This is a genomic window from Sphingobium sp. TomMM35A (assembly GCF_054771735.1).
The window spans coordinates 445,373-1,359,916 of sequence record NZ_BSRC01000001.1 but is presented as its reverse complement, the minus strand read 5'-3'; the positions used below and the strand labels follow the sequence as shown (position 1 = coordinate 1,359,916).

The 914,544-nt window shown below is 62.0% G+C and carries 857 protein-coding genes, 21 tRNA genes, 2 other RNA genes and 7 pseudogenes (2 of these 887 only partly in view); 440 read left to right on the top strand and 447 right to left on the bottom strand.

What is annotated here, in order from left to right; all coding sequences use genetic code 11:
* Positions 1-1,380: the 3' portion of a putative bifunctional diguanylate cyclase/phosphodiesterase gene (locus ACYU8T_RS06725; RefSeq protein ID WP_247231483.1), read on the top strand. 612 nt of this gene lie to the left of the window's left edge; 1,380 of the gene's 1,992 nt are visible here — the last part of the coding sequence; its start codon lies off the left edge, out of view; its stop codon occupies positions 1,378-1,380.
* Positions 1,381-1,384: 4 nt separating this feature from the next.
* Here ACYU8T_RS06725 and ACYU8T_RS06720 read toward each other — a convergent pair whose 3' ends face one another.
* Positions 1,385-2,341 (bottom strand): crotonase/enoyl-CoA hydratase family protein, encoded by a 957-nt coding sequence (locus ACYU8T_RS06720; protein ID WP_461158904.1) that lies wholly within the window; start codon positions 2,339-2,341, stop codon positions 1,385-1,387.
* Between the two features lie 238 nt (positions 2,342-2,579).
* Here ACYU8T_RS06720 and ACYU8T_RS06715 point away from each other — a divergent pair, with 238 nt between their 5' ends.
* Entirely contained in the window at positions 2,580-2,759 is a 180-nt protein-coding gene (locus ACYU8T_RS06715) for a hypothetical protein (RefSeq protein WP_461158903.1), read from the top strand.
* 64 nt (positions 2,760-2,823) lie between these two features.
* Entirely contained in the window at positions 2,824-3,954 is a 1,131-nt protein-coding gene (gene tgt / locus ACYU8T_RS06710) for a tRNA guanosine(34) transglycosylase Tgt (RefSeq protein ID WP_461158902.1), read from the top strand.
* A gap of 3 nt (positions 3,955-3,957) precedes the next feature.
* Here tgt and ACYU8T_RS06705 read toward each other — a convergent pair whose 3' ends face one another.
* Entirely contained in the window at positions 3,958-5,508 is a 1,551-nt protein-coding gene (locus ACYU8T_RS06705; protein WP_255254719.1) for a sensor histidine kinase, read from the bottom strand.
* Positions 5,509-5,703: 195 nt separating this feature from the next.
* A complete protein-coding gene (locus ACYU8T_RS06700) occupies positions 5,704-5,901 on the bottom strand; it encodes a NepR family anti-sigma factor (RefSeq protein WP_461158901.1) in 198 nt (65 codons plus the stop codon).
* Between the two features lie 51 nt (positions 5,902-5,952).
* On the opposite strand from ACYU8T_RS06700, the gene ACYU8T_RS06695 reads away from it, so the two are divergent.
* From ACYU8T_RS06695 to ACYU8T_RS06675, 5 genes are all read left to right on the top strand, one after another.
* A complete protein-coding gene (locus tag ACYU8T_RS06695; protein WP_236574914.1) occupies positions 5,953-6,126 on the top strand; it encodes a hypothetical protein in 174 nt (57 codons plus the stop codon).
* Between the two features lie 101 nt (positions 6,127-6,227).
* Positions 6,228-7,022, top strand: coding sequence for a response regulator (locus tag ACYU8T_RS06690; RefSeq protein ID WP_461159768.1), 795 nt, complete (start codon positions 6,228-6,230; stop codon positions 7,020-7,022).
* A 343-nt stretch (positions 7,023-7,365) separates the two neighbouring features.
* Entirely contained in the window at positions 7,366-8,034 is a 669-nt protein-coding gene (locus tag ACYU8T_RS06685; RefSeq protein WP_097091341.1) for a sigma-70 family RNA polymerase sigma factor, read from the top strand.
* Between the two features lie 51 nt (positions 8,035-8,085).
* Entirely contained in the window at positions 8,086-8,358 is a 273-nt protein-coding gene (locus tag ACYU8T_RS06680) for a hypothetical protein (protein ID WP_461158900.1), read from the top strand.
* Positions 8,359-8,537: 179 nt separating this feature from the next.
* Positions 8,538-9,926, top strand: a complete 1,389-nt coding sequence (locus ACYU8T_RS06675; protein WP_461158899.1) for a TIGR03013 family XrtA/PEP-CTERM system glycosyltransferase — start codon at positions 8,538-8,540, stop codon at positions 9,924-9,926.
* A 31-nt stretch (positions 9,927-9,957) separates the two neighbouring features.
* Here the strand turns inward: ACYU8T_RS06675 and ACYU8T_RS06670 are convergent, their stop codons facing one another.
* Both ACYU8T_RS06670 and ACYU8T_RS06665 read right to left on the bottom strand, forming a co-directional pair.
* Positions 9,958-10,302, bottom strand: coding sequence for a GntR family transcriptional regulator (locus ACYU8T_RS06670; RefSeq protein WP_097091344.1), 345 nt, complete (start codon positions 10,300-10,302; stop codon positions 9,958-9,960).
* Positions 10,303-10,374: 72 nt separating this feature from the next.
* Positions 10,375-10,953, bottom strand: coding sequence for a nitroreductase family protein (locus tag ACYU8T_RS06665; protein ID WP_247231472.1), 579 nt, complete (start codon positions 10,951-10,953; stop codon positions 10,375-10,377).
* Positions 10,954-11,060: 107 nt separating this feature from the next.
* On the opposite strand from ACYU8T_RS06665, the gene ACYU8T_RS06660 reads away from it, so the two are divergent.
* On the top strand, positions 11,061-12,641 hold the full coding sequence (locus tag ACYU8T_RS06660) for a peptide MFS transporter (RefSeq protein ID WP_461158898.1): 1,581 nt from the start codon (positions 11,061-11,063) through the stop codon (positions 12,639-12,641).
* A 4-nt stretch (positions 12,642-12,645) separates the two neighbouring features.
* On the opposite strand, the gene ACYU8T_RS06655 is transcribed toward ACYU8T_RS06660, so the two are convergent.
* Positions 12,646-13,116, bottom strand: a complete 471-nt coding sequence (locus tag ACYU8T_RS06655) for an SH3 domain-containing protein (RefSeq protein ID WP_247231468.1) — start codon at positions 13,114-13,116, stop codon at positions 12,646-12,648.
* 125 nt (positions 13,117-13,241) lie between these two features.
* Here ACYU8T_RS06655 and ACYU8T_RS06650 point away from each other — a divergent pair, with 125 nt between their 5' ends.
* From ACYU8T_RS06650 to ACYU8T_RS06640, 3 genes are read left to right on the top strand one after another with little or no spacing between them, the layout of a single operon-like run.
* Positions 13,242-14,240, top strand: a complete 999-nt coding sequence (locus ACYU8T_RS06650) for a 2-hydroxyacid dehydrogenase (RefSeq protein WP_097091348.1) — start codon at positions 13,242-13,244, stop codon at positions 14,238-14,240.
* A 17-nt stretch (positions 14,241-14,257) separates the two neighbouring features.
* Positions 14,258-16,000, top strand: a complete 1,743-nt coding sequence (locus tag ACYU8T_RS06645) for a copper resistance system multicopper oxidase (protein WP_461158897.1) — start codon at positions 14,258-14,260, stop codon at positions 15,998-16,000.
* The gene (locus ACYU8T_RS06640; protein WP_461158896.1) at positions 15,997-16,908 is read left to right on the top strand and encodes a copper resistance protein B; all 912 of its coding nucleotides are present in this window, start codon (positions 15,997-15,999) and stop codon (positions 16,906-16,908) included. Before ACYU8T_RS06645 ends, ACYU8T_RS06640 begins: the two co-directional genes overlap by 4 nt.
* 1 nt (position 16,909) lies before the next feature.
* Here the strand turns inward: ACYU8T_RS06640 and ACYU8T_RS06635 are convergent, their stop codons facing one another.
* Positions 16,910-18,373 carry an NAD-dependent succinate-semialdehyde dehydrogenase gene (locus ACYU8T_RS06635; protein WP_461158895.1) on the bottom strand — a complete coding sequence of 488 codons (1,464 nt, stop codon included), beginning with the start codon at positions 18,371-18,373 and terminating at the stop codon, positions 16,910-16,912.
* A 138-nt stretch (positions 18,374-18,511) separates the two neighbouring features.
* On the opposite strand from ACYU8T_RS06635, the gene ACYU8T_RS06630 reads away from it, so the two are divergent.
* Entirely contained in the window at positions 18,512-18,697 is a 186-nt protein-coding gene (locus tag ACYU8T_RS06630) for a DUF1328 domain-containing protein (RefSeq protein WP_062120434.1), read from the top strand.
* A gap of 4 nt (positions 18,698-18,701) precedes the next feature.
* Entirely contained in the window at positions 18,702-18,905 is a 204-nt protein-coding gene (locus ACYU8T_RS06625) for a DUF5818 domain-containing protein (protein WP_097091352.1), read from the top strand.
* Between the two features lie 26 nt (positions 18,906-18,931).
* On the opposite strand, the gene ACYU8T_RS06620 is transcribed toward ACYU8T_RS06625, so the two are convergent.
* Positions 18,932-19,189 carry a hypothetical protein gene (locus ACYU8T_RS06620; protein WP_201513580.1) on the bottom strand — a complete coding sequence of 86 codons (258 nt, stop codon included), beginning with the start codon at positions 19,187-19,189 and terminating at the stop codon, positions 18,932-18,934.
* 399 nt (positions 19,190-19,588) lie between these two features.
* Here ACYU8T_RS06620 and acnA point away from each other — a divergent pair, with 399 nt between their 5' ends.
* From acnA to ACYU8T_RS06605, 3 genes are all read left to right on the top strand, one after another.
* A complete protein-coding gene (gene acnA / locus ACYU8T_RS06615) occupies positions 19,589-22,258 on the top strand; it encodes an aconitate hydratase AcnA (protein WP_461158894.1) in 2,670 nt (889 codons plus the stop codon).
* Between the two features lie 143 nt (positions 22,259-22,401).
* Positions 22,402-22,659: a CBU_0592 family membrane protein gene (locus tag ACYU8T_RS06610; RefSeq protein ID WP_097091354.1), complete on the top strand. Its 258-nt coding sequence runs from the start codon at positions 22,402-22,404 to the stop codon at positions 22,657-22,659.
* A gap of 72 nt (positions 22,660-22,731) precedes the next feature.
* Positions 22,732-23,433, top strand: coding sequence for a glutamine amidotransferase (locus ACYU8T_RS06605; protein ID WP_097091355.1), 702 nt, complete (start codon positions 22,732-22,734; stop codon positions 23,431-23,433).
* A gap of 29 nt (positions 23,434-23,462) precedes the next feature.
* Here ACYU8T_RS06605 and ACYU8T_RS06600 read toward each other — a convergent pair whose 3' ends face one another.
* Positions 23,463-24,119: a glutathione S-transferase gene (locus tag ACYU8T_RS06600; RefSeq protein WP_097092741.1), complete on the bottom strand. Its 657-nt coding sequence runs from the start codon at positions 24,117-24,119 to the stop codon at positions 23,463-23,465.
* 125 nt (positions 24,120-24,244) lie between these two features.
* On the opposite strand from ACYU8T_RS06600, the gene ACYU8T_RS06595 reads away from it, so the two are divergent.
* A complete protein-coding gene (locus ACYU8T_RS06595; protein WP_461158893.1) occupies positions 24,245-25,468 on the top strand; it encodes a polyhydroxyalkanoate depolymerase in 1,224 nt (407 codons plus the stop codon).
* 6 nt (positions 25,469-25,474) lie between these two features.
* Here the strand turns inward: ACYU8T_RS06595 and ACYU8T_RS06590 are convergent, their stop codons facing one another.
* The 5 genes and pseudogenes from ACYU8T_RS06590 to ACYU8T_RS06570 all read right to left on the bottom strand — a co-directional run bounded on the left by ACYU8T_RS06590 (position 25,475) and on the right by ACYU8T_RS06570 (position 29,136).
* The gene (locus ACYU8T_RS06590; protein WP_247231454.1) at positions 25,475-25,834 is read right to left on the bottom strand and encodes a YbaN family protein; all 360 of its coding nucleotides are present in this window, start codon (positions 25,832-25,834) and stop codon (positions 25,475-25,477) included.
* On the bottom strand, positions 25,834-27,138 hold the full coding sequence (locus tag ACYU8T_RS06585) for a sensor histidine kinase (protein WP_201514837.1): 1,305 nt from the start codon (positions 27,136-27,138) through the stop codon (positions 25,834-25,836). Before ACYU8T_RS06585 ends, ACYU8T_RS06590 begins: the two co-directional genes overlap by 1 nt.
* Before the next feature lie 180 nt (positions 27,139-27,318).
* Positions 27,319-27,984, bottom strand: coding sequence for a response regulator transcription factor (locus tag ACYU8T_RS06580; RefSeq protein WP_097091359.1), 666 nt, complete (start codon positions 27,982-27,984; stop codon positions 27,319-27,321).
* A gap of 36 nt (positions 27,985-28,020) precedes the next feature.
* Positions 28,021-28,357 (bottom strand): annotated as a pseudogene (locus ACYU8T_RS06575) (hypothetical protein).
* Between the two features lie 47 nt (positions 28,358-28,404).
* Positions 28,405-29,136: an SIMPL domain-containing protein gene (locus tag ACYU8T_RS06570; protein WP_461158892.1), complete on the bottom strand. Its 732-nt coding sequence runs from the start codon at positions 29,134-29,136 to the stop codon at positions 28,405-28,407.
* 142 nt (positions 29,137-29,278) lie between these two features.
* Between ACYU8T_RS06570 and ACYU8T_RS06565 the strand changes: the two genes are divergently transcribed.
* The 4 genes from ACYU8T_RS06565 (at position 29,279) to ACYU8T_RS06550 (ending at position 33,104) form a co-directional block, all read left to right on the top strand.
* Complete coding sequence (locus ACYU8T_RS06565; RefSeq protein ID WP_461158891.1) at positions 29,279-31,060, top strand: ABC-F family ATP-binding cassette domain-containing protein; 1,782 nt, start codon at positions 29,279-29,281, stop codon at positions 31,058-31,060.
* Between the two features lie 16 nt (positions 31,061-31,076).
* Positions 31,077-31,811, top strand: a complete 735-nt coding sequence (locus tag ACYU8T_RS06560) for a VIT1/CCC1 transporter family protein (protein WP_461158890.1) — start codon at positions 31,077-31,079, stop codon at positions 31,809-31,811.
* A gap of 40 nt (positions 31,812-31,851) precedes the next feature.
* Entirely contained in the window at positions 31,852-32,397 is a 546-nt protein-coding gene (locus ACYU8T_RS06555; RefSeq protein WP_097092742.1) for a glutathione peroxidase, read from the top strand.
* Between the two features lie 68 nt (positions 32,398-32,465).
* Positions 32,466-33,104: a trimeric intracellular cation channel family protein gene (locus ACYU8T_RS06550; RefSeq protein WP_461158889.1), complete on the top strand. Its 639-nt coding sequence runs from the start codon at positions 32,466-32,468 to the stop codon at positions 33,102-33,104.
* A 67-nt stretch (positions 33,105-33,171) separates the two neighbouring features.
* Here the strand turns inward: ACYU8T_RS06550 and sppA are convergent, their stop codons facing one another.
* Positions 33,172-35,055, bottom strand: a complete 1,884-nt coding sequence (sppA, locus tag ACYU8T_RS06545) for a signal peptide peptidase SppA (RefSeq protein WP_461158888.1) — start codon at positions 35,053-35,055, stop codon at positions 33,172-33,174.
* Positions 35,056-35,206: 151 nt separating this feature from the next.
* On the opposite strand from sppA, the gene gpmA reads away from it, so the two are divergent.
* The 8 genes from gpmA to ACYU8T_RS06505 all read left to right on the top strand — a co-directional run bounded on the left by gpmA (position 35,207) and on the right by ACYU8T_RS06505 (position 43,087).
* Positions 35,207-35,893: a 2,3-diphosphoglycerate-dependent phosphoglycerate mutase gene (gpmA, locus tag ACYU8T_RS06540; RefSeq protein ID WP_247231442.1), complete on the top strand. Its 687-nt coding sequence runs from the start codon at positions 35,207-35,209 to the stop codon at positions 35,891-35,893.
* An 81-nt stretch (positions 35,894-35,974) separates the two neighbouring features.
* Complete coding sequence (gene purE, locus ACYU8T_RS06535; protein ID WP_461158887.1) at positions 35,975-36,466, top strand: 5-(carboxyamino)imidazole ribonucleotide mutase; 492 nt, start codon at positions 35,975-35,977, stop codon at positions 36,464-36,466.
* Between the two features lies 1 nt (position 36,467).
* Complete coding sequence (locus tag ACYU8T_RS06530) at positions 36,468-37,538, top strand: 5-(carboxyamino)imidazole ribonucleotide synthase (RefSeq protein ID WP_461158886.1); 1,071 nt, start codon at positions 36,468-36,470, stop codon at positions 37,536-37,538.
* On the top strand, positions 37,535-38,035 hold the full coding sequence (locus ACYU8T_RS06525; protein WP_461158885.1) for a dihydrofolate reductase: 501 nt from the start codon (positions 37,535-37,537) through the stop codon (positions 38,033-38,035). Before ACYU8T_RS06530 ends, ACYU8T_RS06525 begins: the two co-directional genes overlap by 4 nt.
* A gap of 43 nt (positions 38,036-38,078) precedes the next feature.
* On the top strand, positions 38,079-39,020 hold the full coding sequence (locus ACYU8T_RS06520; protein ID WP_461158884.1) for a bifunctional riboflavin kinase/FAD synthetase: 942 nt from the start codon (positions 38,079-38,081) through the stop codon (positions 39,018-39,020).
* Positions 39,021-39,133: 113 nt separating this feature from the next.
* The gene (ileS, locus tag ACYU8T_RS06515) at positions 39,134-42,019 is read left to right on the top strand and encodes an isoleucine--tRNA ligase (protein ID WP_461158883.1); all 2,886 of its coding nucleotides are present in this window, start codon (positions 39,134-39,136) and stop codon (positions 42,017-42,019) included.
* A 142-nt stretch (positions 42,020-42,161) separates the two neighbouring features.
* The gene (gene lspA, locus ACYU8T_RS06510; protein WP_461158882.1) at positions 42,162-42,674 is read left to right on the top strand and encodes a signal peptidase II; all 513 of its coding nucleotides are present in this window, start codon (positions 42,162-42,164) and stop codon (positions 42,672-42,674) included.
* Positions 42,674-43,087 (top strand): DUF3035 domain-containing protein, encoded by a 414-nt coding sequence (locus ACYU8T_RS06505; protein ID WP_201513597.1) that lies wholly within the window; start codon positions 42,674-42,676, stop codon positions 43,085-43,087. Before lspA ends, ACYU8T_RS06505 begins: the two co-directional genes overlap by 1 nt.
* Positions 43,088-43,098: 11 nt before the next feature.
* Here ACYU8T_RS06505 and ACYU8T_RS06500 read toward each other — a convergent pair whose 3' ends face one another.
* From ACYU8T_RS06500 to ACYU8T_RS06460, 9 genes are all read right to left on the bottom strand, one after another.
* Positions 43,099-43,428: an ArsR/SmtB family transcription factor gene (locus tag ACYU8T_RS06500; RefSeq protein ID WP_461158881.1), complete on the bottom strand. Its 330-nt coding sequence runs from the start codon at positions 43,426-43,428 to the stop codon at positions 43,099-43,101.
* Positions 43,415-43,870: an SRPBCC family protein gene (locus tag ACYU8T_RS06495; protein ID WP_461158880.1), complete on the bottom strand. Its 456-nt coding sequence runs from the start codon at positions 43,868-43,870 to the stop codon at positions 43,415-43,417. The genes ACYU8T_RS06500 and ACYU8T_RS06495 overlap by 14 nt, the downstream gene beginning before the upstream one ends.
* Before the next feature lie 65 nt (positions 43,871-43,935).
* Positions 43,936-45,870 (bottom strand): 1-deoxy-D-xylulose-5-phosphate synthase, encoded by a 1,935-nt coding sequence (dxs, locus tag ACYU8T_RS06490; RefSeq protein WP_461158879.1) that lies wholly within the window; start codon positions 45,868-45,870, stop codon positions 43,936-43,938.
* Between the two features lie 49 nt (positions 45,871-45,919).
* Positions 45,920-46,384 carry a Fur family transcriptional regulator gene (locus tag ACYU8T_RS06485; protein ID WP_201513601.1) on the bottom strand — a complete coding sequence of 155 codons (465 nt, stop codon included), beginning with the start codon at positions 46,382-46,384 and terminating at the stop codon, positions 45,920-45,922.
* Positions 46,385-46,430: 46 nt separating this feature from the next.
* Positions 46,431-46,757, bottom strand: coding sequence for a DUF423 domain-containing protein (locus ACYU8T_RS06480; protein ID WP_247231422.1), 327 nt, complete (start codon positions 46,755-46,757; stop codon positions 46,431-46,433).
* A complete protein-coding gene (locus ACYU8T_RS06475) occupies positions 46,754-48,574 on the bottom strand; it encodes a cation:proton antiporter domain-containing protein (RefSeq protein ID WP_201513603.1) in 1,821 nt (606 codons plus the stop codon). The genes ACYU8T_RS06480 and ACYU8T_RS06475 overlap by 4 nt, the downstream gene beginning before the upstream one ends.
* Positions 48,574-48,993 carry an iron-sulfur cluster assembly scaffold protein gene (locus tag ACYU8T_RS06470; protein WP_201513604.1) on the bottom strand — a complete coding sequence of 140 codons (420 nt, stop codon included), beginning with the start codon at positions 48,991-48,993 and terminating at the stop codon, positions 48,574-48,576. Before ACYU8T_RS06470 ends, ACYU8T_RS06475 begins: the two co-directional genes overlap by 1 nt.
* 46 nt (positions 48,994-49,039) lie before the next feature.
* The gene (gene purT / locus ACYU8T_RS06465) at positions 49,040-50,206 is read right to left on the bottom strand and encodes a formate-dependent phosphoribosylglycinamide formyltransferase (protein WP_461158878.1); all 1,167 of its coding nucleotides are present in this window, start codon (positions 50,204-50,206) and stop codon (positions 49,040-49,042) included.
* 67 nt (positions 50,207-50,273) lie between these two features.
* The gene (locus tag ACYU8T_RS06460; RefSeq protein WP_461159767.1) at positions 50,274-52,334 is read right to left on the bottom strand and encodes a transglycosylase domain-containing protein; all 2,061 of its coding nucleotides are present in this window, start codon (positions 52,332-52,334) and stop codon (positions 50,274-50,276) included.
* Between the two features lie 108 nt (positions 52,335-52,442).
* On the opposite strand from ACYU8T_RS06460, the gene ACYU8T_RS06455 reads away from it, so the two are divergent.
* Positions 52,443-52,625 (top strand): hypothetical protein, encoded by a 183-nt coding sequence (locus tag ACYU8T_RS06455; protein WP_461158877.1) that lies wholly within the window; start codon positions 52,443-52,445, stop codon positions 52,623-52,625.
* Positions 52,626-52,635: 10 nt separating this feature from the next.
* Here the strand turns inward: ACYU8T_RS06455 and ACYU8T_RS06450 are convergent, their stop codons facing one another.
* Positions 52,636-53,931 (bottom strand): MFS transporter, encoded by a 1,296-nt coding sequence (locus ACYU8T_RS06450; protein WP_201514838.1) that lies wholly within the window; start codon positions 53,929-53,931, stop codon positions 52,636-52,638.
* 145 nt (positions 53,932-54,076) lie between these two features.
* On the opposite strand from ACYU8T_RS06450, the gene pgsA reads away from it, so the two are divergent.
* Genes pgsA through ACYU8T_RS06435 form a run of 3 tightly spaced genes read left to right on the top strand, consistent with a single transcriptional unit; the run spans position 54,077 to position 55,344 of the window.
* Positions 54,077-54,640: a CDP-diacylglycerol--glycerol-3-phosphate 3-phosphatidyltransferase gene (gene pgsA / locus ACYU8T_RS06445; RefSeq protein WP_097091381.1), complete on the top strand. Its 564-nt coding sequence runs from the start codon at positions 54,077-54,079 to the stop codon at positions 54,638-54,640.
* Positions 54,641-54,643: 3 nt separating this feature from the next.
* Positions 54,644-54,904 (top strand): molybdopterin converting factor subunit 1, encoded by a 261-nt coding sequence (gene moaD, locus ACYU8T_RS06440; protein ID WP_461158876.1) that lies wholly within the window; start codon positions 54,644-54,646, stop codon positions 54,902-54,904.
* Positions 54,901-55,344 (top strand): molybdenum cofactor biosynthesis protein MoaE, encoded by a 444-nt coding sequence (locus tag ACYU8T_RS06435; protein WP_461158875.1) that lies wholly within the window; start codon positions 54,901-54,903, stop codon positions 55,342-55,344. Before moaD ends, ACYU8T_RS06435 begins: the two co-directional genes overlap by 4 nt.
* Before the next feature lie 2 nt (positions 55,345-55,346).
* Here ACYU8T_RS06435 and ACYU8T_RS06430 read toward each other — a convergent pair whose 3' ends face one another.
* A complete protein-coding gene (locus ACYU8T_RS06430) occupies positions 55,347-56,273 on the bottom strand; it encodes a hydrogen peroxide-inducible genes activator (RefSeq protein WP_097091384.1) in 927 nt (308 codons plus the stop codon).
* A gap of 39 nt (positions 56,274-56,312) precedes the next feature.
* Positions 56,313-57,086, bottom strand: coding sequence for a sulfite exporter TauE/SafE family protein (locus ACYU8T_RS06425; RefSeq protein ID WP_097091385.1), 774 nt, complete (start codon positions 57,084-57,086; stop codon positions 56,313-56,315).
* Positions 57,087-57,243: 157 nt separating this feature from the next.
* Here ACYU8T_RS06425 and epsC point away from each other — a divergent pair, with 157 nt between their 5' ends.
* The 3 genes from epsC to ACYU8T_RS06410 all read left to right on the top strand — a co-directional run bounded on the left by epsC (position 57,244) and on the right by ACYU8T_RS06410 (position 59,334).
* The gene (gene epsC / locus ACYU8T_RS06420; RefSeq protein ID WP_461158874.1) at positions 57,244-57,966 is read left to right on the top strand and encodes a serine O-acetyltransferase EpsC; all 723 of its coding nucleotides are present in this window, start codon (positions 57,244-57,246) and stop codon (positions 57,964-57,966) included.
* Positions 57,963-58,307, top strand: a complete 345-nt coding sequence (locus ACYU8T_RS06415; RefSeq protein WP_461158873.1) for a DUF2794 domain-containing protein — start codon at positions 57,963-57,965, stop codon at positions 58,305-58,307. Before epsC ends, ACYU8T_RS06415 begins: the two co-directional genes overlap by 4 nt.
* Before the next feature lie 82 nt (positions 58,308-58,389).
* Positions 58,390-59,334 carry an NAD(P)H-dependent flavin oxidoreductase gene (locus ACYU8T_RS06410; protein WP_461158872.1) on the top strand — a complete coding sequence of 315 codons (945 nt, stop codon included), beginning with the start codon at positions 58,390-58,392 and terminating at the stop codon, positions 59,332-59,334.
* On the opposite strand, the gene ACYU8T_RS06405 is transcribed toward ACYU8T_RS06410, so the two are convergent.
* Positions 59,317-60,207: an alpha/beta fold hydrolase gene (locus ACYU8T_RS06405; protein WP_461158871.1), complete on the bottom strand. Its 891-nt coding sequence runs from the start codon at positions 60,205-60,207 to the stop codon at positions 59,317-59,319. The two genes, ACYU8T_RS06410 and ACYU8T_RS06405, sit on opposite strands and share 18 nt — an antisense overlap.
* 191 nt (positions 60,208-60,398) lie before the next feature.
* Complete coding sequence (locus ACYU8T_RS06400; RefSeq protein ID WP_461158870.1) at positions 60,399-62,348, bottom strand: hybrid sensor histidine kinase/response regulator; 1,950 nt, start codon at positions 62,346-62,348, stop codon at positions 60,399-60,401.
* A gap of 217 nt (positions 62,349-62,565) precedes the next feature.
* On the opposite strand from ACYU8T_RS06400, the gene ACYU8T_RS06395 reads away from it, so the two are divergent.
* A tRNA-Gly gene (locus ACYU8T_RS06395) sits at positions 62,566-62,639 on the top strand.
* A gap of 12 nt (positions 62,640-62,651) precedes the next feature.
* Here ACYU8T_RS06395 and ACYU8T_RS06390 read toward each other — a convergent pair.
* From ACYU8T_RS06390 to cyoA, 7 genes are all read right to left on the bottom strand, one after another.
* The gene (locus tag ACYU8T_RS06390; RefSeq protein ID WP_461158869.1) at positions 62,652-63,185 is read right to left on the bottom strand and encodes a response regulator transcription factor; all 534 of its coding nucleotides are present in this window, start codon (positions 63,183-63,185) and stop codon (positions 62,652-62,654) included.
* On the bottom strand, positions 63,185-64,501 hold the full coding sequence (locus ACYU8T_RS06385; RefSeq protein WP_461158868.1) for an ATP-binding protein: 1,317 nt from the start codon (positions 64,499-64,501) through the stop codon (positions 63,185-63,187). The genes ACYU8T_RS06390 and ACYU8T_RS06385 overlap by 1 nt, the downstream gene beginning before the upstream one ends.
* Positions 64,498-65,160, bottom strand: coding sequence for an SURF1 family protein (locus ACYU8T_RS06380; protein WP_461159766.1), 663 nt, complete (start codon positions 65,158-65,160; stop codon positions 64,498-64,500). Before ACYU8T_RS06380 ends, ACYU8T_RS06385 begins: the two co-directional genes overlap by 4 nt.
* Before the next feature lie 50 nt (positions 65,161-65,210).
* Positions 65,211-65,615, bottom strand: a complete 405-nt coding sequence (gene cyoD / locus ACYU8T_RS06375) for a cytochrome o ubiquinol oxidase subunit IV (RefSeq protein ID WP_461158867.1) — start codon at positions 65,613-65,615, stop codon at positions 65,211-65,213.
* A complete protein-coding gene (gene cyoC, locus ACYU8T_RS06370; protein ID WP_097091392.1) occupies positions 65,612-66,256 on the bottom strand; it encodes a cytochrome o ubiquinol oxidase subunit III in 645 nt (214 codons plus the stop codon). The genes cyoD and cyoC overlap by 4 nt, the downstream gene beginning before the upstream one ends.
* Before the next feature lie 6 nt (positions 66,257-66,262).
* Complete coding sequence (gene cyoB / locus ACYU8T_RS06365; RefSeq protein ID WP_461158866.1) at positions 66,263-68,281, bottom strand: cytochrome o ubiquinol oxidase subunit I; 2,019 nt, start codon at positions 68,279-68,281, stop codon at positions 66,263-66,265.
* A gap of 174 nt (positions 68,282-68,455) precedes the next feature.
* On the bottom strand, positions 68,456-69,607 hold the full coding sequence (gene cyoA, locus ACYU8T_RS06360; protein ID WP_461159765.1) for a ubiquinol oxidase subunit II: 1,152 nt from the start codon (positions 69,605-69,607) through the stop codon (positions 68,456-68,458).
* Between the two features lie 166 nt (positions 69,608-69,773).
* On the opposite strand from cyoA, the gene ACYU8T_RS06355 reads away from it, so the two are divergent.
* On the top strand, positions 69,774-71,105 hold the full coding sequence (locus ACYU8T_RS06355; protein WP_461158865.1) for an MFS transporter: 1,332 nt from the start codon (positions 69,774-69,776) through the stop codon (positions 71,103-71,105).
* Here ACYU8T_RS06355 and ACYU8T_RS06350 read toward each other — a convergent pair.
* The 4 genes from ACYU8T_RS06350 to ACYU8T_RS06335 form a co-directional block, all read right to left on the bottom strand.
* A complete protein-coding gene (locus ACYU8T_RS06350; protein ID WP_461159764.1) occupies positions 71,102-71,947 on the bottom strand; it encodes a glycosyltransferase in 846 nt (281 codons plus the stop codon). The genes ACYU8T_RS06355 and ACYU8T_RS06350 overlap by 4 nt on opposite strands.
* A gap of 4 nt (positions 71,948-71,951) precedes the next feature.
* A complete protein-coding gene (locus ACYU8T_RS06345; RefSeq protein ID WP_461158864.1) occupies positions 71,952-73,226 on the bottom strand; it encodes an ammonium transporter in 1,275 nt (424 codons plus the stop codon).
* Between the two features lie 286 nt (positions 73,227-73,512).
* The gene (locus tag ACYU8T_RS06340) at positions 73,513-74,193 is read right to left on the bottom strand and encodes a GIN domain-containing protein (RefSeq protein ID WP_255254726.1); all 681 of its coding nucleotides are present in this window, start codon (positions 74,191-74,193) and stop codon (positions 73,513-73,515) included.
* 137 nt (positions 74,194-74,330) lie between these two features.
* Complete coding sequence (locus ACYU8T_RS06335) at positions 74,331-75,557, bottom strand: NAD(P)/FAD-dependent oxidoreductase (protein ID WP_461158863.1); 1,227 nt, start codon at positions 75,555-75,557, stop codon at positions 74,331-74,333.
* A 189-nt stretch (positions 75,558-75,746) separates the two neighbouring features.
* Between ACYU8T_RS06335 and ACYU8T_RS06330 the strand changes: the two genes are divergently transcribed.
* The 3 genes from ACYU8T_RS06330 (at position 75,747) to ACYU8T_RS06320 (ending at position 78,567) form a co-directional block, all read left to right on the top strand.
* Positions 75,747-77,645 carry a potassium transporter Kup gene (locus tag ACYU8T_RS06330; protein ID WP_461158862.1) on the top strand — a complete coding sequence of 633 codons (1,899 nt, stop codon included), beginning with the start codon at positions 75,747-75,749 and terminating at the stop codon, positions 77,643-77,645.
* 97 nt (positions 77,646-77,742) lie between these two features.
* The gene (locus ACYU8T_RS06325) at positions 77,743-78,267 is read left to right on the top strand and encodes a PilZ domain-containing protein (protein WP_461158861.1); all 525 of its coding nucleotides are present in this window, start codon (positions 77,743-77,745) and stop codon (positions 78,265-78,267) included.
* Between the two features lie 153 nt (positions 78,268-78,420).
* Complete coding sequence (locus ACYU8T_RS06320) at positions 78,421-78,567, top strand: hypothetical protein (RefSeq protein WP_247231386.1); 147 nt, start codon at positions 78,421-78,423, stop codon at positions 78,565-78,567.
* A gap of 226 nt (positions 78,568-78,793) precedes the next feature.
* Here the strand turns inward: ACYU8T_RS06320 and ACYU8T_RS06315 are convergent, their stop codons facing one another.
* The 3 genes from ACYU8T_RS06315 to ACYU8T_RS06305 all read right to left on the bottom strand — a co-directional run bounded on the left by ACYU8T_RS06315 (position 78,794) and on the right by ACYU8T_RS06305 (position 81,012).
* Positions 78,794-80,014: a hypothetical protein gene (locus ACYU8T_RS06315; protein WP_461158860.1), complete on the bottom strand. Its 1,221-nt coding sequence runs from the start codon at positions 80,012-80,014 to the stop codon at positions 78,794-78,796.
* A 354-nt stretch (positions 80,015-80,368) separates the two neighbouring features.
* Complete coding sequence (locus tag ACYU8T_RS06310; RefSeq protein WP_461158859.1) at positions 80,369-80,578, bottom strand: hypothetical protein; 210 nt, start codon at positions 80,576-80,578, stop codon at positions 80,369-80,371.
* Positions 80,579-80,935: 357 nt separating this feature from the next.
* A tRNA-Met gene (locus tag ACYU8T_RS06305) sits at positions 80,936-81,012 on the bottom strand.
* A gap of 235 nt (positions 81,013-81,247) precedes the next feature.
* On the opposite strand from ACYU8T_RS06305, the gene ACYU8T_RS06300 reads away from it, so the two are divergent.
* From ACYU8T_RS06300 to trxB, 5 genes are all read left to right on the top strand, one after another.
* Positions 81,248-82,657 carry a circularly permuted type 2 ATP-grasp protein gene (locus tag ACYU8T_RS06300; protein WP_461158858.1) on the top strand — a complete coding sequence of 470 codons (1,410 nt, stop codon included), beginning with the start codon at positions 81,248-81,250 and terminating at the stop codon, positions 82,655-82,657.
* Between the two features lie 148 nt (positions 82,658-82,805).
* Positions 82,806-83,738, top strand: a complete 933-nt coding sequence (locus tag ACYU8T_RS06295; protein WP_097091416.1) for an alpha-E domain-containing protein — start codon at positions 82,806-82,808, stop codon at positions 83,736-83,738.
* A 16-nt stretch (positions 83,739-83,754) separates the two neighbouring features.
* Positions 83,755-84,627, top strand: coding sequence for a transglutaminase family protein (locus tag ACYU8T_RS06290; protein WP_461158857.1), 873 nt, complete (start codon positions 83,755-83,757; stop codon positions 84,625-84,627).
* Positions 84,628-84,651: 24 nt separating this feature from the next.
* Positions 84,652-85,389, top strand: coding sequence for a peptidase (locus tag ACYU8T_RS06285; RefSeq protein ID WP_097091418.1), 738 nt, complete (start codon positions 84,652-84,654; stop codon positions 85,387-85,389).
* A gap of 129 nt (positions 85,390-85,518) precedes the next feature.
* Complete coding sequence (trxB, locus tag ACYU8T_RS06280) at positions 85,519-86,481, top strand: thioredoxin-disulfide reductase (RefSeq protein WP_461158856.1); 963 nt, start codon at positions 85,519-85,521, stop codon at positions 86,479-86,481.
* Between the two features lie 159 nt (positions 86,482-86,640).
* Here trxB and ACYU8T_RS06275 read toward each other — a convergent pair whose 3' ends face one another.
* On the bottom strand, positions 86,641-86,931 hold the full coding sequence (locus ACYU8T_RS06275; protein ID WP_097091420.1) for an acyl carrier protein: 291 nt from the start codon (positions 86,929-86,931) through the stop codon (positions 86,641-86,643).
* Between the two features lie 29 nt (positions 86,932-86,960).
* Positions 86,961-87,962 (bottom strand): GNAT family N-acetyltransferase, encoded by a 1,002-nt coding sequence (locus ACYU8T_RS06270; RefSeq protein WP_461158855.1) that lies wholly within the window; start codon positions 87,960-87,962, stop codon positions 86,961-86,963.
* Between the two features lie 50 nt (positions 87,963-88,012).
* On the opposite strand from ACYU8T_RS06270, the gene ACYU8T_RS06265 reads away from it, so the two are divergent.
* The 19 genes from ACYU8T_RS06265 to ACYU8T_RS06175 all read left to right on the top strand — a co-directional run bounded on the left by ACYU8T_RS06265 (position 88,013) and on the right by ACYU8T_RS06175 (position 111,767).
* Positions 88,013-89,545 carry an acyl-CoA ligase (AMP-forming), exosortase A system-associated gene (locus ACYU8T_RS06265; RefSeq protein ID WP_461159763.1) on the top strand — a complete coding sequence of 511 codons (1,533 nt, stop codon included), beginning with the start codon at positions 88,013-88,015 and terminating at the stop codon, positions 89,543-89,545.
* Positions 89,542-90,774 (top strand): pyridoxal-dependent decarboxylase, exosortase A system-associated, encoded by a 1,233-nt coding sequence (locus tag ACYU8T_RS06260; protein WP_461158854.1) that lies wholly within the window; start codon positions 89,542-89,544, stop codon positions 90,772-90,774. Before ACYU8T_RS06265 ends, ACYU8T_RS06260 begins: the two co-directional genes overlap by 4 nt.
* Positions 90,775-90,907: 133 nt before the next feature.
* Positions 90,908-91,552 carry an XrtA/PEP-CTERM system exopolysaccharide export protein gene (locus tag ACYU8T_RS06255; protein ID WP_097091422.1) on the top strand — a complete coding sequence of 215 codons (645 nt, stop codon included), beginning with the start codon at positions 90,908-90,910 and terminating at the stop codon, positions 91,550-91,552.
* Between the two features lies 1 nt (position 91,553).
* Positions 91,554-93,071: an XrtA system polysaccharide chain length determinant gene (locus ACYU8T_RS06250; protein WP_201513726.1), complete on the top strand. Its 1,518-nt coding sequence runs from the start codon at positions 91,554-91,556 to the stop codon at positions 93,069-93,071.
* An 11-nt stretch (positions 93,072-93,082) separates the two neighbouring features.
* On the top strand, positions 93,083-94,000 hold the full coding sequence (locus tag ACYU8T_RS06245; protein WP_461158853.1) for an AAA family ATPase: 918 nt from the start codon (positions 93,083-93,085) through the stop codon (positions 93,998-94,000).
* Positions 93,997-95,580, top strand: coding sequence for a hypothetical protein (locus tag ACYU8T_RS06240; protein ID WP_461158852.1), 1,584 nt, complete (start codon positions 93,997-93,999; stop codon positions 95,578-95,580). Before ACYU8T_RS06245 ends, ACYU8T_RS06240 begins: the two co-directional genes overlap by 4 nt.
* Before the next feature lie 19 nt (positions 95,581-95,599).
* Positions 95,600-96,823, top strand: coding sequence for an XrtA/PEP-CTERM system-associated ATPase (locus ACYU8T_RS06235; RefSeq protein ID WP_461158851.1), 1,224 nt, complete (start codon positions 95,600-95,602; stop codon positions 96,821-96,823).
* 8 nt (positions 96,824-96,831) lie between these two features.
* Entirely contained in the window at positions 96,832-97,680 is an 849-nt protein-coding gene (locus ACYU8T_RS06230) for an XrtA system polysaccharide deacetylase (protein ID WP_461158850.1), read from the top strand.
* Positions 97,677-98,747, top strand: a complete 1,071-nt coding sequence (locus ACYU8T_RS06225; protein WP_461158849.1) for a FemAB family XrtA/PEP-CTERM system-associated protein — start codon at positions 97,677-97,679, stop codon at positions 98,745-98,747. Before ACYU8T_RS06230 ends, ACYU8T_RS06225 begins: the two co-directional genes overlap by 4 nt.
* Positions 98,744-99,973 carry a TIGR03087 family PEP-CTERM/XrtA system glycosyltransferase gene (locus tag ACYU8T_RS06220; RefSeq protein WP_461158848.1) on the top strand — a complete coding sequence of 410 codons (1,230 nt, stop codon included), beginning with the start codon at positions 98,744-98,746 and terminating at the stop codon, positions 99,971-99,973. Before ACYU8T_RS06225 ends, ACYU8T_RS06220 begins: the two co-directional genes overlap by 4 nt.
* A gap of 26 nt (positions 99,974-99,999) precedes the next feature.
* A complete protein-coding gene (gene xrtA, locus ACYU8T_RS06215; protein WP_461158847.1) occupies positions 100,000-101,505 on the top strand; it encodes an exosortase A in 1,506 nt (501 codons plus the stop codon).
* 11 nt (positions 101,506-101,516) lie between these two features.
* Positions 101,517-103,412, top strand: a complete 1,896-nt coding sequence (locus ACYU8T_RS06210; RefSeq protein ID WP_247231257.1) for an XrtA/PEP-CTERM system amidotransferase — start codon at positions 101,517-101,519, stop codon at positions 103,410-103,412.
* Positions 103,413-103,517: 105 nt separating this feature from the next.
* On the top strand, positions 103,518-104,867 hold the full coding sequence (locus tag ACYU8T_RS06205; RefSeq protein WP_441339471.1) for an exopolysaccharide biosynthesis polyprenyl glycosylphosphotransferase: 1,350 nt from the start codon (positions 103,518-103,520) through the stop codon (positions 104,865-104,867).
* Complete coding sequence (locus ACYU8T_RS06200) at positions 104,867-106,000, top strand: glycosyltransferase (RefSeq protein WP_461158846.1); 1,134 nt, start codon at positions 104,867-104,869, stop codon at positions 105,998-106,000. Before ACYU8T_RS06205 ends, ACYU8T_RS06200 begins: the two co-directional genes overlap by 1 nt.
* Before the next feature lie 62 nt (positions 106,001-106,062).
* Complete coding sequence (locus ACYU8T_RS06195) at positions 106,063-106,815, top strand: class I SAM-dependent methyltransferase (RefSeq protein ID WP_097091434.1); 753 nt, start codon at positions 106,063-106,065, stop codon at positions 106,813-106,815.
* 29 nt (positions 106,816-106,844) lie between these two features.
* Positions 106,845-108,134 (top strand): hypothetical protein, encoded by a 1,290-nt coding sequence (locus ACYU8T_RS06190; protein ID WP_461159762.1) that lies wholly within the window; start codon positions 106,845-106,847, stop codon positions 108,132-108,134.
* Positions 108,131-109,276 carry a glycosyltransferase family 4 protein gene (locus ACYU8T_RS06185; RefSeq protein ID WP_461158845.1) on the top strand — a complete coding sequence of 382 codons (1,146 nt, stop codon included), beginning with the start codon at positions 108,131-108,133 and terminating at the stop codon, positions 109,274-109,276. The genes ACYU8T_RS06190 and ACYU8T_RS06185 overlap by 4 nt, the downstream gene beginning before the upstream one ends.
* Positions 109,273-110,025: an FkbM family methyltransferase gene (locus ACYU8T_RS06180; protein WP_201513738.1), complete on the top strand. Its 753-nt coding sequence runs from the start codon at positions 109,273-109,275 to the stop codon at positions 110,023-110,025. The genes ACYU8T_RS06185 and ACYU8T_RS06180 overlap by 4 nt, the downstream gene beginning before the upstream one ends.
* Positions 110,025-111,767 (top strand): MFS transporter, encoded by a 1,743-nt coding sequence (locus ACYU8T_RS06175; protein WP_461158844.1) that lies wholly within the window; start codon positions 110,025-110,027, stop codon positions 111,765-111,767. Before ACYU8T_RS06180 ends, ACYU8T_RS06175 begins: the two co-directional genes overlap by 1 nt.
* Here the strand turns inward: ACYU8T_RS06175 and ACYU8T_RS06170 are convergent.
* The gene (locus tag ACYU8T_RS06170; protein WP_461158843.1) at positions 111,764-113,458 is read right to left on the bottom strand and encodes an amidohydrolase; all 1,695 of its coding nucleotides are present in this window, start codon (positions 113,456-113,458) and stop codon (positions 111,764-111,766) included. The genes ACYU8T_RS06175 and ACYU8T_RS06170 overlap by 4 nt on opposite strands.
* On the bottom strand, positions 113,455-114,324 hold the full coding sequence (locus ACYU8T_RS06165; RefSeq protein ID WP_461158842.1) for an NAD(P)-dependent oxidoreductase: 870 nt from the start codon (positions 114,322-114,324) through the stop codon (positions 113,455-113,457). The genes ACYU8T_RS06170 and ACYU8T_RS06165 overlap by 4 nt, the downstream gene beginning before the upstream one ends.
* A 97-nt stretch (positions 114,325-114,421) precedes the next feature.
* On the opposite strand from ACYU8T_RS06165, the gene ACYU8T_RS06160 reads away from it, so the two are divergent.
* Positions 114,422-115,669 carry a threonine ammonia-lyase gene (locus ACYU8T_RS06160; RefSeq protein ID WP_201513742.1) on the top strand — a complete coding sequence of 416 codons (1,248 nt, stop codon included), beginning with the start codon at positions 114,422-114,424 and terminating at the stop codon, positions 115,667-115,669.
* Positions 115,670-115,790: 121 nt separating this feature from the next.
* Complete coding sequence (locus tag ACYU8T_RS06155) at positions 115,791-116,609, top strand: arginyltransferase (RefSeq protein ID WP_097091441.1); 819 nt, start codon at positions 115,791-115,793, stop codon at positions 116,607-116,609.
* Positions 116,610-116,645: 36 nt separating this feature from the next.
* On the opposite strand, the gene ACYU8T_RS06150 is transcribed toward ACYU8T_RS06155, so the two are convergent.
* The 5 genes from ACYU8T_RS06150 to ACYU8T_RS06130 all read right to left on the bottom strand — a co-directional run bounded on the left by ACYU8T_RS06150 (position 116,646) and on the right by ACYU8T_RS06130 (position 119,575).
* Positions 116,646-117,023, bottom strand: coding sequence for a VOC family protein (locus ACYU8T_RS06150; protein WP_461158841.1), 378 nt, complete (start codon positions 117,021-117,023; stop codon positions 116,646-116,648).
* Positions 117,024-117,114: 91 nt separating this feature from the next.
* Positions 117,115-117,885: an RcnB family protein gene (locus tag ACYU8T_RS06145; RefSeq protein WP_461158840.1), complete on the bottom strand. Its 771-nt coding sequence runs from the start codon at positions 117,883-117,885 to the stop codon at positions 117,115-117,117.
* A 126-nt stretch (positions 117,886-118,011) separates the two neighbouring features.
* Positions 118,012-118,497 carry a GAF domain-containing protein gene (locus ACYU8T_RS06140; protein WP_461158839.1) on the bottom strand — a complete coding sequence of 162 codons (486 nt, stop codon included), beginning with the start codon at positions 118,495-118,497 and terminating at the stop codon, positions 118,012-118,014.
* A gap of 9 nt (positions 118,498-118,506) precedes the next feature.
* Complete coding sequence (arfB, locus tag ACYU8T_RS06135) at positions 118,507-118,911, bottom strand: alternative ribosome rescue aminoacyl-tRNA hydrolase ArfB (RefSeq protein WP_461158838.1); 405 nt, start codon at positions 118,909-118,911, stop codon at positions 118,507-118,509.
* A complete protein-coding gene (locus ACYU8T_RS06130) occupies positions 118,898-119,575 on the bottom strand; it encodes an RluA family pseudouridine synthase (protein WP_461158837.1) in 678 nt (225 codons plus the stop codon). Before ACYU8T_RS06130 ends, arfB begins: the two co-directional genes overlap by 14 nt.
* A 65-nt stretch (positions 119,576-119,640) precedes the next feature.
* On the opposite strand from ACYU8T_RS06130, the gene ACYU8T_RS06125 reads away from it, so the two are divergent.
* The gene (locus ACYU8T_RS06125; RefSeq protein WP_461159761.1) at positions 119,641-120,627 is read left to right on the top strand and encodes an acyltransferase family protein; all 987 of its coding nucleotides are present in this window, start codon (positions 119,641-119,643) and stop codon (positions 120,625-120,627) included.
* Positions 120,628-120,729: 102 nt separating this feature from the next.
* Here the strand turns inward: ACYU8T_RS06125 and wrbA are convergent, their stop codons facing one another.
* Together wrbA and ACYU8T_RS06115 are read right to left on the bottom strand one after the other, a co-directional pair.
* Positions 120,730-121,329 carry an NAD(P)H:quinone oxidoreductase gene (gene wrbA / locus ACYU8T_RS06120; RefSeq protein ID WP_461158836.1) on the bottom strand — a complete coding sequence of 200 codons (600 nt, stop codon included), beginning with the start codon at positions 121,327-121,329 and terminating at the stop codon, positions 120,730-120,732.
* A gap of 116 nt (positions 121,330-121,445) precedes the next feature.
* Positions 121,446-122,165, bottom strand: coding sequence for a pirin family protein (locus ACYU8T_RS06115; RefSeq protein WP_461158835.1), 720 nt, complete (start codon positions 122,163-122,165; stop codon positions 121,446-121,448).
* 105 nt (positions 122,166-122,270) lie between these two features.
* Between ACYU8T_RS06115 and ACYU8T_RS06110 the strand changes: the two genes are divergently transcribed.
* Together ACYU8T_RS06110 and ctrA are read left to right on the top strand one after the other, a co-directional pair.
* The gene (locus tag ACYU8T_RS06110; RefSeq protein WP_461158834.1) at positions 122,271-123,164 is read left to right on the top strand and encodes a LysR family transcriptional regulator; all 894 of its coding nucleotides are present in this window, start codon (positions 122,271-122,273) and stop codon (positions 123,162-123,164) included.
* Positions 123,165-123,372: 208 nt separating this feature from the next.
* A complete protein-coding gene (gene ctrA, locus ACYU8T_RS06105; protein WP_097092755.1) occupies positions 123,373-124,080 on the top strand; it encodes a response regulator transcription factor CtrA in 708 nt (235 codons plus the stop codon).
* 201 nt (positions 124,081-124,281) lie between these two features.
* Here the strand turns inward: ctrA and ACYU8T_RS06100 are convergent, their stop codons facing one another.
* Together ACYU8T_RS06100 and ACYU8T_RS06095 are read right to left on the bottom strand one after the other, a co-directional pair.
* Positions 124,282-124,968, bottom strand: a complete 687-nt coding sequence (locus tag ACYU8T_RS06100; RefSeq protein WP_461158833.1) for a hypothetical protein — start codon at positions 124,966-124,968, stop codon at positions 124,282-124,284.
* A 100-nt stretch (positions 124,969-125,068) separates the two neighbouring features.
* Positions 125,069-126,388 carry a S8 family serine peptidase gene (locus ACYU8T_RS06095; RefSeq protein WP_461158832.1) on the bottom strand — a complete coding sequence of 440 codons (1,320 nt, stop codon included), beginning with the start codon at positions 126,386-126,388 and terminating at the stop codon, positions 125,069-125,071.
* Between the two features lie 88 nt (positions 126,389-126,476).
* Between ACYU8T_RS06095 and ACYU8T_RS06090 the strand changes: the two genes are divergently transcribed.
* Together ACYU8T_RS06090 and ACYU8T_RS06085 are read left to right on the top strand one after the other, a co-directional pair.
* The gene (locus ACYU8T_RS06090; protein WP_097091452.1) at positions 126,477-126,965 is read left to right on the top strand and encodes an RNA polymerase sigma factor; all 489 of its coding nucleotides are present in this window, start codon (positions 126,477-126,479) and stop codon (positions 126,963-126,965) included.
* Positions 126,962-127,657 carry an anti-sigma factor family protein gene (locus tag ACYU8T_RS06085; RefSeq protein ID WP_461158831.1) on the top strand — a complete coding sequence of 232 codons (696 nt, stop codon included), beginning with the start codon at positions 126,962-126,964 and terminating at the stop codon, positions 127,655-127,657. The genes ACYU8T_RS06090 and ACYU8T_RS06085 overlap by 4 nt, the downstream gene beginning before the upstream one ends.
* Before the next feature lie 7 nt (positions 127,658-127,664).
* Here the strand turns inward: ACYU8T_RS06085 and ACYU8T_RS06080 are convergent, their stop codons facing one another.
* The 5 genes from ACYU8T_RS06080 to ACYU8T_RS06060 are packed head-to-tail and all read right to left on the bottom strand — an operon-like array spanning position 127,665 to position 130,631.
* A complete protein-coding gene (locus tag ACYU8T_RS06080; protein ID WP_201513757.1) occupies positions 127,665-128,423 on the bottom strand; it encodes a metallophosphoesterase family protein in 759 nt (252 codons plus the stop codon).
* A 23-nt stretch (positions 128,424-128,446) separates the two neighbouring features.
* Positions 128,447-129,001 carry a dCTP deaminase gene (gene dcd, locus ACYU8T_RS06075; RefSeq protein ID WP_097091455.1) on the bottom strand — a complete coding sequence of 185 codons (555 nt, stop codon included), beginning with the start codon at positions 128,999-129,001 and terminating at the stop codon, positions 128,447-128,449.
* 8 nt (positions 129,002-129,009) lie between these two features.
* Positions 129,010-129,453 carry a cytidine deaminase gene (locus ACYU8T_RS06070; protein ID WP_461158830.1) on the bottom strand — a complete coding sequence of 148 codons (444 nt, stop codon included), beginning with the start codon at positions 129,451-129,453 and terminating at the stop codon, positions 129,010-129,012.
* Positions 129,450-130,106 carry a GH25 family lysozyme gene (locus tag ACYU8T_RS06065; RefSeq protein ID WP_461159760.1) on the bottom strand — a complete coding sequence of 219 codons (657 nt, stop codon included), beginning with the start codon at positions 130,104-130,106 and terminating at the stop codon, positions 129,450-129,452. Before ACYU8T_RS06065 ends, ACYU8T_RS06070 begins: the two co-directional genes overlap by 4 nt.
* A 42-nt stretch (positions 130,107-130,148) precedes the next feature.
* Positions 130,149-130,631, bottom strand: a complete 483-nt coding sequence (locus ACYU8T_RS06060; protein ID WP_247231237.1) for a UPF0262 family protein — start codon at positions 130,629-130,631, stop codon at positions 130,149-130,151.
* A gap of 118 nt (positions 130,632-130,749) precedes the next feature.
* Here ACYU8T_RS06060 and ACYU8T_RS06055 point away from each other — a divergent pair, with 118 nt between their 5' ends.
* Entirely contained in the window at positions 130,750-132,234 is a 1,485-nt protein-coding gene (locus ACYU8T_RS06055; RefSeq protein ID WP_461158829.1) for a replicative DNA helicase, read from the top strand.
* Between the two features lie 45 nt (positions 132,235-132,279).
* Here the strand turns inward: ACYU8T_RS06055 and ACYU8T_RS06050 are convergent, their stop codons facing one another.
* A complete protein-coding gene (locus ACYU8T_RS06050) occupies positions 132,280-132,675 on the bottom strand; it encodes an MAPEG family protein (RefSeq protein WP_461158828.1) in 396 nt (131 codons plus the stop codon).
* 178 nt (positions 132,676-132,853) lie between these two features.
* On the opposite strand from ACYU8T_RS06050, the gene ACYU8T_RS06045 reads away from it, so the two are divergent.
* The gene (locus ACYU8T_RS06045; RefSeq protein ID WP_461158827.1) at positions 132,854-133,909 is read left to right on the top strand and encodes a family 43 glycosylhydrolase; all 1,056 of its coding nucleotides are present in this window, start codon (positions 132,854-132,856) and stop codon (positions 133,907-133,909) included.
* A 118-nt stretch (positions 133,910-134,027) separates the two neighbouring features.
* On the opposite strand, the gene ACYU8T_RS06040 is transcribed toward ACYU8T_RS06045, so the two are convergent.
* From ACYU8T_RS06040 to ACYU8T_RS06010, 7 genes are all read right to left on the bottom strand, one after another.
* Positions 134,028-134,819, bottom strand: coding sequence for a phosphoadenylyl-sulfate reductase (locus ACYU8T_RS06040; protein WP_201513761.1), 792 nt, complete (start codon positions 134,817-134,819; stop codon positions 134,028-134,030).
* On the bottom strand, positions 134,812-135,252 hold the full coding sequence (locus ACYU8T_RS06035; protein ID WP_247231234.1) for a DUF934 domain-containing protein: 441 nt from the start codon (positions 135,250-135,252) through the stop codon (positions 134,812-134,814). Before ACYU8T_RS06035 ends, ACYU8T_RS06040 begins: the two co-directional genes overlap by 8 nt.
* The gene (locus ACYU8T_RS06030; RefSeq protein WP_461158826.1) at positions 135,245-136,876 is read right to left on the bottom strand and encodes a nitrite/sulfite reductase; all 1,632 of its coding nucleotides are present in this window, start codon (positions 136,874-136,876) and stop codon (positions 135,245-135,247) included. The genes ACYU8T_RS06035 and ACYU8T_RS06030 overlap by 8 nt, the downstream gene beginning before the upstream one ends.
* A 2-nt stretch (positions 136,877-136,878) precedes the next feature.
* The gene (locus ACYU8T_RS06025; protein ID WP_247231232.1) at positions 136,879-137,175 is read right to left on the bottom strand and encodes a DUF2849 domain-containing protein; all 297 of its coding nucleotides are present in this window, start codon (positions 137,173-137,175) and stop codon (positions 136,879-136,881) included.
* Positions 137,172-137,960 carry a uroporphyrinogen-III C-methyltransferase gene (gene cobA / locus ACYU8T_RS06020; RefSeq protein WP_461158825.1) on the bottom strand — a complete coding sequence of 263 codons (789 nt, stop codon included), beginning with the start codon at positions 137,958-137,960 and terminating at the stop codon, positions 137,172-137,174. The genes ACYU8T_RS06025 and cobA overlap by 4 nt, the downstream gene beginning before the upstream one ends.
* Positions 137,961-138,094: 134 nt before the next feature.
* The gene (gene astD / locus ACYU8T_RS06015; RefSeq protein ID WP_461158824.1) at positions 138,095-139,528 is read right to left on the bottom strand and encodes a succinylglutamate-semialdehyde dehydrogenase; all 1,434 of its coding nucleotides are present in this window, start codon (positions 139,526-139,528) and stop codon (positions 138,095-138,097) included.
* 113 nt (positions 139,529-139,641) lie between these two features.
* Entirely contained in the window at positions 139,642-141,036 is a 1,395-nt protein-coding gene (locus tag ACYU8T_RS06010; protein ID WP_461158823.1) for a protein adenylyltransferase SelO family protein, read from the bottom strand.
* Positions 141,037-141,103: 67 nt separating this feature from the next.
* Here ACYU8T_RS06010 and ACYU8T_RS06005 point away from each other — a divergent pair, with 67 nt between their 5' ends.
* The 4 genes from ACYU8T_RS06005 to ACYU8T_RS05990 all read left to right on the top strand — a co-directional run bounded on the left by ACYU8T_RS06005 (position 141,104) and on the right by ACYU8T_RS05990 (position 144,814).
* On the top strand, positions 141,104-141,973 hold the full coding sequence (locus ACYU8T_RS06005; protein ID WP_461158822.1) for an alpha/beta fold hydrolase: 870 nt from the start codon (positions 141,104-141,106) through the stop codon (positions 141,971-141,973).
* Complete coding sequence (locus ACYU8T_RS06000) at positions 141,966-143,105, top strand: glycosyltransferase family 4 protein (protein WP_461158821.1); 1,140 nt, start codon at positions 141,966-141,968, stop codon at positions 143,103-143,105. Before ACYU8T_RS06005 ends, ACYU8T_RS06000 begins: the two co-directional genes overlap by 8 nt.
* Positions 143,106-143,198: 93 nt before the next feature.
* On the top strand, positions 143,199-144,602 hold the full coding sequence (locus tag ACYU8T_RS05995) for an NAD(P)H-dependent flavin oxidoreductase (RefSeq protein ID WP_097092798.1): 1,404 nt from the start codon (positions 143,199-143,201) through the stop codon (positions 144,600-144,602).
* On the top strand, positions 144,602-144,814 hold the full coding sequence (locus tag ACYU8T_RS05990) for a DUF2093 domain-containing protein (protein WP_097091686.1): 213 nt from the start codon (positions 144,602-144,604) through the stop codon (positions 144,812-144,814). Before ACYU8T_RS05995 ends, ACYU8T_RS05990 begins: the two co-directional genes overlap by 1 nt.
* A 539-nt stretch (positions 144,815-145,353) precedes the next feature.
* On the opposite strand, the gene purU is transcribed toward ACYU8T_RS05990, so the two are convergent.
* Together purU and ACYU8T_RS05980 are read right to left on the bottom strand one after the other, a co-directional pair.
* On the bottom strand, positions 145,354-146,193 hold the full coding sequence (gene purU / locus ACYU8T_RS05985; RefSeq protein WP_461159759.1) for a formyltetrahydrofolate deformylase: 840 nt from the start codon (positions 146,191-146,193) through the stop codon (positions 145,354-145,356).
* A 122-nt stretch (positions 146,194-146,315) separates the two neighbouring features.
* Positions 146,316-147,326: an SPOR domain-containing protein gene (locus ACYU8T_RS05980; protein WP_461158820.1), complete on the bottom strand. Its 1,011-nt coding sequence runs from the start codon at positions 147,324-147,326 to the stop codon at positions 146,316-146,318.
* 191 nt (positions 147,327-147,517) lie between these two features.
* Here ACYU8T_RS05980 and ACYU8T_RS05975 point away from each other — a divergent pair, with 191 nt between their 5' ends.
* The 3 genes from ACYU8T_RS05975 to ACYU8T_RS05965 are packed head-to-tail and all read left to right on the top strand — an operon-like array spanning position 147,518 to position 150,084.
* The gene (locus tag ACYU8T_RS05975) at positions 147,518-148,240 is read left to right on the top strand and encodes a ParA family protein (RefSeq protein WP_097092796.1); all 723 of its coding nucleotides are present in this window, start codon (positions 147,518-147,520) and stop codon (positions 148,238-148,240) included.
* 13 nt (positions 148,241-148,253) lie between these two features.
* On the top strand, positions 148,254-148,772 hold the full coding sequence (locus tag ACYU8T_RS05970) for a hypothetical protein (RefSeq protein ID WP_461158819.1): 519 nt from the start codon (positions 148,254-148,256) through the stop codon (positions 148,770-148,772).
* A gap of 10 nt (positions 148,773-148,782) precedes the next feature.
* Complete coding sequence (locus ACYU8T_RS05965; protein WP_461158818.1) at positions 148,783-150,084, top strand: SPOR domain-containing protein; 1,302 nt, start codon at positions 148,783-148,785, stop codon at positions 150,082-150,084.
* A gap of 179 nt (positions 150,085-150,263) precedes the next feature.
* Here ACYU8T_RS05965 and ACYU8T_RS05960 read toward each other — a convergent pair.
* From ACYU8T_RS05960 to moaA, 3 genes are all read right to left on the bottom strand, one after another.
* Positions 150,264-150,338: transfer RNA gene (locus ACYU8T_RS05960), tRNA-Asn, on the bottom strand.
* Between the two features lie 79 nt (positions 150,339-150,417).
* Positions 150,418-151,194 (bottom strand): NAD kinase, encoded by a 777-nt coding sequence (locus ACYU8T_RS05955; protein ID WP_201514157.1) that lies wholly within the window; start codon positions 151,192-151,194, stop codon positions 150,418-150,420.
* Complete coding sequence (gene moaA / locus ACYU8T_RS05950; protein ID WP_201514156.1) at positions 151,191-152,204, bottom strand: GTP 3',8-cyclase MoaA; 1,014 nt, start codon at positions 152,202-152,204, stop codon at positions 151,191-151,193. The genes ACYU8T_RS05955 and moaA overlap by 4 nt, the downstream gene beginning before the upstream one ends.
* 122 nt (positions 152,205-152,326) lie before the next feature.
* Between moaA and ACYU8T_RS05945 the strand changes: the two genes are divergently transcribed.
* Positions 152,327-154,345 carry a putative bifunctional diguanylate cyclase/phosphodiesterase gene (locus ACYU8T_RS05945; protein WP_461158817.1) on the top strand — a complete coding sequence of 673 codons (2,019 nt, stop codon included), beginning with the start codon at positions 152,327-152,329 and terminating at the stop codon, positions 154,343-154,345.
* Between the two features lie 7 nt (positions 154,346-154,352).
* Here ACYU8T_RS05945 and ACYU8T_RS05940 read toward each other — a convergent pair whose 3' ends face one another.
* The 4 genes from ACYU8T_RS05940 to ACYU8T_RS05925 all read right to left on the bottom strand — a co-directional run bounded on the left by ACYU8T_RS05940 (position 154,353) and on the right by ACYU8T_RS05925 (position 159,490).
* Positions 154,353-155,063, bottom strand: a complete 711-nt coding sequence (locus tag ACYU8T_RS05940) for a TorF family putative porin (RefSeq protein ID WP_461158816.1) — start codon at positions 155,061-155,063, stop codon at positions 154,353-154,355.
* Position 155,064: 1 nt separating this feature from the next.
* Positions 155,065-155,475, bottom strand: coding sequence for a hypothetical protein (locus tag ACYU8T_RS05935; RefSeq protein ID WP_461158815.1), 411 nt, complete (start codon positions 155,473-155,475; stop codon positions 155,065-155,067).
* 135 nt (positions 155,476-155,610) lie between these two features.
* Positions 155,611-159,072, bottom strand: coding sequence for a transcription-repair coupling factor (gene mfd, locus ACYU8T_RS05930; RefSeq protein WP_461158814.1), 3,462 nt, complete (start codon positions 159,070-159,072; stop codon positions 155,611-155,613).
* A gap of 148 nt (positions 159,073-159,220) precedes the next feature.
* Positions 159,221-159,490 (bottom strand): FAD assembly factor SdhE, encoded by a 270-nt coding sequence (locus ACYU8T_RS05925; RefSeq protein ID WP_097092794.1) that lies wholly within the window; start codon positions 159,488-159,490, stop codon positions 159,221-159,223.
* Between the two features lie 100 nt (positions 159,491-159,590).
* Here ACYU8T_RS05925 and recG point away from each other — a divergent pair, with 100 nt between their 5' ends.
* Together recG and ACYU8T_RS05915 are read left to right on the top strand one after the other, a co-directional pair.
* The gene (gene recG / locus ACYU8T_RS05920) at positions 159,591-161,654 is read left to right on the top strand and encodes an ATP-dependent DNA helicase RecG (protein ID WP_461158813.1); all 2,064 of its coding nucleotides are present in this window, start codon (positions 159,591-159,593) and stop codon (positions 161,652-161,654) included.
* Between the two features lie 61 nt (positions 161,655-161,715).
* Positions 161,716-162,807, top strand: coding sequence for a mechanosensitive ion channel family protein (locus tag ACYU8T_RS05915; protein WP_461158812.1), 1,092 nt, complete (start codon positions 161,716-161,718; stop codon positions 162,805-162,807).
* Here ACYU8T_RS05915 and ACYU8T_RS05910 read toward each other — a convergent pair.
* Together ACYU8T_RS05910 and tyrS are read right to left on the bottom strand one after the other, a co-directional pair.
* Positions 162,779-163,132 carry a PilZ domain-containing protein gene (locus tag ACYU8T_RS05910; protein WP_097091676.1) on the bottom strand — a complete coding sequence of 118 codons (354 nt, stop codon included), beginning with the start codon at positions 163,130-163,132 and terminating at the stop codon, positions 162,779-162,781. The two genes, ACYU8T_RS05915 and ACYU8T_RS05910, sit on opposite strands and share 29 nt — an antisense overlap.
* 75 nt (positions 163,133-163,207) lie before the next feature.
* Complete coding sequence (tyrS, locus tag ACYU8T_RS05905; RefSeq protein ID WP_461158811.1) at positions 163,208-164,425, bottom strand: tyrosine--tRNA ligase; 1,218 nt, start codon at positions 164,423-164,425, stop codon at positions 163,208-163,210.
* A gap of 112 nt (positions 164,426-164,537) precedes the next feature.
* On the opposite strand from tyrS, the gene ACYU8T_RS05900 reads away from it, so the two are divergent.
* A complete protein-coding gene (locus ACYU8T_RS05900; protein WP_461158810.1) occupies positions 164,538-165,644 on the top strand; it encodes an anhydro-N-acetylmuramic acid kinase in 1,107 nt (368 codons plus the stop codon).
* Between the two features lie 6 nt (positions 165,645-165,650).
* Here ACYU8T_RS05900 and ACYU8T_RS05895 read toward each other — a convergent pair whose 3' ends face one another.
* Entirely contained in the window at positions 165,651-166,826 is a 1,176-nt protein-coding gene (locus ACYU8T_RS05895; protein WP_097091673.1) for a vWA domain-containing protein, read from the bottom strand.
* A 127-nt stretch (positions 166,827-166,953) separates the two neighbouring features.
* Here ACYU8T_RS05895 and ACYU8T_RS05890 point away from each other — a divergent pair, with 127 nt between their 5' ends.
* On the top strand, positions 166,954-168,333 hold the full coding sequence (locus tag ACYU8T_RS05890) for a methyl-accepting chemotaxis protein (protein WP_461158809.1): 1,380 nt from the start codon (positions 166,954-166,956) through the stop codon (positions 168,331-168,333).
* A 5-nt stretch (positions 168,334-168,338) separates the two neighbouring features.
* Here ACYU8T_RS05890 and ACYU8T_RS05885 read toward each other — a convergent pair whose 3' ends face one another.
* From ACYU8T_RS05885 to ACYU8T_RS05855, 7 genes are all read right to left on the bottom strand, one after another.
* Entirely contained in the window at positions 168,339-169,361 is a 1,023-nt protein-coding gene (locus tag ACYU8T_RS05885; protein ID WP_461158808.1) for a hypothetical protein, read from the bottom strand.
* A gap of 92 nt (positions 169,362-169,453) precedes the next feature.
* Positions 169,454-169,867, bottom strand: coding sequence for a GFA family protein (locus tag ACYU8T_RS05880; RefSeq protein ID WP_097091670.1), 414 nt, complete (start codon positions 169,865-169,867; stop codon positions 169,454-169,456).
* 62 nt (positions 169,868-169,929) lie between these two features.
* Positions 169,930-170,775 carry an AAA family ATPase gene (locus ACYU8T_RS05875; protein ID WP_461158807.1) on the bottom strand — a complete coding sequence of 282 codons (846 nt, stop codon included), beginning with the start codon at positions 170,773-170,775 and terminating at the stop codon, positions 169,930-169,932.
* 60 nt (positions 170,776-170,835) lie between these two features.
* Positions 170,836-171,516 carry a DUF6975 family protein gene (locus tag ACYU8T_RS05870; protein ID WP_097092792.1) on the bottom strand — a complete coding sequence of 227 codons (681 nt, stop codon included), beginning with the start codon at positions 171,514-171,516 and terminating at the stop codon, positions 170,836-170,838.
* Positions 171,517-171,653: 137 nt separating this feature from the next.
* On the bottom strand, positions 171,654-173,702 hold the full coding sequence (rpoD, locus tag ACYU8T_RS05865; RefSeq protein WP_201514136.1) for an RNA polymerase sigma factor RpoD: 2,049 nt from the start codon (positions 173,700-173,702) through the stop codon (positions 171,654-171,656).
* A gap of 41 nt (positions 173,703-173,743) precedes the next feature.
* Positions 173,744-175,621 carry a DNA primase gene (gene dnaG, locus ACYU8T_RS05860; protein WP_461158806.1) on the bottom strand — a complete coding sequence of 626 codons (1,878 nt, stop codon included), beginning with the start codon at positions 175,619-175,621 and terminating at the stop codon, positions 173,744-173,746.
* Between the two features lie 12 nt (positions 175,622-175,633).
* Positions 175,634-176,086 carry a GatB/YqeY domain-containing protein gene (locus tag ACYU8T_RS05855; protein WP_461158805.1) on the bottom strand — a complete coding sequence of 151 codons (453 nt, stop codon included), beginning with the start codon at positions 176,084-176,086 and terminating at the stop codon, positions 175,634-175,636.
* Positions 176,087-176,241: 155 nt separating this feature from the next.
* On the opposite strand from ACYU8T_RS05855, the gene carA reads away from it, so the two are divergent.
* The 5 genes from carA to ACYU8T_RS05830 all read left to right on the top strand — a co-directional run bounded on the left by carA (position 176,242) and on the right by ACYU8T_RS05830 (position 182,390).
* Complete coding sequence (carA, locus tag ACYU8T_RS05850; protein WP_461159758.1) at positions 176,242-177,405, top strand: glutamine-hydrolyzing carbamoyl-phosphate synthase small subunit; 1,164 nt, start codon at positions 176,242-176,244, stop codon at positions 177,403-177,405.
* On the top strand, positions 177,402-177,770 hold the full coding sequence (locus ACYU8T_RS05845; RefSeq protein ID WP_247231019.1) for a ribonuclease E inhibitor RraB: 369 nt from the start codon (positions 177,402-177,404) through the stop codon (positions 177,768-177,770). Before carA ends, ACYU8T_RS05845 begins: the two co-directional genes overlap by 4 nt.
* 59 nt (positions 177,771-177,829) lie before the next feature.
* Positions 177,830-181,165 (top strand): carbamoyl-phosphate synthase large subunit, encoded by a 3,336-nt coding sequence (carB, locus tag ACYU8T_RS05840; protein ID WP_461158804.1) that lies wholly within the window; start codon positions 177,830-177,832, stop codon positions 181,163-181,165.
* Positions 181,166-181,245: 80 nt separating this feature from the next.
* Entirely contained in the window at positions 181,246-181,722 is a 477-nt protein-coding gene (gene greA, locus ACYU8T_RS05835; RefSeq protein ID WP_097091663.1) for a transcription elongation factor GreA, read from the top strand.
* Positions 181,723-181,748: 26 nt separating this feature from the next.
* A complete protein-coding gene (locus ACYU8T_RS05830; RefSeq protein ID WP_097091662.1) occupies positions 181,749-182,390 on the top strand; it encodes a rhomboid family intramembrane serine protease in 642 nt (213 codons plus the stop codon).
* Positions 182,391-182,394: 4 nt separating this feature from the next.
* Here ACYU8T_RS05830 and ACYU8T_RS05825 read toward each other — a convergent pair whose 3' ends face one another.
* The 5 genes from ACYU8T_RS05825 to ACYU8T_RS05805 form a co-directional block, all read right to left on the bottom strand.
* Positions 182,395-182,616, bottom strand: coding sequence for a DUF4170 domain-containing protein (locus tag ACYU8T_RS05825; protein WP_097091661.1), 222 nt, complete (start codon positions 182,614-182,616; stop codon positions 182,395-182,397).
* 102 nt (positions 182,617-182,718) lie between these two features.
* Positions 182,719-183,306: a hypothetical protein gene (locus tag ACYU8T_RS05820; protein WP_247231022.1), complete on the bottom strand. Its 588-nt coding sequence runs from the start codon at positions 183,304-183,306 to the stop codon at positions 182,719-182,721.
* Positions 183,299-183,622 carry a hypothetical protein gene (locus ACYU8T_RS05815; RefSeq protein WP_461158803.1) on the bottom strand — a complete coding sequence of 108 codons (324 nt, stop codon included), beginning with the start codon at positions 183,620-183,622 and terminating at the stop codon, positions 183,299-183,301. Before ACYU8T_RS05815 ends, ACYU8T_RS05820 begins: the two co-directional genes overlap by 8 nt.
* Positions 183,619-183,999: a hypothetical protein gene (locus tag ACYU8T_RS05810; protein WP_461158802.1), complete on the bottom strand. Its 381-nt coding sequence runs from the start codon at positions 183,997-183,999 to the stop codon at positions 183,619-183,621. The genes ACYU8T_RS05815 and ACYU8T_RS05810 overlap by 4 nt, the downstream gene beginning before the upstream one ends.
* Positions 184,000-184,052: 53 nt before the next feature.
* A complete protein-coding gene (locus ACYU8T_RS05805) occupies positions 184,053-184,643 on the bottom strand; it encodes a hypothetical protein (protein ID WP_461158801.1) in 591 nt (196 codons plus the stop codon).
* Positions 184,644-184,850: 207 nt separating this feature from the next.
* On the opposite strand from ACYU8T_RS05805, the gene eno reads away from it, so the two are divergent.
* From eno to ACYU8T_RS05785, 4 genes are all read left to right on the top strand, one after another.
* On the top strand, positions 184,851-186,125 hold the full coding sequence (eno, locus tag ACYU8T_RS05800; RefSeq protein ID WP_461158800.1) for a phosphopyruvate hydratase: 1,275 nt from the start codon (positions 184,851-184,853) through the stop codon (positions 186,123-186,125).
* Positions 186,126-186,201: 76 nt separating this feature from the next.
* Positions 186,202-186,513 (top strand): FtsB family cell division protein, encoded by a 312-nt coding sequence (locus ACYU8T_RS05795; RefSeq protein ID WP_097091656.1) that lies wholly within the window; start codon positions 186,202-186,204, stop codon positions 186,511-186,513.
* 110 nt (positions 186,514-186,623) lie between these two features.
* A complete protein-coding gene (gene pdhA / locus ACYU8T_RS05790) occupies positions 186,624-187,697 on the top strand; it encodes a pyruvate dehydrogenase (acetyl-transferring) E1 component subunit alpha (RefSeq protein ID WP_461158799.1) in 1,074 nt (357 codons plus the stop codon).
* Positions 187,697-189,082, top strand: a complete 1,386-nt coding sequence (locus ACYU8T_RS05785; RefSeq protein WP_461158798.1) for a pyruvate dehydrogenase complex E1 component subunit beta — start codon at positions 187,697-187,699, stop codon at positions 189,080-189,082. The genes pdhA and ACYU8T_RS05785 overlap by 1 nt, the downstream gene beginning before the upstream one ends.
* A 7-nt stretch (positions 189,083-189,089) precedes the next feature.
* Here the strand turns inward: ACYU8T_RS05785 and ACYU8T_RS05780 are convergent, their stop codons facing one another.
* The 3 genes from ACYU8T_RS05780 to ACYU8T_RS05770 are packed head-to-tail and all read right to left on the bottom strand — an operon-like array spanning position 189,090 to position 192,704.
* Positions 189,090-189,809: a TadE/TadG family type IV pilus assembly protein gene (locus ACYU8T_RS05780; protein WP_461159757.1), complete on the bottom strand. Its 720-nt coding sequence runs from the start codon at positions 189,807-189,809 to the stop codon at positions 189,090-189,092.
* Complete coding sequence (locus ACYU8T_RS05775; protein ID WP_461158797.1) at positions 189,809-190,417, bottom strand: TadE/TadG family type IV pilus assembly protein; 609 nt, start codon at positions 190,415-190,417, stop codon at positions 189,809-189,811. Before ACYU8T_RS05775 ends, ACYU8T_RS05780 begins: the two co-directional genes overlap by 1 nt.
* A gap of 10 nt (positions 190,418-190,427) precedes the next feature.
* The gene (locus ACYU8T_RS05770) at positions 190,428-192,704 is read right to left on the bottom strand and encodes a Tad domain-containing protein (protein ID WP_461158796.1); all 2,277 of its coding nucleotides are present in this window, start codon (positions 192,702-192,704) and stop codon (positions 190,428-190,430) included.
* A gap of 847 nt (positions 192,705-193,551) precedes the next feature.
* On the opposite strand from ACYU8T_RS05770, the gene ACYU8T_RS05765 reads away from it, so the two are divergent.
* Positions 193,552-194,016 (top strand): EF-hand domain-containing protein, encoded by a 465-nt coding sequence (locus ACYU8T_RS05765; protein WP_201514109.1) that lies wholly within the window; start codon positions 193,552-193,554, stop codon positions 194,014-194,016.
* Positions 194,017-194,027: 11 nt separating this feature from the next.
* On the opposite strand, the gene trmFO is transcribed toward ACYU8T_RS05765, so the two are convergent.
* A complete protein-coding gene (gene trmFO, locus ACYU8T_RS05760) occupies positions 194,028-195,380 on the bottom strand; it encodes a methylenetetrahydrofolate--tRNA-(uracil(54)-C(5))-methyltransferase (FADH(2)-oxidizing) TrmFO (protein WP_461158795.1) in 1,353 nt (450 codons plus the stop codon).
* A 62-nt stretch (positions 195,381-195,442) separates the two neighbouring features.
* On the opposite strand from trmFO, the gene ACYU8T_RS05755 reads away from it, so the two are divergent.
* Complete coding sequence (locus ACYU8T_RS05755) at positions 195,443-195,859, top strand: VOC family protein (RefSeq protein WP_461158794.1); 417 nt, start codon at positions 195,443-195,445, stop codon at positions 195,857-195,859.
* A gap of 39 nt (positions 195,860-195,898) precedes the next feature.
* Here ACYU8T_RS05755 and leuA read toward each other — a convergent pair whose 3' ends face one another.
* Complete coding sequence (leuA, locus tag ACYU8T_RS05750) at positions 195,899-197,569, bottom strand: 2-isopropylmalate synthase (RefSeq protein WP_461158793.1); 1,671 nt, start codon at positions 197,567-197,569, stop codon at positions 195,899-195,901.
* 266 nt (positions 197,570-197,835) lie between these two features.
* On the opposite strand from leuA, the gene ACYU8T_RS05745 reads away from it, so the two are divergent.
* On the top strand, positions 197,836-198,399 hold the full coding sequence (locus tag ACYU8T_RS05745; protein WP_461158792.1) for a DUF1993 domain-containing protein: 564 nt from the start codon (positions 197,836-197,838) through the stop codon (positions 198,397-198,399).
* 77 nt (positions 198,400-198,476) lie between these two features.
* Here ACYU8T_RS05745 and ACYU8T_RS05740 read toward each other — a convergent pair whose 3' ends face one another.
* From ACYU8T_RS05740 to miaA, 6 genes are all read right to left on the bottom strand, one after another.
* Entirely contained in the window at positions 198,477-199,100 is a 624-nt protein-coding gene (locus ACYU8T_RS05740; protein ID WP_461158791.1) for a YceI family protein, read from the bottom strand.
* A 194-nt stretch (positions 199,101-199,294) separates the two neighbouring features.
* Positions 199,295-200,314: a ketol-acid reductoisomerase gene (gene ilvC, locus ACYU8T_RS05735; RefSeq protein ID WP_461158790.1), complete on the bottom strand. Its 1,020-nt coding sequence runs from the start codon at positions 200,312-200,314 to the stop codon at positions 199,295-199,297.
* 154 nt (positions 200,315-200,468) lie between these two features.
* Entirely contained in the window at positions 200,469-200,984 is a 516-nt protein-coding gene (gene ilvN, locus ACYU8T_RS05730; RefSeq protein WP_066523989.1) for an acetolactate synthase small subunit, read from the bottom strand.
* Positions 200,984-201,334 (bottom strand): hypothetical protein, encoded by a 351-nt coding sequence (locus ACYU8T_RS05725; RefSeq protein WP_461158789.1) that lies wholly within the window; start codon positions 201,332-201,334, stop codon positions 200,984-200,986. Before ACYU8T_RS05725 ends, ilvN begins: the two co-directional genes overlap by 1 nt.
* Complete coding sequence (locus tag ACYU8T_RS05720) at positions 201,331-203,079, bottom strand: acetolactate synthase 3 large subunit (RefSeq protein WP_461158788.1); 1,749 nt, start codon at positions 203,077-203,079, stop codon at positions 201,331-201,333. Before ACYU8T_RS05720 ends, ACYU8T_RS05725 begins: the two co-directional genes overlap by 4 nt.
* Positions 203,080-203,179: 100 nt before the next feature.
* Complete coding sequence (gene miaA, locus ACYU8T_RS05715) at positions 203,180-204,124, bottom strand: tRNA (adenosine(37)-N6)-dimethylallyltransferase MiaA (RefSeq protein ID WP_461158787.1); 945 nt, start codon at positions 204,122-204,124, stop codon at positions 203,180-203,182.
* Between miaA and serB the strand changes: the two genes are divergently transcribed.
* Positions 204,123-205,001, top strand: a complete 879-nt coding sequence (gene serB, locus ACYU8T_RS05710) for a phosphoserine phosphatase SerB (RefSeq protein WP_461158786.1) — start codon at positions 204,123-204,125, stop codon at positions 204,999-205,001. The two genes, miaA and serB, sit on opposite strands and share 2 nt — an antisense overlap.
* Before the next feature lie 27 nt (positions 205,002-205,028).
* Here the strand turns inward: serB and ACYU8T_RS05705 are convergent, their stop codons facing one another.
* Entirely contained in the window at positions 205,029-205,790 is a 762-nt protein-coding gene (locus ACYU8T_RS05705) for a MauE/DoxX family redox-associated membrane protein (protein ID WP_461158785.1), read from the bottom strand.
* A 71-nt stretch (positions 205,791-205,861) separates the two neighbouring features.
* Here ACYU8T_RS05705 and ACYU8T_RS05700 point away from each other — a divergent pair, with 71 nt between their 5' ends.
* Positions 205,862-206,266 carry a MerR family transcriptional regulator gene (locus tag ACYU8T_RS05700; protein WP_461158784.1) on the top strand — a complete coding sequence of 135 codons (405 nt, stop codon included), beginning with the start codon at positions 205,862-205,864 and terminating at the stop codon, positions 206,264-206,266.
* On the opposite strand, the gene ruvX is transcribed toward ACYU8T_RS05700, so the two are convergent.
* Both ruvX and ACYU8T_RS05690 read right to left on the bottom strand, forming a co-directional pair.
* Positions 206,263-206,727, bottom strand: a complete 465-nt coding sequence (gene ruvX / locus ACYU8T_RS05695; RefSeq protein WP_461159756.1) for a Holliday junction resolvase RuvX — start codon at positions 206,725-206,727, stop codon at positions 206,263-206,265. The two genes, ACYU8T_RS05700 and ruvX, sit on opposite strands and share 4 nt — an antisense overlap.
* Before the next feature lie 5 nt (positions 206,728-206,732).
* Positions 206,733-207,851, bottom strand: a complete 1,119-nt coding sequence (locus ACYU8T_RS05690; RefSeq protein ID WP_461158783.1) for a DUF3089 domain-containing protein — start codon at positions 207,849-207,851, stop codon at positions 206,733-206,735.
* Positions 207,852-207,977: 126 nt separating this feature from the next.
* On the opposite strand from ACYU8T_RS05690, the gene gatC reads away from it, so the two are divergent.
* The 7 genes from gatC to npdG all read left to right on the top strand — a co-directional run bounded on the left by gatC (position 207,978) and on the right by npdG (position 215,236).
* A complete protein-coding gene (gene gatC, locus ACYU8T_RS05685; protein ID WP_461158782.1) occupies positions 207,978-208,265 on the top strand; it encodes an Asp-tRNA(Asn)/Glu-tRNA(Gln) amidotransferase subunit GatC in 288 nt (95 codons plus the stop codon).
* Positions 208,265-209,749, top strand: a complete 1,485-nt coding sequence (gene gatA, locus ACYU8T_RS05680; RefSeq protein WP_461158781.1) for an Asp-tRNA(Asn)/Glu-tRNA(Gln) amidotransferase subunit GatA — start codon at positions 208,265-208,267, stop codon at positions 209,747-209,749. Before gatC ends, gatA begins: the two co-directional genes overlap by 1 nt.
* Before the next feature lie 122 nt (positions 209,750-209,871).
* On the top strand, positions 209,872-211,374 hold the full coding sequence (gatB, locus tag ACYU8T_RS05675; RefSeq protein ID WP_201514087.1) for an Asp-tRNA(Asn)/Glu-tRNA(Gln) amidotransferase subunit GatB: 1,503 nt from the start codon (positions 209,872-209,874) through the stop codon (positions 211,372-211,374).
* Positions 211,375-211,447: 73 nt separating this feature from the next.
* The gene (locus ACYU8T_RS05670) at positions 211,448-212,320 is read left to right on the top strand and encodes a hypothetical protein (RefSeq protein ID WP_247231044.1); all 873 of its coding nucleotides are present in this window, start codon (positions 211,448-211,450) and stop codon (positions 212,318-212,320) included.
* 75 nt (positions 212,321-212,395) lie between these two features.
* Positions 212,396-213,595 carry a serine hydrolase domain-containing protein gene (locus tag ACYU8T_RS05665; protein WP_461158780.1) on the top strand — a complete coding sequence of 400 codons (1,200 nt, stop codon included), beginning with the start codon at positions 212,396-212,398 and terminating at the stop codon, positions 213,593-213,595.
* Positions 213,596-213,698: 103 nt separating this feature from the next.
* Positions 213,699-214,412, top strand: coding sequence for a TetR/AcrR family transcriptional regulator (locus tag ACYU8T_RS05660; RefSeq protein ID WP_247231046.1), 714 nt, complete (start codon positions 213,699-213,701; stop codon positions 214,410-214,412).
* Between the two features lie 158 nt (positions 214,413-214,570).
* A complete protein-coding gene (gene npdG, locus ACYU8T_RS05655) occupies positions 214,571-215,236 on the top strand; it encodes an NADPH-dependent F420 reductase (protein WP_201514081.1) in 666 nt (221 codons plus the stop codon).
* 66 nt (positions 215,237-215,302) lie between these two features.
* On the opposite strand, the gene ACYU8T_RS05650 is transcribed toward npdG, so the two are convergent.
* Positions 215,303-215,378: transfer RNA gene (locus ACYU8T_RS05650), tRNA-Lys, on the bottom strand.
* A 44-nt stretch (positions 215,379-215,422) separates the two neighbouring features.
* Positions 215,423-215,935, bottom strand: coding sequence for a 2-amino-4-hydroxy-6-hydroxymethyldihydropteridine diphosphokinase (gene folK, locus ACYU8T_RS05645; RefSeq protein ID WP_461158779.1), 513 nt, complete (start codon positions 215,933-215,935; stop codon positions 215,423-215,425).
* A 23-nt stretch (positions 215,936-215,958) separates the two neighbouring features.
* Between folK and ACYU8T_RS05640 the strand changes: the two genes are divergently transcribed.
* Positions 215,959-216,615 carry a uracil-DNA glycosylase gene (locus tag ACYU8T_RS05640; RefSeq protein ID WP_461158778.1) on the top strand — a complete coding sequence of 219 codons (657 nt, stop codon included), beginning with the start codon at positions 215,959-215,961 and terminating at the stop codon, positions 216,613-216,615.
* Between the two features lie 11 nt (positions 216,616-216,626).
* On the opposite strand, the gene ACYU8T_RS05635 is transcribed toward ACYU8T_RS05640, so the two are convergent.
* The 6 genes from ACYU8T_RS05635 to rpsD all read right to left on the bottom strand — a co-directional run bounded on the left by ACYU8T_RS05635 (position 216,627) and on the right by rpsD (position 222,096).
* Entirely contained in the window at positions 216,627-216,917 is a 291-nt protein-coding gene (locus tag ACYU8T_RS05635) for a putative quinol monooxygenase (protein WP_201514078.1), read from the bottom strand.
* A gap of 18 nt (positions 216,918-216,935) precedes the next feature.
* Complete coding sequence (gene aguB, locus ACYU8T_RS05630) at positions 216,936-217,784, bottom strand: N-carbamoylputrescine amidase (protein ID WP_247231113.1); 849 nt, start codon at positions 217,782-217,784, stop codon at positions 216,936-216,938.
* Between the two features lie 111 nt (positions 217,785-217,895).
* Positions 217,896-218,885 (bottom strand): agmatine deiminase family protein, encoded by a 990-nt coding sequence (locus tag ACYU8T_RS05625; RefSeq protein WP_461158777.1) that lies wholly within the window; start codon positions 218,883-218,885, stop codon positions 217,896-217,898.
* An 82-nt stretch (positions 218,886-218,967) separates the two neighbouring features.
* The gene (locus ACYU8T_RS05620) at positions 218,968-219,480 is read right to left on the bottom strand and encodes a PilZ domain-containing protein (RefSeq protein ID WP_461158776.1); all 513 of its coding nucleotides are present in this window, start codon (positions 219,478-219,480) and stop codon (positions 218,968-218,970) included.
* 224 nt (positions 219,481-219,704) lie between these two features.
* Entirely contained in the window at positions 219,705-221,351 is a 1,647-nt protein-coding gene (locus ACYU8T_RS05615) for a M28 family peptidase (RefSeq protein ID WP_461158775.1), read from the bottom strand.
* Positions 221,352-221,481: 130 nt separating this feature from the next.
* Entirely contained in the window at positions 221,482-222,096 is a 615-nt protein-coding gene (gene rpsD / locus ACYU8T_RS05610) for a 30S ribosomal protein S4 (RefSeq protein WP_097091626.1), read from the bottom strand.
* Between the two features lie 177 nt (positions 222,097-222,273).
* On the opposite strand from rpsD, the gene ACYU8T_RS05605 reads away from it, so the two are divergent.
* Positions 222,274-222,570 (top strand): chorismate mutase, encoded by a 297-nt coding sequence (locus tag ACYU8T_RS05605; protein ID WP_247231717.1) that lies wholly within the window; start codon positions 222,274-222,276, stop codon positions 222,568-222,570.
* On the opposite strand, the gene ACYU8T_RS05600 is transcribed toward ACYU8T_RS05605, so the two are convergent.
* From ACYU8T_RS05600 to rpiB, 4 genes are all read right to left on the bottom strand, one after another.
* Complete coding sequence (locus ACYU8T_RS05600) at positions 222,567-223,298, bottom strand: RNA methyltransferase (RefSeq protein ID WP_461158774.1); 732 nt, start codon at positions 223,296-223,298, stop codon at positions 222,567-222,569. The genes ACYU8T_RS05605 and ACYU8T_RS05600 overlap by 4 nt on opposite strands.
* 21 nt (positions 223,299-223,319) lie before the next feature.
* Positions 223,320-223,781 carry a transcriptional regulator NrdR gene (nrdR, locus tag ACYU8T_RS05595; protein ID WP_097091624.1) on the bottom strand — a complete coding sequence of 154 codons (462 nt, stop codon included), beginning with the start codon at positions 223,779-223,781 and terminating at the stop codon, positions 223,320-223,322.
* A gap of 92 nt (positions 223,782-223,873) precedes the next feature.
* Positions 223,874-225,193, bottom strand: a complete 1,320-nt coding sequence (gene glyA, locus ACYU8T_RS05590) for a serine hydroxymethyltransferase (RefSeq protein ID WP_097091623.1) — start codon at positions 225,191-225,193, stop codon at positions 223,874-223,876.
* A gap of 12 nt (positions 225,194-225,205) precedes the next feature.
* Complete coding sequence (gene rpiB / locus ACYU8T_RS05585; RefSeq protein WP_247231119.1) at positions 225,206-225,643, bottom strand: ribose 5-phosphate isomerase B; 438 nt, start codon at positions 225,641-225,643, stop codon at positions 225,206-225,208.
* A 103-nt stretch (positions 225,644-225,746) separates the two neighbouring features.
* Between rpiB and ACYU8T_RS05580 the strand changes: the two genes are divergently transcribed.
* A complete protein-coding gene (locus ACYU8T_RS05580) occupies positions 225,747-225,944 on the top strand; it encodes a hypothetical protein (protein ID WP_461158773.1) in 198 nt (65 codons plus the stop codon).
* Here the strand turns inward: ACYU8T_RS05580 and ACYU8T_RS05575 are convergent, their stop codons facing one another.
* Complete coding sequence (locus tag ACYU8T_RS05575) at positions 225,945-227,036, bottom strand: HPP family protein (protein WP_461158772.1); 1,092 nt, start codon at positions 227,034-227,036, stop codon at positions 225,945-225,947. It lies immediately after the preceding gene.
* Between the two features lie 138 nt (positions 227,037-227,174).
* Positions 227,175-227,831: an alpha/beta hydrolase gene (locus tag ACYU8T_RS05570; protein ID WP_037463024.1), complete on the bottom strand. Its 657-nt coding sequence runs from the start codon at positions 227,829-227,831 to the stop codon at positions 227,175-227,177.
* 146 nt (positions 227,832-227,977) lie between these two features.
* Between ACYU8T_RS05570 and ACYU8T_RS05565 the strand changes: the two genes are divergently transcribed.
* The 12 genes from ACYU8T_RS05565 (at position 227,978) to ACYU8T_RS05510 (ending at position 237,781) form a co-directional block, all read left to right on the top strand.
* Positions 227,978-229,015, top strand: coding sequence for a cysteine desulfurase family protein (locus tag ACYU8T_RS05565; RefSeq protein WP_461158771.1), 1,038 nt, complete (start codon positions 227,978-227,980; stop codon positions 229,013-229,015).
* Positions 229,012-230,103: a cysteine desulfurase family protein gene (locus ACYU8T_RS05560; RefSeq protein ID WP_461159755.1), complete on the top strand. Its 1,092-nt coding sequence runs from the start codon at positions 229,012-229,014 to the stop codon at positions 230,101-230,103. The genes ACYU8T_RS05565 and ACYU8T_RS05560 overlap by 4 nt, the downstream gene beginning before the upstream one ends.
* 18 nt (positions 230,104-230,121) lie before the next feature.
* Complete coding sequence (locus ACYU8T_RS05555; RefSeq protein WP_097091619.1) at positions 230,122-230,457, top strand: 2Fe-2S iron-sulfur cluster-binding protein; 336 nt, start codon at positions 230,122-230,124, stop codon at positions 230,455-230,457.
* Positions 230,458-230,460: 3 nt separating this feature from the next.
* On the top strand, positions 230,461-231,399 hold the full coding sequence (gene blaSGM, locus ACYU8T_RS05550; RefSeq protein ID WP_461158770.1) for an SGM family class A beta-lactamase: 939 nt from the start codon (positions 230,461-230,463) through the stop codon (positions 231,397-231,399).
* A 41-nt stretch (positions 231,400-231,440) separates the two neighbouring features.
* Positions 231,441-231,538, top strand: an RNA gene (ffs, locus tag ACYU8T_RS05545) — signal recognition particle sRNA small type.
* A 50-nt stretch (positions 231,539-231,588) separates the two neighbouring features.
* Positions 231,589-233,190, top strand: coding sequence for a DNA polymerase III subunit gamma/tau (locus ACYU8T_RS05540; RefSeq protein WP_461158769.1), 1,602 nt, complete (start codon positions 231,589-231,591; stop codon positions 233,188-233,190).
* Positions 233,187-233,510 (top strand): YbaB/EbfC family nucleoid-associated protein, encoded by a 324-nt coding sequence (locus tag ACYU8T_RS05535; RefSeq protein WP_461158768.1) that lies wholly within the window; start codon positions 233,187-233,189, stop codon positions 233,508-233,510. Before ACYU8T_RS05540 ends, ACYU8T_RS05535 begins: the two co-directional genes overlap by 4 nt.
* 133 nt (positions 233,511-233,643) lie before the next feature.
* The gene (gene lon / locus ACYU8T_RS05530) at positions 233,644-236,040 is read left to right on the top strand and encodes an endopeptidase La (RefSeq protein WP_461158767.1); all 2,397 of its coding nucleotides are present in this window, start codon (positions 233,644-233,646) and stop codon (positions 236,038-236,040) included.
* Between the two features lie 183 nt (positions 236,041-236,223).
* A complete protein-coding gene (locus tag ACYU8T_RS05525) occupies positions 236,224-236,496 on the top strand; it encodes an HU family DNA-binding protein (RefSeq protein WP_097091614.1) in 273 nt (90 codons plus the stop codon).
* Between the two features lie 256 nt (positions 236,497-236,752).
* A tRNA-His gene (locus ACYU8T_RS05520) sits at positions 236,753-236,829 on the top strand.
* 63 nt (positions 236,830-236,892) lie between these two features.
* The gene (hisI, locus tag ACYU8T_RS05515; RefSeq protein WP_461158766.1) at positions 236,893-237,264 is read left to right on the top strand and encodes a phosphoribosyl-AMP cyclohydrolase; all 372 of its coding nucleotides are present in this window, start codon (positions 236,893-236,895) and stop codon (positions 237,262-237,264) included.
* A complete protein-coding gene (locus tag ACYU8T_RS05510; RefSeq protein WP_461159754.1) occupies positions 237,251-237,781 on the top strand; it encodes a hypothetical protein in 531 nt (176 codons plus the stop codon). The genes hisI and ACYU8T_RS05510 overlap by 14 nt, the downstream gene beginning before the upstream one ends.
* A 6-nt stretch (positions 237,782-237,787) precedes the next feature.
* Here ACYU8T_RS05510 and ACYU8T_RS05505 read toward each other — a convergent pair whose 3' ends face one another.
* Complete coding sequence (locus ACYU8T_RS05505) at positions 237,788-238,465, bottom strand: L,D-transpeptidase family protein (protein WP_461158765.1); 678 nt, start codon at positions 238,463-238,465, stop codon at positions 237,788-237,790.
* Between the two features lie 30 nt (positions 238,466-238,495).
* Positions 238,496-240,763 (bottom strand): NADP-dependent malic enzyme, encoded by a 2,268-nt coding sequence (locus tag ACYU8T_RS05500; protein ID WP_461158764.1) that lies wholly within the window; start codon positions 240,761-240,763, stop codon positions 238,496-238,498.
* A 152-nt stretch (positions 240,764-240,915) separates the two neighbouring features.
* Here ACYU8T_RS05500 and alaS point away from each other — a divergent pair, with 152 nt between their 5' ends.
* The 3 genes from alaS to ACYU8T_RS05485 are packed head-to-tail and all read left to right on the top strand — an operon-like array spanning position 240,916 to position 245,212.
* Positions 240,916-243,570 (top strand): alanine--tRNA ligase, encoded by a 2,655-nt coding sequence (gene alaS / locus ACYU8T_RS05495; protein ID WP_461158763.1) that lies wholly within the window; start codon positions 240,916-240,918, stop codon positions 243,568-243,570.
* A 57-nt stretch (positions 243,571-243,627) separates the two neighbouring features.
* On the top strand, positions 243,628-244,209 hold the full coding sequence (locus ACYU8T_RS05490) for a hypothetical protein (RefSeq protein WP_461158762.1): 582 nt from the start codon (positions 243,628-243,630) through the stop codon (positions 244,207-244,209).
* A 7-nt stretch (positions 244,210-244,216) separates the two neighbouring features.
* Positions 244,217-245,212 (top strand): tetratricopeptide repeat protein, encoded by a 996-nt coding sequence (locus tag ACYU8T_RS05485; protein ID WP_461158761.1) that lies wholly within the window; start codon positions 244,217-244,219, stop codon positions 245,210-245,212.
* On the opposite strand, the gene ACYU8T_RS05480 is transcribed toward ACYU8T_RS05485, so the two are convergent.
* The 7 genes from ACYU8T_RS05480 to aroA all read right to left on the bottom strand — a co-directional run bounded on the left by ACYU8T_RS05480 (position 245,209) and on the right by aroA (position 251,757).
* Entirely contained in the window at positions 245,209-246,993 is a 1,785-nt protein-coding gene (locus ACYU8T_RS05480) for a cation:proton antiporter domain-containing protein (RefSeq protein WP_461158760.1), read from the bottom strand. The genes ACYU8T_RS05485 and ACYU8T_RS05480 overlap by 4 nt on opposite strands.
* A 74-nt stretch (positions 246,994-247,067) precedes the next feature.
* A tRNA-Leu gene (locus tag ACYU8T_RS05475) sits at positions 247,068-247,153 on the bottom strand.
* Between the two features lie 51 nt (positions 247,154-247,204).
* Positions 247,205-247,492, bottom strand: coding sequence for an integration host factor subunit beta (locus tag ACYU8T_RS05470; protein ID WP_097091606.1), 288 nt, complete (start codon positions 247,490-247,492; stop codon positions 247,205-247,207).
* Positions 247,493-247,653: 161 nt separating this feature from the next.
* Entirely contained in the window at positions 247,654-249,366 is a 1,713-nt protein-coding gene (rpsA, locus tag ACYU8T_RS05465; protein ID WP_097091605.1) for a 30S ribosomal protein S1, read from the bottom strand.
* 170 nt (positions 249,367-249,536) lie between these two features.
* Positions 249,537-250,172 (bottom strand): (d)CMP kinase, encoded by a 636-nt coding sequence (gene cmk, locus ACYU8T_RS05460; protein ID WP_461158759.1) that lies wholly within the window; start codon positions 250,170-250,172, stop codon positions 249,537-249,539.
* The gene (locus ACYU8T_RS05455; RefSeq protein WP_461158758.1) at positions 250,169-250,420 is read right to left on the bottom strand and encodes a CBU_0592 family membrane protein; all 252 of its coding nucleotides are present in this window, start codon (positions 250,418-250,420) and stop codon (positions 250,169-250,171) included. Before ACYU8T_RS05455 ends, cmk begins: the two co-directional genes overlap by 4 nt.
* Positions 250,417-251,757 carry a 3-phosphoshikimate 1-carboxyvinyltransferase gene (gene aroA, locus ACYU8T_RS05450; RefSeq protein ID WP_461158757.1) on the bottom strand — a complete coding sequence of 447 codons (1,341 nt, stop codon included), beginning with the start codon at positions 251,755-251,757 and terminating at the stop codon, positions 250,417-250,419. Before aroA ends, ACYU8T_RS05455 begins: the two co-directional genes overlap by 4 nt.
* A gap of 149 nt (positions 251,758-251,906) precedes the next feature.
* Here aroA and ACYU8T_RS05445 point away from each other — a divergent pair, with 149 nt between their 5' ends.
* The 3 genes from ACYU8T_RS05445 to ACYU8T_RS05435 all read left to right on the top strand — a co-directional run bounded on the left by ACYU8T_RS05445 (position 251,907) and on the right by ACYU8T_RS05435 (position 252,609).
* Positions 251,907-252,242: a TIGR02300 family protein gene (locus tag ACYU8T_RS05445; protein WP_097091601.1), complete on the top strand. Its 336-nt coding sequence runs from the start codon at positions 251,907-251,909 to the stop codon at positions 252,240-252,242.
* An 86-nt stretch (positions 252,243-252,328) separates the two neighbouring features.
* Positions 252,329-252,404, top strand: a tRNA-Ala gene (locus ACYU8T_RS05440).
* 129 nt (positions 252,405-252,533) lie between these two features.
* A tRNA-Ala gene (locus ACYU8T_RS05435) sits at positions 252,534-252,609 on the top strand.
* Between the two features lie 95 nt (positions 252,610-252,704).
* Here the strand turns inward: ACYU8T_RS05435 and ACYU8T_RS05430 are convergent.
* Positions 252,705-254,981: an ATP-dependent helicase gene (locus ACYU8T_RS05430; protein ID WP_461158756.1), complete on the bottom strand. Its 2,277-nt coding sequence runs from the start codon at positions 254,979-254,981 to the stop codon at positions 252,705-252,707.
* A 101-nt stretch (positions 254,982-255,082) separates the two neighbouring features.
* Between ACYU8T_RS05430 and ACYU8T_RS05425 the strand changes: the two genes are divergently transcribed.
* Positions 255,083-255,478: a GFA family protein gene (locus tag ACYU8T_RS05425; RefSeq protein ID WP_461158755.1), complete on the top strand. Its 396-nt coding sequence runs from the start codon at positions 255,083-255,085 to the stop codon at positions 255,476-255,478.
* Positions 255,479-255,508: 30 nt separating this feature from the next.
* Here the strand turns inward: ACYU8T_RS05425 and ACYU8T_RS05420 are convergent, their stop codons facing one another.
* Positions 255,509-256,681: an acetyl-CoA C-acetyltransferase gene (locus tag ACYU8T_RS05420; protein WP_461158754.1), complete on the bottom strand. Its 1,173-nt coding sequence runs from the start codon at positions 256,679-256,681 to the stop codon at positions 255,509-255,511.
* 45 nt (positions 256,682-256,726) lie between these two features.
* Entirely contained in the window at positions 256,727-257,815 is a 1,089-nt protein-coding gene (locus ACYU8T_RS05415; protein ID WP_461158753.1) for an alpha/beta fold hydrolase, read from the bottom strand.
* Here ACYU8T_RS05415 and phaR point away from each other — a divergent pair.
* A complete protein-coding gene (gene phaR / locus ACYU8T_RS05410; RefSeq protein WP_097091526.1) occupies positions 257,814-258,413 on the top strand; it encodes a polyhydroxyalkanoate synthesis repressor PhaR in 600 nt (199 codons plus the stop codon). The two genes, ACYU8T_RS05415 and phaR, sit on opposite strands and share 2 nt — an antisense overlap.
* Before the next feature lie 81 nt (positions 258,414-258,494).
* Positions 258,495-260,021, top strand: coding sequence for a proline--tRNA ligase (gene proS / locus ACYU8T_RS05405; protein ID WP_461158752.1), 1,527 nt, complete (start codon positions 258,495-258,497; stop codon positions 260,019-260,021).
* 108 nt (positions 260,022-260,129) lie between these two features.
* Here proS and hslU read toward each other — a convergent pair whose 3' ends face one another.
* Together hslU and hslV are read right to left on the bottom strand one after the other, a co-directional pair.
* Positions 260,130-261,431 carry an ATP-dependent protease ATPase subunit HslU gene (hslU, locus tag ACYU8T_RS05400; protein ID WP_201513896.1) on the bottom strand — a complete coding sequence of 434 codons (1,302 nt, stop codon included), beginning with the start codon at positions 261,429-261,431 and terminating at the stop codon, positions 260,130-260,132.
* 130 nt (positions 261,432-261,561) lie between these two features.
* A complete protein-coding gene (gene hslV, locus ACYU8T_RS05395; protein WP_097091529.1) occupies positions 261,562-262,128 on the bottom strand; it encodes an ATP-dependent protease subunit HslV in 567 nt (188 codons plus the stop codon).
* A gap of 175 nt (positions 262,129-262,303) precedes the next feature.
* Here hslV and ACYU8T_RS05390 point away from each other — a divergent pair, with 175 nt between their 5' ends.
* Positions 262,304-262,492 (top strand): hypothetical protein, encoded by a 189-nt coding sequence (locus ACYU8T_RS05390; RefSeq protein ID WP_097091530.1) that lies wholly within the window; start codon positions 262,304-262,306, stop codon positions 262,490-262,492.
* 27 nt (positions 262,493-262,519) lie between these two features.
* Here the strand turns inward: ACYU8T_RS05390 and ACYU8T_RS05385 are convergent, their stop codons facing one another.
* The gene (locus tag ACYU8T_RS05385) at positions 262,520-262,645 is read right to left on the bottom strand and encodes an entericidin A/B family lipoprotein (protein WP_097091531.1); all 126 of its coding nucleotides are present in this window, start codon (positions 262,643-262,645) and stop codon (positions 262,520-262,522) included.
* 136 nt (positions 262,646-262,781) lie between these two features.
* Here ACYU8T_RS05385 and ACYU8T_RS05380 point away from each other — a divergent pair.
* The 5 genes from ACYU8T_RS05380 (at position 262,782) to ACYU8T_RS05360 (ending at position 267,792) form a co-directional block, all read left to right on the top strand.
* Positions 262,782-262,856: transfer RNA gene (locus tag ACYU8T_RS05380), tRNA-Val, on the top strand.
* Positions 262,857-262,971: 115 nt separating this feature from the next.
* Positions 262,972-265,194: a S9 family peptidase gene (locus ACYU8T_RS05375; protein ID WP_461158751.1), complete on the top strand. Its 2,223-nt coding sequence runs from the start codon at positions 262,972-262,974 to the stop codon at positions 265,192-265,194.
* 110 nt (positions 265,195-265,304) lie between these two features.
* Entirely contained in the window at positions 265,305-266,330 is a 1,026-nt protein-coding gene (locus ACYU8T_RS05370) for an aspartate-semialdehyde dehydrogenase (RefSeq protein WP_097091533.1), read from the top strand.
* A gap of 9 nt (positions 266,331-266,339) precedes the next feature.
* Positions 266,340-267,044, top strand: coding sequence for a DUF2238 domain-containing protein (locus tag ACYU8T_RS05365; RefSeq protein ID WP_461158750.1), 705 nt, complete (start codon positions 266,340-266,342; stop codon positions 267,042-267,044).
* The gene (locus ACYU8T_RS05360) at positions 267,031-267,792 is read left to right on the top strand and encodes an alpha/beta fold hydrolase (protein ID WP_461158749.1); all 762 of its coding nucleotides are present in this window, start codon (positions 267,031-267,033) and stop codon (positions 267,790-267,792) included. Before ACYU8T_RS05365 ends, ACYU8T_RS05360 begins: the two co-directional genes overlap by 14 nt.
* A 15-nt stretch (positions 267,793-267,807) precedes the next feature.
* Here ACYU8T_RS05360 and ACYU8T_RS05355 read toward each other — a convergent pair whose 3' ends face one another.
* Positions 267,808-269,262 (bottom strand): AMP nucleosidase, encoded by a 1,455-nt coding sequence (locus ACYU8T_RS05355; protein WP_097091535.1) that lies wholly within the window; start codon positions 269,260-269,262, stop codon positions 267,808-267,810.
* Positions 269,263-269,342: 80 nt separating this feature from the next.
* Entirely contained in the window at positions 269,343-269,825 is a 483-nt protein-coding gene (locus tag ACYU8T_RS05350; protein WP_461158748.1) for a redoxin family protein, read from the bottom strand.
* Between the two features lie 136 nt (positions 269,826-269,961).
* Between ACYU8T_RS05350 and ACYU8T_RS05345 the strand changes: the two genes are divergently transcribed.
* The 10 genes from ACYU8T_RS05345 (at position 269,962) to trxA (ending at position 284,238) form a co-directional block, all read left to right on the top strand.
* Complete coding sequence (locus ACYU8T_RS05345) at positions 269,962-270,522, top strand: YqgE/AlgH family protein (RefSeq protein ID WP_461158747.1); 561 nt, start codon at positions 269,962-269,964, stop codon at positions 270,520-270,522.
* A gap of 184 nt (positions 270,523-270,706) precedes the next feature.
* A complete protein-coding gene (locus ACYU8T_RS05340) occupies positions 270,707-271,258 on the top strand; it encodes a hypothetical protein (RefSeq protein WP_461158746.1) in 552 nt (183 codons plus the stop codon).
* A 120-nt stretch (positions 271,259-271,378) separates the two neighbouring features.
* Positions 271,379-272,788 (top strand): adenosylhomocysteinase, encoded by a 1,410-nt coding sequence (ahcY, locus tag ACYU8T_RS05335; RefSeq protein ID WP_461158745.1) that lies wholly within the window; start codon positions 271,379-271,381, stop codon positions 272,786-272,788.
* Between the two features lie 222 nt (positions 272,789-273,010).
* Positions 273,011-275,359 (top strand): PAS domain-containing sensor histidine kinase, encoded by a 2,349-nt coding sequence (locus tag ACYU8T_RS05330; protein WP_461158744.1) that lies wholly within the window; start codon positions 273,011-273,013, stop codon positions 275,357-275,359.
* A 13-nt stretch (positions 275,360-275,372) separates the two neighbouring features.
* The gene (gene tsaE, locus ACYU8T_RS05325; RefSeq protein WP_461159753.1) at positions 275,373-275,810 is read left to right on the top strand and encodes a tRNA (adenosine(37)-N6)-threonylcarbamoyltransferase complex ATPase subunit type 1 TsaE; all 438 of its coding nucleotides are present in this window, start codon (positions 275,373-275,375) and stop codon (positions 275,808-275,810) included.
* A complete protein-coding gene (locus ACYU8T_RS05320; RefSeq protein ID WP_201514849.1) occupies positions 275,807-276,793 on the top strand; it encodes an aminoglycoside phosphotransferase family protein in 987 nt (328 codons plus the stop codon). The genes tsaE and ACYU8T_RS05320 overlap by 4 nt, the downstream gene beginning before the upstream one ends.
* Positions 276,790-277,500 (top strand): nucleotidyltransferase family protein, encoded by a 711-nt coding sequence (locus ACYU8T_RS05315; RefSeq protein WP_461158743.1) that lies wholly within the window; start codon positions 276,790-276,792, stop codon positions 277,498-277,500. Before ACYU8T_RS05320 ends, ACYU8T_RS05315 begins: the two co-directional genes overlap by 4 nt.
* Positions 277,493-280,468 carry a double-strand break repair protein AddB gene (gene addB / locus ACYU8T_RS05310; protein WP_461158742.1) on the top strand — a complete coding sequence of 992 codons (2,976 nt, stop codon included), beginning with the start codon at positions 277,493-277,495 and terminating at the stop codon, positions 280,466-280,468. The genes ACYU8T_RS05315 and addB overlap by 8 nt, the downstream gene beginning before the upstream one ends.
* The gene (gene addA / locus ACYU8T_RS05305; RefSeq protein ID WP_461158741.1) at positions 280,449-283,889 is read left to right on the top strand and encodes a double-strand break repair helicase AddA; all 3,441 of its coding nucleotides are present in this window, start codon (positions 280,449-280,451) and stop codon (positions 283,887-283,889) included. The genes addB and addA overlap by 20 nt, the downstream gene beginning before the upstream one ends.
* 28 nt (positions 283,890-283,917) lie before the next feature.
* Positions 283,918-284,238, top strand: coding sequence for a thioredoxin TrxA (trxA, locus tag ACYU8T_RS05300; RefSeq protein ID WP_097091545.1), 321 nt, complete (start codon positions 283,918-283,920; stop codon positions 284,236-284,238).
* A gap of 63 nt (positions 284,239-284,301) precedes the next feature.
* Here the strand turns inward: trxA and ACYU8T_RS05295 are convergent, their stop codons facing one another.
* Both ACYU8T_RS05295 and argJ read right to left on the bottom strand, forming a co-directional pair.
* Complete coding sequence (locus ACYU8T_RS05295) at positions 284,302-285,099, bottom strand: inositol monophosphatase family protein (RefSeq protein ID WP_461158740.1); 798 nt, start codon at positions 285,097-285,099, stop codon at positions 284,302-284,304.
* Positions 285,099-286,325 carry a bifunctional glutamate N-acetyltransferase/amino-acid acetyltransferase ArgJ gene (argJ, locus tag ACYU8T_RS05290; RefSeq protein ID WP_461158739.1) on the bottom strand — a complete coding sequence of 409 codons (1,227 nt, stop codon included), beginning with the start codon at positions 286,323-286,325 and terminating at the stop codon, positions 285,099-285,101. Before argJ ends, ACYU8T_RS05295 begins: the two co-directional genes overlap by 1 nt.
* A 631-nt stretch (positions 286,326-286,956) precedes the next feature.
* Here argJ and secA point away from each other — a divergent pair.
* Positions 286,957-289,701: a preprotein translocase subunit SecA gene (gene secA / locus ACYU8T_RS05285; protein ID WP_461158738.1), complete on the top strand. Its 2,745-nt coding sequence runs from the start codon at positions 286,957-286,959 to the stop codon at positions 289,699-289,701.
* A 123-nt stretch (positions 289,702-289,824) separates the two neighbouring features.
* On the opposite strand, the gene ACYU8T_RS05280 is transcribed toward secA, so the two are convergent.
* From ACYU8T_RS05280 to ACYU8T_RS05270, 3 genes are all read right to left on the bottom strand, one after another.
* Positions 289,825-290,250 carry a DUF983 domain-containing protein gene (locus ACYU8T_RS05280; RefSeq protein ID WP_461158737.1) on the bottom strand — a complete coding sequence of 142 codons (426 nt, stop codon included), beginning with the start codon at positions 290,248-290,250 and terminating at the stop codon, positions 289,825-289,827.
* A 289-nt stretch (positions 290,251-290,539) separates the two neighbouring features.
* Complete coding sequence (locus tag ACYU8T_RS05275) at positions 290,540-290,803, bottom strand: hypothetical protein (RefSeq protein WP_461158736.1); 264 nt, start codon at positions 290,801-290,803, stop codon at positions 290,540-290,542.
* Between the two features lie 71 nt (positions 290,804-290,874).
* Positions 290,875-290,962 (bottom strand) — tRNA-Ser (locus tag ACYU8T_RS05270).
* Positions 290,963-291,159: 197 nt separating this feature from the next.
* Here ACYU8T_RS05270 and ACYU8T_RS05265 point away from each other — a divergent pair.
* The 10 genes from ACYU8T_RS05265 (at position 291,160) to mazG (ending at position 301,325) form a co-directional block, all read left to right on the top strand.
* Positions 291,160-292,206, top strand: a complete 1,047-nt coding sequence (locus ACYU8T_RS05265; RefSeq protein ID WP_461158735.1) for a lytic murein transglycosylase — start codon at positions 291,160-291,162, stop codon at positions 292,204-292,206.
* A 115-nt stretch (positions 292,207-292,321) separates the two neighbouring features.
* Positions 292,322-293,485, top strand: a complete 1,164-nt coding sequence (locus ACYU8T_RS05260; protein ID WP_097091550.1) for a D-alanyl-D-alanine carboxypeptidase family protein — start codon at positions 292,322-292,324, stop codon at positions 293,483-293,485.
* Positions 293,482-294,108 carry a dTMP kinase gene (gene tmk / locus ACYU8T_RS05255; RefSeq protein ID WP_461158734.1) on the top strand — a complete coding sequence of 209 codons (627 nt, stop codon included), beginning with the start codon at positions 293,482-293,484 and terminating at the stop codon, positions 294,106-294,108. The genes ACYU8T_RS05260 and tmk overlap by 4 nt, the downstream gene beginning before the upstream one ends.
* Positions 294,105-295,076 (top strand): AAA family ATPase, encoded by a 972-nt coding sequence (locus ACYU8T_RS05250; protein WP_461158733.1) that lies wholly within the window; start codon positions 294,105-294,107, stop codon positions 295,074-295,076. The genes tmk and ACYU8T_RS05250 overlap by 4 nt, the downstream gene beginning before the upstream one ends.
* Positions 295,077-295,120: 44 nt before the next feature.
* The gene (metG, locus tag ACYU8T_RS05245; protein ID WP_461158732.1) at positions 295,121-296,695 is read left to right on the top strand and encodes a methionine--tRNA ligase; all 1,575 of its coding nucleotides are present in this window, start codon (positions 295,121-295,123) and stop codon (positions 296,693-296,695) included.
* A gap of 4 nt (positions 296,696-296,699) precedes the next feature.
* Positions 296,700-297,503 (top strand): TatD family hydrolase, encoded by an 804-nt coding sequence (locus tag ACYU8T_RS05240; protein WP_461158731.1) that lies wholly within the window; start codon positions 296,700-296,702, stop codon positions 297,501-297,503.
* Positions 297,500-298,285, top strand: a complete 786-nt coding sequence (locus ACYU8T_RS05235) for an MBL fold metallo-hydrolase (RefSeq protein WP_461158730.1) — start codon at positions 297,500-297,502, stop codon at positions 298,283-298,285. The genes ACYU8T_RS05240 and ACYU8T_RS05235 overlap by 4 nt, the downstream gene beginning before the upstream one ends.
* A gap of 5 nt (positions 298,286-298,290) precedes the next feature.
* The gene (locus tag ACYU8T_RS05230; RefSeq protein WP_461158729.1) at positions 298,291-298,917 is read left to right on the top strand and encodes a retropepsin-like aspartic protease family protein; all 627 of its coding nucleotides are present in this window, start codon (positions 298,291-298,293) and stop codon (positions 298,915-298,917) included.
* On the top strand, positions 298,914-300,215 hold the full coding sequence (locus ACYU8T_RS05225) for an MFS transporter (protein ID WP_461158728.1): 1,302 nt from the start codon (positions 298,914-298,916) through the stop codon (positions 300,213-300,215). Before ACYU8T_RS05230 ends, ACYU8T_RS05225 begins: the two co-directional genes overlap by 4 nt.
* A 300-nt stretch (positions 300,216-300,515) precedes the next feature.
* Positions 300,516-301,325: a nucleoside triphosphate pyrophosphohydrolase gene (gene mazG / locus ACYU8T_RS05220; protein WP_461158727.1), complete on the top strand. Its 810-nt coding sequence runs from the start codon at positions 300,516-300,518 to the stop codon at positions 301,323-301,325.
* Here the strand turns inward: mazG and hflX are convergent.
* The 7 genes and pseudogenes from hflX to dusB form a co-directional block, all read right to left on the bottom strand.
* Positions 301,314-302,645 (bottom strand): GTPase HflX, encoded by a 1,332-nt coding sequence (hflX, locus tag ACYU8T_RS05215; RefSeq protein ID WP_461158726.1) that lies wholly within the window; start codon positions 302,643-302,645, stop codon positions 301,314-301,316. The genes mazG and hflX overlap by 12 nt on opposite strands.
* A 65-nt stretch (positions 302,646-302,710) precedes the next feature.
* Positions 302,711-303,199: pseudogene (gene hfq, locus ACYU8T_RS05210) on the bottom strand (RNA chaperone Hfq); the annotation flags it as partial.
* Positions 303,200-303,343: 144 nt separating this feature from the next.
* Entirely contained in the window at positions 303,344-304,717 is a 1,374-nt protein-coding gene (gene ntrX, locus ACYU8T_RS05205) for a nitrogen assimilation response regulator NtrX (protein ID WP_247231149.1), read from the bottom strand.
* The gene (locus tag ACYU8T_RS05200; RefSeq protein ID WP_461158725.1) at positions 304,707-306,959 is read right to left on the bottom strand and encodes a sensor histidine kinase; all 2,253 of its coding nucleotides are present in this window, start codon (positions 306,957-306,959) and stop codon (positions 304,707-304,709) included. Before ACYU8T_RS05200 ends, ntrX begins: the two co-directional genes overlap by 11 nt.
* A gap of 93 nt (positions 306,960-307,052) precedes the next feature.
* Positions 307,053-308,498, bottom strand: a complete 1,446-nt coding sequence (gene ntrC, locus ACYU8T_RS05195; protein WP_097091563.1) for a nitrogen regulation protein NR(I) — start codon at positions 308,496-308,498, stop codon at positions 307,053-307,055.
* Positions 308,495-309,607 (bottom strand): two-component system sensor histidine kinase NtrB, encoded by a 1,113-nt coding sequence (locus tag ACYU8T_RS05190; RefSeq protein ID WP_097091564.1) that lies wholly within the window; start codon positions 309,605-309,607, stop codon positions 308,495-308,497. The genes ntrC and ACYU8T_RS05190 overlap by 4 nt, the downstream gene beginning before the upstream one ends.
* The gene (dusB, locus tag ACYU8T_RS05185) at positions 309,604-310,623 is read right to left on the bottom strand and encodes a tRNA dihydrouridine synthase DusB (protein ID WP_461158724.1); all 1,020 of its coding nucleotides are present in this window, start codon (positions 310,621-310,623) and stop codon (positions 309,604-309,606) included. The genes ACYU8T_RS05190 and dusB overlap by 4 nt, the downstream gene beginning before the upstream one ends.
* A 102-nt stretch (positions 310,624-310,725) precedes the next feature.
* On the opposite strand from dusB, the gene ACYU8T_RS05180 reads away from it, so the two are divergent.
* Both ACYU8T_RS05180 and ACYU8T_RS05175 read left to right on the top strand, forming a co-directional pair.
* A complete protein-coding gene (locus tag ACYU8T_RS05180) occupies positions 310,726-311,901 on the top strand; it encodes a bifunctional 2-C-methyl-D-erythritol 4-phosphate cytidylyltransferase/2-C-methyl-D-erythritol 2,4-cyclodiphosphate synthase (protein ID WP_247231144.1) in 1,176 nt (391 codons plus the stop codon).
* Positions 311,902-311,904: 3 nt separating this feature from the next.
* Positions 311,905-312,417: a CinA family protein gene (locus tag ACYU8T_RS05175; protein ID WP_097091567.1), complete on the top strand. Its 513-nt coding sequence runs from the start codon at positions 311,905-311,907 to the stop codon at positions 312,415-312,417.
* Here ACYU8T_RS05175 and ACYU8T_RS05170 read toward each other — a convergent pair.
* Positions 312,369-312,839 (bottom strand): type II toxin-antitoxin system RatA family toxin, encoded by a 471-nt coding sequence (locus ACYU8T_RS05170; protein ID WP_097091568.1) that lies wholly within the window; start codon positions 312,837-312,839, stop codon positions 312,369-312,371. The two genes, ACYU8T_RS05175 and ACYU8T_RS05170, sit on opposite strands and share 49 nt — an antisense overlap.
* A 4-nt stretch (positions 312,840-312,843) precedes the next feature.
* Positions 312,844-313,801 (bottom strand): annotated as a pseudogene (gene lipA / locus ACYU8T_RS05165) (lipoyl synthase).
* Between the two features lie 44 nt (positions 313,802-313,845).
* Here lipA and ACYU8T_RS05160 point away from each other — a divergent pair.
* Genes ACYU8T_RS05160 through ACYU8T_RS05150 form a run of 3 tightly spaced genes read left to right on the top strand, consistent with a single transcriptional unit; the run spans position 313,846 to position 315,550 of the window.
* Positions 313,846-314,499: a carbonic anhydrase gene (locus ACYU8T_RS05160; RefSeq protein WP_097092774.1), complete on the top strand. Its 654-nt coding sequence runs from the start codon at positions 313,846-313,848 to the stop codon at positions 314,497-314,499.
* Positions 314,499-315,269: an NYN domain-containing protein gene (locus ACYU8T_RS05155; RefSeq protein ID WP_461158723.1), complete on the top strand. Its 771-nt coding sequence runs from the start codon at positions 314,499-314,501 to the stop codon at positions 315,267-315,269. The genes ACYU8T_RS05160 and ACYU8T_RS05155 overlap by 1 nt, the downstream gene beginning before the upstream one ends.
* On the top strand, positions 315,269-315,550 hold the full coding sequence (locus ACYU8T_RS05150; RefSeq protein ID WP_461158722.1) for an acylphosphatase: 282 nt from the start codon (positions 315,269-315,271) through the stop codon (positions 315,548-315,550). Before ACYU8T_RS05155 ends, ACYU8T_RS05150 begins: the two co-directional genes overlap by 1 nt.
* A 360-nt stretch (positions 315,551-315,910) precedes the next feature.
* Here the strand turns inward: ACYU8T_RS05150 and ettA are convergent, their stop codons facing one another.
* Positions 315,911-317,596: an energy-dependent translational throttle protein EttA gene (gene ettA / locus ACYU8T_RS05145; protein WP_097091572.1), complete on the bottom strand. Its 1,686-nt coding sequence runs from the start codon at positions 317,594-317,596 to the stop codon at positions 315,911-315,913.
* Positions 317,597-317,697: 101 nt separating this feature from the next.
* Here ettA and ACYU8T_RS05140 point away from each other — a divergent pair, with 101 nt between their 5' ends.
* Both ACYU8T_RS05140 and ACYU8T_RS05135 read left to right on the top strand, forming a co-directional pair.
* Positions 317,698-319,071 carry a M28 family peptidase gene (locus ACYU8T_RS05140; protein WP_461158721.1) on the top strand — a complete coding sequence of 458 codons (1,374 nt, stop codon included), beginning with the start codon at positions 317,698-317,700 and terminating at the stop codon, positions 319,069-319,071.
* Positions 319,072-319,226: 155 nt separating this feature from the next.
* Complete coding sequence (locus tag ACYU8T_RS05135) at positions 319,227-319,439, top strand: hypothetical protein (RefSeq protein WP_066523849.1); 213 nt, start codon at positions 319,227-319,229, stop codon at positions 319,437-319,439.
* Positions 319,440-319,571: 132 nt separating this feature from the next.
* On the opposite strand, the gene ACYU8T_RS05130 is transcribed toward ACYU8T_RS05135, so the two are convergent.
* From ACYU8T_RS05130 to ACYU8T_RS05115, 4 genes are all read right to left on the bottom strand, one after another.
* Positions 319,572-319,648: transfer RNA gene (locus tag ACYU8T_RS05130), tRNA-Pro, on the bottom strand.
* A gap of 95 nt (positions 319,649-319,743) precedes the next feature.
* Positions 319,744-319,819, bottom strand: a tRNA-Ile gene (locus ACYU8T_RS05125).
* A gap of 25 nt (positions 319,820-319,844) precedes the next feature.
* Positions 319,845-320,882, bottom strand: a complete 1,038-nt coding sequence (locus ACYU8T_RS05120) for a polysaccharide deacetylase family protein (protein WP_461158720.1) — start codon at positions 320,880-320,882, stop codon at positions 319,845-319,847.
* A gap of 49 nt (positions 320,883-320,931) precedes the next feature.
* The gene (locus ACYU8T_RS05115; RefSeq protein WP_461158719.1) at positions 320,932-322,689 is read right to left on the bottom strand and encodes a sensor histidine kinase; all 1,758 of its coding nucleotides are present in this window, start codon (positions 322,687-322,689) and stop codon (positions 320,932-320,934) included.
* 200 nt (positions 322,690-322,889) lie between these two features.
* On the opposite strand from ACYU8T_RS05115, the gene ACYU8T_RS05110 reads away from it, so the two are divergent.
* On the top strand, positions 322,890-323,363 hold the full coding sequence (locus ACYU8T_RS05110; RefSeq protein WP_097091581.1) for an Lrp/AsnC family transcriptional regulator: 474 nt from the start codon (positions 322,890-322,892) through the stop codon (positions 323,361-323,363).
* A 76-nt stretch (positions 323,364-323,439) separates the two neighbouring features.
* On the opposite strand, the gene ACYU8T_RS05105 is transcribed toward ACYU8T_RS05110, so the two are convergent.
* The gene (locus tag ACYU8T_RS05105; RefSeq protein WP_461159752.1) at positions 323,440-324,693 is read right to left on the bottom strand and encodes a tetratricopeptide repeat protein; all 1,254 of its coding nucleotides are present in this window, start codon (positions 324,691-324,693) and stop codon (positions 323,440-323,442) included.
* 127 nt (positions 324,694-324,820) lie between these two features.
* Entirely contained in the window at positions 324,821-326,101 is a 1,281-nt protein-coding gene (locus ACYU8T_RS05100; RefSeq protein ID WP_097091582.1) for a hypothetical protein, read from the bottom strand.
* 226 nt (positions 326,102-326,327) lie between these two features.
* Between ACYU8T_RS05100 and gyrA the strand changes: the two genes are divergently transcribed.
* Both gyrA and ACYU8T_RS05090 read left to right on the top strand, forming a co-directional pair.
* The gene (gene gyrA, locus ACYU8T_RS05095; protein ID WP_461158718.1) at positions 326,328-329,060 is read left to right on the top strand and encodes a DNA gyrase subunit A; all 2,733 of its coding nucleotides are present in this window, start codon (positions 326,328-326,330) and stop codon (positions 329,058-329,060) included.
* Positions 329,057-329,404: a DUF952 domain-containing protein gene (locus tag ACYU8T_RS05090; protein WP_461158717.1), complete on the top strand. Its 348-nt coding sequence runs from the start codon at positions 329,057-329,059 to the stop codon at positions 329,402-329,404. The genes gyrA and ACYU8T_RS05090 overlap by 4 nt, the downstream gene beginning before the upstream one ends.
* 146 nt (positions 329,405-329,550) lie before the next feature.
* On the opposite strand, the gene ACYU8T_RS05085 is transcribed toward ACYU8T_RS05090, so the two are convergent.
* The gene (locus tag ACYU8T_RS05085; protein ID WP_461158716.1) at positions 329,551-330,681 is read right to left on the bottom strand and encodes a glycosyltransferase; all 1,131 of its coding nucleotides are present in this window, start codon (positions 330,679-330,681) and stop codon (positions 329,551-329,553) included.
* 53 nt (positions 330,682-330,734) lie between these two features.
* Here ACYU8T_RS05085 and ACYU8T_RS05080 point away from each other — a divergent pair, with 53 nt between their 5' ends.
* From ACYU8T_RS05080 to ACYU8T_RS05050, 7 genes are all read left to right on the top strand, one after another.
* Complete coding sequence (locus tag ACYU8T_RS05080) at positions 330,735-331,580, top strand: lysophospholipid acyltransferase family protein (protein WP_461159751.1); 846 nt, start codon at positions 330,735-330,737, stop codon at positions 331,578-331,580.
* A gap of 72 nt (positions 331,581-331,652) precedes the next feature.
* Positions 331,653-332,297 carry a phosphoribosylanthranilate isomerase gene (locus tag ACYU8T_RS05075; protein ID WP_461158715.1) on the top strand — a complete coding sequence of 215 codons (645 nt, stop codon included), beginning with the start codon at positions 331,653-331,655 and terminating at the stop codon, positions 332,295-332,297.
* Positions 332,294-333,523, top strand: coding sequence for a tryptophan synthase subunit beta (gene trpB / locus ACYU8T_RS05070; RefSeq protein ID WP_461158714.1), 1,230 nt, complete (start codon positions 332,294-332,296; stop codon positions 333,521-333,523). The genes ACYU8T_RS05075 and trpB overlap by 4 nt, the downstream gene beginning before the upstream one ends.
* A gap of 103 nt (positions 333,524-333,626) precedes the next feature.
* Positions 333,627-334,454: a tryptophan synthase subunit alpha gene (trpA, locus tag ACYU8T_RS05065; protein WP_461158713.1), complete on the top strand. Its 828-nt coding sequence runs from the start codon at positions 333,627-333,629 to the stop codon at positions 334,452-334,454.
* On the top strand, positions 334,451-335,302 hold the full coding sequence (gene accD / locus ACYU8T_RS05060; RefSeq protein WP_097091588.1) for an acetyl-CoA carboxylase, carboxyltransferase subunit beta: 852 nt from the start codon (positions 334,451-334,453) through the stop codon (positions 335,300-335,302). Before trpA ends, accD begins: the two co-directional genes overlap by 4 nt.
* A gap of 26 nt (positions 335,303-335,328) precedes the next feature.
* Positions 335,329-336,654 carry a bifunctional folylpolyglutamate synthase/dihydrofolate synthase gene (locus ACYU8T_RS05055; RefSeq protein ID WP_461158712.1) on the top strand — a complete coding sequence of 442 codons (1,326 nt, stop codon included), beginning with the start codon at positions 335,329-335,331 and terminating at the stop codon, positions 336,652-336,654.
* Positions 336,655-336,723: 69 nt separating this feature from the next.
* A complete protein-coding gene (locus ACYU8T_RS05050; RefSeq protein WP_461158711.1) occupies positions 336,724-337,164 on the top strand; it encodes a DUF6628 family protein in 441 nt (146 codons plus the stop codon).
* Here the strand turns inward: ACYU8T_RS05050 and ACYU8T_RS05045 are convergent.
* Together ACYU8T_RS05045 and ACYU8T_RS05040 are read right to left on the bottom strand one after the other, a co-directional pair.
* Complete coding sequence (locus ACYU8T_RS05045) at positions 337,149-338,474, bottom strand: AmpG family muropeptide MFS transporter (RefSeq protein ID WP_201514038.1); 1,326 nt, start codon at positions 338,472-338,474, stop codon at positions 337,149-337,151. The genes ACYU8T_RS05050 and ACYU8T_RS05045 overlap by 16 nt on opposite strands.
* Before the next feature lie 186 nt (positions 338,475-338,660).
* Positions 338,661-339,023 (bottom strand): YkvA family protein, encoded by a 363-nt coding sequence (locus ACYU8T_RS05040; protein ID WP_461158710.1) that lies wholly within the window; start codon positions 339,021-339,023, stop codon positions 338,661-338,663.
* A 416-nt stretch (positions 339,024-339,439) separates the two neighbouring features.
* Here ACYU8T_RS05040 and ACYU8T_RS05035 point away from each other — a divergent pair.
* Positions 339,440-339,817, top strand: a pseudogene (locus ACYU8T_RS05035) (GNAT family N-acetyltransferase); the annotation flags it as partial.
* A 120-nt stretch (positions 339,818-339,937) separates the two neighbouring features.
* On the opposite strand, the gene ACYU8T_RS05030 reads toward ACYU8T_RS05035, so the two are convergent.
* Both ACYU8T_RS05030 and ACYU8T_RS05025 read right to left on the bottom strand, forming a co-directional pair.
* Positions 339,938-340,396 carry a response regulator gene (locus ACYU8T_RS05030; RefSeq protein ID WP_461158709.1) on the bottom strand — a complete coding sequence of 153 codons (459 nt, stop codon included), beginning with the start codon at positions 340,394-340,396 and terminating at the stop codon, positions 339,938-339,940.
* Entirely contained in the window at positions 340,381-340,503 is a 123-nt protein-coding gene (locus tag ACYU8T_RS05025; protein ID WP_268933187.1) for a hypothetical protein, read from the bottom strand. The genes ACYU8T_RS05030 and ACYU8T_RS05025 overlap by 16 nt, the downstream gene beginning before the upstream one ends.
* 53 nt (positions 340,504-340,556) lie before the next feature.
* Between ACYU8T_RS05025 and ACYU8T_RS05020 the strand changes: the two genes are divergently transcribed.
* Both ACYU8T_RS05020 and rsmD read left to right on the top strand, forming a co-directional pair.
* On the top strand, positions 340,557-341,471 hold the full coding sequence (locus ACYU8T_RS05020; RefSeq protein WP_461158708.1) for a pseudouridine synthase: 915 nt from the start codon (positions 340,557-340,559) through the stop codon (positions 341,469-341,471).
* A 57-nt stretch (positions 341,472-341,528) separates the two neighbouring features.
* Positions 341,529-342,065 carry a 16S rRNA (guanine(966)-N(2))-methyltransferase RsmD gene (gene rsmD / locus ACYU8T_RS05015; protein WP_201514048.1) on the top strand — a complete coding sequence of 179 codons (537 nt, stop codon included), beginning with the start codon at positions 341,529-341,531 and terminating at the stop codon, positions 342,063-342,065.
* Between the two features lie 93 nt (positions 342,066-342,158).
* Here the strand turns inward: rsmD and ACYU8T_RS05010 are convergent, their stop codons facing one another.
* Complete coding sequence (locus ACYU8T_RS05010) at positions 342,159-342,608, bottom strand: globin domain-containing protein (protein WP_443018545.1); 450 nt, start codon at positions 342,606-342,608, stop codon at positions 342,159-342,161.
* Between the two features lie 110 nt (positions 342,609-342,718).
* Here ACYU8T_RS05010 and ACYU8T_RS05005 point away from each other — a divergent pair, with 110 nt between their 5' ends.
* A complete protein-coding gene (locus ACYU8T_RS05005; RefSeq protein WP_201514049.1) occupies positions 342,719-343,180 on the top strand; it encodes an RrF2 family transcriptional regulator in 462 nt (153 codons plus the stop codon).
* 505 nt (positions 343,181-343,685) lie between these two features.
* Here ACYU8T_RS05005 and alr read toward each other — a convergent pair.
* From alr to ACYU8T_RS04975, 6 genes are all read right to left on the bottom strand, one after another.
* A complete protein-coding gene (alr, locus tag ACYU8T_RS05000) occupies positions 343,686-344,732 on the bottom strand; it encodes an alanine racemase (protein WP_461158707.1) in 1,047 nt (348 codons plus the stop codon).
* A 208-nt stretch (positions 344,733-344,940) separates the two neighbouring features.
* The gene (locus ACYU8T_RS04995) at positions 344,941-346,926 is read right to left on the bottom strand and encodes an acetyl-CoA carboxylase biotin carboxylase subunit (RefSeq protein ID WP_201513891.1); all 1,986 of its coding nucleotides are present in this window, start codon (positions 346,924-346,926) and stop codon (positions 344,941-344,943) included.
* Between the two features lie 186 nt (positions 346,927-347,112).
* The gene (gene bioB / locus ACYU8T_RS04990) at positions 347,113-348,114 is read right to left on the bottom strand and encodes a biotin synthase BioB (RefSeq protein ID WP_461158706.1); all 1,002 of its coding nucleotides are present in this window, start codon (positions 348,112-348,114) and stop codon (positions 347,113-347,115) included.
* Positions 348,111-350,264 carry a methylmalonyl-CoA mutase gene (gene scpA, locus ACYU8T_RS04985; RefSeq protein WP_461158705.1) on the bottom strand — a complete coding sequence of 718 codons (2,154 nt, stop codon included), beginning with the start codon at positions 350,262-350,264 and terminating at the stop codon, positions 348,111-348,113. Before scpA ends, bioB begins: the two co-directional genes overlap by 4 nt.
* A gap of 162 nt (positions 350,265-350,426) precedes the next feature.
* On the bottom strand, positions 350,427-350,864 hold the full coding sequence (mce, locus tag ACYU8T_RS04980) for a methylmalonyl-CoA epimerase (RefSeq protein ID WP_461158704.1): 438 nt from the start codon (positions 350,862-350,864) through the stop codon (positions 350,427-350,429).
* 109 nt (positions 350,865-350,973) lie between these two features.
* Complete coding sequence (locus ACYU8T_RS04975) at positions 350,974-352,506, bottom strand: acyl-CoA carboxylase subunit beta (protein ID WP_097091518.1); 1,533 nt, start codon at positions 352,504-352,506, stop codon at positions 350,974-350,976.
* Between the two features lie 122 nt (positions 352,507-352,628).
* Here ACYU8T_RS04975 and ACYU8T_RS04970 point away from each other — a divergent pair, with 122 nt between their 5' ends.
* On the top strand, positions 352,629-354,044 hold the full coding sequence (locus tag ACYU8T_RS04970) for a helix-turn-helix domain-containing protein (RefSeq protein WP_097092769.1): 1,416 nt from the start codon (positions 352,629-352,631) through the stop codon (positions 354,042-354,044).
* Positions 354,045-354,118: 74 nt separating this feature from the next.
* A complete protein-coding gene (locus tag ACYU8T_RS04965; protein ID WP_461158703.1) occupies positions 354,119-354,835 on the top strand; it encodes a 2OG-Fe dioxygenase family protein in 717 nt (238 codons plus the stop codon).
* 28 nt (positions 354,836-354,863) lie between these two features.
* Here ACYU8T_RS04965 and gor read toward each other — a convergent pair whose 3' ends face one another.
* Both gor and pgi read right to left on the bottom strand, forming a co-directional pair.
* Positions 354,864-356,210 carry a glutathione-disulfide reductase gene (gor, locus tag ACYU8T_RS04960; protein WP_461158702.1) on the bottom strand — a complete coding sequence of 449 codons (1,347 nt, stop codon included), beginning with the start codon at positions 356,208-356,210 and terminating at the stop codon, positions 354,864-354,866.
* A gap of 70 nt (positions 356,211-356,280) precedes the next feature.
* Positions 356,281-357,786: a glucose-6-phosphate isomerase gene (gene pgi / locus ACYU8T_RS04955; protein ID WP_461158701.1), complete on the bottom strand. Its 1,506-nt coding sequence runs from the start codon at positions 357,784-357,786 to the stop codon at positions 356,281-356,283.
* A gap of 178 nt (positions 357,787-357,964) precedes the next feature.
* Between pgi and lepB the strand changes: the two genes are divergently transcribed.
* The 5 genes from lepB to ACYU8T_RS04930 are packed head-to-tail and all read left to right on the top strand — an operon-like array spanning position 357,965 to position 362,202.
* On the top strand, positions 357,965-358,789 hold the full coding sequence (gene lepB, locus ACYU8T_RS04950) for a signal peptidase I (RefSeq protein ID WP_097091514.1): 825 nt from the start codon (positions 357,965-357,967) through the stop codon (positions 358,787-358,789).
* Positions 358,744-359,457, top strand: a complete 714-nt coding sequence (gene rnc, locus ACYU8T_RS04945) for a ribonuclease III (RefSeq protein ID WP_461158700.1) — start codon at positions 358,744-358,746, stop codon at positions 359,455-359,457. The genes lepB and rnc overlap by 46 nt, the downstream gene beginning before the upstream one ends.
* Positions 359,454-359,699, top strand: coding sequence for a GIY-YIG nuclease family protein (locus ACYU8T_RS04940; protein WP_461158699.1), 246 nt, complete (start codon positions 359,454-359,456; stop codon positions 359,697-359,699). The genes rnc and ACYU8T_RS04940 overlap by 4 nt, the downstream gene beginning before the upstream one ends.
* A 33-nt stretch (positions 359,700-359,732) precedes the next feature.
* Complete coding sequence (gene era / locus ACYU8T_RS04935) at positions 359,733-360,641, top strand: GTPase Era (RefSeq protein ID WP_201513877.1); 909 nt, start codon at positions 359,733-359,735, stop codon at positions 360,639-360,641.
* Positions 360,642-360,699: 58 nt separating this feature from the next.
* Complete coding sequence (locus ACYU8T_RS04930) at positions 360,700-362,202, top strand: ABC1 kinase family protein (RefSeq protein ID WP_461158698.1); 1,503 nt, start codon at positions 360,700-360,702, stop codon at positions 362,200-362,202.
* 58 nt (positions 362,203-362,260) lie between these two features.
* On the opposite strand, the gene topA is transcribed toward ACYU8T_RS04930, so the two are convergent.
* The 3 genes from topA to plsY all read right to left on the bottom strand — a co-directional run bounded on the left by topA (position 362,261) and on the right by plsY (position 366,605).
* A complete protein-coding gene (gene topA / locus ACYU8T_RS04925) occupies positions 362,261-364,852 on the bottom strand; it encodes a type I DNA topoisomerase (protein WP_461158697.1) in 2,592 nt (863 codons plus the stop codon).
* Between the two features lie 74 nt (positions 364,853-364,926).
* Positions 364,927-366,009 carry a DNA-processing protein DprA gene (gene dprA, locus ACYU8T_RS04920; protein ID WP_461158696.1) on the bottom strand — a complete coding sequence of 361 codons (1,083 nt, stop codon included), beginning with the start codon at positions 366,007-366,009 and terminating at the stop codon, positions 364,927-364,929.
* Positions 366,006-366,605, bottom strand: a complete 600-nt coding sequence (gene plsY, locus ACYU8T_RS04915; protein WP_247231731.1) for a glycerol-3-phosphate 1-O-acyltransferase PlsY — start codon at positions 366,603-366,605, stop codon at positions 366,006-366,008. The genes dprA and plsY overlap by 4 nt, the downstream gene beginning before the upstream one ends.
* A 244-nt stretch (positions 366,606-366,849) precedes the next feature.
* Between plsY and murI the strand changes: the two genes are divergently transcribed.
* The 10 genes from murI to ACYU8T_RS04865 all read left to right on the top strand — a co-directional run bounded on the left by murI (position 366,850) and on the right by ACYU8T_RS04865 (position 379,298).
* Positions 366,850-367,653, top strand: a complete 804-nt coding sequence (gene murI, locus ACYU8T_RS04910) for a glutamate racemase (protein ID WP_461158695.1) — start codon at positions 366,850-366,852, stop codon at positions 367,651-367,653.
* A 155-nt stretch (positions 367,654-367,808) separates the two neighbouring features.
* The gene (gene hemA / locus ACYU8T_RS04905; RefSeq protein ID WP_461158694.1) at positions 367,809-369,029 is read left to right on the top strand and encodes a 5-aminolevulinate synthase; all 1,221 of its coding nucleotides are present in this window, start codon (positions 367,809-367,811) and stop codon (positions 369,027-369,029) included.
* 50 nt (positions 369,030-369,079) lie between these two features.
* Entirely contained in the window at positions 369,080-370,072 is a 993-nt protein-coding gene (locus ACYU8T_RS04900) for a ligase-associated DNA damage response exonuclease (RefSeq protein ID WP_461159750.1), read from the top strand.
* Between the two features lie 117 nt (positions 370,073-370,189).
* Complete coding sequence (locus tag ACYU8T_RS04895) at positions 370,190-371,773, top strand: cisplatin damage response ATP-dependent DNA ligase (protein WP_461158693.1); 1,584 nt, start codon at positions 370,190-370,192, stop codon at positions 371,771-371,773.
* A 105-nt stretch (positions 371,774-371,878) separates the two neighbouring features.
* Positions 371,879-372,667, top strand: a complete 789-nt coding sequence (locus ACYU8T_RS04890) for a TerC family protein (protein ID WP_097091506.1) — start codon at positions 371,879-371,881, stop codon at positions 372,665-372,667.
* A 71-nt stretch (positions 372,668-372,738) separates the two neighbouring features.
* Positions 372,739-373,086 carry a GFA family protein gene (locus ACYU8T_RS04885; protein WP_461158692.1) on the top strand — a complete coding sequence of 116 codons (348 nt, stop codon included), beginning with the start codon at positions 372,739-372,741 and terminating at the stop codon, positions 373,084-373,086.
* A gap of 116 nt (positions 373,087-373,202) precedes the next feature.
* On the top strand, positions 373,203-375,203 hold the full coding sequence (locus ACYU8T_RS04880) for a calcium-binding protein (RefSeq protein WP_461158691.1): 2,001 nt from the start codon (positions 373,203-373,205) through the stop codon (positions 375,201-375,203).
* 225 nt (positions 375,204-375,428) lie between these two features.
* Positions 375,429-376,634, top strand: a complete 1,206-nt coding sequence (locus ACYU8T_RS04875) for a saccharopine dehydrogenase family protein (RefSeq protein WP_461158690.1) — start codon at positions 375,429-375,431, stop codon at positions 376,632-376,634.
* Positions 376,635-376,771: 137 nt separating this feature from the next.
* Complete coding sequence (locus ACYU8T_RS04870) at positions 376,772-377,959, top strand: carboxynorspermidine decarboxylase (RefSeq protein WP_461158689.1); 1,188 nt, start codon at positions 376,772-376,774, stop codon at positions 377,957-377,959.
* Between the two features lie 148 nt (positions 377,960-378,107).
* Entirely contained in the window at positions 378,108-379,298 is a 1,191-nt protein-coding gene (locus ACYU8T_RS04865; RefSeq protein WP_461158688.1) for a type III PLP-dependent enzyme, read from the top strand.
* A 67-nt stretch (positions 379,299-379,365) separates the two neighbouring features.
* Here the strand turns inward: ACYU8T_RS04865 and ACYU8T_RS04860 are convergent, their stop codons facing one another.
* Genes ACYU8T_RS04860 through ACYU8T_RS04825 form a run of 8 tightly spaced genes read right to left on the bottom strand, consistent with a single transcriptional unit; the run spans position 379,366 to position 388,967 of the window.
* Complete coding sequence (locus ACYU8T_RS04860; RefSeq protein WP_461158687.1) at positions 379,366-380,580, bottom strand: class I SAM-dependent RNA methyltransferase; 1,215 nt, start codon at positions 380,578-380,580, stop codon at positions 379,366-379,368.
* Complete coding sequence (locus ACYU8T_RS04855) at positions 380,577-381,968, bottom strand: NAD(P)H-hydrate dehydratase (protein WP_461158686.1); 1,392 nt, start codon at positions 381,966-381,968, stop codon at positions 380,577-380,579. The genes ACYU8T_RS04860 and ACYU8T_RS04855 overlap by 4 nt, the downstream gene beginning before the upstream one ends.
* The gene (locus ACYU8T_RS04850; protein WP_461158685.1) at positions 381,965-382,345 is read right to left on the bottom strand and encodes a hypothetical protein; all 381 of its coding nucleotides are present in this window, start codon (positions 382,343-382,345) and stop codon (positions 381,965-381,967) included. The genes ACYU8T_RS04855 and ACYU8T_RS04850 overlap by 4 nt, the downstream gene beginning before the upstream one ends.
* Positions 382,332-384,053, bottom strand: a complete 1,722-nt coding sequence (gene ilvD, locus ACYU8T_RS04845; protein ID WP_201513845.1) for a dihydroxy-acid dehydratase — start codon at positions 384,051-384,053, stop codon at positions 382,332-382,334. Before ilvD ends, ACYU8T_RS04850 begins: the two co-directional genes overlap by 14 nt.
* Before the next feature lie 44 nt (positions 384,054-384,097).
* Positions 384,098-384,814, bottom strand: coding sequence for an N-formylglutamate amidohydrolase (locus ACYU8T_RS04840; RefSeq protein ID WP_461158684.1), 717 nt, complete (start codon positions 384,812-384,814; stop codon positions 384,098-384,100).
* On the bottom strand, positions 384,811-385,680 hold the full coding sequence (locus tag ACYU8T_RS04835) for a 4-(cytidine 5'-diphospho)-2-C-methyl-D-erythritol kinase (RefSeq protein WP_461158683.1): 870 nt from the start codon (positions 385,678-385,680) through the stop codon (positions 384,811-384,813). The genes ACYU8T_RS04840 and ACYU8T_RS04835 overlap by 4 nt, the downstream gene beginning before the upstream one ends.
* Complete coding sequence (locus tag ACYU8T_RS04830) at positions 385,667-387,298, bottom strand: tetratricopeptide repeat protein (RefSeq protein ID WP_461158682.1); 1,632 nt, start codon at positions 387,296-387,298, stop codon at positions 385,667-385,669. The genes ACYU8T_RS04835 and ACYU8T_RS04830 overlap by 14 nt, the downstream gene beginning before the upstream one ends.
* A 16-nt stretch (positions 387,299-387,314) precedes the next feature.
* On the bottom strand, positions 387,315-388,967 hold the full coding sequence (locus ACYU8T_RS04825; RefSeq protein ID WP_461158681.1) for an electron transfer flavoprotein-ubiquinone oxidoreductase: 1,653 nt from the start codon (positions 388,965-388,967) through the stop codon (positions 387,315-387,317).
* A gap of 138 nt (positions 388,968-389,105) precedes the next feature.
* Here ACYU8T_RS04825 and ACYU8T_RS04820 point away from each other — a divergent pair, with 138 nt between their 5' ends.
* Genes ACYU8T_RS04820 through ACYU8T_RS04805 form a run of 4 tightly spaced genes read left to right on the top strand, consistent with a single transcriptional unit; the run spans position 389,106 to position 393,239 of the window.
* The gene (locus ACYU8T_RS04820) at positions 389,106-389,816 is read left to right on the top strand and encodes a uracil-DNA glycosylase family protein (protein WP_461158680.1); all 711 of its coding nucleotides are present in this window, start codon (positions 389,106-389,108) and stop codon (positions 389,814-389,816) included.
* Positions 389,813-391,600 carry a lytic transglycosylase domain-containing protein gene (locus tag ACYU8T_RS04815; protein ID WP_461158679.1) on the top strand — a complete coding sequence of 596 codons (1,788 nt, stop codon included), beginning with the start codon at positions 389,813-389,815 and terminating at the stop codon, positions 391,598-391,600. The genes ACYU8T_RS04820 and ACYU8T_RS04815 overlap by 4 nt, the downstream gene beginning before the upstream one ends.
* Positions 391,600-392,127, top strand: coding sequence for a molybdenum cofactor biosynthesis protein B (gene moaB / locus ACYU8T_RS04810; RefSeq protein WP_097091495.1), 528 nt, complete (start codon positions 391,600-391,602; stop codon positions 392,125-392,127). The genes ACYU8T_RS04815 and moaB overlap by 1 nt, the downstream gene beginning before the upstream one ends.
* Positions 392,128-392,171: 44 nt before the next feature.
* Entirely contained in the window at positions 392,172-393,239 is a 1,068-nt protein-coding gene (locus ACYU8T_RS04805) for a PA0069 family radical SAM protein (RefSeq protein ID WP_461158678.1), read from the top strand.
* Here ACYU8T_RS04805 and dnaE read toward each other — a convergent pair whose 3' ends face one another.
* The gene (dnaE, locus tag ACYU8T_RS04800; protein WP_461158677.1) at positions 393,240-396,782 is read right to left on the bottom strand and encodes a DNA polymerase III subunit alpha; all 3,543 of its coding nucleotides are present in this window, start codon (positions 396,780-396,782) and stop codon (positions 393,240-393,242) included.
* Positions 396,783-396,962: 180 nt separating this feature from the next.
* Between dnaE and ACYU8T_RS04795 the strand changes: the two genes are divergently transcribed.
* Positions 396,963-398,771, top strand: a complete 1,809-nt coding sequence (locus tag ACYU8T_RS04795) for a sensor domain-containing diguanylate cyclase (RefSeq protein WP_461158676.1) — start codon at positions 396,963-396,965, stop codon at positions 398,769-398,771.
* 6 nt (positions 398,772-398,777) lie between these two features.
* Here ACYU8T_RS04795 and ACYU8T_RS04790 read toward each other — a convergent pair whose 3' ends face one another.
* Together ACYU8T_RS04790 and ACYU8T_RS04785 are read right to left on the bottom strand one after the other, a co-directional pair.
* Positions 398,778-399,446: an ABC transporter ATP-binding protein gene (locus tag ACYU8T_RS04790; protein WP_461158675.1), complete on the bottom strand. Its 669-nt coding sequence runs from the start codon at positions 399,444-399,446 to the stop codon at positions 398,778-398,780.
* Complete coding sequence (locus ACYU8T_RS04785) at positions 399,439-400,689, bottom strand: lipoprotein-releasing ABC transporter permease subunit (protein ID WP_097091490.1); 1,251 nt, start codon at positions 400,687-400,689, stop codon at positions 399,439-399,441. The genes ACYU8T_RS04790 and ACYU8T_RS04785 overlap by 8 nt, the downstream gene beginning before the upstream one ends.
* Positions 400,690-401,150: 461 nt before the next feature.
* Here ACYU8T_RS04785 and ACYU8T_RS04780 point away from each other — a divergent pair, with 461 nt between their 5' ends.
* A complete protein-coding gene (locus tag ACYU8T_RS04780) occupies positions 401,151-401,615 on the top strand; it encodes an Hsp20 family protein (protein WP_097091489.1) in 465 nt (154 codons plus the stop codon).
* Between the two features lie 60 nt (positions 401,616-401,675).
* On the opposite strand, the gene ACYU8T_RS04775 is transcribed toward ACYU8T_RS04780, so the two are convergent.
* From ACYU8T_RS04775 to ccmC, 7 genes are all read right to left on the bottom strand, one after another.
* On the bottom strand, positions 401,676-403,604 hold the full coding sequence (locus ACYU8T_RS04775) for a potassium transporter Kup (protein ID WP_201513817.1): 1,929 nt from the start codon (positions 403,602-403,604) through the stop codon (positions 401,676-401,678).
* A gap of 130 nt (positions 403,605-403,734) precedes the next feature.
* A complete protein-coding gene (locus ACYU8T_RS04770; protein WP_461158674.1) occupies positions 403,735-404,382 on the bottom strand; it encodes a tetratricopeptide repeat protein in 648 nt (215 codons plus the stop codon).
* Positions 404,379-404,789: a cytochrome c-type biogenesis protein gene (locus ACYU8T_RS04765; RefSeq protein ID WP_201513813.1), complete on the bottom strand. Its 411-nt coding sequence runs from the start codon at positions 404,787-404,789 to the stop codon at positions 404,379-404,381. Before ACYU8T_RS04765 ends, ACYU8T_RS04770 begins: the two co-directional genes overlap by 4 nt.
* Positions 404,786-405,313 (bottom strand): redoxin family protein, encoded by a 528-nt coding sequence (locus tag ACYU8T_RS04760; RefSeq protein WP_461158673.1) that lies wholly within the window; start codon positions 405,311-405,313, stop codon positions 404,786-404,788. The genes ACYU8T_RS04765 and ACYU8T_RS04760 overlap by 4 nt, the downstream gene beginning before the upstream one ends.
* A complete protein-coding gene (locus ACYU8T_RS04755) occupies positions 405,310-407,241 on the bottom strand; it encodes a heme lyase CcmF/NrfE family subunit (protein WP_461158672.1) in 1,932 nt (643 codons plus the stop codon). The genes ACYU8T_RS04760 and ACYU8T_RS04755 overlap by 4 nt, the downstream gene beginning before the upstream one ends.
* Before the next feature lie 46 nt (positions 407,242-407,287).
* Positions 407,288-407,734, bottom strand: a complete 447-nt coding sequence (gene ccmE / locus ACYU8T_RS04750) for a cytochrome c maturation protein CcmE (protein WP_461158671.1) — start codon at positions 407,732-407,734, stop codon at positions 407,288-407,290.
* Positions 407,735-407,867: 133 nt separating this feature from the next.
* Positions 407,868-408,590, bottom strand: a complete 723-nt coding sequence (ccmC, locus tag ACYU8T_RS04745; protein ID WP_097091483.1) for a heme ABC transporter permease CcmC — start codon at positions 408,588-408,590, stop codon at positions 407,868-407,870.
* Positions 408,591-408,772: 182 nt separating this feature from the next.
* Between ccmC and purF the strand changes: the two genes are divergently transcribed.
* Positions 408,773-410,251: an amidophosphoribosyltransferase gene (gene purF, locus ACYU8T_RS04740; protein ID WP_201513800.1), complete on the top strand. Its 1,479-nt coding sequence runs from the start codon at positions 408,773-408,775 to the stop codon at positions 410,249-410,251.
* Between the two features lie 93 nt (positions 410,252-410,344).
* Positions 410,345-411,055, top strand: coding sequence for an SDR family NAD(P)-dependent oxidoreductase (locus ACYU8T_RS04735; RefSeq protein WP_097091481.1), 711 nt, complete (start codon positions 410,345-410,347; stop codon positions 411,053-411,055).
* Positions 411,056-411,059: 4 nt separating this feature from the next.
* Here the strand turns inward: ACYU8T_RS04735 and ACYU8T_RS04730 are convergent, their stop codons facing one another.
* Positions 411,060-412,325: a class I SAM-dependent methyltransferase gene (locus tag ACYU8T_RS04730; RefSeq protein WP_461158670.1), complete on the bottom strand. Its 1,266-nt coding sequence runs from the start codon at positions 412,323-412,325 to the stop codon at positions 411,060-411,062.
* Between the two features lie 36 nt (positions 412,326-412,361).
* Entirely contained in the window at positions 412,362-413,738 is a 1,377-nt protein-coding gene (locus ACYU8T_RS04725) for a cryptochrome/photolyase family protein (protein WP_461158669.1), read from the bottom strand.
* A gap of 181 nt (positions 413,739-413,919) precedes the next feature.
* Between ACYU8T_RS04725 and ACYU8T_RS04720 the strand changes: the two genes are divergently transcribed.
* The 5 genes from ACYU8T_RS04720 to ACYU8T_RS04700 all read left to right on the top strand — a co-directional run bounded on the left by ACYU8T_RS04720 (position 413,920) and on the right by ACYU8T_RS04700 (position 418,544).
* Complete coding sequence (locus ACYU8T_RS04720; protein ID WP_097091478.1) at positions 413,920-414,405, top strand: RNA pyrophosphohydrolase; 486 nt, start codon at positions 413,920-413,922, stop codon at positions 414,403-414,405.
* A 101-nt stretch (positions 414,406-414,506) separates the two neighbouring features.
* Positions 414,507-415,526, top strand: a complete 1,020-nt coding sequence (locus tag ACYU8T_RS04715; RefSeq protein ID WP_461158668.1) for an arginine N-succinyltransferase — start codon at positions 414,507-414,509, stop codon at positions 415,524-415,526.
* Positions 415,523-416,782 (top strand): N-succinylarginine dihydrolase, encoded by a 1,260-nt coding sequence (locus ACYU8T_RS04710; RefSeq protein ID WP_201513786.1) that lies wholly within the window; start codon positions 415,523-415,525, stop codon positions 416,780-416,782. Before ACYU8T_RS04715 ends, ACYU8T_RS04710 begins: the two co-directional genes overlap by 4 nt.
* A 25-nt stretch (positions 416,783-416,807) precedes the next feature.
* Positions 416,808-417,029 (top strand): hypothetical protein, encoded by a 222-nt coding sequence (locus tag ACYU8T_RS04705; protein ID WP_097092760.1) that lies wholly within the window; start codon positions 416,808-416,810, stop codon positions 417,027-417,029.
* 60 nt (positions 417,030-417,089) lie between these two features.
* Positions 417,090-418,544 (top strand): cobyric acid synthase, encoded by a 1,455-nt coding sequence (locus tag ACYU8T_RS04700; RefSeq protein ID WP_461158667.1) that lies wholly within the window; start codon positions 417,090-417,092, stop codon positions 418,542-418,544.
* A 189-nt stretch (positions 418,545-418,733) separates the two neighbouring features.
* On the opposite strand, the gene ACYU8T_RS04695 is transcribed toward ACYU8T_RS04700, so the two are convergent.
* A tRNA-Arg gene (locus ACYU8T_RS04695) sits at positions 418,734-418,810 on the bottom strand.
* Between the two features lie 140 nt (positions 418,811-418,950).
* Between ACYU8T_RS04695 and ACYU8T_RS04690 the strand changes: the two genes are divergently transcribed.
* The gene (locus ACYU8T_RS04690) at positions 418,951-419,385 is read left to right on the top strand and encodes a hypothetical protein (RefSeq protein ID WP_461158666.1); all 435 of its coding nucleotides are present in this window, start codon (positions 418,951-418,953) and stop codon (positions 419,383-419,385) included.
* A 53-nt stretch (positions 419,386-419,438) separates the two neighbouring features.
* Here the strand turns inward: ACYU8T_RS04690 and ppdK are convergent, their stop codons facing one another.
* From ppdK to ACYU8T_RS04675, 3 genes are all read right to left on the bottom strand, one after another.
* Positions 419,439-422,138 (bottom strand): pyruvate, phosphate dikinase, encoded by a 2,700-nt coding sequence (gene ppdK / locus ACYU8T_RS04685; protein ID WP_461158665.1) that lies wholly within the window; start codon positions 422,136-422,138, stop codon positions 419,439-419,441.
* Between the two features lie 148 nt (positions 422,139-422,286).
* The gene (glyS, locus tag ACYU8T_RS04680) at positions 422,287-424,407 is read right to left on the bottom strand and encodes a glycine--tRNA ligase subunit beta (protein WP_461158664.1); all 2,121 of its coding nucleotides are present in this window, start codon (positions 424,405-424,407) and stop codon (positions 422,287-422,289) included.
* A gap of 109 nt (positions 424,408-424,516) precedes the next feature.
* Complete coding sequence (locus ACYU8T_RS04675) at positions 424,517-425,389, bottom strand: glycine--tRNA ligase subunit alpha (protein WP_097091473.1); 873 nt, start codon at positions 425,387-425,389, stop codon at positions 424,517-424,519.
* A 163-nt stretch (positions 425,390-425,552) separates the two neighbouring features.
* On the opposite strand from ACYU8T_RS04675, the gene ACYU8T_RS04670 reads away from it, so the two are divergent.
* From ACYU8T_RS04670 to ACYU8T_RS04630, 9 genes are all read left to right on the top strand, one after another.
* On the top strand, positions 425,553-426,467 hold the full coding sequence (locus tag ACYU8T_RS04670; RefSeq protein ID WP_461158663.1) for a TraB/GumN family protein: 915 nt from the start codon (positions 425,553-425,555) through the stop codon (positions 426,465-426,467).
* The gene (locus ACYU8T_RS04665) at positions 426,464-427,342 is read left to right on the top strand and encodes a TraB/GumN family protein (RefSeq protein WP_461158662.1); all 879 of its coding nucleotides are present in this window, start codon (positions 426,464-426,466) and stop codon (positions 427,340-427,342) included. The genes ACYU8T_RS04670 and ACYU8T_RS04665 overlap by 4 nt, the downstream gene beginning before the upstream one ends.
* Positions 427,343-427,453: 111 nt before the next feature.
* The gene (locus tag ACYU8T_RS04660) at positions 427,454-428,068 is read left to right on the top strand and encodes a 50S ribosomal protein L25/general stress protein Ctc (protein WP_097091471.1); all 615 of its coding nucleotides are present in this window, start codon (positions 427,454-427,456) and stop codon (positions 428,066-428,068) included.
* A gap of 157 nt (positions 428,069-428,225) precedes the next feature.
* Positions 428,226-428,795, top strand: a complete 570-nt coding sequence (gene pth / locus ACYU8T_RS04655) for an aminoacyl-tRNA hydrolase (protein ID WP_097091470.1) — start codon at positions 428,226-428,228, stop codon at positions 428,793-428,795.
* 140 nt (positions 428,796-428,935) lie between these two features.
* Positions 428,936-430,564 (top strand): alpha-D-glucose phosphate-specific phosphoglucomutase, encoded by a 1,629-nt coding sequence (locus ACYU8T_RS04650; protein WP_461158661.1) that lies wholly within the window; start codon positions 428,936-428,938, stop codon positions 430,562-430,564.
* Between the two features lie 61 nt (positions 430,565-430,625).
* The gene (locus tag ACYU8T_RS04645) at positions 430,626-431,330 is read left to right on the top strand and encodes a DUF2490 domain-containing protein (RefSeq protein ID WP_461158660.1); all 705 of its coding nucleotides are present in this window, start codon (positions 430,626-430,628) and stop codon (positions 431,328-431,330) included.
* A 69-nt stretch (positions 431,331-431,399) separates the two neighbouring features.
* Positions 431,400-432,500: a redox-regulated ATPase YchF gene (gene ychF / locus ACYU8T_RS04640; RefSeq protein WP_097091467.1), complete on the top strand. Its 1,101-nt coding sequence runs from the start codon at positions 431,400-431,402 to the stop codon at positions 432,498-432,500.
* Positions 432,501-432,504: 4 nt separating this feature from the next.
* Positions 432,505-433,038: a DNA-deoxyinosine glycosylase gene (locus tag ACYU8T_RS04635; protein ID WP_461158659.1), complete on the top strand. Its 534-nt coding sequence runs from the start codon at positions 432,505-432,507 to the stop codon at positions 433,036-433,038.
* Between the two features lie 50 nt (positions 433,039-433,088).
* Positions 433,089-433,550, top strand: a complete 462-nt coding sequence (locus ACYU8T_RS04630) for a MaoC family dehydratase (protein ID WP_201514261.1) — start codon at positions 433,089-433,091, stop codon at positions 433,548-433,550.
* 12 nt (positions 433,551-433,562) lie between these two features.
* On the opposite strand, the gene ACYU8T_RS04625 is transcribed toward ACYU8T_RS04630, so the two are convergent.
* Entirely contained in the window at positions 433,563-434,087 is a 525-nt protein-coding gene (locus ACYU8T_RS04625) for a hypothetical protein (protein ID WP_461158658.1), read from the bottom strand.
* Positions 434,088-434,089: 2 nt separating this feature from the next.
* Positions 434,090-435,868, bottom strand: a complete 1,779-nt coding sequence (gene mutL / locus ACYU8T_RS04620) for a DNA mismatch repair endonuclease MutL (RefSeq protein WP_461158657.1) — start codon at positions 435,866-435,868, stop codon at positions 434,090-434,092.
* A 159-nt stretch (positions 435,869-436,027) separates the two neighbouring features.
* Between mutL and ACYU8T_RS04615 the strand changes: the two genes are divergently transcribed.
* The 6 genes from ACYU8T_RS04615 (at position 436,028) to ACYU8T_RS04590 (ending at position 441,873) form a co-directional block, all read left to right on the top strand.
* Positions 436,028-437,074 (top strand): rod shape-determining protein, encoded by a 1,047-nt coding sequence (locus tag ACYU8T_RS04615; protein WP_007685698.1) that lies wholly within the window; start codon positions 436,028-436,030, stop codon positions 437,072-437,074.
* Between the two features lie 18 nt (positions 437,075-437,092).
* On the top strand, positions 437,093-438,007 hold the full coding sequence (gene mreC, locus ACYU8T_RS04610; RefSeq protein ID WP_461158656.1) for a rod shape-determining protein MreC: 915 nt from the start codon (positions 437,093-437,095) through the stop codon (positions 438,005-438,007).
* Positions 438,004-438,531 (top strand): rod shape-determining protein MreD, encoded by a 528-nt coding sequence (gene mreD / locus ACYU8T_RS04605; RefSeq protein ID WP_461158655.1) that lies wholly within the window; start codon positions 438,004-438,006, stop codon positions 438,529-438,531. Before mreC ends, mreD begins: the two co-directional genes overlap by 4 nt.
* Positions 438,528-440,561 (top strand): penicillin-binding protein 2, encoded by a 2,034-nt coding sequence (gene mrdA / locus ACYU8T_RS04600; protein WP_461158654.1) that lies wholly within the window; start codon positions 438,528-438,530, stop codon positions 440,559-440,561. Before mreD ends, mrdA begins: the two co-directional genes overlap by 4 nt.
* The gene (gene rodA, locus ACYU8T_RS04595; protein ID WP_461158653.1) at positions 440,558-441,673 is read left to right on the top strand and encodes a rod shape-determining protein RodA; all 1,116 of its coding nucleotides are present in this window, start codon (positions 440,558-440,560) and stop codon (positions 441,671-441,673) included. The genes mrdA and rodA overlap by 4 nt, the downstream gene beginning before the upstream one ends.
* A 124-nt stretch (positions 441,674-441,797) precedes the next feature.
* A tRNA-Lys gene (locus ACYU8T_RS04590) sits at positions 441,798-441,873 on the top strand.
* A gap of 88 nt (positions 441,874-441,961) precedes the next feature.
* Here the strand turns inward: ACYU8T_RS04590 and ACYU8T_RS04585 are convergent.
* Genes ACYU8T_RS04585 through ACYU8T_RS04560 form a run of 6 tightly spaced genes read right to left on the bottom strand, consistent with a single transcriptional unit; the run spans position 441,962 to position 449,608 of the window.
* Positions 441,962-443,008 (bottom strand): UDP-glucuronic acid decarboxylase family protein, encoded by a 1,047-nt coding sequence (locus tag ACYU8T_RS04585; protein ID WP_461158652.1) that lies wholly within the window; start codon positions 443,006-443,008, stop codon positions 441,962-441,964.
* Positions 443,009-443,039: 31 nt separating this feature from the next.
* Positions 443,040-445,220, bottom strand: a complete 2,181-nt coding sequence (locus ACYU8T_RS04580; RefSeq protein ID WP_461158651.1) for a CgeB family protein — start codon at positions 445,218-445,220, stop codon at positions 443,040-443,042.
* Positions 445,217-446,341 carry a CgeB family protein gene (locus tag ACYU8T_RS04575; protein ID WP_461158650.1) on the bottom strand — a complete coding sequence of 375 codons (1,125 nt, stop codon included), beginning with the start codon at positions 446,339-446,341 and terminating at the stop codon, positions 445,217-445,219. The genes ACYU8T_RS04580 and ACYU8T_RS04575 overlap by 4 nt, the downstream gene beginning before the upstream one ends.
* Positions 446,338-447,420, bottom strand: coding sequence for a glycosyltransferase family 4 protein (locus ACYU8T_RS04570; RefSeq protein ID WP_461158649.1), 1,083 nt, complete (start codon positions 447,418-447,420; stop codon positions 446,338-446,340). Before ACYU8T_RS04570 ends, ACYU8T_RS04575 begins: the two co-directional genes overlap by 4 nt.
* Positions 447,420-448,499, bottom strand: coding sequence for an SDR family NAD(P)-dependent oxidoreductase (locus ACYU8T_RS04565; protein ID WP_461158648.1), 1,080 nt, complete (start codon positions 448,497-448,499; stop codon positions 447,420-447,422). The genes ACYU8T_RS04570 and ACYU8T_RS04565 overlap by 1 nt, the downstream gene beginning before the upstream one ends.
* Positions 448,496-449,608 (bottom strand): SDR family NAD(P)-dependent oxidoreductase, encoded by a 1,113-nt coding sequence (locus tag ACYU8T_RS04560; protein WP_461159749.1) that lies wholly within the window; start codon positions 449,606-449,608, stop codon positions 448,496-448,498. Before ACYU8T_RS04560 ends, ACYU8T_RS04565 begins: the two co-directional genes overlap by 4 nt.
* Before the next feature lie 267 nt (positions 449,609-449,875).
* On the opposite strand from ACYU8T_RS04560, the gene ACYU8T_RS04555 reads away from it, so the two are divergent.
* The 6 genes from ACYU8T_RS04555 to ACYU8T_RS04530 are packed head-to-tail and all read left to right on the top strand — an operon-like array spanning position 449,876 to position 455,463.
* Positions 449,876-450,502: a histidine phosphatase family protein gene (locus ACYU8T_RS04555; RefSeq protein WP_461158647.1), complete on the top strand. Its 627-nt coding sequence runs from the start codon at positions 449,876-449,878 to the stop codon at positions 450,500-450,502.
* Positions 450,499-451,326 (top strand): TIGR04290 family methyltransferase, encoded by an 828-nt coding sequence (locus ACYU8T_RS04550; protein WP_201514284.1) that lies wholly within the window; start codon positions 450,499-450,501, stop codon positions 451,324-451,326. Before ACYU8T_RS04555 ends, ACYU8T_RS04550 begins: the two co-directional genes overlap by 4 nt.
* Complete coding sequence (locus ACYU8T_RS04545; RefSeq protein ID WP_461158646.1) at positions 451,323-452,246, top strand: glycosyl hydrolase; 924 nt, start codon at positions 451,323-451,325, stop codon at positions 452,244-452,246. The genes ACYU8T_RS04550 and ACYU8T_RS04545 overlap by 4 nt, the downstream gene beginning before the upstream one ends.
* A gap of 12 nt (positions 452,247-452,258) precedes the next feature.
* Entirely contained in the window at positions 452,259-453,404 is a 1,146-nt protein-coding gene (locus ACYU8T_RS04540) for an inositol-3-phosphate synthase (RefSeq protein WP_461158645.1), read from the top strand.
* Complete coding sequence (locus ACYU8T_RS04535; protein ID WP_461158644.1) at positions 453,404-454,429, top strand: MDR/zinc-dependent alcohol dehydrogenase-like family protein; 1,026 nt, start codon at positions 453,404-453,406, stop codon at positions 454,427-454,429. The genes ACYU8T_RS04540 and ACYU8T_RS04535 overlap by 1 nt, the downstream gene beginning before the upstream one ends.
* Complete coding sequence (locus tag ACYU8T_RS04530; protein WP_461158643.1) at positions 454,426-455,463, top strand: Gfo/Idh/MocA family protein; 1,038 nt, start codon at positions 454,426-454,428, stop codon at positions 455,461-455,463. Before ACYU8T_RS04535 ends, ACYU8T_RS04530 begins: the two co-directional genes overlap by 4 nt.
* On the opposite strand, the gene ACYU8T_RS04525 is transcribed toward ACYU8T_RS04530, so the two are convergent.
* The 5 genes from ACYU8T_RS04525 to ACYU8T_RS04505 form a co-directional block, all read right to left on the bottom strand.
* Positions 455,460-456,746, bottom strand: coding sequence for a Coenzyme F420 hydrogenase/dehydrogenase, beta subunit C-terminal domain (locus ACYU8T_RS04525; protein WP_461158642.1), 1,287 nt, complete (start codon positions 456,744-456,746; stop codon positions 455,460-455,462). The two genes, ACYU8T_RS04530 and ACYU8T_RS04525, sit on opposite strands and share 4 nt — an antisense overlap.
* Before the next feature lie 106 nt (positions 456,747-456,852).
* Positions 456,853-457,938, bottom strand: a complete 1,086-nt coding sequence (locus ACYU8T_RS04520) for a polysaccharide pyruvyl transferase family protein (RefSeq protein WP_461158641.1) — start codon at positions 457,936-457,938, stop codon at positions 456,853-456,855.
* Positions 457,939-458,400, bottom strand: coding sequence for a DUF6165 family protein (locus tag ACYU8T_RS04515; protein WP_461158640.1), 462 nt, complete (start codon positions 458,398-458,400; stop codon positions 457,939-457,941).
* 4 nt (positions 458,401-458,404) lie between these two features.
* Positions 458,405-459,310, bottom strand: coding sequence for a glycosyltransferase family 9 protein (locus ACYU8T_RS04510; RefSeq protein WP_461158639.1), 906 nt, complete (start codon positions 459,308-459,310; stop codon positions 458,405-458,407).
* Between the two features lie 398 nt (positions 459,311-459,708).
* Positions 459,709-460,746, bottom strand: coding sequence for a rod shape-determining protein (locus tag ACYU8T_RS04505; RefSeq protein WP_097091709.1), 1,038 nt, complete (start codon positions 460,744-460,746; stop codon positions 459,709-459,711).
* A 658-nt stretch (positions 460,747-461,404) separates the two neighbouring features.
* Between ACYU8T_RS04505 and ACYU8T_RS04500 the strand changes: the two genes are divergently transcribed.
* The 16 genes from ACYU8T_RS04500 to ACYU8T_RS04425 all read left to right on the top strand — a co-directional run bounded on the left by ACYU8T_RS04500 (position 461,405) and on the right by ACYU8T_RS04425 (position 479,180).
* On the top strand, positions 461,405-461,629 hold the full coding sequence (locus ACYU8T_RS04500) for a hypothetical protein (RefSeq protein ID WP_461158638.1): 225 nt from the start codon (positions 461,405-461,407) through the stop codon (positions 461,627-461,629).
* Between the two features lie 290 nt (positions 461,630-461,919).
* Entirely contained in the window at positions 461,920-463,311 is a 1,392-nt protein-coding gene (locus tag ACYU8T_RS04495; RefSeq protein WP_461158637.1) for a sugar transferase, read from the top strand.
* A gap of 753 nt (positions 463,312-464,064) precedes the next feature.
* Positions 464,065-465,138: a hypothetical protein gene (locus ACYU8T_RS04490; protein ID WP_461158636.1), complete on the top strand. Its 1,074-nt coding sequence runs from the start codon at positions 464,065-464,067 to the stop codon at positions 465,136-465,138.
* A gap of 26 nt (positions 465,139-465,164) precedes the next feature.
* Entirely contained in the window at positions 465,165-465,983 is an 819-nt protein-coding gene (locus ACYU8T_RS04485) for a polysaccharide biosynthesis/export family protein (protein WP_461158635.1), read from the top strand.
* Positions 465,980-467,407 (top strand): ATP-binding protein, encoded by a 1,428-nt coding sequence (locus ACYU8T_RS04480; RefSeq protein ID WP_461158634.1) that lies wholly within the window; start codon positions 465,980-465,982, stop codon positions 467,405-467,407. Before ACYU8T_RS04485 ends, ACYU8T_RS04480 begins: the two co-directional genes overlap by 4 nt.
* Entirely contained in the window at positions 467,404-468,762 is a 1,359-nt protein-coding gene (locus ACYU8T_RS04475) for a GNVR domain-containing protein (protein WP_461158633.1), read from the top strand. The genes ACYU8T_RS04480 and ACYU8T_RS04475 overlap by 4 nt, the downstream gene beginning before the upstream one ends.
* Positions 468,759-469,667: a P-loop NTPase family protein gene (locus tag ACYU8T_RS04470; RefSeq protein ID WP_461158632.1), complete on the top strand. Its 909-nt coding sequence runs from the start codon at positions 468,759-468,761 to the stop codon at positions 469,665-469,667. The genes ACYU8T_RS04475 and ACYU8T_RS04470 overlap by 4 nt, the downstream gene beginning before the upstream one ends.
* Positions 469,664-470,464, top strand: coding sequence for a WecB/TagA/CpsF family glycosyltransferase (locus ACYU8T_RS04465; protein ID WP_201514314.1), 801 nt, complete (start codon positions 469,664-469,666; stop codon positions 470,462-470,464). The genes ACYU8T_RS04470 and ACYU8T_RS04465 overlap by 4 nt, the downstream gene beginning before the upstream one ends.
* A 136-nt stretch (positions 470,465-470,600) precedes the next feature.
* Positions 470,601-471,848: a polysaccharide biosynthesis protein gene (locus ACYU8T_RS04460; RefSeq protein WP_461158631.1), complete on the top strand. Its 1,248-nt coding sequence runs from the start codon at positions 470,601-470,603 to the stop codon at positions 471,846-471,848.
* Between the two features lie 4 nt (positions 471,849-471,852).
* Positions 471,853-473,217 carry an O-antigen ligase family protein gene (locus ACYU8T_RS04455; RefSeq protein WP_461158630.1) on the top strand — a complete coding sequence of 455 codons (1,365 nt, stop codon included), beginning with the start codon at positions 471,853-471,855 and terminating at the stop codon, positions 473,215-473,217.
* Positions 473,210-474,139 (top strand): glycosyltransferase family 2 protein, encoded by a 930-nt coding sequence (locus ACYU8T_RS04450; protein ID WP_247230966.1) that lies wholly within the window; start codon positions 473,210-473,212, stop codon positions 474,137-474,139. The genes ACYU8T_RS04455 and ACYU8T_RS04450 overlap by 8 nt, the downstream gene beginning before the upstream one ends.
* On the top strand, positions 474,136-475,080 hold the full coding sequence (locus ACYU8T_RS04445; RefSeq protein WP_247230965.1) for a glycosyltransferase family 2 protein: 945 nt from the start codon (positions 474,136-474,138) through the stop codon (positions 475,078-475,080). Before ACYU8T_RS04450 ends, ACYU8T_RS04445 begins: the two co-directional genes overlap by 4 nt.
* The gene (locus ACYU8T_RS04440) at positions 475,080-476,048 is read left to right on the top strand and encodes a glycosyltransferase family 2 protein (RefSeq protein ID WP_097091719.1); all 969 of its coding nucleotides are present in this window, start codon (positions 475,080-475,082) and stop codon (positions 476,046-476,048) included. The genes ACYU8T_RS04445 and ACYU8T_RS04440 overlap by 1 nt, the downstream gene beginning before the upstream one ends.
* Positions 476,048-477,175: an endo-1,4-beta-xylanase gene (locus tag ACYU8T_RS04435; protein ID WP_461158629.1), complete on the top strand. Its 1,128-nt coding sequence runs from the start codon at positions 476,048-476,050 to the stop codon at positions 477,173-477,175. Before ACYU8T_RS04440 ends, ACYU8T_RS04435 begins: the two co-directional genes overlap by 1 nt.
* On the top strand, positions 477,172-478,257 hold the full coding sequence (locus ACYU8T_RS04430) for an acyltransferase family protein (protein ID WP_461158628.1): 1,086 nt from the start codon (positions 477,172-477,174) through the stop codon (positions 478,255-478,257). The genes ACYU8T_RS04435 and ACYU8T_RS04430 overlap by 4 nt, the downstream gene beginning before the upstream one ends.
* Positions 478,254-479,180, top strand: coding sequence for a glycosyltransferase family 2 protein (locus tag ACYU8T_RS04425; RefSeq protein WP_461158627.1), 927 nt, complete (start codon positions 478,254-478,256; stop codon positions 479,178-479,180). The genes ACYU8T_RS04430 and ACYU8T_RS04425 overlap by 4 nt, the downstream gene beginning before the upstream one ends.
* Here ACYU8T_RS04425 and ACYU8T_RS04420 read toward each other — a convergent pair.
* From ACYU8T_RS04420 to ACYU8T_RS04410, 3 genes are all read right to left on the bottom strand, one after another.
* Positions 479,165-480,553 carry a glycoside hydrolase family 16 protein gene (locus ACYU8T_RS04420; RefSeq protein WP_461158626.1) on the bottom strand — a complete coding sequence of 463 codons (1,389 nt, stop codon included), beginning with the start codon at positions 480,551-480,553 and terminating at the stop codon, positions 479,165-479,167. The two genes, ACYU8T_RS04425 and ACYU8T_RS04420, sit on opposite strands and share 16 nt — an antisense overlap.
* Before the next feature lie 116 nt (positions 480,554-480,669).
* A complete protein-coding gene (locus ACYU8T_RS04415) occupies positions 480,670-482,013 on the bottom strand; it encodes a UDP-glucose dehydrogenase family protein (RefSeq protein WP_461158625.1) in 1,344 nt (447 codons plus the stop codon).
* A gap of 271 nt (positions 482,014-482,284) precedes the next feature.
* Complete coding sequence (locus tag ACYU8T_RS04410; RefSeq protein WP_461158624.1) at positions 482,285-483,046, bottom strand: competence/damage-inducible protein A; 762 nt, start codon at positions 483,044-483,046, stop codon at positions 482,285-482,287.
* 90 nt (positions 483,047-483,136) lie between these two features.
* On the opposite strand from ACYU8T_RS04410, the gene map reads away from it, so the two are divergent.
* From map to glnA, 3 genes are all read left to right on the top strand, one after another.
* Positions 483,137-483,967 (top strand): type I methionyl aminopeptidase, encoded by an 831-nt coding sequence (gene map, locus ACYU8T_RS04405; protein WP_247230961.1) that lies wholly within the window; start codon positions 483,137-483,139, stop codon positions 483,965-483,967.
* A 239-nt stretch (positions 483,968-484,206) separates the two neighbouring features.
* Positions 484,207-484,545, top strand: a complete 339-nt coding sequence (locus ACYU8T_RS04400; protein ID WP_097091724.1) for a P-II family nitrogen regulator — start codon at positions 484,207-484,209, stop codon at positions 484,543-484,545.
* A 103-nt stretch (positions 484,546-484,648) separates the two neighbouring features.
* Entirely contained in the window at positions 484,649-486,061 is a 1,413-nt protein-coding gene (glnA, locus tag ACYU8T_RS04395; protein WP_097091725.1) for a type I glutamate--ammonia ligase, read from the top strand.
* 229 nt (positions 486,062-486,290) lie between these two features.
* On the opposite strand, the gene ACYU8T_RS04390 is transcribed toward glnA, so the two are convergent.
* Positions 486,291-486,944 (bottom strand): histidine phosphotransferase family protein, encoded by a 654-nt coding sequence (locus tag ACYU8T_RS04390; protein ID WP_097091726.1) that lies wholly within the window; start codon positions 486,942-486,944, stop codon positions 486,291-486,293.
* A gap of 90 nt (positions 486,945-487,034) precedes the next feature.
* Entirely contained in the window at positions 487,035-487,436 is a 402-nt protein-coding gene (locus ACYU8T_RS04385; RefSeq protein WP_461158623.1) for a M67 family metallopeptidase, read from the bottom strand.
* Positions 487,437-487,453: 17 nt separating this feature from the next.
* Between ACYU8T_RS04385 and ACYU8T_RS04380 the strand changes: the two genes are divergently transcribed.
* Entirely contained in the window at positions 487,454-488,404 is a 951-nt protein-coding gene (locus ACYU8T_RS04380; protein ID WP_461158622.1) for an RluA family pseudouridine synthase, read from the top strand.
* A 77-nt stretch (positions 488,405-488,481) separates the two neighbouring features.
* Positions 488,482-489,393, top strand: a complete 912-nt coding sequence (gene rpoH, locus ACYU8T_RS04375; protein ID WP_097091729.1) for an RNA polymerase sigma factor RpoH — start codon at positions 488,482-488,484, stop codon at positions 489,391-489,393.
* Positions 489,394-489,449: 56 nt separating this feature from the next.
* On the opposite strand, the gene ACYU8T_RS04370 is transcribed toward rpoH, so the two are convergent.
* Positions 489,450-490,475, bottom strand: coding sequence for a methyltransferase (locus ACYU8T_RS04370; RefSeq protein ID WP_461158621.1), 1,026 nt, complete (start codon positions 490,473-490,475; stop codon positions 489,450-489,452).
* A gap of 157 nt (positions 490,476-490,632) precedes the next feature.
* Between ACYU8T_RS04370 and mtgA the strand changes: the two genes are divergently transcribed.
* Positions 490,633-491,331, top strand: coding sequence for a monofunctional biosynthetic peptidoglycan transglycosylase (gene mtgA, locus ACYU8T_RS04365; protein WP_461158620.1), 699 nt, complete (start codon positions 490,633-490,635; stop codon positions 491,329-491,331).
* Positions 491,332-491,378: 47 nt separating this feature from the next.
* Here mtgA and ACYU8T_RS04360 read toward each other — a convergent pair whose 3' ends face one another.
* The 6 genes from ACYU8T_RS04360 to ACYU8T_RS04335 form a co-directional block, all read right to left on the bottom strand.
* On the bottom strand, positions 491,379-491,876 hold the full coding sequence (locus ACYU8T_RS04360; RefSeq protein ID WP_461158619.1) for a GNAT family N-acetyltransferase: 498 nt from the start codon (positions 491,874-491,876) through the stop codon (positions 491,379-491,381).
* A gap of 189 nt (positions 491,877-492,065) precedes the next feature.
* Positions 492,066-493,334, bottom strand: a complete 1,269-nt coding sequence (clpX, locus tag ACYU8T_RS04355; protein WP_097091733.1) for an ATP-dependent Clp protease ATP-binding subunit ClpX — start codon at positions 493,332-493,334, stop codon at positions 492,066-492,068.
* A gap of 132 nt (positions 493,335-493,466) precedes the next feature.
* Positions 493,467-494,102, bottom strand: coding sequence for an ATP-dependent Clp endopeptidase proteolytic subunit ClpP (clpP, locus tag ACYU8T_RS04350; RefSeq protein WP_097091734.1), 636 nt, complete (start codon positions 494,100-494,102; stop codon positions 493,467-493,469).
* 89 nt (positions 494,103-494,191) lie between these two features.
* Positions 494,192-495,169: a glycosyltransferase family 2 protein gene (locus ACYU8T_RS04345; RefSeq protein ID WP_461158618.1), complete on the bottom strand. Its 978-nt coding sequence runs from the start codon at positions 495,167-495,169 to the stop codon at positions 494,192-494,194.
* 134 nt (positions 495,170-495,303) lie between these two features.
* The gene (gene tig, locus ACYU8T_RS04340) at positions 495,304-496,905 is read right to left on the bottom strand and encodes a trigger factor (RefSeq protein WP_461158617.1); all 1,602 of its coding nucleotides are present in this window, start codon (positions 496,903-496,905) and stop codon (positions 495,304-495,306) included.
* Positions 496,906-496,972: 67 nt separating this feature from the next.
* A tRNA-Leu gene (locus ACYU8T_RS04335) sits at positions 496,973-497,057 on the bottom strand.
* A 117-nt stretch (positions 497,058-497,174) separates the two neighbouring features.
* On the opposite strand from ACYU8T_RS04335, the gene ACYU8T_RS04330 reads away from it, so the two are divergent.
* The 3 genes from ACYU8T_RS04330 (at position 497,175) to ACYU8T_RS04320 (ending at position 499,058) form a co-directional block, all read left to right on the top strand.
* Complete coding sequence (locus ACYU8T_RS04330) at positions 497,175-497,366, top strand: hypothetical protein (RefSeq protein WP_097092813.1); 192 nt, start codon at positions 497,175-497,177, stop codon at positions 497,364-497,366.
* Positions 497,367-497,521: 155 nt separating this feature from the next.
* Entirely contained in the window at positions 497,522-498,121 is a 600-nt protein-coding gene (locus ACYU8T_RS04325; RefSeq protein ID WP_097091736.1) for an RNA polymerase sigma factor, read from the top strand.
* Positions 498,045-499,058, top strand: coding sequence for a FecR family protein (locus ACYU8T_RS04320; protein ID WP_461158616.1), 1,014 nt, complete (start codon positions 498,045-498,047; stop codon positions 499,056-499,058). The genes ACYU8T_RS04325 and ACYU8T_RS04320 overlap by 77 nt, the downstream gene beginning before the upstream one ends.
* Here ACYU8T_RS04320 and ACYU8T_RS04315 read toward each other — a convergent pair.
* Positions 499,055-499,753 carry an NAD-dependent deacylase gene (locus ACYU8T_RS04315; protein ID WP_461158615.1) on the bottom strand — a complete coding sequence of 233 codons (699 nt, stop codon included), beginning with the start codon at positions 499,751-499,753 and terminating at the stop codon, positions 499,055-499,057. The genes ACYU8T_RS04320 and ACYU8T_RS04315 overlap by 4 nt on opposite strands.
* Positions 499,754-499,858: 105 nt before the next feature.
* Here ACYU8T_RS04315 and dapB point away from each other — a divergent pair, with 105 nt between their 5' ends.
* The 4 genes from dapB to ACYU8T_RS04295 all read left to right on the top strand — a co-directional run bounded on the left by dapB (position 499,859) and on the right by ACYU8T_RS04295 (position 501,930).
* Positions 499,859-500,623 (top strand): 4-hydroxy-tetrahydrodipicolinate reductase, encoded by a 765-nt coding sequence (gene dapB, locus ACYU8T_RS04310; protein ID WP_461158614.1) that lies wholly within the window; start codon positions 499,859-499,861, stop codon positions 500,621-500,623.
* A 7-nt stretch (positions 500,624-500,630) separates the two neighbouring features.
* On the top strand, positions 500,631-501,290 hold the full coding sequence (nth, locus tag ACYU8T_RS04305; RefSeq protein ID WP_461158613.1) for an endonuclease III: 660 nt from the start codon (positions 500,631-500,633) through the stop codon (positions 501,288-501,290).
* A gap of 103 nt (positions 501,291-501,393) precedes the next feature.
* Positions 501,394-501,780, top strand: a complete 387-nt coding sequence (locus ACYU8T_RS04300) for a hypothetical protein (protein ID WP_247230949.1) — start codon at positions 501,394-501,396, stop codon at positions 501,778-501,780.
* Between the two features lie 73 nt (positions 501,781-501,853).
* Positions 501,854-501,930: transfer RNA gene (locus tag ACYU8T_RS04295), tRNA-Arg, on the top strand.
* 555 nt (positions 501,931-502,485) lie between these two features.
* Here the strand turns inward: ACYU8T_RS04295 and ACYU8T_RS04290 are convergent.
* The 4 genes and pseudogenes from ACYU8T_RS04290 to ACYU8T_RS04275 form a co-directional block, all read right to left on the bottom strand.
* Positions 502,486-503,526, bottom strand: a pseudogene (locus tag ACYU8T_RS04290) (recombinase family protein); the annotation flags it as partial.
* A gap of 240 nt (positions 503,527-503,766) precedes the next feature.
* Complete coding sequence (locus ACYU8T_RS04285) at positions 503,767-505,662, bottom strand: hypothetical protein (protein WP_461158612.1); 1,896 nt, start codon at positions 505,660-505,662, stop codon at positions 503,767-503,769.
* Positions 505,663-505,707: 45 nt separating this feature from the next.
* Positions 505,708-505,998 (bottom strand): hypothetical protein, encoded by a 291-nt coding sequence (locus ACYU8T_RS04280; RefSeq protein WP_461158611.1) that lies wholly within the window; start codon positions 505,996-505,998, stop codon positions 505,708-505,710.
* The gene (locus ACYU8T_RS04275; RefSeq protein WP_461158610.1) at positions 505,995-506,675 is read right to left on the bottom strand and encodes a hypothetical protein; all 681 of its coding nucleotides are present in this window, start codon (positions 506,673-506,675) and stop codon (positions 505,995-505,997) included. Before ACYU8T_RS04275 ends, ACYU8T_RS04280 begins: the two co-directional genes overlap by 4 nt.
* 389 nt (positions 506,676-507,064) lie before the next feature.
* Between ACYU8T_RS04275 and ACYU8T_RS04270 the strand changes: the two genes are divergently transcribed.
* From ACYU8T_RS04270 to ACYU8T_RS04240, 7 genes are all read left to right on the top strand, one after another.
* Positions 507,065-509,455 (top strand): MobA/MobL family protein, encoded by a 2,391-nt coding sequence (locus ACYU8T_RS04270; RefSeq protein WP_461158609.1) that lies wholly within the window; start codon positions 507,065-507,067, stop codon positions 509,453-509,455.
* A gap of 231 nt (positions 509,456-509,686) precedes the next feature.
* Positions 509,687-510,340, top strand: a complete 654-nt coding sequence (locus ACYU8T_RS04265) for a hypothetical protein (protein WP_461158608.1) — start codon at positions 509,687-509,689, stop codon at positions 510,338-510,340.
* A gap of 41 nt (positions 510,341-510,381) precedes the next feature.
* The gene (locus tag ACYU8T_RS04260) at positions 510,382-511,038 is read left to right on the top strand and encodes a hypothetical protein (RefSeq protein ID WP_461158607.1); all 657 of its coding nucleotides are present in this window, start codon (positions 510,382-510,384) and stop codon (positions 511,036-511,038) included.
* Entirely contained in the window at positions 510,998-511,966 is a 969-nt protein-coding gene (locus tag ACYU8T_RS04255) for a 3'-5' exonuclease family protein (RefSeq protein WP_461159748.1), read from the top strand. The genes ACYU8T_RS04260 and ACYU8T_RS04255 overlap by 41 nt, the downstream gene beginning before the upstream one ends.
* A gap of 170 nt (positions 511,967-512,136) precedes the next feature.
* Positions 512,137-513,597: an AAA family ATPase gene (locus tag ACYU8T_RS04250; RefSeq protein ID WP_461158606.1), complete on the top strand. Its 1,461-nt coding sequence runs from the start codon at positions 512,137-512,139 to the stop codon at positions 513,595-513,597.
* Positions 513,598-513,757: 160 nt separating this feature from the next.
* Entirely contained in the window at positions 513,758-515,113 is a 1,356-nt protein-coding gene (locus ACYU8T_RS04245; RefSeq protein ID WP_461158605.1) for a hypothetical protein, read from the top strand.
* Positions 515,114-515,820: 707 nt separating this feature from the next.
* Positions 515,821-516,717, top strand: coding sequence for a DNA N-6-adenine-methyltransferase (locus tag ACYU8T_RS04240; RefSeq protein WP_461158604.1), 897 nt, complete (start codon positions 515,821-515,823; stop codon positions 516,715-516,717).
* A 241-nt stretch (positions 516,718-516,958) separates the two neighbouring features.
* Here ACYU8T_RS04240 and ACYU8T_RS04235 read toward each other — a convergent pair whose 3' ends face one another.
* A complete protein-coding gene (locus tag ACYU8T_RS04235) occupies positions 516,959-517,471 on the bottom strand; it encodes an SOS response-associated peptidase family protein (RefSeq protein ID WP_461158603.1) in 513 nt (170 codons plus the stop codon).
* A 56-nt stretch (positions 517,472-517,527) separates the two neighbouring features.
* On the opposite strand from ACYU8T_RS04235, the gene ACYU8T_RS04230 reads away from it, so the two are divergent.
* The 10 genes from ACYU8T_RS04230 (at position 517,528) to ACYU8T_RS04185 (ending at position 529,962) form a co-directional block, all read left to right on the top strand.
* Positions 517,528-518,145 carry an SOS response-associated peptidase gene (locus ACYU8T_RS04230; protein ID WP_461158602.1) on the top strand — a complete coding sequence of 206 codons (618 nt, stop codon included), beginning with the start codon at positions 517,528-517,530 and terminating at the stop codon, positions 518,143-518,145.
* Positions 518,145-518,567, top strand: coding sequence for a DUF1810 domain-containing protein (locus ACYU8T_RS04225; protein WP_461159747.1), 423 nt, complete (start codon positions 518,145-518,147; stop codon positions 518,565-518,567). Before ACYU8T_RS04230 ends, ACYU8T_RS04225 begins: the two co-directional genes overlap by 1 nt.
* Positions 518,568-518,668: 101 nt before the next feature.
* A complete protein-coding gene (locus tag ACYU8T_RS04220; protein WP_461158601.1) occupies positions 518,669-519,445 on the top strand; it encodes an ImuA family protein in 777 nt (258 codons plus the stop codon).
* Positions 519,363-521,174: a DUF6504 family protein gene (locus ACYU8T_RS04215; protein ID WP_461158600.1), complete on the top strand. Its 1,812-nt coding sequence runs from the start codon at positions 519,363-519,365 to the stop codon at positions 521,172-521,174. Before ACYU8T_RS04220 ends, ACYU8T_RS04215 begins: the two co-directional genes overlap by 83 nt.
* Positions 521,174-524,434 (top strand): error-prone DNA polymerase, encoded by a 3,261-nt coding sequence (locus tag ACYU8T_RS04210; RefSeq protein ID WP_461158599.1) that lies wholly within the window; start codon positions 521,174-521,176, stop codon positions 524,432-524,434. Before ACYU8T_RS04215 ends, ACYU8T_RS04210 begins: the two co-directional genes overlap by 1 nt.
* 180 nt (positions 524,435-524,614) lie before the next feature.
* Positions 524,615-525,520 carry a tyrosine-type recombinase/integrase gene (locus tag ACYU8T_RS04205; protein ID WP_461158598.1) on the top strand — a complete coding sequence of 302 codons (906 nt, stop codon included), beginning with the start codon at positions 524,615-524,617 and terminating at the stop codon, positions 525,518-525,520.
* 4 nt (positions 525,521-525,524) lie between these two features.
* Positions 525,525-526,718 (top strand): IS91 family transposase, encoded by a 1,194-nt coding sequence (locus tag ACYU8T_RS04200; RefSeq protein WP_461158597.1) that lies wholly within the window; start codon positions 525,525-525,527, stop codon positions 526,716-526,718.
* Positions 526,719-527,348: 630 nt separating this feature from the next.
* Positions 527,349-528,284: a hypothetical protein gene (locus ACYU8T_RS04195; protein ID WP_461158596.1), complete on the top strand. Its 936-nt coding sequence runs from the start codon at positions 527,349-527,351 to the stop codon at positions 528,282-528,284.
* 26 nt (positions 528,285-528,310) lie between these two features.
* Positions 528,311-529,096: a hypothetical protein gene (locus ACYU8T_RS04190; RefSeq protein WP_461158595.1), complete on the top strand. Its 786-nt coding sequence runs from the start codon at positions 528,311-528,313 to the stop codon at positions 529,094-529,096.
* Positions 529,093-529,962 carry a restriction endonuclease gene (locus ACYU8T_RS04185; RefSeq protein ID WP_461158594.1) on the top strand — a complete coding sequence of 290 codons (870 nt, stop codon included), beginning with the start codon at positions 529,093-529,095 and terminating at the stop codon, positions 529,960-529,962. The genes ACYU8T_RS04190 and ACYU8T_RS04185 overlap by 4 nt, the downstream gene beginning before the upstream one ends.
* Positions 529,963-530,416: 454 nt before the next feature.
* Here the strand turns inward: ACYU8T_RS04185 and istB are convergent, their stop codons facing one another.
* The 3 genes from istB to ACYU8T_RS04170 form a co-directional block, all read right to left on the bottom strand.
* Positions 530,417-531,151, bottom strand: a complete 735-nt coding sequence (gene istB / locus ACYU8T_RS04180; protein ID WP_461158593.1) for an IS21-like element helper ATPase IstB — start codon at positions 531,149-531,151, stop codon at positions 530,417-530,419.
* Entirely contained in the window at positions 531,084-532,649 is a 1,566-nt protein-coding gene (gene istA, locus ACYU8T_RS04175; RefSeq protein WP_461158592.1) for an IS21 family transposase, read from the bottom strand. The genes istB and istA overlap by 68 nt, the downstream gene beginning before the upstream one ends.
* 773 nt (positions 532,650-533,422) lie before the next feature.
* Positions 533,423-535,858 carry a TonB-dependent receptor gene (locus ACYU8T_RS04170; RefSeq protein ID WP_461158591.1) on the bottom strand — a complete coding sequence of 812 codons (2,436 nt, stop codon included), beginning with the start codon at positions 535,856-535,858 and terminating at the stop codon, positions 533,423-533,425.
* A 480-nt stretch (positions 535,859-536,338) separates the two neighbouring features.
* On the opposite strand from ACYU8T_RS04170, the gene ACYU8T_RS04165 reads away from it, so the two are divergent.
* Positions 536,339-537,244 (top strand): phytanoyl-CoA dioxygenase family protein, encoded by a 906-nt coding sequence (locus ACYU8T_RS04165; RefSeq protein WP_461158590.1) that lies wholly within the window; start codon positions 536,339-536,341, stop codon positions 537,242-537,244.
* A gap of 126 nt (positions 537,245-537,370) precedes the next feature.
* Here the strand turns inward: ACYU8T_RS04165 and ACYU8T_RS04160 are convergent, their stop codons facing one another.
* The 13 genes from ACYU8T_RS04160 to ACYU8T_RS04100 form a co-directional block, all read right to left on the bottom strand.
* Positions 537,371-537,556, bottom strand: coding sequence for a hypothetical protein (locus tag ACYU8T_RS04160; protein WP_461158589.1), 186 nt, complete (start codon positions 537,554-537,556; stop codon positions 537,371-537,373).
* A gap of 271 nt (positions 537,557-537,827) precedes the next feature.
* Complete coding sequence (locus tag ACYU8T_RS04155) at positions 537,828-539,132, bottom strand: NtaA/DmoA family FMN-dependent monooxygenase (protein WP_247230943.1); 1,305 nt, start codon at positions 539,130-539,132, stop codon at positions 537,828-537,830.
* Positions 539,133-539,173: 41 nt separating this feature from the next.
* Positions 539,174-539,902 carry a hypothetical protein gene (locus ACYU8T_RS04150; protein WP_247230942.1) on the bottom strand — a complete coding sequence of 243 codons (729 nt, stop codon included), beginning with the start codon at positions 539,900-539,902 and terminating at the stop codon, positions 539,174-539,176.
* 296 nt (positions 539,903-540,198) lie between these two features.
* Positions 540,199-541,059, bottom strand: a complete 861-nt coding sequence (locus tag ACYU8T_RS04145; protein ID WP_461158588.1) for an NAD(P)H-binding protein — start codon at positions 541,057-541,059, stop codon at positions 540,199-540,201.
* Between the two features lie 88 nt (positions 541,060-541,147).
* Entirely contained in the window at positions 541,148-541,942 is a 795-nt protein-coding gene (locus tag ACYU8T_RS04140) for a phytanoyl-CoA dioxygenase family protein (RefSeq protein WP_247230940.1), read from the bottom strand.
* A gap of 730 nt (positions 541,943-542,672) precedes the next feature.
* The gene (locus ACYU8T_RS04135) at positions 542,673-543,404 is read right to left on the bottom strand and encodes a TetR/AcrR family transcriptional regulator (protein WP_461158587.1); all 732 of its coding nucleotides are present in this window, start codon (positions 543,402-543,404) and stop codon (positions 542,673-542,675) included.
* Between the two features lie 1,119 nt (positions 543,405-544,523).
* Positions 544,524-545,717, bottom strand: coding sequence for an IS91 family transposase (locus ACYU8T_RS04130; protein ID WP_037484122.1), 1,194 nt, complete (start codon positions 545,715-545,717; stop codon positions 544,524-544,526).
* Positions 545,718-545,720: 3 nt separating this feature from the next.
* Complete coding sequence (locus ACYU8T_RS04125) at positions 545,721-546,635, bottom strand: tyrosine-type recombinase/integrase (protein ID WP_037484118.1); 915 nt, start codon at positions 546,633-546,635, stop codon at positions 545,721-545,723.
* A gap of 208 nt (positions 546,636-546,843) precedes the next feature.
* A protein-coding gene (locus tag ACYU8T_RS04120) for an IS3 family transposase (protein ID WP_461159746.1) occupies positions 546,844-548,075 on the bottom strand; the annotation gives its coding sequence in 2 pieces (ribosomal slippage) (positions 546,844-547,733 and positions 547,733-548,075; 1,233 coding nt in all).
* A 61-nt stretch (positions 548,076-548,136) separates the two neighbouring features.
* On the bottom strand, positions 548,137-548,718 hold the full coding sequence (locus ACYU8T_RS04115; protein WP_461158586.1) for a methylated-DNA--[protein]-cysteine S-methyltransferase: 582 nt from the start codon (positions 548,716-548,718) through the stop codon (positions 548,137-548,139).
* A 92-nt stretch (positions 548,719-548,810) separates the two neighbouring features.
* Entirely contained in the window at positions 548,811-551,708 is a 2,898-nt protein-coding gene (locus ACYU8T_RS04110; protein ID WP_461158585.1) for a M16 family metallopeptidase, read from the bottom strand.
* Between the two features lie 104 nt (positions 551,709-551,812).
* Complete coding sequence (locus ACYU8T_RS04105) at positions 551,813-553,192, bottom strand: DEAD/DEAH box helicase (protein ID WP_201514373.1); 1,380 nt, start codon at positions 553,190-553,192, stop codon at positions 551,813-551,815.
* A 282-nt stretch (positions 553,193-553,474) separates the two neighbouring features.
* Positions 553,475-553,945: a pyridoxamine 5'-phosphate oxidase family protein gene (locus ACYU8T_RS04100; protein WP_461158584.1), complete on the bottom strand. Its 471-nt coding sequence runs from the start codon at positions 553,943-553,945 to the stop codon at positions 553,475-553,477.
* A gap of 113 nt (positions 553,946-554,058) precedes the next feature.
* Here ACYU8T_RS04100 and ACYU8T_RS04095 point away from each other — a divergent pair, with 113 nt between their 5' ends.
* The 11 genes from ACYU8T_RS04095 to ACYU8T_RS04045 all read left to right on the top strand — a co-directional run bounded on the left by ACYU8T_RS04095 (position 554,059) and on the right by ACYU8T_RS04045 (position 563,371).
* The gene (locus ACYU8T_RS04095) at positions 554,059-554,634 is read left to right on the top strand and encodes a NifU family protein (protein WP_097091812.1); all 576 of its coding nucleotides are present in this window, start codon (positions 554,059-554,061) and stop codon (positions 554,632-554,634) included.
* Between the two features lie 94 nt (positions 554,635-554,728).
* Positions 554,729-555,361 (top strand): tRNA (adenosine(37)-N6)-threonylcarbamoyltransferase complex dimerization subunit type 1 TsaB, encoded by a 633-nt coding sequence (tsaB, locus tag ACYU8T_RS04090; RefSeq protein WP_461158583.1) that lies wholly within the window; start codon positions 554,729-554,731, stop codon positions 555,359-555,361.
* Entirely contained in the window at positions 555,358-555,837 is a 480-nt protein-coding gene (rimI, locus tag ACYU8T_RS04085; protein ID WP_201514386.1) for a ribosomal protein S18-alanine N-acetyltransferase, read from the top strand. The genes tsaB and rimI overlap by 4 nt, the downstream gene beginning before the upstream one ends.
* Before the next feature lie 111 nt (positions 555,838-555,948).
* A complete protein-coding gene (locus tag ACYU8T_RS04080; protein WP_247230930.1) occupies positions 555,949-556,371 on the top strand; it encodes a Ros/MucR family transcriptional regulator in 423 nt (140 codons plus the stop codon).
* A gap of 120 nt (positions 556,372-556,491) precedes the next feature.
* Positions 556,492-556,914 (top strand): Fur family transcriptional regulator, encoded by a 423-nt coding sequence (locus ACYU8T_RS04075; protein ID WP_097091818.1) that lies wholly within the window; start codon positions 556,492-556,494, stop codon positions 556,912-556,914.
* A gap of 131 nt (positions 556,915-557,045) precedes the next feature.
* Positions 557,046-557,678, top strand: coding sequence for a lysophospholipid acyltransferase family protein (locus ACYU8T_RS04070; RefSeq protein WP_461159745.1), 633 nt, complete (start codon positions 557,046-557,048; stop codon positions 557,676-557,678).
* A gap of 9 nt (positions 557,679-557,687) precedes the next feature.
* The gene (miaB, locus tag ACYU8T_RS04065; RefSeq protein ID WP_461158582.1) at positions 557,688-559,037 is read left to right on the top strand and encodes a tRNA (N6-isopentenyl adenosine(37)-C2)-methylthiotransferase MiaB; all 1,350 of its coding nucleotides are present in this window, start codon (positions 557,688-557,690) and stop codon (positions 559,035-559,037) included.
* Between the two features lie 122 nt (positions 559,038-559,159).
* A complete protein-coding gene (locus ACYU8T_RS04060; protein WP_097091824.1) occupies positions 559,160-560,164 on the top strand; it encodes a PhoH family protein in 1,005 nt (334 codons plus the stop codon).
* A gap of 49 nt (positions 560,165-560,213) precedes the next feature.
* A complete protein-coding gene (ybeY, locus tag ACYU8T_RS04055; protein WP_461158581.1) occupies positions 560,214-560,723 on the top strand; it encodes an rRNA maturation RNase YbeY in 510 nt (169 codons plus the stop codon).
* 11 nt (positions 560,724-560,734) lie between these two features.
* A complete protein-coding gene (locus tag ACYU8T_RS04050; RefSeq protein ID WP_461158580.1) occupies positions 560,735-561,682 on the top strand; it encodes a hemolysin family protein in 948 nt (315 codons plus the stop codon).
* Positions 561,683-561,883: 201 nt separating this feature from the next.
* Positions 561,884-563,371, top strand: a complete 1,488-nt coding sequence (locus ACYU8T_RS04045; RefSeq protein WP_461158579.1) for a DUF2142 domain-containing protein — start codon at positions 561,884-561,886, stop codon at positions 563,369-563,371.
* Here the strand turns inward: ACYU8T_RS04045 and ACYU8T_RS04040 are convergent.
* Genes ACYU8T_RS04040 through ACYU8T_RS04025 form a run of 4 tightly spaced genes read right to left on the bottom strand, consistent with a single transcriptional unit; the run spans position 563,333 to position 567,162 of the window.
* Positions 563,333-564,073 carry a phosphatase PAP2 family protein gene (locus tag ACYU8T_RS04040; RefSeq protein ID WP_461158578.1) on the bottom strand — a complete coding sequence of 247 codons (741 nt, stop codon included), beginning with the start codon at positions 564,071-564,073 and terminating at the stop codon, positions 563,333-563,335. The genes ACYU8T_RS04045 and ACYU8T_RS04040 overlap by 39 nt on opposite strands.
* Complete coding sequence (gene lpdA, locus ACYU8T_RS04035) at positions 564,051-565,448, bottom strand: dihydrolipoyl dehydrogenase (protein ID WP_461158577.1); 1,398 nt, start codon at positions 565,446-565,448, stop codon at positions 564,051-564,053. The genes ACYU8T_RS04040 and lpdA overlap by 23 nt, the downstream gene beginning before the upstream one ends.
* A gap of 17 nt (positions 565,449-565,465) precedes the next feature.
* Positions 565,466-565,867, bottom strand: coding sequence for an acyl-CoA thioesterase (locus ACYU8T_RS04030; RefSeq protein ID WP_097091838.1), 402 nt, complete (start codon positions 565,865-565,867; stop codon positions 565,466-565,468).
* Positions 565,867-567,162, bottom strand: a complete 1,296-nt coding sequence (locus ACYU8T_RS04025; protein WP_461158576.1) for a pyruvate dehydrogenase complex dihydrolipoamide acetyltransferase — start codon at positions 567,160-567,162, stop codon at positions 565,867-565,869. Before ACYU8T_RS04025 ends, ACYU8T_RS04030 begins: the two co-directional genes overlap by 1 nt.
* A 206-nt stretch (positions 567,163-567,368) precedes the next feature.
* Between ACYU8T_RS04025 and ACYU8T_RS04020 the strand changes: the two genes are divergently transcribed.
* Positions 567,369-567,824, top strand: coding sequence for a universal stress protein (locus ACYU8T_RS04020; protein WP_097092817.1), 456 nt, complete (start codon positions 567,369-567,371; stop codon positions 567,822-567,824).
* 119 nt (positions 567,825-567,943) lie between these two features.
* Here the strand turns inward: ACYU8T_RS04020 and rnr are convergent, their stop codons facing one another.
* From rnr to ACYU8T_RS04005, 3 genes are all read right to left on the bottom strand, one after another.
* Entirely contained in the window at positions 567,944-570,295 is a 2,352-nt protein-coding gene (gene rnr, locus ACYU8T_RS04015; RefSeq protein ID WP_461158575.1) for a ribonuclease R, read from the bottom strand.
* Positions 570,296-570,473: 178 nt separating this feature from the next.
* Entirely contained in the window at positions 570,474-571,124 is a 651-nt protein-coding gene (locus ACYU8T_RS04010) for an MOSC domain-containing protein (protein WP_247230921.1), read from the bottom strand.
* A 42-nt stretch (positions 571,125-571,166) separates the two neighbouring features.
* Positions 571,167-571,385, bottom strand: a complete 219-nt coding sequence (locus ACYU8T_RS04005) for a hypervirulence associated TUDOR domain-containing protein (RefSeq protein ID WP_097091841.1) — start codon at positions 571,383-571,385, stop codon at positions 571,167-571,169.
* A gap of 119 nt (positions 571,386-571,504) precedes the next feature.
* On the opposite strand from ACYU8T_RS04005, the gene ACYU8T_RS04000 reads away from it, so the two are divergent.
* The 4 genes from ACYU8T_RS04000 (at position 571,505) to ACYU8T_RS03985 (ending at position 575,013) form a co-directional block, all read left to right on the top strand.
* On the top strand, positions 571,505-572,683 hold the full coding sequence (locus ACYU8T_RS04000; protein WP_461159744.1) for a glycosyltransferase family 4 protein: 1,179 nt from the start codon (positions 571,505-571,507) through the stop codon (positions 572,681-572,683).
* A gap of 27 nt (positions 572,684-572,710) precedes the next feature.
* The gene (locus tag ACYU8T_RS03995) at positions 572,711-574,030 is read left to right on the top strand and encodes a replication-associated recombination protein A (RefSeq protein WP_461158574.1); all 1,320 of its coding nucleotides are present in this window, start codon (positions 572,711-572,713) and stop codon (positions 574,028-574,030) included.
* A gap of 16 nt (positions 574,031-574,046) precedes the next feature.
* Positions 574,047-574,907, top strand: a complete 861-nt coding sequence (locus ACYU8T_RS03990) for a hypothetical protein (protein WP_461158573.1) — start codon at positions 574,047-574,049, stop codon at positions 574,905-574,907.
* A gap of 30 nt (positions 574,908-574,937) precedes the next feature.
* Positions 574,938-575,013: transfer RNA gene (locus tag ACYU8T_RS03985), tRNA-Thr, on the top strand.
* 43 nt (positions 575,014-575,056) lie between these two features.
* Here the strand turns inward: ACYU8T_RS03985 and ACYU8T_RS03980 are convergent.
* A complete protein-coding gene (locus ACYU8T_RS03980) occupies positions 575,057-575,380 on the bottom strand; it encodes a hypothetical protein (RefSeq protein ID WP_461158572.1) in 324 nt (107 codons plus the stop codon).
* Positions 575,381-575,497: 117 nt separating this feature from the next.
* On the opposite strand from ACYU8T_RS03980, the gene ACYU8T_RS03975 reads away from it, so the two are divergent.
* On the top strand, positions 575,498-575,767 hold the full coding sequence (locus ACYU8T_RS03975; protein WP_461158571.1) for a hypothetical protein: 270 nt from the start codon (positions 575,498-575,500) through the stop codon (positions 575,765-575,767).
* Between the two features lie 187 nt (positions 575,768-575,954).
* Here ACYU8T_RS03975 and ACYU8T_RS03970 read toward each other — a convergent pair whose 3' ends face one another.
* The 3 genes from ACYU8T_RS03970 to folE are packed head-to-tail and all read right to left on the bottom strand — an operon-like array spanning position 575,955 to position 578,224.
* Positions 575,955-576,731 carry an enoyl-CoA hydratase-related protein gene (locus ACYU8T_RS03970; protein ID WP_461158570.1) on the bottom strand — a complete coding sequence of 259 codons (777 nt, stop codon included), beginning with the start codon at positions 576,729-576,731 and terminating at the stop codon, positions 575,955-575,957.
* 51 nt (positions 576,732-576,782) lie between these two features.
* A complete protein-coding gene (locus ACYU8T_RS03965; RefSeq protein ID WP_247230917.1) occupies positions 576,783-577,619 on the bottom strand; it encodes an SDR family oxidoreductase in 837 nt (278 codons plus the stop codon).
* On the bottom strand, positions 577,616-578,224 hold the full coding sequence (gene folE / locus ACYU8T_RS03960) for a GTP cyclohydrolase I FolE (protein WP_461158569.1): 609 nt from the start codon (positions 578,222-578,224) through the stop codon (positions 577,616-577,618). The genes ACYU8T_RS03965 and folE overlap by 4 nt, the downstream gene beginning before the upstream one ends.
* Positions 578,225-578,421: 197 nt before the next feature.
* Here folE and ACYU8T_RS03955 point away from each other — a divergent pair, with 197 nt between their 5' ends.
* On the top strand, positions 578,422-579,003 hold the full coding sequence (locus ACYU8T_RS03955) for a nucleotidyltransferase family protein (protein ID WP_461158568.1): 582 nt from the start codon (positions 578,422-578,424) through the stop codon (positions 579,001-579,003).
* Here the strand turns inward: ACYU8T_RS03955 and ACYU8T_RS03950 are convergent.
* On the bottom strand, positions 579,000-580,661 hold the full coding sequence (locus ACYU8T_RS03950) for an MFS transporter (RefSeq protein WP_461158567.1): 1,662 nt from the start codon (positions 580,659-580,661) through the stop codon (positions 579,000-579,002). The genes ACYU8T_RS03955 and ACYU8T_RS03950 overlap by 4 nt on opposite strands.
* A gap of 182 nt (positions 580,662-580,843) precedes the next feature.
* On the opposite strand from ACYU8T_RS03950, the gene ACYU8T_RS03945 reads away from it, so the two are divergent.
* The 5 genes from ACYU8T_RS03945 to ACYU8T_RS03925 all read left to right on the top strand — a co-directional run bounded on the left by ACYU8T_RS03945 (position 580,844) and on the right by ACYU8T_RS03925 (position 587,400).
* Positions 580,844-582,052, top strand: coding sequence for an acetyl-CoA C-acetyltransferase (locus tag ACYU8T_RS03945; RefSeq protein WP_461158566.1), 1,209 nt, complete (start codon positions 580,844-580,846; stop codon positions 582,050-582,052).
* An 89-nt stretch (positions 582,053-582,141) separates the two neighbouring features.
* Positions 582,142-584,316, top strand: a complete 2,175-nt coding sequence (locus ACYU8T_RS03940; RefSeq protein WP_461158565.1) for a 3-hydroxyacyl-CoA dehydrogenase NAD-binding domain-containing protein — start codon at positions 582,142-582,144, stop codon at positions 584,314-584,316.
* A gap of 237 nt (positions 584,317-584,553) precedes the next feature.
* Positions 584,554-585,570, top strand: coding sequence for a UDP-glucose 4-epimerase GalE (gene galE / locus ACYU8T_RS03935; protein WP_461158564.1), 1,017 nt, complete (start codon positions 584,554-584,556; stop codon positions 585,568-585,570).
* Complete coding sequence (pgl, locus tag ACYU8T_RS03930) at positions 585,560-586,249, top strand: 6-phosphogluconolactonase (protein ID WP_461158563.1); 690 nt, start codon at positions 585,560-585,562, stop codon at positions 586,247-586,249. The genes galE and pgl overlap by 11 nt, the downstream gene beginning before the upstream one ends.
* A gap of 8 nt (positions 586,250-586,257) precedes the next feature.
* Positions 586,258-587,400 (top strand): aminotransferase class I/II-fold pyridoxal phosphate-dependent enzyme, encoded by a 1,143-nt coding sequence (locus ACYU8T_RS03925; protein WP_461159743.1) that lies wholly within the window; start codon positions 586,258-586,260, stop codon positions 587,398-587,400.
* Positions 587,401-587,748: 348 nt separating this feature from the next.
* On the opposite strand, the gene ACYU8T_RS03920 is transcribed toward ACYU8T_RS03925, so the two are convergent.
* Positions 587,749-587,833, bottom strand: a tRNA-Leu gene (locus ACYU8T_RS03920).
* Positions 587,834-588,031: 198 nt separating this feature from the next.
* Here ACYU8T_RS03920 and zwf point away from each other — a divergent pair.
* From zwf to ACYU8T_RS03895, 5 genes are all read left to right on the top strand, one after another.
* Positions 588,032-589,486: a glucose-6-phosphate dehydrogenase gene (gene zwf / locus ACYU8T_RS03915; RefSeq protein WP_461158562.1), complete on the top strand. Its 1,455-nt coding sequence runs from the start codon at positions 588,032-588,034 to the stop codon at positions 589,484-589,486.
* Complete coding sequence (gene edd / locus ACYU8T_RS03910; protein ID WP_461158561.1) at positions 589,479-591,305, top strand: phosphogluconate dehydratase; 1,827 nt, start codon at positions 589,479-589,481, stop codon at positions 591,303-591,305. Before zwf ends, edd begins: the two co-directional genes overlap by 8 nt.
* A gap of 106 nt (positions 591,306-591,411) precedes the next feature.
* Positions 591,412-592,377, top strand: a complete 966-nt coding sequence (glk, locus tag ACYU8T_RS03905) for a glucokinase (RefSeq protein WP_097091856.1) — start codon at positions 591,412-591,414, stop codon at positions 592,375-592,377.
* Complete coding sequence (gene eda / locus ACYU8T_RS03900; RefSeq protein WP_461158560.1) at positions 592,377-592,994, top strand: bifunctional 4-hydroxy-2-oxoglutarate aldolase/2-dehydro-3-deoxy-phosphogluconate aldolase; 618 nt, start codon at positions 592,377-592,379, stop codon at positions 592,992-592,994. Before glk ends, eda begins: the two co-directional genes overlap by 1 nt.
* Positions 592,995-593,047: 53 nt before the next feature.
* Complete coding sequence (locus ACYU8T_RS03895; RefSeq protein ID WP_461158559.1) at positions 593,048-593,560, top strand: hypothetical protein; 513 nt, start codon at positions 593,048-593,050, stop codon at positions 593,558-593,560.
* A gap of 22 nt (positions 593,561-593,582) precedes the next feature.
* Here ACYU8T_RS03895 and ACYU8T_RS03890 read toward each other — a convergent pair whose 3' ends face one another.
* Positions 593,583-594,170: a gamma carbonic anhydrase family protein gene (locus tag ACYU8T_RS03890; protein ID WP_461158558.1), complete on the bottom strand. Its 588-nt coding sequence runs from the start codon at positions 594,168-594,170 to the stop codon at positions 593,583-593,585.
* Positions 594,171-594,174: 4 nt separating this feature from the next.
* Positions 594,175-595,170, bottom strand: a complete 996-nt coding sequence (gene hemB / locus ACYU8T_RS03885) for a porphobilinogen synthase (protein ID WP_461158557.1) — start codon at positions 595,168-595,170, stop codon at positions 594,175-594,177.
* A gap of 73 nt (positions 595,171-595,243) precedes the next feature.
* Between hemB and gloA2 the strand changes: the two genes are divergently transcribed.
* Complete coding sequence (gene gloA2, locus ACYU8T_RS03880; protein WP_461158556.1) at positions 595,244-595,627, top strand: SMU1112c/YaeR family gloxylase I-like metalloprotein; 384 nt, start codon at positions 595,244-595,246, stop codon at positions 595,625-595,627.
* Here gloA2 and ACYU8T_RS03875 read toward each other — a convergent pair.
* Both ACYU8T_RS03875 and ACYU8T_RS03870 read right to left on the bottom strand, forming a co-directional pair.
* Positions 595,607-596,098 (bottom strand): 2'-5' RNA ligase family protein, encoded by a 492-nt coding sequence (locus tag ACYU8T_RS03875; protein WP_461159742.1) that lies wholly within the window; start codon positions 596,096-596,098, stop codon positions 595,607-595,609. The two genes, gloA2 and ACYU8T_RS03875, sit on opposite strands and share 21 nt — an antisense overlap.
* Before the next feature lie 37 nt (positions 596,099-596,135).
* Entirely contained in the window at positions 596,136-596,675 is a 540-nt protein-coding gene (locus ACYU8T_RS03870) for a redoxin family protein (protein WP_461158555.1), read from the bottom strand.
* A 95-nt stretch (positions 596,676-596,770) separates the two neighbouring features.
* Here ACYU8T_RS03870 and ACYU8T_RS03865 point away from each other — a divergent pair, with 95 nt between their 5' ends.
* Positions 596,771-597,190 carry a sugar transporter gene (locus ACYU8T_RS03865; RefSeq protein WP_201514470.1) on the top strand — a complete coding sequence of 140 codons (420 nt, stop codon included), beginning with the start codon at positions 596,771-596,773 and terminating at the stop codon, positions 597,188-597,190.
* Positions 597,191-597,359: 169 nt separating this feature from the next.
* Here ACYU8T_RS03865 and mltG read toward each other — a convergent pair whose 3' ends face one another.
* From mltG to fabD, 5 genes are all read right to left on the bottom strand, one after another.
* Positions 597,360-598,331, bottom strand: coding sequence for an endolytic transglycosylase MltG (gene mltG, locus ACYU8T_RS03860; protein WP_097091864.1), 972 nt, complete (start codon positions 598,329-598,331; stop codon positions 597,360-597,362).
* Positions 598,332-598,341: 10 nt separating this feature from the next.
* Positions 598,342-599,601, bottom strand: a complete 1,260-nt coding sequence (gene fabF, locus ACYU8T_RS03855; RefSeq protein WP_247230906.1) for a beta-ketoacyl-ACP synthase II — start codon at positions 599,599-599,601, stop codon at positions 598,342-598,344.
* A gap of 176 nt (positions 599,602-599,777) precedes the next feature.
* Entirely contained in the window at positions 599,778-600,011 is a 234-nt protein-coding gene (locus ACYU8T_RS03850; protein WP_006950224.1) for an acyl carrier protein, read from the bottom strand.
* 194 nt (positions 600,012-600,205) lie between these two features.
* Positions 600,206-600,946: a 3-oxoacyl-[acyl-carrier-protein] reductase gene (gene fabG, locus ACYU8T_RS03845; protein WP_097092821.1), complete on the bottom strand. Its 741-nt coding sequence runs from the start codon at positions 600,944-600,946 to the stop codon at positions 600,206-600,208.
* 17 nt (positions 600,947-600,963) lie between these two features.
* Complete coding sequence (gene fabD, locus ACYU8T_RS03840) at positions 600,964-601,899, bottom strand: ACP S-malonyltransferase (protein ID WP_461158554.1); 936 nt, start codon at positions 601,897-601,899, stop codon at positions 600,964-600,966.
* A 171-nt stretch (positions 601,900-602,070) separates the two neighbouring features.
* Here fabD and ACYU8T_RS03835 point away from each other — a divergent pair, with 171 nt between their 5' ends.
* The 9 genes from ACYU8T_RS03835 to rplI all read left to right on the top strand — a co-directional run bounded on the left by ACYU8T_RS03835 (position 602,071) and on the right by rplI (position 609,469).
* Complete coding sequence (locus ACYU8T_RS03835; RefSeq protein WP_461158553.1) at positions 602,071-603,519, top strand: efflux transporter outer membrane subunit; 1,449 nt, start codon at positions 602,071-602,073, stop codon at positions 603,517-603,519.
* Positions 603,512-604,945, top strand: coding sequence for an efflux RND transporter periplasmic adaptor subunit (locus tag ACYU8T_RS03830; protein ID WP_461158552.1), 1,434 nt, complete (start codon positions 603,512-603,514; stop codon positions 604,943-604,945). The genes ACYU8T_RS03835 and ACYU8T_RS03830 overlap by 8 nt, the downstream gene beginning before the upstream one ends.
* Positions 604,935-605,648, top strand: coding sequence for an ABC transporter ATP-binding protein (locus tag ACYU8T_RS03825; RefSeq protein ID WP_461159741.1), 714 nt, complete (start codon positions 604,935-604,937; stop codon positions 605,646-605,648). Before ACYU8T_RS03830 ends, ACYU8T_RS03825 begins: the two co-directional genes overlap by 11 nt.
* A 181-nt stretch (positions 605,649-605,829) precedes the next feature.
* Positions 605,830-607,035 carry an ABC transporter permease gene (locus ACYU8T_RS03820; protein ID WP_097091869.1) on the top strand — a complete coding sequence of 402 codons (1,206 nt, stop codon included), beginning with the start codon at positions 605,830-605,832 and terminating at the stop codon, positions 607,033-607,035.
* Between the two features lie 117 nt (positions 607,036-607,152).
* Positions 607,153-607,515: an RcnB family protein gene (locus tag ACYU8T_RS03815; RefSeq protein WP_097091870.1), complete on the top strand. Its 363-nt coding sequence runs from the start codon at positions 607,153-607,155 to the stop codon at positions 607,513-607,515.
* Between the two features lie 137 nt (positions 607,516-607,652).
* Complete coding sequence (locus tag ACYU8T_RS03810) at positions 607,653-608,054, top strand: BLUF domain-containing protein (protein ID WP_461158551.1); 402 nt, start codon at positions 607,653-607,655, stop codon at positions 608,052-608,054.
* Positions 608,055-608,216: 162 nt separating this feature from the next.
* Positions 608,217-608,621 carry a 30S ribosomal protein S6 gene (gene rpsF / locus ACYU8T_RS03805; protein WP_097091872.1) on the top strand — a complete coding sequence of 135 codons (405 nt, stop codon included), beginning with the start codon at positions 608,217-608,219 and terminating at the stop codon, positions 608,619-608,621.
* Between the two features lie 13 nt (positions 608,622-608,634).
* Positions 608,635-608,859, top strand: coding sequence for a 30S ribosomal protein S18 (gene rpsR / locus ACYU8T_RS03800; protein ID WP_004212076.1), 225 nt, complete (start codon positions 608,635-608,637; stop codon positions 608,857-608,859).
* A gap of 13 nt (positions 608,860-608,872) precedes the next feature.
* The gene (gene rplI, locus ACYU8T_RS03795) at positions 608,873-609,469 is read left to right on the top strand and encodes a 50S ribosomal protein L9 (RefSeq protein ID WP_201514480.1); all 597 of its coding nucleotides are present in this window, start codon (positions 608,873-608,875) and stop codon (positions 609,467-609,469) included.
* A gap of 436 nt (positions 609,470-609,905) precedes the next feature.
* Here the strand turns inward: rplI and ACYU8T_RS03790 are convergent, their stop codons facing one another.
* The gene (locus tag ACYU8T_RS03790) at positions 609,906-610,616 is read right to left on the bottom strand and encodes a PilZ domain-containing protein (protein WP_461158550.1); all 711 of its coding nucleotides are present in this window, start codon (positions 610,614-610,616) and stop codon (positions 609,906-609,908) included.
* Positions 610,617-610,775: 159 nt separating this feature from the next.
* Here ACYU8T_RS03790 and lgt point away from each other — a divergent pair, with 159 nt between their 5' ends.
* Positions 610,776-611,678 carry a prolipoprotein diacylglyceryl transferase gene (gene lgt, locus ACYU8T_RS03785; protein ID WP_176502200.1) on the top strand — a complete coding sequence of 301 codons (903 nt, stop codon included), beginning with the start codon at positions 610,776-610,778 and terminating at the stop codon, positions 611,676-611,678.
* Positions 611,668-612,738, top strand: coding sequence for a class I SAM-dependent methyltransferase (locus ACYU8T_RS03780; protein WP_461158549.1), 1,071 nt, complete (start codon positions 611,668-611,670; stop codon positions 612,736-612,738). The genes lgt and ACYU8T_RS03780 overlap by 11 nt, the downstream gene beginning before the upstream one ends.
* 48 nt (positions 612,739-612,786) lie before the next feature.
* Here ACYU8T_RS03780 and gmk read toward each other — a convergent pair whose 3' ends face one another.
* Positions 612,787-613,452 (bottom strand): guanylate kinase, encoded by a 666-nt coding sequence (gene gmk / locus ACYU8T_RS03775; protein ID WP_097091875.1) that lies wholly within the window; start codon positions 613,450-613,452, stop codon positions 612,787-612,789.
* A gap of 60 nt (positions 613,453-613,512) precedes the next feature.
* On the opposite strand from gmk, the gene ACYU8T_RS03770 reads away from it, so the two are divergent.
* Positions 613,513-614,082, top strand: a complete 570-nt coding sequence (locus ACYU8T_RS03770) for a DUF2585 domain-containing protein (RefSeq protein WP_461158548.1) — start codon at positions 613,513-613,515, stop codon at positions 614,080-614,082.
* On the opposite strand, the gene ACYU8T_RS03765 is transcribed toward ACYU8T_RS03770, so the two are convergent.
* The 3 genes from ACYU8T_RS03765 to ACYU8T_RS03755 all read right to left on the bottom strand — a co-directional run bounded on the left by ACYU8T_RS03765 (position 614,079) and on the right by ACYU8T_RS03755 (position 616,392).
* Positions 614,079-614,426, bottom strand: a complete 348-nt coding sequence (locus tag ACYU8T_RS03765) for a hypothetical protein (RefSeq protein WP_097091877.1) — start codon at positions 614,424-614,426, stop codon at positions 614,079-614,081. The genes ACYU8T_RS03770 and ACYU8T_RS03765 overlap by 4 nt on opposite strands.
* A gap of 39 nt (positions 614,427-614,465) precedes the next feature.
* Positions 614,466-615,848 (bottom strand): class II fumarate hydratase, encoded by a 1,383-nt coding sequence (fumC, locus tag ACYU8T_RS03760; protein WP_461158547.1) that lies wholly within the window; start codon positions 615,846-615,848, stop codon positions 614,466-614,468.
* 67 nt (positions 615,849-615,915) lie between these two features.
* Complete coding sequence (locus ACYU8T_RS03755) at positions 615,916-616,392, bottom strand: SspB family protein (RefSeq protein ID WP_201514502.1); 477 nt, start codon at positions 616,390-616,392, stop codon at positions 615,916-615,918.
* A gap of 98 nt (positions 616,393-616,490) precedes the next feature.
* Between ACYU8T_RS03755 and hisB the strand changes: the two genes are divergently transcribed.
* From hisB to ACYU8T_RS03725, 6 genes are all read left to right on the top strand, one after another.
* Positions 616,491-617,078, top strand: coding sequence for an imidazoleglycerol-phosphate dehydratase HisB (hisB, locus tag ACYU8T_RS03750; protein WP_097091880.1), 588 nt, complete (start codon positions 616,491-616,493; stop codon positions 617,076-617,078).
* Complete coding sequence (gene hisH, locus ACYU8T_RS03745; protein ID WP_097091881.1) at positions 617,075-617,692, top strand: imidazole glycerol phosphate synthase subunit HisH; 618 nt, start codon at positions 617,075-617,077, stop codon at positions 617,690-617,692. Before hisB ends, hisH begins: the two co-directional genes overlap by 4 nt.
* Before the next feature lie 27 nt (positions 617,693-617,719).
* Positions 617,720-618,457 (top strand): 1-(5-phosphoribosyl)-5-[(5-phosphoribosylamino)methylideneamino]imidazole-4-carboxamide isomerase, encoded by a 738-nt coding sequence (hisA, locus tag ACYU8T_RS03740; protein ID WP_196225871.1) that lies wholly within the window; start codon positions 617,720-617,722, stop codon positions 618,455-618,457.
* Entirely contained in the window at positions 618,454-619,218 is a 765-nt protein-coding gene (gene hisF / locus ACYU8T_RS03735) for an imidazole glycerol phosphate synthase subunit HisF (protein WP_097091883.1), read from the top strand. The genes hisA and hisF overlap by 4 nt, the downstream gene beginning before the upstream one ends.
* A 46-nt stretch (positions 619,219-619,264) precedes the next feature.
* Entirely contained in the window at positions 619,265-619,585 is a 321-nt protein-coding gene (locus tag ACYU8T_RS03730; protein ID WP_097092826.1) for a phosphoribosyl-ATP diphosphatase, read from the top strand.
* A 71-nt stretch (positions 619,586-619,656) separates the two neighbouring features.
* Positions 619,657-620,229 carry a hypothetical protein gene (locus tag ACYU8T_RS03725; RefSeq protein WP_461158546.1) on the top strand — a complete coding sequence of 191 codons (573 nt, stop codon included), beginning with the start codon at positions 619,657-619,659 and terminating at the stop codon, positions 620,227-620,229.
* Here the strand turns inward: ACYU8T_RS03725 and ACYU8T_RS03720 are convergent.
* On the bottom strand, positions 620,213-621,130 hold the full coding sequence (locus tag ACYU8T_RS03720; RefSeq protein ID WP_461159740.1) for a histone deacetylase family protein: 918 nt from the start codon (positions 621,128-621,130) through the stop codon (positions 620,213-620,215). The two genes, ACYU8T_RS03725 and ACYU8T_RS03720, sit on opposite strands and share 17 nt — an antisense overlap.
* Positions 621,131-621,189: 59 nt before the next feature.
* Here ACYU8T_RS03720 and ACYU8T_RS03715 point away from each other — a divergent pair, with 59 nt between their 5' ends.
* The 3 genes from ACYU8T_RS03715 (at position 621,190) to ACYU8T_RS03705 (ending at position 623,709) form a co-directional block, all read left to right on the top strand.
* Positions 621,190-622,641: a L,D-transpeptidase family protein gene (locus ACYU8T_RS03715; RefSeq protein ID WP_461158545.1), complete on the top strand. Its 1,452-nt coding sequence runs from the start codon at positions 621,190-621,192 to the stop codon at positions 622,639-622,641.
* A gap of 6 nt (positions 622,642-622,647) precedes the next feature.
* On the top strand, positions 622,648-622,938 hold the full coding sequence (locus tag ACYU8T_RS03710) for a hypothetical protein (protein WP_097091886.1): 291 nt from the start codon (positions 622,648-622,650) through the stop codon (positions 622,936-622,938).
* Positions 622,939-623,028: 90 nt separating this feature from the next.
* Positions 623,029-623,709: a murein L,D-transpeptidase catalytic domain-containing protein gene (locus ACYU8T_RS03705; RefSeq protein ID WP_201514520.1), complete on the top strand. Its 681-nt coding sequence runs from the start codon at positions 623,029-623,031 to the stop codon at positions 623,707-623,709.
* A 128-nt stretch (positions 623,710-623,837) separates the two neighbouring features.
* Here the strand turns inward: ACYU8T_RS03705 and ACYU8T_RS03700 are convergent, their stop codons facing one another.
* The 6 genes from ACYU8T_RS03700 to ACYU8T_RS03675 all read right to left on the bottom strand — a co-directional run bounded on the left by ACYU8T_RS03700 (position 623,838) and on the right by ACYU8T_RS03675 (position 627,920).
* Positions 623,838-624,533, bottom strand: a complete 696-nt coding sequence (locus ACYU8T_RS03700) for an ATP12 family chaperone protein (protein WP_461158544.1) — start codon at positions 624,531-624,533, stop codon at positions 623,838-623,840.
* On the bottom strand, positions 624,530-624,784 hold the full coding sequence (locus ACYU8T_RS03695; protein WP_097091889.1) for a hypothetical protein: 255 nt from the start codon (positions 624,782-624,784) through the stop codon (positions 624,530-624,532). Before ACYU8T_RS03695 ends, ACYU8T_RS03700 begins: the two co-directional genes overlap by 4 nt.
* The gene (locus ACYU8T_RS03690; protein ID WP_461158543.1) at positions 624,781-625,440 is read right to left on the bottom strand and encodes an HAD-IA family hydrolase; all 660 of its coding nucleotides are present in this window, start codon (positions 625,438-625,440) and stop codon (positions 624,781-624,783) included. Before ACYU8T_RS03690 ends, ACYU8T_RS03695 begins: the two co-directional genes overlap by 4 nt.
* A complete protein-coding gene (locus ACYU8T_RS03685) occupies positions 625,437-626,756 on the bottom strand; it encodes an RluA family pseudouridine synthase (RefSeq protein ID WP_461158542.1) in 1,320 nt (439 codons plus the stop codon). Before ACYU8T_RS03685 ends, ACYU8T_RS03690 begins: the two co-directional genes overlap by 4 nt.
* Complete coding sequence (gene crcB, locus ACYU8T_RS03680) at positions 626,753-627,136, bottom strand: fluoride efflux transporter CrcB (protein WP_247230886.1); 384 nt, start codon at positions 627,134-627,136, stop codon at positions 626,753-626,755. Before crcB ends, ACYU8T_RS03685 begins: the two co-directional genes overlap by 4 nt.
* A gap of 61 nt (positions 627,137-627,197) precedes the next feature.
* Positions 627,198-627,920 carry a hypothetical protein gene (locus ACYU8T_RS03675; RefSeq protein ID WP_461158541.1) on the bottom strand — a complete coding sequence of 241 codons (723 nt, stop codon included), beginning with the start codon at positions 627,918-627,920 and terminating at the stop codon, positions 627,198-627,200.
* Positions 627,921-628,072: 152 nt separating this feature from the next.
* Here ACYU8T_RS03675 and ACYU8T_RS03670 point away from each other — a divergent pair, with 152 nt between their 5' ends.
* Together ACYU8T_RS03670 and rarD are read left to right on the top strand one after the other, a co-directional pair.
* Positions 628,073-628,294 carry a hypothetical protein gene (locus ACYU8T_RS03670; RefSeq protein ID WP_461158540.1) on the top strand — a complete coding sequence of 74 codons (222 nt, stop codon included), beginning with the start codon at positions 628,073-628,075 and terminating at the stop codon, positions 628,292-628,294.
* Positions 628,291-629,193, top strand: a complete 903-nt coding sequence (rarD, locus tag ACYU8T_RS03665) for an EamA family transporter RarD (RefSeq protein WP_461159739.1) — start codon at positions 628,291-628,293, stop codon at positions 629,191-629,193. The genes ACYU8T_RS03670 and rarD overlap by 4 nt, the downstream gene beginning before the upstream one ends.
* Positions 629,194-629,204: 11 nt before the next feature.
* On the opposite strand, the gene ACYU8T_RS03660 is transcribed toward rarD, so the two are convergent.
* Complete coding sequence (locus tag ACYU8T_RS03660) at positions 629,205-630,536, bottom strand: dihydroorotase (protein WP_461158539.1); 1,332 nt, start codon at positions 630,534-630,536, stop codon at positions 629,205-629,207.
* A 48-nt stretch (positions 630,537-630,584) separates the two neighbouring features.
* Between ACYU8T_RS03660 and ygfZ the strand changes: the two genes are divergently transcribed.
* Both ygfZ and ACYU8T_RS03650 read left to right on the top strand, forming a co-directional pair.
* Positions 630,585-631,322: a CAF17-like 4Fe-4S cluster assembly/insertion protein YgfZ gene (gene ygfZ, locus ACYU8T_RS03655; protein ID WP_461158538.1), complete on the top strand. Its 738-nt coding sequence runs from the start codon at positions 630,585-630,587 to the stop codon at positions 631,320-631,322.
* Positions 631,319-632,089, top strand: coding sequence for a glutaminyl-peptide cyclotransferase (locus tag ACYU8T_RS03650; protein ID WP_461158537.1), 771 nt, complete (start codon positions 631,319-631,321; stop codon positions 632,087-632,089). Before ygfZ ends, ACYU8T_RS03650 begins: the two co-directional genes overlap by 4 nt.
* 11 nt (positions 632,090-632,100) lie before the next feature.
* On the opposite strand, the gene ACYU8T_RS03645 is transcribed toward ACYU8T_RS03650, so the two are convergent.
* On the bottom strand, positions 632,101-632,406 hold the full coding sequence (locus ACYU8T_RS03645) for a plasmid stabilization protein (protein ID WP_461158536.1): 306 nt from the start codon (positions 632,404-632,406) through the stop codon (positions 632,101-632,103).
* 113 nt (positions 632,407-632,519) lie between these two features.
* On the opposite strand from ACYU8T_RS03645, the gene ACYU8T_RS03640 reads away from it, so the two are divergent.
* From ACYU8T_RS03640 to ACYU8T_RS03620, 5 genes are all read left to right on the top strand, one after another.
* Complete coding sequence (locus ACYU8T_RS03640; protein ID WP_097092829.1) at positions 632,520-632,852, top strand: hypothetical protein; 333 nt, start codon at positions 632,520-632,522, stop codon at positions 632,850-632,852.
* Positions 632,849-633,082, top strand: a complete 234-nt coding sequence (locus ACYU8T_RS03635) for a hypothetical protein (RefSeq protein ID WP_097091899.1) — start codon at positions 632,849-632,851, stop codon at positions 633,080-633,082. The genes ACYU8T_RS03640 and ACYU8T_RS03635 overlap by 4 nt, the downstream gene beginning before the upstream one ends.
* Before the next feature lie 120 nt (positions 633,083-633,202).
* A complete protein-coding gene (locus ACYU8T_RS03630) occupies positions 633,203-634,132 on the top strand; it encodes a DUF808 domain-containing protein (RefSeq protein ID WP_461158535.1) in 930 nt (309 codons plus the stop codon).
* Between the two features lie 116 nt (positions 634,133-634,248).
* The gene (locus tag ACYU8T_RS03625; RefSeq protein WP_461159738.1) at positions 634,249-635,625 is read left to right on the top strand and encodes an MATE family efflux transporter; all 1,377 of its coding nucleotides are present in this window, start codon (positions 634,249-634,251) and stop codon (positions 635,623-635,625) included.
* A gap of 83 nt (positions 635,626-635,708) precedes the next feature.
* Positions 635,709-636,029, top strand: a complete 321-nt coding sequence (locus ACYU8T_RS03620) for a hypothetical protein (RefSeq protein WP_097092831.1) — start codon at positions 635,709-635,711, stop codon at positions 636,027-636,029.
* A 34-nt stretch (positions 636,030-636,063) separates the two neighbouring features.
* Here the strand turns inward: ACYU8T_RS03620 and ACYU8T_RS03615 are convergent, their stop codons facing one another.
* The 3 genes from ACYU8T_RS03615 to ACYU8T_RS03605 form a co-directional block, all read right to left on the bottom strand.
* Entirely contained in the window at positions 636,064-636,834 is a 771-nt protein-coding gene (locus ACYU8T_RS03615) for an ABC transporter permease (protein ID WP_097091901.1), read from the bottom strand.
* Positions 636,831-637,763: an ABC transporter ATP-binding protein gene (locus ACYU8T_RS03610; RefSeq protein WP_461158534.1), complete on the bottom strand. Its 933-nt coding sequence runs from the start codon at positions 637,761-637,763 to the stop codon at positions 636,831-636,833. The genes ACYU8T_RS03615 and ACYU8T_RS03610 overlap by 4 nt, the downstream gene beginning before the upstream one ends.
* Positions 637,764-637,827: 64 nt before the next feature.
* Entirely contained in the window at positions 637,828-638,457 is a 630-nt protein-coding gene (locus tag ACYU8T_RS03605) for a class I SAM-dependent methyltransferase (protein WP_097091903.1), read from the bottom strand.
* 360 nt (positions 638,458-638,817) lie between these two features.
* Between ACYU8T_RS03605 and ACYU8T_RS03600 the strand changes: the two genes are divergently transcribed.
* On the top strand, positions 638,818-639,120 hold the full coding sequence (locus ACYU8T_RS03600) for a glycine zipper 2TM domain-containing protein (RefSeq protein ID WP_097091904.1): 303 nt from the start codon (positions 638,818-638,820) through the stop codon (positions 639,118-639,120).
* A gap of 72 nt (positions 639,121-639,192) precedes the next feature.
* On the opposite strand, the gene ACYU8T_RS03595 is transcribed toward ACYU8T_RS03600, so the two are convergent.
* The gene (locus ACYU8T_RS03595; RefSeq protein WP_097091905.1) at positions 639,193-639,471 is read right to left on the bottom strand and encodes a hypothetical protein; all 279 of its coding nucleotides are present in this window, start codon (positions 639,469-639,471) and stop codon (positions 639,193-639,195) included.
* Between the two features lie 142 nt (positions 639,472-639,613).
* Complete coding sequence (locus tag ACYU8T_RS03590; protein WP_201514539.1) at positions 639,614-640,021, bottom strand: EVE domain-containing protein; 408 nt, start codon at positions 640,019-640,021, stop codon at positions 639,614-639,616.
* 109 nt (positions 640,022-640,130) lie between these two features.
* Here ACYU8T_RS03590 and ACYU8T_RS03585 point away from each other — a divergent pair, with 109 nt between their 5' ends.
* Positions 640,131-641,036: an isopenicillin N synthase family dioxygenase gene (locus tag ACYU8T_RS03585; RefSeq protein ID WP_461159737.1), complete on the top strand. Its 906-nt coding sequence runs from the start codon at positions 640,131-640,133 to the stop codon at positions 641,034-641,036.
* Between the two features lie 12 nt (positions 641,037-641,048).
* On the opposite strand, the gene ACYU8T_RS03580 is transcribed toward ACYU8T_RS03585, so the two are convergent.
* Positions 641,049-641,432, bottom strand: a complete 384-nt coding sequence (locus ACYU8T_RS03580; RefSeq protein WP_201514541.1) for a dihydroneopterin aldolase — start codon at positions 641,430-641,432, stop codon at positions 641,049-641,051.
* A 93-nt stretch (positions 641,433-641,525) separates the two neighbouring features.
* On the opposite strand from ACYU8T_RS03580, the gene ACYU8T_RS03575 reads away from it, so the two are divergent.
* Genes ACYU8T_RS03575 through ACYU8T_RS03560 form a run of 4 tightly spaced genes read left to right on the top strand, consistent with a single transcriptional unit; the run spans position 641,526 to position 644,472 of the window.
* Positions 641,526-642,062 (top strand): GNAT family N-acetyltransferase, encoded by a 537-nt coding sequence (locus ACYU8T_RS03575; RefSeq protein WP_461158533.1) that lies wholly within the window; start codon positions 641,526-641,528, stop codon positions 642,060-642,062.
* 43 nt (positions 642,063-642,105) lie between these two features.
* Positions 642,106-642,672, top strand: coding sequence for a DUF1285 domain-containing protein (locus tag ACYU8T_RS03570; RefSeq protein WP_461158532.1), 567 nt, complete (start codon positions 642,106-642,108; stop codon positions 642,670-642,672).
* A complete protein-coding gene (locus ACYU8T_RS03565; RefSeq protein ID WP_097091909.1) occupies positions 642,669-643,280 on the top strand; it encodes a CoA pyrophosphatase in 612 nt (203 codons plus the stop codon). Before ACYU8T_RS03570 ends, ACYU8T_RS03565 begins: the two co-directional genes overlap by 4 nt.
* Positions 643,261-644,472 carry a CCA tRNA nucleotidyltransferase gene (locus ACYU8T_RS03560; RefSeq protein WP_461158531.1) on the top strand — a complete coding sequence of 404 codons (1,212 nt, stop codon included), beginning with the start codon at positions 643,261-643,263 and terminating at the stop codon, positions 644,470-644,472. The genes ACYU8T_RS03565 and ACYU8T_RS03560 overlap by 20 nt, the downstream gene beginning before the upstream one ends.
* Here ACYU8T_RS03560 and ACYU8T_RS03555 read toward each other — a convergent pair.
* A complete protein-coding gene (locus ACYU8T_RS03555) occupies positions 644,436-646,187 on the bottom strand; it encodes a putative bifunctional diguanylate cyclase/phosphodiesterase (protein WP_097091911.1) in 1,752 nt (583 codons plus the stop codon). The two genes, ACYU8T_RS03560 and ACYU8T_RS03555, sit on opposite strands and share 37 nt — an antisense overlap.
* Positions 646,188-646,271: 84 nt before the next feature.
* Positions 646,272-648,560 (bottom strand): DNA topoisomerase IV subunit A, encoded by a 2,289-nt coding sequence (parC, locus tag ACYU8T_RS03550; protein ID WP_097091912.1) that lies wholly within the window; start codon positions 648,558-648,560, stop codon positions 646,272-646,274.
* A 144-nt stretch (positions 648,561-648,704) separates the two neighbouring features.
* Here parC and otsB point away from each other — a divergent pair, with 144 nt between their 5' ends.
* The 4 genes from otsB to purC all read left to right on the top strand — a co-directional run bounded on the left by otsB (position 648,705) and on the right by purC (position 653,664).
* On the top strand, positions 648,705-649,466 hold the full coding sequence (gene otsB / locus ACYU8T_RS03545; protein WP_461158530.1) for a trehalose-phosphatase: 762 nt from the start codon (positions 648,705-648,707) through the stop codon (positions 649,464-649,466).
* A 105-nt stretch (positions 649,467-649,571) separates the two neighbouring features.
* Positions 649,572-651,341, top strand: a complete 1,770-nt coding sequence (locus ACYU8T_RS03540; protein WP_268933194.1) for a glycoside hydrolase family 15 protein — start codon at positions 649,572-649,574, stop codon at positions 651,339-651,341.
* Complete coding sequence (otsA, locus tag ACYU8T_RS03535; RefSeq protein WP_097091914.1) at positions 651,338-652,747, top strand: alpha,alpha-trehalose-phosphate synthase (UDP-forming); 1,410 nt, start codon at positions 651,338-651,340, stop codon at positions 652,745-652,747. The genes ACYU8T_RS03540 and otsA overlap by 4 nt, the downstream gene beginning before the upstream one ends.
* A gap of 134 nt (positions 652,748-652,881) precedes the next feature.
* Complete coding sequence (purC, locus tag ACYU8T_RS03530) at positions 652,882-653,664, top strand: phosphoribosylaminoimidazolesuccinocarboxamide synthase (RefSeq protein ID WP_097091915.1); 783 nt, start codon at positions 652,882-652,884, stop codon at positions 653,662-653,664.
* Between the two features lie 30 nt (positions 653,665-653,694).
* Here purC and ACYU8T_RS03525 read toward each other — a convergent pair.
* Together ACYU8T_RS03525 and ACYU8T_RS03520 are read right to left on the bottom strand one after the other, a co-directional pair.
* A pseudogene (locus ACYU8T_RS03525) lies at positions 653,695-654,439 on the bottom strand (sulfite exporter TauE/SafE family protein).
* A 55-nt stretch (positions 654,440-654,494) separates the two neighbouring features.
* Positions 654,495-654,644: a hypothetical protein gene (locus tag ACYU8T_RS03520; RefSeq protein ID WP_176502204.1), complete on the bottom strand. Its 150-nt coding sequence runs from the start codon at positions 654,642-654,644 to the stop codon at positions 654,495-654,497.
* Between the two features lie 125 nt (positions 654,645-654,769).
* Here ACYU8T_RS03520 and purS point away from each other — a divergent pair, with 125 nt between their 5' ends.
* The 3 genes from purS to ACYU8T_RS03505 all read left to right on the top strand — a co-directional run bounded on the left by purS (position 654,770) and on the right by ACYU8T_RS03505 (position 656,940).
* Positions 654,770-655,003 (top strand): phosphoribosylformylglycinamidine synthase subunit PurS, encoded by a 234-nt coding sequence (gene purS, locus ACYU8T_RS03515; RefSeq protein WP_097091917.1) that lies wholly within the window; start codon positions 654,770-654,772, stop codon positions 655,001-655,003.
* Between the two features lie 3 nt (positions 655,004-655,006).
* Positions 655,007-655,681: a phosphoribosylformylglycinamidine synthase subunit PurQ gene (gene purQ / locus ACYU8T_RS03510; protein ID WP_461158529.1), complete on the top strand. Its 675-nt coding sequence runs from the start codon at positions 655,007-655,009 to the stop codon at positions 655,679-655,681.
* A gap of 398 nt (positions 655,682-656,079) precedes the next feature.
* Positions 656,080-656,940 carry an FkbM family methyltransferase gene (locus tag ACYU8T_RS03505; RefSeq protein WP_461158528.1) on the top strand — a complete coding sequence of 287 codons (861 nt, stop codon included), beginning with the start codon at positions 656,080-656,082 and terminating at the stop codon, positions 656,938-656,940.
* A gap of 130 nt (positions 656,941-657,070) precedes the next feature.
* Here the strand turns inward: ACYU8T_RS03505 and ACYU8T_RS03500 are convergent, their stop codons facing one another.
* From ACYU8T_RS03500 to uvrC, 17 genes are all read right to left on the bottom strand, one after another.
* Entirely contained in the window at positions 657,071-657,595 is a 525-nt protein-coding gene (locus ACYU8T_RS03500) for an A24 family peptidase (protein ID WP_461158527.1), read from the bottom strand.
* The gene (locus ACYU8T_RS03495) at positions 657,592-658,422 is read right to left on the bottom strand and encodes a tetratricopeptide repeat protein (RefSeq protein ID WP_461158526.1); all 831 of its coding nucleotides are present in this window, start codon (positions 658,420-658,422) and stop codon (positions 657,592-657,594) included. The genes ACYU8T_RS03500 and ACYU8T_RS03495 overlap by 4 nt, the downstream gene beginning before the upstream one ends.
* Entirely contained in the window at positions 658,419-659,222 is an 804-nt protein-coding gene (locus ACYU8T_RS03490; RefSeq protein ID WP_461158525.1) for a tetratricopeptide repeat protein, read from the bottom strand. The genes ACYU8T_RS03495 and ACYU8T_RS03490 overlap by 4 nt, the downstream gene beginning before the upstream one ends.
* A 21-nt stretch (positions 659,223-659,243) precedes the next feature.
* Positions 659,244-660,215 (bottom strand): type II secretion system F family protein, encoded by a 972-nt coding sequence (locus ACYU8T_RS03485; protein ID WP_461158524.1) that lies wholly within the window; start codon positions 660,213-660,215, stop codon positions 659,244-659,246.
* Positions 660,216-660,219: 4 nt separating this feature from the next.
* The gene (locus ACYU8T_RS03480) at positions 660,220-661,224 is read right to left on the bottom strand and encodes a type II secretion system F family protein (RefSeq protein ID WP_461158523.1); all 1,005 of its coding nucleotides are present in this window, start codon (positions 661,222-661,224) and stop codon (positions 660,220-660,222) included.
* Positions 661,221-662,579, bottom strand: a complete 1,359-nt coding sequence (locus tag ACYU8T_RS03475; RefSeq protein ID WP_461158522.1) for a CpaF family protein — start codon at positions 662,577-662,579, stop codon at positions 661,221-661,223. Before ACYU8T_RS03475 ends, ACYU8T_RS03480 begins: the two co-directional genes overlap by 4 nt.
* The gene (locus ACYU8T_RS03470) at positions 662,579-663,787 is read right to left on the bottom strand and encodes an AAA family ATPase (protein WP_461159736.1); all 1,209 of its coding nucleotides are present in this window, start codon (positions 663,785-663,787) and stop codon (positions 662,579-662,581) included. Before ACYU8T_RS03470 ends, ACYU8T_RS03475 begins: the two co-directional genes overlap by 1 nt.
* Before the next feature lie 20 nt (positions 663,788-663,807).
* Entirely contained in the window at positions 663,808-664,455 is a 648-nt protein-coding gene (locus ACYU8T_RS03465; protein ID WP_461158521.1) for a TadE/TadG family type IV pilus assembly protein, read from the bottom strand.
* Positions 664,452-664,976, bottom strand: coding sequence for a TadE family protein (locus ACYU8T_RS03460; protein WP_461158520.1), 525 nt, complete (start codon positions 664,974-664,976; stop codon positions 664,452-664,454). Before ACYU8T_RS03460 ends, ACYU8T_RS03465 begins: the two co-directional genes overlap by 4 nt.
* 5 nt (positions 664,977-664,981) lie before the next feature.
* Positions 664,982-666,634, bottom strand: a complete 1,653-nt coding sequence (locus ACYU8T_RS03455) for a pilus assembly protein TadG-related protein (RefSeq protein ID WP_461158519.1) — start codon at positions 666,632-666,634, stop codon at positions 664,982-664,984.
* Positions 666,635-666,693: 59 nt separating this feature from the next.
* On the bottom strand, positions 666,694-666,975 hold the full coding sequence (locus ACYU8T_RS03450; protein ID WP_247230849.1) for a hypothetical protein: 282 nt from the start codon (positions 666,973-666,975) through the stop codon (positions 666,694-666,696).
* 14 nt (positions 666,976-666,989) lie between these two features.
* On the bottom strand, positions 666,990-668,480 hold the full coding sequence (locus ACYU8T_RS03445; protein ID WP_461158518.1) for a type II and III secretion system protein family protein: 1,491 nt from the start codon (positions 668,478-668,480) through the stop codon (positions 666,990-666,992).
* The gene (gene cpaB, locus ACYU8T_RS03440; protein ID WP_461158517.1) at positions 668,467-669,396 is read right to left on the bottom strand and encodes a Flp pilus assembly protein CpaB; all 930 of its coding nucleotides are present in this window, start codon (positions 669,394-669,396) and stop codon (positions 668,467-668,469) included. Before cpaB ends, ACYU8T_RS03445 begins: the two co-directional genes overlap by 14 nt.
* A 65-nt stretch (positions 669,397-669,461) precedes the next feature.
* The gene (locus tag ACYU8T_RS03435; protein WP_247230844.1) at positions 669,462-669,692 is read right to left on the bottom strand and encodes a Flp family type IVb pilin; all 231 of its coding nucleotides are present in this window, start codon (positions 669,690-669,692) and stop codon (positions 669,462-669,464) included.
* Between the two features lie 654 nt (positions 669,693-670,346).
* A complete protein-coding gene (locus ACYU8T_RS03430) occupies positions 670,347-671,090 on the bottom strand; it encodes a DUF2569 domain-containing protein (RefSeq protein ID WP_461158516.1) in 744 nt (247 codons plus the stop codon).
* 212 nt (positions 671,091-671,302) lie between these two features.
* A complete protein-coding gene (locus ACYU8T_RS03425; protein ID WP_461158515.1) occupies positions 671,303-672,961 on the bottom strand; it encodes a sensor histidine kinase in 1,659 nt (552 codons plus the stop codon).
* Positions 672,962-673,333: 372 nt separating this feature from the next.
* On the bottom strand, positions 673,334-675,250 hold the full coding sequence (gene uvrC / locus ACYU8T_RS03420; RefSeq protein WP_461158514.1) for an excinuclease ABC subunit UvrC: 1,917 nt from the start codon (positions 675,248-675,250) through the stop codon (positions 673,334-673,336).
* A 167-nt stretch (positions 675,251-675,417) separates the two neighbouring features.
* On the opposite strand from uvrC, the gene ACYU8T_RS03415 reads away from it, so the two are divergent.
* A complete protein-coding gene (locus ACYU8T_RS03415; protein WP_461159735.1) occupies positions 675,418-676,470 on the top strand; it encodes an NAD(P)-dependent alcohol dehydrogenase in 1,053 nt (350 codons plus the stop codon).
* 117 nt (positions 676,471-676,587) lie between these two features.
* Here the strand turns inward: ACYU8T_RS03415 and ACYU8T_RS03410 are convergent, their stop codons facing one another.
* From ACYU8T_RS03410 to ACYU8T_RS03375, 8 genes are all read right to left on the bottom strand, one after another.
* Complete coding sequence (locus ACYU8T_RS03410; RefSeq protein WP_097091936.1) at positions 676,588-677,202, bottom strand: F0F1 ATP synthase subunit B family protein; 615 nt, start codon at positions 677,200-677,202, stop codon at positions 676,588-676,590.
* On the bottom strand, positions 677,195-677,689 hold the full coding sequence (locus ACYU8T_RS03405; RefSeq protein ID WP_461158513.1) for a F0F1 ATP synthase subunit B family protein: 495 nt from the start codon (positions 677,687-677,689) through the stop codon (positions 677,195-677,197). Before ACYU8T_RS03405 ends, ACYU8T_RS03410 begins: the two co-directional genes overlap by 8 nt.
* Positions 677,690-677,775: 86 nt before the next feature.
* A complete protein-coding gene (locus ACYU8T_RS03400) occupies positions 677,776-678,003 on the bottom strand; it encodes a F0F1 ATP synthase subunit C (RefSeq protein WP_021240110.1) in 228 nt (75 codons plus the stop codon).
* Positions 678,004-678,057: 54 nt separating this feature from the next.
* The gene (locus ACYU8T_RS03395; RefSeq protein ID WP_097091938.1) at positions 678,058-678,843 is read right to left on the bottom strand and encodes a F0F1 ATP synthase subunit A; all 786 of its coding nucleotides are present in this window, start codon (positions 678,841-678,843) and stop codon (positions 678,058-678,060) included.
* A gap of 46 nt (positions 678,844-678,889) precedes the next feature.
* Positions 678,890-679,213 (bottom strand): AtpZ/AtpI family protein, encoded by a 324-nt coding sequence (locus ACYU8T_RS03390; RefSeq protein ID WP_097092837.1) that lies wholly within the window; start codon positions 679,211-679,213, stop codon positions 678,890-678,892.
* Positions 679,214-679,388: 175 nt separating this feature from the next.
* Positions 679,389-679,790: a DUF1318 domain-containing protein gene (locus tag ACYU8T_RS03385; protein ID WP_097091939.1), complete on the bottom strand. Its 402-nt coding sequence runs from the start codon at positions 679,788-679,790 to the stop codon at positions 679,389-679,391.
* Positions 679,787-679,975 carry a YnbE family lipoprotein gene (locus ACYU8T_RS03380; RefSeq protein ID WP_461158512.1) on the bottom strand — a complete coding sequence of 63 codons (189 nt, stop codon included), beginning with the start codon at positions 679,973-679,975 and terminating at the stop codon, positions 679,787-679,789. The genes ACYU8T_RS03385 and ACYU8T_RS03380 overlap by 4 nt, the downstream gene beginning before the upstream one ends.
* Complete coding sequence (locus ACYU8T_RS03375; protein WP_461159734.1) at positions 679,972-683,193, bottom strand: intermembrane phospholipid transport protein YdbH family protein; 3,222 nt, start codon at positions 683,191-683,193, stop codon at positions 679,972-679,974. The genes ACYU8T_RS03380 and ACYU8T_RS03375 overlap by 4 nt, the downstream gene beginning before the upstream one ends.
* Before the next feature lie 130 nt (positions 683,194-683,323).
* On the opposite strand from ACYU8T_RS03375, the gene radC reads away from it, so the two are divergent.
* Positions 683,324-684,019 carry a RadC family protein gene (gene radC, locus ACYU8T_RS03370; RefSeq protein ID WP_201514581.1) on the top strand — a complete coding sequence of 232 codons (696 nt, stop codon included), beginning with the start codon at positions 683,324-683,326 and terminating at the stop codon, positions 684,017-684,019.
* 9 nt (positions 684,020-684,028) lie between these two features.
* Here radC and ACYU8T_RS03365 read toward each other — a convergent pair whose 3' ends face one another.
* Together ACYU8T_RS03365 and ACYU8T_RS03360 are read right to left on the bottom strand one after the other, a co-directional pair.
* A complete protein-coding gene (locus tag ACYU8T_RS03365) occupies positions 684,029-685,369 on the bottom strand; it encodes a DEAD/DEAH box helicase (protein ID WP_461158511.1) in 1,341 nt (446 codons plus the stop codon).
* A 122-nt stretch (positions 685,370-685,491) separates the two neighbouring features.
* Positions 685,492-685,926, bottom strand: coding sequence for a hypothetical protein (locus ACYU8T_RS03360; protein WP_097092839.1), 435 nt, complete (start codon positions 685,924-685,926; stop codon positions 685,492-685,494).
* A gap of 77 nt (positions 685,927-686,003) precedes the next feature.
* Between ACYU8T_RS03360 and ACYU8T_RS03355 the strand changes: the two genes are divergently transcribed.
* The 5 genes from ACYU8T_RS03355 to ACYU8T_RS03335 all read left to right on the top strand — a co-directional run bounded on the left by ACYU8T_RS03355 (position 686,004) and on the right by ACYU8T_RS03335 (position 689,995).
* Positions 686,004-687,443: an FAD-binding oxidoreductase gene (locus ACYU8T_RS03355; RefSeq protein WP_461158510.1), complete on the top strand. Its 1,440-nt coding sequence runs from the start codon at positions 686,004-686,006 to the stop codon at positions 687,441-687,443.
* Positions 687,444-687,560: 117 nt separating this feature from the next.
* Complete coding sequence (locus tag ACYU8T_RS03350) at positions 687,561-688,349, top strand: SapC family protein (protein WP_201514585.1); 789 nt, start codon at positions 687,561-687,563, stop codon at positions 688,347-688,349.
* Between the two features lie 305 nt (positions 688,350-688,654).
* Positions 688,655-688,729: transfer RNA gene (locus ACYU8T_RS03345), tRNA-Glu, on the top strand.
* A gap of 185 nt (positions 688,730-688,914) precedes the next feature.
* Positions 688,915-689,205 carry a hypothetical protein gene (locus ACYU8T_RS03340; RefSeq protein WP_141397829.1) on the top strand — a complete coding sequence of 97 codons (291 nt, stop codon included), beginning with the start codon at positions 688,915-688,917 and terminating at the stop codon, positions 689,203-689,205.
* Between the two features lie 394 nt (positions 689,206-689,599).
* Positions 689,600-689,995 (top strand): energy transducer TonB, encoded by a 396-nt coding sequence (locus ACYU8T_RS03335; RefSeq protein ID WP_461158509.1) that lies wholly within the window; start codon positions 689,600-689,602, stop codon positions 689,993-689,995.
* A gap of 9 nt (positions 689,996-690,004) precedes the next feature.
* Here ACYU8T_RS03335 and ACYU8T_RS03330 read toward each other — a convergent pair whose 3' ends face one another.
* The 13 genes from ACYU8T_RS03330 to ACYU8T_RS03270 all read right to left on the bottom strand — a co-directional run bounded on the left by ACYU8T_RS03330 (position 690,005) and on the right by ACYU8T_RS03270 (position 702,046).
* Positions 690,005-690,754: a prepilin peptidase gene (locus tag ACYU8T_RS03330; protein ID WP_461158508.1), complete on the bottom strand. Its 750-nt coding sequence runs from the start codon at positions 690,752-690,754 to the stop codon at positions 690,005-690,007.
* Complete coding sequence (gene gspN, locus ACYU8T_RS03325; protein ID WP_461158507.1) at positions 690,751-691,473, bottom strand: type II secretion system protein N; 723 nt, start codon at positions 691,471-691,473, stop codon at positions 690,751-690,753. Before gspN ends, ACYU8T_RS03330 begins: the two co-directional genes overlap by 4 nt.
* Positions 691,470-691,958, bottom strand: coding sequence for a type II secretion system protein GspM (gene gspM / locus ACYU8T_RS03320; RefSeq protein ID WP_461158506.1), 489 nt, complete (start codon positions 691,956-691,958; stop codon positions 691,470-691,472). Before gspM ends, gspN begins: the two co-directional genes overlap by 4 nt.
* Positions 691,955-693,064 (bottom strand): type II secretion system protein GspL, encoded by a 1,110-nt coding sequence (gspL, locus tag ACYU8T_RS03315; protein WP_461158505.1) that lies wholly within the window; start codon positions 693,062-693,064, stop codon positions 691,955-691,957. Before gspL ends, gspM begins: the two co-directional genes overlap by 4 nt.
* Positions 693,061-694,050 (bottom strand): type II secretion system minor pseudopilin GspK, encoded by a 990-nt coding sequence (gene gspK, locus ACYU8T_RS03310; RefSeq protein WP_461158504.1) that lies wholly within the window; start codon positions 694,048-694,050, stop codon positions 693,061-693,063. The genes gspL and gspK overlap by 4 nt, the downstream gene beginning before the upstream one ends.
* Positions 694,043-694,744 carry a type II secretion system minor pseudopilin GspJ gene (gene gspJ, locus ACYU8T_RS03305; RefSeq protein ID WP_461158503.1) on the bottom strand — a complete coding sequence of 234 codons (702 nt, stop codon included), beginning with the start codon at positions 694,742-694,744 and terminating at the stop codon, positions 694,043-694,045. The genes gspK and gspJ overlap by 8 nt, the downstream gene beginning before the upstream one ends.
* On the bottom strand, positions 694,744-695,115 hold the full coding sequence (gspI, locus tag ACYU8T_RS03300; protein WP_461159733.1) for a type II secretion system minor pseudopilin GspI: 372 nt from the start codon (positions 695,113-695,115) through the stop codon (positions 694,744-694,746). Before gspI ends, gspJ begins: the two co-directional genes overlap by 1 nt.
* A 127-nt stretch (positions 695,116-695,242) precedes the next feature.
* The gene (locus ACYU8T_RS03295; RefSeq protein WP_461158502.1) at positions 695,243-695,728 is read right to left on the bottom strand and encodes a GspH/FimT family pseudopilin; all 486 of its coding nucleotides are present in this window, start codon (positions 695,726-695,728) and stop codon (positions 695,243-695,245) included.
* Positions 695,700-696,266, bottom strand: a complete 567-nt coding sequence (gene gspG / locus ACYU8T_RS03290; protein WP_461158501.1) for a type II secretion system major pseudopilin GspG — start codon at positions 696,264-696,266, stop codon at positions 695,700-695,702. The genes ACYU8T_RS03295 and gspG overlap by 29 nt, the downstream gene beginning before the upstream one ends.
* A 9-nt stretch (positions 696,267-696,275) precedes the next feature.
* The gene (gene gspF, locus ACYU8T_RS03285; RefSeq protein WP_097091954.1) at positions 696,276-697,493 is read right to left on the bottom strand and encodes a type II secretion system inner membrane protein GspF; all 1,218 of its coding nucleotides are present in this window, start codon (positions 697,491-697,493) and stop codon (positions 696,276-696,278) included.
* Positions 697,486-699,027, bottom strand: coding sequence for a type II secretion system ATPase GspE (gene gspE, locus ACYU8T_RS03280; RefSeq protein ID WP_461158500.1), 1,542 nt, complete (start codon positions 699,025-699,027; stop codon positions 697,486-697,488). The genes gspF and gspE overlap by 8 nt, the downstream gene beginning before the upstream one ends.
* Positions 699,024-701,225: a type II secretion system secretin GspD gene (gene gspD, locus ACYU8T_RS03275; protein WP_461158499.1), complete on the bottom strand. Its 2,202-nt coding sequence runs from the start codon at positions 701,223-701,225 to the stop codon at positions 699,024-699,026. The genes gspE and gspD overlap by 4 nt, the downstream gene beginning before the upstream one ends.
* Entirely contained in the window at positions 701,222-702,046 is an 825-nt protein-coding gene (locus ACYU8T_RS03270; protein WP_201514596.1) for a type II secretion system protein N, read from the bottom strand. Before ACYU8T_RS03270 ends, gspD begins: the two co-directional genes overlap by 4 nt.
* Positions 702,047-702,216: 170 nt before the next feature.
* Here ACYU8T_RS03270 and ACYU8T_RS03265 point away from each other — a divergent pair, with 170 nt between their 5' ends.
* Positions 702,217-702,870: a prolyl hydroxylase family protein gene (locus tag ACYU8T_RS03265; protein ID WP_236574974.1), complete on the top strand. Its 654-nt coding sequence runs from the start codon at positions 702,217-702,219 to the stop codon at positions 702,868-702,870.
* Here the strand turns inward: ACYU8T_RS03265 and ACYU8T_RS03260 are convergent.
* From ACYU8T_RS03260 to ACYU8T_RS03230, 7 genes are all read right to left on the bottom strand, one after another.
* Positions 702,867-704,303 carry a CYTH and CHAD domain-containing protein gene (locus ACYU8T_RS03260; protein ID WP_461158498.1) on the bottom strand — a complete coding sequence of 479 codons (1,437 nt, stop codon included), beginning with the start codon at positions 704,301-704,303 and terminating at the stop codon, positions 702,867-702,869. The two genes, ACYU8T_RS03265 and ACYU8T_RS03260, sit on opposite strands and share 4 nt — an antisense overlap.
* A gap of 121 nt (positions 704,304-704,424) precedes the next feature.
* The gene (locus tag ACYU8T_RS03255; protein ID WP_201514599.1) at positions 704,425-707,127 is read right to left on the bottom strand and encodes a TonB-dependent receptor domain-containing protein; all 2,703 of its coding nucleotides are present in this window, start codon (positions 707,125-707,127) and stop codon (positions 704,425-704,427) included.
* Positions 707,128-707,217: 90 nt separating this feature from the next.
* On the bottom strand, positions 707,218-708,804 hold the full coding sequence (locus ACYU8T_RS03250; protein WP_461158497.1) for a hypothetical protein: 1,587 nt from the start codon (positions 708,802-708,804) through the stop codon (positions 707,218-707,220).
* A 257-nt stretch (positions 708,805-709,061) separates the two neighbouring features.
* Positions 709,062-709,445: a tetratricopeptide repeat protein gene (locus ACYU8T_RS03245; protein ID WP_461158496.1), complete on the bottom strand. Its 384-nt coding sequence runs from the start codon at positions 709,443-709,445 to the stop codon at positions 709,062-709,064.
* A gap of 304 nt (positions 709,446-709,749) precedes the next feature.
* Positions 709,750-710,093, bottom strand: a transfer-messenger RNA (tmRNA) gene (gene ssrA, locus ACYU8T_RS03240).
* A gap of 4 nt (positions 710,094-710,097) precedes the next feature.
* Entirely contained in the window at positions 710,098-710,610 is a 513-nt protein-coding gene (locus ACYU8T_RS03235) for a hemerythrin domain-containing protein (protein WP_461158495.1), read from the bottom strand.
* 66 nt (positions 710,611-710,676) lie between these two features.
* Entirely contained in the window at positions 710,677-711,078 is a 402-nt protein-coding gene (locus ACYU8T_RS03230) for a DUF6766 family protein (protein WP_097091963.1), read from the bottom strand.
* A gap of 118 nt (positions 711,079-711,196) precedes the next feature.
* On the opposite strand from ACYU8T_RS03230, the gene ACYU8T_RS03225 reads away from it, so the two are divergent.
* The 5 genes from ACYU8T_RS03225 to ACYU8T_RS03205 all read left to right on the top strand — a co-directional run bounded on the left by ACYU8T_RS03225 (position 711,197) and on the right by ACYU8T_RS03205 (position 715,296).
* Positions 711,197-711,787: an anthranilate synthase component II gene (locus ACYU8T_RS03225; RefSeq protein ID WP_097091964.1), complete on the top strand. Its 591-nt coding sequence runs from the start codon at positions 711,197-711,199 to the stop codon at positions 711,785-711,787.
* A gap of 86 nt (positions 711,788-711,873) precedes the next feature.
* Positions 711,874-712,866, top strand: a complete 993-nt coding sequence (trpD, locus tag ACYU8T_RS03220) for an anthranilate phosphoribosyltransferase (RefSeq protein WP_461158494.1) — start codon at positions 711,874-711,876, stop codon at positions 712,864-712,866.
* Entirely contained in the window at positions 712,863-713,654 is a 792-nt protein-coding gene (gene trpC / locus ACYU8T_RS03215; protein ID WP_461158493.1) for an indole-3-glycerol phosphate synthase TrpC, read from the top strand. The genes trpD and trpC overlap by 4 nt, the downstream gene beginning before the upstream one ends.
* A complete protein-coding gene (gene moaC, locus ACYU8T_RS03210) occupies positions 713,651-714,121 on the top strand; it encodes a cyclic pyranopterin monophosphate synthase MoaC (protein ID WP_461158492.1) in 471 nt (156 codons plus the stop codon). Before trpC ends, moaC begins: the two co-directional genes overlap by 4 nt.
* A complete protein-coding gene (locus tag ACYU8T_RS03205) occupies positions 714,118-715,296 on the top strand; it encodes a molybdopterin molybdotransferase MoeA (protein WP_461158491.1) in 1,179 nt (392 codons plus the stop codon). The genes moaC and ACYU8T_RS03205 overlap by 4 nt, the downstream gene beginning before the upstream one ends.
* Positions 715,297-715,351: 55 nt before the next feature.
* Here ACYU8T_RS03205 and ACYU8T_RS03200 read toward each other — a convergent pair whose 3' ends face one another.
* On the bottom strand, positions 715,352-715,507 hold the full coding sequence (locus tag ACYU8T_RS03200) for a hypothetical protein (RefSeq protein WP_176502205.1): 156 nt from the start codon (positions 715,505-715,507) through the stop codon (positions 715,352-715,354).
* A gap of 151 nt (positions 715,508-715,658) precedes the next feature.
* On the opposite strand from ACYU8T_RS03200, the gene lexA reads away from it, so the two are divergent.
* Positions 715,659-716,330, top strand: coding sequence for a transcriptional repressor LexA (lexA, locus tag ACYU8T_RS03195; protein ID WP_097091969.1), 672 nt, complete (start codon positions 715,659-715,661; stop codon positions 716,328-716,330).
* Here the strand turns inward: lexA and ACYU8T_RS03190 are convergent.
* Positions 716,291-718,399 (bottom strand): ComEC/Rec2 family competence protein, encoded by a 2,109-nt coding sequence (locus tag ACYU8T_RS03190; RefSeq protein WP_461158490.1) that lies wholly within the window; start codon positions 718,397-718,399, stop codon positions 716,291-716,293. The genes lexA and ACYU8T_RS03190 overlap by 40 nt on opposite strands.
* 102 nt (positions 718,400-718,501) lie before the next feature.
* Between ACYU8T_RS03190 and gltX the strand changes: the two genes are divergently transcribed.
* Both gltX and ACYU8T_RS03180 read left to right on the top strand, forming a co-directional pair.
* Positions 718,502-719,965 (top strand): glutamate--tRNA ligase, encoded by a 1,464-nt coding sequence (gene gltX, locus ACYU8T_RS03185; RefSeq protein ID WP_461158489.1) that lies wholly within the window; start codon positions 718,502-718,504, stop codon positions 719,963-719,965.
* 10 nt (positions 719,966-719,975) lie between these two features.
* Positions 719,976-721,262: a citrate synthase gene (locus tag ACYU8T_RS03180; RefSeq protein WP_097092843.1), complete on the top strand. Its 1,287-nt coding sequence runs from the start codon at positions 719,976-719,978 to the stop codon at positions 721,260-721,262.
* 61 nt (positions 721,263-721,323) lie between these two features.
* Here the strand turns inward: ACYU8T_RS03180 and ACYU8T_RS03175 are convergent, their stop codons facing one another.
* The 4 genes from ACYU8T_RS03175 to ACYU8T_RS03160 form a co-directional block, all read right to left on the bottom strand.
* Positions 721,324-722,706: a sensor histidine kinase gene (locus ACYU8T_RS03175; protein ID WP_247230796.1), complete on the bottom strand. Its 1,383-nt coding sequence runs from the start codon at positions 722,704-722,706 to the stop codon at positions 721,324-721,326.
* On the bottom strand, positions 722,706-723,797 hold the full coding sequence (locus ACYU8T_RS03170) for a DUF2336 domain-containing protein (protein ID WP_461158488.1): 1,092 nt from the start codon (positions 723,795-723,797) through the stop codon (positions 722,706-722,708). The genes ACYU8T_RS03175 and ACYU8T_RS03170 overlap by 1 nt, the downstream gene beginning before the upstream one ends.
* A 46-nt stretch (positions 723,798-723,843) precedes the next feature.
* Entirely contained in the window at positions 723,844-725,010 is a 1,167-nt protein-coding gene (locus tag ACYU8T_RS03165; protein WP_461158487.1) for a hypothetical protein, read from the bottom strand.
* A gap of 78 nt (positions 725,011-725,088) precedes the next feature.
* The gene (locus ACYU8T_RS03160; RefSeq protein ID WP_201514614.1) at positions 725,089-725,391 is read right to left on the bottom strand and encodes an Hpt domain-containing protein; all 303 of its coding nucleotides are present in this window, start codon (positions 725,389-725,391) and stop codon (positions 725,089-725,091) included.
* 79 nt (positions 725,392-725,470) lie between these two features.
* Between ACYU8T_RS03160 and ACYU8T_RS03155 the strand changes: the two genes are divergently transcribed.
* On the top strand, positions 725,471-728,143 hold the full coding sequence (locus ACYU8T_RS03155) for a coiled-coil domain-containing protein (protein WP_461158486.1): 2,673 nt from the start codon (positions 725,471-725,473) through the stop codon (positions 728,141-728,143).
* A 239-nt stretch (positions 728,144-728,382) separates the two neighbouring features.
* Here ACYU8T_RS03155 and ACYU8T_RS03150 read toward each other — a convergent pair whose 3' ends face one another.
* The 4 genes from ACYU8T_RS03150 to wecB form a co-directional block, all read right to left on the bottom strand.
* On the bottom strand, positions 728,383-730,494 hold the full coding sequence (locus tag ACYU8T_RS03150) for a GumC family protein (protein ID WP_461158485.1): 2,112 nt from the start codon (positions 730,492-730,494) through the stop codon (positions 728,383-728,385).
* Positions 730,494-731,204, bottom strand: a complete 711-nt coding sequence (locus ACYU8T_RS03145; protein ID WP_461158484.1) for a polysaccharide biosynthesis/export family protein — start codon at positions 731,202-731,204, stop codon at positions 730,494-730,496. The genes ACYU8T_RS03150 and ACYU8T_RS03145 overlap by 1 nt, the downstream gene beginning before the upstream one ends.
* Positions 731,205-731,327: 123 nt before the next feature.
* Entirely contained in the window at positions 731,328-732,623 is a 1,296-nt protein-coding gene (wecC, locus tag ACYU8T_RS03140) for a UDP-N-acetyl-D-mannosamine dehydrogenase (protein WP_461158483.1), read from the bottom strand.
* Positions 732,624-732,734: 111 nt separating this feature from the next.
* Positions 732,735-733,880: a non-hydrolyzing UDP-N-acetylglucosamine 2-epimerase gene (gene wecB / locus ACYU8T_RS03135; protein WP_461158482.1), complete on the bottom strand. Its 1,146-nt coding sequence runs from the start codon at positions 733,878-733,880 to the stop codon at positions 732,735-732,737.
* A gap of 160 nt (positions 733,881-734,040) precedes the next feature.
* Between wecB and ACYU8T_RS03130 the strand changes: the two genes are divergently transcribed.
* A complete protein-coding gene (locus tag ACYU8T_RS03130; RefSeq protein WP_097091222.1) occupies positions 734,041-735,357 on the top strand; it encodes a UDP-glucose dehydrogenase family protein in 1,317 nt (438 codons plus the stop codon).
* 140 nt (positions 735,358-735,497) lie between these two features.
* Here the strand turns inward: ACYU8T_RS03130 and ACYU8T_RS03125 are convergent, their stop codons facing one another.
* The gene (locus ACYU8T_RS03125; RefSeq protein ID WP_201513480.1) at positions 735,498-736,346 is read right to left on the bottom strand and encodes an ABC transporter permease; all 849 of its coding nucleotides are present in this window, start codon (positions 736,344-736,346) and stop codon (positions 735,498-735,500) included.
* A gap of 115 nt (positions 736,347-736,461) precedes the next feature.
* On the opposite strand from ACYU8T_RS03125, the gene ACYU8T_RS03120 reads away from it, so the two are divergent.
* From ACYU8T_RS03120 to ACYU8T_RS03110, 3 genes are all read left to right on the top strand, one after another.
* Positions 736,462-737,145 (top strand): GcrA family cell cycle regulator, encoded by a 684-nt coding sequence (locus ACYU8T_RS03120; RefSeq protein ID WP_247231622.1) that lies wholly within the window; start codon positions 736,462-736,464, stop codon positions 737,143-737,145.
* A 103-nt stretch (positions 737,146-737,248) separates the two neighbouring features.
* A complete protein-coding gene (gene parE / locus ACYU8T_RS03115) occupies positions 737,249-739,222 on the top strand; it encodes a DNA topoisomerase IV subunit B (protein ID WP_247231624.1) in 1,974 nt (657 codons plus the stop codon).
* A gap of 113 nt (positions 739,223-739,335) precedes the next feature.
* On the top strand, positions 739,336-740,361 hold the full coding sequence (locus tag ACYU8T_RS03110) for a transglutaminase-like cysteine peptidase (RefSeq protein ID WP_461158481.1): 1,026 nt from the start codon (positions 739,336-739,338) through the stop codon (positions 740,359-740,361).
* A 14-nt stretch (positions 740,362-740,375) separates the two neighbouring features.
* On the opposite strand, the gene ACYU8T_RS03105 is transcribed toward ACYU8T_RS03110, so the two are convergent.
* From ACYU8T_RS03105 to recO, 12 genes are all read right to left on the bottom strand, one after another.
* On the bottom strand, positions 740,376-741,650 hold the full coding sequence (locus ACYU8T_RS03105; RefSeq protein WP_461158480.1) for an HlyD family type I secretion periplasmic adaptor subunit: 1,275 nt from the start codon (positions 741,648-741,650) through the stop codon (positions 740,376-740,378).
* Positions 741,647-742,654 (bottom strand): cell wall hydrolase, encoded by a 1,008-nt coding sequence (locus tag ACYU8T_RS03100; RefSeq protein ID WP_461158479.1) that lies wholly within the window; start codon positions 742,652-742,654, stop codon positions 741,647-741,649. The genes ACYU8T_RS03105 and ACYU8T_RS03100 overlap by 4 nt, the downstream gene beginning before the upstream one ends.
* Positions 742,651-744,810 (bottom strand): type I secretion system permease/ATPase, encoded by a 2,160-nt coding sequence (locus tag ACYU8T_RS03095; RefSeq protein WP_461158478.1) that lies wholly within the window; start codon positions 744,808-744,810, stop codon positions 742,651-742,653. Before ACYU8T_RS03095 ends, ACYU8T_RS03100 begins: the two co-directional genes overlap by 4 nt.
* Before the next feature lie 54 nt (positions 744,811-744,864).
* A complete protein-coding gene (locus ACYU8T_RS03090) occupies positions 744,865-746,259 on the bottom strand; it encodes a TolC family protein (protein ID WP_461158477.1) in 1,395 nt (464 codons plus the stop codon).
* 13 nt (positions 746,260-746,272) lie between these two features.
* Entirely contained in the window at positions 746,273-746,914 is a 642-nt protein-coding gene (locus ACYU8T_RS03085) for an OmpA family protein (protein WP_461158476.1), read from the bottom strand.
* A gap of 113 nt (positions 746,915-747,027) precedes the next feature.
* Positions 747,028-755,277 carry a VCBS domain-containing protein gene (locus ACYU8T_RS03080; RefSeq protein ID WP_461158475.1) on the bottom strand — a complete coding sequence of 2,750 codons (8,250 nt, stop codon included), beginning with the start codon at positions 755,275-755,277 and terminating at the stop codon, positions 747,028-747,030.
* A gap of 689 nt (positions 755,278-755,966) precedes the next feature.
* Complete coding sequence (locus ACYU8T_RS03075; protein WP_236574904.1) at positions 755,967-756,485, bottom strand: tetratricopeptide repeat protein; 519 nt, start codon at positions 756,483-756,485, stop codon at positions 755,967-755,969.
* 119 nt (positions 756,486-756,604) lie between these two features.
* On the bottom strand, positions 756,605-757,396 hold the full coding sequence (locus ACYU8T_RS03070; protein WP_461158474.1) for a LysR family transcriptional regulator: 792 nt from the start codon (positions 757,394-757,396) through the stop codon (positions 756,605-756,607).
* Complete coding sequence (gene apaG, locus ACYU8T_RS03065) at positions 757,393-757,791, bottom strand: Co2+/Mg2+ efflux protein ApaG (protein ID WP_097091212.1); 399 nt, start codon at positions 757,789-757,791, stop codon at positions 757,393-757,395. Before apaG ends, ACYU8T_RS03070 begins: the two co-directional genes overlap by 4 nt.
* A gap of 33 nt (positions 757,792-757,824) precedes the next feature.
* Positions 757,825-759,033, bottom strand: coding sequence for an O-succinylhomoserine sulfhydrylase (metZ, locus tag ACYU8T_RS03060; RefSeq protein WP_461158473.1), 1,209 nt, complete (start codon positions 759,031-759,033; stop codon positions 757,825-757,827).
* Between the two features lie 10 nt (positions 759,034-759,043).
* Positions 759,044-760,090 carry a 3-isopropylmalate dehydrogenase gene (gene leuB, locus ACYU8T_RS03055; protein WP_097092721.1) on the bottom strand — a complete coding sequence of 349 codons (1,047 nt, stop codon included), beginning with the start codon at positions 760,088-760,090 and terminating at the stop codon, positions 759,044-759,046.
* 51 nt (positions 760,091-760,141) lie between these two features.
* Positions 760,142-760,876 (bottom strand): DNA repair protein RecO, encoded by a 735-nt coding sequence (recO, locus tag ACYU8T_RS03050; protein ID WP_461158472.1) that lies wholly within the window; start codon positions 760,874-760,876, stop codon positions 760,142-760,144.
* Positions 760,877-761,007: 131 nt separating this feature from the next.
* On the opposite strand from recO, the gene ACYU8T_RS03045 reads away from it, so the two are divergent.
* Both ACYU8T_RS03045 and ACYU8T_RS03040 read left to right on the top strand, forming a co-directional pair.
* Positions 761,008-762,717: a histidine kinase gene (locus ACYU8T_RS03045; protein WP_461158471.1), complete on the top strand. Its 1,710-nt coding sequence runs from the start codon at positions 761,008-761,010 to the stop codon at positions 762,715-762,717.
* Positions 762,717-763,370 (top strand): response regulator, encoded by a 654-nt coding sequence (locus ACYU8T_RS03040; RefSeq protein WP_255254703.1) that lies wholly within the window; start codon positions 762,717-762,719, stop codon positions 763,368-763,370. The genes ACYU8T_RS03045 and ACYU8T_RS03040 overlap by 1 nt, the downstream gene beginning before the upstream one ends.
* A 77-nt stretch (positions 763,371-763,447) precedes the next feature.
* On the opposite strand, the gene ACYU8T_RS03035 is transcribed toward ACYU8T_RS03040, so the two are convergent.
* From ACYU8T_RS03035 to thiE, 23 genes are all read right to left on the bottom strand, one after another.
* Positions 763,448-763,708, bottom strand: a complete 261-nt coding sequence (locus ACYU8T_RS03035; RefSeq protein WP_461158470.1) for a DUF1467 family protein — start codon at positions 763,706-763,708, stop codon at positions 763,448-763,450.
* Between the two features lie 11 nt (positions 763,709-763,719).
* On the bottom strand, positions 763,720-765,357 hold the full coding sequence (locus tag ACYU8T_RS03030) for a ribonuclease J (protein WP_201513467.1): 1,638 nt from the start codon (positions 765,355-765,357) through the stop codon (positions 763,720-763,722).
* On the bottom strand, positions 765,357-766,136 hold the full coding sequence (locus ACYU8T_RS03025; protein WP_201513466.1) for a type III pantothenate kinase: 780 nt from the start codon (positions 766,134-766,136) through the stop codon (positions 765,357-765,359). The genes ACYU8T_RS03030 and ACYU8T_RS03025 overlap by 1 nt, the downstream gene beginning before the upstream one ends.
* Positions 766,137-766,152: 16 nt before the next feature.
* Positions 766,153-766,851: a biotin--[acetyl-CoA-carboxylase] ligase gene (locus tag ACYU8T_RS03020; protein ID WP_461159732.1), complete on the bottom strand. Its 699-nt coding sequence runs from the start codon at positions 766,849-766,851 to the stop codon at positions 766,153-766,155.
* Between the two features lie 5 nt (positions 766,852-766,856).
* A complete protein-coding gene (nuoN, locus tag ACYU8T_RS03015; protein ID WP_461158469.1) occupies positions 766,857-768,293 on the bottom strand; it encodes an NADH-quinone oxidoreductase subunit NuoN in 1,437 nt (478 codons plus the stop codon).
* Entirely contained in the window at positions 768,293-769,867 is a 1,575-nt protein-coding gene (locus ACYU8T_RS03010; RefSeq protein ID WP_461158468.1) for an NADH-quinone oxidoreductase subunit M, read from the bottom strand. Before ACYU8T_RS03010 ends, nuoN begins: the two co-directional genes overlap by 1 nt.
* A complete protein-coding gene (nuoL, locus tag ACYU8T_RS03005) occupies positions 769,867-771,981 on the bottom strand; it encodes an NADH-quinone oxidoreductase subunit L (protein ID WP_461158467.1) in 2,115 nt (704 codons plus the stop codon). Before nuoL ends, ACYU8T_RS03010 begins: the two co-directional genes overlap by 1 nt.
* A gap of 6 nt (positions 771,982-771,987) precedes the next feature.
* The gene (gene nuoK, locus ACYU8T_RS03000; protein ID WP_037463269.1) at positions 771,988-772,293 is read right to left on the bottom strand and encodes an NADH-quinone oxidoreductase subunit NuoK; all 306 of its coding nucleotides are present in this window, start codon (positions 772,291-772,293) and stop codon (positions 771,988-771,990) included.
* Positions 772,290-772,901 (bottom strand): NADH-quinone oxidoreductase subunit J, encoded by a 612-nt coding sequence (locus ACYU8T_RS02995; protein WP_097091200.1) that lies wholly within the window; start codon positions 772,899-772,901, stop codon positions 772,290-772,292. The genes nuoK and ACYU8T_RS02995 overlap by 4 nt, the downstream gene beginning before the upstream one ends.
* Before the next feature lie 33 nt (positions 772,902-772,934).
* Positions 772,935-773,420: an NADH-quinone oxidoreductase subunit NuoI gene (nuoI, locus tag ACYU8T_RS02990; RefSeq protein ID WP_097091199.1), complete on the bottom strand. Its 486-nt coding sequence runs from the start codon at positions 773,418-773,420 to the stop codon at positions 772,935-772,937.
* Entirely contained in the window at positions 773,417-774,466 is a 1,050-nt protein-coding gene (gene nuoH / locus ACYU8T_RS02985) for an NADH-quinone oxidoreductase subunit NuoH (protein ID WP_097091198.1), read from the bottom strand. The genes nuoI and nuoH overlap by 4 nt, the downstream gene beginning before the upstream one ends.
* Entirely contained in the window at positions 774,463-776,469 is a 2,007-nt protein-coding gene (gene nuoG / locus ACYU8T_RS02980) for an NADH-quinone oxidoreductase subunit NuoG (protein WP_461158466.1), read from the bottom strand. The genes nuoH and nuoG overlap by 4 nt, the downstream gene beginning before the upstream one ends.
* Before the next feature lie 2 nt (positions 776,470-776,471).
* Entirely contained in the window at positions 776,472-777,788 is a 1,317-nt protein-coding gene (gene nuoF, locus ACYU8T_RS02975; RefSeq protein WP_201513460.1) for an NADH-quinone oxidoreductase subunit NuoF, read from the bottom strand.
* Positions 777,788-778,453 (bottom strand): NADH-quinone oxidoreductase subunit NuoE, encoded by a 666-nt coding sequence (gene nuoE, locus ACYU8T_RS02970; protein ID WP_461158465.1) that lies wholly within the window; start codon positions 778,451-778,453, stop codon positions 777,788-777,790. Before nuoE ends, nuoF begins: the two co-directional genes overlap by 1 nt.
* Positions 778,453-779,688, bottom strand: a complete 1,236-nt coding sequence (locus ACYU8T_RS02965) for an NADH-quinone oxidoreductase subunit D (RefSeq protein WP_247231804.1) — start codon at positions 779,686-779,688, stop codon at positions 778,453-778,455. Before ACYU8T_RS02965 ends, nuoE begins: the two co-directional genes overlap by 1 nt.
* The gene (locus ACYU8T_RS02960) at positions 779,688-780,524 is read right to left on the bottom strand and encodes an NADH-quinone oxidoreductase subunit C (protein WP_461158464.1); all 837 of its coding nucleotides are present in this window, start codon (positions 780,522-780,524) and stop codon (positions 779,688-779,690) included. Before ACYU8T_RS02960 ends, ACYU8T_RS02965 begins: the two co-directional genes overlap by 1 nt.
* 1 nt (position 780,525) lies before the next feature.
* Positions 780,526-781,080 (bottom strand): NuoB/complex I 20 kDa subunit family protein, encoded by a 555-nt coding sequence (locus ACYU8T_RS02955; RefSeq protein ID WP_461158463.1) that lies wholly within the window; start codon positions 781,078-781,080, stop codon positions 780,526-780,528.
* Complete coding sequence (locus tag ACYU8T_RS02950) at positions 781,071-781,445, bottom strand: NADH-quinone oxidoreductase subunit A (protein WP_097091191.1); 375 nt, start codon at positions 781,443-781,445, stop codon at positions 781,071-781,073. The genes ACYU8T_RS02955 and ACYU8T_RS02950 overlap by 10 nt, the downstream gene beginning before the upstream one ends.
* Before the next feature lie 126 nt (positions 781,446-781,571).
* A complete protein-coding gene (locus ACYU8T_RS02945) occupies positions 781,572-782,387 on the bottom strand; it encodes an inositol monophosphatase family protein (protein ID WP_461158462.1) in 816 nt (271 codons plus the stop codon).
* Between the two features lie 154 nt (positions 782,388-782,541).
* On the bottom strand, positions 782,542-783,105 hold the full coding sequence (efp, locus tag ACYU8T_RS02940; protein WP_066515524.1) for an elongation factor P: 564 nt from the start codon (positions 783,103-783,105) through the stop codon (positions 782,542-782,544).
* Positions 783,106-783,205: 100 nt separating this feature from the next.
* On the bottom strand, positions 783,206-783,790 hold the full coding sequence (locus tag ACYU8T_RS02935) for a M23 family metallopeptidase (RefSeq protein WP_461158461.1): 585 nt from the start codon (positions 783,788-783,790) through the stop codon (positions 783,206-783,208).
* Positions 783,787-784,887 carry a L,D-transpeptidase family protein gene (locus tag ACYU8T_RS02930; protein ID WP_461158460.1) on the bottom strand — a complete coding sequence of 367 codons (1,101 nt, stop codon included), beginning with the start codon at positions 784,885-784,887 and terminating at the stop codon, positions 783,787-783,789. The genes ACYU8T_RS02935 and ACYU8T_RS02930 overlap by 4 nt, the downstream gene beginning before the upstream one ends.
* Positions 784,888-785,071: 184 nt before the next feature.
* Positions 785,072-785,785, bottom strand: coding sequence for a thiamine phosphate synthase (thiE, locus tag ACYU8T_RS02925; RefSeq protein ID WP_461158459.1), 714 nt, complete (start codon positions 785,783-785,785; stop codon positions 785,072-785,074).
* 74 nt (positions 785,786-785,859) lie between these two features.
* Between thiE and ACYU8T_RS02920 the strand changes: the two genes are divergently transcribed.
* Positions 785,860-786,576 carry a DUF72 domain-containing protein gene (locus ACYU8T_RS02920; protein ID WP_461158458.1) on the top strand — a complete coding sequence of 239 codons (717 nt, stop codon included), beginning with the start codon at positions 785,860-785,862 and terminating at the stop codon, positions 786,574-786,576.
* On the opposite strand, the gene ACYU8T_RS02915 is transcribed toward ACYU8T_RS02920, so the two are convergent.
* The 5 genes from ACYU8T_RS02915 to tkt form a co-directional block, all read right to left on the bottom strand.
* Positions 786,573-787,040 carry an AAC(3)-I family aminoglycoside N-acetyltransferase gene (locus ACYU8T_RS02915; RefSeq protein ID WP_461159731.1) on the bottom strand — a complete coding sequence of 156 codons (468 nt, stop codon included), beginning with the start codon at positions 787,038-787,040 and terminating at the stop codon, positions 786,573-786,575. The genes ACYU8T_RS02920 and ACYU8T_RS02915 overlap by 4 nt on opposite strands.
* A gap of 21 nt (positions 787,041-787,061) precedes the next feature.
* Positions 787,062-787,958 carry a fructose bisphosphate aldolase gene (locus tag ACYU8T_RS02910; protein ID WP_461159730.1) on the bottom strand — a complete coding sequence of 299 codons (897 nt, stop codon included), beginning with the start codon at positions 787,956-787,958 and terminating at the stop codon, positions 787,062-787,064.
* A 94-nt stretch (positions 787,959-788,052) separates the two neighbouring features.
* Positions 788,053-789,258: a phosphoglycerate kinase gene (locus ACYU8T_RS02905; protein ID WP_461158457.1), complete on the bottom strand. Its 1,206-nt coding sequence runs from the start codon at positions 789,256-789,258 to the stop codon at positions 788,053-788,055.
* A gap of 140 nt (positions 789,259-789,398) precedes the next feature.
* Positions 789,399-790,409 carry a type I glyceraldehyde-3-phosphate dehydrogenase gene (gap, locus tag ACYU8T_RS02900; RefSeq protein WP_097091183.1) on the bottom strand — a complete coding sequence of 337 codons (1,011 nt, stop codon included), beginning with the start codon at positions 790,407-790,409 and terminating at the stop codon, positions 789,399-789,401.
* 29 nt (positions 790,410-790,438) lie between these two features.
* Positions 790,439-792,409 (bottom strand): transketolase, encoded by a 1,971-nt coding sequence (tkt, locus tag ACYU8T_RS02895; RefSeq protein WP_461158456.1) that lies wholly within the window; start codon positions 792,407-792,409, stop codon positions 790,439-790,441.
* Positions 792,410-792,582: 173 nt separating this feature from the next.
* Between tkt and ACYU8T_RS02890 the strand changes: the two genes are divergently transcribed.
* From ACYU8T_RS02890 to ACYU8T_RS02875, 4 genes are all read left to right on the top strand, one after another.
* A complete protein-coding gene (locus tag ACYU8T_RS02890; RefSeq protein ID WP_461158455.1) occupies positions 792,583-792,780 on the top strand; it encodes a hypothetical protein in 198 nt (65 codons plus the stop codon).
* Positions 792,773-793,108, top strand: coding sequence for a cell division protein ZapA (locus ACYU8T_RS02885; RefSeq protein ID WP_461158454.1), 336 nt, complete (start codon positions 792,773-792,775; stop codon positions 793,106-793,108). Before ACYU8T_RS02890 ends, ACYU8T_RS02885 begins: the two co-directional genes overlap by 8 nt.
* A gap of 268 nt (positions 793,109-793,376) precedes the next feature.
* Entirely contained in the window at positions 793,377-793,955 is a 579-nt protein-coding gene (locus ACYU8T_RS02880) for a 5-formyltetrahydrofolate cyclo-ligase (RefSeq protein WP_461158453.1), read from the top strand.
* Positions 793,952-794,191 (top strand): DUF2842 domain-containing protein, encoded by a 240-nt coding sequence (locus ACYU8T_RS02875; RefSeq protein WP_255254702.1) that lies wholly within the window; start codon positions 793,952-793,954, stop codon positions 794,189-794,191. The genes ACYU8T_RS02880 and ACYU8T_RS02875 overlap by 4 nt, the downstream gene beginning before the upstream one ends.
* A 172-nt stretch (positions 794,192-794,363) precedes the next feature.
* Here ACYU8T_RS02875 and ACYU8T_RS02870 read toward each other — a convergent pair.
* Positions 794,364-794,440 (bottom strand) — tRNA-Asp (locus ACYU8T_RS02870).
* Positions 794,441-794,481: 41 nt separating this feature from the next.
* Positions 794,482-795,636, bottom strand: coding sequence for an AI-2E family transporter (locus tag ACYU8T_RS02865; protein WP_097092717.1), 1,155 nt, complete (start codon positions 795,634-795,636; stop codon positions 794,482-794,484).
* A 162-nt stretch (positions 795,637-795,798) separates the two neighbouring features.
* Here ACYU8T_RS02865 and ACYU8T_RS02860 point away from each other — a divergent pair, with 162 nt between their 5' ends.
* Together ACYU8T_RS02860 and ACYU8T_RS02855 are read left to right on the top strand one after the other, a co-directional pair.
* A complete protein-coding gene (locus ACYU8T_RS02860; RefSeq protein WP_461159729.1) occupies positions 795,799-796,266 on the top strand; it encodes a hypothetical protein in 468 nt (155 codons plus the stop codon).
* Between the two features lie 71 nt (positions 796,267-796,337).
* On the top strand, positions 796,338-796,637 hold the full coding sequence (locus ACYU8T_RS02855; RefSeq protein ID WP_097091178.1) for a GIY-YIG nuclease family protein: 300 nt from the start codon (positions 796,338-796,340) through the stop codon (positions 796,635-796,637).
* Between the two features lie 42 nt (positions 796,638-796,679).
* On the opposite strand, the gene ACYU8T_RS02850 is transcribed toward ACYU8T_RS02855, so the two are convergent.
* From ACYU8T_RS02850 to thyA, 4 genes are all read right to left on the bottom strand, one after another.
* Entirely contained in the window at positions 796,680-798,113 is a 1,434-nt protein-coding gene (locus ACYU8T_RS02850) for a dihydrolipoamide acetyltransferase family protein (protein WP_461158452.1), read from the bottom strand.
* Positions 798,114-798,116: 3 nt separating this feature from the next.
* Positions 798,117-799,121: an alpha-ketoacid dehydrogenase subunit beta gene (locus ACYU8T_RS02845; protein ID WP_461159728.1), complete on the bottom strand. Its 1,005-nt coding sequence runs from the start codon at positions 799,119-799,121 to the stop codon at positions 798,117-798,119.
* Between the two features lie 217 nt (positions 799,122-799,338).
* Positions 799,339-800,784 (bottom strand): thiamine pyrophosphate-dependent enzyme, encoded by a 1,446-nt coding sequence (locus ACYU8T_RS02840; RefSeq protein WP_461158451.1) that lies wholly within the window; start codon positions 800,782-800,784, stop codon positions 799,339-799,341.
* A gap of 105 nt (positions 800,785-800,889) precedes the next feature.
* Complete coding sequence (gene thyA / locus ACYU8T_RS02835; RefSeq protein WP_461158450.1) at positions 800,890-801,837, bottom strand: thymidylate synthase; 948 nt, start codon at positions 801,835-801,837, stop codon at positions 800,890-800,892.
* Between the two features lie 123 nt (positions 801,838-801,960).
* On the opposite strand from thyA, the gene ACYU8T_RS02830 reads away from it, so the two are divergent.
* Positions 801,961-802,305, top strand: coding sequence for a JAB domain-containing protein (locus tag ACYU8T_RS02830; RefSeq protein ID WP_461158449.1), 345 nt, complete (start codon positions 801,961-801,963; stop codon positions 802,303-802,305).
* Between the two features lie 99 nt (positions 802,306-802,404).
* Positions 802,405-802,481 (top strand) — tRNA-Pro (locus ACYU8T_RS02825).
* Between the two features lie 148 nt (positions 802,482-802,629).
* Here the strand turns inward: ACYU8T_RS02825 and purB are convergent.
* Positions 802,630-803,946, bottom strand: coding sequence for an adenylosuccinate lyase (gene purB / locus ACYU8T_RS02820; RefSeq protein WP_461158448.1), 1,317 nt, complete (start codon positions 803,944-803,946; stop codon positions 802,630-802,632).
* A 267-nt stretch (positions 803,947-804,213) separates the two neighbouring features.
* Between purB and ACYU8T_RS02815 the strand changes: the two genes are divergently transcribed.
* Positions 804,214-804,591, top strand: coding sequence for an EF-hand domain-containing protein (locus ACYU8T_RS02815; RefSeq protein ID WP_461158447.1), 378 nt, complete (start codon positions 804,214-804,216; stop codon positions 804,589-804,591).
* 110 nt (positions 804,592-804,701) lie between these two features.
* Here ACYU8T_RS02815 and ACYU8T_RS02810 read toward each other — a convergent pair whose 3' ends face one another.
* The 3 genes from ACYU8T_RS02810 to ku are packed head-to-tail and all read right to left on the bottom strand — an operon-like array spanning position 804,702 to position 808,325.
* Positions 804,702-804,887, bottom strand: a complete 186-nt coding sequence (locus ACYU8T_RS02810) for a hypothetical protein (protein WP_247231842.1) — start codon at positions 804,885-804,887, stop codon at positions 804,702-804,704.
* A 60-nt stretch (positions 804,888-804,947) separates the two neighbouring features.
* Positions 804,948-807,443 carry a DNA ligase D gene (gene ligD, locus ACYU8T_RS02805; protein WP_461158446.1) on the bottom strand — a complete coding sequence of 832 codons (2,496 nt, stop codon included), beginning with the start codon at positions 807,441-807,443 and terminating at the stop codon, positions 804,948-804,950.
* Positions 807,444-807,446: 3 nt separating this feature from the next.
* Positions 807,447-808,325: a non-homologous end joining protein Ku gene (ku, locus tag ACYU8T_RS02800; RefSeq protein ID WP_461158445.1), complete on the bottom strand. Its 879-nt coding sequence runs from the start codon at positions 808,323-808,325 to the stop codon at positions 807,447-807,449.
* A 166-nt stretch (positions 808,326-808,491) separates the two neighbouring features.
* On the opposite strand from ku, the gene ACYU8T_RS02795 reads away from it, so the two are divergent.
* Complete coding sequence (locus ACYU8T_RS02795; protein WP_247231848.1) at positions 808,492-808,827, top strand: hypothetical protein; 336 nt, start codon at positions 808,492-808,494, stop codon at positions 808,825-808,827.
* The gene (gene pyrF, locus ACYU8T_RS02790) at positions 808,824-809,498 is read left to right on the top strand and encodes an orotidine-5'-phosphate decarboxylase (RefSeq protein WP_247231850.1); all 675 of its coding nucleotides are present in this window, start codon (positions 808,824-808,826) and stop codon (positions 809,496-809,498) included. Before ACYU8T_RS02795 ends, pyrF begins: the two co-directional genes overlap by 4 nt.
* 48 nt (positions 809,499-809,546) lie before the next feature.
* Here the strand turns inward: pyrF and ACYU8T_RS02785 are convergent, their stop codons facing one another.
* From ACYU8T_RS02785 to ACYU8T_RS02765, 5 genes are all read right to left on the bottom strand, one after another.
* On the bottom strand, positions 809,547-810,200 hold the full coding sequence (locus ACYU8T_RS02785) for an outer membrane protein (RefSeq protein ID WP_201513438.1): 654 nt from the start codon (positions 810,198-810,200) through the stop codon (positions 809,547-809,549).
* 134 nt (positions 810,201-810,334) lie between these two features.
* Positions 810,335-814,510: a translocation/assembly module TamB domain-containing protein gene (locus tag ACYU8T_RS02780; protein ID WP_461158444.1), complete on the bottom strand. Its 4,176-nt coding sequence runs from the start codon at positions 814,508-814,510 to the stop codon at positions 810,335-810,337.
* Positions 814,510-816,558, bottom strand: a complete 2,049-nt coding sequence (locus ACYU8T_RS02775; protein ID WP_461158443.1) for an autotransporter assembly complex protein TamA — start codon at positions 816,556-816,558, stop codon at positions 814,510-814,512. The genes ACYU8T_RS02780 and ACYU8T_RS02775 overlap by 1 nt, the downstream gene beginning before the upstream one ends.
* A gap of 70 nt (positions 816,559-816,628) precedes the next feature.
* Positions 816,629-817,108, bottom strand: coding sequence for a DUF1465 family protein (locus ACYU8T_RS02770; protein ID WP_097091165.1), 480 nt, complete (start codon positions 817,106-817,108; stop codon positions 816,629-816,631).
* A gap of 111 nt (positions 817,109-817,219) precedes the next feature.
* Positions 817,220-817,399, bottom strand: coding sequence for a YdcH family protein (locus ACYU8T_RS02765; RefSeq protein ID WP_097092714.1), 180 nt, complete (start codon positions 817,397-817,399; stop codon positions 817,220-817,222).
* Positions 817,400-817,588: 189 nt separating this feature from the next.
* On the opposite strand from ACYU8T_RS02765, the gene ACYU8T_RS02760 reads away from it, so the two are divergent.
* Positions 817,589-817,744, top strand: coding sequence for a YdcH family protein (locus tag ACYU8T_RS02760; protein ID WP_097092713.1), 156 nt, complete (start codon positions 817,589-817,591; stop codon positions 817,742-817,744).
* A 128-nt stretch (positions 817,745-817,872) separates the two neighbouring features.
* Here the strand turns inward: ACYU8T_RS02760 and ACYU8T_RS02755 are convergent, their stop codons facing one another.
* The 3 genes from ACYU8T_RS02755 to ACYU8T_RS02745 form a co-directional block, all read right to left on the bottom strand.
* Entirely contained in the window at positions 817,873-818,235 is a 363-nt protein-coding gene (locus tag ACYU8T_RS02755; RefSeq protein WP_461158442.1) for a PilZ domain-containing protein, read from the bottom strand.
* 64 nt (positions 818,236-818,299) lie between these two features.
* On the bottom strand, positions 818,300-818,764 hold the full coding sequence (dksA, locus tag ACYU8T_RS02750) for an RNA polymerase-binding protein DksA (RefSeq protein WP_097091163.1): 465 nt from the start codon (positions 818,762-818,764) through the stop codon (positions 818,300-818,302).
* A gap of 565 nt (positions 818,765-819,329) precedes the next feature.
* Positions 819,330-819,941, bottom strand: coding sequence for a hypothetical protein (locus ACYU8T_RS02745; RefSeq protein ID WP_461158441.1), 612 nt, complete (start codon positions 819,939-819,941; stop codon positions 819,330-819,332).
* 19 nt (positions 819,942-819,960) lie between these two features.
* On the opposite strand from ACYU8T_RS02745, the gene ACYU8T_RS02740 reads away from it, so the two are divergent.
* Positions 819,961-820,056 carry a PEP-CTERM sorting domain-containing protein gene (locus ACYU8T_RS02740; RefSeq protein ID WP_141397805.1) on the top strand — a complete coding sequence of 32 codons (96 nt, stop codon included), beginning with the start codon at positions 819,961-819,963 and terminating at the stop codon, positions 820,054-820,056.
* A gap of 267 nt (positions 820,057-820,323) precedes the next feature.
* Here ACYU8T_RS02740 and ACYU8T_RS02735 read toward each other — a convergent pair whose 3' ends face one another.
* Entirely contained in the window at positions 820,324-820,761 is a 438-nt protein-coding gene (locus tag ACYU8T_RS02735) for a host attachment family protein (protein WP_097091161.1), read from the bottom strand.
* Between the two features lie 91 nt (positions 820,762-820,852).
* On the opposite strand from ACYU8T_RS02735, the gene serS reads away from it, so the two are divergent.
* The 4 genes from serS (at position 820,853) to rimO (ending at position 825,515) form a co-directional block, all read left to right on the top strand.
* Positions 820,853-822,130 carry a serine--tRNA ligase gene (serS, locus tag ACYU8T_RS02730; RefSeq protein ID WP_461158440.1) on the top strand — a complete coding sequence of 426 codons (1,278 nt, stop codon included), beginning with the start codon at positions 820,853-820,855 and terminating at the stop codon, positions 822,128-822,130.
* Between the two features lie 121 nt (positions 822,131-822,251).
* Positions 822,252-823,016, top strand: a complete 765-nt coding sequence (gene surE, locus ACYU8T_RS02725) for a 5'/3'-nucleotidase SurE (protein WP_461158439.1) — start codon at positions 822,252-822,254, stop codon at positions 823,014-823,016.
* Positions 823,017-823,035: 19 nt separating this feature from the next.
* Positions 823,036-824,094, top strand: a complete 1,059-nt coding sequence (locus ACYU8T_RS02720; RefSeq protein ID WP_201513433.1) for a potassium channel family protein — start codon at positions 823,036-823,038, stop codon at positions 824,092-824,094.
* A gap of 38 nt (positions 824,095-824,132) precedes the next feature.
* The gene (rimO, locus tag ACYU8T_RS02715) at positions 824,133-825,515 is read left to right on the top strand and encodes a 30S ribosomal protein S12 methylthiotransferase RimO (RefSeq protein ID WP_461158438.1); all 1,383 of its coding nucleotides are present in this window, start codon (positions 824,133-824,135) and stop codon (positions 825,513-825,515) included.
* 213 nt (positions 825,516-825,728) lie between these two features.
* Here the strand turns inward: rimO and ACYU8T_RS02710 are convergent, their stop codons facing one another.
* Together ACYU8T_RS02710 and ACYU8T_RS02705 are read right to left on the bottom strand one after the other, a co-directional pair.
* Positions 825,729-826,562 (bottom strand): DUF4163 domain-containing protein, encoded by an 834-nt coding sequence (locus tag ACYU8T_RS02710; protein ID WP_461158437.1) that lies wholly within the window; start codon positions 826,560-826,562, stop codon positions 825,729-825,731.
* Positions 826,563-826,573: 11 nt separating this feature from the next.
* Complete coding sequence (locus ACYU8T_RS02705) at positions 826,574-826,777, bottom strand: hypothetical protein (RefSeq protein ID WP_201513430.1); 204 nt, start codon at positions 826,775-826,777, stop codon at positions 826,574-826,576.
* A gap of 141 nt (positions 826,778-826,918) precedes the next feature.
* Here ACYU8T_RS02705 and ACYU8T_RS02700 point away from each other — a divergent pair, with 141 nt between their 5' ends.
* Genes ACYU8T_RS02700 through argC form a run of 4 tightly spaced genes read left to right on the top strand, consistent with a single transcriptional unit; the run spans position 826,919 to position 830,594 of the window.
* Entirely contained in the window at positions 826,919-828,322 is a 1,404-nt protein-coding gene (locus tag ACYU8T_RS02700; RefSeq protein ID WP_461158436.1) for a leucyl aminopeptidase family protein, read from the top strand.
* 55 nt (positions 828,323-828,377) lie between these two features.
* On the top strand, positions 828,378-828,785 hold the full coding sequence (locus ACYU8T_RS02695; RefSeq protein ID WP_461159727.1) for a MarR family transcriptional regulator: 408 nt from the start codon (positions 828,378-828,380) through the stop codon (positions 828,783-828,785).
* On the top strand, positions 828,745-829,653 hold the full coding sequence (locus ACYU8T_RS02690; protein WP_461158435.1) for a C40 family peptidase: 909 nt from the start codon (positions 828,745-828,747) through the stop codon (positions 829,651-829,653). The genes ACYU8T_RS02695 and ACYU8T_RS02690 overlap by 41 nt, the downstream gene beginning before the upstream one ends.
* Positions 829,650-830,594, top strand: coding sequence for an N-acetyl-gamma-glutamyl-phosphate reductase (argC, locus tag ACYU8T_RS02685; RefSeq protein WP_461158434.1), 945 nt, complete (start codon positions 829,650-829,652; stop codon positions 830,592-830,594). The genes ACYU8T_RS02690 and argC overlap by 4 nt, the downstream gene beginning before the upstream one ends.
* Positions 830,595-830,604: 10 nt before the next feature.
* Here the strand turns inward: argC and ACYU8T_RS02680 are convergent, their stop codons facing one another.
* The gene (locus tag ACYU8T_RS02680) at positions 830,605-830,814 is read right to left on the bottom strand and encodes a hypothetical protein (RefSeq protein ID WP_176502176.1); all 210 of its coding nucleotides are present in this window, start codon (positions 830,812-830,814) and stop codon (positions 830,605-830,607) included.
* Positions 830,815-830,906: 92 nt separating this feature from the next.
* On the opposite strand from ACYU8T_RS02680, the gene ACYU8T_RS02675 reads away from it, so the two are divergent.
* The gene (locus ACYU8T_RS02675) at positions 830,907-831,206 is read left to right on the top strand and encodes a hypothetical protein (RefSeq protein ID WP_461159817.1); all 300 of its coding nucleotides are present in this window, start codon (positions 830,907-830,909) and stop codon (positions 831,204-831,206) included.
* A gap of 41 nt (positions 831,207-831,247) precedes the next feature.
* Complete coding sequence (locus ACYU8T_RS02670; protein ID WP_461158433.1) at positions 831,248-832,576, top strand: PQQ-dependent sugar dehydrogenase; 1,329 nt, start codon at positions 831,248-831,250, stop codon at positions 832,574-832,576.
* Between the two features lie 212 nt (positions 832,577-832,788).
* On the opposite strand, the gene ACYU8T_RS02665 is transcribed toward ACYU8T_RS02670, so the two are convergent.
* The gene (locus ACYU8T_RS02665) at positions 832,789-833,607 is read right to left on the bottom strand and encodes an ATP-binding protein (RefSeq protein ID WP_461158432.1); all 819 of its coding nucleotides are present in this window, start codon (positions 833,605-833,607) and stop codon (positions 832,789-832,791) included.
* A 109-nt stretch (positions 833,608-833,716) separates the two neighbouring features.
* Here ACYU8T_RS02665 and ACYU8T_RS02660 point away from each other — a divergent pair, with 109 nt between their 5' ends.
* Positions 833,717-834,673 carry an L-threonylcarbamoyladenylate synthase gene (locus ACYU8T_RS02660; protein WP_461158431.1) on the top strand — a complete coding sequence of 319 codons (957 nt, stop codon included), beginning with the start codon at positions 833,717-833,719 and terminating at the stop codon, positions 834,671-834,673.
* A gap of 231 nt (positions 834,674-834,904) precedes the next feature.
* On the opposite strand, the gene ACYU8T_RS02655 is transcribed toward ACYU8T_RS02660, so the two are convergent.
* From ACYU8T_RS02655 to ACYU8T_RS02625, 7 genes are all read right to left on the bottom strand, one after another.
* Positions 834,905-835,171, bottom strand: a complete 267-nt coding sequence (locus ACYU8T_RS02655; protein ID WP_236574897.1) for a hypothetical protein — start codon at positions 835,169-835,171, stop codon at positions 834,905-834,907.
* A gap of 242 nt (positions 835,172-835,413) precedes the next feature.
* Positions 835,414-835,947, bottom strand: a complete 534-nt coding sequence (gene msrA / locus ACYU8T_RS02650; RefSeq protein ID WP_461158430.1) for a peptide-methionine (S)-S-oxide reductase MsrA — start codon at positions 835,945-835,947, stop codon at positions 835,414-835,416.
* 43 nt (positions 835,948-835,990) lie between these two features.
* Positions 835,991-837,697, bottom strand: coding sequence for a long-chain-fatty-acid--CoA ligase (locus ACYU8T_RS02645; protein ID WP_461158429.1), 1,707 nt, complete (start codon positions 837,695-837,697; stop codon positions 835,991-835,993).
* 62 nt (positions 837,698-837,759) lie between these two features.
* Complete coding sequence (locus tag ACYU8T_RS02640; protein ID WP_097091145.1) at positions 837,760-838,443, bottom strand: DUF1013 domain-containing protein; 684 nt, start codon at positions 838,441-838,443, stop codon at positions 837,760-837,762.
* A 114-nt stretch (positions 838,444-838,557) separates the two neighbouring features.
* Complete coding sequence (locus tag ACYU8T_RS02635; RefSeq protein WP_201513420.1) at positions 838,558-839,586, bottom strand: glycosyltransferase family 4 protein; 1,029 nt, start codon at positions 839,584-839,586, stop codon at positions 838,558-838,560.
* Positions 839,586-840,446, bottom strand: a complete 861-nt coding sequence (locus ACYU8T_RS02630) for a UDP-2,3-diacylglucosamine diphosphatase (protein ID WP_461158428.1) — start codon at positions 840,444-840,446, stop codon at positions 839,586-839,588. The genes ACYU8T_RS02635 and ACYU8T_RS02630 overlap by 1 nt, the downstream gene beginning before the upstream one ends.
* Positions 840,447-840,547: 101 nt before the next feature.
* The gene (locus tag ACYU8T_RS02625; RefSeq protein ID WP_461158427.1) at positions 840,548-841,552 is read right to left on the bottom strand and encodes an NAD(P)H-quinone oxidoreductase; all 1,005 of its coding nucleotides are present in this window, start codon (positions 841,550-841,552) and stop codon (positions 840,548-840,550) included.
* Between the two features lie 101 nt (positions 841,553-841,653).
* On the opposite strand from ACYU8T_RS02625, the gene ACYU8T_RS02620 reads away from it, so the two are divergent.
* The 3 genes from ACYU8T_RS02620 to ACYU8T_RS02610 all read left to right on the top strand — a co-directional run bounded on the left by ACYU8T_RS02620 (position 841,654) and on the right by ACYU8T_RS02610 (position 845,177).
* Positions 841,654-841,851, top strand: coding sequence for a DUF1192 domain-containing protein (locus tag ACYU8T_RS02620; protein ID WP_097091141.1), 198 nt, complete (start codon positions 841,654-841,656; stop codon positions 841,849-841,851).
* Between the two features lie 157 nt (positions 841,852-842,008).
* On the top strand, positions 842,009-844,327 hold the full coding sequence (gene clpA / locus ACYU8T_RS02615; protein WP_201513417.1) for an ATP-dependent Clp protease ATP-binding subunit ClpA: 2,319 nt from the start codon (positions 842,009-842,011) through the stop codon (positions 844,325-844,327).
* A gap of 220 nt (positions 844,328-844,547) precedes the next feature.
* Positions 844,548-845,177 carry a glutathione S-transferase family protein gene (locus tag ACYU8T_RS02610; RefSeq protein WP_461158426.1) on the top strand — a complete coding sequence of 210 codons (630 nt, stop codon included), beginning with the start codon at positions 844,548-844,550 and terminating at the stop codon, positions 845,175-845,177.
* Positions 845,178-845,255: 78 nt separating this feature from the next.
* On the opposite strand, the gene ACYU8T_RS02605 is transcribed toward ACYU8T_RS02610, so the two are convergent.
* On the bottom strand, positions 845,256-845,990 hold the full coding sequence (locus ACYU8T_RS02605; RefSeq protein WP_201513415.1) for a Bax inhibitor-1/YccA family protein: 735 nt from the start codon (positions 845,988-845,990) through the stop codon (positions 845,256-845,258).
* 159 nt (positions 845,991-846,149) lie between these two features.
* Between ACYU8T_RS02605 and thpR the strand changes: the two genes are divergently transcribed.
* Positions 846,150-846,695 (top strand): RNA 2',3'-cyclic phosphodiesterase, encoded by a 546-nt coding sequence (gene thpR, locus ACYU8T_RS02600; RefSeq protein WP_461158425.1) that lies wholly within the window; start codon positions 846,150-846,152, stop codon positions 846,693-846,695.
* Positions 846,696-846,720: 25 nt separating this feature from the next.
* Here thpR and ACYU8T_RS02595 read toward each other — a convergent pair whose 3' ends face one another.
* The 9 genes from ACYU8T_RS02595 to ACYU8T_RS02555 form a co-directional block, all read right to left on the bottom strand.
* Positions 846,721-847,269 (bottom strand): superoxide dismutase family protein, encoded by a 549-nt coding sequence (locus ACYU8T_RS02595; RefSeq protein WP_461158424.1) that lies wholly within the window; start codon positions 847,267-847,269, stop codon positions 846,721-846,723.
* Between the two features lie 220 nt (positions 847,270-847,489).
* Positions 847,490-848,578 (bottom strand): OmpA family protein, encoded by a 1,089-nt coding sequence (locus ACYU8T_RS02590; protein ID WP_461158423.1) that lies wholly within the window; start codon positions 848,576-848,578, stop codon positions 847,490-847,492.
* Positions 848,579-848,755: 177 nt separating this feature from the next.
* On the bottom strand, positions 848,756-849,259 hold the full coding sequence (locus tag ACYU8T_RS02585) for a DUF2793 domain-containing protein (RefSeq protein ID WP_097091136.1): 504 nt from the start codon (positions 849,257-849,259) through the stop codon (positions 848,756-848,758).
* A gap of 26 nt (positions 849,260-849,285) precedes the next feature.
* A complete protein-coding gene (locus ACYU8T_RS02580; protein WP_461158422.1) occupies positions 849,286-851,289 on the bottom strand; it encodes a phage tail protein in 2,004 nt (667 codons plus the stop codon).
* Positions 851,268-851,669 (bottom strand): HK97 family phage prohead protease, encoded by a 402-nt coding sequence (locus ACYU8T_RS02575; protein WP_461158421.1) that lies wholly within the window; start codon positions 851,667-851,669, stop codon positions 851,268-851,270. The genes ACYU8T_RS02580 and ACYU8T_RS02575 overlap by 22 nt, the downstream gene beginning before the upstream one ends.
* Positions 851,666-851,986: a DUF6127 family protein gene (locus ACYU8T_RS02570; RefSeq protein ID WP_201513399.1), complete on the bottom strand. Its 321-nt coding sequence runs from the start codon at positions 851,984-851,986 to the stop codon at positions 851,666-851,668. The genes ACYU8T_RS02575 and ACYU8T_RS02570 overlap by 4 nt, the downstream gene beginning before the upstream one ends.
* A gap of 98 nt (positions 851,987-852,084) precedes the next feature.
* The gene (locus ACYU8T_RS02565; RefSeq protein WP_461158420.1) at positions 852,085-853,212 is read right to left on the bottom strand and encodes a phage portal protein; all 1,128 of its coding nucleotides are present in this window, start codon (positions 853,210-853,212) and stop codon (positions 852,085-852,087) included.
* Positions 853,213-853,445: 233 nt separating this feature from the next.
* Positions 853,446-853,784 carry a hypothetical protein gene (locus tag ACYU8T_RS02560; RefSeq protein ID WP_097091125.1) on the bottom strand — a complete coding sequence of 113 codons (339 nt, stop codon included), beginning with the start codon at positions 853,782-853,784 and terminating at the stop codon, positions 853,446-853,448.
* A gap of 62 nt (positions 853,785-853,846) precedes the next feature.
* A complete protein-coding gene (locus ACYU8T_RS02555; protein ID WP_461158419.1) occupies positions 853,847-855,214 on the bottom strand; it encodes a DNA-packaging protein in 1,368 nt (455 codons plus the stop codon).
* Between the two features lie 69 nt (positions 855,215-855,283).
* On the opposite strand from ACYU8T_RS02555, the gene ACYU8T_RS02550 reads away from it, so the two are divergent.
* The gene (locus tag ACYU8T_RS02550) at positions 855,284-855,742 is read left to right on the top strand and encodes an acetyltransferase (RefSeq protein WP_247231920.1); all 459 of its coding nucleotides are present in this window, start codon (positions 855,284-855,286) and stop codon (positions 855,740-855,742) included.
* Positions 855,743-855,951: 209 nt separating this feature from the next.
* Here ACYU8T_RS02550 and ACYU8T_RS02545 read toward each other — a convergent pair whose 3' ends face one another.
* Both ACYU8T_RS02545 and ACYU8T_RS02540 read right to left on the bottom strand, forming a co-directional pair.
* Positions 855,952-856,521: a hypothetical protein gene (locus ACYU8T_RS02545; RefSeq protein WP_461158418.1), complete on the bottom strand. Its 570-nt coding sequence runs from the start codon at positions 856,519-856,521 to the stop codon at positions 855,952-855,954.
* Between the two features lie 252 nt (positions 856,522-856,773).
* The gene (locus ACYU8T_RS02540; RefSeq protein ID WP_461159726.1) at positions 856,774-857,577 is read right to left on the bottom strand and encodes a hypothetical protein; all 804 of its coding nucleotides are present in this window, start codon (positions 857,575-857,577) and stop codon (positions 856,774-856,776) included.
* Positions 857,578-857,720: 143 nt separating this feature from the next.
* Here ACYU8T_RS02540 and ACYU8T_RS02535 point away from each other — a divergent pair, with 143 nt between their 5' ends.
* The 5 genes from ACYU8T_RS02535 to ACYU8T_RS02515 all read left to right on the top strand — a co-directional run bounded on the left by ACYU8T_RS02535 (position 857,721) and on the right by ACYU8T_RS02515 (position 863,471).
* Entirely contained in the window at positions 857,721-858,356 is a 636-nt protein-coding gene (locus ACYU8T_RS02535) for a YqaA family protein (RefSeq protein ID WP_097091122.1), read from the top strand.
* Positions 858,357-858,367: 11 nt separating this feature from the next.
* Entirely contained in the window at positions 858,368-859,960 is a 1,593-nt protein-coding gene (lnt, locus tag ACYU8T_RS02530) for an apolipoprotein N-acyltransferase (protein WP_461159725.1), read from the top strand.
* Between the two features lie 59 nt (positions 859,961-860,019).
* Positions 860,020-861,225 carry a methionine adenosyltransferase gene (metK, locus tag ACYU8T_RS02525; protein ID WP_461158417.1) on the top strand — a complete coding sequence of 402 codons (1,206 nt, stop codon included), beginning with the start codon at positions 860,020-860,022 and terminating at the stop codon, positions 861,223-861,225.
* Between the two features lie 177 nt (positions 861,226-861,402).
* Positions 861,403-862,098 (top strand): tRNA (guanosine(46)-N7)-methyltransferase TrmB, encoded by a 696-nt coding sequence (gene trmB / locus ACYU8T_RS02520; RefSeq protein WP_461158416.1) that lies wholly within the window; start codon positions 861,403-861,405, stop codon positions 862,096-862,098.
* 131 nt (positions 862,099-862,229) lie between these two features.
* Positions 862,230-863,471, top strand: coding sequence for a tyrosine-type recombinase/integrase (locus ACYU8T_RS02515; protein WP_196225647.1), 1,242 nt, complete (start codon positions 862,230-862,232; stop codon positions 863,469-863,471).
* Between the two features lie 471 nt (positions 863,472-863,942).
* Here the strand turns inward: ACYU8T_RS02515 and ACYU8T_RS02510 are convergent, their stop codons facing one another.
* Positions 863,943-864,383, bottom strand: coding sequence for an SOS response-associated peptidase family protein (locus tag ACYU8T_RS02510; RefSeq protein ID WP_460989604.1), 441 nt, complete (start codon positions 864,381-864,383; stop codon positions 863,943-863,945).
* Positions 864,384-864,586: 203 nt separating this feature from the next.
* On the opposite strand from ACYU8T_RS02510, the gene ACYU8T_RS02505 reads away from it, so the two are divergent.
* The 19 genes and pseudogenes from ACYU8T_RS02505 to ACYU8T_RS02415 form a co-directional block, all read left to right on the top strand.
* Positions 864,587-864,832 (top strand): type II toxin-antitoxin system VapB family antitoxin, encoded by a 246-nt coding sequence (locus ACYU8T_RS02505; protein WP_196225646.1) that lies wholly within the window; start codon positions 864,587-864,589, stop codon positions 864,830-864,832.
* Positions 864,832-865,227 (top strand): type II toxin-antitoxin system VapC family toxin, encoded by a 396-nt coding sequence (locus ACYU8T_RS02500; RefSeq protein ID WP_196226474.1) that lies wholly within the window; start codon positions 864,832-864,834, stop codon positions 865,225-865,227. Before ACYU8T_RS02505 ends, ACYU8T_RS02500 begins: the two co-directional genes overlap by 1 nt.
* 79 nt (positions 865,228-865,306) lie before the next feature.
* Complete coding sequence (locus ACYU8T_RS02495) at positions 865,307-865,924, top strand: SOS response-associated peptidase family protein (protein WP_461158415.1); 618 nt, start codon at positions 865,307-865,309, stop codon at positions 865,922-865,924.
* Positions 865,924-866,346 carry a DUF1810 domain-containing protein gene (locus ACYU8T_RS02490; protein WP_196225644.1) on the top strand — a complete coding sequence of 141 codons (423 nt, stop codon included), beginning with the start codon at positions 865,924-865,926 and terminating at the stop codon, positions 866,344-866,346. The genes ACYU8T_RS02495 and ACYU8T_RS02490 overlap by 1 nt, the downstream gene beginning before the upstream one ends.
* A gap of 104 nt (positions 866,347-866,450) precedes the next feature.
* The gene (locus ACYU8T_RS02485; protein ID WP_461158414.1) at positions 866,451-867,227 is read left to right on the top strand and encodes an ImuA family protein; all 777 of its coding nucleotides are present in this window, start codon (positions 866,451-866,453) and stop codon (positions 867,225-867,227) included.
* On the top strand, positions 867,145-868,323 hold the full coding sequence (locus tag ACYU8T_RS02480; protein WP_461158413.1) for a Y-family DNA polymerase: 1,179 nt from the start codon (positions 867,145-867,147) through the stop codon (positions 868,321-868,323). Before ACYU8T_RS02485 ends, ACYU8T_RS02480 begins: the two co-directional genes overlap by 83 nt.
* Entirely contained in the window at positions 868,323-870,998 is a 2,676-nt protein-coding gene (locus ACYU8T_RS02475) for an error-prone DNA polymerase (RefSeq protein ID WP_461158412.1), read from the top strand. Before ACYU8T_RS02480 ends, ACYU8T_RS02475 begins: the two co-directional genes overlap by 1 nt.
* A gap of 333 nt (positions 870,999-871,331) precedes the next feature.
* Positions 871,332-871,628 carry a DUF736 domain-containing protein gene (locus ACYU8T_RS02470; protein WP_196225640.1) on the top strand — a complete coding sequence of 99 codons (297 nt, stop codon included), beginning with the start codon at positions 871,332-871,334 and terminating at the stop codon, positions 871,626-871,628.
* 944 nt (positions 871,629-872,572) lie between these two features.
* On the top strand, positions 872,573-873,601 hold the full coding sequence (locus ACYU8T_RS02465) for an ArdC family protein (RefSeq protein WP_461159724.1): 1,029 nt from the start codon (positions 872,573-872,575) through the stop codon (positions 873,599-873,601).
* Positions 873,598-874,014, top strand: a complete 417-nt coding sequence (locus ACYU8T_RS02460) for a DUF2958 domain-containing protein (RefSeq protein WP_461158411.1) — start codon at positions 873,598-873,600, stop codon at positions 874,012-874,014. The genes ACYU8T_RS02465 and ACYU8T_RS02460 overlap by 4 nt, the downstream gene beginning before the upstream one ends.
* Positions 874,015-874,107: 93 nt before the next feature.
* A complete protein-coding gene (locus ACYU8T_RS02455; protein ID WP_461158410.1) occupies positions 874,108-875,907 on the top strand; it encodes a ParB/RepB/Spo0J family partition protein in 1,800 nt (599 codons plus the stop codon).
* Positions 875,908-876,263: 356 nt separating this feature from the next.
* Entirely contained in the window at positions 876,264-876,533 is a 270-nt protein-coding gene (locus tag ACYU8T_RS02450; RefSeq protein ID WP_196226472.1) for a helix-turn-helix transcriptional regulator, read from the top strand.
* 2 nt (positions 876,534-876,535) lie between these two features.
* On the top strand, positions 876,536-877,405 hold the full coding sequence (locus ACYU8T_RS02445; RefSeq protein WP_461158409.1) for a replication initiator protein A: 870 nt from the start codon (positions 876,536-876,538) through the stop codon (positions 877,403-877,405).
* On the top strand, positions 877,402-878,199 hold the full coding sequence (locus ACYU8T_RS02440; RefSeq protein WP_461158408.1) for a DUF2840 domain-containing protein: 798 nt from the start codon (positions 877,402-877,404) through the stop codon (positions 878,197-878,199). Before ACYU8T_RS02445 ends, ACYU8T_RS02440 begins: the two co-directional genes overlap by 4 nt.
* A gap of 20 nt (positions 878,200-878,219) precedes the next feature.
* A complete protein-coding gene (locus tag ACYU8T_RS02435) occupies positions 878,220-878,741 on the top strand; it encodes a S26 family signal peptidase (protein WP_461158407.1) in 522 nt (173 codons plus the stop codon).
* Positions 878,738-879,430, top strand: coding sequence for a lytic transglycosylase domain-containing protein (locus ACYU8T_RS02430; protein WP_461158406.1), 693 nt, complete (start codon positions 878,738-878,740; stop codon positions 879,428-879,430). The genes ACYU8T_RS02435 and ACYU8T_RS02430 overlap by 4 nt, the downstream gene beginning before the upstream one ends.
* An 822-nt stretch (positions 879,431-880,252) precedes the next feature.
* Positions 880,253-880,792, top strand: a complete 540-nt coding sequence (locus ACYU8T_RS02425) for a phytanoyl-CoA dioxygenase family protein (RefSeq protein ID WP_461158405.1) — start codon at positions 880,253-880,255, stop codon at positions 880,790-880,792.
* A 12-nt stretch (positions 880,793-880,804) separates the two neighbouring features.
* On the top strand, positions 880,805-881,401 hold the full coding sequence (locus ACYU8T_RS02420) for a GntR family transcriptional regulator (protein WP_461158404.1): 597 nt from the start codon (positions 880,805-880,807) through the stop codon (positions 881,399-881,401).
* Between the two features lie 97 nt (positions 881,402-881,498).
* Positions 881,499-881,777: pseudogene (locus ACYU8T_RS02415) on the top strand (tyrosine-type recombinase/integrase); the annotation flags it as partial.
* 171 nt (positions 881,778-881,948) lie between these two features.
* Here the strand turns inward: ACYU8T_RS02415 and ACYU8T_RS02410 are convergent.
* The 5 genes from ACYU8T_RS02410 to ACYU8T_RS02390 all read right to left on the bottom strand — a co-directional run bounded on the left by ACYU8T_RS02410 (position 881,949) and on the right by ACYU8T_RS02390 (position 889,883).
* Positions 881,949-882,929, bottom strand: a complete 981-nt coding sequence (locus ACYU8T_RS02410; protein WP_461159723.1) for an NAD(P)H-dependent flavin oxidoreductase — start codon at positions 882,927-882,929, stop codon at positions 881,949-881,951.
* The gene (locus tag ACYU8T_RS02405) at positions 882,926-884,137 is read right to left on the bottom strand and encodes an MFS transporter (protein ID WP_247232625.1); all 1,212 of its coding nucleotides are present in this window, start codon (positions 884,135-884,137) and stop codon (positions 882,926-882,928) included. The genes ACYU8T_RS02410 and ACYU8T_RS02405 overlap by 4 nt, the downstream gene beginning before the upstream one ends.
* Before the next feature lie 94 nt (positions 884,138-884,231).
* The gene (locus tag ACYU8T_RS02400) at positions 884,232-885,290 is read right to left on the bottom strand and encodes an NAD(P)-dependent alcohol dehydrogenase (RefSeq protein ID WP_461158403.1); all 1,059 of its coding nucleotides are present in this window, start codon (positions 885,288-885,290) and stop codon (positions 884,232-884,234) included.
* Between the two features lie 8 nt (positions 885,291-885,298).
* Complete coding sequence (car, locus tag ACYU8T_RS02395; RefSeq protein ID WP_461158402.1) at positions 885,299-888,850, bottom strand: carboxylic acid reductase; 3,552 nt, start codon at positions 888,848-888,850, stop codon at positions 885,299-885,301.
* Between the two features lie 349 nt (positions 888,851-889,199).
* A complete protein-coding gene (locus tag ACYU8T_RS02390; RefSeq protein ID WP_461158401.1) occupies positions 889,200-889,883 on the bottom strand; it encodes a TetR/AcrR family transcriptional regulator in 684 nt (227 codons plus the stop codon).
* Positions 889,884-890,350: 467 nt separating this feature from the next.
* Between ACYU8T_RS02390 and ACYU8T_RS02385 the strand changes: the two genes are divergently transcribed.
* From ACYU8T_RS02385 to ACYU8T_RS02340, 10 genes are all read left to right on the top strand, one after another.
* Positions 890,351-892,813: a TonB-dependent receptor gene (locus ACYU8T_RS02385; RefSeq protein ID WP_461158400.1), complete on the top strand. Its 2,463-nt coding sequence runs from the start codon at positions 890,351-890,353 to the stop codon at positions 892,811-892,813.
* Between the two features lie 364 nt (positions 892,814-893,177).
* Positions 893,178-894,125, top strand: a complete 948-nt coding sequence (locus ACYU8T_RS02380) for a LysR family transcriptional regulator (protein WP_461158399.1) — start codon at positions 893,178-893,180, stop codon at positions 894,123-894,125.
* Between the two features lie 471 nt (positions 894,126-894,596).
* Positions 894,597-895,676 carry an oxidoreductase gene (locus ACYU8T_RS02375; RefSeq protein ID WP_461158398.1) on the top strand — a complete coding sequence of 360 codons (1,080 nt, stop codon included), beginning with the start codon at positions 894,597-894,599 and terminating at the stop codon, positions 895,674-895,676.
* Between the two features lie 601 nt (positions 895,677-896,277).
* Complete coding sequence (locus tag ACYU8T_RS02370) at positions 896,278-897,087, top strand: SDR family NAD(P)-dependent oxidoreductase (RefSeq protein WP_461158397.1); 810 nt, start codon at positions 896,278-896,280, stop codon at positions 897,085-897,087.
* Between the two features lie 68 nt (positions 897,088-897,155).
* Positions 897,156-898,004, top strand: a complete 849-nt coding sequence (locus ACYU8T_RS02365) for an SDR family NAD(P)-dependent oxidoreductase (protein WP_461158396.1) — start codon at positions 897,156-897,158, stop codon at positions 898,002-898,004.
* A gap of 174 nt (positions 898,005-898,178) precedes the next feature.
* Positions 898,179-898,385 (top strand): hypothetical protein, encoded by a 207-nt coding sequence (locus ACYU8T_RS02360; RefSeq protein ID WP_247232649.1) that lies wholly within the window; start codon positions 898,179-898,181, stop codon positions 898,383-898,385.
* A gap of 149 nt (positions 898,386-898,534) precedes the next feature.
* Positions 898,535-898,918, top strand: coding sequence for an IS66-like element accessory protein TnpA (gene tnpA, locus ACYU8T_RS02355; RefSeq protein WP_461158395.1), 384 nt, complete (start codon positions 898,535-898,537; stop codon positions 898,916-898,918).
* Positions 898,915-899,262 (top strand): IS66 family insertion sequence element accessory protein TnpB, encoded by a 348-nt coding sequence (tnpB, locus tag ACYU8T_RS02350; RefSeq protein WP_011950829.1) that lies wholly within the window; start codon positions 898,915-898,917, stop codon positions 899,260-899,262. Before tnpA ends, tnpB begins: the two co-directional genes overlap by 4 nt.
* Positions 899,263-899,323: 61 nt before the next feature.
* Positions 899,324-900,877 carry an IS66 family transposase gene (gene tnpC, locus ACYU8T_RS02345; RefSeq protein ID WP_461158394.1) on the top strand — a complete coding sequence of 518 codons (1,554 nt, stop codon included), beginning with the start codon at positions 899,324-899,326 and terminating at the stop codon, positions 900,875-900,877.
* A gap of 284 nt (positions 900,878-901,161) precedes the next feature.
* Entirely contained in the window at positions 901,162-901,320 is a 159-nt protein-coding gene (locus ACYU8T_RS02340; protein WP_247232651.1) for a hypothetical protein, read from the top strand.
* 121 nt (positions 901,321-901,441) lie between these two features.
* Here ACYU8T_RS02340 and ACYU8T_RS02335 read toward each other — a convergent pair whose 3' ends face one another.
* Both ACYU8T_RS02335 and ACYU8T_RS02330 read right to left on the bottom strand, forming a co-directional pair.
* A complete protein-coding gene (locus ACYU8T_RS02335) occupies positions 901,442-903,700 on the bottom strand; it encodes a glycoside hydrolase family 3 N-terminal domain-containing protein (protein WP_461158393.1) in 2,259 nt (752 codons plus the stop codon).
* Between the two features lie 45 nt (positions 903,701-903,745).
* The gene (locus tag ACYU8T_RS02330) at positions 903,746-904,684 is read right to left on the bottom strand and encodes a ThuA domain-containing protein (RefSeq protein WP_461158392.1); all 939 of its coding nucleotides are present in this window, start codon (positions 904,682-904,684) and stop codon (positions 903,746-903,748) included.
* Positions 904,685-904,817: 133 nt separating this feature from the next.
* On the opposite strand from ACYU8T_RS02330, the gene ACYU8T_RS02325 reads away from it, so the two are divergent.
* Positions 904,818-905,102 carry a hypothetical protein gene (locus ACYU8T_RS02325; protein ID WP_097093137.1) on the top strand — a complete coding sequence of 95 codons (285 nt, stop codon included), beginning with the start codon at positions 904,818-904,820 and terminating at the stop codon, positions 905,100-905,102.
* Positions 905,103-905,163: 61 nt separating this feature from the next.
* Here ACYU8T_RS02325 and ACYU8T_RS02320 read toward each other — a convergent pair whose 3' ends face one another.
* The 6 genes from ACYU8T_RS02320 to xylA form a co-directional block, all read right to left on the bottom strand.
* The gene (locus ACYU8T_RS02320; RefSeq protein WP_247232655.1) at positions 905,164-905,850 is read right to left on the bottom strand and encodes a TetR/AcrR family transcriptional regulator; all 687 of its coding nucleotides are present in this window, start codon (positions 905,848-905,850) and stop codon (positions 905,164-905,166) included.
* Positions 905,851-905,939: 89 nt separating this feature from the next.
* Positions 905,940-907,415 carry a GH39 family glycosyl hydrolase gene (locus ACYU8T_RS02315; RefSeq protein WP_461158391.1) on the bottom strand — a complete coding sequence of 492 codons (1,476 nt, stop codon included), beginning with the start codon at positions 907,413-907,415 and terminating at the stop codon, positions 905,940-905,942.
* 95 nt (positions 907,416-907,510) lie between these two features.
* Entirely contained in the window at positions 907,511-909,880 is a 2,370-nt protein-coding gene (locus ACYU8T_RS02310; RefSeq protein WP_461158390.1) for a glycoside hydrolase family 3 N-terminal domain-containing protein, read from the bottom strand.
* Positions 909,881-910,060: 180 nt separating this feature from the next.
* The gene (locus ACYU8T_RS02305; RefSeq protein WP_281494444.1) at positions 910,061-912,430 is read right to left on the bottom strand and encodes a TonB-dependent receptor; all 2,370 of its coding nucleotides are present in this window, start codon (positions 912,428-912,430) and stop codon (positions 910,061-910,063) included.
* A gap of 414 nt (positions 912,431-912,844) precedes the next feature.
* Complete coding sequence (locus tag ACYU8T_RS02300) at positions 912,845-913,702, bottom strand: aldose 1-epimerase (protein WP_247232669.1); 858 nt, start codon at positions 913,700-913,702, stop codon at positions 912,845-912,847.
* Positions 913,702-914,544 carry the 3' portion of a xylose isomerase gene (xylA, locus tag ACYU8T_RS02295; protein ID WP_247232671.1) on the bottom strand. 471 nt of this gene lie beyond the right edge of the window, so 843 of the gene's 1,314 nt are visible here — the last part of the coding sequence; its start codon lies off the right edge, out of view — the gene reads right to left on this strand; its stop codon occupies positions 913,702-913,704. Before xylA ends, ACYU8T_RS02300 begins: the two co-directional genes overlap by 1 nt.

Genomic DNA, 914,544 nt, shown 5'->3' with positions numbered 1-914,544 from the left:
GTCGTCGAAGCGTTGCAGGGCAATTACGAGAAATCGCAGTTGGCCACCAAGTTCGAGAGGCTGGCGCGGTTCGACAGCCTGACCGGCGTGGAAAACCGCATGGCGATGCAGATGCGGTTGCGCGAACTGTTCGACAAACGCCGGTCCGATCAGGATTCGATGGCCGTCTTCTGGATGGATCTTGATCGCTTCAAGGAAATAAATGATTCGCTGGGGCACATCATCGGCGATCAATTGCTCTGCACCGTCGCGGCGCGTCTTTCGCACGCGCTGGACGGTCGCGGCCATGTCGCTCGCTTCGGCGGAGATGAGTTCATCCTGATATGCCCCGGGGCCGATCGCGCCGTGGCCGGGGAGATTGCGCACGATGTGATGGCTGAGTTCGGCCATGACTTCGATGTCAGCGGCTATCATCTGACGGTCACGGCATCGATGGGCATCGCTGTCGCGCCCGAGGATGGGTGCGACAGCGAAGAGTTGCTGCAACATGCCGATATGGCGCTGTATCAGGCAAAGCGTGCGGGACGGAACCGCCATGCCCATTTCGACTGGGCCATGAAAGAGCGGCAAAATCGTACCTATGAGTTGGAGATGGGCCTTCGCAGCGCCATGGCAAATGGCGAACTTTTGTTGCACTACCAGCCGATATTCGACACGGTCACTGGCAAGATCGCCATCTGCGAAGCGCTGATGCGGTGGGATCATCCAACCATGGGCCGCATTTCACCGGCCGAGTTCATTCCGGTGGCGGAAAGCTGCTCTCTCATCGAGCCGATAACCGCCTGGGCGCTGGAACAAGCGTGCCGGGATGCGATGCAGTGGGAGGAACATGTCCGCGTCGCCGTCAATATCTCGCCCGCGCTCATCAAGAGCGACGGGCTTCCGCGCGCGGTCATCGCTGCGCTCATGGGATCGGGCTTGAAAGCCAAGCGGCTCGAACTGGAAGTGACCGAATCGATCTTCCTGGAAGATAGCGGCCGAACCAGCCTGATCCTGTCAGAGCTGCAGCGTATTGGACTACGTCTTGCCTTGGACGATTTCGGAACAGGCTATTCCTCGCTCGGCTATCTGCGTGATTATGCGTTCGATACGCTCAAGGTCGATCAAAGCTTCATGCGAAGTGTCGGCGAAGAAGGGCGCGACCGCGCCATCGCCCAATCCGTCGCATATCTGGCGCACTCACTTGACGTGGAAACCGTGGCGGAGGGCATCGAGACGGAAGAACAGCTGCGCTATGCGCGCGAGCTGGGCTTCAGCAATGTGCAAGGCTTTGTTCTGAGCCGCCCCATGCCTGCCGAAGATCTGCTCACGATGATGGCCGACATGAAACGTGAGAAGAGCAACGTTGTCACGTTGATGCAGAACCGCCGCCGAGCCTGACCACCTACTTGGTCAGCCGTGTCTGCGCCGAGGCAAGGCGCCGCATCATCCGCAGATCCTTCGGATCGAGCTTGAGCGCCGTCGCCGCCCAATTTTCAACGATGTCCTTCAGCTCGGCATAATCGAGCGGATCGACGCGGCGTCCGGCTTCGAAGACGCCGACATGGCCGGCATGGTGCGGACGGTTGCCGATGATATAGTCACGCACGGCCTGCTCGCCTTCGCCATCCTCGGCAAGGATAGTGACGACGCCCATGTCGTACATTTCTTCGGCGGTGTAGACCTTGCCGGACAGGATCATGCGCTCTGCCATCCGGCGTCCCAGCTTCCGCGCCAGGATGGAATAGGCCCCCATTCCGGGGAAGAGGCCGAAGAGCATTTCGGGAAGGCCGAAACGAGCGCTTCTCTCCGCGACGACGACATCGAAACAAAGAAGAGCCTCAAACCCGCCCCCCAGGGCATCGCCCTGCGCCAAGGCGATGGAGATGAGCGGCATGTCGGCATTGCGCCATGCACGATGAACCACATCGATGCACGCATGACCATATTTAACCAGGCCGGGCAAGTCGCCGCGCTCGATGCACGCCGCGAACAGCTCAAGGTCTCCACCCAGGTTGAAGACGCCGGGAAAGCGGGAACCAAGCACCATATATTTGAGCGGCAATATACCCTCGTCGAACAGCCGCTTGGCCTCTGTCTGCCAAAGCCGGATGTCGCGTAGCATCGGCAGATTATAGTTGGGCCGATTCGCCGGGGTCATGAAGGCCCAAAGGGTGTCGATCGGTTCATCGAAAGTGACATCGACCTGACCCAGGTCGAACAGCATCGAATGTCCGCTTTCGCGTGCCTGGAGCGCTGCTTCCGTAGCGGCAACGGCGTGAATGTTTTCGACAGGCAGGTGCATTGGCGAAGCGTCCTCCACCTCATCGCGTGCCGGATTAAACCGTCCGGAATCAATCATCTGTGCCCCCGCATTTCGATCCATGATGAGGAAAACAACATTGTTCCTTCGATGCAACCGTCAGTGGATCAATCGGTGCCTTGTTAACCCTTTTTATTGCGTACTGTTGCTGCTAAGTCGCCAAAAAGACGCGCCCATCACGGTTAACGTTGCATTAATGCAACAAAGGGCGTTAAGTAAGTTTCAGGCGATTTTGTTGTCAGGTCTTTGTTAACCTTTATTAATTATGACATGGTGCATGGACAGACATCGCACCGATCCCCAGATTGTGACGCTCCTGCTTCATGATGAAGAGGGGAAAAACTGGCGCCTCAACATCGCTGCCGATTGCCTTTGCTTCATCGGCAATTACCGCCGGGTGAAGGGCTTTGACATCGACGCGGTGGTTGCCTTCGACGGTTTGCGCAAGGCGGGCTGATCCGGGCGGCAAATCGATAAAAAGCGGTTCCCTCTTGTCCGCGCGATGTTCTAGAGCGCGCAACGTGACTCAATCCCGCTTTTCCTTCACGATCGCCGCAACCGACGGCAAGGCCCGCACGGGCGCGATTCAGATGCGCCGCGGCGAAATCCGGACGCCTGCCTTCATGCCGGTTGGCACCGCCGCCACGGTCAAGGCGATGCGCCCGGCCGAGGTCCGCGCCACCGGCGCTGATATCATCCTCGGCAACACCTATCATCTGATGCTTCGTCCGGGCGCGGAGCGGGTCGCTCGGCTGGGAGGCTTGCACGGATTCATGGGTTGGGACCGGCCGATCCTGACCGACAGCGGCGGCTATCAGGTCATGAGCCTGTCCGCGCTCACCAGAATGAGCGAGGATGGCGTCGCCTTCGCCAGCCATATCGACGGTTCCCGTCACATGCTGACGCCCGAACGTTCGATGGAGATCCAGCGTCTGCTCGACAGCGACATTGTCATGGCCTTCGACGAGTGCACGAAAAACGGCTGCACCCATGATGAGGCGGCGCACAGCATGGAGCGATCCATGCGCTGGGCAAAGCGATCTCGTGACGGTTTCGATGCCGGTGGTGAACATGCCGAACGAGCGGCGCTTTTCGGCATTCAGCAGGGATCGCTCGACGAAAATCTTAGGCGCATTTCTGCGCAGAAGCTGACCGAAATCGGTTTTGACGGATATGCCGTAGGCGGCCTGGCGGTAGGGGAGGGGCAGGAGGCCATGTTCGCATGCCTCGATTACGCACCCGGCATGCTGCCGAGCGACAAGCCGCGTTATCTGATGGGCGTGGGCAAGCCCGACGACATCGTAGGGGCTGTCGAACGCGGCATCGACATGTTCGATTGTGTTCTGCCGACCCGCAGCGGCCGCAATGGTCAGGCCTTCACCTGGGCAGGCCCGCTCAACATCCGCAACGCGCGTTTTGCCGAGGATCTTTCGCCGCTCGATCCGCGCTGCACCTGTCCGGTCTGCGGGACGTGGAGCCGCGCCTATCTGCATCATCTGGTGAAATCTGGCGAAATGCTCGGCGCCATGTTGATGACGCAGCACAATATCCACTTCTACCAAGCGCTGATGCAGGCGATACGGGACAGCATCGCACAAGCCCGGTTCGCAGCCTTCGCATCGGACTTCCGCCGCGATTATCAGCGGGTCTGAGAATTAGGGAATGACATTGATCGCGATGGCATAATCGCCAGCGACCGGATCATGGTTGAGCGGCGCGCGCAGCTGACGGGAAAGGCCCGTCAGTACGCGCCCATATCGTTCTTCGATCCGCGCGCTCATCAGCTCCGATCCGCGCAACGCGGGGGAACTCAGATGCAGCACGGCCCGGTCGTCACGTCCCGGTTCCAGCTGCACGGATATGCGCATGCCCGTCCGGGGATCGGACAGCATCGCCAACTCCACCAATTCCGTCAGCAGGAATGCGATCGGCACGGCCACATCCTGGCTGATATGAAGATTGTCACTGTCGATCTGAATCCCGAAGCGCCGTGCTTCCGCGGGAGCCGTGCCCCGCAGACTGGCGGAAAGTTCACTGACGAGGGAACGCACGCCGACACCGCGATGCTCCTCCAGCTCCGCATAATGATTGCGGTGCACGACTGAGAGGGCATCGACGCGGCGCTGGATTGATGCATAGGCCTCGACCGCTTCGGGTTCATGTGCCGCACGGGCATGCAGGCTGATCAGGCTGGCGATGATCTGGAGGTTGTTCTTGACGCGGTGATGAACTTCGCGCGTCAGTTTGCGCTGAGTATCCAGCCCCTCCGCCATCTCGGCCTCATGGGTCGCCACATCCTCGCTGATTTCGCGGAAGGTTTCGCCGAGTGCCACGATCTCCTGCGCCGGGGTGCGAATGCGGCGCATGGGTTCCAGCACTTCGCCCGGATGATAGGCGGCCACGGTACGCCTCAGCACGACGAGCGGGCGGATCAGCAAGCGGTTGACGACGAACCATCCGATCGCCGCCGCCGCGAACCACATGACGAGAGGCAGGAACAGCGAAAGCATGCGCGCGAGCGTCACCGGCGGGTCACGCAGCGTCATGGTGAGCAGGATATCCGGCGGATCGAGCCGAGCTGACAGACTGGTGCTTTTGCCGTGCAAGTCGTTGGACGGCTGGCTGACCACCAAGATGTGATCGCCCTGCTGAAGGCTCAGCTGCCGGTTTTGCAGGGCTGTCGTCGGGCTTGCTATCGTTTCCAGATACGTACGTGAATAATAGGCAAGCGCAACGACTTGCCTGTTGTCACTGACCACGCGGCTGACAAGATAGCCAGATGCCGGAAGCAGCATCGCTGGCGCGCCATGGAATCGAGCGGTTTTCGTGAGTCCTCGCGGTTCAGGCTGAGAAGACCCGCAAATACGCTCGCCTTCGCGATTGTAGATATAGTAGCGGCCGCCTTCCCGATCGTGGGAGGTCAGGAAAATGGAAAGCCGCTGACACATTTCCGGCCCTTCGCTGCCGGTCGACAGCGCGTTGGCGGTCAGCATCAAAGCGGTTCGATCGGAAGCCAGATCTTCGGTTAGCTTGCGTGCGCTCTGTGTCACAGACACACGAAGCAGCGCTTCCTTCTCCAGATCGGAAGTGCGGATCGCCTGAAGCGAAGCTACAAGCGCAATGAGGCCCAGAGGTAAGAGCGCCAGGGTCAGGATGAGGAACATCTTGACGCCGGTGGACTGGATCAGGCTGTTTAAGTTGCGCATGAGCAATCAACTGGTTGGGACGCAGCCGCCCCGTTCATGCGATGATCAGATGTGCGTTGACCCGTTTGGGATCAGGAATTTCAGCGATCTCAGTCAATGCCAAATCGCCTTGCTCCGCACCTGTGCCAGTATCGAAAAGCACCAATCTGCCCTCCGCCCAGGACACGCCAATTCGGCGACCCTCAAGGCCGATGCTTAATCCAGCTTTCTAAGAAGGTCGAGCATCTCGGCAGGAATGTCTTCGTCCACGGCGCGCTGGTATACAGAGCGCAGCACATTGGCGACGTTCCCGTCCCCCTTGGCAGGGGCAGAGCGCCGCTTGCGGGAGGCGTTGCCAGTCACGCCCGAATGCGGGGTGTTGGCGCCGACATCTTTCCTGTCCCCTCCCTTCACATCCCGTTCCGTCGTTGAAGCAACCAAAATACGCCCCTCTGCAACGCTACCATGTCAACCGGCTTTTCTTTTGCCGCTTTCCCGCGTGACGTCAATCGACCGCCAGCGGAGCTTTACATCAAAATCCAGATTTCAGTTAAAAAACCGAACGGCAGTGAAACAAATCTTTTTCTCGTTGGTTCCACTCCCCGAAGCATTTTTTGCCACCGTCCGCAGGGCGGCTGAAAAGGGGGCGGGGGCTTGCCACATCGGCATTGGCAATCCATCCTTCCGCGCAGCGAATGTTTAGTAGCAATGCGCCCTATGGGCTGGGAGAAGATTTACAGATGTCGCTTGGACAGCAACTGCACCCCCATCTTCCTTTCTTGCGCCGCTATGCCCGCGCCCTGACGGGCAGCCAGGGGCATGGCGACGCCTATGTGCGGGCGACGCTGGAAGCGATCGTGGCCGCGCCTGAAGAATTCCCGTCTGACGTCGATCCTCGCCTTGGTCTTTACAAGACGTTTCACGCGATCTGGTCGTCTTCCCATCTGGAAGATGGTCCGGTTCTGACGGGCAGCGATGGGCAGGAAGCGGTAGCGCAGGCGCGGCTTGCGCGACTGACGCCGCTGCCTCGCCAGGCCTTGTTGCTCACGGCATTGGAAGGTTTCACGGTCGATGACGTCGCTTACCTGATTGGCCTGGACGCGGCCGATGTCGAGGCGCTCGTGGAAGAGGCGCTGGGCGAGATCGAGGCTCAGACGCGGGCGAAGGTCTTGATCATCGAGGATGAACCCATCATCGCGATGGACATTGAAACCATCGTCCGTGACCTTGGCCATGAAGTGACTGCAATCGCCGTGACGCGCGAGGATGCGGTTCGTGAAGCGATGGCGGAGCGTCCCGGCCTGGTACTCGCCGACATTCAACTTGCGGACGATTCCAGCGGCATCGATGCGGTGAAGGATATTCTCGCGGAATTTTCCGTGCCCGTGATCTTCATCACCGCATTCCCAGAACGTCTGCTGACCGGTGAGCGTCCTGAACCGACCTTCCTCATCACGAAGCCCTTCCAGCGTTCGACCGTCAAGGCGGCTATTTCGCAAGCCTTGTTCTTTGATGAAGCTACGGCTCCGGCCTGACGATCTGAACGGGTTCCGCCGCAAAAGACTGAAGGAGCGGCGGAACCCGAGTCATGCCTCCGCGTTATTGATGCGTAACGATCGGGAGGTATTAAATGGCGGAACAGGAAAAGCACGTTGCTACCGAAGACGCCCGGTCAGGATCGACACCACATATAGTCCGGTATGTTCTGGGCATATCGCTGCCTCTGGTCATCATTGGCATGCTGATCGTGCTGTGGAGCTATTACGGGTAAACATCATTGGTTCCGTTGAACAATGAGTATAGGATGCGGACGCAAATATGGCTTTGACGGCTTCGGTTCATGAGGCGGGGGCGACAGCCAGTAAGAGGGTTGTTCCCATGAGCGAAGGGCTTGGCCAGGAGGCGGAGCACCAGGAAGTAGAGCGGCAGTCGCTCTCCGATTCGGATTTCAAGCGTGAGCTGGCTGCGGTGATCCCGCATCTGCGCGCTTTCGGCCGATCGCTTTCCGGTAATCGCGATGTGGCGGACGATCTCGTCCAGGAAACGCTGTTGAAGGCATGGGCGGCGCGCGGCCGTTTCCAGGCCGGGACCAACATGCGTGCGTGGACTTTCATCATTCTGCGCAACCATTATCTGTCGCAGATGCGGCGCTCTCGCTTCCGTGGCGATTGGGATGATTTGACCGCGGATCGCCTGCTCGCGGCTCCGGCAGGGCAGGACAAGCATGTCGAACTTTCCGACATGCAGCGCGCCCTGCTACAACTGCCTCAGCCTCAGCGTGAAGCGCTGATCCTCGTCGGTGCTGGCGGTTTCGCTTATGAAGAGGCGGCGGAGATTTGCGGCGTAGCGGTCGGCACCATCAAGAGCCGCGTCGCACGCGGTCGCGCGGCGCTCGAGCAGATACTCGACAGCGGCGACCTTCCATCACGGCGGACGCAGGAAACGACTGACACGGCTGTGCTGGACGAGATCATGGATGATGTCGACCGCCTCAGCCGCGGCCGCGAGACCAGGCAGGAATCCGATCTGGATGCCAATGATGTTTAAGACCGGTTCCTGCGAACCTTCCCCGATCGGGAGGGCGATGGGAGAGGGAGGATGGTTGAGGTTGGAGGGAGAGGCGACCCTCCTCAGGACGAGGAGCGGCCGGACGATATGATCCAGGCGGAAAAATCACGCGGCAGCGGCGTGATTTTCGCCCTGGTAGCTATCGCCCTGATCCTGGCCATCGGTTTCTTCTACCTCACCAAGGAACGCGAGGACAAGGAAAGCCGGGTTATCACGGAAGCCGCTGAATCGACGGACAGCGCCGCGCGGGTCATCGAAAACGCTGCGCATGATGCGGCGAGCAGCTTGCGGCGGCAAAATTGAAACTCGTAGTCCTGCTCTCCTGACTGCCCTTTTGCTTTTGCGCTGGGCCATCTTCAGAGAATCTTTGGGAATTTCCTTCACAGTCCGTGCACGATCGGGTTCTTCGCAGCCGCGGTGAGCTGATCCGACTTCACCAAGGTTACCAATTCACGGGTAGCAGCGAGAAATACGCGCGACTGATGATCAGGCTCTTCAAACATTATGTGCCGCACGCCGTGCTGCTGCTGGGCTTGCTTGATCTCGTCCTGCTTTTAGGTGCGGCCGAAGCAGGATGGATATTGAGAGCGCGCCAGATCGGCATGGATGTCGATGAGATCACGACCCGCGCTGCCCCGCTGCTAAGCTTCGCGCTGGCGATTCAAACGGCGATGATCGCGGTGGGCGTCTATGGCACTGAAGCGCTTCAGTCGATCCGCTTTGCCTTGGCACGCCTGCTCGTCGCCATCTCGCTGGGCGTCATATTCCTTTCCGTCATGCATTTTTTGCTGCCGGACCTCGCGCTTTGGCGGTCCAATTCCCTTTATGCGATGGGCCTGGCGGTGACGTTGCTGCTTGCGGTCAGGCTGCTGCTGGGTTCGATGCTGGGCGGCGAAGCGTTCAAGCGGCGCCTCGTCGTCCTGGGCGCAGGCAATCGCGCCAACCGGATCAGAGAAATCGAGCAGCGCAAGGGGTCCGGTTTTCTCGTCGTCGGCTACATCGCGATGAACGATGGCGCGCAGGTGATCCCTGAGGCGATCAACCGCAGCGCCATCTATAATCTCGCCGATTTCGTGGTCCGGCTGGGTGCGAGCGAGGTCGTTCTGGCGCTTGAGGAAAGGCGCAACGCATTGCCTTTGTCCGACCTGCTGCGCATCAAGACGACCGGCGTGCATGTGAACGAAATTTCGACGTTCCTTGAACGCGAAACGGGGCGCGTCGACCTTGATAGCGTGAACCCGAGCTGGCTGATCTTCTCCGATGGCTTTTCCGCCGGCCGCCGTCTGTCCAGCATTGCCAAGCGCTTGTTCGACATCATCGCCAGTTCGATCCTGCTGCTGCTGACCGGTCCCGTCATCCTGATTGCTGCGATCCTGGTGAAGCTCGACAGCAAAGGTCCGGCCTTCTACCGCCAACAGCGCGTCGGCCTTTTCGGCGAGGAATTCTGGATCGTGAAGCTGCGCACGATGCGGCAGGATGCTGAAATCAGCGGGCAGGCGGTTTGGGCGGAAAAGGACGACCCGCGCATTACGCGCTTGGGCTACTGGCTCCGCAAGCTGCGCATCGACGAACTGCCGCAGACATGGACGGTGTTGAAGGGCGAGATGAGCTTCGTCGGCCCGCGACCCGAACGGCGCCAGTTCGTCGAGGATCTTGAGCAGCACCTGCGCTACTATGCCGAACGCCATATGGTGAAGCCCGGCATCACCGGCTGGGCTCAGATAAACTATCCCTACGGGGCTTCTATCGAGGACAGCCGCAACAAATTGGAATATGATCTTTATTATGCGAAGAACTATACGCCCTTCCTGGACCTGCTGATCCTGATCCAGACCTTGCGCGTCATTCTTTGGCCGGAAGGCGCGCGCTAGGATGATGCTATCGGCCAGTCGCGCGGCGGAGTTAGGCTAGCCGAAGGCCCAGTTCATCGGCCGAAATTCCAAGCCGCCTGATCTGGTCGGCGACAAGAGGCCAGCATTCTTCCAGGAAGCGACGCCGTTCCGCTTCGCGCAGGCGGCGGGTGGCTCCTTCGGCCACAAACATCCCGACGCCCCGCTTGACCAGGACTAGCCCGTCGTCCTGGAAACATTGGTAAGCTTTTGCGACGGTCAGCGGATTTGCGCCTTCCTGAGCAGCGAGAGCACGGACGGAAGGGAGCATGTCGCCGTCGCGATAATCGCCATCGAGTATGGAGGCCGCGATGGTATCGCGAAGCCGGAGATAGACGGGCTTTGACTCATCGGCCATGAGTGCATCAGTGCCATAACACAGCGATGCGGACAAGGTGACCGACCGATGGACGCAGTCGTTCCGACCTATCTACTTGTCCCAAATAGAAACTATCTGCTCATAAGCTGGGCGCGGCCGTTCTTCCTGCGGACGCCCAGGCGTCCCGATGAAAATGAAGCCAGCCAGCCGTTCTGCGCCCACCGCGAAAGCCTGCCGGACATCTTCGTTATATGCCGGCCATCCGGTCAGCCACCCTGCCGCAAAGCCCAAGGCATGGCTGGCATGCAGTAGATTCATGATCGCGGCGCCCGCCGACAATTGCTGCTCCCACGCCGGGATCTTGCTACCCTCTACCGGTGCGGAGAGAGCAACGACCAAGGCGGGGGCCTGAAGCGCGAATTGCCGAATGGATTCCAGTTCAAGCCGTCCCGCGTCCGGCTTCTCACGCCGGTAGGCGCTTTCGAGCAGGGCGGCGAAGGCTTCGCGCTTCTCATCCGGAACGACCACGAACCGCCAGGGAGCCAGCTTCCCATGGTCAGGCGTACGAAGAGCGATCTCCAGGATCTCGCGCAACTGTCCAGCATCGGGGCCAGGAGCGATCAGGTCGCGGGGCTTGCCGGAACGGCGCGTGCGCAGGAGCGAGAGAGGCGTGGTGGCGTCATTGAACATGGCGCATCAAATGGCGCGGCTGGGCGCGGGGCGCAAGTGCGGCCTGCTTTGACACAGGCGGGATTTCCGATCTAGGCTCGGCAGCATCCAAGCCCGATGGGAAACAGATGGCGACCGCATCTCCTACGACACTCCCATCGGGAAAGACATGGCTGGGCCACCCGCGCGGTCTTTTCCTTTTGTTCTTCGTGGAGATGTGGGAGCGCTTCTCCTTCTACGGAATGCGCGCGCTGCTGATCTTCTATCTCACGCAACATTTCTTGTTTTCGGATCGCGACGCCGCCCATTCCTATGGCGCCTACATGTCGCTGATCTACATCTCTCCGTTGATGGGAGGCTATCTGGCCGACCGCTATCTGGGGCAGCGCAAGGCGGTATTGTTCGGCGGGATAGTGATCGCCGCCGGGCACATCATTCTTGGGCTGGAAGCGGACGGTTCAGCTGATGCGATGGGCCTTGGCCTGTTCTGGTTGGGACTGGCGACGGTCATCGTCGGCACGGGATTTTTGAAAGCCAGCGTGTCGGCCATGGTGGGACAGCTTTATCCCCGCGACGATATGCGCCGCGACCCGGCTTATACGATCTTCTACATGGGCATCAACGTCGGCGCGACGATCGGGCCGCTGATCTGCGGCTATCTGGGCCAGCGCTGGGGTTGGCATTGGGGCTTCGGTGCTGCGTCCGTCGGGATGATCGCAGGCGTTATCGGGTTCCTGCTGTGCAAGCCGTTGTTGCAGGGCAAGGGAGAACCGCCCGATCCAGCGCGGCTTGCGGAGCGGGTCGGCGGTGTGATCAGCCGCGAATGGCTCGTCTACCTGTCGAGCCTCCTGGCCATCCTGCTTTGCTGGCTGTTGATCCAGCAGCATGCGGTAGTGGGATGGATGCTCGCGGGCGCGAGCGTCCTAATGGTGCTTTATATATTGTGGGAAGCGTTCGGGCGCATGGAGCGGATCGGGCGGGACCGTATGCTGGCTGCCCTGTTCCTGCTCTTCATAAACCCGCTTTTCTGGGGCCTGTATGAACAGACCGGATCGTCGCTCAGCCTCTTTACGGCGCGCTATACCGACAGGAACATCCTTGGCTTCGATGTGCCTGCATCGATGTTCCAGTCGGTGAATGCGGCTTACATCCTGATCTTCGGTCCTATCTTCGCGGCGCTGTGGATCGCTTTGGCGAAGCGGGGGCGGGAGCCGTCTACCCCGGCCAAGTTCGGGCTGGCGCTCATATTGGTCGGCGCGGGCTTCCTGATACTCGTCGCAGGCACAGGCGCACCGGGGACACTGACGCCCATCCTGTTCATCTTCCTTCTTTATCTCTGTCACACTTTGGGGGAGTTGTGCCTGTCCCCTGTAGGGCTGTCGGCCATGTCGAAACTGGCGCCCTCCCGGATGATCGGCCTGATCATGGGAATCTGGTTCCTCGCCATGGCGCTCGGCGAATATGTGGCCGGGATGATCGCTGGGGCAACCGGTGGCGCAGACGGCGCGGCGTCGCGCGACGCGGTGCTGAGTGTCTATGGCGATATCGGCTGGTGGTCGATCGGCATCGGCATTTTCGTCATCGCCGTTGCACCGTTCGTGAAGAGGCTGATGCACGCCGGGGAACTGAGCGGAGAAGAAGGCGCGGAAGCAGGAGCGCAGCGTGACAGCTTCGCCATCGCCGATCGGGTGGAAGACAAGCCCGCCTGAGCGCTCAGTTGGTCGCTCCCCAGATGTCAGCGGCGCGTACGAAACCGCGCTGGCCGCCCACATCGAAACCGCACCATCCGTCGCTGCACGACGACAGGCGGCCTACGACGCCCTTTTCCGCGCGGAAGACCGTGCGCGCGCCTTCGCTGGCAGCCTGCCGCATCGGGGCCACGGATGCCGTCACGATCGCGGTCGGGGTATCGCTGAGCAGCCGAACGTGCATCCATCCTTGCGTGCCGCTCGGATCCTCGACCTTGCGCCAGAGGCCCAGCACCTGCACCACCTTCACGGGCAGGTCGCGGCGCCGATAGACCCAGTTCGACGGGTAATCCAGGCTGGGGCCGACCCTCATGCGTGCTTCGTCCTGGTTGATCGAAGCCCAATAAGGAACAGGCTTTGACGGAGCCGCCGATGTGCCGCCTGCGAAACATAGCGCGGCTGCGACAATCGCGCCATGAGGCAGATACCCCTTCATCCCTGTTCTTTTCCCCTTTGCGTGACGCACCGTTATAGCGTCCCGCCAACTCTGCCGACAACCATTGTCTTGGCCTGAAAGCATAAGCGCTTGACCACCGTCACGGCCCGGCATAGCGGCTGTGCATGGCCAAGAAACCGCGTCCTGCCAAGCCGCGCGTCGTTGTCACGCGCCGCCTGCCTCCCAATGTGGAGGCCCGCATGGCCGAATTGTTCGACGCGGTATTCAATGTCGGCGATGTGCCCATGGACCGCACGGCGCTGACCCGCGCGATGGCGCAATGCGATGTGCTGGTTCCCTCGGTGACGGATCAGATCGACGCGGCGCTGATCGACCTTGCCCCTGAACGCCTGCAACTCATCGCGAGCTTTGGCAGCGGGGTCGATCATATCGATCTTGGCGCAGCGCGGCGAAAGGGCATCATCGTCACCAACACGCCCGGCGTCCTGACAGAGGATACGGCCGACATGACGATGGCGCTCATTCTGTCGGTTCCCCGCAGGCTGGCGGAGGGTGAAAAGCTGGTCCGGTCCGGCACCTGGTCAGGCTGGAGCCCCTCGGGCATGCTCGGCCACCGCATCGGCGGCAAGAAGCTTGGCATTATCGGCATGGGCCGGATCGGGCGGGCGGTTGCCAAGAGAGCGGCGGCGTTCGGCCTCTCGATCGCATATCATAACCGTCATCGCCTGCCTTTCGAGGTCGAGCATGAACTGGAAGCAGCGTGGCACCCCGATGTCGACACGCTGCTGAGCGAATGCGACATCGTGTCCATAAACTGCCCGCTCAATGCCGACAGCCGGAGCATGATCGATGCGCGTCGTATCGCGATGATGCGGCCGGACGCATATCTCATCAACACGTCGCGCGCTGAGATCACAGACGAACCGGCGCTGATCGCGGCATTGGCGGAAGGGCGGATCGCAGGCGCAGGGCTGGACGTCTATGCGCATGAGCCCGCCGTGGATTCGCGTCTGCTCGCGCTGTCGAACGTGGTTCTGCTGCCGCACATGGGTTCGGCGACGTTCGAGGGACGCGACGCCACCGGCGCGCGAGTCATCGCCAACATCCGCAGTTGGGTTGATGGCCACCGTCCACCCAACCAAGTGCTCGAAGGTTGGATCTAGTCTGAAGTGAGCGTGTCATGAGTGGTCTTCACCGGCGGGAGCTGCTGCATGGCCTCAGCATGGCGGGCGGCGCGTTCGCGCTGAGCCGCTTCGTTCCTGCCTGGGCGCAAAGCGGCACGTCCGGGCTGGCTTCATCGCCAGAAGCACTGACTGGCGAAAATATCGCGCTCACCGTCAGTGAGGGGCATTTCTCCACAGGCGGGCGATCCGCCCATGCCGTGATGATCAATGGCACTCTGCCAGCCCCGCTGATCCGGCTGAAGGAAGGGCAGAATGTCCGCCTGCACGTCACCAACCGGCTGAAGGAGGATACCTCCATCCACTGGCACGGGCTGATCGTGCCTTTCCAGATGGATGGTGTCCCCGGCGTCAGCTTTCCCGGCATCCGGCCAGGCGAGACCTTCGTCTACGATTTTCCGGTGCGGCAGTCGGGCACCTATTGGTATCATAGCCATTCGGGCATGCAGGAGGCGGTTGGCCACTATGGTCCGATCGTCATAGATCCTGCCGGTCTGGACCCGGTTCAGGCTGACCGCGAACATGTGATCGTCCTGTCCGACTGGAGCCCGCTCCATCCCCACGTCCTGCTCAAGCGGGTCAAGCAGATGAGCGGCTATTTCAATATGCAGAAGCAGACGCTGGCCGGTTTGCTCGCGGGCAAGGACCAGAGCGCAAGGGAGCGCCTGCAATGGGGCGCAATGCGCATGGATCCCACGGACATATCGGACGTGACGGGATCGACATACAGCTTCCTCGTCAACGGGCATGGGACGGCGGAAAACTGGACGGGCCTTTTCACGCCAGGTGAGAGGGTTCGCCTGCGGATCATAAATGCATCGGCGATGACGAACTTCAATGTCCGGCTGCCCGGCCTGCCGATGACCGTAGTTCAATGCGATGGGCAGCATGTGCAGCCAGTCGAAACGGACGAGTTCCAGATCGGCGTCGCAGAAACCTATGATGTCGTCATTCGCCCCAATGAGGCGCGGGCCTACGGCTTGATCGCGGAAGCGATCGACCGGTCAGGCCTCGTGCGCGCGACATTGGCGCCGCGGACCGGTATGGTTGCGGAAGTACCTGAACTGAGACAGCGCCCACTGCTGGGCATGAAGGATATGGGCATGGACATGTCCGGTATGGATATGGGCCATGGCGGTGCGATCGGCCACGGCGACCCTGCCACTGAAGGCAGGGCTGGGCATTCCATGAAGATGCGGGACAAGTCCGTCGTGCCGCAGGTCCGCATGGGTCCCGGCGTCGCAACGCTTTCGCCAATGCCCATAGACCGGACTGCCGACCGCCCTACGGGTCTGGAAGATGTGCCCCATCGGGTGCTGACCTATGCCGACCTAAAATCGCTGCTGCCGCACAGGGACCGGCGGCCACCGACACGCACGTTGGACATCCATCTCACCGCGAACATGGAACGCTATATGTGGTCCTTCGATGGGGTGAAGCTGTCCGACGGTGCGGAACCCATCGCGTTCCGTCACATGGAGCGGGTGAGGGTGAACCTCATCAATGACACGATGATGCCGCATCCCATCCATCTTCACGGCCATTTTTTCGAGCTGGTCACGGGCCCGGATGAGCATAATCCGCTCAAGCATACGGTGAATGTACTGCCCGGTGGCAAGGTCAGCTTCGATCTGACGGCGGACGCCTTGGGCGATTGGGCATTTCACTGCCATATGCTGATGCACATGCATTCGGGCATGATGCGGGTGGTGACGGTGCGTCATGACGCGGGGTCGGCATGAAGTACGCCCTCGCGACCCTGCTGCTGCCCGTCGCACTTCCAGCCAATGCGCAGCAGATGGATCACAGCCATATGCATCATGGCGGCATGGAGCAGGCTCCGGAGGCGAAGGACAATCCCTCTCCAGACATTGCCGATCCTCATGCGGGCCATCTCGCCGTTCCAGCCACACCTAAGGGGACAGCCCCGCCACCGCCAAGCGATCATGCCGCTGACGCATATTACAACCCTGCCGAAATGGCTCGCGCCCGGGCCGCCATGCGCAGGGAAAATGGCGGCATGACCTTCTCGCAATTGATGCTCGACCGCCTTGAATATCGCCTGGACAAGGGCGCCGACGCCTACCACTGGCAGGGTGAAGGCTGGATCGGCGGGGACATCAACCGCCTTGCGTTCAAGACGGACGGCGAGGGGGAGGTCGGGGGCAGGCTGGAAGAGGCGGAGGTCCAGGCGCTTTACAGCCGCGCGATCGATCCATGGTTCAATCTCGAAGCCGGATTGCGGCATGACTTTCGTCGCGGGCAGGACCGAAGCTATGCTGTGATCGGCATAGATGGCTTGGCTCCATATTGGTTTGAGGTCGGCGCGCAGGCATTCCTGTCCGCCAAAGGGGATGCGCATCTCCGGCTGGAAGCAAATTATGATCAGCGCATCACCCAGCGTTTGATCCTGCAACCGGCCGCCGAAATGAACTTCGCCGCCCAGGATGTGCCTGAACTTCGGCTTGGATCAGGGTTGTCGGACGTCGAGCTGGGTCTGCGGCTGCGCTATGAATTTGCCCGCGAATTCGCGCCCTATATTGGCGTGAATTGGGAGCAGAAGCTTGGCAAGACCGCCCGGATCGCGCGCGCCGGGGGCGATGATGCTTCCGCGACGAGCTTGGTGATGGGCATCCGTTTCTGGTTCTAACCTAAAGCTTCAACCCGCCGACGTGGAACGTCTTGGTCTCAAGATATTCCTCGATCCCCATATGCGCGCCCTCGCGGCCAAAGCCTGACATCTTGACCCCGCCAAAGGGCGCCATCTCCATCGATATGCCGCCCGTGTTCAGCGCGACCATGCCAGCCTCCAGCCGCTCGGCCACGCGAAAGGCGCGATGCAGGTTCTCGGTGTAGAAATAGCTGGCAAGGCCATAGCTGGTGCCATTGGCGATTTCGATGCCTTCCTCTTCATGGGTGAAGCGGAAGAGGGGTGCTACGGGTCCGAAAGTCTCTTCGTCCGCCAGCCGCATGTCGCGCGTCGCTCCGGTCAGCACCATGGGCGTCGCAAAGCGCTCGCCCTTCGCACCTTCCGGCGCCTGGGCATAGATTTTGGCGCCATGGTGCAGAGCATCGTCTACATGCTCCTTCACCTTGTCGACGGCAGCGCTGTTGATGAGGGGGCCGATCGTGGCGCCTTCCTGATCGCCGGGTGCGACCTTGAGGGCGGAGACCGCCTTGGCCAGCCGCTCGGCAAATGCGTCGTGAATGCCGTCCTGCACCAATATGCGGTTGGCACAGACGCAGGTTTGCCCTGCGTTGCGGAACTTGCTCGCCATGGCGCTCGCAACGGCGAGGTCGAGGTCCGCGTCGTCGAACACGATCAACGGCGCATTGCCGCCAAGCTCCAGGCTCAGCCGCTTCAAGGTGCCGGCGGATTGCTGCATCAGTTGCACGCCCACGCGCGTAGAGCCGGTAAAGGACAGCTTCCGCACGATCGGACTGGACGTCATGACCCCGCCGATAGCCTTCGCATCCCCGGTGACGATACTGAAGACGCCTGCGGGAAAGCCGGCCATTTCCGCCAGCTTCGCCAGGGCCAGCGCGGAGTAGGGCGTCAGTTCGGACGGCTTTATGACGACCGGACAACCCGCTGCGAGGGCGGGGGCGCATTTCCGCGTGATCATCGCGGCGGGGAAGTTCCACGGCGTTATCGCGGCCGACACACCCACCGGCTCTTTCATGACCAATATGCGGCGATTGGTTTCGGGTGCTGGTATGATGGCTCCATCGACCCGGCGTGCTTCCTCCGCGAACCATTTTATGAAGGTCGCGGCGTAGCGGATTTCCCCCTCTGCTTCGGCCAGGGGCTTCCCTTGTTCAGCCGTCATGATCCGTGCGAGGTCCGCGATATTTTCCAACACAAGCGCATGCCAGCGTTCCAGCAGCGCGGCGCGGTCATTGGCCGTGCGCGCGCGCCAGGCAGGATAAGCCCGCTCAGCCGCCAAAATGGCCGCGCGCGTATCCTCTTCACCGCAATCTGGGACCGTGCCGATGACCGCCCCGGTCGCAGGATTGTCGACGGGCACGGTCGCGCCGGATTTCGCACTGATCCATTCGCCGCCTATGAAGGCGCGGTCGGTCAGCAATGCGGGATTGTCGAGCGAAAGGGTCATGGATGCCTGCACCGCTGAGAGGAGTTTCTAGCGTCAGTAACGGCTCAGGCCCGGAAAATCTCCGGCCATAACGCATGCGGAACCTGCAAGCGGCGTCATCCGTTCAGCCCGCATCTGTTTATAGCGAAGGATTTCATCATGATCCGCCTGGCAATCATATCGCTGGTCATCGCCGCGGTGCTCGCGATCCTGGGTTTTGGCGGCGCTGCCGGCACCTTTGTCGGGATCGCCAAGATATTGTTCTTCCTTGCGATCGCGCTGTTCGTGATCTTCCTCGTTCTGGGCCTGCTGGCTGGAAAAGGGATCAAGAACGCAATAGATTGATCGCATGATAGAGATTGGCGCTGGAATCGATGAAACGGGCAGGCTGATAAGGGACGAAGCCGGTTTTCTGCTCCAGCGTGATCTCGGCGGCACCTTTCGCCTCGTCCTCCTGCGCGTACCCGTCGATCATGTCGAAAAGCGGGTACGCGTGCAGGGCTATTATGCGGGCGAGGGAATAGTCGAGGTCGAAGGCGTCGCCGCCGCCTGAATTGCTTCAGCGGCAGCGATGATATGTCAGGCGGTCACGGGATCGCCGGGCGCGATCGGATTGTTGGTGTGCACAAAGCGTGCGCACGCACCTACGCCACGGTTATTTTCCAGCGGCAGGGCGGTTTCGCAATAGGCGCATTCGGCCATAAGGCGGCCGACGATCCACTGGCTCCGGCCGCAACTGGGACAATGGTTGGCCTCGCCAAGATGATAATGAATTATGTATCCCCTTAGGGCCGGGTCAAATGACTTGCCGGTCGCGAGGCTCGAAACTGGGCGCATCGTCTCTTCCTCCTCAGACATATATTATCGAGCACCCAGTGAAAAATATCATCGATATTTCAAAACACTGCGATGCGACGACTTAAGTCAGAGCGCGCGACCCGCTTTATTTCATGGTAACCCGCTCCGACTGCCAGAACGCGGCTACAGCTCAATGTATCCCGTGCCGTCGGACCCCGTCTATAATAAAGATTGGTGACATGTCTCATTTCGCGCCTTCGCATTGACTTGACGGGTGCAGGCGCTATGGCGGCGGCCATCAAGGGACATACCCGCTTCGGCCATCGGTTGGGGCGCATCCCGCCACTGTGAAGCCGCCATGATGTGGGGGCATGCGCCGGCGGAATGTCGTTATCCTCCTAGCCCCTTGGCCGGGCATTGCGAGGAGACGCACGACTCATGACCGCCATCGGACAGGATACTCTCGGCACGCGCGACACGTTGAAGGTCGGCGGCAAGGACATTGCCTACTACTCGCTGAAGAAGGCTGCGGCCAAGCTGGGCGATGTTTCGCGTCTCCCCTTCTCGATGAAGGTGCTGCTGGAAAACCTGCTCCGCTTCGAAGATGGCGTGACCGTCACCACCGACGATATCAAGGCGATCGTCGAGTGGCAGAATGACAAGGGCAAGGCCGAGCGCGAGATTCAGTACCGCCCGGCCCGCGTCCTGTTGCAGGACTTCACCGGCGTTCCCTGCGTGGTCGATCTGGCCGCCATGCGCGACGCGATGAACGCGCTCGGCGCCGATGCCAGCAAGATCAATCCGCAGGTGCCCGTTCACCTCGTCATCGATCACTCGGTCATGGTCGACGAATTCGGCACGCCCAAGGCGTTCGAACAGAATATGGAAATCGAATATCAGCGCAACATGGAGCGCTACGACTTCCTGAAGTGGGGCAGCAAGAGCCTCGCCAATTTCTACGCCGTTCCCCCGGGCACCGGCATCTGCCACCAGGTGAACCTGGAAAATATCGCGCAGGCCGTCTGGTCGAGCGAAGGCCTCGACGGCGTCACTGTCGCCTATCCCGACACCTGCGTCGGCACCGACAGCCACACCACCATGGTGAACGGCTTGGGCGTGCTCGGCTGGGGCGTGGGCGGCATCGAGGCTGAGGCCGCCATGCTGGGCCAGCCCGTTTCCATGCTCATCCCCGAAGTCGTGGGCTTTAAGTTCACGGGCGAACTGAAGGAAGGCGTGACCGCCACCGACCTCGTCCTCACCTGCACCCAGATGCTGCGCGCGCGGGGCGTGGTTGGCCGTTTCGTCGAATATTTCGGCCCTGGCCTCGCTTCGCTGACCCTGGCCGACCGTGCGACGCTCGCGAACATGGCGCCGGAATATGGCGCGACCTGCGGCTTCTTCGGCATCGACGACAAGACGCTCGACTATATGCGCCTGACCGGCCGCACCGAAGAGAATATCGCTCTGGTGGAGGCCTATGCCAAGGAGCAGGGCTTCTGGATCGATCCTTCGGTCGAGCCGATCTTCACCGATACGCTGGAACTCGACCTGTCTACCGTCGTCCCCAGCCTTGCCGGTCCCAAGCGCCCGCAGGACCGCGTCTCGCTGCCGGAAGTCGATGACGTGTTCAATGCCGACATGGAGAAGGTCTACAAGAAGGCGCAGACCCGCGTTCCTGTCGAGGGCAAGGATTTCGACATTGGCGACGGTGACGTCACGATCGCCGCGATCACCAGCTGCACCAACACGTCGAACCCTGGCGTTCTGGTCGCTGCCGGCCTCGTCGCCAAGAAGGCGAATGAGCTTGGCTTGAAGCCCAAGCCCTGGGTCAAGACTTCGCTCGCCCCCGGCAGCCAGGTCGTCACAGACTATCTGGAAAAGGCCGGGCTCCAGTCGCACCTTGACGCCATCGGCTTCAATCTGGTGGGCTATGGCTGCACCACCTGCATCGGCAACTCCGGCCCGCTGGCCGAGCCGATCAGCAAGGCGATCAACGACAACGGCCTGGTCGCTGCTGCCGTCATCTCGGGCAACCGCAACTTCGAAGGCCGCGTGTCGCCCGACGTGCGCGCCAACTTCCTCGCCTCGCCGCCGCTGGTCGTCGCCTATGCGCTCAAGGGCACTGTGGTCGAGGATTTCATCACGACCCCGATCGGCACGAGCAAGGATGGCCAGGCAGTCTATCTGAAGGACATCTGGCCCACGAACGACGAAGTCGCCTCGACCATGGCGGGCTGCATGGATCGCCAGATGTTCCAGGCGCGCTATGCCGACGTCTACAAGGGCGATGCACACTGGCAGGCGATCGACGTGACCGGTTCGGCCACCTATAGCTGGCGCGCTGGATCGACCTATGTCGCCAACCCGCCCTATTTCGAGGGGCTGACCATGACCCCGGCCGCGGTCACCGACATTGTCGAGGCCAAGCCGCTGGCCATCTTCGGCGACTCCATCACCACCGACCATATTTCGCCCGCCGGTTCGATCAAGGCGACCTCGCCCGCAGGCAAGTGGCTGTCGGAGCATCAGGTCGCCCAGGCCGACTTCAACAGCTATGGCGCGCGCCGTGGCCATCACGAAGTGATGATGCGCGGCACCTTCGCCAACATCCGCATCAAGAACCTTATGCTGGACGGCGTCGAAGGCGGCATGACCCGCTATGAAGGCGAAGTCATGCCGATCTATGACGCAGCGATGAAGCACAAGGCGGACGGCACCTCGCTGGTCGTCATCGGCGGCAAGGAATATGGCACCGGATCGTCGCGCGACTGGGCGGCGAAGGGCACCAACCTGCTGGGCGTCCGCGCCGTCATCGTCGAAAGCTTCGAGCGTATTCACCGTTCCAACCTGGTCGGCATGGGCGTGCTGCCGCTGCAGTTCAAGAATGGCGAGAGCAAGGACACGTTCGGCTTCACGGGTGATGAGACCTTCACCATCCAGAATGTCGCTGGCCTGAAGCCGCGCCAGGACGTGGAGGTGATCGTGAAGCGCGCCGATGGCTCGACCTTCACCTTCACGGCTCTCTGCCGCATCGACACCGTGAACGAGCTCGAATATTTCATGAATGGCGGCATCCTTCAGTACGTCCTGCGCAAGCTGGCCGCCTGATCCGCTGCAATGCCGAGCTAAGACGAAAGGCTCTCTCCGGCAGGAGGGAGCCTTTTGTATGTCGAGATGGGCTGCAATTTCCTGCGCCGAAAACTCTTAACTGCTCACCCGCACACCAGTAAGACGCACGCCGAAAGGACCGCATGGCAATCATCGTGGAAATCGTCGGCTGGGTGGGCGCTGTCCTGGTCCTGGGCGCTTACATCCTCGTCTCGATAGGCCGCCTTTCTGGCGGATCGGCGCTTTTCCAGTGGATGAACGCGTTGGGCGCCGGTTTCTTCGTGCTGAACACCTGGTGGCACGGCGCCATACCTTCGATGGTGCTGAATATCGTCTGGAGCGCGATCGGTTTTGCGGCGCTCTGGCGCATCTGGCGCGCCAAGGCGACAGATAGCCGATAGGAGGGTTATCGGCTCCTCAAGAAAGCCTGGGGTGGCGAGCGTCCGTCCAATCCGTTAGGCATCCCATCAGCAATGAAAAAAGCACTCATCGTCCGTCATGTGCCGCGAGAGGGAGCGGCCGGGTTTCTCCAGCCGATCGAAGCCGCAGGCTTTCAGATCGAGAGGATCGACGTAGCGAGCCCTGAATTTGCCGATGTCGATCTGTGCACGCCTGACCTGCTGATCATGATGGGCGGGCCCATGGGCGTCTATGAGCATGACATCCATCCGTGGATTCCGGTGCAGGTCGGCAAACTGGCCGCGCGGCTGGAGCAGGATCTTCCAACCTTGGGCGTCTGCCTTGGCAGTCAGATGATCGCGGCAGCACTGGGCGCACGGGTCTATCCCGGCGAGGTGATGGAACTAGGCTTCGCCCCTGTCACTCTAAATGGGGCAGGGGCCGATTCGCCCTTGAGGCACATCCGGGATGTGCCCGTTCTCCACTGGCATAGCGATACCTTCGAATTGCCGCGTGGCGTCGAACTGCTGGCATCGACGGGTGCCTATGCGCATCAGGCTTTTCGGCGCGGACGCAACCTTCTGGCGCTGCAATTCCATGCCGAAATGGGCGAAGACCCGCGCTTCGATGACTGGCTGACCCATTTCTGGGCGGACCTCGACGTGGCTCGGCAGTGCGGCGTGGCGCTGCGCCGGGACCATGACGAACATGGTCCTGCGGCCGTCGCAGCGGGCCGTGCGATGATCGGTGATTGGTTGGCCCAGCTGAAGGCCTGACCAGTCCAGCCGCGTCAAAACTCCCAGCGTCAAAATTCTACGTCGAGTTCCTCCACCTCGTCAGGCTCCTTGCGCGCGTCATCGATCCACTCGCGCATCAGGTCCCAGCTGTTCACCGTATCGCAATAGGCAGCCGCTGGACCCTGCAACTTCACGGCATAGGTCAGGAAGCGCTGCACGACCGGCGCGAACATCGCATCCGCCACGGTGGGGCTGTCGCCGAACAGCCATGGCCCGCCATAGGACCCAAGACATTCGGTCCAGATCGCCTCCACCCGTTCGATGTCGGGCTTGGCGCCAGAGAAGATCGGGAATTTCTTGTGCCGGACCTTGAGGTTCATCGGCAAGGCGGATCGCAGGTTCGCAAAACCGGAATGAATCTCGCCCGAAACCGACCGGCAATGCGCGCGCGCGATCCGGTCCTTCGGGTACATGCCGGCGTTCGGATAAAGCTCATGCAGATATTCCGCGATCGCCAGCGTGTCCCAGACGCTGGCCCCTTCATGCGTCAGTCGCGGCACCAGAACGGACGGCGTCAGCAGCAAAAGTTCGGCGCGGTTTTCCAGATTTTCCAGCGCCACCATCTTCTCCGTGACGCGCAGCCCGGCCAACCGGCACAGCAGCCAACCTCTCAATGACCAGGAGGAATAGATCTTGCTCGATATCGTCAATTCCGTAGCGGCCATGGCGATCCTCCCGATATTCCCACATTTTTCCATCAAACATGATGCAGTGCAATACGCAAAAACAGTATATCGAACGGAGGGGGCCGAATCGGCCTGGGGGAACATTTTGGGGCGCCGTTCATATTATGACGATGCTGTACACTGGCTATCAGGCTCTTGAAGACATGCTGGCTCCGGCTCGTTTCGGTGCTGAACTCGCCTTGGGTCTTCGGGACAAAATGGGACCGGTAGCCGATTGGCCCATGCCCCGCCGCATGTTCGCGCTCATGGATGTGTTCCAGGGGGCTCGCCTCACCCACAAGCGGCCGTCCTACGGAATAGACGAAGTCCGTAGCGGCAACGCTCTTGTTGCAGTGCGGGAAGAAGTGCTGCTCGACCTGCCTTTTGGCAACCTGCTGCACTTCGCCAAGGATGATGTCGAAACAGAACAGCCGCGCATATTGCTCGTCGCTCCGATGTCCGGCCACTTCGCGACACTGTTGCGGAGCACCGTCCGGACGCTGTTGCGCGACCATGACGTCTACATCACCGACTGGAAGAATGCGCGCGACGTGCCTTTGTCGGCCGGACGGTTCGGGTTCGACGATTATGTCGACTATGTGATCACCTTCATGCAGGAACTGGGGCCGGGCGCGCATATGCTGTCGGTCTGCCAGCCCTGCGTGCCCGCCTTCGCTGCTGTCGCGCTGATGGCGGAGGATGATGATGCGGCCACTCCGCGTTCCATGACCTTGATGGGTGGGCCGATCGATCCGCGCGCCGCGCCTACCGTCGTCAACGAACTGTCGAACGAGCGTCCGATCCAATGGTTCGAACGGAACCTCATCACATCGGTCCCGCTACGCTATGCCGGTGCGGGCCGCCGCGTCTATCCCGGTTTCCTGCAGCTATCCGCTTTCCTGTCGATGAATTTGGAGCGCCACGGCGCCCAGCATCGCGAGCTTTATCAGCTTCTGGCGGACGGAAAGGAAGCAGAGGCAGCGAAGATCAAGGATTTCTATCAGGAATATTTCGCCGTCCTCGACATGACCGCCGAATTCTACCTGGAGACCGTCGATCGGGTATTCCAGCGGACCCTCCTGGCCAAGGGCGAACTCAAGCATCGCGGCCGCCCGGTCAATCCCGGTGCCATTCGGAAGACGGCGCTGCTGACCGTTGAGGGTGAAAAGGACGATATCTGCGCGGTCGGGCAAACCGCGGCCGCCCATGCGCTCTGCACCGGGCTGCGCCCCCACCTGAAACGTCATCACCTGCAAATCGGCGCGGGTCATTATGGCGTCTTCTCGGGCCGCAAATGGGAAAAGGAAGTCTTCCCGCAAGTCCGCAACATGATCCTGGCAATGAACTGACGCCGCTCAGGCGTCATCTTCCGGGCGGGTCCATATCCAGGTGCCGCCGATCAGCGCGGCCGCCAGCGGCATGAGGAACCAGGGAAAGGGCGCGAGGAGTAGCGCCAGCAGGGCGCTGAACGCGAAAGCCGCCAATGCCGCCCGCTTTCCCCTACGGCTGATCGCGCCCTTGTTTCGCCAGCGCCGGATATGTGATCCGAAGTGCGGATGATCGAGCAGCCTTGCTTCCAGTGCCGGGCTCGACCGGGCAAAGCAGAATGCCGCCAATATCATGAAGGGCACAGTAGGCAGCAGCGGCAGGAAAATGCCGACCGCACCTAAGCCGAGCGAGAGAAACCCGGCGGAAAGATAGAGCGTCCGCCGCATCAGGCCGCCGGCAGACGCAGCCGCATGAGGAGACCGCCCAGGTCCTCGCTTTCCTCCATGCTGATCGACCCGCCATAAATTTCGGCTACATCGCGCACAATGGCGAGGCCAAGACCGGTGCCGGGCTTTCCGGAATCCAGCCGCACGCCCCGGTCGAAGATGCGGGTACGTTCCTCTTCGGGAATGCCCAGGCCGTCATCTTCAACCAATATCTCGACCATGGGCCCAGCGCGATTGACGGTCGCAAAGACGCTGCCTCCGCCATATTTCGCGGCATTTTCGATGAGGTTGCCAAGCATCTCGTCCAGGTCCTGACGCTCCACCCGGACCGCGACCTCCTTGTCGCCATCCATGTCGATCCGCGTTTCGGGATAGAGGCGCTGGACGGCGCGCTCGACCGCCTGCAAGCTCGCCCATACCTCCGCGCGGCTCTGCGCGGCTCCGCGCCGCCCGACGGCACGAGCGCGGGCGAGATGGTGATCCACCTGACGTCGCATCGTCGTCGCCTCGCGGATCACGGTCTCGCCCAGGTCGGCCGACTGGGCCGTCGCCGCATTCATGATGACGGTCAGCGGCGTCTTCAGCGCATGAGCAAGATTGCCCGCATGGGTTCGCGCCTCTTCCGCCTGCCGCTCATTATGGGCGAGCAGCGCGTTCAGTTCCTCGACCATCGGCAACACTTCGGATGGCATGGGATCGGTGACGCGGTTCTTTTCGCCCGCACGCATCCGCACGATTTCCTTGCGCACCCGGCGTAGCGGCCGCAATCCGTAGAGCGTCTGAAGGGTAGTCAGAACGATCAGGCCGAGCGCCAGCAGCGCGAAGCTCTGCGTCAAGGTTGATCGCAATGTCCTGATCTGATCATCCAGCCCCGCGCGGGCGGCGGCGACCATGAACATCCACCGTGTGTCGGAGCCCGGCAGGACGATGGTCCGTTCCATGATGCGCAGATCCTCGCCCGGAAACTGCTTGCTGTCATAGGCGTGGAAGCTGCGATCATCATGCTCGGGCAGAACCCTCAGCGCGCGGTCCCACAGCGAACGTGATCGCCAATCCTCATGTCCCTTGGCGCTGATCTGATAATAAAGGCCGCTATTGGGCTCCAGGAAGCGCTGGTCGGCGAGGGGGCGATTGAACAGCACTTCGCCATCCGGGCCGATCTCGGCCGACGCGATCATCGCGGTCAGCACATAGTTGAGGCCGTCGTCAAAATTGCGGGTGATGGCTTGCGACAGCACGCGATCGAGCGCCAGCCCGCCGCCCAGCAGCAATATGCTGATCCACAGCGCCGCAATGCCGATCATGCGGCGGCTGATCGACCCGGTGGAACGAACCGGAGGAGGGGCGCTGGACTCGCTCATTGGTACTTGCCGGAACCTCCCTGTCCGTCCGCCACGAGGGTGTTGAAGGTTCTACCTTCTTGCGGGAAGTAAAGCGCGCAATGGGTTCGATCAGGGGAATAAGCCGTCCGAACCCGCGAAGGATCAGCGGCCCGGCTCGTCCAGACTGTAGCCCAGGCCGCGTATCGTCGTGATCACGTCCGCGCCCAGCTTCTTGCGGATGCGGGTGACGAACACTTCGATCGTGTTGGAATCGCGATCGAAATCCTGGTCGTAGATATGTTCGATCAACTCGGTGCGGCTCACCACCTTCCCCTTGTGGTGGAGAAGGTAGGACAGGAGCTTATATTCCTGCGCGGTCAGCTTCACCGGCTCGCCTTTCAGCGTCACCTTGCCCGAACGCGTGTCGAGCCGCACATCGCCCGCGATCAGTTCGCTCGACGCGTTGCCCGAAGCACGACGGATGAGCGCGCGCAGCCGGGCGATCAGTTCCTCGCTTTGGAAAGGCTTGGCCAGATAATCGTCGGCGCCCGCGTCAAGCCCAGCGACCTTGTCGGACCAGCTGTCCCGCGCGGTCAGCACCAGCACCGGGAAGCTGCGCCCTTCCTTGCGCCACCGGTCGAGCACGGTAAGCCCATCGATCGTCGGCAGGCCAAGGTCCAGCACGACCGCGTCATAGCTTTCCGTCGCGCCAAGGAAATGTCCGTCCTCGCCATCGGTCGCGAGGTCCACGGCATAGCCCGCACCCTCCAGCGTGTTGCGGAGCTGTTGCCCAAGGCTTGGTTCATCTTCGACGATCAGCAGACGCATATGGCTCCGTTTCTTTGTATTTTGCCCTTTGGCGCGTCAGTGCGCCCTGCCCATTATATTGCCCGTGCGTCCATCCGCATCAACCCAAACCACCTTGCCGTCCTTCACATATTTCAGCCGATAGCGGTTCGAAGCGGGATTGAATTCCGCGCCAAGATAGGTTGCGCCACCCATGTCCGCGTCGACCCGCCGCTTGATGAGGGAAAATGGCATTGTCTGCCCCTCCAGCATCGCCCGGCGCGCGGCATCCTGCTCGCCGCGCTGACCGGCCTCGACATAGGAGGGTACGGCCACCATCGCGGCGATGGCGGCCACACCGGCAATCAGGCTGCTAAGCTTCATCGTCATGTGGCATGCCATAGGCGATAAGCATTGAACAGGTGGTGAATGGTGCTGTCAGCGGGGAGACAGGCTACCGGATCAGCGTTCCAGCGCATATTGGACGGTGAGCGTCACCGACGATCCCACCTGGCCCGGCTCCACCGGCGTCGCTTCGGCTGCGTCTGCCTTGAAACGGGTGGTGAGCATCGGCATGGGCGGGCGGCCACCACTGTTGTTTTCCGAGATCGAAATGAGCCGCGCCGAGCGATAGCCCGCCGCCTGTGCGTAAAAGTCGGCCTGCGTCTTGGCGCTCTTCAAGGCTGCCGCGCGCGCCTGGGCCAGCATGGGGGTTGGATCTTCAATCGCGAAAGACGGCCCGCTGACATTGGTCGCGCCCGCTTCGACCAGCGTGTCCAGCAACTGCCCCGTCTTCTTGATGTCGCGCAGCTTGATCGTCACCTGGTTCGACGCTTCATAACCGATGAAGCGCGGCCCGGCAGGCTGGCCGTTCTGCTTGCTGTAGTCATATTGGGCGTTCAGGTTGATGCCGCTGGTCTGGATGTCCTTCTTGGCGATCCCCGCCTTGGCGAGGGTGGCGATCAACCGGTCCATCTTCGCCGCATTTTCCCGCATCGCCTGGGCGGCTGTCGGCGCACGTGTCTGAACGCCGGTGCCGACCACAACCTGATCCGGCGCGGCTTCCACCGTCTCGGTGACGTTCAGCGTCACCACGGGCGCGGTTTCGGCAATTGTCACATTGGTCTGCGCGATGGCCAGGGCAGGAATCGAGACAGCGGCAGCGGCGGCCATCAGGGCCAGGGCGGACTTCATGAGCGTATCTCCTTGAAAAAGCGATGCAGCTCATTTGTAACGGCTGCGATGAATGGGGGCTGACGCGCGTTGAAAACATTGAGGCGGCATGTGGTTCCACGCGCTCTTGCCCCGGCGCGTTGGAAGTCCTAGCTGCACGGCCATGGCCGCACCCATATTCTCGTTCGAAAATCTTGGTCTCAGTCAGGGTTCGCACTGGCTTTTCCGTCACCTCGACATCTTTGTCGGGGAGCGGGATCGGCTGGCGCTGATCGGCCGCAACGGCGCAGGCAAGACGACGCTGCTGAAGCTTATCGCCGGGCAGGTCGAGCCTGACGAAGGGACGCGTTCCGTTCGGCCAGGCGCGCGCGTCATCATGCTTGAGCAGGACCCGGACGTCGCGGGCTTTGCCACCCTGCGCGATTTCGCGCTGGCAGGCCGATATGCACCGCCCGCGCATGAGGTGGAGGCGATCGCCAGCCAGCTCGGCATTGACCTCTCACGCGAAGCAGCGACCGCCAGCGGGGGCGAGCGCCGCCGCGCCGCCATCGCCCGCGCGCTCGCCAGCGAGCCTGACCTTTTGCTGCTGGACGAGCCTACCAACCATCTCGACATCGACGCCATCGACTGGCTGGAAGGATGGCTCGGCCGCTATTCGGGCGCCTTCATCGTCATCAGCCACGACCGCGCCTTCCTTACCCGGCTCACGCGGCAGACCTTGTGGCTGGATCGCGGCTCGATCCGGCGTAATGAGATCGGCTTCGGCGGCTTCGAAGAGTGGATGGAAGCCGTCTATGCCGAAGAGGCGCGTGCCGCCGAAAAGCTCGACGCCAAGCTGAAGATCGAGGCGCATTGGCTCGAGCGCGGCGTCACCGCCCGGCGCAAGCGCAATCAGGGCCGCCTCGCCAAGCTCTACGAGATGCGTGAACAACGCGCGGCGATGGTGGGGCCGCAGGGCGTCGCGAAGATCGCGGTCGCTGCCGACGACAGCAAGACCAAGAGCGTCATCACCGCCGAGCATGTGACGAAGAATTTCGGAGATCGCACCGTCATCAAGGATTTCTCGCTGCGCATCCAGCGTGGCGACCGCATCGGCATCGTCGGCGGCAACGGCGCGGGCAAGACCACGCTCTTGAAGCTGTTGACGGGTGAACTCGCGCCGGATAGCGGCGTGATCAAGCAGGCAAAGTCGCTCGACATGATCTTCATCGATCAGCAGCGCAGCCTGATGCAGCCCGACAAGCGCGTCCGCGACGTGCTTGCGGAGGGCGGCGACTGGATCGACGTGCGCGGCTCACGCAAGCATGTCCACGGCTATCTCAAGGAATTTCTGTTCGACCCCTCGCTCGCCGAGGCGCGCGTCGGCACCCTGTCGGGCGGCGAGCGGTCACGTCTGCTCTTTGCGCGTGAATTCGCCCGCGAATCGAACCTGCTGGTGCTGGACGAGCCGACCAACGATCTCGACCTGGAAACGCTCGACCTGCTGCAGGAAGTGATTGCCGACTATGACGGCACGGTCCTGATCGTCAGTCACGACCGCGACTTCCTCGACCGCACGGTGACGGTGACGCTTGGTCTTGATGGATCGGGTCAGGTCGATGTCATCGTCGGCGGCTATGCCGACTGGGTTGCCAAGCGCCAGCCCAGGAACGGGCCCCGCCCGGAAAAGAAAGCGCCTGCCGCTCCCCCGCCGCCGAAGACGGCGTCGACGAAGCTCAGCTACAAGGATCAGCGTGATCTCGACATGCTGCCCAAGGCGATCGAGAAGCTGGAGCAGGAGATCGCGCGGGACGAGGAGGCACTTGCCGACCCATCGCTCTACACGCGTGATCCCAAGCGGTTTGCCGCCCTGACGAAAGCGATAGAGCAAGCCCGCGCCGACAAGGACGCAGCGGAGGAACGCTGGCTGGAACTGGCCGAAAAGGCCGAAGGCCTGAGCGGCTGAACAGGAGGGGGCGACCATGGCGGCGGTGGAAGGATCAGCTTCAGGCGCACTTGAGCATGCGCGTGCGCACCATGCCGTCCATTATGTCAACCGCGTCGGCTGGCTGCGCGCAGCGGTTCTGGGCGCGAATGACGGTATCGTCTCGACCGCCAGCCTGCTCGCCGGTGTCGCTGCGTCGGGTGCTGCGCGCGACACGATCCTGCTGTCGGGCATAGCCGCTCTATTCGCGGGCGCGATGTCGATGGCGGCAGGGGAATATGTGTCCGTCAGCGCGCAGTCGGACACGGAGCGGGCCGACCTTGCGAAGGAAAAGCATGCGATCGCGCAGCAGCCAGAGGTGGAATGGCAGGAACTGCGCAACATCTATGTGGAACGTGGCCTCACGCCCGAACTGGCGGGAGAAGTCGCGCGGCAGCTGATGGATGCCGACGCGCTGGCGGCCCATGCCCGCGATGAACTCGGCATTTCGGAGATCAGCACGGCTCGTCCGGTGCAGGCGGCGCTGACGTCGGCCGCCACCTTTTCGGCAGGAGCACTTGCGCCCCTTCTGGCAGCGGTCGCCAGCCCGTCTTCGCTGGCCTTGCCAGTCATCGTGCTGGCGTCGCTCTTGTGCCTTGCAGTCCTGGGCTATGCGGGCGCGCGGCTCGGCGGGGCGAACACAGGCCGTTCCCTGATGAGGGTGCTATTCTGGGGTGTGCTCGCCATGGTGGTCACGGCGGGTGCGGGCAGGCTTTTCGGCGCGGCGATATAGTGGCAAGGTCCGCGCCATCCGGATTCTCAAGGAGACGATCATGACTGCGATCCAGCAAATTCCGCTCAAGACGATCAAGGGCGCCGACGCCAGCCTGGCCGACTATGCGGGGAAGGTGGTCCTGGCTGTCAACGTCGCCTCCAAATGCGGCCTCACCCCGCAATATGAAGGGCTGGAAAAGCTCTACCGCGACTATAAGGACAAGGGGCTGGTGGTCGCCGGATTCCCCGCCAATGATTTCGCGGGTCAGGAACCGGGCAGCAATGACGAGATCGCTGAATTCTGCACGACCAATTTCGGGGTCGAATTCCCGATGTTCGAAAAGATCGTCGTGACAGGCCCGGAAAAGCATCCGCTCTACGCCGCCCTCACCAGTGAGCAGCCCAAGGCTGACGGCGACGGCGATGACTTCCGCGAAAAGCTGCGCGGCTACGGCATGACGCCGACGGAAGAGCCGGAAGTGCTGTGGAACTTCGAAAAATTCCTGATCGCCAAGGACGGCTCGGTCGCCGCCCGCTTTGCCCCCGGCACCACGCCCGACGATCCGGCCCTGGTGTCCGCGATCGAGGCTGAACTCGCGAAATAGGAAGCGAGCATCCGGGCCGGCGCTGTTGACCTTGCCGGCCCGAATGTTTTTATTTGGCTAATTGCTTCATGCTTTCGCCTGCCGCCGCTTTCCAGCAAATCGGCCCGGTGCTGGAAACGCTCAGCATCGTCGGCATTTTCGTGTTTGCCGCATCCGGCGCTTTGGCCGCCGCTCGCTTGGGTCAGACGCTCGTCACCTTCGCATTTTTCGCGCTGGTCACGGGGGTAGGGGGTGGCACCGTGCGCGACCTGTTGATCGGCGCGCCGGTCTTCTGGGTGCATGATCCGGTCCCGGCAATAACCTGCATGGTCGCGGCCCTGCTCATCTGGTTCACGCCGCGCCGCTTTTGGAGCGACCGGGCGCTCGACTGGCTCGACGCGATAGGCCTTGCCGCCTTCGCCGTGTTCGGCGCCGCCAAGGCGATGAGCTACGGCATCCCGCCGTTCGTCGCTGCGATGATGGGCGTCGTCACCGGCTGCGTCGGCGGCATATTGCGCGATCTGCTCGCGCATGAGCCCTCCATCCTGTTGCGCCCGGAACTTTATGTGACCGCCGCCGCCTTCGCCTCCGGCCTGTTCGTCATGCTACGCTGGTGGGGTCTGGATGTCCCCGTAGCAGGCCTCGTCGCAGCGGTTCTCGGCTTCCTGCTTCGCGCAGTCGCGATCTGGCGAAGCATTGGCCTGCCCACATATCGGGGTGGCCGTTGAGGAGAGAATGACGGACAGACGAAGGGCCGTAGGCGCGCCCCGCAGTCCGTGAGCTAGGCCGTCCGCCTCACCGCCAAAGGCTGGCAAGCAATGCCAGCAAGCCACGTTCATCCGCAGCACTCGCCCGCCGTGGCGCGCCATAGCCACGACACTCCAGGCAATCCGCCCGCACGCCGGCACCGCCGATGAGGCCGCGCACGTCTGCAATCGCCTGCATTGCCCAGCGCCGCTGGATCATCGCCTGTCGGCTCAACATGTCGCGGGGAGCATCTGCATCCTCATCATCCCGCTCCGTCATCGACTGGAGGAACTCCGCAAATTTGTCCGGTTCCTTTTCGATGCGATAGGCTTTTGCCTTTGCGGGATCGATCTTCGCCAGCTTCGCTGCCTCGGCAATCGCGTCCTCCAGCCCGCCGAAGCGATCGACAAGGCCAATCTGCCTCGCCGTGCCGCCATCCCACACGCGGCCTTGAGCGATGGCATCGATCTGCTCGGGCGATTTGCGCCGCGCCTGCGCCACCAGCCCGACAAAGCGGCCGTAAATATCTTCGATCCCCATCTGCATGATGCGGTCGAACTCAGGCGTCGTACCGCCAGCAAGATCCGGCTGGCCTGAAAGCGGCGTGGTCCGAACCCCGTCGGTCGTGATGCCGAGTTTGGCGAGCGTGCCTTCGAAGCTTGGCAAGATGCCGAACACTCCGATTGACCCCGTGATCGTGCCGGGTTCGGCAAAGATGAGGTTGGCGGGCGTGGATATCCAATAGCCGCCGCTCGCCGCGACATTGCCCATCGATGCGACGATCGGCAGACCCTTTCGCTTGGCTTCCATGATGGCTTGGCGGATTTTTTCCGACGCCATCACCGATCCGCCAGGAGAATCGACGCGCACGACAAGTGCCTTAAGGTCCTTTTCCGACAATGCCTTGTAGAGCAGGGCAGAGATGGTGTCGCCGGCAGCGCTGCCGGGGCCACCATCACCATCCACGATGTCGCCAGCCACGGTGATCACGCCGATCTGCCCGTCATTGGCGGGTCGGTGGGCCTTGGCATAGCTGCTAAGGTCAATGCTCGCAAAATCCCCGACGCGATCGTCGGACGGCTCCCCTGCGACCTGCGCTACGCGCTTGCCGAACGCGGCCTCGTCGCCCAGCTTGTCCACCAGCCCCGCATTCTGTGCCGCCCTGGCAAGATTGCCCCGCGCCGCTTCGGCCGCTCCTGCCGGGTTCGCGACATAGGCAGCCAGCTTCGCGCGCGGGCGGGCCTTGGCGACTTCCTCCTGCCAATCCTGCCACAATGCATCGGCCAGCGCCTGATTGGCCTGGCGCGCTTCGGGCGACTGCTCCGTCCGGATAAAGGGTTCAACGAAGCTCTTGTACGTCCCGACGCGATAGACATGCGTGTTGACGCCCAGCTTGTCGATCAGGCCCTTGTAGTAAAGGCCGGATCCGCCGCGCCCCTGTATGGCCACGCCGCCAAGAGGATCGACCCATGTCTCGCTGGCATGCGCGGCAAGCTGGTAGCTGTCGTCGCTATAGATGGTGGCGAAAGCGAAGACCGGCTTGTTGGCGGCACGCACCGCATCCAGCGCCTTGCCAACGCGGGACAGCGCGACCTGACCGCCGCCAAGGAACCCGTCGAGGTTCAGGACCACCGCCTTTACCTTGCCGTCGGTCTTTGCCGCCTCCAATGCGGTGACGACATCGGACAGGCGATATTCCTTCGTCTGCGGCCCGGATGATGTCAGCAGCGAAAAGGGATCTGCCTCTGCCGGTTGCTCAACGATGGTGCCGTCCAGCTTCAGCAGCAGAGCGCCACTGCTCACGCTGCGCGCGGGCTTGGGCGACCAGGACAGGGCAGCATAGAGCAGGCCGAAGAAGCCGAGCAGGAACAGCAGAACCAGCCCGTCCTTGATCGCGACCAATATGCGCCAGACGCCCTTCACAAATGCCAAATGCCGCTTCCTTATGCTTGCTTGCCCGGAGCTATCCGATCGCCCGGCCCACTGCAATGTGGGACGGCCGTCCGGCCGCGCAAGCTTGCGCCCGTCATTTCCGGCGTTATGGGAAGCGCCATCATCGCTCTTAGTGCAGGAGATGCGTTACATGCCCACCCTCGTTCTCATCCGCCATGGCCAATCGGCCTGGAACCTGGAAAACCGCTTCACTGGCTGGTGGGACGTGGACCTGACCGAAAAGGGCGTGGAGGAAGCGCGGGCCGCTGGCCAGCTGATGTCGGCAAAAGGCCTCGACTTCGACCGCTGCTTCACTTCGGTCCAGACCCGAGCGATCAAGACGCTGAATCTTGCGCTCGAGGAAATGGGCCGTCTCTGGCTGCCGGTGGAAAAGGACTGGCACCTCAATGAACGTCATTATGGCGGCCTCACCGGCCTCAACAAGGCGGAGACGGCCGCCAAGCATGGCGACGCGCAGGTGAAGATCTGGCGCCGCAGCTTCGACATCCCGCCGCCGGTGCTGGAGCCGGGCGGTGAGTTCGACCTGTCGAAGGACCGCCGCTATGACGGCATCGCCATCCCGTCGACAGAGTCCCTCAAGGACACCATTGCCCGCGTGCTGCCCTATTGGGAAAGCCGCATCGTGCCGGAGCTCAAGGCTGGCAAGCGCGTCCTCATCTCCGCCCACGGCAATTCGCTCCGTGCTCTGGTAAAGCATCTGTCCGGCATTCCGGACGACGAGATCACGGAGCTGGAAATCCCGACCGGTCAGCCCATCGTCTATGACCTTGCCGACGATCTGACGGCCAAGGACCGCTATTATCTGTCGGAACGTTAAGCGCGCAAATCTCGCATTGCCCCCTGCCGGTCGCCCGGCTAAGGGGCTTTGCTTTCCGCGCCATCAGGGGAAGTCAGGCGAATGACCGGAGAGAGCGCCGCCAGCGTCGGCATTATCATGGGATCGCGATCCGATTGGGAAACCATGCGCCACGCAGCCGAAACGTTGAGTGCGCTTGGTGTTTCGCATGAATGCAAGGTCGTGTCCGCTCATCGCACGCCGCAGCGCCTCTATGATTATGCCACCGGCGCGGTGGGGCGTGGGCTGAAGGTCATCATAGCGGGGGCAGGGGGCGCGGCTCATCTTCCCGGCATGGCGGCCTCGATGACGCGTCTGCCGGTCCTTGGCGTGCCTGTCGAGTCAAAGGCGTTGAAGGGCATGGATTCCCTTCTGTCCATTGTCCAGATGCCCGGCGGTATTCCGGTCGGCACTCTCGCCATCGGCAAGCCCGGTGCGATCAACGCGGCCCTGCTGGCCGCTTCGATCCTCGCCACGACGGATGAGGAACTGGCCGGGCGGCTGGAAATGTGGCGCGAAAAGCAGACGGACGATGTCGCGGAGACGCCTGAATAAGATGACGACCATAGCGCCCGGTTCCACCATCGGCATTCTTGGCGGCGGCCAGCTCGGCCGCATGATCGCGATCGCCGCCGCGCAGCTTGGCTATCGCACGCATATTTATGCGCCGGAAGAAAGCGGCCCGGCCGCAGACGTGTCCCGCTGTTGGACCCGAGGCGCTTACGAAGACGCCGCCGCGCTGTCCGCCTTCGCCGACAGCGTCGATGTCGTTACCTACGAGTTCGAGAATATCGACCCCTCCGCCGTCGAGGTCCTCTCCACCCACGGCCTCGTCCGCCCGGGTGCGCAGGCTCTCCGCGTGGCACAGGACCGCCTTGCCGAGAAAAATTTCGTCCGCGATCTTGGCGGCCTTACCGCGCCTTTCGCCTCGGTCGAAAGCTTGGATGATCTGGGTCGAGCGATCGTCACGGTCGGCAACCGCTCGATCCTGAAGACCAATCGCATGGGCTATGATGGCAAAGGGCAAGCGCGCCTCAACGGGCCAGCGGATGCTCCTGCGGCATGGGATGCCATCGGTCGGCAAAGCGCCATCCTGGAAGGCTTCGTAACCTTCGAGGAGGAGTTTTCCGTCATCCTCGTACGCGGCGCGAATCGCGAAGTCCGCTTCTGGGACTCGCCCGCCAATGTCCATGTCGACGGCATCCTCTCCACCTCCACCGCGCCCGGCGGCCCTCGCATCGAGGCGCAGGTGCAAGCGGCGCGCGCACTGGCGGCGCAGGTTGCCGAGGCTCTCGGCTATGTCGGCGTCCTGACCCTCGAATTTTTCGCCAGCGGCGATGGCCCCGTCTTCAACGAAATGGCCCCCCGCGTCCACAATAGCGGTCACTGGACGATCGAAGGCGCCGTCACCAGCCAGTTCGAAAACCATGTCCGCGCCATCTGCGGCCTGCCCTTGGGCGACACCAGGCTGGCAGCGCGGCGAGTGCAGATGCACAACCTCATCGGCGAGGAAGCTGACGCCTGGCAAGCGATCCTGTCCGATCCCTCCGCTCATCTGCATCTCTATGGCAAGCATGAAGCCCGCCCAGGCCGCAAGATGGGCCATGTTACCCGGCTGACCCTGTGACCAACCGCCAGGAAGTCGTTCTCGTCCTCGCCCGCGCCGATAATGGCGTGATCGGCAAGGATGGGGGGCTGCCCTGGCGGCTTCCCGCCGACCTCAAGCATTTCAAGGCTTTGACCCTCGGTCACGCGATGATCATGGGCCGAAAGACGTTCGACAGCCTGCCCGGCCTGCTTCCCGGGCGGCGCCACATTGTCCTCACCCGTGACAAAGGCTGGAGTGGGGAGGGGGCGGAGGTCGCCCATGACGTCACGTCCGCCCTGCGCCTTGCGGGCGGTCCTGCCGCGATGGTGATCGGGGGGGCGGAGATCCACCATCTCTTCCTTCCCCATGCCGACCGCATCGAATTGACCGAAGTGCATATCGACGCACCCGGCGACGCAGCGATCCCTTATCCTGATGTCGCGCAATGGCAGCAAACCGCCCGCAGCGATCATCCGGGCGAGGGCACATATCCCGCCTACAGCTTCGTCACCTTCCGCCGCCGGCCCGGCTCTTGAAGCCGCATTGCCAGCGCCCGGCCATCTCCCTATAGCCACCGCCATGCAGCGGCTGGAAAGCGGCGTCCCGATCCCTGCCCATCTGCGCGGGGGCATCATGGCGCTGGGCAATTTTGACGGATTTCACCTCGGTCATCAGGCGGTCGTCGGCCGCGCGGTGGAGCGTGCCCGCGCGGAGGGGCGTCCCGTCATCGTTGCGACGTTCGACCCGCATCCCATGCGCCTGTTCCGCCCGGAAAACCCGTGGTTCCGTCTCACCAGCCTTGATCAGCGGCAACGCCTGTTCGCCGCCGCCGGTGCCGACGCGATGCTCGTTTTCGCTTTTACCCGTCAACTGGCCGCCTTGAGCCCGGAGGATTTCGTCGATCTGCTGGTCGACGGCATGGGCGTCGCGGGCGTGGTGACGGGTCAGGACTTTACCTTTGGTCAGGGCCGCACCGGCACGGTCGCCACGCTTGCCGAACTTGGCGCCGCGCGGGGCATGAGCGCCCAAGCCGTCGCGCCGGTAACGGACCAGGGCGGAGAGGTGGTTTCCTCCAGCCGCATCCGCGCCGCGCTGAAAGCCGGTGACTGCGCCACGGCAACTCGCCTGCTGACGCGCCCCTTCGCGGTGCAAGGGCTGGTTCAGCATGGCGACAAGGTTGGCCGCACGATCGGCTTCCCCACTGCCAATGTTGATCTTGGGCACTATCTTCGCCCGGCCTATGGCATTTATGCCGTGCGAGGGCTGCTTCCGGATGGCCGTATTCTCGACGGTGCTGCAAACCTTGGCATCCGGCCTAGTTTCGACCCGCCAAAGGAGTTGCTGGAGCCACATTTCTTCGATTTTTCCGAAAGCCTCTACGATCAATGCATCGAGGTGCAGTTGATCCAATTTCTTCGGCCAGAGGCGAAATATGAAGGGCTTGATGCCCTCACGGCCCAGATCGCGAAGGACTGCGACGCCGCACGGCAAATCCTTGCGGGAACGCCGCACCTCGCCTAATGCACCGGGCACATTTTCTCACCCGTTCGGGCTGAGCCTGTCGAAGCCCTTTCCCTTTTCTTAATGGGGCGCAGTCTTGGGCCGAATGGCAAGGCAAGCAGATACCAGATCAGATGACCGACCAGCCCGACTATAAAAGCACCGTTTTCCTCCCCGTAACCGACTTTCCCATGAAGGCCGGTCTGGCGCAGAAGGAACCGGCAATCCTCGCTCGCTGGGAGGAAATGGACCTATACGGCAAGCTGCGCGAGCGGCGGAAGGGCCGCGAACGCTTCATCCTCCACGACGGCCCGCCCTACGCCAATGGCGACATCCATATGGGCCATGCGATGAACAAGGTGCTAAAGGACATCATCGTCCGCAGCCAGTCGCTTCTCGGCAAGGATGCGCCCTACGTTCCCGGTTGGGACTGCCACGGCCTTCCAATCGAATGGAAGATCGAAGAGGAATATCGCAAGAAGAAGCAGAACAAGGACGAGGTTCCGGCACAGGAATTCCGCGCCCAGTGCCGCGCCTATGCGGACAAATGGGTCGGTGTGCAGAAGGAGCAGTTCAAGCGGCTTGGGGTTATGGGCGATTGGGATGATCCCTATCTCACCATGAAGTTCGACGCTGAAGCTACCATCGTGTCTGAACTGCTGAAATTCGCCGAAAGCGGCCAGCTCTACCGCGGCGCCAAGCCGGTCATGTGGTCGCCCGTCGAAAAGACCGCGCTGGCCGAGGCGGAGGTCGAATATGAGGACATCGTCTCGACGCAAATCGACGTGGCGTTCGAGATTGTCGAAGCGCCGAACGCGCCCGAACTGGTGGGCGCGCATGCGGTGATCTGGACGACGACCCCGTGGACGATTCCGGTCAATCAGGCTTTGGCTTATGGGCCGGAGATTGAGTATGTGCTGCTTACTCCGAGCTATGACCTTGCCCTGTCAGAAGCCTCGTTCGAGAACGTCGGCGCCGTTCAGAATAAAAAGCTTCTGATCGCAAAAGCCTTGGTCGAGTCTGTGAAAGCCCGGCTTGGATTTACTAGTCATTTTGAACACTGGACGGGGCTGGGCTCAGCCCTCGCCGGAGCCGTCGCCCGCCACCCGATGCACGCCCTCGGCGCCTTCTTCGCCAAGCCGCGCCCCTTCCTCGCAGGCGATTTCGTCACCACCGACGCGGGCACCGGTCTCGTCCACATGGCGCCCGACCATGGCGAGGACGACTTCGCGCTCTGCAAGGCGAACGGGATCAACCCGGTCTTCGCCGTCGAGAATGACGGCAAATATCGGGAGGATTGGGCTTGGCTCGGTGGTCAGGGCTCCGTCATCAATCCCAAGTTCGTCAGCAAGGACGGCCAGATCTGCACCGATCTGCGCGAAGCAGGCGGTCTGCTCGCCGCATCCGACGACTTCAAGCACAGCTATCCGCACAGCTGGCGCTCCAAGGCGAAGATCATCTTCCGCTGCACCCCGCAATGGTTCATCCCTATGGACCGGGCGATCAACGACGGCATCATGCCCCGCTGCGCCGAGGAAGAGGCGATCCTTGCGCGCCAGGGCAACGGTGCAACTCTGCGCGGTACGGCCCTCGATGCGATCGAGAAAACCCGGTGGGTGCCCGAGCGCTCGATCAATCGCATCCGCTCGATGGTGGAGGGGCGCCCCGACTGGGTGATCAGCCGTCAGCGCGCGTGGGGCGTCCCCATCGCCCTCTACGTCCATCGCAAGACTGGCGAATATCTGATTGATAAGGCCGTAAATCAACGTATCGTCGAAGCCTTCAAAGCTGGCGGAGCCGATGCCTGGTTCGGCGCGGACCATCAGGCGCTGCTCGGCCCCGATTACGACCTCAACGACTATGAGGTGGTCAACGATATCCTCGATGTCTGGTTCGATAGTGGCTCGACCCACAGCTTTGTGGTCGAAGGCCGTTATGGCGAGGGCGTTCGCGCAGATCTCTATCTTGAAGGGTCCGACCAGCATCGTGGCTGGTTCCAATCCTCGCTCCTGGAAAGCAGCGGCACCCGCGGTCGCGCGCCCTATGATGCCGTTCTGACCCACGGCTTCGCACTCGACGGGCAGGGACGGAAAATGTCCAAGAGCCTCGGCAACGTCGTCGATCCGCTGAAGGTCATTGCCGAGTCCGGCTCAGACATCCTCCGCGTCTGGGTTGCCAGCACCGACTATTTTGACGATGTCCGTATCGGCAAGGAAGTGCTGGCTGGCTCTTCCGATGCCTATCGGAAACTCCGTAATACCTTCCGATATTTACTCGGCGCTCTTTCCGATTTCTCCGAAGAAGAGCGCCTTGCGGTCGCGGAAATGCCGGAGCTGGAGCGATACATGCTCCATCTGCTGGCTAAGCTGGATGCCGAACTCAAGGCGGTCGTCGAGAAGGCAGCGGGCAGCGAAAACTGGTTGGAGTTCAGCCGCTATACCCGCGCGCTGTTCGACTTCGCCAACAGCGACCTGTCGGCCTTCTTCTTCGACATTCGCAAGGACTGCCTCTACTGTGATGCGAAGAGCGATCCCAAGCGCCGCGCCTACCGCACGGTGCTCGACACGCTCTTCCACGCGCTGGTTCGCTACGCCGCCCCGATCATCCCCTTCACGGCTGAAGAAGTGTGGCAAAGCCGCTATGCAAACCACGCAGAAAGCGTCCATTTCCTCGAATGGCCCGAGGTTGAGGCTGCATGGCTAAACCAGCGCTTGGATGATAAATGGACCGAAATCCGCAGCCAGCGCGATCAGGTCAACGAAGCCATCGAACCGCTCCGCCGCGAAAAGGTCATCCGCTCCAGCTTGGAAGCTGATGTAACCATGGGCATGACGGTTCCCAGCGACGGTGTGAACTTCGCCGAAATCGCCATCGTCGCCCGCATCGAAACGGGGGTAGGAGACGGCATCATCGTCAAGCCGAGCGAATGGCATAAATGTGGCCGTTGCTGGCGCCTCCTGCCGGAAGTCGAGGAAGACGGCACCCTTTGCGATCGTTGCGACGAAGTGATCGCTGAGTAAAAACTTGCTGTCCTACCAGCTCAGGCTTCGGCTATAGCCGACGGCCTCTCGCTTGGTAGCAACGAACCGGAATAATGATGGCGCTCTTCAGGACTATGCTCGTGTCACCCTCATCCCGCAAAACGCATGTGGTGCGCCGCTGATGGCAGCTGTCAATCATCGCCCGCTCGGTCTCACGGTCGCGATCGTGACGCTGGCACTCGACCAGCTCATCAAATATACCGTCACCTATCCGCTCGCGCTCAAAAGTCGGATGGATGAGGGCATCGACCTGTTGCCGATCTTCCGTCTTCGCTGGCTGGAAAATCGTGGCGTTTCCATGGGCTTTCTTCATGCCAGTACGGACATGATGCGTTGGCTGCTTGTCGGCATGACCATATTGATCGCTACTTTTGTCGGTGTCTGGATGTGGCGGGAAAAAGCACGGCAGGATGTTGCGGCGCTTGGGCTGGTGCTTGGCGGTGCGATCGGAAACATCGTCGACCGTGTTCGGCTCGGCTATGTCATCGACTATGCCGATCTGCATTTTGGGGAATGGCGGCCCTTCCTGATATTCAACCTGGCCGACGCCGCCATAACGATCGGCGTGCTGATCCTGCTTGCGCGGGCGTTGCTGCTGCGCGAGAAGGGCGCAAAGACGGAGTCACTGAACTGATGCGTAAACTGATCCTCGCCGCTGGCCTCATTTCCATGCTGTCCGCTTGTGGCGGTGGCGGCGGCCTGTTCAATCGGGAGCGTCCTGACGAATTCGCCGTCTCCCGTCAGGCGCCGCTGGTGATCCCGCCTGACTATGCGCTCGTTCCTCCTGCACCGGGCACCCCGGCAGCCGCTTCGGTCGATTCCAGTCGTGCCGCGATGGAAACCATGTTCGGTGGCCCCGCCCAGCGCAGCGCGGCGGAAAGCGCGGCCTTGACCGAAGCCGGGCGCGCCAATGCGGCGGCCGGTATTCGGTCATCCGTGGGTGATCCGGCGACGGAAGTCGTCGACAAGGGCGCCGCGACCCGCGAAATCATCGCCGCGCCGGAGGGCGATGGGCAAGACGCCCGCGCCGCGATCCCCCAGCAGTAAAAACCATGGGTTTAGGGCTGGCTCTCGACAAACATCTTGAGCCTGCCCAACGCGTCATCCCACTGAGCGGAGACTTGCGTGAGCCAATGACGCGCTTGCGCGACGGTCTCTGGCTCCAGGACAAATAAGACCTCGCGACCTCGCCGCGTTCTCCTGACCAGGCCCACGCCCTGCAGAACCTCTAAATGCTTCGCCACGGCTTGGCGGCTGATGGGCAAATCCTCGCCCAGTTGCGCGATAGACTGCTCCGTACCATTTGACAGGCGCTTGATCAGTCCCAATCGCGTGGCATCGCCTAATGCGGCGAACACCCGCGCGGGGGATTCCTCAATGTTCAACATAGCGGCGAATATTCTGAACCTGTTCCGTCCAACCCCCGTCATTGGATCGCATGACGTTGCTCCGACGCGGTTCAGGCACCTTGTCAAATCCGCTTTCGATGACTGTCAGCAAGGTGCCTTGGCCCGCAGGCTCAAGCAAAAACTCGACCAACGTCCATTCCGCTACCCGCGTGCCGTTTTCCATTAGCTGCTTGTCACCGCCAGTCGCCGGCCACTCAAAAGAAAAGCGCCGCATTGGCTCGATCGCAATTACCCGCGTTTCCCAACGATAATCTTCATAGCCAGGATAGGTCATATGACCGGTCGATGCCCCACCCACCGCAAAAGGCTGATCCAGAGCGACGCGAAACCACGCGCCGAACTTTTCATGGTCGATCAACGCATCCCACACCCGCTCGACAGGTGCAGCAATTTCGACGGTCTTCGTGATTGAGTCAGTCATATGAGCAACCTCCTGGTTGCTCATATGCGCCCCATTCTGCTTTTATGCAACCATATGGTTGCTGATTAAGCGCGTGCCTCTGTTGCTACACCAGCGCTGTTATGCCGTAACGCAGTCAATACCGTATCGATGATCGCAGCTGCATCCAGCTTTGCATCGGCATATTGCTGCTCCGGCTTGTCCTGATCCTGGAAGATGTCGGGCAGGCGCATCGTCCGTAGCTTCAAGCCATTGTCGATCAGTCCGAGGTCACTTGCCAGTGTCAACACATGCGCGCCCAGACCGCCAATCGCGCCTTCCTCGATCGTTACTGCTACTTCATGCGTGGTCAAAAGGCGGCGGATCATCGCTTCGTCGAGCGGCTTGGCAAAGCGCAAGTCAGCAACGGTGGTGGACAAACCCCGGGCTTCCAATGCCTCGGCAGCGCGCAGCGCTTCCTCAAGCCGGGTCCCGAGTGAGAGGATCGCAACCTGCCGTCCGTCCTTTACGATCCGACCCTTGCCGATCTCGAGCTTTTCGGGCGCCGCTGGCAACAAGACACCGGTGCCGTTGCCGCGTGGATATCTGACGGCGATCGGCCCGCTGTCATGAACCGCGCAGGTGTGCACCATATGCACCAGTTCCGCCTCGTCAGCCGCAGCCATGACCACCATATTGGGCAGGGTGGCTAGATAGGTCACGTCAAAGCTGCCCGCATGCGTCGATCCGTCCGCGCCTACCAGTCCCGCCCGATCGATGGCAAAGCGTACCGGCAGGTTTTGGATCGCGACGTCATGCACCACCTGATCATAGGCGCGCTGCAGGAAGGTGGAATAGATGGCGCAGAAGGGCCGCATGCCCTGTGCCGCAAGGCCTGCGGCGAAGGTCACAGCATGCTGTTCGGCGATGCCTACGTCAAAGGAGCGCTCCGGGAAGGCTTGCGCGAATTTATCAAGGCCAGTGCCCGAGGGCATCGCGGCGGTGATCGCGCAGATGCTGCTGTCACGTTGCGCTTCGGCGATGAGGGCGTCGGCGAACACGGCTGTGTAGCTCGGCGGTCCCGGAGGCGCTTTTGCTTGGGTCCCCGTGATCACATCAAATTTCTGAACGCCGTGATATTTGTCTGCTGCCGCTTCCGCCGGAGCGTAACCCTTGCCCTTCTGCGTCACGACATGGACCAGGCAAGGCCCCTCTGCCGCGTCCCGGACATTCTCCAGTACAGGAATGAGCTGTTCAAGATTATGCCCGTCGATCGGACCGACATAATAGAAGCCCAATTCTTCGAACAATGTGCCGCCCATGGCCATGCCGCGAGCAAATTCGTCAGTCTTGCGGGCGGCGTTGTGCAGCGGACGAGGCAGTTTGCGGGCCAGACGCTTGGCAAGGTCCCGTAATCCGAGGAATTCACGGCTTGATACCAGGCGCGCCAAATAGGCGGAGAGACCGCCTACCGGCGGAGCGATCGACATGTCGTTGTCGTTCAGGATGACGATCAGCCTGTTTCCCGCCTCCCGCGCGTTGTTCATCGCTTCATAAGCCATGCCAGCCGACATCGCTCCGTCGCCAATGACGGCGATGCCCTTGCCCGGTTTACCTGCAAGCTTGCTCGCAACTGCAAAGCCGAGAGCCGCGCTGATGGAGGTCGAGCTATGCGCCGCGCCAAAGGGATCATATTCGCTTTCGGCCCGCTTCGTGAAGCCCGACAAGCCTCCACTCTGGCGCAGCGTACGGATGCGATCGCGTCGCCCGGTCAGTATCTTATGAGGATAGCATTGGTGGCCGACGTCCCAAACCAACTTGTCATTGGGCGTGTCGAAAACATAATGGATGGCGGTAGTAAGCTCGACCACCCCCAGTCCGGACCCCAAATGGCCCCCGGTCACGCCGACGGCGGAAATCACCTCCCGCCGCAATTCGTCAGCCAGCTGAGGAAGCTGCTCAGGCTTGAGGGCGCGAAGATCTTGCGGCCAGATCACCTGGTCGAGCAGCGGAGTGGAGGGGCGATCATTCATGAAAGACATAGACTCCCAAGCGCGCTAGGCCGTTCCTGATCAAAGCGCAACGGCCGCGTCACGCCACGCACTTGGCGCACGTTCCCAATATTTCGATTACCGGCCGTTCGGCCCGGAATCCCTGATGTTCTGCAACGGCGCGAACATCGCCTGTCACTGCGTCATCATCGATGTGGGTCGCTTCCTTGCAGTTGCGGCAAACAAGGAAGATGCAGTCGTGATGGCAACCAGGATGAGCGTTGGCGATATAGGCGTTCGCACTCTCAACGCGCATCGCGATATTGTTCGCGACGAACAGGTCAAGGATGCGATAGACGCTGTTTGGCGCAACCCGCTTGCCCCGCAATTTGGAGACATTGTCAGCAATGTCATAGGCGGACGTCGGTTTTTCTTCAGCCGCGAGGGCATCGAAGATGGCAGCGCGCATTGGCGTCCACTGCTCATTCTGAGCCTCCAAAGCGTTGCGGGCTGCGTCTGCCAAATTCGCGCCGGTCGGTTCGTGATGATGATGGTGTTCGGCCATATATGTTAATCTATGCGTGGGTGAGGTTCGGGGCAAGGGTGGGCTGTCACCCGCGCCAATAGGTCCAAGCTGCCCACAACCAACCGGCTATCATCAATGAACCGCCGATCGGCGTCACCGCACCTAGCCAGCGCGGGCCGCCAGCCGCCATGATATAGAGGGTGAACGCGAAGATCGCCGCTCCGATGAGGAGCAGCAGTGCCGGGCCTTGTCCACTCTTCGCCAGCGTCAGTGCGGCCACGGCATGGATAAGCTGATAGAAGCCGCCTGTCCGTAACCATTCCGCTGCTTCGTGGTTGGATGCGCCGTGCGCTCCAAAAGCGCCCGCCGCAATGGCGAGGGCTGCCGACAACGAGGCAAGTAGCGCGATCATGCTCTTTCCTCTTCTTCCCCGCGGGTCAGCAAGCGCATCCTTCTGCCAGGTCTGAACATGAGTTCCTTGGCGGCGAGGAGCGTTCCTTGTTCGCCCTGGACGGTGAGGCGCTGATCGTCATTTTCGCGATATTTGCGCTCGACTTCTTCGATTTCCGCCTGGGGCACGCCGAGCGCTTCCATTGCCTGAACCCCCATGCAAATCGCGGACTCGAAAACTTCACGGACGACGCCAGTTATGTCCATGTCCTTCAGGGCCAGCAACTGCCGCCGGTCAAAGGCCCGGACAAGCAATGCAGCCTGAGGAAAGGTTTCGGCTATCGGTTCAAGGACGCGGCTGTCGAAAGAGGGGTCGTCATGACAGAAGGCGATCAGGCGCGCTTCATCAGCGCCCGATCGGCGTAACAGATCGATCCGCGTGCCGTCGCCATAATAGACTTTCATGTCGAAACGGCTCGACACCTCTATTTGAGCGGGCTTTTTGTCGATCAGTACAACTTCGAACCCGTGTCCCATCAGCATTTGGGCGACGGTTTGCCCGAAACGCCCATAGCCGACGATGATCGCGGTTCCGCGTGTCGCCTCATCAGGGCCTTCCGGGTTCCGCTGACCTTTCGGCTGCGCGAATTCCAGTCTCCGGGCGAAGAGCATAAGGAAGGGAGTTGTGGCCATGGAGAAGGTCACGATTGCGCTGAACAGGCTCGCGCCCTGCGGAGCGATCAGCAAGGCGTTTTGCGCCTGGGCGAACAGGACGAAACCAAATTCGCCGCCTTGGCTGAGTAACAATCCAGCCCCGATGGCTTGAGCCCACTCCATGCCGAATAGCCTGGCGAGGCCGGTTATCAGCAACGCCTTGGTGATGACTAGCATTGCAGCCATGCCGATGACGAACAGGGGATTTGCTGCAACCGCTTGCAGGTCAAGCACCATGCCGACAGCGAGGAAGAACAATCCGAGAAGGATCGACCGGAATGGCTCTACATCCGCCTCTATCTCATGCCGATAGGGAGAGTCGGCAAGCATCACACCTGCGACGAAAGCCCCGAGGGCAGTGGACAGGTGAAGCGCATGCATGATCGCAGCTGCCGCGAGCACGGTGAAGAGGCCGACCGCTACGAACAACTCGCGCTCGCCCAGCCTTCCAACCAGTTGCAGCAGTGGACGCAGGATGAACCGGCCAGCCAATACGAGCCCTGCGATCGCGGCTACCGTGTAGCCGGCCAGCTGGATTCCCGGAGGGCCCCCAGCATCCACCGGATTGCGCGATAAGGCTGCCACGATGGTGATGAGTGGAACAATGGAAAGATCCTGGAACAGCAGGATCGAAAAGACTTTTTCGCCAAAAGGTGAATTTATGCGGCCGCTGCTTTTAAGACTGGGCAGAACCTGTGCTGTCGAGGAAAGGGCAAGCGGAAGGCCAAGGGCGATGGCGGCGCCCCATGTGAAACCAGTCAAATAATAGATAAGCGCGGTCAGGGCCAAGCCGCAGATCACGACCTGCGCAAGGCCAAGAGCGAAGATGTCGCGCTTCAACCGCCATAGCCGCGCCGGGTGAAGTTCAAGGCCTACAAGGAAAAGCAGCAGGACGATGCCGATCTCGGCGATCGCAAGCTTCGATTCCGCGCCACCTACAAGGCCGAGACCCTGCGGTCCGACTAGCGCACCCGCGACAAGATAACCAAGTACGGCGCCCAGGCCGAAGCGGCGGAAGAGCATGACGAAGAGCACGGCGGCACCCAGCAGAATGACGCCTTCGGACAACAGGACATCCGTTGCGGAAAGAGGCGCATGCGCCGCTGCTGCTGGCGAATTTGGCATCAGGCGGCCGCCATGCGGGCAGCTTCGGCAACGGCCTCGAAACTCAGGCGGATGGAAGCGTGGCGGGCAGGATATGCGCGCGCAGGAGCCAGTATGGCGAGCCCCGGCCAGAATTCCAGGTCATCGCCTTCGCCCGCAAGATAAGCCGCCAATCTGTCGCGAGCTTTCTCGAGTTCAGAGACGGTCATGCCGACTGCCTGAGCAGCCATCAGCGCGGCCGAAGCCTGCCCTAGCGCGCAGGCTTTGACGTCCAGCCCTAGTTCGGCAAGACTTCCCCCCTCCATCCGAACATCCGCAATCACGCGCGATCCGCAAGTTGGAGACCTTCTTTCCACAGTGGCTTGCGGCTGCGCGAGGCGCTGATGATGCGGAATGCTGGCGGCAAGGCGCAATATATCCTTGTTGTAGAGGGCGCTCATGCTCTCGCTTTAGGACAGCCGAAGCGCTTGAGGAAGGCTGCACATATTATTTGTAGATGATCTTGAGCTTGGCTGCTGCGCTCGCAGCCAATTTGCGCGCGCTGTCCGTATTATCAGCCAGCGCCAACGCCACGCCCATCCGCCGGTACGGGCGGGTTGATGGTTTGGCAAAGATGCGGAGATCCACTTCTCCGCCCGATGCGTCCAGTGCATCGGCGGCACCTTCAATTGCGAAATGTTCCGATGCGCGGTCAGCCAGCAGCACGGCTGAAGCAGATGCACCGTTCAACCCCACCTGGGGTACGGGCAAGCCCAGGATCGCTCTGGCATGCAGATCGAACTCACTCAGATTCTGTGAAATCAGCGTCACCATCCCGGTATCGTGAGGCCGGGGGGACAGTTCGGAGAAGATGACATCCTCTCCCTTCACAAAGAACTCGACGCCAAATATCCCATAGCCGCCTAGATTATCGACGACGGCGCGGGCCATATCCTCCGCCTTGGCCAAAGCAGCCGGATGCATTGGCGCAGGTTGCCAGCTTTCCTGATAATCCCCGCGCTCTTGCCTATGCCCGATCGGCGGACAGAAGCTGACCCCGTCGCGGCTTCGAACGGTCAGCAGCGTGATCTCATAATCGAAATCGATAAACTGCTCGACAATCACCCGGCTGCGGTCGCCGCGCATGTTGGCCACGGCATAATCCCAAGCCTGTTTCAGCTCATCTGCAGAATGGACCGTGCTCTGTCCTTTTCCTGAAGATGACATGACCGGTTTGATCACGCATGGAAAACCGGTGTGCTCAGCGCCCTGGCGCACCTCTTCCAAACTTTCCGCATAGCGATAGCGGGATGTGCGGAGGCCTAGCTCCACCGCTGCCACCTCCCTGATGCGATCGCGGTTCATCGTCATGATGGTGGCACGGGCGGATGGAACGACCGTCAAACCCTGCGCTTCGACTTCCGCCAGCACCTCGGTACGGATGGCTTCGATTTCCGGCACGATATAGTCCGGTTGGTGCCGCTCTATCGCATCGCGCAGCAAGCTCTCGTCGAGCATGGAGAAGACTTCAAAACCGTCCGCAACCTGCATGGCGGGTGCACCGGCGTAGCTGTCGCAAGCGATGACCTCACAGCCGAGCCGCTTGGCGGAGATGACGAACTCACGACCAAGCTCGCCTGACCCCAACAGCAATATCTTCGCGGTAAATGCCATCTCTATCCTCGAATCGCCCCCTGTTGCGGAGAGGCATGCCGCCCGCCTGCTTCAGCCGTCAATCATCTCAAGGTTCCACGCCTTCATCCACTGGCTGAGTGGGTGCGGTGCGAGGCGGGGGTGCCGCCGGGGGCGGGGGGACCGGCTGCGCATCAGGCTGGCCGATGGGCAGGCGCAACTGATTGGGGCCGATGTTGACTGACATGCCATCTTCATCGACCCCAACGCTCATATTGCCGACGCCTGTCTCTATCGTCACATTCGCGATTGCGTTGACCAAGTCGCTATCCTGCTGCTCGGGCGGCGTTTCGACAGGCTCGTTGATCGCTCCCGACATGAAGTTGCGCCAAATTCGCGCAGGCACGCCCCCTCCTGCGCTACCCCCAGGAAGGGGTGTATTATCATCATTGCCGACCCATACAGCCGTCACCAGCCCACCCGCATAGCCCACGAAGATGGCGTCCCGGCTGTCCTGCGTCGTTCCGGTCTTGCCGAAGGTGCTTGTGCGCAGCGCCGCAGCGCTGCCAGTGCCGCGGTTTGCAGCCGAGGACAGCAGGTCGCGGATCATCTCCAACTCATCCTGGCTGAAGTGCCGCTGTCGGCTCATCAGCCGCTCGAACCATCCCTGCTCCTCTGGCGGCAGACCGTGGGCGATGACAGGATAGGCGCCCGCCGCCACGGTTGCGTAAGCCTGTGCAAGTTCGATGAGCGGGATTTCCGATGTGCCGAGCGCGAGGCTGAGATCCTCGGTCAGTGGCGCAGTTACGCCGAGATCACGAGCGACCTTGATGACGGCGTCCACTCCGACCTTTTGCGTCAGCCTTACGGCGGCGACATTGCTCGACGCTGCGAAAGCCTGACGCAAGGTGATGCGTCCTCGATATTTGCCGCCGTGATTGGATGGACGATAGGTGCCGCTGGTAATCGGCGTGTCCTCAACAAAATCCTCCGGCGTCATTCCAGCGCGGAAGGCCGCGAGATAGACGAACAGTTTGAAGGTCGATCCTGGCTGCCGCTTTGCCTGCACAGCCCTGTTGAAACTGCTCGTGCGATAATTTTTGCCGCCAATCATCGCTACGACGCTGCCGTCAGGCTTCATCGCCACAAGCGCTGCTTCCGCCTTTCCCAGCGGCGCTCTGCGGATTGCTGTCTCGGCAAGCCTCTGAATTCGCCAATCCAGCGTCGTGGGAATGGTCTGCGCGCCATAAACAGCACCTGCGCGATCACGCGCCTCTGGCAGCACCCAGTCAGCGAAGTAGGTGCCCGTAGTCGAATTGGGCGTCTCACGTACGTCCAGACGGGCAGGACGTAGGGCGTTGCGTTCAGCCTTGCTGATATACCCAGCATCCACCATCGCCTGGGTCACGAGGGCGGCGCGCGTTCTTGCGCCCTTGAGGTTCGTCGTGGGTGCCAGGCGGGATGGCGCCTTCAGCAACCCGGCGAGCATCGCAGCCTGGGGAATGGTCAGCCGCTCGGGCTGACGGTTGAAATAATGAAGCGAAGCTGCGCGAAGGCCATAAACATTGTCGCCGAAATAGACATTGGACAGATAGCGTTCGAAAATCTGGTCCTTGGTCAGCCATGCCTCAAGCCAGAATGCTATCAGGGCTTCCCGAGCCTTGCGGCCGAACGTTCTGTCGCTTGACAGGAACACGCCCTTGGCGAGTTGTTGCGTAATCGTACTCCCGCCCTGCGATGACCCATCGGACCATAGATTATGCCACGCCGCCCGCATGATGCCGCGAGGATCAACGCCCCAATGGCTGTAGAAGCGCCGATCCTCGATCGCCATGAAGGCCTGTGGCACATGCTTGGGAAGGTCCGTCATAGATACTGGGCGATCGATGATCGCGCCACGGCGAGCGATCAGATAACCGTCGGCGGACATGAGGCTGACGCTTGGGGGGGCGATCGGCTTTAACGATCTCGACATCGGCGCTGTGACTGCCAACCATGCGATCACCAGCATCAGCAGGGCCAGCAATCCCGCAACGATCCAGCCGACGATCTGAAGTCGCCGACGCCAGGGCGTAGGCGGTGCGAATGCGCTGGGTGGGCCTGCGCCGAACTCGCGTGCAGGCTGATCTGGCTGAGGCGCGGGCAGGGGGTCTCTCATCGGCTCCGATATGCTGTATTATAGGATTGATACGGTCAAGAGCGTCCTGTCGTGGGACAGTCACCGGTTAACCACGATTGAGGATAGCCGAATTGGTGAATCAGACGTTAACTTGCCGCTATGCGAACACGTCCGCTGATCCTCACCAACGAATCCTCGCGTCATCCTTTCCGCCAAGCCTTGCCGCGCCATGTGCTGACAGTGCAGGAGAGTCCGGTTCCCGCGTCAGACGATAGCGATTGGAAGCTTTTTCTTCTCAGCTTCTGCGCCTTTTTCACGGCCTTCTACAGCTTCATCTTTTAGGACGACTTGATCAGTCGCAGGCCTTGTGAAGCCTCCAGGCCAGCCAGGCGCAAGGAAGGCATAGGACAGCAACCAGCAGCAACTGATTGACGACGGACATGCCCGCGATGCTGAGACTGATGGCAAAGAGCGACCCCAGCACCATGGCCCCGGAATTCACGATGTTGTTAGCCGCCACGGTCCGGGCGGCTTCACACTTTTCGACGGTCGTGGTCAGAAAGGCGTAAAGCGGGACCACGAACATGCCGCCGAACGTTGCTACGCCTAGCAGGCATGCCGACAATGCGAGCGCCAGCGGATGGGCCAGAAAGCCTTGAAGCGAGAGCATGCCGCCGCCCGCCTCGGGCGTCCACAAGTCGCACACGATGTGGAAAGCGATGATGCACAGACCCATGCCGATGACGGCAGCTGGTGCATAACGGGCAGACACATGCCCTTTCAGCAGGCGATTGATAGCGATCGAACCAATGGCGATCCCAACGGAAAAGATCGCGAGGAACAGGCTCGCCACAGGCTTGTCCGCCGACAGCACATTTTTGACGAGTGGGGGGAACTGGATAAAAAGTATCGATCCAACCGCCCAGAACAAGCTGATCGCCATGATCGCCAAAAACAGGCGGCGGATGTGCATGGTGCCGCGCACCAGCGTGATCGATGATCGGATGATGTGGAAGTCGATCGGCTGTCGCCCAAGTAGGGATGGTGCGGGCGGTACTTCCCTGCCCGCCACATATCCGATGGCGGCTGTCACAACGATGCCTATCGCAGCGACCTCGACCGGAATGATGCCTGCCAGGATCGTGCCGGCGAGAATGGCTATATAGGTCCCTGCCTCGACCAGGCCCGTGCCGCCGAGAACTTCGTCATCGTGCAGGTGTTGAGGGAGAATCGCGTATTTGATCGGGCCGAAGAATGTTGAGTGAACCCCCATAGCAAAGAGAGCACAAAGCAGCAGCGGGATCGCGAGGCTATGGATCGCGATGCCGCTCCAGATCAGGGCGAGGCCCGCTGCGCCAACCAGCATTATGACGATTTCCGCCGCTTTGACGTAACGGATGATGACCGCCTTGTCCCGCTGATCGGCAAGCTGCCCTGAGAGTGCCGAAAGGAGAAAGAAAGGCAGGATGAATATGCCGGTCGCCAAGGCGCTGAACCAGGTCTCGGACCGCTCGTCATTATAGACGCTGTACACGACGAACAGGACCATCGCGTTCTTGAACAGATTGTCGTTGAAGGCGCCGAGCAGCTGAGTGATGAAAAGCGGCAGAAAACGTCGCTTGTTAAGGAGCCTGAGGGAGGCTTGCATAGGCAAGAAGGTCTTCTTCGCTGTGGACGAGCGGAGCGCGGTCTAGCGGCTACGGCTGCGACTGTCCAACCCATCCGGACGATAAGCGATCCCAGCCTCTCCACCGCTGCTTGTGCAACGCTGCGGACTGTGGCAGTCCGCGCCCATGCTGACGCTGCCCAATTTGCTGACGCTTTCGCGGATATTGACTGTGCCTTTGCTGGTCGCGTTGCTGTGGCCTGCAGAGGTCGGTGCGCGTTGGACGACTGGCTATGCCCTGGCATTCGCCCTTTACTGCCTGATGGGCATTACCGACTATTTTGACGGCTATCTGGCGCGAGCGCAGGGTACTGTGTCGAAGCTGGGCGTTTTCCTTGATCCTATCGCAGACAAGATCATGGTCGGCGCGGTTATCCTGATGCTGGCGGCAACCCGCGATATCGCGGGTATTCACATCGCGGCCGCCATGATCATTCTGCTGCGCGAAATCGCGGTGTCGGGCCTTCGCGAATTTTTAGCCGGACTCCAGGTTTCGGTCCCCGTCTCCCGCTTGGCGAAGTGGAAAACGGCGTTTCAGCTTATCGCTTTAGGCGCATTGATATTTGCGGGCGCGGTGCCAGCCTTCCCGTTGGTGCAGTTGCTGGGGATCGCTACGCTGTGGGCGGCTGCCATACTGACGCTGATCACCGGATGGGACTATCTGCGCGTCGGCATCAAGCATATGGATTGAGGGGTGGCTAAGCTCGACATCCTCTACTTCGCTTGGGTCCGGGAGATCATCGGCTGCGATAGCGAGCAAGTCGATCAACCTCCCGAAGGCGTGACGGTAGCGGACCTGATCGAACAACTGGCAGCCCGTGACGGCGGCTACGGCCAAGCATTAAGTGACCAGTCACGGTTGCGCGCTGCGCTGGACCAGCGTTTCGTACCGCTGGACAGCCTGGTCGGTGAAGCGCTGGAGCTGGCAATCTTCCCGCCGGTCACCGGCGGATGAGCCGGGTCTCCATCCAAGAAGAAGGCTTTGACGCTGGTGCTGAACTCGCGTTGCTCGAAGCGGCAGGTGGGGGCGCCGTCGCTAGCTTCACCGGCGTTGTGCGTGGAGAAAATGACTTGGTGGCGTTGGAGCTTCATCACTATCCAGCGATGACAGCCGCTCAGGTCGGGCGGATAGTTGACGAAGCGATGGATCGCTGGCCGCTGCTAAGCGTGCGCGTTATCCACCGCTTTGGACGACTAGGGCCGGGCGAACATATAGTTTTCGTCGGAACGGCATCGCGCCACAGATCGGCTGCTCTGGAAAGCTGCGCTTTCCTCATTGACTGGTTGAAGTCCGAAGCGCCCTTTTGGAAAAAGGAATATTTCGCCGACGGCGGAGCCAACTGGGTCGAAGCGCGTGCCGAGGACGACGCGAAAGCCAGAGGCTGGACTCGCTAAGATCAGGCGGCGGCGCTGGATTGCGGGAGATCGGCAGCATCTCGCAATAGTTCGGCCAGGAGGCGAAATTCCTTCTCCCTCGGACTGTTCTTGCGCCAGACCAAAGCGATGTCGCGATGTGACCGGTCGGATCGCAAAGGGCGCGCGGTGATCTGGGTATGATCCAATATACCGCCGGCGATCGCCATTTCCGGCATGATAGTCATGCCAAGGCCGTTATCGACCATCTGCACCAGCGTGTGCAGGGACGTCCCCATCATCATGGCGCTTGAACGAATTTCCGGCCGGTTGCAGGCCGCCAAAGCATGGTCCTTCAGACAATGCCCGTCTTCCAGCAGAAGCAGCTTCGTTTCATCGATCATGTCCGGCGCGATCCATTCTGGCGGGTCGCGTGGATCATCCTGTGGAAAAGCAACGTACAACCGGTCCTGGAAAAGCAGTTCGCTGTCCAACTCACCAGTGGGGAAAGGCAGGGCCAGCAGCACGCAATCAACATTCCCATGACGCAGTGATTCTATGGCAGTTTGCGTCGTCTCTTCTCGAAGGTAGAGCTTGAGTTCGGGTCTGTCCGCCCGCAGCCGTGGGAGCAGCCTGGGTAGCAGGAATGGGGCGATCGTCGGAATCACGCTCATGCGTAACTCGCCCGTGAGCGGCTTTCCCGATGCTTCGGCAATGGCCGCCAGCTCTTCCGCCTCGCGCAACACGCGATGCGCCTTCTCGACTATGCGGTCGCCTAGGGCGGTAAAGCGCACAACTCTCCGGGTCCGCTCTACCAGCGTCACGCCGATGAGAGATTCCAGCTCCCGAATCCCTGCCGACAGGGTTGATTGCGTAACATAGCAGCTGTCAGCTGCCTTGCCGAAATGCCCATGCTGTTTCAGCGCCACAAGATATTGCAGCTGCTTCAGCGTAGGCATGTAGCTCGACATCAATCGCCTTTCTCGATCAGAATGGCGAAGATAAGAGCATTAGCCGATATATCCAAGCCATTTGGCGACGCCGAACAAGGATGTGAGCGTCAGGATCGTTCCAACTGCCGTGAATAGCATGCGCGGTGCGACATGGCGGGCGAGCATCGCGCCAAAGGGTGCAGCGATGATACCGCCTAGCAGGAGGCCAACGGTGTAGGTCGTGAAAGCTTGCCACCCCAAATGCAGGATGAAGGTCAGGCTGATCGAGAGAGTAAGTACGAACTCGACAGAGTTGACCGTCCCGATAGTATGGCGAGGGCTAGACCCCTGAATAAGCAAATTAGATGTCACGATCGGGCCCCAGCCACCGCCTCCTGTCGCGTCCATGAAGCCGCCAACCAACCCGAGGGGCGCTACCCATTTCGGATCGCGCGGTTGCGGCGGCAGGTGGAAGCCGCGCCAGATGAGATAAATCCCGATCGCGGTCAGGTAGACTTGAACGAAGGGCTTTATCACTGAACCATCGATGTTCGAGAGGATATACGCCCCCGTTACGCCGCCGATGACGCCGGGAATGATGAGGCGAGCGAAAAGTCGCCAATCAACATTCCGGTGCGCGATGTGACTTATCGCTGAAACGGCCGTCGTGAATGTCTCTGCCGCGTGAACGCTTGCCGACGCGCGGCTAGGTGGTACGCCCAGCGCCAAGAGCAGGGTGCTTGAGATAACGCCGTACGCCATCCCCAGCGCACCGTCGATCATCTGGGCTCCAAACCCAATGAGAATGAACGGTAGGAGTTCGCTGAGATGAGCGAGAACGGGATCGGTCATTCAAGGGGCCCCTCGTTGATTGTCTACCGCAGTGATAGGTATATCATAGCACGCCAAGAAACATTCTGTTTTATGGTCAGAAGCCGAAATAGCCGACATCTGGAAAAAACTTGGCCGTGGCCTTATGTATGACCCTTCGATTTTCAGGGGCCGCTGCATGTTGCGCAATCTTATCGGCTATTTGGACTCGGTCAAATCCCGTGATCCAGCTCCACGTTCCCGGGCTGAAATCCTCCTTTATCCGGGTGTTTGGTCGCTCGGATTTCATCGGGTCGCGCATGGCCTTTATCGCGCGCGGCTTTATTTCCTGGCGCGTGCCGTCAATCATTTTTCCCGGTTTCTTACCGGAAACGACATTCATCCAGGCGCGCGCATCGGCAAGCGTTTCTTCATTGATCATGGGTTCACGGTCATCGGGGAAACCGCAGAGATCGGCGATGATGTTACCCTCTATCAGAATGTAACTCTTGGCGGCACAGATCCTGCGAATGGCATTGCCGGAAAGCGCCATCCGACGCTTGCCGACGGGGTCATCGTGGGTTCAGGCGCGCAGGTGCTCGGCCCTGTACATGTTGGCCCGAGGGCACGCGTGGGCGCCAACGCCGTGGTCACGAAAGATGTGCCTGAAGGTGCTACGATGGTGGGCATTCCGGCGCGCCAGATGCTGGTCGATGTCACGGCTTATCGTCGTGAGTTCCTGCCTTATGGCACGCCCTGCAGCGACTGCTACGATCCTGAAAAGCATAAGCTGGAGCAGCTTCAGCATGAAGTTGAACAGTTGCAGAAGCGGCTGGCGGAACTTCTTGAACAAAAGAAAGAAGAGTCGCTTAGTCCCGATGATGACATTCCTCTGTTCAGGGAGCGTGGTCGCGCCTCATGACCAACGTGACCCCGTTCCCCTCCAAAGCCTCCGCAGGGGGGCAAACGGGGTTTGATCGTTTGGAGTTGCAGCGCATCATGGATCTCTACGGTCGCATGGTTTCGGCCGGGCACTGGCGTGACTATGCCATTGATCTGGGCCGTGATGCTGCCGTCTTCTCGGCGTTTCGCAGAGCAGCCGAACGTCCCGAATATCGCATTGAAAAGCGGCCCTCGCTTCGCCACCGCCAAGGCATGTGGGCCCTGATCGGGGAAGCAGGCGGCATTTTGAAGCGCGGGACCGAACTGCAGGGCATTCTTGCCCCTGTAGAACGCAGATTGCTCAAGATCGTTAACGACTAGCTGCGCTCGTGCGTCTCATATACCCGATCCACAGGCGCACGGCTCGGCCTTCCGCAAGATCGGACAACTGATAGGATTGTTAATGACCTTGCCGGCGCTGCTTCGAGAACGCTTATCATTGCCACTGATCGCGTCGCCAATGTTCATCGTCTCACAGCCCGCGCTGGTGATCGCACAGTGCAGGGCCGGGATCGTGGGATCCTTCCCGTCCCTCAACGCCCGGCCTTCAGGCGTATTCGAGGATTGGCTTCAACTTCTGAACCGCGAACTGACTGATCAGGACGCGCCATTCGCCGTCAACCTCATTGTCCATAAAACGAACGCCCGGCTGGAAGAAGATCTTGCGCTCTGCGTGAAATATCGCGTTCCGGTTGTGATCACCTCTTTAGGCGCCCGCACTGACGTCAATGAGGCTGTGCACAGCTATGGTGGCATCGTCCTCCATGATGTCATCAACAATATGTTTGCCAGGAAGGCTATCGAAAAGGGGGCTGACGGACTGATCGCGGTTGCGGCGGGGGCAGGGGGCCATGCAGGTACTTTGTCGCCATTCGCCCTGGTCGAAGAAATCCGCGCCTGGTTTGATGGTCCTTTGATCTTGTCGGGGGCCATCACGACGGGACGCTCGATCGCCGCCGCCCGGATGATGGGGGCCGATTTGGCCTATATGGGGTCAGCTTTCATTGCGACCGAAGAGGCGAATGCGGACCAAAGATACAAGCAGATGATCGTGGACAGCAGTTCAGGCGACATCGTCTATTCCGACTATTTTACCGGGGTCCTCGGCAATTACCTACGGCCTAGCATTACGGCTGCTGGTTTCGATGCAGACAGGTTGCCGCAGGCCAGAGACATGGACATCGCTTCCATGGCCGAAGAGGACAAAAAGGCCTGGAGGGACATATGGGGCGCGGGTCAAGGAATAGGGGCGGTACGGAAAATTCAGCCCGCTGCTTTGCTTATTCAGGAGCTTAAAGCTCAATACAGGGCTGCGGTTATGGCGTTCCAACTACAGGAAGGCGCGTAATTCACGCATGAAGGAGTCGAATTGATCATGATGCAGCCAATGGCCTGCATCGGCAAACTCCACCAACCGCGCATCCTGGAAATAGGCTGCCCTACCGTCCTCGACGGGGTTGGATGCCCAACTGTCCAGACCCAGGCATAGCAGAACGGGACAAATGATCCGCTCCCAGAAATCGGGGAGATCATGGTCCGTCATGTCCTGGGGCGGGAAATGGCGCAAATAAGGATCAAACTTCCATTCATAGCTGCCGTCTTCATTGCGATTGACGCCGTGTGCGGTCAGATGGAGCGCCTGCTCGCCTGACAGATGGTCGTTTCTCTCTCGCATACGCGCAACGGCGGCCTCGAGCGTCGGATAATTGCGTGAGGGTTTGCGAGCGCTTGCGCGACGCCGCTCTATCCATTCGCGCCAGCGATCAGGAGCAGGATGGGTGGCCTTTTCCTGAAGAGCATCGGGAGAAAGGCCAAGTCCTTCGATGGCGACCAACCGGTCTATGCGGTCCGGGAAGAGCCCCGCATAGCGCAAGGCGATAGATCCTCCGAGTGAATGGCCGACCAGAATGACCTTGTCGCGGCTGACCAGATCAACAAGCTGCGCAAGATCATAGACGAAATCCGCCATCGAATAGGTCCCTGCGGCTGACCAGGCGCTGTCACCATGGCCTCGAAGATCAAGCGCGACGACATGGAAGTCGCGCGCGAGCGCCCGCGCTGTCCAGTCCCAGCTGCGCGCATGATCGAGCGCTCCGTGAACCAGGATCAAGGTGGGGGCTGACCGGTTGCCCCAGTCCACATAATGGAGGCGAGTACGCAACGAAGTGAAGAAATGCGATGTCGGGCTCAACGGAGCAATGGGGTCGGCATGTTCGCTCACGGGTGATGCAAAAGTGGGAGTAATATTCATGTTTTCAGGCGCGCTCCCCGATTCTGGACCGGCTGCATCATAACGCAACTGTTATAACAGATTCTCGGGAGAATTGATGACGATAATGAGCAAAGGTCTCATCCTGCCGTACCAATTTGGGAGCAGGATTGAAATTAGCCAGAGCTCTCAAAAATCGGGGATCATCCAAACGGGATTACGCGCTCAGCAGAGGAATCATGACGCGCAATAGACAGCATGCGGGCCAGTTCAGCTTGCTTGAAGGGCTTATCAAGCCGCAACCGCTTGGTGGCGTGCGGCGGCAGTTCGGCATAGCCGGTGATGATGATGACAGGTAGACCCGGATGAGTTTCATCCAGCGCATCGGCCAGCTGTGCGCCCGTCATATTGGGCATGGCGTGGTCGGTGATGACAAGGTCTACCTCGCCTTCGGCCAGCATGCGCAGCGCGTCCGCGCCGGAACCAGCCTGAAATACCGTATGTCCCAACTCCTCCAGCATACCTGCGGTGTTCGTCAGCACCAGGTCGTCATCATCGACGGCCAATATGACCAAGGGTTGATCGCTCAGGGTGAGGATGGACGGGGCAGGACGTTCCTCATCCGTCGCATTTGCATCCTCTTTGGCGACGGGGAGCCAAAGCGAGACAGTCGTGCCGCTCCCGCGCTCGCTTGAGATGATCAGCGATCCACCGCATTGCTCAGCAAAGCCATGGACCATGGACAGGCCCAAGCCAGTTCCCTTGCCAATTCCCTTGGTGGTGAAGAAGGGCTCCCGGGCGCGCGCGAGCGTATCCTCATCCATCCCTTCCCCTTCATCGATGACGGAGAGGCGTACATAATGTCCGGTAGGCAGGTCAGGCCGCTGTTCTGCCAGCAAATGGGCTTCGGCGCCTTCGACAATGATCCGGCCGCCACCCGGCATGGCATCACGTGCATTGACGGCCAAATTCAGCAACGCCAGTTCTAGTTGCGCCGGATCAGCATGCGCCGAACTGAGCGAAAGGGGAAAGCGGGTTTCGATCGTGACCGTCGATCCCAGAGTGGATTTCAATAGTCCGGCCATGTTCCGGACCAGCGCGATGCAGTCGACGCTCCCAAGTTTCAGTTCCTGACGCCGCGCGAACGCCAGCATGCGTTGGGTCAAGGTGGCGCCTCGATCCGCTGCCGTCATGGCATTGTCGATGTAGCGTGAAATGTCGCCCCCGGTTTCGAGCCGCTGCCTCGCCAAATCCAGACTTCCGACGATGACGGCGAGCAGGTTATTGAAGTCGTGCGCGACGCCTCCTGTCAGCTTTCCGATCGCATCCATCTTCTGGGACTGGAAGATGGCTTCCCGCGCTTCTTCCAAAGCCAACTGGGTTTCGCGCCGTTCGGTAAGGTCGCGTGTGATCTTTGCAAAGCCTATCAGCTCACCCATGGGGCTGCGAATGGCGTCGATAACGACATTGGCCCAAAAGCGCGAGCCATCCTTGCGAATGCGCCAGCCTTCCGCTTCGAACCGGCCCTCCCTCGACGCAGTCTCCAAGGCGCGGGAGGGAATTCCGGCCATCCGATCTTCTTCGGAATAGAAGCGGGAGAAATTCTGGCCCAGAATTTCGTCGGCGGTATAGCCCTTGAACCGTGCTGCTCCGGCATTCCAGCTGGTTATCGTGCCGACAGCGTCAAGCATGTAGATGGCGTAATCGGTTACGCTTTCGACCAGCAGGCGAAATCGTTCCTCGCTCGCCTTCAATGCCTCTTCCGCCGCGCGGCGTTCCGTCAGATCGCGTGTAACCTTGGCAAAACCTATCAACGTGCCGCCGGGATCCCGGATCGGATCGATGACGACGCTGGCCCAGAACCTGCCTCCGTCCTTGCGTACGCGCCATCCTTCGGCTTCGAACCGGCCATCCCGCTCGGCTGTTTCCAGTGCGAGAGCGGGGATGCCCGCTGCCTGATCTTCCGGCGTGTAGAAGCGGGAAAAGTGCTGACCAACGATTTCGTCGGACTCATATCCCTTGAACCTGCGCGCGCCTGCATTCCAGCTGACGATCGTGCCATTGGTCGAAAGCATGTAGATCGCGTAATCAGTGACGCTCTGGACAAGCAACTCGAAGCGGTTTCCAGAGAACTCCGGCGCCGCCGTGCTCATAATTTCCCCATTACGCTATTCTATCTTCTCGAATCCATCAAACACACTGGACCGTTCATCGTTCCGCTAGCGAACCGCTTTGTAACGCGGCATAAGCCATCCCTCTATTAACTAAAGTATATTTTTGAACGTTTGAGGGAGTTGAACGGCGGGCCGCGTGAAATTGAGGTGCAAGTCGTTGACCTTGCAATACTCAGCGGCTAATCCCCGGCAGCGCGCGGGTGTAGCTCAATGGTAGAGCATTTGCTTCCCAAGCAAGTGACGAGGGTTCGATTCCCTTCACCCGCTCCATGTCCTCCAGCATCAACCGACCTGCCGCTTGGCGAGCTTACGCGCCAAGGTACGGCGGTGCATGCCGAGCCTGCGTGCGGCTTCGGATATGTTGAAGTCGCTGTCCTTCAGCACTTCATGGATATGTTCCCACTCAAGCGTCTTGATCGATGTCGGACGCGGGGCGAGGGGCGTTGACGGATCGCCGGAGGAGCGTGCGAATGCCGCTTCGATGTCATCGGTATTCGAAGGCTTGGCGAGATAGTGGGACGCGCCGAGCTTGATCGCTTCGACGGCTGTCGCGATGCTGGCAAAACCTGTAAGGACGACGATCAGCGTCTCGGGATCATGGCCGTGGAGGGTCTGGACGCAGACGAGGCCGGATTCTGCGCCGAGCTTTAGATCGACTACCGCAAATTGCGGCTGATGCTGTTCGAGCAGCGTCACGAGCGCTGCGTGGCTGTCGGCGGTCAGGACCTGGTAGCCGCGCCGTTCGAAGGACCGTTTGAGGGTCTTTGCAAAAGCCTCGTCGTCTTCGACCAGGATGAGCAGCCGGTCGTCTGCCATCATCGTGACTCCTCCAATCCGACGGTGCTTAATGGAAGGCGGAGCAGGACAAGTGCGCCGCCGTCCGCGCCGTTGCTGGCGGAGACGTTGCCGCCGAGTTTACGCACGACGTTCACGACCAGGAAGAGGCCAAGGCCGCTGCCTTGCTTCCCCTTGCTTGAACGGTAGGGCTTGCCGAAATCGGCGAGCATCTGTTCGCTGAACCCCTTGCCATTGTCACGGACAGCGATGTTAAGCGATGTGCTGTCGCGCCCGACCAGAAGATCGATGTAGGTGGCGCCAGCTTCGCGGGCGTTGTCGAGCAGATTTGTGATGGCCTGGCGAATGACGGGATCGGCGATGATGCGGGGATAATCGTGGGGGCCGAAATCGCAGCGGAGGGGAATTCCCGGATTAGTGGAGCGCCAGCTTTGGGCGATTTCAAGAAGGAAGTCGCGAATTGGCGTGACTTTTGGAGCTTCGCCCCGGGCTTCTCCTGAGGAAATGAGAATGCCTGTCAATATCTGTTTGCAGCGCTGGACCGCCGCCTGCATTTCGCCGACCTCTTCGAGAAGGGAAGGGTGGGCGGTGATTTCGGGCATGTGGCGCCAGTCGCCCAGCACGACGGCGAGCTGGGAGAGGGGGGTGCCGAGTTCGTGGGCGGCGCCGGATGCGAGGAGCCCCATGCGGACGATATGTTCTTCCTCAGCGGCTTGCTGGCGCAATTGGGCGAGATAGGCCTCGCGCGCCTGAAGGTTGCGGGTCATGCGACTCATGAAAAGGACCAGCAGCACCGCGATCATGGCGAGGCAGATCCAGGTCCCGAGGATATGCAGATCGAAGAGCCGCCCCTCCAGCGCATCGGTAAGATCCAGCGGCCGATAGACGAGAGACAGCATCGCGGCGCAGAGCAGGGACAGGAGGACGATGCCCCAGATGCTCCAGCGATCGAGCAGCACCGCGCCCAGCGCCACCTGGAGAAGGTAGAGCGCGATGAAGGGATTGGTCGCGCCGCCGCTGAGATACAGCTGGGTGGTGAGCAACAGCACGTCGAAGACGAGCGCCAGGAATAGCTCTGCACGGGCCACATCGGTCCGGCGGCGCAGCGTGGCGAAGGTCGCGATATTGACGGCCGCCGCGATCGAGGCGACGAGCAGCATGGCGGCAACGGGCAAGCGGATGCCCATGGCCCAATGCACGAAAAGGATGGTGGCGACTTGCCCTGCTATGGCGATCCAGCGAAGCTGGGCGAGCAGCGCCATATTCTTGCGCCCGGCGGCATCCGCAGGCCATTGGCCGGGGAGCAGGCGGGCGCCAGTGGACAGCCACCCTTTCAAGACCGTCTTTCCTTCCATAACTGGCGCATGACGAAGATGTACGCGCCAGCCGCCATCGCCGCCAGCGCGAACCATGTAAGGGCGTAGGAAAGATGGCTGTTGGGGAAGGTGAGGACGGTAAGGCCGCCCACAGGTAGCGATGCCGGAGAACCGCTGCGTTCGGCGTCGATGAAATAATTGGCGACCGGCGGGCGAAGCTGACGCGCGCGGGCAATGGCCGCCACATCGCGCGAATACCAGCGGTTTGCGGCAGGATCGTTGGAGCGCAGGAAGCCGCCGCCCGGCTCGCTAAGCCGCATCAGCCCGGTTACGCGGACTTGCCCGCCAGGCCTGGAAAAGCGGGCGCGTGCCTCCGGTGGCACGAAGCCGCGGTTGACGAGCAGGGTGAAGCCGCGATCCGTGACGAGCGGGGTCAGGACCCAAAAGCCTGCGCCTCGTGCGGTCGATGCCTGCACCAGAGTCGCGTGTCCGTGCAGGAACCGGCCGGTCACGATCACGCGGCGATAGGCGTCATCGCCGCTGGCCGAAGGAGGAGCGAGGACGGGCGCTGCATGGACGCGGCTTTCGACCTTTTCGATCAGGTCGCGCTTCCATGCGAGGCGATTCACTTGCCAAAGCCCCAAGCTGACCAGCCCCGCGACCGCAAGAAGCGCGGCCATCGAGAACAGGATCAGGAACCCCGCCGAGCCACGGCGGGGCGGATGGTCTGTCACGGCATCTGGCTCATGTCATGCACGCTCATATCCTGCATCGGGCCATGCATCTGGGGCATCATATTGTGATTGAGATGATACATGACCCAGATGGACCCGGCGAGCGTGATGACGACCAGCACGATCGTGAAGATCAGCGCCAGCATCGTCCAGCCGCCTTCCGATCGGGTGTTCATGTGCAGGAAGTAGATCATGTGCACCAGGATCTGAACGACCGCGAAGCCCATGATGGTGAAGGCGGTCAGTTGCGGATCGCCCAGTACCCCGGTCATGACGAGCCAAAAGGGAATGGCCGTCAGGATGACCGACAGGCCGAACCCGATCATGTAGCTGCCGAAGGTGCCATGGGCAGGCGCCTGCCCATGATGATCGTCGTGATGGCTGTGGCCGTGCGCGCTCATCGCAGCATCCCCATGAGATAGACGAAGGTGAAGACGCCGATCCAGACGACGTCGAGGAAGTGCCAGAACATCGACAGGCACATCAGGCGGCGCTGGTTGGCGGGGATCAGGCCCTTTTTCGCGACCTGCGCCATCAGCGTCACCAGCCAGATGATGCCGAAGGTGACGTGCAGGCCGTGCGTACCGACTAGCGCGAAGAAGGCTGACAGGAAGCCCGACCGCATCGGGGTCGCGCCTTCATGGATGAGGTGGGCGAATTCGTAGAGCTCGATGCCGAGGAAGGCGAGGCCGAACAGTCCGGTGATGGCCAGCCAGCCCTGCGTCGCAGCGACCCGGTTCTTTTCCATCGCCAGCATGGCAAAGCCATAGGTGATGGACGAGAAGAGCAGCATCGCGGTGTTGAGGGCCACCAGCGGCAGGTCGAACAGATCCTTGGGGCCTGGACCCGCCGCATAATTGCCGCCGAGGACCGCATAGGTCGCGAATAGGCAGGCGAAGATGAGGCAGTCGCTCATCAGGTAGATCCAGAAGCCCAGCATGGTGCTGGACCCTTCCGGATGATGGGGCTCATGTTCCAGGTGGAAGAGCGGATTGCCGTCCTTGTCGAGGAAAGCGGCGTCTACGGTGGGTGCGCTTGCCATGGTGTGTCAGCCCTGCATCGCGAGACTGCGCGTGCGCTCGCCCTCTGTGCTCTCGACCACATCCTTGGGGATGTAGAAGTCGCGCTTGTAGTTGAAGGTGTGGCCGATCGCGACGGCGATGATGCCGATGAAGCTCAAGCCCGCGAGCCACCACATGTACCAGATCATGCCGATGCCGAAGGCCACGGAGAGCCCTGCAAGGATGACGCCGGTGCCCGTATTGCTGGGCATGTGGATCGGTTCAAAGCCGGACACAGGACGTTGGTAGCCCCGCTTCTTCATGTCCGCCCACGCATCGCCGTCATGGATGACGGGGGTGAAGGCGAAGTTATAGTCCGGCGGCGGCGAGCTGGTCGCCCATTCGAGCGTCCGGCCATCCCAGGGGTCTCCGGTCGTGTCGCGCAGCTTGTCGCGGTTCATGATGCTGACGGCGAACTGGATGAACATGCAGGCGATGCCAGCGGCGATCATGACGGCGCCAAGCGCGGCGATCTGGAACCAGATCTGCAAGCTTGGATCATCGAACACGCGCATGCGGCGGGTGACGCCCATGAGGCCGAGGACATAGAGCGGCATGAAGGCGACCCAGAAACCGACGACCCACAGCCAGAAGCTGCGCTTGCCCCATTTGGTCTCCAGCTTGAAGCCGAACGCCTTTGGCCACCAATAGTTGATCGCCGCGAAGAGGCCGAACAGCACGCCGCCGATGATCACGTTGTGGAAGTGCGCGATCAGGAACAGCGAGTTGTGCAGGACGAAGTCGGCAGGTGGAACCGCGAGCAGCACGCCGGTCATGCCGCCGACCACGAAGGTCAGCATGAAAGCGACCGTCCACATCATCGGCAGTTCAAACCGGATGCGCCCCCGATACATGGTGAACAGCCAGTTGAAGAGCTTGGCCCCGGTCGGGATGGAAATGACCATCGTCGTGATGCCGAAGAAGCTGTTGACGCTGGCGCCGGAGCCCATGGTGAAGAAGTGGTGCAACCAGACGAGATAGCTCAAGATCGCGATGACGACCGTCGCATAGACCATCGACGAGTATCCGAAGAGGCGCTTCGACGAGAAGGTCGAGGTGACTTCGCTGAACACGCCGAACAGCGGCAGGATGAGGATGTAGACCTCCGGATGGCCCCAGATCCAGATGAGGTTCACATACATCATGGGGTTGCCGCCCATGTCGTTGGTGAAGAAGGCCGTGCCGACATAGCGGTCGAGGCTGAGCAGCGCGAGAACGGCGGTCAGCACCGGGAAGGCGGCGACGATCAGGATGTTGGAGCAGAGCGAGGTCCAGACAAAGATCGGGAGCTTCATCATCGACATGCCGGGCGCGCGCATCTTCACGATGGTCGCGATCAGGTTGACGCCCGATAACAGCGTGCCGATGCCTGCTATCTGAAGGCCCCAGATATAATAATCGACGCCGACCCCTGGACTGTAGGCGATACCCGACAGCGGCGGATAGGCCAGCCAGCCGGTGCGGGCGAATTCGCCAACGAACAGCGACATCATGGTGATGACCGCGCCAGCCGTCGTCATCCAGAAGCTGAAATTATTGAGGAAGGGGAAGCTAACGTCGCGGGCGCCGATTTGCAGCGGGACCATATAGTTCATGATCCCGGTGATCATCGGCATTGCGACGAAGAAGATCATGATGACGCCGTGCGCCGTGAAGATCTGATCATAATGATGCGCGTTCAGATAGCCTTCCGACCCGTTGAACGCCCATGCCTGTTGCAGGCGCATCATGATCGCGTCGGCGAAACCGCGCAGGAACATGATGAGGCCGAGGATCATGTACATGATCCCGATGCGCTTGTGATCGACGGTTGTGAACCAGTCGCGCCACAGCCAGCCCCACAGGCGATATTTGGTGACGATGCCAAGGATCGCGACGCCGCCGATCACGACAGCGAGGAAGGTGCCCATGACAATCGGCTCATGGACCGGCACTGCGCTCCAGTCGAGGCGGCCGAAGATCAGTTTCCAGATGCCGCTATTTTCGGATGCGGGATGAGGGGACATGGGGTCAGGGCCTTGGTGGGAATGGGTGGGGGAGGGAGGTGCGCGACACCCCGCATATTTCGTCATGCTGAATTTGTTTCAGCATCCATCGCGCCTTCGAGAATGGAGTCGCGTGGGGAATAATGGATCCTGAAACAAGTTCAGGATGACGGTGGGATGGAGAAAACATGGCGTTCACATTCCCTCATGTCCATGATGACCGCCCGCATGCCCGTCGGCATCCTTCTGCCCGGGTGCTTGGTTGCCCCGTTCGGCAGGCGTGCGTTGTGCGGCTGGCGTCATGCCGGAAGGCTGCGCAATCTCGCCCTTCTTGCCAGGCTCCACCGGATGGTAGCCGCCGACGTCGATCGTGCCGTCATGACGCAGCCCTTCGGTATCACGTGCCGATTCCTTGCCCGCGCCGCCGTGCATGTCGGTCATCATGACCTCATCCATGCAGCGCTTGCCGGGCTGGGCGCACATGTTGACTGCGGCGTGGAACAGCTTGGGCTCGACGCCTGCGAAATACATGGGCGGCACCTTTTCGCTGGGCTGTTCCAGCTTTACATAGGTGGCGCGGTCGAGCTTTGCGTTGCTGGACTTCACCTGCGCGACCCACTTGTCGAACCCGGCCTGATCCATCGCCTTGAAGCGGAAGCGCATGTTGGAGAAGCCCGCGCCGGAATAATTGGCGGAGAAGCCTTCGAAATTGCCGGGCTTGTTGGCGACGGCATGAAGCACCGTCTGCATGCCGGGCATGGCGTAGATTTGCCCCGCGAGGGCGGGCACGAAGAAGCTGTTCATGAGCGTCGCGGAGGTGATTTTGAACTCGATCGGCTGATCGATGGGCGCGGCGAGTTCGTTCACCGTGGCGATGCCGAGTTCAGGATAGATGAACAGCCATTTCCAATCGAGCGCGACCACTTCGACCTGAAGCCGCTTGGCGGCGGCATCGACCTTGCGCTCATGATCGATGCGTTCGATCGGGCGGTAGGGATCGAGCAGGTGCGTGCTGGTCCAGGTGATGGCGCCGAGCGCGATGATGATCAGCAGCGGAGCCGACCAGATCAGCAGCTCAAGGCTGGTCGAATGATCCCAGTCGGGATCATAATCCTTCGCCTGCGCCTTTTCCCGGTAGCGCCATGCGAACCAGATGGTGGTGGCCATCACCGGCAGGATGATGAGCAGCATGAGCAGGGTAGAGATGATGATCAGATCGCGCTGCTGCACTGCGACATCGCCTGCCGGCGACATGACCACCCAGTTGCACGCGCCGAGCGGCAGCAGCAGCAAGGGCGCGAGTCGGCGCGGAAAAGCTCGGGAAAGGAGGCGAGGACGTGCGGTCATGATGCCCGCATAAGGGGGTGGAGTGGCGATCGACATTGGACCTTTTGTCCTATCCCCTCGCAGGCGCAAAATAGGGCAATGGCCTTTCGACCACCGGGGCGATTCGCTATGCTGCAACGATGTTGGGCATGGATCGTTCCCGCAGCATGAAGGCTTGCCCCGACCGATGAACGCCGCGACCACCACGCCATCCTCCACGCAGATGGAGCGCGACGCACGCCTCGTCACCGCGCGAGATCACAAGGTCGCGCCGGGCGAAATCGCGATCGGCGTGATCATCGGGCGGACGTCGGAATTTTTCGACTTCTTCGTCTATGCGATCGCGTCGTGCATCGTGTTTCCGGCGCTGGTCTTTCCCTATTTGAGCCCGTTGGAGGGGACGCTCTGGTCCTTCGCCATCTTTGCGCTGGCATTCGTGACGCGGCCGATCGGGTCGTTCATCTTCATGGCGGTGGACAGGGCTTATGGGCGGGGCGTGAAGCTCACCATCGCGCTGTTCCTGCTCGGTGGATCGACCGCGTTCATCGCCTTCCTGCCGGGCTATGACACGATCGGCATATGGTCGGCGGTGCTGCTGGCGGTGTTCCGGGCCGGGCAGGGCGTGGCGCTGGGCGGGACGTGGGACGGGCTTGCCTCGCTGCTGTCGCTCAATGCGCCGCAGAACAAGCGTGGCTGGTATGCGATGATGCCGCAGCTGGGCGCGCCGCTGGCGCTGCTGGTGGCGAGCGGGCTGTTCGCTTTCTTCCTGTCCGTGCTGTCGGACGCAGATTTCCTGGCGTGGGGATGGCGCTATCCCTTCTTCGTGGCGTTCGCGATCAACGTGGTGGCGCTGTTCGCGCGGTTGCGGATCGTGGTGACGCATGAGTTCGAGCGGCTGTTCGAAGCGCGGGAGTTGCAGCCTTCGCCGGTAATCGAGACGGTGCGGACGGACGGGCGGAACATCGTGATCGGCGCCTTCGCCCCGCTGGCGAGCTTTGCGCTGTTCCACATGGTGTCGGTGTTCCCGCTGTCGTGGATCGCGCTTTACACGAAGCAGCCGCTGGAACGCTTCCTGGTGATCGAGGCGATCGGCGCAAGCGTCGGCGTGCTGGCGATCATCGTGTCGGGGTTTGTCGCCGACATGGTGGGACGGCGCAAGCTGCTGGCATGGTCGGCGGCGGGCATCGGGATATTCAGCATCGCCGCGCCGCTGCTGCTCGATGGCGGTGAGCTGGCGGAGATCGCCTTCATGATCCTGGGGTTCATGCTGCTGGGATTGAGCTTTGGCCAGTCTTCGGGCGTGGTCGCCTCCAATTTCTCGACGGCGACGCGCTATACCGGGTCGGCGCTGACTTCGGACCTTGCATGGCTGGTGGGTGCTGGCTTTGCGCCGTTGGTGGCGCTGGCGCTGTCGGTCACCTTCGGGCTGGCGGCGTCGGGCGCTTATCTTTTCTCCGGCGCGGTGGTGACGGGGTTGGCGCTGTTCATCAACAAGGAGCTGGCGGGCAAGGACCGCTAAGCCGCCGCCTGCCTCATCCGCTCTAGTGCCTTACGGTCGAACCAGCCGGTCGGGCCGGAGCGGGGGGCAAGGCGGGGGAGCCATGCGGCGTAGAGGCTGCGCAGTTCGCGCGGCAGGCCATCTGGCCCTTCGCGATCCATGATGTCCGAGACGATGCGGTTCTGGAAGAAGCGCAACGAATAGTTGGTCATCCGCCTATACTGCATGCGCCAGCTTGATGGGTTAGTGAGGCGCACCGGTTCGCAGAGGAAACCTGCCTCTTCACAAGCGAAGACGCGGTCACGCTGCCAGGCGGCGTCGGTTTGAAGGTCGGTATGAGCCCAGGCCGCGACGAGGCCATCGTCACCGATCAGATCATCGGGCAAACGCAAGCCGCGGTCGCGGATGCGGTTCACGAACTGGCCTGAAAGCGCATAGAGATCGCCAAACAGGCCGCCGTCCGTGGTCAGCAGATGGCGGTAATGCGCAGCCATGCGGCCGTTGAGCGGCATGCCCGCTGCTGCATTGACTTCTTCTTGTCCTACGGCCCGCGCCAATGCGTCGATGGAGCCGGAGGCGATCTGGGCATCACCATCAAGGAGGATGACGGCTTCGTCGGTCCCGTCTAGGAGATCATGGATGAGGTGGTTCCACGTCCGCGACTTGCCGCCACGAGCGATGTCATGGACGCGGACATTGGCTCGGCCTGCCGCTGCTTCCCGAGCGCGCACAGCCGTGGCGTCGGTCGAACCATTGACGAGGACATGATAGACTATGTCCGCCCGATCCAGCGGGAGTGAGGCAAGGCATGTCCCGATCCGCCGTTCTTCCTGATGGGCGAAGATGCCGACGGCAATAGCCATGATGTCAGCGGAAGTCCCAACCCTGCTGGCCATGATCTGCCTGATCGAGGCCCTCTGCCGCTTCCTCGCCGCTAAGGCGCATGGGTAGTGCGGCCGATAGCATCAGCGCGACGATGGTGGTCCCCGCCATGGACCAGAGCGCGACGGCTATGACGCCCGCAAACTGGCTGAGCATGGCTGTGGAGAAGCTGACATCGGCTTCGAACCCGACGCCGCCGAGAAAGGGCTGAACGAAGAGCGGGAGCAACAAGGCACCGATCAGGCCCCCAAGCCCATGGAGCAGGAAGACAGAGGCCGGATCATCGACGCCGCGTCCGAACGCCGCCTTGGCAATGCGGCAGAGAAGGGCAGCGGCAAGGCCGATCAGCATCGCGCCGCCTGGGCCGGAGAGGGCCGCAGAGGCGGAGATGGCGGCGAGGCCAGCGATGGCGCCGGACATGATGCCGGTGGCGCTAACGCGGCCCCTTGCCGCCCGATCCGACAGTGCCCATGCGAGCGCGCCTGCGCAGGCGGCGAAATGCGTGTTGAGGATGGCGGTGGCGGCGTTGTCGGTCGCGCCGAGGGCCCAGCCGCCGGAGAGCCCGGCCCAACCGATCCAGATCAACGCCGCACCCGCGAGGCTGAGGACAGGCGCGTGGTTCGCTGCAGCCTGCCGGGGTTGGCGGCCGAGGATCAGGGAGAGCGCAAGGGCGGAGAAGCCCGCGCTCATGTGAATGACGAGGCTGCCGGAGAAATCGATCACGCCGAGCCTTGCCAGCCATCCGCCGCCCCAGATGCCATGCACCAGCGGAGCATAGACGATGAGCAGCCATAGCGGGGCAAGGGCAGCCGTCCAGCCGAAGCGTGCGCGTCCGGCAGTGGCGCCGGGGAGAAGGCAGACGGCAAACAGTGCCAGCGCCATCTGGAACAGGACGAAGGCGGATTCCGGAACGGTAAGCCCCTCTTTCAGCGTCCCGAGATTGGCGAGCAGGAGGTTGGCTCCGCCGCCGAGCCATGTGCTGCCGGGAGCGAAGCTGAGGCTATATCCCGCAATCGCCCAGGCGAGTGATGCGCCTGCGGCGGCGACGAGGAGCTGGGTGCTTGCCGAGAGCGCGCTGCGGACGTTCACGAGGCCCGCGTGGCGCAACAGCAGGCCGGGCAGGCCCGCTATCAATATGAGGATGGCGCAGAGGATCATCCAGGCGGTGTCCCCGCTGTCCGCGACGGCCACCGCAACCTGCGCTTCGGCCGTTTGCGGCGAGGCCATGAAGAGGAAGAGGAGGAGGGCGCGAGCGAACATGGGACGATCCGGCAATATCAGGTGCCGGATGGTTTATGCTGTGGCGGTAAAGACTTTGATAAGCTTGATGGGAGGGTGATTTTTGGGGTGGCTGAGGAGCTGTGATTATTTAGCTTACTCAAGCTTTGCTCGGGCTGAGCTTGCCGAGGCCCATTCTTAAAGCCCATTTTTAGAGGAAGTAGCCCTTCGACAGGCTCAGGGCGAACGGGGCTGGGTGGATGTGCGAACGGGGGTTGGCGGGCAGGTGAGGATCCGCGAACCCGCCGGGTCAAGACGCCGCCGCGCTCTAGTAGGCTTCGCCGCCGCAAGTGATGCGGCCCGTGCCGCGATTTTCGACCTGGCAGGCGGCCTTGCCAGCGATGGTGACGTCGCCTGAACCGGATGCGGAGATTTTGGCGGTGACATCGGCGGTCAGCGCGACGTTGCCGGGCCCGTCATTGCTGACCGTCGCCTGGCGAGCGCGCAGGCCCTCGGCAGCGACTGCGCCGGGACCATTCACACGTACCGCCGCGACAGCCGCTCGCCCCGCCAGCGTGGCGCGGCCTGCGCCAGCGACGCCAAGGCTGAGTTGATCGACGTCCACCGTCGCGACACTGACGTCGCCGTTGCCGCCAAGCACGATCTCTCCGCGCAAGCCCTTCATCCTGCTGACCGAGATGGACCCTCCGCCGGTCAGCACCAGCCTTTCAAGCATGCCGGTCGACAGCCGCACGGTGGCGCGGCCGCCGCTCTTTTCGCCAGGCCGGGCGCGATCCATCCTGATCGTCAGCAGCCGTCCCGACACATCGATGTGCAGCCGTTCGATCAGCGACTGGTCGCCATCGACCTTGGCCGACGCGCCAGCACCGGTGGTGATGATCACTTCCACGGGCGCGTCCACCCGGATCGCGTCGAAGCTGGTGATGGTATAGCCGCGAGTCGCAGCCACGGCCTGCAAAGGCAGCAGCAGCCAGGCGGCTGTGATCATGAGGCGTAAGGAATTTTGCGGTCGACCTGGCATGGTGCCGCCTTTAGCCGCGAAACGCTTTCCACAAGGTTGATGGCGCCATCTCCCTGGACGACCTTTGACGGTCACGTCCGCCGGACTGCCAAGGTCAGGCCTCGTCAGGCGAGGCCTACTTCCTTCAGCGGGACCGAGGAGTCGGCCAGTTGCGCCTGGTCGAGAACGGCGCCCGACAGGATGTGGGCGCGGCCCTGCACATAGTCCTTGACGGCATTCACGCAGTCGAGGGCGATGAGCTTGCCCGCCTTCAGATACAGGACCGAGAAGCTGCGGGTGGCCGGATCGCCACGCAGGATGGTCTGGTCATGGCCGATGGAAAGGCCGACGGTCTGAAGCTTTAGGTCATATTGGTTGGACCAGAACCAGGGGACAGCGTCATAGGCTTCTTCCTTGCCCATGATGTGAGCGACGGCGGTCTTTGCCTGGTCGTTGGCGTTCTGCACCGACTCGAGGCGAAGCTGCGCGCCGCGCGCGAAGCGGTTGGCGTGCGATGCGCAGTCGCCAACGGCATAGATGTTGGGCAGGCTGGTGCGGCAATATTCATCGACATCGACGCCGTTGCCGCCCGCCGCGCCTGCCGCGATCAGCGGGCCCGTTTCGGGCACGATGCCGATACCGACGATCACCATGTCGGTTTCGACACGCTCACCATCCTGCATGAGAACGGCGGTCGCCTTTCCGTCCTGCACCTCGATACAGTCCATCTTCGCGCCGGTGCGAAGGTCCACGCCATGGGCGCGATGTTCGGCTTCGTAGAAGCGGGACAGTTCTTCCCCGGCGACACGGGCAAGGACGCGGTCCAGCGCTTCCAGCAGCACGACCTTCTTGCCGAACTTCGTGAGGACGGCGGCTGCTTCGAGGCCGATATAGCCGCCGCCGATCACGACGACATGGTCGATCTGGTCCATCTTCGCCATCATCACGTCGACATCGTCGCGGCGGCGGACGGCATGCACGTTGGGCGCGTCGGCCCCGTTGCACGTCAGCATGCGCGGACTGCCGCCGGTGCACCAGATGAGCTTGCCATAACCGATCTGCTCATTGCCGGCGGTGACCGTCTGTGCTTGCGGATCGATCGTCTTTACCCGGCGGCCGAGAAGCATGTCGACCTTGCGCTCTTCCCAGAAGGCGGCGGGGCGGATGAGGATGCGGTCGAAGCTCTTGTCCCCGGCAAAATATTCCTTCGACAGGGGCGGGCGTTCATAGGGCGGGTATTTTTCGTCCCCGATCATGGCGACGGACCCTTCAAAGCCGAGTTGACGAAGCGAAATCGCCGCCTGCGCGCCTGCATGGCCCGCGCCTACGATCAGAACGTCATAATGGCTCATCAGCCAGCATCCCCTCAGTCCAAGTTGCTGCCGTCCTTGGCGCGCTTTCCCCGGGCTGACAAGGGGTGCCCAAGGCTTTTTGGGGCGCGAAGGGCCAAATTATAAAATGTTGGCGCTCCCATGTCCCCCATGGCGTTGCCATCCCAGGTTGTGGCATAGGCGCTCGCCAGATTTGGGGGTTTCTTCCTTATGGCTGACAAGGACTTTCCGGTAAGGGCGGAGGGCCAAACGGCGCATGGTCCGCTGTCCGGGCTCGCGCTCGGGGCGCTGGGGGTGGTGTTCGGGGACATCGGGACCTCGCCGCTCTACGCATTGAAGGAGAGCTTCGTCGGCCACCATCCGCTGGCGGTCGATCCGGTCCATATCTATGGCGTGCTGTCCCTGATCTTCTGGACCATGATGCTGGTCGTCACGGTCAAATATGTGTTCATCATCCTGCGCGCCGACAATAATGGCGAGGGCGGCAGCATGGCGCTGCTGGCTTTGATCGGGCGGCGGATGGGCGAGACGCGCTGGACGCCGACGATCGCCGCGCTCGGCGTGCTGGCGACAGCGCTATTTTACGGCGACGCGATTATCACCCCGGCGGTGTCGGTGCTGTCGGCTGTCGAGGGGTTGACGGTCGTGGAAGCGGGGCTGACGCCGCTGGTGCTGCCGATCGCGATCGTGATCCTGATCGCGCTGTTCGTGATCCAGAGCATCGGGACGGCGCGAGTCGGTGCGCTGTTCGGGCCAATCATGGTGGTCTATTTCCTGGCGCTCGCCGTGCTGGGTATCGCCAATATATTGCGGCACCCGGAGATCGTGGCGATCGTCAATCCGTGGTGGGCGCTGCACTTCTTCCTCTTCGATCCCAAGCTGGCATTCCTGGCCTTGGGCTCGGTCGTGCTGGCGGTGACGGGGGCGGAGGCGCTTTATGCCGACATGGGCCATTTCGGGCGCAGGGCGATCAGTGTCGCCTGGCTTTACGCCGCGTTCCCGTGCCTGATGCTCAATTATCTGGGGCAGGGGGCGCTGCTCATCGACGAGCCTGCGGCGGCGCAAAATCCTTTCTTCCTGCTGGCGCCCGAATGGGCGAGGTTGCCGCTAGTGATATTGGCGACGATGGCGACCGTAATCGCAAGCCAGGCGGTCATATCGGGCGCTTTCTCGGTAACGCGGCAGGCGGTGCAGCTCGGCTTCCTGCCGCGCCTGCGGATATTGCACACCAGCGCGTCGGCGGCGGGGCAAATCTATATGCCGCTCATCAACTGGACGCTGCTGGTGCTGGTCATCATGCTGGTGCTGGGCTTTGGCAGTTCTAGCAATCTGGCGGCGGCCTATGGCATCGCAGTGACGGGAACCATGGTCATCACCACCTGCATGATGGCGGTGTTGACGTTCAGCGTGTGGCGGTGGAACCCCGTTGCGGCCGGTCTGGTCATCGGGCTGTTCCTGATCGTCGATGGCGCCTATTTCCTGTCGAACGCGACGAAGATCCCGGATGGAGGATGGTTCCCGCTGCTGGTGGCGGGCGTATCGTTCCTGGTGCTGACGACCTGGGCGACGGGACGGCGGATCATGCGGCGCTATCTGCGCGAAGACGCCATGGACCTGGAGCTTTTCATCAAATCGGCAGGCGCGTCGTTGAAGCGGGTGCCGGGGACAGCAATATTCCTGTCCTCAACGACCGAAGGTGTTCCGCCCGCGCTGCTGCATAATGTGAAGCACAACCGCATCCTGCATGAGCGCAACATCATCTTGACGGTGCGGACCGAAGATGTCCCGCATCTGCCCTATGACGGACGCACGAGCGCGGAAGATCATGGCGCGGGCTTTTATCGCCTGATCCTGCGCCACGGCTTCATGGAAAATGTCGATGTTCCCGCCGCGATGAAAGCGGTGCGCGACTGCGGGGGGCCGATCGGCGTTGCTGATACCAGCTATTTCCTCAGCAGGGAGACGCTGGTGCCCTCGTCCCGGCCCGGCATGGCGATCTGGCGCGAGCGGCTGTTCGCGTGGATGGTGCGCAACGCGGAAAGTCCCATGGCCTTCTTCAAGCTGCCGACGAACCGCGTGGTCGAACTGGGGTCGCAGCTGGAGATTTGAGGGACCGAGCAATTATGTCCCGGGACGCGCCCTTTTATCGTTAGATTTCTGTTCACTATATTCGCTTATCAGGCATCGGGCTAAAAGAGGCTGTCGGGTGCTCAAGTCATTACAAATCGGGTATAAGCCTCGCGAGGCGCGCCAGCCGGTGTTGATCCCGGCACGGATGAACACTGGCCCAAGCTGGACAGAGGTGGTCATCCACAATCTGTCGTCCGGCGGTGCGCTGCTGGCATGTGATGATGCCCCGAACCGCGGCACCTATCTCGAGATCAGGCGCGGAAAGCAGACGATCGTGGGGCGCGTGGTCTGGCGGAAAGAGCGATTTTTCGGCATTCAGGCGCAGGGCAGGCTGGACGTCGCCGCCATAATCAACGAGCCGCGCCTTGCGTCGCGACCCAAATCGGCAAATGATCCCGGCTCTGCCTACGAGCGGCGTTCACAGTCGAGAATGGAGGCTGACGCGCAGATCGCGCGTCAACTCGAAAATAGCCGCCGTTGGTCAGCCGCATTCCAGTACGGCATATTCCTCGTCCTCGCCCTGAGCGCGGCGGGATTTGCCGCTACCGAGGTCTACCAGCTGCTCTCGCACCCGTTTTTGCAGGTGCAAAGCCGCCTCTAATATTCTGAGGGGCTGAGCGATGCAAAGCGCGCTCCTCGCGCCATTCGCCTCACGCGGCTGGCTGGTTACGACGTTAACCTTCTTTTCATTGAACTTTTTCCCGTGCCCAGGCTTTCCCGCGCTTCAAATGCGGACGGGAACTATTCGTAAACCATGAATGTAAATGAGCAGGCGCGCTTCCAACAGTTGGCGGAGCGTAATCAACATCTGGCGTCGCGCGCAGATAGTCCGGACATCCGGAGGGTGCATGAAGCCTGGGTGACGTTCTACAAGAAGCTGGCCGCTAATGCGATCAACTGACGCTGCCAAATTTCTGCTGAAGCTTAAAAATGGTAGCGGAGGAGGGATCAAAAATCCTATATAAACCTCTGAAAAGAGGCGATATTTAATATTTATTTTTGATTTTGACGACATTTTGACGACATGCACTTGGAAGTAAATCACGCATTGCGTGATTGCACACCCCGATGTTTGTCATACGCCACCGCGCTAGCGGCCGATTGAGGCTGCCTTGCTGCAGGCTTTGCTAATTCACTCCGTAGATCATTTCGGCATATCCACGTACATCGTCAGGCGTCGCCTGCTCGATGTCGTTCAGGTAGGCCAAAAATGCGTCCTGGTGATTGTATGAAAATATCTGTGCGCGGTAGTCGAGCTCATGGCGCAGGGGCTTTTCTGCAAGTAGCGCTGCACATTCCTTGTCTAGGAACATCGCGTCCAGGTACGGCGCGTATGTAGATATGACGCGTGCGTCGTTCATGAAGCCGGGTGATACCCCCTTCTGTCCCGAAGCGACCTTCCGTGCCAGGGCCGCGAGTAGGTAGGAAAATATTTTAACGTTCGGTCGCTGTCGATTACCCGGCCATTCCCAAAAGGCGTTGATTTCGGCTGCTATTTGCGCTTCCGGAACGCCGGCTTTGGCGAAGTGATGGGTTAGGATCTCCACCTCCGTGAAGATTTTGTTGTGCCGGTAGTTTGCCACAGCAAGAAGGTCGCCTGCTTCCAGCGACTTTGCAGCCAGCCTTCCAAAATGCAACAGAGCGTGCCTTCGGCTGCTACCAAACGCCGCCTGCTCCCGTTCCAGCACAGCAGCAAAGGAAGGCTTTTCCTCTGTCCATCCTGCAATAAGTCCTTCCACGGCTTCTGACGTGCGTGCCACTCCTTCACGCGTGCCTTCGGCGAACTGGCTGTAGTCCATGTTCACCGATACTCTCATGTCCTCCAGCCAGCGGTTTGCCGGCTCAGCCAAGACGCTCGCTGGAGAGTAGTCGACGTCGGGTTCGGTGTTAGTCAGATAAGCGCGGACGTACGCCTCCGTGAGGGCATGCTCGACATCCTCAGTGTCAAGGAGCCGGACGTCTCCACCGAGGTGCTCGTAGCATTCACGCAGATCCTTTGCGAACGGAGAGACGACCGTCTCGTTATGGTGAATATCCGAATGAGGCATTACGATCTGCTGAAGCAGCACTAGCTTCCGCGTGAGGCGATGCGCCTCTTCCCAGAAGGCTTGGTGCTTGCCGAGAGACCGGCCCTTCCTTTCTATCTGAAAAAGAGCGCTGAGCGCAAATTGGTCCAGGTAGATGACCTTTTTCGAGACAGCCGGCAGGCTTTCGCGATGGGAATACCTGCAGGCCGTGCAGCGCAATTGGAGTGATACCCCTCCCGCTCCCAAGATGCCGAACGATGCCTTCCCGCAGTTCTGGCAGTCGTTGAAAGGGGCACGTTCCCAAGTGAAGGTGTTCGCCATTAGGGGGATTCATAGCTGACATAGGCGAGCAGGCTCAACGGGCATTCCAGCCTTTGTCTAGGTCGCATCTATGTTGCGAACTTGGCGGCCTGTATCCGGCGTATCGGAAGCAGAGCAGTGGCTGCTAAGCCTGGCGGCATAGACATAAGGATCAACACCACCTAGAGATACACCTATGCGTTCGGGCGTGATTTCCCAGCGCATCGCACTTTTGCGTCGAAACACGGGCACCCGCTATGTCGGGCGGCCCACGAAATAAAACACCCTCACGGGAAATACGTGGGGGCGCGTGCCCGTGTTCGCGCAAATCAACCGTCCCGGCGCCAGGCCGGGAGGAACATGGGGGTATTGATGTCAAAGATATTGGAACGCAGGGAAACTGGCGGCGATGGCTCGCTGGCGCTCGATCTGTCGTGCGGCTGTACCATTGTACTGCCTGAGAAAAGCCGCGTGCTCGTAACGGACGATGAGTTCACCTGCTTCAAGTGCGATTTCGGCCGCCCTGAAATGTTCGCTAATTGGCCGCGAGATGAGGCGGGTGGAGAAGCCCAATAGCGCACCCATTTGGAAGTAGCTGAAGCGGGCGCTGACATTCGCGTCAGCGCCTTCGCGCTTTGGATGTGGTAGCCGCACTGGGACTTGAACCCGACACGGTGGGATTCCCGATAATTTCGAGTTCAAACAGTAGCTTACTGTAATCTAAGAAGCTGCTGTGGGACCTCCGAGAGTGCCTGTCGGCCCTGTGGTCAAACGGTGTCGTTTTTGACCACATTTTGACGACAACATTGCGAAGGTGCGATTTTTATCGAAAATTGATCAGAAAAAAAATCACGTGAAAACAGTAGCTTACCTCAGCCTATCTGCGGTGAGGTTGCTACGCTATTCAAAAAAAATGCTTATTTTTCAATAACTTACAAGCGTTGGTAGCGGAGGAGGGACTTGAACCCCCGACACGCGGATTATGATTCCGCTGCTCTAACCAGCTGAGCTACTCCGCCCCATGGGCTGCGCGGGGCGTGGCCCCTGCGGTGGGCGCGCTATAAGCAGAGCCGCTATTGGGGTCAACGGGGTTTGGCGCGGGATGCGCAATTTCTGTTCGTGACGATGAAGCGTGCCCAGGAAAAATCTGTGTGGGTGCATTGCCGTGGGTCTTTTTGCGCTTGCAATCGTTCGGGCACGTTGCACTAATGTTGCAATGCACAACCGGGCTGGGCCCGAGGGAGGATCGACGCTTTGCCCTTCCATGAAATGTTTGAGCCGGATGGTTCGATACGGCCTTGCTATGCCGAGGTGCAGAATTGGGTGGAGCGGACAGGCATTGCGGGCCTCAACAGGCGACTGGATGAGGCGGAAGCGATTTTCAGGCGGATCGGGATCACTTTTGCGGTCTATGGCGAGGGTGGCGATCCGGAACGGCTGATCCCGTTCGACCTGCTGCCGCGCATCTTCACCGCGCAGGAATGGCGGGTGCTGGACCGGGGAATCCGGCAGCGGGCGCGGGCGCTCAATGCTTTCCTGCATGACGTCTATCATCGCGGCGAGATCGTGAAGGCCGGAATCATGCCCGCCGAGATCATCTACCAGAACAGCGCCTATCTTGCCGAAATGGCCAACTTTTCGCCGCCAGGAAAGGTGTACAGCCATATCGTCGGGATCGATATCGTGCGCACCGGCCCTTCCCGGTTCGAGGTGCTGGAGGATAATTGCCGTACCCCCTCGGGCGTGTCCTACATGCTGGAAAATCGAGAGATCATGACGCGCATGTTCCCTGAGCTTTTCGCGCAGGGGCTGGTGGCGCCGGTCGATGATTATCCCGCCGAGTTGCTGAAGAGCCTGAAGGAAGTCGCGCCGCCAGCATGCAAGGGCGATCCCGTTGTCGTGCTCCTGACGCCCGGGTCGCTCAACAGCGCCTATTATGAGCATAGCTTCCTTGCTGACCTGATGGGCATCGAGCTGGTGGAGCCCGCCGACCTGTTCGTCGATGAGGATCGGGTGTGGATGAAGACGACGCTTGGCCCCCGCCAAGTCGATGTCATTTACCGGCGGATCGACGACGAATATATCGATCCGCTGGTGTTCCGGCCTGACAGCCTGCTCGGCATTCCAGGCATCTTCAACGTGTATCGCAACGGCGGAGTGACGCTGGCATCGGCGCCGGGGGCAGGGATCGCGGACGACAAGGCGGTCTATATCTATGTGCCCGAAATGATCCGATTTTACCTGGGTGAACAGCCAATCCTGGACAATATACAGACATGGCAGTGCGGGAAGCCCGATGAATGCGCCTATGTGCTGGAGCATCTGCACGAGCTGGTGGCAAAAGAGGTGCATGGGTCTGGCGGCTATGGGATGCTGATCGGGCCTAAATCGACAGCTGCGGAAATTTCGGCCTATGCTGATCGGATCAGGGCCAATCCGGGCGAGTTCATTGCGCAACCGACGCTTGATCTGTCCACCGTGCCGACGCTTGGCCCCGCTTCCGTGGTCGGGCGGCATGCTGATTTCCGGCCCTATTGCTTGGTGGGCAAGCAGATCCGGTTGGTGCCCGGGGGGCTTACGCGCGTGGCGCTGACGGAAGGGTCGCTGGTGGTGAACTCCAGTCAGGGGGGCGGGGTGAAGGATACATGGGTGTTGCAGGATTGATGGAGGTTGCCAGCGCCTTTCGCAGTCATCGTCATCCCAGCGGAAGCTGGGATCTCGTGAGGCTATGCAGCGCGCTCTCGCCTGAGATCCCAGCTTTCGCTGGGATGACGGCGAGGGATGGCATCGCGCGGCGGGGGAGGTCGCGCCCATGCTGAGCCGCACAGCTGAAAATCTTTACTGGATGGCGCGCTACATGGAGCGGGCCGAGGCTACGGCGCGGCTGTTGACCATGGGGCAGCGCATGGCGATCCTGCCCGGGGCGCACCACAGGGACGAGTGGCGCTCGGTGGTGCGGGCGACGGGGGTCGAGGGCCAGTTCCCTGAAGGCGTTCAGGTGACGGAGAGCGATGCGGTCGCCTATCTGATGCTGGACCTCAACAATTCCAGTTCGATCCGATCCTGCCTGCTGCGGGCGCGGGCCAATGCGAAATCGGCGCGCACCATGCTGACCCAGGATATGTGGGAGGCGCTGAACGAAGGGTGGCGCAAGCTCGACAGCTATGATGTGGGTGAGGCGCGGCAGCAGCTGCCCGCGCTGATCGACTGGGTGAAGACCCGGGTCATGACTTTCCGGGGCGCGGCCCATTCAGGGCAGTTGCGCAATGAAGGGCATGATTTCCTGCGGGCGGGGTCAGCGCTGGAACGGGCGCAGATGACGCTGCGGCTGCTGGACGTCAAATATTATGTGCTGCTGCCGGAAACCGAGGTGATCGGCGGCAATCGCGATCATTATCAATGGACGTCGGTGCTCTATGCCTTGTCCGGCGCGCGGGCCTATCACCATGTTTATGGGGGCACCTATACGCCTTGGCAGATCACCGATTTCCTGATGCTGAACCGCCTTTTCCCGCGCAGCGTTGCCTATTGCTACGACCAGCTTGCCTATCGGCTCAACCGGCTGGCGGGCTGGCACAATGGGCGGGGCACGTGTCACGAGACGGTGCGACAGATGGTGGATCATCTGGAGCAGCTGGACAGTGGAGAGATTTTCCGCGTCGGCCTGCACGAGACGGTGCAGGGCGGGTTGAAGATGACCAATCAACTGGGCGCGGAGATCGCCCAGACCTATCATTTCGGATGAAGGAGCGCCGCACACCGTGAAATTGCTGGTGCGTCACCAGACGACTTATCGTTACGCCGCGGCGGCAGGCCGCGTGGCAATGCGCCTGAAGCTGATGCCGATCGATACGGCGTCGCAGAAGGTGCTGGAGTGGCGGGTCAGCGTGAACGGCGAGCCGGTCGAAACCTTTCGTCCCAACAGTTTCGGCGAGATGGAGGCGGTCTGGATCCGCCACGACCGGCTGGACGATGCCTCGATCGTTGCGGAGGGGCTGGCCGAAACGGTGGATACCAGTGGCGTATTGGGCAACGTCAGCTGTGGCGTGCCGCCTGCCTTTTTCCTGCGGGAGACGCCGCTAACCCGCGCGTCCGAAGCGATCCGCGCGATGGCGCTTCCCTTGCCCGATGCGGATGGGCCGCTGGCGCGGCTGCATGCGTTGTCGGCCGCGGTCAGCGATGCCGTGGCTTATCGCAGCGGCGTTACATCGTCGGCGACCACAGCGGCGGAGGCCTTTGCGCTGGGGGCCGGGGTGTGTCAGGATCATGCGCAGATATTCATCGCTGCGGCGCGGATATTGGGGATTCCCGCGCGCTACATAACGGGATATCTGCTGGCGGAGGGTGGCGTCGCCCTGCATGAAACACATGCCTGGGTGGAAGCTTTGGTGCCGGACCTGGGCTGGGTCGGCTTCGATCCCTCCAACCGGGTCTGCGTTACGGAACGCTATCTGCGGCTGGCATCCGGGCTGGATGCCAATGCGGCGGCGCCCATCCGGGGATCGGTGACGGCGGCGGGCGAGATGTGGATTGACGCGGACGTTCGGATCGCGCAGGCGGAGGAAGGGGTGGAAGAAAGGCAGTTGCAACGCCAGCAACAACAAAGCCTTCAGACCGCCATCCCGCAGGGTTGAACGAATATAGGAGCCCGGTGGGCGATGACCTATTGTGTGGCGGTGCGCGTGGACCAGGGTCTGGTCATGCTGTCGGACACTCGCACCAATGCGGGCATGGATAATATCGCCCGCTTTCGGAAAAGCTTTACCTACAGCGTGCCTGGCGAGCGGGCGATCGTCCTCATGTGCTCGGGCAACCTGTCGATCACGCAAGGCGTCAAGACGATGCTGGGCCAGGCGATCAAGGAGGCACAGCTTGATCCCGATGTCGAAAGCATCCTCAATTGCGCGACCATGCACAGGGCGGCGCAGCTGGTCGGCGATGCGATGTGCGAAATGCAGCAGCATTATCGCAGCACGATAGAGATGCAGGGATCGGGCGCGGACGCTTCCATCCTGCTCGCGGGGCAGCGGCGTGGGGGCAAGCCGCGCCTTTACCTCATATATTCGGCGGGCAATTTCATCGAGGCGACTGAGGACACGCCGTTCTTCCAGATTGGCGAGCATAAATATGGCAAGCCGATCCTGGACCGCATCATCAAACGGGAGACGACGCTGGAGGATGCGACGAAGGCGGTGCTGGTGTCGATGGATTCGACGCTTCGGTCGAACCTGTCCGTCGGCATGCCGCTGGACCTGACAGTGATCGAGCGGGACCAGTTCGACTTTCGTGTGAAGACACGCATCGAAGCCGATAATGAGGAGTTCCAGCTGCTTTCGCACAGCTGGTCGGCGGCGCTGCGCAAGGGGTTTGAGGACCTGCCCAACGTCATGGATTGACTCGCGTGGCAACGCGGAAGCCGGAAATCGGCAACAATCGAGTGATTTCCGATGATCGGGAGGGTTGCGCGCGGGACGCTGCTGCCTATGTCATCGCGGCACACGAATCCATGAGCTGGGGACCTTTAGATGACCGCAACGCATTCCACTCGCATGCTGATCCTGGGCTCTGGCCCGGCCGGGCTTTCGGCCGCCATTTACGGCGCGCGGGCGGGTATGGCGCCGATCGTGGTGCAGGGCATGCAGCCGGGTGGCCAGCTGACCATCACCACGGACGTGGAAAATTATCCGGGCTTCCGTGACGTGATCCAGGGTCCGTGGCTGATGGAGCAGATGCAGGCGCAGGCCGAGCATGTCGGCGCGCAGATGATGTATGATCAGATCGTCGATGTCGACCTTTCGGAGCGACCCTTTCGCCTGACCGGGGACAGCGGCACGCGTTACTTCGCGGACACGCTGGTCATTGCGACTGGCGCGCAGGCCAAGTGGCTGGGCACTGAAGGCGAACAGCAGTTGCAGGGCAAGGGCGTGTCGGCCTGCGCTACCTGCGACGGCTTTTTCTATCGCGGCAAGAAGGTGGTGGTGATCGGCGGCGGGAATACGGCTGTCGAGGAGGCGCTGTACCTCACCAACCACAGCCATGACGTCACGCTAATCCACCGCCGCGATTCGCTGCGGGCTGAAAAGATCTTGCAGCAGCGGCTGTTTGCGCATCCCAACATCAAGGTGCTTTGGAACCAGAAGATCGAGCGGTTCGTCGGCGGCGGCAATCCGGAAGGCCTGGTTGGCGTCGATCTGGTCGATACGGTGACGGGCAAGGCTTCGCACATCGAAACGGACGGCGCGTTCGTCGCGATCGGCCATCAACCGGCGACGGAGCTCTTCGCGGGCAAGCTGCCGATGGATGACGGCTATCTGGTCGTGGAGCCGGGCACGACGCGCACGTCCATCCCTGGCGTTTTTGCGGCTGGCGACGTCAGCGACAAGATTTATCGGCAGGCGGTGACGGCTGCTGGCATGGGCTGCATGGCGGCGCTGGACGTCGAGAAGTTTCTGGCGGAGGCCGACTTCGAGGCGATGGCAGCGGAGTAGGGCGATGGGCGGGCGCGCATTGCGCGCCTCGCCTGTTTGAGGCCCAGCTATCTAGGGTACGCCCTTAGCTTGTCGAAGGGCTTTCCTTGTTCTTCGAAGAGGGAAGGACTTCGACAAGCTCTGCCCGAACGGACCTATTGATATTGAGTGGAGGACTGTTCAGGCCTCTGTCTTCGCCTGCGCAAAAGCGACCAGTGTTCCGAAGGTCTCAAAGGTTTCGCCGTCGATGTCGTCATCCTCGATCAGGATGTCGAAGCGGTCTTCCATTTCCGTGAGCAGGCTGGCGACGGCCATTGAGTCCAGTTCCGGCAGCGCGCCGAATAGCGGCGTGTCGGCGTCGAACGCATCGACCCGTTCCTGAGAAAGTCCCAGCACATCGCGCAGAAGATCGCGCATCGGCTTCGTCATGTCGCTTGTCCGGTCGACCGGCATAGAGGTTTCCGCCCGCATGATGGGGCGTCTACCTAGTCGTTCCGCTCCTAGCCCACAAGGGCGGAAATGGCTGTGCGGGCGGCGGGAAACCAGGTGGAGGCAAAACGGGGATTGAAGAAGTCGAGCCGATAGAGCGTCTGGCGCTCCTCCATCCATTCCGTTTTATAGGCATTGTCGCCGGTCCCATAGTCGATATGGCTGATCTTGTCGGCATCTATGGCGTGAGCGAACATGGCATGGCTGAGCAGCGTACCTGGGGACGCGCCATCGAAGGCCCTGTCGTGCGCGAGCTTGTGGATCAGGGCCGTGCCGTTTTCCACGGTCCAGAACTGCGTCGCCACGGGCTGACCCTTGAGGCGCGCGAAGCCGAGCCGCAACGTACCGGCGTCGGCCTCCCGCTCCGCCAAGGCGCGCAGGAAGGAAAGGCCGGGTTCAGGCTGTTTCCAGCTGCTCGCATGGACCGCCACATAATCCTGCCACAGCGCGTCGGTGACGTCATGGCGGATTTCGAAGGTGAAGCGGTTGGAGCGGGCCTTCCGATGGACCTGATTGCGCAAGCGGCTGGGGCGGTCGGCCCAGTAGGCCGCGAAGTCGCGGCCGTTGAGGTTTAGGACGTGGCGCCCGCCCATCGGACGACGCACGCCGAACCATCCGCTGCGGCGGAAGGCATCGAGCAGCAGGTCGGCGCTGTCCGCGACGGGATAGAGGTCGATATGGCGGCCCGTCTTGAACAAAATGGCGGCGAGAACCTCCACCAAACGCCGCTGTGTTTGCGGGTCGGGATCGCCGAGATAGACCGGTGCCCAAGCGAAACTGTACCAGTTGGCGAGCGCGCTCTGGCGATCGTTTGAGGGCGACAGCAGGAACAGCCAGGCTTCGTTCGCGCCTTCCTGCGCCTGAAGAATGCGGACGGGGTTGCTTGCAAGACAATGATGGTGGAGCGATTCGAACCAATCGATGCGGTCGAAGAGGGAAAGGGCGCGATCCATGCGGCCCGCCAACGCCAGCCGGGCTTCGGCGATCGTGCTATATTCCCTTGTGACCAGCAAATCATTATCTCCCCGGCACCGTCCCCACACCATAGGTGAAAAGTCTGGAAATGGAGTTAAGCAGCGCCACCCTGATCGATGGCGAGGAAGTTCGCCCGATTGACCACTTGCTGCTGCGTGGCGATCCGGCGCGCCCGGCGCTGGATGGCCGGTCGGGATCACAGAATTTCGCTGAACTGGAAGAGACGCTTGGCCGTCTGGCTGCATGGCTGGCGGGGTTCGGGCTTGAGAAAGGCGCGCGGGTCGCCAGCTGGATTGCGAAAGGACCGGTTGCTGCGCTGATGCCGCTTGCGGCGCCGCGTGCGGGCCTGGTGCATGTGCCGGTCAACCCGCTGCTGAAACATGCGCAGGTGGCGCATATTCTGGCCGACAGCGGCGCGCGGTTGCTGATTGGCTCGCCGGCGCGGCTGGATACCCTGGAGCCGGACGACCTGTCGGGTGACTGCCGCCTGTTGCGGGAGGAAGATGCAGCCGCGGCCATGAGTGGCGGGGATGGACTGCCGCCTTCTGAAGCAGGCCCGGATGATCTGGCGGCGATCCTCTACACAAGCGGATCGACCGGGCGGCCCAAGGGCGTGATGCTGAGCCACGCCAATTTGTGGCTCGGGGCGGTGAGCGTGGCCAGCTATCTTGGGCTTGGCGCGCAGGACCGGACGCTGTGCGTGCTGCCCTTCAGTTTCGACTATGGGCAGAATCAGCTGTTTTCGACCTGGTATGCGGGCGGCTGTGTCTATCCGCTCGGCTATCTGACGGCGCGTGACGTCATGAAGTCGGTAGACAAGCGCGACATCACGACGCTGGCCGGGGTGCCGCCGCTTTGGGTTCAGCTGACGGAGCTCGAATGGAAGCCGGAAGTGGCGGGAAAGCTCAAGCGCCTGACGAACAGCGGGGGAGCGCTGACGCGGCCGCTGGTGGCGAAACTGCGCAGCCTTTTTCCGCAGGCGGACCTCTATCCGATGTACGGCCTGACGGAGGCGTTCCGCTCGACCTACCTGCCGCCTGCGCTGGTGGACAGCCATCCGGATTCGATGGGGTCGGCGATCCCGTATGCGGAGATTTTGGTCGTGCGGCCGGATGGCAGCCTGACCGATGACGATGAAGCGGGGGAACTGGTTCATTGCGGGCCGCTCGTGGCGCAGGGCTATTGGCGGGATGAGGCACGTACGGCGGAGCGGTTCAAGCCTGCGCCGCCGTCCTCTCGCTATGGCGGCATTGCGGTCTGGTCCGGTGACACCGTGCGGCGCGATGAGCAGGGGCTGCTCTACTTCGTCGGCCGCGATGACGCGATGATCAAGTCTTCTGGCAACCGCATCAGTCCGACGGAGATCGAGGAGGCGGCCGTAGCCGTGCCGGGCGTTGCGGAAGCTGTCGCGCTGGGGATCAAGGATGAACGGTTGGGCCAGGCGGTGCTGCTGCTCATCCGATCAGTCGAGGCAGAGGCCGAGGCTTTGGTGGAGACAAGGTTGAAGACCGAACTGCCCAATTTCATGCAGCCACGGACGATTATCAGGCTGGCGGAATTTCCACGCACGCCCAATGGCAAGATCGACCGTATAGCTCTTGCCAAGGAATTTGATCGATGAAGCCGATGGGACCTGTTCCTCCCTTTTTCGAGGGTGAGGAAGGCATGTTGCTGATCGGCGGATGCGGCGCGGCGAGCCTGGTTGACGAAGCGGGAGATACGCCGCTGTTCGTGTACGACATGGGCATAGTCGAGCGGCAGGTGCGTGAATTGCGAGAGGCGATGCCTGCGCAACTGTCGATCCATTATGCGGTGAAGGCGAACCCCTATCCGGCGCTGCTGGAGCGCATGGCGCGGCTGGTCGATGGCTTTGACGTGGCTTCGGGCGGTGAACTGGCGCGTGCGCTGGAAGCAGGCATGGACGCCGCGCATGTGAGCTTTGCCGGGCCGGGGAAGCGCGATGATGAACTTGCCGCCGCGATCGACGCTGGGGTGACGCTGAACCTGGAGTCGGAGGGTGAGGCGCGGCGCGCGCTTGCGATTGCCGAGAAGCGCGGGCGGACGCCCCGACTGGCGGTGCGGGTCAATCCGGATTTCGACCTTAAGGGCTCGGGCATGAGGATGGGCGGCGGCGCAAAGCCTTTTGGTGTCGATGCGGATCGCGCAGCCGGGCTTGCCCGCACGCTGATCGATGCGGGGGCTGACTGGCGCGGCTGGCATATCTTCGCGGGATCGCAGGCGCTGGCGGCGGAAGCGCTGATCGAGACGCAGGCGGCGACTGTGGGATTGGCGGCGCGGCTTTCGGACGCCGTGGGCGTTGCGCCGCCGCTGGTCAATCTGGGTGGCGGATTTGGCATTCCCTATTTTCCGGGCGATCAGCGGTTGGACATCGCGCCGATCGGAGATGCGTTGGGCCAGACACTCCAGGCGCGGACCGACATATTAGCGGACAGTGAATTTGCGATGGAGCTTGGCCGCTGGCTGGTGGGCGAGGCGGGTGTCTATCTGACCCGTGTGGTCGATGTGAAGCAGAGCCAGGGCGAGACGTTCGTCGTGGTTGATGGCGGGCTCCACCACCAATTGGCGGCGAGCGGGAATTTTGGCACGGTGGTGCGGCGCAACTATCCGATGGCGGTGGCGAACCGTTACGGCGCATCGCCTGCTGAAGAGGCGGTGACGGTAGTTGGGTGCCTGTGCACGCCGATTGACAAGCTGGGGGACAAGGTCGCTCTGCCCCCCATGGTGGAAGGGGACCTGATCGCGATCTTTGCCGCAGGGGCCTATGGCGCGTCGGCGAGCCCTTCGGCCTTCCTCGGCCATCCGCCTGCACTCGAACTATTACTTGGCTGATATACCAATAGTTTGACGCCTAACCGTATCTTTACCCTTTGAAGGCAAGAAGAGGCCCAAAGCCCATCGCTTTGCGGCCGCTTCACCTCTCTGGCGGCTGTGCTTGCGTGCGGCCCTGTCATGAGGTGAAGATATGCGTTTCCTGTCGGTTTCCCGGGCTTTGATCGGCGCATCGCTGCCTGCTTTGGCGCTGTCGGGCTGCGCTTCGGGAGGCGGTGGACCCCAGTTGCCGCCAGCATCCTTCGTGGCGCAGCAGGAGGGGCCGGGCGAGGAATATGTGATCGGCCCGCTCGATGACCTCACCGTCTTCGTGTGGCGCAATCCGGAACTGGGCGCGAAGGTTCAGGTACGGCCGGACGGGCGCATCACGACGCCGCTGGTTGCCGACATGCCCGCCGTGGGCAAGACGCCCAAGCAACTGGCCGACGACATGAAGGTGGCGCTCACCAAATATATCGAAAATCCGCTGGTGTCGGTGATCGTCAACAATTTTTCTGGCACGTTCAGCCAGCAGGTGCGGATCGTCGGCGCGACCGAAAAGCCTGCCTCCATTCCTTACCGTGCAAACATGACGCTGCTTGACGCCATGATCTCCGTTGGAGGTCTTAGCGAATATGCGGCGGGCAACCGGGCGCGGCTCGTCCGCTTCAACAAGGAGCAGGGCAAGCAGCAGGAATTCAACGTCCGTATCGGCGATCTGCTGAAGCGCGGCGACAGCAAGGCGAACGTCATGCTGGCGCCGGGCGATGTCATCATCATTCCTGAAAGCATGTTCTGATATGGCGGGTCTCTACGACGAACTGCTGATCGCCCTTCATGGCATATGGACCCGGCGCTGGCTGGCGCTGGCCGTGGCATGGGGCGTGTGCATGCTGGGCTGGCTGGGCATTGCCCTGGTGCCCAACAGCTATGAGAGCAAGGCGCGCGTCTATGTGAACACGCAGTCGCTGTTGCAGGACAAGGTCGGCATCACGCAGGTCCAGTCGCAACAGGATCTGGACCGCGTGCGCCAGACGCTGGCGAGCACGGCGAATCTGGAGCGGGTGGTCAAGGAAACCGACCTCAACCAGACGATCAGCGGCCCGCGCGACATCGCGGCCAAGATCACGGCGCTGCGCGAAGGCATCACCGTGATGGCGCAGGCTGACCCGAGCATGATCGACATCAGCGCCAAGTCGGCGGATTCGAGCCTGTCGGACGGCGCCAATGCGCGGATCGCGCAGCAGGCGGTGCAGAAGCTGATCGAGATTTTCCAGGAAACCAACCTGTCCTCAGATCGGGTCGAGACCAGGCAGAGCCTTGCCTTCCTCGACCAGCAGATCGCGCAGCGTGGGCGTCAGCTTGCCGCCGCCGAGCAGCGCCGTGTCGAGTTCGAGCAGCGCTATGCGGGGATGCTGCCGGGTGCGGGGTCCATCGGCCAGCGCATGGACGCGGCGCGGATGGAGATCAACAATATCGAATCGCAGCTGGTGCAGGCGTCGAGCGCGCTGAGCGCCATGAACGGCCAGCTTGCCGGTACGCCGCAAGTGCTGCCGGGCGTTGGCGCGTCGGGCGGCCCTTCCGCGCTCGCACAGGCACAGGCGGATCTGGCCGGTATGCGCGCGCGAGGCTGGACCAGTGACCATCCCGACGTGATAGCGGCCCAGCGGCAGGTCGATGCGCTGCGGCGGCAGGGTGGCGGTAGCGGTGGGGCGGCTGGCTCGCCCAATCCGGCTTATCTGTCGATCAAGTCGATGCAGGCGGAACGCGCGGCGACGGTTCAGGCGCTGCAGACGCGCAAGGCGCAGCTTCAGGCTGACTTGAACGCCATGTCCTCACGCCAGACCGATGAACCGGGCCTTGCCGCCGAGCAGGAAAAGCTCGACCGCGACTATGAGGTGCTGAAGACCCAATATGACAAGCTGCTGGCCGACCGGGAGGACGTGCGCCTGCGCGGCGACGTGAAGACCGAGACGGGCTCTGTCCAGTTCCGCGTCATCAATCCGCCGAGCGCACCCACCGCGCCGGTCGCGCCAAACCGGCCGCTGTTGCTGCTGGGTGTGCTGATCGTCGGCATCGGTGCTGGCGTCGGCACCGCCTTTGCAATGGGGCAGCTCAAGGGCAGCTTCCCGACGGCGGCACGGCTGGAGCGGGCGGTCGGCCTGCCGGTCATCGGATCGATCACGCAGACGGTGAGCGCCGCGCAGAGGGCGGTCGAAAAGCAGCGGTTCAAATGGTTTGCCGGTGCGAGCGGGGGGCTGGCGGCGCTGTGCGTGCTGTTGATCCTCGTCGAATTCATCCAGCGCGGCATGGCCTGAGGAGCGGGACAATGAACAAGCATAGCTCGCTGTCCAAGGGTTCGCTGATCGAGCGGGCGACGGAGATCTACGATTTCAGCGCGGCCTTGCAGGGGCGTGCTGCTCCGGCGGTCGAGGTGCCTGCGGATGAGCCCATGCCGCCCGTGGTGGAGGTCGCCCGGCCGGTGACGCCGGATGCAGGACATCGCGCGCCGGATTGGCGCGGGCCGGTGCACAGCATCGATCGGATCACGCTCGGCGAAAATGGCTGGCTGGTGCCCGATGGGCCGGTGACGGCGATCAGCGAGGAATTTCGGCTGCTGAAGCGCGATCTTCTCGCGCAGTTGGGCGATGATCCACGCGGCAATCGCGTACTTGTCTGCTCAGCGCATAGTGGGGAGGGCAAGAGCTTCTGCGCGATCAACTTGGCGCTTAGCCTGGCAGCGGAGAAGGACCGGGAAATCCTGCTGGTCGATGCCGACTTTGGCAAGCCCGGCATTCCCGAGGCGCTCGGGCTGACGAGCGGGCCGGGGTTGATGGACGCCATCGTCGATCCGTCGATCGCGATCGAGGATTGCGTGATCCGTACTGACATTCCGTCCCTTGCCGTGCTGCCCGCGGGACAGCGCAGCAACAATGACACCGAATATCTGGCGTCCGCGCGGACGGAAGTGTTGCTTAGCCGTCTGACCGAGGGACGGCCGGACCGGATCATCCTGTTCGATTCGCCGCCTCTGCTTGCGGCATCGGCCGGTGCCGTGCTGGCGAGCCATGCCGCCATAGCCCTGTTGGTGGTGCGTGCTGACCAGACCAGCGAAAGCGCGCTGCGCGACGCGGCAGGCATGCTGAAAGCTGCGGGCCAGGTGCAACTGCTGCTGAACGGCGTCACCTTCTCGGCCACGGGCCGCCGCTTTGGCAGCTATTATGGCAAGGGGAGCGAGGACGCATGATGTTGCGTGCTTCCCTGGCGTTGCTGGGCGCGGTAGCGCTGGCTGCGTCGCCTGTGATGGCGCAGGAGCGGAAGGTCGATGTCACGCCTTATCTGGGCGTCGACCAGACCGTGCTCGTGCCGCTGAAAGGCGGCGGCGATGTCTTGACCTACACCAATGTGACGGCGGGACTGACCGCGCAATTGCAGACGCGCCGGGTCGAGGCGGTCGCAGATATTCAATATAATCACAGCTTCGGCTGGGGGCGTGAGGCCAGCGATCAGGATGTGATCAGCGGCATCATTTCGGGCCAGTATCTGGTCTCGCCAGGGCTGACGCTCAATGCGGGGGCGCTTGCCACCCGAATCCGCACCGATGGCCTGTCGGGTGCGGCGACGTTGAACGACAGCCAGACGAGCCAGGTCTATGCAGGCTATGTCGGCCCATCCTACGCGTCATCCTTCGGCGACATCGACATCACTGCCTCCTATCGCCTTGGCTATGCGCGGGTCGACGAAGATGTGAATGCCGACTTTGCCGGGGCGCCCGCTGTGGGCTCTTTCGCGGACTCCGTAACCCACAGCCTGGCTGGTTCGGTCGGCGTGGCGCCGGGTGTCTGGCTGCCGATCGGCATCGTGGCCAGCGCTGGATATGACCGGGAGGATGCGAGCGAACTTGATCAGCGGTTCGAGGATGCTTGGGGCCGCGTGGACGCTACGCTGCCGGTGTCCCCAACCGTCGCGATCGCCGGTGGCGTCGGCTATGAGAGGATCAAGATCAGCCAGCGCTCGCCCGAGTTGGATGTGAGCGGCGTGCCCATCATCCGCAACGGCCGCTATGTCACGGACGAGAGTTCGCCACGCGCGCTTATCTACGATTTTGACGACATCATCTGGGACGTTGGCGTGCTTTGGCGGCCCAGTCACCGCACCTCGCTAGAGGCGCGTGTCGGCGAGCGCTATGGCGGCATGACCTATAGCGGCAGCTTCGTCTGGGAGGGCCGGGGGCAGTCCTTCGCGCTGGTGGTGTTCGACGGCATCGACAGCTTCGGGCGGATCATCACGTCCAATGTCGCGGCGGTGTCCGGCAGCAGCCTGAATGTCGTCCGCAACCCCTTCACGGGCGACTTCACCGGCTGCGCCTTTTCGCAAAGCGGCGGCGGGCAGTGCTTCAACGATGCGTTGGCCGGAGTCACGGACGCGAACTTCCGCTATCGGGGCGTCGCTGCCCAATATGCGGCGCAGCGCGGTCCTTGGGGCGTCGGCGTCGGCCTTGGCTATTCGCAGCGCAAGTTCGTGACGCCTTCGGGCCAGACCGTGTTCGTGCGTGGGACGCGGGACCAGAATTGGTATGGCACGGCATCGCTCAGCTATGTCATCGACAGCCGTTCCAGCCTGGATAGCGCCATTTACGCGAACTATTTCGATGCGAGCGGCGCGCGGCTCGACGTGCTGAACCTGGGCGCGTTCACCAGCTACAACCGCCTCATCAACCGCAATCTTCAGGCATCCGCTTCGCTTGGGCTCGACAGCGCCAAGGCGGACGATCTGGATGCCGTCATCAACGCCATGGGCCAGGTCGGCCTGCGGTACAGCTTCTAATCGCGTCCGGAGACAAGAGATGTACGACCAGTTCTACGGATTTGAGGGCCGCCCGTTTCAGCTGACGCCCGATCCGCATTTCTATTTCGAAAGCGCGACGCACAGGAAGGCGCTGTCCTATCTGGGCTATGGCCTGGCACAGGGCGAAGGCTTCATCGTCATTACGGGCGACATCGGCGCGGGCAAGACCACGCTGGTCGGACATCTGATGGCGACGATCGACCCGGCGCGGCTGACCGCCGTAAAGATCGTGTCGACGCAGGTGGGCGGCGACGACATGCTGCGCTTGACGGCGCAGAGCTTTGGCTTGCCGACCGAGGACATGCCCAAGGCACAGATTTTGCGGCAGATCGAAGCCTTCCTGCATGGGCAGGCGCGGGCGGGACGACGGTCCTTGCTGATCGTGGACGAGGCGCAGAACCTGTCCGTTTCGGCCATCGAAGAGCTGCGCATGCTGTCCAACTTCCAGTTGGGCGGGCAGTCATTGTTGCAGATATTCCTGCTCGGGCAGCCGGAATTTCGCGACCTGCTGAAATCGGCGCAGCTGGAGCAGTTGCGCCAGCGTGTCATCGCAACTCATCATCTCGATCCGATGCAGCCCGAGGAGATCGAGCCTTATATCCTGCATCGCCTGTCCATCGTCGGATGGAATGGCGATCCGCATTTTACCCCGGACGCTTTCACGGCGATCTATGCCGCGACCGGGGGCGTTCCGCGCCGGGTCAATGTGCTCGCTAGCCGTGTGCTGCTGTTGGGAGCGCTCGACCAGTTGTCGGAGATCGATGCGGCAGCGGTGCAGGCGGTGATCGAAGATATGGGCGCGGACAGCGACGCGGCCGTGCAGCCGATGCCGTCATCCGTGCTGGATCGCGCGGAGGAAGCGCCTGCTGCGGCACCCGCTGCTGCGGCTGTGGCACCGCAGGCGGAACCTGCGCGCGAGACCTTGCGCGCTGAACTCAATGCGCTGCGGTCACGCCAGCCCGAGCCTTCGCCTGCGTTGATGGACGAGATTGCCGGGCTGCGTGCTGACGTCGAGGCGCTCCGGCTTGAGCAGGCCACCATGCAGACGGTCGATCCCGAGGCGCTGAAGGATTGTTTCACCCTGATCGAGGAGCGGCTCTCCGCACTGGAATTCCGTGTGGGTGAGCAGGATACTGCGCTGCGCCGCGTGCTGACGCTGCTGGTGGATTGGGTCGAACGTGAGCAGCGGATGGGCGACGCGCCGCACAGCGCTGCCGCCTGACCGCGATCATGGTGCTGAATGCCCTGTCGGTCGATGTGGAGGACTGGTTCCATGTCGGCGCCTTTGAGCAGACGATCAGCCGGTCTTCGTGGGACGGACTGACGCACCGGGTTGAGCGCAACACGGATGCCGTGCTGGCCCTGTTCGCCGAAGCAGGAGTCAGCGCGACATTCTTCACGCTTGGGTGGGTGGCGGAGCGCTATCCCGCGTTGATGCGGCGGATCGTGGAGGCGGGGCATGAAGTGGCGAGCCATGGCTATGACCATGCGCGGGTCTTCACGTTGAGCCCGGACGCGTTCCGCGCCGATTTGCGACGGTCGCGCGCCCTGTTGGAGAATGCCAGCGGGCAGCGCGTCACCGGCTATCGCGCCCCGAGCTTTTCGATCGATCATCGCACCCCCTGGGCGCATGGCATATTGGCGGAGGAAGGCTACCGCTATTCGAGCAGCGTCGCGCCCATCCGGCATGACCATTATGGCTGGCCTGAATCGCCGCGCTTTGCCTGGCGGCCGGTGGCGGGGCAGGAGTTGCTTGAGCTGCCAGTGACGACAGCCGAGTTTGGCGGGCGGCGGCTCGCGGCTGGCGGCGGAGGGTTTTTCCGGCTGCTGCCTTATGGCTTTTCGCGCTGGGCCATCCGGCAAGTGAATGGGCGGGAGCAACGGCCTGCGATCATCTATTTCCATCCGTGGGAGATCGATCCCGATCAGCCGCGCGTCGCCGGAGCACCGCTCAGGTCGCGGCTGCGCCATTACAGCAACCTGTCGGTCATGGCGGACAAGTTGCGGCGGCTGACCGCTGATTTTGCCTGGACGCGGGTGGATGCGCTGGTCGCTCGCGAGGCGGAGCGCGCGGCATGAGGCTGGATGGTGGGGCCGGTGTGGGCGTGGTCGCGCTGGACCTGGATGATGCGGCACAGGTTGCCGCGGCGGATGCCTTCGTGAAGGGCAGCGCGGACGGGACGCCCTTCCATCGGCCCGCCTGGATCAAGGCCGTCGAGCGGGGGACGGGCAATCGTGCATATATGCTGGCCGCAGTGGCTTCGTCCGGGCAGATTGCTGGACTTCTGCCGCTCACGCATATGAAGAGCCGCCTATTTGGGGAGGCTTTGGTGTCTTCGGGCTTTGCCGTCGACGGCGGGATATTGGCTGGCGATCCTGCCATCCATTCGGCACTTGCTTGCGCAGCTGAAGGGCTCGCGCGCGCTCGTCGGATTGGTTCGGTCGAACTGCGTGGGGGCTCGTCGCCGGGCGAGCCTTGGAGCGTGCACGAAGGAAGTCATCTCGGCTTCGTCCGTCCGATCGCGCCGGATGATGAGGCGGAACTGCTCGCCGTGCCGCGCAAGCACCGTGCGGAACTGCGCAAGGCACTGGCTAATCCGGCGCTGCGGGTCGAGGTGGGGCGGGACCAACGTCTCGCGCAGGCACATTATGATGTTTATGCGCAGAGCGTGCGTAATCTCGGGACGCCGGTCTTTCCCAAACGCCTGTTTCGCGAAGTGCTGGCGGCGTTCGGCGAGGACGCGGATATTTTGATCGTTTATGAAGGCGACCGGCCGGTTTCGGGAGTGCTGACGCTTTACCATCAGGGGCGGGTCATGCCCTTTTGGGGCGGCGGTGTCGCCGATGCGCGCCGGCTGCGTTCCAACGAACTGATGTATTATCGGCTGATGAGCCACGGGCGGACGCGCGGCATGCGCATCTTCGATTTCGGGCGATCCAAGACGGGGAGCGGGCAGGCCGCATGGAAGAAGAGCTTCGGTTTCGATCCCGTGCCGCTCGCCTATCACAGCTGGTCGGCAACGGGCGAACGGCGCGATATAAACCCCAATAGCGCGCATTATCAGCGCCGCGTGGAGATGTGGAAGAAGCTGCCGCTGCCCATCGCCAACCTGATCGGGCCGTTGATCTCTCGGGGGCTGGGATGACGGGCGAGATCCTCTTCCTTTGCCACCGCATTCCTTTTCCGCCCGATCGGGGCGACAAGATCCGTTCCTACCACATATTGAGGCGGCTTGCGGAGATCGGGCCTGTGCATGTCGGCTGCTTTGCCGATGATGATCGCGATCTGAGCTTCGCACCGGCCATGGCTGACATGACGGCGAGCCAGTGCGTGCTGAAGCGGGACCGGTCCCGCGTCATGGCTGGGCTTGCCGGGCTTGCGAAGCGGCAGTCGATGCTGGTGTCCCTGTTCGATGACCCGCGCCTGCATCGATGGGTGCGGAAGACTTTAGCGGAGCGGCCGATTGCGGCCGTGATGGGATATTCGGTGCAGATGGCGCATTTCGTGCCCGATCTTCCGGAGGGCGTCCGCTTCGTCATGGACTTTGTCGATTTCGACTCCGCCAAATATGCGAGCTATGGCGCGGCAGGCGGCGGGCCCATGGGGTGGATCAACCGGCGCGAAGGACGCGTGCTGCTTGAGTTTGAGCGTGCCACAGCCGCACGCGCCGACATCAGCGCTTTTGTGAGCGAAGCGGAGGCCGCGCTGTTCCGGGCCGCGAGCGGCCTCGACACGGTGCGCGTTGCTGGGATGGATAATGGCGTTGCGCTGGAATATTTCGATCCGGCGGCAGATTTCGACCCGGTCCCCAAGCCTGGCAGCCCACTCATCGTGTTCACAGGACAAATGGACTATAGGCCCAATATCGAGGCGGTGGAGAGCTTCGCGCGCGGCAGCTTGCCGGCCTTGCGGGTCCTGCATCCTGAAGCTTGCTTTGCCATTGTCGGGCGCAATCCCGCTCCGCAGGTGAGCGCCTTGTCTCAACTCCCCGGAGTCGTCGTGACCGGTGCGGTGCCCGATGTTCGCGGCTGGCTGGCGGCGGCGGATATCGTCGTTGCGCCGCTGCGGATCGCTCGCGGAATACAGAATAAGGTGCTGGAGGCGATGGCCATGGCCCGGCCGATCGTCGCGTCACCGCAAGCAGCCGAAGGCATCGACGCGCAGGACGGAGTGCATTTTCTCATCGCGGCTGATCCTGCCGAAGAGGTTGACAGGATTTGCGCGCTGCTTGCCGATCCCGAACGTGCCCGGCGGTTGGGTGACGCTGCCCGCTCGCGCGTAGAGCAACGTTACAGGTGGGATGAAACGCTGAAGAACTTGCCGGAGATGCTGTTCGGCCCTTCGCCCGCCAAGGGCATCCTTGCCGCGTGACCGACGGGACGTTGCCCCTGCCTCAAATGCGTAGCGTCGGCGCGGAAGGTTGGCGGGGGCATCTTGCCGTGCTGGGCGTTGTGGCGTTGCTGATCCTCACGCTCTTTCATCGCGACGTGGCCGGGATGGTATCGATTTGGTGGAATGCCTCCACTTTCGGCCATTGCCTCTTCATTCCGTTCCTGATCGCATGGCTGGTGCAGCAGAGACTTCCCGGTTTGCGACAGCTTCGGCCTGTCGCCTGGGCCCCCGGATTGTTCTGGATGGCGTTGGGCGGATTCGCCTGGCTACTTGGAGCGGCGGCGGGCGTAGCGTTGTTCCGCCATGCCGCGATCATCCTGATGTTGCAGGGTGGCGTTGTCACGCTGCTAGGTCCTGCCGTGGCGAGAGCGCTGCTATTCCCTCTTTTCTATGCCTTCTTCATGATTCCGGTGGGGGAGGAACTGGTCGCGCCGCTGCAATTGATCACGGCGCGGCTCTGCATGTTCTTTCTCGGGATCGTGGACGTGCCCGCGCATCTCGATGGCATCTTCATAACGACGCCGACCGGATATTTCCGGGTTGCGGAAGCCTGTTCGGGCGCGAAGTTCGTAATCGCCATGACCGCCTATGGCGTGCTGGTCTGCAATGTCTGCTTTTCAAGCTGGGTGCGCCGTATCCTCTTCATGGTGGGCGCGCTGCTGCTGGCGGTGTTGGCCAATGGCTTGCGAGCCTTCGCGACCATATGGGTGGCGCATCTGACGAGCATCGAGACCGCTGTTGGCTTTGACCATGTCATATATGGCTGGGTCTTCTTTGCGATCATCATGGTTGTGGCGATGGCGGTGGCGTGGCCATTCTTCGATCGGCGGCCGGGCGACCCCTGGTTCGATCCCGCCAAGCTTCGCGCTACAGCCCGCGGACGCCTTCCGCTCATCGTCGCAGGCGGTACGGCTAGCGCGTTGGTACTGGCCCCGCCCGTTTGGCTGATAGTGAGCGCGGCGGTAAGCAAGCCGCTGCCCGCTGCGCCGCTACTGCCTCCGGTCAAGGGTTGGGTTCTGACTCCCGTCCAGCCCAGCTACCCTTGGAGGCCGCGATTTGATGGAGCGGACTATCTTGTCCTTGGCCGCTACCGGAATCCGGCGGGAGAGGTGGTCGACCTCGCCATCGCCACCTTCGATCGGCAGGATGAGGGGCGCGAGCTTGTCGGCTTCGCTCAGGGCGTGGTCGATCCCGATCAGCGCTGGTCATGGTCGTCCCCTGCGCCCGCTCCCGCCAATGGCCGGGGCGAGCAGATCACTGCACCTGGCCCGGTGGTCCGCCACGCGGTCAGCTTTTACAAGGTCGGAGACGCCGCTGTGACGGGCAGCGCGCCGCGCGTGAAGATCGACACGATGTTCGCCCGGCTGCTTGGCCGCGATCAGCGAGCGGCTGCCATCATCGTTTCGGCCGAAGAGAGGCGGGGCAAGCCCGCTGATCCCGCCATCGCCCTGTTCCTGCAAGACATTGGCGATGTGAAGGATTTGGCTGACCGCAGCCTCGGCATCCGCTAAAGCCCGTTCGCATGTGCGGGGTAGCGGGCATCTTCCATCTTGAAACGGCCAAGCCGGTCGATCCGGCGCGGGTGCGCGCCATGCTGGACGTCATGCCGCATCGCGGGCCGGACGGCAGCGGCGTTTGGACAGCGCCGGGCGTGGGGCTGGGGCATGTGCGCCTTTCGATCATCGACCTTGGCGGCGGAGCGCAGCCGATGCTGACCGAGGACGAGAGCCTTGCCGTCACGTTCAACGGAGAAATTTACAATTTTGCCGAGGTTCGCGCCGAACTTGAGGCGAAAGGCCATGTGTTCCGTACCGACAGCGACACGGAAGTCATCCTCCACGGCTATCGCCAATGGGGCGAGGCCTGTGTCGAGCGCTTCCATGGCATGTTCGTCTTTGCCCTGTTCGACGCGCGGGCGCAGTCGCTTTGGCTGGTGCGCGATCGGCTGGGGGTCAAGCCTCTGCATTATGCCCAGCTTTCGGATGGCAGCCTGATCTTCGGATCGGAATTGAAGAGCCTTCTTGCCCACCCGTTGCTGCGCCGCGCACCGGATTTGGCTGCGGTCGAAGATTTCATGGCCTATGGCTATGTGCCTGACGACGCGTGCATCGTTGCAGGCGTGCGCAAGCTGGGGGCGGGGCATGCCCTGCGGCTGGTACGCGGGCGGCCCGTGCCGCAGCCGCAGCGCTATTGGGACGTGAGCTTCGCCGAACGCAGCAAGGCAAGGCCGGAGGCTCTTGAGGAAGAACTGGTCGCCCTTATGCGGCAGGCGGTCCGATCGCGGATGGTGTCCGATGTGCCGCTGGGCGCTTTCCTGTCCGGTGGGGTGGACAGTTCCAGCGTCGTGGCGCTGATGGCAGAGGCTTCCAACCAGGCGGTAAAGACCTGCACCATCGGCTTCGATGTCGCGAGCCTGGACGAAAGCGCTTATGCCGACCGGATCGCCCGGCGCTTTGCCACAGATCACCGCATGAGGATCGTGTCGCCCGACGATTATGGTCTCATCGATACGCTCGCCTTTCATTTCGACGAACCTTTTGCTGATGCTTCCGCGCTGCCTACCTACCGGGTGTGCGAACTGGCGCGGGAGAAGGTGACGGTGGCCTTGTCAGGCGACGGCGCGGACGAAGCCTTTGCCGGATATCGCCGCCATCGGTTTCAAATGCAGGGGGAGCGGGTGCGCGCGCTTATCCCCGCATCGGTTCGCGAACCGCTGTTCGGCACGTTGGGCCGCTGGTATCCCAAGGCCGATTGGGCGCCTCGATCGCTGCGGGCGAAGTCCACCTTCCTTGAATTGGCAGGCGAGGGGAGCGAAGCCTATGCGGCGTCCGTCAGCGTTACCCCCCATGCTCTTCGCCAGAAGCTGTTCAGCCAGGACATGCGGAGCCGACTGGGAGCCTATCGGGCGGAGGACCGCTATGTCCGCGCGATGGCGCAGGCGCCCGCGCGTGACCCCTTGGACCGGGCGCAATATGCCGACATTCATATCTGGCTGCCCGGCGACATACTGACCAAGACCGACAGGATGAGCATGGCCGTGGGGCTGGAGGCGCGTGAGCCATTGCTCGATCATCGGCTGGTGGAGTTCGCCGCCCGCCTGCCGGTGGCCCAGCGGATCAGGGGCAACAGTGGCAAATATCTGATGAAGAAGGCGATGGAGCCTTACCTGCCCCACGACATTCTCTATCGTCAGAAAATGGGGTTCGTCACGCCGATCAGCAGCTGGTTCCGGGGGCCTCTGGCGGGTGAGGCGAGTGCCATCGCTGGCGGATCGGCGCTTGCCCGAACGGGCTGGTTCGATGCCAAGGCGCTGGGGCGCATCGCGGCCGATCACAAGGCCGGAATGGCGGATCATGGTCGCCTGCTTTGGCAATTACTGATGCTGGACAAGTCGCTCGCCCGTTTGTTCGGGCTCTGACCGCCGCGCAGACGGTTGGCGACACGGGCCCTTCATGCAAAACCTTGCATGCAAGTCATACCGGTGCCAACGGAGCGGGCGGGTCAAGGGCAAGCAAGGACGCAAGTGACAGTTTCGAAGGAAATCGTTCGGGCGCGACTTTATCTGCTGTGCCTCCTTGGAGACCTGGCGGGGCTGTTCCTGTCTTTCCTGCTGGCGAACTGGTTCGTGCTCGGCGCGCTGCTCGGCGAGCCGGGGAAGCCGCATGGTCTGGTCATGTTCGCCATGGTAGCGCCGCTCTACATCTTGCTGGCGGTGCAAGGCGGTGCTTACGGCATTCATATGCTGGACGACATCCGGCGTGGCATCTTTCGCGGGCTGCTGGCCTTGGCGCAAGCGGCCTTGCTGATGCTGCTGGTGGTCTATCTCGGCAAGATCGCTGAACAGCTTTCCCGTTTGACCTTCATCACCGGCCTTGGCTTTTCCGCCGTCAGCGTGGCGCTGGTGCGGCTCGCGATCGCCCGGCTTGGGGCTCGTTTGCTGGGCGAGGTGCCGCATCTCACTGCCGTCATCAGGGATGGCGTGGACATCGAGACTGGCGCGCACATGGAAGTGATCGACGCTGCTGCCGCGAACCTGCGTCCTGGCCGCCACGATGCTGACATGGCGGCACGGCTGGCGGCGGCTGTCGGCATGGCGGAGCGCGTGATCGTCGCATGTCCGATGGAGCGGATGAGCGACTGGTCGGTGGCGCTCAAATCTCTTTCCGCGCGCGGGGAAATCGTGGTCCCGGAACTGCTGCGCTTCGCCCCTGCGCGCGTGGATGAGTTCGACGGCCAGCCGACCATCATCGTTGCCGGCGGTCCCTTCCAGTTCCGCGACCGCATCATCAAGCGGATTTTCGACATCATCGTTGCGACCGTCGCGACCATCATCATGTCGCCTGTGTTGATCACTGCCGCGCTGGCGGTGAAACTGACCAGTCCTGGCCCTATCCTCTTCAAGCAGCCGCGCATCGGGCGCGATGCCCGGCCGTTCAGCATCTACAAGTTCCGGTCGATGCGGATCGAGGCGGCCGATCACAATGCGGACAAGCTGACGGCGCGTGACGACGATCGCGTCACGCCGGTCGGGCGCTTCCTGCGCCGTACCAGCATCGATGAACTGCCGCAGCTGTTCAATGTGCTGCGCGGCGACATGAGCATCGTGGGGCCGCGTCCCCATGCCGCGGCGGCCAAGGCGGGCGACAGCCTTTATTGGGAAGTCGATGAGCGCTATTGGGAGCGGCATTGCATCAAACCCGGCATGACCGGCCTAGCCCAGGTTCGCGGCCATCGCGGATCGACCGACCATCATCAGGACCTGATCGACCGGCTCCAGTCGGACCTTGAATATGTGACGAAATGGTCGATCTGGCGCGACCTGCGGATCATCGTCGCGACCATCGGCGTGCTCGTGCACCACAAGGCCTATTGATGAGTGCGCTTGACCTAGCCCTCGTGCTTATCCTTGTCGCCTCCATCGTGGCGCTGCTTTGGCCGTTTCTGTTTTATCCGCTGATCCTGCGCGCTCTGCCTACTAAGCCGGAGCCACTCCGAGCGGGCGCTGCCCCGTCGGCTTCGCTGCTTTTCTGCGCCTATAATGAGGCTGCGGCGATGCCCGAGAAGCTGGCCAACCTCGCAATGTTGAAGTGCCTCCATCCAGACCTGGAGATCCTGGCGTTCGATGATGGATCGTCCGATGAAACGGCGGCCCTGATCGCCGCAGAGGGCGATCTGGTCACGCTGATCCGGGGGCCGGGCCGCAGTGGCAAGGCGCATGGCATGAAGCAATTGGCGGCGCGCGCTACAGGTGACGTCCTGATCTTCACGGACGCCAATGTGATGTTGGATGAACGAGCGATCGGCAATCTTCTCGCCCGCTATGCCGATCCGCAGGTGGGTGGGGTGCTCGGCTCGCTGCACTATATTGGTGAAGGGGACAGCGCGACGGCGTCGGTGGGCTCGCTCTATTGGCGGATCGAGGAGCGTTTGAAGGACGAGGAATCGCGCACCGGCAATGTGCTGGGCGCGGACGGATCGATCTTTTCCATCCGTCGCAGCCTCTATCCCGTCTTCCCCGATAGCGTGCTTGATGACCTGACGGTGTCGATGGCGGTGGTGTTTGCGGGCGCGCGTCTGGTCAAGGCCAGGGATGTCATTGCCAGGGAAAGGCTGGTTGCGGGCAGAGGCGATGAATATCGTCGGAAGGTCCGCATTGCCGCACGGGCCTGGCACACGCATCAGCATCTTCGGCCTCAGCTTCGGCGCATGGGGGGGCTCGACCGTTTCAAATATGCGTCGCGCAAGATCATCAGGTGGTTCGGGGGCGTGTTCATCCTGACCGGTGGGCTTGCGGCCTTGTCGCTAGCGTTGAGAATATCCCCTCTGCTGGCGCTTGCCGCGGCGTTCTTCGCCTTCCCGCTTCTGATAGCGGGAATGCGGGCCAAGTCGGGCCCAATAGCCGCTCTGACAGACATTCTCATCGCTTATGCGGCCACGCTTCAGGGGGTGATAAAGGCCATGTCGGGCCGCACCGTCACCATCTGGAATCCCGCCAAGTCACGCTGATCCCTCTCGCCAAAGGCCGGGCATGATGTATAGGCCCTCCCAATGCTGATCGGAGCCAAGGCGTGATTACTTTCCAGCGGGTGGCAAAGGCCGCCGGCAAGCATCTGACCCGGACCATGCTCGTCTTGCGCAAGGCGATAGGTGCGCGCGCAAATCGGGCGTGCACGGCTTGCGGCCAGTCGGTCGTCGGCTTCTTCCGCTATGGCGACAATGCGGAATGGGGCTGCCCCAATTGCGGTGCATCGCCACGCGAGCGGCTGATGAACCATCTGATCGCGGAAAAGACTCTCACGGTCCCGGAACAAGGCGCCATTCTGCACATGGCGCCTAACGAAGGCAGCCTGGTCCGTCGCTTTTCGACCGCCGCCGACTATGTGCCAGCCGACCTTGATCCGGCGCGCTATTCCGTCCCGGGCATGCGCCGCGTTGACCTGATGGCGCTGGCCGATGCGGACCGTTACGACCTGTTCTACGCCAGCCATGTCATGGAGCATGTGCCGGACGATCAAGCCGTCCTGCGCAATATCTATCGCGCGCTCAAGCCCGGTGGTGAAGCCTGGCTGATCGTGCCCTTGTGGGACAAGCCGACTGAGGACGGCAGTTTCGACATCCCGCCGCGTGAACGGGAACGGCGATTTGGTCAGTGGGACCATGTTCGCCAATATGGACTCGACTTCGCGGACCGCATCCGGGATGCGGGGTTCCAGCTGGAAGAGATCGACGCAAGCGGCATTGATGCCGACACACGCCATTTCTTCGCGCTCGACGATCGCCTGTTCCGTGCCCGCAAGCCGGTGGGAAGCACCGCGGGGTGAGCGCGCTGCTCGGCAGGACCATCACCAGGATGGAAGGGTCCGCCCGCTTCATCGCGCTCATCAAGCTTGCCAATGTCGGGCTGACGCTGATCTGGGGCTTTGCTGTCACTTATGTTTTCGTGCGTGTCCTGCCGCTGCGCGAATTTCAGGCGTTCCTGCTGCTGGTCGCCTTTGGCAACTTCACCATTTCAGCAGAATTTGGCCTGACCAGCATCATTTATGCCCGGCTGCGGCGCTACTGGCTGGGCCATGGGGAGGGGAGCGCTGATGGCTTCCGGCTTGAGGAGATGGGCGTCCTTTTCCTGTTCCTCGCCATGCTGATCCTTGGCGGTGTCGTGATCCTGCTTGTGGCGCTTGTGGCTGGCGGGTTCGATACGACGATGCCGCTTCTGTTCATCCTCTTCTTCCTTTCCGCCTGCATCAACTTGCCCGCCTTGCTCGCCAAAAGAGCGCTGGCTGCGGTGGACGGGAATTTCATCTGGGAGATGCTGGATTGTCTGCGGCGGCTGATGACGATCGCATTGCTGCTACTGATCCTCAAAGGATTGGACGCGCGCCTGTCGGTTGCGCTGCAAATTTTGATCAGCCTGATCGTGATCGGATATGCCATCGCGCTGGTGCATCGGCGGTTGGGGATGACGGCGCAGGACTGGCTCGCCTTCAGCCGGGGGGGCGCGCATGTCCGCACCCATTATCTGCAGGATATAGGCGCGTCGGCGCTGTTCACCATCTCGGAGATCGTGGCCTATAACGCCCCCTATTTCACCATAGCGGCTGCCACCCAGGATGCCCGGCCGATGCTGCTCTTCGACTTTTTCTTCAAGATGTCGCGGGCGCTTTCCATGGCGATCCGGGCGATGGTGGAAGCCGCGCTTCCCCGCATAACCCGCGCATTTCATGCCGGAGAACACGCTCGACTGCGTCAGTTGCTGACCCGCGCTTTGTCAGTTGCTGTCGTCTTTGCGCTCACGGCCTCGGTTGCGCTCCTGCTGGTCGGGCAATGGATTTTCGCCAAGCTCTTTGCGGGCCGCGCCGCCATCGACATGGTCGACCTGCTGCTCATCGATGGAGCCTTGCTCGCGCTCACCATGATCTGCGTGTCCGTCTATGTTCAGGCGGCGTTGGGGAGATTTTCCCATCTGCTCAAGCGCTCGCTACCATTCCTTGCCGGATCGCTGCTCAGCGTGCCGCTGGCCATGATGTTCGGGGATTGGTTCGACCGGGGGTTCCTCGCGCTCTACGCGCTCACGATGATCCTGGTTGCCGCGCTACACACGCTGTCCTTACGCCACCTCTTGGCTGAAACGGCCGCGCGATGAAGGTTGCGATGATCGATCCGTCGCTCTTTACCGGGCGATATGATGACAATCTGTGCGCGGCCTTGGCCGGCCAAGGCGCGGACGTGGCTCTGTTAGGACGGCCAATGCGCCAGACGGACGCCATCATCCCGGAAGGATATCGTTACGAGCCGCGCTATTTCCGACGTAGCGAGGCACTGCGCACAAGACTGGGCGAGGGGAAGGCTTTCCGTCTGCTCAAGGCCGCCGAATATGGCACGGATTGCGCTTTTGGCCGGACCAGAGCCCTGACAGCAGCAGATGTCGCTCATTTCCAGTGGTTGCCGCTCGCGCCCGCCGACCGCCTGCTCCTGCGCCGTTTGAAGGGGCGGGTGGCGCTGGTCCATACGGTCCACAATGCGGATGCCTATCATGCGGATGCTGGTGTGCAGGGCAGGGGATATCGCGCTTTGCTCGACATGTTCGATGCGCTGATCGTGCATGGCGATACGACCCGCGAGGCACTGGAGGCGCAGGGCATCGCTTCGGCTCGCATCCATGTTGTGCCGCACCCGCCGATGCGCCTTGGTTCAGCCGGTGCCGCAGATCTGGCCGCCATTGCCGACCCTTCCGTGCCGCGCTTGCTCTTCTTCGGCACGATCAGGCCCTATAAGGGCGTCGACATATTGATCGAAGCATGCCTCTCGCTCTGGCGGGCTGGTCATGTCTTCGAACTTGTCTTTGCCGGGAAACCCTTCATGGACATCGGCCCGCTGCTCGGCAGCGTGAACAAGGCGGGCTTTGGCAACCGGCTGATCACCGATCTTGGCTTCCTCTCCGAGCATCGGCTCGACGCCCATATGGCGAAGGCGGATGCCATCATCTTCCCCTATCGCCATATCGATTCCAGCGGTGCGTTCCTTTCGGCCTTGCATCATGGCAAGGCGATGGTGACATCGGACGTGGGCATGTTCGCGGCCCTGCCCGAAGACGTTGCGATCCGTACAAAGGCCGGAAATCCGGCCGATCTTTCTCAAGCCCTCTTGCGGCTCATCCAAAGCCCCGCCATCAGGCAGACGGCTGGCGCGGCGGCACGCGCCTATGGTGAGACTATGGGCAGTTGGAAGGACATGGCCTTGGCAACGATCGGCATCTACCGCTCAGTTATGGCCACGCGCGGATGAGCCGATATGTTCGCGAATTGGCCGACCGCGCGCTGGCGGTGCGCCTCGCCATTGCGGGGCGTGTGCACCAATATCCTGAAATCCAGGCGCTTCGCCGCTTCCTCTCCGCCTTTGCGATCGATTGCGTGTTCGACGTGGGCGCCAACCGCGGGCAATATGCGACCATGTTGCGCAAGGATGCGGGCTTTTCCGGCACGATCCTGTCCTTCGAACCCAATCCCGAGATTTTTGAAGAACTGTCCCGCCGGGCGGCATCCGATCGCAAATGGCGTGTCTTCAACCTGGCCTTGTCCGACTTCGACGGGCCAGCCAGCTTCAACATCATGGCGGCCGATCAGTTCAGCTCACTCAAGAAGCCGTCGGATGAGCAGGATGCGATCTTTGCCGATCGCAATCGGGTCACCCGCACCGTCGAGATGCAGTGCAGGCGGATCGATCGGCTTTTCCCAGAGCTTCAGGCTGAGAATGGCTTTTTGCGCCCCTTTCTGAAGATGGATACGCAGGGCCATGACCTGTCGGTGTGCGAAGGCGCAGGCGCGATGATCTCCAACATGGCGGGCGTGCAAACAGAACTTGGCGTGCGGCCCATCTATGAAGGCGGGACCAGCTATCGCGCCATGATCGACTGGCTGGGACAGAGGGGCTTCATGCCGTCGGCCTTCTTCGCCAACAACAAGGGGCATTTCCCCCTTCTGGTCGAAATGGACGGCGTTTTCGTCAACCGGGCGCTGCTCCCGCAAGGAAGCTGATGTACGCGCCACCAATCCGATCTGTTGATGCCCGGCGCCTTTTTCTGGCGGGCGCGATCGGCCTTGCCTTATGGGTGGGCGCGACGTTCCTGTGGCATGTGACCTATCGGCAGGGCGTCAGCCTGGCTGTCATCCTGTTTCTGGATCAGGATTTCCCAGCGCTCCTGGGCGGCCTCTTCCTGATGGCTCTGGCTGCCCCTTTTGCGGAGGGTATGGGATTTCGCCTGCCCAAGCCGCGCGCGCGCGTGATTGTGCCGCTGATAGTAGTTTTCGGCCTCATCGCCTGGGCCGGTCATTATTGGCTGTTCCAGAATTACGCGATCTCGCGCGATGAGGAAGTGGCACGCTTTGCCGCTGCCTATATGCGCGAAGGCTTGCTCGCCCGACCGATCCCCGCCGAATGGGAGCCCTATCGGCGTGCGATCATGCCGGAGTTTTTCTCGCCATTCGGCGCCGCGGATTATTGGACCGCCGCTTATCTGCCGGTGAACAGCGCGATCCAGGCGCTGTTCTGGCGGATGGGGGATCCTAACCTTGCGGGTCCTGCACTGTTGATCGCGGGGCTTTTCGCCCTGTGGCGCGTGGCGCTGCATCTCTTTCCGACGCGGGGCGATGCTGTTTGGGTGACAATGCTGCTGGCGTTGTCGTCCACGCAGCTGTGGGTCACGGCGATGACCCCCTATGCCATGACTGGCCATTTCGCGCTCAACATGGTCTGGCTCGCGCTGGTCCTGCGGGGGGGCATTGTGGGGCATGTCAGCGCGGGTGCGGTCGCATTGCTTGCCGCAGGGCTGCACCAATGGCATTTTCCGCCGATTTTCATCGCGCCCTTCATCTTGTGGATGCTGTTGTCGCGCCGCTGGGCCGTGGCCGCCTTTCACATCCTCGTCCTGGTTGCCATCGTCATCGTCTGGGCAAAGCTATGGCCGGGTTTCCTCGTCCAACTGCTCGGCCCCGCAGCGGATGTACGACCATCCGCAGGGGTCGCGGACAAGGTCGGCAGCCTGTTTGAACGTTTGGGGGACCGGTGGCAGCCGCTGGTCAATCTCAGCCGCTTTGCCGCGTGGAATAACATATTGATGGTGCCGCTTGCCGCGTTGGGCGTGACGGCGATGAAGTGGCGCAGCGCGCTCCGAGGCCAGGAGATCGCGCTGCCGCTGGCGCTTGGATGCTTTGCCGGTTGCGCGCTGGCGCTGGCGCAGGGCTATGGATGGGGGTTCCGCTATGCCCATGGCTTCATCGGGCCGTTCTGCCTGCTGGCGGGACTTGGATGGGCCCGTTTTCGGCCAGCGGCGATGCGGCCGCTCTATCTGGGGGTCGTGATCACGCTGGTCATGAGCGCCTTTCTGGTTTGGCGGACCCATGTTTTCGTTGCGCCTTATGCTGCCAGCCACCGCATGATCGACGCGTCGCAAGCCGACGTCGTCCTAGTTGACCCGCGCGGCGGTCTGTATGTCACCGACCTGGTACGTGGGCGAGACGGAGTGCCGGGACGGCCGATGGTCATGAACCTCGGCATGCTGACGCTGGAGCAGGTGGACGGGCTTTGCCAACATTATGTCGTGGAGCTGTTCGATCGGGCTGAGTTCCGGCCGCTCGGTGTGCCGCTCGCCCGCTGGAACCTTGGGCGCATGGATGCGCTGCGCGCCCATATGAAAGCGGTGGGCTGCGACAAGCCCGTCCTTCCGCCATTGGTGGAAACGATCGATGAGGCGATGAAAGCTTCGGGCGACGTGCTCTAGGGCTTGCTGCCCTTCATATAGACCCGTTTGCCGCCGATCCAGGTTTCCAGAACCTGCGTGGCCCGTACCTCGTTGGGACGAGCGACGGAAATATCCCGGTCTATCAGGATGAAATCGGCCCGCTGTCCGGGGATCAGGCTGCCGAACCGCTTTTCGGCAAAGCCTGCAAAGGCCGCCTGCCGGGTGTAGCCGTCGAGTGCGGCGTCGAAGCTTACGCGTTGCTGGGGCGTCCATCCGCCAGCGAGTTCACCCGAGCCGTCTTCCCGACTCATCGCTACTGCCATGCCGGCGAACGGGTTGGGTGTCGTAACGGGTGCGCCCGATCCCAATACCAGCGGGACCCGGTTGTCGAGCATCGTCTTCCAGGCATAGCCGCCGCTCAATCTCTTTTCCCCCAGACGTGCTACCGATACCCGCCAATCGGTCGCCAACCGCGCGGGTTGCATTGACGCAATGACGCCATTTTGCCCGAAGCGGGGCAGGTCGGCGGGATCGACGATGGCCGCCTGCTCGATCCGCCAGCGCCTGTCGCCCTTGTAGGTCAGCGCAAGCTCCGTGATCGCGTCCAGCACCTCGCTGTTCGCAGCGTCGCCCGTGGCATCGACGGCGATCTGGAAATTGTCCATCGCCGCGCGGCTCATCATGTTGCGCATCTGCGTCGAGGGGATCAGCGAATATCCACGCTGCCCGGGCGCGTCCGCATAGTCGGCCTTGAGCCATGCCCCGCGCGAGGCCAGCGATCCATCCAGTTCGAGCTTCAGCCCGCCCATGCGCAGCCGGTCCTCATAAAGCCATGGCGTAGGCTCAGGTCCTGCGATCAGCACCATATTGTCGAGGCCTTGCGCATAGGAGATGATCCGCACCCGCAGCGCGCCGCGATCAGCCGACCGGCGGAACGCCTGCCAATCCTCGATCGTCGTGCCCATGTCGGCGATGCCGGTGACGCCATTGGCCAGCAGCACCTGCTGCGCCCTTTCCAGCGCGATGTCCCGGTCTTTAGGGGCGGGAGGGGGCACCACCCGTTGGATCATGTCCATCGCCTTGCCCACGAACACGCCAGACGGCTTGCCTCCGGCCATTTCGATCCGGCCGCCGGCTGGCGCCTTGCTCGCCGCGCTTATGTTGGCGGCCCTCATCGCAGCCGAGTTGGCCCAGCCCGCCTGACCGTCAGCGCTTTCCAGCCAGACCGGCACGTCAGCCGTGGCAACATCGAGTTCAGCAGAGGTCGGAGCGCGATTGAGCCCCCAACGTTCCGCGCTCCAGCCCCGCCCGATTATCCATTTCCGCCCGCTATTGGCGGCGACATACTCCCTTATTCTGGCCTGCGCCTCTGCCAGTGATCGCGTGTCGGAAAGGTCGAGTGTTACCTGTGTCAGCCCCAGCGCCATGACGTGGCCATGCGCATCGATGAGGCCAGGGATCAGCGTCTTCCCGCCGCCATCCAACTGAAAGTCCAGCCCCTTGGGCCAGGTCTCGCCCTTCTTGAGCTTCTTTTTGCGGGGCGGCGCTTCATAGCGGCCCGGCAGCAATCTCTCGACCTTGCCTTCATCGTCGATCAGCAGCGCGCGAAAGCGCACCGTGCGTCCATTGGCGTCGACGGCGATGCCGTTCACATTGTCAATGACGCCGGACGCGAATGCGGGGAACGGCAGAGCGAGCGCGGTGACGGCAGCCAAAAGGGCTAGCTTCATGCCTTGGTGATCCGCCTGACCAGCGCGCTCGTATCCTGCCGGTTGCCGCCCATGGCCTGCACATCGGCATAGAATTGATCAACCAATGCGGTCACGGGCAGGGTCGCACCATTGGCGCGCGCTTCTTCAAGGGCAAGGCCTAGATCCTTGCGCATCCAATCAATGGCGAAGCCGAAATCGAAACTGTCCTGAGCCATGGTCTTCCAACGATTTTCCATCTGCCAACTTTGCGCCGCGCCGCCCGATACAGCTTCGAAGACCTTGTCCAGATCGAGTTCGGCCGCCTGGGCGAAGCGCAGCGCTTCGGAAAGCCCCTGCAGAACGCCGGCTATGCAGATCTGGTTCACCATCTTGGTTGTCTGGCCCGCGCCCGCGCCGCCGACATGCACGATGCGCGCGGCATAGCTTTGCATGACGATCCTCGCCGCTTTGACAGCAGGTCCGGTTCCCCCGCACATGATGGAGAGGCGGCCATTCTCCGCGCCCGCCTGTCCCCCTGAAACCGGGGCGTCGACGCAATGCAGTCCCCGGCTTTCGCCTTCGACGAACAGCTGCCGTGCAATCCGCGCAGATACGGTGGTGTGATCTATGAAGAGGCTGCCCGGCTTCATCGAGCGGAATGCGCCTTCCTTGCCGAGAGTCACTTGCGAAAGGTCATCGTCATTACCGACGCAGCTGATCACGATCTCCGCCTCTTCCGCCGCCTTGGCCGGGCTGACGGCGACGCCGCCGCCATAGGCCTCCACCCATTGCTTCGCCTTGCCGATCGACCGGTTATAGACGGTCAGCTGGTGCCCGGCCTTCGCCAGATGCCCGGCGACTGGGCCGCCCATGACGCCCAGCCCGATAAACGCGATATTAGCCATATGCCTCGTACAGTTAGCCGCGTGGCCTTTTGCCATAGGGCGAGATTTCGCCAAGGGCCAGTTCCTTCCGAGCTAAATTTCCGCTAGGGGCGAGCGCATGAACACGTTGAGCAAGATCGAAAGCGCAATGCCGCTGCCTGTAACCGTCGATGACATATTGGCGGCACGCGTGCGGATTTCTGGCGCGGTCGTGCACACCCCGACGCTGATCAGCCAGACCTTGTCCGACATGCTCGGATGCAAGGTTTACCTGAAGTTCGAAAATCTTCAGTTCACCGCCGCCTATAAGGAGCGCGGCGCGCTCAATCGCCTGCTTCAGCTGGATGCTGCCGCAAAGGAAAAGGGCGTGATCGCCGCATCCGCCGGCAATCATGCGCAGGGGCTTGCCTATCATGGCCGCCGCCTGGGCGTGCCCGTGACGATCGTCATGCCGGTGACGACGCCGACCGTGAAGGTCACGCAGACGCAGGGGCATGGCGCGACGGTGGTGCTGCATGGCGAGAAGTTCGACGATGCCAGCACATATGCGCGCCAGCTCGCCAAGGAACATGGGCTGACCTTCGTCCATCCCTTCGATGAACCGGACATCATGGCGGGGCAGGGCACTGTCGCGCTTGAGATGCTGGAGGACGCGCCGGAGATCGACACGCTCGTCATACCGATCGGCGGCGGCGGCCTGTTTTCCGGCATGGCCACGGCCGCCAAGGCGATGAAGCCTGACATCCGTATCTATGGCGTGCAGGCGGAACTTTATCCGTCCATGTACAGCCACATCAAGCAGACGAACCTCGCCTGCGATGGAGATACGCTGGCGGAAGGCATTGCCGTCAAGCAGCCCGGCGAGCTGACGCGCCGCTTCGTGGAGCGCCTTGCAGACGATGTGCTGCTGGTCGATGAACGCCATTTGGAAGAAGCGCTGAGCCTGCTGCTCCAGATCGAGAAGACGGTGGTCGAGGGCGCGGGTGCGGCTGGCCTCGCCGCGCTGCTGACGCATAAGGAATTGTTCGCGGGCCGTAATGTGGGCCTGGTCCTGACGGGCGGCAACATCGATCCGCGCCTTCTGGCGAACGTGCTGCTGCGTGACCTCGCGCGCTCGGGCCGCCTGGCACGGCTGCGCATCATCCTGCAGGATCGTCCCGGCGCTTTGTTCCATGTCGCGCGCATCTTCGATCAGGAAGCGGTCAACATCCTGGAGCTGTCGCACCAGCGCATCTTCACCAATCTTCCGGCGAAGGGCCTCAGCTTGGATGTCGAATGTGAAACGCGCGACGGCGAGCATCTCGACCGTCTGATCACGGCGCTCAAAGCCGCTGGATATGAGGTCGCGCCGATCGAGGTCGCCTGATTTGCGCCTTGATCCGGGGCGGCGCATTTTTCGTGGTAAATAACCTTTTCACGGACGGCTGCGGGCGTCATAGTCTGTCCATGACTCAAGTTTGGCGCAGCGTTTTGACGGAGACCGTGGCGTGAGCGCACCATTTCGTTTCCCGCGCTTCTTCGTGACGAACCCCAGCCCGTGTCCCTACCTGCCGGGTCGCAGCGAGCGTAAGGTTTTCACCGAACTGAACGGCGACAATGCGTCGGAATTGAATGACGCGCTTGGCCGCATCGGTTTCCGCCGCAGCCAGAACGTCGCCTATCGGCCGAGTTGCGCCGACTGCTCCGCCTGTGTTTCGGTGCGTGTGGTGGCGGGGGAGTTCACGCCCAACGCAACGCAGCGCAAGCTCATCCGCCGCAACAGCGACCTGGTCGTGACGGCTTGCAAGCCTTGGTCGACCGAAGAACAGTTCGAACTGCTCCAACGTTATCTCAAGGCGCGCCACCCCGGCGGCGGCATGACCGAGATGGACGAGATGGATTTCGCCGACATGGTCGAACAGACTCCGGTCGAAAGCCATGTGGTCGAATATCGCGAGCCGGGTAGGAATGGCCGCCCCGGCAAGCTGATCGGCGCATGCCTCACCGACCGGCAGGGCGATGGCCTGTCGATGATCTACAGCTTCTTCGATACGGAGCTGGAGCATCGCAAGGGACTCGGCAACTTCATCATCATGGATCATATCCTGCGCGCCGCGAAAGCCGGTCTGCCCTATGTGTATCTCGGCTACTGGGTCGAAGGTTCGCAGCGGATGCAATATAAGGTCCGCTATCGTCCGCTCGAAAAGCTGAGCCGCAGCGGCTGGGTCCGTTTCGACCCGATGGAGCAGGATCGGGCCATCCAAGGCGTTCTGCCGCGCGACGAACCGCCGCTGCCGATCGAACTGGCGGGCATATTCCGGAAATGATGATTGTCCGGAGCGCTCTTGGCGCTTCCTTAGGACCTATTTCGCGACAAGCGTGACAGCCTCGATCTTGTTGCCGTCGGGATCACGGACGAACGCGCCATAATAGTGCGCATCGTAGTTCGGCCGTACGCCCGGCGCCCCCTCGTCCGTTCCGCCCAGTTCCAGCGCCAGCCGATGAAACTCCCGCACGGTGTCCCGGTCGGCCGCCTCGAAACAGATATGGACGCCGTTCCCGGACGATGCCCGTTCCCCATCCAACGGCGTTTCCACGCTGAACACCACGTCCGTAACGCCATAATCCAGCGAATGCGGATAGTCGCGGACGCTGCGATATCCCAGCAGCGCCATCAGCGGGTCATAAAAGGCCCGTGCGCGTTCGACGTCATTGGTTCCAACCGACACATGATGAAGCATGTCTCGCCTCCCGGTAGCCATGGTTTGCTGCCAGGCTAAAACCGCTGACTCAGGCTGTGGTTGCGTTGGTCGCCCTGTCGATGCGGGTCGGTTAGCGGGGATCGATCACTATCGTCGTGGTTGTCGCCCCGGGATAATAATAGCCGCCAGCGATGTAGCCGGGAGCCTGCGTCGTCGTCACCATCGGTGCTCCGGGACCGCTGTGATGAACCACGGCAGGCGGTGCTGAATAAGGCGGAGCGTCATAGTCGACACCGTAGTTGCTCCGCGCTTCGCCTTCGAAGCGGCCCTCATATTCGCCGCTCATTGTCCGGCCGTTCTCATCGCGCCAGGTTCCGGTCCAGCGCCCCTCATATTCATGAGGTGGCGGAGGAGGGCCGTCATGCGCGGTCACATCGTCATCATAGGGGACGCCCGGCCGTGCGCGATCACCATCTTGAGCATCCCAATCGACGTTGCTGCGATAGTCGCGCACACGTCCGTGATCGTCGACCATCACCGCATCATCATAATAGCGGGACCAGCCATATCCGGCGACCGGTGCCGGAAGGCCATAGCTGCCATGATCTCCGACGCGATAGGCGGGGCGGGTCCAGTAGGAAGGCAGGACATAGCCCACCACCGGCTTCCTGTAGGCACCCCACCCGCCCGGCGCATACCATCCTGCGAACCAACGGCCCTGAACGCGCGGACCCCAGCGATGAACGACGGTCCCGCGATGCATCCCGGCATGAACAGGGCGCGCGCCGGAAAAGCCTTTGCCCATCATCGGGAGCGCTGCGCCGCTGCCATCTGCCATTGCCGGTGTGGCAAGGCCGACAGCAAGGCCGGTGCCTGCCAGCATGATGCTCCAGATCCGCATGCGAAACTCCCCGTTTGTTCATGGCCGCCCCATGCGCAGCCGCGATGTTAACGGTTGGTTTAGCATGATGATCCATCCCGATCCACGCGGGTGGAGGGCAAAGCCTGTCCCGAAACGAAGCAGCTTTCAGGCCAGGCGCTTGCCGATCCGTGCCATGATCATCTCCAGCCCCTCCAGGTCGGCAGCATCGAACCGCGCTGGGGTGGGGCTGTCGAGGTCAAGCACCGCGACAACCTGGCCATTCACCTCAACCGGCACGACGATCTCGGAGGCACTTGCCGCGTCACAAGCGATGTGCCCCGGGAAAGCATGAACATCCTCGACCAGTTGCGTCTGCCCTGAAGCTGCTGCCGTACCGCAGACGCCGCGGCCCAAGGGTATGCGGATGCACGCAGGCTTGCCCTGGAAAGGCCCGAGCACCAGTTCGCCGCCTACCATGCGATAGAAGCCCGACCAGTTGAGGTCCGGCAGAAACTGCCAGATCAGGGCAGCGACATTCGCCATATTGGCGATCGCGTCGGGTTCATCATTTGTCACCGCTTCCGCAGCGGCCAGCAGGTCCTTATAGAGCGTCGCCTTGTCCCCATCGGCCGGGGCGTTGAAGTCGTACATCGGAGGTCCTCAATCCAGCCGCACCTTGCCACGGCCTTGTTTCACTGAACTGCGCGCCTTCTTGGCGTCGACGCGGCGCGCTTTGGCCGCCTTGCCCGGCTTCGTGGCGATCCGTTTCGGATCGCGCTTGTAGGCCTGCGCAATCATCTCAGCCAGCCGTTCGCGGGCGTCCTGGCGATTGGCCTCCTGCGTGCGGAAACGCGACGCCTGGATAACGATCTCTCCGCCGGAGGTCAGGCGCGACCCCGCCAGTTCCTTCATTTTCCGATATGCATGCACCGGCAATCCCAGCCGGTATAGATGGACCCGCAGTTGAACAGCCGTAGCGACCTTGTTGACATTCTGCCCGCCGGGACCGCCGGCAGTGATGAAACGCTCCTCCAGCGCTTCTTCGGGAATGTCAAAGTCCGGCATCGTCCAGATACTCCGGCCCGAAACCCGCCGCCGCGAAGGTGGAGGGCAGGGGAGCGGTCGCCTCCGCCGGGGCTTTACTCCCGCGCGGGATGCTGAGGAAACGGCTGTGCAGCAGCATCGGTCCCTCGCCCCTCCCATATACCGGGTCCCCCGCGATGCCGAAGCCAAGGCCATGCAAGGCATGCGATCGGATCTGGTGAGTCCGGCCGGTGCGCGGCGTGAAAATGACCATGGCGCGCCCATCCTTGACCGCCAGTTTGCGCCACTCGGTCACGGCCGACTTGCCGTCCTTCGCTGCGATCATCCGCCATCCCTTTGCAGCGCTGCTGACCTTCTTCAGCGAAAGCTCGATGACGCCGCTATCGGGCTCCGGCACGCCGTCCAGCACCGCAACATAGCGCTTGCTGACAGTGCCCGCCTCGAATTCGGCAGCATAGCGTTTGTGCGCCTTCGGATTGCGCGCCAGCAACAGGCAACCGCTCGTGTCCCGGTCCAGCCGATGCACTGGCAGTGGCCAGCGCTGAAAACCAAATGTCAGCGATGAGAGATGATTCTCCAGGCTCAACGAACCGTCGCGCGGCGCGTCGACCGGCAGTCCCGCAGGCTTGTCGAGGATGATGGCTTCACCATCGATGAAGAGAACTCGGTCATGCAAAAGGGACAAGGAGTGATTCCCGAAGCAGTTGGAAAGATTGACGCGCGGCCTGCGTCCTATAGGTCGTGGTAGCCATGGAGAACAGGGGGGACGAGGTCCAGCAAAAGTCCGCACGGCGGCAACACGCGCAGGGTGGCGGTCGGCTCGAATGGATCGATGTTGCGCGCGGCATCGGCATCATCGCCGTTGTCGCAGGGCATGTCTGGACCAAAGGTCCTTTCCGGGACGCGCTCTACAGTTTTCACATGCCCCTCTTTTTTCTGCTCTCCGGCATGCTGTCCCGGCCACAGCCGCCTGAACGTTTCGCGCTGCGGCAACTGTTGTCGCAGATGCGCCCCTATGCGGCGTTCCTCGCACTGCTGATTGTCGCGGATCAGATCATCGAGCCGATGAAGGGGCAGCGGCCCATTTTCAACCAATGGCCAGAGGATCTCCTGCCGATCCTGCTCGGCGGGTCATGGCTACGCGGGCCCTATACCATATTCTGGTTCGTGCCTTGCCTGATGGTCTCGCGCATCCTTTTCAATGCGTTGCTTTCCCGCTGGTCAGATCCGCTGGACCGCCGATGGTTGATCACGATCATTCCCGCAATTGTGTGCGCATATGCGGTGGGAGAGATGACGAAAGCCTCTTTGCTGGGATTGCTCACCGTTCCAATGGCATTCGTGCTGCTGTGGGTGGGTGCGGCGTGGCAGCTGGTGCAATGGAAGCAATGGATGTGGTTGCCATTGGGCGGGATCGGGCTGGCGGGATTGTCAGGACTGCTCCCCACGCTCAACATGAAGGCGGCCGATTATGGTCTGCCCATCTTCTCGCTGGCTTCGGCGGTCGCTACATCGGTGCTGATCTTTCGCATATCCGTCCATCTCGCGCCCTATGGCGGTTGGTTGGCGGCGGTGGGGAGGGCGTCGCTCGTCATCATGTATCTGCATGTCGCGGTGATCCACTATCTCTCGCCGCATCTCGATGAACCCTGGCTGCTGCTGAATGCGTTGCTGCTGCCGACCGGCATCTATTATCTGCTGCGCGCCACCCCTGCAGCTCGCCGCCTCTTCCTCTGAAAAAAAAGGGGCCGGCGCACCCATCCCGTGCACCGGCCCCAATGTTGCGCCTTGCGACCCAAGGCTCAACCGCTGCACCGAGAGGGGGAGTGCAGCAAATGTCTAGCCGTGCAGCTTGATAGCCGTCTCCGCGATCTGCTTGCCCTGATAACGAGCACCTTCCAGTTCATCCTCGTCGGGCTGGCGGCTACCATCGCTATGCGCGATGGTTGTCGCGCCATAGGGTGCGCCGCCGCGAACCTTGTCGACGCCCATCTGGCCGGTGTGGCCATAATCCAATCCGACGATCACCATGCCGAAATGCAGCAAGTTGGTGATGATCGAGAATAAAGTCGTCTCCTGCCCGCCATGCTGGCTGGCGGTCGATGTAAAGGCGCCGCCGACTTTGCCGTTCAACGCACCCCGGGCCCACAGCCCACCGGCCTGGTCCAGGAACGCCGCCATCTGGCTCGACATACGGCCAAAGCGCGTGCCGGTGCCGATGATGATCGCGTCATAGTCGGCCAGTTCAGCGACGGACGCGACCGGAGCCTGCTGATCGAGCTTGAACCCGGCATTCTGTGCGACTTCCAGCGGGGCCGTCTCCGGCACGCGCTTGATATCGACCTGCGCTCCAGCAGCGGACGCGCCTTCCGCCACGGCTTTGGCCATCGTTTCGATGTGGCCATAGGATGAGTAATAGAGGACCAGCACCTTTGCCATGACGAGTCTCCAATCTTGTTAATGCATTGAACGGAAAAAGGTTTCTTGAGGGGTTTGGCCGCCCGCCACGTCAGGGGGTGGGGCAGGGCGGGCGGCCGTAGGCTCCACAGCGGAGCCTATTCGCTGTCTACCAACACGATTTCACTGTCCTCAATCGCGGTGATCGTGATGGGCTGTCCGCCGAGGATCGCAGCTCCATCGCGCGCTTCGAACGTCTGGCCATCGATTTCGATGCGCCCAGTCGCGGGAACGAGGTACAGGTGACGTCCCTCAACGCTTTCATAGGTGACGCTCGTGCCAGCCTTCACCGTCCCGCCCAGCAACCGGGCGTCGGCACGGATGCGCAGTGCTTCCTGATCCTCGGCATAGCCGCTGGCGAGCACCACCAGCTTTCCGGAGCGATCGTCCCTGGGAAAGGGCTTCGCGCCCCAGCTCGGGGCGTCGCCCTGCGCCTTGGGGATGATCCAGATCTGGAACAGGGTGGTCGTCTCGTCCTCCAGATTATATTCGGAGTGACGGATGCCGGTGCCTGCGCTCATCACTTGGACGTCACCTGCTTCCGTGCGTCCTTTGTTGCCCAGGCTGTCCTGGTGCGTGATCGCGCCCTTGCGGACATAGGTGATAATTTCCATGTCGCGGTGCGGGTGCGGGGGGAAACCGGTGTTCGCCGCGATCTCATCATCGTTCCATACGCGGATCGCGCCCCAACCCATGCGATCGGGATCAAGATAATTGGCGAAAGAAAAATGATGGCGGGCATTCAGCCACCCATGGTCGGCATGGCCGAGGCTGTCGAAGGGACGGCGTTCGATGCGGCTTGCTGCGGTGATGTTCATTGCTGTGCCTTTCCTTGGCGGGTAACCATTCCCGCTTGCTTTCGACCTATTTAGCGATAAGGATTGTTTCTTAAATCAGCAGTGTCGAAACGGATTGTTTCCTTTATGCGCCTTCCTGATCTCGAAGCTTGGGCGATGTTCGCTGCGGTCGTTGAGCATCGCAGCTTCACTGACGCGGCAAAGGCGCTTAGCATATCGAAGGCGACGGTTTCAAAAGCCGTCACGCGCCTTGAGCAGCATCTCGAAACCAGCCTGTTCAACCGCACGAGCCGCCGCCTTGCGCTGACGGAAAGCGGAAAGCGTCTGGCCGCCCATGCTGCCCGTATTCTGGAAGAGGGCCAAGCCGCCGAAGAGGCGGCGCGGCAAGACACGGCAGAATTGTCCGGCACCATCCGGCTAGGTGCGCCGATGACGTTCGGGCTCCTCCGCATCGCGCCGCTGATTGCCGAGTTTGCCAAGCTTCACCCTGCCGTCGATGTTGATCTTCACCTTTCAGACGCGCGGATCGATATGGTCGAGATGGGGCTCGACGCCACTCTTCGTATCGCGGACATGCCGGACAGCTCATTGCGGGCGCGGCGGCTGGGCGACGTCAAGCTTCACGTCATCGCCTCGCCTTCCTATCTCGCGGAGCGGGGACGTCCTACCCATCCTTCCGACCTCGGCGCCCATGACTGTCTTTGCTATTCCAACGCCCCAACGCCTGACGTCTGGCGTTTCTCTGGACCGGGGCAGCAGAATGTCGTGATCCAGGTCAGGGCGCGCATTACCGTGAATAGCGGTGACGCGATGCTGCCCGCGTTGAAGGCGGGCATAGGTATCGCACGGCTGCCCGACTTCATCGTCAGCGATGGCCTCGCGTCAGGCGAATTGGAGGAGGTGCTGGTCGACTGGAGACCTCCGCCCCTCGGTCTACACTTGGTTACACCGCCCTCGCGCTTGCGCCCCGCGCGCGTTGAAGCGTTGCTTGACTATATTACTCGCCACCATGGCTGCTAGGGTTCGTTGCGCAGGCGAATCTATCTTGACTCGAAATGAATCACTTCACCGGCAAATCTTTGTAAACAGATTCAATTTCCCGCGACTCGCGCATTTCTGCGGGTTAGCGAAAAATTAACCTTTGTCCTTCAGAGGTTTTTTGGTTAATGAATTGGAGCAGACGCCGTTCTTAGGGGTTGACGGGATCTGCAAGGACAGGGGCTTCAATATGCGCGTTCTGCTAATAGAAGATGAACCGACCACGGCCAAGGCGATCGAGCTCATGCTCACGACCGAAGGCTTCAACGTCTACACTACCGACCTTGGCGAGGAAGGGCTCGACCTGGGGAAGCTGTATGACTACGATATCATCTGCCTCGACCTGAACCTGCCGGACATGCACGGATATGACGTGCTGAAAAAGCTTCGCGCCGCCAAGGTGCAGACGCCGGTTCTCATCCTTTCTGGTATCGCGGAGATGGATAGCAAGGTTCGCTCCTTCGGTTTCGGCGCCGACGATTATGTGACCAAGCCTTTCCATCGCGAAGAACTGATCGCGCGGATTCACGCCGTGGTCCGCCGCTCCAAGGGGCATTCGCAGTCGGTCATCCGCACGGGCAAGCTGGCCGTCAATCTCGATGCCAAGACCGTGGAAGTCGACGGTAACCGCGTCCACCTGACTGGTAAGGAATATGCAATGCTGGAGCTGCTTTCGCTCCGCAAGGGCACGACGCTGACCAAGGAGATGTTCCTCAATCATCTCTACGGCGGCATGGACGAGCCTGAACTCAAGATCATCGACGTTTTCATCTGCAAGCTGCGCAAGAAGCTGGCGCTCGCTTGCGGTGGCGACAATTATATCGAAACCGTCTGGGGCCGCGGTTATGTGCTGCGCGATCCTGATGAGGCGGAAGAGATTGCGACCAAAGTCGCCTGAACCAATATTTTCTAGCTGCTGAAAAAGGTCGGTGATTCATAATGGTCGCCGGCCTTTGCGTTGGTACTGCGCTTACGTCCGCCCCGAACCATGTGGAAAAGGGCCAGCGATCCTTGTGGATCACCGGCCCTTCCATGTCAGGCGAATTAGGGGCGGAGGAAAGGGCTTAAAGCCTCAGGTGGGGGAACCGCCCCTTAGGGGTCAATTGTCCGCCTGATTGGAAGACGTGCTTTCACTGGAGCCCGCGGCTTGTCCGCTTCCAGACAGTTGGCCCGTGGCATTCAGCGCGGCACTTCCATTCAGAACGCCACCGCCGCTTCCAGCAGGTTGCGCGGCGCTGGATTGGGCTGCCCCGGCAACGTCGCCAGCCGCCGATCCTGCACCATTAACGGCGCCGCTGGCCCGATTGCGCGCTGCGTCGGCCGTTGCGCTCGCTTGTCCCTGCGCCGCCGCGCCAGCGGTGACCGCACGATCTCGCACCGCGCCTGCCGTCTGGCTCGCACGATCGCGAATGCCACCGACGGCATTGGCCACATCATTGGTGCCCAACGTGTCTGCAGTCAGGCTGCCGCTTGCCGATCCGCTGGCCGAGCCCGAGGCATTTGCGCCGCGGCTTTTGCCCTTGCGGCTGACTGACCCAGCAGCAGCACCGTCGGCGCGGCCCGAACCCGACCCGCCAGCCGACACACGGCCATTGTTGAGGTCAACGCTGCGATCAATGCCAATGCCGCCCGAGCCGTTCAATGTTCCGCCCAGCGATCCGCCAACGCCACCCAGAGTGCCGCCAAGGCCTCCACCCAAGCCGCCTCCGCCGCCAAGCAACTGAGCAGACGCAGGCGCGCTGAGGGCGGCGAGGCAAGCCGTGGCAAGAATGATTGTCTTCTTCATCGATCGTCTCCTTGTTCGTTGTCGATCCGATGACAGGAGAACGCGATCGCGATGCGACTTAATCCCGGGTGCCGGGATAAATTCTACAAGTAACTGAAAATCAATTATTATTTCTGCATTCGCCGCAGATGATGCCATGGCCGAATGCTTTGCTGGGTCCCGCCTTCGCTTCGGCGATCAGCCCATTCAAACTGCCTTTCGCCACCAGCCGTCCTGCAACGAGGGGCGCCGCGAAAGAAGTCCCTCTAACCCGGCCTTTTCCGCCATCGGCACGGGCCGCATACATGTCGGCGCCAGGCGCTGCGAAATCGACGTGCCGGGCGCGGCCCGCTTCCGGCAGCAATCGGCCCCGGCCATCGACCCCCGTTACAGCCACGACGTCGGGATAGGATGCCGGATAGGCGGGAGGGGCAGCCGGGCCGTCATTGCCCACAGCAGCTACAATCCTGACCCCCCTGTCCCGCGCAAGACGGATCGCGCCTGCCAATAAGGGGTTGCTGGGACCCACCAAACTTACCGTCACCACCTTCACCCCACGCGCAGCCATCCATCCCAGCGCGCGCACGATCGCAAATGCGCTGCCGCCGGCGGGATCGTCACCATAGACGTCTGCCACCAGAAGCGGCGTGCCTGGCGCTGCCCCCCGGATGGCGCCCGAACCGCTGATCAGGGATGCCACGGCCGTACCATGTGCACTGGCCCGGGGGGCGCCCCGTGCGAAGCCGCGCTGCTCGATCGCGCCAGGGAGTGACGCGTGGCGGGCCACGCCTCCGTCAATGATGCCGGCGGCAGGCGAAGTTACAGTGGAGCCGCCTGCCAGAGCCGCTCCTTTCAATTTTGGTGCGGCACCTCCAGGAAAATAGAGGTTGTCCGCGCTCGCCTCCGCTTCCGGCGCGATGGACCGGACCTGCTTCAGCGCGCTGGCTAGGCTCCGGCCAGCCGGTATCGTCAGCCGTGCGAGCGGCAGGCCAATCCCTTCGACAGTATCGCTCGCTACAGAATATCCCGCGCGACGAAGCGCTTCGATGCTTGTTGGACTTGCCCCCATCAGCAGGACGACGCCACGCCGTGCCACTTCCTGCCTGTCGTCCAGTTCGACGCTGTCACGATGTCGCCGGAGCAGGTCAGCAATCCGCGCTGTCCTTTCTGCCACCAGGCGCTCCGCAAGCCTGGCCGGGGGAAGCCGATCCAGTCCGGCCCGATCTAACGCGCGATCGGCATTATCAAGCAGTTGGGGAACGGCATTGTCGATCGAACCCAATGCGCCACCGGGGGACGGCAGCAATTGCGCCTGAGCAGCTGGGCCCGTCAGCATCAATCCAACAATGATCCAGGAACGATGCATCTTCATCTCAATCTCTTCACCCTCGCAGGACCTGGGAGCAAAGCCCCCTGTCCTTTCGCATTCATCATGACCCATCGCGAATTAATTTCCGCTATATCCATCTCGTCAGGGATGAAACGCGCGACGCCAGCCGTTTCATCCCTGAACATGAGATGGAGAACGGATGTCGTTTGAGAGCGATCTGTTGGCGATCCTTCCCCGGCTACGCCGCTTCGCCGTCAGCCTTTCGCGGGATCGCGCCGATGCGGACGATCTCTGCCAGGCAGCGCTGGAACGGGCGCTGAGGGCGCGCGACCAATGGCAGCCGGGGACAAGGTTGGACAGCTGGATGTATCGTATCATGCGCAATCTCTGGATCGATGAAGGCCGTTCGCGTCAACGTGCTTTGCGGACCTTTGCGCCTGAAGAAGCCGGGCAGAATGTCGGCTATGCGGGGGACCATGACGTGGAAGCGCATATGACCCTCTCCGATGTCGATCGGGCCATGCAGGCGCTTCCCGACGAACAGCGGGAAGCCATTGCCCTCGTTCTCGTGGAGGGGCTGTCCTACAAGGAAGCGGCCGAAATATTAGGCGTCCCGATGGGCACATTGACGTCACGTCTGGTCCGCGGTCGCGGAGCCCTTATCGAACTGTTGGGAGAAGCGGCATGACCGACATCGACGAAGCCATGCTGATCGCCTGGGTTGACGGAGAATTGGACGAAGTGAGCCGCCGCCGTGTCGACCGCGCCATCGCGGAAGATCCGGCGCTCGCCCAGCGGCTAGCGGCGCATCGTCAGCTAAGGGAACGCCTCTCTGGCCATTATGCGCCGGTCGAAGCGGAGCCGGTTCCACCGGGCATGCGGGCCCTGCTTGAAGAAAGCGGCAAGATCATCCCGATCGGCCACTCATCAGCACCCCGGCAGCGCAAACTGTGGATAGGCGGCGCAATCGCGGCAAGCCTTGTGCTCGGCCTTGGGATAGGCCGCATGTCCCATGGTCCAACTGGGCCGATAGGGTTGAGCAATGGCGTCATGATGGCGAAAGGCGACCTTGCATCGGCGCTGGAAACCCAGCTCGCCTCTGCTCAACAAGACGCGCCCATCCACATCGGTCTCAGCTTCAAACGGCGAGGCGGCGGGTGGTGCCGCAGCTTCGAAGGCAGCATCATGTCGGGCGTCGCATGCCGGGAAGGGGGTGGGTGGCAAGTTGAGCAGTTGGTCCCGGCCGGGTCTCGCTCTACAGAGTATCGTCAAGCTTCGTCGACAGACGAACGGGTCACCTCAACGATCGATGCCTTGATGGAAGGCGCTCCTGCCGACGCCGCGCAGGAAGCTGCCGCCCGGGCGAGCGGATGGCGGTAGCTTCAGTTCAGGTTTGCAGCAGCCAGCGATCGGTGCCTTGAAGACCGATCGCTGTCAGCTTGCCGCTCTTCCAGGCGCCCGTGTCTATGCCGATCCGATTTGCCTGCTCATCAACCTCAGTGGAGATGCTGTGGCCATGAACGACCATGTAGGGATGGGGCTGCCGGTCATGCAGAAATTCCGCCCTGATCCAGCGCAGGTCGGCTGCTTCCTGTTCTTCCAGCGGCAGTCCTGGCCTGATCCCGGCATGAACGAAAAGGTAATCGCGCATGACCAGGCTATCTTCAAAGGCGTCCAGGAAATCGACATGCTCGCGCGGCACGTGGCGCAGCATCCATGACGCCATATCGCCATCCGTCATCGCTGCTCCGATGCCGGGTTCCAGGCCATAGCTCTCCAGCGTTGCTATACCGCCGATACGGCGGCAATAGGCCGCGAACTGCGCACTGCCGCGCGCGGCGCCAACGAACACTTCCTCATGGTTGCCCTTGATCAGGTGGACGTTGCGCGAAGCACCAGCGAGCGCCATAGCGCGCTCGATGACTGCGGCGGACTGCGGACCGCGATCCATCAGATCGCCAAGCAGGACGAGATGGCAGGGCAGGGGAGCGCGAGCCCCATCGTCCTGTTCGATCAGTTGCAGCAACTGCTCGAAAAGGTCCAGCCGCCCGTGAATGTCACCGATTGCATAGACCCGCCGGTCCGAACCGATATCCGGCACGAACGACGGCGCAGGCTGCGATCTGGAGCGGAAAAATCTAAACATCCCGCTCCATCCTCGCACAGCGTTCAGAGTCGAGGCAATGTGACGCCTTGCTGCCCCATATATTTGCCAGCGCGATCAGCATAGCTGACCTCGCACGGTTCATTGCCCTTGAGGAACAGGAACTGGCACGCCCCTTCATTGGCATAGATTTTCGCTGGCAGCGGCGTGGTGTTGGAGAATTCCAGCGTCACATGGCCTTCCCAGCCGGGCTCAAGCGGCGTCACATTCACGATGATGCCGCAACGGGCATAGGTGGATTTGCCAAGGCAGATCACGAGGACGTCGCGCGGCACCCGGAAATATTCGACCGTCCGGGCGAGCGCGAAGCTGTTGGGCGGAATGATGCAGCATTCTGTCTTGCGGTCGACAAAGCTGTTCGCCGCGAAATCTTTCGGGTCGACGACCGCGCTGTCGACATTGGTGAAAATCTTGAACTCGTCCGCGACCCGAGCGTCATATCCATAAGAGGAGAGGCCATAGCTGATGCAGCCGTCACGGCGCTGATTTTCCACGAAAGGCTCGATCATTCCATGGGACATGGCCTGCTCGCGGATCCACTTATCGGACAAAATCGACATGGTTTTTCTTAGCTCTTGCTGGGAGGAACACGTCCCAAGTCGTTGGGACTGAATGAGAAAGGAAGAAGTTCGGTGACGTTGTGGCGAGCAAAGGACTCGCCATTGGCAGCGGCACAATAAATCGCGATTGGCCGCCCGGCTACCTGCTCTGCTTCATTGAGGATCTGACGGCACCGCCCGCAAGGCGTCACCGCTATGGTATCGCCTCCCACAACAGCGATGGCTTCCATGTCGGCCAGCCGTCCCTGCGCGTTCACCGCCGCAACAGCCACCGTTTCCGCGCAAAGCGAAAGCCCGAAGCTCGCATTCTCGAAATTCGCGCCGACGATAATCTCACCGCCAGCTAACCGCACCGCAGCACCGACGGCAAAGCCGCTATATGGCGCATAGGCATTGCCCCGCGCCGCGCGCGCGGCCTCGATCAAGCTTTCGACATCCGCTTCCATGCTCATGGCGCTACCACGCCCCATCTCACCGGACCATCGACGCCATCGATATGGCGCATGTCATTCGCCGTCCACATCACCCATCGCCGGGTGGCATAGTCTGGCGGGAAGAAATTGCCGTCCAGCCACAGCGTCCGGTTTATGCCCGACGCGATGTCATATTCCTCCTCGAAAGCCTTTGAGATGTTGAGGAGGACAGGCTTTCCGGCATTGCTCTCGACCAGGTTGACCAGCGTATTGAGTTCCGACAACACCGCGTCCCGTCCCGGCCGTGCAAGGCAGTTCGGATCGAAGTCCAACCGGATCACCGGGGGTAGGGCGGCATTGTCGCGTGGCACGGTCGTGATGAAACGTGTCGCCTGACCTGCCGCCCGGCTGCACAGGCTGAAATCCAGCACCGCGCCATAACGCAGTCCCGACGATCGCGCCGCAGACCAGTTCCGTGCAAAGGCAGGATCGCGGCCGTCCTTCCCCTTTGCCGCGCGGATATAAGCGAAATCAACGCCATTGGCGGCCAAGGTGCCCCAATCGATCGCGCCCCCGTCGGCGGTTACCGCCACGCCCTGAACCGGATAGACATCGCGCCCCGGCGCCCAGCGGCAGGCATAGACCCACGCGCCCCCCGCCAGCAGGGCGATGACAGCCGCGCCCGCAAGGATGCGGACCAGAAACTGGCCTGAAGAATGCTGGCGAATGTCCCCTTACCCCTTGATGTGCAGCACGCAGATCAGCGTGAACAGGCGTCGTGCCGTGTCGAAATCGACCTTGATCTTGCCCTCCAGCCGCTCGATCAGCATTTCCGCTGCGTCATTGTGAATGGCGCGGCGCGCCATGTCCACCGTTTCGATTTGCTGGGGCGATGCGTTGCTGATCGCCTGGTAATAGCTGTCGCAGATCGCGAAATATTCCCGGATCGGTCGTCGGAACCGGCCCAAGCCCAGGATGATCGCCTCCAGCGGCTCGCCATCCTCCCGTTTGATCTCGATCACCAGCCGCCCGTCCTCGACGCGCAGCAGCACTCGATAAGGCCCGCCATAGCCATCGCCGTGGACGCGCTGAGGTGCGAAATAATTGTCTTCAAGCAGGTCGAAGATGGCGATCCGCCGCTCCTGCTCGACATCCGCGTTGCGCCAAAGGATCGTGCGCTCGTCAAGCGTGATGTCTATGATGCGCGGGTCGGTCATGGGCCCCTAGTCCCTGCTTGCGCGGCCGTTGAAAAGCAAGGGGGAGTTCTCCACAGCTTTGCAGGATCTGTCGTAGCTTGCCCCTTGCGCAGCCGGGCTGCTGGCGCGATGAGGGGGGATGGTCGAATTGGTGCAAATGAACCCTGTCATGGAAGCAGGCATGCCTGAACTCCCCCGCAATGTGGAGGCGGAGGCGGCGTTGCTTGGCGCGCTGATGATCGACAACCGCATCGCCGAGGACATCCAGCTCAAGCTCAAGGCCGAGCATTTCTTTGAGCCCCTGCATGGCCGCATCTACGAAGCGGTCATGAAGCTGGTCGAGCGGGACATGGTGGCCAACCCCGTCACGCTCAAGCCGCTGCTGGAACAGGACCCGGCGCTCAAGGAGTTGGGCGGCATCGGCTATCTGGCGCAATTGACGGGGAATGGCGCCGCGCTTCTCGGCGCGCGTGACTTCGCAACCCAGATATACGACCTCGCTCTTCTTCGTCAGCTTGTGAATGTTGGCCGGGAACTCGTTGAAAATGCGCTGGATACGAGCGAAGACGTCAACCCACGCGAGCAGATAGAGCAGGCGGAAGTCGCGCTCTACAAAGTCTCGGAAGGGGAGGGAGAAACCGGATCGGTCAAGAGCTTTGCGACTGCCACCACCATGGCGGTCCAGGTCGCCGAGCGTGCGCTGAACAGTGGCGGGCACGTTTCCGGCATCACCACCGGCCTCACCAGCCTCAACGAAAAGATCGGCGGCCTCCACAATTCGGATCTTATGATCCTCGCCGGGCGCCCGGGCATGGGCAAGACCTCGCTCGCCACCAATATCGCTTATAATGCGGCGTCCCGCTGGATGCGCGACCATGCGGACGGCATCCCGCCTGAAAAGAATATGGGTGCGAAGACCGCCTTCTTCAGTCTGGAAATGTCCGCCGATCAGCTCGCAACACGCGTTCTGGCCGAACAATCGGGCATTAGCGGCGAAGCGCTTCGCATGGGCAAGATCAGCCGCGCCGACTTCCAGAACCTGTCCCGCGCCGCGCGGGAGCTACAGGAACTGCCCCTGTTCATCGACGACACACCGGGCCTGACGATCGCTGCGCTGCGCACCCGCGCGCGCCGATTGAAGCGGCGTCATGACATCGGCCTCGTCATCGTCGACTATCTTCAGCTGCTGCAAGGCAGCGGCCGGGGCAGTGATAACCGCGTGCAGGAAATTTCGGAAATTTCCCGTGGTCTCAAGACGTTGGCGAAGGAACTTAATGTTCCGGTTCTGGCGCTTTCCCAGCTCAGCCGTGCCGTCGAGCAGCGCGAGGACAAGCGGCCGCAGCTGTCCGACCTGCGTGAATCGGGCTCCATCGAGCAGGACGCCGACATGGTCTGGTTCGTCTTCCGCGAGGATTATTATGTCGCGGCGAAAGAACCGGGGAACAAGGAGAGCAGCGAGCATCTTGAATGGGCGCAGGAGATGGAGCGGATCTACGGCCTCGCCGAACTGATCGTCGCCAAGCAGCGTCACGGCTCGACTGGCCGCATTCGCATGAAATTTGACGCGAAGATTACCCGCTTCTCCGATCTCGCGGACGGCGGCTACATGGGTGATTATGAGTGACCTGTCCTCCGGTCCGGCCTGCTTCGAACGGCCGGGGGAGGGCGCTCAACCTGCAATGAGCGCCTGCAAAACCAGCACCAGCCCGATCAATCCTACCATATAGACCAACGTCCGGATGACCGGCACGCCAAAGGCGTAAAGCGGAAGATAGACGATCCGCGCGCCGAGCCACATCCATCCGCCGATTGCAGTCAAGTCGCTCGTCCGCTCTGCTAGCACCACGCCGAGCAACGCGACGATGGCGATCGGATAAGTCTCAAGGAAGTTCGCCTGCGCGCGCACCAGCCGTCCGGCGACGGGTTCCAACGGCGGCAGCGTCTCATCGCGCGCGCCCATATTCCATTTCGGCCCATATTGCTTGGTTTTGAAATGCCCCGCTGCGAAGATATGGACCAACAGGAGTACGCAGCTCCAAGCCAATATTTTAAGTTCGATCGCCACGCTGGTCCCCTTTCCCACGACTGATGCTGCCCACAGTATCGCCATTCCTGCACATGCGCCATGATGCTCGTCGCGTGGATGGCTTTATGCCAGGAGTAACCGCATGGCGCTCGACTGAACGGAACCGTTCGATTATGCAGTATCCTATGAACTGCCAATCGCATACAAGGACATAGCAGTGATCATCTCCCGGCGTCGCGCTCTTACCTTGCCCCTTCTTGCAAGCGCTTGGTCCGCTGCTCCAGCCTGGGCGCGCGAAGCTGGTAGAGGCTCGCGGCTACAATATACGGGCAATCCGCTGCGCCTGCCGATGGGGGTCTGCGACCCGCAAATTCGGATTTTCGATGACGTCGCCTGGCTCTATGCCACCCATGACGCCAGCCCCACGAGCCGCACCTTCACGATGAAGGATTGGCAGATCTGGCGAAGCGACAATCTCGTCAACTGGTCTCATGAAGGCACGCTGCGCCCGGAACAAACCTATTTCGGCAAGCCAAGCAACCACTGCTGGGCCACGGATGCTATCCGGCGCAATGGCAAATATTATCTCTATTTTTCCATGGGGCCTGAAAATATTGGCGTGGTCGTCAGCCACGCGCCCGCAGGGCCTTGGCGCGATCCATTGGGCAAGGCGCTGATCGCGAAGGGACAGGTTCCCACCGAAACGCGCGACCCCGGCATATTACAAGAGGCTGACGGCACCAGCTATATCGTCTTCGGCACCTATGACTTTTATATCGCGCGCCTCTCCGACGACATGATCTCGCTTGCCGAAACCCCGCGCCGGATCATGATCGCCGATCCTGAAGGGCCTTATGGTCGGGGTAAGACCGACGACAAACCTTTCCTGCATCGGCGCGGGAAATATTATTATCTATCCTGGGGCACCTATTACGGCATCGGCACCTCGCCCTATGGTCCTTTCCAATGCAAGGGTCCCTTGTTGCTGCCCGAAAATGTGGAGCCGTCCTTCCTCAACGACAGCTCCATGCGCGGCCGTTATGCGCCACCGCCCGGTTTCAAACCGAAAAATTGGCTGAACTTCGACCGTCATGGCTCCTTCTTCAAATGGCGCGGCCGCTGGTTTTTCGCCTGCAACGATCAGTCGCAGGAAGGCACCACGCCGCTATTTCGGCAGAGCGTGATCTTCGACGTCCACTATCTGCGCGACGGCAGGATCGCGCCGCTTAAGCTGACGGCGAACGGCGTGATCTCACCAAAGAAATCTGGCTGAAACGTCGATCATCACCCGTCATGCCAGCGGAAGCTGGCATCTCTGGCTTAAGGTCGCGACCACGCCTCACGATATCCGAGCTTCCGCTGAGATGCCGTGATCTATTCAGCTCAGGCCATCAGAAAACAGGCTGGTTGGCCGGGTCCTCTGGATCAACCGAGGGCGCGGGGATCGGCGTCACGGGCGAGTGAATGCCGCATTCCACCTTGTCCCAACCGCGCCAGCGTCCTGCGCGCGGGTCTTCACCCGGCAGCACCTTCGACGTGCATGGCTCGCAGCCGACAGACAGATAACCCTGCGCTTCCAATGGATGGCGCGGCAGGTCATGCTCGGCGAAATAGGCTTCCAGATCGTCCTTCGTCCAGTCGCCCAGCGGATTGATCTTCAGGCGACCGTCTTCCACCTCGAACCGCGGCATGTTCTGCCGCGTGGTTGACTGGAAAGCCTTGCGCCCCGAAATCCACGCATCCAGCCCCTGCTTGGCGCGGTTCATCGGCTCGACCTTGCGAATGTCGCAGCAGCCGTCAGGGTCGTAGGACCAGCGGAGGCCCGTTTCGTCCTTCTTCGCCAGAACGTCCGCATCCGGCGTGACCGACCGGCTGTTGATAAAGCCCATGCGGCTGATCAGCGTATCGCGATAGTTCAGCGTTTCCGCGAACATCTTGAGCGTATCGACGAAGATCACGGGGACCGACTTGTCGGCCCTCGCCACCAGATCCAGCAGCACGGCGCTTTCCGTGCCGAAGGAAGACACAACCGCCACCTTGCCGGCCAGACCTTCGGCAAAGACGGTCTTGAGCATCGTCAATGCATCCACGCCGTCAAAACGCGCGTTCAGCGCGTCCGCATCAGCCTGCGTGAAGGCAGGGCGGGCGTCGATGACGTCAAGCTGGCGGGCAGGTTCAGCCATATATACTCTCCGGGTGCCGCTTCGCCCAAACCGGGCTGCGGCCATCGACGGTCTTTTGATAGACGTCGGCATAGCGATTAAGGGCGCGCTCGACGGCGGCGTCGTCCAGCGCCTTGTCCGGGCGGAAGCTGTCAAAGCCGCAGCGGCGCATCGCGACCAACTGGTCAACCAGCACGTCGCCAACCGCTCGCAACTCGCCCTGATACCCCGCCTCACGCAGGATACGCGCCGCCGAATAGCCGCGTCCGTCGCCATAAGCGGGGAAGTTCACCTCGACCAGTGACAGCCGTTCGAGATAAGGCAGCAATTCGCGCGCATCCTCGCCCGCCTCGATCCTGACGGCGGTCGAATTGGACTGGCCCGTGAAGGATTCGACCGTCACGGCGGGTTCCTGCGCGGCTTCACCGTCGCGGAACGTCAGGAACTCAACCATAGATCGCCTCCTTGAAGGGCTTCATGCCAAGACGGCGATAGGTGTCGAGGAAGCGCTCCCCTTCCTGACGCTCGGCGAGATAGAGGTCCGTCACCTTCTCGATGGCATCCACGACGCCATCCTCGGAGAAGCCGGGGCCGGTGATCTGACCGACGGCAGCATCCTGCGCACCCGATCCGCCGAGCGACAGCTGGAAATTCTCCACGCCTTTCCGGTCCACGCCCAGCACGCCGATATGGCCGGCATGATGGTGACCGCAGGCGTTGATGCAGCCGGAAATCTTGACCTTCAGCTCGCCCAGCTCCTTCTGGCGGCCTGCGTCGGCGAACCGTTCCGAAAGCTTCTGCGCCAGCGGGATCGATCGCGCATTGGCAAGGCTGCAATAGTCCAGGCCCGGGCAGGCGATGATGTCGCCGATCAGGTCCAGATTGGCCTCCGCCAGTCCAGCCTCATCCAGCTTCTGCCAGATGGCGTAAAGTTCCGCCTTCTTCACATGCGGCAGGACAAGGTTTTGCGCATGGGTTACGCGCAGTTCGTCCAGCGAATAGCGTTCCGCCAGGTCTGCCACCAACTCGATCTGCTCGGCCGAAGCATCGCCGGGAATGCCGCCGCGCGGCTTCAGGCTGATGTTAACGATCGCATAGCCCGGCTGCTTGTGTGCCGCGACCTGCCGGTCCACCCAGAGGGCGAAGGCCGGGTCGCTGCGATCGATATCTTCGCTCAAGCCCTGCTCATAAGCCGGGTTGGCGAAGAAGGGCCGGATGCGCGCCAGTTCTTCACGCGGCGGATTGAGGCCGAGCGTGCGCATATGTGCGAACTCTTCCTCAACTTGCCGCTTATATTCCTCGACGCCCAATTCATGGACCAGGATCTTGATCCGCGCCTTGTACTTGTTGTCGCGGCGGCCATAGCGATTATACACGCGCAGGCATGACTCCAGATAAGGCACGATCTCATCTTCGGTGACGAACTCATTGATAAGCGGCGCAACCATCGGCGTCCGCCCCATGCCGCCACCGGCATAGACTTCCGCACCGATTTGCCCATCGCGCGATATCAGCTTGAGGCCGATATCATGCAGCCGCATCGCCGCGCGATCCTCCTCCGCCGCAATCACCGCGATCTTGAACTTGCGCGGCAGATAGGTGAACTCCGGATGGAAGGTCGACCATTGGCGCAGCAGCTCGGCCCATGGGCGGGGGTCCGTCACCTCGTCGGCGGCGACGCCTGCATATTGGTCGGACGAGATATTGCGGATGCAATTGCCGCTCGTCTGTATCGCATGCATCTCGACCGTCGCCAATTCGGCGAGAATGTCGGGCGCGTCGGCCAGCTTGATCCAATTATATTGCAGGTTCGTGCGCGTCGTGAAGTGGCCATAGCCCTTGTCATATTTGCGCGCGATCTCGCCCAGCTTGCGCATCTGCTTGGCGGACAGCGTGCCATAGGGAATGGCGACGCGCAGCATATAGGCGTGAAGTTGCAGATAGAGGCCGTTCATCAGCCGCAACGGCTTGAACTGATCCTCGGTCAGTTGCCCGGCGAGCCGCCGCTGCACCTGATCGCGAAACTCTTCGACGCGGGCATCCACGATGGACTGGTCATAGCTGTCATAACGATACATGGTCAGATCACCCAGTTGCCGGCATCGGCGTCGTTCGGTTTAAGCGTGAGGTCGGGACGCACGGTCGGACCCAGAGCGCGAATGCGATCCTTGATATGGGCGGGACGCACACCTTCGTCGGTTACGGTTGCATCGATCACATAAGGAGCGACCACGCGTAGCGCCGCTTCCTCGGCCCGCGCCAGTTCATCGCCCCGGTCGCCCACATCGACCGACTCGCTGACCTGCCGGGTCCAGCCATCGCCCGCCCACCAGATCACGTCCCCGGTGCCAAGGTCATTCCCGGTCAAAATCTTCACGAATGCATCTCCGCCCCATTATTCATTTGTGCAGCAAAGCCAGCCAGCACATCCTGCGCCAGCGCGTAAGCCGCAACGTCCCCAACCACAATCAGCGCCGGGCTTTTTACCTGTTCCCGCGCCACCATGTCGCCCAAGTCCGCCAGCAGCGTCCGGAGCGTCCGCATGTTCGCGCGCGTGCCATTTTCCATAACCGCGACCGGAATGGCGGGCGATACGCCATCGGCGATCAGCTTGTCGGCGATGTCAGTCGCCGTCGCCACACCCATATAGATAACCAGCGTGCGGCCATGACCGGCGAGCCCTGACCAGTCCTGATCCGTCAACCCCTTGCATTGCCCCGCCACGAAGGTTACAGCGCTTGCCGCATCGCGATGGGTAAGGGGTAGCTGCGCCTGCGCCGCACAGCCGATCGCTGCGCTGATGCCAGGCACGATTTCGACCGGCACGCCAGCCTTGCGGCATGCCTCCATCTCCTCACCACCGCGTCCGAAGACGAACGGATCACCCCCCTTCAACCGCACGACGCTGCGTCCGGCAAGCGCAAGTTCCACGAGCAGGGCGTTGATGCCCTCCTGTGGCATCGAGTGACGGCTGCGCTGTTTGGCAACGGAAATCAGTTCGGCTTCAGGCGAGGCCATCGCCAATATCTCGGCCGACACCAACCCGTCGTGCACGACGACATCCGCCTGCGCGATCAACCGCGCGGCGCGTAACGTCAGCAGTTCCGGATCACCCGGACCCGCGCCGACGAGAAAAACGGTAGCAGGTAGTTGTTCGGCCATGCTGGGCAGATGGCGGAAGCGCGCAACGGTTTCAATTCAGAATGCTTTGCCGATGGCGAAGGAAAATTTGGGGCCTTGCTTCCCACCTCTTCATCCCAGCTTCTGTCAGAATGGCGGAAGAGGCGAGATGAACGTCAATCTCCCATCCCACTAGTATCGACTTCCTTCAGCCCGATCCCGATCGAAGCTCTGGGCTGCTCGATCTCCGCCGACGAAACCGGGTAAGCGCAATAATCCGCTGCATAATAAGCGCTCGGCCGGTGATTGCCCGAAATACCCTGACCTCCGAAAGGCGCAGACGATGACGCTCCGTTGGTCGGCCTGTTCCAATTGACGATCCCCGCCCGGATATTCGCCCAGAATTGGTTATACAGCTCCGGCGATCCACCGATAAGTGATGCAGAAAGGCCATAACGGCTATTATTCGCCTCGGCGATCGCAGCCGGGAAATCGGGAACGCGGATCACCTGCAACAAGGGCCCGAACAACTCGACGTCGGGGCGCTCGCTCATGTTGGTCACGTCGATGATCGCCGGGCTCAACAAAGGCCGGTCTTCCGACAGCCGGACGAGATGCTTTATCGGCCGCCCGCCATGGCTCATCAGATAGAGGAAGCTTTCGGTGAGTTGGTCCGCGGCCTGATTGTCGATGACCGGCCCCATGAAAGGCGCAGGATCGGCATGGGGATGATCGATGATAAGCCGATCGGCAATTTTCTTGACCTCGCCGATCAACATATCGGCCAATTCTTCCTTGACGATCAACCGGCTCGCGGCCGTGCAGCGCTGACCGCTCGACAGGAAAGCCGATTGCACGACCAGGACGGCGGCGCTAGCGATATCGCCGGTATCCCAGACGACGACCGGATTGTTGCCGCCCATTTCCAGCGCCAATATCTTGCTCGGATTATTGGCGAATTGGCGATTGATCGTCAGTCCCGTAGAGGCCGAACCGGTAAAGAGAATGCCGTTGACGTCCTCATGCGCGGCAAGCGCTTTGCCCTCGTCCGGCCCGCCCAGCACCAGCCGCACGACGTCATGCGGCACGCCCGCCTCATGGTAGAAGCGCACCAGCATCTCGCCCACTGCTGGCGTCTTTTCGGACGGCTTGAACAGCACGCCATTCCCGGCGAGCAGGGCAGGCACGATATGGCCGTTGGGCAGATGAGCAGGGAAATTATAAGGGCCAAGCACTGCCATCACGCCATGCGGCTTATGCCGGACGGATTGGCGAGCACCCATCGCCGCTTCCAGCCGCCGCTGGCCGGTACGTTCCGAATAGGCGGCCACCGAGATATCCACCTTGTTCATCACGGAGGTGACTTCCGTTCGCGCGTCCCAAAGCGGCTTTCCGGTCTCCCGCGCGATCAGGTCCGCCAGCGCCTCCTCATTGGCGCGCACGACATTTACGAAACGGCGCAGCGTCTCGATACGATAGGAAATCGGCTGAGCCGCCCAGGATGGCCATGCCGCCCTGACCCTCGCAACCTCCGCCTCCACATCGCTGGCATTTCCCTGCCACAGCAATGCACCGGTGGCGGGTTCAGTTGAAGTCAGCGTTGCGGACATACAATCGATATGGCGAATATTGCCCTATGAGGAAAGGGGGGCACTCATAACAGGCAGCAACAAGGTGCCTTCTCCTTTGAGGCGAGAGGGGTGTGGAGATGGGGGCACCAGTCTCAAGGTACTTCCGGGCCACGCCCCAAAGCCTCACCCATCCGCCGGATCGCCGCGACTTTCTCCTGCAACGGCGACCAATCATCCCGTTCGGCGATCGCGCTCCAGATGGACTCGACTTCGTCTATATGCATCGAACAGGGAGCGGCATCGCTCCAATAGGCATGGTCTTTTCCGCCGCTTGGTTCCATCCCGGCAACAGCTTCGCGGAACGGCGCCCAAGCCTCGCTCGAATAATCTGTTCCCTCGCGCGGTTCGCCGCCTCGCCAATCATGAAAGAAACGATCGATCTGTGTCTCGCTTGCGGCCATTCCCTTGGCGGCTGCCTCGATCATTGCGTTCACATCGCCTGAGAGGACGACGCCTAGCCGCCAGCAAAAGCGCCGCGCCATTGCCTCTCCGAACAATTGGGGAAACCGCTCCAGTTGCTCGATCAGCGGTTCGGCTTCGACCAAGGGTCTCAGCGAAACAGCCAATTGCGCCACATCCCAGTGAATCGCTTCAGCCTGCCGTCCGAAGGCATAAAGCCCGGCATGGTCGAAATAGGCGGCCGTGAAACCCGGCTCCCAATAAGGCGTAAAGCGCCACGGGCCATAGTCGAAGCTTTCGCCCGTAACATTGATATTGTCGCTGTTCAGCACGCCATGAACGAAACCCGCGACCATATAGCTCGCCGCCAGATCAGCCGTCCGCTCGACCACGCGGCCCAGCAACTGCGCGGGCGCATTGTTTCCCGGCTCTTCATTATAAAGGTTGCGCAGCGCATAGTTGGTGAGCCGCTCCAGCAGAGGCTTATCATCGAAATGGGCGGCGCGCTGAAAGGACCCGATGCGGATATGGGAATGGCTCAATCGCACCATGACCGCAGAGCGGGTGGGGGAGGGCTCGTCATGCCGCTCCAGCCCCTCGCCCGTCTCGATCAATGAAAAGGTTTTCGACGTGTTGACGCCCAGCGCCTCCAGCATCTCGGTCGCCAATATCTCGCGAACGCCGCCTTTCAGCGTCAACCGCCCATCGCCGAAGCGGCTGTAGGGCGTCTGGCCCGATCCTTTCGTCCCGAGGTCCAGCAACCGTCCGGCTTCGTCCCGCAACTGCGCGAACAGGAATCCCCGGCCATCGCCAATGTCAGGATTATAGACCCGGAACTGATGGCCATGATACCGCAATGCCAGCGGCTGCGGCAGGCTGCCTGACAATGGTTCGAATCGGCCGAAGTGACGAAGCCACTCCTCATCGCTCAGCCGGTCCAGCCCCACGCTCGCTGCCGCCCTATCGTTCCGATATCGCAATATCGTCTGCGGGAAGTTCGCCGCTGCGACTTCATCGGCGAAGTCGGGCTGCAACGCGAAGATTTCCTTTGCCGGATTGTATCTGCTGGCTTGCGAGGATTTGTCCATGCGGCGATATGGGGGGACAAGGCGGGCAGTTACAACCGCTTCGCTGTAATTTGAGGACGCACGACCGTTGACCAGCTTCACTGACGGCTACTGGTGGTCTCCCGACGGCCTCAGGCTCCACTATCGTGACTATGCCGGCGGTGAAGATGGCCGCCCGCCGCTGCTGTGCCTTCCCGGCCTGACACGCAACGCTCGCGATTTCGAACCCTTGGCCGATCGCCTCGCGGGCGAGTGGCGCCTCATCTGTCCCGACATGCGCGGCCGTTCCGAAAGCGCGCAGGCGAAGGACCCGATGACCTATGTCCCGCTAACCTACTTGCAGGACATCAGCCGCCTTTTAGCCGATCTCGCCATTACCCGTTTCGTCGCGATCGGCACCTCGCTCGGCGGCTTGATCACCATGTTGATTGCCGCGACTCACCGCGAATGGCTGGCAGGCGCGCTGTTGAACGACGTGGGGCCAAAGCTCGAACCGGCGGGGCTCGACCGCATCCGGACCTATGTCGGGGTCGGCCAGTCGCATCAAAGCTGGGTTCAGGCCGCCCGCGCGCTGGAAGAAGCCAATCGCGACATTTACCCCCGCTACGATCTTGAACAATGGCTTGCCATGGCGAAGCGCCTCTACCGCCTCAACAGCGGCGGCCGCGTCGTGTTGGACTATGATATGCGTGTCGCCGAACCCCTCCGCCTGTCGGGAGGCGAGGCGGGGGTCGATCTCTGGCCTGTCATGGCGTCTTTTAATGGCATCCCCTCTCTCATCCTACGGGGCGAAAGATCGGATCTGCTCAGCGCTGCCACTGCGCAGCGCATGCTTTCGGAAATGGGCCCCAGTGCGGAGCTTGTGACAGTTCCCGATGTCGGCCACGCTCCGCTGCTCGACGAACCGGAAGCCGCTGCCGGGATCGACCGCCTGCTCGCACGAGTCCTGCATGGCTGACACCCGAAGCGGGCCGCCGCGCCTGCTGCATGTTCACGGCAGCTTTTCCCTGGGCGGCAAGGAAGCGCGCGCTGTCCGCCTCATGAACCTGTGGGGCGATCGCGCCAGCCATACGATTGTCAGCGCCGCTCCTGACGCCATGGGCGCCCGGTCCGCGATCGCGCCGGGGGTAGAGGTCAGCTTCCCCGACGCGCCACCGTTGACCGGCCGCCCCGGCGCAAGCCGCTTTCGGGCGTTGGGACGCTTCCTGTCGGGCTTTGATCTTGTACTCACCTATAATTGGGGAGCTATGGACGCCGTCATGGCGCATCGCGTCTGCGCGCCTTTCCTGCGCCTGCCGCCGCTCATCCATCATGAGGACGGCTTCAATATCGAGGAGGCAGAGCGGCTCAAAACGAAGCGCAACCTCTATCGCCGACTGGCGCTCCAACGCGCCCAGGCCATAGTCGTGCCGTCCATCCGGCTGGACGAGATTGCGCGAAGAACATGGCGTCAGCCCGCGTCAAAGGTTCATCTGATCCGCAACGGGATTGATGTAGCGCGCTATGCTGGCGCTGTTCCCGGCGCCATTCCCGGCCTCGTTCGCTCGCCTGGCAAGCTGCTCGTCGGGACATTGGCCGGATTGCGGCCGGTCAAGAATATTCCTCGCATGGTACGGGCAGTCGCGCCGCATCGTGATAAGTTGCAACTGGTGATCGTGGGCGAAGGCCCTGAGCGGGCGGCGATCCTCGCAGAGGCAGCCAAGCATGGCATCGACGATATCTGCCTGCCCGGCTTCCTTCCCGACCCCTCGCGTATTCTCGGGCTGTTCGACATTTTCGCGCTGTCGTCCAATAGCGAACAGTTCCCGATCTCGCTGGTGGAGGCCATGGCCGCGCGGCTACCTGTCGCGTCCACCGACGTAGGGGACGTGGCGCAAATGGTCGCCCCGGAAAATCAGCCATTTATCGCACAGGACGAGGCTGGACTTTCGGGAGCTCTCGGTCAACTGGCCGCCAGTGCCGATCTTCGCATCCGTCTTGGCGAGGCAAATCTGCGCCGGGCGCAGCGCGACTTCGAAGAAGCTGCGATGGTTGATGCCTATGCGGGGCTTTATGGACAGGCACTATCCAGCCCTCATATTTTGCGGTAGGGCGCGCCCGTTATTCGTCATCGGTCGCGAAAGCTGCTATAGAGCGGCGTTCAGTCGACGGATGACCCAGCAGCTGTTGCGCGGGAGATTATGTTGTTCAAGGGTTTGAAGCCCATCATCTATGGTGGTCGTGAAGTCTGGCCGCTGGTCGAAGGCGGGAAGGGCGTGGCTGTGTCCAATCACGCCAGCTCCGGCGCATGGGCTGCGGCAGGGGGGATCGGCACCGTGTCCGCCGTCAATGCCGACAGCTATGACAGCATGGGCAACATCATCCCACAAATCTATCACGGCCGCACCCGCCGCGACCGTCATGAAGAACTGGTCGCCTACGCTATCGATGGCGCGGTCGAACAGGTAAAGCGCGCCTTCGAAATTGCCGGGGGTAAGGGCGCGATCAACATTAACGTGCTTTGGGAAATGGGCGGCGCTCAGCGGGTGCTGCACGGCGTCCTGGAAAAGACCAAGGGCATGGTCGCCGGTGTCACCTGCGGCGCGGGGATGCCGTATAAGCTGAGCGAAATCGCCGCGTCCTATGGCGTCAGCTATCTTCCCATCGTCAGCTCCGGCCGCGCCTTCCGCGCGCTGTGGAAACGTGCCTATTCCAAGGCCTCGGAATGGCTGGCGGCGGTGGTCTATGAAGATCCGTGGCTGGCGGGCGGCCATAACGGCCTTTCCAACGCGGAAGACCCGCGCCAGCCGCAGGACCCTTATCCCCGTGTTCGCGACCTGCGCGCGACGATGCGTGAAGGGGGCATTTCCGACGATGTGCCGATCGTCATGGCGGGCGGCGTATGGCACCTAAAGGATTGGAACGACTGGATCGACAATCCGGAGCTAGGCGCGATCGCCTTCCAGTTCGGCACCCGTCCGCTATTGACGCAGGAAAGCCCCATTCCCGATGAGTGGAAGCAGCGCCTCACGCAGCTGGAACCCGGCGACGTGCTGCTGCATCGCTTCTCACCGACGGGTTTCTACAGCTCGGCTGTCCGCAATCCCTTCCTGCGTCAGCTGGAAGCGCGCTCGGAACGCCAGATACCGTTCAGCACGGAACAGGCGGGCGATCATACGCACCAGCTGGATGCGGGCGTCAAGGGCAAGAATTTCTGGGTGACCCGCGGCGACCTGCTGCGCGCGCGCGAATGGGTGGGGCAGGGTTTCACGTCCGCGCTCAAGACGCCCGACAACACGCTTGTATTCGTCACCGAAGAAGAAAAGGCGGAAATCCGCAAGGATCAGACCGACTGCATGGGCTGCCTCAGCCAGTGCGCCTTTTCAAGCTGGATGGACAGTGAGACGAACTCGACTGGCCGTCTTGCCGATCCTCGGAGCTTCTGCATTCAGAAGTCCCTGCAAGAGGCGGTGCATGGTGGTGATCTGGACAAGAACCTCCTCTTCGCGGGCCATGGCGCGTACAAGTTCAAGCAGGACCCCTTCTATTCCAACGGTTTCGTGCCGACGGTGAAGCAGCTTGTAGACCGCATATTGACGGGCGACTGATGGCGGAAATCCAGGGATTGGCGGTGCTGGAATATCACACGCCCTATTTCGACATAGTGCGCCCGGGACAGTTCGTTTTTTGTGCGGTTTCGGGTGCACGGATCGATTTGGACGACCTCAAATATTGGAGCGCCGAGTTCCAGGAAGCATATCGCGGCCCGCTTGAGGCGACACAGTCCTTCCTACGTCATCGCGGTATGGCGCCCGCCTGAACGGCGCCCGCACTTTTTGTTCCTTTTGAGGGCGTGGTGCGTTATCCTCTTCATGCAGGCGACAAAGATCGCCGCATTTGGAAGGATGTCTAGGATGTCGCGTTTGGATGTCTATGGCGATCGGGTTTGCGTCGTCACCAGTTTCCTCATTGTAGGTTGGTTCATCTACGATATTTTCTTCGGCTGAGGCTTTTGCACAAAGCGCACTTCGCGTCTGCTAAAGCAAAGCTATGTTCCCTTTCTCAACTATATCTGTAGACAGGTGTGGAGCTTAGCGCTCCGCGGCTTTTGAAGGATGACAGCTTGCTCCGCGTCAACAACGGCTAAAGCGCACGGCCCTATGCGACCACGCAAGGTTTCGTGTTCCTCCGGACAAGGAGAAGACGATGAAACCCCGTACCCTTATTGCACGTCGTAAGCGGCAGCACGAAACAGCCAGGGATGTCTATATCCCGCACTCGTCCTGGTCCCGCCAGCCACGAGCCGCAGCCAGCGCAGCACTCGCGCCAGAAGATTTTTGGGCGCGCCTCGGGCTCTGATCAGCGGAAAACGACGGTTTTGCTGCCGTTCAGCAGCACCCGGCGGTCGGCGATCCATCCGACCGCCCGGGCCAGCACCTGCGCCTCTATATCGCGGCCGATGCGGATCATATCCTCTGCGGTGGCGCGATGATCGACCCGTTCGACGGCCTGCTCGATGATCGGTCCCTCATCCAGATCGGCAGTCACGAAATGTGCCGTCGCGCCGATCAATTTCACGCCTCGCTCATGGGCGCGGTGATAGGGGCGGGCGCCCTTGAAACCCGGCAGGAAGCTGTGGTGGATATTGACGCATCGCCCTTCCAGCCGCCCGACCAGATCTTCTGACAGGACCTGCATGTAGCGCGCGAGGATCAGATAGTCCGATCGCGTGCGTCCAAAGACATCCAGGATCGCCGCTTCCTGCCCGGCCTTATCCCCATTGGCAGGCAGTTCATGATAGGGGATGCCGTGCCATTCGGTGATCCGGCGCATGTCGGGATGGTTCGACACGACGCCCATGATATCGACGGCCAATGTTCCCGTCTGCCATCGGTGCAGCAGGTCGGCGAGGCAGTGCGAGCCTTTCGAAACCGCAAGCAGCATGCGCGGCTTTTCCTGCGCTCCACTGATCCGCCAGTCCATGTTGAATTCGGCGCCTGTGGCAGCGAATGCGGCCTGTAGCTCTTGCGTGTCCGACATGCGGGCATCCGTCGCTTCGAACGCCACGCGCATGAAGAAGCGTCCCGCCTCCCTGTCGGCATATTGCTGGCTATCGGTGATAAAGCCGCCCCGTCCCGCCAGGAACTGGCTGACGGCTGCAACAATGCCCACGCGGTCGGCGCACACCAGCGTCAGCACCCAAGAGGGGACAACCGAATTGTTCAAAAGGGGCCTCCGCGAATGGTCGGGAACGCCGTTGCCTTATGCCGCACCCATGATCAAGCGGTTAAAGCCACAAGACCTAGCCGCGACAGCGCAGACTACATCTTCCTCGGCATGCAATCCGCCCCCGCAGCCTTTAACGCGCCGCATAGCTTTGCCGCTTCGGCATTGCTCGCCAAAGGCCCGGCCTGCAATCGCGTCATGGCGCCGCCCTTGACCAGATACAGCTGATAGGCGGAAAGACCGGCTACCTTGCCGCGCAGGCTGCTCCAAAGTGCCCGGGCGCGTCCTTCCTCGCTGAAGGCACCCAGTTGCACTCGCCAAGGCCCGCTAGCGGCCACCTTCGCTTCCTTCTCAATGGCAGGCTTACGCGGCGGAACTGCGGTGCTGAGTTTGGAAGGCTCAGCTTTCGTCTTGGCTGGTGAGGGCTTCTTGGCATCCCGGACAGGCGGCGGGGTAGCGCTTGCAAGAGAGGGCGTTTCCTCACGCAGAACCGGCGCGCTCGACAGGCGGCCATTGGCCTCCGACAGCGCCGCCACTTCCTTTTGCCCCATGTCCCGCGCCATGGCGAGCCCCTGCTGCCGCTGCTCAACGGGGATATATTTGTCCATCTGTTTAAGGCTCGACGTCGCCTGCGCCAGCCCTGCTGCGGATGCGCGGTTCATCAGCGCATAGGCGCGGGGCCAGTTCTTCGCTGTCAGGTCGCCGTTGAACAGCGCTGTGCCCACTATATATTGGGCGCGCGGTTCTCCCCGCATCGCTGATCGCTCAAGATAGGGCAGGGCGCTCGCACGCTCTCCCTGCTGGAACATCAGCAGCCCCAGATTATCCTCGGCCCGTACATGGCCCTGCGCTGCGGCTTTGCGATACCAATCGAGGGCCGCCGCCATATCAACTTTGACACCCCGGCCGAGCTTGCTTGCCTGACCCATGTTGAACTGCGCATCCGGATCGCCTGCCTGGGCGAGCGGCCGCCAAAGCCTCACTGCCTTGTCATAGTCGCCTTGCTGCCAGGCATCGACGCCAGCCTTCACATCGGCAAGGGCGGGCGGCGCCAAGCTCAGCATGGTTGCTGCGGCCAAGGTGCCCCAGATGTGCTTCATGTCCATATGCTCCTGAAACAACAGCGTCACCGCAGCCTATGATTGAACAAGGTTAATGCACACTTAGCATTGAGGATGCCATTCTTGATAGTAGGCTCCCGCTGCCACCGATGTCGAAGGATGCGGGCATGTTAACCAAATCTTAGGCGCGGCCATGGCAGTCCAATGTGCAATTGGATTTTCTGGGGGAAACGCGCGTGCGCATACTCGCATTGGCATCGCAAAAGGGCGGATCGGGGAAGACCACCTTGTCTGGTCATCTGGCTGTACAGGCGCAGAGGGCTGGCGCTGGCCCGGTGGTTCTTATCGACATCGATCCCCAGGGTTCGCTGGCCGACTGGTGGAACGAGCGCGAAGCCGAGTTTCCCGCCTTTGCCCAGACGACTGTCGCACGCCTCGCGGCGGATCTTGAAATCCTGCGGCAGCAGGGTTTCAAGCTTGCCGTCATCGACACGCCTCCTGCCATCACCATGGCGATCCAGAGCGTCATTTCCGTCGCCGAGTTGATCGTGGTGCCGACCCGTCCCAGTCCTCATGACCTCCGCGCCGTCGGTGCCACGGTCGACTTGTGCGACCGTGCGGGCAAGCCCCTGATCTTCGTTGTCAACGCTGCCACGCCCAAGGCGCGCATCACGTCGGAAGCCGCGGTTGCGCTTTCCCAGCATGGCACCGTCGCGCCCGTGACGCTGCACCATCGCACGGACTTTGCCGCATCGATGATCGACGGCCGTACAGTCATGGAGGTCGATCCAAACGGGCGCTCTGCTGGCGAAGTCACGCAATTGTGGAGCTATGTCTCCGATCGCCTTGAAAAGAATTTTCGCCGGACGGTCTTCTCGGTCCCTAATGGGACGGCGGGCACCAGCGGCGCAGTTCGTCCGGCGACGGGTGGCTTTGGCCGCCGCGTCGTGGGCCAGTAAGGGAGGGATGACAATGGCCGAACCCAAGCCTGTCGCTTCGCTGACTTCCGGACTGCTCGCCCGGAAGGGCGCTGCCCAGCCTGCCATGCGCCGCCCCGTCATGGGCTTTGGCCAACAGGCGACAGCGGCGCTGTTGCAGGACGATCTTGGCTGGAATGACATGGGCTTCGACGTTACCGAGCCCGAGCCTGTTCCTGCCGAGCCTCGCGCCGTAGTTGGCCTGACTCCGATGACACAGCCGCCGGTCGCAGCGCCTGTCCCGACCGTGATGGTCGAACGGGAAGAACTGGCGGAGCGCATGGAAGCAGCGGTCAAGACGATCGCTCCTGCCAAGCGCGCAGTCGCAAAAGGCCGCAAAGCCGCCTTCACCCTCCGTCTGGATGCAGACCGTCATCTGAAGCTTCGCCTTGCAAGCGCGGTCGTCGGCCGTTCCGCCCAGCAGATGGTGACCGAGGCTCTAGACAGTTTTCTCGCCGCTTTGCCCGAAATCGACAAGCTCGCGCAGCAGTTGCCGCGCGACGAAGCGAAGTAAAGGATCAGCCATGAAGCGCAGCGCTCTCTCCAAGGCGGCACTTTCGTCGCTGATCGTCGGAACAACCATGGTCGGCTGCACGGGGGCGGCGTTCCGTCCCTCCGCTATTGCCGCGCCTAAGCAGAATCCGGTTCGCTCCACTGCTGCGATTGAAAAGGCGCTCGCCGGCCGGGACGGCGCGCGCGCCGTCGCAGCGGCGGAGTTGGCGGTCCAGGCTGCTCCCCAGGACGCGAACTATCGGCAATTGCTTGGCCGCGCCTATATCGCGAGCGGCCGCTTCGTCTCGGCGGAAGCTGCCCTCAGCGACGCAATGACGCTCGGCAACCGGGACCCGCGCACGATCATCAGCCTGGCATTGGTCAAGGTGGCGTTGGGCAAGAATGACGCGGCTCGCGAACTGCTCGCGACAAACGCGGACGTCGTACCTGCCAGTGACTATGGTCTCGCCATGGCGATGGCGGGGGATCCGGGAGAAGGCGTCCGCATCCTGTCTGAAGCCATTCATGATCCGTCGGCGACAGCGCGGACACGCCAGAACCTCGCCTATGCCTATGCGCTGGCGGGCCGTTGGAAAGATGCGCGCGTCATGGCGGGCCTCGATCTCGATCCGCTCGCCGCCAATCAGCGCATCGCCCAGTGGGCGCAGACGGCGGCTCCTGACTTCGCACAGCAACGGATCGCTGGCCTGATGGGCGTCACTTTCGACGGCAATGATGCCGGCCAGCCCGTCGCTCTGGCTCTCGCGCCCGAGGCTGCGCCTGCTCAAATAGCTGAGGCAGCTTCGCCGGAAATGCCTGCCGCTCCCGTTGCCGAGCAGGCTACCGCTACCGAAATGGCCCAAGCGGAAGCCGTCCGACAGCCGGTTGATTTCACGCCTTATGCGGCTCCCGCGCCGGTCAATAAAGCGTCACGACTAGGGAAGAAGAGCGCCTCGGCCAGCCTCTCTACACCCATTCGCGCGGCGCAGGCGGTTCGTCAGTCGGTCCGTTTCGACGGAAAGGGCAACAGCGCGTGGGTGGTCCAACTCGGTGCTTATGCAAATACCGCGATCGCGAAGGAAAAATGGTATGAGATGGCGCGCCGCAACAGCGCGATCTCCGCTTTGCCGGTGCTGACCAGCCAGATTACCGTCAATGGCGTCAGCTATGCTCGCCTTGCCGTCAGCGGCTTCGATGATCGCGTGGAGGCGGACGCACTCTGCCGCGCCATCCGCACTCGCCGGGGTCAATGTTTCGTGCGGGAAAAGGCGCCCGGCGCAGCACCGCAGCGTTGGGCGCTCGCATCCAAGCCACGCCAGTTCGCTTCGCGCTGAACAAACACCTTTCTGATCGGATCACCTCGCCTCCCCTAGGGGGCGAGGTTTTTTGTATCACCGGCTCTGCTGGCAGCGGTAGACTGAAGCAGCCGGATCAAGCGCGATGAAGGCGCAAGCTCAGAGCGCGTACACCCTAGATTGTTGCTGATTTCCGGAGCCGCCCTAGTAGGCGAAAGTGGCTCCCCGAGTAGGATTCGAACCTACGGCCATTCGATTAACAGTCGAATGCTCTACCGCTGAGCTATCGGGGAGCAGCCCGGCTCTCGCTGGGCAGGCCGCGCCTATAGCAGCGAGATTCTTGAGATGGCAAGGGCAGATTTGCGAATTTTTTCAGGCAATGAATTGTTCTGCCGCGATCCGGTCATCCAGCGTATGTTCAGGGTCGAAAAGCAGGGTCAGCGGCGTGCCCCGATCGATCTGCACCTCGACCTCCGCAACGTCACGGACTTCCCGCTGATCCGCCACGGCGCTCACTGGACGCTTGACCGGATCAAGCACCGTAAAGCGGATTGCCGTGCTTTCCGGCAGGATGGCGCCACGCCAGCGGCGGGGACGAAAGGGGCTGATCGGCGTCAATGCCACCAGACCCGATCCCAACGGAAGGATAGGGCCATGGGCAGAGAGATTATAGGCCGTCGATCCGGCGGGCGTCGCCACCAGCACACCATCGCACACCAGTTCGGTAAGCGCCGTCCGCCCATTCACATGGACTTCCAGCTTCGCCGTCTGGCGCGTCTCGCGCAGCAGAGACACTTCGTTGATGGCGGGGATCGAAAAACGCTCTCCATCGACCGTATCGACAGTCATGCGTAGCGGGTTCACCTTGAAGAGCTTGGCCGCCTCGATCCGCTGCTCCAGCCGTTCCAGCCGCCACTCGTTCATCAGGAATCCGACTGTTCCCAAATTCATCCCGAACACGGGCATGATCCGGCGGCTTTCCAACATGGAGTGCAGGGTTTGCAGCATGAACCCGTCGCCACCCAGCGCGATGATCATATTCGCTTGCTCGACAGGCACGAAGTCATACGCTGCGCGAAGCCGCTCCTCGGCTGCCTTGGCGGACTGGGTAGGGGAGGCGAGCAGAGCGCGCCGTGGCTCCTCGCTCATCCGCCGGTCACACTCATATGGCGATTGACTGCGGCGGCAGGCGCGTTGCCGCCGATCCGGAAATCATGGCTGGCAGGCTTCAGCCGCAGGGCGCGGTCGATCAGCGGCTGAACCGCATCGACGCCGCCCTCGCGGAATGCGGTCTTGAGATCCACATGATCCTCATGCCCCAGGCACATGAATATCTTTCCTTCGCAGGTCATGCGCATGCGGTTGCAATCCGCACAAAAGTTGTTGGTGAGCGGCGTTATCAGCCCCAGTCTCACGCCCATCCCTTCGACCGCGTGATAACGGGAAGGCCCGCCCGTGCGATGCGCGATCGGCACCAGTTCATGATGCAGTCTCAATTGCTCGACCACTTGGGTCAGGGGCAGGTAATGATCCGTGCGATCCTCGCCTGTTTCGCCCAACGGCATCGTCTCGATCAATGTCAGGTCGAACCCCTCGCGATCGCACCATTGGAGCATCGGCAGGATTTCGTCTTCGTTGATGCCCTTCAAGGCGACCATGTTGATCTTGACCGCGAGACCCGCCGCCTTCGCCGCGGCCAGCCCCTCGATCACCGGCCGAATGTCGCCATTGCGGGTGACATGAGCGAACCGCTCCGGATCGCGGCTGTCGAGGCTGACGTTGATCCGCCGGACGCCCGCATCGAAAAGCGCTTCGGCATGCTGCGCCAGCCGTGTGCCGTTGGTCGTCAGCGTCAGTTCGTCCAGGTCTTCGCCAAGGTGGCGGCCAATCCGCCGCACCAGATCGACAATGTCCCGCCGTACCAGCGGCTCGCCGCCGGTCAGCCTTATCTTGCGCACGCCGCGCGCTATGAAGAGGTCGGCAAGCAGCGCGATCTCTTCCAGCGTCAGCACCTGGTCCTTGGGCAGGAAGGTCATGCGCTCCGCCATGCAATATCGGCAGCGCAGGTCGCATCTATCCGTGACCGAAATCCGCAAATAGCTGATCCGGCGGCCCAACGCATCGGTCAGGCCCGTGCGCCGAAGATCGGGCTTGTTCATGCTCAACTAGCTAAGCCATGGCAAAGTCCGGTGCAAGCACTGCCGGTTGCAGGGTCATGAACAGGTCGCTAACGCCTGTCTGCTACATGCCTCGACATGCGCTGTAGTCCGGGAGTTTCGATGTGAGCGGTGAAACCGCACTGCATGGCCAGCGCAGCCTTTTCATCCTGTCGCCAGGCGACAGGGACGGATTGTCTCGCGCGGCGGCGCTGGCGGGTTGGCGCGCCATTGCGGCGCGGCGATTGAAGGACGCAGCCCAGCGTTTCCTGCACAGCGACGCGCAGATTGCCCTCATTGATGCCCGTGGCTCCGCAGAAGATGGTGAAACGTTGATTGAAGCACTGGCGCCCGCTGTCGAGGCTGGTGGCGGCGCGATTATCGTGCTGATCGATGAAAGCGCGCTCGGGTCTGTCACAGCTTTGCTGGACGCGGGGGCCACTCATTTCCTCACGGCTCCCTACGCGCCTGACCAGATGCGCGCGACACTCGCGTCGGCGCAGCGCCTGATCGATCGCCTGGGGGGCGGCGCGGCATCCAGCCAGCGCGCTCAGCGGATAAGGCGAGGCGATGCCTTATTTTGGGAATTGGACAAGGGAGGACGTGTCGTCCGCCTGAGCGACAATCTTGCGCGGCATCTAAACCTTGATCGGCAGGTTATCAGCCCCGCGCGTTTTGCCCGCTGCCTGCCTCGTACGGAGCGCCGGTCGGTGATTGCGGGCTTGCGCGGCATGATGCGGTCGGGCCGGACCGAATCCTTCGCGCACGCTGCCCCCGGGCGGCCGGGCGATCGTCTCGTTCATCACCTCCGCCTTATTGATGGGGTTGTCGCCGCCGACGTCGAATGGCTCTCTGACACGCATGGCGACGACGCAACCGGCCGCGATGACCTGACCGGCCTTCGCTCCCGGCAAGCAGCCCTTGAATGGCTGGAGAAGCGATCGGGTCTCGCCACGACGATCCTCCTCCTTTCCATCAGCCAGTTCGATCGGATGAACGCCGCTTATGGTCAGGTAGTCGGCGATGCCTTGCTTGGCCGCATCGCCCGGCGGGTCGAGCGCATGGCGGCTGAAGCAGCGCCCGGTGCCCTCGTGGCCCGCATCGCTGGAACCGAGTTCCTCATCGGCCTTACCGGAGCCGCCGCCGCGAGCGAACGCGCGACCTTCCTCGCGCGCCAGCTGATCGGCGCGGTCGGCCGCCCGTTCAGTGCGGGCGATCACCTTATCCGCCTCACCGCCCGCTGTGGCATCGCGCAGTCACGCGCCGATGATGACGCCACACGCCTGCTTCGCCGCGCGGGTACGGCGCTGGCCGACGCGCGGGCGGGCGGCGGGGAGGGCATCCGCATTTTCTCAGCCGAAAAGCGCAGCCGCCAGGTTGATGCCGACCAACTTGAAACCGACCTGCGCCTCGCCCTTGATCGGGGAGAGATCGGCATCGTGTTCCAGCCGCAATATCCGATCGGTGGTGATCATATGACGGGCGTGGAGGCGCTCGCGCGGTGGAACCATCCACAATATGGCTCGCTGGGCGCTGGCATGTTGTTCGCCACTGCCGAACGATCGGACTATATGCTGCCGCTGTCCGCCCACATTCAGGCGGAAGCCTTGCGTCAGGCGGCTGCCTGGCCACAGGCGCTTTCGCACTTGCGCTTGTCGATCAACGTGACCGCCGCCGACATCGCGCAGCCTGGCTTCATGCCGCAGTTCCTCGGCCTGGTTGACGGCAGCGGCTTCCCGCGTTCGCGGCTAACGGTCGAGATTACCGAAAGCGGCCTTATCGAGAATGTCGCTGCCGCATCGGCGCTGCTGACGGCTCTTCGCGCAGAGGGCCTTGCCGTTGCGGTCGATGACTTCGGCACCGGCTACTCAAGCCTCGCCTATCTCAAGAGCCTGCCGCTCGACTATCTCAAGATCGACAGCGGATTGGCTCAGGATATCGCTGGCACGGCGCGGGACAGGATCGTGGTCCGGGGCGTCATCCACATGGCCAAGTCACTGGGGCTGTCCGTCATTGCCGAGGGCGTCGAGACGCAACAGCAACTCGATCTTCTCGCGCGCGAAGGATGCGACTTCTACCAAGGCTTTTTGCGGTCAGCGGGCGTATCATCCGCCGAGTTGGCCACCATGGCCCTGAAGGGCTGAACCTAGCCTAAAAAGCAATCCCCACCCGGCCGATCAGCGTCGCACCCGAGTGGCGTGCATCATCGATGCTGCTGTTGGCATAGCGCACGCCGGCAAACCATCGCCGTTGCAGATAATCCACGCTGATCCCATGGTCCCAATAGGAGCCGCCCGGCCGTAAACGGTATGCATTGCCCTCATCGCGCACGCTGCCGCTGGAGCGCCCGACATGAGCCGAAACAGTAAGGGGCGTTCCTGGAATGCCCGTCGAGGCTGCTGCCGACAGATAGAGATTGTCGCCACCAATTGATCCTTGCCTCGGCGCGTAGCTGGCGTTGAGATCGATATTGGCGGGGCCGATCATAAAAGCCGCGCCCGCTCCAAATTCCCCATATCCTTGCCCCGATGCGCCCGGGAAAAGATGATATGTGCCCCTGGCCGAAAGCCGCCATCCGTCCAACTGCCGCGCATAGGACGCGCCGAGATCCGCCACAGCGTCAGCGCCGCCATGGCGATCGCTGCTCCACAAGGATGTTGCCGCAGCGTCGAAACTCAATTCGTCGGTCGCCTGGAGGGCGACAGACCCCCGCACGACGGGCTCGCCATCGCTCCAGCTGAGGCCTCGCCTACGCTCATCGCTTGCAACCTCGACGGTTCCCGAAATCGTGTCGGCATATTGTGCTAGAGCGGGCGAGGCGCTGGCGGCCAGCAAAAGCGCAGCCGCCAACGTCACGCGCATGTCAGTTTGAAGCAAGGTTACGGACAGCATCGAGCTCAGCCATTAGCGGTGCACGATCCCGTTCGGCAACTGATATCAGATGTTCGCGAATGGCCGCTTCATGCCGGGCCAGGTTGCGTTCACCCGACTTGCGATCAGGCGTGCATGCGCCATGCTCGCTCCCGGAAATTCGCTTGTCGGCAGAAACGGTGCGCGCAAGCGCCGGGCCGTGGTTGAGCGCGCGGTCAACCACCACAGTCGCGGTCCACTGGCACCGCTGCATGTCCATGCGATTGGGCGTCTTTGCCCCAACCGTCTTCGTCGAAATATCAACGCGTGCGGAATAGGTCGCTTGCACCGGCGTTCCACCATGGTCGATCTGTACGCTGTGCGTGGCAGCAGCCGCCGCCATCGCTACGAGTGTCGAAATCATGTCAATCTCCTGCTTGACGCCGGACTTTGCTGCCCGGTCATCGAAGCGGGATTTAGTTGGACCATGTTGCTGATACTTTGCTGGGGCACGACAAAGCGGTGCTGGCAAGAGGCTCGACGGCGGCGCTCTCCACCATCAGGAAGCCGCCTTCGCCAACCCTTTCGACAATTGCAACGCGCCGTTCAGCCGGGCCGCCGGGTCGGCCCATGCCCGGTTGACCACGACCTTGCTGTCCGGCCGCAACCGCGCCACGCCGTTCAGGCGCTGGATATAGGCCACCAAGCCCTCCGGCTTGGGAAAGCGATCCTCGAAAAAGCTGACCAGCGCGCCCTTCGGCCCCACATCGATCTTCGAGATATTGGCCGTTACGCAATTCTGTTTGATCTCGATGATCTTGAACAGGTTCTGCGTGGCCGCAGGCAGCTTGCCGAAACGGTCGATCAATTCCGCCGCGAAAGCCTCCAGCCCCTGCCGGTCCTCCACCTCATTCAGGCGGCGATAAAGACCCATGCGCAGGTCCAGGTCTGGCACATAGTCCTCGGGTATCAGGATCGGTGCATCGACGGTGATCTGCGGCGAGAAGCTCTCCCGCTTCTCGATCCCTGCGCCGCCAGCCTTGGCCTCCAGGATCGCGTCCTCCAGCATCGACTGGTACAGCTCGAACCCGACCTCCTTGATGTGGCCCGATTGCTCGTCACCCACCAGATTCCCTGCACCACGAATGTCGAGGTCATGGCTCGCCAGCTGGAACCCAGCCCCGAGCGTATCCAGATCGGACAGTACCTTCAGCCGCTTCTCCGCCGTCTCGGTGATCACGCGGCTGGCAGGCGTCGTGAAATAGGCATAGGCCCGTGTCTTCGACCGTCCGACGCGCCCCCGAAGCTGGTACAGCTGTGCCAGCCCGAAGCGGTCTGCGCGGTGGATGATCAAGGTATTGGCGGAAGGAATGTCGAGGCCGCTTTCCACGATCGTGGTCGACAGCAGCACGTCATAGCGCTTGTCGTAAAAGGCCGACATCCGCTCCTCGACTTCACCGGCCGCCATTTGCCCATGGGCGACGATCGGCTTAACCTCCGGCACTTCGGTCCGCAGATACTCCTCCACCTCGGTCAGGTCCGAAATGCGCGGCACCACGAAGAAGCTCTGACCGCCGCGATAATGTTCACGCAGCAGCGCCTCCCGTATCACTACGCCGTCCCATGGCATGATGTAGGTCCGCACCGCCAGGCGATCGACCGGCGGAGTCTGGATCACCGATAGTTCGCGCAGGCCCGACATCGCCATCTGCAAGGTGCGCGGGATCGGAGTCGCAGTCAGCGTCAGCACATGGACATCAGTTTTGAGCGACTTCAGCCGCTCCTTGTGGGTGACGCCGAACCGCTGTTCCTCGTCGACGATCACCAATCCCAGCCGCTTGAAATCCAGCCCCTTGGCCAGCAGCGCATGGGTGCCGACAACGATGTCGACCGTCCCATCCGCCAGCCCAGCCTTCACGGCCTTGGCCTCCTTGTCTGGCACCAGCCGCGACAGCCGCCCGATATTCACCGGAAAGCCCCGGAACCGTTCTTCGAAATTCATATGATGCTGCCGGGCAAGCAGGGTCGTCGGACAGATCACCACCACCTGCATGCCCGCCATGGCCGCCACGAAAGCGGCGCGCAAGGCGACCTCGGTCTTGCCGAAACCCACGTCGCCGCACACCAGCCGATCCATGGGTCGTCCGGCGCCCAGATCCTCGACCACGTCCATGATGGCGCGATCCTGATCCTCGGTCTCCTGATAGGGGAAGCGATCGACGAACGCGGGATAACCGGCGCTGTCCGGCTCGGCCACCGTCGCCGCCCGCAGCGCGCGCTCCGCCGCTGTCTTGAGCAACTCACCCGCGATCTCGCGGATGCGCTCCTTCATCTTGGCCTTGCGCCGCTGCCACGCTTCGCCGCCCAGCCTGTCGAGGCTCACACCCTCGCTGTCGGACCCGTAGCGGGAAAGAACCTCCAGATTCTCCACCGGCACATAGAGCTTGTCGCCGCCCGCATATTCCAACGCAACGCAATCATGCGCCGCCTTGGCGACCGGAATCTGCGTCAGCCCCTCATAGCGCCCGATCCCATGGTCCATATGCACCACCAGATCGCCCGGCGAGAGCGTCGCCAATTCCTGCAAGAAGGCATCGGCATTCTTCTTCCGCTTGGCTCGCCGCACCAGCCGGTCGCCCAGCATGTCCTGCTCGGTCAGCACCGCCACATCAGGCGCGGTGAAGCCGTGATCCAAGGGCAGTACGGTCAGCACCGTGCTCCCGCCAGCAGCGATCCCCAGCGCCTCCTGCCAGCTATCCGCGGCCGCGACCCGCTTCAGCCCATGATCGACCAACAACCCCGAAAGCCGCTCCCGCGCACCGCCCGAGTAGCTGGCGATGACAACCTTCTTCTTCGCCCGTTGCAGCGAAGCGATATGTTTGCCCACGGCTTCATAGACGTTGGCGTTCTGCGCCCGCTCCGGAGCAAAGTCGCGCGGCCCATCGACTTCGAAGTCGAGGACGGTCGCACTTTCCGGCTCATGGAAGGGCGTCGTCGCATGCATCGGCCATTCCCTGACGATGCCGTCCCACTCATCCGCGTCCAGATAGAGCGCCTTCGGTTCCAAAGGCCTGTACGCCCCCGGGTCGGACGATTTCGCCTGCACGCGATTGGCATGATAGTCCCGGATCGCTTCGAACCGAGCCTCCGCCGCGCCCGCCACGCCATGGTCCAGCACGACTAACGTGTCATCGCCCAGATGCTCGGTCATCGGCACCAGCCGTTCTTCGAACAATGGTAGCCAATGTTCCATTCCTGCCAGCCGCCGCCCGTCGCTCACCGCCTGATAGAGCGGATCGCCTGTCGCAGTCGCGCCGAACGTTTCGCGATAGCGTCCACGAAAGCGCTTGATCGTCTCCTCGTCCAGCAGAGCCTCGGAGGCGGGGAGGAGGGTGAAGCCCTCCACGCTTCCGCTCGTCCGCTGATCGGCAGGGTCGAACCGCCGCACCGTTTCGATCTCATCGCCGAAGAAATCAAGCCGCAGCGGCTGTTCCTCACCCCCGGGGAACAGATCGACAATACCGCCGCGAATGGCGAACTCGCCCCGGTCATGCACGGTGTCGGTGCGCACATAGCCATTGGCCTGCAACATCTCGGCCAGCCGGGAAATCGCGATGCGCTCCTTGGGCGCAAGCTTGGCCACCAGTTGCCGTACGCGGAAAGGCGTCAACGTGCGTTGCGTCAGGGCATTCAGCGTCGTCAGCACCAGCTGCGGCCCCTTGGGCTTGCCCTGCAATGCATAAAGCCCTGCAAGCCGCGCCGAAGCCGAGCGCAGCGATGGGCTCGCCCGGTCGTAGGGCAGACAGTCCCATGCCGGAATCTCCACGATCTCGATTTCCGGCGCGAAATAGTGGGCCGTATCCGCCACCGCCCGCATCAACTGCTCGTCGGGTGCGACAAACAAGGCGCGTGAAGGCGCCGCTCGCGCGATGTCCGCCAGCAGCCAGGGCTGAAAGCCGGCTGGCACTCCCGCCAGCGTTATGGGGGAGGGGGCTTTGAGAATCTTGAGAAGGTCGGTCATTCGCTACTCGGTCCCCCTCCCGCTGGCGGGAGGGGCTAGGGGTGGGCAATCCAGCAGAGGTGGTGCAGGCCCACCCCGCTGCGACTAGCCTCGCCTACGGCTCGGCAAGTCTCGCTGCCCCTCCCGCTTGCGGGAGGGGAGTATCTCGTCACTTCTTCCCAATCTCGACAAAATCCATCTTCACGAACTTGTCCCACATCGGTCCGCGCCATTGCTCCGGCAGCGGCAAGGTGCCCAAGGCCCAAGCCATGATGTCGGCATCCTGTTCCTCGATAAACCGCTCGAACCAGTCGATCTCCTCCGCGCCCCACTCGGCATGATAGCGGTCGAAGAAACCGCCGACCGCCAGGTCCGCTTCCTTGATGCCACGGTGCCAGGCCCGGAACTGCAGGCGGCGTATGCGGGGATCTTCGTTCACAATTTGTTCCTTGCGCGAGCACGGCGACATTACCGATCGCCAAAATGCCTGACGGATGTTTGCGCATCGTCCCGGCTGGGCTAGATGGCGTCAGATAGACATGCGCCCGGATATCCTCAACCCACTCTTCGCTGAGATCGAAGCCTTAAAGGGCGTCGGCCCTGCGCTCGCCAAGCCGCTTGAGCGTCTGGGGCTGGCCCGCGTGGTGGACGTGGCGTTTCACCTGCCGGTCAGCTTCATTGATCGCCATATGGTGGATGAGCTGATCCTGTCCGACTCGGGCCGGGTGATCGGTATCACGCTCACGCCAACCGACTACCGCGCATCCGGCAGTGCCCGCGCACCTTTTCGTGTGATCGCGCAGGACAAGCACGGCAACACGGTCGCGCTCGTCTATTTCGGCCGCAACAGCGCGTGGCCCCGCAAGCTGCTGCCCTTGAACGAACCCAAATTCATTTCCGGCAAGCTGGAGGCGTACGGGGACAACCTCCAGATCGTTCATCCTGATTATGTCCTCCCGCCAGAGGAAGCCGCCACCATCCCCGCGCGGGAGCCGGTCTATGGCCTGTCCGAAGGCCTCACCAACAACCGTCTGCGTGACCTTGTTGCCCAGTCGCTCAGCCGCGCCCCGGACCTTCCTGAATGGATCGAACCCAGCTTGCTTGCGCGCAAGGATTGGCCAACATGGCGCGAGGCCTTGGCCCGAATCCACGCGGACCCCAGCGACGCCAAGGCTCGCGAGCGGCTCGCCTATGACGAAATCTTCGCTGGCCAGCTCGCCCTGATGCTGGTCCGTCAATCTTCCCGCAAACGCCGGGGCGTGCCGATCGAAGGCGACGGACGCCTGCGCGCCATGCTCAAGCTGCCGTTCGCCCCAACAGGTGCTCAGCGCCGCGCGATGGGGGAAATTGACGGCGACATGGCCCAACCCGTGCCCATGCTCCGCCTCCTTCAGGGCGATGTCGGCTCGGGCAAGACCCTCGTCGCTCTCATGGCCCTCCTCAACACCGTGGAGGCCGGTGCGCAGGGCGCGCTCCTCGCCCCGACGGAAATCCTCGCTCGCCAGCATCATGAAACGCTGCGCAAGATGGCGTCGGGCCTCCCCGTCACCATTGCGATCCTCACTGGCCGCGAAAAGGGGAGGGTGCGCGAATCCACCCTCATGGGCCTCGCCGACGGCAGCATCGACATCCTCGTCGGCACACACGCCATCTTCCAGGAAGCCGTCCGCTACAAGAATCTCGCCCTCGCGGTGATCGATGAACAGCATCGCTTCGGCGTCGCCCAGCGCATGATGCTCGCCGCCAAGGCAGAGCGCACGCCGCATCTGCTGGTGATGACCGCGACGCCGATCCCTCGCACGCTGACGCTCACCTATTATGGCGAGATGGACGTTTCCCGGCTGGACGAAATGCCGCCCGGCCGCCAGCCGATCCAGACGGTCGTAATGGCCGCCAACCGCCTCGATGAAGTGGTCGAAGCGCTCGCCCGCCATGTCGAAGGCGGCGGCCAAGCCTATTGGGTCTGTCCCCTGGTCGAAGAAAGCGAAACCAGCGATCAGGCAGCTGCCGAAGCCCGGGCAGAACTGCTCAAGATACGCTTCGGTGATTTCGTCGGCTTGGTCCACGGCCGGATGAAGGGGCCGGAAAAGGACGCGGCGATGGAGGCTTTCGCCTCCGCCCGCACGAAAATTCTCGTCGCCACCACCGTCATCGAAGTCGGCGTCGACGTCCCCAACTCGAACCTCATCATCATTGAGGGCGCGGATCGCTTCGGCCTTGCGCAGCTCCACCAGCTCCGGGGCCGGGTAGGCCGGGGCCAGAACCACAGCGTCTGCATCCTCCTGCGCGGCGGCGCTCTGAGCGAAACCAGCCGCGCGCGATTAGCACTCATGCGCGAAACCAATGACGGCTTCCGCATAGCAGAAGAAGACCTCCGCCTCCGTGGCGCAGGCGAAATCCTCGGCACGCGCCAGTCGGGCGAGGCGCAGCTGAAGATCGCCACTCCCGAACATCTGTCCGCGCTCCTCGACAGCGCCCGCGACGACGCCCATCTCCTCATCGATCGGGACGGCGGTCTGAACGAGGCGCGCGGCCAGGCAGCCAGGACCTGCCTTTACCTGTTCGAACGGGACGCAGCGGTGGGATTGCTCCGAAGCGGCTGATCCGCGCGACGAAATGCTGCGACAGCGAAACCATCGAACGCCCGCTGTCGTTGCCAAGAGCATGCAATCCGACATCAGCCTGCATCACGTCACGCCGATCGCGGCGATCTTCATCGCGATCTCGGTCACCGTCGCCTTCCTGCTCCACTGGCTCGCCTATCGGATCGCGAACCGCATCTTGCGCCGCATGAAGCTCGATCCCGTCATCCTGCCCGCCATCTATCATCCCACCCGCTGGATCGTGGTCTTGATGGCACTCGCGGCAGGCATTCAGCCGCTGACCTTCAGCGATCGCATAGAGGCCATGTGGGCGATCGGATCAAAGATGCTCTTCACCCTGCTCGTCGGCTGGCTGATCTTCGCGGCCATGCGGGCCTTCCGCACCATTCTTGAGCGGCGCAGCGACATCACCGTCGAAGATAATCTGAAGGCTCGCCGCCAGCACACCCGCATCCGCATCCTTTACCGCGTGGCGCAGTTCATCATCGGCTTCCTGATCATATCCCTGATGCTGATCATGATTCCCGGTGTTCGCACCGTCGGCGTCACCTTGATGGCCTCGGCCGGTCTGGCGGGCCTTGCAGTCGGCGCAGCGGCGCAGCCAGCGCTAAAGAACCTGATCGCGGGCATCCAGATGGCCTTTTCCGAACCGATCCGGCTGGACGATGTGGTGATCATCGAAGGAGAATGGGGCCGCATCGAAGATATAAAGCTCACCTATGTCGTGGTGCGCATCTGGGACGACCGGCGGATGGTCGTGCCAGTATCCTATTTCCTCGAAAAGCCGTTCCAGAACTGGACGACCAAGACCTCCGACCTGCTTGGCACCGTCTTCCTCTATGTCGACCCTGCGGCCGATGTCGAACGCATCCGCGCGCGTTTCATCGAAGCGGTGAAGGCCAACAGCCGCTGGGATGGGCGCGTCGCCATCCTTCAGGTCACCGATCACAAGGCCGATGCGCTGGAACTGCGGGGCCTGCTCAGCGCGCGCAATGCCGGGATCGCCTTCGACCTGCGCTGCGAAGTGCGAGAGGCGATGATGACCTTCCTGCGCACCGAAATGCCGGAGGCGCTTGTCCGATCACGTCAGCGGGTCGAAGCCGATCAGAGCTTTGAACAGCTCTTTACCAGGCCGTCTGCCGTGGCGGGATGAGCGACAGCATCGCCTCATAGACCTGCGGGTCGATGGCTTGGCAAAACTCAACCCCGACCCGGCCGTCCTCGGCCCACCGAACATCGGCCTGCACATCCTTGACGACCGGCAGCCAGACTGAAATCCGCTCGCCAATCGTGACCTCCGCATCGGTGCGGCACATCAACCCGAGTTCGGAGATATTGATGACCCGGACGCCATGCGTTCGCCCCCGTGCGGCGATATGGCTGACCATATCCACCAGCACGCGGGGCGTGCGGCGCTGATTAACCGAAGGGTCCCGTGAACGGGCGACCTGAGCGAGGCTGGCGAGCACCGAAGACATGAGGAAAGCTTAAGGCGACGAACCTCGCCCTTTCCTTACCAGCTTTACTTAATCCGCCTTTAACTCTCTAAAGTTTCAAGCAGTTACTAACCCATGTTTCTTAGCGCCGAAGCTGACCTTGTCGCCGGGCTTCAACGTCAGCATCGGGTCGCTCACGACTTCGCCATTCACGCGGATCGCGCCTTCAGCCAGCTTGCGCCGCACCTCCTTGTTGGAGGTGGCAAAGCCTAGCGCGGCGGTGCCCTGTACGATTGTCAGCCCTTCCGCGCCAACGCTGATCGTCGGCAGGTTGGCATCCGAAGCGCCTTCCTCGAACGTCTTGCGTGCCGTCTCCGCTGCCGCCGCCGCTGCGTCGAAACCGCGGCAAAGCGCGGTCGCCTCATTGGCCAGGATCTTCTTCGCTTCGTTGATTTCGGAGCCCTGAAGCGCTGCCAGGCGCGCTACCTCGTCCATCGGCAGATCGGTGAACAGCCGCAGCCGGTTGGCCACGTCCGCGTCGGCCGTGTTGCGCCAGAACTGCCAATAATCATAGGTCGAAAGCTGATCTTCGTTCAACCACACGGCGCCGCCGACCGTCTTGCCCATCTTCGTGCCATCGGCGTTGGTGAGCAGCGGTGTCGTCAGCCCGAACACCTGCGTACCATCGACCCGGCGCGCGAGTTCGACGCCGTTGACGATGTTCCCCCACTGGTCCGATCCGCCCATCTGCAACCGGCATCTCGATCGCCGCGAAAGCTCCAGAAAGTCATAGGCCTGGAGGATCATATAGTTGAATTCGAGGAAGGACAGCGACTGCTCACGGTCCAGCCGCAGCTTCACCGAATCAAAGCTCAGCATGCGGTTGATGGAGAAATGCTGGCCGATTTCCCGCAGGAAGGGGATATATTCCAGCCGATCGAGCCATTCGGCATTGTCGAGCATGATTGCGTCGCTTGGCCCGTCACCAAAGGTCAGGAAGCGTTCGAACACGCGCTTGATGCTCGCGACATTCTCCGCGATCGTGTCGGTGGTTAGCAGCTTGCGCGCTTCGTCCTTGAAGCTCGGGTCCCCGATCTTGCCCGTGCCGCCGCCCATCAGGACGATGGGCTTGTGCCCCGCCTTCTGCAATTGCCGCAGCATCATGATCGAAACGAGGTGCCCGACATGCAGGGACGGTGCGGTCGGGTCGAAGCCGATATAGCCCGGAACAATCTGCTTGGCGGCAAGGGCATCGAGCCCTTCCGCATCGGTCAGCTGATGGATGTAACCACGTGCCTCCAGGAGGCGGAGCAGATCGGACGAGTAGCTGGTCATAATGCGCCGCCCTCTAGCATCGCGACACAACAACGTCATCCCCCGTCATCCTGATCTTGTGTCCCGATCCATTCGGCTACACAGAGCAGGAGAGAGCGGAAGGAAGGAAGCAGTGACCCAGACCCAACCCACGCTGGCGATTGGCCTCATGTCGGGCACGTCGCGCGACGGCATCGACGCCGCGCTCATCGAAACCGACGGAGAGGGTGTCAGCAAACCTGTCGCGTTCCACGCCATGCCCTACCTCGATGGCTTCCGCATTCGCCTCGCCGAAGCGTGCCAGCGCGCTATGGCGATGGACAAGCCGGGTTTCGAGCCTCTCATCCAGTCCGTGGAAGGAGAACTCACCGAGCTTCATGTGGAGGCCGTTTCGGACCTTCTCGCGCGCAGCGGTCATGTCGCTCAGGATATCGCCGTTATCGGTTTTCATGGCCACACGGTCGCCCATAGGCCGGAATGGCGCTGGACGTGGCAAATCGGCGATGGCGCCGCCTTGGCAGGCGCTTTTGGCATCCCCGTCGTTGGCGACCTCCGCAGCGCCGATGTTGCAGCGGGAGGGCAGGGGGCACCGCTGATGCCCGTCTATCACCGCGCCTTGGCAAGCGGCCTCCCCAAGCCTGTGGCAATCCTGAACCTTGGCGGCGTGGCCAACATCACCGCGATCGGAGAGGCAGGCGGCCTCCTCGCGTTCGACACTGGCATGGCAAGTGGCCTGATCGACAATTGGATGCAGACCCATAGCGGCAAGCCCTTCGACGAAAATGGCGTCACGGCGGCCAAGGGGCAGATCGATGAGGCCCGGCTTGCCAGCTTGATGGCCGACTCCTGGTTCGATCTGCCACCTCCCAAGAGCATCGACCGGGAAGCTTTCACCCTCGACACGGTGCGCGGCCTTTCACTCGAGGATGGAGCCGCAACGCTCACAGCCTTCACTGCTAAAGCGGTCGCACGCGCGCTTGATCACCTCCCATCCCCGCCTTCCGCCATCTATGTCGGGGGAGGCGGCCGCCATAATGCGACGCTGATGGCAATGCTGTCGGCATTTACCCAGGCAGATGTGCGCCCGGTCGATGATCTCGGCTGGGACGGCGACGCCCTTGAAGCGCAGGGCTTTGCCTACATGGCTGTGCGCCGTCTCAAATCCCTGCCGATCAGCTTTCCCGGCACCACCGGCGTGCCTGTCCCGATGACGGGCGGCGTTCTCTTCGATCCGGCGTGAGGCCGTTCACCGCTTGCGGGTCAGCTCCCGCATGCCTTCATCGATGCCCTCCAGCGTCAGCGGATACATGCGCTGGCTCATGATCTCCCGGATCATCCGCGTCGATTGGCTATAGTCCCAATGGTCGCGAGGCGTCGGGTTCAGCCACACGGCGGCCGGATAGGTATGCAGCAATCGGCTCATCCACACCGCGCCCGGTTCTTCGTTCATATGTTCTACCGAACCGCCGGGATAGCTGATCTCATAAGGGCTCATCGCTGCATCGCCGACAAAGATGACCTTATAGTCATGGCCATATTTGTGCAGGATATCCCAGGTCGGGATACGTTCTGAAAAGCGGCGGCGATTGTCCTTCCACACGCCCTCATAAAGGCAGTTGTGAAAGTAGAAGAACTCCATGTTCTTGAACTCGGTCGTCGCGGCGGAAAACAGTTCCTCGCAAAGCCGGATGAACGGGTCCATCGATCCGCCAACGTCCAGGAACAGCAGCAGCTTGACCGCATTATGCCGCTCGGGCCGCATCCTTATGTCCAGCCATCCCTGCCGGGCCGTCCCCCGGATGGTTCCTTCCAAGTCGAGTTCGCTCGCCGCACCCTCACGCGCAAAGCGCCTCAGCCGTCGCAGCGCCACCTTGATGTTGCGCGTGCCCAGTTCCTTGCTGCTATCGAGATTTTGAAACTCGCGTTTTTCCCACACCTTGATCGCGCGCTTGTGCCTGCTTTCTCCGCCGATCCGGATGCCTTCGGGATTATAGCCGCCATGGCCGAAAGGCGATGTTCCGCCCGTGCCGATCCACTTGTTGCCGCCCTGATGGCGTCCCTTCTGCTCCTCCAGCCGCTTCTTCAGCGTCTCCATGATCTCGTCCCAGCTGCCCAGCGACTTGATCTTCTCCATTTCCTCGGCGCTCAGATATTTCTCCGCGACCAGGCGCAGCCACTCCTCGGGAATGTCCGCCTCGACGCCGCTCGCGTCCAACACGCCCTTGAAGACCTTCGCAAAGACCTGATCGAACCGGTCGATCAGCCCCTCGTCCTTCACATAAGTCGCCCGCGCGAGATAATAGAATTCCTCCGGCCTCTGCCCGATCACGTCACGATCCAGCGCCTCCAGTAGAAGCAAATGCTCCTTGATGCCGGCAGGAATGCCCGCGGCCCTGAGCGCGTCGAGAAAATTCAGCATCATGATGGCGGCCTTGTCCTTCAGCCACGTTACGGATGCAAGGGGCAGCGCATGGTTGGGAAAATGTTAAGTGTTGCATCGCATCGTTAACTGGGCAGTATCCAAGAGCGGGCGGTTGGGGTGACACTCATTGGAAAATGAGCATTTATTGACGGACCTTGGCGAGCGGTCGGGCGACGTTGCGCTGCAATGCAGCGAGACGGCGGGTTTCCTCGGCGAACTTACGCGTCGCATTCAGGCCGACTCGCAGCTGCTCACGCAGCTGCAATCGAACATGGAGGCTCTGGCCGGGAGCCAGAATGAAAGCGTCGTTGCAGCGGAGGAACTCAGCCTCACCTCCCGCCGCGCTGCCCGCATCATCGCGGAGGGTCACGAGGCGATCACCCAATCCCTGGCCCAGGTCGCCAGTCTCGTCGATCATGTCACTGGTTTGGAAGGGCGCCTGCGCCAGTTCCTCGGAGTGATTGAAACGGTCGGCGGCATATCCGACCAGCTCGGTGCGATCGCTCGCCAGACCCGGCTCCTTGGCGTCAACGCCGCCATTGAAGCCGCACGTGGCGGCGAAGCAACCCAAGGCTTTGCCGTCGTGGCAGATGAAATCCGCCGCCTCGCCGGACAGGCAGGCGAGTCCGCAGCATCGGTCGGCGACAAGCTCGGCCAGTTGGACCGTGACGCGCGCCACCTGATCAGCGGCGTCGAGGCCAATATCGGCCGAGGCCGGGACGTCAGCGCGCATATCGACACGCTGAGCGTCACCATGGCGGAGATAGCCTCGCTCGTGACGCAGTTCGGCGAACGCTCTCACGCCATTGTGACCTGCACCAATGAAGCCGACGCCGACGTTGGCGCGCTGCGTCAGGGCCTCACCAATTTCAGCGAGTCCGCCGCCGAGAGCGCCCAGCGCGTGGAAATGGCGAAGGTCCAGCTTGAGCAGCTTGAGGGCATGGCGAACGGCATGCTCAACACCGCCGCCCATGGCGGGCACCGGACTCGCGACAGCCGCTACATCGCCTATGCCGAAGATGGCGCGGCGGAGGTATCGCGAATGATCAATGAGGCCCTGGCTTCGGGTGAGCTCACGCCATCTGCTCTATTCGACGAGAATTACCGTCCGATCCTGGGATCGGATCCGCCGCAATATGAAAATGGCTTCACCGCCTTTGCAGACAGCATCATCCGGCCAGTTCTGGACCGCCATACAGCGCAGGATAAAGCGATCGTCGGCTGCTGCCTGATCGACATGAACGGCTATCTGCCGACGCACATCTCATCGCGCAGCCAGCCCCAGCGGCCGGGTCAGGCAGCGTGGAACATGGAATATGCGCGCAACCGCCAGATTTTCATGGACAGCCAGACCCGCCGTGCGCTCGATGGCGACGGCGACTTCTTCCTCTTCACCTACCGTCAGGACCTTGGAGAAGGCCGCTACCGCGCGCTTCGCAGCGTGTTCGTGCCGCTGACATTCGAAGGCCGCCGCTGGGGCCTGTACGAGGTCGGCTATCTCATCTGATTTCCTCAGTTCGTCGCGCCCTCGCGCACTATGACCTCGCCGCTGGCAGCATAGGCCGCAGTCGCCCGCGCCTCAGCCGTTTGAGGGTCCTTGCCGTCCAGAATCTTGGCAATTTGCCGGGCACTCGGCACCCGGTCATAAACGCCATAAAGCTTCGTCTCGCCCACCGAATGCATCGACAGCTGATAGCCGCGTCCGCCTCTCGCTGGATCAAAGGCCATGACCGTGCCCGCATCATCGATCGGCACGATCACGGAAGCCCCGCGCGCTCGCTGCTGCTCCAGAACATCATAGCTGCCCTCACTGGTCTGCACATGGCCACGAATGCAGAAGGACGCAGCGCCCTCCCAAACAGGCTGCACGTCAGCCCCCGTGGCAGCACCCGAAGCGGTAAGCCGCGCGTCCCCGTCGTCTCCCTTCGGACAGTCCGCAAATCGCGCCGGAGAGATTGAGCGGACGGCAGAAGCATCATCAAAGCGCAATCCGCCCAGCATCCCATCCAGCCCCGCCAGCACCTCCCTGCGCCGTTCGCTCGGACCAGTGACACGCAGCTTCACCAGCCAGCGGCCAGACTGGACGAAAGCCGCTGCCGTGGTCAGCGCCCCGTTCGCCGCATCATCATAAACCGTCCGGATGGCGCGCCCGGCTTTGCCGTGAAGCGCAACGCCTTCATAAGCAGTACGGCGGGTCTTCGGCCCGAAACGATCCGTCACCGCGCGATCAGTCATGTAGGCGGCGATCGACGCATCCGCATAGCTTGGCAGATAGACGTACAAGGTCGCCTGAACCGCGCCATCATCCGACAGATATTGGGCGTAATTGTCGATTCCCTTGCCGCCGTTGGTGACCTCGCCACTCTTGGACAAGGACAGTCCGGCGACCGTCTGAGGCAGGCTGATTCCCGCAGCCCGCGCGCGAAGGCTGCCCTCGCTGGTGGCCCAAGCCTCCTGCACATCGGCATCCTGTGATAATGCGGGCACCGGCAGAAGCAGGAGGAGTGGCAACAGCGACAGGGCGAGCTTCGGCATAGGCATCCTTCCCGTTTCACGCCGTCTTGTCGCGGCTATGAAATACAGGAAGGAAGGTTGAGCCGAACCGCAGGGCGAAGGCAAGCGCCCTTTTACGCGACCGGCGGAATCTGCGCCGGATAATGTGGCAGTTCCGGGTCCAGATGCGCCCAATGCGGTGCCGCCTCCGTCCAGATAACCGCCTGAGGCGCCAACAGGCCTGGATCATCCAAGGCGCCAGCCCTGATGAAGATCAGATGGGGCCGCGATTCGGCCATGCTGAACAAGGGCGTGCCGCATTGAGGGCAAAAGCCGCGGCGCATCCTGTTGCCGCTGTCGGCGATGCTCTCATGCCAACGGACCTCGCCCTTGGTCTGGACCTTCTCGGCCGGAAAGCAGACATTTACCGTTGCGGTGCCACCGCCAAGATATTGGCACAGCCTGCACCAGCACATACGCGCCGCCAGCGGTTCCGCATCGATCTGGACGCGAACCGTCCCGCACAGGCACCCGGCTTCATGTGTCATACGCCTCTCCCTCATTTGCCCCTTCCCAAAAGCGGTAGGGGTCGGGGAACGCGAATCAGTCCTTACCGTCCCTGCCGCCTCGCCATGAATGCCAGACGCTCGAACATCATGATATCCTGCTCATTCTTGAGCAGCGCGCCATGGAGTGGCGGAATGGCCTTTGTCGGGTCGCGATCCTGCAACACGTCCAGCGGCATGTCCTCGTTCAGCAGCAGCTTCAACCAGTCGAGCAACTCGCTGGTCGAAGGCTTCTTCTTCAGGCCCGGCACCTCCCGGATGTCGTAGAAGAGGTCGAGCGCCCGGCTGACCAGGATCTTCTGAATGCCGGGAAAGTGCACGTCGACAATGGCCTGCATCGTCTCGCGGTCGGGGAACTTGATATAATGGAAGAAGCAGCGCCGCAGGAAAGCGTCGGGCAACTCCTTCTCATTGTTGGAGGTGATGACCACTACCGGCCGCTCTTTCGCGGCGACCGTCTCTCCAGTCTCATAGACGTGGAAAGCCATGCGATCGAGTTCCTGCAACAGATCGTTGGGAAATTCGATGTCGGCCTTGTCGATCTCGTCGATCAGCAGCACGGGCAGGATGGGGGAGGTGAACGCCTCCCACAGCTTCCCCTTGCGGATATAATTGCTGATGTCATGGACGCGCGGGTCGCCCAGCTGGCCGTCGCGAAGGCGCGCCACCGCATCATATTCATACAGGCCCTGATGGGCTTTGGTCGTCGATTTGACGTTCCATTCGATCAGCGGCGCGTCCAGCGCCTTGGCGATTTCCTGCGCCAGCACCGTCTTGCCAGTACCCGGCTCACCCTTCACCAGCAGGGGGCGGCGCAGCAGCACCGCTGCGTTCACCGCGACCTTCAGGTCGTCGGTGGCGACATAATCTTCCGTACCTTCAAACCGCATGAATCTTCGCTTTCCTCTACTGGCACCCGAGTAGGGAAAGCGATCACAGGCCGCAATCGCTTATTGTTTCTGCCGCCGGACCTCGGCCCGAGCTTTCAACAAGTCCCAAAGGCCGCGCTGCTGGCTGAGAAGTTGCCGCGCGCCGAACTGGATCGCGCGGTCTGCCGCGCTGTCTCCGCCGATCGCGCGCGCCATCGCGAAAGTCTCGGCCCGGCTCGGCAAATCGGTCGGATAGGGTTCCAGCCCGACGCGGATAGCAGCCATGTCGAGCACGCCGCGAACCGCCTGCCAATCCAGCACGAGCGCCATCGCCGCGCCCATGGCACAGCCGCGCCTGTCCGACTGAGCCAGCATATCAAGCGCATGGCGCTGCTGGCTCACGATCGCCTCGCAATCGCTCTGGCCCGCCGTGCTGGGAACCGGCCCCAGGGCGACCGCCACCTGCGTCAGGTAGGCCCGCTCCCGCGCAAAGGCCGCGCCAGCCTGGACCAGCCAGTTCCGCGCTGCGCCGTCCGCAGACCGATTTGCCGCATGATCGATCACTCCAGGATGACGCCCGTGCAGCAGGCAGAGATAATGTGCGGCATCCGCAAGGTCTGGCAGGCTCAATGCCGCGTCCCGTCCCGTCGCAGCGCGGGCGCTGCTCGCATGCGCATGACCGGCCGTGCCGTCAGCCGCCACCAGCGCTTCGATCACCTGGGAAATGTCGCCTGTCACCAGGCGTACTGCTGCTTCGTTCATGATAACCCCTGCGACCGCCGCGCCAGTATGTCCGTCAGCCGCCACCATAGGAAGCTCAGGTAAAAGAGGGGTTTATGGGACGAAAAAAAGGGCGGCCCGAAGCCGCCCTTTCTGTTCGTTTCGCCGTGCAACGACCTCTATTGGTCGAGGAAGCTGCGCATCTTGCGGCTGCGGCTCGGATGCTTGAGCTTGCGCAGCGCCTTTGCCTCGATCTGGCGAATACGTTCGCGGGTCACGCTGAACTGCTGGCCCACTTCTTCCAGCGTATGATCGGTATTCATGCCGATGCCAAAGCGCATGCGCAGCACGCGCTCCTCACGCGGCGTCAGCGAAGCCAGAACGCGCGTCACCGTTTCCTTGAGGTTCGCCTGGATCGCGGCATCCACCGGAATGATGGCGTTCTTGTCCTCGATGAAATCGCCGAGGTGCGAATCCTCCTCGTCGCCGATCGGCGTTTCGAGGGAGATCGGCTCCTTGGCGATCTTCATCACCTTGCGCACCTTCTCCAGCGGCATGGATAGGCGCTCGGCCATTTCCTCCGGAGTCGGCTCGCGGCCCTGCTCGTGCAGGAACTGGCGGGACGTACGCACCAGCTTGTTGATCGTCTCGATCATGTGGACCGGAATACGGATGGTCCGCGCCTGATCCGCGATCGACCGGGTGATAGCCTGACGAATCCACCAGGTCGCATAGGTGCTGAACTTGTAGCCGCGCCGATACTCGAACTTGTCGACCGCCTTCATCAGGCCGATATTGCCTTCCTGAATGAGATCAAGGAATTGCAGGCCACGGTTCGTATATTTTTTAGCGATGGAGATGACGAGGCGCAGGTTCGCCTCCACCATTTCCTTCTTCGCAATACGTGCTTCGCGTTCGCCCTTCTGGACCATGTTGACGATGCGGCGGAACTCGCCCAGCGACATGCCGGTCGCCTGCGCGATTTCGCTCACCTCGTTACGGATGCGCTCGACCGCACGGCCCTCCGCCGCAGCGAAGGCCGCCCACTTCTTGTCGAGGCCCTGCACCTTGTCGAGCCAGGCATCATCCAGTTCATGGTTCACATAGCGATCGAGGAAGTCCTTGCGGCTCACCTTGTGCCGTTCGGCGAGGCGCAGCATCTGCCCGCCGAGCGCGGTCAGGCGCCGGTTATAGGCATAAAGCTGATCGACCAGATATTCGATCTTCTGCTGGTGGAACTGGACGCTTTCGACCTCGGCGGTCAGCTGCTCGCGCAATTCCTGATAATCGTCCTCCGCCTTCTGGCTCAGTGTCTCGCCATTGGCCATGGCAGCCATGCGCGATTCCTGTGCCTTGGAGAAGGCGCGGAAGATTTCGGTGATGGTCGCGAATTTCTCCAGCGCCATCGGCTTCAGCGTCTCTTCCATCTGGGCTAGGGAGAGGGTGTTGTCTTCCTCCTCTTCCTCTTCCACCCGGCGGGCGCGGCGTTCGGTCAGGCCGTCTTCGTCCTCGTCCGAATCGGCCGATTCCTCCTCGGGCTCTTCTTCTTCCTTGAAGCTCGGGCCAGCGGTCTTCTCGCTGATCTCGCCATCATCATCCTCGGCGCCTTCCTCCAGATTTTCCGGAGCAGGGTCCTTCGAAAGCATCGCATCGAGGTCCAGAATCTCGCGCAGCTGCATCTCGCCATTGTTGAGGGCGGTCGACCATTCGATGATCGCGTTGAAGGTCGTCGGGCTTTCGCACAACCCCAGGATCATCGTATCCCGGCCAGCCTCGATACGCTTCGCGATGGCGATTTCGCCCTCGCGGCTGAGCAACTCGACGGCACCCATTTCGCGCAGATACATGCGCACCGGGTCGTCGGTGCGATCGACCGTCTCCTTCTTCTTTTCGGTGACGAGCTTGGGCGCGCCATCGTCATCGCCCGAATCATCCTCGGCGTCTTCGGCATCCTCGCGTTCGCGCTGCTCGTCGCCGTCTTCGCTGGCTTCTTCGTTCTCGACGATGTTCACGCCCATTTCGTTGAGCGCGGCCATGATGTCCTCGATCTGCTCGGAGGACATCTGGTCCTGCGGCAGGGCATCGTTCAGTTCGTCATAGGTGATGTAGCCGCGCTTCTTGGCACGCGCGATCAGCTTCTTGACCGAAGCCTCGTTCAGATCAAGGAGCGGCGCATCGCCGCTATCCACATCCTCGCCCGCACCCTTGCCTGTCGCCTTGCTCGCCATTTATTCGCCTTAGCTCCATCGTCCCGCCCGGGGACGATCTATCAAACAATATCTTCGGACTGCGCCAGTTCCGCCAGGCGCTGGTCATGATCCATTTTCAACCGTTGGATCCGCTGCTGCTCGGCAAAGGTTTCCTCATTAAGGTCTTCCTTCGCCCGCCTCGTGGCTTCCGCCAGCGCCGTCTCCAACTCCGGTCCTTGCGCCATCACCCGAATAGCTTCCTCCAGGTCGCGCGAAACGCGACCGGGATCGGTCTTCATCCTGCTGGGGGTGAATGTGAACGTGTCGGCCCGGAGCATCCCCTTCGCCATATTATACACTTCACCTTGGCCCAATATGGTAAGGAGGCCCTCTGTTTCAACTGTTTCTTGCCGGAACGATGCGGCAATCATTGCGCGCATCAGTTCGCCCAGTGCCGAATCGCCGATATGGAGCGCGGAAAGCATCTCCCGGTGTAGCCCGATTTGCTCGGGGTGCCGCAGCAAACTCGCCAGAACCGCGCGCAGCAGCCGCTGCTCCATGCCGCTGACGCCGATAGCCCGCGCTTCGTTCCCGACCGGGGGCAGGGGAGGTTTCCAGTTCCCGCGCCGATCGCGCTGCCACCCTTGCCGCGAGCCTGTACCGCGCTGATGCCGAGGCCCGCCAGCCTGCGCCGCCCGCGCGAAGAACAGCGTGTCGTAACGCTCGCGGAATATCTGCACATAGTGCGCCCGCACGTCCGGATGCGCGATCGCGTCGGTGATTGCCCGCAGCCGTTGCTTCAGCGCCGCCCGCTGCTCCGGCGTATCAAGGGGCGCCGCCTTTTGCTCATAAGCCCATAGCCGCTCCACCAGCGGTTCCGCCGCATCCAGCACCCGCTCCATCGCGCCCGGTCCCTCCGCCCGGATCAGGTCGTCCGGGTCCTGCCCTGACGGCAGCGTAGCAAAGGCCAGGCTCATCCCCGGCCTCAACAGTGGCAAAGCCCGCGTCGCCGCCCGGATCGCCGCCTTCTGCCCCGCCGCATCGCCATCGAAGCACAGCAGCGGCACATCGACCATCTTCCACAGCCGCTCGATCTGATGCTCGGTGAGCGCCGTGCCCAGCGGCGCCACCGCCTCGCCAAAGCCCGCCTGCGCGAGCGCGATCACGTCCATATAGCCTTCGACCACGATCACCCGCCCGCTTTGGCGGCTCGCCGGAGAAGCGCGGTCAATATTGTAGAGCGTCCGCCCCTTGTCGAAGAGCGGCGTATCGGGAGAGTTCAGATATTTGGGTTCACCCGCACCCAAAATCCGCCCGCCAAAGGCAATCACCCGCCCGCGAATGTCCCGGATCGGCAACATCAGCCGCCCCCGGAACCGGTCGTAAGAGTCGCGCTCACCATCCGGATCGATCAGCAACCCCGCCTCGATCAGCATAGGCTCGCCAAACTCGTTCAGCGCGCCCTTCAGCTTCCCCTTCGAATCCGCCGAAAAGCCAAAACCAAAAGCCCGCCGCGTCGCCTCGCTAATCCCGCGCCGCTTCAGATACTCCCGGGCCTCGGCCCCTTCGATCCCGCCAAGCTGCTCCTCGAACAAAGCCTGCGCCGCTGCCATGACGTCATGCAGACCCTTGGCCTGCTCGGCCCGCTTCGCCGCGCGAGGGTCGGGCGCAGGCACATCCATGCCCGCCGCCGCTGCCAACTCCTTCACCGCCTCCATGAAGGGCAGGCCGCGCTGGTCCGTCATCCACCGGATCGCGTCCCCATGCGCCCCGCAGCCAAAGCAGTGGTAGAAGCCCTTCTCATCATTGATGGTGAAGCTCGGCGTCTTCTCATTATGAAAAGGACAGCACGCCTTATACTCGCGCCCAGCCTTCTGCACCTTCACCGTCCGCCCGATCAGCGTCGACAGCGAAGTCCGCATGCGCAGTTCGTCAAGGAAGGCAGGGGAGAGGCTCATAGCCTCTAAATGTCAGCTAAGCGCCGCCTTCACCAGCCCACTAGCCTTGCTCATGTCGATCACAGCGCCATGCCGCTCCTTCAGCACGGCCATGACCTTGCCCATGTCCTTGACGCTGGCCGCGCCCACTTCCGCCTTGATCCCCTCGATCGCGGCGCGCGTCTCATCCTCGCTCAACTGCTGCGGCAGGAAGCTCTCGATCACGCCCAGCTCGGCCTGCTCCTTCGCCGCCAGCTCATCACGCCCGCCATTCTTGAACATCTCGATCGATTCGCGCCGCTGCTTCACCATCTTCTGCAGCACCTCGACGACGACCGTATCGTCATCCGGCACGCTCGAAGCCGTCCGCAGCTCGATATCCCGATCCTTCAGCTTCGCCAGGATCAAACGCACAGCGGCCAGGCGTTCCTTGTCCCCCGCCTTCATGGCTTCGACCTGGGCGCTCTTAACCTGCTCGCGAATCATGGCGATACGAATCCTGTTCTGCTGGAAAACACCAGATATAACGCCAAAAGAGATTTTTTACAGTGGTTGACCGCGGGGCCTCACAAGCATAGGTGACCGGCCGTTTAACCCGCTGCAGACGGGTTCCCGCAAAAAGCATGAAGGACGCTAAGACCATGGCTGATGCCAAGACCCTCACCGTGCCCAAAGGAGCGACAGGGGTATTGGTTTTCGCCGATGGCAGCGCGGTGTTCGGCCGCGGCTTCGGCGCTGTCGGCGAAGCGGTGGGCGAACTCTGCTTCAACACCGCCATGACCGGCTATCAGGAAGTGATGACCGACCCCAGCTATGCCGGGCAGATCGTCACCTTCACCTTCCCGCATATCGGCAATGTCGGCACCAACCTGGATGATGTCGAAGCGGACAACCCCTTCGCATTGGGCTGCGTCGTGCGGCAGGACGTGACGGAGCCCAGCAACTTCCGTAACGTCGAACCCTTCGACCAGTGGATGCGCGAAAATGGCCGCATCGGCCTCTCCGGCGTAGATACCCGCGCGCTCACCCGCATGATCCGGCTGAAGGGCGCGCCCAACATCGTCATCGCTCATGACCCGGAAGGCAATTTCGACCTCGCCGCCCTTGCGGACAAGGCCGCCAGCTGGCCGGGCCTTGAAGGCATGGACCTCGCCATTGAAGTTACGGGCAAGGAAAGCCGCCTCTGGAAGGACGGCGTTTGGAAACTTGGGCCTGGCTACGGCAAGGACGAAGCCGCCGACGATCGCCCCCATGTCGTCGCCATCGACTATGGCGCGAAGAACAACATCTTCCGCAACCTGGTAAAGGCCGGCGCCCGCGTCACCGTTCTCCCCGCCACGGCCACTTATGAGCAGGTGATGGAGCACAAGCCCGACGGCGTGTTCCTCTCCAACGGCCCGGGCGATCCGGCCGCGACCGGCGAATATGCCGTGCCCGTTATCAAAAAGGTGTTGGAAGCCGACAAGCCGGTCTTCGGCATCTGCCTCGGCCACCAGATGCTGGCGCTCGCCGCCGGTGCCAAGACGGTCAAGATGCACCAGGGCCATCGTGGAGCGAACCACCCCGTCAAGCGCCTTGAGGATGGGCTGGTCGAGATCACCTCGATGAACCACGGCTTTGCAGTCGATAGCGACACGCTGCCCGCGAACGTCAAGCCGACCCATGTGTCGCTCTTCGACGGCAGCAATTGCGGCATCGAACTGACCGACAAGAAAGCTTTCTCGGTCCAGTATCACCCCGAAGCCTCACCCGGCCCGCAGGACAGCTTCTACCTGTTCCAGCGCTTCGTTGAGGGGCTTAAGTGAGCCAAAACCTGCCCCCGGTTGACGAAGCCCGCCTCGCGGCAGAGTGGGAGGCGGATAGGCAAGTCCTCGCCAATCTCGCCGCGAATGGCGACGTGGCGCGTTTGTCGCGTCCGGTCGATGTCAGCTTCAAGGGCAGCGAAAAGGATTTCGAGCGTGTTCTCACCATCGCCAGCCAGTTCGGCTTTGTCGAACTCGACCGCGAAGAGGATGAGGATGGCGACCTGTTCCTCTTCCTCGAATGCGAGCAGCCGGTCGATGAGCAGTCGATCCGCGCCCTGACCAAGAAATGCCTCCAGATCGAAATCCTCTGCGGCGTCGAATATGACGGCTGGGGTTGCGAGGCCCGGACCGGACAGGTTCATTGACCGCCATTTTGCCCATCGTGCGCGCCAGCGCTATCCACCGTTAAACCAGAGGCCGAATAATGCCCAAGCGCACCGACATCTCCTCCATCCTCATCATCGGCGCTGGCCCGATCATCATCGGCCAGGCTTGCGAGTTCGACTATTCGGGCACGCAGGCGGTGAAGGCGCTCAAGGAAGAGGGCTATCGCATTATCCTGGTGAATTCCAACCCGGCCACGATCATGACCGACCCGGAATTTGCCGACGCGACCTATGTCGAGCCGATCACGCCCGAAATCGTGGCGAAGATCATCGAAAAGGAACGTCCCGACGCGGTGCTGCCAACCATGGGCGGCCAGACGGCGCTCAACACGGCGCTTGCGTTGTTCAATGACGGCACGCTGGACAAGTTCGGCGTCAAGATGATCGGCGCCGACGCGCAGGCGATCGACAAGGCGGAGGATCGCCTGAAGTTCCGCGACGCGATGGACAAGATCGGTCTGGAATCCGCCCGCTCGCGCATCGCCCACACGATGGAAGAGGCGATGGAGGCGCTGGAATTCACTGGCCTGCCGTCCATCATCCGCCCCAGCTTCACGCTCGGCGGCACCGGCGGCGGCGTTGCCTATAACAAGGAAGAGTTCAAGCGGATCGTCGCCGAAGGTCTCGACGCGTCCCCCACAACCGAGGTGCTGATCGAGGAATCGCTGCTCGGTTGGAAAGAATATGAGATGGAGGTCGTGCGGGATCGCAACGACAACGCCATCATCATCTGCTCGATCGAAAATGTCGATCCGATGGGCGTCCACACCGGTGACTCCATCACCGTCGCGCCAGCGCTGACGCTGACTGACAAGGAATATCAGATCATGCGCAACGCGAGCATCGCGGTGCTGCGTGAAATCGGTGTGGAAACAGGTGGTTCCAACGTACAGTTCGCGGTCAATCCGAAGGACGGCCGCCTGATCGTCATCGAAATGAACCCGCGCGTCAGCCGCTCTTCGGCGCTCGCGTCGAAGGCGACCGGCTTCCCGATCGCCAAGGTCGCGGCAAAGCTCGCCGTCGGCTACACGCTTGACGAGATCGAGAATGACATTACCGGCGCGACCCCGGCGTCGTTCGAACCCACCATCGATTATGTCGTAACCAAGATCCCGCGCTTCGCCTTCGAAAAGTTTAAGGGCAGCGAACCGCTGCTCGGCACCGCCATGAAGTCGGTGGGTGAGGTGATGGCGATCGGCCGCAACATCCATGAATCGATGCAGAAGGCGCTGCGCGGCCTCGAAACCGGCCTCTGCGGCTTCGACGAGGTGGCGCATCTGGTAGGCGCGCCCAAGGACGACATCGTCGCCGCTCTCGCGCAGCCGACCCCTGACCGCCTGCTGGTCGCTGCCCAGGCCCTCCGCGAGGGGCTCAGCGTTGCTGAAATCCACAGCATCGCGAAGTTCGATCCCTGGTTCCTGGAGCGGATCAAGGAAATCATCGACGCAGAAGCGGAAGTGCTGGCAAACGGCCTGCCGCAGGATGCGGACGGCATGCGCCGCCTGAAGGCGATGGGCTTTTCCGACCAGCGTCTTGCTCATCTGGCGCTCAAGTCTGCCAATCTGCGCGGCATGGAACGCGGCATCGCGCGCGGCTCGGGCCTGATCCACGAAGCGGTCAAGGCGATGACCGGCGGCGTCACCGAAGCGGAAGTGCGGAGCCTCCGCCACAAGCTCGGCGTGCGTCCGGTCTTCAAGCGCATCGACACCTGCGCCGCCGAGTTCGAGGCGAAGACGCCCTACATGTACTCCACTTACGAAGCCCCGCTGTTCGGTGAGGCGGAGGATGAGGCGCAGCCCAGCGACCGTAAGAAGGTCGTAATCCTTGGCGGCGGTCCAAACCGGATCGGGCAGGGGATCGAGTTCGACTATTGCTGCGTCCACGCCTGCTTTGCGCTGGGGGATGCGGGCTATGAGACAATCATGGTCAACTGCAACCCGGAGACCGTCTCGACCGACTATGATACCTCCGACCGTCTCTATTTCGAGCCGCTGACGGCCGAGGACGTGCTCGAAATCATGAGCGTCGAGATGTCGAACGGCACCCTCGCGGGCGTTATCGTCCAGTTCGGCGGCCAGACCCCGCTCAAGCTGGCGCAGGCTCTGGAAGATGCGGGCGTTCCCATCCTCGGCACCTCGCCGGACGCCATTGACCTTGCCGAAGACCGCGAGCGTTTCGCTGCCCTCATCGACAAGCTCAAGCTGAAGCAGCCGGCCAACGGCATCGCCCGCAGCCGCGAGGAGGCGATCGCGGTCGCCAACCGCATCGGCTACCCCGTCCTGATGCGCCCGTCCTACGTCCTTGGCGGCCGCGCCATGGAGATCGTCGACGGCCAGGCCCAGCTTGAGGAATATATCGCCACCGCCGTTCAGGTATCGGGCGACTCCCCGGTGCTGATCGACCAATATCTGCGCGACGCGACCGAAGTGGACGTCGACGCGCTCTGCGACGGCGAAGATGTGGTGGTCGCGGGCGTCCTCCAGCATATCGAGGAAGCGGGCGTCCATTCCGGCGATTCCGCCTGTTCCTTGCCGCCCTACAGCCTTTCCAGCGATGTTATCGCTGAAATTGAGCGTCAAACCGACATTCTCGCGCGTGCTTTGTCCGTCCGCGGGCTCATGAACATACAATATGCCGTAAAGGACAACATTGTTTACCTAATTGAGGTAAACCCCCGCGCCAGCCGCACCGTCCCCTTCGTCGCCAAGGCAATCGGCACCCCCATCGCCAAGATCGCCAGCCGAGTCATGGCCGGAGAGAAGCTCAAGGCCCTCCCGAAAATCGACCGCAATTCTATAAATCATATTGCAGTTAAGGAAGCCGTCTTCCCCTTCGCCCGTTTCCCCGGCGTTGATCCGGTCCTCTCGCCTGAAATGAAGAGCACCGGCGAAGTCATGGGCATCGACAGCAATTTCGCGACCGCCTTCGCCAAGGCCCAGCTCGGCGCGGGCACCGTTCTCCCAAAGAGCGGCACGGCTTTCGTGTCGGTGAAGGACAGCGACAAACCCGTCATCCTGCCTGCCGTGCAGAAGCTCTCAAACCTGGGCTTCACCATCGTCGCTACCGGCGGCACGGCGCGCTATCTGGAAGAGCAGGGCATCGCCGTTCAGCCGGTCAACAAGGTGGCGGAGGGCCGTCCACATATCGTCGACAAAATCACCGATGGCGACATCGACCTGATCTTCAACACGACCGAAGGCTGGCAGTCCCTGAAGGACAGCAAGGCGATCCGCACCAGCGCTCTCCGCGCCAAGGTAGCAAGCTTCACCACGGCCGCAGCAAGCCTCGCGGCAGCGGATGCGATCGAGGCGCTTCGGGGCCATGCCCTTGAAGTGCGATCGCTCCAGTCCTATTATCCCATGTCGCAAGCCTGATCCCCTGCACAAGGAAGCACGCTGCGGGTGGCTCCGAGTTGGAGCCGCCAAAGGGAAGTTTTGACGAAGGATTTGCAAGAATGGCGACCGTCGAGAAGATGCCGATGCTGCAGATGGGCTACGACAAGCTCAATGAGCAGCTCCGCGAACTGAAGGCCGAACGGCCTTTGATCGTGGACGCCATCGAGGAAGCTCGCGCGCATGGCGATTTGTCCGAAAACGCCGAATATCACGCGGCGAAGGAGCGGCAGGGTCAGGTCGAAGCGACGATCGCGGACCTCGAGGACAAGCTTTCGCGTGCCCAGATCATCGATCCCAAGACACTGTCAGGGGACAAGGTCGTGTTCGGTGCCACCGTGACGCTGCTTGATGAGGATGACAAGCCGGTCAAATATCAGATCGTCGGCCAGGCCGAGGCAGACGCGAAGCTTGGCATGATCAGCTATAACAGCCCGCTTGGCCGCGCGCTCATCAGCCGCCAGGTCGGCGAAGAGGTTGAAGTGTCGGTTCCCTCGGGCGACAAATTCTACCTCATCGACAAGATCGAATTCATCTAAAGCCAGTGAAGCTGCCATCTGGCCGTATGACTGATGGGATCGCGGCGATAACGTTCGCCGCGTTTCTGTTGCTGCTGTTCACAGGTCAGGTAGACACGGCCGCCATCCTTGGGGGATTCATTCCCGCTCGCATCGGTGATCCTCAGCTTCTTGCAGGCGCGGATGCGGTGCCCGCTTGGCTGACGCCACTCAGTTGCACTCTGATACATGCCGGTTGGCTGCACATCGGTTTCAATTTGCTGATGCTGGTCTTTTGCGGGCGGCAGGTTGAGCAGGTGTTGCAAAAGAGAGCGGTTCTGATCCTCTATGTTGCAGGAGCCTATGGCGCGGCTTTGCTGCAATGGGTCTTCGGTCCTGCTTCTCCCAACCCTATGGTGGGGGCGAGCGGCGCTATATCGGCAATTCTCGCAACCTATGCGCTGCTCTACGGCCAGCGCGCTGTTCGGCGCATCGGTCCATTTTCCGCCAATTTCCTGCGCATTATGTGGCTCGCTGCAGGCTGGATCATTCTCCAGCTGATGATTGGCCTAGCGTCCGCGCGTGGCGGACTGGGCGATCTGGGACAGATCGCGATCGCCGCTCATATCGGGGGGTTCCTCGCAGGCCTCGTTCTGACGCGGCCCTTGCTCCTCTGGCGATTTCGCAAGGGCCCCAAGCCTCTGGTTTGAACGCTCAGGCCTGCGGCAGTTCCGGTTCGAGCAGCCGGTGCAGATGAACGATCACATAACGCATCTCTGCGTCATCCACCGTGCGCTGCGCGGCGCCACGCCATGCATTTTCAGCCGATGCATAATCCGGGAAGACTCCAACTACGTCGATCGAGCCTAAATCTTCAAATTCCAGCGTCTGAGGATCTTTGACGCGCCCGCCCATAACGAGGTGGAGTTTGCTCATGATGTTTCGTATCTCCCAAGGAAGGAGCGGCACTTTAGCAACGGCGCCACTCCTGTCCAAGGCTTCGTCACATAGGTCGGCGTGCTTTCTAGGGCCAGGCAATTACCGTTTCGGCAAGCGCGCCTTCAATGCGTCGCTGACCGCATCGATCTTGCTGGTAACCAGCGCCACGAAGTCATCGGCCACCCGAGATGCCGTGCCGCTGATGTCGGCTGAAGCAGCCGCATCGCGAGCCGATGCGGCGGTCTTGCTCGCGCTGTCTTGCGCGCTGTGAAGCGCTTCGCTCGCACTCGATTTGATGTTCTCCGCACCTTGTGCAGCTGCTGCGCTCGCAGCAAGAGCTGCTTCCACGACACGGCTTCCCGCCGTAACAGCAAGGCCCGGAAGCGCCTTCATGACCGTGCGGCTCTTCGGGAACATCCATGCGACGATTGCCCCGGCGGCTACCGCGCCAGCGACCGCCGCAACAGGATGTTCCTGAACGATCTCATTTGCACGAGCCGCGACGCGTTGAGTCCGGTCGCGCACGTCGCTGTAGGCGTCACCAGCGCGATCACGGCCGGTCTGGATCAACTCCGCAGCATTGTCTCTCGCTTTTCCTGTTGTGTCCCGAAACTTGTCAGTTGCCGTTCCGGCAATGTCGTTCGCTGCGTCGCGCACGCGCGCGATCTGAGCTTGAATGTCAGCCATCGTCAGTCTCCGCTCTCTCCGGGTTACGATTAGTAATCCGAACGTATGTCCGTTTGAAAAGTGCCGAAATGGGGCGGCGGAAGAGGTAAATCAGAATAGCAGTGGCAGTCGCTCCAACTGCAACCGGCTGCTGCTTCACCTTGTCGGTGACATAAGAGCGTCCATTGTGGATGCCGCTTACAGCCTTCTCCTTGATATCCCGCTTCAGCCGGCGAGGTTTCACGCGTTCCTTCGCCGCTGAAACGCTGGCCAGGAACCGCGCCTTTTTCTGCTCGGCTCTCGCGGTAGCCAGGCGATATTGTTCAGTTCCATTCATGGCTTGATGGCCCTCCGCATGCGCGAAATCCGGGCTTTGGCAAGCAGCAGCAGCAGGAGCGTCAAGAGCAAGGTCGATCCCAGCACTACCACTGCCGCCCAGCCGGGGCCAAGACGGGGGCTCAACATCAGAACCATCCCCACCAGAAAGGCGATCAGCCCTGCAAAGCTGATCATGAAACCGGCTACCGCAAAGATCATGGCGTCGCGGATGCCAGCCCCCGCGATGCCCGCCCGCAGCTTTTGCCGCTCGATTTCCGCATCGGCATAAGCGCGGCCGTCGGCGTATAATTTGGTGAAAGCCGCGCGGACGCTGTCCTGCTGCTGCTCATATTCGGCGTCGGGAGGCGCGGCTACCAGGCTTGGTTCTTCAGTCAAAAGCCCCTCCGCCCCAGCGTTGGGGCTCTGGCGTGATTGTCGATATGCTATGCTCAAGCCTTGTCGTCAGACCCTTTGGCGAGCCGCATCAGCACAAAGCCGACGACTGCCGCCGCGCCGATCGCAACCGCAGGGCTCTTGCGCACGAAATCCTTGGCTTCGGCCATCAGCTGGTCGACGTCCTTGCTATCCAGCGTGTCGGCCGCCCCAGCCACCGCTTCGGCCGCCTGTCGGGCATAGTCGCCATATTGGGGGCCAAGCTTGGCATCGACGGTCCCGGCAGTGTCCGTGATCAGCTTCGCCAGGCTTTGCATAGCCGTGCCGGTCTTGTCCTTGGCAACGCCAGCTGCCGAGAGCGCAGTCTTCGTGGCCTGGTCTTTCAACGGGTCGATATGCGTTTTCCAATCGACGCTGTTAAGTTTGTCGGCTGCTGTGCGCGCGGCCTTTTCCGCCTGCTCCTTCAGCGGTGCGATCTGCGCGGCCCAGCCATGGGACGCAGCGCCATTTCCCGGCTTCGTGGCCGCCGTTTTGATCGGCGCGGTCGGTGTCACTTCACGGGTCGCGACCGGTGCGCCCTTGGCCGGCTCAGCAGGTGCGGCCTTCTTCATACGCTTGGTGGGCGGGGTTTCCGGGGTGTCGGCCATCGTCCTAGTCTCCTCAGATATTATGGGTCGCGTTGCGGGCGATCGGATATGCGTCCTCAATGCTCGCGGCGGCACACAGTTCCGTTGCCGTTACTAATTTGAGCATCGGCATTTTTCGAGTCCATGCAAGCCCCGCATTGCCAAGGTGGAAGGCGCTGGCTAAGCGGAGCGCGATTTCAGGCGCATTGCAGCATTCAGGGAGCGACCATGACCGCCATTCTCGATATCCACGCTCGTCAGATACTCGACAGCCGGGGCAATCCCACGGTCGAAGTCGATGTCATGCTGGAAGATGGCAGCTTCGGGCGCGCGGCGGTCCCCTCTGGCGCTTCGACGGGCGCCTATGAAGCGGTGGAAAAACGCGACGGCGACCAAAGCAAATATCTCGGCAAGGGCGTGCTGGCAGCGGTGGCTGCGGTCAATGACGAGATTGCCGAGCAGCTGATCGGCCTCGATGCGGAAGACCAGGCGGAAGTCGACGCAGCCATGATCGCGCTCGACGGCACTGAAAATAAGGGCCGCTTGGGCGCGAACGCGATCCTGGGCGTCAGCCTTGCGACGGCCAAGGCTGCTGCGGACGCTCGGGGCCTGCCCCTCTACCGCTATGTCGGCGGCGTATCGGCTCATGTCCTGCCGGTGCCCATGATGAATATTATCAACGGCGGCGAGCATGCCGACAATCCGATCGACTTCCAGGAATTCATGATCATGCCAGTCGGCGCGGAAAGCATCGCCGACGCGGTTCGCATCGGCGCGGAAATCTTCCACACGCTGAAGAAGGGGCTTCACGACAAAGGCCTTGCCACGTCGGTAGGCGACGAAGGTGGCTTTGCTCCCAACATCGCCTCGACGCGTGACGCGCTCGATTTCATCATGCTGTCGGTCGAGAAGGCGGGTTACAAGCCGGGTGATGACGTTGTCCTTGCCCTAGACTGCGCTGCGACGGAGTTCTTCAAGAACGGCAGATATGAAATTTCCGGCGAAGGCTTGTCGCTGAGCCCCGTCGAAATGGCGGATTATCTGGCCGCACTCTGTGCCGACTATCCGATCAAGTCGATCGAAGATGGCATGAGCGAGGATGATTTCGAAGGGTGGAAGGCGCTGACCGACCAGATAGGCGGCAAGGTTCAGCTGGTCGGTGACGACCTCTTCGTGACCAATCCCAAGCGCCTGGAAATGGGTATTGGCAAGGGTCTTGCGAACTCGCTTCTGGTGAAGGTGAACCAGATCGGTTCGCTTACCGAAACCTTGGCTGCGGTCGATATGGCGCATCGGGCGCGCTATACCGCTGTCATGTCACACCGCTCCGGCGAAACCGAGGATGCCACGATCGCCGACCTCGCTGTTGCCACCAACTGTGGTCAGATCAAGACGGGATCGCTCGCCCGGTCGGACCGGCTCGCCAAATATAATCAGCTGATCCGCATCGAAGAGGAACTGGGCGACGTCGCAGTTTACGCCGGGCGCTCCATCTTTCGCTGACCTTTATTTCAACTACCGGCCGCAAGTTAACGAGTTTTTTCTTGCGGCCGGCTCCGGCCTGTGATTCAACTGTTCCATGGCGCACATCGCGAAGCTCCGCATGTTGTTATTTTCGGCGTTCGGGCCTGCTATCGCTGTCCTGCTGCTGCTTTTCTTTGCCGGATATGTCGTGCTTGGTTCAAACGGTGTTCTTGCCTGGGGCGATTACTCCCGGCAGCTTCATCGCGCCCAAGGCGAACTTCGATCTGTCGAGGCGCAGCGGCATGAGCTTCGCAACCGCGTCGACCTGCTCAACCCGCGCCGTGTAGATCCTGATCTTAGCGATGAATTGATCCGTCGGCAGCTCGGCGTGATCCACCATGACGAAGTGATCGTGCCGCTCAACTGAGTCGCGCCGCTTCAGGGCGTTATTAGGCGGGCTGCGGCGTTGCAATCCGGGCATGTCTGTCGCTATATCGGGCTTCCTTCCATCCATCACCAGGCAAAAGGATAAGAGCCTTGGCGAAACCAACGACGCCGCGTCCTTCGCGCGCAAAGGCAAAGGCGCAAAGCCCTGCCAGCGCGGATCACAACCGGCCTCGCCCCGAAACTCCTTCGGATTACAAGGCCACGAAGGGAGAGTTGCTGGAATTCTATCGGCAGATGGTCCTCATCCGCCGTTTCGAGGAAAAGGCAGGCCAACTCTATGGTCTCGGCCTGATTGGCGGTTTTTGCCACCTCTATATCGGTCAGGAAGCTGTCGCGGTGGGCATCCAATCCGCGCTTCAGCCTGGCAAAGACAGCGTTATCACCGGCTATCGCGATCATGGCCATATGCTCGCCTATGGGATTGATCCCAATGTCATCATGGCTGAATTGACGGGTCGGGAAGCTGGCATTTCCCGGGGCAAGGGCGGTTCGATGCACATGTTCAGCGTCGAACATAAATTCTTTGGCGGCCACGGCATCGTCGGCGCTCAGGTTTCGCTCGGCGCAGGCCTTGGCTTTGCGCATAAATATAATGGAGATGGCGGCGTCTGCGTCGCCTATTTCGGCGACGGCGCCGCCAACCAGGGCCAAGTCTACGAAAGCTTCAACATGGCCGAGCTATGGAAGCTGCCGATCATCTTCGTGATCGAGAACAACCAGTACGCCATGGGCACGAGCGTCAATCGCTCTTCGGCCGAAGATCAGCTCTATCGTCGCGGTGAGAGTTTCCGCATTCCGGGCATTCAGGTCAACGGCATGGATGTGCTGGCGGTCCGCGGCGCCACGGAGGAAGCGCTTAAGTGGGTGCAGGGCGGCAATGGCCCGATCCTGCTCGAGATGAAAACCTATCGCTATCGCGGCCATTCCATGTCCGATCCTGCCAAGTACCGCTCGCGCGAGGAAGTGCAGGCGATGCGTGACAAATCGGACCCGATCGAGGGCGTGAAGAAATATCTGGCCGACGCCGGTGTGAGTGAAGACGAACTCAAGAAGATCGATCAGGACATTCGGAAGGTCGTGAGCGAGGCGGCGGACTTCGCTGAAACCTCGCCCGAGCCGGACATGGCCGAACTCTATACCGACGTGCTGGTGGAGCAATATTGATGGGTATCGAAATCAAGATGCCGGCACTGTCCCCCACCATGGAGGAAGGCACGCTGGCCAAGTGGCTCGTCAAGGAAGGCGACGAAGTCCGTTCCGGCGACATTCTTGCCGAGATTGAAACGGACAAGGCGACGATGGAATTTGAAGCGGTCGATGAAGGAAAGATCGGCGCGATCGTCATTCCTGAAGGGACGGAAGGCGTGAAGGTAGGCACCGTCATCGCGACGATGGCCGGCGAGGGTGGCGATAGTGTCACAGCGGCACCCAGGGCAGAAGAAAGCGCCCCTCCGGCAAAACCGGAAGTGGCTCCCGAAGCCCCGAAAAAGGCTGAGAGCGGAACTTCCAAGCTCGCGTCGGAAGCGAAGGCCAGTGTTGCTGATCCCGACCTTCCCGAAGGCACGGAATATGTGAAGACGACTGTTCGCGAAGCGCTCCGCGATGCCATGGCCGAAGAAATGCGCCGCGATGACCGCGTGTTCGTCATGGGTGAGGAAGTCGCCGAATATCAGGGGGCATATAAAGTCACTCAGGGCCTTCTCGAGGAATTCGGCGACAGGCGCGTCATCGATACGCCGATCACGGAATATGGCTTTGCAGGCGTCGGCACCGGCGCGGCCATGGGCGGCCTGCGCCCCGTGATCGAGTTCATGACGTTCAACTTCGCCATGCAGGCCATCGACCACATCATCAACTCGGCGGCGAAGACCAATTACATGTCCGGTGGCCAGATGCGCTGTCCGATCGTGTTTCGCGGTCCCAACGGCGCCGCCAGCCGCGTGGCGGCCCAGCATAGTCAGAATTACGGTCCCTGGTACGCGTCGGTTCCGGGCCTGATCGTGATCGCCCCTTATGACGCTGCGGACGCCAAGGGATTGCTGAAGGCGGCGATCCGCTCGGAGGACCCGGTAGTTTTCCTCGAAAACGAGTTGGTCTACGGGCGCAGCTTCGATGTGCCCAAGGTAGACGACTATGTCCTCCCCATAGGCAAGGCCCGCATCATGCGCGAAGGCAAGGATGTGACGCTGGTCAGCTATTCGATCGGCGTCGGTGTGGCGCTCGAAGCAGCCGAGCAACTTGCCGGGGAGGGCATCGAAGCGGAGGTCATCGACCTGCGCACCCTCCGGCCGCTCGACACGGCGACTGTGCTCGAAAGCTTGAAAAAGACAAATCGCCTCGTGGTGGTCGAAGAAGGCTGGCCGGTCTGCTCAATCGCGTCAGAAATTGCTGCGGTCGTGATGGAGCAGGGCTTCGACGACCTCGATGCTCCAGTGCTGCGCGTCACCAACGAAGACGTACCGCTCCCCTATGCCGCCAATCTGGAAAAGGCGGCGCTGATTGATGCCGCGCGCGTCGTTACTACGGTTAAGAAAGTGTGTTATCGGTGAGGCTCTCTCAACACGTGGATGGTGTCACCATCTCGTTGTTGTACAGCTGAGACATGTCACGGTCGTCGCGAACCATCATCGCGGCCACCGTGTTCATGTCACCATAATTCATCGCGCCAAACATGCCGGGACGCAGGACCGGAAATAGCGGTTCATAGCGATAATGAATTTCGACGAAAATCACTGCTGAGCCGGGCGGTGCGTAAACCTGACGTCCAGTGGGGCCCATGCCAGTAAGATTGTCGTCTCCTTGACGGCCGTATCGCGGCGAATAGTCAATCGCTCGGCCATAGCAGCGCTGCCAATGGATGTAATTCCTATCCGGGTGTGACGTGTCCGGATCAGGCTCCAGACTGGAAATCACGATGCGTGCCTTGTTCTTCGTCACGAACGATCCGCTCGCCTGCTTTTCCGAATAGCTTCCGCTGATATTCAGATTTCCGCCTTGGGCCAGTGCCCCTTGCAGCAAGTCATTTACTTGAGCTTCGGACACCTTTTTTGCTGCCATCGGGTCGCCTTCACCAATCCGGGATGCGTTGTCTGCCACTTGCAGTGCAAGAGCCGACAGGCGCATGGAAGTGATGGAGTAGTTTGCTAGCTCAGCTCCGCCAGTGATCAGAATGAGCAAGACAGGCGTCGCATAGGCGAATTCCACCAGCGCCAGCCCGGTGCGGTCGCGGCAAAGCCGTGCAAGAACCCGCATGACTTTCCATATTCCTTCCTGCATCACGCGCAGTCCTTCGGGTCCAGAGAGCCGGAAAGGTTTTCCTGATCACCATAAGGCTGATTTGCCAACACTGTGGTGGCGTTCAACTTTACGTTTTCTGAAAGGCCAATCAGGGTAGCTACTGGAAATAGGCGAGGGTAGGTTACAGTTACAGAGTAAACCACCACGTCCTTTGCTCCGCCCTGACCCCCGGCACCGCCTTTTGAATCATAGACATTGTTGAAATTTCGGTCGATCCAAACCTCTCCCGGACTGCAAACGCCGTCGCCATTCGCATCTTCAGGCTGCGCCGCCTGCGCCTTGGCGAAGTTGCTATAGTAAGTTCGGTCAATGTCGATGTCGCTATCGGCCAGGCTGTTATTGATGTTCCGCACAGCGTTACGCACCCGCATATCTACCGTGTTCTGCTGAGTGACTGCCGAAGCAGACGCAAGCGTTAGATCGCGCCCTGCTTTCTGAACTGTCCCTTGAAGGACCGCTTGCATGTAAAGGGTGTGACCAAGATCAAATCCACCCATGAGGAGTACAAGGAAGGTTGACGCCACTAAGCCAAATTCGACTGCAGCTACGCCTTCTTGATCGCGGTGTAAGCGTTTCAGCATCATCATGAGCATAGCCCTATTGGGTCAACCGAAGGTTTGATATGCGATCCGCGATCTCTCGGAACTTCGCTATCAATGACAGCGTGTTCTTTGCCTCGAAAAAGTAAGTTGCGCTTGTTGCACAATTGGTTAGTCGCGTTTTTGTTGCAGTATCCGATGTGCCATAATAAATCACCCATAACGTGATATTTTTGTTTTTGATTGCGGTGCAAAGGGCGTTTGAGCGAGCATTATTGTTCGCCACAAGTTTAGCTTCATACTGAGATTCAGTAAGGCCGGTAGGATCAACCTGTCGCCGGTCCCACCACTCGAGGCCGTAACTCGCGTAATTATTTTGCTCATTCGCTGTTGCGCCATCGGTCATAAAGATCATGTGTCGCTGGATTTGTGCACCGCCGGGGGTTGTTTCATTCTCACTTCTAAAAATTCCCGTTGGGGACATCAAACGTGCTCCCCAAAGCAAGCCGATATCATGGTAAGTGTTGTTATGCGGTGCGAGCGTGCCAACATAATTGCTGAAATCGGACGCCGACTGGTTACCGTTCCGGCCGTCGTAGCTTAAGAGTTTACGCGATGCCGCGACACATGTATTGTTACCAAGGTTGGTGCTTAGCGAGCCTGAGGTAAATGGAGTTGCTGACACCCAAGCGGTCGTGAAGTTACCGCCCCATGTAGTTCCGGTTAGTGTTTCTTTTCGGCCCCACACAATGTTGTGAAGGATGGGCTTCCACCGGGTATCATCGTCCCATGTGGACGGAACGAGGTCGATATTCATGTCAATAGCATCTGCCGGGGACGACGGATAATTCAGCCAGTCGTCAGCCGGATTGCCATCCACATTTTTGAATGTCTTACGCTCTTCAATGCAACCGTCCCATCGCGCAGTTACAGTAGCAGGAATTTTTATCTTGGCCGCCGTGCTGGAGCCAGACAGCTTGACATTTGCAGTGCTTACTTCGCCGACGTCTAGCGCGACCGTCTTGGGCCAGCTTGTCGCTGTCTTTAACCCGGAAATATCAAATTCACGTGGCTTGTATGTCCAGCTGATGATTTGGTTGTAAGGAGTCCAAATAATTGAACGTCTTGTTGTACCAGTTCGTGCTTGGGTCCACTTCGGTTCATAGTCACTATTTAGGAAACTTGACTTCTCCAGCCAGCAGCCAAAGTTGGAACCGTTCTTAAAATATCTGTACCGAAAACCGGTTTTTACTGTGGCCGTTCTTGTCGAAGAAGCGTTAAGATCCTGTGAGGATGCTGGATACACTGCTGGATCATTTGTCGTTGCGGTGTAGTTGGTCGTGCTCCAGCTACCATAGGTTTCTTGGACCCCGATGATCTGATCGTAGCTGCCAAAGATGTTCAGCGCCGAACAAGCTGTGCTATTGCCTGCCTGCAGATTTTGTTTTGTAAAGGTGGAGCCATCTGCCATGGTGACCGTCGAACCTGTCACCACCTCCCAAGCGCTGCTGTAGAAAGCAGGATTGGAATAGCCATCTGGTGTGTAAGAAATGGTGCTCCAATTGAATGCGTCTGCCGCACTCGTCGCCCAAGTCTGCACGACTTGAGTGGTCGCCTCGCGAGATTGATAAGTCCAGCGGTCAACGAAATAATCATCAGGCAAAAGCCGGCCGACATTCACCATATTGTCGTAGTTAACAAAGCCAAATCGCAACTGCACTTGGGATGAAAGGTCTCCGGTTGGGTCGCTGGTTGCGCCACACTGTTCCGCACTTACATCTGTGATATTCTCGCGCGCGAGAGCTTCGTAAAAGCAGCGGATCGCCAGCTGGAGACCGGCCATCTTCTTCAATCCAGTTATATCGTCAGGGATCGGATAATCCATTGACCCCGAATTATCGAGCACGAACATAACGTCCGTATTCGGGATGCGCATTTGGCCTTCGCATGAGACATTTACAGTCTTCGTAGGGATACCGAAAATTCGCATAAGTGTCATGGGCACATCCGCTGAAGCGGATCCAGTCACCGTCCCATCGGCTTCCGTGAAGGTGCGCGTGCGGTTTTCCGAGCCAAAGAAGTTCGAAGCAAAGTTTAGATCGAATGTGCTGATCGCTGTGGTGTTCGGGCGCCCATTATTGTCGGTCCATCTCCCCGACCCCATGACACGCCGGCCAGCGAGAGCTCCAGCATCGCACGCTGCCTGCAGCCGGGATTTGACTGTGTAAAGCCGCGCGGCATCTAGCGAGCCGCCGACCAATCCCATCATCGGAATGACTGCCGCAGCGGTCATTGCCAGGATGTTGCCATTCTGGTCATGTGCCAACCGGGACATGAAGCCCGAGTAATCGCTTGAACCCACGCCCATATTTCACCCAAATTAATGCTGGCTACCATTGACGGAACAAACCAGCGTGTTTCATGCACTCACATTGGTTGCCGCTGTTACGAGATGTCTGGTTAAAATGGCTCTAACTGATGATCTATTTCGTTCGTGTGCCAGCCGGCTCTCGTCATCAGACGCGACATGATTGAGCTATCTCCCTTGTCCACGTTGCTCGCGACGCAGGCTGGAGGCGAGTTGGCACGGCATAAGTTGCTGTGGGCTTTCGACACGCGTCTAGCTCAGATTGCTCGCACGACTAGGGAGCCGCTGATCGGTCAAATGCGCTTGGCTTGGTGGCACGAGGCTATCTCCGATCCTCACGCGACCAAGGGGCAGGGCGAGCCCATTCTCGACGCATTGCGAAGTTCCGATGCTGTTGGGTCTCCTGGGCTGCTAGATATGCTGGATGGGTGGGAGGTGCTGATTGTAGAGCAGGCGCTGGATCGGCAAAGCCTTGGCGACTATGCGACGGGTAGAGGCGGCGGCTTGTTCCACGCTCTTGCAGGGGACGCGGAGGTCCCGAATTGGTTGATCGATGCCGGGGCCGTGTGGGCGTTGTGGGATCTGGCAGGGCATGTCACTGACCCAGGACTAGCGACCCAAGCGCTCATTCTTGGCAAGGAGCGGCTTCTACCCAACTGTCCGCGGTGGCCGAGACTATGGCGACCCATGCGTTTGGCCTACAGCTTGGCGCGAAACGACATTGTTCAAGGACGACCGTCCCCCAAAGGGCTGACGCTCCGGCTTTACATGCGGCTGATATGGCTGATGCTGACTGAAAGATGAGGGAATTTTCGTGGCACGTATAATGGCGGGCGCTGCGGCGGCGTTGCTGCTGGTGGCGGGGGGACTTTTTTGGTGGCAGGGGCGCGCAACCACTCGGCCAGTCCCCGAAGCCGTGATGGCGCCACCACCTCCTCCCGCATTGGAAGCATTACCGGAAGGGGATCCCGATGCCGTGGGCAAAGCGCTCCCTTCGCCGGGAGAGGCGAGCCCGCAGAGCCGGGAGCAGAAGCGTTTTGCCCGTTATGACCGCAACCGGGACGGCTTTATCACTCGCGGCGAGATGCTGGGCAGCCGGGTCAAAGCCTTCAAAGCGCTCGACAAGGACAAGGATAACCTGCTTTCCTTCGAGGAATGGGCCGTCGCTACGTCAGATCGCTTTGCCGGAGCGGACGCGAATGCGGACGGCAAGCTGACGCCAGCAGAGTTCGCGACAACGGCACCCAAGCGGAAGGCGCCAACGAAATGCCGATGCTGATCGGCGCGGCGTCAGTTCATCTCAAACGCGTCGACCCATTGCGATAAGGACGATCGCGCGCGGGCGGTATAGGCCTCCTTGCGCTGCTTCTTCTTCACGTCCTCGAGCGGCGGGAACAGGCCGAAATTCACGTTCATCGGCTGATAGTCGGCCGTCGCGATATTTCCGGTAACATGCCCCAGCAGCGCGCCGAGCGCCGTGTCGGCAGGCGGCGGTGCGATGCGCTGGTTGAGTAACTCAGCAGCAGCGAAGCGTCCGGCAAGCAGCCCGATCGCGGCGCTTTCGACATAACCTTCACACCCGGTCATCTGTCCGGCAAACCGGATGTGCGGCGCACTTTTCAGTCGCAGGGTCGCGTCGAGAAGCTTGGGGCTCTGGATGAAAGTATTGCGGTGCAGACCTCCAAGCCGAGCGAATTCAGCCTTTTCCAGCCCCGGAATTGTGCGGAACAATTCAACCTGGGCACCATGTTTGAGCTTCGTCTGAAAGCCGACCATGTTCCACAACGTGCCTGACGCGTTGTCCTGCCGCAGTTGAACGACGGCATAGGGCCAGCGGCCTGTGCGCGGATCGTCCAACCCCATTGGCTTCATCGGGCCGTGCCGCAAAGTCTCCGGGCCGCGGGACGCCATGACCTCGATAGGCATGCAGCCTTCGAAATAGGGCGTGTTCGTCTCCCACTCCTTGAACTCGGTCTTCTCCCCGTCGAGCAGTCCCTGGACGAAGGCCTGATATTGATCCTTGTTCATTGGGCAGTTGATATAGTCCTTGCCCTCTCCACCGCCGGGGCCGATCTTGTCCCAGCGGTTCGCCATCCAGCATTTATCCATGTCGATGCTGTCGAAATGCACCACCGGCGCAATCGCATCGAAAAAGGCGAGATGATCCATGCCTGCCGCCTCGCCGATACTGGCGGCCAGCGCCGGGGCGGTGAGCGGCCCTGTCGCGACGATCGTCATGCCCTCGATTGGCAGCTTGTCGATCCGTTCACGCACGATCTCGACATTGGGATGGTCGGCAAGCGCGCGCGTCACGCCTTCGGAAAAGACATGTCTGTCGACGGCCAGAGCCGACCCGGCGGGGACCTTCGCGGGTTCCGCCTGTGCCATGATGAGCGAACCAAGCCGCCGCATTTCCTGATGCAACAGGCCCACCGCGTTCTTGTCCGCATCGTCGGAACGGAAGCTGTTGGAGCAGACCAGCTCCGCAAGGCCATCGGTCTGATGCGCCGGGGTCATGTCGCCAGTGCCTCGCATTTCGGACAGGCGCACCTTCACTCCCGCCTGCGCCAATTGCCAGGCCGCTTCCGACCCCGCCAATCCGCCGCCGATAATATGTACCTGATGGCCCGTCGCTTCGTCCATTTTCCCGTCCATGCGTTGATGCACGGCCTGTAGGTCAATCAGCAGCAAAAGGAGAGCGTAAAATGATCGATCATATCGGTATCGCGGTCAGTGACGCTGGACGGTCCCGCGAGTTTTACGATCAACTTCTTGGGGCGATAGGCTTGCAGCATTTGATGGCCATCCCGGCTGCCGACAATCCGAGCGGCGGCGAGGTGCATGGCTACGGCCGGGACAATGATCCCTTCTTCAGGATCGGCGACAACGAAGCGGTGGGGGAGGGTACGCATATCGCGTTCCGCGTCGAAAACCGGGCGCAGGTGCACGCCTTCCACGCAGCGGGGCTCAGGGCCGGCGGGCGAGATCATGGCGGCCCCGGCCTCAGGCCCCATTATGGCCCGAGCTATTATGCGGCTTTCATCCTCGATCCAGACGGCATCAATGTGGAAGCCGTATGTCATGCTGAGGTCGATCTCAGCGCGTCCGACGAACTGTCCTAGGGCAGGCAGCGTTTATCGGCTGCTGCCTGCCCTTGTGCATCAGTACCCAGCCACGCTGTTCGCGGCGGAAAGCACCGCCTGAACCGATGCGGTCGCCACGTCGGTATCGGTGCCGATGCCGAATATAGTGCGGCCATCCGGCGTGCGGCATTCGACATAGGCTGCCGCGGCAACGTCCGTTCCCGCGCCGATCGCATGTTCGCTGTAATCTGCGACCTCCAGATCGACGCCCAGATCGTCACGCAGAGCCGCCAGCACCGAAGAGATCAGGCCATTCCCGCGCCCGGAAATGGACCGTTCGCCGCCTTTGTGCGCGATCTTGCCGGTAAAGATGCGGTCGCCCGCATGGCCGGTCTCATTATAGTCGATCAGCCTGTAGGGCTGGTCGCCGGAGAGGCGGTAATGATCCTCGAACGCGGTCCAGATGTCGGACGCGTTCAGTTCGCGGCTGCTCTGGTCGGCCAGCGCCTGCACGACCTTCGAGAAATCCGCCTGCATGCGCTTAGGCAGCTTCAGTCCCTTGTCCTGCTGCAGGACCCAGGCGACGCCGCCCTTGCCGGACTGAGAGTTGACGCGGATCACCGCTTCATAGTCACGGCCCAGATCCTTGGGATCGATCGGCAGATAGGGCACGTCCCAAATCTGGTCGTTGCGCGTCTCCTGAACGGCAAAGCCCTTCTTGATCGCATCCTGATGCGAGCCCGAAAATGCCGTGAAGACCAGTTCGCCCGCATAAGGGTGGCGCGGGTGGACGGGCAGCTGATTGCAATATTCGACGGTCTGGATGACCTCATCGATGTCGGAGAAGTCCAGCCCCGGATTGACACCCTGCGTGTACATGTTGAGCGCGACCGTTACCAGGTCGCAATTGCCGGTGCGCTCGCCATTGCCGAACAGGCAGCCTTCGACACGATCTGCGCCCGCCATCAGGCCCAGCTCAGCCGCAGCGACGCCGGTTCCCCGGTCATTATGGGTGTGGAGCGAAATGACGACGCTGTCGCGCTTGGAAATGTTGCGGCACATCCATTCGATCTGGTCGGCATAGATGTTGGGCGTCGCGGCCTCTACCGTCGCGGGCAGGTTCAGGATCAGCGGACGCTCCGGCGTCGGCTGCAGGATATCCATCACCGCTTCACAGCATTCCAGGCTGAAATCCAGCTCGGCCGTCGAGAAGGTTTCCGGCGAATATTCAAAATGCCAGTCGGTGTCCGGCTGCTTGGCGGCATTGTCGCGCAGCAGCTTGGCCGCGTTGATCGCGATTTCCTTGATCTGCGGACGGTCCATCTGGAATACGATGTTGCGCCACGCCGGAGACACGGCGTTATAGACGTGTACGATCGCCTTCTTCGCACCGCGTAAGGATTCAAAGGTGGTCGCGATCAGATCTTCGCGCGCCTGCGTCAGAACCTGCGGGAAAACATCGTCGGGGATAGCGCCTTCGCGGACCAAGCCAGAAATGAAGTCGAACTCGGTCGCGCCCGCGCTGGGGAAACCGACCTCGATCTCCTTGACGCCGATCTTGATCAGTAGGTCGAAGAAGCGGCGCTTCTTCTCCGCGTTCATGGGATCGATCAGCGACTGGTTGCCATCGCGCATGTCGGTCGACAGCCAGCGCGGCGGGGAGGTGATGACGGCGCTGGGCCATTGGCGATTGGGCAGATCCACCTGCGGGAAGGGGCGGTATTTCTGCGAAGGGTCGGTCAGCATCATGGGAAGCTACTTCTTTATGCAAACGGGCGGCGCGATGCGGGCCCGGTGAAACGACTATCTGCTTGATTATGCCCTTAGGCGTATCGCTGCGTCATTCAAGCGAAGAGCAGCACAAAAACCACGCCTAAGGGCGTGTAAGTCGTAGCAGGGGAAGAAGCGCGCGCTGCATGATGGATCGGCCTTAACCCTTTTCGATGGCGCTCGTCCAGCTTTTGTTGTCGTAAGAGATCGGGTTAACACGCCTCGAATGCAATCAAGGGATCGCCATGTCACTCAACAGCTTACTCGTTCCTACCTATAAACAGATGCTTGCCACTCTGTCAGCTTGGCTTTCCAAGGCCCAGGAGCAGATGGGGGAGGAGGCGGAACGGCTGCTGTCGGCCAAGCTGGCGTCCGACATGTTTCCATTGTCCACGCAAGTCCGCTTTGCCTGCGTGCAGGCACGGGAAGGGGTCTGCCGCCTCATGGGCGAGCAGTTTCCTCCATCGCTACAAGCTCTGTTGGACGAGGGCCGCAATGCCGGGGACAACCCCGGTTCGATCGCAGATGCAAAGGCGAGGATCGATGAGACGATTGCGCTCATTGAAGCTTTGCCGGCAGGGGCCCTTGACGGCGATGAGCAGAGGCCGATCGCACATGCCCTGCCGATAGGGCTGACCTTCGACCTGACGGCGGAGCAATATGCCCGCGACTGGGCCCTGCCTCAATTCTACTTTCACTTGATGATTGCCTATGCGATCCTGCGCAATCAGGGCGTCGATATTGGCAAAGCGGATTATGTCACGCACATGTTCGCTTATGCGCGGCCGGGTACGCTGCCTACGGATTGAAACCCGGCGACAATCCCCGCACCTCTCGGCAAGCGATCGGGGTGGCGAGTGTGGCAGCTCGACACCCCGACCAGCTACTATTTCTGGAACGCTGCGACGATCTTCAGTTCGACGCTGTCGCCGACCATGGGGACGCCATACCCCATGTTGAAATCACTGCGCTTGACGGTGGTCGTCGCCACGAAGCCGACATTTTCCTTACCGCCAGCCATGGCTGGGGCTTTGCCCGCCCCGTAAAAGTCGGCGTTCAGCGTCACCGGCTTCGTCACGCCCTTGATGGTAAGGTTGCCGGTGATCTCTGCACTGGTGGTGCCGTCCGGCTTCACGCTCGTCGAAACGAAGGTCGCTTTTGGAAATCTAGCGGCGTCGAAAAAGTCCGCCTTCATCAAATGCTCGTCCAACGCGGCCACGCCCGTGCGCAGATTGGCGATGGGCACGTCGATCGCCACCTTCGACGCCGCGACATTTTTCGGATCTAGCGTCAGCGTACCGGTCGGCTGCGCGATCAGACCGAAATTGTTCGAAAAGCCCATATGGTCATAGGCGAACGCCACCTGAGTGTGGCCTGGATCAACTTGATAGGTGCCTCCGCTGACGCGAGACGGGTCTTTGGCGCCAGGGGCGGGGGGCATCTGCTGGGCGATGAGGGCCGTGCCGGTCAGGGCGGTCAGGGCAACGGCTGAAATCACGAACTTGCGCATGGACAGGTCTCCAGAAGCGTTCAAGGGACGCGCTACCATAGCGGCGTCCCTTGATTGTTCCAGAGCCGTAATCGGAAACGGAGCGTTCCCGATATGAATTCCGCGCTGCCTGCTTCTTCCTTCATTCCAGCGCAGGCTGAAATCTCCAAAATAGCTCAGAGATCCCAGCTTGCGCCGTGAAGAAGCTGAAAAGCTTAGTTCTTTTCCTTGTCGACCAGCTTGTTCGCGCCGATCCAGGGCATCATCGCGCGCAGCTTGGCGCCGGTTTCCTCGATCTGGTGGCGCTGGGCGGCGATGCGGCTCGCCTTCAGTTCGGGCTGGCCAGCGCGGTTGTCGAGCACGAAGTCCTTGACGAAGCGGCCTGACTGGATGTCGGCGAGGACGCGCTTCATTTCCTTCTTCGTTTCTTCGGTGATGATGCGTGGGCCGGTCTTGATGTCGCCATATTCGGCGGTGTTCGAGATCGAATAGCGCATGTTGGCGATGCCGCCTTCATACATCAGATCGACGATCAGCTTCAGTTCGTGGAGGCATTCGAAATACGCCATTTCCGGCGCGTAGCCAGCCTCGACCAGCGTTTCGAAACCAGCCTGGACGAGCGCGGTCGCGCCGCCGCACAGCACGGCCTGCTCGCCGAACAGGTCGGTTTCGCATTCCTCGCGGAAGTTGGTTTCGATGATGCCCGAGCGGCCGCCACCGACGCCCGAAGCGTAGGACAGGGCAATGTCATGGGCATTGCCGGTCGCGTCCTGCGCAACGGCGATCAGGCAGGGCACGCCGCCGCCGCGCTGATATTCGCTGCGGACGGTGTGACCGGGGCCCTTGGGCGCGATCATGATCACGTCCACGTCCTTGCGCGGTTCGATCAGACCGAAATGGACGTTGAGGCCGTGGGCGAAGGCGAGCGCCGCGCCGGGCTTCAGATTGGCATGAATGTCGTCGGCATAGATCGCGGCCTGATGCTCGTCGGGGGCGAGGATCATGAGGACGTCGGCCCATGCGGCGGCTTCGGCGTTGGGCAGGACCTTGAAGCCTGCACCTTCGGCCTTCTTCGCCGAGGCCGAGCCGGGACGCAGAGCGATGGCGACTTCGGCCACGCCGCTGTCGCGCAGGTTCTGGGCGTGGGCGTGCCCCTGGCTGCCATAGCCGAGGATTGCGACCTTCTTGCCCTTGATGAGGCCGATGTCGGCGTCGCGATCGTAATACACCTTCATTTGACGTTCCTTCTTTGGTCTGCTGGCTCCTGGCGGAGCTTTAATGAGTGCGGCGAGGGGAACCACCTGCGCATGGGAGAGGGGCATCGCCCTCACCCTCCCACTGCTGCGCAGCGGGCCCCTCCCTCTCCCGCGGGCGGGAGAGGGGTCTAAGTCAGTTCGGCTCCTTGCCGCGGATCAGGCCGACTACGCCGGTGCGGCCGACTTCAACGAGGCCGATCTGACGCATCAGGCCGACGAAATTGTCGATCTTGTCCGTCGTGCCGGTGATCTCGAAGATGAAGCTTTCGATCGTCGTGTCCACCACCTTGGCGCGGAAGACATCGGCGAGGCGCAGCGCTTCGATACGGTCTTCGCCGGTCCCGGAAACCTTGACCAGCGCCAGTTCGCGCTCGACGAAGGGGCCGTTGGCGGTGAGGTCCGTCACCTTGTGCACCGGCACCAGGCGATCGAGCTGCGCGATGATCTGGTCGATCACCTTGGGTGGGCCGTTGGTGACGATGGTGATGCGGCTGATCGCATGATCGGGCGTGATGTCCGCCACGGTCAGGCTGTCGATATTATAGCCGCGCGCGGTGAACAGGCCGGCGATGCGGGCGAGGATGCCCGCTTCGTTGGTGACCGTGAGCGACAGGACGTGCCGTTCGCTATATTCTTCCTGAATGTGCATCAGATGCTCGTTCCGTTATCCGGTTCTTCTTTGCGCTCGTGGCGCTGGGAGATCATTCCCGTGAAGGCATAGTGCCAGCTGCCATCGCTCCGATGGGCGAGGCGGACGGGAAAGCCCGCGATCGCATCGAACATGCGGGTCAGATGCTCCCCCACATAGCGGGGGCTGACCAGCAGGCGGCCGATATGGCGGTCGTGGAAATCGAAGCCCTCATCCAGATGCACTTCCCATGCTTCATTTTCCGAATCTTCATGGTCCACGGTCCAGCCTTTCAGCTCGGCCGTGCCGCTGATCCGTTCGAAGTCGAAGGGTTCGCTCACATGGATGCGGAGCTTCAGATGCTGCGTCACACCAGAGCCTTTGCCTCGTCCGACATGATGCCTTCGACCTGGCTGGGGTCGAGCAGCATGTCGGTATGGGCCGCGCCCGACGGGATCATCGGGAAGCAGTTGGAAAGCTTCGCCACGCGGCAGTCCACGATCACCGGACCGGGCGTGTCGATCATTTGGGCAATGCCCGCTTCCAGTTCCTGCGGTCCTTCGATGCGGATGCCCGTCCAGCCATAGGCTTCGGCCAGCTTCACGAAGTCGGGCAGGCTGTCCGAATAGCTGTTGGAATAGCGGCTTTCATAGGTCAGTTCCTGCCACTGGCGGACCATGCCCATATATTCATTGTTGAGGATGAAGACCTTCACCGGCAGGCGGTACTGGCTGGCGGTGCCCATTTCCTGGATGTTCATCTGGATCGAGGCATCGCCCGCGACGCAGACGACCAGGCTGTCGGGATTGCCGACCTGCGCGCCGATGGCGGCGGGGAAGCCATAGCCCATGGTGCCAAGGCCGCCGGACGTCAGCCATTTATTGGGTTCGTCGAAACCGAAATGCTGGGCGGCCCACATCTGGTGCTGGCCGACTTCGGTTGTGATGATGACGTCCTTGGACGAGCGCGAAGCCTTGTAGAGCTGCGCGATCGCTTCCTGCGGCATGATCTCTTCGTGGCTTTCGGGATAGGCGAGGCTGTTGCGGGCGCGCCAGCCTTCTATCCGGGCCCACCATTCGGAAAGGTCCGCAGGCTTGTGGCCGTGCGTCTTCCAGGCGGTGATCATGTCAGTCAGCGCATTGCCGACGTCCGCGACGATGGGCAGGTCCACCTCGACCGTCTTGTTGATCGAGCTGCGGTCGATGTCGATGTGGATCTTCTTGCTGTTGGGCGCGAAGGCATCGAGGCGGCCGGTGACTCGGTCGTCGAAGCGGGCGCCGATGCAGACGATCAGGTCCGCCTTGTTCATCGCCCAATTGGCTTCATAGGTGCCGTGCATGCCCAGCATCCCCAGCCATTGAGGCGAGGAAGCGGGGAAAGCGCCAAGGCCCATGAGGGTCGAGGTGACGGGCGCACCGGTCAACTCCGCCAGCTCGCGCAGGAGCGTGGACGCCTTGTGGCCGGAATTGATGACGCCGCCGCCGGTGTAGAAGACCGGGCGTTCCGCCTTCGCCAGCATCTCGACAGCCTGGGCAATCGCGGAGGCGTCGGCCTTGGTCTGCGGCTTATAGCTCGCATGTTCAAAGCCGAGCGGTCGGGCGTAGGGCGCGGTTGCGATCTGGACGTTCTTGGGAATGTCGACAACGACCGGGCCGGGACGGCCGGTGGTCGCGATGTGGAACGCCTCATGGACTACGCTGGCGAGCTTAGCCGGGTCCTTGACCAGATAATTATGCTTCGAGCAGTGGCGGGTGATGCCGACCGTGTCTGCTTCCTGGAAGGCGTCGGTGCCGATCAGCTGCGTGGGAACCTGGCCGGTGATGACAACCATGGGGATGGAGTCCATCAGCGCATCGGTGATGCCGGTGACGGCATTGGTCGCGCCGGGGCCGGAGGTGACGAGGACGACCCCGGGCTTGCCGGTCGAGCGCGCATAGCCTTCCGCCATATGGGTCGCGCCCTGTTCGTGGCGGACAAGGACGTGGCGGATCTTCGGATGGTTGAAAAGCGCGTCATAGATGGGCAGCACCGCGCCGCCCGGATAACCGAACACGACCTCGACCCCGAGGTCGATCAGGCACTCAACCAAAATGTCCGCGCCGCTCTTTTCGGCCACGATAAATCCTTCCACTGGATGCAGGTTGCGCCCTCTGCCCTGCAAGAGGAGCATTGGCAAGGTGGGTGCCTCTATTCGACATAAAATGGCAAGTCAATACCTATATGAGCAACTTTATTACAAGTTCTTCGACTATTTCGTCATCAATCTTCCGCTGTTCGATCGGCCAAGTCGGCGGAGGTTGGCGAGAAAACCAGGTATATTGGCGTTTGGCGTACTGGCGAGTGGCGATACGTCCCTTCTCCAGCATGGTCTCGCGGTCAATCTCGCCCTGCAACCAGCCCCTGATCTCAGGAACTCCAATGGCGCGCATCACCGGCAGGTCGGGGGACAGGTCGCGGGCAAGCAGGGCCTCGACTTCCTGCACCGCGCCTATATGCACCATCTGCTCGAACCTGCGGTCGCAGCGCGCGATCAGCCAATCGCGCGGGGGCAGCAGGATAAGGGGAGAAAGATCAATGCGCTCCCCAATTCCTCCCCTCTTTTGCTGCTGCCAGAAGCCAAGCGGTTTCCCCGTCGAACGCACCACTTCCAGTGCGCGCGCAACCCTTGTGCTGTCGGCCGGTGCCAGCCGTGCGGCAGCCGCCGGATCTTCGATCGTCAGCGCGGCGTGAGCATCGGCGACGGCCATGGAGCGAACGAAGGAGCGAATGTCCGGATCGATCTCCGGGACCGGCGCAATCCCGTCGAGCAACGTGCGCAGATAAAGGCCGGTGCCCCCCACAAGGATCGGCAGGAGCCCTCTCGCATGCGCTTTGTCGATTTCGATGCTGGCTTCAGCGGCCCAGCGGGCTGCGGTGCACGCTTCCGCTCCGTCGATATGGCCAAAAAGGCGATGCGGCACGCCCCCCATGTCTTCGGCGCTTGGCCTCGCCGACAGGATGTGCAGATCGGCGTAGACCTGGCTGGCGTCGGCATTGATGACGATCCCATTGGCGGATTGAGCCAGCCGAACCGCCAGCGCGCTCTTGCCGCTGGCAGTGGGTCCGGCAATAAGCGCGACGCGCGGGCGGGATTCGCCCTTCGATGTTTCAGGAGTGTCCATGTTCGTCGCGACCTTAGTGGCAAGTGCTGCCTTGAGTCAGGAGGATATTGCGGAAGCCGTCGCCCGGCTCGCCACGGCGGGTTGCGCGCCGGTGGATAGCAAGTGGCTGGACGAGGACAAGGCTGCCGACATCTTCTTCGGCAGCGATCCCGTGGCCGCACGCGCGGCCTTGACCGGAATTGGGGACAAGGTGGACGTGATCGTTCAGCCTGCCGAAGGGCGTGAGAAGAAGCTGCTGATTGCCGACATGGATTCCACCATGATCACTGTGGAATGTATCGACGAACTCGCAGACTATGCCGGGATCAAGCCGCAGATCGCCGAAATCACCGAACGTGCGATGCGGGGCGAACTGGACTTTGCGGGCGCGTTGCATGAGCGCGTCGCGCTTCTGAAGGGGCTGGCGGATGAGGCGATCGATCAATGCCGTGCGGAGCGGGTCAAGATCATGCCCGGCGCGCGCGCCCTTGTCCGCACCATGAAGGCGAGGGGGGCTCAAACCCTGCTGGTTTCTGGCGGCTTCACCCGCTTCACGGGTCCCGTTGCCGAGGAAATCGGCTTTGATTGCGCGGTAGCCAATGTTCTCGAGATCGCCGACGGCGCGTTGGCCGGAACGGTGACGTTGCCGATCGTCGACGCTTCCCGGAAGCTGCAGGAACTGGAGGCGGCGATAGCAGCAGGCGTCGACCGGACGCTCACGCTCGCGGTAGGTGATGGTGCTAACGACATACCGATGATCCAGGGAGCAGGACTGGGCGTCGCCTATCATGCCAAGCCCAAGACCCGCCAGGCGGCGCATGCCGAAATCGTCCATGGGGACCTGTCCGTGCTGCTCTATGCTCAGGGCATTGCGTCAGCCCATTGGGTGGAAGCCTGACCATCTGCGCGCCGCTTGCCGCCAGCTTCAAAGGCGCGCCAGCATCCACAACGCCATCGCCACCATCATCAGATTTTCGGTGAGCGACACGAAACCCAATGGCACATTGCTGCTGCCGCCGACGCAGGCGCATTTCAATTCGCGCTTGTCGATATAGACGGCCTTGAAAACCGATGCCGTGCCGATGCCGCCGATGAACAGCGCTACCGGTATCGAAAGCCAATGGAACAGGCCGGTCAACATCAGCACGCCCGCACCCAGTTCCAGGAAGGGATAGGCCTTGCCATATGGCACATAGCGGCGGGCCAGCAGGTCGTAGTTCAGGAACATGGTCGCGAACCGGTCGACATCCTGAAGCTTCACCATGGCGAGGAGCATCATGGTGATTGCGATGAAGCTCTCCACCGTCATGACGCTGACCAGCGGCATCGCGGTTAGCCAGCTTACCGCGAGCGCCAGCAAGGCGCCCACAGCGAAGACGGCGATCACGGGCACATAGCTGGTATCTGAAGGGTTGGCGACTTTCATGCCGAAAAAGCGCCGGAGGTCGTCATGGCCGCCAATCCGCTCGCCTTCGATGAAGATCTGGGGCGTCGTCTTGACGTCGTGCTCGCGTTTGAAGGCGTCGGTCTGCTCCCGGCTCGTGAGCCAGTGATCCTCCACCTCATATCCCTTGTGCCGCAGCAGCCAACGCGCTTTCAGGCCGTAGGGACAGGTGTGGCCCGGCATCACCATGCGATAGAGGACTGCTTTTCGGGGGTGGGTGGCCGTGGCGGCATTGGGGCTCATGGCATCTCTTTCACTTGGAGAGTTTTGGTCTCCACCCCATATGGGTTCCGTACCATGGTCCGGAGTCAAGCATGTCTATGACGATTTCTGGTCTGGCGCGCGCAGGCGGCGTTGGCGTCGAGACGGTGCGCTTTTACCAACGGCGCGGCTTGCTGGAGATGCCGGAGCGCGGCGCTCGCGGTCCGACGTCCGGCATAAGGCGCTATGAAGATGGGGATGTGCGCCGATTGAAGTTCATCAGGTCAGCGCAAGCGGCAGGCTTCACATTGGAGCAGATCGGCGAGCTTTTGCAGCTGGATGCGGGGCAGGACCGAAAGCGCGCGAGGGAACTGGCGGCCGAGAGGCTGGCGGCGCTCGACCGCAAGATAGCCGAACTTCAAGCTGCACGAGACTCGCTTCGCAGGCTGTCGAGCGCATGCAACGCCTCTGACGATGGACCATGCCCGATCATCTCCGCGTTTGACGGACCGGGTTAAAAGCCCGCCATCAATCCATCGATCGCGCCTTGCAGGATGTAGCTTGCAGCCAGCTTGTCGACCAGTTCGCCGCGCCGCGCCCGGCTTGCATCTGCCTCCAGCAGCGTTCGCGTGACGGCCTGGGTCGACCATCGCTCGTCCCACAGCAGTATCGGAAGCCCCAGGTCAGCGATGTTGCGCGCAAAGGCACGGCTGGCCTGGCTACGCGGGCTTTCGCTGCCGTCGAGGTTGAGGGGAAGGCCGATGACGACACCCTTCACCTGCTGCTGTTCGATGAACGCAGACAGCGCTATCTTGTCCTTGCTGAATTTGCCGCGCGAAACCGTGTGTGCCGGACTAGCGATCGACCAGCCAGCGTCGCAGAGCGCGAGGCCGATCGTCTTCGTGCCGACATCCATGCCGAGCAATCGCCCACCTTGGGGCAGGGCCTCACGAAATGCCGCGCGATCGGTGGTAAGCAGCACGCTCACGACTTTGCGAAATTCGCCAGGCGGCGGCGGGCGTCTTCGCGCACGTCGCCCCAGAAGAGGCTATAGTCGTAGACATGGTAATTATTGCCCGGAAGGGTGAAAGGCCCCATGTCGATCGACTCACCGATCATCAATATGCCGCTACTCTCGCACCGCGCCGGTACGACGCCCTTGAGCAGACGGGGAGGCTTTCCTTCCTCTCGGCTGTCCAGCGTTCCTTGATTGGCGCTGGCCGGAGCAGCCCCGTTGAAGGTGCCTGTTATAGGATTGGTGCAGAGCATATGGGTGTCCTTGCGCGGCCTTCCGTTGAACCCGGCCTTGCGCTCAAAACTCTCGATCATCGGCGAAGGATCAGCGGGCTCCGCATAGCTTTGCCAGCTGAGGATGCAGCGCGTCTGATCGCTCCGCGCACATGCGGGCAGGCCGAGGGCGGGCAAGTCAGCCTCCACAGAGACGGGCCAGCCCACTGCGTAGACCGCAGCGACACGGGAAGCCACCGGCTTGCCTGCCACTTGGTCATGGAGCAGCTGGAGCAAATGGCGCGAACCCTGGCTATGTCCGGCGAGGATGATCGGACCAGCCGGATTTGCCTTCAGGAAAGCGGCAAAAGCTTGGGAAACATCCCTGTATGCGGCGGCCAAAGCCTGCTCACCTGCGGGCTTGCCGGTGAGGAATGCGCCGTAATTCGCCTGCCGGTAGCGCGGCACCCAGACATTGCCGACCGCATTGAAGGCGCTCGCCTGCGCTTGCACAAACCGGCGGGCGGTCGCCAACGCATCCTTGTCGTCCAGCCGCATGTTCCAGTGCGCGCTACCAAAAGCAGTTATGTAGGACGTGGGGTGAATGAAAAAGACCGCCGCCTTTTGCGGCACCGGTTCATCCTTTTGCCCGGCCGGTTTCCACAACGCGGGATTGTCATGCCGGATATCCGGGCGGGATATCCACATCTTCGCATCGTCATAGGCGTTCGCCGGTAGCGGAGCGATGGGAGTGAAGGCCTCGCGCGGCACCATCACCGCGCGGATCAGCTCCATGCCCCAGATGCGATAGACCAGCAGCGCCGCGAGAACCAGCACGATCAGGCTGGCGACGACATAGAGGAACTTGCGGGCCAATGCTTTGCTCTCCTTCGGCCGGCAGGGCTCCATAGGCTGCGTCGGGCGGCGCCTGTCTGGCGCAGCCGATCCTCACGCGCAAGTGCGGACTTGAAGCGGACGTGAGCGGGTGGTAGCGGCGGCGCCATGTCGATAGACCTTCAGACCGTAAAGAAGATCGCCAGCCTGTCGCGCATTTCGGTGACTGACGCCGAAGCCGAAGCCATGGTGCCTGAACTCAACAACATCCTCGGCTGGGTGGAGCAATTGGGCGAGGTGGACGTGGCCGGCGTGGAGCCGATGACTGCCGTCATCCCCAACAAGCTGCGCCTGCGCGACGACGCCGTGACCGATGGCGATGTCCGGGACAGGGTGCTGGCCAACGCGCCACAGGCAGAACATGGCTTCTTCGCGGTGCCGAAGGTGATTGAATAATGAGCAATCTGACAGATTTGACGGTCGCCGAAATCCGCGACGGCTTCCGCGCTGGTGACTTTTCCGCGCGTGAAGTCGCGGAGGCATTCAACGCCAATGTCGCCGCCGCGAAGGCGCTGAATGCGTTCATCGTGGAAACCCCGGAAAAGGCACTGGAAGCAGCCGACGTGGCCGACAAGGCTAAAGCGGCGGGCGACGCGCTGAAGCCGCTGTCAGGCGTACCGATCGGCATGAAGGACCTGTTCTGCACCGAAGGCGTGCAGACGACGGCCGCGAGCCACATGCTTGAAGGCTTCAAGCCGACCTATGAGTCCACCGTCTCGAAGAAGCTGTGGGATGCGGGCGCGGGCATGCTGGGCAAGCTCAACCTTGACCAGTTCGCGATGGGATCGTCCAACGAAACCAGCTATTTCGGCAATGTGATCTCGCCCTGGCGGCGCGGCGGCGGTGACAATGCCGCGCTGGCGCCAGGTGGCTCTTCGGGCGGCTCGTCTTCCGCCGTCGCGGCCCGGCTTTGCCCTGCGGCGACGGGCACCGATACGGGCGGCTCGATCCGTCAGCCTGCCGCCTTCACCGGCATCAGCGGCATCAAGCCGACCTATGGCCGCTGCTCTCGCTGGGGCATCGTGGCGTTCGCAAGCTCGCTCGATCAGGCCGGACCGATGGCGCGGACGGTGCGCGACAATGCAATCCTGCTCGAAACGATGGCGGGCTTCGACCCCAAGGATTCGACGTCGCTCGATCTGGCCGTGCCGCAGTGGGAGGCTAATCTTTCGAGCGACCTCAAGGGCAAGAAGGTCGGCATCCCCAAGGAATATCGCCCCGATGGCCTGAATGAAGAGATCGCGGCGCTTTGGGATCGCGGCATCGAATGGCTGAAGGACGCGGGCGCCGAGATAGTGGAAGTGTCGCTGCCGCATAGCAAATATGCGCTGCCGACTTACTATATCATCGCGCCTGCCGAGGCTTCCTCCAACCTCGCCCGCTATGACGGCGTGCGCTATGGCCAGCGCGACCTGCCCGATGGCGCGGGGCTGCAGGACATGTATGCGGCCACTCGCGCTGCCGGGTTCGGTCCAGAGGTCAAGCGCCGTATCATGATCGGCACCTATGTGCTGTCGGCGGGCTTCTACGACGCTTATTACACGCAGGCGCAGAAGGTTCGGGCGCTGATCGCGCGCGACTTCGAACAGGCTTTTGAAAAGTGCGATCTGCTGCTGACGCCGACCGCGCCGAGCGCCTCCTTCGCCTTGGGTGAGAAGCAGGCTGATCCGCTGGCCATGTATTTGAACGACGTCTTCACCGTGCCGGCTTCTTTGGCCGGGCTGCCCGCGATGGCGGTGCCGGGCGGGCTGGACGCGCAAGGCTTGCCGCTGGGCCTCCAGATCATCGGCAAGGCGCTGGACGAGCAGACGGTGCTGAACGCGGGCCTCGCGATCGAGGAACGCGCGGGCTTTACGGCGCGGCCGGAGAAGTGGTGGTAAGCTCATGTCGTCGTCATCCCAGCGCAAGCTGGAATCTCAGGCGGCGTGGCATGACAGTTGGAAAGATCCCAGCCTCCGCTGGGACGACGACATGAAAATTCGCTGGGATGGCGGTGTAGAAAATGACTGAATCAACCTATCGCATTCAGGGCGCAACCGGCGAGTGGGAGGTCGTGATCGGCCTCGAAGTCCATGCGCAGGTGACGAGCCAGGCGAAGCTCTTTTCCGGCGCGGCGACCGCTTTCGGTGCGGAGCCGAATACGCAGGTAAGCCTGGTCGACGCGGCGATGCCGGGCATGCTTCCCGTGCCCAATCGGGAGTGCATCCGTCAGGCGGTACGCACTGGCATGGCCATTGACGCGAAAATCAACAAATGGTCGCGCTTCGACCGCAAGAACTATTTCTACGCGGATTTGCCGCAGGGCTATCAGATCAGCCAGCTGTACCACCCGCTAGTGGGAGAGGGGCAGATCGAAATCACGCTGGACGAGAAGAACCCTGACAGCAGCACGAAGACGATCGGCATCGAACGCATCCATGTCGAGCAGGATGCGGGCAAGTTGATGCATGATCAGCATCCGACCCGCTCCTATGTCGATCTCAACCGTTCTGGCGTGGCGCTGATGGAAATCGTGTCGAAACCCGACATGCGCTCGCCTGCCGAGGCCGGAGCCTATCTGTCGAAGCTGCGGACGATCCTGCGCTATGTCGGGTCCTGTGATGGCAATATGGATCAGGGTTCGATGCGTGCGGACGTCAATGTCTCCGTACGCAAGCCGGGGCATGAATTCGGCACCCGTACCGAGACGAAGAATGTGAACTCGGTCCGCTTCGTCATGGCGGTGGTCGAGCATGAGGCCAATCGTCAGGTCGATGTGCTGGAGGCCGGTGGCAAGGTAGTGCAGGAAACCCGCCTGTACGATCCGGACAAGAATGAAACGCGGTCCATGCGGTCGAAGGAAGACGCGCATGACTATCGCTATTTCCCGGACCCCGACTTGCTGCCGCTGGAGCTGGACGACGCCTTCCTGGAGGAATGCCGCCAGTCGCTGCCCGAACTGCCCGACGCGAAGCGCCGCCGTTATGAGGAGCAACTGGGCCTTTCCGCCTATAATGCCGCAACCCTGACCGCTGACGCCGACACGGCGCGCTGGTTCGAAGCACTGCTCGCCGAAGGCGCGCGCATCCAGAAGAAGAGCGAGGGCGAAGTCGCCAAGGCTTCCGCCAACTGGCTGCTGTCGGAGCTTTATGGTGCGCTCAATCGTCTGGGCAAGAGCCTCGAAGATAGCCCCGTCGGCCCGGAAGAGGGCGCGGAGCTGCTCGCCCTCGTCGCCGACGGTACGATCAGCGGAACAATCGCCAAGCAGGTGTTCGAAATCATGCTCGAAACCGGCGAGCGTGCGCCCCGGATCGTCGAGGAAAAGGGCCTGAAGCAGACCAGCGACACCGGCGCGATCGAAGCAGCGGTCGCCAAGGTGCTGGCTGATAATGGTGACAAGGTCGAGCAGTACAGGGCGGGCAAGGAAGCGCTGTTCGGCTTCTTCGTCGGCCAGACGATGAAGGCCATGCAGGGCAAGGCAAATCCTCAGGTCGTCAATGAACTGGTCCGCAAGGCGCTTGCCTAAAGCGGTGCCCGCTGTCTAAACCTCTTGCTGGTAGGTGAAAGCGGGGGCGCTTTCCCTCCACAGGGGGTGACATATGAAGACTGGCGGCTTCCTCGCGGGATTGGTGCTGCTCGCCGCTGGCGCGCCGTCGGCCGTTCGGGCGGAAACATTGACCAATGACATGGTCGTGTCCCTTGTCCAGGCGGGGTTGGGTGATGATGCCGTGATCGCGAAGATCAAGGCATCGGCTGCCCATTACGCCTTATCTACGGACGATCTGATCACATTGAAAAAGCGTGGCGTGTCCGGTCCGGTCATCGCGGCGATGATCGACGCAGGCTCGCAAGGCGCGGTATCTTCCAAGGCGGCATTCTCGGCGGACTCACCCGATCCCCTGGTGCCGCATCCGTCCGGCGTTTACCTGGCGAATGATGCCCGCATGGTGCGGATCGATCCGACCACCTCTAACCAGAGCAAGACAGGCGGCATATTGGGCTACGCCTTTACGGGCGGTATCGCTTCTCTCAGCATCAAGGCAGTCATTCCGAACATCACGGCGCGGGTCCGCACGGGCCGAGCGCGGCCGACCTTCTATTTCTATTTCGATGAGGCGACCCGCGGTCTGTCTCAGGCCGGTGGCGCGTCGCTATGGCTATCGGGCCCTGCCAGCGCCATCACGTCTCCCAATGAATTCAGCCTCATCCGCTTCGATGTGAAGAAGGATCGGCGCGAGACACGTGTTGGCAGCATGAACCTGGCCGGAGCAAAGGCAGGGGTGATGGACAAGGACCGCATCCCGTTCGACTATGAACAAGTGACGCCGGGCGTGTTCAAGGTAACGCCGTCGGCCGATCTTCCCACGGGCGAATATGGCTTCATCTATTCGGTCAGCGCGGGTGCTGGCCCTGGCATGTGGGGTAACGGCACGGGCTCTGCGCGCATTTTCGACTTCGCCATCCATCCCTGACGAACAGGGTTCCCGCCATTGTCCTGGGCCTGTAGCTGCTTTAGCGGCAGGAGGGGGCAGGACATTGGAGGCGGAATGCAGGCGACGACGCAGATTGACGCGGCGGCAGCAAAAGCGGCGGGCATGGACCCCAGCCGATTGGAACAGCTCGCCAACTCGCTGCACCTTCAATATGTGACCACGGGCAAGCTGCCGCACTTGCGCCTGCTTGTGTCGCGTGAAGAACGGGTTTTGCTGTCCCACATCAGCGGCATCGCCCGCGCCAGTGGAGAACCCCTCCGTCCCGACTCGCTGTTCCGCATCGCATCGATGACGAAGCCCGTCACTTCGGTTGCCTTCATGATGTTGGTGGAGCAGGGATTGGTCGCGCTGGACGATCCGGTAACCGATATCCTCCCCGAATTTGAAAATCTCTCCGTCGGCTTGGATCGGCAGGCGCTGAAGCAGCCGGTGCGCATGATCGATCTGCTGCGTCATACCTCGGGGCTTACCTATGGCCTCCAACGGCAGACGGCCATCGATGCGGAATATCGCCGGCTTGGCCTGGACGAATTTCAGCAGAAGCGTAGTTCCGCAGACTTCGTCGCCGCCCTCTCGCAGCTGCCACTGGAATTTTCTCCGGGCGAACGCTGGAATTATTCGGTGGCAACGGACGTCTTGGGCGTGATCGTCGAAAGGTTGAGCAGTCTCGACCTCGCCAGTTTCTTCGATCGACACATCTTCCAGCCGCTAAGGATGAGCGACACATTCTTCGAGTTGCCCGAAGACAAGGTGGATCGGATGACCGACGCCTGGCAGTGGGGACCAGATGAGCGGTTGTCGCTCTATGATAGAGGCGCTCGAAGCGGATGGCGGCGAAATCTGAGGTTCCGATCCGGCGGCGGAGGTCTGATCTCGACCGCGCATGATTATCACCGGTTTGCACGCATGCTTTTGCGCGGTGGTGAGTTGGACGGAGTCCGCTTGCTAAAGGCTGAGACGGTCGCTGCCATGCACGCCAATCATCTTCCGGGCGCAGGCGATCTCGCTCAACACTCTTCTTCCATGTTCAGCGAGGCTGACTATGCCGGGATAGGCTTCGGGCTTGGCTTTGCCACTGATTTAAGAACCGGAGAATATTTCTGGGGCGGGGTGTTTTCGACCTTCTTCTTCATCGATCCGCGCGAGAAGATCATCGGATTGCTCATGACGCAGCATTTGCCTTCCCACGTCTATCCGATCCGCCGGCAATTGCGTGACGCAGTGCGGGGGGCGATCGTCACTCGTTTCGGCTGATACAAATCTCAAAATCAACTTTAGTCCCAGTTTGAAATTTGCACTCGCATGCATTGCGGCTAAGGTGCAGAACCGACAAGCTGTTGAGCGGCAAGGAGAGCCGATGTTGAATGATGTAGGCGACCGGCCACAAATTTATTCGAGCCCAGCCATCATCGAACGACGCAAGCGGATCTTGGCGGAGACGCGAAAGCTGATCGCTGAGCAGGGCATCACGGCCTTCAGCATGAATGAGATCGGCCACCGCGCCGGGGTCGCCAAACGGACCCTCTACAATGCTTTTCAGACCCGCGAACGGATGATCGCGGCGGCGATCCAGGAATATTTTGACGAATATGTCAGCAAGCTCTCCTACATCAGCCCGCCCGGCACGATGGAACATAATATCGAGCGCATGATCTCCATCCTTCAGCGTAACCGTAAACTGCGGAATTACGTCAAGGCCGTCATGTCGCTCTATTTCAGCTCCGACGTCGATCCGGAAATTTGGAGCGCCATCCATGCGCCTGCCGTCCACCATAATCGCCGGTGGATCGAGCTTCTCGCGGCGAAAAAGCAGCTCCAGCCATGGGTCGATGTTGATCAGCTGGTCGATGATCTGGTGCGGTTCGAGTTCGCGACGATCAACGAATGGGCCCAAGCCCGCATCGCCGATGATGAGGTGACGGCCCGGCTCGTCAGCAGCTATCTGGGCTGCGTCGCCGGTGCCCTGAAAGGCAATGCGCGCAAGGAAGTGGAGACGTTGCTCAAGGCGATTGCCGAGCGCGGCGCTCAGGCCATACCCGTGCCTCATGCTGACAAGGCTATGGCGGCGTAAGCGCTTAACCGACCTGCCTTTCGCAGCGCCCTTAGCCCGAGCCAGGCTTTTCTCTGCACCTTCTCCACGCTACGGCAACTCCAAACCGACCGCAGGCGAGCGCCGGCAAAGATCACAAGATGCATCCCCGCATCGTCACGAACAGGAGAGTATAGCTGATGCAGAATGAGCAACCGGCGACGATCGCCGTCCTCGGCGGAACCGGCAAGGAAGGTGGCGGGCTCGCGCTCCGCTGGGCGCATAAGGGACACAAGGTCGTTATCGGCAGCCGTACAGCCGAACGTGCCAGGGAAGCCGCCGCGCAAATGAACGAACTGCTCGGGGGCAACAGCGTGACAGGCGCAGCCAACGCCGAAGCCGCTGCACAGGGTGAGATCATCGTCCTCGCCGTACCCTACGCCGCGCAGCAGTCCACCGTGCAAGAAGTCGCTGGCGCGCTTGAAGGCAAGATCCTGATCGACGTGACCGTGCCCCTCGTGCCGCCAAAGGTCAGCCGGGTCCAGCTTCCCAATGGTGGATCAGCTGTGGAAGCGGTGCAGAAGATGCTGGGCGAGGGCGTTCGCGTCGTATCTGCCTTCCAGAATATCAGTGCCCATCACCTGACCAAGCTGGACGAAGATGTCGAATGCGACGTACTGGTTTGCGCCGACGACACGGACGCTGCCGATCAGGTGGTGGCATTGGCGCAGGAAATCGGCCTGCGCGCCTGGAACGCTGGCCCGCTTTGCAATTCGGTGGTCGCGGAGGGGCTCACCTCCGTCCTCATCGCACTCAATCGCAAATATAAGGTGCCGGGCTCGGGCATACGCATCACGGGCGTCTGAAACAGCGGATATGCGCCGTTCACTGCTTTCCACCGACCCATGCAGCATTCAGCTGCCGGTGGAAGGTGGTGAGCCCTGCTGGATTCGAACCAGCGACCTACTGATTAAAAGTCAGTTGCTCTACCGACTGAGCTAAGGGCCCTCCGTCACGAGGTCCGCACGCACTAGAGGCGGTGATGCGGCTGGTCAACCTCTAGGACGCGGCAAAGGCGCAGCTTTTCGCAAGCGTGCATGAAGATGCCGGATGGTAAGGCCCGAAAGCGGATCGGACCACCGCGGGCCAATGGCCAAGAGCGGCGACAATACGAAATCGCGCGTGCGGAAAGCCCGGTGCGGAATGTGAAGCCACCTGTTCGACCAGCGTCCCCCTGACCAGAGGATGATGTCGATATCGATGGTGCGGGCGCCCCAGCGGCGGTGCCTCCGCCTGCCCAGGTCAGCTTCGATCGCCTTGAGTGCCCGCAACATGTCTGGCGGGGTCAGCCTGCTTTCGATCAGCAGCGCGCTGTTCGCATATTCCCGCAGGGAGGGGCCGATCGGCTCGGTCGTCAATATCGGTCCCGTCGCCACAATCCGGCCGATCTCGCCCAATCTGCTGGCGGCCTCCTGCACGATCGCTCTTGGCGTCCGCTTTGCCGACAATGGCCGGTTCGAACCGAGCGCAAGCGCATAGCGATGAAGAGTGCTTGTCTTAACCATGTGACTGCGCCTAACCGCTGCACATGACGCTGCAAAGCCCCATAGCCGATGCGGAAGCGCCGCTGGATTGTCCGCTCTGCCCCCGCCTGGCCGCCTTGCGTCAGGAATGCCGGGCCGATCATCCCGACTGGTGGAATGCGCCTGTCCCCGCATTTGGCGATCCGCTTGGCCGCATCGCAGTCGTGGGATTGGCGCCGGGCAAGCAGGGGGCCAACAGAACCGGGCGGGCATTTACCGGCGATTTCGCGGGCGACCTTCTTTTCAACATATTGCTGAAGGCGGGTCTTGCCGAAGGGTCTTATGAGGCCCGGCCCGATGATCAGCTGACGCTGCGCGACGCCATCATCCTCAATGCCGTAAAATGCCTTCCGCCGCAGAACAAACCTCTGCCGCAAGAAGCGCATAACTGCCGCCTATTCTTGAAGTCGGCTGCCGACGCCTTACCCAATGCGCGGATATTCATCGCGCTGGGTGAGGTCGCACATCAGTCCGTCGTGAAAGTGCTGGGCGGCAAACTTCCCAAGGCGCGCTTTGCTCACATGGCGGAACACCGCATGCCGAGCGGCAAGATAGTCATCGACAGCTATCATTGTTCCAAGAGAAACGTCATGACTGGCCGCCTGACAAGCGAGATGTTCGAAGCGGTCTTCGAAAAGGCTATCGCGTTACTTTCAACCTGACGCCGCAGACCTCAGCCTATCAGATAGTCGAGATATGCCCCCTCCGGCGGCCCATCCAGCGCCGCCATCATCGGTTCGAACAGCCGCTTGTCCAGCATCGGACCAGCGGCCTTGTGCGCATCGACATCAGCCCAGCGCTCGATGAAGACAAAGCGGCGCTCATTGCCAAGGTCGCGAAGCATCTCGACGCCCTCACATCCGGGCAGCGGCTGGACCGCTGCTGCCAGTGCGCGAAGGGCGCTCTCCAATGCTGCCTCCGATCCTTCTCTGGCATGCATCAGATAATGGCGCGCGACCGTCATGGCATCATTCTCCCTAGCTTAGATATCCTGCGCGATCCGGCCGTATAATTCCGGCCGCCGGTCCCGGAAGAAGCCCATGCCCGCGCGATGCTTCCGCGCCTGCGCCAGGTCAAGCGTGGCCACCAGCGCGCCATTGTCGCGCGCATCGGCCTCGGCTGCGAAATCGCCCCATTCATCGCTGATGAAGCTGTGGCCATAGAATTTCTGGCCGTCTTCCTCGCCGATCCGGTTGGCGGCGATCACCGGCATGCAATTGCTCACCGCATGGCCGATCATCGCGCGGCGCCACATGCGGCTCGTGTCGAGATCCGCGTCATAGGGTTCCGATCCGATCGCGGTAGGATAGAAGAGCAGTTCCGCTCCCATCAGTGCCATGACCCGGGCTGCCTCCGGATACCATTGGTCCCAGCAGATGCCCACGCCGATCGTGCCGTAACGCGTCTTCCAGACCTTGAACCCGCTATTGCCGGGACGGAAATAATATTTTTCCTCATATCCCGGCCCATCCGGAATATGGCTCTTGCGATACAGGCCCATGATCTCTCCCTCATCATCGATCATGGCGAGGGAATTGTAATGATGCTGGCCATCCCTCTCGAAAAAACTGGTGGGAATGTAGACGCGCTCCGCCTTCGCCACCTTGCGCATCTCGGAAACGGCGGGATGTTCGTCGATCGTCCTGGCGTTGGCGAACAGAGCCTCGTCCTCGACCTTGCAGAAATAGTGACCTTCGAACAGTTCGGGCGGCAGGACGATCTTGGCGCCTCGAGCCGCCGCCTTCACCACATGGTCGGCCACCATGGCGACATTGTCGTCCACATCGTCTGAAAAGGCGAGCTGAAGCGCGGCAACGGTGACTTTGGTCATATCCTCGATGGTCCTAGAGGCGAATGCCCAACCGGGCGGTGTGAGGTTGGGAGATAGAGCAGGATTGGCGGAGTGCAACCTCCGCACCGGTCACGGAAGCCCCCTTCGATTTCATTGTTCCGCTAAGGGCATTTGCTGGCTGCAACAATGGAAGCTGCCGCCGCCTGACAATATCGCATCGCTCCGCAATCCTATGATCTCGCGCCCCGGGAAAAAGGGCTTGAGCGCATCCAGCGCCGCCTGGTCATTGGGCTGGCCGTAGATAGGCACGATGACCGCAGCGTTGCCGATGTAGAAGTTCATGTAGCTTGCAGGGATCACCTCGCCATCCACCAGGACACGGCCGGGGGAGGGGATTGACGCCACTTCAAGGCCGAACGCCTTGGCCCTTGCGCGCGCGTCCGCATAAATGGCCGCATTGGGGTCATCATCCGTGCTTGCTTCCGGCAGCGCCAGCACGCCTGGCGCAACAAAGCGCGCAAGATTATCCACATGGCCGTCCGTATGGTCGTTGAGCAGACCATCGCGCAGCCACAGCATTTCGGACAGACCCAGCGACCCCGCCAGCAGCGTTTCGATCTTGCCACGATCAAGATCCGGATTGCGGTTGGGATTGAGCAGGCATTGCTCGGTCGTGACGAATAATCCGGTGCCATCGGTATCGATCGCGCCGCCTTCGAAAATCCAATGTTGCGAGGAGGTCGGCAATTCCGTCGTCGCGGCCAATCGCGCCCCGATATCCTCATCGCCCGGCATCTGATACTTGCCGCCCCAGCCATTGAAGCCGAAATCCACCAAGGCTCGTTCATGCCCACGCATGACCGCGATCGGGGCGGTATCCCGCAGCCAGACGTCACCCAGCTTCTGCGCGACGATGGTCACGTCCGGGCCAGCGAGCGAGCGCGCTATCTCCGCATCACCATCATTGGCGCAGACCAGCCGGACCTCCTCACCTTTCCCATCCGCGCGGAGCGCCTTGGCAAAGGCGGCGATCTGCTCGCGTGCCGCGTCGAACGCGCCAGGCCACTCTTTGGGAAAGGTGGGAAAGCCGATCCAGGTCCATTCATGCGGCGCCCATTCGGCAGGCATCTGGAATGTCATCGGCTTTCTCCTGCTGGTACGGCGTTGCTCGCCGCGCTCTACAGCATTGCGGCTTGCGTTACAGCGCCAATTCGCCGCGCCATCAGGTCGTTATCTGCGCCGTCCACTCGTCGAGCAACTTGAATCCCAGCGCCACTTCGAAACTCAATCCGACATAAGCGTCGTCACGCCAGCGCACCGTGGCGTCCCGCTTGCCCAGACCTTCGATGATCAATTGGACCTGCATATTTTCGCGCAGTTCGCCGGACTCGTCCAATAGCTTTACGCCGAACAGGGATATGTCCTGCATCATGCATGCCTGCATGCCGGTTCCCGTAGCAACCGTGACAGGGGTGAAGATGTTCAGCCGGACAGCTTCGCGTTCGCTACGGCCGTTCCTCTGTTCCGCGATTATGGTCGAAATGGCGATATGCTCTTCGAACAGCAGCGAAACATGGTCACCTATATTCATGCCCACGACCGCCGGAACGGAAAATCCGTTGCGCAGGCCCAGGGTGACGCTCTCGCCCGCCGTCATTGGCACACTCGTCCGCACCAGTGCCTCACGCGGCGACAGAGAATGGACGACGCAGAGGCATTCTCTCCGCGCCGTCACCAACTTGCCAACATGCAAGATTGTAACAGCCTTGTTAACTTCCACGACCCATCCCCAATCTTATTATCGTTACGCTACCGAATCGTCGGCAGATCAGGGATAGAGGCCAAGTTTCCGTAAGGGAAATGATTAACTTAACGAACGCCTGTCCAATGATGGGACGGCGTTGAGCGAGCCATGACGGGCCTCATGGCATGCTTCTGCGCAACAGGTGCTAAGGGTTTCTACCGGCCCGCCCGGCTCTTGTCGCGGATCGCGCGGAATTCATCACCGGGCGTCCAGTTCGGCCAGGCGGTCGTGTCGGCCAGCGCTCTGCCGACATCATAATAGAGCTTCAGGTCCTCCTTCACGCCGCTCCAATCCCATTTGGGATCATATTCGTCCTTCGGGCCATGGTAGCGATGTTCTTCATATTCCCTCGCGGCTGCCGCCCCGGCCGCGGGGCCGCCCCTCACCAGATCCTGCCCGCCTTCGAAATAGAGCATAGGCACGCCATGTTTGGCGAAGCTGAAATGGTCTGATCGGTAATAGAAGCCTTTTTCCGGCGTGGGCTCCAGGCTCGCAACGCGCTTCTGCGCGGCCAAGGCGCGATCCAGATATGCGTCTAGCTGCGACTTGCCCTTGCCGATCACGACGACGTTCTTCGCGCGCCCCGCCATGCCGAGGGCGTCCATGTTGACGCCGCCCACGGTTTGGCCAAGCGGGAAGACCGGATGATTGCCATAATAGGCCGATCCCAAAAGCCCGGACTCTTCTGCTGTTACCGCAAGGAACACCTGGCTGCGTGCCGCCGGGCCCGCTTTCACATTGGCTTCCGCCAGCGCGACCAGGGCCGCCGTGCCAGTGGCATTGTCGATCGCGCCGTTGCAGATATCGTCTCCATCCGGCGCGGCTTCGCAGCGGCCCAGATGGTCCCAGTGCGCCGCGTAAAGCACATATTCGTCCGGCCTCGTTTTGCCGGGCAGCAACGCGACGACATTCTTCGACTGATGTTTGCGGACGATGTTGTCGAATGAGACATTCGCCTTGACGCCTTTCAGCGGCACCGCCTTGAACCCGCGTTTCTTCGCTGCCGCGCTCAGGCTATTCAGATTAAGGCCCGCGCTCGCCAGCAGCGCCGCAGCCTTGTCTTTCTGCACCCATCCGATGGCGGCCGATTGCTTCGCATTGCCATCCCCATTGTCGGCCACATGCTGTGCGCCGGTCCAGCTCGACTGAACCACGTTCCAGCCATAGGCGGCGGGCACCGTGTCATGGACGATGATCGCCGCCGCCGCACCCTGGCGCGCGGCTTCTTCGAACTTGTAAGTCCAGCGGCCATAATAGGTCATGGCGCGCCCGTTGAATGGGCCGCTCAGGCCAGGGGTTTGGTAATCGGGATCATTGACCAGGATGATGACCGTCTTGCCCCGCACGTCCACACCGGCATAATCATTCCACTTCTTCTCGGGCGCGTTGATCCCATAGCCCACGAAGACAACCGGACTATCCTTCACCTCGACATGTGGTTGAGCGGTGCGATAGGTTGCGATCACCATTTGGGAGCCATATTCGGCGGATACCGGCGCCTTGCCGCCAGTGAAGCGCAAAGGCGAAACATCCTTGGCGGCGATCTCCACCAGCGGGACGTCCTGGAACCAGCTGCCTTTATTGCCGGGCTTCAGTCCCAACGCCGCAAAGCGCTGCACCAGATAGGAAAGCGTCTTCTCCTCACCCACCGTCCCCGGCCCACGCCCTTCATAAGCATCCGAGGAAATTTCTTTCACCACCTCCTTCATGGTTTCGATCGACGGGCTGATGCTGGAAGGTGCTGCCATCGCAGCACTGCTGGTGAGGAGAGCGATCAGCAAAGTCGAGGGAAGCAGGCGCATGGCAATAGCCTTGAAGGATAAGGAATGCCGTGGTTCTGCCAGTACCCCCTCGGTCCGGCAAGGCTTGTTGGACAAACAAAAAAGGCGGCCCCGAAGGACCGCCTTTCCGTGCGAAAAGCTCGTAAACTGATCAGCGCGAATAGAATTCGACGACCAGATTGGGTTCCATCTTCACCGGATAGGGCACTTCGTCCAGCGTCGGAACGCGGACATAGGTGACCTTGGCAGCGCCATCGGGCGACACATAGTCAGGGATGTCGCGCTCGGGCAGGCTCTGCGCTTCCAGAACCAGCGCCATTTCCTGCGCCTTCTTGCCCAGGGTGATTTCGTCGCCCGGCTTCACCAGACGGCTCGCGATGTTGCACTTGACGCCGTTCACATAAACGTGACCGTGCGACACCAGCTGACGGGCCGACCAGATGGTGGGCGTGAACTTTGCGCGATAAACCACTGCGTCCAGGCGGCGCTCCAGCAGACCGATCAGGTTCTGACCGGTGTCACCCTTCATACGAGCGGCTTCGGTGTAATTCTTCTTGAACTGCTTTTCTGTGATGTCGCCATAATAGCCCTTCAGCTTCTGCTTCGCCTTGAGCTGGATGCCGTAATCGGACATCTTGCCCTTGCGGCGCTGACCGTGCTGGCCGGGACCATATTCGCGCTTGTTGACCGGGCTCTTCGGCCGGCCCCAGATGTTCTCGCCCATGCGGCGGTCGAGTTTATACTTCGCGCTGGAACGCTTCGACATGATAATTCCTTACAACTGCTAACAACGTTATTCCCGGTCCTCGCCTGCTTGCCATGAAGGGGCAGGGCCACTGCTTCACCGGGATGCAGGGCCAATCGCGAAGGCGCGCCTATGGAGAAGGGGCGGGATCATGTCAACCCTCGACAGGGGCGGGACGGCGGCCTAATCGGTAGCGCCATGAACCCGGAAAGCTATTCGACCATGGAGCAGGTTCGCGCGGGCGTCGACAATCTCGACAGCCAGATCGTCGCACTGCTTGCCCAACGCTTCGCCCACATGCGCGCCGCCGCCCGCATCAAACAGGATCGAGGGGCTGTCCGAGATGAAGCGCGCAAGGCCGAGGTCATCGCCAACGCCAGGGAGGAGGCAGAACAGCTGGGCCTGCCCGGCGAGATGATCGCCAGTCTTTGGGATCACTTGGTCGAAGCGTCGATCGCGTACGAAATGGAAGAATTCGACCGCATCAAGGCCTAACGCGCGCGCGGGTTGGCCAGCGCCGACAGCACGCCACGCAGCGTCCGTACCTCCAGATGGTTCCAGCCCGGCTTGGTCAACAGATTGCGAAGAGTGCGCTTGGTCGCAGGAGCGCGATCTGGCGGGAAGAAATAGCCCGCATTGTCCAGCAAGGTTTCGAACTGCCCGATCATGCCTTCAAGCTCTGCCTGCGGAGCAGGTTCGCCCAGATCGGTCACGGTCGGCTGCTCCAGCGCGGCCTGCTTCGACCATTCATAAGCGCATAATATCACTGCCTGGGCAAGGTTCAGCGACCCGAATTCCGGATTGATGGGCACCGTCAGGATCTTGCGAGCGAGCGCAACATCCTCCGTTTCCAGGCCAGACCGCTCCGGCCCAAAGACGAAGGCGCATCGTCCGCTCGCCTGATGCACTTCGCGCGCTGCTTCTTCCGGCGTTACTACGGGCTTGGTCACGCCGCGCTTGCGCACAGTCGTTGCATAGACATGCGCGCAATCAGCCACCGCATCGGCAAGCGTCTCAAACACTTCCGCCTTGTCGAGCACGACATCCGCGCCCGCGGCCGAAGGACCAGCATCAGGATTGGGCCAGCCATCGCGGGGGCTGACCAGACGCATGTCGGTCAGCCCGAAATTGAGCATGGCCCGCGCGGCCTTGCCGATATTCTCGCCTAGCTGCGGGCGGACAAGGACTATGATCGGGCGTGTGGAGGGAGGAGCAGCATTCATTCCGGTTGCCCTAGACAGTCCTCACTCACTGCCAACCTCCTTCACCGACCCAGCAAAATCTTCGAAATCCCGCGCGTCGGTGAAATCCTTATACACGCTGGCGAAGCGGATATAGGCAACGCTGTCGAGCCGCTTGAGGCCTTCCATCACCATCTCGCCAATTGCGCGCGCGGGGACTTCGCCTTCGCCACTGGTTTCCAGCTGCCGCTGAATACCGGAGATCAGCTTTTCCAGCCTGCTCGGATCGATTTGCCGTTTGCGGCAAGCGATATCGATCGACCGCGCCAGCTTGTCGCGATCGAACGCTTCCTTGCGGCCTTCGCTTTTCACTACCCAGATGTCGCGCAACTGGATTCGTTCGAACGTGGTGAAACGGGCTCCACAAGTTTCGCACTGTCGTCTGCGGCGAATGGCTGCGCCATCTTCGGTGGGGCGGCTGTCCTTTACCTGACTGTCGTCATGAGCACAGAAGGGGCAACGCATTCAGCAATAAGCTCCGTTCGTTTCCGGATGAGTCGAGACACGAGATGGCACAGCCGCTGCGCCTCGACCACCCCTGATAGCGACGGAAGCTATCAGCCTTCGTAGATCGGGAAGCGTGCGCAGAGCGCCGAGACGCGATCCCGCACATTGGCTTCCACCGCCGCGTCGCCATGCTCGCCATGGTCGCGCAGCCCTTCCAGAACATCGGCGATCATGTCGCCGATCGCCTCGAACTCGGCAACGCCAAAGCCGCGCGTCGTGCCCGCGGGCGAACCCACGCGAATGCCGCTGGTCTTGGTCGGCGGCAGCGGGTCGCCCGGCACGCCATTCTTGTTGCAGGTGATGAAGCTGCGCTCCAGCGCCTCGTCCGCATCCTTGCCCGAAATGCCATAGGGGCGCAGGTCAATGAGCGCGAGGTGCGTGTCGGTGCCGCCCGAAATGACGGCGAGCCCGCGCTGTTCCAGCTTGGCAGCGAGCGCCTTCGCATTTGTGACGATCGCCTGCGCATAGGTTTTGAACTCCGGGCGCAGCGCTTCGCCGAAAGCGACCGCCTTCGCCGCGATGACATGCATCAGCGGCCCACCCTGCAGGCCGGGGAAAACCGCCGAGTTGATCTTCTTCGCGATGGCTTCGTCATTGGTCAGGATCATGCCGCCGCGCGGACCGCGCAGGGTCTTGTGCGTGGTGGTGGTCACGACGTCGGCGAAACCGAAGGGCGTCGGGTGCGCGCCACCGGCGACGAGGCCCGCAAAGTGCGCCATGTCGACCATCAGCAGCGCGCCGACCTTGTCAGCAATCGCACGGAAGCGCGCGAAGTCCAGGTGACGCGGATAGGCCGATCCGCCCGCGATGATCAGCGTCGGCTTGGCCTCGATCGCCTGCGCTTCGAGAGCGTCATAATCGATGAGGTGCGTGTCTTCGCGCACGCCGTACTGCACGGCGTTATACCATTTGCCCGACAGCGCGGGCTTCGCACCATGGGTCAGGTGACCGCCGGCGTCGAGCGACAGGCCCATGATCGTGTCACCCGGCTTGGTCAGCGCCAGCATCACCGCGCCGTTCGCCTGCGCGCCCGAATGGGGTTGCACATTGACGAAGCCGCAGTTGAAGATCTGCTTTGCACGATCGATTGCCAGCTGCTCGACTTCGTCCGAAGGTGCGCAGCCCTGGTAATAGCGCTTGCCGGGATAGCCCTCGGCGTACTTGTTGGTGAAGACCGAACCCTGCGCTTCCAGCACCGCCTTTGAAACGATGTTTTCCGAAGCGATCAGCTCGATCTGATTCTGCTCGCGCTTCAGTTCGCTGGTGACGCCAGCAAAAACCGCTGGGTCGGCATCGGCCAGGCTGCGCGTGAAATAGCCTTCCGCACGGATATCGGACAGGTCGGGCTGGGCGAGGGGGGCGGTGCTCATAGGGCTGGCTCCTTAAAGCGCGGGCTGGGAGAGTTTTTCGACACGGCCACTATGGCGGCCACCGCCGAATTCGGTTGAAAGAAAGGCGGTAACGCAGGCTTTGGCCATGTCGACGCCGGTCAGGCGAGCGCCCAGCGCAAGGACGTTCGCGTCATTATGTTCACGCGACAAGGCGGCGGACAGCGGTTCGGACACCAACGCGCAGCGGCAGGCAGGATTACGGTTCACCGCGATCGAAATGCCGATGCCGGAGCCACACAGCGCAATACCGCGCTCTGCCGCGCCGGATGCAACAGCATTGGCGAGCTTGTAGCCGAAGTCCGGATAGTCGACCCGGTCGGCCGTCGCGGGGCCGAGGTCGTCAATCTCATGGCCCTCAGCGCGCAGCCAATCGGCAAGTTCCGCCTTCAGATCAACGGCGGCATGATCGGAAGCGAGAGCGATTTTCACGGTTAAGTTGTCCAGTCACGCAAAAGGTGATTCGTTTCCCGCGCCTCTTAGGGGCAGAGCCGCCCAATTGCCACAGTCCAGCTGGCCGCTTATGGCCTGCTTCATGGCAGCGACGATATTATCCATACTCATGCTCGCGGGATTGCTCCTCACAAGCGGCGGCATCTACGCCGTGGTGAAGAAGGGCGACCGCAAGCGCGGAATTCTGATGATCATAGCCGGGTTGGTGATGTTCGCCAATGTCGCCATCTCTGCAATTCCGGGGCCTGACGTGCCAATGCTGGAACGTCAGGCCAACTGATCAGGCGCGGAGCGCCATTGCGGCGAGAAGGTCTGTTTGGGTCACCATCCCGCGCAGCTCGCCGTCATGTCCGACAACAATGGCTTCATGCGTCAATCCGCTCGTCAGCGGACGGAGCAATTGCGATACGGGCGTCTGCTCTGACACCAGCAATGGATCGGATGCTATGTCGCCAGCGGTTTGTCCTGCGCGCGCCAGATCAAGCAGACCAAGCACGCCCTGGACGCGCGCGTCGTCATCCAGCACGGGCATGGACAGTAGCCGCCGCTCCTGGAGCAGTGCGGCCGCTTCGGTGATGGGCTGCCCAGCACGAACCGAAACAATGTCCCGCGACATGATCTCGCCGCAAGTCAGCGAGGCATGGCTGCGTTCAGCTGCCCGGACCTCCGCATCGTGCAGAACGACTTGCAAGTCAGCTGCATCGACGTCGAGCATATCGCCATAGGCTTGCAACGCTTCCTCGACATCCTGCTCGGAAGGCGGCGTTCTCAGCAAAGGCGCCGGGTCACTGGTTCCATGTGCGTTCGGAGCCTTGGGCGGAACATGGGGGTAGCTGTGACCCGCGACACGGTGGAACAGGATTGCGATCGCCACGAGCAAGGCGGTGTTCAGCCCCACCGGTACGACAGCGAACATATAGCTCGGCGCGCCATTCATCGCGCCCAATACGGCCGAGAGCGCCACGGCGCCGCCCGGAGGATGGAGGCAGCGGAGCAGGGACATGCCACCGATGGCGCAACCGACTGCCAGAGCGGCGGCGACGGTGGGGTCGGGAATCAACTTCGCCACGGTAATGCCAATCAGCGCGGATACGACGTTGCCGCCAAACACCGGCCATGGCTGGGCAAGAGGGCTGGCAGGAACTGCAAACAACAGCACCGCCGATGCACCCATGGGCGCCACCAGCAGGGGATGGGCGATGCCGTTGCCCAGCATCAAGCCGCACAACAAGCCTGTAATCGCGATCCCGCCGATCGCTCCGCTCGCAGCCTTCAACCGGTCGAAGAAGCCGGGGCCTGCGGGCGCAGGGATGAAGGCGCTGTAATAGCGGCTCCAGATCAGACGAACGTCGTTGTTCTTCGCTTCACTCATGGCCCGCCGCCGCTAGTCGCGGCCGGGATGCAGGCCAAGACATATTTTCTTGATGCCATATCGGTCGATCCCGACTGCCTCCAGAATCAGCAAAGGGCCGCGTTACAACCGCGGCCCTTCACAAACATCATAGCTGGCTCAGCGGATCGGCGAGTCGGGCGCCAGCCGCATGTCGAGATAATTGTCGACGGACTTCATCAGCTGATCCAGCTCATGCTCGAAAAAGTGGTTTGCGCCACGGATTTCGTCATGATGAATGGTGATGCCCTTTTGCGTGCGCAGCTTGTCGACCAGCTTTTGCACGGCGCTTGCCGTCACCACCTCATCCGCCGTTCCCTGCACGATGATGCCTGAAGCGGGGCAGGGAGCAAGGAATGAGAAGTCATACATGTTCGCGGGCGGAGCGACCGAGATGAAGCCCCGAATTTCCGGACGGCGCATCAACAGCTGCATGCCGATCCATGCGCCGAAGGAGAAGCCGGCGATCCAGGTCGTCTGCGCTTCGGGGTGGAAGCTCTGTACCCAATCGAGCGCTGCGGCGGCGTCGCTCAGTTCACCGATCCCATTGTCAAACGTCCCCTGGCTTCGGCCGACGCCACGGAAATTGAAGCGGAGCACCGCGAATCCGCGCTTCACGAACGTCTTGTAAAGAGCTTGCGTGATGCGGTCGTTCATCGTGCCGCCACCCTGCGGATGCGGATGCAGGATCATCGCGACCGGTGCGCGCGGGCGCGGCGGGGGGCTGAAACGGCCTTCGAGACGGCCTTCGGGTCCGGGGAAAATAACGTCGGGCATGGCACCTGTTATGGTTCTGGCCGCCACCCGAATGAAGGAGGCCGGCGGTTGGATGCGGGCGCGCGACAGCCAATGCTGGCGTTGCGCGGCAGACCGCCTATATAGAAGTCGTCGCCATTTCCGCAATCAATGAGTATCATCGCCTCGTGGCCCTCGCTCGCCTTTATCTGGACCACGCAGCGACGACGCCCATGTTGCCGCAGGCGAAAGCCGCCATGACCGAGGCGATGGAGCGATGGGCCAATCCGTCCAGCCCCCATGCCGAAGGACGCGCAGCCCGCGCGGCGCTTGAGGAGGCCAGGTCGCGTATCGCTGCCGCTCTGGACTGGAATGGCCACATATTGTTCACTTCCGGAGCGAGCGAGGCGATCGCCATAGGCCTGAAGAGGGCGAAGACGTCCCACATCATCACGTCGCCAGTAGAACATGATTCGGTTCTACGCACCACATCTGGCGCGGAACGGCTGAAAGTTGAGCCGGACGGCTTGGTTGCTTTGGCTTCGGCATCGCATGGAAAGGACACGATCCTTGCCATCCAGCACATCAACAACGAAACAGGCGTCATCCAGCCGCTCGATGCATTGAACCGCGATGGAGCAATGCTGTTCGCCGACTGCGCCCAAAGCGCGGGCAAGCTTCCGCTCCCCGATGCTGACATGATCGCCATCAGTGCGCATAAATTCGGTGGGCCTCCGGGCATAGGCGCGCTGCTGGTGCGTGACTTGGCGCTCCTTCAACCCAGCGGAGGGCAGGAGCAGGGATACCGGGCGGGTACGGAGAACGTTCCCGCTGTCCTCGCCATGACCGCGGCTTTGGAGCATCGGCCGAACTGGCTTCCTGCTGCTGCCTCACTCCGGCAGCGACTGGACCATGCGATCGAAGAAGCAGGCGGCGAAATCGTCGCGCGAGCCGCTCGGCGCAGTCCGGCGATCGCCAGTTACCGCATGCCCGGCGTGTCCGCTCGCGCTCAGCTGATCCAGTTCGACCTCGCCGGAATCTCCGTCTCGGCGGGCAGCGCTTGCTCTTCCGGATCGCTTAAGACCAGCCACGTCCTCCATGCCATGGGCTGGGATGATGGCGCGGCCGGTGAAGTCATAAGGGTTAGCTTTGGCCCGGCCACAAGCGACTCCGATATCGATCGCTTCCTGGAACAGTGGCTGAAGATCGCGAGCAGGCGGGCGTGACCATCTATCTCGACTATCAGGCGACTACGCCTCTGGCACCCGAGGTCTTCGATGCCATGGTGCCGCTTCTGCGCGACCAGTTCGCCAATCCGCACAGCGCTCATCGGCTGGGCAGGGCTGCGGCGGCGCAAGTGGAACTCGCCCGCGAGCAGATCGTCAGCCTGCTGCCCGAAGGTGGAAGACTGATCTTCACGTCGGGTGCTACAGAAGCGCTCAACATCGCGATCTCCGGCATATCGTCCGGGGAGATCGTGACCTTGGCTACGGAACATGCTGCGGTTCTCGACACCGTTGCTGCCCTCGGGGCGAAGGGCCGCTCTATCAAGCTGCTACCGGTTGGCAGCGACGGCCTTGTCGACTTGGATGCCGCTCGGGCCGCCATCACGCCCGGCGTGTCCCTGGTAGCCGCGATGCTGGTGAACAATGAAATCGGCGTCGTGCAGCCCGTCGAAGAGTTGGCCGATCTTGCCCACCGCGTGGGCGCGCTTTTCCTGTGCGATGCGGTGCAAGGCTGTGGCCGCGTTCCCATACCCAGCAATTGCGACATGGTCGCCATCAGCGCGCACAAAATCCACGGCCCCAAGGGCGTGGGAGCGCTCTGGTTGCGGGAAGGCATCAGGCTGGACCCCATAATATATGGCGGTGGGCAAGAAGCGGGCTTGCGCTCCGGTACGCTGTCGCCTGCCCTATGCGCCGGGTTTGGCGTCGCTGCCGGGCTGATGCGCGAAAGAGCCGCCCAAGACCGAGTTCATATCGACGCGCTTTGGGATAAAGCGCGCGTCCTGTTCGACGACTGGACCCTGAACGGCAGCGCTGAAGCCCGCTATCACGGCAACCTCAATATCCGCCGCGATGGCGTCGATGGCGCGCGCCTGTTGTCGGACTGCCGCAATGTCGCATTTTCATTGGGAAGTGCTTGCGCGAGCGGCTCCGGACGGCCAAGCCATGTCTTGCGCGCCATCGGATTGTCGGACTGGGAGGCGCGTGGATCGGTGCGGATCGGTTTCGGCCGATACACGACGCTGGCCGAGCTGGAGAGTGCCGCAAAGATGATGAACGAGGCGGCAGCCGTACAAGCGGCGCCGTAGACAAGGGAAGCCGCAATCATGGTCAGGGTCACATTCGTCAGCGCGGACGGTGAAGATCGGCGGGAGGTTGATGCCGCCGCCGGTTCGGTTTTGCTGGAAGTGGCCCAGGCGGCAGGCCAGCCGCTGGAAGGAACCTGCGAAGGGCAGATGGCCTGCTCGACCTGCCATGTGATCGTGGAGGCGGCAGACTTTCCCAAGCTGACCCCTGCAAGCGAAGCGGAAGAAGATATGCTGGATCTCGCAGCCGCCGCCACGCGGACCAGCCGTCTGTCCTGCCAGATCATATTAGAGGACAAGCTTGATGGGCTGACTGTCCGCATTCCAGGCGAATCCTACAATATGCAGGGCATGTAACGGATGCGCGCCTGCATCAGTGCCGCCATATTGGCGGTCATCTCGCTTTCTGGATCAGCCAGCGCGCAACAGGATGGCGCTCGCCAGTCGCTGCTCCCTGCCGCTCCGCGCTACACGGTCAGCGAATCGGTCGTGAAGTCCGTGCGCAACCCGCGAGAGATCGAAAAGGAGACCGGGGCCCGTCTCGGTGTAGCGCTGGTCGATAGCAAGGGCGCCTTGCTCCTCGGCTTCAACCGGGATGAACGCTTCGCCATGTGTTCGACGTTCAAGGCGCCACTGGCAGCGGCTGTGTTGATGGGCTCCGATGCCGGACGGTTCGGGCTGGAGGGACAAGTCGCCTTCACCGACGCGGACATCCTGGATCACGCGCCAGTCGTGAAAGCGAACCGCAAGCGCGGTCGCCTCTCCATGGCGGAGCTGGCCAAAGCCGCGGTGGAAGTCAGCGACAACAGCGCGGCGAATCTGCTGCTGCCGATGATCGGTGGGCCGGAAGGCCTCACCGCCTTCATCCGCGCACATGGAGACACGGTCACGCGTCTGGATCGTACAGAGCCCTTGCTCAACGAGAATATGGAGGGTGACGTTCGCGACACTACAAGTCCAGCCGCTATGGCTGGTTTGATCGCGCGTCTGATCTTCCGGGACATGAAGCCCGAAAGCGCGGAGCGTCTTCGAACCTGGCTGAACGGCAGCACGACTGGCGACAAGCGGATCAAGGCCGGTCTGCCCAAGGGCTGGACTTCGGGCAGCAAGACGGGAAGTTGCGGCACAGCCTATAATGACGTGGCGTTGGTGAAGACCCCATCGGGTGAGGAATATCTGCTCGCCATCTATCTCGATCGTCCGAAGGTGGACGGCAAGGCGGCAGATGCGGCCATTGCGGAAACGGCCCGCGCCGCACTTGAATTCGTATCAAAGGCACAGCGGACCGGGTTGGAATAACCCAGCCCTTGCCATCGCGACGGGCTTTCGCCATATGCCGCGCCGGGAGTCGGGCGGACGTGGTCGTCGCCAACCTGGTCAGGTCCTGACGGAAGCAGCCACAACGATTTCGCCGCGGGTCGTTCCGGCTCCCACCTTTATTCGGCTTCCGGCTTCGACAGCCGCTCCTCAAGCCGCTAGATTGTTACCATGTCCGATTCACCTCAGCCCTATCGCGTGCTCGCGCGCAAATACCGGCCGCGCAGCTTTCGCGAACTGATCGGGCAGGATGCCATGGTCCAGACGCTGGGTAATGCGATCCGGCGAGGTAGGTTGGCGCATGCCTTCCTCATGACCGGGGTGCGAGGCGTCGGTAAGACGTCGACCGCCCGCCTCATTGCCAAGGCGCTGAATTGCGTCGGCGCTGACGGGCAGGGCGGCCCGACTATCGACCCTTGCGGCGTCTGCGAACCCTGTCTGGCGATTGCGGAAGGCCGTCACATCGACGTGGTCGAAATGGACGCGGCAAGCCATACCGGCGTCGACGATGTGCGCGAGATCATCGAGGCGGTGCGCTATGCCGCCGTGTCAGCCCGCTACAAGATCTACATCATCGACGAAGTCCACATGCTCTCGAAGAACGCGTTCAACGCGCTCCTCAAGACACTGGAAGAGCCGCCCGCCCACGTGAAATTCCTGTTCGCCACGACAGAGGTGAACAAGGTTCCGATCACCGTACTTTCCCGCTGCCAGCGCTTCGACCTCCGCCGCATCCCGGCCGAACTGCTCGCCGCCCACTTCGCCCATGTGGTTGAGGCGGAGCAGGTCGCCGCCGAAGAAGATGCCCTGGCGCTCATAGCCCAGGCAGCCGAAGGCTCCGCTCGCGACGGCCTGTCGATTCTCGACCAGGCGATCGCCCATGCCGAGATGGGGGAGGGTGCCCCGCTCGTCACCGCCGCTCAGGTGCGCGAGATGCTCGGCCTGTCGGATCGTGGCGCTGTTCGTCGCCTGCTCGGGCTTCTGCTGGAGGGAGATACCGGCGCGCTTCTCTCCGCCGTGCGTGAGCAATATGCTTTGGGGGTCGAGCCTCTTGCTCTTCTTCGCGGCCTCCTTGAACTGGTGCACGCCGTCACATTGATGAAGGCCGGCCGTGACCTCGCGACACCCGGACAATCGGCGGAGGAGCGTGAGGCGCTTGCTGATTGGGCGTCGCAAATCGGCTTCGCACCGCTCCATCGTCTGTGGCAGTTGCTGCTCAAGGGTCATGATGAAGTCTCGAGCGCCGCATTCCCGATTGAATCCTGCGAAATGGCTTTGCTCCGCGTCATGCACGCCGCGACCATGCCTGATCCGGGGGAGATCGCCAAGCTCCTGCGTGAAGGCGGGGTTCCGTCGGTCCAGGGAGCGGCAGCGACCCCATCAACCACGTCCGCCGCATCACTGCCCACCGACGTAAAGGCTGTCGTGGACCTTCTTTGGGAACAAAAAAAGGGGCGGCTCGCTGACTTCCTTCATGATTGTGTGCGCATCGTCCGCTTCGATCCGCCAGAGATGGAATTGCAGCTTACGCAAGATTGGACTGACGGAGATTTCTGCCGGACTCTCGCCATCGAGTTGCAGAAGGCGACAGGCTCGCCATGGCAGATCAGGCGAAGCGAAGGCAGTGCTGCTCCCTCGCTGTTGGAGGAGCAGCAGCAGACTGAGGTGCGGGAACGCGCCGAGATATTCGATACCCCAGTGGTGAAAGCCGTGCTTGCAGCTTTCCCCGACGCCGATCTTGATCGGACCGAACCATGGAGCGCAGAGCGATGAAGGATCTGAACGAAATATTGGGCATGGCCAGCCGGGTGCAGGAAGAACTGCAGCGTGCGCAGGAAAATCTCGACAAGATCGAGGTTGAGGGTTCTGCCGGTGGTAGCTTGGTAAAGGTTCGCGCTTCCGCCAAGGGCCGAATCCTTGGCGTGTCCATCGACGAAGGCCTGCTCGCTCCTAGCGAGAAGCAGATGCTGGAAGATCTGGTCACGGCGGCGTTCAACGACGCCCGCAAGAAGGCGGATGAGGCCAGTTCCAGCGAAATGTCGAAGATGACCAGCGGCCTGCCTCTGCCCCCAGGTTTCAAGCTGCCCTTCTGATGAAAAGCCGAGATGCAGTCGGTTCCTGCTTTCCGTGAAAAGGACGGCACCAATTGAATGAGGCGCTAACTGCCCCCATAAAGCGATGAACCGCATGGCAGAGCCAAGAATGGAGCGGCCCTCCGGAGATTGAATGACTACGCAATATCCCCTTCTTCCGCTGCGCGACATCGTCGTGTTTCCGCAGATGATCGTCCCCCTCTTCGTCGGCCGCGACAAGAGCGTCGCTGCTCTTGAATCGGCGATGGAAGGAAACAAGGAAATCTTCCTCGTTTCGCAGCTTGATCCTGCCGAGGATGATCCCAACCGGGACTCGCTCTACGACACCGGTGTCATCGCGATCGTGCTTCAGCTCCTGAAGCTGCCTGACGGCACCGTCCGGGTTCTCGTCGAAGGGAAGCATCGCGCACAATTGCAGTCGATCAGTACGGCTGAAAACCATCTCGTGGCCGAAGTCCAGCCGATGGAGGAGATTGCAGCTGAAGGGCCCGAGGCAGCAGCGCTGATGCGCTCTGTCGCGGAGCAGTTTGAGAATTACGCGAAGCTCAACAAGAAGCTGCCCGCCGAGACGCCGGTCCAACTGCGTGAGATCGAGGACGCCGGCCGTCTGGCGGACGCTGTCGCCGCCAACATCAACGTAAAGGTCGCCGACAAGCAATCGCTGCTGGTCGAGGCTGATCCGGTCAAGCGCCTGGAGATGGTTTTCGCCTTCATGGAGGGCGAGCTTGGCGTCCTGCAGGTCGAAAAGAAGATCCGTGGCCGTGTGAAGCGGCAGATGGAGAAGACCCAGCGCGAATATTATCTGAACGAGCAGCTGAAGGCGATCCAGCGCGAGCTGGGTAATGGCGAAGGCGAGGAGGGTGATGAACTCGCCGAACTCGCCGACAAGATCGCCAAGACCAAGCTCAGCAAGGAAGCGCGGGCAAAGGCGACGGCCGAGTTCAAGAAGCTGAAGGGCATGCAGCCCATGTCGGCTGAAGCGACGGTCGTACGCAATTATCTCGATGTGCTGCTCGGCCTGCCTTGGGGCAAGAAGGGCAAGGTCAAGACCGACCTCAAGCGCGCGCAGGCGATCCTGGATGAGGATCATTTCGCGCTGGAAAAGGTCAAGGATCGGATCATCGAATATCTCGCGGTGCAGGCGCGCACCAACAAGCTGAAGGGGCCGATTCTCTGCCTCGTCGGTCCTCCGGGCGTCGGCAAGACCTCGCTCGGACGCTCGATCGCGAAAGCAACGGGACGTGAATTCGTGCGCCAGTCGCTTGGCGGCGTGCGCGACGAAGCGGAAATCAGGGGTCACCGGCGCACCTATATCGGCTCGCTCCCCGGCAAGATCGTGACCAACCTCAAGAAGGCCGGGACGATGAACCCGCTCTTCCTGTTGGACGAGATCGACAAGCTGGGTCAGGATTTCCGGGGCGATCCGGCGTCCGCTCTGCTGGAGGTTCTCGATCCGGAGCAGAACAGCAAATTCCAGGACCACTATCTGGAGATCGACGTCGATCTGTCGGACGTCATGTTCGTCACGACGGCCAACTCACTGAACCTTCCGCAGCCGCTGCTGGACCGGATGGAGATCATCCGGCTCGAAGGCTATACCGAGGACGAGAAGGTCGAGATCGCGCAACGCCATCTGCTGCAAAAGCAGATCGACGCGCATGGCCTCAAGGAAGGTGAGCTGGAAGTCACCGAAGCGGCCATCCGCGACCTGATCCGCCATTATACGCGCGAAGCGGGCGTCCGCACGCTCGAACGTGAAGTGGCAAGGCTGGCCCGTAAGGCGCTCCGCAAGATACTGGAAGGCGTCTATGACAAGGTCACGATCACGCCTGAAAATCTTGCCGAATATGCTGGCGTCCGGAAGTTCCGCCATGGCGTGGGTGAAGAAGAGAACCAGATCGGCGCCGTGACTGGCTTGGCCTGGACCGAAGTCGGCGGCGAGCTTCTGACCATCGAAGCGGTCACCGTGCCGGGCAAGGGCGCGATCCGCACCACGGGTAAGCTTGGCGAGGTGATGAACGAATCCGTTCAGGCGGCCTTCTCTTATGTGAAGGCGCGCTCGCCCGGTTACGGCATCAAGCCCAGCATCTTCACGCGCAAGGATATCCATATCCACTTGCCCGAAGGCGCGGTGCCGAAGGACGGACCGTCGGCGGGCATAGGCATGGTGACCAGCATCGTTTCGACGCTGACCGGCATCCCAGTCCACAAGGATGTGGCGATGACAGGCGAAGTCACGCTGCGTGGCCGGGTGCTTCCGATTGGCGGCCTCAAGGAAAAGCTGCTGGCGGCCCTCCGTGGTGGCATAAAGACCGTGCTGATCCCGGCGGAGAATGAGAAGGATCTGGCAGAGATCCCCGCTAATATCCGGGAAGGGCTGGAAATCGTACCCGTATCCCATGTCGACGAGGTGCTTGCCCGCGCACTGGTGTCAGTGCCCGAAGCGATCGCCTGGACGGAAGAGGACGACCTCGCTGCTCAGCCGAGTCCTGCCGCTGGGCGGGATGGTGACGCAACGCTTCGTCACTGATTGCAAGTGCGACGCTGATTAACCGCTACGTTCAGTGAGATTTCAGCCTGTGGCTGAAAATCTCATTGGAGGTGGCGGCTTCGTCGCTTTCCCTTTGACAGCCGTTCAAAGCTGCGCCTTATTGCGCCGCCTATGCCGCGATTCCTTAGGTATTCACACATTTAGAAGGGGGGTTCCAAAGGTATGAACAAGCAGGATTTGATCAGTGCTGTTGCGGAAAGCAGCGGCCTCAGCAAGAGCGACGCGACCAAGGCTGTTGAAGGCGTGTTCGATTCTATCTCCTCCGCGCTCAAGAAGGGCGATGAAGTTCGCCTTGTCGGCTTCGGCACATTTTCCGTTTCCCAGCGCAAGGCATCGACGGGCCGTAATCCGCGCACTGGCGAAACCATGACGATCAAGGCGTCTGCTCAGCCCAAGTTCAAGGCTGGCAAGGGCCTCAAAGACTCGGTCAATTAAGATCGGAACTGGCGTCGTCATCGGCGCCCACTTGCACAATAGGACCGTTTGGCATCGCGGCCAGATGGTTGGGAGAGTAGCTGCAACAGGGGGAAAACGCTCCGTTGCGCTGATGTACTGAACAGAGGGAAGAGGGGCGCGGACCGTCGGTTTCGCGCCCCGTTTCTTTTTCAGTCTTATAGTCGCATTTGTCAGCTTGACGGCCATCCAATGGCCGCATATGTGCCGCATCTCTCCTGGGCCAAACGGCCCTGTGGCGATCGTAGCTCAGTTGGTTAGAGCGCTGGTTTGTGGTACCAGAGGTCGCGGGTTCGGATCCCGTCGATCGCCCCATCTTCTCCCTTTTTCTCGTCGCATGGGCTTCGCATCGGCCTTCGACCGTCTTATAGCCGGGCTATGGACGAACCACGCGACAAGGGGCTGACCCTCAATCCGAAATATGACCGCGACGGGCTGATCACAGCGGTCGTCACTGACGCTGCCACCGGCGAGGTGTTGATGCTCGCCCATATGAATGATCAGGCGCTGGCACTGACGATAGAGACGGGATTGGCCCATTTCTGGTCGCGCAGCCGCCAGTCCTTGTGGAAAAAGGGCGAGACCTCCGGCAACATGCTGGAGGTGCGTGACCTCCGGATCGACTGCGACCAGGACGCGGTGTGGGTGAAGGCAGTTCCGGCGGGTCCCACCTGTCATACTGGTGCGCGTTCCTGCTTTTTCCGTCGCGTTGGCGCGGAAGGACTGACGGCTGTCGATACGGTGGAATAGCCTAGCCCTCCTGTCGCTGCTCGCCGCCTGCCAAGGTAACGGCGAGCGGTCAGGCACCGTTTCGGGCAACATGGCTTCCGCATCGGGGCTGGAGCGCGCGGCGATCGAAAGCGGCGTCATCGCGGATAACTCCAGATCGTCTCCCGTCGGCCTTTTCCGCAGGCGCCATGAGGCGGGCAGCGACAGTCTCTGCATCATCCCCGCTCAAGCCGGTGAGTTGCGCTTCGGCGTGGAAGCGGTGTTCGGAGAAGATCAGAGCTGCCGAGGGCAGGGAAGTGCAAGACGCGCCGGGGATAAACTGATCTTCAGTTTCGACCGTGGCGGTCGCTGTATCATCGTGGCTCAGTATGATGGCGATCAAATCGCCTTCCCCGGGGTTCTCGACATGAAATGCGCCGCCCTGTGCGAAGGCCGTGGATCGTTGGAGGGCGTCAGCTTTCCTCGATCAGCCAGCGAGGCCGGCGTTGCTCTGCGAGCGGAAGATCGTAACGGAAACGCGCTCTGCCGACAGGATTAGGCGCGTTCAGCCCGCTTTGCCGACATGGCTGGTATCCAGCATTTTGCCCTGCGTGATGATTACCAGATCGCCCAGCTTGACTGCCGCAAACAGCTTGCGGGCAAAGGCTGTCGGCACGCCGATGCAGCCATGGGTGGCATTGCCCCATTGGACATCGCTGCCGTGGATCGCCACACCGTCATTCGTCAGCCGCAGCATGTAGGGCATGGGCGCGTCGTAAAGGTTGGATACATGGTCTGCGTCCTTCTGCGTGATCGGGAACGCTCCAAGCGGGCTTGGCTTGTCGTCCGCGCCGTAGATGATCACCGCCGCGCCGATCTCATGACCGTCCCGAAAAGCGGACAAGGTCTGCGCCTTCAGGTCCACTGTGATGATGACTGGACCCGCTGCCGGGGCACGGCTCTCATCCCAGACATAGTCGCCGTGGCGAAACGGTGTCTCTATCGGCAACACGCTCTTGACCACCAGAGCATGGGGATCAACCGGCAACGGCTGCGAGCGGCTACGCTCCACCAGCGCCGGGCTAGAGACCCTCTTCTGAGCGGGAGCATCCTGCCGCGGCGATTGCAGATCGCGCCCGCGATCCACATAGCTTCCCACCAGCAACCCAACAGCGCCGAGCGCGCCGCCGATCAACAGCTTCGGGCCAGCCAGCTTCGCAACGTTCCTGAACAATCCTGCCATGTTCGCCTTGTTGGACGAAAAAGGTTAAGCTCAGCCTTCCCGATCTACCTCCGCCGCTGCAATCGCAGTGAGGTTCAGGATGCCGCGCGCGGTTACGCCAGGTGTCAGTACATGGATCGGCTGCGCCAGCCCCATCAACATCGGCCCGACCGTAGGCGAACTGGAGGAAGCTGACAGCGCCGTCAGCGTGATGTTCGCCGAATCGAGGTTGGGCATGACCAGCAGATTGGCCGGTCCCTCGAACCGCGCATCGGGAACCAGCCGCTCTCGCAAAGACTGACTGAGCGCCGCATCGGCATGCATTTCGCCATCTACCAGCAGGTCGGGTGCCTGCGAACGCACCAGTTGCAGCGCCGTGCGCATCTTCCGCGCGCTGGGACTGTGCGACGCTCCGAAGTTGGAGTGCGAGAGCAGGGCGACGCGGGGCGTCAGGCCGAAATGCCGAAGCTCGGTCGCGCCCGCGATGGCCATTTCGGCAACCTGTTCAGGCGTAGGATCGGGCACCATATGGGTGTCGGAAATGAACAACGCGCCGGCGTCCAGGATCAATCCTGACAGCGCATAGACCCGGCTATGTCCCGCCCGGCGCTCGATGATCCGCAGCACATGCTCGACCTGGCCCCAATATTCGCTGTTCCCACCGACCAGCGCCGCATCCACACGCCCGGTGCGAAGCAACATCGCGGCTGTGACGGTGGGTCGCCGATAGACATGGCGCAGTAGCTCGGCTGTCGGGACACCCTTGCGCGCAGCGATGGCACGATATGCCTCGACCAACTCTGCCAGCAATTCATGGTCGGTCTCGGGATCAACAACCTCCACATCGCGGTCGAGTTCGAAGCGCAAACCAAGGCCTGGCAGCTTCTGCTCCAATATTCGCCGCCGGGCGATGATGACCGGACGGACGATCCCCTCATCCAGCCCGTCCTGGATCGCGCGCAGCACGCGTTCATCCTCGCCCTCGCCATAGGCGATACGGCGGCAGGTTCCTCGCGCGGCTTCGAACACCGGCAACATCAGCTGCGCCGAACGCGTGTTCTGCTGCGCCAATGACCGGCGATAGGCTTCGATGTCGAGCGAACGTTTCGCGACTCCGCTCTCGATCGCAGCCTTGGCGACCGCAGGCGCGATCTCGGCAATCAGCCTCGGGTCAAAGGGCGTCGGGATGATATAGTCTGGCCCGAAAACCAGCCGCCGCCCGCCATAGGCCTGCGCAACACTGTCATGCGCCGGAAGGCGGGCCAGCGCTGCGATCGCTTCGGCGGCGGCAGCCTTCATGGCCTCATTTATCTCAGTCGCGCGCGCGTCGAGCGCGCCCCGGAACATATAGGGGAAGCAAAGGACGTTATTGACCTGATTGGGATAATCCGAGCGGCCCGTGGCAACGATCGCGTCGGGCCGCGCCTCGCGCGCGACCTCAGGCCTGATCTCGGGCTCCGGATTCGCCAGAGCGAAGATCAGCGGATTGGGAGCGAGCAGGGGAAGCCATTCAGGCTTCAGCACGCCGGGCGCGGACAGGCCCAGGAATATGTTCGCGCCCGGCAGCACCTCGGGCAAAGTCCGCGCATTCGTCGTCCGCGCATAGCGCGCCATGTTGGGCAGCATGCCCTCGCGTCCCGCATGGATGACCCCGTCCTTGTCGGTCAGCGTCACATGCTCGACTGGCAGGCCCATCGAAACCAACAAATCGACACAAGCCAGCGCCGCTGCGCCCGCACCGGACGTCACCAATCGCGCTTCTGCCAAAGACTTGCCCTGCAGCACCAGCGCGTTGCGCACGGCGGCGGCCACGACGATCGCCGTGCCATGCTGGTCGTCATGGAAGACGGGAATATTCATCCGCTTCTTGAGTTCCGCCTCGATGGCGAAACATTCCGGCGCCTTGATATCCTCCAGATTGATGCCGCCGAAGGTCGGCTCCAGCAGCGCGACCGCCTCGATGAACTTCTCCGGATCGGTCGTGTCCACTTCTATGTCGAACACGTCGATGTCGGCGAATTTCTTGAAAAGGACCGCCTTGCCCTCCATCACCGGCTTGGACGCAAGGGCACCGATCGAACCTAGCCCCAGTACGGCCGTGCCATTGGAGATTACCGCGACCAGATTGCCACGCGCGGTATAGTCCATCGCCTTGTCGGCATCTTCGGTGATCTCAAGACAAGGAGCCGCTACGCCCGGTGAATAGGCCAGCGCCAGGTCGCGCTGATTGACCATGCGCTTGGTAGGTTCAATCCTCAGCTTTCCAGGCTGAGGAAGCCGATGATAATCCAAAGCTGCGCGGCGGGTATTGTCATCCATGACGCGGCCTTATTCTTGATTGAGGATAGGGGCAATGCCGCCGGGCCGCCAAACGGGGGATTTGCGTGTCTTGTCGGATAAGAGACCCCGCTTGACCGCTGCGATGAAAAGCCCCGCTTGTGCGCCGGGGCGCTTCCCACTAAATCGCGCGCATGACATCGACCAACGACATTCGCCGCTCCTTCCTCGACTATTTCGGGGCGAACGGCCACACCATCGTTCCTTCAGCGCCTCTGGTGCCGCACAACGACCCCACGCTGATGTTCGTCAATGCGGGGATGGTGCCGTTCAAGAATGTTTTCACCGGCCTTGAAACTCGGCCTTATACGACCGCGACCAGCAGCCAGAAATCGGTTCGCGCAGGCGGCAAGCACAACGATCTGGACAATGTCGGCTACACCGCGCGGCATCACACCTTCTTCGAAATGCTGGGGAATTTCAGCTTCGGCGATTATTTCAAGGAACAGGCGATCACCCATGCCTGGACCCTGCTGACGAAGGAGTGGGGGCTTCCGGCGGAAAAGCTCACCGCCACCGTCTATCACACTGACGATGAAGCCTTTGACCTCTGGAAGAAGATTGCGGGCCTGCCGGAAGAGCGCATCATCCGCATTCCTACCAAGGATAACTTCTGGGCCATGGGTGACAGCGGACCCTGCGGTCCCTGCTCGGAAATTTTCTACGACCATGGCGAGCATATCTGGGGCGGTCCTCCCGGATCACCGGAAGAAGATGGCGACCGTTTCGTCGAAATCTGGAACCTCGTCTTCATGCAATATGAGCAGGAAGCGAACGAGATCGTCGGCGAACTGCCCAAGCCCAGCATCGACACGGGCATGGGGTTGGAGCGTATCGCGGCTGTTTTGCAGGGCGTCCACGACAATTATGATACGGACACCTTCAAGGCGTTGATCGAAGAATCGGGCGCGCTGACCAAGACCGCGATCGATGGCGAGTTCAAGGCCAGCCATCGCGTCATCGCGGACCATCTCCGCTCGACCAGCTTCCTGATCGCAGACGGCGTGCTGCCCGCCAATGAAGGCCGAGGCTATGTCCTGCGTCGCATCATGCGCCGCGCCATGCGCCACGCGCACATCATCGGCGCCAAAGAGCCGTTGATGCATCGCCTCGTGGGCAGCCTCGTGTCCGAAATGGGTGGCGCTTATCAGGAACTGGTCCGTGCGCAGCCCTTGATCGAGGATACGCTGCTGCGTGAGGAAACCCGCTTCCGTCAGACCCTGGAAAAGGGCCTGAAGCTGCTGGACGAAGCGACCCTGGACTTGTCCGAAGGCGGCACGCTGCCGGGCGAAACTGCGTTCAAGCTCTATGACACCTATGGCTTCCCCTATGACCTGACCGAAGACGCGCTGCGTTCGCGCGGCCTGACCGTCGATCGCGAAGGTTTTGACGCCGCCATGGCCGAACAAAAGGCCGCGGCTCGCGCTGCGTGGAAGGGCTCGGGCGAAAAAGCCTCCGACGAAATCTGGTTCGATATCGCCGAAAAAGCGGGTAATACCGAGTTTATCGGCTACAGCTCCACCGAGGGTGAGGGCGAGGTGCTGGCGATCGTAAAGGACGGTGTGAACTTCGACAGCGCGACCGCTGGCGAGACGGTCACGATCGTCACCAACCAGACGCCTTTTTATGGTGAAAGCGGCGGTCAAATGGGCGACGCGGGCACGATCACGTCCTTGTCGGGCCTGGTTGCCGATGTCGAAGATACTGCCAAGCCATTGGGGCGCCTGCATGCTCACCGGGCCAAGATCGGCCAAGGCAGCATCAAGGTAGGCGATACCGTCCACCTCTCGGTCGACGTGAACCGCCGTGATCGTATACGCGCCAATCATAGCGCCACCCATTTGCTCCACGCCGCGCTGCGTAACACGCTGGGCGCGCACGTGACGCAGAAGGGCAGCCTGGTTGCGCCCGATCGCCTGCGTTTCGATTATTCGCATCCGGAAGCGCTGACGCACAGCCAGATCGCCGCGATCGAAAGCCTGGTGAATGAGCAGGTGCGTCACAATGAAGCGGTGACCACACGCCTGATGACACCCGATGACGCCATATCGGCGGGAGCGATGGCTCTGTTTGGCGAAAAATATGGCGACGAAGTCCGCGTCCTTTCGATGGGGAAGGGTGATGCAAACAGCTATTCGGTCGAGCTCTGCGGCGGCACGCACGTCAATGCGACGGGTGACATTGCGATCTTCAAGATCATTTCGGAAAGCGCTGTTTCCTCTGGCGTCCGCCGTATCGAAGCCCTGACTGGTGAGGCCGCGCGCTTGTGGCTCACCGACCGCGAAGATCGCCTGCGCCAATCGGCCGCCGCGCTCAAGACCACCCCCGAGGAGGTTCCGGCGCGCATAGCGGCGCTCGTCGAACAGAGTCGTAAGCTGGAACGCGAACTGGCGGAAGCGAAGAAGGCGCTTGCTCTGGGTGGCGGTAGCGGCGCGCAGGCGGCAGGGCCGGAAAAGGTCGGCGGCGTGAATTTCATCGGTCAGGTGATTGAAGGGCTCGATCCCAAGGAACTGCGCGGCATAGTCGATCAGAACAAGGCGACACTCGGCAGCGGCGTCTCCGCAGTTCTTGCTGTGATGGATGGCCGCGCCAGCATCGCTGTAGGAGTCACGGACGATCTGGTCGGCTCCATCAACGCAGTCGACCTCGTTCGCGCAGGCGTTGAAGCACTTGGCGGGAAAGGCGGCGGCGGCCGCCCGGACATGGCGCAGGGTGGCGGCCCCGACGGTGACAAGGCTGTTGCGGCAGTCGAGGCGGTAAAGGTGGCTCTGACTAACGGCCAAGCTTAACGCACGGACCTTCGGAAGCTCAAACAAGGGCAAAGCTCTGGCTCAGCTTTCGCCACCTTGTTTCTGTCCAAGTCATCGCTAATCTGGCAAGCTAACCGGTTCGGGGGGATCATGCGGCTTCTTATTGCTCTCGGTCTGTTGCTGGCGCCCGCTGCTGCGCATGCCGAATGGTTGGAAGCCTCGAGCGACCATTTTGTGGTCTATGCGGAAACCCGGGCGACAGAGGCTCGCCTATTCTCGCAGCAGCTTGAAAGCTACCATGCGGCAATGGCAGCGGTCACGGGATCGCCGAACCTGCCTCCCAGTCCGTCCAACCGCCTCACTATTTATGTTGTGAGTAGTGAAGCGCAGGTTCGAAAGCTGTATGGGGCCAATTCGCAATATATAGGCGGATTTTATGTGCCCCGCGCTGGTGGATCGGTCGCAATCGTTCCGCAGGTCAGGGCTACGCGCGGTCAAATCGACACGTCAATGATCACGCTGCTCCATGAATATGCGCATCATTTTCTGATTGGATCGAGCAGCTTTCCTTTGCCCCGCTGGATGTCGGAAGGTGCTGCGGAGTTTTTTTTCGTCAGCCGCATTTCCGAAGGACGGCGGCGTCGAACTCGGACGGCCGGCGCAGCATCGCGCCTATGAGCTCTACATGGCAGCCGATGTGACCGCGGGTGATTTGCTTGACCCTGCCGCCTATGAAAAGCGCCGCAGCAAGAGGTACGACGCTTTCTATGGCAAGAGCTGGCTGCTTTATCATTATCTGACCTTCAGCGCCGAAAGGAAAGGCCAGCTTACACGCTACCTCACCCTTATGTCTCAGGGTAAAGACCCGCGGTCTGCTGCTATCGAAGCGTTTGGAGATTTCGGCCAGCTCGAACATGAGCTGGATCGCTATCTGCTCAAATCTCGGATGACGATGATCAAGCTGCCCGTCGGCATGATCAAAACCGGCCCCGTCGTCGTGCAAGGGATCACGGCAGGGGCAAGCGCCGTGATGCCGGTCATCATTCGTTCGAGGCGCGGTGTCGATCGTGAAATGGCCAAGGCCGTTCTGGCCGACGCGCGCGCCATAGCTTCGCGCTTCCCGAAGGATGCCGCAGTCCTCTCTGCGTTGGCGGAGGCAGAGCATGACGCTGGCAACGATAAGGAAGCGGTCGCAGCCGCCGATGCCGCCCTTGCCGTGGACCCGAGGCAGGTCAACGCCTATGTCCAGAAGGGGCTTTCCCTCTATCGCATCGCGCAAGATGCACCGGATCGCGACGAGAGCTATAAGGAAGCACGCGCTCCTTTCACGGCCCTCAATCGCATCGAAAATGACCACCCACTGCCGCTCTTCTATTATTATGATAGCTTTGTCCGTCAGGGGAAAACACCATCTTCCTTGGCAATTCAAGCGCTGGAGCGTGCGTCGGAACTGGCGCCTTTCGACCTTGGGCTGCGCATGACCTTGGCAATGCAACAACTGCGTGTCGGTGATCGCAAACAGGCGCGGCGTAATTTACTGCCAGTGGCTTACAACCCGCACGGCGGCAATATGGCAGAGTTCGCAAGCAAGACGTTGGAGCGGATGGACAAGGAGCCGAATTGGGACGGGAACGACATGCCCGTTCCCGCATCCGATAACGCCATAGCAGTTGGGCCTTAGGCAACCTCGTCAGAACGGAGCCGCCTCAATTTGGGGGCCGTTTCCAGTTGCGCCGCATCTTTGATGCCCATGCGTAGATCTTCCCGTGTCTGATGAATGGACGCGATAACGGGGCCCATCGCCACGCCCAGGTCAACCAGCGCAGTCTCAGCCAGCTGAAGCGAGCTTTCCAGCGTTTCGGGCACAGCATCGCTGGCGCCCGCTTGATAAAGTTGCGCGGCATGATCTGTATCGCGCGCTCGAGCGATGATGGGCAAATCCGGCACCCATCCCCGGACTCTCTTCGTCACTCGTACCGATAGCACCGGATCGTCCATGGTGAGGATCAGTGCCCGGGCGTGGCCGAGGCGAAGCTTGTCCAACATTTCGGCACGCGCCACGTCGCCAAAAAGGATCGGATATCCGCCCCGTCGCCCTTCAGCGACTACGTCAGGGTCCGACTCCACGACTGTAAAACGCTGATTGTGAACCCGCAGGAGGTCGCACACCATCCGTCCCACACGGCCAAAGCCGATAACGACGGCCGCTGCCTCCGTGCTTTCCTGCTGCAATTCAGGCGTATCTTCGCCTAATGCCATTTCGAGCCTGCGCGCGATGTCATGGCCGATACGGGCGAGGAGCGGCGTGATAGTCAAGCCGATCGCCGTAACGATCTGCCAAAAAGCAGCGGTGGAGGGCAAAATCAGCTTGGCTGCAGCCGCGGTCGAGAGGACGATGAGAGTAGTTTCGGAAGGGCTGGCCATCAGCAGCCCTACTTCGAGGGAAACGCCCTTTCGAGCACCCGAGAAATAGAGCAGAGCTGCCGTGACCAACGTCTTGGTGATGACCACCCCGACCACGGCCAGAATCAGGTTGGGCCAGTTCGCGAGTATCACCCTGACATCCAGGCTCATGCCAACCGTAATAAGGAACACGCCAAGCGCGAGCCCCTTGAAGGGTGCCGTCATCACTTCGACTTCGCCATGATATTCGGTCTCAGCGATCAACAGGCCCGCAAGTAAGGCACCCACAATCGGTGATAGACCTGCGAGAGAAGTGGCGATGCTGGAAACGATGACCACCAGCAGGCTCGCGGCGAGGAACACCTCGGGACTTTTCGTCCGTGCAGCCTGACTGAAAATATGTGGGAGGACGATGCGGCCGAGAATGAGCATCACTGCGATCGTGATGCCGCCCTTCAAAAGTGTATTCGCCAGTTCGCCCCAAGCTCCGTCGACGCTTGCCGCTGCCGAGGGGGCAAGAGCGCCCAGCATGAAGATGATGGGAACAAGTGCCAGATCTTCAAAGAGGAGCATCGCAAAGGCCGCGCGCCCTACCGCACTTTGTGTACCAACCATCGGCAGCACCACGGCAGTCGAGGAAAGCGCGAGCGCAAGGCCAAGCCCGATCGCGCCTGCGGGAGGCTGGCCGAGCAAGTAAAGCCCCATCGCTATCAGCGATGCGCCACCGATAAGTTCAGCTGCGCCCACGCCAAAGACTTGGGCCCGCATGGTCCAGAGACGGCGAAAACTCAGTTCCAGCCCTATCGAGAAGAGCAATAATATGACGCCGAGTTCCGCGAACGGCTCGATCGCTTCCCTGTTCGATATGGTGACATGATATAGCCATGGATATTCAGCGACTAACGCGCCGAGACCAGACGGCCCCACTGCCAGGCCGACCAGAATAAACCCAATGACGGGACTGATCCTGAAGCGAGCAAAGCCGGGGATTACCAATCCCGCCGCTCCCAAAATGACAAGGGAGTCGCTGAAACTTTGAGGATTGATCGCGCCGGCCATGCGCTATCATTGCGGGATGCGCGGCAGAATATCCAGCCTTGCGGCAAAATTCACATGCTGACGGATGATGTCCTTGGTGCGGACGGCGGGACTTGAACCCGCATTCCCAGGGGGAGGCGGATTTTAAGTCCGCTGCGTCTACCGATTTCGCCACGTCCGCATGGCGCTTTCCCTGACCGGTCCAGACGCGCAGGTCAAGATGTGCTGATGATCACTGCGCTTTGCTGTTGAGCCGCTCGCGCATTTCCTTGCCAGGTTTGAAATAGGGTACGCGTTTGGCCGAGACCGGCACCTGCTCTCCGGTACGGGGATTGCGCCCGGTCCGCGCATCGCGCGCACGGGTGGTGAAGGCGCCAAAGCCTCGCAACTCTACCCGCCCTCCACTGGAGAGGCGATCAACAATCTCTTTGAAGAAGAGATCGACAATCCTCTCGACCTCCTGAAGGCCCAGATCTGGATTTTCTTCTGCCAGCGTCTGAATCAATTCCGAACGTATCATTGGTCCTCCAGCTCCCCCTTCTGGTTCCCAGTTTAGTTATAGTGAGTCCCCTCTCACATGCAATTATCCAATGTCGGTAGTTGTTTTCTCATTTTGGGATAGAAAAGCCCGCCGGAAGCAGTTTCCGGCGGGCATATTACTTTAGTTAGATGCCGAAGGGATTAGCCTTCGTTCTTGGCTTTGAGTGCCTCACCCAAGATGTCGCCGAGCGATGCACCGCTGTCGGAAGAACCATATTGAGCAACGGCCTGCTTCTCTTCTGCGATCTGCAGCGCCTTGATCGAGAAGGTCGGCTTCTTGGCGCGATCAAAACCGGTCACCAAGGCGTCGAACTTCTGACCGATCTGGAAACGCTCCGAGCGCTGCTCATCGCGATCGCGGCCAAGGTCGCTGCGCTTGATGAAGCCGGTGGCGCCATCTTCGCCAGCCTGGACTTCCAGGCCGCCGTCGCGGACTTCCAGAACCGTGACGGTAACTGTCTGGTTCTTGTTGAGACCAGCAGCAGCAGCAGTCGTGCCGCCAGCGGCCGGGCCGCCGCGTTCAAGCTGCTTCATGCCAAGGCTGATGCGCTCCTTCTCGACGTCGATGTCGAGAACGACGGCCTGAACCGTCTCGCCCTTGCGGTGCAGAGCCAGCGCGTCTTCGCCCGAAATGCCCCAGGCGATATCCGACATGTGGACCATGCCGTCGACGTCGCCGTCCAGGCCGATGAACAGGCCGAACTCGGTTGCATTCTTGACTTCGCCCTCGACCGTCGAACCGATCGGGTGACGTTCGGCAAAGCTGTCCCAGGGGTTGTTCTGGGCCTGCTTGAGACCGAGCGAGATGCGGCGCTTCTCGGGATCGACTTCCAGGACGATGACGTCGACTTCCTGGCTGGTCGACACGATCTTGCCGGGGTGGACGTTCTTCTTGGTCCAGGACATTTCCGACACGTGGACGAGGCCTTCGATGCCCGGCTCCAGTTCGACGAACGCACCATATTCGGTGATGTTCGTGACGCGGCCCGACAGCTTCGCACCGACCGGATACTTGGCGGCTGCGCCTTCCCACGGATCGCTTTCCAGCTGCTTCATGCCGAGGCTGATGCGCTGGGTGTCGCGGTTGATGCGGATGATCTGGACACGGACGGTGTCGCCGATGTTGATCATCTCGTTCGGGTGGTTGATGCGCTTGTACGACAGGTCGGTGACGTGCAGCAGACCGTCGATGCCGCCAAGGTCAACGAACGCACCATAGTCGGTGATGTTCTTGACAACGCCCTCGATGATCTGACCTTCAGCGAGCGTCTGGATAAGGCCGCTGCGCTGTTCGGCGCGGGTTTCCTCCAGGATGGCGCGGCGCGACACGACGATGTTGCCGCGGCGGCGATCCATTTTCAGGATCTGGAAGGGCTGCGGAATGTCCATCAACGGGGTGACGTCGCGAACGGGACGGATATCGACCTGCGAGCCGGGCAGGAACGCCACGGCGCCGTCGAGATCGACGGTGAAGCCACCCTTGACGCGGCCGAAGATGACGCCTTCGACGCGGGCATTTTCGGTAAACTCGGATTCCAGCTTGTCCCAGGCGGCTTCGCGGCGAGCGCGGTCACGGGACAGCATGGCTTCGCCATGAGCGTTTTCGACGCGGTCGACATAGACTTCGACTTCGTCGCCGACCTTCAGGTCAGCCTTCTGACCGGGCGCGGCGAATTCGCGCAGCGGCACGCGGCCTTCCGACTTCAGGCCGACGTCGATCAGCGCCATGTCGTTTTCGATGCCGGTCACGGTGCCCTTGACGACGCGGCCTTCGAAGCCGCCGTCTTCACCGCCAAGTGATTCATTGAGAAGCGCGGCGAAATCGTCGCGCGAGGGGAGTGCCGTAGAGGCCATGGTAGTTCCTTCACTCGTCATTGCTGGCCTACCGGTTGTGTCCGGTGGTCTTTCAGGCCAAACAGCCCACGCAGCCGGATTGCCGCGTGAACATCCATTCGGCCATGACGAGTGACGCCCCGCAGATAAGCGAAAAGGGCGCCTGGTATTCCCAAGCACCCGTCATCGCGTCAGACCTTTCGCCGACGTTCCAACTGGGCGTCCACCAGTGCAATGGCTTGCTGGACGGCGGCGTCTATAGTCAAATTGCTGGTGTCGAGCAAGTCCGCTCCATCGGCCATTCGCAGCGGAGCATGGTCCCTGCTCATGTCGCGCGTGTCGCGTGCCTGAATGTCCGCAATCAGGCTGTCCATGTCCGGCCGGCCGCCGTGCGACAGCGCGTCATCATAGCGCCGCTGCGCGCGAACATGGACGCTGGCTGTTACAAAGATCTTGGCATCGGCGTCTGGTGCAATGACCGTCCCGATGTCGCGGCCGTCGAGGATCGCGCCGCCGGGCTGGGTAGCGAAATCACGCTGGCGCTTCACCAGCGCTTGGCGGACGCTCTGATGAACGGATACACGGGATGCAAGGGAGCCGATCGCTTCGCTCCGCAATGCTGGATCAGCGAGAACGCCATCATTGAACGAGCAGGCCGCCAGCGCATCGGCTTCATGGTCGGGGTCCCCGCCGGTCTTTACCACGGCAAGGCCTACAGCTCGATACAACAGGCCAGTATCCAGTACCGGCAAGCGATAATGGCGCCCGAGCGCCTTGGCGATGGTGCCCTTGCCTGAAGCTGCCGGGCCGTCGACGGCGATGATCATGATGTTTCGCCTTTCCGCAATGCCTTGGCGAGGCCGATGAGCGCGATGAGCGCCCATACGACCTCCAACGCCAACGACGCCATGTTGAAATGCACCGTCAGCGAATATAGCAGCAGCAGCGATCCGATCAGATTGAGCAGGTTGAACAGCGTAAAATTCAATATCTTCGCCATGTTGCTGTAAGCATAGGCGATGACCATCAGTGCACTGCCGATCAATCCGATGACATTGGCGAGATCAAAGGTCATGGCATCGCGCCCAGCTTTTGCAGTAGTGCGGTGAAACCGGGAAAGCTGGTGGCGACAGGCCGCATGTCGTCAATGGTGACGCCGCTTTTCGATATCAGTCCCGCAACGGCGAAGCTCATCGCGATACGGTGATCGAGCTTGGTGGCGATCGGACCGCCGCCACGCAGGAGTGCGCCACCCGTGCCTTCGATGATGATGCCATCTTCCAGCTCTTCAACGGTCACGCCGATGGCGCGAAGGCCCTCGGCCATGGTGGTGATGCGATCGGACTCTTTGACGCGGAGTTCTTCAAGGCCGCGGAATATGCTGCGTCCCTCGGCAAAGGCTGCTGCGATAAAGGCAACGGGATATTCATCGATCATGGAAGGTGCGCGAGCTGGATCCGGCTCAACGCCTTTCAGGTCGGACGCTGTCACGACGACATCGCCGACAGGTTCGCCGCCGACCTCTCGTGGATTGTCGATGACGATATTGCCGCCCATCTCCCGCAGCAGATCGACCAATCCTGCCCGTGTGGCATTGAGGCCCACATTGCTGATCGTGACCTTGGAGCCGGGGACAAGCAAAGCTGCGACCATGGGGAAGGCTGCAGAAGAGGGGTCGCCCGGCACGGCGATCGTCTGCGGGCGCAGTTCAGCTTCGCCCCGCAAGGTGATGACACGCGTGCCATCCGCTTCGACCTCGACCTCCAGCTCCGCGCCAAAGCCTCTAAGCATGCGTTCGCTGTGATCGCGAGTCGGGATCGGCTCGATCACGCGCGTCACGCCGGGGGTGTTCAAGCCCGCGAGCAGGATGGCAGACTTGACCTGCGCGGATGCGACCGGAAGGCGATAGTCCAGCGGGACGGCCGGGCAGGCGCCGCGCATCGTCAGAGGCAGCCGGTCTCCGGGGCTTGACGTGAAACTGGCACCCATGCGGGACAGAGGTTCAGTTACACGTCCCATCGGACGCTTGCTGAGCGATGCATCACCTGTGAAGGTCGCGGTGATGGCATGACTTGCTATCAAGCCCATCAGCAGCCGGGTCGATGTGCCGCTGTTGCCCATGTCCAGGGCTGTCTGGGGTTGCAGCAACCCGCCGACCCCTACGCCCTTGATGTGCCAGATGCCATCGCTATCCCGGTTGATCTGCGCACCCATAGCACGCATTGCGGCAGCCGTGGCCAGCACATCTTCACCCTCCAACAGTCCCTCGACCCGGCTTTCTCCAACCGACAAGGCGGAAAGCATGAGCGAGCGATGCGAGATGCTCTTGTCACCCGGTACAGTCACGCTGCCTGAAAGAGGTGGTGCGCCGGTGAAGGTCATCGGGAGCGGATGATCGGAAGAAGAGGTCAAGGGTCAATCCGTTTGGCAGGGAACTGAAAAATCGCGCCCGGCTTTTGACAGCGCGGTTCTGCTATGGCAAGGCGCCCGTCGCTTCGCGGGCGACATGGTCGTGCCGCGTGATATTCGTTGAAGCACTCGTAAGAAGGACAAGGCCGGACATGGTCAAGGCTGAATGGGGCACGAAGCGTACCTGCCCGAAATGCGCCACGCGCTTCTATGACCTGGGCAAGGACGACCCGGTCATCTGCATCAACTGCAACACTGCCTGGGAACCCGAGCCCGTTCTTAAGTCGAAGCAGCCGCTGCCTTACGAGGAAGCACCCAAGAAGGTCATCGAGACTGCCGATGGCGAACTGGAGTCGGCGGATGACGATCTGGATCTGGATCTGGACGTCGATGATGACGGCGACTCACCGGATAATGACGTTGATCTCGGCGGTGACGACGACCTCGGCGTCGATGCCGCGGGTGACGACGGCGACGACGACAATTAAGTAATTTTCTGCTTGCCAAGGAAGTTGCTGCCTCCTAATGGCAGCGACCTCCGAGGCGCTGGACCCAAACAGCGCCGACATTGGAAGGGGCCTTAGCTCAGCTGGGAGAGCGCCTGCATGGCATGCAGGAGGTCAGCGGTTCGATCCCGCTAGGCTCCACCAATTTCCGAGCAGCGGCGTTTATCGGCCTAGTTTGATATGCTGAAGCTTGGGTTTGGGGTCGAAGAATGATGGCTGTCCGGAAAGCCGGCATAGCCTTTTTCACGGATGCAGCCTATTCTGCATTGAAATGGGGCCTTAGCTCAGCTGGGAGAGCGCCTGCATGGCATGCAGGAGGTCAGCGGTTCGATCCCGCTAGGCTCCACCAAATCCCCATTTATTTCGCAAACCGATGGCATGGAGATCAGGCGATTGACTGTGCGTACGGCCGCATTTGTTATGCCGCACCTCTAACCCTCAACCTCAGGCGGGCTGCACGAAGCTGTCCATGACGCGCTTGCGGCCCGCTGTCTCAAAGTCGATTTCCAGCTTATTGCCCTCGATTTCGGCAACGGTTCCGTAACCGAATTTCTGATGAAAAACGCGTAAACCCAGCTGCATGTCATCCCGACCCTTGTTGCCGAGTGAGATGGCAGATGCTCGGGCTTCCACGATCCGAACAGGTTCGCGATTGAATTGACCGCCTTGTTGCGCACGTTGCCAACCCGGGCCGCGGCCGTTGCCACGTTGGACATTGGAGAAGGGGTCGGCACGCTCAGACCAGTTGGCGCGCCATAATGACGCTCCGCCAGTCATGCTGCTTTCTTCCTCGACATGCTCAGGCGGCAGTTCGCCGACGAAGCGGGACGGGATAGAACTGGTCCACTGGCCATATATACGCCGGTTGGCAGCATGCAGAATGATGCACATCTTTCGAGCGCGCGTGATCGCGACATAGGCGAGCCGGCGTTCCTCTTCGAGGCTGTTGAGCCCGCCTTCGTCGAGCGCGCGCTGGGACGGGAAAATTCCTTCTTCCCAGCCTCCCAGGAATACAGTGTCGAACTCGAGCCCCTTTGCCGCGTGTATGGTCATGATCGTGACCTTGCGTTCTTCGGCTTGCGCATCATTGTCCATGACCAGTGATACGTGCTCTAGAAACGCGCCAAGCGTTTCATACTCCTCCATCGCGCGGGTAAGCTCGTTCAGGTTTTCAAGGCGGCCCGCACTTTCGGCTGTACGCTCCGCTTGAAGCATCGCCGTATAACCGCTTTCGTCGAGTATCTGGCGCGCCAGTTCGGCATGGGGCAACTGAGCCGCCCTGTCACGCCAACGTGCAAGGTCTCCTATGAAAGATCCCAGGCTTCGGCGCGCCTGAGGTGTCAATTCATCGGTGTCCAGGATGCGCGCAGCCGCCAGCGCCAAAGGAATGCCTTCCGCCCTTGCCAATCGGTGGAGCTTCTCCAGCGCCTTGTCGCCAAGGCCTCTTTTGGGAACGTTAACGATCCGCTCGAATGCCAAATCGTCAGCCGGCTGATTGACTAGACGCAGATAGGCAAGCGCATCACGGATTTCGGCACGCTCGTAGAAACGGAATCCGCCCACAATACGATAGGCGAGGCCGATCTGGATAAAGCGGTCTTCAAACTCGCGAGTCTGATGCTGTGCGCGAACCAGGATAGCCACATCATCGAGCGACTGCCCGGAACGCTCCAGCGATTCGATCTCGTCGCCTACGCGGCGAGCTTCCTCTGGACCGTCCCAGACGCCGATGACACGAACCTTTTCTCCGACGTCGATATCGGTCCAAAGCGTCTTCCCCAACCGGTTGCCATTTTCGGCAATCACTCCGGAAGCGGCGCCGAGAATATGAGGCGTCGATCGGTAATTCTGCTCCAGACGAACGATCTTGGCACCGGGAAAATCTTTCTCGAACCGCAGGATGTTGGCGACTTCGGCACCTCGCCACGAATAGATGGACTGGTCATCGTCGCCCACGCAGCAAATATTCTTGCGCTGTTGAGCGAGCAGGCGGAGCCACAGATATTGGCTGCTGTTAGTGTCCTGATATTCATCGACCATGATGTAGCGGAACCGTTGCTGATAGCTTTCCAGCACATCACGATGGCGCTTCAGGATCGTCAGCACGTGGAGCAGCAGGTCGCCAAAATCGCAGGCGTTCACGTCACGAAGCCGGGCCTGGTAAGCTACGTAAAGCTTCTGGCCACGTCCATTCGCATAAGTTTCACTGTCGCTGGCACCAATTTCTTCCGGCGTTAGTCCCTTATTCTTCCATTGGTCGATCAGGCCGCCCAACTGCCGCGCGGGCCATCGCTTTTCATCGATGCCTTCTGCTTGGATCAATTGCTTCATCAGGCGGAGTTGATCGTCGGTATCAAGGATGGTGAAATTGGGCTGAAGCCCCACCAATTCCGCATGCCGGCGCAGCATCTTCGCCGCAATCGCGTGGAAGGTCCCAAGCCACGGCATCCCCTCGACCGCAGGACCTATCATGCGTCCGACGCGCTCGCGCATTTCTCTTGCGGCCTTGTTGGTGAACGTCACCGCCAGAATCTCGGACGGGTAAGCACGACGCGTAGCGACAAGATGAGCAAGCCGCGCGGTCAGCGCAGCGGTCTTGCCCGTTCCTGCACCTGCCAGCACGAGGACCGGCCCTTCGGTCGTAAGCACAGCCTCCCGCTGAGGTTCATTGAGGCCCTGAAGATAAGGTGGATCATCGGGCGAGGGAGCGGGGACGGTCATGTTCAACAACTAGGGAGCATGGGAAGGGTGAGCAAGGGCAGCCCCTTGCAGCGGCCATCGATCTATGAGAACAAAAGGCGAATCATGCAAGGGGAAATGCCATGGCCAGGGGACGATGCCGCTGTGGATCAATCCATTACGAGGTAGAGGGGGAACCAATCTACAGCGCTATTTGCCATTGCAGCGACTGCCGCCGCAGTGCCGGAGCGCCTATGGTTGGTTGGGCGCTCTTTGCCGAGGCAAATCTGAAGGTCGTTGGTGAGCCGAGGCTGTACCGATCTTCTGAAGACGCGACACGGCACTTCTGCGGCAATTGCGGCACCGGCCTTTTCTACCGGAATTTGAAAAGTTTTCCCGGGATGGTCGATATCCAAACTTCGACTTTGGATGACCCCTCTCTGTTTCCACCCGTCATCCACGTGCAATGGGCAGAGGCATTGCCGTGGATGGGCGCTGCACACGAACTACCGCGTGTTGAGCGCTACCCCGAGGATTAGCCGTAAGTACATCGGCGGCCTTATTTCAATTCAACGTTCGATGCACATGGCGACGCCCATGCCGCCCCCGACGCACAAGGTTGCAAGTCCCTTCTTCGCATCGCGCTTCTGCATCTCATACAGCAGCGTGGTCAGCACCCGGGCGCCGGACGCGCCCACCGGATGGCCGATGGCGATTGCGCCGCCATTCACATTGACCTTGCCGGCGTCCCATCCCAGTTCCTGACCGACCGCGAGAGCCTGCGCGGCGAAGGCTTCATTGGCTTCGATCAGGTCGAGGTCGCCAAGTGACCAGCCCGCCTTGGTCAGAGCATTGCGGGTTGCCGGAGCGGGGCCGATGCCCATGATTGCGGGATCGACGCCGCAGGTCGCAAAGCTGGCGATGCGGCCCAGAATGGTGGCGCCGCGCTGAGCGGCATCGGCTGCGGTCATGAGAACCAGCGCGGCAGCACCGTCATTGATGCCACTGGCATTACCCGCAGTGACCGTGCCATCCTTCTTGAACGCGGGTCGCAAACTCTGCATCGCTTCGAGCGTTGCGCCAGCGCGGATATATTCGTCCGCATCGACGACAGTATCGCCCTTTCGTCCCTTCACAGTGACGGGAACGATTTCATCCTTGAACCGGCCGGACGCACGCGCGGCTTCGGCCTTGTTCTGGCTGGCTACGGCAAACTGGTCCTGCGTCTCGCGGCTGATCTGATATTTCTCCGCCAGATTTTCCGCCGTGACGCCCATGTGATAATTGTTGAACGCGTCCGTCAGGCCATCATGCGTCATCGTGTCGATCAGCGAGATCGGGCCCATCTTCGCGCCAGCCCGCAGATATTGGGCGTGTGGGGCGAGCGACATGCTTTCCTGTCCGCCTGCCACCATGATCCGGGCATCGCCCGCCTTGATCGCTTGTGCAGCCAGCGCCACGGCACGCAAACCCGATCCACACAGCTGGTTGAGACCGATCGCCGTCCGCTCCACCGGAATGCCTGCGTTCACCGCAGCTTGACGCGCAGGGTTCTGACCCTGAGCGGCCGTCAGGATTTGGCCGAGGATAACCTCATCCACCTCTTCGGGCGCCACACCAGCCTGGCTCAGCGCCGCAACGATGGCGGTGCGTCCCAATTCATGTGCTGGCGTCGTGCCGAAGGCACCCATGAAGCTGCCCACGGCAGTACGCTTGGCGGCGGTGATGACGATGTCTGACACAATCCTGATCCTTGATGAAAAGGGCGGTTCCGCGCCGCAATATCATCAACCCCCGTGCGTTGAAAGCCAAAGGGACAAGGGCTCCCAAAGCAGCTGGCGGGCGCTGCTGCCGACGATCATGCCGACATGGCCAAGTTGGAGGGTGAAGCCGTCCGCAAGGTCGGGTGCTGCGGTGGCGGGGACGATCCGGTCAGTGGCCGACCGGACGGAAAATGTGGGGCGTCCAAGGCCCGCCAGATCGATTTTCTTCCCATCGATCTGCCATTCGCCACGTCCTGTAAGATTGCTTCCATAGAAGCTTTCGAACAATTCCTCTCCCGCCGCGAATGTCAGTGGCGGGCCGCCATTTGCCCAATCTTCGACCGCCAGAAATGCGCGCTCGGCCTCGGAGCCGGGCTCCATTTCAGCAAAAGCAGCATATTTGCGGATGGTGCGTGCTGGGTCCATCGCCCAAAAACCCGATTGTAGCACCTCCATCGGCACATAGCCAAGACGCTCGCTTGTCGCCTTGGCGCCCCGCCAAAGCGACGCGATAAGGTCGCGATCCGCGTCGGGGAAGCGGTCGAACTGCCAAGGCGCAGCGATGGTGGCGACTGCTTCGACATCGGCCAGGGCCGCGGCGCCAAGCGCCAGGCTGCCGCCAAGGCAGTATCCTACCAGGATCGGCGGGTGGGGGAGTGACTTCAGCATCGGGATCAGGCGCTCGGTAACATGCTCTGCCAGGCCCAGCTTTGCATCCTCTGTGCCGGGACTGCCCCAATCGATGAGGTAAGCGTCATGTCCTGCTGCAGCCATGTGGCGCAACATGGATCGTCCCTCCGACAGGTCCAGCACCTGCGGAGGGTTGATAAGCGATGGTATGAAGATCACCGGCGCCTTGCCGCTATCTGCGCCGTAACGCAGCAATCTGGCACTTCCTGCCGCAGCAAAGACTGATGGCGCGGGGGGCGACGGAGGCCTTTGGGCTTCCTGATATTTGCGCAACCCCTGAAAGGCCGCACGCCGCAAATCAGCATTGCCTTCCGTTTCACGCCATAAAATGTCGAGAAACAAGGGCAATGGGCGTGGGCCATGTTGCGGTGCGGCAACCCCTTGTGCTAATGCGGAAAGTGCAGGTGTGGGAGAGGAATCCATGGCCAAAACCAAGACCGCCAATGAATCAGAGCCGGTCATCATCAAGAAATATGCGAACAGGCGTCTCTATAACACGGAAACGTCGAGTTACATCACATTGGATTTGCTGTCGCAAATGACTCGTGAGGGGCGCGAGTTCGTGGTCGTGGACGCAAAAACGGGTGAGGACATCACGCATAATGTCTTGACGCAGATCATCATGGAGGAAGAGCAGCGGGGCAAGAACATGCTGCCCGTCAACTTCCTGCGGCAGCTGATCGCCATGTATGGCGATTCCATGCAGTCGATGGTCCCGCAATATCTGGAAGCGTCGATGGACGCGTTCCGGAAGAACCAGATGCAGTTTCAGGAAGCGATGAAGGGCGCCTTTGGTGGCGGTCCGCTCGCGGAAATCGCCAAGCGCAACATGCAGATGTTCGAAGCGGCCGCCAACGCATTCGGCAAGGTTCCCGGCATGCCCAACATGCCAGGTATGCCGGGTATGCCCGGTGCTGTCGCTCCCGCGCCAGCCGCTTCCGAAAGCAGCAAGGACGATGAGATCGCGGATCTGAAGGCGCAGCTCTCCGCCCTCAATGCGAAGATCGACAAGCTGGGCTGAGCAGCGCGTTCGGGGTCGACGGGACGGCGCGCTTGCCTTATGGCGCGCCATCCTTTCAAGTCGAAGAACAAGGCCTGACCCGTGAAGCACGCCCTTTCCGTTACCCGTGAACAGGATTTCGCCGCCTGGTATCAGGCCGTCATCTCCGAAGCCGACATGGCCGAGGAAAGCGGCGTGCGCGGCAGCATGGTCATCCGGCCTTGGGGCTATGGCATCTGGGAACGCATCCAGAAGCTGCTCGACGAGCGGATCAAGGCGACCGGCCACGAAAACTGCTATTTCCCCCTCTTCATCCCGCTTTCCTATTTTGAAAAGGAAGCGGAGCATGTGGACGGCTTCGCCAAGGAAATGGCGGTCGTCACGCATCACCGCCTGATCCAGAAGGACGGCAAGCTGGTGCCCGATCCGGACGCGAAGCTGGAGGAGCCGCTGGTGGTTCGTCCGACGTCGGAAACGGTGATCGGCGCAGCATTTTCCCGCTGGGTACAAAGCTGGCGCGACCTGCCGGTGCTGATCAACCAGTGGGCCAATGTGGTCCGCTGGGAAATGCGCACCCGCATGTTCCTGCGGACCGCCGAGTTTCTCTGGCAGGAAGGGCATACGGCGCACGCCACCGTCGATGAGGCGATGGAAGAGACGATGAAGATGCTGGAGGTCTATCGCAGCTTCGCGGAGGAATGCGTCGCGCTGCCGGTGGTGGCTGGCGAGAAGCCGGAGAATGAACGCTTCCCCGGCGCCGTTGCGACCTATTCGATCGAAGCGATGATGCAGGATGGCAAAGCGCTTCAGGCTGGCACGTCGCATTTCCTGGGCACCACCTTCTCCCAGGCGCAGAGCATCAAGTTCCAGAATGCGGAAGGGCAACAGGAGCTGGCCCAGACGACCAGCTGGGGCATGTCGACCCGCATGATCGGCGGCCTCATCATGGTGCATGGCGATGATGACGGGTTGCGCGTGCCGCCGCGCCTCGCGCCTTATCAAGTGGTGGTGGTGCCAATGCTGCGCGACAATGACGAGGATGCTGCGATCCTGGATTATTGTGGCGATTTGGTCGCAGCGTTGAACAAGCAGGATGTATTCCGTGAGCCTGTCCGCGCGCTTCTGGACAAGCGGCCTGCCAAGGCGGCGAACAAGCGCTGGGGCTGGGTCAAGAAAGGCGCGCCGATCGTGATCGAAGTGGGCGGCCGCGATGTTGCGGGTGGCAACGTGTCCGTGCTGCGCCGCGACCGGCTGTATCGGGAGGATGGCAAGCTCGATAGCCAGATCGTTGCAAAGAGCGACTTCCTGGCCGCCGCGCCTGGAATGCTGGAGGAGATCCAGCAGGCGCTGTTCGCGGATGCTCAGGCGCGGCTGCACGGGAACATCGATAAGTCGATCACATCCCTGGATGCCCTGAAGGCCTATTTTGCCGCGAGCAAGAAGCAGGGATGGGCGCTGGTGCAATGGGCCAAGCCCACGGGTCCGGCTCTCGACAAGGTGATCGAGTGGCTGAAGGGCGAGAAGCTCACGCTGCGCAACGTTCCGCTGGATGCCGAGGCGGCTGACGGGGCTTGCGTCTTCACCGGTGACAAAGCGGTGGAGCGAGTGCTCGTGGGGCGCAGCTACTAATAGATATCCCCTCCCGCAAGCGGGAGGGGATCAAGAGGCAGGGCCTCCGAAGGAACTCGCTACGCTCGCGCCCACCCCCAGCCCCTCCCGCTTGCGGGAGGGGAGTGATTACAGCACATATTTGCTGAGGTCGGTGTTGCGCGCCACGTCGTTCAGCTGCTTCCCTACATAGGCCGCGTCGATCACCAGCGTTTCGCCCTGGCGGTCCTCAGCGTCGAAGCTCACATCTTCCAGCAGCTTTTCCATCACGGTCTGCAAACGGCGGGCACCGATATTTTCGACCTCGCTGTTCACTTCCGCAGCGATCTTTGCCACCGCGCGAATGCCGTCCGCCGTAAGGTCGATCGTCACGCCCTCGGTCGCCAGCAGCGCGCGATATTGCGCAACAAGGCTGGCCTTCGTGTCCGACAGGATGGAAACGAAATCATCTTCCGTCAGCGCCTTCAATTCAACACGGATAGGCAGGCGGCCCTGAAGCTCCGGCAGCAGGTCACTGGGTTTCGCCACATGGAAAGCGCCCGATGCGATGAACAGGATGTGGTCCGTCTTCAGCGGCCCATATTTGGTCGATACCGTGGTGCCCTCGATCAACGGCAAGAGGTCGCGCTGCACGCCCTCGCGGCTCACTGACCCGCCGCGCACGTCGCTAACGGCAATCTTGTCGATCTCATCCAGGAAGACGATCCCATTCTGCTCAGCACTGACAATCGCCACGCGGGCGACATCGTCTTGATCAAGCCGCTTGTCCTGTTCTTCCTCGACCAGCTTGTCCCATGCATCGGCGACGCGCAGCTTGCGGCGCTTCTTCTGGGTCTGACCGAACGCCTTGGACATCATGTCGCTTAGGTTGATCATGCCGACCTGGCCGCCCATGCCGGGTATCTCCATCGGCATGGAAGGGCTGTCGGCGACTTCCACCTCGACCTCGACATCGTTCATCTGGTCGTTCTCGATCCGCTGGCGGAAGGAGAGGCGGGTCGCTTCGCTCGCTTCCTTGCCGGTGAGGGCGTCGAGCAGGCGGTTCATCGCGGCCTCCGATGCAGCTTCCCGCACGGCTTCGCGGCGGCGGTCCTTTTCCAAACGCACCGCTTCCTCGACCAGATCGCGGACGATCTGCTCCACGTCGCGGCCGACATAGCCGACTTCGGTGAACTTCGTCGCTTCGACCTTCACGAACGGCGCGTCCGCCAGCTTGGCGAGGCGGCGGCTGATCTCTGTCTTGCCGCAGCCGGTGGGGCCGATCATGAGGATGTTCTTGGGCGTCACCTCGTCACGCAGATCGGGCGACAGGCGCTGCCGGCGCCAGCGATTGCGCAGGGCGACGGCCACAGCGCGCTTGGCGTCGGCCTGGCCGATGATGTGCGCGTCGAGAGCGGAAACAATGGCCTTGGGTGTCAGATTGTCGTTCATCTTCTTCTCACTCCCCTCCCGCAAGGGGGAAGGGCCGGGGGTGGACGATTGCGAAAGTAATCGGCTTCAACTTTTCGGGATAGGGGGAACGCCCACCCCAACCCCTCCCGCTTGCGGGAGGGGCTTCACATCATGTCACGCTCGCCAGTTCCTCGACCACCAGCTGGTCATTGGTGTAGACGCAGATGTCAGCCGCCACGGCCATCGCCTTGCGCGCGAGGGTCTCTGCATCTTCCTCATATTCAACAAGAGCGCGGGCTGCTGCGAGCGCGAAATTGCCGCCTGACCCGATCGCCGCCACGCCGCCGATCGGTTCCAGTACGTCGCCATTGCCGGTCAGGATCAGCGTGACTTCCTTGTCCGCGACGATCATCATCGCTTCCAGATTGCGCAGATATTTATCGGTCCGCCAATCCTTCGCCAGCTCGACGGCAGCGCGCATAAGCTGCCCATTATGGCGCTCCAGCTTCGCTTCAAGCCGCTCAAACAAGGTAAAGGCGTCAGCCGTCGCCCCCGCAAATCCGCCGATGACAGAACCGTCGTGCAAGCGGCGGACTTTGCGCGCGTTGGGCTTCATCACCGTTTGACCCATGGAGACCTGGCCGTCCCCAGCCACGATAACCTTTCCATTTTTTCGCACGGACATGATGGTGGTGCCATGCCAGACCGGCATGCTGCTTGAGCGTTGGTCGTTCATGTCGCGGCATATGGGATCGAATGGGCTACCGCGCAAGCATAGTAGCCGGAGGCGCTGGGCCGTGTCATTTTCTGGACGGATTTATGGCAATCGGTTCAGGAACCAATCCCGTTCAATTGACTTTGTGCAGAGCCGCAAAGATCATGTCTGGACGGTGAATGGAAGGAAATTTCGCATGTCTCTAAAGGCCAGAGCGCGGGAGAAGGTCGAACGAGCGGGGATTTCCAACTATATGTTCGACCATGACATTCTGGTGATGTGCGGCGTGCGCTACACCATCGCAGCTTGCGATTGTGGCGAGCCGGATTGCGACGGTGTCAAGCTGGAAAGAAGCGCGGCCATGGTAGGCCGCGTCCTTCAATAATCGTCGGCAAGGGAAGGCCGCCTGGTCCTACATCGCCCTTTCACCGGCCCGGCCGACCGATTCAATGTCGCGGCCAACGCCCTTGACCGTGTTGCATGCCGCCAATGAGGTGAGAAGGAGCCCTGTAATCATGAGGGCAATGGTCTGACGCATCGATAGTCGCTCCCTTTATTGTTCCAGCTACTAAAATCTGATGCCGAAAAGGCAATATGCGCAATTTGCGCCTCTCTGCGATGGCTGTCTTGACAGGAGCGTTGGCCGATGCCAATGGCCGCATCCTCCTTATCAGGGGCGCGTAGCTCAGCGGTAGAGCACACCCTTCACACGGGTGGGGTCACAGGTTCAATCCCTGTCGCGCCCACCATGATCTCCCTAGGTCATGGTGAGAAATATTATGTCCCTAGATTGATCTTTTCATCTGCTCCGCGTTAACTCGCGGCGGTATATTCGGCCGCCTTGGCCGAGGCGAAAGGATAAGGATGTCCTCTTTGTTGAAGGGCAGCGCAGCCGTTTTGGCACTGCTTGCAAGCGCTGCGGTTCCGGCGTCGGCAAAACAGCAACTGACGCTGGAGCGCGTCTTCGCAAATCCGGACCTTTCCGGCTCTCAGCCGCGAGCATTGAAGCTCTCCCCGGATGGCAAGCTTGTCACTCTACTCAAGCCTCGCACGGACGAGAAGGAACGGCTGGACCTCTGGGCCATCGACAGCGCGACCGGGGCGGAGCGCATGCTGGTGGATTCAAGGAAGACCGGCAGCGGCGCGGAGCTTTCCGAAGCGGAAAAGATGCAGCGTGAGCGGGACCGCTCCACCGCTGGCAGCACGGGGATCGCGACCTATGACTGGGCTCCCAATGGCAAGAGCATCCTCGTTCCGGTGGATGGCGATCTTTACCTCGCTTCGCTCGATGGCCAGGTCACACGTCTCACCAACAGTCCGGCCAGTGAACTGAACGGCGTCGTCAGTCCCAAGGGGGGCTTCGTCTCCTTCGTGCGGGACGGCAACCTGTTCGTCCAGACGATCGGCGGGGAGGAACGGCAGGTGACGCAAGGCGCCAGCGAAACGGTCAACTGGGGTGTGGCCGAGTTCGTGGCGCAGGAAGAAATGGATCGCAGGACCGGCTATTGGTGGTCGCCGGACGATCAGTTGATAGCGGTCGCGCGCGTGGATGAAGGTCCGGTCGGCATCGTCACCCGGACGGCGATCGGTGGCGAGGGCACGAAGGCCTATCAGCAACGCTATCCTGCGGCAGGCACGCCCAATGCGCTGGTCGATCTCTATGTCATGCGGCCGGATCGCCGTGGACAAGTGAAGGTCGACCTGGGCGACGACAGCGACATCTATCTCGCACGGGTCGATTGGTCGAAAGACGGCCGGACGCTCTACGTCCAAAGGCAAAGCCGTGACCAGAAGCGGCTCGATCTGCTGGCGGTCGATCCAGCGACGGGCAAATCAAGGATCGTCCTCACCGAACGCGCGAAAAGTTGGATCAACCTAAGCAACAATTTCAGGCCGCTGAGTGATGGTAGCTTCCTGTGGTGGTCGGAGAAAAGCGGGCATGGTCATCTCTATCATGTCCGCGGCGGTAAGTGGGCAGCCCTCACCAGCGGTGCCTGGGAAGTGCGAGACGTGGTCGCGGTGGATGAGCGGCAAGGCACCGTCTATTTTACGGGCAATCGCGAAACGCCTCTGGAGCAGCAGCTTTATGTTGCTTCCCTATCAGGCAAGGGCGCGCTGCGGCAGTTGACAGGCAATGGCTGGTGGAACGACGCGGTGATGGACAGCGGCGCGACGCATCTTGTCATCTCCCGCAGCAATACGGACCAGCCCAAGCAGGTCTATCTCGCCGATAGCAATGGCAAGCAGATCCGCTGGCTGTCCGAGAATGCCCTGACAGGGGATCACCCCTACGCCCCTTATCTCGCCAGTCATGCGAAGACGCGTTTTGGCACGATCAGGGCGGCGGACGGGTCAACGCTCTACACCCGGATCATGACGCCACCGCTGGAGCCGGGCAAGCGATACCCTGTCTTCATGCTTCACTATGGTGGACCGGGAGCGGGGAGGGTGGTCACCAATCAATGGGGATCGCCCATCTACCAATATCTGGTGGACCGTGGCTGGATCGTCTTCGCGATCGATAACCGAGGGACGCCGGATCGCGGCAAGGCGTTCGAGGATCAGCTGTACCGCGCCATGGGGACGGTGGAGATCAACGACCAGTTGAAGGGGGTCGAATGGCTGAAAGCGCAGCCCTATGTCGATCCGAAGCGGATCGCCACCTATGGCTGGTCCTATGGCGGCTATTTGTCGGTCAAGCTTTTAAAAAAGGCGCCCGGGCTCTTCTCAGCTGCGATCGCGGGTGCGCCTGTAACCCGCTGGGAGCTTTACGACACCCATTATACCGAGCGCTACTTGGGCAAGCCGCAGGACCGGCCGAGCGCCTATCCGGCATCAGGAGCGGTCGAGGATGCCATCAAGATCAAGGACCCGATGTTGCTGATCCATGGCATGTCGGACGACAATGTCGTGTTCGACAACGCCACCGCCTTGATGGCCCGGATGCAGAGCGCCGCTATTCCCTTCGAGATGATGGTCTATCCCGGCCAGACGCATCGCGTCGGTGGCCCCGGCATCAGTGTCCACCTGTGGCGCTCGATCGAGGATTTCCTCCGCCGCAATGGAGCCGCGCCCGAAGAACCGTAGCCGGACAAATAAAGGCTATCGGCGCCCAAAGCTCCTTCATGCTGGACAATTGGCGGGACAACGCTATGGCGCGCCCTTGCGCAATTTTGCATGGAGTGGAGTCTTTAGTCATGGGTTACAAGGTCGTCGTCGTTGGTGCCACGGGCAATGTGGGCCGCGAAATGCTGACCATTCTCGCCGAGCGCGAGTTCCCTATTGACGAGATCGCGGCGGTCGCATCGCCCCGGTCGCAGGGCACCGAAATCGATTTCGGTGACACTGGCAAGACGCTCAAATGCCAGAATATCCAGCATTTCGATTTTACCGGCTGGGACATCGCCCTGTTCGCCGCGGGCTCCGGCCCGACGGCTGAATACGCGCCCAAGGCGGCGGCCGCTGGCTGCGTGGTGATCGACAATAGCTCGCTCTACCGCATGGACCCGGACGTGCCGCTGATTGTGCCCGAAGTGAACCCGGACGCCATCGACGGCTATACGAAGAAGAACATCATCGCGAACCCGAACTGCTCGACCGCGCAGATGGTCGTTGCGCTGAAGCCCCTGCACGACGCAGCGAAGATCAAGCGCGTCGTTGTCGCGACCTACCAGTCCGTGTCAGGCGCGGGCAAGGAAGGCATGGACGAGCTGTTCGAACAGTCGCGCAACATCTTCGTCGGCGATCCGGCCGAGCCCAAGAAGTTCACCAAGCAGATCGCCTTCAACGTGATCCCGCACATCGACGTTTTCCTGGAGGATGGCTCCACCAAGGAAGAGTGGAAGATGGTCGCGGAAACCAAGAAGATCCTCGATCCCAAGGTGAAGGTCACGGCGACCTGCGTCCGCGTGCCCGTGTTCGTCGGCCATTCCGAGGCGCTGAACATCGAGTTTGAGAACGAGATTTCGGCCAAGGAAGCGCAGGACATCCTGCGGGAAGCGCCGGGCGTGATGCTCGTCGACAAGCGTGAGGATGGCGGTTACGTCACGCCGGTCGAGTGCGTGGGTGACTATGCGACCTTCGTCAGCCGCGTTCGCGAAGACTCGACCATCGACAATGGCCTCTCGCTCTGGTGCGTCAGCGACAATCTGCGCAAGGGCGCGGCGCTCAACGCCGTTCAGATCGCCGAACTGCTGGGCCGCCGTCACCTGAAGAAGGGCTGAGGCCAACTGATGACGTCCGGCGCTGCCGCTATTTGGAAAAGCCTTCCGATAGCGCAGCGCCGGATGATCCTGCTGCTGGTCGGCGCCGTCGCCGCCGCCCAGATCAATCAGCCATTTCCCGAACTCGCACCATTACAGCATGGGCCGACCATGGCCCTTGCGCTCGCCGCGCCATGGCTCTTGCGTCGCTGGCCGATGACGAACGGGGCAGTCGCCTGCATTTTCCTGTTCCTGCTCCTGCACACATTGGGCGGGCGCTATATCTATTCCTATGTGCCTTATGACGACTGGGCGCTTGGCCTGACCGGCCATGATCTTTCGAGTACATTCGGGTGGCAGCGTAATGGCTATGACCGGTTTGTCCATTTCGCCTTCGGGCTGCTGCTCACCTATCCATTGGCACAGATTGCAAGGCGACAGGGCGGCGTGGCTGTTGGCTGGAGCCTCGCTTTCGGTTTCGTCACCATCGGCTTCATCAGTGCGCTTTACGAAAGCTTCGAATGGCTGCTGACGCTGGTGGCCGAAGGAGAAACGGCTGACTGGTATAATGGTCAGCAAGGCGACGTCTGGGATCCGCAAAAGGATATGGCCGCCGCTCAGGCAGGAGCATTCATTACGCTGCTGATACTAAGCCTGCGCCGGCGTCGACAATGCGGCATCAAGGCCATATCGAGCATCGCCACACAGCAAGAGAATGATGATGACCGACCTTGAACTGAAGAAAGTGGAAGTCGAAGGGCTGGGCGGTCTTCCCATCGCCGTCCATATTGCCGGGGAGGGGCGCGATCTTGTTTTGATCCACGGCTATTTCTCCAACGCCTGGACCAACTGGGTGCGTTACGGCCATGCCGCGCGGCTTGTGGAGGCGGGTTTTCGATTGATCATGCCGGACCTTCGTGGCCATGGCGAAAGCGGCAAACCACATGATCCTGCCGCCTATCCGCCCGACGCCCTGACGGAGGACAATCTGGCTGTTATCGACCAGCTTGGCCTCACTGATTATGATCTAGGCGGCTATTCGCTCGGCGCGCGGACCACGGTGCGGATGCTGGCGCGAGGCGCGACCCCGCGCCGGGTGATCCTTGCCGGCATGGGCCTGCGTGGACTAGTCAACACGCTCGACAAGGGCGGCTATTATCGCAATGTTCTCACCAATCTCGGCACGTTCGAGCGCGGCACGTCCGAATGGATGACCGAAGCCTTCCTGAAGACGACGAAGGGCGATCCAGTCGCGTTGCTGCATATCCTGAACACCTTCGTGGACACGTCGGCCGAGACGATCGCGACCTTTACGCAGCCCACCGAAGTCATCTGCGGCGTCGATGATCAGGATAACGGCATTGCACAGGAACTCGTCGATACGCTTCCTAACGCTCGTTACGTCGAGATACCGGGCAATCACATGGCTGCGGTCACGAAGAAGGAACTGGGACAGGCAATGGTGGAGTTCCTGACCTCCTGACCGACCGCCAACCGATCACCGGAATGGCGGCTCGTTGAACGCCCGCAACTTGCGGCTGTGCAGTTTGGGCCCTTCCTGCCGCAGCAGTTCGCACGTCATCAGGCCGATCCTCAAGTGCCCGGCGATCGCTTCCTCATAGAAGCGGTTCGCCTGGCCCGGCAGCTTGAGTTCGCCGTGGATCGGCTTGTCCGACACGCAGAGCAATGTTCCGTAAGGAACACGGAAGCGATAGCCCTGAGCCGCGATGGTCGCGGACTCCATGTCGATCCCCACCGCGCGCGACAGGCTGAAGCGCAGCGCTGAACTGGAATAGCGCAGTTCCCAGTTTCGGTCGTCAGTAGTCACCACGGTTCCGGTCCGTAGCCTGCGCTTGAAATCCTCGCCGCCACTGCCGCCGAGCACGGCTTCTGCGGACTTGGCCAGGGCGACCTGAACCTCGGCGATCGCTGGCACCGGAATTTCCGGCGGCAGCATCTCGTCCAGCACCTTGTCATCGCGCAGATAAGCGTGGGCGAGGACATAGTCGCCGATCCGCTGACTGGGGCGCAGTCCGCCGCAATGGCCGATCATCAACCAGGCTTCCGGCCGTAGCACTGCCAGATGGTCGCAGATCGTCTTCGCATTGGCCGGGCCGACGCCGATATTGACCAGCGTGATGCCGCTGCGGTTGGGCGCGATCAGGTGATAGGCGGGCATCTGATGCTTGCGCCAGGCACTGTCCGCAATCATCCGCGCGGGATCGGCGGTCTCCCGCGTTACATAAACGCCGCCCGCGCCAGAGAGCGCAGTATAGGGCGTGCCGTCCCGCTGAAGCTCGGCGCAGGCCCATGCCACGAACTCATCGACATAACGGTGATAATTGGTGAACAGAATGTAGCGTTGGATATGCTCCGGCGGCGTTCCGGTATAATGTTTGAGCCGCGCGAGCGAGAAATCGGTGCGCAGCCCGTCGAACAGCGCCAGCGGCCTTTGTCCCATTGCGTTCGGGGTAAACAGCCCATCGGCAATCTCATCCCCGATCTCCGCCAGTTCAGTGGCGGGGAAATGCCGCGCCAGTTCCGTCGGAGGCGTTCCGTCCAGGGCGCTGATGTCCAGCCCATCCAGCACATAGGGGAATGGGATCAGTTGATGGCTGAGAGCGGTCTCCACCTCGACCCCATAATCGCGCACCAGCAGGTCGATCTGCTCGGCCAGATAATCGCCGAACATCTCCGGCCGGGTTACTGTCGTGACATAGAGGCCGGGCTTGGACAGGCGGGCAAAGGACCGCCCGGGCGGCGGCGCATCGGTTTCGGCATGATGGGTGATGCGCAGTTCAGGATAGCAGAAACGCCGGTCGGTTCTTGCTTCGGGCGGAGGCACGCTGCCATCGCGGGCATAGGCCTGCATGGCGTCGCGCAGGTTGCCGATTGACGTCTGATAGATCCGGTCGAGTTGCGCGACCGCTGCGCTGCCGATGCTTTTCGTCATCGAACCTTGCTACCGCACTAATGTGACGGTGGGAAGGCGGGTTGCCGCGCGACCGGATCATCGTCGCGCGGCAGCCTAGGTCAAAGCTGCTCCAGCAGATGATCGGCCGAGGAAAGCTTGAACTCGCCGGGCGCCTCGACATTCAGTTCCGTCACCACGCCATCCTTGACGATCATGGAAAAGCGCTGGCCTCGCGTACCCATGCCGAACTTGCTGCCGTCCATCGTCAGGCCCGCTGCCTTGACGAAGTCGCCATTGCCATCCGCCAGCATGGTCACCTTATCATCGGCTCCTGCTGACTTGCCCCAAGCGCCCATGACGAACGCATCATTGACGGCGGTGCAGGCGATCTCGTCCACGCCCTTCTGCTTCAGCGCATCTGCTTTTTCCACAAAGCCGGGCAGATGCTTGGCCGAGCAGGTCGGCGTGAAGGCGCCCGGAACGGAGAAGAGTGCTACCGTCCGGCCTTTGAAAAATTCGTCGGAAGACACCTGCTCGGGCCCATTTTCCGTCATCTTGGCAAAGGTGGTGGCGGGGATGCGATCCCCTTTAGCGATGGTCATATCCTGTCTCCTGCCGTTGATGGAGCGGGAGGTCGGCGCTTGCAGGTCCTGTGTCAAGGCTCCCAACGTGCCGCATCGCCCCCGATGAGCGACAGCCTGCCATTGGAAAAGCTGGCGGGCAGCGTATATTCATCTCATGGATCAGCTTCGCTCCTATGCCGGCCAGTTCCTGCTCGCTCTGCCGGGTATGGAAGACATGCGCTTCGATCATTCGGTGATCGCCATTTGCGTCCATGGTGAAAATGGCGCCCTAGGCATCGCGGTCGGCGATGAGATCGAGGGGGTGGGCCTGCATGAGCTTCTCGAAAGCTTCGACATCGACCCTGCCAATGTCCCCGACATGCCGGTGCTGCGCGGCGGGCCGGTTGAACCGCGCCGTGGCTTTGTACTGCATTCCCTGGACTGGAAGGGGCATGACATGGTCGAGGTAGGTGCCGACTGGGGACTCTCCGGATCGCTCGAGATTTTGAAGGCGATCGCGGAAGGGACCGGTCCCAGCCGCTATATCGTCGCGCTTGGCTATGCGGGATGGGGCGCCGGGCAGCTGGACCAGGAAATGACCGGCGAAAGCTGGTTTCCGGCAACCTGCAGCGCGGACATATTGTTTGACGTTCCGGCTGAAAAGAAATGGGCGGCCGCCTATGCCGCAGCCGGAGTCGATGCGTCTCATCTGGTAAGCGGCGCTGGTTCGGCCTGAGCACGCCTAAAGATCCCAGGAATATTTTTCCGGTTCAGCTGCGCAACGATGGCGCGGAACAGGGCTTGTTTCTACATCGAAACTGAACGGTTCCAGGTAAATTCCCGGTAACTGCCTTCATTTACAATGCGGCAAGCGCGCAGGCGCACCTTCATCCTCGGGAATTTGCTCGGGGGTTCAAGTCATGAAGAAGTTTGTCGCGGCAGTGATTGCCGCAGCGATGCCGCTCGCGCCCGCCAGCGCCGCGCCTTGCTGGAAGAAGGTTGCGGTAGAGGCGGCGCAAATCCGGGATTTCGAAATGATGCTGATGGTGTCGGCACTGCGTTGCCGCTCCACCGGCAGCAACTTCCTGGCTGACTATAATCGCTTCATCAGGGAAAAGCGTGACGCGCTGACGCAGGTCAATGATGAGCTTCGCGAACATTTCCGTTCCGTTGCTGGACCGATTGGCGCGCTTGGGGCCTACGACAATTATGTGACCAGTCTTGCCAATGTCTATGGCGCTGGAGCGGAAGGGCTCGCCTGTCGCGACCTTCAGTCGATCACTGATGCGGCCAATGCGCTCCCCGCCACTCGCGCGGCGCTGCTTGAGCTGTCGGATGCTGCCGGTACTACGCCGCATCTTTCGGGCGCGCGCTGCGATGTCGTCATGGCGATCGCGGGCCGGGAAGCGGAGCAATCTGCCGACGACTTCGAGACTAGGGTCGCGGTCGCCTCTCGCAGCGGCGAAGAGTGACATAAAGAAAACTTTATATTGAGTTGCCATCAACGGCGGCGATTGGTAAAGCGCAGGCCATCGCCGCCGTCTCGTCATGCGAGCGGCTTCGGCACATTCTAAACCGATGGAGACACGCTCGTGGCCACAGCACCCGCCACCCAGGCGCAGGACTATGTGATCGCCGACATCAACCTTGCCGCGTTCGGCCGCAAGGAAATCGAGATCGCCGAAACCGAAATGCCCGGCCTCATGGCGCTGCGCGACGAGTTCGGCGCGGCCAAGCCGCTGAAGGGCGCGCGCATCACCGGGTCGCTGCACATGACGATCCAGACCGCTGTGCTCATCGAGACGCTGGCTGACCTCGGCGCCGAAATCCGCTGGGCTTCGTGCAACATCTTCTCGACGCAGGACCATGCCGCCGCCGCCATCGCCGCGCGCGGCATTCCCGTCTTCGCCGTCAAGGGCGAGACGCTGGAAGAATATTGGGACTATGTCATCCGCATCTTCGATTGGGGTGACACGACCTGCAACATGATCCTGGACGATGGCGGCGACGCCACCATGTTCGCGCTGTGGGGCGCGCGTGTCGAAGCTGGCGAAGAACTGTTCACGCCCGGCAATGAGGAAGAGGAAATCTTCGTCGCGACGCTGAAGCGCTTCCTGGCCGAACGTCCGGGCTACCTGACCAAGACCGTCGCTGCGGTCAAGGGCGTTTCGGAAGAGACCACCACCGGCGTTCACCGCCTGTATGAACTGGCGAAGAAGGGCAAGCTGCCCTTCCCGGCGATCAACGTCAACGACAGCGTCACCAAGTCGAAGTTCGACAATCTTTATGGCTGCAAGGAATCGCTGGTCGACGCTATCCGCCGCGCCACCGACGTTATGCTCGCGGGCAAGGTCGCGTGCGTCGCGGGCTTCGGCGATGTCGGCAAGGGTTCCGCCGCTTCGCTGCGCAATGGCGGCGCCCGCGTGCTGGTGACTGAAGTCGATCCGATCTGCGCGCTGCAGGCCGCGATGGAAGGCTATGAAGTGGTGACGATGGAAGAGGCCGCTCCGCGCGCCGACATCTTCGTGACCGCAACCGGAAACGAAGCCGTCATCACAGTCGATCACATGCGCGCGATGAAGAATATGGCGATCGTGTCCAACATCGGCCATTTCGACAGCGAGATCGAAATCGCTGGCCTCAGCAACATGAAGTGGACCGAGATCAAGCCGCAGGTCGATGAGGTCGAGTTCCCCGATGGCAAGAAGATCATCGTCCTCGCCAAGGGCCGCCTGGTGAACCTGGGCTGCGCAACGGGTCATCCCAGCTTCGTCATGTCCTCGTCCTTCACCAACCAGGTGCTGGCGCAGATCGAACTGTGGACCAAGTCGGACCAGTATAAGAATGAAGTCTATGTGCTGCCCAAGCATCTGGACGAGAAGGTCGCGGCGCTGCACCTGGAGAAGCTCGGAGTGAAGCTGTCCAAGCTGACGCCCAAGCAGGCGGCCTATATCGGCGTGACGCCGGAAGGCCCGTTCAAGCCGGATCACTACCGCTACTAAGAAATTAAAAAGGGGGAGGCGAAAGTCTCCCCCTTTTTGAATATTTAGCACGTCGTCATCCCAGCGAAAGCTGGGATCTAATGGAATGACGAGGGAATGGGCCGCTTGCAAGCAGCCGTGCATTTCTTCCAACTCCCTGCTTCACGCTGCCGTCCACTTGCGTTAATCCCCGGATAATCATGCAGAAGGGGCGCGGGTCGTGATGAGGGGTGAGCAGGCGCAATGACGTCATTGACCCCCTTTGCCGCGGTCATCTTGGGGATCGTTCTGGCCGTATGGTTGGCTGCCGCCGTCTGGGCCTTGTCGACCGGCCAGCGCATGCGGCGTGAAGGCACGCAGGTCCAGGGCAAATATGACCGCCTGTCCAGCTTGCTCGCCTCGGCTCCGGCCGCGCCGGTCATCATTCATGCCGATGGCCGGATAGAGGCCGCCGACCGGCTCGCCAAATGGCTCGGCAAGGATCGCGTTCCCGCCTTCGTATCCGAGTTGACTGCGCCCGATGGGGGTTTGGAGCCGGATGACGCATCGGCTCTCGCCCAGGAAATAGCGGCAGCGCAGCGGGCGGGGCGGAGCTTTTCCCTCGCGGTGCGGGGTGAGGGTTCATCCCGGCTCTTACTTGTTCGCGGGGCGCCTGCGGGCCCGGTGCTAGCCGAAAGCGGCGGCGTCGTGCTCTGGATATTCGACGCAACCGACAGCCAGTCGGAAATCCAGGCGCTGACGAGCAAGGTCGAACAGTTGCGCGACGCCCTGGAGGCGCTCGCCGGCTTGGTGGAGGCCGCGCCATTCCCGATGTGGCATCGCACGCCTGACATGCGCCTCAGCCTCGTCAACGCAGCCTATGTTCGCGCGGTGGACGGCCCGAGCGCCGCCGATGTCATCGCGCAAGGCACAGAACTGGTGGAAGCGATCGGTGGCCTCAGTCCCGAGGGGGCTGCGGAACAAGCCCTGGCCGAAGATCGCACCGTCGAGCGCATGGTCCCTGCAACCATCGATGGCGAGCGCCGCACGATGCGGGTGGTCGACGTTCCGCTCGGCGACGCGGGCGTGGCCGGTTTCGCCATAGACCAGAATGAGCTTGAGCAAGCCCGCCTCGAGCATCGTCGCCTTGAGGCGGCTCAGCGCGACCTGCTCGACCGCCTGTCCGCTGGCGTTGCGCGTTTCGGCCCGGATCGGACGCTGGGCTTCTGGAACCAGCCGTTCATGAGCCTATTCGGCCTTGATCAGGAACATCTGGCCGACCATCCGGTGTTCGAACGGGTGCTTGACCGCATGCGCGAGGCCCGCCGTCTGCCGGAGCATCGCGACTTTCCCGCCTGGCGCGCGGAACGGCGTGACTGGTTCCTCTCGCCCGATCCGCGCGAGGAAAATTGGCTGCTCGCCGATGGCACGCATTTGCGCGTTTATGCGCAACCATTGCCTGACGGCGGCTTGCTCCTGATCTTCGAGGATCGGACGGAGCAGGTGCAACTCTCCAGCGCCCGCGACACGCTGCTCCGCGTCCGGACGGCGACCTTCGACAATCTCTTCGAATCCATCGGCGTTTTCTCTTCCGATGGCCGCTTGTCGCTTTGGAACAGCCGCTTCCGCTCGATCTGGGACATTTCCGAAGATCTGCTGGCGCAGCACCCGCGCATCGACGAGCTTCTCCGTGCCGTTCAATCCCGCCTCGCCAAGCCACAGCAGGCCAATCTCGTCCGTGAACTGGTCCGCGCGGCGACCGTGGAGCGCAAGCAGCGCGTCGGCCATGTCGGTTTCGCGGACGGCCGCATCTTCGAATTTGCCGCCATCCCGCTGCCGGACGGCAACGCGCTCTTCACGATGCTGGACGTCACCGATAGCCGCCGGGTCGAACAGGTGCTCCGCGACCGCAACGAAGCGCTTGAGCAGGCCGATCGGGTCAAGACGGCATTCGTCACCAATATGAGCTACGAATTGCGCACGCCGCTCACCACCATCGCGGGCTTCGCCGAGATGATGAGCGCGGGCTATGCCGGGGGCATCAGCGATGCTGCCAAGGAGTATGTCGATGGCATCCTCCAGAGCACCAATCGCCTCGCCATGCTGATCGACAATGTGCTCGACCTGACGCAGGGGGAAGCCGGGACGCTGCCGATCGATCGCGCGCCTGTCGACCTCGCGGCCTTGGCAGAGGAAAGCGTCGCCCGGATCAAGGGCGAGGCAATCGCGAAGGGCATCGACCTTGCCGTCTCCCTGCATGAAACGCTGGGGCAGGTGGAAGGCGACAGCCGCCGGATCGGTCAGGCGCTCGACCATTTGCTCGAAAACGCGGTTTGCTACAGCGGCCGGGGAGCCCGCGTGTTGCTGCACGGCGACGGGAGCACCGCCTCAGCGCGGTTGGTGGTATCCGACAATGGCCCCGGCATCAGCGCGAAACGCCGCGCCACGATCTTCGATGCGGCGGCTCGTGCTGAACAGGCGCGAAGCGGCGAAAAGGCCGGTATCGGCCTCCCCCTCGCCAAGCAACTGGCGGAAGCGCATGGCGGCAGCCTTGAACTGGTGTCGGAGCCGGGGCAGGGCACCATGGCGGTGATCGAGATCCCCCGTGGCTGACCACAGCCTTACCATGCCCGATGAAGCCGCCATGCTGGCTCTAGGCCGCCATCTGGCCGACGTCGCGCGTATCGGCGACGTCATTGCGTTGGAGGGCGGGCTCGGCGCGGGCAAGACGACGCTCGCGCGTGGCATATTGGAAGGGCTCGGTCTGGAAGGCGAAGCGCCAAGCCCCAGCTTCGCGATCGTCCAGCCCTATGATGTGCCGGAGGTGAAGCTGCCCGTCGCCCATGTCGATCTCTATCGCCTCGACGATGCCGAGGAAGCAGAGGAACTGGCGCTCGACGAATATCTGATGGACAGCCTGCTGATCGTGGAATGGCCTGACCGCCTGGGGCCGGATGCATGGCCGCACGCGCTACGGTTCCACATCGACATTGAACCCGATGGCGCTCGGCGCTTGACAGTCCGCGTGCCGGACGCTTGGACAGAGCGATGGTCGCAGATATGATCCCGCCCGCTTCCGCTCCTGCCTTTCTCTCAGCTGCGGGGTGGGAACATGCCGCGATCGTTCCATTGGCGGGCGATGCATCCTTCCGCCGCTACTTCCGCGTGATCGACGGCGCGCGCCGGGCCGTGCTGATGGACGCGCCGCCGCCGCACGAAGACCCGCGCCCCTTTATCGCAATCGCCGAACATCTGGTGGGACAGGGCTTCGCTGCCCCCGCGATCCTTGCTCGCGACCTTGAGCAGGGTCTGGTCCTTATCGAGGATTTTGGCGATTTGCGGGTCAAGGAACATCTCGACGATGTCCCCGCGGACGAGCTTGGCGTGTATCGCAGGGCGGTCGAACTGCTGGCCGATCTTCATCGCACGCCCGCCGCCGACCTGCCCCCCTATGATCGCGCGGTCTATCAACGCGAAGCGGGGCTGCTTACCGAATGGTACTGCCCCGCGATCGGCCTTCCAGTCGATGCGGAGGCCTATGTCCGCGCCTGGGATGCCGTGTTGCCGATCGTTGAGCAATCGGCCAGCCCCGCCGTCACGGTGCTGCGCGATTACCATGCTGAAAATATCATGCTGATCGATCGCCCCGAAGTGCGCGGGCTTGGCCTGCTTGATTTTCAGGACGCGCTTGCAGGGCATCCTTCCTATGATCTGGTATCGCTGCTTCAGGACGCCCGGCGCGATGTGCCGCCGGAAGTAGAAGCAGCGATGATCGTCCATTACAAGTCGATCGCGAACCCTCCGGCCGACTTCGATGCTGCCTATGCGGTGTTGGGTGCGCAGCGGAATGCCAAGATCATCGGCATCTTCACGCGGCTTTGGAAGCGGGACGGAAAGCCACGCTACCTGTCCTTCCTGCCGCGCATGTGGGACCTTCTGGAACGCGATCTCGCGCATCCCGCGCTTGCGCCCGTTGCGCAATGGTTCGCCGGCAATATACCAGCGGAAAAGCGGCACCTCGCGCTTCAGGATCAGGCGGCGGCATGATCGACACGGCAATGCTGATGGCGGCGGGGCTCGGCAAGCGGATGCGCCCGCTCACCGCCACCCGGCCAAAGCCCTTGGTGAAGGTCGCGGGCAAGCCGCTCATGGATCATGCACTGGATCGGCTGTCCGCTGGCGGCATCCGCAAGGTGGTGGTCAATGTCCATTACCTTGCCGACACGGTCGAGGCGCACCTGAACGCCCATTCGAACGGCATGAATGTGTTGATCTCCGATGAGCGGGCAAAGCTGCTGGAAACCGGCGGCGGGCTCATCCATGCGCGTTCTCTGCTCGGGGACGATCCTTTCTTCTGCGCGAATAGCGACAATCTCTGGATCGACGGGCCGCAGGAAACACTGGGCATGATGCAGCGGATTTGGGACGCCGAGCGGATGGATGCCCTACTGCTGCTGGTGCCGCTCGCGCGCGCCCATTGCCATAGCGGACCGGGTGATTTCCACATGGACGCTTCGGGACGATTGAGCCGCCGCAAGACGAGCCATGTCGCGCCCTTCGTCTTCACCGGCGTTCAAATACTTTCGCCCAGCCTGCTGGTCGATCCGCCGTCCGATGTCTTTTCTACGAATATATTCTGGAATCGCGCCATAGAAGCCGGGCGCCTCTACGGCGTTTCACATCAAGGCCTCTGGTTCGATGTCGGCACGCCGGGCGCCATTCCTTTGGTGGAGTCGATGCTCGCCCATGGGTGATCACACCCGGCCCGCACTGTTCAATATTCCCGCCCACCGCGCCTTTTCCGACGCCTTGGCAGCGGGCATCATCGCGCAGCATGGCGGCGATCCGATGGCGCTGGCGCAGGGCATGATCCTGCTGCCTACCAATCGCGCCATCCGCGCCGTCAGCGACGCCTTCGTGCGCCGTTCAGGCGGTGGTCTGCTTCTCCCGAGATTGGTGGCGATCGGCGATCCCGATCTAGGCGAACAGGCGGGCGGCGCGCTCGATCCGCTGGCGGAGGGAGAGGCCATCCCGCCCGCCATCGCACCGATGCGGCGCCAAATGATCCTGGCGCGCATGGTTCAACAGGCATCCGGCCAGCCGATGGACGCCGCGCAGGCGATAAAGCTCGGTCAGGCGCTCGGCACCGTTCTCGACCAGATGCAGGTGGAGCGGGTGCCGATCACGGCCCTGTCCGATCTGACGCTTTCGGACGAACTGTCGGGACATTGGCAGAGATCGCTGGATCTTTTCTCCATCCTCATTCGGCGCTGGCCCGACGAACTGGCGCGGCTTGGCCTCATCGACCTTGCCGACCGGCGCAACCGGTTGTTCGACCGCCTCGCAACGCGCTGGGCTCAGCAGCCTCCATCCGGCTTCGTCATCGCCGCTGGCATAGCGACGACAGCGCCAGCGGTCGCAGGCTTGCTCCGGCGTATATCCGTCCTGCCGCGTGGCAGCGTCGTTTTTGCCGGTCTCGATCATGAAATGGATGAGGCGGCGTGGGAGGCGATCGGACCCTTTGCCCCGGATCCGGTGACCGGCCGAGCCACGCCCGCCCATGAAACGCATCCCCAATATGCCTTGAAGCTCTTGCTCGACCGCATGAGCGCGACGCGGGACGATGTCGCCTTGTGGCGCTGGGGCAGTGAGCATGACGCGCGCGCTGTCCGCAGCCGCAACATTTCCAACGCGATGCTTCCGCCGCGTCTGACCAGCCGTTGGCGCGACCTCAAGACCGCCGACCGCTCGCTCGGCGGAGTGGAGGCGCTTGAGGTGGCGACACCGGGCGAAGAAGCGCAGGCCATTGCCATCGCCTTGCGTGAAGCCGTGGAAACGCCGGGGCGCACTGCGGCGCTTGTCACGCCTGACCGTCAGCTCGCCACCCGCGTATCGGCGCATCTTGCCCGCTGGGGCATCGCCGCCGACGATTCCGCTGGCCTTCCGCTGTCGCGCTTGCCGCCGGGCACCTTGCTCATCGCGCTGGCCCAGACGGTTGCGGAACGCTTCGCGCCCGTCGCGCTGCTTACGTTGCTCAAGCATCCGCTCGTCATGCGCGGGGAAAGGCGGCTTCACTGGCTGGAGGGTGTGCGCGGGCTCGATCTGCTCCTGCGCGGCCCCCGCCCGCCCGCAGGTCTTGGCGGCATCGACCTGCTCCTCACCGAGCGGGAAGGAGAGGACCGGCAGCGGACCTTGCGCGCCCAGACCCGCTCTTGGTGGGCCGAGGCGCGCGCGCTCCTCGAACCGCTTGAGCAAGGCTTCGCCTCTGCCCCAACCTTCGCAGCACAACTCGCCGTGCTTCGTGAGCAAGCCAGCCTGCTGACGGCTGACGCCATCTGGGCAGGGGTGCAAGGTCACGCCGCCGCCGACCTGTTTGCTGAAATGGAGCAGGCGGCGGGGGAAGGGCCACAACAGGCGGACATCCGTTCCCTGCCGGCGCTGCTCGACCATATGCTGGGCGGCGCATCCGTGCGTCCGGTTCAGGGCGGCCATCCACGCATCGCCATCCTCGGCATGATTGAAGCGCAACTGGTGCAGGCCGACCTCATGATTCTGGGCGGACTTAACGAGGGCACCTGGCCCGGCCTGCCATCGCCCGATCCATGGCTCGCGCCCCGCATTCGCCGCGAGCTCGGTTTGCCGGGCCTTGAAACCCGCATCGGCCGTGCGGCGCACGATTTCGCCAGCGCATTGGGCGCGCCTCACGTCCTCATCACCCGCGCGCGCAGAGGTTCGGGCGGCCCTGCCATCGCCTCCCGCTTCTGGCTGCGTCTCAAGGCCATGGCCGGTCCACAATGGAAAAGCGCGGATCGCTACGGCGCGCTGGCGCAGGCTCTCGACCGGCCAGCGCGGCACGACCCCAGCCGCCGCCCGGCACCCGTTCCACCCGCATCCGTCCGACCCAAAATCATCCCCGTAACCGATGTCGACCGGCTGAAGGCCGACCCCTTCGCCTTCTACGCCAAGCGAATCCTGCGCCTCAACAGGCTGGACCCTGTCGATGCGGACGCCGGGCCCGCATGGCGCGGCACCGCTGTTCACGAAATCCTGCAACATTGGGCGGAAGCCGGACGGCGCGATCCGGCGGATCTTGAGGCACGTGCCCGCGCCATGTTCGACCGGCCGGACGTTCATCCGCTGCTCAAGGCGCTGTGGCAGCCAAGATTGATCGAAGCCGTCCGCTGGATCGCGGCGGAAGTCGCCGCCGACCAGGCAGCGGGCCGCACCATCCTGGCGGTCGAAACGGACGGCCGCGCGGACATTGCTGGCGTCACCCTGACCGGAAAGGCCGACCGCATCGATCGCATGCCGGACGGCACGCTGGCCATCGTCGACTACAAGACTGGCAAGCCGCCGAGCGCCAAGCAGGTGAAGGCCGGCTATTCGCTCCAGCTTGGCCTGCTCGGCCTCATCGCCGAAAAGGGCGGCTTTCCCTCGATCACGGAGCCCGGCGCGGCCGGATGCTTTGAATATTGGTCGCTCGCCAAGAAGAATGATGCGTTTGGCTACCGGGAAAGCCCCGTCGATCCCATGGGCAAGCGGGACAAGATCGTGACCTCATCTTTCACCGCGCTGGTCCATGACTGGTTCGACAAGATAGCGGGCGATTATCTGACCGGCTCCGCGCCCTTCGACGCCCAGATCAATCCCGAAGTGGCCAATTACGGCGATTATGACCAGCTGATGCGGCTGGAAGAATGGTATGGCCGCGACGATGGCTAGGAAGACCTCCGCTCTCCAACCGCTCGCAGGCGCCCAGGCCCGCGCCGCGTCGCCGGACGCGCATGTCTGGCTTTCCGCGTCGGCGGGCACGGGCAAGACCCATGTCCTGACGGCTCGCGTGTTCCGCCTGTTGCTGCAAGGCGTCAGGCCAGAAAATATCCTTTGCCTCACCTTCACCAAAGCGGGCGCGGCGGAAATGGCCGACCGCATCCATGATCGCCTTGCCGCATGGGTCCAGATGGAAGAAGGCGAGCTGTTCGAGGATCTCGAAGCCCTGCATGAGGATAGCGGCCCGGAAGCACGCGACCGTGCCCGCCGCCTCTTCGCCGAAGTGCTGGAATCGACGGGCGGGGGCCTCCGCATCCAGACGATCCACGGATTCTGCCAGCAACTGCTGACCGCCTTTCCGCTCGAAGCCGATCTGCCCCCCGGCTTCCGCCCGCTCGATCAGCGGGAGCAGGCGGCGCTTGCCCGCCAGACGCTCGCAGACCTCGCGGTCCGCGCGCAGGACCAGGGCGATGACAGCCTCATGGAAGCACTTCAGGCCATCAGCCTGCGTCTCGGTGAAGGCGGCGCTGAACAGTTCCTGCTGCGCTGCGCCGCTCATCTTCCGGCGTTGGAGCGACTGCCTGAAGACATAACCGCGTGGCTCTACCGCGAACTCGATCTGCCCGAGGGTGACGTCATGGCGCACCTCGCCAGCCAGTGCGAAGATGCGCAGTTCGACATGCGAACCCTTGCCTGGATCGCGCAGGCCAACGCCGATTGGGGCACCGGCCGCGCCCTCGAACGCTGCGACCGCATAGCCCGTTGGCGGGCGATGACCGCGCTTGAGCGGGCCGAAGCGCTCGCCGACCTGCACGGATCATGGGCCAAGGCCGATGGCGACATCATCTCGGCCAAAGGCTGGGTCCCGCCGATCGATGGTTATGGCGAGGCAAGCGCCCGCCTCCATTCCCGCTGCGCCGAGCTTCTGAGCCTCAAGGCGCTCGCAGCCTATGCCGATCTGCTCGCCCAGGCCCTCCACGCAGGCCGAGCCTATGCCCGCGCCTATCATGAGGCCAAGCAGCTTGCCGGAGCCGTCGACTTCAACGACCTCATCGCCCGCACCGCCGATCTTCTGTCCCAGCCCGGCATAGCCGACTGGATCCGCTACAAGCTCGACCAGCGCATCGACCATATCATGGTGGATGAGGCGCAGGACACCAATGTCAGTCAGTGGCAGATCGTCGGCGCGCTCGCGGCCGAATTCTTCGCGGGTGAGGGCGCGAAGGGGGATCGTGTCCGTACGGTCTTCACCGTGGGCGATTTTAAGCAGGCGATCTTCGGCTTCCAGGGCACCAGCCCCCAGGCTTTCGCCGCCGCGCAGATCTTATTCCAGCGGCACGCCGAAGATGCCGACCACATCTTCCACGACCTTTCGCTCGAACGCAGCTTCCGCTCGACACCCGCCGTCCTCGACGTGGTCGATCAAACGATCGCGACGCTCAGCGCCGAGCGGCTGGGCCTGCGGGCTGGCGCCGTCCAGCATATCAGCGCCAATCGCTTCCCCGGAGAAGTGCTGCTGTGGAAACCCACCATCGCGGGCCTTTCCGATGATGCCGAGGGTGAGGAGGATTGGGCCGCCGATCAGGAACGGCAGCTCGCTCAGAATATCGCGCGGCAAATTCGCCAGTGGGTCGATGACGGCCTGATGCTGGAAAGCCGTGGCCGTGCCGTCACTGCTGGTGACATCATGATCCTCGTGCGCCGCCGCAGCGAACTTGCCCGGCTGATCGTAGCGCGTCTCTACGAGGAAGGAGTGGCCGTCGCCGGGATCGACCGCCTTCGCCTCAACGCGCCGCTGGCCGTGCGCGACCTGCTTTCCGCACTACGTTTCGCCGTCCAGCCGGAAGATGACCTCAATCTCGCCGCGCTGCTGGTGTCCCCGCTGATCGGCTGGTCGCAGGATGATCTCATGACCCGCGCCATGAACCGGCGCGCCGGCCTGTGGCAGCATCTTACCCGCACGCTGGACGATGAGTTGCTCGCCCCGCTGCGCGCCTTGCTGACCCGCGCCGACCTGACCACACCCTATCGCTATCTTGAGGCCATCCTGTCAGGACCGATGGAGGGACGCCGCCGCCTGATCGAAAGGCTCGGTATCGAAGCCGCCGATCCGATCGAGGAACTGCTCAACGCCGCGCTTACCTTCGAAGCGGACGACCATCCCTCCCTGCAGCGTTTCGTCGACTGGTTCGACCGCGGGGAGGTGGAGATCGTCCGTGACGCCGCCGCCCAAGGGGACTCGCTGCGCTTGCTGACGGTGCACGGGGCCAAGGGCTTGCAGGCGCCGGTCGTCATCCTTGCGGACGCGTGCCTTGATCCCGACGCGGGCGCGCGTACCGACTCGCTGGAATGGAACGGCCTACCCATCCTCGCTCCGCGCAAGTCCGAACGGCTCGGCCCCATTGGCCAGGTTCTGGAAGAAGCCAAAGCCGCAGAACGGGAAGAGCATTGGCGGCTGCTCTACGTCGCCCTGACTCGCGCCGAGGAACGGCTGGTGGTCACAGGTTCGCTCGGGCCCCGCGCTCGTGGGATGGCACAACCGGAAAGCTGGTTCACCGCCGTCGAAAACGCGCTGGCTGCTCTAGGCGCGGAATGGGAGGATGATCCTCTCTGGGGCGCCCGCCGACGCTGGCAAGGGACCGAGGCGCTGCATCCCCGCGCGCCCGAGAAGACCACAGCCATCGAGAAGATCGCCACCGCCGAACCGGCATGGCTTCGCCAGCCTGCGCCTGAGGAAGCGCGGCCACCCCGGCCACTCGCGCCATCAGCGCCGATTGAAGATGACGTGCCCTATCCCCCACCAACGCCCGCGATGAAAGCGGCAAGCGATCGCGGCCGCTGGCTTCACGCCTTGTTCGAGCGGCTTCCGGATGTTCCGCTAAGCGAGCGTCATGAGCGCGCCGACCGCTGGTTGGAGCAGCAGGGCGCAACCGACGCATCCTTGCGTCATGACGTCATCACGCAGGCACTTCGCGTGATCGAGGATAGCAGTTTCGCCCCGCTTTTCGCACCCGGTGCCCTTGCCGAAGCGCCGGTCGCGGCGGTGGTGGGCGACATGGTGATATCCGGCACCGTGGATCGGCTCTGCGTTGGCCCCGATCTGGTGCAGGTGGTCGATTTCAAGACCGGTCGCATCGCGCCTTTGAACGTCGATGAAGTTCCCACTGCGCATGTCCGGCAAATGGCGGCCTATGCCGCAGCCCTGCAAGTGATCTTCCCCGGCCGCAGGATAGAAGCCGCACTGCTCTACAGCAGCGCCCCGCGCCTCATCACGCTTCCGCCCGAACTTCTGGCGGCGCACAAGCCGGGCTTTTCGCCCGCGCAGGAGAATTTGCCGCTCTCACCCGTTGAGACGGATGCGTCACCATCCTAGATATCCGCCAACCCAAGGAGATATATTTATGGCAACCAAGGCAGTCACCGACTCCAGCTTTCAGGCGGACGTGATCGACGCAGACAAGCCCGTGCTTGTCGATTTCTGGGCGGAATGGTGCGGCCCCTGCAAGATGATCGGCCCCGCCTTGGAAGAAATTTCCGAGGAACTGGCCGATCAGGTCACGATAGCAAAGGTCAACATCGACGAAAATCCGGACGCGCCCGGCAAATATGGCGTGCGCGGCATTCCGACGATGATCCTGTTCAAAAATGGCGAAGCAGCCGCCACCAAGGTCGGCGCGGCTCCCAAGAGCGCGCTCAAAGGCTGGATCGAAAGCGTCCTGTAAGACGCACAAACCTCCCTCTCCCCTTCAGGGGAGAGGGGAGAGCAACCTCTCCGCCACTACACACTACCGAAACAAAACCCCCGCCGCCAAATCCCACAAACGCGGCGAAGAAGCCCCCAGCAACCCGCGCCGCATGTCGCCCACCATATAAGGCGACCCGTCCAGCCGTTGGCAACAACCGCCAGCCTCGTTCAGGAACAGCGTCCCGGCGGCATGATCCCAGGGCAATGTTCGTGCAAAGACCGAAACGTCGTTCTGCCCCAGCACCAGCCGGGGATATTGCTCCGCCGCACAGCGGGGGATGTCCACGACCGCAAACTTCCCCTCCGCGCGCTTCTGAATATCCGCGCGTTCCTCGTCCGACATGAAATAGACCGCTAGCGCCGCGATCGGAAGCGGATCGCCGCTCTCCTTCGCTCGCACCTGCTCGCCATCGATATAGCTTCCAGCACCCAATGTCGCATGACATAGACGGCCCGTCAGCGGGTCCAATATCCATCCCGCCAAAGTCGTCCCTGCATCCGCCAGGGCAATCATGATGCCGAAGGGGGGGCGTCCAGCGGCGAAATTGCCGGTCCCGTCGATCGGGTCGATGATCCAGTTGAGCCCGTCCCCCGCGCGCTCCAATATCGCCGGATCGGCAGCACAGGCCTCTTCGCCGATGATCGCCGCGTCGGGCAATATCCGGCTCAGCCCCTCGGCCAACCTGATCTCGCTTTCCTTGTCGGCGATGGTAACGAAGTCGTCCGCCGCTTTCTCGCTAATTTCCTCTGTGCGGAGGTTCTGATAGCGCGGCATGACAATGTCCCGCGCGACTTCACGCATCAGCGCGATGACATCGTCATGCAGTTCGATCGGCATCAGCTGCGATAATCCGCGTTGATCGAGATATATCCGTGCGTCAGGTCGCAGGTCCAGACCGTCGCTCGGCCCTCGCCCAGGCCAATGTCCACGCCGATCTGGATATCCTGTCCTTTCAGATGCGCGGCAACCGGCGCTTCATCATATCCTTCCAGCGCAAGCCCGCCGGACGCCACCTGCGTCGCGCCGAACCGGATCGACAGCTTGTCGCGATCCGCTGGCTCGCCAGCCTTGCCGACCGCCATGACGACGCGGCCCCAATTGGCGTCCTCGCCCGCGATCGCCGTCTTCACCAACGGCGAGTTGGCGATGGACATCGCGATCCGGTGCGCGCTCGCGTCGCTCTCCGCGCCTGCCACGCTGATCTCGATAAATTTCGACGCGCCCTCGCCATCGCGCACCACCAGATGGGCCAATTGCAGGCATAAGTCGCTCAGCGCGGCGTGAAACGCATCCGCTCCGGCATCATCCATCGATGTGAGCGGAGCATTGCCTGCCTGGCCCGAGGCGAAAGCCAGCACCGTGTCGCTGGTCGATGTGTCGCTGTCGACCGTGATGCAGGAAAACGTCCGCCGGTTCGCCGCCGACAGCATCTGCTGCAAAAGCTTCGGGTCGATCGCCGCATCCGTGAAGATATAGCCGAGCATCGTCGCCATATCGGGCGCTATCATGCCCGATCCCTTGATGATCCCCACCAGTTCCACCCGCGTCCCGCCGATCATGGCGCTCGTCCGCGCGCCCTTGGCATAGGTGTCGGTCGTGCCGATGGTATTCGCCGCCTCTTCCCATCCGCAAGGTGCGGCGGCAAAGGCAGCGTCCAACCCAGCCTCCGCCTTGTCCACCGGCAGCGGCACGCCGATCACCCCGGTGGAGGATATGAACACGTCCGAAGGCAGGCACCCCAGATGATTGGCCACCTTCGCCGCGATCGCTTCGACCGCTGCCCGTCCTCGGTGCCCGGTAAAGGCATTGGCATTACCCGCATTCACCACCAGGGCCCGCGCCGATCCGAGCGGAATGGCGTCACGGCACCACTCGACCTCGGGGGAGGGGCACTTGCTCTGCGTCGTCACGCCCGCAACCGCAGTGCCCTCGGCCAGCTCGACATAGGTCAGGTCGCACCTGTCCCAATTCTTGTACCGGGCTTTAGCTACACGCGCCGTGACGCCCGCGATGGCGGGAAGATCGGGAAAGCTTGGCGGAGCAAGGGGGGAAGCCTGTGTCATGCGCGCGGCTTAGCGTGTTTGCGTAAAGCGTCAACGGCGAAGCGTGTTAACCACCTTTGTGCATGGCGCTCGGCCGCACGGTACGTAAACTGCGCCTCCGAAAGGGGGCAAATCTTGCCACAGCTTCATTCGCGCGTCGCAGCCTTGCTGCTGACGCTTTTCGCCGCCGACGGCGTCCTTGCTCAAACAGAGCCCGTAAGCGGCAGTTGGTCATGCTGGAACGATCGGAAAGGCGACCGCTATTGCCGCACGACCTCCACAGTGCGCATGAGCCGCCAGCGGGTCGCCTCGCGCCCTCTACCGCCCCGACCCATTTTCCGTGCGCCACCGCCGGTATTCAACCCGGTGCCCCTCTCGCGCGTAGGCATTGCTCCACCCATCCAGACGGTGCCCACCAGTAACCGCTGCCCGCGCACTTACCTCAGCGGTCGCGCTGGCCAGCGAGGCAGCAGGTGAGCCCCGGTCCCAAGGTCATCGATGTCGAAGCCACCCTGCGCGCGCGAGACGGCAGGCCCGTGTGCCGGTGACGCGCTCATCAATTGACTATCCCACGGCCAAACCCTAAATCGCCGCGCATATCCGTGTGCGTTGCCTTAACAGGGTGCGCGCTCCCCTTTTGTCAGGAACTTGCATGTTCGGCGCACTCGCCAAGTCCATCTTCGGATCGTCCAACGAACGTTACGTAAAGTCGCTGGGCAGGATCGTCGAACGCATCGCTTCCTTCGAACCTGCCATTTCGGCGATGAGCGATGAGGAACTGACTGCCCAGACCGCGCGCTTCCGTGAGCGGCTTGCGCAGGGCGAAACACTGGACGACCTGCTGCCCGAAGCCTTCGCCACCGTGCGCGAAGCGGCCAAGCGCACGCTTGGCCAGCGTCATTATGACGTGCAGATGGTCGGCGGCATCGTCCTCCATCGCGGCGAAATCGCCGAAATGCGTACCGGTGAGGGCAAGACGCTGGTCGCGACGCTCGCCACCTACCTCAACGCGCTGGAGGGGAAGGGCGTCCATGTCGTCACCGTGAACGACTATCTCGCCAGCCGCGACTGCGACTGGATGGGCCAGGTCTACCGTTTCCTCGGCCTCACCACCGGCGTGATCGTGCCGAACCTCAGCGAGGATCAGCGGCGCGAGGCTTACAACGCCGACATCACCTACGCGACGAACAACGAACTCGGCTTCGACTATCTGCGCGACAATATGAAATATGACCGCGCGTCGATGGTGCAGCGGCCTTTCAACTTCGCCATCGTCGACGAAGTGGACTCGATCCTCATCGACGAAGCGCGCACGCCGCTGATCATCTCCGGTCCGACCGACGACAAGTCGGAGCTTTATGTCTCGGTCGACGCCATCGTGAAGCAACTCGATGATGCCGATTATGAAAAGGACGAGAAGCAGCGCTCCGTCACCCTGACCGAAGACGGGACGGAAAAGATCGAGCGGCTGCTGGAGGAGGCGGGCCTGCTCGAAGGCGCAAATCTCTACGATTTCGAGAACACCGCCGTTGTCCACCACGTCAACCAGGCATTGCGCGCGAACATGATGTTCCGCCGGGATATCGATTACATCGTGAAAGACGGCAAGGTCATCATCATCGACGAGTTCACTGGTCGCATGATGGACGGCCGCCGCTGGTCCGACGGCCTGCACCAGGCGGTGGAAGCGAAGGAAGGCGTCCAGATCGAGCCGGAAAACCAGACGCTGGCCTCCATCACCTTCCAGAATTATTTCCGCATGTACCCGAAGCTCGGCGGAATGACCGGTACGGCCGCGACCGAAGCGACCGAATTCTACGAAATCTACAAGATGAACGTCGTCACCATTCCGACCAATCGGCCGGTACAGCGTGTCGATGAAGAAGACAGCTTCTACAAGAATCTGGAAGACAAGTTCCGCGGCATCGCCAAGACGATCAAGATCCACGCAGAAAAGGGCCAGCCGGTCCTCGTCGGCACCGTGTCGATCGAAAAGTCGGAAATGCTGTCCGAATTCCTTAACCAGGAAGGGGTGAAGCACGCCGTCCTCAACGCCCGCTTTCACGAAAGCGAAGCGCATATCGTCGCGCAGGCAGGCCGCAAGGGCGCCGTCACCATCGCCACCAACATGGCTGGCCGCGGCACTGACATCAAATTGGGCGGCAACCTGGAATTCCGCGTCGAAGACGAACTGCGCGACATGCCCGAAGGCCCCGAACGCGATTCCGCGATCGCGCGGATCGATGCGGAGATCGAAGCCGAAAAGCAGGAAGTGCTCGCCGCCGGCGGCCTCTTCGTACTCGGCACCGAACGGCACGAAAGCCGCCGCATCGACAATCAGCTGCGCGGCCGCTCGGGGCGTCAGGGCGATCCCGGCCTGTCTCGTTTCTACCTCAGCCTTGACGATGACCTGATGCGCATCTTTGGCCCGGACACGATGTTCGCCAAGATGATCCGCTCGAACCTTGAGGATGGCGAAGCGCTGCCCCCGTCCAAATGGCTCAGCAAGGCGATCGAGACCGCGCAGAGGAAGGTTGAGGCGCGCAACTACGACATCCGCAAACAGGTCGTCGAATATGACGACGTCATGAATGATCAGCGCAAGGTCATCTACGAACAGCGCAGCGACATCATGGACGCCGACACGGTTGACGATGTCGTCACAGACATGCGCCATGAAACCGTCAACGACCTCGTCGGTGCCTCCTGCCCGCCGGGCACTTATCCCGAACAGTGGGATATTGAGCGGCTGAAGCTTCGCACTGCCGAGATCCTCGGACTGGAGCCGGACTTCGATGCCTGGTTGACTGAGGACGCTGTCGATCCGGAAATGATCGAGGAGCGCCTCACAGCGCTCGCCGATGAAGCCGTGGCCGAAAAGGTCGCCAGCATCGATCCTGAAAATTGGCACATGATCGAAAAATCGATCCTGCTGCAAAGCCTGGACCATCATTGGAAGGAGCATCTGTCGACCCTGGATGCTCTCCGCCAGGTCGTTCACTTGCGCGCCTATGCGCAGAAGACGCCGATCAACGAATATAAGCAGGAAGCCTTCGCCCTGTTCGAACGCATGCTCGGCAACATCCGCGAGGATGTCACCGGCTCCATCGCGCGCGTTCAGTTCCGCATGGACGGCGGCGATGTTGCGCCTTTGCCCGATTTCGACCTGCCGGTCCTCCCGGACTTCATCACCACGCATATCGACCCCTTCTCAGGCGAAGATAATAGCGGGGACATCGACGCCGGGCAGCTTGGCGGCATCACCACGACGCTGCCGCGCCCGCCGGTCGGCAACGCGGCGCCGGGTGAGTTTGACAACCTGAACATCAGCCGCAATGCGCCATGCCCCTGCGGCTCGGGCCAGAAGTACAAGCACTGCCACGGCGCGCTCGCCTAATTAATTGACCGTCCTGCCAGCACACGCTGGCATGACGGGCGGCCATGTGCAGTGCTGAGAGATCGCGCCTGCCCCTCATCGAACGATGAGGGAGCATGCCAATAGTTCGAAAAGACGCGGCGGTCAGTCCCGCCGCTCGCCCCCGCCATCACCATGCAGCTTGGCCCAAAGGTCCCCCGTCCCGGCCTCCTGCGCCTTCGTCACATATTGCGCAGCCACCAGCCAGCCTTTGATCGGACGCAACGGCAGCACGGTCGTCAATATCAGGACCGGTATCCCCACCGCGATATGCACCCACAAGGGGGGGCGCGCCAAGATTTCCAGCATGACGATGAAGATCACGCCGGGGACGCAGGCGAACAACTGCACGAACACGGCAGGCCCGTCTGCCGGATCGGCAAAGGAATAATTCAGCCCGCACACCTCGCAATGATCCCGGATCGTCAGAAACCCCCGGAATATATGCCCTTCGCCGCATCGCGGGCACCGGCCCAGCGCACCCGTTTCGATCGGCGATCGCTTCGGCCAGTTGTTTGACGGTTGAACCATGTCCTGTTTTCCCTTGCCCGATCTGGCCCTCGTTCGGCATCGTCCATGTGATGGCAGGGTCAAGGAAATCAACTAGCCTTTTTGTCCCACCCGGAAATTGACCGCTTCAATCGCGCGCTGACGTTACGGCACGGCGGGCGAAGCGCCTTCCATGGATTGCGGCCGTCAACAATCTCTGTTACATGCGCGGCGATTTGGATGCCCGACAGCATACAAGTCGCGCCCCCGGCATTCCCTTGCCCGGGGGCGCTTTTATTTCTTCAATGATCGCTTCGTCTCTGCGCGCGACTTAATGCGCTGGCTTTTCCGCAGGCGGATCGCCAGGCATGTCGAAATTTTCCATGGCATCGTGCAGCACCTGATCGGGACAGGAAGCCGCGAGTGCTCTCACCTTGTACCGCAGCGCCAATTCCCGATGCGCCGCGATCTCTTCGGCCGGGGCGTGCCGGGCCAAGGCACTGTTTACCTTGTCCGCTTCTTCCCGCGCTCGCCGAAAAAGATAGGGTGCATCCGTTTGCCCAGACATCGCCACCTCCAGATCGTGAAGAGGCATGATAGCATGCCAGTTCAGGATACTCTCTAACGCGGGTTAAGGCGAGGCGTAGCTGCGATCATCTGCAAAAGTGGCGGAAGGGGTGGGATTCGAACCCACGGATGCTTGCACATCGGCGGTTTTCAAGACCGCTGCAATCGACCACTCTGCCACCCTTCCGTTCCGGCCATTCCGATGCCTGCTTTGCGTCGCGCGGCCGTCCATGCCTGGAACCCGCTTCCTAGCGAAGCTTTGCGCCATGCCAAGCGTAAAATGACCAAAACCGCTTTCAGTGCGTTGTTGTCACGATCGCAGCGACAAGGGGGATTTCGCCTTCCGCCCTCGCTGTGCCACAAAGGGATGAGGGAGATTCTCTAATGCGTTCAACCATTCACTCGCTTCTGCTGCGTCTTGCCGTGGTCACGGCGGGCAGTCTGATGGCGGGTCCTGGTATGACGCAGGACATGGCTCAGGACGCGGGCTTTCGCAGCTATCTCGAAACGCTGCGGCCAAAGGCGCGCGCCATGGGCATCCGCTCTTCGACGCTGGATTCCGTGTTTACGTCGCTCACCCCCAATCCCCGCGTCATTCAACTGGACCAGAACCAGCCGGGGGGCGGGGCCTATTCGCCCATTCCCAATTTCGAACCCTACAGGCGCCAGCATGTGGACGCCGCGCGGATCAGCCGTGGCCGTATGGCCTATCAGGCGAACCGCGCCCGCCTTGCCCGGATCGAAGCGGAGACTGGCGTCCCTGAGGAAATCATGGTCGCCATCTATGGGCATGAAACCAACTATGGCTCCTATACGGGTGACTTCGACCTGATCCGCTCACTCGCGACCTTGTCCTATGAAGGACGCCGCCGCAGCCTGTTCGAGCCGGAACTGCTGGCGACGCTCAAGATGCTCGACAATGGCGTGCCGCGCAGCCGCCTGGTCGGCAGTTGGGCGGGGGCGACGGGTTATCCGCAATTCCTGCCCAGCGTCTATCTGCGCCTGGGCAAGGATGGCGACGGCGATGGCCGTGTCGACATCTGGAACAGCGAAGCGGACGCACTGGCTTCCATCGCCAACTATTTCGTGAATGCCGGTTGGCGGCGCGGGCAGCCGTGGGGCGTTGCCGTGTCCGTGCCCGCGAATTTCAACCGCGCCAGCGTCACGGCCCGGCTTTCCCCGGCCCGCTGCCCCCGCGTGTTCAACCGCCACAGCCGTTGGCTCAGCATGGCCGAATGGCGCAGCCGGGGCATCGTTCCAACGGGCAGCAGCCGGCTTGCCGACACGACGTTAGCCACGCTGCTGGAGCCCGATGGTCCCGGCAAGACCGCCTATCTGTTGACGAGCAATTACCGCGCCATCCTCGATTATAATTGCTCCAACTTCTACGCGCTCTCGGTCGGGCTACTCGCCGACGCAGTCAGGCAATAGGGCCGCGTTCAAAGGCCGCGCTGCGTCACACCTCTTGAGAATGTATCCGTCATGGCTAATGACAGGAGGCGGGGCATTCTCATCACCCGAATCCATCAGTGCGAAGGCAGTCCTCATGAACAAGTCACTTGCCGCCATCCTCTTCGTCGGATTGCTGGCCCAGCCGCTCACGGCTGCGGCGCCTCCTTATACCAGCGAGGCGCCTATCGCTTATATGAAGGACCTGTCGTCGGGCGCCGTGCTGTATGACAAGGGTGGCGAGACACGCATCCCGCCTGCCTCCATGGCGAAGATGATGACGGCGCACGTCGCCTTTCGCCTGATCCAGAAAGGCGACCTGAAGCTCGACACGAAATTCACCGTTCGCCCCGAAACCTGGAAACAGTGGCATGGCCCGGCTGCTGGTTCGACCATGTTCCTGTCGGCGGGCGAACAGGTGTCGGTGGAAAATCTGCTGCACGGCATCGTCACCCTTTCGGGCAATGACGCTTGCGTCGTGCTGGCGGAGGGGATCGCCGGGACGGAGCAGGCCTTCGTCGCCCTGATGAACGACGAAGCCAAGCGGCTTGGGCTCAAGAACAGCCATTTCGGCACCAGCAATGGCTGGCCCGACGAAGGCGTCACCTATGTGACGGCAGAAGACCTGGCTCTCCTCGCCGAAGCGACGATCGAGGAGACGCCGGACCTTTACAAGCGCTTCTACGCGACGCGCTCCTTCACCTGGGGCAAGACGATGGGCGGTTCCGACATCGCACAGTCGAACCGCAACCCGATCCTGGGGAAGATCGCCGGTGCCGACGGCCTCAAGACCGGCCATACGCAGGAAGCGGGCTATGGCTTTACCGGTTCGGCCGAACAGGACGGCCGCCGCCTCGTCATGGTGGTTGCCGGGCTGACGAGCTTCAACGGTCGTGTCGCTGAATCCGTCCGCTTCATGGACTGGGGCTTCAAGGCATGGAAGGCGCAGCCGCTCTTCAAGAAGGGCCAGACTGTCGAAACCGCCGAGGTCCAGCTTGGCAGCGCCACCAGCGTGCCGCTCGTCGCGCCTCGGGATATGGCGGTGACGCTGCCCCGCACCGCGTCCGGCAACATTTCGGTCAAGGTCGCCTATACCGGTCCGATCAAGGCGCCGATCGCCAAGGGGCAGAAGGTAGCCGAGCTGATCGTCTCCACCCCCGATACCCCGCCCCAGGTCCTGCCGCTGGTCGCTGGAGAGGAAGTGTCCGAAGCAGGCGTGTTCGGCCGCCTTTGGAACGGCCTGAAGTCCTTCTTCGGGTGACACGCGGCCGCTTCATTACTTTGGAGGGCGGGGAGGGCGCCGGTAAGTCGACGCAACTCCGCGCTCTTGCCGCAGCCTTGCGCGCCAAGGGAGTGGAAGTCGTCGAAACCCGCGAACCCGGCGGCAGCGAGGGCGCGGAAGCCATCCGCGCCCTGCTGCTCACCGGCGCCGCCGACCGCTGGAGCCCGCGCGCCGAAGCGCTCCTCTTCGCGGCTGCCCGCGCCGACCATATCGAAAAGACGATCCTTCCCGCGCTCGACCGGGGCGCATGGGTACTGTCCGACCGCTTCCTCGACAGCAGCCGCGCCTATCAGGGCATGGGCGAGCTCACCGACGCCGACATATTGACCCTGCACCGCATCGGCAGCGCCGATTTCCTCCCCGATCGCACCTTCTTCCTCACGCTTCCCGAAGGCGAGGCGCAGCAACGCGCGTGGGTTCGCGACGGTGACGCCGCGGACCGCATAGGCGGCCGCGACGCCGCCTTCCACGCCGATGTCGCAGCCGCCTTCGCCCGCTTTGCGGATCAGGAGCCCGCCCGCATCCGCGCCATCGACGCGTCAGGGCAGCCCGAAGCCGTCACCGCGCGCCTCGTCGCGGCGCTGCAGGATCTGCTGCCATGACCACCATCCTTGGCCATGACAGCCAAGCCGGCATGCTGCTCGCCGCCGCGCGCAGCGGCCGCATGCATCATGGCTGGATCCTCGCCGGACCGCGCGGCATCGGCAAGGCAAGCTTCGCCCGCGCGCTTGCTCTCCGCCTGCTCGCCGAAGCCGCTGGTCCCGCCCCCGATGGCGAGGGGCTCACCATCGCCGCCGAACACCCCATCCGCAAGCTGGTCGAGGCGGACGCCCATCCCGATTATGCTGAACTCTACTGCCTGGAGAAAGAAACCGGCACCGCTCGCAACATCTCGGTTGATCAGGTTCGCGGGCTCCAGCGCCTCGTCCAGTCCGCGCCTTCGCTCTCCCCCCGCCGCATCGTCGTGATCGACAGCGCCGACGATCTGGAGCGTGGCGCCGCCAACGCCTTGCTCAAGACGCTGGAGGAGCCGCCTGCGGACATGCTCTTCTTCCTTGTCAGCCACGCGCCCGGCCGCCTGCTGCCTACCATCCGCTCGCGCTGCCGCACCCTGCGCTTCGACCCGCTGGACGACGAAGCCATGCGCACCATCCTGCGCCGCGAACAGCCCGATCTGGCGCCCGCAGAGATAGAGGCGCTCGCCACTTTGGGAGACGGCGCGCCTGGCCGAGCCCTGCGCTATGCAGGCCTTGACGTGACCGACCTAGACCGCTTGCTCCGCACGATCGCAGCGGATGGCGACCCCGGCAACCGGAATCGCCTCCTCCTCGCAAAGCTGCTCTCCGGCAAAGCGTCACGCGCCCGCTATGAAGCCTTCCTAGAGCGCGTCCCCGCCTTCATCGCCGATGCCGCCCGCCAGCGCAGCGGCCCCGCGCTCGGCACGGCGCTCGACCGATGGGAAGCCGCCCGCCAACTCGCCAGCGGCGCGATCATCCTCTCCCTCGATCCTGCATCCGTAGCTTTCGAACTCGCCGGCCATGTCGCCGCCCTCGCGCCGGGCCAGCGCTGAAAAGCGGGCTTTGCGCGCGCCTTAACACCCGCTAGGGAAGGCGCATGTCGCAGCCTTACACGATCACCACCGCCATCAGCTATCCCAACGGCCGCCCGCACATCGGCCACGCCTATGAGGTGATCGCGACCGACGCGATCACTCGTTTCCAGCGGATGATGGGCCGCGATGTCTTCTTTCAGACCGGCACGGACGAACATGGCCTGAAGATGGATCAGGCTGCCCGCGCGCGCGGCATCGAACCCCGCGCGCTGGCCGATGAAATGTCAGGCTATTTCAAGGATATGAACGACAGTCTGAACATCAGCTATGATCGTTTCATCCGCACCAGCGAACCCGATCACCACCGCGCATCACAGGCGATCTGGCAAGCGATGGAAGCCAATGGCGACCTTTACCTTGGCCGCTATGAAGGATGGTACTCCGTCCGTGACGAAGCCTTTTACGACGAAAAGGAACTGATTGAAGGGGAAGGGGGCGAAAAGCTCTCTCCACAAGGCACGCCGGTCGAATGGACGGTCGAGGAAAGCTGGTTCTTCCGCCTCTCCGCCTATCAGCAAAGGCTGCTCGACCTCTACAACAGCCAGCCCGGCTTCATTCAGCCGGACAGCCGCCGCAATGAAATCATGCGCTTCGTAGAAGGCGGCCTTTCCGACCTCAGCGTCTCGCGCACCAGCTTCGACTGGGGCGTCAAGGTCCCCGGCAGCGCCGAAGCCGGTACGCCTCATGTCATGTATGTCTGGGTAGACGCGCTCACCAATTATCTCACCGGCTGCGGCTATCCGGACGACGCCGAACGCATGGCGCGCTACTGGTCGGAAGGCGGGGACATTACGCACATCATTGGCAAGGATATCGTGCGTTTTCATGCTGTTTACTGGCCAGCTTTCCTGATGAGTGCGAAGCTTCCCCTGCCCAAGCAGATCTTCGGCCACGGCTTCCTCCTCAACCGAGGCGAAAAAATGTCGAAGTCGGTCGGCAACGTCGCCGACCCCATGGAATTGGCCGAGCGCTTCGGCGTGGATCAGCTCCGCTATTTCCTGCTGTCCGAAGTCACCTTTGGCAATGACGGCAGCTACAGCGCGGAGGCCATTGTCGCCCGCTCTAACAGTGACCTTGCCAACAGTTTCGGCAATCTCGCACAACGCACCTTGAGCTTCATCGCCAAGAACCTGGAAGGCCGCTTGCCAGAGCCTGCGCCCCAGGATGTGGACAGCGACCTGCTGAAAACGATCAGCGACGCCGCCCGGACCTTCCAGACCGCCATGGCCGATCTCGCGCCCTCGACAGCGATCGAAGCCTGGATGCGCACCGTTTTCGCCTGCAACGCCTATATCGACGCCCAGGCGCCATGGGCCTTGCGCAAGACCGACCCGGCGCGGATGGAAGCGGTGCTGGCGACGCTCTACGAGGCCATCACCAACCTCGCCATCATCATCCAGCCTGTGATCCCCGCCAGCGCCACGGCGCTGCTCGACCAGATGGGCGTGCCGCAAGCGAACCGGACCTATGGCGCGATCGGCAGCAGCGCCTACGCCGATCTGCGCGCCAGCGGCTTCACTCTCGGCGCACCCAAGCCGCTCTTCCCGCGGCTTGAACTTACCGAAGCGGACGCCTGATCCCATGCTGATCGATAGCCATTGTCACTTGAATTACAAAGGCTTGATCGAAGATCAGCAGAATGTGCTCGAACGCGCGCGCGCCGCTGGCATCGACCTCATGCTCAACATCGCGACGCGCGAAAGCGAATGGGACGCGGTACTCGCTACGGCCGAACAACAGCCTGAAGTCTATGCGACGGTCGGCATCCATCCGCATGAGGCCGACGAGCATCCCCATATCGATACGGCCAAACTCATCGAACGCGCCGCCCATCCCCGGGTGGTGGGCATTGGCGAGACTGGCCTCGACTATTATTATGATCATAGCGACCGCGCCAGGCAGCAAGGCAGCTTTCGCGCCCATATCGCCGCGTCACGCGCTACCGGCCTGCCGCTCATCGTCCACACCCGCGATGCGGAGGAAGATACACTCGCGATTCTGCGCGAAGAAATGGGGCAGGGGACCTATCCCGGCGTAATTCATTGCTTCACGGCCAGCGGAGCCTTCGCCGATGCGGCGTTGGACCTGGGCTTCTACATCAGCATATCCGGCATCGTGACGTTCAAGAGCGCCAAGGATCTTCAGGAAACCGCTGCTCGACTGCCGCTCGACCGGCTGCTCGTCGAAACGGACTCTCCGTTTCTCGCGCCGGTGCCGCATCGGGGCAAGCCCTGCGAACCGGCATTCGTGGCCGACATCGCCCGCTTTCTGGCCAATCTGCGGGGGCAAAGCGTAGAGGAACTCGCCTCAGCGACCTCGGCAAACTTCCGCACCTTGTTCCGCAAGACCGAGTTCAGCAAATCCGGAGCAGCGCCAAGCGCATGAGCCTCAAGCTCACCATCCTGGGCTGTGGCACCTCATCGGGCGTTCCCCGGATCGGCAATGACTGGGGAAGCTGCGATCCTGCCGAGCCGAAGAATCGCCGGACCCGCGCATCGATCCTGGTGGAAAGCGCCACCACGCGTATTCTTGTCGACACCTCGCCTGACATGCGTGCCCAACTGCTGGCCGCCGATGTCGTCCACATCGACGCCATTCTCTGGACCCACGACCATGCCGATCACTGCCATGGCATCGATGACGTACGCCAGCTTTATCACCACAGGCGGACAGCGGTGCCCGGCTATGCGCGGCGACAGACGCTCAAGCTGCTCAACGAGCGGTTCGCCTATGCCTTCGAAGGGCGGCAGGGCTATCAGCCTACCATAGAGCCGCATGTGCTCCCCGATGGGCTGCGCATAGGTGACATCGATATCGCCTGTACCGACCAGCCCCATGGCGAAATTTTCTCCACTGGTTTCCGTTTCACATCTGGCGGAAGATCAATCGGCTATTCCACTGATTTTCATGCATTAACTTCTGACATGATCAGCCTGTTCGATGATCTGGACATATGGGTGGTCGACGCCCTGCGTGAACAGCCGCACCCAACGCATCCGCATCTTGCCTTGACGCTGGACGGCATCTCCGCCGTCCGCCCGCGCCATGCTATCCTGACGCATATGGACCAGAGCATGGACTATGCGAGCCTTCGCGGCAGCCTGCCCGATGGCGTGGAACCGGGCTATGACGGCATGAGCGTCGAACTATATGGGGAAGGGGACTGACCGGCATGACGGGGGATCAGGCAGCATCCAGCATCTGGTATGTGCTTGCGCTCGTCCTCGTTGGCTCCGCCCTGTTGGCGCGCCGCATGCCGATGGGTGGCATGATGCGCCTGGCACTCATCTGGGTCGCAATCTTCGCGGCTTTGCTGGGTTTGTTCAAAATCGGCGAAAAGGTCGGCCTCTTCTCCGCAAGGATGAATGGGGAGGGAGCAGCTTTGTCCTCGCAGGACGCGCCGCCCATTCCGCCGCCCGCCACAGCCGAAGGTCAGGCCTTGCGCGTGCCCATCGCGCCTGATGGGCATTTCTGGGTTGAGGGCACCGTCAACGGCACCCCGACGCGCTTTCTCATCGACAGCGGGGCGAGCATCACTGCACTCTCCGTATCATCCGCGCGTGCGGCAGGCCTCAATTTCGATCTCAACGCGCCCGGTGTCTCGATGATGACCGCCAATGGGAAGATCGATGCGAAACGCTCGTCCGTGTCCACGCTGGCCATCGGCCCGATCCGGTCGAGCGATCTGCCGATCGTCATCTCACCCGCCTTCGGGGAAGTGAACGTGATCGGCATGAACATGCTGTCGCGCCTCAAAAGCTGGGGAGTGGAAAATGGCGAGATGGTGTTGAAGCCATGACGTCAACGCTGGCGTTGCGTGCGCCTACCCAACGCGAAAGGTTGAAGGCGATCGTCGGCGGCTCCACCGGAAACCTCGTGGAATGGTATGACTGGTACGCCTACGCCGCCTTCACGCTCTATTTCGCGCCGCATTTCTTCCCGAGCGAAGACCGCACTGCCCAGTTGTTGAGTGCTGCCGGCATCTTCGCTGTCGGCTTTGTCATGCGTCCCGTCGGCGCATGGCTGATGGGGGTGTATGCCGACCGGCACGGGCGCAAGAGCGGCCTCACCCTGTCCGTCGCGCTTATGTGCGCAGGCGCGCTGCTCATCGCGGTGACGCCCGGCTATGAAGTGATTGGGGTAGGGGCGCCGCTTTTGCTTGTCCTTGCGCGCTTGATGCAGGGCCTGTCGGTCGGCGGCGAATATGGCGCCAGCGCGACCTATTTGTCGGAAATGGCTGGGCGGGACAGGCGTGGCTTTTTCTCAAGCTTCCAATATGTTACGCTCATTGCCGGACAGTTGACGGCAATATGCGTCCTGCTCATCCTGCAAGCCGTGCTGAGCCCTCAGCAGCTTGACGCCTGGGGATGGCGAATACCCTTTCTTCTCGGCGGCGCGCTGGCCGTGATCGTCTTCTGGCTGCGCAGAGGTCTGAGCGAAACGCAAAGCTTCCACGCCGCCAAGGCGGAAGGCGCGCCACGGTCGGGCTTCGTCGAGCTTTTCACGAAGCATCCGCGCGAAACATTGACCGTCATGTTGCTTACGGCGGGCGGTACGATCGCCTTCTATGCCTATTCGATCTACATGCAGAAATTTCTGGTGAACACGTCCGGTCTCAGCCGTGAAACGGCGTCCCAGATCAATGGCATAACCCTCTTCTTTTTCATGTTGTTGCAACCCGTCGCCGGGGCACTCTCCGACCATATCGGGCGCAAACCGCTGATGATTGGCTTCGGCCTCCTCGGGCTGATCTTCACCTATCCGATATTCGCCACGCTCGCCGGGACGCGTGATCCGCTCGTCGCTGGCTTGCTGGTCATGGCGGGTCTGATCATCGTTACGGGCTATACGTCGATCAACGCAGTCGTGAAGGCAGAGCTTTTCCCCGCGCATATCCGCGCGCTCGGCGTGGCTTTGCCATATGCCTTGGCGAACACCTTGTTCGGCGGCACGGCCGAGTTCGTCGCGCTCTATTTCAAGCAGATCGGCATCGAACAGGCATTCTACATCTATGTCAGCGTGATGATCGCCATATCCCTCATCATCTACATCAGAATGCCCGACACCAAGCGAAACAGCCGCATCCTGGAAGACTGATCGATGCGGATAGGCCGCTGGCTTGCCGCAGGAATGAGAGCTACAAACGCTAAACGCCTCAAACCGCGCCCGATGATCACACGTGCGATCACCTGTGGCTTTCCATGACTATCCCTGATCGCGATGTTCAAGGGTTCAGCAGGCAATGAAGCAAACAGTGTGGCGAAACACCGACAACCAAACAGCGTAACCTCGATGACATTTAACATAATATATATTATCATACAATCGGAGCGGGATAGCCACGTCCCCCTCAAATCTCTATCTTCTGACTAATTCCTTCTCGAATTCAGGACAATCATGTCATCCAACAGCAAAGCGAGCCCCGCCGACATCATGCCGCTCGCGGCCATAATGGCGAAACTCCGCGATCCCGAAACGGGCTGCCCCTGGGATATCCAGCAAGATTTCGCCAGCATCGCTCCCTACACGATCGAGGAAGCCTATGAGGTGGCGGACGCAATCGAACGCAACGACATGCCCGCGCTTTGCGATGAACTCGGCGACCTTCTGCTACAAGTGGTCTTCCACAGCCGAATGGCCGAACAAGCAGGCCATTTCGCGCTTCAGGATGTCATCGACGGCGTCACCGAGAAGATGATCCGCCGCCATCCACACATTTTCGACGAAGGCTCCGATCGCCAGCACGGCCATGCTCAATGGGAAGCCATTAAGGCTGCAGAACGCGCCGCCAAGGAACCGGACGGCAGCGCTCTGGCTGGCGTCGCAAAAGCGCTTCCTGCACTCCTTCGCGCTGAAAAGCTGCAAAAGCGTGCCGCCCGTACCGGTTTCGATTGGCCAGACACGCAAGGCGTCATAGCGAAGATCGAAGAAGAATTGCAGGAAGTCCATGACGCCCGATCTTCGCAGGAGCATCACGAGGAAGTCGGCGACCTGCTGTTCGCTGTCGTCAACCTCGCACGGCATCTGAAGGTCGATGCCGAAGCGGCCCTGCGAGACGCTAATGCTAAGTTCGAAACCCGCTTCCGTAGCATGGAAAACGCGGCGGGTGACCGCTTCCAGACCCTAAAGCTGGAAGAGAAGGAAGCCCTGTGGCAGCAAGCCAAGCGGGAATTGGCCAACCAACAACCTGCGGCATCAAGCAGTTGAGCGTTTCATGAAGCGGGCCAAGGCGGACTCGGACAATCGCACTGTCACGACCACATCGCTGTCAGCTGTCTCGCTTCCGATCACCTCACCATGCTCATGCAGCCAGGCGATAGCAGCGCCATCGGCCACAGGCACTCGAAGTTGATGGATCTCCGCTCCGGCAGTCATCTGGCCACTGATGCGCCGCTGCAGATCATCCACCCCTGCCCCTGTCAGCGCGGAGAGGATCACGACATCATCGCGCCTGCCTGCGATCTCCCGCAGTTGAGCGGCTGAGTCGTCATCCAATAAATCAAGCTTGTTCCAGGCTTCGATGATCGGCGGGGCGTCCTCCCCTCCTTCGCCTTCAACCGCTCCCTCGCCCGCCACCCCAAGCTCGCTCAGCACATCCAGAACATCATCGCGCTGAGCCTCGCTGTCAGGATGCGCAATGTCGCGAACATGTATGATCAAGTCAGCGGACAGGACTTCTTCCAGCGTCGCGCGGAAGGCCGCGATCAACTGGGTAGGAAGGTCCGAAACAAAGCCCACGGTGTCCGACAGGATTGCTTTGTCCAGGCCCGGCAAGGCAATCTGGCGCATCGTGGGGTCCAGTGTTGCGAACAGCAGGTCCTCCGCCATGACATCTGCACCAGTCATGCGGTTGAACAGCGTGGACTTGCCCGCATTAGTGTAGCCGACAAGCGCAATGACCGGCCAAGGCGCGCGTTGACGACGAGCCCGATGAAGGCTGCGCGTCCGCGTCACTTGGTCGAGTTCCCGCCGGATCTTTGCCATCCGATCGCGGATCATCCGCCGGTCGGCTTCGATCTGCGTTTCACCCGGGCCGCCAAGGAAGCCGAAACCACCCCGCTGGCGTTCTAAGTGAGTCCAGCTTCGCACCAGCCGCCCGGCCTGGTAGTCGAGGTGCGCCAGTTCGACTTGCAGCCGCCCCTCGTTCGTAGCCGCGCGCTCACCGAAGATTTCCAGGATCAGGCCGGTACGATCAATCACCTTGGCTTCTGTCGCCTTCTCCAGATTGCTCTGCTGCACCGGGCTCAATGCATTATCCACGATGACCAGCTCGGCCTCTTCTGCCCGCGCCAAGGTCGCGATCTGATCAACCTGCCCACTGCCGAACAGCGTGGCGGGCTTTCGATCGCGAACACGAAATGTCTGGGCCGCGCGCACGTCGATACCGATCGCCAGGGCAAGCCCTCTCGCTTCCTCGAGCCGTGCGTCGCTGTCACGCCGCTCCATCCCATGCGTTTCGGCACGCACGACGACGGCCCGCGCACCGCGCGACACCTCATCGGCCGTATCTCGGTTGAAGACCGCCATGAGCGCTTAACGCATCAAGCGTCGGCCCGCTTCATGCGAAGCTGGGCCGTACGAACATAGATTGATCAATCGTCGCTCTCGCCTTCGCCGCTCAGATCGAGGGCGTGGAGGGGCTGAACGGTGGAAATGGCGTGCTTGTAGACCAGCTGAACCATGCCGTCGCGTTCCAGCAGCATGCAGAACAGGTCGAACGCGGCAATCTCGCCCTGAAGCATCACGCCGTTTACCAGGAACATCGTGACCGGGCTGCCAGACTTGCGCACGGCGCTCAGGAAAATTTCCTGAAGCAGCTTCGGCTTGGAGTTACCGTCGCTCGCCTTGCGAAGGTCGGTGAGATCCATAGACTGTGCGGGCATGACCGTCGAGATGGCATGCTTGTAGACAAGCTGGGACTGCCCATCGCGGCGCAACAGCACCGAGAAGTTATCGAACCAAGTGATGATCCCTTGCAGCTTAACGCCCTTGACCAGGAACATGGTCACAGGGGTTTTGCTCTTGCGCAGGTTGTTCAGGAAGATGTCCTGAAGATTATTGAGTTTTTCTGCCATGGTCTTCGCCTTATTGGCGGGACGTTACCCGCTCTTGCACCCCTGGGCAGGGTGTCTTGCCCGCCCCCGCGCATCGGGAGCAACCCGGACGCTACCGCAATTGCGAAGGGCCGTCCATGCCCCAGATGAGCCAGCACTCATCCTCTTGCTTCAATTGTCTTTTCCGTCGGTAATGCCGAGCAGCTTCAACTTGCGGTGCAATGCCGACCGCTCCATGCCGATGAACGTCGCGGTGCGTGATATGTTGCCTGAAAAGCGCCGAATCTGGATGCGCAAATACTCACGTTCGAAACTTTCCCGTGCTTCCCGCAGCGGAGCGCCCATGATGGCGGATTGCCCCATGCCCTCGCTCGCGCCATTGCTTGTCAGTTCGCTCGGCAACATGTCCAGCTCGATGCGGCCGATCCGCTCGCCCGGCGCGAGGATGATCGTACGTTCGATGACGTTGCGCAGCTGGCGGACATTGCCGGGCCATTCATTTGCCTGAAGGGCGGCCATGGCGTCACTGGCGATCTCGGGCGAAGGGACACGCCTCTCGGCCGCAAAGCGCGCCAGATAATGGTCCACTAGCGGCGGTATATCATCCCGGCGCTCGGATAGAGGCGGTATGACGAGCGGCACAACGTTAAGGCGATAGAACAGGTCTTCCCGGAACCGCCGCTCCTCGATCTCCGCTGCCAGATCGCGCGCGGTCGACGAAATCACGCGAACATCGACCTTCACCTGACGCTGCCCGCCAACGCGCGTGAAGCTCTGGTCCGTCAGCACCCGCAATATCTTGCCCTGCGTCGTGAGCGGCATGTCGGCGATCTCGTCGAGGTAGAGCGTACCGCCATGCGCCTGCTCAAGATAACCGGGGCGCACAAGCCCGCTCGGGTCTTCGACGCCGAACAGCTCTTCTTCGACCCTGTCCGGGTCCATCCGCGCCGCCGCGACGATGATGAAGGGCGCATCCGCCCTGCCGCTCCAGCTGTGAAGCATCCGCGCCGCGACTTCCTTGCCCACGCCCGCGGGCCCGGAAATCAGCACCCGGCTGCCCGTTCCGGCTACCCTCTTTATCGTCGCTCGGACCGCATTGATTGCGGCCGATGTCCCGGTCAGCTCATCATCCTGTCCGAAGCGCGCACGCAGGACCTGATTTTCCCGGCGCAGCCGTTCAGTTTCCGTCGCTCGCGATACCAGATGGAGCAGTCGATCGGCTTCGAACGGCTTTTCGATAAAGTCCGCCGCGCCCTTCCGGATCGCCGCAACGGCAGTATCGATATTTCCATGGCCGGAAATCATGAGCACCGGGATGGTGGCATCGCGCCGCTTGATCTCGTCCAGCAGTTCGAGGCCGTCGAGCGCTGACCCCTGAAGCCATACGTCCAGCAGCACAAGCGAAGGCCGCCGGGCGTCCAGCGCTTCTATCGCGCTGTCGCTGTTGGCTGCCGTGCGAGTGGTGAAGCCTTCATCCTCAAGCACACCCGCAACCAGGTCGCGGATGTCCTCTTCATCATCGACTACCAGAATATCAAGCGCCATTGGCTGTCACTTTTCCCTTGGGCATGGCAACGACTTGCCCTTCTTCCAATTTCTCAAGAGCGGCGATGGGGAAGCGCAGGGTCACGTTCGTGCCTCCCCCTTCCGCATCGTCCAGGCGGATTTCGCCCATATGTTCTTCGACAATCTTCTTGACGATCGCGAGCCCCAGGCCGGTCCCCTTTGTCCGGGTGGTCATGTAAGGCTCAAGCACCCTCTCCCGCTCCGGCGGAAGCCCGATCCCGTCATCCCTCACTTCGATCAGCAAATTGCCCTCGTCCTGCCTCACCGTCATGCGCACATGGCCACGCACGTCGCCGCCGGTCGGTTCAGGCTTTGGCTCGATCGCCTCAACGGCATTCTTGACGATGTTGGTCAGCGCCTGCCCCAGCTGCCGCCGGTCGCAGACAAGGTCCATATCGTGCGGCTCGCCATGAAATTCAAATTTAATGTCGGGATGCGCCACTTCGTGCAGGAACAGTGCGTGACGGGCGATATCCGCCACAGCCTCTCGGCGGAAAACCGGCTTCGGCATCCGCGCGAAGGACGAAAATTCATCGACGATGCGCCGCAAGTCGCCCACTTGCCTGACGATCGTGCCCGTGAGCCGCGTAAAGGTCGCCTTATCGCTCGTCACTTCTTCGGCATAGCGCCGCTGCAGCCGCTCGGCGGCCAACTGGATGGGCGTGAGCGGGTTCTTGATCTCATGAGCGATCCGCCTCGCCACGTCCGACCAAGCGGCGCGCCGTTGATCGGATAGCTGCTGCGTAATGTCGTCAAAGGTCAGGATATGGCGCGAGGCGTCTTGCGAGACCTTGACCGCCAAAGTCCGCACCTCGCCATGCGCGCGCGTCTGAACTATGCCCGCCCCCTCTTCCGAAGCGATGAGCGCGGCGAGCTCCGGCGAAACAGCACTTAATGGCTGGCCGACAGGATCATCACCCTCCTTAACAAGAATCGCAGCAGCAGAGCTGTTGAGAAGCAGGATGATGCCCTCATGATCGACGGAAAGCACACCGGCAGATACGCCGGACAGGATAGCCTCGATAAATGCACGGCGCTCATCCAATTGGCTGTTGGCGGCGACAAGCGCGCCGGTTTGCGCTTCGAGACGCTGCGTCATCCGATTGAAGGCAGATGCCAGGGTCCCGATTTCATCGCGGGATTGCGGGCTGGTCACGCGAGCCGACAGGTCGCCCGCCGTTACCCGGCGTGCCGCGGTCACCAGTTCGTTCACCGGCCGGACCATCCAGTCCGCAACCGCAAGGGCGATATAGACCGCGATTCCGACCAGCAGCAGCGAACCGACGAACAGCGCTACGTTGAAACGCAGTTGGAGAGCGCGCGATTGGGCCGCGAAAATGTCATAATCGGATAAGACCTTTTGCGCGCGTTCGACATTGCTGAAGGCGGTCGAACCGGAATCGCGCGTCGCATAGAGATAGATTTTCGCTCCCGGATATAGCAGCGTAACCGCCTCGATCTGATTGGGCTTGGCGGCGACAACCACATTCTCTCCTGCCTCCAACCGCTTGACAGCATCGGATGAGAGCATTTCTGAAGCAGGCTGGCTATCGGGATCGACTGTCGCCGCGGTGCGCGCAACGCCATCCTTGCCAACCTCAATGATCGCCGATCTGTTTAGCTTCCGGGTCACGACCTGATAGATGTAACCTTCGGCAAATCTGGGGCTCGATACCTTCGATTGGGCCAGGTAATCGCGCAGGTCGCTGGCCATGGTTACGGTTTCGTCCCCGACCTCACGAAGATTCTGCTCGTAATAGCCACGCGCCAAGTCGCTCGCATTTTGCAGCATCCCGCGCGCGCTGTCGGAAAACCAGAACTGCACACCATATTGGAACAGCAGCGATGCGAAAATCACCACCAGCAGCATGGGAACGCTGGCGACGATGGAGAAGATGGCCACCAGCCTGACATGCAGCTGTCCGTCGCTGCCTATGGCCGATTGAGCCGCGCGGCGCTTAGCCACCCGGCGTCCCAGCAGCACGAGCAGTGCAATAGCCGGGACCAGATTTCCGACGAGCAGCAATGCGACGATCGGCGGGGTAAGCAAGGTGTAGGACTGCCCCTGCCCCGAAAGCAGGATATACGTCAGGCTGGCGGTGCCGAGGAAGAGCAGCAGCGTGATAGCCTCGACTAACGGAGCAAGATGACGCCGAAGGAAGGGTGGAAAATATCTCTTCCATGCCCGGCCCCGCGTGGAGAGAGTCACTGCACCTTCCATAGTTGCTTTCTTACAACAATGCCGTGCCGGTTCAAACACAGTAATTCGGCGTGCATGTCTCTTGGCCGAACACTTCTGTCGCTTTGTCTCGCCTTAGTCCGAGACGCGCAGTTGAAGGGGGTCAAGGCCATAGTCCGTCAATTTCTTCCGGAGCGTGTTACGATTGATCCCCAGCAGCCCGGCCGCCCGGATTTGATTGCCATCCACGCTTGCCAATGTTTCCTGCAACAGGATCGGTTCGACCACCGCCAGCATGTCGTCGTGCAGGTTGCGGTTAGGCTGGCCGATACCGATGCCCAATTGCCGTTTCGCCCATTCGCGCACCGCCAGCCCCAACTGATCGGCAGGCGCAGTATAGTCTGAAGGCACAAGGTCGAGCGGCAGGCTGTTTCGCAGCACCTCCGCCGCGATCACATTCTCGCGGCTCAACACCGCCAGCCTCTGCATCAGGTTCTGCAGTTCGCGGACGTTGCCTGGCCAGTGATACGCCATCAACAATTGCGCCGCATCGTCCGCCAGAGTCTTACGCGGCAGCCCTTCCTGCGCGGCCCGTTCCAGGAAATGCTTCGCGAGCAGGATCACGTCCTCCCGCCTTTCCCGCAGAGCTGGAAGGGATATCGGGACTACGTTCAACCGATAATAGAGGTCCTGCCGGAAGCGGTTTTCCTCGATCAGCTTAGGGAGGTCCTTGTTGGTCGCCGCGATGATGCGCACATTCACGCGTACAGGCTTGGAGCCGCCGACCGTCGTCACTTCGCCCGACTGCAATACCCGCAGCAGGCGAGTCTGGGCCTCCATCGGCATGTCACCGATCTCATCGAGGAAGAGCGTGCCCCCTTGTGCCTGCTCGAACTTCCCCGCAGTCCGGACATTTGCGCCCGTGAACGCTCCCTTTTCATAGCCGAACAACTCGGCCTCGATCAGCTCACGTGGGATGGCGGCCATGTTGATCGCGACGAACGGTTTCGTGCGGCGCTGGCCCAGGCCATGGATCGCTTCGGCCACAAGTTCCTTGCCTGTTCCGGATTCCCCCAGCACCAGGATGCTGAGGTCGTTGGACAATACGCGCGCGATCGTCCGGTAAACCTCCTGCATGGCGGGAGACCGGCCGACGAGCGGCAAACCGTCATGCGGCAGGCCCGCATCCTCTTGTTTGCCTTCCTCGGCCTTGTTCATGCCAAGCGCGTCGCCAACCGCGCGCGACAGCTCGTTGAGGTCGAACGGCTTCGGAAGATATTCGAAGGCGCCCTTCTCGGTCGCCCTGATCGCGGTGTTCAACGTGTTCTGCGCCGACAATATGATGACGCTCAGGCCCGGCTTGCGGTCCAATATATCCGCAACGCCCTCCAATCCGTCGCCATCCGGCAGCATGACGTCAGTGATGAGCACGTCGGGCGCGAAACTGTCGATCAAGGCGCTGCGCTCCCGGATGGAAGACGCCGTCTTCACCTTATGCCCCTGCCGTCGCAACGCTTCTCCCACCACCACGCAGATGGCGGGATCATCATCGACGACCAGGATGGACCCGGTGCTCGTCACGCGGCCATCCCCATCGGAAGAAGGATGCGGAAGGTCGACTCGCCTGCTTCCGGATCGCGTGAATATTGGACGAAGCCGTTCATGTCCCGGACCAGCTTGTCCACAAGTGCGAGGCCGAGGCCCTGCCCGTCCCGCTTCCCCGTTATGAAGGGGTTGAAGAGGTGATCCAAAATATGCTCCGGCACGCCCGGCCCGTTATCGATGACCAATATCTCTATGGGCAGAACTGCGCTCCCCTTCCCGTCGCCGAGTACGACGGAGACTCCGTGACGGAATGCGGTTTCTACGCGGATGCTGGGCTCCTCGACATTCTCCAGCGCTTCTGCCGCATTTTTTAGAAGGTTGATCATGACCTGCACAAGCGCATCGTCATTGATCACCGCAAATGGCAGCGATGGATCGTAACGTTTTATAATCCTGATATTTCTTGCAAAGCCGGCCGCTGCAATGTTGGCCGCTTGGTCGATCATCGGGTAGATGTTGCCGGGGCGGCATTCCAGCCTGCGATCGGTCGTGAAATCCTGCATCCGATCGATCAAGGCAGCGATCCGGTCCACCTCATTGCAGATCAACTGCGTCAACACGGTATCACGCCCGCCATTGCCGGACTCCAGCAACTGCGCCGCGCCCCGTATGCCGGAGAGCGGATTCTTGATCTCATGGGCCAGGATCGCCGCTGCGCCCATGGCTGATCGAGCGCCGCCCGCAGTGCCGCGATGACCGATCTTGCGCGCGTGACTTTGGGCGTGAATGGAAACCACCCGCCACCCTTCATGGTCGATCACGGGGGCGATCATCAGATCGACCTCCATCTCGGCCGTCCGTCCCGCGTGAACCTTGACATCATAGGCGGCGATTGGCTTGTTGCTATGCCAGATGTCGAAACGCCCGCCCATCTCCGCCATGCGGATCGTGCGCGTGACGTCGCTGCCCACGATCGCCGATCGCGCCATGTTGAGCAATGTTTCCGCCCGCACATTGGCGTCCGAGATGCTGTTGTCCGGAGCAATGACCAGCGTAGCGACCGGCAGCGCCGTCATCAGTTCCGGAAGCGATGGCCCGTCCTGCTGCATTCTAGGCGGCGGGACGGTTGTCAGCGGCATCGTCATGCAGCCTTGCGCGTCTCGACCGCCTCATCCTGTGCAATCAGCGGCTCGTAGAAGCGCGCGAGCATATCCAGAACGACGTCGCCGTCGGGCTCCTGATTGACGGCGTTGCGAAACTCCGCCGATCCGGTGAGGCCTTTGGTGTACCAACCGATGTGCTTGCGGGCCATGTTGACGCCGGTCAAGCCATCATAATGATCCAGCATCGCCCGATAATGTTCTGTCATCAGGCGATATTGCTCTTCCAGGGACGGATCGGCAAGCCGCGTCCCCGTCCGGAACCAATGCATCACCTGCCCAATAAGCCAAGGCCTGCCATAAGCACCCCGGCCGATCATGACGCCATCCGCCCCACTTTGCTCCAGCGCAGTCTCCGCGTCCTCGATCGAGCAAATGTCACCATTCACGATCACTGGAAGCGACACAGCCTCCTTCACGTTGCGCACGAATGCCCAATCGGCACTACCCTTGTACATCTGACAGCGAGTGCGCCCATGGACCGTGATCAGTTTCGCGCCCAAATCCTCGGCAATCCTCGCGAGTTCCGGCGCGTTCAGGCTGGAATGGTCCCATCCCATGCGCATCTTTACGGTCACGGGCACATCGACCGCCTTCACCGTCGCTTCGATAAGCGCGGCGGCCAAGGGGAGATCACGCATAAGCGCGCTGCCCGCGTCGCCATTGACCACTTTCTTGACCGGGCAGCCCATATTGATGTCAATGATGGCCGCGCCACGATCGGCGTTCAGCTTCGCTGCTTCAGCCATCTCCTGCGGCGAACAGCCCGCAAGCTGCATCGAAACCGGCTCTTCCACCGGGTGCCATGCCGCTTTCTGCAACGACTGCCGCGTCTCGCGGATCATCGCTGCGGTCGCGATCATCTCCGTCACGTTCAATCCTGACCCATAGCGGCGGACCAGAGTACGGAACGGCATGTCCGTGACGCCAGTCATCGGCGCCAGGATCACCGGCATGTCGATCGTCACCGGACCAACGGAAATGGGGGATAAAGTGCGCATCACCAGCTTTGCCTAAAAAACAGGCAGCCCTTAGCTGAAAAGCAATCGCGCGGCAAGCAACTGGTCTGGCGGAGCGATCCGCCGTTCGCTACACGCGCTGCGATGACAGGGCATAATCACAAGGTCGCAGCACTGGTCCTCGCCGCAGGCCAGGGAAGCCGCGCGGGCGGCGATACGCCCAAGCAGTTCCGCCAAGTCGGCGGCAAGGCAGTCATCGCACATGCCATCGACGCTTTTACAGCACATCCGGCCGTTGACTCGGTGTACCTCGTCATAGGCGCTGGGCAGGAAGACACTGTGCGAGCATTGATCGGCGGCGGCCAGGTTACCTCGATCATCGAAGGCGCGGATAGCAGGCGAGGCTCCGTTCGCGCGGGATTGGAAGCCATCGCCGCAGGCGGTGGCGCCGACCGGGTGCTCATCCATGATGCCGCACGGCCCTTTCTCTCGTCCGCCATGATCGAACAGTTGCTGGGCGCTCTCGATCGAGCGCCCGGAGCCTTTCCCGCTCTCCCGGTCGCGGACACGTTGGTAAGGTCGGCGGATGATTCCGCTGGCGATACCGTCGACCGATCCGGGCTCTACCGGGTGCAAACACCGCAAGCCTTTCACTTCGATGCTATCCTCAGCGCACATCGCAACTGGGACAGCAGCCGTGAAGCTACGGACGACGCACAGATGCTGCGCCTTGCGGGCCATGACGTCATATTGGTGCCCGGAGATGAGAGGTTGGAGAAGTTGACCTATCCGCAGGATTTCGCTCGGGCTGAAGCCCTGCTGGCGTCGCGACGCACGACTCGGGTAGGCATGGGATATGACGTCCACCGCCTTGCTGCTGACGAGGAGCTTTGGCTTTGCGGCGTGCAGGTGCCTCATGACAGGGGGCTTGCGGGCCACAGCGATGCGGACGTGGCGATTCACGCCCTTGTCGACGCCTTGCTCGGCGCTCTTTCCGAAGGCGACATCGGCAGCCACTTCCCTCCGTCCGATCCGCAATGGCGCGGCGCTGCGTCCTCGCGCTTTCTGGAATATGCCGGGGCGCGCGTCATCGCCCGCGGTGGGCGCATCGACCATGTTGACGTCACGATTATCTGCGAAGCGCCGAAAATCGGACCGCATAGGGACGCCATGCGACAGCGGATCAGTGAAATACTCGCCATCCCGCTCGACAGCGTGAGTATCAAAGCGACGACGACGGAAAAACTGGGCTTCGCCGGACGCCGCGAAGGCATCGCTGCGCAAGCCGTTGCAACCATCTCCCTCCCCGCGCTATTCTAAGCCATGCCTGATCGCATTCTCCCCGCGCCGCTGGTAGACCTTGCCGAACGCGTCATCATCGCCAATCGCCGCGCTGGCCGCACTATCGCCGTTGCGGAAAGCTGCACGGGCGGCCTCGTCTCTGCAGCGCTAACCGAGATCGCCGGATCCTCCGAGGTCTTCGAAGCTGGATTTATCACTTATTCCAACGACATGAAGAATGAGTTGCTGAAGGTATCGCAAGACGTGCTGGAAACCTTCGGCGCCGTCTCCATTGCGACCGCATGGGCGATGGCCCAAGGGGCCCTGATAAAAAGCCACGCCAATGTCGCGGTAGCGATTACCGGGATCGCCGGCCCCGGCGGCGGGTCCGAGCAAAAGCCGGTCGGCACCGTCGTTTTCGCGCGCGCCGAACGTGGCGGCAATCCGGACAAGGTCGTCGCGGACATGCGTTATTTCGAGGATAGTGGCCGGGGCGGCGTCCGCCTTCAGGCGGCGCTCTGCGCACTCGAACTGTTGCTGCCCGAATCACCATAGAGTTCCGCCGCGCGCGTTTCGAACGCACCGATCATCTTGCGCAGCGCCTTGTCGAACATCTGGCCAGCCAGCATCTCGAAAAGCCGGTTCTTGAACTCGAACTCGACTTCAAAATCGACCAGCACCCCGCCCTTGCCGTCATCGCGGAAGCGCCATTCATTGTGGAGATGCTTCAGCGGTCCTTCCAGATAATCGACCCGTACATAATCCGGCCGATGCTTGTGAACGCGCGAGGTGAAGCTTTCCTTGATCCCTTTGAAGCCGACGATCATGTCAGCCACCATCTCTGAATCGCTGTCCTGGCGCACGCGAATGGCGCTTACCCAAGGCAGGAATTCAGGATAGGCAGCGACGTTGGAAACCAGATTGAACATCTGGTCCGGCGTATAGGGAAGCGGCCTTGTTTCATGATGCTTGGGCATGTGTTCAGCGTACCGCCCGTGCCAATTGAGCTTCACGCGCGGCCCGCATTTCGGCGAAATCCTTCCCCGCATGATAGCTGGAACGTGTCAGCGGGCTTGATGCCACCTGCAAAAAGCCCTTGGCCCGCGCGATGGCCGCATAAGCGTTGAAGGCGGCAGGCGTGACAAACTCCATCACCTTGGCATGCTTCGGCGTGGGTTGCAGATATTGCCCCATCGTCAGGAAGTCGATGTCGGCCGAACGCATGTCGTCCATCACCTGGTGCACCTCCAGGCGCTCTTCACCCAGGCCAAGCATGATCCCGGATTTCGTAAAGATTGACGGGTCTAGCTTCTTCACCGATTCCAGCAGTCGCAGCGATGCATAATAGCGTGCGCCGGGCCGGATAGTCGGGTATAGGCGGGGTACTGTCTCCAAGTTATGATTATAGACGTCCGGCCGCGCGGCCACGATCATCTGCACGGCGCGTTCATGCTTGTTCCGGAAATCCGGCGTCAATATCTCGATGGTCGTATCGGGCGTCGTGCGGCGCAGCGCTTCGATCACCTTCACGAATTGCGAAGCCCCGCCGTCCGGCAAGTCATCGCGATCCACCGATGTGATGACGATGTGCTCCAGCCCCATCTCCGCACAGGCATCGGCCAAATTCTGCGGTTCATTGGTATCGACCTTGCGCGGCATGCCGGTCTTGACGTTGCAGAAGGCACAGGCCCGGGTGCACACGTCGCCCAGGATCATCACCGTCGCATGCTTCTTCGTCCAGCATTCGCCGATGTTGGGACAAGCCGCTTCTTCGCAAACGGTGGCCAGTCCCTTTTCGCGCATCAGCTTTCGGGTTTCATGATAGCCGGGGCTCGTCGGCGCCTTCACCCTGATCCAGTCGGGCTTGCGTGTGCGCTGGGGCGTGGCCTGCACAGGTAGCGGAGCGGTGTCTGTCATGCGCCCTCAAATAGCGATGCATGCCCGCTCTTGCCAGCCCCCAGATTGTTGGGCAGAGACATGGCCATGACCGACTTTTCCGACATGCTCGAAGGCTATCGCCGCTTCCGCAACACTGGCTGGACGCAACAGCGTGAACGATGGGATGAACTGAGTGAAGGGCAGAGCCCGCGCGTCATGGTCATCGCCTGCTCCGACAGCCGGGTCGATCCTGCCCAGATATTCGACACCAGCCCGGGCGAGATCTTCGTGGTCCGAAACGTGGCGGCACTGGTGCCTCCCTTCGAAACCAATCCCGGTCACCACGGTGTTTCAGCAGCGCTCGAGTTCGCCGTTCAGGTACTTAAGGTGGGGGAGATCGTCGTCATGGGTCATGGCAAGTGCGGCGGCTGCAAGGCGGCGCTGAGCCAGGAACTGAAAGACGCCCCTCCCGGCGAAGGTGGTTTCATTCATAACTGGATCGACATGCTTGATGACGCCCGCGACAAGGTCGTTGCACGCTTTGGCGATGATCGCGGCCGTGACGCGCACCGCGCCATGGAGCAGGAGGGCGTCAAGGTCAGCCTCGCCAATCTGCGGACCTTCCCGTGCGTCCGCACAAAGGAAAGGGATGGCGAGTTGAAACTGGTGGGGGCCTTCTTCGCGATTGCCGATGGCCAGCTTCATCTGCTTGACGAAGCGAGTGGCGAATTCCATCCTGCGTCGCTGGAAACGGCCTGATGGCGTCGGCGATCCCCAGCGGCAATGTCGCCCTGCTGATCGACGCTGATAACGCCTCCGCCGACCATTTCGACCCCGTATTGACCGTTCTGGCCGAGCTTGGAACGGTCAACATCCGCCGCGCCTATGGCAATTGGAGCAAGCCTTCGCTCAAGGGCTGGGCGCGGCAGGCCGTGACGCAGGCCATCGAAACGCAGCAGCAATTCGACCTCACCAAGGGGAAGAATGCGACCGACATGAAGATGACGATCGACGCCATGGACCTGATGGCTGGCGGTCGCGTCACCGGGTTCGGGCTCATGTCCAGCGATAGCGACTTCACGCCCCTGGTGACCCGCCTCCGCCAGGAAGGCATCCACGTTTATGGATTTGGCTCCGACAAGACGCCGGAGGGATTTCGCCGCGCATGCACGCGCTTCATCGATGTGGCGGCGCTGGCGGCATCGCTTGCACCAGCAAGCCCCGAGCTTGGTGCCGCTGTCGCAGCGCCGGACGAAGCCGCCGCAAAGCCTGCGGATCCAACCAGAGCCGACATAAACAAAGTCGATGAAGAGGTCGTCCGCCTGCTCATAGAAGCCTATGATGCGGCAAAGCGCGATCAGAATGGTTTCGCTGCCTTAGGCCCGGTCGGTCAGCGCGTCGCAAACCGTTCGAGCTTCGACGTCCGCAACTATGGCTTTAAACGCCTCTCGGATCTGGTGCAGGCGATCCCCAACTTCATCACGGAAACGCGTGAAAACGGGCAGACCTGGATCAAGCGGGTGCGTTGATGCCTGTTGTCGCCCGCCGCCTCATGATCTTTGGCCGGGTACAGGGCGTCTTCTATCGTAATTGGACAATGCAAACCGCGCGTAATCTAGGATTGGCGGGATGGGTTCGCAATCGGCTCGACGGCAGTGTTGAGGCGCTGATCGAGGGGTCCGAAGACGCGGTGAAACGCTTCATGGCCTTGGCTCATGAGGGACCACCAGCAGCGCAGGTCGCGCGCATTGAAGTGACGGATCAAGCCGTGCAAGATCTGACTTCCTTTGAAAAACGGCCGACCGGCTAGAGCAAACTATGCCAAGCTCGAACGCCAAGGCGGATGGCTGAGCTTGTCAAAGCCTTCTTGTTCGTAAAATAAAGCCCTTCAACAGGCGCAGCACGAACAGCATTAGCAGTCGACCTAGCCTCGCAGCCCGACGCTCTGATCGTACCAGCCTACTCAGAACTCACCTGCATCAGTCCGGCCACCAAAATGCCATCCCAAAAAAAATGGCCGACCCAGATGGGCCGGCCTGAAAGTTTTAGGAGAGGATGCCTGAAAGGCCCCTCCGATATGTGATCAAGCGACTTATTGTGCAAGTGCGAAGGGCGCCGTGCTGGTTGCGCTGATTGCAACCACTTGCACATCCTGCCCCTCAACACCTCATCAGCGCGTCAGCTTCTTGTAAGCGAGGCTGGTCGGCCGGTCAGCGGCATCACCCAACCGACGGCGCTTATCCTCTTCATACATTTCGAAGTTGCCCTCGAACCATTCGACATGGCTGTTGCCTTCGAAGGCGAGGATGTGCGTGGCAAGGCGATCAAGGAAGAAGCGGTCGTGGCTGATAACCACCGCGCAACCGGCGAAGTTTTCGATCGCCTCTTCCAGCGCGGCCAGCGTCTCGACGTCAAGATCGTTTGTCGGTTCGTCGAGCAGCAGGACGTTGCCGCCCTTCTTCAGCATCTTGGCCATGTGGACGCGATTGCGTTCACCGCCGGACAGCTTGCCGACATTCTTCTGCTGGTCCTGCCCCTTGAAGTTGAAGGCGCCGACATAGGCCCGCGTGGACATGTCATGGCCGTTGACCTTCACATAATCGAGGCCATCCGACACCTCTTCCCAGACATTCTTTGACGGGTCGAGATGGTCGCGGCTCTGGTCGACATAGCCGAGGCGCACGGTCGAGCCAAAATCCACTTCACCGGAGTCAGGTGTCTCTTGGCCAGTGATGATGCGGAACAGCGTTGACTTGCCCGCGCCGTTCGGCCCGATCACGCCGACGATCCCGCCTGGCGGCAGCGTGAAAGACAGATTCTCGAACAGCAGCTTGTCGCCATAGGCCTTCGAAATATTCTTCGCTTCGATGACCTTGCCGCCCAGCCGTTCCGGCACCTGGATGACGATTTGCGCCTTGCCCGGCGTACGGTTTTCCTGGCTGGCGACCAGCTGCTCGAACTTGGCGATACGCGCCTTCGATTTGGTCTGGCGTCCCTTCGGCCCCTGCCGGATCCACTCCAACTCGTCCTTGATCGCCTTCTGGCGGCCCGACTCTTCGCGCGACTCCTGCTCCAGGCGCTTGGACTTCTTCTCGAGATAGGTCGAATAATTGCCTTCGTAGGGGAAATATTTACCGCGATCGAGCTCCAGGATCCAACCCACCACATTGTCGAGGAAGTAGCGATCGTGGGTGATCATCAGCACCGCGCCCGCATATTCCTTCAGGTGGTTTTCCAACCACTCCACGCTCTCAGCGTCGAGGTGGTTGGTCGGTTCGTCGAGCAGCAGGATGTCCGGCTTCTGGATGAGCAGTCGGGTCAGCGCGATACGGCGCTTCTCACCACCCGACAGGCTTTCAACCGACCAGTCCGACGGCGGGCAGCGCAGGGCCTCCATCGCGATCTCAAGCTGATTGTCGAGCGTCCAGCCATCGACAGCGTCGATCTGCTCCTGCAACTCGCCCATCTCGGTCATCAGGGCGTCGAAATCGGCATCTTCCGGCGGATCGGCCATGATCATGCTGATCTCGTTGAACCGGTCCAGCTTGTCTGCGATTTCCCGCGCGCCGTCCTTCACGTTTTCCAGGACATTCTTGGCCGGGTCGAGCTGCGGCTCCTGCGCCAGATAGCCGACGCTGACATTCTCGCCAGGCCAGGCTTCACCGCTATAGTCGGTATCGATGCCCGCCATGATCTTGATCAGCGTCGATTTACCGACGCCGTTCGGGCCGACGATGCCGATCTTGGCGCCGCGATAAAATTGTAGGTTGATACCATTGAGCACCGGCTTTGGGGCGCCGGGGAAGCTCTTGGTCATGTTCTTCATGACGAAGGCATATTGCGATGACGCGGACATGGCTTGAAACAGCTCCGAAAGACGAATGACTAAATTTGGGCCGGAGTTAGCGAAGCCCGGCGCCATTGGCAAATGCCGGATCGCTGGCTAAGCCTTCATTCATGCAGAAAATTCGATCGGGCACCATCGCCGCGCTCCTTCTCGGCAGCGTCGCCTCTCCCCTCCCCGTCGCCGCTGCTCCTCCAGTCGCCGCCGCGATTCGAGAAGCGGCCTTGCAGGACAGCATCGCCTGGGATTTCACCGAAGGCCTCACGACGGAGGTCGGCCCTCGCCCTGCTGGCACGCCTCAGGAGGCACGGGCGCGCGATTGGGCGGTTGCGAAGCTCAAGTCACTCGGCTTTTCCAACGTCCGCGCGGAACCATATAGCATGCCGGTCTGGGTACGCGGCCATGACGAAGCACGGATTGTATCGCCCTTCCCTCAGCACCTGGCATTGGCCGCGCTCGGCAACAGCGCATCGACGCCCGCCAAGGGGATTGAGGGCGAAGTCGTCTATTTCCCTACGCTGGCTGATCTTCAGGCGGCGCCCGACGGCAGCTTGAAGGGCAAGATCGCCTTCGTCAGTCATGCCATGACCGCGACTCAAGATGGCAGCTCCTACAGCCATTTCGGCGCGACCCGTCGGCAGGGGCCAAGTGTCGCATCACGCAAAGGCGCAGCGGCGATTCTGATACGGTCGATCGGCACCGATCAGCACCGTCTGCCGCATAGCGGTGTTCAGATGTGGGCCGATGGCGTGAAGCCGATCCCGGCCGCCGCACTCAGTACCGTGGATGCCGACCAGCTGATCCGCGTAATGTCACGGGGCCAGCCCGTCCGCCTTCACCTGACCCTTACGTCCAGGATGCTCAAGGATCAGCCTTCGGGCAACGTCATCGCTGAATTGCCCGGCGCTGATCCGACAGCGGGCATCGTCCTTGCCGCCTGCCACCTCGATAGTTGGGACCAGGGCACCGGTGCCATAGACGATGCCTCAGGGTGCGGGATCATCACGGCTGCTGCGCTCCACGCTGCCAAGGCAGGCCCCCTCCGCCGCACCATCCGCATCCTCATGGCGGGGGCGGAGGAAGTCGGCGGCGATGGAGGGCGCGCCTACTTCGCCACACATGGCAGCGAACGTCATGTCGTGGCCATGGAATCGGACTTCGGCGCAGACCGCGTCTGGCGCATCGACTTCAAGCTGCCCGCAACCTACGCAGCGGTATCCAAACGAATTTCGAACGCCCTCGCTCCACTTGGGATCGCGCCCAGCCGCACCGCTGCCGGAGGCGGATCGGATATCGAGCCCTTGGTGAAGGCAGGGGTGCCGGTACTCGATCTGCAGCAGGACGGCACCCGCTATTTCGACATCCACCACACTGCGGACGACACCCTGGACAAGGTGGATCGCGCGCAACTGCAACAGAATGTGGCAGCCTGGGCCGTCACCCTGCATGAATTCGCCACCACCACAGAATCGCTGGCGAATAAGTGAACTTTTGTAGTAGACAACATTCCGTCGCGTGATTCCGTCGCTTCACCGACGCAGAAAAGCATTGATTTGTGCAGCGCACACGTTAATGCGGGTCGCTCGCGTCGGGCGTGTTAACAATATGCCGACGCGGCAATATGCTATGGGAGCCGTACACAATGAAGAAGATCGCTGTTGTTTTCGCTTCGGCCGGCCTGATGGCCCTCGCCGCTTGCGGTGAGAAGCCGGCCAACGAGACCGCGAACGCTTCGAACGCTGTTGTCGAAAACGTTGTCGAAAACGCTGCTAACGCTGCCGACAACGCTGCGAATGCTGCTAACGCCGCCGACAACGCTGCGAACGCTGCTTCGAACGCTGCGAACGCCGAATAATCTTCGCGTCAGCAAGATTTTTAAGAGGGCGGGCCGTGTCACGGTCCGCCCTTTTTCTATGTGCGCGAGATACGCGCCGCAGCCGTGCAAGAAGCTGTCGCAGGAACAGCGCCGATCATCGATGTTTGAAGGTGGTCGGGGAGACAGGATTCGAACCTGCGACCCTCTGCTCCCAAAGCAGATGCGCTACCAGGCTGCGCTACTCCCCGACGTAAGGCGCCTTAGCGGCGAAGAATGCGTCCCGTCAATGAGCCATCGCGGAACAGTGGCATTCTATTCCCTTCAGATTGGCCGATGCAGGAAATGGTGGGCCCGGCAGGACTCGAACCCGCAACCTAGCCGTTATGAGCGGCCAGCTCTAACCATTGAGCTACAGGCCCCACCTGATCGACCGGATAGGAGGCATCAGGCCGCTTGGCAAGCCTGTCTCCGCACCGGAACTGCTTCCAGAAACTGATCCAGCGAAGCCGCTTTGACATCCCGCCTGGCGAGGTGGTCGAAAATCTTGTCCCACCACATGAAAAAGGCCGCTTGGTCCTTCGCGCTGCGCACATAGGGCGTATGCCCCGGCTCCAGCGTCGGCGAGTGGAAGCTGAAGTTCAGGACTGCGGCACCCTCTTCGATCAACGCATCGATCGCGCTTATGGCATCACGGACCGGCACGCCCTCTGGCGTCAAAGGCACCCGGCTGAACAAACCGGTACGCGCCAAGCCCCCCGCAATCCTGCTAACCGACTGCGCCTTTTGATAAAGCCGCTCGCCCCCGCTTCGCAGCATTCCTACAAAGGCCGTCGAAAGCGGCAGTTCGACCAGAGCACGCTCCGGCCCCGCCCAATAGGGATTGAGTGGCAAGCCCCGGAAGTCTGGTCCGTGCTGCGCGCTATAATCGAACCTGCTGCGTACCGAACTGTCGAGCCGAAACCCTGCCTCCTCCAGCAAGCGCGCGCTATTATGCCCAACGCCATAGCGCCCAGCGCGATAGGCGGCCGGGCGTCGGCCGAACCGCTCCGTGATCCGGTGACATAATGCTTCCAGCTTCGCGCGCTCAACCGCCTCGGGAAGAAACCCTGCATAGCTGTTCGCCTCAGTCACCTCTTCAACGTGCGGAGGATTGACCCAGGGGTGAAGGTGCGCGCCGACATCCGCCGTGTCGTCAGCCACCCACTGCGCCATCATCCCGGCAGCGGCGTCATCGTCTACCACTGGATAATCAGCAACATAAATGGGCTTCACGCCCGCTGACGTGAAATAGGCCTGACCGCGCGCCATGCTATCCAGTGCCGTCACGCTATGGCCATGGCGGCTGAATGGAGCGCTCCAGTCGAACTCTTCCTCGGTATCGACGAACAGCATGAACCGAGTCCCGAAATCGGGAGCAAGCGTGATCATGTCCAGCGCCAAGGGCGTGCGCAGCAGACTGCCGTCATGATCGGACGAATTCATGGCTCCGCTTTACCGCCACAAAGGTTGCGATAGCGTTTCCCTCAAAGCGTCAGAAGCTGCCTGCGGCATCCTCGGCCAAGGTGATCGCTGGTATCGACAGCAGGAAGCGATCCGGCTCGATCTGCAAGGCGCCGCCGCAACCCGCCGCAAGGCTCCTTATCAGGCGCAGCGAAAAGCCGAGACCCAGCAACGGACCATCCGCCCAATCGCCATCGGCTGTATAGCCCGGGTCAAGCAGCCGCTCCTCATCCATCCCCTCGAGGCTTGCAGGCCTGTCGACCGCCAGCATCACCGATCCATGTCCGCCATCCGGCTGATACCAGCAAGCGCCGCTCAGCGCCTCGCCCGGCGTCGCGATTGAAACGACCGTGCGGATCAGATGCTGTACCATGCGTTCGCCCTGAACCGGATCGATCCGCACCATCGGCAGCGATCGCGCCAGATTGATGTCGATCTGAGCGCCATTGCCCTCACCCTGCTCCCGGAACCGCGCGGACACTTGCGCGATCAGCAACGCTGGGTCGATCGCAACCGGAGCCTCTGCCCCTTCTCCGCGAGACACGCGGGCCGCAAGGTCGAGGTCATCGAAAGCGGCCAGCAGATGCCGGGCATCCAGCGCGATCTTTCCCGCCATCTCCCGATATTCAGGGCCGCTGGGACCGAACAGCTCCTGCTCGATGATATCGGCGAACCCCAAGATAGCGTTCAGCGGCGTGCGCAGCTCATGCACCAGTTGCCGCAGCGAGTCGGCGGATAGTCCGGCGACTGACACAGGTTCAGCCTGCGGCGGAGCCGCGACCTCATGCAGATAGGGGCGGCGCGCCTGGCCGCGATATCCCTGAAACCTGCCCGATCGCGGATCGAAGAAGGGCGTTGCCGATAGCCGCCATTCGCCCGCCATCGCTCCGCCGACGATGGTGTAGCGTCCATTCTGGAATCCGCTGCGCCGCATGAAAGCGCCCGCAACGCTGCCGTCGGGGCCGCTTGCGCCGGCAACAGCCACCTCACCAAGCGACAGTCCGATCAGCGCCGCGCGCGGGCCCTGATCGACCCAGATCATCATGCCCGTGGCATCCGTTTCGAATGCGAAGGAACCGACGGCGCCGGACTGCCCAACGTCGGCACGGGGCGTGACCACATCGGGTATCCGCCGCCCGCTCGTAAAGCGTTCGATCCTGTCGACGAGGTTCCGGATCTGGTCGTCGCCTGCCGGAACGTCATCCGTCGGCTCGGCCGAAGCGTCTTCGACCAGTGCTTCCTGCACATCCGCAGATGGCTCCGCGCTGTCATTTGGCGCCATCATGGCGGGCGTCAGCAGCATGTCGCTCGTATCGTCGACAGCCTCCGCCTCTCGGTCGCTTGTCAGGACGAGGTCAGCCGCGCCGAACGCCTCCAGCGCCTGCTGTGTCGCCGCGCCCAGATCCCGCCGTCCCCGCAGAACGCCACGCGCGGTTGGCGTGAGGCGAGGTAGCAGGGCAACCCACGCGTCATCAGGCAGGCGCGCGCGCGACATGGCGGCGGCTACAATCGCGGGCCTATCATTGGCAAAAAACTCGACGAGCGCGGGCGACCGCAAGCGTCCGCCGAGCTCGACCACCGACGCGATCCGCTGGGTTTCCGACAATTGAGGTTGCAGTCCCGCGAGCCGGTCCAGCAACACGGCGCGTTCTTCATCCGGCAAGGTGCGCCGGTCGGCACGATCATTCTGCGCCAGCAGATCGACGCACTGACGCCACAGCGTCACCGCGCCTAGGCCGCTCCTGTTTTCTGCGGCGAGAACCGTCTGCATCAAATCGTTGAAGCGCACCTTATTCCCCTTGAGGACTTCCGCCGACGTGCAGAACTTCGCTGCGAAAGGAAATCATGACGAACGAATAGGCCTTCCCGTGCCTGAGGAAAAGAGCCAGCGGATGGCAATTCGGGGAGCGTCGCATAGTGGGACAATTGCATTGCCCTGAAATATTATTATGATACGGCGTAAGGATTAGAAAGGAAATAAGCAGAAGAATGGCTGGGCCCGCTATTGATGACATCGATCTCCACATCCTGGGCGAGTTGCAACAGGATGGCCGGATGACCAATGTGGAGCTCGCGCGAAAGGTCGGCTTGACCGCTCCTCCTTGCCTGCGCCGCGTGCGCGCCTTGGAAGAAAGCGGCGCGATCACTTCTTATCATGCTGTGGTCAACCCGGCCATGCTGGGCTACACCATCACCGTATTCGCGATGGTCAGCCTGAAGAGCCAGGCGGAATCTGACCTAAAGGCTTTCGAGGATCATGTCGCGACCCTGCCGGAGGTTCGCGAATGCTATATGCTGAATGGAGAGATTGATTTCATCCTGAAGGTCGTGGCCAAGGATCTTCAGAGCTTCCAGCAATTCCTCACGTCGAAGCTGACGCCTGCCCCCAATGTGGTGAGCGTGAAGACGTCCCTCACCATCCGCATGTCGAAAAATCTGCCTGGCGTGCCCCTGCCACTCTGACCGGCACCCAGCGGGGCGCGGTTTTTGCCAAAGGGCCAGCGCGCAACGAACCTGCGCGCTGGCCCTTCCCTAACACTTAGCTCGCAGGCGGCACTGCTACCGGCTGGAACGCCGTCTTGCGGCTTTGCTGGTCAACCCACACGCTCCAGAAACCGGCGACGTTCGCCCAATTGCCCGTAACCTGTGCAAGCGCCGTCTTCGCCGACGCCAGATCGCCTGACCGCGCCAGCGCTATGCCAAGGCGTGCATTAGCCTTCCCCTGGTCAACGCCGCCCTTCGACAAGGCGAGCCGGTACATCTCGACCGCCTGCGGGAACTGGCTGAGCGAGAAATAGCTGTCTGCCACAGACATCGCCGCCGACCCGTCCTTCGCAGCCGCGGCCTTCTTCGCGGCCGCTGGCAAGGCGGCGATTTCCTTCGCCGCCTTGGGCGTCACGCTCTTCATCAGGCTTGCCGTCACCGCCTGCGTCGGCGTCAGCTTGCCCGCCGAGCGGCCAGCCTCGATGATGGCCTTGGCCTCCGCATAATTGCCCGCCTTTTCAGCGAGCTGCGCATAGGCCTGATAGTCACGCTCGCTCGCCATCGCTCCATTGGCCGCCTGCAAGCGGTAAAGGTCAAGCTGCGGCTGCGCGTCGGTCCCCGGCGCCGTCATATAATTGGAAAGCGCGGACCGCCATTCCCCGGCCGATCCATAACGGGCCAGGCGCTCGCGATAGAGCGATCCCACCTCGGCCCAGTCACCCGCTGCATAAGCGAGCGAGATGGCACGGTCATACCAGGCAGCCGGGATCGCCTGCCCCGACGCGCGCTGCCGCGCCAGCGCTTCCTGTACGAAGGGTCGCGCGTCCTTCACCTTGTTCTTGCGCAGGTAGATGTCCGCACGCAGCATCGTCGCGTCGATGCCGTCATACCCCAGCGTCTTGGCATAATCGAGCTGCGCCAGCGCGTCGTCATAATTGCCCACCACATAGGACAGGTAGCCGGCGGTGTAGCGCAGGCGCGGCGCATCCTTCTTGGGCACGGAATTCGTCTTGAACATGTCGGTCAATGCCACGCGCTGGCCCTGGAAATTGCGCTTGAGCACCGCCAGTTCGAACCGCAAGGCTGCGGCAACATAGGCCTCATAGTCGCTGACCGGCATCAACCCGCTGATCTGCGCCTGGGCATTGTTCGTGTCTCCTGCCTTGATCGCGCTGTCCGCCGCCTGTGCAGCTGCCCGGAACCCTTCGGACATGGTGATAACCGGCCCGCTGGTTGACGCCTTTTTCGCCGCCGCTGGCACCGCTACGACCGTAAGAGCCGTGATCGCAAGAAGCCCAGATTTCAGCATGGATTGTCGCAGCCCGATCATGTCGGCCGTCCCCTTTTATGTCAGGCGCCCGTTTCAGGCGCCGGTCCCTGTTCATGTCGATATGAAGAAGGTGCGCCACCCGGATGAGCAGCGCACCTTTTTGAGCTTAGGCCTTGGTCGCGAGATAGCTCAGCCAGAGGTCGGCGATCTTCTTGCGCGTGCCGGCCTGCACCGACTGCAACGCCGCCTTCGCCGATGCCACATCGCCGCCCAGGGCCTTGGCGATGCCAAGACGCGTATTCACCTCGTCCGCATCGACGCCGCCCTTCTGCTTGGCGAGTTCGAACATGGCCGCCGCCTTGGCATAGTCGCCATAGCCGAGATAAGCGTCAGCGGTCGCCGCTGCGATCTTGCCATTGGCCGCCTTGCGCGCATCCGCCTCGGCCGAAGCAAGCGAGGCCTTGTCACCGGCGATCTTCGGTGCCGCCGTCTGATAGAGATCGGCGCCCGACGTGCCCTTCAGCACACCCTTGGCTCGGCCCTGGTCAATCGCGGATTTCACCTCGCCATAGATGCCAGTCTTGGACGCCATTTCCCCATATTCGAGGAAGTCGCCAGCAACCACCAGGCCGCCCGAGGCCGCCATCAGACGCAGAACGTCCAGATTTTCCCGGTTGGTGATATTCGGGTTCGCCTGCTGGAAGAGGCGGACGAGGGTGCGGAGGTTTTCCCCATTCGGAGCTGCCTGATATGCCAATGTCGCCCATTCGGTCACTTCGGGCAGGCGCGATGCGGCGGCCCGGCTCACACCGATCTGATACCACTGCGCGGGCACCTGGCCGCCTGCAGCCTTTGTCGCGTCGGCAGCAGCTTTCAGCGCGGCAAGGCCCTTCTGATTGAGGCCGCGCGCAGGTTCAGCTCCGGCATTGGCCGTTCCCGCCTTGCCGAAATAGGCCTGCGCCAGCGTCGCATTGATGGACTCGGGCTTGTAGTTTGCCTGAATGGCCGCCTGCGCCCGCTGGATCGCCAGATCGTAATTCTTTGCCTGAAGCGCCTGATCGGCGGCAACCGCGTTGAACTGGCCGACCTGTTCTGCTGGGGTAAGGCCGCTGTCGAGCATCTGCGCCAGCGCCTCGCCCTGCATCGCGCTGTCCTTGGCGGCGATGGAGGTGTTCAGCTTGATGGCGCCGATCTGATATTTGTCATCGTTCGACTTGGCCTTGCTATCCGCATCCGCCAACGCCGCCTTTGCTCCTGCAAAGTCGTTCTTCTGCGCTGCGGCCTGCGCCGTCTGCAGAGCCTTGATGACGTCCGGAGAAACGTTCAGCTTGGGCGCGCCGCCCTTCTTGTCTTCCTTCTTCGCGGCCATCGCGGGCGCGGAAATCGCGCCTCCGGTCACCGCAAGGGCCAGCGCGAGCGCCACGGGGGATACAAAACGCATGATCATCTTCTCCTCTGTGCGCCTGGGGGAAAGGCGCCCCTTGATTGAGCGCCGTTTAGGGGACGGCGCGTGAATGACGTTTGAACATCGTATATGCAGCAGTTTTCCGCCTGTCAGCCCTTTCTTGCAGCTTGATCTGACGCGAGCGCGCGTGCGCGCGAGGGGTGACAGATTTGTTTCGCTCCGCTAGTGCATGAGCAACGAAACAGTTCCATCCAAAAAGAGAATCGCATTGACCGACGAGACTGCCCTCGCCGACCCTTCGGACATCAGCCCCATCTCCATCGTGGAGGAGATGAAGGCAAGCTATCTCGACTATGCCATGTCGGTCATCGTCGCCCGCGCCCTGCCGGACGTGCGCGACGGGTTGAAGCCGGTGCACCGCCGTATCCTCTTTTCGGCCCATGAATCGGGCTTCACCTATAACAAGCCCTATCGCAAGTCGGCGCGCATCGTCGGTGACGTGATCGGTAAATATCACCCCCATGGCGACAGCCCGATCTACGACGCCTTGGCGCGCATGACCCAGGATTGGGCGATGCGGGTCCCTTTGATCGATGGTCAGGGGAACTTCGGTTCAATGGATCCCGATCCGCCGGCGGCGATGCGCTACACCGAAGCGCGCCTGGCCAAGGTCACGAATGCCCTGCTGGAGGATCTCGACAAGGACACCGTCGATTTCCAACCCAACTATGACGCTTCGGAAAGCGAGCCGCAGGTTCTGCCCGCACGCTTTCCCAACCTGTTGGTCAACGGCTCGGGCGGCATCGCGGTCGGCATGGCGACCAATATCCCGCCTCACAATCTGGGCGAAGTGGTCCGCGCCTGCCTTGCCTATATCGACAACCCCGCCACCACCATCGACGAACTGATCCAGATCGTCCCCGGCCCCGACTTCCCTACCGCGCCGCTGATCCTCGGCCAGTCCGGAGCTCGCAGCGCCTATCACACCGGGCGCGGATCCATCATGATGCGCTCGCGCCACGTGATCGAGGAAGGTCGCGGCGACCGTCGCTCCATCGTCCTCACCGCCATTCCTTATCAGGTCGGCAAGAATGGCCTGGTCGAAAAGATCGCCGAAGCCGCCAAGGACAAGCGGATCGAGGGCATCAGCGACATTCGCGATGAATCCAATCGCGAAGGCGTGCGCATCGTCATGGACCTGAAGCGGGATGCGACGCCAGAGGTCGTGCTGAACCAGCTGTGGCGCAACACTCCCGCGCAGTCGAGCTTCCCGGCCAACATGCTCGCCATTCGCGGCGGCCGTCCCGAACTTCTCAACATCCGCGATATCATCGAAGCCTTCGTCAAGTTTCGCGAAGAGGTCATCACCCGCCGTACGAAGTACGAACTCAACAAGGCTCGCGACCGCGCGCATATCTTGCTGGGCCTCGTCATCGCGGTCACCAACCTCGATGAAGTCGTTCGCACCATCCGTGGCTCGGCCAGTCCGGCCGAGGCGCGCGAAACGCTGCTGGCCCGCGAATGGCCGGTCGCTGAAATCGCGCCCTATCTGCGCCTCGTCGAAGCGATCGAGACAGAGGCGACCGGCGACACCTACCGACTGTCCGACGTTCAGGTCCGTGCGATCCTGGACCTGCGCCTCCACCGCCTGACCGCGCTTGGCCGCGACGAGATCGGCAACGAACTGGCCGAACTGGCCGCTGCCATCGCCGAATATCTCGAAATTTTGGGCAACCGGCAGAAGCTCTACGCGGTGATGCGCGAGGAGTTCGAGGCGATCGAGCGCGACTTCGCCACGCCCCGCATCTCGGAAATCACCGCCGCCGCCGACGGCATCGAGGATGAAGACCTGATCGAGCGCGAGGAGATGGTCGTCACCGTCACCGTGCAGGGCTATATCAAGCGCACCCCTCTCGAAAGCTTCCGCGCCCAGGCGCGCGGCGGCAAGGGCCGGTCCGGCATGGCGACCAAGGATGAGGATGCGATCACCGAACTGTTCGTGACCTCAACGCACACGCCGGTCCTCTTCTTCTCCACCGCAGGCAAGGTCTACCGCCTCAAGGTCTGGCGCCTGCCCGAAGGTGGCCCCGCGACGCGCGGCCGTCCGATGGTGAACCTCCTGCCGCTCGGTCCGGGCGAAACGATCCAGACCGTGCTGCCGCTGCCCGAGGATGAGGATAGCTGGAAGGACCTGCACGTCATGTTCGCCACCGCGAACGGCACGGTCCGCCGCAACAGCATGGACGCCTTCGCCAACGTGCCGAGCAACGGCAAGATCGCGATGCGCTTCGATGAGGGCAGCGACGATTGCCTGATCGGCGTCGCCCTGCTGAGCGAAGAGGATGACGTCTTGCTCGCCACCCGCCAGGGCAAGGCGATCCGCTTCAAGGCGACCGATGTGCGCGAGTTTCAGAGCCGTACGTCCACCGGCGTACGCGGCATGACGCTGAAGGGCGATGATGAAGTCATCTCGCTCTCCATCCTCCACCGCGCCGGGACGACGCAGGAGGAGCGCGAAGACTATTTGCGTTTCGCCCCGTGGAAGCCGGAGAAGGAAGGCTCCCCCCAGATGAGCGAGGAGCGCTTTGCCGAGCTACAGGGCAAGGAGCAGTTCATCCTCACCGTCTGCTCCAACGGCTACGGCAAGCTATCGTCGGCCTATGACTATCGCCGCACCGGACGTGGCGGCCAGGGCATCACGAATATCGACAATATCGGCCGCAACGGCCCGGTGGTGGCGAGCTTCCCCGCGCGTCATGGCGATCATCTGATGCTGGTAACCGACCAGGCCAAGCTGATCCGCATGGGCCTCGACACCCTGCGCGTCATCGGCCGCAATTCGGCAGGCGTGCGCCTCTTCAACGTCTCGGACGATGAGCATGTCGTCAGCGCCGCGAAGATCGAGGAGAGCGACGAGGAAACGGAAATCAGCACCCCGGCTGGCATGGAAGTCTCACCCGAAGTCAGCCCCGAAGCCGACCCGGACCTCACCGAAGAGTGACGGAGCTCTTCGCCTACAAGATCCTGACCAGGGATCAGTATGACCAGCTAAAGACCGACGGCGTGTTCAAGGGCGCGCCCGTCGATCTGGCCGATGGCTACATCCACCTGTCCACCCGCGAACAGGCGGCTGAAACCGCCGCCAAGCATTTCGCGGGCCAGGACCACCTGGTGATGCTGATGATCGACCTTGCCCCCTTCGGCGATGCGCTCAAATGGGAAGAATCACGCGGCGGCGCCCTCTTCCCCCACCTCTACGCCGACCTGCCCGTCAGCGCGGTCGCGGGAAAGGTCGTCCTGCGGCTGGACGAACAGGGCAAGCATCTCTTTCCTGCAGGGTTCTGACGTGCCACAATGTGGTCGTTTGATCGCGATAGATCATCCGGCTCTATGAGCCACGTTCCACAAGCCGCTCGTCTGCTGGTATATTTCACTCTCCTAAATCACGACGAGCGAGAGATCAAAAATCAACTCAAGTCCTAGGCCGTTTGCTAAACGGATAACTCCCTCGCTCTTCTCATGCGCACCACCTTCCCGCCGCTCACCCAATAATCAAATCCGCCCCACCTGATCCGCCGTGATCCAGCCGCCGCGAGTTGCATCCCCCAATGCGCCCAGCATACGGCAAAAGGCGCCAGCACATCCCACCAGAGCGAACGCCGCGCCGCCCGCGCCTGGTCCGGCTCCAATACTCCCGCGATGATCCGCCGCCGCCCCAGCGCGCGACCAAAAGCCGCCGCATAGCCAATGGCCAGAGCGCCCCAACCACCCCAGCACATCGCCCAAACCCAACCCAAAGCTTGCGCGCCAACCACCAGAGCAGCGATGCCCCACATCCCCACGCTGTTCGTCACGATATGCCGGTACTGCCGCACGCCAAACGCAATCGCCCCGCCTCCCTCCAGCGGCGATGCCACCAGCAAATCCCGCACCGGCCGCAACCGCAGCTTCGCGCGCCATCCCGCAAGGCCGATCGCCATATCATCCGACAACCGCCCCGCCAGCGCCGCGTCTAGGTCGAGCCGCTCCGCCACCTCCCGCGTCAACGCCATCGCTCCGCCCCAGGGCATGGTCGCGCTCGCAGCCCGTGGCAATGTCGCCAGCTGCATCTCCACAGCCCCGACCAGCGCCGCCACAGGCCGCGCCTCAGGCAACAGCAGCCGATAGCCGGTCACGATGTCCGCCTTCCCCCGCACCAAGGGAAAGAGCAACCGCCCCACCAACCGGGCGGGCGGCTCGATATCCGCATCCACGAACACCAAATAGCGGTCCTCCGGCCGCAAAGCCCGCAAAGCCGCGCGCAATTTATGAACCTTCTGCCCCTCATTCACTGCCATGCCCGCGCGGACAAGCTGCACCCAATCCCCCTCCCGCGCTGCCAAAGCTTCCGCCGCCGCGCACCCGCCGCTCGACGCGATCACCAGCCGGAACCGCGCCGTCTGCGCCTTCAACCGGGCGATAAGTTCCGCCCCGCCATCCCAATCATTTCGCACCGACAGCAGGACGACCACGCCCTCAGGCGCTTCCTCCTTCCGGTCCACTGGAAGATGCCGCCAATAGTTCAGCACGCCCAGCAGCGTCAGCCCCTGCAGCACCGCCCACGCCCAAAAGGCCCAACCCATCGTAAATCCAAGCCCTTTACCGCCCCGACCGCTGCTGTATGACGCTTGGCAAGATGCTCTCCAACCCTTTTCTCTTCACCCTCCTGCGCATTCTCCCGGCGTCGGTCGCCTCATGGCTCGGCGGCTGGCTGTCCGCGAACATAGCCCGCAGGAACATGAAGCTGCGAGACCAGCGCGCCCGCGCCAACCTCGCCATCCTGCGCCCCGATCTGGATGAAGCCACGCGTGAGGAAATGCTCACCCGCCGCTGGATCAATCTCGGCCGCACCATGGCCGAACTCACCAACATCGACCGGTTGATCGAAAACGACCATATCACGGTCGAAGACGCCAAAGGCTATGAAGAGGTTCTCGCCGGTCCCGGCCCCATGATCGCGCTTGCCGTGCATATCGGCAATTGGGACCTGCTCGCCGCCCATATCAAGGCGTCGACTGACCGCCCCGGTCTCGGCGTCTATGACCCGCCGCAAGATCCGGGGCAGGCCGCCATGCTGAAGCGCGCCCGCAGCTCCTATATGGGGGAGGCGATCACCGGCGACGGCGCGGCTCGCGGTATCCTGAAGCATTTGACGACCAAGGACCGCGCCACCCTCTATATCCTGCTGGACGAGCGCCGCGATCGTCAGGTCTGGTTCCCCCGCTTCGGCCGCGACTTGCCGCCGTCCGGCAATCTTTCCGTCGCGCTGCGCCTAGGCCGCAAAGTCGGTGCGAAGTTCCTCCCCTTCTACCTGATCCGAACCACCGGGCCCAATTTCCGCGTCCACTGGCACCCGCCGCTCGACCCCGCGCAACTCACCGACGACCAGATCATGGATCAGGTCGACGCGTTCCTCGGCAAAGCCTGTATCGACCATGCCGACCAATGGCTGGCGCTCCACGATATGGATTTGACGGTCTGATCCTCCGTTCGGGCTGATCGCATGAGGATCAAACCGGTTCTCTCCCAACCCAACAGCCGCTAAAGCCCCCAAATGCCCCGACTCGCCATCAAGATTTGCGGCCTTTCCACGCCCGACACGATCGGCGCAGCCGTTCGGGCAGGCGCGACCCATCTGGGCTTCGTCCATTTCGCCAAGAGCCCCCGCCATGTCGAGGCCGACCAGTTGCGCGCTTTGGCCTCAACCATCCCCGCCCATGTCGAGCGCGTAGCTGTCCTGGTCGATCCTACAGACGAAACACTTGCTGAACTCGCCGCAACCAAGACTCTCACCGCCCTGCAACTCCACGGCAAGGAAAGCCCCGAACGCGCCGCCGCTATCGCCAAGCGCTTCGACCTCCCCGTCTGGAAAGCCATTTCCGTCAAGACCCGCGCGGACATCGATGCAGCGAAAGCCTATGCCGGTGCGGCCGACTTCCTCCTGTTTGATGCGAAAACGCCTGATAGCGCGGCGCTCCCCGGTGGAATGGGGCTCCGCTTCGACTGGACCCTGCTGCGCGGCGTCCCCATATCCATGCCCTGGGGCCTTTCAGGAGGTCTCGGCATCGACAATGTCGCCGAAGCGATCCGCATCACCGGCGCACCGATGATCGACGTTTCTTCGGGCGTGGAAAGCGCGCCAGGCATCAAGAGTGTGGACAAGATCATGGCCTTCTGCAAAGCGGCACAGCAATCATGACCATCAGCAACTCCCTCCGCTCGCAACCGGACGCATCCGGTCATTTCGGGTCTTTCGGCGGCCGCTATGTCGCCGAAACGCTGATGCCGCTCATTCTGGAGCTGGAAAAGGTCTACAAGGAAGCAAAGCAGGACCCGACTTTCGAAGCCGAGTTCGAAGAGTTGCTGCGAAGCTATGTCGGCCGGCCCAACCCGCTTTACTATGCAGGCCGCCTCACCGAAGCGCTACGCGCCGATGCCCCAGATGGTAAGGGCGCAAAAATCTATCTGAAGCGCGAGGAATTGAACCACACCGGCGCGCACAAGATCAACAATTGCATCGGCCAGGCGCTGCTCGCTCGCCGCATGGGCAAGAAGAAGGTGATCGCCGAAACGGGTGCGGGCCAGCATGGCGTCGCCACCGCCACCGTCGCCGCCTTGTTCGGCATGGAATGCAAGATCTTCATGGGCGCGAAGGATGTCGAGCGGCAAAAGCCCAACGTCTTCCGCATGAAGCTGCTGGGCGCGGAAGTCATTCCCGTCGTGTCAGGCTCGCAAACGCTAAAAGATGCGATGAACGACGCCTTGCGTCATTGGGTTTCAAACGTCCACGACACCTTCTACATCATCGGCACTGCTGCGGGGCCGCACCCCTATCCGGAACTGGTCCGCGACTTTCAGTCGGTGATCGGCAAGGAGGCGCGCCAGCAGATCGTCGAAATCGAAGGCTGCCTGCCTGACCTGCTGATCGCCCCGGTCGGCGGCGGCTCCAACGCCATTGGTCTTTTCCACCCCTTCCTTGACGATGTGGACGTCAAGATGATCGGCGTGGAAGCAGCGGGCGAGGGCCTCACCGGCAAGCATGCCGCCTCGCTCGCGGGCGGCGCGTCTGGCATCCTCCATGGCAACCGGACCTATCTGCTTCAGGACGAAGACGGCCAGATCACCGAAGCGCACAGCATTTCGGCCGGGCTCGACTATCCCGGCATCGGCCCTGAACATAGCTGGCTGCATGAGATCGGCCGCGTTCAATATATGCCGATCACCGATGACGAAGCGCTCGCCAGCTTCCAGAAGCTTGCGGCTCTGGAAGGCATCATCCCGGCGCTGGAATCCGCCCACGCCATCGCCAGCGCGGAAAAGGTTGCCCCCACGATGGACGCGGACCAGATCATCGTCGTCAATCTCTCCGGACGGGGCGACAAGGACATCTTCACCGTCGCCGACGCGCTGGGAGTGGAGATGTGATGCCCTTCCGCGCACTCCGTGCTCCTGCGAAGGCAGGAGCCCAGTCCCGCCGTCCGATCTGGATTCCTGCCTGCGCAGGAACACGCCCGCGCAGGGATTACTGATGACTGACCGCCTCGCCACCCGCTTCGCCGCCTGCAAGGAAGCAGGGCGCGCCGCCCTCGTCACCTTCGTGACCGCGGGCGACCCGACGGTTACTGCCACTCCGGCGATCCTCGACGCCCTTGTCGCTGGCGGCGCCGACATCATCGAACTCGGCATGCCCTTCACCGATCCGATGGCGGACGGCCCCGCGATCGAATTGGCAAATCTGCGCAGCCTTGGCTCGGGTACGAAGACCAAGGACATCTTCCATCTCGCCACCACCTTCCGCGCGCGGCACCCCCATACCCCGCTGGTGCTGATGGGCTATGCCAATCCGATGCTGATCCGTGGCTCCGAATGGTTTGCGAACCAGTGCCGTGAAGCAGGCGTCGATGGCGTCATCTGTGTCGATACGCCCCCCGAAGAGGACGCCGAAATCGGCCCTGCCCTGCGCGCGGCAGGCGTTCACCTCATACGCCTCGCGACACCCACGACCGATGCCGCGCGCCTTCCGACCGTGCTCGATGGCGCCAGCGGCTTCCTCTACCATGTCGCCGTTGCGGGCGTGACCGGCAAACAGCAGGCAGCCCAAACCGCCGTCGAACAGGCCGTGGAAAAGCTGAAGGCCGCGACGGACCTTCCCATCGCCGTCGGCTTCGGCGTCCGCTCCGCCGAGCAGGCCGCCGGGATCGGCCGTGTCGCTGACGGCGTGGTCGTCGGATCGGCCATTGTGGACATCATCGGCTCGCATGGCGACGCCGCCGCCCCCTTCGTTCAGGAGTTCGTCGCCACCTTGAGCGGCGCTCTCAAAGCCAACAGCCCCCATTTTCGGGAGACCGCCGCATGAGTTGGATCAACCGCGTCCGCAACGCCGTCCCCTTCCTTGCCAAAAAGGAAAGCACGGCCGAGACGCTGTGGCACAAATGCCCGTCCTGCACGGAAATGATCTTCATCAAGGAGTGGGAAGACAATCTGTCCGTCTGCCCGCGCTGCGACCATCATGGCCGCATCGGCCCGTCCGAGCGGTTCGAGCAAATCCTAGACGCGGGCTTCATCCTGCTACCGACCCCGCCGGTTCAGGAAGACCCGCTCAAGTTCCGCGATTCCAAGCGCTATCCCGACCGCATGAAGGCCGCCCGTGCCCAGACCGGGGATCAGGACGCCCTCATCAACGCGCGCGGCGCGATCGACGACGTTCCGCTGGTCATGGGTGTGCAGAATTTCGCCTTCATGGGTGGCTCCATGGGCATGGGCGTGGGCGCGGCATTCATCCAGGGCGTGAACGAAGCCATTGGCCATAAATGCCCTTATGTCATCTTCACCGCAGCAGGCGGCGCGCGCATGCAGGAAGGGATACTATCCCTCATGCAGATGCCGCGATCGACCGTCGCGATCCAGAAACTGCACGCGGCGGGCCTCCCCTATATCGTCGTCCTCACCGATCCGACGACGGGTGGCGTCACCGCCAGCTATGCGATGCTGGGCGATGTCCAGATCGCCGAGCCTAACGCCCTTATCGGCTTCGCAGGCCAGCGCGTCATCGAAAGCACGATCCGCGAAAAGCTGCCCGATGGCTTCCAACGCGCTGAATATCTTCTGGAACATGGCATGCTCGACATGGTTGTTCACCGTAGCGAATTGCGCGACACGCTCGCACGGGTGATCGGCTACCTCGCTCCCCGCGCGGCTGCCTGACGCCACCGCGCGAGGGATTTAGGGCCATGCCCGACCACGCCATTTCCGATGATCCGGGCGTTCAGGCTCAACTGGACCGGCTAGCCACGCTCTCGCCCGGCGCTGACACGCTTGGCCTCGACCGCATCACTCGCTTGCTTGACCGCCTGCGCGATCCGCATCGGGCGCTGCCGCCGGTGTTCCATGTCGCGGGAACCAACGGCAAAGGCTCGACCTGTGCTTTTCTGCGCGCGGCTTTGGAAGCGGACGGCAGGAGCGTTCACGTCTTCACCTCGCCCCATCTCGTCCGCTTCAACGAACGCATCCGCCTCAATGGCCAGCTGATCAGCGACGAAGCGCTCGCCCACTATCTCTCCCGCGTGCTGGACGTTGCGGAGGGTATCAACGCCAGCTTCTTCGAAGTCACGACCGCCGCCGCCTTCCTCGCCTTCGCCGAACATCCCGCCGACGCCTGCATCATCGAAGTGGGGCTCGGCGGACGGCTCGACGCCACCAACATCATCGAGAATCCCGCCGTCTGCGGCATCGCCCAGCTTGGCCTCGATCATCAGGCCTTCCTCGGCGACAATCTTCGCGCCATCGCCACTGAAAAGGCAGGCATCGCCAAACCCCGCGCGCCCCTCGTTACGCAGCGCTACCCCGAATCGCTCGCTTCCGTGATGCGCGAAGCCGCCAATCGCGCCCGCACGGTCTGGCTCCCCATGGGCCAAAGCTGGGACGCCGCAAGCTACCGCGACCGGCTCCATTACCGCGACGAGCAGGGCCGCCTCGACACCCCGCTCCCCCGCCTCCCCGGCGCGCATCAGGTACAGAACGCCGCGCTCGCCTTCGCCATGCTCCGCCATCAAAGCGCCTTGCCCGTCAGCGAGGCCGCCCTGAAGGCCGCGCCCCTCTGGGCGCATTGGCCCGCGCGCCTCCAGCGCCTGGACCACGGACCCCTGCTCGCCCCCCTCCCGCCTGGCAGCGAAGCCTGGCTCGACGGCGGCCATAACGCCGGAGCAGGCGAAGCAATCAGCGCCTTCTTCACCGCCGACCGGCTTGGCGGCCGCCAACTGCATCTCGTCATCGGGATGCTCGCCAACAAAGATGTGGACGCCTTCCTTGCTCCCTTCGCCGGGCGCATCGCGCACATCCACGCGCTCCCCGTGCCGGGCCATGATCATCACCCCCCAAGCCGCTTCGCCGCCATCGCGGAGCAATGGGGCATAGGCTGCAGTGCCCATGCAAGCCCCGCCGAAGCGATCCAGGCCGTCGCCACCACCAGCGGAGATCAAGCCCCGCTCCTCCTCATCGCCGGGTCGCTTTACCTTGCGGGCGAAATTTTGCGCCTGAACGAGCAGTTTCCTGACTGAATAGACTTGCGATTGACTCGCAATAGCGTAACCTACAGTCCGTCACACAACGGATAAAGGTGCTCGCACATGGCCCATGGAGAGATCAGCCCTCTAGACCTGCCCCGCTCGATGCCGCACGGCTACGGCAATCGCCTCTTCCTCTACACCATGCGCCGCATGGCCAGCGCCGGGGTCAACGACGCTCATGCCGCGAACGCCATGCTCGGCGCATTCGGGCGCAGCTATCGCCGTCCGCTCGTCCTGATGCGCGCCATGATGCTGGAGGTCGCCCGCTGCGCCACCCGCCGGATATTGGTCGCGCCCTGTTGCTGCGCCCGGATGACCGCCGACGAAGCAACCCTCATGCACGCGATCAGCACGGCTCTGCAGGACCCTCCTTCATCCTACGACCAGCTCGCCACGCTGCTCGGCACCGAGGATGTGCTGGGCGCGCTCACCTGCCTGCAAGCCGTAGCCCAGGCGCACGGCGATCTCGGTCGCCCGCTGGACCTCTACGCAGGCGCCTGAGCCCCCTCCTCCGTCGCCGCGCTGCCGACGCTCGCATCCACCAGCCCGCTGCGCATCATCAGCCAGAAAAGGATGATGCCCGGCAGCGCCAACACGGTCGTCAACAGGTAGAAGTCCACATAGCCGAACCGCTCGATCAGCGCTCCCGCCGTCGTCCCGGTCAGGAAGCGCCCAACGATGCTCGCCGCTGCCGAAATCATCGCATATTGGGCAGCGGTAAAGCGTAGGTCGCACAGCGCTGAGAAGTACGCGACCACCGCCACGCCGCCGATCCCGCTCGCGAAATTCTCGAAGCCGATCGCGCCCGCCATGCCCAGATTGCTCTTGCCGGTCCCCGCCAGCAGCGCAAAGCTGAAGTTCGACACCGCCATGAGCACGAGGCTGATCAGCACCGACCGTTTCAACCCCAGCCGCGCATACAGCACGCCACCCACGAAAATACCCGCCAGCAACGCCCAGAAGCCCACGCCCACATCGTAGATCGCGATCTCCTCATTGCTGTAGCCCAGATCGTTGAAGAGCAACCGGAACGTCAGGTTCGCCAGCGTGTCCCCGATCTTGTGCACGATGATGAACAGCAGGACGAGCAACGCGCCCTTGCGCTTGAAGAAGTCGACGAAAGGCCCGACGATCGCCTGCACCAGCTCCCCGCCCGTCTTGCGCGAAGCAATCTCCCGATGCCGTTCGGGCTCGCCGACGACCAGCGCCGCTAGCATCGCAGGCAGCGCGAACAGGGAACAGACCAGATAAGCCAGCGTCCAGTCCCAATATTGCGCCACCACCAGCGCCAGCGCCCCCGCCGCTGCCGCGCCGATCCGCCAGCCATATTGCGACATGCCCGCACCGATACCTAATTGCTCGGGCCGCAATATCTCGATCCGATAGCCATCGATGATGATGTCGAACGTCGCCCCCGCAATCCCCAACAGGATCGCCGCGCGTACCGTGCCCATCAGGTCGTTCGCCGGATCGACAAAGGCCAGATTGACCACCGCCGCCATCACCAGCAGACCGGCCACCAGCATCCAGGACACGCGCTGCCCCAGCCGATGAAGCAGGGGCAGCTTCACCCCTTCGATCACCCAGGCCCACAGCCATTTGAGGTTATAGGCGAGCAGCACCAAGCTGAACGCCGTGACGCTTTTCTTATCGATCCCGTCCTGCGCCAGTCGCGACGCCAGGTTCGCGCCGATCATCGCAAAGGGAAAGCCCGATGAAATCCCCAGGAAAAGCGCTGCAAGTGGCGCCTTCTCCACATAGGGTTTCACAGCATCCAGCCAACTCCTGGTGCCAACGGCAATGTCATTCATGAAAAGCTGCGCCCCCGAAGATGCTTATCCCGCCACCATATGGCCAATCATCGAAGAAACAAGCACAACGGCCGACACATATCTCCCCTCCCGCAGGCGTTCATACGAGGCACGTGACTCGTATGAAGGGCTGGGGTGGGCCAGCGCAACGTAGATCGAGTGCAAAAAGTTGCCGCTTCAACGCAATCAACCAAACCACATCCACCCCACAAACCCGACCGCCACTATCCACACCATCACAACGAAGATCAAACCTGCCACAGACACAGGCTTGCGCCGCTCCACGGCCTTCATCCGAAGCTCAGCCATCACATGCTGAGGAACGAGCCTGACCGCAGCCATGATGCCCAACGGCACGATCACCAGATCATCAAGATAGCCAAGGACAGGAATGAAATCCGGAATGAGGTCGACCGGCGACAGGGCGTAAGCCGCGACAGCAGCCGCCAAAGCCTTCGCATACCAGGCAACCCGAGGATCGCGCGCAGCGAGCCAGAGGGCGATGATATCACGCTTGATATTCCTCGCCCACGCCTTGAGCCTTGTCATCGTTGTCCGGTTCATTAGTCCAGAATGGGATAGCGCGACGAAGCCCGCAACTGATCATCAGCGCCTCACTCTTCAGCAGTTATTTCTCTCATCTGCGGCATGCAAATACGCCCAACGTCGCCATTCCGTGTGCCATGCTCCCTCTCCCCTTCAGGGGAGAGGGGTGGGGAGAGGGAATCAGGCTAAGCCGCGAAAGAAGTTCCTCTCTCAGAAGCTCCGATGGCCCCTATGATGGACGTCAGATATCCGACCCGGTAGCGTCTGGCGATGACCATTGATGCATTTCGTCTGACCACCAGTCGCCTTTCCCTACGGACGCCCGATAACGGCGATGCGGTCGCCCTGGAGATGATTGCCGGGGATAAGCGAGTGGCGCTTACGACGGCCTCGATACCTCATCCTTATCCGAAGGTCAGAAGCGCATTGAGTTCATACGGATGGTTGCAGGATGCAGACGTCATAACCTGGCCATCACCCTCGCCGAAAATGGCGAGTTCATCGGGATGATCGGTTTTGCAGGCGAGGCAGATGTCGCGGAACTGACTTATATGATTTCACCGAACCACTGGGGACGTGGCTATGCCACGGAAGCTGCGCGCTGCGTGATCGAGCATATCTTCGAAGCAACTCCATTTACCGCCATTACAGCATCCGCCATGACCGACAATCCGGCATCAGAAGCAGTTCTTAAGAAGATCGGATTTATGCAGGAGCATGTCGCAAAGATATTCTTGCCTTTGCGGGGCACGAGCAAAGAGGTTTCATTCTGGCGCTTGAACAAAACGAAACATTGATATTTTCGGCCGGGCCAGTAATTTCCCAATAATTGTCATTGGCGCTGACACCTCCTTGATGGTGCTCACTCGGCCGCCAACGGCTCAGGCCCTTACTAGGGCAAGGAAGACGCGGCCAACTCACCCCGCATCATCAAACAAATGCAAACCCCGAGGCACCCGGGGACGATCGGCTCCAACCATCAAAGCCTCGATCACGCCGATGGAAGCCAGCAGTTCGCGCGGCAAATAGGGCTTGGCCAGGCAGCCGACCGCCATCTCATGCGCGTCCACCGGACAGCTTCCACTGACGAACAGTACCGCCAAACCCTTCGCATAGGCATGCCGAGCGACGTCGATCCCGGTCTTGTCCCCGTGCAGGGTGATGTCGGCGATGACCAGATCGACCTCATCCTGCTCGATCACGCGGATGGCATGATCATAATCATCGACCGTCGCTGCAACGCGATATCCCGCTTGCTCCAGCACATGCTCATTGTCGAACGCGACCAGCGGCTCGTCTTCAACGACCAGCACGCTGCGGATCGCCTGTCCCTGCTGCCGTGGCTTCGAGTCCCCTTTGACTAGCCCGAAAAACATTTGCCGATCCGCCCCATATGCGCCATGCAACCGATCAAACGCGCAGCATCCCAAGGGAGTTGCGGCCGTTCCTCCGCATTGGGCGATGGCACGGCACCTTTCGTCATTTTCCGGTGCTTTCCATATGGGAAGCGCCGCCGCTTCGTTAAAGGAACCGAGCGTGCAGCCGCCGAAAAAATCAGGACCGCCGCGCAGGGCAGGACCGGGCGGACCCCGGCGCCCTTCGCAGGACAAGCCAGCTGGTACGCGTCCGGCTCGGCCCCCTTTCCGCAAGGCGAAGCCCGCTCCGGCCAAGCCTGCCAATCCCCACCCGGCTCGCACGGCTGCGGCCGCCAGCGGCAAGAATGAACCGCAACGCATCGCCAAGCTGCTTGCCCGCGCCGGCATAGCCTCGCGCCGCGAAGTCGAACGCATGATCGAGGAAGGCCGCGTCACCTTGGATGGCGAAGCTGTGTCCACGCCTGCAACCTTGCTGACCTCGCTCAACGGGGTCGCGGTGGACGGCACGCCAGTCGCTCAGCCTGCTCCGGCACGTCTCTTCCTCTTTCACAAACCTTCAGGCTATCTGACCACGGAACGTGATCCCCGCGGCCGCCCAACCATCTACGACCGCTTGCCCGCCGATCTGCCGCGCGTGATGCCGATCGGCCGCCTCGACATGACGACCGAAGGGCTGCTGCTCCTCACCACCGATGGCGAATTCAAGCGGCAGATGGAATTACCCGCAACCGGCGTTCCCCGCACCTATCGCGCCCGCGCCTTCGGAGACATCAGCCAGGCTCAGCTTGAAGATCTGTTCGAAGGCATAGAGATTGACGGCATCCGCTACGGACAGATCGAGGCCAATCTGGAACGCCGCACCGGGCGCAACCAGTGGATCGAAATGACGCTGACGGAGGGCAAGAACCGGGAAGTCCGCCGTGTTCTGGAACATCTCGGGCTTCAGGTGAACCGCCTCATCCGCACCAGCTATGGCCCCTTCCACCTCGGCGAACTCGCTTCCGGCGCGGTAGAGGAGGTACGGCAGCATGACCTCATCGTCTTCCGCAAAAGCCTGAAGACGCCCAAATCCTGATTTTCATCCCTTCGGGCTGAATTTGCCGAAGCCCGCCCTTCTTCTGGAACGCCACCCATGAGAATCATCGCAGGCCGATGGAGAGGCCGCCCCCTCACCGCTCCCAAGGGCGATGCCACCCGCCCCACCGCCGATCGCACCCGCGAAACGCTCTTCTCCATGCTGCTGAGCCGGATCGGCTCCTTCGAAGGCCTGAATGTCGGTGATTTCTTCGCAGGCTCGGGAGCCCTGGGCTTTGAAGCCATGTCGCGGGGCGCAGCCACTTGTCTCTTCGTCGAACAGGATCGTGCAGCCTTGGAGGCGATCCGCGCCAATGGCGAACGGCTCGGCGTCCGGCCGGATATCCGCCAGAGCAGCGTCCTGTCCCTCGGCCCAGCCCCCAAGCCGCTCGACCTCATCTTCATGGACCCGCCCTACAATAGCGGCGCGGGCGCGGTAGCGCTCGACAAGCTCAGCCGTCTCGGATGGACCGGCCCCGCAACCTGGGTCAGCATCGAAACCGACCGTCGCGAGGATGTGGAAGTGAAGGGCTTCGTCGCGGACGCAATAAGGGACGTAGGGAAGGCGCGCCTGACCCTGTTAAGAGCAGCCTGAGTCCTTCTCCCCTTCAGGGGTCGATGAGAGGCAGGTGACTCTCATCGAGGTTAGGGAGAGGGGAACGCCCCAAGCGCCCCCCGCTCCTCTCAATCAAGCAGCCTCAGCATCCTCATAAGCCTGCGCTTCCTTCCCAATCAGAATATCCGCCAGGAACCAGTAAGCCTTACCCCAAGCTTCCAGGACCGCGTCGGTGGCTACCTCAGCCCCCAGCACATCACGGATCGCGGGCAGCAGCGCCTCGGCGACCTTCGGATAATGCTCGGCCTTCACGCCGGTTTCGACATGCCGCTGCACCATGCGCTCCACCGCGCCGGTCAGTGCCTGCAACTTGTCGATATTCTCCGCATATCCCAGGATAGCGGCTGCCAAACGCTTCGGCTGCTCGCCACTTTCCTGCGCCGCCTGGTCGAACATGTCCTTGATCGACGCATCCTGAAACAGCCGCTTATACATGGCTGTGGTGATCTCCACGCCATGGCTCCGAAGCGCGGGAGCGGTTGCCTTGACGATCGCGATGGTTTCAGCGCTGAGCTGGTTCATGATGCACCCCTTTATGAGACTCGATAAAGGTGCATTTACGTGACATGTTTAAACATGTAAACTAGCTACATGTTTGATCCCCAAATCTCTTTCAATTAACGCATTCCCTCATGCAATTGACTCGCCACACCGACTACGCCCTGCGCGTCCTCATCCATCTGGCAGTCACGCCCACCGGCCGCGCGACAATCCCCGAAGTCGCCGACGCCTACGCGTTGTCACGCAATCATTTGATGAAAGTCGTCCATCATCTCGGCCTCGGCGGCTTCATCATCACCCAGAGAGGAAGAGGCGGCGGCTTCACGCTCGCCCGCCCTCCCGAATTGATCAGTTTAGGCGAAGTCATCCGCCATACCGAAACCGACATGAATCTAGCGGACTGTGCCGGTTGCGGGCTGCGCTCCGCCTGCGGCCTCTCCGGCATATTAAAGGCCGCGACAGCCGCCTTCCTCGCCGTGCTCGATCAGCACAGCTTGGCCGACGCCGCTAAAGACAAGGCCGGGCTGGCGGCGCTCATCGCCGCCCTGCCCGCGCCCCTGTCCCAAGTCAGCGATTCCTGCGCGCCTTCTTAGAACGCGGCGCTTCACCTGGATTGATGCAGCTATCCTGTACGGTTCGGCTGCACAGCGGATAGTCCTTACCGCCAGCAGGCGGCGGCGTCATGTTCCCGCCCACCGTCACGGGATTTGCTGAGCTTCCTACAGGAGCCGCGGGATCTCTAGGCACTGCGGGCGAAGCTGGCGCCATACCTGTAGCAGGCGGAACCTCTCCGGTAGGCTGACCCGCGTTCGGATCGGCAGTCGTTGCGGGTGTCGCCGGATCCGCCGGCATTGTGTCAGTTGCTGGAGGCTGAGCCGTATTGTCCGGCGCACCCTGGGCGATCGCAATGCCATTAGCGCCGGTTGAAAAAGCCAGCAATGCCGCACCTGCAAGCATGATCGATTTCATCGGGTCATCCTTTCCTGTTCTTCACCCCATTCTGCCTCTTGGCTGATGAAAAACCAGATCGGTGACGCCAGCGTTCCATATCCGCGACGAACTGTTGTCCTGCTGCCACCAAATGATGGCCCGTTCTCTTCAGAACCAGACCCGGTCGAAACGGGGACCAAGGCTCGTCAGCAACTCATATTGCGACAGGCCCGATAGAGCGGAAGCGGCGGGCAAGTCATAATCGATATCCAGCCAGTCCCCCTCCCTGACCGACGGCATCGCGGAGACATCCACAGCGATCAGGTCCATCGACACGCGGCCCACGACAGGCAAGTGCGTTTCCCCAGCGCTGACCACGCCACGCCCCGAGAAGCAGCGCAGATAACCATCGGCATAGCCAAGGTTAAGCACGGCTATTTCCGTGTCCGTCCTGGCGAGATGGGTCGCGTTATAGCCGATGCTGTCTCCGGAAGGGACGAAACGCCGTTGCAGCACCTGCGCCTGCGGAAAGACGACTTGAGCGATTCCTTCTGACGCCTCCGGCCGAGGTATCCCGCCATAAAGCGCGAGCCCGGGACGTGTCAGATCAAATGCATAGGCTTGTCCCAGGCAGATGCCTGCGCTGTTGGCGAGACTATAGCGACCCGCCGGAACATGAGCGCGCAAGTCGCTGAATCGCTCAAGTTGCTGCGCGCTAAGATCCGTATCCTCGTCGCCCGATGCCAAGTGGCTGAGCAATGTGTCGACCGACAGCCCGCTCATTTGTGCAGCGACATCGCTCCGCCAGTCGAGCCCGAGCCGGTTCATGCCCGTATCGACCATCACGTCACAAAGGCCGCCGCTGGCGGACTTCCAGCGCGCAATCTGACCCGCAGTGCAGAGCACCGGCCGGGCTTTTGAGGAAAGCGCCTTCCCCATGTCCTCGGCACGCACGCCATGGAAGACGGACAGATTGACCCCGTCCTGCAACAGATGTTCAAGGGAAGCCGCTTCCGTCCAACTGGATACGAAAAAATCGCGGCATCCCGCATCGAGCAGGCGGCGCATGACCTCCACAGCACCTGTGCCGTAGCCATCCGCTTTGATCGCTGCCCCGCATGCTGCGCTCCCGCTACGCCGTTGCAGCCAGCGCCAATTATTTACGAGCGCACCCCCGTCGAGGCGGAGGCGAAGCGGAGCAGCAAAATTGGTCATCGGTGATGCGATAGCGGCATCATCCGCGAGCGTCGAGGGTTCAACCAGCTTCGATCGAGCCGACCGATCCCATCAAGGCCGAGGCCCCGACGCTGAACAGCTGGAGCCGTGATAAGCTCACCCTGGGTCCCATCTCCCCTTTGGCGCGTGCGTAATGGCGGGAAAGCGCGGCAGGAAAATGGTCCCTGCCGCGCCATGGCCACCAACCCTATTCGAGTTCCAGGATGATCGCGTCCACAGGCAGGCTCTCACCCTGAGCCGCCGACACGCTCTTCACCGTACCCGCCTTCTGCGCGCGCAGGATGTTCTCCATCTTCATCGCTTCGATCACTGCCAAGGGCTGACCGGCCTCAACCTTGTCGCCTTCCTTGACGTTCAGGGATACGAGCAGCCCTGGCATCGGGCAGATCAGAAAACGGGACAGATCCGGCGGGATCTTTTCGATCATATGCTTGGCATGCACCGCCGCGTGTGCTGGCAGGATACGCAGCTTGTGACTGGCGCCATGCGCGGTGAGAACGAAGCCGGAGCGAACCGGCGCGATCTTCACCGCCAGCAACTCCTCGCCGAACTCGGCCTCGATCAGGCGATCACCGGGCGTATATTCCAGTGCCATGTCGATCGCTTCACCATCGACCGTGACATCGTCGCCGCTGATCACGACATCATGGATCGCGTCACCGATCTTCACCTGCCAGCCCGTCGGCGCGCGCAGCTTTTTGCCAAGCTGGCCATCGATGCGACGGGCGCGGTCGGCCTGTGCCATTGCAGCGAAAGCGCCGATCGCGGACAGCTTCCTGACAAGCGCTTCGGAAGCTGGAGCGCCAGTGAAGCCTTCGGGATATTCCTCCGCGATGAAGCCGGTGGTGATGTTGCCCGAACGGAAACGCTCATGCTGCATCAGCGCCGACACGAAATCGATATTGTGGCCCGGCCCTTCGATCTCGAACTGGTCGAGCGCGGCGATTTGCTTGTCGATCGCCTCCAGACGGGTCGGCGCCCAGGTGATCAGCTTGGCGATCATCGGGTCGTAGAACATCGACACTTCGCCGCCCTCGACCACACCGTCATCAACACGCACGCCATCCACGGCTTCTGGCGGATTGTAGCGGATCAAACGGCCGGTGGAGGGCAGGAAGCCGCGATAGGGATCTTCTGCATAGACGCGGTTCTCGATCGCCCAACCGTTGATCTTCACATCTTCCTGACGGAAGGACAGTTCCTCCCCATTGGCGACGCGGATCATCTGCTCGACCAAGTCGAGACCGGTGATTTCTTCCGTGACCGGATGCTCCACCTGCAGGCGAGTGTTCATTTCCAGGAAGTAGAAGCCATCGCCGGTCTTGTCCGCGCCCGATACGATCAGTTCGACCGTACCAGCGCTGAAATAGCCGACCGCACGGGCAAGCGCGACGCACTGCTCACCCATTTTCTTGCGCATTTCAGGGGAGACGAACGGCGAAGGCGCTTCCTCGACCACCTTCTGGTGACGGCGCTGGATCGAGCATTCGCGCTCGTTCAGGTAAAGAATATTGCCGTGCTGGTCGCCCAGGATCTGGATTTCGATGTGGCGCGGGCTTTCGATGAACTTTTCGATGAACACGCGGTCGTCGCCGAAGCTGTTGAGGCCTTCACGCTTGGTGGCCTCAAAGCCTTCGCGAACGTCTTGCTCGGAATAAGCAAGGCGCATGCCCTTGCCGCCACCGCCAGCCGACGCCTTCATCATCACCGGATAGCCGATCTCGTTCGAGATACGGACGGCATGTTCCGTATCCTCGATCACGCCGACATAGCCCGGAACGACGTTGACGCCTGCTTCCTTTGCCAGCTTCTTGGATTCAATCTTGTCGCCCATGGCCGCAATCGCGTTGGCGGGCGGGCCGACGAAGATGATGCCTTCGGCGTCCAGCGCCTTGCGGAAGCTCTCGCGCTCCGAAAGAAAGCCGTAGCCGGGGTGCACGGCGTCAGCGCCGGTCTGCTTGCATGCTTCGATAATCTTGTCCGCGAGCAGGTAGGACTGCGCGGCCGGCGGCGGGCCAAGGTGAACCGCCTCGTCCGCCATCAGGACGTGGGGCGAACGGGCGTCCGCATCCGAATAGACCGCAACGGTCTTGATGCCCATCTTACGCGCGGTGCGGATGACGCGGCACGCGATTTCGCCACGGTTCGCGATCAGGATCTTGGTGATTGCCATTATCTGTCCTTGCCCAGTCCTATTGTGTTGCCCAGTCGGGCTAACCCTTCTCTGTCCCTCGGCGTCACCCTGAACTTGTTTGGCTTACGCCGACCTACGGTTCAGGGTCCATTTCACCTCTCACGCCGAAGGCTGCGGAGGGCCGATGGATGCTGAAACAGGTTCAGCATGACGTATGAGGGGAAACTATTCAGCCGCCTCCAGATGCCCGTGGGGTTGCGCCATCATCGGCGTCATCCCGAGCTTTGAAAGCAGCGCGCTGTCCTTGTCGTCACCGGCATTGGCGGCTGTCAGCAGCTTGTCTCCGGTAAAGATGCTGTTCGCGCCCGCCATGAAGCAGAGCGCCTGACAGGCCTCGCTCATGCTCTCGCGACCTGCCGAGAGGCGCACCATCGATTGCGGCATCACGATGCGCGCAACGGCCACGGTTCGCACGAACTCCACCTCATCGATCTTCGCGAGCGGTGTGTCCTTCAGCATGTCGCCAAGCACCGTACCTTCGACAGGCACTAGCGCATTGATCGGCACGCTTTCGGGATGCGGCATGGTCGCCAGCGCGTGAAGGAAACCGATCCGGTCACTCCGCGTCTCGCCCATGCCGACGATTCCGCCGCAGCACACATTGATCCCTGCCGAACGCACATTTTCCAGCGTTTCGATGCGATCCTCGAATGTCCGGGTCGTGATGACGTTCGCGTAATTTTCCGGCGAGGTATCGATGTTGTGATTATAGTAATCGAGCCCCGCATCGGCGAGTTGCTTTGCCTGATCGGACGACAGCATGCCCAGCGTCATGCAGGTTTCCATGCCCATCTGGCGCACGCCCTTCACCATCTCGATGAGCTTGGGCATGTCCCGTTCCTTGGGATTGCGCCACGCTGCGCCCATGCAGAAACGGCCTGAACCATGGTCCTTGGCCTGCGCCGCCGCCTGCAGCACAGCCTGGACGTCCATCAATTTGGTGGCTTTGAGGCCGCTTTCCGCTTCCGTCGACTGGCTGCAATAGCCGCAATCTTCCGGGCAACCGCCGGTCTTGATCGACAGCAGGGTCGATAGCTGGACCTCATTGCGCGGAAAGTTCGCGCGATGGATCGACTGCGCCTCGAACATCAAATCGTTGAAGGGCAGGTCGAACAGCGCGCCGATTTCGTCGCGAGTCCAGTCAGTGCGAGGAGTGATCTCGGTCAAGCGGCTTCCTCCAGCCCCGCCGGGGGCATGTTGTGGCCGAGGAGGCGCAGCACGTCTGCGGCGCATTCCACGACATTGGAACCGGGTCCATAAATCCCCTGCACGCCCGCGTCACGGAGATAGTCATAGTCCTGCGGCGGGATGACGCCACCCGCGATGACCTTGATGTCGTTGCGGCCCTTTTCCCGAAGCTGCCTGATGAGCTCGGGGATGAGCGTCTTGTGCCCGGCGGCCAGCGACGAGGCGCCGACCACATCGGCACCGCTATCCAGCGCCAGCACCACGGTCTCCTCAGGCGTCTGGAACAGCGGACCCGATACCACGTCAAAGCCCATGTCCCCGAAAGCCGACGCGATCACGTTGGCGCCCCGGTCGTGGCCGTCCTGCCCCATCTTGGCGATGAGTAGTTTCGGCTTGCGGCCGAGGCGCCGCTCGACGGCCTGCACACCGTCAAGAACCTGTTTCCAGCGGCTGTCCTGCGCATAAGGTTTGGAATAAACGCCCTTAACCGGGGTCGGGACCGTGCCATAGCGATCGAAGCTGTCTTCCATCGCGGAGGAGATTTCCCCCAGCGTGGCCCGCGCACGGGCACATTCCACGGCCAAAGCGAGCAGGTTGTTATCGATGCTCGACGGCTTCGCGGCACCATCGCGCAGCGCCTGGAGCGCCGCCTGGCACTTTGCCTCGTCACGCCCGGCCTTGACCTTGTTGATGCGGGCGATCTGTGCCTCGCGCACCTTGCTATTGTCGACCTCCAGCGTTTCCAGCAGGTCTTCGTTCGCCAGGCGGTATTTGTTGACGCCGACGATGACATCCTCACCGCGATCGACCCGCGCCTGGCGAGCAGCCGCCGCTTCCTCGATCATCGCCTTGGGCCAGCCTGCCGCCACAGCCTTCGCCATACCGCCCTCACCCTCGACGCGGTCGATAATCTCCTGCGCGGCATTGACCAGCTGCTGGGTTAGCGCCTCGATATAATAGCTGCCGCCCAGAGGATCGACGACCTTCGTCATCCCCGTCTCTTCCTGGATCACGATCTGCGTGTTGCGCGCGATACGTGCGGAAAAATCGGTGGGGAGGGCAATCGCCTCATCCAGCGCGTTGGTGTGCAGCGACTGCGTGCCGCCAAGCATCGCCGCCATCGCTTCGATGGTGGTGCGGATAACGTTGTTATAGGGGTCTTGCTCGGTCAGCGACACGCCCGAAGTCTGGCAGTGTGTGCGCAGCATCTTGCTACGTTCGTCCTGCGCGCCCAGCTTCGTCATGGCGCGATGCCACAGAACGCGGGCGGCACGCAGCTTCGCCACTTCCATGAAGAAGTTCATGCCGATCGCGAAGAAGAAGCTCAAACGCCCCGCGAACTTGTCGATGTCGAGCCCCGACGCGACGCCATATTTCACATATTCGATACCGTCCGCGATGGTGAAGGCCAGTTCCTGCACCTGCGTCGCGCCAGCTTCCTGCATATGGTAGCCGGAAATGGAGATGCTGTTGAACTTCGGCATCTCGCGGCTGGTATAGCCGAAAATGTCGGAGATGATCCGCATGCTCGGTTCGGGCGGGTAGATATAGGTGTTGCGGACCATGAACTCCTTCAGAATGTCGTTCTGAATGGTTCCGTCCAGCAGCTTGCGGTCGACGCCCTGCTCTTCGCCGGCAACGATGAAGAAGGACAGGATCGGGATCACCGCGCCGTTCATCGTCATGGACACGGACATCTGGTCGAGCGGGATGCCATCGAACAGGATCTTCATGTCCTCGACGCTGTCGATCGCCACGCCCGCCTTGCCGACATCGCCGACGACGCGGGGATGATCGCTGTCATAGCCGCGATGGGTGGCAAGGTCGAAGGCGACGCTGAGCCCCTTCTGCCCCGCCGCCAGGTTGCGGCGATAGAAGGCGTTGGACTCCTCGGCAGTCGAAAAGCCCGCATATTGGCGGATGGTCCAAGGGCGCCCCGCATACATGGAAGCGCGCACGCCGCGCGTGAACGGCGCAAAACCCGGCAAGCCGGGATCGACGGTCACGTCCTCCGCCGTATAGAGCGGCTTGACGGTGATCCCTTCCGGGGTATCCCAGTTCAGGTCCTTGCCCTTTACCTCCTTGGCGGAGGCGGCGGCCCACTGATCCAGCGTCGGCTTGTCGGTCATCGTTCCCATTCCCTTCCTCGCCCCTTCAGGGGAGAGGATACGCAGGCTTGTCAGCCTGGCTGACTAGCCGAAGTTGGAGAGGGGAGGCCCCTCTCCGCTGCGACAAAGGCCTGCTTCGCAGTCCAAAGTCTCGCTGCCTCTCCCCTGAAGGGGAGAGGCGAATCAGTGACTGCCTTTCGGCGTCTCCATGATCTCGGTCAGCACCCCGTTCATGTCCTTGGGGTGCACGAAGAAGATCAAAGTCCCATGCGCCCCGATGCGCGGTTCGCCCAGCACCTTCTTACCCAGCCCTTCGAACCAGGCCTTGGCCTCGTGAATGTCCGGCACCTCATAACACATATGATGCTGGCCGCCCGCCGGGTTCTTGGCGATGAAACCATGGATCGGGCTGTTCTCCCCCAAAGGTTCAATCAGTTCGATTTGGGTGCCCTCAGTGCCATTCTGGCCCGGCGTATCCACGAAGCACACCTTCACGCCCTGTGCTGGCAGGTCGAAAGGCTCATGGGTCAGCGTCGCGCCCATGACGTCGCGATAATAGGCAAGCGACGCTTCGAGCGAAGGCGTTGCAACGCCGATATGGTTCAAGCGGCCGAGCTTCATATCACTTCACCTGTCTGGTCACCCCAGCGAAAGCTGGGGTCTCGTGCCTTTACGTTCCACATAACCGCCTGAGATCCCAGCTTTCGCTAGGATGACGGCCGCTGGGGCATCAAAGCGGAATGTTGTCGTGCTTCTTCCAGGGATTCTCCAGCGCCTTGTTGCGCAGCTTGCGCAAGCCAAGCGCGATCCGCTTGCGGGTCGAGTGCGGCTGGATCACCTCGTCGATGAAGCCCTTGCCCGCCGCCACGAACGGATTGGCAAAGCGGTCTTCATATTCCTTCGTCTTCTCGGCGATCTCTTCGGGCGTCTTGCCCCGGAAGATGATTTCCACCGCGCCCTTCGCCCCCATGACCGCGATTTCGGCGGTCGGCCAGGCATAGTTCAAATCGCCGCGCAGATGCTTTGAGCTCATCACGTCGTAAGCACCGCCATAGGCCTTGCGCGTGATGACGGTGATCTTCGGCACGGTCGCTTCAGCATAGGCGAACAGCAGCTTCGCGCCATGCTTGATGATGCCGGAATGTTCCTGAGCCGTGCCCGGAAGGAAGCCCGGCACGTCCACGAAAGTGACGATCGGAATTTCAAACGCGTCGCAGAAACGAACGAAGCGACCGGCCTTCTTGGACGAGTTGATGTCCAGAACCCCGGCCAATACCATCGGCTGGTTGGCGATGATGCCGACCGTCTTGCCCTCGATCCGGCCGAAACCGCACAGAATGTTGCCGGCATGCGCGGGCTGTACTTCGAAAAAGTCGCCCTCATCCACGACCTTGCGGATCAGCTCATGCATGTCATAGGGCTGGTTCGCATTCGCCGGGATCAGCGTGTCGAGGCTTTCCTCGATACGATCCCACGGATCGGCACTCGGGCGCTCAGGCACCGGCTCCTTGTTCGAAGCAGGCAGGAAGTCCACGAAATCGCGCACCGCGAGCAGCGCCTCGATGTCATTTTCAAACGCGACATCCGCGACGCCCGACTTGGTCGTGTGCGTCACCGCGCCGCCCAATTCCTCCTGGGTCACGACCTCATTCGTCACGGTCTTCACCACGTCCGGGCCGGTCACGAACATGAAGCTTGAATCCTTCACCATGAAGATGAAGTCGGTCATCGCAGGCGAATAGACCGCGCCGCCCGCACAGGGACCCATGATCACGCTGATCTGCGGCACAACGCCCGAGGCAAGCACGTTGCGCTGGAAAATTTCGGCATAACCGGCGAGCGAAGCCACGCCCTCCTGAATACGCGCGCCGCCGGAGTCGTTCAGGCCGATCACGGGCGCGCCGACCTTCAGCGCCATGTCCATGATCTTGCAGATCTTCATCGCGTGCCGTTCAGACACCGCGCCGCCGTAGACGGTGAAATCCTGGCTGAAGACGAACACAAGACGGCCGTTGATCGTACCCGATCCCGTAACGACGCCATCGCCCGGGATATGCTGCTCGTTCATGCCGAAGTCGACGCAATTATGCTCGACATACATATCCAGCTCTTCAAAGCTGTCCTCGTCCAGCAGCACTTCCAGACGCTCCCGCGCGGTCAGCTTGCCCTTGGCATGCTGCGCGTCGATCCGGCGCTGGCCACCGCCCAGGCGCGCGGCCTCGCGCTTGGCTTCCAGCTGTTCGATGATAGCGAGCTTCGACATATAGAATATCTCTCCGGTGACGGCACGGATGACTACAGCTGCCCCTTTCCCATCTTTCACGCTTTTCGCAAATGCAAATTTGCCAATTTGCAAATCACGATTTCGCAAATTATGAGCGCGGCATGGCAAGAGGCAATCGCATTTTCGCAGGTCCGCGGCTGCGGCAGCTGCGGCTGGACCATCGCATGGACCAGGCGACAATGGCCTTGGCGTTGGGTATTTCGGTCTCTTATCTCAGCCAATTGGAAAATGACGACCGCCCCCTGACGGCCAAGGTCAAGGCAGCCGTGGCAAGCGCCTTCCCAACCGATTGGGCGAGCTTCGACAGCCGGGAAGAGGAACAGCTGCTCGGCGCTTTCACTTATGCGCTGGCCCACCCGGAGCTGCCCGGGCCGCTGATGGACCCGGAGCGGATCGAGAAGCTGCACCTGCAATTTCCCGAATTCGCCGCCCGCTATCTCGACCTCTACAACGCCCATATGCGTGCGAATGAACGTATCAACATGATCGAGGAGGCGATCGCCAACGATCATGAGGTGCAGGCCCGCCTGCCCTGGGAGGCCGCGCGCGACTGGTTCCATGAGGCAGGCAATTATGTTCACGTCCTCGATTGCCTGGCGGAGGACATGGCCTCCAGCGTCACCGCCGGACAGGTTCTTGACGAAGGAATGCTGGTCGAAGCGCTCGCCCGGCGGCATGGCATCGAAACGCTGATTGCCGACACACCGGATTCCGCGCTGCGTGCCTATTCATCCAATGATCGCCGCCTGTTCATAAACGCCGCCCTGCCAGTGGAGAGCCGAAAGTTCATGCTGTCGCATCAGCTGATGATGCTGGAGGGTCAGACGGTGATCGCGGATGTGGTCAATCGTGCGGCCCTGCCCGTGGAAGGCGCCGACCGGCTGCTTGCCATAGGGCTTGGCAATTATGCGGCCGGCGCGTTGCTTATGCCCTATGCCCAATTCCGGGCGGCAGCGCGGGAAGTGCGCCATGATATCGACCGGCTTGCGCGGCGCTTCGGGGTCAGCTTCGAACAGGCTTGTCATCGCCTCTCGACCCTCCAACGGCCCGGCCTTCGCGGCATTCCCTTCTTCTTCTGCCGGGTCGACATGGCGGGCAATATCACGAAGCGGCACAGCGCCACCCGTCTCCAGTTCGCGCGTTTCGGCGGGGCCTGCCCGCTTTGGAACGTGCATGAAGCCGTCGCCATCCCGGACCGCATCAACGTCCAGCTCGGCGAGACACCGGACGGAGTGCGCTACGTCTCGATGGCGAAGGGATTGGTGAAGCCGTCCGGCAGCTATTCGCGCACCCCCCGCCGCTTCGCCGTCGTGCTGGGGTGCGAAGTCGCGCATGCAGCCAATTTCGTCTATGCAGACGGCCTTCAGCTTGAAATGGAAGGTGCCGCCACGCCGATCGGCATCACCTGCCGCCTCTGCCCGCGCCAAAGCTGCGACCAGCGCGCCTTTCCGCCCGCTGACAGGCCTATTCGCGTCGATCCGGACAATCGGCAGATCGTTCCCTATTGGATTGGCTGAGGCGACCGCGGTTCATCCCAGCTTGTGCGAACTGGCTCTGTCGATCCCTTTCCCGGCCGCCTAAGAGGCGACATATGCATCAACTGACCTCCGACACGCGCGAACTTCAGGAAGAGCTCGCCAGCTATGGCTTTGCGCGTGTGGCCGGGCCGGAGATGCTCGCAAGACTGAACGTCGGGGATGTGGCATGGAACGCGTTCGCGCGAAGCTGGGACGATCTGGGCCCTGATCTCTACATGGCCGACGGCGGCCGCTACCGACGTCGCCGTCACGCGGCCTTCGAAGCGAGGCAGGGCCATTTCACGCGCAAGCCGCACCAGCCGCATTTTCAAAGCCGCGACTACAACCCCTTGAATGGCGATGTGCAGCGCTGGTTCGATCCGGTTCACCAGGACACGATCGACAGTCCGGTCATGCAGGCCATCCTGGCTTTTTGCGCAGCGGCCTTTGATCAGGCGGGTTCAAAGCGCTGGCACGCGGAAATGCACCAGTTCCGTATCGAGACGTGCGAAGATGACGTCGGGCGGCCCACGCCTGAAGGACTGCATCGGGACGGCGTCGATTGGGTCTTCGTCATGCTCATAGAGCGCCGCAACGTCAGCGAAGGGGTGACCCGCATAGGTGCGCCCGATGGCACGCCGCTCGGCGAGTTCACGCTGGCCTTGCCCGGTGACAGCGTGCTGATCGACGATCACCGCATCCTGCACGGCGTAACAGAGATTCATGCGGTCGAACCAGGCTCGCCCGCGTGGCGCGACGCGCTTGTCGTGACCTTCGCAGACAACAGCTAGCGCGCGGCGCTTATTCGCAATCTATCGATCACTTCAGCAGAACAAGTTCCTCTGCCATGCTGGGATGCAGCGCCACCGTGTCATCAAACTGTTCCTTGGTAAGGCCAGCCTTCACTGCAACGGCCGCGGCCTGCAAAATCTCCGGCGCATCCGGGCCGATCATGTGCAGACCGACAACCCGGTTCGTCGTCGCGTCCACCACCATCTTGTAAAGCGCCCGCTCGTCCCGCCCCGCCAGCACATTCTTCATCGGCCGGAAGTCGGACGTATAGACTTTGACGGTGCCCAGCTTGTTCTTCGCCTGCGCTTCGGTCAGGCCCACGCCAGCCAGCGGCGGATGGCTGAACACCGCCGAGGGCACACAATTATAGTCAACGGTCCGGGGATTATCGCCAAACACCGTATCGGCAAAGGCATGTCCCTCACGAATGGCAACCGGCGTAAGCTGCAAGCGGTTGGTGACGTCGCCCACGGCATAGATGCTCTCGCAACTGGTACGGCTATAGTCGTCGACCTTGATCGCGCCCTTGTCGTCCAACTCGACGCCCGCATTCTCGAGGCCCAGCCCCTCGACATGCGGCTGGCGACCCGTGGCGAACATCACCGTGTCGCAGGGGATGGGATCGCCGTTGCTGAAATGCATGCACAGGGTGCCGTCGTCATTCTTTTCGATCCGCTCCATTTCCGCATTGAAGCGGAACTGGATGCCCTTCATCGTGGAAATCTGGAGTAGCCGGTCGCGGATCTGCTCGTCATAGCCCCGCAGCAGCGTGGAGGACCGGTTGACGATGGTCACATGGCTGCCAAGCTGATGGAAAATGCCCGCAAATTCATTGGCGATATAACCCCCGCCAACGATCACCATCCGCTTGGGGGCATCCTCCAGGTGGAAAGCTTCATTGGACGTGATGCCATGTTCGGCGCCTTTCAGTTCGGGCACTGAAGGCCAGGCGCCTGTCGCGACCAATATATATTCCGCGGTCACTTCGCGGCCACTTGCCAGCTTGACCGAATGCGGCCCCGTAATAGTCGCCCGATCGGAAATCAGCTCGACCTTGTGACTGTCGAGCGTATTGCGATAGAGGCCCTCTAGCCGATCCACATCGGCCAGCACATTGTCACGCAGCACTTTCCATTCGAAGTCGCAATCCGGGACGCTCCAGCCGAAACGGCGCGCGTCCTTCAAATCCTCGGCAAAGTGCGCGCCATAGATCAGCAGCTTCTTGGGCACGCAGCCGCGAATGACGCAGGTGCCGCCGACCCGATATTCCTCTGCGACCGCGACCCTGGCGCCATGCGCCGCCGCCACGCGCGACGCCCGGACGCCGCCGGAACCCGCGCCGATGACAAAAAGGTCGAAATCATAGTCGCTCATGCTGGTCTCCGCTGGATCGTGGCCGGATATGGCGGCTATCCAGCGGAGTTACAAACGGCTTTTGATGGCTTCAGGCTCCGCCCAGCGCCAGATCGATGAGAGCCATGGTCGATGGATCAAAGCCCTTCGTCCCTTCCGCCTCGATGGACTTTGCGATCTCCTTGCCCAGTTCGACGCCGAACTGATCGAATGGATTGATCCCCATCAGCACCGCATTGGCAAAGGTCCGATGCTCATAAAAGGCGATCAATGCGCCCAGCGCGTCCGGCGTCACATCTTCCAGCAGGATCGTGGTGGATGGACGGTTGCCGGGATAAGCCCGCGCGGGATCCGCATCATTCTCCTTGCCCCGCATCAGCGCCGCCCCTTGGGCAAAGCAGTTCACCAGCAATGCGCGGTGATGCGCCGGGTCCAGAGCGTGGCCGGGATCGATCGAAGCGACAAATTCGACCGGGGCCACGATGGTCCCCTGATGCAGCAGCTGGAACACCGCATGTTGCGCATCCGTGCCGACGCCGCCCCATGTGATCGGCGCAGTCGGCCCATCGACCGGCTTGCCATCGCGCGTGACGCTCTTGCCATTGCTCTCCATCTCCAGTTGCTGGAGGTAGGAAGGCAGCAACCGCAACCGTTCGTCATAGGCGAACAAAGCGCGTGTCTGGCATCCCATGATGCGGGCATAATATTGGTCCACGAAAGCAGCGATCAGCGGAGCGTTCTGCGCCGGATCGGACAGCCGGAAATGCCGGTCCATGGCCGCCGCGCCCTCCAACAGGCTTTCGAACGCATCCCAGCCAAGCGCCAGCGCGGCCGGAAAGCCGATCGAAGACCAGAGCGAATAGCGCCCGCCCACTGTCTCGGAAAATGGCAGGATACGCGTTTCGTCCACGCCCCACTCGATCGCCTTGTCCGGACTGGCGGTCAACGCGATCACCTTGCCATAGGGGTCCTCCACGCCCGCCTCTACCAGCCAATTGATCGCGCTCGCCGCGTTCAGCATGGTTTCGGTGGTGGTGAAGGTCTTTGACGCGACCGCGATCAGGGTCGCTTCGGGATCGAAGCGCGCAATCGCCCGCTCCAGGGCCGTGCCATCGACATTGGAGACGATCGCCACGTCGTAACGCGCGCCGTCCCCACCCAGCGCATCCACGATCAGGTTCGGCCCCAGCGCCGATCCGCCGATCCCGATGTGCAGTATATGACGGATGGGGCCCAGCGCCTCACCTTCGATTGCATCGATCAGAGCGCGCATGCGGGCATGCAGCATCTTGGCGCGCGAAACGCTTTCGGCGTTACCCTCGCCCCGTTCTGCGGGATGCTCTGCCGCGCGGCCTTCACTATTGTTGATCGGCTCGCCCGCGAAAAGGGCGTCGCGCCATTTGGCGAAGTCCTTTTCCTCCGCCAGCCTCAGGAACCCTTCCAGCAGTTCGCTGGTCAGGTGCGTCTTCGACCAATCGAACCGCAAAGGTCCCTGCGTAAGCGTGAACTTGCTCAGCCGGTTAGGGTCCGAAGCGAAAACGGTCTTCAGTTCAGGCCGCGGGAGTGCCGCAATGGCCTCCAGTGCAGGGCTGGGCATGGAAGCGTAAATCCTCTTATTCGTTGCTGATGACGACACTGCACCTGTCGATTCTCGTCCTTCTTACCCAAGCGTAACGGCCAATGCACCGCCCGCTATGCTTGACGGCGGGTTTACAACGCAGCAAAAGCCGCAACGGCCTGTTTTCAAGGCGGATCGAAGGATTAGACAACATAGCATGAGCGCAAAATCCGAAACGCGGGACTTCCTATGGTTTCTCGCTAAGCTGGCGGTGTTCGTCTTTGTCCTGCGCAGCTTCATCGTTTCTCCGTTCAATATTCCGTCTGAATCGATGCAGCCGCGACTGCTGATCGGCGACTATCTGCTCGTCGCCAAATGGCCTTATGGCTATTCGCGCTACTCGTTGCCCTTCAACTTGCCGCTGATCCCGGGGCGCATTCTCGCCTCGACGCCAAAGCGCGGGGACGTGGTGGTGTTCAAGGCGCCGCCGAACCAGAAGAATGATTATATCAAGCGGGTCATCGGCTTGCCCGGCGACATGATCTCGGTGCGCGGCGGCACGGTCTATCTGAACGGCCAAGCCATTCGGAAGCAGAAGGTTGCCGACCTCGTCATTCCCGTCTCGCCCAACATGCTGGACGCCGCCGCCAAGGAGGGCAGTCCCTCCCCCTGCTATCGCCCGAAGTTCGAGGAAGATGCGCCGAGCGGCGGACGTCAGTGCCGCTATCCGCAATATCGCGAAACATTGCCGGGCGGCAAAAGCTACAACGTCCTCGACCTCGTTCCGGATGGCGCAGCCGACGATCGCGACACGGTGTTGGTGCCCGAAGGCCATCTCTTCATGATGGGCGACAACCGCGATCGCAGCGCGGACAGCCGTTTCCCGGCGGTCGAAGGCGGCGGCATCGGACTGGTGCCGGAGGAAAATCTCGTAGGAAAGGCGATGATCTCCGTCTTCTCGACCGACGGCAGCGCCAATTGGCTGCTCCCCTGGACATGGTTCACCGCCGCGCGCTGGAACCGCATCGGGGAAGGCTTTTGACGAAGGCCGACACGTCTGGCTGGCTCGCCGGGCTGATCGGACGAGCACCTGAGGATGAAGCGCCCTTTCGTCAGGCGCTCACCCATGGCAGCGCCAACGCCGTCAATTATGAGCGACTTGAGTTTCTGGGCGATCGCGTGCTGGGCCTGATCGTTTCCGAATGGGTCTATGAGCGGTTCGCCAGTGAACCTGAAGGCAAGCTATCACGCCGCTTCAACGCATTGGTGTCGGGTGAGACCTGCGCCGACGTTGCACGCGCGGCTGGCGTGCCGACGCATCTCGTCCTTGGCAAGCAGGCCCGCGACGATGGAGCGGCCGACAGCGACAATGTGCTAGGTGACGTCATGGAGGCGCTGATCGGCGCGCTCTACCTTGAAGCGGGCCTGGACGACGCCCGCGCGCTGGTCCGCCGACTCTGGGCCAACCGGGTCGATACGCAGGAAAGCGCACCCAAGCATCCCAAGTCCGCTCTTCAGGAATGGGCAGCCGCCAACCGCCGCAAGCCGCCCGAATATGCGATGACCGATCGTTCCGGGCCTCATCATGCGCTGAAGTTCACGGTAACGGTGAGCATCAAGGGCGCGGGGGAAGCAAGCGCGACGGGAGGAAGCAAGCAGGAAGCCGAAACGGCAGCGGCGAAGGCATTGTTGGATAAGCTGAGCAGTTGAACCCCGTTTCCCACGTTCCCCAACCTCCGTTCGCGCTGAGCTTGTCGAAGCGCTTTATTGCCTTTCTGAGCGAAGATGGCTTTCCGATAAAACTGGTCTGGTCGCAAGAGTTCGGAACCCGTATGGAGGCGCTTGAAGCTGAGCGTCAGATCAAAGGCTGGGGCCGGGCAAAGAAACTAGCGCTAATTCGTGAAGACTGGAGCCTCATCTCCACCTTAGCGCGCTCAAAAGAAGAGAAGTAAGGCGCTTCGATAGGCTCAGCGCGAACGGAGTAAATGTTGCACGACGTAGAAAATCAACGCTGCGGCGTCATCGCCATCGTGGGCGCCCCCAACGCCGGCAAATCCACGCTGGTTAACGCGCTGGTCGGCCAGAAGGTCGCGATCACCAGCCCAAAGGCGCAGACCACCCGTACCCGCGTGATGGGCGTCGCAATCGAGGGCGATGCGCAGATCGTCCTGGTCGACACCCCCGGCATCTTCGCGCCCAAGCGCCGCCTCGATCGCGCCATGGTTCAGGCCGCATGGGGCGGGGCGCAGGGCGCTGACCTGATCGCGCTCATTGTCGATGGGAAGGCGGGTCTCGGCCCCAAGATGGAGCCGATCATCGAAGCGCTGACCCACCGGACCGAACGCAAATGGCTGATCCTCAACAAGGTGGATATCGCCATAAAGGAGAAGCTGCTGGTACATACCCAAAAGCTTTACGAACGCATTGGCTTCGAAGAGACATTCTTCATCAGCGCCGCGACCGGCGATGGCCTCGCTGAACTCAAGACCGCCTTCGCCAATGCCATGCCCCAAGGCCCATGGCACTTTCCGGAGGATCAGGTTTCCGACGCGACGGACCGCATGCTGGCTGCTGAAATCACACGCGAGCAGCTCTACCACCAGCTGCATGCCGAACTGCCCTACGCCGCCGCCGTCGATACCGAGAAATATAGCGAGCGCGAGGACGGCTCTGTTGAAATCCATCAGCAAATCCTGGTCGCCCGCCCCACTCAGCGCGCCATCGTGCTCGGCAAGGGGGGGCAGCGGCTGAAGGAAATCGGATCGAAGGCGCGCGCGGAACTTGCACAGCTGCTTGGGGTCAAGGTCCATCTCTACCTCCACGTGAAGGTGAAGGAGGATTGGGAAGACGACCGCTTCATCTATCGCGACATTGGCCTCGACTGGGTCGAATGATCACGCCCTGAAAAGATGCACCCCCGAAACAATCGGCGTGGCGCTTCGTTGACGCGCCATGCTCAAGACCATCGTCGTTGCCGCCCGCGACCGTGAGCGGCTGGCCGAAATCACTGCCGTAGCGACCCGTTTCGGCCTTGACCTGCTCCTCGCCAGGATGGGTCTTGCCAAGGAAAAGGACGGCACATCACCGCCAGACCTGCCCGGCCGCACGCGGCGAGCGCTGGAAGCGCTTGGCCCCACCTATGTGAAACTCGGCCAGATCCTCGCCACGCGCGCCGACCTCCTGCCGGAGGATTGGATATCCGAATTTGAAAAGCTGCATAGCGCAGCGCCTACCCTCGATTTCTCCACGCTGCGTCCCCTGTTGGAAGAGGCATTGGGTGAGCCGGTGGAGACGGCCTTCGCCCGGTTCGATGAAGCCCCCCTCGCCGCCGCCTCCATGGCGCAGGTGCATCGCGCAGCCCTGCACAATGGGCGCGAGGTCGTCGTCAAAATCCGCCGTCCCGGCATACGCAAGTCGATGGAAGCCGATCTCCGCCTCATCTCCCATCTCGCGGGGATCGTTGAGGCAAGCAACAGGGAAGCGCGCCGGTTCCAGCCTCGCCCGCTGGTCCAGCAATTGCTGGACACGGTCCTGGAAGAGCTGGATTTCACCAGTGAAGGCCGCAATGCCGACCGTCTGCGCGCAGACCTTGCAGAGCAGCCGCGCGTCGTCATCCCCGAAATCCATTGGCCGCTCAGCAGCGAGACTGTGCTGGTCATGGATTATGTCGAAGGCATAGCGCCCCGCAATGCAGAGGCGCTTCGCGCCGCCGGGATCGATCCAGCCGCCATAGCCGATCTCGGCGCGGACCTCGTTCTTGAAATGGTGCTGGTGAATGGCCGCTTTCACGGCGACCCTCATCCCGGCAATCTTCTCTGCCTGCCGGGCGATCGCCTTGCCCTGCTGGACCTTGGCCTTATCGGCCATGTCAGCGCGCGGCGGCAGCAGCAATTTCTGGCATTCATCCTTTCCCTGCGTTCCAACGACGCGGAAATGATGGCGGACACGCTCATTGGCTGGCATCAGGGCGACCGTCCCTCACGCGAGCGCGTCCTCATGGCGTCAGAGCAGTTGATCGCCCGCCATGGCTCCGGCCCGCTGGTGCTGGGCCGCATGGTCGCCGACTTCTTTCCGCTGATCCGCAAGGAAGGGCTGGTCCTGCCACCCGACCTCGCGCTCATCTTCAAGGCGCTGATCACCATGGATGGGGTGCTGGGCACGATTGAGCCGGGCTTCGACTTGTCGCAGGCGCTGCAACGCTCCCGGGCCCGCCTTATTGCTCATCGCCTGACAGCCAGCCAGTCGCCCGAAAAGCTGGTCCCGCTGCTGCTCGAACTGTCGCGGATCGCTGACGACGCCCCCCGCATGCTCCGCGCCCTGACGCGGAAGCTGGAAGCGGAAGGCGCCGCCGCCAATGGACTGACGGACGGAGCGCTGATCACCGCCGCAAAGTGGCTCGCGGCAGCGATCCTGATGTCCGCAGCAGCGGTGACGGCCGGGTTGATGCTCTCCTAGCTCTCGTCTCCGTTCGTCCTGCGCCTGCCGAAGGGCTCAGGACGAACGGCAACGGACTTCACTCCGAGGCCGCCGCCTTCTTCTTGGCCGCTGGCTTCTTGGCCGCTGGTTTCTTGGCCGCTGGTTTCTTGGCCGCACCATCCTTCTTTGCCGCTGCCTTCTTGGGTGCCGCCTTCTTCTTCCCCTTCTTCGCAGGAGCCGCAGCCGCCCGCGCGTCGATCAACTGTGCCGCCTCTTCCAGCGTCAATGCGTCCTGCTCGATCGTCTTGGGCAAAGTCGCATTGGTCGTGCCATCGGTGACATAAGGCCCGTAACGTCCCGCCATCAGCTTGATCTCGGCCTCCGTGCGCGGATGCTTGCCGAGCAGCTTGAGCGGCTCGCGAGACGCTCCACCGCGCGGTCCCTTGTTCGCCGCGTCAGCGAGCTTCGCAACGGCGCTGTTCATCCCCACCTCGAATATCTCGGCGGTGGAGGACAGGCGTCCATATTTGCCGTCATGCAGCAGATAAGGCCCAAAGCGCCCGATATTCGCCACGATCGGCTTCCCCGTCTCGGGATGCAGGCCAACCTCGCGCGGCAGGCTCAGCAGCTTAACCGCCCAGTCGAGCGTCAGTTCGCCGTCCGGAAGATCCTTGGGAATGGATCCGCGCTTGGCCTCCTTGCCCTCGCCCATCTCGATATAGGGACCAAAGCGCCCGGATTTCCGGACGATGTCCTGCCCGGTCTCAGGGTGCTGCCCCAGCACCTCCGGCCCCTTGTCCTCGCCACCGTCGCTGCCGCCCGGCTGTCCGAACTTGCGCGTATATTTGCACTCCGGATAGTTGGAGCAGGCGATGAACGCCCCGAAGCGCCCACCACGCAACGCCAGTTGCCCGTCACCGCACATCGGGCAGGTACGCGGATTGCTGCCGTCCGCCTTGGGCGGGAACAGCATCGGCTCCAGGAATTTGTCCAATTCGGCGGTGATGTCCGACGGCTTCTGCTCCATGACTTCCGCCGTCTTCGGCTTGAAGTCGCGCCAGAAGGCTTCCAGCACCGCCTGCCATTGGGCGCGCCCGCCGGAAATCTCGTCCAGCTCGTCTTCCAGACCCGCCGTGAAGTCATAGCTCACATAGCGTTCGAAGAAGCGCTCTAGGAACGCCGTCACCAAACGCCCGCTCTCCTCGGCGAAGAAGCGGTTCTTCTCCACCCGCACATAGTCGCGGTCCTTCAGCACCTGAAGCGTGGACGCATAGGTGGAAGGGCGCCCAATGCCCAGTTCCTCCAGCTTCTTGACCAGCGATGCTTCCGAATAACGCGGCGGCGGCTGGGTGAAATGCTGCTCCGCCGTCACTTGTCTTTTGGCAGGCGCATCACCGGCCACAAGGCGCGGCAGCAGCTTGCTGTCGTCATCCTCCGCGTCATCCCGCCCTTCTTCATACAGCGCCAGGAAACCGGGAAAGATCACCACCTGACCAGTCGCCCGCAACGCATGCTGCCCCGAGCCGTCGACCAGATCGATAACCGTCCGCTCTAGCCGCGCCGAAGCCATCTGGCTCGCCAGCGCGCGCTTGAAAATCAGGTCGTAGAGCCGCGCATGATCGCCCGAACCGACCTTGTCCCGCGAAAATTCGGTCGGACGAATGGCCTCATGCGCTTCCTGCGCATTCTTCGCCTTGGTCTGATATTGGCGCGGCTTTTCCGGCAGATATCCGCTATCATAGCGCTCCGCGATCGCCCGCCTCGCGGCGGAGATGGCGCTGCCGTCCATCTGCACGCCATCGGTACGCATGTAAGTGATCGCGCCGTCCTCATAGAGCTGCTGCGCGATCCGCATCGTATGGCTGGCGGAGAAGCCTAGCTTGCGCGCGGCCTCCTGCTGCACCGTCGAGGTGGTGAACGGCGGCGGAGGGTTGCGCGAAACCGGCTTGGTCTCAACCTTTTCGACGGTAAAGCGCCCAGCCTCCACATCCGCCTTCGCGGCCATGGCGTCGCCTTCCTTGCCGATCGTCAGCCGGTCGATCTTCTCGCCCTTCCAGCGCACCAGCCGGGCGGTGAAGCCCTGCCCGCCCTGCTCCATCTCGGCCGCGACTGACCAATATTCCTGGGCCGTGAAGCTTTCGATCTCGCGCTCGCGATCAACGACGAGGCGCAAAGCGACGGACTGAACGCGCCCGGCCGACTTCGCGCCCGGCAACTTGCGCCACAGCACAGGCGACAAGGTGAAGCCCACCAGATAATCCAGCGCCCGCCGCGCCCGATAGGCGTCGATCAGATCCTCGTCCAAAGCGCGCGGCTGCGCCATCGCTTCGGTCACCGCCTGCTTGGTGATCGCGTTGAAGGTCACGCGATCCACCTTCTGCGGCAGCGCCTTCTTCGCCCGCAAAACTTCCTGCACATGCCAACTGATGGCCTCACCCTCGCGATCAGGGTCAGTCGCCAGGATCAATCGATCGGCCTTCTTCGCCTCATCGGCGATGGCTTTGAGCTGCTTGCCCTTGTCCCCATAATTTTCCCATTGCATGGCAAAGCCATTGTCCGGGTCCACCGACCCATCCTTGGGCGGCAAGTCGCGGATATGGCCATAGCTGGCGAGGACGTGGAAATCGCCGCCCAGATATTTCTCGATGGTCTTCGCCTTGGCTGGCGATTCAACGATAACAAGCTGCATTCATGCCCCGGTTTTAAAGTGCTCTCACGTACACGCGCGAGTCTGGAAGGCGCTGAGGCCCTGCGTCAAGAGTGTCACGACAGGCTGACCTTGCCCCCCGCATGCCGCTCCAGCCGGCCCGCGAGTTCCAGCTCCAGCAGCACGGTCTGAACGATCGCGGGGCTAAGGGCGGACAGGCGGATCACCTCATCCACCGGCACCGGCGCATGGCCGAGCAGCCCCAGCACCACCTCCCGCTCCTGCCCCGCCACGTCGGACGATACAGGCGCGGCGCTGAAGTCGAGCCGCCCCTGCCGCACCATGCGCGGGTCGATGCCGCCGATCGCCTCGATCACGTCCGCGCCATTTTGCACTAAAGTCGCGCCCTCACGGATCAGCTGGTTGCATCCTTGCGCCCGAGGGTCAGCGGGCGACCCCGGCACCGCCATGACCTCGCGCCCCGCTTCGACGGCCAGCCGCGCGGTGATGAGCGAACCTGACTTCGGCGCAGCCTCTACAACCACCGTTCCGGCCGCCAGCCCGGCGATGATGCGATTGCGCGCGGGAAAATGCCGGGCAAGCGGCTGCGTGCCGGGAGGATGCTCCGTCACCAACAGCCCGACGCTCGCCACCTGCTCCTGCAACTCGGCATTTTCGGGAGGGAACACGACATCGATGCCGCAAGCGATCACCGCGATCGTGCCCGTCGCCACCGATCCCTGATGCGCCGCCGTATCGATACCCCGCGCAAGGCCGGACACGACCACCGCGCCTTGCTGCCCCAGTTCCTGCGACAGCGTCCGCGCAAAACGGCAAGCGGCGGCAGAAGCGTTGCGCGCGCCCACCATCGCCACGCATTGCCGCCCCGTCAGTCCGACATCGCCCCGCACGATCAGCGCGGGCGGGGAGCCATCCATCTGTTCCAGCAGAAATGGATAATCCTGATCCCCCATCAGCAAGTAGCGCGCGCCAAGCGCCCGGCTGCGGGCAATTTCCTTCTCGACGGCGCCTGCGTCCGCCACAGCCGCCTTGCCGCCGCCCCGCGCAGCCAGTTCAGGGACAGCGCGCAGAGCCTCGCTCGCTTTGCCGAAGCGCGCCATCAACTGCCCGAACGTCACCGGCCCTATGCGGGGCGAACGGATCAGGCGCAGGCGATCGAACCGCTCCTGCTCGCTCACCCCTTCGCCGCCCCGATCTTGGGCTCGGTGCCTTTCGCCAGCCGGGCGATGTTCGCCCGATGCCGCCACAGCAGGATCAGCGTCATCGCCAGCGTGACAGGGACCAGATCGATCCGATCCATGAACCACATCGCAATGGGCGCGCTGATCCCCGCTGCCATCCCGCCGACGGACGACCATCGCGTACCGAACAGCGCACCCAGCCACACGACAGCAAAGACGATCCCCGCAGGCCAGTGCAGCGCCGTCACCACGCCCATCATCGTCGCCACGCCCTTGCCGCCGGCAAAACGCAGCCATAGCGGATAGCAATGCCCGATAAAGGCCATCGCCCCCGCCATCGGCCCGCCATTGTCGATCAATGCCGCGCCGATCAGCACAGCCGCCGCGCCTTTCAACAGGTCGAGCAGCAATGTAGCCGCCGCCAGTCCCTTGCGCCCGGTCCGCAGCACGTTGGTCGCGCCGATATTGCCCGACCCGATCTGCCGCAAATCCCCGGCTCCCGTGACGCGTGTCAGCAACAGTCCAAAGGGGATAGAGCCTAGCAGATAGGAAATCAGCAGGACGAATGCGGGAAGTAGCCAGGGAGGGTTCATGATCTCGCCGAAATGATTGCGGCGCGACCATAGCGTTGCCGCTGCCGGGGGCAAGCTTTGCATATGCGTAAGCGCGATCAGTCTTTAACCTACAGTGATGATTTACTTGCCGTCATGCCAGCGAACGCTGGCATCTCAGGAGCAAGCGCCCAACCCGGATACCCCGATGCACCCTCACCCGCTGGCATCCCAATCGCTCCGAAATATTGACAGCCCCGCCCTCTCCCGCGACATGTGCGCCATAATGAAGGTCGCACCATCAGCCCCCCTGCTGTTCTTCGATTCCGGCGTCGGCGGGCTCTCCATCCTCGCGCCAGCGCGTGCCGCACTGCCCAACGCGCCGATCGTCTACGCAGCCGACAGCGCAGGCTTCCCCTATGGCACGAAGAGCGAGGCGGAAATCGCCGCTCGCGTGCCTGCACTGCTCGGCCGCCTGGTCGAACGTTTCCGCCCGCGCCTGGCCGTGATCGCCTGCAACACCGCCTCGACCATCGCGCTGTCCGCCGTCCGCGCCGCGCTCGACATTCCCGTCGTCGGCACGGTTCCGGCGATCAAGCCTGCCGCGCTTCTTTCCAAAAGCCGCGTCTTCGGCGTGCTGGGCACCGATGCCACCGTGCGCCAGCCTTATGTCGACCGTCTCACTGCCGAGTTCGGTGCGGATTGCACCGTTTTGCGCCACGGTTCCGCCGCTCTGGTCCAGCTCGCGGAAGCCAAGCTGCGTGGCGAACCGCTAGACCCGGCGATAGCGCGCGATGCCCTTGCGGGCTTGCTCGATCAACCCGGCGGCGACCGCATGGACACGGTCGTCCTCGCCTGCACCCATTTTCCTCTGGTGGAAGCGGAGCTTGCCGCCGCAGCGCCCCGCCCCCTCGCCTTCGTCCATGGCGGCGACGGCATCGCCCGCCGCATCGCCTACCTGACGCAGGGACAGGAATGGCCCGCGTCCCGCCCATCCGGGAAAGCCGTCTTCACCCGCCTCGACAACAGCGTCGCAGCGCTCGCGCCCGCCCTCGCCGACTTCGGCCTAACGCAAATGGAAGCTTTGTAAGGGGTGGGACCTTTGGTCCACTCGCAAATTCCTCTATCATTGTGATAGGTATTTCTCCCAAACGCTGCGAACGGTTATCGCTGGTAATGGAGCGACGCAGCGGGTAAACGGCCCGCAAGAGGGGAATGCGGGCCACCAAGGGACTAGGGCGTTACGTGAACTACAAGCATATCTTCGCGCAGGCGATCGACCGGCTTCACAGCGAAGGCCGTTACCGCGTGTTCATCGATATCCTGCGGAACAAGGGTGCCTTCCCTAACGCCCGCTGCTTCCACGGCCATAATGGTCCGAAGCCCATCACCGTATGGTGCTCCAACGACTATCTCGCCATGGGTCAGCACCCAAAGGTCGTCGCGGCGATGGAAGAAGCACTGCACGATGTCGGCGCAGGCTCCGGCGGCACCCGCAACATCGGCGGCAACACCCATTATCATGTCGATCTGGAAGCTGAACTCGCCAGCCTGCATGGCAAGGAAGGCGCCCTGCTCTTCACGTCCGGCTATGTGTCGAACGAAGCGGCGCTCTCTACGCTCGCCAAGCTGCTGCCCGGCTGCATTGTTTTCTCCGACGAACTGAACCACGCGTCTATGATCGCGGGCATCCGCAATTCGGGCTGCGAAAAGCGCGTCTTCCGTCACAATGACGTCGATCATCTGCGCGAACTGCTCGCCGCCGAAGATCCCGACGCTCCCAAGCTGATCGCTTTCGAAAGCGTCTATTCGATGGACGGCGACGTGGCCCCCATCGCCGAGATCTGCGATCTGGCGGACGAGTTCAATGCGCTCACCTATCTCGACGAAGTGCATGCGGTCGGCATGTATGGCGCACATGGCGGCGGCATTTCCGAACGCGATGATGTCGCGCACCGCCTGACCATCATCGAAGGCACGCTGGGCAAGGCGTTCGGCGTCATGGGCGGCTACATCGCGGCTGATCAGATGATCATCGACGTGATCCGCAGCTATGCGCCGGGCTTCATTTTCACGACGTCTCTCTCGCCCGTGCTCGTCGCTGGCGTCCTCGCCAGCGTACGCCACCTCAAGCAATCCAACGAAGAGCGGGAAGGCCAGCAGGCCGCCGCCGCCACCCTGAAGCGACTGATGAGGGAATCGGGCCTGCCGGTCATGCCGTCCGTCACGCACATCGTCCCGCTGATGGTCGGTGACCCTGTAAAGGCCAAGCGGATCAGCGACATCCTGCTCGCCGAATATGGCGCCTATGTGCAGCCCATCAACTATCCCACCGTGCCACGCGGCACCGAGCGCCTGCGTTTCACACCAGGCCCCGCACATACGGTCGAGATGATGCAGGAACTTGTCCAGGCACTGGTCGAAATCTGGGACCGGCTGGAACTGGAGCTCAAGAAGGCCGCCTGACCGGACCTCTTGCGGAACAATAGGGCCATTTCCCATCTTCTTGGATGGATATGCCCCATTGGATCGAACCCCACCCCACCGGAATCTACGTCCGCCCTGCCGACGCCTGGATCGATCCATCCCAACCCGCAGAGCGCGCGCTCGTCACCCATGGCCATGCCGATCATGCGCGCGGCGGCCATGGCCATGTCTGGGCTACCGGAGAGACGCTCGCCATCATGGCGCTTCGTTACGGCACGGCGAGCGGCACGCCCGTCGGCTATGGCGAGCAGGTTCGCATGGGCGGCGTCGACATTTCCTACATTCCGGCGGGCCATGTGCTGGGTTCGGCGCAAATCCTGCTAGAACATGCGGGCGAACGCGTGATCGTGACCGGCGACTACAAGCGCCGTCCAGACCCGACCTGCAAGCCGTTCGAGCCCGTCCCCTGCGACATCTTCGTCACCGAAGCGACGTTCGGCCTTCCCGTCTTCCGCCACCCTGACACAGGCAGCGAAATCGACCGCCTGCTCGCCGCGCTTCACGCGCACCCCGATCGCTGCGTTCTCGTCGGCGCCTATGCGCTGGGCAAGGCTCAGCGCCTGATCTGCGAGGTTCGGGCACGCGGGCATCACGATCCCATCTACATCCATGGCGCGATGGAACGCATGTGCGCGCTCTATCAGGATTTCGGCATAGACCTTGGCGAACTCCGCCCCGCGACCGGCGTGCCCGCGAAAGAGATGCGCGGCCATCTCATCGTTTCGCCACCTTCCGCCCTCAACGACCGCTGGAGCCGCCGCCTGCCCGATCCCATCACCGCCATGGCGTCAGGTTGGATGCGCGTCCGCCAACGTGCCCGGCAGAAGAACGTCGAACTGCCGCTCGTCATATCCGATCATGCTGACTGGGACGAGCTGACCGATACCATCCGCGAGGTCGCACCCACCGAAACCTGGATCACCCATGGCCGCGAGGAGGCCCTGCTGCATTGGTGCATGATCCATCAGATGCGCGCGCGAGCGCTCGAACTGGTCGGCCGCGAGGACGAGGATGAGGGATGATGATAGACGACCTTTCTCTCCCGCCGTTCGGGCTGAGCCTGTGGACGCCCTTCACCTTCTTCAAGAAAGACGAGCCCTTCGACAAGCTCCGGGCGAACGGGTGAGAGGCTTGGCTCTATGAGACAATTCTCCCAACTCCTCGACGGCCTCGTCTACACCCGATCCCGCAATGGCAAGCTGGACCTCATCGCCCGTTACATGCGCGAAGCGCCAGACCCGGATCGCGGCTGGGCGCTGGCCGCCCTCACCGGCAATCTCGACATAAAGGCCGTCAAGGCCTCCGCCATCGGAGAGATGATCCGCGCCCGCACCGATCCGGTCCTCTACGAAATGAGCCGCGACTATGTCGGCGACCTCGCCGAAACCGTCGCGCTTCTCTGGCCCAAGAGCGAGGACCAGCCCGCCGAGATAGACGACGGCTCCCTCACCCTCTCCGCCATCATCGACCGTCTGCACAGCGTCAGCCGCGCCGCAGCGCCCGCCACGCTCGCCCAGATGATGGATCATCTCGACGCATCGGGCCGCTTCGCCCTGCTCAAGCTTGCAACCGGGGGGCTGCGCGTCGGCATCTCCGCCCGCCTCGCCAAGACCGGCTTTGCCCAGGCCTTCGACCTCGACGTCGATGATGTAGAGGAATGCTGGCATGCCCTCGCGCCACCCTATACCGCCCTGTTCGATTGGGCCGAGGGCAGATCTGACCGCCCCGATCCAGCAGGCACGCCCTTCTTCCGCCCTTTCATGCTTGCTCATCCGCTTGAAGCGGATAGCATCGACCTCGCCGACTATGCCGCCGAATGGAAATGGGACGGCATCCGCATCCAGATCGTCGGCACGGGCAAGGAGACGCGCCTCTATAGCCGCGCCGGGGATGACATCACCGGCAGCTTCCCGGAGATTGCCCAAGCCTTCGCCGCCCACGCGGTCCTCGACGGCGAACTCCTCGTCAAGGGCGAGTTCCAGGGAGGCGAGGCGGCCAGCTTCAACGCCCTCCAGCAACGTCTCGGCCGCAAGGCGGTGACGGCCAAGATGATGGCCGACTATCCCGCCTTCGTTCGCCTGTACGACATACTCCTTCACGCCGACGAAGACCTGCGCGCCCTGCCATGGGCTGATCGCCGCCCCCGCCTTGAAGCCCTGCTTCCCAGCCTCGACCAGGTTCGTTTCGACATATCCGCTCTGATAGAGGCATCAGACTTCGAAGCCCTGGCCGAAATCCGCGCGGGCGCCCGGGACGCCGCGATCGAAGGCGTCATGCTGAAACGCCGCGACAGCCCCTATGTCGCCGGGCGCAAGGCCGCCCTCTGGTACAAATGGAAACGCGATCCGCTGACCGCCGATTGCGTCATGATGTATGCCCAACGCGGCCACGGCAAACGCTCATCCTTCTATTCCGACTACACCTTCGGTTGCTGGACGGAGGATGGCGAACTGCTGCCCGTCGGCAAGGCCTATAGCGGCTTCACCGATGATGAACTGAAGTGGCTGGACCGCTTCGTGCGCAACAACACCCTCAACCGCTTCGGCCCGGTGCGGGAGGTGGAGAAGTCGCTGGTCCTGGAAGTCGCCTTCGACAGCATCCACGACAGCAAGAGGCACAAGTCCGGGCTAGCCATGCGCTTCCCAAGGATCGCCCGGATCAGGCGGGACAAACCCGCTGCGGAAGCGGATACGGTCGAGGGATTGCGCAAGCTGGTAAGCTGATGGCCCGCCAGCTTTTCTTGACGAAATCTTTTTCGGCATGCAGTCCAGACTGACACACTGGACAATCGCGACGTAGCGGCTGCCCGACTGAACGAGAGGAACCCAATGGATAGCCTGATAAGCGCCTTCACCGATCCAACGGCCCTTGCCGCGCTGGTGGCTCTGGTGGTGATGGAGGTCGTGCTCGGCATCGACAATCTTGTCTTCATCTCGATACTGACGAACAAATTGCCGGAGGCGCAGCGTCCCAAGGCGCGGCGGATCGGCATCGGCCTTGCGCTCGGCATGCGGCTCGTGCTGCTTTCGATGATCGCGTGGATCGTCGGGCTTACCAAGCCTGTATTTGACTTGGGGATCAGTGGTCCCTTGGATCAGCATGGTGTCCCGACATTCGAGACGGTATTTTCCTGGCGCGATCTCATCCTCATCGCCGGGGGCCTCTTCCTGATCTGGAAGGCGACGAAGGAAATTCACCACACGGTCGATCCCGTCCATTCCGACGACATTCTCGAAAAGCAAAAGGGCGCGGCGACGCTGAGTTTCGGCAGCGCGATCGTCCAGATCATTCTCCTCGACATGATCTTTTCGCTCGACTCGATCCTTACCGCCGTGGGCATGACCGATAATCTCGCGGTGATGGTTATCGCTGTCCTCGTCGCCGTGACGGCGATGGTCCTCGCGGCCGATCCCCTTGCCAACTTCATTGCCCGCAACCCCACTGTCGTCATGTTGGCCTTGGGCTTCCTGCTGATGATCGGCGCGGTCCTCATCGCGGACGGGTTTGGCGTTCATGTGCCCAAGGGGTATATCTATGCAGCCATGGCGTTTTCGACGTTGGTTGAACTGCTGAATATCTTCGCACGCAGGGCGGAGGCGCGGAAAAACCGCGCCTGACAAGATGATAGCGCAGCAACTCTGCAAAAGCGGCTGCGCCATCCCCTACAGCCAGATTGAAAGGACGATCGATGCCCTATGCTGGAAGCTGCCACTGCGGCGCAGTCACCTTCACCGTGACCGCCGATGCGCCCACCGAAGCTATGTCCTGCAACTGTTCCCATTGCCGCCGGAAAGGCTTCCTCCTCACCTTCGTGCCCGCCGGCCAGTTCACCCTCAACAGCGGCGCGGACAATCTGACCGACTACAAATTCTACAAGCACCAGATCACCCACCGCTTCTGCGCTATCTGCGGCACGCAATCCTTTGCGGAGGGTGAATCCCCTGAAGGATCGATCCGCGCCATCAACCTGCGCTGCGTACCGGACGTCGATCTGGACACGCTCAAGATCAACAAGGTTGACGGGGCGAGTTTCTAGCGCAAGTGACCCCGAACCCTTGGCAGAGAAAGCCAAATGAATTCCCATTGACGCCGAAGCAATCTGGACCAAGGGCCCCGATCTAGCTAACCTTTGTGTTAGGGGGAGTGCTCCAAATGATTGACGTAAATGGATTTGATCGGGATTTTTATCTTACGCGCAATGCTGACGTAGCGGCAGCGGGGGTCGACCCGTATCAGCATTATCTGGCGTACGGCTGGCGCGAAGGGCGCGATCCTAATGCGCTCTTTGACTCCAAATTTTACCTTCATAACAATCCAGATGTGCTGGCAGCGGGAGTAAACCCGTTAAAACACTATATGGAGTTCGGGTGGCGTGAGCAGCGTGATCCATCTGCGGCATTCGATAGCTGGGATTATCTTGACGCGAACCGGGACGTGCTGACAGCGGGCATCAACCCATTGGTGCACTACCTCAATTATGGGCAGTACGAACATCGCGCATTAACGCTGGACCCATGGGCGGATCTGCGGGAGGGTTTTGATCGATCTTATTATTTGGCCGAAAATCCGGACGTTGCCGCTGCTGGCGTGGATCCCTACATTCATTATCACATTTATGGGAACTTGGAGGGTCGTCGTCCAAATGCGTTCTTCGACGAAGCTTTTTACCTCGTCCAAAACCCAGATGTCGCTGCGGCGCAAATCGACGCCTTTCAGCACTTTCTGAACTTTGGGTGGAGAGAGGGACGAGATCCTGCCGCTAAATTTAGCTTATCAGAGTATCGCGCAGCTACTGGGTTATCGGTCGACGAAAACCCATTGCTGCGGTACATGACCACAGATCGATCATCAAGTCTGCCGCCAGAACTCCGTTTGCCGTCCCCCCCACAAATCCTCCAAGCAAGAGGTACTCAACTTACCACAATTATTGCGGGTCAGGCAGAGTTCGACATCGATGGCTCGTTAATCCGCGTGACCGCCCCAGGCTCGCTCCTTGACGGACATGATCTAAGCGGCTTCACCGACTTTGATCTGCGTCGATCACCCGCAGACATTATCATCACCGGCTCCGGGCGGTGGCCACTTAGCATCTCCCTCGGCACAGGTGACGATCGACTGAGCGGAGCATTTGATATGGAGGGACGAATACTGAACCTGTTTGCAGGGCCCGGCAGACTTACATTAGATTTGCAGCTAGACAACGGCTCCGGTTGGATCAGCGGTGGAGCCGACGGTAGCGATGTGGTGATACACGGCAGCGCGCAATTGATCTTTGATGGCGGAGCGGCGGCAGACTTTGTTGCACTCGGAAGCGGAAACGACTCGTTGCGCGGCGGTGCAGGTATTAATCATTTGAATGGTGGAGCAGGTAATGATGTTGCGCATTGGGATGCGCAGGTTCGCGCCGATCTCTCTACGGGCCGTGCGGTCTGGCTCGGACAAGGTACTCCCTTTGAAGATAAGCTAATATCCATAGAGGGCCTCGCTGGCGGTGACTACGACGACATACTGCTGGGAGACGACGGAACCAACAACCTCTACGGTGAGGCAGGCGCAGATGTTCTTGCTGGCCGAGGAGGTGATGACAACATCTTCGGCATGGGCGGCGCCGACATCCTCATCGGTGGCCGTGGCTCTGACCGGCTGTCTGGCGATGAGGGAGACGATCTGCTGATCGATGCCGCGGATGGTTGGGGAAGCAACAACGACAATCCCGCAGCTTATGGTGGCGAGGGCAACGATCTGCTGGTCTATTTGCTTGGCAATCTAGGTCAGGAGGCCAGAAGCAATTTCATGCACGGCGGTAGCGGAGCAGACACATACATTATTGACCCCTCGAGAGGTCAATGGGGCAGTTTGGGCGTCGAGTTTAGCCAGATCGATGGGGACAAGCTAGATCTCTCAGCCTTAAGAACTCACAATGGAGATGTGCTCACACTTGATGATGTGCGCAACGCTGCGTCTATGCCGTTTTACGGGAGTACCATGATCGACCTCTCGGCTTTCGAGGACAAAGAAGGCAATGCTTTGGAGGGACGTATTGTTCTCAACGGGATCTTCACCTCCTCGGATATTCAGACGAGTGATCTAATTTTAGACGGCTCGCCTAATTGGCAGGTGGGAGTTCCTGCAGACTGGTTGCTACTGATCTGATCCTTGCGGGAGAAACTTCAAGTCGGCTATTAAGTCGAGCTATTTAGGCAGCGCTGTCATTCAGCCTCCTCCATTGATTATTTCAATATCTAAGATAATTCGCGGTCTGTGTTCTGCACGCTCAATCAAGGATGGGTGCGTAATCTCTGACTTTGCGCTGTCACGCACACTCCCTATATGGGCGCTTTCGCGCGTCGGGCGCGCTTCACTCATGGAGCAGTTGAATTGAGCAAGGTACTGGTCATTGGCGCGGGCGGCGTCGGGTCTGTCGCGGTTCACAAGATGGCGATGAACAGTGACATTTTCAGCCATATCACGCTCGCCAGCCGCCGCATCATCAGCTGCGAAAAGGTCGCCGAATCAGTGAAGGCCCGCACCGGCGTCACCATCGACGTAGCGCAGGTCGACGCCGATAATGTCGAAGAGACCATCGCCCTCATCGAAAAGGTCCAACCAAAGCTCGTCGTGAACCTCGCGTTGCCTTATCAGGACCTCGCGATCATGGACGCGTGCCTCGCGACCAAAACCGACTATCTCGACACGGCCAACTACGAACCGCGCGACACCGCGAAATTCGAATATAGCTGGCAATGGGCCTATCAGGAACGCTTCAAGGAAGCGGGCATCATGGCCCTGCTCGGCTCGGGCTTCGACCCCGGCGTCACCAGCGTCTTTGCGTCCTACATCAAGAAGCATCTGCTCGACCGCATCGACACGCTCGATATTCTCGACTGCAACGGCGGCGACCATGGCCAGCATTTCGCGACCAACTTCAATCCGGAAATCAACATCCGCGAAGTGACCGCGCCCTCCCGCCATTGGGAAGGCGGCAAGTGGGTGGAAGGCCCTGCCCTGAAGCACAAGCAGGTGTTCGACTTCGACCAGGTCGGCGAGAAGAACATGTACCTCATGTATCATGAGGAACTGGAAAGCCTCGCGAAGCACTACCCGGAAATCAAGCGCGTCCGCTTCTGGATGACTTTCGGTGACGCCTATCTCAAGCATCTCGAAGTGCTCCAGAATGTCGGCATGACGCGGATCGACCCGGTCATCTACAACGGCCAGGAAATCATCCCGCTCCAGTTCCTGAAGGCCGTACTCCCCGAACCGTCGAGCCTGGGTTCGACCACGAAGGGCAAGACCAACATCGGCGACATCGCAACCGGACAGAAGGACGGGGCGCAGAAGACCGTCTATGTCTACAATGTCTGCGACCATGAGGACGCCTATGCCGAAACCGGCAACCAGGCGGTCAGCTACACCACCGGCGTCCCCGCGATGATCGGCGCGGCACTCATGCTTACTGGCGCGTGGAAAGGTGAGGGCGTGTTCAACATCGAGCAGTTCGATCCCGATCCCTTCATGGACATGCTGAACAAGCACGGCCTGCCCTGGCAGGTAAAGGAACTGGACGCCCCGCTGGATTTTTGAGCCAAACTCCCTCACCCCTTCAGGGGAGAGGGTGCCGAGCATAGCGAAGGCGGGAGAGGGGAACTCGACCGATCTCGCCTCAATCCCCTCTCCCTCGCCCTCTCCCCTGAAGGAGGGAGGGAATTGGAGTATGCCCCATGGAAACCAAAGCCGGCGATCCGGCCGCCTTCGCCCATTTCGACCTTTACAGCGTCCCCTCGCCCGCCTTCGTGGTGGATGAGGCAGCGATCCGCCGCAATCTCGCTATCCTGCGCGACATCGGCGACCGCGCAGGGATCAAGGTGCTAGGGGCGCTCAAGGCCTTCTCCATGTGGTCGCTCGGCGGGGTCGTGGCCGAATATCTCGACGGCGTCTGCGCGTCGGGCATCTACGAAGCCCGTCTCGGGCGCGAGGAATATGCGGGCCAGGATGGCGGCAAGGAGGTCGCCACCTATTGCGCCGCCTACAAGCCCGAAGATCTCGCCGAAATCCTCAAGATTTCCGACCATGTGATCTTCAACAGCCCCGGGCAGATCGAGCGGCTCCGGCCGGTCATCGACAATGCGCGCATGAACGGTGTGAACTTCGACATTGGATTGCGCATAAACCCCCTCCACGCCGAGGGAGAAGTGCCCAAATACGACCCCTCGCAGCCGCACAGCCGCCTCGGTTTCCCGATCGATCAACTCCGACCCGAGCATCTGGATGGCGTCGACGGCCTCCACGTCCACAATCTCTGCGAACAGGACTTCCTGCCGCTCGAACGCACCTGGGCGGCCATCGAATCGCGCGTCATGCCGCATGTCGGTGGTCTAAAATGGCTGAACTTCGGCGGCGGACATCATGTCACGCGCGCCGACTATCAGATCGACGACCTGATCACCTTCCTGCAGCGTATCAAGGCGCAGACCGGGCTCGATCTGTATATTGAACCGGGTGAGGCCATGGCCCTCGACGCTGGCATCCTCATCGGGGAAATCCTCGACGTCATCGACAACGGCATGCCTGTCGCCATCACGGACATTTCGGCCACATGCCACATGCCGGACGTCATTGAGGCGCCCTACCGCCCTGCCATGCTCCATGAACGGGACGAAGGGCCGGTAACGCGACTCGGTGGTCCGTCCTGCCTGGCGGGTGACATTATCGGAGACTATCGAGTCCCAGGCGGCGCGGCTCCGGGACGGCGGATCGCCTTCCTCGACCAGGCGCACTACTCGATGGTAAAAACCAACACCTTCAACGGCGTACCGCTTCCGGGCATCTGGCTTTGGAACTCGCAGACTGGTGAACTCCAGGAAATCCGGCGTTTTTCATACCAGGACTTCAAGGCCCGTCTCTCCTGACGCACATTTCGTAGCGAGGCGCGCAACAAAATTTACGGGCGCGCTTTACAGGGGGGCACCTGCCGCATATATCGCCCTTCCGCTGCCCCATGGGACTTCCACCGCAAGGCAGCTTGTTTGCCCACGACTACACTGGAGGTCCCTTGAGTTGCACAAGCACCATAGCGCGCTGGGGGTAGCAACCGCCCTCAAACCGGCAGCACCGGTAACGCTGATCCGCCCGCAGGCTGCGGCCCGCGCCGCCCGATTCTTCTCTGAGAAGTTTCCGGGGCGCTCGCTCTATGCCGTGAAGGCCAATCCCTCGCCGGACCTGCTCCGGACCTTGTGGGACAGCGGAATTACGCATTATGACGTCGCCTCGATCGCCGAGGTTCGCCTCGTCGCGGAAACGCTGCCACAAGCGAAGCTGTGCTTCATGCATCCCGTGAAGGCCGAAGAAGCCATCGCAGAAGCATATCATGTCCATGGCGTGCGCACCTTCTCGCTCGACACGATCGACGAGCTGGAAAAGATTCTGCGCGCGACCCATGAAGCCACCGACCTTGAGCTCTGCGTTCGGCTGCGCGTCTCCTCCGAACATTCGGAACTGAGCCTTGCGTCCAAGTTCGGCGCAGAACTCGGCGAAACCCGCGAACTGCTGATGGCCACCCGCCAGGCGGCTGACGCGCTTGGCATCTGCTTCCATGTCGGTAGCCAGGCCATGAGCCCGCAAGCCTATAGCGATGCTATAGAGCGTGTTCGTGCGGCGATTGTCGATGCGGCTGTCACGGTCGATATCATCGATGTCGGCGGCGGCTTCCCGTCGGTCTATCCGGGCATGGAACCGCCAGCGCTGGAGGCCTATTTCGACGCCATCTATCGCGGTTTCGAAAGCCTGCCGATCAGCTATTCGGCGGAACTATGGTGCGAACCCGGCCGCGCATTGTCGGCGGAATATAGCTCCATCATCGTGCGGGTCGAGCGCCGTCGCGGCACGGAACTGTACATCAACGATGGCGCTTATGGCGCTCTGTTCGATGCGGCCCATGTCGGCTGGCGTTTCCCGGTCGCCCTGCTGCGCGAAGAGGACAGCGAAGCGGAAAACGCGCCTTTCTCTTTCTACGGCCCGACCTGTGACGACATGGATCATATGGCCGGTCCTTTCATGCTGCCCGACGATGTGGCGGCCGGCGATTATATCGAAATCGGCATGCTGGGCGCCTATGGTGCGGCCATGCGCACCGGCTTCAACGGCTTTACGTCGGAAGCGATCATCGAGGTTGAAGACGAGCCGATGGCGAGCCTCTACGCCGATCCGGTCCCGGCACGCCGTCGCGCAACTGTCATCAAGCTGGGCTAAAAGGCTCAAGCTCCCCTTTGGAGAGGGTGCCTGTTCCCTCGCCGCAAATATGCGGCGAGGGTTCATTTTATGGGCGGCGGAAAACAGCTGCCAGTTCGACATGGGTCGACCATCGGAACTGGCCGACCGGCTTCACCTTGTCTAGAATATAGCCGCTCGCCACAAGATGCGCAGCATCCCGCGCGAAGCTCGCCGGATTGCACGAAACATAAGCGATCACCGGCACGACCGATGCCGCTAACTGCATCACCTGCTCCCGCGCACCTGCACGCGGCGGATCGATAATCACCGCCGCGAACCGGTTCAGCTCTTCAGGCACGAGCGGCCGCCTGAACAAATCACGATGGTCAACCACCATTCGCCGCTGCGCGCGATTGGCCGCAACCTTGAGCGACAGCACCAGGTCACGCGCACCCTCCGCGGCATAAACCGGACGCTCCTTGCCCACTCCGAGAGCGAATGTGCCAAGCCCGCTAAACAGGTCCGCCACCGCGCCTCCCGGCGGCAATGCCTCGCGCACAATCTCCAACAACGCCGCTTCGCCATCCGGCGTCGCTTGAAGAAAAGCGAACGGAGGAAAGGCGACGGGCACGCCGCCGAATGTCATAGTCGCAGGCTCAGGCTCCCAGCGGGTCTGCTGGCCATCACCTTCATCGATCGTCAATCGCGCAAGGCCTTGAGCCGCTGAGAAATCCCGTAAACCCTCGTCCGCGGCGAGGCCGGAAACGCCAACATTCTCCAGCAGCAGGTCGACGCCTTGGTCGATCAGGGACATCCGGACATGTGCAGCGCGCTTGTCAGCGAGAACCAGCGGCAGCAAAGCCCGAAGCGGCTCGACCAGAGCGAAGAGGCGGGGATCGAGTATCTCGCACATCGCAAGATCGATGAGCTTGTGGCTGCCCGACTCTGCAAAACCGATGGTGATCCGCCGCCCGTCTCGAGCCGCACGCAATGATGCGCGACGCCGGGCCTTCGGCGGCGATAGGTGAGGCGGCAACAGCGATTGAGGCGCGAGCATCACCCCCTGTCCTGCCAGAGCGCCTGTGACACGCGCCGTCACGAACGCGCCCAAGCTCTCCTCGTCCACATGTTGTAGCTCGCATCCGCCACAGGCGGGGAAATGAACGCACGGAGCTTCGACATGATGAGGACCCGCCACTAAACCGCCATCGGCCGTGACCCTGTCTCCAGGCGCTGCCAGCGGTGCATGCCGCCCATCGGCGGTAACGCCATCACCCTTTGCGGCGATGCGAATTATGAGATCTTTGTCGATATCGGTCACAAGCGGGAGGCGATAGCCGCTGGCAGCTGCGCAATCAAATCATCGGCGACAAAAGCGGCTCTCGCACGCCGCGCCGCCTCTCCATGGAGCCAGACCGCCTCGCAAGCCGCGCGGAACGGATCGGCCACGACCGCCATCCGCCCCGCCGCCAATCCTGCAAGAACGTCCCCGGTCCCCGCCGTCGACAGCCAAGGAGACGCGCCAGTTGCGACAACGACGCGTCCATCCGGGGCGCCGATGACGGTGTCCGAACCTTTGAGTACAACCACCGCAGCAGATCGCCGTGCTGCTTCACGGGCCCGGTCTATCTTGCTGCCCGGCAAATCGCCAAACAAGCGGACGAATTCACCTTCATGCGGCGTCAGGATCGATGAAGGCGGAATGTCCCCGACCTCCCCCTTTCCCAACAATGTCAGAGCGTCGGCATCCAGCACCAACGGCCGTCCACATCGCAACACGGCGCTTAAGCGTTCTACGGCCTTCTGATCTCGCCCGAGGCCAGGCCCGGCCAACACCGCCGCCAGCCTCTCGTCGCTTAGTTCAGCGTCTACGCGATCGGCTTGGAGCGCCTTCACCCTAACGATCGCATCCGATCCCGAAAGCTCATCGACTGCCCCCAGGAGGCGAACCATTCCCGCACCTGATCGCACAGCCGCCTCGGCCGCGAGCAGCCCCGCACCTGCCATGCCGCCGCCAACCACCGCAACCAGACCGCGACTATATTTATGATCAGCAGCCCTCGGCGCTTCCAAATGAGGCGCAGCAAGACGGTGCGCCTGTGCGCTCGGCGCGACGCCAATGTCGGCACAGATCAGCCGCTTGAAGCTCCCGGCAGCAGGGTGCAAAACATGAGCAGGCTTCAGCGCGCCCAAAGCAATGCAGACGCCAAATTGTGGAACCGCCGACAGCAAGGCCCCGCTATCGGTCTCAACACCGCTCGGCAGGTCGATCGCATAGCTGAAGGCCGCCTGCTCCGTCAGGCACCTCAACCTATCAGCAACTGCGCTGTCCAGCCCGCGCGACAGGCCGGTTCCGAACAGGGCATCGACAATCTGCGTGGCGGGCGCTGCATCCTCCAGAGTTTCTACCGGACCGCCCCAGGACGAGCGCGCCCGTCGGGCAGACTCCGTGCGACTCTCTCCCAAGGCAGCCACTCGTACTGGCACCCCGCGCGCCCGCAACAAGCGAGCGACCACATAACCGTCACCGCCATTATTGCCAGGACCGCACAGTAGCAGAAGGTCGCGCCTGCCCCCCGCACGCCAGATTATCTCCGCAACAGCCGCACCCGCCCGCTCCATCAGCTCATATTCGGCTATGCCGCTGGCGATTACCGCCTTTTCGGCTTCCCGCATCTGCGCGGCGGTCAGGATCGGCAGATCGCTCAAGGCGCTGCTGTTCGGGAAATAGTGGCAGGTAACCGGTAACGATCGTGCCCCGCGCTGACTTCTATCTGGCCATCGCCAACGATGGCGATCTTGGCCGGTTCGGCGCCATCGGCTGAGGCGAGGCCCCGCTGATCTTCGAGGATCTGAAAACGACGAAATCCGCCGTCCGGATGACGGATCGTCAAAACCCGCCCATCCTGCTCGACCGAACAGGATCGCTCCCATTTCGCGCCAGCACCGATTGCGCAATCGGCAATGGCCTCGCGCGCTGCTGAGGGGCCTTCAAATGGGTGAGCAGCCTTGTCTCCGCCCTGGTCACACGCGGCCAGGGCGAGGCACATAAGCCCCGCCCCGGCAATCTGTTCAGATATCCGCATAGACATGGGTTTCGGTCTTCGCTCCCGGGTGCGTCACTGCCCCCTTGTAAGCCGGTCCCACATTCTGCGCATAGCGCCAGAGAGCGCCTGACTGATAATCATTCTGGCGCGGCTTCCAGTTCTTCTGCCTCTCGGCGAGGACGGATTCGGAAACCTTGAGGTCGATCGTGCCAGCTTCCGCGTCGATGGCGATGATGTCGCCATTCTCTACCAGCGCGATCGGACCACCCTCCGCAGCCTCCGGCCCAACATGCCCGATGCAGAAGCCACGCGTTGCGCCAGAGAAGCGGCCGTCCGTGATCAATGCCACCTTCTCGCCCATGCCCTGCCCGTAGAGCGCGGCCGTGGTCGACAGCATCTCGCGCATGCCGGGGCCACCCTTTGGCCCTTCATATCGGATGATGATGACCGAACCTTCAGCGATGTCCCGCGCTTCGACTGCTGCGAAGGCGTCTTCCTCACAATCGAAAACCCGCGCCGGGCCTTCAAACTGGAGGCGATGCATGCCCGCCACCTTCACGATCGCACCATTGGGAGCCAGCGAGCCTTTCAGGCCCACGACGCCGCCCGTGGGGGTGATCGGCGACTTGACGTCATAGATGACCTTCTGGTCCGGGTTCCAGCTGACTTCATCGATATTCTCGGCGATCGTCTTGCCGGTGACAGTCATGCAGTCACCATGCAGCAGGCCGTTGTCGAACAGGGTCTTCATCAGCATGTAGACACCGCCTGCCTCATACATATCCTTGGCGACATATTTGCCGCCGGGCTTCAGGTCAGCGATGTAAGGCGTCGATTTGAAGATTTGCGCCACGTCGAACAGGTCGAAATCGATGCCGCATTCATTCGCCATGGCGGGCAAGTGCAGCGCGCCGTTGGTCGACCCGCCAGTCGCCGCGACGATGCGCGCCGCATTCTCGAACGCTTCGCGGGTGCAGATATCGCGCGGACGGATGTTCTTGGCCAGCAGTTCCATGACCTGACGGCCAGCGGCAACGGCAACCTCCTCACGGCTCTTATAGGGAGCAGGCGCCATATTGCTGTTGGGGAGCGAAAGGCCGATCGCCTCGCCCACGCATGCCATCGTGTTCGCGGTGTACTGACCGCCGCATGCACCATGTCCGGGGCAGGCGACCTTTTCGAGCGCGATCACATCCTTGAGCGGACAAGCGCCCGCCGCATATTTGCCGACGACCTCGAATACATCCACGACCGTGACGTCGCGATTTTCGAACCTGCCGGGCAGGATCGACCCGCCATAGACGAAGATCGACGGCACGTTCAGGCGCAGCATCGCCATCATCATGCCCGGCAAAGACTTGTCGCATCCAGCGAAAGTGACGAGCGCGTCATAGCAGTGGCCACGCACCGAAAGCTCGACCGAATCCGCGATCACTTCACGGCTCGCCAGCGAGCTTTTCATGCCCTGATGGCCCATCGCAATGCCGTCAGTGACGGTGATGGTGTTGAACCGGCGCGGCATGCCGCCTGCCTCATTCACACCCTGACGGCAAAAATCCGCCTGCATGTCGAGCGTCGTGTTGCACGGCGCGCTGTCGTTGCCAGCCGAGGCGATACCTACGAAAGGACGGGCAATCTCTTCTTCGGTCAGGCCCATCGCATAATAATAGCTACGATGCGGAGCGCGCTCCGGACCAACCGAGACATGGCGGCTCGGCAGTTTCGACTTGTCGAACGTATGAGACATAAAACCTACCCTTCTTGCGCGCCTCCTTTCCAAAAAGGGACGAGTCACGCAAGGCTATTGCGGCATTGTAGCACGATGGGCCCGATTATGCTGGCGAAGCGGCTTTGCCCCTCCCCGCTTGTCACCAGATCCTGCCGCATTTCAATGCCGAGATAAGGGATACCGTTGGCTTCGGCGTGGCGGTTCATGGTCGCGTTCAGCAGCCGCCCCGAATAGGGCAACTGGTCGCCCACCATCAGGCCTGCCTCCTCCAGCATGGGAATGGCGATGCGAGCGGCACGATCATCTTCATTGTAGAGCACGCCTATGTCCCAGGGCCGCTCTGCCTGCGGATCACTCGCCAGTTGCGGCGTGAAACTGTGCACCGACAGAATGAAGGGCGACGTCATTCCGTCGAGCAATCGGGCGATCTGATGATGATAGGGATGATGAAAGCGCATCATCCGGTCGGAAAGATCGGCATGCCGGTTGCCGGGGATCGGATGACCGTCGCTCATGACCGGCAGCAGGCCGGGTGCGTCATCCTCGCGATTGAGGTCGATCACCAATCTGGAAACACCGCCCAATATCGCGGTGCATCCCAACTGCTTCGCCAGCATCCGGCTCACCTCCGCGGCACCGACGTCTATCGCAATGTGACTGCCCAGCAGGGCGGGATCGATACCAAGATCAATGTCGGCAGGCACATGGGCGGACGCATGATCCGCTATGATCAGCACATCAAGCGGCCCGACATCGATCTGTGTGAAAGCCTCGCTCACGCCCCGCCGATCTCCGTTTCCAATGACCACCAGCCCGGTTGCCGTGCCGCTATATGGCGCGCCGCCGCTGCTCGGCTGCCCCAAGTATCGAAAAGGGCGAAGCAGGTCGCGCCTGATCCCGACATGCGGGCCAGGCGCACCCCCGGCTGCTCCCGCAAAAGGGCAATCACATCAGCAATGACCGGCGCGGCCCCGATCGCTGCCTCTTCCAGATCGTTGCGGGCATCCACGATCAGGTCATCCAGCGTTGACGCTGTCAAAGGACCTCTATCAACCCTGTCCCACCGGCTAAACACACTGGCCGTCGATACGCCGACGCCGGGATTAACGAGCAGCATCGGAATCCCACTCAAACCGTCAATGTGGCTGGGTTCAAGCACCTCGCCCCGGCCCATGACCATCTGCGTGACACTGCTGACACAGGCAGGCACATCGGAACCCAGTTCCAGGCCGACCCGCTCCAGCTCGGCACGGGGCAATCGAGCATCCCACAAGCGATTGAGCAGTCGCAGCGCCGCCGCCGCGTCAGCCGATCCCCCACCGATGCCTGAAGCCACCGGCAGATTTTTCGTCAGCTTCAACCGCGCGCCCCGCTTCTCGCCAAGATGCTCCTGCAACTTCTTCGCCGCATTCACGACGAGATTGTCCGCGCCAGCGCCCAGGGCCGCTCCAAAAGGGCCATCCAGCGTCAGGCTGATCTCGTTGCCAACGTCCGGGCATCCGCTCAGCCGATCGCCATCCGTCGCGAAGACGAACAGACTTTCCAGCGCATGATAGCCATCGGTCCGCCGTTCCCGCACATGCAGGGCCAGATTCACCTTGGCATAGGCGGTTTCGGTCAATGTCGCAGCGTCAAGGAGCGGCATATTCCGGCCTCATCCCCAATTTGGCTTTCGCATCAAGCCGCGCCTCGACGTCTCCTTCAGCGAACACCGCCGCAGCCCTCCAGGCATAGCGCGCTTCGAAGCGCCGTCCGATGGCCCAGAGCGCATCGCCCAGATGCTCGTTGATCGTCACGTCGGCAGGGGCGCCCTCAGCAGCGCGCTCAAGCACTGGCACCGCAGCTTCCACATTTCCTGTCACGAAATGCGCCCATCCCAGAGAATCCGTTATCGACGCGTCGTCCGGCTTGAGCGCACTGGCTTTCTTGAGAAGCTCCAGCGCCGCTGGAACATTTTGCCGCCGCTCGACCTGTGCATAGCCGAGATAATTCAGCACAGCCGGTTCATTCGGTGCGATCTTCGCCGCCCGCTCCAGCACCGCACGTGCTTCTTCCCAACGTCCCGCCTGCTCAAGGGCGCTCCCCCGCATCAGCAATAATGCCCAAGGCACATTATCCGCAGCATAGCGTGTTTCGGCAGAATGAAACGCGTCCGCCGCGCCGCCAAAATCCTTTTCGCGGGCCAGCAACTGCCCAAGCCGCACGAGACGTTCGACGTCGGCGCCCGGAGCTTGAGCCAATCCGCGCGCCAGCGATATCGCAGCGCTGCTGTTATCCGATGCAGCCCAGGCATTGACCACAGCCGTCTGCCTAAGGGTCCCGAACCAGCCGCTTTCCACAACCTTGTTCAATTCCGAAACAGCTTGCTGCCCATGTCCTGCATCGGTCAGCAACTGCCCCAACACCAGCCTGCCATCCGCTCCAGCTGGATTAGCAAAGCTCCCGATGCGCGCGAGTCTGATCGCCAGCATCCGCGTGCTTTTGTCCGATGAAATGTCCGAAGCCAAACGGGCAAGAAGGCGGCCAAAGCCCTGTGCGGGGTTCAGCGCTCGCCCGATTTCGCCTCCGCTCCGTCCGTGCGCAATATCCTGCCGGGCCAGAGCATAGTCGGCCTTCCCTTCAGGAAGCAGGGCCAACGCCTCGGCTCTCGCCCTTCGGCTGGCCAGTTGCGCCGCAAAGGTCAGCCGCATCTCGCCTAGCTCTACCGTCCGCAACGCCAGCGCCCGGTTTATCGCGGGGCCAGCCGCAGCCGCATCTCCCCGCGCAAGCGCCTGAAGCGCGATATGCTCGTCGATGTAGCGCCGCCCCAGGGACGCGTAGCGATCTGCCGGATCAATCTCCGGCGGCACCGCTCGACCTTCCCCGATCGATATCCAGCTGCGGATTATCGGCGCAAGAAAGCCGAAATTGCCTTCTGCCGCTACACGGTCCGCAACTTGCCTCGCCGTCTTCCAGTCCCGGCGCACGAGCGCGTCGCCAAGGAACAGAAGCGTCCCGTCACGCGGCAGCACCCCCCGGCTGTCCAGCAACCTTGCCGACTGAAGCGCCAGCGCCATGTCCCCGCTGATCAGGCCATGCAGGTAGGACCGCCGCGCCACTGCCAAACTGCTCGCGTCTCCCGCCAGCGCGTCTCGATAGTTGATGAGCGCGACGTTCGCCTCGCCAAAACTGTCGGCCAGCCGGCCGCGGGCATAGGCATGCAGCGCGCTCGACCGATCCACCGATGCGCCAGCGGGGAAAGCCAGCAGCATCGGCGGCAACATTGCGCAGAGCAGGCGCCTACATATTGGGATAGTTCGGCCCCCCGCCGCCTTCGGGCACGACCCAGTTGATGTTCTGCGTCGGGTCCTTGATGTCGCACGTCTTGCAGTGGACGCAGTTCTGGGCGTTGATCTGGAACCGGGGATTGCCCTCTTCCAAACCGACAACCTCATAGACGCCTGCCGGGCAATAACGCTGCGCGGGCTCGTCATAGAGCGGCAGGTTGTAAGCGATCGGGATCGACGGGTCCTTCAGCTGAAGGTGGACCGGCTGATCTTCCTCATGATTGGTGTTCGACAGGAACACAGAGGACAGGCGATCGAAGCTGATCACCCCGTCGGGCTTGGGATAATCGATCTTGTGACCGATTTCCTTGGGCCAGATCTTTTCATTGTCCGGCTTGTGCTTCATCGTGAAGGGCAACCCGATCTTCAGCGTGCGCATCCACATATCGACGCCCGCCAGCAGCGTACCGATCGTATTGCCGAACTTCGCCAGCAGCGGCTCCGCATTCTTGACCAGCTTCAACTCGTCCGCAACCCAGCTGGAGCGCAGGCGGTCATCATAGTCGTGCAGCACATCGCGGGAGCGTTCGTCCTGAATCGCCTCGAACGCCGCCTCTGCCGCGAGCATGCCCGACTTCATCGCCGTGTGCGTGCCCTTGATGCGCGGCACGTTGACGAAGCCTGCGGAGCAGCCGATCAGCGCACCGCCGGGGAAGACGAGCTCGGGCACCGACTGCCAGCCGCCCTCGTTGATCGCGCGCGCGCCATAGGAAACGCGGCGGCCACCCTCCAGATATTCGCGAATCGCCGGATGCTGCTTCCAGCGCTGGAACTCCTCGAACGGATAGAGATAGGGGTTGCGGTATCCGAGGCCCACGACGAAGCCTAGAGCAACCTGCCCATTGGCCTGATGGTAGAGGAACCCGCCTCCATAGGCGTCCGTCAGCGGCCAACCCTGGGTATGGATCACCAGGCCCGGCTTGTGCTTGGCGGGATCGATATCCCACAATTCCTTCATGCCCAGGCCGTAGACCTGCGGCTCGCAATCCTTGTCCAGTTCGAACTGGCGCTTGAGGATCTTGGTCAGGTGGCCGCGCGCGCCTTCAGCGAAAAAGGTATATTTGGCGTGCAGCTCCAGCCCCGGCTGATAATCGCCCTTTCGATTGCCCTCGCGATCGATGCCCATGTCACCGGTCGCGACGCCCTTCACGCTGCCATCCTCATTATAGAGGATCTCGGCAGCGGCGAATCCCGGGAATATCTCGACGCCCAATCCTTCGGCCTGCTCGGCCAGCCAGCGGCACAGATTGCCGAGCGAACCTGTATAGGTCCCTTTGTTGTGCATCCAGCGCGGCGTCGAAATATGCGGCACCGGCAATTTGCCGCGCTTCGTCAGGATCCAGTGCTGGTTGTCCCGCACCGGCGTTTCCGCCAGCGAGCAGCCCATGTCGCGCCATTCGGGGATCAGCTCATCAAGGGCCCGGGGGTCGATCACCGCGCCCGAAAGAATATGAGCGCCGATCTCCGAGCCTTTTTCCAGAACGCACACCGCCAGTTCCTGGCCAGCGTCGTTGGCCAGTTGCTTCAGCCTGATCGCCGCGGACAGCCCCGCCGGCCCCCCGCCGACGATGACGATGTCATAGGGCATCGATTCCCGTTCGCTCATAATCCCTCCATCGGGACGAGCCGGATGGTTTCCCTCTCCTGTCCGGCCGCCGCGTTACTCAAACGATTTACCACCGGTTGCCGATGAAGATTCTTGACCCCGGCGTCAACCTCTGGCCCTAGAAGATCGATGCGGGGAATGACGGAAGATCTGGCCGATGCCGCCAGCGCCTATCTGGCGTGGTGGGACATGGCGGGCGTGGATTGCGCGACGGCGGAAGAGCCGGTGAACTGGCTGCGTCCGGCACCGGCCGTTCCGCTGGCGCCAGCCCCTTCATCTCCGGCCACGGTGAAGAAGCCAGGCTCGCTTCAGGAGTTTACGGACTGGCTCGCCCGGGATTCGGCGCAGCCGGAACGCCGCTGGCCAGGCACACCCATATTGCCGCAAGGGCAAGCTGGATCGCCGCTGATGGTGATCACCGACATGCCTGATCCAGCCGACATGGATGCAGGCACATTGCTTGCCGATCGCGCCGGACGCTTGTTCGACGCGATGCTGTCTGCTGTCGGCCTGTCTCGGGAGAGCGTCTATATCGCCTCCCTCTTCTGCGCCCGCCCGCCCGGCGGCATGGTGGAGGCGGCCGACCTCAATGCAGCCGCTGACCGCATGCGCACCCATGTTTCGCTCGCGATTCCCGGCAGGCTGCTGCTTCTGGGCGACCGGACGATCCGCACTTTCCTTCCCGTACAAGACAGGCAGGGAATGGAAAGTTTACACTTTTTTAACCATGATGGCGGCACTGTGCCTGCTTTAGCCACTTTCCACCCGCGGCTCCTGCTGGGGCAGCCCGCGGCGAAAGCGGAATGTTGGCGCACATTGCAACGCCTGGTCGAGGATATGCATCAGTGATTCGCGCGCTCACCCGATCATCTTGCCTGGCACTGGCCGCCATCAGTGCCGCCGCGGCCGTGCCCGCCAAAGCGGATAATGCGGCGGCAACGGCTGGTTTCAGGTCAGGGTTCAACCCGGCACTGTCCGTCGACGACGGCGACAAGACGCGTTACTCGGCCATCTATTCGGCGCTGTCGGATCAGCGCTGGGCTGACGCGAAAGCGTCGATCCTGGCTCTGGACCCTCAGGACCCGATGCGCTCAGTCGCGCTTTCCGACCTTTATGTAGCCAAGGATTCGCCGCGCGTTGAGCTGTTCGACGTGCTCGACCTGGTGAACAAGGCGGCCTGGCTTCCCAATGCGGATCAACTTTCCCGGCTCGCGCAGAAGCGGGGCGCGACGATCCTGCCGACGCTCCCCCAGGTCCAGAAGATGGTCTGGCTGGGTTCAGCGCCGCGCCGGGAATATGTCGCAACGACAAAGACCGACCTGCTTGCCCAGGCGCTGGTTGGTCAGATGACGCCCTTCATCAAGAATGACGATCCTGTGGGAGCGGAAACGCTGCTCGCGTCGGGAGAAATCGGCCTGACGCCCGAAGGCCTGACCGAAGTACGCCAGCGCGTCGCATGGTCCTACTATATCGAGAATAACGATGCGGACGCGCGGCGGATGGCCAACCGCGCCCTTGAAACCCGTGCGGGCGGCGACTGGATGGTGCAAGCGCACTGGACGCTCGGCCTTGCATCTTGGCGTCAGCATGACTGCGCTGCGGCGGCGCCTGCCTTCGCCAATGTCGCTGCACTCGCTGGTAATGCCGACATGCGCGCTGCTGGCGCCTATTGGGCGTCGCGCGCCTACATGGCCTGCGGCCAGGCAGAAAAGGTCGAGAATCTCCTCAAGACCGCCGCGCGATCCGGCGAAACATTCTACGGCTTGCTCGCCCGTGAAACGCTTGGCCTGCCGCTGGGCGGCGCGAGGACCGCTCCGCGCTTCGGATCAGCTGATTGGCAACAGCTGAAGGACAGCCCGAATGTCCGCGCTGCGATTGCTCTCACGTCAATCGGTCAGCTTGCGAAGGCTGACCAGTTCATCCGGCATCAGGCCCGGCTGGGCGGCGCTACTCAATATGACGCCCTGCTGAAGCTCGCCAATGCCCTCAGCCTTCCCGCCACCCAGCTATGGCTCGCCCATAACGGTCCGGCTGGCAAACAGCCCGACAGCTTCGCCAGATTCCCAACGCCGGATTGGCGTCCCGACGGCGGCTGGCGTGTCGATCCAGCGCTGATCTACGCTCACACACTTCAGGAATCGGGCTTCCGCAGCGATGTCGTCAGCAGTGCGGGAGCACGCGGGCTGATGCAGGTCCTGCCTGGCACCGGCAGTGACATGGGCCTTGCTTCCGCAGCCCAATTGTTCGTGCCGTCGACCAACATGGAATATGGCCAACGCTACCTCGAAAATCTCCGCAACATGAGCGCCACGGGCGGACTTCTGCCAAAGGTCATGGCTGCTTATAATGCAGGCCCACTGCCCGTTCAGCGGTGGAACAGCGAGGTCAAGGACAATGGCGACCCTCTGCTGTTCATGGAGTCGCTGCCTTATTATGAAACCCGCGCTTATGTGAACATCGTCATGCGCAACTACTGGATGTACCAGATCCAGGCGAAGGGAAGCGCGGATTGCCTGACCGGCATGGCACAGGGCATGTGGCCGACCTTCCCCACCGCCAAGGGGACGCGCATGGTCCGGATGAGCCAGAACAACACGCTCTCCGCCGCCAGTATCGCGGGCGGCTCTGACTGATGCCGATCGATGAAAGCCGGTCATTTCTGCCGGTGCGAATTGCCGTCCTGACCGTTTCGGACAGCAGGGGCCTTGCAGAAGACCGGTCCGGCGACACTCTGGTCGATCGGATCAAGGCGGCGGGCCACATTCTGGCTGCGCGGCATATCGAAAAGGATGATCGAGCCGCCATCGTCGCGCGTCTCCACAGCTGGATAGACGATCCCCAAGTCGATTGCATCATCACCACGGGCGGAACCGGCGTCACGGGCCGAGACGTGACACCCGAAGCGGTCGCCCAGGTCCAGGACAAGGAAATCCCCGGCTTCGGCGAGCTGTTCCGCTGGCTCAGCTACCAGACGATCGGGACGTCGACGATACAGTCACGCGCCACCGCCTGTGTCTCGCGCGGCACCTATATTTTCGCGCTGCCGGGTTCTACCGGCGCGGTGAAAGATGCCTGGGACGGCATCCTCTCCAGCCAGCTCGACAGCCGTTTCCGTCCCTGTAACTTCGTCGAACTGATGCCCCGCCTGATGGAGCGCTGAATCCCCACCCTTGCCACCATGTTCTCTTTATGTTCTAATGAGACATGGTTGCTGAAAAGGGTAGAGGCGCGACGCTGAACGTCATCAGTCACCGCTTCAACATGGCGGAACAGGTCGCTGACGGCGACTGGCTCGACGCAGTTGAGGCCATAGATGGACCAGCACCACGCCGCCGGACGCAAGTCACGGTGGAACACCCCCGCACGATCATCAGCCGCAACACATCGCCCGATCTTTCCTTTACCCAATCGATCAACGCCTATCGAGGCTGCGAGCATGGGTGCATCTACTGTTTCGCGCGGCCCACCCATGCCTATCACGACCTGTCGCCGGGGCTGGACTTCGAAACACGCCTCTTCGCCAAAGCGGACTCGCCCGACCTGCTCCGCACCGAACTGTCCAAGCGTTCCTACCGCGTCTCGCCGATCGCCATGGGGACGAACACCGATCCCTATCAACCGATCGAACGAGACTGGAAGATCACGCGGCAATGCGTTGAGATATTGGCGGAATGTCGTCACCCGATCTTCATCACGACCAAGTCGGACCGCGTCCTTCGCGACCTCGATCTTCTTCAAGACATGGCCCGTGATCGGCTGGTGGCGGTGATGATTTCCGTCACCACGCTTGATCCCAAGGTTGCGCGCGCTCTCGAACCGCGTGCGGCTCACCCTCTTCGCCGGGTGGAAGCCATTCGCCAGTTGGCGCAAGCAGGCGTTCCCGTGGTCGCCAGCGTCTCTCCCATCATTCCCGCCATCACCGATCATGAGATAGAGGCGATCGTCGAAACGACCGCCGCGGCGGGCGCCCGGGACGCCACATTCATACCCGTGCGCCTGCCGTTCGAAGTCGCGCCCTTGTTCCGGGCGTGGCTACAGGAACATTATCCCGACAGGGCCGCGAAGGTCATGGGGATCATCCGTGACATCCGGGGGGGCCGCGACAATGATCCTGACTTCGGAACCAGAATGCGCGGACAGGGCATCTGGGCTGACCTGATCCGCACCCGCTTCATCAAGGCACGAAGGCGCGCCGGTTTCTCGGGCGAACGGCTGACGCTCAGGACCGACCTGTTCCGTCCACCAGCAGGTCCGCAGCTTCAACTTTTCTGATCAGGCCGTTGCCGCAACCAGCCTGAACCCCGAACGCCGGGTCCGTGCCCGATAGCCATCGGCCTTCGGCTCCATGCGCTCGAAACTCTGGATCGCAAGGCCAGGGATGAGTGCGATGGCGTCGACCTGGTCCGCCCCGATCAGATAATCATCGCCTAGGAACATCCGGGCAGCCTTGCCGCCCGCCACTGGAGCGCGAAGGAACACTTCGCTTCGTCCGCCCCTGCTGCGCAACAGCAATTGCGCGAGTTCGTTGACAGCGGCGCTATCCTGCACATCCACGACCAGTTCCATCCGCGATGCGCTGGCAAGCTGATTGAACTGCTCCACGCCCCTGATCGTAACGCGCGGCGTTTCTTCGCCGGGCATGCGATCCAGTTCCACCATCAGCAGCGCACAATCTCCGTCACGGGCCATGGCTTCGATCGCCTTGCACGCATCCTCATCGAAGCAGCTTGCCTGGAACTGCCCGCTGCTGTCGGAAAATGTCGCCGCCGCATAGCGTGCGCCCCGCCGCGTCTCACGCCAGCGGACTTCCTCAACCATGGCCGCCATGACTGCGTTCGCCCGCCCGCCTTCCGCCACCTGCTCGGCACAGATCGCCCCGTAGCTCCTCGCCCCGCGTGCATCAGCCAGATGCCGGTATCGGTCGACGGGATGCGCCGAGAAGTAGAAGCCGAACGCTTCCTTTTCCTGCGCCATCCGGTCTGCGGTGGACCAGGTCTGATGCGGCGGAATGCGCACGTCCGCATGCGGCGTTTCGACATCGCCGAACAGGCCGCCCTGTCCGCTCTCGCGCGCTTCGGCAGCACTGGCGGCGACGCTCAGGATCGTGTCGGCCGCTGCATGCACGCCCGCCCGGTCGGGGTGAATTTCATCGAACGCCCCTGATGCCGCAAGGCTTTCAAGCTGGCGGCGGTTCAACAATCGCGGCTCGATCCGGTCGGCGAAATCATCGAGAGACTTGAATGTCCCACCGCCGTCGCGTTCGGCGACAAGCTGCTCCATCGCCTTCTCGCCCACGCCCTTCAGCCCGCCCAAGGCATAGCGGACCGCAAAGCCGAGGCGGGGATCCTCCCCCTCATATTCGATCGGCTCTACGGAGAAGTCGGCGAGGCTGCGATTGATGTCAGGCGCAAGGCAGCTGAGCCCCATGCGACGCATGTCATCAACGAATATGGTCAGCTTATCCGTAAGATGGATATCGAACGCCATCGATGCGGCGTAGAATTCGGCCGGATAATGGGCCTTCAGCCAGGCCGTCTGATAGGCCAGCAATGCATAGGCCGCAGCATGTGACTTGTTGAAGCCATAGCCGGCGAACTTGTCGATCAAATCGAACAGCTCATTGGCCTTGGCCGCCGGAATGTCGCTCCTCGCGCATCCCTCCACGAACCGCGCCCGCTGCGCGTCCATTTCCGCCTTGATCTTCTTGCCCATGGCGCGGCGAAGAAGGTCTGCGTCCCCCAAGGAATAGCCCGCCAATATCTGGGCGGCCTGCATCACCTGCTCCTGATAGACGAAGATGCCATAGGTCTCTTCGAGGATCGGCTTCAGCAGAATATGCGGATATTCAATATCTTCCTGCCCGTTCTTGCGGCGGCCGAACATAGGGATATTGTCCATCGGTCCAGGGCGGTAGAGCGACACGAGCGCGATGATGTCGCCGAAGTTGGTCGGCCGGACGGCCGCCAGCGTCTTGCGCATCCCCTCCGATTCCAGCTGGAACACACCGACGGTATCGCCCCGCTGGAGCAAATCATAAACCGCCGGATCATCCCAGCTGAGGCTGCTTAGATCGACCTCGACACCGCGCCCCGCCAGCAGCTGCACCGCCTTTTGCAAGACGGACAGGGTCTTGAGGCCAAGAAAGTCGAACTTCACCAACCCCGCGCCTTCGACAAATTTCATGTCGAACTGCGTCACCGGCATATCCGAGCGCGGATCGCGGTAGAGCGGCACAAGTTGTGACAAGGGCCGATCGCCGATCACGACGCCCGCAGCGTGGGTCGAACTATGCCGGGGAAAGCCCTCCAGCTTCATCGCATAGTCGATCAGCCGTTTGACCTGATTGTCATTGTCATATTCGGCCCTGAACTCTGCAACGCCGTTCAAGGAGCGTTCCAGCGTCCACGGGTCCGTCGGATGATTGGGCACCAGCTTGGCGAGCCGGTCGACCTGGCCATAGCTCATCTGCAACACGCGGCCGGTATCCTTCAGCACCGCGCGCGCCTTCAGCTTACCGAAGGTGATGATCTGCGCCACATGATCGACGCCATATTTCTGCTGGACGTAGCGGATCACTTCGCCACGCCGCGTTTCGCAGAAATCGATGTCGAAGTCCGGCATCGAAACACGCTCTGGATTGAGGAAGCGCTCGAACAGCAGCCCCAGTTGCAGCGGATCCAAATCCGTAATGGTAAGAGCCCAGGCAACCACCGACCCCGCGCCCGAACCACGGCCCGGCCCCACGGGGATGTCCTGCTCCTTCGCCCATTTGATGAAGTCGGCAACGATCAGGAAATAGCCCGGGAACCCCATCTGGATGATGATGTCGGTTTCGAAAGTCAGCCGGTCGAAATAAGGCTGACGCGCCTCGTCACCCTCGATCCCCGCCTTTGCGAGCCGCAGTTCCAGCCCTTGGGCCGCCTGCTCCCGCAACATCCGCGCCTCGCCCTCGATATCACCGGCAAGGCTCGGCAGGATAGGCTTTCGCTTCGGCGCAGCGACCGCGCAACGCTGCGCCACGACCAGCGTGTTGGCCAAAGCTTCAGGCAAATCCTCGAACAGGCGCTGCATCTCGGCTGCCGGTTTCATCCAGGCATCGGGCGAACTGGTCCGCCGGTCGGGGGTTTCGACATAGGCGCCATCGGCGATGCAAAGCATCACGTCATGCGCTTCATGGAAATGAGGTTCGGCAAAACAGGTCGGATTGGTCGCGATCAGCGGCAGGTCACGCGCATAGGCAAGATCGAGCAAATCAGCTTCCGCCTTGCCCTCGACGGGGTCCTGCCTGCGGCAAATTTCGACATACAGCCGATCCGGAAAGAGCGCCGCAAGCCGATCGGCATAAGCAAGCGCGGCGTCCGGCTGATCCTCCGCGAAAAGCCGGGCAATCGCCCCTTCCGCGCCTGCGGTCAGCGCTATGAGCCCGTCCGTCCTGCCAGCCAGAGCCTCCAACGTGACATGCGGGACTTCCTCGACCGGCCGATCGAGATGCGCCATCGATACCAGGGCGCAGAGATTGTCGTACCCCGCCTCATCCTGAGCATAAAGGGCCAGCCAATCGTGTACCGCGGCGGCATTGGCGGGACGCCCCGGCCGCAATATGCCCAGCATGGCCCCGATGATCGGCTGCACGCCCTCGCTTTTGCACCCATCCGAAAATGCCATCGATCCATAAAGGCCGTTTCGGTCGGTGATCGCTGCTGCGGGGAAGCCCAGCGTCCGCGCTTGCTTCGCGATCTTCTTCGGCTCGATTGCACCTTCCAGCATGGTGTAAGAGGAAAAGATGCGAAGGGGTACAAAACCGGCATGAGGCATTTTGCGTTAATAGCGTCCCTGGCCGCCTTGGCGCCAGTCCTTCTTGAGAAATGCTGTGGATAAGCATTCCCCAGTCTCTTCGAAAGGCCCGCGACCACCAATTCGGCGGCATCTCGCTCTTTGAGACTGCTTTCCACCCGGTTAAGCATTCTCCAACCTCTCCGATATAGTGTGCGCCCCATGCGTTTGTCGACGATCACCAATTGGGCATATGGCGCCACCCTATTGCTTACCCTCGCCTCCGGAACCACGATGCTCATGGCGTCGGGCGCTGAGAAAAACGAGCGTGAGGCAGTCGCGCAACGCGCGCGCTTCGATCAACTGACCTCGGCGCTGCTTGAGGACAGCTATCGCCAGACCGAACAGGCGCGATCCTTTTCGATCACCGGCGATCCCACCCACCTCGTCGCCTATCAGCGTGAAAAGGCCGCGCTGCGTTCAGTGGAACAGCGGATCAGCCATTTGCGCGACGCAGGCGCGACAGAGAGCGAACTCAGGGCCCTGCGCGACGCGCTGCATTGGGCGGATGCCCTGACCGATGAGCAGGAGGCTGCACTTCGCGCGGCCCAGGCAGGTGATCAGGACACTGCGCGAACCATCCTGTTCGGTGACGAATATGGCCGGGAGCTTGACCGGATCGCCGCTCAGATCGGCAAGTTCCAATATATGTTGGACCAACGGACCGAAGCAGCCATCGCCCGCGCCACCGCGACGGCGCGCCAATGGCGCAGCATGTCCGAAATCATGCTCGGGGCGACCGCGCTCCTGTTCCTCTGCGTTCTCTATTTCATCCTCAAACAGCGCATCCTGCACCCCGTCGTGCGCCTGAGCGACGTGGTCACGCGCCTGGCCGCGCAGGATTTCGCGGCCATTCCGCCGGACATTTCCCATGTGGATGAAATCGGCGACATGGCTCAGGCTATCCGAATCTTCCGGGAAAATGGCCTTGAACGCCAAAGGCTGGAAAAGGAACGCGACGCCGATCGCATCATGCAGGACCTTCTTTCCCGCATGACGCAGCGGCTTCAGGGTTGCGACAACAGCGCCGATCTTACTGGCGTCGTGCGGCGTTTCGCCCCGGAAATCGCGCCGGGCTTCGCGGGCAGGCTGTACATCTATGATGCGCGCCGAAACGCCATGCGTCAGGCCTGCGACTGGCTGTCCCCGCAATGGTCCAAGGCGGAATTTTCCCCGTCAGCCTGTTGGGCGCTGCGTCGCGGGCAAACGCACCGGCCCTCCGGCAACATCATCGACATCCCCTGCGAGCATCTGGGTTCGGAAAGCGCTGCTCCCACCATCTGCATGCCGCTGGCAGCACAGGGGGAAACGATCGGCCTCCTGTATTTCGAAGAACCTGCCAACGTCTCGGCCGATCAGATCGAACGGAGCGAGAAATATCTGGAGATGCTGGCCGAAAATATCGGGCTGGCCCTTGCGAACCTCCGCCTTCGCGACGCCCTGCGCGAAATGGCGATGGTCGACGCGCTGACCGGTCTTTCGAACCGGCGGCAATTCGACGCAGCCATTGAAGATGCCGTGGCGGTCAGCAGCCGGGACCGGTCCCCCCTCGCCTGCCTCATGATCGACATCGATCATTTCAAGCGGTTCAACGATGCGCATGGCCATGACGCGGGCGACGCCGTGCTGCGGGCAGTCGGCAATGTCCTCAACGAGTCACTCCGAGAGGACGGCTTCGCCTTCCGCCTCGGCGGTGAAGAATTCGTACTCCTGATGCCGCACTTCTCCCTGGATCAGGCGATCGACCGCGCACGGCAGATCCAGGCCAGGATTCAGAACCTTCGCGTGCAGCATGGCCATCAGCAGCTTGGGCCGGTCACGGCATCGTTCGGGCTTGCCGCTTATCCCGATCATGGAAGGCCCAACCAGCTCGTCCAAACCGCGGATGCCGCCCTCCTCCGGGCGAAGGCACAAGGCAGAAACCAGATCGTGGTGGCAACTGTGCGGGACGACGCCTCAGTTCAGGTCTGAAGCCTCTTACAGCAGCCCTTCATGAAGACGCACGACGCGGTCCATCTTTTCCGCGAGCCGTTCATTATGGGTCGCCACCAGAGCAGCTGAACCTTCCTCACGAACCAATCGGAGAAACTCTGCCAGCACGATGTCGGCGGTGCGCTCATCCAGGTTGCCGGTGGGTTCGTCCGCCAGGATCAGAGCGGGCCGGTTGGCCAGTGCGCGGGCGACGGCGACGCGCTGCTGCTCGCCGCCCGAAAGCTGGCTCGGACGGTGATCAATACGATGACCCAGCCCCAAGGACGTGAGCAATGATTCAGCACGCGCGCGGGCCACGCCGTTGTCCTGGCCACGAATGACCTGCGGCAGGATGACATTTTCCGCCGCGTTGAAATCCGGAAGCAGATGGTGGAACTGATAGACGAAGCCCAGCGCGTCCCTGCGCAGCCGCGTCCTTCCGTCATTATCAAGACGCGCGGCTTCCTCGCCATCGATGCGGATCGACCCGTCGAAGCCGCCTTCCAAAAGGCCAACAGCCTGCAACAGCGTGGACTTGCCAGAGCCTGAGGGCCCGAGCAGCGCCACAATCTCGCCCTGCCCGACGGTCAGGTCGACGCCGCGCAAAACCTCGATCGTCACCCCGCCCTGGGTAAAGCTGCGCTTCAGCCCCTCAACCATCAATATGTCATTCATAGCGCAGCACCTGCACGGGATCGGTATTGGCGGCCTTGAACGCCGGATAAAGCGTCGCAAGGAAACTGAAGATCAGCGCCATGAGGCAGATGATCGTGATCTCTATCGGATCGGGTTTCGCCGGCAACTCGGTCAGGAAGCGGATCGAAGGGTCCCACAGATTCTGCCCGGTCATGAACTGGATCGCATTCACGACGCTCTGACGGAAGAAGAGGAAGGTGAAGCCAAGCACCAGGCCCGCAGCCATCCCGAGCGACCCGATCGTCACGCCCACGGTCATGAAGATCTTGACCAGGCCCACTCTGCTCGCCCCCATCGTGCGCAGGATCGCGATGTCGCGCGTCTTTGCGCGGACCAGCATGATCAATGACGAAAGGATGTTGAAGACGGCGACAAGCACGATGATCGAAAGCACCACGAACATCGCCACCCGCTCGACGGCCAGCGCCTCGAACAGGGACGCGTTCATCTGCCGCCAATCGGTCACGACCGCGCGGCCTGCGACCTTCCCGGCGAGCGGCTCCAGGATCGTGCCGACCCGATCGGCATCGACCGTCTCCACCTCGATCATGCCGACCACATCGCCCAAGAGCAGCAGGGTCTGGGCATCCTCCATCGGCATCACCACGAAGGCCTTGTCATAGTCGTAAACCCCGACCTCGAAGATCGCAGCGACTTGGTAGGATATCTGGCGCGGCACCGTTCCAAAGGGTGTGGAACGGCCTGCCGGATTGATGATCGTGATGCTGTCACCCAGCTGCAGACCAAGATTTTCGGCCAATCTTGATCCTATGCCGACCTTACCCGCATTGGCGGTGAGATTGTCCATGCTCCCCGCGAGCACCTTTGCCTTCAGGGTCGCATTGTTCCGGATGTCGTTGACGGTCATGCCACGGACAAGAACGGCTTCGACCCGCCCCTGGAAGCTGCCGAGCAGTGGCTGCTCGATCAGCGGTGTGGCGCTGGTGACACCCGGCGTCGCCTTCGCTTCATTCAGGATCGAACGCCAGTCCGGCAACCGACCGCCATAGCCTTGAACCACGGCATGGCCGTTCAACCCGACGATCTTGTCGAACAGCTCTGCCCGGAAGCCGTTCATAACGCTCATCACGATGATGAGCGCCGCGACGCCAAGCATCACGGCGGCCAGACTGATGCCCGCGACCAGGAAGATGAATCCCTCTCCCTTGCCAGGCAGCAGATAGCGCTTGGCGATCATGCGTTCGTAGCGTGATAAGATCATGGTGGCGCGAACGGCCCTTTATGTGATGTCGATTAGTGCCCGTCTAGCAGGGTCTCCACTAACGGCAAGCGCAACGGATTGTTGCACGTCAGCCACAGCGGTGAAGGGAAAATCTTCGGCCAAGGAAATAGCCCGTGACAGCGGCCTCCGCGGGCCATAGCAAAGTCAACGAAGCACAGGTTAATGGCCGTGGTTCAGGGATACTGCTTCCCACTTCAAGCTTAGGGGGCTGAGAAGTGGTCGAGGCAGGCCAAGGGGGAGACGAGCAATCGTCCATTAGTGCCCGGATCGTGGAAACGCGGTCCGGGCACTTTTGATTCCGCCCATGACAGGCCTCTTGAAACCGGTTTTCCTTCAACCATATCAACGTCGCGCGGCCGCCAAATGGGGTCGCGCATCGTATAGCCGGATGCCTTTTTGAGGGTCCGGTATGTTCATTTTGCTCTGATGGAGATTATGACATGCGTGGTTTTGACCTTACCCCCTATCGCCGCTCCACCGTCGGTTTCGATCGTCTCTTCGACCTGATCGAAAACAACGCACGGTTGCAGCAGGGCGACAACTACCCACCTTTCAACATCGAACGGCTTTCCGAGGACCGTTACCGCGTGACGCTCGCCGTCGCCGGTTTCCGGACGGATGAGATCGACATCACCGCGCAGCAGAACCTGCTGCAGGTCGTGGGACGCAAGGACGATGGCGCGAGTTCGGATCGTTCCAAGTTCCTGCATGTCGGTATCGCCAATCGCAGCTTTGAAAGGCGCTTCGAGCTTGCCGACTTCGTGCGGGTGGAAAAGGCCGATCTTGCGGACGGCCTGCTGACGATCGAACTCGTTCGCGAAATCCCCGAAGCGATGAAGCCGAAGAAAATTTCCATCAACGGCGGTCAGCTCGTCGATATCAACAAGGATCGCGACGCGGCCTGATCCGCTTCCGTTTAGGAATGTTCATGGGGCGCGGCCTGATGGCCGCGCCCTTTTCTGCGTCTATATCTCTACTTGGCTGCCCAATTCGACGACGCGGTTGGTCGGCAAGCGGAAAAATTCCATCGCGCTTTCAGCGTTGCGCAGCATCCAGGCAAAAATCTTCTCTCGCCACAGCGGCATTCCGGGCTTGGCGGACGGCAACAATGTCTGCCGCGCGAGGAAGAAGCTGGTTTCGATCATCCGAAATGCCTGCCCGCATCCCGTAACATTCTTGAGCGCCGCCGGAACATCCGGCTCCTGCATGAACCCATATTCCAACACGAGCCGGAAGAAGCCTTTCCCAAGGTCCTCCAACTTGCACCGGCCATCCTCTTCCACGACCGGCACGTCCCTGATTTTCACGGTTAATAAGATGACTCGTTCATGCAAAACCTTGTTGTGCTTCAAATTGTGCAGAAGCGCATGCGGAACTCCGTTCGACGTCGATGTCATGAAGACCGCTGTTCCCGGCACGCGAACGGCGCTGTTTGCTGCCGACGCCACGAACACCGGGATAGGCATGGCGCCCTCGCGCAGCCGATCCTGCACCAGCCGACGGCCCCGCGACCAGGTCGTCAGCAGCGTGAACACCACAAATCCGATCAGCAGCGGGAACCAGCCGCCATCCGGCACTTTGGTGAAGTTCGCTGCGAGATACGCCCCGTCAACGATGAAGAACACTGCCAGCAGTGGTGCCGAATAATACCAGCGCCACTTCCACAACCGGTAAAGCAGCACGGTCAGCAGCAGATTGTCGATGAACATCGCGCCAGTGACTGCGATGCCATAAGCGGCGGTGAGATTGGACGATGTCTGGAAAACCAGCACAAGCAGGATCACCATCACCATCAGCCCCCAATTGATCATGGGGATGTAGATCTGCCCGGCGGTCGAGGCGCTGGTATGCGCAATCCGCAGGCGCGGCATGAAGCCGAGCTGGATCGCCTGTTGCGTGACCGAAAACGCGCCGGAAATAACCGCTTGGCTCGCGATGATGGCAGCCAGGGTTGCAAGACCGACCAGCGGCAGCTGTGCCCATTGAGGGGCAAGATGATAGAAGGGGCTGTGCAGAGCCGCCGCACCTTCGCGGAACAGCAGAGCCCCCTGCCCCATATAGTTCATCATCAAAGCCGGGAGCACGAAGAAGAGCCACGACACGCGGATCGGGCTGCGTCCGAAATGGCCCATATCCGCGTATAGCGCTTCCGCGCCCGTGACCGCGAGAACGACCGCGCCAAGGGCAAGGAAAGCCGGTAGCGGATCGGTCAGAAAAAACATGACCGCCCAATAGGGGTTGAAGGCGTAGAGAATACCCGGCGTCTTGATGATGCTGATCACGCCCAACGCCGCGATCGTCACGAAATAGACGAGCATTATCGGACCAAAAAAGGCAGCGACCCGATTGGTCCCCAAGCCCTGAATCCAGAACAGCCCCAGCAATATGACCACAGCGGCCGGCAAGATCGCTGGCGCGAGCTGGGAGTTGTAAACTGCCAGCCCTTCGACGGCCGACAGCACCGATACGGCCGGGGTGATCATCGAATCGCCATAAAAAAGCGAGGTTGCAAATACGCCCAGCAAAACGATTCCGCGAGACCAACGCTGCGTTTTGGTCTGCCCGTTGATCAATGCAAGAAGGGCAAGACTCCCCCCCTCGCCCTTATTGTCGGCACGCATGATGATCGTTACATATTTGAGCGTTACGACCAGCATCATCGACCAGAACATCAGGCTGATGACACCCAGGATGTGATCGGGATCGAGAGCCAGATGATGATGGCCAGCGAACGTTTCGCGGAACGCATACAGCGGGCTGGTGCCGATGTCGCCGAACACGATACCGACCGCACCCACGACGAGTTTCAGCGTGGCCTTCTGACGCGCGTGCCCGTGCTCTTCGGCCGATTCGTCGCCGGAGTGGTCGACGCCGCTCGCCATGTGATCAGCCATGAAGGAAACGCCAGATGGTCATATTCATACGACACTCAAGCCTAGGCGATGTACGGGAAAATTCCCAATATTCATTAAGAAGGGGCGCCCCCTACCACGCCTCCATGACCAGCGCAATTGAACCGCCATATCACTGGGCGACAGGCGTTCCCGCTGCCAACATTGCGTCGATACGCGCAATGCTGAGTTCCAGTTCCGCCTTGATTTCCGATCCTTCGGGAGCTCTAGCAGCCAAAGGCGCCCACAGTTCCTTTGCAGCCTGCAACTGACCGGCGCGAACGAGGGCCAAGCCATAAAAATAAGGTGGCGCAGGGGCGTCCGGGTCCAGCGTCATCGCACGACGATAAGCAAAGTCGGCGCTCGGCGACACCACCCCACCCGCATGAGCGATCAACGCGTTCCCAAGACCCAGCCATAAATTGGGATCATCGGGCGTCTGCTTCAGGCCCGCCAGCAGGACATTTGCCGCCTCTTTGGTCTTGCCTTGCCGGCCAAGGCCATCCGACAACATCAGCCACTGTCCAGCCTTGCCATAGCGCTCCGCCATTCCGCGGCGCCGCTCTGCGAGTTGCTCGTCAAACTTCCCCCTGTCCGTGGAAGCCGATGCCATTTTCGGCCGCCCAGGCAATCCGGGGCTTCCTTGCCAAGCATAACCGGCGAGCCCAAGCAGCACAGCCGCAGCCGTCAGCTCCCATGACATGCGCGGAATGCGTCCTACCGCGATGAGCAACGCCATGAGACAGAATGCAAAAGCTGCCGCTATCAGCCAGCCGTTCATCGCCGTGCCTTCCGTTTGATGCGGCCACGCAACAGCAGCAAACCAAGACCGATCAGCAATAATGGCGCGCCCCAAAGCGGCCAGAGAACCGGATCAGCTGTGGGCTCATAGCTCACCCAATCACCATATCGCTCGATCAGCCAGCGGCGAATATGTTCGGGCTCTTCCCCGGCCATGATCCTTTCCCTGATCTGCGACCGCATATCGCCAGCCATGCTTGCATTGCTGTCTGCGATTGACTGGCTTTGACAGGTGAGGCAGCGGATCGTCTCCATCAACGCCTTTGCCTTGCGCTCCAGTGCAGGATCACTGATCTGGCGGTCCGCATAGGGAGCAGGAGGAAGCGCCGACTGCGCGAGAAGCGGGGGGCTCAACAGCAGTGCGAACAGTGTCAGCAGGGCCTTCACCGGGCATCCTCCAACTGCTGGAGGATCATGGGAATATCGTCCGCCCGTATGTCGCCCACATGTTGATAGGCGATCCGGCCTTTTCCATCGATGACGAAGCTTTCCGGAACGCCGGATGAACCCAAGGCGATCTGCACGCTGCTGCGCGCGTCGAGCCCGATCCGGGCATAAGGATTGCCATAGCGCGCCAGGAACCGGTCCACATCCTCACGAGCGTCACGGATTGCGATGGCATCGATCTCCACCCCTGCCCGCTTCAAGGCGAGAAGTTGGGGCGCCTCGGCGGCACAGGGCACACACCAACTGGCGAAGATGTTCAGCAGGCGCGGTTTGCCCGTTGCCAGCTCACGGCTCATCAACGCGGGCCGATCGCTCGCCGCTGGCGGCAGAGTGAAGTCGGGCAAGGTCTTGCCCACCTGCTTCGACGTGATGACGCGGTCGTCAGGCTTCAACAAACCACTGGCGAAAAGGATGAAAAATCCCGCAAAGAGTGCCAGCGGCAGCCAGATCAGCAGCTTCCTCATGCGGCCCCCGCCTTGCCGCGCCATTTGAGAAGCCAGCCACGACGCTCACGTCCCACCAGCGCCAACGCGCCACCTAAAGCGATTAGCGCACCGCCGAACCATATCAGCGTGACGAACGGCTTCCACCAAACCCGAAGTTGCCAGCGTCCCTGGTCGGCCTCCTGGCCTAGCACGACGTAAAGCTGACCATTCCAACGCGTCAGCAACGCTGCCTCGGTCGTGGTCGTGGGAGGTGACGGGAAAAAGCGCGATTGTGGATGCAGCATGACGGGGGCACCTCCATTCTGGCTCGCTTCCATGTCAGCCTGCAACGCAGTCCAGTTATCGCCTGCTACCGGAACGATCCGCGTGAGACGCAATTTCCAACCCGCCGCTTCGACCACGTCACCGGGCCGAACCGCCGCAAGCTTTTCCACGGTGAAAGCGGAATCGCAGGACATGCCGGCAAGACTGACGGCACACCCCAAATGCGCAACAACCATTCCCCAGGTGAACAGAGGGGTACGCCGCAAATTACGCTTCCAGAGTGGGGCCACACTTCCCGCCGCGACAGCCAGGGCAATGACCAGCCCGAGGAACGGCAGCACGCCGATCCGGCCCCATGCCAGTATAGCCACAGCAGCAAAGGCGATCATGGCGATGACGGCCGGGACGATCAATCGCCGCCCAACCTCAGCCAAATTGTCCCGGCGCCACCGAGTCAAAGGTCCTGCCGCCATGACGATCATCAGGATCAGGGCGATGGGTCCCGCTATCCGATCGAAATAGGGCGCACCAACCGAGACCTTGTGCCCAAAGGCTTCGGTAAGAAGTGGATAGAGCGTCCCTATCAACACCAGACCAAGGATGACGGAGAGCAGCAGATTGTTGACCACCAGCATGGTCTCGCGGCTGACAAGCTCAAAAGGCGCTCCCTCGCGTACCGCACCCACCCGCCATCCGAAGAGCGCGAGCGCTCCCCCGATGTAAATTCCCAACAGGACCAAGATGAAGCTGCCGCGCTCAGGGTCGACCGCGAAGGCATGGACACTGGTCAGGATGCCCGAACGGACAAGGAATGTGCCGACCATCGACATCGAAAATGCGATAACCGCCAACATCACCGTCCACGCGCGCAGCGCATCGCGCGTGGCGAGCACCGTAACGCTGTGCAAAAGCGCTGTCGCCGCCAGCCACGGCATCAACGACGCGTTCTCGACAGGGTCCCAAAACCACCAACCGCCCCAGCCCAGTTCATAATAGGCCCAATAGCTGCCAGCCGTGATGCCGAGCGTGAGGAGTATCCACGCAGCCAGAACCCACGGCCGCATCGCCCGCGCAAAGGATGCATCCACCTGCCGCGTCAGCAGCGCGCCGATCGCGAAGGAAAAAGCCACCGACAACCCGACATATCCGAGATACAGGGTAGGCGGATGGAAGGCGAGGCCAGGGTCCTGCAACAGCGGGTTGAGCCCTTGACCATCAGCCGCGGGCGGATTGATCCGCGCGAAAGGATTGGAAGCAAAAAGCAGAAATGCATAGAATCCAAGGCTGATCGCAGCCTGTCCGCCGAGTGTCGCCATGTGCGTATCTCGCCGTAGCGCTCGTTCGAACAAGGCCACCGCAGCGCCAGCCACGCCCATGACGGTGACCCAGAGCAGCATGGACCCTTCATGATTGCCCCATGTTCCAGCGAACTTGTACAGCCATGGCTTCATCGAATGGCTGTTGTTGGCGACCAGCAACACGGACATGTCCGATCGCATGAACAGCGCGATCAGTGCGATGAAGGCGATGGTGGTCAGCGCCCCTTGGGCGACCGCTACCGGCCGCACGGCCTCAAACAGTTCGCTTTTCTTTCCCGCCAGTCCGAAAGCCACCAGACCTAATTGAAGAAACGCGAGCGCTGCGGCCAGCCATAGCGCGACGAGACCTGCTTCTGCGATCATGCCGCCCTCACCGCTGGCTGAGACCCGATGGTCATGAATGCCGCTCTCACTGGCCCGCCTTCATCTCGTGGGTCGTTTCGTTATATTGCAGGCCTTCCAGCTCCCGAGGCATGTAACGTTCGTCATGCTTCGCCAGCAGGTTCGTGGCAACGAAGGTGCCCGCGCCATCAAACGCCCCTTCCGCAACTACACCAGACCCTTCCTTGAAAAGATCAGGCGCAATACCCTTGAATACCGCAGGAACAGTCGCCTTCCCGTCGGTCACGTCAAAATGCAGGCTTACGCCGTCTGCCGCCCGCTTGAGGCTGCCGTTGACCACCATGCCGCCGAGACGAATGGCTTTGCCCTCTTCTACACCTTTCGCGCGAACGTCGGCGGGCGCATAGAAATAGGCGGCTTCGTCGCGGAGCGCAGAGGCAGCGAGCAAGCCCGCACCGATCAAGGCGAAGAGCGCGACCAGCGCAAGGACGAGGCGTTGGTGCTTCGCTTTCATGACCTGTCCGTCAATTTCTGCGCCGCTGCCTCCGCGTCGCGCATGGAGCGCCAGCAGGAAAGGCACAGGACGAGCGTGCCCAAAAAGGTCAGCGCGTAGGCGCCGGCGACAAAAGCCCACTGATCCATGTCGATTACCCCCGCGCCAGCCGCTGCATGCGCGCCTCAACCTTGTTACGCGCCAATATGGTCCGCATCCGCATCAGCACGATTGCCCCGAACAGGAGGGAAAATCCCGTGAGCGTGAAGCCAAGTGGCCAGAGAAGCGACAGGTCGATGCTTGATCCTCGCAGCGTGATGCTGGGGCCCTGATGCAGGCTGTTCCACCACACGACCGAGCGATTGATGATGGGGATATTCACGGCCCCGACAAGACCGAAGATTGCCGTCACTGGACTGACGCCACCCTGATCCTGCCGCGCACTTGCATTGGCCAGCGCTATATATCCCAGATAGAGGAAGAAGAGCACCAGCATGGAGGTCATCCGACCGTCCCATTCCCACCACGTTCCCCAGGTGGGACGGCCCCAGATAGATCCCGTGACGAGGCAGATCGCGGTAAATAATGCGCCTGGAACTGCAATGGCCCGCCCCGCAACAGCTGCAAGCGGATGCCGCCATATAAGCTGCATCAGCGCGGATATCGCGATCCCGGTCCATCCCGCCATTCCCAGCCATGCGGCAGGCACATGAATATAAAGAATCCTTACCGTTTCGCCCTGCAGATAATCAGCCGGGGTAACAAGAAGACCGCAACCCGCACCTGCCAAAAGCAGTATCAGCCCAGGCCAGAACAGCCAGGCGGTCAGCGGCCGCGCGATCTTCAGGAAGCGGGCAGGATTGGCAAAACGGTGCATTTGGAGAGGCTCTTTAGCTCTGCCTTACGCGCAAAGCCAGTAGCGCTTTTCTGTCCGCGACCACCCAGGAAACTTTCCCATCTTCGCCGCTCGACAGCCTTTTTTGTTTCAAACAGGCGACAAATCAGGATCGAGCCACTATATGCGCGCGAAGCAGCCCTTTGAGGCGCACGGCATCGGCTATGGACCCGCTCGCACCCATGTTTACGACAAACCCGTTCGACGACGACAAGCTGCGTGAAGAATGCGGCATCTTCGGAGTCATCCAGGCGGAGACCGCTTCGGCGATCGTCGCACTTGGACTCCACGCATTGCAACATCGCGGTCAGGAAGCTGCTGGCATCACCAGTTGGGATGGCCATGATTTCCACACCCACCGGGCGATGGGCCATGTGGCGGGCAATTTCGACCGTGATGAAGTGATTCGCGCCTTGCCGGGCAATACCGCATCTGGCCATGTCCGCTATTCGACGACGGGCGAAACCTCGCTCCGCAATGTGCAGCCGCTTTATGCAGAGCTTAATTCCGGTGGCTTTGCCGTCGCACATAACGGCAATATCTCCAATGCCATGAAGCTGCGGCGCGAATTGATCCGGCGCGGCTCCATCTTCCAGTCGACTTCCGATACCGAGGTGATCATCCATCTGGTCGCAACCTCGACCTACCGGACGCTGCTCGACAAGTTCATCGACGCGCTGAAGCAGATCGAGGGTGCTTATTCACTAATCGTGACGACGCCTGAAGGCATGATCGCATGTCGCGATCCGCTTGGTATCCGGCCCCTGGTGATGGGAAAGCTGGGTGACGCCACGATCTTCGCGTCTGAAACCGTCGCATTCGATGTCGTCGGTGCTGAACATGTCCGCTCTATCGATCCTGGCGAGCTTGTCATCGTTACACATGATGGTGAGGTCCGGAGCCACCGCCCGTTCGGCGACGTACACCCCCGCCCCTGCATCTTCGAACATGTGTATTTCAGCCGCCCCGATTCTATCGTTGATGGGTCGAGCGTCTATTCGGTTCGCAAAGCCATCGGCGCTCAACTGGCGATCGAGAACCCGGTCGATGCCGACCTGGTCATCCCCGTGCCCGACAGCGGCGTGCCTGCAGCGATCGGCTATGCCCAACAATCCGGCCTCCCGTTTGAGCTTGGCATCATCCGCTCGCACTATATCGGACGTACATTCATCCAGCCGGGGGACAAGGTTCGGCACCTTGGTGTCAAGCTCAAGCATAATGCGAATCGCGCGCTGATCCAGGGCAAGCGCATCGTTCTCATCGACGACTCGATCGTTCGTGGGACCACCAGCCTCAAGATCGTACAAATGATGCGCGAAGCTGGGGCCAAGGAAGTGCACATGCGCATTGCCAGTCCGCCGACGAAGCATAGCTGCTTCTATGGCGTCGACACGCCCGAGCGCACCAAGCTGTTGGCGCATCGTCTGGATATCGGCGGAATGCAGGATTTCATCCATGCCGACAGCCTGTCCTTTATCTCGATTGACGGGCTCTACAAAGCGCTGGGCGAGGCAAAGCGGGCGGACATCCGGCCGCAATATTGCGACGCCTGCTTTACCGGCGATTATCCCACCACACTCACCGATCAGGATGATGCCGTGGTGCAGAACCAGCTTGAACTGCTCGCCGAGCGGGTTGTCTGATCACTAAAGCAAATCTGGATGGCTGCTCGGCCTGAGCAGCCATTCCCTTTTCAATGAACGGCCTTTCACTCAGAAGGGCGAACAGGATACCTCATGTCCACTCTTCCTCTTTCCGGTAAGCTTGCCCTGGTAACCGGCGCGAGCCGCGGGATCGGCGCTGCCACCGCCAAGGCGTTGGGCGCTGCCGGTGCTCACGTCATTCTGACGGCCAGAACCGCTGGCGGGCTTGAGGAGGTGGAAGAATATATTCACGGCGTCGGCGGCAGCGCGACCATCGCGCCACTTGACCTTATAGATGGAGAGAGCATCGGACGACTGGCGCAAGCGGTATCTGGCCGGTGGCAGGCTCTGGATGTCCTGGTGCTCAATGCCGCAACGCTCGGTAGCTTGGCCGCAGTTCCCGCTATCGATACCAAGGAATTTGCCCGGCAGCTCACCTTGAACATAGCGGCACCGCAGGCCCTGATCGCGGCATTCGACAAAATGCTTCGAGCTAGCGCTGATGCCCGCGTCGTTGCGATTACCTCATCGGTCGCACGTGCGCCCCGCGCCTATTGGGGGGCCTATGGCGCATCCAAGGCAGCGCTCGAAACGCTCGTCAGCGCCTATGGCGAGGAAGTGAAGAATATTTCCGCGATCCGCGCCCATATCGTTGACCCCGGAGCAACGCGGACCGCCATGCGGGCCAGAGCCTATCCAGGGGAAGATCCGGCAACGGTGAAAGAACCGGAGGTCGTTGGCAAAGCGATCGCCGACCTCGTCCTGTCGGACCAGCCGAACGGTTATCACCTGCGCATAGATTGATTCGTCAGCCGGGCTTGACCAGCGTAACCTGGGCGACATCGATCGTGCCGCTCCTGAAGCCGCCTTCACAATACATGAGGTAATAGCGCCAAAGCGCCACGAAGTGCTGGTCGAAGCTGGCGGGTAGAAGGCCGCGATCGACAGTGCGATCGAATTGCTCGCGCCATCGCCTGAGTGTCTCCGCATAATGCTGGCCAAAATGGTGAACGTCGCGCCATTCCAGCCCTTCGGCCTCCGCCAGAGCCCTGAAGCGGCTTTCGGAAAGCAACATGCCGCCTGGGAAAATATAGGTCTGAATGAAATCAGCTCCACGGGCATATCGATCGAAAATGGCATCATCGATCAAAATATATTGGACCGCGGCTCGCCCCCCGGGCTTCAGAAGCCTGTTGATCGCACTCACATAGGCAGGCCAATATTCCTGGCCAACGGCTTCCACCATCTCCACACTGGCGATGGCGTCATATTGACCTTGGGCATCGCGATAGTCACGCAGGAGGATATTGGCTCCGGCACCCAGCCGTTCACGCGCGTAATCGGCTTGCTCGGTCGATAGCGTCAGCCCATCATAGCGGATGGCGCAGCGCTGCATTGCCTGCTCGGCAAGCCCTCCCCATCCGCAGCCGATCTCCAGCAGCGCACTGCCCTGCTTGAGGTGGAGCCGATCCAGTATAGCGTCCACCTTGCGCTGCTGCGCGCGCTCCAGGCTTTCGCTCCGGTCGTCTGGATCGCAAAACAACGCGCTCGAATAATGCATGTTGCGGTCCAGCCAGAGGCCGTAGAAATCGTTCCCCAGGTCATAATGATAAGCGATGTTGCGACGCGATCCCCGCCGATTATTGCGCCTCAGGTGATGCGCAAGCGCCGCAAACCATCGTCCTGGGCCGTTCGGGCGCGCCACATTGCCCAAGGTCATGGCATTCGCCATGAACAGTTCGAACAGCGGAACCGGATCGGGACTGCTCCACTCACCTGCAGCCCACGCCCTGTACCAACCCGCCGACCCACCAGCGATCAGCCGCAGTAGAGCACGCCAGCGGACCAACCTGACTTCGCACGCGGGCCCTGCCGCCCGCCCGCCCAACATCCTGATCGTGCCATCGGGCAGTGTCGCTTCGAGTTTGCCCTTCTCAAGTCCCGAATCGATGCGGTCCAGAAGGCGGTGGAAGTGGGGTGCAGTCAGGCGCTCCAGCCAACGGCTCGGTTCATCCTCAGGCAATCGTCGCACGGCTGACGCGCGCCTGCCACGCTTGGGATCGATTGCGTTCATACCCTCACCTCTGCCGCTCGCTCATGGATACTGTCGTCACGCCCTGCTGCGCCGATATGCGGCAAGCGCACGTTCCCGCGCCTCGCGATGCCCTACGCGTTTGGGAGGATAGGATCGCGGTCTTGCTTCAAAGGCGTCAGGATCATGAACTGCCTTGTCATCCAGATGCACCAGTTCAGGCACCCACCTCCTGATATAGTCCGCCGCCTCGAGTTTTGGAGACTGCGTCAATGGCGCCATGATCCGTGAAAACAGGTTTGCGTCAACACCGCTCCCAGCCACCCATTGCCAGTTCACGCTGTTGTTCGCATAGCTCGCGTCAACGAGGGTACCCCAAAACCATTGAGCCCCGTGCCGCCAATCGATCAGAAGATGTTTGATGAGAAAGCTCGCGGCGATCATGCGGACTCGGTTGTGCATCCATCCGGTCGTCCAAAGCTGCCGCATTCCGGCATCCACTATCGGATAGCCTGTCCGCCCTTGTTTCCACGCCGCCAAATCGGAGCCTGCTTCGCGCAAATCCCGCCATGGCATCCGGTCGAAACCGGCACGAGCATTCTTTGATCCATAGGCTGGGAATGCCCAAATTTGGGTATGCGCATAATCGCGCCAAAGCAGTTCCTTGAGGAAGGTTGTGGCATCCGTGGCTGCATCACCGATGCGGTGCCACACATAAGCGGGCGAAACCTCGCCGAAATGCAGGTGGGGGGAAAGTCGGGATGTGCCTTCGATCGAGGGAAGATTGCGTGCCGTGTCATACTCGTCAGCTTCATCCATGAACGACGCAACATTCTGGCGGGCGCCGGCTTCCCCAGGCGACCAGTCGTCAGAGAAATGGACAGCCCAATCAGGTTTGCTGGGAAGCAAGTCCCAATCGTCGAGGGACTCACTTTTAGGCCACTTATGGGGAGAAGCGATCTCAGCAGGGGCCGGACTGGCGATCGCAGGCGGCATATGCTGCATCGCGGCGCGGGCAAAAGGCGTGTATATCTGATAGGGCCTTCCACCAGATGTGCGGACGCTGCCGGGCGGGAGCAGTAGCATGCCTTCATGCAATTGAAGGTCGAGATCGCGGGCTACTGCCTTCTCCGCATTGCGCCACCATGGTTCATAGTGCGCCAGCGCATGCACCCGTTTAGCGCCCGTCTCCCGGCTTAGCCGCTGCAGTTCCTCTACGCTCTTCCCTCTGCGCAAGATAAGACGGGATCCCTTGCGGCGAAGGCTATCATCCAGTGATCTGAGGCTATGGTGGAGCCACCATCGTTGCGCGCTTCCCATTTTCCACTGCTTGGGCGTTGCATCGTCCAGAATGTAGACCGGGATAACGGGTCCTTCGCTGGCCGCCTGCGCCAAGGCAGCTTGATCGGAGAGGCGGAGGTCCTGGCGGAACCACAGGATGACGGGATCGGACATATGCCAGCTTTGCCATTGCTGCGCGAGGCTTCCAACCCCTCGACCATTTCGGCGCGAAAAGCTGTCCAGATACGGCACTGTATTTTTTAGCTCATGGACGGGCGCAGGTCGGCCGCTTATCTTGGCAATGTAGAAAGCTGCGACCCAGGGTTAGCGGCGAGGACATTGATCAGGGGACAATATGGCGTCAGTGCCAAATGATTCGGAACTCGGATATCGGCCTTGTGTAGGCGTGATGCTCGTCAACATGGACGGCAAGGTTTTTGTCGGCCAGCGGATAGATAGCCAGGTGGAAGCCTGGCAAATGCCGCAAGGTGGGATCGATCACGGGGAAGAAGAAAAAGCAGCCGCGCTTCGTGAACTTGGCGAAGAAACGGGGATCAGGCCGGATCATGTCGAGATCATCGCGAAGGCGCGGGACGAACATCTTTACGACCTGCCGCCTGAACTCATCGGGAAGCTGTGGGGCGGCAAGTTCCGCGGACAGAGGCAGACGTGGTTCCTGGCACGCTTTCTCGGCACTGATGGCGACATCGATATCGCTACCGCTGACCCGGAATTTTCGGAATGGAAATGGATCGAGCCGGAAGCGCTTCCCGACGTGATAGTTCCTTTCAAGCGCAAGCTCTACCGGGACATTCTGCAGGAATTTAAAGCGCTCATCTAAAAGCCACCGCGAGGCTGGAGGCAGTCAGCTTCGTTTGATAAGCTCCGGTGCATGAGGGCGCTGTCCTTTCCTGATCGAGCCCTGGCGGTGGAGGTGATGGCTTGAGCTTTGTCATGCGGACGGCGCGGGCGGATGATCTGCAAACCCTGTATGAATTAGCGAAACAAACGGGGGGAGGATTTACGAACCTGCCCGCTGACCGGAAGGCGTTGGAAGAGAAGCTGGTCCGGACTGAACTGGCTCTTGCTCGCGAGGGTGGGGAGGTTGAAGACGAACTCATTCTCATGGTTCTCGAAAACTGCACTACAGGGCAAGTTCGGGGCACCTGCCAGATTTTCAGCAAGGTTGGGCAAAGCTGGCCCTTTTATTCCTACCGCCTGGGCGTCCTGACCCAGCATAGCCGCGAGCTTTCGCGTACGTTCCGGGCGGAGATGCTCTCGCTCGTGACCGACTTGGAGGGATCGACGGAAGTAGGCGGCCTGTTCCTGCATCCGCGAGAGCGCGCAGAAGGCCTGGGCCTCCTCCTCGCCCGCAGCCGTTATCTCTACATCCGCAATCATCGCGAGCGCTTCGGAGAACGAGTGATCGCGGAGCTGCGTGGCGTGATCGATGAAGCGGGCGGCTCACCATTTTGGGACGGCCTGGCCGGGCGCTTTTTCGGCATGACCTTTCAGGAAGCCGACGAGTTCAATGCCATCCACGGCAATCAGTTCATCGCGGACCTGATGCCCAAGACGCCCATCTACATCGCCATGCTGAATGACAGCGCCCGCGCCGTCATCGGCCTCCCCCATCCCAATGGCCGCGCGGCAATGCGAATGCTGGAGACTGAGGGCTTCACCAATCCGGGCTATATCGACATTTTCGACGGCGGGCCGACGATGGTCGGACAGATCAACTCGCTGCAAACCATCGCCCATGCGCAGGATGTGACACTTGGTTCGGTCCATGACGGGGGCGGCGAAAAGCATTTGATCGCTTGCGGTCAGCGCGCCGAGTTTCGCTGCACCTACGGCCTCGTCAAACGCGCCAGCAACGAGGGCGTATCACTCGACCGGGAAAGCGCTGAACGGCTGGCGATCGAGCCGGGGCAGTCATTCACGATGGTGCCGCGCGCATGAGCGTCAGGGAGATCAACTTCGACGGCTTGATCGGCCCGAGCCACAATTATGCGGGCCTGAGCCATGGCAATCTCGCTTCGGCCAACAATGCAGGAGCGGCATCCTACCCCCGCGCAGCCGCCCTGCAAGGCATCGAGAAGATGCGCACGAACCTTCGCCTCGGCCTGACCCAAGGCATTTTCGTACCGCAATGGCGGCCGGACGGTCGCTGGCTGAACGCACTGGGCACGAACATCAGCGAAGCAGAGCCCCATATCCGGGCGGCCGCCATGTCCGCGTCGTCAATGTGGGCAGCCAATGCCGCCACGGTGTCGCCGGGGCCGGACACGGCAGACGGGCGTACCCATTTGACGGTCGCCAATCTGGTGACCATGCCCCATCGCAGCCATGAGTGGCAGCAGACGCTCACCCAATTGCAGGTCGCCTTTTCCGACAGGTCCGCATTCGCGGTGCATCCGCCGATCCCCGCGCCTTTTGGCGACGAGGGCGCCGCCAACCATATGCGGCTGTGTGACCGGCATTCGGATCAAGGCGTCGAAATATTCGTCTATGGCCAATCGGGTGGTCCCTATCCTGCGCGCCAGCATGTCGAAGCCAGCAAGGCGGTAGCGCGGCTGCACGGCCTTGATCCTGCGCGCACATTGTTCGTGATGCAGTCGCAAGAGGCGATCGCGGCCGGCGCATTCCATAATGACGTCGTAGCAGTCGCCAATGAAGGCCTGCTGTTCGCCCATGAGCAAGCCTTTGCGGACAAGGACCGCTTCTACACGCAGTTGCGGGCGCTCCTCCCGGCGGTGCAGATCATCGAAGTGCCAGCACGGGCGATAAGCCTGACCGACGCCATCCAAAGCTATCTTTTCAACGCGCAGCTAGTCACGATGCCCCATGGCGGTATGGCTCTGGTCCTGCCCGCTGAAGCAAAGGCCATCAGGAGCGTCTGGGCATGGCTGGAAAATCTGGTCGCGGGCAATGGTCCTATTCGGGAGCTGATCCCCGTCGACGTGCGCCAATCCATGGCCAATGGCGGAGGACCAGCTTGCCTGCGGCTGAGGGTCGTCGCGGACCCGGCGAATATCGATCCACGGTTTCTGGTGAACGAAGCAAAGCTCGACGCCATCGCGAACATTGTCGAGCGTAGTTGGCCTGAGGAGATCATCGCCACTGATCTCGCCGACACCCGCCTGATCGCGCAGATCGAACAATCGTGGTTAATGCTTGTTGACCATTTGCAACTTTCGGGCGACTTAATTCCTTAGAGCTAGTCGCAGCTCGAGTGGAATGATGAACCGAATCAAGCGCCTTTTCACGATCAAGACGAAGTTCGAGGCGTTTCTGGTCATCTATGCGCTTGCACTGGGCGCTACGGAGCGCGGCATCGTCTATATGGGGCAATATCCAGGTTTCGGCGGCCAATTGCTTGCCCTGGCATGCACCGGATCGGTATTCATGGCCGGCGGGATGATCATCGATGCCGTCGAGATGCGGCGGCGCCTGACCTACTGAACGGCGTTTCGGGGCAAGGCGGCGGTTGACCGGGAGCGGAGCCGCATGCAGGAGCGCTCCATGGCCGCGATCATGCTTCAGGGAACAGGATCCGACGTCGGCAAGTCGGTGCTCGTTGCGGGGCTGTGCCGCGCGCTGGTGCGCCGTGGTTACAGCGTGCGTCCTTTCAAGCCGCAGAACATGTCCAATAATGCAGCCGTCACGGCCGATGGCGGAGAGATCGGCAGGGCCCAAGCGCTCCAGGCGCTGGCGGCCGGGATGGAACCGCATAGCGACATGAACCCGGTGCTGCTGAAACCGCAGGCTGACCGGACGTCGCAACTGGTCGTGCATGGCAAGGTCCGCGGCACGCTGGTCGCTGGGAATTTCCGGACGGCGCGAGCCGAGCTGCTGGGCGCGGTGATGGAGAGCTACGAGCGGCTGCGGCAGCAATGCGACATCGTCGTGGTCGAGGGCGCCGGATCGCCCGCCGAAATCAATTTGCGGGCCGGTGATATCGCGAACATGGGCTTCGCGCGGGCCGCGGATGTGCCTGTCATCCTGGTCGGCGACATAGATCGTGGCGGCGTCATTGCCGCGATCGCAGGCACCAAGGCCATTATCGATCCGGCGGATGCGGCGATGATCCGAGGGTTCCTGATCAACAAGTTCCGTGGTGATCCCGCGCTGTTCGAGGATGGCTATCGCCAGATTGAGCAATTGTCAGGCTGGCGAGGCTTTGGCGTGATCCCCTGGCTATCGGCCACTGCCAGGTTGCCCAGCGAAGACGCCGTGGTGCTGGAGAGGAATATCGATCGTGGCGCCAGGGGGACGGTGATTGCCTGCCCTGTCCTGCCCCGCATCGCGAATTTCGATGATCTCGATCCGTTCAAGCTCGAGCCTGACGTGGAGCTTGTCATGGTGCCGCCGGGGCAACCGATCCCCGCCGAGGCCAGCCTGATCATTCTGCCGGGTTCGAAGGCAACCATCGCCGACCTGCGCGCATTGCGGGCGGAGGGATGGGACATCGACATCCTGTCGCACCATCGGCGCGGCAGGCCCATTTTGGGCATTTGCGGAGGGTATCAGATGCTTGGCCGCAGCATCTCAGATCCTGACGGCATCGAGGGGGAACCGGAAAGGATCGAGGGGCTAGGCCTGCTTGATGTGGACACACGGTTGACGGGCGATAAGTCGCTGGAGCGGGTGGCGGGCACGGCGTGGGGGCAGAGCTTCACAGGATATGAGATGCATGTCGGCCTGACCGACGGCCCCGATCGCGCGCGGCATTTGGCGCGGCTGGCCGATGGCCGGACGGATGGTGCTGTCAGTGCGGACGGCCGCGTTTGCGGCACCTATGTGCACGGCTTCTTTGCCAGCACGGAAGCGCGTGCTGGGTTGCTGGCGTCGTTGGGCGTGAAATCCGGAGCGGTGGATTATGCCGCGTCGGTGGAACAGGCGCTCGATGACATTGCCGGGCAGTTGGAGCTGCATGCTGACATCGATGCGATGATCGAGATGGCGACGAAACGCTGACGCGGACGGGTTGCTGTGGGAAATGATGCGGCTTGCCGACAAGCTCGCCCACCGTTCAGCCGGGTGGCTTCCCCTGTTACTAACGGGCCGATATTTGTTGGACTTCCGACCGGCACAGTCGCGCCTCAACAGCTAAGACAATCACCTATGATCATCTTACATGCTGCTGATTTTCTTGGGAAAAGAAAATGGCGCGCCCGGAACGATTCGAACGTCCGACCCTCAGATTCGTAGTCTGATGCTCTATCCAGCTGAGCTACGGGCGCGTTGTGGAGCGGCAGATAGAGGGGGGCGGATGATTGGGCAAGCCCCTTTTTCACTTTTTTTACGGGGCTGCCGTCGCAGTTTCGCAGGCGCAACTTTTCCCGGCATTTGCTCGTTGCGGATCGGGGGAAGGAGGCGAGGCATGGCTTTCACTTTGAACGAAATCATATTGCTGGTCATCGCACTGCTCGTTGGACTTGTGCTGGGCCTGATGATGAGCGGACGCGGCAAATATAGGCGGCTGTGGCGGGACGAGCAGATCGCGCACCGGCAGACGTTAAAGGAACGGGATGCGCGGGTGGCGGCTGTTCCTCCCGGCGTTGGGCATGATCGCTCTGATCGGGATGATCTGACACGGGTCAGAGGGATTTCAGCGGCAGATGCGGCCGCACTGCATGAGGCGGGCTATCATCGTTATGACCAGCTTGGCGCGATCAGTGACGAGCAGCAAGCGGCGTTGGAGGCACGGCTGGGGCGGGAACCGGGAACGATCGCGCGCGAGGAATGGCGCACGCAGGCGCGGCTGCTCGAAACCGGCAAGGTCCGCGAGCATGAGCGGCGCTATTTGGAGACATAAGGTGAATGCCCTCTAACCCCTCCCGCGTACGGGAGGGGGTTGATGGGTTTGCGCTACTTCTTCGCCAGCGCGGCCTGCGCAGCGGCGAGCCGGGCGATCGGGACGCGGTAAGGTGAGGCCGAAACATAGTCGAGGCCGGTAGCCTCGCAGAAGGCGATCGAGGCGGGATCGCCGCCATGTTCACCGCAGATGCCGAGCTTGATCCCCGGACGGGTCGCGCGACCACGCTCGGCCGCCAACTCGATCAGTTGGCCTACGCCCTCCACATCGATGCTGACGAATGGATCGCGGGCGAAGATGCCCTTGTCGACATATTGCGTCAGGAAGCGGCCCGCGTCGTCACGGCTGATGCCGATCGTCGTTTGCGTGAGGTCATTGGTGCCGAAGGAGAAGAACTCGCCAACCTCCGCAATCTCGCCAGCCTTCAGCGCAGCGCGCGGCAGTTCGATCATGGTGCCGACAAGATATTCGACCGAGGCGCCCTGCTCCGCGAAGACTTCACTGGCGACGCGATCAACGATCGCCTTCATCAGCTCCAGTTCCTTCCTTGTCGCGACAAGCGGGATCATGATTTCCGGGATCGGTGCTTCGCCGCTGCGCTGCTTGATGAGAAGCGCGGCTTCGAAGATAGCCCGGGCCTGCATCTCGTAGATTTCGGGATAAGTGACGCCGAGGCGGCAACCGCGATGGCCGAGCATCGGGTTGAACTCGTGCAGTTCGGCGGCGCGGCGCTTGAGCGCGTCAACGCCGACGCCCGCAGCCTTGGCCACTTCCTCGAACTCCGCCTCGCCATGAGGCAGGAATTCGTGCAGCGGCGGGTCGAGCAGACGGATGGTGACGGGCAGACCGGCCATCACCATGAAGATCTGCGCGAAATCGTCCCGCTGCTCGGGCAGCAGCTTTTCGAGCGCGGCGCGGCGGCCCTTCTCCGTATCGGCGAGGATCATTTCGCGGACCGCAGTGATGCGGGCGGCGTCGAAGAACATATGTTCGGTACGGCAGAGGCCGACGCCCTCCGCGCCGAAATCACGCGCGGTCTGGCAGTCGAGCGGGGTTTCGGCATTGGCGCGAACCTTCAGGCGGCGGACCTTGTCGGCCCAGCCCATCAGCGTGCCGAAGTCGCCAGCCAGTTCGGGCTGCACCGTCGGCACGTCACCCGCCATCACCTCGCCAGTCGAACCGTCGATGGTGAGGATGTCGCCTTCTTTGAGCGTGCGCCCTTCGATGCGCAGCGTCTTGGCGGCGTTGTCGATCGACAGGCTACCAGCGCCGGACACACAGGGACGGCCCATGCCGCGCGCCACCACCGCCGCGTGTGACGTCATGCCGCCACGCGCGGTCAGGATGCCCTTGGCCGCGTGCATACCGTGAATGTCTTCGGGGCTGGTTTCGACGCGGACGAGAATGACGGAATCGCCAAGCTCGTTGCGGCGCTCGGCGGTGTCGGCGTCGAATACGATCGCGCCCGATGCGGCGCCCGGCGAGGCGGGCAGGCCTTTGGTCAGCACATCACGCGGCGCCTTGGGATCGAGCGTGGGGTGGAGAAGCTGGTCGAGCGCAGCGGGATCGACGCGGGCGACGGCTTCTTCCTCGCTGATCAGGCCTTCGGTCGCCATATCGACGGCGATCTTGAGCGCGGCCTTGGCGGTGCGCTTGCCTGAGCGGGTCTGGAGCATCCAGAGCTTGCCCTGCTGCACCGTGAACTCGATGTCCTGCATGTCGCGATAATGGGTTTCGAGGATCTGAAACACCCGCGCCAGTTCGGCATAGGTTTCCGGCATCGCCTCTTCCATCGACAGCGGCTTGGCCCCTGCCCGCTCGCGCGCCTGGCGTGTGAGATATTGCGGTGTGCGAATGCCCGCGACGACGTCTTCGCCCTGCGCGTTGATGAGGTACTCGCCATAATAGGCGTTCTCGCCGGTGGCTGGGTCGCGGGTGAAGGCGACGCCGGTGGCCGATGTATCACCCATATTGCCGAAGACCATCGCCTGCACGTTGACGGCGGTGCCCCAGTCATGGGGGATCGAGTTCAGGCGGCGATACACCTTCGCTCGGTCGGCCTGCCAACTGCCGAACACGGCGCTGATCGCGCCCCACAGCTGGTCGTTCACATCCTGCGGAAAGGGCTTGTTCCAGAGCTTTGAAACAAGGCCCTTATATTCAGCGACGAGCGCCTTCCAATCGTCGGCGGTCATTTCCGTGTCGAGCGTGTAGCCCTGATCTTCCTTGGCGATCTCAAGGGCTTCCTCGAACGCGCCATGGTCGAGTTCCAGCACCACGTCAGAGTACATCTGGATGAAACGGCGATAGCTGTCCCAGGCGAAACGCTCGTCACCCGACGCGGCGGCAAGGCCGAGGACGGTTTCATCGTTGAGACCGAGGTTGAGGACCGTGTCCATCATGCCGGGCATGGAAATGCGCGCGCCGGAGCGGACGGAGACGAGCAGCGGGTCGGCCGCGTCACCGAACTTCTTGCCCGTGACCCCCTCAATATGGGCGATGCCGTTCGCGACTTCCGCCTTCAGGCTCTCCGGGAACATGCCGCCATCCTGATAATAGCGGGTGCACATTTCGGTCGTGATCGTGAAGCCGGGAGGCACAGGCAGGCCGATGGCGGCCATGCCGTCGAGATTGGCGCCCTTGCCGCCTAGGAGATTCTTGTCACCCTTGCCGCCATCATCGACGCCGCCGCCGAAACGATAGACATAACGCGTCGCGGTCGTGCTCATGCTGGCCTCTTCCATTTTCAACATAGTCCCGGCTCTCCCTGCACTGATTGCCGTGTATTTGTGCGTTGCAGCAACATTTCTACAACAGGCGGGGCGGTGAACGCACCCGCTTTTACGATGATCCTTGGCCTTCTCTATTCTTTCCGACGCTTCGCGGCCCGGTTCTTACGAATTACCCTGCAATTTTCGAGAAATCAGCAACAGCGTGCACAGCGTCCCGCACCCGCGCGAGCAGCGCGAGACGCGCCAAGCGTTTGGCTGGGTCGGCGTCGTTCACTGTGACCTTGTCGAAGAATGCATCGATCGGTGCTCGTAGGCTGGCGAGCGCGGCCATGGCGCCTTCGAAGTCCTCGGCCTGGATGGCGGCGCTTGCGCGCGGCTCGGCGGCGTCGAGGGCAGCGATGAGTTCGGCTTCAGCGGGTTCGGGGGTGTAGGTTAACGGCGTCACCCCAGCGGAAGCTGGGGCCTCAGCTTCGCTCGACCCGCCTGAGATGCCAGCTTCCGCTGGCATGACGGAGCGAGTGGGTTCTTCCTTCTTCAGGATGTTGGCGGCGCGCTTGTATCCGGCGAGGAGGTTGGTGCCGTCATCGGTCGCGACGAAGGATTGGAGCGCCTTCACGCGGGCAAGCAGGCGGACGAGGTCGTCCTCGCCGCCGAGCGCGAACACGGCGTCGATCAGGTCGTGGCGGACGCCTGCTTCCTTTTGCTGGACCTTGAGGCGGTCGGCGAAGAAGTCGAGGAGGTCACCTTCCGCAACAGCAAAGCGCAGGTTGTTGGTGGTCACGATCTGGATAACGCCCAGCGCCGCCCGGCGTAGTGCAAACGGATCGCGCGAGCCAGTTGGCTTTTCCTCGATGCCGAAGAAAGAGCGCAGTGTATCCAGTTTGTCGGCCAGCGACACAGCGATAGTGACAGGCGCGGTCGGAACATCGTCACCCTGCCCAACCGGCTTGTAGTGATCGCGGATCGCATCGGCCACGGCATCGGGCAGACCTTCGGCGCGGGCGTAGTAGCCGCCCATGATGCCCTGGAGTTCGGGGAACTCTCCGACCATTTCGGTCACGAGGTCGGCCTTGGCGAGTCGGGCGGCTTGTTCGGCGAGGTTTGCGAGTTGTTCGATCGTTGGCGCTTGCCCACCCCCGGCCCCTCCCGCTTGCGGGAGGGGGGAAGACGTCACGATGCCTTCTTCTACCAGCCAGCGGGCGAGTTTGGCTACGCGGTCCACCTTGTCGGCTACGGTGCCGAGCTTTTCGTGGAAGGTGATGCGTTCGAGCTTTTTGGCGTGATCTTCGAGGCTAGTCTTGCGGTCCTGTTCCCAGAAGAAGCGGGCGTCGGACAGGCGCGCGGCAAGAACCTTGCGGTTGCCCGCGATAATTGCTTCGCCGCCATCCTTGGCCTCGATATTGGCGGTGCAGATGAAAGCCGGAGCAAGCTTGCCCGCACCGTCGCGCAGGACGAAATATTTCTGGTTTATCCGGAGGGTTAGCTGAATGACCTCAGGCGGGACATCAAGGAACGCCGGGTCGAAATCGCCTAGCAGCGGGACAGGCCATTCGGTTAGCCCGGCATTTTCAGCGACGAGGCCCTTGTCCTCGATCACTGTATATCCCTTCGCGGCGGCGGCTTCGTTGGCCTTTGCCTCGATGATCGATTGGCGTTCCTGATGGCTGACGATCACATGGCAGGCGCGCAGTTTTTCGACATAGTCATGCGCGCCGCCGATGGTGATTTCGCCGGGATGATGGAAGCGATGGCCAAGCGTGGCGTAGCTCGACCTGATGCCTTCGATCTCAATGTCGACCAAATCCTCGCCGAGGATGGCGACGATACCTTGCAGCGGACGGACCCAGCGCAGGCTCTCCGTCGTCTGCGAAGCGGTGCCCCAACGCATGGATTTGGGCCAGGGGAAAGCACGGACGATGGTGGGCACGGCTTGCGCCAGCACTTCCGCCGTCGCGCGGCCGGGCTTGTTGACGGTCGCGAACCAGACGCCGTCGCGGTCCTCAAGCTGGTCCTGGGTGAGGTTGGTCTTGCGGAGGAAGCCTTTCAGCGCCTGCGCGGGAGCGCTGGTGCGGGGGCCTTTGAACTCCTCGCTGACGGCCGCTGTCTCAAGGGGCAGGTTGCGCGCGATCAGGGCGAGGCGGCGGGGGGTGACGAAGCTGTCGATGGATTCCGGCTTCAGGCCAGCTTTTGCCAACTCATCGGTGAAGAGGCGGGCGAGGTCTTCCGATGCCTTGATCTGCATCCGGGCCGGGATTTCTTCGCAGCGGAGTTCGAGGAGGAAATCGGTCATGCGGTTTTCTCCGCAGGCCCAGTGGAGGCTGGGGCCTCAGGCAGGATGGTGGATTGATTGGGGCACGAGATTCCAACGTTCGCTGGGATGACGAAAAAGCACATCTGCATCATGCGGCCCACCCGTTCACTTCCATCCATTTCTCACACGAACCCTTGGCGAGGTCGCGGACGCGGCCGATGTAGCTGGCGCGTTCCTGGACGGAGATGACGCCGCGCGCCTGGAGCAGGTTGAAGACATGGCTTGCCTTGATCGCCTGATCATAGGCGGCGAGCGGGACGCCCGCCTCCAGCGACGCCTTGCACTCGGCTTCGGCATCCTTGAACCAGCGGAACAGCTTTTCGGTGTCGGCGATCTCGAAATTCCATTTCGACATCTGTTGTTCATTGGCGAGGAAGACGTCGCCATAGGTAACGCCCGCATCGTTGAACTTCAGGTCATAAACGCTGTCCACGCCCTGAATATACATGGCGAGGCGTTCGAGGCCGTAGGTGAGTTCGCCCGCGACAGGCTTGCAATCGAAGCCGCCCATCTGCTGGAAATAGGTGAACTGGGTGACTTCCATGCCGTCGCACCAGACTTCCCAGCCCAAGCCCCACGCGCCGAGCGTCGGGCTTTCCCAATCGTCCTCGACAAAGCGGATGTCGTGGACGAGCGGATCGATGCCGATCTCCACCAGCGAGCCCAGATAAAGCTCCTGAAGGTTCGCCGGCGACGGCTTCATGATGACCTGATATTGGTAATAATGCTGGAGGCGATTGGGATTTTCGCCATAGCGGCCATCGGTTGGGCGGCGGCTGGGCTGCACATAGGCGGCGTTCCAGGCGTCCGGACCGAGGCTGCGCAAGGTGGTGGCAGGGTGAAAGGTGCCCGCGCCGACTTCCATGTCATAGGGTTGCAGGATCACGCAGCCCTGGCGGCCCCAATAGGCATGCAGGGTGAGGATCAGGTCCTGAAAGGAAAGCGGCTTGCCTGTCGCCACGGACGGTCCCTTGCGAAAATGACGGTTTGATCGCGCGCGCCTTGGCGCAGGAGGGCTTTAGGGTCAAGGAAAAGCGGCTTGGCAGGCACTAATCCGCTTGCCCAAATCCCCCCTGCCCCGCATGGATGCGAAGTTTGCTGATGATGATGGATCGACGCGCAACATGAGATGGTCACTTTCCCGCCTGATCGCTGCGGGCCTGTTGATGTTGAGTGGCTGCGCGCAGGAGCAGCAAGCCACGGCGCGCCCGCCGATTGCGAAGTCCGGCTATGTAACGCCTGCGCTGTGGCAGGTGCGGGACGAGGACACGACCATCTATCTGTTCGGCACTGTCCATGTACTGAAACCAGGGACGGAGTGGTTCAAGGGCGGCGTGAAGCGGGCATTCGACGGCTCTGACGAGCTGATTTTGGAGATTGTCGAGCCGGAAGATCCCCAAGCGATGGCCGCCGCCATGGCGCACAAGGGTCTGGCGCGCGACGGCGTGAAGCTGTCGGATAGGCTCGCCCCGGCTATGCGCGGGAAATATCAGGCAGCGATGGCGGCGAACGGCTTGCCCTGGCAGATGTTCGAGCCATTCAATCCCTGGATGGCCGGGATGGCGCTGGCGGTGAAGCCGCTTGAGAAGCTGGGCTACGAAGCCGATCTGGGCGCCGAGAAGACGCTGACCGCCGCAGCGAAGGCCGCGGGCAAGAAAGTCGGCGCGCTGGAGACGATAGAACAGCAGCTTGGCTATTTCGCCGGACTGCCGATGGACAGTCAGGTCAAGTTCCTGACCGCTACAGTCGACGGGTTGCCGGAGATGGAAAAGGAATTTTCCCGACTGATCGCGCATTGGCAGGACGGCGATCCCGCCAAGTTGGCGGCGGAGATGAATGAATCGCTGGAGGCCACGCCGGAGCTGGCGCAGGTGCTGCTGATCCAGCGGAATGGCAATTGGGCCAAATGGATCAAGGAGCGGCTTGCGCGGCCCGGAACCGCATTCATTGCCGTGGGCGCCGGGCATCTGGCGGGCAAGGGCAGCGTGCAGGACCAGCTCAAGGATTTGGGCGTGGCTTCGGTCAGGGTTGCTGAGTGAGCTGGCTGCGATGGCTGGGTTTATGCGCGCTGCTGCTCGTGGCGGCTTGCGGACGGGAGCAGGGCTCGCCGCCGGTTGAAGGCGGGCCTGCGCTGTGGCGGGTGCAGGGGCATGGGCTGAATGGCTGGTTGTTCGGCACGATCCATGTGTTGCCTCGCGGTGTCGATTGGCGGACCGGTGACATAGAACGCGCGATCGGGGATGCCGACCGGCTGGTGCTTGAATCCGCCGAGATACAGGACCCGCAGCGAACCAGGGCCTTGTTCGAGAAGATGGGTCGCAGTCCCGATCTGCCGCCTCTGGAGGCCCGGGTGCCTGCGTCCGAGCAGGCCGAATTGCGGCGGGTCGCTGATGATGACGGGGCCGATTTGCGGCTGCTGTCGGGCTATGAAAGCTGGGCGGCGGCCATGCTCTTGTCGGCGGCGGCACAGCAATCCCTCCATCTAAGCGCCAGCTCAGGGGTGGAGACCGTGTTGATCGAGGCGTTCCGGGATGCGGGCAAGCCGATCAACGGACTGGAAACGGTCGCGCGGCAGTTCGGTGCATTCGATAGCTTGCCGGAAGCATCGCAGCGGCGACTTCTGACGCAAACGGTGGCGGAAGCGGAGGACATGAAGGCGCTTTACGAGCGGATCCTGCATGCTTGGCTGAAGGGCGACATGGCCGCGATTGCGCGCGAGGATCAAGCTGGAGAGCGGCCCGATCCAGCTGTTGAGCAAGCCGTGCTCGTCGCGCGCAACCGGGACTGGAGCGTTGCGATCGCCCAATTGAGGGGCCGGCCGTTCATAGCGGTCGGCACCGGACATCTGACCGGGCGGGACAATCTCATCAGCTTGCTGGAAGAGCGCGGATACAGGATGACACGGGTGCAATAACGCCGCGCCCTTGCCATTGCCCGCTTTTCTGCTACAGGGCCGCCTTCCCGTGATGGTCATCCCTGGAGGCGTTGCGGGAGGTTTTGACATATCAGCTTTTGGAGACACGCAATGAGCGAGCAGCTTACGCTGTCGGCCGAGGCACGCGATCGGGCAGGCAAGGGAGCCTCCCGCGCTCTCCGCCGTGAGGGCCGCGTACCCGCCGTCATCTATGGTAACAACGAAGAACCCCAATCGATCCACGTCGAGGAAAAGCTCCTCAACAAGCTGCTCGGCACCGGCCACTTCTTCAATTCGGTCGTTTTTGTGGAAGTCGGCGGCAACAAGGTTCGTACCCTTGCCAAGGACGTCGCTTTCCATCCCGTGACCGACCGTCCGCTGCACGCCGACTTCCTGCGCGTTTCGGAACATGCCACCGTCCACGTCAACGTGCCGGTGCGCTTCGAAAATGAAGACGCTTCGCCTGGCCTCAAGAAGGGCGGCGTTCTCAACATCGTCGCGCATGACATCGAACTGATTGTCGATGCGGCCGAAATCCCCGACGACGTAGTCGTGGACCTCAAGGGTCTCGACGTCGGTGAATCGATCCACATCGGCGCTGTGAAGCTGCCCCGTGGCGCCAAGGCTGCGCATGATGAAACCGACTTCACCGTCGCGACCATCGTTGCTCCGTCTGCCCTGAAGAGCGCCGAGGGTGACAACGAGACTCCGGCGGAAGGCGAATAAGCCTTCTTCCGTTACGACTAAAGCAGCCCCGTTCGGGCTGAGCGAAGCCGAAGCCTCAACTGAACGAAGCGAAGAATGCCTTCATTTCGTTCAGGCGAGCCCTTGGACAAGCTCAGAGCGAACGGGGCTTTGTTGTTATACAGGCTGGGAGATACGGATGCAGATCTGGGCAGGCCTCGGCAATCCGGGCACCCAATATGCGATGCACCGGCACAATGTCGGCTTCATGGCGGCTGACGTCATTGCCGACATGTATCGCTTCTCCCCACCCAAAAAGCAGTTTCATGGCTGGGTGCAGGAAGGCCGCATCGGAACAGAGAAGATCGTCCTGCTGAAGCCCGCCACCTTCATGAACGAAAGCGGCCGTTCAGTCGGGGAGGCCATGCGCTTCTACAAACTGACGCCGCAGGATGTGACCGTCTTCCACGACGAGCTGGACCTCGCGCCGATGAAGGTGAAGGTGAAGCGCGGCGGTGGCAATGCTGGGCATAATGGCCTGCGGTCGACGGACGCGCACATCGGCGCGGATTTCCGGCGCGTGCGGATCGGCATTGGCCATCCGGGGCACAAGGACCGGGTGCATGGCTATGTGCTGGGCAATTATCACAAGAGCGAGATGGACGCACTGGCCGATATGCTGGGAGCGATCGGCGCGGAGGCAGAGTGGCTGGCGAAGGGCGATGACGCCCGCTTCATGAATGAGGTTGCGCTAAGGCTCGCGGACTGATCAGCAGAGACTGCGGGGAAAGTTATGAGTCCACGGCCCGCCGCCCTGCCCGCACGGTGAAATCTGGGCGACGCATTGCGCAACGCAGCATCCAAGCGCCATAGAGGATACCTGACCTTCCACTTCTCAAGAGGATACAGGTGATCCAGATCGTCGCCATCAAGCCTTTCAATGACCAGAAGCCGGGCACGTCCGGCTTGCGCAAGAAGGTCCGCGTTTTTCAACAGCCGCATTATGCAGCCAATTTCGTGCAGTCGGTGTTCGACAGCCTCTCCGGCTTCGAAGGCCAGACGTTGGTCGTCGGTGGTGACGGACGATACTTCAACCGCGAGGTCATCCAGGTCGTGCTCAAGATGGCGGCCGCCAATGGCTTCGGTCGAGTGCTCGTCGGCCAAGGCGGCATATTGTCCACGCCCGCGGCATCGCACCTCATCCGCTCCTCAGGTGCATTCGGTGGCCTTGTGCTTTCGGCCAGCCATAATCCAGGCGGGCCGGACGAGGATTTTGGCATCAAATATAATGTAGGTAATGGCGGCCCCGCGCCGGAGAAAGTGACTGACGCCATCCACGCGCGGACGCTCTCGATCGACAGCTATCGCATCGTCGATGCCGGCGACATCGACATAGACACGCTGGGAACGCGTGAACTGGCCGGGATGACGGTCGAGATCGTCGATCCGGTCGCCGCCTATGCCGACCTGATGGAGCAACTGTTCGACTTCCCGGCCATTCGCGAGATGATTGCCGAAGGCTTCACCCTCTCCTTCGACGCGATGAGCGCGGTCACCGGCCCGTACGCGAAAGAGATTTTCGAGCGGCGTTTGGGCGCGCAATCGGGAACCGTGCGCAACGGCACACCCCTTCCCGACTTCGGCCATCACCATCCCGACCCCAACCTCGTCCATGCAAAAGAACTCTATGACCGCATGATGGGTGACGCCGCGCCCGACTTCGGCGCAGCATCGGATGGCGATGGGGACAGGAACCTGATCATCGGCCGCAATTGTTATGTGACGCCTTCGGACTCGCTAGCGGTGCTGGCTGCGAATGCCCATCTCGCGCCCGGCTACGCAAAGGGCCTCAAGGGCATTGCGCGATCGATGCCGACCAGCGGCGCGGCGGATCGCGTTGCGGAAAGGCTGGGCATTCCGCTGTATGAAACCCCGACAGGATGGAAATTCTTCGGCAACTTGCTGGATGCGGGCATGGCGACGATCTGCGGCGAGGAAAGCGCGGGGACGGGCTCCGACCATGTACGCGAGAAGGACGGCATCTGGGCGGTGCTGCTGTGGCTCAACATCCTGGCGTCGCGCAGGCAAAGCGTGGCGGAGATCATGCAGACGCATTGGGCGACTTACGGCCGCAACTATTATGCGCGGCACGATTATGAAGCCATCGCCAAGGATCGTGCGGACGCACTGATGGCTGCACTTCGCGACAGGCTGACTGCCCTCCCCGGCACGGCGAACAGCGGCGGCACGGTGCAGAGCGCGGATGATTTCGCCTATAGCGATCCGACCGATCAGTCGGTCAGCAGGAACCAGGGCATTCGCATCCTGTTCGAGGATGGATCGCGCGTCGTATTCCGGCTGTCGGGCACTGGCACCGAAGGCGCGACACTGCGCGTCTATATCGAGCGCTATGTGGACCGCCACGGCAAGCTCGACATGGAAACCGCAGACGCGCTGGCGCCACTGGTACGCGCGGCGCAGGAAATCGCGGATATCACCGGCTTCACCGGCATGGAGCAGCCGAGCGTGATTACCTGACAGACATAAAAAGTCACCGGAGGGAAATCGGATGGCAAGGGCGAGAGACTAGGGACGCCCCATGTTCCGACCTCGTCCTGCTGTTCATTTTTTCGGCGCTCTCTTGAGTGCCTCGACCCTTTTGCCCGGCGCTGCTGCACATGCGAAGACGGCCGAAGATGAACAGGTCTGGCTCAACCTGACAGCGATGGGGCCAGTGAGCGGAAAGCTCATCTATTTCGCCGAAGTTCAGCCCCGCTTCGGCAATGGCGCGTCGCAAGCCGACCAGACCATCCTCCGCGGCGCGGTGGGCTGGAAGCTGTCGCCCGAGTTGTCAATCTATCAGGGTTACGGGCACATCGTCCTGCCGTCGCAGGGCGGGCGCGACGTCAATGAAGAGCGCAGCTTCCAGCAGATCAGCTGGACGATCGGCAAGCCGGGGGGTGGCGAATTTTCGTCCCGAACGCGGCTGGAGCAACGCTGGCGTTCGGACGGCAGCGGCATGGGATGGCGGCTGCGGGAAATGCTCCGTTATGAAAAGCCGCTGAAGCCCGGCAGCCAGGCGGTCAGTGCACTGGTCTACGCGGAAGGATTCGCGGCGCTCAACAGCACGAATTGGGGGCAACGGGCGGGCTTCGACCAGTTGCGCAGCTTCGTTGGGGGGGAGGTCAAGCTGATGGGCAAATCCACCGCCGAGATCGGCTATCTCAATCAGCTGATCAACCAGCGGGGCGGGAACGAGCGCATGAACCACGTCGCATCAGTAACGCTCTTCTTCCGGCGCTGAGCACAGGCTGGCCTTCGGACGCGGAACAGGCTATCGGCCCGGCCATCATTTTGACGTGAAGGCAGGTCCATGGGTTTTCGTTGCGGTATTGTCGGGCTTCCCAATGTAGGCAAGTCCACCCTTTTCAATGCGCTGACCGAAACGCAGGCTGCGCAGGCGGCGAACTATCCCTTCTGCACGATCGAGCCCAATGAAGGCCGCGTGGCCGTACCCGACGACCGGCTGCAGACCATCGCCAAGATCGGCGGCAGCGCCAAGATCATCGAAACGCAGCTGTCCTTCGTTGACATTGCAGGCCTGGTGCGAGGCGCGTCGAAGGGTGAAGGACTTGGCAATCAGTTTCTCGCCAACATCCGCGAAACCGACGCCATCGTCCACGTCCTGCGCTGTTTTGAAGATGGCGACATCACCCACGTCGAGGGCAAGGTCGATCCCATCGCCGATGCGGAGACGGTCGAGACCGAGTTGATGCTGGCTGACCTGGAAAGCCTGGAAAAGCGTGTCCCGAACTTCGCCAAGAAGGCGGCGCAGGGAGACAAGGAAGCCAAGGCGGCGGCGTCGGTATTGGGCAAGGCGCTGGACCTGCTGCGCGACGGCAAGCCCGCGCGGCTGACGCAGCCCGGCGATGACGAGGAAGCTCGCATTTTCCAGCAAGCCCAGTTGCTGACCGCCAAGCCCGTTCTTTATGTCTGCAATGTCGAGGAAGAGGCAGCTGCAGAGGGTAATGCGCACTCCGCTCGCGTGTTCGAAAAGGCAGCGGCCGAAGGCGCGAAGGCAGTGATCGTATCCGCTGCGATCGAAGCCGAACTTATCACCATGCCGGTTGAAGAGCGTGCCGAATATCTGGAAGCTCTGGGCCTGACCGAAGCAGGCCTCGCCCGCATTATCCGCGCGGGTTATGAACTGCTGGGCCTCATCACCTTCTTCACCGTTGGTCCGAAGGAAGCGCGCGCCTGGACGGTCGCAAAGGGATCAAAGGCACCACAGGCGGCCGGCGCGATCCATACCGACTTTGAAAAGGGCTTCATCCGCGCCGAAACCATGGCCTATGCCGACTATGTCCAGTTCAATGGCGAGGCTGGAGCCAAGGAAGCGGGCAAGTGGCGGTCCGAAGGCAAGGATTATGTAACCCAGGACGGAGACATCATGCTGTTCCGCTTCAACGTCTGACGTCGTGACGCTGCCGCCCGGCCAGACCCCGGCCCAGCGCAAGGCCGCCTTTCCGCCCAGCGTGGACGAACGCACGACACTGCTGATCCTTGGCAGCCTGCCGGGCGATGCCTCTATCAGGCAGGGTGAATATTATGCTCATCGCGGGAACGCTTTCTGGTCGCTGATGAGCGATGTGCTGGGTGATGATCTGCGCGCCCTGCCCTATGCCATGCGGCTGAAGCGATTGCGCACGCGGGACGTCGGCCTGTGGGACGTGATCGAGAGTGCGGACCGCGAAGGCAGTCTCGACAGCGCTATCCGGGGTGCGGAGTTTCGGGATTTGAGGGGCTTTATCGCGCGGCTGCCTGCGCTGCGGGCGATCGCGTTCAACGGCAAGACAGCGTCAGTGCAGGGCCGACGTCAGATCGGTACTGCCACGGAGTTGACGATGATCGATTTGCCATCCAGCAGCGGCGCCTATGCCATGCTTTCCAGAGACAAGAAGGCAGAGGCGTGGCGGACGTTGCGTCAATGGATTGCACCGTCCCAACATTGACGTAAGCGTAAGGCGGACTTAGACCATCTGCAACAAGAGGGTGCCGGCCGGTGAGCAAGAGTGTCTATTTCGAGGATTTGGAAATCGGCGACAGGCTGGATTTCGGTCCGGTAAGTGTCAGCCGCGACGAAATCATGGCCTTTGCCGCAGAATTCGATGCCCAGCCTTTCCACCTGTCGGATGAAGCGGCCGCAGGGACGCATTTCGGGAGCCTGTCGGCGAGCGGCTGGCACACAACTGCGCTGTTCATGAAGATGTTCGTCGCGAAGATGCAGGCCGCCGGGCATCAGGATGCGAGCCTGGGCGCCATGGGCATCGATGAACTGCGATGGCTGCGGCCGGTGAGGCCTGGCGATACGCTGAGGGGCACATCCGAGGTCGTAGAAAAGAAGGCGTCCCGGAGCAGACCGGAGATGGGCATCGTCAAGAGCAGGGTCACTGTGCTGAACCAGCGGGATGAGCCGGTATTGACGATGATGCCGATCACGATGTTCCGCACCCGTCCGAACTGACGCGGAAAATCTTTATCGGTCCTGGACTGGCGGCAGCGGCTGATTGGCGCGCGCGTCCGCAGCCATGATGCGGACTTGGCTGGATGCCGCACCCGACAGTTGAATGAGATGCAAGCCTGGCGTCAGGTCGAACCAGACGATCTTCCGGATCCCCGAACATCCCGGGCCATGACTGTGCGCGGTGGACGCGATAGGGCTATTCCCGAAGACGATATCGACCCAGGCGGGACCGGAAAGGCCTATCCCTATCCGTGCCGGTGTCTTGACGGCCAGGCTGAAGAGGCCGCCATAGCTTTTGAGTGCCTGATGGTCAGGTTTGACCGCATATTGAACTTGAGGCGAAGGGCGCAGCGTCGCCACAACAGGCTTGCCCAAGATAAGGCGTGGCGCAGAAGCCGCTTCGCCTGCGGCGGACTCCGTTCCGCTCTGGTTCCAACTAGTCCAGGGTTCAGGGGGCAGCGGCGCGTCAAGGCATGGGTCGGCGGCAAGTGCGGGCGCGGAAAGGCTCAGGGCAGCGAGGCAAGCGATCAGGCGCATCGTCATTTCCTTCCGAACAGCTTTTCTATGTCTCCATGGCCAAGCTTTACCCAGGTCGGACGACCGTGATTGCACTGGCCGCTGCGTGGCGTGATCTCCATCTCACGCAGCAGCGCGTTCATTTCCGCCACGCTCAGCACCCGGCCCGCGCGGACCGAGCCGTGGCACGCCATCGTTGCCGCGACCAGATCGAGCCGCTCCTTCAGGGATAGCGTTTCGTCGTAAGCAGCGAGATCGTCAGCGAGGTCGGTGACGATCCCCTGCACGTCCCCTTGGCCGAGCATCGCGGGCACCGCGCGCACAAGCATGGCGGAGGGGCCGAACCGCTCCAGCTCAAGGCCGAAGTCGCGCAACTCATCGACGCGCGTTTCCAGGCGATCGCAAGCGGGCTCATCCAGTTCGACCACTTCGGGCAGCAGCAGCGCCTGCGCGGCGACGCCCTGCCCTTCCATGGCGCGGCGCATGCGTTCGAGCGTCAGGCGCTCGTGGGCGGCATGCTGATCGACGATCACCAGCCCATCCTCCGCCTCCGCGACGATATAGGTGCGCGCCACCTGTCCGCGCGCGACGCCGAGCGGGAAGCTGGTCCCTTCCGGCGCGGGTGCGGCGGCGGGCTCGGCGCGCGCCTGTGGCGGGGGCGCGGTGAAGGAGGGGCGACGATCAGCGAATGTGGCGGCTGGCGGCGCATAGTTTAGCGAGCCAGCTTCGAAGATGGGAAGCGCGCTGATCGGCGTGGGCGTAACCGGCTCGGTTTTCCAGGCGGAAAGGCTCGCCGGATCGGCCTGCTGCACGGATCGGAAGCCCTCTGCGTCGAGCGCGCGACGGACGCCGGACACGATCATGCCCCGGATCATCGCAGGGTCCCGAAAACGCACTTCCGTCTTCGCCGGGTGGACGTTGACGTCCACCTCCAGCGGCGGAACGTCCAGGAACAGGGCCACCACCGGGTGCCTGTCCCGCGCGAGCATGTCGGCATAAGCGCCACGCACCGCACCGATCAGCAATCGGTCGCGAACAGGGCGGCCGTTGACGAACAGGAACTGATGATCGCCGACGCCGCGATTATAGGTCGGCAGCGACGCTACCCCCGACAGGCGCACGCCTTCACGTTCCAGCGAGACGATGACATGGTTTTCCGCGAGCGCCCGGTCGGTGAGGGCAGCGACGCGATCCTCCCGCGCCTCTCCCCCCTGAACGGCGATCGCCCGGCGGCCGTCATGCTCCAGCGTGAAGGCGACCGAAGGGTGCGCCATTGCGAGCCTTCGCACGACATCAAGGCAGGCTGCATATTCCGCCTTGGCAGAACGCAGGAATTTGCGGCGAGCGGGCACCCTTGCGAACAGCTGTTCCACGGTGATCCGCGTGCCCGGCGGCAAGGCAGCAGGGCCTTCGGACAGCAGCACGCCATTGTCGACCGTGCGGTTCCAGCCATCCTGCCCCTTGGGCCTGCTGTCGATCGACAAGCGCGCAACGCTGGCGATCGATGGGAGCGCTTCACCACGGAAGCCCAGGGTGGACACATTCTCGATCGCGTCGTCCGGCAGCTTCGACGTCGCATGCCGCTCCAGCGCCAGCGCGATTTCGTGCGCGGCCATGCCGCAGCCGTCGTCACTCACTTCGATCCGGTCGAGCCCGCCGCCGCTCAACCTGATGGAAATGCGGGTTGATTTAGCATCCAGTGCGTTTTCAATGACTTCCTTGAGTGCGCTGGCGGGTCTTTCGACCACTTCACCGGCAGCGATACGATTGACCAGATGTTCGGGCAGGCGGCGTATTGACATTGATTAGTGACTAGCCCAAGCGAGCGCTTTCCGCGAGCCGTTGCCCCCGAAAATTTTGCCTCATCACAGGGAATGATGACAGGGACGGCGGAACGTGGCAGGGACCTCCGAACGCCCCGGTTCGCGTCGCCGGGACGGGCGGGCTGAACAGGAACAAGCATGTCGATCTTTTCGCGACTTTTCAAACTCTCCTCCCAGGATATGGCTATCGATCTCGGCACGGCGAATACCGTCGTCTATGTGCGGGGCCGCGGGATCGTGTTGAATGAGCCATCGGTAGTGGCGGTGGAGACGCTGAACGGCGTGAAACGGGTCAAGGCCGTGGGCGACGACGCCAAGCTGATGATGGGCAAGACGCCCGATTCGATTGAGGCGATCCGACCGCTGCGCGACGGCGTTATCGCGGACATCGATGTCGCCGAGCAGATGATCAAGCACTTCATCACGAAGGTGCATGGCGGCAAGTCGCGTCCTTGGCGCTTTCCCGAGATCGTGATCTGCGTTCCGTCGGGCTCCACCAGTGTCGAACGCCGCGCGATTCGCGACGCGGCCAGCAATGCGGGTGCTTCTCAGGTGTTCCTGATCGAAGAACCGATGGCAGCGGCGATCGGCGCCGACATGCCCGTGACCGAGCCGATCGGTTCGATGGTCGTGGACATCGGTGGCGGCACCACTGAAGTCGCAGTGCTGTCGCTGCGCGGCCTTGCTTACACCACCTCGGTTCGCGTCGGCGGGGACAAGATGGACGAAGCGATCGTTTCTTTCGTGCGCCGCCACCACAACCTCCTCATCGGCGAAGCGACCGCCGAACGCATCAAGAAGCAGTTCGGCGTGGCCCAGCCCCCCGAAGACGGCGTGGGGGAAACCATCCATATCAAGGGCCGTGACCTGGTGAACGGCGTGCCGAAGGAAATCTCGATCAATCAGGGTCAGATCGCCGATGCTTTGGCGGAACCCATCAGCACCATCGTCGAAGGTGTCCGGATCGCCCTGGAAAATACCGCGCCGGAGCTGGCGGCGGACATTGTCGACCAGGGTATCGTGCTGACCGGCGGCGGTGCGCTGCTGAAGGGGCTGGACGATGAACTGCGCGACGAGACCGGGCTGCCCGTCACGATCGCCGAGGATCCGCTGACCTGCGTCGCCATCGGTACTGGCCGCGCGATGGAGGATCCGATCTTCCGAGGCGTGCTGCAGACCGCTTAAGGTCAGGGGGACCACTGCATGGCGCGGCCATCCAGCCGACGTCCCGGCCATAACCGCAAGGCGCAGTACAGCCTGTTTGCCAGCTATGTTGTGGCGATAACGGGTGCGGCTGTCGGCTTACTGCTGGTCGCTGTGGCGATTTTCGATCCCACCGGGTTCGCCGCGATCCGTGCGGCTACCGCAGAACTTTCGCGCCCTGCGTCGCTTGGCCTGCGCAACATGGTGAGTGGCGCAAGTTCGCTGGACGATGTGCTGACCGCATATTGGCGCGCAGGGTCGCAGAATATCGCACTTCGCCGCCAGGTGGAGGCTGACCGTAACCGCATCATCGAGGCAAAGGCGGTCGCGCAGGAAAATCAGCGCCTCAAGCGGCTGTTGAAGCTGGTCGACGAGGATCATAGCGACCTGCTGACGGCTCGGCTCATTTCCTCCTCTTCATCCAGCGCCCGCCGTTTTGCGCGATTGAATGCGGGGCGCTGGCAGGGCGTCCGGACTGGCATGCCGGTCCGTGCTTCGGAAGGCCTTGTCGGCCGCATTCACAGTGTCACCCCCAACACCGCCGAAGTCCTGCTGCTGACCGACAGCAGCAACATCGTGCCGGTTCGCCGCGCGACCGACAGTGTTCCGGCCATCTCGACGGGACTAGGCGACGGGACTGTCGAGATCCGATCACTTGCTGCTGGCCGCAATCCTTTCAACGCCGGTGACATCCTCGTCACATCCGGCGTCGGCGGCATCTATCAGCCCAATATCCCGGTGGCTGTGGTCGTTCGGATCGCGGGCGAAATCGCCTATGGAGTGCCACTGGCCAACCCGTCGAAGGTCGATGCGGTGGTGGTCGAACGCTCATTTGAGGAAGCGGTTACACGCAACGAACCTGCTTCGACCGACAGCGCGCAGCCAGAGACGGCAGCCAACGCCAGCGTTCCATGATCGATCCGCATCTTCAGCATGTGCCTCGGCTCGGCCGCCATCCTTCCCGTTTTCGCCTGACCGGGACGCCGGTCATCACGGTCATGCTGGGATCATCCGTCACGATCCTGCCGATTGTCGCCCAAGCCCCTGTCATGCCGCCCTTGGGCTTGTTGCTGCTGCTGTCCTGGCGCTTGCTGCGGCCAGAGCTTTGGCGCGCTTGGATCGGTGTGCCCCTTGGCCTGTTCGACGACATGATGAGCGGGCAACCCATTGGTTCGGCAATGTTCCTGTGGACCGTGATGCTGATCGGCATCGACGCGGTGGAACACCGCATGGTGTGGCGCAGCTACCGGCAGGACTGGTTAATCGCTGCTGCCGCGATTATCTTCTGCATCGCCGGTGGGCTATTCCTTGCGCGGATAACCGGCGGAGGAGACATCAAGCTGGAACTGGTCGCGCCGCAAATGCTCTGGACGATCTTGCTCTTTCCCTTCGTCGTGCGGCAATGCGCGCGGATCGATCGCTGGCGCGTGATGGCATGAAGCTGCCCAGGCTCAAGCGGAAGACCGTTACCGAAGCATCGCTGTCCTTCACCTTCACCCGCCGGGCAATGGTGGTCGGCGGATTGCAGGCCGGGATCGGCGCGATGCTGATCGGCCGGATGGCGTGGATCAGCGTTGCCGAAAATGAGAAATATAATCTTCTTTCGGAAAGCAACCGCGTCAACCTGACGCTCATTCCTCCACGTCGCGGATGGATATTGGACAGGAACGGGCGTGCGCTGGCTAACAACCGCACGGACTTCCGCGTCGACCTGATCCCCGAGCGTGTCACTGATCCCGAAGGGACGTTGCGCAGCCTGGCTCATCTTCTGGCACTGGCTCCGGACGAGGTAGAGCGGATCAGGACGGAACTGGACAAGGCGCCCGGTTTCCGGCCGGTCCAGGTTGCTGAAAAGCTGACCTATGATCAGTTCGCGGCTGTCAGCGTTCGCTTGCCCGACCTTCCCGGCGTCGCCCCTAGCCAGGGGTTTTCACGATACTATCCCACGGGATCAACGGTCGGGCATTTGCTGGGCTATGTCGGCGCCGCCTCGGCGAAAGACTATGAGAAGCGCAAGGACCCCCTACTGATTACCCCCGGCTTCAAGGTAGGCAAAGAGGGGCTGGAGAAATGGTTCGACCTTGAACTGACGGGGAAGCCCGGGGCCAAGCGCGTCGAGGTGACGGCGCGCGGCAAGATCGTGCGCGAACTGACGACGCGGCCGGACGCGCCAGGAAATGCAGTGAAGCTGACCATCGACGCAGGGCTTCAGGATTATGCAGGGCGCAGGCTCGGTGCTGAATCCGGTTCCTGCATCGTGCTCGATTGCCTGACAGGAGAAATCCTCTGCATGGCGTCGATGCCCTCCTATGATCCAAACAACTTTTCCGACGGCATCAGCCATGATGAATGGGACATGTTGTCGAGCGACGAGCGCCATCCGCTGATCAACAAGTCGCTGAACGCCCTTTATCCGCCGGGATCGACCTTCAAGCCGATGGTTGCGATGGCGTTGCAAAGCGCCGGGATTGACCCGAAGGAGCGGGTGCATTGTCCCGGTGGGTATCGGCTGGGCAACCGCTTCTTCCGATGCCTCGGCCGTCATGGTTCGGTCGATATGCACCGTGCTCTCGCCAAAAGCTGCAACACCTATTTCTACACCATGGGCAACCGGGTGGGCATCGACGTCATCGCGCGGATGGGCCATGCCATGGGGTTCGGTGAAAAGTTCGATCTGCCTGTCAGTTCGCAAAGTTACGGCACCATGCCCGACACCGCGTGGAAGATGCGGCGCTATGACCAGAAATGGACCGCATCGGACACGCTCAACGCATCCATCGGCCAGGGCTACGTCGTCGTAAATCCATTACAGCTCGCCGTCATGGCGGGGCGGATCGCGTCAGGCCGCAACATTCAGCCCCGTCTGGTGAAAGGCCGCTATCCCGAGGCGCCGTTCATGCCTTTTCCCAAGGAACATTTCGACGCTGTGCGGGGAGGCATGTGGGAAGTGGTGAACGGTGACGGCACTGCAGGACGTAGCCGCCTGGACCTCCCCGGAATACAGATGGGCGGGAAGACTGGCACGGCGCAGGTGCGCAAGATTGCGGGCAGCCAGCGTGGGCAGAGCGGCGCATGGAAATATCGCGACCATGGCCTGTTCGTCTGCTTCGCGCCCACGAGCAATCCCCGTTATGCGGCATCCGTCGTGATTGAACATGGCATGGGCGGCTCCCGCGCTGCCGCCCCGGTGGCGAAGGATGTGCTGACATATTTGTTCGATCCAGCAAAGGCGATGGCCAGGTTGGAAGAATTGGAGAAAGGCTGGGGCGGTCCTCCCGCTGAGCGGATGGAACGTCAAATGGCGGCCTACCGTCTCGCCAAGGCGATCAAAAAGGGGGAAGTCGTTCCCAAGCCGGCCGATGCTTCAGAGGCGGAGAATAGCGCCAACGCAGCTGCGTCGGCCAATGTGTCAGAGACTGCGGATAACCCTCCGCCTCAGCGAGATCCGAACAGGGAAGCAGACCGGTGAGCATCATTCCCCAGCCGCTTACTGAATTTCCCTGGAGGGTACTGGGCATTCTGCTCGCGATCGCGGGCTTTGGAACGCTCGTACTTTATAGCGCCGCCAGCGGCAGCATCACGCCCTGGGCCATCAACCAGGCCGTCAGGTTCGTCATCTTTACGGGAATGGCGTTCGTCATCAGCCGGGTGCCGCTAGAACTTTTCGCGCGGTTCGCTTTCCCTGCCTATGGGGCCGTTCTCATATCGCTGGTGCTTGTGGAACTGATCGGCGGCGTCGCGGGCGGTAGTCAGAGGTGGATCAACCTCGGCTTCATGCAATTGCAGCCATCGGAATTCATGAAGCCGATCATCGTACTGGCGGTGGCCCGCTTTTACGCATTGCTGCCCGTGGGAGAAATTCGACGGTGGACGGCCATATGGCCCGCGCTGGTTCTGATCGGTGTACCATGGGCGCTGGTGCTGGTGCAGCCGGACCTTGGCACGGCGACGATGATTGCTGCGGGTGGCGTAACTGTAATGTTCCTTGCCGGATTGCCGCTGCGGTTGTTCGTCGGGTCGGGACTGGCGATCGCAGCCATCATCCCCATCGCCTTCAGCTTCCTGCATGATTATCAGCAGAAACGGGTCCTGATCTTTATGGACCCGGAAAGCGATCCGCTGGGGGCCGGATACCATATCAGCCAATCGAAGATCGCAATCGGCTCCGGCGGTATCTGGGGCAAAGGATTCCTCAAGGGCACCCAGAGCCACCTCGACTATCTTCCCGAAGGACATACCGACTTCGTTTTCGCCACCATGGCTGAGGAATGGGGACTGGTTGGGGGGGTATTTCTGATCGGCGCCTTCCTGTTGCTGTTCCGCTGGGGAATCGGTGTATCGCTGCGTACACAAGATAAATATGCACGGCTGGTGGCGGCGGGGCTGACAACGACCATCTTCTTTTATGTGGCGATCAACCTCATGATGGTGATGGGGTTAGCCCCCGTTGTCGGCATCCCCCTGCCCTTCATGTCCTATGGCGGCTCGTCCATGCTGACCGTCATGCTATGCATCGGCATCATAATGGCCATCGAGCGTTCGACGCGCCGCAGTGGACGCAAGCCGGGAAATTGGGGCTGAAACCGGCACTGGCGCAAAATTTTCTGCAGCGCCGCGATTTACTGTTTGCAAAGCCGGAGGATAATGCTAACCGCCCGGCCACGCCAAGACGAGGCTCCGAACGGGGCAATCCGAAAGCGAGTGTGGACGCATAGCTCAGTTGGTAGAGCAGCTGACTCTTAATCAGCGGGTCCTAGGTTCGAGCCCTAGTGCGTCCACCACCCTCCCCTTATTCCCAAATAGTTAGCAGCGGAATCTCGCAAAGCCCGGGAGCTACGGAGATCACCTGGATTGGTGGACCCGCCTCCACTATTCCGCTGCGAGACCGGCGCTGGCTGTCGAGGCCGCTCCCGCGATGGCGCCATCAAAGGCGTAGTCGGGCATCTGCGAAAACAGCTCCTTCTCGAAGAAGGCGCAGGTAATCGCGAGCCCCTCGGCCAACGAGACGCGGGGTTCCCAGTCCAACAGTGTCCGCGCGCGCTTGATATCGGGGCGGCGGCGCCGGGGATCGTCGATGGGCAATGGCTTGCGGATGACGCGTGACCTGGTGCCGGTCTGCGCCCTGACCAGTTCCAACACCTCCATCATGCTATATTCTTCCGGATTACCCAGGTTGATGGGTTGGAGGTCGGCCACGTCCGATTCCATCAGACGCATGAGCCCATCGACCATGTCAGACACATAGCAGAAGCTGCGCGTCTGCGATCCGTCGCCGTAGATGGTGATGTCTTTCCCCGACAACGCCTGGCAGACGAAGTTGGAGATGACCCGTCCATCGTCCGGATGCATGTTGGGGCCATAGGTATTGAAGATGCGCGCGACCCTGACATCCGCGCGGCCCAGGCGGGCGAAGTCGAAGGCAATGGCTTCGGCGGCTCGCTTGCCCTCGTCATAGCATGCACGGGGGCCGGTGCAGTTCACCCAGCCACGATAATCCTCACGTTGGGGATGCGCTTCAGGATCGCCATAAACCTCACTGGTGGAGGTGAGGAGGAAACGGGCGCCATTCTGTTCCGCGAGCCGCAGGAGCCGATCCGTACCCACGACGCTGGTCAGCATCGTATGTTCAGGGTCTGCCTGATATTGCGGAGGCGACGCTGCGCAGGCGAGATTGTAGATGCGCGTGATTTCCCGGCGGCGTGTCACGGCATCAGGCAACGGATCGACGATGTCGGCACGGATGAAGCTGAAGGCGCGATGGCCCTCCAGCATTTCAACATTCACTTCGCGCGCAGTCTGGAGATTGTCGAGGCAGATGACGTCATGCCCCTGCTCCAGAAGAGCGCGGCAAAGATGGGAACCGATAAAGCCAGCTCCGCCTGCGACCAGCGACACATTTTTCTTCATGCTTATCATCCGTTGTTATCCTTCTCCCTTTGCCGGGACGTCATCCTGCGAGTGCGACCTTATGCTGCGCCTGCATCGCCGAAGCTTCGTGGAGGTAGGTTTCGAGCTGCTGCGCGCGATGGTCGGCGGTATGTTCGGCGAGGATGCGGGCGCGGCCCGCTTCGCCGACAGCCGCGCGCTCCTCATCCAGCGCGACGATCACCTGCTCGGCATTCCAGGCGAACAATATCTCCTTGTTCGGTGTCAGCAGGTCGCCAAGGCCTGGCCAAACGTCCGAGATGATCGTGGTCCCGCAAGCCCCCGCCTCGAACAGCCGGACGGAGGGTGACCATCCCGCCTCAATCATGTCGGCGCGCGTCACGTTGAGGGTGAAGCGTGAGGCCGAATAGAATTCGGCATGGTCCTGCGGGGGCAGATGCTCGATCCGCTCCACATTGGCTGGCCAATCGATGTCCGCCGGATATTGCGGACCGGCTACGACGAAGCGCCGGTCAGACATCAGCCGCGCGGGTTCGATCAGCAACCGTTCCAAGGTGGGCTGGCGATCTGGACTATACGTGCCGAGATAGGACAGGTCCCAGCGCTTCGGCACATCTATCGGCCGGTAGGCCGCCGCATCGACCGAACAATAAAGTGCCCTCGCCATGGGCGAGCCATATTCACGCTCCAGCAGATCAAGCGTCGGGCCGCCAGTGAAAGAGCAATAAATGTCATATCCGGAGATGAGGTCTGGTGAGAGATAGTCACATTTTCCCGCACGCACATCCGCCAAGGTGACCGGCGTGTCGATGTCGTAGAAAAGCGTGGTGCCGCGGGCATGGCGCAGCACATATTGGCCGACCGCGACACCTTCCGGCACATAAGAACCGACCATGACCGCGTCGGCACTTTCGATCTCCCCGCGCCAGTGATCGAGCGAGGGAAGATCATCGTAGAACGCCAGACGGCAATAATCTGGATCCACTAGGTCTCGCTGGCTGGCATACCAGGGGACATCACGCTCAAGGAACAGAATGTCATGCCCCCGCTTGGCAAAAGCCGACAGCAGGGCTCGGAAGGTGGTGGCATGGCCATTGCCCCAGGAGGATGAGAGGCTGAGGCCGAGGACGACGAGTTTCATGCTCTTTCCATCTCCTGTTGCGGTGTCTTTGGCGGCGCGCCGTTCACGCAGAATGGCATCCACCTGCTCTCCACGCAGGGCATAGCTGTGTTCGGCGCGGACGCGGGCCAGAGCGGCTCGGCCAATCATCCGCGCGCGTTCGGGGGTGAGCGTAGCGAGGTGGTCGGCGACGTCCTGCCCGTCGCGGGCGACCAGCACTTCCTCATCAGGCTTCAGGAACAGCTCAATGCCTTCCCAGGCGTCGGTGATGAGGCAGGCTCCTGCTCCCGCTGCTTCGAATACGCGGGTGGCAGGAGAGAAACCGATATGCGCCATGCTGTCGCGCGCGACGTTGAGCACCGCGAGCGGCGTACAGTTGAACGCATTATGTTCCGCCGTGTACACATGGCCGCGATGGCGAACGTTCGACGGCATCGCCTTGCTTTCCCATCCATTGCCACCGATGAGAAAGCCGCGTTCTGAAAGCAACGTGGCGGGCTTGAGGAAGAATTCCTCGACCCGGGCTTCACGGTCCGGCAGGCGATTGCCTAGAAACGCCAGGTCGCAGGCGAAGCGCGGGTCCGGTTCAACCGGGAAGTGGCTCTGCGGATCGAGGGCGTTGTAAACGGGAATGCAGTCGCGCGCGCCCATTTCCCGATAAGCGCTCACCACCGGATCGCCGCCACCATAGGTCAGCACGAGGTCCAGCCCCGGGAGCGCCCGCCGGACAGCATGATCGGGCGCGGCCCGCATTTCATCCAGGGTAGCCGCCGCATCCACGTCCCAGAAGATGCGAAGTGCATCAGGGCGAGCGCGCTCCATCACGCCCTGCAATAGCTCGTCATCGAATACGCCAACGCCGCTCGCCTTCACCACGACATCAGCGTTCGCCGCCTGATCCATCACCTCATTCAGCGCTTCGGTCGTGGCAGGATAGACAACCACGCGCGCCCATTCAGGCGGATCGATGTCGCGATGCTGCTGGCGATCGAAGGCGTCGGGCTCAAAGAATGTGACGTCATGGCCGCGCTCAGCCAGCTCACGCAGGATGCCGCGATAATAGGTCGCCGCCCCATTCCAGTAGGAGGAAAGCAGGCTGGAACCGTAGAAGGCAATTCTCATGCGACATTCCTTGCAAGCGAGATCGGTGTGGCGGAGGCATCGAGCGACGCGATGATCCCCAGAAGCTGCTCTGCGCGATGCGCACAGCTATGGCGGCTGCGTATCGTTTCCAGTCCGCTGCGGATCAGCGACGCGCGCAGGTCCGGATCGGATGCAACTGCGCGAAGATGATCCGCCATTTCCTTTCCATCGCGAGCGAACAGGAAGTCTTGCCCGGGACGGAAGAGATGCTCGCTATCCTCCCATGGCGCCGACAGCAGCGGAATGCCGCAGGCCAGCGCTTCAAACACGCGGATGGTCGGGATGCCGGGCAGCAGCTGCGTGTAATAGCGGCGCGGCACATGAACCGTGGCGAGATGCTGCGCGAAGATGGCGGGCGCGCGAGCATTGGCTGCCCAGCCATGATAATCTACGCCATAGCGCTTCAGTGTGGCGAGGGCCTCGTCAGGATAGCGTACCCCGTATATATCGAGGGGCAAGTTAGCCTGTGACGCGGGGCGAAAAAGGAAATATTCCAATTCGGCTGTTCGCTCGCCATCGCCCCAGTTTCCAACCCAGACGACGCCTTGGCGATCCTGCTCCACCTGAGGCGGACGGAAATGCTTGAGGTCTGCTGCTTCGTGCCAGGTCCAGACGCGGTCGCCCCAGCCCCAACGGCGATAAACCTCGGACAAGGTCTCACCGAACGCCAGCACCCCGTCATAGGCCGACAGGTCGAAAGCGCGGATAGCCTGGGGGTCTGAGACGGCACGGTGGTGCGTGTCGTGGAAGAGGAGCGTGCATGCCGCGCCTCTTGCACGGAGGCTGCCAAGAGTGGCTACCAGCGTGGGATCATTCCATTCATGCACGATGACGACCTCGGCACCATCAATTAGCGCTTCCGGTTCACTATCGGGCCCATAGCTGAAGGTTTTGAGTTCAGGGTAGGCGGCATGAAAGGCAGAGAGGCCTGCTTCGCCATGATCCGAAAGAAGGTTGGAGAGGCTCCAATTGCCTTGCGGCTCCAGCGCCAGCACATCATGGCCCAGAGCGGCCAGTTCGCGCAGCACGCCGCGAAGGAAATGCGCGTTGCCATGGTTCCAGCATGATAGCAGCGAGTGGGTGAAGTAGCGGATCTTCATGCGGCGACCCTTTGTTCGGCCATGGCATAGTGGTGAGCCATCGCTCCCGCCATGGCAGCGGGGATGTAGCGGTGGGCGCGTTCCTGTGCCCTCTGCCCGGCGTCCAGGCGGGCAGCGCGGCTGCTCAGCATATGCTCGATCGCGCGGGCATAGCCTTTGGCATCGTGCGCATCGACGAAGGTGGCAGCGCCTTCCCACAACTCACGGAATGTGGGGATATCTGATAATATGAGGGCGCACCCGGCTGATGCCGCTTCGAGGACGGCAAGCCCGAACGGCTCGTAAAGCGCTGACGAAGCGAAGACTGGCCGCTCGCTTAGCCTCTCGGCGAGCCCAACCTCATCGAGCGTGCCGATCGCCTGAAGCGATTCTATGGCAAGCGCACCGCCATGTGGTGCGATGACCGGTCCTGCGGCGAGAAAGGGAGCGCTGATCCGGGCAGCAGCCTCATCCAGCACGCGGACATTCTTGCCGTCATCCCATAGACGCCCGGCCGTGAAGACATAATCGCGCATTGGTTTTCGCGCCGGGACTGGCAGAGCCCGGCCATTATGCACTGTAAAGGGCATGACGCCATAGACCCGCCGAACCGCCTCTGCGAAGGCTGTGCTGGGGGCGATCGCAACCGCGGCATGCTGAAGGCCGCGCGCCACCATCTCTGTCCGCCAGACGAAGTCCTCGGGCATGTCTCCGCCATGGACCGCCGCCCACCAGGTCGCGACGCAGCTATGCTGGACCGCGATGACAGGGCAGGGATAGCGCCCGATGCTGACGAGGGCGGGAGTGTGAAGTTGAACAAGGTCGGCGCCGAGATCGCCCGCCATCTCGGCCAGACGCCGCTCAGCGTCGATCACCGGCGCGGGATCGGCCGCCAGCCAGTCAAGCTCAAGTCCGCTGTCGACCAGGCTGATATTGGCCGACCCGGCGATACTGTCGCGGGCTGCTTCATTGGGAGACGGTCCCATGACCGCAAGCGTGACCTGGTAACCAAGTGGTTCGAGGGCGCGGGCAAGGTCGGTGGAATATTGCCAGACGCCGCCGACGGCATCGCATGTGAGCAATAGATGACGCATCGCCATCAAAGCGCCCTCGCCGCCATCGCGGGGGCCGCGACGGCCTTACCCTCCGGCCGTTCAGCAAGCAGCCATTCCGCCAGGTCGGCGACCCCCTTCTGCCATGGCGTTCGGGGTTTGAGATCCACCGCCTTCTGAAGCTTGCGCGTATCCGCCACGAAATAGCGCTGATCGCCCGCCCGCCAGTCCGCCATGTCGATAAGTGGCTGGCGGCCGACATAGTCGCCAATGAACTTCAAAATCTGGTGCAGGCTGACGGCATTGTCCGGCCCGCCTCCCAGGTTGAAGGCCTGGCCGCTGAGCCTGTCGATGTCGCGCCATACCGAAAGATAGGCCCCGACCGCGTCCCGCACGTCGAGAATGTCGCGAACCTGACAGCCATCACCATAGAGGATGATGCGCCGCCCTTCGATCGCGCTGATCAGGAAGTGAGCGACCCAGCCCTGGTCCTCGGTCCCCATCTGCCGCTGACCATAAATGCAGCTCATACGCAGCACGGCCGTGGGCACGCCGAAGCTGCGCCCATAGTCGAGCACATATTGATCCGCCGCCCCTTTTGAGCAGCCATAGGGGGTGTGGAAGTCGAGCGGGCGGCTTTCGTCTATGCCATGCTCGCGCAAGGTGCTTTCGGCCGGATGATAGGCGCCGCCCTCAAGCCGGAACTCTACATCCTCAAGACCACCATAGACCTTGTTCGTCGATGCGAAGATCACCGGCGGCGGAGAAACGCAGCGCCGTGCGGCCTCCAGCACGTTGAACGTGCCGAGCATATTGACCTCAAGGTCTGCGCGCGGATCGGAAAAGCTGGTGGTGACGGCGACCTGCGCCGCCATGTGGAACACAGCCTTGGCCTTGGCTACAGCCCCCTCCACCTGCCCCTCATTCCGGACATCAGCGATGATGGGGACGATGCTGGCCCCATGGCGTTGTTCCAACCATTTGAGGTTCCGCTCGACCCCCGGACGGGCAAGGCTGTCATAGATGATGACCTCCTCGCCTTCCCCAGCCAACCGGTCGGCGATGTTGCTGCCGATGAAGCCAGCGCCACCGGTAACAAGAACGGGTCTGCGGTCGGGCGGCGTCATGCGACCAGCCCTCTCGCTTCGAGTTCGGCGCGCGCCTGATCGACGCGGTCGTCGGCGGTCTGCTGCGCCACCCATTCGGCCAGTTCGGCGAGACCTTCCTGAAAGTCCTGCCGTGCTCGGAAGCCGAGTTTCTCCTCCGTCAGGCTGGTGTCGCAGAAACAATGACGTATGTCGCCTGTGCGCGCCTTGCCGACAATCTCGGGCTCGATGCTGTTGCGCCCCATCGCCTGCGCCAGCTTCTCCGCCACTTCCGTAACAGATCGATCATGGCCAGAACCGATATTGAATGTGCCGCCGGCCGCTTGCGGCAGTTCAAGCGCGTCGGCGAATGCGCGGGCGACGTCACTCACATGTACGAAGTCGCGGCGTTGCTCGCCATCTTCGAAGATCATCGGCTTCTGACCGTTCAGCAGCCGGGATGCGAAGATCGCCAGCACGCCAGTGTAGGGATTGGAAAGCGCCTGCCCCGGCCCGTAGACGTTGAACAGTCGCAGGCAGACGCCCTCCATCCCATAGGGCGCCGTCATGATATGGGTCGTGCGTTCCTGCACATATTTGTTGAGCGCATAGATGGACGCGAGATTGGGCCGCTTCCATTCCGGCGTGGCGATCGGCGTGAGCGGGCGCCCTGCTCCGTCAAGGGGTTCCCAAATCTTTTGATTGTCTCGAATGGCGCCGCGCTCTGCATCCTGAACGACCTGGCCGTCCGCGTCGCGATACAGCCCCTCCCCATAGATGCTCATCGATGAGGCGGTAACAACGCGCCGGACGGGGTTGCCGATCAGCCTTTCAAAGAGAACAGCCGTCCCCACATCATTGACGGATGTGTAACGTTCCACCTCATACATGGACTGGCCCACGCCTACCTCGGCGGCGAGATGGATAACGCTGTCCACGCCTTTGAGGGCATGCTCGACCACATCGCCGTTGCGCACGTCCCCGCGGATCAGTTCTACCTCGCTATCAAGATCCCCGGGCCGCTCACCATCGCCGTGGACTTGTTCGATCAGATTATCGAGCACGCAAACTCTGTTCCCGCGCGCCAGCAACTCCTTGCAAACCGCCCGGCCGATAAAGCCTGCTCCGCCAGTGACGAGTATATTCTCCACGGCCAATCCCCTCATGATGGTGAAACAGCCGCGGGAAAGGCGGCTCATTGCAGTAGGGCAACAACAGGTAATGGGATCAGCAACATCTTCTTCTACCGGCTAGTTCCCCGAATTTCCGTCCAACATTGACGATAGAGCCAACAGAATATCTCTGATTACTAACCTATATTATCCCCAATAATTTATGTTTATCATTAGCTTTTACTTGCCTACGAAACTCGGATCGGATATGGAACTTTCCTTACTTCGATATTGTTAGCATCATCTATGTTGATGCTTGCGACACCCCAGAAAACACATCAAGCTTGTTTTCACCTCATTCGCCATGGCGCGCATGATGAGTTGGGACGAGTTCTGAGCGGACGCGCGGGAAGCATTCCTTTGAATGAGGAAGGCGGCCGTCAGGCGAAAGCTTTGTCGCGCTGGGCGACCCAAGAACATGTCAGCGCTGTTTACTCCAGCCCCCGCCCGCGCACCGTGGAAACGGCTGCGATAATCGCAGACGCGGCCAAATTGGAGGTACAGATCGCGCCGGATTTGGATGAGCTCGATTTCGGCGCTTGGAACGGCAAGGCCTTTGACGAGCTGAGTGCAGATCCCCTCTGGCAGCGCTGGAATGACAGCAGGGCCACCGCCGCCACCCCCGGTGGCGAAACGATGGCGGCCGCGATCGATCGAGGGGTCACGTTTCTAAATTCCGTGGCGGAAGCTCAGCCGGGCGGCACGTTCCTGTGCGTCACCCATTGCGACATCATCCGGGGCATGGTCGCTCATTTCCTGGGTTTAAGCTTCGACAACATCCTCAAATTCGACGTTCAGCCTGGATCGGTCAGCACGGTGCTGCTCGGCCCGTCCGGCGGTCGCGTCTCTCGCCTGAATGAGGTGCCAGCATGAAGACAGTGAAGATCGCCGCTGACCACAAGGATGATGGCGACCTTCGTCGTCGGATTGCAGAACTGGGTCCTTGGTTTCACAATCTGCACATCGGCGGGATAGAGACCGCGCCTGATCATTTCCTGGGCGATTATCCCGCCTTCAAGTTCGCCCGGTTCGCAGACGCCCTGCCTGAAGACCTCACTGGCAAGTCGGTCCTCGACATTGGCTGCAACGCTGGCTTCTATTCCATTGAAATGAAACGCCGTGGCGCGGCGGAGGTCATAGGGATCGATTCAGACGATCGGTATCTGGCGCAGGCACGCTTTGCAGCCGGCGCGCTCGGCTATGATGATATCAGCTTCCACAATCTTTCGGTCTATGACGTGGCAAAGCTTGGTCGGCGGTTCGATGTCGTCATCTTCATGGGAGTGCTCTATCACCTGCGGCACCCGCTGCTCGCGCTGGACCTGATCCGCGAACATGTCGCGGGCGACTTGCTGCTGTTCCAGACAATGCAACAGGGGTCGGCCGATGTCCTGCTGGTGCCGGAAGACCACCCCTTCCACGTTCCCGGCACCAACCGGCCTCCCACCTTTTTCGACAATCCCGCCTTCCCGCGAATGCACTTTATCGAACGCAAGTTCGCGCATGACTGGACCAACTGGTGGGCGCCCAACAAGGCAGGCAGTCAGGCGCTGTTGCGTGCCGCCGGTTTCACCATCGAGGCCGAACCCGAAGAGGAAGTCTATCTCTGCCGCGTTGCCCCTGTCCCCTATGCGGACCTGATGGGCAGCGCGGCGGTCTATCCAGCACAATCACCGCAGGAGGGAACGCAGGCATGATCGAAGCCGCGATGATCTGGAACGAGCCCAACAACAAATCGCATTGGGACCTGGAGATCGATCCCGACTGGTCCCGCTATGCAGACATGGTGGTCCGGGCCGGATCAGCCATTCAAGACGTTAATCCGGCGGTGACTCGCGTATTGGGCGGCATGTCTCCGATCGATCCCCACTGGGTCAACCGCATGCGCGATCATGGAGCGCTGGATGCTGTGGATGTCGTGGCAGTCCATGGCTTCCCGCTCGACTGGAATTTGTGGCCGATCCATGACTGGCCGGACAAGATTGCGGAGATCGAAGCAGTCGTTCCAGACAAGCCGATCTGGGTGACGGAGGTCGGCGTCGGCTCCTTTGGGGCTGAGGAAGTGCAGGTGTTCGGCGTCAACCGCACGGCGGAACTGCTTGTCGGCCGCGTGCCCCGCATCTTCTGGTACAGCCTTTATGATTTGCCCCAGGAATGGGGGGCAACCACCCGGCACCGCGAGGCCGAAGGGTCGAGCTATTACCGCCATTTCTACATGGGACTCATCCGGGCGGATGGCACGCCCAAGCCTGCGCTGGAGGATTATGCCAAGGTGGCTGGCGACATGGGGTTGATGCAATGGTTTCATTTCGAAGACCCGCGCCTGGATGATGCCGTGGCCTGGATGAAGCGTCTCGGCGTCCGCTACCTTCGTACTGGCCTGTCCTGGGCCGACAGCTTCCGGCCCAATGCAATCGACTGGTTCGACCGGCAGATGGAGGCATTGGCGGACTTCGACGTGACGGTGACCTTCTGCTTCACGCCCGAGCATCTGGGCATCGCCCCCCATCATAGCAGCGCGGTTCACGAGCCCGATGCTTTCGCTGATTTCTGCGCCTGGATGATCGATCGCTACGCCCCCGCATCGGCAACCATGCCAGCGGTTCGCACCGCCTGAAGGAGAAGGAGCATGACGTCATCACCGCATAGCCTGGCGAGGCAGCCGATCAACATCGCCATCATCGGCGTGGGCAATTGCGCCAGCTCGCTGGTTCAGGGGCTGTCCCACTACAGGGCTGAAAGCAATGATCATCTGGGGCTGATGCATTGGGATCTTGGCGGCTACCGTCCTTGCGACATTCAGGTGGTCGCAGCCTGGGACATCGACCGGCGCAAGGTCGGGCAAGATGTCGCGCAGGCCATCTTTGCGAAGCCCAACTGCACCCAGACCTTCTGCCGCGAGGTGCCCGAACAGGGTGTGAAGGTGGAGATGGGCCACATTCTCGACGGCTATGCAGAGCATATGGCGGATTATCCGGACGATCGGACCTTCCTCCTAGCAGAAGAGGAAGCTCAGCCGAGCCGCAGCGATATCGTCAGACGCTTGCGAGAAGCGAAGGTGGACGTGCTTCTGAATTATTTGCCCGTTGGATCGCAGGAGGCGACCGAATTCTATGCGCAATGCGCGCTGGACGCGGGCGTGGCATTTGTGAACAACATCCCGGTCTTCATCGCCAGCGATCCCAAATGGGCGGCGCGGTTTGAAAGCGCAGGTGTTCCAATCATCGGCGATGACATCAAGGCGCAGTTGGGCGCGACCATCGTCCATCGGGTGCTGACCGATCTTTTCGCCAAGCGCGGCGTGAAGCTGGACCGCACCTATCAGCTCAACACCGGCGGCAACACCGACTTCCTCAACATGTCGAACCGAACCCGACTGAAGTCCAAGAAGATTTCGAAAACGGAGGCAGTGCAGTCGGTGGCGGAAACCAGGCTGGAGGATGAGAATATCCATATCGGCCCGTCGGATTATGTCGCCTGGCAGAATGACAACAAGGTTTGTTTCCTGCGCATGGAAGGGCAGCTGTTCGGGGGCGTTCCGATGAACCTTGAACTGCGCCTGTCGGTGGAGGACAGCCCCAATTCGGCTGGAGTGGCGATCGACATGATCCGCTGCGCCAAGGTGGCGTTGGACCGCGGCATTGGCGGGCCCGTCCATCCTGCCGCTGCCTATTTCTGCAAGCACCCTCCGGACCAAATGACTGACGACCGAGCATATGAGGCGCTTGAAGCCTTCATCAATGGAGAGGGCGCGGTGGCGCTGGCGGCGGAATGATGGATCAGATGATGCCCCTCACCATAGATGACGGCCGCGGAGATCATACTGGTTATGCGCCTGCCGCCACGATGCGGGTAGCGACCGTCACGGCACCGGGCACGGTGCGGATCGACCATGCGCAACTTCCTGAGCCAGGTCCGGGGCAGGTCCGGTTGAAGCTGGAGGGATGCGGTGTCTGCGCATCCAATCTGACGCCATGGGCCGGGCCGGAATGGCAGCAATATCCGCTGGAACCCGGGTCGCTGGGCCATGAAGGATGGGGTGTCGTCGACGCCGTGGGTGAAGCTGTTACCAGCGTGAAGCCGGGCGATCGGGTCACGGCCCTCTCTTATGCCAGCTATGCTGAATATGATCTGGCAGAAGAGTCTGCGGTCGTTCCCTTGCCTCCTGCCCTTGATGGCGTGCCGTTTCCTGGAGAGCCGCTGGGCTGCGCATTCAACATCTTCCGCCGGGCCGACATTCACGCTGGTCAAACCGTCGCCATAATCGGCGCCGGTTTTCTGGGCGCTATATTGACGCAGCTCGCAACCGAATCTGGCGCTCGCGTGATCGCCATATCGCGTCGGCAGTCCTCGCTCGATCTCGCCCGCAGCTATGGTGCTGCCGAAACGATCGTGATGGACGACCATCACGCCATCATCAATCGGGTGAGCGATCTTACCGGCGGCCGCTTTTGCGATCGAGTCATTGAGGCCGTGGGCAAACAATGGCCGCTCGACCTGGCAGCCGAACTCTCTGCAGAGCGCGGCAAGCTGATCATCGCAGGCTATCATCAGGATGGCCCGCGCCAAGTCAATATGTGGCTCTGGAACTGGCGTGGGATTGACGTCATCAATGCGCATGAGCGCGATCCCGCCACCTATGTGGAAGGCATCAGGGAAGCCGTCGAAGCTGTCGCGTCAGGCCGACTGGACCCGGCGCCGCTCTATACGCATCGCTATCCGCTTGAGCAGCTGGGCGAAGCACTAGACGCCACCCGCGACAAACCGGACAATTTTGTGAAGGCGCTGGTGATCCTATGAACCTTTCCTCAAGCGAAGCCCTCGCCTCCGCAATTACTCTCCCTCGCCCCCGGCTGGGGTTCCTTGGCGTCGGCTGGATCGGCCGCAACCGGATGGAAGCGATGCTCGCGACCGGCGGCATCGAAGCTGCGGCGATCGCCGACGCGTTCCCCGGCAATACGGCGGACGCTGCGCTGCTTGCACCGGATGCTGCACAGCTGGACTCGTTGGACGCCTTGCTGGAGCAGTATCTGGACGGCATCGTCATCGCCACGCCCAGTGCGCTGCATGCCGAACAGTCGATCCGTGCGTTGGAGCGCGGCATTCCTGTCTTCTGCCAGAAGCCGCTGGGGCGGAGCATCGCCGAAGTGGAGGCCGTGATCGCAGCCGCCAAGGCGTCCGACCGCCTGCTGGGCGTTGATCTCTCCTATCGCGGGACCGAGGGCATACGCGCGATCAAGCAGCAAGTCGACGACGGGGAGTTAGGCCCGATCCATGCAATCGATCTGACCTTCCACAATGCTTATGGTCCCGACAAACCCTGGTTCTATGATCCTAAGCTGTCAGGAGGCGGCTGCATGATGGACCTGGGGGTTCATCTCATCGATCTCGCTCTCTGGACGCTAGGGTTTCCGCAAGTGGACCGCATCGACGCCGACCTGTTCAGCAAGGGTCAGCCACTGACCGACAGGGATAGCCAGGTCGAGGACTTCGGCATTGCCACGCTCCGCCTTGCCAACGGATGCGTTGTGCGCATCGCCTGCTCCTGGCACCTTCCTGCGGGGCAGGACGCCGTCATCACCGCAGACTTCTTCGGGAGCAAGGCAGGTGCAGCCTTCCGCAACGTCAACGGCTCCTTCTATGACTTCAAGGCGGAGCTTTTCCATGGCACCGCGCGGCAGACGCTGGCGGAGCCAGGCGACGCTTGGGGCGGGCAAATGGCGAGTGCCTGGGCAACGCAACTCGCCCGATCTCCCCGCTTCGATCCGCAATGCGAAAGCTTCGCCGCCGTCGCGGCCGTCATGGACGGTATTTACGCCGCAAGCCTGCGTTAGCCAAGCCGCCGTTCCGCCCAGTCGAATGCTGCGCCCAATCGCCCTCGTGAATAGGTGACGCCATGATAGAGCTTTAACATCAGGCGCCCCCAAGCCATGAAGATGCCCGGTCGTCCCAGCCTTTTCGCCAGCTGGAATGCACCGCTGCTCCCTCGGCTGATCATGTAGCGCAAACGGTATATCAGCTTACGACGCCATCCAAGATGGTGATGCCCCGAGTGTACACGTTTACGCGGCTTTCCGCCTCGCCGGCCCCATCCGAGGCGATAGGCGAGCCCTTCCCGCCGCTGCCGGAAGCCCGCTGCTTGAGTCTCCCGCACAAAGTCGGCATCGACGGCGCTGAGCGCGACGCGGCCTTGCTCCATCCCGTTTCGCAAAAGCGCGTGGATCTCAGGGGACCGTACGACCACGACGTTGGTCCCGCGACCATCCGAAGAATAGGGTTTTACCCACGCATCACCGAAGCTGATGTCGGCCGTCTCCGCCACTACATCATCACAAAAATCGCACGCGCTGTTCTGGAAGAAGCCAGATCCCCAGTCGCCATCGACGAGGTGCCACCAATCCTGTTGCCGCTCTTCACCATTCCGGCAAGAAAGCTGAGCCCTGTACCAGTTTGCCGGACGGCTCGGGTCCTTCAGCCGATACTCCACCCGTGCCACATCGCGCACATCGACGCCCATCTGCCAGCCGAAGCTCTCTACCATGTTCCGGCTCTTCATATGGCCGCACACCAGACCCAGCGTGAAAACGATGCGCTCACGCAGCACCGTATCCTGCGCGCAGGTCAGGTGAACCGATTTGATAAAGCAAGGAATGCCGACAATGGCATAACGGCCCGGAACGGCACGAATTTCCTCCAATATCCCTGCCATATCGACCGGATAATAGCGGGACTTCGCGCCCCGGTTCAGCGCATCGAGATCACGCGAGATGCTGTAGCGAAAGAAGCGCCCGCCTGCGTCGGGATCGGCGGGTGCCACATGAGCGATGCCATCAACCAAGCCGCGCTGCAGCAGTTCTGCCGCGACCCAACTTACCATGCCGCCCGAACTGCCCCGATCACGGTAGCTGTCCTCCAAAGCGTGCCCAACATAGGCTCCCTCAAACCGGCCAATCCACTGATCCGATCCTGCCGCCCTGGGGAAAAGACGGGCCGCAATGCTATCTTCATCTTCCGACTGAGGCGAGAATGGGCAGAGAGTTGAGAAAGCACGGGTCCGCGAGCGCATCCATTCGCGCGGTCCATCCGGCTTCAACTGCCCTTCGCCATCCCAATCCATCCGGGCGCCGCTGCAAGCCGCCTCGGCCACACATGCCCCGCACCCGATGCAAAGGCCGGATCGCACCATGTCCAGTGGACTGACAGGCTCATCCCGACCCATGACTTCAGGGCACCAGCGCGTGGAGAAGATAATCGGCTGAATGTTGCCGCAACCGCGACAACCGGTCGCTCACTCGATCGTCAAGCGGGTCGGTAAGTAGAGAGGCATAAAGTCCCGCGCCCGATCCCTGCCGGGCCAGTCGGCGCTCCAATCCCAAACGCCGTATCAAATCATGAACCTTGTTGGCGCGATAGGAAGATGGCACCGTCACGAACGGCTTCTGATTTAAAATCGCAAAAACGCAGCCGTGGAAGAAGCTGGTCACGACGGCATCCGCGCTCGCCATGAAACGCGCAAATTCATGCGGTCCGCAGGCGAGGCGCTGCTCATCGGCCCAATCATTGCGGTAGCCGATGCTGACGATCCGGCGGCCGCTTTTCATGGCCCATGCCCGGACATGATCCGACAACCAGCTGGGGAAATTATGTCCGTAAACGGCTACCACCCCCTCCCCTTCCCTCTCTTCGCCAGCGAATTGCGGCGGGAACTGAAGACACGGGTCCAGCACCAGGGCCGGATCAACATCCAGCGCCGAGCGAACCATGCTCCGGCTATTCTCATCCCGCACCGAAAGCGAAGCAAAGCCGCGCAACTGATCCGCCCAATAGGGCGGAAGTCCATCGGCAGCATCCTGATTGCCGAAGCTGGCGGCATAGGAAATCACCCGCCCGCGAAGGCCGGTTCCATAGAATGTCGCGCATCCCCCGTACCAGGGGTGGCGAAGGTTCCACACCTCGTCACTGCCTACGATGATAGCGTCATATTCCTCCAGCTTGTCCGGGCAGTGGAGAGGAAAAGCGACTGACAGGGGCAACTGAGCGAACGCCTCTAAAAATTTCCGGGTCTTGCGCCCGTAGGCTGCGAAGTCCGACCTCGGCGTCGGTTGAGGCAAGGTTGGACGAAAGGCGCATCTGATTTCGGCCCTTGCCGCAGCTGCGCATTCGTGATCCAGCAGCACCGCGTCCGCGCCCAACGCTCTCAGGCCGTCTACCAGGCAACGAGCCTGCCAATAGGAACCATAGTTGATGCAACGGTGAAAGGTCAGGATGCCAAGGCGCCTGCCCAGAAGCGGCTGATGCCTGCCGTGCATCTAACGGGTCCGGTCCGCCAACGACGCGCCTTCTCGCAAGTGGCACTGGAATGCCCCCGAATTCTTACCCTCCGTGGCATAGCTTTTTTCCTCCACCAATTCCGATTCCAGCACGCGGTTGATCTCACGCTTTATGGCCGCCCGCCGATCGTTCATCTGGTAAACTGAGCGAGCCAAAGCGACGAAACTCGTCCCGAAATCGACGGCGGCCTCTCGTTCGCGGATCGCATCTTCGATATCCCACAATGCTTCATTCACCTGCTTCAGGCTGTGACGCAACGGCTCGACTTCGGGCACCTTCAACGCCTCCGCGCCGATGACGCTCAGCAGCCGATATTCCCTGCTGACATTTCTATGGGCAGAGATCGCTTCGATGCGGGCACGCTTGATCTCCAGTATCGTCAACTTGTCAATCAACTCGCCCCAGGACACGGGCACCGAAGGCGTAGGCATCTGTCCCATTGCACTAACCTTTCGCTGACCCGGTATAGCGCATCGCCAGATCGCGCCGAACCTGTTCCACCACTGGTTCCCAGCCGCCGCCATCCTGATCGGCATAGATGCGCATCGACGGATACCAAGGCGTCCGGATGCCAGCCGCGGGCCAGCGCCAATCCGGATTTGCGTTAAGCAGCAACCAGACCGGCTTGCCCATGGCCCCAGCCAGATGAGCGATCATCGTATCGACCGTGATTACGAGGTCCGTGGCCGCGACCAAAGCCGCCGTCGCCTCCATGTCAAAGGGACAGCCCTCCCGATTGATGACCGGAAGCGTGGTCGGCTCAGGCATCAGACTGAGGCAGCGCGCTTCTTTGCACAGCGGGGACAGCAGTTCAGGGGCGATTGATCGGGACGGGTCCCACTCCCCCGCCCCATAACAAAGTCCAACCGTGCCGCGCGGCAGCACTCCAGGACTAGCAGTAAGGTAAGGAACGGATGTGTCTTCAGGCCTCGCTTTCAACGCGAAGCCCAGCTCGGTTATCTCCATGTCGCATTCCGATGGCGGGAGCGGCCGTGCCTCGTCGAAAGGAAGAAAGCGGATGGACGTTTCGCCCGCTCGCGTTGCTGATCGCTGCAAAACAGGCAGCAACCGTGGCTGCACCTCCAGGGTCAGCGATCGCGTCCTCGCTCGCAACAGCGGAAGAAAACGGACGAACTGGATCGTGTCGCCCAGTCCATGGTAACAGCGTATCAGGCAGTGCTTACCGCGATAGGAACGGCCGTCCCAAACCCAACGCATATGATAGGGAAGCGTCGGATCGTCCCGCCTGGCTGGATCACGCTCTGCCAACTCCTGTTCGGCCAGCGCCCAAGCGGCGGCATATTCCCCTGCCCGCATAGACGCTATCCAATGTGACATGCGGTCGGCCATGCCCTTCAAAATCCGCGCCTACGACGCAAGTTCATGTTGGTTGCCGATATCCCAGGTTAGCGGCTTGAACCTGGCGCCCAGCGGTCTCGTTTGACCTTCCGGTCACCATGGCGAGGACAAGTCCGTAGAATATCCCCGAACCATTGGAAGCGCCTTCGCTCGACCGGACAGGCTCGCGCGGATTGTGAAGATGATGAGCGCGGGGATCGTCTACCTACGCCAGTGTTGGCGCCAGATGGCCTTGGCTTCCTCTGGATAGCCGTATCTGCCGATGATGTAGCCCATCAGTTGTAGGCGCGCGCACAAAGGGCAGGTGGACCAACCCGTTCGGCTGGCTAACTACAGATGTCGCTTTCCTTTGCGCACTGGCGCTTGTAGGCAGCTGCTTGCTCTAACGATCAGGAAATGGCGAGGACGCCCTGATAGGCGTTATCTTCCAGAGCCTTCCCCGCGCCCATCGCAACGCACATCAGCGGCGTCTCTGCGATCTTCACCGGCAGGCCTGTTTCCTCCATCAGAGCTTCATCGAGCCGCCGCAGCAGCGCGCCGCCACCGGTCAGGGTGATGCCTTCCTCGATAATATCCGCCGCCAGCTCAGGTGCGGTCTGCTCCAGCGCGGTGCGCACCGCCATCTTGATCTGGCCGACCGGTTCAGCGAGCGCTTCGACGATCTCCGCTTCGCTGATCGTCATTTCGGCCGGGCGTCCATTCACCAGGTCCCGCCCCTTGACGATGATCCGCCGCCCCTCACCGTCAGGCAGGGTCGCCGCGCCGATTTCACACTTCACCCGCTCCGAAGTTGCTTCGCCGATCAGCAGATTGTGGTTGCGCCTGATGTGGGAAGCGATGGCATCATCCATGCGGTCGCCGCCGACGCGCGCGGAGTTGCTATAGGCGATCCCCCGCAGCGACAGGACCGCGACTTCCGTCGTCCCGCCGCCAATGTCGACCACCATTGCGCCGCGCGGCTCCGTCACCGGCAAGCCCGCGCCGATCGCTGCCGCCATCGGTTCCTCGATCAACTGCACATGGGCCGCCCCCGCATTGGCGGCAGCGTCGCGCAGAGCCCGCCGTTCCACCATGGTTGATCCCGAAGGCACGCAGACCACCACCTCATGACGGCGTCCAAACCGGCTGCCGTTCAGCGCCTTGTCGATGAAGTGTTTGATCATCTGCTCAGCCACGTCGATGTCTGCGATGACGCCATCGCGAAGCGGCCGGATTGCCTGAATATTGGCGGGCGTCTTTCCCATCATCAGCTTGGCTTCATTGCCTACGACCTTCACGCGGCGGAAACCTTGCTGGGTCTCGATGGCTATGACCGACGGCTCATTGAGGACGATCCCGCGATCGCGGACATGGATGACTGTGTTCACCGTGCCAAGGTCGATGGCCATGTCAAACGCGGAGGACGAAAGGAACCGTGGTAATTTCATTGAAGGATGGCGATCTTTTCGGAAGGGACGGCTGGGCTCGCCCCTGCCTACGCGCCCGCGCGAGCAGAAGAGGCCTGCGACGACCCGTCCGGTTACTGGGGCCAGCCGAATTGCTTTAGCTCGGTGCCCCATCAAAAAACCCCGCTCTCAAAGCTGAGTAGCGGGGCCAGTTTGGGTCGCAATGCGGGCATATGCCTGCGCTGAACAATAGGTCATGCCGCTGAACTGATTTCAAGATACACAAATTTGATCCAGATGAAGAGGTCCATTACTGGAACGGATTCAAATGGTTGTTCAAAGGCATAGGCGGGCATCTGACGACGACAAATAACCTAATTTATCGAATTTTTAATGACAGGCGGGCCGCCATTTTCTGCTCCTCGCCTCAATGGCATCTGATCCTGCTATCCATCTTGTGAGATGCGGTCGATTAGCCGCCACAAGCGACGATGCGTCAATTCGCTGTCTTCCAAACTGAACATGATGGATTTCGGACCACGGCATGTTCCGCTCCATTCTTCGGAGATCTTTCGCGGCCACCAAGATCATGTCTGGGGCGTTGCTCCTTAAGAAGCGTAGGAAAATCCTGACAGACCACTTCTTTTTTGAGCCAGTTTTCCTATGTGATATAGGCGCATATTGCTCGGGGCCTTTGCAGATGATCGACTTGTCACCTCAACCTCAGGATAAGACAGCCGATACAACGGAATTGTCCGTCGCGCCCCGGCACGATCCTGCGATCAAGACGTCTTCTCCAAAGAAGCACTTTGAGCTCTTCACATATGAGAATGCCGAAACCGGCATCCAGTTCTGCTCGCGCTGGGCCGGCCCCATCGTCTTGCTTGCGACACTGGGCCTGCTCGGCTGGTGGCTGGTCAGCTGATTCGCCAATTGCCTAAGATGATTCGGGCAAGCTGCTCCGTTCAGTGGTAAATTTTCGCTTGCACATTTCCGCCATTGAATTTCGGGTCGTCGTGGAAGTCGGGCGTCACAGCCGCTGAGCCGAACGGATCATCGGAAAAGAGCGTCCGGGTGTCCCATGCATGATTGTCAGCCTCTCACATTTATGTCCTGCTGCTCCGCAACATAATCTCAAGGCAGCGGATGTCTGATGCATGCAAGTTGTCTTTCGGGACGGCTGGCGATTGACGTCAGGACAAAAAAGGGTTGCAGATGTCGAAAATCGATCTGGCGATCGAGGGTTTCCCTAGTCGTCAGCCTACAACAGCCGCCATTCAGCGGAATGTAAGGCTTTGGCTGTGCCTGTTGCTGGCAGCGGCCGATATGGCAGCGCTGGCGATCGGCTTTGTTCTTGGTCTCCGCGCATCTGGTGTGCCATTGGTCTTCGCCGATCTATGGCAACCACTTGGCGGCGGAATGGTCGTCTACGGCATTGTGGCCTTTCACAATCAGGCCTTCAATTCTGTTTGCCTTACCCAGTTGACGCCAAGCTTGCGCAACGCGGCGCTCGCACTTGCCGGGACATTGTTGATCTTTCTTCTGACACTGTTCTCTCTGAAGGCAACAGGCCAACTCTCACGTCTTGGCATATCGTCCGGCATCATATGCAGCGTAACGCTGCTGGTCGTGCAGAGACTTTTCATCGTGCGCGCCGTGCAACGGAATTTCAGCGACAATTTATTTGCGCAATTGATGATCATTGATGGCGGCGTCATTCCCGATGATGTCAGCGGCATGGTGATTGTCGATGCAGAAGCGGCGGGCATCAAGGCTGATCTTGACGACCCATATATGTTGCATCGCCTCGGCACATTGCTGCGGGACTTTGATCGTGTGGTGATATCCTGCCCTGGAGATCGCAAGACCGATTGGGCGCAAATGCTTAAGGGTGGCAACATCCTGGGCGAAATTATCGTGCCTGAGCTGGACTCGATGGCGCCTTTGGCGGTGCAGAACCACCGTGGCGTTTCAACGCTCGTCGTAGCACGCGGCCCGCTGAACCTTGCCAATCGCGCGCAGAAGCGGCTTCTGGACATTGCCATCACCGTTCCGCTGTTGATTGCATTGGCGCCGTTGATGATCGCTGTGGCGATCGCTATCCGGCTGGACTCGGCCGGCCCCGTCTTTTTCAAGCAAGAGCGCATCGGCCGCGGAAACCGGCTGTTCCACATCTTGAAGTTCCGCAGCATGCGTGTGGAGCAATGCGATGCTGCGGGAGCGTCATCCACGCGCCGCGACGACAATCGCATAACGCGGGTGGGCGCATTCATCCGGAAGACGAGCATTGATGAACTGCCGCAGTTGATCAATGTGCTGCTCGGCGAAATGAGTCTGGTCGGACCACGTCCCCATGCTTTGGGATCGACGGCGGAAGAACAACTGTTCTGGCAGGTCGACCGCCAATATTGGCATCGGCATGCGCTGAAGCCCGGGATTACGGGACTGGCTCAAATACGCGGATTTCGCGGAGCGACCGAGACTCGCCGCGACATACTCAACCGCGTCGAGGCAGACCTGGAATACCTCCATGGCTGGAGCCTAATGCGCGATATCGCCATCCTGATCGGGACCTTCAGCGTGCTGGTGCATCGCAACGCCTATTAAGGCGATCAGTTACAGATGGATCGCGTGGGATTTTTGCACCACCTTCTTGATTTTGCGATAGAGCGAGGCGCACCTGATCTTCGCGCCAACTATTTGTTAACCGTAAAATAGGATATGTCCGTCATCTGAAACAGGGCGGATTTATCAAGTGGCAGACGATCTTGCGCCGGTCGCAGTTGCGCGACCTTCTTCCACAGGCGGCTCAACGGCTCGTCCCATTCCTCCCCAGCCATCATTGGCCCAGCGGCCATTTGCCGACCGCGCCGATCGCGGCGTCGAGATTCTGTCTCGCTGGGCGGGGATTTTCAGCTTCGCAGCTGCGGTAGGCGCGATAGGCTGGCTACTCATCTCCTGAAACGCATATCCTTCGTTTCTACAAAGTTGTGAATCCCTCTTCTCTTTTCCTTGCTGCCAGATGAACAGTTGTCAGCAGGCGACATGCGTTGCTGATCAGTCGTTTTTGCGATGAAACGAAGCGTGGTTTAGTTACGACAAGCTGCGCCTGCAGAGGTTCGTTTTGTCCCCAAACGCGACTAGCATGCCCTCATTGCTGCAATGCAATAAAGGGTTGCACATTTGGCTATTGCTTACACTCCGCGTTTTTGGAGGCGCCTCAGCGCGCCTGCCATACAAAATTTCTTCATTGTTCACAGAGCAGCAGCGGTAGCGGTCAGCTGCGCTGCCGTTGCCGCTACCCCTTCTGCCGTCACCGCCCAGTCAGCAAAGGTTGATGAGGGCGCCCGACTGAAAACATTGGGGCTGCACGCGACGGCGGGCATCGATCTTCTTTATGATGACAACGTCTATCGCGTCGATGATCAGATAGAGAACCCGACAAAAGACATCATTGTCACGCCTTGGGCCGAGCTGACTTATGGCAAACCAATAGGACGTCACGATCTTCTGCTGCGTGGTCGTGTCGGATATGACCAGTTTATCTCCGAAGGTCAGCGGAGCAAGTTGCGGCTCGATACCGAAGCGAAGGCGGTGATACGATTTGGGGCGACTTGCTCTGTCACACCACTTCTATCCTATCGGCAGCAGCGCGCCGATTATGGGGATATCAACCAGCAGACCGAAAATCTCCAGCGATTCGCCACATTCGGCGCGGACCTGAGCTGCGAACGTCCAGGCCTTTTCCCCGTCGCATCCTATCGCCGCGACCTGACCCGCAATGATGACGCCTTTGATTTCGCGGATCAGACCAGCGACACTTACATGGCGGGGATCGGCTATAATATGCCGAGCCTGGGCACGCTGACGGCATTTTACGAGCGCGTGAACAGCGATCGTAAAAAGCTGGGGATCGAGAACCGCACCAACAGCTATGGACTACGGTTCAAGCGCGAAGTTTCTCCGATCACGCAGTTGGACGCCGAGCTTCGCTGGCTGGACGTAGATAGCGACTCTCCCGCGGTCGGCAGTTATAATGGCCTGGGTTGGGACGTCAGTGTTTCCACCGGCATCGTACCGCGCCTCAAGCTGACGGCCACGACCGAGCGCAGCATCGTCAACGACAGCCTGATTGCCAGTGGCTTCGCAATCCGCAGCCGGCACAGGCTGGCGGGCGAGTTCGCGATCTCGGAACTGACATCAGCTGGCTTTTATGGCGAGTTGGAAAAGCGGAAGTTTCGGCAGGATGCCGCCTTGCGTCCATTTTCGATCACGGCCGACCGCAACCAGCGCTTTGGCGCGATGCTGAAGCGCAAGCTGTCGGACCGTTTCGACCTCTCGCTCGATGCGCAGCGCTATAAGCGGCGCACTGATACGGATGTCGCCGAATTTAGCGGAACCCAGGTGACGCTGGGCGCGGCGATCAGATTTTGACCCTCGAACATGAAGGAGCATGAGCTGTGAAAGCAGAGACCCTCCTGACCAGCTTCTCGATCTTCCTCACGGCTGCCGCGGTGTTTCCAGCGTCGGCGCAAACAGGCGTCGCGAACGCCCCGGCGGCGACTGCTCCAGCCCAGCCGGTAGCCGACGCAGGATATCTGCTTGGTCCCGACGACGAAGTGAAGATTTCGATCTTTGGCCAACCGGACCTGTCGTCAACTACGCGGATAAAGGAGGATGGCTCGGTCACGCTCGCCCTGATCGGACCCGTTCAGGCGCGAGGAAAAACGACATCTCAACTGGCGCAGACCATAGCTGCCAACTACGCAAGCGGCGGGTTCCTCACCAATCCATCGGTCAATGTAGAGGTGAGCAACTATGTCAGTCGCTTCGTGACTGTTCTGGGCAATGTGCCGCAAGCGGGCAATTACCCGCTCGACCGCAACTATAGCGTGGCGTCCATGCTGGCAAAGGCTGGCGGTTCGACCAAGGACGGCGCCAACGCCGTCATCCTGACGCCTGCCGATGGGAGCGGCGCTGTCCGCATATCGCTTGCCGATATGGCAGTGGGGGGTAGCCGCCAGTTGAAGCCGGGCGACATATTGTTCGTTCCTCCGGCCGAGAAGGTCTATGTTTACGGGCAGGTCCAGCAGCCGGGCGCCTTCTCCTTCGTACCGGGCCAGAGCTTCCGCCAGGCCCTTGCTTTGGCAGGAGGACCGACGCTCGCGGGTTCGACCAAGCGCATAAAAGTACGCCGGGGAGGCAAGGAAATACAGGCGAACCTGGATGATTCGGTTCAGCCTGAAGATGTCCTCATCATCCGGGAGAAGCTGTTTTGACTACGATCGATCATGGCTTCGCGCAGGATCGGCCCAGCGGCATGCTGGACTGGCTCATGTCCTTTCGCCGCAACATGGCCTCTGCCGATACGCATTCTGGCGAGCCTCGCATGAGGGCGGCTGAGCCCTTGTTGCTCGACACACCTGTGGCACCTGGCTTCCGGCCAATTCAGCAGGAGGATGAGGCAGCGGAAGCGCCACGGGCTCTTTCCATGGGTGCGATGGCGGCGCCTTTGAAGCCGATCAGCTTGCGGCGGGATTCCATTTACAGCGCTTTCAGCACGGCGATGCCGGTGACGGATCGGCACGGGTTGGCCGGACGGAACAGCGAGCTTGAGAAGCTGGTCGAGGCGATCGTCGTTCAGCGGAAACATGCGGTGATCTTCGGAACGCGGGGATCGGGCAAGACTTCGCTGGCGCGGGTTTTCGGCGACCTGGCGGATGAGGCGGGATGCGTCGCGCTTTATGGATCGGCGAGTGGGGACGCGGATTTCGACGCGTTGTTCCGGCCTTTTCTGAGCGAACTGCCGATGAGTGGGGCGGGGCGGGAAAAAGCGCGCAAATTAATGAATGAAACCATTGATGGAACGCGTTTGGCGAACCTGCTGGTGGAAGACGTACGGCAGCGTACGATTTTAATCCTGGACGAGTATGACCGGGTCCGATCGGATGAGGCGAAATCGGATGTGGCGACGCTGCTGAAGCTGCTCACCGACATTCACTCGCCGGTCCAGGTGGTGCTGGTCGGCATAGCGGGAGACGTGGATGGGCTGATCGCGGCGCATCCGTCATTGCGGCGGCATATCGCGCCGCAGCGAGTCGCGCCGATCCCGAAGCCGGAACTGGAGCGGCTGCTGATGAGCTGCGCAGACAATGCGCGGCTGAAGCTTGATCCGGACGCGCTCGACGCGCTGGCGGGCGCGGCGATGGGGTCGCCCTATCATGCGCGGCTGTTCGGCATGCAGGCGGCGCTCGTCGCCGAAGCGGCGGGCCGCGAGCGCATGACCCTGGCCGACGTGGAGCAGGGACTGGCGTCCGCGCTGGAAGACTGGGCGGAGATGAGCGGAGCGACGCACGCGCTGTTCCGCCGCATCTTGTGGGACGCGGGCGCGAACCGGCGGATGATCGCGCTGGCAGGGGTCGCAGCGGCCCAGATGTCGGTCATTTCTTATGACCGCCTCGTGCGCCTGAGCCATGAAGTATTGGGCGGCGGATCGATCAACGAAGGTCAGGCCGCCGACACGCTGCGGCGGCTGGAGCCGATCCTGACACCGATGCCCGGCGGCGAACTGTTCATGTTCGAAGATACGCTGGCGCCGCAGTTCCTGTTGCTGATGGCAAAGCAGCCGGTGCCCGCGACGCCCCCTGCCCCGACGCCTGCCGAAGAAATGCGCGCCATGTTGCGAGGAGTTGACGGGCTATGACCATGAACCCGATCGATCTGCTGTCCGCCGTCCAGGCCCGGTGGCGGACGGCGGCGCTGCTGGGCGGCGCGCTGTTCCTGATCGTCGCCATATTGGCGTTTCTACAGCCCCGCCAATATGCGGCCACATCCTCGCTGCTGCTGGACCTGTCCCAGACAGACCCGACCGACGCCAATAATCAACCGGGCGCGCGGGTGGAAGTGGACAGCATATTGGGCACGCAAACGGACGTCATCCGATCCGCCAAGGTCATCAATGCGGTGGCAAAGGAAGCCGGGTTCGTCGATGAACTGCCGAAGGATGTCCCGCTCGATGCGCGCGTGCAGCAAGCGGCCGACCGCGTGCGGGCCAGCCTGACCGTGACGACCGGGCGGCAGAGCAATGTGCTGCAATTGCAATATATGGATGCCGATCCGGCCATCGCGGCGAAGGTCGCGAACCTGGCCGCACAAGTCTACATGCGCGAGCAGGTCGAACTGCGCGCCTCCCCGGCACGCGGCTCCGCCAAATGGTTCGACGAGCAGACGCAGGAAGTGCGCCGCCGGTACGAGCTCGCGCAGAAGCGCCTGTCCGACTTCCAGCGGGCTCATGACATTATCGGCATCAACCGCATGGACCTTGAGGCCGAAAAGCTGAAGAACCTGTCCTATCAGCTTACCCAGGCGCAAGCCGAGGCGGCGGCTGCACGGTCGAAAGCTGGCGCGGGATCGGTGTCCGACATCGAAGGGTCGCTGATCGTCCAGAATTTGCAGGAGCAGGTGGCGACGCAATCAGGGCGTGTTTCGGAATTGTCGAAGACCCTTGGCCCCAACCATCCGAGCATGGTCGCCGCCAACGCCCAATTGTCGGAGCTTCAGTCGAAGCTGGCAGCGGCACGCGCCAGCCAAGCGGGCGCGGTGAACGCCAACAGCCGGGCGGCAAGCAGGCGCGAAGGGGACCTCAAGTCCAACATGGCGGGCCAGGAAGATCGCATGATCCGCATGTCGGACGTGCAGGACCAGTTGATGGTCATGCAGCGGGACGTGGATGCCGCGCGCCAGACCTATGACACGGTGCGCCAGCGCTTCAACGAAGCAACGCTGAAGAGCCAGATTTCGCAGCCCAATGCCAGCTTGCTGGACGAGGCGGCGGTGCCGTTGCTGCCAGCCAAGCCGAACATCATGCTGTGGCTGATCGCGGGGGTTGCGCTGGGCCTGATCGGCGGGGTGGCGGCAGTCGTCATCGCCGAGATCCTGAAGCCCCGCGTCCGTTCCGCAACCGGTGTCGCCAAGGCGACCGAAGTTGAAGTCATCACCGAACTGTTGCCGGTCCCCACACGGGGCGGCTGGTTCCTCAATCGGCAGGAGGCCGCATGAGACTGCGTTCCACGGCAGGCGCCCCACCCCAGTTGATGCCGGGCGGGGGGACCGCCGCGCTCCGGCCCAGAGGACGCGACAAGCAGAGCTTTGCGAAGCTGGCGGTCGATCACGGGTTCCTGGCGGAATCCGACGTCACCCGCGTCGACATGCATGCGCGCGAACATGGGCTTCCCTTTCACGAGGCAGCAGTGGAGATCGGCGCGCTGGATGCCGAGGCGGCCAATCTGCTGGCGGCACTGGCGGGCGGATTTTCGCTGCTGCCGACTGGAGATGAACGGATAGACCCGGCGGTGGTCGCGGCCTTTGATCCTGCAAGCCCCTATGCCGCCAAGGTCAGGACGGTCCGGGCCAAGATGCGGGCAGCGGCGAAGGCGGGCGATCCGTCCGCGCTGCGGTTGGCGGTGCTGTCGGTGGATGCCGGAAACGAGGCTGCGGTGATGGCCGGGAACCTGGCGGTCGTGCTGGCGCAGATGGACGGTCAGACGATGTTGATCGACGTCGACATGGGCAATCCGTCGCTCGACCGGCTGTTCCGCGTCGCGAACAAGTCGGGGCTGGCCGAACAGTTGATGGGCAGCGCGGCGCTGCTGCCAGCGGCCAAGACCGCGATCGAGGGATTGTGGCTGATGACTGCGGGGCGCGCTTCGGGCAGCGCGTCGAGCCTGATCACGCGCGGCCCGCTGGCGGACACGGCCAATGGATGGGGCCTGAAGGAGACATCGATGCTGTTCTACCTTGCCGAGCGCAAGGGCGAGCAGACGCCGGTCGGCAGCATCCTGGCAGGGTTCGACGCCGTGGTCATCGTCGCGCGGCGCGGCGATACCGCGATCGCCGACCTGCGCCGCATCATCGACGATCTTGACCGGCAAGGCGTGCCGATCGCCGGGACGGTCATCGCATGAGTGCTGAGCGGGCCCTGCCTCAACCTTTTCCTGCCGCAGAAATGCAGGAAAAGAACGTCGTGGTGGGCGGCGTTCCGGTTTCCACCCTGTCCCTCGACGCCCTGATCACGAAGATGGTGCGAGAAGCGCCGCTCCGCCGGATGCAGCAGGAAACGCCATTGCTGGTGTTCGACTGCAACGGACAGGGCCTGTCGATGAATGCCATCGACCCGCAGTTCCGGGCCGATCTGGCTCAGGCGGACCTGATCCACGCCGATGGGCAGATCATCGTCAAGGCGTCACGCTGGTTCAGCAAGACGCCGATCGCGGACCGGTCGAGCACCACGGACATGTTCATCGACAGCCTGCCGCGCGCAGCCGCACAGGACGTGCGCTATTATCTGCTCGGCGGCGAGGAGAAGGTGAATGCCGAGTGCGCCCGGCGGATCACCGAACAGACGCCGGGCCTCAAGCTGGCGGGCCGCCGCAACGGCTTCTGGAAAGCGGAAGACGAGGACGCGCTGATAGAGGAGATCAACGCGGCGGCGCCTGACGTGCTTTGGGTAGGAACGGGGAAGCCGCGCGAGCAGGCATTTTGCGTACGTAACCGACATCGCATCAAAGCGGGGTGGATCGTCACTTGTGGCGGCCTCTTCAACTATGTGACCGGCGATTACCCACGCGCGCCGATGTGGATGCAGAATGCCGGGCTTGAATGGCTGCACCGGATGGCGACGCGGCCACGGCAGCTGGCCTGGCGCTACATCACCACCAATCCCCATGCGCTTTGGCTGATCTGGAAGCATCGCCATGGCTGATGGGACAGCGGTTGCGCAGGCCCACCCCCTAACCCCCTCCCGCTTGCGGGAGGGGGAACTGGAGAAAGACTTGCCCAACCCGCAGCGAGAGGGGCAGCTGATAGGGCGCGCGACCTCCTGCTCTCCGGAGACGCGCGTGAGGAAATTGGGAAGCGTCTTTGGCCGATTTGGCCTTGCCAGCCTGTCGTCCGCCATCGTGTCGGTCAGCCATCTGGCCGTGCAGCTTTTTTCGATCCATCATCTGGGCACGGCGGCGATCGGTACGCTGGCCTTCCTGCTGGTGATCATCCAGTTCGGCTATGGGCTGTCCAACGCGCTGGTGTCGACGCCCTACACGATCGCGGTCAATCAGGATGACCGGGCCGATTGCACGTCATTCGACTTCTTCTTTCCGGTGAACCTGCTTCTGGCGGCAAGTCAGGGACTGATCTGCGCGGGAATAGCCTGGGCCACGGCATCCCCGGCAGCTGCGGCGATGTTCGGGCTTGCGGGCACCTTGTCGCTCATCCGCTGGTTCGGGCGATCCAATGCCTATGCGCATCACCGGCCCGCGCGCGCGGCGCGATCGGACCTCGTCTATGCAGGGACGATCGTTGCTGGCCTGCTTGTGGCCACGCGGACAGGCGCTGACCTGGCGAGCATCGGCGCGATGCTGGTCGTTGCGAGCCTTGCCGGGCTGTTGCCATTTGGAATTTCCTATGTGCGGCGGCACTTCATCATGCGTCCCACGACGGCGTTGAGCGCCTATCGCCCGGTGTGGCGCGAGCAGTCCGGCTGGACATTGGTGGGGGTGCTTTCAACCGAGGCGACGTCGAACGCGCACAGCTATATCGTGACCCTGCTTGCCGGGCCTGCCGCCTTTGCGCCTGTTGCGGTGGGCATGCTGTTCTTCCGGCCCGTTAATGTGTGCATCACCGCGCTTACCCAGTTGGAACGGCCCCGCATGACCCGTGCGGTGGCGCGCGGGGATCATGACGGCGCGATCAAGTCCGAGCGGATATTCATGGGCGCGCTGGTATTCCTGTGGGCGGGGACATGCGTGCTTGCGGCGCTGGTGCTGTTTGCCTTTCCACAGTTGATCCTGAAACCGACTCTGGATTGGCAGCTGGTCGCGATCGCGGTGGGACTGTGCGCGCTGCTGTCGCTGGTCCAGTGCGTGCAGACGCCGATGAGCGTGATGACTCAGGCGCGCAAGGCGTTCCGGCCGCTCGCGCATCAGAGCCTGCGCAGTTGCGGCGTCGGCATAGCGGCGGTGACGCTGCTGACGCTGGCGGTTGCGCCGATCTTTTCGATTGCGGGCGTGGTGTTGTCACAGCTGGTGATGATGCTGGGCATCTGGCAGCTCGACCGCAAGTGGCGGGCGAGCCAGCGGGCTGAGGGCTGAAACCATGGCGTCGGCATGGCACCGCATGGGCACTGCGCCCTCCCTCCCCTCTCCTGCGGCTTCGCAGGACAGCCGGATGGTCGTGGTCGCGCAGATCTTCTACTTCGTGTTCCTGATGATGGTCTTCATCGGCCAGCAGCCTTTTGCCTCGCGCACGCAGGATGAGCTGGTGGCGATGGCGGCGGACAATGACGGGTCGGACCTGTTCAAGCAGGCGCTGTTCATCGGCTTCGCGCTGCTGCTGACGGTGGTGCAGGTCTTGCGGCAGCATCCGCTGAAATACCGGTTCACCTTCTGGCCGCTGGCGATCATGCTTGTGTGGTTCCTGATCACTTGCAGCTGGGGCGTCGATCCGTTCGTGTCCTTCAAGCGAGTGATGCAGCAGTTCATCGTGATCTACATCACCTTCTGCGCTCTGGCGCTGATCGGGCCGGAACGGTTGCTGACGGCGCTGCGATGGGCGCTGATCTCCTCGCTGCTGATATGCTGGGTGTCGATGCCGCTGACCTCAGCGGCGGTGCATCCGCCGACCGAAAGCGACAAGGCGCTGATCGGCGCGTGGCGCGGGTTCTTCTTCCACAAGAATATCGCGGGCGCGGTGATGGCGCTGTGCTTCATCGTGTGCGGCAATGCGTGGATCGACCGGCGCAAATGGTATTATGCGCTGTTTGCCGTCATGGCGTTCGTCTTCGTCATCGGGACCAAGAGCAAGACGTCGCTGGCGCTGTGCGTGGGGATGCTGGCGATCAGCAACATCTACCGCGCGCTGAGCGACAATACGCAGAAGCGGGCGATCCTGCTCATCATGCTTGGCTTTGGGATGGTCGGGTTCCTGGGGCTCTACATCGCCTACCAGCCGACGATCGAACGGCTGTTCGCTGATCCGACCAGCTTTACCGGGCGCGTGTCGATCTGGCGTGTGGTGTTCGATTATCTGGCGGACCACCCGTTCCTGGGGGCGGGCTTTGGCGGCTTCTGGCAGGTGGGGGCGAACTCCCCTGCGCATGACTATCTCAATCAGCAATTCCAGATGCTGACGGCGCATTCGCATGACGGCTATCTGGAAATCTGGGTGACGACCGGGCCGCTGGGGCTGGCGCTGCTGCTGCTGAGCTTCCTCGCGCTGCCGGCCTATTGGTTCCTGACGGGATCGACCAGGGAGAACCAGCATCTGATGGTTCCAGCCTTCGCGATCTGGGTGTTCGTCATGTACCAGAATCTGCTGGAAACTTCCTTCTTCGACAAGGACCGGCAGGTCTGGGTGATCTTCCTCGCGGCGATCGCCACCGCGCACGCAACCTTCAAGGCCAAGCCGCGCCCGCAGTGGCAGCGGCGGCGCATTTCTTCCCGGGAGGCCTTCCATGGCTAGGATCATCGTCTGCATTGCCACATGCCACCGGCCGCAGGGATTGCGGCGGACGCTGGAGTCGATCGCCGCGCTGGAGACGGCGCATCAGATCGAGGTGCTGGTCGCCGATAATGACGCGGCCCGGGCAGAAGGCATGGGCGTGGTCGAGCGGCTCGCGGCGCAAGGCTATCGCTGGCCGATCAAGGCGCTGCTGGTGGCGGAGCGGGGCATTCCGGTGGTGCGCAACAGGCTGGTGGAGGAAGCGCTCGCGCGGCCCGGCGCGACGCATGTGGCCATGCTGGATGATGATGAGGCTGCATCGCCCGGCTGGATCGATGCGCTGGTGGACACGGCCATGCGGTGGAATGCCGATGTCGTGGGCGGAGCGGTGGCGCGGGAGATGGACGCGCGGGTGGCGCACTGGGCCGCGCGGCATCCCTTGTTGCAGGCGAAGCGGCGCGGCACGTCGGGGCCGGTGGCTTTGGTCGATAGTACCGCCAATGTACTGATGACCGCGCAGGCGCTGCACCAGATGGGCGAGCGGCCTTTCGACGAACGCATGGCGCTGACCGGCGGGTCGGACAAGCAGTTGTTCAGCCGCATGGCGCGCAAGGGGTTCCGCTTCGCCTGGTCGGAAGAGGCGCTGGTGACGGAGCTTATCCCGGCGAGCCGGGTGACGGCGAAGTGGCTGCTGATGCGCGGCTACCGGCTGGGCATGACCGACATGATGGTCGAGCGCTTCCACAAGGGACGGCTGCGTACCCTGCTGATCGAAGCGCCGCGCATTGCCGCCGGGTTCCTCGTCGGCACGCTGGGCGCTGCCACAACATTCGACCGGGGCAAGCGCGTCGTGCGGCTGGGCAAGCTGTACCGCGCCATCGGCAAGATCGCCGGGATCGCCGGTTTCCGTTATGAAGAATATCGAAAGGTGCACGGCGCATGAGCGATGCCGCTCCCTTCTTTTCCGTGGTCATTCCCCTCTACAACCGCGCGGCGATCGTCGGTGACACGATCCGATCCGTGCTGTCGCAGGATTGGCAAGATTTCGAGATCGTCGTGATCGACGATGGATCGCTAGACAATCCCCGGCCTGCGATCGAAGCCATCGGCGACAAGCGGGTGCGCTATATCAGGCAGGACAATGCCGGAGGCGGGGCGGCGCGCAACCATGGCATCGAAACAGCGCGGGGACGCTATATCGCTTTCCTCGATTCCGACGATCTTTTCCTGCCGGGCAAGCTATCCATCATGGCCCGCGCGCTGAAGGATGATGACGGCCGCACGGTCCTCTATTCGCGGATGAAGGTAGACCGGGGTGTCGACCGTTACTGGATAAGGCCCGATCGGGGCATCCGGGACGGCGAGGATGTCGGCGAATATCTGTTCTGCGCCAATCAGTTCATGCAGACTTCGACCATGGTCGTGCCAAGCGACATGGCGCGCAAGGTGCTGTTCGATCCGGCCCTGAAAAAGGGACAGGATCTGGACTTCTGCGTCCGGTTGCAGGGCGCCGGAGCGCGGTTCAAGATGGTCGAGGAGCCGCTGACGGTCTGGCTCGATGCGACCGAAGCGGGCCGTACATCCTATGTCCGGGGCTATGAAACGTCGCTCGATTGGCTCGACCGCTGCGGTCATATGCTGACTGGCCGGGCACGGCGCGGCTATCGCGCGACCGTGCTCGCCTATCATATGGCGCCTGTCCGGCCCCTCGCCGCCCTCCGTGATCTGGTGGTCGGCCTGTTTGCGGGCGGCGTGCCGCCAAGGGTGGTCGCACGGCAACTGCTGAGATCGTTCCTGCCAAAACCGCTCTACCGGTCGCTGGTGAACCGTTTCGTGCTGCGGTTCGGCAAAGGCGAACCGGCCCATGGCGGGGCGCGGTCGTGATGACGGCGTGGCAATCGCCATCGCAGCTGCAGGCTGCCGTCGCCGAACCCGTCTTCTCGGTCGTCATCCCCACCTATCAGCGGCGCGACGCTGTCGTGGCCGCAGTGCTGTCCGCGCTCGAACAGAGCATCGCGGTCATCGAGGTGATCGTCGTCATCGATGGGTCGACCGACGGCACCGAATTAGCGCTTCAGGCCATCAAGGACCCGCGCCTGTCCATCATCGTGCAGCAGAACCGGGGTGCATCGGCAGCGCGCAACGCTGGCATCGATCAGGCAAGGGGGCGATATATCGCATTTCTGGACTGCGACGACCGTTTCCTGCCGCATCATCTGGCCGACCTGCTGCCGCTGCTGGAGGAGAATGAGAATATCGTTGCCTATGGCCAGGTGCTGGCAGACCGGGGCGGCGGGCGGAATTTTCTGAAGCCTCCACGCGCGATACAGCGCAACGAGCCGGTGGACCGCTACCTGATGTGCGATCGGGGCTTCATCCAGACGAGCAGCGTGGCGCTCAGCCGTTCGCTGGCGGAGAAGGTGCGGTATCGCGAAGATGTGAAGTTCGGCGATGATACCGATTTTGCGCTGCGCCTGTCGCTGGCAGGGGCAGTCTTCGTGATGGCGAGCCGCCCCGGCACCATCTGGACCGACAGGCAGGCGCAGGACCGCTTGTCGCAGGTTCGCGGCAATGTCGGCAGCCTGGCGTGGCTTGCCGACCTGCGCCCGCATATCTCCACGCGTGCCTTTTCGGGCTATATGGGCTGGCATGCCGCAAAGAGCATCTGGCCGACCGAGCGGCTGCGCGCCATCCGCTATTATCTGACGGCCTTGCTGCATGGCGCTTATGGCCCACGTCTGGCGGGTGCCGTGCTGATGCAGATCGTCCTGCCTGACGGTGTTTATCGAAGCCTTTGCGACCGGTGGATCGATGTCTCCCGCCTCTTCACCGGACGGAGGCAGAGCCTGTGATGCGGCGCGAATTCCTAACAGGCGCAGCGACCTTGGCCGCCTGCTCCCCCATACCGCCCGGCGCGGCGCGCGCGGTGTCGCGCGAAGGGCTGGCCGATCACGCCAGACAATCCGGCCGCTGTTTCGGCGCGGCCGTGAAGTCGCGGCTGCTGCGCGAGGACAGGGCCTACCGCGCGGCGGCCGCGCGGGAATGCAACATATTGGTGCAGGAATATGAACTGAAGCGCAAAACCGCAGAACCCAAGCCCGGCAGATATGATTTCAAGGGCGCGGACGAGATCATCGATTTCGCGCAGCAGCATGGGATGCGGGCGCGTGGGCACACGCTGGTCTGGTACACGGCCAACCCCACATGGCTGGAACCAGCGGTGGAACGGGCCGGGAAAGCGGAACAGCGACGTTTGATGACCAGCTATATCGACGTCGCCATGCGCCGCTATGCGGGCCGGATCAGCGAATGGGACGTCGTCAACGAGACGCTGGAACCCAACCAGGGCCGGGCGGACGGCATGCGCGCGGAAAACCTTTGGATGAAGGCCATGGGCGAACATTATATTGACCTTGCCTTCCACCGCGCCCGAGAAGTCGATGGCGACGCTACGCTGTTCCTCGGCGACTATGGACTGGAGCATGATTCCCCGCGGTGCGAACGGCGGCGGACGGCGATGCTGAAGCTGCTCGATCGCTTGCTCGGGCGCGGCGTGCCGATCGATGCTGTCGGAGTTCAGGGGCACTTGAAGCCCTATAGGGAGTCCTTCAAGCAACGGCAGTTCGCCGACTTTCTCGACACATTGAGCGGATATGGGCTGAAGCTGGCGATCACCGAACTGGACATTGCCGATCGTGGCGGGCCGCCCAATCCGGAGAAACGGGATCGCGAGGTTGCGGCGTTCGGCAAGGCTTTCCTCGACGTCGCCCTGGACAATCCTGCGGTGGAATCAGTGCTCTGCTGGGGCATTTCCGATCAATATTCCTGGCTGTCCAATTATCCGGAATATAAGTGGCCGGACGGGCAATTGTCGCGTGGCCTGCCCTTCGACGGCAAGATGGCGCGCAAGCCATTTTGGGATGCGATTGCGGGCGCGTTCGATGCGGCGCCGCCTGCCGGCAGGAGGACCCGGGCATGAGGGTCGCTTCCCTGACAGGGCTGCGTGGGGTCGCGGCGGTTTCCGTCCTGCTTTATCATATCCCGCATCAGCCGGCCTTTTCGCAGTTTGCGATTCCCTTGTTCTCGCGCGCCTATCTGGCCGTGGACCTGTTCTTCATCCTGAGCGGCTTCGTCGTTTCCTACGGTTATCATGACCGGGTCGTGACGCATCTGAGCCGGGCAAGCTATGCCGATTTCCTGATCAATCGCATGGCCCGGGTGTGGCCGCTGCACCTGATCGTGACATTGGTGTTCGGGCTTCGCATCCTGCTGAACGTTTCCGGCAACCAGTCGATCGACTTGAACGCGGGCAACGTGATCAGCAATCTATTCATGGTGCAAAGCTGGGGATGGGGTACGGAGCCGATCGCTGGCAATAGCTGGTCGGTCAGTACGGAACTCGCCGCCTACCTGATCTATCCCCTGATTGCGATGCTGGCCTTTTCGCGCCTGGCCTGGGCGCAGGCGGCGCTTTGCATCGGGGTGCTGATGTCCGTGGCATCGTCAGGCCTTGGATCGAGCGGGCCGCTGGACGTCAACGATAGCGACAGCGTGTTGACGCTGTTGCGCTGCCTTGCGGGCTTCTCGCTGGGCGTGCTGACATATCGGGTTGCGGACCATCCTGTGTTCAGGGCAGTGATCGATCGCAGGGGCGGCTTTGCAGGGGTCTGCGCCCTGGTTGCGCTGGCGCTGCTGTTGCCGGGAGCGGATGTGCTGGTCGTGTGCCTGATGCCTGCGCTGGTGCTGAGCTGCTATTATGACGGGCCTGCAGCGCGGGCGGTGATGGCCAATCGGCTTAGCTTTCACCTAGGGCTCATCAGCTATTCCATCTATCTTTGGCACCCGTTGGTGCGTGATGTCGCGGCGCGTGCGATGGGTGTGGCGCAGCGGCACGGGATTGCCGGGATGGATTGGCTGTTCGTGCTGGGGATGCTGGTCGTCACCTGGCTGATTTGCTGGGTCAGCTACCTGTTGATCGAGGTGCGCGGGCATCAGCTGATCAAGTGGATGCAAAAGGGACGTCCGCAGCGCCCGGCAGCACTGGAACCGGCGGCGCCATGATGGGCAAGCCGATCTGGATCGCCATCCCGACATTCAAGCGGCCAGCCGAATTGCGGCACTTGCTGGAAACGCTGGCGCGGCAGGTGCGGCGGCAGGACGTCATGGTGCTGGTCGCAGACAATGACGGGGAGGCAGCGGATGGCGCTGCTGTGGTGGAGGCTTTGCGGGGGGGCGGCTATCCCCTCCCCCTTAGCCTGCTGCGCGTGGTGGAGCCGGGGCTTTGCTCTGTCCGCAACGCGATATGTGAAACGGCGATGGCTGATCCGACGATGCGGTTCATCGCCATGATCGATGATGACGAGTGGCCTCAGCCGGGCTGGCTGGACGCCCTGCTCGCCTGTCAGGCGCAAGTGGGCGCGGATGTGGTGGCGGGACCTGTCGACTTTCACTTTACGGGAGAGCCCCCGCGATGGGCCGGGCAGACGCTGGTGTTCCGGCCCGAACGACGCGCCTGGGGCGCGACGGGGATGCTGTGGGCCAGCAATAACCTGCTGGTGAGCCGCAGGGCGCTGGAGATGGTGACGCGGCCGTGGTTCGATCCGCGCTTCAATCGCAGCGGGGGCGAGGATCTGGATTTCCTGGCGCGGTTGCGGGAAGCGGGCGCGCGGTTCGCCTGGGCGCCCGAGGCGCGTGTCAGCGAATGGGTTCCGCCGGAGCGGGCGAAGCTGAGCTGGGTGCTCAAGCGGATGTGGCGGATCGGCTTTACCGAAACGCTGGCACGGCGAAAGCGGCGGCCGGGGCGCCTGGCCCGGCTTGCGCTGCTCGGCCGGACGCTGGGCATATTGGCATTCCGCACCGTTGGTCTTGCGGGGCTGATCCTGCCCGGCGCGCGCCGCGTGGACGTTGCCGGGCAGTGGGTGAAATGCTGGGGACGCCTCTATGCCCTCTCAGGCGGCGTCCACAGCCATTATGGCGCGCTGTAGATGCGGAAGCTCTTGATGATCATGTCGCCAGAGCCGTCATCATAGGCCCCGCTCGTCTTCACCGCGACGTCCATGATCGGATACCAGCGGTGCCCCTGGAAGGGATTGACCGACTGATAGGTTTCGACCCCGTCCACGAACCAGGTGATATAGTCGCGCTGAATATCCACCGCGAAGCTGTGGAAACCCTGGGAGAAGCCGTTCAGGCCGTAAGCCTGCTCCGCCTGGATCGTGACGCCCCGCTGGAAGCTGCGTACGCCGCCGCTGCCGCCATGGATGGTCTGGCCGATGTGGCGGTCGAAGTCCCAATAGCTTTGGTAGCCAAAGCCTTCATAGATATCGATTTCGGGCGGCCAGCCGCTGGTGGAGATCAGCCAGAATGCAGGCCATGATCCGCGGCGGCTGGGCATCTTCGCCACCCATTCATATTGGCCGTAGCCAATCTGCGAGGCGATGAAGTTGCGGCCGTCCAGTACGGTGGCGCCATAATACCAGTTCTGGCCTTCATACCAGATCGGCGTCTTGAGCTTCTGGCTGTGCAGGACGAGCCCCTGCGTGCCCCAGTAGACGGGGCCCTCGACGCCGGGGAAGACGGACGAATCGAGGTAGAGGCCGGTTTCGCCATTGGCGATCTGGGTGCGGCCATGCGAGAGCGAGGTGGCCCAGCGGTCCCAGCCGCCGTCAGGGGAGCGCTTGTGCGTTTCCTTCTTCAACTCGAACTGAAGCGTGCCCGTCGCCGCGAAGGCGCGAGGTTGGCGGAAGGTGCCGCTTGCCTTGAGCGTCGGCGCGGCGGCGCTGGTGGCGGTGATGGTCGCGAGCGATTGCCCCTGCAGGCCGCCCCAGGGTGCTTCGCGCAGCTTCAGCTGGAACTGCTGTCCTTCGGCGAGGCTGGTGATCGGCACCTCGACCGTCTGGACGAGCGGATCGCCGGGGCGGAAGATGACGACCGTGTCGACGGTCTGGTAATTATATCCCGACAACGCTCGCAGCGTGCCTGATCCGTTAATCGTGATGACCCGCGCGATGACCGTGTTGGGCGTCGGCCGGTCCAGCGTCACCGGCACATAAGCAGTGCCGCTGCCCGGAAGAACCGTGGCATTACCCAGCGACAGTGTCGCCTTGTCCGGCAGCTTTGTACCGCTGGCGAAATCGAAAGTGGAAAAGCTCGACGTTATGGTCGGGCTCGTACCAGTCGTGGACGAAGTCGTCGAAGATGTGGTGAACGCTGGTGCGCTGCCCAGCAGAGTGGTTGTCGATCCAGTCGATGATGTGGGTGACGATCCGCCCGATATGATTGTCGCGGCCCCCGCCGCCATGACGCACAAAAGCGATAATCCGGCTCCAACCATGGAGCCGGTCAGCCTGATATTCATGTTTGCAACCCCCGCTTATTAGCCCCCTTAGGGTCCTATACGAAGGTTAACAAAAACTTCCGGTCAAGCACGGCTCATCGCAAAGGAGAGATCTTTGCGACGAGCCGAAGGAAACTTTATTCCGCCGCCTCAATCAGTAGCTCGGGTTCGGGTTCCGCGCCCCTGCCCACGCTGACATAGGTAAAGCCGGCGGCTTCGGCGTCCGCCGGGCGGTAGATGTTGCGCAGGTCGACAAGGCCGTCCCCGTTCATCACCGACCGGAGGCGTGGCAGGTCCAGAGCCCGCAAGGCGTCCCATTCGGTGACGATCACCACGGCCGAGGCAGCCTTTGCCGCGTCATAAGGGCTGGTGCAAAAGTCCACATTCTGGAGCATCGAACGCGCGGCATCCATGCCTTCAGGGTCATAGGCGCGGACCTGCGCGCCCGCATCCTGCAATGCCTGGATGATGGAGAGCGACGGCGCATCCCGCATGTCGTCGGTGTTGGGCTTGAAGGTAAGGCCCAGCACGCCGATCGTCTTGCCCCGGACCGATCCATTGCACACGGCGACCACCTTGCGAGCCATGGCGCGCTTGCGGCTTTCGTTGATCGCCACCGTCGTTTCGATCAGGCGGATGGGCGCGCCGGCGTCCTCGGCGGTCTTCACGAGAGCCAGCGTGTCCTTCGGGAAGCAGGACCCGCCATAGCCGGGACCAGCATGGAGGAACTTGCTGCCGATGCGGTTGTCGAGACCTATGCCGCGCGCGACCTGCTGCACGTCCGCGCCGACATGTTCGCACAGTTCCGCGATTTCGTTGATATAGGTGATCTTCATCGCAAGGAAGGCATTGGCCGCATATTTGATCAGCTCGCTGGTGCGCCTGCCGGTGAACTGAATGGGAGCCTGGTTGAGGTAAAGCGGACGGTAGACCTCTTCCATCACCGGGCGCGCGCGATCATCCTCAATGCCGATGACGATGCGGTCAGGCCGCTTGAAATCCTGGATCGCGGCCCCTTCCCGAAGAAATTCAGGGTTGGAGGCGACAGCAAATTCCGCGCCCGGATTGGTTTCCCGGATGATCCGGTCGACTTCGTCACCCGTGCCGACCGGAACGGTGGATTTGGTGACGATGACGGTGAAGCCGCGCAAGGAGGATGCGATTTCCCGCGCGGCGTCATAGACGTAGCTGAGGTCCGCATGGCCATCGCCCCGCCGAGCAGGCGTGCCGACCGCGATGAACACGACATCGGCCTCAGCAACGGAGGCAGCAAGGTCCGTGGTGAAGGTCAGCCGTCCCGCCTTCACATTGCGCGCGATCAGGTCGGCAAGACCCGGCTCATAGATGGGAACGCCGCCTCCGCGCAGCACCTCAACCTTCGACACATCCTTGTCGACGCAAATGACGTCATGGCCAAAGTCCGCCAAGCATGCGCCCGAAACCAACCCGACATAGCCCGATCCGGTCATAACGATCCGCATCACCATTCTCCCTTCGAAAGAGCTTCGCGCCTGGCATCCGTTCCGCGAAGAAGGGCGCAAGAAACCAACCCCGCAAAACGCAGGATGACGGGCTCAGCCATTCAACATGAACCGGACGCACAGGCGCTGAAGCCCGACATCCAAAAGCTGGAACCAGCCAGCTATTGATGCGGCGCAGCATAGCGTTCGAGACCAAGTGGATGCAACGCAGCCCGCCGCTTGGCAGACACATATGAGCGTGGAAGCAGCGCTTACTTACCGGAAAATATGGTCAGATGCCGCCGGTCACGACCGGCCAGCCGCCACTTTCCAGGCGATTGGCTAGATCGGCGACGCACTGTTCCAAGGTTGCCGCGTCCGTTGACCGGATGACGAAGTTCGCGCCTGTCCTGCCTTCGCGGAAGAAGGGATAGCTGCCGATCTGACAGCCTTCATGGCTACGCTCCGTCGTGGCGAGGATATCGGCAATCTCGCTTTCCGCGACCCAGCAGCCGATCTGCGCGGACATCAGCGGGCGACCACCTTCCAGCGTGCCGGTCAACATGTCCAGCATGCCTGCGGTGATATGGGGCACGCCGGCCATGATGAAGATGTTGCCGTGACGGATACCGGGCGCGCCCGACATGCGGTTTTCGATGAGGTCGGAGCCTGCCGGCACTCTCGCCATACGCAACCGCGCGTCGGTGAGGCCGCCGCGCGTTTCATAATAGCCCTGCAGCATGGCGCGCGCTTCAGGGTGGATTTCGACGTCCACCTCAAGCGCCCGCGCAATCGCATCGACGGTGATGTCATCATGCGTCGGCCCGATGCCGCCGGTCGTGAACAGATAGTCATTGCGGGCGCGAAGCGTGTTCACCGCCTCGACAATGGAGTCGCTGTCGTCGGCGATCACGCGGACCTCCCGCAACCTGATCCCCTGCACATTCAGCCAGGACGCGATCTGCGCGATATTCTTGTCCTGGGTTCGGCCGGACAGAATCTCGTCTCCGATCACGATCAGCGCAGCGGTCCAGATGCGTTCGGTTACGGGCATGGGGCTGGCCATAGCCCCTGATCGGTCTGCTGCCTAGCCCGGCGCGAACGGGGCCTCGCAATATCGCCTTGTTCCGCCTATAATCGCATCATGACCGAATATATGACGATGACGGCCGATGCGCCGATTTCCCGATCGACCGCGATCAAATTGTACGACGCGGCAGGCTTTGACGGCATGCGCAAGGCGGGCCGGTTGGCGGCGGAGATCCTCGACGCATTGGTGCCGCATGTCGTGCCGGGCGTCACCACCGGCGAGTTGGACGACATCGTCCGTCGCATGACGCTGGATGGCGGCGGCGTACCCGCGACCCTTGGCTATCGCGGCTACACGCACAGCTGCTGCATCTCACTCAACAATGTCATCTGCCATGGCATACCTGGCGACCTGAAGCTGAAAGAAGGCGATATCCTGAATATCGACGTGACGCCGCTCGTCGATGGCTGGCACGGCGACACCAGCCGCATGTTCATCGTCGGCGAAACGAGCATCAAGGCCAAGCGGCTCATCGAAGTAACCTATGAGTGCCTGATGCTGGGCATCGAACAGGCAAAGCCCGGCAATCATCTCGGCGACATCGGCTATGCCATTCAGCGGCATGCGGAGAAGCATCGCTACGGCGTGGTCCGCGATTTCTGCGGCCATGGCCTTGGCCGGGTGTTCCATGACAGCCCGGAAGTGGTCCATATCGGCCGTCCGGGAACGGGCCCGGAACTTCGTCCCGGCATGTTCTTCACGATCGAGCCGATGATCAACATCGGGAAGCCGGGCGTGAAGATGCTGGAGGATGGCTGGACGGCAGTGACGCGCGACCGGACGCTTTCGGCACAATTCGAACACAGCATCGGCATTACCGAGACAGGTTGCGAAATCTTCACGAAGAGCCCGGCCGGACTGGATGCGCCGCCCTATCTGGGATGAACTTCCGGCTGCCTAAAAATTAGGCAAGGGTGATCGCAACTGCCCAGAAACCGGGCGATATGGACAAAGATTGCCGCATCTACGAAAGCGTGGCTAAGCGATTCGCCAATTGGCACGGTAATTGATTGTTCAAAGGCGCGGCTCATGTCTTTGGGGGGCATGAAGATCGTTGCTTTTGAGGATGGGTGGATGGAGAGCGTCTCCATCATCAAGCGCGGGTTTGGGTTGGGAATAGAGTGATGAAAAAGATCGAAGCGATCATCAAGCCGTTCAAGCTCGACGAGGTGAAGGAAGCGCTTCACGAAGTGGGCGTGTCCGGCATCACGGTTACCGAAGCCAAGGGTTTCGGCCGCCAGAAGGGGCATACCGAACTCTATCGCGGCGCTGAATATGTCGTCGATTTCCTGCCCAAGGTGAAGCTGGAGGTCGTGGTCGACGATTCTCTGGCGGACCGCGTGGTGGAGGCGATTTCCACCGCTGCTCAGACGGGTCGCATCGGCGACGGCAAGATCTTCATCACCGCAATCGAAGGTGCCGTTCGCATTCGTACCGGCGAGCGGGACAGCGACGCCATCTAAACCGCATCAAATCCGATTTCGCGCCAGCTTCGTGGAGGGGCTGGCGAACTGCAACATCCAAGACCCCTTCGGGGGGGCAAATATGAAAGAAGGGCAAGCGCACATGGCCAACACGCCAAAAGACATCCTGAAGATGATCGAAGAAAAGGAGATCGAGTGGGTCGATCTGCGCTTCACCGATCCCAAGGGCAAGTGGCAGCACCTGACCATGGTGTCTTCCGTGCTGGGCGAAGATGAGCTGAACGAAGGCCTGATGTTCGACGGTTCGTCGATCGAAGGCTGGAAGGCGATCAACGAGTCCGACATGATCCTGAAGCCCGACCTGGACGCCGTCTATGTCGATCCCTTCAGCGCGACCCCGATGCTGATCCTGTTCTGCGATATCGTCGAACCCGACACTGGCGAACTCTATGCCCGTGACCCGCGTTCGACCGCCAAGCGCGCAGAAGCCTTCGTCAAGTCGGCTGGTTTCGGCGACACCGTCTATGTCGGCCCCGAAGCCGAATTCTTCATGTTCGACGACGTTCGCTTCAACAACGACTATAACGAGTCCTTCTACAAGATCGACGACATCGAACTGCCGACCAACACCGGCCGCGAATATGAGGGCGGCAACCTTGCCCACCGTCCGCGCGCCAAGGGCGGCTACTTCCCCGTCGCTCCGGTCGATCCGGCCACCGACATCCGCGCCGAGATGGTCACCACCATGCTCGAAATGGGCCTGCCCTGCGACAAGCATCACCATGAAGTGGCTGCGGCCCAGCATGAACTCGGCCTGACCTTCGGTACGCTGGTGCAGACCGCCGACCGCATGCAGATCTACAAGTATGTCGTGCAGATGGTCGCCCAGGCCTATGGCAAGACCGCGACCTTCATGCCGAAGCCGATCGCAGCCGACAACGGTTCGGGCATGCACACCCACATGTCGATCTGGGACGGCGGCAAGCCGCTCTTCGCGGGCGAAGGCTATGCCGGCCTCAGCGATATGTGCCTCTACTTCATCGGCGGCGTCATCAAGCACGCCAAGGCGCTGAACGCCTTCACCAATCCGACCACCAACAGCTACAAGCGTCTGGTGCCGGGCTTTGAAGCACCGGTTCTGCTGGCCTATTCGGCGCGCAACCGCTCGGCTTCCTGCCGTATCCCCTATGGCGCGGGTTCGAAGGCCAAGCGCGTGGAATTCCGCTTCCCCGACGCGATGGCCAACCCCTATCTGTGCTACGCAGCGCTGCTGATGGCTGGCCTCGACGGCATCGAGAACAAGATCCATCCGGGTTCCGCGATGGACAAGAACCTCTATGATCTGCCGCCGGAAGAACTGAGCCAGGTGCCGACCGTTTGCGGTTCGCTCCGTGAAGCGCTGAACAGCCTGGAAGCCGATTATGAGTTCCTGCTGAAGGGCGACGTGTTCACCAAGGACCAGATCGAGGCCTATATCGAGCTGAAGTGGCCCGAAGTGTACCGCTGGGAAATGGCTCCCTCGCCGGTCGAATTCGACATGTACTACAGCGCCTGATCCGATCAGACTGTAGGTTATGGAAGGGCTCGGCAGCGAAAGCTGCCGGGCCTTTTCGCTTTGTTGGGCGAACGCGTCAGCGCGGCGTTGTTGAGTGGAGGGCTTGGATGTGGGCGGTCGCCATGAGAACGCACGGGCCGGCACTGGCGTGATCTGGACGCGACAAAAGGAGCAGCCCGACCGTTCGGCTGCCTGCTACACTCTGTCTGTTGATAATCTCGTAGGCGGATCAGCCCTGATCAGGGATCGATGCGCCGAACAGCAACACCGGCTCTCCCGCAGGAGACAGCGCGATCTCACCGCTTGCGCTTATGACGAGGCTGCGCACCATCCAGGCGGCAGCGGTTCGAGAGGCGAGGCCTTCGTCCGGCAGCGTGCCTGCAAGCGCGGAACGCAGATCAGGGTCCAGCACAAGCTTGGGGCCTTCGGCGCGCACCACGATTTCGGTGACACCGGGCCGCCGTTCCGCACCGATATCGAGTTGTCCGCCACGCACCAAGGCGTCGCCTGCGATCAGGGCGAGATTGAGCAGCACCTTGACCGGCAGCTTGTCGAGCATGTCATCATCGACCAGCCAGCCGATCTTCACACGTCCAGCACCCGCAAACATGCCCTCGATCGCAACGCGCGCCTCATGCGTCGGGACTGCATCGCCGAAGCCGCCCGCCGAGCCAAAGGCCAAGCGGAAAAATTTGAGCTTGTTCGCCGATGTCTTCGCGCTGTCCGCCAGCAAATCCAGGCAGCGCTGGCGCATTTCCGGATCCGTTTCGTCAGCCATCAGTTCCAGCCCATTGTTCAGGGCACCAACCGGGCTCAGCAGGTCATGGCACAGGCGCGAACAAAGCAGGCTGGCGAATTCAATGCTGTCGGTCGGATTGGTCATGAAGGATGTGCCGCCGGAAATGACTGGAAGGAATGACAGGCTAATGCGCTGCCGGGGCACAGGATGCAACCCCGGCCTGCCGCCTTTGCCTCACATGATATCGAGCATTGCGCCGGTGAAGGTCACTTCCCCACCCTCCCCCGGCCCAGCAATCCACAGCCTTGCCTCGTCATCACCGACGATCAGCCAGAGGCTTCCGTCCGGCCGGGCGCTGGCGGCGTCGGTCGCCGATGGAATGGCCGCGCCGCTCGGATGCGAGTGATAGTGGCCCAATATGGCCGGGCCGCCGGCGCGCGCTGCCTTGTGCGCCTTGAGCAACGTAGCCGGACTGAGTTCGAAGTAGCGATGGGGATCAGGCGCCACATTCTCCGCCGGGAGAATATCGCTGATATGGCCAGGCTGTCCGAGCAGCAGGCCGCAGACTTCCTGACCGCTGGCGGCCGCCAGGGACATGATTTGTTCCAGTGTCGACCTTGAAATCCGGACCATCATTCCTACATGCTTAGCCAATGGGTTCGGGGGTTTCCATCATCGAAGCAACGATCGGTGAAGCGCAACATGGGCTTCGCCTGGACAAGGCGCTTGCCGAGTTGCTGCCGGACCTGTCGCGCGAACGGTTGAAGAGCCTGATTGTCGAAGGTGATGTGACTACCGAGGGAAGGACGCTCAATCCGTCGATGAAGGTCGCCGTTGGCCAGCTTTTCGCGATCTCTATCCCCGCTCCTGTCGCAGCTGAAGCGATCGCGCAGGATATCCCGCTGACCATCGTGCATGAAGATGCCGACCTGATCGTCGTGGATAAGCCCGCAGGCCTGGTGGTGCACCCCGCGGCGGGCAATCTGGACGGGACACTGGTCAACGCCCTGCTTCATCATTGCCGGGGAGAACTTTCCGGCATCGGCGGCGTGGCGCGGCCGGGGATCGTGCATCGGATCGACAAGGATACGTCCGGGCTTCTGGTGGTCGCCAAGTCGGACCGCGCGCATGAGGGGCTGGCGCAGCAGTTCAAGGCTCACAGCATCGACCGCCTCTACGCCGCGATCGTCTATGGCTTGCCGCAGCCGCCTGCCGGAACGGTAGATACCTGGATCGGTCGATCCGATTCCGATCGCAAGAAAATGGCGGTGCATCGCGAAGGGCGCGGCAAGCATGCCGTCACCCATTACCGGCTGATCGAACGGCTTGCGGGGGCTGCCCTGGTCGAATGCAGGCTGGAAACGGGACGGACGCATCAGGTGCGCGTCCATATGGCACATCTCGGCCACCCCTTGATCGGCGATCCAGTTTACAGTAGAGACAGAAAAGGTTTCAAAACGATACTGGAAACGCTGCGTTTCAAAAGGCAGGCATTGCACGCCAAACGGCTGGGGTTCATACATCCCTTAACGGGGCAAAAACTCAGCTTCGACAGTGCACTGCCTACCGACATGCAGGAACTGTTAAGCGAGCTCCACGTATAGGTTTTGACAAGTTTGCGACGGCGCACTGGACGCCTCTTCTGGGTCCCGCCGCGCATGAAAGGGAAAGGTGAAGCGACATGGCTGATAAAAGCAATGTCCCCGCGGTTCCAGCGCTGGGCGGTGAAGCCAGCCTCAACCGCTATCTGTCGGAAATCCGCAAGTTTCCGATTCTGACCCCTGAGCAGGAATATATGCTCGCCAAGCGTTATGCCGAGCATCAGGATCCTGAAGCGGCAGCACAGCTGGTCACGTCGCACCTGCGCCTGGTGGCGAAGATCGCCATGGGCTATCGCGGCTATGGCCTGCCGGTCAGCGAGCTGATCAGCGAGGGCAATATCGGCCTGATGCAGGGTGTGAAGAAGTTCGAGCCGGAGCGCGGCTTCCGCTTGGCGACCTACGCCATGTGGTGGATCCGTGCCTCGATCCAGGAATTCATCCTCCGCAGCTGGTCACTCGTGAAAATGGGCACCACCGCGGCGCAGAAGAAGCTGTTCTTCAACCTTCGCCGGATGAAGAACAATATCGAAGCGTTCGAGGATGGCGACCTGCATCCCGATGACGTTCGCAAGATCGCGACCGACCTTGGCGTGACCGAGGAAGATGTGATCTCCATGAACCGCCGCATGGCGATGGGCGGCGATACGTCGCTGAACGTCCCGATGCGCGAGGATGGCGAAGGGCAGTGGCAGGACTGGCTGGCTGACACCGATCCGTTGCAGGACGAGCGGGTTGCCGACGAGCAGGAAAAGACGCTGCGTCACGACATGCTTGTCGAGGCGATGGACGACCTGAATGATCGCGAAAAGCATATTCTGGCAGAGCGCCGTCTGGCCGAAGAGCCCAAGACGCTCGAGGAATTGAGCCAGGTCTATGGCGTATCCCGCGAGCGGGTGCGGCAGATCGAGGTGCGCGCCTTTGAAAAGCTGCAGAAGGCGATGATGCGCATCGCTGGCGACAGGATTGGCAAGATGCGGTTGGCACTGGCCTGACGCCGTTCACCGTGAACAGGGAAAAGCCCCGGAGTGACCCGGGGCTTTTTTCTTGGCTATTTATACGCGATCGCGGCGCTGGCGGGACCAGCCAGAGGTAATATTTCGCAGCGGGCAAATCCGGCTTCCAAGCACCATTGGCGGAAGTCGGCACCCGTGAAGTCGAAGGCTTCGCCAAATTCGATGAGCATGTTGAGCGACATCAGCAGCCCGAAGATATTCTGCCGGCGTTCGTCATCGATGATGTTTTCGATGGCGACGAATGCTCCGCCCGGCGGAAGCGCTTGATACGCCTTGCCGATCAGCATCTTTTTTGCGTCCAGGTTCCAGTCGTGGAGGATCATGCCCATGGTGATCACATCCGCGCGCGGAAAGTCGTCATCGAAAAAGTCGATCGATCCCGCTGTCACGCGCCCGCGTAACCCCGCCTCCCTGATGCGGCGTTCTGCGATCGGTTGCACGACGGGCAAGTCATAGGACGCGCAGCGCATATGTGGCTGATGCCCGGCCACGAAGCAGGACAGTTGGCCGGTGGCTCCCCCGATGTCCACCAGCGTGCGGTAACGGCTGAAATCAAAGCTTCGGGCAAAAGCTTCGAAATTCGCCATCGACACGCCGCTCATGGCATCCATGAACTGCTCCAGCCGTGCCGGATCAGCATAGAGACTATCGAACATCGAACGGCCAGAAATCTTCACCTCATTCTGCGGCAGCCCGGTTTTGAGCGCAGGCGTCAGATCTGCCCAGAAGCGGAACAGCCGCGCACCAGCCATTTCCAGTATGCCGCCAATATATTGAGGGCTATGGCGGTCGAGATAGAGTGCGGTCGCTGGAGTATTGGAATAGCGCCCGTCCGCGCCCGCGCCTTCCCTTTCCAGCAAGCCTAGCGAGACCAGCGCGTCCAGAAAATCATAGGTCGCGCGCGGATGCAGCTCCAATGCTTTCTCCAGTTCAGGTCCGGTCATCGGTCGGTCGGCCAGTTGCGTGAAGAGGCCGAGTTCAACGGCGCTGAGCAGCGTCTTTGATGCCCAGAAGCCCATGCCGATCTGAAGGATATGGTCGGGTGGAATATCGGGTCGCATAGTCACTCCTCTCCCTTCACAGACATCTGGCGAGACAGCAGCGACCCTTTTGAAGCAGCATAACACGGAACAGGGCAGAGGTGCAGCCCGATAGCCGGGCGCATTTTCGATGCGGTGCAATCTTGAACGCACTGGCGTTCCCGCTACGAGAAACGAAATGAGCCCTACAGCTTCCCCTCCTCGACGCCGCCGGTTCCGCTGGGTCCGCGCCATCTTCAAGCTTATGGGCGCATTCGTTGTCCTGTCTCTGCTGCTGGTATTGATCTATCGCTTCGTGCCGCCGCCCGTGACGCTCACGATGCTGATGGACCCCAATGGGATCACCAAGGATTGGACCAGCCTGGACGAGATCGACCCGAATATGGCGCGGGCTGCGATCGCCGGAGAAGACAGCCGTTTTTGCAGCCATCATGGTTTCGATGCCGTCGCGATTGCGCAGGCGCTGCGGCACAATGCCAGTGGCGGACGGATAAGAGGCGGATCGACCATCAGCCAGCAGACCGCGAAGAACGTGTTTCTGTTCCAGGGCGGCGGCTTCATTCGCAAGGGCTTTGAAGCCTGGTTCACCGTCCTGATCGAGGCGATCTGGGGAAAGCGGCGGATCATGGAAGTCTATCTGAACGTCGCCGAAACCGGGATCGGGACTTATGGGGTGCAGGCAGGCGCGATGCGCTATTTCCATCATGGCGCGGCCAAGCTGACGCGAGCGGAGGCCGCCAGGATCGCAGCCGTGCTGCCTCTGCCCAAGAAGCGCGCGGCGATCACCCCCCGCGGCTTCACGCGGCGCTATGGCAACAGCATCACGGCGCGGATCGGGGTGGTGCAACGGGATGGATTGGACAGCTGCGTGCGGTGAAACTCAGTCTGCTACTAGCGTGAGGCAGGCATATCATCCCCAAGAAGTCACCCCGTAAATCCAGGCGCGTAGGCGACGCTACCTGAGGGCACCTGCTGAGCATTGAGCGTCAAGCGCATGAAATATTCAGGGGGCGCGCCTTCATAGAGTAAGCGATCATCCTGTTCGAAGCCGAAGCGGCGATAATAAGCCGGATCACCCAACACGACGCACCCGCCGGCATCCAACGAGCTAAGCTGCGCCAGCCCTGCCCTGATCAAGGCCGAACCGATCCCTTGACCATGACGGTCTGGCCGCACCGACACGGGACCAAGTCCATACCAATTACAATGCTGCCTGTTGATCATGATCGGCGAGAACGCCACATGTCCTAACAGATGGCTGCCATCGATCGCGACCAGCGAGACCAGGAGATCGCCTGCTTCACGCAATCTCTTGATGATGTTGGGCTCTGTATGATCACTGTGCGTCACATTGGCAAATGCCTGCGCTGTGACCTCAGCTATGGCTGAGCAATCGCTTTCCCGTTCTTGTCGAATATGCATCGGCAGACCATAGCCGAGATATAAGGGTGCCGACCAGTTCGCGCTGCTCGCGCCGAACCCTGCCCCTGCTGCCTGCGGGAAGCAAGGACCTAAGCTCTGCCCCGCTCGGGACGGTCCGATATGCCAACAAAAATAGGCTCCGCTGGTGCGATCCAGCGGAGCCTTTTTGCCGCGTCGAAGCTAGTGCCCTCAGGCTGCGTCTTCGGCGCGCTTGTCCTTGTCACTGAACACGCGGATAGGTTCCTTCGTCCCGGCGACGACATCCTTGTCCACGACCACCTCGCCGACGCCTTCCATAGAAGGAAGATCGAACATGGTGTCGAGCAGGATCGATTCCAGGATGGACCGCAGGCCGCGTGCGCCCGTCTTGCGCTCGATCGCCTTCCGCGCGATCGCCGTCAGAGCGTCGTCGGTGAAGCTGAGTTCGACATTTTCCATGTCGAACAGCTTGCCATATTGCTTCACCAGCGCGTTCTTGGGCTCGACCAGAATTTTGACCAGCGCTGCGACGTCCAGATCTTCCAGCGTCGCGATCACGGGCAGACGACCGACGAACTCGGGAATGAGGCCGAACTTCAGCAGATCTTCCGGCTCGCTCTGGCGCAGCAACTCGCCTGTCTTGCGCTCCTCCGGGGCTGCCACATGGGCGCCGAAGCCGATCGACTTGGCTTCCAGACGGTCACCGATGATCTTTTCCAAGCCCGCGAACGCGCCGCCGCAGATGAAGAGGATGTTGGTCGTGTCGACCTGCAGGAACTCCTGCTGCGGATGCTTGCGGCCGCCCTGCGGCGGGACCGAAGCGGTGGTGCCTTCCATCAGCTTCAGCAGCGCCTGCTGCACCCCCTCGCCAGACACGTCGCGTGTGATCGAGGGATTCTCGGCCTTGCGGCTGATCTTGTCGATCTCGTCGATGTAGACGATGCCGCGCTGAGCCTTTTCGACATTATAGTCGGAGGCCTGGAGCAGCTTGAGGATGATGTTCTCGACATCCTCGCCCACATAGCCCGCCTCGGTCAGGGTCGTGGCGTCGGCCATGGTGAAGGGCACGTCGAACGTCTTGGCCAGCGTCTGGGCAAGCAGCGTCTTGCCGCAGCCGGTGGGGCCCACGAGCAGGATGTTCGATTTGGCCAGTTCCACCTCGCCCGGCTTGGTGCCGTGGTTGAGGCGCTTATAGTGGTTGTGGACCGCGACCGACAGGACGCGCTTCGCCCGGTTCTGGCCGATCACATAATCGTCCAGCACATCGCAGATTTCCTGCGGGGTCGGCACGCCGCCATCCTTCTTGCCGACGAGACCGCCCTTGGTCTCTTCGCGGATGATGTCGTTGCACAGTTCCACGCACTCGTCGCAGATGAAGACGGTGGGCCCCGCGATCAGCTTACGCACCTCATGCTGCGACTTGCCGCAGAAGGAGCAGTAAAGCGTGCTTTTGGAATCGGAGCCTGTAAGCTTAGTCATTCGCCAATCTTTCCTCCCTGCCCCAAGCGAAAAACCGCGACGGCGAGGGATATTCTGGTCCTAGGATCATCCTAGACCGCGTCGCGCTGGTTTCACAAGGGGAGAAAACAGCGCGCGCGATTAAGATCCATGTCAGCTGTCAGTCGTTTCGGGAGCGGCCGGACGGCGGTCAAATACCTCGTCCACAAGGCCGAAAGCCTTCGCCTCTTCCGCTTCGAGGAAGGTATCGCGGTCCATCGCCCGCTCAACCTCTTCCAGCGACTTGCCGGTATATTTGACATAAAGGTCGTTCAGGCGGCGGCGAATCCTCAGGATTTCCTTCGCCTGAATCTCGATGTCCGACGCCATGCCCTGAGCGCCGCCCGACGGCTGGTGCACCATGATGCGCGCGTTGGACAGGGCGATGCGCTTGCCCGGTTCCCCGGCGGCAAGCAGGAAGCTGCCCATCGAAGCGGCCTGGCCGATACAGACCGTGCCGACCTGCGGACGGATATATTTCATGGTGTCGTGGATCGCCATGCCCGCCGTAACGACGCCGCCCGGCGAGTTGATGTACATCCAGATGTCCTTCTTCGGATTTTCCGACTCGAGGAACAGGAGCTGGGCGACGATCAGCGAGGCCATATGATCCTCGACCTGACCGGTCACGAAGATGATCCGTTCACGCAGCAGGCGGGAATAAATGTCGAAACTGCGCTCGCCGCGATTGGATTGTTCGATGACGATAGGAACAAGCGCAGCCATCGGATCAGACATGATATCGGTCATTTTGCTCTTTCAGGGTGATTTTTGCCCGCTCTCTACATCGGCACAAAAGCGGGCAGGTTCAAGGGGTACTGTGAGGAGCTGGCGCAGCTTCAATCGCGTGGTCCGAAATCCGACGGCGCGCGGAAGGTGAGGTAGGCCAGGCGGCGGACTTCCCGCCGCCCGCGCACGACGGTGTCCAGGATCAGCCCGCACATTCCCGACAGCGTCGCAAGGATCATCAAACCAGTGACGAGGATCGCGGTGGGGAAGCGGGGAACAAGCCCGGTCTCAAGATAGGTAATGATCAGCGGCGTTGCGAGGATGATCCCCGTCAGCGCCAGCAACACCGCGAAGATGCCGAAGAAAAGTATCGGCTTTTCGATGCGGTAAAGTGTGAAGATCGTACGCAGGATGCGCCAGCCATCCCGGTAGGTCGACAGCTTGCTGGCCGAGCCTTCCGGCCGCGCACCATAAGCGGTCATGATTTCAGACACGGGCATGGCCAGTTCGAGCGCGTGGACACTGATTTCCGTTTCGATCTCGAAGCCCGCCGAAAGCACTGGAAAACTTTTCACGAACCGGCGTGAGAAGACGCGGTAGCCCGTCAATATGTCGGTGAAGCTCCGCCCGAACAGCTGGTTCAACAAGCTGGTAAGCGCCCAGTTGCCGAGGCGATGGCCACGCCGATAGGCTTCCTCGACCTCGCTCCGCCGTGCGCCTACGACCATGTCGAGATTATCTTCCAACATCGCGGCGATAAGCCGGGGCGCGGCGGCCGCTTCGTAAGTCGCGTCCCCATCCGCCATGACATAGATGTCCGCGTCCACATCGGCGAACATGCGCCGGACGACATGGCCCTTCCCCTGCTGGGTCACTCGCCGGACGATAGCGCCCGCATTGGCGGCCAGTTCGTAGCTGCCGTCAGTGCTGTTATTGTCGAAGACATAGATGTCGGCTGCCGGGAGCGCGCGGCGGAAGTCCTGCACCGTCTGCACGATGGCTCCGGCTTCATTATAGCAGGGCAGGATCACGGCAATGCGAGGACCCGCCGCCCCCTGCCCGCTTGCCACTGCCGGAAATTCCTTCATCTGCCCCATGCCTCCCGCCGGACGCCCCCTCGCTAGGACGGCCAAGATTAATATTTCGTCTGCCCCTCGCCAAAGGAAAAGCGCCCGCGCTTCCTGTCGAAGCCGGGCGCTCGTCCGTTCAGGCGTTGAGAGCCTTATTCAGCCTTGGCGGCAGCCTTCTTCGGAGCAGCCTTCTTCGCCTTGGGCTTTTCCTCAGCGGCGGCTTCTTCAGCTACGGCGTCATCCTTCTTGGCAGCAGCCTTCTTCGCGGGAGCCTTCTTGGCAGGGGCTTCTTCCGCCGCAGGCGCTGCTTCGTCAGCTTCTGCCGCCTTCTTCTTGGGCGCCGCCTTCTTGGCCTTGGGCTTTTCGTCATGATCATGGTGATCATGGCCGCAACCGGGGCCGTGTACGTGGGGCTTCAGATCGCCATCTTCCGCTTCGATCGCAGCTTCCAGCTCTTCGCGGCTGACGGCACGATCGGTGACTTCGGCCTTGTCAAACAGGAAGTCGACGACCTTGTCCTCGTAAAGCGGCGCGCGCAGCTGGGCGGCGGCCATCGGGTCCTGGCGGACATATTGAACGAAGCGCTCACGATCCTGGGGGCTGTACTGCTGAGCAGCCTGCATGATCAGACGGTTCATTTCCTGGTCGGAAACGGTCACGCCATTGGCCTGGCCGATTTCCGAGAGGAGAAGGCCGAGGCGCACGCGACGAACGGCGATGGCGCGATAATCTTCCTTCTCCGCTTCCATTTCCTTCAGAGCGGCTTCCGGATCAGCCTCATGGCTGGCTTCATGCTGAAGCTGGGCCCAGATCTGATTGAATTCGGCTTCCACCATGCTCGGCGGCACGTCGAAATCATGCGCAGCAGCCAGCTGATCGAGCAGCTTGCGCTTCATATAGGTGCGGGTCAGGCCGTTATGTTCCTGCTCGATCTGGCCCTTCAGCAGCTCCTTGAGCTTGTCGAGACCTTCAAGGCCGAGCGACTTGGCGAAATCATCGTCCAGCTTGGGCTTTTCGGCATCGAGAATGGCCTTCACCGTCACATCGAAGGTAGCTTCCTTGCCAGCCAGATGCGCCGCGCCATAATCTTCGGGGAAGGTGACGCTGATGGTCTTTTCTTCGCCCTTCTTGACGCCGGTCAGCTGCTCTTCGAAGCCCGGGATGAACTGACCCGAACCGATCTTCAGCTTCACATCTTCGGCCGAACCGCCTTCAAAGGCTTCGCCGTCGACCTTGCCGACGAAATCGATGGTCAGCGTGTCGCCGTCCTTCGCCTTGTGCGAAGCGGCATGTTCTTCCAGCGCGCCCTGCTGGGTCGCGATGCGGCCAGCAGCCTCATCGACCTGCGAATCGGCGACTTCGACCGTCAGGCGCTCCAGCTTCAAACCTTCGATGCTGGGCGCGGCGATTTCAGGCAGCACTTCCAGCTCCACCTTCACCTCAGCGTCGTTGCCGAACTCAAAGCCTTCATCCAGCTCGATGGACGGCTGCATCGCGGGGCGCAGCTTGTTGTCAGCGATCAGCTTCTGAATGCTTTCCTGGATCGAATTGTTGAGCGCATCGCGCTGCAGCGATTCCCCATGCATCTTCTTGACGAGGTTGGCGGGAACCTTGCCAGGGCGGAAACCCGGCATGCGGACCTGCGGCGCAATCGTGGCCACTTCCTTTTCCACGCGGGCGTCGATGTCCTTCGACGTGATGGTCACGGTGTAGGCGCGCTTCAGGCCCTCGTTCAACGTCTCGACAGTCTGCATCTCTTCTCTCAAACGCTTTCTTCAGCTGAATTCAGGTGGCGCCTGACATGATCCAAGCCGGGCGCACTGGTGCGGGCGAAGGGACTCGAACCCCCACATCTTGCGATACCAGAACCTAAATCTGGCGCGTCTACCAGTTTCGCCACGCCCGCATCGGCCGCCGGTCGGCGCGGCATAGAGAAAAGCATCCGGGGAGGCAAGCAAATGTGGATAACTTGCCTGGAACTTGCGCAAGGCCCCGCGCGTAGCCTTCAACGAAGGAGAAAAGCATGGCCACTCAGCCCGACCCCGAGCCGATCGGCGTCCCCCCGCCCGATACGATCCAGCCGCAGTCTCCACCAGAGTCGCCCCCGCCTTCGACCCCGGACGAAACCCCAGCGGGCGAGCCGCCGGAAGTCGTTCCTACGCAGCCAGATTATGATCAGCCGGACCGCTCGGTCCCGGAGCTTCCACCGGACTGATCCCGATTCCGTGCAAAATTTACACAGGCGGCGAAAATTTTTCGCCGCTTGATCCAGATCGACCTTCCGGCGCTGGACAGGCCCCTGCAAGCATGATTGAACTGTGACAGATAAAAGAAAGCGGGAGAGGCGCGGCTGACATCAAGGGGGTCAACGTGCATCGTGTTCGCGCCAAGTTAGACTGGTTCAAGACCGTAATTCTTCCTCAAGAAGCCGCCCTTCGCGGCCGACTCCGGAGGATACTCCCTTCCACCCATGAGCTTGACGACATGGTGGCAGAGGTCATGGCCCGCGCCTTCGCCACCGAAAATTGGGAAAATGTCACCACAGGACGCGCTTACCTGTTCACCATCGCCCGCAACCTGGTGATCGACAATGCCCGGCGCAACAAGGTGGTGAGTTTCGAAACCATCGCAGACCTTGAGCTGTTGCAAGGCGACAGCAACGTCGAAGCTCAACTGCACGCACGCGAGGCGCTGCGCCAGATCGAAGCCATCGTGGAATCCCTGCCGCCGCAATGCCGTAGGGTTTTTATCCTTCGACGGATTCACGAAAGGTCGATGCTGGAAATAGCGGCGGAGATGTCCCTATCCGTTTCTACAGTTGAAAAACATCTGGCCAAAGCCATCGCTATAGTTATGCGGGCTTGGTCAGAACGCGAGGAAACGGATTTCGAACGTGCAAGCGTCGGGGCCAGGATCAAACAGCAGGGAAGAGGTCGAGGCGGAAGCCGCGCGCCTGCTGGCAAAGCTTAACAGCAATCCGACTGCCCAAGACGAAGCCGACATTTGCGCCTGGATCGAAGCAGATCCGCGCCACGCAATCGCTTATGCTCGGGCGGAGGCTGCGTGGGAAGCGGCGGAACGACTGAAAAGCGCGGCGGCTGATGTCAATCTGCCCCCCGTGAGCGAGGTCGTTACTGAAGAGCAGCAGCGCCGCCTGTCGCGCAATATAATGATCGTCGCTGGCATTGCGGTGATCCTGTTCATCCTTGCCGCGATCGTCACGGTCCGCACCTTCAACGATGTCGATCATCACGAAACGCGAATCGGCGAAATCCGCACGATCAGTTTGCCTGATGGTTCCCGTCTTCACCTCAACAGCGACAGCGCGGTCGATGTCCGCTTCACGAGCAACGGCCGCAAGGTTAGGCTGTTGAAGGGAGAAGCCGCTATCGAGGTTGCCCCGGACGCGCATCGCGAATTCGATGTGGAGGCACGGTCCGCAATCGTGCGCGCGCGGGATACGGCGCTGAACCTGCGCCTTCGGCCATCCCTGATCGAACTGACGGTTACAAAGGGCACCGCCATCGTGAGTTGCGGCAATCGCCCGCCGCGCCAGGTCGCTGCGGGTAATGGCGCGGTGCTGCAGCCACGAAGCTTCGTGCTGACCCGGCTCGATCCCAATGTCGTCCGGCAACGCACGGCATGGCGTAAGCAACTGGTGCACCTGGAAGGCGAAACCATCGAACAGGCGGCCGGCGAGTTTAATCGCTACCGCGACGCGCCGATCCTGATCGGAGATGCCCGCGTATCCGCGCTGCGCATCGGCGGTGAATTCCACATAGGCGACAGCGGCAAGTTCCTGTCGCTGCTTCAATCTCGCTTGCCCGTGCGGGCGGTGAGCGGAGACGATGGGTCGATCATGCTTCTTTACCGCGACGCGCCCATCGCAGGAGACAGCGGGATCTAAGGCAGCAGTCGTCGGACGAGGTCCGGTACGAGTTCGCTGGCCGGGCCGATGCGGCTTTCTTCAAAATAGAAGCTACCTGCAGACGGTTCCAGATTCAATTCCAACGTGCGTGCCCCTGCGTGGCGTGCCGTTTGGACGAAACCTGCGGCAGGATATACCGCTCCGGACGTGCCTATGGATAGAAACAGGTCTGCCCGGCGCAATGCCGTATCGATCAAGTCCATCTGATAGGGCATTTCACCGAAGAAGACGATGTCGGGACGCAGACTTTTCCTGCTGCAGGCCGGACATTGGCAGCCGGGCGGCAGCGGGTCGGACCAGGGCAAGGACTCGCCGCACGCAACGCAGAGTGCGGACCGAAGCTCACCATGCATATGGATCAGGCGCCGGGCGCCGGCTCGTTCATGAAGATCATCGACATTCTGCGTTACGATGAGCAGATCGCCGGGCCATCGAGCGTCCAGTTCCGCCAAGGCGTGATGAGCGGCGTTGGGTTGAACTTCGTTCAATTTCGCGCGCCGCTCGTCATAGAAGCGATGCACCAGCGCGGCATTGCGCTCCAGCGCCTCTGGCGTGCAGACATCTTCAACCTGATGCCCCTCCCACAAACCGTCGGGTCCACGAAAAGTCGCGAGGCCGCTTTCGGCCGAGATGCCCGCGCCGGTCAGAATCACGATATTGCGGATGTCTTCCATCGTGCCATCATGTCTTCTGTTCCGGCCGAAAGCTACAGCTTCGCAGATGACAAGGCAGAGCCATTCTGGCATCGGGCGAGCAGATTTCCAGGGATGAGCGGGATCATGACTAAGATCGGATTATTCGGCGCAGCAGGCCGCATGGGGCGCGCGATCGCCCAAGTCGCCGTTGAAGCGGGGCTGACCATCAGCGGCGGGACGGACCGCGACGGGAGCGGTGATCTGCTGCCGGGCATGCCCATCACGGCCGATCCGCTCGCACTCGCCCGGAAGAGCGACGTGCTGATCGACTTTTCCGTTCCTGGCGCCCTTGCGGCCCATCTCGATGCTTGCGTCGCCGCAGGCAAGCCCGTGCTGATCGGCACCACTGGACTTGAGCAGGCGCACCATCAGCTGATCGACAGCGCCGCGCAGCACATTCCGGTTCTGCAGACGGGAAACACGTCACTCGGCGTAAACCTGCTGGCGGCGCTGGTCGAGCAGGCCTCTGCGCGCCTGGGCGATGACTGGGACATAGAGATTGTCGAAATGCATCACCGGCACAAGGTCGATGCGCCTTCGGGTACTGCCCTCCTCTTGGGGAACGCGGCAGCCCATGGGCGAGGCATCGATCTAGCCGCCAACAGCGAAAGCGGGCGCGACGGTATCACGGGCGCGCGCAAGCAAGGTACGATCGGCTTCGCCGCCCTGCGTGGCGGATCGGTAGCGGGCGACCATCAAGTGATCTTCGCGGCGGATGGCGAACGGATAGAACTTGGCCATCGCGCCGAAAGCCGGGTCATCTTCGCACGTGGCGCTGTAAAGGGTGCGAACTGGCTGATCGGCCAGCCTGCCGGACGCTATGACATGAAGGCGGTGCTTGGCCTTTGATCCGGCAATGAACAAGGATCAGATCTTTGATTTTTTCAGCCGCCTTGCGGAAGCCAATCCGGCTCCTCGAACCGAGCTGGAATATGGCAACGACTATCAGCTTCTGGTCGCGGTCGTCCTGTCCGCACAGGCGACAGACGTCGGCGTCAACAAGGCGACGCGTGCGCTTTTCCAGCAGGTGAAGACGCCTGCCGAGATGGTAGCGCTGGGCGAGGAAGGGCTGAAGCAGCACATCAAGACGATCGGCCTGTTCAATGCCAAGGCAAAGAATGTCATCGCGCTTTCCGAGATATTGGTGCGCGATTTCGGCGGCGAAGTCCCGCAGGACCGCGATGTGCTGACCACGCTGCCGGGGGTCGGGCGGAAAACCGCCAATGTGGTGATGAACACGGCTTTCGGGCACGAAACCTTCGCGGTCGACACGCATATTTTCCGCGTCGGCAATCGCACCGGCCTTGCCGCCGGAAAGACGCCCCTGGCTGTCGAACTCCAGCTGGAGAAGCGGGTCCCTGGCCCTTTTCGTCGGGATGCGCACCATTGGCTCATCCTTCACGGCCGCTATGTATGCAAGGCCCGCCGCCCGGAATGCTGGCGCTGCATCGTGGCAGATTTGTGCCGCTACAAACCCAAGACCCCTGCTCCCAAGACCGCGCCGAAAACCGGCTGACCCTTCGCCAGTATCCTGCGGTTCAGACAAGCTATGCTAAATAGCAGGTGCAACGCGTCTGCTGGCGACGTGTTACCCGTGACGATGATGAGGAGAGACAAGCATGTCCGTCCCTGTTTCCCCGGCACTGCGCTTGGGTATCGCCGTGGTCCTCATGTCCCTGGTCGCCCCGGCGACGGCCAAGACGCGGACCGATAATCTGGTTGCGAATGGCAAACCCGTTGATTGCGTACAGATAAATTCGATCCGGCAGACCGATGTCCGCGACGACCGGACGATCGACTTTATTCTGAACGGCAACAAGGTATACCGCAACATCCTGCCAAACAGCTGCCCCAGCCTCGGCTTCGAGCGCCGTTTCATGTACAAGACGAGCCTTTCGCAGCTCTGCTCGGTGGACATAATCACGGTGTTGTACAGCTCGCCCAACCTGATGCGAGGCGCGAGCTGCGGGCTCGGCAAGTTCCAACCGATGAAGAAGATCAAATAGTCGGCGCGTCGCTATTTTGGTGCTGGCGTCAGCAGTTGTGCTTTGCTAAGCGGCGCTTCGCACCAAGCGACACGCACCCATAGCTCAGCTGGATAGAGCGTTGCCCTCCGAAGGCAAAGGCCAGAGGTTCGAATCCTCTTGGGTGCACCATTGCCGTTCAGCTTTGGGCACCATGTGTGGTGTCACGCCGGTAGCAGCGCGAGAAAGCGCATTCTTCGATCCGATGATCCGGATGATGCGTTTCCCAACCTCCACGCGACCAACTAGCAGTCGCATATACTCGCGACGGACATTCCCCTTTTCGCGAAGCTTCGCAGCCATCAACGCGCTGAAACTGTCGAGCACTGCCGGCGTGATTCGGCGCGCACCATCGGCGAGTTGGCGTTCCAGTGCTTCGATGTCGATGCTAACGCTGCGTTTCTGCGCGGCAATGTTGCCAAGCTCGGTCGCGACCTGCGGATTGTCAGGTGCGCATACACCGCTCCGGACAAGCTTGATCACGTTGGCACTCTCGCCATCGAGCATAGTGAGGCGCGTGCGAAGCCGCTTTAGCTGTTCCCGTCGGCTAGCCTGAGCATCCTCGCTGCGATCGATCCAACTCTGGAGAAGAGCATTGAGGCGGGTAGGCTCAAGCACATGTTCCGCCACCGCTCCCACCACGATATCGTCGAGCGCCTCCATGCGGACGCGGCGGCCAGCGCATTGCGTGAGACCAGCCTTGGAGCGCTTGTGACATGCGTAGTAGCGGTAACGTCCGCCCTTACCAGTTTCGGTCGTCATGCCGCCGCCGCACCCATCGCCGTCACAGCCGCAGATCACCGATCCGGTCAGCAGGTTCGTCCCGGTCTTTACCGCCGCAGCGCCCATTCGCGGGTCGCGCCCCGCCATCTGAGCACGGGCGGCATAAAAGAGATCCTCAGATACCAGGGGAGGAACGGGAATCGGGACCCATTCCTCCTCGGGGCGGGTCTCGCCCGTACGGGAGTCACGCTGGTTATACATGACGAGGCCGATATAGGCGCTGTTGCACAGGATGGCGTGGACATTGGATGTGTGGAAGGGTTTGCCGCCGATTTGGTCGCCGCGCTCGTTGAGGATTTGCGCAAGCCGCGTTATCCCAACGGGCGTGCCCTGATAGCCATTCACATAAGTTTCAAAGATGAAGACCGGCACGTGCATCGTCAGGGGATCATGCTCGAGCTTCTGCCGGTCCTTCCCCTTCGACTGTTTCACGGAGACGGTCTTGAATCCGAGCGGCGGCCGTTGCCCGTTCCAGAACCCCCGCGCAGCGTTCGCGAGCATGGTGCGCTTCACATGCTTCGAATTCTCAGCTGAATGATATTCGTCGAACAGGGCCAGCATCCCGACCGCCAGTTCGCTCGCCGGATCGTCACCGAAGGACTGAGTAATCGAAACGATGCGAACCTTGTGACGCTGAAGCTGCGCCTTGTACTGCATGAAATGCAGGGCATTGCGAAACAGGCGAGATAGCGAATGAACCAGGATGACGTCGACCGGGCGCTCTTCGCTCATGGCCATAGCCATCATCGCCTGAAATTCTCCGCGTCCATCGTTAGTCGCGCTGGCACCCGCATCGACGAAAGTCTTGACGTGGACGGCATCATTGTCTCCGATCCAACGCTCGCCATAGGCGATCTGGTCCGGGACAGAGAGGTCGTTGTTCGCCTGCCGCTTGGTCGAAACTCGGGCATAGATGGCGATGCGCTTGCCGCGAAAGCTTTCCATCAACAATTATCTCCGAACAGACTGGCGATTTCTGCGCCCAACCAGCGATCAATAAGCGCGGCTTCATCGACGATCGACGACCATGAATCGTCCAGGCGGCTGATGACAAGAGGTTTCTTGTCTCGGCACGTCCCGGACATGGACGGTGAGATCTTGTCGTCCCTTCGCGATGGGTTCTTCCTTGCCATGAACAAGGCTGTGCCAATGTTTGCGGGCAAAAACCTGCAAGGTTAGTGTCCGTCAACGCGAAGTTGGTGGAGCTGCTCCCTTCGGTACGCCGGTCCATCTATGAGGCTCCGCGATAACCAACCGGATCGGATCGAGCGCAAATGGAGATGGCACCATAGCGATATCCTGCGCGCCAAGGGCAGCTTGCCGAATGCCCGTGGTGCTAAGCAAATCAGATCGGTTGCCAAGGAGGCGACGACGTCCTCCCGGCATTGTCAGGAGCTTACGGTGCGCAGGCTCGAATCGGTCGAGCATTTCCGGGTCAAGCGCTTGGGCGGTCCGTCGGAGATGCTTCGAGGCCCGTAGTGCGTTGCGCAGGTGCCGACGATAATGAACAATATCGTCCCCGACGCAATCGAACCAAAGATGCGCACGATAGCGGGCCGTATACCCCTCAGCGCCTGGTCCCGGCAGCGCGGCGAGGCACTTTAGCCCCTCTGTGCAGATGGATCCGAAGTTGGCGCCTTCGGCCAGCATGTCAATATAGCATTCATCGTCTGTGAGTTCCGCTGGTTCGCCAATCACGCCTTCAGCGCTGTGCTTGTGATACCAGCTACGCTTTCCAATAAGCACAGGTTTTAGCGCTGTCGGCAAAGCAGACGCGCTGAAGCTCTCGACCCAGCAATAGCTGATTGCGGCAACCGCCTGACTGAGCCAGCGCTTTGGCATGTCGCCGGACCAGGAGCGAAGTCGGTTCTTGTCTTCGCGATATTGTGCGCTCCAGTCGAATGCCTGACGCGCAAGATCCAGCAGCCCAACGATGGGATGGATGCGCCAATTCATCCCCCAGTATGCCGCAGAGTGGCCTTTCGGGATCGACGGCGCCTTGCCAGCATGGATCTGCCGCCGGTGGCGAGGGTGGAAGGCAATACCGGCCTGAAGCTTTCTGGCTTCATCGATACCATTGGGCCGGGCCATCTTGCCGACCAGCGCGGCACCATCTGCGGCAAAAGCGGCGACAATGGCCGTTGCCGCACTTTCCGACCAGGCGCGGCCCAGCGTCCCATCACCAAGGATGGGAATGTCATTTTCAAAATGAGGGAATACTACATCCGGCGGCATCAGCGCGGTTGTCTGAAAGAGGCTGTTCTCTACCTGGCGCGACAGCCAGTATGGTGGTTCAATCGGACCGCCGATGGAGGGGATCGCGTCCAGGTAGGTCTTGATGAAAATTTCTTCGCCTCTTTCGCCGAACGAAAGGCTGAGCAGTCCATGCTGATTATGCCCGAGCCGGGCGCTCTCAGTGATAAGCGCTAGGGCAAGAACCGGAGGCAGATAGTCGCGGCCTTTGGTCTTTTCCCAACGTAATTGGGCTGCTTCAGGCCACGGATCCTGGAGAACTTTCGGATGCTGCTTGAAGGCCGCAAAATAATCCTTGCCCAGAAGAAGACGAAACAAGCGCTCGTCGCGCTTTCGCACATCATCAAGGTAAAGGACGCAGTCGGTGACATCATGGCCTAAAATTTTGCGGAGGAACCGAGCCCTGCCGCCGTCTACGGGTGCGCGCTTATCGGGTGCGAAGGGATCGACGTTCTTTCTGGTGCCAGCCTTGGAATCGCCAGCCACAGAGCCCTGCTGGCCGGGGTTCAACGCATCGTCCGCTTCTGTACCATCCGTGCCGGCATTGGGATGGATCCGGAGCTGCCGCCAGTACCCCGCTTCAAGCTCATCCTTGCTCATGTCTGGGGCAAGCACGGGTCGTTGACTGCCTGCTACAGGATTGATGTCATGCACTATCGCCAGGTGCGGCAACCGTGCGAGTCCCATTGGCTCGCCCGGCTGTCCACTTTTCCAAACGTCCCAGTTGCTGCGAAGGATAGAGAAGAGATCCGCCGAGTTGATATGGCGGTTGCCATCGACTGCTCGGCGGTAAGCTGCGCTCCAACTGACATCTTGGAAATACGGCATGATCTGCTCCTTCTTGGCTCAAATCTCCCGTTATAGGATGAGATTTCACAGCGAGCGAATCTGCTGACGTAGGTCGGCAATGAGGGCATCGACTCCTGCTTCTTCCTCCTTGATCCAGTCATCGAGCCCGAACAGCAAATCCCTCAGTATTGCAGCCTGCATTTCCACTTTGGCCCAAGCGTCGGGATTTCGCTGATTGTGCGCAAGAAGTTGGCTATCGAGCGCGATGAGGGCGCTTTTTTCCTCTTCCACACGCGCTTCAAGAGCCTCGATGCTGGCGAAGTACACATCGGCGCCGCCCACCCGCACAGCGCGGCCCATGGTTTCGCCGCTCATGCTTTGAACTCCTCATTGTCATCAGCATTTTTGCTTTCGAGGTCGAACTGCTTAGGCGATCCTTCTTCTGCGTCCATCGAGCGAAATCGCAAATTAGCGCCATGACGCTCCAGCCAGGCATGCGCTTCACCGCGCTTGAGACGCAGCGGCATGTCGGCAATGTTCAGCCGGTCTGCGGTACGCCGGATCAACATCCACTGCGCTCGCGTGGCAGGCTGATTGCGCCAGTCCTTTTCGTCGGGATTAGCCTGCTGCCAATGCGCAAACGAACGGCACTCTTCCACGTAAGCGGTCTGAGCTTGCTGATAAAGCTGCGCCTTGCCGCGCGCCGTCCATTCTTCCAGGTTCGCGCGGACGGCCGCAACCTCTAATAGCACTACCCCAGCGTCAGGATTTATCTCAGCGAAAGGCGTTATCGCTTCAGTATAACGAGAGAGCGGAAGCGCACGCAGATAGTAGCGCGCCTCGCTCATTTCGCCGTCAAAGCCGGCTTGGCGATCTTGATAGGCAAGCCGGTGGGCATGCCAGGTAGGATGACGAGTGGTATTGAGCAACTGGCTGCGTGCGTTACGTTCCTGCCGCCGCGATTGATCAAGTTTCGCCTGTAGCCTGGCGGTCGCCTCCTGCCGTTTGCGCAATGCACGGCGGCGGCGATCTTCGTCACGATCACAGTTCATCTGTTCTGTCCTCCTTGGTGGTGAGGAGGTCATCATCGCGCCCTTTTGGCATCAACTCTTGTAAGCTTAGCTGCTGGAGCGCCCGAACCTCGTCGCTGGCATCGGCTGAAGCGAGCGTGCCGAGGGCTAACCTTGCATGCCTTAATAGGCTGAACAGGGCATCATCAGATCCAGCGAAACAAGGAGGCAGAGAAGGAAGTGGGGTGGGAGTGCGAAAGAAACGTTGACCCAAGGTCAACAGGGGCTCGCGCCATCATTCCACCCCCCTTCTTATCCGCGAAATAGCAACCATGGCAATGATGCTTGAAAGCGAAGACGGGATATTAAGCGCAGCCGATGCGCGGGCGTTCGCGATCCTCATGGCGCCGAACCGAACAGCCCGGCGGCTGATGGCGGCCGACCGTACCATAGCCGGCGCCCACGCGCGGGCCGCGACATTGCGGCGGATGAAGCAGGCTGCCGCTGCGCGAGAACAGGCCCGCAGCGAACGCAATCTGGCGCGGCAGATGGCTGAGCCGATTGCGCCAGGCTGGGGACGGCTGTTCCAAATCCGCATGCCGGAAGCGAAGCCGCCCGTGCTCAAGTCAGAGCCAGTCCGCAAATGCCCAAACATCTCGACGTCTCGGCGAGCGCTGCGCGCGTACCGATCGCCGCTGATCGATAGCCGGGGACGTGTCGCGCTTTATCTTAAGATCGGGTACGTCGGGTTTAGGTCAAAAGGTTGGCGAGCAGGGCTGCCTGCGGCCCATATCGATTATATTTATCGTGACGGCGTTTTGGAGCTTGGCGATCTTCAGCTGGATGCGCCGATCAGCAATATGGGCGAAAGCGTCGCTGAGATCGCGGCGGCTTGGCGCATGCTGGAGACGGTCGAGGAAGGCTACCGCGCCAATGCCAAGGTGCAGTATCGCCTCGTTCTGAACCTGCCGCACGAACTCAGCGCCGAGCAACGGCAAGAGATGGTCCAATCCTTTTGCAAGCGCACGTTCGGTCGGGTTGGACTTCCCTACGCAGCGGCCGTCCACGAGCCCGACATCAAGAGCGACCAGCGTAATTTCCACGCCCACATTTGCTTCTCAACGCGCCCGTGTGAACGCACCAGCGCATATCGCTGGGCGGTGAGCGAGGAGAAGGTCAATGGTCTCACCGATCCCGCGGGTCTCCTCCTGATCCGCGCGCTCGCAGCCGCGCATCTGAACCGGGCAGCACAGAGCGCGGGCCAACCTACCCGGTTTACGCATCAGACCTATGCTCAGCGCGGCCTCAACGCTGTGCGGCAGGAGCATATCGGCCCTGCCGCCATGGCCGCACATGACCGGGGCGAAACAGTAGGCGCGGTCAAGCGCAACGAGCTTATCGTAACAGCTAACGAGGCCGCCGACGACTGTCGGCAGACGGAGCGTGAGCTTGCGCTGGCGCAACGGGAAGAGGAGTTGCTGCAGCGCGCAAGCAGGCTTGAGGATCGGCGGCGGGCGATCCGGTCGGATCTTGAGCGGTTCAGCGGGATCCGCAGCATGGCGAGCCGTGTCTCGGGATGGCCGCGGCGGGCTCTGCAGCAGACCCGCAACAAGGCCTCGTTAGCTGTGATCGCCATTCGTCAAGACGCGGCTAAAGTCTGTAAACGGCTTGCGCAGGCGGCGCGTCGGCAGCCTGTGATAATGTCTTCGGTTATTCTGGTGCGGCAGAGAACTGCAGCGATATGCGACAGCTTAATCGCTCTTTCGACCCGTGAACACTACGGGGTAGCCATTGCCAATGTGGCGGTCATCAGAACCACCGCTGTCGTAACCGCTAAGAGGCTCCGGAATAGCCGGTCGCGTTATGATCGTTTGCCGCTTCGCACCACAATCGGCGCGATCACGATGACGCAGGCGCGGATCGCCAATGTGGCGTTGCAAAGGATCAAGGCACAGCCCACCAAAAGCCGCGCCTCAAGTCTTGAGGCTGCTATCCGGCGCCTTTCCGAGCAGCGAGCGCGAACGGACAGGCTGCGCGCCGACGTCGACCGCTGGCGCCAACATTTCGATGCTCGCCATCGGGCAATCCAGACTGACACCATCGCTGCCGCCCGCGCCATGTTCAATGCTTCCAAGAAGCCGCCCTATCTGATCGACGGGACACGGATAATACTCGATCTTTCGGCCTTTGCGGCCGATGAGGTGGCACTCTTCCGCTCGCTGGATACGGACACGCAGGTTGATATTCTGAAGGACCGGTACGCTCGGGACCAGGAGGAAGCCCGCATTCTGCGCGAAACTATGGAGAAGGCTGCAAACGAGGCGGCGGCACGGGCACGCCAGACGCTGGTCGATGAGGCTTGCCGACTGGTCCTGCAATTTGCCCTGCGGCCCTATCGTATCGTTGACGACCGCATCGTTACGGACTGGTCGGGCCTCAGCGCCGATGAGCGCGCCACGCTGGAAGCGTTCGACAAGGACGACCCACACCTGCGCAAGGCCATACTTGCGCGCGTGCAACGCGACTGCAAGGCAGAGGCGGCAACCCAAAGCCACCAAGTTCTGGTGGGTGAGTCGGCACCGTCACCTGCGGGACCACCTCCCCCAGATACCTATGCGGTGAAGAGCCTCAAAACACGGCAAGAGCGTGACCGATCTGCGGCGACCATGGATGCCACGCCGCAACAAAAGAACAGGGACACAAATCTTTCGGCAGATCCGCAGACAGCAGCGTCAGACGCAACACAGAAAGATCAGCCGCAGTCTCCGACGCGACCGCGGAGATGGCACCCTGGAATGATGAACGATGGTCCTGAACGCTAGATGACCTTAAGCTAAGGGCACTGCTCTGTCGGCAGCATGGAAAAGGCGCCCTCGGCGGGCCGCTGATCCGCGGGGAAGATGAAGGTTCGGGAAGAAGGAAAAAAACAGGCGCAAGCCTGCGCTTCTGACCGGCCTTCACTCACATCCGGCGTCAGCCGGTAACCCCAGCAAACTGCACCATGATCTGACCGTCTTCAGGCGGTGCGATCTCGTGCGTCATCGGAAAAGCCCATGTTACCATCCCATACCATTATCGCATTCGTTCCCGTCACGCTTGATGCGGGCCATCACCTTGGCCTGCACAATGAGGTTCTCATCGGCGGCGCCACCTTCACCGTGCAGGTGAGCGGCGGCAAGGTCGGCTTCGACCTGGACACCTTTGTTCTTCGCCCATCCGAACCTGCGGAAGATTTCCTTCATTGGATCGATCAGAAGCTGAGCAACGACAGCGCCACCCGGGCGCTTTACGCACCAGACACCGTGGCCGATCTACTGCGACGGCTGCCCGGTGCTGAGCATTCATCGGGAGTTCGCAGTCTTTCTGGCAAGGGCAGGCAGCCCCTCATTCGCCTCTTATATGGCAGTCCGGATGGCTTCCTGTCCCTGGCTGAAGCCTGTGCTCACGCATCGATTGCCTGCGCGCAGGCCGATGCCAGTGACCGCTTCTCCGCCTGGGTGCGGTGCGACATCGACAAGATCGCAGCGGAGGCGGAGATCGACGTGATCGCCGTCTGGCGGCTGACGATCGATGCCATAGCCCGGCAGACTGGCCTAGGCGACGAGCTGGCGCCCATCCTGCGGCATCACCTCACCATGTGGCTCCACGCAGAGGATCGCGCATCGACCCGCCTCCATCACCGCGACCTCAATCCGCTCGCGAACTGACAATCTATCCGCGCGCGACGCGGCATCTGAAAGACTTACACATGAACTTGATCGATCTCACCATCGAGCATCGCGGCTTTACACGCCGCAGCATCGCAATCAGCATGCGGACGGCTGGCGCCTGCCATGGCATGCGCCATCGTCCGGACTGCCGTATCTTATGCGGCATCGGCCTATTCCTGGTGGAGCCAAGCGGCGATGGCTATCGGTTCCAAGCGCAAAGCCGTTATCTTGGACCGAATGACACGCCGCTTGATTTGCTCGACTGGTTGCAAGCGCTGCTACCAGCCAAAGGCGCGATCATCAGCTGGGACAAATGGCTTCCCGTGCCGCGGCGGATCGCCGCCCTGGCCGATCCGGAGCGGCATTCCACCCTGCTGAAGGCAGCTCAGGACATTGGTGGCCGCTGGCGCGATCTCCAATACAGTGACATCTGGTACCTCAAGCAGGCTCGCTCGATGCCGATACCCTGCGTCTGTCTGCCTCATGTGCAAGCTGCGGACTGCGAGGCCAGCGCACCCCTGTACCTGCTGCCCAATGCAAGTGTCGCTGAGCCACAACTGATCAACGAGGCCATAGCGGGCTGGCAGGCGTGGGCGAGGATGTTTGCCGGCTTCGACAGTGATCTGCAAGCCGCAGGGGCACTGCGCGCCCTTGATGCCTGGCGGACCGCCGCACCGAACGCCGGCTGCGTCTGACCGCCACTTCTCCCTTCATCACAACCTCGAGGCGCCCAGCCTCCTGAACCTCAATCGGAAATCTACCATGCTTAACAAACCTGCTTGCCTGTCCCGCGGGGCGCCTGCCTATGCCGTCGTCTTCGACATCGAAGTTCAATATGATCATGAAGCTCACGGACGATACCGTGCCATCGAAGAATTTACAGATGCCGACGCGGCGGCATTGTTCTACAAGGAAGCGCGGAACGATCCACGCGTAGTTCCAAGGTGGCCGTTTCATCGGATCGTCACCATGTCGTGGCTGGTCATGACGGATGGGCCAGACGGTCTTCGCCCCATCAGGCTGGAAACGCGCGGCTGTCCAGAAGCGGACGAAGCTGAGATCCTCAAGAGCTTCTTCGCCGATATGGAGCAGCTGGGATCAGTGCACCTGTACAGCTGGGGTGGCTATTACAAGGACTGGCCTCAGATCCTGTTCGCCGCCATGGCGTCAGACTTGGAGCTGCCGGCAAATTTGCAAGGGCTGCTCCGGCACTGGCACCGCGGGGGTTCCGGCCACATCGACATCATGACCGACATGGCGGTCGGCGCGAAAAATCCTCACCTTGCTGAAGTTGCTGCAGGTCTGGGCATCCCAGCAAAACTCACCTGTCGGCCGGATCTTGTCAGCCGCGCCATGGAGCGTGGCAAGTGGAGTGATGTCAAGGAGGTGTGCGAGGGCGACGTTCTGTCAACGCTAGCCCTGCTGATGCTGTGGCGCCGTCTCGAAGGGCGCAGCCGCTCCAGACTGGAAGGCATCCGCCGCCTCACGGCCTTCGTCGCCGAGCACCTTAGCCACCGACGATATGCAGCGACCTGGATCGACTATGGCGAGCGGCTGTTCACTGAGGCGTCAGACCGCGAAGCCAGCAAGATCGCCGTCTTCGCGCCGCAACTGTTCGATTGAAGCTGAAGCAGGAGCGCGCCGTTCGGAATTCAGCGGGCGCGTGGGAACAGGGCGGCTGATTCATTCAGCCGCCCATGTCCCATAACTATATATAAAGGCATTCGGCTGAATGCTGAATTGGACCTCATCGCGCTCAACATGAGCTCGACATTGAACAGGACCATATCAGCATGAATGCTCTTACTGGCTTTCCCTCCGATCCGAGGCATTCGGATCGCCGGAGCACGTCAGCGCAAGAAGCGCCGACCAAGGAGTGGGATTCTCAGCCAGAAACGGACAAGTGGCTCGCCAGCAACCATTTTGACAATGCCACGCCGAAGATCCCCTTCCGTATCGACGGCTGGTTGGCCGAACGCGGCACCGCTATCTGGTACGGTGCGGGCAGCACGGGCAAGACCCAGCTGCTGCTTTGGATGGCCGCGATGATCGCAAGCCGCCCTCAGCATCGCCGACCCACCTGGCTTGGCGGCAAGATCAATGGAACGGGCCATGTCCTCATCCTGACGGCAGAGGACGCGCGGCCGCAGATTGTCGGCCGGCTGCGCGACATCGTGCAAAGCACGATGCATCAGACCGCCGCGGCCGCGCACGAGACCTGCTCGCGCCTGCATGTCATGCCGTTTATGAGCATGACAGAGGATGAGTTCAAACATCCCAATGCCAGCCTGCTGCGGTATGATAATGATCGCGTCTGGCGGGCGTCGGCTGTGATGAAGGAGATCCGACACTACATCACCACCTGGAACGAGCTTCACGCCGATCTCGAGGACCGGATCGTCGGCGTCGTTCTGGATTCCGCCACCAGCATGGCCGGCTTCGACAGCATGGAAGGCGAAGCGACCACCAATTTCTTCTTCTATCTCGGCCGTCTGTGCGAGGCGCTCGGCATCTTCTTCACAATTATCGGCCATGTGCCCAAGGCGGCTTTCGTTCCCCGTAAGGATCCCGAAGGCACAGCCGCATCGCGGCTGCGCGGCGTCGCGATGTGGACCACGGCACCGCGCATGGCAGTCGAGATACGCCTGCTCCAGAAATGGCGAGAGCGAGGACGAGACATCCTTGAGAAACCTGATCTGCGCGCGATGTACCCTGATGTTAAACGCGAGGACTTCCTAGTAGTTTATGCCGCAAAGGCAAACCTGCTCGATGTCTGCCGCGAGCCGCGCTACCTTATCCGCAACGCTTTGGGAGCGTTCGAGGAGATAGAACCTCTCGCTGGCGCTGAGGCCGAGCCCAATAATGTGAACGACACCCAGTCGCCGCGGCCGCGCAAAGCGCCCGTGGAATCACGGGGCGCGCCGCCCGTGCTCAAAAAAGCCACCAGAACGAAGGTGGACTATGTGCCAGGCACTGCATTGGTGATGCGCGCCTTGGCAATCGCCTATCCTGACCTGAAGGATGGTCAGCGTGTCGCAGCAGCCAGCGTGTGGGCCACTATCAAATCCCTGCATGAGCAGGAACCTCTGGCAGCTCGACAGCTCGTCAGTAGCGCTTCTGGCGGCGGTAAGACCGGCGCCCGCCAGGGGAGCATCGGCTGGCACTTTCAGAAGCTGGAGGACCTGGGCGTCCTGGTGAAGCACAACAGTCGCCATTATTTTGTGGCCTGGCCAGAACCGTCTACCGCCAATTGATAAACGATCAGCCTTAAGCTGTCGGCGATAAAGCCAACAATCTTCTCAGCAGACCCGCAGCCCGGCGGGTCTGAATTCTTCTTTTTCCATCGCAAGGTCGACCAGTGATTGGTCGGTTCTGAAAGATTGGCAAATGCCAATGATAGGAAAATGAGGTATTATGAAGATGTTTAGCATCCTAAACGAACTGTTTGAAGTGTCCCTGCTGGAGAAATTCCAGGCAGCATTGGGAGCAATGAAGCTAGCCAACGGAACTTCGTTGGCGGCCGCTCTGGTGGCGGCGATGATGGTGGACCTGCGGCAGAGCCGCAGTGAAGATGGACCGGATGTCATCGACTCACTGGACGACAGAGCGATCATTGGTCTCGGCGAAGATCTGCTCGCGGCGCTCGGTGATGATCACGAATTCACGATGCCGTTTGGGACGACTGTCTGTTCTGTATCGGCTGGGACGGTACGGATTGGCGCGGAGATCTGGGTGACCGATGCAGGCCGGGACGGCCTTTTTGCGATGGAGACAGTGCGCCGTGACGCGCACGGCCGCAATCTTGAATTGCTGCGCGACACCATCTCACAAGCTGTTCAGCGCCAGCCTTGGCGGCGGATGGGTCTTCCGTCACCAGCCTTCATTGCTGACCGCGATGCGCGGTACTTGCTCAAGTTTCCGCCCTTTGCAGAAGCTGGTGGCGTCGTTCTGCAGCGCTGGGCGGACGATACCGAGGCCGAACGCTTCTGCTCGGCTACCCCGGAGCAGGTCAATGCTCTGGCCAGGTCGATGGTGGCTGATATGAAGGCTCTGTGGAAGCGCCGTCATGCGATCGCGGACCAAGTTAAGGCAGTGCGCCGCATGGCTGAGGCCGAGGTCGCAGCCAATCCATCTGGGATTGCCATCAACGCGATAGCGGTCGACTTAGAACATCAGCGGGAACAAGAGCGCCTTTCCTTCTACGTCGAATACGATGCGATTGACGAGGCTTTGCGTCTTGGAATTGCACTCGACTATATTCCGGCGTTCATTGATGGGAAGATGAGACCCTATTGGATTGCGTTGGACAATGAAGGGCGTCGCGAGCGTCGCGACACTCTTCGACTTTCTGGGGCGGATGGTGAGATCGACGCGTTCGCTGCAGCGATTATTCGCCACGCACCGCAAGGGCAGGAGGATATCCTCGCCCGTCTTGCGACCGGCTATGACACATTCATCACGCTCACGGCAGAGGATGGCCCAGTCTACGCCTCAGTATTCTGGCGCAACGGGTGCGTTGAGGCTGAGGTCGCCGCGCCTGGCAGGTTCGAGCAGCATGGCGACCTGCTTGTTTGGTATGGAGCCCCGTTGGACAAGGCCAGCGCAATGGAGCTGGTCGGCCAGTCTCTATCCTCGGTCTGTCCTCTGCCCATTGATGCTGCTTGCACGATAGTCTCTGCTGGCCCGCTGATGTCTGGCGGAGTAGGGCTGCAGTTTCGCGGGGAGCGTTCACTTGTGAACTGTTCCACCGGGCTGATCTGGGACCGGTGATGGCATGCGAGAGCCGGTGCGAAAGCGTCGGCTCTCGCCCATCCCATCGAAGGCAAGTTGGCGGCGGCCTTGACGGGTGCTCACTTGGATGCCCCGTCGCCGTAAGTCGTGGAAGAGGCCTACCCATCGCACCTTAGTGGCAGCCGAGCAAGTCAGCGCCCCTGCCATCTGGGGGCGCGCTTCTCAGCGAAAGCGCGGGTATCTTCCACTGCGTCGGTGTCCGCGAGCATCGCCCTCGTCGCCGGATAGTCCCATCCGCCGAGGAGTTCGTTCGACTGACGTCGAGAGCCCCAGCTGCGTGGCCTCCTTGGTTGCGCGAACCGACATCGGGCTGCACGCGAGAATACCAGCCGCAGAGCGCTTGGCGGCACCTAAGGCGTCCTCTGCCACCTCGTTGATGATACCGAGATCAGCAGCTTGCTGATAAGATCTGCCGTTCGCCCGGTCGTCGGCGAACAGCAGAAGTGTCCCAGTAATGGTCGATCGCTATGCCGCGACAGCCTGATGAACAAACGGCAAGTTTCAGCGAGCCGCTTCGGGCAGTCGAATGTCGGCTAAGTCGTCAAGGACGGACGTCACGCCCGCTGCTGCTTGAGGTACGGTTTCGACGCAGTGGTGCTCCGAAGCCGACAGAGCACAATGTCCCACTTGTGCCCCTCAATCAGATCAGCAATAGAGCAATATGTGATCTCAGTTGGTATCAGATTTTGATCGATCATCTAAGGGAGGCTCGGCTTCAAAGAGGGTGGTCGCAGGCGACGCTGGCGGCGCGTTCGGGCGTCAGCGTTCAGGCGGTGAAGCGGCTAGAGCGCGGTATAGGCAGCCTCGAAACGGTCATGAGCGTCATGACCGCGCTAGACTTCCATTTAATGGGGCTGGGTGAAGGCGGCACCTTACCCGAACAGTTAAAATCCGCACGGCGCAAGCGGTGCATGTCAATTACGACCGTCGCATCGAAAGCGGGTTTGTCCCGCGCAACAGTGGCAAGCCTTGAACAAGGCAAGGCCACGGTCGGTAGCTTGATCAAGGTGCTCGCCGTGGTGGCACCCCGCGCTCGCCGCAGAGCACCAGAGCGCGCATATTGGGGACAGGCGAACAAAGTCGATCGCGATAGCCGCTTTACGCCTCCGGAATTCATGGAAGACATCTATGCAGCGTTTGGTCCCGTTGATCTCGACCCATGCGCCAACATTCACAGCCCTGTCATTGCCAAGCGTAAAATCCTGCTCACTCAGGGCGGTGATGGACTGACGGATGCATGGTCCGGCGATCTAGCCTTTGTGAATCCGCCTTTCTCCCGGCTACTTGTGTGGCTTCGCCGCGCCCATGAGCAATGGCATTCAGGCCGTGTAAGGACTGTAGTTTGCCTAGTTCCCGTTCGAACAGATTCCACATGGTTCCACGAAACGCTGAGCATTGATGCCGACATGTTTTTGCTGAGGGGACGAGTGCGTTTCTTGGATGCCGCCGGCAAAGGCCAGCACACGCCCTTTTCCCTCATGCTGGTGACACTGGGCGCGACGGAGGAACAGAAGCAGCGTTACGCGACGCTCGTTCCTGGCTATTGGTTGACGCGAAGCAACGCCGTTGCTCGATCTCTTTGATAGCAAGTGATTCAAGCAGCATTGCGAAAGGCTGGACGTCTGACGCGCGAAACGGCCTGCCTCGGCGAGGTCGGTAAGCAAGTGCCGATCGGCATGTCGTGTGCACACGACCGCTTAGTCCCGAAACAGTCGTTCCCGCCAATTGTCGATGGCGTGCAATGAATGCCTATCTTCACAGCGAGATAAAGGTTTAGCTGACGTGCGTTGCGCACTGCGGCGTCCAATTCCTGTTTTGACCGGCTTAAAGTGCTAGGCTGGTTTGCACCGGCTTCGACGGCATCTCTTCGATCGAGAACAATTTCACCGGCGGCGTCACCAACAGATTAGCTTCCGTCGCCTTATGATCCAGCCACTGCATGACCTGCCGACGCTGGATGATCGCGCCATGGCGCTCCTGATAGCGCATCACCTCCGGGTTCGCGTCCACCGTGATGATCCGGTAGCTGATCGGCCACTCACCCATGGCGGGTTCCCAGATGGCGGCGAGATAGAAAAAGTTGCCATCCTCCAGGCGCACCCGGAATTTCTTGTCGCGGATGTGAAACTCCGAGGCTGGCACCAGGCAGCGATTGGTGGGGAAAGTGCGCCCTTCCGATCGAATGAACTCATAGCGCACGCCGTCACTGAAGCGCGGATTGGAACCCCAGGCCGCTTCGATCATCTCAATCTCTGAGACGGTATCGGGATTGCGCCGGATGATGGCGCGGCGGCCCCCGAGCGCATCGGAGTCAAAGGGCGTTGCTTTCGAGTCCATGACTAGAACATACAGGGAACGATTAGCGGGAGCAAGCGCGGCGAGAAGGAGGAGCGATGTGCAACGACTATAGGCTGGAGGTCAACATCGCCTCGATCGCCGAGGATTTCGAAGACCTCAAAATCAAGATCAGGATGCCCGAGGGCAAGCCCAATGTGCCCGCGCGGGAGGACATCAAGATCACTGATGTTGCGCCGATCGTCCGCTCGATCGAGGGTGAGCGCGGATCAGGCGAGCTGGTCAACCGGCGGTGGAGCTGGCCAGGTCCCAAGGGCAAGCCCGTCTATAATTTCCGGTCTGAAGGGCGCGAGTTCACCTCCAACCGCTGCTTGATCCTTGCCGACGGCTTTTACGAGTTTACCGATCCCGCGGGGCCCAAGCAGAAGCGGCTCGACAAATGGCTCTTCACCATGGCCGATCACCGCTGGTTCTGCATCGCGGGCATCTGGCGGGATAGCCCGCAGGGGGAAGCCTTCACGATGCTCACCATGGATGCAGGTCCTGATGTCGCGCCCTATCATCACCGGCAGATCATCCCCTTGACCCGCGATCAGTGGGCCGACTGGCTTGATCCGGAGGTGCCCGCCGCTGATGTGCTGCGCTGGCTGCCCCGAGGCAGTCTGCCCGTCACCCAGGTCTATGGCACTCCGCCATCGCAAGGAGCGTTGCTGTGATAACGAGCGACGCAACCCTGGCCCGCTTCGTTGAGGCCCAGGCGAACAGCTATGCAGCGGCTCTGGCCGAGATCCGCGCCGGCGCGAAGCGCACGCACTGGATGTGGTTTGTTTTCCCGCAGCTGCGTGGCTTGGGGCACAGCCCCACCGCGGACTATTATGGCATCGCTTCGATCGAGGAGGCGCGCGCCTATCTGGATCACCAGCTGCTTGGGCCCCGCTATCGCGCTTGCGTGGAAGCATTGCAGAAGCTTGCGACCCGCGATCCCGTTGCCGTCTTCGGCAGCATCGATGCGATAAAACTGCGGTCATCGCTCACCCTGTTCGAAGCGGTGGAACCTGATCCGCTGTTCGCTAGCGCGATTGACCGCTGGTTCGGTGGCGAGCGAGATGCTGCAACGACAGAGCTCCTGAGGATCTGAACGGGGAACGCCCAACATTGCGAAAACAGGAGATTCATCGCGCTTGACGAATCTGGTGGCACACTGGAACATAAAGGGAACATCTGAGTCGATATGTTCCCATGGCCTCCCTTGCTTCCCAATCTGATCAGCCCCGCACCGCGCCGCTCGCCGCCCTATTGGCTGAGTTGGCGCAGGCGCGTGGCGCGCGTGGCCCAGCCTTGCCTTTTGGCATCGCCGCGCTTGATGAGCGCCTTGCCGATGGCGGGCTGGACGGCGCGGCCTTGCACGAGATTGCCGCCGCTTCCCCGACGCTCAATGATGATGCGGCAGCGACGCTGTTCATGGCTGGCACGGCCGCGCGCTTCGCCAGCAAGCCTGACTTTACCGCCTTCTGGGCGCTCACCAGGTTCGATCTTTATGCACCAGGCCTTGAACAGGTGGGACTTGGACCAGATAAGGTTCTCTATGCGCAGGGCACGAGCGACAGCGCGGTGCTCGCCATGGCTGAGGATGCCCTGCGCGATGGCTCGCTGGCCTGCGTTGTCGCGGAAGTAAAATCCGCCGACCAGACAGCAACGCGGAGGCTGCAGCTGGCGGCCTCTGACGGCAAGACGCCGATGCTGCTTTACCGCCGTCATCGTATCCCTGACCGCTGCCCATTGAGCGGGCTGTCCTCGGCCATGACTCGCTGGCGGATCGGCTGTGTGCCATCGGCGCCTCTCCCCCATCCGGGGGTCGGACGCGCACGCTGGTCGATCGAGCTTGTCCGCCAGCGCAATGGCAATCCCTTCTCCCTCGAACTGGACGCGTGCGATGACCAGGGTCGCCTCGCTCTACCTGCCCCAGCTCGCCATAGAGCGCCTGCGGCGGCTGGAGCGGTCAGCCAAGCGGCCTGAGCGCGCGAGCCCGTCGCTCGCTCCCCGCCTAGCCGAGCCGATAGACGATAATCCCGGCGCTTGTTCTGTTCCGCGTGGCGGCGGCTGGCGACCGGGTGCACGCTGGGCGCGCGATGAGGCGCAGCGGCCGAGCCAGAGCGAGATCGATGCACTGCCAGCCCATCAGCGTCCAACCATGCGGGAGATGGGGCGCCGGAGCGAGGCGGCCGAACATCCGTTCAGGGCCATGCCGGCCGATGAAGGCGGCGCCAGCGTCCGCTTGGCGCCCGCACCTGGCTGGACGAGCTTGTGGGGCAAGCCGACCATCCTGATAACCCGGACGGGACAGCGCGATGTGGTGACCGCCGCCTGCCCGGTGGCGCTTGGATTAAGCCTGCGTCCGGGCATGGCGGCCGCTCACGCCCGGGCGCTCGTAACCGACCTCGATGTGCGGGATGCCGATCCTGATGCCGATCGCGCCTGGCTTGATCGGCTCGCGCTTCATGCGGTCAGCCATTGGACGCCGACCACCTGCCCATCGGGGAGCGATGGCCTCTGGCTGGACCTTACCGGCACCACCCACCTGTTCGGCGGCGAAGCCCGTTTTTGCCAACGTCTGCTGCGCTTCCTTGAGCGGCTGGGCTTTACCGCCAGCATCGCTGTCGCAGGCACGCCCGGTGCTGCCCATGCACTGGCGCGCTATAGCGGCCAAGCCATTACGCTGCTGCCGCCCGGCGCCGAAGCCGAGGCGATCGCGGACCTGCCGCTCGCCGCGCTGCGGCTTGAGCCTGAAGCGCTGACGTCTGCCGCCCGTTTTGGGCTGGAGCGGATCGCAGATCTCTATCCGATGCCGCGCGCGCCTCTGGCCAAGCGTCTTGGCCTTGCCACCGTCCGCCGCCTCGATCAGGCACGCGGGTTGGTGGCTGAGCCGATCATCCCGGTCGTGCCCTTCGAAGCGCCGCGGGTGGAGCGGCAGCTGCTTGAGCCGATCGGCACGGCGGATGCCATCACCCAGGTCATCGGCGATCTGGTCGATGATCTTGTCCTACAGCTTCAGGAGAGAGGCCTCGGGCTGCGAGCCGCCCACCTCACCTGCCAAATCGTCGATGGTAGCGAGCAGCATGTGGCGATCGGTACATCGCGCGCGACGCGGGAACCCAAGCATCTAAAGCGCATGCTTGGCATGCGGGTGGAGCGGATCGATCCAGGGCTTGGCATAGAAGCGATGAGCCTGACCGCGCCGCGCGTGGAGGCACTTAAAGCGCAGACGCTGGAGGCTGGTCTTGGCACCAGCGACAGGCCGCCGGACATTGCGCCACTGATTGATCAGCTCGCCGGGCGGATCGAGCCCGACGCGCCGTTCCGCCTGTCTTCGCAGGAAAGCGATGTACCCGAACGCGCGGTCCAGCGCGTCGAGGCACTGGCAAAGCCCTTGGGCTGGCCGACATGGAAGCGACCGGTGCGCATGCTGAAGCGGCCAGAATTGCTCTCTCACGTGGTGGCGCTGCTCCCCGACCATCCGCCGCGCCGCTTCAGCTGGCGCGGCACAGCCTATCGGGTGGTGGCGGGCGATGGCCCGGAGCGGATCCATGGCGAATGGTGGCGCAATGACAAGGAGCTCTGGGCAGTGCGGGACTATTTCCGGGTGGAGGCGCAAGGCGGCGAGCGCTTCTGGCTGTTTCGCCGCGGTGACGGCGTCGATGAGCAGACCGGGGACCTCAGCTGGTACATGCATGGGATGTTCGGCTGATGGCCCGCTATGTCGAGCTACAGGTAACCAGCCACTTCTCCTTCCTGCGCGGTGCCTCCTCGCCCGAGCAGCTCTTCTCCGCCGCTGCCTTGCTGGGGCACAAGGCGCTCGGCATTGCCGACTGGGGCAGCGTTGCTGGCGTGGTGCGGGGCTGGGATGCGCAGAAGGCGACCAAGGTCCGGATGATCCCCGCCGCCCGCGTCGATCTGACCGACGGACGCGCCTTGCTGCTCTATCCGACCGACCGACTCGCCTGGTCGCGCCTGACCCGGCTGCTCTCGCTTGGCAAGGCGCGGGGCGGCAAGGGCTGCTGCCTGCTCGACTGGGCTGATGTGGCGAACCATGCCGAAGGCATGATCGCCATCCTGGTGCCGGACCTGCCCGACAGCGAGACGCTCGCCAACCTCACTGATCTTCACAATGTCTTTGGCCGCCGTGCCTATATGGCGCTGTCCTTTCGACGTCGCCCGGATGACCTTGCCCGTCTGCACGGGCTTGATGCCATGGCGCGGCAGGCAGGCGTCCGCAGCGTCGCTACCGGCGATATTCTCTATCATACACCCGAAGCGCGGCCGCTGCAGGATGTCATGACCGCGATCCGCAAGGGCATCGCCATTGATGGGCTCGGGTTCAGGCGCGAGCGCCATATGGACCGCAACTTGAAATCGCCGGACGAGATGGAGCGGCGCTTTGCCGCCTTTCCCGACGCGATCCAAGCGAGCGCCGATGTCGCCGCTGAGTGCCGGTTCGATCTTGGCGAGATCCAGTATCAATATCCCTATGAGCAGGTGATGGAAGGCCGCACCGCGCAGGAGGCGCTGGCGGCGCTAACGGGCGAAGCTGCCGCGAAGATGTTTCCCGATGGTCTGCCCAAAGCCTATCACGACCAAATCCAACATGAGCTGCGGCTGATCGATCAGCTGGGCTATGCGCCCTATTTCCTGACTGTCCATGCAATCGTTGCCGAAAGCCGACGGCGCGGCATCCTCTGCCAGGGGCGAGGCTCGGCGGCGAACAGCTGCGTCTGCTTCATGCTCGGCATCACCTCGATCGATCCGATCAAGCATGAGCTGCTGTTCGAGCGCTTCGTCTCGGGGGAGCGCAAGGAGCCGCCCGACATCGACGTCGATTTCGAGCATGAGCGGCGCGAGGAAATCATCCAGTGGATTTATGAAACCTATGGCCGCACCCGCTCGGCGCTGACCGCCGTGGTCACTCGCTACCGCACCCGGGGCGCCGTGGCCGAGGTCGGCAAGGCGCTAGGACTGCCGCGCGATCTCACCAAGATGCTGACGGGGCTCGTTTGGGGCTGGTCGATGGACGGCATCAGCCAGGAACAAATTGAGAGCCTCAATTTGAACGCCGATGACCATCGGCTCAAGCTCACGCTGGAACTGTCGCGGCAGCTGATTGGCACGCCCAGGCACCTCTCGCAGCATCCCGGCGGGTTCGTACTGACTCAGGACCGGCTTGACGATCTGGTGCCGATCGAACCGGCTCGCATGGAAGACCGGCAGATCATCGAATGGGACAAGGATGATATTGATGCGCTGAAGTTCATGAAGGTCGATGTGCTGGGGCTCGGCATGCTTGGCTGCATGAACCGCGCCTTCAATTTACTGGAGGAGCATAAGGGCATCAGCATCGGCATGGCCGACCTTCAGGAGGATGATCCCGCCGTCTACGCCATGATCCAGCGCGCCGACACGCTCGGCGTCTTCCAGATCGAAAGCCGCGCGCAGATGTCGATGCTGCCGCGGATCAGGCCGAAAGAATTTTACGACCTGGTGATCGAAGTGGCGATCGTTCGCCCGGGGCCGATCCAGGGCGACATGGTCCATCCCTACCTGCGCCGCCGTGAAGGCAAGGAGCAGCCGGAATATCCCAAGGAGGAACTGAAGGCCGTGCTCAAGAAGACGCTGGGCGTGCCGCTGTTCCAGGAGCAGGCGATGAAGGTGGCGATCGTCGGCGCGGGGTTCACGCCCGCCGAGGCTGACCAGCTGCGCCGCGCGATGGCGACGTTCAAGCTCACCGGCGGGGTCAGCCACTTTTACGACAAGCTGGTGAACGGCATGGTGTCGCGCGGCTACCCCAAGGACTTTGCCGAGCGCACCTTCAAGCAGATCGAGGGGTTTGGCAGCTACGGTTTTCCCGAAAGCCATGCGGCGAGCTTTGCCAAGATCGCTTATGCCTCCTCCTGGATGAAGCATCATCATCCCGATGTCTTCTGTGCCGCCCTCTTGAACGCCCAGCCCATGGGCTTCTACGCCCCGGCGCAGATCGTGCGCGATGCTCGCCAACATGGCGTCGAGGTGCGGCCGGTCTCGATCAATCACAGCCATTGGGATTGCACACTCGAGCCCGCACGCGGTCGCTATAGGGCGGTGCGGCTTGGCTTCCGGCAGGTGCGCGGCCTTGCCAATCTTCATGGCGCGGCGATCGTCGCTGCCCGTGGTCCTGCGCCGTTCGAGAGCGTTGAAGAGGTCTGGCGCCGCGCGCGGGTGCCGCGCGCTGCGATCGAGCGGCTTGCAGAAGCCGATGCCTTTGCCTGCATCGCGCAGGACCGGCGGCAGGGGCTCTGGAAGGTGAAGGGGCTCGGCGAAGCGCCACTGCCGCTCTTTGCCGCGGCCGACGAGCGGGAGGGGAAATTTTCAGCCGAAGGTCAGGAAGCTCAGGTTAACCTGCGGCCGATGACGGAAGGGCGCGAGGTGGTGGAGGATTATCGCTCGCTCCAGCTGTCGCTGCGCGCGCATCCGCTGAGCTTCCTGCGGTCGCAGCTTGACGCCATGAATATCGTGCGGTGCGCAGATCTTCAATCGATCCGCAATGGGCGCAATGTCGAGGTCGCTGGCGTTATCCTTGTGCGGCAGCGCCCGGGATCGGCTAAGGGCGTGCTGTTCGTCACGATCGAGGATGAAACCGGGGTGGCCCAAGGCATCCTCTGGCCCAACAAGTTCGAAATCTACCGGCGGCAGGTGATGTCAGCCTCGATGATCGCCATGCGCGGCCGGCTGCAGAAGGAAGGTGAGGTCATTCACATCATCTGCGACCGGGTCATCGATCATGACGAGATGCTCCGCTCCGTGGGGCGGACCGAGTTCAACGTGGCACCTGGTCGCGGTGATGGGGCCAGCCATGGCGGCGGGCCTGATCCGCGCGACCCAGCCTTTCCGAGCGGTCGCACATTGTCCTCGCCGCCGTTCAGGACCACCGCAGAGCCGGAGCAGGTTCTGCCGATCCGTAGCCATGATTTTCACTGACCAACAGCTTACGCTTGATATCAGGGATCTAAGTGGAAACCTTCGGCGGTTTCCGACCAAAGCACGAACCCGCTCCGCGGGAGAGTCGCTTGGGGTGACGTAGCGTAGTATTGTTCAGGCTTTGCGAGCGGCAATGTCGCCTTGCGAGCGTGGAGTTCCTTCAACGCAAAGGAACTCACCATGGATGCTGTCACTACCGCCGCCCCGAACAACTCGCTCCGCCAGCGTATGTTACAGGACATGAAGATGCGTGGCTTTGGAGAGCACACGCAGAAGGACTACATCCGCCATGTTCGGCGCTTCGCTACCTTTCTGGGCAAGCCCCCTGATTTAGCCACCGTCGAAGATCTCCGGCGTTTCCAGATCGATCAGCATGAGCGCGCCGTTGGGCCTGCAACGATCAATGGGGCCGTATCGGCACTGCGTTTCCTGTTCGGTATCACTCTCAAGCGGCCGGAGATGGCGCTGGGGCTTGTCGTCCTTCATTACGCGCCCAAATTGCGGGTGGTTTTGAGCGTCGAGGAGACCGCGCGGCTGCTCGAGGCTGCGCCAGGCATCAAATACAAAGCAGCACTCAGCGTGGCCTATGGCGCGGGCTTGCGTGTCTCGGAGGTTGCCCACCTCAAGGTCGATGACATCGACAGCACCCGGATGCTGATCCGCATCGAGCAGGGCAAGGGACGCAAGGATCGCAACGCCATGCTCTCACCGCATCTGCTCGATTTTCTTCGTCAGTGGTGGCGCGAAGGCAAGCGGCGCGGGGTGATGTTGCCACATGGCTGGCTGTTCCCCGGTCGTAACGGCACGGACCCGATCTCGGCGCGCCAGTTGCACCGCGTCGTGCAGGAAGCGGCCGAGCGCGCCGAGATTCACAAGCGGGTGAGCCCCCATACGCTGCGACATTCTTTCGCCACTCACCTACTCGAGCAGGGTGTCGATATCCGCGTCATCCAGGCCTTGCTGGGGCACGTGAACATCAACACGACCGGCCTCTACACTCAGGTTTCGAGCAAGACCATGCGGGCGGTGAGCAGTCCGCTCGACCAGATCGTTGCCGTGATGGAAGGCAGGGCACCTCCCGGCTGAACCCGTGCGCGCCTCGCTCGAGGTCGCTGATATCTTCCGCAGCGCTGGGCCCGCGTATCGTGCAGCCCACGCCGGGCATCTCAGCCTCGGCCAGCTCAAGGTCATGGCGGCCATCGAGAACTGCCGCACCGCCGCGCTAGGCGGTCACGTCGAGGCTTGCGACGACTGCGGGCATTGGCGGATCGCCTACAACTCGTGTCGCAATCGGCACTGTCCCAAGTGCCAGGGCGCCGCCGCGCGCACTTGGCTGGCCGCGCGTGAAGCCGACCTGCTGCCGGTCGGCTACTTCCACGTCGTGTTCACGCTGCCTGCGGAGATCGCGGATATCGCCTGGCAGAACAAGGCGGTGGTCTATGACGTCCTCTTCCGCGCGGCTGCGGACACGATGCTGACCATCGCCGCCGATCCCAGGCACCTCGGCGTGCGGGTCGGCATCACTGCTGTCTTGCACACCTGGGGATCGGCACTGACCCACCACCCGCATGTGCACATGATCGTGCCCGGTGGCGGCATCGCGCTCGACGGCACACGCTGGATCTCGTCGCGCCCCGCCTTCCTGCTGCCGGTGCGGGTGCTCGGGGCGTTGTTCCGCCGGCTGTTCCTAACCCGGCTGCTCGCGTTGTTCGATGCTGGCAAGCTGGCCTTCTTTAGCACCTTGGCGGCCCTTGCGACACGCAAGGCCTTCCTGCGGTATCTGTCGCCGATCCGGAAGAAGCGCTGGGTGGTCTATGCCAAGCCACCTTTTGCCGGGCCGCAGGCGGTACTGGCCTATCTCTCGCGCTATACTCACCGCGTTGCCATCTCGAACCGGCGGCTTATCGCCTTCGACGAGGACGGCGTGACGTTCCGCTATAAGGATTACCGTCGCGACGTGGCCGAACGCCAGCAGGTCATGACGCTGGCAACCGACGAGTTCATCCGCCGCTTCCTGATCCACGTCCTGCCACGCGGCTTCCACCGCATCCGTCACTATGGCCTGCTCGCCAGTTCGACGCACAAGGATGCCATGGCGCTGGCCCGCAGGCTGCTGGGCGTCGCTGCGCCGATCGTGGAACCCGAACCTGACGAACCTCCCAGCCATCGCCCGCCATGCCCATGTTGCGGCGGGCACATGACCATCATCGAAACCTTCGCCCGCTGGTGCCAACCGCGCGCACCACCAGCGCCAGCATTCCCGACCCGGAGACATGCGCCATGATCCGGCATGGCTCACCCTGCACGACGGTCACACCCATGGTGTCTTGGCCGACGATGCAGCGCATGCCCATCCCAGAACTGAGCCAGGTGCAGGGCACACCGGCCAGCAAGACCGACCTCGCTTGCAATCTGATACCACACCAAATTACGTCGATCGGGCCAACAGGGGCACTTCCGGATCGGCAGCGCTCACCCGCCAGAACCATCCCAAAGCTCATTTACCCATAGACCAGGGCGTGGGGCCCGCGGGTTCCTGCACTGGAGGCTTTCGTACGCAAGCGCCCGAAACCCTTCACAAATCACGACATTTCGGGCCAATTCGCTGAAGTCGGCTGTTGTCCAAAGCTGACAACCCCGCTCAATCAGCCTCCCGCTCGACCGCAAAGATAAACTGATCTCACCGAGCTGGCCTTTGAATGCGATACTCCCATATCCGCTGGTGACACGAAGGGACGTTCGACGCGTAGTTGGGGAATGCCGGCTTTGACTTCACGTCGAGCGAGCCGCACCATCGCCGCTCGATCGGTAGCCACGCGCCAATCACGTAAGATTACTATTTCACGTGACTTGCATACTCACGCATTATAACCTATCTGCGCTGCATCAAGCTCTCGCGTGAAGGTGCGTTAGTATGGAATTCCGCTCCCCGACGGTCGCCGCTCAGCAGAACGCCAAGGCGATCAGCTACCTAACCAAGAGCCTCAACGATCCGGCGGCCGGCCGGCAGAGAGTCGAGGCGCTGATCAAGGAACTCGGCAACGCCACCGACTTCTTTCCCGACTGGCATCCCATCCTGACCGCTCCGCCCCGTCATCCCGGAGAGCACGTCGCCAGCCTTACAGAGTCTCCGACGTACCGAGAGCTTGACCACACGGTCGAATTCGTTCGCGGCTTTGTAACATGCCCCTATTCTGACGAAGGTGCCGACAAACTCGTCGACACGGTGCGAGCCGTCCCAGGACTTGACGCATACCGGCTTGAGGAACCCCTCTATTCTGATCAGGCGCACCCTGTTGTCGTGGTGGCGGTGAACGTCGAACTGGAGGCCGATGGGACGATTCGCAGCCGCGACGCCCTGACCTGGTTCGCCCAGCTGTCGGCCGCCGAGGCTGCAGGTGCACAGGTGGCGGAGACTTGGTGGAACATCCGCTCCAATATCCTCGGCGCCCCCCATGGATCGCGGTCGTCGCTGTTCGTGAACCAGCATACCGGCACTCACATGCGGAAGATCCTCGAAGCGATGAACGCCAGCGGCATGTTCGGTCCGATCAAGGAGTCATCGCTGGACATGCTGTCGAAGAAGAAGCGCGACGCAATCTGCCACACGCTCATCCGTACCGCGATCGACAAGTGGGACAAAGCGAGCCCCTCGTTCGATTTCGAGATGCGCGGGGAGACATGCAAGGCGTCGGTGCGTGACACCTGGGATGACCAGACGGAGATCTCTGTACGCGTAGAGATCGGCAAGTACGATCTGTACGTCTCGGGCTTTTACTACCTCGAGGATCAGCGGATCACCCATTCTGAGCCGCGCGGTCGACGCGACCTGGCCGAGAAGTTCCTGTGAGGCACGTTGGCGGCGACGCCCTTCCGATGGTCAACGACGGGGACGCCTCCAGGAAGATGCGCTTCCTCGACATCGACCTCGACGCCTTTCTGAATCACGTGGCGCATTGGCCGGAGGGCGGGCGTCTGGATGCAGAATCCTTCCACCCATGGGCAGAGGATAGGCTGCGCGAGTTTATGGAGCGCCAGTGCGGCCTGTCGCGCAGCGCGCCGATCGCCGGCTGGTTCGTCACCAACCACGACGGCGCGTTCGACGTCATGCGCAACATTGTCGAGGGCGGCAGCGGGCCGCTCGAAGTCGTCCACGTCGACGCGCACGCCGATCTCGGCATGGGCGATCCCTCTTGGGTGGACATGATCAAGCGCGTGGGTAGGCCGCTGGCGGACCGCCGCGAACCCGTCCGGGCTAGCGAAGGACTGAATCTGGGGAGCTGGCTCGCCTACGCCGTCGCCGCCGAGTTCATCTGCGACCTCACCTACGTGTATCCCAAGGGATGGGGGGACGACCTCCCGCCGATCTACTTTCCGAAAGGCGACAAGACAGCCGGCTATCTCGACATGAAGTCGTTCACCCGCGTCGGCCTACCCATGATGGGATCGTCGCCCGACTACCATGCACTCTGCGGGCTGGATCCCGACTTCGCCTTGCCGCCGGTGCCCTTCAGGATGCTCACCCTCGACGACTACACCGCCGCCGTGCCGTTCGATGTCGGTCTGCTGTGCCATTCCCCGGACTACACGCCGGAGACGTCGGATCGACTGATCCCGATCATTGGCGAATACATCCGTTTCAAGCCGGAGTCAGCCGCATGAGCAGCATCAAGACCGCCGAGCTCAATCTGATTGACGAGTTCCTCCGCGGCGAGAGCAAGGGATACGTTCTCGACTTCAGCAACCGCACGATGGGTGAATTCTTCCAGATCGAGTTCGACGTCGACCTGTATGGCGGGGATTACGAGACTGAAGGATCATCGAAGGCCAGCCACCTCCGCTGCTTCCTGAAGGCCGTGGACGATGCGACCGCCGCAAGAGCGCTCCGCCGGCTGAGCGAATACCGCAGCGCGATGAGGCGCAAGCCTCAGCAGGACACCTCCCCACTCGCCGAAGGGCAAGTGCTCGCGATCGTTAGCCGGCTGGAGAGCGGCGGCAACGTCAACGGCGCACCACCCGTTCCCGTGTTCAACCGGAAGGGCTTCGAGGCGCTACGTGACCAATTGAACGCGCTGTGGGAAATGGATCCACGCCCGCGCGGCTACGCCTTCGAGAAATATCTGAAGGTGCTGTTCGACACATTCGGCCTCAAGGCGCGCAGGCCCTTCAGCCTGATGGGTGAGCAGATCGACGGCAGCTTTGACCTGAAGCACGAGACCTACCTGCTCGAAGCCAAATGGCATCAGGACAGGATTGGATCGGACGAGCTGCGCAGCTTCCAGGGCAAGGTCGACGACAAGGCCGCCTGGACGCGCGGTCTCTTCGTCAGCTTCGGCGGCTTCACCGATGTCGGGCTAGCCGCCTTCGGCCGAGGCAAGAAGGTTATCTGCATGGACGGGAAGGATATGTACGAGGCGCTAGACCGCAACATCCCAATCGACATCGTGCTCGGACGGAAGGTTCGCCATGCCTCGGAGACCGGCCAGCCATTTGCACCGGTGGCCGACCTGTTTCCCACGGAGAGCTGAACGACGAGGATATCGGTCTGCCCGCTCAGCGGCGACGTCATAACTCGACTGATTGCTAAGCCGCGCGAACAAGCGCTGAACGTCGGCTTTTGACAAGAGCGGACGCTCAACCTTCTGCATGGGAACGACGAGTTTGTCCCAAGTGCCGCCTACCGATCGACCCTTCTTTGCCGCTCACCCTCGAATTTTACATGCTCAGGTACGGACGGTCAGCCAATTGAACTACGGCCCTCACAGCTGGCCGATAGGCGAATTTCCGGTCTGGAGCTGACCAACAGAGACAGCTGCCGTTCGGTTGCCTTTAATGTCAATCGGCACCGGATATTCACCCCTGATAAGCGCCCAACATTGACCCCCTGATAGTGTGCCAGGATCGTCGGCATGGGGGTGAGGCGGCGGAGGGCGTAGCCCGGAGCCGGCTCACCCCCATGCCGATGGCGTTTCTCCTGGCCTATCAGGCAGCTTCGCGGTTCTTGAAGCGCCAGCTCTCGTTACCGGTTTCGATGATATCGCAATGGTGCGTCAGCCGGTCGAGCAACGCGGTGGTCATCTTGGCGTCGCCGAACACCGAGGGCCATTCGCCGAACGCGAGGTTGGTGGTCACCATGATCGAGGTTTGCTCGTAGAGCCGGCTGACCAGGTGGAACAGCAACTGACCGCCAGACAGTGCGAACGGCAGATAGCCCAGCTCGTCGAGGATCACCAGGTCGAGCCGGGACAGATGATCGGCAATGCGCCCTGCTTTTCCGGCGCGGGTTTCAGCTTCGAGCCGGTTCACCAGGTCGATGGTGTTGTAATATCGGACCCTGGCGCCGGTGCGCACGCAGGAGCGCCCGATCGCAATGGCAAGGTGGGTTTTCCCGGTCCCGGTTCCTCCGGCCAGCACGGCATTGCGCTGGTTGGCCAGGAAGGCGCCGGTCGCCAGATCGCGCACCAGTCCCTCATTGATCGGCGTATCGGCAAAGTCGAACGCCGTAATTTCCTTGGCCAGCGGCAGCTTGGCGATCGTCATCTGATATTTGATCGAGCGCGCCTGTTTTTCGTCGATCTCGGCCTTCAGCAGATCGCCGACCACGCGGCTTGGGCCATGCTGTCGCTTTACCGCATCGGCGATCACCTCATCATAGGCGTGCCGCATGCCCGCGAGCTTGAGCGTCCCCATCATCTCCAGGATCTCGTGGCGTTCCATAGAACCTCCTCAGGCTATCGTAACGGGCGCAGTCGGCGACGGGCTCGTGATGAAGCCGGAGCGCCTCGGGCGTAGCGATGGTCAGCGGCGCCGATGGCTGGCGCTGACGGGTCAGGATATTGAGCACAACGTCGCGGCTGACGGTGCCACCGATCAGCGCCTCGGCGCAGGCGGCTTCCACGGCATCAAGCCCGTCGCTCAGGACCGCCGTCAGGATGCCGACCATCTGGCGGTCGCCATCAGCATGGCCACCAAGGCGGCGGCGTACCCGCTCGATTGCTGGCGGAAGCAACCAGTCCTTGAACGGCGCGCCGTTGCGCAGCGCGCCAGGCTTTCTCGCCAGCACAGGGACGTAATGCCAGGGATCATAGATCGTCTGCTCACGGCCGAACCGGCGGACATGTTCGCCGACTATCTCGCCTTCCTGCCGGATGACGACGCGATCGGCATAAGCATGGATGTCCACCGGTCGCCCCGCCGCCGATGCATGCACCGAGTATTTGTTATAGTCGAACCGCACCAGCAGCGTCTTTGATACCGACGCGGGCAGAGCGTGGAAGCCGTCGAACGGCCCGCGATAGGCGATCAGGGCGGGACGGTCCGCAGTCTCGAACACCTCCCAGACTGTGCGGTCCTTCAACTCGGGATGGGCGGCATGCTTCGACCGCGCCACACAGCGATCCTCCAGCCATGCGTTCATCTCGGCGTAGCTCCTGAACCGCAGCCGGGGTGTGAAGAAGCGTTCACGCACCAGGCCCACCTGATTCTCGACCTGGCCTTTCTCCCACCCCGATGCCGGCGTGCAGGCAACCGGCTCGACCAGATAATGTCCGCACATCTGCTGGAAGCGGCGATTATATTGCCGCTCGCGACCGGCAAAGATCGCATCGACCGCCGTCTTCATGTTGTCGTAGATGCCGCGCTGGCAGGCCCCGCCGAAGAAGGCAAACGCCTTGTCGTGCGCATCGAAGACCATCTCCTGGCTCTCGCGCGGATAGGCACGCACGTAAAACATCCGGCTATGACAAAGCCGCATGTGCGCGACCTTCACGGTGGTCGTCGCCCCGGCAATGACGACGATCTCATGGCTCCAGTCGAACTGGTAAGCTTCACCAGGTGCGAAGCTCAGCGGCACATAGGCTCCCGCCGTCACCGCTGAGCGCTCGCGATGCCAGTTTGCCGCGTACCGTCGGACCGCGTCATAGCCGCCACGATAGCCAAGACCCTGCAGCTCCTCGAACAACCTGACCATCGTCAGCCGCTCGCGCCGGGCCTTGCGGTCGTTCGCCTCCAGAAGCCTGTTCAGATCCGAAGCCCAAGGCCTCAACTTCGGCAAGGGCTGCACGCTGCGTTCGTATGTGAAAGCCGTCTCGCCCGAGCGCAGCACCTTGCGAACCGTATTCCGCGACACGCCAAGGTCTCGCACAATCTCCTTGATCGACTTGCCCTTAACAAAAAACTCGCGCCGGATGCGCGCTACCGTCTCCACGATCAGCATCTCCCACCCGCTCCCGCAGCAAAGTGCAAGAGCGTGAACCGCAATCGTTCAGGGGGTCAACTTTGGACGCCTATCACCCCAGAACTGGGGTCAACATTGCAGGCTTATTCACAGCCTTTAACCGATGCGCGAGGCAGCAACGCTGCCATTTAACGAATACAGATCGGATTCTAAACAGGCTTGTAATGCCAGCTTCAACGATAGCCATCTCGCCCTATGAAACAGAACAGCTTCACTAGCATAGGACCCTATACCGCTTATGCGCGGAATTCTCCAAAATGTGTCGGCTTTCATGAGCAGTTTCTTCCCGTCCCCAGTGGCGACGTTACCGCTGGCTGGCGCTCCAGCTACGTCACGACATCGGAAATCAGCACGGTCCATCGAAGCCCTGCGGCTCGCCGCACCATCGATTGTCCTGTTCAGCGGCGGCTGCGGACGCCCCATGTCAGCCTTATGGTAAAAATGACGAGATTCCGGTCGATTTCGGCATAAGCTGTCGGCCGGCCTTCGGGATCGTCATTACAGCCGGAACCAAGTTCGTCAGCGCGGTCGAGCGAGCCACGCAGCGCGCATCTTTACGATCATGTTTTGCTGACCCGCGCCGTTCGCCGTCTATACGGCCTCTCGAAGTTGGGAGCCAACTCCGGTTCACACAGAACTTCATACCGCAAGTTCTGTGTCGGCCGCCGTTGCCGCCGAATGCGTTTGCTCGGACAGGGGGCCGGATGACTGAGCCCCCTGTCCGATGAAGCAATGTCTGGATCATATCTGCCTTAGAAGGTGTAGCGGGCGCGAACCCCGTACATCCTCGGCTCACCATAGATGGTCGAATGATAGAGATAGGTATTGTACAGGTTCGGATTGCCGATCCGGTAGAGATTATTGGTCAGGTTAGTTGCGTAAAGACCCAGATCGAGGTTGCTGTTTGCGACCTTGCGCCAGTCTATCGAGAGGCTAAGCGTACCGAAACCTTCAAGTTCCTCGCCCGGCTCTGTTCCGGGTAGCGCCGTCGCCGCCGTATGTTGTGAAGATGTGTGGGAATAGCTCACGAACATCGCGAGCGTCCCAAGATCATTGGCAAGCGGTTGTTCGGCCGATACATGGAAGCTGTATGTGTAGGGTGCGACGCCGGTGAAGGGGACGCAACCCAGATCGACCGTCCCACCCGGAGCAATGAAGTTGCCGTTGCAGTCGAACGCCCCCAGGTTGGTAGTATATTCATAGCTATTATATTTGGCGTCTGTGTAGCTGAAATTGCCGCCAATCTCGACGCCGCGGAACGGCCGTATCGATCCTTCGACCTCGACGCCCTGAACGCGCGCAACGGCTCCCAGAATTTGCGCTCCCAGCAATGCTCCGTTTACATCGGGCGCAGCGCGCTGGATGTTCTTATAGTCCAGATAATAATAGCTGACGTTCAGGAGGCTGCCGACCCCGGCGATGTTGAAGTCGGACTTGAAGCCACCTTCATAAGAAGTGACCTTTTCAGGCTGGAACGTCCGCGTGTTTTCAAAGACGGCGTTGGTATTAATGCCACCTGCCTTATAGCCACGGCTGATCTTGCCGTAGAGCAGAAGGTCGGGAGACACCCGGTAATCGATACCCGCGGTCCAGGTTGGGGCGCCTGTCTTGAGCCTGGCGTTGAACTGGCACTCAGTGGGGTCTGTCACCACCGAACCGTCCGAACAGGAGAAGCTGCCGGGCGCCAGAGTGAGAGGTGTATAATAAGCGGCAGATCCGCTGATAGTGTCCCACGTATAGCGGTATCCACCGGTGATCTTCAGGCCATCGAGGCTGGGCGCGAATGCGCCGAAATCCAATGTGGCCTGGCCATAGAGCGCCTTCGACTTGGTCGTGATCGCATAGGTCAGGCGTTGCGAGTCACAGAAGCCGGTGAACGCGGCCGGGCAGAAGCCGTATACCGTTGCCCCCTGCGAGCCAGTGGGCCGTTGATCGAACAGGAAACCGCCAACCGTGAAGTTCAGCTTGCCGTCGAGCAGCTTGCCCTGAAGCTGCAGTTCCTCGGTTATCGTGCGGAATCGATCACGCGGGATCGTCGGCGCGGGCGGGAGATATTCGACCGGCGTTTCGTCGCCCGGCAGCGTCACCTGTCCCGAAGCCGGGAACCGGCGTGCGTCATATTCGTCCTGCTGGAAGATCGACGCATCATTGTCCACCGCGAAGCGCGTCTGAAACCGCTGATAGCTGATGATGTTGCGCAGCGTCAGGCTGTCGTTCAGATCCAGCGCGGACGTGTTGGTGATGCCCCACGTCTTTGTTTTCTGGTATGTATCGGTGCTGTAGGCCGTCTTACGGGGCCCGCGTTCCTCCGCCTCTGCCGCGGCAGCACGATAGACGTCGCAGGACGCGATCACGTCGGGAATGGTCGGGCCTTCCTGGCAGAAACCGTAGAGCTGCAACCCCTCGATATTGAAACTGCGATTGACTTGGCCGGTGCCGTTGTTGCTGGAATAGGCACCATAGGCCATCGTATAGTTTTCGAACGTCTCGGTGGGCCGGAGGACCAGGCCGAAACGCCCGGAATACCAGTGAAGGTCATCCCTGTCCTTGTTCCAGACGACATCATGGGTAAAGCCGTCGCGATCCTGATAGGCGCCGGTGACACGCAACAAAACCTTGTCGGACACGATCGGAATATTGAACGCACCTTCGAATTCGCGATTGTCATAGCTGCCGATCTTGGCCTGGGCATAGCCGCCGAAATCCGCCGTCGGCTTTTGCGGCACGAGCAGCACCGCGCCGCCCGTGGTGTTGCGGCCGAACAGCGTTCCCTGCGGTCCATTCAGGATCTGCATGCTCTGAAGGTCGACGAAATTACCGGGGCCGCCCTGCTGGTTCACCGAGATCGGCGACGGAAGAGGAACCTCGTTCAGATAGACTACGACGCCAGGTGACGCCTGCAAAGTGGCGCCCTGACCGCGGATCGTGAAGGACTGCGCCTCGCGCGAACCCTGGCCGCTCGTCCCGACGGTGAGCGACGGCACGGCACCCTGAAGGTCCTGGGACTGTGCAATCCCCTGCTGCTGCAGACGATCGGAGGAAAAGGCAGTGATCGAAATCGGGACGTCCTGGGCGCGCTCCTCCCGGCGCTGCGCGGTGACCACGATATCTGAAGAGCCATCGTCGGCAACCGCGGGCGGCGCGCTGGCCTCTGCCGACGTTTGCGCAATCGCCGCGCCCCCCAACATCATGGCTACCGATGTTGCGCAAAAAAGTCCTGATCGAACCGCCTTAGCTCGCAAGTACGCCATACCTTCTCCCCTTTAATTTACAAACGCGTGTTCCGTTGCGGACCTCAGTTGTAATCTGACGTTGTTATTGGCTTCTGTGCGGCTGCGCAGGGGCGATATTGCACCTTCTGCCATCGGTGTAATGGAGAGTGCCGCAAAGCAACCGGTTCCCGTTACCACCGCATAAAGCTTCTGAAGCTGATTGTTGAAGTTTTTCAACTGCTGTCAAGGCATTTGTGCACGTCATGGCTGAAGGCCGACGAAATGGCCTGGCGCGAGAGGTGTCTGAAACCCTCTCCTCCGAAATTGATCTTGACAAATGTTGAATTTTCTCAACTATCAGATTAAGCTAATCCACGGCAATTATGAGGCCCTTCGTATGGAGGGTTTGCAGACACGAAGCGGAGAATTGATATGGCAGTTGGCGACTCCCTCTCTATGGACGAATACAAACTGACCCTGGCGTCTCCAGAGAAGATCGTGCCACTCGATCCCAATCTGGTTCTGCCGAAACCAACGCCCGACCTTGAAACGGCCAAGGCCGATCTGAAAAGGGCTGGGTATGCCATCCTCACTGACGTGTTCCCGGAGGCCGTCGTGCGCACGGCGCGTCAGGTTCTCGCAGACGAGATCAAGCGTGAAGAGGCGATTGATCAAAGCCGGGTGAGCAAGTTCTTTGTCGATCCCGACGCCAAGAATCGTCGCCTTAATCGCTTACCCGATCGCCACGAGGTCTTCCGCCAGATTCTGGAACATCCTGTAGTGCTGGAATTAACGAAGCATATCCTCGGGCCAACGGTCCTTAACGAGAGCTATCTGGTGCATAGCGTGGATGCCAATGTCACGCGGCCGGGAAGCGGCGCGCAATTCATCCATCTCGACGCCAGCAACGGGGTGGGCCACCAGAAAGTCCCGAACCAGTCGCGGTTCATCTGGTGCCTTGACGAGTTCGCGGAGGAAAACGGTGCGACGCGCGTGGTGCCGGGCAGCCATCTCTGGAACTCCGAAATCGATAACTCAGGCGCGACGTCCTACGAGTCTGTTCCGGCCGAAGCACCGGCGGGCTCCCTCATCATCTACACCGATATGCTCTTGCACGGCACAGGCGCCAACATCTCCACAAACCGTGAGCGCGCGTCGATCAACTTCGGCCTGACGCCGCCCTGGTGCCGTCCTTCGATCAACTTTCCGCTCGTCCTCGACCCAGAGGTGATGAAGGACACGTCGCAAACGCTGCGCCAGTTGCTTGGATATAGCTCCGTGATGAACGGTGGAGACTATCCTTGGGAGAACGCGCCGGAGTCGATTCGCTCGCTCTGCGTGCCGCCGACAATCGCGTATTGAAGGCTCTTGTCATGAACACCTCGACGCGGCCACGAGCTGTGCCGAAGCGTTCATGACAGTGCCGCTGGTATGTCCATTAAACCCAGACCGTCCGCGCTGCGGAATATGCTGTGATCACAACGCCCATCATTGCATCTCCATGGTTTGAGGAGCAGTCAGGAGGATGTGATGTAGCTCCGTATTCCGTGCGGATGCGACAATGTACCGTATGGCCGCAATCCAGCGATTGCGGCCATAGGCGATCACTTTGGCTATCTCGGATTTGGGCGAAAGACGGCGCGTTGCATCGTCAAGTGCCATTGCGTCGATCAAGGGCTAAGTCCTGTTTGCTTCTCCCTCGGTTGTGATGTTGCCGGTCTCGAACCGCTGCCTCTAACTCATAGTGTTCGCCGATGTGCTCCAGAAGATCGGCGGTGAGCGATGTCGGCGGAGGCGCATGGATGTGAAATATCCAGCGCGGAAAATGAACGTCAATCTGGTTCAATCTTGACGTTCATTCTCTTGAAAGCAAATTCTCGACACGCTGCTTCATTAAAACAGCAAGTTTTACCTCTTATTGGATACGCTGCATATTGTGCCGGTCTTAAAACTCGCGCAAAATTTCACGCAGCGTAGTACCCGTATATTCCGTGCGGACGGCCCCGGCCTGCTGCAATGCCGGTATTAGTTCATCGACCAGCTGCGGAAGCTGACGATTATAGCCCGATCCTTCGATCAGGAATCCGTCGCCGCCAACCTCGTCCATGACCGCCATCATCTTCTCCGCGATCTGCTGCGGCGTGCCGCTGAAGTCCATGCCGCTCGCGCCCTGACCCATGGAGAACAGATCCCTGAGGGACTTGCCTTCCTCGCGCCCGGCCTTCTTCATGTGATCGAGCGCGCTGGTGTGTCCGCCCGCCACGATGTCCTGCGGAACGGGCCCATCGAGGTCGTACAGCGAGAAGTCGACATCCAGTGACGACGACGCCATGACGATGTTATGCTCGAATGATGCCTGCTTCTCAGCGTCGGTCATCTCCTGCTGCTCGACACCTTCGGGAAGGATATTGACGGGCGTCAGAAAGACAACCTTGATATCGTCCGGATTGCGCCCCTGCGCCTCGGCGCGGTTGCGGATGTCCTCACGATAGGCCTTCATGCCGGGAACACCGCCGGTCATCATGCCCAGCACGACTTCCGCATTCTTGGATGAAAACGCGCGCCCGCGTTCCGAAGCGCCGGCCTGGGCAAACACCGGATAGCCTTGGGGCGAGCGCACCGTGTTGAGCGGACCGCGCGAGCGGAAATGCTCGCCGACGAAATCGATGGTGTGGACCTTGGTGTGATCGACATAGACGCCGGTCTCGGTGTTCGCGACCAGGGCGCCTTCCTCCCACGAGTCCCACAGTTGCTTAACCAGATCGACATACTCGTCCGCAATATCATAGCGGACGGTGGGCGGTAGCAGTTTGTCCATGCCGAAGTTCAGGGCGGCGTTCTTCTCGCTCGACGTGACCATGTTCCAGCCAGCGCGTCCGCCCGTCAGCGAGTCCACGGTCGAGAGCAGCCGGGCGAGCAGATAGGGCGGGTAGAAAGTGGTGGACGCCGTCGCGATCAGGCCGATGTGCGACGTGTCCTGCGCCATCAGAGGGAGCAGCGGGAGGGGATCGAGCTTGGGCGCCAGGGTGGCGTTTTTCAGGTCGAGTTCCATGGAGCCTGCATATCTGTCGCCGACAATCGTAGTGTCTTCGAACAGGATAAAGTCGAACTTCGCCGCCTCCAGCATCCGGGCGAGCTCTTTATGATAAGATCCATCGATCCAGTTCGAGCCGAACTCCTTGCCGTCACCAGGCCAAGACGTCGCACCGAACTTCGTGAAATATCCAAGATGAAATTTTATGTGTCCCATGGCTATAATCTCCTTATATCATAATGAAGTAATGGCTATATTCAAAGCAGTGACAGAGCATCATCGACGCTGATTTTCCGAAATTTCTGGCGAATCATGCCATTATTCCAGCTATTCTCATGATGCGCTTTTGCAGTTTCTTTCTCGGTTTCGCTTACTTCGTTCACCCGGCTGCGTACGCGCTGGGCCAACCGTCTTGAGAAGAGCTGAATATCCGCATCTCCCGCATCGATGTAGCGCTCGATGTTATCAACAAGCGCCATGGGGTTCAGCGCCAGTTCGACGTCCTGACGCAAGCCGGGCTCTGACGACAGGATTGCGATATCCGCATCTCGCGCTCGTCCCCCGGCAGAGTAGGCGAAGCAGTGCCGAATGCGATCGCGCGCTGCTTCCGGCTCACTCCACGGAAATACCGATTGCGTTGGAGCGCCGTCTGGGACCGCCAGATGTGTTATGGCGCGATCGTTGATTGCCTCGATCAGCACTCCCGCATCCGCCGGAAGAAAGAGTTCACGGTGAGGCGTCACGTCAAAGCTTGAGAAGTCGCCATAGCGTCCACCAGAGTGGAAAAGATATATGTCCGCGTAATGCGGCTCCTTCCTACGGCCAGGGCGCACATCATAATAGGCGGTAGTTACCAGCTGCATCAGCATGCTGGCACCCAAGGCGCTCAAGGGCGAACGAAGAACGACGCCGAGGCGGTCTTCGGGGCGCCAGTCGAGCAAGGCGCGACTGTCCGCAACGTCGCCATCTATCTCGATTCTGAACATCGAGTCCTTCAGTGAGAAAGCGGTATGCATAGGCTGCCTTTCATCACCCCCCGGCCTGTATCCTGCCAGCTGCCTGCCGACGTCCTAGGGATGTTTGCCTTCCGCGCATTATGTACGGATAGTATTCAATGGCAGGTGCGGTCGTCAGAGAAAGAAGGACCTCAGACGCCGAGCCGCAGTCCGACGGGTGGTGGGGAGTGACTGGACGGGTAAGTGTCGAGCTTTGGTAACTGACAGCAGCAGAAAGACTGAGGCCACGCCATTTGCAAAGCTGCTGATGAATTTCCGGTACCATCTCACAAGACGCTCTGGAAAAGATAGCTTTTAAGGACATCACGCAGAGCAACCGGAGTCCGGCCGGATAGTCTCTCAACATCGCCGGTTACGATATCATATCCCCCTTCCGACGTCTTTCGTTTGATATCCACGACAAGGCCACGATAATCTTCAGGATATTTGGCAAGCTGAAGCTCATTCGAAAGTTCTTCCAGAGAAATCTGGACGATATCAACGCGCTGACCTCCTACCTTTTCTATGAGTTGAGCCCGGTCAGCCAGGGACAGCGATTCATTTCCCGTCGCATTGTAGATGGCTCCTGAGTGCCCCGTTCCGACCAGGACACCTGCCGCCGCGGCCGCCACGTCATCCCGGCTTACAAACCCGACGCGTCCTTCGCCAAGTTCTGCCATCCGTCCCGCGACAGTCGACAGAACCACCTCCTGAGCAAATGACTCCATGAAATAATTAGAGCGAAGTACGGTCCAGCGAGGCGCCGATTTGATGAGGTGCTGCTCGCCCACCCAACTGGCTGCTCCAATATGAGGTTCAGAATCTTCACGCGTACCGGCGTCAGAAATGAGAACGATATGCTCGACGCCAGCGCTTAGCGCCGCGTCTATCGCATGAACCAGCTGCCGGGCCCGAGCACCATATTTTAGATCCAGAGTCGGTATGATCAGCAGCCTGTCCAAGCCGGAATAGGCTTCCCGCAAACTGTCTTGGTCGTCATAGTCGCCAAAGCGCGCCTCATCCGCATAGGCCACGTTGTGCGGCGAACGAGAAATCCCGGCAACCTCATATCTGCCGGGCAATTCGCTCAGCCGCTTCAGAACGGCCTTACCTAATTGACCGCTGGCGCCACTAACCCCGATCTTCATTCTCGATATCCATCCCAGCATCCAAATCTGCATGTCGAAGTTTTTGCTGATTCAATGGCTCAGGCCCTCGTTGACAATCGCTCTTCGCCTATCCCTGTCGAAGTGCCTCAAGCGGATCCGCTTGCGCACCGGCATGTCCATAACCAAATCCAATTTGATACCCCATCAACTTCAGAAGATCGTCTGGAAGGGTCCTTGCAATATCCTGCGGACAGGCCAGAAACTGGTTTTCCTCCTGTCGGACCCAACCAACGCAATAGTTGATCGCCTGCGCGCGCCGAACTTTCTGCGATTGATTGCTGCCACCGGCATGCCACAGCTTGCTCGTGAAAATCATCACGGACCCGCGAGTCATCTCTGCCGGCAATGTGTCTTCCATCGTATACTCGGCGCGCGGGCGGGCGTGACTCCCCGGAACGACGCGTGTCGCACCATTTTCTTCCGTGAAATCCGTGACGGCCCACAATGTATTGCAGGATACGACATAATCGTCCGGGAATGGGAAGCTGTCGAACGTCAGTTCATCCTGATGAATATATTGAGCCGGACAACCAGGCCGCAACGAAATCATCTCGGTTGCACCGAGCTGGACAAGAGGCGAATGACTAAGAACTCCTTTCACAACCCCCAGCACCAGCGGATTCATGACGAGATCACGGCCAGTCTCCGAGCGAGCAATTAAGTTGCCGATGCGCTGGGAGCCGTTGCCGAACCACTCATTCTCGCTAAATGGGGTGACCTCTATATAGGGCTGCATGTCAGCCAATACTTGGTCTACAACAGAGACTGGAACCAAATCATCTATGATAACGTGCCCATGCTCGCGCATTACCGCCACAGCTTCCTCGACAGTGGCAGTGTTAGGCAAGTGTTGCAGCTTCATTGGAATCTTCCTCGGCTTATGGCGTGATTGCATTTCGAAATTGGAAAACTACCTGCGATACTTGCGGCGTCCATGGTGCTGCAGCATGCTAGCTTCAGACCGGGTGGGTGGGCTTTGCCGCTCGCCGAAGAGCTGTGCCGACGCAGCCGAGCGGAACGCAGCCCGGCGGACCTCGGCATCAACCGTATCGCAGCACTCTCGAACCAACGTAGACGAGCTCGTGCAAAGGTTTGTCGTGCGCCGCGTTTCACGCTCTTCGCTCCTCCATGCGCCGTGGACCGTCGTTCGGTGAAGAATGAGCCACGCTTCCGGACCGCCTAAAGTGTCTGTGTGTAAAAACTAATATGCGATGTTGAACAATATCAACTTTATGTCAAGTGAGTCTCGAAATCGAGACGCAAAGCGCCCTAAAAACGGCTCGATGTTAGGGCTCCCGCGCGGCAAGCCGGGGAGGCGGAGACTGTTGGACGGTTAAGCGCTGGAGCGGGATTGTTCGAGCCTGTTGAGCGGTCACTCAACTGCAACCGCGCGCTCGTGCTCCGATAGAACCGATGACCTAGCGCTGCAATGCGGCTAGCAGCCCTCAAAGCGGCATCGGCTACGCCGCAGCTGACGAAACTAACGCGTTCACAGGGCGAGGGAGCAAACCAACGCTGCATTGCCTAACCGTGCCGGAAGAACGCACGGTTGGCTCTCTGGCCACGATGTCAGCATGCAACTATGACGCCGGTCATTCAGGCAGGAGTTCTACGTCGGAACTAATCTCGGACGCTGTAGCGTGCAAAGATCGGCCAATAAGCCGTTGTATATCATCAGGGGTAATTGTCTTCACCATCGCGATCAGTGAATGTGCAGCCATTGCTTTCATGAAAGGCATTCTCGGCTCCCACGGCTTGCCATATCCCGCAAGCACCGTAGCACCCTCCATAGTGGCGTTAATGAACACCGCTAAAGCTTCAGCGTCATCTGCACTAAGGGAGGCATTTAACTGCTTCACAAATGAGCCAATCAACGTATGAACATGACCATATAATGATTCCAAACGTTGTGCGACGAAATCATTATGATTGCTCATTGCCCAAAGCTCAGTCATCAAATGGGTCGTACCTTTTGTTTTAGCACCCTCCATTGTCCCGGTAATGATAAGAGCTAATGCGGCTTCTGCGGATATCTTAGGCTTGTACACATTCTTTTTTAGAAGCTTATCACCCGAGGTTAAAATATCTTGCAAAAGAATCTGAACGAGCACCTCTCTCTTTGGAAAATGACGAGTGACGTTTCCTATCTTCATGTCACATTTCGCAGCAACCCGTTGTAAGGTGAAAGCCGCATATCCTTCTTCAATCAGGACGTCGACGGCAGCTTGAAGTATCTTGTCAACGGTCTTTGAGCCATGGGGTGACTTCCCTGGGCGCACAATGCCAAGATCCATCGAAAGTTCGCTATCACGGGATTTTGTCATTGCACTGCCTTAAACCCCATAGGTTCAACCGATCAAGGCTTGCCTGCTGCTTAACGCTGAGAGTCGCTTCTCTGATTAAGGCGTTGCGGGTCAAGCTGTTTCGCCACACTCAGCAAAGGCGAGGTCCGGACGCTCAACGACGTTATCCTGCCATCATCCCGATAAGAATGAGCACGACCCATCGCATCAGGCGGGATCTGGTTCGCATCTCCTCATGCTACTGTCGGCGCCGACGATTTGCTCCAGTGGAACTTGGCATGATCGCTGCACGTAGGTTGTAAGATGACCGGCGCTTGCGCGTCAAGGCGACGGGCCTTGCCGCCTTAGCCGCTCGGGTCTCAATGCGCAGCACTGGCAAGCCCGCGCGCGTCAGGCCCCAATGAAGCCATGATGACAAAGAGCGTACTTCCATCCTCCTGCATGGAAACACCAAGATGATACCGCTCCATGTATGAGGATGATCCGCGACAAGTATCGACTGGTCGTCGATGTCGATCCCTGGACGGAATTCACCCGGCGCAATCCCGTCAAGCCCTGGTCATGATGAGAGGGGCGTCAAGGGATCGGTTGGCGATCTTAGCAGAGGGAGAGATGTCACCCGATCGTTGATCACTCGGGCTGATTTCAGGATGCCTCGGCCTGTGGAGAACTTTCACGGGATGGCCGCCGTCGAGCGGCTCACGAAGATCGGGCCTGATCAGATTATCGCATCGAGGCTCGGCATTGCGGCCCTTACCATTCACCAACAAGCGCTGGACCTCAGTCCTTGTAAATGTCGGCTTTAGCTATGTTGGTGCCGGTAACCTGCCATTCTGGAAAGTCGAAGGGTTTCGGGCGCCGGCAGGCGTACGTAAACCCGGACATGTACGACCCGCGGATCGTCAGGCGATGGGCTATGGGGATATCAGTTTCGGCGCCGACTGGTGCCCAGTGAGCAGCATTGCTGGCGGAGATATTGGGTCGCCACCAGCGCGACGCGATCATGATCGGCGGTGCTTACGGGGTATCGCCGGACCAGCGGAAGGCGATATCGCCCAATGAAGATCGCGATAGGCGCGAGAGCGATCCTGTCCCGCAAGCGTGGTTTTGCGGGAGGGATGACGGTCAGGCCATGCCGGGTCATGACGCGTGTTCCCGGATCAGCAGGGCCGGTAAAGGCGGAGCGCGCGGTTGCCGCCAGCGCTCGAAGGTCTCGATGATGATCATATGGCCGCTGCAGCATGGGCATGGCGGGCGCAGGTCTACCGGCTCTTCGGTGCTGAGTTCTTCAGGCCCGGGTGCGACGTGAAGCAGATCACGAGCAAGGGCGAGGCTGGCCTTGCGACTGGAGCCGGCGAGCAGGCCATAATGCCGGATCCGATGGAAGCCGCGCGGCAGGACATGGGTCAGGAACCGCCGGATAAACTCGTCGGCGGGGATAGTCATGATGCGCTCGCGATCAGCCCCATCCTTGCGATAATCCTTGTAGCGCAGAGTGACGTCGGACCCATCGAAGGCGAGGATCCGCCGGTTCGATATCGCGACCCGATGCGTATAGCGCGACAGATAGGCCAGCACCGCTTCCGGTCCTGCGAACGGCGGCTTGGCATAGACCACCCAGCGCTTCTTACGGACGGGAGCGATGTGACGCAGGAACGCCCGGCGTTCGCTCAGCGACGCGAGCGGTCCGAAGAAGGCGAGCTTCCCGATATCGTAGAGCTGGGTTAGTCGGGTCAGGAACAGCCGGCGGAACAGCTTGCCCAGAACCCGGACCGGCAGGAGGAAGGCCGGACGCGACGATATCCATCGTTCTCCCCCTGGCGCAATACCCCCGCCCGGCACGACCATGTGCACATGCGGGTGGTGCGTCATCGACGACCCCCATGTGTGAAGCACGGCGGTGATGCCGATGCGCGCGCCAAGATGCTTGGGATCGGCCGCGATCGTCAGCATGGTTTCGGAAGCGACACGGAACAACAGGTCGTAGAGCAGTGCCTTGTTGTGGAAGGCGATCTCAGCGATCTGTGCCGGCAGCGTGAAGACGACGTGGAAGTATCCGACCGGCAACAGATCGGCCTCGCGTTCCGCCAGCCAGGTGCGCGCGGCCGCGCCCTGGCACTTGGGGCAGTGCCGGTTGCGACAGCTGTTATAGGCGATCCGCCAATGCCCGCAGTCTTCGCAGGCCTCGACATGACCGCCCAGGGCGGCGGTGCGGCAGTTCTCGATCGCCGTCATCACCTTGAGCTGTGTCAGGCTCAGATGTCCGGCGTGGACCACCCGATAGGCAGGCCCGGCGGCGCGGAAGATATCGGCGACCTCATGGTCGGCACGCACAGCTCAGCCGTCTGGCGACGCCCGTGGTTGAGGTGCCGGGAGCAAGGCCAGCTTGTCGAGCGGACTGACGACGTTCTTCAGCGTGCGCGTCGCCACCTGGGTATAGAGCGCCGTGCTGTTCAACTTGGCGTGTCCGAGCAGCGCTTGGATGATACGGATATCGATCCCGTCTTCGAGCAGATGAGTGGCGAAGCTGTGTCGCAACGTATGTGGCCCGACACGCTTCGTGATGCCGGCAGCACGTGCCGCCTCGGCAGCGATACGATGCACCTGTCGATAGCAGATAGGCTTGAGATAGTGCTGCCCCGGGAACAGCCAACCATCGCGGTGCATGACGCCCTGATCCCGGCCCTCCTTCCACCACGCACGCAAGAGCGACAGCAGATCTTTCGGGAGCATGGCATTGCGATGGCCACCACCTTTGCCGCATTCCACCCGGAGCAACATGCGTTCGCCATCGACGTCGCTGACCCTGAGCTTGGCAACCTCCGAAGCGCGCAGACCGGCCCCATAGGCGACGGACAGGATTGCCTGATGCTTGAGGCTGGTGGTCGCTCCCAGCATCCGCGTCACTTCCTCGCGGCTGAGCACGGTCGGCAATGATCGTGGATGCTTCACCCGATAGAGCTTGCGGGTTAGGTCGGGCCGGTCGATCGTATGCGTGTAGAAGAACCGCAGCGCAGACACGATGCTGTTCAGCGTCGGCCCGCCAAGCCCTGCTTCCCGTTGGTCGAGCTGGAACTGCCGCAGCTCTTCACCGCTCGCAGTATCAGGCGGACGGCCAAGCCACATGGCAAAGCGCGTCACATCCCGCAGATAGTTGCGCTGCGTGGCGCGTGACAAACGGCGCAGGTCCATGTCTTCGGCCATACGCTCACGCAATGTCCGGACGGGCATCATCACGGTGGGGGTGTTCATCGTTCGACTCCTCAGTTGATGGAGTCGATAAAGTCTGCCTGTGCCGTACCCCGCTCAAGCCAGGCGCTTCATCCGTATGATCAGCGTGACATCAGATCCGGGCGCCCCTCCCGCGCAGCGGGTTCGTACACGTCCCCAATTTGGTCATTCCTGGCCGTAGGGCGCTAATCTGCTCGAACTCGGGGCGGGTTACGGCTGTTGTTGCCCCCTAAAGGTCTGACAGGCCCTCGTGGGTTGAGCGGTTGATAAACTCGCGCGGCGATCTGTAGCCGAGAGCCCGGTGCGGATGCACGCGATTATAATGATCGAGCCATCCTGGCAGTTGCTCGATGACAGCGCGGGCGTTGGGGCGCGGGCTGACGCGGGCGTAATCACGCTTGAGTGTCCGAACGAACGCCTCTGCCATTCCGTTGCTTTGCGGGCTTTTGACCGGTGTGGTTCGCGGGATCAGGCCGATGTCGCGGGCGAAGCGCCGGGCATCATGCGCGGTGTAGCAGCTGCCGTTATCGGTCAGCCATTCGATGGCGTGCGGCAAGGCATTCACCTGGCCGAAGCGATGTTCGACCGTGGCAACCATCAGATCGCGCACATCCTCGGCGGTTATCCCTCCGGTCGTGGCGACATAGCTCATCGCCTCCCGATCGCAGCAGTCGAGCGCGAAGGCGATGCGGACCTTTTCGCCATTGTCGCAGCCGATCTCAAGGCCGTCGGAGCACCAGCGTGTATTGCGGGTGGCGACAGCAATACGGCCGTCATGCCGCCGTTCCGCACCGCGACCAGAATGACGTTGGAGCAGCAGGCCATGCAGCTTCATGATGCGGTAGATACGTTTTGGATTGGGCGCTGCGCGCCCGTTTTCTTCCGCTTCGCGGCGCAGCAGCGCATGGACGCGTCGATAGCCATAGGTTGGCAGGTCGGCGATCAGCCTTCGGATGTCGGCGAGAGTTTCTGCGTCAGGCAATGGCGGGCGTCCACGACGGCGCCGTTCTCCCGGCCGTTGCATCGCTGACAGATGCGGACGTGATACGCCGACGGCATCGGCAACCGCGCTCACTGTCCACCCTCCGGCCACGAGGTCGAGCGCAACAGCCGTTTTTTTGGGCCTGCGGCCCGGGAGACAGCCTCACGCAGCAGTTCGTTTTCCATCGTCTTCTTGCCAAGCAGGCGCTGAAGCTCGCGCACCTGTGCTTCCAAGGCGCGGTAATCTGACGCTGGCACGACCTCCTCACCCGCCGTGGCTGCGGTGAGCGCGCCTTGGGCCATCAGCCGACGCCAGGTGAACAACTGATTGCCAGCAATGCCATGCCGACGGGCTACCAGCGACACTGTGTTGCCCGGCAGATACGTCTCTTCGACGATCTGGATCTTCTCCTCGGGCGTCCAGCGCCGTCGGCGCTGCACAGAGGTGATCACCTCCACACGATCATAAGTTCCAGTCATACGGTCAGGCATATGCATCACACTTCCATAAGTGTGAGGGCCTGTCAGCCGATTTAGGGGGCTACTTCAACGGCCATGAAACTGGTCGCGTAACTAAAATTTCCCAGTGATCTGAGTGCCCATCGCTTTCATGTCGGGTGCGCCACTTTCCTCCATTTTTAAGCACCGCCTGCTCATGATCCAGCAGGTATCGCTTGGCCTGCAGGCCGCCAGCAAAGCCGGTCAGCGCTCCCGCCGATCCGATCACCCTATGGCATGGCGCGATGATGGAGATCGGATTGCGCCCGTTCGCCGCCCCGACCGCACGCGATGCCGTAGGGCGGCCGATGTCCGCCGCTATCGCGCCGTAACTGCGCACTTCTCCGAACGGGATGCGAAGCAGAGCCGCCCATACCTGTTTCTGAAAGGCGGTGCCTTGGAAATCGAGCGGCAGATCAAAGCTGATCAGATGGCCCGAAAAATAGGCGCCCAGTTGCCTCGACGTTTCGCAGAGCAGCGGATGGCCTGGCGCCCTCTCTCCGCGATCAATCCGCACACGGCGCGGGTCATCATTTTCCCATAGAAGCGCGGCAAGGCCCATGTCGCTGACGATCATGGTGAGATCGCCAACCGGCGACGAAAATATGTCAAAGGCGCATGTCATGGCGCGGCCTTTCTGCTGATGGATGGGCCGCAGCATAATCCGCTTGGTGCGGCATTGGCTTCCTGCTTCTTGCCGTCAAAGCAGCTGCCCTTTCAGCGCGCTTCCACGCCCTCGGGGAGGACGACGGCTGACCAGCTCTTTCCCGCGATCAGATATTTGGCGGCAAGCGCCTGGAGCTGGGCGGGCGTTACCGACAGCATGTCCTTGGCCATGGTCTGCATGGCCTGGACATATTGCGGGTTCTGGGTCGCGCCTTCCATCTGGTTCATCCAGAAGGCGTTGCCAGTGCTCGCCCGCATCAGAAGCTGGCGCATCGGCGCGACGGCACGCTGCAATTCATCATCGCTCACAGGATTTTTAGCGAGGTCAGCCGCCGTGTCCTTAACAACGCCGTAGAAATAGTTGATGCGGTCGGGCCGGACCTGACTGGTCACCAGAATGTAGCCGCCACTTTCATACGAGAAAGGCCAGTTATTCTGCACGCTTGGCGAGTAGGCGGCGCCTTCCGTCGATCTCAACCGGTCGAACAGACGATCGTTGAAAATCTGAGTCAATATTTCGAGCTGCCGCGCTTCCTTCGTGAGCGTGAAGCCGCCCGCCGTCGGCCACGCCATGACGGCGGCGGCCTGTTCCTTGTCTCCCTTGTGACGCAGGACCACAGGCTTTGAGACAGGAGCGGGGAAACGCATCTGCTTGTTCACGGCAGGAACAGGGACATCCGCCCGTGCCGGCAGGGCGCCGAAAGTTGCTGCCACTGCCTGTATCGCCTCATCCGGCTTCACCTGGCCGAATATCTGCACCTCGATCGGTCCGGACGCGAGCAGCGGTTCCCAGGTTGCGCGGAACGCCTGCGGGGTCAGCGCGTCAATTTCCTCGCGCGATGGCGTACGGAAGCGCACATCCTTGTCGTGCAGCAGCCAATTGAGATCGCGCGCCAGGACCGAATCCGGGGCGCGGCCCATGGCGTCATAAGCAACGGCGGTGCCCGTCTTGACCCGCGCGATCGGCGCCGGGTCCCAACCAGGCGCGGCCAATTTGGTCGCGAACAATTGTAGCTGGTCCCGATAATCGGCGGGGCGTGTCACGGCCTGCATTTCGAAGGCGTCGTCGTCGATGGAGAAATCCATCCCCATGCGGCGGCCGTTCGTGAGGTCGTCCAATTCACGCTGGCCAAGCTTGCCGATGCCGCTCGCCACCAGGGCATAGTTGGCCGCCCAACCCGGAACCGGCTTGGTTGGGGAAAAGGCCTGCTGACCATGCCCAAAACGGACATTGATCCGCACCTTTTCCGTTTCCGCATCATTGGCGAACAAGGTGAGTTTCACACCGTTGGCAAAAGTGATGCTCTCCATGCCGGGGAGCCCGACCTGTGTCCTGGAGACCACTTTCCCCGGCGCTCCGAGCTTTGGCAGATCCGCCATGGTGACCGCCTTGTCCGCCAGCCGGGCGTTGGTGGCCGCCTTGACGGGCGCAGCTACGGCTGCGGCGAGTTTGGCGTCGGCTCCGGGTACAAGCTTGCCTGTGATCAAAAGCGCCCGGAACACGCCAGCCGAGAACAGGCGGCGGGTCGAATCCAGGATCTTCTGGGGCGTCATCGCCGGTTTGCCGGAGCGGAATATGTCGAGCGCGGCTTGAGGACTGACTGTCGTTTCCCGAATGTCCACTGCACTGACCAGATCGCTGGCCTGCTTGGCGCCAGCTTCGGTATCGGCATTTTCCACCTGGATCGCCAGTGCGGTGTCGATCTGCGCATATTCGCGGTCGATTTCGAGCTGGCTGGGCGGGCTGGCCTTTGCGTCCTCGATGATGGCCCGTACGTCGCCGAGCGCCTTTTCCCAATTGTCGCCCGACGGGACGATCGTGACGAAAGTGCCGTCTGCCGATCGGCTGACATCCTGCTGATCGACGCTTGCCTGAATGAAGCTGCCCCCGCTGCGGGCAACCTGTTCAAGGCGGCGGCTGATGATCTGCAGGGCGAGCATGTCTGTCAGCTTGTCCTGATTATAGACGATCGTGTCCGCATGCGGCTTCCAAGGGCGCAGCCACGCCATGGTCAGGCCCGTGGGCGCACCGGGTTCGACGGCGACGCTGGTCGCGGGAGCATTGGGATACGGCTCGCCGAATTCGGGCAGCGCAGCGCCTTTCCCTGGGACGGACCAGGACGCGAAATTGTCCTTGATCATCTGTTCCGCAACAGCGGGATCGATATCGCCAGCGATCGAGATCACCGCATTTTCCGGACGATACCAACGCTGATGGAATGATTCCATCCGGGCTGCGGTGGCGGCATTCAGCGTTGCGACCGTTCCGATCGGGCTGCGATCGGCAAGAGGCTGACCGGCGAAGAAATGGCGGCGGCTCGCGTCGGAGATGCGCATTTGCGGCCCGTCGCCTTCGCGGCGTTCGGCGAGCACGACCGCGCGCTCCGCCGCCACAGCGCTGTCGATGATGTTGGGGTCGGCCATCATACCGGCAAGGATCTTCATGCTCTCGCCAAGACTTGCTGGCGTCGCTTGCGGCAGATCCAACGCATAGGTGGTGCCGGTGGGGGTCGTCTGCGCGTTGCTGTCGCTGCCGAAGGTCACGCCGAGCCGCTGCCATATCCGCTTGGATTCGCCGTCGGGCACGTGGCGCGATCCGCGAAAGGTCAGATGCTCCATGAAATGCGCGTAGCCCTGCTCATCCGGCCGCTCCATCAAGGAGCCGACGTCCATGCGAAGGCGCACCGAAACCTGGCCGGGCGGAACGCCGTTACGGCGGACGGCATAGCGCAGGCCGTTGGGCAACGTGCCGAACCGCCAAGCCGGGTCGATGGGCACGTCGCTATTTTCGTAGAGCCATGGCCTAACCTGCGCCTGCGCATTACCGGCAACAGGGGCCGCTTTCGTGGTCGTCGGATCAGTTCGAGCCGAAAGGGACGCAGGCGAGCCCGACAGCAGCAGTGCGATGACGGACAGCGAAACGGCAGGACGCCGGAAGGAAAAGCTCATGGCGTCATAGCCTAGAGCCAAAATTCTGAATGGCTACTGACAAAGAGCATCCCGGCTCTCTGCAGGGTTCAGGATGGCGCCCCGTAGCGCCATCCTGCCGAACTTCAGCGGCCCCCGGTTTTCTGCACGGCACCCTTGTGCGCGCCGACGCCGCCCCGGTTGCGGCGGAAGTTCTTCTTTGCGGGCTTGGCATCGCCATCGGGACGATGGGCGCGTTCGGCGGTGCCGCGCGGCTGCTGCTTCTGCTGATCCTGATAGCGGCGCTGGCCATCGGCGCGGCGCGCCTTCTGCTCCGGCGTCTGCTCGCGGCCCTTGCGTTGCGGCGCTGCCTTGGGAAGGTTGCGGACAGCTTCGACGAAGTTCTCCGGCAGGGGTACGATGTCGAGCTTCACCTTGGTGGTCCGCTCGATCGCTTTCAGATAGGGCCGCTCATCATCGGCCACGAAGCTGATGGCGACGCCTTCCGCCCCTGCCCGCGCCGTACGGCCGATGCGGTGGACATATTGTTCGGGCACATTGGGAAGCTCGAAATTGATGACATGGCTGACACCCGACACGTCGATGCCGCGCGCGGCGATGTCGGTGGCGACGAGCAGTTTCACATGACCATGACGGAACGCCTGGAGAGCCGTGGTGCGCTGCGCCTGGCTCTTGTTGCCATGGATAGCCACGGCCTGAATGCCAGCGCCTTCTAGGAAGCGGACGACGCGATCGGCGCCGTGCTTGGTCCGGGTGAAGATCAGCGCACGGTCGATCGGCTCGTTGCGGATGGTGAGGTTGAGCAACGCCTGCTTTTCCGCCTGGTTGACGAAGGTCGCCTGCTGGCGGACGCGTTCGGCCGTGGTGGATTGCGGAGCGACGCTGACCTTGACCGGATCATGCAGGAACTGCGCGGCAAGTGCCTCGATCTCTCCGGGCATGGTGGCAGAGAAGAAGAGGTTCTGCCGGTCCTTGGGCAGCAGCTTGGCGATGCGTTTCAGCGGGTGGATGAAGCCCATGTCCATCATCTGGTCGGCCTCATCGAGGACGAAGATTTCCGTGTCCTTGATGGTGAAGGCGCGCTGGTCGATCAGGTCGAGGAGACGGCCGGGCGTGGCGACGACGATGTCGACGCCGCGGCCTAGTGCGCGGATCTGCTTGTTGATGGGCACGCCGCCGAAGACGACTTCGACCGACAGCTTCATGAAGCGGCCATAGTCGCGGAAGCTCTGCGCGATTTGGGCGGCGAGTTCGCGGGTTGGGGAAAGGACGAGCATCCGGCAACCCTGAAGCGGGGTCGGCTTGGGATTGCGGGCGAAATAGTCGAGGCTGGGAAGCGCGAAGGCAGCGGTCTTGCCGGTGCCGGTTTGCGCGATGCCGCACAGGTCCTTGCCCTGAAGCAGAACGGGGATCGCCTGCGTCTGGATGGGGGTGGGATTGGCGTATTTCTTGGCGGCGAGCGCCTTCAGGATGGGCTCGGCGAGACCAAGGTCGGTGAAATGCATGAATGAACTCTCGAAATAAAAAGGCTCAGGCGCCAACGAGTTGCATATCGCAACTGGACGCAAGGCGGGTTGCGAAACGACCCGCGTGAATAGGGAAGCCTCAAAAGCTTGGCGCAGACTTTCATTGGCCGGCCCCGCAACCCCTTATGTTCAAAGGGCCGGAACGATCACGCTGCCAATCGCTGATGGGCCATGAAGGCCGCCCGCTGCGCTGCGCCGCATATGCATTCATTCATGCAAAAAAGCAAGGGCCCCGCGCGAACGGAGCCCTTAGGAGACAATTCAGAGCGACACTTCCACATGCTTGCCGCGCATTTCGTCACGCACATCGCCGCCGAACAGCTGTTTGAAGACGCCGCCGAGCGACATGTCGGCGCGCCAGATTTCCGCATGGCCAAGGTCGAAGCGGAGCATGAGCAGATTGGGGTCCTGCCGCCCGCCCGGATACCAGGCCGCGACTTCGTGAGTCCAATAGCGGTCGATCACCGCCGGATCGGTTTCCTTCACAAGGGTGCCGTCGATGCAGGCGAAGAGATAATGGCCCTTGCCCGAAAACTGCGCCATCGCCGGGCCACCGGCAGCGAGACGATTTTCCTTCGTCGTGTAGAACCAGAAGCAGTGGTTCGCGCCAGGATCAAGCTGCGCGGTCATCGGCAGGCTATGTTCATGCGATCCCTGCAAGCCAATCATCAGAAAGGGGCTTTCCGACAATTCGGTCCAGAAACGATGGCGGATATCGGACTCGTTGCTCATCCTCATTCTCCTGTTCATCCAAACATGGGTTTAATCGACAGCAACCGGCGAAGTTCCCCCAAAAGCCCGTCTGGACGCTTGATCTTGCGCCCCTTTCTCTCCACATAGCGGCCATGCTGATCGAGACCGAACCAACGCCCAATCCGGCGACCGTCAAGTTCATCCCCGGCCGGGTGGTCATGGGCATGGGCACGCGCGATTTCGCGACGCCCGAGGAAGCCGAAGCTTCCCCCCTCGCCTCCGCGCTGTTCGGCCTGGGCGACGTGACCGGCGTCTTTTTCGGCGGCGACTTCATTTCGGTCACGATCGCGCCCGGCGCGCAGTGGAGCGACGTGAAACCGGATATCCTGTCGATCCTGCTGGAGCATTTTTCGGCGAACATGCCGCTGTTCACGCCCGGATCGGCGGGCGAAATCTTCATCCCCGAGGAAGAAGAGCAATTTGCCGACGACCCAGCCGATGCGGAGATCGTCGCGCAGATCCGCGACCTGATCGACACGCGCGTGCGGCCCGCCGTCGCCAATGACGGCGGCGACATCGTCTATCGTGGCTTTGATCGCGGGACGGTCTATCTGCGGATGCAGGGCGCCTGTTCCGGCTGCCCATCATCGAGTGCCACGTTGAAGAACGGCATCGAGCAACTGCTGAAACATTATGTTCCCGAGGTGACGGAAGTACGCGCCGTCTGAAACAGGAGCGGCGGCGTTTGGCAAATCGATCCGGATCGACTAACCGCTTCGCATAGCCCATCACGCCCGTCCGCTTTTCTCATAGGGGATTTTCTTGCGCACTCTCGTCATCGACACCGCTACGCAGGCGCTGTCCGTGGCGCTGCTCGATCACGGCAAGGCGATCGGTCATTTCCACGAAGTCGTCGGCCGAGGCCATGCCGAAGCGCTGGTGCCAGCCATCGCCGCCCTGCCCGATGGCGGCCGGGCCGACGTGATCGCCGTGGACCTTGGCCCCGGAAGCTTCACGGGGGTTCGCATCGGCATCGCGGCTGCCCGAGCGCTTGCCCTGGCCTGGTCCCTGCCGCTCCATGGATATTGCGCGCTGTCGCTGATTGCGGCCAAGGCAGCGCAAAGTCAGGATCAGGATGGAGGGCAGATCGCGGTCACCATCACCGGAGGGCATGGCGAACTGTTCTGGCAATGTTTCGACGCCGATGGCCTGACCGCCGTCACCCAGCCAGCATCGACACCGATCGCGACGCTCGCCAAGATGCTGGATCAGCCGATGATTTACGGGACTGGCGCCGAAGCTTTGGTGACGGCGCGCGGCCATGGCACCGCCGTCAACCTTTATCCCAACTCCGCCGACTTCCCGCTCATCGCAGGTCTCGCGCCGCTGCCGCCCTCCCCCATCTATTGCCGTGAAGCGGACGCGCAGCCCATGCCGCAGCAGGCCCGTTCATGATCCCCGGCCTGGTTCTGGACATGTATGAGGATGGCGAGCGCAATGCGCTGGCCGACGCCATGGACGTCATGGGCCAAGCGTTCGACCCTGCCTATGGAGAGGCGTGGACATTGCCGCAACTGTCGGGCGTCATGATGATGCCGGGCACCTGGCTCACCATCGCCCGGGTCGATGCGGCGGCGCTGGGCTTCGCCCTCGTCCGATCGGTGCTCGACGAATGTGAATTGCTGCTGCTGGCCGTCCATCCGGCGTGGCGCGGCAAAGGCATTGGCCGCGAACTGTTGATCGACAGCCTGAAGACAGCGCGACGCCGTGGTATAAAATCCATGAACCTTGAAGTCCGTTCGTCAAATACAGCCGTCAAGCTGTATGAAAAAACGGGATTTGAATATGTGCATAGGCGCCCTGGTTATTACCGGGGAGCGGACGGTCAACTTCATGACGCTCTCAGCTTTCGTATAGAAATGCTGGGATAGACTGATCGCCCTTGCTAAAGGGAAGATCAGGGTATAACGCAGACATACCGCTCCTGAAACGAATTTACTTGGGCGGGTCGCATTACATTCAGCATTCGCGGGATAAAAGAAATGGAAATCGAATCAGCCCAGAGCGAGCTGCTCATTACTTTGACTTCGGATATTGTTGCAGCACATGTTTCCAACAACAGTGTCGCCGTATCTGACGTTTCGACGCTTATCCAGAACGTACACGCAGCCCTTTCCGGGCTGACCAAGCCTGCCGCTGCGCCGGAAGTGAAGCCGGAACCGGCCGTGTCGGTGCGTTCTTCGATCAAGCCCGACTATATTATCTGCCTGGAAGACGGCAAAAAGCTGAAGATGCTGAAGCGGCACCTGATGACTCATTATCAGATGACGCCGGAAGATTATCGCGCAAAGTGGGGCCTGCCCGCCGACTATCCGATGGTCGCGCCCAACTATGCCGAACAGCGCCGGTCGCTGGCGAAGAAGATCGGCCTCGGCACGAAGCGCCGCCGCACGCGCGCGAAATAAGCAGCGGCGCGGACGATCCGTCATGAGAAGGGGCGCATTTGCCGTGCGCCCCTTTTATAATGGCGTCGATGCCGCTAGATTCCGGCTGATTATTTGACACACCCCAATGAGCGAGCCCGCATGAACCGCAAGATCGATGTAGAAGCCCTTTGCCATGAGAAGGGCCTGCGCATCACCGAACAGCGCCGCGTGATCGCTCAAGTGCTGAGCGATGCGTCCGACCATCCAGACGTTGAGGAATTGCACAAGCGGTCGTCCGCCATCGACCCCGGCATTTCGATCGCGACCGTTTACCGCACCGTCCGCCTGTTCGAGGAAGCAGGCATATTGGACCGGCATGATTTCGGCGATGGCCGTGCCCGTTATGAGGCCGCGCCCGAAGCGCATCACGACCATCTGATCGATGTCGAAACCGGCAACGTGATCGAGTTCGTCGATCCGGAACTGGAACAGTTGCAGAAGCAGATCGCCGAGAAGCTGGGCTTTCGCCTGGTCGATCACCGCATGGAATTGTACGGCGTGTCACTGGAACGCAAGAACTGACAGCCTTGCGGCGGCTGCGCTATTTCTACCGGCTGAGCGCGCTGGCGGCGTCGCTGCTGCTTTGCCTGATCCCGCATCTGCTGTGGCGGGCCGTGGGCGCCCGATCACCCTGGCCCCGCCGCTTCCTGGGAATGGCGGCGCGCGCGGTGGGTGCGCGGGTGCGGGTGGACGGGCATCCCTTTCACGGCGACAGCTTCATCATCGCCAATCATGTGAGTTGGGTCGATATATTGGCGCTGGGTGGCGCGACCGGCGCTGCCTTCGTCGCGCATGACGGGATTGCCGGGTGGCCGGTGATCGGCTGGCTGGCGGCGCAGAATAATACGCTGTTCGTGGCGCGGAACCGGCGCGGTGCGCTGGGCGGGCAGATCGAGGCGTTGCGCGCCGCACTGGCGGGGCATCAACCGGTCGCCCTTTTCCCGGAGGGTACGACGAGCGATGGGCAGGCTTTGCTCCCGTTCAAGCCGTCTTTGCTGGCGGTGCTGCTGCCCCCGCCGCGCGCGGTTATGATCCAGCCGGTGCATATCGATTATGGGGCAGCGACGGACGAGATCGCCTGGCATAGCGATGAACCGGCGGGCAGCAATGCCAAGCGGCTGCTGGAGCGGCCCGGCCGGATCGATGTGACGCTGCGTTTCCTGGAGCCTTTCGACCCGGCGCTCTACCCGGATCGCAAGCAATTGGCGGCGGTGGCGCGGGAGCGGATCGCCACGAGCATGGCCATGCACCTGCCGCCTTTCGCTCCGCTGTCGCCGCCTGTATAGCTGGACCACATGAATCGTAACGACGCCCCCAAGACTCCAGCGACATTCCACGTCAAATCCTTCGGCTGCCAGATGAACATCTATGATGGCGAGCGCATGGCCGAGATGCTGGGCGAGCGAGGCATGACCGTTGCGGCCGACGGGGCGGAGGCTGATCTGGTCATCCTCAACACCTGCCACATCCGCGAAAAGGCGGTGGACAAGGTCTATTCCGACATCGGACGGTTGAACCGGGAAGATGGCACGCGGCCGATGATCGCGGTCGCTGGCTGCGTCGCGCAGGCGGAAGGCAGCGAGATCAGCCGCCGCGCGAAAAGCGTCGATATCGTGGTGGGGCCGCAGGCTTATCACCGGCTGCCCGACCTGATCGAAAAAGCCGGGCGCGGCGAGGAAGCGGTGGATACCGACATGCCGCTGGCGTCGAAATTCGGCGCGCTGCCCGCGCGGACCAAGCAGGCGCGGCCCACGGCTTTCCTGACAATCATGGAAGGGTGCGACAAATTCTGCACCTATTGCGTGGTGCCTTATACGCGCGGGGCGGAGATCAGCCGGACCTGGGGCGCGATACTGGACGAGGCAAAGGCGCTGGTTGACGGCGGCGTGCGCGAGATCACGCTGCTTGGGCAGAATGTGAATGCCTGGGCGGGCGAGGACGACAAGGGGCGCATGCAGGGCATGGACGGCCTGGTACGTGAACTGGCGAAGATCGGCGGGCTGGAGCGCATCCGTTACACGACCAGCCATCCCAACGACATGAGCGACGGGCTGATCGCGGCGCATGGCGACGAGCCCAAGCTGATGCCTTTCCTGCATCTGCCGGTGCAGTCGGGGAACAACCGCATCTTGAGGGCGATGAACCGCAGTCATGATGCGGAAAGCTATTTGCGGATCATCGAGCGGGTGCGGGAGGCGCGGCCGGACATCGCACTGTCGGGCGACTTCATCGTCGGCTTCCCCGGCGAGACGGATGCGGAGTTCGAGGATACGCTGAAGATCGTCGAGCAGGTGCGCTATGCGCAATGCTATTCTTTCAAATACAGCCCCCGCCCCGGCACGCCCGCGGCGGACATGGACGGGCAGATCCCGGCGGCGGTTATGGATGAACGGCTGGCGAGGCTACAGGCGCTGATCAACCGGCATCAGGTCGAGTTCAACGCGGCGACCGTCGGGCAGCAGACGCAGATCCTGCTGGAGCGCAAGGGGCGTCATCCCGGCCAGCTCATCGGAAAAACGCCATGGCTGCAATCTGTCCATGTCACGGCGCCGGAACTTTTCATCGGCGACATGGTCGAAGTGGATATCATCAGTGCCGGTCCGAACAGTCTGGCCGGCGAACTCAGCAGGAGGAAAGCCGCTTGAACCCATTCCAAGTCGTTCCCGGCGCAACGGGAGCTCATCTCCGGACCTGGCTGGCAGGATCAAGGCCCGAGAGATGGATATCCGCCCTTGCGGATAGGACTTGTGGAAAGGGAGGCTGCTGAATGTCGAAGAAACCGAACCAGAATCAGCGCAGCGACACCGCGGAACGCGCCCGGTTGGAAGTGACCTTCGAAAAGCCACACTTGTTGGGCGCGCTGTTCGGGCAATATGACCAGAATCTGGTGGCGATAGAGAACCGGCTGGGCGTCTATATCGCGGCGCGGGGCAACAAGCTGCAGATCGAGGGCGAGGCGGAAGCAGCTGCGCGGGCGCGGGACGTGATGACGGGCCTCTACAACCGGATCGCGGCGGGGCAGGAAATCGACAGCGGCGCGGTGGAGGCGGTGATCGCCATGTCCGCCGAACCGACGCTGGACGGCATCATCCGCCACGACGTCGCCGAGCCGCCCAAGGTGATGATCCGCACGCGCAAGAAGACGATCGTGCCGCGATCCGCGACGCAGGTCACCTATATGGAAGCGCTGACCCGCAACGACATCATCTTTGCGCTGGGGCCGGCGGGTACGGGCAAGACCTACCTCGCCGTCGCGCAGGCGGTGAGCCAGCTGATCACGGGCAGCGTCGACCGGCTGATCCTGTCACGCCCGGCGGTCGAGGCGGGCGAGCGGCTGGGCTTCCTGCCCGGCGACATGAAGGAGAAGGTCGATCCCTATCTGCGGCCGATCTACGACGCGCTGTACGACACGCTGCCCGCCGAGCAGGTGGAGCGGCGGATCGCGAGCGGGGAGATCGAGATCGCGCCGATCGCCTTCATGCGCGGGCGGACGCTGTCCAACGCCTTCATCGTGCTGGACGAGGCGCAGAATACGACGATCGCGCAGATGAAGATGTTCCTCACCCGCTTTGGCGAAGGGAGCCGGATGGTGATCTGCGGCGACCCGAGGCAGGTGGACTTGCCACAGCCGGGCATATCCGGCCTTGCCGATGCGGTGGCGCGGCTGGAGGGCGTCGAAGGCATATCGGTGGTGCCGTTCGGGATCGGCGACGTCGTGCGCCACCCGGTCGTCGGGCGGATCGTGCAGGCCTATGAGGGGCCGGATGCTTGAGCGGGACGCTGTTTCTCGACTTCGCCCGAAACGAACGGAGCTTATTTGAATGATTGAAGTTGCGGTCCTTCAGGAAGAAGGCTGGCCGAAGGAAGATTGGGAATTGCTGGCGCAGCGAGCGGTCGTGGCGGCTATCACCCATAGCCCCTATGCCGCCTTTGCCACGGACGAGGCGCTGTATGAGGTTGCGGTCAAGCTGACCAGCGACGAGGAAGTGCATGGCCTCAACCGTGCCTATCGCGACAAGGACAAGCCGACGAACGTCCTGTCATTCCCGATGGTGCAGCATGACCTGCTGGAGGCGACCGGCAACACCGACGATGGCGAGGTGCTGCTGGGCGATATCGTGCTGGCCCAAGGGGTTTGCGCGCAGGAAGCGGCGGAAAAAGGCATCTCCGTCGCCGACCACGCCACGCACCTCATCATTCATGGCACTTTCCATTTGCTGGGATATGATCATATGGAGGACGCCGAGGCGGAAGCGATGGAAGCGTTGGAGACGCAATCGCTGCTGAGCCTTGGCATTTCCGATCCCTATGGGGATCGCCTGACAGGATAATAGGAAGAACGATGGCTGAAGGCAGTCCGAAGGACGGCAACGGTTCAAAGGAACCGGACAGTAGTAGTCAAGAAGGCGGTTTATGGAGCGGCCTGAAGTCGCTGCTGTTCGGCGAGGAAGAGAGCCCCAGCCTGCGGCGCGAGCTGGAAGAGGCGCTCGACGAATATGATGAGGATGAGCAGGAGGACGGCGCTCCTGCTCCCGCCAAGGGGGACCTGTCCGCGATCGAGCGGCAGATGGTCCGCAACCTCCTGCATTTTTCCGAGCATACGGTCGATGACGTGGCGGTGCCGCGCGCCGACATCATCGCGATCGAGGAACGGGCGAGCTTTGCCGAATTGGCGGCATTGTTCGCCGAAGCCGGGCATAGCCGCATCCCGGTCTATCGCGAGACGCTGGATACCATCGTGGGCATGGTCCACATTCGCGACGCCTTCGCCATCCTTGCGGGCAAATCGCCCGTGCCGGACAGCCTGGAGCCGCTGATCCGCCAACCGCTCTATGTGCCCGAAAGCATGGGCGCGCTGGACCTGCTGGCCGAGATGCGCGCCAAGCGGACCCATCTGGCGATCGTGCTGGACGAATATTCGGGCACCGAAGGGCTGCTGACATTCGAGGATCTGGTCGAGGAAATCGTCGGCGAAGTCGAGGATGAGCATGACGACGCGCCCGAAGCGCTGATGGTGCCGCTGGAAGGCGGGCTGTGGGAAGCCGATGCGCGCGCCGAGTTGGAAGACGTCGCGAAAGAAATCGATCCGCGCCTCGCCGATGTGGAGGAAGATGTCGACACGCTGGGCGGCCTCGCCTTCGTCATTGCAGGCCGGGTGCCGGATGCGGGCGAGATACTCGATCATGAGGAAAGCGGCTGGAAGCTGGAAATCATCGGCAGCGACGGGCGGCGGGTGACGCGGTTGCGCCTGCATCCGCCTGTCGAAAAAGAAGAACAGGACGTCGAATGAAAGCAGACGCCCGCCGCAATGATTGGGACGCGTGGGCAATGCTGGGGAAATGTTAAGAGCTGATCGTTAGGCTTCTGCCTGGCTTGTTGCTTTCGGTTGGGAGCAATCTGGTGAGGGTGTGGGTCCGACGATTGTTGCGCTGCCCCCTCACCCTGCCCTCTCCCCGGAGGGGAGAGGGTTTTCTGGGGTGGAGCGGTTTTCTTGCGGCACGAACGATTATCGATTTTTACGGGGCGCGCGGTCCTGTCGCCCATTGCCGTGCCGGTGACGGGATTGGAGCGCTGGCTGCTGGCGCTGGTGTGCGCCGTCACATTGGCGTTCGCGATCATCACGCCGCCCTTTCAGGCGCCCGACGAAAATCAGCATTATATGAAGGCGCTGCTGCTGGCGGACGGCCGAGTCATGACGGAACAGCGGGGCCCGGAAATCGGGGCCGAGTTGCCGCGATCCGCGCTGGAATTGCATGGGGTGGATTTTCCAACAGAGGTCACCGGCAAGGCGCGGCGCTTTGATCCGGCGATGGTGGAGCGCGCCTGGAGCGCGGACGCGGGGCGGCCCGGCACTGCCTTTGCCGACTTTCCCAATGCCGCCAACTATGCGCCGACGCTCTATGCGCCTTCTGCCGCTGGATTGATGATCGGGGACGCCGTGGGGTTGCCCCGTATCGGGAGCTTCTATGTGGGACGGTTGGTCAATGCTGCGGGCGGGCTGATCTTGCTGACCGTGGCGTTTGGCCTGATGCCTTTTGGGCGCGCGGCCCTGCTGGCGACCGCATTGCTGCCGACATTCTGCTATCAAACGGGTTCGCTTTCGCCTGACGCGGTCATCAACGGCATGGGTTTTGCCGGTCTTGCGCTATCGCTACGGCTTGCCGCGATGGGAAGCAGTCCGGCCCGAAACGCGGGGCTGATGCTCGCCGCGCCGCTGCTTGCACTGGCGAAGGGTGTTTATCTGCCGCTGATGGCGGCGGGACTGCAATGGCCACAGCATCGGCGGGACATGCGGCCATGGCTGCTGATCGGCGCGATGGCCGTTGGAGCGGCGGCGTTCATCCTGTGGATGAAGATGTCGGGCGGCAGCCAGGCGCTCTATCATATCGTGTCGCGCAAGACCGGTGAGGATGTCATGACCGCGCCGCTTGCCGCGCAGCTTGGCGTCATCCTGGCCGACCCGGCCGCCTATGTTCGTGCGCTAGGGTCGAGCATCGTCGAACGGTCGCCGGTATATGCGTTGCAGATCGCAGGGCGGTTCGGGTGGAACGCGATTCTGCTGCCGCTACTCGCTTACCCGGTGGCGGCTGTCATGTTGGCGGCAGCGGTGGCGAGCGGATCAGGCATGCGGGTCAGCTTTGGTCAAAGGCTGTGGTGGCTCGCCGTGGTTGTCGGCACCGGCCTGCTGATCGAAACGGCCATGTATCTGACGGGAACGCCGCTAGGGGCGGATTATGTGCAGGGCACGCAGGGGCGCTATTTCCTGCCGTTGCTGCCCTTGGCATTGTTGGCCCTGATGCCGGAAACGGGATTGCGCGGGGCTCGCGGCGTCTTTGCCGGATCGGCGCTGCTGTTGCTGATGATCGCGCTCGCCAGCACTTATGACAGCTTCTGGGTGCACGGCTTCGTTACGGCGGACGGGATGCCGCCGCATGAACGGCTAAGCGACGCGCTGCTCCTGCCCTCGCCCCGCTGGTAGCCAGTGGCGCCAGAGGCATAGCCAGCCCAGGCCTTCTACCCAACCGGCAAGGACATCGCTCGGCCAGTGCACGCCGAGCCAGACGCGGCTGGTGCCGATGAGGGCGATGATGAGCGCGGCGGCGAGATAGGGTAAGGCGTAAAACCCCTTACCCCGACCCTTGGGTTCCGTTCGGGCTGAGTCCTTCGACAAGCTCAGGGCGAACGGGGTTGGCTGGCTATGGCGAATAAGCGCACGATACATCAGCATGGCAAGCGCGCCGAACAGGATCATGGTGCCCGCGGAATGGCCGCTGGGAAAACTGTAGCTGTGCACGATGTCGATGTGCGGCAGCAGATCGGGGCGCGGCGCGGCGAAAATCTGCTTGAGGCCGGTGTTGAGCAAGGTGCCGCCGACTACGACCAGCACGAGCCATTGGGCGGCGTGGCGCTGCCGCCGGTAGAGCAAGCCTGAAGCCACGGCCGCCATGATGAAAAGGCGTCCCACCGTATCGCCGATAGCAGACGCTGCGACCATGACCGTGGTGATCCATGGGGCGGCTGCCCTGCCCGCTCCCGCCGCCTTCATCCCAGCGATGTTGAGCGGATCGAACCAGCCGGACCGCTGAAGCAGCGCGATGGCCAGCACGCCGAGAAGCGCGAGGACGAATATCCCCGCGCCTCTTCGCCATGAGCGGCGATCAGATATGGAGCGCGCGCCCATAAGCGGCGAGCACGCTTTCATGCATCGATTCCGAGATGGTCGGATGCGGGAAGACGGTGTGCATCAGTTCCGCTTCGGTGGTTTCCATCGTCTTGCCGATGGTGAAGCCCTGGATCATCTCCGTGACTTCGGCGCCGACCATGTGCGCGCCCAGCAGTTCGCCGGTTTTCGCGTCGAAGACGGTCTTGGTGAAGCCTTCCGCTTCGCCGAGCGCGATCGCCTTCCCATTGCCGATGAAGGGAAACATGCCGACCTTCACTTCATAGCCTGCTTCCTTCGCCTTGGCTTCGGTCAGGCCGACGCTGGCGATCTGCGGGTGGCAATAGGTGCAACCTGGTATGTTGCGCGGGTCCATGGCGTGGGGATGCTTGCCCGCGATCGCTTCGGCCGCGATGACACCTTCATGGCTGGCCTTGTGCGCGAGCCATGGCGGGGCGGTGATGTCGCCGATCGCCCACAGGCCGTCGACATTGGTGCGGCACATCTCGTCGGTCTTCAGGAAACCGCGATCGTCCATCGCGACGCCCAGTTCCTTGAGGCCGACATTTTCGGTGTTGGGCACGATGCCGATGGCGACGATCATGTGGCTGAACTCGGCGGCGCTTTCCTTGCCCGCCTTGTCCTTCAGCTTCGCCTTGATGCCGTTGGCGCCGACCTGAATATCGCTGACGCCAGCGCCGGTCAGGATGGTCATGCCCTGCTTCTTCAGCGCCTTTTCGAGGAAGGCGGAGACGTCCGCATCCTCTACCGGCACGACGCGATCCATCATTTCGACGACGGTGACGTCAGCGCCCATGTCGTTGTAGAAGCTCGCAAATTCGATGCCGATCGCGCCGGAGCCGATGACGAGCAGCTTTGTCGGCATTTCCGGCGGGGTCATGGCGTGGCGGTAGGTCCAGACGCGCTTGCCGTCGGCGGCAGCGCCCGGCAGGTCGCGCGCGCGGGCGCCGGTGGCCAGGATGATGTTCTTTGCGGTGAGTTCTTCGGTCTTGCCGTCTTTCGTGACGGAGAGCTTGCCTTTGCCGGTCAGCTTGCCGTCGCCCATGTGGACGGTGATCTTGTTCTTCTTCATCAGGTGCGTGACGCCCTGATTGAGTTGCTTGGCGACGCCGCGCGAGCGTTTGACAACGGCGGCGATGTCCGCGCTGATCTTTTCGGCGGCGAGGCCATAGTCCCCGGCATGCTGCATATAGTGGAAGATTTCCGCCGAGCGCAGCAGCGCCTTGGTCGGGATGCAGCCCCAGTTGAGGCAGATGCCGCCGAGATTTTCACGCTCGACAATGGCGGTCTTGAGGCCCAGCTGCGCCGCGCGGATCGCGGCCACATAGCCGCCGGGGCCGGAGCCCAGAACGATCAGATCGTAATTCTCAGCCATTATCCTGGTCTCTCTTCTTATGCCGCGGTCATGGGCGGCACGGTGCGGGGCTGGCGATCCTCACCGATCGCCACGAAGGTGAAGGTGGCGCGGGTCACGCGATAGGATCGGTCGTCATGGCGGGTGCGCCGCCATGCCTCGACGTCGATCTTCATCGATGTGCGGCCGACCGAGACGAGCTTTGCGAAGACCGACACTTCGTCGCCAACGACGACCGGGCGAAGGAAGGTCATGCCCTCGACGGCGATGGTCACCGCGCGGCCCTTGCTGTGGCGCGCGGCGACGGAGCCCGCCGCCGAGTCCATCAGACTCATCAGCCAGCCGCCGAAAATATCCCCATAGGGATTGGTGTCGGCGGGCATGGCGATGACGCGGACGGCGGGGCTTTCCTCCGGCGGCAGCTCGTCGGCGGCGCGCATCAGGCGAGCATGCCGATCGGGTTTTCGACCAGTTCGCGGAAGACCTGCATCAGGCGGGCGCCGTCAGCGCCGTCGATGGCGCGATGGTCGAAGCTGCCCGTGGCGGACATGACGGTCGCGATCTGGAGCGAGTCATCGACGACGAAGGGCCGCTTTTCGCCCGCGCCGATCGCCATGATCATGGCCTGGGGCGGGTTGATGACGGCTTCGAACTGCTTGATGCCGAACATGCCCATGTTGGAAAGCGACGCGGTGCCGCCCTGATATTCTTCCGGCTTGAGCTTGCCGTCCTTCGCGCGGGCGGCGAGGTCCTTCATCGCGGTGGAGATGGCGGCGACGCCCTTGCTGTCCGCGCCGGTCACGATCGGCGTGATGAGACCGCCGGGGATGGACACCGCCACGCTGATGTCGGCGCGCTGGAACTGAAGCATCTGGTCGCCCGCGAACTGCACATTGCATTCGGGCACCTGGATGAGCGCAACGCCCAGCGCCTTGATGAGGAGGTCATTGACGGACAGCTTGACGTTTCGGCTGGCCAGACCGGCGTTGAGTTCGGCGCGCAGCTTCAGCAGCTTGTCGAGTTGAACGTCGACGGTGAGGTAGATGTGCGGCACCTGCTGCTTGGATTCGGTCAGGCGGCGGGCGATCGTCTTGCGCATGCCGCTGAGCTTGATGACTTCGTGCGGGATGCCGAAGTCCTGCGCGGCATGGGTCGCGGCGGGCGCTGCGGCCGGGGCTGCGGCGGCGGCGGGCGTTGGGGCGGCAGCGGGGGCCTTGGCCGAAGCGCCTTCCAGATCGGCCTTCACGATGCGACCATTGGGACCGGAGCCGGAGAGGCTGGCGAGGTCGATGCCCTTTTCCTCCGCTATGCGGCGCGCGAGCGGGCTGGCCTTTACGCGGTCGCCAGATTGGGCGGGTGCGGCCTCTGCCTTGGGTGCGGGAGCGTCTGCCTTCGGGGCGGGTGCTTCTGCCTTGGCGGGGACTGGATCGGCCTTCGGCGCTGCCTTGGGCGCGGGGGCGGAGTCGCCTTCTGCTGCTTGCGCGAGGTCTTCGCCTTCTTCGGCGATGATGGCGATGACGGTGCCGACCTTCACGCCTTCGGAGCCTTCGGAGACGAGGATCTTGGCGATCTTGCCCTCGTCCACGGCTTCGAATTCCATGGTGGCCTTGTCCGTCTCGATCTCAGCGAGCAGATCACCCGACGAAACGGTATCGCCTTCCTTCACCAGCCATTTAGCCAACGTCCCTTCTTCCATCGTGGGAGACAAGGCGGGCATCTGGATTTTCTTGCTCATGCGTGAAGGCCTCTCTTCTTTTCCCGGCCGAGCGGGTAAGTGTTGGATGCCGTTTTGACCCTTTGGGCGGGAGGGTCAAGGCGCGCCTTGCGCCTTTGGCGATAATCCGCCACATTTCACCAGACTGGTTCACAATTTACCAGATGGGTTCGAACAACAGGGCGGCGAAGGCGTTGGCTGCCATTTTGGCGTGGGGTGCGACAGCGATGCGGACTTATCTGGTTGTAGTGGACGAATCGCCGGAGGCAGAGACGGCGCTGCGGTTCGCGGCCCGGCGCGCGGCCAAGACGGCGGGATCAATCCGCATCCTTGCGCTGGTGCCGCCGGCCGAGTTCGTGCAGTGGGGCGGCGTTCAGGCGACGATGGAGGATGAGGCGCGGCAGCGCGCCGAAGCGCTCGTCACCAGCGCGGCGGGCACGCTGACCGAGGAGTCCGGTATTCGCCCGAGCATCACCGTGCGGCAAGGTGACGCGGTGGCGGTGGTGCGTGAGACGCTGGACGAGATGCCTGATGTTGCGGCGCTTGTGCTGGGGGCTGCGGCGAGCGGCCATCCCGGTGCGCTGGTGTCGCACTTTGCGGGGGCGGATGCGGGCAAGCTACCCTGCCCGATCATGGTCATTCCGGGCGGGTTGAGCGCGGAGGCGATCGATCGGTTGAGTTGAGGAGCGGTTGTGGTTCATCCAGGAGGGCTGCCGGGTTTACCGATCGAGCTCTGGCCTGTGAGGCATGATAGATCCTGAAACAAGTTCAGGATGACGAGTTGGAGGACGGAAGCGACGGCTTATCGCTTATGCCGTCCCCGCTTTGAGCCGATGTGGCGGATGTTTGCGGGGCGGCCGCGTTTGGCTCCGGGGCGTACGCGGTCCTTCTTGAAGCTTGGCCGCTGCGGCGGGGCGTCGGGTAGTTCGAAGCGCAGGGAGCCGTTGATAGGATCGGCCTCTGCCAGGCGCAGTTGGAGATGCTGGCCGACGGTGTAGCGGTCGCCGCTTTCCACGCCTTCAAGGGCGCGGCCCGCTTCATCGAAGAAGAAGCGCTCGTCGCCCATGGTGGAAACCGGGACCAACCCATCGCCGCCAAGCCCTGCGACCGTCGCGAAGAAGCCGAAATTCTGGACGCCGGTAATCCGTGCATCGACCAGTTCCCCGACATGAGCGGCGAGATAGGCGGCGACATAGCGGTCGATCGTCTCCCGCTCCGCCTCCATCGCGCGGCGTTCATGCTGGCTGATCATCTCGCCAACGCGGCCCATATTTTCATAGTCATCGGCGCTGAGCGAAGTCCGATCGGGCAGCACGCCGCCCTTGGGCGCGGGCAATTCGAGCTTGTAGGCACCGACCAGCGCGCGGTGGACCAGCAGATCCGCGTAACGGCGGATGGGCGACGTGAAATGCGCGTAGGAACCGAGCGCGAGGCCGAAATGCCCCATGTTGGCGGGGCTATAATAGGCCTGGGTCTGGCTGCGCAGGATTTGCTCCATGATCTGCGGCTTTTCCTCCGCTTCGCCGATCCGGTCGATCAGGCGATTGAAGGTCGAAGGCTTGATGACCTGCCCCAGCGCGAAGTCGATGTCGAAGGTAGCGAGATATTCCTTCAGCGCGACCAGCTTTTCCCGGCTCGGCGGTTCGTGGACGCGGTACATGACCGGCGCTTTCTTGCCTTCGAGCGCCTTGGCGGCGGCGACATTGGCGGCGATCATATAATCTTCGATCAGCATATGCGCGTCGAGGCGTTCGCGGGCGGCGACGCTGACGATCTTGCCATTTTCGTCGAGGACGACCCGGCGTTCCGGGAGATCCAGGGCGAGAGGGTCTCGCTTGTCGCGGGCCTTGCGGAGGAGTTTCCAGCAGGCCCAGAGGGGTTTGAGGGCGGTTTCGAGGAGGTCGAGTTGGTTCGGCGGAGTTTTGCCTTGTCCACCCCCGGCCCTTCCCGCCTGCGGGAGGGGAGATGTGCCGTCGATTGCCGCCTGGGCGTCTTCGTAAGCGAGGACGGCGGCGACGCGGATGATGGCGCGGGTGAAACGCCAGTTAGTGACTTTGCCGGAGGCGTCGACGGTAAGGTGGCAGGCCATCGCGGCGCGGTCCTGCCCGGCGCGGAGCGAGCACATGTCCGAGGACAGCTGGTGCGGCAGCATGGGGACGACGAGGTCAGGGAAATAGACGCTGTTGCCGCGCTTGCGTGCTTCCTTGTCGAGGGCGCTGCCCGGGCGGACATAATAGCTGACATCGGCGATGGCGACGATGGCGTGATAGCCGCCGGGGTTGGCGGGGTCTTCATCTGGCGTGGCCCAGACGGCATCGTCATGGTCGCGCGCATCGACGGGATCGATCGCGACGATGGGCAGGTGGCGCAGGTCCTCGCGCTTGTCCTCATTAAGGGCGATGCCGGATGCCGCCACCGCCTCATCCTCCACCTGTTCGGGGAAGACGTGCGGGATGCCATGTTTGTGGATCGCGATGAGGCTGAAGCTGCGGGGGGCGAAGGGGTCGCCTAAAATGTCCGTGACTCGCGCGCTGATGCGCGGCGGGCGGCCCACGGGCTCGGCCAGCACGAGATCGCCGGGTTGAGCATTGCCCGCGCCGCTGATCGGTGTGTCCTTGCGGATGCGCTTGTCGACGGGACGGAGCCAGAGCTTGCCGCCCTCACCCGCTTCGACCACGCCCAGCAGTTCCTCGCTCGCCTTGGCGAGTTTCTTCATCGGGTGGGCGACCCAGCCGCGCCCTGCCTCTTCCGTGCGAGCTAGGATGCGGTCACCGATGGTCAGCGCGCCCCTTTTGCCGCGTTCCAGCACGCGCAGGCGAGGCGCGGGCTGGCCCTCGGCTTCCCACCGTTCCGGCGTGGCGATGAGGGTGGTGTCGTCGACATCGACGATGCGCAGCACGGTGACCTTCGGCACGCCACCCATCTTGTGAAAGGCGCGGGCCGGGCCGATGTCCAGCAGTCCCTCGTCGGCCATGTCCTTCAGCAGAGCTTTCAGCGCGATCTTTTCCTGACCCTTGAGGCCGAATGCCTTTGCGATCTCCCTCTTGCCGGCGGGCTGATCGGAGGAGGTGATGAACTCCATCACCTGATCGCGTGTGGGGAAGCCGGCAGGCCGGACTTTGGCGGGTTTCTTCTGCTTTTGGGTCGATGCCATGGTTTAGCTATAGGGATGGGTTGGACCGCATGCCAGATGGCGGGGTAAATTTGGGTGCTGCTTGAGGTCGCTTCTGGTGAAGGGACGGATTAAGGGGCGGGTCCTTGAGTTACACGGGAATCACGCCCTGCCCACCCCCGGCCCCTCCCGCTGGCGGGAGGGGAGAGGACGGGTGCCGTTATTCGACCAGCTTGCGCGCGCGGTCGCGCCAGACCTCGGCCAGGACCGGCATGTTTGCAAGCGCACGAACGGCATCCGGTTCCACCTTATGCCGCCCGCCGATCAGCAAGCGAAAAACGCGTGCGATCGGCCAGTCGGGAAATGGGCGGTCGAGTAGTTCCATGCGCCCTTTGGCTTCCGCATCCCCTTCCCGTAGGACGCGGAAATAGAGACCTGCGCGGCCTGTCTTTACGATGGTGGCAAGCACGTCGCGCGTGCCGAAGCGGTGATCGAGCTTCCAGCATGGTTGGCGTCCATGGCTCACCTCCACCAGCGCGCTGCCGAGCGAGAAGCGGTCGCCGAGGCAGATTTCCTCCTCGGTCATGCCGAAAGAGGCGATGTTTTCACCAAAGGCACCGGGCGCCTGAAGCAGCGGGTGATCGGGCTTGCGCTGGCGCCACCAGTCATAATGGTCCTGCGGGTAGAGGTGGATCGCCTTGTCCCAGCCGCCATGATGGATGGGGTCGGCTACCGCGTCGCCCTCCAGCCCCTGCCATCTTACGCGGACGACGCCGTCCACCGGCCGCTTTGCGATGGCGCTATAATCGCCGTCGCGAAAGGGCATGGGCGTGCCGGTCAGCAATGCGGCGATGGTCAGATGTTCAGCCATGCCGCCCCTATGGCAGTGGCGCGAAGCCTTGGCGAGAGGGCGTCAGGCGCGGCTGAGTTCCGATGCGAGCTTCAGCACCTCGCTGCCGCTATCGGTCTGGACAAGATAAGCGGGGTTCCGTGCCGAGCCGTTGCGGCGGATCAACGCGCCTTCGATCATCTTTTCCACCTGGGCGTCGAAGCGCTCCGCGACACGGCCACGGCCCACGCCCTGGCCCCAGTTCCATTTGACCCGCATGCCTTTGCGGAAGCCTTCGACCATTCTCTACCCTCTCCTGCCGCACGCGCATGGCGGCGTTTCATGAAATCGCGATGACAAAAATCCCGGCTGCGGGCGGGGTTCCCTTGGGTTTTTCGTTCGCCTGGGTTAAGGGGCGGCAGATGGACGTCACTGGCCTTCGCGTTGCGCTATTCAGCGGCAATTACAATTATGTGCGCGATGGCGCGAACCAGGCGCTCAACCGCTTCGTGGGCTATTTGCTGCGTCAGGGCGCGGCGGTGCGCGTCTATTCGCCCACGATCGCGACACCGGCGTTCGAGCCGACCGGCGATCTGGTGAGCGCTCCGTCCCTGGCGATACCGGGGCGGAAGGAATATCGCGTCCCCTATCGCATGTGCGGGCGCGTCAGGCGCGACCTGAAGCGGTTTCAGCCCAATCTGGTCCATGTGTCGAGCCCCGACCCGTTGGGACATCGCGCGGTCACATGGGCGCGGGGCAGCGGGCTCCCGGCGGTGGCTTCGGTCCATACGCGGTTCGAAACTTATCCCCGCTATTACGGGCTGGCGTTTCTGGAGCCCGTGATCGAATCGATGCTGCGGCGCTTTTACCGGCGTTGCGATGCGATCGTCGCGCCTTCGGAGTCCATGGCGCAACTGCTGCGCGAACAGCGGATGAGCTATGATGTGGGCATATGGACGCGCGGGATCGACCGGGAGATCTTCAACCCGGCGCGCCGCGACATGGATTGGCGGCGGTCGCTGGGGATAGAGGATGACGAGCCGGTGATCGGCTTCATCGGCCGACTGGTGATGGAAAAGGGTCTGGACGTCTTTTCCGACGCGATCGACCAGTTGAAGATGCGCCATGTCCGGCACAAGGTGCTGATCATCGGCGAAGGCCCGGCGCGGGAGTGGTTCCAGAACCGGTTGCCGGATGCGGTCTTCACGGGATTTCAGAAGGGCGACGAGCTGGGCCGTGCCGTCGCCAGCATGGACATGCTGTTCAATCCCTCGATCACCGAGACGTTCGGGAATGTGACGCTGGAGGCGATGGCCTGCGCCCTCCCCACCGTGGCGGCGCGGGCGACGGGGAGCGAGAGCCTTGTCACCGAAGGCGTGACCGGGCGCCTGATCCGTCCGGGAGCGATCGGGGCTTTTGCGGATGCGCTGACGAGCTACTGCACTGATCCCGCCGCGCGCGCCGCTGCGGGAGCAGCCGCCATGGGGGAAGCGGAGCGATATGGATGGGATCAGGTGAACCAGGCGCTGGTCGACACCTATCTCCGTGTGATCCGCCAGCGGGCGCAGGGTGCGCGGCTGCGCTCCAGCCCGGTTCCTTAAAGCGCCCGCCTTCCCTATATCGGGACGATGGCCGATCTTTTTGCTTCCGATGCCGTGAACATGCCCGGTGATGCCGGGGAGAATGCGCCGCTGGCCGACCGGCTGCGGCCACGGACCCTGGCCGATGTCGTTGGACAAGAGCATCTGACCGGGGCGGAAGGCGCGATCGGGCGGATGGTGGCGGCGGGGCGGCTTTCCTCCATCATCCTGTGGGGGCCTCCGGGGACAGGCAAGACGACGATTGCGCGGCTGCTGGCCGATGCGGTGGATATGCGGTTCGAGCCGATATCGGCAGTTTTTTCCGGGGTGGCCGACCTCAAGAAGGTCTTCGCCGCGGCCAAGGAGCATGCCCGGCGCGGTGACAAGACGCTGCTGTTCGTGGACGAGATCCACCGGTTCAACCGGGCGCAGCAGGACAGCTTCCTACCCTTTGTCGAGGATGGGACGGTGACGCTGGTCGGCGCGACCACGGAAAATCCCAGTTTCGAGCTGAACGCGGCGCTGCTTTCCCGGGCGCAGGTGCTGATCCTGCATCGGCTGGATGCGTCGGCGCTGGAGCTGTTGCTGGAGCGGGCTGAGGCGATCACCCAGCGTCCTCTGCCACTCACCCCGGCGGCACGGGACGCCTTGCTGGCGAGCGCGGATGGCGATGGGCGTTTCCTGCTCAATCAGGTCGAGACGCTCTATTCGATCGATATCGGCGAGCCACTCGATCCGGCGGGGCTGTCGGCGCTGCTGCATCGGCGCATGGCGGTCTATGACAAGGATCGGGAGGGGCATTACAACCTCATTTCGGCGTTGCATAAGTCGCTGCGCGGATCGGACCCGCAGGCGGCGCTCTATTATCTGGCGCGGATGCTGACCGCGGGGGAGCAGCCGCTTTATGTGCTGCGGAGGCTGGTGCGGTTTGCGAGCGAGGATATCGGCCTTGCCGACCCGCAGGCGCTTGTTCAGTGCCTGGCCGCCAAGGAGAGTTACGATTTCCTGGGCAGTCCGGAGGGGGAACTGGCGATCGTGCAGGCGTGCCTTTATTGCGCGACGGCGCCCAAGTCGAACGCGGCCTATGCTGCGATGAAGACGGCGTGGAAGTCGGCGCGGGATACAGGGTCGTTGATGCCGCCCAAGAACATCCTCAACGCCCCTACCCGGCTGATGAAGACCATCGGCTATGGCAAGGGCTATCAATATGATCATGACGATGCGGAGGGTTTTTCGGGCGACAATTACTGGCCCGAGGAGATGGAGCCGCAGACCTTCTTCGCGCCGACCGATCGTGGGTTCGAAGCGCGGATAGCCGAGCGCATGGCCTATTGGGACCGGCTGCGGGCCGAGCGCGGCGGCGATTAAGGAAGCGGTTGCGTCCATGACTCCGCGCTTTGCCCGTTATGCCGCGATCGATTGGTCGGGCGCGAAGGGCGTGCGGCACAAGGGGATAGCGGTTGCGCTGTGCGAGCGTGGAGACGCCGTGCCCCGGCTCGTCCATCCGGACGGTGGAGGCTTCTGGTCACGTTCGGCGGTGGCGGAATGGCTGATCGATGCCGCTGCGGAGGCGCCGACGCTGTTCGGGTTCGATTTCAGCTTCGCGCCACCCTTCGTGGCGCGGGAGGCTTATCTGCCGGGCGACGATGTGCCGTTGACGGGGCCTGACTTCTGGGCCTATGTCGATAGCGTCTGCGATGACCCCGATCTGGGCGCGGCGAGCCTGTTGCACGTCACCCACCGCCGCCATTTCTACTTCGGCAAGGCGGACGGGGTGAAGGCCGACTTCATGCACAACCGGGTGTGCGAAGCCCATTATAATGCGGGCGGCGGGGGAAAGCCGTCCACCGTCTATGACGCGATCGGCGCGGCGCAGGTCGCCAAGGCGAGCTTTGCGGGAATGCGCTTGCTCCATCATGTGCGGGATCATGTTCCGGTCTGGCCGTTCGATCCGGCACCTAGCAGTGGGTCATTGGTGGTGGAAATCTACACCAGCATCGCGGCGCGCGCGGCAGGACGGCCCAAGGGGCGGACGAAGATGCGAGACCTCGCCGCGCTCGACGATGCGCTCTGCGCGCTGGGCTCTGCGCCCTATGAAGGATTGCCACCGGATGATCATGGCGCCGACGCCATCGTGACCGCCGCGTGGCTGCGCAACGTCGCGCCGAGGCCGAGCCTATGGGCGCCACCTGCGCTCAATCCGCATATTGCCGCAACGGAGGGCTGGACGTTCGGTATCATCTGATAGTAAGGCGCTTCACCGTCCGATGGACGCGCCGGCTTAGCTCAGTTGGTAGAGCACCTGATTTGTAATCAGGGGGTCAGGGGTTCGAGCCCTCTAGCCGGCACCATCTCTCTCGTGGCGCGCGCCCTTCGGATTGGCGTCACGCGATCCTAATGGCCCAGCTTCGGCCGCGGGATTTCCACCTTATTTATCCTGATGTCTAAAGAACCGGATTTGGGCCGGGTATCAGGGCGGGCGTTTATCCCGCCGTCGGGCAAGCTAGATGTGGGTTTAGGATCGGACCGACCTTTTATGCCCCCGTCCCTGGGCGCGCCGCCACCGCCGCCGCCACTGGATGCGGCGATCGCTTCGGAACTTAGCGAAGTAGACAAGAGGATGGTCATCGCGGGTGGCACCGTTGCCGCGAACCTGCCGCAAGTCTTTAGGAAATTGCGCCTGTCTTCGGTTGCCGGCGAATTCAACTGATCGTCCATGATGCCATCCTTCTCTATTCGCATCGTAGATTAACAGGTGAAGCATCCGGAAGATTTGGAGAAAAAGAGCTATAGACTTTAGTATAGGCCAAAGAAAAAGGGCAAACCAAACGCAAAATGGGGGCCGGCATCTCTGCCGGTCCCCACTTCCGTCGTGTCCCGGATCCGCTTCCCGTTCAGGATGCGATCATCGGACTCGGCGCGCGATGCTCTCGCCAGAAAGGCTTGGCATCGTGTTTGCTCCGGTTTTCCGGCTATGAGGCCATGTTCCGCAGCATGCCTTCAAACTACAATATCCGACGTCCGCTTTCGCGCGTGCATGATATCGCCTTTGAAGACCATCAGTTTCCGTTCGAACCGGGTGGTTCCAACGTCAGCCTGATGTGATCGAAACTTCGCTCAAATCCTTGATATCATCGCCGATTTGATGATCCGGATTTCTCCGGTTCGTCGTCCGTTTCGATAGGAGGATGGTCTCACCAAAAGCGAGTCGCTCAAAGCGGAATCTGGCATGCTGGTGACAGACTCCGCCTAAAGCTGTGGATAATTGTGGAAAATTTTTCGCCCGTCGCTTTTAGCGCCCTTTCCACACGCCAGGACGCTTTTCAACGAAGGCATTCATGCCTTCGACGCGATCCTCGGTTGCGGTCAGAAGCTGGAACAAACGCCTCTCGGTCGTCAGCCCCTGCCCCAACATGGTTTCGAAGGCGAGGTCCACCATTTCCTTGTTCACCATCGCAGCCATCGGGGGCATGGCGGCGATGGCTGCAGCGGTCTTCAACGCATCGTCCAGCAGTTCGGCGGCCGGTACGACCCGTGAGACAAGGCCTGAACGTTCGGCTTCTTCCGCGCCCATCATACGACCCGTCAGACACATTTCCATCGCCTTGGCCTTGCCGACGGCCTTGGTCAGGCGCTGCGATCCACCCATGCCGGGCGCAACGCCAAGCTTGATTTCCGGCTGCCCGAACTTGGCGGTGTCCGCTGCGATGATGAAGTCCGCCATCATGGCGAGCTCACAACCGCCGCCCAGCGCGAAGCCTGCGACAGCCGCGATCCAGGGCTTCCGGGTGGCGACCAGGTTCCTCTGCCAGCCGGAGAAGAAGTCCTCCAAGAAGAAGTCGGCAGCGGCCTTGCTGGCCATTTCCTTGATGTCAGCGCCTGCCGCGAACGCCTTTTCGCTGCCGGTCAGTACCAGGCACAATTGCGATGGGTCGGCATCATAAGCGGCAAAGGCGGCGCTGAGGTCAGCCAGCACCTGGGTATTGAGGGCGTTCAGCGCCTGGGGCCGGTTCAGCGTGACCAGCGTGACGGCATCGCGCTGTTCGATCAGGATCGTTTCGAAGCTCATCGTCATCTTCCTTCAAATCTGCGGTGCGGCAGGCGCAAGCGACGCCCCCGGTCACCGTCCCATATGCATGAAATCGCGGTCGTAGCTGCGCATATGCGCGCCGCCGTCGACATAGAGCGTCTGCCCGGTGACGGCGCTCGCTTGCGCGAGATAGAGCACAGCTTCCGCAATCTGCTCCGCCAAGGGCAGGCGCCCGAGAGGCATTGCCGATTGCAGCCTTTCCATCTGCGCCTCGTCATAATCGGGCGTTGCGATGGTGAGGCCAGGCGCGACTGCGTTAACCCGGATGTTCGGCGCAAGGCTGGAGGCGGACAGGCGGGTGAGTCCGGCCAGTGCCGACTTCGACAAGGTATAGGCCAACTGGTCGGCATGCGGATGATCTATCCGCTGATCGAGAATATTGATGATGCACCGATCCGCTACCCCGGCAGGGATCGTCGCGAACGCCTTCGTCAGCAGGGCGGGCGCGGCGCAGTTTACGGCATAATGCCGCATAAGGTCTTCGGCGGACACATTGTCGAGCCGGTCCTGACCGAAGATCGCGGCGCTGTTCACCAATATGTCGGGCGGTCGGCCGAACCTCTCCGCGACCTTGGCGACCAATTCCTCCGCACTTTCGGGATCGGCGAAGTCGGCCGTGAAACCATCCCATTCCGTGCCGTTCTCGTCGAGCGTCAGGGCGAGAGCGGAATCCAGCCGAGTGTCGTGGCTGCCGTGAATTGCGAGCGAATAGCCCGTGCGGGCGAACCCGGCGGCAATGACACCGCCAAGCCGCCGGTGACCGCCCGTGATGAGCGCCAGGCGCTTGTTCGCCAGCGGCAGCGGGCCCTCGCTCCGCTCCCGCGCGCCGCCGATAGGCCGGTAGGCAGGTGCGTCTTCGCCGTTCACGATTCGATGAGCTTCAGCACTTCCTCGCGACTTTTTTCATCGTCGCGGAACACGCCAAGCATGCGGCTGGTCTTCATCAGGACGTTGGGCGTGCGGACACCCCGACTCGTCATGCAGCCGTGCGTCGCTTCGATCACCACGGCCACGCCCTGGGGCTTCAGATGTTCCCAGATGCAGTTGGCGACTTCGGCGGTCAGCCGTTCCTGGACCTGAAGCCGGTTGGCAAAGGCGTGCAGCACGCGAGCGAGCTTTGAAATGCCGACCACATATTTGCCGGGCAGATAGGCGATGTGCCCGCGCCCGATGATGGGCGCCATATGATGTTCGCAGTGCGATTGAAACGGAATGTCCTTGAGCAGCACGATATCATCATAGCCGCCCACTTCATGGAAGATGCGCGAGAGGTGATAGGCCGGATCGTCGCCATAGCCGCGGCAATATTCCCGCCACGCACGCGCCACGCGCTGGGGCGTTTCAAGCAGGCCTTCGCGGTCGGGATTGTCGCCAGACCAGCGGATCAAGGTGCGGATGGCGTCCGCCACATTCGCGGGCACAGCTTCCTTGATAGCTTCGCCTACGGCCTCGGCATCGGGATCATAGTCCATGGATGGCACTACTCCTCTTTATCTTTGTTCAGGGCGCATATGACCGCTCTGTCAGCGGAATGCCAGCCCTTTACCTATGCTATGGACAGGGGTGGTGCCGGGTGGCACATCAACGCCCAACATATAAAGCCGATCCGAAAAGCATGGCTGTCCCGTCGCTCGCCCACTCCCCATATCCTTCCGCCCGGGACTAAAGCGTGCGGACTGAACAGATCGCCGCCGTGCTGCTGGCCGCTGGCACATCATCCCGTTTCGGGGAGGATGACAAGTTGATCGCTGACCTCAATGGCAAGCCGGTTATCGCCCATACGCTTGAGGCCGTGGCATCGCTCGCCTTTGGCGAACTGGTGGCGGTGACGCGGCCGATCGCCGATGCTCCCGACATTCATCGAAGGCTGGAGCGGCGCGGCTACAGCATATTGGTCAATGATAGGCCGGAAGAAGGCTTGGCGAGCAGCATCGTCCGCGCCGTCCTCCACGTCATGCCGATAAAACGGTGCAGGGGCATTCTGATCTGCCTGGGCGACATGCCGTTTGTGCCGCAGTCGCATTATAATCGCATATGCCTGGCGGCCGAAGATGTGCGTTCGGTCGTGGCGAGTACGGACGACTTCTCTTCATCCCCGCCTGCCTTCATCGGGCGGAAGCATTTTCCCGAACTGCTGACATTGCGCGGTGATCAGGGCGCGAGGGCGCTACTGAGCCGGGGCGTTCAGGTGGAGGCAATGGGCAGTTCGCTGATCGATATCGATATCCCGGAAGATCTGGCGAGGGATTAGCTCGACCGGGTGGGATCGGTCATGGGATCATCCATTTCCCGCACATCGGGCATGCGGCTTATCGGCAGCGACCCCGTCTGCCTTTCCAGCATGCGATGGACCACCGGCGGATGGGGGCCGCTGTGCAGCGCGGCGAGTGTGTCGAAATTCGCCGTGTCCGCGATGGTGCGCCGCCTGTTGTGGCGGACATAGTCGAGCCAGGTGGAGACATGGTAGCGCTCGATCCATAGCTCAGGATCGGCGAGGTCGCGCATCAGGGACCAGCCATGCGCTCCGTCGCGACGGCGGATGCGGCGCCGCTCGCTCATCGCGGCGAGGAAAGGCACGACCGAGCCGGCCGGAATGCGGTATTCGATGGTGATGACCACAGGCCCGCTGCGGGGTTCGATCGGCACAGCCGTTTGGGGCTCCTGCCAACGGTCTAGGAGGTCTAGATTTTCATCTCCCGTCTGGGGCAGCGGGCGGAAAAGGCCTATCATCGCTGCTGCCAATTGCACGCCGGCGGCTAGGTGGAGCGACGTCACGACGCCCATATGCTCCGCCAGCCAGCCGAACAACCATGCGCCGAGCGCCATGCCCCCGAACGCCATCATCTGATACAGGGCGACGGCGCGGGCCAGCACCCAGCGGGGGGCGGACATCTGGACCGAGACGTTGAAGGTCGACAGCGCGATGACCCATCCTGCGCCGCAGAGCAGCAAGCCGATGATCGCGACGACGAGCCAGCCCGTCGAAGCTGTGATCGCCGTACCCACGGCAAGCGCAAGGGCGGCGGAGCGGACGATCGTTTCGATGGGGAAGCGGCCGCGGAGCCTGCCTGACGACAGCGCGCCGAGGACCGCGCCGATGCCGAACGCCCCGCTCAAGATACCGAAGGTCAGCGCGCTACCCTTCAATATGTCGCGCGCGACCAGCGGCATGAGCGCGGAGACGGCGCTCGCGCCGATGCCGAAGGCAGCGCCGCGAATGAGCACGAGTTGGATCTTCGGCGACATGGTGACATAGCGGACCCCTGCCCGCATGGCGTGGCCGAGGCGTTCACGCGGCAGGAGCTTGGGCACGCGTTCCGGCTGCCAGCGCAGCAGGACGAGGGAGAGGCCGATGTAGCTGAGCGCATTGGTGAGGAAGGCGGCGGCGGCTCCGGCGGCGGCGACGATGATGCCGCCAAGCGCCGGGCCGACACTGCGCGCGAGGTTGAAGCCCATGCTGTTGAGGGCGACGGCGCTGGGGAGTTGGGATCGCGGCACCATGTCGCCAACCGACGCTTGCCAGGCGGGGCCGTTGATCGCGGTCGCGCAGCCGACGAGGAAGGTGAAGGCGAGCAGCGACCAAGGGGTCAGCAGATCCAACCAGGCGAACAGGGCAAGGAGAGCGGACACCAGCAGCATCGACAATTGGCAGGCGAGCATGACGAGGCGGCGATCGAGATTGTCGGCTACCGCCCCCGCCCAGAGCGAGAGCAGCATGATCGGCAAAGTGGTCGAGGCGGGAACCAGCGCGACGAGCATGGGAGAGCCAGACAGCGACGTCATCATCCATGCCGCGCCGACCGACTGGATCAACCCACCGAAGTTCGACGCGAGGCTGGCGAACCATATCGCGCGGAAGATGGGGATGGCGAACGGCGTTGGCGCTGGAGGGGAATCTGCCTCTGACACTGAAAATGCATGAACCTGAAATCGACTGGAGCGTCAAACCCGGAAGGGAGGAAAGGAGTTCAATTCAATGAAGGAAATAGCGGGAAAAGCGCGATCCGCATTGCCTTTGCGCTTGCACTTTACGTAAACGTAAATACATTTGCGGCGCGCCTGACGCCAATGCCGAGAGGAATGACCGAGCGATGGAAGCCTTTATCTACGATGCCGTAAGGACGCCCCGCGGCCGGGGCAAGCCGGACGGGTCGTTGCATGAAATCACCCCTGTCCAGCTGGCGACGCAGGTGCTGGAGGCGGTGCGGGATCGTAACGCGATCGACACGGCGGATGTGGACGATGTCGTGCTTGGCTGCGTGACGCCGATCGGCGAGCAAGGCGGAGACATCGCCCGCGCCGCCGTGCTGAATGCGGATTATGAGCAGACGGTGCCGGGCGTGCAGATCAACCGTTTCTGCGCTTCCGGGCTGGAAGCGGTGAACATGGCCGCCGCGAAAGTCTATTCGGGCGAAGCGGGACTGGCGATCGGCGGTGGCGTCGAATCCATGAGCCGCGTGCCGATGTCTTCGGACGGCGGCGCGATCGCCATGGACCCGGCGGTCGCCTACAAGACCTATTTCGCGCCGCAGGGGATCGGTGCCGATGTGATCGCGACCAAGTTCGGCATCAGTCGCGATGATGCGGATGCCTATGCGGTCGAAAGCCAGCGGCGCGCGAAGGCGGCCTGGGACGAAGGGCGCTTTGCCAAGTCGATCGTTCCCGTGCGCGACGTGATCGGCGAAGTGGTTCTGGACCATGACGAACATATGCGCCCCGACGCGACGATGCAGTCGCTTGGCAGCCTGAAGCCGAGCTTTGCCGCGCTGGGCGAGGAAATGCCCGGTTTCGACGCTATTGCGCTGCTGAAATATCCAGAGCTGGAACGGGTGAACCATGTCCATCATGCGGGCAACAGCAGCGGGATTGTCGATGGCGCGGCCGCGGTGCTGCTCGGCAACAAGGAAATGGGCGAGAAATATGGCCTGAAGCCGCGCGCCCGGATCAAGGCGATGGCGTCGATCGGGTCCGAGCCGCTGATCATGCTGACTGGGCCGGAGTTCGTTGCGGGCAAGCTGCTCAATCGAGCGGGCATGAGCAGCCATGACATCGACCTTTGGGAACTGAACGAAGCCTTTGCGAGCGTGGTGTTGCGTTACATGCAGGCGATGGATTTGGACCATGACAGGATCAATGTGAATGGCGGCGCGATAGCCATGGGCCATCCGCTGGGCGCGACGGGGGCGATGGTGTTGGGGACGGCGCTGGATGAGCTGGAGCGATCGGGCAAGGGCACGGCGCTGGTGAACCTGTGCGTGGGTGCGGGCATGGGGACCGGGATTATTATTGAGCGGGTTTAAAAGAAAAGAACTCCGTTCGTGCTGAGCTTGTCGAAGCACGCGCGCACCCTTCGACAAGCTCAGGGTGAACGGGGGTAGGAGATAGAGTGATGCAGACCATCAATTTTGACATCGATGCGGACGGCATCGCCACGCTGACCATCGATGTGCCGGGCCAGTCGATGAATGTAATCGGTCCCGATTTCCTCGCCGATCTGGATGAAGCGATTACGCGCATTGGGTCGGAGGAAGCGATCAAGGGCGCGGTGATTGCTTCGGGCAAGGACAGCGGGTTCATGGCTGGCATGGACCTTAAATATTTCGGGTCGATGCTGGCGAGCGGCGCGGGGAAGCGCCCTGCCCCGGCCGAGATTTTCGAGCAGGTGTTCGTGCTGAACCAGCTGTTCCGGCGGCTGGAGACATGCGGCAAGCCAGTGGCCTGCGCGATCGAGGGCACCTGCGTCGGTGGCGGGTTCGAACTGGCGCTGGCGTGCCATCGGCGGGTAGTGGGCGATAGCCCCAAGACGCAGCTTGGCCTGCCGGAAATCCTGATCGGCCTTTTCCCCGGCGGTGGCGGATCGCAGCGGCTGCCGCGCCTGATCGGGGTGCAGGCGGCGCTGATGTATATGTTGCAGGGCAAGCTGTTCCGCCCGGCCGAGGCGGCGATGCTGAAGGCCGTCGATGAAGTCGTGCCGCAGGGCACGGCGGTAGAGAAGGCGAAAGAGTGGGTGAAGGCAAACCCGTCCGCCAACGCGCAGCCATGGGACATCAAGGGCTTCAAGTTCCCCGGTGGTGCGGGTGCGTTCAATCCTGCTTTCGTGCAGACGATGGTCGGCGCGGTGCCGATGACGCTGAAGCAGACGCAGCGGAACATGAATGCGCCCGCCGCTTTGCTGTCGGCGGTCTATGAAGGCGCGCTGCTGCCGTTCGACCGGGCGATCCGGGTAGAGAGCAAATATTTCGCCAAGGTCGCAGCCGATCCGCAGGCAGCGAACATGATCCGCAGCCTGTTCGTCAACAAGAATGCCGCCGAACGCGGTGCGCGGCGGCCGAAGGACCAGCCCAAGGCGCCGACGAAGAAGCTCGCCATGTTGGGCGCTGGCATGATGGGTGCGGGGATTGCGACGGTTGCGGCGCAGGCGGGCATGGAGGTCATGCTGTTCGACCGGGACCTTGCTTATGCGGAAAAGGGCAAGGCGCATGTCGAGGATGTGCTGAAGAAGCGGCTGGGCCGTGGCATGACGCCGGAGAAGATGGCCGAGACGCTGGCGCGCGTGACGCCGACGACCGACTATGCGGCGCTGGCCGGAGCAGACTTCGTGATCGAGGCGGTTTTCGAGGATGTCGCGATCAAGGCGGAGGTCACGAAGAAGGTCGAGGAGGTGCTCGGCCCCGATGTGATCTTTGGGTCCAACACATCGACCTTGCCGATCACGAAGCTTGCCAAGGCGTGGAGCAAGCCTGCCAATTTCATCGGCATCCACTTTTTCTCGCCGGTTGAGAAGATGCCGCTGGTCGAGATCATTCTGGGCAAGGAAACCGGCCCGGCCGCAATCGCCAAGGCGCTGGATTTCGTCAGCCAGATCAAGAAGACGCCGATCGTCGTCAATGACTCGCGCGGTTTCTATACCTCGCGCTGTTTTGGCACCTATGTGCAGGAAGGCGTGGAGATGGTGGCCGAGGGGATCAACCCGGCGCTCATCGAAAATGCCGGGCGGCAATTGGGGATGCCGGTGGGGCCGCTGGCGGTGGGTGACGAAGTGTCGATCGAGCTTGGCCACAAGATCGTCGTCGCGGCTCAGAAGGAATTGGGCGACGCCTATGTGGCGCAGCCGTCCGACGCGGTGATGGCGCGCATGGTCGAGCTGGGGCGGCTGGGCCGTAAGAGCGCGAAGGGATGGTATGATTATCCCGAGGGTGGGAAGAAGCATCTTTGGCCGGGGCTGGAAGAGATGTTCCCGCGTGCGGCGGTGCAGCCCGATGTCGAGGAAGTGAAGGAGCGGCTGCTCTATCGCCAGTTGGTGGAATGCGCCCGCTGCTATGAGGAAGGCGTGCTGGAAACGGTGGAGGATGGCGATCTGGGCGCGATCTTCGGCTGGGGCTTTGCGCCTTGGACCGGGGGGCCGTTCAGCCATATGGATACGGTTGGTATCGGGCATGTGGTCGCGGTGCTGGAGCGCTTGGCGGCGCGGCATGGGGAGCGCTTTGCGCCGACCGTGCAGTTGCAGGATATGGCGGCTAGTGGGGCGACTTTTTATGATGAAGGGGTGAAGGCTGCGGCTTGAGGGTTAAGGCTCACGATTTAGGTTCCCAGCCCGTTCGTCCTGAGCTTGTCGAAGGACCTTCCTTCTTAGAAAAAGGGGCTTCGACAGGCTCAGCCCGAACGGATGTTAGGTTGGAGTGAGCCGCGCCACCTGATCGCGCTGGACGTACGATTGATCTCGCAGCGCAACACGCAAGGCTGTCAATCATTCGGTCAGTGCGTTAGGTCTCGCCCGACATTTTCGGGAGACATGCCTTTTATGAGCGAAAAGCCCACGGTTCTGGTCACGGGTGGTGCCGGTTATATTGGAAGCCATGCGGTGCTGGCCCTGCGCGACGCGGGGTATGGCGTCGTCGTGATCGACAATCTGGTGACGGGTTTTCGCTGGGCGGTGCCGGAGGATGTGGCGTTCGTCGAGGGCGATATCGCCGATCAGCCGCTGGTGCAGAAGGCTCTGCGCGATCATGACGTCAAGGCGATCATGCACTTTGCCGGGTCGGTGGTGGTGCCGGAATCGGTGGAGAACCCGCTCAAATATTATCACAACAACAGCGCCAAGACCCGCGACCTGATCGAAAGCGCGGTGACGGTCGGCGTGCCGCATTTCATCTTTTCCTCCACCGCCGCGACCTATGGCATTCCAGAGGAGAGTCCGGTCAAGGAGACGACGCCGCAGCGGCCGATCAATCCTTATGGCATGTCCAAGCTGATGACCGAATATATGCTGCGCGATGTGAGCGCAGCGCATCCGATGAATTTCTGCGCGCTGCGTTATTTCAATGTCGCTGGCGCCGATCCGCAGGGGCGGACGGGGCAGTCGACGGCCGGCGCGACGCACCTTATCAAGGTGGCGGTCGCGGCCGCGCTGGGGAAGCGGGAGTTTGTGTCGGTGTTCGGGACGGATTTCGATACGCCTGATGGCACGGGCGTGCGCGACTATATCCATGTCACTGATCTGGCGGCGGCGCATGTGCTGGCGCTGGACGCGCTGATGGCTAAGCCGGAACAGAATTATCTGCTGAATTGCGGCTATGGGCGCGGTTTTTCGGTGCTGGAAGTGCTGGATGCGGTCGATCGGGTGACGAACATCAAAATCGAGCGGCGGATGGAAGGACGGCGCGCGGGCGATCCGGACTCGCTGATCTCCGACAATCGCGCGATCATGGCGGAGTTTCCTTGGCAGCCGCGCCATGCCGATCTGGACCAGATCGTCGCGCATGCGCTGGCGTGGGAGCGCAAGCTGACCGAGATACGGGGCGACCGCGATGCCCACTGAGCATCTTTTCGTTGATGGCGCGCTTGCCGCTGCCGACATGGCGCGGCGGATCGCCGTGGTGCTGGGCGATGCCATCGCGGCGCGGGGCGTGGCGACGATCGCGCTGTCGGGCGGGCGCTCTCCCCGGCCGGTGCTGGAGGCGCTGTCGGGCGCTGCGCTGGAGTGGGACAAGGTCGTCGTGACGCTGGTCGATGAGCGATGGGTGGCGGCCGATCATGCGGACAGCAACGAGCGGCTGGTGCGCGAGACGCTGTTGCAGGGCGCGGCGGCGAAGGCGCGGTTTGTTGGCATGAAGAATGACGCGGCGGATGCCTATGCCGGGCAGGCCGCTTGCGAGGCGGCGCTGGCGGAGTTGCCCTGGCCGCTGGATATCGTGTTGCTTGGCATGGGCGAGGATGGGCATACGGCTTCGCTGTTTCCCGAGGCTAAGGAATTGGCGGAGGGTCTTTCCACCCATGCGCTGACGGTGGCGGTGACGCCGCCTGCCGCGCCGCATCAGCGCATGTCTTTGAGCGCCAGGGCGATCCTGAAGAGCCGACATATCTTCTTGCAGATTGGCGGGGCGGCGAAGAAGGCGGTCTATGACCGGGCGCTGGCTGGCGGGCCGGTCGAGGAGCTGCCGATCCGGGTGACGCTGTGCCAGCATGGCGTGTCGGTCGAGGTCTGGATTTCGGAGTGAACCAGCGCATGATTGCGCAGATCGATCCTTTTCATGCCATCGCGATCGGAGTGGAGGCGCATCGGCTGGAGGCTGAGGGGCGCTCAATCCTGCATATGGAGTTCGGGCAGCCTTCTACCGGCGCGCCTGCCGCTGCGATAGCGGAGGCGCATCGGGTGCTGGACAGCGACCCGATGGGCTATTGGGAGAGCCCGGCGCTGAAAGAGCGGATCGCGCTGCTGTATCGGGAACGCTATGGCGTTGCGGTGGTGGCGGAGCAGGTCCTGCTGACTTGTGGCGCTTCTCCGGGGCTGGTGCTGGCGCTCAGTTGCCTGTTCGCGCCGGGCGCGCGGGTGGCGACGGCGCGGCCGGGCTATGTGGCTTATCGCAATACGTTGAAGGCGCTGTATCTGGAGCCGGTGGAGGTCGATTGCGGGCCCGCCGAGCGATACCAGATCAGCGCGGCGGCGCTGGAGGCGATGGAACCTGCGCCCGATGGCGTGATCATTGCGAGCCCGGCCAATCCTACGGGCACGATCATCCCTGCCGACGAGATGACGCGAATCGCGGCGGTCTGCGCGCGGCGCGGGATCAGGATCGTGTCGGACGAGATTTATCATGGCCTTTCCTATGGTGAGGCGGCGCATTCTATGCTGGAATTCGCGCCCGATGCGGTGGTGGTGAACAGCTTTTCCAAATATTTTTCGATGGCCGGGTGGCGGCTTGGCTGGGTGGTGTTTCCAAGGACGCTGGTCGAGGCGGCGCGGGCGCGGATGGGGAATTTGTTCCTGACGCCCCCTTCCCTCGCGCAACATGCGGGGTTGAAGGCGTTCGACTGCCTTGACGAGTTGGAGGGGCATGTCGCGAACTACCGGCGGAACCGGGAATTGCTGTTGGCAGCGCTGCCAGCGCTTGGCCTCAAGGAAATCGCGCCGCCGGATGGGGCCTTCTACATCTACGCGGATGTGGGGCATTTGACGGATGACAGCCTGGGCTTTTGCCAGAAGTTGCTGGAGGAGACCGGCGTCGCGACCGCGCCCGGGATCGATTTCGATCCGGTGGATGGGCACCGGCATATCCGGATCAGCTTTGCCGTGTCGACAGACCGGGTGGAGGAAGCGATCCGGCGGCTTGTTCCGTGGTTTGCGGTTCAACAGCGGCGGGTGGTTTAGGATTTCACACGGAGGCGCGGAGACGCGGAGGAAATTGAGACAGATTCCTTTCATCCTGGGGAAGGCTGGGATCTTGTGAGGTTAGGCCGTGCCGTATCGCCTGAGATGCCAGCTTTCGCTGGCATGACGTGGAGCTCTTTTAGTTCTGCTCGGAAAACGGCAATGCGAATGTTGACCGGCCAACCGACGCTGTTTGATCCATTACGGATCGACCGCCGCCGATTAACTGGAATTGTCATCTTTTTGCGGTAGGGAAGCCGCGCGACCCGAGGCTTTTACCTGGTGAAAGCCCCCCTTGGCCCGGCGGCTTCATGCTGCCGGGTCTTTCTTTTCCCACTATATGGAGGGTGGTGCGGGCGGTCGGAATCGAACCGACACTCCTTTCGGAACCGGATTTTGAGTCCGGCGCGTCTACCAGTTTCACCACGCCCGCATGCATGGCCTGCCCGCGCCAAATGGCAAAATCAGCTGCCAGCGTCCAGACAAAAATCAGACCAGGTGCAGGATAAGTCTGCCGGGCGGTTGCAGGGGCGGCTGTGCGCCGATAGCCTGCTTGCGTAACGAAACCGGACCGCTATAGGACCGTTTCGTGCAGACCTGAACAATTCCTCCAAACGGAAAAGGGCATCCTTTGACCGATCCGTCTGCCACATTCCTGCTTTTTGGTGCCACCGGCGATCTGGCGCACCGCATGATCTTTCCCTCGCTCTACAATCTGCTGAGCGACGGCTTGCTGCCCGATGACTTCATGATCGTGGCGTCAGGCCGCACGGAGATGGATGACGAGGCGTTCCGGGCCGACATCGACAAGGCGCTGCAAAAGTTCGTCGGCTCTGACCGTTATGATGCGGAGGTCGCGGCGCGGCTGAAGACGATGATCGGCTATCAGCCGGTCGAGGCGGGGAAACCGGAGCAATTCAGGAAGCTGGCGGAGCGGCTCGATGGACGGGCGGAGCGTGGGCTGTCGGTCTATCTGTCGACGCCCCCTTCCCTCTTCGCACCTACCGCGCAGGGACTGGCCGAAGCAGGGCTGATCACGCCGACGACGCGGATCGCGATGGAAAAGCCGATCGGCAAGGATTTGGCCTCTTCCAAGGAAGTCAATGACGGCATCGGCGCGCTGTTCGACGAGAGCCAGATTTTCCGGGTCGACCATTATCTGGGCAAGGAGACGGTGCAGAACCTGCTTGCCCTGCGATTTGGCAATGTGATGTTCGAGCCGCTGTGGAACGCGACGGCGATCGACCATGTGCAGATCACCGTGGGCGAGACGGTGGGACTGGAAGGCCGTGTGTCCTACTATGACGGCGTGGGCGCGCTGCGCGACATGGTGCAGAACCATGTGCTGCAAATCCTGTCGATCATCGCGATGGAGCCCCCTGCCCGCATGGACCCGACCGCCGTGCGCGACGAGAAGGTGAAGGTGCTGCGGTCGCTGCGCCCGATGACGGCGGAGACGGTGAAGACCAACAGCGTGCGCGGGCAATATTCGCCGGGCGCGGTCGGCGGCGAGATCGTGACCGGATATAGTGACGAATTGGGGCAGCCGTCCGACACCGAAACCTTTGTCGCGCTGAAGGCCCATATCGACAATTGGCGCTGGCAGGGCGTGCCCTTCTACCTCCGCACAGGCAAGCGGATGCCTGCGCGCCAGTCGGAAATCCAGATCCAGTTCAAGCCGGTGCGCCATTCGATCTTTGGCCGCGCTGGCGGGCTGGAACCCAATACGTTGATCATCCGCCTTCAGCCCGAGGAATATATCCGCCTGCTGATCATGAGCAAAAGGCCCGGGCTGGAGCGCGAAGTGCATCTGGAGGAGGTGACGCTGGACGTGTCGCTGACCGCCGCCTTTGCCGGACAGCGGCGGCGTATCGCCTATGAGCGGCTGATCCTGGACCTGCTGGCGGGAGACCAGACGCTGTTCGTGCGCCGGGACGAGGTCGAAGCGCAGTGGACATGGATCGATTCCATCATCGACGGCTGGAAGGAAGCAGGGGTGAAGCCATCGCCCTATGCTTCGGGGAACTGGGGGCCGTCTTCGGCCATTGCCCTGATTGAACGAGACGGAGCCAGCTGGCATGACTGACCTTCATCCGGTGATCGCGAAGGTCACCGAACGCATCGTGAAGCGGAGCGCGCCGCGCCGCCGCCAATATCTCGACCTGATCGAACGTGGCCGTGACGCCGGGACCAACCGTGCGCAACTGTCATGCGGCAACCTTGCCCATGGCTTTGCGGCGAGCGGCGAGGACAAGCCGGTGATCCGCACGGGCGCGGCGATGAACATCGGCATCGTCACCGCTTACAATGACATGCTGTCCGCGCATCAGCCCTATGGGCGCTATCCCGAAGCCATCAAGCTCGCGGCGCGCGAGGTCGGCGCGACGGCTCAAGTGGCGGGCGGCGTCCCAGCCATGTGCGACGGCGTGACGCAGGGTCAGGCAGGCATGGACCTGTCGCTATTTTCCCGCGACACGATCGCGCTGGCAACGGCGGTGTCGCTGAGCCACGCGATGTTCGAGGGCGCTGCGCTGCTGGGCATATGCGACAAGATCGTGCCGGGCCTGCTGATCGGCGCGCTGCGTTTCGGGCATCTGCCGACGATCCTGATCCCCGCCGGGCCCATGCCATCGGGCCTTGCCAACAAGGAAAAGGTGCGCATCCGCCAGCTTTATGCCGAGGGCAAGGTCGGCAAGGAGGAGCTGCTGGAATCCGAAAGCGCCAGCTATCATGGCGCGGGCACCTGCACTTTCTATGGCACGGCCAACAGCAACCAGATGATGATGGAAGTGATGGGGCTGCACATGCCTTGCGCATCCTTCGTCAATCCGGGCACGAAGCTGCGCAGCGAACTGACGCGGGCGGCGGTGCATCGGCTTGCCAGCATCGGATGGGATGGCGACGATTACCGGCCGCTTGGCCATTGCGTCGATGAAAAGGCGATCGTCAATGCCATCATCGGCCTGATGGCGACGGGCGGATCGACCAACCATGCCATCCACCTGCCCGCGATCGCGCGCGCGGCGGGGATCAGCATCGACTGGACCGATTTCGCGGAGATTTCCGATGTCGTGCCGCTGCTGGCGCGGGTCTATCCCAATGGCGCGGGTGATGTGAACAATTTCCATACCGCTGGCGGCATGTCTTTCATCATCCGCGAGTTGTTGGATAACGGCCTGCTGCACCGGGACATCATGACGGTCGCGCGCGCCGACCTCACCGATTATGGCAAGGAGCCGGTGCTGGAGGACGAGGCGCTGCAATGGCGCGACGTGCCGGTGTCGCGCGATGAATCGATCCTGCGGCCGGTATCCAGTGCGTTCAATCCTGATGGCGGCATGCGCCTGCTGGCGGGCAACCTCGGCCGCTGCGTCATGAAGGTGAGCGCGGTCGACAAGGAACGCTGGACCATCGAGGCTCCGGCGGCCGTCTTCCATGATCAGGATGATGTGCTGCGCGCGTTCAAGGCGGGAGAGCTGGAGCGGGATGTCGTTGTGGTGGTCCGTTTCCAAGGGCCGCGCGCGAACGGCATGCCGGAATTGCACAAGCTTACCCCGGCGCTCGGCGTGTTGCAGGATCGGGGTTTTCGCGTCGCGCTGGTGACCGACGGGCGCATGTCCGGGGCTTCGGGCAAGGTGCCTGCCGCCATCCATCTGTCGCCTGAAGCGCTGGGCGGAGGACCGATCGCCAAGCTGCGCGATGGTGACATGGTGCGGGTGTGCGCCGAAAAGGGCGTGATCGAGGCGCTGGTCGATGCGGCGGAGTGGGACGCACGGGACATGCCCGTGCCGCCGCCCCCGCCCTATGACACGGGCCGCGAGCTGTTCGCGCTGTTCCGCCATCATAGCGATCTGGCGGAAAGTGGCGCTTCGCCCATCCTGGCGGCGATGGAAACTGAACTTTGACTAGCCGTCATCCCGGCGAAAGCTGGGATCTCGTGAGGCTGGGCCGCGCCCCCTCGCCTGAGATGCCAGCTTTCGCTGGCATGACGTAGAATATGGGATGCCTCGAATGACCGACATCATCGCTGCCGATATCGGCGGCACAAATGCCCGTTTCGCCCGTGCGAAGCTCGATGCGCGCAACGTGCCTACATTGGGCAAGGTGCGGAAGTACAAGGTCGCCGACTTTCAAAGCCTGCAGGCCTGCTGGGCCGCATTCGTGCGGGATGAGGGCGGCGACCTGCCCAAGGCGGCTTCCATCGCCTTTGCCACCGCGATCGGGCGCGACGTCATCAAGCTGACCAACAGCAGTTGGATGATCAGGCCCGAGACGCTGGACGAAGAACTGGGCCTCAAGCAGATGCGGCTGGTCAATGATTTCGAGGCCGTGGCCCATGCCGTGGCGCGCCTGCCCGACGACAATCTGCCGCTGCTCTTCGGGCAGGACCGGCCTTTCCCGCGCGACGGCGGCGTGACGGTAGTGGGTCCGGGCACGGGCCTGGGCGTCGCGATGATCGCGTTCGATGATGGCGAGCCGCATGTGATCGCGACCGAGGGCGGCCATCTCGACTTCGCGCCGCTCGACACGCTGGAGGAAAAGATCCTCGCCTATCTGCGCGACAAGTTCTTGCGGGTGTCGACCGAGCGGGTGGTCTCGGGGCCGGGGCTCAACAATATCTACAAGGCGATGGCGACCATCGGCCATGAGCGCGTGATGCTGATGGAAGATGCGGAATTGTGGCAGGCGGCGATCGACGGGACGGACGAGTTCGCCCGCGCGGCGTTCGACCGCTTCTGCCTTTGCTATGGTTCGGTCGTCGGCGACCTGGCGCTGGCGCAGGGGCCGAACGCGGTCGTGCTGGCCGGGGGACTGACGCAGCGGATGCGCGCATTGCTGCCCCAGAGCGGCTTTCATCGGCGCTTTACCGCCAAGGGGCGGTTCGAAAGCCTGATGGCGACGGTGCCCATTCGTCTCGCCGTGCATGAAGAGATTGGACTTTACGGGGCGGCCGCCGCCTTTCGGGAGAAGAAATGATGTCGCTCAGCGTTGAACAAGTGATGGAGCTGGCGCCGGTCATCCCGGTGCTGGTGGTGGAGCGAGTGGAGGATGCGCTGCCGATCGCGCAGGCGTTGGTGAAGGGCGGGCTGCCCGCGCTGGAAGTGACGCTGCGCACGCCCGCCGCGCTGGATGTGATCCGCGAGATGGCGACGGTAGAGGGTACGGTCGTCGGTGCTGGAACGGTGCTGAACCCGTCGCAACTGGACGCGGCGATGGAGGCAGGCGCGCGGTTCATCGTCAGCCCGGGCCTCACCGAGCCGCTGGGCAAGGCAGCGGTCGCGGCGCGCGTGCCTTTCCTTCCGGGAACGGCGACGGCGGGCGACATCATGCGCGGGCTGGAGTTGGGCCTCACGCACTTCAAATTTTTCCCGGCGGAGACTTCGGGCGGGCTGCCTGCGTTGAAGGCACTGGCGGCGCCGTTGCATGTCGCGCGCTTCTGCCCGACCGGCGGAATCACGGCGGAAAATGCGCCGAAGTGGCTGGCCGAACCCTTTGTGAAATGCGTCGGCGGCAGCTGGGTCGTGCCCAAGGGGCCAGTCGATGGGGCGAAGATCGAGGCGCTGGCGCGCGAGGCGGCGGCGCTGGCCCGCTGACGAGGATGGTTGACGCCATTGCGCGGCGGGATTTCGCGTCCTAGATCAACGCCATGATCCTGCGCCGGCTGCTGCCCTCCCTAGCCCTGTTCCTCTCCGGCTGTGCGGAGACGCTGACAGGCTATCCTTCGCTCGCCAAGCGGGCGGTGGAGAATGCGCCGGTTGCGGAGCCCGTGGCTGCTCCCGCGCCGGTCGAGGCCGACCCGGCGTTGCAGTCGCAGGTCGATCGGCTTGCTGCGCAGGCGCAATCGGGAAGCGCGGCTTTCGACAGGGCCTGGCCTGCGGCGGATCGGGCGGCAAGGTCGGCTGCGGGCGCGGCGGTATCGAGCGAGGCGTGGGTCGCTGCGCAACTTGCGATCAGTGCGTTGGAGGCTGCGCGCAACGATAGCGTGTCGGCGCTGGCCAGCCTCGACACGCTCTATGTCGAGCGAAGCAATGCGGTAGCCGAGGGCAAGGTTCGGGGCGGCGTGGAGCAGATCGACGTGGCGCGCAAGGCAGCGCTGGGGATCGTGGATTCGCAGAATGACCGGATCGACGCGGTAAAGGTGCGCCTGGCGCAGCCTTGATATCAGCCCCGCCCGGCAGGAGTTAGCCGTCGGCCTTCAGCGCGCCCTTATGGGCCTTTGCATTGTGGACATAGCGGTCGACGCCCTCGCGCATGCGGATGAGCGCTTCGTCGGTGAGGTCGCGGACATATTTGGCGGGGCGGCCGGTCCAAAGCTGGCGGTGAGGCACCGTGCGATTGGGGGATAGCAGCGCCCCGGCGGCCAGCATCGCGTCGCTCTCGATAACGCAGCCGTTCATCACCACGGCGCCAAGGCCGACAAAGGCGCGGTCCTTGAGGTCGCAGCCGTGGATCATCGCCATATGGCCGATCAGGACATCGTCGCCGATGATGGTGGGCCAGCCTTCCGGCTCTGATGGATCGGGGCCGTCGCAATGGATGACGCTGCCGTCCTGAATGTTCGTGCGCGCGCCGATTCGGATCGCGTTCACGTCTCCGCGCACGACGCAATTATACCAGATGCTGCTGTCCGGCCCGATCTCCACATCGCCTATAATCCGCGCGCCCGGCGCGATGAAGGCGCTGGGATGGATGACCGGGGTCTTGCCGCCAAAGGTCAGGATAGTGGCACCCGGATGATCGGCATGCGCGGCGTGCGGATGATCGGGCATGGCGTCAGGCTCCCAGCAGGCGCGCGGCGTGGAGTGCATGATAGGTGAGGACGCCCGAGCAACCGGCGCGCTTGAACGCAAGCAGCGTTTCCAGCACCAGCGCGTCGCGATTCCCAACTCCCGCTGCGACGGCGGCTTCGATCATCGCATATTCGCCCGACACCTGATAGGCGAATACGGGCACCTCGAACCGGTCCCTCACCCGGGCGATGATGTCGAGATAGGGGAGACCCGGCTTCACCATGACGCTGTCCGCGCCCTCGGCCAGGTCGAGCGCGACTTCGCGCAGGGCTTCCTCGCTATTGGCGGGGTCCATCTGATAGCTTTTCTTGTCGCCCTTCAGCAGGCCGCTTGAGCCTACCGCGTCGCGGAACGGGCCGTAGAAGGCGCTCGCATATTTGGCGGCATAGGCCATGATCTGGACATTGGCGTGGCCCTCTTCCTCCAGCGCCTCGCGGATCGCGCCGACGCGTCCGTCCATCATGTCGCTGGGCGCGATGATGTCCGCGCCCGCCGCTGCCTGATTGAGGGACTGGCCGATCAGCACGTCGATGGTGGCGTCGTTGATGACATAGCCTTGCTCGTCTAGCAGGCCGTCCTGCCCATGGGCGGTATAGGGATCGAGCGCCACGTCGGTGAGGATGCCGATGTCCGGCACGGCGTCCTTGATCGCGCGGATGGCGCGGCACATGAGATTGTCGGGGTTGAGGGCCTCTTCCCCATCATCGCTGCGGCGGTCGGCCTGCGTATTGGGGAAGAGGGCAAGGCAGGGAATGCCCACATCGCGCGCTTCCCGGGCGCGGGCGACGATGCCGTCTACCGACCAGCGCGAGACGCCGGGAAGCGAGGAGATCGGTTCCTCCTCCCCCTGCCCTTCGGTGACGAAGAGCGGCCAGATGAGGTCGCTCGGGTGCAAGCGGTTTTCGGCGTGCAGCGCGCGGGTCCAGGCGGCGGCGCGGGTGCGGCGCAGACGGAGCGCCGGATAGGAAGCATGGGTCATGGACGGGGTTTAGGCCGCGGAGCCGAGGGGATCAAGGTTCCGGCGGCCGGTGCAACATGCTAGTGCACGCGCCATGCGGGGCATCCACCATATCGCCATCATCTGTTCCGACTATCAGCGATCGCGGCGCTTTTACACGGAAATCCTGGGCTTTCCTGTCGTCCGTGAAGTCTGGCGCGAAGAACGGCAATCGTGGAAATGCGACCTGGACGCCGGAAATGCGCAGATCGAGCTTTTCTCGTTTCCCGCCCCTCCCCGCCGTCCGACGCGTCCAGAAGCGTGCGGGCTGCGGCACCTGGCCTTTTGCGTGCAGGACCTGGACGGTGAAGTCGCGCGGCTCAAAGCGGCAGGGATCGAGTGCGAGCCTGTCAGGGTCGATCCTTATACGGAACGGCGCTTTACCTTCTTCGCTGATCCCGATGCGCTGCCGTTGGAACTATATGAGGACGCGGGCTGACCGGAAGCTGGCCTTTTTGGCAAGGCTCCATTGACCGCCATCGCGATAATGCCACGCCGCAAGACCCGCTATCCGAAGCGGGCGGGGCCGAAACCCGGCCTTCAACTGGTCGGCGAGGGCACGGGCGAGAGGTGGTTCAACCTTGTTCTGAACGGTGATGTGCAGGCGAGGGCGCGCCTGATCCTGTGGGGTGAGCAACCCTCGAAAAGCATCGGCCAGTTCGTCGCGGATGGCGAGCAGGCCGTCACTGCGCAGGTCGAAGGCGACGCCACGGCCGAGCAGCCTGATCCCGGTTATCAGGCCAAGCGGCGGTGGACCGGCGCATGAGGCTTTCAAGCGGTCGCTGAGTTCAGGCAGCAGCGACGGCGGCAGATGGTGGAAGAGCGAGATATGGGCGGGCACCTTGTTGCGTTCCGGCGGGAAATGGGCGCGGCGGAGGCCATCCGCCCAAGCGAAGTCCTCCGCACCCATAAGCGCCGTCACGACGATCGGCGCGCCGTCTGCGGCATCAGGCAGCCGGATGTTCCTTCAGCCATTCCAGCACCGGCTCCGGGCTTGATTGGCCGTAGGGATCATCGTCCTCGCCAATATCGTTGATGCCGGGCTCTTCGAACCAGGCAACCACCTGACCATCATCGACGACCATGGCATAGCGCCAGCTGCGATCGCCAAAGCCGAGATGATCCTTCTTCACCAGCATGCCCATGCGCCGCGTGAAGTCACCCGAACCATCTGGCAGCAGCTTCACATTCTTGACGCCAAGATGCTTGCCCCATTGGTACATGACGAAAGCGTCATTGACCGAGATGCAGTAGACATCGTCCACTCCCAGGGCTTTGAAGTCATCATAGAAGCGTTCGAAGGCCGGGCATTGTTCGGTGGAACAGGTGGGCGTGAAAGCGCCGGGCAGCGAGAAGACGACCACGCGCTTCCCCTTGAACAGGTCGCCGGTCTGGATGTCCTGCCAGCGGAAAGGATTGGGGCCGCCGACGCTTTCATCGCGCACACGCGTTTTCAGCGTCACATCAGGTACGGAACGTCCGAGCATCTCTTCGTCTCCCGGTCAGCATGCTTTCCCACGGTCGGGTGCATCTATAAGGTCGCTCTGCCGCGTGGCAAAGATTTGAGAGAGGGGAAACTCCTATGGGCGCGTCGCGATCCTTCAAAATCATCGCAATCGGCCTGCTGATCTGGAATCTGATCGGCGTGGCGGCCTTTGCGATGCAATATGGAGCCGACCTGGCGCATCTGGCGAAAAGCGATCCTTATACGGCGCGCATCTTTGCAGAAATGCCGGGATGGGCCTGGGCTGCTTACGCGGTCGCAGTGGGTGCGGGGACGGTCGGCGCGCTGCTGTTGTTGCTGAGGAAGGCGGCGGCGGTGGCGTTGTTCGCGCTGTCGCTGGCCGCCGTCGTGGTGCAGTTCGGCTACAGCTTTTTGGGAACGGATTTATGGGCGGTCAAGGGCGCGGGCGCGGCGGTGTTTCCGGCGGTGATCATCGCCATTGCAGTGGGGCAGCTGCTCTATGCCGCGCGGTTGCGTGCCAAGGGCGTTTTGCGGTGAAGTGAGTGTAGTAGGCGCTATCTCAGCTCTGAAAGTTTCAATAGCGGTCGTTCAATCGCTTGATTTGCCGTCATGCCAGGGAGGCTGGCATCCCTCTCGACTGCACTCAGCCTGGCGGACGAGATCCCAGCTTTCGCTGGGATGACGAGAGTTTTGGGTTGGGAGGGCCTTAGAGTTCTCCGCGCGCGCGGCGGATTTCGAACCATTTGCGGACATTCTCATTATGCTGCTGGAGCGTGTCGGCAAAGATATGGCCGCCCTTCCCGTCAGCGACGAAATAGAGCGCCTTCGTTTCGGCGGGATGCAGAACAGCGAGGATCGACAGTCTGCCGGGGTTGGCGATCGGGCCCTTGGGCAGGCCGGTCATCGCATAAGTGTTATAATCGTTGACCGCGGCGATCTCCGACTTCTTGATGCGGCGGCCGAGCGGTTTGCCCTTGGTGATGGGGTAGATGATCGTCGGGTCGGCCTGAAGCATCATCCCGGCTTTCAGGCGGTTGCCATAGACGCCTGCGACCGTGGGCCGTTCAGCGGGCACGGCGGTTTCCTTTTCGACGATGCTGGCGAGGATGATGGCTTCCCTGGGTGACTTCGCCACGCTGTTGGGCGCGCGTTCGGCCCATAGCTTGGCGAGAGCGCGGGTCATGGCGTCCTGCATGCGCTTCAGCACAGCGGCGCGGCTTTCGCCTTTGTCGAATGCATAGCTGTCCGGCAGTACGCTGCCCTCGGCAGGGACTGGCACATCGCCAGTCAACTCTTCATTCGCCATCAGCCGTTCGTGGACCATGATGGAAGGCATGCCTTCGGGTATGGTCACCAGCCTAGTCAGCGTCTTTCCGCCCTGAAGGATCGAGAAAATGTCGGCGTTGCTCGCGCCCTTGGGAATCAGGAACTCGCCCGCCTTGATCGACTTTCCACGCCCGAAAACCTTGGTGCGGGTGAGGAAGGCGTCGGCGGAACGCACCGCGCCCGCCTGTTTCAGGAGGACGGCGGCATCGGCAACGGTGGCGCCATCGGGCACGACGACGCTTATGTCGCGTGGTGCAGGCCCCGCTTCGGTCCAGCCATAGACGAAGCGAAACGCCACGAAGGCGGCGACGGCCAGGCCGATCGCTAGGATAACCAGCCCGAACCGCCGCATGGCCCTGTCCTCAGATCGCCTTCATGATGAGCGAGGCGTTGGTGCCGCCGAAGCCGAAGCTGTTGTTGAGGACGGCACGCACCTTCCGCTCCTTCGCCACATGGGGGACGAGGTCGACGCCCGCGCAGCTTTCGCTTGGTTCGTCGAGGTTGAGCGTGGGCGGTACGATCTGGTCACGGATGGCGAGGATGCAGAAGATACTTTCCACAGCGCCCGCGCCCCCCAACAAGTGGCCGATGGCGGACTTGGTGCTGCTCATCGACATGGTCGAGATATTGTCACCGAACAAGCGCTTGACCGCGCCCAACTCCAGCTCGTCACCGAGCGGGGTCGAGGTGCCATGCGCGTTCACATAGTCGATGTCAGCAAGGCTGAGGCCCGACTTCTTGAGCGCCATTTCCATCGAACGGTATCCGCCATTGCCCTCCGGATGGGGCGCGGTGACGTGGTAAGCGTCGCCCGAGAGGCCGTAGCCGATGACCTCTGCATAGATATGCGCGCCGCGCTTCTTGGCATGCTCATATTCTTCGAGCACGACGACGCCTGCGCCTTCGCCCATGACGAAGCCGTCACGGTTGATGTCATAGGGGCGGCTCGCCTTTTCCGGCGTGTCGTTGAAGGCGGTCGAAAGGGCGCGCGCCTGGGCGAAACCGGCGATGCCGATGGGGCAGATCGCGCTTTCCGCGCCGCCCGCCAGCATGACGTCAGCATCGTCCATCGCGATCATGCGCGCGGCGTCGCCGATCGAGTGAGCGCCGGTCGAGCAGGCGGTGACGACGGCGTGGTTCGGACCCATGAGGCCGTACTTGATCGAAACCTGACCCGAAATCAGGTTGATGAGGCGTCCATGGACGAAGTGGGGCGACACGCGGCCGGGGCCTTTGTTCGCAAGCACCAGCGATTCGCTTTCAATGCCCGGCAGGCCGCCGATGCCCGAACCGATGGAGCAACCGGCGCGCAGACGCTCTTCCTCACTCATATTGTCGAGCCCTGCGTCGCGCAGCGCTTGGCTGGCGGCGGAAATGCCGTAGACGATGAAAGGATCGACCTGACGCTGGATCTTGTGATCGACGTCCAGGTTGGGATCATAGCCATATTCATGGTCCGCGGGCTTCACTTCGCAGGCGATGCGGCACTTATATTCGCTGGCGTCGAAGCGCGCGATCGTCGCCGCGCCGGACTTCGACGCGAGGATGTTCTTCCAGGTGGTTTCGACATCCCCGCCAAGCGGGCTCACCATGCCGAGGCCGGTTACGACTACGCGACGCATATATCTGCTCCGAAAATCTTCTTAGGTTTGGGCCGCTCCTTAGCTGCTTCGAGAGCGCTTGTGAACGGTAGGCCAGATACGAAAAGGCTCCCCAAGACCGGATTCGCCGGACAGGAGGAGCCATTTCCTTCAAAAAACGTCAGGCAGCCAACCCCCCGGTCAGCCGCGCGACATTCTTACTGCTTGCTGTCGATATAATCGATCGCGTCCTTGACGGTGCCGATCTTCTCAGCCGCGTCGTCGGGAATTTCCACGCCGAATTCTTCTTCGAACGCCATCACCAGCTCAACGATGTCGAGGCTGTCTGCGCCCAGATCATCGATGAAGCTTGCATCCTCGGTCACCTTTTCGGCTTCGACGCCCAGATGTTCGACGACGATTTTCTTAACGCGATCCGCGGTCTCACTCATGAGTGGTCCTTTTTTACTGGGTATCGTTGAGGTTGTGAATATTTGTTAAGGCATGCCCTAGAGGCAAGGCCCGGCAGAGGCAAGAGGCAAGAAAAGATCGAAACGCATGATTTGCGCCCTTCCTTGCGCCTGAATGGCACAAGACCGTCCAATTGCGACGGATGAGCGTCCGCTTCCAGCCCCCCTTGCAAGGTTCAGATCATCGCCATGCCGCCATTGACATGCAGCGTCTGGCCGGTGACGTACCCCGCCTCGCGACTGGCGAGATAGACGACGGCGGCGCCGATATCTTCGCCATTGCCGAGGTCGCCTGCTGGGATCTTCTGCAGGATGGCGCCCTTCTGCGCGTCATTGAGCGCGTCGGTCATGGCCGAACGGATGAAGCCGGGCGCCACGCAGTTGACGGTGATGCCCCGGCTCGCGAGTTCCTGGCCAAGCGACTTGGACATGCCGATAATGCCTGCCTTCGACGCAGCATAATTGGCTTGCCCCGGATTGCCGGTGACGCCGACGACTGACGTGATCGAGATGATGCGGCCGAAGCGGGCCTTCATCATCGGCTTGGCGGCGGCGCGGGCAAGCCGGAATGCCGCTTCCAGATTGACCGAGATGACATCGGACCATTCGTCATCCTTCATCCGCATGATGAGGTTGTCGCGGGTGATGCCAGCATTGTTGACGAGGATGTCGATCTTGCCGCCGAGTGCTTCCACGGCCTGCGCGACCAAGCCATCGACTGCCGCAGGATCGGACAGGTTGCAGACGAGCGTCTTGTGATCGCCTCCCAACTCAGCTGCGAAAGCCTTGAGCTTTTCCTCATTGCTTCCCGAAAGCGCGAGCGTCGCACCCTGAGCCGCCAGCGACCGGGCGATCGCGGACCCGATACCCCCAGAAGCGCCCGTCACCAGCGCGGTCATGCCTGTCAGATCGAACATAGCTTTTATCCTTATCTTCAGAATGTCGCGAGCGCGGCTTCGATGTCGTCCATGGTGACGACGCTGCGCACGGTGGCGTCGGGGGCGATGCGCTTGACCATCGGGCCGAGGACCTTGCCGCCCAGTTCGACGAAATCGGTGACGCCTGCTTCCCACATGGCGGCGACGGATTCGCGCCAGCGTACGCGGCCCGTCACCTGTTCGACCAGGCGGCGCTTGATGTCCTCAGGGTCTGCGATGGGAGCAGCGAGGACATTGGCATAGACCGGGAGCAGCGGCGTATTGATCGCTGCCTTGGCCAGTGCCTCTTCCATCGCTTCGGCGGCGGGCTGCATCAGTGGGCAGTGGAACGGGGCGGAGACGGGCAGCAGCACGCCGCGCTTGATGCCATGGTCCTTCACCAGGGCGACTGCGCGCTCGATCGCGCCGCGATGTCCGGAAATCACCACCTGGGTCGGATCATTATCGTTCGCGACGGTGCAGACTTCACCTTCCGCGGCTGCATCGGCCAAGGCTTGCGCCTTTTCGATGTCGGCGCCGAGCAAGGCCGCCATCGCACCCTCCCCCACGGGAACCGCAGCCTGCATTGCCTGGCCGCGCAGCTTGAGGAGGCGCGCGGTCGTGCCGATGTCGAACGCTTCGACGGCACACAGCGCGCTATATTCGCCAAGGCTGTGGCCAGCGACGAAATCGCCCTTTTCCGCCAGCGAGAAGCCGCCTTCCTTCTGCATCACGCGCAGCGTTGCCAGGGCGTTCGCCATGATTGCGGGCTGCGCGTTTTCCGTGAGGGTGAGGTCGCTTTCCGGACCTTCCACCATGATGCGGAACAAATGTTGCGACAGGGCGTCATCGACCTCCTGAAACAGTTCCTTCGCCGCCGGGCTCGCTTCGGCCAACGCCTTGCCCATGCCAACCGACTGGCTACCCTGCCCCGGAAACAGAAATGCCCTCATCATTCACCTTCTGACGCAAGGACGCCCACAAAAGCGCCGTTTTTCAACATCGTTACACTTTGAGACACAAATGCCGTTGAGACATCCGGTCCCTTTCGGCAGTTTCCCCGACCGGACCGCCTCAACCCCCAAGGTGGCGTCCCTTTAACGACGACGGAGTGCAAGGAAAAGGTGCGATATCGCATTGGCTGGATCAGCGGGACGGCGTTGACGCTCTCGGCTTGCGCGGCGGGGCCTGACTACCGGGCGCCGCAACCAGCCGCATTGGGGGTGCCTGGCAGCTATTATACGGCACCGGCGAGTGGCGCATTGAGCGAGGCGGAGCTTGCGCGTTGGTGGACGCGCCTCAATGATTCAGCGCTTACGGGACTGATCGACCAGGCGGTGGCCAGCAACCTAGACATCGTGCAGGCGCTGGCGCGACTGCGGCAGGCGCGGGAGTCGCTGGTGCAGGCGCGGGCGGCGTTCCTGCCACAGGTCAATGCGTCGGGTTCAGGCGGGCGCAACTATTCCAATCGCGGCGGCGGCACGCGCGTCATCGACGGCAATGTCGTGTCCACCGGATCGGACAGCTGGAGCAGCAGCTATTCGCTGGGCGCCAATGCAAGCTGGCAGATCGACCTTTTCGGCGAATTGTCCCGATCCGCCGAGGCGGCGCGCGCGGACCTCGCCGCATCCGGCTATGACCTTGCCAATGTGCGCATGACCATCATCGCCGAACTGGTCACCAATTATGTTCAGGCCCGGCAGGCGCAAGAGCAGCTACGCATCGCCCGCGAAACACAGACGATCCAGCAGGATAATTACAATATCGCCAAGTGGCGGCTTCAGGCGGGGCTGGTTTCATCGCTCGACGAGCAGCAGGCGCGTGCCCAGTTGGCCCAGACGAATGCGGCAATCCCGCAGTTAGAGGCGAGCCTGCGCGGCAGCCTGAACCGTATAGCCGTGCTGACCGGGCAAGCGCCGGGCGAAGCCACCCGCGCGCTGGAGGCCCCTGCTCCGATACCGGCCGCGTCGACGACGATCGCTGCAGGGATTCCCGCCGACACCCTGCGCCAGCGGCCTGACGTACGGGCGGCGGAGCGGGCTCTGGCTGCGGCAACGGCGCGGATCGGCGTTGCGCAGGCTCAGCTTTACCCTTCGCTCGGGATCAGCGGGAATATCGGCACCAACGCCACCAGCATCAAAAGCCTGTTCGACATTATTACAGGCGGCGTCTTCGCCAATGTCGCGCAGGTCATCTTCGATGGGGGACGGCTCGCGTCGCAGGTGCGGTCGCAAAGGGCGGCGACGGATGCCGCCTTTGCCGCATACAAGCAGAGCGTGCTGACCGCGCTGGAGGATGTGGAAAATGCGATGGCGTCCCTGAACAGCGCCCGCCAGCGCAAAGCCGAGTTCGCTACCGCCTTCGATGCGTCCAACAATGCCGCCCTGCTGGCGCGCAGCCAGTATCAGTCGGGACTCATAGATTTCCAGACGCTTTCCAACACCGAAACCACGCTGCTGAACGCGCGCAACAGCCTTGCCTCCGCGCAAGCCGACGAGGTCCTCGCCATCGCCCAGCTCTACAATGCGCTGGGTGGCGGCTGGCAGAATATGGACAACCGCCCCAATGAGTGAAGATGTGAGCACGGATAAGGACCTGGACGAATTTCTCGGCGCGCGCCCTGAACGCCCGTGGCGCAAATGGCTGGTGCGCGGCGCTATCGGGCTGGCGCTGCTGATCCTGATCCTGCTGCTCGCGCGTTGTTTTTCTGGCGAGGACAAGCCGAACTTCGCCACGCGAGAGGTGCGGCGCGGCGACCTGACGGTGACGGTATCGGCAACCGGCAATCTGAAGCCGATCAATCAGGTGGATGTGGGCTCTGAACAGTCGGGCAAGATCACGCGCGTCTATGTCGATGTGAATGATCGCGTGACGAAAGGGCAGCGGCTGGCGGAACTCGACACGCGGCGCTTGGTGGATTCGGTGACCCAGAACCGGGCGCAAGTAGCGGCCTCTCAGGCCAGCGTCACACAGGCGCAGGCGCAAGTCGCGCTGGCCAAGGCGACGCTCGACCGGCAACTGAACGTCTTCCGTCTGTCGGGCGGGCGCGTCCCTGCCAAGACGGAGCTGGACGCGGCCCGTGCCGATTATCAGTCCGCGATTGGCAATTTGCGGGCGCAGCAGGCGCAGGTCAGCGTGTCGCGGGCTCAGCTTGCGACGGCGCAGACCAACCTGTCGATTGCGCAGATCGTATCGCCGGTGACCGGCGTCGTCCTTTCGCGCGATATCGAGCCCGGGCAGACGGTGGCGGCTTCCTTCAATGCCCCCGTGCTGTTCACCATCGCTGAAGACCTGACCAAGATGGAAGTGGAAGTCGCGGTGGACGAGGCCGATGTCGGCCAGGTGAAGGAAGGCCAAGCGGCGACTTTCGCCGTCGATGCCTTTCCGGGCCGGAGTTTTCCCGCTCGGGTGACGCGGGTCAATGTCGGCTCCAATGCTTCGAGCAGTTCCTCCTCATCCTCCTCTTCGGGCAGCAGCACGGCCGCCAGCACTACTGGAACCGTGGTGGCGTACACGGCGGTGCTTGCCGTCGATAACAAGGGGGAGACGCTGCGCCCCGGCATGACCGCGACTGCAGACATCGTGACGCAGCAGCTGAGCAACGTCCTGCTGGTGCCTAACGCGGCGCTCCGGTTCAAGCCGAACACAGGCGCTGGTCAGGGCGGTGGCATCACCAGCCAGATCGTGCCAGGCCCTCGCCGCTTCCGCCGTGGCGGCGCCAACCGGCAGGTTAGCTTCGGCATCGGCAGCAGCCAGACGGTCTATGTCGTGGGCGAAGACGGCAATCCCAAGCCTTTGCAGGTGACCGTCGGCGCCAGTGACGGCGCGCGCACGGCGATCACGGGCGGCGCGTTGAAGCCCGGCATGCGGGTCATCACGGGCCAACTGGCAGCCGGGCAGGAACAGCCTGCCGAGGACAGCGCAAATGGCGGGGGTCAGCGGCGCGACCGCTCCGGCGGCGGTGAGCCGCGCGGCACCGGGCGGCAGAATGGAACCTGACGCAGTGGCTGATCCGATCATTTCCCTGCGCGGTGTGACCAAGATCTATGGTTCGGGCGCTACCGCCTTTCAGGCGCTGAAGGGCATCGACCTCGACATCGAGGAAGGGGATTTCGTCGCGGTCATGGGACCTTCCGGGTCGGGCAAGTCGACGACGATGAACATCCTTGGTTGCCTCGATGTACCGAGCGGCGGCGAGTTCCTGTTCAAGGGGCGCCATGTCGAAAGGCTGGATCGTGATCAGCGGGCCCTGCTTCGCCGCCGCTATCTTGGCTTCGTGTTTCAGGGCTTTAACCTCTTGTCCCGGACGAGCGCGCTGGAGAATGTCGAACTGCCGCTGCTCTACCGGGGCGAGGACAAGAAGAGCCGTTATGATGCGGGGATGGCGGCGCTCGACAAGGTGGGGCTCAAGCAATGGTGGGACCATACGCCTGCTGAATTGTCCGGCGGGCAGCAGCAGCGCGTCGCCATCGCCCGCGCGATCGTGACGCAGCCTGCCGTGCTGCTGGCCGACGAACCGACCGGCAATCTCGATTCGGAACGGTCGGTGGAGATCATGGAGCTGCTGACCGACCTCAACAAGAACAGCGGCATCACCGTGCTGATGGTGACGCATGAGCCCGACATGGCCGCCTATGCGCGGACGGTGGTGCACTTCAAGGATGGGCTGGTGGAACGGATCGACGCGGGAATGGAGGCGTGAGAGGGGCCTTTTTTAAACCTTCGCCCCTCCGAGGAGAGGGATACGCCGCCTTGGGGACGAAGGAGCTTGGGCTGAGTTGGATGAGGGGGTGTTGCGTCTCCCCTCCCCCTCGCCGAGTCCGCCTAGCTGCTGAAGCAGCAAGGCTCCCTATCCTCTCCCCTGAAGGGGTGAGGAGACTGGGATGCTAGGCACCACTGTCATCCTCGCGTTCCGGGCGATCAACCGGCACAAGCTGCGCAGCTTCCTGACGACGCTGGGCATCATCATCGGGGTGGCAGCGGTGGTCACCATGGTGACGCTGGGCAATGGCGCGACGGCGGCGGTGCGGGAGCAGATCAGTTCGCTGGGCGCCAATGTGTTGCAGCTGCGGCCGGGGCAAGGCTTTGGCCGGGGCGGCGGCGGGCCAAGGCCGCCCGACTTCAAGCCAGCGGATGTGACCGCCATCGAGAACCAGCTGACGGGCGTGCGCGCCGTCGCGCCGCTGGTCCAGTCGAGCGGGACCGCCATCTATGAGGGCAGCAACTGGTCGACGACCGTCTATGGCACGACCGCTGCCTATTTTGAGGTGCAAAGCTGGAAGGCAGATGCCGGCCGCCTCTTCATGCCGGAGGAGGAAGAAGCCGGGAAAGCCGTCTGCATCATCGGCAATACGGTGCGCACGAACCTCTTCCAGGGAGCCGATCCGACTGGCAAGCGGCTGCGCATCAAGGGTGTCTCCTGTCAGGTGATCGGCGCGCTCGCAACGCGCGGCCAAGGCGGCTTTGGTGATCAGGATGACGTCGTCGTCATGCCGATCAAGTTCGTCCAGCGCCGCTTCACCGGGGATCGCGATATAAGCCAGATCATGGTCGCGGTGGACGATGCCTATGACACCTCGACCGTGCAGGCGAGCCTGGAAGAATTGATGCGCGAGCGGCGCAAGGTGAAGCCGGGGGCGGACGATAATTTCAATGTCTTCGACACCAAGCAGATCAGCGACACGCTGACCGGGACAACCACCATCCTGACGCAGATCGTGGCGGCGGTCGCGGCCATTTCCCTGCTGGTGGGCGGGATCGGCATCATGAACATCATGCTTGTGTCGGTGACCGAACGCACGCGGGAGATCGGCATTCGTCTTGCCATCGGGGCGGTCGCGCGCGAGGTGCTGATGCAATTCCTGGTCGAGGCGATCGTTCTGTCCTGCCTGGGCGGTCTGATCGGGCTGGTCCTCGCGTTGATTGCGTCGGTAGCGATAGCGCCGTTGATGCAGGTGCCCTTCATCTTCGACGTGAAGGTGAACATGATCGCCTTCCTCTTTTCCGCGGCGATCGGGGTGGTGTTCGGCTATTTCCCGGCGCGGCGCGCGGCGGCGCTCAATCCCATCGACGCGCTGCGGCACGAATAGAGGCTGTTACAATTTCGGACAGTTGACCCGTCTCACCGGCACAAGCTTGCGACAAGTCCGCCTTAAATCTGTCTTCAACGCCGAAGCAAAGGCGCGACAGATAAAGGAGCAAGTGAGATGATCAAGAAACTGCTGATGAGCCTGGCCGCAACGACGATGGTCGCAAGCCCGATGGTCGCCGCGCAGGCGCAGGCCGCCCCGCATCGCGAAGTCACCCGCGTCGCGCATCAGGGCCCGCATGGCCGCACCGTGGTCAAGCAGAAGACGGTCGTGCGCAAGAACGACTATCGCCGCTGGGGCAAGGGTCAGCGCTTCGACCGCCGCTATGCCCGCGATTATCGCGTGATCAACAATTATCGCGACTATCGCCTGAACGCCCCGCCGCGCGGCTATCACTGGGTACGCTCGGGGAATGACGCCGTGCTGGTCGCGATAACAAGCGGGATCATCGGCGCGGTGATCGGCAGCGTGATACGCTGATATCCACTTCTTGGAGAACAGAATTGCCCCGGCGGAGCATCGCTCTTCCGGGGCTTTCCATGATCCATGTCAAATACGATATATAAAGTGTTGGACGTTAAAATGGCTGGTTGGGGGTCAGTCATCCAGGAAGCACCATGTCCTTGTACCAGATAATGTATATCAGCAGCGCGACGGGCGACGTTTCGTACAGCCAGTGCGCAACGATCGCGCAGACCGCAGCGCAGAAGAACAGCAGCGAGGACGTCACTGGCCTGCTGCTCTACAATGGCAAGCGTTTCCTCCAGGTCCTCGAAGGACCCAGGGCCAATGTCGAGCGGGTCTATGAACGGATAGGCCGGGACGGCAGGCACCGCGCACTGGTCATGCTGCGCAAGCAGGAAATCGACGCCCGCGAGTTCGGCAATTGGGGCATGGCCTATGATGATCCGGCACGGCCATCATCGAACCTGAAGAGCAAGGTGGCAGCCCTGCTCGAACAGGCGGGACCTTCCACGCGGGCGCACTTCATCGGCACGGCCGAGATGCACCGCAACTGAAGAAGTCTTCCTTGCCAAGCTGGCGCATTTCCGCCATAGGCGCCGCTTCGCGTGGGCCGGGGTGACTCGGCGGCCGCGCGGATGAATGCTTGAGACGACAGCCGGAGGGGCGTTCCACATGGGGTGGGCGTCAGCGATCGGCCAACAGATGAGGCAATACCCATGGCTCTTTACGAGCATGTGTTCCTTGCGCGCCAGGACCTGGCACAGGCGCAGGTGGACGCGCTGGCGGAAACCGCCACCAAGATCGTCGAGGATAATGCTGGCAAGGTGACCAAGGTGGAAACCTGGGGCCTGCGCAGCCTCGCCTACAAGATCGCCAAGAACCGCAAGGCTCACTATGTGATGCTGAACATCGACGCCCCTGCCGGTGTCGTCGCGGAACTGGAGCGCCAGACGCAGATCAACGAAGACATCATCCGCTACATGACCGTCAAGGTTGACGAGCTGGAAACCGGCCCGTCGGTGATGATGCGCAAGCAGGAACGCGCCGAGCGTGGTCCGCGCGGTGATCGTGGCGACCGTGGCCCGCGCCGCGAGCGCGAAGAAGCCCCGGCTGGCGAATAAGGAGATCTGAACAATGGCACGCCCGTTTTTCCGCCGCCGCAAGAGCTGCCCCTTCGCCGCCAAGGATGCGCCGAAGATCGATTACAAGGACGTCCGTCTGCTGCAGGGCTTCGTGTCCGAACGCGGCAAGATCGTCCCCAGCCGCATCACGGCTGTGTCCGCCAAGAAGCAGCGTGAGCTGGCCCAGGCCATCAAGCGCGCCCGTCACCTGGGCCTGCTGCCCTACATCGTGAAGTAAGGGAGAAAGACCCATGGAAATCATTCTCCTTGAGCGCATCGAAAAGCTGGGCGCCATCGGTGACGTCGTCACCGTGAAGGACGGTTACGCCCGTAACTTCCTGCTGCCCAACAAGAAGGCGCTGCGTTCTAACGCCGCAAACAAGAAGGTCTTCGAGGCCAACCGCGCGAAGATCGAGGCCGACAACGCCGCCCGCCGTGGCGACGCTGAAAAGTCTGCCGAAGGCGTCAACGGCAAGCAGATCGTCCTGATCCGCCAGTCGTCCAACGCTGGCCACCTCTATGGTTCGGTCGCCGTCCGTGACGTCGTCGAAGCGCTGCAGGCCGAAGGCATCACCAACGTCACCAAGGCGATGGTCGTGCTGGAACGCCCGATCAAGACGCTCGGCCTGTTCGACGTCAAGGTTGCGCTGCACCCCGAAGTTGCTGTCACTATCCAGGTGAACGTCGCCCGTTCGCCTGAAGAGGCCGAACTGCAGGCGCAGGGCGTGGACGTGATGGCCGACCTGTTCGAAAAGGACGAGAGCGGCTTCACCGAAGATTATGATCCGAACGCTGAACCCGGCGAAATCGCCGCTGAAGCAGAAGAAGCTCCGGCTGAAGAAGCCTGAGTTTCCGCTCCGGACAAAAAGAAAGCCGCCCCTCACCGGGCGGCTTTTTTGTTGGCGTAGTTATGGTTGCTCGCGCCTTGGTCTGCCTGAACTACTTGCCCTCATCTACATCCCTAATGGTCGTTCGGGCCGAGCCTCAATTGAAAGGTTCGCGATGGGTATCGACACCACCGCCCACGCCGTTCGTCCTGAACCTGTCGAAGCCTGTCTTGAGCGCCTGCCCGCAAGCAGCAGTTGAACCAGGCTCTTTTCAGAGACATGGGCTTCGACAAGCTCAGCCCGAACGCGTTGAGGTTCTAAGATCAAGGCGCGTCGCTATGAAGAGAGATAAGGGTCGGGGAATGGTCTCCTGCCTCACAAAGGCAGAACTCATGTCATCACGCCAGAGAAGCTCATCACATAGGTGGAGATTAAAACTGTACCCACGCGCGATGCTTCAATAATCGATGCGGATTTGCACCTGCGAGACATCGACGCCTGCATGTTTGGCGATTTCGCGCTTGGCCGAGTCGATCACGTCATGAAGCTGCTGCCCCGGACGAGCCGTGCCTGTCATTGCGGGATCATGTGACGCAACCGGCGGCTCACCAACCAGCAACTGCTGCTCTGTCAGGCCGAAAGCCTGTGCAAGCGCAACCAGGCTTCTGCGCCGAGGCATGGTCTTGCCCACTTCCCACGCCCAGAGCGACGGTTTGCTGAAACCGGTGAGCTGAGACAGTGCCTCTCGGCTAAGGCCGCGTTCACGGCGCAACCGGCGGAGGCGCGCCGGGAGCATCTCCGGTTCCTTCGCATCGGCCACATGATCGACCGGCCTGCCATCGCCGCGCATCGTGCTGCGAAGGCGGGTCGCACTGACGGCGGCTTGAGGCAGCGGCTCGTCAAAGCGGCATCCAAAGAGCGGCTCATCCTGCCACACCACATGAGCGGAAACGGAGCCAGCTTCAGGCAGGGACAGCAGCAGCGCCTGCCCAAGTTTCAGCTGCGAGCTGGTTTCGATCAGCATCCCCGCCGTGGAGATATCGTGGACCACGACGTCAGTGGCACCTTCGCCAACCGACCCGGGCGCCTCAAGACGGATGGGCCAGCGGACATCGGCGCGCTTGTCGCCACGTTCCGGAGTTTGCTCCAAAATTGGTTCGATAGCCATGGCACCATACTCGCATTGAGGGGTTTCCAGCGCGTTAATAGCATCAGGTGAGATCAGCCAATCCGGCTCATTCCCACCCTGAACCCCATTTTGTTCAGCCATCATCCAAAACCTGCGCCAAAATGATAGCCCCCTTTCCTCCTTACCCTATCCTGCTCTATGGCGAAGGCCATATTTCCGAAGGGGAGCTACAATTTGATCCTTGACCTTGCCGCCGCGGCTGCGGGCGCAATTCGCTTCGATCAGCTGGGGCTCAGCCCGGTCGCGCTCGACCTCGGCTTCTTCACGCTCAAATGGTACAGCCTCGCCTATCTCGCGGGCATTTTGATCGGCTACTGGTATCTGCTGAAGCTGATCGCCCAGCCCGGTTCGCCGATGGCACGGCGGCATGCCGACGACATGATCTTCTACGCGACGCTCGGCATCATCATCGGCGGGCGGCTGGCCTATGTCTTCTTCTACCAGCCGGAAATCCTGCGCAATCCGCTCGACATCTTCAAGCTGTGGAACGGCGGCATGTCCTTCCATGGCGGAGCGATCGGCGTGTCGCTCGGCATCCTCTACATGGCGCGCAAGGAAAAGCTGTCCTGGCTGCGCATCCATGACTTCGTCGCCTGCTGCGTACCCTTTGGCCTGTTCTTCGGCCGCCTCGCAAACTTCGTGAATGGGGAATTGTGGGGCAAGGAAACGGACGTGCCCTGGGGGATCATCTTCCCGACCGGCGGCCCCTTCCCACGCCATCCTAGCCAGCTTTACGAAGCCTTTTTCGAAGGCATCATCCTGTTTCTGATCTTGGCCTTCGCCTTCTGGAAGACGCGGGCGCGCTACAAGCCCGGCATGCTCGTGGGCCTGTTCCTGTTCTTCTACGGCATCTTCCGTTTCGGCATCGAATATTATCGCGAGGCGGACGCGCAGCTGATGGAATTCGCCGCGCGCACCGGCCTGCACATGGGGCAGTGGCTGTGCATTCCGATGATTCTGGGCGGGCTTTACCTGATCGTGACCGCCAAGGGCCGCAGGGTGCGGGTGGAGCCGATCGCGGGCAGCGCGAGTGTCAGCTGAACCACTGACCCTCGCCCAGCGCCTCGCGCGGCAGATCGATGCCGGTGGCCCGATTTCGGTCGCCCATTATATGGCCGAGGCGAACCAGCATTATTATGGCACGCGCGATCCGCTGGGCGCGGCAGGCGATTTCACGACAGCGCCCGAGATTAGCCAGATGTTCGGCGAATTGATCGGCCTTTGCCTGGCTGACGTGTGGATGCGATCGGGTAGTCGGCAAAATGCCGTTTATGCAGAGTTGGGGCCGGGGCGCGGCACGCTGGCTTCAGACGCGTTGCGGGCGATGGGGAGCACAGGCTTTGCGCCCCAATCCTATTTCGTGGAAACCAGCCCGACGCTGCAGGAGCGGCAACGCGCGCTCATCCCCAATGTCTTCCACCGCGACAGTGTCGGCGGGCTGCCGGACAATGCGCCGTTGCTGGTGGTCGCCAACGAGTTTTTCGACGCCCTGCCCGTTCGCCAGATCATCCGTTCTGGCGATGAATGGCGTGAGCGTGTGGTGATCTGCCCCGACGAAGATCAGCCGGACCGGTTCGAAGCCTTGCCCGGATACCGGCGGGTCGAATCGGGCATACCGCCCATCGCCGCCGACGCGCCCGAGGGTGCAATCCTTGAAATACCGCTGGCGGGCACGGCCATCGCGCTTGACCTGGCGCAGCGCATTGCTCGACAGGGCGGCGCTGCGATCATTATCGACTATGGCTATGAGGGCCCCGCGATTGGCGACACGTTGCAGGCCGTGCGCGACCATCGATTTGCCGACCCTTTTCTGGAACCGGGGGAAAGCGACCTGACCGCCCATGTCGATTTCACGATGATCGGCAATATGGCGCGGCAGGCTGGGCTGCGGGTGATGGGCCCGATAGGCCAGGGCGAATTTCTCCGGCAACTGGGCATCGATGCGCGGGCGGATCAGCTGGCCCGCACCACTCCCGCGCGCGCTGCGGAGGTGGAGGCCGCGCGGCTACGGCTGACCGATGGCAATGCCATGGGGACGCTGTTCAAGGCGATGGCCTGGGTGCATCCGGACTGGGCGGAACCGGCAGGATTTGAGAGATAAGCTAAACCTCTCTCGAACAACCCTGAGATTGAGAAGACAGCGGCTTCTTCAATCTTCCTGATAATAGCGGCTCAACCGGCGGATGAAGCCGATGAGGCCAGTCTGGCGGCTGCGCTTCATGCGTTCGGCATGCAGGATCGTCTGGACTCGCTGGAAACAATCCTCGGCATCGACATTGCAGAGCACATAATCATAGCCGTCCCAATGCGCGATTTCATTGGCGGCACGGGACATGCGGCCCTGAATGACTTCCTCGCTGTCGGTCGCCCTGCCACGCAGGCGGCGCTCCAGCTCCTCCATCGAGGGTGGCAGGATGAACACGCGCACGACATCGCCCCCTGCGATCTGGTGCAGCTGCTGCGCACCCTGCCAGTCGATGTCGAACAGGACATCGCGTCCGCTCTTCAGCATCGCTTCCACAGGCGCGCGCGGCGTGCCGTAGCGTTGGCCGAAGACATGCGCCCATTCGAGGAATTCATGGTCCGCCGTCATCCGGCGAAACTCCTCCAGATCGACGAAATGATAATCCTTGCCCTCTACTTCACCCGGACGCATCGGCCGCGTGGTCGCGGACACCGACATGGCAAGGTCCGGCTCTGCGGCCAGAAGCTTGCGCGCGATGGTGGATTTGCCCGCGCCCGATGGCGAGGAGAGAACGAAGAGCACGCCACGCCGCTTGAAATCGGGCGTCTCAATGGGGATGCTGTCGGCCATGGCCGCTAGTGACGCCGTGGAACGCATTTGGCAAGAGGGGTGACAAGGGGGGGACGATAGTTGAGACGCAAGGCATTACGCAATCGCCGGGGCTTCGTGACCGCCGGGATCATCGTGCTGCTGACCTGCGCGCTGCTGTTCCTGATGGCGCGGCCGCCGATCTGCACGTGCGGCCATGTCGATCTGTGGCATGGGGCGCTGGACAGCGGCAACAGCCAGCATATCGCCGACTGGTACAGCCTCAGCCATGTGATCCACGGCTTTATCTTCTATGCAGGCGCCTGGGCGCTGATGCGGCGGCAACCGCTTGGGCTACGCTTCGCACTTGCCGTGCTGGTCGAGTCTGCCTGGGAAATATTAGAGAATTCGCCGATCATCATAGACCGCTATCGGGCCGCAACCATTGCCTTGGGCTATAGCGGCGACAGCATCCTTAATTCCATGAGCGACATCGGCATGATGGCGCTTGGCTTCCTGATCGCTGCCCGTGCTCCAGTGGCGGTGACGGTTTGCCTCGGCTTGGCGCTCGAACTCATCGCGCTCCTAGCGATACGAGACAATCTAACGCTGAACGTGCTGATGCTTGCCTGGCCGATCGAGGCGGTAAAAAGCTGGCAGTCGGCCGTTTAAACCTTCTTGGCGCGCGCTTCGCGGGCTTCAGTGATGGGGACAGGTTCGTTGCTGAGGTCGGGGAGCGCCTTCACCGCGCGCTTGCGGTCGACCTCGCGCTTGGTTTCATAGGCCTTGCCCGCGAGATAAGCGCCAGTGACGAACAGCGCGCCCAGCGGATAGCGCATGATCAACCGCTTTGCGCCTAGGCCAGCGACGAGGCCGACAGCACCTTTCTTGCCCGTCGCCGCAGCGACACGAGCGGCCACCACGGCCGCGCCCAGACGCGCCGTCTTTCGCAACAGCCCCGCCTTGCGCGGCGGGCGGATGGTGACGAGCGGCTGATTGGAAGTGATCTTCTTCATGAAGCCTTAATGTATCGCAAGAGCGGCGGTTCCGCCAGTTCACACCATATTTTCAGGCCGAACGAGCCGGTCGAAGCTTTCTTCGTCGACAAGGCCAAGAGCGAGCCCCGCTTCCTTGAGCGTCAGCCCCTCTGCATGCGCATGTTTCGCGATCTTGGCGGCATTGTCATAGCCGATTTCGGGCGCAAGAGCAGTGACCAGCATCAATGACCTGTCGACCAGTTCGGCGATGCGTTTTTCATTCGCTTCCAGCCCCTCAACACAGCGCTCGGCGAAGCTTTGCATGCCGACGCTGAGCAGGTGGATCGAGCGCAGCACGGCCGCACCGATCATCGGTTTGAAGACGTTCAGCTCCAGATGACCCTGAAGACCGCCGACGCTCACCGCCTGATGATTGCCGATCACCTGGGCCGCGACCATGGTCAGCATCTCGCACTGGGTTGGGTTGACCTTACCCGGCATGATGGAACTGCCCGGTTCGTTGGCGGGAAGGTCCAACTCGCCAAGTCCCGAACGCGGCCCGCTGCCCAGCAGGCGGATATCGTTGGCGATCTTGGTCAGTGCCACCGCCAGTGTGGCGAGGGTCGAAGAAAGATGGACGAGCGGATCGTTGGAGGCGAGCGCTTCGAATTTATTATCGGCGGTCCGGAACGGCAGGCCGGTAATGGCCGCGATCTCCCTTGCCATGGCGATGCCGAAGCCCTCCGGCGCGTTGAGCCCCGTCCCCACCGCCGTTCCACCCTGAGCCAGCGCCATCATGCCGTGCATCACGGCTGGCTCTATCCGATGACGGCAGCGGTAGAGCTGGTGCGCATAGCCGGAAAATTCCTGACCCAACGTCAGCGGCGTTGCGTCCTGTAGATGCGTGCGGCCGATCTTCACGATATCGCCCCAGGCCTGCGCCTTGTCATCCAGCGCCTTGTGCAGGCGATCGAGCGCCGGGAAGAGCTGCTCCGTCGCGGCACGCGCGGCGGCGATGTGGAGGGCGGTCGGGAAGCTGTCGTTGGACGACTGGCCCATATTCACATGATCATTGGGATGGACGGGCGACTTGCCTCCCCGCTTGCCCGTCAACGCTTCGTTGGCGATGCCCGCGATCACCTCATTGACGTTCATGTTGGACTGGGTGCCGCTGCCCGTCTGCCAGATGACGAGGGGGAACTGGTCGTCATGAGCGCCAGCGATCACTTGACCGGCGGCAGCATCAATCGCTTCGGCGAGTTCCGGCGCCAGTCCCTCCGTGCGATTGACCCGAGCCGCAGCCTGTTTGACGATAGCGAGCGCGTGAACGATACCGATCGGCATGCGCTCCATCGCACCGAAGGGGAAATTTTCGATACTGCGTTGGGTCTGCGCGCCCCAATAGGCGCTGGCGGGCACCTCTATGGCGCCGATGCTGTCGGTTTCGGTGCGGCTTTCCATGCGAAAGGCTCCCAGGACATGAGGTCCGGGAACCAATCTGGTAATAGCGGCGGCTATCCGCCAGCCATTATTTCTTCTTGCCGAAATCCACGGTGACGACGTTGGAGCCGTCTTCGGTCGTTACCTGTGGCGCGTCATTCTCCGCTTCCTCATGCGGTTCGGGCGGAACGTCCGACTGCACCTGGAACTGGAGCGCGAAATTCACGGCCGGATCGACAAAGGCGGTGATCGCAGCGAAGGGAATCGAAAGATGCGCTGCAACCTGGTTGAAGGTCAGGCTGACGCCAAAGCCATCGTCCCTCACCTTCAGGTCCCAGAATTTATTCTGGAGGACGATGGTCATCTCGTCAGGGAAACGCTCGACAAGCTGCTTGGGGATCTCGACACCCGGTGCCTGCGTCTTGAAGGTGATGTAGAAATGATGCGTGCCCGGCAGGCCGCCTGAATGCTCCACTTCACCCAGCACCCGGCCGACCACCGCGCGCAGGGCCTCCTGCACGATTTCGTCGTAGGGAATCAGGCTGTCAGGCAAGTCATCGCTCATCCCCCATTGTCCTAACGGCGCGGCGCGGCTGGTCAAGAGCAGGCCACACATGCAACGCCACATTGCAAGGTGCCCCCACTTCGGTATAGGGCGCAGCCATGCGCACGGGCGAAATTCACCGCAACACTGCGGAAACGCAGATCGACGTGACCGTCAACCTCGACGGCACGGGGGTCTATACCGTCTCCACCGGGATCGGCTTCCTCGATCACATGATCGAGCAGCTGTCGCGGCACTCGCTGATCGACATGGAAGTGAAGACGGTCGGCGACCTGCATGTCGACCAGCATCACACGACCGAAGACACCGCGATCGCCATTGGCGAGGCTGTGGCAAAGGCGCTGGGCGACAAGCGCGGCATCACCCGCTACGGCAGCGTCTATTCGCCGATGGACGAGACGCTCACCCGCGTGTCGCTCGACATTTCCGGCCGCCCCTGGCTGGTGTTCAAGGCGCCCTTCACCGTGCAGCGGCTCGGCGAATGGGATACCGAGATGATCGAGCACTGGTTCCACAGCTTCGCACAGGCTGCCGGGATCACGCTGCATGTCGAAAATCTCTATGGCAGCAACAATCACCATATCGTCGAAAGCTGCTTTAAAGGGCTTGCCCGTGCGCTGCGGCAGGCGGTGGAGATCGACCCGCGCAAGGCGGATGCGATTCCGTCGACCAAGGGGATGTTGTGACCACCCTCGCCCTCATCGATTACGGCGCAGGCAACCTTCATTCCGTTCATAACGCCCTGCGCAAGGCGGGAGCGGAGGATGCCGTCATCACCGCCGATCCTGCGCTGGTGGCGAAGGCCGATCGCATCGTCCTGCCGGGCGTCGGAGCTTTTCGCGCGTGCATGGATGCGCTTTCCGCCATCCCCGGCATGATCGACGCGATGAACGAAGCTGTGGGCGAGCGCGGCACGCCCTTCCTGGGCGTGTGCGTCGGCATGCAGTTACTCGCGGACGCGGGCGAGGAATTCGGCCGGCATGAGGGTCTGGGGTGGGTGCCCGGCACAGTAAGGCGTATCGAGCCGAATGATCCCGCGATCAAAGTGCCGCACATGGGCTGGAACAAGGTGACGCTGAATGGAGCGCCGCCGCTGCTGGAAACGGGCGAGGCCTATTTCCTGCACAGCTATCATTTCGAAGCCGATGATCCTGCTCATGTCGCTGCGGTCACCGATCATGGCGGCCCGCTGGTGGCAGCGGTTGCCCGTGACACGATCATCGGTTGCCAATTCCATCCGGAAAAGAGCCAGACCTATGGTCTTTCCTTCCTCTCCCGTTTCCTGAAGTGGCGTCCGTGACCCCTCTTCGCTCGTTCGGATATTGATATGAGCCTGATCGTTTTCCCTGCAATCGACCTTAAAGGTGGACAGGTCGTCCGCCTGGCCGAAGGCGATATGAACCGCGCCACCGTCTATGGCGACGATCCCGCCGCGCAGGCGCTGATCTTCGCTGAAGCGGGCGCGGAGCATCTGCATGTCGTGGATTTGGACGGCAGCTTTGCGGGCCATGCGGTCAATGCCGAGGCGGTCGAGCGCATTGTCGAGGCCTTCCCCGGCCACGTCCAACTTGGCGGCGGTATCCGCAATCGCGAAGCGGTCGAGCGCTGGTTCGACCTTGGCGTGTCGCGCATCGTCATCGGTACGGCTGCATTGAAGGATCCGGCTTTCGTGAAGGCGGCGGCGCGCGACTTTCCCGGCGGGATCGTCGTTGCCGTCGATGCGCGGGACGGGTTCGTCGCGACTGACGGCTGGGCCGAAAAGTCCGACATGCCGGTCGCGGACCTCGCCCGCCGGTTCGAGGATGCGGGTGTCGCCAGCCTGCTCTTCACGGATGTCGGCCGCGACGGCCTGCTCAAGGGTTGCAATATCGACGCAACCGTCGAGTTGGCGCGCGGAACGGACATTCCGGTGATCGCCAGCGGCGGCGTGGCAGGGATCGCGGACATTCGCGTTCTCAGCCTGCATGCCGATGAAGGCATCGAGGGCGTTATCACAGGACGCGCGCTCTATGACGGGCGGCTGGATTTGAAGGCGGCCCTGGCGATTGCAAAGGCGGCGGCGTGACCGTCTGCACCCGCGTCATCCCTTGCCTGGATGTCGCCAATGGCCGCGTGGTCAAGGGCGTGAACTTCGTCGATCTGCGCGACGCGGGCGATCCTGTCGAACAGGCCCGGGTCTATGACGCGGCTGGCGCGGACGAGCTGTGCTTCCTTGACATCACCGCGACCCATGAGGCGCGCGGCACCATATTGGACGTGGTTCGCCGCACGGCCGAGGTCTGCTTCATGCCCGTCACCGTCGGCGGCGGCGTGCGCAGCCCGGAAGATGCGCGGGCGCTGTTGCTCGCAGGGGCCGACAAGGTGGCCGTCAATAGTGCCGCAGTGGCGCGCCCCGAGGTGGTGGCCGATATTGCCGATCGCTTCGGCAGCCAGTGCATCGTCGGGTCGGTCGATGCCCGGCGCGTCGGGGACAAGCGCTGGGAAATCTTCACTCACGGTGGCCGCAAGCCCACCGGCATCGACGCGGTCGAACATGCTGTGAGGCTGGCCGAACTTGGGGCGGGCGAATTGCTGGTCACTTCAATGGATGGCGACGGCACGAAGCAAGGCTATGACCTCGCCCTGACTCGAACGATCGCGGACGCAGTATCCGTACCCGTCATCGCGAGCGGCGGCGTGGGCACATTGCAGCATCTGGTGGAAGGCGTGATCGAAGGTCATGCGAGCGCCGTGCTGGCCGCGTCCATCTTCCACTTTGGCCAGCATACTGTCGCCGAGGCGCACCAGGCGCTGGCCGCTGCCGGCGTGCCGGTGCGTTCGCGGTGAGCAACTTTTCATTGACGGGCCGCGCGGTGAAGGCTTGATGGAACCCATGCGCTCGACCCTCCACGATCTTGAAAACACCATCCGGCAGCGGCGGACGGCTGATCCCTCGCAATCCTATGTGGCCAAGCTGACGGCTCGGGGCCGGGGAAAGATCGCGCAGAAAGTGGGCGAGGAAGCGGTGGAAACCGTGATCGCCGCCATGGCCTCCGACCGTGAAGGTGTAGTTGGCGAGAGCGCTGACCTGATCTTCCACCTGATGGTCTTACTCGCAGATCTCGATATCCCGCTCGACGCCGTGCTGGATGAGTTGGACCGCCGGGAGGGCGTGTCGGGCATCGCCGAAAAGGCGGCCCGGCCAAAGGACTGACCGGCTGCCGGAAAGAAATCCAGCCATCCGCGTTTCCTGATCTGCTTTAAGCCGAACAGGGAGATCACGGCATGGTAAGAACGATCGCGGGCGGCATATTGGGCGGCTTCGCTCTTTTCATCATCCGCTTCCTATTCTGGCAGACGCCGCTGAGCGCCCTTGCCCTCCATCGCGCGGGTGAAGCGCCCGGCGCCAACCTCCAGGCAGCGCTGGCCCAATCACTGACGCAGACCGGAACGGGCGTCTACATCGTCCCTGACCCGGCCACCGCGCAGGGCACGATCCTGTACGGAAAGGGTCCGATCGCGACCATCTTCTACAACAATAGCGGCTTTCCAGTGACGGACAGCGCCGCGCTGATCGGTGGCCTGGTCCTCGCCCTGATCTCAGGCGTCGTCATCGCACTGGCGCTGAGGTTCGCGGCGGCGGACTTTGGCAGCCGCGCGCGCATCGCCCTGCTTTCGGCATTGGCCGCGGTGTTATGGCTGGACATCGGGCAGGCCGTGTTCAACCACGCGCATTGGGGCTACATCCTCTACCTCGCCTTCAGCGATTTCATCGCGCTGGCCGCAGCCGGGCTCATCGCCGCCCGGCTGATCGCTACGGCTCCGGTCGCTTCGCCCGGCGCTACAACGATGCGCTGAAGCCGCTACCCGCCTCCTCAGCAAGCCGGATCATGCAGGCGGCATGACGCTCCGCCACCGCCATCCTGTCCTCGCCATAACCGCCGCCCATGGTGCTGGCGAGCGGGATGCCGCGGCGGCGGGCTTCCCGCATGACGGCGCGGTCGCGCGCATCCAGCCCCGCATCGCTAAGCGCCAACCTTCCCAGCCGGTCGTCGGCATGGGGGTCGACCCCGGCCTGGTACAGGATCAGGTCGGGGCCAAAGCTATCCAGCGCCTGCGGCAACACCTCCATCAGCGTCGCGAGATAATCCGCGTCACCCACGCCGTCAGGCAATCCGACATCGAGCGAGGAACGCATCTTGCGTGCGGGGAAGTTCTTCTCCGCGTGGATCGAGAGGGTGAAGACTTCATCCCGCCCAGCCATCAATTGCGCGGTGCCGTCCCCCTGATGAACGTCAAGATCAAGGATGAGCACGCGCTGCGCGTCCCCTTCCCTGATCAAACGATTCGCAGCGATGGCGAGATCGTTGAACACGCAATAGCCCGCACCGCTGTCATAAAGCGCATGATGGCTGCCGCCCGCCGCATTGGCGGCATAGCCATGCACCATCGCCAGCTTCGCCGCCGCCCAGGTTCCTCCAGGCGAAAGCATCGACCGCCACATAGTCCGTTCATTGACGGCAAAGCCGATCCGCCGCTGCTTGTCGGGCGGAACCGTCAGGCTCGCGACCTCTGCGACATAGGCGGGGTCGTGCACCGCCTCTATCCAGGGACGGGGCATGGGCGCGGGTTCATGGAGCGTAAAGGCAGCGCCGCTTAGCGTAAGTGCTTCCATAACCAGCCCATATTTATCAAAACGAAAGCGGCTGCCTGCTGTTGCAGGAGAAACATAGGCAGGATGGTGAACAACGTGGAGCATCATCTTTTTTCCGCGATGATAAGTTTGAACGATGAGGGCTTTGCGCTATCTGGTCCAGCATGAACCGTCCCGATTTGATCCGTTTTTGCCTCAGCCCCCTCATCGGCCTCGCCGCCGCGCCAGCGATTGCGCAGCCGCCTGCGGTTGTGCCGACGCTGCCACCCTCCGCGCCGCCGGTCATCGCGCCGCCCGCTGTGGTGACGCCGCCAGTTCCCATCCCGCCGCCCTCGGCCGCGCAACAGGCCTGGCTCAACAACTGGCTGAAGGGCGGCGCCGAGCAGGGCCTGATGGCCCGCAGCAAGGCGACGGCATCGCTTTCCGGCGATGCCCTGGTGTCCGCTGTGCTGGACCGCGCGAAGGCGCTCAGCACGGGAAGGGTGGATACCGCAGACTTTCTCGACATCTGGGCGCTTCGCCCGGCCGCTTTCGATCCGCGCCCCGGGCTCGCACGCGCCATTGCCGAAGACCGCCTGCCCCAATGGGCGTCCAGCCTGACGCCGCCTTATTCCGGCTATGATGGCCTGCGCCGTGGGCTTGCCGCCTATGAGCGGATTCGCGACGCGGGCGGCTGGCCTATCCTGAATGCCAAGTCGGCGCCCGACGCGGTGCGCAAGCGTCTCGCGATCGAGGACAAGAGCGTGCAGCCGGGCGAAGCGCTGACCGATGTGCTGCAACGGGCGCAGCGCCGCTATGGGTTGAACCCGACTGGCCTGCTCGATGCGCGCACGCTCAAGGAACTTAATGTTCCGGTCGAGGACCGTATCGCGGCCATCATGGCGAACATGGAACGCTGGCGCTGGATGCCGCGCCAACTGCCGGTCAATCGCGTTCAGGTGAACATCGCCGCTGCCGTGCTCACCGTCTTCGAAGGCGATCAGCCGGTCACCTCCATGCGCGCCGTCACCGGGTCGCCCGACAATGCTACGCCGATGCTGACGTCCAGCATCCATTCCATCGTCGTCAATCCGCCATGGAATGTCCCGTCTTCCATCGCGAAAAAGGAATTGTGGCCAAAGGGGCGCGCGGCGCTGCTGCGGCAGGGATACAAGATCGTTGGCACGCCGGAAAACGGGGAGCGGATCGTTCAGCCCGCAGGGCCCAGCAGCGCGCTTGGCCGGTTGAAGTTCGACTTCAACAATCCCTTCGCCGTATACCTGCATGACACGCCCGCCCGCGCGAAATTCTCCAGTTATGACCGGCTCGCCAGCCATGGCTGCATCCGGCTTGAAAAGCCGGTGCCGCTCGCGGAACTGATGGTGCAAAGCGATCCCAAGCTGGCGGGCAAGGTCCAGTCGCTGATCGACACCGGCAAGACGCAGCGCGTGCAATTGCCCAAGGAAGTGGCGGTCTATCTGCTTTACTGGACCGCCTTTGCCAGCAGCAACGGCACCATGAATTTCCGGTCCGATCCCTATGGCTGGGACAAACTTCTCGCCCGGAAGATCGAAGCATCCAGCCGCCGCCTTGACCCAACCGCCGCACCTGCGCCAACCATCGCATCGAAGGACTAAGACCCCATGCGCAAGATTGCCCTCGCCGCCCTTGCTGGCGCGCTCGCCCTGTCCGCTTGCGGGAAGAAGGAAGAGCAGGCCCCCGCGACCAACAACATGGTCGAACCCCCGGTTGAAAATGTGATCATCGAGGAACCGGAAGCGCCGCTGCCGCCAGCCAATAATGCCGTGGCCGCGCCGGAACCTGCGCCGCCGCCAAGCATTTCCGAGCAGCAGCAAATCCAGGATGACGCCGAAGCGACCGGCATGACCGCACGGTTGGACCAGTCGTCCGAGGCGAGCAACTCGACCGATTGAGCCGAAGGATGGCCGCCTTCGGACGAGTGGCGGCCGCCTGTCTTACCCCCGCCCTTTAAGCGGGCGCGTAGCTTTGCTATATTGCGATTCATGGATCGCCGCAGTTTTACGAAGGCCGCTTTGAGCGGACTTGCCTTTTCTTTTCTAGCAGATAGCGCGGGGCGCGCGGCTTTGACGGCCAACCCACAGCCCGCCGCCCCTGTGCCACCACCCGTTACGCCTCACCCGGTAACGCCGTTGGCGCGGCAGCCTTATGCGCGGCTGCTCGATCGGGCGAAGGCAGCGCTCGACGAACATGCGCATATGTTCGAACTGCGCGACCGTATCGCGCTGGCCGACTTCAACGCCCCCTCCCGCGAGTTGCGCTTCCACATCGTCGATTTGCTGGGCGGGCACGCCAGTTCCTATCTTGTGTCCCATGGCCGGGGATCCGATCCGGGTCATTCGGGTTGGCTGCAAACATTTTCCAACGAACCGAATTCGCTCGCCAGTTCGGCGGGCGCGTACAAGACGGGCCAGATTTACGAGGGTCAGCATGGCCGTGCCATGCGGCTCGCGGGTCTGGACGCGCAAAACAACAATGCCGAAATGCGGGCGATCGTGATCCACGGCGCGGATTATGTCAGCGAAGACCATATCGCGACATGGGGCAAGATCGGCCGGAGCGAAGGTTGCTTTGCCGTTGCCCGGCATATGCTGCCGCAGTTGCTGGGCCTGCTCGGGCCGGGCCGCATGATCTATGCGAACAAACTCACCGCAATGGGGGCTTGAGGTCGGGCGTACCCGCCAAGCGCCATTACCGCCCTTTCTCAAGCAGAATGTGCTTAATCCTACCCATGCGGCCGCTCGGGCGAACGGGGTCAGGGGTTGTGCCGGTTTAGGGTCATCCAGCTCTAAACCTATTGCGCCACCAACTCGCAGAATTGGCGAGCCATGGCGAACTCTTCCCGCCGCCGTGCTGCCCGGGCCGCAGCTTCGGCGTCCTCGCCCCATTGCTCGACTTCCCAAGCCTCGTCGATTTCCGAAGCGGTCCAGATTGTGTCGGCATCATGCCCGCCTTCGACGATCGCCAGGCCACAGACCAGCGATCCCGACAGCGTCACCAAAGTCGACAAGCCTGCTAGTGTGAAGGGATCATAGGCTTTCACCGCTGCGTCCAGCCGCTCCAGAGTCTCTGGCGGCTGATCGACGGGAATAATCCCCTGCGTCACCCGGAAAGTGACGTCATAACGCTGCCGTGCCCAATCCAGCAACGGGTCCCAGGCCGCCGCTTCCCGCGAAACCAGTCCCGCCGGCCCTTCGGCGCGGTAGCAGAGGAGATCGCTAGTTCCATAATTGGCGATGCCCGCCGCGAAGCTTTCGCGATTGGGCGCGATTTGATCGATCGCACCGTTGGCGAGCCCGGTAAAGGGCATGGAACGCGGATCGACGGTATCACCCTGCTGCCGCCATTCATCCGCCACAGCCTCCGCCAGCCGCGCCGTCGGCAATGCCAGGGCAGCGCGCGCGGGCGTGCGCACCGGGCGGCCATCAAGCTGGATCTCATGCCCGGCGCCGCCGGAAATCACCGCGACATCCTTGTAAAAGCGTTTCATTGCGGCGGTCTCCGGAACAGGCTCAGCAGCAGGCGCGGCACGATGACGAACTGAAACAGGCCGACCAGCACGAAGATCATGCCCATCGCCTTCGCCTTGCCGCCTTGAACCCAGCTGAAACGCTCCATCAGGATCAGGAAGCCGAACATCACGAGCAAGGCGCCCGAGAGGCGGAATATGCCGAGCGCGAAGTGACGCTGACGTGCGACCTTTTCAGGATCGACTGGAGGCGGAGGAGGAAAGTCGGTCATGCTGCGCGGATATGGGCATTGAGTTCGTCACTGTCCATCGCCACGCCATGCGCGCCCGCCGCGATCAGGTCAGCGGGCGGATGATAGCCCCAGCCAACGCCCAGCGCCCTTGTGCCAGCGTTAAGCGCCATGTCGATGTCATAGCTGGTGTCGCCGATCATCACCGTCGTCTCCGGAACCGCCCCTGCATCCGCCATCGCAGTCAGCAACATCGAAGGATGCGGTTTCGACGGATGCCGATCAGCGGTCTGCAACGTCACGAAATGCGCATGAATGCCATGATGCGACAGGCAGAGGTTCAGCCCGCGATCCGACTTGCCAGTCGCTACCCCCAGCAGCCATCCATCCGCATCCAGTTGCCGGATCAACTCCGCGATGCCGGGATAGAGCGGTTCCGACACGGCATTGTCCCGGCGCATCTGTTGAAAGGCGCGCTTATAGCTTTCCGAAAGATGGTCGTGGAAATCCGCCTCAGCTTCGGGCAGCAGGCGCGCGATCGCCATCGGCAGCGACAGACCGACCACGGACAATATGGTGGCGCGGTCCGGCACCGCCAGCTTCTCGCCCTCGAACGCCAGCGTCATGGCCGTGCAAATGCTGTGCTGGCTGTCGACCAGAGTGCCGTCGCAATCGAAGACGGCCAGGCGATTGCTCATTTCTTGCGCGGCCCGCTCGCCCCTCTGGATCGCCGCTCGCCCCGCCGCCCCTTTCGCAGCTGCTTGGCATGAGCGCGTGCGGCCTTCTTCTCATCCTCGCGGGTAGGCGCGCGCGCGATTTCCTCGTCCAGCGGCAGGTCGCCTGCGTTGATGTCGAAACCGAGCGAGACTAGGCTCGTCGCGAAATGCTCGGGTAGTTCGGCGCGCACGTCGACCCGGCCGCCATCGGGATGATCAACCCGAATGCGGCGCGCGTGCAGATGCATCTTCCGGCTGATCGTGCCCGACAGAAAGGCTTCCTTGCCGCCATATTTGCCATCGCCGACGATCGGATGGCCGATCGCCGCCATATGCACACGCAACTGATGCGTGCGGCCGGTATGGGGTTGCAGCTCTACCCAGGCGGCGCGGTTGCCCGCGCGTTCGATGACGCGATAACGCGAGCGGGCGGGCAAGCCCTCCTCCTCATCGACATGCATCTTCTCGCCACCCGTGCCCGGCTGCTTGGCGATCGGCAGTTCGATCATGCCGTCCTCGATCGACGGCACGCCCATGACGATCGCCCAATAGACCTTGCGCGCGGTGCGGCTGGAAAAGGCCTTCGCGAAATAGGCGGCTGACCGTGCCGTGCGGGCGATCAGCAGCGCGCCGGACGTATCCTTGTCCAGCCGGTGGACAAGCTTCGGGCGCTGGTCCAGTTCGAACTCCAGAGCGTCGAGCAAGCCGTCGACATGGTCATCGGTCTTGGTGCCGCCCTGCGTCGCGAGGCCCGGCGGTTTGTTGATGACGATCGCCTGCGCGTCGCGATGGATCACCATATTCTGTGCGAAGCTGATCTGGTCTTCGCTAAGCTCCGGCCTTACCCGGCGGGGCTTGGCCGTCTCGGCAGCTTTAGGCTCGGCGGGGGGAACGCGGATCAGCTGGCCTTCAGTCACGCGGTCGCCCGGCGCAGCGCGTGCGCCATCGACCCGCAACTGGCCGGTGCGTGCCCACCGCGAGACGCTGTTGAAGCCGATGTCGGGCAGGTGGCGCTGGAACCAGCGATCCAGCCGAATGCCGTCGTCATCCGCCCCAACACGGAATTGACGCACGTCCAGCGAGACGCCCTTGGGCGCAGCAGTCTTGGGCGTCGCGGTCTTTGGCGCAGCGGTTTTGGCGGCAGCAGGCTTGGAGGGAGGCTTTGCAGGTGACTTGGGCCCATCCGGCTTGCGGGCGCGCGCCGCCTTCGCACCACCACGGGCGCGACCGGGCGCGCCGCCACCGGGCTTGCCCCCGCGCGACGGACCGGAAGGCTTGCCGGGAGGACGACCCTTCATGCCACGCTCCGCATCATGCCGAGGCCAAGGACCAGCGCGCCGACGGCCGCGATGACGGACAGGACGGTATAGCTCATGGCCATGACGAATTGTCCGCGCTCGATCATCAGCACGGTTTCCAGGCTGAAGGAAGAAAAGGTGGTGAAGCCGCCAAGCAGACCAACGGCCAGCAACAGCCGCAAGGCCTCGCCCGACGCGCTGCCGAACCGCGCCAGCCATCCGGCGAGCAGTCCCATGGCAAAGCCGCCGAGCACATTGGCGGCAAAGGTTCCCCAGGGCCACAGCGCACCCGGCAGCATGTGACCTGCAAAGCGGCCCAGCTGATAGCGCGCCAGCGCGCCCACCGCGCCGCCGCCCATGACAAGGAGGATATTGTTCATCCCGCCCGCCCTAGAGGCAAATCGCGGTAAAGAAAATGGCAGCGCACGCCTTTCTGCGCGCTTACTGCCCCTTATCGGCGATTATATCGACGTTCGTGCGTCCGCCAGGCGCAGCGGTGAAGATCATGACGTAGGCTGCGCCATCATCCTTGCGCGTGCCGCCCAGCACATGATCACCGCCCATGATCCGATGTTCTGCGTCGAAGCCGGAACGGCGCGCTTGGGTGTAATAATAGTCCATGACGTTCTGGCGCGGCACTGGCGTGACGAAAGTCGCAGCCCGGAGCGTACAGCCATTCTTGTCCGCACCCGCTGCCTCCTTCAACTGAGCGCCGGGATAGACGCCGAAGGGATCGGGCATGCGGCTCGCCCATTGCATGCCGTAGGCCAGTTGCTTGCGGCAGAAGATGTTGCCGCCGGGCTTGTCCTGATCCTTCGCCATCGCGGCGAGCATGGCGGGGTTTTCCTTCCCCGGACCTTCCACAGCAGCAGGCGTCGCGAGCAGCTTGCCGCCCGCGAGCTTCACCGATTCGGCAAACGCCTTGGCTGCCTCGCCGCTCAGTTTCGGCGCATTCGCACTGGCGGGTTGCCCGGACTGATCGGCATATTTGGGATCAACCCTGATCTTCCCATCCAATGCCTCCTGCAGGCCCGGATCGATGGCATTGTTGGTCAGCTGAGCGTCAAGCGCGTTCAGATCAGCGTCCTTGTCCCCTTTCCCACAGGCCGCGAGCGGCAGCGCGAGCAATAGGGCAGCGGCATAAACTGAACGGAAAGGCGGCATGACTTCACTCCTTCGTAAACAAGGGGTGAATGTCAGGAGTTAATTTTTCGTTAGGGGTTGTGGTAAATCGCTAAATATTCCCATGCCATTCAGACGCGAATGGCATCCGCCGCCATCTTGCGCCAAGCGGCTACAAGGTCCATTTCAAGGCGATGCTGAACGTCCTCTCGGTCCTTATCGGCCTCTTCGCCTTCCTGCTGATGATCCCGGCATTCCTGCCGCTTTTGGGGATGGCCAACTGGCTTTTGGTGCCGATCGCCCTGTTCGGCGCCCTGATCGGCATCTTATCCACCCGCAACAGCGGCCGCAACCTGTGCCTGATCGTTGCGGCGATCGGCGCATTCCGGCTATTCCTGGGCGGAGGCATTTTCTGAATCCGCATGATCAGCAGGTCAGGGCCGGACTGTTCGCCGCGCTCGGCGCCTATGGCGTCTGGGGCCTGCTGCCTATTTTCTTCAAGCTGCTCCACAGCGTCAATGCCGTGGAGGTCGTGTCGCAGCGCGTCCTATGGTCGCTGGCGCTGATCCTTGGCGTACTTGCCGCACGGCGCAGCCTTGGGCAACTGGCGGCGGCGTTGCGCGACAGGCGGATCGTCCTGCCTCTCATGGCCTCGGCGGCCTTCATTGCGGTCAACTGGCTGGTCTATGTGTGGGCGGTGAATGATGGCCATGTCATCGCCGCCAGCCTCGGCTACTTCCTCAATCCGCTGGTCAACGTCGCGCTCGGCGTGCTGGTGTTGAAGGAAAGGCTGCGGCGGGGGCAGGCCATCGCTATCGCGATCGCAGCCGTCGGCGTGGCGATCATGGCGGCCGCCGCCTTCACCACCTTGTGGATCAGCGTGGGCCTCGCCGTCAGCTTCGCACTCTATGGCCTCATCCGCAAATTGACGCCGGTAGCACCCATGGTCGGATTGGGCGCGGAAACGCTGCTGCTCGCTCCCCTCGCCCTTGCCTCGCTGCTTTGGCTGTGGGGGCATGGCGCCCTCAGCTTTGGACAGGATAGCTATATAAGCAGCCTGCTCATCCTCTCGGGCGGGTTGACCACCATTCCGCTGATCCTGTTCGCCATGGCGGCACAGCGCCTGCCGCTAACGGTGCTGGGCCTGATCCAATATATCGCGCCGACGCTGCAATTCCTGTGTGGCGTGCTGCTCTATGGCGAGAAGCTGACGCAGGGCCAGATGATCAGCTTCGCCTTCATCTGGCTTGGTCTTATCCTGTTCGCGACCGACAGCCTCGCCGCCGCGCGCAAGAACAGGCTTGCGGCGGCGTAAGGCTTAAGGCGTCAGGCGAACTCGGTCGCTTCGAAGCGCACCGCCTCACCCACGGCCTCATTGGCAAGTGCGTCTTCCCACATGACCCTGTTGCCGCGCACGATGGTGCCCACCGCCTTGCCGGTCAGTTCCATGCCCTCGAACGGCGACCAGTTGCAGCGCGACGCCAGCCAGTCGCTGCCGACCGTCCACCGCTTCTTGAGATCGACGACAGTGAAGTCCGCATCATAGCCGAGCGCGATCCGGCCCTTGCCCACCAAGCCGAACACACGCTGCGGCCCGGATGATGTCAGTTCGATGAACCGGCGCAGCGACAAACGCCCCTCCGCTACATGGTTGAGCAGCAACGGAACCAGCGTCTGGACGCCCGGCATGCCGCTGGGCGACGCCGGATAGGCCTTCGCCTTCTCCTCCAACGTGTGCGGCGCATGGTCGCTGCCCAGCACATCGGGCACGCCCTGATTGAGCCGGTGCCAGAGCCCATCGCGATGCGCCGCCGACCGGATCGGCGGGTTCATCTGCGCATAGGTGCCAAGCCGGGGATAGGCATCCTCGGCGGCGAGCGTCAGATGCTGCGGCGTCACTTCGCAGGTCGCGATATCCTTGTGTCCCGCAATATATTCCAGTTCCGCCGGAGTGGTGACGTGCAGGATATGGATGCGCCGCCGCGCCTGCCGGGCAAGGCCAATGATGCGCTTCGTGGCGATCATCGCGCTTTCATCGTCGCGCCAGACGGGGTGAGAGGATGGATCGCCCTCGACCCGCAAATCCTTGCGCGCGTTCATCCGCGCCTCATCCTCGGCATGGATAGCAACGCGCCGCGTGCCGCTCGCCAGCACGCGGGAGAGCGCCGCGTCATCGTCCACCAGCAGGCTGCCGGTCGATGCGCCCATGAAGATCTTCACGCCCGCCGTGCCGGGAATACGCTCCAGTTCCTTCAGCGCTTCGGCATTGTCCGCCGTCGCGCCGACATAGAAGGCATGGTCGCACCACATGCGGTGATGGGCGCGGGCCAGCTTGTCATGGACGCGCTCGGCACTGTCCGTATTCGGGTTGGTGTTCGGCATCTCGAACACGGCCGTGATACCGCCTAGCACGGCGGCGCGGCTTCCGGATTCAAGATCTTCCTTATGCTCAAGGCCCGGCTCGCGGAAATGCACCTGGCTGTCGATGCAGCCGGGCAGCACGTCCAGCCCCGTACAGTCGATGACCTCGCCCGCATCGCCCAGCGATGATCCGATCGCCACGACCTTGCCGCCGCGCACACCGACATCGGTCTGCTCAGCGCCTCCAGGCGTGTGGACGGTGCCGTTCTTCAGGATCAGGTCGAAATTCTGGGACATGGTTGCTCGCCGCTTGGATATGATCGGCGTCTGTCCTACCTAAAGCCGATGACCGGCACCACCCTAACCGACCGCGCATTCATCAGAATTTCAGGCGAAGAGGCGCGGCCCTTCCTTCAGGGCCTCCTCACCCGCGACGTCCTGACGCTCATGGCAGGCGAACCGCGCTGGACGGGCCTGCTCACGCCGCAAGGCAAGGCGCTCTACGACTTCATCCTCTGGTCGGATGGCGACGATGTGCTGATCGATTGCGAGGCGGCACAGGCCGAAGCGCTGGCCAAGCGGCTCACCCTCTACCGCCTCCGCCGCAAGGTGGTGATCGAACGGGAGGAGATGCTCGCCGTCCACTGGTCTCTTGAAGCCCCCGAAAAGCCCGCCGATCCGCGCCTCGCCGCCCTCGGCCATCGCTGGCTCGCTCCGCCAGCACCCGGCGACGCCGCTGCCGCCTTCCGCGCGCACCGCCTGTCGCTTGGCGTATTTGAGGGCGCGGGCGAGCTCGGTCAGGACCAGACGCTATGGCTGGAGACCAATGCGGGCGAGCTTCATGGCGTGGACTTCGACAAGGGTTGCTATGTCGGTCAGGAAAACACGGCCCGCATGCATTATCGCAGCAAGGTGAACCGCCGCCTCGTCGCTGTGCCCTTGACGCAAGCCGACGAGAAGCGCCAGCGCGCCGCCCTTCCCGACCTCGGTCTGTCGATCGAACTGCGCCGGGTCGAGGACATTGATCCCGCAACGCTCCCCCCCTGGCTCGCCGCCGCGATGGCGGAGCATGCCGCCGGATGAAGGGCCTACTGCTCGCCCTGCTCGGGGCCCTCAGCATTGCCGCCCCCGCATGGGCCGACACCCCCTGGACGCTGGTCAAGGCCTACCCCCATGACCCGAAAGCCTTCACCGAAGGCCTCTTCTTCCATCACGGCGTGCTTTACGAAAGCACCGGCCTTGAGGGCCGGTCCGACATCCGCAAGGTCTCGCTCGAAGACGGCAAGGTGCTCGAAAGCCGCACCCTAGCTCCGCAATATTTCGGCGAGGGGATCGTCAACTGGAAGGATCGCCTGATCAGCCTCACCTGGCGCCATCGTCAGGGTTTCGTCTGGAAGCTCAACGGCTTCAAGCCGCTGTCGCAGTTCCGCTATGAAGGCGAAGGCTGGGGCCTGACCCAGGATGGCCGCAACCTCATCATGAGCGACGGCACATCGCAGTTGCGCTTCCTCGACCCCGACACGCTGCGCGAGGCTCGCCGGATCACCGTGACCTTCAACGGCCGCCCGGTCGATCGCCTGAACGAGCTGGAATATGTGAAGGGGGAGCTGTGGGCGAACATCTGGTACGACACACGCATTGCGCGCATCGATCCTGCGACCGGCAAGGTCATCGACTGGATCAATATCGCCCCATTGCTGCGTGAAAGCGGCGTCACGGATAGTGAGGGTGTGCCCAACGGCATCGCCTATGACCAGAAACGCGACCGCATTTTCGTCACCGGCAAATATTGGCCCAAGCTGTTCGAGATCCGCCTGAACCCCAAGGACAGCGCATCAACTGGGAAGTAAGGGCCGGGGGCTCAGCTCGCCGCCCTCTTCCGCCGCGTTTCCCATCCCTTCTTCGCCGCAGCGGACCGATCAGCGGCAGACCGCCGCGCCGACGCCGCGCCACCTTTCCGGCCACCCTTGCGCGAAGACACATGCGTGTCGGGCTTCCCGCGCCCGGACCCCGACTTGTTGCCGCCGCCCGACTCCTTGTTCACCGTCGCCCGGGCGCGCCGTTCGGCTTCCTTGCGCGAAACGCCGCGCTCCTCATAGCCTTCCTCAATATGTTCGGCCTTACGCTTCTGCTTGTCGGTATAGCTGCTCTTATCGCCACGCGGCATGATTGACCTCCTGTCAGCATCTTCTCCTGCTCCACCAACGATCGTCAGCCAATCACGTTCAATGCATCGCGGACCCTGCGGAACGGAAGGCAAGCAGCACGCGTTCCCCGGCCATGGAAGAGCGCACCCTTATCGAACGGCTCGCCCGTCACCTCGCCGTCGACGATCCGGATCAGTGGCACGCACGGGTCGCCGACGCCGCCAGCATCCTCGCCATCATGAAGGATCCTGATCCAGCAATGCGGGAAGCCGGCGATCAGGCGCAATGGCGCGCCATGATCAACGCAGCACTGCGGGAGCGATGGGTCGTCGCGACGCATCCCGGCGGCGACCATGCCGAACCCGGCACCGACGAAGAGGGCGAATTTTCGCTTCACCCGCACGAAGTGACCCGCGACCGTGCCGACTGGTATCATGTGCATGACAGGCAGGAGAAATCATCATGAAGGGGTTGTTGAAGCTCGCGTTCATCGGCGGGCTGAGCGCCGTGGCATGGCGCGCCTGGCAGGACCGGCACGCTCCAGCGCCCGCGGATGACCGCGGCCCCGTCGGATCGTCGGGGATCGTCAGGGATGCAGGGCCCGAGGAACAGCATATCGACGCCAGCGACTGGGACATGGTCGATGAGCAGGTCGATGAATCCTTCCCCGCAAGCGATCCGCCGGGCAACTATTGAGGCGTCAGTTGATCGGTCCTGACGTGCGGGTCATTGCCCCTGCCCCGCCCCGTCTCTATGAGCCTGGGCGGTAACGGCTCGCGCTTGTGCCTGGGGCCTGAAACAGGGGAAATCTAGACAATGCCTTCGGGTCTCATCGCGCTGCTCGACGATGTAGCGGGAATAGCCAAGCTTACTGCCACCTCGCTGGACGATGTTGCCGCCGCCGCGGGCAAGGCCGGGTCAAAGGCAGCCGGTGTCGTGATCGATGACGCGGCAGTGACCCCGCGCTATGTCGTTGGCCTGACGCCCGATCGCGAACTGCCCATCATCTGGAAGATCGCGCGCGGTTCGCTGCGCAACAAGCTGCTTTTCCTGTTGCCCGCCGCACTGCTGATGAGCGCCTTTGCGCCGTGGCTTCTCCCGCCGCTGCTGATGCTGGGCGGCGCATTCCTCTGCTTCGAAGCGGTCGAAAAGCTGCTGGAAGCGGTGCAAGGCGGCCATGACGTGGCGGAGGAAGCGCTGGCCACGCACAGTTCGCAGGAATTGGAGGATCAGAAGGTGTCCGGCGCCATCCGCACCGACTTCATCCTTTCCGGTGAGATCATGGCGATCGCGCTCGGCACCGTTGCGGCGGAACCGCTCTGGGAACAGGCACTGATTCTGGTCGTCGTGGCGGTCCTCATTACGGCGGGCGTCTATGGGGTCGTCGGCTTCATCGTGAAAATGGACGATATCGGCCTGCACCTGGCGGAACGTTCTTCATCGGCGGCGCGCGCCGTGGGACGCGGGCTGGTCCATGCCATGCCCGTCCTGATGAAGATCCTCTCGGTGGTGGGCACCGCCGCCATGCTGTGGGTCGGCGGCGGCCTGATCGTCCATGGCCTGCATGAATTTCACTGGGACTTGATCCCCGGCGCCATCCACCACGCTGCCGAGAGCGTGGCAGCGGCCGCGCCTGCGATCGGCCCGTTCCTCGATTGGACCGTGAACGCAATCGGCGGGGCCGTCGTCGGCCTGGTGATCGGCGGGATCATCGTCGCGGTACTGCACTTGTTCAAAAGGCATTAAGCAGGCGACTGCGTTCGAAGCTTGGTTGCCTGCCAGGTAAACCTTACCTCAGTTTGGTTCGCCGAACTCAGAGCGAACGGCGCGAGCCTGCCGGTTAAGGCGAACTGAAGATGGAAATGCTCCAAACTCCGTCCCAATGGCGCGTCGAAGCAAGCGCCCTGCTCGCGCTTGCCCTACCTATGATCGCGGGCAACGTAGCGTGGGCAGGAATTGCCGCAACCGACCTTCTGCTGATCGGCCGCCTGGGCGCAAAGGGTGTGGCGGCGGGCGCGCTCGCCATCAACCTCTTCCACGCCCTGCTCATCTTCGGCATGGGCCTCGTCACAGCCGCCGCGCCGCTCATCGCCAACGAGCGAGGCCGCCGCCGCAATTCCGTTCGCGATGTTCGCCGCACGGTTCAGCAAACCCTGCGGGCCGCCTTTTTCTTTGTCCTCCCCGCCTGGCTCCTCCTCTGGCAGAGCGAGGCCATCCTGCTCGCCATGGGTCAGCAGCCGGATCTCGCCCATCAGGCAGGCCTGATGATGCGCGGCCTGCAATGGGCGCTGCTCCCATTCCTGGCCTTCACCACGTTGCGCAATTTCATATCCGCGCTGGAACGGCCGATCTGGGCCGTCGTCATCATGCTGCTCGCCATTCCGTTCAACGTCCTGGTCGGATGGGCGCTCATCTTCGGCAATGTCGGTTTGCCGGCGCTTGGGCTTCTGGGCGCGGGACTAGCCAGCACCCTTTCCTCCTGCTTTCTGTTCCTCAGCCTGCTTGGCGTCATACTGATCGACCGCCGCTTTCGTCGTTATCGGGTGATGGGCCGCTTCTGGACCCGCGACCGCGAGCGGCATCGTGTCGTCTGGGCTCTGGGCCTGCCGATCGCCATCACCGTAGGGTTTGAAACCACCGTGTTCAACGCCTCGGCATTGCTCATGGGCCTCATCGGTCAGGCTTCCCTCGCCGCCCATGCCGTCGCTATCCAGATCGCCGCGCTGCTGTTCATGGTGCCGATGGGCATCGGGCAGGCAGCGACCGTGCGCGTCGGCCTTGCCTACGGGCGCGGCGATTCAGCGGCGATCGGACGCGCGGGATGGCTCGCGCTTCTTCTCGGCTTCGGCTTTGCACTGGGTGCCGCCATCCTGCTCATCACCGTTCCCCGACTGCTGATCGGCGCTTTTCTCGACCTGACCGATCCTGCCAACAACCAGACCGCAGCGCTTGCAGTGAGCTTCCTCGCGGTCGCTGCGCTGTTCCAGCTGGTCGACGCCACCCAGGCCGTGGCTGCAGGCGTCTTGCGCGGCCTGCACGACACCAAAGTGCCCATGATCTTTGCGCTCGTCGGCTATTGGATCATCGGCGTCGGCGTGGGGACCATCCTTGCCTTCCCGCTCGACATGAAGGGCCTGGGCATCTGGTTGGGGCTGGCGAGCGGCCTTGGGGTGGTAGCGGTGCTGCTGCTCGCGCGATGGATGATGCGCTACCGGCTGGGCCTCGTCGGCTCACCCTGAAAAGCGCCCGGATGCACTTTAGGAGCATGCTGCGGCGCACAAAGCAATTGAAGACAGCCTGCGAATCGGTAATGACGACAATCATGACTGCCCCGACGACCATTTTCGAAGCCATCGCGCTCCAGAAATGCCTCAAGGCGACCTATAACAAGATGGTCGTCAAGCTGGCGCCCCACATCCTCTACACGCGCCATGATGAGATGTTCATCGACGCTGTCACCGTGGAGCGTGAAGGCGGCCCGCCGCGCGAATTGAAGCTCGGCACGTTCAAGCTCGCGGGCCTCAACGACGTCTCCATCCTCGATGAGACGTTCGAGGCCATGTACGGCCTCTACAATGAGGATGACGACAAATATAAGGGCGTGACCCTGTTCGCCGTCGCGCCTGAAAGCGCGGCCGCCTGACAATTTAAGGAGCGGCCACGCGGCGCCGCTCCTGTCATTTCTTCAGCCGGTAACCTGTCCGGAAAACCCATCCGATGGCGGTCAGGCACACTGCCAGCATCGCGGCGATGAAGAGCAGGCTGAACTCAATCCCCACATCGCCCCGACCGAAGAAGGTCCAGCGGAAACCCGACACCAGATAGACGATCGGGTTGAACAAGGTGATCGTACGCCAGGGCTCGGCCAGCATATGGACCGAGTAGAAGGCGCCGCCGAGGAACGTCATCGGCATGATCAGCAGCATCGGAATGACCTGCAACTGCTCGAAGCTTTGCGCCCAGATGCCCAGGATAAATCCGAACAGGCAGAAACTGACGGCGATCAGCACCATGAACGCCGCCATGGCGACAGGATGTTCGACATGGACGTCGACAAACAGATGGGCCGTCACGAAGATGATCGTTCCGACGCTCAATGACTTGGTGGCCGCCGCGCCTACATAAGCGATGACGGTCTCGGTCGCCGACACGGGCGCGGAAAGCAACTCATAGATGGTGCCCGCGAATTTCGGCATGTAGATACCGAAGCTCGCATTGAAGATGCTCTCGGTGAACATCGACATCATGATCAGACCAGGCACGATGAAGGCGGCATAGTCGATGCCGTCGATCTGCGTCATCCGCGATCCGATCGCCCCGCCGAACACGACGAAATAGAGCGATGTGGTGATCACCGGCACAAGCAAGCCGGTCAGCAGGGTACGGCTGAACCTGTGCAACTCGAACTTGTAGATCGACCAGATGGCCCGATAGTTGAACCCGCTCATGCCGCCTTCTCCTGATGGACCAGGCTGACGAAGATATCTTCCAGGCTGCTCTGCTGCGTGTTGAGATCCTTGTAGCCAATGCCAAGGTCGCCAAGCCTGCGCAGCAGCGACGATACGCCAGTCCGCTCCGCCCGCGTATCGAACACATATTCGATCTCGCTTCCATCGGACTTGAGCGCCAAATCCCATTCGCCAAGTTCCGGCGGGATCTGCGTCAGCGGCTGGGCCAGCGTTACCGTGAGGCTCTTCTTCCCCAGCTTCTTCATAAGCGCGGTCTTCTCTTCGACCAGGATCAGCTCGCCCTTGTTGATCACGCCCACCCGGTCGGCCATTTCCTCGGCTTCCTCGATATAGTGGGTCGTGAGAATGATGGTGACGCCGGTTTGCCGCAATTCACCGATCAGCTTCCACATGTCGCGGCGCAGTTCGACATCGACGCCAGCCGTCGGCTCATCCAGGAACAGCACGCGCGGCTCATGGCTGAGCGCCTTGGCGATCATCACGCGCCGTTTCATGCCACCCGACAATTCAAGCATCTTGTTGTTGCGCTTGTCCCACAAGGACAGGTCGCGCAGCACCTTCTCGATATAGGCGTCGTCGCGCGGCTTGCCGAACAGCCCACGGGAAAAGCGCACGGTGTCGATCACCCGCTCGAACGCATCGGTGTGCAGTTCCTGCGGCACCAGCCCGATAACTGAGCGCGAGCCACGATAGCTGCGCACGATGTCATGCCCGGCGACCGTCACGCTGCCGCCGCTTGGCCGCACATTCCCGCAGATGATGGAGATCATCGTCGTCTTGCCCGCGCCATTGGGGCCCAGCAGGGCGAATATTTCGCCCTCCTCAATTTCCAGATCGATGCCCTTAAGTGCCTGATATCCCGAAGCGTAGCTTTTCTTCAGCCCGGACACGGTAATGATGGACGCCATGCGCGCGAATGCCCCTCTTTATCTGCACGCCTAGATAAGGTCGCACGGCCTGTGCGCAACCGGACTATTCCCCGCGGCGGTGAAAGCGGAAGACGGTGGCGGGCGGAAAGTTGCGCACCGTCTGTCCCACGCGCGCGACTTCAAGGTCCAGCGCGTGCAGCACGTCGCGGCTGACAGGCGGGCGTGTCGAATAGGTGAACTGGATGAAATTGCCGCCCGGGCGCAGCATGCGGAACGCTTCGGACAAAATATCAGCGTGCATATGCCGGTCCATCGCCAGCAAGGGCAAGCCGCTCACCACCGTCTGATATTGGCCCGGTTCACCGGCCGCCGCCGTCGAAACGATCTGGGCGGGCGTTTCCAGCACCGACACATGAGGAAAGTGCCGCCGCAGGCCGCGCGCAAAGGCCGGATTGATTTCCACCACTTCGAGCTTCTCAGGCGCCAGGCCCGTTTGCAGGATCGCGCGGGTGAACACGCCAGTGCCGCCGCCCAGCTCCATCACCCGGCCATCCGACGGATCGATATGGGCCACCATCAACCGCGCGAGGTAGCGGCTGCTCGGCACCACCGAGGCCGTCTGGCGCGGCTTCTTTACCCAGGCCGCGAGGAAATCGAGATACTCCGTCGCCCGCGCGCGAAATTCGCTTCGGGGCATGGTGATGGCCCGGCCACGTTTGGACTTGTCATGCATGAGCGATAGTTGACCGGGAACATGTCATCGCGACTCCCCTTAGCGAGCCCGGCGCGCGCCGTCGATTGGCTTTAACATGTCTGTAGATCGCAAATTTTTCACTTGCGCGGCACCCGTCGCATTTTTCGTGAAAGTCCTCGGGTAAGCGCCATTAATAAGAGCATCGGACCAGGCACGCAGGCGCTGAACTCCACGATCCAGCCGATTTATGGCTCCCGATCGCCGCATCGCGCTCAACCAGCCACATTTATCCAAGAAATTCCGTCTATATTTCAGTATCTTAGCTCGTTGCCGCAGGTTCATGCAACCTCGTCCACTATCGGCGGGTTCAACAGCAAATCATTGTTTCGGAGGAGAATTATGCGCAAAGCCATTATCGCCCTGTCGGCCCTTTCGATGGCCATCCCCGTCTCCATGGCTATCCCCACGGATGGCGCCAGCGCCCGCGACGGTTACCGCTATCGCGAATGGCGTGGCCGTGACGGACGCATGTATTGCCGCAAGTCGAACGGCACGACCGGCTTGATCGTCGGCGGCGTGGGCGGCGCGCTGCTCGGCCGCGCCATCGATACCCGTGGCGATCGTGCGACCGGCACGATCCTAGGCGCTGCCGGTGGCGCGCTGCTGGGCAAGGAAATCGACAGCAAGCGCCGCTGCCGCTAATCTACTAATGCACAGCAAAGGGCGGTTCCCCGACCGGGAGCCGCCCTTTTCATATATGGTAAGGATGGGCGCTTATTTTGAAGCGGCGCCGCGGGCTTCTTCAACCTTGAAGGCAACCGGCTGACCGCCCGACACGCCAGACACCTTGCCCTTGCGAACGGCTAGGTTGAACGCCACGGCATCGGGATAGCGGCGGCCGGAAATCTGCTGCCCGGTCTTGGTATCCTTCACCTCATACACATAGGTGTAGCCTTCATGGGTGAAGCGCTGCTTGGCTTCTTCAGCTTGAGCGGGTGCCAGAGCGGCAGCGATGGTGGCAACTGCACCGGTAAGAATGAATTTCGACAGCATTCGCATAGGTTTTCTCCTTGTGAATGCCGATCAAACACCTCTGCATCTTCTTGTTCTGTTGGCCGCCAGCCTATGCGCAAGCCACAGGCCTGCAATCGCAAAAAACGGATCACCAGTTGCGGTTGACGCAACCGGCGGAACTTCACGCCTCGGACAGGGAAAGGATGTGACGGAACTGAGCTTCGGTCAGGGGAGCAACCGACAGACGCGATTGCCGCAGCATTACCATATCGGCCAGCGCCGGGTCGGCCTTCATCGTCTTCAACGTCACGGGCTTTTTGAGTTTCCGTTCGGGAGCGACATGTACGGCGATCCACTTGCCGCTTTCATCGGTACTGTCGGGAGCCGCTTCCTCGACGATCTTCATGATGCCGACCGCTTCGACACCGATATTGCTGTGGTAAAAGATCGACAGATCGCCCTTGCGCATCGCCTTCATGTTCAGCTGCGCCGCATGGTTGCGTACACCGTCCCACTCGGCCTTTCCTTTCTCGACTAGGTCGTCATAGGAAAAGACATCGGGTTCAGATTTCATGAGCCAGTAGTTCATGACCGCCTCCTTGCCTCAGCCGAAGGGGACGATCAAGGATCGGACCGTCATTTGAAAGGAAAGCCGAAACTTGCCGCACGCAACCCTGGACCAGGTCCCGCTGCTGTCGATGACAGCGATGACGAAGCAGGATTTTGCGGCCGCGCTCGGCGATTCGTTTCGGGAGTTCGGCTTTGCCATGGTGAAGGACCATGGCATGGACGCCGCCCTGATCGAGGATGGCTGGCGGATCGCCCGCGCCTTCTTCGCCCTGCCAGATGATGTGAAGCGCCGCTATGACGCCAGCGGCAATGGCGGCCAGCGGGGCTACACGGCATTCGGACGAGAAATCGCCAAGGGCGCGAGCGAAAATGACCTGAAGGAATTCTGGCATGTCGGCCGCGATCTGCCCGGCACACATCGGCTGACCGCCACCATGCCCGCCAACATATGGCCGAAGGAAATTCCATATTTCCAAGAGCTTTTAATCCGTCTCTATGATGAGTTCGATCGTATCGGCGCTGAACTGCTGGCTGCCATCGCCCTTGATCTCGGGCTACCGGAACGCTGGTTCGATGATGCTATCGAAGACGGCAATTCGATCCTGCGCCTGCTGCACTATCCACCTGTTTCGGCAGAAGCTCCGGGCATTCGTGCTGCCCCGCATGAGGACATCAACCTTATCACCCTGCTGCTCGGCGCAGAAGAAGGCGGGCTCGAAATCCAGGACCGCCAAGGTAACTGGCTGCCCGTCATACCCCCGCCCGGCGCGCTGGCGATCAACGTCGGCGACATGCTCCAGCGGCTGACCAACCACCGCCTGCGATCAACCAGCCACCGCGTCGTCAATCCTCCGCCGGAAAGGCGCGGCATGGCTCGCTATTCCATGCCCTTCTTCCTGCACCTGCGCCCAGATTTCCTGATCGATCCGCTGCCGCAATGCGTCGATGCCGACCACCCCCGCCGCGATCCGCCCATTACCGCGCACGACTATCTCGTCGAGCGGCTGCGCGAGATCGGACTGGTGAAAGGCTGAGCGCCTGCCAGCCTATTTGCGCCACCGGCCCAAGGTGATGCCGATTTCTTCGCCCTTCTCGCTCAGCGCTAGTTTTATGATCTTAACTTCGACCTGCAACACCTTGTCATCCTGAAGAAAAATGGTGTCGATAATATGATCGGCTACCGCTTCGATCAGCGTGAAATGCTGCCCCTCCGGCAACGCAGCCGTGGCCGCATGCTTCAAGTCCATGTAATTTTTCGAGCGGGATAGCGGCGTATCCAGCTCATAATGATCGGCGACCTTCAACCGCGCGCGGATGGATATGCGCAGCGGCTGCGGCAGATGGGTTTCTTCCGAATAGATGCCCGTCAGGACATCGACGTCCAGATGATTGACCTCCAGCGTCAGAAAATCGTCAAATCCGCTGTTCATGGCTTTCCTGCTGCTGGCGATGGCCAGAATAGACTTTAATTTTGCGGAGCAGGCGCTAATCCCGCCGCTCCCGGCGCGGTCCATGCGCCATTGATGGCGGATCGGCAAGACGTGTCTCATATTGTGCCCCTCAACATCGTGGCGGAAGAGGCGATCGAGCGGCTGCTCGACGCAGCCTTCGGCCCCGATCGCCACAGCCGCACCGCCTATCTGATCCGGCAAGGGATGCCGTGGGTGCCGGAGCTTTCGTTCGGGATGATGGACGAGCATGGGGAACTGGTAGGATCGCTGCAAAGCTGGCCGGTCGCCCTCACCCATGCCGACGGAACGCAGACGCCCCTCATCATGGTGGGTCCCGTCGCCGTGTCACCGGCACTTCAGCGGACCGGCCATGGCCGTGCATTGATGGACGCGGTCGTCAATGCAGCCCGCGCCCATCATAGCGAGCCCCTGATGATGATCGGCGATCCGGAATATTATGGCCGCTTCTGGGGCTTTTCCGCCGCGGCCACTGGCGGCTGGACATGTCCCGGCCCTTATGAAGCGCGCCGCCTGCTCGCCCTTTCGGCCGATGGCGCGGCGATCGGGGGAGTAGGCATGCTTGGACCGCGAATCACCGCGCCGGTTTGATTTCCCTTTTGCCTTCGCCGCCGCGTGATCCTATCTCGGCGGCATGCCGATGGACCCACTGCCCGATCTCGCAAGCCTGTCTCTCGCCGACATAGTTCGCCTGGCCGAGGAAAAGCGGCTGCCGCCGGTCGACAAGTGGAACCCCGATCATTGCGGCGACAGCGAAATGCGCATCGCCCGCGACGGCACATGGTTCCATCAAGGCTCGCCGATCGGCCGTGAGACGATGGTGCGGCTCTTTTCCACCATCCTGCGGCGTGAGAGCGATGGCTCCTATGTTCTTGTAACACCTGTAGAAAAGCTTTCCATTGAGGTGGAGGATGCGCCTTTCCTCGCGGTCGAGCTTAAAAGCGAGGGCGAAGGCCGCAGCCGCGCTCTGGCCTTTCGCCTCAACACCGGTGACCTCATCGCCGCAGGGCCCGAACACCCTCTGGTCATCCGGGAAACACCAGACGGCCCGCACCCCTATCTTCATGTGCGCGGCGGACTAGAGGCATTGGTCAACCGCAGCGTCTATTATGAGTTGATGAACCTTGCGCTTGATGAAGCGAACGATCATGTCGGCTTGTGGAGCAATGGCGCCTTCTATCGGCTGGACGGTTGCGCATGAGCCTGGCCGACCGGCTGCGATCCGCGCTGGCGCAAGGACATGCGCGTGAAGTCGGGCTGACGACATCGGACACGCGCGATCCCCGCATCGATGGGGAGCTTGTGCTCGCGCCTGCCGCCGTGCTCGTCGCCATCACCGACCGGCCCGAGCCCGGCCTTATCCTCACAGAGCGCGCGGCTTCCCTGCGCAAGCATGCGGGGCAGATCGCCTTCCCGGGCGGCCGCGTGGATCAGGAAGACGCCAGCGAGATCGCCGGTGCGCTGAGAGAAGCGCAGGAGGAAATAGCGCTGGCTCCCGACATGGTGGATGTGATCGGCACGACCGACCGCTATCATACCTTCACCGGCTTCGACATTGTCCCCGTACTGGGTGTGATCCCCCCGGACCTGCCGCTGACACCTCAAGCGGACGAGGTTGCCGATTGGTTCGAACTACCCCTCTCTTTCGCTCTGGACCCCGCCAACCGGATCAAACATGCCGTTCAGTTTCAGGGGGTTGAGCGGCATTATTATGAAATCATGTGGAACGGTCGTCGCATCTGGGGCATCACTGCGGCCATCCTTGCCAATCTGTCGCGGAGGCTCGACCTTGACCGCCTTGTTGCCTGACGCCGACTGGCGCCACCGGCCCGGCCTCGATGGCCTGCTCGCCGCGCTTGGGGCCGATCAGGGCCTTGCCCGCTATGTCGGGGGAGCGGTGCGCGACGGGCTGCTGGGGCTTCCCGTCAACGACCTCGACATCGCCACCGCGCTGGAGCCGCAGCAAGTTGTGGAGCGGCTCAAGGCCGCCGGGATCAAGGCGGTGCCCACCGGCATCGATCATGGCACCGTCACCGCCGTGATCGCGGGATGGCCTGTTGAAATCACCACCTTGCGCCGTGACGTCAGCACGGACGGACGCCGTGCGACTATCGCCTATACCGCGGACTGGCGCGAGGATGCCGCCCGGCGTGACTTCACGATCAACGCCCTTTACGCCGATCCCTACACCCATGAAGTGACCGATTTTTTCGGCGGCGTCGATGATCTGCGCGCAGGCCGCGTCCGCTTCATAGGCAGCGCCGCTGAACGCATCGCGGAGGATCATCTGCGCATCATGCGCTACTTCCGTTTTCTCGCCCGCTTCGGACGCGGCACGCTGGACGAAGACGCCTATGAGGCCTGCAGCGCCGCCGCCAACAGCCTCATGGCTCTGTCGCGCGAGCGGATTGCCGACGAACTGCTGAAGCTGCTTGCCCTTCCCGACCCGCTCGCTTCGCTCCACCTGATGGTCGAAGGTGGCATTTTTCGTCCCGTACTCCCCGAAATCGGCACGGACGGACTTGCGCGGGTAGAACAGCTTGTGGCGCGCGAGATCGAGGCGGCTGTCCCGCCCGCCGCCCTGCGGCGCTTGGCCGCCCTGCTGCCTCCCGATGCTCGAACGGCCGATGCGGTAGGCGCACGGCTGAAACTGTCCAACAAGGCCCGCAAGCGTCTCAGCGTGGCTCTTGAAGCGATGGCTCCCACAGTTCCGGCCAGGGCACTTGCCTTCCATGTCGGTGTGGAAGGCGCGATTGATCGGCTCCTGCTCGACCCCTCATCACCGATCGACAGCATTGCCCAACTCGAAGGCTGGACCCCGCCTCAACTGCCGATCGGCGGGGGCGCCCTCATCGCGCGCGGACTGACGCCCGGTCCTGACGTGGCCAAAGCCCTGGGGGAAGTCCAACGCATCTGGGTAGAGGAAGACTTCCCGGAGGAAGGCCGTGTCGACCAGATCGCGGATCAGATCGTTTCGAAATTCCAGCGGGCCCGCCAATAATCGAACGCCTCATTTTCCGGCATCGGGCGCGCGAAATAAAAGCCTTGCCCATGACCGCAGCCCATGGATTGCAGCGCGTGGGCCAGTTCCTGCGTCTCGATACCCTCGGCCGTCACATGCAGGTTCAATGATTCGGCCAGCGAGAGAATCGTACGGACGATCGCCTGCTTGTCCTTGTCTTCCAGCATGGTGGACACGAAGCTGCGGTCGATCTTCAAAATGTCGATCGGCAGGCTGTGCAAGCTGGCAAGGTTGGAATAGCCCGTGCCGAAATCGTCCATCGCGATCGGCATCTGGAGGTCTTTCAGGGCCACCAGCAGCTTGCGCGCCTTGTCCGGGTCGGCGATGATCGCGCTTTCCGTCAATTCGACGGTCAGGCGCTTGCCCGACACGCCAGAATAGCGCAGCGCTTCCTCGAACATCGACGCCACATCGTCGCGCGCCATCTGGATCGGGGACAGGTTCACATTGATGCCGACCGGCAGAGCCTGCCCGAACTTGGCGTCCCACCGGCTGAGCGCCTGCGCGGCCTCATAGGCCGCCCACCGCCCAAGCGGCGTGATCAGGCCGCTTTCCTCTGCCACCGCTATGAACTCGCAAGGCGACACATTGCCTAGGTCAGGATCATTCCAGCGGGCGAGTGCCTCGAACCCCGTGATCTCGCCCGTCTGCAACTGGATCAACGGCTGATAGGCCAGCGTCAGATCGCCCTGCGCCAAGGCCGTCCGGAGACGGCTTTCAATCGAAAAACGCCGCTGCGCTTCCTTCAGCACCCCGTTACGGTAGATTTCCACCTTGCCGCTGCGCTTGGCGATCTTCACCGCCGCCTGCGCCTTGCGCACCACATCGTCAGGATCATCATCAAGGCTGGTCGAAAGCGCACAGCCGATCGCGCAGTCCACCCGGATCTGCAAATCACTCAGGCGGATCGGCGAGTTCAGCGCATCCTTGACCCTCTGAACGATATGAAGACAGTCCGACAAGCCATTGTTCAAACGCGCGAATATGGCAAAATCGTTGCCGCCGATCCGGGCCAGCACATCGCCCTGCCGCAGGTTGGACTTCAACCGTTTGGCGACCGTGATCAGCAGCTCGTCGCCAGCCATGGGACCTAGGGATTCGTTGACGCGGCTGAACCGGCTGAGGTCGATCGCGATGATCCCGAACTGCGAATTGCCCGCCCAAGGGGTATTGCGCAGCCGGTCGTCAATCTCTTCGCCGAAACCTGTCCGGTTGGGCAACGCTGTCAGCCCGTCCGACAATAATTCCCGCCGCAGGTTGCGTTCGGTGACGCGGTCGCTCGTCCGGTCCATCGCCGTGAACAGGATGAGGTTCACCCCCTCCTCATTCGAAGGCAGCAGGCCAGCCGTACAGGAGAAATATTCCGGCCCCAACGGCCCATCACGCCGCAGTTCAAACGATGAAGAGACATTGTCGGCGAGCGCAACCTCAAGGATTCGCTCTCGCCAATCCTGGCAATAGGGCATTTCCGCGTCGGGATCGCTGCTTTCCAGGAAGCTGCTATAGAAAGTCTTGTTGACAGAAACGAGCTGCAAGTCATTGCCTTTGAAGCACAACATGGCCGCTGCATGCGGCACGGCCTCCAGCCAATGCTCCATTTCAGCCCGGCACCGCAGATGCGTGCGTTCGAACCTCGCAAGGAGGTTGTCGTCCAGCCTTTGACTTGGCCGAATACGCACAGGGACCGATTTCATACCCCCGGATTACGCACCAGTGGTAAATTTTCAGGAAACGACGGGATGTCATTTCAAGCAGATAAGCGGATTGTTACGCGATCGTCAAAAGCGGTTGTCTCGCGGAAAGCCGACCGGCGGCATCCGGCCCGCCGCACCGCGCGCCACCCGCCACGGCGTCATATCCGCTTCGGTGCGCGTCCGGCCGCTTTCACCACCCATCGTCCAGCTCAAACCATCGCTCATGCGAAAAGCGACTGCATCCGATAGCCCGCCGTCACGATAGCGCTGCATCTGAACGCCCTGCCCACGTGCCATGCGCGGCATCTCCACCAGCGGAAATACGAGCAGCTTGCGATTTTCACCCACCACGGCGACGCTGTCCGCTTCGGCCGCTATGACATGCACCACCGTCAGCCGGGCTCCGGCCCGCACATTCACCACCTGCTTGCCCTTGCGCGTTTCCGCGATGACGTCCGCCACCGCCGCGACGAAGCCCCTGCCGTCCGACGCCGCCAGCAGCAACTCGCTTCCCGCGCGGGCAGGGAACAGTGCCACAATGTCCCCCTGATCATCCATGTCGACCAGCGACCGCACCGGATCACCAAAGCCGCGTCCGCCCGGCAGCTTGTCCGCACCCAGCGTGAAGACGCGCCCGCTCGCCGTCGCCAGCAGCAGCTTGTCCGTGGTCTGCGCATGGAACGCGATCTTGGGCCCATCGCCTTCCTTGAACTTCAGCGTGTCGGCCGAAGCCAGGTCGCGATGACCGCTCATCGCCCTGATCCAGCCCCGCTCCGACAGAATGACCGTGATCGGCTCACGCTCGATCATCGCCTCCAGCGGAATTTCGCGCGCAGGTGCTGCTTCCTCCACCAAGGTACGCCGCTTGCCCATTTCCGTTTCCGGCGAGTAGCGCTTGCGCAGTTCCGCCAGATCCTTCTTCAATCGGTTGCGCTGGCGCGTTGGGCTTTCGACCAGCTTCGTCAGTTCGTCGCGTTCCTTCAGCAGCTGCGAATGCTCGCGCCGCAGCTCCATCTCCTCCAGCTTGCGCAGCGATCGCAGCCGCATGTTGAGGATGGCTTCGGCCTGCCGGTCGTTGAGCCCGAACTCCTCCATCATCACGGCCTTGGGCTCATCCTCGGTCCGGATGATCTCGATCACGCGGTCGAGGTTCAGATAGGCGATGATATAGCCGTCGAGCAGCTCCAGCCGGGCCGCGATCTTGTCCAGCCGATGGCGCGCACGCCGCACCAGCACGTCGATCTGATGCTTCAGCCACTCGATCAACACCGGCTTCAAACCCAGCACGCGCGGCGTACGCGTGGCGTCCAGCACATTGAGGTTCAGCGGAAAGCGGTTCTCAAGATCGGTAAGCCGAAACAGGCTGTCCATCAGCACTTGCGCGTCGACCGTCCGAGCGCGCGGTTCGATGACGATCCGTATCTCCGCGTCGCTTTCATCCCGCACGTCCGCCAATATCGGCAGCTTCTTGTCATTGATCAGCGCGGCGATCTGCTCGATCAGCTTGGACTTCTGCACCTGGAACGGGATCTGCGTGACGATCGCCACCCACGTCCCACGCCCGCCATCCTCCTTGTGCCAGCGCGCCCGCGTGCGAAAGCTGCCCCGCCCGGTGGCATAGGCTTCCGAGATGATCGAGGGACTGTCCACCAACACACCGCCGGTCGGGAAATCGGGCCCACGCACGATCTGCATCAAATCGGCATGCTCAGCGTCGGGATTGTCGATCAGCAGGCTTGCCGCATCGATCAGCTCGGACACATTATGCGGCGGAATGCTGGTCGCCATGCCGACCGCGATCCCGCTCGCGCCATTGGCCAGCAAGTTGGGGAAAAGGCCCGGAAACACCTCCGGTTCTTCATCCTCGCCATTATAGGTCGGCCGGAACTCGACCGTTCCTTCGTCCAGCCCGGCCATCAGGTCGGCCGCCGCCTGGGTCAGCCGCGCTTCGGTATAGCGCATCGCCGCCGCATAATCGCCGTCGATATTACCGAAATTGCCCTGCCCGTCGACCAGCGGCGTACGCAGCGAAAAGTCCTGCGCCAACCGCACCATGGCGTCATAGACGGAGGTGTCGCCATGCGGGTGATATTTGCCGATGACGTCGCCCACGACGCGCGCGCATTTCTTGTAGGAAGTCGTATTGCGCGCAGGATTGGCGACCAGCACGTCCGGCGGAGCGCCACCCGGCTCCATCCGCAGCAGCCGCATGGCCCAGAGCAGGCGCCGATGCACCGGCTTCAACCCGTCGCGCAGGTCCGGTAGCGACCGTGCGGTAATGGTGGAAAGGGCGTAGACGAGGTAGCGCTGCGACAGCGCCTCATCGAACGGGTGATCCTTGATAGCGTCGAACGGGTCGCGAAAATCGGTCATCGCGATCGGAATAGCAGCGCAACGACAAAACGGAAACGGGGATTGAGGGGTTTGCCCCACGTACGCAATCGGCGGTTCAAGGGAAAATACCTCATGGCTCCCTTGGGGACTTGCACATTTGCTGCGACGCGCCAATTTGCGCCCGTGTCCGATTCCACCCCCTCTCTCACCCCCCTTCCCGCGCCGCCAGCTTCCCTGCTGACGGGGGCTTCGCTCTTCCTTGATTTTGACGGCACCCTCGCGCCGATCGCGCCGACGCCCGACGGCGTCATCGTCGATGAAGAGTTGCTCGCCATGCTCGGGGATTTACGCGATGCGCTGGAAGGCCGTCTGGCGATCGTCAGCGGCCGATCGATTGCGACATTGCGCGATCTTGGCTTTGGCGGCTTTCTGCTTGCCGGAACCCACGGGCTGGAATTCGCCCAGCCCGGCGAACAGGTCGAAGCCCCTCCTCGCCGTCCGGCGGTGGACGATGCCGAAGCCGCTTTTCACGCATTTGCCGATGACAAGCCCGGCGTCCTCGTCGAACGCAAATCGATCAGCGTCGGCCTGCATTTCCGCGGCGCGCCTCAATGGGGCGAGCAGGCAGGCGAACTGGCCACCGACCTGGCCGAACGGCTCGGCCTCGCCGTTCAGCCGGGCAAGATGCTGTTCGAGCTGCGCCCCGGCGGCGCGGACAAAGGCAGCGCGGTTCACGCCCTGATGGCCCGTTCTCCCATGGCTGGCGGCCGTCCGCTCTTCATCGGCGATGACGTCACGGATGAGGAAGGCTTCGCCGCCGCCGCCGAATTGGGTGGCGCGGGCATTCTGGTCGGCCCGCCGCGCGCAACGCTGGCCGCATTCTCTTTGGAACAGGTTGCCGCCGTCAGGCATTATCTTGAAAAGGGGGTCGTCAGGCCGGGCTGAGCCGTGGCTGGCGCCCCTTGTTCGAACGAACCAGGGGGCAGAACGATAGTCAGGAACAGTCAAACGCACTTCGCCGGGAACGAACGCAATCTCGATCTCTGGCCGATCGGCAATTGCCAGGCATCCGCGCTGATCGATCGCGCGGGTCGGATGATATGGGCGTGTGTGCCTCGTGTGGACGGAGACCCCGTCTTTTCCGCGCTTCTCGATGACAAGGGTTGGGATCAGCCGGACGCACGCGGCTTCTGGGCGATCGAGCTCGAAAACTGCGTCACCGTCGAGCAACATTATATCCGCAACACGCCGATCCTCGTCACGCGGCAGACCGATGATCATGGCAACGCCATCGAACTTTATGATTTTTGCCCGCGCCACCGGCACCTTGGCCGTATGTACCGCCCTGTCGCCTTTTGCCGGATCGTGCGGCCCGTGGCAGGCAGCCCCCGCGTCCGCGTCCGGCTGCGTCCCACGACGTCATGGCATTCGGAGCAGGTGCCGATCAGCTATGGCTCCAACCATATCCGACTGGTCCTGTCCTACATGGCGATGCGCATGTCGACCAATGCGCCCATCGGCCTCATCAGCCAGGAAAGCTGGTTCCGGTTGGAACATGACATGCACTTCTTCCTCGGGCCGGACGAGAGTTTTTCCGACGCGCTTCGTCCCGCGGTCGAACGCATGCTGGATGACACGATCCTCGAATGGCAGGTCTGGGTGCGCGGCCTCGCCATCCCGGCAGAGTGGCAGGAAGCCGTCATCCGCTCGGCCATCACCCTGAAACTCTGCCAGCATGAGGAAACCGGCGCGATTGTCGCCGCGCTCACCACCAGCATCCCTGAGCATGCCGATTCGGGGCGCAATTGGGACTATCGCTACTGCTGGATACGCGACGCCTATTATACGGTCGAAGCGCTCAACCGCCTCGGCGCGCTCGACGTGCTGGAAAGCTACCTCGTCTATCTCCGCAACATCGTCGACGGCGCGAAGGGCGGCCATATCCAGCCGCTCTACGACGTGCGCGGCAATGCGACGCTGGAGGAACGGGAGGCGGAAAATCTGCCGGGCTATCGCGGCATGGGCCCGGTACGCGTCGGTAACGCCGCCTATTCGCAAATTCAGCATGACGCCTATGGCCAAATCGTCCTGTCATCGGTTCAGGGCTTCATCGACCAACGCCTGCTGCGCATGGCGGGCATGTCCGACTTCGAAGCACTCGAAGCCGTGGGCGAACGCGCATGGTCGGTCTATGACCAGCCAGACGCCGGCCTCTGGGAGCTACGCACCCGCGCCCATGTTCATAGCTACAGCGCAGTCATGTGCTGGGCCGCCTGCGACCGCCTCGCCCACGCCGCAGCCGCGCTCGATCTGTCCGACCGCGAAAGCCATTGGCGTGAGCGGGCCGAAATCATGAAGGCGCGCATCCTTCAGTCATCCTGGCGGACGGACAGCAACGCCATCTCCGCCAATTTCGAGGATGACGCCCGCGACGCGTCGCTGCTCCAGCTGCTGGATCTGCGCTTCCTCACCGCCGACAATCCGATGTTCATCGGCACGCTGAAGGCGCTGGAAAAGGATCTGCGGCGCGGCAACAACATGCTCCGCTACAGCGCGCCTGACGATTTCGGTGAACCGGTCACGGCGTTCAACGTCTGCACCTTCTGGCTGATCGAGGCGCTGCATCGCACTGGCCGCACCGAAGAAGCGCGGCTGCTGTTCGAAGAAATGCTGTCCCGCCGCACCGCCGCGGGGCTCTTGTCGGAGGATATCGATCCGGTAACCGGCGAATTATGGGGCAATTATCCCCAAACCTACTCATTGGTCGGCATCATCAACTGCGCCGTTCTGCTGAGCAAGCCGTGGAGCGTGATGCGATGAGCCGCCTGATAGTCATTTCAAACAGGGTGAGCAGGCCCAACAAGTCCGGCAATCAGGGCGGGCTGGCCGTCGCGCTGGCCCAGGCCCTGCGGGAAAGCCGGGGCATCTGGGTCGGCTGGTCGGGTGAAGTCACCGAAAATTTCACCGGCCATATCGGCTTTTCCGAGGACGAAGGGGTCAAAACCGCCACGATCGACCTCGAAGAGCAGGACGTCGACGAATATTATAACGGCTATGCCAACAAGACGCTCTGGCCGCTGTTCCACTTCCGCATCGACCTTGCCGAATATGCGCGCGATTTCGAAGGCGGCTACAACCGCGTCAACAAGCGTTTCGCGGACACGACCAGCCCGCTGATCGAGCCCGAAGACATCATCTGGGTGCAGGATTACCATATGATCCCGCTCGGTCAGATGTTGCGGGACAAGGGGCACCAGAACCGGATGGGCTTCTTCCTCCACATCCCTTGGCCGCCCACGCGCCTGCTCGTCTCGCTGCCCCATCATACCAAGCTGGTGCAGACCCTGTTCGCCTATGACGTCATCGGCTTCCACACCGAGGAATGGCTGGAATCCTTCCGCCATTATGTGGAGCGGGAGATGAACGGCACCGTCGATGGCGACTTCGTCACATTGGGCGATCGCACGATTCAGGCGATTGCCTGCCCGATCGGCATCAACGCGCAGGAATTCTCCAACGCGGCCGTCAGCGATCCCGCCAAGGAGATGTTCGAGAAGGTCCGCCGATCCTTGCAGGACCGGTCGATGATCGTGGGTGTGGACCGGCTCGACTACAGCAAAGGCCTGGAGGAGCGGTTCAGCGGCTATTCCCGCTTCCTCAAGGACCATCCGGAACATCATCGAAAGGTGGTCCTGACGCAGATCGCGCCGCCCTCACGCGGGGAGGTGGAAAGCTATCAGCATATCCGCTCCACCCTCGACGCCATCGCCGGGCGCATCAACGGCGAATATAGCGACGTGGACTGGACCCCCATCCGCTACGTGAACCAGGGCTATCCCCGCGACAAGCTGGCCGGGATCTATCGCGCCGCCCGCATCGGCCTCGTCACCCCCTTGCGCGACGGCATGAACCTCGTCGCCAAGGAATATGTCGCCGCGCAGGACCCTGATGATCCCGGCGTCCTCATCCTCTCCCGTTTCGCGGGCGCCGCAACGCAGCTCAAGGACGCACTCCTCATCAACCCCTACAGCCCGGAAGAAATGTCCGACGCCATCACCCGGGCGCTCGCCATGCCGCTCGACGAGCGCCAGCGCCGCTGGCGTTCGATGATGGACTGTGTCGAGGAACAGGATATCAGCTGGTGGCGCCGCTGCTTCACCGAACGCCTCATCGCGGCGCGGCAGGAAGACAGCACGGCCAGGGAGCAAATCGAAACCGCGCATTAGGTGCCGCTCAGCCGCCTAATTGCACCCCCGCCAGCTTTGGTCTATGGGCCGTGCCCAGCAGCCCCGGCACCCGCTTATCCTTCTTGATTCGCGTTGCCGGGGCACATTCTTTTCTCGGGAAGACAGGAACGCGCATGGCCCGTCGCCGCCAGATCTACGAAGGCAAGGCAAAGATCCTTTACGAAGGCCCTGAACCCGGCACGATCATCCAATATTTCAAGGACGATGCGACCGCCTTCAACGCGCAGAAAAAGGGCACGATTTCCGGGAAGGGCGTGCTCAACAACCGCATTTCCGAGCATATTTTCACCCTGCTCGGCCAGATCGGCGTCCCCACCCATTTCATCCGCCGCCTCAACATGCGCGAACAACTCGTTCGCCAGGTCGAAATCGTGCCGATCGAAGTCGTGGTCCGCAATGTCGCCGCCGGATCACTCAGCAAGAAGCTGGGGATCGAGGAAGGCACGCAGCTGCCCCGTACCCTGATCGAATATTGCTACAAGGATGACGCGCTGGGCGACCCGCTCGTGTCCGAAGAACATATCGCCTGCTTCGGCTGGGCCAGCCAGGAAGAGATGCACGACATCGCCGACATGGCGATCCGCATCAACGACTTCATGTGCGGCCTCTTCGCCGCCATCGGCATCCGCCTGATCGACTTCAAGCTGGAGTTCGGCCGCTTGTGGGACGGCGACTATAGCCGCATCATCCTGGCGGACGAAATCAGCCCGGACGGCTGCCGACTGTGGGACATGAACACCGGCGAAAAGCTGGACAAGGACCGGTTCCGCCGCGACCTTGGCGGCGAAGTCGAAGCCTATCAGGAAGTCGCCCGCCGCCTGGGCCTGCTGCCCGAAGGCGCGGATACGACCGTCCTCGACCTCGACACCCACCGCAAGAAGCGCAGCAAGGACTGATTGGCCAAGCGCGTGGTGGGGTGAACCTCCTCACCCCACCACCGCATCCACCATCAGCTTGATCCCCAAAAGCACCATCAACACGTAGATCAGCGTGTAGAATCGCGCCGGATCGACCCTGCGCACCAACAAAACGCCCGCATAGGTCGCCCCGATCGCCAGCGGCGCCAGCATCGCCGTCGCCATCAGGTTGGCGCGCGTAAACTGCCCCAGCGCCGCATAAGCGGGCACCTTGATCCAGTTCATCACGGCAAAGGCGATCGCGGTCGTGCCCACCAGCACGTCGCGCGCCAGCCGCTTGGGCAACACCCACATCTGGAATGGCGGCGCGCCTGCGTGCGCGATCTGGCTCGTAAAGCCGCTCGCGACCCCCAGCAAGGTCCCGACCCAGTCCGGCGAACTCGACGGCAGCACCACCTTCCCGCCCCGCTCGATCCAAAGCCGCTGCGCCCCGAACAGCGTCGAGATAAAGCCGAGCGCTCCCAGCACAGCCGTTTCCGGCACCTGCGCAGCGAACAGATAGCCCAGCCCCACGCCGACAACCATGCCGGGCATCATCACCTTCAATATATGCCGGTCCCAGCTGCGCCGAAACGACCAGACGCTCACCGCATCCTGCAAAATGAGGATAGGCAGCATGATCGCCGCCGCCCGCACCGGATCGATGCCCAGCGCCATGATCGGCATCGCCCGCCCCGGCAAAACCGCCCTTGGCAAGGCCCGAAAGAACCACCGCCACGATCGCGCATGTGTAATAGAGATAGTCACCGCTCATGACCCCGCCCTAAAGGAAGGCGGGGCCCTGAGCGAACAGCATTTTTCGCAAAGGTTCAGGCGCTTGCCCGATATCCGATCAGAACGCCGAAAGCGAATGTGGCAAGCAGGGCCAACTGCACGCGGCCATGCGGATCGTCATAGCCGACGATCTGCTGCCCAAAGGCGAAAAGCCCCACAAACATCGCCAGTGCCAGACCAGCCATCTTGAAAACCCTCTATCCCCTGCCCCAACCATAGCGGCCAATCGCTAAGAAAGGGATAATGCCTTGCTTGTCCCGCCCCACGCGACTAGGGGGTGCGCCATAGCAATCCACGGAGTTTTGGCCTCATGAAAGCCCGCATCTTCGTCACCCTCAAGGGCGGGGTTCTCGACCCGCAGGGTAAGGCGATCCACCACGCGCTCGACGGCCTCGGCTTTTCCGGCGTCAATGACGTGCGCGCGGGCAAGCTCATTGAGCTCGACCTTGCCGATGGCACCAGCGATGACGATATCGACGCCATGTGCCGCAAGCTCCTCGCCAACACCGTCATCGAAAACTACCGCATCGAAAAGGTGGCCTGAGCCATGAAGAGCGCCGTCATCGTCTTCCCCGGCAGCAATTGCGACCGCGACCTCGCCGTGGCTTTCGAGGCGGTGAGCGGTGAAAAGCCGGTCATGGTCTGGCACCGCGACACCGAACTGCCCGAAGGCATCGACCTGATCGGCGTACCCGGCGGCTTTTCCTATGGCGACTATCTGCGCTCCGGCGCGATGGCGGCGCGCTCGCCCGTGATGCAGGCGGTGGCCAAGGCGGCCGAGCGCGGCACCTATGTGCTGGGCATCTGCAACGGCTTCCAGGTGCTGACCGAAAGCGGCCTCCTGCCCGGCGCACTGCTGCGCAACGCAGGCGGCCATTTCGTCTGCCGCGACGCTTCCCTGACCGTAGAAAACGCCCAGAGCGCCTTCACCAGCCGCTATGCCGCTGGCGAACAGGTGACCTTCCCCGTCGCCCATCATGACGGCAATTATTTCGCTGACAGCGCAACGCTCGACCGCCTCGAAGGCGAAGGCCGCGTCGCCCTGCGCTACGCCGACAACATCAACGGCTCCGCCCGCAACATCGCCGGCATTCTCAACGAAGCAGGCAATGTCCTGGGCATGATGCCCCACCCCGAACGCGTGATCGAACCAGCCCACGGCAAAACCGACGGCCGCCGCCTGTTCGAAGGTCTGGTAGAGGGACTGTTGGCCAACGCCTGACCCCGGCCCGTCGCCCTATTCACATCTGTCTTTACGTCCCCGATCCACCACGTCGCACCCGTCATCCCAGCGAACGCTGGGATCTCAAGAGGCTGGCGATGCCGTCGCCTGAGACCCTGGCTTGCGCTGTGTGACGGTCTCTATCGTGAGCTAACGACTAATCGCGAACCTTTGCCCACCCTTGTCTTTCAAGGTGGCACAAACCACAAACCGTCCGCCATGGTCGCTAGGAATCATTGTCACGCTGGGAGGGAAAGAGCCGCACAGCAGGAAGCGATCTTTATCTTCCGCCGTACGCAACTTTCGCTGGGTATATTCGTTACGAGCGATCCCCTATGCGGCAATAGCGAAAAGGGGGGACCGCGTTTCAGGCTGTTCAGGTTTTAGGGGCGACTGCCATGTCTATTCGGTCTTTGATCTCCCTTGCGCATTCAGCCGACTGGCACCGAAATTCTACGCTGCGGCGGCTCGTTTTTGCTGTTCTCACCCGCGCAGGCGATCGCGACATCAAGATTTCGCACCATTGGGTTGCAGGGGCACGGCTCAGATTGAACATCCTTCGCCATCGCGGCTACTGGTATCATGCGCGGCGACGGGAGTGGGGCGTCATGACAAGCCTACCGAAAGTCATTCGAAAGGCCGACACGGTAATCGAGGTAGGTGCTCACATTGGCTATATCAGCATGTACATCGCAGATCTCGTTGGTCGTAACGGGAAGGTATTTGCATTCGAGCCCAGCAAAGACAACCTGGAATATCTAAATGCCAATACGGCACCATGTAAACAGTTGGAGGTGGTACCACTTGCCGTAAGTGATAGAGCTTCGACAGCAACATTTTATGTTGAAGATTTGTCAGGTCAAAACTCCACTCTCGTTAAAGACTACGCCAATCTTTCAGAGAATAGCCGAAATGCATACACGAGTGCGGATTATAGAATGACAACGGTTGAGACTACGACACTCGATCAGTTTGTGGCATCTAGGGAGTTGAAACCTGACTTCATCAAGATCGATATTGAAGGCGCCGAAGCCATCGCTCTTAAGGGTATGAAAGACTGCCTGTTGCGCCACCGACCAAAGCTCATGATTGAGGTCACCGAGCAAGAAGATGAGGTAATGCGTGAAATGGCGCGGGCTGGTTATTTGGCGTACGACAGCCGCCTCAACACCTTCGGGCCGGCCGCAGATCAAGGACCAAATCGCTTCTTTATCCCAATCGAGCAAGCGCAGCGTTTTTCACAAAGGGAGCAAAGCTGAAAAAGCGCCCGATCCACCCAGCCAAGTCATTCCCTCCCGCAGGCGGGAGGGGCTAGGGGTGGCGCGAGCGAAGCGAGCTTTCTCGGCAGATTACATAACCAGGGCAGGTCCACACAGCCCAACCCCCGCCCTACCTCAACCCCCGCACAAACTCCGGCAGATGCGCCACGCCGCTAGGATTAGGCCCCACCATATACAGCGCCATCACCGTCCCGGCAGCAATCGCGACGCCATAAGGAATAGGCCCGCCCGCTGCAAAGATCGCCAGCGAGGAGCCCTCCCGCACCGCTTTGGGCACCATCCGCCGCCCCACCATGATCAGCAAGGCAAGCAGGCCACCGCCCACCGTCACATAGACGAACCAAGGCAGCGCCGCGCCCCAATCGAACCACAGCGCGCACGCCGCCAGCAGCTTGACGTCACCCCCGCCCATCCACCGCATCGCGAACAGCAGGCATCCAAGGGCAAAGACGGCCAGGAACAGCGTTCCATTCTGCCAGATGTCATTCTCCCACCCGGTCACGGCGACCCAGGGCACGAACAATCCCAGGATCAGGAGAGGGAAGATGTTGGAAATTCTCAACCGCGCAATATCCTCGATCGCAGCCGCCAGAAGGACCCCGGATACGGCCAGCAGGATGAGGTCCTTCATCATGGCCTCGCCCCCATCGCCGCCAGGGCGGCCGCCGCCTTCGGCTGATAGCTTTCCGCTTCCGTCATCGCGCGGCTCAGATAAGCGCGCGCCTTCACCGCATCCCCCATGCGCATCGCCACCTGACCGGCATCGCCCAGCCGCTTGGCCCAGCTGCCGGCATCATCCTCGGCACGCCTTTCTATGTCACGTCCTGCCATGATCTGCGCCGCATCCCCGTTCGAGATGATCCGCGCATCATCAGGCGCCATCCGGCGCGCCTGGTCGAATATCACGGCCGCCTTCTCCGCCTCACCCTGCGCCATCAGGGACAGCCCATAATTGTTGAGCACCTGAACGGGCCTGCCGGTGAGCTGAAAGGCACGCTCATAGGCCGCCGCGCTCAGCGCCCACGACTTGCCCGCATCATAAGCCACGCCCAGTGCATTCCATGTCCGCCAGCTCCGATCGCAATGGTCGGCGGCGCGGCGCAGAAGCTCTGCCGCCTGCTGAGGTCGTCCAAGCCGTAACCGCGCGATGCCCAGCCCTTCATCGATCCGGCAATCCGTCATGCCGGCCTGAGCCAGCGCGGCAAATCGCGCCTCCGCCTCCGCATCCTGTCCCTTGGCCAGCGCCAGGCGCGCCTCGGCAATCGCGATACCGGCCTTGTCACCCGGCGCGGGGTCGGCCCGCCATTGTGCCAGCATCGTGTCGGCCTGGATGACCCGGTTCCCGTCGATCGCATTGTCGATCAACCGGCCATAATCCATCGGCGCACCAACTGTCGCTCCAGAGGCCTCCGCAACTGGCGCATTCGCCGCCGCCGCCAGCAACAGGAGCAGCAGGCTCATCCCTGCCCTCCGCTCCACTTCCACAGCTTCTCAAACAGCCGGTCCGGCTCATCACCGCCAGCCATCGCCGGACAACTGCCTCCGCTGCAGGAGGGCGCGTCCGCCGGCGCTGCAGATTTGACGATCTGAGCCTTCAGCTCGCGCGACAGCGAGACGGCCGGGGATGCTCCGTCCCTATTCGCCACGGTGACGATCGCGGTATTCAGCTGCGCCGTGCGCCGCCCCGGCAGCACTGGCTGGCCGTTGCTCGCGGCTGTCGTGCGCAGCCGCACCTCGCCCATGGAAATGCGTTCCAGTTCCAGCCCGCCGGTCTGCACGGCGGCCGCAGGCTTCCCCGCTCCCGTTGCCGCCAACTGCGCCAGCGTGACACGCCGCGCCCCGGCCAAGCCAGCCCCCTGCCCGATCTCCGCCAGCAGAGCATCGGCGTCATCCTGCAATCCTTGCGCCATCAGGCTCCGTGCAAAGTTGCGATGGACCCGCTCGTCCAGCGGCGCACGGGCCAGCGCCAGTTCGAAATATTGTCGCGCCAGGTCGTGCCGCCCCATCGCGGCATAGCTGATCGCCACGCCGTTCAGCGCAGTGGCGTTACCCGGCTCCTGCCGCACAGCCCGTCTGAATGCGTCCAGCGCCAGTGCATGCTCGCCACGGGAAAACAGCAATTGTCCGCGCGCCAGTGCCTCCGTCGCCGTTGCCACCGCCGCAGCATCGGCGTTCACCGGCCGGATCGCCACATCCCGGTTTCCAGAACTGCATGCCCCGCTCGCGAAGATGAGCGCGATCGCCACTATCCGTCTCATCATGCCTGTCCCCCCTCGTTCCCTCTACCGTGTCATGACCGGCAATATATCCCGCACCACGCGCACCACTGCGGGCAACATCAGCACGCCGATCATCACCGGCAGCATGCACGCGACCAGCGGCACGGACAGCAGCACCGGCAATCGATGCGCTTTCTCCTCCGCCCGCATCCGCCGCTTCTCCCGCATTTCCGCCGCATAGACGCGCAGCGTCTGCCCGACGCTCGAACCCAGCTGGTCCGACTGGATCAGCAGCGTTGCGAAGGAGCGGATCTCATCCACATCGACATCGTCGGCCATCCGCCGCAGCGCGTCCGCCCGGCTCCGCCCCGCGCGCAGTTCCAGCACGACCTTGCCTAGCGTCTGCGACACCAGCGGATGTGATATGGCAAGCTCCCGCCCCACCCGGTCCATCGCCGCTTCCAGCCCAAGCCCCGCCTCTACGCACACCAGCATCAGGTCCAGCGCATCGGGAAAGCCATGGACGATCGCCTCCTGCCGCCGCGCTGCCTTGGCGGAGATGAAGAGGTTCGGCAAATACAGCCCCATCACCGCGACGCCCATCGCCATGAAATAGAGCTTCATGGGGCTCGGCGGCTCAGGCTTGTTCAGCGACATCAGCACCAGCACCGCGGGCAGCGCGAGCGTCAGCACCAGCCGGACGAATGTGAATATCTTCGGCGCCTCGGGCGAAGGATAGCCCGCTGCGATCAACCGCTTGCGCAAGGCATCATTCTTCGTGTCCGCCAGCGAAATGCCAAGCTTCTCGATCCGGTCGACCAGCTTCTTCCATTCGCTGTTGTTGCGTTCATTGCGCAGCGACTGCCCGCCGCCTTGCACGGCGCTCCCCGCCTCGCTCACGATGTCGAGCCGGCTGCGCACTCGCGACGTGCGCGCGATCATCTCCGTCACGCCATAGACGATCGCCACGATCGCGACGAACAGCAGGACCAGCAGCACCGGCCGCAATTGCGAAATCAGGGCGAAATCCAGCATCAGGTCACACTTTCAAATCAACCATGCGGCGTATCGTGACAAAGCCGACGATGTAGAGGATGATGAGCCCGGAAAAGCCGAAGATGAACATCGGGTCCTGCGCGATATCCAGGTAAAAGGCGGGATTGAGCAGGAACAGCGCGACGAACGCCAGGATCGGCAGCGCCGTCAGCATGACCGCCGTCATCCGCCCTTCGGAACTCAGCGCCCGGACCTTCATGAACAGGCTCGCCCGTTCACGGATCACCAGCGACAGATTTTCCAATATCTCGGCCAGGTTGCCCCCCGTCTCCGCCTGCACCGACAGCGACGTCACGAACATGTGCATCTCGTTCATGTCCCACCGTTCCGCCATGCGCTGCAAAGCATCGCGCAGGTCGGACCCATAGGTCACCTCATCGACGACGATGCCGAACTCGCTGCCGATCGGGTCCTTCATCTCCTTGGTCAGCAGGTCCAGCGCCGCTGCGATCGGGTGCCCGGCGCGCAGGCCACGCACGAACGTATCGAGCGCAACGGGAAACTGCTCCTCCATCTTCTTGCGCCGCCGCTGGCTCAACCGGCTGAGCACCATCACCGGCAGCAGCACGCCCAGCGACACGGCAAAAGCCCCCGCCATCACGATCATGCCCACCGTCATGCCATATCCCGCCGCCAGCGCGCCGATCACCACGATCAGGAACAGCACGCCCGTGCCCATGCCCATGAACGTCAGCACTGTCCGCGCGGGCACGCTCAGGCCAGCGCCATGCAGCGACCGCACGACGCCCAGAGCCATCCGCCCAAAGACGCTGTCATGGTTGAAGTTCATGCTGTCGTCATTGCGCCGCAACCGCGACAGCACAGTGCTCCGCTCAAAGCCCTGCGCGATCATCTTCAACCGCTTGTTGACCACCCGCTCCTTGCCAGCGCGTGCCCGGAACCAGCCATGGACGCCCTCGATCGTCAGGATCACCGCCGCAAACAGCAGGACGAGGACAAAGGCACGGATGTAAAGCGGATTGATCATTGCACCACCGCATCGGGACGGAAGAGTTCGGCAGGCAGATGGATGCCCCGGTCGGACAGTTCGTTCATGAACTTGGGCCGGATGCCGGTCGCCTCGAAATGACCGCGCACCATCCCATTTTCCTCGCGGCCGGTCATCTTGAAGCGGAAGATTTCCTGCATGGTGATGACCTCCCCCTCCATGCCGGTGATCTCCGAAATGCTCATCAGGCGGCGGCGGCCGTCCGACAGACGCCCCACCTGCACGATGACATTCAGAGCCGAAGCGATCTGCGCCCGGGCCGACCGCGGCGAAATGTCGATGCCGCTCATGCCGATCATCTGCTCGACACGGGACAACGCATCGCGCGGCGTATTGGCGTGGACCGTCGTCATCGACCCATCATGGCCGGTGTTCATCGCCTGGAGCATGTCGAACGCCTCACCGGCGCGCACTTCGCCCACGATGATGCGGTCGGGCCGCATACGCAGCGCGTTCTTCACCAGGTCGCGCTGCGTGACCTCGCCTCGCCCCTCGATATTCGGCGGCCGCGTCTCCAGCCGCACCACATGCCGCTGCTGCAACTGAAGCTCGGCGGAGTCCTCGATCGTCACGATCCGCTCGGCCTCATCGATGCTCGCCGACATGGCGTTCAGCAGCGTCGTCTTGCCCGACCCCGTGCCGCCCGAAATGAGCACATTGCGCCGGGCAGCAACCACCGCCGCCAGCACCTGCGCCATCGGCGCGGGCACGCTGCCCAGTTCCGAAAGCCGCGCCATGCTGATCGGCACCTTGGCGAATTTGCGAATGGACAGCAGCGATCCATCGACCGCCAGCGGCGGCACCACCGCATTGACGCGCGACCCGTCGGCCAGACGCGCATCGACAAAGGGCGAAGCTTCGTCCACGCGCCGCCCGACAGCCGCCACGATCTTCTGGATGATGCGCAGCAGATGCTTCTCATCCTTGAAGCGCGCCGCCGTTTCCACCAGCCGCCCGCCGCGCTCGACAAAGACGATCTTGTGCCCGTTCACCAATATGTCGGTGACGCTCTGATCCTTCAGCAGCGGCTCCAACGGCCCCAGGCCCAGCAACTCGTCCAATATGTCGGACACCAGCCGCTTGCGCTCTTCCAGGTTCAGCGCATGCTTCTGCAACGCCAACTGCTCATGGACGATTTCGCCCACTTCCGCTTCCACCTGCGCTCGCGACATATTTTCCAGCGCAGACAGGTTAATGAGGTCGATCAGCTTCTGGTGCAGCGCGACCTTCAACTCGGTATGCCGGTCCTCTTCCCAATGAACCAGCTCGGCATCGGTCGGTCCTACCTCGTCCCGCGTTTCAAACCGGCTGTCGCCCTTTCGGATTTGCCACATCAGCCCTTCTCCGCCGCCCGCCGTGCTTCAGCCGCCTGCACGGTGCAATCGACAATGTCGGCCATGTCCTTGCAGATGCGGCTCCGCGCCTTCAATTCCTGGATCAGCACCCCCTGATCCAGCGCAGAGCTGACCAGCGGAAAGTCGTTTGCGATGCTCAGGGTCACGGGATGATCCAGCGCTGCTGCCGCATCCTCCAGCCCGATCGCCCGGAACAGCTTCTTTTCCACCCGGTTGGCGATCACATGGATGCGCGCCGGATCGATATCCTGATCGCGCAGCAATGCGATCTGCCGCCGCGCCTGACGCAGGCTGGCGATGGTCAGTTCGCACACCAGGAATACGACTTCCGACCGGGCCACCAGCGACATCGACCAGTTGGTCCAATTGCCCGGCAAGTCCAGATAGATCGTGTCGAAGTTCCGTTGCGCCAGTTCGACCACACGAAACACCTGATCGGCATTGATGGCTTCCAGCGGCATGATCTCCGTGGGCGCGGTGACGACATGCAGCCCGGTCGGCGTTTCCACCGTGACGGAACCGAGCAACTCGGCATCGACCCGGTTCCCGCCCTGTAGCAGATCCGCCAGCGTCAGCGGCGAACTGATGTTCAGGAACGTCCCGGCATTGCCGAACTGCACATCAAAGTCGAACAGGCACACCCGCTCGCCAGCCTGCTTCACCGTCCGCGCATGCAGGCTGGCCGCCTGCGTGGCGATCGTCGTCGCACCTACACCGCCGACGCTCTTGATGATCGACACCAGAGCGCCCGTCTTGACGTCGCGCCCGCCCTTGGCGGCGATCTCCGCACGCAGATGATCGATGGTCGCCGACAATTCACTCGCTTGCAGAGGCAGCGCGACGACATCGTTGATCCCGCTCCGCAACAGCGCGCGCACCAGAGGGATCTCCGCATTGCGCACAGCCGCCACCACCAGCAAGGCCGGATTGGCCGTCCGCAAGGCGGAAAGCCGCCGCATGGACGCCTCGTCATCCGGCTGCACCTCCAGGATAACGGCCTTCGCCTCTGCGACCAGTTGCGACGGCAAAGCCCCCCCGACCGGCAGCATGGAAAGCGTCAACGACTGTCCGTCCAGCCGATCGCCCAGAATATCCGAAGCCGCAACCTCCTGCTCCGAAAGGATCAGATAGATGCCCTCATCCCCCACATTGAGGGTCCAACTCTCGGCCGCTTCCGTTGTGTTCACGATGCCCAAGATCTTGTTCCTCAATTTGACTGCGAGCCCTGGCCGTCTTCCATGGTGAGGGCGGCGCTGAAACTGGGTAGGGGGACGGAGGCTCCGAAAAGACTTAGGGATACGGGCTTGAAAATAAGCCCGGTGAGTTCGACCGTAACGACGGGAGAAATATCCGGTCCGTGCGGATTGCCAGCAAAGCCCAGTCCTGAGGGTTGATACAAAACTTTCAAATTCTTTGGCTGCAAAGGCGACAGAAATCTCTGCATATGCTTGTATATGCGGTTAAAAGGAACGTCCTCCCCAGAATCTGCTGCTGTCCCCCATGGACAGTTACCCGTACAGGCGCAGGTCACAGACCCGACCGGATTAGCCGCCGTTCCCGTCGGGTTAGTACATGCCATCCCGCCGTAAGCCGTGCCCAAAATAGCGTCACCCTGAGTAAGGCCGCCGGTTCCCACAAAATTGAAGGTGGACAGTCCACTCGGCACCGGCTCGGTCACAACCGCATACCGGACGCCCATTTGCGTTGCCTTCTCGGCTTGGTTCCACGTCCACATAAGTCGCCCGACGTCGACAATCCCAAGCAAGAAAATGAGCAGAAGCGGGAGCACCAGCGCAAATTCCGCGGCCGATCCCGCAGCCCGATCCCGCAGCAGATCAGTTAGCTTTCTTTTCATATTCCCTGCACCGGAGCTTCGGATTCTGAAACGAGGTTCAAAGATGCGCTGGTAAATCCCAAATTATTGAACAGAGAGTTGTATGGCACTACTGCCGATACCTTCACCTTGGGCACGCTCGTCATATCTTTGTATATGCCGGAATAGTTACCGCTGCTAATTGTTAGACAAGTCAGCGTTACGGATACTGTCGACGGGTCCGTCCATCCCCTGAGCCGCTCCAGTCCTCCGTCTGCGATCTGGCCTGTTCGGGTCAGGTTCTTCGTCTTGACGATGAGGTCATCAACACCGTTTTGCGCGATCGTCCCGGCCGAACAATCGAAGTTAGAAAATGGCTGGCGCGCGGCGAAGCGGGCACCGTCTCGTACAGCCTTCACGACAACGTGTTCGCTCAGGAAGTAGTTTCCCAACTCGAATGAACCGAACATAAGGGTGATCAGCAGAGGAGTAATGAGCGCCATTTCGGCAGCAGCCGCTGCTGCGTTACAATTCAATAAACGATTGAAGCGGTGTATGGCCATGGCTATCACTCGACCAAGTAAGGAACTGCACGGTGCGTAACCTGTCCAGCAGTCGATCCTCCTCCGAGCGCGGTTTCACCGATCACCTCAACATAAACATCATTAGCATCGGTGCGCTCTCGATTGAGGGAGGGCTCCACCAGGAACATCTCAATCCACTTTTTCACCGGGTAGACTGTGCCGCCGCCTCCATGAACATCATACTTTTTGCAATTTATCACAGCGGCGGAAATCCTTCTCCGATCCACATTGCCGTTTCCAGGAATAATTCCGCCACCATTTGATGGTGTTTGAATTGTAGAACACACTGGAGAGTCGTGATCTACCGGAGCAGACGTACCGCTACCGATCTGACGCTGGGCAAGTATGGTTTTTCCACCTATGATCTCGCCCCTATGTACTATCTCCCATTTATACACGTCATATCGGGTCGGGTTTGACGGCAAAGGGTTCATGGCCGTGCTCGTGTTGCTTGGCCATTGCGAACTGGACCATCCATAATTTACGTAAAAATAGGCGTTCCTGTCCCAATTACCGTCACCGACTTTTCCTCCGCTAGTGCTGCAGCTTCCCGCCGTCGATACCGCATGGCATTTGTCTCGAGGATAGCCCATAGCCTGGGGCATGCTGGCAAGCGGGAGATCAGCGGAAGTCGACGTTGGCAGATATTCAGGTGACGGTAATTCCCACTCGTTGTTCTTAAAGCCACACTTATCGCCACCATTGGCATTACCCTTACGGATTACGTCTTTTACCGTGTTGATCGACGGAGGGCAGAGGCCACCGCTTGGGCAGGAAGTATTGCTCCCGTTCCCATTATTGCCCTTGCCAGATTGAGGATCGTTGCTCGGCTTCTCATAAATATCGAAGCGTGTGTTCAAGGCCTGAGTGACAGGTGTTCCTGCTCCTGTTCTCGTCTGCACGCCTTCAAGGCTGGAACACTCGCCAGGCAACGTGATCCATCCAAGAGCCTCTCTCAGTTCCACGTTCGGGTTCGATGTAGAGGTTCCTACATCCAGATAGCCGAAGTTTCCGGGCGCCCACGCGCTATTCCCATTTCCGACCGAGACGAGCTTCAGACCTCTGCCGATCCGGCTTGCAACATCAAAATCATAATCGGTTGTGCCTGGATCATCCGGCTCGTCAGGATTGCAGATCATCAATGGAGGCACCTTGCAGATCGCCTGCCCCAAACCCGCATAGGCCTTGGCCGACAACGAACCCGACGAAATGACCGCAACAATCGGCGTCAAAGCGAAAAAGGCGGTGCGTGGGCTGACAGTCACCTCGACGAAATGCGCATCTGCTACCGAAGCAACCGTGCCACTACGATCCTTATTTTTGTAGAATTTGATCGATGCCGTGCTGGGGCACGCCTGCGCCGTATCGAATGCGCCGGTGTTTTGGATCCTGACCGCTCGACCGCTATTATTGCCATCGTTAGCGAAGCGGGTGTCATTCTGTATCAACGTGGCGGCAGCATTCGCCGCCCGTTTGCACGCATCTCCTTTTCCATCCAACTGCGTCGCGGCTGCCAACGCTGCTTGATCAGCAGCATTCTGCAACTCCGTATCCATCGCCGCCATCCGCGCATAGTCGAACGCGATACCACCGGCAGCTATCAAACCGAAAAGCGACAGGGCCACCGTCGGTGCCACCGCACCGCTGGTTGACCTCAGGAGGCTGTTCCGACGGGCAGACATGGATGAAGCCCCCCTTACCGGCCGCCCGAGCCGCCGCCACCAGACCCGCCGCCTGTGCCGGAGGTCGTGCTGATGGTCGCAGGCTTCTTCACCTTGTCGGTGCGGTAGCGTTCGATCGCGGCCGCGCTGCGGGCGCCGTCACCGCCTTCGGCCAGCGCTCCTTCATAGCGCGGCTCGGGGTTGATCACCTGCACCGCATAGTTGCTGCGCACCGCGCCGCCAAAGGTCGGGTCGTTGGCGGTACATCCCGCCAAAGCCGGACCAACCAGCATCGCCGCGACGATCAACCGGCCCATGGTCATCCTCTCCCTCATAGCTCATATCCACTCTGCGCCGCGCCCGCCGGAGCCGGATCAGCCGGAGCCGGAGCCGCAGGCCGCTTCGAAGACGGCGGCATCGCGTCGGGACTGAGCGGATTGATGCCCACCGCCTTGTCCGTGCGCCCCATCAGGAACAGGTCCAGCTCATGCGGATTGCCCACGCGGTCGGTCGGCAGGCGCACATCCTCCGCCCGCATCGGCTTTACGAGGCGCGGCGTCACGATCATGACCAGTTCGGTCTGCTGCTTCTGGAAGCCGGTCGAACGGAACAGCGCCCCGATGATCGGGATCGATCCCAGCACCGGCAGCTGCCGCACCGTATCCTGGAAGTCGTTGCGCAGCAGCCCCGCGATGGCAAAGGACTGCCCATCTCGCAGTTCCACCACCGTCTTGGCCCGCCGCGTCAGCAATCCCGGCACCACCAGCCCGTTGATCGTCACCGACGCCGAAGGATCGATCGAGCTGACCTCCGGCTCCACCACCAGGTTGATGATGCCATCGCTCAGCACCGTGGGCGTAAAGCCCAGGCTGACGCCAAACGGCTTGAACTCGACCGTGATGCCATTATTGCCATTGCCGCCCCCGCCGCCGCCATTCTGCACGACCGGGATCGGGAATTCGCCACCCGCCAGAAATGACGCAGTCTCACCGGAGAGCGCCACCAGCGTCGGCTCGGCCAGCGTCTTCACCAGCCCCTTGCGCTCCAGCGCGTCCAGCGCGGAAAAGATGTTGAGGCTGCCGATCTTGTACGCCCATGTCCCCACGCCGAAGGCATCGGACAGGCCATCCAGTGCGATCGTGGGCGTCCGCCCATTGTTCGTCGGCACGATCGAGTCAGCCGACAGATCGCCGATGCTGCCCACGGTCCTGTTGCCGACAAAGCTGTGGTTCAGCCCGATATCCTTCGCCGCCGACCGGTTCACCTCCGAAAAGCGCACCTCCAGCATCACCTGCTGCGAAGCACCGACCGACAGCATGTTGACGACCTTCTCGTCCCCACCCGCATAGGTCCGGGCGATCTGCACCGCGCGATCCACAGCCGAAGCGCTCGACACCGTCCCCGTCAGCACCACCGCGTCATTGGAAATGCGCGCGCCGATCTGCTCGCCCGGGATCAGCTCGGACAACTGCCGCTTCAACGTCACGACGTCCGGCCCCACCGCCACATCGACCACCGCGATCAGCATGTTGCGGCTGTCATAGAGAGTAAGGCTGGTCGTCCCCACCTTCTTGCCCAGCACATAGAGCGACCGGTTGGTCATCGGCAGGATGTCGGCGACCTCCTGATTGCCCACCAGAGCCTTGGAAAAAGGCCGGTCGACCGTCAGCACCTGGCTCTTGTTGAGCGGCACGTCCAGCTGCCCCGCATGATCCACATTGCTGGCGGTCAGCGAGGCGATCTGCGCCGGAGCGGATGTCGCCACCCCGAAAGCCAGCGCCGTCCCCAGCGCCAGCATGGACAAGGACTTAGCGGGAACCATAGCGCTTCACCTCATAGCTGGTGCCGGTCGTGCCGCGGACGATCTCGACCGATGCGGTCGCTGGCAGAGCGGAAACATTCTTGGGGACAGTGCGACGCGGCGCACGCATCACGGGCACCGGAGCAGGCAGATAGGCCGCTTCGGCAATCCGGCCGCGCGAAGCCGAAAAACCGCCGACATAAGCCCCGTCGCGCAGGTCCTCCGTCCCCACCGTCTGTACCGCCGGGTTCGGTTCATCGGTCACGTTGCGCAGTACCAGTGTCAGCTGGCCGACCTGCTGGCCCAGAACCAGCTTCTGCGCATCGACCTGATTGACTTCCAGCGTGGCGGTCTTGCCGATTGCCGGATCTTTCGAACTGTCATTGGCATTCTGGTCGATCGCGATCACGCGGATATTCTGAAGCAGCACATCGGTGATCTGCTGACCGCCGCCGCCCATGCCGTCCTGCGCGGTCCGTGTGACGAAGACATCCACGGTGTCGCCCGGCAGCACAAAGCCGCCCGCCGCCGCCACGTCGCTCACGCGAACCGCCACAGCACGCATTTCGGGCCGCAGCACACCGGACATGGTGGCGCGGCCTCCCTCTGCGGACAGCTTGGATGTCAGGATCGGCTCACCCGGCTCGATCTGCCGCAGCACCACACGCTGCTTGCCGAGAGACGTGAGCTGGACCGGATCACGAAAAGCACCGGGAGGCACGGAAGCCGCAGGCCAATCGACCACCCTGATCTTTTCCGGCGTCACCGCCGTCCCAAAGGCCAGCGGCATCGACGCGACGACGACCTTGGCCATACCGCCTTGCGGCGTTGCCTGCGCCTGCTCCGCCCTGCTCAAATAGCTATTGGCGACAAATACCGCCGCCAGACCCAGCAAGATCGCGAAGCCAAGAAAGATTAGAGATCTGCGCTGCCCCACGACAACTCCCCCCGGAATTGTGGATTAAGTCTGGCCGGCCGCAGCGCGGCCGGCCCGTCTTCAGCTTAGGTTGCGGGCGCGCCCGTGGAGGAAGTTCCACAATCTGCAGCGGTCGGACCGCTCGTGCCGCCGACGCCCTTGATACAGGTCACCGCCTTGTTCATGGAACTATCGATCGCATCGCCCAAGTTCCATGCGGCAATCGCAATACCCGTACCCACAATCGCCAAGATCAGCGCATATTCCGCTGCCGAAGCACCGCTCTGATCATTCCAAAGCTTCTTGAAGAAAGTCATGTCTTTTACCCCTATTTGACCGGAAACCATTTTCCCGGCTGCTCTCGCACAGTTCTGCGGAGGGGCCTTTGCCACCTGGCGACCCTAGCGTTGGTGTTCCCCTTCGCCAGGCAGTTGGGCAGTTCCCGTAGAACTTGCGTTCAAAATGAACCAATGAAGGGGCAAGTCAACATGGTAAAAAATATGTCCATTTTTCAGTCCGTTAAGTCGATTTTTTGTTAACCATTTTCGTTTTCCCTACTTACCGCAGCAAGTAACCCGTAAATATTTTAAAATATATCTTTGGTTATATATCGGTCGAAAAACAGAGAAATACTTTTATTTTCTTTCGCATTATAGGTCAAGTTAGGCAAATATAACTTACTGACCATATTTAAATGACCAATTTACTGATTCTCTATTGCAGTATTAATTCTAGTATAATCGCATAATTAACGATATATATCTATGGCCGCTCATGAAGGATCCTCTCCTAATTCAGATCAGATACACAGCCTGAGAGTCCACCCTTCCCTCTTGTAGGACGCACCGCTTTGCGGCTGCACAGTCGGCCAGGGTCACGCTCCGGCGCGAATCAGCAACAGCTCGACGTCTCGAAAAACCGAATCATCTGCATGGATTTGCGCGCCGTAAAAGGAGCGCCAGCGCATCCAGTCAGGCGCTTACCCTATTACGGAATGTGATGTTCACCCGCTCGGACAACAACAGGTACGGCAACCACAGCGCGACACTGATCAGCACCTTTTTCACATTCCCGCTCAGCAGATCCGCCAGCGCCATTTCCACCGCCGGGGGAACATCTCCGACCCGAGCGACGAATTGCGCGATCCCCACTTGAGCCATCAGGTCCACGCCCCACACCATTGCCAAAAAGCGGGGAAAGAGCGGCACCATCCGCAACGCCGTCGCAAATGCGAACATGTACAGGCATGACAGCAGCACGACGTCCGCCAGCATCACGGCATAAAGGCTGATGAACCAGGTCGGTGCATAGCTGCCCAATGCAGGCACCGCGCTCAAGAACTCAAGCGTGCGCACCGGAACATTGAGCGCGATACCCAGCAGCAGTGACGCCATCACGCCGTATAGGCCGAACTGCGACATCTCCCGCGCTTCCAGGCAATCGACCTTGCGCCACCGGCCCACTTGCGCCAGCCGCAAACCAGGTTGCGCGTGCAAACGCCCCGCCGGAAACAACTTGAGGCCCAATAGCAGCGTACCCACCGGCGCACCGACGACAAGCATATAGGGCAGCAGGCCCAATCCACTCGCCCAGGGCGCATCGGCATAGGGCGTCGCCGGAAATGCCAGCCGCAGGCCGCAGGCAAAGGCGGCGATCAGGATCCACGTGCCGACGATGCGCTGCAAATTCAGCTGTAATGACAGCACCAGCGCCACGCTTTTGCGGTAAAGATGATCCTGAACCAATCGCACCATGGAAACCGGACCTCCGCTCACCGCATCATCGGAAGGGTCATCTATCAACCATTCTGGTTAACCCGGGGTAAAACGCCCCCACCGCCTCAAAAGTTCTGCGAAGCCCCATGCGAGGACAATCGAACGGCGCGGCACAGCAGGGGCCCTTCCTTAACGCTTGCAGTCGGCCCTTCTCACTTCCGGGGCACGGTAATCTGAATCATCGTCCGCCCGCCGATATTCCGCAGATATACTTCGCCGCCCAGCGCCTGCACCCGCCGCATCAATGACCGGGATTGCACCGCGCCCGTAGACCCCAGCCTCGCAAGATTGGGCACGCCATCGTCGGTCACATGCAACGCAATCCGGTTGCCCGCCGGTTGCAGCGAAAACTCGACCGCATGCGCGCCCGCGTGGCGGACCGCATTGGCGACGATCTCACGCACCGCGAAGCTCAGTTCGCGTCCGATCATCGCGCTGGTCGCGCAATTGCCGTCCTCCACGCGCAGCTCGCATCTTATGCCCCATTGCTCCGCCAGCGACCGCACCACCATCGACAGCGTCTCGGGCAGATAGGCGAAATCCTCATCGTCCTCGACCGGGTTGATGATCCATCTGATGGTGCCGATCTGATCCTTGGCGATCCGATCCACATTCGCCAGCACTGGAAAGGGATCGTCGATCGTTCCGTTCAGCACCGGCGCGACCTGATAGCGGATACTCGCCAGCGCCTGCAGCACGCTGTCATGCAGTTCCCGCTGCAACCGCTCGCGCTCACGCGCACCAGCGATGACATGGGCAAGGTCCAGGCTGTTGCGGACCATCATCTCGTCACAGGCGCTTTCAAATACGCGCTGCGCGATCGCCGCTGCATCTTCATGCGTCGGATCATCCAGCTCGACGGCGCCCACGGCATCGAACGTGCCCAATGACACGCGCAGCGTCATCAGCGTTTGCGCATCCAGCATGGCCGCCCAAGCCCGGCCTCCGGGGCTCAGCGGAGCCAGATGGCTTATACCGTCCTGTGACAGGCCGATCGACGCGCCACGGCGGCAGTCATGCCAGCCCGTCTCCACCGCCAGCAATCCATTGCTGCCCTCGGGCCTGGTTTCGCCGAACCGGCTCGACGCAAATCGGTAGGCTTCGGTGCTCGCCGTACGGAACAACACCGCCCCATTCTCGCTCCCCGTGGCGATCTTCAACGCCTGCAGCAGAAAGGGTTCGGAACCGCCCTTCACAAGCGGCAAACTGCCTTCCGTCAGCCGCCTTGCCTTTTCCTCCTGCAACAACTTCTCACGGCGCGGGCCAAGCAGCATGCCCGTCACCACTATCACCACGGCAAGATAGAGCACGCGCAGCGCCACGCGTTCCGGGTCCGGCTCGGACGGCACCTCGACGATCTTGTCCATCCAGACCGTCAGCAAAGCCGTCATGGCCGCGAATGCGCCGACCAGAACGTGGAAGCGGCGACGCACGATCAGCGCGATCTCGATGGCGACGAACAGGCTGCCGACAAAATAGGGGCTGTCCGACGCGTTCGTCACCACCAGCAGCGACAGAAACAGCAGCGCGTCCAGAAAAACCACCGGCTTTCGGATACGCATCTCCGTCACCCACGACCGCGCCGACAGGATCAGTGCGCCCAGCGCGAGCAGCAGCATGGCGAAGATGATGCCGTTCTCCGCAATCTCGGCCCAAGAGCGCGGCGAAGCGAATGCAAAGCTCACCACCGTATAGACGAGGGCGAGTACAAGGCGTGTGACGTCCAGCATGCGCCACGGCCGAAGCGCGGAAAGGCCAGCCCGTGGCCGCCTTCTGAAAGCCCGCAACATGTCCGCATGTCCATTGGTCATGCTGTCACAACTCCGCCTTATTGGCAGTTATATGTTCAGATATATGCCTTTTGATAAGTATTCATTCACTTTACGCAGTGAAGGTAAAGTGAACGCAGATTGCATCTGCTAAAAAGGATGATCATCAAATGACGTTGATGAGATATGCCGATGGAATATCTCCACGACATTGAACAAGCTCAAAGGCTTTTCCACGACCCTTCTCCTCCGACCCGCGCCATAATTGTCAGCGTCTGGAAAGATCATTGCAGGAGTGCAACCACAAGGCAAGAGCAGGAGGAAGAATCACGCCGAAATCAGGCACCTATCTCCACGCCCACATCATTTCGATACCGTAACAACATCACGGAAAAACCGCGTTTTCCCGCTATTTCATTCATGAAAATAATCATAAATCTGCCGCGCCACAGCTTTCGAAACCCCGGGCGCCTTCAGCAAATCTTCCAAAGCCGCGCTCTTCACCGCCTTCGCCGTTCCGAAATGCATCAGCAGCGCTTTCTTCCGCGAAGGCCCGATGCCCGGCACCTCGTCCAGCGAGCTGGTCGAAATGGCCTTGCTCCGCTTCTGCCGATGCGCCCCGATCGCAAAGCGATGCGCCTCGTCCCGCAACCGCTGGAGATAGAACAGCACGGGATGGTTAATCGGAAAGCTGATCTCCCGCCCGTCGGGCATATGGAATATCTCCCGCCCCTCCCGTCCATGATGCGGCCCCTTGGCAATGCCGATCATGCACACATCCTCGATGCCCAGGTCTTCCAGGATCGCGCGGGCCGCCGACAATTGCCCCTTGCCGCCGTCGATCAGCACCAGGTCGGGCCACTCACCACTGTCCCGATCGGGATCCTCCCGCGCCGCCCTCCCAAAGCGCCGCTCGAACATCTCCCGCATCATGGCGAAATCGTCATTCGAGATTTCCGGGTTCTTCATGTTGAACTTGCGATAGGCATTTTTGCGGAACCCCTCCGGCCCCGCGACTACCATGGCGCCCAGGGCGTGGCTGCCCTGGATATGGCTGTTGTCATAAATCTCGATCCGGTCAGGCACTCCGTCCAGTCCGAATGTCTCGACCATCTCTTCAAGAACCTTCGCCTGAGTGGTCGTTTCCGCCAACCGCCGGTCCAGCGCCTCGACAGCATTGCGCTGCGCCTGCCGGATCAGCCGCGTCCGCGTGCCTCGTTGCGGCACCTCGATACGCACTTTCGCGCCAGCCCGTTCGCCGAGCGCCTGTGCGATCAGTTCACATTCCACAGGCGTGCGATCGGACAGGATCAGGCGTGGCGGCGGCACTTCCTCATAAAATTGCGCCATGAAGCTCGCCAGCACCTCATCCTCCGCCACTTCGGCCGTATGGACCGGAAAGAAGCTGCGGTGCCCCCAATTCTGTCCCCCGCGAATGAAGAAGGCCTGGATGCACATCGCCCCGCCCTTGGTCGCCAGCGCGAAAATATCGGCGTCACCCAGCCCTTCCGCATTGATCGCCTGGCTACCCTGGATAAAGGTCAAGGCCTTCAGCCGGTCGCGCAAAACAGCGGCCTGCTCGAAATCCATGGCTTCTGAAGCGGCCTGCATCGCCTCGCCCAGCTTCTTCTGCACGGCCGTCGACTTGCCGCCCAGAAAATCCTGCGCATCCTTGACCAGCTCGGCATAGCCCGCCTCGTCGATCCGCTGAACGCAGGGCGCGGAACAGCGCTTGATCTGGAACAGCAGGCAGGGCCGCGACCGGTTCGCGAAAAAGCTGTCGGTGCAGCTGCGCAAAAGGAACAGCTTTTGCAGCGCATTGATGGTCCGCGTCACCGACCCGGCGCTGGCGAAGGGACCATAATAGCGCCCCTTATATTTCCGCGCGCCACGATGCTTCTGAACGCGCGGGAAGGAATGATCCTCCCGCAGCAGGATGAACGGAAAGCTTTTATCATCGCGCAGCAGGACATTATAGGGCGGCCGAAACCGCTTGATCAGCTGCGCCTCCAACAGCAGCGCCTCAGCCTCGCTGTTGGTGGTCACGATCGTCATGGACCTGGTTTGCGCCACCATCCGCTGCAACCGCTTCGGCAGCCGATCGACCTGCGTGTAATTGGCCACCCGATTACGCAGCGCGCGAGCCTTGCCCACGTAAAGCACGTCGCCGCGCGCGTCCTGCATGCGGTAAACACCAGGCCGCGTCGGCAGGGTCTTCAATGTGGTGCGAATGGCTTCGACGCCCGCCTCAATGTCCGGGTTCCCTGCCCCCCTTACAGTGAAGCTGGCTTTATCTTCGTGAAAACGGTCGGGCGATTGGGGATGCGACATGGTTGCAGAGATAGCGGGGGCAGAGCCAAGCGCAATGGCCGAGCACCCTCCTGTTGCCTTGGGGGCATTGAAACAGCCGGGCGATTTCCCACCTAGCGCTCGCCACTCCACTCTCCTCGCGGTCAAAGTTGCAGGCAAGCCTCGGGGACCAGCAGAAAGTCATGAATATGGTGACAAAGGCCTATGGCGCTTATGCCGCTGACAAACCCGTGGAACCGATCGACATTGAACGCAGGGCGGTAGGTCCTCATGATGTGCAGATCGCGATAGCCTATTGCGGCATCTGCCATTCAGACCTGCACCAGATCCGTTCGGAGTGGGCGGGCACTCTCTATCCCTGCGTTCCTGGACATGAAATCGTCGGCCAGGTAACCGCCGTGGGTGAACATGTCACCAGCTTCAAGCCGGGCGATACCGTGGGCGTGGGCTGCATGGTGGACAGCTGCCAGCACTGCGCATCGTGCGAGGAAGGGCTGGAGCAATATTGCGAAACCGGCTTCGTCGGCACCTATAATGGCGCGACGCAGGACCCACCCGGCCACACGCTTGGCGGATATTCTCAGGACATCGTGGTGAAGGACAAGTTCGTCCTGAAGATTCGACACCCCGTCGACCAACTCGCCGCGGTTGCGCCGCTGCTATGCGCGGGCATCACGACCTACTCGCCTCTCCGACATTGGCAGGTAGGGCCGGGCAAGAAGGTCGGGATCGTGGGGATCGGTGGCCTCGGTCACATGGGCGTTAAGCTGGCCCACGCGATGGGCGCGCATGTTGTCGCGTTCACCACGTCTGAAGCAAAGCGGCAGGATGCGCTGGACCTGGGCGCTCAGGAAGTCGTCGTGTCGCGCAACGCTGACGAAATGGCCGTTCACGCAGGCAGCTTCGATTTCATCCTGAATACCGTTGCCGCTAGTCATAATCTCGATCAGTTCACCGCTCTTCTGAAGCGGGAGGGGACGATGACGCTGGTCGGGGTGCCGGAACATCCGCACCCTTCGCCCAATATCGGCATGTTGATCTTCGGCCGCAAATCGATCGCCGGGTCTCTGATAGGCGGAATCGCGGAGACCCAAGAGATGCTGGATTTCTGTGCTGACAAGGGCATTGTCGCCGACATCGAGATGGTAGCGGCGCGCGATATTGAGACCGCTTATGAGCGAATGCAAAGAAGCGATGTCAAATACCGTTTCGTTATCGACAATGCGACGCTTGCTGGCTGACACCGGCTTGCCGGGCGCGTCTGATCATCAGGCGCACCCAACCGAAGAGTTTCCAACAAGAAAAAGGGCCGGTGCAGCAATCCGCACCGGCCCTTTTTCGAGCAACATGGCTAGGGCTCAGACGGTTGGGCTCAGCCCCTTGATGGCGCTGTCTACCAGCTGACGATCGGCGCCGGCATCATGATTCTGTGCGATCAGCGTCGCGGCCGCGCTGGTGGCGGCGTTGACGGCCTTGGTGCGAATACCCGCAATGGCCGCGCGTTCGGCTGCTCCGATCTTGTCCTCCGCCATCTTCTGGCGGCGGGCAACCAGTGCCACTGCATTTGCCTTGGCATCTTCCAGCAGCGTTGCCGCTTCGCTTTCAGCCGACTTGCGCATCGCTTCAGCTTCACCGGCCGCATTAGCCAGCTTCGCTTCATACTCCGCCTTCAGCGCGTCGGCTTCAGCGCGCAGCTTTGCCGCTTCCGCCAGCTGTTCCTTGATCTGGGCAATTCGGCCGTCGAGCACATTGCCGATCAGCGCAGGCACCTTCTTGATCAGGAGGATGAGGATGAAGACTGCCATCGCCAGGCTGACCCAGGCAGTCGCGTCCATGCCAACGGCTTTCGGATCCGTGTGCGGCACCACGCCTTCATGCGCGACGGTGCCGACCGGCTCCATCCCCTCGGCGTGAATTGCCTCTTCGATATGCGGAGGCGAACCTTCGCTATGCTGTGCTGCTGCCTCAGCCATGGGCCAGTGCCGCCTTTACTGCGTTGCGGGCCGCTTCGTCCGACGCGTTCACGCCGGAAATACGGGCCACCATGTCGCGCGCCGCTTCGGCGGCGACGGTTTCAATCTCTGCCATAGCTGCCTGGCTAGCCGCCTGGATGCGGGCTTCGGCAGCGCCGATCCGCGTGGCGATTTCAGCGTCGGCGGCGGCAAGCTGTCCTTCGGAGGCCCTGGCAGCTTCCGCTTTCGCACGGGCGAGCGTCGCCTGGGCCGCAGCCCTGCTTTCCGCGTCACGGGTGCGATAATCGGCCTCTGCCTCATCGGCGCGGGCGAAGGCAGCCTTGGCGGCGTCCAGATCACCAGTGATCTTCGCGTCGCGCGCGTCGGCCGTCGCCTGAACCTTGGGGACCATGCCCCGGCCGATGACGAAGAAGACAAAGCCGAACGTCAGCAGCATCCAGAAGATTTGCGACGCATAAGTTTCGGCGATTTGCGCGATTTGAGGCATTTTGGGTCCGTCCGATCAGGGCACCGTCAATTCATAGCGAGCGAACGGGACGGCGAAGGCCGCCCTGCCCGCTCGCCAAGCGGTTGTCAGGCCACGAACACCAGGATCATGGCGATAACGAACGCCAGCAGACCCAGAAGTTCGGCCGCGGCGAAACCGATGAAGAGGCGGCCCTGCTGGCCGTCAGCGGCGCCCGGATTGCGCAGCGCGCCTTCCAGGAACGATGCGAACACGTTGCCCACACCGAGCGAAGCGAGACCCGCACCAATGGCGGCCAGGCCAGCACCGAGCAGCTTTGCGGCTTCTGCGTCCATGTCGTAAACTCCCTTTTCTAAACTCGAACAAATGGTTGGAAAAATAGCGAAAACTTAGTGAAGGTTCTCAGCGTCGTTCAGATAGACCGAAGTCAGCAGCGCGAACACATAGGCCTGGATCACCGCGACCAGCACTTCCAAGGCGCTGATGCCGATCATCAGGATGAAGCTCGCCGACCCGACGGTCAGGCCGTAGCCAACGCCAGCGTTCGAGCTGTTGATGACGAACCCGGCCAACACCTTGAGCAGAACGTGCCCCGCCGTCATCGCAACGAACAGTCGCAGGCCAAGGCTGAACGGCCGCACCATGAAGGACACCAGCTCGATCGGGAAGATCACCGGGATCATCGGCAGCGGCGTACCATGCGGCACGAACAGCGAGAAGAAGTGCAGCCCATGCTTCCAGAAGCCGACGATCAACACGATCGAGAAGCTCAGGATCGCGAGTACGCCCGTGGCTGTGAAGTGGCTGGTGAAGGTGAACGGGTGCAGGCCGATCAGGCCAAGCGGCAGCAGGCCAAGCAGGTTCGCCAGCAGGATGAACATGAACAGCGAGAAGACATAAGGAATATACTTCTTGCCGCCCTCGCCCACATTGGCGATCAACAGGCTCTTGATGAAGCCGGTCATATATTCGACCGCCATCTGCCAGCGACCGGGCACCAGCTCGCGCTTCATGCCGCCGATCACGAAGATCCACAGCACCACGGCAGCAGCCACCATGTAAAGCGCGCTGTTGGTGAACGCGATGTTATAGCCGCCGAGCGACAAGTGATCCGTACCGAACAGCGGTTCGATCGCAAACTGGTGCATCGGATCGATTTTGCCGGATTCTGCCACGTTGACCCCTGTAACGTCTGGTATTCGGACTAAGATAAAAGCGCCCCTATTCGCCGGGACGCTTCGTCGTCGTCAATCTGATGATGTTCCTGAAAGCCACCACGATCCCAAGACCGAGGAAAGCCAGCAGGAGCCATGGAGATGTCCGCAGAAAGTAGTCCAATGTCCCACCAACCACGGCACCACCGGCAAGACCACCGATCAGTTCTGCAAGAACCCTGTTGCCCAGGCGCGATCCATCGTCGGCCTGTTGCTTCGTGGTCCCCTGCCTGACCTTTTCGGCTCGTTCGGCCTTTGCGATCCGCTCCTCAAGAGAAGTGATGCGCGCGTCCTCATCCGCCGGGTCTTGCCCGGGTACATCCTCCGCCATGACCATTCCTTTCCGTTCAGGCAGATAAGCCTGCGTCAGGCGGCATGGCGCGTGCGGCTGCACCCGTCAAGGCGCGGCCCGTTTAGAAAGGGCTTTCGGGATAGTCAACCGTAGTTGGGCAGGAGAATCGTGCTTCGCCCGAACGCAGCAAAGAAACTCCCACGCGCCGCAGGAATTACCCCGCGGTCGCGCAATAGCTGGGCAGCGCAATCGGCCCGGCGCCCTTGGTTTGCCAAGGCCCCGCGCCCACGCGGTACACCTGTCCCTGCTTCACTCGGTTGCTCAGCGTTTGACAGCCAGTGGCAGCCGCCACGTCCTGAACCGTCACACCGCGCTTGCTTGCAAGGTCGGTGTAGGCCGCCCGCCGCTTTATGTTGATCGATTCGACTTCCGATCGCACAGCCCCGCTGACCGACCCGGCGATGCCCAGATAGCCATCCGCCTGTTCGCCCACGGCGCCCTCCGCCATCGCCGCCGCAACCGCGCCCGACTGCGCGCGCGCAGGCGCGCTGGCGACAAAGCCGGTCGCCAGCACGACGGCGGCACCTGCGGCGATCATCAAAAGCTTGCGTGTCATTGCGGGAACAACTCCGGGTTATTCTGGATAAGATCCTGTGCATCGCGCTGAAGGCGAACGACCACCTCCTGCTGCACCTTTACGTTCAGGTTGATTTCGATCGGCTTGTCAGGCGCCTTCACCTGAATGCAGCCCGCCAGGGCCAAACCGGCGAAACCCGCCGCACATATCGCTCGTTTTTTCATCGCTGTTCCCTGTTTCTCACAGTGTCGCTTTCCGCAGGCTTAACTGCAATGCCTTCGCGAATCTTCTCCTGCATCTGATCGCCTATGCTGTTCTGAATGAGCGTGGTGGGATCGATGAAGGATTTGGCGGTGCCCAGCAGGCCGCGGAACGGCGCGGCGATGCGCACATTGAAGATGAAGGGCAAGCCGGTCAGGCTGCGCGCCATGCCGTCTGGCACGTCCCCGAGCTTGCCCCGGTTGACGCCGTTGAACACCACATTCGTCACCATCTCGCCATCCAACGCGCCGTCCATCAGGATGGTGAGGCACTTATATTGCAGATTCTTGAGCGCATCGAAGGCGAGCTTGCCCATCACGCCAAGCTGCTCGTTGGAGACTGGCCCGACATAAGACAAAGTTCCGGATTGGCGGTTGGGATCGCACGGAACCGTCGGCAATACGCCTTCGGGCATGATAAGCGGCGGCATGCCCTGCTGCCGCGCGGCCAGCACGCCACCGGCGACGCGGCCGCCCTGCGAATTGAAGATCAGCGGCATCAGTCCATCGAACGTGCCGGTGGCCGAGATATTGTCCAGCTCCATCGCCTGGATGAAGGCTCCTGCGTCGATGCCGATCACACGGAACGTCAGATAACGGTCCACATCCGCACTGAAATCCATGGTCGTGGGCAAAAGAACGAGCTGTCCTCCGGAGAAGGGCCACCCCCCGCCCTCGATATGCACCTTCTGCCCCGGTTCCAGCCTGTAGCGAACGGTGCCGTCGCGCACCTCGATGCCTGGATTGACCATCCTGATCCGCAGCACCTGCCCCGGCGCGCTCACCAATCCGAGCAGATCGGTAAAGCGCAACTCGCCCGACAATCCTTCGACCGGGCCGAAAGCTGCCGCCAGCTTGGCATTGTCTGTGCGGAACAGCCCATCGCTGGTCACCGCATTGCCATTCCACCGGATATGCCCTTCCCCCGTCACCGTCGCCTCGACATTGGCAACGACCCCCAGCGCCAGGCGCGTGACTTCTTCAGGCTGCAAAGTGGGACCAAATACCAACCCCGGCACGTTAAGGTCGGCCTTGCCCCGCCCTGAACCCAGATCATGCGCTATGTCTGCACGCGCCACCAACGCATCATCGCGCGGCACCCGCAGCGTTCCGGTCGCCGCAATCCTGCCGTCCCGCAATGTGAGGGCGAAGTCCGGCACCTTGAGCGGTTCGAACCGTCCCGGCGTCTGGGCATCGCGCACCATCATTGCAGCGGCGAGCCTCAGTGCGCCTTGCGCGAAGCTCCATTCGCCCGTGCCGTCTTCCACGATCAGCGGCACAGAACCGATCCGCGCATTCGCTCCGGCGAGTCTTCCCTTCAGCCCCTGGGCCGTAGCCTGGCCGGTCAGCGTTTCCGCCACCAGCCGTACCGGGGATGCCTGCGGCCCGATGGCGAACTCCGCGCGGGAAAGCGCAAAGCCCTCCTGCCCCAAAGCAACCCTCGCCCGCTCGGCCGACAGCCGCATCGGGCTCTGGCCGCTGCGGCCGCGCAGGTCGAGATTGCGGATCTCGGCACCCGCGCGCACTCCGTCCGGCCCTGTCGAAAGCAGCGCGCCTCCCCCGATCGGGCATAACGTCTGCCGGGTCCGGCCGATGGCGAAACTCCCGTAACGCGCCTCCTCCAGCGCCAATGGCACGCAGCGGCGGTTGATCGCGATGGCCCCGTTCGCGCTCAATTCTCCCGTCACCGGCATCGCGAGTCCGCGCAGCCGTCCACCCGGAAGCGGCCCGTCGAGCTTCACCACCGTAGAGAAGAAGGTATCCCCGCGAGGTCCCGCCGTGAAACGAACCGGCTCCAGCGCAAGCTTAGCATCTCCGGCAGCATAGGGGTCGATGAACAGCTGCCCGCCCAATCCGCCACCCGGCCGCCGCGCCAGTCTCAGCGCAGCCTTGGGCAGCCCGCCTCCATCAGTCGTGATGGCGCCATCCAGCGCCCAATCAATGGCCGCGCCACCTTTTCCGGGCCAGCTGATCATTATCTCGCCGTCTCCCGGAACGGCGATCCGGGCTCCACTACGCGCGTTAAAGCCGGTGCCCGTCAGTACGACGCTGCCACCCTTGCCGCTTTGAGCGAAGGCAAGGTTGGTCCGCAGCACATTATTCTCACCCGCATGGGCCACCGCATCCGCCAGTCGCGCAGCCAAAGGCGCCAGAGGCGTGCCGACGGCAGATCGCTTCAACCCGGCCAGCGGGTCACGACCGGCCAGGCTCAGTTGATGTGCCGATAGCCGTGCGCTGGCTTGTGACGTGCCGCGACCGACGCGCCAGGCTCCGATAATCTCCGTCTCACCAGCCTTGATGCTTGCCAATCCAAGCGCCGCCACGCCGATCCGCGCCCGGCCAGCGGTCTCCGACGCGTTGCCGTTGAAATCGATCCGCCCTGCCGGTTTGGCCAGCACCATGCCAGAGGACTTCAACGCCTCTGCCCCCAGGGTGACATGCCCGTTCCACCGGTCGAGCGCCTTGCCCAGCCACACATCGATCTCAGCGCGCGGCGTCGCCGCCGCCGTCCTGCTTCCCCGGCAGCCAAGAGCCGCCGCCTGCACTGGTCCGATCAGATGGGGCTGCTCATTCCTGATCGCCACGTCCAGCAAGGCGATCATGCGGGTTGCGCTGCATCCGGCGATTGCCGCACGAGGCATGGCGGCGGCGAGACGGCCGTCAAAGCCCGACTTCAACTTACCCTTGCCTTCGATCTGCATGCCGACCGTCCCGGCGTCGGTATCGAGCCGGATGCGCGCATCCCGCAGCGCCAATGCTATGTCGGGCAAGCTGAATGGCGCCTTCGAGGTGGGGTCGCCGAATTTGTCGAGCTCCCCCAGCCGGAGCACGCCGCCGCGGTAAGATCCCCGCAACCGCACACCTCCCGCCCTGACCTCCGCCACATGCGGGGAAAGACCGGTAAAGGCGAGGTCCACCTCCACCCAGCGAGCTGTCAGGTCCGGATTTTTAGGATCACCAAGAACGATATTCTCGATGCGCTGGGTACGCAGGCCGATGTCTTTCAGGTCATAACTCGCCTGAACGCCCCTGCGGTTCATTTCCCGCCCGATGAAGTTTTCGGCGATGGGCGCCCGCTGGGTCCACAAAGCAACAAGGATCAGCGCCAGGGATCCTGTCCCGACACCCAGCCAGCGTAACCAGCCACGACGAGATTCCTCTTCGCCGTCCTCATCTTCGATGCTTATGGCCAACCCCGGCTCTCAACCCTTATCCGTAACGCCTGCATAACGTCTGAGCTGCCTTAAATATCCTTGCCCCGCATTTACGCAACGCATAGGTCCATTTCCCTGAACAGGGGATTATAAGGCATTGGCGGACAGGGATGTTGCGGTCAGCCATGATGGCGTGGGTCATCGCGCCCGGCTGCGGCAGAAGTTGGCGGAAAGCGGCGGCGAAGCGCTGCACGACCATGAACTGATCGAATATCTGCTCGCCCTCGCTATACCGCGGCGCGATACCAAGCCGCTCGCGAAGGCGCTGCTGCGGGAATTTGGCGGCATTGGGGGGCTGATGACGGCCGATTGGCAGGCGATCGCGCGGGTGCCCGGCATGGGCGACACCAGCATCGCAGCCGTCAAGATCGTGCATGCCACGCTGCTCCGCATGCTTCGCAGCGAAGTGGCCCAGCGGCCGGTTCTGGCAAGCTGGCAGGCGCTGCTCGATTATCTGCGCGCAGACATGGCCTATCTGCCGGTGGAGCGCGTCCGCGTGCTTCATCTCAACAGCCGCAACATGTTGATCCGTGACGAACATATGGGTGACGGGTCGATCGACCAGGCAGCCATCTACACGCGGGAAGTCATCCGACGCGCAATCGACCTCGGCTCATCCGCGCTCATCCTGGTCCATAATCATCCGAGCGGCTCTCCCGAACCGAGCCGTCAGGATATCGAGATCACCCGCCAGATTGCGGAGGCGGGCAAGCGCCTCAACATCGCGGTCCACGATCACATCATCATCGGATCGCAGGGCCACAGCAGCTTGCGCGCAATGGGGCTGCTGTAGAGCTTACCCTTAGGCGTTGAATCCTACCGAAAGAAATTCAGGTACAGGACCGTTCCAGCCCTCGTCCGGACCATCGTCCTTGACTTCAGCCCGGCGCGGGCGCGCACCATTGGCCTGGCTTCTGGAAGCGCGCGGTTCTTCGCGGCGGTCGTCGCGGCGCTTGCTGGAGCTGCGCTCCGCCTTCCACTCACCCTCGCGGCGCGGCTCTTCCGCCTTTTCCGCTTTTGCAGCACCGGCAGGCGCATCGATCGTCTCGATCTTCTGCCCGATCAGCTTCTGGATATTGTCGATCGCTTCCGCGTCATCAGCCGTCACGAAAGTGAAAGCCGCCCCCTTCGCGCCCGCCCGGCCCGTCCGCCCGATGCGGTGGACATAATCGTCGGGATGCCAAGGCGCATCGAAGTTAAAGACGTGGCTCACACCCTTGATATCGAGCCCGCGCGCCGCGACGTCGGAAGCCACCAGTATATTTACTGTACCGGCACGGAACCGCTCCAGCTCGGCGATGCGCGCCGACTGGTCGATATCGCCATGGATCTCGCCGGACTTGAAGCCATGGCGCTGCAGGCTCTTGTTGAGTTCGCGCACCGTCGTTTTGCGGTTGCAGAAGATCACCGCGCTCTGCACGTCCTCGCCTTCGAGCATCGCGCGCAAGGCCTCGCGCTTCTTGCGCGAATCGACCTTGACCAGCCGCTGGGTGATGTTGGTGGACGCCGTAGCCGGACGCGCCACCTCGATCGACTTGGGGTTGCTCAGGAACCGATCCGCCAGCTTCTTGATCGGCGCGGGCATGGTCGCTGAAAATAGCAGCGTCTGCCTTTGCGACGGCAGCTTCGTGCAGATTTCCTCGATATCCGGGATGAACCCCATATCGAGCATGCGGTCAGCTTCGTCGATCACCAGCATCGAACAGCCGTTCAGCAATATCTTGCCGCGCTGGAACAGGTCCATCAGCCGGCCTGGCGTGGCGATCAGCACATCGACGCCCTTTTCCAGTGCCTTGAGCTGATCCCCCATCTGAACGCCGCCGATCAGCAGCGCCATGTTGAGCTTGTGATATTTGCCGTATTTCTCGAAATTCTCTGCAACCTGCGCCGCCAGTTCGCGCGTCGGCTCCAGGATCAGCGAACGCGGCATCAGCGCGCGGGCGCGGCCATGCGCCAATATGTCGATCATCGGCAGCACGAAGCTGGCGGTCTTACCCGTCCCCGTCTGCGCGATGCCGATGATGTCCTTCATCATCAACACGGGCGGGATCGCCTGTGCCTGAATAGGCGTGGGCGTGTCATATCCGGCCTCGTTAACGGCCTTCAAAAGTTCATCGGATAGGCCGAGATCGGCAAAAGTCATTCAATTGTCCGGGACAGAGGCTCTCCGCAACGCGCTCCTGCACCACGGAAATCGCGCGCGCCTTGCTGAAATATCGGCGTCTTGTCAAGAAATTCGCGCATTGCGGCCAGCTTAAACTCGGGTCAATCGTCCTGTTCCGCCTCTTCCAATCGCCTGAAACTGTCGATCACACAGCTCAGGCCACTGCGTGCCTGCAGTTCGTCCCTGCCTGAACAAAGCGACCCATCATCATCCGGCTCGACATAGAAACCCGAATAGAAGCCGGTAGAGCTGCATCCCCGCTCCAACCTTGCGCGGTAACGGTGGTTATCGGCCAGCAGCAGGTCGACCCCATGCCCCACCACGACGCTTGCCGACCGGATAGACCGCAGCGCGATACAGCGCGGCCCTTTCCTTTCCTTCCACTCACGTCCCGCCTGGGGAGCGATGCGCGCGGGCGCACGCCCTTTTTTCGCCATCGGCACGCGGATGATGACCCGTTGCTCGATCGACATCTGAGCCATCTGCACAGGCCCGGCAGTGGGTGCGACAAGGAGCAGCAGGACGGAATGAAGCAAATCGAACCCCTTTTGGGGCGGCACGCTATGGGCCGGTGGTTGAACCGTCGATGAATTCCGGGGCATAGCATCGTGTCATGATAGGACAAGAGATCATCGGCAGGTTCGCAGCGCTGCTGGGGCCAAAGGGCGTCATAACCGATCCGGAGGATATCGCGCCGTGGCTGACGGACTGGCGCGGCCGGTTTCATGGCGCCGCAGCGGCCATCCTCCAGCCCTCCAGCACGCAGGAAGTCGCCGCGATCGTCTCACTTGCTGCCGAACTCCGCGTGCCGTTGGTGCCTCAGGGAGGAAACACGTCGATGGTCGGGGGCGCGACTCCACCACAAGACGGGTCAGCGCTGATCCTCTCGCTGCGCCGGATGAACCGCATCCGATCGCTATCGCCGGAAGACAACCTCGCCATATGCGAGGCCGGCGTCATCCTCTCGACCCTGCACGATGCTGCCGAGGAGGTCGGGCGCCGCTTCCCTCTCAGCTTAGGCGCGAAAGGTTCAGCAACCATCGGCGGCCTCATCTCGACCAATGCGGGGGGCACCCAAGTGCTGCGCCATGGCACAATGCGCGCCCTGGTGGAAGGGCTGGAGGCAGTGCTCGCGGACGGAAGCATCTTGAACGGCCTGGAAGCGCTCAAGAAGGACAATCGGGGCTATGACCTAAAGCAATTGCTGGTCGGCGCCGAAGGGACGCTCGGCATCATTACCGCCGCCTCGCTCCGGCTCGTCCCCGCGATCGCTGCCCGCGCGGTTGCATGGGTGGGCGTCGCCTCACCGGCCGACGCCCTCGCCCTCCTCAGCCTCGCCGAAGCGCGGCTGGGTGACAGTGTCGAAGGTTTTGAGATCATCGCCGACGATGGTCTCGGCCATGTCCTCTCCCACATTCCCGGCACCCGCTGCCCGATCGAAACCCGCACGCCCTGGCACGTCCTGATCGAAGTCGATCATGCCGACCTGTCGCCACCCTCCCCCGAAGAACGCCTGGAAGCAGCCCTGGCGGAAGCTCTGGCCCAGGGCATCGCGACCGATGCCGCGATCGCCGTCAATGAAGCGCAGGCCGCTACATTCTGGCGCCTGCGCGAATCGCTCTCCGAAGCCGAACGCGCACAGGGCCCGGCGCTGCAATTCGACATCAGCGTTCCCGTCGCGCGCATGCCTGCTTTCATGATCGACACGGCTGCCGCTGCGGAACGAACATTCCCGGGCACCACCGCCTCCTCCTTCGGCCATCTGGGCGACGGGAATGTCCATTTCCATGTCCGTGCGCCAAAAGGCACGACAGACGGTCCAGCCTGGATCGCTGCGGACGGAAAAGCGATCAACGCCTTCGTCCATGATGCGGTCGCCGCCGCAGGCGGCTCCATCTCGGCGGAACATGGCATCGGCCAGATGAAGCGGGCGGAACTCGGCCGCCTCGCCAGCCCAGCGCGGCTGCATGCCTTGCGCGCGATCAAGGCCGCCTTTGACCCGCTCGGCCTCATGAACCCCGACAAGCTGATCCCGCGCCCAGAAGAGGGCTGAACGCCGCGGGCAAGACAAAGCAATTGCCTCCCATCGCCAAGGTCTTTATCGCCCTCTCCCAGTTTTTGGGAAAGGTGGCGCTTCCGCACGCGCTGCTTCGATAGAATGGAACAGATCATGGCTAGCGCGCCCGCCAATAACCTCCCTGTTTTCTACAACGACCTGCTGCCGCTCAGCAGCGTTGATCATGCAAGCTATCGCAGCCGGTCGGTGGAATCCGCTCCCTTCCTGACGAAGCAGCATGCCGTGCCGCTGACCGTCGACGAATTCGTCGCCGCCCAGCGTTTCGTGCCAATCATTTTTTCGGCAGGCGACGAAGCGGTGCCGCTGGCGCTGATGGGCCTTAACGAGGGCATCAACACCTTCCTGGACGATGAAGGCAAGCTACGCGGCCCCGCCTATGTTCCTGCCTATGTCCGCCGCTATCCCTGGATGCTGGCGAAGCTGCGCCCGGACACTGACGAACTGTCGCTCTGCTTCGATCCCACCAGCGAAGCGATCGGCGAGTTCGAAGAGGGCCAGCCGCTGTTCGAAGATGGCAAGCCGAGCGAACTCACACAGGGCGTGCTCAAATTCTGCGAGGATTTCGAACAGGCGGCCGCGCGCACGGGCCAGTTCATGAAAGACCTCAAGGAACTCGACCTGCTGATGGACGGCGAGGTCGCCATCCAGGTGCCCGGTAACGATCAACCCTTCGTCTATCGCGGTTTCCGCATGGTGAATGAGGAAAAGCTGCGCGACATGCGTGGCGATCAGCTGCGCAAGATCAGCCAGAACGGCATGCTTCCCCTCATCTACGCCCATCTCTTTTCACTCCAGCTGATCCGGGAAGTGTTCGAGTCGCAGGTTGCACAGGGCAAAGGACCGATTTCCATCCCGCAAGCGCCTCAGCCCGCCGAAGCCTGAGGAAGAAAAACAACCTGGATCAAGCATGTTAAAGAAAAGCTTTTCGCTCGCCTCTTGAAAGTGAGCGGGGCCTTCTTTATCTTTCGAACATACGGCGCGCCTGCCCCCCTTTCGGGTGTGTCGTATGGGCGCCTCCCCCTTTTGGAGGCGTCTCCTCCCTGAACCTTGGCCACCCCATGTATGACATGGGGTGGTTTTTTATGGGTCGAAGGACGATGGCGAAAGGCCGGGCGAAAGCGGTTTCGCTTGACGGCAAGCCCCTTCTCCCCCTAAACGCCACCGCCTGCCAGCCGCCATGCGGCCAAGGCCCCTTCGTCTAGCGGTCAGGACGCGGCCCTCTCACGGCTGAAACACGGGTTCGATTCCCGTAGGGGTCACCACCTTCTTCCCACCGGAAATTTGCCAGCCTCAGCCGCTCACCTGCAAATGGCCGCCTAGATTTAGCCATCGGCCTGGCGAACGCGCATTTATATGTGTTTTCTGAAGCCTGCGCATCTTTGTCGCGCTTCGATCGAACAAACTGGCGTCTCTGTCGTTTCACACCTGTCGAAACTGGAGACCAACCATGCGTAACACAATTTTATTGATCGCCGGACTGGCAGCCGCAGCCAGCGTGGGCGGCTGCTCGCGTGAAACGACGCGCGATGGCTTGCGCGGCGCGGGCATCGGTGCGGTTGGCGGCGCAGTGGCGGGCGCGATCGTGCCTGGCCTTGGCGTTGCCGAAGGTGCAGCCATCGGCGCAGCAGGTGGTGCTGTCGTAGGCGCAGCGACTTCGGATGGCGATCGCCGGTGGGAACGCGATCGTCGCGGCCGGGAATATTATATCGATCGCAACGGCCGCCGCGTCTACCGCTAAGCTGTGAGGCTGCCGCGCAACATGCGCGGCGACAGGTAACATGGCCACAACTCAGGCGCAGCGATGGCAGGGTCGGGACAGGATCGTCCCTGCTGTCGCGGCGCTGTTGGTCAATGCCCTTATTGGCTATGCCCTGATCATCGGCCTCCGCGGACCGTCATTATGGCGCGCCGCGGTTGATCGTTCGCCACTCGCGCTGTTCGACCTGCAACCTTCCACGCCTGAACGTCCAGAACCTCCGCGCGAGGCTAAGCGCGAGGGCGGAAGCCCCTCCGCTTCCCCGGCAGCTCCCATGCAAAAGCAACCAGCGCCGCCGGAACCCGCTGCCATCACTGCGCCCAAGCCAATCATCGTAACGCCTCAACCCGCTCTATCTGCCGCCCCGTCATCGTCTATGACAAGCGGCGCAGGCAGCGCAGGCGGCGGCAATGGCTTTGGCATGGGCCAGGGAAGCGGAACCGGCGGCACCGGAACCGGTTCGGGCTCCGGCGAGGGAGACGGCGAAGGCGCCTTTTCGAGAGCCCGCCAGACCGGCGGCCGCTTCCGCAATTCGGATTTCCCCGACTCCCTGCGCGGCGTAGGCAGGGTGAAGATCGGCGTCCGCTACGCGATCGGTCCGTCCGGGCAAGTGGACAAGTGCGAGGTGATCGAAGGAAGCGGCTATCCCGAACTCGACGGGATGACCTGCCGCATCATCATGGAACGCTACCGTTTCCGCCCCGCCCGCGACCCTGACGGCTATGCGGTGACGGAGGTGCGGGAGGAAGATTATCGCTGGCGGGTCCGCTGAGCACGTCCATCAGCGGATCGACGCCAACACCCACCAGCCCGGCAGCGCAGCGACCGCAAGAAATGTCCCCAGCGGCACCCGCGTGGCAGCCGTTATCCTGCGCCCCCCGACCATGCCGGAAAGCACCACCGACAACCCAAGGCTCGCCGCCATGAGCAATATGAACGGCAGCGCCTGCCAACCGAACCATCCGCCCAGCGCCCCCATCAGCTTTGCGTCGCCCAAACCCAGCCCGTCACGCCCCCGCGCCGCGCGATAGCTGACCGCCACAAGCAGCAGCACGGCATATCCCCCCGCTGCGCCTATCAGCCGGTCCACCAGCGTCACATCGGTCACCCACAGCCCCAGCGTCAGGCCAAGAAAGGCGAGCGGCAAGGTCAGCGCATCGGGCAGCCAGAAGTGCCGCCAATCCAGCACAGCGAGCGTCAGCAGCAGCCATCCGAACAAAGCCCAACCCGCGCCCGCCAGCCCCGGCGCCGCCCCGCACGCCAGCGCTCCGATAACCGCGCAGCCCGCCTCCATCCACCCATGCAGCGGATCGATCTTCGCGCCACATGTTCGGCATCGTCCCCGCAAAGCCAGGGCGCTGATCACCGGCACCAGGTCGATTGCGCCCAGCACCCGCCCACACCCGTCGCAGGCCGACCGTCCACCTGCGACGCCTCGCCCTTCCGGCCAGCGCAGCACCAGCGTCCCCAAAAAGCTGCCTGCGATCGCGCCCGCGGCCGCGCCCAGCACCGCCCACAGCGGATCGATCACAGCGTCCCTTCGACCGTCAAAACCCGCGCGCCGCCTGTCCCGGCAAAGCCAGCCTTCGCCAGCGCATCGCCAAGCGCCGCGTCTGCCGTCTCCACCCGCATTTCGGCGACATAGCGGCCGGACCGCCATATCCGCAGGTTGATCTTCTCCAGCCCCGATTGGCTCACCAGCGGCAACAGCAACGCCTTACCATCGCAGCTCGCCACGCCTGACAGCCCTTGCGTCAGGTTGAGGCCCGGAAACTGCCCCGCCATCTGCGCCCGCACCCGACCCTCGGCATGACCGCAGCGGTCGCCGGTAAAATAAGCCGTCACATCCTCCATCGCCAAACTCGCGATCGGAAGCGGCGCGAAGCTTCGGCCGAGCGGCACCGTCCCCGTCACATCATCGATGCCCACGCGACCGAACCCCACCGTCAGCGCGCCGCTCAGATCATCCGCCGCGCCCTGCCGCCGCCAAATATCCACTCGGGCCCGTCCCATCAGCAACTGCACCGGCGACAAGGCGGCGTTGACCGTTCCGACCGGCATCGTGCCCAGCATAAGCTGGTCCATCCGTCCGTTCCACAGCGTCCCCCGCACCTCCCGCGCGGCGACGCCCAGCCGATCAAGGCCAGACAGCCCCAGCGCGATCCGCATCGGCATGAACAGGATCAGCCCAAGGACGAATAACAGCACGATCCCAATTCGCGTCCGCCGCGACCAGCCGAGCCGAGTCATTGCCCCGCCCCGCGAACCAGCACCGCCTGCACCGAAACGCTACCCGCCGTCGGCGAAGGCCGCGCGCTCATCGTCTCCACCTGCACACCCTGCGCCTCCAGCGCCGCCAGCCAGGAAAACAGCGCCACTGGCCGCACCGACGCCATCGCAATCTCGATGCGCGCGCCGCCCTGCGCCTCAGCCCGCTCCAGCGTCAGTCCCGCCTCGCCCGCGCTCTGGCTCACCAACTGATCGATCCCCACCGTGGCAGAAGCACCCGCCACCCCGCGCGGTAGCGTCTTGAGCAGCTTGACCTTCGCCCGCATCGCCGCATTGCGGTCGGTCGCCTCGATCAGCGCCTCGCGCGCCGACCGCTGCGCCGCCGCCAGCGGGTACAGCACGCCCAGCCACAGCACCACCACCGCCAGCAGCGCGAACATCACGCCCAGCATCCATCGCTCGCGCGGCGATCGTTCGCCCCACATGGTTTTCACCGCGTCCATCATGATCGCACCGTTATGTCAGCGAGCGCGCGCCCGCGCGGGTCCTGCGAAGGCGTCGCCGTGATGGTGAAGCCCGCGCCTTGCAACGCCAGCAGCACCGCGTTGATCTCCTCCACCTTGGCCGCCGCCAGCGTGGCACGGATCATCCCGTCCGGATCACGCGACAGCGCCGTCATCGACACGCCGGGCGCCTCCTGCAGGGCGTTCAGCAATCCCGCCACCGGCGCGGTAAAGGCATAGGCCCCCGCCCCGCGCGCCGCCAGCTGCCGCTCGATCTCCGCCTCGGCCTGGGCCAGGTCGCCCGCGCCCGGCACCACCTGCCGCGCCAGCGCCAGGCTCTCCGCGTCCAGTCCACGCGCCGCTACATGCTGCCGCACCAGCCCCGTCAGCGAGATAAGCAGGCTGACGAGCAGGATCAGCCCGCTCCACAGCACAATCCGCCGAAGCACGGCCTTGTCCGCGACCCGCCGCACCCGCTTGGCAAAGTCGCCCTGCCGCAGGTCGAGCGGCGGCCGCTCCAGCGCCTCGACCACCCGCGCCTCAACCTCATCGGCAGGCACGTCTTCGATCAGCGCGTCGCCAGCGAATATGGGAGCAAGATCGCCACCAAATGCGACGCCGGGACCCCTCAGCATCACCTCGCCGCCAAGCGAACCGCGCGCAAAGCCTTCATCCGGTCCCGGCAGCAGCAGCGGCGCAGGCACGATGATGTCGGGGTCCAGCCCATGATGCTGCGCCCAGAGCAGCCAATGCTGCATGTCGCTGCGCGCCGCGACCGCGACGACATGCGGCCGGGCCGGGTCATCATTCTCGTTGGCCGCCGCGAAAAGCTGATCGGCAGGCACGATCCCGCCCGCCAGCGCCGCCAGTCGCGCCGCCGCCCGACCCTGCCGGGGTGCGAGCTCGGGATATTCGGCCCAATGCAAAGTCACCATCGCAGCAGGCGGCACCAACATCACCACCGCGTCTGCGGGCAAGGCCGTAAGGCCGCATGCCGCCAACCAATTCGCCCCCTCGCCACGTTGCGTCACCGCACCATCGACGACCCGCATCCACAGCGGCTCGCCATCTTCAGGCAGCGCGACGATCAATCCTTCCGCCACGCTCATGCGCCGGTTCCCCAGCTGCGGCGGATCAACCTGGCCGGGCTCTCCCGGGCATCGATCAGCGCCCGCTCAACCACTTGCGTACCCCCAACGTCCACCGTCACGTCCACCCCGAAAAATCCTGTGGTCAGCTTGACCTGATTGGCCGCTTCCTCGAGCGGATTGATGCCTTGGGCGGCGAGCGGCGCCCAGAACTGCACTGTGCTGCCATAGCCCTCGGCGGGCCGCTGCACCAAATATTGCCGCGCCTGGGCGACGCTCACCTGCCCTTGGAGCAGCATCGCGAACAGCACCGCCTGTCCCGGCAGCAGCGTATTGACGTTGATCGGCGACAGATCCGATGTCGGCAATGCGCACACCCATGGCCGCGCCAGATCATAAATGGCGGGCGTTACGCCATGCACAGCCCGCAACTCGCTCGCATCCACCATGAAGCGGTTGGCCGTGCGATAGGGCCGCGCCGCCTGCGCATAGGCGTCATCTTCCGCGCCGCCCGGCTGCGGCACGCTGTCGCTGTCGATCCAATCGGCCAGCGACGCCGCCGCCACCTGCGCCTGACGCGCATCGATGCCCAGCGCCTGCAACAATGCCTGGAATTGCGACACGCCGACCGGCCGGACCTTCAGATTGGACTCATTCTCGCCAGCCACCACGCTGTTGAGGTTGAAGCAATTGCCCGCGTCGCTCACCCGCGCACTCGCAGCCCCACCCGAAACAGCAACCGGCTGCGGCGTCCCCATCCAGTTCCCGGCCAGCGTCGTCTTGCCCGGACTGGCGGCGACCAGATCGCCAATCCGCAGCCGCGCCATCTCCACCCCCGCGTCGGCAAAGGCGCGCGCCTGATCCACAGCGCCGCCATTTCCCGTTATCCGCGTTGCAAGCGCCAGCCGCTCCAACGCCGTTGAAGCAACCACCGCCATCACCGCGACCAGCAGCAACACCGTCAGCAGCGCCGCGCCGCGCTCGCCTTTCTTCCCGGGATCAGGCACCGGCCATCTCCCCTTCCAGCTTCTCCGCAGGCCCGGGTCCCACCAGAAAACGCAGGGTAACGGGCGGCTCGCCGGTGCGCGTCACCGTCATTTCGACAGCGCGCGGCATCAGGTCGGGTTGCGTCGGGATCCACTCATTGCGCCACTCGCCCTGCCCATCGCGAAAGCGCAGGGCGACATCATCGACATGATCCAGCAGCGTGGCCGGATCATCCCCGGCCGCACCATCGACCTGCGCATAGGTGCGCCGCTCCAACCGACCCTGCCGCACCCAATATTCAACCTTTTGCAGCGAAGGGCGCGGCAGATCGCCCAGATTATCCCATCCGCCCCGCACGAACTGCATCACCGGCACGGCCTCGCCCTCACGGTGCGACCAGAATGCAGGGGCGAGCGTCCCTGCTTCCGTCCGGCTAATGCGCGGCACCGCCTGCCCAAGATCAGCCGCGAGCGCTCCGCCCGCCCGCTGCACCGCCGCCAAGTCATCCAGCCGCGCCTTCACCTGCGCCTGTGCCGACACGCTGTTGCCGAGCAGCAGCACGCCCGCCGCCGCCAGCATCGCGAATATCATCAGCGCGACCAGCAACTCGATCAGGGTAAAGCCCGCCTGCGCCCGGCCTCCCCCCCGATCGGTCCGATCGAAACGGAGAAGGCCGGTATTCGCCCCCGATCCCTGCTGATCCCGGCGCCTCATCACTGCACCGCTCGCACAAAGCTCAACACGACCGGCGACGTCCCCGCCTGCCCACTTACCGTCAAATCGACCTGCAACAGCCGCTTGTCGCTCGTCGCCTTCACCATCCGCACCCAATGCCAACGCCGCCCGCCATTCTCGACATCACCCTCTTCGCTCCCGATCCAAGGCGGCGCGGCATCGGTCTGCATCTCCACCATCAGGTTGCGCGCGACGATCTGTCCCAGCGCCTTGCTGTCGAGGTCCGCCGCCGTCCGCAACGTCACCCCCTGCAATCGCACCAGCGCCAGCGCCGCCAGGCTGAACACGGCAAGCGCCACCAGCATCTCCAGCAGCGTGAAGCCTTGTTCCTTTTTAGCTTTGGTCGAGATTTGGTTCAGGTTGAGCCGAAAAGCGTTATTTTTGAGCACCGGAGCGCAGCGTACTCTAAGGTACGTGAGCACCGGAGCGCAGAAAATAGCGCTTTGCAGGCCGACATGAGCCAAATATCGGCCAAAGCTACCCACCGACCATGACCTTTCCAGCCATGTCCACGGTAATCGAAATCCGCTCCGCCTCCCGCGCCAAGGTCACGGTCATCGGATCGGTCGGCAACCCCGTCCCATCAAAACCAATCTGCTGCCGCCCGTCCTTGCCAAGCAGCGCCCGTGTCCCCGACTTCCAGTTCGCCGTCACGAACGGCTGCTCCTCCACCGGCACCCATTGCCCGCCATCGCGGCGCTGAAATCCATAGCCTGATGCGGACACCCACAGCCCCATCGGCCGCGCGGTCACGACCGCTTCGTCGCGCGCGGCAGCAACGCGCGCGGCAAAGCGATCGGCATCCTCGACAACCCGCCCACGCGGGTCCGGCAGGGCAAGCACCACAGCAGCCGAAATGAAGCCGATGATCGTCAACACGACCATCAGCTCGATCAAGGTGAAACCGCACTCGTCGGAAGACGAGCTCTCGGCCTCAAAGCTCGCTGGAATAGATATCCGCATTCTCGCTCTCGCCGCCCGGCTGGCCGTCCGCGCCCAGCGAACTGATGTCGAACGCGCCCTTCCGCCCCGGCACCACATAATTATAGGCGCGGCCCCACGGGTCCTGCGGCAGCTTCTTGATATAGCCGCCCCGGCGATACCGTTGCGGCTGCGCCAGTGAAGCAGGCGGGTTGATCAGCGCCTGCAATCCATCCGCCTGCGAAGGATAGCTCAGATTATCAAGTCGATACTGTTCCAGCGCCTGCTCGATCGTCGCGATATCCGCCTTCGCCTTCTCGACCCGCGCCGTATCTGTCGCCGGAATGACGTTGATCGCCACGATCGTTGCCAGCAACCCGATGATGACGATTACCACCATGAGTTCGACGAGGGTGAAGCCGTGTTCGGCGGAACGTCGAAGGACAACAACGCTACCTTCCCTGACTTCGTCATCCCGGCGAAAGCCGGGATCCCGCTGTTCTTCTGCATTATCCCGCACATCCAACGAAGCAGTGGGATTCCGGCTTCCGCCGGAATGACGGAGGAAAAACTGTTCCATAATCACTCCTCAAGCCCCCGTAAGGCTCTGCAATTGCAGGATAGGCAGCAGGATCGACAAGATGATCACCGCCACGATCCCGCCCATCAATATGATGATCACCGGCTCCAGCATGGCGAGCGCGGCGGAGGTGAAGCTGTCAAACTCCCGCTCCAGATAATCGGCTGCCCGCTCCAGCATCGTGTCCAGCCGCCCCGCGCTCTCCCCGCTCGCCGCCAGATAGACCAGCAGCGGCGGAAACACGCCCGCGCGCCGCAATGCCGCCGACAGGCTGCCGCCACCGCGAATGGCCTCGACAATCTCTTCCGAAGCCTGCCGCAGCACGCGATTATGCACCGTCTGCGTGGTGAGCGATAAACCCTCCATCAATGGCAGGCGGCTTGCCACCATCGTCGACAAGGTCCGCGCCATGCGCGCCGCATGCAAGTCGCGGATCAACCGCCCCAGCAGCGGCAGCCGCAACAACGTCGCGTCAAATCGATAGCGGAAGGCTTCGACCTTCAAGGCGCGCCAGAAGGCAAAAGCGCCCACCGCGATCAGGATCGCCAGCAGCCACCAATAGCCCGCAAGAAAAGCGGAAATCCCCATCACCATTCGCGTCAGCAGCGGCAGGTCCTGCCCCACCGTGTCGAACTGCTCCACCACCTTGGGCACGACAAAGATCATCAGCGCCGCGACCACGCACACCGCAAAGGCCGCCAGCACGCTTGGATAGGCAATCGCGGTCAGCACCTTGGACCGGATCACCGCCTGCCTCTCCATCAGGTCGGACAGGCGCTCCATGATCGTCGGCAGGCTGCCGGAGCTTTCCCCCGCGGATATCATGGCCCGATACAGCGCCGGGAAGCTCCTCGGCTCCGCGCCCAGGGCATCCGCCAGCCGCCGCCCTTCCAGCACTCCCGAATGCACCTTGCTGACGATGGCGCGGACATGTTCCTGCTCGCTCTGCCGCCCGATCGTCCGCAGCGATTCCTCCAGCGGGCTCACCTGGATCAACGTCGAAAGCTGCCGCGTGAACAGCGTCAATTCCTTGGCCGACAGCCGCGGCGCGCGCAGGGAAAAGGCCGCGCGCCTGGCCGCCTTCTCCACCACGCCCGGCTCGATCCGCACGATGAACAGTTTGCGCGCGTCCAGCTTCGCCCGCGCATCCTCGACCGTCTCGGCCTTCACCTTGCCGGTGCGTTCCTTGCCCGCCGGATCGATGACCAGATAATCGAACTCAGCCATCGGCGATGGTTTCCACCTCCGCCGCGTCGCGCCGCGACACGCGAATGGCTTCTTCCGCCGTGGTCTGCCCGTCGCGCACCAATGCCCGCGCCGCAGACCCCAGATTGGGTGCGTTCAGGAAAGCGTGCCGCGCGATCAGGGATTCATCGCCGCCATCGTTGATCAGGCGGCGGATCGTGTCGTCCACCCGGATCGCTTCGAACACCCCGATCCGGCCCTTGTATCCGGTTCCGTTGCACTGCTCGCAACCCCGCGCCCGATAGATGATCGTTCCGGGATCGAAACCAAGGAGTGCGCTCGCCGACTTGTCCGCCTGCACCGGCTCGCGGCAATGCTGGCACAGCCGCCGCACCAGCCGCTGCGCAATCACCGCGCGCAATGTCGATGCGAGCAGGAAAGGCTCCACCCGCATGTCCCGCATCCGCGTGATCGCGCCAACCGCATCATTGGTATGCACGGTCGATAGCACCAGATGCCCCGTCAGCGATGCCTGAACGGCAATCTCCGCCGTCTCCCGGTCGCGAATTTCGCCGACCATCACCACGTCGGGGTCTTGCCGCAGGATCGCCCGCAACCCGGCCGCGAAGGTCAGGCCCACCTTCGCATTCACCTGCGTCTGCCCGACCCCTTCGACCGCATATTCGACCGGGTCCTCCACGGTCAGGATATTGCGCGTCCCGTCGTTCAACTGTCTCAGACCCGCATAAAGCGTCGTCGTCTTGCCCGACCCTGTAGGACCCGTGACCAGGATAATCCCGTTCGGTTCATGCAATCCTTCACGAAAAATCCGGTCCGCCGCCCCCGCCATGCCCAGCAGGTCAAGGTTCATCCCCGCATTCTCCTTGTCGAGAATACGCAGCACAACCCGTTCTCCCGCCCGGCTCGGCAGCGTCGAAACGCGCACGTCCAGCAACTTGCCGCCCAGCGTCAGCCCGATGCGCCCATCCTGCGGCACCCGCCGCTCGGCGATGTCCAGACGCGCCATCACCTTGATGCGGCTCACGACGACCGGCGCGACATGCGGCGGCATCCGCAAAGTCTCTCGCAGCACGCCGTCAATCCGCATCCGCACGATCAAGCCCGTTTCATAGGGCTCGATATGAATGTCCGAAACGCCCTGCCGCGCCGCCTCCGCGATGATGCCGTTGATCAAGCGGATCGCAGGAGCGTCATCCGCGCTGTCGAGCAGATCGTCAGCGGTCGGAATATCGGCGGCCAATATGTCCAGCTCGTCCGCCCCGACTTCCAGCGAACCCGCCATGGCGGCCGCGCTGCCCTCCATCGCATAATGGTCGGACAAATGCCGATCGAACTGCGGCCCATCGACAAACCGCACGTCAAAGCTCCGCGCCAGATGCCGCCGCACCTCCAGCAGTACGCGCGGATCGCTCCCCTCGCGCACGGCAATGATCAGCCGCTCGCCGTCCAGCGGCAGCATGACGACGCCATGCTTGCGCGCGAAGACATAGGGAATATCGACGGCACGCGGAGCAAGGTGCAGGGGCTCGCTCTCTTGCGGGCCTGCGTCCGTCACCGTCGTTCTCCACTTGCCGGAACGTCCACGGGCCGCACTACGCCGCTCGATTGCCGCATCGTCGGCTCGATCACCTGTGTCTGGGGCGGAGCCTCGGCTCCCGGCTGCACCACCGCATCGCCTGCCCGCATCGGCGCAGGCGGCGTCGCGCCCATATAGTCGCGCACCAGTTCATCGATGCTGGGTTCGGCATCGGGATTGCGCGCCATCTGCATGTTCCGCACATAGCCATAGCGTTGCTGCGTCAGCCGCTGCGCATCTTCCTTCGACCTCAGGATCGTCGGGCGGATGAAGACCATGAGGTTCGTCTTGCTCCGGCTCTTGCTGCGCGATTTGAACAGCTCACCAAGGCCCGGAATATCGGACAGTAGCGGAATACGCTCGATCGTTTTGCGCTCATTGTCGTCGAGCAGTCCGCCCAGTGCCAATATCTCGCCATCGTCGACCGTGACCGTCGTTTCGATCTCGCGCTTGTTGATGATGAGGTCGCTGTTGTTGTTCGAAACCGGCCCCGCGACGCTCGAAACTTCCTGTTTCAGGAACAGCTTGATCGCGCCGCCGGTGTTGATCTGCGGCTTCACCTCCAGCTTGATGCCGACATCCTGCCGCTGCACCGTACGGAACTGATTGTCGAAATTCTGGCTCAGCGCTTCGCCGGTGGTGATCGGCACCTGCTGCCCGACCAGGATCGACGCCTTCTGGTTGTCCAAGGTCATGACAGAGGGCGTCGACAGAATGTTGCTGTCCGTGTCGGATCGCACAGCGTTGATGATTGCGCCGAAGATGCCGTTGCGTCCGATCTGCGTTGCAACCCCACCAAAGCCGCCGGTCGCGTTCATCAGGCTATCGACTGCCGCCTGCTGCAACGTGCTTGCAAGCTGGCTGTTCTCGGTCGTGGTGGTGGTCGTCGTCACGCCCCCATTCACCGTTGTGGTGGTCGTCTTCCCCAATTCGTTCGCGCCAATCGCCCCCGCCAGCGTCAACAGATTGGGCGAAGCATTGGAATAGTTGGTCGCGGCAAAGCCCGTCTTCGTGCTGCCGATCAGGAACTGCACGCCCAGCTTCTTGGCGGCGGCGTCGCTGATCTCGACGATGATCGCCTCTACCAATACCTGCTCGCGCCGCGTGTCCAGCTGTCGGATGGTTTCGCCCAGCATGCGCTGCACGTCACTGTTGGCCGCGACGATGATCGCATTCGCCCCTTCATAGCGAGTGACGATCGCTGGGCCGCGCGTCGAAATGCCGCTGCCTGATGATCCGCCAGCGTTCATCGCCGCAGGCGCGGCCGATGCTGGAGGCACGGCCGATGGAGCCCCCGTCACCGCTGGGACCGACGATGTCACAGCAGAGCCGGTCGATTGCCCCACCAGTTGCTGCAACACCGGCAGCAGCTTTTCGGCGTCCGCATGTTCCAGCCAGTAAACACGGATTTCCGTGCCGCTCGCCGCTTGCCGGTCAAGGTCGCGCGCCATTTGCGCCAGCCGCGCTACCGTCCCGGCATCGCCACGGATCGCGACCGAATTGCTGCTGTCGATCGGCACGATCGTCGCCGCCCGTTGCGCGCCTTCGCCACTGCTTTGTACGAGCGCCTGAAGCGATGTCGCGATTTCCCGCGCGCCCGCATTGCGCAGCGTGACGGTCAGCGTGGCCGCCGTGTCGCGGTCGATCCGAGCCAGCACTTGGCGAATGCGGCCGATATTGTCGGCATAATCCGCCACCACCACGCTGTTGCCCGCGCGATTGGCTGTCACTGACCCATCCTTGCTGACCAGCGGCCGCAGGGTCTCCAACGCGCTTGCCGCGTCGATCGACCGCAGGCGGAAGACCTCCGTCACGAACTGGTTGCGATTGGCCCCTCGCCCCACCACGCTGGGCTGGCCCGCCGCGCCATCGGCTGGCTGGATGCGATAGGCCCCACCCGGCGCCGGCACGGCCACAAGGCCGTTGGCGCGCAGGGTCGACAGGAAGATCTCGAAATATTCCGATCGCGACAACGGCCGGTCGGTGACGACCGACACCTTCCCCTGCACCCGATTGTCGATGATGAAGGTACGCCCTGTCACTCGCGCGGCGTCCTGGATGAAGGCACGGATGTCAGCGTCACGGACGTTGAGCGTCTGCTGGGCCAGGACCGGCGCGCCCATGGGCGACGCGAGCGCGAGGGCAGTAGCAGCGGAAAGAAGGAGTTTTCTGGTCATTGGCCTTGCAGGGTCAGGTTGATCGTCGAAAGGCCAGCGCCCCTCTCGACGGCCAGGGAAATGCGCGCCCCGGGCATGATTTTGCCCTGCAGCGCCTGAAGGTCGCTGGGCGAGCCGACCGGCTGTCCATCGACCTGGGTGATGACATCGCCGGGCTGGAAACCGGCGTTCTGGAAAGTGGGTCCCCTGGCCGTCAGGAAGAGGCCCGTGATACGCCCATTCTGCATGCGGGGCGCAAAGCCGATGTCGCGCTTCAGCCCGTCCGCCGTGGGATTGTCGATGCCGCCCGCCGGTGCCGGAACGGCGCCGCCTTCGCCCGGCGCAGCAGCGGGCGCGGGCTGGGATTGATCAAGGAATATCTGCTCTTCCGCGCCGCCGCGATCGATAGTGACATGATCGAACGCCACGGCCTTCAACAGGACGCCAGGCAATATCTCGTCACCCACCGCAAAACTGTTCTGCACGCCGTCAGGTCCAGCGATGATCGCCGACCCAAGGCCAGACCCCTCGTTCAACCGAATGCCATAGACGGTCAGCGCAAGCGAAGTGACCACGCCGCCGTTGGCCAGTTGTTGCGGACCAGCGCGATAAAAGGGGTCGAAGCTTGAGAAGAGCGCCTGACGCGCAGCGAAATTCGGAAACTGCGCCTGCCGCCCTTCCCAAGGACCAAAGCTGCCGACCGGCGTCAGCAGCGGCCAGATCAGCCTCGCGCACTGCACCGTCAGCAGCCCCAGCAACAGCTTCTCGACCACCCGCAGCCAATCGATGGGTGCCAGGCGGCTGCTAAGGCCCTGAAAGTTACTGCGAAACGGCACGCGCATGGAACTTGGTGATCCCCCTTGACACCCCGCGCTGCTAGGCAATTGTTTTTACTGCTGGATGACAAAAATGTGACCTATCCATGACAGGCGCAATCCGCAAGCGACGGCGCTTGCATTTAGAGCGCCAGACGGTAGCAAAAATGTCATATCACTCGCCCAGTGCAGCGCTCATGCGGAGCCCATCCATCCCTGTAGCTGCCGATGCCGACCCGAAATGGATCGCTTCACATCCACGCGTGCAGCGGGTGCCTAGCCGCGACCTCACGCTGTTTATCCAGCGCGACTTCCTGACGGCGGAGGAGTGCACCGGGCTGATCGAGCGGATAGAAGCGCGCCGTCGCCCCTCCACCATCGCCGATGCCAATGGTGACACGGCCTTCCGCACCAGCGAGACCTGCGATCTTGACACAGCGGACCCGTTTGTTGCCGCAATCGACGAAAAGCTCGCAGCCTTTGCGGGCATCGATCCGGCGTTCGGAGAACCAATCCAGGGACAGCGCTATGCCGTGGGTCAGGAATTCAAGCCCCATACCGACTATTTCGATCCCGCCGGGCTGGACTTCGTGCGCTACTGCTCCCTTTCCGGCAACCGCACCTGGACGCTGATGGTCTATCTCAATCAACCTTCGGCGGGCGGCGCGACCCGTTTCGTGAAGATCGGCAAAATGGTGCAACCGGAAAGCGGAAAGCTGTTGGCCTGGAACAATCGTCTGGAAACAGGCCGATGTAATGACGCCAGCCTGCACCATGGGATGAAGGTGCGCAGCGGCGTCAAATACATCATCACCAAATGGTATCGGGAAAAGATTTGGGTGGAGTCTTAGCGCCAAAAGCCCTTCATGTCCGCCAGCGCCTCATAAGCGTCCTCAGCCGCAGCCAACAGTTTCTTCTTGCTGCGCGCGCTGCCTAACAGTTCAGCATCGATCGGCAGCCCATGCCGCGCCAATATCGTGCCTGTGCTGGCAAGGTCATTGAGCGCGCCCAACTCATCCTGCAAATTTTCCAGCGCTTCGATATAGCGGCCATAACGCCGCTGCTGCTTCTTGCCAGCGAAGAGGCTTGCGAAGAATTCTGCCGCGTAGCGCAGCTTCTTTGCCTTCTTGCGTACTTCATGACGATGTTCATCGTCCAGCTTGGCCAGGCGGGCCGCATGTTTGACCACGCAATGATGGAAATGCTGCAAGCGGTCGGCGGCAAATGCTTCCGCGCCCTCATCGTCATTACCGTCAGCCCCACAGAGTGTTAGCCACTCCACGATATCCAACATCAGCGTACGCGCGCGAAGGGAATGGAGCGTTTCGATCACTCGTCCATGGACGACTGCCCGGGCCTCGCTGATCTGCTCATGCAGACCGCCGGGATTGATCCGCTCGATCAGCACATCCAGGTCGCGCGCTTCGCCCAGCAACTTGGCCAACCATCGCAAATCTTCCTGGAATCGCGTGACATCCTGATCCGCCAACTCCGCCTTGAACAGCGTGAAGGCGGAACGGAGCCGCCGAACGGCCACGCGCGCCTGGTGCAGCGCCTTGGGATCATACTGATCCAGTAGCAGATCTTCGTTCAGCCGATATTGCCGCACACAAGCCCGGACGATCGTTGCGAACGCCCCTTGCGCACTGGCGCCAGCGTTCAGCGTCACCGGTTCAGCCTTGAAGCAGGAAGGCGCCGACGCAAGCAGCCGATACCCCCTCTCGGATTTCGCCACGACCCCCAGCCGCACCGGCACGGTTGCCTCAATATGGCGCGCCAAGGAAAATAACCCGGCGGGCTCCCCGGTCTTTATCTCCAGCTCGGCCTCACAGATCGGCGCCTGCCGCTCGCCTGCGCGCACCCATCCACGGTCGAGCACAAGCTCGATCTCGGCCGCGCCTTCCTTCACAATCCATGTTCGCCGCTCGACCTCGACTTCGAAGGCAGGCTCGACCATTTCCGCCGCATCGCCTAGGATAGCGGCAAGCGGCGTACGGCTATCGATCACCGGCTCGTCAGAGGCGACAGGCATTTCCCATTCGGCGCGCGCAAAAATGCCGCCGCCCTGGCCGCCGTCATCGGCCTTCACCGTCTGGACGCGCTTCTTTCCCGACTTTCGGACCCGCAACGTATATCCCGACTTTTGAAGCTGCCGATCAGGAGTGTCGAAATAGATGGCGCGAAGTTCAACCCGCTGGACGTCCTCCGGCAGCAGGGGCAGTTGCTGAAACGCATCCGCCGCTTCGCGCGAAAGTTCCAGTTTCAGTTCGACTTCCTGATTCACCGCAGCCTCCGATTGCCTTGGTCGGCTATCACAGATCGGGAGAACGCACGAACCCTGTAAATGGCAAAGCGGCCGACGCGCCATGCGAATCGGCCACTTTGCTTCGACATTGCCGATGAGATCAGAAGGCTACGGTGAGCGAAGCCGCGATGGTGGTCCCAATCTTGTAGCGGTTGTAGAACACCTTGTTGCCGCCAAGCTGTTGAAACTCCTGGAACTTGCGACCGGTGATGTTGCGCGCTTCAAACTTGAACTCGCTCTTCACCCCACCCGGCAGGGTCACGCCCTGACGCGCGACGAAGTCCAGCGTCAAGCCCGGCTTTTCCTTGATGTCAGGCTGAAGATTGGGTCCACGGCTTGTGACGCGGGGGCTGGCATAGGTGAGCAACAGCGTCTGCTGCGACAGCCTGTCCGTATCCTCTAGCCCGATCTGGAAGTTCACCAGATGGTCCGACTGACCGGTCAGCGGAGCGCCATCTTGGAAATAGTCCGACGCGGCAGGCAAAGGGCCCGTCGTGTAGCTATAAGGGATGGTCGTATCCCCCTCACTCACCTTCAGTTTCGACTGGGTATAGGTGTAATTGCCGATCAGGACGATCCGACGCGTCTGAAAAAACGGCGAGTTCGACCAGCCATCGAGCGGCAGATATTTCTGCGCCTCGAACTCCGCGCCGTACAGCTGCGCTTCGGGTGCGTTGGCGAAGCTGGTCGTCACCGCATAGGTGTCGGTGATCGTCGTGAAGGTTTCGATGGGGTTCTTGATCTTCTTGTAGAAGGCAGCGGCTGTCAGCCGTTCTTCACGCCCAATATACCATTCTGCACGGATATCGCCGTTCCACAACTCGCTGTCTTGCAGGAAAGGATTGCCGCGGAAGAAGCGGTTGGACTCGGTGTCCAGATAGGGTTGGGCGATCAATTCGCGGAACTGCGGCCGAGCGATGGTCTTCGATCCACTCACCCGGAATTGCAGGTCCTTCGCCGCTTCAAGGGTGACGGTAACAGCGGGCAACCAATAGTCTTTTCGGATCTGGTTGAACGGCGTCACGCCGGTGCTGTAAACATCGACGCCGGTCACGGACTGCCGCCCCTTTTCATAGCGGACACCAGCGTCGAACGACAGACCCGGCAGCACCGACGCCTTCACCTGGGCATAGCCTGCATGGGTACGCAGCGCCGCGTCATAGACGGGATAATTGCCCGAAAATTCCAGCAGGCTGATGTCGAACAGCTGGATCGACGCGTCCGACAGCAGATAGTCAGGGCGCAACTGCTGCACCGGCACCGGCAGGTTGGTGGCGTCGAAATGCAGCTCATAGCGCGATGAGCGGCGCTTCGTGTCGCTGAACGCATAACCGACCGTCGCCGACACATCGCGCGAGAATTTGTAGCTGAGATCCCAACCAGCCGACCACAGATTTTCATTCAAGTCGCTGAAGGTGATCGAAGCGTCGCCGCGCTGGCGATTGAGCGCGTTGACGAAGCGGTCTCCAACAGGATCGACTGCCAGATCGCGGTTGGTGCGGACATATTCGAACTCGCGCTCATAGGGCGCTTCCCGTTGCGAGTTGGCATAGCCGCCGCGCACATCCAGGCTCAGCGCGTCGCTCAGCTTGAATTCGCCAACCAGCTGCGTGTCGATCAGCTGCCGCTCATACCAGCCGGTCTGCTGGTTGAGATAATCCGCACCCTGAATCTGGCCGTCATTCTGGCCGATCGCCAGAGCGCTGCGTTTCAGCGTGTCGCGGATATAGACGTTGGTCCAGCGGAGCTTCTGATTGCCGAGTTCAAGGCCAAAGCCCAGCAGGCCATTGACCGTTACATCATTTTCAGTGCTGATCTGGTTGTAATTGCGGCCCGCGCCTGCGGCGACATCCAGCGACGCCTGCTGCAGGTTTTCACGCGTCCGCCACTTGTTGCTATAGGATGCGGTGACAAGAACGCCAAAGCGGCCATCACTGCCGACATCGAAAGCGGTGCCGCCGTTGATCGAAGCGGAAAAGTTGAACGGCAAGCTGTTCGTGCGCTGCACGACAGAGGTGTTGCTGTTCTGGAACTGGGTCGCAATCGCGCGCAGGTCCGCGCGTGGAATGTTGGAGAATGGCGTGCCGCTGTTGATGGCGTTGACAAGGAGCCCCGGCACGTCGCGGGTGCCGTCATCAAAGCCGGTCCAGTCGGACTTGCTGCCATAATGGGTGTAGCCAAGCTGACCCGATGTTTCCGTGTTCGCCGAGCTGCCGACGCCGATTTCCAGGAAACTTTCGACCGGAATGGCCTTAGTCGTCAGGTTGATGACGCCGCCACCGAACTCGCCGGGGAAGTTCGCGGAAAAGCTCTTCTGAACCAATGTCGAAGCGATCACACTCGTCGGGAAGATGTCGAGCGGGACGACGCGCTTGAGCGGTTCGGGGCTGGGCAGCGGAGAACCGTTCAGCAGCGCCAGCGAATAGCGGTCACCAAGGCCGCGCACATAGACATAGCCGCCCGACACGACCGACAGGCCGGTGACGCGCTGCAAGGAACCCGCAATGTCGCCTTCGCCGGTGCGCTTGATGTCTGCGGCCGACAGGACGTTCACGACCTGCGGCGCTGCCCGCGACACATTGGTTGTCCGGCGGCCGGTCACTACGATATCGGAACCAGGGATCGAGACGTCGACATTGCCGGACTGCGCGTCGGCTTCTTCCGAAGCGCTCGGAACGCCGGACGTCGGAGCGGAATCGCTTGCCGAGGGCGTCGAACCGGTTGAGGTCTGCGCCATCACCGACGGAGCGGACAGCGCGGATGTAATGAGCAGCAGGCGAGCCAGGCTGAGCGGCTTCGACATGGCTTAGGTCCCCTTGGGATGAAATTCTTTGCAAAGAGGGCGGGGAAGCGCCGTTGCACGCTCCCCCGCCCCTGTTGAGGTCAGGTCAGATCAGGTCGTCGGAATGGCCGTGCAATTGCCGCTGGCGCTGCCGAAGCTCGCCGTCACGGAGTTGCAGGTCCAACCGGCATACCAGGTGTCATTGCTGTCCTTGACCGCGCCGACATAGTTGGTCGTGGTGAAAGCGGCATCGATCGTCTTGGGATCGGTCGCCGGACGCGCCGTTTCAGTCGCACCGTTGATGAACAGGCTGGTCAGCGACGGGGTGTAGCTGATCGTGCTGTTTGGGCCGGCTTCGAAGATCGACTGGACCACTGCTGCGGTCACGCCGTTGTTACCCTTGTAGGGCGTTGCCGGCAGGCACTGCATCGAAACGGAGATGTAGCGCGGCTTGCCTGCATCCTGCAGAGCCGTGTCAGCATCGCGAACCGTCGTGGCGCTGTCGATGCGCAGGCAGGTCTGGGTGGGGCTGACGATCAGGCCGTTCACCAGCGTCAAGTCAGCACCGCCGCGCAGCAGCATCGCCGAGCCGTTCGAGCCAGTGGTCGAACGATTAATGGCCGTGAAGTTTGCGACCTTCAGATACTGGCGCGGCAGCACGTCTTCGCCGTTGTTCGACGCCGACCCGCCGTTGGAGTCGGTCTCAAGGAAGCTGTCGCCGATGTTATTGCCTTCGCGCTGGACGCTCAGCAGATACTGAACCGTGCCGCGGAAACCAACGTCAGTGTCCAGATTGTCGTCTTCGTTGCCGGTTAGCACCAAGTAGCGAGGATGGACGCTGCCGCCAAAGATTTCGATACCATCGTCGGAGCTGTTGTGGACCTGGATGTGGTCAAGCTGTGTACCGGTGCCAACGCCCGAAGGGGTCAGGCCCTGAAGCTCGCTGGAACCCGAAAGGACGAACCCGGAATAGCGGATCTGCACATAGCTCATGCGGCCCGAGCTGTCGGCGTCGTTCGCGCCGCCATACAGGGCGTTGCTCGCGCCTTCCGTGTCGCGTTCACAGGCCGTGGTGCCCGCAGCAGCAGCGGGAGCCAGACAGTCCGTGATCTTCGCGCGGCCAAGCAGCACGACGCCGCCCCACTGACCCGACGATTGATCAGTGGCGGTGCCCAGAACGTTTTCACGGCTGGTGAAGATGATCGGCTGCGATGCGGTGCCAACCGCATTGATCTTGTTGCCGCGATTGACCGCCAGGAAGGTGTTGCCAGTGCCAGCGAAGATGACGACGCCCGGATCAATGCTGAGCGTCACGGCGGTGTTGGTGCTCGCCGCGCCCTGATCGGTGCCTACATCGACGCGACCCGGCATAGAATAGACGACGCCCGCAACCTTCGCGATCGCGGTTGAGCTGTTGAAGCGCGCCGGGAAGCCGCAATTGCGCCAGGTGCTCGTACCGTTGGAAATCGTGCCTAGATCAGTCAGCTGGTCAGATCCTGCAATGCTCGGACAGTTCGCGGCCGGGGTCACGACGCCCGGCGTGGGCGTAGGCGTACCCGGCGCGGGAGTCGGCGTCGGAGCGGGAAGGACGATGGTTCCTTCGCCCGGCGATGCGATGTCGTCGGCGCCGCAAGCGCTCAGCGCGGCGCAGGCGCAGCCCGCCATCAGGATGCTAGTGATGCGATTAGTCTTGACCATGTCGTCTCCGCTCCGGCGTCGCCGGTTTGTGATTGAATGCGGAGCGAAGGGGATTTTCGAATCGGACAACGCCCCCTGCCGCCCTCAATCGCGGCAGCTAAGGGTGGCAGATGACAGGCGCATTTTGCTTCAGTGACGAAAGCGTGACTTTAAAATGACATTTCGAAGACTATTGTTGCAATTTAGCGAAGAGGCCCGCGTAAAGAAAAGCGTCACCCTTGCGGACGACGCTTTCTCCCTCAGCAGAGACCGAAGCCTCAGCGCATGGCGTAGCTCGCTTCCAGGCGACCGAGCGCGCGACGCGCAACGTCGCGCGACGATGCCGCTTCACCGTTGGCGAGCAGCAGAGTGGACTCGGGAGCAAAGCGCGCCGAACGATATGCCTCGCGCGCATCCTTCATTCTACCCAGCCCTGCATAGGCGTTGCCCAGGTTGATGAGGCGAGCAGGATCATTTGCGCCTTCCGGCCACATAGGCGCCAATCGGCGGGCCGCTTTTTCATAATCTCTCGCTATCAGCGCGGAAGCGGCCAATCGGCCGTCCGGCACGCCGACGACCACGACTTCATCAGACGCTGCCGCAGCAGCGTTGGATATGCTTGCCGCCAGCGCCAGCCCAACTATCGCCGCCATTCTCACCATCCGATTTCTCCCGAAAAAACCTTCTACAATAGCCGGGATTATTTCATCTTGATGACAGGACTACAACTGACTGAAAGGACATGATAAAGGAATTTTATTCCCGCTATTTCAGCATGTTATAAGATTTTCGCACAACTGTCATAAAAGTGTAATCGCAATGTCTCCGTTGCGCCGCCCCGATTCGGGCATATGCGGTGAACAGCATTTCGCACGACAATGCCGTCCGCTCATTGGCGAGATGATGAAGGTCAGACGATCAGGGAAGGTCCGGAGGATTCTGTTGCCCGGCTCCTCCGGAAGCCGCTGAATTCCCTTCTGTTGCCCGGTGGGTTCAACCGCGTTCTTTTTGAGTAATGTCTGGCCGCGAGGCCATCAATTACGCAGCAAGAGCAAGAGCCTCGTTATCGTTGGCACTTACGTGTTTTGAACATTTTTACGGCTTACTCAGGCCGGGTGAAAACATCGCTTTTCAACACACGTCGATCCTAGTTCGGCCCCGTCAGACACCCCGGAATGCGGGACATGTGGTGGAGCCGCCGGGTACTGCCCCCGGGTCCGCTGCGCCTATTGCACGACACAATTTATCACCATAGCCGGGCGAACCCGGCACCGACGTATATGGGATAATGCGCCGGCTTTTTCAACTGCCGGATCAGGCGGCGACCAGATGCACGGCCTTGGGCTTCGCCACGGGCAAACCGCTCGCCTTCGCCTGCACCATCAATTCCTGCTTGCGGGCCATCATCTGGTCCCGCAACGCCACCAGATCTACATCCGTCTTGCGGCACTGCGCGAACATGCCGTCGGACTGCCGCTCCTCTTCCTTCACATGATGTTTGATCTCTTCGGACAGCACCGTGACCTTGGCGTCGTAGAAATCGTCTTCGGGCGATCCGGCCTCGATGTCGTTGACCAGCACCTTGGCCCCGTCATGCTCGACATAGGCTTCATCCAGCGTGTCGTCCTCGATCCTCCCGCGGAAAGCAGGGTAGAAAATCTCCTCCTCGATCATCGTGTGGATCTTCAGTTCCGTGCAAATCTGACGCGCGATTTCCTGCTTACGGTTCGCAGCCTTCGCCTTTTCAAACTGCTCGAACAATTCCTCGACCTTGCGGTGATCGGCTTTCAACAGGGCGATCGCGTCGGTAAACTCAGCTTTGGCCATCTCTGTCCTCCTCACGAACGATATTGCGAGAAAGCGGCTGAGGTGCGGCCCGGTTCCCGTTGCAAGTCATTCTCGCCCCACATCATGGCCGTGCGGCTTCGCATGCCCGCCGGCACGCAGATAACGATCATCGATTTCGCGGATCAGCTGCTCGGCATCCTTGCCGCCAGCGATCTTCAGCAGCTCGTCAACCTTGGCTTCAAGCCGATCGTCATTTTCTTTCGAAGCAGGCGATCCCACATAAAGGAAATAGGCGAGGCCAACGACCTGCCAGATCAACTGCAGAAATTCTGATTGCCAATTCTCGAACGTATCCCGCCCCATCTCGACGGCATAGGACGCCAACTCAGGCACCTGCCCATGCGATCGAGCCTCATCGACATAGGCCCACCAGCCAAACAGCCAGTGCCCCGCGATCGACACCAGGAAAAACAGGGCCGTGATCCAACCATAGGCATAGCGTTTCATACGACCTTCCCTCATTTTCGTTTCGGAAGGACAACGCAAAGGCCGCACACAGGTTCAACGCGCTGGCGGACTGATTCCGATTGGCCCAGCGCACTTCAATCTTTATAGCCCTCATCCCATGATCCTCGTCATCGACAATTACGACAGCTTCACCTGGAACCTGGTCCATTACCTCATGGAACTGGGCGCCGAGGTTGATGTCGTTCGCAACGACGCCATCTCCGCAGGCCAGGCGCTGTCCAGCGGCGCCAGCGCGTTCCTGCTTTCGCCCGGCCCTTGCACCCCGAATGAAGCAGGGGTCAGCCTCGACCTGGTAGCTGCTTGCGCTGATGCAGGCTCACCGCTGCTCGGCGTATGCCTCGGCCATCAGGCGATCGGACAGCATTTCGGGGGCCAAGTCGTTCGCGGCGGCCTGATGCATGGCAAGACGTCGCCCGTCACCCATGACGGCAGCGGGCTCTTTACGGGCATCCCATCACCCTTCACCGCCACCCGCTATCACTCGCTTATCGTGGAAGACATTCCCGATAACCTCGTCGTCAATGCGACTAGCGAGGATGGCTCCGTCATGGGCTTCCGTCACCAGAGCCTCCCCATCCACTCGGTCCAATTCCACCCGGAAAGCATCGCGACGGAATATGGGCATGACATGCTGGCCAACTTCATGCGCATCGCCGGCATTCCGGTCCGGGAGCGCGCTGCCGCCTGAATTTCGCGGCCCACAGCGGCAGGCACGACGACTTTCCCCTACCCCGCCCTCGACTCCTGCCACCCATCATGATTAAGGCAGGCGCGATGACCCGCTTGCCTGATCCCGCTACGCCGTTGAGCACAACCGAGGCTGCACGCGCCTTTGATCTTCTGTTCGACGGCGCCCTGCCCGAAGAGGACATCGCAGCCTTTCTCGTCACCATGGCGAAGCGCGGCGAGAGCGCCACGGAAATCGCCGCCGCTGCGCGCGCCATGCGCGCCCGCATGATCCCGGTCACTGCCCCCCCCGGCGCAATCGACGTCTGCGGCACTGGCGGTGACGGGCATCATACGCTCAACGTCTCCACTGCCGTCAGCCTCGTCGTCGCCGCCGCTGGCGTTCCTGTCGCCAAGCATGGCAATCGCGCAGCCTCTTCGAAAGCCGGAGCCGCCGACACGCTCGAAGCGCTTGGCCTCGACCTTGATCGCGCCGCCGACACAGCGGAAGCCACGCTTGGCGATCTCGGCATCTGCTTCCTCTTTGCGCAAAAACATCATCCCGCGCTCAAACGCTTTGGCCCGATCCGCAAAGCGATCGGCCAGCGCACCATCTTCAACCTGATGGGGCCGCTCGCCAATCCGGCGGCGGTCCGCCGACAGCTCGTCGGCATTGCCCGTCCCGCCTATGTGCCCATCTACGCCGAGGCGCTGGCCGAATTGGGCGTCGATCACGCCATGATCGTGTCGGGTGACGAGGGTCTGGACGAACTGTCGCTCGCGGGCGGCAATGACGTCGCGGAAGTCACCGCGCAGGGACTCGTCGCCATGCGCCGGCTTACCGCTGCCGACGCTGGGCTTCCCACGCATCCCGTGGAAGCCATTCGCGGCGGCGACCCTGCGCACAATGCCGCTGCCCTCCGCGCCCTTCTTCAGGGCGAGCAAGGCCCCTATCGCGACGCCGTCCTTCTCAACGCCGCCGCAGCGCTGCTTGTCGCGGACGCCGTTGCGGACCTGCGCGAAGGCGTCGAGGAAGCGGCCGAAACCATCGATCGCGGCCTTGCCAATGCGCTGCTCAACTGCTGGATTGCCTATAAATGACGAACAAGCTGATCGAAATCTGCGACACGAAGCGTGAGGAAGTGGCCCGCCGCAAGGTTGCCACAACCGTCTCAGCGCTTCACGCCCGCGCATCCGAACAAACGCCTCCGCGTGGTTTCCGGCAAGCTCTCGACAGCGCCGCACGTTCAGGCTTCGGCCTCATTGCCGAGATAAAGAAGGCCAGCCCCTCCAAGGGTCTCATCCGCGAAGATTTCGACCCGCCTGCCCATGCCCAGGCCTATGCCGCCGCAGGCGCCGCCTGCCTCTCCGTCCTGACGGACGAGCCCTATTTCCAGGGCCATGACGACTATCTCATGGCCGCCCGCTCCGCCTGCGCCCTGCCGGTCCTGCGCAAGGATTTCATGGTCGACCCCTGGCAAGTGCTGGAAAGCCGCTCGCTAGGCGCCGACGCCATCCTCATCATCGCCGCCGCGCTTGATGACGGCCAAATGGCAGAGATCGAGGACGCGGCACTCGGCCTCGGCATGGACGCGCTGGTGGAGGTGCACGACGCGCATGAACTGGAGCGCGCACTCAAGCTTCGTTCACGGCTGATCGGCGTCAACAACCGTGACCTGCGTGACTTCAGCGTAGACTTCGCTCGTACCTACGAACTGGTCGGCCAAGCGCCGGAAGGTTGCACCTTCGTTGCAGAGAGCGGCTTGGGCAGTCATGCGGATCTCGTCGCCATGTCCGAACATGGCGTCCGCTGCTTCCTGGTGGGTGAGAGCCTGATGCGCCAAGCCGATGTAGAAGCGGCGACCCATGCGCTGCTGACCGGCGCATGAGCAAGCTCACCCATCTTGATGAAGATGGATCGGCCCATATGGTCGATGTCTCGGCAAAGGAAATAACCTCCCGCGAAGCGATTGCTACGGGTCATATCGCCATGAGCGCCGAAGCATCGGCCGCCATCGCCCAGGGCCTCGTCAAGAAAGGCGACGTGCTCGCTGTGGCTCGCGTCGCAGGCATCATGGCGGCGAAGCGGACCGCAGACCTCATTCCCCTGTGTCACCCGATAGCGCTGACGTCCGTCTCCATCGATTTCGATCTTGAGCCACAGGGCGTCACGGTGACGGCCACTGCGAGAAGCGCTGGACAGACAGGCGTTGAGATGGAAGCACTCACCGCCACCTCCGCAACGCTGCTCACCATCTACGACATGGCAAAGGCCCTGGATAAAGCCATGGTTATCGGCAACGTTCGCTTGCTTGCCAAATCGGGCGGTAAGTCGGGCGACTGGCGGGCCCCATGAGCCTGCTCCCGGTCGCGGAGGCTCAGGCTCGCCTGCTCGCGCTGGGCAGCCGCCTGCCAGAGGAAGAAGTGACGGCATCTGCCTGTGCAGGCCGGTGGCTGGCACGCGATATATTTGCCCTGCGCGACCAACCCTGGGCCGATCTCTCCGCGATGGACGGCTACGCGATCAGGGCAGCAGAATGGCCCGGCCCCTGGCGGATCGCCATCGAAAGCACGGCGGGAGCAGCCCTTCCCCCGGCACTGGCGGCCGGGGAGAGCTGCCGCATTTTCACCGGCGCGCCACTTCCTCCCGGAGCGGACGCCATCCTGATCCAGGAAGATGCCGAGCTTCGCGATGGACTCCTATATCCGCGCGGCGACGTGCTGAAGGCAGGGCGGCATGTTCGAGCCACCGCGACGGATTTTTCCGTGAACCAACGGCTCCTGTCAGCCGGAGCAGCGCTCGGCCCAGCCCAGATCGCGCTCGCCGTCCTGGGCGGACATGGAAGCCTTCCGGTCGGCGCCAGACCCCGCGTCACCCTGATCTCCACCGGCAATGAACTTGTCCCCCCCGGAGCGCCCACCCCGCCCGGCTGCCTCCCTTGCTCAAACGCGCCCATGCTTGCTGCGATGCTCGGCGCCATAGGAGCGGAGGTGATCGACATCGGCATCATCCCCGACGACCTCGAAGCATTGACCAAGGCGCTGGAAAACTCCGCCAAGGCCGACATCATCCTTTCGACCGGCGGGGCGTCGGTTGGTGATCATGATCTGGTTCGCCCGGCCTTTGCCGCAGCGGGCGGCAGTCTCGATTTCTGGAAGATCCGCATGCGGCCCGGCAAGCCTCTGATGGCCGGAAAGCTCGGGCACAGCATCTTCCTTGGCCTGCCCGGAAACCCCGTATCCGCTTTCGTGACCGCCACGCTGTTCCTGCTGCCGCTCGTCCGCCACCTGGCCGGTGCGGCGGATCCGCTCCCGCGCTCCGCGATCGCATCACTTGCAGCGCCGCTTCCGGCGACGGGCGAGCGCGATGATTATCTCCGCGCCTTCCACACTGCCGATGGGCTGGTGTCGGTCACCTCGCAGGACAGCGCTGCGACCGCTGCGCTCGCCCAAGCGGAATGCCTTATCGTGCGGCCCGCAGGTTCGTCCCCGGCAACCGCCGGAGAGCAAGTCACCATCCTGCCGCTTTAGCAAAGAGAAAGGGGCCGCGACGCGACCCCTTCCCATGCTTCAACCAATAGGTCGATCAGCGCTGCTGCTTGCCTTGTCCGCCTTTGTCCTTGTGGCTTTCGCCCATCTGACCCTGACGGTTTTCCTGCTGCTGCTGACGGCCGCCCTGGCTGGAACGGTCGCCACCCTGCTGGCGGCGCTGATTGCTGTCCTGGTTGTTCTGGTTCGCCATCATTCTCTCCTATTCACCCTCTTTAGGAAGGCGGCTATTGAACGGCTGTGACGCAGGTCCGTTCCTTTCGTTACGCTTGGCGCAAGCCGCTTGACTCGCCCCCTTCCGTTTCCTATGCGTTCTCCATCCGTTCCATGGAGGACAAGCGGGCATGCTGACGCCTAAGCAACAGGAATTGCTGAGCTTCATTCAAAATCGGCTCGAGGAAGGCGGTGTTTCGCCTTCTTTTGAGGAGATGAAGGAAGCTTTGGACCTGCGATCAAAATCCGGGATACACCGGTTGATCAATGCGCTGGAAGAGCGCGGATTCATCCGCCGCCTGCCAAATCGCGCACGCGCACTCGAAGTGCTGAAGCTGCCCGAAGCGATGAACCGCGCGCCCAAGGCCGTCTCTCCGCCCAAGCCTCAACTGGCTGCAAAGCCTCCGATCGCCGCAAATGACGTGATCGAAATTCCGCTGCACGGCAGGATCGCGGCGGGTGTTCCGATCGAAGCCATGGAAGGACAGAATATGCTGTCCGTTCCAGCGGCACTGCTGGGTGCTGGGGACCATTATGCTCTGGAGGTCTCCGGTGACTCTATGGTCGACGCAGGCATTCTCGATGGCGATTTCGCGCTGATCCAGCGGACCGAAGTGGCTCGCGAAGGCCAGATCGTCGTTGCCTTGATCGAGGAAAGCGAAGCGACGCTCAAATATTTCCATCGGCAAGGGCCGAAGGTCAGGCTTGACCCGGCGAACAGCGCTTATGAAGCGCAGATCTACGATCCCAAGCAGGTGCGCATTCAGGGCAAGCTCGCGGGATTGCTGCGGCGATATAATTGATCGGACTTGTGGCGGGACGGTAAGTAGGACGGCTGCACAACCCACGGATGTGCGTCGCCCGCCTTCTTGGCAGTCCGTACCGTCCCTCCATCAAGATCGATTGCCAGCCCGCCCGTGCGCGCCAACATCCGCCGGTCCGCTTTCAGCCAGCGCGGACGGCACCAGGCGGGCAGGCGGCGATCCGCGATAACTATGTCCGCGCGCGCACAGTCCCGTTGCAGGCTTTCCCTCGGAACGACGACGCCTGTCCTCGTTACCAGCAACTGCCACAGGCGCCCTCCTCCCCTGATGGCGACCAGGCAGAGGTCAATCGAACAGCGCGCTTCGGGCAGTGCCGCGATCGGGCTCAAAGTCCCCTCATAACCTGCGCTCTCGGCGATCATGTCCCGGACATAATCGCCTGCCCGCTCACGCAGGATCGCCATGCTGCCATCCTGCTCCCGCACCGCTACATGCCGTCCATCAGCCGTGACGAGAATGTCCGGAGGTGAACTCAGCACAATGACGGCGACGCCCGCGGCAACGGGCACTAAACCACACCAGCGCCAGGCATTCCGCCAGAGCAGGCACCAAAGCCCGCCCAGCACCATCATCCCAAAAACAAAGTTTGGAACGACCGGCGCGGTAACGACCGCCCACGAACTTGCCGCCACGCCATGGGCGATCATCAACAGCAGTTCGAGCGCTCGGCCGGTGAGCCACCAAGCCGGAGCGCCCAGACCCGCGACGTCCAGCAACAAGGCGATCGCTTCAAGCGGCATCACGACAAAGGTGGTCAGGGGAATAGCGATGAGATTGGCGAAAGCGCCCAACACTCCCGCCTTGTGGAAATGCGCCAGCGCGATCGGTGCGAGAACCAGTTCCACCGCGAAACCGGAAAGAAGGAGTATGACCAGGTGCCGCATCAATCGCCGAAACCCTGCCTCCTCCCGAGCCGCCGCAAAAGCGCGGAAGCGAGGATGCTCACTCAAGGCCACGAGCGCGATCACCGCCCCGAAGCTCATCTGAAAGCTGGGGCCTACCAAAGCTTCTGGCCACAGCAGCAGAACAACTAACGCTCCGGCAGCTATCAATCGCAGCGTGATTGCCTCGCGGCCAAGCGCAAGCCCGCCGAGCACGAGCAGCGCGGCAACACAGGACCGAACCGTCGGAACCTCGGCCCCGGTGAGCAGGGTATATCCAATCCCCGCCAACGCCCCGCCTGCCACCGCGACCAGCATCAACGGCCAGTTCAATGCCGCACGCGGGCTGAGCGCCATGATGCGCATCAGCAGGAAAATGACCGCCCCGATCAATGCGGTGACATGCAGGCCACTGATGGAAAGCAGATGGGCAAGGCCGCTGCGCCGCATTGCTTCAGCGTCCGCCTCGCTGATCGCGCCCTGATCGCCCGTGGCCAGCGCTGCGGCGATGCCGGTCCCATCGCCGTCCGCCTTCTCCAATATGTGCGCGAACAGGCGATTGCGCAGAGGCGGGCCATCGGTAGATGGACGCAGCACCGTTATGGGCCTCAACGCTCTTCCCGTAGCTCCAATCCCCTGGAAATAGGCGCGGCGCGAAAAATCATATGCGCCTGGTAGGCTTGCTTCGGCAGGAGGCATCAACCGGGTGCGGAATCGGATGATGGCACCTCTGCCAAGCCCTTCAGGCACATCCGCCGCGGCCATGTTCACCCGGATCAGCGGGGGCAGTCCAGCCGTGCCGATCGGTCTTATCTTCACACGACTCATCTGCTCGGCAGGAACGGCATCAACTGTCCTGACTTCGCCGGTCACCTCCATAAAGATCGCGCGGGGCAATGGCGCTGATCCGATAGCCACGGCTTTGCACCAAATCAGCACACAGCCAAAGGCGGCGAGCAAGCCCCCCAATATCATCGATTGGCGCAAGCGACCGCCCGCCGGCAGCATCATCCCGCCACAGGCGAGAGCCAGGGCGCAGCAGCAGAAGCCCAGCCATTCCAATGGATTAGGGAGAGAGAACCAAGCGCCGACTCCTAGCCCCAGGCCGACCGGTATCCACAGCGGAAGCTGTTCGCGCTCCGACTCCAGCCAAGCTTCGACAGCCATGAAAAATCGATGTCCGCCGCCTGTCATAATCCGGGCAACGGACGTTTGTCGTGGCTCAAAAGCCATGCTAGGGGGCGTCGCGTTCATGATTGAGCAAGGCGGATGTCGAGGAATAAAGCGGTGAGTGCAACGGGTTTGAGCAAGCAGGTGGTAACCCGTTTCGCGCCATCGCCCACGGGATTTCTGCATATCGGCGGCGCGCGTACAGCGTTGTTCAACTGGTTATTCGCCCGGCATCATGGCGGCAAGTTCCTGTTGCGCATTGAAGATACGGATCGCGCCCGCTCCACCGAAGAAGCGGTCGCCGCGATTTTCGACGGCCTGGAATGGCTTGGCCTCTCCGGTGACGAGCCCGCTGTTTTCCAGTTCCAACGCTCGCAGCGTCATGCGGAGGTCGCCAACCAATTGCTGGCCGCCGGGCACGCCTATCGTTGCTATGCGACTCCGGAAGAGTTGGCGGAACTGCGCGAGCAGCAGCGCGCCGCGAAGCAACCGATGCGCTATGACGGCCGCTGGCGCGATCGGGATCCTTCCGAAGCTCCGGTCGGCGCGCCCTTCGTCATCCGCTTGAAAGCGCCGCGTGAGGGCGAGACGGTCATCGACGATGCCGTGCAGGGTCGCGTGGTGGTACAGAATGCAGAATTGGATGATATGATCCTGCTGCGTTCGGACGGCACGCCCACCTACATGCTCGCGGTAGTCGTCGATGATAACGACATGGGCGTCACGCACGTGATCCGCGGTGACGACCATCTGAACAACGCCTTCCGCCAGCTTGGGATCATCAAGGCGATGGGTTGGGAAGAGCCTGTCTACGCTCATATCCCCCTCATCCACGGTTCGGACGGCGCGAAGCTTTCGAAGCGGCACGGCGCTCTTGGTGTCGACGCCTATCGCGATGACATGGGGATGCTGCCCGAGGCGGTACTCAACTATCTCCTGCGTCTGGGCTGGGGCTATGGCGACGAAGAAACCATCTCGCGGGAACGCGCGATCGACTTGTTCGACATTGGCGGCGTAGGCCGCTCTCCTTCCCGTTTCGACATCAAGAAGCTGGAAAATCTTAACGCATTCTACCTGCGCGAAGCGGACGATCAGCGCCTCGCGGATCTGGTCTTGCCCCGCGTCGCGCAACGGCTTGGTACAACCCTGGGGGAAGAAGCCCAGACGTTGCTTGCGCAGGCCATGCCTTCGCTCAAGCCGCGCGCCAAGACCCTGAACGAAATCGCCGAGGGTGCCGAGTTTCTGTTCAAGAGCCGTCCTCTGGATTTTGACGACAAGGCAATCGCTCTGCTAGACGACTCGGCGCGCGAGCTGCTTGGGAAGACAGCCGACGCTCTTGATTCCGTCCAGTCCTGGACGATCGAAGCGATCGAGGAAGCGATCCGCCGCGTGGCAGAGGAAGCCGGATTGGGGTTGGGCAAAGTGGCCCAGCCGCTACGCGCGGCGCTGACCGGTCGCACGGTTTCGCCGGGGATATTTGATGTTCTTTTCCTTCTTGGAAAAGACGGGAGCTTGGAGCGGCTCGCGGATGCCAGGCAGGCATCGCCGGCTGTTGGCAATTAAGGAGAACGAGATGTCGGACAATAATGCCACTTTGACGGTCGGCGGCGATGCCAAGGAATATGGCATCCTGAGCGGCTCTGTCGGCCCGAAGGTCATCGACGTTCGCAAGCTCTACGCCAATACCGGCATGTTCACCTATGATCCGGGCTTCACGTCCACGGCCAGCTGCGATTCGGGCCTGACCTATATCGATGGCGACGCTGGCATTCTGTTGCATCGCGGATACCCGATCGATCAGCTCGCTGAACAGTCGAGCTTCATGGAAGTCAGCTATCTGCTGCTGAACGGCGAACTGCCTTCGAAGAAGGATCTGGAAGACTTCACACGCACCATCACCCGCCACACCATGGTGCATGAACAGCTGACCACCTTCTATCGCGGTTTCCGCCGCGATGCGCACCCGATGGCGATCATGTGCGGCGTCGTCGGCGCCCTCTCCGCTTTCTATCATGATTCGACGGACATCAACGATCCGGAACAGCGCAAGATCGCGAGCCACCGCCTGATCGCGAAGATGCCGACGATCGCAGCGATGGCCTATAAATATTCGGTGGGTCAGCCCTTCGTCTATCCGCGCAATGACCTCAGCTACACCGCCAATTTCCTGCGTATGACCTTCTCGGTCCCGGCCGAGGAATATGAGCCCGATCCGGTCATCGTCGATGCGATGGACAAGATCTTCATCCTTCATGCCGATCATGAGCAGAACGCATCGACCTCTACGGTCCGCCTCGCTGGTTCGTCGGGCGCCAACCCCTTCGCATGCATCGCGGCCGGCATCGCTTGCCTTTGGGGTCCCGCGCATGGCGGCGCGAACGAAGCCGCGCTCAACATGCTGCGTGAGATCGGCACCGTCGACCGCATCCCTGAATATATCGCCCGCGCGAAGAACAAGGATGACCCGTTCCGTCTGATGGGCTTTGGCCATCGCGTGTACAAGAATTACGATCCACGCGCGACCGTCATGCAGAAGACGGCGAAGGATGTTCTGGAAAAGCTTGGCGTCAACGATCCGGTGTTCGACGTCGCCAAGGAACTGGAGCAGATCGCGCTCAATGATCCCTATTTCATCGAAAAGAAGCTCTATCCCAATGTGGACTTCTATTCGGGCGTGATCCTGTCCGCGATCGGCTTCCCGACCGAGATGTTCACGGTTCTTTTCGCCCTCGCTCGCACCGTTGGCTGGGTGGCGCAGTGGAACGAAATGATCTCCGACCCCGCGCAGAAGATCGGCCGCCCGCGCCAGCTGTACACGGGTCCCGCACAGCGCGACTATGTGCCGGTCAGCCAGCGCTGATCATCGCAGCTTTGGTGAAAATGGAAACGGCGCCCAACAGGGCGCCGTTTTTGTTTGCGGCTTATTCGCTGGCCGGCAGGGTCAGCATGAAGCGCGCCCCTCCATCAGGGGCATCACCGATGTGAATATCCCCGCCCATAGCAAGCGCCAGCCGCCGAGAAATATAGAGGCCGAGGCCACTACCTCCAGGATCGCTGCGGCCAAGCCGCTCGAATTTGTGGAAAATCCGCTCCCGCATATCCTCGGGAACACCGGCGCCCTGGTCCATCACGGCAATCCAGGCCCGCCCTTCATCGACGCCGGTCTCGATCCTGACTTCACTATCCTCTGGCCCATAGCGCACCGCATTGCCGACGAGGTTCATGAGGATCTGTAAAGCCCGGCGGAACTCGCCTGTCGCGATGGCTTTCTGATCGGGCTCTGGCGAGATGATCCGGATCTTGCGGCTCATAGCCTTGACGAGAAACAGGCCCGCCGCCCGCCGCCCGATGTCGGCAAGGTCCACATCCTCGGTAGCAACGGTAAAATCCAGCCTGTCGATCGCCTGCAAGTCAGCCAAATCGTCGATCAAAGCCATCAGATGGCGCCCGGCCGCTGCGATATCGGACGCGTAACCCGCATAATCCGGCCGCAAGGGACCGTCGAACTGGGCGTTGATGGAATCCGCATTGGCGATGATCCGGCCCAGCGGCTGGCGCAAGGACCTGTCAAGGCGACGTCCGAATTCCGCCGGATATATGACGACGGCCGGTGCAGGCGGCACATGCGGCGCAAGGATGGCCCGATCCAAGGGAAAGGCCTTGCCCCGATAACCCAACAGCTGCCCCGCCAGATCGAACATCGGAAAACCGGACAGGCGGAAACATTGTTCGGGCTCTGCGATCAACGTGGCGATCTGGTCCCGAAAGGCTCGCCGCTGCGCAAAGCCGCGCAAAATGGCAAGGTCGCCTTCCTCGTCAGGGCGCAATTCAAAATAGCTGGTCAGACGGCTGCCGGGCAAAGGCGGTGTCTGTGGCAGAGCGCTTTCCGGCCCAGCACCCTCCAGCACCATCTGAAACCGCAACTGCGTATCGACTTGCCAGGTCCACCCCTCCGAGACCGCCGCAATGTCTGCCTCCCGGCGTATCATGTCCGTGGGCGCCGCTGCCGCGGCCCGCTCGTTCCACTCAATGACGGAAAGCTGCACTCCGTCAGCTTCCGGTTTGGCGCGCACCCACATGTCCACGTCACCCCGCTCGGTGGCGGCGGTGACAGTACGGGACACGGCAATGGAGAGCCGCGACGCCAGCCGCGCCAGCGCCGCAAGTTGAGGAATGGCAAGGACCGCCCCGACATCCGACCCCGCCTCCCGCTGCAAAGCCAGCAACGGTGCATCTGCGCTCAGCAGCAATCCGTTCGCCGCCACGGTAGCGCGGATGATGGCAGGATGCGCCGGCATGTTCATCAGGTGGTGATCCGCCGCAGATGATCGATTTTCGCGCGGAGCGAACGAGGCGCGCGCAATGCATTTACCAAAGCGTCCGCCTGCCCCTCTGTCAACGACTGATACCGTTCTGCCTCGACGATGATGGCAGCGTCGGTCAGTGAAGGCCGTACGGGACGCAGCGCCAGCAACAAATGCCGGTAGTCCGCATCCGAACCGCCGAGCGACCGGCAGAGCGCCGCCAGTTCAGTGATAGGGCCCATCACCAATATGTCCGCCACATGCGCGCCATCCATGCGGAGCCGCCGGGCTGCAAGTGACGCGAACAGCAGGAAGCGCCTCTGGCTAAGGGCTGCCCCCAGCAACTCGGGCATGTCGGCTCGTGATCCCAGGCGCCGCACCAGCCTGTCCGCCGCAGCAATCGGCCCGCGCGTTTCGTCATGTTCGGCCAGCAGCGACCAACCCGCCTTTTCAAAAGCAGGCAATATCTCTCCGGCGTCTACAAGCGAGGTGCGCTGAACGACTGCCATCAAACATGCCGCTGCTGTCCACATGAGCTCGGCATAATGTTCCGCCGGAAGGTCCGGCTGCATCGCGTCATCCTCTCCGCCCAGCGCCAGCCAGCGCCCTTCCGCTATGGCAAGCGCAACCAGCGATTCGGTCACGGCAGGATCATCGGCCGGGAAGAGGATTTCCGCCTCTGTTTCATCCAACCGGTCGTCCGGCTGGCCAAATTGCCTTAGCAGGAGAGTCACGCCAGCGCGCATCTGCATATGGGACAGCAATGCCGGTCCCAGCAACGTCGGTTGGGCGCAGATGGTGGGCCAACAGACAGGTTCAGGATGTTGCGCCAGGATGCTCGTCAGGTCAGGCCGTTCCAGCGCGAATCGCAGCGAATGCTCGATGCCAGCGACACAGCCACCGAGATGGCGGCGTGTTTCCGCCATCAGTGCGTCATGCCGCTCCCGTCCCTCATTGGGAAAGAAAAAGGCCAGATCAATGGCATGACCTACAGGAACGGCGGACATGCCGGCCAGGACGGGAGCCGCAGGCCAACTGTCCGCCGCAGTCGGTCCGGTAAGGAACGAAAAGGCGCTCATGACGGGCAACATAGCTGCACGTCCTTAAAATGCACTAAACCCTATCGCCGAAATAAATTCAGGTCGCTTTGCGTAAGATGATCGCGCCTGCAGAGGCGATCGCGGCCAGCATCGCGACTTCATAGCCCATCATCGTCGCCCCTAGCAGCGTCGTCAGCAACAACAGAACGACCGCGCTGGCAGGCGTGAAGATCATCCACGCCCTGGCGCCCCCGGTCCGTTGCCAGCGATCGGCCAACTGGATGATTGCCAGCAGCAGCGCGAGGCATGTCGCCAACACACTGCCACCGGCCAGCGATATTCCTCCGACGGCGAAGAAAGGAACGACAAAGGCTACCCACCCGGCCGGGGGAGCGCGAAGAGCGAGCTCGTCCAGCCGATCCGCGATTTCGGCAAGCGCCAGTGCCACAAGCAACAACAGAAACCCTGTCGCGGGCCAGAGCAATTCGATCGGCACCAGGGCGATAGCCCCCAACGCCATGGCGGCAACGCGCACCTGCGTCGCGGGAACCTGCGTGCGCATCAAAGCCGGGCTGAACAACCGGGCAGCGGGGCACAGGAGATAATGTTCAGCCAGGCCGCGCACCCTCTTCGCCAGGGATCCGGCGGACATCACCGCCTGTGCGACAAGGTCCGCCTGCGCCTGCCCATCGACCAGCGCGACACGGCCGGTCAACAGGTCATCCTGCGGCACCGTGATCCGCCGTGCGCCATTCTGCACCGCCGCACGCACAAGCGTCAGCGACAGGTCCCAATCGCCGATCATGTCGAGCGTACCGAAAAGCAGGTCAGGACTTATCCGGGCAAGGCCCGCCCAGCGCTGCCCCGCGTCGATCCGCTCGAACGGAGCGCTGGCGCGGCTGTCGTCGGTGACCAGAAGGGCATTGCCATCCCGCTCCGCGATCGCATCGAAATGCCCCTGCGCGATGACGACCCCGTCAGCAACAAGGACGACATCGGCGTCGCGCGGCGCGTCCCGCACCATGGAGACCATATCGCGGATCAAGGCGACAGCGATGCCATCGGCGCTCAACCGATCGACGGCCTGCGACAGGGCGGGCGTAATGACGCTCACCAAGATCATTATCCGGTCTGCCCCGGCCCGAGCAGCCTGCCGCGCCTGATATTCCACCAGCGTCTGGCCCGCAAAGTGCAGGCTGGCGCGAAGTGCGCCCGAAGAATCGCTGGATGCCCGGCTGGCGCTGAGAATGGCGGCAAAAGTCATGCTGAGATGGAACTGACCCGTTCTTGTGTGACCCCGCCTTTTCGCAAGGCTGTTGCCATCACGCAAGCTTGCTGCGGTTCAGCTCTGCTGAAGCCGGTCTATCGCCATCCGCAATTGACGCAAAATGCGCGGATCTCCGGGCGTACAATCCGCCGCCTCATCAGCCAGCGCCATCAGATGGGTGAGGCCAAAACTCGCCGCCAAACCCTTCAGCCGCCATGATGCGACTTCCCAGCCGACATCATTCTGCGCGTTGCGCAGAAGATCGAGTTGCCTCTCGGCACTCTCCATGAAGGCCACACGCAGATCCGCGATCAGTGCGAAATCTTCGCCGACAGCGGCAGCAAGAGCAGCATTCAAGGCGCCAGGATCATAGGACATGGGCCGAACGCTATCGGGCTTGCGTTAAGTTTTGGTAACAGGGCATTTTGTTGCGCGGAAAAGATGATAGGATGGGGTCATGAACGGGGGCAGCACCATCGTCGAATTCTGGCGAGACAAGAGCATTGCGACTACTGGCGAGTTGCAAAAGGACGAAGCACTGCTGTTGGAGCAGGTCGTCGAGGACGCAGACACCGATGACGAAGCCGTGGAGCGGCGCGATCCCTTTGATCGACGAACGCAGGCTATCTTCGGGCTGGCCGCGCTGCTGTGGCTGGGCTTTGCCGGTTGGGCCACCATATCCACGCATCAATGGCAGGCGGGACCTGCTGCCTGGCCCGGCCTTGTCACGACCATGCTCCTGCCGGTGGTGGGCCTCGGGGTCTGCTATCTGTTGCTCGCTCGCACCAGCAGGGCCGAATCGCGCCGCTATCTGGACGCCGCGCGCGTGCTGCATACGGAAGCAGAGCAGCTCGAAGCCCGGCTGAACCGCATCAACCGCCAACTCGCTACCGCTCGCGATGCGATGCAGGATCAGGCGGAATTGCTCGATAGCTACGGCGCAGCCGCGAGCAGCAATATGGAAGCATCAGCCGAGCTGATCGCCAGCCGCGCGCACAGCACGACGGAAAAGGCCGAAGCAGCCGAGCGTGCAGGCACTGCCTTGGTCGGCCGCATGGACGCGTTGATAGCAGCCATGCCGGAACTGGAAGAGCGCGCCACCCGCATGGCCGCCCAGATCATCGACAATGGCCATGCCTTGGCCGAGCGTATCGACACTCTGGAAGCCCGGCTCCATGCTTTGGGCGAACTGTCCGACGATGCGCGGGCGCGCACCCTCACCGCCACGAAGAGCCTGTCGAGCCAGCTCACCCAGCTGCAGGAAGCCACGCGCTCCGCGACGGAAGAAGTGAACGGAATGGCGGACATAGCTGCCGGGCGGATAGACGCCACGGCGCAAAGTGCCCGCCTGACGATGCAGGAGGGCGCCGCCGAAATCGATCGCCAGGCAAGCACCCTTGCCAGCCTTCTGGAAAGAGCGCGCGCGGGCATCACCAACAGTGCCGAAGCCACGATCGAATTACTGACGCAAAATCTCGACCGGGTTGAAGGCGATGTGCGGCAGCGCTTGGAAAATGCCGTTGATCACGCACAACAAAGCATGTCGGCGGCCGATCGCGATCTCACCGCGCAGGCGGAGTCACTCCGCGCCCTTGTCGAGACCGCGCAAGCAGGAATCGCCGCGACCAGCCAGAATGCCCTTGCCGCTCTGTCTCGCGACGCCGAAGAGATCGAGCTTCAGCTTCGCGCACGCGCAGAAGCTGCCTTCGCTCGCGCTCACGAAGGCGTGACGATCACTGAGGAAGGTCTTGCCCGGCAGGCTGAGGCACTTGACGCATTGGTCACCCGCTCGCGCGGCAATATCGCCAGCATCGGCGATGAGACCGTCTCCGCCATTTCCGACCATATGACGGAAGTGGAAAGCCGCCTGCATCAGATCAATGATCTGGTCGAAGGACAGCGTACACTGGTGGCTGGGCTGCACACGACGCTTGGCGATGCCATCGACAACGCGCAGTCACGCTTCGCCGCGCTGGAAGAAAGCGCCCTGTCGCGCAATGACCGCCTCACCGACGCACTTTCGCGCCTCACGGTCGAGACACAGCGCATCGATGAAGCGCTCGCAGCCGGCGGGGTCACGGCAGAAAAGCTCATCAGCTGCGCCGAAACCCTGCTTGTGGCACTCGATTCGAGCGTTCGCGAACTGGACGAAACTTTCCCGGCCGCGCTTCAGCGTTTCGATGCCCGCATTTCCACCAGCCGCGAGCTGCTCGACAGCGCGGCCCCCGAAATGGAGCGTTTGGAGGCAATTTCCGAAGCGTTGGTCGGCCGCACGCAGGAAGCCGAAGAGCTGCTGCGCGGCCAAGGCCGTCGGCTCACCGAATGGCTGGAAAGCACGCAAAGCGGGGTCGAGGCCAATCGCGAGCTGGTTGAAAAGCTGCGCACGGCACTCGACCATGCCCATGAAGATGCAACGCGGATCACCGAGGGCGCTGGCCCGTTGCTGGTGACCGCCTTGCTGCGCGTCAAGGACACGGCTGATCAGGCCGCCGAACGCGCGCGCCAGGCATTGGGCCGCGCAATTCCAGATGCGGCGCAGTCGCTCGCCGAAGCAAGCGAAGTCGCGCTGCAGCAGGCTGTCAATGACAAGGTCACAGCGCAGATCGAAAAGCTCGCTCAAGTCGCGGAGGAAGCCGTTCGGGCGGCGCACCAAGCGTCCGATCGCCTTACGCGGCAGCTACTCACCATCGCCGATACGAGCGCCAGCGTTCAATCGCGGATCGAGGAAGCAGAACGAGCCGCAGAAGACCGCGACCGGGATCATTTCGCCCGCCGCTCTGCCCTGCTCATAGAATCGCTCAACAGCACCTCGATCGATGTCGCCAAGATCCTGTCGAACGATGTGACGGATTCCGCTTGGGCTTCTTATCTAAAGGGAGATCGCGGCGTCTTCACCCGCCGCGCCGTCAAGCTGCTGGATGCAGGCGAATCGCGCGAGATCGCCTTGCATTATGACAATGACGCCGAGTTCCAGGAGCATGTGAACCGGTACATTCATGATTTCGAATCCCTGCTGCGGATCATCCTGTCGGCACGGGACGGCAACGCGCTCGGGGTTGCCGTGCTTTCGTCGGACATGGGCAAGCTCTATGTCGCCCTCGCCCAGGCTATCGAGCGGCTTCGCCAATAGACGCATGGCCGTGGGTTCATCCCGGCTACGCGTTTCCATTCCATGGTACAGCCATTCTTCAGCGGCGAATACCACCTGCTGGCTGAGGAATACGTCCATAAATCATGCAGACGGGGCTCTGACTAACGCCATCACGCGGCACCAATGGAAAATCCGATCAGACTGGATCGGACCATGCTCCATCAGCTTTGGTCTTCCGCATTTCTTACGCCAGCAGACACATCTGCTTCGAAAATGCACTAGCCGTTTCTGTGATACTCATATTCGAAGGCGCGCCCCTGCTGCTTTGTCAGCACCGCACCGATGATCGCGCCGCCCGCTCGGCGCAGACGATCCACTGCTACCCGCAATCCGCCATGATGATTGCGGCCCCATTCCACGATCAGCACCGCCGCCTCTGCCTTTGCTGCCAGCAGCGACGTATCGGGAACCCCCAGGATAGGGGGCGCGTCGATCAGAACCGTATCATATCCGCCCTGGACGTTCGCCAGCAGCACATCGAGCGCGGAGGTGGACAGTAGCTCTGCCGGATTAGGCGGTATGGCGCCGCTGGGCAGCAGCGATACGCCGGGAATTCCACTCTGCACGGTTACGTCCTCCGGCTTCGCCTGCCCCGTCATGACCTCGCTGAGGCCCCGGTCAGGCGTGATGCCGAACAGGCCATGCTGGCGCGGTCTGCGCATATCGGCGTCAATCACCAGCACCCTGCGGTCGAGCTTGGCCAGCGCCAGGGCCAAGGCGTGGACGGTCGAAGACTTCCCCTCGCCTTCCTGAGCGCTGCTGACCAGGATCGACTTCGGCAATCCTGCGGAGGAGGCAAGCAACAGCGAAGATGCAATGGGGACGTAGGTTTCCGCAGCCGGCTTGTCGGTCACGGGGACCGTACCCAGCAATGGCATGTTAGCGCGCTCCGCCAATGTGTCGGCAGACGTCACGGCGTCATCGAACACATGCCGTCCCGCAACCATCAGCAAACCCAAAAGCAGACCTCCCAGCGAGGCCATCAGCATGGTGGTGCCAATATTGGGAGAAGATGGTCGTGAAGGAACGGCGGCACGGTCCAGCGGCTGGATGCGCCCTGCTTGAAACCCCGCCTGCGACGCCATGTCGCGATAGCGCTGGAGCAGGCTGTCATGCAGCAATCGATACGTATCGACCGACCGTTCCAAAATGCTCATCTGCACGCCGCGCCCACGTTCCGCCTGCGCTTGGCGCTCCACACCCGCGATCTCGGCTTCGATCTGTTTTTCGCCATGGACGGCAACGTCAAACTGCTCCCGAAGGGACGCGCGGATGCTGTTTGCCATCGCCGCAGCCTGATCGTCGAGCGCCGCCAACCGGGCGCGCGCCTCCCGCATTTCCGGATGGGCATCCTTACGGAACTGCCGTTCCTCCACGACTGATGCCCGGGCTTGCGCCCGCTGCGCCATCAACTGTTGCATGGCGCCATTGTTCAGCACTTCAGGCAGCGTCTCCACGCTCGACAGACGCGCGCTTTCCCACCGCTTCTGCGCCGCGATCCGATCTGCCATGGCTTGGGCGCGAAAGGCATTGAGTTGCGCGAGCCGGGTCGCGGTCGTCCCCGCGGCGCTGTCAGGCAGACCATCCTTCGTGCCAGCGGCTTGGGAAGGCGACCCATTCCTCGCGGCATAGGTTGCAAGGTCTCGCTCGGCGCGCTCCAGATCGCGGCGAGCGGCATCCAGTTCACCCAACAGGAACCGCCGCGCCTGAACCCCGGACTCAAAACCTCGCTTCAGGTCCGCCCGGATCAGACTGTCGGCATAGCTGTTCGCCACCCGCGCCGACAGCGTCGGGTCCGCGCTCGTGAAACTGATGCGGATGACACGGCTTTTGCCGGGCAGCTGCACGTCCAGATTCTCGCGGAGGAGGTTGATCACCGCCTCCGTTTCCACCTGCCGCTGGCTGAGCGATCCTGATCCCCGCTCGGGGCGCCGTTCATCCATGCCGTCGAAGAAGGTGCGGCTGCCCACCAGCGCCAACTCGCGCGCGACATCTTCCGCAAGCGCGCGGCTGCGCAGCACTTCCTGCTCGGTTTGCATCAGCGCTTCATTGTCTGCGGGCGCGACCGGCCGCTGGGTCGCCCCTGCCCCCGCCGCTCCTGCGGGCACATCCTCGACCTCTACCGACGCGGTCGCGCGATAATCGGGGGTGGAGAGAAGGATGAAGATGATGCCCGCCAATACGCAAAGCGCCATGGTGACCAACAGGATGATGCGGTGCCGCCATATCGCTGTCCAGGCGGAACGAGCGATCGTCACCATGCGAGCGCTACGCCCTTCCGGCATCGCGGAGGCGTGGTCATTGTCGATGCGGATGATACGCCCCGCCATCAACGATCTCCGTCCAGCGCTATGAAGGCCGCTCCCAGCGCCGGGAGAACCAGCAGCGTACCGCCCAGGATCGCTTTCGCCCGTGACAGGCCGACAATGATTGTGTCACCGGGCAGGACCTCAGGATCAGCCGCCTCACCCTTGCGGATCGCGTCCAGGTCGAACTTGGCTGCTTGCCGCTGGCCCTGCACCTGACGGACAATGACGATCTGCTTCAGGCTCGCAAGGCGGCTGGGGCCCTTCGCCAAGGCGACGGCTTGCAGCAGCCCGGTGCGGCCTTCGATGGGATAGAGCCCAGGCTCCCTCACCTCTCCATCCACCGTGATGCGGCGGCCTACGGCCTTTTTTACGAAGACGGTGACTTGCGGCGAGACCAGATAACGCTCGCCCAGCCTGCCCGCGATGACGTCGGACGCCTCGCCCGCCGACAGCCCGGCGACCGGCACGTCTCCGATCAACGGCATTCGGACCATGCCTGTCGCCGTCACCTCGGCATCTTCCAGCGAAAGTCCGGGCTCATGATATATTTGCACGCGCAACACATCATCGGGCGCGATGCGGTAATCCATGCCCACCGCCGGGGCGGCAGGCATCAACGCATAGGCCGCAGCCTCACGCGGTGCATCTTCGGCCGTCGCACATCCGCCAAGCAGGGCGCAGCCGAAGAGGATGCCCAAAGTCTGATGCGTCCTGTCGGTCGGCCTGCCCATCTATGACAAATTCCCCACATATTTCAGGCATTCCGCCAGACGGCGGATGCCTGCGGTGGGGTTAGCGAGGCGAAATGGTCATGGCAACCACGGCCACGCGCTCGCGCAACGGTCCGCAGTCGGTCAGACCGCGATACGCCCCGGCTGATCGTGCGGCAGGCGGCGAGGCTGGTCGGGCCATACCCCACGCGTGTCATAAACCGCCTTGCCAAGACGCTCGTCCACCGGAACTGATTTGAACATGTCATGATCAACCAGAATGACGAATACGCCACATTGTTCCAGTGCCGTATCGAGATCGATCAGTTCCGCCCCAGTGCCTGCAAATTCCATCGGCAAGGCGTCGGCATAGGGCTCGACCAGTTTGATCCGGCGGCCATAGCGGCGGGCGAGACGGCTCGCCACTTTCACCGCCGGACTTTCCCGGAAGTCATCGATGTTCGCCTTAAACGCAAGGCCAAGGCAAGCAACATCCTCGCCCGCAAAGTCATCGATCAGGTCCGACACCTTTGCAACGACATGGTCAGTCTTTGCATCATTCACTTCCCGTGCGGCCCGGATAAGGCGGCTGTTTTCGGGATCCCCATGAACGATGAACCAGGGATCGACAGCGATACAATGTCCCCCAACGCCCGGTCCGGGCTGAAGGATGTTCACGCGTGGATGGCGATTGGCGAGCCGGATCACTTCCCACACATCAATGTCCATGCCCTCGGCGATGACGGACAATTCGTTGGCGAAAGCGATGTTGACGTCACGGAAGCTGTTTTCGACCAGCTTCACCATTTCGGCAGCACGCGCGCTGGTGGTGATGCATGCGCCGCGCACGAACTGGCGGTAAAAGGCTAGCGCTTTGCGGGCGCATCGTGGCGTGATGCCGCCAATGCAACGGTCATTGTCGATGAGTTCGACAAGGATGCGGCCCGGCAGAACGCGCTCTGGGCAGTAGGCAATCGCCACGTCTCCCGCAGTGCCGGGGCCCGGCATCTTCAGGTCAGGGCGAAGTTGCGCGAACAGGTCCCGCATCGCTTCGGTCGTGCCCACCGGCGAGGTGGACTCCAGGATCACCGTGTCGCCCGTCTTCAACACCTCGGCAACGGTCCGTGCAGCGTTCAGCACATAGGAAATATCGGGAGCGCGATCCTCCGCCACGGGAGTGGGCACTGCGATGATGAAGACGTCGCTTGGTTCGACGATCAGGCTGGCCCGCAAATTTCCGCGCGCAACAACGCCTTGGACAAGGCCATCGAGATCAACTTCCTCGATATGGACTCGGCCCGAATTGACCGTCTCCACAACATGGGCGCTGACATCCACGCCCACGACCTGAGCTCCGCCGCGCGCAATCAGGGCCGCAGTGGGCAACCCGATATAGCCAAGGCCAATGACGGAAACCTTCTGCTGCTTGTCGATGGGCATGCTTCAATCCTGGAAATCGATCAGTTGCCGCTGTTTTTGAAGGCAAAAGCTGAAGATTCCGGTAATGGAGAGACGCGTTTAGCAACGGAGCTGGAATGCCATTGCGCGAAGCTATGCTGCCTCGTCCAGCCCTTCCGTCGCTACGCCGCCCGATGCGATGATGGCTGCAATCCGCTCCGAAGCGCGACCGTCGCCAAATGGATTATGCGCGCGCGCCATTGCCCGGTAGGCGGCTTCGTCATCAAGCAGCGACAGGACCTCGCGAACTATCCGGACGCGATCTGTCCCCACCAGCTTGGCGGTCCCAGCCGCTACCCCTTCGGGACGTTCCGTCGTTTCGCGCATGACGAGTACCGGCTTGCCGAGCGACGGAGCCTCCTCCTGCACGCCACCGCTGTCGGTCAGCACCAGATGGCACATGTCCAGCAGCCTTACGAAATGAGGATAATCAAGCGGTTCGATCATCGCAACGTTCTGCAATCCGCCCAGAACAGCCTCCATGATCGGGCGCACATTTGGATTGGGGTGAACGGGAAAGATCACGGCGATGTCCGGACGTGCGGCGATGTCAGCGATGGAACGGGCGATCGCCTCCATGCCGCCGCCGAAATTCTCCCGCCGATGGCTGGTGACGGCGAGGATGCGCGTCCCTGCAAATCGCGTCGCCAACTGATCCAGGCCAGACGCAAGCCCAGGCATTGCGACGATCCTTTCGCGCGTCGTAAGCAGAGCATCGATCACGGTATTGCCAGTGACATGGATGCCGGACGGATCGCGGCTCTCGCGCAAAAGAGCTTCGGCCGCGGCTTGGGTCGGGGCGAAGTTCATGTCGGCCACGCAAGCGACAACCCGCCGGTTCACCTCCTCCGGCCAGGGGTGATAAATATCTCCGCTGCGCAGCCCGGCCTCCACATGAGCGACCGGAATTTGCCGGTAATAGGCAGCAAGGCTCGCGACCATGGTCGTCAGCGTGTCGCCATGCACGATGATGCGGTCAGGCCTTTCTGCATCGAACGCTTTGCCGAGATCGACGATCAGCTTGGCCGTCAGGCCATCCAGTGTCTGGTTCGGCGTCATGACGTCCAGGTCGATGTCCGGCCTTATGCCCGCAATGTCGAGTACCTGGTCCAGCAAACCCCTATGCTGCGCCGTGACGATCACGCGCACATCGACATGATCGCGCGCGCTCAACGCATGGATGACAGGAAACAGCTTGATCGCTTCGGGGCGTGTCCCGAATACCACCGCAATTTTCATATTCGCCCCTTGATGCGAGCCTTTAAGGCTACCCCCTGCCAGCAAATCGTAACCATCCCCTGAACAAGGGGTAATTCCGACGCGCGCTTTCGCAGGTGCAATGACCTATGCTAGGGCCCGGTCAATCCTTCATTTTTTCGAACGAGGCAGTGGGTAATTTATGAAGATCACGATGATCGGCACGGGATATGTCGGCCTGGTATCAGGTGCCTGCTTCGCCGATTTCGGCCATGACGTGGTGTGCGTCGACAAGGATGCTGCCAAGATCGACGCGATCTTGTCCGGCCGCATGCCGATCTACGAACCCGGCCTCGATCAACTGGTGGCAAATAACGCCGCGGCGGGGCGATTGACTTTCACGACTGACCTTGCTGCGGGCGTGAAGGGCGCGGATGCTATCTTCATCGCCGTCGGCACGCCTTCGCGCCGTGGCGATGGCCATGCGGACCTCAGCTACGTCTACGCTGCGGCACGCGAGATCGCGCAAGCAGTAGACGGCCCCACCGTCATTGTCACGAAGTCGACCGTGCCCGTTGGCACAGGCGATGAAGTCGAACGCATCGTCCATGAAGTCCGCCCAGGCATGGATATTCAGGTGGTTTCCAACCCCGAATTCCTGCGCGAGGGCGCCGCGATCAGCGATTTCAAGCGGCCCGACCGCGTTGTCGTGGGCACCACCGGCAACGAACGGGCGACCGCTGTGATGGCCCAGATTTATCGGCCATTGAACCTCAATCAAGCGCCGGTGATGTTCACGGGCCGCCGGACGGCCGAGCTCATCAAATATGCAGCCAACGCCTTCCTGGCGACCAAGATCACCTTCATCAACGAGATGGCGGACCTGTGCGAAGCGGTCGGCGCGGAGGTGCAGGACGTGTCGCGCGGCATCGGTCTCGACAACCGGATCGGCAGCAAGTTCCTGCACGCGGGTCCCGGCTATGGCGGTTCCTGCTTCCCGAAGGACACGCTGGCCCTGGTGAAGACCGGGCAGGATTATGACACGCCGATCCGCATCGTGGAGACGGTGGTGCAGGTAAATGACCTGCGCAAGCGAGCGATGGGCCGCAAGATCGTGAAGGCGCTGGGTGGCGAAGCGCGCGGCAAGACCGTCGCGCTGCTCGGCCTCACCTTCAAACCCAACACGGATGATATGCGTGATGCCCCCAGCCTCGCGATCGTGCAGGCGTTGGAGGATGCAGGCGCCCGGATCGTCGCCTATGATCCCGAAGGCATGGATGTCGCCAAGCCAATGATGCCGGGCGTATCGATGGCGAAGGACGCTTATGAAGCGGCAACAGGCGCCGATGCCCTCGTGCTCGTCACTGAATGGGACATCTTCCGCGCGCTTGATCTAAAGCGCCTTGCCGGTTCGATGAACACGCCTCTGCTGATCGACCTGCGCAATATTTATCCGCGCAGCGAAGCAGAGGCAGCAGGCTTCGCCCTTACCCGGGTAGGTGGCAAGGGCGTGATCTGATGGATTTTCGCTCTGGGGAAGGCTGGGACGGTCCCCGCCTTCCCCGCCTCCGTCATTGGTTGGCCGCCGCGACGGCTCTGTTCGTCCTGACCCAAGTCATCCCAGTGATAGCGGGCTTCATCTGACCCATTCGCCACATATCAAGCCTTAAGCTTCCAACCACGCTTCAGAAGAATATAGCACAGCAGCGCCAGCGCGATGTTGAGCACCAAAAGTACGATGCTGCCCACCACCACATCTCCATCGGCCGCCGCCACGAACCCATAGCGGAACCCTGAGATTGCATAGAAAAACGGGTTGGCATGGCTGATCGCCTGGAATACTGGCGCCAGTCGATCGATGGAATAGAATGTACCGGACAGCAGCGTCATCGGCCCGATCACGAAATTGGTGATCGCAGCGGCATGATCGAACTTTTCCGCCCAGATCGATGTCAGTACGCCGATGAACGCCGTCAGTGCCGCTCCCATCAGGCCAAACCAGGCGATCGCCCAGGGATGTGCAGGCGTAACATGGACGCCCGGCCACAGCGCCATCGCTCCCCACAGGGCCAGTCCGACGCAGAATGCCCGCGTCACTGCCGCACCGACCAGAGCCAGCAGCAATTCGCTGTTGGACAAGGGCGGCATCAGATAGTCGATCAACGTACCCTGCATCTTGCCGGCGAGCAGGGAGAAGCTGCTGTTGGCGAACGCATTGTTCATCATGCCCATGATCATGAGCCCGGGCGCGATGAAGTCCGCGAAAGGAACGCCCAACACCTGCCGGTTCGCACCTCCCAGGGCGATCGAGAAAATGATGAGGAACATCAGCGTCGTGACGGCGGGCGCCCAGATGGTCTGGAGCTGCACCTTCATGAAGCGGCGCACCTCCTTCCGGTATAGCGCACGCGTGCCCGCCCAATTGACGTTGCGGATGACGAGCTCACCCGGTTCATGAAAAGCAGGCCGCGAAGAGGCGGGTACGGAAAATTGGGGCTGTTCGTTCATGCTTCGATCGACTATCGGCTGGTCTGTTGTGCCGCAAGGGCGTTGTGCACGGGCTTTAACCTGTGCAGGCGCGTCCCATATAGGGCGCTAGCCAGAGAATTTGAGGAGTCATTCATTGTCCTGGACCGACGAGCGTATCGACCAGCTCAAGGCAATGTGGGAAAAAGGCCTGACCGCCAGCCAGATCGCGGACGAACTGGGCGGGGTGAGCCGTAATGCCGTGATCGGCAAGGCGCATCGCCTTGGCCTGCAATCGCGCCCATCGCCTGTTAAGCCGAACGAAGCGCCCAAGAAGACCGCGCCCGTCCGGAAAGCTGCGCCGGAGGCCGAAGCGCCCAAGCCTGCCGCGCCCGTGCAGCAGCATAGCGCACCAGCGCCCGCGCGGCCTGCCCCGCCGGTCGCGCCCGCTCCCGCGCAATCTGCTGCGGCACCTTCCGCGGACGCCCCTGCTCCCGCGCCGCAACCGCGCATCATATCGGTCGGACCGGGTGGCTTCCTGCGCCAGGGCCCCGGCGACCAGCAGGCTCCGATCCCCCCCGCGCCACCGCGCCGCTTGGTCCCTGCCAAGCCGAGCCCGGAGATCGCAGGCAAGACGACGCTGCTCGACCTGACCGAGCGTATCTGCAAATGGCCTATGGGCCACCCGGGCGAACCAGACTTCCATTTCTGCGGTGAAGCCGTAAATCCGGGCTTTCCCTATTGCGTCGAGCATTGCGGCCGCGCCTATCAGGCTCAACTGCCGCGCGGTACGCGCCGTCCCCCGCCGCCGCTGCCCTTCGGCGGGCCGCGCGTACGCTGACGCTTCGCTTACCTCTAGAATATCACCGGGCCGGTCGATGAGACCGGCCCTTCTTCATTCCTCCTGCTTGCGCCCGCCGCCCACCCGCCTATAGCTTGTGCGCATGTCCGATCTGTTCGCGAGCCAGCCCCTTTCCTCTTCCGGCTACGACGCCTCCTCCATCGAAGTGCTGGAAGGGCTGGAGCCAGTACGCCGCCGCCCCGGGATGTATATCGGCGGCACGGACGAACGGGCGCTGCATCACCTTGCCAGCGAAGTGCTCGACAACAGCATGGACGAAGCGGTCGCGGGGCACGCCACCCGGATCGAGGTGACGCTGGAACCCGGCAACAAGCTGACCATCACTGACAATGGCCGTGGCATCCCAGTCGGCATGCACCCGAAATTTCCGGGCAAGTCCGCACTCGAAGTCATCCTCACCACACTTCATTCCGGCGGCAAGTTCACGGACAAGGCTTATGCGACCTCCGGCGGCCTGCACGGCGTCGGGATCAGCGTCGTGAACGCCCTTTCCGTCGTCACCGTTGTCGAAGTCGCAATCAACAAGGAGCTGTTTCGACAAAGCTTCGCCCAAGGCTTACCGACCAGCGGGCTCGAAAAAGTCGGTGCCGCACCCAACCGGCGCGGCACGTCGGTCAGCTTCATCCCCGATCATGAGATTTTCGGCGAGCAGAAGTTCAAGCCCGCGCGCCTTTACCGGCTCGCGCGGTCCAAGGCCTATCTGTTCGCGGGCGTCGAAATCCGCTGGAAATGCGCGCCTGAGCTGATCAATGACGATACCCCCGCCGAAGCGGTGTTCCAGTTTCCCGGCGGTCTTGCCGATCATCTAAAAGAGCAGATCGGCACGCGTGAATGCGCGACCAGCGCTTTCTTTTCGGGAAGCCAGGATTTCCCAGACGCTGCCGGCCGCGTCGAATGGGCGATCGCTTGGCCGCTTTGGTCGGACGGCAGCTATAGCTGGTATTGCAACACCATCCCTACGCCCGATGGCGGCACGCACGAGACCGGTCTGCGCGCCGCCCTGGTGAAGGGCATCCGCGCGTTCGCCGAGCTGGTGGGGAACAAGAAGGCGAAGGACATCACCGCCGACGACATCGTGACGTCGTCGGAAATCATGCTGTCCGTCTTCATCCGAGATCCGCAATTCCAGAGCCAGACCAAGGACCGCCTCACCAGCCCCGAAGCCGCTCGCCTTGTCGAAAACGCGGTGCGCGACCATTTCGACCACTTCCTCTCCGACCATATGGAGAGGGGCAAGGCATTGCTCGCCTATGTCGTCGATCGCATGGACGAACGGCTGAAGCGCAAGGCGGAAAAAGAGGTCAAGCGCAAGACGGCAACCTCAGCCCGCAAGCTGCGCTTGCCCGGAAAACTCACCGACTGTTCGACCGACGATCCGGAGGGCACGGAAATCTTCCTGGTCGAAGGCGACTCGGCAGGCGGATCGGCCAAGCAGGCGCGCGACCGCAAGACACAGGCGATCCTGCCCCTGCGCGGCAAGATCCTGAACGTCGCTTCCGCGAACAACGCAAAGATCCTGGCGAACCAGGAAATCGCGGATATGATCCTGGCCTTTGGCTGCGGCACGCGGAAGGACTGCAATCCGGACAATCTGCGCTATGAGCGCATCGTCATCATGACCGACGCCGATGTCGATGGCGCGCATATCGCGACGCTGCTCATGACCTTCTTCTTCCAGGAAATGCCCGAACTGGTGCGGCGTGGGCATCTGTATCTCGCCCAGCCGCCGCTCTATCGCCTCGTCGCCGGGGGCAAGAGCCTCTACGCGCGCGACGACGCCCATCGCGAGGAACTGCTGCGCACCGAATTCAAGGGGAAGAAGGTAGAGGTCAGCCGGTTCAAGGGTCTTGGCGAAATGAACCCGAACCAGCTGCGCGAAACGACCATGGACCCCAAGACCCGTAGCCTCATCCGCATCACCCTGCCCGATGATGTCGAAGATCGTCAGCAAGTACGCGAATTGGTTGAGCGGCTGATGGGCACCAATCCCGCGCACCGCTTCGCCTTCATCCAGGAAAATGCCGCAACGGTGGACGAAGAAGCGATCGACGCCTGACGCTATTCGCGCATCAGCGCCCCGGCACTGAGCCTGTCGCGATTTCGTGGCTACCGCAGCATTAACCACGGCGGGCCACGGGATGTTCAATTTTCCGGGCGATACCGGCAAGCATGTCAGGCTTCGCCCCGATCCTTCGCATCGCGCCACGCGCCGCTCCGGTCCTGCTGCTGACGCTTCAGAGCGGCGCCGCATTCGCCCAAGCCCCTGCTTCGGCCGCCATGCTCAGTTCGACGACAAGCGGTGCAGCCTACGGTCAGGCCGACCGTCTCGCATCCACCCTGCTCGCGGGCGGCATGAGCCGCCTCACCGCCATCAGCGCGCAGCAAGGGAGCGGATCTTCCTTGAACTGGGCGTCGCCGCTTGCCGAACCGCAGGCCGTCGTCAACGGCAGCCGGGTCGAGCGGATGCTGTCGCAGATGCCTGGGTGGGAATTGCAAGGCGTCCGGTTGATGCTGAACCAGTCTTCGCTCAGCTACAAGCAACCCGACCTTGTCCCGGCCTTCATGCGCGGGCTGATGACAGCACCAGCCGCTACCTTCGTCATGCCTAAGGCCACGCCGCTGCCATCTGCTCCAGCGCCACGCGCGGGACAGCCGGATATCTTCGGATCGGTGGCGATGGCGGTAAGCCGGACACCGCTCGATGACAAATGGGCGGCAATCGCCCGATCGGCTTCAGCTCCCGTCATATCCGCAAGCTTCTTGCGATCGGCCCGCGCCGCCGCCGGGCTTCAACAGGTGGAGATGGTGAATCGCTGGGTCAACAGCCGCCTGCGCTTCGCTGATGACCGGCAGGGGCGCGACAGCTGGGCTTCGGCCAACCAGTCGCTACAGCGCGGGGTTGGCGACTGCGAAGACTACGCCATCGCAAAGATGCAACTGCTGGAAGCGGCAGGCTTCGACCGGCGCGCCATGTTCCTCGTCATCGCGCGAGACCTGGTACGGCAGGCCGATCACGCGGTGCTCGCGGTACGTTTAGGCCATGAATTGCTGGTGCTCGACAATATGACAGACAGGGTACTGCCTTCGTCTGCCGTCAGCGATTATCGGCCGATCATGAGCTTCAACGCTTATGGCCGCTGGACCCACGGCTATCGCGTGACGACGCCGCACCCGGTCCAGTTCGCCGCTCGCTGACAAGATCCGCTGCCTTACCGCTCCCGCAACGCCTCCGCGCGCGCCTTCATGATCGGCTTCAGCAGGTAGGCGAGCACCGATTTGCGGCCCGTCAATATCTCGACATCGCACACCATGCCGGGCGTGATCGGCAGTTTGTGCGCGCCCGACCCAAGCCATGCCCGGTCCGTTTCGACGACAACCGTGAAATAGGCCTCCCGCGTCGCTTCGTCATAGACGCTGTCGGCTGAAACCTGCTGCACGGTCCCGCTCAGGCCGCCGTAGATGGAAAAGTCGTAGGCCGTCACCTTCACCACGGCGCGATCACCGGTCTTGATGAAGGCGATGTCGTTCGGCTTCACCCGCGCCTCTACCAGCAACTTGTCGCCGATGGGCACGATCTGCATGATCTTCTGACCCGCAGTCACGAAGCCGCCGATGGTCGTCACTTGCACATCATTGACGACGCCATCGACTGGCGAGCGAATTTCCGCGCGCTGTGCGCGGCCCTTCGCCCCCCGCAGAGACTCACTGTTGACGGCGATCTTCGCCTCCAACTGGCTGCGTTCATTCAAAGCATCCTGACGGAACTGGTAATTGGCTTCCGACAGCTGCGCCTGCGCCTCGCGGATCGCGGCGGATGCACGTGACGCCTGCTGCTGCGCCGCGTTGAGCCGCCCCTGCGCATCCACCAGGTCACGCCGGGCATCGAGCAATTCGGTTTGCGGGATAATGGACTTCGCGGCCAGTGGCTCCAACATCGCCACCCGCTGCCGCGCCAGTTGGACGCTGCCACCCAGGCTGTCGATCGTGGCCTGCGCCTCGCCCAGCTCCCGGCGGCGCTGCTCCACCTGAGCGGACAGCCCATCCTGCTTACTGCGGAGCGCCGATTGACGGACCGCCGCGAGCGCCTGCTCCTGCTGACATTCGGGGCCACCGGTCGTGCAATTTTCGCCCGCTCCAGTGCCTTCCTTCTCCAGTCTTCCTGCCCGCGCGGCAAGCGATCGCGTCTCCGCCTGCAACTGCCCCAGCTCGGATGCCAACATCGCGTCATCCAGCCGCACCAGCAGTTGTCCCTTGCTGACCTTTTGCCCCGACCGGACCAATATCTCTTCGATCGTGGTCGGTTCGGCGGACTGGATCACCTGCGCCTTGCTTGACGGGATCACCCGCCCCTGCCCATGCGTCACTTCGTCCACTGGCGCGAGGCTGGCCCACAAGAGGAACGCCAGCATGCCCCCGCCGCTATAAAGGATGACCTGCTTGTTGCCCGGCTGCCCCCGCAGCCAGTCGATCCAGCGCCCCATCATGGTTTTGCCTCTTGCATTGCATGTTCATCGGCTGCGAGCGCTACCGCCTTCGCCTTTTCCTGCGCCGCCAGCATGGTGCTCAGCGCACCGCCACCTTGCGAAGGATCAGGGATGGACAGCTTCCACCCCTTGGTCGGGTCCATTCGCCCGCCTACATCATTGGCCGCCCGCCGTTCCGGCAGCGCCGCGACTGGGGGATAATCGATCTCCGGCTCGCTCAACGTCGCCATCTGCGCCGGATTGAAGGCGGGGATATATTCACCACCAGCATAGCGCCCCACAAAGGCGCGCGGCAGGCCCCAGGCGCCCGGCCAGCGATAGAAGATGTGCGCGCCGATCTTCGCCAGCTTTGCCAGGTGCGGCGCCCATCCAGGAAACACATAATCCGCATGATAATGGGTGGCCGTGCCCACACTGGGTTCAACCTCGCCCGCCAGCGCCGCCGCAGCGATCCGCTGTGCCCGGTTCCAGAGCACAGCCACCGGCCGCCGCGCGAGCGACCCATCACACACGAAACTGAATTGGCATACGGACGCGTTGAAGCGCTGATACACCACGCCGCACACCGTCTTGGCGAAGGCGGGATGACGCACACGGTTGAGCACGACCTGCGCCACCGCGCGCTGGCCGCTTTCCGGTTCAGCAGCCGCTTCATAATAGATGGCCTGCGTCAGGCATTGCAGCGCGCGGCTCCTGTCCTCGCCTGATGATTGCAGGGCCCGAAAAGGCGATGCTGCCGCAACAGCCCCCTGCGCAAACCGGAGCCTGCCATTCTGCACCTCCGCCTCCTGCCCAGTCGTCAAGGGCGCGGCTTCGCGTTCCGTAATGTCTACCAGTGCGCGATATTGACGTGGAATGGCGGGCACATCGTCCATGATCTTTGTCTCGACCGACATGTGAGGAGCAGGACCACTATGCCAGCCGGCCATTCCTGCACCCAAGACCGTGACAAGCGCACAAGTCACGCCGAGCAGGGATGCTTCACGTGCGGATAGCGCGCTCATTGCACCGCTCCCTTCTGAAGCTGCCCGATAACCTCGTCGCGTGGCCCGTCCGCCAGAACCACGCCGTGATCGATCACGATCAGCCGATCGACGATGCGCAGCAGCGCATGCCGGTGCGTCGATACGATCAGCGTCTGCTCCGGCTCCAATGCCTTTGCCAGATGATCGACGAAAAGGTTTTCCGTCTGATTGTCCATCGCTCCGGTCGGCTCATCGAGAAAGAGCAGCCGCGCCGGTTCCACCAATGCCCGTGCCAGCACCAGAAAGCTGCGCTGCCCGCCCGACAAGCGGCTGCCGCGCTCGCCGATGTGCAGGTCGAACCCGGCGGCATCGCGCCCGAAGAAGCGGGACGCGCCCGAACGCTCCAGCGCGTCCAGCAGCTTCTCGTCGTCGGCGTCCCGTGCTCCCAGCAACAGGTTTTCGCGCACCGAGCCGCTGAACAGTTCCGCATCCTGCCCGACATAACGGAAGGCGGAGCGCAGTTCGTGCGGATGATATTGGCGGCTGTCCACATCATCGATGGTCAGCATGCCACCGGCTGGCGGATAGAGGCCGCACAACACTCGTCCCAGCGTCGACTTGCCGGATGCCACGCGCCCGATGATGCCAATCCGTTCGCCCGGCTCAATACGCAGATCGATGCCCTTGAGGCTCGGTTGGGTGGCGCCCGGATAGCTGAACTCCAGCCCCTCGGCGACGATCGCACCCTTGCGCACCTTGGGAATGATGCCACGCGCGCCATCCAGCCGCTCGTCCGGCTGGTCGATCAGCGTCTGTAGGCTGCTCAACGTCGTCATCGCCTGCCGCGCGCGGACAATCACGAAGGCCAGCTGCCCGACGGGCGCCAATGACCGGCCCGCCAGCATGACGATCGCGATAATTGCGCCCATGGTGATGTCGCCAGCCGCGAACATATAGAAACCGCCGATCACCAGCGCGATGCTCGTCACCTGCTGGCACAGCGATGCGAGCGTCACGCTGGTCGAACTCAGCCGCCGCAGCTTTTCCTGCGTCGATGCACTCATTCGAGCGTAACGGCGCCACCGGTCGAGCATCCGCCCTTCGGCGCGGCATGCCTTCAGCGTTTCCATGCCGCCGATTGCTTCCACAAGCGCTGCACTTTGCAGGCTGGCATCCGCTTGCGCGTCACGCGACAGGGCCGCCATGGAACGCTGCAGGAAATAGCCCGCCGTCGCCATGATCCCGATCATGACGACAGGAACGATCGCGAGCCAACCACCCAGCAGCGCGATGATGCCGACGAACACGAACAGGAAACTGAGGTCCACCACCAGCACCACGGTTGTCGATGTGAAGAACTCCCGGACGCTTTCGAATTCCGACACGCGCCGAGCCAGAGCCCCGGTGCTGCCCGCCCGGCTGGCGAGCGGCACATTCATCACCTTCTCGAACAGTCGCTGCGACAGGCGCTCGTCAATGTCCCGCCCAGCCTCATCGACCAGCCGGGCCCGGGCGAGCCTCAGCGCGAAGTCGAGGCCAAAGGCCAGCATGACGCCCGCACCCAGCACCCAAAGGCTGGACGCCGCCTTGTTCGGGATGATCCGGTCATAGACGTTCATCGTGAACAGTGGCAGCGCAAAGGCGAGCAGATTGATGATCCCCGCCGCAAGCATGACATAGCCGAAGGAGCCCCGCGCCCGCCAGACTTCGCGCCAGAACCAATGTTGCCGTGCCCGTTCATCCCACGGCCGTTCCTCGGCCCGCTCGCGGCCATGATCGGCCATGACCGCCAGCGCCTCGCCAAGAAAATAAGGCTCCAGATCGGAAAGCCGGGCCCACACCGGCTCACTCGCATGAGGGAGTTGGATCAGCGCGTCGCCCTGCTTCAGATCCAGCAGGAGGAGAAAGCGCTCGCCCTTTAGCGGGAGGATCGCGGGCAGATTGGCAGGCCGCCATTTTTCCAGACGGCCGCGGACATGGTCGCTCAGCAGGCCGATCTGATCCAGTGCGGATTCCGCCTGATGAAAGGGCAAGCGCCCCGACTCATCAACGGCAAGGCCCGCCCGTAACGCGACGATCCCGGGCGATCGATCGAAATGCCGCGCGACATGGGCGATACACTCACTCAATTCGTCGCCGGGCGTACCCTGATGGTCCAGCCATTCGGCCAGACTTAATGTGCTTCGTTCCAACATTGTTTACCCCGCGCCACCCCAGCCGAAGCCGGGGTGACCCCCAAAGATGGAAACTCAGCCCGGATAGCGCCGCCGCTGCAATTCGGCGGGCGGCAGATCCGGGACATCATATTTCTTGCGCGCATAAGGATTGGCGCCCGAAGGCTGGGCAATCCCCAGAGTGTCGAGCAGCTGATTGGTCGCCGCCAGGATCTGATATTGCGCGAAGATTTCGGAAAAGCGGGCCGTTTCCGTCCGCACCTGCGTATTGAAACGCGTATTCTGGCTGTCCAGCACGTCAAGCAGCGAACGGCGTCCAACGTTGAACTGCTCGCGGTAAGATACCAGCAGGGAGTCCGACACGGTTGCCTGGCGCGACAGGTCGGTCAGCCGCTTCTTTTCCGTGTCCCAACGGTTCCAGGCGGTGCGGACATCGTCTTCCGCCTCCCGCTGACGCTGGCTGAGCCGGAAACGCGCCTCGCTTGCCCGGCGGGTCATTTCCTGGACCTTCGCCCGGTTGATTCCGCCGTCGAACAGTTGCCAGCGCAGGACGACACGCCCCTGCACGTCATTGGTGCTGCCACGGAAGCCATCGACATCCTCACCGATGCGGCCACGCCCTTCCAGCACAACCTTCGGCCCAAGCTCGGACTCCGCCTCGTCCACGACCGCATGAGCCGCCTGAATGTCGGCCTCCGCTTCCCGGATCAGGGGATTGTTGGTGCGCGCGCCAGCTATTGCTTCGTCCAGCGTCGGCGGGACGGCGCTCATCACTGAATCCGGCATCGACACCTGATCGATGGAAAGGCCGGTGAGCGTCCGAAAGCTGATCGCGGCGTTGGTCAGGTCCTGCTCGGCCTCGCTCTTGCGCACCAGCGCGGATTGCAGACGCTCTTCGGCCTGCTGCTGGTCGGCGATGCTGATCGACCCTTTCGACACGCCCTCGCCCAGGTCGCCGAGCAGCTTGCGGTGGAAGGCGATGTTATCCTCCGCCGCTGCTACGACGCGCTGTTGCAGCATATAGTCGAGATATTGGCGCGTGACGTTCAACGCAACGAACTGCGACCGTTCGCCCACGCGCAGAGCCGCGCCGTCGATCCGGGCGGCCTGGCGCCGCTTTTCGGCGCTGCGGTAGCCGAAATCGAACAGCGTCTGTTCCGCCAGGACGCTCGCTTCCAGTGGATAGAGCGTCTGGTCGCCTATACCCAGCGTCCGCCGCGTGTTATTTTCCAGCCGGCGAATACCAGCCGATCCTTCCACGCTGACCCGGGGCAGATACAAGCCCTTGGCCTGTTCCCGCTCGAACTCGATCGCTTCCTTGTTCTGGATCGCCTGATTGATTTCCGGATGACTGTCGATCGCGGCGGCGATGGCGCTCTTGAGGTCGGTGGTCTGTGCCCAGCCGCTGGTTGCCATGGTCGCGGCGCACAGAGCCATGAGGCTGCCGCATGTCTTGCGCAGGATTGTCATGATCGCGCTCCCCTCAATTCGCGCTGGCAGTGACTTCGACCCGACGATTCATCGGTTCGCGCACATTGTCGGCTGTTTCGATCTTGAGTTGGGTCTCGCCCAACCCGCTGACGGTCATCGCATCCATCGCGATGCCGCCCTGGGCCATCAGCCCGGCAACATTCTGCGCCCGGCGCAGCGACAGGGCATCATTATAGCCCGTGCCGCCCGACGTATCGGTATAGCCGGTGATGCCAAAGCGGGTCCAACCACATTGAGCGGCGGACTGCGTCACCTGACTGATCGTCGCAGCGCCCTCGGGCAGCGGCGTATCCATGTTCCAATCAAAGAAAATGGACACCGCCGGTGCCGTACAGTCCAGCGCGGGTGGGGCTGAAGCTGCGGCCGGCACCGGCGGCGGTGGCGGCGCCGATAGGCGTGCCACAAAGTCGTCGCACTTGTTGATGCTGTCCGCATCCCTAGTGCCGGATTTGATGAAGCCCAGCGCTATGCCGCACTGGTTCTTGGCCTCCACGGCCCAGGTCCAGCGGCTGTCCTGCGCTGCCCGCAAGCTTGCGTCGCCCGCCGCTGCGACAGCCGTGTCATAACGGCTCTTCAGCGCACCCTTGAGCTCTGAACGACCCATCTGCAGCAGGGGCGAAGTGGGCGCCGCCAAGGCCCCCGTAGACATCATCCCCGCTGCAAGGCCGAAGGAAGCGATGCTTCTCAACCTGTTCCGCATAATCATTCTCCCCCAAATATACCCGCGAGAAATCCCAACCCTGGCGATCACCCGTGAGCGACCGCCATCGCCTCATGCGCGGCCATCGCCGCATCGAAGACAGTCGCCGCGGCTGCCATGTGCCCCGCATCCGCCAGCGCAGGCGCAATCGGGTCGAGCAGGACTGGGGCCTGGACGTGATCCCCGCCCGGCAGCGCCGCCAGCAGCGCATCGATGTCGGGACCAGCCGCCCCGCCCAGCGCTTCGGCAATTACGTCAGCCACCTGCGCCGGGGCCCTCTCATGCGCCGCTACGACCAGGGCCGCCGCATGGCCATCAAAGGCGGGCAGATCGATCGACTGCGCGAGCAGCGCCTGATGATCGCCCAAGTCAGGCTGCGGCGCTTCGGCTATGTCCGCGCCCGCCGCCGCGCGCGCATCGCCCGCATCAGCCAGGCTGGCATGATCGGGCGCGGCCTCGTGGCCGCTATGACTCGCCTCCGGGGCGGGCTGCTCGACATGCGTGCCCTGATCGTCGGCCGCCGCTGTCGACGGCGCGCTGCTGTCATCGTCACTGACCGGTTCCGAAGCCGCCGGGCTCGCCTGCACTGTCGTCGTCGATGGTTCGGTCTCCTCGGTCGCCACGGGAGCGGGCTGTTCTTCGCTCACGACCTCAGCAGCGCCCGTGACAGCGACTAGGCTCGCCGCGATCAACGTCTGGTTGAACCCGCTCGCATCGTCCGGCTTGGTCGCGACGGTTGCAGACCCCGCAGCGAACCCGACGTCGGCCGCGATGCCGGTGCTGCCGTCGGTCCGCGTGAACTGCGCCTCTCCATGAACCACGACCTGGCCGTTGGCGGTGGAGTAGCTCACGCCGTTGGACACGAGTCCGATCGACGCGATCCCCACATCGGCGAGAGACTGGAACTCGCCCGCCTGGTTCACGCCATCGCCGTTCAAGTCCTGCCAGATCCCGAACTTGGCGAAGTCCGCGTCCGCAGCCGACAGCAGCCCGTCATGGTTGCTGTCATATCGCAGCGCCAGCCCTTCCAGATCAGTGCCGCCATTGACCGAAAAGACGATTTCCGATCCGTCATTGACCGCCCCATCGCCATTGCGGTCGATCGCCAGAATGCCATCCTCCGCGCCGACCCACGCCGTCGCGACCGCATGACCGCTGCCTGCATAGTCGAAGCGGACGCCCGCCGACTGACTTAGGAAGTGAACCCCGTCGCCATTCAGGTCCAGCGCGATCGGATTGGTCGGATCGTCGATGAAGACATGCAGGTTGGACGTGCTTGTCTTGTCGCCATCGGTATCCGTGGCCGTAATGGAGAAGTCCAGGTTCAAATCCGGCGGCAGCACCGTCTTCGTGACGTCGACGGACGTGAAACGGACGCCCTGACCGCCATTGGTGACGGTGAGGCCCGTGACCTCGATCCTGTTGAAATCGGCCAGATTGTTCGGATCAAGCGTCAGCGATCCGGTATTGCTGTTGATCACATAATTTTGCGTGACTGACTGCGTGCCTTGCGCCGTATCCTTGAAGAAAGTGACCTGAATGGTCATCGACCCCGACGACACGTTCATGCTGTCCCACTTGAGCGCCAGCGAACTGACATATTCCACATTCGTGAGCGGGGCGGTGTTGCCGACCGTGCCCGGATTGTGGAACTCCATGGTGAATTTTTCCTGGTAGCCGACAAACTGATTGTCGACGCCAAAGCCCTGCTGCCCGGAATTCACGCCCGCACCATTGCCGGTGAACTCGATGCGATAGTCCGGCGTCTCCAGGAACGGGGTCGGCCCGCCCGGCGACAAGCCGATCAGGGATACCGTTGACGTGCTCGCGGCCTGCGGCGTCACCAGGTTGAAAGCGTAGGTGCCGTTGCTGTTGACCTGCAACGTATAGACAGTGACCGGCGCCAGCGGCCCGGCAGGACCGTCAGGATCGGCGGTGGCTGTCAGCAACGCGCCAGCGGCGTTCTGTGTGACGGTATAAGTGATACCCGAAGGCGGCGTCCCCGTTATGCCGAAGCTCGCATGCCCGTCCGCGCCCTGCGTGTAGGCGAAAGTGCCGGTGGTCGTGCCCGCCACGTTCAGCATGGTCGCATTCTGAAATGTGCCCAGCGTCGGAACGTCGTCGATGACGCTGACATTCACCTGTCCGCTCGCCGTGTCGCCGTCATTGTCGCTGGCCTGGACTATCGCATAGCCCAGGCTCTGCGTTTGCGCCGCGTTCGCCAGTGCATGCGGCAGATTGTCGGCCAGCGTGGCCGTAACCGTGACGGATCCCGTCGCTCCCGCGGCGATCACGCCCGGATTGCTTAGCGTCAGGGTGATGGCAACCGCCCCTCCGGCACTGCCCAGATGGCCGGTGATCGTCGCGGGGCTGTCGCGCACCCAGACAATGTCGGTTCCCGCCCCGTCGAGATTGCTGACCAGATGTGTCAGATCAGTGGAAAAGGCGAAAGTCGAAAGAGCATCGCTCCCCGCGGTGAAGGAGAGCGCAGGCGCGTTGTCGGTTTCGCTGCTCGCCGCGGAATTGCTGCCAGTAGCGCCCGCCGTGCCCAGCCCGGCCTCGTTCACGACCAGCGTGACAGGCGCAGCATCGGCAGCCGGCGCCCCATCGAGGATGGTGATCGTCAGGCTATCCGACGATGGATCCGTGTCACCGTCGACCGCCGACAGCGTGAAGCTGGCTTGCGGATTGAGGTCGTTGTCCTGACCTAGCGCTGCGGCGAAGCTGAAACTTCCATCCGCACGGACCGTCAAGGTTCCGGTCGGCTGGGTCAGCACCACATTCGCCCCGCCAGGCAGGCTCAACGTCCCGCTCGCCGCGCCAAAGGTGACCGTGATCGCCGTCACGCCGTCCGCGCCCGGCGTCAGGGACCAGGTGCCGCTGGCGACCGCGCCTTCAATAACGGAGGTCGGCGTATCGGACACCCTCAACACCGGCGCGTCGTCCACGATCCGCACGACCAGCGTATCGCTGCCGCTGGTGCCGCTGATGCCAGTGACGCTCAGCGCGATGCTGTCGTCGAACTCGGTGCCCGTCGCCCCGCTCTTGTTGTCATTGTCGATCGTGGCGAGCAGCGTATAGCTGTAGCTCACCGCTCCCGTTGCAGCATTGTATCCGGTCAGGCGGAGTTCGCCCTCACCCGTGTTCACCACGCCATTTGTCGTGCCGAACGCCTGCATCTGGGCCAGGGTGAAGCTCGTGCCTCCCACCGTGATGCTGGCGATGCCGTCCGTCGCAGAGACGGTGAAGCTGCCCGAGGTCACATGGCTGCCGTCATGCGCCGTGCCGCTCGGCAGGCCCGCCTCATAGACGGTCGCGTCTGGGCCGGTCGCTTCTGCCGTCACGACGCGCGCGCTATCATCGGCACCCTTGACCGTGATGGTCAGCGTCGCAGGCGACTGGTCGCCATCGGCATCCTGCATCATGTAGTTGAGCGTGAAGTCCTTGGCAAACCCGCTGCCCAGCGCCTGCGTCGCCGCCCGGCTGTTGTCGAGCACATAGCTCCAGCTGCCGTCGCTGTTCTGCGTCAGCGTGCCGTAGCTGTTGAGCTCCGCCACCGCCGCGGCATCCGCGCCCCAGGCGACAAAGCTCTTGGGCGTATCAGCCCCAGACACATCGTTGCTCAGCACATTGCCCGACAAGCTGCCCGCCACATCCTCGGTCAGCGAGCCGCCCGCATCGTTCACCGCAACCGGCGCGTCGTCCACGATCCGCACGACCAGCGTATCGCTGCCGCTGGTGCCGCTGATGCCGGTGACGCTCAGCACAATGCTGTCGTCGAACTCGGTGAGGGTTGCGCCTGTCTTGCTGTCATTGTCGATGGTAGCGAGCAGCGTATAGCTGTAGCTCACTGCTCCCGTCGCGGCATTGTAGCCGGTGAGCGTCAGGGTCCCCTCGCCTGTGTTCACAACGCCATTGGTGGTGGCGAAGGCCTGCATCTGCGCCAGGGTGAAGCTCGCGCCGCCCACCGTGATGCTGGCGATGCCGTCCGTCGCAGAGACGGTGAAAGTGCCGGATGTCACATGGCTGCCATCATGCGCCGTGCCGCTCGGCAGGCCTGCCTCATAGACGGCCGCGTCAGGGCCGGTCGCCGCTGCCGTCACCACGCTTGCGCTGTCGTCGGCACCCTTCACCGTGATGGTCAGTGTCGCAGGCGACTGGTCGCCATCGGCATCCTGCATCATGTAGTTGAGCGTGAAGTCCTTGGCAAACCCGCTGCCCAGCGCCTGCGTCGCCGCCCGGCTGTTGTCGAGCACATAGCTCCAGCTGCCGTCGCTGTTCTGTATCAACGTGCCGTAGCTGTTGAGCTCCGCCACCGCCGCGGCATCCGCGCCCCAGGCGACGAAGCTCTTGGGGGTATCCGCTCCCGACCCATCGTTGCTCAGCACATTGCCGGACAAGCTGCCCGCCACATCCTCGGTCAGCGAGCCGCCCGCATCGTTCACCGCAATCGGTGCGTCGTCCACAATCCGCACGACCAGCGTATCGCTGCCGCTGGTGCCGCTGATGCCGGTGACGCTCAGCGCGATGCTGTCGTCGAACTCGGTGAGGGTTGCGCCTGTCTTGCTGTCATTGTCGATGGTAGCGAGCAGCGTATAGCTGTAGCTCACTGCTCCCGTCGCGGCATTGTAGCCGGTGAGCGTCAGGGTCCCCTCGCCTGTGTTCACAACGCCATTGGTGGTGGCGAAGGCCTGCATCTGCGCCAGGGTGAAGCTCGCGCCGCCCACCGTGATGCTGGCGATGCCGTCCGTCGCAGAGACGGTGAAAGTGCCGGATGTCACATGGCTGCCATCATGCGCCGTGCCGCTCGGCAGGCCTGCCTCATAGACGGCCGCGTCAGGGCCGGTCGCCGCTGCCGTCACCACGCTTGCGCTGTCGTCGGCACCCTTCACCGTGATGGTCAGTGTCGCAGGCGACTGGTCGCCATCGGCATCCTGCATCATGTAGTTGAGCGTGAAGTCCTTGGCAAACCCGCTGCCCAGCGCCTGCGTCGCCGCCCGGCTGTTGTCGAGCACATAGCTCCAGCTGCCGTCGCTGTTCTGTATCAACGTGCCGTAGCTGTTGAGCTCCGCCACCGCCGCGGCATCCGCGCCCCAGGCGACGAAGCTCTTGGGGGTATCCGCTCCCGACCCATCGTTGCTCAGCACATTGCCGGACAAGCTGCCCGCCACATCCTCGGTCAGCGAGCCGCCCGCATCGTTCACCGCAATCGGTGCGTCGTCCACAATCCGCACGACCAGCGTATCGCTGCCGCTGGTGCCGCTGATGCCGGTGACGCTCAGCGCGATGCTGTCGTCGAACTCGGTGAGGGTTGCGCCTGTCTTGCTGTCATTGTCGATGGTAGCGAGCAGCGTATAGCTGTAGCTCACTGCTCCGGTCGCAGCGTTGTAGCCCGTGAGCGTCAGCGTCCCCTCGCCTGTGTTCACCACCCCATTGGTCGTGCCGAACGCCTGCATCTGCGCCAGGGTGAAGCTCGTGCCCCCCACCGTGATGCTGGCGATCCCGTCCGTTGCAGAGACAGTGAAGCTGCCGGAGGTCACATGGCTGCCGTCATGCGCCGTGCCGCTCGGCAGGCCCGCCTCATAGACGGTCGCGTCTGGGCCGGTCGCTTCTGCCGTCACGACGCGCGCGCTATCATCGGCACCCTTGACCGTGATGGTCAGCGTCGCAGGCGACTGGTCGCCATCGGCATCCTGCATCATGTAGTTGAGCGTGAAGTCCTTGGCAAACCCGCTGCCCAGCGCCTGCGTCGCCGCCCGGCTGTTGTCGAGCACATAGCTCCAGCTGCCGTCGCTGTTCTGCGTCAGCGTGCCGTAGCTGTTGAGCTCCGCCACCGCCGCGGCATCCGCGCCCCAGGCGACAAAGCTCTTGGGCGTATCAGCCCCAGACACATCGTTGCTCAGCACATTGCCCGACAAGCTGCCCGCCACATCCTCGGTCAGCGAGCCGCCCGCATCGTTCACCGCAACCGGCGCGTCGTCCACGATCCGCACGACCAGCGTATCGCTGCCGCTGGTGCCGCTGATGCCGGTGACGCTCAGCACAATGCTGTCGTCGAACTCGGTGAGGGTTGCGCCTGTCTTGCTGTCATTGTCGATGGTAGCGAGCAGCGTATAGCTGTAGCTCACTGCTCCCGTCGCGGCATTGTAGCCGGTGAGCGTCAGGGTCCCCTCGCCTGTGTTCACAACGCCATTGGTGGTGGCGAAGGCCTGCATCTGCGCCAGGGTGAAGCTCGCGCCGCCCACCGTGATGCTGGCGATGCCGTCCGTCGCAGAGACGGTGAAAGTGCCGGATGTCACATGGCTGCCATCATGCGCCGTGCCGCTCGGCAGGCCTGCCTCATAGACGGCCGCGTCAGGGCCGGTCGCCGCTGCCGTCACCACGCTTGCGCTGTCGTCGGCACCCTTCACCGTGATGGTCAGTGTCGCAGGCGACTGGTCGCCATCGGCATCCTGCATCATGTAGTTGAGCGTGAAGTCCTTGGCAAACCCGCTGCCCAGCGCCTGCGTCGCCGCCCGGCTGTTGTCGAGCACATAGCTCCAGCTGCCGTCGCTGTTCTGTATCAACGTGCCGTAGCTGTTGAGCTCCGCCACCGCCGCGGCATCCGCGCCCCAGGCGACAAAGCTCTTGGGCGTATCAGCGCCCGACACATCATTGCTCAGCACATTGCCGGAGAGGGTGCTGGCGGCACTGTCTTCTACAACAACATTGCCGATATCATCGATGGCCTGTGGCCGGTCATCCACGATGCCGATGTTCAGCGTCGTACCTGCAGCATCTCCATCGCTGTCGGTCACGGTGACTGCAAAGCTATCCTGTGTGGCATCGCCCGACGTGGGGGTTTCCAACGTATAGCTGTAGCTATAACCGGCCGCCGGCGAACCGCCTACCGTGAGCGTGCCGAAGCTCCCCTTGACCGTTCCGCCATTGGTCACGTCAACATTGTTGATGACCAGCGAACCGACCGCGTCGTTACCGGTGGCAATGAGGAGGACGCCAGCGGCGGTCTCCCCGTTCGAAGCCGCATTGGAACCATTGGGGTTCAGCGCGGCCTCATCGACCAACGTGTCCGATCCTGCCTGAACTTCGATGCTCGGTGTCGAATCCGGTTGCAGAGTGATGGTAACGGTGGCCTGCGACGTATCTCCATCACCGTCCTGGATCTGGTAAACGAAGCTGGCCGTGCCTTCCTGACCAGCTACGGGCGTGAAAGTGAAGAGGCCGGTCGCGGGATTGTAGACCACCGTGCCTTCGGCCGGACCACTGAGGATGGTCACGCGCACGGCGGGATTATTGTCTATGTCGACGCCGTCCGCGCCGAAAACGTCGTTGGCGAACGCATTGATGGCGACCGAGGCATCCTCTGCGCTCTGCTGGACGACATCATCATGCGCGGTAGGCACGTCATCGATAACGCTGATCACCAAATCCTTGGTGACGCTGTCGCCGTCCGAGTCTGTCACCGTGACCGTGAAGTTGTCGGTTACGTTGTCACCCGACGTATTGTCCGTCACTGTGTAAGTGTAGCCGACAGAGCCCGGAGCGACACTGACGATGGTCAGCGTGCCGCTGGTCCCGACAATCGTCTGCCCTACAGCCGTGATGATTTGGCCATTGATCGCGATCGTTGCCGGTGCGTCCTGCGCAACATAGGTGATCGTGCCGGTAGTCGTCTCAATCGGAGCCGGTTCATTCGACCCGGGAGACTCGCCCGGGCGGTTCACTACGCCCAGCCCTGATTCATCGACGACTGTGCCAGCACCTGAGCTAGGAACCTCAAGTTGAGGCAGATTGTCCTCGTCTTCATCCGCCGCGATGGGAAGGACTTCCCTCTCTTCGGGCTGGTTGAAAGACAGTTCGGTCGGCGGCAGCAGGTCGCCCAGACCATGAGGATTGCCCACGTCCCCTTCGGCAGCCAGGAAATTGCCGCCAGAACTGCGGGCCGGGCCGGCAGCGGGCTGCGGTTCTTCGCCGATCAACAGCGCGGCGAGGTTGACCGAAGGAATTTCCACGTCGCCTACGACGATGCGCGGCACGACGACAGCCCCCTCCAAAATGACCATCTGTGTGCCGTCAGGCAGGGTGACGATCAGGTTACGGCCGTCAACGGCTATGTCATTGATGTCGGTTCCCGCGGGGAGGACAACGACGCCGTCTGAGCCAATCGCGACAGCGCGCATCGTGCCTGGCTGGACATGGTGCCCCTTCACCCGAGCAGCGAGTGCATCCAGTGCGGGGTCATGCGCCTGCTGACGGTCAGCGGCGGCATCGACATTCCATTCGCGCTCGAAATCCATCTTTCCATCCCATCTGTCACCGTGGGACGGACCGAAGAAGTGCGCAGAAGATCGTTCCCCAACGCAACACGAGCATTGAGAAGTTCATCTTCATCGACATATGGCATTAGCGGATCAGCTATTGCCTATTGTCTGCAATCTCCCGTCGGTGAGGCTGAACAAGCCTTCGACCGCCCCGGATTAACCCCATCGTCTTATTACTTCTGACCCGACGGCTAATCTTATTCGGTGGCAGTAAAGCGAGTCACGGAGAATCAACTTTTATTAACCATTTAAATGCAATAGGGTCGAAAAAATAACTCACGTATTATTTCGAACGATATAGTTATTTAGATACCACTATATCCTTCGTCTTATAGCTGGAAAGCAATCTAAGTTAATTCTCATTTCGGCCTCTGATGCGACTCGGACGATGCGCCTTGTCATTCAGCGGATAAGATGATGTCCCATCGGCTGAGCGCCTAACCCGCAAATGATAAGCGGGCGGCCAGCCAATTAGCCGACCGCCCGCCCATTTGCGACCCAACGGATTTACATTCATTAGCGCGCCAAGTCCGCAAACGGCAGACATCCTGCCGACGAATAGCGGAAAATTGAACGCCTGCGTCCGATGGTGACATGGGGATAGCAGCCACGGACAGTTTAGCAATTAACCCTACGGGCTATACCTTAGGTATAATGAACATCGCCTAGTCCGCCGCCGTGGCAGCATCGCGCGTGGAAAGGCGCATCGCGATATCTTCCATCCGACGGCTGCGCTCGCTGGTTGCACCGGTTGTTCTGCGGAAGGAGGCCAATGCGTAAGTCACCAAGGGCGCAGCGGCGTCCGGCCGCTTTCGCGCCAGGTAAAAGTCGATCAAATTCTCCAGCGCCAACTGGCAATTCGGGTCGTCTTCGCCGCGCGTACGCAGATAGCTGTCGAATACCCGCCGAAGCAATTGCTCGGTATCGCGATAATGACCAGTGCTCTCCGATAATAGGGCGAGATCATTGGCGGAGATCAACGTGCGGGGATCATCAGGCCCGAACAGATCGTCGGCCAGCGCCAGTGCCTTTCGCGCGGGCTCAGTGCCTTCCAGCGGGCGCCCTGCAGCATAGGCCCCCTGAGCTGCCGCCACCAAGGACCGCCATTCCTTCTCCCTCGCCTCAGTGACGTCCGCTACATAGGGCGCTTGCGCCCAGGTGGCAGGCGTCAGGCAGAGGAGCAACAGAGCGCACGCTCCCGCTTTCCCGTTGAAGCATCGAAGGACCATCGCGCTACTTCCCCTCATCGCATCGCCCCAGCCAGAAAAAACTAACCGCAGCAAAGAAGGCCGTGAACCGCTGGTCAGGAAAGGAGCGCCTCTATCAAGGCCTTCACCTTCTTCTGGCGCCATTGCGGCAGCGGAGCGATCAACCAATAGCCAAGCGTGGAAGCCTGCTGTTCCCCCACCTGCTTCACACGCCCCCCCTCGATATCGGCCTGCGCCAAAAGCAGTGGCACGGTAGCTCGCCCGAAACCGTTGATCGCCGCTTCAATGGCGAGCCCGGCGTCCGCGACCCGGATCGCCGCCGGTTCGCTCGCTGTGGGACAGCCGGGCCAATCGACACGAAGCTCAGGGCCTCCGTCCGCCGCTTCAACAGTGACAAAGCGCGCCTCGCCCAGCTTCACCCCTTCATGTTCGCCCGGCCCGTCAGTCAAACGCAACGCCAGGTCGAGATTGGCCTCCGTAAAATCCAGCGTCTCGTCCGCCGCCACCAACGCGAATTTGAGATCGGGTTGGCTGGCAGCATAGCTGGCGAGGCGCGGTTGCAGCCATTTGGCGGTGATGTCCCGCGGAGCGGCTATGGTCAGCGAGGAACTGGACTGTCCCGCCTGCATCGCTCTTACCGCTTCTTCGAATTCCAGGAAGCCCGCCCGCAAGGCTTCCAGCCCGGCTTCGGTTTCCGGGGTAAGCTCCAGGCCCTTGGGCGTTCGGCGGAAGAGCACGACGCCAAGCAGGTCCTCCAGCGCGCGGATTTGCTGGCCAACGGCTGCGGGTGTCACCGCCAGTTCGTCGGCCGCCCGCGTGAAAGACAAATGCCGCGCTGCCGCATCCAGCACGCGCAGGCCGTTCAACGGCAAATGCGTACGCTTCATTCGGCAACCGCCGGGGCTATGAGCGCGAAATGAGGAATAGCGATGTCGAACGTCTCCCCGCTGGCGCCGATCATGTGATAATGCCCGCGCATCGATCCGGTCGGCGTGTTGAGTGGGCAACCCGAAACATAGTCATAGCTTTTTCCCGGCTGTACCACCGGTTGCTCGCCAACCACGCCGTCACCATCCACCCGATGCTGCGCGCCACGCCCATCCGTGATCACCCAATGGCGTGTGAGCAACTGCACGGGCTGATCCCCGTCATTTTCGATTCGGATATGATAGGCCCAGAACCAGCGCCCGCGATCAGGCTCCGATTGCTCCGGCAGGAACGTAACAGCAACATGCACGTTTATATCGCGTGTGGTCGCATGAAAGGGAAAGAGCGCGTTCACGGTTAAAGAAATGCGCCTTTCCCCCTGCTCTCGTCAACGGCCTATCGACTTGAGCGCGCGATCGAGGTCATCGATCACATCGTCCGCATCTTCCAGACCGACGTTCAGCCGCAGCATGTCTTCAGTGATGCCAACTTCCAGCCGCGCCTCTTCGGCCATGCCGAAATGGGTCGTCGAAGCAGGATGCGTCATCAGCGACCGGGAGTCCCCGATATTATTGCTGATGTCGACCAGTTCCAACCCGTTGAGCAGGCCGTGAGCTTCTTTCCGCCCCCCGCCCACGTAAAGCGAGAAGATCGGCCCGGCCATCTCCATCTGCTTCGCCGCGAGGGCATATTGGGGGTGGCTTTCCAGGCCGGGGTAAAGCACCTTCGCCACCCTGCCTTCCAAGAACTTCGCGACCTTGAGCGCATTCTCGCTCTGACGGCGGATACGCAGGTCCAGCGTCTCCAGACCCTTCAACACCACCCAGGCATTGAACGCACTCAGCGTCGGCCCAGTGTTGCGGTGGAACGGCAACAGCGTGTTGAGGATGAAATCCTCCGTCCCGCAGATCGCGCCTGCCAGAACGCGGCCCTGGCCGTCCATCATCTTGGTCGCGCTGTAGGCAACGACATCCGCGCCGAACTCCAGCGGCCGCTGAAGCGCCGGTGTTGCGAAGGCATTATCGACCACGCTGACGATGCCATGCTTCTTCGCGATACTGCAGATGGCTTCCAGATCCGCAACGTCCATCGTCGGGTTGGCAGGCGTTTCGAAGAAGAATACCTTGGTATTCGGCCGCACCGCCGCTTCCCAGGCGTCATTATCGGTAGCTTCGACGGTGGTCGTCTCGATCCCGAACTTGGGCAGCAGCGTGTCGGTCAGCCAGCGGCACGATCCGAACAGCGCCTTGCCAGCCACCACATGGTCCCCTGCCGACAGCTGGCACAGCAGCGCCGCCGTCATCGCCGCCATGCCCGTCGCGGTCGCGCGGCAGGCCTCGGCGCCCTCCAGCAGCGCGATACGCTTTTCGAGCATCTCGACCGTCGGGTTCTGCAGGCGGCTATAGGTCATGCCCTGCTGATCACCCGCGAAGCGCGCTGCTGCGTCTTCGGCGCGGTCATAGCAATAGCCGCTGGTCAGAAACAGCGCCTCGGACGTTTCGCCCCATTCGCTACGCGCGCTGCCGCCCCGCACGGCGAGGGTCGCGGGCCGCCAGTTCTTGGTGATAGCCGGGTCCTGCCCGCTCCTGCGCTTCATCGCTTCTTCCTCAGTTCAGCGCCGCGAGCACCGCGTCGCCCATCTCGACCGTGTTCATGGTTCCACCCAGATCGGGGCTACGCGCACCATTGGCGAGCGCCTTGGCAACAGCAGCCTCGATCCGGTCAGCCTGTTCCGGGAGCCCAAGCGAGTAACGCAGCATCATCCCCGCCGACAGGACCGTTGCAAGCGGATTGGCCTTGCCCTGCCCTGCGATATCGGGCGCGGAACCATGGATCGGCTCGTACAGGCCCTGATTGCTGTCGTTGAGGGTAGCCGAAGCCAGCATGCCGATCGATCCAACGCACATGCTCGCCTGGTCGGACAGGATGTCGCCGAACATATTGCCTGTCACGATGACGTCGAACTGGCCCGGATCACGCACCAGCTGCATCGCGGCATTGTCCACATACATGTGGGACAGGGCGACATCGGGATATTCGGCCGAAACCTCGATCACCACGTCGCGCCACAGCTGGCTGGTTTCCAGGACATTGGCCTTGTCCACCGAGCAGAGCTTGCCGCGCCGCGCGCGTGCGGCCTGGAAGCCCTGATGCGCGATCTTGCGCACCTGCTCTTCATTGTAGGACATGATGTCATAGCCTTCGCGCAGCCCGTCGACCGTCTTGCGCATGCCTTTCTCGCCGAAATAGACGTCGCCATTGGTCTCGCGCACGATCAGCAAGTCGATGGCGCTCGCCACCTCCTTCTTAAGGGCAGATGCGTCGGCGAGCTCCGGAAAGACCTTTGCCGGGCGCAGATTGGAAAACAGCCCCAGCGCCTTGCGCAGCCCAAGGATCGCCTGCTCCGGCCGCAAATGCCGTTCCAACGAATCGCAGTCGGGATCACCCACCGCGCCGAACAATATGGCGTCCGCACGCCGTGCGATGTCCAGCGTTTCAGGCGGCAACGGGTGGCCCACCGCCTTATAGGCAGCCCCGCCAACCAAACCTTCTTCATAGGTCAGGCCCTCGATCGCCAGCGCGTCGAGCACGCGCCGCGCCTGCGCGATGATCTCCGGACCGATACCATCTCCAGGGAACAGGGCGATCAACATGGCGCGAAACTCCTTCAATGTCGTGGCCGCCCCTTATGAAGCCGCCGCGCCTCACGCAACCGCTCTTTTCAGTCGATCGACCAGCCTTTCGCGCGCGGCAAGCGTGTCAGCCCGCCAGTCGGTCAGCACCGACCGCTCCAGAAAGAAGCCGGTCAGCTGCAATCCGTCGACTATGCTTGGCCAGTCGCCGCTGCCTCCTTCGATCAAAAAGCGGGGCAACGGCAGCAACCGCCTTTCATATCCCGCCGCGCCCGCCCTGCTGACCGCCGCAGCACTGCGCGGGCTTACAAAGGCCAAATCCTCGTTGCCGCCCGTCGCCGCGCACCGCCCAAGATCAAGGCCAAAGCCCAATTCGGCCAGCATCAGCAGTTCGTAGCGCACCAGTGCAGCGCCCCAGCCTCGCGCCGCTGGCGCGGCATCGATCGCCCCAAGGACGCCGTCTAAGGCCTGGTACAGGGCAGGATACGGTGTTCCCTCCGGCAAAGCCACTGCCGTCAGGGCACATATCCAATCGATCGCGGCAGCCGGTAACGGCTCGGACAGCAATGGCGCCCGGCTGTGATCCAGTTCGACCGCCAGCCCGGCAAGCTGCTCTTCGGTTCGTGCCCGGAATTCCGCCTTCACGCTATTCCCGGGCAGCAGCACGGGACGCAATGCGCGGGATCGACCTCCCCGAACATAGCCCGCCAGCAGGCCATGATCCGGAGTCAAGAGCCGTGCAATGGCACCATGTTCGCCATGGGACCTTACCCCGCAGATCAGGGCTGGAGTGATAAGCACAGCCATCCGCCATCCTTAGCGGCGCATGTTTCGCCGCGCCATGCCATTGGGTGCATCGGGATAAAAGATTGATATATGTTGTTTCTGTCGTCCGGCTGTGGTGAAACATGGCGGTGGGAGTCGGGGGACAAGCCACCATGTTGAATATGCCCAAGGCGTCATCTACCGCGATGGACCGCCTGGTGCTTTGGTTGGGTCGATCACCGACGCTGGGTTTTGCCATATCCCGCGTCGCCTTCGCCGTTGCCGCCACGTGGCAGATCACGGCGATGTTCGATCCCGAACCCGATTTCATGCATAGCGCAATGCTCATTCAGAGCGGCCTCTGGCTCTGGACTGCCCTTGGCGTGGCTCAGCATGTGCTGTCGCCGCCTCTCGGCCTGTTGCTCCGGCCACTGACATTGATCGTGGACGCGATCATCTTCCTGACGGTGATCGCCCTTTGCCAACCCTTGCAGATTCCGGCGCTCGCTTGCCTCTTCTTCGTTGCGTGGTCCGCTTCCGAACGGTTCGGCCGCGGCTCGATCATCGTGCTGGCACTTTGTCTCGTCCTCGCTTTCCTGGCGCGAGGGTCTTACGAGCCTTGGGCCGCTGAACGTCATGTTGCGGAGGTCGACCGCGCGATCGATGGCATCACCGTCATCATCGGCTGCACCATCGCTGCGTCGATGCTCAGCATGTCGATACTGGAACGGCGGCTGATCAACTGGTCCGAACGGTTGCAGGCCGTGGGACTGTCTTTCCAGAAATCGCTGCCGCGCTTCGTGGTGGAACAGATATCCGAGCTTATGGCGGCTCGCTATTGTGCTTTCATCTGGCAGATCGGCGATGGCGCAAGCCACTGCGAACTCGCGAGTGCGGATGGCGTTCACACCGTCTCCCTGACACAGCAACAAGTGGAAGCCCTGACGCGCATTTCACCTACGGACGCGCCCTTTGTCTACGCTAGCCAATCCAGCCGCCTGCTTATGCGCAACCGTCTGGGGATAACGCGCACGGAGAAGGCCGCGCACCTCACCGAGGCACTGTCGAGCCTGCTGGGTCCAGGACAGGGCGTCAGCTTCCACGTCCAGGCTGGAGAATTGCGGGGCCGCCTGTATGTCGGTGCGCGCCATGGCTGGTCCCCCGCCGCACTCCTCCGCGCATTGCGCATTCAGGAAGGGCTGGAACTATTCCTGGAACGGCATTTCTTCTTGATTGCATGGCGGGACCGGACTTTTGCGGAGGCCCGGCTGGCGCTCAGCCGCGATCTTCATGACAGCGTCCTTCAAACGCTTGCCGCGCTGCGCGTCCGCCTGGTCACTGCACAACATGGCCTCGCCGCCATCAACGCGCCGCACCAGCTTGCCGAACTGCTCGCGATGGAGGAACTCGTCACGGCAGAGCAGGCGCATTTGCGCCGCCTGCTCAATGTCACGGACACTGGTCCCGACGATGTCGACCTTGTTCACGATGTCGAGGCCTGCTGCCGGTTCATTGCCCTGCAATGGGGGATCGAATGCCGGCTCAATCCGATCGATCATCCCATGATGGTGACGTCCGAAACAGCCGCCGAGGTCGAGTTCCTGCTCAGAGAAGCTGCTGCGAACGCGGTGAAGCATGCCGCCGCGAAACACATCACTGTCTCGCTTGCGAAGGCGGATGATGAGATTCTGATCGCACTGAAGGACAATCCCGGCGCCCAACCGATTGAGCAGCAAAGCTATACCGGCGACTTTGAACTCCAGTCGCAATCCATCATGAAGCGTTTGGGAAAGATCGGCGGCACCGCCTATTTCCACAATTTAAGCATGAATTCACTTATTTCGATTAGGCTTCCTTCATCCCTGCCGAGGTCCCCGATATGATGGCGCAGATTGCGATAGTAGACGACCACCCGATCTTCCTTGACGGCATGGCGCAGTTTTTGAGTTCGCATGGACATGACGTCATCTTCTGCGCCCGCTCCGTTAGCGAGGCGATCGCCCGACTTAAGGCAGATCAGCCGGACCTGCTGATCCTCGACGTCAGCATGAAGGACGGCGGCGGCCTCGCCATCCTTTCAGCCATTCGGGAAAGCGGCAGCACCGTGCCCGTCATCTTCATGACGGTCCACATCCGGCCCGACCAGACTTTGGAAGCAATAAAGCTGGGCGTGGACGGTGTCGTCCTCAAGGACAGCGACCCCAAGGAACTGCTCACCTGCATAACCGAGGTTCTGGACGGCAATAAAAGCATTTCGCCCACCGTCATGGAGCAGGCCCTGGTGCACAGCATATCCGCCCCATCGAACGAAAATAACAGCCTCGCTGCCCTCACCGATCGGGAACTGGAGATTGCCGGGCTGATCCGCGCTGGCCTGCGCAACCGCGAAATCGCGGCCCGCTGCGGCCTGACCGAAGGAACGGTCAAGGTGCATCTACACAGCATCTTTCAGAAGCTGGGCATAAAATCCCGCTCCGAACTCATCATCATGATGTTGTCGATGGACAACGACATACCGGCCGTTGGATTGCACTGACGGCCGCGCGCAATTCTTGACGGCTCAATACTTGTCCAGCCCCTCACCACCGTCCGGGCTGAGCTTGTCGAAACCCCTCACGAACGGCGGGTGATCTGCTCCAGCGTTACCCAGCCCTCGACATAATTGGCATAATATAGCCCAAACAGCACCGCCGAGAGGATCGTAGCACGAACGGCTACCAGGCCGGGACGGAAGTTGCTGGGCGCGCTATCCGCCTGTCCCGTCAGCATCACTTCACCCGTCTCATCGGGCGTGCGGATGCCGAACGGCAGGACGATGAAAGCGCTGATGACCCAGAACAGCACATAAATGGCGAGGATCGCGTACCAATTCATGGCGCGCAGCCTTAGGCCCGAATGAGGAGCACGTCCACCACCGGCTTCTTGCCCGTCCAGCGTGTCGCCGTCCTGCGCACGGCCAGACGTACCCGCTCGCGCAGCGCCTCTTCTTCCTGCGAGCCCTTGCCGACAGCTTCCGCCGCCTCATCCGCGGCTTCGGCCAGGAAGGCAGCCTTGTCCTCTTCCACCGGCACGCCTTGCGTACGCAGCGCTGGCTCGCCCATCAGCTTGCCCTTGCGATCGAGAGCCACCGCGACGCTGATCTGCCCGTGCAATGCGACCTTGCGCCGCTCATTCATCGTTGATCCATCCGCAGGCAGGATCACGTCGCCATCCAGAACCAGACGCCCAGTCGCTTCATGCCCGATGATCTCGGGGCCATTGGGCGCAAGCCGCAACAGGTCACCATTGGACTGGACAATCGCGCTTGGTACGCCGCTCGAAAGCCCAAGCCGCGCCTGCTCTGCCATATGCCGCCGCTCACCATGCACTGGCAGCAGGATCTGCGGCCGCACCCACCGATACATGGCCTCAAGTTCCGGCCGTCCCGGATGACCCGACACATGCACTTCGGCCTGACGATCCGTGACCATCAGCACGCCCTTCGCCGCCAGCGCATTTTGAATGCGCCCGATGGCGATTTCATTGCCCGGAATCTGCTTGGACGAGAAAACGACGAGATCGCCGGTATCGAGCTTGATTGGATGACTGTCGAAAGCGATCCGCGAGAGCGCCGCCCGCGCTTCCCCCTGCCCTCCGGTCGCGATAATCATCACCTCGTTGCGGGGAAGCGCCATCGCGTCGTCCCAGTCGACCGTGGGCGGGAAATCTTTGAGATAACCCGCCGTCCTCGCGGTCGAGATGATCCGGTCGAGCGACCTGCCCGCGACACACAGTTTGCGTCCAACGGCATTCGCCACTTCGCCCAGCGTCTGCAAACGCGCGGCGTTCGAGGCGAAGGTCGTGACCAGCACACGCCCCTTCGCACCGGTGATCGTCTGCATCAGCCCTTCGCGCACATCTCCTTCGGAACCGCTCGCCTCGGGATTGAACACGTTGGTACTGTCGCACACCAGCGCCAGCACGCCCTCATCGCCAATCGCCGTCAGTTCTTCCGGCGTCGACGGCTGCCCCAGCACTGGCTTCTCATCGATCTTCCAATCGCCGGTATGGAACACGCGTCCGTGAGGAGTGTCGATCAACACCGCATTGCCTTCGGGGATCGAATGCGCCAGCGGCACGTAGCGGAATCCGAACGGGCCCAGGGCAAAGCTTCCCTCATTGTCGATCACGTTGAGTTCGACCTCGCTGGTAAGGCCTTCTTCCTCCAGCTTCAGCCTGATCAGCCCCGCCGTGAATGGGGTAGCATAAAGCGGCACGCCCAGATCGGCGGCGAGATAGGGTATCGCCCCGATATGATCTTCATGCCCATGGGTAAGCACGATGCCGAGCAGGTCCTCACGGCGCTCCTCGATGAAGGACAGGTCCGGCAGCACGAGTTCGACGCCGGGATATGCCGGGTCGGCGAATGTCAGGCCTAGATCGACCATCACCCACTTACCCTGGCAACCATAAAGATTGACGTTCATGCCAATCTCCCCCGACCCGCCAAGGGCCAGGAAGAGCAGCTCGTCTTTAGGTGTCATCAGTTCTTCAAACTCCGCTCGTGCAACAGCGCCAAGCCCAAAATGGTGAGGTCAGGCGCGATCGCATCGAAAATTTCGCTATTCTCATCGAACAGGACGGCAAGGCCGCCTGTCGAAATTACCTTGGCCGGACGGCCAATCTCCGCCCGCATCCGGGCAACCAGCCCTTCCATCATCGCCACATAGCCCCAGAACACCCCGATATGCATCTGCGCTTCGGTGGTCCGACCGATAACCGAACGGTTCTCCGGTGGCGCAATGGCGATCTTCGGAAGCTTGGCGGCCGCCGCTACCAGCGCGTCGAGCGACAGGTTGATACCCGGCGCGATGATTCCGCCCTTGTACGTCCCTTGATAGTCGATGACGTCAAAGGTGGTTGCAGTCCCAAAATCTATGACGATCAAATCGCCTTCATATAGATGGTGCGCAGCGATGGCGTTGACAACCCGGTCCGCGCCGACGGAAGCAGGCTCCGCGACATCAAGTTCCACGCCCCATTCGACAGGCGCTTGTCCCGCGACCAGCGCAGCCGTCTTGAAATATTTCTCCGCCAGCACCTGAAGATTATGCAGCGCGCGCGGCACGACCGTGGCGATGATCACCGCATCGACATCCGCGATGCCATAGCCCTCCAGCATCAGCAGCTGGTTCAGCCACACCGCATATTCGTCCGCCGTCCGGCGCGGGTCTGTCGCGATCCGCCAGCGCGCACGGATCTCGCGCCCATCAAGCAGTGCGAAAACCACATTGGTATTGCCCGCGTCGATCGCGAGAAGCATGGCCCGTCCCCGGATATCAGATGAGTAGGATGTCGCCCGCATGAATGGCACGTGTCTCGCCATTCGCCAAGCGGAGGATCAGCATGCCTTGCTGGTCAAGCGTATCGAAAGCCCCTTCGATCGTCTCGCCGTCAGGCTGCACGACCCGCATTGCCGTGCCAGTGGGATGAGCGTTCAACAACCAGTGCGCCCGCACTGGCTCCAGTCCTTGAGCCCGCCAGACAGCCAGCCAATGGCCGAACAATTGCGCCAACCTCTCCAGCAGCGCTCCCGCTTCTGCATCAGCGGCACCTTGCGCTGCAAGACTTGTGACCGGCCTGTCCAACCCGGCCGGATGATCCACGACATTGATGCCGATCCCGACCACAATCGCGTCGCCTGCGCGTTCGAGCAGGATTCCGGCGATCTTCGCGCCGTCGACCAGGACATCATTGGGCCATTTGATCCGCGCCTGCCCGTCGCACGATGGCGCAACGAGCGCATGAACCGCGTTCGCCGCGACCAGAGCAAGCAGATGGGCAGGCGGATCACCCGCGCGCAGCCGCACCAGTGTGGAACAATAGAGATTGCCCGTAGGACTTTCCCAGGTCCGCCCCATGCGACCTCGCCCGCCGACCTGACGGCCCGCACGCAGCCATGTTCCTTCCGCCACGCCCTGATCCGCCAACGCCAGCATGTCGGCGTTGGTTGATCCGGTCTCTTCGACGAAGCGGATGTCGCTCAGAACAGCGACGCCGCAGCCGCCGCGCTCGCTTGATCGAGCACCGGGTTCAACAGATATCCGACGACGATCACCACCGCGCAGGCGGTCAGGATGACATTTTCGACCGCCCCGCCCCGCGCCTCATAGGCGGTAGCCGGTTCATCGAAGTACATCGTCTTGATGATCTTCAGATAGTAGAAAGCGCCGATCACGGAAGCCGCGATGCCGAATGCCGCCAGCGCAGTGAGACCCGCCGCGACCGCCGCATCGAACACAAGGAACTTGGCCCAGAAGCCGAACAGCGGCGGGATGCCGGCCATGGAGAACATGAAGATCGCCAGTGCAGCGGCCAGTCCCTTGCGCGACTGAGACAAGCCCGCCAGGCTTGCGATGCTTTCCACCGGACGGCCTTGCGCATCACGCATCTGCAGGATACAGGCAAAAGCACCGATCGTCATGACGACATAGATCGCCATATAGCTCATCGTCGCCGCCACGCCCGCAGGCGTCGCCGCAGCAAGGCCGATCAGCGCAAAGCCGACATTGTTGATCGACGAATAGGCCATCAGCCGCTTGATGTTCGTCTGGCCGATCGCCGCCACCGCGCCGAAGATGATCGAAGCCAGCGCCACGAAGATCACGATCTGCTGCCAGTCGAGCCCAGCGGGCCCAAGCGCTTCGATCGCGACGCGCACGGTGAGCGCCATCGCTGCCACCTTGGGCGCGCTGCCGAAGAAGGTGGTAACCGGCGTCGGCGCGCCTTCATAGACGTCGGGCGTCCACATGTGGAACGGCACCGCGCTCATCTTGAACGCAAGGCCAGCCAGCAGGAACACCATGCCGAACAGTTCGCCCTTGCCCACGCCATCGCCCAGCGCCACCGCAATGCCATCGAAGCTCGTGCTGCCGGTGAAACCGTATAGCAACGCCGTGCCATAGAGCAGGATGCCGCTAGCCAGTGACCCCAGCACAAAATATTTAAGGCCAGCCTCGGAAGACCGCTCATCCTGCCGCATGAAGCTCGCCAGCACATAGGCGGCAAGGCTCTGCATCTCCAACCCGACATAGAGGGTCAGCAGGTCACCGGCCGACACCATCATGCCCATGCCGACGCTGCTGAACAGGATCAGAACCGGATATTCCGGACGCACTGCACCACCAGCAGCGAAATAGCGGGGCGCGAGCAGAATCGCGGCGCCCGCCGAGGCGTAGATCAGCGACTTGGCAAAGATCGAGAAGGCATCCGCGCGCACCAGTCCGTCAAATGCAAGCGGGCCATGCTCCATAGACACCGGCAGCGTCAGACCCGCGACGAGAAGCGTGAGCACCGACAGCCAGTTCACTACGCGTGCGGTGCCATCACCGCCAAAAGCAGCCGTCAGCAGCAGGACCAAGCCGCCCGCTGTCAGGACAAGCTCCGGCAGAACAGCCAAAAGGGAAGCGGAATCAATCATCAGTGCGCCTCCCCCGACGCTTTTTCATGGGACATAGCGCTATGGTCTTCGCCGTGATGGGCTTCAGCCTTCGGGACGGCGGGACCCATCTTGATCCTGCTGTCACCCGCCGGAGCCGCAGAGGCGATGCGGGCCTCCAGCGCGCGGATATCGGACCGCATCGGCGCCAGGAAGCTCTCAGGATAGATGCCCATCCACAGCACGGCAGCCGCGATCGGCGCCAGCAGCCACATCTCACGCATCGACAGGTCCGGCATAGCGGCAGCGTCGGCATTCTTCTGCTCGCCATAAGCGATCCGGCGATAGAGATAGAGCATATAGGCCGCGCCTAAAATAATACCCGTCGTGCAGACCAGCGCTACCCAGCTCGATGCCTGATAAATGCCCATCAGCGCCAGGAACTCACCGACGAAGTTGCTCGTGCCCGGAAGACCGACCGACGCCATGGTGAACAGCAGGAACAGAACCGCATATTTCGGCATGTTGATGCTGAGCCCGCCATAGCGCGAAATCTCACGCGTATGCAGCCGGTCGTATATGACGCCGACACACAGGAACAGCGCGCCCGATACCAGCCCGTGGCCCAGCATCACCATCATCGCGCCCTCGATACCCGCCTGGTTGAAGGCGAACAGGCCGACCGTCACGATCGCCATGTGCGCGACCGACGAATAGGCGATCAGCTTTTTCATGTCGGTCTGCACCAGCGCGACGAGGCTGGTGTAAACCACGGCCACCATAGACAGACCCCAGACCAGCCAGGCGAGCTGCGCCGAAGCTTCCGGGAACATCGGGAGCGAAAAGCGGATGAAGCCGTAGCCACCCATCTTCAGCAGCACGCCCGCCAGAATGACCGAGCCAGCGGTCGGCGCCTGAACGTGCGCGTCAGGGAGCCAGGTATGCACTGGCCACATCGGCATCTTGACCGCGAAGCTCGCAAAGAAGGCGAGGAACAGCCATATCTGCACATGCGGATCGAAATTATACGCCATCAGCGTCGGGATGTCGGTGGTGCCTGCTTCATGCACCATCCACATCATCGCGATCAGCATCAGCACCGATCCAAGCAGAGTGTAGAGGAAGAATTTGTAAGACGCGTAGATGCGATCCGCCCCGCCCCAGATGCCGATGATCAGATACATCGGGATCAGGCCAGCTTCGAACATCACGTAGAAGAGGTAGATATCCTGCGCCGTGAAGACGCCGATCATCAGCACCTCCATGAACAGGAAGGCCGCCATATATTCGCCGACCCGCTTCTGGATCGCCTCCCAGCTCGCCCCGATGCATATCGGCATCAGGAAGACGGTCAGCATGATCAGCACCAGGGCGATGCCATCGATGCCCAGCGCCCAGGCGAAGCGGCCGAAGATCGGCGCATATTCCTGGAACTGCCACTGCGCGACGCTGCCCGACTGGTCGAAATTCGCCCACAGCAAGACGCCCAGCGCCAGATCGACCAGCGTCGCCAACAACGCTATCCAGCGCGCCGTGTTCGCGCCCGCATAGAGACAGGCGATGGCCCCCGCCATCGGCACTGCCATCATCAGGGAAAGGATGGGGAAGCCGTCCATTATCGTGTCATCGCCCAGGTTGCGGCCGCGGCGAGGCCGATCAGCATCACCAACGCGTAAGTGTAGAGGTAGCCGGACTGTAGCCGACGGGTGACTTTGTTGCCCTGCACGACCAGAGCGGCAAGCCCATTGGGCCCGAAGCGGTCGATGAAGCCCACATCACCGAACTTCCAGAAGAAGCGGCCGATGGCGAAGGCAGGCTTGACGAACAGGAAATGATACAGCTCGTCGAAATACCATTTGTTGAGCAGGAAGCGGTACAGCACACCGAACTCCGCCACGAACCGGCGCGGCCAATCGGTATTCTTGATGTAACTCAGCCACGCGATCACAAAGCCGGTCAGCATCACCGCGAAGGGTGAGAATTTGACCCAGGTCGGGACCTCATGCGCGGCATGCATCAGATGGCTGTCGAACGCCAGGGCGCCCTTCCAGAACTCGATGCCGCCTTCGGCTCCGATGAACTGGTCATGGAAGAGGAAGCCCGCGAACACCGCGCCCAGGCTGAGCACAACGAGCGGCAACAACATGACCCAAGGGCTCTCATGTGGGTGATAGCCGCCGGTTCCGCCGTGCAGCGCATGCGCGTCCGCTTCATGTCCGTGCGCATCATGGCCCGCATTTTCCTGAGCGGGAGCGTTGGCATGCTCCGACCCATGACCATGCGTCGCATGATCGTCATGAGCGGTTTCTTCGTCCGGCGATTCATGATGCCCATGAATCGCATGCTGGATATGCTCTGATGCGGCCCAGCGCGGCTTGCCGAAGAAGGTGAGGAACACCAGACGCCAGCTATAGAAGCTGGTGAGCAGCGCGGCGAATACACCGACCAGGAACGCCCCGGTGCCATAGCCACCTGCGGCGAATGCCGATTCCAGGATCGCGTCCTTCGAATAGAAGCCAGCAAAACCATAGCCGAGCAGTGGAATGCCGACACCCGTGATCGCCAGCGTGCCCAGCGTCATCGTCCAGAAGGTGACCGGGATTTCCTTACGCAGCGCACCATAATAACGCATGTCCTGTTCATGATGCATGGCATGGATGACCGAGCCTGCCCCCAGGAACAACAGCGCCTTGAAGAAAGCGTGCGTGAACAGGTGGAACATCGCCGCTCCATAAGCGCCGACGCCTGCCGCGAAGAACATATAGCCGAGTTGCGAACAGGTCGAATAGGCGATGACCCGCTTGATGTCGTTCTGCACCGTGCCGACCGTCGCCGCGAACAGGCAGGTGGCAGCGCCGATGAAGGTCACGAAACCAAGCGCTGTCGGCGACACCTCGAACATCGGCGACAGGCGGCACACCATGAACACGCCCGCAGTCACCATCGTCGCGGCGTGGATCAGCGCCGACACAGGCGTCGGGCCTTCCATCGCGTCCGGCAACCAGGTGTGCAGTCCGAGCTGCGCCGACTTGCCCATCGCGCCGATGAACAGCAGCAGGCAGAGCACGGTCATCGTGTCGAAGCGATAGCCCAGGAAGCCGATAGTGGAACCGGCCATCGAGGGCGCGGCTTCCAAAATCTCCGGGATCGAGATGGTGTTGAACACCAGATAGGTGCCGAAAATGCCGAGCATGAAGCCGAGGTCACCGACGCGGTTCACGACGAACGCCTTGATCGCGGCCGCGTTTGCGGAGGGCTTACGGAACCAGAAACCGATCAGCAGATAGGAGGCGAGGCCCACGCCTTCCCAACCGAAGAACATCTGAAGCAGATTGTTCGCCGTAACGAGCATCAGCATCGCGAAGGTGAAGAGCGACAGATAGGCAAAGAAGCGCGGCTGATCCGGCTCCTCCTCCATATAGCCCCAGCTGTAGAGATGAACGAGGCTCGACACGCTGGTGATGACCACCAGCATGACCGCCGTCATCGCGTCCACACGCAGCGCCCATTGCGCGTCAAAGCTGCCCGACTGGATCCAGGTGAAGGCCGGGGCCACATAAGGTTCGGCATGGCCGGTCAGGAAGCTGATGAAGATTGGCCAGCTAAGCGCGCAGGAAACGAACAGCGCGCCGGTGGTGATGATCTTCGCGGGCAGCTTCCCCAGCGCCTTGTTGCCAAGGCCCGCGATGACAGCCGCGATGAGCGGGAGAAGGACGATAAGCTGGATCATCGAGCTTTAGCCCTTCATCCGGTTGACATCATCGACGGCAATCGTGCCGCGACCACGGAAATAGATGACGAGGATGGCAAGGCCGATGGCCGCCTCACCCGCCGCGACGGTCAGCACGAACATGCTGAACACCTGGCCCACCAGATCGCCGAGGAAGGCGCTGAAGGCGACAAGGTTGATGTTCACGCTCAAGAGGATCAATTCGATCGCCATCAGGATGATGATGACATTCTTGCGGTTGATGAAGATGCCCAGCACCCCCATCACGAAGAGGATCGCACTGACGACCAGATAGTGCTGAAGGCCGATCACAGCTCCACCCCCTGCCCCACGGGCTGATTGACGTTGCGCACGGCATCCTGCGGACGGCGGCGGTTCTGACGGGCGATGTTCTGGCCCTTGACGCCGCCGCGTGCACGATGGGTCAGCACGATCGCGCCGATCATGGCTACCAGCAGCACGATGCCTGCCGCTTCGAACAGGAAGATGTAACGCGTGTAAAGCAGCGTTCCGATCGCCTGTATGTTCGACATTTCCGGGTTCACCGGCGCCGCGCGCTGCGCCAGTTCGATTGGCCCAGCGCTCCAGATGCCGATCCCCAGAACGATCTCCGCCAGCAGAACCAGCGCGATCAGCATGCCAAAGGGCAGATAATCGACGAAACCGGCCCGCAATTCCGCGAAGTCGATGTCAAGCATCATCACGACGAAAAGGAACAAGACGGCGACCGCGCCCACATAAACGATGACGAGCAGCATCGCGATGAACTCGGCGCCGAGCAGCACCATCAGCCCCGCCGCGTTGAAGAACGCCAGGATCAGCCACAGCACCGAATGAACCGGGTTGCGCGACAGGATCGTCAGCGCGCCGCTGCACACCACCAATGTGGCGAACAGGTAAAAGGCAAGCACGTGAATCACAGGATCATATATCCTCTTCGATCGGGTCGCGGCTTAACGATAGGGAGCATCGGCGGCAAGGTTCGCGGCGAGCGCGCGTTCCCATTTGTCGCCATTTTCAAGGAGCTTCGCCTTGTCGTAGATAAGTTCTTCGCGGGTTTCGGTCGAAAACTCGAAATTCGGCCCCTCGACGATCGCATCCACCGGGCAGGCTTCCTGACAGAAGCCGCAATAGATGCACTTCGTCATGTCGATGTCGTAGCGCGTCGTACGGCGGCTGCCATCGTCGCGCGGTTGCGCCTCGATGGTGATCGCCTGAGCCGGGCACACCGCTTCGCACAGCTTGCATGCGATGCAGCGTTCTTCCCCATTGGGATAGCGGCGCAGCGCATGCTCCCCCCGGAACCGCGGCGAAATTGGGTTCTTTTCATAGGGATAGTTGATCGTCGCCTTGGGCTTGAAGAAATATTTCAAGGTCAGGGCGTGCGCCTTCACAAACTCCCAGAGCGTGAAGGATTTGACATAATAGCCGAGGCTCATTGAGCGCCTCCGTAGCGCGTAAACATCAGGAAGCCCGATACCAAGAAGACGAAGAAGAGCGACACCGGCAGGAACACTTTCCAGCCCAGCCGCATCAGCTGGTCATAGCGGTAACGGGGCACCGTCGCCTTCACCCAGGAAAAGACGAAGAAGAAGAACAGAATCTTGGCAAACAGCCAGATGATCCCCGGCACATAATAGAGCGGTGCCCAGTCGATCGGCGGCAGATATCCGCCCCAGAAGAGAATAGCGTTAAGCGCGCACATCAGAATGACGTTCGCATATTCGCCGAGCCAGTAGAGCGCGAACGACATGGACGAATATTCGGTCTGGTATCCCGCGACCAGTTCGCTTTCCGCTTCGGTCAGGTCGAACGGCGCTCGGCCGGTTTCCGCCATGGCCGACACCAGGAACATGATCGACATCGGGAAGAGCAGCGGGTTGAACGCATGGCCATTGATGAAGCCATAATAGCCGCGCTGGCTCTCCACGATCGCCGTCAGGTTGAAGCTCCCCGCCCACAGCACGACGCAGACCAGGATGAAGCCGATCGACACTTCATAGCTGATCATCTGCGCGCTCGCGCGAATGGCCGAGTAGAAGGGATATTTCGAGTTCGACGCCCAGCCCGCCAGCACGATGCCGTACACACCGAGCGAACTGATCGCGAGGATGTACAGCAAGCCGACATTGATGTTCGCCAGCACCACGCCCGCCTGGAACGGGATCACCGCCCAAGCGATCAGTGCCACGGTGAAGGTGATGATCGGCGCGATCAGGAAGAGCGCACGGTTGGCGGCCGAAGGAATGATGGTTTCCTGCAGGAACACCTTCGCCCCGTCCGCAAAGGACTGAAGCAGGCCGAACGGACCGACCACGTTCGGACCACGGCGCAGGGCCATGGCCGCCCAGATCTTGCGATCGGCATAGATGATCATGGCCACTGCCAGCATCAACGGCAGGGCAATCACCAATATGCCGATCACCGTGGACAGCAGCCACGCTCCGTTGAAGGGAAGCCCCCAATTTTGAAAGAAAGCGGTCACTCTGCGGCCTCCGCGAAGCTTGTCCCATGGATCAGCTCGGCCGAGCATTGCTGCATCGTCGGGCTGGCGCGGCAGATGGCGTTGGTCAGATAGAAATCCTTGATCGGCGAACCGAACTCCCCGCTCGCCCCGGTGGGCAGCGACGGCACGGACCAGCCATAATCGGCGAGACCTTCGACCCCAAGCGCCGGAACCGCCTTCGCCATCTCCGCCCGCAATGCGTCGAAGCTGTCGAACGGCAGCGTCGCGCCCAGCACTTCGGAAAGCGCGCGCAGGATCGACCAGTCCTCGCGCGCGTCGCCCGGCGCGAACACGGCCTTTTCACCGCGCTGCACTCGGCCCTCCAGGTTGACATAGGTGCCCGCCTTCTCGGCATAGCTGGCACCAGGCAGGATCACGTCCGCCGCATGCGCACCCTTGTCGCCATGGTGGCCGACATAGACTTTGAAGCTGTCGTCGAATGCCGAATAATCGACCTCGTCCGCACCGAGCGAGAATAGCAGTTTCGGCTTGCCCGCAGCCACGGCCTTGATCCCGCCCTGCGTCGCATAGCCGAGCATCAGGCCGCCCATGCGCGCCGCCGCGAAGTGCAGCACGTTATAGCCGTTCCAACCATCCTTGATCAGGCCCAGCGTCTCCACCAGCGCCAGCGTATCGCCATGCGCACCATCCTTGGCCAGCACGCCGCCGCCGACGATCATCGCCGGACGCGCCGCCTTGCCGAATGCCTCGACCACAGCTTCCGGAAGCTTCGCCAGCAGCGACGCATCATTGCCCAGCCATTCGACCTTGTAGGTCAGATCGACCTGCGGCCCGAGCGCAAAGACCTTCGCGCCCTTCTTGATCGCCTTGCGGATGCGCGTGTTCACCAGCGGCGCTTCCCAACGCAGGTTGGTGCCGACCAGCAGGATCACGTCCGCCGTCTCAATGCCATTCAGCGTCGTGTTGAAGTTGACCGCCGACAGGCTCGACACGTCATAAGCCAAGCCCGTCTGACGCCCTTCGAGCATTGTGCCGCCCAGCTTTTCGACGAGCAGCTTGCCCGCGAACATCGTCTCGCAATCGAGCAGGTCGCCCGCCAGCGCCGCAACCGACCCGCCATGCTGGACGGCGGCGATCGCCTTGAACGCCTCTTCCCACGTGGCGGGAACCAGCTTGCCATCCTTGCGCACGAAGGGCTTGTCGAGCCGCTTGCGCACCAGGCCATCGACATTGTGCCGGGTCTTGTCCGACGCCCACTCCTCGTTCACGTCATCATTGATGCGCGGCACGGCGCGGAGCACCTGACGGCCACGACTATCGAGACGAATGTTGGTGCCGACCGCATCCATCACGTCGATCGCAGGCGTCTTGCGCAGCTCCCAGGGACGCGCTTCGAACGCATAGGGCTTCGACGTCAGCGCGCCCACCGGGCACAGGTCCACCACATTGCCCGACAGCTCGCTCTTGGCGGCATGTTCGAGATAAGTGGTGATCTGCATATTCTCGCCGCGATAGATCGCGCCGATTTCTGGCACGCCAGCGACTTCCTCCGCAAAGCGTACGCAGCGGGTGCACTGGATGCAGCGGGTCATGACCGTCTTGACGATCGGACCCATATATTTCTCGGTAACGGCGCGCTTATTCTCTTCGAAGCGGCTGCCGCCACGGCCATAGGCGACCGACTGATCCTGAAGGTCGCACTCACCGCCCTGATCGCAGATCGGGCAATCGAGCGGGTGGTTGATGAGGAGAAACTCCATCACCCCTTCGCGCGCCTTCTTGACCATCTCGGTCTGCGTGAAGATTTCCTGATTATCCGCGGCGGGCAGCGCGCAGCTCGCCTGCGGCTTGGGCGGTCCAGGCTTCACTTCGACCAGGCACATGCGGCAATTGCCTGCGATGGAAAGGCGCTCATGATAGCAGAAGCGCGGAATTTCCTTCCCCGCCATCTCGCACGCCTGCAGGACCGTCGCGCCCGCCGGGACTTCGAGTTCTACGCCGTCTACTTTGACCTTGGGCATGATTACTCCGCTGCCTCCATGACGGGGGCGCTACCCTTATTCTCGTTGATCCGCCGCTCGATCTCCGGGCGGAAATGCCGGATCAGGCCCTGGATCGGCCAAGCCGCCGCATCGCCGAGCGCGCAGATGGTGTGGCCTTCAACCTGCTTGGTGACCTGCTGGAGCATGTCGATCTCGCCGATGTCCGCCTCGCCCGAACGCAGCCGCTCCATCACGCGCCACATCCAGCCTGTGCCTTCACGGCACGGCGTGCACTGGCCGCAGCTCTCATGCTTGTAGAAGTAGGACAAACGGCTGATCGCGCGGACGATGTCGGTCGACTTGTCCATGACGATGACCGCTGCCGTGCCGAGACCCGACCCGAGCGCCTTCAGACCATCAAAGTCCATCGGCGCGTCCATGATCTGTGCGGCCGGAACCAGCGGCACCGACGATCCGCCGGGGATCACGGCCAGCAGATTGTCCCAACCACCACGAATGCCGCCGCAATGCCGGTCGATCAGCTCCTTGAAGCTGATGCCCATCGACTCTTCGACGACGCAGGGCTTGTTCACATGACCGCTGATCTGGAACAGCTTCGTGCCCTTGTTCCCTTCGCGGCCGAAGCTGGAGAACCATTCTGACCCACGACGCAGGATCGTCGGCGACACCGCGATCGATTCCACGTTGTTCACGGTCGTCGGGCAGCCATAAAGCCCCGCGCCCGCCGGAAAAGGCGGCTTCAGGCGCGGCTGGCCCTTCTTGCCTTCCAGGCTTTCAATCTGCGCGGTTTCCTCACCACAGATATAGGCGCCCGCGCCACGATGGACGAAGACGTCGAAATCATAACCCGAACCGCATGCGTTCTTGCCAAGGAAGCCCTTTTCATAAGCCTGCTCGACAGCGGCGAAGAGTACCTTCGCCTCATAGATGAACTCGCCGCGGATATAGATATAAGCAGCACGCGCGCGCATCGCGAAACCGGCGACCAGCGCGCCCTCGATCAGCTTGTGCGGGTCGTGGCGGATGATCTCGCGGTCCTTGCACGAACCCGGCTCGGACTCGTCCGCGTTGATGACCAGGAAGCTCGGACGGCCATCCTTGCTTTCCTTGGGCATGAAGCTCCACTTCATACCTGTTGGGAAGCCCGCCCCGCCACGGCCGCGCAGGCCCGAAGCCTTAATGCGCTCAATGATTTCGTCCTGGCCGATCTCCAGCAGCGCCTTGGTGTTATCCCAATCGCCGCGCTTCATCGCCGCGTCGATGCCCCAGTCCTGGAAGCCATAGACGTTGGTGAAGATGCGGTCCTTGTCGGCCAGCGGCGCGATGACGTCGCTCATTACCACTGCCCCCTATAGTCATGATTTTCGGAAACCATTTCCCTGAGCGTGGTCGGCCCACCTTCCGGGCAGCTCGTCTGACGCTCGATTTGCGGCCCAATCTTGGGCTGCTTGCCAGCGGCGAGATCGTCGAGGATCGAGCTCATGCTGTCATAGGTCAGGTCTTCGAAATTATCGTCGTTGATCTGCACCATTGGCGCATTGGCGCAGGCGCCCAGGCACTCGACTTCGGTCAGCGTAAACAGGCCGTCCGGCGTCGTGCCGCCCTTCACCAGCCCCTTGTTCTTGCAAGCCGAGAAGACATCGTCCGAACCGCGCAGCATGCAGGGCGTCGTGCCGCACACCTGCACATGATAGCGGCCAACCGGCGCAAGATTGTACATGGTGTAGAAGGTCGCGACCTCGTAAACCCGCATGTACGGCATATCGAGCTGGTCAGCGATATATTCCATCACCGGCACGGGCAGCCAGCCCTGGGTCTGCGTTTCCGCACCAACCTGGCGCTGGGCAAGGTCGAGCAGCGGCATCACAGCCGATTGCTGACGGCCAGCGGGATAACGCGCGATGACCTTCTTCGCCTGCTCGGCATTGTCAGCCGTCCACGCGAAATTGCCCCAGCGGGCGCGCGTTTCCGCTTCGTCAGGGATATGAACTGCGTCAGCCATTAGCGGTCACATTCTCCGAACACGATGTCCATCGCGCCAAGGACGGCGGTGGTGTCGGCCAGCATGTGGCCCTTCATCATGAAATCCATCGCCTGCAAGTGCGAAAAAGCCGTCGGGCGGATCTTGCAGCGATAGGGCGAATTGGTCCCATCGCTCACCAGATAGACGCCAAACTCGCCCTTGGGGCTTTCGGTCGCCACATAGACTTCACCCGCCGGAACGTGGAAGCCTTCAGTGTACAGCTTGAAATGATGGATCAGCGCTTCCATCGAGCGCTTCATCTCGCCCCGGCGCGGCGGCGCGACCTTGCGGTCAAGCGAGAGTACCGGACCTTCCGGCATCTCATTAAGGCACTGCTTCATGATGCGCGCAGATTGGCGGACTTCCTCGACGCGGACCATGAAGCGGTCGTAGCAGTCGAAATTGGTGCCGACCGGAATGTCGAAGTCCATGCGGTCATAGACGTCATAGGGCTGCGACTTGCGCAAATCCCATGCGATGCCCGAACCACGCAGCATGGGTCCAGAAAAGCCCCATTTCAGCGCGTCTTCCTTGCTCACCACGGCGATATCGACGTTACGCTGCTTGAAGATGCGATTGTCCGCAACGAGGCTGATGGCGTCTTCGAACAAGCGCGGCAGGCGCGTGTCGAGCCAGTCGGCGATGTCTGTCAGCAGCTTCAGCGGCACATCCTGATGGACGCCGCCCGGCCGGAAATAAGCCGCATGCATGCGCGCGCCCGAAGCCCGCTCATAGAAATTCATGCAGTCTTCGCGCAGTTCGAACAGCCACAGGTTCGGCGTCATCGCGCCGACGTCCATGACATGGCTGCCAAGGTTCAGCATGTGGTTCTTGATGCGTGTCAGTTCCGCGAAGAACACGCGCAGATATTGCGCGCGGAGCGGCACCTCCAGGTTCAGCAGCTTCTCGACCGCCAGCACATAGCTGTGCTCCATCCCCATGGGCGAGCAATAGTCGAGCCGGTCGAAATAGGGCAGCGCCTGAAGATAGGTCTTATATTCGATCAGCTTTTCGGTGCCGCGATGGAGCAGGCCGACATGCGGATCGCAACGCTCCACGATCTCGCCGTCCAACTCCATGACAAGGCGCAACACGCCGTGCGCCGCAGGATGCTGGGGACCGAAGTTGATCGTATAATTCTGGATCTCGGTATCGCCCAGTGTGGGATCATCCACGCTGGTCTTATGTTCGAGTTCGTCGAGATAGGTGGACATTAGCCTTTGTCCTCGGGCTTGGCGGCGCCTTTGCCTTCGTCGGTATGGTGTTCAGGCTGCACTGGAGCATTGGGAGACTTTTCATTCCCCTTGCTGTTCGCCGGTTCGCCCGCACCGGTATCTTCGGACTTTTCCGTCACCTTGGGCGTTGCGCCAGCAGGCTCTCCCTTCGGCGCGGCAGGCGGCGGAGGCGGCGCTGCCACGGGCGAGGGCGCGCCCGGAGCCTGCGGCGCCTTCTCATCGCCCGGCAGCACATATTCTGCGCCTTCCCACGGGCTCATGAAATCGAACTGGCGGAAATCCTGGGCCAGCTTCACCGGCTTGTAGACGACGCGCTTATCCTCTTCGGAATACCACATCTCGACATAGCCGGTCAGCGGGAAGTCCTTGCGGAGCGGATGCCCCTTGAACCCATAGTCGGTCAGGATGCGGCGCAGGTCGGCATTGCCCTCGAAGATCACGCCGTACATGTCGAACACCTCGCGCTCCAGCCAGCCTGCAACAGGCCAGATGTGCGTGACGGTGGGAACCGGCTGATCCTCGTCGGTAGTTACCTTGACGCGGATGCGATGGTTCTTGGTAACGGACAGCAGATGATAGCAAACTTCGAAGCGCTCGGCCCGCTCTGGATAATCGACGCCCGCGATCTCCATCAGCTGCTGATATTCACCCTGAACGCGCAGGACATCCAGCGCCTCGGCCAGCCGCTGGCGCACGACGGTGAAGCTCAGCTCATCGGCATGATCGACCGCTTCGATCAGCATCGAACCCAACAGTCCGGCGATCTTGTCCGCGAGCCCGTCCGGGTTCACGATCTTCGGTGCAGAATGACCCATATCAGCGCTCAACCGTCCCGATCCGGCGGATCTTCCGCTGCAACTGCATCACGCCATACAGCAGCGCTTCGGCAGTCGGAGGGCAGCCCGGCACATAGATGTCGACCGGCACGATCCGGTCACAGCCGCGCACTACCGAATAGCTGTAGTGATAATAGCCGCCTCCATTGGCGCAGCTGCCCATCGAAATCACATATTTCGGATTGGACATCTGATCGTAAACCTTGCGCAACGCCGGAGCCATCTTGTTGCACAGCGTTCCCGCGACGATCATCACGTCCGACTGGCGCGGGGAAGCGCGCGGCGCGGCGCCAAACCGCTCCATGTCGTAACGGGGCATGTTGACGTGGATCATCTCCACCGCGCAGCAAGCAAGGCCAAAGGTCATCCACCACAGCGAACCGGTCCGAGCCCATTGGAAAAGCTCTTCGGTCGACGTGACGAGGAAGCCCTTGTCGCTGACCTCGCTGTTCAGCGCGTTGAAGAAATTCTGGTCGGGCTGCGTCCCCGCGGGCAACATCGTGCCGGGCGCGGGACTGGTCAGTTCTACTCCCAATCGAGGGCTCCCTTCTTCCACGCATAGACGAGGCCCAGCACCAGCTCCGCTATGAAGATCATCATCGTCGCCCAGCCGGCCCAGCCGATCTGATCCAGGCTGACCGCCCAGGGATAGAGAAACGCCGCTTCCAGGTCGAAGATGATGAACAGGATAGCGACAAGATAGAATCGCACGTCGAACTGGCTGCGCGGTTCCTCGAACGCCGGGAAGCCGCACTCATATTCCGACAGCTTTGCCGGATCGGGCTGATGCGCGCCCGTCAGGCGGCCGACCAGCATCGGCAGGAACACGAATGCCCCTGAAAGAAGCAAGGCGATCCCGAGAAAGATAAGGATCGGCAGATATTGGGCTAGATCGACCAACGGAATCCCCTGGGCGAAAATGAATATGGGCGCGCTTTAGGCCTGCCGCATAAGCGAAGCAAGGCCCCCCGCCATGAGAATGATTCGCAAGAGTTTGCTTCTTGTACGCAGAAACAAATGCCTGCCTCAGCGCAGCGCTCCGGCAACAAGCTTGTGCAGCTTGCTATGGATGGCGTCATTGCCCGCGATGACTTCCTTGCGCTCGATCGGCTTATCCCCGCCACGAAAGTCAGTGACGAAGCCCCCGGCCTCACGCACCAGCAATATGCCCGCAGCCACATCCCAGGGTTGCAACCCGCTTTCCCAAAAGCCGTCATACCGCCCGGAAGCGACATGGGCGAGATCCAGCGAAGCCGCGCCGAAGCGCCTTATACCGGCTACCGACGGACCGACAGCGCCGAAGATGCGCGTCCATTGGGCGAAATCGCCATGACCCATGAAGGGAATACCGGTGGCGATCAGGCAGTCGCCCAGATCGCGGCGCGCCGACACGCGCAGGCGCTGATCATGCCGCCACGCGCCACGGCTCTTTTCCGCCCAATAGCTTTCATCCGTCACCGGCTGATAGATGAGGCCGGTCGTCACTTCCCGCTTGTTGCCGCTATAAAGCGGCTCTTCCACGGCGATGGAGATCGCGAAATGCGGAATGCCATGCAGGAAGTTGCTGGTGCCGTCGAGCGGATCGATGATCCAGCGCGGCTTGTTGGGATCGCCCTCGATCACCCCGCCCTCTTCCAGCAGGAAGCCCCAGTCCGGCCGCGCCTTCTGAAGCTCCTCGACCAAAGTGCGCTCCGCCTGCTGATCGGCCTTGGACACGAAGTCCGCCGGTCCCTTGCGCGACACCTGCAGATGTTCGACTTCGCCAAAGTCCCGCCGCAGCTTCGCGCCAGCCTTGCGAGCGGCGCGTTCCATGACGGTGAGAAGGCCGGAATGGGATACCATTTACTTAATCTCCCCCCTCCCGCAAGCGGGAGGGGCCGGGGGTGGGAACGATTGCGCAGCAATCGCATGCAACGCTTTGAACGAGGCAAGGGCTCGCTGACGCTCGCGCCCACCCCTAACCCCTCCCGCCTGCGGAAGGGGAACAATCAGCAGCTCAATCCGCCCGCTTCACATATTCCCGCTCATACACATCGACGATGATGCGCGTTCCGGTCACGATATGCGGCGGCACCATGACGCGCACGCCATTGTCGAGGATCGCGGGCTTGTAGCTGGCCGAAGCCGTCTGCCCCTTCACCACGGCGTCCGCCTCGACCACAGTCGCCTCGACCGTTTCGGGCAGCTGCACGGAGATCGGGCGTTCCTCGTACATTTCCAGCATGACCATCATGCCGTCCTGCAGGAAAGCGGACGCGTCGCCCACCAGATCCTGCGGCAGGTTGATCTGCTCATAGGTCTCGGTATCCATAAAGACGAGCATGTCGCCCTCGGCATAAAGATACTGGAAATCCTTGGTGTCGAGGCGGATGCGCTCCACCGTCTCAGCCGACCGGAAACGCACGTTATTCTTGCGCCCGTCGATCAGATTCTTCAGTTCCACCTGCATATAGGCGCCACCCTTGCCGGGCTGGGTGTGCTGGATCTTGACGGCCCGCCACAGGCTTCCGTCATATTCGATATTGTTGCCGGGACGAATCTCGACGCCGCTGATCTTCATGGGAAGAGCCTGCCTATATGTCTGAAGGTGAAAAGAGCCGGCCTCATGTAAAAAGGCTGGCCGCGCCTCTACATCGTGCCGCCGATAAGGGCAAGTGGGCTCATCGGATCGGCCGCGCCAGCAAGGGATAGGGATTGATCGCCCGCCCCCTGTACCATGGTTCCCCCGGCGCGATTTCATTGACGGCAAAATGCAGGTGCGGCGCCGCCGGATCGGCATTGCCGGTGCTACCGACCGTTGCGATCTTCTGCCCCCGCTTCACCATCTGCCCCTCCGCCAGTCCGGGGGCATAGCCGTCCAGATGCGCATAATAATAGATGCGGCGGCCGTCGGGGGACCGCTCATAGATGGTCAACCCGCCATCCGCGCTGGTGAAAAGCTTCTCTATACGCCCGTCCGCGGCCGCCAGCACGGCCCTGCCACGCGCCGCCATGATGTCGATCGCATCATGCGGCCGGACACCACCTGCTCGCGCCTGGGTAAAGGTGTCGGTAAGCGCGCTTGGGGGCACGCCCTCGACCGGGATCAGCAGCGATCCAGCCTCAGCCGCGGCCGGGCGTTCGGGCACGGCGCGCTGCTCAGGCCCGTCTCCCGGAACGATCCGAACGCACATTTTCAGGAACAGGAGCAGCAGCAGGACGGCGAGTAAAATGCCCAAACATCCTCGCCGTCCTGGCCTCCTCATGCCTGGAATACCGCCTTGACCCCGCTCTTCACCATTTGCGCCAGCCGCGCCGCATCCCAGTTGGTGAGGCGGATGCATCCATGGCTTTCGGTACGGCCGATCGTCTGGGGCTCGGGCGTGCCATGGATACCATAATGTTGCTTGGAAAGGTCGATCCAAACCACCCCGACAGGCCCATTCGGCCCAGGCTTCAACACCGCCTTTTCATCCTTGGCGTCGGCATCCCAGAACAGGTCGGGATTATAATGGAAATCGGGGTTCCGGCTGATCCCCTTGATCTCCCATGTACCAAGCGGCAGCGGATCATGTTCCGATCCCATGGTCGCCGGGAACTGTGCGATCAGCTTGTTGGCCTTGTCGAAAACGCGCAGCACGCCGTCGGATTTGTCGACGACGACATGGTCGGCCTGCGGCTGGTCCTTCGCGACCGCCAGGCTGGCCAGCGTAGTGCCCCAGCCGCGCTCATCTCCCTCGATCTGGGCCACCGGCTGGTTGCCCACGGCAGGCACGCGCACGGTAGCGCCCGGCCCTAGCTTCGTGTTGGGTGCATTCAACGCCACCAGCACTTCAGGCTTGGTATGAAACCGCTCGGCCAGCTTTTCGATGAGGTTGCGATATCCAAGCGCAGGCAGCTTGGCCTGATCGGCATATTCCTTGGGGATCGCGGTGAACGGCCCACGGGCGAACTCCGCAGGGATCGTCACCAGCCATGTCGCTGGCGGCGGCTTGTCACCCAGCAGGGCCTTGGCCGTCGCCTGGTCATATTTGCCAGTCTCCGGCAGGCCCTTGGCCTCCTGGAAACCCTTCAGCGCGGCGGTGAAGGACATGCCTTCCTTCCCGTCGAGCACGCCGGGGGAAAAGCCCGCCCGGTCAAGCGCCACCTGCGCCTGCAAGATCGAATCCGCGCGCGCTGGCGTGCCGCCGGGCTCCGGAACGATGGTGAAGGCGTAGGGATCGGACCCGGACTTGGCTGCCGCGCCCTGCTGCACCGCGTCCGTCTGGTTTCCGGGAGGCGCGCCCCCGCTTTCATTCGCGTCAGTGACAGACACCTTGCAAGCCGTGCAAAGCAGCGTGATCGCGAGCAGATATGTTTTCAAGGCAATGCTCTCCCGAAGTTCGGGAAGAGAAACGCGCAAAGCTCGGGAAAGCTTCCTCCCTCGATCAAACAGCGTCCAGCAGGCCTAATTAAAGCAGGGCAAATTCAATCCAAATACTCAATCCGCTCGGGCTGAGCCTGTCGAAGCCCCTTCCTTCCTCAAGAAACACGGAACCTTGACAGGTTCAGCGCGAGGGCGTCACCTCCTGGGCCCTACCAAGCACAGCCGAAAACGCCGCAACGCCCGCGCGCGGGCCATCCGGATGCGCCCATACCGCGTTGCTTACCGCCAGGAAGTCGGCCCCTGCTTCCACCAACGGCGCGGCATTGTCCGCCGTTACCCCTCCGATCGCGACACAGGGCAGTTCGAACAATGTGGTCCACCAGCTGAGGATCGAAGGTTCCGGCCGATGATGGGTGTCCTTGGTCGTGGTGGGATAAAAGGCTCCGAAGGCGACATAATCCGCCCCCGCCTCCCCCGCTTCCATCGCAAGGTGACGGCTGTCATGGCACGTGACGCCGATCTGCACCTTGGGCCCCAAAATCTTCCGCGCCTCTCGCGGATCGCCATCCCCCTGCCCCAGATGCACGCCATCCGCGCCCAGCCTTTTGGCCAGGGCAACGCTGTCGTTGATGATGAAGGCAACCTCCCGCTCCGCGCACAATTTTTGCAACGGCTCTGCCGCGCGGGCGATCGCGTCTTCGTCCAAACCTTTCAGCCGCAACTGGAACGCCGCAACCTTGCCGCCGTCCAGAGCCTCTGCGAGCTGCGTCACGAAGCCTTCATCGATCGCGGCCGGCGAGATCAGGTAAAGCTGGCAGGGCGGGCGGAAACCCTTTTCGAACTGGTCGGCAAAATGCGGGTCGAGCGCCAGCTCTTCGTCAGTGAAATCGGTCATGGGCAGCCCTTAGCGCGTTTCGACGTCCAAGGAAAAGAATGGAACCGCGTCCCGGTCCGGCGGCTTGTCCCATCATGATCAGGATCGGCTGCTCGGGATGGAACTATCGCCACTGGCGCGGCGCCTTCTACCCCGAAAAACTGGCGATGAAGCGCTGGTTCGCCTTCTACGCCGAACATTTCGGCACGGTGGAGATCAACAACAGCTTCTACCGCCTTCCAAAGCCGGAAACCGTCGACGGCTGGCGCGATCAGGCGCCGCCCGGCTTCTTCTATGCGGTCAAGGCAAACCGCTATCTCACACAGGCTCTGAAGCTTACCCATTGCGAGGAGCCGATGGAGCGGATGATGGCGTCCTTCCGCCATTTCGGCCCGACGCTGGGCCCAATCCTCTACCAGCTTCCGCCCAGCCTCACCTTCAATCCCGACCGGCTTGACAGCTTCCTCAAGCTCCAGCCGCCGGACATCGTCCCCGTCTTCGAGTTTCGCCACAGCAGCTGGTACGAACACACCACCTACGATCTGCTCGACCGCCATGGCGCAAGCTTCTGCGTACATGACATGCCCGGATCAGCGAGCCCGCGTATCGCCACGGGCCACGCCGCCTATGTTCGCTTCCATGGCGGGAAAGGCAAATATTGGGGCCGCTATGCCGAGGATGACCTGCGCGAATGGGCGGGTTGGATGAATGACCAGGCTCGCCAGGGCCGCGCCGTTTGGGCCTTTTTCAATAACGACATCAATGCGGACGCGATCCATGACGCGCAGGCGTTGAAGACCATGGCCAGCTAGAGCATCCCCCTTATCGGCGCGATGTCGAAATGCAGCACATCTTCGCGCGAACCAAGCTTAGTATAAAGCGCAACCGCGGGCTCATCCTCCAGATCGGCCTGCACATAGATGACCCATGCTCCAGCCGCGATGGCGATGGGACGTAGCGCGTCGATCAAGGCCGTGGCGACACCCTGCCGCCGCCGATCCGCCGCGACCGCCAAGTCGTAGATATAGATTTCGCTGCGCTGCTGCTCGAACTTGCGCAACTCATAAGCGGCGAGCGCGCCAATGATCCGCTCACCCTCCACCGCCACCAGGGCGATGAAGCGCGGGTCGGCCAGCAGATCGCGCAGATAGCCATCTGACGGGGGCTGATCCGCATAGGATTGCGGATCGTCGAACACCTCAGCGAACAGCGCATTTGCCGCCCGCATCCTGTCGATATGCTCGCCGCCCAGGCGAATGACGGCCGCTGGACCAATGTCAGCGGCCGTCATGTGAGGTCAAGCCGCCTTGTTGGTCGAGGCAGCGTGGATTTCGTCGATCGCTTGCCCTAGCGAGCCGTTGAACTCGTCCTCGCTCATCTGGTGGCGCAGGTCGTTCAGCAGCGCACGGCTGAAGCTCGCGATGATGCCGCGATTCTTCGCCAGTTCGACGCAGGCTTCTGCGCGCGAAAAGCCGCCCGACAGCGCCACGACGCGCAGCACCTTGGGATGATCGACCAGCGGATCGAACAGGCCAGCCTTCGCGGGCAGCGACAGCTTTAGCATCACCTGCTGGCCTTCGGGCAGCGCGTCCAGACCCTTGAGCAGTTCCTCCAGCAGGATCTGGTCAGCCTCTGCGCGCTCGGGGCTCTTGATGTTGATCTCGGGCTCCAGCATCGGCATCAGGCCAGCGGCCAATACCTGCGCGCCCACTGCGAACTGCTGCTTGACGATCGCGGCAATGCCTTCGCGGTTGGCGAGATTGATAACCGAACGCTCCTTGGTCCCGAATACGCCGAGCGACTTGGCGCGCTTCAGCAGCGTGTCGAGTTCCGGCATGGGCTTCATCATCTGAACGCCGTTCGCCTCATCCTCCAGGCCCTTGTCTATCTTGATGAAGGGCACCACGCCGCGCTCGATCAGCGCCTGGGGCACGGACTTGCCGCCCGCTTCGCCGTCCATCGTCCGTTCGAACAGGATCGCGCCGATCACCTTTTCGCCAGTGAAGCAGGGCGAGGTGATGATGCGGCTGCGCATGTCGTGGATGAGGCCGAACATCTCCTCGTCATTCCTCCACGCGCCTTCCTCGATGCCATAGCCCTTGAGCGCCTTGGGCGTCGACCCGCCGCTCTGGTCGAGCGCGGCGATAAAGCCGTTACCGGCCGCAATCTTGTTCTTCATGTCCTGATCCAGCATCTGCACATACCTTCTCTGTAGGGTTGCGCCGCCCCTTCGGCGGCTTCAAAAAAGTGAAGAAAACCGCCATTTTGTAGACGGCGGCTTCCGAAGTTCACACCATCAATGCGCTGACGCCCGGCAGGTCCTTGCCTTCCATCCACTCAAGGAAAGCGCCGCCAGCGGTCGATACAAAGGTGAAGTCGCCCGCCACGCCCGCATGGTTGAGCGCCGCGACCGTATCGCCGCCGCCCGCCACGGACGTCAGCCCGCCTTCCTTGGTCAGCGCCGCCGCCGTCTGGGCAAGCGCCACCGTCGCCTTGTCAAACGGCGCGATCTCGAACGCGCCGAGCGGCCCGTTCCAGACCAGCGTGCGGCAGTTCTTGAGCGCATCGCCCAGCGCCTCGACCGCCGCCGGGCCCACGTCCAGAATCATCTCGTCGGCAGCGACTTCATGCACATTGCACGTCCGCACCGACGGGGGATTGGCGGCAAATTCCTTCGCCACAACTACGTCATAGGGCAGATGGATGGTGCATCCCGCAGCCTCAGCCTTGTCGAAGATCGCCTCGGCGGTTTCGGCCAGATCCTTCTCGCACAGCGACTTGCCGACATCGACCCCGCGCGCGTGGAGGAAGGTGTTGGCCATGCCACCGCCGATGATCAGATGATCGACCTTCGCGACCAGGTTATTCAGTACATCAAGCTTGGTCGAAACCTTCGCACCGCCGACAACAGCCGCGACCGGCTTCACCGGCTCGCCGAGCGCCGCCTGCAACGCGTCCAGCTCCTTCTCCATGGAGCGGCCCGCAAAGGCAGGCAGCTTGTGCGCCAGCCCCTCGGTCGAAGCATGGGCGCGGTGCGCGGCGGAGAAGGCATCGTTCACATAATAGTCGCCGATCGCCGCCATGGCTTCGACCAGCGCCGGATCATTTTTTTCCTCGCCGGGATGGAAGCGGGTATTTTCCAGGATCGAAATATCGCCCGGACGCATCACCGCGATGCCGTCCACCGCCGCTTCACCGCAGCAATCGGGAATGAACTGCACGTCGCGGCCCAGCACCTGCGTCAGCGGGCGCGTGATCTTCGACAGCGAATATTCCGGGTTCTTCTGCCCCTTGGGCCGCCCGAAATGCGCCAGGATCAGAACCTTTGCGCCGCGATCGGCAAGTTCAAGGATCGTCGGCATCGCCGCCCGCAGGCGGGTATCGTCGCTCACCGATCCATCCTGCATCGGCACGTTCAAATCTTCGCGCACCAACACGGTCTTGCCGCTGATGTCGCCCATATCGTCCAGCGTCTTAAAGGGCTTGGCCACCATGATGCTCCCAGCCGCCCCTACCGTCATCCCAGCGAAAGCTGGGATCTCATGCCTCGGCGGGACGTAGTCAAAAAAACGAGATCCCAGCTTTCGCTGGGATGACGAAAAAAGGGGCGAGCCAATGCCCGCCCCCCTCATTCTTACAGCAGCCCGGCAACCACGCCTGCGGTATCGATCATGCGGTTCGAAAAACCCCATTCATTGTCGTACCAGCTGAGCACGCGTACCAGATTGCCGTCAATGACGGCCGTTTCCAGGCTGTCGACGGTCGAGCTGCGCGGATCGCCATTATAGTCGATCGATACGAGCGGTTCGTCCGAATAGCCCAGCACGCCCTTCAGCGGACCCGCTTCCGAAGCGGCCTTCAGCAGCTGGTTCACTTCGTCGCGGTTCGTTTCGCGCTTGGCGATGAACTTCAGGTCAACGACCGAGACGTTGGGGGTCGGCACGCGCACCGACGAACCGTCCAGCTTGCCCTTGAGCTCCGGCAGCACCTCACCCACGGCGCGCGCTGCGCCCGTGGTGGTCGGGATCATCGACAGCGCGGCGGCGCGGGCGCGGCGCATGTCGCTGTGCAGCTGGTCCAGCGTGTTCTGGTCGTTGGTGTAGCTGTGGATCGTCGTCATGAAGCCCTTTTCGATGCCGATGGCATCGTGCAGGACCTTGGCGAGCGGCGCCAGGCAGTTGGTCGTGCAGCTGGCGTTGGAGATGACGACGTCATCGGCAGTCAGCGTTTCATGATTGACGCCGAACACGATGGTCTTGTCCACGCCGCTTGCGGGCGCGGAAATGATGACGCGCTTGGCGCCAGCGGCCAGGTGGGCGCTCGCCTTTTCCTTCGAAGCGAAGATGCCGGTGCATTCCAGTGCGATCTCGACGCCCTGCGCCGCGTGCGGCAGCTTGGCGGGATCGCGTTCGGCGGTCACGGCAATGCGCTTGCCGTTGATGATCAGCGCGTCGCCTTCGGCGCTGACGTCGCCAGCCCAGTTGCCATGGACGCTGTCACGCTTGAACAGCAGGGCGTTTGCCTTCGCATCGCCCAGATCGTTGATGCTGACCAATTCGAGGTCATGGTCGGTGCGCGACAGGATTGCGCGCGCCACCAGGCGGCCGATACGTCCAAAACCGTTAATTGCTACCTTCGTTGCCACTGCACTAGCCTCCTGATTGGTAGATGTTCTTAATGATCGAGCGCGGCCGCAACCTGCGGCGCGATCTTCGCCGCGGTCAGGCCGAAATGCTCGTACAGCACTTCCGCCGGAGCCGAAGCGCCGAATGTGTCGATGCCAAAACGCAAGCCCGCAATGCCGACATAGCGTTCCCACCCGAATGTCGTGCCTGCCTCAATCGAGCAGCGCAGCACATGGTGCGGAAGGAGATCATCCTTATACGCCTGCGGCTGCGCATCGAAATGCGCCCAGCTCGGCATGGACACGACGTCCGCGCCGATGCCCTGCGCTTCCAGCAGGTCGGCGGTCGCCACCGCGATCTCGACTTCGGAACCGGTGGCGATCAGCACGACCTTGCGGGTCCCCTTGGCAGCGCGCAGGCGATAGGCGCCCTTGGCGCAGAGATTCTCAGCCGCCTTTTCGGTACGCAGTTGGGCCAAATTCTGGCGGGTCAGCGCCAGTACCGAAGGGCCATCCTTGTCCTTCAATGCCAGTTCCCAGCATTCCGCCGTCTCGACGATGTCCGCCGGGCGATAGACGTCCAGGTTCGGGATCATACGCAGCGACATGACGTGCTCGATCGGCTGGTGGGTCGGGCCATCCTCGCCAAGACCGATCGAATCATGCGTCAGCACATGGATGACGCGCTGCTGCTGAAGCGCAGCCAGGCGGATGCCGCCGCGCATATAGTCGGAAAAGACCAGGAAGGTGCCGCCATAGGGGATGACGCCGCCATGCAACGCCATGCCGTTCATCGCGCAGGCCATGCCGAATTCGCGAATGCCATAATAGACATAGCGGCCGGAATAATCGTCCTTGGTGAGCGGTCCGGTCGATTTGGTCTTGGTGTTGTTCGATCCGGTCAGGTCCGCCGAACCGCCCAGCGTCTCGGGCAGCAGGTCGTTGATCGCGCCCAGCGCCAATTCGCTCGCCTTGCGGGTCGCGACCTTCTGCGGATTGGCGATCAGCGTGTCGATATAGGCATTGAGCGAGAAGTCCGCGGGCAGTTCACCCGCCATCCGCCGTTCGAACTCCACCTTCTGGCCATTGCCATCAAGGCGGCCTTCCCAAGCGGCACGCACTTCAGCGCCCTGCGACCCGATGCGACGCCACTCGGCGGCAATATCCTCGGGCAGGACGAAAGGCTCGGATGTCCAGCCCAGGAACTCGCGAGCCGCCGCGACTTCGGCCTCGCCCAGCGCGGAACCATGGACACCCGACGTACCCGCCTTGTTGGGCGCGCCATAGCCGATCTTGGTGGCACAGGCGACCAGCGACGGGCGCGGATCGGCCAGCGCTTCGTCGATGGCGCGGCGCACATCGGCGACGTCATGGCCGTCGCACGACACGACATGCCAGCCGGTCGCGGCATAGCGGGCGCGCACATCTTCGCTGCTCGACAGGTCGACCGCGCCGTCGATGGTGATCTTATTATCGTCCCACAGCACGATCAGGCGGCCAAGGTTCAGGTGCCCGGCAAGGCCGATCGCCTCATGGTTGATGCCTTCCATCAGACAACCGTCGCCCGCGATCACCCAGGTGCGGTGATCGACCAGATCGTCGCCGAACTGCGCATTGAGGTGCCGCTCGGCAATCGCCATGCCGACAGCGGTGGCCAGGCCCGAACCCAGCGGCCCGGTGGTCGCTTCCACGCCCGCCAGCTCGAAATTCTCCGGATGCCCGGCGCAGGGGCTGCCGATCTGGCGGAAATTACGGATATCCTCCATCGTCGGACGCGCATAGCCGGTGAGGTGCAGCAGCGCGTAGATCAGCATCGATCCATGGCCTGCCGACAGCACGAAACGGTCGCGGTCGGCCCATTTCGGCTGGGTCGGATCGAACTTGATATAGTCCTTGAACAGCACCGTCGCGACGTCCGCCATGCCCATCGGCATGCCCGGATGGCCGCTGTTCGCCGCCTGCACTGCGTCCATGGAAAGCGCCCGGATGGCGCTGGCGAGCGACTTTTCGGATACGGTCATCTAGGCTGGCTTCTTCCCTACTTGGCTCACGGCCCCCTGCTGAGCCGGCGAATCGAAATCGGGTCCCCTTTGTCGCGTTGCACCCAAAGCGTCAACCATGGCAGGACCTTGGAGCGCGCCAAGCCGTCCAATGACAGCTTTTGCAAGGCGAAAACTTTGTTTATGCGTGGATCATGGCAAGCGATCGCATGATGCAGGCTATTGGCGCGCTGGAGCGCGCGGTGAGCCAGCTGGAACAGGATGTGCAGGGTCTCGCGACTGCGGCCCCGGCCTCTTCCGCCTCCCCCGGTATGGATCAGGCCGCCGCGCGGGCGGCGCTCCGTTCGCTCGATGAGCTGATCGCCGATCTGAAGGGAGAAAAGCGTGGCTGAAACCACCCTCCAGATCGCCGGGCGCCATTATACCGTCCGCTGCCGCGACGGGGAGGAGGCGCATCTTGCCCATCTCGCCGGCCTGATCGAACGCAAGGCGCGCCTCGCCCAGCAGAATACGCCGGGCCTCACTGAAGTACGCACGCTGCTGTTCGCCGCCCTCTTCCTGGCCGACGAGCTTAACGACCTGAAGCGCGAGGCGATCGGCCGCCAGCAGAGCCTGGCGCTGGGCGATGACGACGAACTCGCCGTGCAAGCGGTGGAGGCGCTGGCCGCGCGCATAGAAAAGCTGCGCGAGAGGCTTGTCGATCCGGAGCCTGGCGCCTAGATTACGGGCGACGGGCACTGCGCGATACGAGCTTTAGCGAACATCCCTGAGGCGATAATCACATCCACGGGGGCTGTCCCTGGGCGGGTTCCGGCCCGATCTACATGGTCCCCACCTGACGTTGAGGCGTCAGAGGATATTCCAGCAAACGGCCGAGGCGGTCCCGTCACCCTTCCTTGGCTCCCCCAAACTCCGTTCGCGCCGAGCCTGTCGACGCACCGGTGCTAAATAATATCAATTTGCCGCGCGCTGCTCTAAACGCGAGCCCATGAGCGAAGACACCGACAAGACCGCCCTGCGCACCCTCGCCCGGACGCGCCGCCGCGCCTTCGTCCAGTCGCTCGACCCGCTCGCGCATCGGCTGGCCTTCAAGGCGATCCCCTCGCCCCTCGCCCGCCGCCTCGACAGCGCGCGGACGGTGGCGCTCTACATGGGCCTGGACGACGAAGCGCCCGCCCAGCGGCTCGCGCCTCAACTCGCGGCGATGGGCAAGACGCTTGCCCTCCCGCGCGTCATCGACCGGCTCGGCACCATGGATTTCCTCACCTGGACGCCGGAGGATCAGCTCCATCCCGGCCTTTACGGCACGCACCATCCCGAACCCAGCGGCCCGTCCGTCGCTCCGGACATCATCATCGCCCCGCTGCTCGCCTTCGACCGCGCCATGAACCGGCTGGGCCAGGGCGGCGGCTATTATGACCGCGCCTTCGCCCGCTTTCCGCAAGCACTGCGGATCGGCCTCGCCTGGTCGGTGCAGGAGCAGGGCGCGCTGCCCGCCGACCCGTGGGACCTGCCGCTCCACATCATCCTCACCGAAGTAGAACTGATCGAAGGACCCGACGCGTGAATCGCCAGCCTGCTCCCTACGAACCCAGCTGGCGCAAGCCTGTGGGCATGCTCCTCATCATCGGGCTGATCCTGCTCTGGGCGGTGCTGGTCGGCAGCCTGTCGGGCATTATCGGCAGCCTGCCGATGATCGCGCAGGTGCCGGTCTATGTCTTCCTCGGCATCGTCTGGATCTGGGTGCTGCCCTTGAAGCGCCTGCTCGCCTGGATGGAAACCGGCCGCTGGCGGCGCGGCTGACGCGCTCACAGCGCTGCTAAAACGCCCCACTCCGTCATCCCAGCGAAAGCTGGGATCTTGTGAGGCGACGCCAAACGCCAAGGGCCCGAGATGCCAGCTTGCGCTGGCATGACGACATATCAAATTTCGGAATAAATACGGCCCTTCAGGACCATTCACTCTTCCAAAAGAGTGGCGCGAGTGACGGGGCTCGAACCCGCGACCTCCGGCGTGACAGGCCGGCGCTCTAACCAACTGAGCTACACCCGCGTTCGGTGTGGGCGGGCATCTATGCGGGTGCGCCGGACCTGTCAACCGGCTCTTTCACCACTTTCTTCTTTCTCGTCATTTTCTTCGCGCGGCGCCACCGTCAGCGTCCCGCGCTCGAACAGGAAACCGGCGATATCCGGCGTCCCAGCGGCGGCCACCACGGTCTGAATGATGATCAGCAAAGGCACGCCCAGCAGCGCGCCCGGCGTCCCCCACACCCATCCCCAGAAGGTCAGCGACACCAGAATCAGCAGCGGGTTCATCGTCAACCGCCGCCCCAGCACCATCGGCGTAATCACATTCGCCTCCACCAGGTGAAAGCCGATCTGCGTCACGGCAGGGGCCAGCGCCCGCCACACATCATCGAACACCATGAGCCCGCCGAGCGCCAGCAAGGCCGCCGCCAGCATCGGTCCGAAATAGGGCACGAAGTTGAGCAGCGCGACGATCCCGCCCCACATCAGCGGCGACGGCATGCCGATCAGCCACAGCGCCAGCGCGACCGCCAGCCCCAGGCACAGGTTGATCGTCGCGATCGTCAGCACATAGGCCGACGTCGCATCGACCACATTCTGGATCACCCGCGCCACCGCCATGGCCCCGTCGAAGCTGCCCCGGCTGTTGATCGTGCGCCGCCGCAGCCGCGTCCAGCCGGCCAGGAAGAAATAGATGATGAGCAGCGCGAACACCATCTGGATGATCGCCGAAGGGGCCGAGGTCGCGGCGAACTGCAACAGCGATCGCGGCGCATCCACCGCCGCCGTCTGCGCCGCCGCCACCGGTCCGGTCGCCAGCATCTGCACCGTTTCGTCGACGAAATGCTGCAATTGGGAATAAAAATCGATGAGCGGCGCCAGATTGTCCTGAATCTTGGGCAGACGCTGCGGCAACAGCCTGAACCAATCGGTCGCCGGAACCACGATCAGCACCAGCGCGGTATTCGCGACCACGAGGAATGCGATCACCGCCGCCAGCGCCGCCACCGCAGAAGGCACCCGCCGCCGCTCCATCCATTCCAGGAACGGCACCAGCGCAATGGCGATCACCACCGCGGCCGTCAGCGGCAGGAAGAATTCTGCGCCCTCGCGCAAGGCGAAGGGCATGGCAAGAAGCAGCCCGACCCCGGTCGTCAGCGCGATGGACGCCAGCAGCCGATCCCGCCGCCGGTTGATTTCCTGCTGTTCATGAGGTGTCACGTAATGGTCGATCCTGCCCGCATTTCTGCAATGTGTACCGGGCCGCAACAGCGCGTCAATTTCAATCCGCCACGCCAGAACATGGCTAAGGCCCGTTAACCAAATTTTCGCTCCCCCCGTCCTAAGCCATGGCGAAACGGAGATCGGGGCTTTGAACGGATGATGCGTATAGGGGCGCTACTTGGACTGGCGGCATGGGGCATGCTGCCCGCGCCTTCGCTGGCCCGTGCCGACCTGCGGATGGAAACGCAGATGTTCGTGGAGCGCGTGCATACCGACATCAACGGCCGCGCCCGCCGCACCCTGGCCAGCGCGACGCGCGCTGCCCCTGGCGACCAGATTCTCTTCGTCGTCAACTGGCGCAATGAAGGGCGCGCTCCCGTCCAAGGCGTCGCCCTCACCAAAGCGGTCCCGCGCGGCGCGCTCCTCACCGCGCCCGATCCGTCCATGCAAGTGTCGGTCGATGGCGGGCAACGCTGGGGCCGCCTTGACGAGCTATGGCTCCCGACCCCGCTCGGCGGCGTCCGCCGGGCCGTCGCGGCCGACATCACCCATATCCGCTGGACAGGCCCTGCGCGCCTGTCACCGGGAGAAACCGCGCGTCTGAGTTACCGGGCGACGATGCGGTGAGCACCAGCTGAGATATCGATGTTGGTCACCCCGGGCTTGACCCGGGGTCCCGCTTATTCGATCCAGACGGCATGGGACGGGCACGCCAAGGCGGTTGGGTATATATCATGGCCGATCGATATCGTGGCACCATGTATGTCGGCGTGACGGCGGACATCGTTTCTCGCGTTCAGCAACATCGTTCTGGCACAGGCTCGGACTTCTGCAAGCGTTATGGCCTATCTCGCTTGGTCTGGGCGGAATGGGGCGAAGCAATGATGAGCTGCATCGAGCAAGAAAAGCGGATCAAACGATGGCGGCGCACTTGGAAGTTCGATCTTGTCGAACGCGCCAATCCGGACTGGCGCGACATGTTCGATCTGCTGGTCTGAGATGAAGCGGGACCCCGGGTCAAGCCCGGGGTGACGAATGCCTCACTCCGCAAACAACAACACTGGCGTCTCCAGCAATCGCTTCACCGCCTGCACGAAACTCGCGGCGTCCCATCCATCCACTACCCGATGGTCGCAGCTGATCGACAGGTTCATGAGCTTCGCAGCCACGACCTCGCGCCCGCGAAAAACGGGCCGCTCGATCACCCGGTTGGGCCCGACAATCGCCACCTCAGGCCGATTGATGACCGGCGTGGTGGCCACCCCGCCCAGCGCCCCCAACGACGTCAGCGTCAAGGTCGATCCGGAAAGCTCCTCCGCCTTCGCCTTGCCCGAGCGCGCGGCCTCTGCCAGCCGCTTTATCTCGCCCGCCAGCTGCCAGATATTGCGATCCTGCGCATCGCGGATCACCGGCACCATCAGCCCCGCGTCAGTCTGCGTCGCGATGCCCATATGCACAGCGCCAAAGCGCGTCACCACGCCCGCCTCGTCATCATAGCGGGCGTTCAACATCGGAAAGTCCGGCAGAGCCCGGCAAATCGCCACGATCAGCAGCGGCAGCACGGTTAGCTTCGGCCGATCCCCACGCGCGCCATTCAACTGCGCGCGCATCCGTTCCAATTCGGTGACGTCGATTTCCTCGACATAGGAGAAATGCGGAATATGCCGCTTGGAGGCCGCCATGTTCTCCGCGATCCGGCGGCGCAGGCCGATGACCTTCACCACCTCATCCTCCCGCCGCGCGCGCGGCTTGGGCGACCGATAGCCCTGCCCCGCGCCGTAAAGCAGGAATGCGTCGAGGTCCGAATGGCGGATATGATCGCCGCTGGCTTTCACCTGGGACAGGTCGATGCCGAGTTCCCTGGCGCGGGCGCGGACGGCAGGGGATGCGAGTGACTTTCTCTCCCCTTCTGAGGTCGGTGGCCGACGCGTGCTGCCCTGCTCCCTCTCCCCTTCAGGGGTCGCAGGGAGGCGCGTGACTCCCTGCGAGGCTGGGGAGAGGGGGCTGTCCTGCGAACTGGGCACATCCCTCTGATCCCCCACCCCAACCCCTCCCCTGAAGGGGAGGGGCTTTTCAGGCTTTTCCTCCGGAGAAATCCCTTCACCCCGATCAACCGACGAAATAATCCCGTTAACCGACGCGCCCGCCACCTCGCGTCCGCCCGCCGTCTCGGCCTCAATCTCCTCCTGCGAAGGCATCGGAGCCTCCGCCCCGGAAGCGACCTCCCCTTCTCCCTCAACCTCAATCTCCACCAGCATCGCGCCGATCGCGATCTGCTCGCCCGGCTCCCCGGCCAGCCGCTTCACCACGCCCGCGACGGGGCTTTCCATCTCGACCGTCGCCTTGTCGGTCATCATGTCGGCGATGGGCTGGTCTTCCTCTACCCGGTCCCCGACCTTCACATGCCAACCGACAATCTCCGCCTCGGAAATGCCTTCGCCGATGTCGGGCAGCCTGAACGTGAACAGCGCCATGGCTCAATCCCTCATGATCTTATTGATCGCTTCCCTGATCCGCACCGGCCCCGGGAAATAGGCCCATTCCAGGCTATGCGGATAGGGCGTGTCGAAACCCGTCACCCGTTCGATCGGCGCCTCCAGATGATAGAAGCACCGCTCCTGAACCAACGCGCTTAACTCCGCGCCAAAGCCGCTGGTCCGCGTCGCCTCATGCACGATCAGGCAGCGGCCGGTCTTCTTCACCGACTGCTCGATGGCCTCTATGTCCAGCGGCACCAGCGTGCGCAGGTCGATAATCTCGGCGTCAACGCCCATCTCCGCGACGGTGCTCTCGATCACATGTTCCATCGTACCATAGCAGAGTATGGTCAGCGCTGCGCCCGCACGGACCGTACGCGCCTGTCCCAACGGCACGCGATAATAGCCCTCCGGCACCATCGCGCCCGGATGCCCTGCCCAGCTTTTCGCCGGACGGTCATAATGACCATCGAACGGCCCGTTATAGATGCGCTTGGGTTCGAAGAAGATCACCGGATCATTATCCTCGATCGCCGCGATCAGCAGCCCCTTGGCATCATAGGGCGTCGACGGGATCACCGTCTTGATGCCCGACACATGGGTGAAGATGCCCTCGGGCGATTGGCTATGCGTCTGCCCGCCGAAAATCCCGCCGCCAAAGGGCGACCGCACCGTCATCGGCGCGATGAACTCCCCCGCCGACCGGTAACGCAGCCGCGCCGCCTCGCTCACCAACTGATCGAGCGCGGGATAGATATAGTCGGCGAACTGGATCTCCGGCACGGGACGCAAGCCATAGGCGCCCATCCCCACCGCAACGCCGATGATGCCGATTTCCGTGATCGGCGTGTCGAACACCCGGTTCTTGCCATATTTCTTCTGCAATCCGGCCGTCGCGCGGAACACGCCGCCGAAATAGCCGACATCCTCCCCCATGACCACGACATCGGGATCGCGCTCCATCATCACGTCGAGAGCGCTGTTGATCGCCTGGATCATGCTCATCTGGCGCGCCTGACTCATCTCCTCTCTCCTTCAGGGGAGAGGATAGCGAAGCTTGCCAGCCCGCTGGCTAGCGAAGCTTGGAGAGGGGAAAGCAGCACCGCTCCCTGACCAAATCCCGTCATGCCAGCGCAGGCTGGCATCTCTCCGCCTGTTCGCACCATGCTTAAAGCTGAAACGAGATCCCAGCTTCCGCTGGGATGACGAAAACCGGAAATAGTCACAACCCAGCCGCCTTCGCTTCATCCAGCATCTGCCGCTGCTGCTCCCTCAGATGCCAGGGCATCTCCTCGAAGACATCCTCGAACATGCTCTCCATCGGCTGATGCAGGCCATGTCCCAAAATCCCGTTCTTCTCCGCTTCCCGCGCCGCGTCGCGCACCTGCTCGGCCAGTTCCTTGTCCATCGCCGCCTGCCGTTCCTCGTCCCAGACGCCGATGGCGATGCAATGCTGCTTCAACCGCGCGATCGGGTCGCCCAGCGGCCAGCGGCTCCCCTCATCAGCCGAGCGATAGGCGCTCGGATCATCGGACGTGCTGTGTCCCTCCGTACGATAGGTGAAATGCTCGATCAGCGTCGGCCCATGATTGGCCCGCGCCCGATCCGCTGCCCAGCGCGTCGCGGCATAGACCGCCAGCGCGTCATTGCCGTCGATCCGCAGTCCCGCGATGCCATAGCCGATCGCCCGCGCCGCAAAGGTCGTCGCCTCCGCGCCTGCAAAGCCGGAAAAGCTGCTGATCGCCCACTGGTTGTTGACGACGTTCAGGATCACCGGGGCGCGATAGACGCTGGCGAAGGTGCAGGCGGAATGGAAATCCCCTTCCGCGGTCGATCCTTCGCCGCACCATGTCGCCGCGATCCGCGTGTCCCCGCGCGCCGCGCTTGCCATGGCCCAGCCCACTGCCTGCGGATATTGCGTGGCCAAATTGCCGGAGATGGAAAAGAATCCCGCCTCGCGCGCCGAATACATGATCGGCAGCTGCCGCCCCTTCAGCCGGTCGCCCTTGTTCGAATAGATCTGGTTCATCATGTCGACCAGCGGCCAGCCGCGCGCGATCAATATCCCCTGCTGGCGGTAGCTCGGGAAACACATGTCATCGCTCGCCAGCGCCGCCGCCGCGCCGATCGACACCGCCTCCTCACCGGTCGACTTCATGTAGAAGCTGGTCTTGCCCTGCCGCTGTGCCCTGAACATGCGTGCGTCGAACGCGCGGGTCAGCGCCATGCCGCGCAGCATGCGGAGCAGTATCTCCGGCGGCAGTTTCGGGTCCCACGGCCCTACCGCGCGGCCTTCCTCATCCAGTACGCGGACCAGGTCGTAGGCCAGTTCCCGCATCGCACCGGCGTCTGCCGCCTCATCGGGCCGCCGTGCCGCTCCGGCGGCGGGAATGTCGAAATGGTTGAAGTCCGCCTCGTCGCCCGGCCGGAACTGGGGTTCTGGCACATGCAGGCGCAATTGGGGCAAGTTGCGTCCGCCACCAGACGTGGTTTCCGCGGCAAAATCAGCCCGGTCAGCGTCACCCGGTCCCGACGGAACGGTCGGCAGGTCAGCATTGCCCGGCCGAGCAGCAAGATTTTCACCAGCCCGCCGAGCGTCTTGTTCGCCCAGCCGCTTGCCCTGCTCGTTCCCGGCCTTCCCAGCGCCCGAATCATCCCGGTCGCCCATCCCGCCTCCTACTCGCACTTGCAATATTATTGCTTGATGCAATTATAATGTTACAACGCTCGCAAAAAGCAAGAGTTCCGTTTTCTCGCTAATTCCTTCTTGCAATCACACCGCCACCGGCGCCGCTATGTGACTCTGCGGCGAATAATCCACCACTTCGAAATCCTCGATCCGATAGCCGAAAATGCTCTCCGGCCGCCTCTTTATGCTCAGTTTCGGCGCACCGCCCGGCGTCCGGCTGATCTGCTCCTCCACCAGCGCGGCGTGATTGAGGTACAGGTGCACGTCCCCGCCCTGCCAGACGACTTCTCCCGGCTCCAGGTCGCATTGCTGCGCCAACATCCGGGTGATCATCGACAGCCCGAAGATGTTGAACGCAAATCCCAACCCCAGGTCACAGCTGCGCTGGAACAACAGGCCGTTCAGCCGACCATCGGCCACCTGGAACTGATAGGTCATGTGACAGGGCGGCAGGGCCATGCGCGCGACTTCCGCGACATTCCATCCAGTAAACAGCAAACGCCGCGAGCCCGGATTGTGCCTGATCCCCTCGACCAGTTCCACGATCTGGTTGTGCCCCTTCTCGGCCCGGCGGAACAACCCATCGCCAACAGCTTCGTAGCGCGGCCAATTCACCCATTGCGCCCCGTAGACGGGGCCCAGATCGCCCCACTGCCGGGCGAAGGCTTCATCCTCGATAATCCGCGTCTCGAAGTCGTCACGGCTGATCTCTTCGCCGGTCGCCTTGCGATAAGAGGCCAGCGGCCAATCGGTCCAGATATGCACGCCCTGACGGACGAGCTCGCGGATATTGGTGTCCCCGGTCAGGAACCACAGCATTTCCCGCGCCGCCACTTTCCAATAGACACGCTTGGTCGTCAGCAGCGGCACCGCGTCACTCGCCAGCGAAAAGCGCATGGTGGCGCCCAGCACTGACCGCGTGCCCACGCCGGTGCGATCGACCCGCTCATCCCCCTCCGTCCAGATCCGGCGCATCAGGTCCAGATATTGCTGCTCATAATGCGCTTCGTTCGGAGTGATGATTGCGGTCAACGACGCTCTTCCCTGTTGCGGCGATTCCACATTCGCCGCCCTCGCTTTAGCCGAGCAGGCCCGAGCTCGCCAATCTTGCTTTCGCTTCGGACCATTCTCCGCCCGTTCCACTCCATAGTGGACATGGTTCGCGGTGATCGCAGCGGACGGTCGCAGCATCTTGAGGCAATGGCCGCTACGGAAAGCATCCGATTCCTGCTGTTGGACGATCAGTGGCGTCCCCTGGGCCGCGTCGATGGGGGAAGGGATTGGCGCCACGTCCTGCAGGAACTGCTGCTTCAGGGCAGCCATTGGCTCATCGTCGAGCAGGTGCGCCCAAACGAAGGCTCCCCTCATCCGCGACGGGACGATATCCGCCTCGCCCGCTCGATAGCACGCCGCCTCCGGCCGCTGGAAGTGACGCTCGCCGACCATGTCATTCACGGCGGCCGGGAACAGTTCAGCTTCCGCGCCGCAGGCCTGCTTTGACCAAGGCAAAAAAAGCATGCCCAGCCGCTTGCCAGTCCGAAAAGCCCCCTCTATAGACCCCGCCTGCCCAGCGGCGTTGCAAGCAATGCCGCTATCGGTCGGGGAGTAGCTCAGCCTGGTAGAGCACTGTCTTCGGGAGGCAGGGGCCGGAGGTTCGAATCCTCTCTCCCCGACCACATTTTTCTTCACATCAAAGGTTTAGGTTGGCACGCGCGAGCGCGGTTTCGTGCTCAGCTTGAATTCGCGTAAACTATTGGTCTTTCGCAAGCACAAAAAAGGGCGCGTTTCCGCGCCCTTTCATCGACTTGAGCATTGCCGCTCCAGTCAAGCTTCGCCGAACACCCGGCGGAAGATCGTGTCCACTTGTCTGAAATGATAGTCGAGGTCGAACTTCTCCTCGATCTGTTCAGCGGTCAGCGCCGCAGCGACGTCCGGATCGGCCTTCAGCAGTTCGAGCAGCGACAGCTGGCCATCCGACTCCCAAACCTTCATGGCGTTGCGCTGGACGTAACGATAGCTGTCCTCGCGCGACACACCGGCCTGGGTCAGGGCGAGCAGCACCCGCTGTGAGTGAACAAGACCGCCCATCTTGTCGAGATTCTTCATCATCCGCTCGGGATAAACGAGCAGCTTGTCGATGACCCCCGTCAGGCGACCCAGGGCGAAGTCGAGCGTGATGGTGGCGTCGGGGCCGATATAGCGTTCAACCGACGAGTGGCTGATGTCCCGCTCATGCCACAGCGCGACATTTTCCATTGCTGGCAGCGCGTAGCTGCGCACCATGCGAGCAAGGCCGGTGAGATTCTCGGTCAGAACCGGGTTGCGCTTGTGCGGCATAGCCGAACTGCCCTTCTGGCCCGGTGAGAAATATTCCTCGGCCTCCAGCACTTCGGTACGTTGCAGGTGGCGGACCTCCACGGCCAGGCGCTCGATCGAGCTTGCGATGACGCCCAAGGTCGCGAAGAACATGGCGTGGCGATCGCGCGGGATAACCTGCGTCGAAACGGGTTCGATCGCGAGCCCGAGCTTGGCCGCGACATGTTCTTCCACACGCGGATCGATATTCGCGAACGTGCCCACCGCGCCGGAAATGGCGCAGGTCGCAACTTCCTCGCGCGCGGCAACCAAGCGGGTCCGGCACCGGCTGAACTCGGCATAGGCTTCAGCCATCTTGAGCCCGAAGGTCACGGGTTCGGCGTGAATACCATGGCTACGGCCGATGGTCGGCGTCAGCTTGTGTTCGAAAGCGCGGCGCTTGATGACTGCCAGCAGCTGGTCAAGATCGTCGATCAGGATGTCCGCTGCCCGGGATAGCTGCACGGCAAGGCAAGTGTCGAGCACATCGGACGAGGTCATGCCCTGGTGCATGAAGCGCGCTTCGTCACCGACCTGTTCAGCCACCCAAGTCAGGAACGCGATGACGTCATGCTTGGTGACCGCTTCAATCGCGTCAATCGCAGGAACGTCGATGGCCGGATTGCTCGCCCACCAATCCCACAGCGCCTTTGCGGCGGATTTGGGAACCACGCCCAGTTCACCAAGCGCCTCCGTGGCATGGGCCTCGATTTCGAACCAGATGCGAAACCGGGCTTCTGGTTCCCAGAGTGCTGTCATTTGGGGGCGAGCGTAGCGCGGGACCATCGAACGAATCCTGATTTGCTGGTGAAAGATCGCGCGCCGCCTAGCAGGCGAGCCTTTCAAGGGCAAATCGCGGCTTCTTTCGTCTTCCCTCCACCCTCCCGGCCGCTTTTCACCCTGATTATGGCAGTATTTGAAGACCAGATGAGGCCGTTCATGGGGTAAGATGTTGATGCTGAACAACCATTCAGGAAACACGATAGTCATTCATGTATTCTTGCCCCATGAAGCGGTCGCGTCGGACTTGCTCGATCGCTGATGGAGAAGATTATGTTTCGCGCCTTTATTGCTGCTGCTGTCCTGTCTGCTGCCGCCCCGGCGGTCGCGCAGACTTCCGCCGATGCGCCCGCAGCCGTGCAGCCGGAAGTACCCGCGCAAGCCCAAACCCCGGCAGACACGGTGGCATCGATCGTCGACAGCGAGTTTCCAGCTTATGACGCCAATGGAGACGCGCAACTCGACAAAGCCGAATTTTCACGCTGGATGGCGGCGCTGAAGGATCAGGAGATGAAGAGCAGCGGCCAAAAGCTTGCGGCCGCTGATGTCGTGGCCTGGACTGACGGCGCTTTCAAGACGGCCGACGCCGACAAGAGCATGTCAGTGAGCAAGCCCGAGCTGATTTCTTACCTGAGCCGCGGCGCTTCCTGATCGCGGAGCATTCGACGCGGATTAGAAAAACCCCAACCCAAAAGGGTCGCAACATGGGGCGGCATGGAGCGAAGGCCATGCCGCCTCTTTTTTTCTAAAATCCAAGCTGGTCAGCCGCGCTTCTTGTTCGCGTATAGAAGCGCCGCCACGATCGCGGCCGATCCAATCCCGACCGCAGTCCCCATCCACACGCCCCTGCCCGCGGTCTTCCGCGCAGCGGATGCCAGATCGGACTTGTTTTCAGTTGCCTGCTTGGGGGCTTCGCCTTCGGGCGCATTGTCGTTGGGTTGGGTCATGGTGAATCAGCTTATGCAACAAGGCCGTCTGCGAGGAAAGATGGCCCCGGCATATCTGCGTCAATAGTCCGGCAGCGTCTGGCGCGCTTCGCCCCAACCGCGCAACTCCCTTGATCCCGCCCGCGCGAGCAATTTATCGATGTCCGCGATCGTGTAAGCGCCCGGGCGGTCGATAACTTCTAATTCGTCCCAGGTCACGGGCACCGCCACCGGCGCATTCTCACGTGCTCGCACCACATAAGGGAGCACCGCCGTAGCGCCACGCTGATTACGCAGCCAGTCGATGAAGATCCGCCCCTTCCGCTTCGCCTTGCTCATGGTGGCGGTGAAGCGGTCCGGTTCGGCAGAAGCCAGGGCGCGCGAAAAGCGATCGGCAAAGTCCTTTACCTTCGGCCATTCGGCCTCCGGCGTAAGCGGCACTACGACGTGCACGCCCTTGCCGCCGGACAACATGGGAAAGCTTGTGAGGCCAATATCCTCAAGGGTGCGGCGAATATCACGGGCAGCCTTTTTCACATCCTCAAAGTCCAGCCCCTCGTCAGGATCGAGGTCGAAGATCAGCCGGTCCGGCTTTTCGACATCCTCGACCCGCGATCCCCAGCCGTGAAATTCGATCGTGCCCATCTGAACGCAGGCAACCAGCCCATCTATGTCATCCACATAGAGATAGTCCTGCTCGTCCCCGTCCTTTTCGCGAATAGGGACATGCTTCACATGATCGCCAAAGCTGCCGCTGTCATGCTTCTGGAAAAAGCATTTCTTCGCCCGCCCCTGCGGACAACGCACCAAACTGATCGGCCGGTGAGCAATCCACGGCAGCATGACTGCTCCGGCCGCCTCATAATAGTCGGCGAGCTGTCCTTTGGTGACCTTCGCTTCGGGGAAGATCAGCCGGTCGCGATTTGAGACATGCACATCGCTTTCCTGTTCGGGTACAGCCATCACCTTCTCCCGGGAAACGTCCTTCGCCTTCTTGTCCTCACGGAGGCCCAGGAAGCTGCCATGACGTACGACATTGTCGCTGGTGAACTCGGCGAAGGCGATCTCCGCAACCAGATCAGGCCGCACCCACTTGGCACCCCGCGCCTCGCTGCGCGGAACCTGCAAGGCGGCGGTCTGCCGGGCCCTCGCCTTCAGCTGGCTTAGAAGCCGCTCGCTATTCTGCGCATTGAACCCCGTCCCGACCTTGCCCGCATAGACGAGGCCTTGATCGTCATGCTGGGCAAGCAGGATGTTACGGAGCGAGCGGCCACTGGCGGTGCTTGGCGTCCATCCCACAATGACGAATTCCTGGCGGCGGGTGCATTTGACCTTCAGCCAGTTCTTGGTCCGCGCGCCGCGATAGGGAGCATCGGCGCGCTTGCAGATTATCCCCTCCTGCCCCGCCTCGCACATCGTCCTGAACAGCTTTTCGCCAGCGCCCACAATATGGTCGGACAAGTGCACATGCGCGCTCCCCTGCCCAAGCAAGGCCGCGAGCTTCTCCTTCCGGGCGATATTGGGCTGCCAGGTCAGATCTTCGCCATCCAGGGAGAGGAGATCGAAGGCGAAGAGATGTAGCGCTCCCCTGTTCTCGCCCTTCAACACCTGCTGCAATGTCGAAAAGTCGGGATTTCCGTTCGGCCCGAGCGCCACGATTTCGCCATCGATAAGCATGGGGGGAAGGTTCATGCCCGCAACCTCCTTCGCTAAGGATGCGAAGCGATCGGTCCAGTCCAGGCCGGATCTGGTAAAAACCTGCACGCGGCTACCCGCCGCACTGACGAGGCTGCGATAGCCGTCATATTTGATTTCATGCAGCCAGTTGTTGCCGGTGGGGACGGCGTCCACCAGCGTCGCCAGTTGCGGCGCCTGGAATGGAGGAGCCTTTGCCAGTTTACTCCGCTTGGGCGCAGGACGCGTCGGGGTCGCCCTCTCCGCTTCGCTCATCGCGGCGTCGAATGCTTTGCCACGCCTCCCCTTGAGCGAGATCGCAGGCGCGTTGGCCGCAATCTCCCCCATGGTCCTGCCGCTCTTGATGCTGGTCAGTTCGCGCCCGACCAGATCCTCCGCAGGACCGGCATAGGCATCATCGATCTTGCGGAGCAGCCAATTCTCCCGCTTTCCTTCACCAGGCCGTGGCTTCAAGCGGATCAGCAGCCATTCGCCCTTCATCCGCTGGCCGTGCAAAACGAAGTGGAGATGGCCTTTCGCCAAGTCCTTCGCACTCTTGCCGGGCACTGGCTCCCAGGTGCCTTCATCCCACAACATCACGGTGCCCCCGCCATATTCACCCTTGGGGATGGTGCCTTCGAATCTGGCGTAGGATAGCGGATGATCTTCCGTGCGGACGGCGAGGCGCTTGTCGGCGGGATCAAGGCTGGGGCCGCGCGTCACGGCCCAGCTTTTAAGGACGCCGTCGACTTCCAACCGGAAATCATAGTGCAATCGGGTGGCGTCATGTTTCTGGACGATGAAGCTGTTCCCGCCCCGACGCTCCCGCTTTCCGGCAGGTTCCTTCGTCCGGGTAAAGTCGCGCTTGCGATTATATTCCTTCAGGGGGTCGGCTTCGGCCATATATCAGGCCCGCTTGCGCGCGGGAGCCTTGGTAGCAGAGCTCCGCCGGGACGCAGGTTTCTTTGCCGCAGGCTTTGCGGCTGCGCCTTTCGCGCCGCTATCCACAGATTTCTTGAGCGCGGCCATCAGGTCGATCACATTGCCGCTGCGCTTGGCAGGCGCTTCGTCCTCATCCTCGATGATGCGACGCCCCTTGGCCTTCTTCTTCTTGTCGATGAGCCTTTCGAGCGCATCGACATAGCGGTCGTGAAAGCTGTCGGGCTTGAACGGCGCCGTCTTCTTTTCAATGAGCGCCTCGGCCAGGTCGAGCAGTTCCGGGTCCGGTTTCACATCGTCTATTTCACGGAAATAGGATTGGGCCTTGTTGACCTCATCGGCATATCGGAGCGTCTCCAGTACCATTCCGCGTCCGCATGGTTTCAACGAAACGATATATTCCCGCCCGCGCATCGCGAGCTGGCCCAATCCGACTTTCCTCGCCCGGCGCAAAGCTTCCCGCAGTACGACAAAGGCTTCCTTAGCAAGATCGTCGGCGGGCACGACATAATAGGGCCGCTCATAATAGAGAACGTCGATCTCGTCGGCATCGACAAACTGGGTCAGTTCCAGCGTCTTCTTGCTCTCCAGCTTCACCGCTTCGATCTCGTCGGGCTGGAGCAGGACATAGTCGCCCTTGCTGACCTCAAAGCCTTTGACGATGTCCTCGGGCTTCACTGGGCCCAGTCCGGGCACCGTCTTTTCATATCGCACCCGCTTGCCGCTGGGCTCATGGATCTGGTGGAAGGCGATCTGCGCGCCAGACTTGGTAGCAGCGTAGATTTCAACGGGGATGGAGACGAGAGCAAGCCTGATCTGCCCCTGCCAATATGCACGCGCCGCCATGGTCCAACCTCCTTGCCATCGAGAAAAATGCGCAGCCCGGCACAAGGGTTCCGGGATCAAGCAGCGCATCTTCCCTTCGCATGATGCCGGTAAATCCGACGAGGCGCTTTCGAACTGCGCCGAAATGGCCTAAGCTGACCGGATCAGCAGCTAAAGGACATGCCGAATGCAATTCCTACGGACTGCCTTCTGGGTTGTCTTGGCCGTCGCGATCGCCCTTTTTTGCAAGGCGAACAACCGGCCGACCGAAATCAAGATTTGGGGTGACATAGTTTGGGAGACACGTATCTGGTTTCCCATCCTGATCGCATTCCTCGCGGGGTGCCTTCCCTTCTGGATCATGGCACGCACAACGCGCTGGCGGATGAAGCGGAAGCTGGAAAATACCGAGCGTGCCCTTGTGGCGGCGACTGCGACGGCGGCGCCTGCTTCCCTGCCCAGCGACACCGCTGACCATCTTACGACCGCTTCACCTTCCCACCCTGTCACAGGAACAGCATGAGCAGCCCCATCTACGTCGCCATAGACACCCCCGACCTCAGCAAAGCTCAGGATCTGGCCGGGCGCGTGCGCGGGCATGTCGGCGGGTTGAAGCTGGGGCTCGAATTTTTCTGCGCGCATGGCCATCATGGCGTGCGGGAGATGATGAAGTTCGACCTCCCGATCTTCCTCGACCTCAAGCTTCATGACATACCCAACACGGTGGCAAAAGCCGTGCAGGCGCTCAACGGGCTGGAGCCAGCGATCCTCACCGTGCATGCAGCCGGCGGCCGCGCCATGCTGGAGGATGCAAAGGCGGCGGCGGGCATCAATACGAAGGTGGTGGCAGTCACCGTCCTTACCAGCCTCGACAACAGTGACCTTCAGGACATCGGGGTCGGCGGCAGGGCGGAAGATCAGGTAACACGGCTCGCCGATCTTGCGCGAAGTGCCGGGTTGGACGGCATCGTCTGTTCGGGGGAAGAAGTCGCGCTTGCGAAACGGGCCTGGGCCGACGGATATTTTGTGGTGCCAGGCGTGCGTCCGCAAGGAGGTGCCATGGGCGACCAGAAGCGGGCTGTGACGCCGCGAGAAGCTCTGGATCGTGGCGCGTCGATCCTCGTCGTGGGCAGGCCCATCAGCTTGGCGGAAAATCCGGATCAGGCTGCACGAGAGATCGAAGCAACATTGTAAGAGAGTGGTGAGATGGGAGGACCGGCCAACGCCAGTCCTCCCCTCCCGTCAGAAGCGCCAGCCTACGCTGGCTACGACCTGATGACGGTCAGTATCGATATCGAACTCGCTGCTGGTCGCGCCATTGACGAAGTCGATATGAGCGCTGTCATATTTCGAGTAACGATATTCCAGCTTACCGAACATATTTTCGTTGAACGCGCGCTCAACGCCGCCGCCGACCCGCCAGCCGTCCAGCTTGAACGCCGTATCGGTGGACTGATTGGTGTCGCCTGCGAGCACGTTCAACTTGGTGTTGGTGTAGCCACCCTTCACATAGACGAGCGTGTTGGGGCTTGCGAGAATACCCGCGCGCGCGCCGATGTAGAGGTCACGCCCTTGGCTGACCCGGCCAAAGCCGAACTGGTCGGTGAAAGGATTCCGGCTGCTCTTGGCAGTAGAGTCGGTGAATTCGCCTTCAACACCGACGACAGCGCTGCCAAGGTTGAAGTCATAACCGGCGCCGACGCCATAGAGCAGGCCATCGATCGACTGGTCATCATCGCCATTGTCATTGTCCACGCTGCTGCCCGCGCCGGTATGGTCATAGCCTAAAATCGCTTCGACCCGAGGCCCGGTGAAAGTGGCTCCAGCATCCTGGGCCAAGGCGGGAGCGGCTACGGCCGATCCAGCCAGCAGGGTTGCGACCATTATTTTCCGCATAGGGTACTCCATTGTCACTCACCTCCTTCAGGAGGAAGTGCTGGAAGTCCCAAGCACAGCTCATGGTTTCATGAACCCAAGATAAACGGCTGAAAATGTGGCATTTGGGCAACGAAATCGGTGTCGCCCCGAACTCAATAGTCTTTCGAAATGCGCACATTTGCGCTCTCTCGTCCAAGCGTAGAGATCGCTGCGAGCAGGGAAAGCCAACGTGTCACCTGATATTCTATGCGCGTCGCTGAGTAGCCTTGGCCGTCGGTGATAAGTTCGACATAGGTCTTGCGCGTCAGATATTTCCCCGCCGCGATTGAGGTTCCCTGCCCTTGCGTAGGATCGGCCGCGATGATCCTCAGGCGATCCAACCCCGCGGCCTTTCGCACGGCATTGATCGGATCGAGCCCGCCTTCGCCCTGCAACGATCCCACCGCCGATGCGAGTTGCAATGCTTCTGGCGCGGAAAGATTGGTGATCGAGGTCCCGAACAGAATGCGGGACAGCAGTTCGTCCTGCGGCAAAGCGGGAATGCTGGTGAAACTGATGTCGGGTTTCAGGCCGGTTCCACCCACATGGATCATCGCCTTGAGGTCGCTGACGTCTGCCTCGGCATCGATGTCGAGCGTCGGATTAGCGGGCGTGCGGCCGTCGAACTGGATCTTGCCTTCGCGCAATTCAAAACGGCGCCCGGCGAAAGTGTAGCCACCCCGGATCAACTCTGCCGTGCCAGAGATCGCCGGGCTGGTAACGGTTCCCCCGATGTCCAGGTTGGCGCGCCACTCGCTGTCCAGCCCCAGCCCCCTGACCGTCAGGCGATTTCGCGCACGGGCCTTGATCGCCATAGCCCATGGCCGACTTGCGCGAGGGCGCTCAACTTCTTCCCCATTGCGGTTGACCTCTGTCACTCGCAACTCGGGGATTTGAGCGATCGCTGCCGCGCGCCCGAGCGTGAAGCGGCTGCGGTTGAGCAGCAGATCACCACCGATGGTGCCGTTGACGCCATCCGAACGCAGAGTGATTGGGCCAGTGACAGTCGCGGCTATGTCATCCCGCTCCAGCAGCGCGGCATTTTCCGCCTGCAGGCGCAAATCCATGCCGACGCCCGCGATCCCGGTGAAAGTGAAGCTGCCCGTACCTGTCACGATGCCGCCATTCTTGGCGGTAGCGGTGAAGCTGGACATGACAAGTTGCGCGCCCGAAAATCTTCCCCGCGCCTGCACATCGTGCAGCCGCATGCCAGTGACAGCACTGGTTATCGCTGCACTATCCGTTGCAAGCGCCCCGGTGATGACCGGATTGCCCAGCGTCCCCCGCGCATCGGCAGACACGCTCACGGGTCCGGATACGTCCACGATCTCGACTCCGGTCAGCCGCCAAAGGGTATCAGCGGCGCCCCTCAGTCGAAGCTGCCCGAACAGCGGCGCGCTATTGAGCCGGTCGACAAGGCTTCCCTGCGTGCCAAGCGGCGTCAGCAGCACCTGAGCCCTTCCGATCGTCTGGCCATCGGCTGCGAACAGCATGCGTGCCGCCAACCGGTCCGGCATGAGAACGGCGTTGATCCCCGCGTCCACCGGACGGGAACTGAGGGACAATCCCGACCGCGACAAGCCGCGGACGCGCAGTTCCGCCTTGCCGCTGGGCATGCCGCCACGGCTGTGAACATAGGTCAGCGAGCCCGTGGCTGTCCCCCCAAGGCCAAGATCGTCATAGACGATATCCAGCAGCGAAAGAGGGAGCTTTTGCACACGGCTTTCGATCCGGGTCGTCTGCCCGCTCAGCTCTCCACCCAATTGCAGCGAGCCGCCCGCATAGCTGATGGTCACGGGGGACAGCCGCCAGCCGTCCGCGCTGCGGGTCAACAGCGCTGACCGCGTCAGTCGGATCGGGCGCTTGTCGATCGTCCCGCGAGCCGCGACACGGATACGGTCTGGTTCCACCTGCGCTTCGCCCTGAAGGTCGAAAAGGCGCCCGCGCTGTCCTGACAGGCTGGACTTTACAGTGCCATAGCCGCCTTTCAGGTCTGCATTGGCCGCCAATCTGCCGATCAGGACGCCACCAACACGCAGTCCCCTGGCTTGCATCACCGCGTTGATCGACGTTCCCGACGGGTCAAGCAGGACGGTCGCATCCAGCTTGCCTCGACGGACGGCGATGGCCGTTGGTCCGTCAAAGCTGGCGTCTGTGGCGTCGAGTTTCAAAACCAGTTGCTGGACAGCGTTGATCGGCGTGAACGCTATACTTCCCTTGACAGGCCCGGCAACATTCAGCTGCCCTTCAAGACCGCCAGTCACCGGGCGCAGATCACCGCTTGCCACGACACCGGATACCGCGAGCTTTGCCACTCTCACTACCGCCTGGCCTCCGCGAGGCAGCAGGATCTGGCCAGCGCCGGTGAAGGGCCCAAGCGTCGAGCCGCCTTGGGCCGTAAACTGATAACCGGTGCTGTCCGGCACAAGATGCGCCCGCATCCCGGTGACGCCCAGCGCGTCCAGCGGCCGATCAAGCAGCAGATCGATCGTCGGCTGTTCGATCTTCCCGTCCAGCGTCAGACGCAAAGGCCCATATTGCTTGTGGGTTCCACTGCCCTCGAAATGGAAACTCCTGTCGGGGCGCCGGTAGCCATTGGCGGAAAGGCTGAGCAGCGGCGCTTCCAGGCGCAAGCCCGTGAACATCAGTCGCTTGTCCGGCGCGAGCGAAAGGCCGCTCTTTACCACGGGAAGGCCTCCGCCCAAGCTGCGCAGGAAGCTGTTGTCCAACCGGCGCATCCGCGCCATCGCAGTCCCGCTCAAACCAAAAGCACCGTTCTTCCCCGGCACCGCGCGTAATTTGGAGGTCAGGTCCACGATGCCGAGGCCGCGAATGGTGAGGCCGCGTATCTGCCCATCCAGACCAAAATCATAGCGCCCGGTCTTGAGGTCCGCGAGCATGACGAGCTTGCCGCTCAGCTTGTCGGAGCGGATCGGCATGGGATTGCTGATGAGTTGCTGGCCCTTGATCTGCAGCACACCGTCGAGCACGAAATTGCGGACGATGCCTTCGACAAGCTCCCCCTGTCCATCCAGTCGCCGTGCGCGCAAATGGACGGGGATGAGCAACGGCGCGTTGGCAGCTTTACGCCCTTTGCCTTCGGCGCGGACGTCGCTGATCAGGGTGCGGTCGAAAACCAGCTGCCGGGCCCTTAGAAGATATTCGTAGCCGAACCCGGCGAAGGGACCGTCAAGCCGCACGCGGGCGGTGACGTCCCGCCCGCGCATCGACTTCAGCAATGCCTGGGGCCGGACAAGGCTCACATCGATCAGCAGATTGTCGAACGCGGAGTTGCGTAGATCGAGCGCCCCATCGGCATTCAACTGCATCGCCTCCGATCGCAGCGACAGCTTGCCGTCAACGATCCGGTTTGTCAGAGACCCCCTAGCTTCTATTGAAAGGCGCGGTGCGGACAGGCGCTGTACCAATCCCTTGCCCGCTATCGCCTGCGCCTCGATCGATCCCGTTGCTGAATAGGTGCCGCTGCGCGCCGCCAACATGAGGTCGATCGCCGGTTCGCTGTCCAGCGTCCCGGACAAGCGCCCGTCCCAGCGGGTCCAGCTCCCCTTTCCCCGAACTCGCAGGTTGCCGTCCTGCCGCAGCCCTGCGATGTTCGCCAGCACGCCACCCGATGGGGCGTTCACCGTCACATCCAGATCGAACCGGTCATCGTCGGGCCGACTGTCGAGCGCGAGGTTTATCGCGTCCTCCTGCCCTAATACGCGCGCGGAAAGATCGATGACGGCCCTCCGCCCCCGGATGTCGGCATCGCCGGAAATGGTCGCCTGCTGCACCTTGCCGCTGATGCTGTCGTCGATGGTCAGCTGCCCGACCGAAAACTGCATCAACCGGATGTCGAAGCTTGGGAGGATGGGGCCTTGCTGCTTGGCGGGGTTGAGGCGGGGCAGCTTGTGCAGCGTTGCAGCCGGTATATTGAGCCGATCGATATCCAGACGGTTTGAAAGCCACGCCAGCGGCCACCAGTCCAGCTCTACCCGCGGCGCCGTTAGAAAAGCACCCTTCGGGTCTGCAAGCGTCACGCCATGCAGGACGGCCCGGCGATAGATGCTGCCTTCGATACGATCGACATGGATGCGCAAACCCGACGGCGGGCTGATCTTGTCGATACGCGTGATGAGAAAGCGGTGCCCCGCCGACGTGTCCAGCCATGTAAGCGCTGCTGCCGATATGACGACCAGCAGGGCCAGCAGCCCGGTAATCCAGCGCTGCCACGGACCGTCCCATGCGCGGTGCCGCCGCAGGGGCTGCTGGATATCCTCCTCCGCCATCAGAAAGCCTGGCCCAAGGACACATAGACAGCGACGCGGGGATCACCCTTTTGCGGGTTCAACGGCGTACCGACATCGATCCGTATCGGGCCGAAGCTGCTATAATAGCGAAGGCCCAAGCCCGCCCCGATGCGCAGATCGCGGAAACGCGGCAGGAAGCTGGTGGAGATGTTGCCTGCGTCGATGAAGGGCACGACGCCGAAATTGCCGAACCGGACGCGTGACTCCAGCGAGAATTCGGCCAGGCTCTTGCCGCCGATCGGGTCGTTGTTCGCGTCGCGTGGGCCGATATCCTGATAGCCATAGCCCCTGACCGAAGCGCCGCCGCCCGCGTAGAAACGGCGCGATGGCGCAATCCGGTCGACCGTCGAACCCAATATGGTGCCGAAGCGGGCGCGCGCCGCCAGGACCACGCGCTCAGTCATCGGCTGATAGACACTGCCGTCGATCTGCACCCGGGAATAGCCGAAGGTGCCGTTCTGGAAGGACAGCTCAGGACTGAACCGACCGCCCAGGCGGAAACCCCGGCTGGGATTCAGCAGATCGTCGCTGCCATCATAGGTCAGGCTGAGCGGCACTGCGCCGATCAGGAAGGTTCGCCGGTTCCCGCCGCTGAACGCATCCTTTTCGTCCGATGCGATCAGTTCCGCTCCGACCCGCCACACCCATTTTTTCTGAAAGAGGATGTTGGTTTGCCGTTCGAGCGCCCCGGACAGGGTGATCGTGCGGGCGTCATAAGCGTCGCGCTTGATGTTGCTGATGGAGACAAGTCCGGTCAGCACATGATCGCGCTCCCGGAAATTGTTACGCCGGTAGGTGAAGGATGCTGTCTGCTCCTGCGTTCCCAGAACACCGCGCAATGTGACGGCACCTTCGGGCGGGAACAGGTTGCGGTGCTGCCAGCTGACGGCGGCACGATAGCCTTCTCCGGTGCCATAGCCCAATTCGCCCGCAATGGTCCGCAACGGTGCTGGGCGTACATCGACCGCCAGGTCGACATGCTCTCCGTCACCAGCGTCCTTGGGGGTCAATGTGACCGAAGATATGAGCCCGGTGGCGACGATCGCGCCGCGCAGGTCCTCGACATCCGATATGTTATAGGGATCGCCCCGTTCGAAGCGCGCGATCCGCGCCACATGGCGAGCGCTGAAGAGCTTTTCATTGTTGAGGATGATCGAGCCGAAAGTCCGGTAGGCGCCGGGCGTAACGACGATATCCAGCTCTCCCTTGCGCTCTTCATGATCGATCCGCACTTCCGGTTCGCCGACGCGGGCGAAGGGAAAGCCATTCTCGCTGAGTGCGAGCGACAAAGAGGCCTGCCCTGCCAGGATAGCATCAGCATCGACGGGATCGCCCACCTGGACAGGGAAGGCTTCGCGCAATTTCGCTTCGCGATCGCCCGCCTCATTCAATCCCGGGAGATCGACCGAGGAAAGCTGATAACGGGGCCCCGCTGCTATATCGAACTGCACAGCCAGCCGGTCTTCAGTACCGGGCAAAACGGAAATAGCACTGCGGACGCGCGCGGCATAATAGCCTTTGGCTCGCAACAGCCGCTCGAGCAGTTCGCTATCTTCCTTAATCCGCCTGTTTATCTGGGCGATATTGGCAGGCTTCCCTTCGCCTTCCCGCAGGACCGACAATTGTTTGAACCGGCTGTCGAACTGCGGGTCAGCGATCTGCTCCACGCCATTGAGCTGTACCAAGTAACGCTTTTCTTCGCCGGAGTCCGCGAAGGCCGCGACCTCGGCAGGCACCTCATCACCGGGGTCCGGAAGGGCAGCATCAGCCGCTTGCCCAGCCTTATCTGAATCGTCCAGGGGGTCGGGCGGCAAGGACGTGACGGTATCGGCCTGTCCAAGGTCGGGCCATGCGACACCCAGGTCGGGCATGGGGTCAAGCGGCAGGTCCTGATCGACCGCCCCCGTGGGCGGTTCGGCGCTCTGGGCGTGCACGACAGGAGCCGCCAAAAGCAGAGGCAGGAGGAGAAGCCGGGAGGCTTGCGACATGGCTGATACGCGGCGGCAAGGCCGCAAGCCCGTATTCATATCAGCGGTCTAGCCCAAGTTAGAAAGGAAGCGCCAGCCTGTAAGATGGCCGATGACGGGCGATTGCCGTTTAAAAGGCAGTGTTCAGACGATCCATCAGCGCGCGCGCCGGGCTGCTTTCCACCTGACCCCGAGGACGCGCCATATGATCCATCCGGTCCTGCAGGCGTGCGACGCGGCCATATAGTTCCTGGCTGGCGTCGATCAGGGCGCGGGCGGCAAAGGGGAAAGCGGCCGCAATGTCCGGGTCCGTTTCCGTTGCGCGGCCCAGACGGTATTTTTCGTCCACCAGGTCCGCGTCCGAAATCTCGCCACGTTGCCACGCCCGCTGGCTGAGCAGCCAGGCGATGATGTGCATCAGCCGGGTCGTGACCTTGAGGGATTCGCAAGCGAAAGACACGCGGCGAAGTGGGTCCTGCAGCTCAGCCTCTGTGGTGTCGCGATGGTCGAAATAGGCACGCGCTTCATCGGCCATCACCATGGCTTCCAGATACAGGCCATCGACCAGACGCCGATGCAAACCACGGTCAAGAGTGACGGACGGAGACATGGACCGAATCACTGACATAAAAGCTGCTGCTTGTCAGTTAAGATGCAGCGGACATGGGCTGGATTGTCTCATTCAGGGCCGTTGTTAACCAACAAACAGGCGGATATGCGATCAGGCGATGATGTCCGGGACGAGCGCATCCTCAAGAAGCGCTATTTCATCGCGCAACCGGAGCTTGCGCTTCTTGAGTCGGGCGACCTGCATCTGGTCACGGCCGCCGGCATCGACGAGGGCTTCGATCGCGCCGTCAAGGTCGCGATGCTCGACTCGCAGCAGTTCCAGCCGTCGCATGATGTCTTCCCGGCTCACCCACTACCCACTTTCTCGGCCATGTTGCGGACAGCATCCTGATAACTCCGCAAACTCGGTCGGACCATCGCAAATTTGCACGCGGCCCGTCGCAAAGCCCGGTTAGCGCGAAGACACGAGGGGCGAATCATGATCTACTCATTCGTCCATTACCCTCATCAGGAGAATGTCATGGAAAACAGCCACATTTCAGCTCTTTCAGCCAAGCATGCCGGCCTTGAAGCGCGGATCAAGGCGGAGACGAGTCGGCCGATGCCCGATGCAATCCTGGTTGCTTCGCTTAAAAAGCAGAAATTGCGGGTGAAAGAGGAAATGACGCGGAATTGATCCGGCATTTTGAGAAGGGCGAGCGGAAGTTCGCCCTTTCCTCATTTTGAACGCACGGAATGCGGCGTAGCTGAAGGCGGGCCGCTTTTTTCATGAAGGAAATAGCGGGAAAACCGCGTTTTGCGATTTTAGCGTCCTATCTGGTGGAGGCGCAGATAGGAAGGGGCGCGGGAGGTGCTGCCGGAGGCCACGGGTTTGCGGGCAAGCGCCGGGTCGATCTCATGATCGAATGCAATACCGATCTTGCCATCTTTCGACCAGACGACGCGGCCGCTGACCCGCCCGACGCCGCGTAGGTCGAGGACGATCGCCGCATCCGCAGGCACGGGCCGTTCGCAATCGGCCATGAGCCCGGTCGCCGACAGGTTGCGCACGCGGGCGCGGCCGAGCGGCTTGCCCTCCTCCGTCGCCAGATTGGTGAGCAGGAACAGGCTGTCCCGCGGACCCGACCGTGCCGGACCCCGTTCCGCCATTTCCTGATCCTTATCCATGTCCAATACCTTGCAATGACCCGTTTATTTGCCGGGACATTGGCAGGGATCGGTGGATAAAGCGTTAATCGTCGCGCGAGACCTTTTCCTGCCGCTCGTGCCGTTCCTGCGCCTCGACGGTCATGGTCGCGATCGGACGGGCTTCGAGACGACCGAGCGAAATGGGTTCGCCGGTCACTTCGCAATAGCCATATTCGCCATCATCGATGCGGCGGAGCGCAGCGTCGATCTTGGAAATGAGCTTGCGCTGACGGTCGCGGGTGCGCAGTTCGATCGACCAGTCGGTCTCGCTCGACGCGCGGTCGTTGAGGTCGGGCTCGCGAAGGGGTTCGTTCTGCAGCACGGCCAGCGTGCCTTCCGCCTCAGCCAGGATCTGCTTCTTCCAGTCCCAGAGGCGCTGGCGGAAATATTCAAGCTGGAGGGGATTCATGAACTCTTCGTCGGGCGAAGGACGATAGTCGGGGGGAAGTATAACAGCCGATTTCGGCGGATTATGGCCGTCTTTATCGGAATTCAGGACCGATGCCATCTGGCTCTCCGACTCGAGAGGCTCCGGCTCAAAAGCGCCGGTAGCCCGTGACTTATGATTGACGGCGCCTAATAACGAGCGGCGCGGGACGACACAAGCGCGCAATCATCAGCCATGCAGAGAGGTAAGAGCGCCGAGGAGGGGAACGGGTCCCTCCCCGCCCGATTCCGCCCCTCATCCGCCAGCACCGGCTGCAAAGAAAAACACAATCCAATCGTTAACAACCAGCGTATCAAAACGAGACGTTAACCATAAAGATTGGTGCTGTTCTACATCGTCCACCAACTTATAGCCTATATTCAAGGTTAATGACGTTGAAGTTGAACTGTTCTTCCCCCTTTTTAGAAGCACAGAACAGTTTCATGGCTGCCAAAGGCGACTGACGCGGCCCGAAGCTTCAAGACGAAGAAGAGTGGATAGCTATGTCGGTACGGATGGCACTGGCCAAATTATGTGCTTTCACCTGCGGTGGCGCGATCATCGGCGGTGGCGCCGTCCATGTCGCGGAGAGCGCGCGCCCGGCCGTGGTCAAGAGCACCAAGAGCGTGAAGGCCGCGCCCAAGCGCTATGCCGTCCGCCCGATCAAGCGCAAGATCGTGAAGCGGGCCGCTCCCCGCAAGCCGCAGACCATCACTGTGGTGACGCAAGGCGCGCCCATTCCCCTGCCCGCTCCACTTCCAGCAGCTGAAATGCCCATGTCCGGCGGCGGCGCTGCCCCGGTGGTGCTGGCGGGCGGCGGCGGCGGCTTTGGCGGCGGCGGTTTCTTCGGAGGATTTTTCGGCGGCAGCGGCGGTGGCAGCAGCGGCGGATCGGTGGTGATTTCCTCGACCAGCAGCTCGACCGGCGGCATCAGCAGTTCGACCAGCTCTACGACGGGCGGCGTGTCGACATCGACCGGCGGCGTCTCCACCTCGACTGGTGGCGTGTCCACGTCGAGCGGCAATGTGTCGACGTCGAGCGGAAACGTCTCGACCTCCAGCGGGAATGTTTCCACGTCCAGCGGCAACGTGACGAGCAGTTCTTCGACGTCCACCTCCAGCGGCAATGTGACGAGCAGCTCGTCGACGTCAACGTCCAGCTCGACATCGTCCTCGACGTCGTCCAGCACATCCTCGTCCACATCGACATCGTCGAGCACATCTTCATCGACCTCGTCCAGCAGCTCGGGCGGTTCCACCAGCAGCGGCGGGCATGATGTGCCTGCGCCGCCGATGGTGCTGCTGTTCGGCGCGGGCGCGGTCGCGTTGGTCGCGCGGCGGCGCTTTGCCGAGCGGAAGGCGAAGCGGGACTGAAGCTTTGGGTATCGACGAGCCTGTGCCTTCTTGACCAGGCTTGGCCGTTTGGAAAGGAGCAGAGGGCCCGTTCGACTGCCTGCTTGCAGAAGGCGCTCAGGACGGGCTTAGACAGGCTCAGCCCGAACGGAGACAGGGGCTGGAGCTAAGATCTACCGGAGCTGAAGGTGGGCGTTAGCTGCCCGGATCCGGCCATTTCAGCCTTTCACGCGGGGGCGTGCAGAAGGGGCGGCTTGTGGGGGGCCGCCCCTATTTTCGTTGGCAAGCTCAACTCTGGGCGATGATCTTTTCGATTTCCGGAACCGGATGGTTGGAAAGATCCTTGGCGATTTCGCCCACCAGGCGGCTCTGCACTTCCTTGTGATAATGTTTGCGCATCTCGCCGAGCGCGCTCGGCGGGGCGACGATGATCAGCTTTTCGAAATCATTGGCGAGCGCGCGACGCTTGAGCATGTCAGCCGCTTCGACGGCGAAGCGCGCCTCTTCCTGTTCATGATAGTCGGTCTTGCCCATGGTCGCCTGACCACCAATGATCGATGGCGCTTTCCCCGCCAGATCGGTGGATTGATCGCGATCTGCGGGATTTTCCTGAACCTTCACTGTTTCCGCTTCCAGATTTGGCGCCATGCGGTCGCCCTTGTTCCGGAAGAACAGCATCTTGCGACCATCGGCCACCAGCACCATTGCGTCATGATCGATCCACATCAGCGGCTCCTTTCCTTATGTCTTGCAGTCCCTAACGGACGGGAGCGCGCAGGGTTGCGCAGCTGATCGCGGAACGGCATAGGGCTGACCCATGCACGACATCCGTTTCATCCGCGAAAATCCCGCAGCTTTCGACGCCGGCCTTGGCCGTAGGGGGTTTGCCGCTTCAAGCGCGGACATATTGGCGCTGGATGAGCGCAGCCGGGCGATCAAGACCGAATTGCAGCAGGGCCAGGCGCGCCGGAATGAGGCGAGCAAGGCCATCGGCGCGGCCATGGCGGCCAAGGACATGGAGAAGGCCGAGACGCTGAAGGCCGAAGTCGCGGCGCTGAAGGAAAGCATGCCCGCGCTGGAGAATGAAGACCGGGAGGTGAGCGAGAAGCTGCACGCGCTGCTGGCGGCCATTCCCAACCTGCCAGCCGCAGATGTGCCCGAGGGCGCGGACGAGGCAGAGAATGTCGAGGTCAGCCGCTGGGGTGAGCCGCGCGCGTTCGACTTTGCGCCGCAGGATCATGCCGACTTCGGTCCGGCGCTGGGGCTGGATTTCGAGGGCGCAGCGGCGCTTTCGGGTGCGCGCTTTGCGGCGTTGCGTGGGCAGATGGCGCGGCTCCACCGGGCGTTGGCGCAGTTCATGCTGGATCGCCAGTCGGGCGAGAACGGCTATGAGGAAGTGAACCCGCCGCTGCTGGTGCGGGACGAAGCGCTGTTCGGCACGGGGCAGCTGCCAAAATTCGCCGAGGACCTGTTCCGCACGACCGATGGCCGCTGGCTGATCCCGACCGCCGAAGTCTCCCTCACCAATCTGGTGCGCGAGCAGATTGTCGATGTCGCGAGCCTGCCGATGCGGTTGACGGCGCTGACCCCCTGTTTCCGGTCGGAAGCGGGATCGGCGGGACGCGACACGCGCGGCTTCATCCGCCAGCATCAGTTCGAGAAGGTGGAACTGGTCGCGATCTGCAAGCCCGAAGAATCAGAGGCCGAACATGAACGCATGTGCGCGGCGGCCGAAGGCGTGTTGCAGGCGCTGGGCCTGCCCTATCGCAAGGTGCTGCTGTGCACCGGCGACATGGGCTTTGCGGCGGCGAAAACCTATGATCTCGAAGTTTGGTTGCCGAGCCAGCAGACCTATCGCGAGATCAGCTCCATTTCCAACTGCGGCGATTTCCAGGCGCGGAGGATGAATGCGCGGTTCAAGCCGGAGGGCGAGAAGCAGACGCGCTTCCTGCATACGCTGAACGGGTCGGGGCTCGCCGTGGGTCGGACGCTGGTCGCGGTGCTGGAAAATTACCAGCAGGAAGATGGCAGCGTGATCGTGCCTGAGGTGTTGAAGCCTTATATGGGTGGGATTGACAAGCTGGAGCCACGTTGAGCTTTCCCGCGTTCACTCGTCACCCGAGCGAAGGCCGGGATCTCGGGCGGCTTGGCGCGATCTCTCCTGAGAACCCAGCTTTCGCTGGGCTGACGGTAGAAATAAGGGTTGAGGAGTCCGCATGCGCATCCTGCTGACCAATGATGATGGGGTGCATGCGCCCGGCCTCAAGGTGCTGGAGGAGATTGCGCGGACGCTGTCGGACGATATCTGGATCGTCGCGCCTGCCGAGGAGCAGTCGGGCGCGGGGCACAGCCTGACGCTGACCCGGCCGCTGCGCATCCGGCAGCATGGCGAGAAACATTATAGCGTCACCGGCACGCCGACCGATGCGGTGATGATGGCGGTCGGGCACCTGATGAAGGATGCCAAGCCCGACCTGTTGCTGTCGGGCGTCAATCGCGGGGCCAATCTGGCCGAGGACGTCACCTATTCGGGCACGGTGTCCGCCGCGATGGAGGGGGCGATTTCCGGCATCAAGTCGATTGCGCTGAGCCAGGTCTATGCGCGCGAGGGGATGGGCGATGCAGTGCCCTTTGCCGCTGCACGGGCCTGGGGCGAAAAGGTGCTGCGGCCGCTGGTCGGCATGCCCGCGAGCCCCCGCCTGCTGTTCAACGTCAACTTCCCCGCGATCGACGCCGATGCGGTGAAGGGCATTCGCGTGGTGCGGCAGGGTTTCCATGACGTTGATCGCACGCATATCGTGGAGGGGACCGATCCGCGCGGCTATCGTTATTATTGGTTCGGGCTTGGCAGCAGTTCCTCGGTGCCGGAGGGCAGTGATCTGGCCGCGATCGCGGAAGGCTATGTAACCGTAACGCCGCTCCATTATGACCTGACGCAGGATGGGGCGATGGCGGCGACGGCGCGGCTGTTCGAGGCGTGAGGGGCGACCGGCGCCCGCGATGAGGATCAACCCCGCCCGCCCTCCCCTGGCGCAGACCGGGTTCCTGCGGCGGCGGTCCTCCATGCCGGTATGGGCCGATCTTGCCTGGCGGGTGGGATTGGTGTTCGGGCTGATCGCGCTGGTGCTGCTGATCCACTGGGTCGGGCGCGACGGGCTGAAGGACAATCTGGACGACCAGATCAGCTTCGTTGACGTGCTCTATTTCACGACCGTCACCGTGACCACGGTCGGCTATGGCGACATCGTGCCGGTGAGCCCGGAAGCGCGGCTGTTCGAGGCGCTGCTGGTGACGCCGATCCGGCTGTTCGTATGGCTGATCTTTCTGGGGACGGCCTATAATCTCTTTTTCCGCAACATCTTCTACAGGTGGCGCATGGCTCGCATTCAGGCCGATCTGCATAATCACATCATCGTCACCGGTTTCGGCACCAGCGGGAGCGAGGCGGTGCGGGAACTGCTGGCACGGGGCGTCGATCCGCGCGAGATCGTGGTGGTCGATCCGCAGGAAAAGCCGCTGGTGGAGGCGGAGGATCTGGGCTGCAACGTGATGTGCGGCGATTCGACGCGGGACAAGACGCTGAAGGACGTGGCGATCGATCGGGCGCGATCCATGATCGTGTCGGCCGGGCGGGACGATACGTCGATCCTGATCACGCTGACGGCGCGGCATCTCGCCCCTCGGCTGCCGATCAGCATCGTCGTGCGGAACGAGGATAATGAGCTGCCCGCGCGGCAGGCTGGCGCGACGACGGTGATCAACCCGGTGAGCTTTGCCGGGCTGCTGCTGGCGGGGAGCACGAGCGGGCGGCATATCGCGGACTATATGGCGGACCTGGCGGCGTCCGGCGGCGCGGTGAAACTGCATGAACGCCCGGCCGTGGCGGAGGAGATCGGCGGGCCGCTCTCGGCAATCCGCACCGGGCTGGGCGTGCGCATCTATCGTGGCGAGCGGGTCATCGGCTTTTGGGAAGAGGGCGCGCAAAGGCTGGAGCCCGGCGACCTTATCATCGAGATTGTTCAAGGGCATGGCGTGGGTGAGGCGCCCGGCCCCGGCTGATCTTTCGCGCGGGCGTGACATTTGGCGCGAAAATCCCTATGTGCGCGCCGATCATGGCAACCAAAATTCCTGAAGCGCCGAAGGTCGGCATGGTGTCGCTCGGCTGTCCGAAGAACCTCGTCGATTCCGAGCGCATCCTGACCAAGCTGCGGTCTGACGGCTATCTGATGTCCGCCGACTATGCCGGGGCGGATGTGGTGCTGGTGAATACATGCGGTTTCCTCGATTCCGCCAAGGAAGAGTCGCTGGAGGCGATCGGCGAGGCGATCGCGGAGAACGGCCGCGTCATCGTGACGGGCTGCATGGGCGACGAGGCGGAATTGATCCGCCAGAAATTTCCGCAGGTGCTGGCCGTTACGGGTGCGCATCAATATGAGCAGGTGGTGAATGCGGTGCATGACGCGTCGCCGCCGGTGCCCAATGCCTTTGTCGACCTGGTGCCCGAAGGCGGGCTGAAGCTGACGCCGCGTCACTACAGCTACCTCAAGATTTCGGAAGGCTGCAACCACCGCTGCTCCTTCTGCATCATCCCCTCGATCCGGGGCGACCTGGTGTCCCGCAGGATCGATGCGGTGCTGCGCGAGGCGGAGAAGCTGGTCGCGGCGGGGACGAAGGAACTGCTGGTGATCAGCCAAGATACGTCGGCCTATGGCGTGGATACGCGGCATGATCCGCGCCAGTGGAAGGGCCGCGAGGTGCGCGCGCATATGACCGACTTGGCGCGTGAATTGGGCCAGTTGCGGACGAGCGAGGGCGTGGCGCCGTGGGTGCGGCTGCACTATGTCTACCCCTATCCGCATGTGGATCAGGTCATTCCGCTGATGGCCGAGGGGCTGTTGACGCCCTATCTCGACATTCCGTTCCAGCACGCATCGCCCACCGTCCTGAAGGCGATGAAGCGGCCCGCCAACGAGGCGAAGGTGCTCGACCGCATCCGCAAGTGGCGGGGCATCTGCCCGGACATCGCGATCCGTTCGAGCTTCGTCGTCGGCTTCCCCGGCGAGACGGAGGCGGACTTCCAATATCTGCTGGACTGGCTGGACGAGGCGCAGCTGGACCGTGTGGGCGCGTTCCGGTTCGAGCCGGTGGAAGGAGCGGCAGCCAATGACTTGCCGGGTGCGGTGCCGGAAGAGGTCAAGGAAGAGCGCTATCAGCGGATCATGGAGAAGACCGCCGCGATCTCGGCCGCCAAGTTGCAGGCGAAGGTCGGGCGCGTGCTGCCGGTGATCATCGACGAGGTCGGCGAGCCGGACGAGGATGGTTCGGTCGGCGCGACCGCGCGGAGCCAGTCGGATGCGCCGGAGATCGACGGCAATGTGTTCCTGCGCGATGTTGGTGAAGGGGTGAAAGCTGGCGACATCCTGGATGTGGTGATCGAGGATGCCGACGAGCATGATCTTTATGGCGCGCCGGTGGCTTAGAAACGCTTGGCCGAAGGCTTCGGTCGGTTAGAGCAAAGTGCCTTTGATCTGAACCTCTCGTCCGTCCGGGCTGAGCCTGTCGAAGCCTGTCCTGAGAGCCAGCTGCAAGCAGGCAGTCGAAGGGCGCTCTTCTTCCTGAAGGAAGTAGGCCCTTCGACAGGCTCAGGGCGAACGGAGGTGGGGGCGTTCTTTCCGTGCGACGCAGGTGGTTGCTCAGCCTCCCGCGAACGCGTTCTGATATTCGGTCTTGATCGCCTTCCGCATGGCTGCGTCTACGGCCAGCGGGACTTCATAGGTTCCTTCCGAATAGGGGCCCGCGCTGTACGGGCCGACGACGACGACGATCCGGTCGATCAGCTTGCCGCCGCGAGATGTGGGGACGAGCACTTCCTTCATCGGATCGATACATTGGGTGAAAGGATCATCGCCGCGCATGATCGGCCCTCCCCGCTTTTTCGCGCGGGCCTTGTCCAGGCCGTCGCAGAAGGACGTGCGGATGGCTTCGGCAAAGGCGGCGGGTGAGGTCATGAGCGCGTTCACGCTGGTTTCCCGCTTGCGCGCCTTGTCCCACAGCAGCACGTCATAGCCCGTCATGCCATGCGCGCCGCCCGTATAGGTGTAGCGGCTGGAGCGAAGCGACAGGAAGCGCGGCGTATCGGCCGCGACGGTCCAGCGCGTCTCCAGACTATGCGCGTGGAAGGGAAAGCCGGACTGCTGCGCCGATTTCCGGTCGTCCGCAGCCATCTTGAGCGCGTCCACCTTGCCGCTTTCCATATCCTTGCGCAACTTGGCGGTGATCTGCGGCACGGCAGACGCCTCGGCGGGCCAGGCGTAGAGAAACTCCAGCAGATCGGTCTTTTCAGCCTGCTGGAAAGGCTCGGACGGCGGCTTGGGTTGTTCCGCGCCTGCCATGCGGTTGAGGAAGTTTGCCGTAGCGGCATCTTCACCCTTGTCGGCGCGCCCCTCCGGCTGATCACTGGCGGTCGGGGTGCAGGCACAGAGAAAGAGGGCCAGTCCTGCGACCGGCCCCGCCTTCTTTCGCATCATCGATTGCTGCATCAATGCGGCTTGGCCGCCAGACAGCGCTCGCTGATCGCCTTTCGGGCATAGCTGCTCTGAAGAGCGGCGGAGGCGTTCGGCCAGCCTTCCGCGATCAGGGCCTGTTCGACCGCATGCGCGCCGTCGAACCTTCCGCTTTCCGCCAGTTGATAGGCACGTGCACGGAGCGCCTGCTGCCGCGCATCATCGCCATGCATAACCATGTCTCTCTCCTTGCCAGTTAGCGTTGACATCAATCTAGGCCTTTCGCGCCCGGGGCGCAAACATGGCGGGGGCAGATGGAGACGGCAGCGCGGCGAAAATGGGGCTTTCCAACCCTGCCTTCCTTGTCCAGAACCCTGCCCATGACCGATTATTCCGACCTGCTGAAAGCAGATAACAACCAGCCCGCCCATATGATCCAGATCGTCGATGCGGAAAGCTTCGAAAGCTGGCTTTCCGCCCAGCCGCAGCGAGTGCGCGCCATCGTTGCCGCCCAGAAATTCGCGGGCAAGGGATATGAGCTTGCGATCATTCCGGGCGACGAGCTTTCGGACTGGTCGGTGGTCGCGGGGGTCGCGAACAGGTCGAAACTCAGCAGCTGGTGCCTCGCCAAGCTGGCGGACACATTGCCCGAGGGGCAATATCGGTTGGCGGAGGGGACGGCCGGGCCAGCCATGCTTGGCTGGCTGACGGCGCAATACAGGTTCGACCGCTATCGCCGCGACGACAATGCCGCTGGGCCGCGCGTGCTGCTGACCGGCGAGGTCGCGCAGATCGACGCGGCGGTAAGGCTGGCGGAGGCGGTGGCGCTGGTGCGCGACCTCGTCAATATTCCGGCGGGCGACATGGGGCCTGCGCAACTGGAGGAGGAAGCGGCGAAGGTCGCGGAAAGCTTTGGCGCGCGCTTCACGGTGACGAAGGGCGACCCGCTGGAGCAGGGCTTTCCGATGATCCATGCCGTGGGGCGGGCGGCGGGCAAGGAGTTTGCCCCGCGCCTGATCGAACTGCGCTGGGGCGATCCCAAGCATCCCCGCGTCGCCATCGTCGGCAAGGGCATCTGCTTCGACAGCGGCGGACTGGACATCAAGCCGTCATCGGCCATGCGCCTGATGAAGAAGGATATGGGCGGTGCTGCGCACGCGCTGGCGCTCGCCAAGCTCATTATGGTCGCGCGCCTGCCGGTGCAGTTGCATGTGCTGATCCCGGCGGCGGAAAATGCGGTGGGCGCGAACGCCTTCCGCCCCGGCGACATATTGCGCAGCCGCAAGGGGCTGACGGTGGAAATCGGTAATACCGATGCGGAGGGACGGCTGGTGCTGGCGGACGCACTGACGCTGGCGGGCGAGGATGATCCGGAGCTTGTCATCGATTATGCCACGCTGACGGGCGCGGCGCGCGTCGCGGTGGGACCCGACCTCCCTGCCCTCTTCACCAATGATGATGCCTTGGCGGCAGAGATGGACGCGGCGGGCAGCGAAGTGGACGACCCAAGCTGGCGCCTGCCATTATGGGATGGCTATGCCGACATGCTGAAGTCGGATATCGCCGACATCAACAATGCGGGCGAAGGCGGCTTTGCTGGCGCGATCACTGCCGCGCTGTTCCTGAAGCGGTTCGTGCCGGACAAGGCGAAATGGATTCATCTCGACACCTTCGCCTGGCGGCCGTCGCCAAAGCCGGGGCGGCCCAAGGGTGGTGAGGCATTGGGCGTGCGCGCCGTTTTCCGCATGCTGGAACAACGTTATGAAAAATCAGGGCGGAAATGATCCTGTGGCATGAGGCCGTTACGCAACCGGATTGTGCATTATGCGTTACGGGGGCATGGATGCCGCCTCTGCACATGATCAGAGCTCTGAGCTCAACCGCCCCGGTCTGAAACAACTCGGCCAATGGATGCGCACACTGGTCGATTATGTGCGATCCGGCAGGCCCGACCTCACCAATCGGCAAATGGCGCTGATGATGACCGTGTACATCAGTTCCGGGCCGCATACGGTCAGGGGACTCGCGGAAGCGCTGCATGTGTCGAAGCCAGTGATTACCCGGGCGCTGAACAAGCTTTCCGCGCTCGGATATCTTCGCCGGGAGCGGGATGCGGCCGACCGGCGCAATATTTTCATCACCCGGACCCCCAAAGGGGCGGAATTCCTTGACGCGTTTCACCATTTCATCGCAGGAACCGGCCGCGATGAACGCCACGACTTCAACTCTGCGGAACGCACCGCCTGAACGCATCCGGTTCAAACTGGACGGCCGCTCCGTCAAGCTGGACAGCCGCATCCATGCCGCGCGCGGCGATCTTGCCGACTTGTCGTTGGCAGGGGTGCTGTTTTCAGCCCATTACGCCCGCTCGATCGAACTGACCTGCGTCGCGGCGGGAACGCCGGTCCTTGCCTCAGCGACGGTTACCGCGACTGCGGTAAGCGAATTGCTGCGCGGCGAAAGCTTTCATGCGCTGGACGTCACGACCGACTGGGCCTGGGGCTTTTGCGGGCATGACGGCTATGTCGGCTATGTGCGGCGCGACGCCCTGGACGTGCACGAACAGACCGATCATCGGGTGTTCGCTGGTACAGCGCCCCTGTTCAGCGCGGCCGATATCAAGTCGCCCATTCGCGACTATTGGCCGGGCGGCGCGCTTTTCACGGGCAAGGCGGAGGGCGGCTTCGTCGCCTGCGCCGAAGGATATGTGCATGAGCGCCATGCCGTGGGCGCCGAAGTTCTGGAAAGCGATTGGGTCGCGGTGGCGCTGCGCTATCTGGGCCAGCCCTATGTGTGGGGCGGGCGCGGCCATCGCGGCATCGACTGTTCGGGGCTTGTCCAGGTCGCGCTTGGCCAGTGCGGGATCAAGGCGCCGCGCGACACAGATTTGCAGCGCGAGGGCATTGGCGACCCCCTGCCCTCCGACGAGCCGTTGAGGCGGGGCGACTTCGTCTTCTTCCCCGGCCATGTCGGCATCATGACGGACGGCGACAATCTGCTGCATGCCAATGCGCATTGGATGGCCGTGGTGGTCGAACCCTTGGCCGACGTGGTCGCCCGGCTGGCGGATGATCATGCAGAACCCATTATTTCGCGGCGGAGGATCGGCGCGTGACTCACAAGATTTTCATCGATGGCGGGGTCGGCACCACCGGGCTTGAGATTGTCGAGCGGCTTGCCGGACGGCCTGAACTGTCCTTCATCACGCTGGACGAAGACAAGCGCAAGGATGCGGCGGCACGGCGGGAGGCTTTGAACGCCGCCGATATCGTGATCCTGTGCCTGCCTGATGACGCCGCGCGCGAAGCGGTGGCCTTGATCGACAATGACCGCACGCGCGTGATCGATGCGTCCACCGCTCATCGCGTGGCGGATGGGTGGACCTATGGTTTTGCCGAGCTGGAGCCGGGTCATCGGGAAAAGCTGGCAAAAGCGCGGTTCGTGTCCAACCCGGGCTGCTGGCCGACCGGCTTCCTGGCGCTGGTGCGGCCGCTGGTGCTGGGCGGACTGCTGCCAGCAGACTGGCCGGTGACGGTGTCGGGCGCGTCGGGCTATTCCGGCGGCGGCAAGGCGATGATCGCGGAATATGAGGGCGAAGGCGGCACTCCCAGCGCTTTCCGGCCCTATGGGCTTAGCCTGACGCACAAGCATATACCGGAAATGCTGCGCTATTCGGGGCTGTCGCATCCACCGATCTTTGCGCCTGCGGTGGCTAACGCCTATCGCGGCATGATCGTCGAGGTGCCCTTGCAGCTGCGCGCAATGGCGGGCGCGCCCAAGGTCGCGGACATTCATGCGACGCTGGCGGATGCTTATGCGGGATCGCCGATCGTGAGCGTCGCTTCGCTGGAGGAAAGCGCGGGTCTGGGCCAGGTCGCGATCGAGCATGTCGGTGCGACGGATCGGCTGGCGCTGTTCGTTTTCGGCAATGACGATGCGGGTCAGGTGCGGCTGGTGGCGGCGCTCGACAATCTGGGCAAGGGTGCGGCGGGTGCTGCGGTGCAGAACCTCAACATCCTGGCGGGATTGCCGGAGACGGCCGGGCTGCGGCTCTGAACCCCGGCGCTTAGTGAACCGTGCCGAGCGGCATGTCGTGCGCGAGCAGCACGATCAGCCGCTCGATCTGGCGCCAGTGGCAGAAATGGATGTAGTTGCCAAGGTCGCGGCTGCGGTCTGCGCGCGCTGCCGCTTCATAGCCCGCATTGTCACCAAAGGCCGCCATCAGTTCCGCCGCATCCTCATAGCTTTTGCGGCCGGACAGATATGGCAACTGCATGGGAACCCCTTGAAAAACTCACCCCGATGGGAGGCACGGGTTCAAGGGCCGTGCCAGTTTGATGCTTTGACGGGCTGCGGCGGGTTACGAGGGTGAATGGTCCGTTAGCCAAGTCCCGTCGCGGTACAGTTGTGCTGGATCGGGACGGGCATGTGCCATGGCGGGCCGGTGAGCAAAGCGCTGGCCTTGGCCCGCAGGCCGTGGCAAGGGCGGTGGCGATGACCAATGGCAAGAAGAATCCGACCGGCGCGGGCGCCATCATCGCGCTGCTGATCCTGGGCGGCGCGATCATCGGCGGCATGATGGGCCAGCCGAGCGCGGGGCTGCTGGCGGGCGCGGCGCTGGGCGGCGTGATCGCGCTGCTGCTGTGGCTGCGCGAACGGGACCGATAGCACGCCTTGCGGCGCGCGTTGCGGCAGCATAGACAAGCGCCATGAAGAAGCATCTGATCGCCATCACCCTTATCCTCCTGCTGATCGCTGGGGGCGTCATTTTCTATCTGGCGCAAGGGGATAAGGCGAAGCTGGCGGCGGGCGCCGATATGGGCAAGGAGCCGGTGTTCACCGCTCCTCGCAGCGAACTCATCCCTACGATCAACGTCGCTGAAGTGAAGGTGTGGACGGCGGGCGAAAAGCCGGTGGCGGCCAAGGGCCTTGCCGTCGCGCGCTTTGCCGACGGGCTCGCGCATCCGCGATCGATGCTGGTGCTGCCCAATGGCGATATTTTGGTGGCCGAGACGAACAGCCCGCCCCGTCCTTCCGGTGGGCTGGTCGATCGGGTGATGAATTACCTGATGAACAAGGCGGGCGCGGGCGTGCCTTCGGCCAATCGCATCACCTTGCTGCGCGACGCCGATGGCGACGGACGCGCGGAGGTGAAGACGCCGTTCCTGACCGGGCTCAATTCGCCCTATGGCATGGCGCTGGTCGATGGGACGCTCTACGTCGCCAATACCGACGCGCTGATGGCCTTCCCCTATAAGGAGGGCGAGACGCGGATCACCGCCAAGGGGCGCAAGATCCTGAACCTTCCCGCCAATGCGCCGAACATGCACTGGACCAAGAGCCTGACGGCTGGCCCGACGGGGCTGCTCTATGTCGGCGTCGGGTCCAACAGCAATATCGCCGAAGACGGTCTGGAAGGCGAAGCAAACCGGGCGGCGGTGCTGGAGGTCAATCCCAGGACCGGCGACTATCGCATCTATGCTTCGGGCCTGCGCAATCCGGTCGGGCTGGCATTCGAGCCCAAGAGCGGCGCGCTGTGGGGTGTCGTGAATGAGCGCGACATGCTGGGCAGCGACCTGGTGCCCGACTATCTGACCCGGATCGAGTTCGGCGGCTTTTATGGCTGGCCGTGGAATTATTGGGGCGGTTACGAAGACCGCCGCGTCCAGCCGCAGCGGCCCGAAGTGCGCGAATATACCAAGCGTCCCGACTATGCGCTGGGCAATCATGTCGCGCCGCTGGGGCTGGCCTTTGCCGGCAAGGTGAAGATCGGCGGCGCGTTCGCGAACGGAGCCTTTGTCGGACTGCACGGCAGCTGGAACCGCAAGCCTGCGGCGGGTTACAAAGTGGTCTTCGTGCCCTTCGCCGCCAATGGCGAAGTGAGCAAGGCCAAGCCTGTAGACGTGCTGACCGGCTTTCTGGATGCGGACGGTAACGCGCGAGGGCGGCCGGTCGACGTCGCTGGCGACGCGAAGGGCGCGCTACTGGTCAGCGACGATGTCGGCGGCGTGATCTGGCGGGTGACTGGGGGCAAGTGATTGAGGCCGTGATCGCATTACGCGGGCGCATCCGCATCAAGGCTCCTTTTCCGTCGCCCCGGGCTTGACCCGGGGTCCCGCTGCCCGGGCGGCCTCAGATAAGAAGCGGGACCCCGGATCAAGTCCGGGGTGACGATCATTCAAAACATGATCATGGACGATTTCCAAGCGCTCGAAACCGAGTGCTGGTTAGGAAATCGGCAAACAAGGGATCAAAGCGCGCGGCCGTTGCGGCCTGCCAGCTCCACCACATATTGCCAGGCGACGCGGCCCGACCGGCTGCCGCGCTGCGTCGCCCACTGAATCGCTTCGAGCGGGTCGAAGCTGAGGCCGAGGCTGTCGGCATAGCCGGTGACTATGTCGACATAGGCCTGCTGGTCGATGGCGTGAAAGCCGAGGCTGAGGCCGAAGCGGTCGGACAGCGCCATCTTGTCATCGATCACGTCGCGCGGATTGACGGGGTCATCCTGCTCGGAAAGGTGGCGCGGAACGATGTGGCGGCGGTTGGAGGTGACGTAGAGGCGGACATTGGCGGGCCGCGCCGCCGTCCCGCCCTGAAGCAGGGAGCGCAGCGCGCGTGCGTCACCGACGCCGCCTTCGTCAAAGCCGAGGTCGTCGAGGAAGAGGATGAAAGGCCGCTGCGTCGTGCGCAGGAGCGAAAAGAGGCGCGGCAGGCTGGCCAGTTCATCGATCGCGCATTGCAGCAGGGCGATGTCCGCCCCTTCCCGCTGGAGCCGGTCGACGACGGCCGCGACCACGGCGGACTTGCCCGTCCCGCGCGCCCCCCAGAGCAGCACGTCATGCGCGGCATGGTGCGCGGCGTGGCGGCGGGTGTTTTCGAGCAGCGTCGCCTTTTGCGCGTCGATGCCGGTCAGGAGGTCGTAATTGACTGGCTCGAACGCGTCGACAGCCTGGATCGCGCTGCCATCCCAGACATAGGCGGATGCGGCGCTGAGGTCCGCCGAGGGCGCGGGCGGCGGTGCCATGCGCTCAAGCGCGCTGGCAATGCGGCTGAGGATATCGTCGGTCATGCGGCGGGCTTAGCCCCCCTGCCCCGCCCCGGCAAGGCGAACGGGCCTGTCATTCTTCTGTAGTAATGGACTTTTACTCCACGTCGCAGGGGCTTATACCGCGGGGGCCGTGACCATCCCAAATCCTGTCTATTCCACCCGCATCTGCCGCTATGGCACCGAAGCCCTGCGCGAGGCGGCCTTGCTGATCCGCGCGGGCGAGCCGGTCGCGGTGCCGACCGAGACGGTCTATGGGCTCGCCGCCGATGCGACGGACGATAGCGCGGTCGCGGCAATCTACAGCGCCAAGGGGCGGCCAAGCTTCAACCCGCTGATCGTCCATGTCGCGGACCAGGAGATGGCGGAGCGGCTTGCCGTCTTTTCGCCAGTGGCGGACCGGCTGGCATCGCGCTTCTGGCCCGGCGCGCTGACCATGGTGCTGCCGGTGCGCGAGGGAAGCGGCCTGTCATCGCTGGTGACGGCGGGCCTGCCGACCGTGGCGTTGCGCCTGCCCGCGCACCCGGCGATGCGGGCGCTGATCCGGGAAAGCCACCGGCCGCTTGCCGCGCCGTCCGCCAATCGCAGCGGCGCGATCAGCCCGACGCGGGCGGAGCATGTGCTGGCCAGCCTCAACGGCAAGGTGCGGCTGATCCTGGACGAAGGGCCGACAAGCGAGGGGCTGGAATCGACGATCGCGGCGCCCGAGGAAGATCGCATCCGGCTGCTGCGGCCTGGACCGGTGACGGCGGCGATGCTGGAGGAAGCGAGCGGGCTTCCGGTGGAGGTCGGGGCGGAGAAGGCCAGGATCGAAGCTCCGGGACAGCTGGAAAGCCATTATGCGCCGTCCAAGCCGGTGCGGCTGAACGCCCTGCGGGCGGAGAAGGATGAATATCTGATCGGCTTTGGCCTGATGCCGTGCAATCTGAACCTCAGCCCCGATGCCGATGTGCAGGAAGCGGCGGCCAACCTGTTCGCGGCTTTGCATGTGGCCGATGCGAGTGCTGCGTCGCATATCGCGGTGGCGCCCATCCCGGACGAAGGGATCGGGGTGGCGATCAATGATCGGTTGCGGCGGGCGGCGGCTTGATCCGGCGATCATAGAGTTTTTGGATTCGTGCAGAGGCGCAGAGGATTGTTGGCTTAGTGCCTTAGATGCTCCATTCCAAATCCGTTCGCCCTGAGCCTGTCGAAGGGTTCTACTTTCTTAGAAGGGAAGGGCTTCGACAAGCTCAGCCCGAACGGGGTGAGTGATGTAGATTGGACGGACTCTGTTACTGACGGTTGGCTTCGCAAATCGCCTACGTCCGTACCTGCGCGCTCAATAACAATCCCGATAGCCAGCGCGTTTACATTCGCGGCGGCGTTGTTCTTCGGCTTCCTTGCGTTCGCGGGCTTCGCGTGCCTCTTGCTTGCGCATGCGGCGGCCGTAGTTGCGGTCGGACTCTTCCTGGCTGGTGGTCGCCCAGTCGGCGGCCTGCGCCCCGGCGCGGACCGGCAGCGTGGCAACGTCGAGCGCCGTCTTTGCGATGCAGCCCGGCAGCGTAAGCATGATAGCGGCTGCGGCGATCGTCATGAATGGGCGCATGGATATTCCCCTGTGAACTGCTGCGGGCATGGCATGGTCTGGATTAACCTTAGCCTAAGCGCTTTTAGGGTTTCCAATCTATTCCCGTCTGGGATGAGCCTGTGGAAGCCTCGTTCTTCTAAGAAAAGGAAGAACGCCCTTCGACAGGCTCAGGGCGAACGGGGAAGGGTGTTGGAAGAAGCGGCTCGCTGGCGCTCGCTACCCACCCCCTCCCTTGGAAGGGAGGGGCCTATTTTCAGTAATCAGCCTTCGATCCGTTCGGCGAAGCCTTTGCGCAATTTGGCGAGCTTGGGGGGGATGACCGCCATGCAATAGGGGTTCCGATCGCCGACGCGGTTCCAATATTTCTGGTGGTAGTCCTCGGCGGGATACCAGGGCGCGTCAGGCTCGATCGTGGTGACGATCGAGTTCCGATGATCCGGTTGCGCGCGGGCGATCGCAGCCTTGGCTTCCGCTTCCTGCTCGGGCGAATGGGGGAAGATGGCCGAGCGATATTGGGTGCCGATGTCGTTGCCCTGGCGGTTCAGCGTCGTGGGATCATGGGTGGCGAAGAAGATGTCGAGCAAGTCGCCATAGGAGATTTCCTCGGGATCATAGGCGATGCGGATCGCTTCGGCATGGCCGGTCGCGCCGGAGCAGACCTGCTCATAGCTCGGGTTTGGCAGCTGGCCGCCGATATAGCCGCTCTCGACTGACCGGACACCTTTCAGATTTTGGTAAACCGCCTCGGTGCACCAGAAGCAGCCACCTGCCAGCGTCGCGATGTCTTCGGCCATTCGCTTGGTTCCTTATCCTGTGTGGCGCACAAGATAGGGACGGTCAGGCAGTGGTTCCAGCCTGCCGCGTCGCTGACTGCGCCTTGGCCCGTTCCTCGGCGACCAGTTCCTTGCGCGACAATTTGCCGACCAGCGTCTTGGGCAGGTTCAGGCGGATTTCGACCTCGCAGACCTTTTCATGCTTGCCGAGCTGGGGGTTGAGCCAGGCTTTCAGGCCCTCCCCATCGATGTCCGCGCCCTCCTGAAGCGTGACGAACGCCTTGGGGCATTCGCCGCGATAGGCGTCGGGGATGCCGATCACCAGCGCTTCCTTGACGGCGGGGTGATGGTAGAGCACCGCTTCGACCTGGCTTGGGAACACCTTGAAACCGCCGACGGCGATCATGTCCTTCAAACGGTCGACGATCTTTACATAGCCGTCTTCGTCGATGAGGCCGACATCGCCTGTGCGGAGCCAGCCATCGACAAACACGTCCTTGTCGGCGTCGGGGCGTTGCCAATAGCCCTTCATGATCTGCGGCCCGGCGAAGACTAGTTCGCCCGGTTCTCCGGCGGGCGGCGGGCGGGTCGGGTCTTCGCGATCGACCAGCTTGACGTGGGTGCCGGGGATCGGCTGGCCCACGGTGCCTGACTTGTTCAGCCCTTCATAGGGATTGGAGCAGACGACGGGGCTGCTTTCGGTAAGGCCATAGCCCTCGACCAGCTTCGCGCCCGTCGCAGCCTCGAACCGCTGCTTGACTTCCAGCGGCAATGGCGCGCCGCCCGAAATGCAGAGGCGCAGCGAGGAGAAATCGATATTGGGCGTCGCCGGATGATCGAGCAGCGCCTGAAACATGGTGGGCACGCCGGGCATCGATGTGGGGCTGGTCCGCTGGATCGCCGCGAGCACCTGCACGGCTTCGAAGCGGGGCAGCATGACCATCTCTCCGCCGTTCAGCACCGTGCGGTTGAGGACGCAGGTGTTGGCGAAGACGTGGAAGAAGGGCAGCACCGCAATGATGCGATCGACGGCCTCCGGGTGGGGATCGATGAGGCGGATCTGGCGGGCGTTGGCGGTCAGATTCTGGTGGGTCAGCATCGCGCCTTTGGGCCGCCCCGTGGTGCCGCCGGTATATTGCAGCAGGGCAACATCGTTGACGGGATCGATCTCCACAGCCGCCGGATCTTCGCCATGGCGCAACAGGTCGGCATAGTTGGTGATGCGCGGATCATGGGGGATCTGCGCCGTCTCCTTGCGCTTGAAGAGGCGGAAGAGGACCGACTTGGCAGGGGGCAAGGCCTCCGCCACGCAGCCGACGACGAGCCGTTCCAGGCTGCTATTGTCCAGCACCTCCAGCGCGGTCGGCAGCAGCGCCTTGGCGGACAGCGTGAAGAGGATCTTTGTGCCGCTATCCTCGACCTGATGTTCCAGTTCGGCGGCGGTGTAGAGGGGGGAGAAATTGACGACGATCGCCCCCGCCATCATCGCTCCATAATAGGCGGCGACATAATGGGGGACGTTGGGAAGGTAGAGGCCGACCCGGTCGCCCTTGCGCACGCCCATGTCCTGAAGGCCCCTGGCCACGCGGCGGATGGCGTGCAGCATCTCGCCATAGGTTGTGTGGCGGCCGAGGAAATCGATCATCGCCGCGTCGGGATTGGCCTTCGCGCTGGCGACGACCATGTCGACCATCGACAGGGGGGGAAAGGACTGATCCCAGGCATTGGGATGATTATAATGGTCTTTCCAGACCGCTTCGCTGCTCTCCATTAAGGCAGGTGTAAGCCGGACCCCTGCTTTACGCAAGCGTAAAGCAGGGCGTCAGAAGAGGATCAGACCTGACCCTGGTTGTTGCTGAACGGGTCGAGGATGGTCGCGGCGCCCGAGATCAGGTCGGACTCGCTCTTCAACGCTTCCTCGGCGCGGCGGGCGGCATCGTCGCGCTCGCGGCGCAGTTCTTCGATCAGCGCTTCGCGGTCGCCATCCAGGCGGGAGTCGGTCGGCGCTTCAATACCGGCCTTCTTCGCGGCCTTCGTCACCAGCGCATCCAGTTCGCGCTGTGAGCAGAGGCCGAGCGTCACCGGATCCTTGGGCACGATGTTGGAGATGTTCCAGTGCGTGCGATCGCGGATCGCGGCGATCGTGGTGCGGGTGGTGCCGATCAGCTTGCCGATCGCGCCGTCCGAGATTTCCGGATGGTTGCGCAGGATCCAGGCGATGCCATCGGGCTTGTCCTGACGCTTCGACACCGGCGTGTAGCGCGGCCCCTTGGTACGGCGAACCGGCTCGGGACCCTTCAGCATCTTGAGACGGTAATCGGGGTTCGCCTCACCCTTGTGGATTTCGTCCATGGTGATTTCATGGGCACGAACGGGATCGCGGCCGGTATATTTGATGCCAGCCGTGTCATCGGCGATCGCCTGTACTTCCAGGATGTGCAGCCCGCAAAATTCCGCGATCTGATCAAAGCCGAGCGCGGTATTGTCGACCAGCCAACTGGCGGTCGCATGGGGCATGAGAGGCTGGGACACGAGGATTCTCCGGCACTAAAAACAACAAGGGCCGCCCAAGCAGGGCGGCCACGCCCGTCCTGAGATAGTGCAAGAAGCCCGGTGGAGCAAGGAAAAGCGTCAGGCCGCGCTGTCTCTCGCGGCGGCATCGATGCAGTGAAGGCCAGTGAGAAACTCGTCGGCGCTGCGTGCCCAGCTGAAGCGTCGGCCTTGGGCGGCGCAGGCGGCACGATCGCCACGCAGCGCGAGGGCGATGGCGTCCTCCAGATCATCGGAAAGCGCGCCACTCGCCGGGGTCACGATGTCGATCGGGCCGCTGACGGGATAAGCGGCGACGGGCGTCCCGCAGGCCATCGCCTCTATCATGACAAGGCCGAACGTGTCGGTGCGGCTGGGGAAGACGAACACGTCAGCCCCCGCATAAGCGCCGGCAAGCTCCGCCCCGAACAGCGGACCGAGAAAATGCGCGTCCGGATAGGCGGTTTCCAGCTGGGCCCGGGCGGGACCATCCCCAACGACGACCTTACTGCCGGAATGCGCGTTGCCGAGAAAGGCTTCGAGATTCTTCTCGATCGCGACGCGGCCGACATAGAGCTGGATGGGCCGCGGCAAGCTAGCGAAGAGCGCTGGCGGCTCTGCCTCGGGCGTGAAGGCGGCAAGGTCCACGCCCCTGCCCCACGGCCGCACCTGCGCCAGGCCATGCGCGCGGAGCTGCTGCCGCACCGATCCGGTGGAGACGAGCACCGCCCGAGCAGGACCATGGAACCAGCGGATATAGGACCAGAACCAGCTGGCGGGCAGCCCTGTCCGGCGCGAGACATAGTCGGGGAAATGCGTGTGATATGCCGTGGTGAAAGGCACCCCGCCCCGCAGGCACCAGCGCCGCGCAGCCAGACACAATGGCCCCTCGGTCGCGATATGGACCGCGTCCGGCTGAAAGGCCGCGATCGCCTCGCCCACGACGCTTGATCGGACGAATGCGAGCCGGATTTCCGGATAGGTCGGGCAAGGGAAAGAACCGTAGAGGTCGGGCGAGATGATCTTGACGGCATGACCCCGCGCCTCAAGCTCCGCCATGATGGTCTGGAGCGTCCGGACGACGCCGTTCACCTGGGGCGACCAAGCGTCGGTCACGATGACGATGCGCATCAGGCGGCCATCTTCGCGTCAGTGGCGGCGGTGCGCGCGGCAACCTCATCGGCCCAGTGCAGCACCTCCATGCGGCCGTCGAAATGTTCAACCAGCGCCGTGCAGCCTTCCACCCAATCGCCATCATTATAATATTGGATGCCGCCGATCTCGCGCATTTCGGCATTATGGATATGGCCGCACACCACGCCATCGACGCCGCGCGTGCCCGCCTGATGCGCGACGACCTCCTCGAAGCGGGAGATGAACTCGACCGCATTCTTGACCTTGTGCTTGGCCGTCTTGCTGAGCGACCAATAGGGCATGCCCATACGCTGGCGGACGGCGTTCACCACGACGTTCAGGCGCATCAGCAACGTGTAGGCCGCGTCCCCCACGAAAGCGAGCCATCGATGGGCGAGCATGATGGTATCGAACTCGTCCCCGTGCAGCACAAGAAGCTTGCGGCCATCGGCGGTCTCATGGATCGCCTTGCGCCTGATTTCGACGCCGCCGAAGCTGAGGCCGGTGAATTGGCGGAACATTTCGTCATGATTGCCGGGAATGTAGACGACGCGGGTGCCGCGCTTGGCCCGCTTCATGATGCGCCAGACCACGTCATTATGCGCGGCAGGCCAGTAGAAGCGGCGTTTCAATTTCCAGCCGTCGATGATGTCGCCGACCAGATACATTGTCTCGCTATCGACGCTGTCGAGGAAGTCGATCAGCATCCGGGCATTGCAGCCGCGCGTGCCGAGATGGATATCGGAGATCCAGATGGTGCGGTAGCGTTTGCGCTTCCCCGCACGCTCTGGCGTATCGAGGCTGCGCGCGCCTTCATCCATGTCCGCCAGAAAGGGCAAGCGCGTGATGGCATTCATGAAACGGGCCTTTGGAGCTGTTGTCCTCGGGACCGAATCCTTAGCCGGGCAATGTTACAATCCCGCACCGAATGTGACGGAATTGCTACTGTGGCGCCGCGTCAGACGGTCAGCACGATCTTGCCGAAATGCTCCCCGGCATCCATCCGCGCATGAGCCCGTGCCGCCTCGGCGAGTGGGACGCGCTGGTCCATCGCCGGCCTCAGCCTGCCTTCCTGGACGAAGCTCCAGACCTCACGGACAATTTCATCGGCGACCAGGCTCTTGAAGGCGGAGGAGCGAGGGCGCAACGTCGATCCGGTCAGCGTCAGGCGACGGGACATCACCGCCGGAATGAAGATTTCCGCCTTGGCGCCGCCCAGCACCGCGATGGATACATGGCGCCCATCTTCGGCAAGGCATTGGAGATTGCGCGGCACATAGTCTCCGCCCACCATGTCCAGCACGGCCTGCACGCCCTGCCCGCCGGTGATCCGCTTCACCTCCTCGACAAAGTCCTGGTCCCGATAATTGATGGCGTGATCCGCGCCCCATGCCTTTGCCTGCTCGCATTTTGCTTTGCTGCCGCAAGTGACGATGATGGTGATATCGAACAGGCGGCAAAGCGAAATCGCCATGGTGCCGATGCCGCTGGTCCCGCCATGCACCAGCACCGTGTCGCCGCCGACGACATAGGCCCGCTCGAACAAATTGGTCCATACGGTGAAGAGCGTCTCCGGCAAGGCCGCCGCCTCGACAATGTCATAGCTGTCCGGAACGGGCAGGCACTGCCCGGCAGGCGCAACCGCATATTCCGCATAGCCGCCCCCCGGCAGCAAGGCGCAGACACGCTGGCCGATCAGCCGTCCGGCGCTGCCGCCAGCCGCGACGATGGTTCCGGCGACTTCCAGCCCAGGAATGTCCGAAGCGCCGGGCGGCGGCGGATATTTTCCTTGCCGCTGCAAGACATCAGGCCGGTTGACGCCCGCCGCCGCCACCTGGATCAGCACCTCTTCCTCGGCCGGAACCGGCACAGGGCGGCGTTCGGGCACCAGCGCCTCAGGGCCGCCCGGAACGGGAATGGCGACCGCCATCATTTCCTGGGGCAACGCCGCCTCAATCGCCATGATCACGTTCCCCCAGCCCCATCATCAAGCCGCAGCTGAAATTCGCCAGCGGCTCAAGCCCCTTATTGACAGAGCCGCCGCGAGGGTCAACATTGGCATATATGGACATGGACGACGATCTGCCTCGCAAGATTGATGATCCGCTGGCCCAACTGCTTCGACAGGATTTGGGTCCCTTGTCCCTTGCCGATCTGGAAGAGCGCATCGCGGCGCTGGAGGGTGAAATCGCCCGCACCAGATCAAAGATTGAAAGCGCCGTTAACCACAAATCAAGTGCCGAGGCGTTATTCAAGCGATGAACCCGCGCCCCGCCCCCTGCGGCCCTGAACAGGGTCTCTTCGGGCACGGGCAGTCTGGCAATTCCGGCGATCAGGGACCCCTCCTTGATCCGCCGTCGAGTAATGCCGACATATGGTTCAAGACAGCCCCTCTTGCGGGCTCAGGAGTAGAATAGAAATGCCATCTTTCGCACCCGCACTTGAAACCACGTTGCACAACGCGCTGACCCATGCGTCGGAGCGCCGCCACGAATATGCGACGCTGGAGCATCTGCTCCTCGCGCTGATCGATGACGAGCATGCTTCGAAGGTGATGCAGGCGTGCGGTGTAGAGCTTGGCGAACTGGGCGACGCCGTCACCCAATATCTCGACAGCGAACTCGACAGCCTGAAGCTGGAGGGATCAAGCGACCCCTCCCCCACCAGCGGTTTCCAGCGCGTGGTTCAGCGCGCCATCCTGCACGTGCAATCTTCCGGAAAGGATGAAGTGACGGGAGCCAATGTGCTCGTCGCGCTTTTCTCCGAGAGGGAGAGTTACGCCGTCTATTTCCTCCAGCAGCAGGACATGAGCCGACTGGATGCCGTCAGCTACATCAGCCACGGCGTCGGCAAGGGTACTGCCGCTCCTGAACAGAGCGCCGCCAAGGGCTCTCAGGAGGAGGAAAAGAAGGCGCAGGACAGCAAGGGCAAGAAGGACAGTGCCTTGGAGCAGTTCACGGTCAACCTCAATGAGAAGGCGACGCGGGGCAAGGTTGACCCGCTGATCGGCCGCAGCGCCGAAGTCGACCGGACGATCCAGATCCTGTGCCGCCGGTCGAAGAACAACCCGCTCTATGTGGGCGATCCGGGCGTCGGCAAGACCGCTATCGCAGAAGGCCTGGCGCGCAAGATCGTCGAGGGCGAGGTTCCCGACGTCTTGAAGGAAGCCGTGATCTATTCCCTCGACATGGGCGCGCTGCTCGCGGGCACGCGCTATCGCGGTGATTTCGAGGAGCGGCTGAAGGCGGTCGTCACCGAGCTTGAGAAGATGCCGCATGCGGTCCTCTTCATCGATGAAATCCACACCGTCATCGGCGCTGGCGCGACCAGCGGCGGGGCGATGGATGCGTCCAACTTGCTGAAGCCCGCTCTGTCAGGCGGCACGATCCGTTGCATCGGCTCCACCACCTACAAGGAGTTCCGCAACCATTTCGAGAAGGACCGCGCGCTGCTGCGCCGGTTCCAGAAGATCGACGTCAACGAACCTTCGGTCGAGGACACGGTCAAGATTCTCGCGGGCCTGCGCAGCGCCTTTGAGGAACATCACAACGTCAAATACACCCCGGACGCGATCAAGGCGGCGGTGGAGCTGTCGGCGCGTTACATCAACGATCGCAAGCTGCCGGACAAGGCGATCGACGTGATCGACGAAGTCGGCGCGATGCAGATGCTGGTGGTGCCGTCGAAGCGCAAGAAGACGATCACGCCCAAGGAGATCGAGCAGGTCATCGCGACCATGGCCCGCATCCCTCCCAAGACTGTCTCGGCCGACGACAAGTCGGTGCTGGAGACGTTGGATACGGATCTGAAGCGCGTCGTGTTCGGCCAGAACCGGGCGATCGAAGTTCTGTCCTCCGCGATCAAGTTGTCGCGGGCGGGCTTGCGCGATCCGGAAAAGCCGATCGGCAGCTATCTCTTCTCCGGCCCGACCGGCGTCGGCAAGACGGAGGTGGCGCGCCAGCTGGCCAACCTGCTCGGCATTCCGCTCCAGCGGTTCGACATGTCGGAATATATGGAACGCCACTCGGTCAGCCGCCTGATCGGCGCCCCTCCGGGCTATGTCGGCTATGATCAGGGCGGCCTGCTGACCGATGCGGTGGATCAGAATCCGCATAGCGTGCTGCTGCTGGACGAGATCGAAAAGGCGCATCCGGACCTGTTCAACATCCTGTTGCAGGTGATGGACAATGGCCGCTTGACCGATCACCATGGCAAGACGGTGGATTTCCGCAACACCATCCTCATCATGACCACCAATGCCGGTGCGTCGGACATGGCGAAGGAAAGCATCGGCTTTGGCGAACTGACCCGCGACGATGTGCAGGAAGATGCGGTGAAGAAGCTCTTCACCCCGGAATTCCGCAACCGTCTCGATGCCATCGTTCCCTTCGGCTATCTGCCGCCGGAGATCGTGGCGCGGGTCATCGACAAGTTCGTGCTCCAGCTGGAACTGCAACTGGCCGACCGCGACGTCCACATCACGCTGGACGACGAGGCGAAGGGCTGGCTCACCAAGAAGGGCTATGACAAGCTCTACGGTGCTCGCCCGATGGGCCGCCTGATGCAGGAAAAGATCAAGCAGCCGCTCGCCGAGGAACTGCTGTTCGGCAAGCTGGTGCATGGCGGTGAAGTGCATGTCCGGCTGAAGGACGAGGCGCTCGCCTTCGAGATCATCCCGGCGGCCCCCAAGAAGGGCAAGAAGGGTGGCAAGGCCAAGCCCGCCGAACCGGCCAAGTAAGCGGCCTGAAGCGGATGAGATGAAAGGGCGGCTCCTGAAGCCGCCCTTTTTTTTTGGGGGGGCAAAGAGGCCGGGATCAACTTGTCCCCCCTCCCGCAAGCGGAAGGGCGCCAGGGGGTGGGCCAGCGCAGCAGCCGAGGCAACCACCAACCAAAATTCCCGATAGTCCACAGCCTCGACTTGCGGCACTCTCCCTCTCACGCACTTAAGGGAGAACCCCATGCCCACAGACATCGCCTTCTACACCAACCCCATGTCGCGCGGACAAATCGCCCGCTGGATGCTGGAGGAGGTTGGCCAATCCTACGACATGACCATCCTCGACTATGACAGCACGATGAAGGCGGCCGACTATCTCGCCATCAACCCAATGGGCAAGGTTCCCGCCATCGTACACAAGGGCAAGGTCGTGACCGAAGCCGCCGCGATCTGCGCCTACTTGGCCGACGCTTTCCCGGACGCCGGTCTCGCCCCGCCCATCGATCAGCGGGCAGACTATTATCGCTGGCTGTTCTTCGCCGCTGGCCCCGTAGAGGCAGCAGTCTCCAACAAGTCGCTCGGCCTCACTGTGCCCGAAGGCCGGGAGCGCTCTATGGGCTATGGCAGCTATGGCCAGACCGTCACCACACTGGAAAAGGCGGTGTCGGGCGGCCAATGGATCTGCGGCGACCAGTTCACCGCCGCCGATGTTTATGTCGGTTCTCAAGTGGACTGGGGCCTGACCTTCGGCACCATCGATAGCCGCCCAGCCTTCGAAGCCTATGCCGCCCGCCTGCGCGAACGCCCGGCCTACAAACGGCAGAAGGAACTGGACGGCGCACTCATTGCGCAGATGCAGAAGTCATCCTGATCCCTATTAAATACCCCATAGAAAAAGGTCCGGCGGATCGCTCCTCCGGGCCTTTTCGGTTCGTCTGCGAGCGTGCAATCAGTCGCGATTGCCCATGAAGCGCAGCAGGAACAGGAACATGTTGATGAAGTCGAGATAGAGGTTCAGCGCCCCCATCACCACCGACTTGCCCATCATGTCGGTCCCTGCGACATGGGCGTAGATGCTCTTGATCTTCTGCGTGTCGTAGGCGGTGAGGCCTGCGAACAGCAGTACACCGATGAAGCTGACCACCATGTCCAGCGCGCTAGAGCGCAGGAACAGGTTGATGAGCGATGCGACCAGCAGGCCGACCACGCCCATGATCAGGAAGGTGCCGAAGCCCGATAGATCCTTCTTCGTCGTGTAGCCCCACAGGCTGAGCCCCGCGAAGGCTGCAGCCGTCGCGAAGAAGGTCTGCGCCACCGACGTACCGGTATAAACCAGCAGGACCGATGAGAGCGAAAGCCCCATCGTCACCGCATAGGCCCAGAACAGAGCCTGCATGGCGACCGTCGACAGCCGGTTCATGCCGAAGCTCATCACCATCACGAAGGCAAGCGGTGCGAGCATGATCACATATTTTAGAATGCCCGGCCCAGCCAGGATCTGGTAGGCAAAGCCGCTGGACGCGAACAGCATCGCGACGATGCCGGTCAGCAGCACGCCGCTCGCCATATAATTGTAAACCGATAGCATGTAGCTGCGCAGGCCAGCGTCGAAAGCCTCGCCGCGCGCCACTGTCGCCCCGCCGAAACCGGCAATATTCGATCGGGGGTCAGACCAATTGGCCATGAGATAGTCTCCTTCGCCGGCGCACTTTCGCCGATATCGCTATTATCGCCCCATATGAGTGGCAATTCAAGGGAAGAGCCAACGCTCCGGGGAAGGAATAGCGCCACATCGGCACGCTTGTCCGCTGGCGCCCCGGCCAGGCCTCACTATATCGGTAACATGCACCGCCTGTTCGTCGCCATTCGCCCGCCGGAGGACATTCGGACGCGGTTGCTGTCGTCGATGGGCGGCATTGCCGGAGCACGCTGGCAGGATGACGATCAACTTCACCTGACGTTGCGCTTCATAGGCGATGCCGACCGCCACCACGCCAATGACCTTGCGGAAGCGCTGTCGTCCCTTCGCTTTTCGCCCTTCGCGCTCTCCTTGGCGGGCCTCGGCCAGTTCGATCGCAAGGGACGCACCCATATATTATGGGCAGGCGTCCAGCCGCACGACGCTCTCCAACACCTTCACCGGAAGATTGACCGCGTCTGCGTCGCAGCAGGCTTCCCGGCAGAAGAACGAGCCTACCTGCCCCATATAACCCTGGCGCGCTTCGGACGAAGCGGCGGCGATACGGAAGGCTTCATCACCCATCATGCCGGTCTCTCCAGCGCGCCTTTCACGGTAGATGAATTTGCCCTGTTCGAAAGCCATTTGACCCAGAGCGGCGCGCATTATGAGATTGCGGCGACCTACCCCGCCACGTCCGCCGCTTTATAGAGTGCGTGCGCCCGCGGATGTCGCCTTACGCAGCGGACAATATCCCACAGGCGACGCGCCCGCCTGCATTCCCGGCTGGATCGGTCTTGTTGTCATCCGCCTGCGCATGAACCACGATCGCGGCGCCATCCGCGTCGAGCACAGCATTGGCTCCGCTACGTAGCGTAGCGCCAGCTATCACGAACTCCATCCGGCCCGTGCCGTCGGCATCAGCGGTGAGGTTCGGCATATCCCCCATGTGCATGCCCGCAGGATTGTCCTTGCCATGCTGCCGGGCCGTGGGGTTCCAATGGCCGCCCGCGCTGGCAAAGTGGGGAGGCGTGCAAGTACCCGTCATGTGGACATGAACCGCATGAACTCCAGGGGTGATCCCCATCGCCCGTACCGCCACATGCAAGCCGTCCACTGCTTCCGTCACCATGGCCTCGCCGCGGCGCGAACCATCCGCCGCCAGAAGAACGGCGCGGGCGCTGGAGGCTCCAGCGGCCCCGCTATTGACCGTGCTGACGTCAGTGCTTGCACATGCGGCAAGACTAAGGGCGAGCGGCGCGAAGACGATTGCAGCACGTTTCATGATCAAATGCACTCCCGATGAAGCATGGCTGGCGAACGCAGCAAGACGCTGTTTGTTGCGCATATAGTTCAGAATGCCAAGCCGACGAGCGGATCGCCGCCGCTCCCCTTTCCTCCGGTGCTGTGCAGCACCATGTCGCCCTACACCCCGCAAAGGAAAAGGGGCCGGTCTTTCGACCAGCCCCTCAACCTTGATCCATCCCGAAAGATGGAGATCTTGCTTACTGACCCGAACCCGGACCGTAGGTGATTTCCACACGACGGTTCTGCAGTTCGCGAACACCGTCGGCGGTTTCGACGCGGGGGTTCGATTCACCGAACGCCTGGGTCGTCATCACACCATCGGGGATGCCCTTCGAAGCCATGTAGGCCTTGACGGCGTCCGCACGGCGCTGCGACAGGCCGACGTTGTAAGAGGCCGAACCCGAACGGTCCGCATAGCCTGCCAGCATGACCTGGGCGCTGCCGCAGTTGCTGTAGGCCGAAACCGCGTTGTCCAGAATGGTGGCGGCGTCAGGCGTGATGTCCGACTTGTCCCATTCGAAGAAGACGATGTACGGCCCAGGGCTGCACTCAGCGACCGGCGGAGGCGGCGGCGGAGGCGGCGGGGGCGGCGGGGGCGGCGGCGGGGGCGGCGGAGGAGCAGCCGGTTCACCACCGAAGTTGTAGGTCAGACCCAGCAGAAGGCTGTGCGTACGCAGCTTCGTTTCGACGTCACCGCCAGCAACGCCCACCCGGGTGGTGTAAGCCGGGACGAGGTTGATGTCGTCCTGGTTGAAGAAGCGATACTTCAGCGAAACGTCGAGGTTGTTGGTCAGCGGATAGCGAATGCCAGCCAGCGCCTGCCAGGCGAAACCGGTGTCGCTGTCGTTGACCAGGTCGTTGGCGAGCTTGGCGCGCGAAACGCCGACACCGCCGCCGACGAAGCCCTGCAGGCCATCGTCCGAACCGAAGTCAAGCAGACCGTTCAGCATGAACGAGAGAGCCGAAACGGAACCGCCGAAGCCGCTGTTGTCCAGGTCGACCTTGGCGCGCTTGTAGCCAGCTTCGGCTTCAAGGCGGAAACCACCGAAGTCGTAACCGATGACGGCGTCAGCGTCCCAACCCTTGTGGTAGTCCACATTTTCCAGCGTGGTGCTGGTGGTCTGAAGCCCAGTAACTGGATCACGGCCGGGGCTGAAAGTGATGTCCTGATCTTCAACGATGGTGACGCCGGATTCGATACCGATATACCAGCTATTATCACGCGCCAGGGCCGGGGTGGCCAGGGCACTGGTCGCAAGCGCAGCCGCGAGGGCAAGCTTCCGCATTTGGATTCCCCTTTCAAAAGTGTCACGAAGGACTGCTGAAACCATGTACCGGCAAGAAAGTTTCATGGCAAGTCCACATTTGGTGAAACTGTTGCCAAAATGCATCAGCGGACTGCGGGAGCCCCGATATATAAGCATTTCCGTGCACCAGCACTGTAAAAGTCGGGCACGTTCAAGTCATGTTTCGATCAATCCATGATCCCGCATCGCGGAAAGAATAGCTGCTATGGAACTCCTCGCTTCACTGTCGACGGAACCCCCTCCCACGGGGTCGCCGATGGCCGGACGCCGCGTCCCCACCACGCGCAAACCTTCGGCATAGAGCCCATCGCTCCGCACGGCTCCGTCCGCCCATCCGTGGCCATCGAATTGCATGACGTGCCCCCTGTCCGCCACCCACAGGACCAGACCCGCACGAGGCTCGGCATAACGCCATCCGCCATCGGTCCAGCACGCGACCGATCCCTCCCGGCCAAGCCAGCTTCCCGTCGCGCCCGCAGCGATGATCCAGCATTGCCCTTCCCCGGGCGACAGCGGCGGCGTACCCTCGTCCGCGCTCTCCACCTGGCCGTGCAACAGCATGTCGATCCTTGCCAAAGCCTCGTTATGGAACAGTTCCTTCTGAGCCTGCCCGGCAAACAGGTTCGGCAGCGCCCAGCGCGGCGTCGCATCGCTCGTCATATGTCGGATTTCCTTTCCATTCTCGATTATCCGCCAGGCAAAATGATGCGCGCGGGACGTCCCAGGGCGAAGGACCCGATCTGCCGGACCTCGATCGTCAAAGCGCCCCCGCCGTCGGCATCGAAGGCAGCGGCCCCGTAAGTCCACTGCGCCGACCCGATTTCTATCCGCCGCAGCAACGCGCCAGCCGCCAGAACGCGCAGTTCATAGCGCTCACCTTCCTCGCCCAGCGGCACATCCGCCCCGCTGACCCACCGCCAGCCGCTCCTGCTGCGCCGCACCCATCGAATGTCCCAGCCGCCTGCTCCGTCAGATAAGGCGCGCAGGTGAACGGGCGCTACCGGAGTGACCGCCTCGCCGCTGACGGCCAGTTCTGCCTCCACCGGCTCGGCATCACCGATCCCCAGAGCCGCAAGGCGCAGCGTCATGCCGATTTCACTGTTGCCCGTCCCGGCAAATGGCTCGGCGAGCCGCTCCTCCTCAATCAACAGAAACGGCTCATCAGGGCCATGTTCGGCCATAGCCCACTCGGTTCCGAACAGCCCACGGCGCAGCCCCTCCAACCGGAAGCTCGCCGCGCCCGTCTGCACCGCACGGGAAAATTGCAGAAGCTCCCGTCCGACCATGCAAAGATTGCGCCCCTGCGCCAGCGCCGCTTCATCCACATCGCCCAGTTCCATGTCATCGGCCTGCAACGTCACATGCAGGCTGTTGACCGCATCGATCAACGTGCAGCTCCCCTGCCCCAGGACGTCGTCCGCCTGCCCCATCACCGCGCGGGGCGCCGTACGGCCAACCGGGTCAGCCTCCCCCGCACCGCTCATCGCGAAGAGGGCCGCGCCCCGCCATCCTTCCCCGCCACTTGCCGCCGCCGCGATCAAGGGCGCCGTGGCGGCCGCTTCCCGCAACAGCGGAAGGTCGACCAGCATCAGCGATGTGGGTCCCGGCGGAGCATCCACCTGCCGCACGATGGAACCGGATGATGCACCCGCAGGCAACACACCCCCGGCACCCGGCACCCGCCGCAGCGCCAGCCGCACGGCCATCGCCTCCCATTCCCGCTCCTCGATCCGCCAGCGCCCAGGCACATTCTCGACCTTCACGATATCGCCCGGATCGTGACGCAGAGCCTCCCACCCGCACCGCAGCGTCATGGCCGATCGCCCGGTCCAGTCATGGCCCAAACGTCGCGCCGCCAGCCGCCGTGCCGCATCGGCGGGCATGGTGACGGGCAGATCGATGCCACGTTCGATCCGCCCCGTCCCTGGCCGCGCCACCCGCTGCACCCCCGCCTGATAGTCGCGCGCCGCATCATAGTGCCGCAAGGCGAGCGCCACCGGCACCGCCTCGACGCTCCCGCCTATCTGCTCGACAGCGTCGATGGCTCGCCCATTGACGCGCTTGCAAAGCTTAGCCTCGCCGACCTCGGCCTCGGGCTCATCCCGAGCCGTTCCGATCAGCCGCAGCCCATCCTCCTCAGCGGCAAAGGCAAGGTCCCACGCCTCCACCAGCGGCGTGATCGCCTCCACCACATCGGCGCCGCCTGCCGCAAATCCCTGCACGCTCTCATCCTCAGCAGCGGCAAGCAGACCGCCACTCAGGTCCATCGCCACCGTATCGATCGCCACCATCCCCGCATCCGCCTCGACTTCGAAGGTCAGGGAAGGGATGCGGTTCCCGAAATCGGCAAGCTGCAAGTCCTCGAACACGGCATAGGCAATCCCGCGATGCGCGGGCGCCTTGGCGATGCCCTCCGCCGAAGCGATCAACGGGTCGGCCGCCTGATCTTCCCCGCCCAGGTGCAGGCGAAACGCGTTCAGTCCCGACTTGAAATCGCCCGCCGCGCCGCGCAGCAGATTGCCGTCCGCCCAGATGCGCCGCACCGCCCGCACCCGCCGCGCCGACAAGGCCACGGCAAAACTCGCCGAATAGCTGTAGCTGGTGACGCTCGGCCGCCCCTTGCCGCCGCCGCTCCGGTTGCGCTTTTCCTTAAGGTCCGTCGCCCAGATCACCGAACCCGCGACACGCATGGTTCCGAACAGTTTCGGGATCTGCGCGCCATAGCTCGACGTCTGCAACTGCAATTCGGTGAAGCCCCACGCGCCTCCCGCACCCGATATCCAAAGGAAAGCCCATCCACCGCGCGCTCCTTCAACGCCCGAGCAGCCGCCCTCCCGGCTCCAATCCGCCCCGACACACGCCCGATCACCCGTAGCCCGCGCGCATCCTCCTCCACCCGCTCGACCGTCCCGATCGCCTCGCCCGGCAAATGCTGCCACAGCAAAGGCACCCCCGCCGCCATGCCTGCAAAGGCGCCCGGTCGCACCACGTCGCCACCATGGTCGACCCGATCGAACACCGCCGCATAGCCAGCGAACCGCACATCGCCCTCTCCGCTCGGGCCGCTCATCCCCGCACCATCCCGATCAGCCCGGCCTTCACCGCCACGCCCAGCAGCACCAGCGCCATCACGATCCGCACCGCCCAGCCGACCACGGCCCCGCGCGCCGCCTTCTTCGCGTCGCGCCAGGCGGACAGCAGCTCGCGCAACTCCCGCACATCGCCCTCCGCACGCCCATCGCTCAGCCCCAGCCGCTCCAGCGCCCGCCCCGCGCCCAACTCACTCGCCTCCTCGATCAGCGCCCGGATCATCAACATGTCCATTTGCCCCGGCGCCGCCTCAGCCTGAGCCACCAGCCGCGCCAGCATCTCGCCATCATATTTCATCGGCCCCACTCCTCCCTCGCGCAAAGACCCACAGACGCAAAAGGCTGCCAAAGGCAGCCCTCAAAAACCCTCCGCGTCTCCGCGTCTCCGCGTGAACCTCAAATCCCCAGCATCGCCCGCTTCTCATCCGCCGAAAGGAAGTCAGCCGCAGCCACCCGCTCCCACAAAGCCGCCCGCTCATCGGACAGCGCAGGCACCGCATCCAGGTCCACCGCCACGCCCAGCCCGGGCCACCACCCCTGCAACCCCTGCGCCAGCCCGCCGCAGATCTTCGCCACCAACGGCAGGATCGTCTGCCGCCACAGCGCCTTGTTCGCCTCGCGATAATTGGCGTAGGCATTGTCGCCCGGCAGCCCCATCAGCATAGGCGGCACCCCAAAGGCCAGGGCAATCTCCCGCGCCGCCGCAGCCTTCAGGCCCACAAAGTCCATCTCCGCCGGTGTCAGGCTCATGGCCTTCCAATCGAGCCCGCCCTCCAGCAGCATCGGCCGCCCGGCATTGGCCGCGCCGGAAAAGGCGACCTCCATCTCGCGCTTCACCCGCTCGAACTGCTCCGGGCTCATCACCGACCCATCGCCCGGATCATAGACCATCGCGCCCGAAGGCCGCGCCGCATTGTCCAGCAAAGCCTTGTTCCACACCGTCGCCGCATTGTGGATCGCCACCGCCCCAGCAGCCGCGCCTACGCAGCCCAGCCCATAATGATCGTCCAGCGGATGCAGCGCCTTCAGGTGCAGGATCGACGCCCGCCCAGCCCCATCCTCGGGCAGCAGCCGCGTCACGCTGTCCCCCACGCGATAAAGATAGGCCGCAGGCCATCCCCGCGCATCCGCCTCCACGCTCACCCGCTCGGGGCGCAGCGCATAAAGCTCGACCGGCCTGCCATTGGCTCCGGTCATCACCTGCACATAACCATTGCCATGCAGCAGCAAATGGCTCGCCAGCGTCTCCACCAGACTCTGCCCCGCCGAACAGCGCGTCAGCAGCGACAGCACAGGCCCGCGTTCTTCCTCCTCCACCCCGCTCGCCAGCAAAGCCGTGGCCCCCGCCCCTTCCGACACCAGCCGCAGGGCGCGCTGCGCCACCGGATTGCCAAGCACGCCGCTGCGCACCTGCGCCTCATAGGAAGCAGGCCACTCTCCCAAAGCCACCGCGCCCGAACCCCAGGCACGCGCCAACACCGGCCGCGCGCCACCCCGCGCGGCCTTCGCCCCGAAAAATTTCATGAAGACCCCACAAAAACAAAAATCCTCTCCCCTTCAGGGGAGAGGATAGTGAAGCTTGGCGGCGACAGCCGCCTAGCGAAACTTGGAGAGGGGAACGCCCTCACCCAACCTACTATCTTGAGATCGTCACCCCGGGCGTGACCCGGGGTCTCGCTTCCTTGTCCGTATTGCGGAAGAAGAAGCGGGATTCCGGGTCAAGCCCGGGATGACAAAAAGGACTTACGCCCACCAACTCAGGGATTACGCCGCAACACCCGATCGCATTCCGCGTTAGTCCCCTCACTCTTCCCAATAACGCGCCCAGCCACTGCCCCAGCCGCACCGGCGAGCAAGGATTCACCGAGGCTCCCGCCCGCCAAGGCACCCACTCCAGCGCCGCCAGCCGCACCGATCACCGTCCCGCGATCGCGCCCTTTCTTCGCCTGCAGCAGGCAATAGCGCACATCATCCCGGTCACGCGGAGCCGCCCGCGCCACCCGCGCCCGCTCCTTGCTATTGAGCGACGCGGCCATCACCGGCGTCGCAACCAAAGTCGCGCCGGCCGCCACCATCATGATCCTGGCCAATTTCATCAGCCTCACTCCCTCGAAAAACTTGACTTGGGATAATACGCCGCGCCGGTCAGCCGGGTTCCTCAAACCGCCCGCACCCGCGCATCGCCGCGCCGCCCGAGCATCAACTCGGTCAGAGCCCACACCAGCGCATCCGCCCGATCCGGCGACCGCCCCGGTCCGGCATAGCCGCCCCCGGCGATCAGCCCGCACATCTCATCCTCCAATGCCCAGAAGGCTCCGCGATGCCGCACCCTCCCGGCTTCATACAGCGCCGCCACAGGCTCGGCCCGCGCCGCCTTTCCCCGGCTGGCATGAACCAGCCGCACCGGCAGCGCCGCCTCCGCCGCGCGCAGCACGCTCGCCACCATCGCTCCGCCATTATTGGCTTCGGCAACGACCCGGTCCGCGCCATGCAGCGCCGCCGCCTGCGCCACCGCCCGCGCCCAGCTTTCGGGGCTCGCCTTCTCGACGCTCGCATCGGCAATGACATAGGCCCGCCCATCGCCGCCCATCCCGGCCACCACGATCCCGCAAGCATCGCCATGCGCCGAAGCCGGAGGATCGACCCCGATCACCACGCGTGACAGCAACGCCCCGCCATCCCCGCCGCCTGGCACATGCGCGACCCGGCACCGCTCCAGCAGTTCCCGGTTCCACAGCGCCCCCTCGACCTCCTCGATCAGTTCGCCGTCCAGTTCCTGCCGCCCGAGCCGCGTCGCACCATAGCTCTGCTCCATCGCCGCAACGAAGCCCTCGGCCAGGTTGACCACATTGTCCGCCGTCCGCCCGCGCGTCACCGCGACATCCATGCCATCCCGCGCCACCAGCCCGCGCACCAGCGGCACCGGCCGTGGCGTCGTCGTCGCCATCACTTGTGGAGCGCGCCCCAGCCGCATTCCCATCATCATATTGTCCCACGTCGCTTCTCCCTGCGGCCATTTCGCGATCTCGTCCGCCCAGCCATGGCTGAACTGCGGCCCGCGCAGCGATTCCGGGTCCGCCGCGCCAAACAGCAGCGCCATTGCCCCATTGGGCCACACCAGCCGCCGCAGCGCTGGCGAAAAGACCGGCCGGTTCCACCAGGGCGCAATGGACAGCAGTCCCGATGGCCCCTCCACCATCACGCTGCGCGCCTCGCCCAGGGTCGCACCGACCAGCGCGATCCGCGCCGCGCCGTCATTCTCCGCAATACGCCGCACCCATTCCGCCCCGGCCCGCGTCTTGCCAAATCCGCGCCCGGCCATCATCAACCAGATGCGCCAGCTACCCTCGGGCGCCAGCTGCTCGGGCCGGGCCAGCCATTCCCAATCATGTTCCAGCGCCTGCGCCGCCGCGCCGTTCAGCCCCGCCAGCACACGCTCGCGCGCCGCATCGGGCAGGGCCGCCAATCTCTCGAAATCCGACATGCCACCCATCGGCCATTCGCTCCCCTCACCAGTTCCCCTCATCGGCCCAAGTGCCTCAATTTGGCCTTTTTTTGATCATGCGCCTTTTCGCCTGCTCCGCTGCGTCCCTATATGCCGCCCATGATATCGATCCGCCCCGCCCGCGCCGCCGATGGCGCTCGCCTGCTCGACATCTGGCGCTGCGCCGTCGACGCAACCCATGATTTCCTCGATCCCGCCGACCGCCAGGCGATCGATGCGGAAGTGTCCGGCTTTCTGCCGCAATCCCCCGCATGGCTCGCCACCGATGCCGATGACCGCGCGGTCGGATTCATGCTGATCGACGGCACGCACATGGACGCCCTCTTCATCGACCCGGCGTGGCACGGCAAAGGCGTAGGCCGCGCGCTCGTCGATCACGGCCTCGCCCTCCATCCGGCCATGACGACCGACGTCAATGAACAGAATGAAGGCGCCGTCACCTTCTACGAACGCATGGGCTTCGCCCGCACCGGCAGATCGGAGAGGGATGGCCAGGGCAGGCCTTACCCTCTCCTTCACTTGCGCCACGCTCCCGAAGCGGCGCGGTAACCAACCGCCTTTCCCTCTCCCCTTTAGGGGTCGGCCAGAGGCACGTGACTCTGGCCGAGGTGCCGAGCGCAGCGAAGGCGGGAGAGGGGAATGCAAGCTCCACTGCCGCTCCCCTCTCCCCAACCTCGATCAGAGTCACGTGCCTCTCATCGACCCTTGAAGGGGAGAGGGAGAAGGAAAGCCGCCTCGCCTCACCCGCTGCTTCCTCCTCACCCACACCTCTCCCGCACCCTCTCCAGCGCCGCCCGCAACCGCTCGACCGCATCCGCCCCATCCGGCCGGTCCACAGTCTCCGCCGCCAGCTTCTCCCCAACCTCGCGCCGATGCTGCAGCAGCAGCCGCACCCCGACCGCATTGGGATGCCCGCGCTTCACCTTCCGGCTCTTCACCATCCCCTCGCCGTCCAGCACGACCTCTTCCTCTTCCGTACCGAACAGCGCCTGCCGCAGCAGCAGCGCCTCCAGTTCGCCATAGCCGACGCTCAGCGCCTGCGCCCATTCCCGCGCAAAGCCGGGGTCGCGCCGCTTCTGATAATAGGCGCTCAACAGGTTCTTCCCCGCCACCCGCGCCGCCTCGCTCACATTGCAGGTGGCGGCCAGCGTCTCCATGAAGACCTTACGCCGCTCGACGGTCCATCCATCCTTGCGCACTGCCCGCAACTGTGCGCCGCTCCCCGCCGATCCGCGCTGGCTGCGCTGCACCGTCAACGCCCTGTCCGGCGCATCGCTGGCCTTGCCGGAAAAGCGCCGCACCACCTTCGCGCCATTCTGATCCGCCATGTCCTCGCCCTCCGCTTTTCCCAACAGAAAAGGGCCGGTTCCTTTCGGACCAGCCCCTGCCGCGTCACCGTCCCGGCGACTCACAATTCCCAATATCGACATCTCTGTCAGAAGAGCGTCACGATGTCAAGAGAAATGTTCCATATAGGTTCGCCATCCCCCCATATTTTATCCACTCACTCGCCAAATCCCCTACAACCATCATCCATATAGGTTATTACACATCACAATCCTATCAGAACCCCACCGCGCTCACATGCCCGCACCGCCGCCACTGGCGGGCGCGCGGCTATAGTCGATCCTGATGCGCACCCAGCTGCCCACCATCACCTTCCCATTGACGCGCGGCGGCCGCACCAGGAACTGCCACGCCGCCAGCCGCACCGCGCGGGCAAAGCCCGAACCCTGCGGCGATTCTCCCAGCGCCTGGCAATTTTCGACCCGGAAATTCTCCACCGTCTTGCACGCCACCAGCCCCCATCCACCAGCGGGCGCATTGGGCGGCATGTAACCGCCAAGCTCCGCAGGCGTCGGCCGCCGATACCATTCCGCCTCGAACAGCTGGACGCCGCCCGGCCCTTCCCCCGGCCCTGCCGCCACGCGGCTATTCCCCTGGCCAGACGTGCCCGCGCTCTGGCTGTCGTCCTTCTTCGGCATCTTGCCGATATCGGCCGCCGCCATCTGCGCGCTGTCCAGTTGCAGGAACGGCATGTTGGGCTGCACTGGCAACGTCACGATCGGCTTTTCGACCGGTGTTTCGACGGGCTTCTCGACCGGCTTGCGCGGCTCTTCAGGTTTTTCGACCTTCTTCTTCTCCGGCGCCGCCGCTTCTTCCTTTTTCTTCTTCTCGGTCCGCTCCGGGCTCTTCTCCGCTTCAGGTTCAGGCGAAGCGGCCATTTCGAACGTCACGGGATTGCGCGGATCGACCTTCTCGGGATCAAGCGCGGGCGCCAACGTCAGCAGCGCCAGCACCAGCAGCGCGTTCAGCCCCAGCGCAAAGATCAATCCCCCGCCACGCTCGCGCAGTTTCGGCCATGATATGTTGGAGATCGTCACTGAAGTCGGGCCGGGCTGCTGCTGCGGAGAAAAGGGGTGATGCCCAGCCGCTCCCACCACGTCAACGCCTTCACGATGTTGCGACTCCGTAATGGGATGAAAGCGCTGGCGGTCCCCCGCAATCTCCGCTAGGCCCGGCTCCAATGCTCACCAAGCTTTATCAATGGACGCTGGCCAAAGCCGCCCACGCCCATGCCGAACGCTGGCTCTTCGCCATATCCTTCATGGAATCCAGCTTCTTCCCGATCCCCCCGCATCCGCTGCTCGGCCTCATGTGCCTTGCGCGGCCCGAAAGGGCGATCCGCTTCGGCATCATCTGCACCCTCGCGTCGGTGCTGGGTGGCCTGTTCGGCTATGCGATCGGCTATTTCCTCTACGAAGCGGTCGGACAGCAGATCCTCGACGCGCTGGGCCTCGCGGCGAAATTCCCGGTAGCCGCCTGCTATCTGCGCGAATATGGCGCTGAAATCATCCTGGTGAAGGGCGCAACGCCCATCCCGTTCAAGCTGATCACCATCACCTCTGGCTTCATCGGCCTTTCGCTCTTCACCTTCATCTGGGCCAGCATCCTGTCCCGCGCCTTCCAATTCATGCTGGTCGGCTTCCTCTTCTGGAAATTCGGCCGCCCCATAAAGGCATTCATCGAGAAATATCTCGGCCTCCTGTCCGCAGCTTTCCTCGTCCTCGTTGTCGGCGGTTTCATCGCGGCATCGATGCTTTCGGGCGGCGGGGACAAGAGCGACACGTGCAGCAACGCCACCATGGCCACGATCCGCTGACTTTTCGCCCGATGATGCAGCTGCCCGCCCGCTTCCCAAGGCTCACCGCCCTGCTCGCCGGTTTCGTCGCGGCAACCGGATTTGAACCGCTCAAGCTCTGGCCTGTCACCCTCGCCTGCTTCGCGCTGCTCCTGTGGCTGATCGAAAGCGCCCCCACCCGCCGCGCCGCCTTCACGCGCGGCTGGCTGTTCGGCCTCGGCCACTTCACATTGGGCCTCAACTGGATCGCCCACGCCTTCACCTTCCAGGACGCCATGCCACATTGGTTCGGCTATGGCGCGGTGGTCCTCCTGTCCCTCTACCTCGCGGTTTATCCCGGCTTGGCAACGCTCGGGGCATGGTGGTTGTCCCAAATACTCCCCACCCGCCTGCGGGAGGGGCCGGGGGTGGGCCGCGCGCATCGTGCGCGCAACGACATCTCCCTCATCCTCCTCTTCGCCGCCATCTGGCTCATCAGCGAATATCTCCGCGCCCTCGTCTTCACCGGCTTCGCCTGGAACCCGCTCGGCGTCACCCTGCTCCCCACCGGCATCACCATAGCCGCCACCCTGATCGGCACCTACGGCGTCGGAGCCCTCGCGACCCTCGCCGCCGGGGCCATCTTCCTCATCATCAAGCGCCAGTTCGTTCCCGCCGCAGCCATAGCAGCGCCGCTCCTGGCCCTCGCAATCTGGGGCCAACTCACCCAGGCCCCTCCCACCCCCGCCGGCGCTCCGCTGATCCGCGTCGTCCAACCCAACATAGGCCAGGACGAAAAATACTCGCCCGAACTGGAAGAAGCCCACTTCCGCACCCTCGCCGCCCTTTCCGGCCAGCCGCGCCCCGCCCCACGCCTCATCTTCTGGCCCGAAGCCGCCATCCCTGCCTATCTCGACATGGAACCGCAATGGCGCGCGCGTCTTGCCAGCCTGCTCGGGCCCGGCGACCTGCTGATGACCGGCGCTACCAAGGTCTATTTCAAGCAGGTCGAGAAAGACGGCGTCATCACCAATGCGCTCGCGGGAGCCGCCAACAGCCTCTTCATCGTCTCACCCCAGGCGCAGCTGCTCGGCCGCTATGACAAGGCGCATCTCGTCCCCTATGGCGAATATCTCCCCATGCGCGCCCTGCTCCAGCCGATCGGCCTCTCCCGCCTTGTCCCCGGAGACGCTGACTTCTGGCCCGGCCCCGGCCCGCAAAGCCTTACCCTCCCCGCCACGCTTGGCCGCCCGCAGCTCAGCATGGGCGTCCAGATCTGTTACGAGATCATCTTCTCCGGTCAGGTGATCGACGCTAAGAACCGCCCCGCCTTCCTCTTCAATCCTTCCAACGACGCGTGGTTCGGCAGCTGGGGCCCGGTCCAGCATCTCGCGCAAGCCCGCCTCCGCGCGATCGAAGAAGGCATGCCCATCATCCGCTCCACCCCGACGGGCGTGTCCGCCGTCATCGACGCCCGCGGCCATGTCCAGCGCGCACTCGGCCTCCACCGCGCCGGATATCTGGAAGGCGCGCTCCCTCCCGCACTCCCGCCGACGCTGTTCGCGCATCTGGGTAACTGGGCGCCGATCCTGTTCATGGCGCTGCTGGCCGGACTGGCCATTGCCATCCGCAGGGTGAAGGGCTAATAGGGCACATAAACTTTTCTTTATGTCGCCTTTCACGCCAGCTGGCTTACGGGAGTCTCATGCGCAGCAACTATCTCTTCACCTCGGAATCCGTCTCCGAAGGCCATCCCGACAAGGTCGCGGATCAGATTTCCGACGCCATCGTCGATCTGTTCCTGTCCAAGGACCCCGAAGCCCGCATCGCCTGTGAAACGCTGACCACCACGCAGCTGGTCGTGCTGGCTGGCGAAATTCGCTGCAAGGGCGTCTACGAAAATGACCAGTGGGCACCCGGCGCGCAGGAAGAGATTGAGCGTACCGTCCGTGAAACCGTAAAGCGCATCGGCTATGAGCAGGACGGCTTCCACTGGGAAACCCTGCGCTTCGAAAACAACCTCCATGCCCAGTCCGCCCACATCGCGCAGGGCGTCGATGCCGCTGGCAACAAGGATGAAGGCGCCGGCGACCAGGGCATCATGTTCGGCTTCGCCTGCGACGAAACGCCCGACCTCATGCCCGCCACGCTGGACTACAGCCACAAGATCCTGGCGAAGATGGCGCATGACCGCCACTCCGGCCGCGCGCCCTTCCTTGAGCCCGATGCCAAGAGCCAGGTCACGCTGCGTTTCGAAAATGGCAAGCCCGCCGCCGCCACCGCCATCGTCGTGTCGACCCAGCATGCCGCTGGTTACGACCAGGGCGAAAAGGAAGCGGAACTGAAGGACTATGTGAAGGGCGTCGTCGCCGAAGTCCTGCCCGGCGAGCTGCTCTCCGACGAAACCGTCTATCACATCAACCCCACCGGAAGCTTCGAAATCGGCGGCCCGGATGGCGACGCAGGCCTCACCGGCCGCAAGATCATCGTCGACACTTATGGCGGCGCATCGCCCCATGGCGGCGGCGCCTTCTCCGGCAAGGACCCGACCAAGGTTGACCGTTCGGCGGCCTACATCACCCGCTATCTCGCCAAGAACATCGTCGCTGCTGGCCTCGCCCGCCGCTGCACGATCCAGCTCGCCTATGCCATCGGCGTCTCCGAACCGCTGTCGCTCTATGTCGACACCCACGGCACCGGCAGCCTGGACGACGCAAAGATTGAGGAGGCGATCAAGTCGATCAAGGAACTGGGCGGCCTCACCCCGCGCGGCATCCGCACCCATCTCGGCCTCAACAAGCCCATCTACCGCCCCACCGCAGCCTACGGCCATTTCGGCCGCAAGGCAGAAGGCGACTTCTTCCCCTGGGAACGCACCGACCTCGTCGAAAAGCTGAAGGCCGCGCTCTAAGCCTCCCTTCTCATCGCATCAAAAGGCGGCGCGCGGGCAATCCTGCGCGCCGCCTTTTGCTTTTGCCTCATCCCGGCGGATGACGGGATGACGCGCCCTCGACCTCCGTTCGTCCTGAGCCTGTCGAAGGGCGCGCGCCACTTGCCCCGATAGCTCCACCCCGCTAAGCGCCCGCCCATGACCGCGCACAAATCCGGCGACCCCACAACGCTCAACCGCCTCTATGGCCGCCAGTCAGGCCACAAGCTGCGCGCGGGTCAGCAGCAGCTGGTCGACGCCCTGCTCCCCGCCCTCTCCGTCTCCGAAGAGGGCGAAGTCACCGCCGCCAATCTGTTCGGCTATGATCGTCCGCTCCATTTCGAAATCGGCTTTGGCGGCGGCGAGCATCTCGCCTACCGCGCCGACTTGCTGCCCGATCATGGCTTCATCGGCTGCGAACCGTTCCTGAATGGGGTGGTCACCGCGCTCGGCCACATCCGCGAGCAGGGCCTGGGCAACATCCGCGTCCACATGGGCGACGCGCTTCAGGTCCTCGCGCGCATTCCCGATGGCGCACTCAGCTTCGTCTACCTCCTCCATCCCGATCCCTGGCCAAAGGCGCGTCATGCCAAGCGCCGCATGATGAACCCGGGCCCGGTGAAAATGATCGCCCGGAAGCTCAAGCCCGGCGGCGAGTTTCGCTTCGGCACCGACCATCCCGTCTATCTGCGCTGGGCGATGATGGTGATGAACGGCCACCCCGATTTCGACTGGCTGGCCAGCGAGCCCAGGGACTTCCTTACCCGGCCCGGCGGCTGGCCCGAAACCCGCTACGAAGCCAAGGCCCGCCGCCTCGGCCATGAAGTCTGGTATGTGCGCTGGAGACGTAGGTAGATCGTATTATAGCGTTGAAAAAGAAAGGTTTTTTCTGACCTGCCTACGCCAGCCTGGTAGTCTTTTAGCAGTGTTTTCCGCTACGGTGATTACCCGGTGATTACTCGGCACGCTAGGCGGGAGGCCCCAAGTTGGCGAAAGGAAAAATCACAAAGCGGACCATCGATTCGTTGGTGTCCCAAGACTACATCGGCTTTGTATGGGACCTCGATACCAAAGGGTTCGGGGCCAAATTCACCAAATCGGGAGCCATCTCCTACGTCGTCCAATACAGGATGGGCGGTCGTGAGGCTGCTACGCGGCGATATACAATTGGTAGGCACGGATCCCCCTGGACACCGACGACCGCTCGCACTGAAGCAGAGCGCCTCCTGATCCTTGTCGCGCAAGGCCGAGACCCGGTCGAAGCAGACATATTGCGGCGGCGGGAGGCCGTCGATCTCGCCTTTTCCAACTACGCGGATCTCTTCGGCAATTCAGTGAGGGGAGAGGGGTGGACAAAAATGGTCAAGCGCTCCCTCCGACTGCATGTTAAGCCCATACTCAAGAACAAACCGCTGCCGCAGATCACCCGATCCGACATAGCCGCTGTTCTCGACGCCATGCCCGTCAGTCAGATCGCCAAGCGGCGAGATGTCTTCGCAGTGATCAGACGCATGTTTCGCTGGGCCGTCAGCCGAGGCGATCTCGAGCGCAGTCCTACGGAAGGTATGGAGACGCCGCCTCCTGTCACGCCACGGGAGCGCTGGCTCGCCGACGATGAGCTTAAAAGAATCTGGAAGCACGCTCCTACAGCAGATCCCTGTTTCGGTCCGATAGTTCGGCTCCTCATTGTAACCGGCCAACGCCGAGAAGAGGTGTCGAGGATTGCATGGGAGGAGCTCGATCGCGCCGAAAAGCTTTGGACCCTTCCCGGTACACGGACTAAAAATGGCAAGGCGAATACGATCCCCCTGAACGACCTTGCCATCCGCGTCCTTGATGACGTCGCCGGGGGAGCGCAGTGGCCCGGCCATGGAAGGCTCTTTTTGACCTCCAGGGGCGGCTCATTCACCAGCTATCACAAAGGCAAACTGAAGGTGGACAGCGCAATAGCAGCAGAACGCGGGTTCGCCTTGCCCCCTTGGCGTTTGCATGATCTCAGACGCACCCTGGCGACGAACTTCCAACGTCTGGGTGTCCGGTTCGAAGTTACCGAGGCTGTGCTGAATCACGTAGGCTTGGCTCGGTCCGGCGTGGCGGGGATCTATCAACGACACGATTGGCGCGATGAAAAGCGAGCCGCGCTTGAGGCCTGGAACGATCACTTGTCGCAAATAATCGCAGCAGATTCTGATGTCGGGAGCGAAGACTATCTCCGGTTGGTCGCATGATTTCTTGCGTCCTCTGATTCGGAGAGCGGAGGATGTGACCAAGAGGGATCGGGTTTGCAAAGCCAATGGAGAGGTTTGCTGCGGCAGGCCCGATCGGTTACTTTCAGTTCGCTGCTACCTGATTTCCTAATCATGGCATCTGACTGCCGAATCGGGCTCGCTGGACAATTGATGCAGCGCGATCTGGAGTTTTGCCGCCAGCCGTGGCAGTGCGAGGCATGCATTCTCGCTCGATCTGGCTCCTGTTGGCGCTCGTCACTCTTAGCGCCCTCACGCTGTCGATCGCTCGCTTCGGCGGCCACCCGGTTTGGCCGACCGAGGTCCTGGCCTTCGGGTTCCGATGGGCGTTCATTGCAGCCTTTGCGATGTTCGGCCGTGCCGTTTTTCACCGCCGATCACGCTAGCGGATGCTCGGCATAAACTTGACCATCCTGGCTACCGTGACCCGTCGCCGCACGCTCGCTGCCTCGATCAGAGGGCGAGGCTGGTCTGAACCGGTTTCGTCAAAATATCCTCGATTCGGAACATCCGAGCCGGTGGCGTCACGAGCAGTTCTGCCTCGGGACGGGTCAGGTCTAACCACTGCATGACCTGACGCCGCTCGATAATCGCGCCATGGCGAGCCTGATAGCGCATCACCTCAGGATTGGCGTCGACCGTGAGGATACGATAGCTGACCGGCCAGTCACCCATGGGCGGCTCCCAGATCGCAGCCAGGTAGAAGAAATTGCCATCTTCCCTGAAGGCGCGAAATTTCTTCTCGCCATTGCGGATGTGGAATTCGGACGCCGGAACCAGGCAGCGGTTGCTGGCAAAGCGCTTTCCTTCGGCACGGATGAACTCGTAGGATATGCCGTCACTGAACTGCGGATTGGAACCCCACACCGCCTCGATCATCTCGATCTCAGTCACGTCATCGGGGTTTCGCCTGATGATCGCACGCCGGCTTCCCACAGCGGCCGTATCGAATGGATTTGCGTTCGAGTCCATCATAAGAACATACAGAGAACGAAGGTTGACAGCAAGGTACATCGTGACTGGTTCACGTTCCGGCGTCCATGGGTGTTGTTCCACCGATACATATAAAGTATATCCTACCTGTTGGAGGATATCCCATGTCACTTTACGTCAAGGATAATGAAGTGAACCGGATGGCAGAACGCCTCGCCGTGCTGCAGAAAGTGAGCAAGACCGAAGCCGTTCGTCGGGCTTTGCGACACGAGCTCGAGCGCGAGCAACAAATGCCTTCGCTGGTGGAACGCGGATTGGCTTTTGCCCGTTCGCTGCGTGCTGAAGCTGGACCTGCTGCGGGACGAACGGCCGACAAGGAATTTATCGACAGCCTCTACGGTGAACCATGATGTTCGTGGACGCGTCTGCTCTTACAGCAATATTGGCTGACGAAGGCGACGCTCCGGAGCTGTTGGCTCGGCTCCAGAAGGCACGCATCCGTATCACATCCCCTCTCGCCGTCTGGGAGACGGTCCTGGCGGTTTCTCGAATCCTCGACCTGGAGGTTGGTCATGCTCATGAAGCCGTAGAAGAATTTCTGGTCCTATCCGAAATTCAGGTCACAGCGGTGCCGCCAGAGGCCCGGAATCACGCGATCGATGCCTATAATCGCTATGGAAAGTCACGGCATTCGGCTTCGCTCAACTTCGGCGACTGCTTTGCCTATGCCTGTGCCCGGATCGCCGGTGTGCCGCTCCTCTACAAGGGCGACGACTTTCCTCAGACCGACATCGAAACAGCCTAGAGGAGCAAGGCCCGCCATGAGACCAACCCTATCCGTTGGATAGCCGGGCGCAAGAGGCGCAGCTGGTGAGGATCATGCAATGTGCAACGACTACCGCCTTGAGGTCGATATCGCCTCGATCGCCGAGGATTTTGAAAGTCTGCAGATCAAGATCAAAATGCCTGAAGGCACGCCCAATGTGCCCGCGCGCGAGGACATCAAGATCACCGACATGGCGCCCATCCTCCGTTCCGTTGAAGGCGAACGAGGCATCGGCGAACTGGTGAACAGGCGCTGGAGCTGGCCGGGGCCGAGGGGCAAGCCTGTTTATAATTTCCGCAGCGAGGGCCGCGCCTTCAGTTCGCACCGCTGCCTGATCCTGGCCGACGGCTTCTATGAATTCACCGATCCGGCAGACCCGCAACAGAAGCGGCTCGACAAATGGCTGTTCACCATGAGGGATCACCCATGGTTCTGCATCGCGGGCATCTGGCGCGAGAGCGCGGCTTGCGAGGCGTTCACGATGCTGACCATGGATGCAGGCCCCGACGTTGCGCCCTATCATCATCGCCAGATCATCCCGCTCGCCCGCGACCAATGGGCCGACTGGCTTGATCCGACGGTGCCGGCCAATGAGGTGCTCCGCTGGCTGCCGCAGGGGAGCCTGCCCGTCACCCAGGTCTATGGCGCCCCACCCGCTCAGGGCGCGCTCGTTTGATGACAACCGATGCGACCCTCGCGCGCTTCGTCGAGGCGCAGGCTAAAATCTATGATACGGCCCTGGCGGAAATCCGGGCGGGTGCAAAGCGATCACACTGGATGTGGTTCATCTTCCCGCAGCTTCGCGGCCTCGGGCAGAGCCCGACTGCGCATTATTACGGGATTGCCTCGCTCGCCGAAGCCCGTGCCTATCTTGACCATGGCTTGCTCGGCCCCCGCTATCTCGAGTGCGTGACGGCGCTGCAGGCGCTCGGGAACCACGACCCAGTCGGGGTCTTCGGTTCTGTCGACGCCATGAAGCTGCGCTCCTCTTTGACGCTGTTCGAGCGCGCTGGCCCTCAGCCCCTGTTCGCCGAGGCGCTGGACCGCTGGTTCGACGGTGCGCGAGATCCGGCAACGCTGCAGATGCTCAAAGGTTGAGCCGATAAGCCACGCCAAGAGACTGGAGCGGCAGGATTCATCAGCCTTGACGAATCCCGCGCGACAACGGAACATAAAGCGAACATCTGAGTCGATATGTTCCCATGCCCAGCTCCTCTCTTTCTCTCGATCAGCCTCAGGCTGATGCTGTTGCGGCGCTTCGCGCGAGCCTCGGGCAGAGCTGCGCGGGCCAGACCGCTCCGCTGCCTTTCGGATTGCCGGAGATGGATGACCGGCTTGCCGACCAGGGCCTGCATGGCGCGGGCCTGCATGAGATTGCCGCTGCTTCCGCAACGCTGAACGACGATGCCGCCGCCACGCTCTTCGCAGCAGGCATTGCCGCCCGCTTCGCGGCGAGCAAGAAGGCCGAGATCTTCTGGGCACTCAGCCGTTTTGACCTTTATGCTCCCGGTCTTGAACAGGTGGGCCTTGGTCCCGACCGGATTTTCTATGCGCAAGGCCTGAAGGACAGCGCCGTTCTCGCGATGGCGGAGGATGCCCTGCGCGATGGATCGCTGGCCTGCGTCATTGCGGAGGTAAAGGCGGCTGATCAGACCGCAACCCGGCGGCTGCAACTCGCGGCCTCCGACGACAAGACCCCAATACTGCTCTACCGCCGCCATCGGTTGCGCGAGCGCTGCCCCTTGAGCGGGCTCTCTTCGGCGATGACACGCTGGCGGATCGGCTGCCGGCCTTCTGCGCCCCTTCCTCATCCGGGGGTCGGTCGCGCCCGCTGGGCGGTCGAACTGGTCCGCCAGCGCAACGGCAACCCCTTCTCCCTCGAACTGGAAGCGTGCGATGACACGGGTCGCCTCGCTCTACCTGCCGCAACTCGCCATCGAGCGGTTGCGGAGGTTGGAGCGGCCAGCCAGGCCGCTTGAGCACGTCCCGGCCGCGCCCCGTTTCGCGCGGCCGGTCGACGATGATCCAGGTGCATGCTCTGTCCCGCGCGGCGGCGCCTGGCGCCCCGGTGCGCGCTGGGCGCGAGACGGAGCGCTAGGACATAAGCCCCACCAGTCCGACATCGACGCCTTGCCGGCGCATCAACGTCCGTCCATGCGCGAGATGGGCCGCAGGAGTGAAGCGGCCGAGCATCCCTTCAAGGCCATGGCGCGCGGTGAAGGCAGCGGCGGTTCAGCGCCTGCGATAAGCTGGGGGCGCTTGTGGGGCAGGCCCACCGTCCTGATCGCCCGCTCCGGGCAGCGCGACATTGTCACCTCGGCCTGCCCGGTCGCGCTGGATCTTGGTCTACGGCCTGGCATGGCGGCGGCCCACGCTCGCGCGCTGGTGACAGAGCTTGAGGTCCGCGACGCCGAGCCGGATGCCGACCGCGCCTGGCTTGATCGCCTCGCTCTTCATGCGGTGGGGCATTGGACACCGACAGCCAGTGTCTGCGATCCCGATGGTCTCTGGTTGGACTTGACGGGGACCACCCTTCTTTTCGGCGGCGAACAGCGCTTCTGCCACCGGCTGCTGCGCTTTCTGCAGCGGCGGGGCTTCACCGCCAGCATCGCGGTCGCGGGGACGGCGGGCGCCGCTTATGCGCTTGCCCGCCACGGCGGCGCCCCCATCACGCTCTTGCCGCCGGGCGAAGAGACGCAGGCGCTTGCCGATCTGCCGCTTGCCGCACTGCGCCTTGAACCTGAGGCGCTGCACGCAGCCGCCCGCTTTGGTCTCGAGCGGATCGCGGACCTCTATTCCATGCCGCGCGCGCCCCTTGCCCGGCGGCTCGGCATCACGACGGTGCAACGGCTCGACCAGGCGCGTGGCATGGCGGCAGAACCCATAATCCCGGTGGTCACGTTCGAAGCGCCCCGCGTGGAGCGGCGGCTGCTTGAGCCCATCGGTACGGCAGAGGCGATCATCCAGGTGATCGGCGATCTCGTCGATGACCTGGTCATCGCGCTGCAGCAACGCGGACTTGGCCTGCGCACATCCTCTATCATGCCCCCGAGCTCCGGCCGCTGCAGGATGTGATGACGGCGATCCGCGAGAAGAGGACGATCGACGCGCTCGGCTTCAGGCGCGAGCGCTATATGGATCGCAGCCTCAAATCCCCTGAGGAGATGGAACGGCGCTTCGCCGCCTTTCCCGATGCGATCGAGGCGAGCGCGGACATCGCCGGCCAGTGCCGTTTCGATCTAGGGGAGATCCAGTATCAATATCCCTATGAGCAGGTGATGGAGGGCCGCAGTGCGCAGGAGGCGCTCGCCGCGCTGACGCAGGAGGCGGCCGCGCGAATGTTTCCCGATGGGGTGCCGAAAGACTATCGTGACCAGATCACCCATGAGCTGCGGCTAATCGATCAGCTTGGCTACGCACCCTATTTTCTCACCGTCCATGCGATCGTGGCGGAAAGCCGCCGGCGCGGCATTCTCTGCCAGGGCCGCGGCTCGGCCGCGAACAGCTGCGTCTGCTATATGCTTGGCATCACCTCGATCGACCCGATCCAGCATGAGCTGCTGTTCGAGCGCTTCGTCTCGGGGGAGCGCAAGGAGCCACCCGACATTGACGTTGATTTCGAGCATGAACGGCGCGAGGAAATCATTCAGTGGATCTATGAGACCTATGGCCGCACCCGTTCGGCGCTGACGGCGGTGGTGACCCGCTACCGCACACGCGGCGCGGTCGCCGAGGTGGGCAAGGCGCTCGGACTGCCGCGGGACCTCACCAAGATGCTGACCGGCCTTGTCTGGGGCTGGTCGATGGATGGCATCAGCCAGGAGCAGATTGAGAGCCTCAACCTCAATGCCGACGATCATCGGCTGAAACTCACGCTGGAGCTGTCGCGCCAGCTGATCGGCACGCCCCGGCATCTCTCGCAGCACCCCGGCGGGTTTGTGCTGACCCAGGACCGGCTTGACGATCTTGTGCCGATCGAACCGGCGCGGATGGAGGATCGGCAGATCATCGAATGGGACAAGGATGATATCGATGCCCTGAAGTTCATGAAGGTCGACGTGCTGGGCCTTGGCATGCTGGGCTGCATGAACCGCGCCTTCAATCTGCTCGATGAGCATAAGGGGATCAGGATCGGCATGGCCGATCTTCAGGATGACGATCCGGCCGTCTACGCGATGATCCAGCGCGCCGACACGCTCGGCGTCTTCCAGATCGAGAGCCGCGCGCAGATGTCGATGCTGCCGCGGATCAAGCCGAAGGAGTTTTATGACCTGGTTATTGAGGTGGCGATCGTTCGCCCGGGCCCGATCCAGGGCGACATGGTCCACCCCTATCTGCGCCGGCGCGAAGGCAAGGAACAGCCCGAATATCCCAAGGAAGAATTGAAAGCCGTGCTCAAGAAGACGCTGGGCGTGCCGCTCTTCCAGGAGCAGGCGATGAAGGTGGCGATCGTCGGCGCGGGGTTCACGCCTGCCGAGGCCGACCAGCTGCGCCGCGCCATGGCGACGTTCAAGCTGACGGGCGGGGTCAGCCACTTCTACGACAAGCTGGTGAACGGCATGGTGTCGCGCGGCTACCCCAAGGACTTTGCCGAACGCACCTTCAAGCAGATTGAGGGGTTCGGCAGCTATGGGTTCCCCGAAAGCCACGCGGCAAGCTTCGCCAAGATTGCCTATGCCTCTTCCTGGATGAAGCATCATCATCCCGATGTCTTCTGCGCCGCGCTCCTGAACGCACAACCCATGGGCTTCTACGCTCCAGCACAGATCGTGCGCGATGCCCGTCAACATGGCGTTGAGGTGCGGCCGGTCTCGATCAACCACAGCCACTGGGACTGCACGCTGGAACCCGCGCGCGGCCGCTACGGAGCGGTGCGGCTCGGGTTCCGGCAGGTGCGCGGGCTCGCCAATCTGCATGGTGCGGCGATCGTCGCAGCGCGGGGACCAGCGCCGTTTGAGAGCGTTGAGGAGGTCTGGCGCCGTGCACGGGTGCCGCGGGCCGCGATCGAGCGGCTGGCCGAGGCGGACGCCTTTGCCTGTATCGCGCAGGACCGGCGGCAGGGCCTCTGGAAGGTGAAGGGTCTTGGCGAAGCGCCGCTGCCGCTCTTTGCCGCGGCCGATGAGCGGGAGGGGACATTCTCAGCCGAAGGTCAGGAAGCATCGGTCGATCTGCGCCCAATGAGCGAGGGGCGCGAGGTGGTGGAGGATTATCGCTCGCTCCAGCTGTCGTTGCGCGCGCATCCGCTAAGCTTCCTGCGATCGCAGCTCGACGCCATGAACATCGTGCGCTGCGCCGATCTTCAATCCATCCGCGACGGGCGCAATGTCGAGGTCGCAGGCGTGATCCTGGTGCGGCAGCGCCCCGGTTCAGCCAAGGGCGTGCTGTTCGTCACCATCGAGGACGAGACAGGCGCCGCGCAGGGCATTCTCTGGCCAAACAAGTTCGAAATCTACCGGCGTCAGGTCATGTCCGCCTCGATGATCGCGATGCGGGGACGGCTGCAGAAGGAAGGCGAGGTCATCCACATCATCTGCGACCGGATCACCGATCATGACGAGATGCTGCGGTCGGTTGGGCGCATGGATTTCACGGTCGCACCGGGCCGCGGCGATGGCGCCAGCCATGGCGGCGGTCCTGATCCCCGCGATCCTGCATTCCCCAGCGGCCGCACACTCGGATCCCCGCCTCACCTAAATTCATCGTTCGCCCGCGACGACATCTTGCCGGTGCGTAGTCATGACTTTCATTGACCCGCACGCACCAAAATGGTGCCCGATCTGACCGGGCTCCGATCGAGGGCCGCCAAGCACATGTTCCCAAAGCTGCGGAACGGCCCTTCCGACCTCTCCTGGGATGGCTGCCTGGCCGAAGCCGGCTGCGCCTTCGCGGTTGGACTGCAACCCTGCGCTTGCCGCCATTTTCCGCCGCCGGCCTTGCCAGCTTTGCATCGCGAAACAAAATGCCGGCGCTTCGGGTCCTTCGCTGCCGCTGCGGCGCGTCTCGCATGCCGTCACCGCGCCTCCGTCCCTCCCGGCGCCATCGAGGTCGCGAAGGGCGCGGCCTCCCGCAAAAGGAGAATGAACATGGCTATCATCGGTACACTCACCAAGACCCAGGAGGGTTTTGCCGGCACCATCAGGACGCTGACACTCGATATCGGCGTCACCCTCCGTCCGGCAGAGAAGGAAACCGACAAGGCGCCCGACTACCGCTTCTACGCCGGCGATGCTGATGTCGGCGCGGCTTGGCAGAAGGTCTCCGCCGCAGGATCGGAGTATCTATCGTGCAAGTTTGACGATCCAAGCTTCCCCGCTCCGGTCTACGCCTCGCTGGTCCTGCGCGAGGATGGGAAGACCTGCGACCTCATCTGGTCACGATAAGCCGTAGGGGCGCCCCGCAAATCCGGGGCGCCCATTTTGCCTGGAGCATAGGAAGCGAGATGGGGCGCTGCTCTCCGTTCTGAGCCAAATGCCCTGACCATAGAGACTTGCTTCACGCCTCCGGACAGATCATCATATGGACAGCCCGGCGGGTGAGCTTGCCGACGGGTCAGGTCATGCTGACGTTTTAAGCCGCGTCCTCATGGCCGCCCTTCTGCGGACGGCGGCATGTCCTCCGATAGGCAAGGACATGGCCGTTGGTCCGTTGGCCGACGTTTTAACCCGGTTGCTTCACGACCATGGGCGCCCCATGCACGCATGGCGCCTGATCCTGGGGTCAATCGTCAATCCATCGGCTCATCCAGCCGGCCGACAATCCCGATAAGATCGCCACGGCCGCACAGGGCTGGCAAAATTCGCCTAACCGAACGCCTCGGCATGGATGTTTGCAAAGATGCTGCCCAGCACAAGGATGCGAACAGATGCCCACCGACCTTCCTAGGTGACATTCCACCAACCCCCTCGTGGCCGCAGCGTCCTCTTTTGAGGTCCAATCCATAAATAGCGTCACTCCGGCGCCTCCTTCCGACCGTGCTCTAGGGCTTCGCCCCCAAGCCCCTCCGGGTCTTGGCCTGCGGTTACGATCACTTGCGCGACGCCCCGTCCTGTGGACCGGGCTTATTCATGGTCGCCGCGGCGCTTGCCGCGACGGCGTGATGGTGAGGCCTCTCCCGAGACGCGGGAGCGGGCGTCGCTCCCGGATAGTCCCGCCGCGGCCTGCGGCAACCCCGGCGCTACGCTTGGGGTGCTCCATGTGCATTGCGCCCCTGCCGGTGCCGCTGGCCGCTCCAGCGGGCCTTCCCGTCCGCTCATCGCCGCCCACCCCCGCTTTCCGGGGAGGCCTTGCGGCTTTTGGGCAGGCTTGGAGGACAGGCATGAACCAGATGATCAACGGAAAGGCCCGTTCCGCTCCCGGAGCGAGGAAGGAACGCAAGTTGCGGGCAGCAGATGGTGAAGGCACCAACCGCAAAGGCCTCTACGAGGAGGTCACAGCCAAAATCATATCGCAGCTGGAAGAGGGCCGCCTGCCATGGGTTCAGCCATGGGACAGCACCGCCTGCGCTGGACCCGCGCTGCCCCGCAACGCCATCACCGGCCGCCCCTATTCGGGCATCAATATTCTCATGCTCTGGGGCGCGGTCATCACGAACGGCTGGCCCTCGCAGGGCTGGCTCACATATGGCCAAGCGTTGCAGGCAGGCGGCAATGTTCGCAAGGGCGAACAGGGGACGATGGTGGTCTATGCCGACCGGTTCGTGACCGACGAGGAGAAGGCGCGGGTCGCTGCGGAAGGTGGGCAAGCCAGGACCATGGCTTTCCTCAAGCGCTTCACCCTGTTCAATGTAGCGCAATGCGAGGGGCTTGATCCCGACCTTGCGCGCGATCCCCTTCCCCTCCGGGAACGTGAGATCATCCCGGTTGCCGAGGAGGTGATCGCCGCCAGCGGCGTTGAATTCCGGATCGGCGGCGACGCAGCCTATTATGTTCCGTCAGCAGACTTTGTGCAGGTGCCGCCGCAACCGGCTTTCTACGAGCAGGTCGATTATTACCGCACTTGTCTGCACGAACTGATTCACGCGACAGGCCATCCCAAGCGCTTGGCCCGGACGTTCGGGAGGAGCTTCGGGACCAAGGACTATGCCCGCGAGGAACTGGTCGCGGAAATGGGATCGGCTTTCCTGTGCGCGGCGCTTGGCATCGTTCCGACCGTGCGTCATGCGGACTATATCGGATCATGGCTGGAGGCGTTGCGTGGCGACATGAGCGACGATCCCGCCGTGCGCGGCAGCACCGGCCCGCGTGGACGCGCCATCTTCCGGGCAGCCCGACACGCAAGCCAAGCCGCTGAATGGCTGCTCGCGCAGCATCGAGAGGCTGGACAAGCCGTTTGCGACGGGAGGCTGGCCGCATGATCTTCCTCACCCCCGAACTGCGCGCCGCGCTGTCAGCCAATTTCACGGCCAGCATGGAGGGTCAGCATGATGACCGGCTTCATGATCCCGTCCCGGTCGTCAAATTCTTCAACCCCGTTGGCGCAGGAACTTGGCTGGCGACGGAACTGTATGAGGACGGCGACACCCTCTTCGGCCTCGCCGACCTTGGCTTTGGGTGCCCGGAACTGGGCTGCTTCTCGCTGATGGAAATCGAGGCGATCCGTCTGCCTTTTGGCCTTCGCATCGAACGGGACCTGGGCTTTGCCGCGGCCTTCCCCCTGTCCGCATGGGCGCAGACCGCCCGGCGCACAGGCTCGATCATCCAAGCCGAAACTTTCCTGAACCGGGCATCCTCCCGCTTCCACAAGCTTCCGCCCTCGCACGGCGGCTGACGCGGCGGCCGTTTGCCGTCTTTTCGAAGAAAGCCGGTTCCGTCTGGCAGTCCAACGCATAACGGAACCGGCACTCCATCAGGAGCCAGACCGATGAAACTCGACTTTATCGACCTTTGCAATATCGATGTGTGTGTCATGAACATGCGGCACAGCCGCAGGGACCCGGACGTCTCCGATCTCCTGCCAACGGTCCGCAAGCGCGGCGTCATCGTCCCCGTGATCCTCCGGCCCGGCAGCGAAGAAGGCCGCTTCGAAATCGTTGCAGGAAGGCGGCGCGTGCAAGCAGCGCGACTCGCGTGCCAGGAGGAGGGTGCCGACCCCGAGCTCGCCCGCCTGCCGGCCGCCATCATGGCGGCAGGAGACGATGCCGCAGCGCTCGAAGCCTCGCTGATCGAAAATCTCGCCCGCCTCGACCCTGACGAAGTGTCGCGCTGGGAGAGCTTTGTGCGGCTGGTGAAGCAGGGGCGGACGCTCGAGGATCTTTCGTCCACATTCGGTCTACCTGAACTGACGGTGCGGCGCATCCTTGCGCTCGGCAACCTGCTGCCCCGCATCCGCGAACTCTATCGGCGCGACGACATAGACGCCACGACCGTGCGCCATCTGACACTCGCGACCAAGAGCCAGCAGAGGGCATGGCTCGCGCTACTCGATGATCCTGATTGTCACGCCCCTGTCGGACATCAGTTGAAAGGATGGCTGTTCGGCGGTCAGGCCATTCCGGTTCGTCACGCCCTTTTCGACCTGGCCGCTTTCCCGGGTACGATCCTTGGCGACCTGTTTGGTGAGGACCGCTATTTCGCTGACGCGGACCTGTTCTGGACCGAGCAGAATAGGGTGATCGAGACGCGCAGGGAGCGCTATCTTGACGCGGGATGGAGCGATGCTGTCATCGTTCCGCCGACCGAGCATTTCCACCAGTGGGAATATGAGAAGACCAGCAAGCGGGGCGGCGGGCGCGTCTATATCGTGGTGCGATCCAATGGCGAAGTTGCCTTTCATGAGGGCTATCTGAGCCGGAAGGCAGCGGGTCGCGCTCGGCGGAATAGCGGTAGTGGCGCGACCGAAGGAAAGGTTGCCCGCCCCGAACTGACCTCGGCCATCGGTGACTATGTCAATCTTCACCGCCATGCCGCCGTGCGCGCCGCTCTGATCGGGCATGGGCACGTCGCGCTGCGCCTGATGGCGGCGCATGCCATCGCGGGCTCCCGTCTTTTCAGGGTGTCCCCCGAACCGCAGACGGCGCGCAGCGACGCGCTGCGCGAAAGCGTCGAAACCTCGGTCGGCGGGACGGTTTTCGACAGCGAGCGCCGATCCGTGCTTGGCCTGCTCGGCTTTTGCGCCGATGATCCATCCGTGATCGGCGGGTCTTTCGAGGCGACGCAAGACGATCAGGAGAATGGCGTCGCGCGCGACCCGCTGTCCGCGGTTTTTGCTCGCCTGCTGACCCTGTCCGATAAGGATGTCCTGCGCGTTGTCACAATCGTCATGGGCGAAGCGCTCGCCAGCGGCAGCCCCGTGATAGAAGCGCTCGGCCTCCACATGCAGGTCGACATGGCAAACTGGTGGGAAGCCGATACGGTCTTTCTTGAGCTTGTCCGCGATCGCGAAGTGCTGGGCGCGTTGCTGGACGATGTGGGTGGAAGCGCGGTGGCTGTCGCAAACGCGGGTGAGAAGACGAAAGTCCTGCGGACGCTCGTCCAGGATCATCTCGGGGGTGCCAACGGGCGGGACAAGAAGGATCGCTGGGTGCCCCTGTGGATGCAGTTCCCACCCAGCGCCTATACCGGGCGCGGCGGCGTTCCGACCGTTGACGCCCATGCGCTCATCCGTGCGGATCAGGCGCGTGGCGCTGACGGGACAACGCCAATCCTTCCCTTGGCGGCGTGAGGGAGCCGGGAGGCGGCTTCACGCCGCCTCCCTTTTCCTTGGCTCCAAAAAAATAGGCCGTCGCCGGCGGCGACGGCATTCTTCTGAGAAAGTGGGCGGCGTTCTGTCGCCACGCGCACAGCGCCCTTCCCCCAGCCGGTGAACGCTCGGGGCCGCGCTATAACGGCCATCTTTACCGTCTTCCCGGAATGAGCTCTCCCTTGCAAGCGCCGCCCCCCAATGACGGCCGCATCCCTGGCCTTCCTCCCCCCAGAAAGCGGAACAATCATCCCCAAAGTCCGGGAGTTCCGCCCCTCCAGCGATTGTCCAATCTGTCCGGCACCAACCGCGAGCGGCCCATGCTGCTCATGCCCTTGATGGAGCCGCCGATGGATCCCGTACGCCCCCGCTATTTGCGGACGCCCGATGCTGCCGTGCATCTCGGCCTCTCCGCCCGCACCCTTGAGAAGCATCGTTGCTACGGCACCGGTCCCATCTATCGGAAGCTCGGCGGCCGCATCGTCTACGCCCTTGCCGACCTCGATGCCTGGGCCGAGGTCGGGACACGCCGGTCCACCTCCGATCCCGGCGCCGGAACGATCCACCCGGCGAGGCGAATGCGCAGCGATGGTCCGGTGCGGCGCTGACCATGACTGTCACCGCGCCCCGCGCCCGCCAGCTCAAGCTGTTCCATCCCGGTCCCGGCGACATCGCGCCGCGCGACGCGCAGGATCTCATGTCCTGGCCCTTTTTCAGCCTGGCCAAGCGGAAACGAACCGCGCCCATCCGCTTCACCATGGGCAAAACATGGATCGATGTGGAAGCGACCCATGAGCATGGCATGGCGACCATCTGGGACGCCGATATCCTCATCTGGGCCGCAAGCCAGATCGTCGAAGCCCGCGACATGGGACGCCCGACCTCGCGACTGATGGCCGCAACGCCGCACGAAATCCTGCGGTTCATCCGGCGCAGCGCCGGGGGCGACCATTATGGCCGCCTGAAGGCGGCGCTCGATCGGCTGCAATCCACATCCGTCGCAACCTCCATCCGGCAAAGCGATGGCCGCCGACGGCATCGATTTTCATGGATCAACGAGTGGAAGGAGCGTCTCGACGCCTCCGGCCGCCCGGTCGGCATCGAACTGATCCTACCTGACTGGTTCTATGCCGGCATCCTCGATCGGGCGCTGATCCTCACCATCGATCCTGCCTATTTTTCGCTGACCGGCGGCCTGGAGCGATGGCTCTACCGCATCGTACGCAAGCATGGCGGTCGGCAACTCAACGGCTGGAGCTTCGATGTCGCCCATCTGTATCTCAAATCGGGCATGCTCGAACCCAGGCGGCATTTCGCTTTTCGCCTCCGCCGTATCGTCACAGCGCAACCGCTCCCCGGTTACCGGCTCACCCTGGAAACCCTGCAGGGGCGGGAACGGCTGCACTTCGTGGCTGAACCAGTCGATCCGATCCGACAGGCCATGCGGCGAGTCCGGCAGGACCGGAGGTCCAGAGCATGAACGGCGTCGGCCTTTTGGAAACGCCGGAACTCGGCCTAAGGGAAACGCGAAGCTCGGCCGATTGGAAACATGTTTTCCGCGCGACTCGCGGAAAAACGGCTGCTGCCGAGTGGCTTAACCATGCTAATAGTAGGATCAACCGATCCTTTCTAACCGCTTGGGCGGCGCTTGAAGCAGCACGGACCGGCCTCGCACGGCGCGACCGCTCCCTCTTTCCGATGCCGATGAACAGCGCCACGTGGCGTCCATCCGTCAAACGGCGCGCGCGCGTAAAAGGCGGCCGCCCATTGTTCGCAAGCGGCAGTAACGTCGCTGGCCACGGCGAGCCTCTGACCCGCGTCCAGCTGCAATGGATCGAGGGCCGGATCGAAGACGAGCTGCTCTTCGGCCGGCCCCTGGATGAGGCTGTCGCCGATCGACAGGATCATTTCGTGAGCTTTCCACCAGGCGAGTACGTGGCGCTGAGCCGCCGCACGCTGGACCGACGCGGCACATCGATATCGCGCCTCGACATCTTCCTGACCGTCCGCGCGGGTGAAGCCTATACCACGATTCCGCATGTGCTGCCGGGCGGCGCAATTCTGCTCAGCGTTCGGGGCTGGACCAAGGTCGCCGCCGTGCTCGAAGCCATTGCCGCGATTAGAAGCCTTGGCATCGATCCGCGGAGCGCCGCGCCCGATCACTGGCGTCATGTGCACAATCGGCTTGCCGCCGACCTGCCGCCACGCCTCTATTCGCGCGAACGCCACGCCGCCTTTGTCGGCCGCTCCACAGCGATGGAGCGATCGCGATGAAGGCGCGCTCCATTCTTATCATGACCGCTTTGGCGGCGCTTGGTCCGGCCTCTTCGCTGCTCTTCGACATTGCTCCGCGCCTCGCATGGAATGCGAGCGCGAGCGCACCCACGGGCTTCTACCGCATTCACCCCGGCCGTACGCCGCGCCTCTCCGACATGATATTCATCACGCCGCCTGCGCCGCTCGCCACATGGATGGCGCGCCGCCATTATCTGCCGCTGGGCGTACCGCTGCTCAAGCATGTAAGGGCTCTGCCCGGCCAGACGATATGCCGGTCCGGCGCTACCGTCTGGATCGAGGGAAAGGCCGTCGCGCGCGCTCTGGAGACCGATCGCTTCGGTCGGCCCCTGCCGGTGTGGACAGGGTGCCATCGCATGAGGCGGGGACAGATATTCCTCCTGAACGCCGAGGCCCCCGACAGCCTCGACAGCCGCTATTTCGGACCTATCGGCAGCGACGGCCTCATAGGCACCGCGACGCCATTACTCACTTGGCCGAGCAGGATCGGCGCTGGAGCATGGAGCCGAGCCACGTCATGAGGCTGCACCTAACAGGCGCTCGCGCTGTCGCCACTTTGCTCATTCTTCTGCCGCAGTCATCGCCCTCCAGCGCCACCGAGCCGCCATGTCGCGACAGCGCTAGCCTGTCCCGCTTGCGCACCCATGTTGCCGAAGCGGCGACACGCTCGGCTTTGCCGGAGCGCTGGATCTGGGCCGTCATGGACCAGGAAAGCCGCTGCAACCCTTCCGCCGTCTCGCCCGCCGGTGCCATCGGCCTCATGCAGATCATGCCGGGAACCTGGCGCGCGCTGCGCGCCCGCTACGGTCTTGGAACTGATCCCTTTGATCCGCGCGACAACATATTGGCAGGCGCTGCCTATCTGCGTGAGATGCTGGACCGCTATGGTCCAAACGGCATGCTCGCCGCCTATAATGCGGGGCCTGGCCGCTATGAACAATGGCTGCGGATGGGGCGCCCCCTTCCCGCAGAGACCCGCGACTATGTCGCTCGGCTCTCTCCCCACATCGCCACCCAAGAGCTGCCTGCGCGCGCAAGGAGCACGCCCGACTGGCGCCAGTCCGTGCTATTCGCGCGCGGTGGGGCGGCGGCCGGATCGACGAGCGCTGACGAGCCGGGGCCTGCTTCGCCCTTCCCCTACCCGACCACGCTCTCGCGCGAAGCCCCCGGGCATGGCCTCTTTGTCGCTGTGGGGAGCAGGCGGCCATGAGGGAGAAAAGCGCATGGCGAGATAAAAGGGGTGACGTCACACCCCTGCTAAATGGTTGTCAGACAGGGATTTTCCGCGACGCCCCTTCCCTGCCGGCAGCGTCGGGAGGATCCGTTTTCCCAGCATTTTCAATGATGAAGGCGACGTCACCGGCCGCCCAGCCCAGAAACTGCCTCCGATGACCAGGGACGACCACAGCTTTCGTCCCCGCCTTTCGGGACCACGCGACAGCGGAGCCCGGCCCCTCTCCTTCATGGGCGAGGTCCGCCGTGCGGCGGCAAAGGCAGGCTTTCTGCCCAAGGGACGTGCGGGCAGCGGCACCGGCTGGACTGGGCGGGGCGCCCGCGCCGGTCTCCCCTCCCGCGCGAACCCCCATGCGCGGCGGGTCATCATCAAGGCACGGATCGTCCGCCACAAAGGTCTTCGGTTCCGCGCCGCACCCATGAGCCGTCACCTCTCCTACCTTCAGCGCGAGGGGGTGAGCCAGGAGGGGCAGGAGCCAGACATGTTCGATGCGACGGGCGACGGCGTCGACACCAAGGCCTTTGCGCAGCGCTGCGCCGAAGACCGGCACCATTTTCGCTTCATCCTCTCACCCGAAGATGCCGCTGAAATGGACGACCTGCGCGGCTTCACCAGGGACCTGATGGCGGACGTCGCAAGCGACCTCGACACCAGACTGGACTGGATCGCGATCGATCATTGGAACACCGATAATCCCCATGTCCACATCCTGCTGCGAGGCGTCGCCGAAGACGGCACCGACCTCGTGATCAACCGCAGTTACATCCGCGAGGACAGGTTCCGCACCGCGATCACGACATGTGGCAAGGCGAAAAAGGGAAGCACGAATATCTGGTCAACGTCATCTGGCCGCTTTCGCCCTTCACGAGGGAGAATGGCGGCACGGAATTCTACCCGCGCAGCCATGGCGCGCACGGGATAACGCAAAGTCACCCCGCCCCGCCGGTCATAGCTGAATGCCTTCCCGGATCAGCAATCTGTTTTCTGGGGTCCACCCTTCACGGTGCCGGCGCCAATGTCAGCTCGGCTGCGCGACGAGCAGTCATATTCGGTTATTCGCTCGGATGGCTCAAGCCCTATGAAAATCTCTGGCTTGCCTATCCACCTGAAGTCGCCCGGACTTTCAGCATCGAGCTGGCGGGTTTGGCGGGCTATGCTCAACATCGACCCAACCTGGGGAATTATGAGGGGCGCTGTCCTTCCCTCTTGTTGAGCGACGACGTCTCCCCTCTTCCTGGCGCCATTGACGCCCTGCGGCCCGACCAGGAGATGATGGTTGAGGATATTCTCGCAAGACAACGCAGTGGAGAGGTTCGGCCATGGCTGCATATCCCTTGAGCCCGATTCCCGATGAGCCCAGCGCCTGTTCTTGAGCGAGTCTATCGAGCGTTGAAAGCAAAATTGCGCGCAGGGCAGTATCCCATGGGATATCGCTTGGAGGCTTCACGCATCGCCGATGAACTACATGCCAGCATCACGCCTGTGAGAGACGTCCTCAACCGCCTTGCCGGAGAACGGCTTGTCCAAGTCTCCCCGGGTGACGGCTTCTCCGTACCGACGCTTGATGAAGCAACCATCCGGGACCTCTTGGGATGGAACGGCCATATCGTTCTTCAAGTGCTACGGTCGAATTTGCCACCGAGGAAGGAAGCGAGCCGTCTAAGCGATCCGATGAATATAGCGGAGCAGACAGCAGATCTTTTCTATCGGATAGCTGGGCGGGAGGAAAATCGGGAGTTCATTGCCGCCATTACCTCAAACAATGATCGCCTTGCGCCGCTCCGCGCAGTCGAAGACAGGATCTTCAGCGATGTCACCCATGAGCTCACGATGCTAGAGGATGCTTTTGCCCTAAGCGACAGTAAGCCTCTGGCATCGCTCGTGCGAGCTTATCATCGCCGTCGCAAGTTGAAGGTCAGCCGGTATCTCCAATTGCTAAAGCGCTGACGGACTCTAGGTTACATACCCAAAAATGGGATTTCCAACGGGCGTGATTTCTGATTCAGTTTCGCGATGAAGGGAGAGTGACAGTGGCGCGTTTTTAGGGGGCTGCCTGGAGAATTATGCCTTCCCGAGCCGCACGGATCACGCGACCCATATGAGCACCCGCCAGCATGCCCGCCTAGTGGATCAGTGGGTCACAGGCGCCGGCCTGCCAAGCAAGGATTATGGCACGCACTCGCTGAGGAGGACGAAGGCATCGATCATCTACAAAGCCACCGGAAATCTGCGCGCGGTCCAGATCTTGCTTGGGCATACGAAGATTGAAAGCACCGTCAGCTATCACGGAGTCGATGGGGAGGACGCCTTGATCCCGGCGGAGGCACCGGACTCTGAACTCGGATCTGGCACGCGCTATTACTTGCCATTCGGTAGGCGGTTTCTTGTTCCCCCAAACCGCTCGTCCGTTCGGTTTCGGAGACAGACCAGTTCGGCGTCAGCGGCAGCACGCCGTCATCTTCGGGGTCGTAGCGGATCGTATTATAGCCCATGCTCATGCCTCCCCGGTCAGCTCCACGGCGCGGCCCAGCGCCTCGCGGCATTCATCCACGATGCGCTCGATCAATTCGGCGCAAGTAGGAATGTCGTCCATCAGCCCGATGCCGAGCCCGGCCCAGACCAGCCCGCCATCCACTTCGCCGCTTTCCAGCGCCGCGCGCCCTCGCGCGCCTGCCACAAGCGGCCGGATGTCCTCGAATGTCGCGCCAGGCTCCCGTTCCTTGACGTTCACCTCCTCGGCAACGGCATTGCGGAACACACGCGCCGTGTTGCGCAGTTGGCGGAAGATCAGCGTCGTGTCGCGCTCCGTACCCTGCACCACCGCCTGCTTGATGGCTTCGTGGATCGGCGCTTCCTTGGTCAGCATGAACCGGGTGCCCATAGTCACGCCTTCAGCGCCCAGAGCCAGCGCCGCCGCCATGCTGCGCCCGGTAGCCATGCCGCCTGCCGCCAGGATCGGAATGTCCAGCGCACGCGCAGCCGCGGGGATCAGCACCATGCACGGAATATCGTCCTCCCCCGGATGACCCGCCGCTTCGAACCCGTCGATCGACACGGCATCGACCCCTGCGCGCTGAGCCGACAGCGCATGACGGACGGCAGTGCATTTGTGGACGATCTTGACGCCTGCCTGCTTGAAACGCGCGATGAACTCGGCCGGACTGCGCCCGGCTGTCTCGACCACGCCCACGCCCGATCCCGCAATGACTTCGGCATAGGCCTCGTAGGGAACAGGCTGAGCGGTCGGCAAAATGGTCAGGTTCACGCCGAACGGCTTGTCGGTCATGGTCCGGCACCGCTCGATCTCGGCCGCCAGCGCCTCGGGCGTCGGTTGCGTCAGCGCCGTCAGGATACCCAGACCGCCGGCATTGGACACCGCCGACGCAAGCTCGGCGCGGCCCACCCACTGCATGCCACCCTGGATGATAGGATAGCGCGTGCCGGTAAGCTCGGTGATTCGCGTCTTCATTATCAGGCTCGGCTGCCGCGCATTGCTCTACCGATCCAGGCGAAGTTCATAGCCGCCCCGAAGGACAGCGCCATCAGCAGCAACATTGCCAGATGATAATTGTTCATCGTATCGCGAAGCCATCCTGCAACCGGAGCGCCGAAGGTAAACGGCAGGGTGAAAGCACCCAGAAAGCCAACCACGCGAGGAAACGCCGCAATCCCGAAGAGTTGAGCGACAAGAACTGTAACCAGCGGAAAAATAGCGGCGCCCGATATGCCCATGATGATCATCGCCAGGGCGAGCGCGGGGAACCAGCCACTCATCGAGATCACCACCCAACTGGCTGTCAATCCGGCACCTGCAACACTCAGCGTCCGCGAAGCTCCGAATTTGTCGCAAGCCAGTCCTGCCAGGATGGACCCAAAGATGCTCGCAAGACCCTTGATGGACAGGAGCAGCGCCGCGGAGGAGGCGGCCACGCCGTATTCGGTTGCTATGGCGACAATATGTGCCGAACCGGTGATGGTGCTTGCCTGAAGCACACCTTCTCCGACCAAGATCGCCCAAAATAATGGCTGCGACAGAATAGCAGGCCTTGAAGCCGGATTTTCCGCCACATGTTCTGGTTGCGCGCATTCAGGCGGCTCCGAAACCCCCAGAAGGACCGGCAGAAGACAAATGTGCAGCCCCGCGAGCGCAAGGAACAACGCCGGCAGACCAAATCGCTGCATCATTATCGAGCCAAGCAACGGGATTACCGTTACAAACAGCGGAATATAGGCGATCCCAACCGCTCGCCCACGCGCGTGCGGATGCCAGTTGCCCGCAAGAATACTAGGCGGCAGACCTCCGAGCAGCGAAGCGCCCGGACCAATTGCCAGGGTGCAGATGACAAGCGTGGCTTCAATCGACTGAACAAGGGCAAGCAGAACATAGCCTGTCACCGACAGCGCAAGGCCGAGCATCATCGTGCTGCGCAGGCCGATGCGGGAAATCAATCCTGCCACAAGCGGTCCCAGCCCGCTCATCGCCAGCACGGTCAGCGCAAGAACCATCGCGGCCATGCCCCGCGTCGTATCGAAACGGTCCTGGATCGCTAATATGCTGACGGCGAACCCACCAAATGCGGAGCCTGTGGCCACATTCTGGGCAAGGAACGCCCGAACAAGCATCCTGCGCGCTTTGCGTCTGTCCGGGTCTGCGGCGGCGCGGCGCTGCGCAAGACTGCTCATATCGTGGCGATCCCCGATGAATGTATAGCGAGAAGTCGAACGTGCCCGCCGGACCAAGCCCGGCGCGCTGATACGTTATCGACGACCACTCCCTTTATGATTTCCGCAGCGATGCGTTATCGATGACGAAGCGGTAGTGGACGTCGCCCTTTTCCATACGTTCATAGGCGGCGTTGATGTCCTGGATCTCGATCATCTCGACATCGCAGGTGATGCCGTTGGCAGCGCAGAAGTCGAGCATCTCCTGGGTTTCCGCGATGCCGCCGACATTGGAGCTGGCGACGGACTTGCGGCCCATCATCAGCGGCACATTGTGGAGCGGCGGATCGATCGCGCCGAGCAGTCCCAGGAGGATGAGCGTGCCGTTCCACGCCAGGGTGGCGACATAGGGATTGACGTCGTGCGCGTTGGGGACGGTGTCGAGGATATAGTCGAAGCTGTTGGCTGCTGCCGCCATCTGCGCCTCGTCGGTGGAGAGCACGACATGGTCAGCGCCCAGGCGCCGCGCTTCCTGCTCCTTGTCGGGACTGCGGGTGAACAGGGTCACCTCCGCGCCCATCGCCTTGGCGAACTTGAGCCCCATATGGCCGAGGCCGCCCAGGCCCACCACCGCCACCTTGTGCCCCGGGCTGACCTTCCAGTGGCGCAGCGGCGAGTAGGTGGTGATGCCCGCGCACAGCAGCGGCGCTGCGGATTTGGCGTCCATGCCCTCGGGAATGCGCACCGTGAACTTGTCCGATACGATGATATTTTCAGAATAGCCGCCATAGGACGGCATGCCGTCATGCCGATCCATGAACCCGTAGGTCGGCGTTGCATATTCCACGCAATAGGGCTCTTCGCCCTCATGGCATGGCTTGCACTTCTGGCAGGAGTCCACATAGCAGCCGACCCCGACCATGTCGCCCGGCTGGAACTTGCTGACCTCGCTGCCGACCGCTGTTACCCGGCCGACGATCTCATGGCCAGGAACGGTGGGATAGATGGTGTATCCCGCATGATTGCGGGCATGGTGAAGATCGGAATGGCACACGCCGCAATAGAGGATGTCGATCGCCACGTCGTCGGCACGCAGGTCCCGGCGGGTGAAGGAGAAGGGCTCCAGATCGGTGTCTGCGCTCTGCGCTGCATAGGCTTTGGTCATGTTGGTCATGGCTTTTTCTAAAGTCCCTGGATGAGGCCATGCCGCGAAAGGTCGGCCAGATATTTGACGATAAGAGGGCGAGACAGGTGGGGCACATCCTTTGCCGTGCCCACCTCATGCGCGATCACGTCGGCACGGAAGCGTGCCGAAGGCACCGATGTCCCGAACTCGCCGGGCATCTGATATTGCAGCTGGTGCAGCAGCGGCAGGGAGCTTTGCTGCCTTATGCCGTCGGGCAGCGCGCGCAGCGCCGTGCCGAAGCGGTCCAGCCAGTCGGCATAGTCCTCTATCCGCTGCACCGGATATCCCGCCGCGTCGATCCAGTCGACGAAGCTGTCGAGCGAGATGCCGTCATCATGGGAGTTGATGACATGATAGGTGCGGTATCCGCTCGTCGCCTTCGCGCCCAGGCCAGCGATGGCCTCAGCCGTGAAGTCCACCGGTAGTCCTGGATAATGGGGCTTTGCCGTACCGCTGTAGAAGGATCGCGGCGCCAGCCCCGTCGCCACGATGCTCATGATGAGGCGGGTGAACATGTCGGGGACATTGAGCTGCCCCTCGTAGCGGCTGTGCGCCAGGATCATGTCGGAGCGGAAGGTCGCGACCGGCAAGCCGAAGCGGTCATGCGCATCGCGCAACAGCACCTCTGCGGCCCATTTGCTGTTGGCATAGCCATCGGCATAGCCTTCGCTCGACAGCGGGCGGACCGGTGATGTCATGCGGACATCGGCATCCTCGTCGATCATCGCGCCCTCCGGCGTATGCGCCGCTGCGATGGTTGAGACATTGTTGATGGGCTTTAGCCGGTGCGTGATCGCGAGGCGGATGACCTCGGCCGTGCCGACCACATTGGGGCCGAACAGCTGCTGATAAGTCAGGACATGGTTCACCAGCGCGGCCGGATGGACGATCAGGTCGACGCTTTGCGCCAGCCTTTCCCAATCGACGTCGGCAAGGCCAAGCTGCGGTTCACCTAGGTCGCCTGCCAGAACTTCCAGATGATCCTTGGCAAGCTGGTCAAAGCGGCTTTTGAGTTGCGGATCGCTGTTGAACACCGCGGCGATGCGCTGGCGTGCAGCCTCGCCATCCTGGCCCCGGGCAATGCACAGCAGCTTGCCACCCACCGCTGCCATGCGCTCAAGCCATTCCAGGCAGAGGAACCGCCCCAGATAGCCGTTCGCGCCGGTGAGGAACACTGTTCGGACGTCGCTCGCAGGCGGCAGAGCGTCCCGCGCCGCCTCCAGCACGGCGCCGTCGATGAAGCGATCCAGGGTCAGCTCGCTTGCGCGGATCTCCTTGGCTCCCGGCCCATGCACTGAAGCAAAGGTCGGCCCCTTGGCACCGCTGCTTCGCCCCCGTTCGATGAACTGGGCGACATCCTGCATGCTTCCGGCAGGACTGTTGATGACCGAGACCGGTACATCCACGCCATACACTTCTTCAAGCAGCAAGGAACAGGACACCGCCGAAAGAGAGTCGCCCCCAAGGTCTGCAAAACTCATCCGCTTCGATAGGTCGACATCCTCAAGGCCTAGCGTCGCCTTCACCGCGCGGGCAACCGTTTCCAGTACGGGCAGGTCCTTGCCTTCCCGGCGCAGCGTCTCAAGTTCGTCCTGCTGGCTCGCCGCGATCCGGTCGTAGACCGCTTCGAGCGCGGCGGTGTAGCGCTCCTTGAACTTGGGTCGCTGATATTTGCCGATGCCTGCCAGCAGACCGTTCTCGGCACTGAAGGGTTCCTGCTCAACGATGAAGTCGCGTGGCACCTCATAGGGTTGCAGCTGTTCGGCGCGCGCTATGGTCTGGATCGCCTCGCGCAGGGCATGTTTGATGGCGGCCGGATCATCAGCGATGCCCATCTGCTGTAGCGTCGCTGCATTGGGCACGAACACGCCCACCAGGAAGGCGCGCTCGCTGGTTCCGTAGAGATAGACCTGCTTGATCAGCGGATCGCCATTGGTGAAGATCGCCTCCAGCCGAGCGATCGCGACGAACTCGCCCTGGGCGAGCTTGAGCACATTGTTGCGGCGATCGACATAGACCAGATGGTCCGGCGCGATCTCCTGCATGATGTCGCCGGTCTTGTAATAACCTTCTTCGTCGAACACTGCGGCGGTGGCATCGGGGCGCTTGTAATAGCCCAGCATGATACTCGACGTCTTGATGCGCAGCTCGCCGCGCGGATAGGGCTTGTCGGTCCTGAAGTAGCCAAGCTCAGGTACGTCATCGAGCTTATAGTCCAAGACCGGCGGGCGCTGAATGCGGTTGTCGGCCAGGACGGCGGCGACTTCGGTCGCGCCATAATTATTGCCAAGCTTGTAGCCCAGGCACTCTTCCATGAACTGCAACACTTCAGGGGCAAGCGGGGCCGAGGCGAAGGACGCGACCAGCAACCGCCCGCCCAAGACCACGTCGCGCGTCTCGCGCAGCAGCTCGGCCTTGACCGCATCCATGTCCGCGCCGGGCACCGAGCGCCGTTCCAGCGCGACCTGATAGTGCTGGTAAATCATCTCGCACACGCGCGGCACCAGCATCATGTAGGTTGGGCGGCAGATGCGCAGGTCGTCGAACAGTTCCGACAGGTCCTTCTTGCCCGTGAAATAGCCGATCCCGCCAAGGCCCAGCAGCGAGAAGACGATGCTGCGCCCCGATGTATGGTTCATCGGCATGTAGATGAGGTTGATCATCGGCATGGGCGAATCGACCAGCCACAACTGCTTGATCATCCGCTCAGGCAGCATCGCGCCCTTGGGCAGGCCGGTGCTGCCCGAGGTATAATAGATGGTGCTCAGCCGCTCGCCATCGGCCTTCTCGAACAAAGGCGCGGGCGGCAGGACCCTGCCCTTTGCCAGAGCATCGTCCAGCGTGACCAGCAGATGCGCGAGCCCCGCCTCGGCAAGCTTTGCACGGGCCGCTTCGAACCGCTCGCGCTCGTCATCGACCTGCGGATGATAGTCGAACAACAGCAATCCGCGCGGGCGATGGCCCTGGATGACCAGTTGGACCGCGGTCTCGATATATTCCAGGCTGACCGCCAGCCAGCTGGGCGCCACCTCGTTGAAGATGGACAGCGACTGCTGCAGCGCCCCATTGGCCTGGAGCGGAACAAGGACGGCGCCATTGTGAATGCCCGCAAGATCAACCGTGACGAAATCCACACTGCCAAAGGCCAGGATGCACAGGAAATGGTCGGCCTTGAGCGGCTGCCCGGCACCGTCATGCCAAAAGGCCGCCAGATGCCGCGCCCGCTCCCAGAGCGTGGCATAGCTCGTGGTCTCAAAATGCTTCTGGATCTCACGCGTGGCGCGGCCCGTTGCCGGATCGACCTTCAACGCCACCGCCCGCTCGGCCAACGCCGCGCGATCGGCATAACCCTCCATGCAGGTCGCCACGATCCGTGCAAAACCCATCCCGCTGACACGCTTGGCTGTGTTGATCAGCGGGTCCGGAAGTGCAGCAGAAACCTGCGTGTCGGTCTCGATCAAAAACTTGAGACGATCCGCAATGTCTGCTGCATAGTCCTCAACAGATACCGTATATTGCGCGCGGTCCAGCTTGTCCTGAATACCCATATCACCTCTCGATTTTTATCTTAATGCGGACAATGATTATATTGCCCTGAACATTTATCTTCGGATCATCTTGCCTCGAATTTTCCACTTTTGGTTTGGTAATCCGGATGATCCTACATGCAGCAAGTCAGCCGCGCGAATTCATTGTCCGCTTCGGCTTCATGCTATAAATTGCTTCTTTCACAGCAGGCGATGCTCTGCCGCAATAGCATGACGACAATATTTGGTAATCACCAAGTTTTGTCAATGGCGATTTTTTGAGAAAGACCGGTTTCGCGCGCGCAAGCAGACGCAAGGCGTTGAAAAACCTCGCGCGACCTTCCTGCTTATACCGCGGTCTCCCGTCGGTTTATATATTCCGGGACTTGATCGGAGCGGGAGGCAAATTCGCTATTTCCGCCGGCGTGATCGTCTTCGCCAGGTCGACCAGACCCTTGATCGCAATATTCTTCACGCCGGGCATGCAGGACGCCCACGGCCGGTTATAGCCTGAAAACATCGTCATGCCATCGACCGCACCATAGATGAATATGGCGACCACTGCGGCGTCATCATGACTTAGTGCCGGATTCAGTTGCTCAACCATTCCGGTAATCAGGCGGTGAACATGGCGATGCAGCGCTTCCAGCCGGTCAGCCACGACCTGATTGTGGTTCGCCATCGCCCAAAGCTCAGTGAACAGATGCGCCGTCTGTTTCGTGCTGACATCATCCAGGATGTGCGCGATCAGCCGGGCCAACCCGTCCCCGGCGAGGAAATCAGGCTGCTCCATAGCCCATTTGACCTGCTTTTCACCGGCGATCAGGATCTCATCCAGCAGAACCTCGACCAGCATTTCCTTGCGAGGAAAATGGTGGTTCACATGCCCCACCTTCAAACCGCATTCCGTAGCGATGCGCTGAAGCGTAAAGGCGCCCGCGCCTTCCTCCACCAACACATGCAACGCAGCCTTGAGGATCGCGTCTACCGTCTCGGCTCCGCGCGAATAGACGCCAGGCTTCCGACGTCTGGCTGTTTTCAGGTCATCGTTCATCGGTCGCCTATATCTGTCGCCAAGCGGCGATCAGCAAGCGAAACCGACGCGAGGCAACGCGGGAGAGCTATTATATAATCCCGGAAAAAGCAGGCTGTTAAGGCGCTTATCGGCAATTCAGCTGCACTTCTCAACCGCACTCTCCTCCCCGCCACCCCATACCCGAATTTTCCTGATTGACAAAACCTTGTCAATCTCCAAGTATTCGAAGCCAGTCCAGCATGGCAGCATGTCGTTGGACGAGGATGACAGGCGGGTCCCGAATTTTCGGGAATTTTCTGAATGTGAGGGCGCCTCCTAAGTCGACAAGCGCTTCTGAAAAAGAGGCAGATCAGACCGGACGCGGTCAATCGAAGTAAGGGCCAGATGTTCATTCGTATCGGATGGGCCTGCCTTTGCTACACCATAAGAACTGGGCTCACACCAGCATAATGACGCAGAATAATAATCTATAAAGGGGAAGAATCATGACTATGCGACATTTGACTTTAATCCGGGCGCTGATGGGAACAGCCGTCCTCGTCGGCTGCGCTGGAACGGCCTTTTCCCAGACATCGGCGCGACAGGATGAGCCTGCTCCGACCGCCTCAGCCAGCGGATCCGGCCTTTCGGAAATCATCGTTACAGCACGCAGGCGCGAAGAACGGCTACAGAATGTCCCGATCTCCGCGACCGCGTTCGACGCCAACTCACTGACGCAACGTAACATCTCGAATACGCAGGACCTGCTGGGGCAAGTACCCTCGCTTGTGGTCGGCGGATCGGGACAGCAGCGCAATACCGAGAATATCACGATCCGTGGCCAAGGCGCGACCTTCAACGCGGCGCCGGGCGTGGTACTCTATTCGGCTGAAGTCCCGCTGATCGCGGATCAGCGCAACAACGCCCAGAATGGCGGCGGCCTCAACTATTACGACCTCGCCAGCCTGCAGGTCCTGCGCGGACCGCAAGGCACGCTGTTTGGCCGTAACACGACTGGCGGCGCGGTCCTGTTCGAACCGCAGCGTCCAACCGAACGACTCGAAGGCTATGGCCAGATCCAATATGGCAATTATGATTCGATCGAGTTGCGCGGCGCGCTGAACTTGCCGATTGTCGAAGATACGCTCCTGCTGCGCGTCGCCGGCATCTATCAGAAGCGCGACGGTTTCACGCACGAAATCACCACGGACACGGACCTGGATAATCGCAATCGCTATTCCTTCCGTGCAGGTTTGACCTGGCGCATGGCGCCCGGCATCGAAAATTATCTCCTCGCGACCGTGGGCCGCGTCCAGGAACATGGCACGGGAACGGTGCTTAATGCCGTCCCAGGCGGCGTTGATCCTCAAACGGGGCTGCCATTCAGCACCTATCTCCAGCAACAGAACGGTCGCGGTATCCGGTCGGTCGCACTCAGCCCGTTGCTTTGGAGCGAACGGACACGCTATTTTTCCATCACCGACATCTTCTCGGCAGAACTTACCGATACTTTGACGTTCCGTAACATCGCCAACTATCAGCATCTGAAGAACAGCGCGCCTTTCGATGGCGATGGCTATCCTGACGATCACAGGCCTCCCTCCACACAAGGCGGTTCTTTGATCGGCGCCGATGAGATCAGTCCCGGTGGACTTTCAAAGTACAACTACTACACCGATGCACGGCAATATTCGTTTGAGCCCCAGTTTCAGGGCAAGCTCGCGGGGGAAGCGCTCAACTTCACCGTGGGCGCCTATTATGAGAGCGTGAAGCCGCTGGGCGCGCAGTTGGTTTCAGCTTTCAATCCGACCCGTCGCGGCCAGAGGACGATCAGCCAAGCCCTGTATGCACAAGGAACGCTATCCTTCGGCAGCTTGTCAGAAAGCCTTGATGGGCTGCGGCTGACCGCGGGCTATCGCTATACATGGGACAAGCTGACGGCCTTCTCGAACTTCGGGTTGCCCGATGCGCCCGTCACGAGGTCCAGTGCCAAGTTCAAGGCGCCGAACTGGACAGTCGGCCTCGATTATAATGTGAACCAGAATGTGTTGCTCTACGCAAAGGTCAGCCGGGGATACAAGACGGGCGGTGTCGGCACTTCGACCCCTGCACCTGATCTTCGTTCCTTCCAGCCGGAATTCGTAACCGCTTACGAGGGCGGCATAAAAGCCGACTGGCATGTCGGCAGCATTCCGATCCGCACGAACATCAACTATTATTACACAAGCTATAAGGATTTGCAGAGGACCGGGGGAACCGCCTATTTCTACAATGGGCAGCAGGTCTTTGGCGCGCAAACCAGCAACGCGGGCAAGGCGCACATCCAGGGGGTGGAGTTCGAGGGCGAGGTGCGGCCCGCACGCTGGCTCACGCTGTCGGGCACCTATTCCCACACCGCCGCAAAATATGATGAATATACCGCGCCATCCCTGTTTCCCGCCGGCATTCCTGCCTTTGGCCTGCCGCCCGGCTTCGATTGCGGCGTGGGTGTTCCGTTCAATGGCGCAACGGGTCAGTGCGTCCTGACCGACATCCCTTTTCAGTTCACGCCGAAAAACCAGTTCAGCATCACCGGCAGGGTCGATTTGCCGCTTGATGAATCGATTGGGAAGGTCAGCATTTCGGCAACCTATTCCTACATCGATGCGCAATATACGTCACCGTCCAAGGCACCCATTGACGAGCCGTTCGCCTATATCGGCGGCAACTGTCCCCGCGTGAATAGCGGAACCTATGCCGGGTCGGTCCGGTGCGGAGCGGGAGATGGCTATGGCTTGCTGGGACTGAACATACAGTGGCAAAATGTCGCTGGATCGAACTTCGATCTTGGCGCTTTCGCCACGAACCTGACCAATGAGAAATATATCATCAGCAGCCAGGGTGTATCCTATCAGAGCGGCTTCAACTCCTACATTTATGGCGAGCCCAGAATGTACGGCATGTCGCTTCGGTATCACTTCGGCACCTGAGCAAGCCCAGCGCAATCGCCTTCCAAACAGGCGATTGCGCTTACCTTCCCCATCGGTCCGCTGGCATCTGGGTAGGATATGTATCAGTCGCTACTGCTCCATGTCGCACTATCAGCCGCACCGTGAAGAGGGCTTGTGCATGAGGCGGCGGTGCTGCAGTCTGGCAGCAGCGATCCCGAACAGCGGCTACCTTCATTGAGGGTGCTACACGCGAACGGCAATGATGGTCGTTTGCAAGACGGCATCTCCAGAGGTGCAAAGTTTGCCTTTTGAGGGCTGTTGGCATTAGTGTGCCAACTCAATTCGCGGCCGCGCGCCCTCTAATCCAGCGTTGGAGATGCGTTTCTGGAGTTAGGAAGAGACATTGCGTGATCTGTCGGGATTGAGACTATTCGTTCTTGCAGCACAGCATAAAAGCTTTGCTGCGGCCGCACGTCAGGCTCAACTCTCCAATGCGTCTATGTCTAGGCAAATAAGTGCGCTGGAGAGAAATCTTTCCGTCAGGCTCTTCAATCGGGGAACGCGTGCTTTGACACTTACGGAGGCGGGCCGAATTTTGCTTGCTCGGTTGCTTCCAATGCTGAGTGAAATGGACGAGATATTCGATAGCGTTTCGCTACTCGAGGCAGAGCCGCGCGGTTTGCTCCGTGTTGCGATCCGTGGGTTGATTGCGTCTCAACGGGTAATCCCCGCATTGCCTGCATTTCTTGACGCTCATCCACACCTTGAGATCGATTTGCAAATTTCAACCGATGAAAACAAGGACCTCGTCACCGAGAATATCGATGTCGATATTCGTTTCGATCTTCCCGACAGTGGCGATTTGGTTGCGAAGCGTCTGGGGCCGATCACCCAGCTGGTGCTCCTGGCTTCGCCAGCTTATCTTGCCAAGCGCGCTGCTCCCATAAGCGTGAAGGATCTGTCCGAGCATTCGGCGATCCTGTACGGCGCACAGGTAGAACAACCGGTCTGGGAGTTCGCTGGCCCTGACGGTGCGACAACGCGGGTCATGCCTGTTGGGCAATTGAGCGTGGATGATGGGGGAATGAACCGCAGCGCGTTGCTCGCAGGTGTTGGCATTGGGATTATACCGCTTGAGGAGATAAAGCGGGAACTGGCAGGCGGGCGTCTGATCCGTCTATTGTCTGATCATAGGATTATTCGTCCCCGCACCGGAAACGAGGGCATATATGCTGTCTATCAGCGATCGGCGTATCAAACTGGCAAACTGCGGAGTTTCCTCGAATTTCTAGATTGTACCTTCAGGGCGTCGAGCGGGTCAGAAACAATCCCTGGTACGCCCGCTATCTGAGCAATCCGCAACTAGAGTCGTTACGCAGAATGTAACAGTCCGTTCCATGATAAGGGGCTATTGCACCAGCGCGGCAGAAGCTATCGAATGGCGACTCTGCAGCCGATATATAGTTAGATGCTCAATAGGAATTTGTTAGTTTGCAGCTTCACGATGGCTCCGATCTGACAAATAATGGAGGCACTGATAATGCAACCATCGCTGTCCGATAATGTGCGAAGCGCAATCTCACAGGTTTAAGAATTGATAGATTTTTCTTAAAGTAATTATTCAGTATATTGGTTGAAACTGGAAAATGCAGATGTCGTAATTATACTATTAGTCTCATATGATTCACTAATGGTAAATCTTAATTACGCTTTCGGGGTGGGGGCTGCCCGACGGCATCAGTGTTAGCGTGTCGCTGCAACCGACCACTCGAGACCCGCTGTTCGTGACGTGGCAGAAGTCGCAATATCGTTAGGATGAGAGATGACAGGCCTCTTCGATCCGTTTGCTTTGAAAAATCTACACCTGAAAAACCGCATCGTCATGGCACCCATGACGCGCAGCGGCTCGCCTGGCGGCATTCCGGGAAAGAGTGTCGCGCAATATTATCGTCGCCGCGCGGAGGGTGACGTCGGGCTCATCATTACTGAAGGCGTGGGCATTCGACGTCCCGGCTCTTTGAATGATGCTGGATCACCCGTGCTATATGACGATGCAGTGGAGCACTGGGCGCGTGTGGTTGAGGAAGTCCATGATGGCGGGGCGCCCATAACCGCTCAACTTTGGCATGTCGGAGCACGGCCTCGGGAGGGCTTCGGCACCCTTCCGCTTGGAGAGCCTGACAGCCCATCGGGCTTTGCCTGGCCGGGGATGGCGGTCGGCAAGCCTATGACAGAAGCCGCAATTGCAGACACGATTGCCGCTTATGCGGAGGCGGCCCGCAATGCTGTTGGTGCTGGTTTCGATGCTGTCGAAATCCACGGCGCTCACGGGTATTTGATCGACCAATTTTTCTGGAATGCGACAAATCTCCGCACAGATAGCTGGGGGGGCGTCACACTTGCGGATAGGACCGAATTTGCGGTCGCTGTTATCCGCGCCGTCCGCGACGCGGTCGGCACCGATATGGCGCTGCTGTTACGTGTTTCTCAGGACAAGTCGCCAGATGGTAGCATTCGTCTCGCCAATTCACCCCAGGAGATGGAAAGCTGGCTTGCTCCATTGGTTGAAGCCGGCATCGACATGCTCCATTGTTCTGGCATGCGTAACTGGCGGACGGAGTTTGACGGATCGGACCTCAATTTCGCTGGTTGGGCAAAGAAGCTGACGGGATTGCCGACGATTTCTGTCGGGTCTGTGGGGCTTCGGAACCCCGGTTTTGAAGGGTTCATCCCACCTGCCTCTATCGAGGACGTGCTCCGGCGCCTTGATCGCGGCGATTATGACCTGATCGCCCTTGGCCGGGCGCTGATCGTTGATCCCGCGTGGCCGCGCAAGATAAGGGAAGGACGGCTTGGTGAATTGCGGCCTTTTTCGGCTGAGGCGCTAGCTACCCTCGAATGAGGCATGAGGGAGCGATGGTTTCTAGATCTTTGACCTCTGACTCAAAGTCGAGACTGCTAACTTCCGGATCTCTGCACACCCGCTATGTTGTGGATGAGAGACGAGATCCAGATATTCCACCTCAGGCGCGTGCTTTCCATAGATGGCCGGTATTCGTGTTCTAAGAGCATTGCAGGGTGAGATAGAGTTGTTGACCTCCTTTTCTAAAAATGGGCCATGATATCTCCGCTCTGTCCAAGAACAGTCTATCTCGTCTAACCGCAATGAAGGCGCATAGTTATGAGCTTCCCGGATCATTTAATCTCGCCCGGCCCGGCAACACAGATATCGACGCGGTCATGGCCGTGTCAGCCGTCTTCAGCGGTGCGACGCCTCTCTGCTACGACCGTTATAGTTGGCCGGTTTTTATCGCAGCCCATCTGATTGTGGACGGCCATTTGGTGAAAATATAGTGATAGAATTGATCATGTAATCAACGGGCGTCCTGTGAACATGTTTAACAAGGCAGAACGGGGCTAACCATAAATCGCGGCGCGGACCTATATACCCCGATTTAACATAGTCGACCGGTCCGGCGACTGCGCGAACTGAAGGATTTAAGATGGCGGATTTACGACTTGCAGGCAAAACCGCAATTGTCACTGGCGGAGGCGATGGCATCGGACTCGGTATTGTAAAGCGTTTCGCACGTGCAGGTGCTGCGGTTATGATCGCGGAGTATAACGAGGAAAAGGGTGAGATTGCAGCTGAAGCCGTTCGTAGCGAGGGTGGCCAAGCTCAATTCATTCGGACCGACGTCACCGACCGCAGCCAGATGGAAGCAGCTGTCGATGCCACCGCAAATCGGTTCGGCAGCATCGATATTCTCGTCAATAATGCTTATAGCGGCGGAACATTTTCGCGCGCTGAAGCTATGGCTGACCAACATTTTCATCAGTCTTTCGCAATCAACGTCTTCGGCCCAAAATGGGCTATGGACCGAGCGCTCCCGCACATGAAGGCAAATGGCTGGGGTCGGATCATCAACATCTGCTCACTGAACGGCGTCAATGCACATATCGGGACCGTCGACTACAATGTTGGCAAGGAGGCATTGCGAACGCTTACGCGAACTGTCGCGCGGGAATGGGCGATGCTGGGCATTTGCGCCAACATCATCTGCCCCGCCGCAGCATCTGCCTCCTTCCGCGAGTTCGAGAGATTACAACCTAGCGCAGCATCGTCAGCATCCGCAGAAAATCCCATGGGCCGGATGGGTGATCCGGAAGCCGACATCGGCGGTGTTGCTTTGTTCCTTGCGAGTGAAGACGCACGTTATCTCACAGGAAACACTCTGTTTGCCGACGGGGGGGGGCACATCAACGGGGTAGCCTGGGCACCAGAACTGCCCCGTCCTTCAAGCGAGAACTGAACGGGTCAGGTGGATCGACCGCTACAGCGTGCGATCCCTTAAGCGCTAATTTAGACGCAGGAAAACGTATGAAGAAGGTCGCAATTGTCACTGGCGCTACCCGTGGAATCGGCAAGGTCACAGCCCTGACGCTTGCTGCGCACGGGTTCGCTGTCGTCGTCATGGGCCGTACGCAATATGCCGGCGACGGGTCAGTTGGGGTCGGTGAGCCAGTCCCTGGCAGTATTGAGGAAACTGTTGCCGCTATCGACGCTACAGGCGGCACGGCACTAGGTGTCAGGTTTGACCTGCTCGATCGAGCGTCGATCGATGCGGCGCTGGACGCAGCTATCGCACACTTTGGGCGCATCGACATCCTCGTCAATAACGCCATTTATCAAGGTCCGGGCACGATGGACCGGATCGCTGATTTCACAATGCAACAGGCCGAGGATAACTTTGCCGGTAGCCTTATAAATCAGATTTATATAAGTCGCAAAGCGATCACCTCAATGCCGCCCGGCGGGGGTCGTGTGGTTTTTGTCTCCAGTGGCGCGGCCGTGGCCGAGCCGACGCCCGGCGAGGGATTGCTTTACAGCGCCGCAAAGGCGGCACTGAATCGAGTTCCGGCATTCATCAACCTTGAGTATGCGAGTGAGGGGATTCTTGCCTTTCTTGTGGAACCGCAGTTCACACTCACTGACAGTATGCAAGCTCGCTGGGGAGATGACGCGGTTCGGGCCATCGGCGGTGGTCACCCGCCGCGCCGCCCGGAGGAGACCGCGAACACGATTGCTTGGCTATGCACGAGCCCAAATGCCGCCAGGTTTGCTAACGGGGAGATGCTTAATGCCCCTGATTTCTTCGCAATTTACGAAATTTCTGATTACGATAGCGTCATAGCGAGCGAATATCGCACGGACGATCAGGCAACGTAGGGCAGCCTCGCCTGCGCAGTTGGCTGCGGTAACAATGATCATCAAATTGCCGCCGCGAGGGCGCTTGTACGAGTTTCATACGCAGATTTTTTTCACGTCGGACCTTGTTCTGTGAATGGCTCTGTTCTGCAAGAGTAAAATGGCCTGGACTTTAAACCGTTTTGTGCCGGTCACTTGAGAGCTTCAGCCTCGTTCAAAGAGACCGTCGAGAGTGAAGCGTTCAAGCAGAAGGCGGCGCGGGTTGCGCTGACCAAGAAGGGCAGCATCATGCCGCAACCATCGAGGATAGTACCGGATTGCATTCACGAATTGCAGATTGCGATCATCGTGCATCGCCCAAGCCTTGAAGCTCGGATGACTGCCCATCTGAAGAACGATTAAATATTCTAAGACGGTAAGCGGGGTCTGGCGACCGCCTTGCGCAGCGCCCATTAGCCGGGATGATTGCCGCTCTTTAAGCGGGGTGGCCGGTGTCGGACGAGATTGAAGATTCAGCGAGCAGCGCAGCGACTACTCATACGAGCGGTCGTATGAGTAGTCGGATAGAGATCGTTAGCCGGGTGTCAGGCCGGCGGCGGTGGACGGTAGAGCAGAAGCTGGCCGTGCTGCAGGATGCATTCGGCCCGGAGGGCTGCGTGCGCGCGGCCTGTGAACGCCATGACGTCGGCAGCGGCTCGATCTACACATGGCGGCGACAGGCGATGTCCGGTGAGCTCGCCGGGGTGCGCAAGTCGATCAAGCCTGCCTTTGCGGAGGTGCAGATCAGCGATCAACTGGCCTTGCCTGGGCCAACGGTCGCAGGACGCAGCGAGGGAGTGATCGGCATCGAGCTGCCGTCTGGCATCAGGGTGAACGTGGACGCCACCGTCGATGCCGATGCCCTGTCGCGGGTGATCGGCGTCCTGACGCAATGATCCCGCTGCCGCCCTCAACGCGGATATTCCTGGCCTGCGGCGCAACAGATATGCGTAAGGGTTTTGACGGCTTGGCTGTGATGACGCAGCAAGTTCTGGAGCAGAGCCCGCATTCCGGTGCGCTGTTCGCCTTTCGAGGGAAGCGCGGTGATCTGGTAAAGCTGCTCTGGTATGACGGTCAGGGCATGTGCCTTTTCTCCAAGCGGATGGACCGAGGCCGGTTCATTTGGCCATCGACCAAGACCGGTTCGGTGGTGATGACGGCGGCCCAGCTTTCCATGCTTCTGGAAGGCATCGACTGGCGGCGGCCGGAACGCACTTTCACCCCATCACTCGCGGGCTAAAAACGCCCATTTTCCGGCGCTTTTTCTGGCATTGCGGCGTCTGTTCCGCTATAGGGTCGCGGTGTCGGACGCAGGCCTTTCCACCGCTGATAAAGACGCTCGGATCGCCGAGCTCGAAGCTGCTTTGGCGGCCGCCCATGCCGATATTTCTGCCCGAGACATCCTGATCGACACGCTGCGCGTGCAGATCGCGCGCCTCAAGCGGATGCAGTTCGGCAAGTCGTCCGAGAAGCTCGACACTCAGATCGCACAGCTTGAGCTTGCGCTCGAAGAGCTCGAAGGCGAGGCCATCGTCGCCGCCGCCCGCCGGGCCGATCCGGCAGAGGTTGATCGGCCGTCGCCTGTTCGTGCGCTGCCTGCTCATCTGCCGCGGGAGGAACAGCGGATCGAGCCCGAACAGGGCAGTTGCACCTGTCCAGATTGCGGCGGAGCGCTGCGGCCTCTGGGGCAGGATAGCGACGAGATGCTCGATGCCGTGCCAGTGCAATGGCGTGTCGTTCGGACCATCCGGCCCAAGTATAGCTGCCGGTCCTGCGAGAAGATCGTCCAGGCGCCCGTGCCGGTAAAGGCGATAGCGCGCGGCAAGGCGACCTTCGGCACGCTGGCCCACGTTGTCGTCTCCAAGTTCGACCATCATCTGCCGCTTTACCGCCAGGCCGAGATCATGGCTGCGCAGGGGGTCGAGATCGACCGATCGACACTGGCGGGCTGGGTAGGACAGGCATCCGTGCTGCTCGACCCGATCGTCAGTCGCATTCGCGAGGTGGGCCTCACCGCCTCAAAGATCCATACCGACGATACGCCTGTTCCCATGCTTGATCCGGGCCGGGGCAAGACGGCCACCGGCAGGCTTTGGGCTTACGCCGTCGATGATCGTGGCTCGGGCGCTACGACCCCCTCGCTCGTCTGGTATGAGTTCACCACCGATCGCACCGGTGCGCATCCCCAGCGTCAGCTGGCCAACTTCGCCGGCTACCTGCAGGCTGATGGTTACGCCGGTTATGACAAGCTCTACGACACGAACCGCGTCACCGAGGTTGCTTGCTGGGCGCATTTCCGGCGGAAGATATTCGACATCCACGCCACCAAGCCGACGCCGCTCACCACCGACCTGCTAGAACGCATCGGCCAACTCTATGAGATCGAGGCAGAGGTTCAAGGCCAGCAACCCGAGATCCGCCGACGAAGCCGGCACGACCGCACTCAGCCGTTGATCGATGATCTGCGGCAAGCACTTGACGATGCCCTGCGCCGCCTCTCGCCCAAGTCCGAGATGGCGAAAGCGATCGCCTATGGCCGCAAGCGCTGGGTGGCGCTCACGCGCTTCCTCGATGATGGGCGTCTGGAGATCGATAACAACATTGCGGAGCGTGCCATGCGATGCGTGGCCTTGGGCCGTAAAAACTGGCTGTTCGCCGGATCAAAGGCAGGCGGCGATCGGGCGGCGGCCATCTACTCCGTTATCGAGACCGCAAAGCTCAACGGCCTCGAACCACAGGCCTATATTGCCGACGTTATCGCCAAGATCGCCGGCAACTGGCCTGCCGCTCGCTGGGATGAACTCATGCCGTGGAATTGGCGACCAGATCAGCAACCGATCGCCGAAGCCGCCTGATCTGCGGCCTCCAGCCCACGCTTACCTAAGACGGCTCGGTAGCAAAAGCTCAACTGGATGCCCGCAGCTACGCTTGAACAGGCCTCGAGCCGTGTGTGACAACGTACTTTCACGCGATACGCGAGTGCTGTTGAGGGGAGAGGACGTCGTCTGCCAGATTCGATCAATCTTGGGCCGAAACCGACAGCTTATCGGGCGAGATCGAGCTCATGCTACGTTGATTGAACACGTCTTGGCGAACACATTCAGTTCCCGCTTTCCTACTTTACCGCAGATGCCGAGATATGAATGCATCGCCCGTGTTTCACGATGCTACGCGATATTGCTACGGCCGCTTCGGGTGCCGGGTGTTCGTCGAGACCGACCTGCTCGCAAGGGGCCGCTCGGCGAAAATGTGGAAATCGGATTCGATCGACGGACACTTCGTCAACATGCTCAATTAAACAGGAATCGGAAGAAGTTGATCCTTCAATCGGGTCATCCGCGAACGCTTGGTTACCAAATCGCGGCTCGTCAGCTGACTACCAGCAGCTCGCACGCTAATAGCGTGTTACCATTGCGAGATCATGAGACCTCGAATTCTTCGGCAAGGCCGGCAGCTTCGGCGGAAGGCGCGACCCACAGCTTGAACTTTCCGGTTTCGACGACGGGCTTCAGATCCACACCAAGGAAGGCTAGATCAGCCGCAGCCAGGTCAAATGTGACCTGCTGCGATCGTTTTGGCGGCAGATCGACATGCTTATATGCCTTCAGCTCCCGGACAGGCTGGGTGACGCTTGCAACGACGTCCTGGACATATAGCTGCACCAATTCCCTCGCAGCGTATTTCCCCTCATTCTTGATCGTCACGGTCACGCGCAAGCTGCCGTCCTTCGGGATCTGCTTGGAGGACATGGCAAGATCGGCATAGCTGATTTCCCCGTAGGTCAGGCCATGTCCGAAAGGGAAACGAGCGTCATATCTAGATGTGATATATCGCGCGTTGGCCGGACGCCCGGGCCGGCGATGCGCGTAATAATAAGGCACCTGGCCTGCTGAAATCGGGAAGCTGACCGGAAGGCGCCCCGACGGACCTGTGGCGCCGAACAGGATATCGGCCACGGCATTGCCCATTTCCGAACCCAGGAACCAGGTGACGAGGATCGCCGGTGCATTAAGGATCGCGCCTTCCAGCGCGAGTGCGCGGCCGTTTCGCAAGGCGACGATCATCGGCTTTCCGACAGCGGCTACCGCCTCTGCCAGGGCCTGCTGCGGGGCAGGAACCACGATCAAGTCGCGCGAGGCCGCCTCGCCCGACATCGCTTCGCGTTCGCCCACGGCAAGGATAACGATATCCGCTGATCGCGCGGCTGCCACGGCCGCATCGATGCCGCCCTCGATCGGCGCTGTAATCTCGCTACCTTTCACCACGCTGATCAGCGAAGCATCACTGACCGCCGCTCGCACGGCACTGGCAAGATCGACCGCTTCCTTATTGTCAGCAAAGAGCGTCCAAGGCCCGTGCAGATTGCTGGGTCCCTCCGCAAAGGGGCCGATGATGGCGATCCGCTTGCCCTCGCGCGGCAAAGGCAAAAGGTTGCCGTCATTCTTCAGCATGACGATAGAACGTTGGGCCGCCTCGCGTGCGAGCGAGAGCGCCGGCTTGGTGCGCATGCGCGCCTTTTGCCGCTTCAGGTCCATGCGGCGGAAAGGATCCTCAAACAGACCGAGCCTTTCCTTGAGCGCGAGGACGCGGCCGACCGCCTCATCCACCCGCTCCATCGGCACTTCGCCAGCCTGCACCAACGAAGGCAGATGATCGCGGTAGATGCCGCTGGCCATGCTCATGTCGAGCCCTGCCATGATGGCGATCCGCGCGGCGTCCCTTGCGTCGGCTGCAAGGCCCCGCGCGGCGATTTCAACATCTCCATTATAGTCGCCGACGACCAGCCCATCGAAGCCCATCTCACCGCGCAATATGTCGGTCAGGAACTCACGGCCGCCATGGATTGGACGGCCAGCGATATCCTCGAACGCGGCCATGACCGTGGCGCAGCCTGCATCCACGGCGGCCTGGAACGGTGGCAGATAGACTTCGCGCAGCGTGCGTTCCGAAATGTCCGCCGTGTTATAGTCCAGCCCGCTTTCTGCAGCCCCATAAGCCACAAAATGCTTCATGCAGGCGGCAACTGAAGCGTCGTCGGCAAGAGAGCGGCCCTGAAAGCCGCGGGTCCGCGCACGAGCCATGTCGCTCGACAGCAGCACATCCTCGCCCGCCCCTTCGACCGTACGGCCCCAGCGTGCGTCCCGGCCTATGTCCACCATCGGCGCAAAGACCCAGTCGAAACCGGTTGCCGCCATTTCTTCAGCGGCCGCACGGGCGGTGCGCTCGGCAAGGTCCGGGTCAAAGCTTGCCGCTTCCCCGAGCGGCACCGGGAAAACCGTGCGGTAACCGTGGATCACATCGCCCGCGAAGATCATGGGAATGCCAAGGCGGCCCTTCATCGCTGCGGTCTGAAGCTTGCGATGCGCCTCGACCCCGAAACCGTTGAACACGCCGCCCAGCCGCCCGGCCTGCGCGTCGTCCGTTAAATTCTCGACGTTGCGCAAGGCCGCTTCCGGATTGATCTTTGCTGCTGCTGCTGATGTCCAAGGCGTGGGCATAAGCGTCAGCTGCCCCGCCTTTTCTTCGATTGTCATCTGAGCGATCAGCGACTTGACCCGGCCGGAAAGCGGACGGCGGGCAGCGGCCATCGCAGCGGGGATTCCCGAGGCCTGCCATGCGAAAAGGCAGGCGGAGCTGATCAGGACAGACCTGCGGCTGACATTGGGCTGGCGCAACATTTTCAGGCAACTCCAGTAAAAAGAGAGGGGTCTTCAGACCGCTGATTATGAGGTTATTTCTTTGCCGTTGGCGCAACCCGGCCCTTGAAGCCCGGCGGCCCAGCTGATCGCTCCAGCGATCATTTCACGATGCTGCGGTTCCCGATATGTGGAGGCCGCGTGTCCCAGCGCGGAATAAAATGCGCGTCCATCCTTCACGCAATGCGTCCAAACCATCGGATGATCGGCACCCATGCGGATGTCCTTCGGCTTGGTGAAAGGTAGCAGTTTTTCTTCGGGGCGGTAAGTTCCCTCATCGATCGTCGCGAGAATGTGGTAGCCCTTGTCGCGAGGGTTCGTCGCAAAGGAATACCATTCGTCCGTCCGGCGCCATGTCGGGCCCAGATGACGGGTAGCGGGATGGTTCCGATCTTCGACATCGAGCGTAGCCATCTGGAATTGCGGGTCCATGATATGACCAATGAACTGGGCCCCGATCAGGTCATCGACATACCAGCGCCAGGCATATTGCGGATCGCCGCCCGCACCGTGCAGCCCGACAAAGCCGCCACCCTTCTCCATCCATTTGCGGAAGGCGGCACGTTGCTCCGAGGTCAGGACGTCGCCGCTCACGCTGTTCCATATCACAGCCTTGAAACGGGCAAGCTGGTCCGGGTTGAATATGGCGGCATTCTCGGTCGCATAGCTGCCCCAGCCACGCTGACGGGCAATCTCCTCCAGCGCACGATTCGCCGCAACTATCTGCGCGTCGTCGCGAAATCCATTGGTCTTGGAAAAAATGAGAATAGCAGGGTAGGCAAGCTTAGCGGAGATTTGCGGCGGCGTCTTATCGTAGCTGCTGCCAATGCTCAGGACCAACCGACCAAAATTACCCGGCCCTACGGCGGTCATGAACATCAATGACAGGCCCACCAGAACGAGGATCAAAATCACGGCGAGCACGCCAAGGACCCGGAACACCTTCCGCTTCGCGACCGCCTTCATCACCTCACCCCTACTCAACGTTGTTCAGCAACGGGCAAGGCATAGCGCTTTATCACGGGAGAAGTAAACAGGTTCGTTGCATTAAACCAACATCCTGCTAAATAGTTTGCCACTCATTGATGGAGAGAGAAAAATGAAGAAATTGATCTTGGTCGCCGCGGTAGTCGCGATGGCACCCCTGCCCGCTTTTGCTCAGGCAGCTTATTCAAGCTCGACGACGGAAATCGGCGCCCTGCTTGACGATCCCGCTGCAAAGGCTGTTTTGGAAAAGCACGTTCCCGGCATGACCACGAATGATCAGGTCGATATGGCTCGTTCGATGACGTTGAAGGATATTCAGCAATATTCGCCGGATCAGATCACGGACAAGGTACTTGCCGATGTCGACGCCGACCTCGCCAAACTGAAGGCCAAGTAAGCCTCGCGCGATTGGCCGGCTGTCATATGCTCCGGCCAATCGTGTCAACCAGGCCAATACTTTACCAACTGTCCCTACCACGCAACAGCACGTCCACCGCCTGAGACGCGAATTCCGCCGCTTCTTCAGTGCTGATCTCGCGCACCGTTTCCTCGGTCCTGCGCCACCCCTGGATCATACTCAACAACTGCAGCGCTACGCGCTTGGGCTCCTTAGGAGGCACAGCATCGTTCTGCGTCCCTATGATGATTTCGTTCGTGAGGAAGCCGAGCTCGTAATTGTAGCCGAGGTTGTAGAAAGATTCAGCGATCTCGGGGAAGCGATGGGCCGTCGTCAAGATCAGCCGATCAAATTGCCGAACTTCAGGGTTGGCAAGCATGTGGACAAAGGTCTGGGCGTGCCGCTTCAGGCTTTCGGGAAATGTCTCGGGCACCTCGCTGTTGCGGGCACTTGCTTCGTTAGACCAGGTGCGGATGCGATCTTCCACTACAGACTTTATCAACGCTTCCTTGGTCGAATGACGGATGTACAATGTTCGTTTGGAAACACCGGCCGCCTGCGCCACCGCTTCCATCGAGGTTGCTTCATAGCCGAGCGACAGGAACATTTCCTTCGCCGCTGACAGAATAGCTTCCTCTATCTCGCCCGCTTTCTTGGTTGGCGGGCGTCCCATGCGCCTACTAACCCGCGTGGCTTGAGGTTTAGGCTTTGCGTCAACCGGCGAACCGCGCTTCTTCGATTCCTTCACCCAGATGTCCCGTCTTCGTTAGGCAGTCTCACTTATGAAGTTATCGCCTGCACCACAAGACGCCCACAAAAGCGAATTTAGGCTTCTATTCATTCAAACATTTCAACCAATGCGACGCCTTCAGGCGGCAGGTCCAGCGTCAAGACGCCCTCTTTATCCAGGCGCCGCGTTTCCGGCGGCGCGAGTTCGGCAGCCCGGCGGATCTGATCGATTTGATCCTTTCTGGGATATTGCGGCGACCCCAATTCTCGCCACTTCGGGAGAGGCGAACCCCGCTCCTGATCGACATAGCTGACCCGCACGCTCTTTCCTGGAGAAGCGCCCTTCAGCTTGACCTTAATCTTCTTGCGTTCGCCCGTGACGATCCGCTCGTTGCTCATGCCCGGTATCCCGGAAGGCTGCTTCACTTCGGCAAGATTCCATATCAGTGCAGCTGCGCCGTTCCTGGTCTTGCTCGCAAGAGCCGGTCCGGTGGTCGCCAGCCTGCGCTGACCCAGCCGGTGCAGCAGCTTGTAGGTGTTGAAGGACGGGCGCGGGATGCCGCGCTGGGCGATCATGCCCCAGCCGCCGTCGCCTTCCTTCAGGATGAAATTGGGGAAGTTGATCTCTTCGAACACATTGCTGATGCACCATTGCGACATGGCGTGGCAGTAAGGCAGGCAATTGCTGATGACATGGGCGATCATCGCGGGACTGTCGGACGACCATTCCGATAGCCACAGTTCCGCGCCCTTGTATAGCGTCGCGTCGATCTGGCTCCGTACCTTGGCCATGGCTGCGGGGATCACATCCTTGTGAGGAATTTTATTCGCCTCGCCAAACAGTTCCTTCTGGTCATCGCCCGCATAGATATGCGTCGAAACAAAATCGACGGGCAGATTTTCCTGAGCGCAAAAGCCGAGAAACTCCGGCATCCATTGTGCCGCCGCGGTGGAGGGGCCGCCCACGCGCAACTTGGGGTCTACCGCCTTGATCGCGCGCGCCGCGGCCTTGTACATAGCGAAATAGTCCGCTTGCGTACCGCTGAAGAACCAGCTCAAGTTGGGCTCGTTCCAAACCTCGAAATACCACTGGCGTACTGTGCCCAGACCATAGCGATCGATCAGGTGGCGCACGAAAACGCCGATAAAATCGCCCCATGCCTGCGGCGAAGCTGGCGGAGTGATATTGGCGTTGTAGGTGAAATTCAGCTTTGTGTTCCCGCTGGCGAGCTTCTTGGGCATGAAGCTCAACTCAACGAAAGGCTGCACTCCCCTCGCCAGAACGCCGTCATAGACTTCATCGACATTCTGGAAATTTGGATCCTTGCCGTTCATCCCTCCGGGCCAGACGCCAAGATCATCGTTGAATATGCCGTGAAACCGCACGCGTTCCAGGCCCGTTTCGACCCTGAACCGCTCCAGATCATGCCGCCAACTTTCCCGCATCGTGGCGGAGGCCCGATCCGATCCCGCGCAACGCGACCAGATATGATCCAGCGCGCCCGTCTCGTGGCGAAGATCGATCTCCACATGCTCGGTATCGGTCTGGCCAAAAGACGGCTTAGTAAGAGCAGAAGAAGCCAAGACTGCTGCTCCGGCACCAATTATTTCGCGGCGATCCCACATCATCTTCACTCCTGTGCGCGGTCGGCGCGCGCCACCTTTGCTAATGTCGCTGGTCAGGCAACCGTAAGCTTCACCGACTTCAGATCGACCGAGTTCGGACCGGCGTGAATCGTGAAAGTGCCCGGTTCCACGACATAGTTCATGTCGATGTTCCAGAATGCCAGGCTGTCGGTATCAAGGCGGAACTGCACAGTGCGCTTTTCACCTGGCTTCAAGGTCACCCGTTCAAATCCGCGCAACTCCAGTACCGGTCGCGGCACGGAACTTACATCATCGCGGACATAGAGCTGGACCACTTCATCGCCTGGCCTTTGTCCCGTATTTGTGACGTCCACCTCCACGATTGCTGTTTCGCCGACCGCAATGGTGGCCTTCGCGAGGCGCGGCGCGGTCATCTCGAACGTCGTGTAACTCAGGCCATAACCGAAAGGAAAAAGCGGCGTCGGCTTGGCTTCTACATAGCGCTGGCCAATCTTGGCTGAAGAATGCTTGTTGTAGAACACTGGCAGGTCGCCAACCGACCGGGGAAAGGTGATCGGCAGTTTGCCACCCGGATTGACCTTGCCGAAAAGCATATCGGCAAAGGCGTTCCCTCCCTCCTGGCCGAGATACCAGCCCTCCACCAGAGCATTGGCCTTTTCGGCCAGGCGACTAACCGTGAGCGGACGCCCGTTGATCAGCAAAGCAACAATCGGCTTGCCTGTCGCGATCATCGCATCCACCAGCGCGTCCTGATCGCCGAACAGGTTCAGGCTGTTACGATCGCCCGGCGCTCCAGCATGGATCGCCTCGCGGGTGATTTCCGGCACGTCGCCGACGACCAACAGGATGACATCTGACCGTTTCGCGACCTCCACAGCCTGGGCTATGCGCGTCGCATTCTCCGCCGGATCGGCGTAGCGCGCGGCGCGGGCGGGCAGATGCTGACCCGTGGGGTCGGGTTTGACGATCTGGACACCTTCGGCATGCTCGATGGAGATCGCTCGCCCGGCAGCCGCTTTCACGCCCGCCAATATCCCCACCGCCTGCGCGTTAACGGATGAATAGCCGCCAAACAATGGCTCAACCGCGTTCGGTCCGATGACTGCGATCTTGCGCGGCTTGGCCGGATCAATCGGCAGCAAACCGTCATTTTTCAGCAGCACCAGAGACTTCTGCGCGACCTTGCGTGCAATCGCCTTGCTGGCGGGCGCATTGACCTGACGCAGGGCGAGGGATTTGTTCAGATAGGGATTCTCAAACAGACCAGCCTCGAACTTGAGCGCCAAAATGCGGGATACCGCGGCGTCGATGCTGGCTTCGGGGATCCGGCCAGCGCGCACCAGCTCGGGCAACCGTGCATAGGCTTGACCGTCCGGCATTTCGGCATCGATGCCTGCATGAACCGCCAGCACGGCGGCATCATCGTCATTCGCCGCCATTTGATGATGCGTGATCAAATTGGTGACCCCGCCATAATCGCTAAAATACGCCCCGCGAAAGCCAAGCCGCTCGCGTCCGGTACGTTGCAGAAGCTCGTAGTTGGCGTGGGAGGGAACGCCCCCAAGCTCGTTGTACGAAGGCATGATCACGGCAGGGTCGGCGTTTTTGATTACCTGCGCGAAGGGTACGAGGAAATTCTCGCGCAGCGTCCGCTCGCTCATGTCAGCTGGACCGATATTGAGCCCGCTCTCGGGTGCGCCGTGAATGAAGTGTTTGAGCGTCACGAACACCTTGTCCGCCGCCAAAGGTCGCTGCCCCTGCTGCCCACGCACTGAGGCGATGCCCATCCGGCTGACCAGATAAGGATCTTCGCTGAAGAATTCCTCGACCCGGCCGAAGCGCGGATCGCGGGCAAGGTCCAGAACCGGACTGAGCGCGACGGTAGCGCCCCGCAGGCGGGCCTCTCGCGCCGCCAGTTCGTACGCCTGCTGGACAAGCGCCGGATCCCAGGTGCTGCCAAGGCCCAAGGGAATCGGAAAGATAGTCGCGTCTCGCGCCTTCAGGCCATGAGCGGTTTCCTCATGGAACAGGGCTGGGATGCCGAGGCGGGTATTTTCGACAAGGTGCCGCTGGATGGCGTTCACCAAGTCAATCGTTTCCCCCACGGTGCGATAGGCGTCCTTGGCCGACCTGGCCGTACCGTTTGTATCGCTCGGGTTGCCGATCTGCCCGATGCCGCTGACGAAAACCTGCTTCGCCTTTTCTGGTGAGAAATTGTCTCCGTCGAGGAACAACGACTTGGTGTACGCCATCGACCGCATCTGTGCGGCCTTCTCCTCCAGGGTCATCCGGCTCAGCAGATCGCGGACGCGATCTTCGATCCGAGCCTTGGGATCGCGATACACTGCCCTGTCCACACCGCTAGCCATCGCGGCTACCGGCGTCGCTAGAGCAGTAGAGGCAATGAACATACGCCGCGTAATTGCGAGCCTATCAGCCAAGATAATTCTCCGTCGGAATGTACCGCCGATCCCGTGCCCTGTAGTCGAGGACCGCTCTCCGCACCTTATAACCGACGGAATGAGAAGTAAACACGTACGTTGCATTTCGCATGGTACGGCAAGGATGCTCCACCAGAAAAAATATCCCGCCAACCAAAGGCTGGCGGGAGGTGGAGAGGCTTAGAATTTAAAAGTCCCGGAAAGACCAAATTCCCGCGGGTTGGTTACGTTCACGGTGCGGTAGCCCGAGTCGTAGATGACGCTCGGATCATTGCTCGCTTCGAACGTGCTGTTGTTGATGCTGATGTTCGTGATCCGGTTCTGGTTCAAGAGGTTGCGGACGAACGCCGAGACTTCCCACCTACTTTCTTCGCCACGCAGACCGACGAAGAGATTGATCAGTTCACGCGAAGGATAGCGGAACTGCTGGCGGTCGGAATAGACGCTCGGGCGGTAGGTGAACAGCGCCCGGACGAAGGGTTGCATCGGACCGGAGCCGAAGCGCACTTCGGTATTTGCCGTCAAGCTGAAGTCAGGAATATCGGCCAGCCGCGAATTGCGACTGCAGAAGCTGACATTGTTGACACCGCCAAAGGCCGGGTTCGGGATGACGACTGGCTGGCCAGTGGCAGGATCGATCGTCGTGCAAGGCAGCAGGGCATTCTTATAACGACCCTTGATGTAGGACATGCTGACCGAGAAGTCCCAATTGTCGGTCGGGCGGCCTGCCAAAGTTGCTTCGATGCCCTTCACCGTCGCTTTACCATTATAGTTGTAGTCGGCGGTCGTATCGACGTCGCCATCAGGCGGGCCAACATACACACCATCAGGCTCGCCGTCACCGGTCACATCGATGTTGGTTCCCTGATCAGTCGCAATGCCGGTGAAGCGCGAAATGAAGTTGTCGAACTTCTGATAGAAGGCCGACACGTCAAGCGACAGACGCCGGTCGAGGAAAGCGGACTTGAAGCCCACTTCGAAATTGTCCGAATGTTCCGGCTTGCTGATCGCCAAATCCTCACTGACATTCTGCGGGATGCCGACGCCAGCAGTCGATCCGCGGAACGCCCGGCCATAGGATGCATAGACGGTAAGATCGCGGCTGACCTCATAGGTCAAAGATGCCATGCCGGTGAAGGGACGTTCCTTGGACTTATAATCCACGATGGGGAAGGTGCCCGCACCCGGAATTGTGATCGTCGCGAACTGCTGACCGTTGGACATCGTGTAACGGCCTGCCGCTTCGAACGTCAGTTCATCGGTCGGCTTCAACCGCACGCTGCCAGCGAACGCCCAGGTCTTGGATTTGACCGGAACATTGATGAAGCCCGTCACCGGAACGATTGCGACCGGAGCAGGGACACCAGGGAAGCCGACGATATAATCGAGCGGATTTTCGACGGTCACATCGCCGGTCTGATGCGTGTGGAAGACGCTGGCAGTCCAATTGAAGAAGCCTTCATTGTTGGACATCAGGCGGAGTTCAGCCGTATCAACATTATAGGGCGTCCGCGTGAGCTGGGTCGGCGCATAGTTGGCAATGGCGTTGCCAGGATCATTCTCGCTATATTGCGTCAGCTTGGTTTCCTGATGGCCGCCAACAAATGCGAGCGTAACCGGACCCAGGTCATATTTGGCGTCCAGCGTAACGAGGTGCGTGTTGTTGAGGTAGCGCCTGCGGCCTTCGGACAGGCTGAACCGATCATCCAGCCCGATCGGCGGATTGCCGATGGCTGCGTTGCCGGGACCAAAGACCTGCGTGTAAAGGCGGTTATCAGCGTTAAGGTACTGATACATCACGTTGATGTCGAAGCCCTCGGTCGGCTGCAAAGCCACCGACAGGCGAGCGCTTTCGGTACGGCTGCGTGAACGGTCGCCGCGGGTGATGTTGCGGACCTGGTTCAGGCGATTGCCATCCACAAGGACGGCAGCACGGATCGCAACCTTGTCGGTCACGAGCGGCAGTGACACGCCGCCCTGGACGTTGTAGCCAGCGTCTTCCGTCGCCGTGCCCTGAATATATCCTTCAATCGTATTCAGGTTGGGACGGCGGGTGCGCAGGGTGATCGCGCCCGACGGCGCTGTACGGCCACGCAGCGCGCCCTGAGGGCCGCGCAGCACTTCGATCTGGTCAATATCGTAGATTGCGGTGAACGCTGTTTGCGCGTCGATAGGCACTTCATTGAAATAGAGGTCAACCGCGGGACCGGTGCCCTGGTCGGGATCGAACGTCACACCTCGAAGCGTTGCTGAATTGGCGCGGCCATTGTCGTTCCGCAATTCAAGCCCCGGAGCAAGCTGCTGCACGTCTTTGACGTCGAAGATCTTCAACCGCTCAATCTGTTCGCCAGTGGCGACGTTGATGCTCATTGGAACATCCTGCAGCGCTTGCGCCCGACGAGTAGCCGTGACGATAATTTCAGTGCTCGACTGATTGGTGCCCGATGAAACATTTCCGGTCGCAGTCTGGGCTGCAACTGGCACCGACAGACCAAAAGCAGAACTAGTCACAAGGAGTAACAAGTTTAAATTGCGTGAATGCTTTTGCATTATCCACTCCCATCTGAAATTATAACACTGGTTTTCAATAATAAATCAGAGCCTCCGGAAACGATCGCCAACTCAACAAGTGTTGATCGTTTGCCTATCTCCGGTTGTCGCGCACGACCTTTGAAACCGCACAGTTGCCCTGAACAGAGACGCAGATCAGACCCGCAGACGAAGCCTCGGCCTGTAAAGCACGCGTTTGGTAGCGCTATCTTGTGCGTAAAAGCGTCGTGGTCGGTTCCTGCATGATTCCCCCTTTCCGTGCGCGACCGGTAAAGTCTACCCAAGCAAATCGAAAAGTAAACTGCTATGGAAACATTTTCCTGATTTGCATCTGAAGCGCGCGCGGGATCGATCAAAACGCGTGCGGTCAGACATCCGTTCACGCCAGCCGCGGCCGATGACGTAGATAACCGGTTAAAGCTTCTTAAGCCTGGCAGCGCTGAATGAAGTGCTCACTTCAAATATCTCGTAGAGATCCAGCCATCGCATGCTGGACGACATAGAATTCAAGGCATTTGTTGAGTGACTGACCGGCTCGATACAGAAAAAATTCTGGTCTTTTGGAGTATAAACCACCGTATGGGGCAGCGCCTCGTTGGGGTTGATTTGAAGTGACAAATCACGAGAAGGCCAAAGGATCGAGATCGGTCCATGACGATTGGTGTAAACAGTATCAACCTCGCGTTGCGCAACAGCACCGCCCTGCCACCAGTCGATTGCACAATCTCTTTCATCGAGTCTTTGCGGAAGACAGTCCTCGTTATTCTGCCATTCCCCGCGATGGTACCCACGGTAGACAGCGTCAGGCACGCGTGGAAGATAGGGATGAATTCCCAAGCCTGCCGGCATCAAACTATCACTTAGATTGGTCACCGACAAAGCGATGGTCAATCCATCCTCAGCAAGTTCGAACCGCTGCTCGGCATAATAGCTCCAAGGCCAACCGTCGGCTCGATGGTGATGACCGATAGTTGCCACGCAGTGGCCGTAAGACTGGACAGTCCAAGGTGATAGCCAACCATAACCATGCAGCGTATGAGGATCATCAGAACCGGGGAAGTTCGGAGCGAGTTGTACGTCCATCCCATGCGCTTGAAAGCGGCCAAAGGCTATCCGGTTGGAAAATGGCACGAGCGGAAAGCAAGCAACATCCAATATGGACGGGCCGCAGACAGGGCGAAACAACGCTTCGCCCTGCCAATCAAACGCCAGGATCGAACCACCTCGTTCCGGCGCCAGCAGCAGCCGATATTCGCCTGCAGTCAGTTCCATCAGAAGCGATTCACCATGTTCTCCAGCCACTCCTGGCGACCGGAACGCGGCTGCGGCGCAAGATCGCGCCCAACCGCGAGATCGGCGATCGAACCCAGCGTTCCCTCGCTCGACCGGATATGCTGACCGAGTTCGCCCTGCCATGCCGCATAGCGCTCAGCACGGAATGCGTCGACGCGTCCATCCTCGATGATTGCGGCTGCCTTTACGAGCGCATGCGCAACCGTGTCGATCCCGCCGATATGACCATGGAACAGATCAATCGCATCTACGCTCTGTCGCCGGACCTTCGCGTCGAAATTAAAGCCCCCGTCACTGAAGCCGCCTGCACGGATGATTTCCAACATGGCCAGCGTCAACTCCTCGACCGAGTTGGGGAACTGGTCGGTATCCCAACCATTCTGATGATCGCCGCGATTAGCATCGATCGATCCAAATATGCCCAGCGCCCTCGCCATGGCGATCTCATGCTCGAACGTGTGGCCCGACAGAGTGGCGTGGTTCGCCTCGATGTTTACGCGCACCTCGTTTTCCAGGCCGAAGCGCTTCAGGAAGCCGTAAACAGTCTGGGTATCAAAGTCATATTGGTGCTTGGTCGGTTCATGCGGCTTCGGCTCGATCAGGATCGTTCCGGTAAACCCGACACGATGCTTGTGATCGACGACGAGGTTGAGGAAGCGGCCGAAATTCTCCTGCTCGATTCCAATTTCAGTATTGAGGATCGTGTCATAGCCTTCGCGGCCGCCCCACAGCACATAATTTGCCCCGCCCAACCGGTGCGTCGCGTCAAGGGCATCACGAACCTGACTCGCAGCCCACGCATAGACTTCCGGATCGGGATT

Bases quoted from the DNA above. Each gene is read 5' to 3' on its own strand.
- ACYU8T_RS06720 (WP_461158904.1), bottom strand. From the start codon at position 2,341: ATGATTGATTCCGGACGGTTTAATCCGGCACGCGATGAGGTGGAGGAC.
- ACYU8T_RS06715 (WP_461158903.1), top strand. From the start codon at position 2,580: ATGGACAGACATCGCACCGATCCCCAGATTGTGACGCTCCTGCTTCAT.
- ACYU8T_RS06705 (WP_255254719.1), bottom strand. From the start codon at position 5,508: ATGCGCAACTTAAACAGCCTGATCCAGTCCACCGGCGTCAAGATGTTC.
- ACYU8T_RS06695 (WP_236574914.1), top strand. From the start codon at position 5,953: ATGTCAACCGGCTTTTCTTTTGCCGCTTTCCCGCGTGACGTCAATCGA.
- ACYU8T_RS06690 (WP_461159768.1), top strand. From the start codon at position 6,228: ATGTCGCTTGGACAGCAACTGCACCCCCATCTTCCTTTCTTGCGCCGC.
- ACYU8T_RS06685 (WP_097091341.1), top strand. From the start codon at position 7,366: ATGAGCGAAGGGCTTGGCCAGGAGGCGGAGCACCAGGAAGTAGAGCGG.
- ACYU8T_RS06680 (WP_461158900.1), top strand. From the start codon at position 8,086: ATGGTTGAGGTTGGAGGGAGAGGCGACCCTCCTCAGGACGAGGAGCGG.
- ACYU8T_RS06675 (WP_461158899.1), top strand. From the start codon at position 8,538: ATGATCAGGCTCTTCAAACATTATGTGCCGCACGCCGTGCTGCTGCTG.
- ACYU8T_RS06670 (WP_097091344.1), bottom strand. From the start codon at position 10,302: ATGGCCGATGAGTCAAAGCCCGTCTATCTCCGGCTTCGCGATACCATC.
- ACYU8T_RS06665 (WP_247231472.1), bottom strand. From the start codon at position 10,953: ATGTTCAATGACGCCACCACGCCTCTCTCGCTCCTGCGCACGCGCCGT.
- ACYU8T_RS06660 (WP_461158898.1), top strand. From the start codon at position 11,061: ATGGCGACCGCATCTCCTACGACACTCCCATCGGGAAAGACATGGCTG.
- ACYU8T_RS06655 (WP_247231468.1), bottom strand. From the start codon at position 13,116: ATGAAGGGGTATCTGCCTCATGGCGCGATTGTCGCAGCCGCGCTATGT.
- ACYU8T_RS06650 (WP_097091348.1), top strand. From the start codon at position 13,242: ATGGCCAAGAAACCGCGTCCTGCCAAGCCGCGCGTCGTTGTCACGCGC.
- ACYU8T_RS06645 (WP_461158897.1), top strand. From the start codon at position 14,258: ATGAGTGGTCTTCACCGGCGGGAGCTGCTGCATGGCCTCAGCATGGCG.
- ACYU8T_RS06640 (WP_461158896.1), top strand. From the start codon at position 15,997: ATGAAGTACGCCCTCGCGACCCTGCTGCTGCCCGTCGCACTTCCAGCC.
- ACYU8T_RS06635 (WP_461158895.1), bottom strand. From the start codon at position 18,373: ATGACCCTTTCGCTCGACAATCCCGCATTGCTGACCGACCGCGCCTTC.
- ACYU8T_RS06630 (WP_062120434.1), top strand. From the start codon at position 18,512: ATGATCCGCCTGGCAATCATATCGCTGGTCATCGCCGCGGTGCTCGCG.
- ACYU8T_RS06625 (WP_097091352.1), top strand. From the start codon at position 18,702: ATGATAGAGATTGGCGCTGGAATCGATGAAACGGGCAGGCTGATAAGG.
- ACYU8T_RS06620 (WP_201513580.1), bottom strand. From the start codon at position 19,189: ATGCGCCCAGTTTCGAGCCTCGCGACCGGCAAGTCATTTGACCCGGCC.
- acnA (WP_461158894.1), top strand. From the start codon at position 19,589: ATGACCGCCATCGGACAGGATACTCTCGGCACGCGCGACACGTTGAAG.
- ACYU8T_RS06610 (WP_097091354.1), top strand. From the start codon at position 22,402: ATGGCAATCATCGTGGAAATCGTCGGCTGGGTGGGCGCTGTCCTGGTC.
- ACYU8T_RS06605 (WP_097091355.1), top strand. From the start codon at position 22,732: ATGAAAAAAGCACTCATCGTCCGTCATGTGCCGCGAGAGGGAGCGGCC.
- ACYU8T_RS06600 (WP_097092741.1), bottom strand. From the start codon at position 24,119: ATGGCCGCTACGGAATTGACGATATCGAGCAAGATCTATTCCTCCTGG.
- ACYU8T_RS06595 (WP_461158893.1), top strand. From the start codon at position 24,245: ATGACGATGCTGTACACTGGCTATCAGGCTCTTGAAGACATGCTGGCT.
- ACYU8T_RS06590 (WP_247231454.1), bottom strand. From the start codon at position 25,834: ATGCGGCGGACGCTCTATCTTTCCGCCGGGTTTCTCTCGCTCGGCTTA.
- ACYU8T_RS06585 (WP_201514837.1), bottom strand. From the start codon at position 27,138: ATGATCGGCATTGCGGCGCTGTGGATCAGCATATTGCTGCTGGGCGGC.
- ACYU8T_RS06580 (WP_097091359.1), bottom strand. From the start codon at position 27,984: ATGCGTCTGCTGATCGTCGAAGATGAACCAAGCCTTGGGCAACAGCTC.
- ACYU8T_RS06570 (WP_461158892.1), bottom strand. From the start codon at position 29,136: ATGAAGTCCGCCCTGGCCCTGATGGCCGCCGCTGCCGCTGTCTCGATT.
- ACYU8T_RS06565 (WP_461158891.1), top strand. From the start codon at position 29,279: ATGGCCGCACCCATATTCTCGTTCGAAAATCTTGGTCTCAGTCAGGGT.
- ACYU8T_RS06560 (WP_461158890.1), top strand. From the start codon at position 31,077: ATGGCGGCGGTGGAAGGATCAGCTTCAGGCGCACTTGAGCATGCGCGT.
- ACYU8T_RS06555 (WP_097092742.1), top strand. From the start codon at position 31,852: ATGACTGCGATCCAGCAAATTCCGCTCAAGACGATCAAGGGCGCCGAC.
- ACYU8T_RS06550 (WP_461158889.1), top strand. From the start codon at position 32,466: ATGCTTTCGCCTGCCGCCGCTTTCCAGCAAATCGGCCCGGTGCTGGAA.
- gpmA (WP_247231442.1), top strand. From the start codon at position 35,207: ATGCCCACCCTCGTTCTCATCCGCCATGGCCAATCGGCCTGGAACCTG.
- purE (WP_461158887.1), top strand. From the start codon at position 35,975: ATGACCGGAGAGAGCGCCGCCAGCGTCGGCATTATCATGGGATCGCGA.
- ACYU8T_RS06530 (WP_461158886.1), top strand. From the start codon at position 36,468: ATGACGACCATAGCGCCCGGTTCCACCATCGGCATTCTTGGCGGCGGC.
- ACYU8T_RS06520 (WP_461158884.1), top strand. From the start codon at position 38,079: ATGCAGCGGCTGGAAAGCGGCGTCCCGATCCCTGCCCATCTGCGCGGG.
- ileS (WP_461158883.1), top strand. From the start codon at position 39,134: ATGACCGACCAGCCCGACTATAAAAGCACCGTTTTCCTCCCCGTAACC.
- lspA (WP_461158882.1), top strand. From the start codon at position 42,162: ATGGCAGCTGTCAATCATCGCCCGCTCGGTCTCACGGTCGCGATCGTG.
- ACYU8T_RS06505 (WP_201513597.1), top strand. From the start codon at position 42,674: ATGCGTAAACTGATCCTCGCCGCTGGCCTCATTTCCATGCTGTCCGCT.
- ACYU8T_RS06500 (WP_461158881.1), bottom strand. From the start codon at position 43,428: ATGTTGAACATTGAGGAATCCCCCGCGCGGGTGTTCGCCGCATTAGGC.
- ACYU8T_RS06495 (WP_461158880.1), bottom strand. From the start codon at position 43,870: ATGACTGACTCAATCACGAAGACCGTCGAAATTGCTGCACCTGTCGAG.
- dxs (WP_461158879.1), bottom strand. From the start codon at position 45,870: ATGTCTTTCATGAATGATCGCCCCTCCACTCCGCTGCTCGACCAGGTG.
- ACYU8T_RS06485 (WP_201513601.1), bottom strand. From the start codon at position 46,384: ATGGCCGAACACCATCATCATCACGAACCGACCGGCGCGAATTTGGCA.
- ACYU8T_RS06480 (WP_247231422.1), bottom strand. From the start codon at position 46,757: ATGATCGCGCTACTTGCCTCGTTGTCGGCAGCCCTCGCCATTGCGGCG.
- ACYU8T_RS06475 (WP_201513603.1), bottom strand. From the start codon at position 48,574: ATGCCAAATTCGCCAGCAGCAGCGGCGCATGCGCCTCTTTCCGCAACG.
- ACYU8T_RS06470 (WP_201513604.1), bottom strand. From the start codon at position 48,993: ATGAGCGCCCTCTACAACAAGGATATATTGCGCCTTGCCGCCAGCATT.
- purT (WP_461158878.1), bottom strand. From the start codon at position 50,206: ATGGCATTTACCGCGAAGATATTGCTGTTGGGGTCAGGCGAGCTTGGT.
- ACYU8T_RS06455 (WP_461158877.1), top strand. From the start codon at position 52,443: ATGCGAACACGTCCGCTGATCCTCACCAACGAATCCTCGCGTCATCCT.
- ACYU8T_RS06450 (WP_201514838.1), bottom strand. From the start codon at position 53,931: ATGCAAGCCTCCCTCAGGCTCCTTAACAAGCGACGTTTTCTGCCGCTT.
- pgsA (WP_097091381.1), top strand. From the start codon at position 54,077: ATGCTGACGCTGCCCAATTTGCTGACGCTTTCGCGGATATTGACTGTG.
- ACYU8T_RS06435 (WP_461158875.1), top strand. From the start codon at position 54,901: ATGAGCCGGGTCTCCATCCAAGAAGAAGGCTTTGACGCTGGTGCTGAA.
- ACYU8T_RS06430 (WP_097091384.1), bottom strand. From the start codon at position 56,273: ATGTCGAGCTACATGCCTACGCTGAAGCAGCTGCAATATCTTGTGGCG.
- ACYU8T_RS06425 (WP_097091385.1), bottom strand. From the start codon at position 57,086: ATGACCGATCCCGTTCTCGCTCATCTCAGCGAACTCCTACCGTTCATT.
- epsC (WP_461158874.1), top strand. From the start codon at position 57,244: ATGTTGCGCAATCTTATCGGCTATTTGGACTCGGTCAAATCCCGTGAT.
- ACYU8T_RS06415 (WP_461158873.1), top strand. From the start codon at position 57,963: ATGACCAACGTGACCCCGTTCCCCTCCAAAGCCTCCGCAGGGGGGCAA.
- ACYU8T_RS06410 (WP_461158872.1), top strand. From the start codon at position 58,390: ATGACCTTGCCGGCGCTGCTTCGAGAACGCTTATCATTGCCACTGATC.
- ACYU8T_RS06400 (WP_461158870.1), bottom strand. From the start codon at position 62,348: ATGAGCACGGCGGCGCCGGAGTTCTCTGGAAACCGCTTCGAGTTGCTT.
- ACYU8T_RS06390 (WP_461158869.1), bottom strand. From the start codon at position 63,185: ATGGCAGACGACCGGCTGCTCATCCTGGTCGAAGACGACGAGGCTTTT.
- ACYU8T_RS06380 (WP_461159766.1), bottom strand. From the start codon at position 65,160: ATGGCCGCGCTTCTTGCGGTCGCGGGGCTGGTCAGCTTGGGGCTTTGG.
- cyoD (WP_461158867.1), bottom strand. From the start codon at position 65,615: ATGAGCGCGCACGGCCACAGCCATCACGACGATCATCATGGGCAGGCG.
- cyoC (WP_097091392.1), bottom strand. From the start codon at position 66,256: ATGGCAAGCGCACCCACCGTAGACGCCGCTTTCCTCGACAAGGACGGC.
- cyoB (WP_461158866.1), bottom strand. From the start codon at position 68,281: ATGTCCCCTCATCCCGCATCCGAAAATAGCGGCATCTGGAAACTGATC.
- cyoA (WP_461159765.1), bottom strand. From the start codon at position 69,607: ATGACCGCACGTCCTCGCCTCCTTTCCCGAGCTTTTCCGCGCCGACTC.
- ACYU8T_RS06355 (WP_461158865.1), top strand. From the start codon at position 69,774: ATGAACGCCGCGACCACCACGCCATCCTCCACGCAGATGGAGCGCGAC.
- ACYU8T_RS06350 (WP_461159764.1), bottom strand. From the start codon at position 71,947: ATGGCTATTGCCGTCGGCATCTTCGCCCATCAGGAAGAACGGCGGATC.
- ACYU8T_RS06345 (WP_461158864.1), bottom strand. From the start codon at position 73,226: ATGTTCGCTCGCGCCCTCCTCCTCTTCCTCTTCATGGCCTCGCCGCAA.
- ACYU8T_RS06340 (WP_255254726.1), bottom strand. From the start codon at position 74,193: ATGATCACAGCCGCCTGGCTGCTGCTGCCTTTGCAGGCCGTGGCTGCG.
- ACYU8T_RS06335 (WP_461158863.1), bottom strand. From the start codon at position 75,557: ATGAGCCATTATGACGTTCTGATCGTAGGCGCGGGCCATGCAGGCGCG.
- ACYU8T_RS06330 (WP_461158862.1), top strand. From the start codon at position 75,747: ATGGCTGACAAGGACTTTCCGGTAAGGGCGGAGGGCCAAACGGCGCAT.
- ACYU8T_RS06320 (WP_247231386.1), top strand. From the start codon at position 78,421: ATGAATGTAAATGAGCAGGCGCGCTTCCAACAGTTGGCGGAGCGTAAT.
- ACYU8T_RS06315 (WP_461158860.1), bottom strand. From the start codon at position 80,014: ATGGCGAACACCTTCACTTGGGAACGTGCCCCTTTCAACGACTGCCAG.
- ACYU8T_RS06310 (WP_461158859.1), bottom strand. From the start codon at position 80,578: ATGGGTGCGCTATTGGGCTTCTCCACCCGCCTCATCTCGCGGCCAATT.
- ACYU8T_RS06295 (WP_097091416.1), top strand. From the start codon at position 82,806: ATGCTGAGCCGCACAGCTGAAAATCTTTACTGGATGGCGCGCTACATG.
- ACYU8T_RS06285 (WP_097091418.1), top strand. From the start codon at position 84,652: ATGACCTATTGTGTGGCGGTGCGCGTGGACCAGGGTCTGGTCATGCTG.
- trxB (WP_461158856.1), top strand. From the start codon at position 85,519: ATGACCGCAACGCATTCCACTCGCATGCTGATCCTGGGCTCTGGCCCG.
- ACYU8T_RS06275 (WP_097091420.1), bottom strand. From the start codon at position 86,931: ATGCGGGCGGAAACCTCTATGCCGGTCGACCGGACAAGCGACATGACG.
- ACYU8T_RS06265 (WP_461159763.1), top strand. From the start codon at position 88,013: ATGGAGTTAAGCAGCGCCACCCTGATCGATGGCGAGGAAGTTCGCCCG.
- ACYU8T_RS06260 (WP_461158854.1), top strand. From the start codon at position 89,542: ATGAAGCCGATGGGACCTGTTCCTCCCTTTTTCGAGGGTGAGGAAGGC.
- ACYU8T_RS06255 (WP_097091422.1), top strand. From the start codon at position 90,908: ATGCGTTTCCTGTCGGTTTCCCGGGCTTTGATCGGCGCATCGCTGCCT.
- ACYU8T_RS06250 (WP_201513726.1), top strand. From the start codon at position 91,554: ATGGCGGGTCTCTACGACGAACTGCTGATCGCCCTTCATGGCATATGG.
- ACYU8T_RS06245 (WP_461158853.1), top strand. From the start codon at position 93,083: ATGAACAAGCATAGCTCGCTGTCCAAGGGTTCGCTGATCGAGCGGGCG.
- ACYU8T_RS06240 (WP_461158852.1), top strand. From the start codon at position 93,997: ATGATGTTGCGTGCTTCCCTGGCGTTGCTGGGCGCGGTAGCGCTGGCT.
- ACYU8T_RS06235 (WP_461158851.1), top strand. From the start codon at position 95,600: ATGTACGACCAGTTCTACGGATTTGAGGGCCGCCCGTTTCAGCTGACG.
- ACYU8T_RS06230 (WP_461158850.1), top strand. From the start codon at position 96,832: ATGGTGCTGAATGCCCTGTCGGTCGATGTGGAGGACTGGTTCCATGTC.
- ACYU8T_RS06225 (WP_461158849.1), top strand. From the start codon at position 97,677: ATGAGGCTGGATGGTGGGGCCGGTGTGGGCGTGGTCGCGCTGGACCTG.
- ACYU8T_RS06220 (WP_461158848.1), top strand. From the start codon at position 98,744: ATGACGGGCGAGATCCTCTTCCTTTGCCACCGCATTCCTTTTCCGCCC.
- xrtA (WP_461158847.1), top strand. From the start codon at position 100,000: ATGCGTAGCGTCGGCGCGGAAGGTTGGCGGGGGCATCTTGCCGTGCTG.
- ACYU8T_RS06210 (WP_247231257.1), top strand. From the start codon at position 101,517: ATGTGCGGGGTAGCGGGCATCTTCCATCTTGAAACGGCCAAGCCGGTC.
- ACYU8T_RS06200 (WP_461158846.1), top strand. From the start codon at position 104,867: ATGAGTGCGCTTGACCTAGCCCTCGTGCTTATCCTTGTCGCCTCCATC.
- ACYU8T_RS06190 (WP_461159762.1), top strand. From the start codon at position 106,845: ATGGAAGGGTCCGCCCGCTTCATCGCGCTCATCAAGCTTGCCAATGTC.
- ACYU8T_RS06185 (WP_461158845.1), top strand. From the start codon at position 108,131: ATGAAGGTTGCGATGATCGATCCGTCGCTCTTTACCGGGCGATATGAT.
- ACYU8T_RS06180 (WP_201513738.1), top strand. From the start codon at position 109,273: ATGAGCCGATATGTTCGCGAATTGGCCGACCGCGCGCTGGCGGTGCGC.
- ACYU8T_RS06175 (WP_461158844.1), top strand. From the start codon at position 110,025: ATGTACGCGCCACCAATCCGATCTGTTGATGCCCGGCGCCTTTTTCTG.
- ACYU8T_RS06170 (WP_461158843.1), bottom strand. From the start codon at position 113,458: ATGAAGCTAGCCCTTTTGGCTGCCGTCACCGCGCTCGCTCTGCCGTTC.
- ACYU8T_RS06165 (WP_461158842.1), bottom strand. From the start codon at position 114,324: ATGGCTAATATCGCGTTTATCGGGCTGGGCGTCATGGGCGGCCCAGTC.
- ACYU8T_RS06160 (WP_201513742.1), top strand. From the start codon at position 114,422: ATGAACACGTTGAGCAAGATCGAAAGCGCAATGCCGCTGCCTGTAACC.
- ACYU8T_RS06150 (WP_461158841.1), bottom strand. From the start codon at position 117,023: ATGCTTCATCATGTGTCGGTTGGAACCAATGACGTCGAACGCGCACGG.
- ACYU8T_RS06145 (WP_461158840.1), bottom strand. From the start codon at position 117,885: ATGCGGATCTGGAGCATCATGCTGGCAGGCACCGGCCTTGCTGTCGGC.
- ACYU8T_RS06140 (WP_461158839.1), bottom strand. From the start codon at position 118,497: ATGTACGACTTCAACGCCCCGGCCGATGGGGACAAGGCGACGCTCTAT.
- arfB (WP_461158838.1), bottom strand. From the start codon at position 118,911: ATGCCGGACTTTGACATTCCCGAAGAAGCGCTGGAGGAGCGTTTCATC.
- ACYU8T_RS06125 (WP_461159761.1), top strand. From the start codon at position 119,641: ATGGAGAACAGGGGGGACGAGGTCCAGCAAAAGTCCGCACGGCGGCAA.
- wrbA (WP_461158836.1), bottom strand. From the start codon at position 121,329: ATGGCAAAGGTGCTGGTCCTCTATTACTCATCCTATGGCCACATCGAA.
- ACYU8T_RS06115 (WP_461158835.1), bottom strand. From the start codon at position 122,165: ATGAACATCACCGCAGCAAGCCGCATCGAACGCCGTCCCTTCGACAGC.
- ACYU8T_RS06110 (WP_461158834.1), top strand. From the start codon at position 122,271: ATGCGCCTTCCTGATCTCGAAGCTTGGGCGATGTTCGCTGCGGTCGTT.
- ctrA (WP_097092755.1), top strand. From the start codon at position 123,373: ATGCGCGTTCTGCTAATAGAAGATGAACCGACCACGGCCAAGGCGATC.
- ACYU8T_RS06100 (WP_461158833.1), bottom strand. From the start codon at position 124,968: ATGAAGAAGACAATCATTCTTGCCACGGCTTGCCTCGCCGCCCTCAGC.
- ACYU8T_RS06095 (WP_461158832.1), bottom strand. From the start codon at position 126,388: ATGGGTCATGATGAATGCGAAAGGACAGGGGGCTTTGCTCCCAGGTCC.
- ACYU8T_RS06090 (WP_097091452.1), top strand. From the start codon at position 126,477: ATGTCGTTTGAGAGCGATCTGTTGGCGATCCTTCCCCGGCTACGCCGC.
- ACYU8T_RS06085 (WP_461158831.1), top strand. From the start codon at position 126,962: ATGACCGACATCGACGAAGCCATGCTGATCGCCTGGGTTGACGGAGAA.
- ACYU8T_RS06080 (WP_201513757.1), bottom strand. From the start codon at position 128,423: ATGTTTAGATTTTTCCGCTCCAGATCGCAGCCTGCGCCGTCGTTCGTG.
- dcd (WP_097091455.1), bottom strand. From the start codon at position 129,001: ATGTCGATTTTGTCCGATAAGTGGATCCGCGAGCAGGCCATGTCCCAT.
- ACYU8T_RS06070 (WP_461158830.1), bottom strand. From the start codon at position 129,453: ATGAGCATGGAAGCGGATGTCGAAAGCTTGATCGAGGCCGCGCGCGCG.
- ACYU8T_RS06060 (WP_247231237.1), bottom strand. From the start codon at position 130,631: ATGACCGACCCGCGCATCATAGACATCACGCTTGACGAGCGCACGATC.
- ACYU8T_RS06055 (WP_461158829.1), top strand. From the start codon at position 130,750: ATGGTCGAATTGGTGCAAATGAACCCTGTCATGGAAGCAGGCATGCCT.
- ACYU8T_RS06040 (WP_201513761.1), bottom strand. From the start codon at position 134,819: ATGGCTGAACCTGCCCGCCAGCTTGACGTCATCGACGCCCGCCCTGCC.
- ACYU8T_RS06035 (WP_247231234.1), bottom strand. From the start codon at position 135,252: ATGGTTGAGTTCCTGACGTTCCGCGACGGTGAAGCCGCGCAGGAACCC.
- ACYU8T_RS06030 (WP_461158826.1), bottom strand. From the start codon at position 136,876: ATGTATCGTTATGACAGCTATGACCAGTCCATCGTGGATGCCCGCGTC.
- cobA (WP_461158825.1), bottom strand. From the start codon at position 137,960: ATGGCCGAACAACTACCTGCTACCGTTTTTCTCGTCGGCGCGGGTCCG.
- astD (WP_461158824.1), bottom strand. From the start codon at position 139,528: ATGTCCGCAACGCTGACTTCAACTGAACCCGCCACCGGTGCATTGCTG.
- ACYU8T_RS06010 (WP_461158823.1), bottom strand. From the start codon at position 141,036: ATGGACAAATCCTCGCAAGCCAGCAGATACAATCCGGCAAAGGAAATC.
- ACYU8T_RS06000 (WP_461158821.1), top strand. From the start codon at position 141,966: ATGGCTGACACCCGAAGCGGGCCGCCGCGCCTGCTGCATGTTCACGGC.
- ACYU8T_RS05990 (WP_097091686.1), top strand. From the start codon at position 144,602: ATGGCGGAAATCCAGGGATTGGCGGTGCTGGAATATCACACGCCCTAT.
- ACYU8T_RS05980 (WP_461158820.1), bottom strand. From the start codon at position 147,326: ATGGACATGAAGCACATCTGGGGCACCTTGGCCGCAGCAACCATGCTG.
- ACYU8T_RS05970 (WP_461158819.1), top strand. From the start codon at position 148,254: ATGGCCGAACCCAAGCCTGTCGCTTCGCTGACTTCCGGACTGCTCGCC.
- ACYU8T_RS05965 (WP_461158818.1), top strand. From the start codon at position 148,783: ATGAAGCGCAGCGCTCTCTCCAAGGCGGCACTTTCGTCGCTGATCGTC.
- ACYU8T_RS05955 (WP_201514157.1), bottom strand. From the start codon at position 151,194: ATGAGCGAGGAGCCACGGCGCGCTCTGCTCGCCTCCCCTACCCAGTCC.
- moaA (WP_201514156.1), bottom strand. From the start codon at position 152,204: ATGAACAAGCCCGATCTTCGGCGCACGGGCCTGACCGATGCGTTGGGC.
- ACYU8T_RS05940 (WP_461158816.1), bottom strand. From the start codon at position 155,063: ATGCGCGTGACGTTGGCGGCTGCGCTTTTGCTGGCCGCCAGCGCCTCG.
- ACYU8T_RS05935 (WP_461158815.1), bottom strand. From the start codon at position 155,475: ATGATTTCGACACTCGTAGCGATGGCGGCGGCTGCTGCCACGCACAGC.
- mfd (WP_461158814.1), bottom strand. From the start codon at position 159,072: ATGACCGACCTTCTCAAGATTCTCAAAGCCCCCTCCCCCATAACGCTG.
- recG (WP_461158813.1), top strand. From the start codon at position 159,591: ATGCGCCCGGATATCCTCAACCCACTCTTCGCTGAGATCGAAGCCTTA.
- ACYU8T_RS05915 (WP_461158812.1), top strand. From the start codon at position 161,716: ATGCAATCCGACATCAGCCTGCATCACGTCACGCCGATCGCGGCGATC.
- ACYU8T_RS05910 (WP_097091676.1), bottom strand. From the start codon at position 163,132: ATGTCTTCGGTGCTCGCCAGCCTCGCTCAGGTCGCCCGTTCACGGGAC.
- tyrS (WP_461158811.1), bottom strand. From the start codon at position 164,425: ATGACCAGCTACTCGTCCGATCTGCTCCGCCTCCTGGAGGCACGTGGT.
- ACYU8T_RS05895 (WP_097091673.1), bottom strand. From the start codon at position 166,826: ATGATGCTGAATTTTCTCGACGCGCTCAGGGCCGCGGGCATTCCTGCC.
- ACYU8T_RS05885 (WP_461158808.1), bottom strand. From the start codon at position 169,361: ATGCCGAAGCTCGCCCTGTCGCTGTTGCCACTCCTCCTGCTTCTGCCG.
- ACYU8T_RS05880 (WP_097091670.1), bottom strand. From the start codon at position 169,867: ATGACACATGAAGCCGGGTGCCTGTGCGGGACGGTTCGCGTCCAGATC.
- ACYU8T_RS05875 (WP_461158807.1), bottom strand. From the start codon at position 170,775: ATGCGGTTTGAAGGTACGGAAGATTATGTCGCCACCGACGACCTGAAG.
- ACYU8T_RS05870 (WP_097092792.1), bottom strand. From the start codon at position 171,516: ATGAACGAAGCAGCAGTACGCCTGGTGACAGGCGACATTTCCCAGGTG.
- rpoD (WP_201514136.1), bottom strand. From the start codon at position 173,702: ATGGCGAGCAAGGCGACAGGCAAGGGTGCGGGCGAGGATGTGGATAGC.
- dnaG (WP_461158806.1), bottom strand. From the start codon at position 175,621: ATGAGCCTCTCCCCTGCCTTCCTTGACGAACTGCGCATGCGGACTTCG.
- ACYU8T_RS05855 (WP_461158805.1), bottom strand. From the start codon at position 176,086: ATGATTCGCGAGCAGGTTAAGAGCGCCCAGGTCGAAGCCATGAAGGCG.
- carA (WP_461159758.1), top strand. From the start codon at position 176,242: ATGGCTGATGCCAAGACCCTCACCGTGCCCAAAGGAGCGACAGGGGTA.
- carB (WP_461158804.1), top strand. From the start codon at position 177,830: ATGCCCAAGCGCACCGACATCTCCTCCATCCTCATCATCGGCGCTGGC.
- greA (WP_097091663.1), top strand. From the start codon at position 181,246: ATGGCGACCGTCGAGAAGATGCCGATGCTGCAGATGGGCTACGACAAG.
- ACYU8T_RS05830 (WP_097091662.1), top strand. From the start codon at position 181,749: ATGACTGATGGGATCGCGGCGATAACGTTCGCCGCGTTTCTGTTGCTG.
- ACYU8T_RS05825 (WP_097091661.1), bottom strand. From the start codon at position 182,616: ATGAGCAAACTCCACCTCGTTATGGGCGGGCGCGTCAAAGATCCTCAG.
- ACYU8T_RS05820 (WP_247231022.1), bottom strand. From the start codon at position 183,306: ATGGCTGACATTCAAGCTCAGATCGCGCGCGTGCGCGACGCAGCGAAC.
- ACYU8T_RS05815 (WP_461158803.1), bottom strand. From the start codon at position 183,622: ATGAATGGAACTGAACAATATCGCCTGGCTACCGCGAGAGCCGAGCAG.
- ACYU8T_RS05805 (WP_461158801.1), bottom strand. From the start codon at position 184,643: ATGGCCGACACCCCGGAAACCCCGCCCACCAAGCGTATGAAGAAGGCC.
- eno (WP_461158800.1), top strand. From the start codon at position 184,851: ATGACCGCCATTCTCGATATCCACGCTCGTCAGATACTCGACAGCCGG.
- ACYU8T_RS05795 (WP_097091656.1), top strand. From the start codon at position 186,202: ATGGCGCACATCGCGAAGCTCCGCATGTTGTTATTTTCGGCGTTCGGG.
- ACYU8T_RS05785 (WP_461158798.1), top strand. From the start codon at position 187,697: ATGGGTATCGAAATCAAGATGCCGGCACTGTCCCCCACCATGGAGGAA.
- ACYU8T_RS05780 (WP_461159757.1), bottom strand. From the start codon at position 189,809: ATGCAGGAAGGAATATGGAAAGTCATGCGGGTTCTTGCACGGCTTTGC.
- ACYU8T_RS05775 (WP_461158797.1), bottom strand. From the start codon at position 190,417: ATGATGATGCTGAAACGCTTACACCGCGATCAAGAAGGCGTAGCTGCA.
- ACYU8T_RS05770 (WP_461158796.1), bottom strand. From the start codon at position 192,704: ATGTCCCGGTTGGCACATGACCAGAATGGCAACATCCTGGCAATGACC.
- trmFO (WP_461158795.1), bottom strand. From the start codon at position 195,380: ATGGACGAAGCGACGGGCCATCAGGTACATATTATCGGCGGCGGATTG.
- ACYU8T_RS05755 (WP_461158794.1), top strand. From the start codon at position 195,443: ATGATCGATCATATCGGTATCGCGGTCAGTGACGCTGGACGGTCCCGC.
- leuA (WP_461158793.1), bottom strand. From the start codon at position 197,569: ATGATGCTGACCGACCCTTCGCAGAAATACCGCCCCTTCCCGCAGGTG.
- ACYU8T_RS05745 (WP_461158792.1), top strand. From the start codon at position 197,836: ATGTCACTCAACAGCTTACTCGTTCCTACCTATAAACAGATGCTTGCC.
- ACYU8T_RS05740 (WP_461158791.1), bottom strand. From the start codon at position 199,100: ATGCGCAAGTTCGTGATTTCAGCCGTTGCCCTGACCGCCCTGACCGGC.
- ilvC (WP_461158790.1), bottom strand. From the start codon at position 200,314: ATGAAGGTGTATTACGATCGCGACGCCGACATCGGCCTCATCAAGGGC.
- ilvN (WP_066523989.1), bottom strand. From the start codon at position 200,984: ATGCACATTCAGGAAGAATATAGCGAACGGCACGTCCTGTCGCTCACG.
- serB (WP_461158786.1), top strand. From the start codon at position 204,123: ATGTTCGTCGCGACCTTAGTGGCAAGTGCTGCCTTGAGTCAGGAGGAT.
- miaA (WP_461158787.1), bottom strand. From the start codon at position 204,124: ATGGACACTCCTGAAACATCGAAGGGCGAATCCCGCCCGCGCGTCGCG.
- ACYU8T_RS05705 (WP_461158785.1), bottom strand. From the start codon at position 205,790: ATGAGCCCCAATGCCGCCACGGCCACCCACCCCCGAAAAGCAGTCCTC.
- ACYU8T_RS05700 (WP_461158784.1), top strand. From the start codon at position 205,862: ATGTCTATGACGATTTCTGGTCTGGCGCGCGCAGGCGGCGTTGGCGTC.
- gatC (WP_461158782.1), top strand. From the start codon at position 207,978: ATGTCGATAGACCTTCAGACCGTAAAGAAGATCGCCAGCCTGTCGCGC.
- gatA (WP_461158781.1), top strand. From the start codon at position 208,265: ATGAGCAATCTGACAGATTTGACGGTCGCCGAAATCCGCGACGGCTTC.
- gatB (WP_201514087.1), top strand. From the start codon at position 209,872: ATGACTGAATCAACCTATCGCATTCAGGGCGCAACCGGCGAGTGGGAG.
- ACYU8T_RS05670 (WP_247231044.1), top strand. From the start codon at position 211,448: ATGAAGACTGGCGGCTTCCTCGCGGGATTGGTGCTGCTCGCCGCTGGC.
- ACYU8T_RS05665 (WP_461158780.1), top strand. From the start codon at position 212,396: ATGCAGGCGACGACGCAGATTGACGCGGCGGCAGCAAAAGCGGCGGGC.
- ACYU8T_RS05660 (WP_247231046.1), top strand. From the start codon at position 213,699: ATGTTGAATGATGTAGGCGACCGGCCACAAATTTATTCGAGCCCAGCC.
- npdG (WP_201514081.1), top strand. From the start codon at position 214,571: ATGCAGAATGAGCAACCGGCGACGATCGCCGTCCTCGGCGGAACCGGC.
- folK (WP_461158779.1), bottom strand. From the start codon at position 215,935: ATGGTTAAGACAAGCACTCTTCATCGCTATGCGCTTGCGCTCGGTTCG.
- ACYU8T_RS05640 (WP_461158778.1), top strand. From the start codon at position 215,959: ATGACGCTGCAAAGCCCCATAGCCGATGCGGAAGCGCCGCTGGATTGT.
- ACYU8T_RS05635 (WP_201514078.1), bottom strand. From the start codon at position 216,917: ATGACGGTCGCGCGCCATTATCTGATGCATGCCAGAGAAGGATCGGAG.
- aguB (WP_247231113.1), bottom strand. From the start codon at position 217,784: ATGACCAAAGTCACCGTTGCCGCGCTTCAGCTCGCCTTTTCAGACGAT.
- ACYU8T_RS05625 (WP_461158777.1), bottom strand. From the start codon at position 218,885: ATGACATTCCAGATGCCTGCCGAATGGGCGCCGCATGAATGGACCTGG.
- ACYU8T_RS05615 (WP_461158775.1), bottom strand. From the start codon at position 221,351: ATGCGCCTGCTTCCCTCGACTTTGCTGATCGCTCTCCTCACCAGCAGT.
- rpsD (WP_097091626.1), bottom strand. From the start codon at position 222,096: ATGTCGAAGCGTTCCAGCGCGAAGTATAAACTCGACCGCCGCATGGGC.
- ACYU8T_RS05605 (WP_247231717.1), top strand. From the start codon at position 222,274: ATGAACCCGGAAAGCTATTCGACCATGGAGCAGGTTCGCGCGGGCGTC.
- ACYU8T_RS05600 (WP_461158774.1), bottom strand. From the start codon at position 223,298: ATGAATGCTGCTCCTCCCTCCACACGCCCGATCATAGTCCTTGTCCGC.
- nrdR (WP_097091624.1), bottom strand. From the start codon at position 223,781: ATGCGTTGCCCCTTCTGTGCTCATGACGACAGTCAGGTAAAGGACAGC.
- glyA (WP_097091623.1), bottom strand. From the start codon at position 225,193: ATGAGCACCGCCCCCCTCGCCCAGCCCGACCTGTCCGATATCCGTGCG.
- ACYU8T_RS05580 (WP_461158773.1), top strand. From the start codon at position 225,747: ATGGCAGCGACGATATTATCCATACTCATGCTCGCGGGATTGCTCCTC.
- ACYU8T_RS05575 (WP_461158772.1), bottom strand. From the start codon at position 227,036: ATGAGTGAAGCGAAGAACAACGACGTTCGTCTGATCTGGAGCCGCTAT.
- ACYU8T_RS05570 (WP_037463024.1), bottom strand. From the start codon at position 227,831: ATGCCCGACGTTATTTTCCCCGGACCCGAAGGCCGTCTCGAAGGCCGT.
- ACYU8T_RS05555 (WP_097091619.1), top strand. From the start codon at position 230,122: ATGGTCAGGGTCACATTCGTCAGCGCGGACGGTGAAGATCGGCGGGAG.
- blaSGM (WP_461158770.1), top strand. From the start codon at position 230,461: ATGCGCGCCTGCATCAGTGCCGCCATATTGGCGGTCATCTCGCTTTCT.
- ACYU8T_RS05540 (WP_461158769.1), top strand. From the start codon at position 231,589: ATGTCCGATTCACCTCAGCCCTATCGCGTGCTCGCGCGCAAATACCGG.
- ACYU8T_RS05535 (WP_461158768.1), top strand. From the start codon at position 233,187: ATGAAGGATCTGAACGAAATATTGGGCATGGCCAGCCGGGTGCAGGAA.
- lon (WP_461158767.1), top strand. From the start codon at position 233,644: ATGACTACGCAATATCCCCTTCTTCCGCTGCGCGACATCGTCGTGTTT.
- ACYU8T_RS05525 (WP_097091614.1), top strand. From the start codon at position 236,224: ATGAACAAGCAGGATTTGATCAGTGCTGTTGCGGAAAGCAGCGGCCTC.
- hisI (WP_461158766.1), top strand. From the start codon at position 236,893: ATGGACGAACCACGCGACAAGGGGCTGACCCTCAATCCGAAATATGAC.
- ACYU8T_RS05505 (WP_461158765.1), bottom strand. From the start codon at position 238,465: ATGGCAGGATTGTTCAGGAACGTTGCGAAGCTGGCTGGCCCGAAGCTG.
- ACYU8T_RS05500 (WP_461158764.1), bottom strand. From the start codon at position 240,763: ATGGATGACAATACCCGCCGCGCAGCTTTGGATTATCATCGGCTTCCT.
- alaS (WP_461158763.1), top strand. From the start codon at position 240,916: ATGACATCGACCAACGACATTCGCCGCTCCTTCCTCGACTATTTCGGG.
- ACYU8T_RS05485 (WP_461158761.1), top strand. From the start codon at position 244,217: ATGGCAGCCGATGTGACCGCGGGTGATTTGCTTGACCCTGCCGCCTAT.
- ACYU8T_RS05480 (WP_461158760.1), bottom strand. From the start codon at position 246,993: ATGGCCGGCGCGATCAATCCTCAAAGTTTCAGCGACTCCCTTGTCATT.
- ACYU8T_RS05470 (WP_097091606.1), bottom strand. From the start codon at position 247,492: ATGATACGTTCGGAATTGATTCAGACGCTGGCAGAAGAAAATCCAGAT.
- rpsA (WP_097091605.1), bottom strand. From the start codon at position 249,366: ATGGCCTCTACGGCACTCCCCTCGCGCGACGATTTCGCCGCGCTTCTC.
- cmk (WP_461158759.1), bottom strand. From the start codon at position 250,172: ATGATCATCGCCGTCGACGGCCCGGCAGCTTCAGGCAAGGGCACCATC.
- ACYU8T_RS05455 (WP_461158758.1), bottom strand. From the start codon at position 250,420: ATGACCTTTGATCTCGCCAATGTCATCGGATTGATCGGCAGTGCACTG.
- ACYU8T_RS05445 (WP_097091601.1), top strand. From the start codon at position 251,907: ATGGTCAAGGCTGAATGGGGCACGAAGCGTACCTGCCCGAAATGCGCC.
- ACYU8T_RS05430 (WP_461158756.1), bottom strand. From the start codon at position 254,981: ATGACCGTCCCCGCTCCCTCGCCCGATGATCCACCTTATCTTCAGGGC.
- ACYU8T_RS05425 (WP_461158755.1), top strand. From the start codon at position 255,083: ATGGCCAGGGGACGATGCCGCTGTGGATCAATCCATTACGAGGTAGAG.
- phaR (WP_097091526.1), top strand. From the start codon at position 257,814: ATGGCCAAAACCAAGACCGCCAATGAATCAGAGCCGGTCATCATCAAG.
- ACYU8T_RS05415 (WP_461158753.1), bottom strand. From the start codon at position 257,815: ATGGATTCCTCTCCCACACCTGCACTTTCCGCATTAGCACAAGGGGTT.
- hslU (WP_201513896.1), bottom strand. From the start codon at position 261,431: ATGAACGACAATCTGACACCCAAGGCCATTGTTTCCGCTCTCGACGCG.
- hslV (WP_097091529.1), bottom strand. From the start codon at position 262,128: ATGAACGACCAACGCTCAAGCAGCATGCCGGTCTGGCATGGCACCACC.
- ACYU8T_RS05390 (WP_097091530.1), top strand. From the start codon at position 262,304: ATGTCTCTAAAGGCCAGAGCGCGGGAGAAGGTCGAACGAGCGGGGATT.
- ACYU8T_RS05385 (WP_097091531.1), bottom strand. From the start codon at position 262,645: ATGCGTCAGACCATTGCCCTCATGATTACAGGGCTCCTTCTCACCTCA.
- ACYU8T_RS05375 (WP_461158751.1), top strand. From the start codon at position 262,972: ATGTCCTCTTTGTTGAAGGGCAGCGCAGCCGTTTTGGCACTGCTTGCA.
- ACYU8T_RS05370 (WP_097091533.1), top strand. From the start codon at position 265,305: ATGGGTTACAAGGTCGTCGTCGTTGGTGCCACGGGCAATGTGGGCCGC.
- ACYU8T_RS05365 (WP_461158750.1), top strand. From the start codon at position 266,340: ATGACGTCCGGCGCTGCCGCTATTTGGAAAAGCCTTCCGATAGCGCAG.
- ACYU8T_RS05360 (WP_461158749.1), top strand. From the start codon at position 267,031: ATGACCGACCTTGAACTGAAGAAAGTGGAAGTCGAAGGGCTGGGCGGT.
- ACYU8T_RS05355 (WP_097091535.1), bottom strand. From the start codon at position 269,262: ATGACGAAAAGCATCGGCAGCGCAGCGGTCGCGCAACTCGACCGGATC.
- ACYU8T_RS05350 (WP_461158748.1), bottom strand. From the start codon at position 269,825: ATGACCATCGCTAAAGGGGATCGCATCCCCGCCACCACCTTTGCCAAG.
- ACYU8T_RS05345 (WP_461158747.1), top strand. From the start codon at position 269,962: ATGGATCAGCTTCGCTCCTATGCCGGCCAGTTCCTGCTCGCTCTGCCG.
- ACYU8T_RS05340 (WP_461158746.1), top strand. From the start codon at position 270,707: ATGAAGAAGTTTGTCGCGGCAGTGATTGCCGCAGCGATGCCGCTCGCG.
- ACYU8T_RS05330 (WP_461158744.1), top strand. From the start codon at position 273,011: ATGACGTCATTGACCCCCTTTGCCGCGGTCATCTTGGGGATCGTTCTG.
- tsaE (WP_461159753.1), top strand. From the start codon at position 275,373: ATGCCCGATGAAGCCGCCATGCTGGCTCTAGGCCGCCATCTGGCCGAC.
- ACYU8T_RS05320 (WP_201514849.1), top strand. From the start codon at position 275,807: ATGATCCCGCCCGCTTCCGCTCCTGCCTTTCTCTCAGCTGCGGGGTGG.
- ACYU8T_RS05315 (WP_461158743.1), top strand. From the start codon at position 276,790: ATGATCGACACGGCAATGCTGATGGCGGCGGGGCTCGGCAAGCGGATG.
- addB (WP_461158742.1), top strand. From the start codon at position 277,493: ATGGGTGATCACACCCGGCCCGCACTGTTCAATATTCCCGCCCACCGC.
- addA (WP_461158741.1), top strand. From the start codon at position 280,449: ATGGCCGCGACGATGGCTAGGAAGACCTCCGCTCTCCAACCGCTCGCA.
- trxA (WP_097091545.1), top strand. From the start codon at position 283,918: ATGGCAACCAAGGCAGTCACCGACTCCAGCTTTCAGGCGGACGTGATC.
- ACYU8T_RS05295 (WP_461158740.1), bottom strand. From the start codon at position 285,099: ATGCCGATCGAACTGCATGACGATGTCATCGCGCTGATGCGTGAAGTC.
- argJ (WP_461158739.1), bottom strand. From the start codon at position 286,325: ATGACACAGGCTTCCCCCCTTGCTCCGCCAAGCTTTCCCGATCTTCCC.
- secA (WP_461158738.1), top strand. From the start codon at position 286,957: ATGTTCGGCGCACTCGCCAAGTCCATCTTCGGATCGTCCAACGAACGT.
- ACYU8T_RS05280 (WP_461158737.1), bottom strand. From the start codon at position 290,250: ATGGTTCAACCGTCAAACAACTGGCCGAAGCGATCGCCGATCGAAACG.
- ACYU8T_RS05275 (WP_461158736.1), bottom strand. From the start codon at position 290,803: ATGCCTCTTCACGATCTGGAGGTGGCGATGTCTGGGCAAACGGATGCA.
- ACYU8T_RS05265 (WP_461158735.1), top strand. From the start codon at position 291,160: ATGCGTTCAACCATTCACTCGCTTCTGCTGCGTCTTGCCGTGGTCACG.
- ACYU8T_RS05260 (WP_097091550.1), top strand. From the start codon at position 292,322: ATGAACAAGTCACTTGCCGCCATCCTCTTCGTCGGATTGCTGGCCCAG.
- ACYU8T_RS05250 (WP_461158733.1), top strand. From the start codon at position 294,105: ATGACCACCATCCTTGGCCATGACAGCCAAGCCGGCATGCTGCTCGCC.
- metG (WP_461158732.1), top strand. From the start codon at position 295,121: ATGTCGCAGCCTTACACGATCACCACCGCCATCAGCTATCCCAACGGC.
- ACYU8T_RS05240 (WP_461158731.1), top strand. From the start codon at position 296,700: ATGCTGATCGATAGCCATTGTCACTTGAATTACAAAGGCTTGATCGAA.
- ACYU8T_RS05235 (WP_461158730.1), top strand. From the start codon at position 297,500: ATGAGCCTCAAGCTCACCATCCTGGGCTGTGGCACCTCATCGGGCGTT.
- ACYU8T_RS05230 (WP_461158729.1), top strand. From the start codon at position 298,291: ATGACGGGGGATCAGGCAGCATCCAGCATCTGGTATGTGCTTGCGCTC.
- ACYU8T_RS05225 (WP_461158728.1), top strand. From the start codon at position 298,914: ATGACGTCAACGCTGGCGTTGCGTGCGCCTACCCAACGCGAAAGGTTG.
- mazG (WP_461158727.1), top strand. From the start codon at position 300,516: ATGTCATCCAACAGCAAAGCGAGCCCCGCCGACATCATGCCGCTCGCG.
- hflX (WP_461158726.1), bottom strand. From the start codon at position 302,645: ATGGCGGTCTTCAACCGAGATACGGCCGATGAGGTGTCGCGCGGTGCG.
- ntrX (WP_247231149.1), bottom strand. From the start codon at position 304,717: ATGGCGCTTGATATTCTGGTAGTCGATGATGAAGAGGACATCCGCGAC.
- ACYU8T_RS05200 (WP_461158725.1), bottom strand. From the start codon at position 306,959: ATGGAAGGTGCAGTGACTCTCTCCACGCGGGGCCGGGCATGGAAGAGA.
- ACYU8T_RS05190 (WP_097091564.1), bottom strand. From the start codon at position 309,607: ATGACGATGCCGCTGACAACCGTCCCGCCGCCTAGAATGCAGCAGGAC.
- dusB (WP_461158724.1), bottom strand. From the start codon at position 310,623: ATGCGCACTTTATCCCCCATTTCCGTTGGTCCGGTGACGATCGACATG.
- ACYU8T_RS05180 (WP_247231144.1), top strand. From the start codon at position 310,726: ATGACAGGGCATAATCACAAGGTCGCAGCACTGGTCCTCGCCGCAGGC.
- ACYU8T_RS05175 (WP_097091567.1), top strand. From the start codon at position 311,905: ATGCCTGATCGCATTCTCCCCGCGCCGCTGGTAGACCTTGCCGAACGC.
- ACYU8T_RS05170 (WP_097091568.1), bottom strand. From the start codon at position 312,839: ATGCCCAAGCATCATGAAACAAGGCCGCTTCCCTATACGCCGGACCAG.
- ACYU8T_RS05160 (WP_097092774.1), top strand. From the start codon at position 313,846: ATGACCGACTTTTCCGACATGCTCGAAGGCTATCGCCGCTTCCGCAAC.
- ACYU8T_RS05155 (WP_461158723.1), top strand. From the start codon at position 314,499: ATGGCGTCGGCGATCCCCAGCGGCAATGTCGCCCTGCTGATCGACGCT.
- ACYU8T_RS05150 (WP_461158722.1), top strand. From the start codon at position 315,269: ATGCCTGTTGTCGCCCGCCGCCTCATGATCTTTGGCCGGGTACAGGGC.
- ettA (WP_097091572.1), bottom strand. From the start codon at position 317,596: ATGTCCGCGTCATCGCAATATGCCTTCGTCATGAAGAACATGACCAAG.
- ACYU8T_RS05140 (WP_461158721.1), top strand. From the start codon at position 317,698: ATGCAGAAAATTCGATCGGGCACCATCGCCGCGCTCCTTCTCGGCAGC.
- ACYU8T_RS05135 (WP_066523849.1), top strand. From the start codon at position 319,227: ATGAAGAAGATCGCTGTTGTTTTCGCTTCGGCCGGCCTGATGGCCCTC.
- ACYU8T_RS05120 (WP_461158720.1), bottom strand. From the start codon at position 320,882: ATGAATTCGTCCGATCATGACGGCAGTCTGCTGCGCACGCCCTTGGCG.
- ACYU8T_RS05110 (WP_097091581.1), top strand. From the start codon at position 322,890: ATGGCTGGGCCCGCTATTGATGACATCGATCTCCACATCCTGGGCGAG.
- ACYU8T_RS05105 (WP_461159752.1), bottom strand. From the start codon at position 324,693: ATGCTGAAATCTGGGCTTCTTGCGATCACGGCTCTTACGGTCGTAGCG.
- ACYU8T_RS05100 (WP_097091582.1), bottom strand. From the start codon at position 326,101: ATGATCATGCGTTTTGTATCCCCCGTGGCGCTCGCGCTGGCCCTTGCG.
- ACYU8T_RS05085 (WP_461158716.1), bottom strand. From the start codon at position 330,681: ATGGGTTGGGCCTTTTGGGCGTGGGCGGTGCTGCAGGGGCTGACGCTG.
- ACYU8T_RS05080 (WP_461159751.1), top strand. From the start codon at position 330,735: ATGCTCTCCAACCCTTTTCTCTTCACCCTCCTGCGCATTCTCCCGGCG.
- ACYU8T_RS05075 (WP_461158715.1), top strand. From the start codon at position 331,653: ATGCCCCGACTCGCCATCAAGATTTGCGGCCTTTCCACGCCCGACACG.
- trpB (WP_461158714.1), top strand. From the start codon at position 332,294: ATGACCATCAGCAACTCCCTCCGCTCGCAACCGGACGCATCCGGTCAT.
- trpA (WP_461158713.1), top strand. From the start codon at position 333,627: ATGACTGACCGCCTCGCCACCCGCTTCGCCGCCTGCAAGGAAGCAGGG.
- accD (WP_097091588.1), top strand. From the start codon at position 334,451: ATGAGTTGGATCAACCGCGTCCGCAACGCCGTCCCCTTCCTTGCCAAA.
- ACYU8T_RS05055 (WP_461158712.1), top strand. From the start codon at position 335,329: ATGCCCGACCACGCCATTTCCGATGATCCGGGCGTTCAGGCTCAACTG.
- ACYU8T_RS05050 (WP_461158711.1), top strand. From the start codon at position 336,724: ATGGCCCATGGAGAGATCAGCCCTCTAGACCTGCCCCGCTCGATGCCG.
- ACYU8T_RS05045 (WP_201514038.1), bottom strand. From the start codon at position 338,474: ATGAATGACATTGCCGTTGGCACCAGGAGTTGGCTGGATGCTGTGAAA.
- ACYU8T_RS05040 (WP_461158710.1), bottom strand. From the start codon at position 339,023: ATGACAAGGCTCAAGGCGTGGGCGAGGAATATCAAGCGTGATATCATC.
- ACYU8T_RS05030 (WP_461158709.1), bottom strand. From the start codon at position 340,396: ATGTTTTTCGGGCTAGTCAAAGGGGACTCGAAGCCACGGCAGCAGGGA.
- ACYU8T_RS05025 (WP_268933187.1), bottom strand. From the start codon at position 340,503: ATGACGAAAGGTGCCGTGCCATCGCCCAATGCGGAGGAACGGCCGCAA.
- rsmD (WP_201514048.1), top strand. From the start codon at position 341,529: ATGAGAATCATCGCAGGCCGATGGAGAGGCCGCCCCCTCACCGCTCCC.
- ACYU8T_RS05010 (WP_443018545.1), bottom strand. From the start codon at position 342,608: ATGAACCAGCTCAGCGCTGAAACCATCGCGATCGTCAAGGCAACCGCT.
- ACYU8T_RS05005 (WP_201514049.1), top strand. From the start codon at position 342,719: ATGCAATTGACTCGCCACACCGACTACGCCCTGCGCGTCCTCATCCAT.
- alr (WP_461158707.1), bottom strand. From the start codon at position 344,732: ATGACCAATTTTGCTGCTCCGCTTCGCCTCCGCCTCGACGGGGGTGCG.
- ACYU8T_RS04995 (WP_201513891.1), bottom strand. From the start codon at position 346,926: ATGGCAATCACCAAGATCCTGATCGCGAACCGTGGCGAAATCGCGTGC.
- scpA (WP_461158705.1), bottom strand. From the start codon at position 350,264: ATGACCGACAAGCCGACGCTGGATCAGTGGGCCGCCGCCTCCGCCAAG.
- mce (WP_461158704.1), bottom strand. From the start codon at position 350,864: ATGAAGCTCGGCCGCTTGAACCATATCGGCGTTGCAACGCCTTCGCTC.
- ACYU8T_RS04975 (WP_097091518.1), bottom strand. From the start codon at position 352,506: ATGTCGAAGCTCGCTATCATCGAACAGCTGGAAGCCAAGCGCGAGGCC.
- ACYU8T_RS04970 (WP_097092769.1), top strand. From the start codon at position 352,629: ATGGCAAGAGGCAATCGCATTTTCGCAGGTCCGCGGCTGCGGCAGCTG.
- ACYU8T_RS04965 (WP_461158703.1), top strand. From the start codon at position 354,119: ATGCATCAACTGACCTCCGACACGCGCGAACTTCAGGAAGAGCTCGCC.
- gor (WP_461158702.1), bottom strand. From the start codon at position 356,210: ATGAGCGACTATGATTTCGACCTTTTTGTCATCGGCGCGGGTTCCGGC.
- pgi (WP_461158701.1), bottom strand. From the start codon at position 357,786: ATGCCCAGCCCTGCACTGGAGGCCATTGCGGCACTCCCGCGGCCTGAA.
- lepB (WP_097091514.1), top strand. From the start codon at position 357,965: ATGAGCGCAAAATCCGAAACGCGGGACTTCCTATGGTTTCTCGCTAAG.
- rnc (WP_461158700.1), top strand. From the start codon at position 358,744: ATGGTTCACCGCCGCGCGCTGGAACCGCATCGGGGAAGGCTTTTGACG.
- era (WP_201513877.1), top strand. From the start codon at position 359,733: ATGTTGCACGACGTAGAAAATCAACGCTGCGGCGTCATCGCCATCGTG.
- ACYU8T_RS04930 (WP_461158698.1), top strand. From the start codon at position 360,700: ATGCTCAAGACCATCGTCGTTGCCGCCCGCGACCGTGAGCGGCTGGCC.
- topA (WP_461158697.1), bottom strand. From the start codon at position 364,852: ATGCAGCTTGTTATCGTTGAATCGCCAGCCAAGGCGAAGACCATCGAG.
- plsY (WP_247231731.1), bottom strand. From the start codon at position 366,605: ATGAACCCTCCCTGGCTACTTCCCGCATTCGTCCTGCTGATTTCCTAT.
- murI (WP_461158695.1), top strand. From the start codon at position 366,850: ATGAAGGTCGCACCATCAGCCCCCCTGCTGTTCTTCGATTCCGGCGTC.
- ACYU8T_RS04900 (WP_461159750.1), top strand. From the start codon at position 369,080: ATGCCCCATTGGATCGAACCCCACCCCACCGGAATCTACGTCCGCCCT.
- ACYU8T_RS04895 (WP_461158693.1), top strand. From the start codon at position 370,190: ATGAGACAATTCTCCCAACTCCTCGACGGCCTCGTCTACACCCGATCC.
- ACYU8T_RS04890 (WP_097091506.1), top strand. From the start codon at position 371,879: ATGGATAGCCTGATAAGCGCCTTCACCGATCCAACGGCCCTTGCCGCG.
- ACYU8T_RS04885 (WP_461158692.1), top strand. From the start codon at position 372,739: ATGCCCTATGCTGGAAGCTGCCACTGCGGCGCAGTCACCTTCACCGTG.
- ACYU8T_RS04880 (WP_461158691.1), top strand. From the start codon at position 373,203: ATGATTGACGTAAATGGATTTGATCGGGATTTTTATCTTACGCGCAAT.
- ACYU8T_RS04870 (WP_461158689.1), top strand. From the start codon at position 376,772: ATGGAAACCAAAGCCGGCGATCCGGCCGCCTTCGCCCATTTCGACCTT.
- ACYU8T_RS04850 (WP_461158685.1), bottom strand. From the start codon at position 382,345: ATGCGGATATCTGAACAGATTGCCGGGGCGGGGCTTATGTGCCTCGCC.
- ilvD (WP_201513845.1), bottom strand. From the start codon at position 384,053: ATGTCTCATACGTTCGACAAGTCGAAACTGCCGAGCCGCCATGTCTCG.
- ACYU8T_RS04835 (WP_461158683.1), bottom strand. From the start codon at position 385,680: ATGCCGCTCCTTGACGCTGCGACATTGACCGAAACCGCCTATGCCAAG.
- ACYU8T_RS04830 (WP_461158682.1), bottom strand. From the start codon at position 387,298: ATGTTGCCGCCGATGCTGCTGGCTTTCCCCGCTGGCGCATCGGTGGAT.
- ACYU8T_RS04825 (WP_461158681.1), bottom strand. From the start codon at position 388,967: ATGAGCGAACGGGAATCGATGCCCTATGACATCGTCATCGTCGGCGGG.
- ACYU8T_RS04820 (WP_461158680.1), top strand. From the start codon at position 389,106: ATGACGGAAGATCTGGCCGATGCCGCCAGCGCCTATCTGGCGTGGTGG.
- moaB (WP_097091495.1), top strand. From the start codon at position 391,600: ATGCCGATCGATGAAAGCCGGTCATTTCTGCCGGTGCGAATTGCCGTC.
- ACYU8T_RS04805 (WP_461158678.1), top strand. From the start codon at position 392,172: ATGGTTGCTGAAAAGGGTAGAGGCGCGACGCTGAACGTCATCAGTCAC.
- dnaE (WP_461158677.1), bottom strand. From the start codon at position 396,782: ATGCCTCATGCCGGTTTTGTACCCCTTCGCATCTTTTCCTCTTACACC.
- ACYU8T_RS04795 (WP_461158676.1), top strand. From the start codon at position 396,963: ATGCGTTTGTCGACGATCACCAATTGGGCATATGGCGCCACCCTATTG.
- ACYU8T_RS04790 (WP_461158675.1), bottom strand. From the start codon at position 399,446: ATGAATGACATATTGATGGTTGAGGGGCTGAAGCGCAGCTTTACCCAG.
- ACYU8T_RS04785 (WP_097091490.1), bottom strand. From the start codon at position 400,689: ATGATCTTATCACGCTACGAACGCATGATCGCCAAGCGCTATCTGCTG.
- ACYU8T_RS04780 (WP_097091489.1), top strand. From the start codon at position 401,151: ATGCGTGGTTTTGACCTTACCCCCTATCGCCGCTCCACCGTCGGTTTC.
- ACYU8T_RS04775 (WP_201513817.1), bottom strand. From the start codon at position 403,604: ATGGCTGATCACATGGCGAGCGGCGTCGACCACTCCGGCGACGAATCG.
- ACYU8T_RS04770 (WP_461158674.1), bottom strand. From the start codon at position 404,382: ATGAACGGCTGGCTGATAGCGGCAGCTTTTGCATTCTGTCTCATGGCG.
- ACYU8T_RS04760 (WP_461158673.1), bottom strand. From the start codon at position 405,313: ATGAGGAAGCTGCTGATCTGGCTGCCGCTGGCACTCTTTGCGGGATTT.
- ACYU8T_RS04755 (WP_461158672.1), bottom strand. From the start codon at position 407,241: ATGATCGCAGAAGCAGGTCTCGTCGCGCTATGGCTGGCCGCAGCGCTC.
- ccmE (WP_461158671.1), bottom strand. From the start codon at position 407,734: ATGAAAGCGAAGCACCAACGCCTCGTCCTTGCGCTGGTCGCGCTCTTC.
- ccmC (WP_097091483.1), bottom strand. From the start codon at position 408,590: ATGCACCGTTTTGCCAATCCTGCCCGCTTCCTGAAGATCGCGCGGCCG.
- purF (WP_201513800.1), top strand. From the start codon at position 408,773: ATGGACCCGCTCGCACCCATGTTTACGACAAACCCGTTCGACGACGAC.
- ACYU8T_RS04735 (WP_097091481.1), top strand. From the start codon at position 410,345: ATGTCCACTCTTCCTCTTTCCGGTAAGCTTGCCCTGGTAACCGGCGCG.
- ACYU8T_RS04730 (WP_461158670.1), bottom strand. From the start codon at position 412,325: ATGAACGCAATCGATCCCAAGCGTGGCAGGCGCGCGTCAGCCGTGCGA.
- ACYU8T_RS04725 (WP_461158669.1), bottom strand. From the start codon at position 413,738: ATGTCCGATCCCGTCATCCTGTGGTTCCGCCAGGACCTCCGCCTCTCC.
- ACYU8T_RS04720 (WP_097091478.1), top strand. From the start codon at position 413,920: ATGGCGTCAGTGCCAAATGATTCGGAACTCGGATATCGGCCTTGTGTA.
- ACYU8T_RS04710 (WP_201513786.1), top strand. From the start codon at position 415,523: ATGAGCGTCAGGGAGATCAACTTCGACGGCTTGATCGGCCCGAGCCAC.
- ACYU8T_RS04705 (WP_097092760.1), top strand. From the start codon at position 416,808: ATGAACCGAATCAAGCGCCTTTTCACGATCAAGACGAAGTTCGAGGCG.
- ACYU8T_RS04700 (WP_461158667.1), top strand. From the start codon at position 417,090: ATGGCCGCGATCATGCTTCAGGGAACAGGATCCGACGTCGGCAAGTCG.
- ACYU8T_RS04690 (WP_461158666.1), top strand. From the start codon at position 418,951: ATGGCTTTCACTTTGAACGAAATCATATTGCTGGTCATCGCACTGCTC.
- ppdK (WP_461158665.1), bottom strand. From the start codon at position 422,138: ATGTTGAAAATGGAAGAGGCCAGCATGAGCACGACCGCGACGCGTTAT.
- glyS (WP_461158664.1), bottom strand. From the start codon at position 424,407: ATGACCGATTTCCTCCTCGAACTCCGCTGCGAAGAAATCCCGGCCCGG.
- ACYU8T_RS04670 (WP_461158663.1), top strand. From the start codon at position 425,553: ATGAGATGGTCACTTTCCCGCCTGATCGCTGCGGGCCTGTTGATGTTG.
- ACYU8T_RS04660 (WP_097091471.1), top strand. From the start codon at position 427,454: ATGAGCGAGCAGCTTACGCTGTCGGCCGAGGCACGCGATCGGGCAGGC.
- pth (WP_097091470.1), top strand. From the start codon at position 428,226: ATGCAGATCTGGGCAGGCCTCGGCAATCCGGGCACCCAATATGCGATG.
- ACYU8T_RS04645 (WP_461158660.1), top strand. From the start codon at position 430,626: ATGTTCCGACCTCGTCCTGCTGTTCATTTTTTCGGCGCTCTCTTGAGT.
- ychF (WP_097091467.1), top strand. From the start codon at position 431,400: ATGGGTTTTCGTTGCGGTATTGTCGGGCTTCCCAATGTAGGCAAGTCC.
- ACYU8T_RS04625 (WP_461158658.1), bottom strand. From the start codon at position 434,087: ATGCGCCTGATCGCTTGCCTCGCTGCCCTGAGCCTTTCCGCGCCCGCA.
- mutL (WP_461158657.1), bottom strand. From the start codon at position 435,868: ATGTCAATACGCCGCCTGCCCGAACATCTGGTCAATCGTATCGCTGCC.
- ACYU8T_RS04615 (WP_007685698.1), top strand. From the start codon at position 436,028: ATGTCGATCTTTTCGCGACTTTTCAAACTCTCCTCCCAGGATATGGCT.
- mreC (WP_461158656.1), top strand. From the start codon at position 437,093: ATGGCGCGGCCATCCAGCCGACGTCCCGGCCATAACCGCAAGGCGCAG.
- mreD (WP_461158655.1), top strand. From the start codon at position 438,004: ATGATCGATCCGCATCTTCAGCATGTGCCTCGGCTCGGCCGCCATCCT.
- mrdA (WP_461158654.1), top strand. From the start codon at position 438,528: ATGAAGCTGCCCAGGCTCAAGCGGAAGACCGTTACCGAAGCATCGCTG.
- ACYU8T_RS04585 (WP_461158652.1), bottom strand. From the start codon at position 443,008: ATGATAAGCATGAAGAAAAATGTGTCGCTGGTCGCAGGCGGAGCTGGC.
- ACYU8T_RS04580 (WP_461158651.1), bottom strand. From the start codon at position 445,220: ATGAGAATTGCCTTCTACGGTTCCAGCCTGCTTTCCTCCTACTGGAAT.
- ACYU8T_RS04575 (WP_461158650.1), bottom strand. From the start codon at position 446,341: ATGAAGATCCGCTACTTCACCCACTCGCTGCTATCATGCTGGAACCAT.
- ACYU8T_RS04570 (WP_461158649.1), bottom strand. From the start codon at position 447,420: ATGGCGATGCGTCATCTATTGCTCACATGCGATGCCGTCGGCGGCGTC.
- ACYU8T_RS04565 (WP_461158648.1), bottom strand. From the start codon at position 448,499: ATGACGCCGCCCGACCGCAGACCCGTTCTTGTTACCGGTGGCGCTGGC.
- ACYU8T_RS04555 (WP_461158647.1), top strand. From the start codon at position 449,876: ATGTTGATGCTTGCGACACCCCAGAAAACACATCAAGCTTGTTTTCAC.
- ACYU8T_RS04550 (WP_201514284.1), top strand. From the start codon at position 450,499: ATGAAGACAGTGAAGATCGCCGCTGACCACAAGGATGATGGCGACCTT.
- ACYU8T_RS04545 (WP_461158646.1), top strand. From the start codon at position 451,323: ATGATCGAAGCCGCGATGATCTGGAACGAGCCCAACAACAAATCGCAT.
- ACYU8T_RS04540 (WP_461158645.1), top strand. From the start codon at position 452,259: ATGACGTCATCACCGCATAGCCTGGCGAGGCAGCCGATCAACATCGCC.
- ACYU8T_RS04535 (WP_461158644.1), top strand. From the start codon at position 453,404: ATGGATCAGATGATGCCCCTCACCATAGATGACGGCCGCGGAGATCAT.
- ACYU8T_RS04530 (WP_461158643.1), top strand. From the start codon at position 454,426: ATGAACCTTTCCTCAAGCGAAGCCCTCGCCTCCGCAATTACTCTCCCT.
- ACYU8T_RS04525 (WP_461158642.1), bottom strand. From the start codon at position 456,746: ATGGATTGGGATGGCGAAGGGCAGTTGAAGCCGGATGGACCGCGCGAA.
- ACYU8T_RS04520 (WP_461158641.1), bottom strand. From the start codon at position 457,938: ATGCACGGCAGGCATCAGCCGCTTCTGGGCAGGCGCCTTGGCATCCTG.
- ACYU8T_RS04515 (WP_461158640.1), bottom strand. From the start codon at position 458,400: ATGGGACAGATGCCTACGCCTTCGGTGCCCGTGTCCTGGGGCGAGTTG.
- ACYU8T_RS04510 (WP_461158639.1), bottom strand. From the start codon at position 459,310: ATGGCCGACCGCATGTCACATTGGATAGCGTCTATGCGGGCAGGGGAA.
- ACYU8T_RS04505 (WP_097091709.1), bottom strand. From the start codon at position 460,746: ATGAAATTACCACGGTTCCTTTCGTCCTCCGCGTTTGACATGGCCATC.
- ACYU8T_RS04500 (WP_461158638.1), top strand. From the start codon at position 461,405: ATGATCGACTTGTCACCTCAACCTCAGGATAAGACAGCCGATACAACG.
- ACYU8T_RS04495 (WP_461158637.1), top strand. From the start codon at position 461,920: ATGTCGAAAATCGATCTGGCGATCGAGGGTTTCCCTAGTCGTCAGCCT.
- ACYU8T_RS04475 (WP_461158633.1), top strand. From the start codon at position 467,404: ATGACCATGAACCCGATCGATCTGCTGTCCGCCGTCCAGGCCCGGTGG.
- ACYU8T_RS04470 (WP_461158632.1), top strand. From the start codon at position 468,759: ATGAGACTGCGTTCCACGGCAGGCGCCCCACCCCAGTTGATGCCGGGC.
- ACYU8T_RS04465 (WP_201514314.1), top strand. From the start codon at position 469,664: ATGAGTGCTGAGCGGGCCCTGCCTCAACCTTTTCCTGCCGCAGAAATG.
- ACYU8T_RS04455 (WP_461158630.1), top strand. From the start codon at position 471,853: ATGGCGTCGGCATGGCACCGCATGGGCACTGCGCCCTCCCTCCCCTCT.
- ACYU8T_RS04450 (WP_247230966.1), top strand. From the start codon at position 473,210: ATGGCTAGGATCATCGTCTGCATTGCCACATGCCACCGGCCGCAGGGA.
- ACYU8T_RS04445 (WP_247230965.1), top strand. From the start codon at position 474,136: ATGAGCGATGCCGCTCCCTTCTTTTCCGTGGTCATTCCCCTCTACAAC.
- ACYU8T_RS04440 (WP_097091719.1), top strand. From the start codon at position 475,080: ATGACGGCGTGGCAATCGCCATCGCAGCTGCAGGCTGCCGTCGCCGAA.
- ACYU8T_RS04435 (WP_461158629.1), top strand. From the start codon at position 476,048: ATGCGGCGCGAATTCCTAACAGGCGCAGCGACCTTGGCCGCCTGCTCC.
- ACYU8T_RS04430 (WP_461158628.1), top strand. From the start codon at position 477,172: ATGAGGGTCGCTTCCCTGACAGGGCTGCGTGGGGTCGCGGCGGTTTCC.
- ACYU8T_RS04425 (WP_461158627.1), top strand. From the start codon at position 478,254: ATGATGGGCAAGCCGATCTGGATCGCCATCCCGACATTCAAGCGGCCA.
- ACYU8T_RS04420 (WP_461158626.1), bottom strand. From the start codon at position 480,553: ATGAATATCAGGCTGACCGGCTCCATGGTTGGAGCCGGATTATCGCTT.
- ACYU8T_RS04415 (WP_461158625.1), bottom strand. From the start codon at position 482,013: ATGCGGATCGTTATGACCGGATCGGGCTATGTCGGGTTGGTTTCGGGC.
- ACYU8T_RS04410 (WP_461158624.1), bottom strand. From the start codon at position 483,046: ATGCCCGTAACCGAACGCATCTGGACCGCTGCGCTGATCGTGATCGGA.
- map (WP_247230961.1), top strand. From the start codon at position 483,137: ATGACCGAATATATGACGATGACGGCCGATGCGCCGATTTCCCGATCG.
- ACYU8T_RS04400 (WP_097091724.1), top strand. From the start codon at position 484,207: ATGAAAAAGATCGAAGCGATCATCAAGCCGTTCAAGCTCGACGAGGTG.
- glnA (WP_097091725.1), top strand. From the start codon at position 484,649: ATGGCCAACACGCCAAAAGACATCCTGAAGATGATCGAAGAAAAGGAG.
- ACYU8T_RS04390 (WP_097091726.1), bottom strand. From the start codon at position 486,944: ATGACCAATCCGACCGACAGCATTGAATTCGCCAGCCTGCTTTGTTCG.
- ACYU8T_RS04385 (WP_461158623.1), bottom strand. From the start codon at position 487,436: ATGATGGTCCGGATTTCAAGGTCGACACTGGAACAAATCATGTCCCTG.
- ACYU8T_RS04380 (WP_461158622.1), top strand. From the start codon at position 487,454: ATGGGTTCGGGGGTTTCCATCATCGAAGCAACGATCGGTGAAGCGCAA.
- rpoH (WP_097091729.1), top strand. From the start codon at position 488,482: ATGGCTGATAAAAGCAATGTCCCCGCGGTTCCAGCGCTGGGCGGTGAA.
- ACYU8T_RS04370 (WP_461158621.1), bottom strand. From the start codon at position 490,475: ATGCGACCCGATATTCCACCCGACCATATCCTTCAGATCGGCATGGGC.
- mtgA (WP_461158620.1), top strand. From the start codon at position 490,633: ATGAGCCCTACAGCTTCCCCTCCTCGACGCCGCCGGTTCCGCTGGGTC.
- ACYU8T_RS04360 (WP_461158619.1), bottom strand. From the start codon at position 491,876: ATGCATATTCGACAAGAACGGGAAAGCGATTGCTCAGCCATAGCTGAG.
- clpX (WP_097091733.1), bottom strand. From the start codon at position 493,334: ATGACTAAGCTTACAGGCTCCGATTCCAAAAGCACGCTTTACTGCTCC.
- clpP (WP_097091734.1), bottom strand. From the start codon at position 494,102: ATGACCGATATCATGTCTGATCCGATGGCTGCGCTTGTTCCTATCGTC.
- ACYU8T_RS04345 (WP_461158618.1), bottom strand. From the start codon at position 495,169: ATGAAGGAATTTCCGGCAGTGGCAAGCGGGCAGGGGGCGGCGGGTCCT.
- tig (WP_461158617.1), bottom strand. From the start codon at position 496,905: ATGCAGACTGTCGAGACGTTGAACGAGGGCCTGAAGCGCGCCTACACC.
- ACYU8T_RS04330 (WP_097092813.1), top strand. From the start codon at position 497,175: ATGGCCACTCAGCCCGACCCCGAGCCGATCGGCGTCCCCCCGCCCGAT.
- ACYU8T_RS04315 (WP_461158615.1), bottom strand. From the start codon at position 499,753: ATGGAAGACATCCGCAATATCGTGATTCTGACCGGCGCGGGCATCTCG.
- dapB (WP_461158614.1), top strand. From the start codon at position 499,859: ATGACTAAGATCGGATTATTCGGCGCAGCAGGCCGCATGGGGCGCGCG.
- nth (WP_461158613.1), top strand. From the start codon at position 500,631: ATGAACAAGGATCAGATCTTTGATTTTTTCAGCCGCCTTGCGGAAGCC.
- ACYU8T_RS04300 (WP_247230949.1), top strand. From the start codon at position 501,394: ATGTCCGTCCCTGTTTCCCCGGCACTGCGCTTGGGTATCGCCGTGGTC.
- ACYU8T_RS04285 (WP_461158612.1), bottom strand. From the start codon at position 505,662: ATGCCGTATTTCCAAGATGTCAGTTGGAGCGCAGCTTACCGCCGAGCA.
- ACYU8T_RS04280 (WP_461158611.1), bottom strand. From the start codon at position 505,998: ATGAGCGGCGAAACCATGGGCCGCGCTGTGCGGGTGGGCGGCGCCGAT.
- ACYU8T_RS04275 (WP_461158610.1), bottom strand. From the start codon at position 506,675: ATGAACTGTGATCGTGACGAAGATCGCCGCCGCCGTGCATTGCGCAAA.
- ACYU8T_RS04270 (WP_461158609.1), top strand. From the start codon at position 507,065: ATGGCGGCCGACCGTACCATAGCCGGCGCCCACGCGCGGGCCGCGACA.
- ACYU8T_RS04265 (WP_461158608.1), top strand. From the start codon at position 509,687: ATGTTACCATCCCATACCATTATCGCATTCGTTCCCGTCACGCTTGAT.
- ACYU8T_RS04260 (WP_461158607.1), top strand. From the start codon at position 510,382: ATGAACTTGATCGATCTCACCATCGAGCATCGCGGCTTTACACGCCGC.
- ACYU8T_RS04255 (WP_461159748.1), top strand. From the start codon at position 510,998: ATGCCTGGCGGACCGCCGCACCGAACGCCGGCTGCGTCTGACCGCCAC.
- ACYU8T_RS04250 (WP_461158606.1), top strand. From the start codon at position 512,137: ATGAATGCTCTTACTGGCTTTCCCTCCGATCCGAGGCATTCGGATCGC.
- ACYU8T_RS04245 (WP_461158605.1), top strand. From the start codon at position 513,758: ATGAAGATGTTTAGCATCCTAAACGAACTGTTTGAAGTGTCCCTGCTG.
- ACYU8T_RS04235 (WP_461158603.1), bottom strand. From the start codon at position 517,471: ATGGACTCGAAAGCAACGCCCTTTGACTCCGATGCGCTCGGGGGCCGC.
- ACYU8T_RS04230 (WP_461158602.1), top strand. From the start codon at position 517,528: ATGTGCAACGACTATAGGCTGGAGGTCAACATCGCCTCGATCGCCGAG.
- ACYU8T_RS04220 (WP_461158601.1), top strand. From the start codon at position 518,669: ATGGCCTCCCTTGCTTCCCAATCTGATCAGCCCCGCACCGCGCCGCTC.
- ACYU8T_RS04215 (WP_461158600.1), top strand. From the start codon at position 519,363: ATGACCAGGGTCGCCTCGCTCTACCTGCCCCAGCTCGCCATAGAGCGC.
- ACYU8T_RS04210 (WP_461158599.1), top strand. From the start codon at position 521,174: ATGGCCCGCTATGTCGAGCTACAGGTAACCAGCCACTTCTCCTTCCTG.
- ACYU8T_RS04205 (WP_461158598.1), top strand. From the start codon at position 524,615: ATGGATGCTGTCACTACCGCCGCCCCGAACAACTCGCTCCGCCAGCGT.
- ACYU8T_RS04195 (WP_461158596.1), top strand. From the start codon at position 527,349: ATGGAATTCCGCTCCCCGACGGTCGCCGCTCAGCAGAACGCCAAGGCG.
- ACYU8T_RS04190 (WP_461158595.1), top strand. From the start codon at position 528,311: ATGGTCAACGACGGGGACGCCTCCAGGAAGATGCGCTTCCTCGACATC.
- ACYU8T_RS04185 (WP_461158594.1), top strand. From the start codon at position 529,093: ATGAGCAGCATCAAGACCGCCGAGCTCAATCTGATTGACGAGTTCCTC.
- istB (WP_461158593.1), bottom strand. From the start codon at position 531,151: ATGGAACGCCACGAGATCCTGGAGATGATGGGGACGCTCAAGCTCGCG.
- istA (WP_461158592.1), bottom strand. From the start codon at position 532,649: ATGCTGATCGTGGAGACGGTAGCGCGCATCCGGCGCGAGTTTTTTGTT.
- ACYU8T_RS04170 (WP_461158591.1), bottom strand. From the start codon at position 535,858: ATGTTGGGGGGCGCGGCGATTGCGCAAACGTCGGCAGAGGCCAGCGCG.
- ACYU8T_RS04165 (WP_461158590.1), top strand. From the start codon at position 536,339: ATGGACGAATACAAACTGACCCTGGCGTCTCCAGAGAAGATCGTGCCA.
- ACYU8T_RS04155 (WP_247230943.1), bottom strand. From the start codon at position 539,132: ATGGGACACATAAAATTTCATCTTGGATATTTCACGAAGTTCGGTGCG.
- ACYU8T_RS04150 (WP_247230942.1), bottom strand. From the start codon at position 539,902: ATGTTCAGAATCGAGATAGATGGCGACGTTGCGGACAGTCGCGCCTTG.
- ACYU8T_RS04145 (WP_461158588.1), bottom strand. From the start codon at position 541,059: ATGAAGATCGGGGTTAGTGGCGCCAGCGGTCAATTAGGTAAGGCCGTT.
- ACYU8T_RS04140 (WP_247230940.1), bottom strand. From the start codon at position 541,942: ATGAAGCTGCAACACTTGCCTAACACTGCCACTGTCGAGGAAGCTGTG.
- ACYU8T_RS04135 (WP_461158587.1), bottom strand. From the start codon at position 543,404: ATGACAAAATCCCGTGATAGCGAACTTTCGATGGATCTTGGCATTGTG.
- ACYU8T_RS04125 (WP_037484118.1), bottom strand. From the start codon at position 546,635: ATGAACACCCCCACCGTGATGATGCCCGTCCGGACATTGCGTGAGCGT.
- ACYU8T_RS04115 (WP_461158586.1), bottom strand. From the start codon at position 548,718: ATGACATGCGCCTTTGACATATTTTCGTCGCCGGTTGGCGATCTCACC.
- ACYU8T_RS04110 (WP_461158585.1), bottom strand. From the start codon at position 551,708: ATGAGCTTTTCCTTCCGGCGTCCTGCCGTTTCGCTGTCCGTCATCGCA.
- ACYU8T_RS04105 (WP_201514373.1), bottom strand. From the start codon at position 553,192: ATGCATTTCACCGACCTTGGTCTCGCCGAGCCCATCCTGAAGGCGCTC.
- ACYU8T_RS04100 (WP_461158584.1), bottom strand. From the start codon at position 553,945: ATGAGCAACGAGTCCGATATCCGCCATCGTTTCTGGACCGAATTGTCG.
- ACYU8T_RS04095 (WP_097091812.1), top strand. From the start codon at position 554,059: ATGCTGATCGAGACCGAACCAACGCCCAATCCGGCGACCGTCAAGTTC.
- rimI (WP_201514386.1), top strand. From the start codon at position 555,358: ATGATCCCCGGCCTGGTTCTGGACATGTATGAGGATGGCGAGCGCAAT.
- ACYU8T_RS04080 (WP_247230930.1), top strand. From the start codon at position 555,949: ATGGAAATCGAATCAGCCCAGAGCGAGCTGCTCATTACTTTGACTTCG.
- ACYU8T_RS04075 (WP_097091818.1), top strand. From the start codon at position 556,492: ATGAACCGCAAGATCGATGTAGAAGCCCTTTGCCATGAGAAGGGCCTG.
- ACYU8T_RS04070 (WP_461159745.1), top strand. From the start codon at position 557,046: ATGGCGGCGCGCGCGGTGGGTGCGCGGGTGCGGGTGGACGGGCATCCC.
- miaB (WP_461158582.1), top strand. From the start codon at position 557,688: ATGAATCGTAACGACGCCCCCAAGACTCCAGCGACATTCCACGTCAAA.
- ACYU8T_RS04060 (WP_097091824.1), top strand. From the start codon at position 559,160: ATGTCGAAGAAACCGAACCAGAATCAGCGCAGCGACACCGCGGAACGC.
- ybeY (WP_461158581.1), top strand. From the start codon at position 560,214: ATGATTGAAGTTGCGGTCCTTCAGGAAGAAGGCTGGCCGAAGGAAGAT.
- ACYU8T_RS04050 (WP_461158580.1), top strand. From the start codon at position 560,735: ATGGCTGAAGGCAGTCCGAAGGACGGCAACGGTTCAAAGGAACCGGAC.
- ACYU8T_RS04040 (WP_461158578.1), bottom strand. From the start codon at position 564,073: ATGGGCGCGCGCTCCATATCTGATCGCCGCTCATGGCGAAGAGGCGCG.
- lpdA (WP_461158577.1), bottom strand. From the start codon at position 565,448: ATGGCTGAGAATTACGATCTGATCGTTCTGGGCTCCGGCCCCGGCGGC.
- ACYU8T_RS04030 (WP_097091838.1), bottom strand. From the start codon at position 565,867: ATGCGCGCCGCCGACGAGCTGCCGCCGGAGGAAAGCCCCGCCGTCCGC.
- ACYU8T_RS04025 (WP_461158576.1), bottom strand. From the start codon at position 567,162: ATGAGCAAGAAAATCCAGATGCCCGCCTTGTCTCCCACGATGGAAGAA.
- ACYU8T_RS04020 (WP_097092817.1), top strand. From the start codon at position 567,369: ATGCGGACTTATCTGGTTGTAGTGGACGAATCGCCGGAGGCAGAGACG.
- rnr (WP_461158575.1), bottom strand. From the start codon at position 570,295: ATGGCATCGACCCAAAAGCAGAAGAAACCCGCCAAAGTCCGGCCTGCC.
- ACYU8T_RS04010 (WP_247230921.1), bottom strand. From the start codon at position 571,124: ATGGCTGAACATCTGACCATCGCCGCATTGCTGACCGGCACGCCCATG.
- ACYU8T_RS04005 (WP_097091841.1), bottom strand. From the start codon at position 571,385: ATGGTCGAAGGCTTCCGCAAAGGCATGCGGGTCAAATGGAACTGGGGC.
- ACYU8T_RS04000 (WP_461159744.1), top strand. From the start codon at position 571,505: ATGGACGTCACTGGCCTTCGCGTTGCGCTATTCAGCGGCAATTACAAT.
- ACYU8T_RS03995 (WP_461158574.1), top strand. From the start codon at position 572,711: ATGGCCGATCTTTTTGCTTCCGATGCCGTGAACATGCCCGGTGATGCC.
- ACYU8T_RS03990 (WP_461158573.1), top strand. From the start codon at position 574,047: ATGACTCCGCGCTTTGCCCGTTATGCCGCGATCGATTGGTCGGGCGCG.
- ACYU8T_RS03980 (WP_461158572.1), bottom strand. From the start codon at position 575,380: ATGGACGATCAGTTGAATTCGCCGGCAACCGAAGACAGGCGCAATTTC.
- ACYU8T_RS03975 (WP_461158571.1), top strand. From the start codon at position 575,498: ATGGGGGCCGGCATCTCTGCCGGTCCCCACTTCCGTCGTGTCCCGGAT.
- ACYU8T_RS03970 (WP_461158570.1), bottom strand. From the start codon at position 576,731: ATGAGCTTCGAAACGATCCTGATCGAACAGCGCGATGCCGTCACGCTG.
- folE (WP_461158569.1), bottom strand. From the start codon at position 578,224: ATGGACTATGATCCCGATGCCGAGGCCGTAGGCGAAGCTATCAAGGAA.
- ACYU8T_RS03945 (WP_461158566.1), top strand. From the start codon at position 580,844: ATGGAAGCCTTTATCTACGATGCCGTAAGGACGCCCCGCGGCCGGGGC.
- ACYU8T_RS03940 (WP_461158565.1), top strand. From the start codon at position 582,142: ATGCAGACCATCAATTTTGACATCGATGCGGACGGCATCGCCACGCTG.
- galE (WP_461158564.1), top strand. From the start codon at position 584,554: ATGAGCGAAAAGCCCACGGTTCTGGTCACGGGTGGTGCCGGTTATATT.
- pgl (WP_461158563.1), top strand. From the start codon at position 585,560: ATGCCCACTGAGCATCTTTTCGTTGATGGCGCGCTTGCCGCTGCCGAC.
- ACYU8T_RS03925 (WP_461159743.1), top strand. From the start codon at position 586,258: ATGATTGCGCAGATCGATCCTTTTCATGCCATCGCGATCGGAGTGGAG.
- edd (WP_461158561.1), top strand. From the start codon at position 589,479: ATGACTGACCTTCATCCGGTGATCGCGAAGGTCACCGAACGCATCGTG.
- glk (WP_097091856.1), top strand. From the start codon at position 591,412: ATGACCGACATCATCGCTGCCGATATCGGCGGCACAAATGCCCGTTTC.
- eda (WP_461158560.1), top strand. From the start codon at position 592,377: ATGTCGCTCAGCGTTGAACAAGTGATGGAGCTGGCGCCGGTCATCCCG.
- ACYU8T_RS03895 (WP_461158559.1), top strand. From the start codon at position 593,048: ATGATCCTGCGCCGGCTGCTGCCCTCCCTAGCCCTGTTCCTCTCCGGC.
- ACYU8T_RS03890 (WP_461158558.1), bottom strand. From the start codon at position 594,170: ATGCCCGATCATCCGCACGCCGCGCATGCCGATCATCCGGGTGCCACT.
- hemB (WP_461158557.1), bottom strand. From the start codon at position 595,170: ATGACCCATGCTTCCTATCCGGCGCTCCGTCTGCGCCGCACCCGCGCC.
- gloA2 (WP_461158556.1), top strand. From the start codon at position 595,244: ATGCGGGGCATCCACCATATCGCCATCATCTGTTCCGACTATCAGCGA.
- ACYU8T_RS03875 (WP_461159742.1), bottom strand. From the start codon at position 596,098: ATGGGTGCGGAGGACTTCGCTTGGGCGGATGGCCTCCGCCGCGCCCAT.
- ACYU8T_RS03870 (WP_461158555.1), bottom strand. From the start codon at position 596,675: ATGCTCGGACGTTCCGTACCTGATGTGACGCTGAAAACGCGTGTGCGC.
- ACYU8T_RS03865 (WP_201514470.1), top strand. From the start codon at position 596,771: ATGGGCGCGTCGCGATCCTTCAAAATCATCGCAATCGGCCTGCTGATC.
- mltG (WP_097091864.1), bottom strand. From the start codon at position 598,331: ATGCGGCGGTTCGGGCTGGTTATCCTAGCGATCGGCCTGGCCGTCGCC.
- fabF (WP_247230906.1), bottom strand. From the start codon at position 599,601: ATGCGTCGCGTAGTCGTAACCGGCCTCGGCATGGTGAGCCCGCTTGGC.
- ACYU8T_RS03850 (WP_006950224.1), bottom strand. From the start codon at position 600,011: ATGAGTGAGACCGCGGATCGCGTTAAGAAAATCGTCGTCGAACATCTG.
- fabG (WP_097092821.1), bottom strand. From the start codon at position 600,946: ATGTTCGATCTGACAGGCATGACCGCGCTGGTGACGGGCGCTTCTGGG.
- fabD (WP_461158554.1), bottom strand. From the start codon at position 601,899: ATGAGGGCATTTCTGTTTCCGGGGCAGGGTAGCCAGTCGGTTGGCATG.
- ACYU8T_RS03830 (WP_461158552.1), top strand. From the start codon at position 603,512: ATGAGTGAAGATGTGAGCACGGATAAGGACCTGGACGAATTTCTCGGC.
- ACYU8T_RS03825 (WP_461159741.1), top strand. From the start codon at position 604,935: ATGGAACCTGACGCAGTGGCTGATCCGATCATTTCCCTGCGCGGTGTG.
- ACYU8T_RS03820 (WP_097091869.1), top strand. From the start codon at position 605,830: ATGCTAGGCACCACTGTCATCCTCGCGTTCCGGGCGATCAACCGGCAC.
- ACYU8T_RS03815 (WP_097091870.1), top strand. From the start codon at position 607,153: ATGATCAAGAAACTGCTGATGAGCCTGGCCGCAACGACGATGGTCGCA.
- ACYU8T_RS03810 (WP_461158551.1), top strand. From the start codon at position 607,653: ATGTCCTTGTACCAGATAATGTATATCAGCAGCGCGACGGGCGACGTT.
- rpsF (WP_097091872.1), top strand. From the start codon at position 608,217: ATGGCTCTTTACGAGCATGTGTTCCTTGCGCGCCAGGACCTGGCACAG.
- rpsR (WP_004212076.1), top strand. From the start codon at position 608,635: ATGGCACGCCCGTTTTTCCGCCGCCGCAAGAGCTGCCCCTTCGCCGCC.
- rplI (WP_201514480.1), top strand. From the start codon at position 608,873: ATGGAAATCATTCTCCTTGAGCGCATCGAAAAGCTGGGCGCCATCGGT.
- ACYU8T_RS03790 (WP_461158550.1), bottom strand. From the start codon at position 610,616: ATGGCTATCGAACCAATTTTGGAGCAAACTCCGGAACGTGGCGACAAG.
- lgt (WP_176502200.1), top strand. From the start codon at position 610,776: ATGGCGAAGGCCATATTTCCGAAGGGGAGCTACAATTTGATCCTTGAC.
- gmk (WP_097091875.1), bottom strand. From the start codon at position 613,452: ATGGCCGACAGCATCCCCATTGAGACGCCCGATTTCAAGCGGCGTGGC.
- ACYU8T_RS03765 (WP_097091877.1), bottom strand. From the start codon at position 614,426: ATGAAGAAGATCACTTCCAATCAGCCGCTCGTCACCATCCGCCCGCCG.
- fumC (WP_461158547.1), bottom strand. From the start codon at position 615,848: ATGGAAAGCCGCACCGAAACCGACAGCATCGGCGCCATAGAGGTGCCC.
- ACYU8T_RS03755 (WP_201514502.1), bottom strand. From the start codon at position 616,392: ATGAGCGATGACTTGCCTGACAGCCTGATTCCCTACGACGAAATCGTG.
- hisB (WP_097091880.1), top strand. From the start codon at position 616,491: ATGCGCACGGGCGAAATTCACCGCAACACTGCGGAAACGCAGATCGAC.
- hisA (WP_196225871.1), top strand. From the start codon at position 617,720: ATGAGCCTGATCGTTTTCCCTGCAATCGACCTTAAAGGTGGACAGGTC.
- ACYU8T_RS03730 (WP_097092826.1), top strand. From the start codon at position 619,265: ATGCGCTCGACCCTCCACGATCTTGAAAACACCATCCGGCAGCGGCGG.
- ACYU8T_RS03725 (WP_461158546.1), top strand. From the start codon at position 619,657: ATGGTAAGAACGATCGCGGGCGGCATATTGGGCGGCTTCGCTCTTTTC.
- ACYU8T_RS03720 (WP_461159740.1), bottom strand. From the start codon at position 621,130: ATGCTCCACGTTGTTCACCATCCTGCCTATGTTTCTCCTGCAACAGCA.
- ACYU8T_RS03715 (WP_461158545.1), top strand. From the start codon at position 621,190: ATGAACCGTCCCGATTTGATCCGTTTTTGCCTCAGCCCCCTCATCGGC.
- ACYU8T_RS03710 (WP_097091886.1), top strand. From the start codon at position 622,648: ATGCGCAAGATTGCCCTCGCCGCCCTTGCTGGCGCGCTCGCCCTGTCC.
- ACYU8T_RS03705 (WP_201514520.1), top strand. From the start codon at position 623,029: ATGGATCGCCGCAGTTTTACGAAGGCCGCTTTGAGCGGACTTGCCTTT.
- ACYU8T_RS03700 (WP_461158544.1), bottom strand. From the start codon at position 624,533: ATGAAACGCTTTTACAAGGATGTCGCGGTGATTTCCGGCGGCGCCGGG.
- ACYU8T_RS03695 (WP_097091889.1), bottom strand. From the start codon at position 624,784: ATGACCGACTTTCCTCCTCCGCCTCCAGTCGATCCTGAAAAGGTCGCA.
- ACYU8T_RS03690 (WP_461158543.1), bottom strand. From the start codon at position 625,440: ATGAGCAATCGCCTGGCCGTCTTCGATTGCGACGGCACTCTGGTCGAC.
- ACYU8T_RS03685 (WP_461158542.1), bottom strand. From the start codon at position 626,756: ATGAAGGGTCGTCCTCCCGGCAAGCCTTCCGGTCCGTCGCGCGGGGGC.
- crcB (WP_247230886.1), bottom strand. From the start codon at position 627,136: ATGAACAATATCCTCCTTGTCATGGGCGGCGGCGCGGTGGGCGCGCTG.
- ACYU8T_RS03675 (WP_461158541.1), bottom strand. From the start codon at position 627,920: ATGCCGCCTTTCCGTTCAGTTTATGCCGCTGCCCTATTGCTCGCGCTG.
- ACYU8T_RS03670 (WP_461158540.1), top strand. From the start codon at position 628,073: ATGCTGAACGTCCTCTCGGTCCTTATCGGCCTCTTCGCCTTCCTGCTG.
- ACYU8T_RS03660 (WP_461158539.1), bottom strand. From the start codon at position 630,536: ATGTCCCAGAATTTCGACCTGATCCTGAAGAACGGCACCGTCCACACG.
- ygfZ (WP_461158538.1), top strand. From the start codon at position 630,585: ATGACCGGCACCACCCTAACCGACCGCGCATTCATCAGAATTTCAGGC.
- ACYU8T_RS03650 (WP_461158537.1), top strand. From the start codon at position 631,319: ATGAAGGGCCTACTGCTCGCCCTGCTCGGGGCCCTCAGCATTGCCGCC.
- ACYU8T_RS03645 (WP_461158536.1), bottom strand. From the start codon at position 632,406: ATGCCGCGTGGCGATAAGAGCAGCTATACCGACAAGCAGAAGCGTAAG.
- ACYU8T_RS03640 (WP_097092829.1), top strand. From the start codon at position 632,520: ATGGAAGAGCGCACCCTTATCGAACGGCTCGCCCGTCACCTCGCCGTC.
- ACYU8T_RS03635 (WP_097091899.1), top strand. From the start codon at position 632,849: ATGAAGGGGTTGTTGAAGCTCGCGTTCATCGGCGGGCTGAGCGCCGTG.
- ACYU8T_RS03630 (WP_461158535.1), top strand. From the start codon at position 633,203: ATGCCTTCGGGTCTCATCGCGCTGCTCGACGATGTAGCGGGAATAGCC.
- ACYU8T_RS03625 (WP_461159738.1), top strand. From the start codon at position 634,249: ATGCTCCAAACTCCGTCCCAATGGCGCGTCGAAGCAAGCGCCCTGCTC.
- ACYU8T_RS03620 (WP_097092831.1), top strand. From the start codon at position 635,709: ATGACTGCCCCGACGACCATTTTCGAAGCCATCGCGCTCCAGAAATGC.
- ACYU8T_RS03615 (WP_097091901.1), bottom strand. From the start codon at position 636,834: ATGAGCGGGTTCAACTATCGGGCCATCTGGTCGATCTACAAGTTCGAG.
- ACYU8T_RS03610 (WP_461158534.1), bottom strand. From the start codon at position 637,763: ATGGCGTCCATCATTACCGTGTCCGGGCTGAAGAAAAGCTACGCTTCG.
- ACYU8T_RS03605 (WP_097091903.1), bottom strand. From the start codon at position 638,457: ATGCATGACAAGTCCAAACGTGGCCGGGCCATCACCATGCCCCGAAGC.
- ACYU8T_RS03600 (WP_097091904.1), top strand. From the start codon at position 638,818: ATGCGCAAAGCCATTATCGCCCTGTCGGCCCTTTCGATGGCCATCCCC.
- ACYU8T_RS03595 (WP_097091905.1), bottom strand. From the start codon at position 639,471: ATGCTGTCGAAATTCATTCTTACCGGTGCAGTTGCCACCATCGCTGCC.
- ACYU8T_RS03590 (WP_201514539.1), bottom strand. From the start codon at position 640,021: ATGAACTACTGGCTCATGAAATCTGAACCCGATGTCTTTTCCTATGAC.
- ACYU8T_RS03585 (WP_461159737.1), top strand. From the start codon at position 640,131: ATGACAGCGATGACGAAGCAGGATTTTGCGGCCGCGCTCGGCGATTCG.
- ACYU8T_RS03580 (WP_201514541.1), bottom strand. From the start codon at position 641,432: ATGAACAGCGGATTTGACGATTTTCTGACGCTGGAGGTCAATCATCTG.
- ACYU8T_RS03575 (WP_461158533.1), top strand. From the start codon at position 641,526: ATGGCGGATCGGCAAGACGTGTCTCATATTGTGCCCCTCAACATCGTG.
- ACYU8T_RS03570 (WP_461158532.1), top strand. From the start codon at position 642,106: ATGCCGATGGACCCACTGCCCGATCTCGCAAGCCTGTCTCTCGCCGAC.
- ACYU8T_RS03565 (WP_097091909.1), top strand. From the start codon at position 642,669: ATGAGCCTGGCCGACCGGCTGCGATCCGCGCTGGCGCAAGGACATGCG.
- ACYU8T_RS03555 (WP_097091911.1), bottom strand. From the start codon at position 646,187: ATGAAATCGGTCCCTGTGCGTATTCGGCCAAGTCAAAGGCTGGACGAC.
- parC (WP_097091912.1), bottom strand. From the start codon at position 648,560: ATGACCGATTTTCGCGACCCGTTCGACGCTATCAAGGATCACCCGTTC.
- otsA (WP_097091914.1), top strand. From the start codon at position 651,338: ATGAGCCGCCTGATAGTCATTTCAAACAGGGTGAGCAGGCCCAACAAG.
- purC (WP_097091915.1), top strand. From the start codon at position 652,882: ATGGCCCGTCGCCGCCAGATCTACGAAGGCAAGGCAAAGATCCTTTAC.
- ACYU8T_RS03520 (WP_176502204.1), bottom strand. From the start codon at position 654,644: ATGGCTGGTCTGGCACTGGCGATGTTTGTGGGGCTTTTCGCCTTTGGG.
- purS (WP_097091917.1), top strand. From the start codon at position 654,770: ATGAAAGCCCGCATCTTCGTCACCCTCAAGGGCGGGGTTCTCGACCCG.
- purQ (WP_461158529.1), top strand. From the start codon at position 655,007: ATGAAGAGCGCCGTCATCGTCTTCCCCGGCAGCAATTGCGACCGCGAC.
- ACYU8T_RS03505 (WP_461158528.1), top strand. From the start codon at position 656,080: ATGTCTATTCGGTCTTTGATCTCCCTTGCGCATTCAGCCGACTGGCAC.
- ACYU8T_RS03500 (WP_461158527.1), bottom strand. From the start codon at position 657,595: ATGATGAAGGACCTCATCCTGCTGGCCGTATCCGGGGTCCTTCTGGCG.
- ACYU8T_RS03495 (WP_461158526.1), bottom strand. From the start codon at position 658,422: ATGAGCCTGCTGCTCCTGTTGCTGGCGGCGGCGGCGAATGCGCCAGTT.
- ACYU8T_RS03490 (WP_461158525.1), bottom strand. From the start codon at position 659,222: ATGATGAGACGGATAGTGGCGATCGCGCTCATCTTCGCGAGCGGGGCA.
- ACYU8T_RS03485 (WP_461158524.1), bottom strand. From the start codon at position 660,215: ATGCTGGATTTCGCCCTGATTTCGCAATTGCGGCCGGTGCTGCTGGTC.
- ACYU8T_RS03480 (WP_461158523.1), bottom strand. From the start codon at position 661,224: ATGATCAATCCGCTTTACATCCGTGCCTTTGTCCTCGTCCTGCTGTTT.
- ACYU8T_RS03475 (WP_461158522.1), bottom strand. From the start codon at position 662,579: ATGTGGCAAATCCGAAAGGGCGACAGCCGGTTTGAAACGCGGGACGAG.
- ACYU8T_RS03465 (WP_461158521.1), bottom strand. From the start codon at position 664,455: ATGAAAAGAAAGCTAACTGATCTGCTGCGGGATCGGGCTGCGGGATCG.
- ACYU8T_RS03460 (WP_461158520.1), bottom strand. From the start codon at position 664,976: ATGGCCATACACCGCTTCAATCGTTTATTGAATTGTAACGCAGCAGCG.
- ACYU8T_RS03450 (WP_247230849.1), bottom strand. From the start codon at position 666,975: ATGGGCCGGTTGATCGTCGCGGCGATGCTGGTTGGTCCGGCTTTGGCG.
- ACYU8T_RS03445 (WP_461158518.1), bottom strand. From the start codon at position 668,480: ATGGTTCCCGCTAAGTCCTTGTCCATGCTGGCGCTGGGGACGGCGCTG.
- ACYU8T_RS03435 (WP_247230844.1), bottom strand. From the start codon at position 669,692: ATGACTTTCTTCAAGAAGCTTTGGAATGATCAGAGCGGTGCTTCGGCA.
- ACYU8T_RS03425 (WP_461158515.1), bottom strand. From the start codon at position 672,961: ATGACCAATGGACATGCGGACATGTTGCGGGCTTTCAGAAGGCGGCCA.
- uvrC (WP_461158514.1), bottom strand. From the start codon at position 675,250: ATGTCGCATCCCCAATCGCCCGACCGTTTTCACGAAGATAAAGCCAGC.
- ACYU8T_RS03415 (WP_461159735.1), top strand. From the start codon at position 675,418: ATGGTGACAAAGGCCTATGGCGCTTATGCCGCTGACAAACCCGTGGAA.
- ACYU8T_RS03410 (WP_097091936.1), bottom strand. From the start codon at position 677,202: ATGGCTGAGGCAGCAGCACAGCATAGCGAAGGTTCGCCTCCGCATATC.
- ACYU8T_RS03405 (WP_461158513.1), bottom strand. From the start codon at position 677,689: ATGCCTCAAATCGCGCAAATCGCCGAAACTTATGCGTCGCAAATCTTC.
- ACYU8T_RS03400 (WP_021240110.1), bottom strand. From the start codon at position 678,003: ATGGACGCAGAAGCCGCAAAGCTGCTCGGTGCTGGCCTGGCCGCCATT.
- ACYU8T_RS03390 (WP_097092837.1), bottom strand. From the start codon at position 679,213: ATGGCGGAGGATGTACCCGGGCAAGACCCGGCGGATGAGGACGCGCGC.
- ACYU8T_RS03385 (WP_097091939.1), bottom strand. From the start codon at position 679,790: ATGACACGCAAGCTTTTGATGATCGCCGCAGGTGCCGCCGTCGTGCTG.
- ACYU8T_RS03380 (WP_461158512.1), bottom strand. From the start codon at position 679,975: ATGAAAAAACGAGCGATATGTGCGGCGGGTTTCGCCGGTTTGGCCCTG.
- ACYU8T_RS03365 (WP_461158511.1), bottom strand. From the start codon at position 685,369: ATGACTTTTGCCGATCTCGGCCTATCCGATGAACTTTTGAAGGCCGTT.
- ACYU8T_RS03355 (WP_461158510.1), top strand. From the start codon at position 686,004: ATGATAGGACAAGAGATCATCGGCAGGTTCGCAGCGCTGCTGGGGCCA.
- ACYU8T_RS03350 (WP_201514585.1), top strand. From the start codon at position 687,561: ATGGCTAGCGCGCCCGCCAATAACCTCCCTGTTTTCTACAACGACCTG.
- ACYU8T_RS03340 (WP_141397829.1), top strand. From the start codon at position 688,915: ATGCGTAACACAATTTTATTGATCGCCGGACTGGCAGCCGCAGCCAGC.
- ACYU8T_RS03335 (WP_461158509.1), top strand. From the start codon at position 689,600: ATGACAAGCGGCGCAGGCAGCGCAGGCGGCGGCAATGGCTTTGGCATG.
- gspN (WP_461158507.1), bottom strand. From the start codon at position 691,473: ATGACTCGGCTCGGCTGGTCGCGGCGGACGCGAATTGGGATCGTGCTG.
- gspM (WP_461158506.1), bottom strand. From the start codon at position 691,958: ATGATGGACGCGGTGAAAACCATGTGGGGCGAACGATCGCCGCGCGAG.
- gspL (WP_461158505.1), bottom strand. From the start codon at position 693,064: ATGAGCGTGGCGGAAGGATTGATCGTCGCGCTGCCTGAAGATGGCGAG.
- gspJ (WP_461158503.1), bottom strand. From the start codon at position 694,744: ATGAGGCGCCGGGATCAGCAGGGATCGGGGGCGAATACCGGCCTTCTC.
- ACYU8T_RS03295 (WP_461158502.1), bottom strand. From the start codon at position 695,728: ATGCGGATATCTATTCCAGCGAGCTTTGAGGCCGAGAGCTCGTCTTCC.
- gspG (WP_461158501.1), bottom strand. From the start codon at position 696,266: ATGGAACAGTTTTTCCTCCGTCATTCCGGCGGAAGCCGGAATCCCACT.
- gspF (WP_097091954.1), bottom strand. From the start codon at position 697,493: ATGGCTGAGTTCGATTATCTGGTCATCGATCCGGCGGGCAAGGAACGC.
- gspD (WP_461158499.1), bottom strand. From the start codon at position 701,225: ATGACCAGAAAACTCCTTCTTTCCGCTGCTACTGCCCTCGCGCTCGCG.
- ACYU8T_RS03270 (WP_201514596.1), bottom strand. From the start codon at position 702,046: ATGCGCGTGCCGTTTCGCAGTAACTTTCAGGGCCTTAGCAGCCGCCTG.
- ACYU8T_RS03265 (WP_236574974.1), top strand. From the start codon at position 702,217: ATGCGGAGCCCATCCATCCCTGTAGCTGCCGATGCCGACCCGAAATGG.
- ACYU8T_RS03255 (WP_201514599.1), bottom strand. From the start codon at position 707,127: ATGTCGAAGCCGCTCAGCCTGGCTCGCCTGCTGCTCATTACATCCGCG.
- ACYU8T_RS03250 (WP_461158497.1), bottom strand. From the start codon at position 708,804: ATGGTCAAGACTAATCGCATCACTAGCATCCTGATGGCGGGCTGCGCC.
- ACYU8T_RS03245 (WP_461158496.1), bottom strand. From the start codon at position 709,445: ATGGTGAGAATGGCGGCGATAGTTGGGCTGGCGCTGGCGGCAAGCATA.
- ACYU8T_RS03235 (WP_461158495.1), bottom strand. From the start codon at position 710,610: ATGGCCAAAGCTGAGTTTACCGACGCGATCGCCCTGTTGAAAGCCGAT.
- ACYU8T_RS03230 (WP_097091963.1), bottom strand. From the start codon at position 711,078: ATGAAACGCTATGCCTATGGTTGGATCACGGCCCTGTTTTTCCTGGTG.
- ACYU8T_RS03225 (WP_097091964.1), top strand. From the start codon at position 711,197: ATGATCCTCGTCATCGACAATTACGACAGCTTCACCTGGAACCTGGTC.
- trpD (WP_461158494.1), top strand. From the start codon at position 711,874: ATGACCCGCTTGCCTGATCCCGCTACGCCGTTGAGCACAACCGAGGCT.
- trpC (WP_461158493.1), top strand. From the start codon at position 712,863: ATGACGAACAAGCTGATCGAAATCTGCGACACGAAGCGTGAGGAAGTG.
- moaC (WP_461158492.1), top strand. From the start codon at position 713,651: ATGAGCAAGCTCACCCATCTTGATGAAGATGGATCGGCCCATATGGTC.
- ACYU8T_RS03205 (WP_461158491.1), top strand. From the start codon at position 714,118: ATGAGCCTGCTCCCGGTCGCGGAGGCTCAGGCTCGCCTGCTCGCGCTG.
- ACYU8T_RS03200 (WP_176502205.1), bottom strand. From the start codon at position 715,507: ATGGCGAACCAGAACAACCAGGACAGCAATCAGCGCCGCCAGCAGGGT.
- lexA (WP_097091969.1), top strand. From the start codon at position 715,659: ATGCTGACGCCTAAGCAACAGGAATTGCTGAGCTTCATTCAAAATCGG.
- ACYU8T_RS03190 (WP_461158490.1), bottom strand. From the start codon at position 718,399: ATGGCTGTCGAAGCTTGGCTGGAGTCGGAGCGCGAACAGCTTCCGCTG.
- gltX (WP_461158489.1), top strand. From the start codon at position 718,502: ATGTCGAGGAATAAAGCGGTGAGTGCAACGGGTTTGAGCAAGCAGGTG.
- ACYU8T_RS03180 (WP_097092843.1), top strand. From the start codon at position 719,976: ATGTCGGACAATAATGCCACTTTGACGGTCGGCGGCGATGCCAAGGAA.
- ACYU8T_RS03175 (WP_247230796.1), bottom strand. From the start codon at position 722,706: ATGAACATGCCGGCGCATCCTGCCATCATCCGCGCTACCGTGGCGGCG.
- ACYU8T_RS03170 (WP_461158488.1), bottom strand. From the start codon at position 723,797: ATGTTGCCCGTCATGAGCGCCTTTTCGTTCCTTACCGGACCGACTGCG.
- ACYU8T_RS03165 (WP_461158487.1), bottom strand. From the start codon at position 725,010: ATGACTTTTGCCGCCATTCTCAGCGCCAGCCGGGCATCCAGCGATTCT.
- ACYU8T_RS03160 (WP_201514614.1), bottom strand. From the start codon at position 725,391: ATGTCCTATGATCCTGGCGCCTTGAATGCTGCTCTTGCTGCCGCTGTC.
- ACYU8T_RS03155 (WP_461158486.1), top strand. From the start codon at position 725,471: ATGAACGGGGGCAGCACCATCGTCGAATTCTGGCGAGACAAGAGCATT.
- ACYU8T_RS03150 (WP_461158485.1), bottom strand. From the start codon at position 730,494: ATGGCGGGGCGTATCATCCGCATCGACAATGACCACGCCTCCGCGATG.
- ACYU8T_RS03145 (WP_461158484.1), bottom strand. From the start codon at position 731,204: ATGGGCAGGCCGACCGACAGGACGCATCAGACTTTGGGCATCCTCTTC.
- wecC (WP_461158483.1), bottom strand. From the start codon at position 732,623: ATGCCCATCGACAAGCAGCAGAAGGTTTCCGTCATTGGCCTTGGCTAT.
- wecB (WP_461158482.1), bottom strand. From the start codon at position 733,880: ATGAAAATTGCGGTGGTATTCGGGACACGCCCCGAAGCGATCAAGCTG.
- ACYU8T_RS03130 (WP_097091222.1), top strand. From the start codon at position 734,041: ATGAAGATCACGATGATCGGCACGGGATATGTCGGCCTGGTATCAGGT.
- ACYU8T_RS03125 (WP_201513480.1), bottom strand. From the start codon at position 736,346: ATGAACGAACAGCCCCAATTTTCCGTACCCGCCTCTTCGCGGCCTGCT.
- parE (WP_247231624.1), top strand. From the start codon at position 737,249: ATGTCCGATCTGTTCGCGAGCCAGCCCCTTTCCTCTTCCGGCTACGAC.
- ACYU8T_RS03110 (WP_461158481.1), top strand. From the start codon at position 739,336: ATGTCAGGCTTCGCCCCGATCCTTCGCATCGCGCCACGCGCCGCTCCG.
- ACYU8T_RS03105 (WP_461158480.1), bottom strand. From the start codon at position 741,650: ATGATGGGGCGCTGGATCGACTGGCTGCGGGGGCAGCCGGGCAACAAG.
- ACYU8T_RS03100 (WP_461158479.1), bottom strand. From the start codon at position 742,654: ATGAGCGCGCTATCCGCACGTGAAGCATCCCTGCTCGGCGTGACTTGT.
- ACYU8T_RS03095 (WP_461158478.1), bottom strand. From the start codon at position 744,810: ATGTTGGAACGAAGCACATTAAGTCTGGCCGAATGGCTGGACCATCAG.
- ACYU8T_RS03090 (WP_461158477.1), bottom strand. From the start codon at position 746,259: ATGACAATCCTGCGCAAGACATGCGGCAGCCTCATGGCTCTGTGCGCC.
- ACYU8T_RS03080 (WP_461158475.1), bottom strand. From the start codon at position 755,277: ATGGATTTCGAGCGCGAATGGAATGTCGATGCCGCCGCTGACCGTCAG.
- ACYU8T_RS03070 (WP_461158474.1), bottom strand. From the start codon at position 757,396: ATGAAGCGTACGCATTTGCCGTTGAACGGCCTGCGCGTGCTGGATGCG.
- metZ (WP_461158473.1), bottom strand. From the start codon at position 759,033: ATGAAGCGCAGGAGCGGGCAGGACCCGGCTATCACCAAGAACTGGCGG.
- leuB (WP_097092721.1), bottom strand. From the start codon at position 760,090: ATGTTGATCGCCCTGTTCCCTGGAGATGGTATCGGTCCGGAGATCATC.
- recO (WP_461158472.1), bottom strand. From the start codon at position 760,876: ATGGCTGTGCTTATCACTCCAGCCCTGATCTGCGGGGTAAGGTCCCAT.
- ACYU8T_RS03045 (WP_461158471.1), top strand. From the start codon at position 761,008: ATGTTGAATATGCCCAAGGCGTCATCTACCGCGATGGACCGCCTGGTG.
- ACYU8T_RS03040 (WP_255254703.1), top strand. From the start codon at position 762,717: ATGGCGCAGATTGCGATAGTAGACGACCACCCGATCTTCCTTGACGGC.
- ACYU8T_RS03035 (WP_461158470.1), bottom strand. From the start codon at position 763,708: ATGAATTGGTACGCGATCCTCGCCATTTATGTGCTGTTCTGGGTCATC.
- ACYU8T_RS03030 (WP_201513467.1), bottom strand. From the start codon at position 765,357: ATGACACCTAAAGACGAGCTGCTCTTCCTGGCCCTTGGCGGGTCGGGG.
- ACYU8T_RS03025 (WP_201513466.1), bottom strand. From the start codon at position 766,136: ATGCTTCTCGCGATCGACGCGGGCAATACCAATGTGGTTTTCGCACTG.
- nuoN (WP_461158469.1), bottom strand. From the start codon at position 768,293: ATGATTGATTCCGCTTCCCTTTTGGCTGTTCTGCCGGAGCTTGTCCTG.
- ACYU8T_RS03010 (WP_461158468.1), bottom strand. From the start codon at position 769,867: ATGGACGGCTTCCCCATCCTTTCCCTGATGATGGCAGTGCCGATGGCG.
- nuoL (WP_461158467.1), bottom strand. From the start codon at position 771,981: ATGATCCAGCTTATCGTCCTTCTCCCGCTCATCGCGGCTGTCATCGCG.
- nuoI (WP_097091199.1), bottom strand. From the start codon at position 773,420: ATGAGCCTCGGCTATTATGTCAAATCCTTCACGCTCTGGGAGTTTGTG.
- nuoG (WP_461158466.1), bottom strand. From the start codon at position 776,469: ATGCCCAAGGTCAAAGTAGACGGCGTAGAACTCGAAGTCCCGGCGGGC.
- nuoF (WP_201513460.1), bottom strand. From the start codon at position 777,788: ATGAGCGACGTCATCGCGCCGCTGGCCGACAAGGACCGCATCTTCACC.
- nuoE (WP_461158465.1), bottom strand. From the start codon at position 778,453: ATGGCTGACGCAGTTCATATCCCTGACGAAGCGGAAACGCGCGCCCGC.
- ACYU8T_RS02965 (WP_247231804.1), bottom strand. From the start codon at position 779,688: ATGTCCACCTATCTCGACGAACTCGAACATAAGACCAGCGTGGATGAT.
- ACYU8T_RS02960 (WP_461158464.1), bottom strand. From the start codon at position 780,524: ATGGGTCATTCTGCACCGAAGATCGTGAACCCGGACGGGCTCGCGGAC.
- ACYU8T_RS02945 (WP_461158462.1), bottom strand. From the start codon at position 782,387: ATGGTATCCCATTCCGGCCTTCTCACCGTCATGGAACGCGCCGCTCGC.
- efp (WP_066515524.1), bottom strand. From the start codon at position 783,105: ATGAAGATCAGCGGCGTCGAGATTCGTCCCGGCAACAATATCGAATAT.
- ACYU8T_RS02935 (WP_461158461.1), bottom strand. From the start codon at position 783,790: ATGAGGAGGCCAGGACGGCGAGGATGTTTGGGCATTTTACTCGCCGTC.
- thiE (WP_461158459.1), bottom strand. From the start codon at position 785,785: ATGACCGATTTCACTGACGAAGAGCTGGCGCTCGACCCGCATTTTGCC.
- ACYU8T_RS02920 (WP_461158458.1), top strand. From the start codon at position 785,860: ATGATCAGGATCGGCTGCTCGGGATGGAACTATCGCCACTGGCGCGGC.
- ACYU8T_RS02910 (WP_461159730.1), bottom strand. From the start codon at position 787,958: ATGCTGGATCAGGACATGAAGAACAAGATTGCGGCCGGTAACGGCTTT.
- ACYU8T_RS02905 (WP_461158457.1), bottom strand. From the start codon at position 789,258: ATGGTGGCCAAGCCCTTTAAGACGCTGGACGATATGGGCGACATCAGC.
- tkt (WP_461158456.1), bottom strand. From the start codon at position 792,409: ATGACCGTATCCGAAAAGTCGCTCGCCAGCGCCATCCGGGCGCTTTCC.
- ACYU8T_RS02890 (WP_461158455.1), top strand. From the start codon at position 792,583: ATGGCAAGCGATCGCATGATGCAGGCTATTGGCGCGCTGGAGCGCGCG.
- ACYU8T_RS02880 (WP_461158453.1), top strand. From the start codon at position 793,377: ATGAGCGAAGACACCGACAAGACCGCCCTGCGCACCCTCGCCCGGACG.
- ACYU8T_RS02860 (WP_461159729.1), top strand. From the start codon at position 795,799: ATGCGTATAGGGGCGCTACTTGGACTGGCGGCATGGGGCATGCTGCCC.
- ACYU8T_RS02855 (WP_097091178.1), top strand. From the start codon at position 796,338: ATGGGACGGGCACGCCAAGGCGGTTGGGTATATATCATGGCCGATCGA.
- ACYU8T_RS02850 (WP_461158452.1), bottom strand. From the start codon at position 798,113: ATGGCGCTGTTCACGTTCAGGCTGCCCGACATCGGCGAAGGCATTTCC.
- ACYU8T_RS02845 (WP_461159728.1), bottom strand. From the start codon at position 799,121: ATGAGCATGATCCAGGCGATCAACAGCGCTCTCGACGTGATGATGGAG.
- ACYU8T_RS02840 (WP_461158451.1), bottom strand. From the start codon at position 800,784: ATGGGCGACCGGGATGATTCGGGCGCTGGGAAGGCCGGGAACGAGCAG.
- ACYU8T_RS02830 (WP_461158449.1), top strand. From the start codon at position 801,961: ATGGTTCGCGGTGATCGCAGCGGACGGTCGCAGCATCTTGAGGCAATG.
- purB (WP_461158448.1), bottom strand. From the start codon at position 803,946: ATGGTCCCGCGCTACGCTCGCCCCCAAATGACAGCACTCTGGGAACCA.
- ACYU8T_RS02815 (WP_461158447.1), top strand. From the start codon at position 804,214: ATGTTTCGCGCCTTTATTGCTGCTGCTGTCCTGTCTGCTGCCGCCCCG.
- ACYU8T_RS02810 (WP_247231842.1), bottom strand. From the start codon at position 804,887: ATGACCCAACCCAACGACAATGCGCCCGAAGGCGAAGCCCCCAAGCAG.
- ligD (WP_461158446.1), bottom strand. From the start codon at position 807,443: ATGGCCGAAGCCGACCCCCTGAAGGAATATAATCGCAAGCGCGACTTT.
- ku (WP_461158445.1), bottom strand. From the start codon at position 808,325: ATGGCGGCGCGTGCATATTGGCAGGGGCAGATCAGGCTTGCTCTCGTC.
- ACYU8T_RS02795 (WP_247231848.1), top strand. From the start codon at position 808,492: ATGCAATTCCTACGGACTGCCTTCTGGGTTGTCTTGGCCGTCGCGATC.
- pyrF (WP_247231850.1), top strand. From the start codon at position 808,824: ATGAGCAGCCCCATCTACGTCGCCATAGACACCCCCGACCTCAGCAAA.
- ACYU8T_RS02785 (WP_201513438.1), bottom strand. From the start codon at position 810,200: ATGCGGAAAATAATGGTCGCAACCCTGCTGGCTGGATCGGCCGTAGCC.
- ACYU8T_RS02780 (WP_461158444.1), bottom strand. From the start codon at position 814,510: ATGGCGGAGGAGGATATCCAGCAGCCCCTGCGGCGGCACCGCGCATGG.
- ACYU8T_RS02775 (WP_461158443.1), bottom strand. From the start codon at position 816,558: ATGAATACGGGCTTGCGGCCTTGCCGCCGCGTATCAGCCATGTCGCAA.
- ACYU8T_RS02770 (WP_097091165.1), bottom strand. From the start codon at position 817,108: ATGTCTCCGTCCGTCACTCTTGACCGTGGTTTGCATCGGCGTCTGGTC.
- ACYU8T_RS02765 (WP_097092714.1), bottom strand. From the start codon at position 817,399: ATGCGACGGCTGGAACTGCTGCGAGTCGAGCATCGCGACCTTGACGGC.
- ACYU8T_RS02760 (WP_097092713.1), top strand. From the start codon at position 817,589: ATGGAAAACAGCCACATTTCAGCTCTTTCAGCCAAGCATGCCGGCCTT.
- ACYU8T_RS02755 (WP_461158442.1), bottom strand. From the start codon at position 818,235: ATGGATAAGGATCAGGAAATGGCGGAACGGGGTCCGGCACGGTCGGGT.
- dksA (WP_097091163.1), bottom strand. From the start codon at position 818,764: ATGGCATCGGTCCTGAATTCCGATAAAGACGGCCATAATCCGCCGAAA.
- ACYU8T_RS02735 (WP_097091161.1), bottom strand. From the start codon at position 820,761: ATGTGGATCGATCATGACGCAATGGTGCTGGTGGCCGATGGTCGCAAG.
- serS (WP_461158440.1), top strand. From the start codon at position 820,853: ATGCACGACATCCGTTTCATCCGCGAAAATCCCGCAGCTTTCGACGCC.
- surE (WP_461158439.1), top strand. From the start codon at position 822,252: ATGCGCATCCTGCTGACCAATGATGATGGGGTGCATGCGCCCGGCCTC.
- ACYU8T_RS02720 (WP_201513433.1), top strand. From the start codon at position 823,036: ATGAGGATCAACCCCGCCCGCCCTCCCCTGGCGCAGACCGGGTTCCTG.
- rimO (WP_461158438.1), top strand. From the start codon at position 824,133: ATGTGCGCGCCGATCATGGCAACCAAAATTCCTGAAGCGCCGAAGGTC.
- ACYU8T_RS02710 (WP_461158437.1), bottom strand. From the start codon at position 826,562: ATGATGCGAAAGAAGGCGGGGCCGGTCGCAGGACTGGCCCTCTTTCTC.
- ACYU8T_RS02705 (WP_201513430.1), bottom strand. From the start codon at position 826,777: ATGGTTATGCATGGCGATGATGCGCGGCAGCAGGCGCTCCGTGCACGT.
- ACYU8T_RS02700 (WP_461158436.1), top strand. From the start codon at position 826,919: ATGACCGATTATTCCGACCTGCTGAAAGCAGATAACAACCAGCCCGCC.
- ACYU8T_RS02695 (WP_461159727.1), top strand. From the start codon at position 828,378: ATGGATGCCGCCTCTGCACATGATCAGAGCTCTGAGCTCAACCGCCCC.
- ACYU8T_RS02690 (WP_461158435.1), top strand. From the start codon at position 828,745: ATGAACGCCACGACTTCAACTCTGCGGAACGCACCGCCTGAACGCATC.
- ACYU8T_RS02680 (WP_176502176.1), bottom strand. From the start codon at position 830,814: ATGCAGTTGCCATATCTGTCCGGCCGCAAAAGCTATGAGGATGCGGCG.
- ACYU8T_RS02670 (WP_461158433.1), top strand. From the start codon at position 831,248: ATGAAGAAGCATCTGATCGCCATCACCCTTATCCTCCTGCTGATCGCT.
- ACYU8T_RS02665 (WP_461158432.1), bottom strand. From the start codon at position 833,607: ATGACCGACGATATCCTCAGCCGCATTGCCAGCGCGCTTGAGCGCATG.
- ACYU8T_RS02655 (WP_236574897.1), bottom strand. From the start codon at position 835,171: ATGCGCCCATTCATGACGATCGCCGCAGCCGCTATCATGCTTACGCTG.
- msrA (WP_461158430.1), bottom strand. From the start codon at position 835,947: ATGGCCGAAGACATCGCGACGCTGGCAGGTGGCTGCTTCTGGTGCACC.
- ACYU8T_RS02645 (WP_461158429.1), bottom strand. From the start codon at position 837,697: ATGGAGAGCAGCGAAGCGGTCTGGAAAGACCATTATAATCATCCCAAT.
- ACYU8T_RS02640 (WP_097091145.1), bottom strand. From the start codon at position 838,443: ATGCCCCATGCGACCGCCAGTTGGCTGGTCGACAATACCGCGCTCGGC.
- ACYU8T_RS02635 (WP_201513420.1), bottom strand. From the start codon at position 839,586: ATGCGCATCGTCATCGTGACCGACGCTTGGTCGCCCCAGGTGAACGGC.
- ACYU8T_RS02630 (WP_461158428.1), bottom strand. From the start codon at position 840,446: ATGAATGCCATCACGCGCTTGCCCTTTCTGGCGGACATGGATGAAGGC.
- ACYU8T_RS02625 (WP_461158427.1), bottom strand. From the start codon at position 841,552: ATGGCGATTGAGGCGGCGTTGCCCCAGGAAATGATGGCGGTCGCCATT.
- ACYU8T_RS02620 (WP_097091141.1), top strand. From the start codon at position 841,654: ATGGACATGGACGACGATCTGCCTCGCAAGATTGATGATCCGCTGGCC.
- clpA (WP_201513417.1), top strand. From the start codon at position 842,009: ATGCCATCTTTCGCACCCGCACTTGAAACCACGTTGCACAACGCGCTG.
- ACYU8T_RS02610 (WP_461158426.1), top strand. From the start codon at position 844,548: ATGCCCACAGACATCGCCTTCTACACCAACCCCATGTCGCGCGGACAA.
- ACYU8T_RS02605 (WP_201513415.1), bottom strand. From the start codon at position 845,990: ATGGCCAATTGGTCTGACCCCCGATCGAATATTGCCGGTTTCGGCGGG.
- thpR (WP_461158425.1), top strand. From the start codon at position 846,150: ATGCACCGCCTGTTCGTCGCCATTCGCCCGCCGGAGGACATTCGGACG.
- ACYU8T_RS02595 (WP_461158424.1), bottom strand. From the start codon at position 847,269: ATGAAACGTGCTGCAATCGTCTTCGCGCCGCTCGCCCTTAGTCTTGCC.
- ACYU8T_RS02590 (WP_461158423.1), bottom strand. From the start codon at position 848,578: ATGCGGAAGCTTGCCCTCGCGGCTGCGCTTGCGACCAGTGCCCTGGCC.
- ACYU8T_RS02585 (WP_097091136.1), bottom strand. From the start codon at position 849,259: ATGACGAGCGATGCGACGCCGCGCTGGGCGCTGCCGAACCTGTTTGCC.
- ACYU8T_RS02580 (WP_461158422.1), bottom strand. From the start codon at position 851,289: ATGCGTGTCGCGGGTTCGGTGATCTGGGCGACGGACCTTAAGGAAAAG.
- ACYU8T_RS02575 (WP_461158421.1), bottom strand. From the start codon at position 851,669: ATGAGCGGCCCGAGCGGAGAGGGCGATGTGCGGTTCGCTGGCTATGCG.
- ACYU8T_RS02570 (WP_201513399.1), bottom strand. From the start codon at position 851,986: ATGAAATATGATGGCGAGATGCTGGCGCGGCTGGTGGCTCAGGCTGAG.
- ACYU8T_RS02565 (WP_461158420.1), bottom strand. From the start codon at position 853,212: ATGAAATTTTTCGGGGCGAAGGCCGCGCGGGGTGGCGCGCGGCCGGTG.
- ACYU8T_RS02560 (WP_097091125.1), bottom strand. From the start codon at position 853,784: ATGAAATTGGCCAGGATCATGATGGTGGCGGCCGGCGCGACTTTGGTT.
- ACYU8T_RS02555 (WP_461158419.1), bottom strand. From the start codon at position 855,214: ATGAGGGGAACTGGTGAGGGGAGCGAATGGCCGATGGGTGGCATGTCG.
- ACYU8T_RS02550 (WP_247231920.1), top strand. From the start codon at position 855,284: ATGCCGCCCATGATATCGATCCGCCCCGCCCGCGCCGCCGATGGCGCT.
- ACYU8T_RS02545 (WP_461158418.1), bottom strand. From the start codon at position 856,521: ATGGCGGATCAGAATGGCGCGAAGGTGGTGCGGCGCTTTTCCGGCAAG.
- ACYU8T_RS02535 (WP_097091122.1), top strand. From the start codon at position 857,721: ATGCTCACCAAGCTTTATCAATGGACGCTGGCCAAAGCCGCCCACGCC.
- lnt (WP_461159725.1), top strand. From the start codon at position 858,368: ATGATGCAGCTGCCCGCCCGCTTCCCAAGGCTCACCGCCCTGCTCGCC.
- metK (WP_461158417.1), top strand. From the start codon at position 860,020: ATGCGCAGCAACTATCTCTTCACCTCGGAATCCGTCTCCGAAGGCCAT.
- trmB (WP_461158416.1), top strand. From the start codon at position 861,403: ATGACCGCGCACAAATCCGGCGACCCCACAACGCTCAACCGCCTCTAT.
- ACYU8T_RS02505 (WP_196225646.1), top strand. From the start codon at position 864,587: ATGTCACTTTACGTCAAGGATAATGAAGTGAACCGGATGGCAGAACGC.
- ACYU8T_RS02500 (WP_196226474.1), top strand. From the start codon at position 864,832: ATGTTCGTGGACGCGTCTGCTCTTACAGCAATATTGGCTGACGAAGGC.
- ACYU8T_RS02495 (WP_461158415.1), top strand. From the start codon at position 865,307: ATGTGCAACGACTACCGCCTTGAGGTCGATATCGCCTCGATCGCCGAG.
- ACYU8T_RS02490 (WP_196225644.1), top strand. From the start codon at position 865,924: ATGACAACCGATGCGACCCTCGCGCGCTTCGTCGAGGCGCAGGCTAAA.
- ACYU8T_RS02485 (WP_461158414.1), top strand. From the start codon at position 866,451: ATGCCCAGCTCCTCTCTTTCTCTCGATCAGCCTCAGGCTGATGCTGTT.
- ACYU8T_RS02480 (WP_461158413.1), top strand. From the start codon at position 867,145: ATGACACGGGTCGCCTCGCTCTACCTGCCGCAACTCGCCATCGAGCGG.
- ACYU8T_RS02475 (WP_461158412.1), top strand. From the start codon at position 868,323: ATGACGGCGATCCGCGAGAAGAGGACGATCGACGCGCTCGGCTTCAGG.
- ACYU8T_RS02470 (WP_196225640.1), top strand. From the start codon at position 871,332: ATGGCTATCATCGGTACACTCACCAAGACCCAGGAGGGTTTTGCCGGC.
- ACYU8T_RS02465 (WP_461159724.1), top strand. From the start codon at position 872,573: ATGATCAACGGAAAGGCCCGTTCCGCTCCCGGAGCGAGGAAGGAACGC.
- ACYU8T_RS02460 (WP_461158411.1), top strand. From the start codon at position 873,598: ATGATCTTCCTCACCCCCGAACTGCGCGCCGCGCTGTCAGCCAATTTC.
- ACYU8T_RS02455 (WP_461158410.1), top strand. From the start codon at position 874,108: ATGAAACTCGACTTTATCGACCTTTGCAATATCGATGTGTGTGTCATG.
- ACYU8T_RS02450 (WP_196226472.1), top strand. From the start codon at position 876,264: ATGGAGCCGCCGATGGATCCCGTACGCCCCCGCTATTTGCGGACGCCC.
- ACYU8T_RS02445 (WP_461158409.1), top strand. From the start codon at position 876,536: ATGACTGTCACCGCGCCCCGCGCCCGCCAGCTCAAGCTGTTCCATCCC.
- ACYU8T_RS02440 (WP_461158408.1), top strand. From the start codon at position 877,402: ATGAACGGCGTCGGCCTTTTGGAAACGCCGGAACTCGGCCTAAGGGAA.
- ACYU8T_RS02435 (WP_461158407.1), top strand. From the start codon at position 878,220: ATGACCGCTTTGGCGGCGCTTGGTCCGGCCTCTTCGCTGCTCTTCGAC.
- ACYU8T_RS02430 (WP_461158406.1), top strand. From the start codon at position 878,738: ATGAGGCTGCACCTAACAGGCGCTCGCGCTGTCGCCACTTTGCTCATT.
- ACYU8T_RS02425 (WP_461158405.1), top strand. From the start codon at position 880,253: ATGTGGCAAGGCGAAAAAGGGAAGCACGAATATCTGGTCAACGTCATC.
- ACYU8T_RS02420 (WP_461158404.1), top strand. From the start codon at position 880,805: ATGAGCCCAGCGCCTGTTCTTGAGCGAGTCTATCGAGCGTTGAAAGCA.
- ACYU8T_RS02405 (WP_247232625.1), bottom strand. From the start codon at position 884,137: ATGAGCAGTCTTGCGCAGCGCCGCGCCGCCGCAGACCCGGACAGACGC.
- ACYU8T_RS02400 (WP_461158403.1), bottom strand. From the start codon at position 885,290: ATGACCAACATGACCAAAGCCTATGCAGCGCAGAGCGCAGACACCGAT.
- car (WP_461158402.1), bottom strand. From the start codon at position 888,850: ATGGGTATTCAGGACAAGCTGGACCGCGCGCAATATACGGTATCTGTT.
- ACYU8T_RS02390 (WP_461158401.1), bottom strand. From the start codon at position 889,883: ATGAACGATGACCTGAAAACAGCCAGACGTCGGAAGCCTGGCGTCTAT.
- ACYU8T_RS02385 (WP_461158400.1), top strand. From the start codon at position 890,351: ATGACTATGCGACATTTGACTTTAATCCGGGCGCTGATGGGAACAGCC.
- ACYU8T_RS02375 (WP_461158398.1), top strand. From the start codon at position 894,597: ATGACAGGCCTCTTCGATCCGTTTGCTTTGAAAAATCTACACCTGAAA.
- ACYU8T_RS02370 (WP_461158397.1), top strand. From the start codon at position 896,278: ATGGCGGATTTACGACTTGCAGGCAAAACCGCAATTGTCACTGGCGGA.
- ACYU8T_RS02365 (WP_461158396.1), top strand. From the start codon at position 897,156: ATGAAGAAGGTCGCAATTGTCACTGGCGCTACCCGTGGAATCGGCAAG.
- tnpA (WP_461158395.1), top strand. From the start codon at position 898,535: ATGAGTAGTCGGATAGAGATCGTTAGCCGGGTGTCAGGCCGGCGGCGG.
- tnpB (WP_011950829.1), top strand. From the start codon at position 898,915: ATGATCCCGCTGCCGCCCTCAACGCGGATATTCCTGGCCTGCGGCGCA.
- ACYU8T_RS02340 (WP_247232651.1), top strand. From the start codon at position 901,162: ATGAATGCATCGCCCGTGTTTCACGATGCTACGCGATATTGCTACGGC.
- ACYU8T_RS02335 (WP_461158393.1), bottom strand. From the start codon at position 903,700: ATGTTGCGCCAGCCCAATGTCAGCCGCAGGTCTGTCCTGATCAGCTCC.
- ACYU8T_RS02330 (WP_461158392.1), bottom strand. From the start codon at position 904,684: ATGAAGGCGGTCGCGAAGCGGAAGGTGTTCCGGGTCCTTGGCGTGCTC.
- ACYU8T_RS02325 (WP_097093137.1), top strand. From the start codon at position 904,818: ATGAAGAAATTGATCTTGGTCGCCGCGGTAGTCGCGATGGCACCCCTG.
- ACYU8T_RS02305 (WP_281494444.1), bottom strand. From the start codon at position 912,430: ATGCAAAAGCATTCACGCAATTTAAACTTGTTACTCCTTGTGACTAGT.
- ACYU8T_RS02300 (WP_247232669.1), bottom strand. From the start codon at position 913,702: ATGGAACTGACTGCAGGCGAATATCGGCTGCTGCTGGCGCCGGAACGA.